The organism is Bacteroides celer, from assembly GCF_002632415.2.
Taxonomy (GTDB): domain Bacteria; phylum Bacteroidota; class Bacteroidia; order Bacteroidales; family Bacteroidaceae; genus Bacteroides.
This window is the reverse complement of sequence record NZ_CP178209.1, coordinates 4,267,690-5,190,435: the sequence shown is the minus strand read 5'-3', so window position 1 is coordinate 5,190,435 and position 922,746 is coordinate 4,267,690. Positions and strand designations below refer to the sequence as shown.

Below are 922,746 nucleotides of genomic sequence, written 5' to 3'. Positions count from 1 at the left end.
CTTGGGGTGCAACAGGATGTATTTGCTCTAATCATTTCAGTTACTCATTCTATGAGTTTGAACATTTAAACTACTACGTAGTATGCGGTCAGCTATAAGCAGGTCATAGGCTCATTACTACGTGGTAGTTTTTTTTGATACTCTATTCGATTCTCATTAAATACTTATATCATTATGATTGCTAAAAATCTTAAGTTGCAGTTCCTCCTCTTGTTAATAGCGGGAAGTGGCAGTCTCTTTGCTCAACAGTCGTCCGGCTTCCCCTATAAGAATCCATCATTATCCATAGATACAAGAGTGTCCGACTTGCTTTCTCGTATGACATTGGAAGAGAAAGTCGGTCAACTCCTTTGTCCTTTGGGCTGGGAGATGTATGAAATAAAGAAAAAAGATGTTTTTCCTTCTGATAAATTCAAGCAACTCATAAAAGACAGAAATGCCGGAATGCTATGGGCAACCTATCGTGCAGACCCGTGGACGAAGAAAACATTGTCAACCGGACTGAATCCCGCCTTGGCTGCAAAGGCAGGAAATGCCTTGCAGAAGTACGTGATGGAAAATACCCGTTTGGGAATCCCCTTATTCCTGGCGGAAGAAGCGCCGCACGGCCACATGGCAATTGGTGCAACCGTTTTTCCAACCGGAATCGGAATGGCTGCTACCTGGTCGCCCCAACTGATCCGTGAAGTAGGAAAAGCAATCGGCAAAGAGATACGTTTGCAGGGCGGACATATCAGCTATGGACCTGTGCTCGATTTGGCTCGTGATCCGCGTTGGTCTCGTGTAGAAGAAACCTTTGGTGAAGATCCGGTATTGACGGGTGGAATAGGAAAAGCGATGGTGGAAGGGTTAGGAGGCGGCGATTTGTCACGTCCATACAGCACATTAGCTACTCTCAAACACTTTCTCGCCTACGGTATCTCGGAAAGCGGACAGAACGGAAACCCCTCTTTTGCCGGTATACGTGAGCTGCACGAGAACTTCCTGCCCCCGTTTAGGCAAGCTATCGATGCCGGTGCATTATCAGTAATGACTTCTTATAATTCGATGGACGGTGTTCCCTGCACAGCCAATCACTCTCTGTTGACCGAACTTCTTCGGAATGAATGGAAATTCAGAGGAATCGTTGTTTCTGATTTATACAGCATAGAAGGTATTCATCAAAGCCATTTTGTTGCGCCCACTATGGAAGAAGCAGCAGTTCTTGCATTATCAGCCGGAGTAGATGTGGATTTGGGAGGCGATGCATATATGAATCTAATGAATGTTGTAAACACAGGTCGTATCAGTAAAACAGCACTTGACGCTTCTGTCGCCTGTGTTCTACGGTTGAAATTTGAGATGGGGCTGTTTGAAAATCCTTATGTAGATCCTGAAAAAGCAAAGAAAGAAGTGCGCAGTGAAGAATCTGTAACTTTGGCACGCCGGGTAGCACAAGCTTCAATCACGTTGTTGAAGAATGAGCACTCTTTGCTTCCGTTGAACAAAAATAGGAAAGTAGCATTAATCGGACCTAATGCAGATAATCGCTATAATATGTTGGGGGATTATACCGCTCCGCAGGAAGAAGCAAATATAAAGACTGTCTTGGATGGAATCAGGGCCAAACTTTCTTCGTCGCAAGTGGAATACGTGAAAGGCTGCTCCATTCGTGATACTGTGACAACTGATATTGAACAGGCCGTTGCAGCCGCCCAGCGTTCCGAAGTCATTATTGCCGTGGTGGGAGGTTCCAGTGCCCGTGATTTCAAGACCAGTTATAAAGAAACGGGTGCGGCCATTGCCGACGAAAAGACGATCAGCGATATGGAATGTGGCGAAGGGTTCGACCGTGCAACACTCTCTTTATTAGGAAAGCAACAGGAACTGCTCAAAGCCTTGAAAGCTACCGGAAAGCCATTGATAGTCGTTTATATTGAAGGCCGTCCCTTGGATAAAAACTGGGCATCAGAAAATGCAGATGCAGTATTAACCGCTTATTACCCGGGACAAGAAGGAGGAATTGCCATTGCCGATGTTTTATTCGGTGATTTTAATCCGGCAGGACGATTGCCATTCTCTGTGCCCCGTTCCGTCGGACAGATTCCACTCTATTATAATAAGAAAGCTCCTCAAAGCCATGATTATGTAGAAATGTCTGCTTCTCCGCTTTATCCTTTCGGATATGGTTTGAGTTATACCTCTTTTGATTACTCGGATTTACATCTGTCAGTTTTAACACCACGTTCTTTCGAAGTTTCATTCAAAGTCCGGAACACAGGAAAGTACGACGGTGAAGAAGTAGCCCAACTTTATTTGAGAGATGAATACGCTTCAGTAGTGCAACCGTTGAAGCAATTGAAACACTTCGCACGTTTCTATTTGAAGAGTGGTGAAGAACGGGAAGTGAAGTTTGTTTTATCCGAAGAGGATTTCTCGCTTGTCGATCGGAATTTAAAGAGGATTGTGGAGCCGGGAACTTTTCAGATAATGATTGGCGCTGCTTCCGATGACATCAGATTACAGACGAAAGTGGAGATAAAATAGGAGATACTATCTTTGGCAGTTCGATATGTTCTAAGTACATTTGTTTCTTCTAAAAGAAATGAATGTTCAAGATGAATATGGAAGAAAGTAATAACGGAAGCAAGAAACTGCAAATACGTAATAGTACGGCTGAATTTCTTATTTTTCAGATAGAGAATAAAGAAGAAGGCATTGAAGTGCTTTATCAGGACGATACTTTGTGGCTAACCCAGGATGCTATTGCTCTTTTGTTTGATAAAGGTCGCTCTACTATTGCTGAACACTTGCAGAATATCTTTCAGAGTCAGGAATTACAGGAAGATTCAGTTTGTCGGAAATTCCGACGAACTGCTTCTGATGGAAAAAACTATGCAATAAAATATTATAATCTTGATGCCATCATTTCAGTCGGTTATCGCGTCAACTCCGTGCGCGCCACTCAATTTCGGCAATGGTGTACATTTATACTTCGGCAGTTTGCCATTCGTGGATATGTCATTGATAAAAAACGAATGGAGAACGGATCATTCATCAATGAAGATTACTTTGAGCATTTGCTTGCTGAAATTCGTGAAATACGGCTAAGTGAGCGACGTTTCTACCAAAAGCTAACAGATATTTATGCTACTAGTATAGACTATAATCTCAATGCTCCGACCACACGTTTGTTTTTCAAAAAGGTGCAGAACAAAATGCACTATGCAGTTCATGGGCATACAGCTGCAGAGCTTATTGTAGAGCGTGCCAATGCGGAAAAAGAACATATGGGGCTGACTACGTGGGAGAAAGCTCCTGACGGAAAGATTGTAAAAACAGATGTGTCGATAGCAAAGAATTATTTGAAAGAAGAAGAACTGGAGTCAATGGGGCGGTTGGTCAATGCTTTTCTGGATTTGGCAGAAGACCGGGCAAAACGCCACATTCCTATGACGATGGAGGACTGGGCGAAACGCATTGACAAATTCTTGGATAGTGATGACCGCCCGGTTTTAAATGATTCAGGAAAAGTTTCTACCGAACAAGCGAAAGACTATGCGGAAACTGAATTTGAGAAATACCGTATCATTCAGGACTGTTTGTTTCAGTCTGATTTCGACAAGTTTAATACTGGTGATACACTAGACTTTGTGGATGAAATTAAATAAGATTACCTCTATTCATCTATGAAACCAAAATATCAAATTTAGATCTCATAATGATTTGTACCTGTTTTATTGTCATACTGTCAGGATTATGTACAAGTAGATGAATATCAACGTTCTATCACCTGACAATAACCATTGATAATAGGCTGACAATAAAATATCCAGACTTCTATTGTCAGCCTTACTTTTATCTCTTATGATAGCTTTATAACCTGATAAACAGTACCTTTATAAGTATGCTTCGAAGGAATACCGCATTTTTGCAGCAATCTCCCGAAGTGATATACTTTGTTATCAGACAATGACATACCGCTTTTCTTCTTCAGATAATTCAATATTTCAACCGGAGTAAGAAATTCCCCTTCCTCTTTCGTTTGTGCAGTCTTGAAATACTGATAAAACAACTGCAACATAGCCGGTGTCTGCTCAAACTCACGGTTGTTTTCTGTCATAATCTGCTCATCCTCACTGTCAAACCAGTAGCGTTCGCCATGATGAATCTCGTGCATGGCTTGTGCATAAAGCTGTTCATAATCTATCGGCTGTGTAGTGTCGATGTTTCCCGTCACTTCAATACAAATGAAACGGCGGCTTCCCGAAGGATCAGTCAACAAATCCTTCTGATTGCTTGTACCGATAAATGAAGCATACCGTTGCAATTCAAGTACCGAGCGACCGTGCGGTTTCCGTAGATTGACCACAGGCTTTTGAAGAATATGTTTCAGAAATCCCTGTTGTGGCAGAGTTATCTGGTCAAACTCATCGATGTTGATGAGCGCAAACCGATTCAGATACAGTTCTGCATCTCGTTTATGGCTGAAATCAATGCTGTCTGTATAGTAAGCGCGAAGCGCAGGCGGAATCATTTCACGGCAGAAAGTTGATTTATGAGTTCCCTGTCGGCCCACTAATATGGGCGACGTATTGTTTGCGTGCATTTTATCTACCCCTCTCCAATGTGAAACCATATTCAGGAACCAACGGTGGAAAAGCAATTCCCAATGCGGATTTTTGCAAGGGACCCTGTTTGCCAAAGCATGAATACGGTCTTTGCCGTCCCAATGAGGCAGATGAAACAAGAATTCTTCCAACGGATTGTAGATTGGCACACGGTTGGAATGTAAGTATCGGTCTATGTCCCTGTCCCATACGCCAATACCTTCGGATTGGGCATCAAGCATGATACTGTTTTGTGCCCGTTTGTCGATGGAATGAAAATAAAACTGAAACGAGAAACGCTCCCGGTATTCCACTTCCCCGATCTGCGTATTATAACGGAACTCATAACGACGGTTCATAAATTCGTCCATCTGCAGGCTAAGGCGTTGCTCTTTAGTCAGGCAGTTGCTTTTGTGCACTCCCTTACATTCCTTATATACGTTTCTTATCATTTCGCGTATCAGCATCGGATTTTTTCTTTTGTAATAACGCATGATGGTCCGTCGAGTTACCTCTTCTTCCGGGATGCCGGAGTAGTAACAATTTTCGGCAAGCGGGACTACTAAAGTTTGCAAATCATGATCGTTCCGATGCCAGTCTGTTTCCATTTCTTCGAATGTCTTCCGCAATGCTGCTTCATAAAGCAATGCTACTGTATCTTCCGTGTCATACCCCGGCAGTGCTCGATTCAGTGGAGATGCTTCAGTGCTCGATTTCTCATGATAAGTCATCTCGCCGGGCATACCGATGGGTTGTGAAAGATAGAAGGGGACAGGGGTGGGACGATAAATCAAGTCCGGATCATAACTAAGACGTGAGAATTGTTCCAGTTTCGGCTCTTTCAATAGAATGTTGAAGGGAAGTTGAGGCTGATAACATTTAATGGCAAGCCGGTAAGCATGTGCCTGAAACACTTCGGCTTCTTCCGTTGTTTGCGGTAAAGTACCGTCCGGACGGGTGAAGCAAGTCCATATCTTGACGCTTTTACCACTTGCTCCCATAAAAGCCAGCATTGTTTGGGGAAGTTCGGCTGCCTTTTGCTTCACGATTTCCACTTCTGTCTTTCCGGCTAGCGGACCGATGGTCAGTTCTACAATGCCATTGTAGGTTTTCATTCGCTTCACTCCGTTCACTCGCCCGAAGGCTGCTGCGGGAATCACTCGTGGTAGTTTGTTGGCGAGGGAACAAGGCTCGTCGGGTAGAACAAAATGCAGGGCCTGACGTAATCCGGTTACCGGGCGGAGCTTGGTTTCTTTTTTCATTTTTTCTATCAGCAGGTCGATGTCTGTCACGCTTAGTGCCTCCGTATCTCCGTTTTCCCTGATTTGTGTAATCTTCATTTTTCTTCTCTTGATATTTAATGAGAGTAAGTGTTTGTTATTGGTTTCAAAGGTACGGATAAGGTACTTGTAAAACAAACTATTTGCGCTTTATCGCGATAAAGAATGTGCTTTCTTGTTATACTCTATTCAAGAAGGCGGACTTGAAACATTAACAAGTAAGTAAAGATATGCTCGCCACTGTGTATTGTTGCCTAAAGACACCGTTATTCTTACGTTAACTTACCGGTATTGGTAGTTCGCCACGGCCGTGACGAGATCTTCCCACGGCCGTGGTAGGAATTCGTCACGGCTGTGGAAAGAAGTCACCACGGCCGTGGGAAGGTGAAGATACCGTAGCTTTAGCTGAACAATACTGCTGCCTTAGCTGAACAATGCTGTAGCTTTAGCCGAACAATACCTGCTTCTTTAGTGAAAGATACCAGATGCGCAGCATTCAATTAACGGGGGCGACATTCGCTTCGTAGCGAGTTTATATTTCTTATACGCTCTTTGCTAATATTGAACTTCCTCTCTTTCAATACAAAACTTCCTGTATTTATTTCCGTATTTCCACTTTGTTTCGAAAAAAAAGCATATCTTTGTCATACGCTTTCTGTTCATCAGCGTGATGAAATAGGTAAGAAGCGTTTTTTTATATTTATAAATAGGAATATTTACGACTTATCCCTCGTATTTGAAATCTAGCAAGTTTCTGTCCGTAGAGGGGTGGTTCAACAGATATTCCACGTGAATGGCCGTATGTCAACATATCGATGAAAGATGTGTTATATATACACAATTAGCGTGGATGTCTGTTGTTATCATTATCTTTCGGACGGGTTTGCTAGGCCTCAAATACGGATAATGGTTCAACAGCATTCACGCTTTTTTTGTACCCGGTTGGTTTCATGATCCTTATAAATCCCCAACCCCAATCTCCTGTCCGCCCGGAATACAAAAAGCGCGAATGTTTGTTGAATCAACATCAACAGAGCACTATTTATTCCTTGTTGTATAACAAATTAAAAACAAACACTATGTCACAATGGATTAGCATAGAAGCGGCAGCCGAGAAATACCGACTCGAAAAAGAGTATATCTGGCTCTGGGTGGAAATGAAAAAAATCACAGTGTCTTATGAGAACGATACAGTTTCCATAGATGATGATAGTATCCAGCAATTCATAAAACGGACTAAGCTGGGAATTACGTCTGAATATATCGATGAGTTAGAGCAACTTTGCATGGAAAAAAACAAAACCAGCAGATTGTATGCTTCACTCTTGAATATGCGGGATCAGGAATTAATGGCAATTAGAGGACAAAGTTCGCGACTGGACGGTTTATGGAAAATGGTGGAGGAACAATACGAAAGACTGCGATCCTTCGAGAAGAATTCTATGTCGGACAACGCTATTTGTAGCAAGTGCTGGATCAGAAAGATATGCAGGAGATTGAAACGAATTCTATAATTCTGCTGTGAATTTAATCTATTAAATAACAGGCTGACAATAAAAGTACGATCTTTTTATTGTCAGCCTATTGTCATAGCTTATTGTCAGGGTGCAATGAGTTGCTAATCACCGTATTATCCAGCCAAAACTCCTGCTGACAATAAGAACCCTCCAATTTATATGTAAACCTAAAACCTATGAAACTTTTCTGTTATTAATTACACGCATGGCCGCAGTATAGTATTCGCAAGGAACAGAAATCAAAATACTGTTTAAACCATTGTCTTTCGTTGACACTTGAATATAAGCTGCATTCAACAAACTCTTTACGCTGGCTACCTCCCAAGGACTACCAGCAAAAACTTTGACTTGAGAAATCTTTCTACTTGTAATCATGATCTTTATAGTGTGTTTTTGTTTTTACTGCGACAAAGATAAGAGAGAAAAGCAACATAGAGGTGCAATATTGTTTCATATATAGTATACAAATGATTCATTGAATCAGGATTTGTATTAATTGACCAGTTTTTTGCGTTAATAAGAGTTGTTTTCCCTCACATCATTCATTTCTTATTTTGCGTATTTGTTATTGTTTCTACAAGGCTATTGATATAAACCTCTATATTATCATAGGCAGTACTTAGATTTCTTCCGTTTGCATCATATTTGTTGGGGTTCAATCCGTTGGCGGTTTCCCATTCGTCAGGCATGCCGTCATTGTCAGAATCGGTAACTTGTGGCAATGATTTTAATGTTGGCCATGCGCTCCAGTCGCTACCAGCTCCGGAAGGCTTTAGGTCTTTCTGACTATCGATAAGTCCGCCCTTAGGATAATTCTGACTTTTCCAATGGATGATACCTTTGTCGCAATGTTCACAAGGACCGTTCGGGCAGGGGGCATCTCCTAATCCGTTGTGTTCGTTCTTTCCGATGAATTGTGCCGTTCCTGTGCGTGTCTCTTCAACGATACGAGTATCTATATCATCTCGTTTGAGACTGCAACCCGCATATTTCAACACCAGTTCGTAAGCTTTTTGTGCCGTGTGGGTAGTTACCGCATCTACTTCTACCGGAGTATCCCGTTTCAGTTCATCGAGAGAGTGACCGGTGTTGTTACGGATACCAGTCCAGTTGTCTTTGTTCACTTTTGCGGCGGCTGCTTCTGTCAGTTGGTTTCCCGCCTCGAAGTAATTCCGGCTGATATGATACTGTCCCAATACCCCTTTGATTGGTGCAAAATCTCCATCAGAAGAGCTGATGTCGATAGCCATCACACGGTTGGCCACTTTGGCATCCGTAGCGGGTCCGGGTTTGTAGTAGTTGTCCACAATGTTAATACCCATTGCTGCGCCGCCATAACATCCGTTACCGCTCCAGTTATAAATAACATTATTACGCATATCAGTACGTTCCTGACCTTGATATTTTACTCCGGAACCGAAACGTGGTGTACGACTGTCATGGTGGGCCATCAGATTATGATGATAGGAAGCGTTGACTCCTCCCCAAATACCGCCATATCCATGAGGGCCTTTGGTATGTCCCGATAAGCGGAGACTTTCTGAAATAATACACCATTGCATGGTAAAGTTAGTATTATCATAGAATGAAGCACATTCGTCAGTGCTCCAACTGATGGAACAATGGTCAATCATGATATTGTTTTTCTGGCGTCCTCCCAGAGCATCTGCACCGTCGGAAGCCGAAGAACCCAGCAAATCCGTATCTCCCATCCGGAAACGCAGGTATCGTAGAATTACATTATCGGCCGATACATTTACTGGAAAGTGAGCCAGGCAGATACCGTCTCCGGGAGCTGTCTGTCCGGCTATCGTGACATCACCGTTCCGAATGTCCAGTGTCGATTTTAGATAAATGGTGCCGGATATACAGAAGACAATTATACGAGGCTCCTTTTGTTCGATGGCATACCGGAGGGTACCCGGTGCTTTGGAGTCTTCCAGGGATCTGACAATATATACCTTTCCACCTCTTCCTCCTGTAGTGTTCATTCCTCCTCCTTCAGCTCCGGGAAAGGCATATGCTGTTTCTTCTACTGGTGGAGATACGGAGGGAGAATCCGGTGGAGTCTCCTGTTCTTTATTTTCTTCATTGACTGAAGATGTGGAACAGGAGGAGAACGATTCTACTTGTGTGGCAAACAGTAGTGCCACGAAAATGAATTTTACCTTGTTGTTTTTCATATCTTACCTGATTTTTTATAAAGTGTGATGATAGTGATACTGATACAAATGTAAGTGGATAGAATTTGATAGACAACTGGTTGCATAGATAGTGCACCAGATTGCACAAAAAGTCCGCAACTTTTGAATGATATTAAAAAAGTCCACGCAAACAAACAAATAGTGAGAAAGTATTCATGTTGTTCCGTATACTTTTGTAACGTGAAATAGTAACTGCTCAAGGCAGGACGACCAAATAATAATGGAATAAGAATCTATCATTAAGAATATAACAAATAATTTATGAAAGCACATTTATTTTCAAAGATGTCCCAAGGACTATTGTTGTTATCAGCTTTGCTGGCAACAAGTTGCAAGGAAAGTAGCAATAACTTTTTTGTTCCCGACCATGAAGCCCCTTCTTTGGTGTCTGTAACTCCTGCAAATGGTGAAACGGCCGAAGAAAACAATACGATTCTGCTTACTTTTAACGAGTATGTGAAAGCGGGAGAAGGGAAAGCGAATTTTAATGGCGAGGAAGTGGAGTTGACTTTCAAAGGTAAAACAGCGTCTTACGCTTATACTGCTTTGGACTATAATCAGGCCTGTCAGTTCAGCCTCCCCAAAGGTGCAGTCATAGACTTTCAGGGAAATGTATTCGAAGGTGTCAGTATTCAGTTTACAATCAGAGAACGTCCTCAACCGGAAGCACGCATATTTGATGCGGTGGTCAGTCCTGACGGAAAAGGAAACTATACCAGTATACAGAAAGCAATAGATAATGTCCCCTCGAAAAGAACAGAACCCTGGCTCATTTTCGTGGCGAACGGAACGTATGAAGAACAAATTATTATTCCTGAAGACAAACCGTATATTCATCTCATCGGACAGGATGTGGATAAGACAATTGTCAAGTTACGAATTAACAGCTCAACCGAAGCCAGTGCGACTGATCCGGATGTGTGGAAGTACTCTTATAAGAACTTAGGAAAAACGGAAGCCGCTATGGTATCAGTGAAAGCTACGGATTTTTACGCAGAGAATATATCTTTTGTAAACGGATATGGCAAAGAATTACAGAAAGGTCCTATGGCATTGGCAATGTATACCCAGAATGACCGCAACTCATTCAATAATTGCAAATTCCTCTCGTACCAAGACACTTGGCAGACTGGGCCTAAATCGGATAACGGCAGACTGTATGCACAGAATTGCTGGATTGAAGGAGCCGTTGATTACTTTTATGGAAATGGAAATTGCTTTCTCGAACATTGCACCTTTTATAATATGAGGGATGGCGCAATTATTGTTGCTCCTTCTCATAAAGTAGGAACACGTTGGGGATATGTGTTGAATAATTGCATAGTGGATGGAAATGAATTGGCTGATACAGAAAGAGTCAAGTTGGGACGTCCCTGGCATAATTCTCCGATAGCTGTATATCTCAATACGATTTTTAATATAAAGATAGCTCCGGAAGGATGGACGGATATGGGAGCTATTCCTCAAATGTTTGCTGAATATAACAGTAAGGATAAGGAGGGGAATACTGTAGATTTAAGCCAGCGTAAAACGCAATATACCTATCAGGATGAACAAGAGAATCCGGTGACAGGCATTTGTCAGGCTGTCCTTACGGCAGGTGAAGCAGCTCGGTATACGTATGAAAACGTTGTTCGTGAGGGCGATAATTGGGACCCGAAGAAATATATGGAACAAATATCCGCACCGGAAAATCTGAAAAGAGAAAACGGTATATTAAGTTGGGATGCTTCAAAATATGCAATTTGTTATTTGGTAATTGCGAACGATGAAACTGTACAAATAACCAAGGAAACGTCTTGTAATGTTGAGGAAGGAAAGACATATCAGGTGAAGGCCGTTAGTGAGTATGGGTCTTTGAGTGAACCTTTAAAAGAGTGATGACAATTAAAACTTTAAAATATGAAAATGATAAGTAAAGTATTCAGTTGTATGTTGGCTTTTTCTTCTCTGTTGGGGAATGTGGAAGGACAAAACATCTATAGAATATGGTATGACAAACCCGCTTCTTATTGGGAAGAGGCACTCCCGGTTGGTAATGGACGGATTGCGGCAATGGTGTTCGGTGATCCTCAACTGGAACAAATACAGTTGAACGAAGAAACAGTGTCAGCGGGCTCTCCTTACCAGAACTATAATGAAGAAGCAAAAACGGCTTTGCCGGAAATGCGCCGGTTGATTTTTGAAGGAAAGTACGAAGAAGCGCAGAACATGGCGGCAACGAAGATTCTTTCACAAGTGGGGAATGAAATGCCTTACCAGACAGTGGGTCGTCTGAATATCCGTTATCAAGATCACAAAAAAGTAAATAATTACTATCGTGATCTGGATATAAGCAATGCAGTAGCTGTGACTCGCTACGAAGTAGACGGAGTGGAATTTACCGAAGAAACATTTGCATCATTTACCGATCAACTGGTTATCAGGCATATCAAAGCATCCAAACCGGGAACAATCAATTGCGAATTGTTTTTTAATACCCCGATGAGAGATCCGAAACGTAGTATTTATGGAAAGAAAGGTTTGCGGCTGGAAGGTATTACGCATGGCAGCCGTTATTTTCCGGGTAAAGTGCACTATTGTGCCGATTTGGATGTGAAACATAAAGGTGGGAAAGTGATAACTGCCAATGACACGTTGCTTAGCGTTCAAGGAGCCAGTGAACTTACATTGTATATCTCGATGGCGACTAACTTTGTCAACTATAAAGATATATCGGGCGATCCGTATCAACGGAATAAAGCTTATTTGAAAAATGCAGCGAAAGATTATAGTAAAGCGAAAGCCGCTCATATTGCTGCTTATCAGAAACAATTCAATCGTGTAACTTTGGATTTGGGTGAAACTTCCCAAGCCAATAAGCCGATGGATGTACGTATCAAGGAATTTTCTTCATCCTATGATCCGGCATTGATAGCATTGTATTTCCAGTATGGACGTTACTTATTGATTTCATCTTCACAGCCCGGATGCCAGCCCGCCAACTTGCAGGGCAAATGGAATCATAACCCGGGACCTCCCTGGAGCTGCAATTATACAACGAATATTAATGCTGAAATGAATTACTGGCCGGCGGAAATCACCAACTTGGCCGAACTTCATAAACCATTCATCCAGATGGTACGTGAATTGAGCGAGAATGGGCGTGAAGCTGCCAGTCGAATGTATGGTTGTCGTGGCTGGGTGTTGCATCATAATACGGATTTGTGGCGTATGACGGGTGCAGTGGACCGTCCTTATTGTGGGACATGGCCTGTGGCTAATGCATGGCTTTGCCAGCATTTATGGGACCGTTATTTGTTTTCCGGTGATAAGAAGTATTTGGAGGAAGTATATCCGATGATGAAAAGTGCTTCGGAATTCTTTGTCGACTTTCTGGTACGCGACCCGAACACGGGTTATCTGGTTGTCACTCCTTCCAACTCACCCGAGAATTCTCCGCACTGGATAAAGAAGAAAAGTAATCTTTTTGCAGGAATCACGATGGATAATCAGTTGGTTTTTGATTTATTTTCAAATACATGCGAAGCTGCCAAAGTGCTGAACGCAGATACCGATTTTTGTGATACATTGAAGAATATGCGCCGGCAGTTACCTCCGATGCAGGTAGGGCAGTACGGACAATTGCAGGAATGGTTTGAAGACTGGGATCATCCTAATGATCGTCACCGGCACATCTCTCATCTTTGGGGGCTATATCCCGGTTATCAGATTTCTCCTTATCGTTCTCCGGTACTCTTTGAAGCGGCAAAAAACACATTGATACAACGGGGAGATCCTTCTACCGGTTGGTCAATGGGATGGAAAGTTTGTTTCTGGGCCCGTATGCTTGATGGAGACCATGCTTATCAGTTGATAAAGAATCAGCTGACTTATGTCAGCCCTGAAATACAAAAAGGACAGGGAGGCGGAACGTATCCTAATTTATTCGACGCGCATCCACCTTTCCAAATAGATGGTAACTTCGGTTGCACGGCTGGTATTGCCGAAATGCTGGTGCAAAGTCATGATGGTGCGATTCATCTGTTGCCTTCGTTGCCTTCAGAATGGAAGAGCGGGACAGTGAAAGGGTTGCGTGCCCGGGGAGGTTTTTTGATTGATGAATTGACTTGGAAGGACGGTAAGCTGGTAAAAGCTGTGTTACGTTCGGAAACCGGAGGCAATCTGCGCCTGCGCTCTTACTGGAAATTGGCTGCTGAAGGAGCATTGTTGAAACAGAAGAAGGAAGAGGAAGCGAATCCGAACGCATTATTTAAAGTACAGCAAATCTCACGCCCGATGATTAGTGAAAAAGCGCCTTTAAAAGGAGTGACATTACGTGATACTTATTTGTATGATGTGGATACACGCGAAGGAGAGGTGATTATTGTTACAGTAAAATAAGATATTCTATATAAAAAGTCCACGCTTTTGCATAAATAATGAGTGGAAAACAGATGTAAAAGTGTGACTTTTGTAACATCAAAAATGAAACAAATTAATCAAGATAATACTATGGATGTACAAAGACATTTATTTTTGAGAAGATGCTTTGCGTATATATGTTGCTTGCTCTTGTGCTTTATAACGGCGACAACAGTATATGCACAGAAGGTATCTGTGAAAGGAACGGTGGTGGATACCAACGGCGATGCTATTATTGGTGCTAGTGTGAAGGTGTTGAAAAAGTCCTCCGTCGGTACAATTACCGACTTGGATGGAAATTTCACTTTGTCTGTTCCCGAAGATGCAACAAAGTTGGAAATTAGTTTTGTAGGAATGAAATCAGTTGTTGCGACTGTGAAACCGGGCAAACATCTGAAAGTTGTGTTGGAAGAAGACAATCAGACTTTGGACGAAGTGGTAGTGGTAGGATACGGAACCTCACGTCGCGGAGATTTGACCGGTGCAATTTCTTCAGTGAGTGAGAAGGTTTTGAAGGATATTCCGATAACTTCTGCGGCTGCGGCTATTACAGGAAAACTGGCAGGTGTGAATGTAGTGGCTACTGATGGATCGCCCGATGCAACAATCCAGATTACAGTGCGTGGTGGTGGTTCTATTACCCAGGACAATTCACCGTTATATATTGTTGACGGTTTTCAGGTGAGTAATATCAATGATATTCCTCCCGGTGATATTCAAAGCATTGATGTTTTGAAAGATGCTTCTTCTACCGCCATCTATGGAGCTAAAGGTGCGAACGGCGTTATTCTTGTTACTACAAAAAGCGGTAAGGCGGGAAAAACAGAAATCTCATTCAATGCTCACTGGGGTGTCAGTAATGTGTATAATCTGACGGGGGTACTTTCACCTTACGAATACTACTGTTATCAGAAAGAACTTGATCCGGGCACCTCTCTGACCAGTAGCATTAATTCGATGTATGGACGTTGGGACGATCGCAATATTTATCGTTCGGTAGAAGGCAAGAACTGGCAGGATAAAGTATATGGAAACACCGGATTCAAACAAAGCTATAATGTTGGTATAACAGGAGGAACGGATGCTACATTGCGTTATAATTTGAGTTATACGCGGGATGATGAGAAGTACATTATGCTCAACTCCAATTATGTGAGGGATAACTTGAGTGTGAAGATGGATAAAAAGTTGAGTAACAAATTGAAGTTTGAGTTTTCTAGCCGTCTGACTAGAATGGTGATTGACGGTGCGGGTACCAATGGAGGTAAATTGAGAGATGCCGTTCTTTTCTCGCCGATCAACAGTCTTGCAAGCATAGAAGCGGGAGATGCTTTGGGAGGTGAGATAGATTACTCGGATGATGCATTGTTATCATCATTGAATGATCCTGTATATAATACAGTGAATGAGTATAAGAAACAAAACCAGTTTTCTATGACTTACAATGCCGGATTTAACTGGGAAATTGTTAAAGGATTGACTTATCAGCTGAAAGGTAGTTACGCATACACTTATAATTATACCGATAATGTCTGGTTAAAGAAAACCGGAGAGTCTAGCTCCAATGCCGGTCAGCCCGTAGCCAAACGTACGGATGAGAAAGGTGCACGATGGAACTTGCAGAACATATTGAGTTACCGGTTCTCTCTGAAAAAGAATCACCGCCTTGATCTGATGGCCGGACATGAAATGGTGAGTAATTACAGAAATCAGATGATTGCCTCATCCAAATATTATCCTATGGATTTTACGGCGAGCGAAGTGTTGGCTATGTGGAACTATGGAGAATCCCAACCAACGTATACCACTATTGGTGAACCTTCCCGTACGGCATCTTACTTCGGTCGTTTAAACTATGCTTTCAAAGATCGGTACATGTTCACTTTTACAGCCCGTGCCGACGGAACGAATGTGTTCGCTCCTGAAAACCGTTGGGGATTTTTCCCGGGTATGGCATTGGCATGGCGTATTTCCCAGGAAAAATTTATGAAGCAGACGGAAGACTGGCTGGATAATCTGAAACTTCGTGTGAGTTACGGGTCAGTTGGTAATGCGCGTGTCAATTCATACTGGAGACAGGATTATAAAATGGAATCTTCTGCCAATAGGCAATATTATCTAAATGAAACAGTACAGAGTGCCCTGAAATTGCAGAACACCTTGCGGAACGAGAATCTGACTTGGGAGACGAAGTTATCCTCTAATGTGGGAATAGATGCCAGCCTCTTTAATAGCCGTTTGAATGTGACGGTTGACTTCTATAATGATATAACGAAAGATTTAATCTTACGCATGGATCTTCCTTCAAATTCGGGATATGAATATCAGTATCAGAATGTAGGCCGCAGCACGAACAGGGGAGTTGAACTTACGCTTAGCGGAACGATTATCAATAGTAAAGATTTCTATCTGGGAGCTAACTTCAATATATCATTCAATAAAAATATAGTGAATAAACTGGATGGAACGGCAACCGTATTGAGTGCGCAATCCAACTGGCGACCGGATATCGGCTCTGATGATTTTCGTGCTATTGTAGGTCAGGCGGTAGGACAGATTTATGGATTCGAAGTAGAGGGCTTTTATTCTGTAGACGACTTTACGTTTGATGAGAATACGAAAAAATGGATACTGAATAAAGGGGTAGTAGACGACAGGGCTTTGTTCTCTAACGACTTGCCTAACTTTGGTCCGGGCTTTATCAAACTGAAGGATCAGAATAATGACGGTGTGATTGACGCGGATAATGACCGTAAAGTGATCGGTAGTGTACAGCCAAAGCATATTGGCGGATTCGGGCTGAATGCTGCATGGAGAGGGTTTGACCTGGCGGCTATGTTCAATTGGTCGTATGGTAATAAAGTATATAATGCCAATAAGATTATGGCATCCACTCATACGAATCGTAAATATAATAATATCAGGGATTTTATGAGCCTGGAAAACCGTTGGTCGATTATTGATCCGGAAACGGGTGCCAATGTAATGTATGGTAATGATGCTAATCCGGAGCGCTTTGTTGAAATCAATTCCAAAGCCTCTATCTGGATGCCTATGATGGGGCGTACGCTTGTGACGGACTGGGCGATTGAAGATGGTTCTTTTTTGCGTTGTAGTAACCTGACGTTAGGGTATACGCTTCCGGTTACTGTGACTCGTAAGCTAGGAGTCAAGAATCTGCGCGTGTATGCTACGGCCAATAACCTGTTTTGCTGGACAGCTTATTCCGGACAGGATCCTGAAGTGAGCACACAACGTTCTACCCCTTTGACTCCGGGTGTGGATTATTCTGCATATCCGAAAGCACATTCTTATGTATTCGGTCTTAATGTTACTTTTTAATACTTGAAAAATGAAAATACAGAAACTATTTTTAGCGGTTTTATCCTCCTCTGTGTTATGCACTTCGTGTATGGATAATTTTTTGGATACCGAAAGTCCTTCTATTCCAAGTGATGAGAATCTGTTTAAATCGACAGCTCTGACGGAAGCAGCCCTGATGGGTGTGTATGCGACAATGACGGACACCTATATATATGGTCAGAAACTGTGTGTCAACTGGCAGGGAGCTTCTGACGTGGAGGTTGGCTCGGGTGCGTTTTCTACGGAAAACTATAATTCGACACTTCGTGATGAAGGTGCTGGCAATTTTTATGACGATAATTATAACCGGAATACCAGATGGGACAAACTTTATTATCTGGCAGAATCCGCCACTACTATCGTAGATGGTATACGTCGGTCCACGTTGATGCAATCTACTTCGGACAAGGCTGCCATGCGTAGATATTTAGGAGAGGCATTAGCACTAAAAGCGTTAGGCTATTTTGAACTGATCCGTTATTGGGGAGATGTGCCATATAAAGAGCATGCGTCTGAAAGCGGATTGGGAAATGTCTATATAGGAAAAGTGGACCGTGATATTGTTTATAATTATATCATAGAGGATTTGAAAGAGGCAATTGAATATCTGCCTTGGATGGGAGAAGAATCATATACGGTAGAACGCATGAATAAAGGTTTTGCCAAAGGACTGCTGGCAAAAGTAGCGCTATTTGCCGGAGGATGGTCTGTACGGGATGGAAATCAGTTTCCGGACTTGGATGTGGAACATCATCCGACCATTCCGGAAATGAACGGATATTTCGTCGGTCGCCCTAAAAACTGGAAAGACTATTATGAGCTGGCTGCCAAACAGTGTGCGGAGATTTTGGGAGCGACTGATAATCCTCATGAGCTTGATCCCAGTTACGAGAATATTTGGTCTACTGTCAATCATCTGGAATACAACAAGTATAATGAAAACCTGTTTGAAGTTGCTTTTGGTGAAGGACAGAATGGAGATGTGGGTGCCACGATGGGATACAACCTGAGCAGAGGGGTTTTTAATACCACCCAAGGTATGGGAGGGGCAGGATATGCGGCTACTACTGCTTACTATTTTTATTCATTTGATCCGGCAGACACCCGTCGGGATGTTACTTGTGTTTTCCAGGAATATATCAATGAGAATGGAAAAAATAAGGAAGTTATTCGCTGTAACCCATTAGGAGTGGCTTGTGGTAAATGGCGTTGGTATTGGATGACTGATAATTATATGAAAGTCCGTTTCCCGAAAGCTAATTCACGTATTGCTACTGGTATCAATTGGATTTTGATGCGGTATTCAGATATTTACCTGATGTTTGCAGAGGCTCAAAATGTATTGACAGGACCGGATGCAGTTAGTCCGATTGCCGGTATGTCTCCCCGACAGGCTTTGGAAAAGGTCCGTGAAAGGGCATTTGGTACTGGTGCTCCCGAAATAACACAGTATGATGCCGACTTCTTTACGGCCATTGTCAATGAACGGGCATGGGAGTTTGGCTGTGAATCTATCCGTCGTCAGGATTTGACACGTTGGGGATTGTTGGCGGAGAAAATAGAAGAAATGAAAATCGGTCTTTGTATGCTGTATGATTATAAACCGGTAACTATTTTTGGAAAGACGTATCAAGTGAATGAGATACCGAGAAAAATCTATTATAAATATGAAGACTCGGATAATCCGGAATACATTGATATGTCGTCCGTTAACTTCAATGAGGATATGGGAACCGGAACTGCTTCTGCATCAAAAGGACAGTATGAGTGCAACTGGATCAGCATGCAGGTGACATTGAATAAGGATGGTGATATAAATGCAACCCTGAATACTAATTATGTGAAAACAATGGCTAGAATATTGGTTTGCGGTACAGGTCTGAATGCGTCTTATGACTATTCAAATTTGTTTGGTAGGTTGAACTGGGGCGGTGAAGCCGAAGCGGAGTTCCGTAAATATTCTGTTGGTAATGGAGTGTGTAATTATCGCCATGTATTCGCTATTTATTATGAGGATGTCAATAAGACTCAAGGGTATGTTTCTAATTCGTATGGTTATAAATAATTAATGGTAGGAAAAGATGAAAAGACTAGTTAATAGATTATCCGGAGCATGCCTGTATGTATTGTTGGCTTTGGTAGTGGGTATGTCTTCCTGTGAGGACGATGCCAATGACTGGGCAGTTGATAAGAGCTATGATACTTTGTTCCGTCCGTTGACGTTCGATAAGTCGGCTACCGATGCGACTTCGGTTACATTAAGATATTCGCAGATAGTGAATGCAAAGGTCTATATTTTTGAGTTTTATACGGACAGTCTGGAGTTTAATGCGGAAAATTATGTAAGAACAGATACGATTCTGAAAGATACATTGACTGTATTTTCAGAGAGTAATACGCCTATGAGGGTGGAATATCGTACTTTGTTTCAGGAGTTCAACGGTTCTACGCAATATTCTGTTCGTATGAAAGGAGAAGATGCGCAGGGAAAGGCAAGTACTTATGTCAGTGTAGCATTTAAAACTCCGGATGAGCAATTATTTACCGGAGTGGAAGTTACAGCTAATTCCGCAACCTTGACATGGGAAGAAACGAACAGGGTGACTCATCTGACGTTGGCTCAAATGGTGGATACGAAATATGGTGAGGAGAAACAGATTGATTTGACTTCGGAAGATATAGCCGCTTGTTCGAAAACACTCTCCGAATTGGAGAATGGAGCGACCTATCGTGTTCGGATTTATAATAATGATGCATTACGTGGTTCGTATGTATTCAAGACACTTGGATTGGGTGGTAGCGAAATCCTTTTTGTGGAGGCTACGGAAACCGGAGTCATTGATTTAAGTACATTGTTATCTAATTTTGTGAAAGAGAAAGAATGTAGCAATGTAACTGTCCAACTTACTCCGGGGGCGGTGTATAAGGTAAGTGAACTAAAGATTCCGGGATTGGATAATATATTGTTTACCAGTACGGAAGCTAATGAAAATAATCGTCCACAGCTTATTGTGACTAATAAAATATCATTGGCTTCTCCGATACAGTCTCTGTCATTCGAGTTTGTTTGCCTGAATGGAAATGGCGAGGCCAGTTATATGACAGATTGGAAAAATAGTTCTTATGCCCAGTCTATTTCATTTACAGGATGCGCCATACAGAATATAAAACGCACTCTTGTACGTATTGGTGACGGAAGCGGTGTATTTATGACGGATATTACGATTGACAATTGTATCGTGTCCGAAGTTGGTACGGACGGATATGGAATGATTAATTTCGGAAAGAATCTGGATCAGTTGGATAAGATATCCATCACGAATAGTACATTGATTAATATTGGTGACCAGTTGATGGACGTGAAAGGGGGAATCGGTGATGTGATATTGGAAAACTGTACTTTCTATAATTCTATGGATGCTAAGAAGGAATTGCCTAAAGTTTTCCGTTTTGATAATGCGGCAAGTACTCCGCCTTCTCCGAAATCTGCGACAATGCGGAATTTGATTTTCTCCGGTCCGAACAAAGGAAAGAAAATGAATAGTGGAAATGGTGCTTATGACATTTTGAACTTCTCTGATAATTGTTATATCACCTCCGACCTGCAGGAAGGCAATAACAGGTTTGAAGAAATAACGAGAATAAAACAAAGCTCGGATGACTTGTTCGTTGATCCATTGAACGGTGATTTCCATATTAAACCGGAAGCCGGGTTTGCCGGAACGGGTAATGCTGGTGATCCACGTTGGTATTAATTGATCCTATAATTGTTAGGTATAAAGAATATCATGAAGAATATTGTATTATCAATTTTATTGATGAGTGCCTGTGCAATGATTTATGCACAGGCGGACTCATCGCCTTATCAGGCTATTGTAGCTGTTGATGGTAGTGGAGATTATAAAACGGTTCAGGAAGCAATCAATGCTGTACCTGACGGACAGACGAAACCTTGGTTGATTCTGATAAAGAATGGCTTGTATAATGAGCAGGTGATTATCCCTAAGAATAAGCCATACGTACATTTAATAGGCCAGGATAAGGATAAGACCATTATTCATTTAAACTTGAATGTTGGTAGTAAACTGACCGGTAAAGAAATAGGTGGAAAAACAGCTTATTGGGAACACTCGGTTCATAATCCTTCCTCTCCAGTTTATAAATACGAGGGATCGGTAGTGGTGGTAAAAGGAGACCACTTTTATACGGAAAACATTTCGTATGTGAATGACTGGGGAGTTTTATCAGATAATGGTCCGCAGGCTTTGGCTATGAATAGTCAGGCAGATTGTGCTTCCTTTTATAATTGTAAGTTCCGTTCTTTTCAAGATACTTGGATGACTGCCAATAATGATGTCAGTCGGCACTATGTGAAAGATTGCTGGATAGAAGGCGCGGTAGACTATTTTTATGGTGGTGGTGATGTGTTGCTGGAAAACTGTACGCTTTATAATGTACGGAGTGGAGCAGTAATAGTGGCTCCTTCCCATAAAGATGCTAAATATGGTTATGCTTTTCGTAATTGCACTATAGATGGAAACAGTGAAGCGGCTGACGGACGTTTGAAGTTGGGGCGTCCATGGCATAATAATTCGAAGATGGTGTATATCAATACCATCATGCTTATCCCTGTCGCTGATGAAGGATGGACGAATATGGGAACGGTTCCCGGGATTTTTGCCGAATACAATAGTCGTGATGCACAGGGTAATGTGTTGGATTTAAGTAAACGCAAAACGGAATATCAATATAAAGACCGCCAAACTGGTAAGGAAGTATCGGGTACCTGTCAGGCAACTATAACGAAAGAGGAGGCGGACAAATATACGTACGAAAATATGATTCCGGGTAATGATGGCTGGAATCCGCGTATTATGATGGAGAAATTAGGAAGTCCGCGCAGTCTGGTTTATCAGCAAGGCACTCTTAAATGGAATCCTGTGAAAAATGCGATCGGATATATTGTATATGATGGAGAACAGATTCTCGGGACGACTACTGATACCTCTTTTCCGGTGTCGGAAGTGAATTATGCTTTGAAGGTATCTGCCGTGAATCAATATGGAACGCAAGGTAAAAAAGGTGTATTGTAATTGAATATAGAAAACTGGTAAGGAAAGGGGAGGTGCTTATGAGGCATCTCCCTTTCTTTCTTTATATTCTGTAGGAGTGACTCCCATGATTTTTTTGAAGCGCCTGCTAAAGTACTTCGGGTCATTGAAACCGGTCATATAAGCAATTTGGGAGAAACTGTATTCACTTTTTTCAATTAGCTGGGCGGCTCGTTTGATGCGCATTTCACATACGAAATCTACCGGGGTTAATCCGACGATTGATTTTAATTTCCGATAGAATACTGTGCGGCTTAACATCAGTTTGTTTGCGAAATCATCGATGGTGATATCTGCATTATCCATTTGTTCTTCCATAAATGCCATTACTTGTTGCATGAATTGTTCATCGTATGGAGTCACTTGAGGTTGTGAGGGTTCCCATTCGTTTATATGATCCTCTTCTTGAGTATGCTCTGACAGTTTCGATAAATATAGGTCTTGTAGCTGTTTTCGTTGACGGAGCAGCGACAATATTCTGGTTTTTAAGTACGTAGAGCTGAATGGTTTGGTTATGTAGTCGTCGATGCCTTGTTCCAGTCCTGCTATCCGATCATCTAAAGAAGATTTTGCTGATAGTAATATAATAGGAATATGGCAGGTGTTATGATCGGCTTTGATTGCTTTCACCATGTCTAATCCATCCATGACCGGCATCATAACGTCACTGATTATCAGATCCGGAATGTACTGCTGTGCATATTTTAATCCTTCTTTTCCATTTGTTGCTTCGAGAACAGTGTAAGTCTCTGACAGGATATTCCAAAGGAAATGACGTAATTCATTGTTATCTTCGACAATGAGAATAGAAGTTCTATCATCCTCTGCGTCGGTTTTATTTTCATCTTCTGCGTATGCTGCCTTGAAGGATGTACTATCCGAATCTTCTTCAGTAGCCTGCATCGTCGGTGAATTATTGTCACTGTCGGATAAAATAAATTCGGCTTGTTGATCGTCTGCAAATGCTTTTTCTTCCTTAGGAAGTGTGACAATGAATTCACTTCCACTTCCCGGCTCGCTTTTCACTTGGATATTTCCGTGATGTAATTCTATTAATTCGCGTACCAGTGAAAGCCCAATGCCGGATGAGGGCTGCAAGATATTGTATTGTGCCAGTGTTTCAAATCGATAAAATAGGGATTGTTGCTTTTCGGGAGCAATGCCAATACCTTCATCAGATACGGAGATGGTGACTTGCTCCGAACCTGTTATCATATTTACCGTTACTTTCTTGCCGTTCGGTGTATATTTGAAGGCATTTGAAAGTAGATTGAAGAATATTTTTTCAAATTTGTCACGGTCTACCCATGCGTATATTTTGTCTGTATTAGTTTGAAGTTGGAAATCAATTCTCTTTTCTTTTGCTATAAGGTGGAAGCTTTCCATTATCTTCTGTAATTGGGAAACGAGTTCTGTCTTTTCTACCAACACTTTCATCTTCTTATTTTGGATTTTGCGGAAATCCAGTAGTTGATTAACCAGACGAAGCATACGTTCTGTGTTTTTATGTACCAAATTTAGATGTTCCCGAACTGTCGGAGAGATTGCTTCATGCGCTAGAATTTCTGATACAGGGCTGGATATTAAAGTTAAAGGAGTGCGTAATTCATGTGAAATATCAGTGAAGAAGCGTAATTTGATATTGGATAAATGTTGTTCCAAGTCAACCTGATGCCGCAAACGGTAGATATAGAACAGAATGTATACAATGATAGTAGTGAATAACACGAACATGACAATATAGAATAACCATGCCCAGTATGTTTCCCAAAAAGTGGGTAAAACATGAATGGGGAGAGTGCGTATATTATCGGTCCATACTCCGTCGCTATTGCTGGAACGGATTTGCAGTTGATATTCTCCGGCAGGTAAATTTATGTATGTTGCAGAGCGGTTATTACCGGCTTCGTTCCATTCTTCTTCCAGACCTTGCAGGCGATAAGCGTATTCGATGGCATCGGGATTTACATAATCAATGGCTGCAAACTGAAAGGTGACATTACGTTCCGAAGGATTTAGTTCCAGTTCTTTTATGTCATCAAGTGCTACATGAAGTTGACTTCCTTGTATTTTGAGTCCGGTAAATACAATAGGAGGTACGTAAGAACTTTTTTTCATTTGTTCTGTGTTGATTTCAAGTATCCCTTGATTGGTTCCGAGAACGATTTTCTTTTGACTGGTTAGTGTGGGAACTGCTTCAGTGAGATTCAGTTCTCTCTGAAAGTAATTACTTCCATAATTCTCAAATGTTCCTTGTTGTGGATTGAATTTGGATATGGAGTTTTCGGAGATTATCCATAATTGTTTTTGAGTATCTTCGAGCATTGAAAGTACCAAATCAGAAGCTAATCCGTCTTTGATTGTATAACTTTTGAATTGTATATCTTCCGTGAGCAGATTTTTAGAGATAACCTGGCTGATTCCTCCGGTGAATGTTATTACATAAGTGTTTTTTCGACTGTCAGTAAATATCTGCATGACATCATTACTGCTAAGGCTGGAATCTACATTAGGGATACGGTTGCTGTGATAGAACTTAATTTCTTCAGGCTGATCGAACTTATTGGAGAATGTAAGTAAACCATTGGTTGTGCCAATCAATAACACTCCGTTGGGGGCTTCTGCGATATGTCTTATTTTGAGTGAAGTAGAAACAGGATAGTTTTTCAGCCGGTTGCCGCTATGGATAAAGTTGGTAGAACCATCAGGTGCGTGTGATAATAGGTTGAGGCCACCTCCATAACATGCGATCCATATATTGTCATGACTATCCTGAATAATACTATAGACACTATTGTTGCTTAAACTGTATGTATCTTGTGGCTGATGGACGAATTGTTGTAAAAGATAGGAGTGCTCATTTTTCTTCTTTAGAAGGATGAGGCCGTCTTTTTTGGTTCCCATCCATATATTTCCTTGTTTATCTTCCATAAAACAGTACACACTTTTTCCGAAAGTAACCTCTTGAGGGGTGATTATGCCCTGTGGAGAAAGGTAGCCTTCTAATGTCCCATCCGGACGGTAAATTCTGACGTTTCCCTTTTTGGAAGCAACCCAGAGACGTTTCTGTTTGTCGGCAAGAAAAGCACGTATTTCCAATCCATTGTCTATGGGACGTATTTTGTATTTATTGGGATAGAAAGATATTTTGTCTACGCCCCGGTCATTGGTAATCCATACATTCTGTTGCCGGTCGGTATAATAATAGCGAATAGAGGGGGCAAATAGGGAAGCGGGATTATTTTCATCTGCAAAGTATAGTTTCAGTTGATTACTGTCGCGGTCATAATAGCACAAATGCCCTTTTTGAGGACTCATCCATAGTGTGCCTTCATGGTCTTCAAAGATCATGTACCGGTTGTCGCGTTCATATTGGATTAGGTTTTGTATAGGAGCTGTGAAGTGCTGCTTATCTCCTGTTTTCAGATTTAGCTTTATCACACCGGAGGTATTGGCAAAGATCCAGACTTCTCCGGTTTTGTCCTTATAAAAGAAATGAGCTTCATTGGATGGCTGGGTGGCTGTTTGTATATTAAAATGTTGGAATTTTTTCTTTTCTGTATCGTATGTTATAAATCCGTTGTCAGTTCCTAAGCCGATCTTGTCATTAGAAGGGGAAATGGAAGATATGGAATAGATATCTGTGACAGGACATGGTAACTCCTGGAATTTTATATTTCCGTTCTTGGGATCATATATTGCGATTTTTCCGGAAGTTGAGATAAGATATATTCTCTTATTATATTCTTTGACCATTTTGAACGGATAATCGCTGTTGATTCGTTTTTTCCCGATGATGGTTACTCCCTTATCTGTCATGATCCATTCGTCCCCGTCGGAATCTTCGTAAATGTCGAATATCTTGTTTCCTTTTAAATTTTGGTTGAAACTGCTGTATAAAATGATATCTTTTCCTTCTTTGCAGGTTTGCTCATTGATTCTGAAAGCATAACCTTGTTCGCAGGTGATCCATGTAATCCCTTTATTTAAGGTATAGATATTGCTGACTGTGTTGGTCTGTTGCAGGGATGATTCAATAGGAAGGAGTATGTCAATAAACTTCTCTGTTTGAATATCAAATAGATATGCACGGTTATCATAAGATTTGCACCATATATCTCCGTCTTTGCTTTCTGTAATATAAGAGAAGCGGTTGGTCGTTAACGTACAGCCGTCTCCCGGGAATGCTTTGTAATTTTTAAATGTGTATCCGTCGAATTTGTTCAGTCCATTCCAGGTGGCGAACCAAAGAAATCCTTTTTTGTCTTGCATTATATTCACTACTACTCCTTGCGAAAGGCCACTATTGACAGAGAAGTGTTTAATCTGGCAAAGAGGTTGAGCTGCTACAGTCAGACTGGTGTATAAGCATAAAAGGAAAACATAGAGTGTCTTCATGATATTATAAATTATGTGTAGAGCAAAAATAGATAAAACTGGATTAAAAAGGAAATATAAAACCGTGATTGAACATAAAATGCACGCTTTTGCATATTTAATCCACCTGTCTATCCTCTATCAAGCACAATTATTACCCTATAAGGAGAGAAGATACCTCGTACTTTTGTTTTGACAATTAGAACTGGTAAAATTTTAAATGAAAACTATAAATGAAACGTCTATTTATTTGTGTAGTGGGACTTGTTATAGCCGTAACCGCATGGTCTCGTACCTTTAATATGAAGGAGCTTGGAGCTGATCCCCGAGGTATTGAATCTTGTACGGAGTTAATAAACCAAACGATTGAAAAAGCATCTTCTGAAGGTGGAGGAACTATTTATTTCCCGGCAGGTGTTTATTTGACAGCCACTATCTACATGAAAAGTAATATAACTTTGTATGTGGAGTCCGGAGCTGTTCTTCGTTTTTCAGATCGTTTTGAAGATTATCTTCCTTTCGTTACGGTACGTTGGGAGGGCACAGTGATGAATACTCTTTCTCCTTTGATTTATGCGAAAGGTGCAGACAACCTGACAATCACCGGACGTGGAACATTGGATGGAAATGGTTTTAAATGGTGGGTTTGGGAAAAAGAGACTCGTGAGTTGATTAAAAGGAATGGGGGAAAGCTACCATCTTTGAACAAGTTACAACAAATGTGGGTGGAAGCTAATGAAAATCTGGAAATATCTGATTATTATAAACCTTCTTTAGAACGCCGGATGTTTCGTCCTCCTTTTATCCAGTTTTATGAATGCGCTAATGTGTTGATAGAGAATGTGAAGATTATCAATTCTCCTTTTTGGACGATAAACCCAGCTTTTTGTGATAATGTAACGGTGCATGGAGTGACAATTAATAATCCTTCGAAAGATCCGAAAGGACCCAATACGGATGGAATAAACCCGTCTTCTTGCCGGAATGTTCGTATTTCAGATTGTTTTATCAGTGTGGGAGATGATTGTATCACGATTAAGTCGGGGCGTGATGCAGATGGACGAAAATATGGAAAGGCTTGTGAGAATATAACGATAACTAATTGTGTTATGCTTTCCGGACACGGAGGTGTAGTGATTGGCAGTGAAATGTCTGGTGGTGTAAGACGGGTCACCATATCTAATTGCGTTTTTGATGGTACGGATTCCGGTATTCGTCTGAAGTCTTCGCGTGGAAGAGGTGGAGTAGTGGAGGAGCTTCGAGTGGATAATATCGTCATGAAGAATATTCAGCGGAATGCATTTATTTTTGATTTGTTTTACGATAAAGAATCAAAGACGGAACCTGTCAGTGAGCGTACTCCTGTTTTTAGGAATATTCATTTGAGTAATATAACGGGATCTGACATCAAGCAGATTGGCTATATTAAGGGTATTGAAGAAATGCCTGTACAAGACCTGTCGTTCTCCAATATGAATATGAAAGCGGAAATTGGATTTATAGTTGATATGGCTGAAGATATTCACTTTGATAATGTGAACTTCTCTTCACAGACTGGTTCACCGTGGCAATTCAGTAAATGTAAGCAAATCATTCTGAATAATGTCCGGTCAAAGTATCCTGCCGATCAGCAGGCAATTATTACTTTTGATGATGTTGATAATGCTATTATTAATGGTTGCTTTCAGATGATTCCTGTGAAGGAATTTTATAAAGCTAACAACAGCCGTATTATAGAGGGGAATAATTATTGGAAAAAAGAAAGTTCCAATGAGCCGGAATTATAATATTGTCTGTTGTTTTTTGTTGTTCGGTATATATGAAAAGAACGATATTACATTGTCTGTAATATCGTTCTTTTATTGGCTAGTTGGTTGTTTATACCTTACTTGTTATCGTTTTCTCGGATTTCCACCCGACGAATCTTCCCACTGATAGTCTTCGGAAGTTCTTCCACGAACTCAATCACACGCGGGTATTTATAAGGAGCAGTCACTTTCTTCACGTGGTTCTGTAACTCCTTAATCAGTTCTTCTCCGGCACGATTCTTATAGTCTTTAGATAGAACAATCGTAGCTTTTACCACCTGACCACGAATCTCATCGGGTACTCCGGTAATGGCACATTCCACAACAGCCGGATGAGTCATCAATGCACTTTCCACTTCGAATGGGCCGATGCGGTAGCCGGAGCTCTTGATAACGTCATCTGCGCGACCGACAAACCACAGGTATCCGTCTTCGTCTTTCCAGGCAACATCACCGGTATAATAAATTCCGTCGTGCCAAGCTTCGTGAGTACGTTCCGCATCCCGGTAGTATTCTTTGAAAAGTCCGAGAGGCTTGCCGTTGCTGGTACGGATTACGATTTGTCCTTGCTCATCGGCTTCAACAGAACGGCCTTCATGGTCGATCAAATCTACGTCATATTGAGGATTTGGCAGTCCCATACTTCCCGGTTTCGGTTCCATCCACGGCATAGTGGCGATGGTAAGGGTTGTTTCTGTTTGTCCGAAACCTTCCATCAGTTTGATACCTGTCAGTTTCTTGAAAGTTTCAAATACAGCAGGGTTCAATGCTTCTCCGGCAATAGTACAGTATTTGAGTGAAGATAAATCAAACTTTGTCAGGTCTTCGTGAATCAGGAACCGGAAGATGGTAGGAGGTGCACAGAGAGAGGTGACATGATATTCCTGGATTTTTTCCAGAATAGCTGCTGGGGTAAACTTCTCGTGGTCGTAGACGAAGATATTGGCTCCGGCAATCCACTGTCCGTAGAGTTTTCCCCATACCGCTTTTCCCCAGCCGGTATCGGCAATGGTGAGGTGAAGGCTGTTTTCATCTAGATTGTGCCAAAGGCTGCCGGTAACGATATGGCCTAACGGATAAGTAAAGTCATGTGCCACCATCTTAGGCTCACCGGTAGTACCGGAAGTAAAATACATCAGAGAAATATCGTCGTTAGTGTTCGCATGGCGGGGACGTACAAACGGTGCGGCGTTCTCGATGCCCTGATGAAAATCCTCGAAGCCTTCCGGAATTTCCGGACCGACACTGACTAACTTTTCTACAGTGGGACATTCGGAAAGAGCATCTTTGATATGTTGCAGGATGATTCCTTCGCCGGCAGCTACAATCATTTTGATATCGGCAGCGTTACAGCGATAGATAATATCCTTTTTGGTTAGTAGGTGAGTAGCCGGAATTACGGTTGCTCCCAGTTTGTGAAGGGCGATGGTGCTATACCAGAACTCATAACGGCGTTTCAGAATCAGCATCACCATGTCTCCACGGCCGATACCCAGACTTTGGAAGTAAGAAGCGGTCATATCCGTGTAACGCTTCATTTCGGCAAATGAGAATTGGCGGCTTTCGCCTTTGTCATTTGTCCAAAGCAAAGCCTTCTTGTCGGGTTGTTCGGCTGCCCAGGCATCTACTACGTCATAACCGAAGTTGAAGTTCTCCGGAACGTTTATTTTTAAGTTTTTGATAAAGTCCTCTTGTGAGCTGAAAGAGGTCTGTGATAAAAATCTTTCTACCATGATGTTATTACATAATTACTGCCAGAAAACGTACCGTTTTGCCGTCGAGCGCTTTCATGCCATGTGGAAGTTTGGAATTAAAATAAATACTGTCGCCTTGGTTGAGGATGATTTCTTTGCCTTCGATGTTGATAAGCATACGGCCTTCGATGACAAGGTTGAATTCCTGTCCATTATGTTTGTTATAATGGATCGGCTCGTCGATTGCTTTCGGTTCAACGGTAACGATGAACGGATCGGCGGTACGGTTCATGAATCCTGAAGCCAGTGACTGGTATTTATAAGCTTTGGTACGTTCGATGCTGACACCTTTACCGGCACGAGTCACGAAGTAGCTGCTCATTTTAGGTTCTTCGCCAAACATCAGGGCGTCGAGAGCTACATTATACGTACGAGCTATTTTTTGTAACATGCTGACAGAGATATCATAGTCTCCTGTTTCCGCAAGCCGGTATTCTTCAGCAGAAATGTCACTATCGCGGGCGATATCCTCTGCGGTGAGTTCCAATACATCACGTAATCCGCGGAGGCGTTCTGCTATCTGTTTAATTTGTTCATTCATACAAGTGGTTAGTATTTTATGATTAATAATTCTATGGTTGTTATTTGGATGCTTTCATGGCTTTGATAATAGCGGAGGTGAAACCGTTGTGTTCCAATTCATTGATACCTTTGATCGTGATTCCGCCCGGAGTGGTTACCTTGTCGATTTCTACACTGGGGTGGGTGTCGTTGTTCTGAATCAGTGCGGCCGCTCCTTTTAAGGATTGGGCTATCATCTGCATGGCATCTTTAGGACGGAGTCCCATTTCAATTCCGGCTTGCATGGCTGCCTGAATGTATTTCAGTACGTAAGCGATACCGCAGGATGCCAATGCAGTAGCTGCCGCTATTTTATCTTCGGGGATAAGCATCACTGTTCCCATCTCGCTGAACAACCGGAGGATGAAGCTGTCTTGTTCATCATTGGTGTTGCGGGCGGCAACAAGCGTCATGCTTTCCAGTTCGCTGATAGCGGTGTTCGGGATCAGGCGGAACATGGGCATTTCCGGTGCTACGACATAATGAGCCAGTTCTTCAAAACTGATGCCGGCAGCTACCGAGATGAGTATCTGTTTGCTTTTTAATTTCAACTCGCGCATCACCGGTTCCATAAACCACGGTTTGACAGCCAGAATGACGATGTCTGCTCCTGTGGCTGCTTCCAGATTATTGTTGGTGGTGGAGATACCCGGAAATTCTTTTTTCAGTTTCTCTAGTTTTCCGGCACTGGGATTGGATACAATGATATCCGAATCGTTTATCAGACTTCCTTTTGCCAGGCCACGGGCTATTGAACCGCCCATGTTTCCTGCACCGATAATGGCTATTTTCATATACGCTTGTTTTTTATGAGTTGTTACAGACAAAGGTAACAGTTAATTACGAAAAAACAAAAAGCAGCCAGAATAAGAAATAAATTTCTAATAAAGGCTGCTTTTATCGTTGGCTGTTTATTAATCAAATGAGCGGTTAGAGTACTTTTTTGAACCGGGTGAGGAACTCTTTCGCTTCCTCCATGCTTAGGCAGAGAGGGGGTAACAGGCGAAGTACGTTCGTGCCGCTTGCTCCGGTAAATACGTGTTCGTCGTAGATGAGACGGCTGCGTAGTTCTTTGATCGGTTCTTCAAATTCGAGTCCGATCATCAGTCCGCGTCCGCGCACCTCTTTGATTTGCGGGAATTTCTTCAGTTCTTCCAGTAAGTAATCACCAACTGCTTTCGCGTTTTCTACCAGATTTTCCTGTTCAATGACATCCATCACAGCGAGAGCCGCCGAACATGCCAGGTGATTTCCTCCGAAAGTTGTTCCCAACTGACCGTATACCGGTTTAAACATCGGGCTGATTAAGACACCTGCCATCGGGAAGCCGTTACCGATTCCTTTGGCTACAGTGATGATATCCGGTTTGATGTCATTATATTGATGAGCGAAGAATTTGCCGCTACGTCCGTATCCGCTCTGAATTTCATCCAGAATCAGGATGGTTCCTGTTTCGCTACAAGTTTTGCGGAGTTCCTGCATAAATTCGGTGGTCGGTATCTTGATACCGCCTACCCCTTGTATTCCTTCAATGATAACAGCACAGGTGTCCCCCTTAGACAATTCCTGCTTCATCGCTTCCATATCGTTGAGCGGGAGATAGGTGACATGGCCGTTATTGTTGATAGGAGCGATAATGGAAGGGTTGTGGGTCGCTTCTACTGCAAGAGATGTACGTCCGTGGAATGCTTTGCTGAAAGAGACAATTTTAGTACGTCCGTTGTGGAAAGAAGCAAGTTTCAGTGCATTCTCGTTTGCTTCGGCACCACTGTTAATCAGAAACAGGCTGTAGTCCTCGTAACCGGAAATCTTTCCCAGCCGTTCGGCTACCTCTTGTTGGAGCTTGTTAATGACGGAGTTTGAGTAAAAACCAAGTTTAGCCACCTGGTTACTTATCATCGCTACATAGTGGGGATGTGCATGTCCGATGGAGATAACGGCATGGCCTCCGTAGAGATCCAGATATTCTGTTCCGTTTTCGTCCCATACCTTACAGCCATCACCTTTGACAATGTTGATATTGTATAAAGGGTATACGTCGAATAAATTCATAATTCTTCTGTTTTTAGAAAGCTGAAGGCTTCAAACGTAGTCCTACGGTTTCTTCCAGATTGAACATCAGGTTCATGTTATGAACAGCTTGTCCGCTGGCGCCTTTCAGCAAGTTGTCGATACAAGAGATAATCAATAGCTTATCACCATGCTTTTCCAGATGTATCAGGCATTTATTAGTATTAACGACTTGTTTTAAGTCAATATTCTTATCTACGATGTGTACAAAGGAGTCTTTAGCATAATATTCCTCATACATACGAACGATTTCTTCCAATGCTACTTTGGTCTTGACTACCAATGTCGCGAAGATACCGCGAGGGAAGTCACCACGGTACGGTATGAAGTCAATATCCGAATTGAAGCTGTTTTGCAGCTGTTTCAGCGATTGCTTGATTTCCGGAACGTGCTGATGGTCGAATGCCTTGTACACACTCATATTGTTGTTTCTCCAACTGAAATGACTGGTAGCACCCGGTTTCACTCCGGCCCCCGTACTTCCTGTAATGGCATTCACCATCACGTCGTCTGTCAGCATCAGATTTTTGGCAAGCGGAAGCAAACCAAGCTGGATACAGGTAGCAAAACAACCGGGGTTGGCTACGTGCTTCGCCGTACAAGTGGCGCGACGGTTCAGTTCCGGCAGACCGTAGATAAAGTCGTGGTCGTCACTTTTGATACGGTAGTCCATGGAGAGGTCGATAATCTTCAGGTCTTCCGGTATGTTGTGACTTTCCATGAATTTCTTTGTATCTCCGTGGGCGGTACAGAAGAAAAGAACGTCGATTTCGTCCAGAGGTAACTGGTCGGTGAACGTTAAATCCGTTTCTCCATACAAGCCTTCGTGTACATCGGTAATTCTGTTTCCGGCATTACTGCTGCTGTTGATAAATACGATTTCAGTTTCCGGATGGTTGAGCAGCAAACGGATTAATTCGCCTGCAGTATATCCTGCGCCACCAATGATTCCTGCTTTAATCATATCTCTTCGTCTTTGTGGTTATTATAGTAAACACGTAGCGGAGTAGAAGTCACTTTGATAAAACCTTTTGCGTCTTCAGCTGTCCAGCCTTTCTGCATTTCACCGTATTCTCCGAATTTAGTCTTCACCAGATCATCTTCCGATTCTACACCTACGGTAGAGAAGGAAAGAGGGCGAAGCTCGAGGATAGCTGTACCGTTTACGTTGCGCTGGCTTTCCTGCAACATGGCTTCGATATCACGCATCACCGGCTCCAGGTATTGACTTTCGTGGAGGAACATACCGTACCAGTTAGCTACTTGATCCTTCCAATATTGTTGCCATTTGCTTAATGTATATTTCTCAAGGAAACGGTGAGCGCCGATAATCAACATCGGGGCAGCTGCTTCGAATCCTACACGGCCTTTGATACCGATAATTGTATCGCCTACGTGCATATCACGGCCGATACCGTATGCTGCGCCAATCTCTTCCACTTTCTGGATGGCTTTGATCGGGTCGTCAAACTTCTCGTCGTTGACAGCTTTCAGTTCCCCTTTTTCGAAAGTCAGGCGGAGCTGTTCGCTACCTTCTTTTTCAACGTGCTTGAGGTAAGCTGTTTCCGGGAGTCCTTGCGCGGAGTCGAGGATTTCGCCACCACAGATAGAAGTACCCCATAAGCCTACGTTATAAGAGTATTTCAGTTTGGCGAAGTCTGCACTGAAACCATGCTTGTTCAGATAGTCGATTTCTTCCTGACGGCTCAATGCCATATCACGGGTTAATGTGATGATTTCCACATTGGGAGCCAGTACGAGGAAAGTCATATCGAAACGAATCTGGTCGTTACCTGCGCCGGTAGAACCATGTGCAATGGCGTCTGCACCAATTTCGTTAGCATAGCGTGCGATAGCCAATGCCTGGAAAATACGTTCGGAACTAACCGAAATAGGATAAGTACCATTACGCAGCACATTTCCGAAAACCATGTATTTCAGGCTCTTTTCGTAGTATTCCTGGGTAACGTCTATTGTTACATATTTCGTAGCTCCCAGTTTATAAGCATTTTCTTCGTTTGTTTTCAGTTGTTCTTCACTGAAACCACCCGTATTGGCACAAGCTGCATATACTTCGTAACCTTTTTCTTTGGCGAGGTACATGACGGTGAACGATGTGTCCAGTCCGCCGCTGAATGCCACCACTACTTTTTTCTTCTTTTCTTCCATAGTGCTGTATCTTTTAAATGTTATTTCTTTCTTGTTCTTTTTTGATGTTCCGCGGCTCTGTCGGATCGTATAGCATGGCTGTACAGATGCAGAACTTGCGGTTTTTCGCTACCAGGATATCATGGTTGATACATCCTTCGCATCCTTTCCAGAAAGCTTCGTCGTCTGTCAGTTCGTTGAAGGTGACAGGCACATAACCCAGTTCGGTGTTCATCTTCATGACAGCTGCTCCGGAGGTCAGACTGAATATTTTTGCTTTCGGCCATCGGAGACGTGCCAGTTGGAAAGAAGCCTGTTTGATGCGTTTTGCCAGTCCTAACCCACGGAAATCGGGATGAACGATCAGACCGGAAGTAGCCACATATTGCTTGTTTCCCCATGATTCGATGTAGGTGAATCCGGCAAAAGTATCGCCACAAAGAGCAATAATCGCCTTACCTTCTTTCATCTTTGTCGCTACGTATTCGTGTGTGCGTTCCGCAATTCCTGTTCCTCGTACGGCGGCAGCATTTCTGATAGTTTCCAAAATAGTGTCAACGTAAACCTCATGTGAGGCGTCGGCTACCATAACATCTATTTGTTGAGTGTCCATTTCTTTATTATATAATAATAGGTATAATTATTCGATATTGGGAATGATGAGTGACAAAAGCTGACGTATTTTACTGGTTGCAACTCCTTCACGCAACACCAACATGATCGTATCGTCACCGGCAATGGTTCCCAGAATTTCACTGAATTCATTGTTGTCGATGTCATAAGCCATGCTGCTGGCATAACCGGGACGGGTGCGGATAACGGCGATGTTACCGGAAAACTGCAAAGAGATAAATCCGTTGTTGCGTAACATTTCACCGGCACTCTGGTCGGTAGAACGTTTATACATAATGTTGTTCGGCAGTACATATACGTACTTTCCATTCATACTGGCAGCCTTGGCTACTTTCAGTTGTTTCAAGTCGCGGGAGAGGGTGGCCTGTGTCAGTTCGAAGCCTTCGCGGTTCAGCTCTTGCAGCAGTTCTTCCTGCGAACCGACCTCCTTGCTTGAGATAATCATTTTGATGGCGTCTAACCGATTTGCTTTCTTCTTCATTGTATAATTATTCTAAGAATGGCGCAAAAGTATGCATTATTTCGGAGAAAAGATGCATAAAACCAAAGTTTTTTTGCATAAAAGTAAAAAATATGCTAAACGATGAGAGCCTGCTTTTCTGTTTTGTGTCAAAATGTATACCCTTTCAATCAAAATACATAAGGAAAAGGAGGAGGGAATCGCCTATCTTTGCCATGTAGGTAAATGGATACCTTAAATATATAGACAGAATACCATGAAACAAAACTTTTTTGCAGTCGACCTGGGCGCGACGAGCGGCCGTACAATCTTAGGAACTTTCATTGAAGGCGGATTAAATCTGGAAGAGATTAATCGTTTTCCTAACCACCTGATTGAAGTGGGTGGACATTTCTATTGGGATATTTATGCATTATATCGTCACATTATTGACGGATTGAAGTTGGTTGCTCATCGTGGCGAATCCATTGCTTCTATCGGTATTGATACCTGGGGAGTGGATTTTGTATGTGTCGGAAAAGACGGTAATTTGCTTCGCCAGCCTTATGCATATCGTGACCCACATACAGTAGGAGCACCGGAGGCTCTTTTCTCCCGTATTTCCCGTAGCAAAGTGTATGGTAAAACGGGTATTCAGATTATGAATTTTAATTCACTTTTCCAATTAGATACTTTACGTCGCAATCACGACAGTGCGTTGGAGGCGGCAGATAAAATTCTGTTTATGCCGGATGCGTTGAGTTATATGCTTACCGGAGAGATGGTGACGGAATATACGATTGCTTCGACAGCCCAGCTGGTGAATGCACAGACACGATGTTTGGAGCCGGAGTTGCTGAAAGCGGTAGGATTAGGTGAGAAGAATTTCGGCCGTTTTGTATTCCCGGGTGAAAAGGTGGGAGTATTGACGGAAGAAGTGCAAAAGATAACCGGACTGGGTGCAATTCCTGTGATTGCGGTAGCCGGCCATGATACCGGTTCTGCTGTTGCTGCCGTTCCGGCATTGGATCGCAATTTTGCTTATTTGAGTAGCGGGACCTGGTCACTGATGGGAGTTGAAACGGATGCTCCGGTGATTAATGCCGAAACGGAAGCGTTGAACTTTACCAATGAAGGTGGTGTGGAAGGAACTATCCGTCTATTGAAGAATATCTGTGGAATGTGGTTGCTGGAACGTTGCCGTCTGAATTGGGGAGATACAAGTTATCCTGAATTAATCAGTGAGGCGGATGCTTGTGAACCATTCCGTAGTCTGATTAATCCGGATGATGACTGTTTCGCGAATCCTGCGGACATGGAAAAAGCTATTGCTGAATATTGCCGGGCTACCGGACAGTCGGTTCCCGAGAAACGCGGACAAGTAGTGCGTTGCATCTTTGAAAGTTTGGCTTTGCGTTATCGCCAGGTGTTGGAGAATTTGCGTTCACTTTCTCCCCGTCCGATTGATACATTGCACGTGATTGGCGGAGGTAGTCGGAATGATTTGCTGAACCAGTTTACTGCCAATGCGATAGGAATTCCTGTGGTAGCCGGTCCATCTGAAGCAACAGCCATCGGTAATGTGATGATTCAGGCCATGGCGGCAGGCGAAGCAACGGATGTTGCCGGTATGCGCCAGTTAATTAACCGTTCTATCCCGTTGAAGACTTATCAACCGCAAGACACGGAAGCTTGGGATGCGGCTTATATCCATTTTAAAAATTGCGTTCGGAAATAAATAGAACGATCGACAGAATAATCATTTTTAAAACTAATAGAATATCATGAAAAAAGAAGAACTGATTCAGAAAGCGTATGAAATTGCTGTGGAACGTTATGCAGCAGTAGGTGTAGACACCGAAAAAGTATTGAAAACTATGCAGGATTTTCATCTGTCACTTCACTGCTGGCAGGCTGATGACGTTGCAGGATTTGAAGTACAGGCCGGTTCATTGACCGGAGGTATCCAGGCAACCGGTAATTATCCGGGCAAAGCTCGTAACATTGATGAACTGCGTGCTGACATCTTGAAGGCTGCTTCTTATATCCCGGGTACTCATCGTTTGAACTTGCATGAAATCTATGGAGATTTCCAAGGTCAGGTGGTAGACCGTGACCAAGTGGAACCGGAACATTTCAAGAGTTGGATAGAATGGGGTAAAGAACATAACATGAAACTTGACTTCAACTCTACTTCTTTCTCTCATCCGAAATCAGGTGACTTGTCACTTTCTAATCCTGATGAAGGTATCCGTCAGTTCTGGATTGAACATACCAAACGTTGTCGTGCAGTTGCAGAAGAAATGGGTAAGGCACAGGGCGATCCATGTATCATGAATCTTTGGGTGCATGACGGAAGCAAGGATATTACTGTAAACCGTATGAAATATCGTGCGTTGTTGAAAGATTCTTTGGATCAGATTTTCGCTACCGAATATAAGAATATGAAGGATTGTATCGAATCTAAGGTGTTCGGTATCGGTCTGGAAAGCTACACGGTAGGTTCTAACGACTTCTATATCGGTTACGGTGCTTCTCGTAATAAGATGATTACGTTGGATACCGGTCACTTCCACCCGACAGAAAGTGTAGCTGATAAAGTTTCTTCACTGTTACTTTATGTTCCTGAATTGATGTTGCACGTAAGCCGTCCGGTTCGTTGGGATTCAGACCACGTTACTATCATGGATGACCCGACTATGGAACTGTTCAGCGAAATCGTTCGTTGTGGTGCTTTGGATCGTGTACACTATGGCCTTGACTATTTCGACGCATCTATCAACCGTATCGGTGCTTATGTGATCGGTAGCCGTGCAGCACAGAAATGTATGACTCGTGCTTTGCTCGAACCGATTGCGAAGTTGCGTGAATACGAAGCAAACGGACAGGGATTCCAGCGTCTGGCTCTGCTCGAAGAAGAAAAAGCGCTGCCTTGGAATGCAGTTTGGGATATGTTCTGCTTGAAGAACAATGTTCCTGTAGGTGAAGATTTCATCGCAGAAATCGAAAAGTACGAAGCCGAAGTAACTTCTAAACGATAAGTTATGGATATTTTAATCGGCTTATTGATTATAGCCATCGGTAGCTTTTGCCAGTCCAGTTCTTATGTGCCTATTAAAAAGGTAAAGGAATGGAGCTGGGAAAGCTTCTGGTTAATACAAGGTGTATTTGCCTGGTTAGTGTTCCCGTTCCTGGGTTCACTACTGGGGGTACCCCAGGAAAGTAGTTTGTTCGACTTGTGGGGAGCGGGAGGTGCTGGAATGAGCATCTTTTATGGTATATTGTGGGGAGTAGGAGGGTTGACTTTCGGACTTTCCATGCGTTATCTGGGCGTTGCGTTGGGGCAGAGTATCTCATTGGGTACTTGTGCCGGTTTCGGAACTCTTCTTCCGGCTCTTTTTGCAGGCACAAACTTATTCGAAGGCAACGGGTTGATTCTTTTGTTGGGTGTTTGCATCACATTGGCGGGTATTGCCATTATCGGGTATGCCGGTAGCTTGCGTGCACAAAACATGAGTGAAGAAGAAAAGCGTGCTGCCGTAAAAGACTTCGCATTAACAAAAGGTTTGCTGGTTGCACTTCTTGCCGGTGTCATGAGTGCTTGTTTTGCTTTGGGACTGGATGCGGGAACACCTATCAAGGAAGCAGCTTTAGCCGGTGGAGTGGAAGGGCTTTACGCCGGTCTTCCGGTGATCTTCCTGGTTACTTTTGGCGGATTCCTGACAAATGCAGTTTACTGTCTGCAACAGAATGTGGCTAATAAATCGATGGGTGACTATGCTAAAGGAAAAGTATGGGGCAATAATTTGGTTTTCTGTGCGTTGGCTGGTGTACTATGGTATATGCAGTTCTTTGGACTGGAAATGGGTAAGAGTTTCCTTACGGAGAGTCCGGTATTGTTGGCTTTCTCCTGGTGTATTTTGATGGCATTGAATGTCACATTTAGTAATGTTTGGGGAATTATTCTGAAAGAATGGAAAGGCGTGTCAAACAAGACCATAACTGTGCTGATAGCTGGTCTGATCGTACTTATCTTCTCATTAGTGTTCCCAAATTTGTTTTAAAAAATTCAGGTATGGATTACATGGATTACGCAGTTTTTTTATAACTTGCGACGAAATCAGTGTAATCCATGCCTAATTAAAATTATATATAGAATGAAATCAATCTTAGAGAATCGTCCGGGACTTGCCAAAGAAGTAAATAAGGTAGCAGAAGTTGCCGGATACTTGTGGCAGAAAGGATGGGCTGAACGTAACGGTGGTAATATCACTGTTAATATCACAGAGTTTGTAGACGATGAAATCCGTCAGATGAAACCGATCAGTGAAGTTAAATCTATCGGTGTGACTCTTCCTTATCTGAAAGGATGCTATTTCTACTGCAAGGGAACGAATAAACGCATGCGTGATTTAGCTCGTTGGCCGATGGAGAATGGTTCGGTGATCCGCATTCTGGATGACTGTGCCAGCTACGTAATTATTGCGGACGAGGCTGTGGCTCCGACATCGGAATTGCCTTCTCACTTGAGCGTGCATAATGACCTGTTGAGTAAAAACTCTCCTTATAAAGCATCTGTGCATACACACCCGATCGAACTGATTGCCATGACGCATTGCCCGAAGTTCCTGGAAAAAGATGTAGCTACCAATCTGTTGTGGAGTATGATTCCCGAAACAAAGGCATTCTGTCCGCGTGGTTTGGGTATCATTCCTTATAAATTGCCTAGTTCTGTAGAATTGGCGGAAGCTACCATCAAGGAATTGCAGGATTATGATGTTGTGATGTGGGAGAAACATGGTGTATTTGCAGTTGATTGCGATGCGATGCAGGCGTTCGATCAGATCGATGTACTTAATAAATCGGCTCTCATCTATATCGCAGCGAAAAATATGGGCTTCGAGCCGGATGGTATGAGTCAGGAACAGATGAAAGAAATGACTGTTGCTTTCAATCTGCCTAAATAAAACAACAAATAGCACAACCATGAATCGAATTATTTTAAACGAAACTTCTTACTTCGGTGCCGGATGCCGAAGTGTGATTGCTGTGGAAGCAGCTAGACGTGGCTTTAAGAAAGCCTTTTTTGTAACAGATAAAGACCTTATCAAGTTTGGTGTGGCTGCTGAAATCATTAAAGTATTTGATGAGAACCAGATTCCTTACGAACTTTATAGCGATGTAAAGGCTAACCCTACGATTGCAAATGTGCAAAACGGTGTGGCTGCTTACAAAGCTTCCGGAGCTGATTTTATCGTAGCTTTGGGGGGTGGCTCTTCTATCGATACTGCCAAAGGAATCGGTATTGTTGTGAATAACCCGGATTTTGCAGATGTGAAGTCTCTGGAGGGTGTAGCTGATACCAAACACAAAGCTGTACCTACCTTTGCACTGCCTACTACTGCCGGAACGGCTGCCGAGGTAACTATCAATTATGTGATTATTGATGAAGATGCCCGTAAGAAGATGGTTTGCGTAGACCCGAACGACATCCCTGCCGTGGCTATCGTAGACCCTGAACTGATGTACTCGATGCCGAAGGGGCTGACTGCCGCTACCGGTATGGATGCTTTGACACATGCCATCGAAAGTTATATTACTCCGGGTGCTTGGGTAATGAGCGATATGTTCGAATTGAAGGCTATTGAGATGATTGCACAAAATCTGAAAGCAGCCGTAGACAATGGTAAAGATGTGGCAGCTCGCGAAACAATGTCGCAGGCACAATATATTGCCGGTATGGGATTCTCGAATGTCGGTTTGGGAATAGTTCACTCAATGGCTCATCCGTTGGGTGCATTCTATGATACTCCTCATGGGGTAGCCAATGCTTTGCTGTTGCCGTATGTGATGGAATACAATGCTGAATCTCCGGCAGCTCCGAAATATATCCATATTGCGAAAGCAATGGGAGTGGACACTACCGGAATGAGTGAAGCAGAGGGCGTTGAAGCTGCTATTGAAGCTGTGAAAGCACTTTCTATCAGCATTAATATCCCGCAGAAATTGCATGAAATCAATGTGAAAGAAGAAGACATTCCTGCATTGGCTGTAGCTGCTTTCAATGATGTTTGTACAGGTGGTAATCCTCGTCCTACTTCGGTAGCGGATATTGAAGCCTTGTATCATAAAGCATTCTAAATCTCGTCATAATAAAGTTTGTTTTTATATAAACATCCGGAGATACTTGAAAGTATGCTCCGGATGTTTTTTTATACCCTTGCGTGTGTTTTCTGAAAATAATTCCTATTTTTGTCCAACTCAATTACATGAAAACACTCTGATATGATCGAGGATAATAGTTTGGGATTGGAATTTAAATATCTGATTGTAAATGACATGGACCGTAAATTCGGGCTGTGGGTAAATACTGTCGGCTATCAGTCTATCCCTCCCGATTCACCTTATCCATTGAAAGAGCATCCCTCCGGTTACTTTTTTAATGCGGAAAAAGGAAGGGTGCTTCGCGAATATCAGTTGGTCTATATCACCAAAGGGCGTGGTTTGTTTTCATCCGATTCCACTTCTGAAAAGCAGGTTTGTAAAGGCCGGCTGATGGTCTTGTTTCCCGGGCAATGGCATACTTACCGCCCGTTACGGCAGACTGGTTGGACGGAGTATTATATCGGCTTTGAGGGGCCAATGATAGATGCCATCGTTAATGATGCTTTTTTGTCGCAGGAGCAGCAAATATTGGAAATTGGCATTAATGAAGAGTTGGTTTCCTTGTTCTCCCGTGCCCTTGCCGTGGCTGAAGCGGATAAAATTTCCGCGCAACAATATCTTTCCGGGATTGTGCTCCACATGATAGGTATGATTCTTTCTGTCTCCAAGAATAAAGTTTTCGAGATGAGTGATGTGGATCAGAAGATAGAACAGGCGAAAATCATCATGAATGAAAATGTTTCCGGTAATGTAGATCCGGAAGAGTTGGCAATGCGGCTTAACATCAGTTATTCATGGTTTCGACGTGTTTTCAAGGAGTATACAGGTTATGCCCCCGCCAAATATTTCCAGGAATTGAAACTCCGTAAAGCCAAACAGATGTTAGTAGGAACTTCTCAATCCGTGAAAGAGATTTCTTTTTTTCTGGGTTTCCAGTCTACCGAATATTTTTTCTCTTTTTTCAAGAAGCGTACAGGGCTTACCCCGCTGGAGTATCGTTCGTTCGGACGAGAAGAATAAATAGGGTGGTGTCTATATATATCAGTTATTTTGCTCTGATTTTGGGAATATCATAAAAACTGTTACTTTTGTGGCGAGATTAATGTGTGCTATAAATCATCCTTCTTGATATGCGCGAACAAAGACTATCTAAGATCCATTTTTTTATTCTGCTATCTCTTTTTGGATTTGTATTTCCACTCCGGTCACAGGAATACAAGTTCAGAACATTGGGTGTGGAAGATGGATTGTCGCAAATAACGGTGAGCGATATTTGCCAGGATGAGAAATCGCGTATATGGATTGCCACTTTGGACGGGCTGAATTGTTTCGATGGCAATCACATCAAAGTCTTCAACCACTTTCATAACGACTCTATCAGTTATGGTAATTTATATGTGACTCAAATGGTGGAAGACGGTCAGGGAAGTCTTTTCCTGTTGGCCTCTACCGGACTTTTCCAGTTCGACCTTGAAACAGAAAAATATTATATTCTTCCGGTGACTTCTCCCTCCACTCTTGCCAAAGGAAAGACGGGAGTGTGGATTGCAGAAGGAGGAAAACTGTTCTTATACGATAAGAATACCCGCCTCTTGAAACCGATGTATGCCGATTTGCAGCTGCCGGATAGTGGCCCGACGATGGTGGAAGGTTCCGAAGGAAGTCTCTGGATTGCTTTGAAAGAGGGTGGGGTGATGCGTGTAGATACTTGCGGATCGATGTCACTTCACTTGCCCGGAATTAAAGTGATGAAACTGATAAAAAGTAACGACCAGAATATTTGGATCGGTTCGCAGGATCAGGGCGTTTTCTGTTTTTCACCTCAAGGTACGATCATACATCACTATGAATATAATGATAAGAGTGTTTACACGGTTCGGGACGATATGGCGAGAGCGTTATGTCAGGACCTGGAAGGGAATATATGGGTAGGCTACAGAAGTGGATTGAGTAAGATTGAAGTGGCTACCGGGAAAATATTCCATTATCAGGCTGATCCTAACCGGGTGGGTGCTATGTCCAATCGTTCGGTGACGTCTCTTTATACGGACAAACAAGGAACTGTTTGGGTGGGGACTTATTGGGGAGGAGTAAACTTCTTCTCTCCGGAATATCAGCATTTTGTGCATTATCATGCTTCGGACACCGGATTGTCTTTTCCGGTGGTCGGTGCTATGGCAGAAGATAAAGCCGGGAATATCTGGATTTGTACGGAAGGAGGGGGATTAGATTTATATCAACCGGAACAGGGAAAGTTCAAGCATTTTAATGCGCATACGGGATATCATTTCAGTACGGACTACCTGAAAGATGTTGTTTTTGATGAGGCTAATAATTGCTTATGGATTGCAGCCGATTTTACCAATAAGGTGAATTGTTTTCATCTTAATAACTATCGGAATGATATCTATAATCTCGAACCGCTTGGAGAAGAAAGTGTAGGAGAAGCCCTGTTTGCCTTGGCGGATACTCCTCGTAAATTGTATGTCGGGACAACATCCGCTATTGTGAGTTTGGATAAACAGACCTTGAAATCCGAGGTGTTGTTTCACCAGAAGGAACTGTTTACACATAATTATAACACCCTATTGCTTGATTCGAAAAACAGATTATGGTTTGCTGCCGACGATGGTTGTGTAGCCTATGTGATTGATGAAAAGCGGTTTGAAACCTATAGGATAAGTCTGAAGAAACGGGTCAGATCTCAAAAAGAGTTGGTCAATGTTATCTATGAAGATCGAAAGGGAAATATTTGGGTAGGGACACATGGCAACGGACTTTTCTTGCTGGATAAGAAAGAACGTTTGTTTCGTTTACATACTCCTGAAAGTGTGTTGTCGGGAGAAAATATCAGGGTACTGGGGGAAACCCCTTCCGGGAATTTATTGATTGGTACCGGGCATGGATTGTCAATGCTGGAACAGAAAGAGGGAAAAGTGATAAACTTCAATTCTAAAACCGGATTTCCGCTGACTCTTGTGAACCGGAAATCCATGCATGTATCCCGTAATCATGATATTTATATGGGAGGAGCTACCGGATTGGTAACCATTCGTGAAAGTAGTCTGTATTATCCTCCGAAAATATACGATCTGGAGTTGGCTCATTTGTATGTCAACAACAAAGAGATAACAACAGGCGATCAAACCGGTATTTTAAATAAATCCTTTGCCTATACCGGACGGATCAAATTGAATTACTTGCAGAATGTGTTTTCTATCGGTTTCTCAACAGATAATTTTCTGCATATAGGCGGTGGTGAGGTAGAATATCGGTTGATGGGATATAATGATGAATGGAGCGAGAACCGTCTGGGAAATGACATTACTTATACAAATATCTCTCCGGGTGATTATGTCTTTGAGATCAGATTGAAGAACTTTCCGGAAGTAATCAGATCGCTGGATATAACGATTACGCCACCTTTCTATGCTACTTGGTGGGCCTACACTATTTATGTATGCGTGATTCTGACTATTCTATTCTTCATCGTGAGAGAATATAGAATCCGTCTGTTCCTGAAAACTTCATTGGATTTTGAACTTCGCGAGAAGCAATACATTGAAGAGATGAATCAATCCAAACTTCGTTTCTTCACGAATATCTCGCATGAAATCAGAACTCCGATCACTCTTATCCTGGGGCAGGTTGATCTGTTGCTGAATTCCGGCAAATTGTCTACCTATGCTTATTCGAAACTGTTGAATATACATAAAAATGCAGGTAACCTGAAATCATTGATTACGGAGTTACTTGATTTCCGGAAACAGGAGCAGGGACTTTTGAAACTGAAAGTTTCTCAATTTGACTTATATTCTTTGCTCAAAGAGCATTATGTATTGTTTAAGGAGTTGGCTGCTAACAGGAATATTTCGTTTGTTTTGCATGCCGACTGCGAGCAATGCCTCGTGTGGGGAGACCGGATGCAAATACAGAAGGTGGTTAATAACTTGCTGTCTAATGCTTTTAAATATACTTCAGACGGTGGAACTATCCGTATGGAATTGGCTGATGGAACGGAGGAATGTATGTTTTCCGTTTCCGATAATGGTGCGGGAATATCCGAGGAAGACTATGTTAAGATATTCGAGCGATTCTATCAGGTTGAGAATATAGGACAGTATGGAGGAACAGGTATCGGACTGGCTTTGAGTCAGGGTATTGTGAAAGCCCACCAGGGGGATATAACAGTAGAAAGTCAGTTGGGAAAAGGTTCTTGTTTTAAGGTCACTCTGAAAAAAGGGGATGCTCACTTTGACTCTTCTGTGGCCCGGATTGAACCGGAGCAGGATAAGGAATATATTTATTATTCGGAAGATAAAGAACTGCTGGTTAAAGAGGTGCAGTCAGCCCAAAGTGAAAACGGGACTACTGACTGTAAATTACTGGTGATTGATGATAATGAAGAAATCAGAAATATCCTTGTAGATATCTTCTCTCCGCTGTATACGGTTGAAACTGCAAGTGATGGCAAGGAAGGGTACGAGAAAGTAAAGGTAATGCAACCCGATCTGGTAATTTCGGATATCATGATGCCCGGAATGCCCGGAACAGAGTTGTGTGCCAAGATTAAGAACAATATAGAAACCTGCCATATACCTGTCGTTCTTCTGACTGCCCTTAGTGCTCCCGAACGTGAGTTGGAAGGATTGAGAATTGGAGCGGATATTTATGTGGTGAAGCCATTTAATATGCGGCGGTTGGTGATGCAATGCAATAATCTGATTAATACCCGCAGACTTTTACAGAATAAATATGCCCATCAACTGGATAGCAAGGCGGAGAAGATTGCAACGAATGAACTCGACCAGAAGTTTATCGAACAAGCTACTCAAGTGGTGGAAGATAATATGGAAAATCCCGAATTCAGTGTAGATGCTTTCTCACGGGAGATGGGAGTAGGACGTACCGTCTTATTCCAGAAGATAAAAGGTATTACGGGAAGTACGCCAAATAATTTTATCATGAATCTTCGTCTGAAAAAAGCAGCATATTTTCTACTGAATGCTCCGGAGATGAACATTTCGGATATTGCTTACCGGTTAGGATTTGGAAATCCTCAATACTTCAACAAATGCTTTAAAGAACTTTTTGATATTGCTCCTACACAGTATAGGAAATCTCATGATGCCCCTTCCGATCCCTCTGTAAAGTGATTAAAATAAGTCGTCTGAATTTTTAGACTAGATAAAACGAACAATTCGATAGGGTGCAATATGCTCAAATGCGATACTTTTGTGGCGTTGGATCATGCCAGCTTGTACTTGAGTTTTCTTTAATTGGGTGTGTCCGCACACACTTTTATTTAGCAGACCGGGTATTGTATAATCTTTATTCTAATATAATAATTATTGTATAGTATTATGAAAGACGATTATCTATGTAATAAATAAAAGATAACATCTTACGGGAGAGAGCTAATGTATTTCTCCTAATTAATTAAGTAGTGAGTAAAACCTTGATAATTAACCAATTTAATTTTATTCTAGTTATGAAAAATTTGCAGAGTAGGACAAAAGTGCGATTGTTGCAGTCGTTTCTTTTGATTTCCTTGAGTCTCTTTTTCCTTGCCCATCCGGCTTATGCTCAAGGCGGGTTTGCAGTGAAAGGAGTTGTTGTGGATAAAACAGGATTTCCTTTACCTGGCGCTAATGTGATGGAGAAAGGAACATCTAATGGAACAATTACGGATTTAGATGGTAATTTCTCATTGAATGTTTCAAAGAAAGGAGTTACTTTGACTGTATCATTTATGGGATATACCCCTAAAGATGTGGTAGTGAAAGATAAAACAACGAATATTACGCTTGAAGAGAACTCTAAGTTACTGGACGAAGTAGTGGTAGTGGGTTATGGTACGATGAAAAAGCGTGATGTGACGGGAGCTATTACTTCCATCTCAAGTGAGGCTATTGAGCAGAAGATGGCTACTAATGTTTTTGAAGCACTGCAAGGTACTACTGCCGGTGTACAGGTAGTGTCCGGCTCGGGACAACCCGGTGAATCTTCTTCTATTAAAATTCGTGGTACTTCCACTTTCTCCGCCGAAGGAGTTACTCCCCTTTATATTGTAGACGGTGTGCCTTTGGAAAGTATCGATGGTATCAATACCAATGATATTACTTCCATGGAGATTTTGAAAGATGCTGCTTCTGCAGCTATCTACGGTTCCCGTTCGGCTAACGGTGTGATTATTATCACAACCAAGAGCGGTCAGGAAGGTAAGGCTCGTATTGATATCAAGTATAATCACTCATGGGGTACATTGTCTCATAAGGTACCACAGGCAAATCGCAAAGAGCGTCTGTTGTACGACCAGTACCGCAAAGAGTATTTTGAAACATACGGCGGAGGTAATCCGGATGAAAGTATTGATATTCTGAATGATCCGTTGAACTCATTCTTCAATGTAGACAATGATTATCTGGACATGATTACAAGTACTGCGCAGAAAGATCAGGTGGATATCAGTGTAGGTGGCGGTACAAAGAAACTGAAATATTTCATCAATACCGGTTATTATAACGAGAAAGGTATTATTTCCAATACCGGTTTCCAAAGATTAAATACTCGTATCAACTCCGATTATTCACCGACAGACTGGATGAACATGGGTAGCCGTATTTCTTTGACTTATTCCAAGAAAAAAGGATTGGATGAGGGTACCTTGTTAAGTGCTGTGTTGACTCGCCGTCCTTATTTCAATACTTATTATCCGGATGGTTCTTTGGTTGGAGTGTTCAACGGTCAAAAGAACCCTATTGCACAGATTAATTATACGACTGACTTTACAGATTCTTATAAAGCGAACTTTTTCCAGTTCTTTGAAATCAAGTTCAACAAGTACCTCAAGTTCAGAGCCAATATCAATGCCAACTTCTATCTGGACAAGCGCAAAAAACTCGAACCGAGTCTTATCACCGATGAATGGCAGAAACAAAATAGAGGATACTCTTACAACTATCTGAACTGGAACTGGATGAATGAAGATTTCATCACTTATGCACGCAAAATCAAAGGACATAATTTCAGTGCGATGGTGGGTGTCAGTGCTCAACAATGGCGTTATGAAAATGAAACCTTTGTAGGTTTGAATTCATCTACCGACTTTATTTATACGATGAATGCATTTGCTGCCAATTTGGATTTGTCATCTACGGGATCTACCTTGAGTAATCATTCCATGGCTTCTGTCTTTGCACGTGTGACGTATGATTATCTGGGAAAATATCTGTTTACAGCGAATATCCGTCGTGACGGCTCTTCTCGTTTTGCGAAAGAAAACAAATGGGGTAATTTCCCTTCAGTATCAGTGGGATGGCGTTTCTCTGATGAGAAATTCATGAAGTTCTCGAAAAAATTCCTGGAAGATGGTAAGATACGTGTAAGTTATGGTATTACCGGTAATGAAGCGATCGGAAACTATGATTATATTTATTCTTATTCTCCGAATTCTATCTATGACGGAGTGGGTGGCGTTATTCCGACTCGTATCGGTAAAGACAACCTGAAATGGGAGGAAACCAAACAATTCAACCTTGGTTTGGACTTGAATTTCTGGAATAGCCGTTTGACAATCACTGCCGATTACTACGACAAATATACAGACGGTTTGTTGGCAAACTACCAACTGCCTAAAGAATCCGGTTTTGCATATATGAAGACAAACGTCGGTGAGATGAGCAACCGCGGTTTTGAAATTGCCGTTACCGGTGATATTATCCGCACAAAGGACTGGAAGTGGAATGCTTCTTTCAATATCTCCAGAAATCTCAACCGTATTGAGAAACTGTCTGAAGGTAAGGCATATATGGAAGGTGATATCTGGTGGATGCAGGAAGGCGGTCGTGTAGGTGACTTCTATGGATTTAAAAGTGCCGGTGTCTTTGCTTATGACGAATCGAATGCTTTTACAGATAAATGGGAGCAACTGACTCCGGTGTTTGAAAATGGTGTATTCCAATACAAGTATTTATTGAATGGAAAGGAATATGCAGGTGATATTCGCCAGAAAACGTTACCGAACGGCAAACCGTTCCGTGGCGGAGATTACAACTGGGAAGAACCGGAAGGAACCCGGGATGGTGTGATTGATGATAACGACCGTATGGTGATTGGTAATGCCATGCCTGATGTGACCGGTGGTTTGAATACAACCGTGACCTGGAAAAACGTAAGCCTGTATCTGGGATTCTATTATTCTTTGGGAGGACAGATTTATAATGCCGCTGAACATAATCGTAACATGTTCAAATATACGGGAACCACTCCTTCACCGGAAGTAATTCATAATATGTGGTTGCATCCGGGCGACCAGGCTATCTATCCGCGTCCGTATAATGATGATTATAACAATGCACGTATGGGTAACTCGTTCTATCTGGAAGATGCTTCCTTTATTCGTCTGCAGAACGTACGTATAGCCTATGATCTTCCAGAAAACTGGATAAAGAAGCTGATGTTGAAGAATATAAATATCTACGCTTTTGTAAACAATGCATTGACATGGACCAACTATTCGGGATTTGATCCTGAATTCTCTACGAGTAATCCTCTGCAGGTAGGTAAAGACTCTTACCGCTATCCGAGAAAGAGAGAATATGGTATTGGTTTTTCTGCAAACTTTTAATTGAAGATATCGTATGAAGAATATAAAATATTTTGTTGGAGCTATATGCCTGGCTCTATCATTGAATAGCTGTTCAGACTTTCTGAATGAGGAACCGGTGAGTGAAATCCCGGCAGGTGACATGTGGCAGACCGCCCGTGACGCTAAGGCAGGTATAAATGAAATTTATGGACTGTTGCGTTCCACTTTACGCGAGAATTATTTTTATTGGGGTGAGTTCCGTTCGGATAACGTAGCTCCCGGAGCACCGGTGATGGCCGATCAGGCACGTGTGATTAACAACCTGATGTCTACGGACGAGAAATGTGCGAAATGGACGACCTTGTATCAGATGATTAACCAGACCAATCTGGCCATCAAATATGTTCCTAATATCAGTATGCCGGATGTGGCAGACCGTAACGATTACCTTGGACAAGCGTATGCGTTGCGTGCTTTGGCTTACTTCTATGCTATCCGTGTCTGGGGAGACGTACCTTTGTTTATAGAACCTACTGAAAAGTATTCGGAGGCTATCTACAAGGAACGTACAGATAAGAATTATATTCTGGAACATGTTATTCTTCCTGACCTGAAAAAGGCGGAAAGCCTGATTAACCGTAATAAGAATTACGAACGCAAGCGTATTTCTATCTGTGGCGTATGGGCTATCATGGCGGACGCTTATATGTGGGCTGAAGAATATAATCTGGCTGACCAGACCATTGATAAAATGGCAACTATTGCTTCCAAAAAGGGTGGACGCTTTGTAGACTTCGAACCTAACATTGCTACTTGGCATACCATGTTTACGGAAGAACTCAACAATAAGCCTTCGGATGATACGCCCGAAAATGATGAATATAACTCCAGAGAGTTAATATTCCTTGTTCATTTCAACATGGATGAAGTCGGCACGAATGGTTACAGTTATATGTATCAATGGTTTTCCGGTTCAGGAAACCGTGCGGCAGTTATGTCCGACAAGTTTATGAGCATCTTTGATGAAAAGGATATGAAAGGTGATTTGCGCAAAGATTATACGGTGAAGAATTACCAGAATGGAAATGAATTGCGTAAATATATGGCAGGTGACATCAGTAACTCTTTGAATAAGACATGCGAAGTAGCCTATCCAATTTATCGTTACACAGATATGATGTTGTTGCAAGCAGAAGCTCGTGCTCATCAGGGAAAATGGGGTGAAGCTTTGGATTTAGTAAAAACTGTACGTGACCGTGCCGGATTGAACACGTTGACTGAAAATGATTTTGCTTCTGAAGACGAAGTCGTTAATTATATATTGCGTGAACGGCAAGTGGAATTAGCCGGCGAAGGACGCCGCTGGTTTGACTTGTTGCGTACCGGAAAGTGGAAGGAAGTGATGAAACCGATTAACGGAATGGAACAGGACGGAAACGAACTCTTCCCGATTCACTATTCACATATCTTGGAAAATCCGAAGATTGTGCAGAACACGTATTATGGTAATACTAACAACTAAAAAAGGTAGAAACAATGAAAAAGACAATATTATATAAGACCCTTTTCTTTTGTTGGGCGATATTGGCATTGACCGGCTGTGACCTGGACTTGCAGAAGAATTATGATTATGAGCCTTCGGTGGATGATCCGTATGTAAAAGTGACAGCGTGGGAATATTTCCAAGATCACAAAGATATGTTCTCGGAGTTGATAGCAGCTATTGAGTATACAGGTCTGAAGGACTATTATACCCAGACTGACAATAAATATACTTTTCTGGCTTTGAATAATGCAGGTATGCAGTTGTATCGTGAAAATGAATTTGCAGGTGCAGCATCCATTACCGATTGTGATAAAGAGAAAGTAACGAACATGTTGCTTTATCACATTGTAGACGGTGAATATAGTTCTTATGGACAGTTGCAGGTGGAACCGATGTTCGTATTGACGATGCTGAAAGGAGAGAATGGACTGATGACAATGTCTGTATGGAAAAACCCATGGCAGGCTGCAGTAGGTAAGATTCTGGTGAATCAGACCGGAAGCAACGGGAAATCTCCACAGCGTCAGGCTAAGACTAGCAACATTCTGCCGACGAACGGTGTGATTCATATATTTGAGAACTATTGCAAATATTCCAAATAACCACAGTTAATTAAAAAGAGAACTAATTATGATTCGTAAAATATATACCTTATTAATACTAGGACTTTGCCTGGGCTTTGCTGCCTGTAGCGATGATAATGATGGTCTGGATCCTAATGCGGCTGCTCCTGTGATTAAATTCCCGATGGAACAACTGGATGTGGATTTAAATAAAGTAGATAATCTGCCGGTAGTGGCTGTCATAAAGTCGCAGGCCGGACTACAGAGTGTGACAATGAAATTGCAGACAGTGGAGGGGGTGACCGAATATAAAACGGTGACTGAATTTTTTAATCCCAATTCTTACAGCTTGTCTGAAAATCTGGAATACAATGCAAATTACGAAGCCTTTATCATTGAGGCTACGGATAAATTGAATCATGTTACGAGCGGAACTTTACCAATTGCTGTTACCGATGTAATGGCACGTCCTGTCATAACATTCGACCCGGAAGAGATTATATATGATGAAATGGATGAAAACCCGGTAATTCCCCGTACTACTTTCGAAGTTGTTTCAGAAGCCGGTTTGAAGGTAGTGGAGGTCTATTTGGTATCTGCGACCGGACAGGAATCGAAAGGAAGCGTGGAACTGAATGGGAAGAAGAATTTCTCGTATGATGAGATGATTAATTACAAAGAAGGCGATAAAGGTTTCAAAGTAAAAGCAGTGGATATATATGATAATGTGACCATTTCAACTTTACCAGTGGAATATAGAACAGTGCCAATACCTGTATTGACCTTGCCTGAATTGCCTATTTTTGCTACAACGGATGCTAAACAAGGAGTGCCGGTAAAGGTGGAATCTGTACGTGGAGTTCACGAAGTGATTATTTACCGTATTGAAAACGGACAGGAAATCGAAGTCTTACGGGAACAGAAGAATGGTGAGAAACAATTGGATTACACTCCGGAAATTGATTTTACTGAAACTACGTCTCAAATTAAAGTGGTGGTTTCTGATGGGAGAGTAGGAAAAGAAGCTGTCGGAACTGTGAAAGCATATGTAAATATGGACGTTGCTACTGTGAATATATCCAGTAAGACTTTTGCTAATAGTGCGCACGAAAAATATCCGGATGCTTATGGATTGCTGTCTTTCAAAGATTTGAAAACTTATTCTATTGATTATGCATTAACCAGCGCAGATAATGCGAAGAATGTTGATTTGAAATTCTATTGTATGGGAAAAGGCTCAAATGTGGATTCAGAACCTCGTCTGTATTCAATAAATGCGGCAAAATCTGATGAGTATAAAGGTTCTAATGGTGCAGGTCTGAACACTGCGGCAGTAAAGAATAGGACTATGTTAGCCAAACTCTCCGACTTTGATTATGATAATGCAACAGTTACTTCTATTGCTTCTGAAATATCAGCTAGCTTGATTGTGAAAGAAGACTTGATTCCTATAACGGAGGGAGATATTATTGCCTTTAAAACTGCATCGACTTCTGCAGCAGGTGGAAATAGGATTGGAGTAATGAGAATTATCAGTATGACACCGTCTACCGGGGAAGGTGTGTTGAAGCCCGGAGATACAACAGCTCGTGTATTAACGGTTGAAATCAAATTCCCTAAGAAGAAGTAAACAGGGTAGTATTACCTAGCGTCTGAAGTCTTAATAGAAAACTTCTTTTCTATTAAGACTAAACTTCCCTTTCATTGGGAATAAAGTTGTTCTCTGTCCGATACAAACTATAAACGAAGCTTCCGTTTTTATAAATGCAAGTTGCGTTTATAAAAACAAAGCTTTCAATTATGAAAACAAAGCTTGCGTTTATAGTTTATAATAGGGATAAAAGAAGTTTGCAACAAGGGGGAAGGAAGTTCTCTCCTTGTAGAGAATAACTTTTCTATTAATAGCCAACGCGAGAGTTAGTAACAGCTATCCCGGTGAACCGTAGATAGAGTATACGAAAGATGCGACTGATAACAAATACGATGGTTAAGTAATAATGTGCAGTAGCTGAAAGTAATATGAGAAAACATATAATATATAGGTATTTCCTCTTTTTATCTTTGGTCGGACTGATGCAGTTGACGTTTAGCTGTTCCTCCTCTTCCAACGAAATAGAACCTTTGAAACCGGAAGGAGAAGATACTCCTTTGGAAAAAGATGAATATACTTTTATGAATGTAGAATACCGGAAGTGGCAGAACGGAACTTTCCAGGCATGGACAACGGCAGATTCAAGGGAAACACGTACCATTGATAATATGAATTGGTATACTCCCTCTTCGGATTATAGCCGGACTGCATGGGGAGGACGAATCGGTTTACAACCTTCATCTGTGGTTGGAAAAGAAGGCTTTTTCCGAGTGGCTAATTGTGGAGGCCGTTCTTATTTGCTCGATCCGGATAATGGAGCTGTTATCATTCATGGAATTCAGCATGTTCGTCCGGGAGAATCTACTGCTCATAAGAAGGCTTTCGGTACTCGATACGGTAGTGAGGCGCGATGGAGTGAAGAGACTGGCAAACTGTTAGCAGACAATCATATAAACTATATTTCGTATGGCTCGAACCGTATTGAAGTATTTCCTGCTGCAGTACGTGGTAACTTGTTGACCCCTAAGACGCAAAAGATTGCTTATGCAGAGAATCTGTATCTGCTTCGTACCTTTATGTGGGATATGAGTAAGAATTTGGGCTACGCGTTTGATGATGACAAATATAATCGCTTAGTTCTTCTTTTTGAACCCACATTTGCTACGTACATAGATCGTCTCGTACAAGAGAAGTCAGCTTTATTTGCCGGTGACCGGCATTTTATAGGTTTCTATCTTGACAATGAATTGCCATTTGCCAGTTATCAGAATGCTGACCCTTTGCGAGGAATTGATCTGAAACATTTCTTGTCTTTGCCCGAACGCTATAAAGCTGCTCGTGAGTATGCAGAAAAGTTTATGCGGGATAACGGTATAGCTTCTACCGGAGTGATAACCAAGAAAAATCAGGAAGATTTCCGGGGGATGGTTGCTGATTATTATTATCAGTTGACCACCGCTACCGTCAGACGATATGATAAAGAGCATTTGATATTGGGAACACGTCTGCATGATTGGAGTAAATATAATCAGAAAGTGGTGGAAGCGTGTGCTCGTTATTGCGATCTTGTTTCCGTCAACTATTATGCACGTTGGCAACCGGAGGCAGATTTCTTGGCAAACCTGAAAGTCTGGTGTGGAGCGAAACCTTTTTTAGTTTCAGAATTCTATATAAAAGCGGAAGATGCCAGTTATCAGGGAACTGGATATGCTAATACTGAAGGAGGTGGCTGGTTGGTGCATACACAAAAAAATAGAGGTGAGTTTTATCAGAACTTCTGTCTTCGTTTGCTTGAAACTCGAAACTGTGTAGGCTGGGTACATTTTGAGTATAATGATGGTTACGATTCTAACGGAAAAGCTTCTAATAAAGGAGTGGTTTCCATCGAATACGAACCTTATGAATCTTTTCTGTCGCACATGCGGCAGTTGAATCTTTCAGTTCATTCATTGATCGATTATTACGATACAAAATCGGTTCAATAGATTGACGGAAACTTTAAATAGACAAATTGAATATTTAGAATTAAAATAGTTATGACCATGAAGAAGTTTAGTTTATTTGCAATCCTTTTAGGATTTAATATAGCTTTGGGAGCATGTTCCGATGATGATGCCGCTCCTGTAGTAAAAAATGAGATCTTTCAACTTCCGGAAAAGGCTTATGTACTGGCGGAACAATCCAGACGGGCTATTGTCATCAGAGATGCGGAGACGCACCGCAATATTTGGAGTTGGGATCCTTATACAGCCTGTGTTCCTGCTGCACAGCAGGGTTGGTTTGTTAATCCGAGTGAAGTAAAACCGGTTTTCAATAGACGCTATATCTTGATGACTGCCTCCGGCGGAGCTGTGGCTTTAATCCGTTTGTCCGATCATAAATTAATGTTCTACGCAAATTGCGGACAGAATCCCCACTCTGCGGAGGTATTGCCCGATGGAAATATCGTGACGGCAGAATCTAAATCCGGTGAAATCAATACCTTTGTGGTTGACACGGTTAAGGTATTGGGAGCAAAAGCTAATACGGTGAAGTTGGGTAATGCGCATAATGTTGTTTGGGATAAGAAAAGATCGTATCTTTATGCTACAGCTACCAAAAAAGAGGGAGTGACTGCATTATTCCGTTTTAAGTACGATGGCAACCGGAGTAATCCCAAGTTAATAAATCAGACTACCCTTTATACATTCAGCAATGAATCGGGTGGGCATGATTTGTTCCCGGTATATGGTGAAGAAGATAAATTATGGCTTACTGCTGCTTCGGCTGTCTATAAGTTTGATTTGACTGGAGTTACCGACGCTACGACTAATGACTCTACCGAACCTACTTGTGAAAAAGTATACAGCATAGCCGATATAAAAAGTATCTGCAACGGACCGGATGGAATCCTGATGTTGAAACCGACTGAAGAGTGGTGGGCAGAAGGACTTGTAAATGAGGAGGGAGAAGAACTATTCAAAATGGACGGAGCTAAGATTTATAAAGGTCGTTGGATGATAGACAATACTTTCAGTTATCCGGAAAAGCATGATTTCGTATTGGGCGAAGATTAAATTAAGTATAGCCGAAGATTGATAAAATATATAAGTTGAATAATTAAGTTTGGAACAATGAGGAAACTTCTTCTTTTTTTATTGGTATCTATCGCATTACCGGCTTTGGCGCAAAACGGAAAGAAAGTGTATGCCGACTTCCACGGTGTACGTTATACCCGGCAGCATGACGGAAAGTTGGGCCGTTGGGAAATGTATGCCAATACGGAAAAATCAAGTACCGGAAGGAAGTCGCTGTGTTATAATGCCGATCTGATAGACAGCGAAGGACGGCATGAGATAGCGGCAGTGGCTTATCCCCAAGTCGGAATGCAGTCCAATCTCGATCCCGATTATATCGAATATCAGATATTGTCGGCAAAAGCGGCTAAGATAGATGGATTCTTTATCGAATGGGGGTTCAAGCCTCACGAAAATGACATCTTGCTGCGTGAGATGCAGAAAGTGGCAGCAAAGTATGACTTTGAAATCGGCGTAAACTGGTGCGACGGTTGGTTATATTATGACTGGATTACGAAGATTTATCCGGAAGTTAACACCCGTGAGGCAAAGACCGAATACATGGCTAAATGTTATCAATATCTGGTAGATAGTGTCTTCACAGGTCCGACTGCTCCTATGGTGAAAGGAATGCCTGTTTTTTATCATTTCGGTCCCGGAGCGAAAGTTGATGAATACAAGAAAGTGTTATCACAAGTGAAGTTTCCGCAAGGAATGAGGCAGCCCGTTGCCTTACGCCGTTGGGCGGATTGGGGAAAACTGGAAAATGATAAATACATTCCCGTCACCCGCAGTGATGATATGGATGCTTGGGAAAAAGTGGGAGAAATACCGACTGCATGGCTTCCTGCCCGTGTTCGCACAAGAGATCAGGCACATGCTGAATGGGATAATTATGCCACACAGGATGATGTTATTGAGTTTATGAAACCTTTCCGTGATTCAATTTGGCATAGTAACAATCCTGCTTATACCATTAAGTCGGGATTTGCCATGCCGGGAATGGATAACCGGGGCTGTGCAGGCTGGGGACGTGGACACTTCTATTATATCCCACGTAACAATGGAGAAACTTATCAAAGTATGTGGAAGTTCTGTATGGCAGAGAAGGACAGTCTGGACATGATGTTTATCGCTTCGTGGAGTGACTATACCGAAGGACACGAAATAGAGCCGACCATTGAAAACGGTGACCGTGAACTACGTACGACTTTAAAGTATGCGGCGGAATTCAAAGACGAACAGGCGGACGAGCGTGGATTAACCTTACCTTTAATGCTTTTCCGGCTGCGAAAAGAAGCCCGTTTCCTGGAAAAGACGAAGATGGACGTATCCGCTTGTCAACGTTCGCTCGATAAGGCAGCATTGTTGATTAGCCAGGGACGTTATCCGGTGGCAATAGGCTTGTTGTCACAAATAGAAAATGATGTCAAGACGGCAAAATCCGCTTTGGCGGTTGAGATGATGCGTTTGCGTGAGTCGGACATGAAGATTCAGGGAAAGCGAAAATCCGGTGGTTACAGTGCCGAAGAAACTCTCTCTATCTCTTTGCCCAAAGAGCTGGTTTCCAAATTACAAATGAATAACTATGTAGGGTATCTCTATTTTGAATACCTGGACAAGGGAAATGAATCTCTTTTTATACGTTCATCTACACAGCGCGAACCGAAAGAACCGTTTAAAATTGTATCCCGGATACGTACCGACAATACAGGTGAATGGAAAAGCGCAAAAGTAGAATTGTATAAGGATAATATCGTGAATGGATTCAATATGCCTACTTTCTATTTAAAAGGAAATGTCGTAGTTCGTAATTTGTCATTGGGTTATACGATCTACACAGTCAAATAAATGCATGGATGAAGAGTTTTAATTGGTTATTAGTTTTATCTGTACTATCCTGCATCGGATGTTCCTCTCCGGTTCATGAAGACGGTAGGGGATGTGCTTTCGTATCTGACAGTATTCAATATCGGGTCGAGTTTATGTCGGCGGGGTGCGTGCGGATTCTGTCTTTTCCTGAAGGTGATACACTGGTAACAAGAAGATTGGTGGTCGATTCGGAAAAGCCGGCTTTTAAAGATTATAAATGGGAAGATACGGGACAGAAGCTGGTCTTTCGCACCCGTGAACTTTCCGTAGTTTTTGATAAGGCAGATGCGGCTTTCACTTTTCAGGAAACATCCACAGGTAAGTTATTACTAAAAGAGAAAGGGGATAGAAAGGCACGGAACTTCAAACGTTCGGTTGCCGGAGGTGAACAATGTCTCGAAGTCACTCAACGCTTTGTTCCTACCGAGGATGAGGCCATTTACGGACTGGGACAGTATCAGAATGGAATCATGAACTACCGGGGGAAATCCGTACTTCTGTTACAGGCCAATATGGATATTGTCAATCCGTTCCTTATTTCGACCAACGGATATGGTGTCTTATGGGATAATTATTCTTCTACGAAGTTTGAAGATACGAAGGAGGGCTACTCATTTACTTCCGAAGTAGGTGATGCCTCCGACTATTATTTTGTCTATGGCAAGAATATGGACGAAGTCGTTGCCGGTTATCGGGAATTGACGGGGGACGTGCCGATGTTTGGAAAATGGGTGTATGGCTTCTGGCAGTCCAAAGAACGATATAAGTCGTTCGATGAATTGAAGGCAGTCGTTAAAGAATACCGTAAACGGGGAATTCCGTTGGATAACATTGTGCAGGACTGGGAATATTGGGGAGACAAACCTCATTGGAACAGCCTGACCTTCCATCCGGCAAACTTTAATCATCCCCGTCAGGTTATTGATGAACTGCATCAACAGGACCATGTTCATTTTATGCTTTCCGTATGGCCCGGATTCGGACCGGAAACGGCTGTCTATCAGTCTTTGGATTCTATCGGTGCATTGTTTAGTGAACCTACATGGGCAGGTTATAAGGTTTTTGATGCCTACAATCCTGCCGCGAGGGATATTTTCTGGCAATACCTCAAGAAAGGACTCTATGATATGGGTGTGGATGCCTGGTGGATGGATGCAACGGAACCATCTTTCCGGGATGGATTCACACAGTTGAAGCAGGAAGAAAAGACCAAATCAGCTGGTAATACTTATCTGGGTAGCTTCCACCGTTATCTGAACACTTATTCTTTAGAAATGCTAAAGGACTTCTATCAACGCCTGCGCGCCGAGAGCGATCAGAAGCGTATATTTATCTTAACTCGTTCCGCCTTTGCCTCGCAACAGCATTATGGTACAGCCGTATGGTCGGGTGACGTTTCGGCTTCATGGGAGAATATGCACAAACAACTGGTTGCCGGCTTAAACTTGTCTATGTCCGGTATTCCGTATTGGACTTCCGATACGGGAGGATTCTTTGTCACAGAACGGGATGCAAAATATCCCGACGGACTGAAAAGTAATGATTATAAAGAGTTATATTCCCGTTGGTTCCAGTTTAGCGCATTTACTCCTATCTTCCGTGCTCACGGTACGAATGTGCCGCGTGAAATTTGGCAATTCGGTGAAGAGGGGACATTATCTTATGATAATCAAGTGAAGTATATCCATCTGCGCTACCGTCTGTTGCCATACATTTACTCAATGTCCCATCAGGTAACCGCCAATAATTATACCATGTTGAGAGGTTTGGCAATGGATTTCACAACAGATACCCGGACATTTGATATTGATAATGCCTATATGTTCGGTACTTCCTTATTGGTGCGTCCGGTATTTCATCCGCAATCGGAAGAAAAGAACATCTGTATTTATCTGCCGGAACACAGCGGTAAATATTGGTATGACTTCTGGACCGGAGAAGCTTTTGAAGGAGGAAGAGAACAAATGCAGACAAATATCCTCGACATACTTCCGCTCTATGTGAAGGCTGGTTCTATCTTGCCTTTGGCAGAAGTGAAACAATATGCGATGGAATATCCCGATCGTGAACTGGAATTGCGTATCTATGGAGGAGCGGATGCTGCTTTTTTATGGTATGAGGATGAAGGTGATTCCTACCGCTATGAAGAGGGCGTATGTTCGAAAGTGCCGATGCAATGGAAAGATTCGGAACGGACATTGACTATTGGACTGCGTGAGGGAACTTATCCCGGTATGCCGGAACAAATAAAAATGCATGTGAAATTATATCTGCCTGAAGGTGCAGCTCTTGATAGCAAAGAGTGCGTCTACACAGGTAGAGAAGTAAAAATAAAGTTTTAATTATAAGTATATATCGATTATGAAGAAGTTTCTCTATATTTTTATTCTATTGTTTATTGTGGGATGGGCACAGGCGCAACAGCGTGTGGTATACACAATCAACGACGGATGGAAATTTACAAAAGGATCTCCGTTTGAAGCGCAGCTGGCCGGCTGTGACGACTCTTCTTGGGAGACGGTCAATATACCTCATACATGGAATAATAAAGATGCAGACGACGAAACTCCGGGATTTTATCGGGGACCGGCTTGGTACCGGAAACAATTGTTTGTAGATAAAAGCCAGGAGGGACGTCAGGCAGTGATCTATTTTGAAGGAGCCAATCAGGAAGTGCGATTTTATCTGAACGGTCAGTTCGTGGGAGAACACAAAGGAGGGTATACCCGTTTCTGTTTTGACATCACTTCCCATTTGCGTTATGGACAGGAAAACCTGTTTGCCATTTATGTGAACAATGTCTATAATCCGAATATTCCTCCCTTATCTGCCGATTTTACTTTCTTTGGCGGTATCTACCGGGATGTCTATCTGCAGTTTATGAATCCGGTACACATTGCAACGAATGATTATGCTTCGTCAGGAGTTTATATCCGTACACCCGAAGTGAACAACTCCGCAGCCTCGGTAGAAATTACTACATTACTGACGAATAATACACTCCAACCTGCAGAAATCAGGGTGGAAAATATAATCTGCGATGCGGATGGTAAGGAAGTGAAAAAGACTCATGCGGAAATAAAGCTGGCATCCGGTGAAACAAAGACAGACATCTCTAAAAAGATAAAAATAGATTCGCCCCGTTTGTGGGATATAGACGATCCTTATCGGTATATGGTATATACGCGTATTCTCGATAAGAAAAAGGGTACTTTGCTGGATGAAGTGGTGAATCCGTTAGGCTTGCGCTGGTTTAAATTTGATTCGGAAAAGGGCTTTTTCCTGAATGGCAAAGGACGTAAACTAATCGGAACTGCCCGGCATCAGGATTATTTTCAGAAAGGAAATGCCTTGCGCGATGAGTTGCATGTACAAGATGTACTGTTGTTGAAAGAGATGGGAGGGAACTTCCTGCGTGTGTCACATTATCCCCAAGATCCTGTAATCATGGAAATGTGTGATAAACTGGGTATTGTGACTTCGGTTGAAATCCCCGTTGTCAATGCTGTTACGGAAACTGAAGAGTTTTTGCAGAACTCCGTTGAGATGGCTAAAGAAATGGTACGTCAGGATTTCAACCGCCCTTCTGTTATGATTTGGGGGTATATGAATGAGATTTTTCTGCGTCGCCCTTATACCGAAGGCAAGCAATTGGAAGATTACTACCGCTTTACTGAAAAAGTAGCCCGTGCCTTGGAAGCGACCATCCGCGAGGAAGATCCTTCAAGATATACCATGATGGCTTATCATAATATGCCTCAATATTACGAAGATGCCCATCTGACCGAAATTCCGATGATTCAGGGGTGGAACCTGTATCAAGGCTGGTATGAGCCGGATATTAATGAGTTTCAACGTTTGCTCGACCGTGCCCATAAGGTATACAAGGGAAAAGTGTTGATGGTTACGGAATATGGACCGGGAGTAGATCCGGGACTTCATTCCTACCAGCCGGAACGTTTCGACTTCTCACAGGAATATGGTTTGGTGTATCATAAACATTATCTCCGTGAAATGATGAAACGTCCGTTTATTGCCGGTTCCAGTCTGTGGAATCTGAATGATTTTTATTCCGAATCCCGTGTCGATGCTGTTCCTCATGTAAACAATAAAGGAGTTGTCGGATTAGACAGGGAGAAGAAAGATGTCTATTGGTTTTATAAGACAGCTTTGTCACGTCGTCCGATACTTGTTATAGGTAATCGGGAGTGGAAAAGCCGTGGGGGAGTGGTGAATACTGCACAGAAAGAATGTATTCAGTCTGTCCCTGTATTCTCTAATGCGGAAGAAGTAGAGCTGTTTGTGAACAATAAAAGTCTGGGAAAGAAAAAGGTAGAAGATAATTATGCCTTGTTCGACGTACCGTTCGTTGGTGGAGAGAATCTCTTGGAAGCAGTTGCCGTGGCTGGTGATAGCAAATTGCGGGATATGCTCCGGATTCAGTTCCAGTTGGTAGGCTCGCAGTTGAAAGACGAAGCAATCCCATTTACGGAAATAAATGTAATGTTGGGTTCTCCGAGATATTTTGAAGACCGTACAGCAAATGTAGCATGGATTCCCGAGCAGGAGTATAAGCCCGGTAGCTGGGGATTTGTAGGCGGAACTTCTTATCGTCGTAAAACAGGATTCGGCAGTATGCTTGGTTCGGATATTGACATTCTGGGAACAGATATGAATCCAATCTTCCAGACTCAACGTGTTGGAATAAAATCTTTTAAAGCTGATGTACCGAATGGAGAATATTCCGTATATTTGTACTGGGCAGAATTGGAGTCGGACAAAGAGAGGGAAGCGTTGGTTTATAATCTGGGAGCTGACTCGGAACAGACGTTTGCCGGAAACCGTAGCTTCGGAATTTCAATGAATGGAACGATTGTTTTGGATGATTTCAACATAGCTCGTGATTACGGATATGCCCGTGCTGTTATCAAGAAATTTGTAGTAACGGTGAAGGATGGAAAAGGATTGAGTGTTGACTTTCATAAAAAAGAAGGAGAACCTATTCTGAACGCTATCCGTATTTATAGAAACTATTAATCATAAACACTGTCAATATGCTTAGGTCTATTTATTTACTGTCTTTTCTCCTCCTGCAATCTTTATTTGCTTTTGCCGGGAATGTAAAGGAGAATGTTCCGTCTTCTTTTGACTTGTATGTATGCATCGGACAATCCAACATGGCGGGGCGTGCAACATTAACTCCGGAAGTCATGGATACCCTCCAAAATGTGTATCTATTGAATGATAAGGGGAATTTTGAACCGGCAGTAAATCCTCTCAATCGTTATTCTACAGTTCGGAAAGATTTGTCAATGCAGCGTTTGGGACCGGCTTACGGCTTTGCTAAAGAGATGGCCCGACAAACGAAACGTCCTGTCGGACTGGTAGTAAATGCGCGTGGAGGCTCATCCATCAACTCCTGGCTAAAAGGGAGTAAAGACGGATATTATGAAGAAGCTCTTTCCCGGGTTCGGATTGCAATGAAGCAGGGAGGTGTTTTGAAAGCAATCCTTTGGCATCAGGGAGAAGCCGATTGTTCGAATCCGGAAGCGTATAAACAGAAACTGATTTCTTTGGTGAAAGACTTGCGGGAAGATCTGGGCATGCCGAATCTACCGGTTGTTGTAGGACAGATTTCTCAATGGAACTGGACAAAAAGAGAAGCTGGTATAGTCCCCTTTAATCAGATGATTAAAAAAGTTTCTTCATTTATTCCCCATTCTGATTGGGTATCATCGAAAGGATTGGGATGGTATAAAGATGAGAAGGACCCTCATTTTAATACGGAAGCACAACTGTTATTAGGAAAACGTTATGCGAAAAAGGTACTGAAGTTCTATAAACATCAATAGAATACCCTTTTTCGAGGAACATAAAAGCCGGCTGATTCATGAGGGATCAGCCGGCTTTTGTATGGTGAATAACTAAATACTGCCTTGTTGATAGAAAAGGAATCTATATAGTTAATTGCTTTATTATAAGTAAATTAACCTGTTGATAACTTTGTTGATATCCTTGTTGATAACTGAAATTAGGTTGTGAATAAAGTCAGTAAAGAAGAGTCGTCATAAAAAAGAAGAACCGCATTTCTGCGATTCTTCTTATCTTTAGTTGCGGAGATCCGACTCGAACGAATGACCTTTGGGTTATGAGCCCAACGAGCTACCAACTGCTCCACTCCGCGATGTTTAACGGGTGCAAAGGTACGGCTTTTTTTGAAACAAACAAATAATTAGCTGAATATTTTTCGAGTAAATCATCATTTTTTTCTTATTTGGTTGAGAATGAATGAAATAATGATGAAACTTTTTCTTAGCACCTATTAATATACAAATGTTAATATTCTCTCTATTTTCTTGTATGGTCTAAAGAAAAGAATTACTTTTGCTCAAAATATTCAGCAATGTGCAATTTGTAACCTATGACCGTATCCAAGACAAAAGCCAAATTAGTAGATGTAGCCCGTCAGCTTTTTGCGAAGATGGGAGTAGAAAACACAACTATGAATGATATCGCTCTTGCTTCTAAAAAAGGTAGACGAACGCTCTATACTTATTTTAAAAGTAAGGATGAAATTTATTTGGCTGTTGTGGAATCGGAATTGGATATTCTGTCGGATATGATGAAGCGGGTGGCCGAGAAAAATATCTCACCGGACGAGAAATTGTTGGAGATGATATATACCCGGTTGGACGCGGTAAAAGAGGTGGTCTATCGAAACGGAACACTGCGTGCTTATTTCTTCCGTGATATATGGCGGGTGGAAAAAGTTCGCAAGAAGTTTGATGCAAAGGAAGTCCAGCTCTTTAAAGCCGTTCTTCTGGAAGGACAGGCAAAAGGAGTTTTCCATATTGACGATGTGGAGATGACTGCCGACTTGATACATTATTGTGTGAAAGGAATTGAAGTTCCTTATATTCGAGGCCATATAGGTGCACATCTGGATGAAGATACAAGAAATAGATATGTGTCCAACATTGTGTTTGGCGCACTGCATAGAACAGAAATTTAATTAAATAACTTTTAGTATGGGATTATTAGACGGAAAAACAGCCATTGTAACCGGTGCTGCTCGCGGTATTGGTAAGGCTATCGCTCTTAAGTTTGCTGCCGAAGGCGCAAACATCGCATTTACTGACCTTGTCATTGACGAAAATGCAGAAAATACAGCTAAAGAATTGGAAGCAATGGGCGTGAAAGCCAAAGGTTACGCTTCTAACGCGGCTAACTTTGAAGATACTGCAAAGGTCGTTGAAGAAATCCACAAGGACTTCGGACGGATCGATATATTGGTAAACAATGCCGGTATCACTCGTGACGGTTTGATGATGCGCATGAGCGAACAGCAATGGGATATGGTAATCAACGTGAACCTGAAGTCAGCATTTAACTTCATCCATGCTTGTACACCTATCATGATGCGTCAAAAAGCTGGTAGCATTATCAATATGGCCTCTGTTGTAGGTGTTCACGGAAATGCAGGACAGGCTAACTATGCTGCTTCTAAGGCAGGTATGATTGCATTGGCTAAGTCTATCGCACAAGAGTTGGGTTCTCGCGGCATCCGTGCCAACGCTATCGCTCCGGGATTCATCCTGACAGACATGACAGCTGCTCTTTCTGACGAAGTAAGAGCTGAATGGGCAAAGAAAATTCCTTTGCGTCGTGGTGGTACTCCTGAAGATGTGGCAAACATCGCTACCTTCCTGGCTTCTGATATGTCTTCTTATGTATCAGGTCAGGTGATTCAGGTAGATGGTGGTATGAATATGTAATCGAACAGAATGACTGTTGTATACGAAGACAACCATATCATTGTAGTCAACAAGACCGCTTCCGAGATTGTCCAGGCAGACAAGACGGGGGATACGCCGCTTTCGGAGACTGTGAAACAGTATCTGAAAGAGAAGTATCAGAAACCCGGAAATGTTTTCCTCGGTGTGACACACCGGCTGGACCGCCCCGTAAGCGGTCTTGTTATTTTTGCCAAAACGAGTAAGGCATTAACAAGGCTCAACGAAATGTTTCGCACCAGTGAGGTGAAAAAGACTTATTGGGCGGTTGTGAAAAATGCTCCGCAAGAACCGGAAGGTGAACTGGTACATTTTCTTGTACGTAATGAAAAGCAGAACAAAAGTTATGCATACGACAAGGAAGTGCCAAACAGCAAGAAAGCGATCTTGCATTACCAGTTGATCGGTCATTCGGAGAATTACTATTTGCTCGAAGTCGATTTAAAAACCGGACGTCATCATCAGATTCGTTGTCAGCTGGCAAAAATGGGATGCCCTATCAAGGGAGATTTGAAATATGGCTCTCCACGCTCCAATCCGGATGGGAGCATTTGTCTGCATGCCCGGAGAGTACGGTTCGTACATCCTGTCTCAAAAGAACTGATAGAGCTTGAAGCTCCTCTTCCCGAAGGGAATTTATGGAAAGGATTCGCCATAGATTAACACGGATTTCCACAGATTCATCTATTATGTTATTTAGTAGACGGTACGCAGTTTTTCTGTGGAAAACCGTGTAAATCTGTGGTTGGAACTTGCCAAAAGAGTAAACCTGCCTGCCATTTTTCTTGTAAACTCTAGCGACAGTTAGTTAATTCCTAAATAGGTAGTATATTTGCATCATTCGCTAACTATAATTTTCAATCATACCAAAGAAAAATACGAATGAAGGCATTTAAACTACTTGCACTTACTTCTTGTGTCTTGCTTGCAGCGGGAAATGGAGTAGCGCAACAGAACTATTCAAAAAGTGAAGGATTATTGCAGTACGTCGATCCGTATATCGGATCCGGTTATCATGGACATGTCTTTGTTGGGACGAGTGTTCCGTATGGAATGGTACAGCTGGGTCCTACCAATATCCATAAAGGTTGGGACTGGTGTTCGGGTTATCATTATTCCGATAGTATTTTAATCGGCTTTTCACATACCCATTTGAGCGGTACGGGTTGTACTGACTTATGTGATATTCTCATCATGCCATTGAATGAGATCCGTACCCCCAGAGGCAATCAGGATGATATACGCGATGGGTATGCTTCCAGATATTCTCATGCGAATGAAATCGCCCGTCCCGAATATTACTCTTTGCTTCTCGACCGTTACAATATCAAAGCCGAGCTGACAGCTACAGATCGTGTAGGCTTCCATCGTTATACTTATCCCGAAGGAAAACCGGCTTCCATATTAATCGACTTACGTGAAGGGAACGGATCGAATGCTTACGACAGCTATATCCGTAAGGTAGATGATTATACAGTAGAGGGTTATCGTTATGTGAGAGGCTGGAGTCCTTCCCGCAAAGTTTATTTTGTGTTGAAAAGTGATAAGAAGATAGAGCAGTTTACTGCCTATGATGATAATACCCCGCAACCTTGGGACCAACTGAAAGTGGCATCGGTGAAGAGTGTCCTCACTTTTGGTAACGTGAAGGAAGTGAAGATAAAAGTCGCCCTTTCTTCTGTCAGCTGTGACAACGCAGCGATGAACCTGCAATCCGAACTTACTCACTGGGATTTTGATAAGGTGGTGGATATGAGTGCCGACCGATGGAATAAGCAACTGGAGAAGATGACAGTAGAGACTGATGATGAGGCTTCCAAACGTGTATTCTATACCGCCCATTATCATACTATGATTGCCCCTACGCTTTTTTGCGATGTGAATGGAGAGTATAGAGGGATGAATGACATGATTTACACAGACCCGAAGAAAGCCAACTATACGACTCTTTCTTTATGGGATACCTACCGTGCATTAAATCCTTTGATGACTATTACTCAACCTGAAATGGTTGACCATGTAGCCAATTCGATGATTTCCATCTATCGTCAGCAGGACAAACTCCCTATCTGGCCTTTGATGAGTGGAGAGACCGATCAGATGCCGGGGTATAGCTCTGTGCCGGTGATTGCCGATGCATATCTGAAAGGATTTACCGGGTTCGATGCGGAAGAAGCATTGCAAGCAATGATAGCTACAGCTACTTATGAAAAGCAGAAAGGAGTACCTTATGTAGTCAAAAAAGGCTATATCCCTGCCGACAAAGTTCATGAAGCTACTTCCATAGCCATGGAGTATGCAGTAGACGACTGGGGAATTGCTGCTATGGCACGTAAGATGGGAAAGACAGAAGATGCTGAAACATTCTCAAAACGTGCTCATTATTACAAGAACTATTTTGATTCTTCTATCCATTTCATTCGTCCGAAACTGGAAGACGGCTCTTGGCGTACTCCTTACGATCCGGCACGTTCCATCCATACTGTTGGAGATTTCTGTGAAGGAAACGGATGGCAATATACTTTCTTTGCTCCACAAGACCCCTATGGGCTGATTGCCTTGTTTGGAGGTGACAAACCTTTTACAACGAAGCTTGATGGTTTCTTTACCAATACCGACAGTATGGGGGAAGGAGCATCGAGCGACATAACCGGATTGATCGGACAATATGCACATGGAAATGAACCGAGCCATCATGTTGCTTATCTTTATGCGTATGCCGGTGAACAATGGAAAACGGCGGAAAAGGTTCGTTTTATCATGAGCGATTTTTACACAGACCAGCCGGACGGTATCATCGGTAATGAGGATTGTGGCCAAATGTCTGCCTGGTATCTTCTTTCATCTATGGGACTCTATCAGGTGAACCCGTCGGATGGTGTATTTGTTTTCGGTAGCCCTTGTTTTAAGAAAGTAGAAGTGAAGGTACGTGGTGGTAACACTTTTACTGTAGAAGCACCCAATAACAGCAAAGAAAATATCTATATCCAGAAAGTGTATTTGAATGGCAAGCCTTATGATAAGAGTTATATCACTTATCAGGATATAATAAATGGCAGCACATTGAAGTTTGTAATGGGGAAAAAGCCTAATAAGAATTTTGGTAAGGCTCCGGCAAACAGACCGGTTGTTTTGAATAAGATAAATGGATAAAGATGGCTTACTTATAAAAGACAGCTAATTGTTGAAAGGAGGAAGAAGCCTCCGACAATGAAAGAATAAAGCTGGTTCTCAATATTCAATTCAGTTTTCAATATAGTTTTAAGAAATAAGTTAGTCCTGATTACATCTTTCCTTTAAAAAAGAATGTAATCAGGACTATTTTTATAAACTACGGAAGCGGATCAGCCTTTGCCGGTCGTTTCGGATCATAAACGGCTACTCCTACTTTGGAGTCAGCACAACCATAATACAAATACCATTTGTTTTTGAAGTAGACCATTCCTTCTATAAATACGGTTCCATCCACATATTGCCCACTCTTTTCAAAGCTATCCATCGGACGGAAGAACGGTTCATCGAGACGGGTGATAAAGCGGGTAGGATCATTGGCGTCGAAGAGTGCTTGTCCAGCAGCATAGACATTGGCGGTATAGCGTTTGTCACCTCTTCCTGAATGGTTCTTACCATTATAAAGAAGGACGATTCCTTTCGGAGTGTAGATAGCCGGAGGTCCACATTCGGTGAGATGGCTGTCAAAGTAGCCGTCACGGGGAGAAAACAGCTTTTTTAGGGAGCCGTCAATATTGACAATAGGTGTCCAGTGGATTAAGTCATCGGAAGTAGCTGCGAATACATGCTCTTCTCCCCAGTACATAAAGTATTTCCCGTTGACTTTCTTGATAACCTGTTTCCCTTTAACAACTTCGGTCAGGATAGAGCCGGACTTACAACCCAGGTTGAAGAACTTTCCATCAAATGCTTTGGCAAAAGCAGGACCGTGTTTTGTCCAGTCTTTTAGGTTGCGGGAGGTCGCTACTGCCAGGCGAGGTACATGGCGATTCCATTGGGTGTACATCATTACATATAATCCGTCATCGGTTACGGCAATTCGTGGGTCTTCGCAGCCGCCGGGCCATTCCAACTCTTTTTGTGAATCATTATCCGGATAGAATACAGGAGTCTTTTCCCGTTGGAAATGTGTGCCGTCGGTAGAAGTGGCATAACCGAGGCGAGAAGTCCGGTGTCCGATACCGACACCTGATTTATCCTCTGCACGGTATAACACGACAATCTCACCATTGTAGAGTGTAGCAGCCGGATTGAATGTATCGTTCGATTCCCACGCAATAGAATCTTTGGTCAATGGACAGTAAAACTTGGTGTTTTCTATAGGGGATATTACCGGATTGACATTCTTTGGACGTTCGAAACCACCGAAAGCCCAATTGGGTAATTTGTTCTCTTTATGATTGGAGGACTGTCCGTAGGCAGTACAAGTCATCATGGTTGTAGCAAGTAGGAATAAAAAAGTTGATTTCATGTTGTTCATATTGTATGGGTCATTTATTTTTTAGGAGTCATATACTCCCTACATATAAATTGGAAAATAAATAAAATGCTGTCATCTGTCACCTGATTGGGCATAAATGATTGATTATAAATATACTGCAGTGTGACAGCATGATGTGACGGCAAGGTGACGACAACTTTGCTGTCACTTTGTTGAAAGCAAGGATTTTATTGTTTCTCTGCTATGTGGGTACTTATTTCTCTATCCGGAGCGGTATTCAAGGATTATCAGACTATTACGGAAGAGAGAGTTTCAGTACTTGAAACTAAAAGTTCTATTGCTTGAAACTTTTGTTTCGTCAGCGGGAAACTTTAGTTTCATCGGTGAGAAACTCTAGTTTCACTTACTTGAAACTATGGTTTCAAAGGCGTGAAATGTACTGTACTGGATTTAGTTGACAACTTCGCTTGTTATACCTAAGTTAGTTTACTCAATATTTTTTAAAACCTAAATAAGTTTACTTGTCCCTTTGTAATTCCTGTATAAGTTGTCATTTTAGATATGTTGCAAAATTATGTATCTTCTCTTATAAGTGCAAGACTTCGGGCTGTAAACTTTCATTAAACAACAAAAACTCTTCGCTCGGGGATCGCCCTAGCGGCAAGGGGCGGGAGCACCCGTCCCGACGAGCGGGACTTCAGCTACCTTTCCACTGCATTTACGAATATATTCCATCGGAGTTCTCATTTGTATGCCTTGATGCGGTCTAACATAATTGTATGCATATATGGCATCGGCTATACGTTTATCCAATTGTTCAAAGCTGTCATCTGTACAGTCAAAAAGCCACCCATTCTTGATCGTGTTATTCATCCGTTCAGCCAGAGCATTATGTAGCGGATCCCCACACTGAGTCATACTGATATTAATATGATGTTTCTTGAGCATACCTACATACAGGTTTGAGCAGTATTGCACTCCCCGGTCAGAATGGTGTATCAGATTATTCAAATCAACATTGTATCTGTTGTAAAAGTCCATAGCCATCCTCAGTGCCTTTAAAGGACCTTCCGCTTCGAGTGTTTTGCACAGGGCATATCCGACTATGGCCCGACTGCCCGCATCGGTAAGAAGGGACAGGTAAGCCCATCCCTGGCACGTGGCAACATAGGTTATGTCCGCTACAACCATTGAACCGAATGTGTCAGCTACAAATTTAGGCGTGACATTCAGCAGGTCCGGATAAATGTAATAATTATGATTGGAATTTGTTGTCTTTGGCCTCACACGTCTGACACGTTGACAAAGGCCATTGGCACGAAAAATATTATAGCATTGATCACGTCCAATGACCATCCTGACACCAAACTTGCGAAGGCAGCATGCATAGAGTTCACGCATACCAGCCTTGGGCATAAGTTTACGTAACTCATTACAATACAACACAATGCTTGATGTGAGGATGTCTATTTCCATTTTTCTGTTGACATGCTTATAATAACCTTGTCTGGTTATGCCGAAGTAATCACAGAGGAACTGCAGACTGCCGCGCATATGAAGGGCAGAGTTCCCCTGTGACAAGGTGTCGATTACTTGGCATCGGAGTTTTTTCGAACCTTGATGTGATAGGTTGACTCCGCAAGATTAATCAATTCCTCACAAGCTTCATGACGAAGACTTTCTTCCTGAAGAGCACGTTGAAGCTTGCGATTTTCGGCACGCAATGCAGCGAGTTCTTTCTCCAGTTCATTGAGAGACTCATCAGAGTCTTTTCTTAAAGAGGGTTGTTCTGTACTCATAACTTTATCATTTATATGATACTTATCAAGCCAAAGAATCAGCAAACGACGGCAAATACCCGTACGCTTGGCAAACTGATACTTCGTTTCGGAAGTCGATAAATACTCACGAATATACGACATTCGTTCAGATTCTGTGTAAGGAGTGTACTTCTTTTTTAATTCTTCCATGTGAATTTCGAATTTGAGAAGTGTCAACTTATTCAGTACACTACAAAACTAAAGTTCTTCAACCTTGAAACTACTTTGGAAGCGTAAGCTTCAAGGTTAGAAACAGTTATCTCATAAGCAGGAATACAATAAAAACATAATAGAAGACTATTGGATACTATTCAGTAAGTCTACCTTTCCTTCATTCACGAGTTTTAGGATTAGTTCTCCGAACAGCGTATTTTGCCACGCAAACCAGGAACGAGTAAAGTTTTTCGGGTCGTTCTTGTGGAAAGATTCATGCATGAACCCTGTTCCGGCATCCGTATCCATCAGCATTTTGATGCAGGTCTTGATTTCTGCGTCGTTTTGACTGGTGAATGCTTTCATCATAATACTCATGGGCCAAATCATATCATATCCGATGTGCGGACCGCCAATTCCTTCGCCGGCAGTACCTTTGAAGAAGTAAGGATTATCTTCGCTCCATACAAACTTACGGGTATTCTGATAAATAGGATCGTTCACTTTCACATCTCCAAGATAAGGCAGGGCAATGAGACTCGGCACATTGGCGTCATCCATTAACAGTTGGTTGCCGAAACCATCCACTTCGAAAGCATAGATTTTGCCATATTTCGGATGATTGTAAACCGCATACTTTTTCAGGGCTGCTTCCACTTCGTTCGACAGTGTAGTACATTCTTTAGCTAAATCAGGTTTCTTGTTGACTGTATTCAGAATCTCGGCAGCTTTGCGCAATGAAGTTACAGCAAAGAAGTTGGACGGAACGAGGAACTGGAAAGTTGTAGCATCATCCGAAGGACGGAAAGCAGAAGCAATCAGTCCGACCGGCTTTACAGGATTACCCCAGCCGTCGTTGGTCATTGTATCGAGTGCACGTTCCGTTTTGCGTTGGAAACGATAAGGACCTTTCGGATCTTCTTTTCGTTGCTGTTCCTTAAACGTTTTCAGAACCTTGGCGATGGCTGTAAGCCATTCGTCGGAGAATATACTGGCGTCTCCCGTCGTCTTCCAGTAATGATAAGCGAGACGGATAGGATAACAGAGCGAGTCGATTTCCCATTTGCGTTCGTGCAGTTCGGGCTTCATGTCCGTAAGGTCACTCATCCATTCGCCGCCTTCGGAATTCATGTTGAAAGCATTGGCATACGGGTCGATATTGATACACTTGAACTGACGTTTGATAACACCGGCGAGCATTTTTTTCAGTTCTGCGTCTTTGTTGGCGAGTTGCACGTAAGGCCATACTTGTGCACCCGAATCGCGCAACCACATGGCGTGGATGTCACCTGTATAAACAAACGTATCGTCTTTACCGTCAAAATGAACAGTAGTGTCCAATGTGTTCGGGAAACAGTTTTCGAACATCCATGCCAAGCGGGCATTCGTCAGCAGTTGCTTGATATGCGCAATCTGTTGTTCCACAGCTTGCGAGACAAACAGACGTTTCGATGCTTCCGGGCGGTTCGTCTGATAGTTGTTGATTTGGGTATTATCTTGTTGGATGACAAAATCACTGTTCGTTATAGCCTGCATATTGCTAGCGCCCAAGAGTGCTATGGACAAACAAAAGGCTTTAGTTATATTCATGGTAATAGTCTTTTTTTATTGATTAGTATTGATTATGAAAGTGTTGCGGAGAAGAAATATTAAATCTCTGCAAAGAATTCAATCAGACAAGCATTGTCGAGCAACCATTTATACTGTTCCTTGTTGTGTCCCGACCAATCTCTGCCTAATAATCCGTTTTCATCCCGGTAGTTTTCCCAGGCGTGAAGCGCATTTTCCACCATCGCATTGACATACGACGGATTCTTGTCAATCTTATACAGGGCTTTCAGTCCTCTGAATAAGATCACGTTAAACCAGGCCATGTCTTTATGCACTTTGACAGTCGGGTCTTTCTTGTCGGCTTTTGTGCGGAAAAAGGCATCAGTTCCTGCGGCTGTCTGCTGTGCATCGCGCAAATACTGTTCATCTCCTGTTTCTTCATAGAGCAATACGCCCGCCTGAATCATCTGTCCACTGTTGTAGGCGTACTTTTCTTTGGAAACTTTCCCTTTCAGGTTGATGTTATCCCAGTAAAGATGGTCGATAGGGTCGCATAGATGCTTTTTCGTCCAGGCATACGTCTCTTTTGCTTTTTCGAGGTATTTGGTATCCTTCGTCAGCCGGTACAACTTGACGCCGAGCACAGTAGACGGTGCATTGGAACAAGTATGCTTCGCTTCCTTCTGCTGTTCACACCAAAAGATGCCACCACCCATCTCGTCGCTCCATCCACTGTAGATATATTGATACAATGCAACGGCTTTTTCCAAAGATGCAGGCTTGTGAGTCAGTTGGTAATAATCGCAGTAATCCAGTGCAATCCAGATGTTATCGTCATAATAACGCCCGTGCTGCCCGTACTTGGTGGGGTATGACTGATAACAGGCCGGCAAGCGGCTGTTATCCCAATACTGCTCCATTCCCGGTAGAATTCTTTTCTCGAGAATCTTTTTGTACTTCTTGTTTCCGGTCACTTTGTATAAAGCCACACAACCCGACATCATCCCCGAATACGGCCATAGAAAAGAAGCCTTCAGCATTCCGTTCTGCTGCGTTCCGCCCGCCAGATAAGTAATTTTTTGGTCGGGATTGACAGGATACGTTTCTGTTAGTAGTCCGTCATTCGTCTGATAGAGATTCAATACATTAGATAGAATCGAGTCGGCAATAGAAAGATAACGGGTATTTCCCGGTGTCTTTCCCACTGCGGAAGTAAGGCAAAATAACATACAGGCTACAAAACATATATTTCTCATAGGAATATCGGGTTGTGTGGTGAAACTTTCAGGTTATAACTAGATACAAAGATTATTTCTGCTGACGCTGGTCAAATTCCAGTTCCACCTTTACGGGGAAATGGTCTGAAGGAGTACGCGCCTGATAAGTCTTGATGTCGATTTCTTCCGGGCAATCGTTCGCCTGCTTCTTTTCTCCCTTGCCTACGATGCTGCGGTAAGTATCCGTCAGCACACCATATCTTTTCACCTGGAAAGACGGAGAAACGAATACATGGTCGATACGGCTTTCCGTAAAGCTGTTCGGGTCGAAGTCGTTGAACGTGCCGTTGATAGCATAGCGGAAGCCGGCCTTCTTGTAAGAGTCGCACAACACCCCTTTGCTCACAAAAGCATCATAAGACTGGTGGGTCTGGTCGACATTGAAGTCTCCCGTCAGGATGGCCGGAAGCTCTTTGCCTTTGCCAAGTTCTTTCATCTTGTCCTGTACGAGGAATGCACTTTCCACGCGTGCCTTCTTGCCGATATGGTCCATGTGCAGGTTGAAGAAAAGGAATTCGAAGCCGGTATCCTTGCATTTGAAGTGTCCCCAACTGCAAATACGAGGCAACACGGCATCCCATCCTTTGCTCGGCACGTCGGGAGTTTCCGATAACCAGAAATCACCTTTCTCTATCACATCAAACTTGTCTGTGCGATAGAAAATAGCAGAATGTTCACCTTTCTCTTTGCCGTCGTTGCGGCCTACACCGATATAATCATAACCGGGTAATGCTTCTTTCATATCTTTCAGTTGATGAATAAAGCACTCCTGCGTGCCGAAAATATCGAAATCGTGGTATTGCACTATTTGGGCAATGACCGGGTAACGTTGTCCCCAACCGTTTCCGTTGATTGAATCGCCACCGTTGGCGTTTCTCAAATTGTAGGAGGCAACGGTGATAGAAGTAGGCTGATAGTTACTTTGGCAACCGCAAAAGACGATCGCAACAAGGGCAATTAGTAAAAGGCTTTTCAGTTTCATGTTTTTATAGTTTGTTTGGTAGATAATTCATTGATCTCCAAAAGTACAATATTTTATTCAAACGAAAGAGAGTAAGGTACATCTTTTTCTGTGGTTCCCCGTTGTTTATTGGGCACGGGGCTCATTTGAAATTGAATATTAGCACCTTTAATCAGCTGGTCATGTGTAAGGAAATTACGGGTTTGTGATTTCCCGTTTACTTTCATTTCCTTGATGTAGCGGTTGTCAAGCTGGTTGTTATCTGCCTTGATCGTGATGGTCTTTCCGTTCTCCAAATGTAACTTCGCTGATTTAAAGAGCGGGGTTCCTATGATATATTCATCCGTTCCCGGGCAAACCGGATAGAAACCGAGTGCGGAGAATACATACCAGGCGGAAGTCTGTCCGTTGTCTTCGTCACCGCAATAACCGTCGGGACCGGCGGTATATAGTTTGTTCATAATCTCACGTATCCAGTATTGAGCTTTCCAGGGTTCGCTTGAATAATTGTAGAGATATACCATGTGCTGAATAGGCTGGTTGCCATGCGCATATTGCCCCATGTTCATTACTTGCATTTCACGCATTTCGTGAATCATGCCGCGGCTTTCCATTCCCAGTTTACCCGGGATGACAAAAACAGAATCCATCATCGCGTTGAATTCTTTCTTGCCTCCCATCAGGTTGATAAGTCCTTGCGGGTCGTGGAATACGCAGAAGCTCCAGTGCCAGCTATTCCCTTCGCAAAATTCACCGCTCCAGTCCACTGCATCGAAATTCGGATTGAATACGCCTTTGTTATCTTTGCCAACCATCAGTTTGCGTTCCGGGTGATAGACATTTTTGTAGTTCAGCGCGTGTTTCTTATAAATGTCGATTTCGCTCTCCGGTTTACCGAGTTTCTTACCTAGTGTATAAATTGCCCAGTCGTTGTAAGCATACTCCAATGTACGTGCAACGTTTTGTCCTATGCCGATATTGTTGGCAACATATCCCAGTTGGTTGTAAGATTCGTAACCGAGACGACCTGAAGCAGTCCCGCGAAGATGTGCATTTGCTCCATGTTTCAATGCTTCCCAAAGAGTTTCGATATCATATCCGCGCAATCCTTTGATGTAAGCGTCGGCCACTACGGAAGCCGAGTTGTTGCCTACCATACAATCCCGATGTCCCGGGCTGGCCCATTCCGGCAGGAAACCGCTTTCCTTGTAAGTATTTACTAGTCCCTCCTGCATCTTTTGATTCATTGACGGATACATCAGGTTGAGGAAAGGGAACAGGCAGCGGAACGTGTCCCAGAATCCGGTGTCGGTAAACATATAACCGGGACGCACTTCGCCGTTGTAGGGGCTGTAATGCATGACTTGTCCCTTAGCATCTATCTCGTAGAAACTGCGTGGAAAAAGCATGGAACGGTATAAACAAGAATAGAAGGTGCGTAAATTATCGATATTATCGTCTTCTATCTCTATTTTACTCATTTCACGGTTCCAGATCTCTCTTCCGTTCGCTACTAGTTGGTCGAAACTGTTTTTGCCAAGCTCTTTGAGATTCAACTCCGCCTGTTCGGGGCTGATAAAGGAGGAAGCAACACGTGCGTGTACGATTTCTCCCTTTTTTGTGGCGAATCCGATCACGGCCCCTGTGTGGTTTCCTTTTGCTTCTGTTTCATTCGGAAGAATGTTGTTTTCGAAAACTGTGGAAACGAATGTGAATGGTTTGTCGAATTGAATCACGAAATAGTTTTTGAAGTTTTCCGGCACACCGCCGCTATTCTTGGTTGAATAGCCGATAATCTTGTTTTCTTCCGGAATCACTTTCACATAAGAACCTTTGTCGAAAGCGTCTACAATCACGTAGGCATTCTTTGTCTCCGGATACGTGAAACGGAACATGACGGCACGCTCCGTAGGAGCAAGCTCGGTTGTTACATCATGGTCGGCGAGGTATACCTTATAATAATAAGGTTTGGCAACTTCCGCTTTGTGAGAGAACCAACTGGCACGTCGGTCTTGATCGAATACCAGTCCGCCTGTGATAGGCATGATGGCAAACTGCCCGTAGTCGTTCATCCAGGGACTGGGCTGATGTGTTTGTTTGAATCCCCGGATTTTGTCGGCATCATACGTGTACGCCCAACCGTCTCCCATTTTACCGGTCTGCGGTGTCCAGAAATTCATTCCCCACGGCAATGCCGTAGCCGGATACGTGTTTCCGGTAGACAGTTCAAACTTGGATTGAGTGCCTACCAGTGTGCTGACATAATCTACCGGATTCTTAACGGCAGAAGATTGCAGGCTGTACAACACGGCACCTCCAAGAAATAGCAAGTGTTTAAATGAAAAATGTGTTTTCATGAACAAATGAATTTATAGATTTGAAAATAATTTCTACGACGAAAATAGGGAGAAAAGGAATGTGCTTCTAGTAATAGAGGGGCTAAATCGCCTCTTGTCGCTGAAATTAACTACTCTGGCACGGAGCTTTACTTATATTCCGGCCAAAAAAAAGCTCGGAATGTTTTTTTGTTTACCTTTGTCATATAGCAAATCTAAGAATAATACACTATGGGAAAACAGTCGGTTTTTATTCTATTCTTTTTTCTTAATCTGTTGATACATAACGCTTATGCTTATAATTTGAAGCAAGTTGCAGATAAAGAGTATATGTCTAATAGTTCGATTACATCTCTGTGCCAGGATGAGCGTGGATTGATGTGGATCGGGACCTGCGACGGACTGAATATTTATGATGGACAGGAGATTGAGGAATTTAAGACTCGTGACAAGGAGGATTACTTATCTGGTAATCTGATTGACAATATTGTGTATACGGGTGAAGATATTTACTGGATTCAAACCTACTATGGGTTGAACCGTTTGAACCGGAAAACCAATACAATCACTCACTATAATGAATTTCAGAAACTCTTCTTTATGAATAAGGATAGTCATGGCAATCTGTTCATTATCCAGGATAGTAACTGCATCTATTATTATCATAAAAAAGAAGGAGTCTTCAAGAAAATCAATATCACGGGAATCCCGATTTCCGATATCGTAAACTTCTTTATCGATGGTAACAACCGGATGTGGGTAGTCATGAAAGGATACAACCGCTGTTATGACATACAGCAGGAAGCCGCATCGGGAGATATCACCCTGTTACCCCAGAAAACAAACCTGATTTATCAGACTTCCTTGATTTATTGTTTCAATGACGAGCAATCTCTTTATTACATAGACAAGGAATTTAATTTTTATGCTTTCCATATTCCGACCCAGAAGAATGAATTTATTGCCAATCTGGGTAGGGAAATACAGGAACGTGGCAAAATTTCGTCCATCGTTCATTATCATAACAGCTATTTTGTGGGCTTTTTGATGGATGGTATTCTCCTGTTGGAGAAACAGAAGGAGACAGAGCATTATCAAATTCAGTCGTTACCTATCAACAGCGGTGTATTCTGTCTCAAGAAAGACCGTTTTCAGGATGTTGTCTGGATTGGTACTGACGGGCAGGGCGTTTATCTTTATTCGAACCCGCTTTATTCTATCAAATCAATGGTGCTTAGCAATTACACCGAGAAAATAGAACGCCCCGTGCGTGCCATCTATCTTGATGATGAACGTACTTTCTGGGTGGGAACCAAAGGAAACGGAATTCTTAAAATCTATGATTACGAATTCGATAAAAACATCTCCGACTGCCGGGCAGAGGTGTTGACTACCTCTAATAGTGCTTTGAGTAGTAATGCCGTTTATTGTTTTGCCAAGAGCCACCGGAATTTGCTTTGGATAGGAGATGAAGAAGGATTAACTTATTATTCATATCGGGAAAAACGTATCAAGAGTATACCGATACGGATCGGTAACGAAGATTTTAAATACATCCATGACATTTACGAAACAGCAGATTCCGAACTGTGGCTGGCGAGTGTTGGCATGGGAGTGGTGAAGGCTCGTATTGCCGGAACACCGGACAATCCGGTGATTGTGGATGCGCAACGTTACGTCATCAATGACGGCGAACTGGGATCGAACTATTTCTTTACTATTTATGCAGAGAATGAAGCCAACTTGTTGTTTGGTAATAAAGGATATGGGGTGTTCCGTTATAACGAAACGACGAACGGCCTGGAACCGGTGTCTACTCATAAATACGAAAACATGACCCTGAATAATATTCTCGCCATCAGTAAAGACAGCAGCAATAACTATCTTTTTGGAACGAGCTACGGATTGATAAAATACACTTCGGAAACTTCTTATCAGCTCTTCAATGCCAAGAATGGTTTCCTGAATAATACCATTCATGCAATTCTTAGAAACTCGTCCGACGACTTCTGGTTGAGCACCAATCTTGGATTAATCAATTTCGATACGAAAAGGAATGTCTTTCGTTCATACGGTTTTGGAGATGGTTTAAAGGTGGTAGAGTTTAGTGACGGAGCCGCTTTTCGGGATTCCCAGACTGGTACTCTGTTCTTTGGCGGAATCAATGGAGTCGTAGCTATCCGGGCGGATGGCCGTCCGGAGCAGCTTTATATGCCTCCTGTTTATTTTGATAAGCTGTCTATCTTCGGTGAACAATACAATCTGGGCGAATTTCTCACCCGGAAAAAAGAAACTGAAGTCTTGAATTTGCAGTATGACCAGAATTTCTTTTCTGTTTCATTTGCCTCTGTGGATTATCTGAATGGTAATAACTGTACCTATTTCTATAAACTAAAAGGATTGAGTGACCAATGGGTAAACAATGGTTCGGAAAGCGGAGTCTCTTTTACGAATATGGCTCCCGGCGAATATACCTTACTGGTGAAATATTACAATAGTGTTTTTGATAAAGAGAGTGATGTCTATTCTCTGGTGATTCGTATAGGTGATCCGTGGTATGCTTCCTGGTGGGCTTATTTGATTTATGCCCTGTGTCTGCTTTTACTGGCAGCCTTGCTGATACGTTCCTTTATCCTGCGCTCCAAACGTAAAAAGCAGGAATTGCTGAACGAGATAGAGAAACGCCATCAAAAGAATGTCTTTGAGTCCAAACTTCGTTTCTTTACTAATATCGCACATGAATTTTGTACTCCGCTGACTTTGATTTATGGTCCTTGCGGACGAATCCTTTCATCGAAGGGACTTAGTAAATTTGTCGTAGACTACGTACAGATGATTCAGACGAATGCGGAGCGTCTCAACAACCTGATTCATGAGTTGATCGAATTCCGTCGGATTGAAACGGGAAACAGGGAAGTGCGGGTTGAATCATTGAATGTGTCTTCCATTGTGAAAGGAATAGCCAAAACGTTTGTTGAAATGGCTAAATCCAGAAACATCACTTTCTTGAGCAAGATACCCGAGCAGGTGATGTGGAACTCGGACAAAGGATTCCTGAATACGATCATTATTAATCTGATTTCTAATGCCTTTAAATATACTCCCGACGGACAGAGTATCAAGATTGAAGTGGATACGAGCCGGGAAAATATGCTGGCTCTTCGTGTAGCAAATGAAGGAAGTACCATCAAGGAAAAGGATTTTCAGTATATTTTTAATCGGTATGCCATTTTGGATAATTTCGAGAATCAGGATGAAAAGAACTTTTCACGGAATGGCCTGGGGCTGGCTATTTCTTATAATATGGCTAAGTTGCTGAATGGTACATTGAAAGTGGAAAACACTTCTGACGGATGGGTGATGTTTACATTAACCTTGCCGGTCATGGAGCTGACTACCGGAGTGTCGGAAACCAAACGACTGATGGCGGAATATATCCCCAAGATAGATACTCAACCGATATTGAAACTTCCCCAGTATGAGTTTGATAAGATGCGTCCTACGCTTTTGGTTGTCGATGATGAAATCGAAATGCTATGGTTTATTGGAGAAATCTTCTCGGCTGACTTCAATGTGGTAACCTTGCAAGATCCCGAACGGCTGGATCAGGTGATGAATGAGGTTTATCCGAATGTGATTATCTGTGATGTCATGATGCCGGGAATGGGTGGCATTGAACTGACCAGGCGGATTAAATCGGTGAAAGAGACAGCGCATATTCCTATTATTGTGGTTTCCGGACGGCACGAGATGGAACAACAGATGGAAGCTCTTTCTGCCGGTGCGGAAATGTATATCACGAAACCGTTTAGTGCGGAGTACCTTCGTATTTCTGTCTGTCAGGTGATGGAACGGAAAGAGGTGTTGAAGAATTATTTCAGTTCACCGATCAGTTCTTTTGAAAAGTCGGACGGGAAGTTGACGCATAAAGAGTCGAAGAAGTTCCTTCAGTCGGTTTTGAAGATTATCAATGATAATATAACGAACAAAGATTTGACTCCACGTTATATCGCCGATCGGCTGGCAATCAGTCCCCGGAGTCTTTATCGGAAGATGGAAGAGATAGGAGAGGATAGCCCGACCGATCTGATTAAGGAATGTCGTTTGCACATAGCGAAAGATTTATTGCTGACCACTAAAAAGACGATTGATGAAATTGTATTCGATTCGGGATTCTCGAACAAAGTTACTTTCTTTAAGGTGTTCCGTGAAAAGTATGAGTGCACGCCAAAAGAGTTTCGGATGAAACATTTGGAAGAGGTTCAGCAGTAGCCTGTGGCGGGAATTTTTAAAGAAAAAGAAGAAGTAAATATCCGTGTTAATATAGTAAATATCCGTGCCAAAAGGTAAAAAAGGATAGTTAATTTTCTTTTGGTAGAGTTTAGTGATTTTATCTTTGTCTCATCGAAGTTTTAAGTAGATAAACTTGAAAAGTATTAATTTATTAATCTTTAATCTAATGAAAAGGAAACTTAGTTTTTTATTTCTTTCAGCATTGACCATTCCATTTTTTATGGTATCGTGCAGTGATGATAAAGAAGAACAGGAAGTGAAACCGGCAACAGATCTGGTTGTCGATAATAATTCGGTGACACTACTACAAGGAGACGAAATTACGGTGAGTATCACCTCCGGTAATGGCGATTATTATGTGAAGCCATTTGATGAAAACGTGGCGACGGCTACAATCAATGGTAATAAGGTGACTATTAAAGCTACCGAAAATAGCCAGTTGGAAGAAAATAACCGTACGGAAACCACTATATTAATAGTAGATGGACGTAAGAAAGTGGCTAGAGTGCTGGTTCGGGTAGCAAAACTCTGGGATTTGACGGTAGATGCACCGGAAGAAGGTTTTGACCTTTTTATCGGTGAAAAGAGACTGGTGAAGATTTTGACCGGTAACGGAGATTATCAGATTTCCATACCGGAAGGTGCTGATAAGTTTTTGGAAGTGGGTGAACTATCCGGACAAGTTATTCCGTTGACTGCCAAGTTCGAGACTGGAGCCGATCCGGTAAATATTACGATAACAGATAAGAAAGGTAAGACAATCACTATTCCTGTGGTAGTGAACATCGTGGATCTGACACTGAAAAGTAATGAAGCCACTTTTGCCGAACCGGATGCCGAATCTCAATATATCTCTATTGAGAGAGGTAATGGCGGATATAGTTTCACTTATCAGGTGGGAGACGGCGAGCCTACTACGGATGCAACGATTGTGGAAGCTACTGAAAAAGAGAACCTGATTACCTTGAAGCCCAAAGCTAGAGGTGATGTGAAAGTGATTGTGACAGATCAGAAAGGTTCTGTGGAGGAGATTTCGGTGAAAGTGAATCCATATAACCTTAAACTGGAAAATGAAGCAACTTCTTTAATCATCGGTGGTTATGAGGCATCTACAGAAATAGCTATTACCAGAGGAAATGGTGATTATAAGTTGGCACAACTCACAGATGATAATAAAACCTATTTGAAAACCGCAGAATTGATTACGGAAGACGGGGCTACCAAGTTAAAACTAACAGGAAAGAAGCTCGGGGCTACCACACTGGAACTGTCTGATGCGGCAGGTCAGAAATTGACGTTACCAGTTTATGTGAATCCGGTATGTTATCGTATGGAATATGACGTATGCTTTAAAATTGATATTAAAAAGTATGCCGAATCACATTCAGAGGTGAAAAGTATGAATCAGCTTACTTTTGAGGTTGTGTTCTACCCGACTTATACTCGTTCTATGCAATCGTTTATAGGTTTGGAAAGTGTATTCCTGCTTCGTGCAGAAGCTAAGGATGTGAATCCGCGTTTTGAAATAGCCACTAAAATTAATGGTAAGAGTGATCCCCGTTTCCGTAGTCAGCAAACTATTTATTGCGATGATTCGGAAGGTGGACGTAAGACTCCGGGTAAATGGTATCATATAGCCATTGTATATGATGGAACGAAATCAAGTACTAAAGAGGCTTATAAAATGTATATAAACGGGGTGAGAGAAACGTTGACTCCTGCAGATAACTCTTATGAGGATTGTGCCCCTAATTCATCTCTCAATCTGACAGATGTAGGTGGAAATGATAAAGCACTGTTGATTGGACGTTCCGGAGATTCATATCGGGTAGGATATTGCAAAGTTTATCAGGCACGGATGTGGAAGAGAGCGTTGGACGAAAGTGAAATTAAAGCGAATATGTGCAAAATCCTTAATGCAGAAGAACACTCTGACTTGATGGGATATTGGGTATTCTCGAAAGGTGTCGGAGGTACTACAGTTTTTGAAAATTGGGGAAATGGCGGCAGCGGATTGGATGCGCAAGTTTGTTTGCAGAATATAAGCGAAAATAAACCTGCCTGGGGAGCGGAACTTCCTGCAACTTATAATGGAGATAAGAGCCGCTTTGAACCAATTGAATGTCCTCATTCATACTAAAACTAGGAATATAATAATATGAGAAACAATATGATAACAAAAAAACTAATCAAATTTGCCCTGCTGTTTTTTCTTATCGGACTGACGGCTTGTGACAATAAACTGAATCCGGGATTTGATCCGGATGATTATGAACCGATTGTTCCGCCTGAACCTGTTAGAACAATGGATGCAATGGCTAGTGGCGAGCGAGTAGTACTTTCGGGTGCTTCGTTGACGGATATTGTTCTGAAATGGACGCCTACCGAGAAACACGGAAATACAGTATATCGTTATGAAGTATTGATTGATACGATCGGGGGAGACTTTACCAAACCGGTAGAAACGATCTTTTCTGACAATAACGGTTTGGAATCGCAGTTGACTTTAACCCATTATCAGGCAAACACAATAGGTAAACTGGCTAAATTCCGTTGCAATACTAACGGCACACTGCGTTGGAAGGTGCGTGCTTATTGCGGATTGGATCAGGCTCTTAGTAGTCTGGAAGGTTATTTCGTAATTTTTATGATGGACGGCATTGATGATATGCCTTCTGAAAACGAGCCGGTTTATATCACTGGCGTGGGTACGGAAGATGATGGTGATGAAGCGGAAGCACAACAAATGCTCCGTCAGAATGAAGGAATCTATCAGACTTTCACTCAATTGAAAGCCGACCAGCCATTTATATTTATGTCTACTGTAGAAGGTCGCAAATGCTATTATTATGTAGACGACAACGGAGTGTTACGTGAGCGTAATGATGGTGAAGACTATACAGTTACGGTTCCTCAATCAGGCATCTACCGGATTACCATCAATATGGGTGAACAAACGATCAGTTACGATGAAATAGGAGCTGTATATCTTTATAACCATTCGGGTGGGTATAGACAGGATTTCAACTATCTGGGATATGGCAAATGGGGTGTGAAGAATTATACTGCCCGGAAACAAACGGAAAGTTGGGCAGGAAGCGGTGAAACCCGTCATAGCTTTAAGATGGAAATCAACGGAACAACCTACCGTTGGGGACATAAGGAGAAAGATAAAGGGCAACCGAATCTGACTACCGACAACAGCTATTATAATTTATATCAACTGGCATTGGGCACAGATCCATGGGATTACAGTTTCCGTTTCTGCGACGAATTACTGCAATGGGGCGAAAAGCAGGGAAATGTCTATTATGCTACGGTGAAAACCGATGTAACCCTCTATTTCAATGCAGAGTTTGGAACGTACACCCACCGTTGGGTAGCTTCGGAAACGAATGAAGATTAAAACTGAATAATAATATGAAGAACTATATAGTATCATTATCAAAAAGAGCTTTGTTGTTAAGCGGTGCACTGGCAATATTTACAGCTTGTGACGACGGCGATCTGGGAGACATCTACAAAGGTAATTCATCCGGTGAATATGTGTCGGATGTGAACTGGACAGATGCAGCCGACAAAAGTACGGGAACTTATATCAAATATTTCTATGAGAATGCCAGCGGACGGGATACCTTTTGCGGAAGCATTTACTGGGAAAAACCGAATACACCGGAAACCGGAGAACCGGCAAGCACGGGCGGTAGCGGCGGATGGTCGCAGGGACATGCATTGGACATCGTGATCGATGCTTATATCCGTCACGCAAACAATCCCGAATATCAAGCTCATTTGTATGAAAACATCATGAAACCTTTCCTGCCGGCTTTTGATGACTGGAATGAACATTGCGGTTATGGTGGCAAAGACTTCTGGAATAACTTCTATGATGATATGGAATGGATGGCACTGTCTTGTCTGCGGGTTTATGAATTGACTGGCGATCAGGATTACTACAGTGCGTTGATGAAGATGTGGAACCATATCAAGGGAGCGAAGAATGACTATAAAGGGGTAGGAGGAATGGCATGGAAAACGGATGCGCCGGCTTCACGTATGTCTTGTTCCAATGGTCCCGGTTGCCTTCTGGCTATGAAATTGTATCAACTTACCGTTAAGGAGGCTAAAGATGGCTGGGAAGAGCAGGCTGCTTATTACCTGAACTTCGCCAAAGAGGTATACAACTGGATGACGGCTTATCTGTGTGATATTTCCACCGGACAGGTATATGATAATCTTAGTATTAAAGATGACGGAACACCGGGAGATCCTGATAAAGTAGCCTTGTCTTATAATCAGGGAACATTTATGGCGGCTGCCCTGGAGCTGTACAACGCTACCGGTGAGGATGAATATCTTCGTAATGCGGTTGCTTTCGGCTCTTACCAGGTGAATAAGAAGATGGATTCCAACTATCCGGTATTCAGTGGTGAAGGAAATTCGGGAGATAATCTTTTATTCCGTGGAATATTTGTCCGTTACTTCCTGGATATGGTGAAACAGCCGACTAACAGCCTTTATCCGGAAAAGACCAAGAATAAGTTTATCGCTGCATTGCGCAGCTGTTCTGATGTGCTTTGGACGTTGGCTCATCCCGAAGGCTATTATGTGTGGGAGTACGATTGGGCAAAAGCACCGACCTTCGGTAATCGTGACAACAGGGAAGATCGCCTGACAATTTCCTTGAATGCGGAAGTCCCGGGAGCAACAATGATTGAAATCCGTGCCCGTTATGAAGACTGGGTGCAAGGTAAAGCAACGGAAAAGGCCAACTGGGTCGGACCGGATTTCGGTAAGAAAGCAGAGGAATAAGATTGATTTATTACACATAGAAAATCGAAAAGAAAGATGATACATATAAAAAGAAATATTTGTCTGGTGGCTGTTTCTTGCACTCTTCTTGCAGGTATACCTTTGCAGGGTGTGGCGCAAACGGGAAGAACGGCAAAGGTGCAGACCACACAAAACCATAAAATAACAGTGTCGGGTACGGTATTGGACAAGACGACAAATGACCCGTTGATCGGTGTGTCTGTTGTCGTGAAAGGGGTGGCCAATGCAGGTACGATTACAGATATGGATGGTAAGTTTACATTGAAACTGCCTTATGCGGAAGCTCCGTTGGTGTTTTCTTACCTGGGTTACCAGCCACAGGAAATTGTTCCCGGTGCAAAGAAGGAACTGACTGTCTTACTACAGGAAGATACGAAAGCCTTGCAGGAAGTGGTTGTGGTAGGTTATACCAAACAACGTAAAGAAACGATGATCGGTTCTGTTGCTACCATCACGACAAAAGATCTGACGCAAAGTCCTACTGCCAATATCAACAATGCGCTTGCCGGACGTCTGCCGGGGTTGATTGTAAACCAGTATGCGGGTGGTGAACCGGGTGTGGATCAAAGTGAATTGTTTATCCGTGGTAAGGCAACTTACGGTAACCAGAGTGCCATTGTCATTGTCGATGGAATCGAACGTGACATGAGTTACCTCGCACCGGATGAAATTGAAACATTCACTATCCTGAAAGATGCTTCCGCCACTGCCGCTTATGGTATCCGTGGTGCAAATGGTGTAATCGTTATTACTACCAAACGTGGTAAGGCAGCGGAAAAGGCAACCGTGAACCTGAAAGCCTCTATCGGTATTAACCAGCCGATCGGTTTCCCCGAATATTTAGGCTCTGCCGATTATGCAACTTTATATAATGAAGCCAGATTGAACGATGCCAAGATGACGGGCGCAGACATCAGCAGTTTGAACCTTTTCTCTCAACAGGCGATTGACAATTTCCGCCGTGCGAAAGGAGACAACTCCGATGGTTTGGGATATGACTGGGATTATTATGATTTTGCCTTCAAACCCGGTTTGCAGGAAGATGTCAGCCTCTCCATTCGTGGAGGTACGGACAAGGTACGTTATTATGTATTGGCCAATTACTTTTCACAAGGCGGTAACTACAAATATTCGAATGCCGGTGAATATGACTCGCAAACCAAGTTCACCCGTTACAACTTCCGTTCGAACATCGATATCAACATTAATCGTTATTTGAGTACCCGTTTGGATTTGGGGGCCCGTATTACCGACCGTAATGCACCGGGTACAACAGCCGGTCGCCTGATGACCATCTGTGCTACCCAGCCTCCATATCTGCCCATCCTGGTGGAAGAAAATGCGCATCCGCAGAATGAGGAATACATTCAGCAAAATCCTCGTGGAATGCTTTATGGTGACAATATCTACCGTTACAATCTTCTGGGTGAATTGAGCCGTACCGGTTATCTGAATGAAAAGAACACGTATCTGAATGGTAGTTTTGCCATGAATCTGGATATGGAATTTCTGACGAAAGGATTAAAAGCGGAAGTGATGTTCTCTTATGATGCTTCTGAAGGACGCTGGATTAATCGTAAACTGGATACTTACAAAGACGGTTATCGTGAATATCCGAAATATGCGACGTTTATGCCGATCGAAGGTTCGGATGCTTATATGGCAGGCGGACACTATACGGGTGCTTACAAAACGGGTAACAAATATGATATTGACCAGACTATTGGCAACGGATTCAGTCATAACGCTTCTGACGGACGTACTTATATACAGGCACGTTTGGATTACAACCGTTTGTTTAGCAACCGCCACGAAGTGACCGCCATGTTATTGGCAAACCGTGGTAACCGTACTGTTAACAATGAACTGGCTTATCATAGCCAGGGTATCACCGGACGCTTTGCTTATTATTATAATCAGAAGTATCTGATGGAATTTAACTTCGGTTACAATGGTTCCGAAAACTTCGCTCCGGGCAAACGTTACGGGTTCTTCCCAGCTGGTTCAATCGGTTGGGTAGTCTCTGAAGAGGAATTTATGAAAAAGGCTTCCTGGATTGACTTCCTGAAAGTAAGAGCCTCCTATGGTTTGGTAGGTAGTGACAACGTTAGCAGCCGTTTCCCATATCTGGCTTTCTACGGTGGTGGCAGCGGTTATGATTTCGGTAATAACTTTGGTACGAATGTAGGCGGTACTTCCGAAGGTAATCTGGCTAATGCGAATCTGACTTGGGAGAAAGCCCGTAAACTGAATGTCGGTATCGACTTTACTACCCTGAACCAACGTTTGGCATTGACGATAGATGCATTTTATGAATATCGTTTTGACATTATTACAGATATGAATAGTGACGGTATCATGGGATATCCGGATATTGTAGGTAAAGATGCAGCTTTACAGAATCTGGGTGAAGTAAGCAACCGCGGTGTGGATATCGAATTGAGCTGGAATGATAAGATTGGAAAGGATTTCCGTTACTATATTCGTCCGAACCTGACTTTCTCCCGCAACCGTTTGGAATATAAAGCGGAAGTTGCCCGCAAGAACTCCTGGCGTAAAGAAACCGGTAAACGTTTATACGAAAACTTCGTCTATGTGTTCGATCATTTTGTAGCCGATCAGGAAGAGGCTGACCGCTTGAACAAGATCGGTTATCAGCCGTGGGGACAATTAATTCCGGGAGATGTTGTTTATAAGGATTTGGATCGTAACGGAGTGATTGATGATGAAGACCGTACAGCAATGGGAAATCCGCGTAGTCCGGAACTGATGTTCGGTATTCCTTTCGGTTTCCAGTATAAGAACTTTGATTTTAGTGTATTATTGCAAGGTGCGACAAAATCATCTATTCTGTTGAATGGGGCTGCTGTATTTGACTTCCCGCAATTTGAACAAGATAAGATCGGACGTGTGAAGAAAATGCATCTGGACCGTTGGACACCGGAAACGGCTGCTACTGCCAAATATCCGGCATTGCATTATGGAACACATGATAACAACAAGAATGGAAACAGTAGTTTGTTTTTGTATGATGCTTCCTACCTGCGTCTTAAGAATGTGGAAATTGGTTACAATGTATCACCCAAATTATTACGTAAATTCCATGTGCAACAGGCACGTATCTATGTGCAAGGTCTGAATCTGTTGACTTTTGATAAACTGGGTGATGTGGATATAGATCCGGAAACGAAATCCGGAGACGGAGCTTCCTGGTATCCTATTCAAAAGGTATTCAATTTTGGTATTGATATAACATTCTAAATAAGATAGAAATATGAAAAAGTTATATAGATTTTCAGCAATTGCTTTATTGGTCCTGCCGTTGGTCTTTACTTCATGTAGCGATTACCTGGATCGGGACGATGATGATAATATTACGGAAGCGGACGTTTTTGCCCGTTACGAAAAAGTGAACGGACTGGTTTCCGACGTATATGCGGCTGCAAAGAAAGCAGACCGTCCGCTGGTGTTCTTCGAGCACTTCAGCAACAGTGCCATTACGGACGAATGTGAAGGAACCAACGTAGAGGGAAACATTACGAATAACTTCAATAACGGTGCCTGGAACCCGAATTCTTTGCCCGGTAGTGTAGGGCAATATTGGGAAGCTCTTTATGAAGGAATCCGTAAAGCGAACCTGATTATAGAAAATGTACAGAAGTATAATACGCCCGACAACCCACAGCAGGATGGTGATCTTCGCAACCGTATCGGTGAGATGTATTTCATGCGTGGTTATTTCCACATGCTGTTATTGCGTATGTATGGCGAAGCTCCTTATATTGACCGTGTGATTAATGCCGGAGATAATATGGACTTCAAGAAAGAATCTGTTCATTCGATGGTTGAAAAGATTGTGACGGATGCGCAAACTGCTTATGGCATGGTTCCTAATAAATATGTGAAAACTTCCGAGAATTTTGGGCGTGTGGATAAGGGAGCCTGTCTGGGATTGATTTCTTTTGTTCGCTGGGTAGCGGCTACTCCGTTGTGGAACGGTGCTTCTCAATATGGATACAACTTGCGTCGTGTGTTTGAAAATGAGTATGCTTATGATGCTACTCGTTGGAGAAAAGCCAAAGAAGCGGCTAAAGCCGTTCTGGATTTCGAAGTCGGCGGAACCAAGCGTTATTCTCTCTATACGAAACATGATGCAAATGATTTCAAGGATCCGGCTGACGGTAATCTGAATGACAGCCGTGTATATGCTCGTTTGTGGGATATGTTTTATGATATGGATGCCTTTGCCAATGAGTATGTGTTCTTTATGACGAAGAGCAAGGATCAGGCATGGCAGGGTGATATTTATCCGCCCAGCCGTGAGGGAAGTTCGCGCCAGCAACCGGTACAGGAACAAGTGGATGAATACGAATATATCGTAGGTGATTATGGCTATCCGGTATATTCGGCAGAAGCCCGCAAAGGTGGCTATGATGATACTAATCCGTATGTGAAAGGTACTCGTGACCCGCGTTTCTATCGTGATGTAATTTATCACGGAGCTCCTTACCGTAATAATAAGAACGAGTCGAAAACGATCAATACGGCGAGTGGTTCCGATAAGATTGGTGCTACCAATGCAACTACTACCGGTTATTATTTACGTAAATTCCAACAGGAGTCATGGAACAAATCCGGTAACTTCAGTATCAATGCGCCCGCCATCTGGCGTCTTCCGGAGTTTATTTATATTTATGCAGAGGCTTGTAATGAATTGGGCGAGGATATCGATGAAGCTTATAAATTGGTGAATACGGTTCGTGAACGTTCTTTTATGAAACCGATGCCGCCGGAAGTAAAGACTAATCAACAGTTGATGCGTGAATACATTCAGCGCGAACGTCGCGTGGAACTTTTTTATGAAGGAAAACGTCCGTGGACTTGCCGCTTGTATCTGGAACCCACCAGTAAGGAAGAGCTAGCAAAGGAAAGCCTTTGGAAATCGAGCGGGAGTGACAATTCAAAACGTACACAGAAATACTGGGCTGCCAATAACGGTGCATTGCCCCGTTGCCAGCGAATGATTAACGGAATGCGTCCGGTGCAGGATGAGAATGGGGCCATTACGGTTGACGGTGTGAAATATAGAATGGAGCGTTTCTGCGTGGAAGAACGTACGTTCTCTATTCAGCATTATCTGTTCCCGATTCGCCAGAGTGAGTTGCAGAAGACACCGACCATTGAACAAAATCCCGGATGGTAAACCGGTAGGAATGTATAACTTTAAAAAGAAAATCAGATGAAACGAATCTATACATATATGTGTCTGTTGCTTTTGTCGGTATTATCGTTTGCCGTTACAGGTTGTGATGACGATGATGACGACGATGTGGCTAAAGACTTGATAGAGTTGATTGTGAACAAACCGGTAATACGTATCGGGCAGAATGAGGAAGCCAAAGTGAATGTAGTGGTTGGAAACGGAAACTATACCGTGAGAAGTTTCAACACTGCCATTGCAACGGCTACCGTTTCCGGCGAATTGATAACTGTAAAAAGTGGCTCACAGAATGGGGCCACTACCGTCGAAGTAATGGATGGAGAAGGAGTAGTTGCCAATATTTCTGTGAATGTAGGTGTATTTGAATTGGAAGTGAATGAACCGGAGGTGATCTTGGAAGTTGCCGGTGAAAAGCAACTGATTGTTAGCATGGGAAACTTTTCCAGCAATGATGAATTGTCTTATGAGGTGGAGGATGAAACGGTTGTCAGCATGGTTAATACAGATCAGTTCCGTCCTTTCTATACTTTGACAGGTTTGAAGAACGGACATACAACAGTGACTTTTACAGACCATAAAGGAAAACAGGCAGTGGTTCAGGTGACGGTAAATCCGATTTCTATCGATGTCTCCAACCTGACACCGAGAGTGGGAGTCAACAATAAGATCATGATTACGGTAGAAAAAGGGAACGGAGGTTATAGTCTGACAGCAGAGGATGAAGAGATTGTAGCTATTCAGCAGGTGGATGACACTCGTTTCAATTTAATAGGTAAAAAAGCGGGTATCACTACCGTGTTTGTCAGAGACGAAGCGGAACAGGAATTAAGTCTGACCGTTACGGTGGTACAGGCAGATAAAGTAGCGAACCTAGGTAGCGGTAATTACTTTAAAGTACCGTTTGAATATAATGGTACGGCAGATGAATCGCTAAAGAATTTGAGTACGATCACATTTGAGGCTCGTTTCAATATTGAGTCGTTGAATGGCAATGACAATGGAAATGCCCGGATTAATACGGTGATGGGTATAGAGAAGAAATTCCTGCTGCGTGTCGACGTGCATAAGGGAGGAAGCAATGATGAAGAACGTTTCCTTCAGCTTGCTGCAGATGATAAAGGTAGTATTCGCTATGAGGGCTCTACTAAGATAGAAACCAATAAGTGGTATGATGTGGCTGTGGTATTGGATAATAGTAAGAGCGGAAGCGAACGGATTGCATTGTATGTAAATGGTGTCAGAGAAACGCTTCAATTATCAAACGGTACGCCGGATGATTTGAAAGAGATCAATCTTACTTCTGATTTCTACATCGGCCAGTCTGATGGTAAACGCCGGTTGAACGGAGCTATCAGTTATGCCCGTATTTGGACAAAAGCCTTGTCGGATCAACAGATCTCCGAGCAGAGCGGCAAGTTGTTGAGTGAGGATAAGGATGGAATGGTAGCTAATTGGTTATTCAATAATGGAAATGGTAATACCAAGACATTTGTGTCCTTGGCAGGAAAGAGCTTCGAAGCAGAGGCGGCAAATATTGTTTCAAGTTGGAAAACAGATCCGATATTGGAAACAAGTACTCCTACAGAATAATTGTAAGAAGATAGGATAATAAAAAAGCCATCCCCGGAATAGACGAAAGTAGGGATGGCTTTTTTTGTAGTGTGCTTACTATTCTTCGGCAGACTATGTCCTGCATGTTGTTGGCAAGGTTATTCCTTGACAGGCTCAGCCGGTTTGTCTTTTGATGTAGTGTCTGTGACAACTGTATCATTGACATTGGCGGCGAGTGCAACCAGTGATGCCTTTGCAGGCGCGTCTTCTTTAGTTACAGTATCTTTTACTACTGTATCATTGACAACTGTTGCATTGATTTCTGTCGGGGCTGTCACAGCTTCTGCAGAACTCTGAGCCTTTACAAGGAATGAACCACCACAAACAAACATAAACATTGCTACTACTAATACTAATTTTTTCATAATCGTTTGCTTTAATGATTATTAGACATATGTTTTCAATTCTCTACCTTTGTGTTAAGGAATCGGTTATTGCTTTTCGCTAACGTTTAATTAAAGATCAAAGCGCGTGCCAAAATTAGATAATGTATGATAAGTGATTGATAAATAAGGGAATGAGGAAGATGATGCCAATTAGGATAGTGGGGAAGTATGTGTGGAGTGTGTGGAAACTGTGGCGGGGAGTGTGGAATTATTCCACACTCCCCGCCACAGTTCTTTTATTTAGGTAATCTATTTACTTAATTTCATCCGGCCAGGGACAAGGTTTACCTGTCGCTTTGAAAGTCGGTCGTTGTGCATCTACTTTTCTTAGAAAGTTGCCCAGCTCTTTAGAAAGTTTCTTCACGATGTCCGGATGCTGTGCACTAAGGTCGTTGCTTTCTCCTATATCATCAGGTATGTTGAATAACTCTTTCTTTCCTGTTCCATAGTAATAAATCAATTTCCAGTCACCGTTTCGAACGGCACAATTAAAGTTGATTCCGGGACCGTCATTTCCCCAGTTGTTAGGCATATTCCAGAAAAGACTCCGACCCTTAGCTGGGTTGCCTGTCTGTTTCAGCAGAGGGATGAAACTGATACCGTCTATCGGTTGAACTGTCTGGTAGTTCTTGACACCTGCTATTTCAAGAATAGTAGGGTAGAAGTCTTCTATCAACAAGTAGTTGTTGCATTTGCTTCCCGGAGCTACTACTCCCGGCCAACTGACAATCATCGGTTCGCGGATACCGCCTTCATAAGTAGAACCTTTACCACTGTTCAATGGATAATTCTGTGTATGCAGCTTGCCGTCACGCCATCCGGATTCGGATGCAAGTCCTCCGTTATCACTCATAAAAATGATAATAGTGTTGTTGGCTTCTCCATTCTTTTCCAGCCAGTTCATTAAATCACCTAAACTTTTATCCATTCCTTCAATCAGTGTGGCATAAGCAGCTTCATGGTCTGTCATTCCTTTTTTCTTGTACTTCTCATAGAAGCGCATATCTTTGTTCAAAGGAATGTGGATGGCATATTGCGACATATACAAATAGAAAGGCTGATTATACTTTTTCGCTTTATCCAGTGCTTTAATGGCTTCCAACGTCAATGCTTCAGTTACAAAGGTTTCCGTTCCCCAATATTTCTCTAATCCGGGAACAGACATCAGTGATACCGCTTTCCCATCTTTGGTATGTCCGTAGTTCTCTTCTCCCAGGTAACTGGCAAGTCCACCGGCCGCATGTCCGGCAATATTTACCTCGAATCCCCAATGATGCGGATCTTCCCCTGGAGTATCTATCGCTCCGAAATGGGCTTTTCCACAATGTATAGTATGATAACCGCTGTTCTTTAGCAGTTGCACGAAGGAGGTTCCTACGAAAGTATGATTAGTGCCGGACACTTGACTTACTCCATTGTAATTCCAGTCAGGGACTGCCAGAATGCTATCTTTACGGTCTGTCATTGTATTCTTTTGCAGCGTCCAGTTAGTTACTCGGTGACGTGCGGCGTTGGTTCCGGTGATGAGGCTGCACCGGGTAGGAGAACTGATACTGTTGGCATACGCTTGAGTAAACATCATTCCCTGTTTTGCTAACCGCTCCATATTGGGAGTCTCGTACAATTCGTTATAGTGTGTCTTCTGTGTCCAGAATGGGAGTGAAGTATCCTGCCATCCCATATCGTCTACCATAAAGAGAATGATATTCGGACGTTTGTCCGCGCGTTCTATTTGCATATTGCTTTGTGCTTGCAGATTGGTTACTGCGAGTGGCACAAATGCAAGGGGTAATAATGTTTTTTTATTCATGGGGGTCATTTTATTCTATGGAATATGCATTAAAATTAATAATATCTGGTAATGCGATAGATTCGGTTAAAGATAAGTTCGAGCACTACAAAAAGGAATCATTTCTCACCGTGATGAGAATAAATACTCATAGTAATGAGAACTTTTTCTCATCGCATTGAGAAAATTTTCTCATAGGCATGAGAACACTAGAGAAAATGCAAGAACGTAACTTGTTACAAATCAATATTGTATAATTTCAATTTATTATATAAAGTTTTCCGATCAATATTCAGTAATTGCGCTGCTTTACTCTTATTGTTTCCTGTTTGGCGTAGTGCCTCCAAAATATGCTCTTTTTCAGTCTCTTCATTGTGTAATGCAATGCTCGTATTGCTGGATGCAGGAGTTTCTAAAAGCTCGGTCCCCAATTCCAATAGAGTAATGAAACTGCCTTGTGCCAATAAAGTTGCTCTTTTGACGATGTTCTTCATTTGGCGCAAATTTCCCGGCCAATGATAATTCATTAAAGCTTGCGATGCTTTTGCATCGAAACCAATCAGGTGTTTATCCAGTTCCTTGTTTGCCTGATCGAGGAAGAAATTGGCAAAGAGCAGAATATCTTCTTTCCGTTCTTTCAGATCGGGCATACGAAGGGTAAATTCATTGATACGATGATAAAGGTCTTCACGGAAAGTACCTTTTTCAATGGCTTGTTCCAGATTCTCATTGGTGGCAGATACCAGACGAATATCTACCGATATCTCCTGTGTAGAACCTACCGGACGTATTTTTCTCTCTTGCAAGGCACGAAGCAGTTGTATCTGCACTTCATAACTAAGGTTTCCGATCTCATCCAGAAAGATAGTACCACCGTTGGCTGCAACGAAAGCCCCCGTTTTATCTGTCAGAGCACCTGTAAACGAACCTTTCACATGACCGAAAAATTCGGAAGCAGCCAGTTCTTTGGGGATAGATCCACAATCTACGGCAATAAACGGTTTATCGTTTCGTTTGCTAAGTTGATGAATACGGTGCGCCACATACTCTTTTCCTGTTCCGCTGGAACCGTTGATAAGTACGGACATATTGGTCGGAGCTACCAGACCTACATAATTGTAGAGTTGTTTGGCTGCATCACTTTCTCCTTCCAGATAAGCACGATGATTTTCTGTTGAATCTTTAGATGAAGTAGAAGCACCTTTTTTAGAAGAAGATTTAGTAACGTTATGAGTAGCAAGACTCTTTTCAGACTGCAGACATTCAGAAATTTTCTTCAGTAATTCTTCCGGATTTACCGGTTTGGCTATATAATCACGTGCTCCCAGTTTCATTGCCTGTACGGCGGATTGTATATCCGCATATCCAGTCATGATGATTAAAGGAATGTCCATGCCTTGTTCATTCATCCATTTCAGCAGATCGATACCTTCGTGGTCGGGTAGTCGCAGGTCTGATAAAATCAGATCGACGTTTTGGCTTTCGATATGTTTTCGGGCGCGGGCAATATTACTTACTGATGATACTTCAAAGCCCTTTTTGCCTAGCCAGGTTTTTAGCATCATTCCAAAAGTGATATCATCTTCAACGATCAATATGGAGCTCATCATGTCAGGTTTTGATTCTTTTAAGTCACAAAGGTAAGAGGATTTAGGCGAAAGTGGTATATTTGCAAACTTAAATTAAATAAAAGTGTTATGAAAAAGATTCTATTGATTATATTAACCATATCGTTTTGCGGACTTACTGCCTGCAAAACCGGAACAAAAAAAGGAGGAGACATGGATAAAGAAACGTTGGTAAAGATTGAGACAACTGTAGGAGATATCGAGGTGAAACTATATAATGAGACACCGAAACATCGTGATAATTTTATCAAACTGGTGAAGGACGGTGTTTATGAAGGCACACTGTTTCATCGTGTTATCAAAGATTTTATGATTCAGGCTGGTGACCCGGACTCAAAGAATGCACCGAAAGGAAAAATGCTGGGTACGGGAGATGTAGGTTATACTGTTCCCGCTGAATTTGTATATCCTAAATATTTCCATAAGAAAGGTGCCTTGTCCGCTGCCCGTCAGGGAGATAATGTGAACCCGAAGAAAGAATCTTCCGGTTGTCAGTTCTATATCGTGACAGGTAAGGTGTTCAATGACTCTACCTTGCTGGGTATGGAAAGCCAGATGAATGAGAATAAGATTAATGTTATTTTCAATACGCTGGCACAGAAACACATGAAGGAAATTTATAAGATGCGAAAAGCAAATGACGAAAACGGTCTTTATGATTTGCAGGAAAAGTTGTTTGCAGAGGCACAGGAAATGGCAGCTAAACAACCGGAATTTCATTTCACTCCGGAACAGATTGAAGCCTATACAACGGTGGGAGGAACTCCGCATCTGGATGGCGAATATACTGTGTTCGGTGAAGTAGTGAAAGGTCTGGATATTGTGGATAAAATCCAGCAGGTGAAAACCGACCGTAGCGATCGTCCCGAAGAAGATGTAAAAATAACAAAGGTGACAATACTTGACTGAAATATATGAAAATCAACAGGCATATTCTTGATAATGGGTTACGTCTGGTACATTCGCAGGACGAAAGTACGCAGATGGTTGCCCTTAATATATTATATAATGTGGGAGCTCGCGACGAAGATCCCGAACATACCGGTTTTGCCCATTTGTTCGAACACCTGATGTTCGGAGGGTCGGTGAATATTCCCGATTATGATATGCCGCTTCAATTGGCGGGTGGAGAGAATAATGCCTGGACGAATAATGATATAACCAATTACTACCTCACTGTACCTCGTCAGAATGTAGAAACCGGCTTTTGGTTGGAATCCGACCGGATGTTGAGTCTTGATTTTAGCGAACGGAGTCTGGAGGTACAGCGGGGAGTAGTAATGGAAGAATTCAAACAGCGATGTTTGAATCAGCCTTATGGGGATATCGGACATCTTTTGCGTCCTCTGGCTTATCAGACGCATCCTTATCAATGGCCTACTATCGGAAAAGAGTTGTCGCATATTGCCAATGCTACGCTGGAAGAAGTGAAGGCATTCTTTTTCCGTTTTTATGCTCCTAATAATGCCATATTAGCTGTGACCGGTAATATCTCTTTCGAAGAGGCGGTTGCTTTGACAGAAAAATGGTTCGGCTCTATTCCTCGTCGGGAAGTTCCTCAACGGAACCTGCCACAAGAACAGGAACAGACGGAAGAACGGCGGCTGACGGTAGAGAGAAATGTTCCTCTCGATTCTTTATTTATGGCATACCACATGCCTGCCCATTGCCATCCGGATTATTATGCATTTGATATTTTGTCGGATGTGTTGAGCAACGGACGTTCCAGCCGGTTGAACCAGCGTTTGGTACAACAGAAACAATTATTTTCGAGTATAGATGCTTATATTTCCGGCAGTGTAGATGCGGGGTTATTCCATATTAGTGGTAAACCTTCGGCAGGTGTCACCTTGGAACAGGCGGAAGCGGCAGTGCGGGAAGAACTGGATTTGTTGCAACAAGAATTGGTTGACGAACAGGAACTGGAAAAGGTGAAGAATAAATTTGAGTCTACCCAGATATTCGGCAACATCAATTATTTAAATGTGGCAACCAACCTGGCTTGGTACGAATTGCTTGGCCGGGCGGAGGACATGGAAAAAGAGGTCGATCGTTATCGGTCTGTCACAGCCGAACAATTGCGGGCGGTAGCTCAATCTGCTTTCCGTAAGGAGAACGGAGTAATACTTTATTATAAGAAACAACAAAATTAAATTCTCCCTTTTTTATAATCTATCAGTGAAAGGGAAAAGTCCCTTTGCCTGAAAATGGAGATACGTTTAGGTAACGGAAAAGTAAATGAGACATATTTATAGTACATATAAAGAGCATTATAAAGCACTAATTTTTCTCGGACTGCCGATTGTGATCGGTCAAATAGGAGTAATCGTTCTTGGATTTGCGGATACGTTAATGATCGGACATCATAGTACGATTGAGCTGGGAGCAGCTTCCTTCGTCAATAATGTGTTCAATCTGGCGATAATTTTCAGTACGGGTTTTTCGTATGGGCTGACTCCCATTGTGGGAGGTTTGTATGGAACCCGGCAGTATGCCCCTGCGGGACAGGCTTTACGCAACAGTTTGCTGGCAAACCTGATGGTTGCATTGCTGCTGACTATCTGTATGACTGTTCTTTATCTAAATATAGAACGTCTCGGACAGCCGGAAGAATTGATTCCCCTGATTAAGCCGTATTACCTTGTTTTGCTCGCTTCACTCGTGTTTGTCATGCTTTTCAATGGATTCAAGCAGTTTACAGACGGAATTACGGATACAAAAACCGCTATGTGGATATTGCTTGGTGGAAATGTCTTGAATATCATAGGAAACTATATCCTGATTTATGGAAAGCTCGGATTGCCCGAGTTAGGTCTGTTGGGAGCAGGTATCAGCACGCTGTTCTCGCGTATCGTGATGGTGATTATATTTATCATCATCTTTATGCGTAGTCCGCGTTTTGTCCGCTATAAGATTGGCTTTTTCCGTTTGGGATGGTCACGAGCTATATTTGGACGTTTGAACGGCCTCGGATGGCCGGTTGCTTTTCAAATGGGAATGGAGACAGCCTCCTTTAGTCTAAGTGCGATCATGATCGGTTGGCTGGGTACTATCGCTCTGGCTTCTCATCAGGTTATGCTGGCTATTTCACAGTTTACATTTATGATGTATTACGGTATGGGTGCCGCTGTGGCTGTTCGTGTCAGTAATTTCAAAGGTCAGAATGATATCATCAATGTACGTCGTTCTGCCTATGCAGGTTTTCATCTGATGATGACATTGGGCGTTGTGCTTTCTTTGATTGTCTTCCTTTGCCGGAATTACTTGGGAGGCTGGTTTACCGACAGTCAGGAAGTGGCTGCTATGGTGACCTCTCTAATCTTCCCTTTCCTCGTTTATCAGTTTGGCGACGGACTGCAGATTACTTTCGCCAACGCTTTGCGTGGAATTTCAGATGTAAAACTAATGATGGTGATTGCCTTTGTCGCCTATTTCATTATTTCCCTTCCTGTAGGTTATTTCTGTGGCTTTGTGATGGGATGGGGAGTAGTAGGTGTCTGGATGGCGTTCCCTTTTGGTTTGACAAGCGCAGGATTGATGCTTTGGTGGCGTTTTCACCACATGACGAAACTCCCCGAACCTCATCCCAAAACCTGATACTAAATACTTGATACTTAAAAATTAATACTTAACCCCAATGGCTTCCTTCCGTTTTACAAAGTTGAAAATAACCGCCGGTTACACTTTGTTGCTGGCGATCCTCCTTTTCTCGCTGGTGTTTGTACATCGTGAGATGGAAGCATTGTCGGCCGCCGACGATCAACAGAATTTAAGAACAGACAGTCTATTGACCCTTCTCCATGAGAAAGATCAAAACACGATTCAGATGTTGCGGGTGCTAAGTGAGGCAAACGACAGTCTTCTCTCTGCTTCGGAAATCGAAGAAATCATTTCCGAACAGGATTCAGTTATTACCCAGCAGCGGGTACAACATCGGGTCATTACCAAGCGTGACTCTTTAATCACTACTCCTAAAAAGAAGGGATTCTTCAAACGACTCGCCGAAGTGTTTTCCCCTTCTAAACAAGACAGTGCCGTATTAGTAAATACATCGTTGGAAGTAGCCACTGATACCATTCTCCAACCGACCACTTCTAAAGATTCTCTTCAGCAGAAAATCCGCATGGCTACCGAAGAAAAACGACTGCAACGGAGAAAAACAATCCGCCGTACCAGTACAAAGTACCAGCGGATGAATACGCAGTTGACGGCACGGATGGATAGCCTGATTAAACAATATGAGGAAGAAATGACCTTGCGTGCCCGTCAGGATGCTGAACTTCAGCAGGAAGTGAGGATGCGGTCGGCACGTATCATCGGCGGTATCGCGGTTGGTGCCGTACTATTATCTGCTTTTTTCCTGATATTGATTATGCGGGATATCTCCCGTAGCAACCGTTACCGCCAGCAATTGGAGGTGGCGAATAAACGGGCGGAAGATTTACTGATCGCCCGTGAAAAATTGATGCTTGCCATTACCCATGATTTTAAAGCTCCGTTAGGTTCAATTATGGGATATACCGAACTCCTGTCCCGGCTGACAGAAGATGAACGGCAACGATTCTACCTCGACAATATGAAAAGCTCTTCAGAACATTTATTGAAGTTAGTCAGTGACTTGCTTGATTTCCACCGGCTTGATCTCAATAAAGCGGAAGTGAATCGTGTAACCTTTAACCCCTCCCAGCTATTTGATGAAATTTATGTCAGTTTCGAACCTCTGACTGCTGCCAAAGGATTAGCCTTGCAATGTCACGTCGCTCCGGAACTGAACGGAGGATATATCAGCGATCCTTTGCGACTCCGGCAAATTGTGAATAACCTTTTGTCTAATGCCGTAAAATTTACTCAAAAAGGCGAGATCAGTCTGACAGCTAGTTATGATTCTTCAAAGTTAACCATTGCCATTGCCGATACAGGAAAAGGAATGGCGTCAGAAGATCGTGAACGCATTTTCCAGGAATTTACACGTCTTTCCGGCGCACAGGGAGAAGAAGGATTCGGGCTTGGATTGTCTATTGTGAAGAAGCTGGTTACCTTGCTTGAGGGAACAATTGACGTGCAGAGTACATTAGGTGAGGGGAGCTGTTTTACGGTCGTTCTGCCTCTGTATCCGGTAGGTAAATCCCTTGCGGAGAGCGAAGCTCCGGAATGTGAATCTTCGGAGAATGAAAGTCCATACGCTCCCAAACAGTCGGCTGCCATTCCTCCCATGAAAGTCATTCGTGTGCTTTTGATTGATGACGATAAGATTCAGCTGAATCTGACTGCTGCCATGTTGAAACAGCATGGTATTGATGCGGTATGTTGTGAACAGCTGGAACAGCTGATTGAACAACTTCGCTCTTCCGTCTTCGATGTATTGCTGACAGATATACAAATGCCTGCCATTAACGGGTTTGATCTGGTAAAACTATTACGGGCTTCTAATATACCACAAGCAAAAACAATCCCTGTTATTGCTGTGACTGCCCGTAGTGAGATGGATAAAGCCGCTTTACATGAACATGGTTTTGCCGGTTGTTTGCATAAACCGTTTACAGTAAAGGAATTGTTGCTAACAGTAAATGAAGGTCAACTTTCGGCCGATGAAGCGCATATAACAGAAGATATGGGAACTGTCGGGATCAACTTTTCTGCACTGACTGCTTATTCTGAAGATGATCCGGAAGCAGCATACTCCATCATTCACACTTTTATTGAAGAAACAGGCAAGAATGTTGAACGGATGCAACAAGCATTGAATGAAAAGGAAGTGGATGGGATAGCTGCCATGGCGCATAAACTTCTCCCTCTCTTCACAATGATCGGAGCGGAGGGAACCATCGCCCCGTTAAAGTGGTTGGAGGCTTGTCGTGGAGAAGAATTCTCGGAAAAAATAGAAGAAACAACATTCAATACATTAGAAGCTGTCCGTAAAATAATTAGTGAAGCGGAGCATTATTTGGAGGTAATGAAGAATACCCAATAAGCCGGTTTCTTCTACTCCTTGGCTACTATCTGTATCTTTCTTACTATTACCCAAACCTTTTTTCAAAATAATTTGTTTACTTTGTGTCACCTTATTTACACTGACACATTTTACATGAAACGAAAATGGATACGTTGGGTAAGCTGGATACTGCTTACTCCTATAATACTCTTTGTAATACTAATGGTATTGCTTTATGTACCTCCCGTTCAGAATCTTTTGCGTCGGGAGGTTACTGCATACGCCTCTAAAGCAACCGGCATGCAGATTCAGGTGGAGCGGATAGACCTTCGTTTCCCACTTAATCTGTTGGTACGTGGCGTGGAGGTCATTCAACAGCCGGACACCCTTTTATCTTTAGAAAGCCTCAATGTCAGTGTACAGGCATGGCCGTTGATAAAAGGAAAAGTTGAAGTGGATGAAGTGACTTTGAGCCGGGTAGCCGTTAATTCAGCCGATTTGATGGAGGGAATGAAGATTAAAGGCGTTTTGGGACGTTTCTTCCTGCAAAGTCATGGCGTCGATCTGTCTAATGAACTAGCGGTAATCAATCAGGTCGAACTATCCGACACTCACGTGCAGCTACTGATGAATGATACTACAACTACGCCCAAAGATACCACAGCTTCTGCTCCGATCAACTGGAAAGTAGCTCTTCATCAGTTGAAATTGAAAAATGTATCGTTCAGTATGCAACTTCCTGCTGATTCCATGCGTATGGCGGCCCATATTGGAGAAGCAGCCATCGATGATGCTCAAGCAGATTTGAAGAATCAATACTACGACTTGAAGAAGTTCTTATTATCGGGAACCTCCGCCAGCTATGATACCGGAACTGCTCAACCGGCAGAGGGCTTCGACGCTTCTCATATTGCCGTCCGGGATATTCGCATCGCTCTGGATTCCTTGCTGTATAAAGGGAGGGATATGAACGCAGTCATTCGTGAATTTACCATGAACGAACGTTCCGGATTGAGCGTCACTTCCCTGACGGGTAGAGCCTACTCCAATGATTCTGTTATCTGTGTTCCCGGTTTGAAACTGAACACTCCCCATTCTGAAATCGATTTATCTGCCCATACCTATTGGGAACTGGTCAATATCCCCACTACGGGACGCTTATCCGCCCGTCTCAATGCCTATATCGGCAAAGAAGACGTCATGCTATTTGCCGGCGGTCTGCCCGAAAGCTTCAAAGAAGCCTATCCATTCCGCCCGCTCGTCATCCGTGCCGGCACGGACGGCAATCTGAAAGAAATGCAGATTTCCCGTTTTACGGTAGACCTGCCTGGTGCTTTTGCATTGGAGGGCGGTGGCCTTTTGGAAAACCTCGCCGACAGTCTCACACGCACCGGAACCATCGGCCTGAAAATGACCACTCAAAACCTGAACTTCCTGACCGCTCTGTCGGGAGAAGCGCCTAATGGTACGCTTGTCATTCCTGACAGTATGAATCTGGTGGCGAAAGTGGATATCAAAGGTCCTGAATATAAAGCAAATCTCCGTTTGAAAGAAGGACAAGGAGCTATGGACGTGAATGCAGCCTTAAATACCACTACCGAAGTCTATAAGGCTGATCTGAAAATAGACAATCTGCAACTTCATAGTTTCCTCCCGAAAGATTCTATCTATGAACTTTCTCTTTCGGCTGCGGCTAATGGTCGTGGATTAGATGTCATGTCCTACCATTCATTTGCCAAATTGAATCTTTCATTAGATCAGCTTCATTATGCTAAATACCATCTTTCCAATCTTGATCTGACGGGAGAACTTAAAGGCGCATTGGTCACTGCACATCTGACAAGTGACAATGCTTTATTGAAAATGACAACGGATGCTGAATACAATCTGGCACACAGCTACCCCGACGGTAAAATAACGATTGATGTCACCCAACTGGATTTGCATGAACTGGGAATCATGCCGGAGCCAATGAAGCGTCCGCTGACTTTCAATTTTTCGGCAGAGGCTCGTCAGAACCGCGTATTTACCCATTTAATCTCTGGAGATATGAAACTCGATTTGAGTGCACGTTCCGGTGTTAATCCTTTGATTCGCCAGTCCACTCATTTTGTGGATGTACTGATGAAGCAGATTGATGAGAAAGCCTTGAATCACGCTGAATTACGCAAAGCATTGCCAACTGCTATTTTCTCTTTCTCCGCAGGACAAGAGAACCCTTTGGCATATTTCCTGGCTACCAAGAAGATTGCTTACCATGACGCTTCAGTGAAATTCGGAACGGCTCCCAACTGGGGAATCAATGGAAAAGCCGCTATCCACGCCTTGAAAGTAGATACCTTGCAATTGGATACCATCTTCTTTACCGTCAAACAAGATACCACACTCATGAAATTGCGTGCCGGAGTTATTAACGGCCCCAAGAATCCGCAATTCTCCTTCTCTACCACACTGACGGGAGAAATTCGTGACCGGGATGCCGAATTGCTGGTAGACTTTAAGAATGGAAAAGGAGAAACAGGAGTATTACTCGGTGTCAATGCACGTCCCTTGTTCGAGGGCAAAGGAAAAGGCGATGGACTGGCTCTCACCTTGATTCCGGAAGAACCGATAATCGCCTTCCAGAAGTTCCATTTCAATGAAAATCATAATTGGATTTATGTGCATAAGAATATGCGTGTATACGCCAATGTAGATATGTGGGATGACGAAGGAATGGGATTCCGTGTACATTCTGTACGGGGAGACACCGTTTCTCTACAGAATATTGATGTGGAAATCCGAAGAATCAGTTTGGCTGATTTGAGCAGTGTACTTCCTTACTTCCCGGAAATAACCGGTTTATTCTCTGCGGAAGCGCACTATGTACAGACCGAAAAGGATCTTCAACTTTCGGTTGAAGCAGCTATTGATGAATTGACTTATGAACGTCAACGAATTGGTGACGTGACAGTGGGAGCCACCTGGCTGCCAGGCGAACAGGGAAAACAATACCTGAACGCTTATCTGAATCATGACAAAGTGGAAGTGATGGTGGCGGATGGTAAGCTGGTTCCAACCCAGACAGGAAAAGACAGTCTGGAAGTAAACGCTACTCTGGAGCATTTCCCGCTACGTGTAGCTAACGTATTTATTCCTGATAAAATGGCTACACTGGCCGGTGATATGGATGGTAATCTGAATATTGCGGGTAGCATCGAGCAGCCTTTGATAAATGGCGAACTGATATTGGATAGCGTTTCTGTTCTTTCCCGCCAATATGGTGCTAATTTCAGGTTCGACGACCGTCCGGTACAGATAAAGAATAATCGGTTGGAATTTGATAAATTCGCTATCTATACAACAGGAAAAACTCCATTCACGATTGACGGTTATGTTGATTTCAGGGATATGTCCCGACCGATGGCGAATCTGAATCTGCTGGCGCAGAACTATACGCTTCTGGATGCCAAACGCACTCGTGAGAGTCTGGTCTACGGAAAAGTCTTTGCCGATTTCCGGGCAACAGTGAAAGGACCGTTGGATGGATTGAACATGCGTGGAAACATGAGCCTGCTGGGTAATACAGACGTTTCCTATATCTTGACCGACTCGCCGTTGACGGTACAGGATCGTTTGGGAAGTCTGGTAACCTTTACTTCGTTTAGCGACACCACTACGGTTGTTCAACAAGAAGTGCCGACTGTTTCTTTAGGCGGGTTGGACATGGTGATGATGGTACATATCGATCCATCCGTCCGTTTGAAAGTCGATTTGGATGCAAGCAATGACAATCGTGTCGAACTGGAAGGGGGAGGTGACCTCTCTATGAAATATACTCCGCAAGGTGATCTGACATTGACCGGACGCTATACGTTGAGCGGCGGTTTGATGAAATATGCTTTACCTGTCATTGCTGCCAAAGAATTTGCTATCGATAACGGTAGCTATGTGGAATGGACAGGAAACCCCATGGACCCGATGTTGAACTTCAAAGCAACCGATCGTATCCGTGCTTCTGTTTCCGAAGGAGAGAACGGCGGAACGCGTTCGGTTAATTTCGATGTGTCCATTGTTGTCAAGAACCGGTTGGATAATCTTTCCTTTGCATTTGATGTATCTGCTCCCGAAGATGCAACCATACAAAACGAGTTGACAGCCATGGGGGCGGAAGAGAGAGGTAAACAAGCCCTCTATATTATGGTTATGAAAACCTATCTTGGCACCGGACCGATTGGTGGCGGAGGTGGTGGATTGGGTAAACTGAATATGGGTTCCGCACTGAACTCCGTATTAAGCAGCCAAATTAACTCATTGATGGGAAATCTGAAAAATGCCAGTGTTTCTGTCGGTATCGAAGATCACGATTTGTCGGATACGGGTGGTAAGCGTACGGATTACAGTTTCCGTTATTCACAACGTCTCTTTAACAACCGTTTCCAGATTGTAATCGGAGGTAAGGTTTCTACAGGTGAGAATGCGACGAATGATGCGGAATCCTTTATCGATAACATCTCTCTGGAATATCGTTTGGATAGAACCGGAACCCGTTATGTCCGTCTGTTCTACGATAAAAACTACGAGAGTGTACTCGAAGGCGAGATTACGGAAACCGGAGTCGGTCTGGTACTTCGCAAGAAACTGGACAAACTCAGTGAACTGTTCATCTTTAAGAAAAAGAAGTAAGCATGAAAGGGATATATAGTAACATATTAGCAAGTTGTCTGATTGGTATCATTTTGTTTTCGGGCTGTTCGGTGACAAAACACCTGCCTGAAGGGGAGGTACTTTATACAGGAGGAAAAACGGTAGTAGAGAATAAGTCGGCAACACCGGTAGGAGAGACGGCTTTGACAGAGATTGATGCGGCTCTTGACAAAACTCCCAGTACAAAGATGTTAGGAGGCCTTCTGCCTATTCCTTTTAAAATGTGGATGTATAACGACTTTGTGAAATATAAAAAGGGATTTGGAAAGTGGATGTTCAATCGCCTGGCTGCCAACCCTCCGGTATTTATTTCCACTGTCAACCCGGAAGTGCGTATCAAGGTGGCTACTAACCTGCTCCGTGATTATGGTTATTTTAATGGGAAAGTGACTTATGAAACCTTGGTGGATAAGAAAGACAGCCTGAAAGCAAGCATTCTTTATACGGTTGACATGAAGAATCCTTATTTTATTGATACGGTCTATTATCAACGTTTCACTCCCCAAACTTTACGTATTATGGAACGGGGACGGCGGATGTCCTATATAAGTCCCGGTGAGCAGTTTAACGTGGTCGATCTGGATGAAGAACGTACCCGTATCAGTACGCTGTTGCGTAACCGGGGATATTTTTACTTCCGTCCCGACTATATGACTTATCAGGCAGATACAACCTTAGTTCCCGGAGGACACATCAGTCTTCGTCTGATTCCTGTGTCGGGGTTGCCTGCTGCTGCGCAGCGTCCTTACTATGTAGGAGATGCTTCCGTCTATTTATACGGGAAAAATGGAGAAATGCCGAATGATAGCATGTTGTACAAGAATCTGAATATTCATTTCTATAAGAAACTGCAGGTTCGCCCGAACATGCTTTATCGGTGGTTGAACTATCAGCAATTTGTGCGGAATACACAGATGCGTGCTTCCAATCGTACCCGACTTTACAGCCAGTATCGGCAGGAACAGATTCAGGAGAAGCTCAGTCAGCTGGGAATATTCAGTTACTTGGATCTGCAATATGCTCCAAAAGATACAACAGCCGTTTGCGATACCTTGCAAGTAACAATGCAAGCTACTTTTGCCAAGCCGTTGGATGCCGAACTGGAATTGAATGTCGTAACCAAGAGTAACGACCAGACCGGGCCGGGAGCCTCATTCGGCGTCACCCGGAACAATGTGTTCGGAGGTGGAGAAAGCTGGAATGTAAAGCTGAAAGGTTCTTATGAGTGGCAAACCGGAGGAGGAGAGAAGAGTTCTCTGATGAATAGCTGGGAGATGGGAGTTTCTACTTCTTTGACTTTCCCGCGGGTGGTCTTCCCGCATTTGGGAAAACGGGAGTTCGACTTTCCGGCAACGACGACTTTCCGCCTGTACGTCGACCAGTTGAACCGTGCCAGATATTACAAACTGTTATCCTTCGGTGGAAATGCTACCTATGATTTCCAGCCGACACGTACAAGCAGACATAGTATTACCCCTTTCAAACTGACATTCAATGTCCTGCAACATCAATCGGACGAATTTATTGCAATAGCGGAAGCCAACCCGGCCTTATATATCAGTTTGAAAGACCAGTTTATTCCTGCCATGGAATATACCTATACGTATGATAACGCTTCCGCACGCAGTATAAAAAATCCTATTTGGTGGCAATCCACCGTCACTTCTGCCGGAAACCTGACCTCCTTGATTTACCGTGCTTTCGGTCAGCCTTTCAACAAAGAAGATAAGCGTTTGCTCAACGTACCTTTCGCACAGTTTGTAAAGCTGAATACGGAGTTCTGCCATTTGTGGAATATGGACAAGAATAATAAGATTGCTTCCCGTGTGGCCTTGGGTGCTCTCTTCTCTTACGGTAATGCAACGATAGCCCCTTACAGCGAACAATTCTATGTAGGCGGTGCCAACAGTATTCGTGCCTTCACGGTGCGTAGCATCGGACCGGGTGGCTACCATCCGTCGGAAAGCCGCTATTCCTACCTCGATCAGACGGGGACTTTCCGTTTCGAGGCAAATGTAGAATATCGTTTCCGTATCTTTAAGAGTATCTGGGGAGCTACTTTCCTAGATGCCGGAAATGTCTGGTTGATGCGTAAAGATGAGGCTCGTCCGGACTCACAGCTCGAACTGAAAACTTTCCCGAAACAAATCGCCTTGGGTACTGGTGTCGGTATTCGGTATGATATGGATATTCTGGTGTTCCGTCTCGACTTCGGTATACCTTTGCATTTGCCTTACGATACCGAAAGAAGCGGATATTACAATGTCACAGGAAGCTTTATGAAGAATCTGGGAATACATTTTGCTATCGGTTATCCCTTCTAATGAATGATTTTTGTACGATTTTGGTAAATAATGATTGATATTTGTCCTGTTGGATTCAACTATTTTTGTAATTTTGCAACGAAATCTGATGCCGTTGACATCACTAACCTTTTAATATTACACAATTTATGAAACCAACTTTATTCTTATTGGCAGCCGGTATGGGTAGCCGTTATGGAGGCTTGAAGCAATTAGACGGACTGGGTCCTAATGGCGAAACTATTATGGATTACTCTATCTATGATGCTATCAATGCCGGATTTGGTAAGCTTGTATTTGTAATCCGCAAAGATTTTGAGCAAGATTTCCGTGATAAAATTATTTCCAAATACGAAGGTCACATCCCTTGCGAACTGGTATTTCAGTCTATCAACGATCTTCCGGAAGGCTTTACTTGTCCGGCAGACCGTACAAAACCATGGGGTACAAACCATGCAGTAATGATGGGTGCTGATGTGATTAAAGAACCGTTTGCAGTAATCAACTGCGATGACTTTTATGGTCGCGATTCTTTCCAGGTAATGGGTAAATTCCTTTCAGCTCTTCCTGAAAATTCAGAGAACGTTTATTCAATGGTAGGTTTCCGTGTAGGAAATACCTTGAGCGAAAGCGGTACGGTATCTCGTGGTATCTGTAGCACAGATGCTAAAGGATTGTTGACATCTGTAGTAGAACGTACGAAGATTCAACGTCTTGACGGTGAAGTGAAATATATCGGTGATGATGGCGAATGGACTGCTACTCCTGACACGACTCCGGTAAGTATGAACTTCTGGGGCTTCACTCCTGATTACTTCGCTTACAGCCAGGAATTTTTCAAGACTTTCCTTAGCGATCCGAAGAACATGGAAAACCTGAAGAGCGAATTCTTCATCCCATTGATGGTGGATAAATTGATTAATGACGGAACTGCTACTGTTGAAGTATTGGATACTACCAGCAAATGGTTTGGTGTTACTTATCCGGAAGATCGTCAGAGCGTAGTAGACAAGATTCAGGCATTGGTAGATGCCGGCGAATATCCTGCTAAGTTGTTCTAAAGAAGATACATAGGTAAAGATAGAGGGCAGTCATTCAATCAGAATGACTGCTTTTTTGTTTTTCATAACGTATAATACTAAGCTGTATCTAATAAATATTCAGTATCTTTGCAGTCCAAAATGTTATAAATCAGAAGCAGAAGTGATTTCAGTAGAAGGATTATCAGTAGAATTTAATGCGACGCCGCTTTTTGAGGACGTCAGCTATGTAATTAATAAGAAAGATCGCATTGCGTTGGTCGGCAAGAATGGTGCCGGCAAATCAACCATGCTGAAAATATTAGCCGGCTTGCAGTCGCCGACACATGGCATTGTAGCCACTCCGAAAGATGTAACCATCGGATATTTGCCGCAGGTCATGATTCTTTCCGACAACCGGACGGTGATGGGAGAGGCGGAACTGGCATTCGAACATATTTTTGAACTTCAGGCGAGGTTGGAACGGATGAATCAGAAACTAGCCGAACGGACAGACTACGATTCGGAAGAATACCATCAGTTGATAGACCGTTTCACACATGAAAATGACCGCTTCCTGATGATGGGTGGTACAAACTATCAGGCGGAAATCGAACGGACTCTGCTCGGACTGGGATTCAGCCGGGAGGACTTCGAACGTTCTACTTCGGAATTCTCCGGCGGATGGCGTATGCGTATCGAATTGGCGAAGTTGCTTTTGCGTCGCCCGGACGTACTCTTGCTCGATGAACCGACCAATCACCTCGATATTGAAAGTATCCAATGGTTGGAAAACTTTCTGGCTACACGTGCCAATGCAGTCGTATTGGTCAGCCACGACCGTGCTTTCCTCAATAATGTAACGACCCGTACCATCGAAATCACTTGTGGCCAGATTTATGACTACAAAGTGAAATATGATGAGTTTGTAGTTCTGCGTAAAGAACGTCGCGAACAACAGCTCCGTGCATACGAAAACCAACAGAAACAGATACAGGATACGGAAGACTTCATCGAACGCTTCCGCTATAAAGCTACCAAAGCCGTACAGGTGCAGAGCCGTATCAAACAGCTGGATAAAATAGACCGCATTGAAATAGATGAAGAAGATAACTCCTCGCTTCGTTTGAAGTTTCCTCCTGCCAGCCGTAGCGGAAACTATCCTGTGATTTGCGAAGATGTACGCAAAGCGTATGGCAGCCATGTTGTTTTCCATGATGTAAACCTCACTATCAACCGGGGAGAGAAAGTAGCTTTCGTCGGTAAGAATGGAGAGGGTAAATCTACATTGGTAAAGTGTATCATGGGAGAGATTGACTTTGATGGTAAACTCACCATCGGTCATAATGTACAAATCGGCTATTTTGCACAGAATCAGGCGCAAATGCTGGATGAGAACCTGACTGTATTCGATACGATCGACCGGGTAGCTACAGGCGATATCCGTCTGAAAATACGTGATATACTGGGAGCTTTCATGTTTGGAGGCGAAGCCTCGGACAAAAAAGTGAAAGTCCTCTCCGGTGGAGAACGTACCCGATTGGCAATGATTAAACTTCTTCTGGAACCCGTCAACTTCCTGATTCTGGACGAACCGACCAATCATTTGGATATGCGTTCGAAAGACGTATTGAAAGAAGCGATCCGCGAATTTGACGGAACCGTAGTTCTTGTCAGCCACGACCGTGATTTTTTGGATGGACTTGCGACTAAAGTATATGAGTTCGGTGGCGGACTGGTAAAAGAACACCTCGGCGGTATCTATGAATTTCTGCAAAAGAAAAAGATAGATAGCTTGAACGAACTTCAGAAAGGGGCAGGCTTATCCACTTCTCCTACGGCATCTGCCAAAGGAAATAATGAACAGGAAGCCGCACAACCTTCGGAAAACAAACTCTCTTATGAAGCTCAAAAAGAACTGAATAAGAAAGTGAAGAAACTCGAGCGCCAAGTTGCGGATTGCGAAACCTCGATCGAAGAAACCGAATCGGCCATAGCCATTATAGAAGTGAAAATGGCCACTCCCGAAGGAGCTTCGGATATGAAACTGTATGAGCAGCATCAGAAACTGAAACAGCAGTTGGATACTATTGTTGAAGAGTGGGAGCGAGTTTCGATGGAACTGGAAGAAGTGAAAGAAGTGAAAGGCTAGAACTTCCTTTCCAATAGCATGATAATTCTATAACATATTATATGAGTATGAAAGTAACCAAGTATTTACCAATTCTTGCCGTATGCCTTATGACAACAGGATGTAACAGTAAGAAAGAGGCCGTGCTGACGTCCGGTATCGACCTTGCTAATCTGGATACCACGGCTGTGCCGGGTACAAGTTTTTATCAATATGCCTGTGGAGGTTGGGTGAAAGATCATCCGCTGACAGACGAGTATTCACGTTTCGGTACATTCGATATGTTGCGCGAAAACAGCCGTGAGCAACTGAAAGCGTTGATTGCCGAATTGGCTGCAAAGAAAGATAACGCACCGGGCAGTGCTGCCCAGAAAGTAGGCGATCTTTATAATATCGCAATGGATAGCGTGAAACTGAATCAGGAAGGTGTAGCTCCGATCAAAGCGGAACTGGCAGCCATTGACGCTCTCAAGGATAAAGGAGAAATCTATGCATATATCGCCGAAAGCCAGAAGAAAGGCATCCGTCCTTACTTCACCATGTTCGTAAGTGCAGACGATATGAACAGTTCCATGAATATCGTACAAACCTATCAGGGAGGTATCGGAATGGGACAACGTGACTATTATCTGGAAGATGACGAGCAGACTAAAAATATCCGTAACAAATATCAGGAACACATCGCCAAGATGTTCCAGTTGGCAGGTTATGATGACGCTACTGCACAGAAAGCGGTAAAAGCAGTGATGGACATTGAAACCCGTCTGGCGAAAGCAGCTCGTTCACAAGTGGAATTGCGTGATCCTCATGCTAATTATAACAAGATGGACATGGCAACGTTGAAAAAGAACTTCCCGACTTTCGACTGGGATACTTATTTCACCGTTTCCGGTTTGAAAGATCTGAAGGAAGTGAACATCGGTCAGCCTGCTGCCATGAAGGAAGTAGCCGATGTGATTAACACCGTATCGCTGGACGATCAAAAACTGTATCTCCAATGGGGATTGATAGATGCTGCCGCTTCTTATTTAAGCGATGATTTTGAAGCACAGAATTTCGATTTCTACAGCAGAACAATGTCCGGCAAGAAAGAAATGCAACCTCGTTGGAAACGTTCTGTGAGCACCGTAGACGGTGTGCTTGGCGAAGTGGTAGGACAAATGTACGTGGAAAAGTACTTCCCTGCTGCTGCTAAAGAACGCATGGTTACACTGGTGAAGAACCTGCAAACTTCTTTGGGTGAACGCATCAAAGGTTTGAAATGGATGAGCGAACCGACCAAAGAAAAAGCGTTGGAGAAACTGGCTACCTTCCATGTAAAAATCGGTTATCCTGATAAATGGAAAGATTACTCTGCACTGGAGATCAAAAATGATTCTTACTGGGCAAATATTGAACGTGCGAACCAATGGGATTACAACGAAATGATTGCTAAAGCCGGCAAACCGGTAGACAAGGATGAATGGTTGATGACTCCCCAGACTGTGAACGCTTATTATAACCCGACTACCAATGAAATCTGCTTCCCGGCAGCCATCCTGCAACCTCCGTTCTTCGATATGAATGCGGACGATGCTATGAACTACGGTGCAATTGGCGTGGTCATCGGCCATGAGATGACTCATGGATTTGACGATCAGGGACGTCAATATGACAAAGACGGAAACCTGAAAGACTGGTGGACGGAAGAAGATGCTAAAAAGTTCGAAGAACGTGCCCAAGTAATGGTGAACTTCTTTGACAGCATTGAAGTGGCTCCGGGCGTACACGGAAACGGTAGCCTGACATTGGGAGAGAACATCGCCGACCACGGAGGTTTGCAGGTTTCTTTCCAGGCTTTCAAGAAAGCAACAGAAGCTGCACCATTGGAAATTGTTGACGGATTTACTCCGGAACAACGTTTCTTTCTTGCTTATGCTAATGTGTGGGCAGGAAATATCCGTCCTGAAGAAATTCTCCGGTTAACTAAACTCGATCCTCACTCATTAGGAAAATGGCGTGTGGACGGTGCTCTTCCTCATATCGAAAATTGGTATGAAGCATTCAAAATTACCGAGCAGGATCCGATGTTTGTACCTAAGGATAAACGAGTGTCTATCTGGTAATAGATTTTGAATAGAGAACACATCTGCGAAGAGGCGTTGATTTTCCATTGAGGAGGGTCAACGCTTTTTTTTATTAATTCACACCTTATTTATTACGTACGATAAACAATATTTCGTAACTTTGCACACCAAATACTTAATAAGCAATTCAATGTCAGAGTCTAAAAAAATAAAAACTGCATTGGTATCTGTATACCATAAAGAAGGTTTGGACGAAATTATTACCAAACTTCATGAAGAGGGAGTAGAGTTTTTGTCGACAGGCGGAACTCGTCAGTTTATTGAATCATTGGGATATCCTTGCAAGGCAGTGGAAGATTTGACCACTTATCCTTCTATTCTCGGTGGTAGAGTAAAGACATTACATCCGAAAATATTCGGAGGTATCCTTTGCCGTCGCGGCTTGGAGCAGGATATGCAACAGATTGAGAAGTATGAAATCCCCGAGATAGATCTGGTGATTGTTGATTTGTATCCGTTTGAAGCTACGGTAGCTTCCGGTGCATCTGAAGCAGATATTATTGAAAAAATCGATATAGGCGGAATCTCTCTGATTCGTGCCGCAGCCAAGAACTACAACGATGTAATCATTGTGGCTTCTCAAGCTCAATACAAACCATTGCTGGATATGTTGATGGAGCACGGTGCTACTTCTTCACTCGAAGAACGCCGTTGGATGGCAAAAGAAGCATTTGCCGTTTCTTCTCATTACGATTCGGCTATTTTCAACTATTTCGATGCCGGCGAAGGCTCTGCTTTCCGTTGCTCGGTAAATAGCCAGAAGCAACTTCGTTACGGTGAGAACCCACATCAGAAAGGTTATTTCTACGGAAATCTGGAAGCGATGTTCGACCAGATTCACGGAAAAGAAATCTCTTATAACAATCTTCTCGATATCAATGCTGCCGTTGATCTGATTGACGAATTCGACGACCTCACTTTCGCTATCCTGAAACATAACAATGCTTGTGGACTGGCTTCCCGCACTACTGTTCTGGATGCTTGGAAAGACGCATTGGCCGGTGATCCGGTTTCTGCTTTCGGAGGTGTATTGATTACGAATGGCGTCATTGACAAAGAAGCAGCGGAAGAAATCAACAAGATTTTCTTCGAAGTGATTATCGCACCGGATTATGATGTGGATGCACTCGAAATCCTGGGACAGAAAAAGAACCGCATCATCCTCGTTCGTAAAGAAGCCAAATTGCCTAAAAAGCAATTCCGTGCTTTACTGAATGGCGTATTGGTGCAGGATAAAGATACTAATATTGAAACGGTAGCTGACCTGAAAACCGTGACAGACAAAGCTCCTACTCCGGAAGAAGTAGAAGATATGTTGTTTGCCAATAAAATTGTAAAGAACAGCAAGTCTAATGCCATCGTATTGGCAAAAGATAAGCAACTTCTTGCAAGCGGTGTAGGACAGACTTCGCGTGTAGACGCATTGAAGCAAGCAATTGAAAAGGCCAAATCATTCGGTTTTGATCTGAATGGTGCAGTGATGGCTTCCGATGCTTTCTTCCCGTTCCCCGACTGTGTGGAAATTGCAGATAAAGAAGGTATTACGGCTGTTATCCAACCGGGAGGTTCGGTAAAAGACGATTTATCCTTTGCTTATTGCAATGAGCATGGTATGGCGATGGTGACTACCGGTATCCGTCATTTTAAACACTAAAAAAATAAGTATTAAGTTTTTAGTGTTAACTTGCACTGCACAGTTATAATACTTAAACTTAATACTCCACTTTAATAAATTATTCAAGAATGGGATTATTTTCTTTTACACAAGAGATCGCAATGGACTTGGGCACAGCCAATACCATTATCATCACGAATGGGAAAATCGTGGTGGATGAGCCGTCAGTCGTTGCTTTGGATCGCCGTACAGAAAAGATGATTGCCGTGGGGGAAAAGGCGAAGTTGATGCATGAAAAAACCCACGAAAACATACGTACTATCCGTCCGTTGAGAGATGGAGTGATTGCCGACTTTTATGCTTGCGAGCAGATGATGCGCGGTTTGATAAAGCAGGTGAATACTCGCAACCATTTGTTTTCACCTTCTCTTCGCATGGTGATTGGCGTTCCTTCGGGAAGTACGGAAGTCGAACTCCGTGCTGTTCGCGACTCTGCGGAACATGCCGGTGGCCGTGATGTCTATTTGATTTTTGAACCGATGGCTGCGGCAATCGGTATCGGCATCGACGTAGAAGCTCCGGAAGGAAACATGATTGTCGATATAGGTGGTGGTTCTACGGAAATTGCCGTTATCTCTTTGGGAGGTATCGTTTCCAACAACTCCATTCGTACTGCCGGTGATGACCTGATAGAAGATATTCGCGAATACATGAGCCGTCAGCACAATGTGAAAGTCAGCGAGCGTATGGCAGAACGTATCAAGATCAATGTGGGTGCTGCTTTAACCGAACTGGGTGAAGATGCTCCGGAAGATTATATCGTTCATGGTCCGAACCGTATCACAGCTCTTCCAATGGAAGTGCCTGTATGCTATCAGGAAGTAGCTCACTGTCTGGAGAAATCTATTTCAAAGATTGAAACTGCTATCTTGAGTGCATTGGAAAATACGCCTCCTGAACTATATGCTGATATTGTGCACAATGGTATCTATCTCTCCGGAGGTGGTGCATTGCTTCGTGGACTGGATAAGCGTTTGACCGACAAGATCAACATTCCTTTCCATATTGCGGAAGATCCTTTGCACGCAGTCGCCAAAGGTACAGGTGTGGCATTAAAGAACGTAGACCGTTTCTCTTTCTTAATGAGATAAACCGGGAATGAGGAATTTATTAAACTTCCTTCTGAAATACAATTACTGGTTCCTCTTCATCTTATTGGAGGTAGCCAGTTTTGTTTTGTTATTTCGGTTCAACCGTTATCAGCAGAGTGCATTCTTCACTTCTGCCAATACGGTTGTGGGGGCGGTTTATGAAGTTTCGGGAGGGATTTCCTCTTATTTTCATCTGAAATCAGTCAACGAAGATCTATTGGATCGCAACATGGTGCTCGAACAACAGATCACTAATCTGGAAAAAGCATTGAGAGAGCAGCAGCTCGATTCTATGGCAATCAACAGCATCCGGCAGGTGCCGCAAGCGGATTATCAGTTGTTTAAAGCGCATGTGATAAAGAACAGTTTGAATCTGGTTGATAATTATATCACGCTCGATAAAGGTTCCTCTTCCGGTATTCGCTCCGAAATGGGAGTAGTGGACGGTAATGGGATTGTAGGGATTGTTTATGAAACATCTCCTTCCTACTCGGTGGTGATTTCGGTACTGAACAGCAAGTCGAATATCAGTTGCAAGATTATCGGCAGTGATTATTTCGGCTACCTGAAATGGGAACATGGAGATTCGCGCTATGCTTATCTGAAAGACCTGCCTCGTCATGCAGAGTTTAATTTGGGAGATACAGTAGTCACCAGTGGTTTCTCCACCGTCTTTCCCGAAGGTATAATGGTGGGGACGGTAGATGATATGTCCGACTCTAATGACGGACTTTCCTATCTGTTGAAAATCAGGCTGGCTACTGATTTCGGTAAGTTGAGTGACGTTCGGGTGGTAGCCCGGACAGGTCAGGAAGAACAGAAGAAACTTGAAAACAAGGTGATGAAAGAATGATTATTACTTATATACATAGAATCGGATGGTTTATCGGCTTGGTACTTCTTCAGGTGCTAATCCTTAATAGTGTACATATTGCCGGCTATGCTACTCCTTTTCTCTATATCTATTTTATTCTGAAATTCAGCTCCGGTACTTCCCGGAATGAACTGATGTTGTGGGCTTTTTTCTTCGGGCTGACCATTGATATATTCTCTGATACTCCGGGAATGAATGCGGCAGCTACCGTATTGCTTGCCTTTCTCCGTCCCTCTTTGCTTCGTCTGTTCATGCCCCGTGATAATCCGGACAGCCTTATTCCCTCTTTCAAGACGATGGGAATCAGTCCTTTCTTAAAATATACTACTGCAAGTGTTTTTGTGCACAGTCTGGCATTACTCTCCATTGAGTTCTTCTCATTTACCAGCATTTGGCTGTTACTGTTGCGAGTGCTTCTTTGCACTATTCTGACTGTAACCTGTATCATAGCTATAGAAGGGATTAAGAAGTAACGATGGCAAAAGATTATATCTTAGAGAAGCGCAAATTTGTAATCGGAGGCATTGCTATCTCCATTGTTTTGATTTATCTGATACGTCTTTTTGTATTGCAGATTACGACCGATGACTACAAGAAGAATGCTGATAGTAACGCTTTTCTGAATAAAATCCAGTACCCCTCGCGTGGCGCTATTTATGACCGGACCGGTAAACTATTGGTATTCAACCAGCCGGCATACGACATAACGATCGTGCCAAAGGAAATAGAGAATCTGGACACACTCGATTTATGCCAATCGCTGAATATCACCCGTGCGCAGTTTCTCAAAATTATGAGCGACATGAAAGACCGTCGCCGCAATCCGGGGTATTCCCGCTATACCAACCAGTTGTTTATGTCGCAACTTTCGGCGGAAGAATGTGGTGTCTTTCAGGAAAAGCTGTTTAAGTTTCGTGGCTTTTATATCCAACGGCGTACCATTCGTCAATATTCGTACAATGCTGCCGCCCATGCTTTGGGAGATATAGGAGAAGTCTCCGCAAAAGAAATGGAAGCGGATGAAGAAGGATACTACATCCGTGGGGATTATGTCGGCAAGTTAGGAGTCGAGAAATCGTATGAAAAGTACCTTCGTGGCGAGAAAGGAATTGAGATTCTGCTTCGTGATGCACACGGTCGTATCCAAGGGCATTATATGGATGGTGAATATGACCGTCCTTCCGTTCCCGGCAAGAACCTGACATTGAGTCTGGATATTGACTTACAGATGCTGGGTGAACGTTTATTAAAGAATAAGATTGGAAGTATTGTGGCTATCGAACCGGAAACCGGAGAAATCCTTTGTCTGGTATCCTCTCCCAATTATGACCCGCATTTGATGATTGGCCGCCAGCGTGGTAAGAATCATCTGGCTTTGCAACGTGATATGACTAAACCGCTTTTGAATCGTGCCCTGATGGGAGTGTATCCTCCGGGATCTACGTTCAAGACAGCGCAAGGACTGACGTTCCTGCAAGAAGGAATCATCACTGAACAAAGTCCGGCATTCCCTTGCTCACATGGGTTCCATTACGGAAGATTGACAGTAGGCTGCCATGCTCACGGATCTCCCTTGCCATTGATTCCGGCTATTGCTACATCGTGCAACTCCTATTTCTGTTGGGGACTGTTCCGTATGTTTGGCGATCGTAAATACGGTTCGCCGCAAAACGCCATTACGGTCTGGAAAGACCACATGGTTTCGCAGGGATTTGGCTACAAACTGGGCGTTGATTTACCGGGAGAGAAACGAGGATTGATTCCGAATGCACAATTCTACGATAAAGCCTATCGCGGACATTGGAACGGATTGACTGTAATCAGTATCTCTATCGGACAGGGAGAGGTTCTGTCCACTCCCCTTCAAATAGCCAACTTAGGAGCGACGATTGCCAACAGAGGATATTTCGTGACACCGCATATTGTAAAGGAAATCCAGGACAACCAGTTAGATAGCATCTATCGTGTACCGCGTTATACCACTATTGAGAAGAGACATTATGAATCAGTAGTAGAAGGGATGCGTGGCGCGGCCACCGGCGGTACCTGTCGTATGCTGTCCGTGATGGTTCCGGGGCTGGAGGCCTGTGGTAAAACAGGTACTGCACAGAATCGTGGGCACGACCACTCGGTATTTATGGGCTTTGCACCTATGAACAAACCCAAGATAGCTATTGCCGTCTATGTGGAGAATGGTGGTTGGGGAGCTACTTATGGTGTGCCGGTGGGTGCGTTGATGATGGAACAATATATAAACGGGAAGTTATCACCGGAAAATGAATTAAGAGCGGAAGAAATTAGTAACAGAGTGATATTGTATGGTAACGAGGAACGATAGTTTATGGAAATCACTGGACTGGGTAACGATTTTTATTTACCTGCTCCTGATTGTTGGCGGATGGTTCAGCGTTTGCGGAGCCAGTTACGACTATGGTGAACGTGACTTTCTGGATTTTTCAACCCGTGCCGGTAAACAGTTTGTGTGGATTATCTGCTCCTTCGGACTTGGATTTGTTTTGTTGATGCTGGAAGACCGTATGTATGATATGTTCGCGTACATTGTATATGTGGGGATGATTCTCTTGCTCATCGTCACTATCTTCATTGCACCGGACACAAAAGGCTCACGCTCCTGGCTGGTGATGGGGCCTGTTAGCTTGCAACCTGCCGAGTTTGCCAAGTTTGCTACGGCCTTGGCTTTGGCCAAGTATATGAACTCTTATTCATTCAGCATCAAAAAAGAAAAATGTGCCTTTATCCTGGGATTCATCATTCTTCTTCCGATGTTATTGATTATTGGTCAGCGAGAGACAGGTTCTGCATTGGTTTATCTCGCCTTTTTTCTGGTTCTTTACCGTGAAGGAATGCCGGGAGTAGTACTTTTTGCAGGCGTATGCGCCGTAATCTACTTTGTGGTCGGCATCCGTTTTGACGAAGTATTTATAGCCGATACCCCAACGCCGTTAGGCGAATTTATCGTATTACTATTAATCCTCTTATTTGCTGGTGGCATGGTGTGGGTATATCGCAAGAAATGGCCTGCTACCCGTAATATCATTGGTGGAAGTCTGGGCATATTGCTGATAGCCTATTTAATATCGGAATACTGGGTACACTTTAGCCTGGTTTGGGTGCAATGGGCGCTTTGTGCTGTTGTGATAGGCTATCTGATTTATCTGGCATTAAGTGAGCGGCAACGTACCTATTTCCTGATTGCTCTGTTTACAATCGGTTCTATCGGCTTCCTGTATTCCAGTAATTATGTATTTGATAATATATTGGAATCTCATCAACAAGTCCGTATAAAGGTAGTGCTTGGTTTGGAAGAAGATTTGACCGGTGCCGGATATAACGTGAACCAATCTAAGATTGCCATTGGTTCCGGCGGGCTAACAGGGAAAGGATTCCTGAATGGTACACAAACGAAGTTGAAGTACGTGCCCGAACAGGATACCGACTTTATTTTTTGTACAGTAGGTGAAGAACAAGGTTTTGTGGGTTCGGCTGCTGTCCTGCTGGCTTTCCTTATTTTGATTTTGCGATTAATTTTCCTGGCCGAACGGCAGACTTCTAATTTTGGCCGGGTTTATGGATATTCGGTCGTCAGTATTTTCCTTTTCCACTTATTTATCAATGTCGGTATGGTACTGGGGTTGACTCCGGTGATTGGTATTCCATTGCCTTTCTTTAGCTATGGAGGCTCTTCCTTATGGGGATTTACGATATTGTTGTTCATCTTCCTGCGGATTGATGCAGGTCGTGGCAGAAGGCTTTAACTTTCACTGTTTTTCAATACGGATACCTACATCGCTCAATCCTTGTAGCTTTTCATCTTTCATTCCGTTTATCACTTTGATCGTGTAGTTGCCGGAACGCAAGGGGAGGACGGACTTGATAAAAGTTTCCGATTGGTAAATGCTTCCCCATCCGTGTCCCGTCCATCTTCCTGTAGAATCAGCCAGACTGAAAACAATGGTATCAGTACGCCATACGGTAGAATCTTGTAGATTCTGACTGATAAATAAATGGAGGTCATGATAAGGATATTCTATTCTGTTGCGGACTTCCGCAAAAAGCCGGAGGGTAGTGGGAATACTGTCGGTGATAGGAATCTGAAAAGAGAGTGTATCACTCTTTTCCCATCCCTCGTCGGGAAGGGATTGATAAGAGTGATACACCGTATTTTCATTGCAGGCTGTCAGTAAGCAAGCGCTGAATAGAACAAATAAACTATTCTTGAGTAGGCTTTTCATTATTTGGCAGTTTCTCCTGATTCTGATTTCTTTCCGGTCTGGAAGGACGCTCCTGATTAGGACGGCGTTCCTGACGTTCCTGTCCTTGCTGTTCCCGTTGGCGGTCTTGTTGCTGCGGGCGTTCCTGTCCTTGTGGACGTTCCTGACCTTGCGGACGTTCTTGGTTCTGTCCCCTTTCCGGACGTCTGTTTTCGTTGTTCCGTCCCTGATTCTGTCCTCTGTTCCGGTTGTTATTGTTGTTTCTCGGACGGTTATCTCTTTCCCCTCTGTTGCCGTTTTCTGACGACTGCGGGCGGTTATCATTCTCCCGTTGAGGTTGTTGCGGACGATTTCCGCCTTCCGCTTGTTGTTGCGGGCGGTTGCCGTTATTATTACTATTATTGTTTCCCTTCTTCTTCTTTTTATTGTTCCGGTTAGCGTTGTTGCCGCCATCTTTATTATTCCGGCTGCGGTCGAAGCGGGTCACACTTTCCTGTTCCAGCAAGTCGATTGGTTTCTTCGGTTCCGGTTTCTTTTCCTCTTCGATCAAGCTGTCCGGTTTCATCCCTTTCTTATTCATGGAGATGACTTCAAAAGCACGTTTGCCGCTGATTGTAACCAAATTGGCAGGGAAATTCTTATCCGTAGAGTAAGAAACCTGATTGCTTAGAATATCCGCCTTGAAGAAATAGAAAGTACCATCCTTTGTTTCCAACTCTATCTCTCTCGAAGGAAGTCGTTTTTGAGCTTCTACATAACAGTCTACCTCATAGTTCAGGCAACATTTCAGTTTAGCACACTGTCCGGCAAGTTTTTGCGGATTTAGTGAAATGTCCTGAAAACGGGCAGCACTGGTAGACACAGAAACAAAACTCGTCATCCATGTGGCACAGCAGAGCTCGCGTCCGCACGGACCGATTCCGCCGATACGTCCGGCTTCCTGACGGGCACCGATTTGTTTCATTTCAATACGTACGCGGAAAGCTTCGGCCAATACTTTGATTAACTGGCGGAAGTCTACCCGTTCATCAGCGATGTAGTAGAAAATAGCCTTATTACCATCTCCCTGATACTCCACGTCACCGATTTTCATATCCAGATTAAGGTTCAATGCAATTTGGCGTGCACGGATCATGGTAGCATGTTCTTTGGCTTTCGCTTCGTTGAACTTCTCCATATCCACTGGCTTCGCTTTCCGGTAGACACGTTTGATTTCCGTGTCTGCCTTGAAGTTTGCTTTCTTCATTTGCAGCGGAACGAGCCGCCCCGTCAATGTAACTACTCCGATGTCATGACCCGGAGCTGCTTCTACGGCAACTACATCTCCTTTTTCCAGCTTGATCTTGTTGCTGTTCCGAAAATATCCCTTCCGGGTATTCTTGAACTGCACTTCTACCATGTCACTCTCCTCCGCATTGCCCGGTATATCTGCCAGCCAGTCGTAGGTATTCAGTTTTTTATCTTGTCGGGAACATCCTTTGCAGCAAAGGCCGCCGCTCCCATTATGAAGTTTATATTCCATAAGTTATATATTTATTATTGCTTCAACAGTACGATCATCTTCAGTGAGAAGTCGAAGAATACCATTTTAGCATTTACGTTCTGTTCTATATGTAGCTGCGCTTCGCTTAATTCGTCCATGATGCCCATCACATTACGTTCGTTGACAAAAGGTGCAAAGCGAGTTGCAAAATTCTGTTCGTTAATGGTCATATACGTCAGGTTGCGCTGGTGCAGGTTAAAGATAAAGTTTTCGCGGATCATGCGCTGGCAATATTCCAGAAAGTTTTTCTGGCGTTCGCGTCCCATGCTGGCCACCTGTTCGCTCCACATCTTCATCTCCTTTATTTTCCGTTGATAGGACAAGCGCATCAGGTTGACGAAGAGCTCGAAGAATAACTGATTCTCCTCATTCAGATGAATCGTTTCGAGTGCCTTGACGAAATTTCCGTTTGCCAGATGGGCAATCGAAATGCTATCCGCAGGCTGAACATGATATTTACTCTGCAATACCCGGTCGATGCTGGCTTCGTCAATTTTCCGCACATTCATACGTTGAGTACGGCTCAAGATGGTAGGCAGAATCATGTCCGGAGCTTCGGATACCAACAGAAAAATCGTCTTTTCGGGTGGCTCCTCAAGCAGTTTCAACAACTTATTGGCGCATACCGGGTGCATTTTCTCGGGCAACCATACAATCGTAATCTTAAATCCACCTTCACTGGATTTCAGACTGAGCTTCTTCAGGATCTCATCGCTCTCTTTGGCATAAATCAGCGCTTGCGAGTTCTCCGCGTCCATTTCACCCAACCAATGGTTGAGGTTGAAATAAGGATTGTTAATAACGAATGGCCGCCAATCGGCAATATAATCATCGCACACTTCTTTCTTTCCTTTCGCACTTTTCACGATGGGGAATACGAAATGCACATCCGGATGTACCAGCTTATTGAATTTCACACAAGACGGACAGACACCGCAAGCATCTTCCTCGCCCCGATTGGTGCAACTGATGTAGCGTGCGTATGCGATAGCCAATGGCATTTTACCAACTCCCTCGGGACCGCAAATGAGTTGGGCATGTGGAATACGCCCCTCGTTCACTTCCTGAATGAGTCGTTGCTTGATTTCTTCTTGTCCGATTACGTCTCTGAAAAACATATCAATAAATGATTTTGGCTATTTCCTTGATACTGTCTACTGCTCCGATGGAATAGAAATGGATGCTCGGAACTCCGTGTTCCATCAACTCCTTGCATTGAGCCACGCACCATTCAACACCCACCTGTTCGGCTTCCGCGTCATTTTTGCATTTCAATGCTTCTTTCACCAGATCTTCCGGCAAATCCACCTTGAATGTTTTGGGGATCATGCTTAGTTGGGAGATTTTCTTGAAAGGCTTGATTCCCGGAATGATAGGAATGTTGATACCTGCTGCCTTAGCCTGCTCCACAAAATCGAAATATTTCTTATTATCGTAGAATAATTGTGTCACAGCATACTCTGCACCAGTTTCTACCTTCTTTTTCAGCCAGTAAAGATCTGTCTCTATGTTAGGAGATTCTTCATGCTTTTCCGGATAACACGCCACGCCATACGAGAAAGGACTGGCGGTGACTTTCATCTCCGAACCGTCAACGAAGATTCCTTTATTGAAATTATTAATCTGCTCCTGCAATTCAATCGCATGATGATATCCGTCTCCTTCGGGAGTAAATACCGATTCATGTTTAGCCTTGTCTCCACGGAGTACCAGCAAATCTGTTATATTCAGAAATTGCAAATCCAGCAATACATATTCGGTTTCCTCACGCGTGAAACCACTGCACAGGATATGAGGAACCACAGTAATATTATATTTATTCTGAATGGCTGCTGCCACAGCGACTGTTCCCGGACGCCTTCTCAGGCGGTTTCTCTGAAAGAGCCCGTTGCCGAGATCTTTGTAGACATATTCGCTGCGATGCGTGGTGATATTGATATATTTCGGATCAAATTCTCGAAGAGTGTCGATTGTCTGATAGAGCTTTTCGATTCCGGTTCCCTTCAAAGGAGGGAGAATTTCGAAAGAAAAAGCTGTACCTTTACTGTTATTTATTAAATCAATTACTTTCATTCCTTTTCGTTGATGTTGTTATCTACTTGGATTAAACATGCATATTGGGACAAAAATACGAAAAAAGAAAGATTTCTTCTTGATTTGTTTGAAAATAGTTTGGTTTTTATCGTACTATTACATAAAAGAGGGTATATCCTGTATTTCGGATGCACCCTCTCTCACCTAATCATTATTAAATTAGAATTTACTTTTCGAGAAATGATTTCTTCATTCTGGCAATGTCAGTCAGATAATCTTGTAAATCTTGTTCATGTTCTTCCTCTTCGGCAAGAATATGTTTGGCGATATCACAAGTGGTGAAATCTTTCCCGTTAGTAAAGTCGGCAATTTCCTGATAACGGAGAATGGCACAGCGTTCGGAAGCAACATTATCCTTCAGCAAACTGACTGAATCGAAGCCTTGCGGAGCATCATATTTGCATCTTGCCAGTTCGAACCATTGTTTCGGATCAAGTACCGGAACCCCTTCCAGCTCGATGATACGGTCGGCAAGCAGCTGTGCATGTCTACGTTCTTCTTCGGCATGTTCCTCGAACTCACCTTGTACGTCGGCACGCATGGCGCCTTCCACTACTAATGCACCTACCCAATATTGGTAATATGCCAACCACTCTTCAGCCAATGCTGCGTTCAACTGTGAAATTAAACTTTCTACATCTAATTTACCTTGTAGGATTTTTACACTTTCTCTAGCCATAATTTTAAAGTTTAGGTTACTATGTTTAAATCGCTAATGTAACAGACGGAGGTTCTTTTTGTTTGAGTATCCCGGAGGTTTTAACAGAAAGAATGCATTGCACTGTGCAGCTCCTTCTTTTTTAATAGAACATGGATGCTTTTAATATTTCATTTCAACTAAATTTTTGTATCACTTTTACCCTCACACCCTCACACATTCGCTCAATCCCTTTATTCATCGTGGTTATAACGTGTGAGGGTAAGTGCGGTAGTAGGGTGAGGGTAAAAAGTTACCCTCACCCTGTGTGTCGTCCTGATTCTATCTTAAACAGTTTATAATAAGTGGCTTGTCTATTCGCTTTTATCCTATACTCTCTTATGCAATAGACGTCAATGCCTTATATAATAGATGTTTATCCCTCGTGATTCTTCTGATAAGCCCTAATGTCTTTTAACAGCTCACTGCAGTGAACGAATTTGTTTACTATCGTTAGCTTATTTGCTTACATCTGATAGCTTATTTGTTCACTGCAGTGAGCCCTTGCCAACTACTAAGCAAATGAATATTGAACATAAGAAGAAAGTCTATGAAGTGGCATATCTTATAAAGAAAGATACCTGTATGCTGAAATTAGGATAGTAATTTATTTATTGATTAGTAGGAGCGAATTATAAACTAAAGTAGAGTGATAACAGATAGCTATTCTCACTTTTTTATGTGTTCTTGTCCTGTAGAAATCTATTTTTTAGTTTGTTTCTTTAAGAGTACTTCTCTTTTTACCTTCTCTTTGCGAATATCTTTTTGTTATTTGCTCTACACGCGCGTATGTAATATAATAATGTGCCATTTCCGGCCTGTTTTCATATAGATGTAACATATATGAAGAAAAATATGTTCTACAACATCGTTATGATTCAGTAAGTTAGGGTGGGTATCTAAAAATAATTAGAAAAAATAGTCAGATATATTTGGATGTTATAGATAAGTTGTCTACTTTTGCACCCGCTTTGCTAGAGAGACAGAGCCTAATGATTGACATTCTGCTATAAGATGAAGGCCACAGAAAATAAAAACAAAAAAAACTTTGAAAAAAGTTTGGAGGTTATCTGAAAAAGTCCTTATCTTTGCATCCGCTTTCGCAAAGAAAGCAGAAGCGGCGGAAGCCACGTTAGTTCTTTGAAATATTGATAAACAATACAAGTAGTACAAGTAAAAAAAATAGAACCGTCAATACTTGTCTTATGCAGTAGTGATACACTTAAGACTGATAGGTATTTGAATAAGGTCAATAAATTTACGGCGTCCTGAACAGAGCAAAAAAGTCATCTTAACCGATGATAAAAAAATACTTTTACAATGAAGAGTTTGATCCTGGCTCAGGATGAACGCTAGCTACAGGCTTAACACATGCAAGTCGAGGGGCAGCATTTTTCTAGCAATAGAAGAGATGGCGACCGGCGCACGGGTGAGTAACACGTATCCAACCTGCCGATAACTCCGGGATAGCCTTTCGAAAGAAAGATTAATACCGGATAGTATACGAATATCGCATGATATTTTTATTAAAGAATTTCGGTTATCGATGGGGATGCGTTCCATTAGTTTGTTGGCGGGGTAACGGCCCACCAAGACTACGATGGATAGGGGTTCTGAGAGGAAGGTCCCCCACATTGGAACTGAGACACGGTCCAAACTCCTACGGGAGGCAGCAGTGAGGAATATTGGTCAATGGGCGAGAGCCTGAACCAGCCAAGTAGCGTGAAGGATGAAGGCTCTATGGGTCGTAAACTTCTTTTATATGGGAATAAAGTTTTCCACGTGTGGAATTTTGTATGTACCATATGAATAAGGATCGGCTAACTCCGTGCCAGCAGCCGCGGTAATACGGAGGATCCGAGCGTTATCCGGATTTATTGGGTTTAAAGGGAGCGTAGGTGGATTGTTAAGTCAGTTGTGAAAGTTTGCGGCTCAACCGTAAAATTGCAGTTGAAACTGGCAGTCTTGAGTACAGTAGAGGTGGGCGGAATTCGTGGTGTAGCGGTGAAATGCTTAGATATCACGAAGAACTCCGATTGCGAAGGCAGCTCACTAGACTGTCACTGACACTGATGCTCGAAAGTGTGGGTATCAAACAGGATTAGATACCCTGGTAGTCCACACAGTAAACGATGAATACTCGCTGTTTGCGATATACAGTAAGCGGCCAAGCGAAAGCATTAAGTATTCCACCTGGGGAGTACGCCGGCAACGGTGAAACTCAAAGGAATTGACGGGGGCCCGCACAAGCGGAGGAACATGTGGTTTAATTCGATGATACGCGAGGAACCTTACCCGGGCTTAAATTGCAAATGAATATTTTGGAAACAGAATAGCCGCAAGGCATTTGTGAAGGTGCTGCATGGTTGTCGTCAGCTCGTGCCGTGAGGTGTCGGCTTAAGTGCCATAACGAGCGCAACCCTTATCTTTAGTTACTAACAGGTGATGCTGAGGACTCTAGAGAGACTGCCGTCGTAAGATGTGAGGAAGGTGGGGATGACGTCAAATCAGCACGGCCCTTACGTCCGGGGCTACACACGTGTTACAATGGGGGGTACAGAAGGCAGCTACACGGCGACGTGATGCTAATCCCAAAAACCTCTCTCAGTTCGGATCGAAGTCTGCAACCCGACTTCGTGAAGCTGGATTCGCTAGTAATCGCGCATCAGCCATGGCGCGGTGAATACGTTCCCGGGCCTTGTACACACCGCCCGTCAAGCCATGAAAGCCGGGGGTACCTGAAGTACGTAACCGCAAGGAGCGTCCTAGGGTAAAACTGGTAATTGGGGCTAAGTCGTAACAAGGTAGCCGTACCGGAAGGTGCGGCTGGAACACCTCCTTTCTGGAGCGATGTCGTAACTGTCACAAACGTGACAGCCACTTATAGACTTTAAAGGTTCTGTTTTTTGTACTACTGGTACTTGTTTATTTATAACATATAGATCAACCATCTATAGAAGTATAGATAGAGATAAACAAGAGAAAAAAGAAGCCGAGTCTAACATACAGGTAGACAAGGTTGAACTAGTCCTATAGCTCAGTTGGTTAGAGCGCTACACTGATAATGTAGAGGTCGGCAGTTCAACTCTGCCTGGGACTACCAAGCTCAAGAACGAAGGAATGACGCGTCAGCGGAATGAAGCAATTCTTGATAACCTCTTGGGGGATTAGCTCAGCTGGCTAGAGCATCTGCCTTGCACGCAGAGGGTCAACGGTTCGAATCCGTTATTCTCCACCATCTCTGAAAAGAGAAACGATCTTTGACATGATGTACAAAAAGTAAAATTTTAGTAAGAGCTAAAAGTATATATCAAACCGTACGTGTTCGAGTATGCAATATTGATAAAAGGAAGCAATTCCCATACCAATACCAGTATAAGAATAAAACGTTTGAAAGAAAGTAAGCAAGGGCGCATGGCGGATGCCTTGGCTCTCGGAGGCGATGAAGGACGTGATAAGCTGCGATAAGCTTCGGGAAGGTGCAAATAACCTTTGATCCGAAGATTTCCGAATGGGACAACCCGTCATTCTGAAGGAATGACATCTTGCATAGCAAGAGGCTAACACAGGGAACTGAAACATCTTAGTACCTGTAGGAAAAGAAAATAATAATGATTCCCCTAGTAGTGGCGAGCGAACGGGGATTAGCCCAAACCAATGTTGTTACGGCAATATTGGGGTTGTAGGACCACGATATCGCAAGAACTTTAGTGAGAAGAACCCTTTGGAAAATGGGACCATAGACGGTGATAGTCCGGTATTCGAAGCTAAACGAAGCGTAGTGGTATCCTGAGTAGCGCGGGACACGAGGAATCTTGCGTGAATCTGCCGGGACCATCCGGTAAGGCTAAATACTCCCGAGAGACCGATAGCGAACCAGTACTGTGAAGGAAAGGTGAAAAGCACTTCGAATAGAAGAGTGAAATAGTCCCTGAAACCGTGCGCCTACAAGCGGTCGGAGCAACTTCGGTTGTGACGGCGTGCCTTTTGCATAATGAACCTACGAGTTACTTTTTCCGGCAAGGTTAAGTGTCTCAAGACATGAAGCCGAAGCGAAAGCGAGTCTGAACAGGGCGATTAGTCGGAAGGAGTAGACGCGAAACCAAGTGATCTACCCTTGGTCAGGTTGAAGGTTAGGTAACACTAACTGGAGGACCGAACCGATAAGCGTTGAAAAGCTTCCGGATGAACTGAGGGTGGGGGTGAAAGGCTAATCAAACTTGGAGATAGCTCGTACTCCCCGAAATGCATTTAGGTGCAGCCTTGGGAATTACTACTGTGAGGTAGAGCGACTGATAAGATGCGAGGGCTTCACCGCCTATCAAGTCTTGATAAACTCCGAATGCGCAGTAGTTCGATCCCAGGAGTGAGGGCATGGGTGCTAAGGTCCATGTCCTAAAGGAGAAGAATCCAGACCATCAGCTAAGGTCCCGAAATAATTGCTAAGTTGAACTAACGAAGTCAGATTGCTAAGACAGCTAGGATGTTGGCTTGGAAGCAGCCATTCATTTAAAGAGTGCGTAACAGCTCACTAGTCGAGGAGTTTGGCGTGGATAATAATCGGGCATCAAGCAATTTACCGAAGCTATGGGATCAGTAATGATCGGTAGGGGAGCATTCCACTCCGCGTCGAAGGTGAAGCGTGAGCTTTGCTGGAGCGTGTGGAAAAGCAAATGTAGGTATAAGTAACGATAAAGGGGGTGAGAAACCCCCTCGCCGAAAGACTAAGGTTTCCTGATCAACGCTAATCGGATCAGGGTTAGTCGGGTCCTAAGGCTCAGCCGAACGGTGAGGCCGATGGCAGAACAGGTTAATATTCCTGTACTACCTTAAAGAGTGACGTGGAGACGGAGGAGTGACAGCGCCGCGGACTGACGGAATAGTCCGTTGAAGGGTGTAGATGTTGATTATCCCAGGCAAATCCAGGATAAGAGTCGAACCTGATAGTATACCAAATTCTTCGGAATAAGGTAATAGTGCGTGTAAGCATACTCCCAAGAAAATCCGCTAAACTTAATCTTTAAGGTACCCGTACCGCAAACGGACACACGTAGTCGGGTTGAATATACTAAGGCGCTTGAGTGATTCACGGTTAAGGAACTAGGCAAATTGACCCTGTAACTTCGGGATAAAGGGTCCCAACGAGAGTTGGGCGCAGAGAATAGGTCCAGGCAACTGTTTAACAAAAACACAGGGCTGTGCCAAATTGAAAGATTACGTATACAGCCTGACACCTGCCCGGTGCTGGAAGGTTAAGAGGAGATGTCATCGCAAGAGAAGCATTGAATTGAAGCCCCAGTAAACGGCGGCCGTAACTATAACGGTCCTAAGGTAGCGAAATTCCTTGTCGGGTAAGTTCCGACCTGCACGAATGGTGTAATGATCTGGACACTGTCTCAACCGTGAGCTCAGTGAAATTGTAGTATCGGTGAAGATGCCGATTACCCGCGATGGGACGAAAAGACCCCGTGAACCTTTACTATAGCTTAACATTGAATTTGGGTAATTGATGTGTAGGATAGGCCGGAGACTTTGAAGCAGGTACGCCAGTATTTGTGGAGTCGCTGTTGAAATACGGCCCTTTGATTATTTGAGTTCTAACTCGTAGATACGAGGACACTGTTTGGTGGGTAGTTTGACTGGGGTGGTCGCCTCCAAAAGTGTAACGGAGGCTTCTAAAGGTGCCCTCAGGACGATTGGTAACCGTCCGTAGAGTGTAATGGCATAAGGGCGCTTGACTGGGAGACAGACAAGTCGATCAGGTAGGAAACTAGAGCATAGTGATCCGGTGTTTCCGTATGGAAGGGACATCGCTCAAAGGATAAAAGGTACTCCGGGGATAACAGGCTGATCCCTCCCAAGAGCTCATATCGACGGAGGGGTTTGGCACCTCGATGTCGGCTCGTCACATCCTGGGGCTGGAGAAGGTCCCAAGGGTTGGGCTGTTCGCCCATTAAAGTGGCACGCGAGCTGGGTTCAGAACGTCGTGAGACAGTTCGGTCTCTATCTATCGTGGGCGTATGAAATTTGCGTGGCTCTGACACTAGTACGAGAGGACCGTGTTGGACTGACCGCTGGTTTACCAGTTGTGCCGCCAGGTGCATTGCTGGGTATCTAAGTCGGGATTGGATAAGTGCTGAAAGCATCTAAGTACGAAGCCAGCCACAAGATTAGATTTCTTAGGGTCGTCAAAGACGATGACGTTGATAGGATGCAGGTGTAAAGGTGGTAACATCAAAGCCGAGCATTACTAATTGCCCGTTCACTTTCTTTCGAACATGTACCGGTTGGGTATATACGTTTAGCTTTCTAGACACTAGGATTTTACTTTTCATCATGTCATAACCTTATTCAGGTGGTTATAGCACGAGGGTTCCACCTCTTCCCATTCCGAACAGAGAAGTTAAGCCTCGTCACGCCGATGGTACTGCGTAACAGTGGGAGAGTAGGTAGCCGCCGTTTTTAAGAAGTCTCGCTTGTCTATTGGACGGGCGAGGCTTTCTGTTTTTTATTACTTTGGTATTTATATCGCCGTTTTTAACAGATACAAACCTCATAATACCTATTAAAAAAGTGAATATTTACTGATAATTTGTATGTTATGAGGATATTTATTTGTATCTTTGTCGCCCGAATTGTAAGCTAACGATTTAAAAAAGAGAGAAGCTTTGGGAAAGTTTGATAAATACAAAATTGACTTGAAAGGAATGCAAACAGACTCTGTTAAGTATGAGTTTGTATTGGATAACCTTTACTTCGCTCACATTGATGGTCCTGAAGTTCAGAAAGGAAAGGTGAATGTTACATTGACCGTGAAAAGAACCTCTCGTGCTTTCGAGCTGAGTTTTCAGACTGAGGGAATGGTATCAGTACCATGTGACCGTTGTCTGGATGATATGGAGCTACCTATCAGTTCTTCTGATAAACTGATGGTAAAGTTTGGACATGAATATGCAGAAGAAGGTGACAACCTGATTGTGATTCCCGAGGAAGAAGGGGAAATCAACGTTGCATGGTTCATGTATGAGTTTGTTGCGCTCTCTGTACCCATGAAGCATGTACATGCTCCCGGTAAGTGCAATAAAGCGATGACTGGTAAATTGAACAAGCATTTGAAAACAAATGCGAATGAGGATAGCGATGATACTTTCGACACAGGTGGAGATGACATCGTAATTGAGGAAGAAGTGGAGGAACAAATTGATCCCCGCTGGAATGAATTAAAAAAAATATTAGATAATAATTAAAGTTTTAAGAAAATGGCACATCCTAAGAGAAGACAATCAAGTACGAGACAAGCGAAGAGAAGAACTCATGATAAGGCAGTAGCTCCTACATTGGCTATTTGTCCGAATTGCGGTGAATGGCACGTTTACCACACTGTATGTGGTGCTTGTGGCTATTACAGAGGCAAGCTCGCTATTGAGAAAGAAGCAGCTGTATAATTAGTACAGTTATACTGAAAACAGCCTGGGGGTGAAACTCTCCGGCTGCTTTAAGTATTATAGTATTGCTAATTTAAAATAGGTTTGATGGAAAAAATAAATGCAGTAATCACAGGAGTCGGCGGGTACGTACCCGATTATATCTTGACTAACGACGAGATATCAAAAATGGTGGATACCAACGACGAATGGATTATGACTCGTATCGGAGTAAAGGAAAGACATATTCTGAATGAGGAAGGATTAGGTAGTTCATACATGGCACGCAAAGCTGCCAAACAGTTGATGAAGAAGACTGGTGCTAATCCTGATGATATCGATTTGGTTGTTGTTGCTACCACTACTCCTGACTATCACTTCCCTTCTACAGCTTCTATTCTTTGTGATAAACTCGGACTAAAGAATGCTTTTGCCTTCGACTTGCAGGCTGCTTGTAGCGGATTCCTGTATTTGATGGAGACAGCTGCTAATTTCATCCGTTCGGGAAGATATAAGAAAATTATCATTGTCGGTGCCGATAAGATGTCGTCAATGGTTAACTATACAGATCGTGCTACATGCCCTATTTTCGGTGACGGTGCTGCTGCCTTTATGGTGGAACCCACTACGGAAGATTACGGAATCATGGATTCGATACTGAGAACAGATGGCAAAGGTTTGCCTTTCCTCCACATGAAAGCTGGTGGTTCGGTTTGTCCTCCGTCTTATTTCACAGTAGACAATAAAATGCACTATTTGCACCAGGAAGGAAGAACAGTATTTAAATATGCTGTATCCAACATGTCGGATGTCTCTGCTGCAATCGCAGAAAAGAATGGTCTGACGAAAGATAGTATCAACTGGATTGTTCCGCATCAGGCGAATGTCCGTATTATCGAGGCTGTGGCTCACCGTATGGATGTGCCAATGGATAAAGTGTTGGTAAATATTGAGCATTACGGTAACACGAGTGCCGCTACACTTCCTCTGTGTATCTGGGATTATGAAGATAAACTCAAGAAAGGCGATAACATCATTTTCACTGCATTCGGTGCCGGATTTACTTGGGGCGCAGTATACGTGAAATGGGGTTATGATGGAAAGAAGGAATCGTAACGTAAGTTACTGAACTATAACACTCAAAAACGCATCCTATTTCGATTCGATGCGTTTTTTTGTCTCAACCAATAAAATAAAGAGAAATGCATAAAGCAGGTTTTGTAAACATCGTAGGAAATCCGAATGTCGGAAAGTCGACATTGATGAATGTCTTGGTGGGCGAACGTATTTCGATCGCTACCTTCAAAGCGCAGACTACTCGTCACCGGATTATGGGGATCTATAATACGGATGAGATGCAGATTGTTTTTTCTGATACTCCGGGTGTGTTGAAGCCCAATTATAAGCTACAGGAGTCTATGCTGAATTTTTCTACTTCGGCATTGACGGATGCGGATATCTTGCTTTATGTAACGGACGTGGTGGAGACGCCGGATAAGAATAATGAGTTTATGGAAAAGGTGCGTCAGATGACGGTGCCTGTTCTCTTGCTCATCAATAAGATAGATCTTACAGATCAGGAAAAACTGGTAAAGCTGGTGGAAGAATGGAAAGAGTTGCTTCCCCAAGCCGAAATTATTCCGATTTCTGCTACATCAAAGTTCAATGTAGACTATGTGATGAAGCGGATCAAAGAACTGCTGCCCGATTCTCCTCCTTATTTTGGAAAGGATCAGTGGACGGATAAGCCTGCCCGTTTCTTCGTGAATGAGATTATCCGGGAAAAGATTCTGCTCTACTACGATAAAGAGATCCCCTATTCGGTGGAGGTTGTCGTGGAAGAGTTTAAGGAAGAACCGAAGAAGATTCATATTCGGGCGGTGATTAACGTGGAACGTGATTCGCAGAAAGGAATCATTATCGGTAAACAGGGAAAGGCGTTGAAGAAGGTGGCTACCGAGGCTCGCTGTGAACTGGAACGTTTCTTTGGAAAGACTATTTTTCTCGAAACGTATGTGAAAGTGGATAAGGATTGGCGTAGTTCGGATAAGGAACTCCGCAATTTTGGTTATCAGTTAGATTAAGAGTATTCATGCGACTGTGATAGTCGTGAAAAAACAAGGTATTGAACTATGGGTAATTTAGTTGCAATTGTAGGACGCCCGAATGTGGGCAAGTCTACCTTATTTAACCGTCTGACGAAGACTCGTCAGGCTATTGTGAATGAAGAAGCGGGTACAACCCGCGACAGACAATATGGCAAGTCTGAGTGGCTGGGCCGTGAATTCTCTGTGGTTGACACCGGTGGATGGGTGGTCAACTCGGATGATGTCTTTGAAGAGGAAATCCGTAAGCAGGTATTATTGGCTGTGGAAGAAGCGGATGTCATTCTGTTTGTAGTGGATGTGATGAATGGAGTGACTGACTTGGATATGCAGGTAGCTGCTATTCTGCGTCGTGCTAATAGTCCGGTGATTATGGTTGCCAATAAAACGGATAACCACGATTTACAATATAATGCTCCCGAATTCTATAAACTGGGATTGGGCGATCCGTATTGCGTTTCTGCCATGACAGGAAGTGGTACGGGTGATTTGATGGACTTGATTGTCAGCAATTTCAAGAAAGAGTCGTCAGAAATCCTGGATGATGATATTCCCCGTTTTGCTGTGGTAGGACGTCCGAACGCCGGAAAGTCTTCCATTGTAAATGCATTTATTGGGGAAGAACGTAATATCGTAACAGAGATTGCCGGAACTACCCGCGACTCTATCTATACTCGTTACAATAAATTCGGATTTGATTTTTATCTGGTGGATACAGCGGGTATCCGTAAGAAAAACAAGGTAAATGAAGACTTGGAATATTATTCAGTCGTTCGTTCGATTCGTTCTATCGAAGGTTCGGATGTTTGTATTCTGATGTTGGATGCTACAAGAGGTGTTGAGGGGCAGGACTTGAATATCTTCTCTCTGATTCAGAAGAATCAGAAAGGTCTGGTAGTTGTTATAAATAAGTGGGATTTGGTGGAAGATAAATCTGTGAAAGTACAGAAAGCGTTTGAGGAAGCTGTTCGCTCGCGTTTTGCTCCGTTTGTCGATTTCCCGATCATCTTTGCTTCTGCACTGACTAAGCAACGTATTCTGAAAGTGCTTGAAGAAGCACGTAGTGTGTATGAGAACCGGACGACAAAAATCCCGACCGCACGTTTGAATGAAGAAATGCTTCCGTTGATCGAGGCTTATCCGCCTCCTTCAAATAAAGGTAAGTATATCAAAATTAAATATATCACACAGTTGCCGAATACACAGGTGCCTTCATTTGTATATTTCGCCAACTTACCTCAGTATGTGAAAGAGCCATACAAACGTTTCCTCGAAAATAAGATGCGTGAGAAATGGAATCTGACAGGTACTCCGGTTAATATTTATATTCGACAGAAATAAATAAAAAAGACACGGATTGTCTCAATTATATAGAATATATATAGAGACAATCCGTGTCTTTTATAAATATATCTCTGTGAGATCTTGTATTACTTTGTAGTAGACTTATTTTTCCAACTGGAAATCTTTTCGGCGTAACACGAAGCTGTTACTCAAGTATTTTTCACGTACAATCTGATTTTCCGATAATTCTTCCGGTGTTCCCTGGAAAAGGATCTTTCCTTCGAACAGCAGATAGGCGCGGTCTGTGATACTAAGCGTTTCCTGTACGTTGTGGTCGGTAATCAGGATTCCGATATTCTTGTCTTTCAGTTTCCATACAATTTGCTGGATATCTTCTACGGCAATCGGGTCGACACCGGCAAAAGGTTCGTCAAGCATGATGAATTTGGGGTCGATGGCAAGACAACGGGCAATCTCTGTACGGCGGCGCTCACCTCCCGACAACTGGTTACCTTTATTTTTGCGTACCTTTTGCAGACGGAACTCTGCAATCAGGCTTTCGAGTTTCTCTTTTTGATATTCTTTGGGCTTGTTGGTCATTTCCAGTACAGAGGCGATATTATCTTCCACGCTCATCTGGCGGAAAACGGATGCTTCCTGTGCAAGGTAGCCGATTCCCGTTTGTGCGCGTTTGTAAACCGGATATTTGGTAATTTCCAGATCATCGAGGAAAATACGTCCTTCATTAGGAGTAATCAACCCTACAGTCATATAGAATGAAGTCGTCTTACCGGCACCGTTTGGTCCCAGCAAACCTACAATCTCACCTTGCTTCACATTGATGGAAACGTGGCTTACAACGGTTCGTTTACCGTACTTCTTAACCAGGTCTTCCGTGCGGAGCACCATCTTGCTTTCTTCCATATTCTAGTTATTTTGTGGCAAATGTAGTAAAAATAAGCTGAAATAATGTACATTTGCAGACAAATAGTGTGAGTTATGATAAAAGCATTGAGAACCGTCGGGAGATATTTCATGCTGATGGGACGGACTTTTTCCCGCCCCGAACGTATGCGTATGTTCTTCCGGCAATACCTTAACGAGTTGGAGCAGCTAGGTGTGAACTCCATCGGTATTGTGCTGTTGATTTCGTTTTTCATCGGCGCAGTGATTACCATCCAGATTAAGTTGAATATCGAAAGTCCATGGATGCCCCGCTGGACAGTGGGATATGTGACACGTGAAATTATGTTGCTGGAATTTTCTTCCTCCATCATGTGTTTGATTCTTGCCGGAAAAGTCGGGTCGAATATCGCTTCGGAATTAGGAACGATGCGGGTGACGCAACAGATTGATGCGCTCGAAATTATGGGTATCAATTCGGCGAACTACCTGATTTTGCCTAAGATTACGGCGATGGTGACTGTTATCCCTATTCTAGTGACATTTAGTATCTTTGCCGGAATCATCGGTGCCTTTTGCACGTGTTGGTTTGCCGGGGTTATGAATGCTGTCGATCTCGAATATGGTTTGCAGTATATGTTTAACGAATGGTTTATCTGGGCGGGTATCATCAAATCCCTCTTTTTTGCGTTTATCATTGCAAGTGTGTCCGCTTTCTTCGGATACACGGTAGAGGGAGGTTCGATTGCTGTAGGAAAGGCTTCTACGGATGCCGTAGTATCCAGCAGTGTATTGATTCTGTTTTCAGACTTGATATTAACTAAACTTTTGATGGGATGATTGAGATTAAAGGACTTTATAAATCATTTGATGACAAGACAGTATTGAGTGATATCAATGCTGACTTTGCAAATGGAAAGACAAACTTGATTATCGGTCAGAGTGGTTCCGGTAAGACGGTGTTGATGAAATGTATTGTAGGATTGCTAACTCCGGAGAAAGGGGAAGTCTTGTATGACGGACGTAACCTTGTCCTGATGGGGAAGAAGGAGAAGAAGATGCTTCGCAAGGAAATGGGAATGATTTTCCAGAGTGCGGCTCTTTTTGACTCTATGACCGTATTTGATAATGTGATGTTTCCACTGAATATGTTTAGCAACGATATCTTGCGTGACCGGATCAAACGGGCGATGTTCTGTCTGGATCGTGTGAATCTGGGGGAAGCGAAAGATAAGTTTCCGGGAGAAATCAGTGGTGGTATGCAGAAGCGTGTGGCTATTGCGCGTGCGATTGCCTTGAATCCGCAATATCTGTTTTGCGATGAACCGAACTCGGGGCTGGACCCGAAAACGTCGTTGGTGATTGATGATCTGATCCATGATATTACGCAGGAATATAACATGACGACCATTATCAATACGCATGATATGAACTCAGTATTGGGAATCGGTGAGAAGGTGATTTATATTTATGAGGGACATAAAGAGTGGGAAGGTACGAAAGATGATATCTTTACTTCTACCAATGAACGACTGAATAACTTTATCTTTGCTTCCGACTTGCTCCGTAAGGTGAAGGACGTGGAAGTGCAGGGAATGGAAGGGTAATAAAAAAACTTCTGTCATCGGGTGACAGAAGTTTCTTTTTTTTCTTAGCTATGTTAGCGTCGGCAATTAAGCTCTAGGTCTAGCTTCTTTAACTACCATTGTACGGCCCATGTATTCAGCTCCGTTCAATTCAGCAATAGCTTTTGCAGCTGCAGCGTCGTCTTCCATTTCGATGAAAGCGAATCCTTTGGATTTACCGGTTTCACGGTCCATAACAACTTTAACTGATGATACTGCTCCGTAATCTTCCATCACTTGTTGCAGATCTCCTTCCTTAACACGGTAGTTAAGGTTTCCAACATAAATGTTCATAATGAAAATGATAAAAAATAAATAAATGAATAAAACTCTCTGGATAGATGGTTACTAATAAAAAGATTAAAACGACAGAGAGTTTACAAATGCGTTTTGGTAACGGAAGTAAAAACCTTGTAATCAAATCGAGAAACTAATGGTCCATCAATCCGCAACAAAGAAAAGAATAATTTTTGGATTAACCATCTTTTTGGAAAGTTAATTTGCGGATTATCAGAAAAAAAGTAGGCCGGGGGAACCTGGCGGGGTGGGTGTTGATGGTGATTTTATCTTGTTTATAGATGGAATATCAGTGAAATATCGATAAAAGATGTGTGAAAGATGGGTGGCGTTGCTGAAATAAATCTGCAATGTCTTTTGAAATTTGAAAGATTAGCACTAATTTTGCACCCTCTTTGAGTATAGAACAAAGTATAAATCAAATAAATAATTGTCAGAATGAACGTTTCATTACAAAACATTGACAAAGTAAGCGCAGAGCTTACTGTAAAGCTTGAGAAAGCCGATTATCAGGAGAAAGTAGACAAAGAGTTGAAGTCACTCCGTCAGAAGGCACAGATTCCGGGATTCCGTAAAGGTATGGTTCCGACAAGTCTTATTAAAAAGATGTATGGTAAGTCAGTAATTGCAGAGGTTGTGAATAAGGCACTGCAAGAAGCTGTTTACAATTATATTAAAGAAAATAAGGTGAATATGTTGGGCGAGCCGTTGCCTAACGAAGAAAAGCAACAGAATATTGATTTCGATACAATGGAAGAATTCGATTTCGTATTCGACATCGCTTTGGCACCTGAATTTAAAGCGGAAGTAAGTGCTAAAGATAAAGTAGATTATTATACTATCGAAGTTTCTGACGAAATGATCGACAACCAGGTGAAGATGTATACTCAACGCACTGGCAAGTATGATAAGGTAGACGCTTACGAAGATAATGATATGCTGAAAGGTCTGCTGGCACAGTTGGACGAAGAAGGCAACACAAAAGAAGGTGGTATTCAGGTAGAAGCTGCTGTGTTGATGCCTGCTTACATGAAGAACGACGATCAGAAAGCTATTTTTGCTAATGCAAAAGTAAATGATGTATTGGTGTTCAATCCGAATGTGGCTTATGACGGACATGCTGCCGAACTGGGTTCTTTGTTGAAGATTGACAAGGAAATTGCAAAAGACGTGAAGTCTGATTTCAGCTTCCAGGTAGAAGAAATCACTCGTTTTGTTCCGGGTGAATTGACTCAGGAAGTATTCGACCAGGCATTCGGCGAAGGTGTTGTGAAGACTGAAGAAGAATTCCGCGCTAAGATTAAAGAAGAAATCGCAGCTAGATTTGTGGCTGACAGCGATTATAAATTCCTGATCGACATTCGCAAGGTGATGATGGAAAAAGTAGGTAAACTGGAATTCTCTGATGCCCTGCTGAAACGTATCATGTTGCTGAACAACGAAGAAAAGGGAGAAGAATATGTTGCTGAAAACTATGATAAGAGCATTGAAGAACTGACTTGGCACCTGATTAAGGAACAGTTGGTTGAAGCAAACGATATCAAAGTAGAACAGGAAGATGTTCTGAAGATGGCTAGAGAAACAACAAAGGCACAGTTTGCTCAATACGGTATGTTGTCTATTCCTGACGATGTGCTTGACAACTATGCACAGGAAATGTTGAAGAAGAAAGAAACTATCAATAATTTGGTAAGTCGTGTGGTAGAAGTGAAGCTTGCTGCTGCTCTGAAAGCGCAGGTTACTTTGGAAAACAAGAACGTTTCGATCGAAGAATTCAATAAAATGTTTGAGTAATCATTCGGTTGAATAAAATATAAAGTCACAGAAACACAGAGTTTTTATAAAATTATAACTCTGTGTTTTTTTGTGTCTCTGTATTCTTTTTCGTTTCTTTGTACTTACGTTTATTTTTAATTTATAAGAAAGGAACAATTAACATGGATGATTTTAGAAAATACGCAACCAAGCATTTAGGAATGAATGGCATGGTATTGGATGATGTGATTAAGTCGCAGGCCGGGTATTTGAATCCCTATATTCTGGAAGAAAGACAGTTGAACGTAACTCAACTCGACGTTTTCTCCCGTTTGATGATGGACCGCATCATTTTCCTTGGTACACAAGTTGATGACTATACAGCTAATACGCTTCAGGCACAGTTGTTGTATCTGGATTCTGTGGATCCGGGTAAGGATATCTCTATCTATATCAACTCTCCGGGCGGAAGTGTATATGCCGGACTGGGCATTTATGATACGATGCAGTTTATTTCAAGCGATGTTGCTACCATCTGTACAGGTATGGCAGCTTCAATGGCAGCCGTATTGCTGGTTGCCGGTGCTGAAGGCAAACGTTCTGCATTGCCTCACTCACGTGTGATGATTCATCAACCGATGGGTGGTGCGCAAGGACAAGCATCGGACATTGAAATCACAGCTCGTGAGATTCAGAAATTGAAGAAAGAACTTTATACGATCATCGCCGATCATTCGCATACTGATTTCGATAAAGTATGGGCGGACTCTGACCGCGACTACTGGATGACAGCTCAGGAAGCGAAAGAGTACGGTATGATTGATGAGGTATTGATTAAGAAATAAAAATGGCTGATTCAAAAACAAAGAAAAGGTGTAGCTTCTGTGGACGGTCGGAGAATGAAGTCGGATTCCTGATTACGGGAATGAGCGGCTACATTTGCGACAGCTGTGCTACCCAGGCTTATGAGATTACTCAGGAAGCATTGGGAGAAAGCAAGAAAAGTGCAGGAGCTACCAAGCTCAACTTAAAAGAACTGCCCAAACCGGTAGAAATCAAGAAATTCCTCGACCAGTATGTGATCGGACAGGATGATGCGAAACGCTTCCTTTCCGTATCGGTCTATAACCATTATAAACGTTTGTTGCAAAAAGACAGCGGTGATGATGTGGAGATTGAAAAGTCGAACATTATTATGGTGGGTAGTACCGGAACCGGGAAAACGTTGCTCGCACGCACGATTGCTAAGTTACTGCACGTGCCGTTTACTATTGTAGACGCTACAGTGCTGACGGAGGCCGGTTATGTGGGCGAAGATATCGAAAGTATTTTAACCCGTTTGCTTCAGGTGGCAGATTATAATGTACCTGAAGCTGAACAGGGTATCGTGTTTATCGACGAGATCGACAAAATTGCCCGTAAAGGAGATAACCCTTCTATCACTCGCGACGTGAGTGGTGAGGGTGTACAGCAGGGATTACTGAAATTGCTCGAAGGCTCTGTGGTGAACGTACCTCCCCAGGGAGGCCGTAAGCATCCGGACCAGAAGATGATTCCGGTAAATACCAAGAATATTCTCTTTATCTGTGGCGGTGCGTTCGACGGTATCGAGAAGAAGATCGCCCAACGGTTGAACACCCATGTCGTAGGTTATACGGCATCGCAGAAAACAGCGACGGTGGACAAGAATAACATGATGCAGTACATCGCTCCACAGGATTTGAAGTCATTCGGACTGATTCCCGAAATTATCGGACGTCTTCCGGTGTTGACTTATTTGAATCCGCTGGACCGGGATGCGCTTCGTGCGATCCTTACCGAACCGAAAAACTCAATCATCAAACAGTACATCAAACTGTTTGAAATGGATGGTATCAAGCTGACATTTGAAGATGATGTCTTCGAATATATTGTCGACAAGGCGGTAGAATATAAGCTAGGTGCCCGCGGATTGCGCTCTATTGTGGAAACAATCATGATGGATGTCATGTTTGAAATCCCTTCAGAGAACAAAAAAGAGTATAAGGTGACGCTGGATTATGCAAAGATGCAACTGGAAAAAGCGAATATGGCACGACTACAAACCGCTTAAAATCAAAGAGTAAGGCTACAGAAAATGATCGTAACTGTATTTTCTTGAAAATATTAGTCGCATTTTGCTTGGTAATTACGAAGTTGTTTATAACTTTGTTTGGCTCTCTTGAAGAAGAGAACATACTTAAAGTTAAACCATGAACTGAATAAAACAACCTTAGTTAAGATGGCAGGGAAGATTAATTTAACAGATGAACTGAAAAAGTATTTCGGATTTAATAAGTTCAAGGGAAACCAGGAAGCGATCATTAATAACTTGCTCGATGGTAAAGATACCTTTGTACTGATGCCTACCGGTGGCGGGAAATCTTTATGCTATCAGCTACCTTCGGTCTTGATGGAAGGTACGGCAATCGTAATTTCTCCGCTCATTGCGTTGATGAAGAATCAAGTGGATGCAATGCGCAATTTCAGTGAAGAAGATGGCGTCGCCCATTTTATCAATTCTTCATTAAATAAAGGCGCGATAGACCAAGTGAGGTCGGACATCCTTGCCGGAAAGACAAAATTGCTATATGTAGCGCCGGAGTCGCTGACGAAAGAAGAAAACGTAGAGTTTTTGCGTTCGGTAAAGATTTCGTTCTATGCAGTGGATGAAGCTCACTGTATTTCTGAATGGGGCCATGACTTTCGACCGGAATACCGGCGGATTCGCCCTATTATCAATGAAATAGGTAAAGCTCCGTTGATTGCGCTTACCGCAACGGCGACACCGAAGGTGCAGCATGATATCCAGAAAAATCTGGGAATGGTAGATGCTCAAGTCTTCAAATCTTCGTTCAACCGTCCGAACCTTTATTATGAGGTACGTGCGAAGACCGCTAATATTGACAGGGATATTATCAAGTTTATCAAAAACAATCCGGAGAAATCGGGCATTATCTATTGCCTTAGCCGGAAAAAAGTGGAGGAACTTGCTGAAATCCTGCAGGCAAACGGTATTAATGCGCGTCCTTATCATGCTGGAATGGATTCGTTGACCAGGACCAAGAATCAGGATGATTTCCTGATGGAAAAAGTGGACGTTATTGTAGCGACTATCGCTTTCGGTATGGGAATTGACAAGCCGGATGTGAGGTTCGTGATTCACTACGATATTCCAAAGAGTCTGGAAGGGTATTACCAGGAGACCGGGCGCGCCGGTAGAGATGGCGGTGAAGGTCAGTGCATAACCTTTTATACAAATAAAGACTTGCAGAAACTGGAAAAGTTCATGCAAGGAAAACCTGTGGCAGAGCAGGAAATTGGCAAGCAGCTTCTGTTGGAAACCGCTGCTTATGCCGAATCTTCCGTATGCCGACGCAAGACGTTGCTGCATTATTTCGGTGAAGAATATACGGAAGAAAATTGTGGAAATTGTGACAACTGTTTAAACCCTAAAAAACAAGTGGAGGCTCAAGAGTTATTGTGTGCCGTGATTGAAGCGATTATCGCGGTGAAAGAAAATTTTAAGGCAGATTATATTATAGACATACTACAAGGTAAAGAAACTTCCGAAGTACAGGCGCATTTGCATGAAGACCTCGAAGTCTTCGGCTCCGGTATGGGTGAAGAGGATAAGACATGGAACGCAGTGATTCGTCAGGCGCTGATTGCAGGTTACTTGAGCAAAGATGTGGAGCATTACGGACTCCTGAAAGTGACGGAGGAAGGACATAAGTTCCTGAAGAGACCGAAGTCATTCAAGATTACCGAGGACAACGATTTCGAAGAGACGGAAGAAGAAGTTCCGGCACGCGGCGGTGGCTCCTGTGCAGTAGACCCGGCTCTTTATTCCATGTTGAAGGACTTGCGGAAGAAACTCTCGAAGAAACTGGAAGTGCCGCCTTATGTGATCTTCCAGGACCCGTCTTTGGAAGCAATGGCTACCATTTATCCGGTGACATTGGACGAGTTGCAGAATATACCTGGCGTAGGTGCCGGAAAAGCAAAACGTTATGGTGAAGAGTTCTGTAAATTAATCAAACGCCACTGTGAAGAGAATGAGATAGAACGTCCGGAAGACCTGCGGGTACGTACGGTTGCCAATAAATCTAAGATGAAGGTAGCTATTATTCAGGCTATCGACCGTAAAGTGGCGTTAGATGATATCGCTCTTTCCAAAGGGATTGAATTTGGTGAACTGCTGGACGAGGTAGAAGCGATCGTTTATTCGGGAACCAAACTGAATATAGATTACTTCCTGGAAGAAATCATGGATGAAGATCATATGCTTGATATCTACGATTATTTCAAGGAATCTACCACTGATAAGATTGATGATGCGCTTGACGAATTAGGCGATGACTTCACGGAAGAGGAAGTTCGTTTGGTACGTATTAAGTTCATCTCTGAAATGGCTAATTAAAAAAGCGAAAAAAATAGGCGTGCAGGTATGCGGTTTTGAATAAAAACCGTATATTTGCACGCAATAATTTTTAAACGCATAGCCCTATGTCATTTATTGCTGATAAGATTGTAATGGATGGGTTGACTTACGACGACGTATTGTTGATCCCCGCTTATTCTGAAGTTTTACCGCGCACTGTCGATCTCTCGACTAAGTTTTCAAAAAACATTGAGTTAAAAATTCCTTTTGTGACGGCTGCCATGGATACGGTTACCGAAGCGAAAATGGCTATTGCCATTGCTCGTGAAGGTGGTATCGGTGTGATTCACAAAAATATGTCTATCGAAGAACAGGCAAGACAAGTTGCTATCGTAAAGCGTGCCGAAAATGGTATGATTTATGACCCTGTAACGATCAAAAGAGGTTCTACTGTTCAGGATGCACTGGACATCATGGCGGAATATAAAATCGGTGGTATCCCTGTGGTAGATGATGAAGGTTATTTGGTGGGTATTGTTACCAACAGAGATTTGCGTTTCGAAAGAGACATGGCAAAACATATTGATCTTGTCATGACTCCGAAAGAAAGATTGGTGACTACTAACCAGTCTACTGACTTGGAATCTGCTGCACAGATTCTTCAGAAACATAAGATTGAGAAACTTCCGATTGTCGGAATGGACGGAAAGTTGATCGGTCTTGTCACTTATAAAGATATTACAAAAGCAAAAGATAAACCGATGGCTTGCAAAGATGTCAAAGGTCGTCTGCGTGTAGCTGCCGGTGTAGGTGTTACTGCCGATACGCTGGATCGTATGCAGGCATTGGTGGATGCCGGTGCAGATGCAATCGTGATTGATACAGCTCACGGACACTCTAAGTTTGTGATTGAAAAACTGAAAGAAGCAAAGAAACGCTTCCCGAATATTGATATTGTGGTAGGTAACATTGCTACCGGAGAAGCTGCCAAAGCTTTGGTGGAAGCTGGTGCGGATGCTGTGAAAGTAGGTATCGGTCCGGGTTCTATCTGTACAACTCGTGTGGTTGCCGGTGTAGGTGTTCCACAGTTGTCAGCCGTCTATGATGTAGCAAAAGCGTTGAAGGGTACAGGTATTCCTTTGATTGCCGATGGTGGTTTGCGTTATTCGGGCGACGTGGTGAAAGCATTGGCTGCCGGAGGATATTGCGTAATGATCGGATCATTGGTTGCCGGAACAGAAGAATCTCCGGGTGACACTATTATCTTTAATGGTCGTAAATTCAAATCCTATCGTGGTATGGGTTCATTGGAAGCAATGGAGAACGGTTCGAAAGACCGCTACTTCCAGAGTGGAACTGCTGATGTGAAGAAGCTTGTTCCCGAAGGAATCGCTGCCCGTGTTCCTTATAAAGGTACGCTTTTCGAAGTTGTGTATCAGCTGACTGGCGGTTTGCGTGCAGGTATGGGATACTGTGGCGCTGCTAACATTGAGAAACTTCATGACGCTAAGTTTACCCGCATTACCAATGCAGGTGTAATGGAAAGTCATCCGCACGACGTGACGATTACCAGTGAATCGCCTAACTATAGCCGTCCGGAATAATAGATAGATACGGTGAACTATTAACGGTGAACGGTGAACAGGCTGTATAATCAGCAGGGTGTTCACTGCTCACCGTTTGTTGTTTGAAAAATAAAAATTGATGATGAAAAGAAGCCTGTTGTTGGGATGTATTTCTCTCTTTGTGGTCGCGGTCTTTGCACAGGAAGATCCGGTATTGATGCGTGTTAACGGAAGAGAGATACTCCGTTCGGAATTTGAATATGCATACCGCCGTTATGCGGAACGTTCAAATGCCAGACTTTCGTCCAAAGAGTATGCGGCACTTTTCGCTCAATCGAAGTTGAAAGTGGAAGCAGCCAGGGCTGCCGGACTTGATACGACCTCTGTTTTTCGTAAACAACAGGAGAAATGCCGGACCGAGTTGGTAGAATCTTATCTGATAGACAGGCAAGTGATGGATAGTTGTGCCCGTGCTATCTATCAGAAGATGGGATTGAAAGCACGTAGCGGCAGGGTACAAGTGATGCAGATTTTCAAACGTTTGCCACAGACAATCACTTCCCGGCATTTAGAAGAAGAAAAAACGCGGATGGATTCTATATACCGGATGATACAGAATCAGCCGGATTTGAACTTTAACCGTTTGGTCGAAATATACTCGGATGATAAGCAAAGTAGATGGATCGAATGTCTGGAAACAACGAGCGAGTTTGAGAATGTTGCTTTCTCTCTGGCAAAAGGTATGGCATCGCAGCCCTTTTTCACTCCTGAAGGGATTCATATCTTGAAAGTGATGGATCGGGAGGAAACAGCTGCTTACGAAAATGTCAGTGCCAGGTTAATGGAACGGTTACGGCGCAAGGAGATTTTGGACAAAGGTACAGGTGCGGTGCTCGAACGCTTGAAAAAAGCATGGCAGTATGCTCCCAATCAGGCGGCAATGGAAGAACTGCTGGCGAAAGGCCGTACAGAACAAACCCTGTTTACGATTGACGGACAAGCATACACCGGAACTATGTTCACGCATTTTGCCTCTTCTCATCCTCAAGCTGTCAAACGGCAGTTGGAAGGATTTATAGCTAAGTCATTGCTGGATTATGAAAGCCGGAATATCGATAAAAAGCATCCGGAAATTCTTTATGCCTTGCGGGAATCTGATGAAAACTATTTGGTGGAAGAGATAACACGTCAGAAAATAGATTTGCCCGCAGCTAATGACCGGGCGGGATTGGCTACTTATTTTAAATTTCATTCGTCGGATTATCGGTGGGAGAGCCCCCGGTATAGAGGAGTCGTGCTTCATTGCGTTGATAAAAAGACGGCAAAGCAAGCCAAAAAAATGCTGAAGAAAGTGCCGGAAAAAGAGTGGGCGGACAAGCTTCGGCAAACTTTTAATACATCCGGGGAGGAAAAGATACAAGTTGAACAAGGAATTTTTGCCAACGGAGACAATAAATATATAGATAAACTGGTTTTTAAGAAGGGCTATTTTGATCCTTTGATGTCTTATCCTTTTACTATTGTAGTAGGCGAAAAAATGAAAGGTCCGGATGATTATCGGGAAGTAATTGATCGGGTTCGAAAGGATTATCGAAGCTATCTTGACACGTGCTGGATGCGGGAATTGAGTGAGTCCGGTAAGGTTGAAATAAACCAAGAGGTTTTAAAAACAGTTAATAATAACTGATGTAACCGATTATTCACTATCTTCGTACCTTAAATAAGTAGATTTTAGTTGCCAATGCGAATATTAGTCCTCTTACTGATTACCCTTCTTGGTTGTGGAGCGTGCAAGGAACAGCATGACCACAAAGGAAAGACTCCTTTGGTAGAGGTGGACGGTAACTTTTTATATAAAGAAGATTTGATGTCCGTGCTTCCGGTCGGATTGTCAAAAGATGATAGCATTCTCTTCACCGAGCACTATATTCGTAGTTGGGCGGAAGAGATTTTATTGTATGAGAAAGCTGCGAACAATATCCCCGATAATGTGGATGTAGACAAGCTGGTGGAGAATTATCGGAAAGCGTTGATAATGCATACTTATCAGCAGGAGTTGATTAACCAGAAGTTGACGAATGATATTTCCGAACACGAGATAGCAGAGTATTACGGCAAAAACAAGGAATTGTTTAAACTGGAAAGTCCGTTGATTAAGGGATTGTTTATTAAAGTGCCGTTGACAGCTCCCCAGTTGAACAATGTGCGCAGATGGTATAAGTCGGAAAAACAGGATGCTATCGAGAGCCTGGAAAAATATAGTTTGCAGAATGCGGTGAAATATGAATATTTCTATGATAAATGGGTGTCCGTGACCGATGTCCTGGACATGATTCCGTTGAAAGTAGAGGCACCGGAAGAGTACGTAAACAAACACCGTCAGGTAGAATTGAAAGATACGGCTTATTATTATTTCCTGAATGTGAGCGATTATCGCGGAGTTGGTGAGGAGAAACCGTATGAATTTGCCCGTTCGGAAGTGAAAGACTTACTGGTAAATCAGAAACGGGTGAGCTTTATGGAACAGGTAAAGAACGACTTGTATCAGCAGGCGGTAAGTAAGAAGAAGATTATATATAATTATTAAATACAAAGAATGAAGAAGTTTGTGAACTTTAGATTTGTTGTTACCCTTGTCCTGGCAATATTTGCTAATGTGGCAACCTATGCACAAGATAATGTGGTTGATGAAGTAGTTTGGGTAGTAGGTGACGAAGCTATTTTAAAATCAGATGTAGAAGAGGCCCGTATGGATGCCTTGTATAATGGACGCAGATTCGAAGGCGATCCTTATTGTGTAATTCCTGAAGAGATTGCTGTGCAGAAGTTATTCCTGCATCAGGCAAAGTTGGACAGTATCGAGGTTTCCGAAGCGGAAATCATCCAGCGTGTGGATATGATGACCAATATGTACATCCAGCAGATCGGTTCCAGAGAGAAAATGGAGGAGTATTTCAATAAAACATCCACCCAGATTCGTGAAACTTTGCGTGATAATGCACGTGACGGATTGACGGTTCAGAAGATGCAGCAGAAACTGGCAGGAGATATCAAAGTGACTCCGGCAGAAGTACGCCGTTACTTCAAAGATCTTCCACAGGATAGTATCCCTTACATTCCTACACAGGTGGAAGTGCAGATTATTACTTTGCAACCCAAAATACCCGTTTCGGAAATCGAGGATGTAAAGAGGACACTGCGTGATTATACGGATCGTGTGACAAAAGGAGAAATCGACTTCTCTACATTGGCCCGTTTGTATTCTGAAGATAAGGCTTCTGCCATTAAAGGTGGTGAATGTGGATTTATGGGACGTGGTATGATGGACCCCGCTTATGCGAATGTGGCATTCAGCTTGCAGGACCCGAAGAAAGTTTCCAAAATTGTAGAATCGGAATTTGGTTTCCATATTATCCAGTTGATTGAGAAGCGTGGTGACCGTGTTAATACCCGCCATATCCTGTTGCGTCCGAAAGTCTCGGAAAAAGAACTGACCGAGGCTTGTGCCCGTCTGGATTCTATTGCAGATGATATTCGTGCTAACAAATTCACATTTGATGATGCCGCTGCCGTTATCTCACAAGATAAGGATACCCGCAACAATCACGGTATCATGGTGAACATCAATGAACATTCAGGTATCACTACTTCTAAGTTCCAGATGCAGGATCTTCCTCAAGACGTTGCTAAGGTAGTGGATAAGATGAATGTTGGTGAGATTTCCAAAGCTTTTACAATGATTAATGAGAAAGATGGAAAAGAAGTATGCGCTATCGTGAAATTGAAAACTAAAATCAATGGTCATAAAGCAACCATCGCGGAAGACTATCAGGATCTGAAAGAAATCGTAATGGATAAGCGTCGCGAAGAGGTGTTGCAGAAATGGATTCTGAACAAGCAAAAACACACTTATGTACGCATCAACGAAAACTGGCAGAAGTGTGACTTCAAGTATCCGGGTTGGGTCAAGAATGACTGATATAACCTTGCTTTGACTTTATATGCTGAAAAAGAATAAGAAAAATAAACAACAAGACAGGCATAGATGGCTCCTTATAGGCTTTCTATGCCTGTTTGGTGTATGTCTTGTGGCACAAGTGAGGCCGACGGGACAGAAACCCACGGCAGGGGCTTCGACAAAATCGACTGCGGATACGTCTAAGACGGCTCCCAAAACCAAAACGCCGGCGGGTAATAAGAAACAATCGGACAACAAGAAGCAACCGGAGAATAAAAAGACCAAAGTTTACTTGCTTCATGCTGACGAAGGACAGGCGGATAAGCTGGCACGTCCGGATGTGCAGGTGTTGATTGGTAACGTGAAGTTGCGCCATGACAGTATGTATATGTACTGTGACAGTGCACTGATTTTTGAGAAAACCAACTCCGTAGAAGCCTTCAGCAATGTGCGTATGGAGCAGGGAGACACCTTGTTCATCTATGGTGATTATCTTTATTATGACGGAATGACGCAAATTGCGCAACTTCGTGAAAATGTGAAGATGATTAACCGGAACACGACCCTGCTGACGGACAGCTTGAACTACGACCGTCTCTACGATCTCGGATATTATTTCGAGGGGGGAACTTTGATGGATGAAGAGAATGTACTGACTTCTGACTGGGGCGAATATAGCCCTGCAACAAAACAGTCGGTATTCAACCATGATGTGAAGTTGGTGAACCCTAAGTTTGTGTTGACCTCCGATACATTGAGGTATAATACCGAAAACAAAATAGCAGTGATTCTCGGACCTTCCAATATTGTCAGTGATAATAATCATATCTATTCGGAACGGGGATTCTATAACACATTGACCGAACAAGCGGAATTGTTGGACCGTTCGGTCCTGACCAATCAGGGGAAGAAACTTGTAGGCGACAGTCTGTTCTATGACCGGATAATCGGTTACGGAGAAGCATTCGATAATGTGAAGATGACAGACTCCATCAATAAGAATATGCTGACGGGCGATTATTGTTTCTATAATGAATTGACGGACTCCGCGTTTGCAACAAAACGTGCTGTTGCTATCGATTATTCACAGGGAGACAGTCTTTATATGCATGGGGATACTTTGCAGATGGTGTCCTATAATCTGAATACCGATTCTTTGTACCGGTTGATGAAGGCTTACCATAAAGTACGTATGTATCGTACAGATGTTCAGGGAGTATGTGACTCACTGGTCTATAATTCGAAAGATTCTTGTATGACCATGTATACTGACCCTATTCTTTGGAATGACGGACAGCAACTGCTTGGTGAGCAGATCAAGATTTATATGAATGACAGCACGATTGACTGGGCGCACATTATCAACCAGGCGTTGACAGTGGAGATGAAAGACTCTATTCACTATAATCAAGTGTCCGGCAAGGAGATGAAAGCCTATTTCGTTAATGGAGATATGCGCCATATTGAAGTGATCGGTAATGTGCTGACAGCTTTTTATCCTGAAGAGAAAGACAGTACGATGACCGGATTTAATTGTCTGGAAGGTAGTATGCTGCATCTTTATATGAAGGATAAGAGAATGGAAAAAGGACTTTTTATCGGTAAATCCAACGGAACGATGTATCCGATGGACCAGATACCGCCTGATAAACTGCGTCTTCCCACTTTTGCCTGGTTCGACTATGTCCGTCCGCTAAATAAGGACGATATTTTCAACTGGCGCAGCAAGCGTGCGGGAGAAACATTGAAGCCGACTACCGACCGGCGACCAAAGACAGAAAAGCGAAACTTAATAAATATGAAGTAGTATGGGAATGTTTAACTCAATGAGAAAGCCCAGGGGCTTTAATCATCAATACATTTATGTAGACGAGCGGAAAGAAAAGCTCGCTAAGATGGAGGAGAACGCCAAACGTGACTTGGGGATGCTGCCGGAGAAAGAATTTAATCCGGAAGATATTCGCGGTAAATTCGTCGAAGGTACTACACATTTGAAAAGAAGAAAAGCAAGTGGCCGCAAACCGGTTTCTTTCGGAATTATACTGATAATCATTGCCTTCCTTCTCTATCTGTGGCATTATTTAGCAACAGGAAGCTGGAGTTTTTAATTGTTAATTTACGAAGTATGAGCGATATCATTCATTTGTTACCTGATTCGGTAGCTAACCAGATTGCTGCCGGTGAAGTGATACAACGTCCGGCATCTGTTATCAAGGAGCTAGTGGAGAATGCGATTGATGCAGATGCGCAAAATATACATGTGTTAGTGACTGATGCGGGTAAAACCTGTATTCAGGTGATTGATGATGGAAAAGGAATGTCCGAAACGGATGCCCGTCTCTCTTTTGAGCGGCATGCTACTTCCAAGATACGGGAAGCTGCGGACTTGTTTGCTTTGCGTACCATGGGATTTCGTGGGGAAGCATTGGCATCCATCGCAGCAGTGGCGCAGGTAGAACTGAAGACGCGTCCGGAATCGGAAGAACTGGGAACGAAACTGGTGATTGCGGGTTCTCAAGTGGAGAGCCAGGAGGCTATATCCTGTTCTAAAGGAAGTAACTTCTCTGTAAAGAACCTGTTCTTTAATGTGCCTGCCCGTCGTAAATTTTTAAAGGCTAATTCCACTGAATTGAGCAACATCCTTGCCGAATTTGAGCGTATCGCTTTGGTGCATCCGGAAGTTGCCTTTTCGCTTTATAGTAATGATTCGGAACTGTTCAATCTTCCGGTATCACAGTTACGCCAGCGTATTCTTGCTATTTTCGGTAAGAAGCTCAACCAGCAATTACTGAATATAGACGTGAACACTACCATGGTGAAAATCTCCGGATACGTAGCCAAACCGGAGACTGCCCGTAAGAAAGGAGCCCATCAGTATTTCTTTGTCAACGGACGTTATATGCGCCATCCTTATTTTCATAAGGCAGTCATGGAGGCTTATGAGCAGTTGATTCCCGCCGGTGAACAGATTTCCTATTTTATCTATTTTGATGTAGATCCGGCTAATATTGATGTGAATATTCACCCGACAAAGACCGAGATCAAGTTTGAGAATGAGCAGGCTATCTGGCAGATACTTTCAGCATCCGTTAAGGAATCGTTGGGTAAGTTCAGTGCTATCCCTTCCATTGATTTTGATACGGAGGATATGCCTGATATTCCGGCATTTGAGGAAAAGATATCTTCCGAACCTCCGAAGGTACATTATAATACAGATTATAATCCGTTTAAAGTCTCTGCCGGTGGCGGTGGTGGCGGATCGTATAGTCGTTCGAAAGTAGAATGGGAGGAATTGTACGGAGGGCTGACAAAAGCCAGTAAGATGAATAATCCGCAGCCGGAACCCGAAATGGATTGGGAGGATTCTTCTATTGGAGGCGAACCGGCCTTCGTGGAAGAAAAGATAGAGACGGTGACATCCGCCGCTTCTTCTACTTTGTATGCCAACGAACCGGTGATGGAAAAAGGAAATCAGCATTTGCAGTTTAAAGGGCGGTTTATTTTGACTTCAGTTAAATCGGGTCTGATGCTAATCGATCAACACCGGGCACATATACGGGTGCTTTTTGATCGCTATATGGTACAGATTCAACAGAAACAGGGAGTATCTCAAGGCGTTCTCTTCCCGGAAATATTACAATTACCGGCTTCAGAAGCTGCTGTTCTTCAAAGCATTATGGATGATTTGTCGGCAGTCGGCTTCGATTTGAGCAATCTGGGAGGCGGTAGCTATGCCATCAATGGCATCCCTTCGGGTATTGAAGGACTGAATCCGGTCGAACTGGTGCGTAATATGCTACATACAGCGATGGAAAAAGGGAATGACGTTAAGGAAGAAATCCAAAATATTCTGGCATTAACATTGGCGCGGGCAGCGGCTATTGTCTACGGACAGGTGTTGAGTAATGAAGAAATGGTAAGCCTTGTAGACAACCTTTTTGCCTGTCCCTCACCGAATTACACACCCGATGGGAAAACCGTTTTGACAACCATTAAGGAGGAGGACATCGAAAGATTATTCAAATAAAACAAATAAATTCATCTTTTCCTAAAACCTTTTAGTTCAGTTCGTGTTATTTAAATAGTTCAACAAAGAAAAAGATTTAAATAACCACTTAACTATTAGGTATATGAAAAAGATTCTGATGTTGCTGGCATTTGCCGGCGTTGCGTCTGTCGCTTCTGCGCAGCAGACAATGACTGTAACTGAATACGAAGTGATTCAGGTGCAAGATAAATATCAAGTAATAACTAATCCTTTCTGGAGTAACTGGTTCTTCTCTGTAGGAGGAGGTGCCCAGGTATTGTATGGAAACAATGACCATATCGGTAAGTTCAGAGATCGTGTTGCTCCCACATTTAACGTGTCTGTTGGTAAATGGGTAACTCCGGGATTCGGATTGCGTTTGCAGTACAGCGGATTACAAGCCAAAGGATTTACCACCAGCGAAAATGCTAATTATGTGGTTGGCGGTCCGAGAGAAGATGGTTCTTACAAACAAAGATGGGACTACATGAACTTGCATGGTGATTTGATGATTAACCTGAACGCACTTTTCGGTGGATACAATCCGAACCGTGTATATGAAATTATCCCTTATATTGGTGCCGGTTGGGCTCATGCTTATTCTCGTCCTCACACTAACTCCGCTACTTTCAATGCAGGTATTATCAACCGTTTCCGTTTGTCGAATGCTGTTGACTTAAATCTGGAGTTGAGTGCAACAGGTCTGGAAGGCAAGTTTGACGGAGAACATGGAGGTAAACCCGATTATGATGGTATTTTAGGTGCTACCATCGGGGTGACTTATTATTTCCCGACTCGCGGATTCCAACGTCCGGTTCCACAGATTATCTCTGAACTTGAATTAAACCAGATGCGTAACCAGATGAATGCAATGGCAGCAGCTAATATGCAATTACAACAGCAGTTGGCAAATGCACAACAACCGGTTGAAGTAGAAGATACTGAAGAAGTTGTTATAACAGATACTAATATTGCTCCACGTACTGTATTCTTCAAGATCGGTTCTGATAAATTGTCTCCGCAGGAAGAAATGAACTTGTCATATCTTGCCAGCAAGATAAAAGAATCTCCGAACGCTACATACACAATCAACGGATATGCAGACTCTGCAACAGGTACTCCGGCTTTCAACCAGAAGTTGAGTTTGGAACGTGCACAAGTTGTTAAAGACCTGCTCGTTAAGAAGTATGGCATCTCTGCCGATAGATTGAAAGTTGCAGCCGGTGGTGGTGTTGACAAATTCGGTCAACCGATTCTGAACCGTGTAGTATTGGTCGAATCAGCACAGTAATCATATAATTTCAGTATTCGGCGATTCTTTGTGATCGCCTGCTGAAAGAGAGAAGGCGGCTGAAAGCGAATCCTGAAATAAGGTATTTTCGCTTTCAGCTGCCTTTTCTTTTCTTATTTTAGGACCATTAATACTTGCCTGGGCTTTTGATTATGAGTTTGAGGTATATGGAAGCGCTTACACTGATTATAAATGTAGGTTGTTTTACCTTGAAGAAGCATAGCTTTAGGGAACGTAAAGCATTGCTTTTGCCTACCTAAAGCTACGCTTTAGAGGGGGAATAAGAGGTACTCCACACTTCCCCTGCAAATAGCTATTTTTTCAATCCCCCTTCACCTTTCTTCTGAACTCTCGATGAATAAACTGTTTGCGGGTGAAGGGAGGGCTTTTCATTACCGTATTCATCACATTACATATGTAAGCGTCTCCGCGATTCTATCTTGTCGGCCTTTTTTCATTCTTATATTTTTGCTATGTATAAAAATGAAGCATTATGGATTTAGCAGAAAATCGATTTGGAAAAACTTGGAAACATTTCCTTGAAGTATTGAAAGTAGACTACAATTGTTCTTTAGCCGATGTTTGCCGCGATCAGCATACCACTTTTGGTGGTATGAGTTCCTGGATGTCCAGACGGGGCTATAGCGTTAAACAAGCCAAGGCAGATGTGGTCCGTGATTATTATGGCGGCGTTGAACCCTCCCAACCGACAACTTCCTCTCCTTCATTCACTCAAATAGCACCCGCCATGTTGTCGGAAGAAGAGTTTAGTCTTGCCGGGATCACAATCACCTTTAACAGTGGAACCACCATTTCGGTCAAACGGGCCACACCCGGTGGTGTGATTAAAATGTTGCGCGATTACGAAAGAACGGAGGGAGATCTATGTATTCTCTAACATCAGCCAATCGCTACTATCTGTACCAGGGCTTTGTTCGTATGAACCTTGGTATTGACGGTTTATTCAAAATTATACGATTGGAAATGAAGGACTTGTCTCCCGTTTCTGGAGATATCTTTTTATTCTTTGGTAAAAACCGACAAAGTGTAAAAATACTGCGTTGGGATGGCGATGGCTTTCTTCTGTACTACAAGCGCCTCGAAGGTGGAAGTTTTGAGTTACCGACATTTAACCCCAATACAGGTAATTACGAGATTTCTTATCAGGTTTTGTCTTTTATCTTAAATGGAGTGTCATTAAAGTCTGTACGGTTGAGAAAACGTTTTAGGATCTAATACAAAATTCTGACTATTAGTTATTTGTGCTAAAGATATCATCCGGTTTATTTGGCTAATTTGTTGATTTTTTATATCTTTATGCCATGAAAAAGGATGAGATCATAGAGTTATTGAAGGAACAAATCAAGGGATTACGAAATGACAACAACAGACTCTTGGACCAAATAGATGCTTTGATAAAGGAGGTTTCTTCCCTTAAAGAGGCACTCCTTCAAAAAGGCGAATCTCTTAGCAAGCAACAGCGCCTTACTAAGGGACTCGCCAAACTTGTATCCAACACATCCGAACAGCAACAGGCTCCCCAATCTGCCATATCCGAAGAAGAGCGGCAGAAGATAGAAGCGGAAAAAGCAGATAAGCGTAAAGCAAGAAAGAACAATGGGGCCAAACGTGACATGCATTATGAGATGGAGGAAGAAGAACATGTCGTTTATCCCGATGATCCCGATTTTGACATCAATAAGGCCCGGTTGTTTACCACTGTTCCCAGAATATGCGTCCGCTATGAATGTGTACCCATGCGCTTCATCAAACATGTCTACAAGATACACACCTATACGCAAGAAGGTCGCCTGTTTGAGGGAAAAACACCGGCTTCGGCCTTCTTGAATTCCAGCTATGACGGTTCATTTATTGCCGGATTGATGGAATTACGTTATATACAATCGCTACCTGTTGAAAGAATCATCAACTACTTCGAGGGGCATGGCTTTACGCTGAAGAAACCTACGGCTCATAAGTTGATAGAAAAAGCCTCAAGCCTCTTCGAAAATCTTTATAAGTGCATCCGGCAGACAGCTTTGAGTGATCCTTATAAGGCAGCCGATGAAACCTATTACAAAATACTCGTCCCGGAAAAGAACAGCAAGGGAAAAAGAGTCAGGAAGGGATACCTTTGGGTGGTTGTCGGCATAAACACCAGGATGATATACCTGCTCTATGATGACGGCTCCCGGTCTGAAAGAGTTATTCTTAACGAATTAGGCGGTTGCAAAGGTATTATACAAAGCGATGGCTACTCACCTTACCGGAAGCTTGAAAGCGATGCTTATCCCAATATCACACGCATCCCGTGCTTGCAACATATAAAACGGAAATTTATAGATTGCGGTGAGAAGGACCCGGATGCAAAAAGAATCGTGGAGCTGATAAACGCACTTTATCAAAACGAGCATAAGCATAAAGTTGGGGTTGAGGGATAGACGGTAGAACAGAATCTTATGCATCGAAAAAAGTATGCGCCGGACATACTCGGAGAAATAAAAGATATGCTTGATGAAATAGAAGAACGGGGGGATTTATTACCTAAGAGCGAACTGCAGGAAGCCATTACCTATCTTCGCAATGAGTGGAATGCAGTGGTGGACATCTTTAATTATGGTGACACTTATCTGGACAACAATATGGTTGGTGTGTCACGAGGGCATTATAACATGATGCTATTGGCTGGTATCATGGAAATTTTGTCTGCAACTATCAAAGAGATGAGGGTAGGTCCCTCGCAATCGGTTTACAGGAACAGGTTGCAAACCATCACAAGCTGCGTTTTGAGCAATCAAAAAGTGGTGAACGTTGTGTGTAATAAGTCAGAAGATATGGTAAGGTATGTATAATGGAGTTGAATGTAAATGAACCGTTGATGAAGCATCGTTATTGTTATCAGATTACATCAGAAATAGGGCTTCGGCTACGCTCTATGATAAGAAGGGAGGTTACCTGTTTACTGTCCCTTTGGTGTACGGTGTGTAGGCGGCAAGACCATTATATAGGCTCTTTGATGGAACGTGAGAAGCAGATTGAGAATGTCAAGAGAAAATGCCAAAGACGCATGACACGTAAGGCAGAAAGTATCAAAGTCTCAATTTGTGGCGGATTTCTCCGTAGTAGTGTTGAAGTTCTTGTAATGAGAAGGGAGCGAAGGGGGAAACGTATTCAGCGGACTGTATTGTGCAACTTGATAAACTAAGGAGGACACAATGCAAGAAGCAAAACCATTTCAAATAGACAAAAGAATAATCTTTGAATCCTTTAAGAAAGTAAAGTTTAATAGAGGTAGTTCAGGCATTGATGGTATAGAGATGACCACTTATGAGCAAAACCTAGGTTCCAACCTTTATCGTCTATGGAATCGCATGAGCTCCGGCAGTTATATGCCTAAAGCAGTAAAACTTGTAGAAATACCGAAATCAAATGGTGGTAAAAGACCTTTAGGGATTCCCACTATTGAAGACCGTATTGCACAAATGGCTGTTGTTAATGTAATTGAGCCTCTCATCGAACCCTGTTTTCATGAAGATTCATTTGGTTATCGTCCGCATCGCTCTGCTCATGATGCCATAGCCAAGGCAGAAAGACGGTGTTGGAAGTATGCATGGGTTTTAGATATAGATATATCCAAATTCTTTGATACAATCGACCATGGCTTATTAATGAAAGCGGTGGAGAAGCATATCAATATAAAATGGATACTTCTCTATATAAAACGTTGGTTGACTGTCCCTTATCAGAGAAGTGATGGAGAAATTGTAAAGAGGGACATGGGAGTACCGCAGGGTTCAGTCATAGGTCCAATTTTAGCAAACCTGTTCCTACACTATACCTTTGATAAATGGATGTCTTATAAATATCCTCACATACCTTTTGAGAGATATGCTGATGATTGTGTTTGTCATTGCAGTACATTGGCTCAAGCTGAATACATAAAGGAAAGGCTTGGAGAACGCTTTACTGAATGTAAATTGAAATTTAATGAGGAAAAGACAAAAATAGTATTCTGTAAAATGAGCAGTCGTTCATCAAAGCACTATCATTGTACTTCTTTTGATTATTTAGGCTTTACTTTTAGATCAAGAGCAGCAAAAGATAAACGCAACAACGTCTTATTCACAAGTTATTTGCCTGCTATAAGCAAGAAATCGGTAAGCAGAATACATGAAACAATAAAATCATGGAATCTCAAACGTCTCCATAATCGAAGTCTACGATTTGTGGCAGCATATATTAATGATGTCGTAAGAGGATGGATAAACTATTATGAGAAATTTGGTAAAACAGAATTTTGGAAAGTTATGTGCCATCTGAATCGCTCTATTGCTTATTGGGCAAAGACGAAATATAAAAGACTTCGTCGTCGAGGTGTCATATCTGCTCATTATTGGTTAGCCTATATAGCTCAGAAAGAACCCAATCTGTTTTATCATTGGCAAGTAGGATATGTACCCTATGCACGTCAAAAGAAATGATTTGAATGCGAAGAGCCGTATGAAGGGAGACTTTCACGTACGGTTCCGAGAGAGGCTGAGGGTGAAATTCCCTTGGTCTACTCGACAACGGATGAACCGGTACATATCCTTATCAAGAAAAAACTCATTGTTCTTCGGCAGCCATAAGGGGGCCGAACGAGGCGCCATACTCTATACGATAGCACTCACTTGTAGGATGCATAAAGTGAATTTATTTGAGTATCTCACGGATGTGATAAACAGAACAGCCGAATGGCAACCGAACACACCAATTGAAAAATACAGGGAACTGCTTCCTGACAGATGGGAAAAGGCTAATGACTAAAAAGGGATCATTAGCCTTTTTATTTTAATACACTATATAGAATCGCGGAGACGCTTACTTACATATCGAAAAAATGTCATTACAGTGCTTTCTAAAATCATTGCATTAATTGTGGCAAACACTGCAATGTTTTTTTTAATCATCCCAATGAAAAAAATAATCTATTAGCATATTTGTTTTTGCTATTAGCATCTTCCTTTTAGCTATAATGATATTCTGATTAGCTATAATGAAATTACATACAAAGCAAAGTGAAAGGGCTTGAATCTCTGTTAATTCACTCTTGATTTGAATCATTCTTACTGGAATAATCGCTCTGTGTAGCAATATTTTATATATTTGTGATATGGAACTCAAATCTAAAATATTATGGACGATATAAATACCGTATACGCACTATTCGTTTTAATTATGTTTTTTGTTTTATTGAGTAGGCTGGATAATCGTTTTGGGAAGATAGAAAGAGAACTGAACGAGATAAAAAAACGGATGGATGATTATCTCAAAGTTCAGCAAAGAGGGGTTACTGAAAAGGTAAAGCCTGAAGGAGAAGCATTGAAAAAGGAAAACGAAGATATCTCTGCATCACCTCAAATAATAGAAAAAACTTCGACACTAGAGACTAAACAGCAAAAAGAAACTGTACCGGAAAAACAGAAGCCGGTTGTTGAAACAGTTATCCGTGAGGCACTGGAAGGAACACGTGAAAAGACGGTTGAAACAGAACTGGAAGATGTTTGTGTTGAGGCTGTTCCGAAACAAAAGAAACAAGTGAACTATGAGAAGTTCATCGGTGAGAATCTCTTCGGAAAGATCGGTATCCTAATATTCGTCATCGGTGTAGGCTTCTTTGTGAAGTATGCTATTGATAAGAATTGGATCAATGAGACTTTCCGTACCGTACTTGGTTTCCTGACGGGAGCTGTATTACTGGCCGTTGCCGAACGGTTGCAAAAGAAGTATCGTACATTTAGCTCGTTGCTTGCGGGTGGTGCTTTTGCTGTATTCTATCTTACGGTTGCCATTGCATTCCATTATTATCATATCTTCTCGCAGACTATGGCGTTTATCATTCTGATAGGCGTCACTGTATTTATGTCTGTTTTGTCTGTGGTATACAATCGGCGCGAACTGGCCATCATTTCACTTGTCGGAGGATTTCTTGCACCTTTCATCGTAAGCAGTGGAGAGGGAAGTTATCTGGTACTGTTCACTTATGTAAGTATCCTGAATCTCGGTATGTTCGGACTTTCCATTTATAAGAAGTGGGGTGAGCTTCCGATGATCTCATTTGTCTTTACCTGGCTGATAATGGGAATCTTTCTTTTATTTAGCTATACCTCCAGTTCTACAGTTATTTCGGAGCACTTGTTTTTGTTTACCACTCTGTTTTATTTTATCTTTCTACTTCCGGTGTTCTCTATTCTTCGTGGGGAAGATATGCGAACAATGAGTCGGGGGCTGGTATTCGTCATTATAACGAATAACTTTATTTATCTGCTTTCGGGAGCTTTGTTCTTGCGGAATATGGGATGGTCTTTCAAAGCAAGCGGTTTGTTGAGCCTGTTCATTGCTCTTGTTAATTTAGGACTGGTGCTTTGGTTATGGAAGAGCCGGAAAGACTATAAATTCCTGGTGTATACCACTCTGGGGCTTGTGTTGACATTTGTCTCTATTACCGTTCCGATTCAGTTGGATGGAAACTATATAACATTAGTTTGGGCGTCAGAAATGGTGTTATTATTATGGCTTTATATCAAGTCGAGAATCCGGGTATATGAATATGCGGCAAAGATACTGGTGGGACTCACCTTTATTTCTTACCTGATGGATATATATAATGTAGTAATGCATGAGCATCATGCTGTCAGCACTATTTTCCTGAACAGTTCATTTGCCACCTCTTTGTTTGTAGGGCTGGCTATGGGAGCATTTGCTCTGTTGATGGGGTATTATAGACCATTCTTCTCTACAGCCCGTCAACTGAAATATGGTTTCTGGAATCCTTTCATGCTTTTTGTCTCTGTAGCCATACTTTATTATACATTTATGATGGAGTTTCACCTGCATTTTGAGGGAGCTACGAGGAGCGGAGCAATGTTCTTGTTTACTGCCATTGCCATTTCGAGTGTTTGTTATGCTTTTAGAAAACGATTCCCGATCACCCAATGTCTGACTTTCTATATGTTAGCTATTGGGATAAATACGCTTGTATATATCATAAATATATGGGGAGATCAATGGGAGAACATGGCTTTTGTGCCTGTTGTACTACGATGGTTCACGGCAGCATTTGTAATAGCGAATATATGCTATGTGGCACGCCAATACTATCTATTAATCGGCATCAAGAGTCGTTTCACTATTTATCTCAATATTCTGGTCACTCTTCTTTGGGTGACAATGGTACGCTCTTTCCTCTGGCAGGTAGGAGTGGATGATTTCAGTGCCGGACTTTCGCTTTCATTAAGTATTGCCGGATTTGTTCAGATGGGACTAGGGATGCGTTTGCATCAGAAAGTCATGCGCATGATAAGCCTTTCGACTTTTGGAATCGTTCTGCTTAAACTTGTATTTGATGATTTGTGGGCAATGCCTACTATCGGTAAGATCATTGTATTCATCATTCTCGGACTGATATTACTGATACTTTCATTCCTTTATCAGAAATTAAAGGATGTATTATTCAAGAATGATGAAGATGAAGTTAGCTAAATCTTAAATTATATATTATAATAAAGGCTGCCATTCTTTCTTAGAGTAGGCAGCCTTTACTTTATATGATACGTTTTTATGCAAACTTCCTTATTCCTGTGAGAAACGTTTTACCTGTTCCTCGATTAACTCCTTGTCATCGAAATAATTAATCTTCATTGCTTTTTTCACATCTGCCAAAGTCTCGGCAGCAGCAGCTCTGGCTACTTCGCATCCTTGCTGAAGCATGTCATAGATAGCCGGAATATCTTTGCTGAACTCTTTACGACGATTACGAATCGGTTCGAGTATTTCTTGCATAATAGAATTCAGGAAACGTTTCACTTTTACGTCGCCCAGTCCACCGCGTTGATAATGTGCTTTCAATTCTGCCAGATTCGGATAATCCGGTAAGTAGCGTTCGAAATGTTCGGGGAGGCAGAAGGCGTCAAGGTAAGTGAATACGGTGTTACCTTCAATCTTTCCCGGGTCTTGTACACGGAGATGTCCCGGATCGGTATACATACTCATGATCTTCTTCTGGATTTCTTCCGGTTCTTCCGAAAGGTAGATACAGTTTCCGAGTGATTTACTCATTTTAGCTTTACCGTCAGTTCCCGGAAGACGCAGGCAGGCTGCATTGTCCGGCAACAGGATTTCCGGTTCTACCAATGTCTCACCATATATATAGTTGAAACGGCGAACGATTTCACGAGCCTGTTCAAGCATTGGTTCCTGGTCTTCACCCACAGGGACAGTTGTTGCACGGAATGCTGTGATGTCCGCTGCCTGGCTGATAGGATAAGTGAAGAAACCTACAGGAATACTTGCTTCAAAGTTGCGCATCTGGATTTCCGATTTCACAGTCGGGTTACGTTGCAGGCGAGATACGCTTACAAGGTCCATATAATAGAAACTAAGCTCGCATAATTCCGGAATTTGCGACTGTATGAAGATGGTAGCTTTAGACGGATCTATGCCACAAGCCAGATAGTCAAGGGCTACTTCAATTACATTCTGACGCACCTTCTCCGGATTGTCTATATTGTCTGTCAATGCCTGCGAATCGGCAATGAAGATAAACATCTTGCTATAATCACCTGCATTTTGCAGGTCAACTCTGCGTTTCAACGAGCCTACATAGTGACCGATATGAAGTCTTCCGGTAGGACGGTCGCCCGTCAATATGATTTTTTCTTTTCCCATATTTTATTACCTTATTATATAATGGCGACAAAGATAAGGATAAAAACTGAAAGATACATCAAAATGTAGTTACTTCATGATTTGTGCTTACTATGATAAAAAAGTATTCATTAAAAAGCTAACGGAAAAAACAACCGTTTCATTGACGCGGTAAACTATTTCAGTAAAAAATGAACGTTTCTTTTTGTCATTTGCAAAATATGTCGTTACTTTGCACAAATTTTGATATTAACAATGAATCAACAGGAAATCAGAAGTAAGTATTATCTACATTCGGATGTTTTGCACCCGGAAACGGCAGACTTCTTCTCTTTTCTCCAAAAACGATATTTTAGTTCTTTGGTAATGCGTTAATCCTTTTTTGAGGGTAACGCATTTTTTTTATGGACGAACTTAGAAATAACAACTTATTATAACAACAAAAGAAATGGAAAAGGAAATCAAGAAAGTTCTCGTTTTGGGTTCTGGAGCACTCAAAATCGGACAAGCCGGAGAGTTCGACTACTCTGGTTCACAAGCACTGAAAGCTTTGAAAGAAGAAGGTATCAGCTCAGTATTGGTAAACCCGAACATCGCAACCATTCAGACTTCTGAAGGTATTGCCGATAAAGTGTATTTCCTTCCCGTAAATACTTATTTTGTAGAAGAAATTATCAAGAAAGAACGTCCTGATGGTATCTTGCTGGCATTCGGCGGACAGACTGCGTTGAACTGCGGTGCGGAACTCTACACACAGGGTATTCTTGATAAATACGGAGTAAAGGTGCTTGGTACATCGGTAGAAGCTATCATGTATACAGAAGACCGTGATTTGTTCGTGAAGAAACTGAACGAAATCGAGATGAAGACTCCGGTTAGCCAGGCAGTAGAAAACATGGAAGATGCCATTGCTGCTGCACGCAGAATCGGTTATCCTGTCATGGTACGTTCTGCTTATGCATTGGGTGGTCTTGGTAGCGGTATCTGTGCCGACGAAGAAGAATTCCTGAAATTGGCTGAAAGCTCCTTTGCTTTCTCTAAACAGATTCTGGTAGAAGAATCGTTGAAAGGCTGGAAAGAAATCGAATTTGAAGTGATCCGTGACGCTAACGACCATTGCTTCACAGTAGCCAGCATGGAAAACTTTGACCCGCTGGGTATCCATACCGGTGAGTCAATCGTAGTGGCTCCTACCTGTTCACTGGATGATAAAGAATTGACTCTGTTGAAAGAACTTTCTACTAAATGTATCCGTCACCTCGGTATCGTGGGTGAGTGTAACATTCAGTATGCTTTCAACTCTGATACGGACGACTACCGTGTGATTGAAGTAAATGCCCGTTTGAGCCGTTCTTCTGCATTGGCGTCTAAAGCTACCGGTTATCCGTTGGCATTCGTTGCTGCTAAAGTAGCGCTTGGCTATACACTCGACCAGATTGGTGAGATGGGGACTCCGAATTCTGCATATTCAGCTCCTGAACTTGACTATTACATCTGTAAGATTCCTCGTTGGGACTTGACTAAGTTTGCCGGTGTATCTCGTGAAATCGGTTCAAGCATGAAGTCGGTAGGTGAAATCATGTCTATCGGCCGTTCTTTCGAAGAAATCATCCAGAAAGGTCTTCGTATGATTGGTCAGGGTATGCACGGTTTCGTAGGTAACGACGAACTGCACTTTGACGATTTGGATAAAGAACTTTCCCGTCCGACTGACTTGCGTATCTTCTCTATCGCACAGGCCATGGAAGAAGGTTATACTATCGAACGTATCCACGACCTGACTAAGATCGATCCCTGGTTCCTTGGCAAACTGAAAAATATCGTAGACTACAAAGCTAAATTGTCTGCTTATAATAAGGTAGAAGATATTCCGGCTGACGTGATGCGTGAAGCGAAAGTATTAGGTTTCTCTGACTTCCAGATTGCTCGTTTCGTACTGAATCCAACCGGAAACATGGAGAAAGAAAACCTGGCAGTGCGTGCTCATCGTAAGGCTCTGGGTATTCTTCCGGCTGTAAAACGTATCAATACCATCGCTTCCGAACATCCGGAACTGACTAACTACCTGTATATGACTTATGCAGTAGAAGGTTATGATGTAAACTATTATAAGAATGAAAAATCAGTAGTGGTACTGGGCTCGGGTGCTTACCGTATCGGTAGCTCGGTTGAATTTGACTGGTGTTCGGTAAATGCCGTTCAGACAGCCCGCAAATTGGGTTACAAATCTATCATGATTAACTACAACCCTGAAACAGTTTCTACTGACTATGATATGTGCGACCGTCTGTACTTCGACGAGCTTTCGTTCGAACGTGTACTCGACGTAATCGATCTGGAACAACCTCGCGGTGTGATTGTCTCTGTAGGTGGACAGATTCCGAACAACCTGGCTATGAAACTTTACCGCCAGTCGGTTCCTGTATTGGGTACTTCTCCGATCTCTATCGACCGTGCTGAAAACCGTAACAAGTTCTCTGCTATGCTCGACCAACTGGGTATCGACCAGCCGGCATGGATGGAACTTACCAGTCTCGAAGAGGTGAAAGGATTCGTAGAAAAAGTAGGCTATCCGGTATTGGTTCGTCCTTCTTACGTTCTTTCGGGAGCTGCTATGAATGTTTGCTACGATGACGAAGAATTGGAAAACTTCCTGAAGATGGCTGCCGAAGTTTCTAAAGAATACCCGGTAGTTGTTTCTCAATTCCTTGAAAATACAAAAGAAATTGAATTTGATGCTGTTGCCCAGAATGGTGAAGTGGTGGAATACGCAATTTCTGAACATGTGGAATTTGCCGGTGTTCACTCCGGTGACGCTACACTGGTATTCCCGGCACAGAAGATTTACTTTGCAACGGCACGCCGTATCAAGAAAATCAGCCGTCAGATTGCTAAAGAACTTAATATCTCCGGTCCGTTCAATATCCAGTTCCTGGCTCGTAACAACGAAGTGAAAGTAATCGAATGTAACTTGCGTGCTTCTCGTAGTTTCCCGTTTGTTTCTAAAGTACTGAAACGTAACTTCATCGAAACAGCTACCCGCATCATGTTGGATGCTCCGTACTCACGTCCGGATAAATCTGCATTTGATATCGACTGGATTGGTGTAAAAGCATCTCAGTTCTCTTTCTCTCGTCTGCACAAGGCTGACCCGGTATTGGGTGTGGATATGTCTTCTACAGGTGAAGTTGGATGTATCGGTGATGATTTCTCTGAAGCATTGCTGAATGCAATGATTGCTACCGGATTCAAGATTCCTGAAAGAGCAGTTATGTTCTCTTCCGGTGCTATGAAGTCGAAAGTGGATTTGCTGGATGCCAGCCGTATGCTGTTTGCTAAGGGATATCAGATTTATGCTACTGCCGGAACTGCTGCATTCCTGAATGCTCATGGAGTAGACGCGACTCCGGTTTACTGGCCGGATGAGAAACCAGGTGCAGAGAATAATGTAATGAAGATGATCGCTGACCATAAGTTTGACCTGATCGTAAACATTCCGAAGAATCATAGCAAACGTGAATTAACGAATGGCTATCGTATCCGTCGTGGTGCAATCGATCACAACATTCCATTGATTACAAATGCTCGTCTGGCAAGTGCCTTTATCGAAGCATTCTGTGAATTGAAATTGGGTGATATTCAGATCAAGAGCTGGCAGGAATATAAATAAACTGCTTTAGCTGTTTATCAAAATAAAAAGAACTCCCTCTTTGGAATGCCAAAGGGGGAGTTTTTTGTTTAAGTTGTCTTGTTGCGAATAGATGTTTTCTGTTATTTGCTTACACGATAATTGTGTACTTTCAGATTCTCTATCCGGCTATTGAAGTTTCCGGCTTTCTCGAGCGGGAAAACCAATGTGCGTATATAACTCATAGAATCTTTTCCTGCATTGAAATAACATTTCTGTATGTTCATTTCTTCAACAACCTTTCCGTTTACTCTGAGTGTGGTACTACGATGATCGCCTTCAATCTGAATGGTCGCTTTCTCTCCCGGATTCACTTTATATGGGAACGTATTCAAATAACCATCGCATGCAAAACCCATCATCCCTCGAATTGGATCTGCTAGATAGAATACGGCATTGGGTGAACGGAACAATTCTGTTCCGCTTTTCTCTGGTGCTCCGGTAATGTCGAAGCTGACTGTATAATTATAGCCGATTTCCGGGTAAGTGGAAGTGCTGCCGGGAGCAACGGTAGAACGCTCATATACCAATGCCGGACTCTTGCCGATTCTTCCCAATTGATTGACTCCGGGGGCTTCACTGATAGCACTACGCTTTTCATTATACACTTCGAATGGCAGACTGGTTTCTTTCCCTGTCCATGTCTTTACTGCTAGAGTTTGTAACGCAGGGAATACACGGTGATGAATGTCTTTCACGGAAATTCCATTACCTGCATGGTCGTTCCAGATGGCAAACATGCTACCGAGAATAGCAGGGTGCTTTTCTTCGAATACGGCTTTCCCGATATGTGCCGGTGTCCATTCTTTATATAAAAATACCTCGTTAAGATAATCCTGATAGTAACCAGCTAATGGAACAATGTAAACCATTGCATCCGGAATGCTGATTAGCTGGTAGCCGTCTTTTATCATGGTTGCTGGGTCGGCATATCCGTTATACCAGGCATTCATAATGATATTTTCTGATTTGACAGGGGTGTCTCCTTTAGCATGAGTGAGAGCGCCCCATATCACGGCTTGTTTGCCAAAGCCTTCTACCAGCCGGATATAATGGTCGGTGAAAGCCCGGAATTTTTCTACTACCTCTTTCTTGGCATTCGAGTATTCGTCGGTACCGATATGCACACGCTTGCCCACGAATACAGGGTCGTCACCTTTCAGGTATTCTTTGAACAGATCGTCTGCAAATTGATAGGTTTCCGGTTTGAATAAGTCAAGATGATCCATTCCGTACTCCTTGCTCCCAATTTCCGGTTTGTAATGAGTGAATGCTAATGAATGTGCCGGAATATCAATTTCCGGTATAATCTCTACAAAGTTGGTTGCAGCTTGTTTCTGAAAATCAATAAATTCTTTTTTAGAATAAGAACCGTCGCGGGCTGTGAGTCCCGGATAAGTTTCGGACTCCAGACGGAAAGCAGCATAAGTCTTGTCCCAGTTGTTATCAAAATATTGCTTGAATCCATTATCATTCAGATGGACTTGCAGGGTATTCATCTTGTAATAAGCCATTGTTTTTACCAGATCCTGAAGATAGCTCATCGGAATGAATTTACGACCGCAGTCTATCATGAATCCCCGGATGGAGTAGTCGGGGTAGTCGCGGATTATTCCTTTGGGAAATGAGTGCTCCTGGCTTTGTTCTGCTATTTGCAAGAGGGTACGTGTGCTCCAGTAAAGCCCTGTCGGGGTGGGAGCAGAAGTCGTGATCCGATCGGTAATCTTGATTTCATAACCCTCTTCTCCCAGCTTTTTGTCAGCTGACAGTGATAGGATGAAGTCTCCGGGTGTGGCTTTGCCTTGAGTTACGCTTAATGTTTTTCCGAACATTTGCTGATAATCGTCGGCAAACATTTGGGCTATTCTCAGCAATTCTGGATTTGCAGAGGTGCATACTATCTTCGCATTTGTTCCCGGAGTGAAATTACCATCTTTTCCTGTCCATTGTTTGAGTTCGGGGACAACAAAAGGTTTAGAGTTTACGCTGGCATAGGATAAACTGCCATACAAACAGAAGATTGTCAATAAGCATAACACTTTCAGGGGGATTAGTGTGTATGTCATAATGGGGGTGTTTTTGTTATTAATAAATGATTAAAGTTAATTATTGGCTGAATTTAGGGATAATCTGTCTATTAGCCAGCAAGAGAAGCGATTTATTTTTTATTTTTGTTTTTCGAAAAGATAAAATCAGATTTAACAATGTTAGTACTTCTATCTTGTGCCAAGACTATGAGTGAAACTTCAAAGGTGAAAGTTCCTTTGAAAACGGTTCCACGATTTCAAAAAGAAGCTTCCGGGATTGCTTTGCAGATGTCACAGTTTTCGGTGGACGAACTGGAACGCCTGTTGCGTGTGAATGCTAAAATAGCTGTGGAAAATTACAAGCGTTATCAGGCTTTTCATGCGGAGGGTACACCGGAACTGCCTGCTTTATTGGCTTATACCGGAATTGTGTTCAAACGGTTGAATGCAAAAGATTTCTCGAAAGTAGAATTTGAATATGCGCAGGAACACTTGCGGCTGACTTCTTTTTGTTATGGACTGTTGAGGCCTTTGGACGTTATTCGTTCCTATCGGTTGGAAGGAGATGTAGTGCTGCCTGAACTGGGTAATCAGACGATGTTTTCTTATTGGCAGTCCCGTTTGACGGATGTGTTCATTGAAGACATCAAGAAAGCCGGCGGCATACTTTGCAATTTGGCCAGTGACGAGATGAAAAGCTTGTTTGATTGGAAGCGGGTGGAAAAAGAGGTGCATGTCATCACTCCCGAATTTCAAGTATGGAAGAATGGAAAATTGGCTTCGATAGTAATATATATCAAAATGTCCCGTGGTGAAATGACACGGTTCATTCTGAAGAATCGAATTGAAAATCCGGAGGATCTGAAAAGCTTCTCTTGGGAAGGGTTTGAATTTAACGAATCTCTTTCGAACGAAAAGAAGTTTGTATTTACTAACGGCAAAGAAATATAAGGTATGACGGAAGTTGAGAAGATGCGTAGTAGCCAGTTGGCTGATATGTCTGCACCGGAGTTGCAGGTACGTTTTGAACATGCCAAAAAACTATTGGCACGTATGCGGGGAATGAGTACGTACGATGAGGGTTATAGAGAATTATTGGATAAGTTGGTACCGGGGATTCCTGAAACTTCCATTATATGCCCGCCTTTCCATTGCGATCACGGAGACGGAATCAAGTTGGGTGAACATGTGTTTGTTAATGCCAATTGCACTTTCCTGGATGGAGGATATATCACAATTGGTACTCATACACTGGTCGGTCCTTGTGTGCAGATTTATACGCCTCATCATCCGATGGATTATCAGGAAAGAAGAGGCTCTAAGGAATATGCTTATCCGGTGACGATTGGCGAAGACTGCTGGATTGGTGGCGGCGCTATTATCTGTCCCGGTGTGACGATTGGTAATCGTTGTGTGATAGGAGCGGGGAGTGTTGTGACGAAAGATATTCCCGACGACAGTGTTGCAGTCGGGAATCCGGCACGGGTGATTCGTAAATAAGTTGCTTTATCTGGTAGACAGACTGGACGAAGTGAAAGTTGTGAGAAAAAAAACTTTTTTGTATTATTTGTTGATAATCAGAGCTTTTCTTTATTGCGCAAAAACTTTCTTGAAAAATAATACATGAAATGTTTGCAGAATTCAAAAAATGCCGTACCTTTGCATCGCTTTTGAAACGGAAGTGTACGGGCGTTTAGCTCAGCTGGTTCAGAGCATCTGCCTTACAAGCAGAGGGTCGGCGGTTCGAATCCGTCAACGCCCACACAAAAAAACGAAACACTTCCGGCTCATTAACAAGGGCGTTTAGCTCAGCTGGTTCAGAGCATCTGCCTTACAAGCAGAGGGTCGGCGGTTCGAATCCGTCAACGCCCACTATAAAACAGAGTCTTACGAAGAAATTCGTGAGGCTTTTTTTATTTCTTACCGCTTTTATACAAACTTTCTCTATCCTTTTGCTCTATAACTCAGGAAAAAGAGTTAATTTTGCAGTCTGATAATTATCTAAGAAAACGTATGGAACTTGATGTATTAACGGCCATATCTCCGATTGATGGTCGATATAGAGGCAAAACTAAAGCTTTGGCAGCTTATTTCTCTGAATTTGCACTGATTAAATACCGTGTACAGGTAGAGGTGGAATACTTTATCACCTTGTGCGAACTCCCTTTGCCGCAATTAAAAGGAATCGATAGCAATGTGTACGAAACTTTACGGAATATCTACCGTAACTTCTCTGAAGTAGACGCACAGCGCATTAAAGATATCGAGAGTGTAACTAACCACGACGTGAAAGCTGTAGAATACTTCCTGAAAGAAGAATTTGACAAGATGGGCGGAATGGATGACTACAAAGAGTTTATCCACTTCGGATTGACTTCTCAGGATATTAACAATACGTCTGTTCCTCTTTCTATCAAAGAGGCATTGGAGCGGGTTTATTACCCGTTGATTGAAGAGCTGATTGCACAGTTGAAAACCTATGCGACAGAATGGGCTAACATTCCAATGCTTGCCAAAACTCACGGTCAACCGGCTTCTCCTACTCGTTTAGGCAAGGAAGTGATGGTATTCGTTTACCGTCTCGAACGTCAGCTGGCTATGCTGAAGGCATGTCCGATTACCGCTAAGTTTGGTGGTGCTACCGGAAATTACAATGCGCATCATGTAGCTTATCCTCAATATGACTGGAAACAATTCGGTAATCGGTTTGTTGCAGAGAAACTGGGATTGGAGCGTGAAGAATATACTACACAGATTTCGAACTATGATAACCTTTCTGCTGTTTTTGATAGTATGAAGCGTATCAATACGATTATGGTCGATATGAATCGTGACTTCTGGCAGTACATCTCTATGGAGTACTTCAAGCAGAAGATCAAAGCCGGAGAAGTGGGTTCGAGTGCCATGCCGCATAAAGTGAATCCGATTGACTTTGAAAATGCGGAAGGTAACCTGGGTATAGCAACGTCTATCCTGGAACATTTGGCTGTGAAACTTCCTGTTTCCCGTTTGCAGCGCGACTTGACAGACTCGACAGTGCTGCGTAATGTAGGTGTGCCTTTCGGTCATATCATGATTGCTATTCAGAGTTCTTTGAAGGGATTGCGTAAACTGTTGCTGAACGAACCAGCTATCTATCGTGACTTGGATAACTGTTGGAGCGTAGTGGCAGAAGCTATTCAAACCATTCTGCGCCGTGAGGCTTATCCGCATCCGTATGAAGCTTTGAAAGCGTTAACCCGCACCAACCAAGCTATTACAGAAAGTTCTATTAAAGAGTTTATCGAAGAATTGAATGTAAGCGAAGATATTAAAAAAGAGTTAAGAGCAATCACTCCCCATACATATACGGGGCTTTAATTGTTTACTTATATAATAAACGTGTTTTTTAAATAGGCCGTGAGGCCAAAGTCTAATTTTATTCGAATAAAAAAATGAGCACAGAAAACGAAGAATGGCGCGAAAATTCTTTCAATGAAGAGAATACAGGTGCCGGCCGTGATGGTAACAGGTCTTACAACAGAGAAGGTGGAGAACGTCCGTATCGCCCTTCTTACAACCGTGAAGGCGGGGATCGTCCGTATCGCCCGCGATTTAATGCCAACAATGAAGGAGGCGAACGCCCGCAGCGTTCGTACGGTGACCGCTCTTATGGCGACCGTCCCCAACGTCCTTCTTACAATCGTGAAGGTGGAGATCGTCCGTATCGTCCTCGCTTCAATAACAATAATGAAGGAGGTGAACGCCCGCAACGTCCTTACAACCGCGAAGGTGGTTCTTATGACCGTCCTCAACGTCCTTCTTACAACCGTGAAGGTGGTTCTTATGACCGTCCTCAACGTCCCCGTTTCAATAGCGGCGAAGGTGGCGAGCGTCCTCAACGTCCTTCTTACAACCGTGAAGGTGGCGACCGTCCTTACCGTCCCCGTTTTAATAACGGCGAAGGTGGCGACCGTCCTCAACGTCCTTCTTACAACCGTGAAGGTGGTGACCGTCCGTATCGTCCCCGTTTTAATAACGGCGAAGGTGGCGGCTATCGCAGCAATAACGGCGGTGGGGGAGGTTACCGTCCGAGATACAACAATGACCGTTCACAAGGAGGCTATCGTCCTCGTCCGCGTACCGGCGATTATGATCCGAATGCTAAGTATAGCGTAAAGAAACAGATCGAGTACAAGGAACAGTTTGTTGATCCGAATGAACCGATCCGTCTGAATAAGTTCCTGGCTAATGCCGGTGTTTGTTCACGTCGCGAGGCTGATGAGTTTATCACAGCAGGTGTGGTTTCTGTAAACGGTGAGGTAGTAACGGAATTGGGTACAAAGATCAAGCGTTCGGATGTGGTTAAGTTCCACGATGAACCGGTAAGCATCGAACGTAAGGTATATGTATTGTTGAATAAGCCGAAAGATACGGTTACTACATCGGATGATCCACAGGAACGCCGTACAGTAATGGATTTAGTGAAAGGTGCTTGCAACGAACGTATCTATCCCGTAGGACGTCTGGACCGTAACACGACTGGTGTACTGTTACTGACGAATGACGGTGATCTGGCTTCCAAGCTGACACACCCGAAATTCCTGAAGAAGAAAATTTATCATGTTCATCTGGACAAGAACCTGACTAAAGCAGATATGGAGCAGATTGCAGCTGGTATCCAGTTGGAAGATGGCGAAATCCATGCAGATGCGATCAGCTATACAGATGATTTCAAGAAAGACCAGGTAGGTATCGAAATTCACTCCGGTAAGAACCGTATCGTTCGTCGTATTTTCGAATCACTGGGTTATAAAGTAGTAAAACTCGACCGTGTGTTCTTCGCCGGACTGACCAAAAAAGGTCTGCGTCGCGGAGACTGGCGTTACCTGTCGGAAGCAGAAGTAAACTACCTCCGCATGGGTTCGTTTGAGTAATAAGTCAATAAATAACAACTTGACAGAGGACGGGGAAAGAAAGCAGGAAAGAATTCATCCTGCATTTGAAACCTCGTCTTCTTGTATCTAAAAAGAAAAAGTTAAATGGAAAAGATTGGTAGAACAAAAATTGTTGACCTGTTGAAGCGCACAGACATTGGCGCTATGGTCAATGTGAAAGGATGGGTTCGCACCCGTAGAGGTAGCAAACAAGTAAACTTTATCGCACTGAATGACGGTTCTACAATAAATAATTTGCAGATCGTAGTAGATTTGGCTAATTTCGATGAAGAGATGCTGAAACTGATTACTACCGGCGCTTGTATCAGCGTGAACGGAGAAATGGTAGAATCAGTGGGTTCCGGACAGAAAGTGGAAGTGCAGGCTCGTGAAATCGAAGTGCTGGGTACTTGCGATAATACATATCCATTACAGAAGAAAGGCCACTCTATGGAATTCTTGCGCGAGATTGCTCACTTGCGTCCGCGTACCAATACATTCGGTGCAGTGTTCCGCATCCGTCACAACATGGCGATTGCTATTCACAAGTTCTTCCATGAAAAGGGCTTCTTCTATTTCCATACGCCGATCATTACGGCTTCCGATTGTGAAGGTGCCGGACAGATGTTCCAGGTGACTACCATGAACCTGTATGACTTGAAGAAAGACGAGAGAGGTTCTATCTCTTATGAAGATGATTTCTTCGGTAAGCAGGCAAGTCTGACTGTTTCCGGTCAGCTGGAAGGTGAGTTGGCAGCTACTGCTTTGGGCGCTATCTACACATTCGGTCCTACGTTCCGTGCCGAAAACTCCAACACTCCCCGCCACTTGGCAGAGTTCTGGATGATTGAGCCGGAAGTTGCTTTCAACGACATTACAGACAACATGGACTTGGCAGAAGAGTTCATCAAATATTGTGTGAAATGGGCGTTGGATAACTGTGCGGATGATGTGAAGTTCCTGAACGATATGTTCGACAAAGGCTTGATTGAACGTCTACAAGGTGTATTGAAAGATGATTTCGTACGTTTGCCTTATACAGACGGTATCAAGATTCTTGAAGAAGCTGTTGCGAAAGGGCATAAGTTCGAATTCCCGGTTTACTGGGGCGTGGACCTGGCTTCCGAACACGAACGTTTCTTAGTGGAAGAACACTTCAAACGTCCGGTGATTCTGACTGACTATCCGAAGGAAATCAAGGCCTTCTATATGAAGCAGAACGAAGACGGTAAGACTGTACGTGCCATGGACGTTCTTTTCCCGAAAATTGGTGAAATTATCGGTGGTTCCGAACGTGAAGCCGACTATAACAAGCTGATGACCCGTATTGAAGAAATGCATATCCCGATGAAGGATATGTGGTGGTATCTGGATACCCGTAAGTTCGGTACTTGTCCTCACTCCGGTTTCGGATTAGGATTCGAACGTCTGTTATTGTTTGTAACAGGTATGGCGAATATCCGTGACGTGATACCGTTCCCACGTACACCAAGAAATGCTGATTTCTAATATTTCGGTATATTTATGTAAAACTCGCATAATCTTTAGGTTATGCGAGTTTTTTTATGCTCTGAATTGCTGTATTCTCAAAATAAATCTTTATATTTGGAAATACGCATTCGAGAGTGTTAACTAAAATAATACAACAATGAAAAAGCTCTATTTCTTTACCATGCTTTCAATAATGTTGTTAGCGGTAACAGGTGCGACGGCCCAGAAGAAAACCAAATTCAAAGCGGCCGATTTGAAAGGTATTTGGCAGCTCTGCCATTATGTATCCGAGTCTCCCGATGTTCCGGGAGCGTTGAAACCCAGTAATACATTTAAAGTATTGGGTGATGACGGACAAATTGTTAACTTTACCATTATTCCCGGTGCGGATGCGATTATTACTGGATACGGTACTTATAAACAACTCACGGACGATTCTTATAAGGAAAGTATCGAGAAGAACATTCATCTCCCGATGCTGGACAATCAGGACAATATTTTGGAATTTGAGATTAAGGACAATGATTATCTCCATCTGAAATATTTTATCAAGAATGATTTGAATGGAAATGAGTTGAACACCTGGTATTATGAAACCTGGAAGAGGGTGGAGATGCCGGCTAAATTCCCGGAAGATATTGTGAGATAGAAGAGCGCGTACTTTTTGGTGGAGGCACGGATTTTGCAAAAGGCTGCATAGTTGTTTGGTTATGTCTGACAACAGCTTATTGGGTAAAATCTGTGCCTGTTTTTCTATAAAAGATAAAAACAAAGCACTTTTGGACAAAATCAAAGTCCGTAGAAATAGAAACGAAAATGAAAAAATAGATTTGCAAAGGGTCTGTCCGCGACTTGCTCTAACTTTGTTGCCAGTAATAGAATACAGTAACAAAATAAAGTGGAACAATGAAAAACAAACTTTTACTGGCGGTAGGGAGTATGGCGCTCCTGACTGCTTGCGATGCTTCAAAAGGAAATGAGATGGCATGGTTCGACCATGCAGTGAAAACAGCGGGACATCAGTTGCTTTATATGGCAGAACAATTGAAGAATGAACCGGATACCGCCTGTTTTCCCCGTTCTATTAAAGAAGGAAAGTACAGACTGGAGCACCCCACAGATTGGACGAGTGGTTTCTATCCCGGTTCCATGTGGCTGGCATACGAGTTGACTGGTGATGAGGCTCTCGCAAAAGAGGCGCGTAAATATACGAACCGTCTGCAGGATATGCAATATTATACGGGTAATCACGATTTGGGTTTTATGATGTTTTGCAGTTATGGGCAGGGCATCCGTTTGAAACCGGAGCCAACGGACAGTTTGATTCTGATTCATTCTTCAGAAAGCTTGTGCTCCCGTTTTCGTCCGGAAGTCGGACTGATTCGTTCGTGGGATTTCGGTGATTGGAGTTATCCGGTGATTATTGATAATATGATGAACCTTGAAATGTTGTTCTGGGCTTCGGAACAAACCAATAATCCGAAATATCGTGAAATAGCCATCTCTCATGCTAACAAAACGTTGAAGAATCACTTCCGGGAGGACATGACTTCCTATCATGTGGTAAGTTATCTGGCGGATAGCGGTGAAGTAGAGTCGAAAGGAACCTTTCAGGGATATGCCGATTCTTCCGCTTGGGCGCGTGGACAGGCTTGGGGAGTGTATGGATATACCATGTGTTATCGCTTCACCAAGCAGCAGAACTATCTGGATGCCGCTCATAAAATAGCGCGGTTCATTATCGATCACCGCCCGTCCGAAAATGACTATGTACCTTATTGGGATTATGATGCTCCTAATATTCCGAATGAACCGCGGGATGCTTCTGCGGCTGCCGTAACAGCTTCTGCATTACTGGAGTTGAGTGGTTATGGCGACAAGAAACAAGGGGAAGAATATTTCCGTTATGCGGAGCATATCCTGAAACAGTTATCCTCTGATGATTATTTGGCCCAAGAAGGAGAAAATCATGGTTTCGTCCTGTTACATTCGGTTGGTAGTTTCCCGCACGACAGTGAAATTGATACTCCGCTCAATTATGCCGATTATTATTATCTGGAAGCCTTGAAACGTTATAAAGATCTGAAAGAAAAATCAGAAAATCCGTCTTACTAACTTGAAGAGAAACCGTAAAAAAAAATTAAAGTTCAGGGCAACCGCATCTAAAATATGAATTCATAACTGTCGGACTTTGGCGCGGTTACCCTGTTTTGAGCCGATACCGGTCCTTTATATGAGTTAAAAAACGGGATTCATTTATCAGATTGAATTGAAAATACTTATCTTTACGATAAATTCTTCAATATTAGCTCATGAAAGACCGACATTTGCTATTTAGATACCTATTCGGATTAACCGTTTGCATTTTATTTTTTCCTTTGGCTGTATCGGCCGCCGACAGCTTCATTCATTTTAAGCGATTATCCGTGGATGACGGGCTGTCGCAAAATACTGTGCTTGCTCTGACACAAGATCATAATAATAAGCTTTGGGTAGGCACCATAGACGGACTGAACTGGTATGAAGGTTCCCGTTTCGTTTCGTATTATAAAGCGCCGGATGATACGACCAGTCTGGCAAACAATCATGTCTATTCACTTCATACCGATTCGAAAGGTACGGTATGGGTAGGTACACAGGTCGGTTTATCCCGTTATAATATAGTAGGGAATAATTTCACCAATTATTCGTCACCGGACAATCAGCCGATGCAAGTATTGGCTATCGGAGAACCGGAGGAAGGCGACCGGCTTTTGCTTGTTACCAATATCGGCCTGGTGGTTTTTGATAAAAAGACCGGGCGGATGAAAGTGCAGCCGGAACTTGCCGGAAAAACGATCTATTCAGTTTGCCGGATGAATGACGGTTTCCTGTTGGGAACTTCGGAAGGTGTCTATTTCTATTATGTACGCAACGAAAACGTGACCCGGCTTCTTCTCCAATTGAAAGGAGAAACCATCTCCGATATGCTCTATGATGACAAAACCGGCAACTGTTGGCTGGCTTCATTGACAAACGGCGTGTATTGTGTAGATAACAACTTTCAAATAAAACATCATTATAACAAGCAAAATACTCCTGCTTATTTCCTTACGAACTCGGTCAGGACATTGTCCGGAGATGATAAAGGAAGGGTTTGGATAGGAACCATGGAAGGTTTGCTTATCCTTGAACCGGAGACGGGAACTTTCCGTATCTGCCGTTTTTCTCCTGAAGATCCGACTACCTTGGGGCATAATTCCATCCGCTCTATATTGAAAGACAATCAAGGGGGAATGTGGATCGGTACATTTTATGGCGGGCTTAATTATTATCATCCTCTCGCTCCGTCATTCGGGCGCTTGCAACATTCCGCCTGGAGGAATTCGTTAAGTGATAACACGGTGAGCTGTATTGCCGAAGACCCGGATAATGGCAATCTCTGGATCGGCACGAACGACGGCGGATTAAATTATTATAACCGGAAAACCGGAGTCTTTTCATATTACCGGACGGGTACTTCCGCCAATGCTTTAAAGTCGGACAATATAAAATGTATATGGACGGACAAGGATGGAAGTGTCTATATCGGCACTCATGGAGGGGGAATGAGCCGTCTGCGTCATCAGAGTGGCAGGATAGAAACATATTCCTTTCCCCATTCTACTTCCCTGACTAACAGTTGTTACTCCTTATTAGACGGAACGGATGGAACGCTTTGGGTAGGCGGCATGAGCGGGCTTTACCTTTTCGACAAACAGACCGGCGAGCTTTCACAGCATCCGTTGGCTAAAAAGCATAAAAAGTTGGAGAATGTATTGATATATACTTTGTTTCGCGATTCAAAAGGAAGAATCTGGATTGGTACGGAAGAGAGCCTGTTTTTGTATGCCGGCGGGAAACTGGAAGAACTGCATCTTTCCTCTTCGGCTTATCTGCATGGGTTGATACAGGCTTTCTGTGTACAGGAGGATAGCCGTCATGAAATCTGGATCGGTTCTTCCACAGGATTATATTGCTATAAGGAAGGAGCACCGACTGCCTGGAAACACTATACGATGAAAGATGGTTTGCCAAACGACTTTATTTATAATATACTGGAAGATGAACGGGGGCGCTTATGGTTGACAACTAACAAGGGACTGGCTTGCTTCAATACGGAGGAGGGTACTTTCCTCAACTATACGAAGCAGGACGGATTGCCTCACGATCAGTTTAACTATTTCGGAGCTTGCAAAGCGCACGATGGTACATTCTTCCTAGGGTCTCTTGGGGGCGTTGCCTATTTCAAGCCATACGAATTGGGTGATAATCCATATTCCCCGGATGCGGTGGTAACAGGAGCCGTTGTCTTAAATCAGGTGATTACGGATATGAAAAGTGAACGGGTACGTTATTATCAGGACGAGCAAGGGCGGATGCTGGGTATGTCGTTCCCTTCCGATCAGAAACTTTTTAATATCCGGTTTGCCGTTATCAACTATTTGGCTGGCAAGCGGAACCAGTTCGTTTACAAATTGGAAGGCTTTGAAACCGAGTGGAACTACTCCCGTCATGTTTCCTTTGCACGGGCAAGTTATTCCAATCTCCCGCCCGGTGAGTATGTGTTTAAGGTGAAGGCATGCAACAACGATGGAAAGTGGAGCGAGGCGACCACTGAATTTTTTGTGCATATCATTCCGATGTGGTATCAGACCTGGTGGGCAAAGACACTTTTCATCTTCTTTTCTGTAGGGCTTCTCGTCTTTGTGATCTATTTCTTTATTGCCCGTGCCAAAATGAAGATGCAAGTCCGGATCGAACAGATAGAACGAAACAAGATAGAAGAAATCAGTCAGGAGAAAGTACGTTTTTACATGAATATGTCTCATGAGTTGCGTACTCCGTTGAGTCTGATATTGGCTCCGTTGGAGGAACTTCTGGGGCAGAGCAATCTGAAAGGTACTCCGGTACAGCAGAAACTGGATTACGTTTATAAGAACGGTCGTAAGTTGTTGCACATTGTCAACCAGTTGCTGGATTTCCGTAAAGCCGAAGCAGGTGCAATGCCTATTCATGTTGCGCAGGTGAATGTAGAAGGACTGTTGCAAGATGCTTTTGCCCTGTTTAAAGAAAATGCGCAGAAGCGTGCTATCAGCTTTCATATAAAATCCGATCTGGAAGGACGATTGTTTCCGGCGGACCGGACGTATGTAGAGACTATCTTGATGAACCTGCTGTCTAACGCCTTTAAGTTTACACCGGACGGTGGAAGTATTTCGCTTTCCTTATGGACAGAGGGAGATACCTATGGCTTCACGGTAAGAGATAGCGGAATCGGTATGTCTCCGGAACAGCTAACCCGCATTTTCGAACGTTTCTATCAGGTAGACGGTCAGCGAAAGGGGACGGGTATCGGATTGTCATTGGTGAAGATGCTGGTAGAAAAGCATCATGGCACTATTACGGTAGCAAGCGAACCTGCTCAATATACCGAATTTAAAGTCACGCTACCTGCTGATATGGCTGCCTTCACGGAGAAAGAGCGTGAATTGCCGGCACATGAAGTCGAAACATCTGCTTCTCTCCGGGAGCTTCCGGTGGCTGATGAATATTTCTCTGGTGATGCGTCAGCTGTGGTTTCAGACGAGAAATCGGACGACGATCAGATAGAAGTCGGCAGCGAGGAAGAACGGCCTACTATCTTGTTGGTAGATGACAATAAAGAAATGGTGGATTACCTGAAAGATAATTTCCGGCAGAACTATGTGACGCTTACCGCCGGAAACGGCGAAGAAGCATTGGCTATTATGAAAGAGCACCGTGTGGATATTGTCCTTTCCGATGTAATGATGCCGGGTATTGACGGTATCAAACTTTGCCAGCTTATTAAACGAAATCTGCAAACCTGTCACATTCCCGTCCTGCTGTTGTCTGCCAAAGGAAGTGTCGATGCACAGACGGAAGGTATTCAGGCTGGGGCGGATGATTACATTACCAAACCGTTCTCGATTCATTTATTGAAAGGAAAAATCGCTAATCAACTGAAAGCACGCCAGCGGTTGAAACACTATTATTCGAATACGATTGATATAGATACTGCTAAAATGACTTCGAATAATCTGGATGAGGAATTCATGAGCAAAGCTATTCAGGTAGTAGAAGAAAATATCAGTAATGAAGACTTCACCTCTGATGAGTTGGCAAGCCAGCTTTGTATGAGCCGTTCATCACTGTATCTCAAGATGAATTCCATATCCGGTGAACCGCCTGCCAACTTTATCCGGCGCATCCGTTTTAATAAGGCGTGTAAATTGTTGCTTGAAGGGCGCTACTCCATTTCGGAGATTAGCGGAATGGTAGGGTTCGGATCTTCTTCTTACTTCTCTACCAGTTTCAAGAAGTATGTCGGTTGTCTGCCATCGGAGTATGTGAAGCAGCATACTAAGTAGTTGTTTTGCGGTTATGCATTTGTTCACCACAGAGGACGCGGAGGACACAGAGGTGAATCTTGTTCATGCCGGTACAGAAATGAATGAGAGTTTTTTGTCTACTATAAAGTTGAAAAACATAAAAACATCTGCCACCTGCAACCAAACGCGTGTAATGCACTAATTGACAAATAGTTGGAACGTGGCAGATACTGTGGCAGATAGGTTGCAGATAAAGTATCTGCAACGCGTTATATAATCAAAGAAAAAGCCTTGATTCCTTTGTGCAAAGCTATGGGATAATTGGGATGTCTATGGAGAATTTGTGGTGTCTCTACGGGGAAACGACAGTATCCTTACGTAGAAACTCTCGTGTCCCGCCTTAGAAACTCTCGTGTCCTACCGTGGAAACTGTAATTTCTAATGCCGGAAACGACAGTTCCCCGCCTGGAAACGGGAAGTTAATGCATACAATAAATTTTTGCCCTCCTGGAGAATTGGCTTATGCAAGGCTTATACTGTGTTGCAGATACTTTGATCTGCAACCTATCTGCAACAGTATCTGCCACGCTACAACTATTTGTCAATTAGTGTATTACACGCGTTTTGTTGCAGGTGGCAGATGTTTTTATGTTTTTCAACTTTATAGTAGGAGGATTACGCATCAGAATTAGGGTCACCACCGTAAGTCATAAACCAAATTCACCTCTGTGTCCTCCGCGTCCTCTGTGGTGAAAACCTAAACAAGAACTAATAACCTTCATCTTTCTATCAATTCCAGTCATTCCGTTTTGGGGGCTATTTTACCCTTTTACCCTCTTTGTAGCTTCCTGTAACGCTTGTTTTGGACGAATTTAAAGTTGAAATGAACGAAAACAAAGTCCTATTAGACAGTATCAGAGAAGGAAGAAATGAATTGAAAGTTCCGTTTCGGACAGTTTATCTACATTTGCCTACAGAAAAACCAATCATTTGATATCATGAAAAAAGTATTATTGATTTCATTCGTAATCTTGTCTGTGGCTGCACAGATGACACATGCGCAAAAACAAGCAGTCATCAAGTTGACGGAAACAACGTTGATGCATGAAATGCGTGCCACTCCTTATCCTCTTGATAAAGCGGTGGTAAATGACCGTGCGGTTTCTTTCCAATGGCCGCTCCGTTCGGATATGAACTCGCAGGACAGTCCGTTGGATGGATTCGAACACAAAGTAAAGAAGGTAGATAAAACAAAAGTTACCTATCGGTTACGTTATTCGCAGGATGCCGGATTGAAGTCCGGAGTTGTTCAGGTGGAAACTCGTTGGCCGTTCTATAATCCGGAACAACCGCTTGCGCCGGGGGTATGGTACTGGCAGTTCGGTTACGTAGAAAACGGACAAGTGACTTGGGGAAGCACACAGCAAGTCACCGTAGAAGATCGTCCGGGCAAATTCTGTCCGCCTTCATTGAAAACAGTGTTGGCAAAACTACCTGCCGACCATCCGCGTGTGTGGATCATGAAGAACGAATGGAAGGACTTTATAAATCACAGCAAACAAAAGGCAGAAAGGCAATGGTATCTTGAGCGTGCAGATCAGGTACTTCAGACTCCAATGAAATCAGTGAAAGATATTAATGTCTCGCAGGTGAAGAACCTGAAGAACGAGATGCAGATAAATTCATACCTCACTCGTGAGAGCCGGCGCATCATCGATGCGGAAGAGGGAAATACCGAAGCATTGATACGGGCTTGGTTGCTGACGCAGGATACTAAATATGCTGACGAAGCCATCAAACGGGTATTTATTATGGCCGACTGGGATAAAGATAAGAATGTGAAAGGAGATTTTAATGCTTCTAGCTTATTATCTCTCTGCTCTATGGCTTATGATTCTTTCTACGACCGGTTGAATACATCACAAAAGAAAGCATTGCTGGAAGCCATCAAAAATAAAGGTGGTGAAATGTATGAGAACTTTAATAACCGGATGGAGAACCACATCGCCGACAATCATGTGTGGCAGATGACACTTCGCATCCTTACAATGGCGGCATTCAGTGTATATGGCGATCTGCCGGAAGCCGATACATGGGTGGATTACTGTTATAACGTCTGGTTGGCACGTTTTCCCGGATTGAACAAAGACGGTGGCTGGCACAATGGCGATTCTTACTTTACGGTCAACACCCGTACATTAGTCGAAGTGCCTTACTATTATAGCAAACTGACCGGTTACGACTTCTTTTCCGATCCTTGGTATCAGGGAAATATCATGTATACCATCTTCCAGCAGCCTCCTTTTTCCAAATCTGGAGGAAACGGAAGTTCGCATCAGAATGTGGCACGTCCAAACAGTATCCGTATAGGTTATTTGGATGCGCTGGCACGCCTTACCGGAAACACTTATGCCGCTGATTTCGTACGCCGCACATTGAAGGTGGAACCGGATTATATGAAGAAAGCCTTATTGAGTAAGCCCGGTGATCTTGCCTGGTTCCGCCTGCAATGTGATAAACCTCTGCCGGAAGGTGAAGGATTGACAGCACTCCCTGCAGGATACGTCTTCCCCGCAACAGGACTTGCCTCTTTCCAGACGAACTGGGACAGAGTAGGTGGAAATGCGATGTGGAGTTTCCGGTCAAGCCCTTATGGTTCTACCTCTCATGCACTTGCCAATCAGAATGCTTTCAATACGTTCTATGGTGGAAAACCATTATTTTACAGTAGCGGACACCACATTGAGTTTACCGACGTACATAGTATGTTGTGTCATCGTGCCACGCGTGCTCACAATACAATTCTGGTGAACGGTATGGGACAACGTATCGGTACGGAAGGATATGGATGGATTCCCCGTTATTATGCCAGCGAGAAGATCGGGTATGTGCTGGGTGATGCTTCCAATGCTTACGGAAAAGTGATTTCACCGCTTTGGCTGACACGCGGCGAACAGTCGGAGGTGCATTATACGCCCGAAAATGGCTGGGATGAGAACCATGTGAAAACGTTCCGCCGTCATATTGTCAATTTGGGAAAGACAGGACTCATCTTTATCTATGACGAACTCGTGGCAGACGAACCTGTAAACTGGAGTTATTTGCTGCATACCACAGAAAATCCCATGACAGTGGATCAATCGAATCATCGCTTCGTGCATATTCAAGCCACGAACCGCGGAGGAGCATCAGACGCTTATCTTTTCTCCACCGGAACATTGCAGACAGATACAACGAGCCGTTTTTTCTATCCGGCAGTCAACTGGCTACGTGCTGATGACAAAGGGGTGTTCAAGAAGTATCCTAATCACTGGCATTTCACCGCTACATCGGAAAAAGCACAAGTATATCGTTTTGCCACTATCATCAATACACATGCACTGAAATATCCTGCCAAAGACCCTGAAATCTTGTCTGATGGACGTATCAAAGTGGGCGGATGGCTAATCAGTGTAAACCTGAAATCCGACGGTGCTCCTTCATTCTTTATCCGCAGCACTCAAGAGAAGGTGAATATCACTTATAAAGGTGAAGCTACTGTCATCAATGAGGATGGGTACGAAACGGTAATGAGGGATACAGTGCCCGAACTGGAAATCTGATCAATGAACATGAAAGATACGAATATATGAGACACTCTACTTTTAATATGAGAACTATATGTCTGTTGGCTGCATTATCGGGCATAACCGTCTTGTCGGCACAGACTCCCGGTAAACCCCGTGTACAGACTTCGGCAGCTCCGGAGGAAACTACGGTTTACAAGCCCGGCGGGAAAAAGCAGGAAACAGCAGTTGCGACTTCTTCAAAAAAGGAGGAGGATAAACGCCAATCCGGCAAAGAGAATGCAGGAAAGAAAGCGGCTGCCTTTGATGGTCAACGCTATCTGGCACTGAAAACGAATGTAATATATGATGCTTGTGCTTTGCTGAACCTTGCCGTGGAAATGCAGGTGCATAAAAAGATCACGGTAGAGTTGCCGTTGACTTGCAGTTTGTGGGACTTGGGGGATAAGCACGGCGTGCGTACGGTAGCATTGCAACCTGAAGCCCGCTGGTGGATAGGAAATGAAACAGGACGGGGACACTTTGTCGGACTGCACGCCCACGTGGCATGGTTTAACGTAAAGTGGAACGATGACCGTTATCAAGATACTGATCGTCCGCTGTTGGGAGCCGGAATAAGCTACGGTTACAAACTCCCTCTTTCCAAACACTGGGGAGCGGAATTTAATCTGGGAGTGGGATATGCCAACATGAAGTATAACACCTATTATAATGTAGACAACGGCGCACAGCTGGATACGCGTGTCCGTCATTACTGGGGGATAACCCGTGTGGGAGCATCGTTGGTCTACCGCTTCTAACCTTAGATAGGAACATACATATAAATAAAATAACAATATGAGAAGAAATTTATATATACTGGCACAGTGCACTTTCTTGTTGTTCATCACCCTGCTGGTGAATGGATGCAGCCTGCACGAAGAACCGGAAATGACTCCCGAAGGAGAACTGGGAGTGGACCCGACAGCTGTAACACTCAACCTTAATCTGGCAATGAATCTAAGTTTGGCAGAAAGAGCACCGGTGACCATCACCCGTGCGTCGGAAACTAACTATCTGCGTCGTTTCATCGTAGAAGCCTATCTGGATAGACAGGTGGCGGCACGGCAAACGGTATATGAAGAGGATTTTAACCGTGCCAGTCTGTCTGTTAGTATGAAGCTGCACGCCCGTAATTACCGCATCCTGGTGTGGGCCGATTATGTGAATGCGGAGACACCGGAACAGGGACTTGTTTACGATGCCAAGAATCTGGCTTTTATCCTTCCTGCCGGAAAGTATATAGGGAATAGCCGCTATAAAGATGTTTTTGCTGCTTCTGCTATGGCAGACCTGACTTCTTTCCGCAATCATTGGGGAGCTGAAACAAGTCTTGACGTTGAACTGTATCGCCCCGTAGCACGCTATGAACTGGTGGCTAAAGATGTGGCAACGTTTCTCAATAAACTGTCCACAGGCGGACTGAAAGGTGAAAGTTTTACCGCTCGTGTGAAGTACAGTGATTATTTACCTACCGGCTACAATTTGTGGGACGATGTACCCAAGAACTCGCTCATGTACATGGAATATAAAGTGGCCTTTGAACGCCCTGCCGATGGTACGAAAGAACTGAAACTGGGATTCGACTATGTGTTGACCGATGCCGGAGAAACCGTTTCTATTCCTGTAGAACTCGAAATCTTGAATGAGAAGAATGAAGTGCTGGCACGTACAGCTTTCCGTATTCCTTGCGAACGGGGCAAAAACACAACGGTACGCGGTAACTTCCTGACTTCCGATATCAATGGAGGAATAGGGATCGACCCCGATTATGAAGGTGATCTGGAGGTAGATCTTGGAGAATTATAAAATAGACAAATCAATTAAAAATAGCTTAACCATAAAACAATTAAGATCATGAAAAAGAACTTATTTTATTCGCTAATGGCTTTGTTCGTAGTGCTTTTTGCATCCTGTGGACAAGAAGAAATCGTTTCGGACAACGGAACAGAAATCAATGCTCCTGTTACTATCTCTGTACAGGCTCCTGTAAATAACGTCTTTAGCCGTGCGGTTACCATTCCTGACGGTTATACGATGCAATGTATCATGCAATTACTGAATGCTGATGGCAATAAGATAGGCGATCAGGTAACTAAACCGATTACAGACGGTAAGGTATCTTTCACTATTTCCGTAGATGAACAAAAAGAAGTGTCGAAAGCATTGTTTTGGGCTGAATATGTACCGGAAAGCGGTGCCGCTAATAAAGTATATAACACTGCTGATTTGAGAGCAGTAGGATATAATACTGCATCATTCGATCTGACTAATGATGCGTTGATGGCAGCCAGCGACGCTTTCTGCGGAAAATTGGAAACGATTGGTAATGCCAGTGTGACATTGAAGCGGCCGTTTGCCAATGTGAGCGTAAAACCGAAGAATCCGGAAGTAGCTGCGGCAGCTAATAAACTGGAAATAAAATATAACGCTTTGAGCGGATATGATATTTTAGAGGGTAAATGTTCTGCTACGACTCCTGTGACTTATACAAATGCAGGTTTTGCTTCTGCGGATGGCAATTGGTTCGCTAATTTCTTTTTTGCTCCTTCAAATGTAAGTAAATTTACAGAAGAAATAACCATGGCATTGAGTGGCGGATATAGTAAAGAGATTAAAATACCGGCAAATACATTACCTTTGGACGCTAATATGCAGATTATGGCTAAATTTGAAATCGGAGATGGAAACTTTGACATTGAAGTAGGAGTGGATCCGGATTATGAAGCATTGGAAATGAAGGTTGGTAGTTATATCAATGCTGAAGGTAAAGTGGTACGTGATGCAGCAGATGCTATCGGTATTGTTTTCAAAATGGAGGCTATTGGTAGTGATGTGTCGGCTAATTATCCTGTAGCACTTCAGGGCAAGACAATTGCCGGATATGCGGTAGCGATTGAAAATGTGGCGACTGGTCGTCAAACTCTTAATACTGAATTATTGACTACTTTGACCGAAACAGTTGCCAGTGTGACAAATGGAACACAGACTACGGACGTTTTATTAACAGGTCTTGGAGATGTTGCGTTTAAAACAACTTATGAGAAATGGGTGGGAGAACATGCTCCTGATAGTGAGAATTTGAGTGCATGGTATATTCCTACATTGCCGCAATTGAGTGCGTTTATGGGTACGTTGTTCACTATGAAAGAGGTGCCTGCTACTGGTAGTGAGGACTTCAGAAATATTCCGGAGTTTGGATTTATTAATGGTAAAATGTTTGATAGAGATCCGATTAATACAGTGAACTATGCTTCCAGTACCATCAATAACCAAGGTAATGTTTCGGGAGTACGTATTAATGTAGCTAATGGTGCAGTAACTAATGCGACAGAGGCAGGCATTAGTGTTAAGACAGCTCTTAATCAACAAGCTCTTTGCCGCCCCATGATTACAATCTTTAAATAGTCACAGAATATTCGACCTTACTCAATAGAAGTTCAAGGAAAGTGGGATCCCCCCATCCCGCTTTACCTTCTTCTTACATTGAAACTTTTGAAAATAGCCCTCTAATCTTATACCTAGAAAAAAAGATAATATGCACACCACATTTCGCCTATCGGTTTTTCTTTTGTTCATGGTACAGTTGTTCTGTAGCTGTACATCTGACTCGCTGCCCGAACCGGACAGTACACAGCCAGAGACGCCAGCCGGAATTCCCGATGCCTATCAGGATAAGATACGGACACAACCTTATCCTAAAGCAGATAATGAATTGTGTCTGAATCCTGCTCCCCTTATTGTCCCTCAAGCCATGAAGACGGGCGAAAGACTGCAATTTTCCCTTTCACGTACTGAAGATTTCAGCAGTTCCGAAACGCTACTTTCCGCACCGCAGGAATGGTGTATGTATAATCTTCATCGCCGCTTGGACGTTGGCACATGGTATTGGCGCTTTCGTTCCACTAATCTTAATGGGACAATGCCCGGTGAATGGAGTGCTATCTATCGTTTCGAAGTGAAGAATGATACACCGGAATTTGTAACACCTTCTTTTCAGACATTCTTAGCAAATGCTCCCCGTCTGCATCCTCGTATTTACTATTTTTTAGACGACCGTATTGAGGGGGCTCGTAACCGTGTCACTTCACACCCTGAATATAAAGAACTACAAAGTCGTGCTTCTCTGGCATTGAACGCCGAATACACCGGAATGACTGATTTATATAATCGTGCCGAAGAACTCCGGCAGCATGCCACTTATCTTTATCAGGCTTATCACCTGACCCAAAAAGAAATTTATGCCGAAAAGTTACGCCAGCTTCTCGAAGCGTTGATTGCCGCTCCCCCTGCTGACGGACAGCTTTTTGCATCCAACTTTACTGCCAGCAACATCGCATGGTGTCTTGTTGCAGCCTACGATCTGCTTTATAATAATTTGTCTGCTTCCGATCGTACTGCTGCCGAAGAACTGATGATGCGTGTGGCGCGTTACTATTACAAGGTAAATTGCGGTTTTCAGGAAAACCATCTCTTTGATAATCATTTTTGGCAGCAGAATATGCGTGTCCTCTTTCAAGTGGCTTTGTCGCTTTACGACAAACCGGCCTATTCTTCCGAAGTGTTGCCCATGATGGAGTACTATTATGAATTGTGGACAGCCCGTGCTCCTGCTTCCGGTTTCAATCGCGACGGTATATGGCACAATGGTACCGGTTATTTCAGTGCCAATATATTGACTTTGGCGTATATGCCGTCTCTTCTTTCATTTATCAGTCGGTACGATTTTCTATCACATCCGTGGTATCAGAATGCCGGACGTTCGTTGGTTTATACTTGCCCGCCGGGATCGAAAAGCAACGGCTTTGGTGACAGTAGTGAAAAGGGGAGTGAACCCAACCGTCTGATTGCCGCCTTTGCTGACTATCTGGCATGTGAAACGGGTAATTCCTATGCCGGATGGTATGCCGGAGAATGTCGGGACCTGTTGCGTCGAGATTATGAATTGCGTCTTTACCGGATGTGTACCGATCAGGATTACAATACAACTTTTCCTGCCGGGGCTGATAAAATGGTATGGTATAAAGACGCTGGTGAAGTAGCCATGCATAGTGCTCCGGAAGATACGGGAAAGGATCTTGCGCTCTCGTTCCGTTCCAGTACATTCGGGTCCGGCAGTCACACTACTGCCAGTCAGAATGCTTTTAACCTGTTGTATAAGGGTGTCGATGTGTATCGCAGTACGGGTTATTATCAGAATTTCAGCGATGCTCATAATCTGATGTCCTATCGCCATACGCGGGCGCATAATTCACTGTTGGTAAACGGTATCGGACAACCTTATTCTACCGAAGGTTATGGCAGTGTGATGCGTGCTATGGGCGGACAGCATATCAGTTACTGTTTGGGAGATGCTTCACATGCTTACAGAGGTATCAGCAATGACCCGATGTGGGTTGGCTACTTCAAGCAGGCAGGTATTGAGCAGACGCCGGAAAATGGATTCGGTGCCACCCCGTTGACTAAATACCGCCGACATGTGTTGATGCTTCATCCTCATACGGTGATTGTGTATGATGAACTGGAAGCATCGGAGGCTGTCCGCTGGGAGTGGCTGTTGCATAGTCCTACGGAATTTAAGATGGATGCGACAAAGAAAACGTTGTCTACAAATAATAAAACCAAAGGATGGATGGCTATGACGCAGCTTTTTGGAGGACATGTTTTTACGCTGTCCCAAACGGACCGTTTTGTAGTGCCGCCCGCTATCACCGGAGCGGAGTATCCCAACCAGTGGCATTTGACTGCACGGGTTGACGGTTGTTCTGCCACCCGTTTCCTGGCTATTATTCAGGTAGAAGATGAGGCTGTTTCTATTATTAACCGTGACGGTGATACCTTTAACGTAGGCGACTGGACGATCAAAGCGGTTTTGGATGCTTCCAAGGCACCGGAACTGACAGTGAGTCATCGCACCGAACAAGCAGTATTTAGTTATGGAACAGACAATCCTGCGTTGAATGGCAATTTTTACTCTCGACAATATACGGGTTCCTCGTTGCTTTACGACGAGATAGACGGGGCTTATCAGGTGGTAGAAATGACCGACCGGAGTCCTATATCTACCCGGGTAGTAAATCAATGATAAACAATGAAACATAGTGAATATAAATAACAAACAGAATATGATGAAAAGTAGAATTATTTGCATTTTATTGCTTCTTGTCGGTGTATCCGGCATTTATGCCCAGAGTTTGACCGTTACCGGTAAGGTGGTGGACAACGAAGGCTTGGAAGTGATTGGAGGAAATGTAACCGTGAAAGGAAAACAAAACACGGGTACCATTACTGATATCAATGGTAAATACACCATTACCGTTAGTGATTCGCAGAAAGATGTCTTGGTTTTCTCTTTTATCGGATTGGAAAATATGGAAGTACCCGTGAAAGGAAGAAAACAGATTGATGTGACCATGAAAGCTGCGTCGGTATTGTTGGATGAGGTGGTAGCTATCGGTTATGCAACAGTAAAGCGTAAAGACCTGACCGGTTCCGTGGCTTCTGTGAGAAGCGACGATTTGCTCAAAGTTCCTTCGTCTGATGTAACCCAAGCTTTAGCGGGACGTATGGCAGGTGTGCAGATTATACAGACAGACGGTCAGCCCGGTGCTACTATGTCAGTGCGTGTTCGTGGCGGTATATCAATTACGCAAAGCAACGAACCGCTTTACATTATCGACGGATTTCCGACGGAAGATGGCATGTCCAGCCTTGATCCTGCCGATATTGAAAGTATCGACGTGTTGAAAGATGCTTCGGCAACAGCCATCTACGGCGCCCGGGGAGCGAATGGCGTAGTGGTAATCACCACCAAAAGCGGTGCGAAAAGTGAAGGGAAAGCGGCTCTTACTTTCGATTCTTATGTCGGTGTGCGTACGCTTGCCAAGCGGCTAGATGTATTAAGTGTGGAGGAATTTGTGTTGGCGGATTATGAAAGAACATTAGGAGATGCTACTGATCCCGAGGAAAGTATGCGGTCATGGCAGAATCGTTATGGTGGTTTTGTCGATCTTCATGAGAACTATGGCAATCGTAAAGGTATCGACTGGCTGGACCGTACGATGGGACGTACTACCGTTACGCAAAATTACCGGGTAGGCGTCAACGGTGGTAATGATAAGTTGAACTACAATATGTCTTATGGTTACTTCAAGGATGAAGGTGCGATGGTATATAGCGGCAGCGACAAACATAATATTGCGCTTAGCGTGAAAAGCGAAGTGAATAAGCGGCTCTCCGTTACAGGACGTATCAACTTCGATTATCTGAAAGTGTATGGAGCAGGTGTTGCCGGAAATGGTACGAATGAAGGCGGAAGTAATGTAGATGCAAAGTTTAATAAAATGGTTCAGATTTTGCAATACCGTCCTACCATTGGTATACGTGGCAATGACTCGGATTTGTTGGCAGGAGAAGACCCTGTATTAAGCGATGCAGACGGAAACGTGATGCAGAATCCGTTGATTGCCGCCGCTGAAGAAAAGGATAATAAGGAAACACGTACTTTGCAAGCCAATGGCGGACTGACTTTCAAAATCATCAAAGGATTGACTTTCCGCAACAATACAGGTATGCGTTATCAGCTTTACCGCCGGGAGCTTTTCTATGGCGACCAATCTATTATGGGAAGACGCAGCGGTATTTACGGCTCCATCAGGAATACGGAGACCGGAAGTTTTCAGACCTCTAACGTCTTGACTTATGATAAACGTTTTCAGAAGAAGCATAAAGTGGTAGTACAATTGGGACAGGAATTTGTAAAACGCTGGACTCGTGTGCTCGAATCCGGTGTCAGTGGGTTGCCTACCGATGAGTTCATTTTGGGAGATATGAGTCTGGGTACTCCATCCGTTGCTTCGTCCGATGAAAACTATGATGATAATCTGCTCTCTTTCTTCGCTCGTCTCAACTATGACTTTACCGATAAGTATTTGTTTTCCGCGACGTTCCGTGCGGATGGCTCTTCTAAATTCGGAAAGAATAATAAATGGGGATATTTCCCTGCCGTATCGGCAGCCTGGCGTGTGAGTGAAGAGGATTTTATAAAGAAACTGAATATTTTCTCTGACTTGAAATTCCGTATCGGATACGGTTTGGCGGGTAACAACAGGATCGGTAGCTATAACAGCCTTGCTTTGATGTCTTCCATCATCACAGCTATGGGAGATCAGCTTACTCCCGGTTATGCTTCCAAGCAGATACCGAATCCCGATCTGAAGTGGGAAGCGAACAAGACTTTTAATATGGGGGTCGATTTAGGTTTTCTGAATCAACGCATCACTGTTTCGCCCGAATTCTATATAAATAGGAGTAGTAATTTGCTGCTTAACGCCCAGCTGCCTTATTCTTCCGGTTATCAGACTATGTTGATTAATGCCGGAGAAACGAAGAATGTAGGTGTGGAACTGACTGTGAATACAGTGAATTTCTCTACAAAGAAGTTTAGTTGGAATACTACACTGACGCTGTCTCACAATAAAAATTCCGTGAAAGCATTGACCGGTGAGGCGGTACAACTCTATGAAGCCAAGTTCGGTTTTAACCAAAATACCCATCGTATTGCTGTCGGAGAACCATTAGGACAGTTTTATGGTTACATCACCGAGGACCTGTATCAGGTAGATGATTTCAATTATGATGCTTCTACGCAGACCTATACATTGAAAGATGGAGTACCTTATCATGGTGATAAAGGTCAGATTCGTCCGGGTATGTGGAAGTTTAAGAACTTGACCGGAGATGATAATGTGATTGATGAAAATGATAAAACGGTCATTGGTAACGCTCAACCGAAATTCTACGGAGGATTGAACAACTCTTTTACTTACAAAGGATTTGATTTAAGTATATTTCTGACTTTCAGCTATGGCAACGAAGTGTTGAATGCGACCAAACTGGTTACCAGTAAGGTGGGTAGCCTGAACTACAACGCATTGGACGTGATGAATAGCTCTAATCGCTGGATGACCATCAATTCGGATGGACAGAAAGTGACAGATCCCGAAGAACTGGCTGCTCTGAATGCAGGTAAAACCGTAGCCGCTTATCATGATGCTCAACAAGGAGACAATTATATTCATTCATGGGCAGTGGAGGATGCTTCCTATTTGAAACTAAGTAATGTGACTTTGGGATATACATTCCCTAAAAATCTGATTGCAAGGGTGGGATTGAAGAACTTGCGTTTGTATGCCACCGGTAATAATCTGTTGACTTGGACCAAGTATTCAGGCTTCGATCCGGAAGTCTCTACGATGAAAAGCGGTTTGACACCGGGTGTTGACTTTGGAGCGTATCCGCTTAGCCGTTCTTTTATTTTTGGTCTCAACGTAGCATTTTAATTCTTTAAATACATAGTAATCATGAAAAAGATACATCTATTATATGCCGTATTCGCCTTGTTATTTACAGGGCTTACCTCTTGCGAGGATTTGCTAACGGAAGAACCTAACTCAAAATATGACCGGGACCGCTATTTCGATTCGGAAGATAAAGCGGAAATGTCAGTGATGGGAATATATAGTTCATTGTCGGACTTTAATCATTACGGTTGGTACGAAATGGCTTCTCCCGCATCGGACGATACCTATTATACGGCTCGTACGCAGTCTGACAATCAGGTTCACGATATTGCACATTATCAGCTAAACTCCACGAACACATGGATTGAAAGTATCTGGAAACTGAAATATGAGGGAATCGACCGGGCTAACCTCACCATTGACGGAATCTGTGGCATGACAGGATACGCAGAAAATACCCGTCTGAAAGCATTGGAAGCAGAAGCTCGCTTTCTGCGTGCTTTCCTCGCATTTGATTTGGTGAGATATTGGGGAGATGTGCCTTTCAAAACATCTTATTCTTCATCTTACGAATCTGCTTTTGGTGAACGTGTGGACAGGGAAGTGATTTATGACGAGATTATATCTGACCTTACTTTCGCTAAGAACAATCTGGATTGGGCAACTGCTTCTTCCAGTCCCGAACGGGTGACACAGGGGGCTGCCCGTGCATTGCTGATGCGTGTATATTTGCAGCGTGCAGGATATAGCCTTCAATCGAATGGACAGTTGAAACGTCCGAAGGACAGTAAGCGAATGGAATATTTCGATGCAGTGATAGAAGAGTGGGAGGCTTTTGAAAAGAAAGGGTACCATGATTTTTATGACGGTGGTTATGAGGCACTCTTTAAAAGCTACTCGCAGGGGGTACTGAATAATAAGGAGAGTCTTTGGGAGATTGCTTTCTATCATTCGCAAGGACGTCGTAATGGTGGAGCATGGGGAATTTATAACGGCCCGCAGGTAGCGGAACCTACCGGAGTTTCCGCATCCGAGGCAAATCAGTATATGGGACGTGCCAACGGCTTTTTTATAGTGGTTCCCGAATGGCGTAACTTTTTCGAAGCGAGCGATAAACGCCGTGATGTTGCTATTTGCACCTATCGTTATACCTGGAATGGTACTAAAAAAGAGCATGTAAAAGAAGAAAGAAGCGCAGGAAGCTGGTATGTGGGAAAATGGCGCCGGGAATGGATGCCGAAAGAGTCATGGAACAAGAATATCAATTATGCGGATGTGAACTATTGCCCTTTGCGTTATGCTGATGTGGTATTGATGGCTGCCGAAGCGTATAATGAAACAGGAACAGATAGACAAAAAGCATGGGATTTGCTGAATAGCGTACGTACACGTGCTGAAGCAACTTCTATTACAGAAGCGAATTATGATGAAATGATGAGCGTACGGAAAAAGACACATAACCTGACTTTCATTGACGACTCTACACCGGAAGGAAAGTTCCGTACGGCTCTCTACTGGGAACGTGGCTTCGAACTGGCTTTTGAAGGACAACGCAAATATGATCTGATACGTTGGGGAGTACTGGGCAAGGCTCTGAAACTGTTTGGTGAGATCAGTTCCGTCAATCAGAAAGAGAACAAACCATATCCGGCTTACCGGAATTTTACGGAGGGTAAACATGAACTTTTCCCTATCCCTCTGAAAGAGATACAAAGTAATCCGAAACTCAATGGAATGAATAATAATGGGTATTAAGAAGACTCTCAATAGAATAGGCGACTGGAAAAATATACAAAAATAGTTTGCCAATTCAAAGAAAAGCCGTACTTTTGCAAGCCGATTATTATCACAAAATGATAAGAGATTAATTCATAGCAAGTTAGTATTCCTTTGTCCGGGGAAGACTAATGAGTGGTGAAGAAATTTTTAGTAGTAACATTTAAAAAAACAAAATTAGAGTGGATACTTTAAGTTACAAGACCATTTCTGCAAACAAAGCGACTGTAACCAAAGAATGGGTTATCGTTGACGCTACAGACCAAACATTAGGCCGTCTGGGAGCAAAAGTTGCAAAATTGCTGAGAGGAAAGTACAAACCAAACTTTACTCCTCACGTAGACTGCGGTGATAACGTTATCATCATCAATGCAGACAAAGTAAAACTGACTGGTAACAAATGGAATGACAGAGTTTATTTGTCATATACAGGTTATCCTGGTGGTCAGAGAGAAATGACTCCTGCCCGTTTGATTACAAAACCGAACGGTGAAGAGAGATTACTGAAAAAAGTAGTGAAGGGCATGCTTCCTAAGAATATCCTGGGAGCTAAATTGCTGAACAACTTGTATGTTTACGCTGGTAGCGAACACAAACAGGCTGCACAGAACCCGAAAATGATTGATATTAATTCATATAAATAAGATATAATGGAAGTAGTAAATGCATTAGGCAGACGTAAACGTGCTATTGCACGCATATTCGTAAGCGAAGGTACAGGAAAGATTACTATTAACAAGAGAGACCTTGCAGAGTACTTTCCATCAACTATTCTTCAGTATGTTGTAAAACAACCATTGAACAAGCTGGGTGCTGCTGAGAAGTATGACATCAAGGTTAACTTGTGTGGTGGTGGTTTCACTGGTCAGTCTCAGGCATTGCGTTTGGCAATCGCTCGTGCACTGGTTAAGATGAACGCTGAAGATAAAGCCGCTCTTCGTGCAGAAGGCTTCATGACTCGTGACCCTCGTTCTGTTGAACGTAAGAAACCGGGACAGCCGAAAGCTCGTAGAAGATTCCAGTTCAGCAAGCGTTAATGTGCTGCCTGATAGAGGAATATGTTTAGTATCTAAACTACTGGGACTCTGCTCATAGACTACCCAGCGGTTGGTTTAGAAAAAACAAAAAAGAAAGTAAACGATTTAAAGAAAAAACAAGATGTCAAGAACAAATTTTGATACATTATTGGAGGCTGGTTGCCACTTCGGACACCTTAAGAGAAAGTGGAACCCTGCAATGGCTCCTTATATTTTCATGGAACGCAATGGTATTCATATCATTGACCTCCACAAAACAGTTGCAAAAGTAGACGAAGCTGCTGAAGCTTTGAAACAGATTGCCAAATCTGGCAAGAAAGTTCTTTTTGTTGCTACTAAAAAACAAGCTAAACAAGTTGTAGCTGAGAAAGCTCAATCTGTTAATATGCCTTATGTAATCGAGCGTTGGCCGGGTGGTATGTTGACTAACTTCCCGACTATCCGTAAGGCTGTGAAGAAAATGGCTACTATCGATAAATTGACTAACGATGGTACATATTCTAACCTCTCTAAGAGAGAAGTTCTTCAGATTTCTCGTCAACGTGCAAAATTGGACAAGACTTTGGGATCTATCGCTGATCTGACTCGTCTGCCGTCTGCATTGTTCGTAATCGACGTAATGAAAGAAAATATCGCAGTTCGCGAAGCTAACCGTTTGGGTATCCCTGTATTTGGTATCGTTGATACTAACTCTGATCCTTCAAACGTGGATTTCGTAATTCCTGCTAATGATGACGCTACTAAATCAATAGAAGTTATCCTGGATGCTTGTTGCGCTGCAATGATCGAAGGTTTGGAAGAAAGAAAAGCTGAAAAGATCGACATGGAAGCAGCTGGTGAAGCTCCTGCTAACAAAGGCAAGAAGAAATCAGTAAAAGCTAGACTCGACAAGTCTGACGAAGAAGCTATCAACGCAGCTAAAGCTGCTGCTTTCATCAAGGAAGACGAAGAGGCTTAATATATAAAATGTGCCAATTTGCTAATGTGCAAGGGTATTGTTATACACTTGCATCTTGATTGGCAGATTGGCACATTTTTTGTTTCGAAAATTATTATTCATTTAAATAAAGGAAATTATTATGGCTGTAACTATGGCTGATATTACCAAGCTGCGCAAAATGACCGGAGCTGGTATGATGGATTGCAAGAATGCATTAACAGAGGCTGATGGCGATTACGACAAGGCAATGGAGATTATCCGTAAGAAAGGACAAGCTGTTGCTGCTAAGCGTTCTGAACGTGAGGCTTCTGAAGGTTGCGTTTTGGCTAAGACTACTGGTGACTATGCCGTTGTCATTGCTTTGAAGTGCGAAACTGACTTCGTAGCTCAGAATGCTGACTTTGTGAAACTGACTCAGGATATTCTTGATCTTGCTGTGGCTAACAAATGCAAGACATTGGACGAAGTAAAAGCATTGCCGATGGGTAACGGTACTGTACAGGATGCAGTGACTGACCGTAGCGGTATCACAGGTGAGAAAATGGAACTTGATGGTTACATGACTGTAGAAGGCGCAAGCACTGCTGTTTACAACCACATGAACAGAAATGGTCTTTGTACGATTGTTGCTTTTAACAAGAACGTTGACGAGCAGTTGGCTAAGCAAGTAGCTATGCAGATTGCTGCTATGAATCCGATCGCTATTGATGAGGATGGTGTTTCTGAAGAAGTGAAGCAAAAAGAAATCGAAGTAGCTATCGAAAAGACAAAGGCTGAACAGGTACAGAAGGCTGTAGAAGCTGCTCTGAAGAAGGCTAACATCAACCCGGCTCATGTAGACAGCGAAGATCACATGGAAAGCAATATGGCTAAAGGTTGGATTACAGCTGAAGATGTAGCGAAAGCAAAAGAAATCATTGCTACTGTTTCTGCTGAAAAGGCTGCACATTTGCCTGAACAAATGATTCAGAACATCGCTAAGGGTCGTCTGGCTAAGTTCTTGAAAGAAGTTTGCCTGCTGAACCAGGAAGATATCATGGACGCTAAGAAGACTGTAAGAGAAGTGTTGGCTGCTGCTGATCCTGAACTGAAGATTGTTGACTTCAAGCGTTTCACTTTGAAAGCTGAATAATCTGATTCAAATCTTGTTAAGTACTACTTACAAAGTCAGATTTATTATATGTAAAATTTGGAAAAAGGGTTCGGTATTGCACCGGACTCTTTTTTCTTTAAGGCATATCTTAGGATAGGGACTACTTCAATGCTTTATCTATTTGCTTCATCAGCGTATTTATGGCTCCATTTTCATAGCCGGTAGTAGCTGATATTACTTTTCCTTCTTTGTCTATTAAATAACTTCTGGGAATCATTTTGGTGGCAAATTTACCTGTAACTTCCCGTTTGGGATCCGGGTAGAGGGGAAATGTAAACCCTTTTCTTTTATTGTATTCCGCTAATTGGTCGTCTGTATGCTCGCGACCGATCACTAACATACAGAAATCCTTGTTGTTTTTATATTTAGGCCAGAGTATTTTCTGAACTTCAGACAGTTCGCTTTGGCAAGGGCCGCACCAGGTAGCGAAAATATTGATTAATACAACTTTCCCTTTTAGATCTGCAGAGTTTATGGTGCCGTTTGCTGTTGAATGAAGGGTGAAGGCAGGTATATTGTCACCTACCTTTACAATATCCGCATCACTTTCTTGTGCGAATGACAACAGTGAGAATAGTGTTGCCGCACAGAATAATATTACTTTTCTCATTTCTTGTATTATTTAATTTAACCTCCTATACCTTTGGTTTTAGTATATCCTTCTTTGATGAGTAGATCTATGATCTTGGTCTTGAAATCTCCTTGTACCATTATCTCTCCGTCTTTAGCTGAACCGCCTACTCCACATTTGCTTTTCAGTAACTTGCCTAGCTCTTTCAAATCATTATCCGTACCCACAAATCCGGTAATTAATGTTACCACTTTACCACCCCGGTTCTTTTTGTCAATGGAAACTCGCAGGTTTTGCTTGTCTTTGTCGAGGGTAACCTGTTCTTCATCGTTATCCATTTCATAACCGAAGTCAGGATTCGTGGAGTACACAACGTTCAATCTATCTTTCCAATCATTATTTTTCATACTTGTCATTTTTAATCCTTTTCAAAAGTATTAAACTTATCGAAAAGAGCAAAATTTGAGTCTCTTTTCATCGTTTTGTTTAATCTCTATTAAGGTTTTCTGTTATAGGGTTGTCAGTCTCAAAAAATAATGTACTTTTGCAAAGTACCAAATTTTGTAAGAAGTATGAGCACTTATATACGAAAAGAGGCGGATAAAGTGCCGGAGCCTACCTTGCGCAGACTTCCCTGGTATCTGTCCAATATAAAACTAATGAAAGAAAAAGGGGAGCAGTATGTCTCTTCTACACAAATCTCTAAGGAAATAAATATTGACGCTTCCCAAATCGCCAAGGATTTGTCATACGTCAATATCTCGGGGCGTACGAGAGTGGGATACAATATTGATGCGCTGATTGAGGTGTTAGAGAGTTTTCTTGGATTTACCAATATGCACAAAGCCTTCTTGTTTGGTGTAGGTAGCCTGGGGGCTGCTTTGCTTCGGGATTCTGGTTTGCATCATTTCGGACTGGAGATTGTGGCTGCTTTTGATGTGAATCCGGAACTGGTGGGAAAAGACCTGAATGGTATTCCTATTTTTCATTCCGATGACTTTGAAGCAAAGATGAAAGAATACGATGTAAATATCGGTGTATTGACCGTACCTATTAATATTGCTCAGGAAATTACAGATAAGATGGTAGACGGAGGCATAAAAGCCGTATGGAACTTTACTCCTTTCCGAATCCGTGTACCCGAGAATATAGTGGTGCAGAATACGTCTCTATATGCTCATTTGGCTGTTATGTTTAACCGATTGAATTTTAACGAGAAATAATGAAGATTATTGCAGTAGGAATGAACTACGCCCAGCATAACAAAGAACTGGGACATACACAAGTAAATACGGAGCCGGTGATTTTTATGAAGCCTGATTCTGCTATTCTGAAGGATGGCAAACCGTTTTTCATTCCCGACTTTTCTAAAGAGATACATTATGAAACGGAGCTGGTGGTTCGTATCAATCGATTGGGAAAAAATATAGCTCCCCGCTTTGCTAACCGTTATTATGATGCAGTGACTGTAGGGATCGACTTTACGGCTCGTGACCTTCAGCGAAAGTTCCGTGAGCAGGGTAATCCCTGGGAGCTTTGCAAAGGTTTTGATTCGTCGGCTGCTATTGGAACTTTTGTTCCGGTGGAGCACTATAAGGATATTCAGAATCTTGACTTTCATTTGTTGATCGACGGTAAGGAAGTGCAGCGCGGTTGTACGGCAGATATGCTTTTCAAGATAGATGATATAATCGCTTATGTAAGCCAGTTTGTAACTTTGAAAATTGGTGACTTGCTCTTTACTGGGACTCCTGTAGGGGTAGGTCCTGTTAGTATCGGACAGCGTTTGCAAGGTTATCTGGAGGGAGAAAAACTGCTGGATTTCTATATTCGTTGATCTTTTTTATTCATTAGTACTCATTTGTTATATAAAATATGAAGATAAGAGTAGGCTTTGGTTTCGACGTACATCAGTTGGTCGAAGGTCGTGAGTTATGGCTGGGTGGCATTCTTTTGGAACACACAAAAGGATTGCTGGGGCATTCGGATGCTGATGTATTATTGCATGCTGTTTGCGATGCTCTGTTGGGGGCGGCGAATATGCGTGATATTGGCTATCATTTCCCCGATACGGCAGGAGAATTTAAGAATATAGATAGCAAGATACTGCTGAAAAAAACAGTGGAGTTGATTGCTACCAAAGGATATAAAGTGGGCAATATCGATGCAACTATTTGTGCCGAACGCCCGAAGTTAAAAGCGCACATCCCTTTGATGCAGGAGACGATGGCAACTGTTATGGGGATTGATATGGATGATATTTCCATTAAGGCGACTACTACCGAGAAACTCGGTTTTACAGGTCGTGAAGAAGGTATATCGGCTTATGCTACTGTGCTGATAGAGAAGATTTCTTAACCCCCTAAAACAAATAATTATGATTCGTCTTTTTAAAATTTACTTAACACTTGCCTCCTTATTGGTAACGACTTTTTGTATGGCTCAAAAGAGTGAACTGAAATTTAGCAAAGATGGTAAATTCAAGATTGTACAATTTACCGATGTGCATTTTAAATATGGAAATCGGGCTTCAGATATAGCTCTGGAACGTATTAATCAGGTGCTTGATGACGAACGTCCGGATTTGGTGATATTTACCGGTGACGTTGTTTATTCTGCTCCGGCGGATTCAGGAATGTTGCAGGTACTGGAACCGGTAGTTAAACGTAAACTGCCTTTTGTGGTTACTTTTGGTAACCATGACAATGAACAGGGAATGACACGGGAACAGTTATATGATATCATCCGTCAAGTTCCCGGCAATTTATTGCCTGATCGCGGAACAGTTTTGTCGCCGGATTATGTGTTGACAGTGAAATCGTCTTCCAATCTAAAGAAGGATGCTGCTTTGCTATATTGCATGGATTCTCACTCTTATTCTCCTTTGAAAGATGTGAAGGGGTATGCATGGCTTACATTCGACCAGATAAATTGGTATCGTCAACAGAGTGCGGCTTATAAAGTGCAAAACGGCGGACAGCCTCTGCCGGCTCTTGCTTTTTTCCATATTCCTCTTCCTGAATACAATGAAGCTGCCCGTAGCGAAAATGCAATTCTTCGTGGAACTCGTATGGAGGAAGCCTGTGCGCCTAAATTGAATACAGGAATGTTTGCAGCGATGAAAGAAGCTGGTGATGTGATGGGTATGTTTGTAGGACACGACCATGATAATGATTATGCAGTGATGTGGAAAGATATCCTTCTGGCTTATGGACGCTTTACCGGTGGAAATACGGAATATAACCATTTGCCGAATGGTGCGCGTATCATCGTATTGGATGAGGGTGCCCGTACATTCACATCCTGGATTCGTCAGAAAGACGGTGTGGTGGATAAAATCTCTTATCCGGCAAGTTTTGTCAAAGACGATTGGACTAAACGTTGAGGCTTGCGAACTTCACATGGCTAAGGCGCGTGTATTTTGAACCATAGCTTTCGTATCGGCGCGATACTTTCGCCGATGCAACGTAGATAATATCTCCCAGTCGGTATTCATGTTCTATCCCGGATAGAGTGCATGAAACCGCACTGGGATTTTTTGATGGAATACTCATGGTGACTAAATTTCCACTGGCATCGGTCAAAGTCAGTACCTGCTTGACAAAAAACTGTGGGGTAGTGCCGTTCACTCTTGTTTTGTACGGATCGTCTTCCAATCTTACCCGGGTGACTTTTAATTTTAAGTCTGTCAGCTTTTCTCCTAATTCTCCCAGATAACGGCTGGATGAACGCTTCTCCCTCGATTTTCTTATCATTATATCCAGGTGTATGGAATGATAAGCTTGTGCTATTTTGACGAAACGTTCCTGTTTCGGTATTTTGGGAATGAATTTGTATGCTACCCAACTTAGGTAGGCGGGATCTATTTTGAGGATTTCATGTAGAAAATGTCCCCGGTATTTTCCGAAGAAGATAAGATCGTCACCATTACTCTGCATTCTTTTCTCATTGTAATCTACCAGGATGATGCAACGCTTCGAATAATAAAACATCGTGCTGGCCATCCGCAGGGATTCGTTGATGTCTGGTGACAGGTCATGTATATAAAGAATGGATTGCTTTTCGGGCAGGGGAGAGTACAGCCAAAGGGAATAATTTGGTTTCCCCGGTCGGGGCAACACCACCAGGTAGACTCCTACCTCTTTAAAAGAGGCTCTGCCTCGGTTGTACTCATTCAATTTGGCATACAATAAGGCTTGCTCGTTTTCGGAAATGCCCGGTAATCTGGGGTTAGCCATAATTGTTCTCGCTTTTGGTATATTTCAAATATAAGGATTTTCTTTCAGAAAAGCAACTTTTCTCTTTGAAATCTCGTACATTTGTATCCATGTAAATTTTCAAAATTCGAATGAAAGAACGAAATAAGAGAGTATTGGTAGGTATGAGTGGTGGCATAGACAGCACCGCTACTTGCTTGATGCTGCAGGAACAAGGATACGAGATTGTAGGGGTTACCATGCGCGTATGGGGAGATGAACCACAGGATGCCAGGGAGTTGGCTGAACGGATGGGGATCGAACATTATGTAGCAGATGAACGTATTCCTTTTAAAGAAACCATCGTAAAAAACTTCATAGACGAATATAAGCAGGGGCGTACACCGAATCCGTGCGTGATGTGTAATCCGTTGTTTAAGTTCCGTGTTTTGACGGAGTGGGCGGATAAATTGAATTGTGCATGGGTGGCTACCGGACATTATTCACGATTGGAAGAGAAAAACGGAAATATTTATATAGTAGCCGGAGACGATGATAAGAAAGACCAGTCGTATTTTCTCTGGAGATTGGGGCAGGATGTGCTGAAACGTTGTATTTTCCCATTGGGAGATTATACGAAGGTGAAGGTTCGTGAGTATCTTGCAGAGAAAGGATATGAAGCAAAGTCGAAAGAAGGAGAAAGTATGGAAGTCTGCTTTATCAAGGGGAATTACCGTGATTTTCTTCGTGAGCAGTGCCCCGAACTGGATAGTGAAATTGGACCGGGATGGTTTGTCAACTCTGAAGGAGTGAAGCTTGGGAAGCATAAAGGAGCACCTTATTATACGATTGGGCAACGAAAAGGATTGGAGATCGCTTTAGGAAAGCCTGCTTATGTGTTGAAAATCAATCCGCAGAAAAATACGGTGATGCTTGGAAATGCCGACCAACTGGAAACTGAATACATGTTGGCGGAGCAGGATAAAATGGTGGATGAACGGGAATTGTTCGGATGTGAGAATCTGACGGTACGGATTCGTTATCGGAGTCGTCCGATTCCCTGCCGGGTGAAAAGATTGGAAGACGGACGTTTGTTGATACGTTTCCTTGAAATAGCTTCGGCCATTGCTCCCGGACAATCAGCTGTGTTTTATGATGGAAAACGGGTGCTGGGAGGAGCTTTCATTGCTTCCCAAAGAGGAATCGGGCTGGTGATTATGGAAAATGAAGAATTATGATTGATTAAAATAGAAAGATAACTTATGAAGAAGTTTATAGTATTGATTCTCGCTTTAAATATGTATTTGGGTGTGTTTGCCCAGTTTACTCCGGGAGATACCTTAAAATATCGAATTAGTCTGAAAGACAAGGCGGCTACTGACTATTCCTTGCAGAAACCGGAAAAATATTTGTCTATAAAATCTATAGAACGGCGAAAGAAACAAGGATTACCCATTGATTCCACCGATTTGCCGGTCTGCAAGAAATATGTAGATGCTATACGGAAGACGGGGGTTCATGTACTTGTGACGGGGAAATGGGATAATTTTGTTACTGTTTCTTGTAATGATAGTACTCTGATTGACGAAATAGCAAAGTTACCTTTTGTACATTCCACGGAAAGAGTGTGGAAAGGTATCACACAAAGAGTCTTTCAAAGAGATTCGCTAATAAATAAACCGGTACGTACCGATAGCCTTTACGGTCCTGCAATAACACAGGCGGCAATGAGTCGTGTTGATCTTCTGCATGATGCGGGCTTTAAGGGACAGGGAATGACCATTGCCGTGATTGATGCCGGATTCCATAATGTAGATAAGATTGATGCCATGAAAAATATCCATATTCTCGGGGTGCGTGACTTTGTGAATCCGGAGGCAGATATTTATGCGGAAAGCAGTCATGGAATGTCTGTATTGTCCTGTATGGCCATGAATCAGCCGCATGTGATGATTGGTACAGCTCCTGAAGCTTCTTATTGGTTGTTGCGTAGCGAGGACGAATATTCGGAGAATCTGGTAGAACAGGATTACTGGGCGGCAGCCATTGAGTTTGCGGATAGTGTAGGAGTGGATTTGGTGAATACATCGCTTGGATATTACTCATTTGATGATCCTGCGAAGAATTATAGATATCGTGACTTGAATGGTCATTATGCGTTGATGTCTCGTGAAGCTGCGAAGGCAGCCGATAAAGGAATGGTCGTTGTTTGTAGCGCTGGAAATTCGGGTGCAGGTTCGTGGAAGAAGATTACTCCTCCGGGAGACGCAGAGAATATAATAACGGTAGGAGCTGTAAATAAAAGGGGAGAATTGGCGCCGTTTTCTTCTGTTGGAAATACGGCTGACGGACGTGTGAAACCGGATGTAGTGGCTGTCGGTCTGAATTCGGATGTGATGGGAACGGATGGTAATCTTCGCCGTGCCAACGGAACTTCTTTTTCTTCTCCGATTATGTGCGGTATGATAGCTTGTCTGTGGCAGGCTTGTCCGAAGCTGACAGCGAAGCAGATTATTGATTTGGTACGTCAATCGGGGGATAGAGCCGATTTCCCGGATAACATATATGGATATGGTATTCCCGATTTGTGGAAGGCTTATCTAAACTTTTCTTCCAAGGAGAAATAAGGTGACTGTTGTATGATAAACGCTATGAATAAGTCCAAGCAATCTGACTCACCCTCTTTGGGAGAGGGTGGGGAGAGGCTTTCTCTTTTAGAACTGAATGCACTCGTGCGCCGTAGTCTGGAGCAATGCCTGCCCGATGAATATTGGATACAGGCAGAGTTGAGCGATGTCCGTTCCAATACGACAGGGCATTGTTATCTGGAATTCGTGCAGAAAGATCCTCGCAGCAACAATCTCGTAGCCAAGGCACGCGGTATGATTTGGAATAATATCTACCGCTTGTTGAAACCTTATTTTGAGGAAACCACAGGGCAGCTATTTACTTCCGGCATTAAGGTGTTGGTGAAAGTAACAGTTCAGTTTCATGAGCTATACGGTTATAGTCTGACGGTACTTGATATTGATCCTGCTTATACATTGGGAGATATGGCTCGTCGCCGTCGGGAAATATTATTGCAGTTGGAAGAGGAGGGAGTGTTGACGCTGAATAAAGAGCTTGAGATACCGATTCTTCCCCAGCGTATTGCTGTCATTTCTTCGGCTACTGCGGCCGGATATGGAGATTTCTGTCATCAGTTGCAGCACAATTCGGGCGGGTTCTTTTTCTATACGGAGCTTTTTCCGGCTTTAATGCAGGGAAATCAGGTGGAGGAATCCGTGTTGGCTGCTTTGGATCGTATTAATGCCCGCATCAATGAATTTGACGTAGTAGTCATCATTCGTGGCGGTGGAGCTACTTCCGATTTGTCCGGCTTTGATACTTATCTATTGGCAGCTGCATGTGCGCAATTTCCATTACCTATTATTACCGGTATTGGGCATGAACGCGATGATACAGTGCTTGATTCCGTGGCTCATACCCGGGTGAAAACTCCTACGGCTGCTGCCGAACTCCTGATTCACCAGGTAGCGGAAGTCGCGGAGCATCTGGAAGAATTATCTATGCGGATTCAACAGGGAGCTTATATGCTTCTTGATCTGGAACGACGAAGGTTGGAAACTCTCCAAACCCGTATTCCCAATCTTGTTCATCGCAAACTTGCGGACGCCCGTTTTTCTTTGCTGGCAGCAAAGAAAGATTTGTCACAGGTGACGAAAGCATTGGTGGCCCGTCAATCTCACCGGTTGGAACTTTTGCAACAACGAATAGCGGACGCTTCTCCGGATAAACTCTTGAGTCGGGGATATAGTATTACGATAAAGGATGGGAAAGCGGTGACGGATGCTTCTTCACTGAAGCCGGGAGACCATTTGATAACCCGGCTATCGAAAGGAGAAGTTCGATCGGTGGTAGAAAAGTAACTATCCGCCAAACGTGTATTTGTAAAAACATTCATCATTAACCATTAAATATCAATCATCGTGGCAGCAAAAAAAGAAACATATTCCCAAGCGATGGAACGTCTTGAAAAGATCGTTCGCCAGATAGATAACAACGAACTGGATATCGACATTTTGAGTGAGAAAATAAAAGAAGCGAATGAAATTATTGCCTTTTGCAAGGATAAACTGACAAAAGCCGACCGGGAAGTCGAAAAATTATTGCAAGAAAAGAGGCAATCTGAAGAATAAAAGTTATTTTTGCGTTTCAATGCATAGAAAATAAACTAATACATAACAATATGAAAGAAATAGACTGGGCGAATCTGTCGTTCGGATATATGAAGACAGATTACAATGTGAGAATCAATTTCCGTAATGGTGCATGGGGAGAACTGGAGGTAAGCAGTGAAGAACACCTTAATTTGCACATGGCGGCAACCTGTTTACATTATGGTCAGGAAGCCTTTGAAGGGCTGAAAGCATTCCGTGGAAAAGATGGAAAAGTTCGTATTTTCCGTTTGGAAGAAAATGCTGCCCGTTTGCAATCTACTTGCCAGGGAATTCTGATGGCAGAACTTCCGACAGAACGGTTCAAAGAAGCAATCCTGAAAGTGGTGAAGCTGAATGAACGTTTTATTCCTCCTTATGAAACCGGTGCTTCTCTTTACATTCGTCCGTTGTTGATCGGAACAAGTGCCCAGGTAGGCGTGCATCCTGCAGAAGAGTATATGTTTGTGGTATTCGTAACTCCGGTAGGACCGTACTTCAAAGGTGGTTTCTCTACCAATCCGTACGTTATCATTCGTGAGTTTGACCGTGCTGCTCCTCATGGAACAGGTATTTATAAAGTGGGTGGTAACTATGCAGCCAGTCTCCGTGCTAACAAGAAAGCACACGATTTGGGCTATTCCTGTGAGTTCTATCTCGATGCGAAAGAAAAGAAATATATTGATGAATGTGGTGCTGCCAACTTCTTCGGTATTAAGGATAATACATATATCACTCCGAAATCATCTTCTATTTTGCCTTCTATTACCAATAAGAGCTTGATGCAGTTGGCAGAGGATATGGGTATCAAGGTAGAACGCCGTCCGATACCGGAAGAAGAACTGGAAACATTTGAGGAAGCAGGTGCTTGTGGTACTGCTGCAGTAATCAGCCCGATTCAACGTATTGATGATTTGGAAAATGGAAAATCTTATGTGATCTCTAAAGATGGTAAGCCGGGACCAATCTGTACAAAATTGTATAATAAGCTCCGTGGAATTCAGTATGGTGACGAACCGGATACGCATGGCTGGGTGACAATTGTGGAATAACTGTATATTATGAAATAACACATTTGTCAATTAATATTATTCACTATGTTAAAACAAAATTCAGAACTACGTGCCCAGGCGCGTGAGGCACTTCGAGGCAAGTGGCCTATGGCAGCCGTTGCTGCACTTATTTATTCAGCAATTGTCGGTGGATTATCTGCTATCCCTATGATTGGAAGTTTATGTTCCTTGTTTGTCGGACTTCCGGTTGCATACGGTTTTACTATTGTAATGCTTGGTGTATGTAGAGGCAAAGAGATTGACTTTGGTGTTTTGTTCGAAGGTTTCCAGGATTATGGACGTATTTTTGTAACTATGTTGCTTCAGGCTGTCTATACAGCTTTGTGGTCACTGTTGCTGGTTATACCGGGTATCATTAAGTCTTATTCTTATGCAATGACATCCTTTATTTTGAAAGATGAACCGGAAATGAAAAACAATGCAGCTATTGAGAAAAGTATGGCTATGATGGAAGGAAACAAGATGAAATTGTTCATGCTTGATCTAAGCTTCATTGGCTGGGCTATCCTTTGTATTTTCACTTTGGGTATTGGACTTCTTTTCCTGCAACCGTATGTTGCTATTTCCCGTGCTGCTTTCTATGAAGATTTGAAAGCACAACAAGGTGGAAATGTAGAGGTAAACGTTGAAGTGAATGTTGAGATTTGATAAGACGAATCATTCAGTACTATAGAAGAATGGAGCATGGAGAAATCTGTGCTCCATTTCTTTTTGTCGGTTGCATCAAAATCAGTACCTTTGCGACCTAATCAGGATTGATATGGGAAAGAATAAATTAGAAAAGTTTGCCGATATGGCGAGTTATCCACACGTGTTCGAATATCCTTATTCGGCGGTAGATAACGTGCCTTTTGACATGAAAGGGAAATGGCATAAGGAGTTTTTTAAAAACGATCATCCGATTGTGCTCGAGCTGGGTTGCGGACGTGGTGAGTATACCGTCGGCCTGGGTAAGATGTTCCCCGAAAAGAACTTTATAGCAGTGGATATAAAAGGTGCCCGTATGTGGACAGGAGCAACGGAGTCATTACAGGACGGAATGAAGAATGTCGCTTTCCTGCGTACCAATATTGAAATCATCGAGCGTTTTTTTGCCGAAGGAGAAGTGAGTGAAATATGGCTAACCTTCTCTGATCCGCAAATGAAGAAAGCAACCAAGCGACTGACCTCTACCTATTTTATGGAAAGGTATCGCAAATTCTTGCAACCGAATGGTATTATCCACCTGAAAACGGACAGCAACTTTATGTTTACCTATACAAAATACATGATTGAGGCAAACAAACTTCCGGTTGAGTTTATGACTGAAGATCTATATCATTCTGATCTGGTAGATAATATTCTCGGTATTAAAACCTATTATGAACAACAATGGCTGGATCGTGGTTTAGATATTAAGTATATCAAATTTCGGCTTCCGCAGGAAGGTAAACTGCAAGAGCCGGATGTAGAAATAGAGCTTGATCCCTATCGTAGCTACAATCGCAGCAAGCGTAGCGGTCTAAGCACAAGCAAATAGCTTGCCGGGACAATCATCCTAAAGTGAACCGGCAGCCACCTGAACAGTGACTTTAAATTGTAAATTGTAAATCGTCAAATAGTAAATAAAATGACTCTCTATCCTAAATTGATATTGGATGCATTGGCAACGGTGCGTTATCCCGGTACGGGAAAGAATTTGGTGGAAGCGGAGATGGTTGCCGATAATCTCCGTATTGATGGTATGACTGTCAGCTTTTCATTGATCTTTGAGAAACCGACTGATCCATTTATGAAATCAATGTTGAAAGCTGCGGAAACAGCTATTCATACGTATGTTTCTCCTGATGTGCAGGTAACAATCACAGCAGAGAGTAAGCAAGCCGCTCGTCCGGAAGTTGGCAAGCTCCTTCCACAAGTGAAGAATATAGTGGGTATATCTTCCGGTAAAGGTGGAGTAGGTAAGTCTACGGTGTCTGCGAACTTGGCAGTTGCTTTGGCTAAATTAGGCTATAAGGTTGGTTTGCTCGATGCTGATATTTTCGGTCCTTCCATGCCTAAGATGTTTCAGGTGGAGGATGCACGCCCCTATGCTGAACGTATAGATGGTCGTGACATGATTATTCCGGTAGAGAAGTATGGCGTGAAATTATTGTCTATCGGTTTCTTTGTCGATCCGGATCAGGCAACTTTGTGGCGTGGCGGAATGGCAAGTAATGCGTTGAAACAGTTGATAGCTGATGCAGCCTGGGGAGATTTGGATTATTTCCTGATAGACCTTCCTCCCGGAACCAGTGACATTCATTTGACGGTTGTTCAAACATTGGCCATGACAGGAGCGATTGTTGTCAGCACTCCGCAAGCGGTTGCTTTGGCAGATGCCCGTAAGGGAATCAATATGTTCACCAACGATAAGGTAAATGTACCTATTCTCGGTTTGGTTGAGAATATGGCTTGGTTTACTCCCGCTGAACTACCCGAGAATAAATACTATATCTTTGGTAAAGAAGGTGCCAAGAAACTGGCTGAAGAAATGAATGTTCCTTTGTTGGGGCAGATTCCTATCGTGCAAAGCATCTGTGAAGGAGGAGATAATGGTACTCCCGTTGCGTTGGATGAAGACTCCGTGACCGGACGCGCTTTCTTATCCCTGGCTGCCAGTGTTGTTCGTCAGGTAGATCGCCGGAATGTAGAGATGGCTCCGACTCAAATCGTGGAAATGCATAAATAAATGGAATCTGGAGTTGGATAGCTTTGCAGTAAGTTATCCATAGGATATAGAGCGAGCCTCTGTAGTCTTTTCAAAGACTATGGAGGCTCGTTTATTTATTAGGATCATATAGAATCCGTTGTTGGCGGATTCTCTTCTACAAAATAGTGACGCTATCCAATATAAATAGTGACGGTATATGACAACGATACCGTCACTATCCTAAGCATATACCGTCACTATTTTTTTCTATATCAATCAGGAGTCTTGCGTTTATTTATGGCGTATATCAACAACGATTTCTGCTTGATCTATTTTTTACGTTTGAATTATTTATTCAAAGCTTTCATAAGTTCTTTTTTCATGGTGTCTACTCCGGGAAATCCAGTTTGTTTGAAGGTGATATTACCCTCCGGATCAACAACAAAATAAGTGGGAACTCCTCGGATATTGAAGTTGGACATTAGAAAGCTCCATTGCTCATTTGTCACACGGAAATGCTCACCATGAATATCGGTAATCATGTTTTCCCAGGTACCTTTGGGGGAAGTTTCGCCTGTGATGTAGAGGTAGATAATATCCTTGTCTTTTAATTCCTCTTTCATTGGAGTGATGGCTTTATTAGCTGTGCGACAAGGGCCACACCATGTTGCCCAAAAATCAACTAACAGTGTGTGTCCCCGGAATTTAGAGATAATGGATGGGAATAAATCTTCATTGGAGACTTGTCCTGTCTCGTTAACAGTGAAGCCTGTCTTTCTTTTGTTTAATTCTATCTTCTTTATTATCTCTTTGTTAACTTGAGTAAGCATCTCTGCATATACCGGGGAAGAAAAAGTCTTTAATTCAACATTCTGTTCTGCTGTTAACGGGGTAAAATCCTTAATGGATTGATATAGCTTATTAAATTTAATGTTATCGAATAGAGGTCCCTGTCCCGTTCTTAGTGTCTCTTTAAGTACATCTAAAGAATTCGGCAGAAAGTTTATTAAATATATCGTTGACGCGTAATATTTGCCGTATAGAGCTTTAAGAGTGTTGATAGAACTGAATTCCTTCAGTATGTCGTAGTAGCCTTTGGGAGTATCGATGTGGGTATTATAAAAATAATCGTCTGTCTGTTCTCTATTCAGTTTGTTAACAGCAATATATGCAGATTTTAGTTCTCTCTCTGTCATGGCGATTTTGCCAGTCGCTTCCAGATCTACCAGGATATTTAATAGCTCTTTGCACGCATTGCTGTATGGGGATTGCGCAATTTCTTTTCGAACGGATGGAAGGCGCTCAAGTACATAAGCTTTATATTCATCTGCACTTTTCCCGACAATGTCATTGTACATATCCATGTAATAAACGCTTTTTAATACAATATCTATATCTACTGAAGCTAATTCTTGTTGTAGGCTAGCCAGATAACCATTGAAGTATACAGGCTCTCCATACGTTTTATCTTTTCTTTGTAGATGTGCCTGTCTGCGGCAAAGTTCCTTTGTATTTATAATGAGTGATGTCTCTTCATTGGGAGCTATCAGACATTCAATCCAACCAAAAGGAAATTCCAATGCTACGCTTGTGACAGATGCAACCTTTACTTCCGCCAGGAAAGTGCCGTCCTCCTTGATTTTTATGATATTCTGTTCGTTGTGGATATTCAGTGCAGGACTTTCTATGTGCATCTTCACTTGCTTTATCATCTCTTTTTGATAGTCCAGTATTTTTCCTTTAAGGGTGGCAGTTCCATAGACTAACTTAGGAGTCGGCAATATCGCTTTCTTATTTATTTTGTGCACGACTGCTTCTTTGGGAAGTTTCTGTTTATAGAATGCGTCCTTATCCAGTTGTATGCCCCATATCTTATATGCTCCGTCAAAATCCCCTTCCGAGAAGTCCAGACTGGTTACATTTTCGGGTATGGGAGGAAATTGTAATTGGAATTCCGCTTCTCCTGATTCCGGCATCCAGAACTCTTTATCTAATGTGATTCCAACTCCTCTTCGAATGGGATAAAGCATTCCATTGTTGTCTTTCAGGAAACTGCCCGTAGCTATTTTTATCCAATATTTAGGATGATAGAAAGCCTTTATATACACTGTTGTCACTGTATCACTCATGACAATTTTATCGACCTCAATACTATTGGAACTCCATGCAAGAAAAGGAGGACGCTCGATCACTCTGTCTTTGGCTTGTATGGTGCAGGTTATGCAGAATATCAAACCGATAATCCATACGAATCTTTTCATGTGAATAATGTTTTATTACACGAACAAATATAAGGATCTTTTTATAACTATCCTTGTAAAAAACTAAAAAAGAAATGATTTTTTTGTACTGGAGAAGGATATATCCGGCTCCGGGGAGAAAGGTGTTTCCCACCGATGAACGCCCCGTTCCTCACCGATGAGGAAAGGGAGCGGCACCGGAGAGAGAAATTACTGTAACCTGAATACGATAGGAATGGTATACTTGACAGAAACAGGTTGTCCTTTTTGCATTCCTGGTTCCCATTTAGGCATATTACCCACTACGCGTACGGCCTCTGCATCCAGTGACGGAGATACACTGCGTAAGACTTTGATATTTGACAAACTTCCGTCTTTACTAATAACCATCTGTATGATGACTCTGCCTTGCTCCTTACTTTTTTGAGCGATGACGGGATATTTGATACTTCTAGCCAGATATTGGAACAGACCGGCTTGTCCTCCCGGAAATTTAGGCATTACTTCTACCATGGTGAATACTTCGTCTTCATTTTCTCCTTTTACACTGCCTCCCTCTGGAGTTGGATCATCTTTTGCAGCATAGCCCACCACCACTACTTCATCCATGTCGGACTGCTTTACTTCTTCTGCTTTGGGAAGTTCAGGACCGGATAGCCGGAAAGCAACAGGAACTGTAAATTTCACGTTCACTGCTTCCCCCCTTTGTTTGCCGGGTTTCCATTTGGGCATGGCGGCAATTACACGCATGGCTTCCTTGTCGAGATACGGATTGACACTTCGCTCCACTTTCGTATCGGCTATGCTTCCGTCCTTTTTGACAGTAAAGCTTACAATCACACGTCCTTGTGCACCGATTGCATGTGCTTCAGCCGGATATCTGACGTTCTTCGATAAGTAGTCCATCAGTGCCTGTACTCCTCCCGGAAAATCCGGCATTTCTTCTACAACCTGGAAGACAACGGAATCTGGTACACTTTTGATTTGAGTTTCCGCCATTTCCTTTTCTTGCTTATCCCGTGGAAGTGTAGTTCCTTGAATATCTTCTGTAGGAAGTTCCGGAATATCCGTAGTTTCAGCTTGCATGGCAACTTCTTTTGTTGCTTGTCCCATCATTTCTTTGGCAAATTTTTCAGTGGTACGTGCTACCATTTCGATGTTACTGACAATCATTAAGATAGCAGCCAAGGGAAGAAACATCAGATATTTTGTCCTTCCTATTTCTTTCGTTCTTCGTTTATTCATCATTTTAATACGATTTTTGAGTGGTAAAACATTGAAACTATTTGATAAATTTGCTGCAGCCTTGTGATGTGCCAGTCCCAACAAATGGTACTGGTATGATTTACTATCATGCCCCGTCTCTAATACACGGTGATCTGCCATGTATTCGAGGTTTCTTCTGACTTCCCGTTTCATCAGCCAGATAAATGGATTGAACCAGCAAAAGATACACATTATCTCGCTGATAAGCACGTCTACCGAATGGTATTGACGGGCGTGGGTCTCTTCATGAGTAATAATTTCACTGATTTCAGATTCCGTATGTGATTGTGGGTGTATGAATATCCAGTGGAAGAAAGAAAAAGGGCCGGTTTTTTTCTTTAATAGATGTACGCGTACTCCTTGTATCTTGCTTTTTGAGCATTGGAAGTGTAACCGGATGATGCTGCCCAGTTGTACAAAGAAACGTGTGGCTAGTAATAACATTCCGCTCCAATAGATAACTTTCGCGAGCTGCATGATAAACTCTTGCCAGTTCATTGCAGGCTCTTGTAAAGGAGTAACTACTTGCTCCGGAAGGATGATGGTTGCATAAAGATCTGCCATTGCCACCATTGGTTCGTGAGCTTTTATCCATCCCTGAATATTCAGTAAAGGATAAAGCATGGAGATGGCAAAGAAACATAGCAAAGCCATCCTACGCCAATGGAAGAAGGTGTCTTTATGGAAAAACAACCGATAGAATGCATAGAACAGAGCTATCGCTACATTTATCTTTAGAAAATAAGCTAGTTCCGGAGTCATGGTGATGAATGTTTTCTATTAATTTTCTTTTCCTTTTTCAATGAGTTCGATAATATCTTTGAGATCATCGGTCGAAATTTTCTGGTCTTTGGCAAAGAAAGAAACCATTTCTTTGTAAGAGTTCTCAAAGTAGTTACGAACTACGCCACTCATAAAATGGCGTTTATATTCATTTTCGCGAATGGCAGGAGTATATTGGTAGGTATTACCCACACGTTTCGGTGTGACATATCCTTTCCGCTCGAGATTCTTTACGATAGATGCTACTGTGGTATAAGGAGGTGCCGGTTGCGTATACTTTGCAACAATGTCTTTTACGAAACAGCATTGTAACTCCCAAATGTAGATCATTACTTCTTCTTCTTGTATAGTTAACTTTTCCATGGAGATGTTGTTTAATTACGAATACTTCGCAAATCTACGAATATTTCGTAAACAAGCAATAGCTAGTCGGTTAATAATTGTAAATGTATAAATCTTGCAAGAATATTTTAATTGCATTGTTATTCGGAAATTATTTAAGCATAAAAAAAGACCGGATGAACATTATTTTTTTCTATATAGTCACTCTTTAATAACCTTTATGCAAAAAATAGACTATCAAGGATTTTTTTATATAAAATAAATGAAATATATTTGCGGCTACAAAACATACGTTAAATACGGAAGGGTGTGTTTCAATACTTTAATCGGTTGCGAATAATTCCCCACACTTCAAACAGAACTATTAACTAACAATGCCAACCAAAGGGAAGAGGAAGGCAAACTAAAAAATGAATGATATGAAAAAAGGTTTGATTTTTGTGCTATTTGCACTTGTTTCTATCGTTTCTTATTCTCAGATTTCTTGGAATGCCAAAGTTGGTATGAACATGAGTAACTTTACTGGGGATATGGATACTGACATGAGGATTGGATTCAATGTAGGCGTTGGCATGGAATATCAGTTCTCTGATATGTGGTCTATTCAACCTTCGTTGATGTTCACTCAAAAAGGTGCTAAACAGGATGAAGTGAAAATGAATCCAATGTATTTGGAGATTCCGGTATTGGCTGCTGCAAGATTTGCAATTGCTGATAACCAGAATATTGTAGTGAAAGCTGGTCCTTATTTTGCATTTGGTATTGCTGGTAAGTGTAAAATTGGTGATGAAAAAATTGATTTCTTTGGTGACGGTGATGATCAATTTGGAGCAAAAAGATTTGATGCAGGTCTCGGTGTAGGCGTTGCTTATGAAATTAATAAATTCTTTATTGACTTATCAGGAGAATTTGGTTTGGCTAAATTGGCTGATGGTGACGGTGCACCGAAGAACATGAACTTCTCTATTGGCGTAGGTTACAAGTTCTAAACTTATTATACTCTCTTTATAATATCTCTAAAATCCCTCGTTCTATACTCTCTTGGAACGGGGGATTTTTTTATATCCTTATTAATAAAAAGAAAAACGGCATATCCCATTGAAAGGATACACCGTTAATTCTCTCTCTTGTAATTCTTACTCATTAATCACTTATCTGCTTGGATAAGTTTGCTTTCTCTTTTAATTCTTTGTATCTCTCTATTGCATGTTTGCGACTCATCAGTATTTGCCAGCGGTATACCCAACAGGTGGTCAGGAAATAAATGCCGGCTTGCAACCACAAAGCCTTATATTCAAAAGCTACTTCACTAAGAGTGGCTCCCATATTGTTGATTTTTACAAAGCCGTTAATTCCAAACGTTGAGGGGAAGATGTAGGATACATACTTCCAAAACGGAGGAATAGCTGCTCCCGGCCAGGAAATTCCTGAAATAAATAACAGGGGGACTGATGTGAATACAAAAATCAGCATACACGTTTCCCGATTGCGAATGGCAATAGAAGCTGTCATCGCAAAGAAGATACAAGCCGCAAGATAGGGGACAACGAATAATATTAATGAACTGGGTTGCCCAATTTGGTTGAGGCTAAACAATCTTGGAACGACATAAAGTACGTAGAAAGCTACCAATATATAAACTAGGAAATAACTCAATCCTTTTCCTAATACAATTCGTAACGTCCCGTTATAGTGACGATTAATAGGTACAAGATCCTTAAATCTGTTGTTCTCACGAGCAGTTCCTGCAGCGAGACCGATGCCGAGCAATAATGTCTGTTGGATAATCAATACCAATACAGCAGGAATCAGGAAAGCGGCGAACCCGGCAGTGGGGTTGAAGATGGAGATTTCTTCATATTCTATCGGATAAGCAGTGATTTCATCCTGACGGTCGGTCGTGTTTCCGCTACGTGCAATTTTGATATCCCTGTTCATATCCAGAGAAACGGCAGTGTTGGCAAGAAGCATCGATTTATAGTATAACAATCCGCTCATGTCGCAATAGATACTGACTTGTGTCTGTTTTCCTTTGGCAATATTGTCGCTGAAATCCGAAGGGATATAAATGATACCATACGCACGCCGGTTCTTTAGCATTTGTTTGGCTTCTTCCATATCAGCACAGTAAGAGACGATTTGAATATCGGGTGTGGCATCTACCTTACGGAGATATTCACGACTAAGAGATGAATGTGAATCGTCTACAACAACGGCAGGAACTTCACGCACTACTTCGTTGTCATAAATGAAACTATACAACAACGGATAACCTAATGGGACGAGTATGAAAAATATCAGCACCCCCTGGTCGCGGAAAGTTGTCTGAAACTCCCGCTTCCAGATATAAAACAGGTCATTGATGCCTTGGGCTATCTTGTCTTTTAATTTTATATCTTTCATTTAGGGTATATATTTATAGTAAACCAATGCTTCCTTCAGGCGATGAACCACAAAGAAGGGGAGCATCATAAATATTAATAGTGTCATATAGTTGGTCCATGAGTAAGCCATACTATATCCGTTGAGTGCTTGATCGACGTAAATCAGGAAATAATGCCGCAACGGGAATAGATTACTCAAAGCCTGTAGAACAGGATGCATAGCCATGACCGGGAATGAAAAACCGGAAATGGAGAACGATATGACTCCCCACAGGGAAGCAAAACTTAATCCGAGTCGTAGAGTCGGCAGAGTTCCTATCATAACAATACCACAACATTGAGATGCTAGTACGAGACACAGTGTGGCGAATATCATCGGGAATATGCCGCTATTGCAAGGAAAATGCAGAAATCCATACAGGTATACATTATAAAATATACCCATAATGAAAAAGACTATTGTGTGGGGAAGCAGTTTTCCTGCCAATGCAATGTAAATGGAGTTGTTACTCATTCGTAGCCATTCGCGGGCAGTGCGATCCTTGATTTCCACACCGATTGAATAAACGGTAACCATAAATATTAATAGCATGAGTACTCCCGGTATCAGTGTATTACATAAGTATACCGAATAGTTCAGCCACGGATTATTTAGTGGGTGTGTATCAATTACGATCGGTTGCAGATAAGCCATAGCCTGATTCTCTGTCGCACCTTTGGCATACAGCATCGTCCGGGCTGCAGCTCCGGAGGTGAGTTCTCCCATCATTTTCATATCCCTGAACAATAGAGAGCCTGCAATCAGGTATGAGTAATTGGTATAGAAAGAGATCGTTGGCTGCCGTTGGCTTTGTGCCTCTGCCGATAAACCCTTGGGGAGATAGAAGAACCCGTAGATTTTTCCCTCCTGCATGGCAATACGCGCATCTGTTACATTGCTGTAATGAGCTACAACCCCTGTCTGCGAAAAAGCATCCAGATTGCGGACAATATTGCGGGAAGTAGACGAATCATCCATGTCCACCACTCCCGCAGGAAGATCCTTGGGAAGCCCCGAATCCATTAAAGTGGTGAAGAATATATAACAAAACAGCGGGGCAATGACCATACAGAAGAGATAGAGCGGGCGTGATACCAATCGCCGGCACTCTCTTTGCATAACCTGCCACAAAGCTATATATTTCTTTTCTCTCTCTTTCATGGTTACTTGTCAATGATAACAGACATACCCGGACGGAGATTTTCCACTTTCTCTACCGGGGAAGCTTTCACCTCGAATGTTTTCAGATCAAATTGTCCGGTCGTTTTGGTTGCTTTCCAGGCAGCATAAGTGCCTAAGTCTTTCAGATAATATACTTTGAGCTGGATCTTTTTATTATCCAGAGCAGGAATGATAGCTTCGAACTCCGACCCCATCGTCAGGTTCTTGAGCAAATCTTCGCGTACATTGAATGTTACCCACATATCGTTGAGTTCAGCGATATTCATGATAGGAGCACCGGTACCAACCAATTCGCCTACCTTCGGGAATATTTCAGAAACTTCCCCGGCAGCCGGAGCAATGAGATAAGTCTCCTTAATATACGATTCAACTTCGGCAACAGCTCCTTTCGCCCGGTTTACCAAAGCTTCCGCAGCCATCTTATCTTCACGTTCCGCTCCATTCTTCGCCATGGTATATTGTGCTTTGGCAGCTTTCTCTGTTGCAATACTTGCGTCCCGTTGCGCAGTCACTTCATCCAGCTTCTGTGCAGGCATCACTCCCTGTTCGTAGAGATTCTTGATGCGTTGATATGATTTCTCGGCAATGGTAACGCCTGCCTGGGCTTTTTGCCACATTTCATAAGCCGCCTGGATTTGTTCCTCACGCGCGCCTTTGATTGCTTTTGCGTTTTGTGCCTGTGCGGCAGCTTCAGCAGCCCGTGCCTGTTCCATTTTTGCTACCACGTCAGGAGCTTCCAAAATGGCCAGCGTATCCCCGGCATTGACACTTTGGCCTTCTTTCACGCGAAATTCCAGTATACGTCCCGGAACTTTACTTGAAACGCGATATTCGGTAACTTCAGCCTGTCCCTGTATAATTTCAGGACCTTTGCGGAGCATGAAGAAACCAACGACTGCAACGATTGCAATAACTCCCAACAGAGTAAGGAATGCAAGAAGCATATTGCTGTTTTGTGATTTTATAGGTGCCATATGATTTATGAATTATGATTTATGGATTGTGATTTATAGATTGTGAGTTGGTTAGAGATTGGGTTGTTTCTGATTGGGTTCTTAACTTTATTTTTCCGAATCTTATTTATTTCAGCGTTCCCAGAGACTTCTTCAGATAGATTTCCGTCAGCTTCACATCTATTTGCGCGTCAATCTTTTCTGAATGAGCAGACAACCATGCTGTTTGTGCTTCAAGAACATTGCTGGTGGCAATCACTCCTTCTTTAAAACCAAGTGTTGCATAGCGTAGATTTTCTTCCGCTTTTTCCATGTTTTTAGAAGACATTACCAGTTTCTTACCAGCTTCTTTTACCTTGAATGCAGCCTGATTGACCTGCAACTCTATTTTTTCACGAGCATCCTGAAGTTGGTACTGTGCAATACGAGCTTCGGCTTTTGCCGCTCTGGTTTTATAAATACCTTCTCCCCAGTGCCATATAGGTATCTGTACCATAACTCCCACATTCCACATACCTTTGAACTTGTTTTCAAAGCTGTTGAAAACAGAGGGATTGGTTACCATATAATTCCCCATCAATGCGATGGATGGAAGATGCTCCGCACGGGTTACATTTACTTTCTGTTTATAAATCTGCGTTGCCAATTCGAGGCTACGTATCTCCGGACGATTCTCATAAGCGGTGGATAGATCGAAATGAGGGTCCGTTGTCAGTAATGGAATGTCTTCCATATTTTCGTCTGCCAGTGTGATGGGAGAACTAAGATCAATACCACATAGTTGACACAGCAACATTCGCGCAAGACTCAATCCGTCTTCCACTTTAGTCAGTGTCATTTCGGCTTCATTTACCTTGACGCGTACAGACAAACCATCCGCTTTGGTGGCTACTCCTTCATTAATCATTTTCTCTACATCGCTGTCCAGCTGTTGCAGAAGCTTTAGATAACCTTCTGCCAACTTCTTCTTATTAACCAGTGAAATGACTTGCCAATAGGCTTGGTCCGTACTCATGATTACTTCCTGCATACCGCCGTGATGTTGTTCTTGAGCCAACTCTTCGGCATACTTTGTTATTTTGTTGTACGCCCGGATTTTCCCGCCCATGTATAAAGGCTGTGTCAATGTAATGGCACCTGCATAGACATTTCGGGTGTCTGTACGGAGTGCATCCACTAAAGAGTTTCCCGCTTGATCGAGGGCGGGCAGCACCGCTCCTAATTTTCCACTTAAGGAAGAAATAAGTGGTGCCAAGTCAGGATGTGCTGTTGCAATCTCGGTTGCAGCTTGTTGGATGGGGCCAGCCAGATTCGTTCCTAACCCTGAAAGCGCGGCTTTCTGGTCATTGTTTAATAATGAAAACTCTTTCTGGTTCCTCATGTAAGCTCCCGTTGCCGAGAAATTAGGCAAATAATTTGTAAATGCAGCTTTCCGTTGATAATGAGCCGCACTTATTTTTTCATTGCTTATCAACAAATCTTTGTTGTTGGCAAGAGCTAATGCGCGGCAACTATCCAGATTTAGAAAGCTCTGCGCTTTTACTGTAAAAGTGAAACTTAACAGAAATGTCAGAAGAAAAACTTTTTTCATCGCATCTTGCATATTAATAAGGTGGTACTTCTATTTTAAATAACCCTGTTCTTATGCAATTTGTTTATTAAAGTAGTCTGTTTTTTTGTACTTGTTTACTTAAACAATAATTGCATAAACAACGATGCAAATGTATGTGCTTTCTGTGAGAACTCAAAACGAATTAGCTTTTTTTAGAAATATAGTGGGGATGGATTCTGTTGAAAAGAAAGAAGGCTATTCCTCATGGCGAGGAACAGCCTTTCTTGATATATAAAGTAAGGGGATTTTAATTACAGAGCACCTACTTCTTTCAAAGCAGCGTTAGTTCCGTGAACAGCTTTTGCGCTAGCTGCGAACTTAGCTTTTTCGTCTTCGTTCAGGTTCAGTTCAACGATCTTTTCGATACCGTTCTTGCCAAGGATTACAGGAACACCGATGCAAAGATCTGATTCGCCGTATTCACCTTCCAATAATACAGAACAAGGAACCATCTTCTTTTGGTCGTGAAGGATAGATTCAACTACGAATGCTCCTGCTGCACCCGGTGCATACCATGCAGAAGTACCTAGCAATTTAGTCAGCGTAGCACCACCTACCATAGTAGCAGCAGCAACTTCTTCCAATTTCTCTGCAGAGATGAAATTAGCTACAGGCATACCTTTGTAAGTAGCGAAACGAGTCAAAGGAATCATCGTAGTATCACCGTGACCACCGATAACCATACCTTCTACTTCGTTAGCGTTGCAACCGATAGCTTGAGACAAGAAATATTTGAAACGAGAGCTATCCAGAGCACCACCCATACCGATAACACGGTTTTTCGGCAAGCCCAGAGCTTTCAATGCCAAATAAGTCATTGTATCCATTGGGTTGGAGATAACAACGATGATAGCGTTAGGAGAATATTTCAACAGGTTTTCTGCTACCGATTTAACGATACCAGCGTTCACACCGATCAGTTCTTCACGAGTCATACCCGGTTTACGAGGAATACCTGAAGTAATCACAACAACGTCAGAGTTAGCAGTTTGAGCATAGTCGTTCGTGCAGCCTACCAATGTAGTGTCGAAACCCAACAATTGAGCTGTCTGCATCATATCCATTGCTTTACCTTCTGAAACGCCTTCTTTAACGTCCAGCATTACTACTTCGTCTGCTACTTCATTAAAAGCAAGTACATTTGCACATGTAGCACCTACGTTACCTGCGCCTACTACGGTTACTTTTGACATAATACTATATATTTAAAAAGTTGATAATTTGTTTTATCTTTTAGCGCGACAAAATTACAACGATAATCCTGATTAAAGAAATTTTTCCGTAATAATTTTAGTTAAAGGTCGAAGTTCTCTGGAATGGATAGCTATCATGAAAAAAAAGTAGTCGAACAAGCCGTTGGCAAGCGTGGAAGAGAAGTGGAGAATAAACAACGAAAACGATACAAAAACGAGGGTGTTCGGAGAGGGCTGTACGAAGCGCTGAAACGCCCGCCAGTAAAGGGGAAAAACCCAATGAAAACCAGTAGAGTAGAGAAGAGAAGAGTAAGTAAAAGTATTATTTCTGTTATAAACAACAGCAATAATACTGGGCAGAGAAGATGGCTTTGGTTGCTGCCATTGTCGGTTCGGATCACTTCGTCGGTGCCGTTTCTGTTCCCGTGTCCCTCATGAACTGTTCGTTCGGCAGATGACCGACTTTTGTCTGGTAGGTTGTTGATGCTCGCCCGGTAGGTAACGGACATTCACACGGTAGATAACGTACGTTTGTACGTTAGGTAAATTCTATATTATTTCTCGGGCTACCGCTTCACTAAAAAATAATTTCAATACTGGTTTGCTAAAGTGTCATTTGCTTCAAAACCAGTACGCAAACGAGGTAAAAGTCGCAAATAAGGCTGCTCCGATCAGGTAATGCCAGTGGCCGCTTAGGATCATAAAGGAGAATCAGTCGGGGTACTTTGCGTCTGTCGGTTCGGCCTGGTTGACTGGTTAATAAATTAAAATTGCATAGATTAGTCGGGAGTTTTTCAAAAACTCTCACTTTTTATACTTGACTTCTGTTGCGAAATGATTACTTTTGCGCACGTTATCAATTCACAACTGAAACTATGAGTAAAAAAAGCCTTCTTATTGCGGCCGTGGCTATCTTGGTGATAGCTATTATTGGTATTACTTATTTATTGTTTACCGAAAAACAAGCTAACCGGGAGTTAGTGCAGGAGTTCCAATTAGATAAGGAAGATCTGGAAAACGAATATACCCGTTTTGCACAACAATATGATGAGTTAAAGATGACGATTTCTAATGACTCTTTATCTCAATTACTGGAACAGGAACAATTGAAAACTCAACGTCTCTTGGAAGAACTTCGTACAGTGAAGAGCACGAATGCTACAGAGATTCGTCGTTTAAAGAATGAGTTGGCTACTTTGCGTAAGGTAATGATTGGATATATTAATCAGATCGACTCTCTGAATAAACTGACTGCACAGCAGAAACAGGTCATAGCTGAAGTGACTCAAAAGTATAATCAGGCTTCACGACAGATCGATAACCTTTCTGAAGAAAAGAAGAATCTGAATAAGAAGGTGACGCTAGCCGCACAACTCGATGCAACTAATATTCGTATCGAACCACGCAATAAACGTGGTAAAGTGGCGAAGAAAGTGAAAGACGTGGTGAAGTTAGCCATCAGTTTCACGGTCGTGAAGAATATAACCGCCGAAAACGGTGAACGTACCATCTATGTACGTATTACCAAACCCGATAATGATGTACTGACCAAGAGTGCATCCAATACTTTCCCTTATGAAAACCGTACATTGGTTTATTCAATTAAGAAGTATATTGAATATAACGGAGAAGAACAGAATATCAATGTGTTTTGGGATGTAGAAGAATTCTTGTATGCCGGAAACTACCGTGTTGATATCTTCGAAGGTGGTAATCTGATTGGTTCGCAGACCTTTATGTTAGATTAATATCGGGGTATTCTTTTTCTCTACCGATATTCTATTTTCTTCTATATTAGCTAACCCGATGGTCTGTTTTTAATATTTCTTCGGGCAACAGTTGTTCTTTTATGGATGAACTGGGGAAAGAACTGCATAAATAATTGCAATAATATACAGAAAATAGGGCGAGCGCAGCATGAATTTGCAGACAATATGCAGCTTTTTAATCATGGAAGCCTTCGTTGGATTAAAACCAACGAGATGTCCCTCACCGAGGAACTTATCCTTCCTCGGTGAGGGACATCTCATTTCTCGGTGAGGAACTCATATAGGAATGATTAGAAGCTATTTTTTTCTCTAGTTTGTATGTAAATAAAGGTAAGGAGAAACTGATAAAATGAATGACTGTTGTCTATAAAAGAATGATTTGCAAGTGTAATCAGTATATTTTAATCTTATTGAGTAAATATAGGGGAAAATAATGTTAATCTGATTTCTGAAGATTGTAAATCCCAGCCCTTTTTGTCTTTAGTTGGAATCTATACCCAAAATTGTTGCATTCCCAACAGCTTGAATGTCCCTTTTTTTAGAAGTTCTATTTTTAAGTACCGTATAGTTGAATCGGGTGATGAGGAATAACGGTTGCATAATGTGGACTGCTTACCGTCTTCCGTCAGCTCCCCACATCATCTTGCTGCGGAGTGTATCGAAAAAAATGTGATTAAAACGTTTCACTACCTTTACGCTGTAATCTGCCCGGCGAATGGTTAGTTGAGTCGTTTCTTTGCAAGTTTCGCTCCTCCCGTCAATGGCGACGAGGAAGTTGTGACTTCTGCTTTCTACATCTAATGTAATCTCCCAGTCATCCCGAATAACGATAGGGCGGACGTTGAGACTATGTGGAGCCACCGGAGTGATGGCAATAGTGTTGGAATGAGGAACGATGATCGGGCCTCCTACACTCAAAGAGTAGGCTGTGGAACCTGTTGGAGTGGCAATTACTAACCCGTCAGCTTGATAAGTATTCAGATACGCGCCATTAATAGCTGTCCGGATACTAATCATAGAGGAGCTGTCCCGTTTGAGAATAGCTATTTCGTTGAGGGCATAAGGAGAATCTTGGAGATGTTTGTCGTTGCAGATTAACTGAAGTACGCTCCGTTCCTCCACACTATATCTGCCGTTTTGGATTTCATCAAATGTTTCCTCCATTTCTTCCGGTGAAATATCTGCCAGAAATCCTAAACGTCCTGTGTTAATTCCCAAAATAGGGATCCCTTTTCTTCCTACGCGGCGGGCAGCTTTCAGAAACGTTCCGTCGCCTCCGATGCTGATTACCATATCGGCAGTAAAATCATCACCATCAAATAATTGATCTGCTTCAATATCCATATTTTCAGAAACTAGGAATTGATAAAATTCCCTGCACATACCAATCTCTGCTCCTTGTTTCTTTAAAAGTTTAAACAAGGTGACAGCATGAGAAGACTTTTTAGCCTGATAAGTATTTCCAAAAATGGCAAATTTCATAAGCAACATCATTAGTTCAGGATGCAAATTTGGCATTTTTTCTTGGATTTCTACTTTAAATAACCAAAAAAGAGTAGAGAATGCGTTTCGTATTATTAGGCAACTAATAATAATATTTGTATTTTTGCGGCAAATATAACGTAGAACTATGACTAAATTAAGTGTAAACATAAACAAGATTGCTACACTAAGAAATGCTCGCGGGGGAAATGTGCCCGATGTAGTAAAGGTAGCGCTTGATTGTGAATCTTTTGGGGCTGATGGTATCACCGTTCATCCCCGTCCTGACGAGCGTCACATTCGTCGTTCTGATGTATATGACTTGCGTCCTCTGTTGCGGACTGAATTTAATATTGAAGGTTATCCGTCTCCGGAATTTATTGACTTGGTGTTGAAAGTAAAACCTCATCAGGTTACTCTAGTTCCCGATGATCCTTCACAGATCACCTCCAATTCCGGTTGGGATACGAAAGCAAATCAGGAATTCCTGACGGAAGTTCTCGATCAGTTTAACAGTGCCGGCATTCGTACTTCCGTTTTTGTGGCAGCCGATCCTGAAATGGTGGAATATGCAGCAAAAGCAGGGGCGGATCGCGTCGAACTGTATACTGAACCTTATGCGACGGACTATCCGAAGAATCCGGAAGCAGCTATTGCTCCTTTTATCGAAGCTGCAAAGACTGCCCGTAAACTGGGTATCGGATTGAACGCCGGTCATGATTTAAGTCTGGTGAATTTAAATTATTTCTATAAAAACATTCCTTGGGTGGATGAAGTGTCTATCGGACATGCGTTGATTAGCGATGCACTGTATCTGGGACTCGAACGTACCATTCAGGAATATAAAAACTGTTTACGCTCATGAATGCAATGATCTTGTTAGCCCAAGGGGCTATGAATATGGCCGACTCACTGGCTACTGCCAACCCCGTGCTGACGGAGGTAAACGCTCCGGAAATGAACATGCTTGATATGGCTGTCAAGGGTGGATGGATTATGATTGTATTGGGCGTACTGTCGGTTATCTGTTTCTATATCCTGTTTGAACGTAACTACATGATTCGCAAAGCAGGAAAAGAGGACCCCATGTTTATGGAACGGATTAAAGACTATATTCATAGTGGAGAGATCAAAGCGGCTATTAACTATTGCCGTACGATGAATACCCCTTCGGCACGTATGATAGAAAAAGGAATCAGCCGTCTGGGACGTCCTATTAACGATGTGCAGGTAGCTATTGAGAATGTGGGTAACATTGAAGTTGCAAAGTTGGAAAAAGGACTAACTGTGATGGCAACTATTTCCGGAGGTGCTCCAATGCTCGGATTTCTCGGTACGGTGACCGGTATGGTACGCGCATTCTACGAAATGGCGAATGCCGGAAGTGGAAACATTGATATCACTTTGCTTTCGGGAGGTATCTATGAAGCTATGATTACAACGGTCGGTGGTCTGATTGTCGGTATCATCGCTATGTTTGCCTATAATTATCTGGTGATGCTGGTAGACCGTGTGGTAAATAAAATGGAATCTCGTACAATGGAGTTCATGGACCTGTTGAACGAGCCTGCAAAATAATTGGCAGATGGGATTAAAAAGAAGAAATAGAGTATCGCCCAATTTCAGCATGGCCTCCATGACGGACGTCATCTTCCTGTTGCTGATATTCTTTATGATAACCTCTACGGTGGTGTCGCCCAATGCCATAAAGGTATTGTTGCCTCAAGGCAAGCAGCAGACTTCGGCCAAGCCGCTGACAAGAGTGGTTATCGATAAGGACTTGAATTTCTATGCCGCTTTCGGCAATGAAAAAGAGCAGCCGGTGGCGCTGAACGATCTGACTTCATTTTTGCAGAGTTGTGCAGAGAAGGAACCGGAAATGTATGTGGCATTGTATGCAGATGAATCGGTACCTTATCGTGAGATTGTAAGGGTATTGAACATTGCAAACGAGAATCATTTTAAGATGGTGCTGGCTACCCGCCCGCCTGAAAATAAATAAGAAACAATGGACAGAAGAAAAAAGGGTGAATACATAGGAGCGCTCGGTGCACTGTTGGTGCATGTGGCAGTGATTGCTCTTTTGATTCTGGTGAGCTTTACTGTCCCCCAACCGGATGAAGATGCAGGCGGAGTGCCTGTGATGCTGGGGAATGTGGATACAGCGAGCGGCTTTGATGATCCTTCTCTGGTAGATGTGGATATTATGGATGAAGATGCGGCAGCACCGCCTGCGGAAACAGAACCGCAACTCCCTTCTGAACAGGATTTACTGACACAGACTGAAGAGGAAACGGTCACTTTGAAGCCTAAGACGGAAGAACCGAAAAAAGAGACGGTGAAACCTAAAGAGGTGGTCAAGCCGAAAGAACCGGTGAAGAAGCCGGAAAAAACGGAAGCGGAAAAAGCTGCAGAAGCGAAACGACTGGCAGAAGAAAAAGCGGAACGTGAACGTAAGGCTGCCGAAGAAGCTGCCAGAAAGAGGGTGTCCGGTGCGTTTGGAAAAGGAGCGCAAATGACAGGAAATAAAGGAACAGCGGCTAGTGGCACGGGAACCGAAGGTAGCAAGGAGGGTAACTCTTCTACCGGAGCGAAGACCGGAACCGGAGGTTATGGAACATTTGACCTTGGCGGACGTTCTTTAGGTACGGGCAGTTTGCCGAAGCCTGTATATAATGTGCAGGAAGAAGGACGTGTAGTGGTGAATATCACCGTGAATCCTGCAGGGCAAGTGATATCGACCAGCATTAGCCCTCAAACGAACACTGTAAATTCCGCTTTGCGTAAGGCGGCGGAGGATGCAGCTAAGAAAGCCCGTTTTAATACGATCGATGGGGTGAATAACCAGACAGGGACAATCACCTATTATTTTAACTTGAGATAGTATCATTAACCAAATATATTAAGCATTATGGGAACTGTATACGCTTTTTTTGCAGATGGTTTTGAAGAAATTGAAGCCTTTACTGCTATTGACACGTTGAGACGTGCCGGACTGAATGTAGAAATCGTATCCGTTACACCGGATGAAATTGTAGTGGGAGCACATGACGTATCCGTCCTTTGCGATATCAACTTCGAGAATTGTGATTTCTTTGATGCTGAACTTCTGTTGTTGCCGGGAGGAATGCCGGGAGCTGCTACACTTGACAAGCACGAAGGATTGCGCAAATTGATCCTTGATTTTGCTGCAAAAGGTAAACCTATTGCTGCCATTTGTGCTGCTCCGATGGTGTTGGGTAAACTGGGACTGCTGAAAGGAAAGAAGGCTACCTGTTATCCGAGTTTCGAACAATATCTGGATGGTGCCGAATGTGTAAATGCACATGTCGTACGTGATGGAAACATCATTACGGGTATGGGACCGGGTGCTGCTATGGAATTTGCCTTGACAATCGTTGACCTGTTGGTAGGTAAAGAAAAAGTAGACGAACTGGTAGAAGCGATGTGCGTTAAACGCTAAACCGTCCATGAAGAAATATGTAATCATTGTCGCCGGTGGAAAGGGCTTGCGAATGGGAAGTGATCTTCCTAAACAATTCCTTCCCATGGGTGATAAACCTGTATTGATGCATACCCTGGAAGTCTTCAGGAGATATGACGAGGCACTTCAAATCATATTGGTGCTTCCGCAGGAGCAACAAAGTTTCTGGAAGCAACTTTGCGATGAACATCATTTTACGGTAAAACATGTCCTTGCAGAAGGAGGTGAAACACGTTTCCATTCCGTAAAGAACGGGCTGGCACTGGTGCAAGAGCCGGGATTGGTGGGAGTGCATGATGGAGTACGCCCGTTTGTATCAGTAGAAGTGATTCGCCGTTGTTATGAGTTGGCAGAGGTGCAAAAAGCAGTGATTCCTGTGGTGGATGTAGTAGAGACGCTTCGCCATTTGACAGATGCCGGAAGTGAAACAGTCAGCCGGATTGATTATAAACTGGTGCAAACGCCGCAAGTGTTTGATGTAGAGTTGCTGCAACAAGCCTATGCCCAGGAATTTACCCCCTTCTTTACAGATGATGCTTCCGTTGTGGAAGCGATGGGAATGCCCGTTTATCTGGCAGAAGGCAACCGTGAAAATATAAAAATAACAACTCCTTTCGATTTAAAAGTAGGGAGTGCTCTTTTATAAATGTTCGATTTAGCCACACGCGACATAAAATTTATCTCCGGTGTAGGCCCTCAAAAAGCCGCTGTATTAAATAAGGAGTTGGAAATCTATTCCTTGCACGATTTAATTTATTATTTCCCTTATAAATATATTGACCGGAGCCGCATCTATTACATTCATGAAATAGATGGCAATATGCCGTATATCCAGTTGAAAGGAGAAATCCTCGGTTTTGAGACCATTGGTGAAGGACGGCAGCGCCGTTTGACAGCGCATTTTTCGGATGGTACAGGAGTCGTGGATTTGGTGTGGTTTCAAGGTATAAAGTACATCTTGGGAAAGTATAAACTTCACGAGGAATATATTATTTTCGGCAAACCTACTGTTTTCAACGGACGTATCAATGTGGCGCATCCTGATGTAGACAAACCGGATGATTTGAAACTTTCCTCGGTGGGGCTGCAACCTTATTATAGTACGACGGAGAAGATGAAACGCAGTTTCCTCAACTCTCACGCGATTGAGAAGATGATGGCAACGGTGATTCAGCAGATACAGGAGCCTCTACCTGAAACACTTTCTCCCAAGTTGCTGACGGAGCATCATTTGATGCCTTTGACGGAAGCGCTCCGGAATATCCACTTCCCAACCAATCCTGACGTCCTCCGTCGGGCACAATACCGTCTTAAATTTGAAGAACTGTTTTATGTTCAGTTAAACATTCTCCGATATGCCAAAGACAGGCAGAAAAGGTATCGTGGATACATCTTTGAAAAAGTGGGAGATGTGTTCAATACATTTTATGCAAAGAATCTTCCTTTCCAACTGACGGGTGCGCAGAAACGGGTGTTGAAAGAGATACGGAACGATGTCGGCAGTGGCAGACAGATGAATCGCCTTTTGCAGGGAGATGTAGGAAGCGGAAAAACACTGGTTGCCTTGATGAGTATGTTGCTGGCATTGGATAATGGCTATCAGGCTTGTATGATGGCACCTACCGAAATCCTGGCAAACCAGCACTACGAAACCATCAAGGAATTGCTTTTTGGCATGGACATTCGTGTTGAGCTACTGACAGGTTCGATTAAAGGAAAAAGGAGAGAAGCGATTCTGACAGGATTGTTGACCGGAGATGTGAAGATATTAATAGGCACACATGCCGTTATTGAAGATACTGTCAATTTCTCTTCTTTAGGCTTCGTTGTGATTGACGAACAACATCGTTTTGGCGTGGCTCAACGTGCCCGTCTTTGGAGTAAGAATGTTCAACCTCCGCATGTACTTGTAATGACTGCCACTCCTATTCCCCGTACGTTGGCGATGACTTTGTACGGTGACTTGGACGTGTCTGTTATCGATGAACTTCCACCCGGAAGAAAACCGATTACTACCATCCATCAATTCGACAATCGCCGGGAAAGCATGTATCGTTCGGTACGTAAGCAGATCGACGAAGGACGCCAGGTTTATATTGTCTATCCGCTGATTAAAGAGAGCGAAAAGATTGATTTGAAGAATCTTGAAGAAGGGTATCAGCATATTCTGGAAGAGTTTCCGAAGTGTACGGTTTGTAAAGTGCATGGCAAAATGAAACCTGCCGAGAAAGATGAACAAATGCAGCTTTTTGTCTCGGGGAAAGCGCAGATCATGGTAGCTACCACTGTCATTGAAGTGGGAGTGAACGTTCCGAATGCTTCGGTTATGATTATTGAAAATGCAGAACGTTTCGGGTTATCACAGTTACATCAGTTGCGCGGTCGGGTAGGGCGTGGAGCAGAACAGTCTTATTGTATTCTGGTGACGAATTACAAGTTGACGGAGGATACCCGGAAACGATTGGAAATCATGGTGCGCACCAATGATGGCTTTGAAATAGCAGAAGCCGATTTGAAATTGCGTGGTCCCGGTGATCTTGAAGGTACACAGCAAAGCGGTATCGCTTTCGATTTGAAGATTGCGGATATTGTCCGCGACGGTCAACTGTTGCAATACGTTCGTGCTATAGCTGAAAGTATTGTAGAACAAGACCCTGCAGCACAAAGTCCGGAGAACGAAATCTTATGGCGACAGCTTAAAGCCTTACGGAAAACGAATGTTAACTGGGCTGCCATAAGCTGAAAAACGGTTAAACATGCAGTTTATTTGCGTAAATGTGTTGCAAAACATATTTCGGCTCTATTCTCCCTATTTATAGGAGTTTAACGACCTGATTCCTCTTCCTTTTCGTTCTAAGCATCTGAAAAATAGTTAATAACTTCCTTGCCATTTCGTAGGAAAACACTATCTTTGGAAGAATTTTTTTAGTAAATGTATTGTTTAACCATTTGCAAAGTCGAGTATTATGCTTGAAAAAACGCTGGTCATTTTAAAACCGTGTACCCTTCAACGGGGATTGGTTGGTGAGATTACTCATCGCTTTGAGCGTAAAGGATTACGGTTGGCTGGCATGAAGATGATGCAACTGACTGATGAATTGTTGAGCGAACATTATGCCCACCTTAGCGGCAAATCCTTCTTTCAGCGTGTGAAAGATTCGATGATGACAGCTCCTGTCATTGTTTGTTGTTTCGAAGGTGTGGATGCTATTCAAACAGTCCGTACGTTGGCGGGACCAACTAATGGACGTCTGGCTGCCCCGGGTACCATTCGTGGGGATTACAGCATGAGCTTTCAGGAAAATATAGTTCATGCTTCTGATTCTCCGGAGACTGCGGCTATTGAATTAAAGAGATTTTTTAAACCGGAAGAAATATTCGATTACAAGCAGGCAACATTTAACTACCTGTATGCAAATGACGAATATTAAATAGAATTGATAAAAAAGGAATGAATTTCAATTGCATTATTAAAACAGGATTGGTCGCTGTTGCGGCTATGGTCAGCTTGAGCTCTTTCTCACAAGACCTGATTGCCCGCCAGGCACCGATAGACAAAAAATTAAAATCAGTAGATTCTTTGGCATTGCAGAAGCAAATCCGTGCCGAACAATCCGAATATCCCGCTTTAAGTCTTTATCCGAATTGGAATAATCAATATGCGCATTCTTATGGAAATGCGATTATTCCAGAAACATATACAATTGACCTGACGGGTTTTCGTATGCCGACTCCGAGTACAAAAATAACTTCGCCTTTTGGCCCGCGTTGGAGAAGAATGCATAATGGCCTTGATTTAAAAGTTAATATCGGTGATACGATTGTTTCTGCTTTTGATGGTAAGGTACGTATTGTGAAATATGAACGCAGAGGGTACGGTAAATATGTAGTCATTCGTCACGATAATGGATTGGAAACTATATATGGACACTTGTCTAAGCAGTTGGTTGAAGAAAATCAGTTGGTAAAAGCTGGTGAACCGATCGGGTTGGGTGGTAACACCGGACGTTCTACAGGTTCGCATCTTCATTTCGAAACCCGCTTCCTGGGAATTGCAATTAATCCGATTTATATGTTTGACTTTCCAAAACAGGATATCGTTGCCGATACTTATACGTTCCGCAAAACAAAAGGTGTGAAACGTGCAGGCTCTCATGATACCCAAGTGGCTGACGGTACTATCCGTTATCATAAGGTGAAGAGTGGCGATACATTGTCCCGCATTGCTAAATTGCGTGGCGTATCAGTCAGCACGCTTTGCAAACTGAACCGTATCAAACCGACCACTACTTTGCGTATCGGACAGGTTTTGCGTTGTTCATAAAAAATATAGCTTATAAAACAGTAATACAATATCTTTAGGAGAGGGCACTTTAATATAATTTAGAGTGCCCTCTTTCTGTTTTTACTTAATTATTGTTACCTTTGCGCACTATTTGGAAGAAGATGAAAGATACCAAGCAACAATTTGAACATGTCATCGCTTTGTGCCGTGACTTATTTTCCAAGAAGCTGCACGATTACGGGCCTGCATGGCGTATCCTGCGTCCGGCTTCGGTGACTGACCAGATTTTTATTAAAGCCAATCGGATTCGTAGTATTGAAACCAAAGGAGTGACCTTGATTGATGAGGGAATCCGTGCTGAGTTTATTGCGATTGTCAATTATGGCATTGTCGGGCTCATCCAGTTGGAATTGGGTTATGCCGAGTCTGCCGACATCAGCAATGAAGAAGCGATGGCTTTATACGATAAGTATGCAAAAGAGGCATTAGACCTGATGCTTGCCAAAAACCATGATTATGATGAAGCCTGGCGGAGCATGCGTGTCAGCTCTTACACAGACTTGATCTTGATGAAGATTTACCGTACCAAGCAGATTGAGAGCCTGGCCGGCAACACATTGGTGTCAGAGGGAATTGACGCCAATTATATGGATATGATTAATTACTCTGTTTTCGGACTGATTAAGATAGAATTTGAAGGATAAGAACTTACATATCATTCAGGAGGTAGTGGCGAATACGTGTCGCTTTCTTTTGGCGGCATCGTTCATCTTTTCCGGATTTGTAAAGGCAGTTGATCCACTGGGGTTCCAGTATAAGATCCAGGATTATCTGACCGCATTCGGAATGGCTTCCTGGTTCCCTTCATTCTTCCCTTTATTGGGAGGCATCATCTTGTCAGCCGTTGAGTTTTTTATCGGTATCTCCTTATTTTTTGCTACCAGAAGAACATTGGCTACTTCGTTGGCTTTGATGCTGATGATTTTCATGACACCACTGACCTTGTATCTTGCCATCTTTGATCCGGTTTCGGACTGTGGCTGTTTTGGAGATGCCTGGGTGTTGACGAACTGGGAGACATTCGGTAAGAATATAGTTCTGCTGTTTGCAGCAATGATGGCTTTCCGTCACAGAAGGATGCTGGTTCGTTTTATCAGTGTGAAAATGGAGTGGCTGGTTTCTCTCTATACGTTGTTCTTTGTATTTACTTTGTCGTTCTATTGTCTGGACCGTCTGCCTGTTTTAGACTTTCGTCCTTACAAGATCGGAAAGAATATTCTGGAAGGAATGACAATGCCCGAAGGAGCGAAACCGAGTGTATATGAAAGCATCTTTATCTTGGAAAAGAACGGAGAGAAGAAAGAATTTACGTTGGATAACTATCCGGATAGTACCTGGACATTTGTCGACACACGGACAATCCTGAAGGAAAAAGGATATGAACCGGCTATTCACGATTTCTCTATGATTGATCTGAATACGGGCGAGGATATAACAGACGATGTATTGACGGATATAGGATACACCTTCCTGTTGGTTGCCCATCGGATTGAAGAGGCGGATGATAGTAACATTGATTTGATTAATGAGATATATGACTATTCGGTGGAGCATGGCTATAAGTTTTATTGCCTCACTTCTTCACCGGAAGAACAGATCGAATTGTGGAAGGACAAGACGGGAGCCGAATATCCTTTCTGTCAGATGGATGATATTACATTAAAGACAATAGTTCGTTCCAATCCGGGATTGATACTGATTAAGAACGGAACAATTTTGAATAAATGGAGCGATGAGGATATACCGGATGAATATGTGCTGACGGACAAACTGGAAAATCTGCCGTTAGGAAAGCAGAAGGTGAGCAGTGACACTCATACGGTAGGATATGTATTCTTATGGTTTGTTATTCCATTGTTGTTAGTGCTTGGGGTGGATATTTTGGTCGTTCGCCGCAGAGAACGGAAAAACGCGAAGCGGAAGCAACAAGAGGAAGAGATGAAAAGCAAAGAATTAAAAACGGAGAATCCGAAAATAGAAGAACAAGAATAAAAAAAATAAATGATAACGAGCGGCCTCTGTAACGAACGCTAATTCCGATCGTTCAATTGTCAATCGTGAAATCGTAAATTTATTAACCCTTTAAAATAAAAAACAAAATGAGAAAGAACATTGTTGCAGGAAACTGGAAAATGAACAAAACCCTTCAAGAGGGTATCGCTTTGGCTAAAGAATTGAACGAAGCATTGGCTAACGAAAAGCCTAACTGTGATGTAATCATCTGTACTCCGTTTATCCACCTGGCTTCTGTTACTCCCTTGGTAGACGCTGCAAAGATCGGTGTAGGTGCTGAAAACTGTGCAGACAAAGCTTCAGGTGCATATACAGGTGAAGTTTCAGCTGAAATGGTTGCTTCTACAGGTGCAAAATATGTAATTCTGGGACACTCTGAACGTCGTGCATACTACGGTGAAACAGTTGCTATCCTGGAAGAAAAAGTAAAATTGGCTTTGGCTAACGGTCTGACTCCGATTTTCTGTATCGGTGAAGTGTTGGAAGAACGCGAAGCTAACAAGCAGAACGAAGTGGTAGCTGCACAGATGGAATCTGTATTCTCTCTGTCTGCTGAAGACTTCTCTAAGATTGTATTGGCTTACGAACCGGTTTGGGCTATCGGTACAGGTAAAACTGCTTCTCCTGAACAAGCACAGGAAATCCATGCGTTCATCCGTTCTATCGTAGCTAACAAGTATGGTAAAGAAATCGCAGACAATACTTCTATCCTTTACGGTGGTAGCTGCAAACCTTCTAACGCTAAAGAACTGTTCTCTAATCCGGACGTTGATGGTGGTTTGATTGGTGGTGCTGCTTTGAAAGTGTCTGATTTCAAAGGTATCATTGATGCCTTCAATTAAATGATAGTTGATAAATGATAGTTGATAGTTGCTATGTAGTATAGCCTGCTATCGACTATCGTTTATCTTTTCAACTATCATTTTCCGACTGTCATTCTCTAACTGTCATTTATCATTTATCAACAATCAACTGTTTAATAATGAAAGTTTTACTTACCCTATTGTTTGTTTTGACAGCTACTTTTGCGCAGGCGCAAAGTATTATCAAGAGTCTGGAACGTAACATTCCGGGGCAAGGAAAGGTGACTATCCATCAAGATCCCCGCATCGAGGCTCTGATAGGTATGGAACGTCCTGCAACAGGTGAACAGAAAGTAATAAAGACTTCCGGATTCAGAATCCAGGCGTATGCCGGTAACAATACTCGTCAGGCGAAGAATGATGCTTATCATGTAGCATCGCGTGTGAAAGAGTATTTTCCTGAATTGACGGTATATACTTCGTTCAATCCGCCTCGTTGGCTTTGTCGTGTAGGTGATTTCCGTAGCATTGAAGAAGCGGACGCAATGATGCGTCGGTTGAAAGCTACCGGTGTGTTTAAAGAGGTTTCTATTGTAAGAGACCAGATCAATATTCCTTTATAATTGTATCATGTTAGAAAAAGAAGAAATTGTTTCTCCGAATCTGGAGGAGTTAAAGAGTCATTATCGTAGTATTATAACTTTGTTGGGTGAAGATGCCGAAAGGGAAGGGTTATTGAAAACTCCGGAACGGGTGGCTAAGGCGATGTTAAGCTTGACGAAAGGGTATCACATGGACCCTCACGAAGTGCTTCGCTCCGCTAAATTCCAGGAAGAATATAGCCAGATGGTGATTGTGAAAGATATCGATTTCTTCTCTCTTTGCGAACATCACATGTTGCCGTTCTACGGAAAGGCGCACGTGGCTTATATTCCTAACGGCTATATCACAGGGTTGAGTAAGATTGCCCGTGTTGTCGATATATTCTCTCATCGTCTGCAAGTGCAGGAACGCATGACACTGCAAATCAAAGAGTGCATTCAGGAAACGCTGAATCCACTGGGAGTAATGGTGGTGGTGGAAGCCAAACACATGTGTATGCAGATGCGTGGTGTAGAAAAACAAAACTCTATTACTACTACTTCTGACTTTACCGGAGCTTTCAATCAGGCAAAGACTCGTGAAGAGTTTATGAATCTGATTCAACACGGAAGAGTATAATCTGTTTTCTGCTCACTAAACAAATAAGCTTATCGTAAAACAACGCGATCTCCCAACCGCTTTGCCATGATGCTTTGTACGGTTCTCAACTCATTATAGCGTTGCATAAGTGAGTCGCATTTCTCATTATCATGGGCAAGAGCAGGATCTTGCAGGGCATAAAGCATGTGCTTCAATTCCTCTGTTACGATTGCATACTTGAAGTTAATCATTAACATCGGAACCATTTCATAGAGCCGCTCTTCATCCGTCACAATCTTTTGGGACTTGGAGTGATACTTACTAAGCTGATAACGCACATTAATCAAGTCTACACTCAATTTACTGATTACCGGATCAGGATGTGCCAGGAAATAACGTTCGGCAATGAAGTTGGAATCGTGCATGTGTGCAGCAGCTTCCGATAACATTTGGCGGTGCAGCGGATTATGGAAGGCTAACTCGTCCTCTTTCAAATCATTAACCACATACTCTATGACGGTTACCGGAATTTCGTTTCCTTCTTCATCGGTCAGGTTACACATGATTTTCTCTCCATAACGAACTACCGCCTGTAATATCAGTCGCTCGAATTTGTAGAATTCCTGCCCTTCCTTTCCTTCCTGCGGAATAAAGGAAGCATAACTGTCTTCCTGCAGAGCAGGAGGAACATCTGTATATCCGCCATCCACTTCAGGAGGTAACGGAATATCTCCATTAGGTATTGGAACATCTTCAGGAGGTGTGCTGCCCTGTGACATCATAGCCGTTCTTTCAGCCATCCGGCGTTCCCGTTCCGTTTGTTCGGCTCGCTTCTCTGCTTGAGTTTCCCGTCTTTTGGCAACTTCTGATACTAGCAGCTTATCTTCTACATGAAGTAGTTGGGCACATTCTTTGATATAAACATCTCTAACAATCGCTTCCGGAATGACAGAGATACTTTGTACCAGGTTACCAATCAGTTCCGCACGCTTGATAGGGTCTTTTCCCGCATCTTCCAGCAATAAGTTCGTTTTGAAGCGGATAAAGTCCGTTTCATGTTCCGAGATAAAAGTCTGAAATTCCGTTGAGTTATGCTTGCGGGCAAAAGAGTCCGGGTCGTCCCCATCGGGAAGAAGACAGACTTTGATATTCATACCTTCCTCCAATAACATGTCAATTCCCCGGATAGAAGCCTTGATACCTGCTGCGTCGCCGTCGTAAAGCACAGTCATGTTGTTGGTGAACCGGTGAATCATACGGATTTGTCCCGGTGTAAGGGCTGTTCCCGAGGAAGCAACCACATTCTCTATGCCGGATTGATGCATGGAGATTACGTCCGTGTAGCCTTCAACCAAAAAGCAACGGTCTTGTTTTACAATAGCCTGTTTGGCAAAATATATACCGTATAACTCGTTACTTTTGTGGTAAATTTCCGATTCGGGCGAATTGACGTATTTAACTTTAACCCCTTTCGTTGCACTGGCAAGTACACGTCCGCCAAAAGCCACCACTTTGCCGGAAAGCGTATGTACAGGGAAAATAACACGTCCCCAAAAACGATCCCGTAACCGGTGGTCGTCCGTTTCGTAGCAAAGTCCTGTTTTTACCAAGTACTCTTTCTTATATCCTTTTTGGATTGCTTCTTTGGCGAATGCATCGTGGGCTTCAGTGCAGTAACCTAATTGGAATTTCTCAATGATGTCGTCGCGAAAGCCACGGTTGCGGAAATAGGCCATACCGATGCTACGCCCGTCTACATGATTTTTTAGTATATTCTGGAAATAGTCGCGTGCAAAGTTATTAACGATAAACAGACTTTCGCGTTCGCTTTGCACAAACTTCTCTTCATCGCTTAATTCCCGCTCCTTGATTTCAATATTATATTTCTTGGCAAGGTACTTCAATGCTTCCGGATAAGACATCTGTTCGTGCTCCATAATGAAATGCACGGCATTTCCACCTTTTCCACAAGCAAAACATTTGCATAATCCTTTAGCGGGAGAGACATAAAAAGATGGGGTTTTATCACTGTGGAACGGACATAAACCGACATAATTGACACCACGTTTGCGCAGGGTGACAAAATCCGAAACGACATCCATAATTTGTGCCGCGTCCAATATCCGGTCTATGGTAATTTGATCTATCATTCTTTCTCCTGTGAATCCGTTTTTGCGGATACAAAGGTACACATAAAAAAATCCCCTACAAAGAACTTTTTTGCAGGGGATCGTTAAATCTTGGCAGCGGTATTGATTATTTAATCTTTTCCCGGATCTTCGTCAGATACTTTTTCATACCTTCCGCATCCTTGTTTTCGATGATTTCGAGAAGTTTTTTCAATTCTGTCCGGATATTAGTCACTTGTCCCGGAGTGCGTGGGTTGAACAGTATTTCCTGAAGCAGGTAATCATCTTCGCTTAGCAGGCCTTTGGCGATTGCCATGTGCTTTTTGAACGTAGTTCCCGGGGCTTCCTGATGTTTCATTACGGCAGCAAATACGAACGTCGATACGAACGGAATAGAAAGCGAGTAGGCTACTGTTTCGTCGTGCTCATCAAATGTATATTCGAAGATGTTCAACCGTAATGTCTGGTAGAGGTCTTTGAAGAATATTTTTCCCAGGTGGTCGCCTTCACTGATGATGATGGCATTTTCGCTGCTTAGATTGCTAAGACTTGCGAAAGTCGGGCCAAACATAGGGTGACTGGAAACGTAGCGGAAACCACTTTCTTCATAGAACTTCTTCAATCCTGTTTTTACAGAGGCAATGTCACTAATGATACAGTCTTTCGGTAATACAGGCAGTATTTTGCGAAAGGCATCCAACGTGTACTTTACTGTGACGGCATTAATAACCAGTTCCGGTTCAAATTCCTTAATCTCCTCCAATGTGGTGAAACGATACGTGTTATAGACGAAACGCAACTGGTGCGGGTTGACGTCGAACACGGCCGTCTCGTGTTGAAAGCTCAAAATATCAGTAAAGAAGGAGCCCATTTTACCGGCTCCAAGGATTAATATTCTCATAATGTTTATTATTTAGTGAGAGTGTGTCAAAACACAAATTATCGCAGATTATTTCAACTATATTGATATATTAATCAACGACTTATAAAATTATTTCTGCGATAATTTGCGTTAATCTGCGTTTTATTATTCATTATGACACACCTTCACTCTAACTACTTATTAATAATTTCCATCTGTTGACGAACTGATTCTTCGTGGATGGCTTCGAAAATCTTCTTCATAAACTCGCTGTCCATACCGCATTGTTCGCCCTGCGCGCCACGTTTTTCCAGAATCTCATTGTAACGTCCGGCTTGAAGAACTGTGATTCCGTGCTCCTTTTTGTAAGTACCGATTTCACGGGCCACACGCATTCTTTTTGCTAATTCCTGAATGATATTGTCGTCACATTCATCAATCTGTTTACGGAGTTGTGCCAGACTTTCGGTAGACTGTGTTTCCGTACGGATTACCAACAGATTGAGGATATAGTCGAGTACGTCCGGAGTAACTTGTTGAGAAGCATCGCTCCATGCGCAATCCGGGTTGCAGTGGCTTTCTACAATCAGACCGTCGAAATTCAAGTCCATAGCCTGTTGGCAAAGCGGTGCTACCAACTCACGTTTTCCACCGATATGGCTCGGATCACAGAAAATCGGAAGATTAGGGATACGGCGGCGTAGTTCGATAGGAATATGCCATTGGGGAAGATTCCGGTAGATCTTTTTGTCATAACTGCTGAAACCGCGGTGGATAGCACCCAGACGCTTCAAACCAGCGTTGTTGATACGTTCCAGTGCTCCGATCCATAATTCGAGATCCGGGTTCACCGGGTTCTTAACCAATACAGGGATATCAACCCCTCTCAGTGCGTCAGCGATTTCCTGTACGGCGAAAGGATTGGCAGTGGTGCGTGCGCCTACCCAAAGAATATCGATTCCCGCTTTCAGACATTCGTAAACGTGTTTGGCTGTTGCTACCTCTGTAGAAACATACATTCCAGTTTCTTTCTTCACCTCTTTCAACCAGGCAAGACCTTCTACACCGATACCTTCGAAACCTCCCGGTTTGGTACGCGGCTTCCAGATTCCGGCACGATATATTTTTTGTCCTTTAGCAGCCAGTTGTTTGGCTGTATCCATTACTTGTTCTTCCGTTTCTGCGCTACACGGGCCGGCAATGACAATCGGTCTTTTAGCTTCAACGCCCGGTAATAAAATTGATTCGAGTTCCATATTCTTATTTGTTTTTATTCTTTTAATAACTTGTTTTCATTGAAATTGTTCTGTTGTCTCATTCTGCTGTCGTTCTCTCTTTGTAAGAGGTTAGATTCTTTTAATTCTTTCCAGAGCTTCCGCCAGCTTATTGTCCTTGCAACAAAGTGAGATACGAATATACCTTGCTCCGTTGCTGCCGAAGATAAATCCCGGAGTGATAAACACTCTTGCTTCATGCAGCACCTTTTCTGTCAGTTCCTCTACATCTTTGCAGGAAGCGGGAATCTTTCCCCAAAGGAACATTCCTACTTGTTTTTCGTCGTAGGTGCATCCCAATGTTTTCATAATCTCACCGGCGAGGTGACGACGGTTGCGATAGTTCTCGTTATTGCCTTCATACCAGTCCGCTTCGGCTTCAAGAGCAGTTGCTGCAGCCAGTTGCATAGCACGGAACATACCACTGTCGATATTGCTTTTCACTTTCAGTATCCATTGCACGAATTCCGCGTTTGACGCCAGCATTCCGATACGCCAGCCGGGCATATTGTGGCTCTTGCTCATAGAGTTAAACTCGATGCAACAGTCTTTGGCTCCCGGTACACTTAGAATACTGATAGGCTTATCGTTCAGGATAAAGCTGTACGGATTATCGTTCACAATCACGATATTCTTTCGGCGGGCAAAATCAACAAGGCGCTCATAGATTTCCGGAGTTGCATTGGCTCCCGTCGGCATGTTGGGATAATTGGTCCACATCAGTTTTACACGGCTAAGATCCATCTTTTCCAGTGTCTCGAAGTCAGGCATCCAGCCATCCTCTTCTTTCAGGTCGTAGTTGATAACTTCCGCTCCGAGTATTTTACTCAAAGAAGTATAGGTGGGGTATCCCGGATTCGGGACTAGCACCTGCTCACCCGGATTGACGAATGCCAGCGTAACATGGAGAATTCCTTCTTTAGAGCCGATTAAAGGCTGTATCTCCGTATTCGGATTCAGTTCCACTCCATACCAGCGTTGATACCAGGCAGCGAAGCCTTTGCGCAGTTCGGGGATACCTACATACGGTTGGTAACCGTGTCCGTTGGGATCATGAGCATTGTTGCACAATGTTTCGATGGTTTCCCTTGAGGGAGGCATATCGGGGCTTCCGATACCGAGGCTGATAACATCCTTTCCCTCTGCATTCATCTGTGCTACCTCTTTTAGCTTCTTTGAGAAGTAGTATTCGCTTACACTTGCCAATCTGTCGGCAGGAGCGATTTTATACGTTTGACTTTCCTTCTGCATATTCGCCTAATAATTTAAGTTCTTTGGTTAATGGAGTGATTGCGGCAATAGACTGCTTGTATCTTAGATAATCGTTGAAAGCTACATCTACGTAAAACTGGTATTCCCATTCCCGTCCGATGATAGGTAACGATTGAATTTTGGTCAGATTGATATTATAGAACGATAGAATGGATAAAACCTGTGACAGGCTGCCTTCCGTGTGTGGAAGAGTGAATACGATACTTGCCTTGTTGGTTGCATTGGCATGATGTTGGCGGAGTTCGTCTACTTGCCAGGGATCGGCAACAACCAGAAAACGGGTGAAGTTGTGCTTGTTCGTTTCAATACCTTCCTGAAGGACTTTCATGCCGTAACGTTCAGCTGCTGCTTTAGAGCAGATGGCAGCGTGTCCTTTCAGATTTTCATTCTTGATGATTTCTGCGCTGCGGGCCGTGTCTTCACCTTCCACCACTTTCAATTGCGGATGTTGATTCAGAAATTCGCGACACTGCATCAGGGCGATAGGGTGGGAGTTGACTTCTGTCAGATCTTCCCAGTTCTCATCGGGGAGACAGACAAAGCTGTGCGAGATGCGCAGTTTGTATTCACCGATAATCTGTGTGCCGCTTTGTCTCAACAATTCATTGTTGTGCAACAAACTTCCCGCAATCGTATTCTCGATGGCTAGCATTCCGATGACCTGGCTGTCTTTCCGTATCGAAGTAAACACGTCTTCGAAGTTGGCACAACAGATTAACTCTATTTCTTCTCCCTCGAAGTACTTGTGTGCGGCGATATCATGATATGAGCCGAGTGTTCCTTGAATTGCTATCTTTTTCATTGTTCTAAATGTATTATATAAAAAAAATCCCGCATCCATATTGGAGCGGGATTCATATGATTGATTTCTCTATTCAGTCCTTAAGCATCACTGTCACTTGATACATACAAACTCCCGCTCTACTTTGTTGCTAAAGTAAAAGTAAAAAAAGAAGTAATATGCATAAGTAAATGATTTCATTCGAATCTATCTTTTTTGCTTTGGTTTTTAATTCTGGGGCAAAAGTAATAATTTTCTGTTAGATGCAAACAAAAAACGATATTTTTTTTGTTTTTCCGGCTAAAAAGAATGAAAAGGGTATAAGATACAGGAGGGCTAGGCTGAATATTCCTGGGTTGTAGAATTGAGTTCTTTTTAGTTGGAGTTTTATATATACAAAGTAGTGGTTGTTTCCAAAATGGAAACAACCACTACTTTTATGATAATATATCTTACAAAGCAATTAAAAGATTCCCGGAAGTGCCTCCGGTTTCGGTCCCAAATTCTTGAATTCTCCGTTCAGACCAGCTTCCTCTTTCGGATTCAATTCCAGAGATTTCTTCATGTCCTCTACCGAACCGTCCTTATCACCATTCAGTAATTTAGCACGTCCGCGTTCTTTGTAGGCTTCCGCAAAGTTCGGATTCAGCTCGATGGCTTCATCAAACAGGCCGATGGCTTCCGTCAGTTTTTTCTGGTTGATATAAAGTTGCCCTAAATAAAGGTATGCTTGTTCGTTGAACGGGTTTATTTCCGTCACCAGTTTGTAATCTTCTTCTGCCTCTTCGTCCTTGCCGTCTGCTTCTTTCACTTTTCCGCGCAGGAGCATGGCTGTCTCTTCTTCCGGATTCTGGGCGAGCACAGCATCTATATCTTCCATCATATCTTTATACTGTTTCAGGTTCATCAAAGCTTCCGCACGTAATAGGCGAGCTTCAATGAAATCATCTTTCAAAGTGATTGCTTTGGTGAGATGGGCAATAGTCATCAGGTCGTCATCCTGTCCCTTACGGGCTTTCCCTAATAGATAATGAGCCACGGCATTTCCTTCTTCGATGGCAATCGCTTTATTGGCAGCTTCTTCCATAGCCTGATAATCTTCCTGGATGAAGCATACATTGGCCAGTGTCAGGAAAGTGCTTGTGACGTCAGGTTCCATAGCAGCCATCTTTTCCAATAGCTCGCGGGCCTTTGCCGTTTCCCCCATCTGGATATAGAGTTGGCTAAGATAGCCCATTGTTTCAAACTCTTCCTTGATGGCAAGAGCTTCGATAAAACATTTTACTGCATAATCCGGACGTCCCATGCGTTGCGCACGTAAACCGTCGTATTTGAAAATCTCGAAATTTTTCTGATCGTTTTTCTGTTTTTCACTTTCCGGAGTTTCCGACTTACCGGAGAAGAAAGATTTAAAAAAGTTCGGCATGGTGTGTTATTTTTGAGTTACTTTGCAAAGGTAGTAACTTATTTTGAAATATGTATCATTCCATTCTGCATCTTCCATTCACCTTCCTCCAATAAATATTGGATGACTTCGCTGATGCTCTCTTTTTCCGCTTCTATCTTATCGGCTATTTCTACTGGTGTCAGCGGTTTCTGGGTGAGTAATTCTGATATTTTCTTTTTCAGTTCCTCGAAATCGAAAGAATTCTCGGTCAGGGCATCGGTTGCACGGTGACTAAGACAAACATCGCATTGTCCGCAGTTGTGCTCGTTCTTCTCTCCGAAGTAACGGAGCAGCATCCGGCTCCGGCACACATTCTCCGAAGTGACATACTCTTCCATCGCTTTGATGCGGGCTTCATACCGGGCTTTGCGTTCTTCGTAGACGGAAGGAGGAATATGCACAAAACGAAGTTCCTGCCGTTCGCGGGTGTATATAATATAAGGTGTCTTTTTGTGCGGAATGTAATCCACGATACGACGTTTGGTAAGCGTGACCAGTATATTATAAATTTGTTCGCGGGTCAGTCCGGTACGTATGGACAGGGTTGCTTCGCTGATATAGGCATAGTCGGTGAATACTCCGGTGTAAGAGCGGAGAATCGTCTGTATCAGTGCTTCGGCTTCCGTTCCCATTTCTCGCAATTTGTATAGTTCGTCCCGGCGAATCGTGAAAAGAATACGAGAGGCATTATCCTGTTCGTCCGTATATTCCAGATAGCCGGCTTGAGTCAATATTTTCAGTGCACTGTCCACCGGAACCGGGAAGTATTTGAACTTCCGGCAAAACTCTTCCAGATTAAACTCGCGGACACATTGGAAACCGTCGCCCATTGCCATCTGATAGTAATACTGCAGATGTTCGTAGACATTGAGAATATACTCCTTGTCGGGGAAAGTATCCACAACGCGCCTGTGTAGCGTCGTTCTGTCCGTTTTGGTGTATAAGATCACAGCATACGCTTTTTCACCATCCCTTCCTGCACGACCGGCTTCTTGGAAGTAAGCTTCGAGAGAGTCGGGGAGATCGAGATGCAATACGATGCGCACGTCGGGTTTATCAATCCCCATTCCAAAGGCATTTGTCGCTACCATTACACGAACTGCTCCGCTTTGCCAGCGTTTTTGCCGGAGGTCTTTTACGGCATTATCCAGTCCGGCGTGATAGAAGTCGGCGGTAATATCTTCGTTTACCAGTAACTCGGTGATTTCCTTGGTGCGCCGTCTGTTGCGGGCATAGATAATGGCGCTGCCGGGTATCTTTCGTAAGATATGCAACAGCTCTTGAGTTTTGTTATCCGTTTGCCGGACGATATACGCCAGGTTTTTCCGTTCGAAGCTCATGCGGAAAACATTCTCTTCACGGAAATCCAGGCGAGCTTGAATATCCTTCACTACTTCCGGAGTGGCGGTCGCCGTAAGTGCCAGTACCGGAATTCCCGGTAGCAATGTCCGTATTTCGGCAATTTTTAGGTAAGCAGGACGGAAGTCATATCCCCATTGTGAGATACAGTGACTTTCGTCGACCGTAATCATGGAGACTTTCATAGATCGCAGTTTGGTACGGAATATGTCCGTGTCCAGACGTTCCGGAGAAATATAGAGGAATTTATAATTACCGAAGATGCAATTCTCAAGAGCAGTGAGAATCTCCTGCCGTGTCATGCCTGAATAGATGGCAAGCGCCTTGATGCCGCGTTTACGTAGGTTTTGCACCTGATCTTTCATCAGGGCGATGAGAGGAGTAATGACAATGCAAATCCCTTCCTGGGCGAGAGCAGGCACTTGAAAAGTGATGGACTTACCGCCTCCGGTCGGCATAAGTCCCAGTGTATCTTTGCCTTCGCCGATACTGGTGATGATCTCCTCCTGCAAGTCGCGGAAGGAGTCATATCCCCAATATTGCTTTAATATCTCCTGATACTTATTCAATCGGCTTTATATCCTCGATTTGAAGTTGTACTTCACCACGCTTGTGCGTGTTTTCTTCAATGGTGTAACAGATGTCGAACGAGCGTTTCGTTTTGATATAACGTACGTGTGAGCTCTGTCCGAACGCGATACCGTTCATTACATTATTCGATTTATTATCGACCAGTTCGAGTTTGATATGTTCCTGATCGCGTCCCACCACTTTACTTGTTCCGTAATCATAAACATGATGAGTGCAGAAAATAGGTTTCGTGTTATCAGGACCGAAAGGATTAAACTTTTTCAGGTCGCTGAAGAACTTGGATGAAATATCCCTGAAATCTATTTCAGCATCAATCTCGATAACGGCACTGGTTTGTTCCGGTAAGATATGCTGTGAAACGTATTCTTCGAATCGTTTGGTAAAGGCATTCACGTTTTCCACTTTCATCGACAGTCCGGCGGCGTATGTATGTCCCCCGAAGTTTTCCAGCAGGTCGCGGCAATGCTCGATTGCTTTATATACATCGAAGCCGGAAACAGAACGTGCGGAGCCTGTCGCCATGTCATCTGTCCGTGTCAGTACCACGGCAGGGCGGTAGTACACTTCCGTCAGGCGGGAAGCTACGATACCGATTACTCCTTTGTGCCATTCTTCGTTGTAGAGCACAATAGAGCGGCGGTCGGCTAATCCTTCCAGATTGGCAACGATGTTGTTTGCTTCCTCCGTCATACTCTTGTCGAGGTCTTTCCGGGTTTCGTTGTACTGGTTGATTTGTCCGGCTTTCTCAAGTGCCGCCGAGAAATCTTTTTCCGTTAGCAAGTCTACAGCTTCTTTCCCATTCTGAATACGTCCCGATGCATTGATGCGCGGTCCGATTTTAAACACAATATCGCTGACAGTAATTTCTTTTTCAGAAAGTCCGCATACATCGATAATGGCCTTCATGCCGATACTCGGGTTACTGTTCAGTTGTTTCAGACCGTGGTAGGCGAGAATACGGTTTTCACCCATAATCGGAACGATGTCCGATGCGATACTCACGGCTACGATGTCGAGCAACGGAATCAGGTGGTGGAACTCGATACCGTTATTGATAGCGAATGCCTGCATAAACTTGAAACCGACTCCACAACCGGAAAGGTGAGTGTACGGATACGTATTGTCCAAGCGTTTGGCGTTCAGAATAGCTACGGCAGGCGGAAGCACATCATCCGGTACATGATGATCGCAGATGATGAAATCAATCCCTTTCTCTTTGGCATAAGTGATTTCTTCTACTGCTTTAATTCCACAATCGAGTACAATAATCAGTCCTACACCGGTTTCTGCGGCGTAGTCCACTCCTTTTTTAGAAATGCCATACCCTTCATTGTATCGGTCGGGTATGTAATAATCAAGGTTCGAATAGAACTGTTGAATAAACTTGTAGACCAATGCTACGGCAGTAGTACCGTCTACGTCATAATCTCCATAAATTAGAATACGTTCTTTCTTTCCCATCGCCCTGTTCAGACGTTCTACTGCAATATCCATATCCTTCATCAGGAACGGATCATGCAGGTCGGGCAATTGCGGGCGGAAAAACTTCTTGGCATCTGCTGCCTTCGTAATTCCCCGCTGCACCAAAAGTTGTCCAAGTATCGGACTAATCCCTAGTTCCTGGGCCAATGTCTGGCTTGTCTCTGCCTGTTCGGGTGTAATGGGTCGATAATTCCATTTGTGATTCATTTTATATATTGTTTTTTCTTTTTCTGTTCTCAAGGGTTGAAAAGGCACTTCTTTCCAACAAGGGGTAAAAGTACGAAAAAAAGCGGAAGTGTATAGTAGATAAGACGAAAATATTTCAAGGCTGTAGAAAACAGAGGTTTGATAAAGGTAGCTTTTTTACTTGTGAAAGATATGGGATGCTGACAAGCAAGTGTGAAACTCTATTCTAACTAACTTGTCCTGTGGTCAGTTCTTTTTTTAGAAAGTCGTACACGTAACCGGCACTTTGGTAATAAAGTCCCGTAGTCGGATCACTCAAACGCTCAAAGGTGTCGGAATTGTAGTAGACTTCCATTGCTTGCGTCATATTATACTGCCATTCCTCCATGAGTATCCGTATGATTTCACTACTTAAATCTTCAATCATACATTCTATTTGTGTATTCGTCAGCTTCATAGTTTCTTTAGGTATGAAAGGGCATGTTCAGTGCCGAAGTAATATTGTATGGTCAACCCTTTGGCATATTTTAGTTCTTCAATCAATCTGCTCATTGAAATGTCTCCCATGCTGTAACGACGTAACTGATAGGTTACTCCGTCGTCGGCAATAGGACCAATGACTATATCGTAAGTGTGTGCAGGATGTGTATGGCTACGGTCGCGGTTGAGTAAAACGAACTGTGCCCATTCTTCACAGTAATCATCGAATATTTTTATTTGCAGATCTGAAGTCTTTATTATTTGATCTTCCAGTTCGAAGATGGTCACACATGGCTCTCCGGATTGTAATTGATCGGTTTTTTGTTTGGCTAAGGCATGTGCCTGTTCATAACCGGGAGAAAGATAAAATCCTTGGCCAAAGTCTTTGAAGGGCTTTGAACGAGATAGGTCCGGCTTGTCTATTTCCATATTTGAACCATGGTATAGCTTCATTACAGTTGTCCTCCATTTCTACGGCATACCATTGATAAAGCTTCAATAGAATCTTCGAAAGATTGTGTGTGCATTACTTCATAGTGTTTTTGTAAAAAAACAAGGCCTTTAAAACGATTCAAATAGTTGAATGCCTGTTTTTGCTTGATTTGATAAGTCGCTGCGAACTCTGCGATTAAAGCTACAGTAAAATTCAATTTGTTTTTCTCTATGCGAGACATCATGGTTCTCCTTTCTTCATTTGTATTACCTTCCGAAAACAAAGATAGGAAAAACTCTGCAATATCAAAAATAAGAAGCTATTAAAAGTTGACTTAAAGCTCTGTTGCTCACTCTGAATTAGATGCAGTCAGAAGATATGGATTATCTGGATAGTAAAAAAGGGAGGTAGAGAAAATGGAGCGAGCGGAAAGTTACAGGGATTTTTGGATGAATGGCGATTATTAACTAGCTTTAGCGGCCTAAATGATTCATTTCTCTATCTATGATAAAAAGAAACTTGTTAATTGCTATCTTGATTTTATGTTCTATCGGAACATTGAAAGGGCAAACCGCATCCGATTCTTTGGCAATCGTATCTGCCCAATGGAAGGTGGAAAGTCCTCAAAAAGGACTCATTTATAAGTATGCTTCTATCCCCCGATTGTATCAGGGACCCCAGTCTGTTAGTCTGATAGAAGTTGATCCCGGTGCGGGCTTGAAAGTTGATGTTGCCGTTTCGGATAAAATGAAAGAAACAAGTAAGATTGCTTCTGAATATAACGCCATTGCAGCCATTAATGGCTCCTATTTTGACATGAAACGGGGAAACTCGGTCTGTTTCCTGAAGACGGATCGCCAAGTTATTGATACAACGCTGCAGAGTGAGTTTAAACAGCGTGTCACAGGAGCCATTAGTGTGCGCAAAAGGGGAATGAAATTAATTCCTTGGAACAAACAGATAGAAAAGAATTATAAAGGCAAAGCAGGTACGATACTAGCTTCCGGTCCGTTAATGTTGAAAGACGGACAGGTTTGTGATTGGAACTCGTGTGAACCGAATTTTATCCGGACGAAGCACCCTCGTAGTGCTGTTGCTACTACTAAGGATGGAAAAGTCCTGTTGATAACGGTAGACGGGCGTTTTCCTGAACAAGCAGGAGGAGTGAATATTCCGGAATTGGCACATCTGATCCGGGTTTTAGGAGGTGAGGATGCATTAAATTTGGATGGAGGTGGATCTACTACTCTTTGGTTGTCCGGTGCATCGGATAATGGAGTCGTTAATTATCCTTGTGACAATGGGCGGTTTGACCATGCCGGAGAACGGAAAGTTCCTAATATTCTTTATATAACGCATCAATAACGTTTCCATTATTCTTCATTGTATTTAAGGTCTTTCAGTGCATAGATTAAGACTTTTCAGTGCAGAAACTAGTGACTTTTTATGCAGTCGGGTGGTTGTCCTGTTGTAACGGGACAATGGGCACTTTATAAAAAGACGAATGTCACCTTATAGGGTGACATTTATCATTCTATAAGGTGACTAGCTATCCTCAAAAGGATGAAAATTACTAAAGATACAAAATTAATTAGTGAAAAGCAATAGTAGGGTAAGAAATTTATCTGTATTGCAAACAGGCTTAGAATTCAAATCCGAATCTAGCTCCTACTCCATGTAACTCCCATGTATCATTCCAACTGTTATGATAATAATGCCCTCCATAGCTGTAACTATAATCTGTTGTGGCGTCATAATCTTGGAAGTTATACATCAAAGCTAAATTCAAGGCCTTTTTCCCTTTTAAAGAAAAACGTACTCCTACTCCTATTGAAGCATACGCTCCTTCTATGTCTCCTACAGCATATCCGGCTTTTACGTCGGCGAACGGAGTCACTTTTTTGTTGATGAAGTTAGCTCTGAAGTTAGCATAGATGGGGGCTGCATAAAGAACTGCATCGGTATAGTAGTTGAAAGCAACGCCACCACCTACAAAGAAATAATTGTTGAATTGATAACCATGTGTGGTTGATAATTCAATTTTAGAGGCATTGTAGTCGCTCACATCGCCAATATATGCAAAGTCTACGAAACCCTTATAGCCTTTTAATGTATTTCTTGCGGCTTTGCGGTCGTTGGTATCCTTACGATAATCTCTTGTGTACCGCTCTTCTTTTGTGATTTTAGTCACATCACTCATCTGACAGATGATGAGGCTGCCATCACCTGTTTTGATTTTTAAAGAGACATTGGGCACTTGTTCAATGATTACTCCTTTAATAATGCTGCCATTCTTTAAATACACTACTTCTGTGTAATTCTGTGCTGCGACATACGTACTGATACTTAATAATAAGGTCAGTACTAATAGTAGTTTTCTCATACTTGTATTTTTATTGTTTATAGTTTCTTGAGTGCGCTATAGATAGAGCCTGCCCAATAGTTGCGCAATCCGAAACCACGTGCCTTGCCGTCGGTAATCCATTCTTCAATGATTTCCTTTGTTTCGGTATTGAAGAATACGACTTCATACGTACCTCTATTGTTTGATTTGTCCAGGAACTGTGCGATAAACACCATACCTACTCCGGGTGTTTTCTGGATAGGCAATGCGTTGATGGCTGCTTTGATTTGCTCTTTACTAAGAGTATATTCTCTTTTAGCAGTCATTAGCTCGGTCAGGTCGATGTTTTCGTTCACCTGATTAACGGCATCCAGTGAAATCTCTGTCACTTCTTTTTTCAATTGTTTTCCTACGTTATACTTCTTAGCTTCTGTGATGAACAGTTCATTGATACGTCTGAAAGCATCTTTGAATTGTGCCGGTGATTCATCTGCACCGAAAATTTTTACTTGGGAGTAGTCTACCCCATAGAACTTAATAGACTGAATGTCTTTCAATGCACTCTTGCCTTGTCCGAAACAGAACAGGCTCGTGCTCAAGAATAAGAATAGAATAAGTTTTTTCATATACGTTAATGTTAAAGTGATATAGTTGGTTACTAACTTCCAAAAGTAGAAAATAATTATCGTAAATCAATGAATTTTATCGTTTTTCGACTCATTGGAGGCATTTGTATCTTGGCAATGTACTCTGCCGATTCAAAATTGATGCTTGGCGCCACTCTGACTTTCGAACGGAACAGATCTTTAATCTCTTTGGCAAAGGCTTCGCTACGGTTCTCGCTTCCGATACGAATCAGAATCTCATCCGTTCCCAATTCATTGGTATAAACTTCAATGATATAGTTTTTTACCGAAGGTATATTATCCAGAATGTCGAATAATGCAGGCGGATACAACGTCGTTCCTTTGTATTTAATCATTTGTCCTTTCCGGCCGAGGATGGAGCTTAGGCGGATGGTATTTCTCCCGCAACCACAGGGATCGGTGTGGTGGTAACAAATATCACCTGTTTTGAAACGGAGCAACGGCATACCTTTGACTCCGAGCGTCGTGATCGTCACTTCCCCTGCTTCTCCCTCTTCCACAGGACGATTGTTATCATCCAGAAACTCTACAATGATAAGTTCCGGTTGCAAATGCCCTCCGTGGAATTCATTACACTCGGTAAAGGACGACTGCATTTCGGTGGAGGCATAAGTGGAATACAACTGCAAGGCAGGCCATTTATCGTGTATTTTCTGTCCGAGCGTATTCAACTGGAATTCCTGATTGCGCAATGCTTCTCCGATACAGATGCACTTCTGCATGGAACAGGTATTATGGTTGATATGATTCTTTTCGGCAAACTCTATCAGTTTGATAAGGAAAGAGGGGACTACCATTCCACAAGTCGGATGTATCCGTCGAATTGTGTCCCATTGCAGTTCCGGGATGCCGTTGCCTACACGGATCACTCCCATACCCAGTTCGCGGGCTCCCATATAATATGCCAAGCCTGCCATGAAACGGCGGTCGATGGTAGTCATCAATTGAAGAATATCTTGCTTGGTGCATCCGGTGGTGGTGAAAGATAAGTATTCGTTGTAAGAAAGACGGTCCAGGTCTTCAGAGGTGAGTACGAAAGTGACCGGATCTCCCAATGTGCCCGAAGTCGTCACATAGTCGATAATTTCCTCTTTGTCTACGCAGATGAAATCATCGTTATGGAGTTGCAGGTCCGTCTTGGTAGTGACGGGGATCTGTTGCAAGTCTTCAATCGTCTTTATTTGATTGATATCAATGTGATGTTCGGCAAACATCTGTTGATAGAACTTGGAATGTGCTTGCAGGTAGGCTAACACTTTGGCTAACTGTTCTTCCTGATAGCTTTTGATATCTTCCGGTGAGCGGAACTGAATTTCAGGATTCTTTTCCATCTTTGGATTGTTTTTGAATTTTCTGTTGGATACGTTCTTTCTCTTGCAACTTGGGAATGGATTTCTTCAATGCCTGTTGCCAGTATGCAATGGCCTGTTTAGATTGCTGCATGGCCTCGTAGTAATCTCCTATTACTTCATATACATAGTATAGGGAAGGATTGGAGGCTTGGTATGTTTTTAAAACAGATTCCTCTATCTGTTCCTTTTTTCTGATTTTCTTCAATAAAAGCGGAGTCAGTTTCTTATACGTGAGAAGATGCTGGAACTCCGGTGTGTCGATGAATTTATCTTCCGGAATGGTCAGGTTGGAACTGTATATTTCGTGTTGCCAATTAATCGTGTCCTTGAATATCTTATTCAGGTCATAGGCTACGTATTTCCCACATTGCCAGGGAGAGGTCGATACCCACATCAGCCGTTTCTCCGGTTGGAAGATGACGGAATGATGGGCAATAAACTGATTGATGGCCATTTCGTTGGCCAGTCCCAGGTCTGTGTTTTGCAGGCCTTTGTGGTCACGCAGGATAGAGGCGGCTTTGGAGACATCGATCGGAAGATCCTCATTAATGAGTTCCGTTAATCGTGCAAAACGGTATGGGCTGTCGGAAGTGCGGATATTTTCCATGTTTCGTTCGTCCTTGCTGAATTCTTCCGATTGGTAATGGTTGGTGCAGATGAGCCGATTGGCTTCTTTTCCGGTGAAAAGCACAGTTTTCTCCGGAGATTTCTCGATAATCGCGGCTTTGCCATCTTTGGCAGAACCTATCAATATGGATTCGGAGACGAATGTTTCCCGTTTTTTGGCGATGGCAAAGGCTTCATCAATAGTGGCTGCATATTGCAGAATCTCTCTGGTCAGGATGGAAATAGGGGTGGCGGAACCTGTGGGGACAGCAGATTTGGCAGCATTAATTGTCACGGTAAGACCTGTCTCGTTCATGCCGGATAACACTCCTATCATACCGGGCCATCCGACGGAAGCAAACCTGTATCCTTGCTCCGGTACATAAAAAGCCACCTGCTTGTTCTCTGCGAAGGCATCTCCTACGTAGAAATCGAAGTTACGTCCGATCAGCAGGGATGAATCTGCACTTTGTGTTCCCCAAGTGGCGAACGAACTGCATCCCACTAACATATAATCTTGCATGGCATGTCCCAGGTCGTGTGCCGAATGGTAATTCAACTGGCGTTCGTAAGGAGTGCCGATGAAGTCGTATTCATGCGTACATGATAGTGAGATTCCGTAGATTTCGTCGCGGTATTCTTCGAGGATGTTCTCACCCAGATTACGGTTGAATAATACAATGAAGAACCGGAGGAATTTCAGATAACTGTCTGAAGGAACAATCTCACGAATCTGATCCACGAACACTTTCTCTTGATGGTGGAGCAGGTCGGAAGACAGTTGCCCGATAGCTTCTCCTCTCTGGAAAGCATCCCCTTTCACAAACAATTCCCATAAGCCGCTGTCGCTGTGCCGGAGAAAGTTATCTCCATAATGCCGGAGGTGGAGACTGTCTATATCAATCACTTTGTCTGTGGTCATGCTTTGCTCATGTTTGGGCGTTTGCATATCCGCAGAAAAGTAGAGATAGCTGATTCCGGCTATCAATAGAACGATGAGCGACAGGAAAAGGAAGCCCGTGTATTGGAGTGTCTTTTTGACTATTCTATGCATTTCCTACTTTTTTAGCCAGATATTCTTGTCCTACAAACTCCGCACAAGTCAGCATGGCAGTTAGTGTCACCCCTAATGCACCATGCACATTCAGGTTTTGCCCGGTGAAAAAGAGATTTCCCAAGCGGCTTCTTGTCGATACGAAACCAATTTGCGGACATTTATAATCTTTGATAATCCCATACGCGGAACCATCCACTGTTCCTGTATAGTCCCGATAGCTTAATGGAGTAGTGGCATACATCTCTTCTATGTTTTCTGAAAGATCAATGCCATGTCCCCGGATGAAGCGGAGAATCTGTTTTGCTTTCTCCTTTTTGAAGGATTGATAGTCTTCTCCCCGATGTTCGGGAGTCGTGTCCTTCCAGGCGGACAGTTCATCTATATACATCGGTGTCAGGATGGAAATGACACTGGCATATTGACTGTCCTCGGAAGACGCTTGCATGGAAATCATACAGTTGGTGGTCCGTCCCGGATAGAGCAGTTTGTCATACCACACTTTATTGTTCGCATGCAGATACAGGTTGCGGTTCTGATAGGGAGTGCTTTTTTTCTTCATTACCAGGTAGAGCGTAAAGATGCCGTAGGTATTTTCCAACGAACGGATGCGGGAAATATAGGCATTCTTGATGCTACGGTTTTTATCCAGTATCTCCAATGTCCGTTGGGGATGCATATTGGAGATGACGAAGTCGCTTTCCAGTCGCTCTTCTCCATTGATGATAACCCCTTGTACCTTTTCGTTTTCAACGATGATGCGGGTGGCTTCACTGTTATTGAGCACGGTCCCTCCGTTTGCCCGGATTACATTGATTAGCTCCAGACTGACTTGCATACTTCCGTCTACAAAACGGTAGGCGCCTTCAATATAGGAGTGATTAATCATGGCATGCTGGTAGAAAGTGGAGACATCTTTCAAACCTCCGTAGAGTAAAGCTGAACCTGCCAGTACATTTCGTAAGGCGGGGTCCGGAGTGATATCCGCAATCAGGTGGGCGGCAGAGGTACAAAAGTATTTCATACCCTCCAAAGCGAGTGTGCCTTGTTTCAGGTGGTCTACGCTAATCAGGTTTCCGACAGCTTGAAGCTGTTCGGCATAGCATTTCAAGTTTTCTTTCTCATGCGGGAAGGAACGGCAGATGGTTTCAATAAACTGCGGGTACCCCATTGCATAATCGTATGTTTTTCCTTTATAGTAGATCGTATCAAAAGCAGCATCGTCCAAGCGTTTTATTTTCAGCTTGTCCATGATACCGAAATAGCGGAAATACTGGTTCATCACTTGACCCTCATCCAGGCTTCCTACATAATGAATACCCGTATCCAACAGATGCCCTTTTCGTTGGTAAGTCTGGAAGCATCCGCCGAATTGCGCATTTTTTTCTACTACGCATACGTTGAATCCCTCTTTGCTAAGAATCGCTCCGCATTCCAGTCCGCCAAGGCCGCTGCCGATAATGATGATGTCATATTTGCTCATACTAGTTCGGTTTTCTAAATATGTAAATGGTGTTTGATGTATATTTGTCATTAGGAATGATTTCGACAGCCATTCCACAGGCGACTGCTATTTCCCGTAATTGGGTTTCAGTGGTGAAATACAGCTCTCCGGTCGTCCGGTTGAAGTTGAAAATACGGGTGGATAGTAATTCCGTGAACCGGGTTAACCGGTGCTTGGAAGCGTTGGCTGAATTTCCGTCGCGTATGATAATCATTCCTTGTGAACGTAAGCGACCGGCACATTTCAACAATAGGGTTTGTTGATGTTCGTAGCTCATATAGTGAAGCATGTCGTTCAGGATAAAGACATCACTTTCCGGCAGAGGATATTCCAATGCATTGCCATGCTTGAACTGGAGATGCTCGTTGCGTAACCATCCGTGCTGCGCCAGCGCTATCTTGTCTTCATCGTAATCAATACCCAGGATTTCCCGGTCCTCGGAAAGCAGAGACAGCATATAGCATAACGGGCCGAAGCCGCAACCGATGTCTGTGATTTGCCCTTGGACGGGAATCAACCGGTTGAATAGCCGATAATTCTTTTCCATCTTTACTTTAATACGGATATACCATTCTACGACGGGACCTTTATAGATATAGTTCTGGATAAGAGCTTCGTAGAACGCAGGATTGTCCGTCGTGTTCTGTTCACGGCAGATACGGGCATAAACCTCTTTCATGTAAGCGGATATGCGTTTGGTACGCTCCTGATAAGTACTTCCGAAAGACAGATCGTCTAGTGGTATACGGGGAAGTATTTCTGTATAGATGATTCCTTTCCGGATATTGAAAGGCTGTGCTTTGGCAATGATTTTGTTATTACCGTAAAGCAGGATCGGCAGAATATCCAGTTTCAATGCTTCTGCCAGATAGAATGCTCCTTTGTGGAAACGTTTCATCTTTCCGTTATAGGTACGTGTGCCTTCCGGGAAAATGGCGATGGAGTAGCCCTCCTTCACTTTTTTCCGCATCCGTTCCATGTATTGCTCGTATCCTTCGCCTATATAATAGAAGTCGACATAACGAATGATGGCTCCGAAGAAAGGAGAGTGCCATACCCAATGGTTGGTCACCATCAGGATTTTAGATGAAAGAGACAGCAATACCAGAATGTCGATGAACGACTGGTGGTTGGCAATGATAATTGCCGGATGCCGGAAGCGTTCGTTGGCTTTGTTGATATGTTCTTTTTTGACGGCGGTGGCCAGTAGCAAAATTCCTTTGCAGGTGATTTGTATCAGGCGGCACACCAAACGCTGCTTGCTGCTTTTGCGCACAGGCACCGGATAAAGCAGGATAATCAATATACGGAGGACGATGCAGCCGATAAAGAAAAGCAGGAAGAGCAACACGGTACGTATCAATCCGATAAGCGTATAAGGCGGTAATCCTTTGGAAGCGGGTCCTGCGATGAAGAACCGGAAAATGAGTGGCTGAATGGTATAGGCCACCAGTACTACTGCTATCATACCCAGAATGGAAATCAGGGAAATGGATTGCAAAGCCGGGTGTTTGGCAAACACAAGTGCTCCCATACCGACCACTGTGGTGAAGGCGGAGAAGAAGATAGCCGTTTTATGGGAATTCAACACCTTCTGACCTGTACGGTATTTGTTTTGTAGCCCGTCCATAATGAAGATACTGAAGTCATCTCCAATGCCAAAGATAAAGGTGGACAGGATGATGTTGATAATATTGAACTCAATCCCCAGAATTCCCATCAATCCCAAGATGATTACCCAGCTGATTAGCATCGGGAGAAAGCTCATCAGGGTAAGTTCGATACGTCCGTAGGAGAACCATAGTGCAAAGAATATGAGGAAAGAAGAGATGTACAGAATCAGGTAAAAGTCGTCATTGATGGCCGATACCCATTTGTTGGCAAAATAGGAACGGTCGAAGATGACTACATTCGGGTCTTTATTAAAGTTCTGGTACACAGCTTCCTTATTCGGTTCGCTGATCCGTATCTGGCTGATAAGCATGGTGATGGAATCGGCAGAGGTTTGCCATTCATTCAATAGCTTGCCGGATAAATCGTCTCCTTGCGCGGTGTAATGATATTCACTGAAAGGTTGGTTCATCCATTGATAAAAAGAATCAAAGCTTCCCGGACGGAAACGATATTCGGCGGCAGCTGTTTCCAGCTGTTCACGGACTTGTTGCAGTTTTTCATCCGTCCAGTAATCTTTCCATTTCTTCAGGCGTTTCTGCTGCTCTTGCGGAGAGATCAGAAACTGTGAGGCGGAGGCATACTCTTTGATGAGTCCCTGCTCTTTCAGTGCCGATAACTTCTGATTGGTCGTTGCATAAATTTCGGTAGCCTGATTCATGTCTTTGCCCACACTGACAAAAAGCACGGTCTTTTCGTCGTTGTCGAAGAGTTGCAGTAATTTTTCTTCCGATTGTTGGAGATGGCGGGGCTCATAGTTGAGACTCATCATATCGTTGCTGAAGCCTACCTTTTGCGAAGTAAACAAACAGATCACTGTAATGAGGAGGATGCCGCCTACCAGCCATTTATTTTTTTCGTAAGAATAAGCATTTATTTTCTCGATGATGCGTAGTATGCGTCCCTGTTTGACGTCTGCCTGTCCTTTCAGAAAATGAGGCAGGTAAATGAGACAGAAGAGGGTGGTGCCCACCAATGCCAGAGAGGCAAACAATCCGAAGTCGCGTAACAGATCGGAACTGGTGAATATCAATCCCAGAAATGCGCCGATAGTGGTGAAACTACCTACCGTAAGCGGATAGGCTATCTCTTTAATAAGTTGTTGAACGGTGGAAACATGGTTCTGGTGTGCCAGCATGTGAATGGAATAGCTTAGTGCAATACCCATCACTGCCGAACCAGCTCCCACTGCAATGGCGGAGATACTTCCTTTGATAAAGAAAATGAGAAACAGGGCAAATAATCCTCCGAACAGTACCGGAGTAATAATCAACGGTATCGATCTCTTTCGTTTAAAAACGAGTGAGATAAATACAATGATGATAAGCAGTGCCAGGGAGGAGGTCAGGATGGTATCTTTCTTAATCTGACGGGCGTTGTAGACTCCCACGGAGGGACCGCCGAAGTATTCAGCTCGAATGGTAGGAGATTTTTCCTGTACGTGCTTGAGCTCTTCTTCGAGTATCTTTATCAGTTCGTCGTTCTTTCCGGTGCTGCCTGTACTGAATACCGGGGTAATGAACATAAGCAAGGTGGAACCGTCTTTGGAGAAGATATGTTCGTCATAAATCTCGTAGTTGGCTTCCAACTGGAAATCTTGCAAATGTTTCAGGGTTTCGCTTCCCAGTCCGAGCGGGTCCCGGAGAATATAGCTTCTTAATGCAATTCCGGCAGGAGAGAGGAGATTGGTATAATTCTTTTGCATGACAGCCTGTATCCCTTTATCCGTCAGTAAGGAATCGAAACGTTGATAGTCTGTATCTGTCAGGAAAAGCGGGAGATGTTCATAAACGAAGTCCGTGGCTCCTTGGACGAGGCTTTGGTCTACCTGTGCGAAAATTCCTTTAATCAGTTTTCCTCCGGCTTTTTCAGTCAGGGTTTGTTGCAGTTGTCCGGCTGCTTCTATCAGGGAGTCGGGTTCTACGCGGTGGCAGGTATCTGCCGAGGATAACATAATGATAATCTTATCCTTAATCTTGAGATTGTCGAATACTTTGATTGTGTTCTGGGAATCTTTAGTGTCGGGGAAAAATTGTGTGATGTTCTCTTCGAACCTTACTTGCAGGGCAAAGAATCCCATTAACAGGACACAACTGATGAGTGACAAATAGAACAGAGTCTTGTGCCTCTCGAAATAATCATATAGTCCGATAAAAAACTGGGTCATATCTTTTTTTTCCTACACGCCGTGAGCAGAATGAACGCGATGGTTCCTGCCAGTATGCTGCAACCGACTGCAAAGATAACACTTCCTATTAAATATTGCTCTATGACTGATTTTACATTTTCAAAAGAAAGTTCGTTTAAATGCAGATTGACAGGATCTCCCAGCACTTTACAGCCGGTTACGTAACTGCCGTACAGCAAAAATGGAATCATCGGAGGGATACTGATATTGGCTGCTACAATAGCTATGACTTTATTCAGTCTAAACAAATGTGCCAGAAATAACGTGATTAGCATTTGATATCCCCATACCGGAACGATACCCATGAATACGCCGAGTGTGATGGCAGCCGTGATCCGCAGATTAGATTCGGGGGAGTGGGTGACATGATCCGAGAAAAACTGCTTGCAGTTCTTCCAAGTCAGTTTACGGAAGAAGTTTCGGGGGATGATCCAAAGGAAAGTGACGAGCACCAGTACTGTGTTCAGGATACTGATACGGGTGAAATCGCGAAACGGTCGGAAATGAGAAACCCGCTCTTCCTGTGGTGGATAATAAACATGTACCGGAATGTTTTTAACAGTAATGCCTCCCCAGGCTGCAAAGACAAGTGCTTCCAGCTCAAATTCGTATTTGGCGGTGTAATACCACTTGTCCACATTCATTCGTTGGATGGGGTACAGGCGGTAGCCGGATTGTGTATCTTGCAGTTTGATACCTGTTTCGAGGGTAAACCAGAAGTTGGAAAACTTATTGGCAAATGTATTCTTTCCCGGCATATTGTCCGAGGCGAGGTTACGGGCACCTACTAATAATGTGTCCGGTTCTTTTTCTATGGCTTCGATCAATGCGGGAATATCCGAAGCGAAATGCTGTCCGTCAGAATCAATGGTGATTGCATACCGAAATCCTTGCTTTTTGGCAAAGGATAGTCCATGTCTCAAGGCTACTCCTTTTCCTTGATTGGCAGGGTGGGTGATGGTATGTAAGTTAGATTTCCGGCTAAGTATTCCGGCAGTTTCATCTGTAGAACCGTCGTTGACAACAAGGATATCGGGGGCGTAGAAACGTACACTTTCTATGACGTCCGCCAGTGTCTTTCCATTGTTGTAACTTGGGATGATAACGATGATCCCTAATTGTTTCAACTTCTCGTGCCAATAGGCTGTACTTATTTGTTCCTTCATACTGTCGGGGTAAGTGCAGCTTTTAGTTTGATGAAACATTCGTTCTTTACGGTATTTTCTTCTACAGTGCTCTCTTTCACTGTACTCTTTTTTACAGCATCCTTCTTTACAGTCCCTTCCGCTTGCAGCTGAAGTGTACTTTCTTCTGTCTCTTTAAAAGTCAGTGCCACCGAAATGTGCGGTGTTTCTGTAGGATTGATAGCCGAAAGAAACTTGCAGGAAGACACTTGTGTTACTTGCAATTTTTGCTGGCGAATGTCTTCTACACATTCCTTGATAAGTTGTAACAGGCAAACTCCCGGAACTACCGGATGTCCGGGGAAATGTCCCTGATAAACAGGATGCCCGGGATTCAACTTTACTTGGATAGTCCAGATCGTTGAGTCCGATGATTCGGAGGAAAGGATGGTATAGAAGTTATCAAGTAGCATATATTAAATCTCTTTAGATAGTTTGTCCAGACGGATCGTTAACCGAATCCACGGATGTTTGATTTTTATTTGTGCGGGATCGCCCGGAGTATTGCCAGTGATGTAGACCACTGACTTTCCAAAGCCTTTTCCACTGGTTCTTTTTTCAGTAGCACTGTCTTTAGTCGTTTTCACACGAATATCTTTCCCACTTAAGAACAGACGTCTGAAATCCATCTCCAGAAGTTTCAGCACCTTTTCCTTTTTCATGGGTTCAATGCAACTGTTGACAGTAAACTGATCGTTGCGTAGAGAAAAATCGAAAAGGCTTAGTCCGAAGTAAGTAGACGCTACGATCCGGATTTCGTTATCAGGCATACGGCGTACTATTAGCATACCGCTCATGTGATGTTTCATGAAATCCAGTTGGATATTGTATTTTTGCGAGCTTTCTCCTTGTGTTAGTTCGATAGCGGGGAGCACAGTACTTCCTTCCCCGCTCATCCGTGGAGAGCAGGAAGTCTGGATCTGTATCCATAAGAACAGCAGAACCATCAGACTAACGAATCGCAAACTTCGTCTCATTCTTCAGGGAGTTGAACTTTTTATTATAGAATTCGTATTCTGTATAGTTTGTGGCTGTTTCGGACAGACGGAGTTTGTGTACCGACATATCTTTCTTGTCCAGATAGATTTCTATACCGGCAATATAGGCTTGTACCGCTTTGTTGGTCGGTTTTATTTTAACCAGATAGTATCGTGCGTCTTCAAAATACTCCAGCAGGTAGTTGGACGACATTTTAGACAGGTCGCCTATCATACACGCGGTCAGCATATCCTGCATCTGTGCCATCATTTTGTTCGAACTAAGATTCATGATACTTTTCTTGCCATCCGAAACGATTTTGAGCTTACTACCGTTTATCACGATGAGATAATCCATCGGGCGGAAATATTCCATGCAGATTTTATGGGTCTTCTGGTAGTAAAACTTCCCTTTGGAAGTAACTTTCTCATCGAATACATCGAGATATTTCACTTGGGTAAAATCGCTTTCGATGGACTCTACGGTTTGCGCCTCCTTTGCCAGGCGGCTTTCAAACTCTGTCTTTTGCGCCATCTTTTTCATGCTCTGGGCATGGATAGAGGCTATTGACAAGAAGAAAAGCGATAAATATATTAATAAAGTTCTCATACCTTTTTTTATTTTATGCCAATAGTTTGTCCGGACGGACAACGGTATATCCTTGTTCTTTCAGCAAATCCAAGATTTGTTTCACTAGCTGGTCGCTGTCTGGCATCCGGTCGTGCAACAGAATGATGGCTCCCGGTTCAAGACGTTTCCGAATCTTGGCAAGGACTTTATCCGGTGCTTGTTGTGTATCCAGTGTACGGATGCTCCATCCTATAGAGGTATATCCTAACTGTCGAACGGCTTTCGCAATCGTTGGATTAGTGACACCGAACGGCGGACGAAATAAACTAACCGGCTGCGAAGTTACTCGTTCTAGTTCACACTGACAAGTTTGCAAGTCTTTTTTCATCTTGGAGAGCCTGTATAGCGGGAATAAACCGGAATGGGTATGCGAATGATTTCCAATCAGATGACCTTCTGCCACCATTTTTTGCAAGATTGCTTCATTCCCTTTTACCTTATGACCGATACAGAAGAAACAGGCGGTTACCTGATATTCTTTTAGTACCTGCAGAACTTTGGGAGTCTGTAGGGAGTCGGGGCCGTCATCAAAAGTCAGGGCGACAATCTTTTCCGCAGTATGCTTTTTGCAAAATGACCGGAGGTAAATTCCCGATTGAATGCTATAAGAGGCATAAACGAGAAAAGACAGGAGCAAGAGCAAGCAAAGAAGGAGGCAAACGATTATCATACGCTTTTCCGGATTAGAATCAATGAATGATTGATGGAGTGGTGATGATTGTAAATCAATATATGGGTCGAGGTAGTGCAGTTGACCGATTCGTTCACTGCTTTCCATACCGCATACGATGTTGCGGTAGGATATTCACCACATTCATTCTTAAAACTAAGATGAACACTTTCCGGGAAAATGTTTGTTTCAAGCTCTTCATAAATAGAGTTGTCATTGTCGACAGTTTGCTCGTGAGAGTCATCTTGATTGTGTTGCTTCTTGTTTTTCCCGGTAACCAACCACTGAATATCCTGACATTCTAAACCATTTCGTTGCAAAAAACGGATGATTCGGGAGCTGATTTCTTCTGTTGTCTGTTTCCCGATGAAAGTTTCGACTCCCTGTATTTCAGCCAACGGATGCTCTCCGGCTTCCCGACTTAACAGAAAGAATTGAGCACCTTCTCCGGCTGCTATCCCTTTCAGCATTCCCAGCCGTTGCTGAATCGTGTAACTGGTTTCTGTCATTTCATCGATGGCTCCCACAAGTATATTCTCGCTTCCTTCTTCTATTTTCATCATAGCGTCCAATAAAGCACTTTCAAAACTAAGTCCACGGTGGACATAAGTCATGTTGTAGGCATGTATTTGATGAATCAGAGCTATTTGTGCACCGATTGTATTGAATGTCGACTGGATGAAAGGAGTAGGATTCAGCATCCGCTCTTCATTATCCAATAGGTTGTTCAGGAATTTTTCCGTATCTGTCAGGCAACCCAATCCTGTTGCTGTGATGATTCCTTGTATCTTTTCAGGAGATAGTTCACCCATACATTCCAATCCGCAGGCCACCCCCATTTTTACGATACGGCTCATGCGTCTGCGCAAGGTCGCATTGGTGATAATATCCTTATAATCGGGTTCGGAAGCCTGAAGATAAGGGCGATTATTTTCTGGTGAATGATCCTTTGGCGGATGAATGGAAGCGGTGCGTTGAATATAAACTGGCTGCATAGGCTTAAATACTTAAAGGTGCGTTCATGCTGGAAAATTCGTTGCGGAAAAGAGGAGCGATGAATCGTTTCCTCCGAAACCGAAAGAGTTGGATAACACATGTCGGATGGGGATTCCTTCTTGAAAAGAGGTTTCCGGTATCAGTCCTGTTTCCGGCATCGCATCCGTAAAGTTCAGGTTGGGATAAATCAGCCCTTTATCTATTGAAAGAACGGAGTAAACAGCTTCAATTCCTTCGGAAGCTCCTAAGGTATGTCCGATAAAAGCTTTTACCGAACTAAATGGCGGAACATGTTCTCCAAAGATTCTTCGGAGTGCCATACCTTCTGACGCATCATTGCCGGGAGTACCTGTTCCATGTACATTGATATAATCGATTTCTTTGGGAGAAATGCCACTGGAGGCGATAGCTTCACTCATTGACAGAAAGGCACCGTTCCCTTCAGGAGAACTTCCTGTTTGATGATAAGCCTCATTTGTATTGGCGTAACCGCTAAGTTCGCAATAAGGAGTTCTTTGAAGTGAACTTTCCGATTGAAGTACTAAGTAACCGGCACCTTCTCCCAGATTTAATCCGGTACGTGAGCGGTCAAAGGGACGGCAATGTGTTTTGTCCAAAATCATCAGGGAGTTGAATCCATTGAGCGTAAACCGGCAAAGTGCATCTGTGCCTCCCACGATAGCAGCATCCAGTAGCCCGTGTTTAATCATTCTTGCTCCCAGCATGATGGCATTGGCTGCTGACGAGCAGGCTGTACTGATGGTGGTTATAAAATCATTGATACCCAAATACGAAGCAATCAATTCTGTGCTGGCTCCGCAGTCGTGTGAAATTACTTCCCGTAACCGTCCCTGTCCCGGGTTCTTCTTGAAAGATTCATAGAAGTGCTCGCTCAAATCCATGCCGCCAACGGAAGTGGCGGAAATAAAACCGATACGTAATGATGGTGTGAGTCCCGCATCTTTCATTGCTTCTTTGGCTGCTATCATTCCCAACAAGGCTGTACGTGATACAGTGCGTTGCGGCGGTAAAGAGATCAGTTTCTTTAGTTCCTCATTGCTACGTTTCACTTCGGATACGGGCACATCGAGAGCAGTCGGAAAAAGAGTTACTTTTCCGATGCCATGCTTTCTTTGTCTCAACGCTTCTATATTTTCGGAAACTCCGATACCGATGCCCGAAACAACTCCCAATCCGGTGACGTATATCTTCATCGGTTAAGCTTTGCGATTAGCAATGATGTAGTCTGTCAGTGTACGTACCGAGTAGAAGATTTGTTTTCCTTCACTGGGATTCTCTATCTTTATACCGTATTCGCGTTCCAGAATCAGGATGATTTCGAGTGCGTCAATGGAGTCAAGGCCAAGACCTTCGTCGCCAAACAGAGGGGCTTCATTGTCAATATCTTCCGGAGTGATTTCTTCAAGGTTCAACTCTTCGATTAGTTTCCCTTTCACTTCGTCCATCAGTTCTCTTTTGGTTTGATCTAAATTATCCATAAATCGTTGATATATTATTAAGTTGTTTAAATTCTGCTTGATAATGTCCGTCCAGTAGTTCGCACCAGCCTATGATACAGGTGCGTAACTTACCTTTCGCCATCACAATCCTTGCATAATCTTCTAATGAGGCAGCATCGGATTGTCGACGGACAAAGAATGTATTCTCTCCCTGAATCTTGTGCCGGATACAGATTTCTCCCAATACTACATTGGGGAGAGTGTAGACAAACACGGCAGGACTGGCTGCTTTGTCTCCTTCTTTACTGATGATTGCCTGATGTTTGCAGTCCGTATCCAGAGAGGAAGAAGCATTGGCAAGAATGATTCCAATCTCTTCCGGACGGTAGTGTGTATCTTTCAGTAAATATTCGGCAGCTACATATCCCAGCTTACAGAGGTTGTCCATCTTATAGAACTTCATATTGTTTTCTCCCAGATGCTTGTATGCTTCCCGGATGAATGGTGCAAAGTCTGTTTCCGAAGAGCTGAATACAGTTGTTCCTTTACTTTCTACTGCTCCCGGTCTGATTGTGACCATGTTGCCCGATTCTACCACTGCTCTGCAAACTGACGGAGCACTCGCTTTGTCGGTTGCCTGCAAGTTTGCTTTCTGTTTCAGGTGAGCATCGGGGAGGGATAATACCAGTGCGGCATTACAGCCTCCGAAACCGGAAGCAGTTTTGATGCAGCATTTCATCGGCATCGGCTGATGAGTGGCATAGACAGTGATAGGCATGGGAACACCGAGTGTTTCATATCCTAAAGTTCCGTAGTATCTTCCTTCTTTTAGTTGCTCTATGCAAAGTATGGTTTCGATAATGCCCGAAGCTCCTAATGTATGCCCGAAATAGGGCTTAAGGCTATTCACCGGAACTGTAGCTAATTCGGCCAGATGTATGGCTTTGGATTCCATTTCGTCATTGTAAACTGTAGCTGTTCCGTGTGCATTGATAAAGCTAATGTCTTCGGGGAGTACTCCGGCTTCTTCCATTGCCTGATTAATAGCTAGAGCTAAACCATCCCCTGTTCGGGAAGGACCGGATATATGGTTGGCGTCATTACTGATTGCTCCTCCGGAGAGAATAATATGATTCGCATTTTCTTGAGTTTTTAAAAGAACAGCTCCACAGGCTTCGCCCAGACTTAATCCATCTCGTTGTATATCGTATGGTCGGCAGGGGTGTGCGCTGACAGATCGGAACGATAGAAAGCCGCTGGTAATGAAATGAGAAAGAATATCCCCACCTGCCACAATCACTCGTTTGTAACGTCCTGATTCTATCCATCTCTTAGCGACGATTAGTGCCGAGACTCCTGATATGCAGGCATTGGAGATGACCTCTACTTGATTTGTCGCTCCAAAGAAATCTCCGATTCGTTCCGCCATTTTCCAAAGAAAAACCGGACTGTCAGCAGGTAATTCACTCAATAAATCAACATTTCCTTTAGTGGTAGATAATAACAAGGCGCAATCCGGCTCTCGCAAGTCGGCTCCCGATTGAGAAATAACCTCTTGGATAGCCAGTATGAATAATTGCTCCATCCGGGTATAATCCGTAATCTGCATCAGCTTCGCCCGTTTTTCCAATTCCACAGAATCAATCATTCCCGCCAATAGGGGATGATCGGAAATTAGGCCGGCTTCTTGCATACGGATTCCGCTTCGGTAGTTATGGATGGCCTCCAGATTTTCCGGGATGCCGAAACCTAACGAACTAATCAGCGTATGGGCTGTGATGTATATATTTAAAGGATATTCCATTTCTTTTTCCATTCCAGATAAAACGGAGGGTTCATAAGCTCCAATTCTTTATTCAGGTTCAGGAACACTTGTATGGTGCTTCCGGTAGCTACTATACTCTGGTCGGTAGCCCGGTAGATAACGTATTCAAATTTTATCTTGGCTGCCTCACAGGCAATATAGCGCGTCTCGACAATCGCTTCTTCACCAAAAGATAGTGATTGTTTGAACTGACAGGTTAAATCCACGATGGGAACCATGTATCCCTCCCGGTAAATACTCATATAATCCAAACCATACTGTTTGCCAAAAGCTTCTCTTCCATCTTCAAAGTAGCGCACATACTCGCCATGCCATACAATCTGCATGGAGTCTATTTCGCTGAACCGCACTCTGAAGGTAGTCCGGTTAGTCAAAGCTGCAACCTGTTGATTCGTTTTCCGTTTCATTCTTTTTTTATAAATATTTTCATCCTGCATTCAGCTATCAGCTTGTCTTCCACTTTCACTTGTGCAGAAATCAATGTAATGTCGAATACCTCCTGTACAACGGTAATCTCCGTAAATAGTTTCATCCCGATCTTTGGCAAATCGTAGATTTTAAGTTTGTCTACCGAGCCGATAAACCCTAACGGTACTTTTTCACCCTGCCGGGTATAAAGAAATCCGATACGTGCTGCTGCCGATTGAGCGATGTGTTCAATAATTCCCGCCTCTTGCAGTTTTCCGGTTTCGCAGAAAATATTATCAGCAGTAACAGTCAGTCCGGAATAGGAATGATTCTCTTCGATACCAAAGAAACTCTCCACCATCACGATGGGCGGACGCTGTGGAATCAAATTGAGTATTCCTTCTCCTTGTATGATAACTTCCCTGTTGTTCATTTCAATCTGCATTGTACAATGCTGTGTCCCATTCCTAAATGGTCATCTATCTTTTCGACTTCCAATCCCGCTGCTTTGATGCACCGTTCCATATCATCCGAATGATACATTTTGCTGTTACCATTTGCCATGGCTGTGAAATAAAGACTGATTTGTGTCAGGCAATAAGCGGCTGTGTCAAACTTTTGCCGGTTCCAGAAAGTTTCCATGATATAGAGGCGGCTCTCCCGGCTCATAGAGCGGGCTGCACGGGTCAGTATGCTGGTTACTTCTTCTTCCGAGAAACAGTCAAGGAACTGGCTCATCCAGATAGCATCGAACCCTGTCGGGAAAGGAACTTCGGGATCGAGCAGATTGGCGCCATACCCGTGGATACGCATTGCTCCGGGCAGTTCTTTAGTTTGTTGACGCATCATCTCCAATTGTTGCGGAAGATCCATTATAGTTACTTCCACCGCGTCGTCATAGCTTACGCACTTGGTTGCCCATCGACCGGTATTACCTCCCACATCCAGTAAAGTCTTGGGATGACGGGCGAAAACAATCGCCAAAGCTTCGTCAAACGAGCAATCCGAGTAATAATGATCGAAACCGAACCAGCTCTTTTGTACCTGTGAGGGCAGACTTGACAGCCCTTCATAGATGGTACTCCATTCGCCGAATACTTTCAGCCCTTCGGGACGTCCGTTGGTGAGAGCCTCTTCAAGATGGAACATTCCCAGATAGTTGACATCGTGGTTGAAATCCATATTGACACGTACCATCTTGTCGTTGAGCAGGAACCATCCGGCTTTGGCAAGGCGGTAACGGTTTTCGTGCTGCAATACGGTACCGATGGTTAATGAGGCTTCCAACAAAACTTGTGTCGCATAAGAAGACAACCCACAAGCCTTGCTGATTTCTTCTTGTGTCATGCCAGCGCGTTCGTCGGCCAGTAACTGAAAAATACCGAATTTGAGCATAAGGCGTGATACCTGAAACACGACGGGCCCGAAAGCTATTTCTTGTGCCAGGCGTTGTGCCTCTACCGCGGTCAACGGTTCCTTATCATATTGATTCTGTTGCATCTTTATTTTGTTATATCTTTCTATTTCAATCCTTTGAGAGCGAACCGTCACTTGTGGTTTCCCAGAATGAGTAATAGTTAAACCATTGTTCCGGATAGCGTTTCAGTATCTGGTCCAAAGCGGCCGTATATTGTTCGAGCAGAGCTGTCTCTGCTTTTTTTTCTTTGGTTCGTATGACTGGTTCCGTCCTTATAAAATGAAAACGGTAGGTTCTGCCCGGCTCTCTCATGGCAAAGTAGAATACTACTGGAACTTTCATTCGCGAACCAAGCAGGAAAGGACCGGCAGGGAAAGGAGCTTTCTGTCCCAGGAGTGTTCCTGTCAGCAGTTTCTCTTTATTCAGATAACGGTCGCCCTGGAAGCATACATATTCTTTCTTGTTTAACGCCTCGGTAATACGGAAAACGTGTGTCAGGTTATCTTCGTTGACGGGGATAATCTTAAAATCCTTGTCCTGACCATTTTTCTCCAATATCTCTTTGATTCTACGATGTTCGGCATCATACATCACGATATTGATTTTCTTTCCGTAATCGTCGAAGAAAGGAACGCCTATTTCCCAGTTTCCCACATGGGCGCCAATCATAATCACTCCCTGTTCGCTGTTCAGCAATTGCAGGAACTCCGGATACCGTTCGAACTCGAACCGGTATTGATCGACTTTTCCGTTGCCAATGGCTACTTTGTCAATCAGGATTTGCCCTAACCGGTAATAGTTGCGTAGCAACATACCCAAAGAGCGTACTCGGTTGTATTTCAGAATGTGGCGGGCATAAAACCAGGTGCTTTTGGTGGCTTTCGGAGCAAACGGTATGAAGTACAATACTACCAGACTTAGAAATATATAAGCGGCAGTAATGCCTAGATACTTAATCAGGTAAATAAAGAATAAGTATCCGAATGTTCCTCCCCGGGTTTTGCCTTTCCACGTCGACATATTTACTTGGCTTCCTGCATACGGGTGATAACGAGATCGTAGAAGTCCTGGAAGGTTTTGATACCCGCAAAATCTTGTCCGGTTACGTTGAAACCGAAGTTCTTTTCTACCAGTACCACCATATCGACCAAGTCCAGGCTGTCCAGTTCAAGAGTTTCCATTAACGGCGCATCCGGCTGGATAACGTCGATGTCTACTTCAAACTCTTCTGCCAGAGTGGTTCTTATTTTCTCGATGATTTCTTCGTTTGTCATATATCTGTTTTCTTTAGTAAATTATGGATTGATTTTGCGTATGATTAGCGTGGAATTGGTTCCTCCGAATCCGAATGAGTTGGAAAGGAACGTTTTAAATTCCAGGTTTACCCGTTGGGTAGGTATATTTAATTGTGCAGAGGCCTCGTCCGGTTCCTCGAAATTGAGGTTGGGAGCGATGAAACCGTTGTTCATCATGAGGGTGGAATAAATCACTTCACTGGCACCGGCCATCCACATTTCATGTCCTGTCATAGACTTTGTGGAAGTCACATACGGGTGATGCCCTTCAAATATTTCTGCAATGGCTTTCGCCTCGTTCAAGTCACCTACCGGAGTTGAGGTGGCGTGTGCATTGATATAACTGATCTGTTCGAGTGCAATCCCTGCATCTTTGATAGCCATTTGAAGAGAACGTTTCGGGCCGTCCACATTAGGCACGGAGATGTGATCTCCATTGGATGAAAAACCGTAACCGATGACTTCGGCCAGAATGGGAGCTCCCCTTTTTACAGCCGATTCATAACTCTCTAATACCAGACTGGCGGCTCCTCCACTTGGAATCAGTCCGTCACGTCGTTTATCAAAAGGTTTCGAGGCTTTCTCGGGGACTGCTTCCTGGGTGGAAAATGCGCTTAGTCCGTCGAAACTTCCTACTGCATAAGGATTGACTTCTTGTGCGCCACCGCAAAGAATACAATCCTGCAATCCCGATTTTATAAGCAGGTAACCCATGCCAATAGCGTGAGAACCGCTTGCACAGGCTCCGGCAATGGTGAAGTTGACCCCTCTTAGTTTGAAAATAACCGACAGGTTCATTGTCACAGTGGAATTCATCGACTGGAAAATAGAACCGGAACCCACCAGTGCTGTGTTTTTCTTTTCACGAATGATGTCCACTGCATTAATAACAGGAGCGGCACTACTATCATTGCCATACAAGATACCCACTTCATTGGCTTCGAGAAAATCCTCATTAATACCGGCATTACGGAAAGCTTCTAATGTAGCGAGATAAGCATATTCTCCCTGCTCCGGTAGACAGAGACGTTTACGGCGGTCCAACAACTTCTTCAAGTCGGGACGTTCCAATATCCCCGTTAATGCAGAAAAATAGCCCAATTCTTTCCGTACCGGGTCTATGCCAATTCCCGATTTCCCATGATATAGTGAGTCTTTTACTTCATCCAGATTCTTGCCGATGCAAGAGTAAATCCCCATTCCCGTGATAACAACTCTTTTCATTATTTTGTCTATTCTATGCTTTTATTTTAAGTATATAGTCCTCCGTTGATGGAAATCACTTCTCCTGTGATGTAGGATGAAGCTGGGGATGCCAGGAAACCGACCAGGTCGGCAACCTCTTCCGGAGTGCCGAAACGTCCCGCGGGAATATGTTTCTTCCATTCGTTCTCATCAATTCCTTCCGTCATATCCGTACGGATGAATCCCGGAGCTACTGCATTGACTGTTACTTTCTTCTTGGCAACTTCCTGTGCCAGTGCTTTGGTAGCGGCTATTACGCCACCTTTGGCTGCGGAGTAATTGGTTTGGCCGGGCATTCCCTGAATGCCCGACAATGACACGATATTTACGATACGTCCATAACGTTTGACCAGCATATTCTTCAATAAAGGCTGTGTCACGTTGAAGAATCCGTTCAGGCTGATATCGAGCACTTTGCTCCATTCTTCTCCTGTCATCCAGAGCATCAGGTTGTCTTTGCGGATACCTGCATTGTTTATCAGTACCTCGATATATTCGTCAGGGTGTTGGGAAGCCCAGTTGCCCAAAGCAAGGGTGATAGCGGCAGGGTCGGTCACATCGAACTTCATCAACTCGCCATTACTTCCTTTTTCCTGTACTAACTGCAACGTTTTCTCCGCTTCTGCGTCATTATTCTGATAATTTATCAGTATAAAGTAGCCCATTTCCGCCAGTTTACAACTGACAGCACGGCCGATACCTCGGCTTCCTCCGGTTACTAATGCATATTTCATTTTATTTATCTTCTTTTTTGAGATAGTCTATCATCATTTCTATCTCTTTATATTTAGGTGTGTCATTGGTAAATACAGGGAAGAAACTGCGTATTTCTTCATAAACCTGCCTGCTTTTGGAACTTAGGCGATCCTGTATTTTCAGGTAGTCGATAGCTTGTGCCATTCCCATGAACTGGATAGCCATCACCTGATAAGAATTCTCAATGACTGTTTTTGCTAATAGAGCCGAGTTGGTTCCCATGCTGACAATATCCTGATTATCATTGTTGTTGGGGATACTGTGTACATACATCGGATTTGATAATGTCTGACACTCCGCTGTGGTGGAGGTTGCAGTGAATTGCGAAGCCTGTAAACCATAGTTCAATCCAAGCACTCCCAAATTTACAAACGGAGGCAGGATGCCATTGATACGGTCGTGGAACAGATAGTTAATCTGTCTTTCGCAAAGCATAGTCAGCTTGGTCACGGCAATTTTCAACTTGTCCATTTCGAAAGAAATGTAATCTCCGTGGAAGTTGCCGCCATGATAAATATTTTGTGTATCCGGATCGACAATCGGATTGTCACAGGCGGAATTTATTTCGTTTATTAATACTTCTTCCGCATTCTCCAGTTCATCGTAAATAGGACCGAGTATTTGCGGAACACATCGCAAGGAATAATAGGGCTGTACTTTGTGTTCGAAGATTTTCTCTTTATGCACCTGGTTGTATAGCTCGTTCTCTCTTTGAAGTACGCATTTACTGCCTGCCACCCATTCTCTCATCATAGCAGCTATCTCTTGTTGACCTTTATGATGCTTGGCCTCGTTTAATGCCTGTGCCATAAAATCATCATAAGAGGCGGCAATCTCATTCATCATTACAGAGGCAGCCACCGACCAACGGAGTAGTTTTTTTGCATAAATCAGATTGACAATACCGATGCCTGTCATTACAGAAGTACCGTTTGTAACGGATAAACCTTCACGAATACGCATGGAAAAAGGTTTCAGGCCGTTTTCCTGAAGTACCGTAGCTGCGTTACACAATTTACCCTGATAAAAAACTTCCCCTTCCCCTATTAACGTCAGGGCGATATGGGCCAGTTGTACGAGATCGCCGCTGGCACCTACACTTCCGTGTTCGGGTATGAACGGATAAATTCCGCGGTTGATAAATTCACAGAGGAGAGAAACCAGTTCCAGATGTACTCCTGACTTCCCTTGTAGAAAAGTGTACAAACGGGCAATCATAGCTGCTTTTACATAAAGTTCGGGAAGCGGTTTGCCGGCACCGGTGGAATGGCTTCGGATGATATTATACTGAAGGTCGATCAATGACTGATCTTCTATTCTGTATTGTGCCATTGGGCCGAACCCCGTATTGATACCATAAATAATCTTATCGCTGGAAAAGGATTGCAGAAAATCGAAGCTTTCCTCTACTTTTCGAATACATTCTTCAGAGAGTTCCAGCTTCTCATTATCAAACAATACTTTATGAAGGGTATCTAAATTTATACTTTTGTCAGCTATCATTTTCTGTACTAGATATTTTATGCCTTAATAATAAGGTGCAAAAATAGGCAATTTCTGTTATATAGCGGACATGAATCAGGATAAAACTTTTTCTGGGGAATTGGTTTTGCTTGTTTTGTTTCTCATTCGTGGGAGATTTGTTCCCCGGTACCGCTCGATGCCTTCATTGGTGCCGGAGGGTGTCTTCATCGGTGGGGAGAAAAATCAATCTATGCTTTTTGCAAATCCCGTCCTTCATACTTGCAGATCGCTTCTATCCATTCCTTGGTCAGTGGCATGGACTCATGTCTTTCAAGATCGAAGGTAACCATGATGGACTTGCAAACACATTTCACCTCATTGGTTTTCGTGTCAATGACTTGTTGAACCAGATGAAAGCTTTTGGTACCTATCTTAGAGACGGCGGTTTGTACAGCGATGTGGTCCGATGCGAAAATTTGCTTAACGAAATTCGCTTCAATATGAACAACGACAATGCCAATCTTTTCCCAATCTACTCCCGGGCATACTGAACCGAAGTATTCAGTCTTTCCCAAGTCGTAAAAGGAGAAGTAAACCGTGTTGTTGACGTGACCAAATTTGTCTACATCATTGAATCGCAATTGGATAGGTAATGTGTGATGAAATACGATTTCTTCCATTGTTTTCTCTTAAACGTTTTAAATTCGACACAAAAATAGCACTTTTGCTTTCTTGCTTGAAATTGGGACAAAGATAGATATTTCTGCTGATTCTGTTCTCGGAGACGGGGGAGAAATTAGTTAATAATCGTTTAAACTGGAGTTTTGGAACGTTTATTCTGACTTCTGATATGTGGAAACAATCAGAAGGATGGAAAGAAACTTTTAAATACGGATTATTCTTAACTTATTATCTTGTGGAATATGTCCACCTTTCTGTGGAATTTTTGCACAGGATCGTGCTTGAAACTTAATCTGGCTATTAATGCTTTTTTCTTTATTTCAAATTGTTTATGTATTTGAAAATGAGTGATATAATCTTTTTTGTTAAACTTGGAAAGTCTCGTTGTATCAGTCTTTTGTTATGCTTTTGGCACATAAATTGCCTAATATTGATGGTAATCTATCCTAATAACTATTCTAATTTTAGAACAATAATGGAAGTAATAATGAAAAACAAATGGCTATTATGCATTCTTTTAATGCTGTTTCTGCCTTTCGGATTATTCGCGCAGGTTGCTCCTCCTCTTGAAAAACAGAAGACAGAAACACAGGAAGCCCCGGAAAATAACAATGAAGTTACGACAAACAGCGATACTACTACCGACGGGGATGCTGGAAAGACAATCAAAGGAGTGATTAACGACGAACAGGGAGAGACAATCATTGGTGCTTCCGTCATTATCAAAGGTGAAGATACCGGAACTACCAGTGATATGGATGGTAGGTTTACTCTCGAAGCTCCGGAAGGAGCGATTTTAGTGATCTCTTACATCGGTTATCATACGCAGGAAGTGAAAGTCAGAAAGAGATCTCTTCTTCGTGTTGTGTTGAAAGAAGACAATCAGTTATTAGATGAAGTGGTAGTGGTAGGATACGGAACCGTCAAAAAGAGTGACCTTACGGGTGCTGTGTCCGGTGTATCCAACAGACAATACAAAAATCAACCTGTACAACGGGTTGAAAATATACTCCAGGGTCGTACTCCCGGTGTAGAAGTCACTGCTACGAGTGGTATGCCCGGAGCAAGTATGAAGGTGCGCGTTCGTGGAACTACCTCTATTAATAAAAGCAGTGATCCTTTATATGTGATTGACGGTATCATCTCTTCCAGTGGCTTGGACGGTATTAACCCTTCTGATATCCAGTCGATGGAAATACTGAAAGACGCTTCCTCCACTGCCATTTACGGTTCCCGTGGTTCGAATGGCGTTATCCTGATAACCACCAAACAGGGTAGTGAGGGAAAAGCACAGGTAACGTTCGATGCATCGGTAGGGCTTTCGACTGTCAGAAAACAGTATGACCTGCTGAACGCTTACGAATATGCAACTGCACTGAATGACATTCGCGGATCGTCTACTATCTCTGCCGAAGATCTTGAGGCTTATAAAAATGGAACGAAAGGAATTAACTGGACTGATCTTCTGACTCGTACAGGTATCACCCAGGATTATCGGCTCGCCATATCCGGAGGAAATGAAAAAGTGAAATACCTTATTTCGGGAAATGTGCTCGATCAGGAAGCCATCACCATCATGTCCGATTATAAACGCTATGGAATTCGGGCAAACATCGACTCGGAAGTGAAACCCTGGTTGACAATCTCTGCAAAATTAAACGCATCCAGTCTTCACAAACACAATGAAGGTGGGGCGAACTGGTTGCATGTCACTAACTTTTCGCCTACCATGGAGCTGAAAGATCCCGAAACCGGCGTGTACAATACAGACCCGTATAATATGATCGGTTCCAGCCCTTACGGTGAAATGATAGTGAACAATAGCGATAGCTATAGCTATAATTTAAACGCTAATCTGACATTGCTGTTCAAGATCATGAAAGGACTGACGCTTTCCGTTCAGGGAGGTTATGACTACGATAATAGTCCTTCTTATTCTTTCCGGTCGAAACTGGATTCACCGGGTGCTATCAATAGCGCAAGCAATACCAACGCATTGCATAACTATTGGCAGAATACTAACAATCTGACCTGGCAAAAGCAATTCGGAGATCATAGCTTCACTGCCATGGGCGTATGGGAAATAAGTCGTTCGTGGGACTCACAACTAAAGGGAACCGGTTCCAATCTGAACAATGAAAGTGTTGGGTACTGGAATCTTGGTAATGCTGCTATCAGAGATGCGAGCAATTCATACACGGAATTTTCTTTGGCTTCCGGTATCGTGCGTGCTAATTACGATTATAAGAAACGATATTTTATTACCGCTGCATTAAGAGCTGACGGTTCTTCTAAATTTCAGGGAGACAACAAATGGGGATATTTCCCTTCCGCAGCTGTGGCTTGGGATATTGCACAAGAATCTTTCATGAGCAACCAGCACGTGCTCGATCAGTTGAAACTGCGTGCCAGCTTTGGTGTCACCGGAAATCAGGATATTGCTGCTTACAGTACATTGGGTATGTTGTCGGGGGCATCTTACGGCTGGGGAACTTCCACTTCCTCTACGGGATATTGGGGATATCAGTTTGCTACACCCGGCATTACCTGGGAAAAGACTTACCAATATGATTTGGGATTGGATATGAGTATCGGAGGCTTTAATATTACAGTGGACTGGTTCAAGAAACAAACGAAAGACCTGCTCTTTCAGAAACAGGTGCCTAAATATAACGGAGGTGGTACTTATTGGGTGAATCAAGGAAAACTGAACAATACCGGAGTCGAATTATCCCTTACCACTTTCCCTGTAAAGGGGGCTGTGACGTGGGAAACCAGCCTGAATGCTTCTTATGTGAAGAATGAAGTAGCAGACCTCGCAGGAGATGACTTTGTACTCACTGCTAACTATAGCGATTTGGGAGGTCCTATGCAGATTATGAAGCCCGGTTATCCTATGGGATCTTTCTATGTCTATCAATGGAAAGGATTCGATGATAAAGGCGCCAATCTTTATCAGAAAGCAGATGGTAGTCTGACAACGAATCCGACTTCCGATGATCTGGTTGTGAAAGGACAGGCAAGTCCCAAATGGACAGTAGGTTGGAACAACACTGTTACTTGGAAAAACTGGACGCTGAATGTGTTTTTCAATGCTGCCACCGGATATGACCGGTTGAATATCAGCCGTTTTATGGCGGCATCCATGACTGGTGTCTCTCGTTTCGTAACCTTGCGTGATGCCTACTTCAAAGGATGGGATCATGTTGCCAACAAAGCGGACGCTCTTTATCCGAGCCTTACCAATACCGACAACAAGAGTTATGCTAATTCGGATTTCTGGCTTGAAGATGCTTCTTTTATCAAGTTGAAGAATATCAGCCTTTCGTACCGCATTCCTCGCCGTGTACTGAAGTTTGCAAGTGTACAACTGTCCGTCAGCGCACAGGATCTCTTTACAATCACCCGCTACAAAGGAATGGATCCTGAAGTGTACACTAGTTACGACGGACTGGATTACGGTGCTTATCCGATTCCTCGGACAATCACCTTTGGAGCCAAATTCAGATTTTAAAACCGTGTATTAAGACAATAACCGTATGAAAACAGCATATACCTTTATAATGAAAGCCTTGCCTGTGCTTCTGGCAGCTTTGTGTTGGACTTCGTGTAGTGATTTTCTGGAAGAAGATCCGAAAGGACAGTTACCTTCGGATACCTATTTCAGTAATAAAGAAGACCTGGACGCTTCGCTGACGGCTCTCTATTCCGTGATCGCAAGTTCACAGGCTAGTAATAATCTTTGTGGAACGAACTTCCTGGTGGGAGATGATATCTCCACTCATCCTTCCAGTAATAAACAACCTCTTCGTGAACACGATCAGTTTGATGTGAAAGACAATAACTCGTGGTTGTCCAGTATGTGGGAGCAGCGTTTCAAAGTTATCAAGGCTGCCAATTTTATCATAAATAATGCGGAGCGTACGCCGGAGGTATCAAAAGACGATATAAAAGTGGCTATTGCACAAGCACATTATTGGAGGGCCTACTCTTATTTTTATCTGGTGACTACTTGGGGACGGGTTCCCATCATGCTGAAAGAAGAAATAGATTATAATGCTCCGTTGAAGACGGAAGAAGAAGTGTACGAATTGATTCTGTCTGACCTGAAAATAGCAGAAACCGATTGCCCCGCACTGTACACGAAGGAACCGTATGGCAGAAATGGAATGAACATTGCTGTAAGTGAGGGAGCCGTAAAAGCAACGATGGCTTATGTTTATATGTGTATGGCAGGATGGCCGCTTAATAAAGGAGTAGAATATTACAAGCTGGCTGCCGCCAAAGCCAAAGAAGTGATAGACGGTGCAGATGGTGGTAGCTACTATTATAAACTGCTGCCGGAATATAGCCAGGTATATTCATGGGAATACAATAATAAGAATACGGAACTTCTGTTGGGTATCTATTATAATAGGGATGCAGCAGGACAATCCGCTCCCTTGACTGATTTCCTGCAAGATATGAAACAGGCCGGTTGGGGAGATACGAATGGAGAAATTAATTTCTGGATGAACTTCCCCGAAGGCCCTCGTAAAGATGCTACGTATTTCCCGAAAATCATGTTTAGCGACGGGAAACTATATGATTGGTGGTATGATACCGATCCTGCTTCCCGCGAGGTAGTGGCACCTGTCTTTATGAAGACCGTGGAAGGTGCTGTACGCGGAACTGAATTTGATTATACAAATCCTGCCGTAGTCAATGCATCGGGGGAGAAAACATTCCAGTTATTACGTCTTTCGCAAGTATATTGCTGGTATGCCGAAGCAACAGGCCGTGCGGGAGAAATCAATGAACAGGCGGTTAAAGTGTTGAACGAAGTGCGCAATAGGGCAGACCGTGAAAAAACAAATAGATATACGACGGATATGTCTCCTGATGAACTGGCGGAAGCAGCCTACAATGAACATGGTTGGGAAATGGCCGGTTATTATTGGGGTGGTATTGCGAGCAGAGCCAGGGATATGTTCAGAATGTACCGGTATAAGGATCATTTTGAATTCCGTAAGAAAAATGAGCCTATTGAAGTGGCGCCCGGAGTTTTCAGGAAAGAAGCAGTAGCAGTCACCGGAACTTGGGATGACAGTAAGATGTATGTTCCTTATCCCTATGAAGATGTGATTTTGAACCCGAATCTGGACAATAGTTGGAAGAACAGATAGCGTTAGGGGTTGATTTTTTGAATGATCTGTTTTTTATAGAACGATGTAGGTTATCTCTTAATTTACATCGTTCTTTCTTTTTTGTATGGTTTGTTGTGTCAATCTATATTTTTGAGGGACTTAAAAACGTCGGGATAGATTTCACTAAATGGAATAAAAGTGTTATTTTTGCGTCTTGTTCTTAACGGAAATTAATCAAGAAATGATAGAAGATATTAAAAAAGCCTGTCAGGTGATGAATGAAGGAGGAGTGATCCTTTATCCCACCGATACCGTATGGGGTATAGGCTGTGATGCGACTAATGAAGAGGCTGTACGCCGCGTGTATGAGATTAAGAAACGCGCTGACAGCAAGGCTATGCTGGTCTTGGTAGACTCTCCGGTTAAAGTAGATTTTTATGTACAGGATGTGCCAGATGTTGCATGGGATTTGATTGAAGTTGCCGACAAGCCGTTGACGATTATTTATTCCGGAGCACGTAACTTAGCATCGAATTTGCTGGCCGAGGATGGCAGTGTAGGAATTCGGGTGACGAATGAAGATTTTTCCAGACGACTCTGTCAGCAGTTCCGTAAAGCAATCGTTTCTACTTCGGCTAATGTCAGCGGGCAGCCGGGTGCGGCTAATTTTAGTGAAATCAGTGATGAAATCAAATCGGCGGTAGATTATATCGTTGGCTTTCGCCAGGACGATATGGGCCGGCCGAGACCCTCAAGTATTATTAAGTTGGAAAAAGGTGGAGTGATAAAGATAATTCGCGAATAAATGAAGGGAGAAAAACTTAGTTTATTACAGCGTTGCATCAAATGGCGGGAAGCGAATATAAAGGAGAAGCAATTTATCCTGATATTAAGTTTCCTGGTCGGAATTTTCACAGCGTTTGCTGCATTAATATTGAAATTCTTTATCCATCAGATACAGAATTTCCTAACTGATAATTTTAATGCAACGGAAGCTAACTACCTGTATTTGGTATATCCGGTAGTCGGGATTTTTCTTGCAGGTTGGTTTGTTCGTAATATTGTAAAGGATGACATCAGCCATGGAGTCACCAAAATTCTATATGCTATTTCCCGTAGACAGGGACGTATCAAGCGACATAATATCTGGTCTTCTACCATTGCCAGTGCCATCACCATCGGTTTTGGTGGGTCGGTCGGAGCAGAGGCGCCGATTGTACTGACAGGTTCGGCAATCGGTTCCAATTTAGGGAGTGTATTCAAGATGGAGCACCGCACGCTGATGTTGCTCGTCGGCTGTGGCGCGGCAGGTGCGATTGCTGGCATTTTTAAAGCTCCGATTGCGGGATTGGTATTTACATTGGAAGTCTTGATGATCGACCTGACCATGTCCTCTTTACTTCCCCTGTTGATTTCTGCCGTGACAGCGGCAACCGTTTCATATATAATCACCGGTACGGAGGCTATGTTTAAGTTTCATCTGGATCAGGCATTCGAACTGGAACGTATTCCTTTTGTTATCTTACTGGGAATTTTTTGCGGACTGATTTCATTGTACTTTACGCGTGCCATGAATTCGGTGGAAGGTGTCTTTGGTAAACTCAACAACCCTTATAAGAAACTGGCTTTCGGTGGTGTGATGTTGAGTATATTGATCTTTCTTTTCCCGCCTCTTTATGGTGAAGGATATGATACCATTAATCTTTTGCTGAATGGAACCTCTGCGGCAGAGTGGGATACGGTCATGAACAATTCTATGTTTTATGGCTATGGCAATTTGCTGCTGGTTTATCTGATGCTGATTATTCTGCTGAAGGTCTTTGCTTCCAGTGCAACGAATGGTGGCGGTGGTTGTGGTGGTATCTTTGCACCTTCGCTTTATCTGGGATGTATCGCCGGATTTGTCTTTTCTCATTTTAGCAATGACTTTGCTTTCTCCGCTTATTTGCCGGAAAAGAATTTTGCATTGATGGGGATGGCGGGAGTGATGAGTGGCGTTATGCATGCTCCGTTGACAGGGGTGTTCCTGATCGCCGAATTGACAGGGGGATATGATTTATTCCTTCCGTTGATGATTGTATCCGTAAGTTCATATCTTACCATTATAGCTTTCGAACCTCATAGTATCTATTCGATGCGTTTAGCCAAGAAGGGACAGCTGCTTACACACCATAAGGATAAAGCCGTGTTGACGTTGATGAAAATGGAAAATGTAGTGGAGAAAGATTTCGTTGTCGTACATCCGGAAATGGATTTGGGCGAATTAGTGAAAGCAATAGCTGCTTCTCATCGAAATGTGTTCCCGGTGACAGATAAGAAAACGGGTGAATTGTTGGGAATTGTACTTCTCGACGACATTCGTAACATCATGTTCCGGCAAGAACTTTATCACCGTTTCACTGTTAATAAATTAATGACATCTGCCCCTGCCAAGATATTCGATACGGATGGAATGGAACAGGTGATGCAGACGTTTGATGATACGAAAGCCTGGAATCTTCCGGTAGTGGATGAAGAAGGGCGATATCAGGGATTTGTTTCTAAATCGAAGATATTTAATTCATACCGGCAAGTATTGGTACATTTCTCTGAAGACTAACTGACAATCGGCAAGATGCCGGAGCCGGGCTTATGCAGATAACAGGTTTCTATGCAGATTATAAGACGATTATGAAAAAAGAAGATTTAAGAATAGTATATATGGGGACTCCCGATTTTGCGGTAGAGGCCCTGCGTCAATTAGTAGAAGGCGGTTATAATGTAGTGGGTGTGATTACAATGCCCGATAAGCCTGCCGGACGCGGACATAAGATTCAGTATTCTCCTGTAAAGCAATATGCGCTTGAACAAAATTTGCCGTTACTTCAACCGGAAAGGTTGAAAGATGAGGCTTTTGTAGAAGCATTGCGTGAATGGAAGGCGGACTTGCAGATTGTAGTTGCTTTTCGTATGTTGCCGGAAGTGGTATGGAATATGCCACGACTGGGTACGTTCAATCTTCATGCTTCTTTGCTTCCTCAATACCGTGGAGCTGCCCCCATTAATTGGGCAGTAATCAATGGTGATACGGAAACCGGAATTACTACTTTCTTTTTGAAACACGAGATAGACACCGGAGAAGTCATTCAGCAAGTGCGTGTGCCTATTGCAGATACGGATAATGTGGAAGTGGTACATGATAAGTTGATGGTGCTGGGAGGAAAACTGGTTCTTGAAACGGTAGACGCTATATTGAATGGAACGGTAAAACCGATTCCTCAAGAAGAAATGGCAGTTGTCGGTGAACTTCGTCCTGCTCCGAAGATCTTTAAAGAAACCTGCCGGATTGACTGGAATCAGCCGGTGAAGAAGATATACGATTTTATCCGTGGATTATCACCTTATCCTGCTGCCTGGAGTGAACTGGTTACTTCTGAAGAAGGAGCAGCAGTGGTCGTGAAGATATTTGAAAGCGAGAAGATTTATGAATCACATCAATTAGCTACAGGAACAATCGTGACCGATGGAAAGAAATTCATGAAAGTAGCTGTACCGGATGGATTTGTATCTATCCTTTCTTTACAGCTTCCCGGTAAAAAACGTCTGAAAATAGATGAATTGCTTCGTGGATATCACCTGGAAGATGGTTGTCTGATGAAGTAATTAATCGGATGAGCAGATTAAAACGAGTAAGCCATTAGATTATAAATAGAATAAAACGTCCCGAATAAGAGACGGCTAGAACCTAAAATAAAAGAATTATGAAACCGATTATCGCTCCTTCCATTCTTTCTGCCGATTTTGGATATTTGGCAAAGGATATTGAAATGGTAAACCGCAGTGAAGCGGAGTGGGTACATATTGATATTATGGACGGAGTATTTGTTCCGAACATTTCATTTGGCTTTCCGGTACTGAAATATGTGGCGAAGTTAAGCCGGAAACCGCTGGATGTGCATTTGATGATTGTGAATCCGGAAAAGTTTATTCCGGAGGTAAAAGCGTTGGGCGCCCATACGATGAATGTGCATTATGAAGCTTGCCCGCATCTGCATCGGGTGATTCAACAAATCAGAGAAGCCGGGATGCAGCCTGCTGTAACTATCAATCCGGCCACTCCTGTAGCTCTTTTACAAGATATTATCCGGGATGTATATATGGTGCTTATCATGAGCGTGAATCCGGGATTTGGCGGACAGAAGTTTATCGAACATTCAGTAGAAAAAGTTCGTGAACTGCGTGCCCTGATTGAACGGACAGGTTCGAAAGCGCTGATTGAAGTAGACGGTGGGGTGAATCTGGAAACAGGTGCCCGTTTGGTTGAGGCGGGAGCCGATGTGTTAGTGGCTGGTAATGCTGTCTTTGCGGCACCGGATCCGGAAGCGATGATTCGTCAGTTGCACGAACTGTAACTCTTCTGTTGAGTACTTTTTACATCCATCGATATCCCTATATACGCCTGATTATCCCTTGGATAACAGGCGTTTTTTGTGGAGATCATTTTTTTGACCGTTCACGAGAACCTTTTTGGAGTATTCTAACCCTTGGCCTTTGTATTGCTTTATTGTTTGTTCTTTATTTCCTGAAACGCCATTCTTTGCGATGGTGTTTTGGATTAGCAGTCTCTATCCTTTGTTTTATAGGAGGATGGCTTGGAATAACTTGGCAATTACAACACGCTGTCTACTCTTTTCCGGAAGAAGAAACAGTGTATCGGGTTTTAATAACGGATGCACCTCAAGCGAAAGAACATACTTACCTCTGTCAGACATTATTAAAGGAACGGCGTGATACTACCGGCACATATCCGATAGAACGTGCTGCAATCCTTTATCTACAGCAAGATTCGGCCGTCACCCGGTTGAATAGTGGAGATGAACTGCTGATTTCTGCCCGTATTTCTCCCCCTTTCAACAATCGCAACTTTGATGAATTTGATTATGCCCGCTTCCTGATGCGGAAAGGAATCAGTGGAACAGGATATGTTGCATCCGGGAAATGGACAAAACAGGACGGAATGAATAACCTTGATCTCAAAAGTATAGCCAGCTCTTGCCGAAGAAAGATGATTTCACTTTATCAGAAACTAGGGTTTTCCGGCGATGAACTGGCTGTACTTTCAGCACTGACCATAGGAGACAAAACGGAATTAAGTGATTCGGTTCGTGAGAGTTATTCGGTGGCCGGTGCAAGTCATATTCTAGCTCTATCCGGTTTGCATATCGGGCTTTTATATACATTGCTCTTTTTCATACTGAAACCTATTGCCCGAAGAGGAAATATAGGTAGAGTTATACGTTCTGTTCTTCTTCTTATCCTATTATGGGCTTTTGCCTTTTTCACAGGACTTTCTCCTTCGGTAGTACGCTCGGTCAGTATGTTTTCGATTTTAGCAATGGCAGATATGGTTGGTCGCCAACCGCTATCTTTAAATACATTGGCGGCAGCTGCATGGTTGATGTTATTCTGCAATCCGGCATGGTTGTTTGATGTTGGTTTCCAGCTCTCTTTCCTTGCTGTTGCTTCCATCCTATTAATTCAAAAGCCAATCTATCAACTGATTACGGTGAAAGGTAGAATAGGAAAATATATTTGGGGACTGATAAGTGTGTCTGTTGCTGCACAAATAGGAACGGCTCCGCTTGTCATGTTTTATTTCTCCCGGTTCTCTGTACATTTTCTATTGACGAACTTGGTTGTTATCCCTTTTATTACGATTATCCTGTATGCTGCTGTCATTATGCTTCTTCTGACTCCTCTTTCGTGGCTTCAGATCGTAGTGGCCGAAGGTGTTAAGAAACTATTGGAAGGACTTAATTTCTTCGTCCGATGGGTGGAACAGCTTCCTTACGCTTCTATAGATGGAATCTGGCTTTATCAGTCAGAAATATTGGGTATCTATATCGTTGGCTCTTTGTTAACCTATTATTTCCTGAACCGTCGATACCGGAATTTATTGATTTGTCTTTTTTCTATCTTATTACTAGGGACTTATCATGCAACAATCTATTGGCTAGATCGTCCCCGGACAAGTCTGGTCTTTTATAACGTGCGCGGTTGCCCTGCAGTACATTGCATTGAGAGCGATGGACGTTCCTGGATAAACTATGTAGATACTATCCCCAATGAAAAACGTCTGAAACGCATGACTGCTAACTATTGGAAGCATCATCACCTTCTGCCTCCCAAAGAAATAACTGGCGATTGCCGGTATATGGAACTTAACCGTCAGCAGCAGATTATATCCTATCATGGCTGTCATATTTGTGTAATAAATGATAACCATTGGCGGAACAAAACCACTGTTTCTCCGTTATATATTCAGTATCTTTACTTATGCAAAGGGTATGACGGACATCTGGAAGAGCTCACCCAAATCTTTTCTATCTCTTACGTCATATTGGACGCATCTCTCTCGGAATACCGCAGACACCTCCTTGAAAGCGAATGCAAGCAATCCGGTCTGCGGTTTATCTCGCTATCCGACGAAGGTTCTGTCCGCTTTTTGCTCTAAGTACAAAGATTTATCGTACATTTGCACCTTGATAAAGTATAAGAGTATGTTGACGAAAGTAATTGAACAAGCCAAAATAGACCATTTTACCAAATGGTTTGAACGAGCTGACAAAATAGTAATTGTATCTCATGTTTCTCCTGACGGCGATGCTATCGGTTCTTCATTGGGATTATATCATTTTTTAGATTCACAAGAGAAAACAGTAAACGTAATTGTGCCGAATGCTTTTCCCGATTTTCTGCGGTGGATGCCGGGCAGTAAGGATATCCTGTTGTATGACCGTTACAAAGACTTTGCAGATAAATTGATCGCCGAAGCAGACGTCATCTGTTGCCTCGATTTCAATGCACTGAAGCGTATCGACGATATGGCAGATGCTGTGGCCGCTTCTCCGGCACGTAAAATAATGATCGATCATCATTTGTATCCCGAAGATTTCTGTAAGATAGTAATGTCCTATCCCAAAATATCTTCTACTTCCGAACTGATATTCCGTCTCATCTGCCGTATGGGATATTTCAGTGATATCTCTAAGGAAGGCGCAGAATGTATCTACACAGGGATGATGACAGATACCGGTGGGTTCACCTATAACTCGAACAACCGGGAGATTTATTTTATCATTAGCGAACTCCTTTCTAAAGGAATCGATAAAGATGATATTTATCGTAAGGTGTACAACACCTATTCGGAGAGCCGTTTACGTTTGATGGGATATGTATTATCGAACATGACTGTGTATTCGGAATCTAATTCGGCTCTAATCACCCTGACAAAAGCAGAGCAAAGCAAATTTAACTATATAAAAGGCGATAGCGAAGGCTTTGTTAATATTCCCCTTTCCATTAAAAATGTCTGTTTCTCTTGCTTCTTGAGGGAAGATACCGAGAAACCGATGATTAAAATATCCCTTCGTTCAGTAGGAACCTTCCCATGCAATCAGTTAGCTGCCGAATTCTTCCATGGAGGAGGCCACTTGAATGCTTCGGGCGGTGAATTTTTCGGAACGATGGAAGAGGCAAAAGCGGTCTTTGAGAAAGCGCTTGAGAAATATAAACCTTTACTAACAGCGAAAAGCTAAAGATGGAAGGTTAAAAGTGAATATGGAAAGGTTAAAAGATACGAACTTTCAACTTCCCCCTTTCAACTTTTAATGATTTTGAGATACATTTGTGCGGAATATAGCTAAATAACAGATAATGAAGAAACTTGTATTTTTATTTCTCTCTTTGTTAACCGCCGGAAGTCTGTTCCAGGCATGCGACAATTCGAAGACTTATGCAGAAATGCTGGAAGACGAGAAAAATGCGGTGAATAAGTTCATCAAAGATAATGATATCCGTGTCATTTCACTGGAAGAGTTTGAACGGGATACTATTACAGCTTCTAAAGAAGCGGGGAATGGATATGACGAATACGTTGCTTTCTCCAATGGCGTATATATGCAGATCGTAGATCGGGGAGGAAAAGAGGATAAGGATGGAGTTGAAGTTATTAATGAGGTAGATACTTTTGCTAACAATAATGTCATTTGCACCCGCTATGTAGAACAGGATATGATGACAGGAGATACTACATGTTTCAATGTTCCTTTGGAAAAATGGATGGATATCTCTGAATATTATAAGTCTCCATTAACATTCCGTTATGTGCAAAACACATCTACTGTTTATGGAATCGTTTTATCTGGTGATTTTGATTATGACTATTTGTGGACAGTTGCTAATGGTTATGGAACTGCAATTCCATCTGGATGGCTGATTGCCTTACCTTATTTGCGTAATAATGCACATGTACGCCTGATTGTACCTTCTAAGATGGGACATACAACTGCACAACAATATGTCAATCCTTATTTCTATGATATCCGGAAGTTTGAGAAAGCAAAAAGCTAGACCACTAACATTAAATAAATCAAATCTTTAAGTAAAGACCTATGACTCTAATCAAATCTATCTCTGGAATCCGCGGAACTATCGGCGGAGGAGCGGGAGAAGGACTAAACCCGCTTGACATTGTAAAATTTACCTCGGCTTATGCTACTTTGATTCGTAGAACCTGCAAGGCAAAGAGTAATAAGATTGTTGTGGGACGTGATGCCCGCATTTCCGGTGAAATGGTAAAAAACGTAGTAGTCGGCACATTGATGGGAATGGGCTGGGATGTAGTAGACATTGATCTTGCTTCTACCCCGACCACAGAACTTGCTGTAACAATGGAAGGTGCCTGTGGCGGTATTATCCTGACAGCTTCTCATAACCCGAAACAGTGGAACGCACTAAAATTGCTGAATGAACATGGTGAATTTCTGAATGCAGCCGAAGGCAACGAAGTACTTCGTATTGCTGAAGCTGAAGAATTTGACTATGCCGATGTCGACCATCTGGGATCTTACCGCAAAGACCTGACTTATAATCAGAAACATATCGACAGTGTATTGGCTCTCGACCTGGTAGATGTAGAAGCTATTAAGAAAGCCAATTTCCGTGTAGCGATTGACTGTGTGAATTCTGTAGGCGGTATCATTCTCCCTGAACTTCTTGAACGTTTGGGTGTGAAACATGTAGAAAAACTCTACTGTGAACCTACCGGAAATTTCCAACACAATCCCGAACCGCTTGAAAAGAACCTCGGTGACATCATGAACCTGATGAAAGGGGGCAAAGCAGATGTAGCATTCGTTGTAGACCCGGACGTTGACCGTTTGGCAATGATCTGCGAAAATGGTGTAATGTACGGTGAGGAATATACACTGGTTACTGTGGCTGACTATGTACTGAAACATACTCCGGGTAATACAGTTTCCAATTTGAGCTCTACCCGTGCCCTGCGTGACGTAACCCGTAAATATGGTATGGAATACAGTGCTTCTGCAGTAGGCGAAGTAAACGTTGTAACGAAGATGAAAGCAACCAATGCCGTTATCGGTGGTGAAGGAAATGGTGGAGTGATCTATCCTGCCAGCCACTATGGCCGTGATGCATTGGTAGGTATTGCTTTATTCCTTAGCCATCTGGCTCATGAAGGAAAGAAAGTTAGCGAGCTTCGTGCCACTTATCCTCCTTACTTCATAGCTAAGAACCGTGTCGACCTGACTCCGGAGATCGATGTAGATGCTATCCTTGCAAAAGTAAAGGAAATCTATAAGAATGAAGAAATCAACGATATCGATGGTGTGAAGATTGACTTTGCCGACAAATGGGTACATTTGCGTAAAAGTAATACAGAGCCAATCATCCGCGTATATAGCGAAGCGTCTACCATGGAAGCTGCCGAAGAAATCGGTCAGAAAATTATGGATGTAATTAACGAATTAGCAAAATAATATCCTGTAGAATAGGATCTTGTTTATAACATTGGAGTCTCGTATATCATAAAGATAGCTGAATGAGCTGTTTCACATGATATACGAGACTTTTTTTATTAGGATGATATCCAACTGAATAATAGTTATTCTCCTCCTTGAGTATTAACAATAAAGTTTCTTTTGATTAAGTCTAAACTTCCTTTCGTCTAATAGTAAACTTCTCTTTTATTATTTACAAACTTAAAATGCAAGCTTCATTTTTATAAATGCAAGCTTTGTTTTTAAAAACGGAACCTTTGTTTTTATAAATGAAGGTTGCATTTATAGATTGGAACGGATGAAAAGCAACTTTACTGTTAATAAAAAGAAAGTTTGGACTTAATCAAGAGCAACTTTTCTATTAATAGATTGTATGAGAAGTAAGCGGTATTGAGAAGAAGTAATCAATATAGCTTACTTCTCTGCTTCGTTAGAATAGATATGACACAAGAATATCGATTGATATACAAAGTTTTATAGGTCTTATATCAATGAAAAACAAACGGCTTGGATATGTAGATTTGATATATGAAAAGCACAATTAAAGAAAAATTGTAGTATATTTGTACTGTCCTTTAGGACGTCTTTATTATAAGGAAGCGTTTAGTGCTTTTTCTCAAGTGCGAATCTGGACAATTCGAGCTGTGTTGAGGAAATAAACAAAACGTTCTCCCTTTGGTTTGTATGCTGCACTTAGGTGCTGATATACAGTCAAGGGCGTGAGCTGTTTTTGCTTATATTCAACACAGAGGTAGTCCAGAACCTGCACTTGGATATAAGTTTAGCGGTCTCACGTATTCTATGCTAATATCCTAATCTCTTATTCCGTTTAACAATAAATTAACTTCTCGTTCTTTTTCCTTTCTATAACTTCTCGTTCTTCATAATATTTGTATGTATTTTGATCATATGGTACTTTCTTCCTGACTAATGCCACTATGATTCTTATGAGTTTGTTCTTGACATTATTTAAAGCCACTTGAGGCTTCTTTCCCTTACTAATCAGTCTTTGATAGTAATCTCTAATTTCGGGATTATATATTTTGGCTATATGAGCTGCTTGTCCTAATAATGATTTAATAAGTTTATTGGCGAAATGGCTTGTATGAGCAGGTGTATTTACACTCGTTCCGGATTGTTTACCAAAGGGGGCAACTCCATAATAGCATGCAATCTTTCTTGGGTCATATCCGAATTTTTTGAAGTTGTTTGTGTAGACCAACATACAGGTTGCGTTTTGCCTGGCTACGCCTTTTATTGAGGTTATAATAGCATAATTTTCTTTCAGTTCCTCATCCGCCTCTATTATGCTATCAATGGCCTTATCGCATTCGGCAATTGTTTTGTTTATCTCCGCAATAAGGTGTTTGCTCTTGCGGTTGATGAAGGATATTGCTTTTGACTTGTTTGATTGTGATTTGTCCTCTTTTCGTAATTCCATTGCCACTCTTTGCCCAACTAGCTTATGCCTATAGAGGAAAATCTCCCTTAGTTGCGCAAGGGATTCATTCAATGGTTCAAAGGGTACAACCTTGTCCTGTTGCCTCCATGCGTATTCAGCAATGATTGCTGAGTCCGCCTTATCGTTTTTCACACGCTGGATACCACTGCTATGTTTTATGGCGTAAGCGTTCTCAATCCATATGTCATAGCCTTTTCCGTAAAGCCATTTGCTCAGTCCTATACTACATGAACCTGTGTCTTCTCCACAGAATAGCCATTCCTCAGCAATTGTATTCCAAGCGTTTGTTTTAACCCAATTACATAACTTGCGGTAGCCCGTAGTGTTATTTGGGAAACACCCATACTCACGGGAGCCTATTTCGTTCATTCCACATGCGAGAATTATCGTCGCGTCAAGTTTCTCCTTTGAAAAATCAATTCCAATAAATAATTTTTTCATATTTTTGCTGTACTTTTCTAAGACTGGTAAAAGCTGTTTGAACTCTAAACTCTAAATAGGCTCGCAACCTTGATATTCTATCGGAGCTTTGCAGCTTGGCGGAGAGAGGCCGTTACGTGGGCTAGCCTCAAGTGCTTTCTCTTTTATGGTGTCCTCTTCCCGCCTATCAGTCTTTATCTTAATACAACAAAGATAATAAGACTGATATTTTCCTGATAAGATGCGGAGGTAATTATTCGTCTCGCTTGACTTTTTTAAAATAAATTTCCGACCTCTTATCTATTAACTGCAAACTTAGAGCTTCTTTTGTATATACACTTCTGTTGAGACTAGGAAGGAACTAACAAATCAAAGAGCATGCAAACAGTACAAGTATTACTAGTAATCTACTCATTTTTTCCGGTGTGGGGTGGTGAGACAGAGGCAAAGATTGGCTGTTTCGCGGATGGGAATTGGCAAGAATGAAAGAGGCGGAATCCTTGGATTGTGCGAATTAGTAGTGAAGTAGTTGCTGAAAAATAGAGGTACTTGATAAAATAGAGTTGCATTTTCCGTATAAAAACGTATCTTTGTGTAAAGAGAATTAAAGACATCGATTATTAATGGCTATTTTCTTTCGCACTACGAAACAGAACATATAAGCGATTGCCTGATATTTAATAGATGATATTAATGATTAACACAATGAAAATACGCTTGATTTTGTCTTTTGTTTTATTGATTTATTCATTGGTCTGTCAAGCAGATGGCGGTAAAGATTCATATATCTTCCGGAAAGTAGATTATCAGCAAGGATTATCCAATAGTGCTGTGCTTTGTCTTTTTCAAGACAATACAGGGTTGATGTGGTTTGGTACATACGATGGTGTCAATTGTTATGATGGCCGAAACATGGAAGTTTTTCGTTCTGATTTTTCAGCCCCCAAAGCTTTGAGTAATAATGTAATCCATTCTATTCAGCAGGCAGATAATAATTGTTTGTGGATTTCTACACATTTGGGTATCAATCGTCTTTCACAGGATTCGCGGCAAGTTGTCGGATATTATGACTTTACAGATGATTATTATCTACATTCCAATTCTAAAGGAAACACATGGGTGGTGAGTCATGGTGGAATTTTCTACTATAATACATCTTATAAACGATTTGTACAGATTAAGAATCTGAAAGTACCCGTAGAAGATATGGATAAACGGGCATTCGTAACGGATGATGGTGTTTTGTGGATTTTCACTCAACAAACAGGGGAGCTGTTACAGGTTTCGCAGGATGCTTTTGATTGTGACACATTATCAATTCATTCAACTGTTTCATCTACTGATTTTCATGCGAAACCTATTGAAGATGTCTTTTATCAGAATGGCGTTCTTTGTTTTATCGATAGTGAGCATGATCTTTATGTTTATGATATTTCCCGACAATCTAAAATTTATATTCGTAACCTTTCTTCATTAGTGCAGAAGAATGGAACTATTGCAGGAATAGCCCTTTTCTATGAAGATATTATTATTGGTTTTCGAACGAATGGGTTAGTCCGTCTCCGTACTTCACAAAAATATAAAGAAGAAGTGGTCGACCGGAATGTACGTATATATAGTATTTATCGAGATCCTCATCAGAATGTCTTATGGGTTGCTTCGGACGGACAAGGAACGATTATGTATGCTAAGAAATATTCTATTGCCACCAATTTGATGCTCAATCAACTGTCATCTAACTTAAGCAGGCAGGTACGTTCTGTTATGACAGACGATAGTGGTGGACTATGGTTCGGGACGAAAGGTGATGGACTGCTGCATATACCGGATTATCGTGAGAATGAGGAGGCTTCTGCCGTTACAGTTTACTCTCCTGAAGGAAAGCAAAATGTTGTGTCTTATATACGATGGAATAAAGAATTTCCCGTTTATAAATTGGTTCAAAGCCGTTATATGGATGGCTTTTGGATAGGATCTGGAGATCCGGGACTATTTTACTATTCTTTTGAAGACAAAGCTTTGCATTCTGTGGAGAATCTGCCGGCACAACCCACTGAGATACATGGCATTTATGAGGAAAATGATAGTGTACTTTATGTGGTGACAGCCGGTTCCGGTTTTCATAAATTAATACTTGAGAAGCAGGCAGGTACCATTCGTTTCAAGTCGCAGAAAAGTTATCATTTTTTTCACGGTCAGCGGGAAATTACGATGTTCTATCCAATGCTGCCCGAGGGGGATTCTATTTTGTGGCTTGGCAGTCGGGAGAAAGGACTCGTACGGTTCGATAAGCGGACTGAAGAATATAAAGTGATTTCTTTGAAAGAAATGCTTCATAAGTCGGTAGACGATGTGCTCAGCCTGTATCGGACCAAAGAAGGGTTGTTATATGTAGGGACAACATCAGGATTGGTATGTCTGAATTCTAATGGAAAACAGATGAAAGCTACCTATATCGGACGGGAGCAAGGTTTGCTCAATGATATGATTCATGGTGTACTTGAAGATGAGAACGGACTCTTATGGCTTGGTACGAATCGGGGGCTGATTAAATATAATCCGATAAATGGCTCATCACATGCCTACTTTTACAGTGCAGGTGTTCAAATCGGTGAGTTTAGCGATGATGCTTATTACATGTGTCCATATACACAGGAGCTTTTTTTCGGTGGGATTGACGGGTTGCTTTATCTGGATAAAGAGGTGCAGGCTGCTCCGGAATTTTATCCGGATATTTTGTTACGTAAGTTGACTGTTGAACATACGCAAGTGGTTCAGGGGGATGGAGATTACTATACAGACGATGGTAAGGCATTACAGTTGAAGGGGACGGAGGTTTCATTTGCACTTTCTTTTGTTGTTCCGGATTTTTTATCAGGAGAAGATATAGAATATTCTTACCAGTTGGAAGGATATGATAAGGATTGGACCTCTTTTAGTAGTATTAATGAAGCCTCATATACAGGAGTGCCGGCAGGTGATTATATCTTTAAGGTACGCTATAAGAGGGATGTATTTGATACAGAATATCGGCATTTTTCTATTCCGGTATATATCCTTTCTCCCTGGTATCGATCGGTGGCGGCTTATTTTGTTTATTTGATCATTTTTTTGTTGTTGTTAGGGTACGTGATATATTTGCTACGTAAAAACTACCTTCAGGAACGGATGATGAAAACACTGATGGGGACAGAAAGTTGCCGGAAATCCGAGACTGTATATACAAACCGTAGGATGCTTGAAGATTTTACTCTTATTTATAATTATTGTGACCAATTGCGTGCAGAGAATCTTTCTTATGAGCAATGTCTTGAGAAAGTGTCACTGATACGCGAAACTGTGATGAGCGCACTTCTTAATCCTGACGCTCTGTTTTTGGAAGAACTTAAACAATTCTTTCCGGATCGGTTTATTGTTTCTGCGCGTATGAGTATACAGGGAGTTTCTCAAGAGGTGTTGCGTACGTTGGAAGAACAAGGGATTGATCATTCTTCTATATCGTCAATGATTCCGGAACACTTAACATTTCCAGTTTACAAGAATGCGTTATACAGTATTCTTTATTGCTGCTATCTCCGGATTACTGAAATGAAGGGTACTCATGGCGTAATAGTAGAAATGTCAGAACAGGATGGTAAGATGCAGCTACATTTTTCTTCTAAAGATGCTACTGCGAAAGCGTTGTATGAATATCTTTCAGATAAAGCTTCTTCAGTGACGGAGAAAGATTCCGATCATGTGTTTGCTGTGCATTTACTTTTAGGTTTTGTACGGTCAGCTTTGGAACGTATTCATGCCGTTCTTCGTTATGATAATGATGGGAGTGGTAGTCGGTTGACGATTATCTTTGAACCGGCGGTCTTGACAGTGGCAGGTGAACAAGGGAAGAAAACTGTGCTTTTGTTGGAAGACAGAGATGAAATGACTTGGTTGATTAGTAATTTCCTGGCTGATGAATACGTGGTTCATCAAGTAAAGAGTGTGCAGCTTGCTTTTGACGAAATTCGCCGGTCGGCTCCGGCTCTATTATTAGTGGATATGACAATGTATGCCAATGCTGAAAGTACTTTTATGGAGTATGTTAGCCGGAATCGTACTCTGCTTTCAAAGACAGCTTTTATTCCATTGTTAACCTGGAAAGTTGGTTCGGCCATTCAGCGGGAATTGGTCTTGTGGTCTGATTCTTATATTGTACTTCCTTATGATATATTATTCTTGCGGGAAGTTGTCCATAATGCTATTTATGGAAAGCGGGAAGCGAAGCAGATATATATGGAGGAACTGGGAGATTTGGCGGGACAGATTATCTGTACAACTACCGAACAAGCTGATTTTATTCGCAAATTGTTAAAGGTGATTGAAGAAAACCTGGACAAGGAAGAACTAGGCTCAACGTTGATAGCTGATCGTATGGCAATGAGTTCCCGTCAGTTCTATCGTAAATTCAAGGAAATCTCCAATACTGCTCCCGGTGATTTAATAAAGAGTTACCGTATGGAAAAGGCAGCCCGCCTGTTACTTGATGAAGAACTTTCTATTCAAGATGTTATTATGGAGGTCGGAATTTCCAGCCGGTCTTATTTTTATAAAGAATTTACCCGTCGGTTCGGGATGACACCGAAAGATTATCGGGAACAGCGAAAGGTATGCTGATTGTCAGGCTAAATTCTTTCGTATAGGTGATTGATTGGGAAACATTATTATTTATTTGTCACAACCTTGTGCTCTAAATCCCTTTTGTTGATTTTATTGTGTTGATTATTAGTGTGTTAATCTGTGCTCTAATTTACCATTCTGTGCTTTAAATATATGCCTTTATTTTGCCGTTTTTTTGGCAAGGTAGAGCATTGGACTTTTATTCGAATAGCCTTTATTTGCAACAATCTTTTTAAAGGGAATTAACCTTATTACTAATCAAATTTAAAGGAATTATGAATGAAAAACTAAAGTATCTTACCTTATTTGTAATAGGTATGATGTTGAGTTTGGGCATGAATGCTCAATCTGTAAAATCAATCTCCGGTACGGTAACCGATGATCAAGGAGAGGCGGTTATCAGTGGTACGGTGAAAGTCAAAAACGGCAGTACTGGAACAATCACTGACATTAACGGTAAATACACCCTCTCTGTTCCTTCCAATGCCACCTTGGTATTTTCGTATATTGGTTATATCACACAAGAATTTAAAGTCTCGGAATTAAAGAGCAATGTTCTGAACGTAGTTCTGCAATCGGATACGAAAGCACTGGACGAAGTAGTCGTTGTAGGTTATGGTACCATGCGCAAATCAGACTTGACGGGTTCCATTTCCACAGCCAAAGGTAAAGACATGCTGAAAGCACAATCATTCAATGCGCTTGACGGATTGAAGGGTAAAGTGGCCGGTGTGAATATCTTCTCTAATACCGGTCAGCCGGGTGGAGAATCACGTGTCATCATTCGTGGTATTTCTACTATCAACGCGTCGGCTTCACCGCTGTATGTAGTCGATGGAGTCGTGATGTCAAACTTCGAATTGCTTAATCCGAATGATATCGAATCTATCGAAGTATTGAAAGATGCTTCCTCTGCTGCTATCTATGGTGCCCGTGGTGCGAATGGTGTTATCATGGTGACTACCAAGCGCGGTAATGCAGGAAAAGGAGTTCATGTTTCCTATGATGGTTCATTGTCTATCGGTAAGATGGCTAGAAAAATAGACGTAATGGATGCTAACGAATGGATGTCTACCTTCAAGCAGGGATTGGAAAATGCCAACGAATTTCAAGGCAAGAACTTCACAACTGATCTGTCACAGATATTCACAGACGAACGTTTGTTCAATGCAGACGGTTCTCCGAAATATAATACCAACTGGCAGGATGAAGCATCCCGCACTGCCATCTCTCATAACCATCAGATCAGTATCCAACGTACAGGAGAAGGATCTTCTATCGGAGCATTTATCAATTATACCGATCAACAGGGTATTTTGTTGAATTCTTACTTCAAACGTATCAATGCAAAACTGGCGTATGATGACAAACCGACTGATTGGCTGTCTACTTCCGTTAATTTATTAGTAAATCATACTTGGGGTAATAGAACTTCTGATAACCCTTACGGACAAGGCGCATTGCGTACAATGATCGAACAGTTGCCTTTCTTACCGGTTAAGCTGGATGGTGAATATACGCAGACGAACATTATTAATACGAGCTCTATTCTCAATAATCAGACTGATCCTAATAGCGGAAAACAAGGATTCAGCCCGGAAGGTGTAGGTAATCCCGTTGAGTTGCTCGAACGGATGCAGGCTATGCAATATCGTACGCAGATTTTTGGTAATGCTGCTTTGACTTTCCATCTCATGAAAGGATTGGATTTGAAGACCCAGTTCGGTATCGACTACCACAATAATCGTGATGCTAACTATACACCGTTCACTCCGCGTCCGATGATTAATCAAAGTTCCGAGGGAGCAGCTTCTGCAAATAACTCCAACTCTTTGTATTGGCAGGAAGAAACCTATTTGACTTATGTGAAAGATATAAACAAACATCACATTAATGCAATGGCGGGTATGTCTTGGCAAGAGTATAATTATACCAAATTCGAAGCTTCCGACAGTAAGTATATTGATGACTTCTACGGATATTATAATTTAGGTTCCGGAACGAATCGTCCTTCTGTTGGCAGTGATTACGACAAGTGGGCAATGAATTCTTATTTCTTGCGTCTAGCGTATTCTTATGACAACAAGTATATGGCTACCGTAACCGGTCGTTATGATGGCTCTTCCAAATTCGGACAGAACAATAAATATGCATTTTTTCCGTCAGTAGGTTTGGGCTGGATGATTTCTAATGAAGACTTCTTGAAAGACAACTCATTGATTAGCAAACTAAAATTGCATACTTCTTACGGTGTGACAGGTAACTCGGAAATCGGTACTTATAAGTCATTAGCCACGGTGAGCCAGTCAAATACGATTATTGGTGATGCTTTGCACGTTGTGTCTTATCTGGATAATATGCCTAATCCTGACTTGAAATGGGAAAAGACTGGACAGTGGGACTTAGGATTCGAGTTGGGTTTATTCAATAACAGACTGAATTTCGATATTTCCTATTATTATAAATATACTTCAGATTTGTTGCTCGACCGTCCGGTTCCTGAATCCACAGGTTACTCTTCCATTATGGATAATATTGGAGCCGTTTCCAATCGTGGTGTAGATATTCTGGTTACAGCATATCCTATTCAGACACATGATTTCCAGTGGACTTCCACTCTTAATTTAGGTTTCAACAAAAACCGTGTAGAGAAACTGGATGAAAGTGCATCTGTTGATCCTGTCACCGGTAAGCGTCAGATTACAACCGATGGTTTTGTGGGTTACGATATGTTGATCCGTGAAGGTGAAGAGCTTTCTTCTTTCTATGGTTATAAGCGTGCCGGTATTTACGATGGTATTCCGTCTAACTGGGATCCGGAGACAATGAACATACCTTCCACTATCGGTGAAAAGGTAACTTATAAGAAACGCGAAATTATCGGTAACGGATTACCAGACTGGATGGGCTCATTTATCAATACCTTCAATTATAAAGGTTTCGATTTGACTTTAGACTTCCAGTTTACATGGGGGGTAGACGTGATGCAAGAATATTATCACTCAACTGTAGCCCGTTTCCTGACTAACGGTATAGACCGTCTTTATAAGGAAGCATGGCATCCAACTCTCAATCCGTCGGGTAAAGAACAGGCAATTCGTCTGAATAACTTTGGTCAGGGAGCTAATAACCAGGCAGATGATGACTGGGTTTGCAATGGTTCTTATTTGCGTTGTAACATGATTCAGCTCGGGTATACCTTCAATCCGACACTGATTAAGAAGATCGGTCTGTCTTCATTGCGTTTGTATGCGAATGTGAATAACGCATTCCTGATTACTTCTAAGGACTATAACGGATACGATCCGGATAACTCATCTCGTTTAGGTGACAACAAATGGGGGGCTAACCGCCAATTCTTCACCTATCCGCGTCCGAGAACGTTTACGTTCGGTCTTAATGTAGCATTTTAATTCACCGTTATAAAAACTATAAGAATTATGAAACTATTAAAAGTATATATATCTGCATTTTGTATGTGTTCACTTTCTGTGTTGCTGAATTCATGCGACGATTTCCTGAAAGAAGAACCATTGGATATGAAGTCATCTGACCAATTCTGGAAGACGAAAGCTGATGCGGAGTCGGGTGTGAATGCATTGTATTTTGGTGGTGTGCCTTATTTACATAACACTGACGTAGGCGGTGGCTGGACTCCTAAAGCGACGATGTGGGGTGGTATTGTGTCCGGATTGTACGTTGATAAGCGTAAAGACAGAACATTTACTACGGCATCCGAAGGGTGTAACTTCAATATTGAATCTTTTGATGATATTGCAATGAAATACTGGCATGAGTTTTATAAAGGTATTTCACGTGCCAACTTTGTTATTGCCAATATTCCGACAATGACTGGGGTGCTGGATGAAGCTACTATTAATAATTATGTGGCTCAAGGTAAATTCTTCCGTGCATACGGATATTTCTGGCTGGTTAAAGAATTTGGTGGTGTTCCTTATATTTCAGAACCTTACACATCTACAGAAGGTATGTACAAAGAACGTCTTTCTGCTGAAGAGGTTTATAAGAAAATTGAAGCCGACTTGCTGGATATTGTCAACGGGGATGCATTACCCAATAAAACGTTTTATGAAAATGGCTGTTATGTCACTAGGGCAATGGCGCAGACTTTGCTGGCACAAGTTTATTTACAATGGGCTGGTGCACCGTTAAACGGGGGGGCAGACTATTATGGAAAAGCTGCACAGATGGCATTAAAAGTGATTAATGATAGTCCTCACGGACTTATTCATCCGAATGGAACGACTGATGATTTGAACTCTGCGTATAATGTGATTAAGACAACGAAAGAATCTGCTGAAATCATTTATGCTAAAGAATATAATTATAGTGATTATAGTGTAGGTAACTCTTATGCTTGTCGTTCTATTGGTACAGATGCTTTTCAGTGGGGAGTGTTCCATCCGGGAGGAGACGTGCTGTATAATGCATACCTTCCCTGTGATATGTTGCTTAACAGCTATGCCTCTAATGATATTCGAGGACATGAGAAACAGTTCTTCTTTAAGCAATATACCGATGCTGAAGGAAATACTCATACTTTGAATAATGCAGGCAACTGGGCATGGTTTGATGAAAATGCTTTGATTAGCGGCCACGACGGTGATTATAATATGCCGGTATTCCGTTTTGCGGAAGTCTTGCTGATTGCGGCCGAAGGTCTGGCACGTACAAATCATGAAGATAATGCTGTCGGTGGAGCTAAATATTATCTCAATCAAGTGCGTAAACGTGCTGGATTGGCAGATGAGACGGCTACAGGAAACGATTTAATACAATCGATTTTGACTGAACGTTTGCATGAGTTACCGTTGGAATTTAAGATTTGGGATGACATTCGTCGTACTCGTTTGTATCCGGAAGCATCTACCGAATCAGGAAAATTGAAATGGACTGCTCTTGCATCGGCTCAAATCCAAAACAAGCCCGATGGAAGCACAAGAGCCGGCGCCATTCCTGAATATGCTTTGTTATGGCCTATCCCGTTAGATGAAATTCAGGCTAATCCTGCGTTGGAAGGACATCAGAACCCGGGATGGAATTAATTAGGTAATAATAAATATTTGTTTCTGATAGAATTGGAGAGAGGGTAAAGGCAAATTATCCTCTCTCTATTGCTTAAACAGTTAGTCCTCCAGTTGTACTCTCGTGGTATGCGTATAAATATTACATCCTGATTCTCACTTATTTAACTTGTACTCTCGTTGACGCTCGTATCCTTTGGTTGACCATATGCTATTTTTTTCTTATTTTGGCGTATCAGAGGACTGATAATTACAGAAAGATGCTTTAATTTGTAACGTAAATAAAAAAGACTTGATAATCTAATTAATAGCTTAATTCGTAGACCATGAATAAAAAGAAACTACTATCTTTCGCAATAGCCCTGCTATTGGGAGCTTCTTCTACCTTTGCGCAAAAGCAACCGGTAGACTATGTGAATCCTTTAATGGGAACTGATTCGAAAATATCACTATCTAATGGGAATACATATCCTGCCATCGCGTTGCCTTGGGGAATGAACTTCTGGATGCCACAAACCGGAAAGATGGGTGACGGTTGGGCTTACACTTATGCATCCGACAAAATCAGAGGTTTCAAGCAAACCCATCAGCCTAGTCCGTGGATCAATGACTACGGTCAGTTCTCAATCATGCCGATGACTAAACAGTTGAAGATCGATCAGGACAGTCGTGCTTCCTGGTTCTCTCATAAGGCAGAGAAAGCCACTCCTTATTATTATAGTGTTTATTTGTCAGAGTATGACATGACAACTGAAATAGCTCCGACAGAACGTTGCGCATATTTCCGTTTCACTTTCCCTGAAACCTCCGATGCCTATGTGGTAATAGATGCTTTCGATCGCGGTTCGTATGTGAAGGTGATTCCCGAAGAAAATAAAATAATCGGTTATACGACACGCAATAGTGGCGGTGTTCCTCAAAATTTTAAGAATTACTTTGTGATAGAGTTCGACAAGCCTTTTACTTTCAATAAAGTATGGGCAGACTATCATTTGGTTGAAACACATCTCGAACTACAATCCAATCACGTGGGTGCTGCTATCGGATTTTCAACGAAGAAAGGAGAACAGGTACATGCAAAGGTGGCATCCTCATTCATCAGTCCTGAACAGGCTGAACTGAATTTGAAAGAAATTGGAAATAAGACTTTCGAACAAACAAAAGAGGCTGGTCGTAAGGCATGGAACAATGTCTTGGGGCGTATCAAGGTTGAAGACAGTGATGAGAACCGTATGCGTACGTTCTACTCTTGTTTGTATCGTTCGGTGTTGTTTCCCCGTATGTTTTACGAAGTAAACGGTAAGGGGGAAACTGTGCATTACAGCCCCTATAATGGTGAAATCCGTCCGGGATATATGTTTACCGACACTGGATTCTGGGATACTTTCCGTTGCTTGTTTCCATTTGTTAATTTGATATATCCTTCAATGGGTGAGAAGATGCAGGAAGGCCTGTTGAATACCTATCTTGAAAGTGGATTCTTTCCTGAATGGGCAAGCCCGGGCCATCGTGGTTGCATGGTTGGGAACAATTCAGCTTCTGTAGTGGCGGATGCCTTCATGAAGAATGTAACCAAAGCGGATGCAGAAAAAATGTACGAAGGCCTACTGAAAGGGGCCAATAGCGTACATCCGAAAGTTTCTACTACCGGACGCCGTGGATATGAATATTATAACAAACTGGGCTATGTGCCATACGATGTGAAAATTAATGAGAATGCGGCACGCACATTGGAATATGCATACGATGACTGGTGCATTTACCGTATGGGTGAAAAATTAGGCCGTCCGGCAGAAGAACTGGATGTTTATAAGAAAAGGAGTCAGAACTACCGTAATCTGTTCGATCCGGAAACTAAGTTGATGCGGGGAAAGAATTCCGACGGAACTTTCCAGACTCCTTTCAATCCTTTTAAATGGGGAGATGCCTTTACGGAAGGAAATAGTTGGCATTATACATGGTCGGTATTCCACGATGTACAAGGACTGGTTGATCTGATGGGCGGCAAGAAGATGTTTGTCAGTATGCTTGATTCTGTATTCAATCTTCCTCCTGTATTTGATGATAGCTATTATGGAGGAGTGATTCACGAGATTCGTGAAATGGAAATTGCTAACATGGGTAACTATGCACATGGCAACCAACCTATCCAGCACATGATCTACTTGTATAACTATGCCGGCGAACCGTGGAAAGCCCAATACTGGCTGCGTGAGGTAATGACGCGGTTGTACTTTGCCACTCCGGATGGATATTGTGGTGACGAGGATAACGGGCAGACTTCCGCCTGGTATGTATTTACGGCCTTGGGTTTCTATCCGGTATGTCCGGGTAGCAATGAATATGTGATGGGAGCTCCTTATTTCAAGAAAGCAACCATTACCCTGGAGAATGGCAGGAAGCTTGAAATTTCTGCTCCTAAGAATAGTGATGAGAACCGTTATATCCGTTCATTGAACTATAATGGAAAGAACTATACGAAGAATTATCTGAATCATTTTGATTTATTGAAAGGCGGGCGCCTGTTGTTCGAAATGGATAATAAACCCAATACGGGAAGAGGTGTGAATGAATCTGATTATCCATACTCTTTCTCTCTCGACAAAAAGTAAATAGATATGTACGGTATAAAGAAGAAAATAGGGATAATAGCTGTGGCGGCGATTGCAATGTCGTCCGCCATGGCTCAACAGCCGGTAGATTATGTGAATCCGATCATCGGCACGAATGGTATGGGACATACTTTTCCTGGTGCCTGCACACCTTTCGGGTGGGTGCAACTAAGTCCGGACACAGACACAATTCCACATAACATAAATGGGGCTTATCAGAAGAACGCTTATGAATATTGCGCCGGTTATCAGTATCGGGACAAGACGATTGTCGGCTTCAGCCATACGCATCTTAGCGGAACGGGTCATTCGGATTTAGGCGATATCCTGTTGATGCCTGCCGTAGGAGACTTGAAGCTCAATTGTGGCAGGGCGGATCATCCGGATGAAGGCTACCGTTCCCGTTTCAGCCATGCTACGGAAAAGTCTACTCCCGGATATTATGAAGTGATGCTCGATGATTATGGCATAAAGGCACAGTTGACTGCAACGCAACGGGTAGGAGTCCATAAATACACTTTCCCTAAAGGCAAAGACGGTCATCTTATCCTTGACCTGGTTCATGGTATATACAACTATGACGGCAAAGTGCTCTGGGCCAACTTGCGGGTAGAGAATGATACGTTATTGACAGGCTATCGCATCACAAACGGATGGGCGAGAACCAACTATACTTATTTCGCTATTTCTTTGTCGCAACCTATCAGGGACTATGGCTATAAGGATAAAGAAAAGGTGCTTTACAATGGCTTCTGGCGTCGCTTCAATATGGACAAGAACTTCCCGGAGATTACGGGCCGTAAGATTGTAGCCTATTTCAATTTCAATACAGCCCAAGAACCGGAACTGGTGGTGAAAGTAGCACTCTCTGCTGTCAGCACCGAGGGAGCTGTTAAGAATCTGCGCGCCGAAGCTTCCGGAAAGAGCTTTGAACAGCTGGCTGAAGCAGCCCGTACAGACTGGAATAATGAACTGGATCATTTTGAAGTAGAAGGAACTGCCGATCAGAAAGCAATGCTTTACACTTCACTTTATCATACGATGATTAATCCGTCTGTCTATATGGATGTGGATGGAGCTTATCGCGGTCTGGATCATAATATTCATCAGGCGAAAGGCTTCACCAATTATACCATATTCTCGCTCTGGGATACATACCGTGCAGAACATCCGTTTCTGAATCTGGTAAAACCAGAACGAAATTCGGACATGGTGGAGTCAATGATAAAGCATGAGCAGCAGAGTGTGCACGGAATGCTGCCTGTCTGGAGTATGATGGGGAATGAGAACTGGTGTATGAGCGGATATCATGCCGTATCCGTATTGGCGGATGCCATTACTAAAGGAGTCTTTTCCAATGTTGATGAGGCTTTGGCTGCCATGGTAAGCACTTCTACCGTACCTTATTATGAAGGAGTAGCAGATTACATGAAGCTGGGTTATATCCCATTGGATAAGAGCGGTACAGCCGCTTCCTCCACGTTGGAATATGCCTACGATGACTGGACCATCTATCAGACTGCCTTGAAATCCGGTAAAAAGGATATTGCGGAAACCTATCGGAAGCGTGCCTTGAATTACCGTAATATTTATGATACTACGATTGGCTTTGCCCGTCCCCGTTATAGCGACGGTTCATTCAAGAAAGATTTCGATGTATTGCAGACCTATGGCGAGGGCTTTATTGAGGGAAATTCCTGGAACTTCTCTTTCCACGTGCCGCATGATGTGTTTGGAATGATGGACTTGATGGGAGGAGAAAGGGTCTTTGTCGATAAACTGGATAAACTGTTCTCCATGCATTTGCCGGAGAAATATTACGAGCATAATGAGGATATCACGGCAGAATGTCTGGTTGGCGGGTATGTACATGGCAATGAACCGAGTCATCATGTCCCTTATCTCTATGCCTGGACCTCCGAACCGTGGAAGACCCAGTACTGGCTGCGTGAAATCCTGAATAAAATGTATAAGAACGATATCAACGGCTTGGGTGGTAATGACGATTGCGGACAGATGTCTGCGTGGTATCTTTTCTCGGTGATGGGTTTCTATCCGGTTTGCCCCGGAACGGATCAATATGTATTGGGAGCACCGTATCTGCCTTATCTGAAGTTGAAGCTTCCCAATGGGAATACGTTGGAGATTAAGGCTCCCGGTGTCAGTGATAAGAGACGTTATGTACAGTCGCTGAAACTGAATGGAAAAATCTATGATAAGATGTACCTCACGCATGAAGATATACTGAAAGGCGGGGTACTTGAGTTTAAGATGTCTGCATCACCGAATAAACGCCGTGGTTTATCGGCAGAAGATAAACCATATTCACTAACTAATGGAATTAATAAATAATAGAGTGAAGATATGAAAAAGAGACATTTGATCTATGTAGCCTGCCTGTTGGTAGCTATGGGGGCTTGTTCAGCAACCTCAAAAGAACGCGTTAAAATAACGCCTGATGCATGGGGTAAATATAATGTAGGAACCATTTTATTTGAGGATAAAGCACCGGAAACGAAGGGTTCGGATATTTATCACCGGATTATCCCTGATGCGGAATCGTATATCAAAGCCCAGGCGCGTGAAGTATTGGCTACGCTTTACCATTCTCCGGAAGATAGTATTCCTACGGTAAATAAAATACATTATACGTTGGAAGATATTGAAGGTGTTTCTGCCAAAGGTGGTGGTAATGGAGATGTTACAATTTTCTATAGCACACGGCATATTGAGAAGTCATTTGCTGCCAATGATACGGCAAAATTGTTTTTTGAGACTCGCGGAGTACTCTTGCATGAACTGACACATGTTTATCAGTTGGAACCGCAAGGGGTTGGCTCATACGGTACTAATCGGGTGTTCTGGGCGTTTATTGAGGGTATGGCAGATGCGGTGCGTGTGGCAAATGGTGGTTTCGATGGTCCTAACGCACGTCCGAAAGGCGGGAACTATATGGACGGGTATCGTACAGCGGGTTATTTTTTCGTTTGGTTGCGTGATAATAAAGACCCGGAGTTCTTGCGTAAATTCAATCGTAGTACGTTAGAGGTGATTCCCTGGTCGTTTGACGGAGCTATCAAGCATATTTTAGGGAATGAATATAACATTGATGAACTGTGGCACGAGTATCAGGTAGCTGTGGGAGATATACAAGCACAATAAAGAATAAATATGATCTGTAGATTTGGTAAAAAGAGATTGTTTTTGGTTTGGTCGTGTCTGGTGAGTGTCTTGCCGGGCATGGCTCAAACCGAGAAACTGATTGATTATGTGAATCCGTTTGTTGGGACAGATGGTTATGGGAATGTTTATCCGGGTGCACAAATTCCTTTCGGAGGAATTCAGATGAGCCCGGACACAGATAGTAAATACTATGACGCAGCCTCCGGTTACAAATATAATCATTCTACTCTGCTGGGATTCAGTCTGACTCACTTAAGTGGGACGGGCATACCTGATTTAGGAGACTTTCTGTTCATTCCTGGAATTGGAGAAATGAAACTGGACCCGGGTACTCGTGAGGAGCCGGAGAAAGGATATCGTTCTCGCTATTCACATGAGAAGGAATGGGCTTCTCCCAATTATTATGCTGTGGAATTGACGGATTGTGGAGTGAAAGCTGAAATGACGTCAGGAGTGCGCAGTGGGATGTTTCGTTTTACTTATCCACAGTCGGAGAAAGCATTTATCATGATTGATATGAACCATACTTTGTGGCAATCTTGTGAATGGGCGAATCTACGGATGGAAAATGATTCCACTATTACCGGTTATAAATTGGTGAAAGGTTGGGGACCTGAACGACATGTCTATTTTACGGCTACTTTCTCAAAGAAGTTAACCGGACTGCGTTTTATGCAGGATAAGAAACCGGTGATTTACAACACTTCCCGGTTCCGTAGTAGTTATGAGACTTGGGGAAAGAATCTAATGGCTTGTATTTCTTTCGAAACGAAAGCCGGAGAGGAAGTGATTGTGAAAACGGCTATTTCGTCAGTCAGTACCAATGGAGCAAAGAATAATATGAATGAGCTCGCCGGACTGACTTTTAATGACTTGAAAGCGAGAGGGGAAGCTCTTTGGGAAAAGGAATTGGGAAAATATACGCTTACCGCTGATCGTAAAACGAAAAGAACTTTTTATACGTCAGCTTATCATGCTGCTTTGCACCCGTTTATCTTTCAGGATGCGGACGGTCAGTTTCGTGGCTTGGATAAGAATATAGAGAAAGCAGAGGGCTTTACCAATTATACGGTTTTCTCTCTTTGGGATACGTATCGTGCTTTGCATCCCTGGTTCAATTTGGTTCAGCAGGATGTTAATGCGAATATTGCCAATTCAATGCTGGCACATTATGACAAGAGTGTGGAGAAAATGCTTCCTATCTGGTCTTTCTATGGAAATGAAACCTGGTGTATGATTGGTTATCATGCTGTTTCCGTACTGGCAGACATGATTGTGAAAGGAGTGAAAGGCTTCGATTACGAACGTGCGTATGAAGCCATGAAGACCACAGCGATGAATCCGAATTATGACTGTCTGCCGGAGTATCGCACCATGGGATATGTCCCTTTTGATAAAGAGGCGGAATCGGTGTCGAAAACATTGGAATATGCTTATGATGATTATTGCATAGCACAGGCTGCTAAGGCTCTAGGTAAAGAAGATGATTATCGTTATTTCCTGAATCGTGCACTCTCTTATCAGACTCTGATTGACCCGGAAACGAAGTACATGCGTGGTAAGGACAGTAAGGGAAACTGGCGTACACCATTCACTCCGGTGGCTTATCAAGGACCTGGTTCTGTGAATGGATGGGGAGATATAACAGAAGGTTTTACTGTTCAGTATACGTGGTACGTTCCTCAAGATGTACAAGGTTATATTAATGAAGCTGGTGAAGCTTGGTTCCGTAATCGACTGGATGAATTGTTCACTGTAGAATTGCCGGATGATATTCCGGGTGCACATGATATACAGGGACGCATCGGTGCTTATTGGCATGGCAATGAACCTTGCCACCATGTAGCGTATCTTTATAATTATCTGAAAGAACCTTGGAAGTGTCAGAAATGGGTTCGTACTATTGTTGACCGTTTCTATGGAGATACGCCGGATGCGTTAAGCGGAAATGATGATTGCGGACAGATGTCGGCTTGGTATATGTTCAACTGTATCGGTTTTTATCCGGTTACTCCATCGAGTAATGTGTATAATGTCGGTTCTCCTTGTGTGGAAGCGATAACGGTTCGGATGAGTAATGGAAAATCTATTGAAATGGTAGCGGATAATTGGTCACCGAAGAATGTGTATGTGAAGGAATTGTATGTCAATGGTAAGAAGTATGATAAATCTTATTTGAGATATGAAGATATACGTGATGGCGTGAAGTTACGTTTTGTGATGAGCGGTAAACCGAATTATAAACGTGCGGTATCGGATGAGGCGGTGGCTCCATCGTTATCTTTTCCAGGAAAAACAATGAGGTTTCAATACGGACTTTAAACATAATCTTTATCTTTGTATAAAGGCTTTCAGATAATATGGTATAACATAAAATAAAAAAATGAGAAAGTATTTATTGCTATCAATGTTCCTGTGTTTGGTATCGCTACTTCATGCCCAGAACAAGTTTGAGTTAGTTTCTCCTAATGGAGAAATAAAAGTGTCATTCAATCTCTCGGATAAAATCTATTATAATATAGATTATAATGGAGAAGTATTGTTGAAAGACAACTTTCTTCAGTTGATTCTGAAGAATCAAGTGTTGGGGCAGAATCCTAAGTTGCGTCGTCAGAAGCGTACGAGTATCGACGAACAATTGACTCCTGTGGTACCTTTGAAATATTCGAAAGTCAATAATCGTTATAATCAATTGCTACTGACTTTCAAAGACTATTCAGTAGAGTTCCGTGCCTTTGATGATGGAATTGCTTATCGGTTCATAACTTCGCAAAAAGGGGACGTTGAAGTGATGGGTGAGGAATTTGCAATCAACTTCCCATCGGATTATCTGCTTCATTTGCAACAACCGGGAGGTTTCAAAACTTCTTGTGAAGAACCTTATACACATATTCAGAGTAATACGTGGAAGCCGGAAGATAAAATGGCTATTTTACCGGCTTTGATCGATACAAAAAAAAGACTACAAGATATTAATCAGTGAATCGGACCTAACCGATTATCCATGTATGTTTCTCAAAGGAACAGGTGCGAATGGAATAGTTTCTACTTTCCCTAAAACTCCGCTTGCTTTTGCGGAAGATGGAGACCGCAGTCTGAAAATCACTGAAGAAGCAGATTATATTGCCAAGACAAAAGGAACGAGAAATTATCCTTGGCGCTACTTTGTGATAAGTAAGAATGATAAGCAGTTGATTGAAAACACAATGACTTATCGGCTTGCTGAAAAGAATCAACTTCAGGACGTTTCATGGATAAAACCGGGGCAGGTAAGCTGGGAATGGTGGAACGATGCCTCTCCTTACGGACCCGATGTGAATTTTGTTTCCGGCTATAATCTGGAAACTTACAAGTATTATATCGACTTTGCTTCCAAATTCGGCATTCCTTATATTATTATGGACGAAGGTTGGACCAAAAGTACTCGTGACCCTTACACACCGAACCCCAAAGTTAATTTGCATGAACTAATTCGTTATGGCAAAGAAAAGAATGTAGGGATTGTGCTCTGGCTGACATGGTTGACTGTGGAAAACAATTTTGACCTGTTCAAGACTTTCAATGAATGGGGAGTGAAAGGACTTAAAATTGATTTTATGGATAGAAGTGACCAGTGGATGGTCAACTATTACGAACGGGTAGCCCGAGAAGCGGCTAAACATAATTTATTTGTCGATTTTCATGGTTCTTTCAAACCGACCGGATTAGAATATAAATATCCGAATGTGCTCTCTTACGAAGGAGTGCGAGGTATGGAAAATATGGGAGGTTGCTATCCGGATAACAGTCTGTATTTACCGTTTATGCGTAATGCTGTTGGACCGATGGATTATACTCCCGGAGCAATGATTAGTATGCAACCTAATGTGTATAGATCAGAACGTCCGAATTCTGCCAGTATCGGAACACGGGCTTATCAGCTGGCATTATTTGTGGTTTTCGAAAGCGGTCTACAGATGTTGGCGGATAATCCGACTCTTTATTATCGTAATGAAGATTGTACCCGCTTCATCACACAAGTTCCTGTAACTTGGGATGAGACAGTGGCATTGGAAGCTAAAGCGGGTGAATATGTAATTGTGGCGAAACGCAAAGGTGATAAGTGGTTCATAGGAGGAATGACCAACAATGGTGAAAAGGAACGTGAATTTACTATCAATTTGGATTTTCTGAATAAAGATCGTTCTTATCAGATGACATCTTTTGAAGATGGTATCAATGCAGGACGTCAGGCGATGGATTATCGTTGTAAGTCGTCGCAGGTGAAAGCCGGAGAACAGTTGACCGTGAAGATGGTCAGAAACGGAGGTTTTGCAGCTATCATAGAATAACAGAACATTTCTTCACATTGGTTCGTTTATTATAGAAACAAACTAAATGTATATTCACCATGAAAACATTCGTCTTGATGATGGTAAGTCTGTTGTTTGCTGTTTCTTTGGAAGCGCAGAACAAGTCTTTTTATGATTTTACAGTGAAAACGATTGATGGCAAAGACTTTCCTCTTTCTTCATTGAAAGGTAAGAAAGTGCTTGTGGTCAACGTGGCTTCTAAGTGCGGACTGACGCCACAGTATGCTCAACTGGAGAAACTGTATGAGAAATATAAAGATAAAGACTTTGTAATAATTGGTTTCCCGGCAAATAACTTTATGGGGCAGGAGCCTGGAAGTAATGAGGAAATAGCTCAATTCTGTTCTTTGAATTACGATGTGACTTTCCCGATGATGGCTAAGATTTCCGTCAAAGGAAAAGAAATTGCTCCCCTTTATCAATGGCTGACAGAGAAGAAACTGAATGGTAAAGAAGATGCGTCGGTTCAGTGGAATTTCCAGAAATTCATGATTGATGAGAACGGAAACTGGGTGGGCTTTGCCTCTCCCAAAGAAAGTCCGTTCTCTGAAAAGATCGTTACTTGGATAGAGAAGGAATAAGAGAGACTTTCTGCAATTCGCTTTCGAAATTGGGAGCGAAGATCCCCTTTCCTAAGTTTTCTTTTATTTCTTCAATGGTCCAGAATCGTCCTCCATCCAGTTCTTCACTGGGATGGATTTCTCCATCGTAAACAGTCTTGTGAACAAAGACAAGTTCTTTTTCACGTTCGGACTCGAAAACATAATTAGTAAGTAGTTCAGGAATAAAGTCCGTGATGCCTAATTCTTCACGGACTTCTCTCTTTAGAGCGATTTCTACGCTTTCGCCCAAGTCGATATGTCCGCCTACGGCTGTATCCCATTTCCCCGGTTGGATGTCTTTCCATTCTGGACGTTTTTGCAGATACAACTCTCCACGGGTATTGAAAATATGAAGATGGACTACCGGGTGAAGTAGTTTGCTGCCACTATGACATTCTCCACGAGTGGCCGCTCCGGTGATATTCCCCTGCTCATCTACGACGGGGAACATTTCTTGGTTATTATCGCTTAGCATGGTACTTTTTTATTTGGTGAACTGAATTCCTTTGGATGCAGAATATTTATGGCATTAATAAGGAAGAATCTCCATAACTTAAGAATCGGAAATCATGTGCTAAAGCATAATCATAAATCGCACGCCAGTTTCCTTTAACAAAAGCTGAAACTAATAATAATAGGGTACTTTGTGGCTGATGAAAGTTAGTAACCATCGCTTTTACTATCTTGTACTGATATCCAGGAGCTATGATAATTTGTGTGCTGGTATGGAGAGCTTCGAGCCCATTTCTATCGAGATAACCCAATATCTTTTGGAGAGCAACTACCGGAGGAATTTGATCGTATTTCTCATAGGGCTGCCACTGTTTGACGTGCAGTTCTTCTTCCGTAGCATCCGGATGATCTGCTAAAATAACTCCAATGTGATACAAGCTTTCGAGAGTGCGTACAGAGGTGGTTCCTACAGCAATGGCACAGCCATCATGATCGATTAGTTTCTTAATCGTGCTCCGGTTGACCGATATATATTCTGTGTGCATCTCATGACCTTCGATCTCTTCACTTTTTACAGGTTTGAATGTTCCGGCTCCTACATGTAATGTTAACTCTTCAAGATCGATACCTTTTTCTTGCAGTGCATCTAATACTCGCGGAGTGAAATGTAAACCGGCCGTAGGTGCAGCTACCGAACCTTTAATCTTAGAGTAAACGGTCTGATAAGTTTCCTTATCACTTTCTTCCGTATCCCGGTTTAAGTAAGGAGGAATAGGAAGTTCTCCGAATACTTCAAGAATATCGGCAAATGTCACTTCCGGATTATTCCATGAGAAATCTACCCAATGACTGGTTCCTTTACATTCTCCTCTGACGGCAGTCAATGTGATCGGAAATCCTTTGACGGTCATTTCGCGCTTTAACTCTCCGTCTTTCCATTTTTTCAGGTTGCCGATCATACAAAGCCAAGCGGCATGTTCTGTCTGTTGGAAGTTCAATGCATAATCATTTGGCTGAATCGGTTCAAGGCAGAATACTTCAATCAGTGCCCCTGTTTCTTTCCGGAAATGAAGACGTGCCTGAATGACTTTCGTATTATTGAATATCATTAGACTACCTTGTGGAAGATACTCCGGTAAGGAGGTGAATATGTCTTCACTGACTTCTCCACGGCGATATATTAGGAGTTTGGACTGGTCGCGGGTAGGCAACGGGAATTTAGCAATACGTTCATCCGGAAGAGGATAATTGTACTCACTGATACGAATATGTCTAGGATCTTCTTTCATTGTTTTATAAAATAAAGAGAGGTTAGAACCCATTCGGCTTCTAACCTCTTTTACCAGTCGGGGCAACAAGATTCGAACTTGCGACCACACGCCCCCCAGACGCGTACTCTACCGGGCTGAGCTATACCCCGAATTGCGGATGCAAAAGTACATATTAATTTTTAAATAGCAAATAATCCGCTGAATTTTCTAGTATGATTTATGCTGATTTATGGCTATGATTCTGATTATTAGCCTTTCTTTACGCTATACAAATCATTTTCTCAATAGGTTTGTGGATTATTGGGGCATCTTTTGATTGCTTCTTTTGTGATATTAGGGGGAGATATTTAAAATTTTGCTTGAATTAGAAAACAATCTGCTTATTTTTCATTTGACGACATTAACCCTTTTTTTTGTATTAAAAGACAATAAAAAGCAGCTAAGTCCATAATAAAACTAAATAGGAAAATGACAAATGAACTAACAATCAGTGAGTTTGTTTATAAATTAATGCAAATAAAAGGTGTTTGATTTCCCTAGTATGATACTATATTTCCAATTTTGGTGTGTGGTAAATTAGGAAGTTATACATTTGTAAAAAGACTTAGTTTAGAAAGGTGTTAAATGTTAGACATTAAAAATAGAGAGACATTAGAGATATACGTCCTGGGTGACGATTTTAAGTTTTATCAAAATCTGAAGTATCTTCCTCTGACTTCTTATCCTTCTAATAATCAGTCAGGTTTGATTATATATTGTTTAAGTGGAAGGGCTAAAATTACAGTTCATGAAGATGTGCACTGGATACAGCCGGAGGAATTGATTATATTATTACCCGGACAATTTGTCTCATTTTGTGAGCCAAGTGAAGATTTCTCGACCATTACGATGGTGATATCTACTTCACTGTTTAGTGATGCGTTAAGTGGTGTACCCAGATTTTCTCCGCATTTCTTTTTCTATATGCGGAGTCATTATTGGTATCCACAGTCGGAACGCGATATTCCCCGGATGTATAATTATCTGGGTATGATAAAAGATAAAGTTACGTCTCAAGATATATATAGGCGTGAGCTGATTATTCATTTGTTGAGGTATCTTTATCTGGAACTGTTCAATGCTTATCAGAAGGAAGCGACCTTGATGACTGCTCGTAGGGATACCCGTAAAGAAGAATTGGCTAATAAATTCTTTGGACTTATCATGAAGCATTTTAAGGAGAATAAGGATGTAGCTTTTTATGCAGATAAATTGTGTATTACTTCCAAATACCTGACTATGGTAATCAAGGAAACAAGTGGGAAATCTGCTAAAGACTGGATTGTTGAATACATCATATTAGAGATCAAGGCTTTATTGAAGAATACAAGCCTGAATATTCAGGAGATAGCCATAAAAACCAACTTTGCGAATCAATCGTCGCTTGGACGTTTTTTTAGAAAGCATACAGGTATGTCGCTTTCACAGTATCGAATGAGTAACTTAGAACAATAGCGCGGGCAATTGTCGCACAATTGCCAATTATTTATAGGGATTGGGAAGAGAAAGGGAATGAAGTTTACTTCATTCCCTTTTATTATGTAATCTCTCCGGTGTCGGATTAAATTCCCATACATTCGCGATAGAAATCGAGCATCTCGAAAATAGTGTCCTTATCGGCAGTTTGATTGATGCAAATATCTCCGATATCCTTCAGTAGAGTGAAATTAATTGTACCTGAAGTATTCTTTTTGTCATGCGTCATGAATGCATATAGTTGGTCGTATTTTTTGCAATCGAAAGTAAATACACCATAATTGTCCTTGATAAATTGGATCGTTTGTCTCATTTTCTCTTTCGGGAAATCTACTTTGAGATGAGAAAGATACAGTTCGCATACGATTCCCCAAGCTACTGCATATCCATGCAATACAGGGCGGTCCTCTGCCAGTGCCATGCTTTCGAATGCATGTCCCACAGTGTGTCCCAGGTTTAATGCCTTGCGGATTCCATGCTCAAAGGGATCCTGTTCTACGATATCTTCTTTCACTTGTACCGATTGGCCTACTAATTGTTTGAGAGCTGTATAGTCAATATTAGAAGTATTGAAATTGAGTAATTCCACCCAATGTGCCGTATTGCTAATCAAACCATGCTTCAGCATTTCAGCATATCCGGAGAAAAAATTGTATGCATCCAGTGTACGCAGGAATTCTGTTTCAATCAGTACACTGTTTGCCGGAGCAAAGGCACCGATTTCATTTTTCAGTCCGTTGAAGTTGATTCCTGTTTTACCACCTACTGATGCATCTACCATAGCCAGTAGAGTAGTGGGGATATTGATATAGGAAATACCACGTTTAAATGTGGCTGCGGCAAAACCTCCGAGATCCGTCACCATCCCTCCTCCAAGATTGATAAGCAAAGAGTGGCGGGTAGCTCCTTGAGTACTTAATGCCATCCAGACGGAGGCAAGCGTTTCCATCGTTTTATGTACGTCTTCGGCTCCGATACAGATTTCTACAGCATCTTTCAGTAGACCTGATGCCTTTAAGGAAGGAAGGCAAAGACGCTGGGTATGCTCGTCTGTGAGGACGAATAGTTTGTCATGCGGGCATAACTCAATGGCACGACCGAGGCTCGTTTCCAAGCTTTCGCAGAGAATAACTTCTTGTTTACTCATGATTCTTTTGCTTTTTTACTCTGCAAATGTATATAAAATATTTTTTTTACTTACTTTTGTCTCATTAAAACGTTCAATCATGAAAGCATTATTACCTGTATATTGTCGTCCTTTAGGATATGTTGTCTTGTTGGTAGCTCTGTTCATCCCTTTTATTCTAGTGATGCGGGGAGTGGTGACCGATAATAACTTGCTGTTTTATAAAGAATGCACAAAGTTATTGATGATGGCAGGATGCTTGTTGATAATCTTTGCATTCAGTAAAAATGAGAGCCGGGAAACGGAGCAGATTCGTAATTCAGCTGTTCGTAATGCTATCTTTTTAACATTCTTGTTCGTCTTTGGTGGTATGTTGTGGCGTGTAATGCAAGGAGATGTGATTAATGTTGATACTTCCTCTTTCTTGACCTTTTTGGTTTTTAATGTGCTTTGTTTGGAATTTGGTCTTAAAAAAGCGCTTGTTGATCGATTCTTTAAAAGATAATTTTCTTTTCAATTAAACCTTTTGCGATTCGATTTGTCAAAAAGACATTGTTATTGCTACTAATATAATCGTAAATAAGGTAAATGAAAAGATTTTCAGCAGGGTTGGTGCTGATGTTGCTATGCACCTTCTCAATTTTTGCACAGAATAAGGTAATTACCGTTTCGGGACGTGTGGTGGAAGCCGACACAAAAGAGCCTGCAGCGCAGGCTACAGTTCAATTGTTATCATTGCCTGATAGCGCTTATGCCGCTGGTATAGCCAGTAGTAATCAGGGATGGTTCACTCTCCCCAAAGTAAAAGCCGGGAAATATGTGTTGAAAGTTTCCTATATCGGGTTTCGTACCAAACTCGTACCAGTACAATTATCTGCTAATGCCACCGATAAAAAGATGGGGACCATTGCATTAGACCCGGATGCTGTTATGCTGAAAGAAGCAGTGATTACTGCCGAAGCTCCGCAGGTGACCGTAAAAGAAGATACTCTGGAATATAATTCGGCTGCTTATCGTACTCCAGAAGGAGCGATGCTCGAAGAATTGGTAAAGAAACTTCCGGGAGCAGAGATTGATGATGACGGTAATGTCAAAATCAATGGTAAAGAAGTAAAGAAGATTATGGTAGATGGTAAAGAGTTCTTTGGGGGTGATGTGAAAACCGGATTGAAGAACTTGCCGGTCAACATGATTGATAAACTGAAAACATACGATAAAAAATCGGACTTGGCACGTGTCACCGGAATAGATGATGGGGAAGAAGAAACCGTTCTCGACCTGAAAGTGAAGAAAGGAATGAATCAAGGTTGGTTTGGTAACGCAAGTGTTGCTGGTGGTACAGAAGACCGTTATGGAAGTAACTTGATGTTGAACCGTTTTGTCGATAATAGCCAATTCTCTTTAATTGGTTCGGCCAATAATGTGAACGATCAAGGATTCTCAGGTGGAGGTGGTGGCCCTCGTTTCCGGAATAGCAATGGTTTGACTGCTACCAAGATGCTTGGAGCTAACTTTGCTACTCAGACTGATAAGCTGGAACTGGGAGGTAGTGCCCGTTATAATTTCAGTGACCGGGATGCAACATCTACAAACTACTCGGAACGTTTCCTGCAAAATGGAAATTCGTACTCCAACTCAAACAGTAAAGGCCGTAATAAAAATACAAACTTCAATGCCGACTTCCGTTTGGAATGGAAACCGGATACATTGACAAACATCATTTTCCGTCCGAACGTTTCTTATGGAAAGTCTAACAGTTATTCTATTTCCGAATCGGGTACTTTTAATGGAGATCCATTTAATTTGGTGTCTAATCCTAATGAGTTTTTGAATAAGATTTTCTGGGGAAGTACAGATGATCCTTTAGAAGCTATTCGTGTCAACGCCAGCAACAGTGAATCAGAATCAGAAGGTCAGAGTCTCTCTGCAAATGCTTCTTTACAGCTGAATCGTAGATTGAATAATCAGGGACGAAACATCACTTTCCGTGGTACATTTAGTTATGGAGATAATGATAGCGAACAGTTTAGTGAATCATTGACGCGTTATTTTGATGATAATGCAAAAAAAGAAGATGATGAACGTAAACAGTATACTACTTCTCCAACCAAAAGTTATGATTATACTGCCGAACTGACTTATAGTGAGCCGATTGCGAGAGCTACTTTTTTACAGTTCCGCTATAAATTTCAATATAAGTATAGTGAAAGCGATAGAAGTACGTACAGTTTGATTCCTGATGCAGATAAAGGACAGGATTGGTTTTGGAATTTTGGTGATGGTCTACCTGAAGGATATGAAGAGAATAAGGATAGAGATTTGAGTAAATATGCTCAATATAAATACTATAACCATGATATTAATGCAGGGTTGAATATTATCCGCGAGAAATATCGATTGAACTTTGGAGTGTCTCTGCAACCGCAGAATACCAGATTAGATTATAAGAAAGCTGAAGTAGATACTGTAGTAAAAAGAAATGTGTTCAATTTTGCTCCTAATGTTGATTTTCGTTACAGATTCTCTAAAGTCAGCCAGTTACGCTTTACTTATCGGGGACGTGCAAGCCAGCCGAGTATGGAAAATTTGCTGGATGTAACCGATGATTCTAATCCGTTGAACATTCGTAAGGGTAATCCGGGATTGAAGCCTTCCTTCTCTCATTCTATGCGTTTGTTCTACAATACTTATAATGCAGATAAACAGCGTGGCATAATGGCTCATGCAAACTTGAATATGACTCAAAACAATATTACCAATGCCACTACTTACAATCAGAGTACTGGTGGAGTAACAGTTAAACCGGAGAATATCAACGGAAACTGGAATGCGATGGGTATGTTTGGGTTCAATACAGCATTGAAAGATAAGCGTTTCACTATAAATTCTTTCTCTCGTGCCAACTATACCAATGCGGTTTCTTACCTTTTCAATGACGATACCAAGATAAATGACAAGAACACCAGTACAACATTGACTTTAGGAGAGAATCTGAATGGAACTTTTCGTAACGACTGGTTTGAATTTACCTTGAATGGTTCGATCAACTATAACTTTGAACGAAACAAACTGCGTCCGGAAAATAACCAGGAACCTTATACATTTGGTTATGGTGCAAGCACTAATATCTCTTTACCTTGGAGTATGACGTTGTCAACCAATATAACTAATAACGCACGCCGTGGTTATCGTGATGCTAGTATGAATAAGAATGAACTTATCTGGAATGCGCAGATTGCCCAGAACTTCCTGAAAGGCAATGCTGCAACCATCAGTTTTGAAGTATATGATATTTTGCGGCAGCAATCCAATATCAGCCGTTCGTTGACAGCCGATATGCGTTCTGTTTCCGAATATAATGGAATTAATAGTTATTGTATGCTTCGCTTCTCTTATCGCCTGAATATTTTTGGAAATAAAGAAGCCCGTGGCAATATGCGTCATGGTGGTTTTGATGGCGGTGGTCCGCGTGGCCCACGTGGTGGAGGCTATGGAGGTGGCAGACCATTCTGAAGTAGCGTAATAGATTCAAATAAAACGAAGAAAGTCCCGGCACAACATTCAATGTTGTCACCGGGACTTCTTTGTTAATCCGATAATTTACTCTATATTTGTTGTTCAGTATCTGTATGAAAGGAGATTCCTATGATTGATTGGAACTATATGCTTAGCCAGATAGCAACAGTAGCTTTTGATATTCTTTATTTTGGAGCCATTATCGGTACGATTGTCATTATCATTCTTGACAACCGGAATCCGGTTAAAACGATGGCATGGATACTCATATTACTTTTCTTACCTATTGTCGGGCTTGTCTTTTATTTTTTCTTTGGCCGGAGCCAGCGTCGTGAGCGTATCATCGGGCAAAAAAGCTATGACCGCCTATTAAAGAAACCAATGGCCGAATATCTGGCACAGGATTGTTCGGATGTTCCCTATGAATACTCCCGTCTTATTCAACTTTTCCAGCAAACGAATCAGGCATTTCCATTTGAGGGAAATCGTGTGGCAATCTATACCGAAGGATATACCAAACTCCAATCATTATTGCGCGAACTACAAAAAGCGAAGCAGCATATCCATATGGAATATTATATCTTTGAGGATGATGCTATTGGACGTCTGGTCAGAGACGTACTGATAGAAAAGGCTTCTCAAGGAGTTGAAGTGCGGGTGATCTATGATGATGTAGGTTGCTGGCATGTGCCTAACCGCTTTTTCGAAGAAATGCGTAATGCCGGCATAGAGGTCAGGAGCTTTTTAAAGGTACGTTTTCCCTTATTTACCAGTAGAGTGAATTACCGGAACCATAGAAAGATTGTTGTCATTGACGGGCGTGTGGGTTTTGTTGGGGGAATGAATCTGGCAGAACGCTATATGCGTGGCTTTTCTTGGGGAGTTTGGCGTGATACGCACATCATGCTGGAAGGGAAGGCTGTGCACGGTCTGCAAACGGCTTTTCTGCTCGATTGGTATTTTGTAGACCGTACGCTGATAACTGCTTCCCGTTATTTTCCAAAGATTGATTCTTGTGGAAATTCTTTAGCGCAAATTGTCACGAGTGAGCCTATCGGACCCTGGAAAGAAATCATGCAGGGCTTGACGGTTGCCATTACCAGTGCAAAAAAATATTTCTATATGCAAACCCCTTATTTCTTGCCTACAGAGCAAATATTAGCTGCTATGCAAACAGCTGCATTGTCCGGGGTAGATGTGCGCTTAATGCTACCGGAACGTGCCGATAATTGGATTACTCATCTTGGATCGCGTTCTTATTTGGCAGATGTGATGCAGGCAGGTGTTAAAGTCTATTTTTATAAGAGGGGCTTTCTGCATTCTAAGCTCATGGTTTCAGATGACATGCTTTCCACAGTGGGGTCTACTAATGTTGACTTTCGTAGCTTTGAGCACAATTTTGAAGTGAATGCCTTTATGTATGACGTAGAAACAGCCCTTGAAATGAAAGAGATATTTCTTCAGGATCAGCGAGAAAGTACACAAATCTTTTTTAAGAATTGGGTCAGACGTTCGTGGAGACAAAAAGCTGCGGAGTCTATCGTGCGTTTATTGGCTCCGCTACTTTAATAGTGATGAGATTGATTGGAAAACTTATCTGAACAGTGAGAAGTTTACACTTCCATACACTCTTCTCTCTATGAAATGTGGATTATCTTCGAAGTTATTATCTTTTCCGTGTTCCAGTACCAATAATCCTCCCTCTTTGAGAAGATCGTTTTGGAAGATTAATTCAGGTATTGTTTCCAACTCTTTTAATGCATAAGGAGGATCGGCAAAGATGAAGTCGAACTGTTCGCGACCATTCTTGATAAATTTGAATACATCTCCGCGTATTGGCAGACACTTGTCTGTTTGCACCTCTTTCATGATTTTGCAGATGAACGAGTGATGCGCAGGATCTTTCTCAACGCTAATAACCCGATCACATCCGCGGGATACCAGTTCGATACTAATACTTCCGGTTCCGGCAAACAAGTCGAGAGCTGTGACTCCTTCTTCAAAATCGATGTAGTTGTTGAGTACATTGAACAGATTTTCTTTGGCGAAATCTGTTGTAGGACGTGCTTTAAATGTTCGGGGCACGTCAAATCTTCTTCGTTTGTAAATACCGCTGATTACTCGCATGTTAATAAGGCTTGCATGTCAATATTAGTTGCAGGATTCATAATAAATACCTGTAGGATAAACTTTTTCAGTTCGCTCATTAAAACTTCTTTCTCGGAAAGTGTTCCAGTTAGATGTAGCTCATCCCGCTCCTGATTAAATTCCAGTTGCTTCCAAGCGTACAATAAATAGTAAATACGGTCTTCTGTATGCGTGCATTCAAAAGAATTAGACAGAAGTAGATGACCCCGTTCAAAGCAATAGATGTCAATACCGTCTTTGCGTACAGAAGCATACATCTTCTTACTGTTTCCTAATCTGCTTTTTACAGAAAAATAATCGATAAACGGAGTAGATTGAGAATAAAAGCGAGCTTCGGGATATTGTTCATTCAAAAAGATCTGTGCGCTTTTGTCTATACCGAAAATGACAGCTACATTATTCTTTCTTAGAATATTGTAGAGTACCGTTTCGTTTTCTTTTTTCTGATGATTGTGATAAAATAGAAGTTCCGCCTGTTCCTCTTCAAAAAGGTCTAATGGCACGATTGTAAAACGTTTACTTGCCATCATAATGTTTACCCGTTTGTAAGGATGATTGAGGAAGTCCGATTCGTGGAAGATTGCCTTTAGATTTGCTGTTAGGGATAGAGAAGCGTCTATCTCTTTCTCTATGATTGAAAGCGAATCGTCATGAATCGGGTTATAGATAGAAAAAGAAAATCCATCCGTACTAAGACGGATGGATAAAGTATATTGTTTTGATTTAGTAAAATCAATCATTATTCCCAATTACCAGCACCATTGTTCGGAGTATCGATAGAACCTACCATCAAACCGCAGTATCTACCCAATTTGCTCTGAACATCTTTTAAATTAATAATCTCTTGCTTGTCAAGTCCGTTCAAATAAGTTTCATACGGAGCTTTTACTTCAAATAAGTATACAGGAGCACCGGATTTAGCAGTATCGTTTTTTACATTCATTTCGAATTGAGCACCACCTCCGTAAGGGATGTATCTCATAGAATCCGGGTTGAATCCTTTCGGGAAAATAGTATCCATAACAGCTACCCACATAGTGTCACGTTTGAAGTTTTCAAGTCCCCATTTCTTAACTTCATCATATTTGCCTGTCTTCTTTGCTTTTTCGATGATAGCCATAGCTTTCTTTTCAGTCAGTCCGTCTTCCAATTGTTTGTCGGTCAACATTCCCATCTTCATAACGAACGGTAATTTTTGATTTTTAACGAAGTCAATCAATGTGTCAAATTTGTCTGTATACATTCCGCGGTGCAGCGAACGGTATTCCTGCTGTGCCTTACGGATGTCGATCAAACGGGCAATGACTGCTTTTTCTCTTTCTTTTTTTGCGTTTTCAAAATTGATAGGACCCATAATGCTGGTGTAACAGATGTAAATCAGTGCAGCAGCACAAAGCACCAATACAATATTAAATACTGTTTTCATGATAAATTATGTTTTTAGTTGTTATATTCGCATCGCAAAAATAGAATAAATAAATTTAAATACGATAGTTCCTCGAACTTTTTTCTCGTACAAAAATGATAAATAACTATTTAGAAAGGCAAATTAAGGAAAATTTTCCTTATCAGCCAACTTTAGAGCAGGAAATTGCTGTAAAATCTCTTTCAGAGTTTCTGCTGTCCACACTGGCAGATGAAGTCTTTATCTTAAGAGGCTATGCTGGTACTGGTAAAACATCGTTGGTAGGGGCATTGGTGAAAACGATGGATCAGCTGCAGCAGAAATCTGTATTGTTGGCTCCTACAGGACGTGCGGCAAAAGTTTTTTCAGCGTATGCAGGACATCCGGCTTTTACTATTCATAAAAAAATATATAGACAACAATCTTTTTCTAATGAGCTTAGTAACTTTTCGATCAATGACAATTTAGCTACCAATACATTGTTTATTGTCGACGAGGCTTCCATGATTTCAAATGAAGGACTGTCGGGCAGTATGTTTGGAACAGGACGTTTATTGGATGATTTGGTGCAATTTGTGTATTCGGGACAAGGTTGCCGGCTCTTGTTGATGGGAGATACAGCACAGCTTCCCCCGGTAGGTGAGGAGTTGAGTCCTGCGCTTTTTGCTGATGCATTGAAAGGTTATGGACTTGAAGTACGTGAGATTGATCTTACCCAAGTGGTTCGCCAGGTGCAAGAATCCGGAATATTGTGGAATGCCACGCAGTTGAGGCAACTGATAGCGGAGGATGATTGTTATTCCTTACCTAAGATAAAAATAACAGGTTTTCCTGATATTAAACTGGTACCCGGAACTGAACTGATAGAAGAACTGACTAATTGTTACGATCATGATGGTATGGATGAAACGATTGTTGTCTGTCGATCTAATAAACGTGCGAACTTATATAATAATGGAATACGTGCACAAATTCTTTGGCGTGAAGATGAATTGAACACTGGAGATATGTTGATGATAGCCAAAAATAATTATTATTGGACAGAGAAATATAAGGAGATGGATTTTATCGCTAATGGAGAAATTGCAGTTGTCCGACGTGTTCGTCGAACTCGTGAAATATACGGTTTTCGTTTTGCCGAAGTCACTCTCCGCTTTCCCGACCAGAATGATTTTGAATTGGATGCGAATCTATTATTAGACACTTTACATTCGGACTCACCCGCATTGCCGAAAGAAGACAATGACCGATTGTTCTATACGGTACTTGAGGATTATATAGATATTCCAAACAAAAGAGACCGGATGAAAAAGATGAAAGCTGATCCGCATTACAATGCTTTGCAGGTGAAATATGCCTATGCAATAACCTGTCATAAAGCGCAAGGCGGACAGTGGCAGAATGTATTTTTAGATCAGGGGTATATGACGGATGAGTACTTGACTCCGGATTATTTCCGGTGGTTGTATACAGCTTTTACTCGGGCGACGAAGACATTGTATTTGGTGAATTATCCGAAAGAGCAGGTGGAATAGATGGTTGGAATCACTAGTGTCCCGTTAAAATCGGGACGAGTTATTAATTAATCAAATAATCCCGGAATAAGGGGATTAAATTGTTCTTTGACATCATTGAAATTAGTCTTATTAAACAGCTCTTGTAAATGCGTTTTATCTGTTAATGAGATGCTAAGAATCTGCAAGACCTCATAAGTTGAACGATTCAGTTGCATATCATATTGTACAATAGCTACTAAACAATAGGTGATGATAGCAACACTAATCTGTATTCGAACCGCATTCTCGGTAGTACCCCAGAACCTTTTTATCTTAAGGTGTTGTTTCAGCCATTTGAAGAAAAGTTCCACGAACCATCTTTTCTTATAAAGATTGGCAATATCAAGTGCAGATATGTGTTTGGCATTCGTCAGGAATGTGAATTCACGATCATCCTCTTTATCATAGAAACGGATGACTCTGAATGATTCAGGATACTTCTTTTCAGAAGTGTACCCTATCAGTTTCACTTCCGCATCTGAAAGGATATTCTTCGGCATTCTACGCTTCCATTTACAGAACTTGCATTTCAGATTAGACTTCGCTCTGACTACAAAGAAAGAACCTGTAAGATGAATCCGATAAAGTTCTTTAAACGAGTCATACGCTCTGTCAAATATATAATAAGCATTTGGCTCATAATTAATTGCGGACATTTCTGTTGAATCATGCCTGGATGCTGTAGTTACTGTATAAAAGGCTGGAAGTTGTGCTTCTATGTCATAAAGGACATGAGCCTTAACTCCACCTTTTTTCTTACGGAACTTCGCCCAAGGGAATGTAGCCAAACATAAAGGAATCGTAGTGGAATCAAACGCATACTTCCTTCCTGGAATATCCAAGATGTGAGTCGATCGTTTTTCACATGCTTCCTTCATCATATAGAAAGCAAAATCTTCGAAGATTCTGTAATCCCGATTCTGATTGGCAGATGCAAGCGTAGTTTTGGCAATGGGCTCACGACCCAATCCCAAATGATAACGCTTTCCTTGATGTGCTTCCAAAGCTACAATCAAGTCACGAAGACTTTCACGATTACTGAGTTGACCGAACATCATTGCAAGTAACTGACTCCAGCAAGTGAAATGTTTCACATAACGATTGCCATCATACTTGTCTACAAGTCTTCTGAACTTATCATTGTTCAAGAATTCTACTAACTGAGCGAAAACATATTTATCTTGGTTCATTTGAGGTCACCTTAATTGACCTCAAAGGTATGATTTCAAATCGTCGCGCCTAAAAAGTAGTATCTAATAGACTATATTTCAATTATTTCAAAGAACTATTTATCCACTTTTACGGGACAGTAATGGGTTGGAATATAAAGTATGAAATCAGTAAGTTTGAAATCAATTGATTTCATATTTGTTGATTTCATACTTTATTCCTATTTTTGCATCAAAACAGATGAATATGGAAACTCCTTTCTTATATGGGCGAATAGCTGAAAACGAGAATTTTACGAATCGTAGGAATGAAACAGAGTTCTTAAAGAAAAACTTTAAAGGGCTGATAAATACTGTTATTATATCTCCTCGCCGTTGGGGAAAGACGTCTTTGGTGCATAAAGTCGCTAAATTGATATCTGAGGAAGAAAAGAATGTCATCATTTGTCAGGTTGATATTTTTAATTGTCGTACAGAAGAAGAGTTTTATACTGTTTTTGCAAATTCTTTATTAAAATCTACCACTACTGTTTGGGAAGAATTTGTTGGTGGGGTAAAGAAATACTTGGGACGACTGGCTCCTATAGTTTCTATATCTGATGCAACTCAAACTTATGAACTTTCGTTTGGTATTGATTTTAAGGACAGTCGTTTGTCTTATGATGAAATTTTGGATTTGCCTCAGGTGATTGCTAATGATACGAAAAAAAGGATTGTTGTTTGTATTGACGAGTTTCAAAATATCAATGAGTATGAAGAGCCATTGGCTTTTCAACGTAAACTGCGTTCCCATTGGCAAAAGCATACTTCAGTTTGTTATTGTTTGTATGGTAGTAAGCGGCATATGTTGCTGAATATATTTAATAACTATGGTATGCCATTTTATAAATTTGGTGATATTCTTTTTCTTTCAAAGATAGAACATGCGGAGTGGGTTACTTTTATTTCTGAACGTTTCGCTGATACGGGAAAACAGATCTCAACAGAATTGGCAGGACTTATTGCCGATAAGATGAAAAATCATCCTTACTATACTCAACAATTAAGTCAACAAGTTTGGTTTCGTACGCCGGATAGTGGTTGTACGAAAGAAATTGTTGAAGAGGCTTTTAATAGCTTGATTGCTCAATTGAGTCTGTTATTTGCTAATGTTGTTGATTCATTGACACCCAAACAAATTAATTTTTTGCTTGCAGTAGCCGACAGCGTTTCTAATTTTTCATCAAAAGGAGTATTGACTAAGTATAAATTGGGTACATCTGCCAATATTAAAAATTTGCGTAAGGCAACATTGGAAAAGGATTTAATTGATGTATTGCCTGGAAATATCGTTGAAATTCAAGATCCTGCATTTGAATACTGGTTGAAATATGTGTATAGATAGTAAGAGGTATTATTACGTCAATTAAAAAATGAAAACCGCAATATTAATGTCTGCTTACTTTAATATTGCGGTTTTTCCTTATCTTCATAAGGATTGGCATGATGCCTTTATTGGCAGCCTTTATGATTTATACCTATTGAACACTGTTCGTTAAATCATTTACGTTCAATTTTGTATTCGGTAGCAAGTTCCAAGTTTGGGATAGTTTGGTCAGGTTTCAGGTAAAGAGTCTCTACATATTTTCCATTAAATTTGAAAGTATGCAATGCCGGACATTGAGTCAGGTCAATACGTTCGACATAATCGCTACTTGGACGTTGTACTTTCATGTTGATTGCTTGAAGGTTATCACTGATAAACACTAAATCCTTACAACCGGAACCGAAATATCTGGCGGATAATAAATCAAATGAAGTGATTGGATTATTTCCAAAATTGAATTCTTTTATATAAATAGTGGCAGTATTTGTAATTGTCAGTGACGTTACTTTATGCAACTTGGATATGTCTACTTTTTTTAAATAACTGCTACCTTTTATCTGTATGGTAGTCAGGTTGGGGAAGTATTCCAATCCGTTGAGGTCATCTATCGTTTCTGTACAAGCAAATTCGGTTGCTTTCATTCCGTCTTCTGTAATGATACATTCATTGGCGGCTAATCTCACTAACCATCCGTTTGTTTCGGCATATTCTGCGATAACACTGTTTGAAATAGATGCAACTGGTGTATTCGGATCTACTTGGACGATACTGATTTCTGCATTTTTCAAACTGTTTTCCACACGGACAGAACCGACTCTGGCATTTGATGCAGCCAAAAGTTTGTAGGATAATGTGCTGGTTGTTATACCTCTGTCATCTGTTTGCTCCTTGGAAATCGTTTGATTAGTAATCCATTCTGCGCCGCTTACAACTGAAGGCGTATACTCGAGATTACTTTCTACCGTGAAGGAAATAGTTTGTTCCGATAAATCATATTTCTGCGATGTCTCTGACGGGGTGATTGTAAAGTAGGGTACACAGGCTTGTGTGATATTTACTACTATCGGTTCGTCAAGAAGCGGACTTTCCAAAGTAACGTCGGCTGAACGGATTTTGTATGTCTCGTTTTCGGCAACAGAGAACAATAGTGTTGTTTTACCGATAAATTCGCTTTGTTTTTCTAATGTCAGCCACTCCTTGCTGTCATCGCTGTAAGTAATGGTAAGATCGGAAACATTACTTTCAAACTTGATAGACACATCACTTTTCTTTCGGGGCAAATCGATTTTTTGGTCGGTTAGTAAGTCTACAGCATATACAGGGGAACATTCCACTTGTAAGGGGGCTACTGTAGAACCAACGAAGAATTTGAAAGTTGCAGTGCGGATTTCATCCAACGAGTTGGGATCAATGGTGAATGTAACTTCGTCTCCACTTTTTCCTGATGTAGCTGATGGGTGTGCCCAGTCGTATGTGCCTGCTAATCTCCAGTCGTTCGAACTTGTGACGGTTACGGCGACTTCGCCTCCTAAACCGTTTATTTTTATTTCATTCGTTGATAATGAAAGCGAGTCATTCATTTCATTTACCGGTTCGTCGCTATCAGAACAACCCCACAGAAAGAGGGTTGCTGACAATACTATCGATATTCTTTTTAATAGATTCATTTTATGTATTTTATTTAAGCGTTAAAAGAGTAATATATTAGCGTGCTGTACGAACAGTACTGTTTTTGGGATAATAATAGCTTGGACGTATAAGGTTCTCGTCATACAATCCTAAGCAAACATTCTCGCAATATTTTAGCTGGTCTTTTTTTTCTGCGTCCGAAATGTATTTAGGAGGATTCGGAGAGAAAAACATATAATAACCGTATCCTGCATTTTTTTTGGAACGTGCGGTACTGGTACTTGTATCTCCTCTATCTCGAAAAAGTTCAATAGACATACCTGCACATTGTTTTAATGTCATGCCTATGCCGGGTTGTTCGGTTCTATTGTAATCCGCTACGGAATAGTCGCAATATTGTCCTGGTTCTACACCGTCAATGATTTTTAGATTTCGGGCATACAAACTTCCCAAACTATACAATGATACAACTTTTTCCGGCATAGCTTTCTTACATTCATACATTAAGCGAGAACCAGCTTCTACAGAGCGCTCCGCCAGCCAAGGATTGGAAAGCACCGGATTATTCGAATATTCATCGTCAAAAGCTACACCATCCAAGTTATATCCACGACAATAAGCGGCTATTTCACGGGCAAACTCTTTGGCTCCCATTTCCGAAAGTTGGGCTACGCCTGCTTGGTCATGATTTCCCAAGATACTGATGATAACCTTCATGCCAGCTTTGCGAAGTGGTTGGAGATACTCATCATTGTGGTCGAGTAGGAATTGTACATTATCGTTGTTAGATATATATACTCGTTGTTTTTTGGCATCCCAGTTTATATTGGCTGCAAAAAGAACTACGTCATCAAAGAAATATTTGCCACTGGCTGTTTTGAATTCTAATGCATTAAGAGGATTTGCATCATTCACTTCAAAGTAAATTACGGTTTTTACAGCATCTTCTCCTTTGTCATGATTGGCTTTATGACGACAATCCTGTACTAACAATACCATATGTTTGGACATTTCGGAAAATGAGATACTTTCGGTCGGTGAAGTTGCAGACAATGGGACGATGTACGTTTTATCTTCTTCCATGCCTTCAAAAGCAGTAAGTGTTACTTTCAGACCGGGAGTTGTCGTGTCATCCGGTGCGAGCAGACAAGCACCGTTGTTGGTGATTGTTACATTTTCTGCAGGAAACATTTCGAAATCCGTATTGTGGATGGCATTGTAGGTGGTTACATAGGATTCGTCTACAGTAATTGTTACATCTATTCCCGTTTTCGGTTGTTTAGAAAGACGGAATACAATATCAGTTGATTGTTCGTCATTGCGCAGTTCCACTATTGAGTTATTTTTGTTAGTGGTTGCATCAAGTAACATGCCGTTGATTTGTGTGGCAGAAAGATAAGCGCTTTCATCTGCTGTAAATTCAAGTTCTTCATCACAGGATGTAAAAAGTCCTGTGGTAAATACTACCAATGGTAAAAAAGCATATTTAATGTGGTTTATCATATTCATATTCTGTTAAAAGATTATTTGTAAAGAGGTAACAGGTTATTTTTCGGGTAAGGTAACGAATTCCCATTTTGGAAGATTCTCGATGGTCAAGTTATACCCGCTTGCGCTGTGGTCTTTCACTGTTTGTCCTTCACCTTCATCAAATTTCCAGTATGCTATCAAGCCTTCTGAGGCAGGATCTGCAGTATAGAAATGATTGACAGCTTGAATTTCTTCGGCTGTAAGAGCACGGTTCCAAATACGCACTTCGGCTACAGAACCGTTGAAGAAACGTTGTTCATTGTAAGAATATCCAATCCAGAAACAGCGTGCTTGTCCACCGCTTTCGTCCGAATGTTTGGTTCCTAAGCTGACTGTGTTCAATCTTGAGAATTTATTTGAGGCTTTTTCTATTCCGTCAATATATATCTTTGCCTCTCCTTCCTTGAAGGTGACAGCCACGTGATACCATTTGTTGCTGTCAAACTGTAAGTCGGAATTGGTAAGATTGCCGTTAGAGGTAGCGAGTTGAAGCTGGTTGGAAGGTACGCCTGCGTCACCGATACGAAGTAGATACTTGCCTTCGATACCCATCAGTGTGCTTACCTCATTTTTGAGTTGAGAGGCTTTAAAGAGTAGCTCCAGTGTATTTTCTTTCATGTTATTGAATCTTTCATCATTGTTGAAGTCCGGGTAGGCACGATTTTCGTTTAGGTTGCACACTACGTTGATAAGTGAGGCTCCATGAAACACATAGTAATAATTCTTAGCGCTTTGCAGTACTTTGATTCCTTCGACAGATTGGATGGTGACGGGCAATACATAAGTAAGGTCTGCGTCCAGTTCTCCCGTATTGATAAATTGGATAGGTAGTATGTTGCTGGAAACAGCACCGGCTTTAATGGTCACTTTGTTCTCTTCCATTACATAATGTGTTTCGGGAAGTAGTATGGCTGTGTCATCGTAATATGCACTCCGGTAGGTATCCAATAATTCCGGTGCCGGTGTCATTGTTACTTTGATATCATGTGCTTCCGGTTTGGCTATTTCCACTGAAAGTCCTTTTACTATATTGGTGTCTCCTGCCTTAAACAAGATTTCCTGAGTGAAGGCTGTTGTGGAAAGGAAAAGTTTATTGTCGTAATGCTGTTCGTCTTCATTACTCTGACATCCAGTCAAGGTGATGGAGAAAGCGATGAACATCATCATTATTAATTTATTCAGTTTCATAACTTGTTTTTTATTTAGCGGTTGGACTAAGGATATTAATTGCTTCTCTGACGTTGGGGTATATTTTTGCGGGATTGAAATAATCCTGCTCTACTCCATCCACAGAGATTCCGGCTTTTATATAATTGGGTACTTCTTGCAGCGTCCATTCGGCAGCGGCAACGATGGCAGATCTCCCATCCACCACACCATATTGGTCACCCATGTTGCTGAGATATGGAGTGGTTACTCCCATAATAAAGCGGTCGGTCGGTACGCCTTTGGCGGATGCCATCAGTACGAGATAAGACATTTCGTAGAGATTTTTGGCACTGTGGGCGTTGACAATGACATACTTGCTTTCTACCAATATCTCTTTACCGATGACGTTTTGCGGACTTCCTTTGAAGATGAGTTCTTTGTCCGCATGGTCAACTTTCCATTCTGTCAATAAGTTGAAGAATGCGCCTTGGCGTGCTGTTTCGGCAGCTGTCTTTTCTTCATCCTGCAACAGGGAGTTGAGGTCGAAGCCGGTGAAGTTCATCACTATACCATCTGTTCCCAGTGCATTGATGGCATCCAATTGCCTGGCTGTTTCTTTTTTACAGTATTCGATGAAACGCCGTGCGTTGACAATAGCCGGATCTTCATCTGTTGTTTCGTCTTCACTCTCCGATTCGTCATTACTTTCCGGTTCGATCCCTTCCTCGGGAGTTTCCGCATTGGCAGCATCTTCCGCTTCTTTTTGAAGAATGGCTTGCCATGCACTTTCGATGGCGTCAAAGTCTACCAATCCTACTACTTTCGTGCCTTTTTTGCGAACTTCATCCATTTCAGTGATATGCATCTCGTTCACGTCGAAGATGTTATTCAGGCAGATATAATCTACGCTATCGGGCAGTGCCGTGAGGTGTTGGCTTTGATTGGCAGGGGCAGTGCTAAGGTTGTTCACGGAAACCATGACAATGGAATGTTTACTGGCTTTGAAATCATTGAGTGATTCCAGGTATTGGGCGTATAGTTTCGGATTCTGCTCTTCGATGGAAGGGTAACGGAGAGTAATGCTTTCCGGTTCTGTCCATTCCGAGCATGCCGCCAGCATCATCGGGCAGGCGATGAGTGCAGGAAGTGTATATTTGAATATTTTTTTCATATTATTATAGTATAAAATAGTTTTTTGCTTATAAAGTTTGACTTACTACTAAGTTCCCTAAAGACTTGGTGTATAATTCAGGATTTTGCATCTCTGATATTACATTGATAAATATATTATTCATACAATATTGAATGATTAAAGGTCAGTCACTAAGGTTTACATGCCCACCATAAATCAGTAGCCATATTATCTGCTCTCTTCAGATAATTGTTAACAGCATATTGTACATTGACTGTATTGTCTATATATTCTGCAGACGGATAAGGCATACGACGTGCTCCTTTTTTATTATCCACAGTTCCACCACTCATGTTGCCTTCGTCAGTAGTCGGAATCAATTTAGGATAACCTGTACGGCGATAATCCGCCCATGCTTCATTTCCTAACATCCAATTGGCTATCCATTTCTGAGTAATGATCCGTTCCTGTTTCACTTCATCAGTAGAAGACTCATCCCATTTTATCGTTATTGTTGAAAGCTGAGAATTGTATGGGTTGAGTCCGGAAGGATCTGTATAGGTGGTTGGTATCTTGCTTTCATCATTCAAATATTCTTCAGGGTTACCAGCGCTCCATTGTTCAAATGAAAGACGTATTCCTTGATTATAGAAATCACGTGCTTCTCCTCCCATATCAAACTTGAATATAGCTTTTCCTTCAGCTCTTAGAAAAGCAACTTCTGCTGCATTCATCCAAAGGATGGGATCGGAAGCTGAGATTTTTATCTTGGAATAGTTTATAAAATAATCTTTCGCTTTTTCAAGGTTAATGCCTCGACGCAATCCGACATATTCTTGGTCTTCCCAACCGGATTTCTCAAAATAAGCAGCACGACGTGCATCTGCATAACCATTCATATAGCAGACAATATCTGCTGCTACATGACTGTCACCACCACTTGTTTCTTCGTTATATCGAACTGCCGTATACAGTGGATTAGGTATTGTACCGAAATAATTCCATTTAGCATTATCCTCATTGGATTCTATTACACCAAATTCATGTTTTACTGCACTTTCGGCCATCTCTTGAGCTAATTTTTTATTAGCATAGGAAATCCGGATAGCTAAACGTAGTTTTAGTGAATTGGCAAACTTAATCCATTTTGGTACATTTCCGCCATATACGTAGTCTGCAGTAGCCACAAGAGCCGAACCGCTATTTTTTGTCAGGATTTCTATTGCATGATTCAACTCCTCAAAGAACTTATTATAAACTTCCTCTTGAGAATCGTAAGGAATGGTTATTTTTCCGTCTGCTCCAATTTTAGAATAAGGTATAGGACCATAAGTATCGGTCACACGACTCATTGCCGCTACTTTTATAATTTCAGCAATGGCATAAGGAACCGGATTGTTAGTAGCTTCAGATACACTTTTTACTGTTGGCAAGTTACTATATAGAACCGGGATAACTTTATCACTTTTCAAGAACACCCTTGTCCAGTCATCTGTCGGATTGAAATTGGAAATTGTAAATGCCCATGCACTCTTGGAGTCGGCAAAATACCCTCCACATGGTCCTCCCAGCAAACAATCTGTAAACTGTGCTGTATTAACATCACTAGATACAACACAACCAGCTAAATTGCTCATTGCAGAACCCAAAGCGTAATCATCAGCTGCTAAACTTCCCGGTTGATATGGATTGGAGTTTATATCCATATATTGACTAGTACAAGATATGAAAGATATGGTCAATGCCCCCAAAAACAGTTTATTTATTATATTATTTCTCATATTAATGCATTGTTTAGAATTTGAAACTTAGACTAAATCCTATATTGCGTAAAGACGGCATCATAAAGTAGTCTATTCCTTGATAGAAGTTATCTGTAGAAGCAATACTTTCCGGATCGAACGGCGCTTTATTGTAAATCATCCAAAGATTACGCCCAATCATAGATATTTTAATGTCGCAAATATTATGTAACATCTTCCGAGGGAAAGTATATCCTAATGATACTTCTTGCAAACGGACATTAGTTGCAGAATAGGTGTAATATTGTGGAACTGAAGTTCCGCCACCGATAATTCCATACCATGTTTCCGGATTAACGCAATCATTGCCGTTGACGAGCACATATCCATGATCTCTAGCTTCAGCAGTTGCCTCAGAAACACCGTAATAATCAAGCATGGCTTGTGTTCGTGAGAATACAACTCCTCCCAAACGTGCAGAAACAAGGAAACCAGCATTAAAATTATTCCAGCTAAAATTATTACGCCAAGCCAAATTACCTTTGGGTAATACACTTCCTAGCTTTATATACTTTTTAGGGTCCTTGATTGTCTCGGTTGTCATTTTACCAGCTTGATCAATGTATATTTTATTATTAGTATCCCGTTTTAAATCAATAAAAGAATACAAGTCGCCCATACTGCCACCTTCCTTTAATAAGAAACGAGCTTCACCTAAACCTCCCATGTTGAGTGTGCCAATAGAGAAGTTTTCTCCTGTGATAGGATTAATAGCGTCGCTGGCCAAAGTTAAGATTTTATTTCTATTCATAGAAAATGTGAAGCCGGTGTCCCAACTGAATTTATTCCATGTATTTTTATATCCTAATGAAAGCTCGATACCTTGATTACGTACCGCTCCTGTTTGAATATACATAGCTGACCATCCACTGACTGGCAACTGCGGATTAAATGTCTGATTCATTGTTTTAGCATTATAATATGTAATGTCTAAATCAAAATTCTTCAAGAAGCGCATGGTTAATCCGACCTCAAATGATTGAGTTCGTTCTGGTTTCAAATTATATAAAGGATATTGGGTCATGATACTCCATTGAGCTGAGTTAGCAGTCCATTCATAACGAGGATTGGCCAAATATCTTCCGAAAGCACTACCTACAGATGCCCAGGAACCACGTAGTTTCATATAAGACAGATAATCTTTATTCAACTTTGGCATTAGTTCAGAAAGAACCACAGAAGCACCGACTGACGGGTAGAAAAAAGATTTGCTTTTCGAATTTGGTCCAGCTAACTGTGAGGGCCAGTCATTACGTCCTGTTAAAGTTATATAGTAGGTACTTTTATATCCTAATTCGGCAGAAGCAAATATAGATTGAGTCTGCTCTCTCCACCCCTCTTGCATACGTTCTGTTTTGCTAGGACTTAAATTTTGTATAGCAAAGAAGTTGGTTAAGCCTACAGTTTCACCTTTAAATGAATCGGTACCATCAGCAATCGGACCACGTACTTTCATTGCATCAGAACGTATATCGGAGAAAGAACCACCAACGTTTGCCTGCAATGAAATGGTTTCACCAAACATTTTATTAACATTCACAAGGAAGTCTGCATACAACTGCTTATCATTTGTTCGGGTAATTCCGTATAAGCCGCGAGACGACTTTTCCGTCAATTGAGTATTGGTGGAAGCATAGAACTTCTCTGTATAATCATTATTAGAATTATCCAAACGAACGCGACCGGAAACGCTCAACCAATCTAATATCTGATAACTTAAATTAGCATTCAGCATATAACGGTCTTTTTTGTTCTCACGCAGATTGCGATAATTCACCCAATATGGATTCTGCATAGTCATGGCCTCATCACCAACGGGCCAATATTGAGTATAAATCTTGCGAGCAGGGTCGTAACGTTCGTACATACTAATATCTTCCCAGTCATTGCCACGCGGAAATAAATAAGCTCCTACTAACGGGTTATTATACGTACCTTGGTTCGTCATATTTCTATCATTTTGTAGAATATAACTTGCTCCGAAATCCAATGTCATTTTATCATCCAAAAAAGATGTTGTATTTCGGACTGTAAAGTTATAACGATTGTACTTGTTATTAGGAACAATACCTTTTGAATTTACGGCTGCTGCTGAAGCATATGTCTGATTTTTCTCTGTTCCGGTAGAAAATGAGACACTTTCTGTAGCAATAACGCCTGTTTGGAAATAGTCATCTTGAGGACTATAGCCAAAATAGTTGGTTTCTGTTAGTTTACGGCCCCAGCTACGTGCCCCGGAAACATTCTGCACACCTTCCATACCTGTTCCATAACGGGTCTGAAAACGTGGCATAATAAAAGGAGATGTAAATTCAGTGTTTGAATTGACTGTAATACTAACCCTTCCTTCTTTTCCTTTTTTAGTCGTGATTACAATTGCGCCATTAGCAGCTTCCGAACCGTACAAAGCTGCTGCGGCAGCACCCGTCAATACAGACATTGATTCAATATCTTCCGGATTGATATCGGCAATCGGCTCACTGGAACCTCGTGAGTCAAATTCCGTACCTCCACTTTTTGTTGAACGTCCGGAAAAAATGGGTACACCATCGATTACGTATAGTGCATTGGAAGATTGCATAATTGATTTTGTACCACGCATCACTACTTTTGAAACACCACCAACACCTGATGAAGAGGCATTGATATTGACACCTGCTACTTTTCCATTTAAAGAATTGACAAAATTTGCATCTTTGTTTGATGTAATCTCATTGGTGTTCACTTGTTGTACATTATAACTTAATGCCTTTTCCGAACGTTTGATACCCAATGCAGTGACAACAACTTCGTCTATTACTTGTGTATCATCCAACATCGTAATATTGATGGCTGTCTGTCCTTTTAATGGAATTTCTTGTGTCTTATAACCTATATAAGAATAAACAAGAATAGGGTTAGCGTTCTTAGTAACCACTTTATAGTTACCATCCAAGTCAGTTATAGCCCCATCAGTTGTACCCTTTATCAGGATGCTGACACCAATCAGAGGTTCTCCCTTAGCATCCAAAACTCGGCCTGTTATAGTACGTTCTTTTCCAGTTGGTTGTTGGGTTGGAGCAGGAACTCCTTTTTCTGATAAATAAACAATATTCTCTTCTATTTTATAAGAGATATCTTTATTTTTCAGAAGTGTGTCTAAAACTTCCTCTAAAGAGACATTTTTTACTTTTAACGGCTCAACGGTAATTGTTGACAGCTTGTCATTGTAAAAAAACTGATACTTTGATTGTGATTGAATTTGTTTAATAACACTACCCAAAGTTGTACGGGGAGTCGATAAGGTCAACTGTGCCGCAGCCCATTGTACAGGAACTGCTATCAACAAGAGAATCAGTAAAGCTCGAAATAGCTTCGACTTTTGAAGCGAATGTTTGCTTTCCATACATTTTATTTAATGGTTATACATTTTATTGAACTCCAAAGGAAGGTGTCGACTTTCCTTCCCTTTGCTAATAAAACAACGCTAAATTAATAAACACTTAGCTGAATTTATAATTTTTTTCGGAAAAGCTCAAAAATCTTTAGTTCTTGGTAGTGAAATGCATTGAATCAAACGGTAGCTTCTGTGTCTTTTATATAGTCCCTCCTTGTTACTTGAAGAATAGGATTGATTACATTTTACCAAGTTCTTAGTGAACTTATGCAAAATAATGTGATTAAAATCTTTAAACGATAACAAATATGAGAAGAATAGTAAAAAATAGTTGGTTTGCAGTAATATTGATGACATGGGGGATGGTGTATTCCTCGTGTGAGGACTGGACAGACCCGGAAAGCATTGATATCCATTATCCTACGTTTGAAGAGCAGAATCCGCAATTATATGCTGATTATATCAGAGATCAGAAGAACTACAAAGCTGGAGAACATAAGTTAGTCTTTGTTTCTTTTGACAATCCGGTCGGTAATCCAAGTAACCAGGTCGAACGTCTCATCGCTATACCGGATAGTGTCGATTTCGTCTGTTTGAACAACTCAGAAAACCTTTCGAATGAAACACAAGTCGAAATGGTGAAAATACGCGAGAAAAGTATTCGTACGCTTTCCATTATCAATTATGAGAGTCTGGAACAAGAATGGAATAAGAAGGCGAAAGAAAATTCAGAATTGACGGAAGAAGATGCGCAAAAGTTTCTGAACGAACGTACGGACGCTATGTTGGCTCTGTGTGACAGCTATGGATATGATGGCATCCTTATCGATTATACAGGACTTTCAATGGTAGGCATGCAAGAAGCTGTATTGCAACAATACAAGACGCGCCAACAAAACTTTTTCAGTAGAGTATTAGATTGGCGAAATAAACATGCCAACAAAACATTGGTATTATACAGTTATGTGCAATATCTGACTCCCGAAAACATGGATATGCTGGATGAATATAATCATTTGATATTGAAAACCGCTTCTTCCAAAAATATAGATGATTTGACATTGAATGTTCTCATGGCTATTCAAGCAGGGATAGATGCAGCAGGAATGGATGCGAACCCTGTTCCCAAAGATCGTTTTGTAGCTTGTGCACAGCTTCCTCAACAAGAAGATAAGGATATGATAATCGGTTATTGGAATACACAGGATGCAAATGGAAACAAGACATTGGCTGCACAAGGTACTGCTCAATGGATTGTACAATCATCTCCAACTTATACCCGTGCTGGTATTTTTATAACCAATATCCAAAAGGACTATTACAACAATACCTACGCGGCAGTACGTGAAACTATTCATATAATGAATCCTAATAAATAGAAATACAATATGAAATTACATATTTATCAATTGGCTATTATGGCACTTACCGTATTTACGATGAGCAGCTGTAAGGATACGGATATTAATGATGAACATCATTATGACAATAAGCTTTATATAAGCTCGGTACCTGTAACAGACGATTTACTAATTAAAGAAGACATATTGTCTGATAGTCGAAAAATCACTTATCGGCTTGCAGCTCCCGCTGATGATGAAGTCCAAATCAGCTTTGATGCGAAACCGGCTTTGACAGCTGCTTACAATCTGAGTTTTGCAGATAATGCTACAGCACTTCCCGAGGCATATTATGATATCCCTGTGAAAGACGCTACGATTAAAACCGGAGAAATTTCCGGGGATGACATCATCGTGAATTTCGTCAATTTGAATCAATTGGACGACTCACGTCGCTACGTGCTGCCTGTCACAATAACAGATGTATCCGGTATCGGAGTTCTTGAGAGTGCCCGTACTACTTATTTTATCATCAAAGGAGCTGCTCTTATTAATGTTGTAGCCAATATCAAAGAAAACTATTTCCCGATAAATTGGAGTAGTGATGTAAGCAAGATGACTACTATTACAGTGGAAGCATTGGTACGAAGTGATGACTGGGTAGCCAAGCGCGACAATGCATTAAGTTCTGTTTTTGGAATTGAAGGTAATTTCCTGATACGTATCGGTGATGGTGACCGTCCGCGTGATCAACTTCAGGCATTTGTGCCAGGCGGAAGTTTTCCACCGGCAAATCACGCACCGGGTATTGGACTTCCGGTAAATGAATGGGTACACATAGCTGTTGTGTATAATACTGTCAATAAAAACCGGATTTATTATAAGAATGGTGTGGAAGTTTATAAAGACCAGTCGGCAAATAGTACAGTAAATTTAACTAGGAATTGTTATATAGGTCGTTCTTTCGATGGCACCCGTTGGCTTCCGGGCGAGATTTCGGAAGTTCGTATCTGGAACGTAGAGAGAACTGCAGAGCAGATTGCAGATAATCCTTACAAGGTAGATCCTGCAAGTGAAGGGCTCGTAGCTTATTGGAAATTTAATGAGGGTTCCGGAAAAGTTGTCATAGACCGTACCGGAAATGGAAATGATATTACCGGGAATAAAGAACCGGTATGGATTCCTGTAGAACTTCCTCAAATGTATTAATCCTTTTTATTAAAAAGAATATTATTATGAAACAAAAATATCTGATAACAGGTTTGGTGGTTGCTACATTTACAAGCTGCTTAACTTATCTAACCTCTTGTGCTGATGATCTTGTAATAGATACAACGGTTGATGAATCAGCATATACCGGTATTTATGAGAACAACGGATATCTACGTGACGGAAAGTCAAATTTGGCTTCTAGCGTAATAGAACTGTACAAGGATACTTATACTACTTCTGTAAAGATGGGGCTTAGTAAAGCACCGGGTAGTACTACTTCCGCTCAAGTGATCATTGATGCCAATTATTTGGATACTTATAATAAAGAGCATGAAACTGATTTTGAATTATATCCTGAGCACCTCGTGTCTTTCAAGAATGACGGGATGCTTACGGTAGATGTTCAAACAAAATCTGCCCGGACTGATATCACCATTCAGGCGGATGGCACCTTAAAAGAAGATAAAACATATGCTTTGCCTATAGCTCTTACCCACACAAGCAGTGACATTACCATAAAGGATGAGAAAGCCGGTCATTGTATCTATTTGATAAAAGATATGAGAAAGTTGGGAGATACCTATAAAGGGGAAGATGTGGTAAAATCATTTGTTTTCTTTGATGGTACAAATCCACTGAATGCCTTGTCTTTTCAATTGGAGAACGGAAAACTGTTATGGGATGTTGTGTCTCCATTTGCCGCTAATATAAACTGGGATGCACAGGCTCAACGTCCTTATTTGAAATGCAATAGCTATATACAATACTTGTTGGATAATAATGAGGTGTTTTTACAACCGCTCCGTAAGCGCGGTGCTAAAATAGTATTGGGAGTGCTTAGCAACGGGGATATCACAGGGGTAGCGCAATTATCCGAACAAGGTGCCAAGGACTTTGCACGAGAATTGGCTCAGTATTGCAAAGCATATAATTTGGACGGAGTGTGTTTTGACGATGAGTATGAAGGTGCTTATGACCCGAATAATCCGGCACTGACAAAGCCTACTGAAGAGGCTGCCGCACGTTTATGTTACGAGACTAAACAAGCAATGCCTGACAAAATCGTAGCGGTATATGCATTACGAAGAATGTATAGTTCGAAGGTGACTGTTGTTGATGGAGTAACTATGAAAAATTGGATAGATATTGTTATTGGTGACTATGGTAGAGATCCTTCGTCCAATCCTTACGGAGACTTGACATCTAAAGAATGCTCCGGTCAATCCATGGAGTTCGTCAGAGGTACTGGCGGTGATTTGCAAGGGCAAAGACTGATAAACCAAGGTTCCGGTTGGTTTGTGGGATTCTCGCCGAAACCGGAGAATTACAGCAATGTGTTCCGCCGTCTGTCTGATGTAAAAACTCTGTATGGTTCTCCATTAATGGCACCTACTGTATTTTATAAGGACAATGACGCCACACCTTACCAATATCCCGATGATTTACAATAAAATTAAAAATAATTGTAGAAATGAGAATACTTTATAGATTTTTCTTTTTGTTGGCGATTAGTTCGCTGACAGTTCTTTCCGGATGCCGGGAAGATGAAGATTTGAATTTGCTTACTTATCCCGATAACAATTTTACGCTTGCGGCGGATGATGAGGACGGTTCGGAAATAACGGTGAATGCTACCTATAATAATGATGGCATATTAGAGTTTGATAAGCTTGTAACATTCACTTTTCGTTTTAATGCATCTCCCGAGGAAACAATAGTCACCTTTGAACCGATGGGAGAGAATGTGGAGTTAAGCGATACTAAATTGATAATTCCGGCAGGCTATACAGATGCCAACGTTACTTTGAATGTAAAAGATATGGAAGCTTTTCAATCCAATTATGATGAGGCCACCTGTAATTTAGGAGTAAAAGCTACCGTACAAGGATATAAGATGCCGTCTACCACTTTAGAAGCAAAAGCCCTGATAAAAAAAGCGGCTTATGTAGCCACAGGTTTCCTGGAAGGAAAAGCCGATAGTAAAACTACGTTTGAGCATATTTATTTTAACGGAGAATTTAAGAAAACGGAGCGGAATCTATATACATTTAGTGTACAGTTGGATCGCCCTGCTCGGAAAGATGTAAAGGTAAAACTTACAACGGAAGGATTGGATGATGAATATCTGAAAGACATAACTATCACTCCTTCTGAAATCGTAATACCGGCAGGGGAGAAAACGACTGGGGATATTACTTGGGAAATTACTAATGACTTTTTGCTTCGTACGTCGGATGATTCGTCAAACACATTAAATATAATGGCTACTTTCGAGTGTGAAGACCCGGTCTTTGTGCAGGACGAGAAGAGAAGTTCTTTCACTTTGAATATAAATAAATATATAAAAGGATTTGAATTTGTTTCTTACAAACGACCTTCCGGTTGGGTAGAGTGGTCTAAACAAGGTTGGTCTGTAGAAGTAGAAGACAACGGAGATATCTGGCAAAATGATGGTGGTAGTGCGCTTATTGACGGAACTACAAACAACTATGAGGGAATAGCATCCGATGGAAACATTTCGTTTACGCTTGACATGGGAGAAGAGAGAACGATTAATGGAGTAGGCTTTGATTACATATATTATTCTGCTCCTCAAAATATACAATTATCAGTATCTTCAGATGGTAATACATGGAATTATTTGGGCAAGGTAGCCAGTGCTGATGAGGATGCGGATTATTATAAATTCATTGAACCTATAACTGCAAGATATGTGAAATGTGAACTTTTGGCTTCTTGGGGATGTGAACTATATGAAGTTTATGTCTTTAAGTAATGTCTGAGTCTATAAGAACATAGGTTAAAGTTTGTATTTGAGTCGGAGTCTTGATAAAGAGATTCCGACTTTTTTATGCTCTATTTGGATATCAATATATTTATAATATTTCTTAGTGAGATGATTTCTATATTTCAATAGTTGATTAAATGTATAATTTATTCAACTGCTACCTTCATTATATCTACTTAGAAAACAAACCTCATCCCCCCCCCTTTTCTCCGCCTGCTTGTATTTCTTAATCTCCATTGAAAGATACTTCATTTGTTGAGCAGACATGAAATCACGGATAGGGCATAAGTCCGGTTCTTCATCATCTTGAGGACATGATGCTTCCAATGCCTGATAATATTCCAGTTTATCCTCTTTAAATATAGTGGCTAGAGGGAGTTGATGATAAGAGAGAATATAATTCATCAATAAGCGTGAAATTCTTCCGTTTCCATCGGCAAACGGATGGATGCTGACTAAATAAAAATGGGCGTCGAAAGCTAACTGATAGATAGAGTCGAGTGTCTGAACTTGTTTGATACGCTGATTTAGTATTTCGCATAGACGGGTTACTTCACGTTCTATTTTCTGATAGTTTACGAAATAACGGTCACCTACATGCACGGAAGATTTGCGCCAATCTCCTTTGGAAGAATCATAATCTCCTGCACTGGAATAGATTATACCTCCCGTAGTACGCATTACGTGAACTGAAATTTCCTGTATAAAAACAGGAGTAATTTCACGTTTCTTTTTAGCCTCTTCCACTATAAAACGCAAAGCTTCGAAATGATCCTTTACCATATTATGATCATACAGCGGTTTTCCCTTGGCGGTGATACCGTCTACAATCAACAGGCGGCATTCTTCTTCGGTGAGTGAAGAGCCTTTTATTGCTGTGGAGTGATGGGAAATGAATGAGAATTTGTTTTCAATTACTGATTCTCATAAGTATAACATGAACTTTAAACTCATAAATTCCACCAGTTTCACCTTATATCTGAAACATCGATGAATAAGGAGATAGCGGGTGAAAGCGTAGAAGAAATCAAGGTGAAATCTCCCGTTATTGCTTTCACCTTTCAAATTTATTTATACCGGTTGCTGGGCATATAGAGCCACCGTACTGAATATATAGATTCAATATGGTAAGTATATAGATACAATGTGTTGAATATATAGATACACCAACTCAAACATTAGTGGCTGAAAATTAAGGTGTTAATCCCTTGTGTTCAGGCTGTTAATACCTGATGGATTATCTATTAATACCTGACAACAGATTTGCTATAAGCATATTCTTATTAGCTATAAGCATATCCGGATTAGCTATAATGATATTGTTTTTAGCTCAAGGGATATTTTTGAAAAAACAAGGTGAAACCGATAATGTCCAGTTTTACCTGAATTTGCCACTTGCTTTCACCCGCTATCTCTTTATTCATCGGCATTTCGAGAATCAGGTGAAATCGATGAATAGTAATGGTCTTATAGTGGCATTTATGATACTTTATCTCAAAAAGTAGTGAAAAGTAATCAAAAACAATAGCCTGAAAGCAGACTTCTTTGCTTTCAGGCTATCGCTTTCAGCCGGAATCCCGATAATTAGCTACTTTCAGAAAGAAACTGAAGGCTGAAACCGGGATGGCGACAATTTTATAGAGAAAGGATTATTGCTCTTTAGAGAAAGAATAAGGCATATCCTCTTCTTTCGTTCCTCTGTTCTTATTCGGTTGGTTACCCATATGCACTTTGATAGTGCCACCTTTGAATAAGTCTTCGTGACGGAGATAATTCTTGGTATAATCAGTACCATTAACATTCAGCGAGTTGACATAGAAATTCTTTTTGCTGTTGTTCGGAGCATCAATCACTAAACTGTTTCCATTCTCGAAGTGGAGCGTAGCTTTCTTGAATAACGGGGCACCTATGATATACTCGTCCGTTCCCGGGCAAACAGGGTAGAATCCCAGTGCCGAAAATACATACCAGGCGGAAGTCTGCCCGTTGTCTTCATCGCCGCAATAACCGTCCGGGCCTGGAGTGTACATTCTGTCCATAACCTGACGCAACCAGTATTGGGCTTTCCAAGGTTGTCCTGCATAGTCATATAAATAAATCATGTGCTGAATCGGTTGATTGCCATGTGCATAGTTACCCATATTCATCACAGTCATTTCACGGATTTCATGAATCACTTGGCCGTAGTAGCTATCATCAAAAATAGGAGGTACGGCAAAAACAGAATCCATCATGGTGATAAACATCTCTTTTCCGCCCATCAAGTCAATCAATCCTTGAGGATCGTGGAATACAGACCAAGTATAGTGCCAGCTATTTCCTTCCGTAAAAGCATCCCCCCATTTCAGCGGAGAGAAAGGAGATTGGAATGTACCATCTTCGTTGCGTCCACGCATTAACTTAGATTCCTTATCGAAAAGATTCTTGTAGTTCATGGCACGTTTTGCGAAAAGATTAATCTCTTTTTTCGGACGTTTAAGTTCCTTTGCCAGTTGGTAGATACACCAGTCATTGTATGCATATTCCAACGTGCGTGCGGCGTTCTCATTGATTTTTACATCGTATGGCACGTAGCCCAGTTTATTGTAATATTCATATCCCAAACGTCCTGTTGATGATACTTGTGGATGTACATTCTCCGTTCCGTGAATCAGCCCTTCATACAATGTTTTTATATCGTCCACTTTCACTCCTTTCATGTAAGCATCCACTAAGACAGAAGCAGAGTTGTTACCAACCATACAGCCTCTGTGCCCCGGACTTGCCCATTCCGGGAAGAAACCGCTCTCTTTATATGTATTGATCAGACCTTCCTGCATTTCCTTGTTGACTGACGGGTACATTAGGTTCAATAACGGGAATAGGCAACGGAAAGTATCCCAAAAGCCTGTGTCAGTATACATATACCCCGGTAATACTTGCCCGTTATAAGGACTGTAATGAACAGGTTGTCCGGCAGCATCCAGTTCGTAGAATTTGCGTGGGAAGAGCAATGAACGATATAAACAAGAATAGAATGTGCGATATTGGTCGAGATTGCCACCCTCTACTTCTATTTTGCCTAATTCCTGATTCCAGGCCTCTTTTCCTTTTTTGGCTAGCTGTTCGATATTATCTTTGCCCAACTCTTTCATATTCAAAGCTGCCTGTTCAAAACTGATGAAAGAAGAAGCAATTCTTGCATGTACTTGTTCGCCTTTATGTGTTTGGAAACCGATAATGGCTCCGGCATGATCTGTTGTCTGTTCGGTAACATTTTCCTGCAGATTACCATTGGCTACCGTAGCTTTATAAGTGAAAGGCTTGTCGAATTCAATAATAAAGTAATTTTTAAAGTTTTCGGGAACTCCACCGCTGTTGCGAGTCGTGTAACCGATAATCTTGTTTTCTTCCGGAATAACCTTAATATACGATCCCTTATCAAAGGCATCCACTACAACATACGAATGATCGTTTTCCGGAAAAGTGAAACGGAAAAGAACGGCACGCTCGGTTGGAGCCATTTCTGTCACTACATCATGCTCTGCAAGATATACTTTATAATAATAAGGAGTGGCAGTTTCTCCTTTGTGGGCAAACCAACTGGCGCGCTTCTCTTCATTGAATTCCGGTTTGCCTACTACAGGCATAATAGAGAATTGTCCGTAATCATTAATCCACGGACTGGGTTGATGTGTTTGTTTAAATCCACGAATCTTATTATCCGTATAAGTGTATTGCCATCCGTCTCCCATCTTTCCTGTCTGTGGAGTCCAGAAATTCATCCCCCATGGACGGGCAATGGCCGGATAAGTATTACCTGTTGATAACTCGAAACTAGATTGAGAACCCATAAGCGGATTGACATACTGCGTCCAGTCTTTGGCTTTTGCAAAGACGATACAACTTAATGCACATACTAATAGGAGATACTTTTTCATGGTCTTATTTATTATTTATGGCTCAATCGAATCAGAAATCGATTGAGCCAATTTATTTTTCAAGGTTTTGTTTTTTTATTCAATTTGAACAGCTAATACCAACTCATTCCTCTTCTTTGGAGGAGAGAGCCGGAGAGAGGACTCCCCATTTCGTAGGATGATCGGTCATCTTGATTTCCATCATTCCTCCATTCGCAATATCCTGATGATTAAAGAATGGAATGTTTAGAGCCTTACCGTTCAGCGATATACTTTCAATGTATTTATTCTTTTTCCCATTATTCTTTACTACAATACTGAAAGTCTTTCCTTCAGGCAGATTGATAACTGCTTTGTCGAAGGCAGGACGTCCGATGGAATATACCGGCTTGCCGGGACATACCTGATAGAATCCCATAGAGTTGAGTATATACCAGGCAGACATCTGACCGCAGTCCTCATTGCCCGAAAGACCGTCTATACTGTTGGCATACTGGCTCCGGTAAACACTATCTACCAACTCTTGAGTTCTCCAAGGGTGGTTAACGTAGTTATATAGGTGGATCACATGATGACTTGGTTCGTTTCCATGTGCATATTGCCCGATCAGTCCGCTGATATCTGATGAGGTTGTCTCACCTTCAAGTGATGAATCGACCGAGAATAAAGAATCGAGTTTCTGGACAAAAGCATCTTCTCCACCCATCAGATTGACTAATCCTTCTACATCATGCGGCACAAACCAAGTCCATTGCCAAGCTGTTCCTTCACAATAATCATCGCTGCGGTGAGTAGATGCGCGCGGATTGAATGGAGTACGCCATTCACCTTTAGAGTCCAGTCCACGCATGAAGCGGATTGATTTGTCGAAATAAAATTCGTACGCCTTGGCGAAGCGTTCATACTTTGCTTTGGATTCAAAATCACTCATTGCTTCTGCAAAGATAGAGATACACCAGTCATCATACGCATATTCCAGAGCTTTGGCCACTGATTCGTTTTCGCGGTCACAAGGGATATATCCGATGGCATTCTTATAATATTTTGCTTTAGGCATGAGATGAGGCAATACCAAATCCGGACATTTGATGCCGGTAGTGTCATATTTGGCGGTACGCAGGCAGGCTTTATAAGCCTCTTTGGCATCAAAATTGCGATACCCTTTCATGTAGGCATCCACGATGACCGGAACAGCATGATAACCAATCATAGTGCCGGTGTAATTGGAAGCCAAGTCCCACATGGGGTATATCCCACCTTCCTGATGCTTCTTAATTAACGAATTGATAAAGTGATTATTCAGATCAGGATCAATGATAGTCATTAGCGGATGTAGCGCACGGAAAGTATCCCATAAAGAAAATACAGTGTATATCGGATTAAGGGTGTCTCCTTGATGCACTTCAAGATCCATTCCTAAATAACGTCCGTCTGCATCAGTGAACAGATTTGGACTGATTCCCGTATGATAGAGGGCCGTGTAGAAGATGGCTTTATCTTCTTTATCGGAAGTTGTAATATCAATTTTGGAAAGATATTCATTCCATGCCGTACGTGCGTCTTTACGTACTTTCTCGAAATCCCATCCGGGAATTTCTGATTCAACGTTCTTCCGTGCACCGGCAATATCGACAGCGGACACACCTACTTTAACAAGAACCTGCTCGTCTTTACTGGTGTTGAAATGCAATAATGCTTTGCAGACAGGAAGCCGTTTGCCATTGTCCATGGTGATAGAATCCGTAACGAGCGTATAAGAGAATGGCTTGGAAAATTTAGCGTAGAAGTTGATATATTGGTCGAAAGCCCAATAAGTTGTTTTCTTATGTCCACAGATTTCCGTATCGCTTATTACTTCTATTTCCATCTCGGAGTTAGTCTGTCGTTGCAGGCTGTAATCCAGGTCGATGATAAACCCGGATTCAGCGTTTTCGGGAAAAGTATAGCGATGGATTGCTCCTCGTTTGGTGGATGAAATTTCAGCTTTCACCTGGTAAGTATCAAGAAAGACAGAATAATATCCTGGTTCTGCGATTTCATTCTTATGTGAGAAAGAGGAAGCGTATGCTAGGCGTTGGCTTTGGGGATCGGTTGTACGATATTGTTGTTTACCCACAGTTGGCATGAGCAAGACATCTCCATAGTCGCAACAACCTGTACCGCTGACGTGTGTGTGTGAGAAGCCATTGATGGTAGAGTCGGCATAATAATAACCGGAACAAGCATCCCAACCATCGATCCGAGTGTCCGGACTGGGCTGAATCATCCCGTGGGGAACTACCGCTCCAGGGAAGGTATGACCATGTCCACCGGTACCGATGAAAGGGTTGACGTAAGCACTATAGTCTTTTACATTAGTGGGGGCTGTACAGGAGCTAAGTGTGAATAAACCTCCTAAACATCCTACTATTAGGAATGTTTTTAATTTCATGGTATTAATAGCTTTTAAGTTTTAGCCGGTTCATCTTTTACTTCTTATTTGGGAGAAATGAAGATATTGTTTCCGACAATTTTATAATCAATAGGTATAGAGTTTTGCAATGATTTTAACACTGACTCAATATTCGATTTCCTTTTCAGTACACCGGAGTAAGTTTTACCCGTCTGAATGTCAGGAGACAGAATGATTTTCACATCATAGAAACGCTCCAGCGCTTTGGTGATGGTGAAGATATCTGCTTTTTGGAATGGAATCAGATTATCGTGCCAAACAGCATCTAACTTAGCATCCACTTGTTTCACGGTCAATCGTCCATTATTTTTGTTCAGTTCCGCACGTTGCCCCGGAGTGAGGATAATCTGCCCCTCTTCCTTATTGCCTTTTACTTCAATCTCACCTTCAATAAGTGTCGCCTCCGCTATCCGGCAACGCTTATCGGATTTTAAATTGAACGTAGTTCCCAGTACGCGTACGCGTATTGCATCACTTTGAACGGTGAATGGCTTATGGCGGTTTTTGGTGACCTCAAAATAAGCTTCTCCTTCCAGATAGACATTGCGTTCCTTTTCGGAGAACTCACGTGGATATTTCAAGGTTGCTGCATTGTTCAGCCAAACCTTGCTGCCATCCGGTAAGACTACCTCCTTAACAATGCCTTCGCTGGCTACTGCAACCATCATTTGTTGATTGTTTCCGTTTTGATAGAACCAATATCCGACTCCACCACCCATGACCAACATTACAGCAATCACTGCGGCATATTTCATCCAGCGATGCATGCTTAGTATTTTGCTCTGTTTACCTTTCTCTTCGTCCAGCTTTTTATAGAGTTGTTTTTCCGCACGAAGTATCCGTTGTTCATCAGTGTACTGGTCGAATTTACCCAAATGATAAATTTCTTCCATACGAAAGAGCTGGCGGGCATTTTCTTCCGATTCCTTCATCCAGGCATTGACCTCGATAAGCTCTTCTTCAGAACACTGTCCTGTCAGATATCTGTTTATTATTTCTTCACTCAGATTACTCATTTTCTTTTCCTTCATATTAGTAATACAATTCAAAACGCAAAAACACTTATTATAATCGCCATAAAAATAAGAAAAGAATCGTCCAAAGAGGATCAAGTCGGCCACGCAAGTATTTTAAAGCCTTATACATATGGGCTTCCACCGTGCGGAGTGAAACTCCGAGAATATCGGCTATTTCCTTGTTTTTCATATCATGCAGATAGCTAAGTTTGAAAACCTCTTTGCATTTGTCAGGGAGTTCATTAATTGCATCATGAATTTCCTTGCGGAGTTCCTTATCTTCGATCCTCCGAATTACTTCGTTGTTGTCCGGTTGATAGAATTCTGCGTGTCTTTGGTTGATTTCTTCCATGGCAACACAATAACCGTCTTCCACACTGCGGTGTTTCAAGACGTTAAGGGCACGGGTGTAAACGGCACGATAGAGAAAGGCCTGGATTTGGTCGCCTATCTCTATGTGGTCTTTCCGCTTCCATAATTCTACAAATACGTCCTGCACTACATCCTCTGCTTCTTCTTCTCCCACCAGACGGGTTGCATAGAAAATCAGGCTGGGGTAGTACCGGCGAAATAGTGCTTTATAGGTTATATCGAAGTTTTCGTTCATTCTCTCAATTGGTTGTTCAGGTTTGGCTTATGGGTTATTTTCTTCGAATATGACTCCAATTGCTTTAGGGGTGTTACTCATTTCGAATTCGACAGTTGCTCCACTCATGATTTGCTCGTGAGTAAGATACGTTTTGTCATACGGTTTTCCATCTATTTTGATGGATTGGATATAGATATTTTCTTTGTTCACTTTGGGGGCCAGTACGGTGAAAGTCTTTCCATTCGCCAGATGTAATTGCATTTCCGGGAATAGGGGAGTACCTATCTCGTATTTTCCACTGACGGGATTGACGGGGTAGAATCCCATCGCACTGAATACATACCATGCTGACATCTGTCCGCAATCTTCGTTGCCACAAAGACCGGCTGGTTCGTTCTTGTAGAGCTCGTTCATCACTTTGGCTACATATTCTTGTGTGCGATTTTCGTGTCCTATAGCATTGAACAGATAAATAACATGATGGCTCGGTTCATTGCCATGCGCATATTGTCCTATCATGCCCGTGCTGAAGATAGGTAGTTCGTCATCTGCTGCCGGATGATAGGTGAACATACTGTCCAGTTTTTCGGCAAATCGGTTTTTACCTCCTACAAGGTCGATCAGTCCGTTAATGTCATGCTGTACAGACCAAAAGTATTGCCATCCGTTGCTTTCGCAGATGTGTGGCGTATAGTCATCGGCTTTGAAGTCCTTGATAAAGATGCCTTTGTCGTCACGTGGCTGCATGAAAGAAGTAGCGGGGTTATATACATTCTTATAGTTTTGAGAACGTTTGTAAAATTCGTCCGCAATGTCTTGTTTGCCCATCTTCTTCGCCATTTCGGCAATGCAATAGTCATCGAAAGCGTATTCCAGTGTTTTGGATAACGACCAGTTTTCTGCGTTGTAGTGGTCTGTTACGTTGTAAGGTATGTATCCTAATTCTTTGTAGAGTCCGATGCCGCGGTAATTATCCAGATTAGCCGTTGCTATGCAAGCATCTAAGGCTTTCTTTGCGTCGAAGTCGCCGATTCCTTTCAGATAGGCGTCTACAATAACAGGAACAGCATGATAACCGATCATCATGTCTGTTTCACTTCCGTAGAAGTTCCACACCGGTAGGCGGCCATTCTGTTCGTAGAAGGCGATGAAGGATTTCACCATGTCGTTTACACGCTCGGGTTCGGTATAAGTAAAGAGCGGGTGGGCGGCACGGTATGTATCCCATAGGGAGAAAGTGCTATAATTAACCCAGCCGTCGGCTTGGTGCACTTTCTTATCGGGGCCGTAGTAAGCTCCGTCTACATCACTGTAAATAGTTGGAGCAATCATTGAGTGATAGAGAGCGGTGTAGAAGTTTACTTTATCGTTCTCATTATCGCTTTTTATTTCAATCTTTCCGAGCTGGCGGTTCCAGTTTGCTTTTGTTTCCGCCAAGTATTTGTCGAAGTCATTTTCGGGGACTTCAGCTTGCAGGTTTTTGGCTGCTCCTTCCATACTGACACCGGAAATGGCAGTGTTTACTAATATCTGTTCATCCTTTTGGGTATTGAAATCGAAGCGGGCGATAACAGTGGTGCCGATACGTTTATTGTCTTTGATGATGGCAGTTGTGTCCAGTTCCATTTTCTCAAAAGGCTTGGAGAATCGGGTGCGGAAATAGATGTGTTGATCGCGTGCCCAGCCGTCGGAGAAACGGTAACCTTGAATGGTGACGGAGTCTACGACTTCGATATGAGAATCGTTGGTAAAATCCCAGTTCATGGCTTTCTTCAGATTTAAGAAGATAGCAGATTGGGCTTCCGGAAACGTATAACGTTGGATACCACAACGCTCGGTGGCAGTCAGTTCGACGTTGATGTTATAATCAGTCAGGCGTACTTGATAATAACCGGCATGAGCACTTTCATCTTTGTGGGAGAATTTAGAATGGATGCCAAGCGGTGCTTCCGCTTCTTTGTAGGGAAGAGTGACAGGCATGAAAGAGATGTCATACAAATCTCCCGCTCCAGTGCCGGAAAGATGCGTGTGGCTGAAACCGGCAATCGTACTATCCGGATAGAAATAACCAGAGATACGGTCCCATCCGGGGAGTCCATTATCCGGGCTAAGTTGCACCATGCCGAAAGGAGCTTGGGCACCAGGATAAGTGTTTCCAGTGAAGTCTGTTCCGATAAATGGATTTACATAAGATGTGTAATCTATTTCGTGTTTCTCTTGCTTAGGGGTACAAGAAATGAGCATGCAGGTTAACAGCAGGCATAGATAAGCAGGTGTTCTCATCATTCTTTAGGTATTAGTGATTACTTATTTTATTTATTTGAAGGATAAGAAAAATAATTAATCTGGTCACAAAGGTAGAAAAAAACTGTGACAAGCCTAAATTATAAGCTAATATTTTTAGAAAGAGACAAATAGACTTCTGTTTTTTACCGGGTTTGTTGGTTTTTGGGGGAGGGTAGGAAATATTCTTCCCCGATGCTTTTATAGGGGATTCAAAAGGGGATTCAAGCCGAAATTGTTGTTGGTGAATTCCCTTCTGTAAAATAGTGACGCTATCCGATGCAAATAGTGACGCTATATGCCAGCGATACCGTCACTATCCTGTGCATATACCGTCACTATTTTTTTCTACATTAATAGGGAGTTTCTTATGTATTTATTCAGACGCGTCTAATTTTAAGTCTTTACGTAAAAGAGGTTGTCTATAAGTCTCTTTTTAACGATTTCACCCCTATCAGAACAAACTCTGACAGGGGTGATTTCTTTTTTTCGGGGCCTGTTAGACAGCCTCTTTTATTTATTCTTAGATTCCTGCCAGCTCCAGTACTTTTTCAACTGCTGCCGGTAGTCCATCAGCATTTTTACCTCCTGCAGTAGCGAAGTGAGGTTGGCCACCGCCGCCACCTTGAATCAGTTTAGCAGCTTCTTTTACCAGATTACCAGCTTTCAAACCACCAGCAACCAAATTATCGCTAAGCATTACTGTCAGCATCGGTTTGCCATTGTCTGTACTTCCGGCTACGAAGAACAAGTTTTCTGTGATTTCACCCCGAAGTTGGAAAGCGATATTCTTCACTACTTCTGCCGGTAGTGGGGCACAGAACTTGATTACTTTGATACCGTGGATCTCTTGTACATTTTTCAGTAGTCTTTCCTTCAAAGCTGCTTCTTTCTCTTTCATGAAGTCTTCTACCTGCTTTTTCAATCCTGCATTTTCATCCAGATATTTACGGATTGCAATTCTCAAGTCAGGAGCATTGTTAAAGAGAGCCTTCAAGTCGCTAAGTGTATCTTGTATCGTATCCAGCATTTCTTCCACGCGTGCTCCGGTATAAGCTTCAATACGGCGAACGCCGGCAGCAACAGAACTTTCGGAGATGATTTTTACCATACCGATATTTCCGGTTGCAGCTACATGTGTACCACCACAGAACTCGATAGAAGTACCGAATTGGATCACACGAACTCTGTCGCCATACTTTTCACCAAAGAGGGCGATAGCTCCCAATTCCTTAGCTTCCTCGATAGGAATATTGCGATATTCTTTCAATGGGATATTAGCGCGGATTCTTGCATTGACGATATGTTCTACTTTACGGATTTCTTCATCGGTCACTTTCTGGAAGTGAGAGAAGTCGAAACGCAATGAATCCGGTGTAACCAATGAACCTTTCTGTTCGATGTGTTCACCCAATACTTCACGTAAAGCAGCATCCAGCAAGTGGGTCGCCGAGTGATTAGCTGCGCAGGCAGCACGTTTGTCGGTATCTACACAAGCCATCATCGGAGCTTCCGGATGATCGGGTAACTTTTTGGTAATATGTATCGGAAGATTATTCTCTTTCTTTGTATCGACCACTTCAATCGTTTCGAACTCGCTTACCAATACACCGGTATCACCGACCTGACCACCACTTTCTGCATAGAATGGAGTATAGTCGAGTACAATCTGATACAATGTCTGGTTCTTTTGTTTGATCTGACGGTAACGAAGGATAGAAGCCTCGTATTCAGTGTAATCGTAACCAACGAATTCAGTAGTCCCTTCTTTCAGTACAATCCAGTCACCTGTTTCGATGGCGGCGGCATTACGTGCACGCTGTTTCTGTTGCTGCATTTCTTCATTGAACTCTTCAATGTTGACAGTCATTCCGTTTTCACGGAGAATCAGCTCTGTCAAGTCGAGCGGGAAACCGAATGTATCATATAAAGTAAAGGCATCTTTACCGCTGATTTCAGTTTTTCCATTGGCTTTGGTATCTTCCATTGTCTTATCCAATAGACGGATACCAGTTTCCAAAGTGCGGAGGAATGATTCTTCTTCTTCCTTGATTACTTTTTCAATCAGTGTCTTTTGTGCAACCAGCTCAGGATAAGCTTCTCCCATGTTATCAATCAATACAGGAAGCAACTTATACATAAATGCCTGTTTCTGTCCGAGGAAAGTATATCCGTAACGAACAGCACGGCGAAGGATACGGCGGATCACATAACCAGCTTTCGCGTTAGAAGGCAACTGACCGTCTGTGATAGAGAATGCAATAGTACGGATATGGTCGGCAATTACACGCATGGCGATGTCCTGCTGCTTATCTTTTCCGTATTCTGTACCCGACATAGCTGCAATAGCTTTCAGCATTGGCTGGAATACGTCTGTATCGTAGTTGGATGTTTTTCCTTGTAAAGCCATACAAAGGCGTTCGAATCCCATACCGGTGTCAATAACCTTTGCAGGAAGCGGCTCAAGGCTGCCATCTGCTTTGCGGTTGTATTGCATGAATACGAGATTCCAGATTTCAATTACCTGCGGATGATCGTGGTTCACGAGGTCGCGACCGGAGATCTTGGCGCGTTCTTCAGCAGGACGGAGGTCGATATGGATTTCGGAACAAGGTCCGCAAGGTCCTGTATCACCCATTTCCCAGAAGTTGTCGTGTTTGTTACCGTTGATGATGTGATCCTTTGGCAAGAACTGTTCCCAATAAGAAGCAGCTTCGTCGTCACGGCTCAATCCTTCTTCGGGACTTCCTTCAAATACGGTTGCATAGAGATGTTCCGGATTCAGTTTCAAGACTTCTACCAGATATTCCCACGCCCAGCTGATCGCTTCTTTCTTGAAGTAATCGCCGAACGACCAGTTACCAAGCATTTCAAACATGGTGTGGTGGTACGTATCGTGTCCTACTTCTTCCAGGTCATTATGCTTTCCGCTTACACGCAAACATTTTTGCGAGTCCGCGACTCTTTGGTATTTCGCCGGATGGTTACCCAAAATAATATCTTTAAACTGGTTCATACCCGCGTTCGTAAACATCAGGGTAGGGTCATCTTTAATCACCATCGGAGCCGAGGGAACGATGTGGTGTCCTTTCGACTCAAAGAAATTCTTGAATGAATCTCTGATCTCTTTTGCAGTCAACATATAATGAAGAATTATGATTTATGAATTATGAATTATGGGCTGTGGGATATGAGAGAGGGGAAGAATCCCCAATAAATCATAAATCACAACTCATAAATTCGTAAAAACTGTGCAAAGATAGCTTGTTTTTATTACTTTTGCCGTATTAACAAGCGAAATATTTCCAAAAAGATGCGCAAAGTATACTACATCTATAATCCACAGACCCAGACTTATGATCGAATTTACCCTACCGTACGGCAGCGTGCGCTTAGTATCCTGCGTCGGCTTTTCTATGGAATGGGGTTGGGAGCAGGTTGCTTTATTGTATTGCTTTTGATTTTTGGTTCTCCGTCGGAGAAGGAATTAAGAATTGAAAACAGCCGTCTTTTGGCGCAGTACAATGTGCTTTCCCGGCGTTTGGACGACGCTATGGGGGTGCTTCAGGATATTCAGCAACGTGACGATAATCTGTATCGGGTGATTTTACAGGCAGATCCTGTTTCTCCGGCTATTCGCCAGGCAGGTTATGGTGGGACGAACCGTTACGAAGAACTGATGGATTTGGCGAATGCCAAGTTGGTGGTGAACACGACTCAAAAGTTGGACGTGCTTTCCAAAAGGCTTTATATCCAGTCGAAATCTTTCGATGATGTGATTGATATGTGTAAGAACCATGATGAGATGCTGAAATGTATTCCGGCCATACAGCCTATTTCGAATAAGGATCTTCGTCAGACAGCATCCGGTTATGGTACACGTATCGATCCTATTTATGGTACGACAAAGTTCCATGCAGGCATGGACTTCTCTGCTCATCCGGGAACGGATGTATATGCTACCGGAAACGGAACAGTGGTGAAAGTGGGATGGGAAACCGGATATGGTAATACCATTGAGATAGATCATGGCTTCGGGTATCTCACTCGGTATGCTCACTTGCAGGGATTTAATACGAAAGTCGGAAAGAAAGTGGTACGTGGTGAGATTATCGGAAAAGTGGGTAGTACAGGAAAAAGTACCGGTCCGCATCTGCATTATGAAGTGCACGTGAAAGGGCAGGTAGTGAATCCGGTCAATTATTATTTCATGGATTTGAGTGCCGAAGATTATGAAAAGATGATTCAGTTGGCAGCCAATCATGGTAAAGTATTCGATTAAAATCTTAAAACAGGAGTGTTATGCTTAATACAGACAAAGAATTGAAGCTATATTATTCAATAGGGGAGGTTGCCGACATGTTCGGAGTCAATCCGTCATTGCTCCGTTTTTGGGAAAAGGAATTTCCGCAAATCTCTCCTAAGACAGCGGGAAGAGGAATACGTCAGTATCGTAAGGAAGACGTAGAAACGATCGGACTTATCTATCATTTGGTCAAAGAGAAAGGGATGACACTTCCCGGTGCCCGGCAACGTTTGAAGGATAATAAAGAAGCTACAGTTCGTAATTATGAGATCGTTAATAAGCTGAAAGCGATCAAAGAAGAGCTTTTGGCCATTAAACGCGAACTGGATGGGCGGGAATAAATGAAAGCTATTCCTCTACACGGCTCACCTGTTTGATATTCTGTATTTTCTTCAGATTGTTGCAGATCGTTTTTACATCATCCACATCATGTACCCACAATTGGATTTTTCCTTCAAAGATGCCATCTTCGGTTTCGATGGTTAGCTTACGGATATTTACATTGAGCTGTCTGGAGATGACCTGGGTGACTTCATTCAAAAGTCCCATGTTGTCTATACCTTTTATATATATATATACCAGGAAAGACAGTTCTTTATGTGTATCCCATTCGGTCGCTAATATGCGGTTGCCATAGCTGCTCTTCAATTTGGCGGCAACAGGGCATTGGCGCTTGTGAATAATGATCCGGTCGTTTTCATCCACATATCCCAATACATCGTCACCGGGAATAGGATGGCAACATTCGGCCATGATATATTTCTTCTGCAAACTTTCTTCCGTCAGTTTGAGCACCTCTTTCGGGTTGATTTTTTCTTTTTCCTGCGGTTCTTTCTCTTCCTGCTTCTCTTTGCTATTGCCGAAAGAGAAAGTCAGATATTTCTTCCAGTTACTGGTTTGCTTTTCTTTCAGTTCATTCTTGTCTGCTTCTCCCAGAACGATTGCTTTACTACCAATGGCAGCCAGCAGTTCTTCCTCATTCTTGGCATTATGCAGTTTGCGTAGCTTTTCGATAACAGCTTCTTCCGGACGGACTTCCTCCTTTTTCAGAAACTCACTAAGGATTTCTTCCCCTATCTTTTGATTTGCTTTACGCTCTTTACGGAGAATGGCTGCTATCTTGGCACGGGCACGGGCAGTGGTTGCAAAAACTTCCCATTGCGGTTGTACGCGTTGCGATTTTGAAGTCAGGATTTCAACTTGGTCACCACTTTGCAATTTGTGGCTCAACGGCACTAATTTATGATTGACTTTAGCGCCAATACAATGGCTACCAATATCCGTGTGCAGGGAAAATGCGAAGTCGAGAGCCGTAGAGTTCTGCGGCATAGTCTTCAGTTCGCCTTTAGGAGTGAACACGAATATTTCAGATGCAAATAAATTTAGCTTAATGGTATCCAGGAAGTCAATGGCATCCGGTTGCGGATCATCTAATATCTCCTTAATCGTTCTCAACCATTTTTCTAATTCGCCTTCATCCTCGCTACCTCCTCCTTCTTTGTATTTCCAGTGGGCTGCGAAACCTTGTTCGGCAACGTCGTTCATCCGTTCACTACGAATCTGGACTTCAATCCATTGTCCGTTGTTACCCATCAGAGTGACGTGTAATGCCTGATAACCATTAGCTTTAGGATGGCTGACCCAGTCGCGCAAACGGTCCGGATGGGGTTTGTATATCTTGGAAATAGAAACGTAGATATCGAAACAGTCGTTGAGTTCTTCTTCTTCATTGCGTGGTTCGAAGATGATTCGAACAGCCAGTAAATCGTATATTTCTTCGAAAGGAACATGCTTGGTCTGCATCTTGTTCCAGATGGAATAGATTGATTTTACACGGGCAAGTATCCGGTATTTCAATCCCATCTTATCCAGTTGGGTACGGATCGGGGCTGTGAAGTCGTTGAAGACCTTGTCACGTTCAGCGGCAGTAGCATTCAACTTCTCTTCTATTTCCGCATATTCTTCGGGATGTTCATATTTGAAGCTTAGATTCTCAAGCTCCGTTTTTATCTTATAGAGCCCCAAACGGTTGGCAAGTGGAGCATAGATGTAAAGCGTTTCGCCTGCAATCTTATATTGCTTGTTGGGTAACATGGAGCCAAGAGTACGCATGTTATGCAAACGGTCCGCTATCTTGATAAGAATGACCCGGATATCATTCGACATGGTGAGCAGTAACTTCTTGAAGTTCTCTGCCTGTGCCGAAGCACGGTCACCGAAGATTCCACCGGATATTTTAGTCAGTCCGTCCACAATCTGGGCAATCTTCGGACCAAAGATATTCTCGATGTCTTCCACTGTGTAATCAGTGTCCTCTACCACATCATGCAGCAAGGCTGCACAAATAGAAGTGGAACCGAGACCTATTTCATTGCATACAATGCTGGCAACGGCAATCGGGTGCATAATATAAGGTTCACCCGAACGGCGTTTGATTCCTTTATGCGCCTGATTGGCAAAGTTGAAAGCTTTCGTAATGATTTCAACTTTTTTGCGATGTTTAGTATTGAGATAGTCATTCAGTAGTTCGTGGAACGCCTGATTAATCATCTCTTCGTCAGCTATTTCTTTGGGGGCCAGATTATCCATAATTGTTATCCTTTCACTTGCTTAGTTCTGCAAAAATAAGCAAATTTCCGAACGATGCAAGCAGGAAGTTATTTATTTGTATATTTTCAATCGTTTTCCTGCTGCAATTTTAGTGTTAGACATTCCATTCCACCTTTGTATATCCTTGATTGTGACGCCATACTTTCCGGCGATAGTGGATAAAGTGTCTCCACTTTTTATTGTGTAATAGGTTAGTTTCCCCTTACCGGCAACTGCTGTTGTCGTTTTACGGGTTGCAGGTGTAATATCCTTTACAGCAACGGTTTTGCGGTTGCGGAACAACTCATCGGCACGATGTGCATAAATCGTATCTTGCTTATCGATAAAAGTACTGATCGCGTCGATAGGGAGTCTTAGCGTATAAGGTTTGCTGTCACCCGGAATCATTTGCTTCTTATATTGCGGATTCAAACTCTTGATCTGATCCAGAGGTACATTACAAAGGTCAGCGATTTGTTCGAAGTGCAGATTTTGGTTTACTTGCACTGTGTCAGTACTTGCCGGAATATTGGTTTCCATCGGGCAGATATTGTGGTCGCAGTAGTAAGTCATCACGTAGTTGGCAGCGATAAAGGCAGGCACATAGCCACGCGTTTCTTTAGGCAGGTAATTGTAGATTTTCCAATAATCAGTTTCGCCATTGGCACGGCGGATTGCCTTATTGATTGTACCGGGCCCACAGTTATAAGCAGCAATTACCAGATTCCAGTCTCCATAGATATCATACATTTCTTTGAGATAACGAGCGGCAGCCCAAGTTGCTTTAATCGGGTCACGACGTTCATCTACCAGGCTGTTTGATTCCAAACCATAAATCTTACCTGTACCAATCATAAATTGCCACAGACCGGAAGCACCTGCACGTGATACGGCTGATGGGTTCAACGCAGATTCGATAATCGGCAGATATCTTAGTTCCAGTGGAAGTCCGTATGCATCCAATGCTTCTTCAAAAATAGGCATATAGAAGTTGCAGGCACTTAGCATGAAAGAAACCTGATTGCGCAAGCGTCCTGCATACATATCGATGAATTTGCGGATAATATCATTATAAGGCATTTCCATGATGGCCGGGATGCGTGACAAGCGGTCGATATAGACAGAGTCACTGAATAAAGGATTGATTTCAGCCGTACTGCAATCCTTGCCTAAATCAATATAATTTTTAGCTTTCCAGTCATTCAACAGACTGTCAAGTGGATAAGTCATACTTTTAGGCAGGTCGATGCTTTCTTTGCGTTCAGTTCCATTTTCACGAATCACTACATCTACACTTTGCGCTTTTACCTGCGACGTGGCCACTAGTAAAAGAAAAATAATCGAACAATAGCTAACTAATTTCTTCATGCTTCAATAATAAGATCAATCTAAATTGTGTTTTTAAAATCGTAATACGCATTGCAGGCCAACCGACTTGTTTTTAAAGCTGTTGGAGCGGAACTGGTTGTTATTATCAATAACGGCCGGCTCTACTTTCATACTCAAGTCGGGGGTTATATCGAAGTTGGATAACTCTGCATCTACATAAGCGTCGATGATAGAGATCAGGTAAACTCCGATAAATGCAAATATACTAAGGTCCCGATAACGACGGAACATATCTTTTCTTCTTTTTAGTGTGTTTTTTAGCTGCTCCTCATTATAAGTGGAGTTCGGGGGCAACAAATCTTCGTAACTTTTCGTATTCGGATTGCTGTCCATAATGTCCAGATAGGCTTGCGAATAGTCTTTGTACATCTTACCGTTCCAACTTAAGGCGTAAGCACAACCAGCAAATCCTCCATATATAATAGGTAATTTCCAGTATTTACGGTTGTAAATCTGTCCTCCACCGGGGAATACGACTGCCAGCCAGGTAGCTTTGGTCGGATTCGGGATAAATATCTTCTTGTTAATATCTTGAGTCGTTGGCGGTACACTGTCGGTCTTTACAACAATCGATGCCGGCTGCTCTATCTTTTTCAGCTCTTTTTTGTAGGCTGCGTCCAGGCTGTCTGCTATCTGTATCTTGGCAGCCGACAAACTGTCGATGGCCGGAAGTTCTTTGGAGGGTATAATCCGGATAGAATCCTGTCTTGTAGAATCCTGTGCAATCGGCTCACGATGTCTTCGTGCACGGGCTTTCGGCGCTTCACGCTGTATGATTGTTGTATCTTTCCGTACCGGAGTAACAGTGGACTGTGCATACACATCAATCCCTGCCACCTGTAAAAAACAGAGAAGCAGGGCGCTGACTAGTAACTGATATTTCTTACTTTTTCTTGTCATTTACTTCTTTAGCGTATCGAAGATTTCCATGATACGTTCCAGTTCCTCCTCGTTACCGAAAGGAATACTGATCTTTCCCTTTCCCTTTTCAGAGCAAGTGAGTTGTACCTTGGTGTTGAAAAAGCCAGAGAGTTGTTGCTTCAATAAGTTGAACTCTTCGGGAAGTTTGGCACGTTTCGGTGTTATTTTCCGTGTGCCGCTTTTCACCGCTTCTCCTTCGCTTAATGATTTAACAATTTCTTCTACTTTGCGGACTGAATATCCGTGTTCTTGTATTTCTTCGAATATTTTAACTTGTAGTTTAGGGTCGCCTAATGAAATCAGCGCACGGGCATGTCCCATGTCCAGCTGCTTGTTTTGCAGGGCCATCTGTATTGGAGCCGGCAATTTTAGTAAGCGCAGGTAGTTGGCGATCGTCGTTCTTTTTTTTCCGATACGTTCGCTAAGACGTTCCTGTGTCAATTCATACTGATCGAGCAGATGCTGGTAGGCAAGTGCGATTTCTACGGCATTCAGGTCTTCACGCTGGATATTTTCAATCAGCGCCATTTCCATCATGTTTTCGTCGTCGGCAGTGCGTATATAAGCAGGGATTGTTTTCAAGCCTGCTCTTTGTGAAGCGCGATAACGACGTTCTCCCGCGATGATCTGATATTCATCGTCCGAGAGTTTGCGTAAAGTAATAGGTTGGATGATACCGATTTCCGCAATGGAATCAGCCAGTTCCTGCAATGCTGTTTCGTCAAACTCACGGCGGGGCTGGTTAGGATTGACAGTAATCTTTGCCAGCTCTATTTCATTAATGGAAGAAGACCCTTCGGTTTTCACATCATCCATTGAGAGCAAGGCGTCTAAACCGCGTCCTAATGCATTTCTTTTTTGTGTTGCCATATCTTCTTCTTTTATTTATTTCGGTTGATAATCTCTTTAGCAAGAGCCAAGTGGTTCTTGGCACCGGTAGATTCCGCATCGTAAAGGATGGTCGGAACACCGTAGCTGGGAGCCTCGCTCAATTTCACATTTCGTTGAACAACGGTATTGAACACCAGTTCCTGGAAATGCCGTTTCACTTCGTCATAGATCTGATTAGCCTGACGCAGACGAGAATCATACATCGTCAGCAGGAAACCTTCGATCTCTAAAGCCGGATTCAGTTTCGACTTGATGATTTTGATGGTATTCAACAGTTTGCTGATACCTTCAAGAGCGAAATATTCGGCTTGAACGGGAATAATCACCGAATCCGCTGCCGTTAGGGCGTTGATCGTGATTAGTCCTAATGAAGGAGAACAGTCTATCAGAATATAGTCATATTCTTTCTTCAAAGGAGTGAGCACTTCTTTTAGTATCTTTTCTCGGTTTGGGAGGTTCAGCATTTCAATCTCTGCCCCTACAAGATTGATGTGCGAAGAGATCACTTTCAAAGAATCAATCTCCGTGTCAAGGATAGCGTCCTGTACGTTGGCTCTGTCAATAATACACTCATAGATAGTGCATTCCGACTGCTTGATGTCTACTCCCAGACCGGAAGAGGCATTAGCTTGCGGGTCGGCATCTACCACGAGAACCTTTTTTTCCAGTGTAGCAAGTGAAGCTGCGAGGTTAATCGTAGTCGTTGTTTTTCCTACACCACCCTTTTGATTGGCCAAAGCAATAATTTTTCCCATATTCTCTAAATTTATTGGCAGCGAAATAAGTGATAAATCCTTAGAGCGCCTACGAAAAAAGAGAAACTTTGCAATTTCTGTTGATAAGTCGCCTGTTTTGTTAATAACTGTCGGACGAAACGGTTATAAAACTTCAACAGGTTCATCATCTTCTTTTCTCTTTAACGAGCTTGCAAATATACATATTTATATTGGATATCTATTTCTTTTTTTGCTCGCTTGCAGAAGATTAAGATTTGTAAACGGGTAGGAGTGGGGTGGAAAGAGACTTTTCGATCTGATGTAGGGAGGTGTTTGGCGGTACGGCTTCTTTTTGTTACTTTTGTGCGAATATAAAAAAGGAAAGGATTGAAGATATGGAAAATGAAAAGCCGTTGATACTTGTTTCTAATGACGATGGCGTGATGGCTAAAGGGATTAATGAACTGGTGAAGTTTCTTCGCCCTTTGGGAGATATTGTGGTAATGGCACCTGATGCTCCGCGCTCGGGCAGTGGTTGTGCGCTGACGGTGACGCAACCTGTTCATTATCAGTTAGTAAAGAAAGAAGTAGGTTTAACTGTTTATAAATGTTCGGGAACACCGACCGATTGCATCAAATTGGCACGGAACACAGTGCTCGACCGGACACCGGACTTGGTAGTCGGTGGTATCAATCATGGAGATAACTCCGCCACTAACGTACACTATTCTGGCACAATGGGAGTGGTATTCGAAGGTTGTTTGAATGGAATCCCTTCTATTGGCTTCTCTTTGTGCAATCATGCACCCGATGCCGATTTTGAAGCTGCCAGACCTTATATTCGCAGTATTGCCACCATGGTACTGGAAAAAGGACTTCCTCCTTTAACCTGCCTGAACGTAAATTTCCCGGATACAACCGATATCAAAGGAATCAAAATCTGTGAACAGGCAAAAGGCCGTTGGACGAACGAATGGGCTGCCTGTCCCCGTCTGAACGATCCGAATTATTTCTGGTTGACCGGTGAATTTACCGATCACGAACATGAAAATGAGAAGAACGATCATTGGGCTTTGGCAAATGGCTATGTTGCTATCACTCCGACCACGGTTGATGTGACAGCTTATCACTTTATGGATGAACTTAACAACTGGTTTAATTAGTTGATATTACCTATCATTTATCAACTATCAACTATCAACTATTATGAAGTATTATCTGATTGTCGGCGAAGCTTCCGGCGACTTGCACGCTTCTCATCTGATGGCTGCCTTAAAGGCAAAAGATCCGCAGGCTGATTTCCGGTTTTTCGGAGGTGATTTGATGGCTGCCGTCGGAGGAACGATGGTGAAACATTATAAAGAACTGGCATACATGGGTTTTATTCCCGTGTTGCTCCATCTGCGCACTATCTTTGCAAATATGAAGCGTTGTAAAGAAGACATTGTTTCCTGGCAACCGGATGTTGTTATTCTCGTGGACTATCCGGGATTCAATCTGGATATAGCCAAGTTTGTTCATGCAAAGACACAGATTCCGGTTTATTATTATATTTCTCCGAAGATATGGGCGTGGAAGGAGTATCGTATCAAGAATATAAAACGAGATGTAGACGAACTTTTCTCCATTCTTCCTTTTGAAGTAGAGTTCTTCGAAGGAAAGCATCAATACCCCATCCACTATGTTGGTAATCCTACCGTGGATGAGGTGGTGGCTTATCAGAAAGCTCATCCGAAAAATAAGGATCAGTTTATTGCGGAGAATCAACTGGAAGATAAACCGGTAATAGCTCTTCTTGCAGGTAGTCGGAAACAGGAAATCAAAGATAATCTGCCGGATATGTTGAAGGCTGCTTCTGCTTTTCCCGATTATCAGCTTGTTCTGGCGGGTGCTCCTGCCATTGCTCCCGACTATTATAAAAAATATGTAGGAGAAGCGAAAGTGAAAATCATTTTCGATCAAACCTATCGTTTGTTGCAGCACGCAGATGTGGCTTTGGTCACTTCAGGCACGGCTACTCTTGAGACGGCATTGTTTCGTGTTCCCCAAGTCGTTTGTTATTACACTCCGATAGGGAAAGTGGTTTCCTTCTTGCGGCGTCATATCTTGACCGTGAAATTTATTTCGTTAGTTAATCTGATTGCCGACCGTGAAGTGGTAAAAGAGTTGGTGGCGGATACGATGACCGTGAAGAATATGCAAAGTGAATTGAAAAATATCATTGAAAATGAAGCATATAGAAATGAAATGCTTTTGGGATATGAATATGTGGCCGAACGGTTGGGGCCTGCCGGTGCTCCCCGTCATGCAGCTCGTGAAATGCTGCGCTTGTTGAAAAAATAACTTTCTTTTTCTGAATAAACGTAAAGCCGATGCAGTAATTGCACGGCTTTTTTATTTATTAAGCAGAAGACTAAAAAAAGAAAGGAAAAAGATATGAAAAAATTTAAGTGGCTTTTAGGAATGTTGTTATTGGCATTAGTGCCAATGTTGCAATCATGTGATGATGATGGTTATTCTATCGGAGATTTCAGTTGGGATTGGGCGACCGTTCGGGCAACCGGTGGAGGAGGTTATTATTTGGAAGGTGATCGTTGGGGATTGATTGATCCGGTTGCTACTTCCATACCTTGGTTTAAACCGGTAGACGGTGAACGTGTAGTGGCCTTTTTCAATCCTTTGTATGACATGGAAGGAGGAAAAGGAGTTCAGGTGAAAATGGAAGGTGTACAGGAATTGTTGACAAAGGAAGTGGAAGATATGACCACAGAGGAAGAAGCGGTGGAATTCGGCAATGATCCTATCCTGATTTATCAGGGTGACATGTGGTTGGGAGGAAAATTCCTGAATGTTATTTTCCGTCAGGAGCTGCCTCGCTCGGAGAAACATCGTATCAGCCTTGTGCAAAATAAGATAGAAACGGGAGAACCATCAGAACCGAGAACATTGAATGTAGCTGAAGATGGTTACGTACATTTGGAACTGCGTTATAATACGTATGAGGATGTGACTGACTATTGGGGATGGGGACGAGTTTCTTATAATCTGGAAAAGTTCTTCCCAACGGAAAAAGATGCCGAATCAACAATGAAAGGTTTTAAAGTGACTATAAATTCAAGAGAACATGGAGAAGGAAGAGTGATCGTTCTTGATCTGGAACATCCGGTAGGTGTGCCGGAAGCTGCGAAGGATGTACACTCCACTTCTTCGATCCGATAACCTAACTATGATTTACTGTGTGTGAAAAAGGTCGGGATACTTCTATCGAAGTTCCCGACCTTTTGTATTGTGTGCAATTCTAATCGATGAGAAAAACTCCTGTTAGGACCACGTTAATGCATATAGGTAAACGACTGCTGCCGGTATGGCCATCAAAGAACTATCAAACCGATCGAGCATCCCTCCATGTCCCGGAAGAATATTTCCCGAATCCTTTACGTGCAATTGGCGTTTTAGCAATGACTCCGTCAGGTCGCCCCATGTACCGAATATAACCACTACCAATGCCAGTCCTGCCCATTCCATCATTGACATAAATGGGAAGTAGTGAGCAAGTATAAAAGATACTCCGATTGCTACAACTCCGCCGCCGATAGAGCCTTCCCATGATTTCTTGGGAGAGATGCGTTCAAAGAGTCGGTGTTTGCCTATCAGTGACCCGATGCAATAAGCACCCGTATCATTCAGCCAAAGGAAAATAAAGATGGATAACGGTAGAATCGGATTATAGCTTATGCTACTGAATTCCGATGCCGGATCATTATGGAAAGCCAATACATTCAGCAAAGCAAAAGGCAGACCGATATAAAATTGGCTAAGCATCGAATAAGCCCAGTTAAGTACCGGGTTCTCCTTTTTCAGATACAACTCGCTAATCATCATGTAAAGCAATAAAAGCACATACGGGATGAATATTTTCGAATCGGCTGCATCAATGCAGAATCCCATGATTGCGAGGAATAAATAAGCCCCGCCGAGCATATTAATGGTCTTGTTTATCTTGACTCCTTCTGCGCGCATATTTACCAACTGTGCAAACTCATAAATAGTCAGTGCACTGATAACGGTGAACAGAATGCCAAAACTGAATGCGTCATAAAGGATGCACCCTACCAAGATGGCAACGAAGAGTACACCCGTAATAGCTCGTTTTATGAAATTGTTAATCAAAATCTATTCGTTTTAATTAGTTGGACCCGTTAGCTTGTTCTTCTCCATTGGACTTACCCTCTACGGTAACTTTGCCTTCCACTGTAACCTTGTTACCTGCTGCGGCAACTTTGGTGTCAATGGGGGCTTGCTCCTCTGCAGTATTTTCAGCTTCTTCTTCTTTGATTTCTTTTTCTTCTTCTTTTAACTTTTGGGCAAGTTCCCTTTCAGCTCTTGCGGCATCCTGGCTTTCTTTAGCAGCCATGATTTCTTCCGAACGCGAAGCCCAGGGGCGTTTGCCGAAGATACGTTCAACGTCTTCCGCAAAGATTACCTCTTTGTCAATCAGTAATTGCGTCAGTTCGTTGTGACCTTCTTTGTGCTCTGACAGAATTCTCTTGGCGCGGTCATACTGCTCGTTCACCATTCTCTTGACTTCTTCGTCAATTAGTTCGGCTGTCTTTTCGCTGTATGGACGGTTGAAAGAATATTCATCGTTGTTGTAATAACATAAATTCGGCAGCTTGTCGCTCATACCTAAATAAGCAATCATACCGTATGCCTGTTTAGTCACTCTTTCCAAGTCGTTCATGGCACCAGTTGAAATGCGGCCGAGGAATAAATCTTCAGCGGCGCGTCCTCCTAAAGTAGCACACATTTCATCCAACATTTGCTCCTTAGTAGTAATCTGACGTTCTTCCGGCAGATACCAGGCAGCTCCTAATGCACGTCCGCGGGGAACGATAGTTACCTTAATCAACGGATTGGCATATTCCAATAACCAGGAGATAGAGGCGTGTCCTGCTTCATGCAAAGCGATGGAACGTCTTTCAGCTTCCGTAGTAATCTTGGTTTTCTTTTCCAGACCACCGATGATGCGGTCTACCGCATCCAGAAAGTCTTGCTTGCCTACAAATTTCTTTCCGTGGCGGGCAGCGATCAATGCAGCTTCATTGCAGACATTGGCGATATCCGCACCCGAGAATCCCGGAGTTTGGCGAGCCAGCAAGTCTACATCAACACTATCGTCTATTTTGATCGGGCGCAAATGCACACCAAATACTTCTTTACGTTCATTCAAGTCGGGCAGATCCACATGTATCTGACGGTCAAAACGTCCTGCACGGAGCAATGCTTTATCAAGTACGTCTACACGGTTAGTAGCAGCAAGGATAATTACACCGCTGTTGGAACCGAAACCGTCCATCTCTGTCAATAACTGGTTCAAGGTGTTTTCGCGTTCGTCATTTCCTCCCATTGCAGGATTTTTGCCACGAGCACGTCCTACGGCATCAATCTCATCAATAAAGACGATACAAGGAGCTTTCTCTTTGGCCTGTTTAAACAAGTCGCGAACACGGGATGCACCTACACCCACAAACATTTCCACGAAGTCAGAACCTGCCAGTGAGAAGAAAGGAACATTAGCTTCACCCGCCACAGCTTTGGCAAGCAAAGTTTTACCGGTTCCCGGAGGGCCTACCAGCAATGCTCCTTTGGGTATCTTACCTCCCAAATCCGTATATTTCTGCGGTTCCTTCAAGAACTCTACAATTTCCTCTACCTCTTGTTTCGCTTCTGCCAAACCCGCTACATCCTTAAATGTAATCTTGATGGCTCCACCTTTTTCAAAAAGCTGGGCTTTTGATTTTCCTACGTTAAATACACCGCCGGGGCCACCACTGCCACCTCCGCTCATACGGCGCATGAAGAAGATCCATAACGCTACAAGCAAGACAAGCGGGAGTATCTGGATCAGGATTGCGGGAAAAATATCCGATTTGGGCGGATAGTCGGAAGAACCGTCAAAATGACCGGCTTCCTTTTCTGCCTGCAAAAACTCTTCCAGTTTATCGGTAGATGGCGTTCTACTTGTAATGATAGGGTTACGTCCCACTTTGGTAGAGTCCGCTCCAAAAACAGCCCCTACAGCAGTCGGTTTAAGAAAAGCTTCTATTGACTTATCTTCATAACCCAATACTTTGCTTACATAGCCCTTTTTTACGTAGTCCTGAAACTCACTGTAAGTTACAGCTTTGCTTCCAGCTCCCTTTGAATCACTGCCCCACCAGAGGCCGAGAAGCATAAGGGCAATAATCATATACATCCAGTTCAGGTTGAACTTAGGCATATTAACCTTATTGTTAGGTTTATTGCTATTGTTATTATTGCTATTATTATTGTCCATAATCATTAATTAGTCTAGATCGGGGATTTGAGTAAGTTTGGCATCTGCCCAAAGGTGTTCAAGATTATAAAAATCTCTTGTCTCCGGTAAAAAGACGTGTACCAGTACATCGGCATAGTCCATTGCCACCCATTCAGCATTCCGGAGTCCATCGATTGCATAAGGTTTGCTATCCGCACCTTTGCGTGTAAATTCCTTGATTGAATCTACAATGGCACTCACTTGACTGGGAGAATTTCCCTGACAGATAACGAAATATTTACAGATGGTATCTTCTATGCTGGTTAAATCGGCAACGATTATCTTTTTACCTTTTTTCTCTTGAATTCCTTCTTTTATTTTTTCAATTAATACTTTAGTATCGTTCATTCCTGTAATTGAGATTAATAATTTATGTTCTCTATTTGTTTATAACAAAAAAAGGCAACCCTTTGTTTCTGATTATAAACGTGATATTTTTGACAAATATACGCTGATTTATTGGATACAAGAAAGTTATCCCTCAATTTTTGTGTTTTTTAGTGGAGATACTTTTGTTTAGAAAGCTTATTTGGACATTTTTGCAAAAAAAATATCAGAATTGTTTTGAATTCCCAAAATATTTGTATCTTTGCACCCGCAAACGGGAATTATTGGGCTATGGTGTAATGGTAACACTACAGATTCTGGTCCTGTCATTCCTGGTTCGAATCCAGGTAGCCCAACAAAATCAACGTCAATTTAGATAGAACCCTGCTAAGAATTAGTTTTTGCAGGGTTTTATTGTTTCCGGACATTCATAGTCAAGAGAAACGCAAATTTGCTGTGAAAAGAAGCTGTGAAGTTGATGTTTAAGAAATAAATCTTTAAACAAGCTGTATAAGCTGGGATATTCCGTAAATGTTCCTCTTTCTTATAAATCAAGAGAAAAGTTTTACTTTACGTGAGCTTTTCTCTTATTTTTTTCGGCCAAATTGCCATTCCTCTATCTTTTTTATAGAATATTATTTACATATTCTTATTTTTTTCTTCCCAACCATGCATTATGTACATGTCTTTTTCAGGGGAAGTTAAAACCTCTCCTTTTTTTCCTCTTATTTTGGTCCGATTATGCTGCCGTTCTTTTTTTCTTTTCGACCTTTTTTATCATACATACCGCATTAGCCGTATGTATTCCAAAGAAAATCCAAAGGATTTCCGTTTTCCTGTTTCGGGCTTTTATCCTAGCCAGTGAGTAATGTTGTTTCTGCGTTCCAAAGCTTCCTTCCAGGCGGGTAGCTCTTTCACGGCTGAGTTCCGAGCGTAAGATCTTACGAAGCGGCTCATCTTTGGCAGCTCTGCCCTTACGCTTAAAGGAAGTACTTATATGATATTTTGTACAAAATTTCCGGTTGGCATTATTGGCATAGATTGAATCCGCCGCAAGCGCCTTAACCCTAACCCCGGTCAGTTGTTGTTGCAGATGAATACAGTCTTTCAAACGTACTCCTTCGTTAAAAGCCTTAAAGGAGATATGTTCTATAAAGGAGATTCCGTCTATCTGTATATTGTTGACTTTGGCTCCGAATTCAACGGATTTGGTTTCCTTGCCTCTGATAATGGGACGAAGGTAATGCCGGTCGATACTCACGATACGGTTGGATACTTTTTTGCCTGTAAATAAATTCTTCCCTTGCTCAAGGACTGTCTGTATGACCGAGAAACGTCTTTGGTAATCAGAGGATAGTGTAAGCCTGTTCCTGTAGGATGAATGAAGCTGCTCCAGCTGGTCAAGTAACTTTTCCAATAACTGAAGTAACCTGCGCGTAATCATACGAGTCTGTGATTTCCTGCGTTTACGCAGTTTACTGTAAACAAGATAGGCACGGCTTACATCAAGATATTTATTACGGGGACGTTGTATGTACAATGTCCGGCAATGTTTGCACAGATGACGATGAAGCCATACAATACCTTCCCATAAGAGTTTGACATCAGTAGGGAAACGCAGATGGCTTTCATAACAGGTGGCATCGGTCATACAGACATGAAGGTTCTCAAGATAAGGTTTCCAATGGTCAGCCAGAATAGGCTGGAGGGACTCAATATCAAGGCGATCCGCTAGTTCCTGACGAATTGCACTGACGATTTTAGGATTGGTCAGTGGATGAAGCGGGTCAATCTGAACGCCACAAAATAACTGGTAATGAATATTACCGTTTAAATGTTCAATCAGTTGTGAATCTGAAAAGTTGGTATAGGACTTCAGGACCATCAAAGCTATTTTACCCTCAGGAGAAAAATAACTTTTACGACCCAAAGCAGAGGACTTCAAATGCATTTGTCGGGCCAGTTCCGAGAAAGGAAATAGAGCATGGAGGCGACCTAATTCACTCGTTGCAAAACTTTGACGATATTTTTTTAGCATATCGAACTCAGTAAAACCTAAACGAGGTTCGATTTCAGAGATTTTTTGTATCTTTACCATGTGTTTTTATTTTAGATTACCCCCGTTTTGGCCGTCAAACCGTTTTTTGGGGGGAATGCTTAAAGATACAAAAAAAGGCAACTAACTCGCAATGAATTAGTTGCCTTAAATTTTCCTATTTTAGGAATATCCCTAAGCTTGTTTAGCAGAAAAGAGAAACAGGTTTTATTGCTCAAGCGAGCATAAAACCTGTTTCTTTTATTTCTCTAAATCGGGCAGAGGATTATTCTTCTGCTTTAATTGATTCGTCGATTACTTTAATTTTTTGTAATACCAGTTCCAAGTCTGCTTTCAACTTGTCTACCTTGCGGTTCAGTTCCGTCAACAGGCTGCTGCCTTTCTTGGAAGTAGAAGTTAGGAAGCCCAGATTGTTCTCATAAGTCTGAAGTTCATTCTTCATATTCTCATAAGTACGTACCAGTTTCTCGCGTTCTCTATATAAAGATTGAGTGCCGCCCCCCTGGATATTGCTAATGTTCGAACGGAAGTTGCTTAACTTCTTGTTGGAAGCATTGATGTTGAAACGGTCGAATAACTGATCGATCAATCCGTGATATTGCTTGTATAGCTTATCTTTTTCTTTGAACGGCACATGACCGATAGAGTTCCATTCCTTCATCAAATCCCGAACCAGATTGCTTGCTTCTTCGGTATCCATGTTCTCATCGATAGCGGATAACTTTTCGATCAATGCTTTCTTCTTTTCCATATTCTCTGTTTCGACAGAGCGTTGTGAAGAAGTGGCCTTGTTCTTTTGCTCAAAGAAGTAGTCGCAAGCAGTGATGAAACGTTTCCAAATAGCATCCGAATGCTTCTTGGCTACCGGTCCGATGGTCTTCCATTCTTTTTGAAGTTTGGTCAGCGCATCGGCAGTAACTTTCCAGTCCGTGCTATCTTTCAAAGCTTCCGCTTTTTCGCAGAGTGCTTTCTTCTTTTCCAGATTTTCATTCATACCTTCTTTCAGGCTCTTGAAAAATTCTCCTTTCTTCTTGAAGAAATCATCGCAGGCATGACGGAAACGTTCGAAGATTTTCACATTCATCTTTTGAGGTGCAAAACCGATGGTTTTCCATTTGTTTTGCAGGGCAATCACTTCCTGAGTCTTATTTTCCCAAGCAGAGAATGTCTTCAATTCATCATACTCAATCGCTTCAACGATTTCGCAGATTACGGTCTTTTGGTCCAAATTGTGCTGCTCGGCCTCTTTCAGCGACTCGAAGTGCTGCTGATGACGGCGGTTGACAGCGGTAGAAGCGGCTTTGAACCGATTCCAGATCTCATCACGCAGTTCTTTGGCTACCGGACCTGTATCGCGGAATTCCTGATGCAACTTCTGCAGTTGGTGGAAAGCGGAAACCACGTCCTCCTCGTCAGCCAGCTTTTCAGCAGCTTCGCAGAGGCGCGTCTTGATTTCCAGATTCTTTTTGAAGTCGTATTCACGGAATTCATTGTTCAGTTTCAATAAATCGTAGAACTTCTCTACATATAATTGATAGTTTTTCCAAAGTTCATTCACTTTGCCTTGCGGTACCAATTTCGTGTCATTCCATTGCTGTTGCAGCTTCTTGAATTCTGTATAAGATTTGTTGGCATCATCTCCGGATTCCACCAATTCTTTCAGTTCTTCGATAATGGAAAGTTTCACTTGCAGGTTTTCTTCCTTCTGGCGTTCCAGCTCAGCAACCTGTCTGCTGCGTTTTTCCTTGATAACCCCCATCAGACGTTTGAATTCTTCCTCTGTCGGGTCCTCTTGGGCAACAAAATCTTCAATGTTTCCACCGTTGTCTGTAAACTGTACCTTAGCAGCTTCCAACTCGGCATTATGTAACTTGTAGAATGATTGTTTCAGATTGTCAATTTCCTGCTTGTTCGCATTTTCGGCATCTTGCGCAAGCTCTTTCAGCTGGTTTAGTACATCTTCCTTAGTGGCAGGTTTAGGGGCTGCTTCAGGTTGAACTTCGGCAGTAACTTCTTCACTCGGAGTCTCTGTAATAGCTTCAGAAACCTCGACTGTTTTCTTTTCTTCTTCTAATTCCCCTTGGTTCAAGGGGTGATTAGTGTCATGAGCGTCCATCATTGTATATTAGTTTTGGGTCACAAATTAATGAAATAAAACGATTACTTCATACTATTTTGCTTATTTTTTTTTGTTTATCGTGTTTTTATGACAATAAAACGGTTATTCCCATGTACAACATCATTCCAATGATGTCATTTGTAATGGCTATAAACGGTCCTGTTGCAATTGCAGGATCAATCTTTAGCTTCTCCAGAGTCATTGGTACCAGTGTTCCGAAAATGGAAGCGAACATAACCACGGCAAACAGGCTGATGGATACGGAATAAGTCACCGTAGCTGTTGCACCGAACCGGATAAAGTTGTAGGTGTATACTAATAAGGAGATAATCGTGGCATTGATTAATGCTACTACTGCTTCCTTGGTGACTTGCTTGAATGTGTTTTTGGCATCCAGCGAACTGTTTGCCAAGCCTTGTACGATGATTGCCGAAGATTGTGTTCCGACATTTCCTCCTGTACCACCGATCAGCGGGATATAAAGTGCCATTTCGGGATGAGCAGCAAAAGTAGCATCGAAATTTCCCAATATCATAGAGTTTCCGATTCCGCCGATCATACCGATTAATAACCAGGGGAGGCGGGCAGTGGTCTGTTTCAATACATTATCGTCTGTTTCTACGTCCTGCGAAAGACCGGATGCCAACTGATAGTCACGTTCCGATTGTTCACGAACTTCATCCATGACGTCGTCGACGGTGATTTGTCCCACAAGTCGACCGATACTGTCGATAACGGGGATGGCCACCAAGTCATACTTTTCAATCGCCTGTACCACCTCGTCGATAGGAGTATCTACATGCACGGAAATCGGATCTTTCTGCATCACGTGTTTCACTTTGGATACAGAAGGAGACGTAATCATCTTTTTGAGCGGGAAGATACCTCGCAGACGTTCGTCGTCGTCAATGACATATACATAATAGATTTCGTCCAGCTCTTCCGCCTGTTGACGCATCTCTTTCAGACATTCGGGCATACTCCAGTTCTCGTTGACGAGTACCATTTCCGTACCCATTAAACCACCGGCGGTATTTTCGTCGTATTTCAACAAGTCGACAATGTCACCTGCCTGTTCAATGTCCTCAATGTGCGAAAGAACCTCTTCTTGCTTATCTTCATCGAGTTCACGCATCAGGTCTACGGCATCGTCCGTATCCATGTAGTCAACGAAGCGTTTGGCGATTGTCTCCGAAGGGAGCATTTCGAGTAGCTCTTTACGAGCGTCTTCGTCCATTTCGACAAGCACGTCGGCGGCAATTTCGTTGTCGAGCAGGCGATAGATGAACTTGGCCGCTTCCGGATTCAGGTCATTGCACAATTCGGCGATGTCGGCCGGATGGAGGTCGATGAGAAGCCCTTTTACCGTATCGGCGTCTTTTTGCTCAATAAGGTGTTTAACGTTGTCAATGTATTCCTCGTTCATCGTTGTCAATTACAAATTACGAATTACAAAATCCAGTTCTCTGCTCACTGCTGCCCATCAGTCGGTTGTTGGTTGTTGCCTGCCGTCTTTAATGCTTCTTCCATTTTATTGGTCAGGTCTATAAATTCTGCTACCGATAGTTGTTCCGGGCGTTTATTAAATAATATGTCCTCCGTGAGTGGACAATCTTTGCCTAAAATAGGTTTGATAGAGTTGCGCAATGTTTTGCGTCGTTGGTTGAAAGTCGTTTTCACTACCTGTTTGAACAGTTTCTCATCACATCCCAACTCTTTAGTCTCGTTGCGCGTCATGCGGATGACAGCGCTTTTCACTTTTGGGGGCGGGTTGAACACATGTTCGCTCACTGTGAATAAGTATTCCACTTTGTACCAAGCCTGAATCAATACGCTAAGGATGCCGTAAGTCTTGCTGCCCGGTCCGGCTGCAATACGTTCGGCTACCTCTTTTTGAATCATTCCCGTACAGCAGGGGACGATATCTTTGTTGTCCAGCATCTTGAAAAAGATCTGGCTGGAGATGTTATACGGATAATTACCGGTCAGTACGAAAGGTTTGCCGTCGAATAGCCGGTGAAGGTTCATTTTCAGAAAGTCATCTTCGATGATGTGGTCCTCCAATGACGGATAAGCTTCGCGAAGATAGGCAACCGACTCATAGTCAACTTCTACGACCTTTATCAACCGGTCTTTTTTCACCAGAAACTGGGTCAATACTCCCATACCCGGTCCCACCTCCAAAATAGGCAGTTCGGGGAAAGTGTCGACAGTATCGGCAATATCTTGCGCAACTTTCAGATCTTTCAGAAAGTGCTGTCCGAGAAACTTTTTAGGCTTTACTAATTTCATTTACCAACTAAATAATTACTTTTGCAGCCGACAAAGGTAATTCTTTTAAATGAAGAATGAAGAATTAAGGATGAAGAAACTATTAAAAAAGACACTGAAACTGATATTACCGGTTGTTTTAGGCGGCTTTATCTTATTCTGGGTGTATCGCGACTTTGATTTTACAAAAGCGGGCGATGTGTTATTACACGGTACAAATTGGTGGTGGATGCTCTTCTCATTAGTGTTCGGGGTGTTCGCACAAGTCTTTCGTGGATGGCGGTGGAGACAGACACTGGAACCGTTGGACGCTTTCCCGAAAAAGAGCGATTGTGTGAATGCTATCTTCATTTCTTATGCTGCCAGTCTGGTAGTTCCCCGGATCGGGGAAGTGAGCCGTTGCGGGGTTTTGGCGAAATATGATAACGTCTCGTTTGCCAAGTCGTTGGGAACAGTCGTTACGGAGCGATTGGTCGATACATTGACGATTCTTCTCATCACAGGCATCACAGTCTTGCTTCAATTACCTATCTTCGTCACCTTTCTTCAACAGACCGGAACAAAAATACCCTCTCTTGTTCATCTTTTGACTTCAGTATGGTTTTATATCATCCTGTTCTGTTTTATCGGTGTGGCGATCCTTCTTTATTATTTAAGAAAAACGCTGTTCTTTTACGAACGGGTGAAAGGCTTTGTACTTAATATATGGGAGGGGATTATGTCTTTAAGGGGAGTGCGTAACATTCCTCTCTTTATTTTTTATACACTGGCTATTTGGACGTGCTACTTTCTCCATTTCTATTTCACATTCTATTGTTTTGCCTTTACAGCGCATTTAGGTATTCTGGCGGCATTGGTCATGTTTGTGGGCGGTACGTTTGCCGTGATTGTGCCTACTCCCAACGGGGCGGGGCCGTGGCATTTCGCTATCATTTCTATGATGATGCTTTATGGAGTAAATGTGACGGATGCCGGAATCTTTGCCCTGATTGTACACGGTATTCAAACCTTTCTGGTTGTTCTGTTGGGCATCTATGGATTTGCCGCTCTGCCATTCACCAATAGACATCGAGGGTGAAATTTTAGCTAAAACTGTGTATTCTTAAATGTTTTTGTTGACGTCCTTTGCCATCTGAAAACTTTTCCATAACTTGGCACTGTTTAATTATTAGATTTAAAATCGTTTTAAAATATTTATTATGAGTACCATTCTTTCTTTAGCTCCACAAAATGTGTGGAAGCATTTTTATTCGTTGACACAGATTCCTCGTCCGTCAGGACACATGGAAAAAATAACTGAATTTCTTCTTGGTTTCGGAAAAGGCTTGGGCTTGGAGTCTTTTGTAGACGAAGCAGGTAATGTGATTATCCGTAAACCGGCAACTCCGGGTATGGAAAACCGGAAAGGTGTAATTCTTCAGGCGCACATGGATATGGTTCCGCAGAAGAACAACGATACTGTACACGATTTTGAAAAAGACCCGATTGAAACTTATATAGATGGTGACTGGGTGAAAGCAAAAGGTACTACTTTGGGTGCGGACAACGGACTGGGAGTAGCTGCCATCATGGCCGTGCTGGAAGCAAAAGACCTGAAACACGGTCCTCTGGAAGCTCTTATCACTAAAGATGAAGAAACCGGTATGTACGGTGCATTTGGTTTGAAGCCGGGCACCCTGAACGGTGAAATTCTGTTGAATCTGGACTCGGAAGATGAAGGTGAATTGTATATCGGTTGTGCCGGAGGTATGGACGTAACTGCTACCTTGGAATATAAGGAAGTAGTTCCCGAAGCAGGAGATATCGCAGTGAAAGTTACTTTGAAAGGATTGCGCGGCGGACATTCGGGATTGGAAATCAATGAGGGGCGTGCCAATGCCAATAAGTTATTGGTTCGTTTCGTTCGTGAAGCGGTTGCCAGCTATGAAGCCCGTTTGGCTAGCTGGGAAGGTGGTAATATGCGTAATGCTATCCCGCGTGAGGCGCATGCGGTTATTACCATTCCGGCTGAAAATGAAGAAGAACTGCTGGGCTTGGTGAAATACTGCGAAAACCTGTTCAATGAAGAATATTCGGCTATTGAAACTCCGATCAGTTTTACAGCTGAACGCGTAGAACTTCCTGCCGGTGAAGTACCTGAAGAAATTCAAGACAATCTGATTGATGCAATCTTTGCTTGTCAGAACGGTGTGACACGTATGATCCCTACTGTTCCGGATACGGTAGAAACGTCTTCCAACCTTGCTATTATTACGATTGGTGAAGGGAAGGCAGCCATTAAGATTTTGGCTCGTAGTTCAAGCGATAGCATGAAGGAATATCTGACTACCAGCTTAGAGTCTTGTTTCTCTATGGCAGGGATGAAGGTAGAGATGACAGGCGGATATTCCGGTTGGCAACCTAATGTAAATTCTCCGATTTTGCATGCGATGAAGTCATCCTATAAACAGCAGTTTGGCGTAGAACCTGCAGTGAAAGTGATTCACGCTGGTTTGGAATGTGGTATTATCGGTGCTATTATTCCGGGATTGGACATGATTTCTTTTGGTCCGACTTTGCGTTCACCGCATTCGCCGGACGAAAGAGCGTTGATTCCTACCGTACAGAAGTTCTATGACTTTCTGGTGGCAACTTTGGAGCAAACTCCAATGAAATAACGTATTTCTCTTTATATAAACCCGTTGGCGGAATTAAATCAGCGCATATTTAATTCTTCCAATGGGTCTTCCATTTAGTTTGTTAATATATTGTAGGATTGTCAATGCGCTAATTTTCCCGATAATGCGGGTGAACAATCCTTCTATATCCTTTGCATAGTTCCGAACAATCATAAATTGATCACAAAGCTGTGAAAAAAGTGTCTCAATTCTCTTTCTGAACTTCGCAAATGGAGCGAATGTGGGTTTCCAGTCCTTCTGATTTGACCGATATGGCACTTCAAGACTAATATTTACTGTTTCAAACAAATCCAATTGTATCTCTGTGCTGATATATCCCTTATCACCGATGAGAGTGCAATTGTTATATTCTGTCCTTATATCCTTCAAATAATGAATGTCGTGTACATTGGCCTTTGTCAGGTCAAATGAATGTACAACCCCGTTCAATCCGCAGAGAGCATGTAATTTATAACCATAGTAATATACACCTTGGGAGGCGCAATAGCCGATTGCAGGAGATTTTTCATAATTATTCTTCCCCATCTTGCATCGTCTTGCACGAGCTAAGCGACAAACCTCTATCGGTTTGGAATCTATGCAAAAGTATTCTTCGCATCCATCCAGACGTTGAACCATCCTCTCACGAATGACCTTACAGAGTGAAGACGTGTATTTCCGTCTGTCATTATATTGTCGACGGGAGACCAGATTCGGGATTTCCGTCCTATATTCCTGTAGCTTGGAAAACAGAAAAGATTCACTGTCAATACCGATCGCTTCTGATGTCAGGCTTAGGGCTATTATCTCCAAGTCCGAAAACCTGGGAACCACTCCACATCTTGGGATATTGCCGGACTCATTCACCAAATTATCGGCCAATTGCTTGCAGATGTCGAGAAATCTTACGAATATTGCATATAAGTTGTGCATGGAATTGATTGTAATTAATAGTTTGGTCACTACTAATTTACTAAATATCAGTGATATGTACAACTTTTTAATACTCATACGGTTATTTATTTAATTCCGCCAACGGGTTTTATATAAATATTCTCCTATTATATAATAGGTAACCATAGTGAAGGCACGGATGATATTTCATCTGTGCCTTTTGTCATATTTATTGCAGCGTATATTACAATTCTACTGTATAACAAATAAATTAATTGATGCAAATCAAGAAATATGCTATAAAACATAAATTTCTCTCTTTTTTAGATCAATGTATAAACAAAGGCTGTATTTTTGTGTTGTAAAACATGTAATTAGGAGGATAACAAAATGAAAAGTTTAAAAAGATTGTTTAGAAAGATCGGCGAAGCCGATGTACATGTTTGGGGATATTCAACAATTAATACCAAACCAAACAAGTAAGTTTTATTTTTTAGTTTTCAGGAATTAGTAATTTTAAAGGTTTAAAGATTATGGCAAAGAAAATGAGTTCTTTAGTTAGAAAAATCCTTAGTGAAGTAGGTCGTAATGAAATGCTTTCATGGGGGTACAGAATTGAGAAATGAGAACAAGTACATTAACTAAGTTTAGAGTGGGGATACGTTATTAAATACGATATCCCCATTTTTTATATCTAAAATTTTACATAAAGTTGTTTTTTGTACTGCTACAAATCCTGTATATCAATTAACTATCACAGGATTAGTGTAAGGTGCAAGATACTTTTGCATTTTTGAACTTGTAAGAGATAGGTTAATCTTATTGCAGAAGATAAACTTTTCAATTAAACAACAAACGGAGTGGCAGCCTTTGGACTTTTTATTTTATTCCAAAGTGAGTTGATTAATAGGCTAATGTTTATGCAATATGCTATAGGGCTGGTAGCTTGATAAAAGCTTTTTTTAAGCTAAAAAGTACAAATCTTTAAACTTTATTTCCTTACTTTGTTATTTATAAGAGTGAGACTTATATCAAACTTAAACTAGAAAGATTATGAAAGTAAAGCAGATTTGTATGATGGTGCTGCTATGGTTGGGAGTGATTCCGGCAGTACAAGCACAAACTTTCGACAAATTATGGAAAGAAGTGGAGCAAGCGGGGAAAAAGAGCTTGCCTAAGACAGTAATAAAACTGACTGATGAGATTTATCAGAAAGGGGAAAAAGAGAAAAACTCACCACAAATGCTCAAAGCATATACGTGGCGGATGAAATATCGGGAAATGTTGAATCCCGACAGTCTTTATGCTAATTTAAAAGGACTGGAACAATGGGTGAAACAGACTGACCAACCAATGGATCGCGCCATCCTACACTCTTTGATAGCGGGAATCTATGCAGATTATGCAGCCAGTAACCAGTGGCAACTCCGTCAACGGACAGAAATTGTAGACCAGACACCTGCCACCGATATACGTGAATGGACAGCCAATATGTTCATCGAAAAAGTGCGGACAAATATAAAGGAGGCATTGGCCGATTCTGTATTGCTGCTCAAAACATCCTCACGCGACTATATTCCGTTTGTAGAACTGGGAGAAACGAGCGAATACTATCACCATGATATGTATCATTTATTGGCTTCCCGTAGCATTGAAGCACTGCAACGGGTGGAAGAACTGGGTAACAGGATTACTAATGACGGTACTGTGAATCCGGTAAAACAAGATATAATAGCTATTTATAGAAATATGATTTCCGCTTATAAAGCAGCCGGATTAAAAGAAGGTTATGTGTTGACAGCACTTAACTATCTGGAATGGAGATGGAATGCTGATCGGAATATTCGACCTCTCCAGGCACAGGGCGAACTTCCGGTACTGACGGAAGATACTTATCTGAAAGCTTTGTACACATTGAAAAACAAGTATGCTTCCGAACCCATCTGTGCCGAAGTCTATTTGGCAGAAGCCCGATATACTATTGGCAAACAACAGCAGCTCAATGCATTGCAGCTTTGCGATGAGGCAATCCGCCTTTATCCGGGCTATCGCAGAATCAATGCTTTGAAAAATCTTCGGGAAGAGATATTGGCTCCTTATTTGAATGTTAATGCATCTGATTTGGCTTTTCCGAACGAAGAGATAGAATTAAGGGTCTCACACAAAAATCTGGATGGTTTCACTGTCCGTCTTTATCAGGCGAAGAAACTGATAAAGGAACAATATTACGCTGTGCTTCGTCCGAAAGATTATCGGACGCAGGACACTGTGTTTACATTCAAAGCTCCTGAACTTGGATCTTACGTGATGCGTATCATACCGGATATTCGTGCGAAGAGAGATAGTGAAAGCAAGTTTGATGTAACACGTTTCAAAGTGCTGACGTGCCGTCTGCCGGAAAAACAGTATCAAGTGGTGACGCTGGATGGACAGACAGGGCATCCCATTCCCCATGCGAAAGTGACAATGTACAGTAATGATGAAAAAGTGTTGCAGGAGTTTACGACAAACGAAGAGGGTAAGGTCGTATTTCCCTGGAAATCTGAATACCGCTATCTGAAAGCTTCCAAGGGGACGGATACGGCAATGCCGAAACAAGGCATTTATGCAGGAAGTTACGGATATTACGGCGACGAAGATAAAGTGACTGAAAATATGACTTTATTGACCGACCGTTCTTTGTATCTTCCCGGACAGACTGTGTATGTGAAGGGAATTGCTTATTCTCAACAATCGGATACGGCGAATGTACTTCCGAACAAGGGATATACGGTGACTTTATTGGATGTAAACAATCAGGAAGTAGGGCAGAAGTCGGTACGTACTAATGAGTTCGGTTCGTTTACCACCGATTTCGCATTGCCTTCGGCCTGTCTGAACGGAATGTTCTCTTTGAAAGCGGGAAGAGGCCGTACAAGCATTCGGGTAGAAGATTATAAACGTCCGACATTTGATATCACTTTTGAAAAGCAACAAGGAAGTTACAAACTGGGTGATGAGGTACAGGTGAAGGGTAAGGTACAATCTTATAGTGGTGTGCTGCTTCAGGATCTTCCGGTGAAATATACGGTAAAACGTTCTGCATACAGCCTTTGGCGGTTTGCGGAATCCGTGCAGATTGCTTCCGGCGAAGTGATGGCCAATGAGAATGGAGAATTCACGATACCGGTTCGTCTGCAGGAAAGTGACTCTTATAAAAATAACGATAAGGTATATTATCGTTATTCCATTGAGGCCACTGTTACCAACGTGGCAGGTGAAACACAATCTTCTACGGACGTGATTTCGGCAGGAAACCGTTCGTTGGTTTTGCAGGTGGAATTGCAAGATAAGACTTGCAAGGATCAACCCTTCGAAACTATGTTTAAAGTGCAGAACCTGAATGGACAACCTGTGGAGGTGAAGGGGAATTATTACTTGTACCCTGCCAAAGACAAGGACTTTAAGCAGCTGGAAGAGAAACCGGTTGCAACGGGAACCTTTACTTCTAATGAAGACATGACGCTCGACTGGAAGAATCTTCCATCGGGACCTTATGTGCTGAAAGCATCAGTGAAAGACAATCAGGGCAAGGAAGTGACTGCTGACACCAACACGATTCTTTTCTCTGTCGAGGACAAACGTCCGCCCATAGAAACGACGATGTGGTTCTATGGTGCAAATACGGAATTTGATGCTGCCCATCCGGCCGTGTTCTGTTTCGGTACGTCGAAAAAAGATGCTTATGTGATGATGAATGTATTTTCCGGTGATAAATTGTTGGAGAGCAAGACGTTGAATTTGTCAGATACAATTGTCCGTTTCGAGTATCCATATCGGGAAAGTTATGGGGATGGTGTCTTTGTGAATCTCTGTATGGTGAGAGACGGACAGGTTTATCAGGAACAGGTGCGGCTGACCAAACGGATTCCTGACAAGACGCTGACTATGAAGTGGGAAGTGTTCCGTGATAAATTGCGTCCGGGACAAAAGGAGGAATGGAAACTGACGATTAAAACGCCGCAAGGGCAGGCTGCCAATGCGGAAATGCTGGCAACGATGTATGATGCCTCCTTGGATAAAATATGGAATCGGCAACAGAATTTCCAAATCTACTATAATCAGATTGTTCCATATTCTAATTGGATGAGTGGATATTCCGGTAATAATTCATTCAATTATTGGTGGAATACGAAGAGTCTCAAAGTGCCATCACTGGAGTATGACCATTTTGTGATGCTATCGGACCATTATAATAGTGGAGGAATGGGTGAAGTAATAGTGAGAGGATATGGCTCGACGAGAAAGTTGACGGTGACAGGTAGCGTTTCGACATTGGATGTTGCAACTTTAAGGAGTAATGCGCCTAAGATGAAATCGGCTATGGCTGCTGATGCCATGACTAATGTTGAATTTCAATCAGAAATGATACCCATGGAAGAAAAAGCGGATGAGGCATCTGACAACGAAATGCTTCCCGAAGCATCTGCCGACTTGCGTACCAATTTAGCAGAAACAGCATTCTTCTATCCTCAACTTCGCACCAATGAACAGGGAGAGATCTCTTTCTCTTTCACGATGCCCGAAAGTTTGACGCGTTGGAACTTCCGTGGATATTCTCATACAAAGGGAATGTTGACGGGAACATTGGATGGCGAAGCTACCACAAGCAAAGAATTTATGCTGACTCCTAATCTCCCTCGTTTTGTGCGTGTGGGTGATAAGACTTCTCTGGCAGCTTCTATCTCTAATATGACTGGTAAGCCGCAAGCCGGAACGGTCAGTCTGGTCCTTTTTGACCCGATGACAGAGAAGGTTATCAGTACACAAAAACAGAAATTCAGCCTTGCTGCCGGAAAGACAATGGGTGTGGACTTCCAGTTTACCGTTAGTGATAAATACGAAATAGTGGGATGCCGGATGATTGCCGACAGTGGTACTTTCAGCGATGGAGAACAACAGTTGCTTCCGGTTCTTAGCAATAAAGAGCATTTGGTGGAGACACTTCCAATGCCAGTGCGTGGAGAAGAAACCCGTACTTTCTCACTCGATCATCTGTTCAATCAACAAAGTAAAACAGCCACAGATCGTAAACTGACTGTTGAATTTACAGGAAACCCGGCTTGGTATGCCGTTCAGGCATTGCCTTCATTGAGTCTTCCGACAAGTAATAACGCTATTTCCTGGGCGACTGCCTACTATGCCAATACATTGGCTTCGTTTATCATGAACAGTCAGCCGAAGATCAAAGCGGTATTTGAAAGTTGGAAACTGCAAGGAGGTACGAAAGAAACGTTCTTGAGCAATCTGCAAAAGAATCAGGAAGTGAAGAATATCATTTTGTCCGAGTCTCCCTGGGTGCTCGAAGCACAGACGGAAGAGCAACAGAAAGAGCGCATCGCCACCTTGTTTGATTTGAATAACATCCGTAGTAATAATATCGCAGCTTTGACTCGATTGCAGGAGTTACAGAACTCAAACGGGGCATGGTCCTGGTATAAAGGAATGAACGGCAGTCGATCTGTAACTACCTATATCGCCGAACTGAATGCCCGTCTGGCTATGCTGACAGGTGAGAAATTAAGCGGATCGGCTCTTTCTTTGCAACAGAAGGCTTTCGCTTACCTTCATCAATCAGCTTTGGACGAGTATAAGGAAATCCTGAAAGCACAGAAAGACGGTGTGAAGTTTACGGGCGTTTCGGGCAGTATTCTGCAATATTTGTATCTCATCGCTATTTCGGGAGAGCAGGTACCCGCAGTCAATAAAGCGGCTTATACCTATTATCTTTCTAAGGTAGGAGAATTGCTGACTTCTCCTTCGATGGATACAAAAGCGATTGCCGCCATTGTGCTTGATAAAGCCGGACGCAAGAAGGAAGCGCAGGAGTTTGTCGCTTCTCTGAAAGAACATCTGACGAAGACAGATGAACAGGGAATGTTCTTTGCTTTCAACGAGAATCCGTATACATGGGGCGGAATGCAGATGCAGGCTCATGTAGATGTGATGGAAGCGCTGGAACAGACAGGCGGCAATACCGATACAGTGGAAGAAATGAAACTTTGGTTGTTGAAGCAAAAGCAGACACAACAGTGGAATTCTCCGGTAGCTACTGCCGATGCGGTATTTGCATTGCTGATGAAGGGTACTAATTTACTCGACAATCAGGGAGATGTACGGATTGTGATTGCTGATGAAGTGCTGGAAACTGTTAGTCCAAGTAAAACGACTGTTCCCGGATTGGGATATATCAAACGTTCTTTCACACAGAAGAATGTGGTGGATGCCCGCAAGATTGAAGTGGAAAAGAGAAATCCGGGTATTGCCTGGGGAGCTGTGTATGCAGAATTTGAATCTCCTGTGAGTGATGTGAAACAACAGGGCGGTGAACTGAATGTTGAGAAACAGTTGTATGTGGAGCGGACAGTGAATAACGTGCCTCAATTGCAACCTATTACTGCCAAAACGGTTCTTCAGGTAGGTGATAAAGTTGTTTCCCGTTTGAGCATCCGCGTAGACCGTCCGATGGACTTTGTACAGTTGAAAGATCAGCGGGGCGCTTGTTTCGAACCGATCGGCAGTATCTCCGGTTATCGTTGGAACAACGGGCTTGGCTATTACGTAGACATCAAAGATGCATCGACTAATTTCTTCTTCGATCATTTAGGAAAGGGTGTATACGTGTTGGAATATAGTTACCGTGTCAGTCGTGCAGGAACTTACGAAACAGGTTTGGCAACTATGCAGTGTGCTTATGCACCGGAATACGCTTCGCATTCTGCTTCGATGACAATTATTATTAAATAGTTCCGGCAGGGGATTTTTATTCTCACCGACGAGCGAGGCGTTCCTCACTGATGAAGAGGGTGTTCCTCACCGAGGAAGGCATCCTTCGTCGGTGAGGAACTTTTTTCTTATAAACAGGGGCTTACAAGGACTGCTATTAAGTAAAGTCTTTTCCCAATCTGTGTTAATCTGTGTAATCTGTGGTGAAAAACTCATCTAAAACCCCTACATTTGTGCACCAAAATAAAAAATATCGCATGAAACGTAGTTTACTATCTATATTATCTTTACTTACTGTCGCTTTGGCAGCCGTTGCCCAACCTCGTATCTCTTCAAATAAAGAGACACATAACTTCGGACAAATTGAGTGGAAACGTCCGGTGACAGTGGAATATACCATCACTAACACGGGAAACCAGCCATTGGTACTGACCAACGTCACAACCTCTTGTGCCTGTGCCGTGGCCGACTGGACCAAAGAACCGATTGCTCCGGGAGGAAAAGGAGTCGTAAAAGCTTCTTTTGACGCAAAAGCGTTAGGACATTTTGAAAAGTCGATAGGAATATATAGCAATGCCAGTCCGAGCTTGGTCTATCTGAAGTTTACCGGTGAAGTAGTGCAGGAAATAAAAGATTATACAAAGCTACTTCCTTATACAATCGGAAATATTCGTTTAGATCGTGATGAGTTTGCTTTCCCCGATGTCTATCGCGGACAGCAGCCTTCATTGACCTTTGATATCGCCAATCTTTCTGATCGTCCTTACGAACCGGTATTGATGCATCTGCCTCCTTATCTGAAAATGGAAGCGGAACCCAAAGTCTTGTTGAAAGGCAAGAAAGGAACTATCAAACTGACGCTGGATGCAAGCCAGCTAAAAGATTACGGATTGACACAGACTTCTGTCTACCTTTCCCGTTTCTCCGGTGATAAGGTGAGCGAAGATAATGAAATACCGGTTTCGGCCATTCTTCTTCCCGACTTCTCACGTATGACGGAAAAAGATTCTTTGAACGCTCCTGCCATGCACATTTCGGAAACGGATATTGATCTTAGTATCCCGTTGATAAAGAAGAATAAGGTAAGCCATGATATATTGATAGCTAATTCCGGAAAGACTCCGTTAGTCATCAGTAAGTTGCAGGTATTCAATTCATCGGTAGGAGTGAGCCTGAAGAAGACAGTCCTTCCTCCGGATGGAATGACGAAGCTCAAAGTAACTATTCGTAAGCGTGACGTAGGTAATAAGAAGCATCATTTACGTATCCTGATGATAACAAATGATCCGTTACGCCCGAAAGTCGAAATCAATATCAAACGCTAAATCCTATGATTATGGAACATCCTGAAAATAGTGAAGAATATAAGGGGCTTGTTGTCAATAAAGGCATTGAGCAACCCTCATCTGTGAATCCCTACTTAAAGCGGAAACCTAAGAAACGCCAGCTTTCAGTAGCAGAGTTTGTAGAAGGTATCGTAAAAGGTGATGTCACTATATTGAGTCAGGCTGTGACATTGGTTGAAAGCGTAAAGCCTGAACATCAGGCTGTCTCACAAGAAATCATTGAGAAATGTCTGCCATTTTCCGGAAATTCGATCCGGATTGGTATTAGCGGCGTTCCCGGTGCGGGAAAGAGTACATCCATAGATGTATTCGGTCTGCACGTGCTCGAAAAGGGGGGCAAACTGGCGGTATTGGCCATCGACCCTAGCAGTGAGCGTAGTAAAGGCAGTATTTTGGGAGATAAAACCCGTATGGAGCAGCTTTCCGTACATCCTAAATCGTTCATCCGCCCTAGTCCGTCAGCCGGTTCTTTGGGAGGAGTGGCACGCAAAACACGTGAAACGATTATTCTTTGTGAGGCTGCCGGATTCGATAAGATTTTTGTGGAGACCGTAGGAGTGGGACAGAGCGAAACGGCTGTTCACTCGATGGTTGATTTCTTCCTGTTGATTCAGTTGTCCGGTACGGGCGATGAACTGCAAGGGATTAAGCGTGGTATTATGGAAATGGCGGACGGCATCGTTATCAATAAGGCCGATGGAGATAATCTGGAACGTGCCAAGTTGGCTGCCACTCAATTCCGTAATGCATTGCATCTGTTTCCTGCGCCTGAATCCGGATGGACTCCCAAAGTATTGACTTACTCCGGCTTTTATAACCTGGGAGTGAAGGAGGTCTGGGACATGATTTACGAATACATTGACTTCGTGAAAGAAAACGGCTATTTTGAATATCGCCGCAACGAACAAAGTAAATACTGGATGTATGAAAGCATTAATGAACAACTTCGTGACAGCTTTTATCATAATCCGAAGATTGAAACAATGCTTTTAGAAAAAGAACAGCAGGTATTGAAAGGTAACCTGACTTCGTTTATAGCTGCAAGAAGTCTGCTCGATACTTATTTTGAGGATTTGAAATAAGATTACCGGGAAGCACGCTACGTTCGTTTGGCTGCCCTTCATTAATTGATATCTGAATTGAAAAATGTGGTAAAGGTATCCCATTTAATATTTTATTGCCTATATTTGCCGTCATGTAATAGCATGGTTAATTCCTTAAAATCGTAAAAACTAGATGGATAAATTGGTGATGACAGAAGATTTTGAGCTTTATTCTCAAATGAAAAAAGGGGATAGGGAAGCCTTTAATACCTTGTTTTTGAAATATTACCCTGTGCTATGTGCTTTTGGCAAATATTATGTGTCCATGGAAGATGCGGAAGAGATCGTTCAGGACATAATGGTCTGGTTATGGGAAAACAGATCGTTTCAGGTGATAGAAGTTTCTCTAAGAAGTTATTTATTCAAGTCTGTCAAAAACAAATGTCTGGCATTGATTGATAAGAACTATACTAAAAAACGTTTCTGCGAACATGTATTGGCAACAGAAATGCAGGGGACTTTTGAAGATCCTGATTTTTATATTGCCGAAGAATTGATGACGAAAATAGAAAGAACAGTCGCACAGTTACCGGAAACATATCGTGTTGCTTTTGAAATGAGTCGTTATCAAGATAAAACCTATAAGGAAATAGCGCAGGAGCTGAATGTATCTACCAAGATTGTAGATTATCGTATTCAGCAGGCTTTGAAGATTCTTCGAACAGAACTCAAAGATTATTTGCCACTGATTGCAGCTATTTTCCCTTATTTCCTTTTTAAATAAATTGTATTGATTTCCAGTGGTTTAAAATAAATAATGCAGCTTTTTCTAAAAAAAGTTGCATTTTCGTTTAGGAACTATCGCGAGTTTCCAGTCATATTAGTAAAACAGGGAAAAATGAATAGAGAATTAAATATAGCAATGGATGAAGCCATGTTACTCCGGTATTTTTCCGGAGTATTGGAGAACGAAGAAAAAGAACAGGTAGAAACTTGGATTTCTCTCTCTGAAGAAAACAGGAAAACTGCCAAACAGATATTATACCTATATCGTGCAACCGATGTTGTACAAACTTTGAGTCAGGTAGATGCAAAAAAGGCATTAGTAAAGGTTGATAAGAGATTGTCTAAACGGATGAAAAGAGGTTGGTGGGAATGGACAATGAGAGTTGCAGCTATTTTGTCCATCCCATTGCTAATCTCTTCTCTTTATTTCTTTTTCAGTCAGGATGCCGATGTAGACCAGTATGTTGAGATCCGTGCAAATCCCGGAATGATTTCGCAGATTACTTTACCGGATGGCTCTCAAGTGTGGCTGAACTCTGCTTCCTATTTGAAATATCCGGTTCGTTTTACCGAGAGTGACCGACAAGTCGAACTGGAGGGCGAAGCTTATTTTTCAGTAAGGAAGGATGCCGGAAGGCGATTTCTGGTTAACGTGGGAGATAATGTGCAACTGGAAGTTTTAGGTACGGAATTTAATGTGGATGCTTATCCGAAAGACGATTTCGTAGCGGCCAGTCTGGTAACGGGTAAAGTGAACTTCCATTGCCGCCAACAAGGTCAGGAGACGGTGCATATGATGATTCCTGGGCAGAAAGTGGTATATGACTTCGGGAGTGAAAAGTTGGTATGTACGGATACTTCCATCGAATCGGATATAGCATGGAAAAGCGGAAAGATTATTTTCCGCGACACTCCGATTGAAGATGCTTTAAGGATTTTAAGCAAGCGATTTGAAGTTGACTTTCAGCTTACAAACTCATTGTTGAAAGAGTATTGCTTTACCGGTACTTTTATAGATCAGCGTTTGGATAGGATTCTGGAACATTTTAAAATAGCTTCAGGAATAAAATATAAGTATATTGAAACCACCAGGAAAGGAGAAGAAGTCGTAAAAGGAAAGAGCGTTATCGAAATTTATTAACTAAAAAAGACTATGATATGAAAACACATCCGCCTTAAAACAAAAATATGGGAAAAAATATTGCAGTATTTTTCCCCATATAAAAATTCATTAAACCAACTTGTTTGCAGACAAGTGCAGTTAACTTTATTTTTAAATTTAAAAGTCCAACAAATTTATGCAAAAAGTTAGCGTCCAAAAATGCCGTATAGTATAACCGATATAAAATCCAGATCTTTGCTTTCGTTAAATCAAAATCCAAGTTTATGTATAGTTACAATGATTTTGAGCGTCTATTTTTGCGCTATAAATTGGAAGGTATCCCTGCTGGTGTTTCTATTGAGAAATTTTGTATGTCCAACCAAGTTCCTTATAACCTATTTTCCAAATGGTACAAGGATACCCGAAAGAAGATAATTCCTGTTCAGGTTTTGGGTTCTCCCTCAACGGAAGCAGAAGTGCCGGAAAGTCCTTCCTCAATCCGGGAAGTAAAGCCAGAATCGGATCCTCGGCTTTCTTGTCATACCGAACTTCGAATCCTGGTGGATATCCGCATGAGCAATGGTGTTCATCTCAGTCAGAAAAATTTAAGCTACGAAGGTTTGAAAAGCTTAGTGGAGAAACTGGAGGGCTTATGTTGAATATTACAGGACTAAATCGTTTTTTCTTAGTTCGTGATTTTCATGATATGCGCTGTAAATATGATAAGGTCTTATCCATCATCCATCAACAGTTGAACCGTGAGCCTGAGGATGGTGATGTCTTTATCGTGATGTCTAAAGATTTACGTCTGGTTCGTTTGTTCAGCTATGACCGACGGTCTTACAGTATGTTTGAGAAACGTTTCAGACCCGGCTACCAGTTTATGCATGTAACCTGTAATGGTGCTGAAAGTATTTATTCAATCAATTGGCAGGATGTCATCCTCTTGTTGGAATCCCCTGTTGTTAAACGTTTAATAATCAAATAATTATCAATTAAAAAGTAGTAAAAAATTCTTTTATTTCATTGTTTTTTTGTATCTTTGAAGCAACAAAGATGCTGAATATGAATGATTTGGAAAGAATGAAACAGCTTTCTTCCGCAAGGAAATTGAAGGAACGGGAGGAGACTCCTGCACCTTTTGAAGACCCATATTCAGATATGACCCCTGACGAAAAATCAAAAATGATAATAGCGCTGATGGCTGCCCGTGAGCGTGACGCTGAACGGATCCAACGGGACGAGGCTCGCATAGATGAACTGTTGTCCAAGGTTGATGAACTGTTGTCTTTGCAGAGATCGGCCATTGCAGCTGAAAAACAGCTGGACGATTATAAACAGATGAACATCAATCTGTTGTCTAAAATATCAGCTTTGGAAGAGCGGCTTAAAGTCCGTAATAAGAATCTTTATGATGGTAAGAGCCAAAAAGGAATCCATAAAAAGAAGCGTGAGGTCGAAGAGGACCATACACGTGACAAGGATGATTTCGACGGCACTCCCCAATCCCTCGGCTCCTGCTTGCCACAATCTGGTGAGGCTCATGCGCAGGAAGAGGATTTTGAATCAAAATCAAAAGAAGCCCGTCTTTATCGTCAAGGACTTTCTTATCGCACTATGAGCGCTGACAATACGGTTTGTCATAATAGTGATATCCGCCAACTGCCGGCAGGTTCAAAAATCATCAAACGTTTCCGTAAATATGCCTATGAACAGGTAAGCAAGCTTGTCGAGCATGATTACGAGGTTATCCGCTATAAGACTTCGGACGGGAAAATTCATGAAGGCTATTTCCCTTTCAGTGGGCAGCCTGAAATCATTGACGTGGTTCCTGGAACGCACGCTTCCGGTTCTTTTCTGGCTTATCTTGCTTTCAACAAATATGTTCTGGATACCCCTCTTTATCGTGAAATGTACAGATTATCAGGTGAATCAATGCGTTTGAGCCGTATGAGTCTGACCAATTGGTTGGAGAAAGGCTCTACCCATTTCTGCGGTTTGATTGCTTATCTTAAGAATACTTGTTTGGAAAAGGATTCCATCGTGAACTGTGATGAGACCTGGTGCCGGGTAAAGCGTAAAGGCTGCTATAAGAAGAAATACATCTGGTGTCTGGTCAACAAACTGTCAAAAGTGGTTATCTATTGCTACGAGGATGGTTCCAGAGGACGTGATGCCTTGAAGCATATCTTGGGTGACAGCCAGGTGAAAGCTCTTCAGTCAGATGGCTACAATGTCTATCTGTATTTGGATGATCATATGGTCGATATAGAACATCTTTGTTGCATGGCCCATGCCCGTGCGAAGTTCAAGTATGCGTTGGATCAGGGTAATGATAAGGATGCGGCATTCATATTGGAATTGATCGGTGAGCTTTACAAGCTGGAACGCGAGTATGAAGAAGGGCAGTTGTCCCCCGAGCAGATAAAGCTTTGCCGGAATAACTTAAAGACCAAAGAAGTAATCATAAAGTTACGCAGTAAGCTTGACGTCTTGCTCAGTGACGGTCATCCGCCCCGCGGAGAGTTGATGGAGAAGGCAATAAATTATATGAATACTTTTTGGACTCAGCTGTTCGCCTACTTGAATGACGGCTCTTATTCCATCGACAATTCCATTGCCGAACGTTTTATCCGTCCCTTGGCCGGTGAGCGAAAGAACTCGTTATTCTTCGGAAGTGACAGGATGGCACACGTTTCAGCGGTATATCATACCATCATCTCAACCTGTAAGATGCAGGGTGTGTCTGTGCTTGATTATTTCAAGAGATTTTTCAGCGAAATTGTTAAAGGACGTAGGGATTATGAACATTTGTTACCCTTGACAATCGGACTGGAGTAATAACAAATATTAAAAATCAGTATCTTTTTTGACGTTATTTATGAGGGAACCGCCTTGTGGCGGCTTTCCTTGGGGTACACGTCAAAATTGGACGCTAACATGCAAAAACATTGTAGTATCCAATTTTTTTGGATAGGAAAGTTACTATGCGTAACCTTAAATAAAATTCCACTGCCTATGAGATTATTAATTATTATGTTGTGCATCTCCGTGGGATGTATCAGCGCAGCGAATACCTATGCTCAAAACACAATTTTGGAATTGAATGTGGAGAATCAAACTGTTGAAAGTGTCTTGAATAAAATAGAGGCACAAACTGAATTTGTATTTTTCTATAACAGTAAACAAGTGGATGTCCACAGACGTGTGTCTATAACGGCTAATAAGCAGAATGTCTTTAAAATACTAGACGAACTTTTCAAAAATACGGATGTAGCCTACTCAGTACTGGATAAAAGCATTATTTTATCTAACAAGCAATTGCTTAAAACGGAAAATCAGAAGAAAATAACCGGAAAGGTGGTAGATGTTAATGGAGAACCCATTATTGGCGCAACGATTGCTGTTAGAGGTGTCAGTGTGGGAACAGTCAGCGATGTTGATGGGAACTTTGTATTGTATGTCGAAGCCGGAAAAGAGGTGTGGTTGGACGTTTCTTATATCGGTTATAAAAAGCAGGAAATCAAGACTGACGGAAATAAACCTCTGACAATCACTTTGATCGAAAATATGGCGATGTTGGATGAAGTGGTGGTAGTTGGTTATGGTGTACAGAAAAAAGTAAACCTGACAGGTTCCGTAGCTAATGTAAACTTTGATAATGATTTGACAAGTTCCCGAACTATCACTAATGTTTCTAGTGCCTTATCTGGTACGATGCCCGGTTTGAATGTGAGACAAGGTTCAGGTATTCCCGGAGCGGATGGAGCTACTTTACGTCTAAGAGGGGTCGGCTCCCTAAATGCCGGTCAGGACCCGTTGATTTTAATTGATGGACAACCTGGCGAAATCGGACAAATTAGTGCCAATGATATTGCTTCTGTAACTGTTTTGAAAGATGCCGCATCTGCTGCTATTTACGGTTCCAGAGCTTCTAACGGTGTTATTCTTATAACAACTAAAACAGGTGAGAATACAAACGGGAAGATAGAACTTGAATATAGTGGGAGTGTAGGCTGGAATGGGGCGACAAAACTTCCTGAATTGGTAAGCAATACTGCTGATTATATGGATTTATGTAATCAGGTGGCAAGGAACTCGCAGAGAGGAGAATTGTACAGAGATGATTTTATAAATTTATGGAGAGAACAGTCAAAGGTTGATCCAATAAAATATCCGAATACGGATTGGTGGGATGTACTGTTGAATACCAATATGGTGCAAACCCATCAAATATCTTTGAGAGGTGGAAATAACAAGGTTTCTTCATATACCTCTGTCAATTTTCAGAACAATGATGGTTTGATGAATAATACTTCTTATAAAGTCGTAAATTTGAGAACCAATACAGATTTTATAGTAAATGATTGGTTGAAGGTAGGTGTAAACGTATCAGGCATGCTAGGTGTGAATGATGCTGGTAATATAAATGGAGCTTTGGAATGGTTCTATTCTACAACACCGGGTATGGTTCCTCGCCATCCGGACGGAAGGTATGGTACAGGGCAGACAGGAACGGGAGATAAAAATAATCCGTTGTGGATATTGGAAGCTCTACAAGGTGAAAAAAATAAGCGCCGTTTCACTGGTAAAGTATTTGCGGTGTTGACTCCTATGAAAGGTTTGGTTATCAATGCAAGCTATTTTAGAGATCTTTATAACTACAAAGAAAATATAGTCGACACAGATTCTCCGCGTTGGGATTTCCGTTTGGATCAACAGATAACTACAGGAAGACAGGGGATTATAACCAATATGGATAGTAATAGTGATAGATATGTGATTGATTTATTTGGGGCACGTGTAAAAACCTGTGTTTTCGTTTGTTATTTTTTGCTATAAAAAATCTTTGTAGTACCTTTGTTTTGCAATCATATAGCAATGTCAGAGAATCCATTAGTAAAGCTATTAAGCTACATACTCCCTTCGGAGTTCAACGAATATTTTGACCTTACCGATGTTAAGGAAGAAGAACGTGGCGTGGAGAAGATTCTCCATCTGTATCTTCACGAGAAGAACCTTCAGCCGGATGGTCACACAGAGCTGTCTCCCAACGGTTTCTACCCGGAATCATGCATCAACCACTTTCCTCTCAACGAGCACCGTACCGTTCTGCACGTATGCCGTCGCCGTTGGAAGGACGGTTTGGGCAGGACGTATAGCAGAGATTGGGAGTTGACAGCAAAAGGAACACGGCACACTAAGGAGTTTGCCGCTTTTTTAAAAGAATTCCTTGGATACATCCCCGATTACAGCCAGATCACTCCAGAAACCGTATCACATCAAGGCTGACGAGTTCGAACGTGCCTACAAGGATTTCCTCAGCGGTTACCGCACGTGGAAAGAATTGTCACATGCGGAGGACTGGCTTGTCTTCTATAAGAACATAGGGCCACAACTGAGCATTGACGAGACAGCGCTCTCTGACGGTGAACTTTATACAATAATCTCCAACAAGGCTGCCCATGGCGGCAAGGGAGCTATCGTGGCCATTATCAAGGGGACAAAGGTCGAGGATGTCGTAAAGGCGTTGATGCGCATCCTTTGGTACGAGAGGGCTAAGGTGCTGGAGGTAACGATGGACTTCTCCGAGAGCATGCATTCCATAGTAAAGCAGTGCTTCCCGTATGCCACGATAACCATCGACCGCTTCCATGTCCAGAAGGACTGCTACGATGCCATGCAGCAAGTGCGTATCAGGCACAGGCGCGAGGCCCAACGTACCGAAGTGGAAGCGCGCGAGCAGCACAAGCTCCGTAACAAGAAGAATGCCGAGGCACGAAAGAGACGTCTTGAGAAGAATGGAGGCAAACGGAAAGGAAAACAAGGACGGAAGCCTAACCGCAAGAATGAGAAGTACGAGCCTGTGAGGCTGTCAAACGGAGATACCGTCTGTGAACTCCTGACGCGCTCACGCTATTTGCTGATGACATCGGCAGATAAATGGACAGCGACTCAGAAAATCCGTGCAAGGCTGCTGTTTGAACTCTATCCTGATATGAAGACCGCATATTCAATCTCGCACTCTTTGCGCATGATTTTCAATAACAAAAACGCCACAAGGGAAAGCGGGAAGAAAAGCCTCGCCCAATGGTATGCAAAAGTCGGAGAGTTCGGAGACGAAAACTTCAACACTGTTGCAGCAACCATCTATGAACGGCAGGGAGAGATTCTCAACTACTTCATCAATCGGTCTACCAATGCGTCTGCTGAATCTCTTAATTCAAAGATCAAGCAGTTTCGAGCACAACTACATGGGGTTATAGATGTAAAGTTCTTCTTATTCAGACTCTCAAAGATATTTGGCTAAACACAGGTTTTTGCAAGTGCCCCGTTATGGTACAATGCGATAATAAGGGAGGGGTTAAAGAAGAAACAATTCCTTTTTTGCAGAAAAATGGAGGAGCAGTCCAGTTGATGGTCAACGATGAACCTTTTCTGATGATTGCCGGAGAACTTCATAATTCCACGTCTTCTACGGTTGAGTATATGGAACCTGTTTGGGCACGTCTCAAATCGATGAATCTGAATACTGTGTTGGCAGCTGTGACTTGGGAGTTGTTAGAACCTGAAGAGGGAATTTTTGATTATCATTTGGTTGATGTCATGTTACAAAAGGCTCGTGAGAATGATTTGAGACTTTGTCTGCTTTGGTTTGGCAGTTGGAAGAATGGAGAATCGAGTTATGTGCCGGGTTGGGTTAAGAAAGATACGGAACGTTTCTTTCGGGTGAAGAATAAGGATGGGAAGAATATTGAAACGATTTCTCCTTTCTGTAGGGAAGCCCGGAAAGCGGATGCAAAAGCGTTTGGGGCATTGATGAAATATCTGTCGGAGGTTGATAAGGAACGTACGGTAATTCTTATCCAACCGGAGAACGAGGTTGGAGTATTTCAGGAGATAGATTACTGTCCACAAGCTTTAGTAGGGTTTGAAAAAGAGGTTCCAGAAAAGCTGATGACTTATTTGGAGGATAATAAGGATATGTTGAATCAACATGTGAAAGAGATATGGGAAAGCAAGGGCTCGGTGAAAGCTGGAACATGGAAAGAGGTGTTTGGAGATACGCCTTTTACTAAAGAATTCTTTATGGCGTGGCAGTACGCTGACTATATCGATGAGGTGGCTAGGGTGGGAAAGGAGCAATATCCGTTACCCATGTTTGTCAATGCATGGCTGGTGCAATATCCGGAACAGTTGCCGGGAGGATATCCTACGGGTGGACCGGTTTCGCGTGTTATTGACATTTATAAAGCTGCTGCCGGTCACCTTGATATTTTGACTCCTGATATTTATTTACCTGACTTTAAGCGAATAGTAGCTGAATATCATCGTCCGGATAATCCTTTACTTATCCCGGAATCTACTATGGAGCCGGGAAGAGCTTTTTATGCCTTTGCCGAACATGATGCGATTGGTTTTGCTCCATTTGCAATAGAGGACGAGGGTGAACATTTTCTTCTAATCAAATCGTATGAAGTGTTGCAAGAATTGCAATCTTTAATTATCCGATATCAAGGTACGGGAAAAATGCGTGGTATATTGAAGTATGGTGATGAAATGGAACAAGTGTTCCCATTTAAGGATTATACGCTAAAAGTGGTGTATGAAAAGAATAATGAACCGGCTTACGGCCTGATTATACAAACGGATATAGATGAGTTTCTGGTTGCAGGGATGAACTTTAAAGTATTTATTTCGGCAAATGATCCCAATAAGATAGGCTATTTTGAACAGATATGGGAGGGAGGTTATGAAGCTGGGGAATGGAGCTCTGCCCGTTTATTGAATGGTGATGAGACATGGCATAATTATGCTTTGATCGCCGTAGGACGTCTTTATGACTCTTCAGAAGTGAATGCATCTAAAGGCTTTTTGGAAGCAGAGGGAGAGCAAAATTTTACGTATTCTTATGCAAGTCGTAAGAAGATAGCTACTCCGGGAATTTATAAGGCTAAGGTGTATATCAGAAATTAATCAAGTTATTCTGATTATATTTTAGGTGAACATGAATATTGTTGAGCTCCGGGCATTCGTGAGTTGAAGTTGGATTGTAAGGTGCAATAATATCTTGTCAAGTTGGCTATAATGGTATTTTTTACATAATTTTGTTTGGGTGTATAGAGAGTAAAGTCATTAATCGATAAAAAATAGAGGGTTATGATACAAAAATTATTAATGCTTTTTTTGCTTTTAGTCTGTTGTCTTTGTCAGGCACAGAATAAATATGTATTAACGGCCGACAGTAAGAAAAAAGTCGGCGTAGAGTATGGCGAGCATATTTATGCTCGTTTTGATAAGTCCGTTGTATTTCCCGGTACGATACGTGAAGTAGACATCTATGTACCTGCACAATATGATGGAAAGACTCCTGCATGTGTCTGTGTGTTTCAAGATGGAATGAGTTATAGAGCGGATACTGTAGTGTCCAATCTAATATCCAGTAAAGAAATCCCAATGATGATATTGGTGGCTGCTTCTCCGGGACAAGTCATAGGTGATTTTGACCCGGATAGTCCACGGGCAAACAGGACATACGAATATGATACTCCTTCTCCACGTTTTGGACAGTTTGTTTTAGAGGAACTTTTGCCTTTTGTCGAATCATTGAAGACTTCCGAAGGGAAAAGTATAATACTATCGAAAAATAAAAATGACCGGATGATTACAGGTTGTAGTTCTGGTGCTGCCTGTGCTTTTAATGTTGCCTGGAATACCGAAGAGTTCACTCGTGTTTATAGCTCTTGCGGTTCGCTGACCGGATTAAGAGGTTCTTTTACGAATTCTACATTGGTTCATAAATTTGAGCCTAAACCTATTCGGTTTTATTTTCAAAGTGGTTCACATGATATGTGGACTTCATTTGGTGATTGGTGGAGTGCTAATCAGGCTATGGTGCGTGCCATGGATTTTGCAGGTTATGACTTTACCTATCAATTTACGGAGAATGCAGATCATTGTGATGATAATGTAACTCAATTATTTCCGGATGCAATGCGCTTTCTTTGGAAAGGATATCCGGGTAATTCTCCATCACCCAAAAAGGAAACACATAATTCTATGTTGAGGCAAGTTTTATTGGATGGCAAAAACTTCGAACAGGTCGTGTCCGGCATCGAAGATAACTCTATTTTACTTTCTAATAATAAAGGAGAAATCCTTGTTGCTTCGGAGAAAGGAGCAAAGTTGCTTGATGATAAAAGAGAAACTGTGATTATTGATAAAAAGGTGCTGGCTATAGGAATAGATAATGAAATGTTGGCATATGAATCTCGGAAAGGTTTAGTCATTGCAGATAAAAACGGGCATATCCGGAAAAACATAAAGACTGAAATATGTCCATGCAACGCTGTCGCTTTGAGAGATGGCGGTTACTATATAGTTGGAAAAGAGAATCAGGGAGATCTGTTTACTTCAATCTGGTATTTGTCGAATGAATATGAGTTATCAAGAAAGGCAGATGGATTAAAAAGTGTGTATTCATTGGCGTTAAGTGGCAACAATAACTGGTTATATGCTTTTGGATATGACACGCGGCGTGGATTCAGCTATAAGGTGAATAAGGAACATAAGGATTTACTATATGGGCAGGAATTCTATTATATTCATGTGCCGGATCAATCTGATGGGGCAGAAACGACATCCGCAATCTGTGATAATTTTGGAAGAACGTATCTGGCAACGGCGTATGGTATTCAGATCTGTGATTATAATGGAAGAAGTGAAGCTATTCTATCCATGCCGGGAAATGTGAAACCTGTATCTGTTGCATGGGGAGGAGAAGCTATGAATGTGCTTTATGTGCTTTGTAATAATGGTTGGATTTACAAAAGAACATTAAATACGAAAGGAGCTTCTTTAGAAGGCGTAATGCCGGTTATTAGAGTTGGGGCTGGATAAGTGGTCTGCTAAATAAATTTGTTATGTAAATATAGGTTGTATGAAGAAAATTATTTTAGCATTTGATTCATTCAAAGGATCAGCAGGTTCACTGGATATTGCCCGGTACGCCCGGCAGGCTATCCGGAAAGAACTGCCTTATTGTGAGGTATTAGAATTTCCGGTAGCTGATGGTGGTGAAGGAACTACCGAGGCCATTTGTACTGCTCTGGAAGTGAATAAGATCTTCTGTGAGGTGCATGACCCGTTAATGAATCCGGTGGAAGTTTCTTATGGAATAACAAAAGATGGAGCTACTGCAATTTTAGAAATGGCATCAGCAAGCGGATTGCCTTTAGTCGCATTTCCTTTACGCAATCCGATGAATACGACTTCTTATGGGACTGGCGAAGTGATCTTGGATGCATTGAACCGCGGGTGTCGTCAATTTATTGTAGGACTTGGCGGCAGTGCAACCAATGATGCTGGCATGGGTATATTAAGTGCTTTAGGTATTCGTTTCTTTGAAAAATCGGGAGAACGATTAGAACCGAAAGGGAGTAACTTGGCTGCGATTGAGTTTATAGATGAAACCTTTGTTCATCCGGCTTTGAAAGAAGCCACTTTTACAATGGCCTGTGATGTTCATAATCCGTTCTATGGTTTGCAGGGAGCAGCCTATGTATTTGCACCCCAAAAAGGAGCTACTCCGGACCATGTTATAAGTTTGGATGAGGGGCTTCGGCATTATGCCGAGGTTATTAAGAGACAAAAACAGATGGATATTGCTTTTATTCCAGGTGCGGGAGCGGCAGGTGGTATCGGCGGAGGATTGCTTCCTTTTATACAGGCAGAGCTAAAGTCGGGCATTGATGTCATATTGGATATTCTTCATTTTCGTGAAGCATTGCAAGGCGCGGATCTTATTTTCACAGGTGAAGGGAAATTGGATGCACAAACGGGCATGGGTAAAGCGTTAGGCGGAATTTTGAAGGAAGCTCGGAAAGAAAATGTCCCTGTCATTGCTTTGGGTGGTGGGGTCGAAGCTACTGAACAACTGAATAAAATGGGATTTACTGCTGTATTATCTATTCAGCCTGCCCCTGTATCTTTGGATAAAGCTATGCAGCAGAAGTTTACGTTGGATAATGTAGAGCGTACTGTAACCCAATTGATACGTATTATAAAGCAATTCAGTCTGAATCAGAAATAAAATCAAGAGTTTCTCATGACAACAATAGGTGCTCTAATCGGATTAATGTTATCCGTATTTTTGATTATCAAAAAAATAGCTCCAGCTTATAGTTTAATAGCCGGAGCTATTGTCGGTGGTTTATTAGGTGGATTGCCTCTGGTGGAAACTGTAAAAATGATGACGGAGGGAGTAAAAGACGTGACTCCGGCCATTATTCGTATTCTTACCGCAGGAGTGTTGTCTGGCGTTCTTATTAAAACGGGAGCGGCTGCTACTTTATCCAATGCTATCATCTCTTCATTAGGCGAGAAACGAGTATTTGGAGCTTTGGCTTTAGCTACCATGTTACTTTGTGCAGTCGGTGTATTTATAGATGTCGCTGTTATAACGGTTGCTCCTGTAGCTCTTTCCATAGGTAAACGATTAGGATTGTCTCCTTCTGTATTGTTAGTAGCTATGATAGGAGGAGGAAAATGTGGAAATATCATTTCTCCCAATCCCAATACGATTATTGCAGCTGATAATTTTGGAGCAGATCTTTCATCAGTTATGTTAGCTAATCTTTTACCTGCTTTTTTAGGATTACTGTTTACGGTATTTGTGATCGTGCGCTTTATTCCTAAGCGATTGATGGTGATGCGTGAGACAAAGGAGGAAGTGCAAGATGATAGGCAACTTCCGTCACTTGCCAGTAGTCTGGTAGCTCCTATAGTAACGATTATACTTTTAGCTTTACGTCCTGTTGCAGATATTGCTATTGACCCATTGATTGCGCTGCCCATAGGTGGTCTTTGTGGATTACTTTGTATGAGGCAGTGGAAGAATCTTTTGCCTTGTATGGAGTATGGACTGCAAAAGATGTCTTCTGTTGCTATTTTATTGGTTGCTACTGGTACTATTGCCGGAATAATAAAGAACTCTACGTTAAAAGACTGGATATTAAACCTGTTGGCGCAAGCACACTTTGATGAAGTTATGATTGCTCCTGTATCAGGGGCGCTGATGTCAGCCGCCACCGCTTCTACTACCGCAGGAAGTACTCTTGCATCCGCCTCTTTTGCAGAAACCATATTAGCAGTAGGGATTTCCGCTGTATGGGGAGCTGCAATGATAAATTCCGGAGCAACTGTACTGGATCATTTGCCCCATGGCTCTTTTTTCCATGCCACTGGCGGCGTTTGTGAACTAACTTTTAAAGAACGACTAAAGTTAATACCTTATGAAACTCTTATTGGTGCAGTGTTAGCTGCTTCTACCACCTTGTTATGCTTACTTTGTTAGTTGTGGCTTATACTTCTTTTCCTATCTTTTCGAAGTCAGCTCTCGATTTACTTTGAGTCACAATATATACTCCCAGGAATACAAGTGCGATAGCAATCCCTTTCTCCCAGCCGAAACTTCCGATGCCCATCGCGATTGCCGCAATCGTAGCCACGATGGGTTGCATATAATTGTACATACTGACTACCGTAGGACGGAGCAGCCTCTGTGCAGTCATAATGCAGAGATACGCGAGGAAACTACCTCCTAATACGACATAAAGTACCTGTAGAATGGCGACAGTGGAAATAGAAGTCCATTGAATCGTAGAAATATCATAATAGGAGAACGGAATGTAACACATTGAAGCATATATGAACATCCATTTATTAATCGTTACTGCCGAATATCGTTGAGACAATCCCTTGAATACAGTCAGGTATATGGAAAAACTGATTTGCGCAACGAGACAAAGCAAGTCACCAATCAGGCTTCCATTTCCGTTGTTTCCTGCCTGGCTGCTCATAATGAGAATGAGCGCTCCCATAGCACCTATAAAAATTCCCAGTACTTTTTTATTTGTCACCGGTTCTTTTAAATAGATAGCTGCTACAACCATTGTTACAATCGGTAGAGTGGTAGTTACGATAGAAGCATCAATAGGAGAAGTCATAGAAAGCCCGAAGATGAACACTCCTTGATTGAATACTAGCGCAAACAGTGAAGCAAAGAAGATTTTCAGCATATCCTGATGGTTCACATGTTCCTGTTTGCAAAATATAGAAAGGATCCAGAAAGCGGCTGCTGCCCCTACCATGCGGAATGTAGTAACAGAAATCGGGGAAAACTCTTGAAGAGCCGACTTACCGATGGGAGACATTAATCCCCACATAACGTTTGCTGTAAGCGCAAACAAATGACCATACAGGTTCTTACTTTTGTCCATGTTGATACTATTTATTTTACCATATCTCTGATATCATTAACAATCAAATAGAGAAAACGGTTGCAAAGGTAGTCTTTTATCGTATGATTTGTTTATATTTGCCTTGATTAAACTTGAATATTATGGAACAACAAGCCAATTATATCCGTCGTATCGAGATACACGGACTATGGGAACGCTTTAATATAGGATGGGATTTGCGTCCCGATGTGAACATCCTCTCCGGCATCAACGGAGTGGGGAAGACTACCATTCTGAACCGTTCGGTGGGATACCTCGAAGAACTTTCCGGTGAAATGAAAAGTGACGAGAAGAACGGTGTGCGTCTCTTTTTCGACAATCCCCAGGCAACCTATATTCCTTATGACGTCATCCGGAGCTACGACCGTCCCCTGATTATGGGTGACTTCACAGCCCGCATGGCCGACAAGAATGTAAAGTCTGAACTGGACTGGCAGCTTTATCTCTTGCAACGCCGTTACCTCGATTATCAGGTCAACATTGGTAATAAGATGATTGAAATGCTTTCCAGTATTGATGAAGAAGAGCGTCGTAAAGCAGCTACATTATCTGTAGCCAAACGTCGTTTTCAGGATATGATTGACGAACTATTTAGCTATACACGCAAAAAGATAGACAGGAAACGGAACGATATCGCTTTCTATCAGGATGGCGAACTATTATTCCCTTATAAACTGTCGTCCGGTGAAAAGCAAATGCTGGTTATCCTACTGACCGTACTCGTGCAGGACAACAGCCATTGTGTATTGTTTATGGATGAACCGGAAGCCTCCCTTCATATAGAATGGCAGCAGAAACTGATTGCTATGATACGTGAACTGAATCCGAATGTGCAGATTATCCTGACTACCCATTCGCCTGCCGTCATTATGGAAGGCTGGCTGGATGCCGTGACAGAAGTAAGCGATATATCTACCACCGTAGGGCACAAGCTCGACAAGGATTCTTCCAACTGTAATTTGTAATTCGTAACCTGTAATAGAACAAATGGCAACTTCACTACGAGATAATCTGACTTCTTCTTATTTCAATGCCGCCCATAAGCTTTATCCGAAGAAAGCCCGCCGACGTATCATCGCTTACGTAGAAAGCTATGACGACATCGCTTTCTGGCGCACATTGCTTGAAGAGTTTGAAGACGACGAACACTATTTCCAAGTGATGCTTCCTTCGGCCACCTCCCTGGCAAAAGGAAAAAAGATGGTACTCATGAACACGCTGAATACAGCCGAATTGGGGAGAAGTCTGATTGCCTGTGTGGACAGTGACTATGATTTCCTGTTGCAGGGAGCTACCAATACCTCCCGTAAAATCAACCGGAGCAGGTATATTTTTCAGACTTATACCTATGCTATTGAAAACTATCATTGTTTTGCCGAAAGCCTTCACGAAGTATGTGTGCAGGCTACGTTGAATGACCGTTCCATTTTAGATTTCAACTTCTACCTGAAGAAGTACTCCGAAATAGTATATCCGCTTTTCCTCTGGAACGTATGGTTCTATCGCCAACGGGATACTTATACTTTCCCTATGTACGATTTCCATACTTATACTTCTTTGCGCGAGATTAATCTCCGGCATCCGGAAAAGAGCTTGGAATCCCTTCAACAACGGGTTAATCAGAAGTTGGCAGAGTTGAAAAGGAAATTTCCCCATAACATCAATCAGGTGAATGGATTGCGGACTGAATTTAAAGAGCTGGGCTTGGTGCCGGAAACTACTTACTTGTATATGCAGGGACACCATGTGATGGATAATGTGGTAATGAAACTACTGATTCCGGTCTGCACCGTGCTGCGTCGTGAACGGGAACAGGAAATCAAGCGGCTGGCCGAACACAATGAACAGTTCAGAAACGAACTGACTTGTTATCAGAACAGCCAGGTGAACGTAGAAATCATGCTCAAGAAGAATGTAGCCTACAAAAGACTCTTCCATTATGATTGGCTACGGCAGGATATCAGTGAATATTTGGAAGAAGGAAAGAATAAAGAAGAAAAGAAACAGAGATCATAAATAAAAGAAAAACTAAAAAAGAGAGAGACGATTGCTTATGAAAGAAGTAAAAGAAGTGGTTGATACAGTGAGTGTGGCATTGGCAAACGGGCAACCGGAAGAAGCAGGTAATGTGGTGATGCAAGAAGTGAATCATGCTTTGCTCTCGATGGGAGTGGATGAAGCTATGGCTGATAAGATTGATAACTTTATCATCTTATTGTTTATTATTGGAATAGCATTACTGGCCAATCTGATTTGCCGCAAGATTATTCTGCGTACCGTGGCTAAATTGGTGAGACAGACAAAAGCTACTTGGGATGATATTGTATTTAATGATAAAGTAATGGTGAACATCAGCAGGATGGTGGCGCCTATATTGATTTATATATCTATTCCTATTGCTTTTCCCGAACATGCAGACTCTGCTTTGCTTGATTTTCTTCGAAGACTTTGCATGATTTATATCCTTGCAGTCTTTCTTCGCTTCGTCAGTGCTTTGTTCACGGCTGTGTATCTGGTATATAGCGCGCGTGAGCAATATAAAGACAAACCTTTGAAAGGGCTTTTGCAGACAGCGCAAGTCATTCTCTTCTTTATAGGAGCTATCATCATTATCAGTATTTTGATAAAGCAAAGTCCGGTGGTGTTGCTGACCGGATTAGGAGCTTCTGCTGCGGTTCTGATGTTGGTTTTCAAAGATAGTATCATGGGATTTGTCTCCGGCATCCAGCTTTCCGCCAATAATATGCTGAAGGTGGGTGATTGGATCACGATGCCGAAATATGGTGCGGACGGTACGGTGATAGAAGTAACATTGAATACCGTAAAAGTACGTAACTTCGACAATACTATCACCACCATTCCTCCTTACCTGTTGATTAGTGATTCTTTCCAAAACTGGCAGGGAATGCAGGAATCCGGCGGACGTCGTGTGAAACGCTCTATCAATATAGATATGACCAGTGTGCATTTCTGTACGCCGGAGATGTTGGCAAAATACCGGAAGATACAACTGTTGAAAGACTATGTGGATGAAACGGAAAAGGTAGTGGAAGAATATAATAAGGAACATCATATCGACAACTCTGTGTTAGTGAATGGACGCCGGCAAACAAATTTGGGAGTTTTCCGTGCCTATCTGACTAACTATCTGAAGAATCTGCCTACCGTCAATCAAGACCTGACCTGTATGGTACGTCAGCTTCAGCCTACTGAAACCGGTATCCCATTGGAACTTTATTTCTTTTCTGCCAATAAAGTATGGGTTGCCTACGAAGGCATACAGGCAGATGTTTTCGATCATGTGCTTGCCATTATTCCCGAATTCGACTTGCGTGTCTTCCAAAACCCGTCGGGGGCAGACCTGCATCGGATAGGGGTAAAGATAGAAAACTAATCAAACGATAAAACGCTTATAAATTGCTATTACTATGACTACACCGTTATCCAACCAGATTATCCGTGAAATCACTCCTTTGTCAGATAAGGATTGCTTTTACATTGCGGAACGTTATAAAACGGAATTCACTTATCCTATACACAACCACTCCGAGTTTGAATTGAACTTCACCGAAAAGGCTGCCGGAGTAAGGCGGATTGTAGGAGACTCTTCCGAAGTGATAGGTGATTATGATTTGGTGTTGATAACAGGAAAAGACTTGGAGCACGTCTGGGAACAGAACGAGTGCCGTTCGAAAGAGATACGGGAGATTACGATTCAGTTTTCTTCCGATCTTTTCTTCAAGAGCTTTATCAATAAGAATCAGTTCGACTCTATCCGCCGGATGCTGGATAAAGCACAAAAAGGGCTTTGTTTCCCGATGTCCGCCATACTCAAAATATATCCGTTGCTGGATACGCTTGCTTCAGAGAAGCAAGGATTTTATGCGGTCATTAAATTTATGACGATCTTGTATGAACTTTCTCTCTTTGAGGAAGAGGCACGTACCTTGTCCAGTTCGTCTTTTGCCAAGATAGATATTCATTCGGACAGTCGGCGTGTGCAGAAAGTGCAGGAGTACATCAATACACATTATCAGGAAGAAATACGTCTGGGGCAGTTGGCCGATATGGTGGGGATGACGGATGTGTCATTCAGCCGCTTCTTCAAGCTGCGTACAGGCAAGAATCTTTCCGATTATATCATTGATATTCGGCTGGGCTTTGCTTCCCGGTTGTTGGTAGATTCTACAATGTCTATCGCCGAGATTTGTTATGAGTGCGGTTTTAATAACCTTTCCAATTTCAACCGGATCTTCAAGAAGAAAAAGAGTTGTTCGCCTAAAGAGTTTCGCGAGAACTACCGGAAGAAAAAGAAACTGATTTAGCGCATTCTCATTTATGAACTTGGTGATTAACTCCCGAGTTCTATCTTCCACTCACCAATCGTTCGTGTGGCACTGTCAAAGTTTACACCTACTTTAACTATTTTCCTGTGATCCGCCTGATACGGAATAGCATACCCTTTGCTGTTAATCTGCGCTAATGCTTCTTCGGGTGTACCATCTATTTTAAATTCAAAAACATAGATGGCATCTTGAAGTTTCACAACCGCGTCTGCTCTTCCGATGGCTGTATCCACTTCCACATCTATATACTGTCCCATCAGCCGGAAAAACAGATAAAAGATAGTTTGGTAATGTTTCTCTTCCTTGTTGTTCAGTTTATTAGGGATAGATGCAAAGAAAGATTTCAGTCTTTCCAGACACTCCTCTAAATGACCAATACGCAAGTCTTTAATAAAGGACACTACATAAAATGTATTCTCTCGTGCAGGCAGATGCACATAAGCGGGCATCAGCGATTCGATAAATCCTTTTCTTACTTCCTTGTTGGGATAAGCCAGTGTATACAGTTGGAAATCCGGATCATATCCCTTAATTGTGAGATAACCGCTTTGGTAGAGCACCGGAAGAGGATCGGTGATTCTATTGCTGGGCGCATCAAACTGTTCGGCGGTGGCGGTCGTGTTATCCAGTTCCCGGATATCAAAATCGCTTTCTTGCAGAATATCTATCAGGAAAGTGGGAGTACCGGTCGAAAACCAAAAATTCTCATAACTCTTTTGCGCAAATGCATTGAATAAACTAAATGGGTTATAAATGTCTACACAATTCTTACTGAAATGATAACCGTCATATTGTTGTTTCAAATGTACACAGGCTTCCTCGTATGTTTCCTTGTTGGCTTGGGCCATTTGTTCAATATCAATTTGCAATTGCGTGCGCAACTCTTGTTCGGTGATACCACAGATAGCACTGTAATCATCCCTCATGCTGATATTCTGCAAGTTATTCAATTCACTGAAGATACTCATTTGGCTGAATTTGCTGATACCTGTCAATAATAAGAAGCGAAGATACTGTCCCTGGGCTTTCAGTGGACTAAAGAAATCCCGCATGATATTACGTATTTCCTTTTGAACTTCATCATTATGATTGCTGTCCAGCATTGGTGAGTCATACTCATCTATTAATACCACCACCTGTTTACCCGTCTGTTTGTAAGCACGACGAATAATTCCTTCAAAACGTAAACTGAAAGTCGTTTCTCCTTCTTCCCGTTGATAAATTTTCTCCCATAAAAGCAATTGGCGGTTAATAACGGCTGACAGCATATCAGCGGTTATATATTTACTCACACTAAAATCAAAGTGTAATACCGGATAAACCGTCCAATCCTTTTCCAGAGTCTCCATAGCCAAGTCCTGAAACAGTTCTTTTTTTCCCAGGAAATAAGCCTCTAGTGTAGAAACCAGCAAACTTTTTCCAAAGCGTCGGGGACGACTTAGAAAATAGACTTTATTTGTATGAGTCAAACGATAAATCAATTCCGTTTTATCAACATAGACACAATCATTATTGCGTAAATCTTCAAAGTTCTGTATTCCTATCGGATATCTTCTGAAATTCTCTTCCATGACGCATATCTGTTTTTAGCGTGAAACATTCACAAAGATAATGATATTTAGTTTCAAGTCAATTATGCCTGTTCTTTTTTTAAGAAAGTCCAACGTTGGATATATACTTAGTGGGAAAGGAGCTATCGGTGTTTCTTTGCGTAATGCATTGAAAAGCGATGAAACATATCTTTGACGACAAGCGGGTGGAAATACACTATCAGCCAAAATTCTCACCTTCTCACAACTGTCAGCCGATTAATTTTATGCATAATGAGAGATAAAAGAGTGAAGTTCCGGTCTTAAATTTGCTTATAAACAAGTTAAACTAATAGCGTAAGTGATTGATAATACGTTTGTAACATCTTGTCATCATCTTGCAACGACTCTTTCAATAGATTGTATTTATTTCGTCTTATAGTTGTAATGCTCACCCTCTATCTTTGCCGACGTAATTAAAACGTAGAGCAAAGTTAGATGAAAAAACTATTTCTTATCCGATTTTCAGTGGTAGCCTTTTTTTGCCTGTTGTGTGTACTTCCTGCATTGGCTGCCAATATCAAGATTAAAGGAGCTGTGAAAGACAAACTATCCAAAGAACCTTTGATAGGAGCTACGATACGTTTGCTCGGAACTCAAGCCGGAGCAGTGACCGATATGGAGGGTAATTTTGAATTGAACAGCATGGGCGTTTTGGAAGGTATGTATGATATTGAGATTAAATATGTAGGTTACAAAACGGAAGTACGCCGTAAAGTACGTGTGGAGAATGGAAAACTGGTGATACTGAATTTGGAGTTGGAAACCGATGCACAGGAACTTGCCGATGTGGTGGTTGTAGCTAAGAAGAATAGGGAAAATGAGAATATGCTGTTGCTCGAACAGCAAAAAGCAGTCATTGCCGTACAATCTGTTGGTGTCAGGGAGCTTTCCCGCAAAGGTGTTTCGGATGCAGAAGGTGCTGTGACGAAAGTTGCCGGAGTGTCTAAACAAGACGGAGTGAAAAATGTCTTTGTCCGTGGATTGGGAGACCGGTACAATGCAACTACTTTTAATGGATTTGCTCTTCCTTCCGAAGACCCGGAATATAAGAATATCTCTCTTGATTTCTTCGGTACGGACATTATTCAGTCTGTAGGTGTAAAGAAAGCATTCAACGCGGGGGGCAGCAGCGATGTCGGAGGGGCAACCATTGATATTGTATCCAAAGAACTAATTGGTAGCGGTAATCTGGGATTCGGCATTTCCGGTGGCTTGAATACACAGACGGTAGCAGCCGATTTTCTGAAACAGGATGGAGTGAACTTCATGGGCTTTGCCAATCGTACCGAACCTGCCGATGAAAACTCATGGAACTTCAGAAATAAGTTAGACCCTTCCGCTCAACATTTCCAAATAAACCGGAGCTACAGTATTTCCGGAGGTAAACGATTCTATGTCGGAAAAGACAAAAATCCGCTTTCTTTCTTCCTGACCGCCGGACATACGACGGACTATCAGTATACGGATGAAATCATACGTAATACAACTACCAGCGGTACGGTCTACAAAGATATGAATGGTAAGAAGTATGCGGAGAATATCAGTCAGCTGGCACTTGCCAATGTGGATTTCGATATGCAGAACCGTCATCACATCAGTTATAATTTGATGATGATTCATGCCAATACCCAGTCGGTGGGCGATTACAACGGTAAGAACTCGATTTTTAGTGATGACTATGAAAACCTCGGATTCACCCGTCGCCAACAAACAAATGACAATATGCTGATCGTTAACCAACTGATGACTAACTGGGGATTGACCAAATCATTAAGTCTCGATGCAGGTGCTTCCTATAATATGGTGAAAGGGTATGAACCGGATCGTCGTATCAATAACCTGACTAAAGCGGAAGACGGCTATACGTTGCTAAGGGGCAACTCACAACAGCGCTACTTCTCAACTTTAGATGAAGACGACTTGAATGTAAAAGCAGGCTTGGTCTATCGTCTGAAAGATAATATAGAAGAAATTTCGAATGTCCGTTTCGGATATACAGGCCGATTCGTAGATGATAACTTCAAAGCTACGGAGTATAACCTGACCGTAGGGCATGTTTCTACCCTCCCTTCTTTGGACAACTTATCGCTTGACGATTATTATAACCAAGAAAACTTTGCTTCCGACTGGTTCAAGATACAAAAGAACCTAGATGAATATACCGTGAAAAAGAATATCCATTCCGCTTATGCCGAGGCTACCTACCAGTTTACTCCCCGTTGGATTGTGAATCTGGGAATGAAATACGACAAGGTAGATATTGAAGTGGATTACAATGTGAATCGTGGAGGCTCTAAAGGAAACAATACCATCCAAAAAGATTATTTCCTGCCCAGCTTGAATCTCAAATACAATCTGAATGATAAAAACTCGCTTCGTCTGGGAGCTAGTAAAACATATACGCTTCCGCAGGCAAAGGAAATATCTCCTTACCGTTATGTCGGCGTGAACTTCAACAGTCAGGGTAACCCCAATCTGAAACCTTCGGATCATTATAACCTTGATCTGAAGTGGGACTTTAATCCCACTCCGACCGAGTTGATTTCTCTCACAGCTTTCTATAAATTGATTAAGAATCCGATATCCCGCATCGAAGTGGCAAGCGCCGGAGGTTATCTTTCTTATGAGAATATAGCGGATAAGGCAACCGTGGCAGGAGTGGAAGTAGAAATACGTAAGAATCTGTTTGTCCGTCCGGTGAGTAATGCTGCGCACGGAATGAATAAACTCTCTTTGGGATTGAATGGCTCTTATATCTACACGAATGCAAAAATGCCTTTGGCAACGGTTACCACCGGCTCGCAACTGGAAGGAGCTGCACCGTGGATTGTCAATTTCGACCTCTCGCATAACTTCACAAAAGGAGAACGCAGTTTTGTCAATACATTGGTACTTAATTATGTGAGTGATAAGATATATACCATTGGCACACAGGGTTATCAGGATATGATGGAGAAGGGAGTACTGACACTGGATTTTGTATCCCAAGCCAAGCTGAACAAGCATCTTTCGCTTAACCTGAAAGCCCGCAACTTGTTGAATCCCTCTTCTAAGTTAAGCCGCAAAGCGAACGAAAACGGGGAAAAGGTGATACTGAATGATTATAAGAAAGGAATAAATCTAAGCCTGGGAGTGTCGTGTACATTCTAAGCCGGGTGATGAAATAAGATTATTAACTAATAATGAAAGCAAAATGAAAAGATTGTTTGTGAACTTTATGACGTTTGCCGTTATGGCAACAGCACTTACATTGACTGCATGTAGCAGTGATAGTGACGGAGACGGTGATGGTAACGGAGATGGTGGAAACAACGGTGGGACCGGTAGCTCTATTGTTGTGGGCGAAAATATCCTGTCCGGCACGCTGACCGGAGAACAGACACTGGAAGCTAAGGAATATATTCTGAACGGAACGGTAGTCATTGAAAATGGAGGCCGTCTGAATATCCCTGCCGGAACAACGATTAAGGCTCGCGAAGGTTTCAGCAGTTATCTGCTGGTAGCACAGGGCGGTAAACTTTATGCTGACGGTACAGCCGATAAACCGATTGTTTTCACCGCCAATTCAACAACCCCTACATCCGGTTATTGGGGAGGAATTATTATCAATGGTAAAGCTCCGATTTCCGGTTCGAACGCCAATAAGAGTGATACAGGTCTGACGGAAATCGACAACAACTATAAATACGGTGGTAGTGTCGATAATGACAATTCCGGTTCACTGACTTATGTGAAAATCTGCTATGCCGGTGCCCGCTCTACTGCCGATATCGAGCACAACGGATTGACACTGAACGGTGTTGGAAACGGTACCAAGATTGAGAATATCTACATTCTTGAGAGCGCGGATGATGCCGTCGAATTCTTTGGCGGTACGGTGAATGTAACCAACTTGTTGGCTGTGAACCCGGATGATGACATGTTCGACTTCACTCAAGGATATTCCGGTAAATTGAAAAACTGCTATGGCGTTTGGGAAAGCGGTTATACCAGTACGGAAGCAGATCCGCGCGGCATTGAAGCAGATGGTAACTTGGATGGTGACTATTCGGATCATTTACGTCAGTCGGATTTTACGGTTGAAAATATGACAATCGTAAATAATGCTGCCAATACAACGGATAATGTAGACCGTATGCAAGATGTGATTAAAATCCGTCGTGGAGCAAAAGCTACGATCACCAATGCCCTTGTCAAAGGTTCAGGCGGTACAATCGATTTGATTGATATGAATGACAGTAAAGATGCAGGAAATGCTGCTTCCAGCATCAGCATCACCCATACATTGAACTTTAAGAATAAGCTGAACGGTACATTGAATACATTTACCGAGCCAACTACGAATACAGGTGCAGATGCATCCCTGTTCACTTGGAGCGGATATAATTTCTCTTCCTTATAAATAAGATATAGAGTAACAAAGTGTATCTTTTTTAATAGGAGGTATGGGAGAATTTGTAACAAACAGATTCTCCCATATTCTATTTATTTGTTTTCGTAATCTTCTTTTAGCTTTTTTATTTGCTCCTTTATGGTATCAGTGATTACCTTTTTCGTATATTTGTCAACCTATTATTTTACAACGATACAAAATATGCAAACAGACAACGAGCGATACAAAAAAATGGCTTCTCTTGCACAAATCGGATGGTGGGAAGTAGATTTAACGGCAGGATATTATTTATGTTCCGATTATCTTTCTGATCTTTTGGGATTGGACGGCGACACCATCTCTACTTCGGATTTTCTAAACCTGATACGTGAAGATTATCGCAAGCAGATTGCCCAGGAGTTCCGGGCAAATTCTTCTATCCATAAGGACTTTTACGAACAAACTTTCCCGATTCATTCAAAATATGGTGAGGTTTGGCTGCATACCCGTCTGGCTTTTCGTGAGAAGGGTACGGGTGTTGATGGAGGTGATAAGTCCTTCGGAATAATCCAGCGCGTTGAGGCTCCCAAGGAAGAAGATCAAAGGGATGCATTAAGGCGTGTGAATGATTTGCTTTGTCGTCAGAATTTTGTTTCGCAATCGTTGCTTCGTTTCCTACGTGATGAGGCAGTAGAATCTTGTATCGCAGATATTTTAAGAGATATTCTGAATCTTTATAATGGAAAAGGTCGTGTTTATATTTTTGAATACGACGAAATTTATGCCCATCATAGTTGTATCTACGAAGTTGTTTCTGAAGGAGTATCGGCAGAGATAGACAATCTGCAGGACATGCCTGCCAGTGAGTCAAAATGGTGGAGTGAACAGATATTATCGGGCAAGCCGATTATTTTAAATACACTGGAGCAATTATTAGAAGAGGCTCCTGATGAATATCAGATTCTTGTAGTTCAGGGAATCAAATCGTTAATGGTGACTCCTTTGATGACAGGCGACCGCGTTTGGGGATATATGGGGATTGATTTGGTTGAGACTTACCATGACTGGAGTAATGAAGATTTTCAATGGTTCTCCTCATTGGGAAATATTATAAATATCTGTATCGAGTTGCGTAAAACTAAGGACAAGGTAATCCGTGAACAGACTTTCCTAAATAATCTGTTTCATTTTATGCCGATGGGATATATACGTATGTCCATTATCCGTGACGAGAATAATAAACCTTGCGATTATCGGGTGACGGATGCGAATGAGGTCAGTTCAACCTTTTTCGGGCTTCCTTTGGAGTCGTATATTGGTTCTTTGGCATCTGAAAAGCATCCTGACTATCTCCAAAAACTTAATTTTCTGGAAGAAATACTGGATAGTAATTCTTATAGGGAGAAAGATGAATATTTTCCAAGAACGGAACGGTATACGCATTGGGTTATTTATTCTCCCGGAAAAGATGAAATAGTCGGTTTGTTCCTCGATTCTACAGGATCGGTACAAGCTAATCGGGCATTGGACCGTAGCGAGAAGCTCTTTCAGAACATATTTGCTAATATTCCGGCAGGAGTAGAGATCTACGATAAGGATGGCTATTTGATAGACCTGAATAATAAGGATTTGGAGATATTCGGTGTAGTGAATAAGTCGGATGTGATCGGAGTTAACTTCTTTGATAATCCGAATGTGCCGCAGGGGATTCGTGATCGTGTGCGGAATGAAGATTTGGTAGATTTTAGGCTTAATTATTCTTTTGAACAGGCGGAAGGATATTATGAGACAAATCGTTCTAATGCGATAGAACTGTATTCGAAGGTTAGTAAATTGTATGATAATGAGGGCAACTTCAGCGGATATATATTAATAAGTATTGATAATACCGAACGGATTGATGCAATGAATCGTATCCGTGATTTTGAGAATTTCTTCCTGATGATATCCGATTATGCAAAAGTAGGTTATGCCAAGTTGAATCTCTTGAATCGCAAAGGATATGCTATAAAACAGTGGTATAAGAATTTAGGTGAGGAGGAAGATACGCTTTTGGATGAGGTTGTGGGTGTTTATACCCAAATGCACCCTGAAGACCGTAAGCGTTTCCTTGATTTTTATGATGAAGTCAGAGACGGAAAAAGAAGGCATTTTCAGGGTGAGATGCGTATTCGTCGTCCCGGAACGAAGAATGAATGGAATTGGGTGAGTAGTAATGTGATGGTCACTAATTATAAACCGGAGGAAAATGAAATAGAAATCATCGGTATCAATTATGACATTACAGAATTGAAGGAGACTGAAGCCGAATTGATTCAGGCACGCGATAAAGCAGAGATGATGGATCGTTTGAAAAGTGCTTTCCTTGCCAATATGAGCCATGAAATCCGTACGCCGCTGAATGCCATTGTCGGTTTCTCCGATTTGTTGGTGGAAACTGAAGAGTTGTCAGAACGTCAGGAGTATATTAAGATTGTACGTGAGAATAATGATCTTTTGTTGCAATTAATTTCAGATATACTCGATTTGTCGAAGATTGAAGCGGGTACATTTGAGTTTACCAACGGAGATGTAGATGTAAATCTGTTATGTGAGGATATTGTCCGCTCTATGGGGATGAAAGCGAAAGAAGAGGTGGAACTGGTACTTGATAATCACCTTCCGGTTTGTCATGTCATTAGTGACCGTAACCGTATACATCAGGTGATCTCTAATTTTGTTAATAATGCAATGAAATTTACCTCTGAAGGTAGTATTCATGTGGGATATAAACTAAAAGATGGCGAATTGGAATTCTATGTTGAAGATACAGGCATCGGTATTGAAAAAGAGCAGTTGCCACATATCTTTGAGCGTTTCGTGAAGCTTAATTCTTTTGTACACGGTACAGGATTGGGACTTTCTATCTGTCAGAGCATCGTTGAACAATTAGGTGGGCGGATTGGTGTTGATTCTGAAAAAGGAAAAGGATCAAGGTTTTGGTTTACTATTCCCGGGGTGATCGTGACGGAAGAGGTGGGCTGTGCCCGGTAGAGTGGTAATGAGGCAGGTGAATATCTTCCTTCCTCATTAATAAAAGTGGGTTTTATATAAAAGAGACGGTCTTGGTTTTGATGTCGATTGATACTGACATGAAACCAAGACCGTTTCTTTGGTGAAAAGGTGTAGTCCGTTTAAATTCCGAACGACAGTTTATCGATGGATTGATATACAATACTTGCAATACCCAGTCCGATGATACCCAGCGTGCAAAGTGCCAGTCCCCATTTTGTGCAGCGGTCGCTGCGGAAAGTAGGAATTGGGTTGTCGGAAGGAGTGATATACATTGCTTTTACAATCAATAGATAGTAATACAACGAAATCACTGTATTTACCAATGCGATGAATACCAGCAAGTGGAAACCTGCATCGAAAGCAGCCATGAAGATAAAGAACTTAGAGAAGAATCCGGCAAACGGAGGGATGCCTGCCAATGAGAACAGAGACAGAGTCATCAAAAGAGCGATTTTGGGATTCGTTTTATAAAGTCCTGCGTAATCTTCGAGCGTGAATTTCTGACTGCGTAATGCCACGATAGTGATAACGGCAAATACTCCGAGGTTGGCGGCAGCGTACACTAATACATAATATACCAATGCCGTCATGCCTTGTGCTGTACCACCAATAACGCCTAACATAATATATCCCGCTTGCGAAATACTGGAGAACGCCATCAAACGTTTCAAGTTTTGCTGACGGACAGCAAATATATTGGCAATAGTGATAGAAGCGATGGTTACCCAATAAAGTACTTCCTGCCAGTCATTAATCATTGGAGCGAATACTTTGATAAGGACGGCCAATAATACAAATGCTGCCGATCCTTTTGATATAACACTCAAATAAGCGGTAACTGTACTCGGAGCGCCTTCGTAAACGTCTGCTGTCCATAAGTGGAATGGAACCAGTGATAACTTGAATGCCATTCCTGTGAAGAAGAATATAAATGCCATGATCTGTAACGGATTTCCGTCGATATGGGCAGGGAGGTCATCGAAATAAAGAGTCCCGGCAGAACCATAGATCATGGACAGACCAAACAACAGCAATGCACTGGAGAAAAGAGCTGTCAGAATGTATTTGGCACCTGCTTCGGCAGAGTTGTGACGGTATTTATCGAAGGCAATCAATGCTGCCATCGGAATAGAAGCTGTTTCGAGTCCGATGAAGAACATCAGGAAATGTCCGGCGGAAATCATGAGGTACATACCAAACAAGGTAGAGAGTGTAAGTACATAGAATTCTCCTTGCTTGAATGAAGTATCTTCTCTTTTCATCCATTCGTGCGCCATCAGGAAAACAATCAGTGTGCCGACGTTCAGGATGGATTTAACCACTGTGTGCATCGGTACATAATGATACATACCGCCGAATGCATCGGCAGCAGTCCCCGGAATTAAGTTGATAGCTGTATGGATAGCCATCAGAATAACGGGCAACATGGTGTTCAGGCGTGCTTTCCCACCATTTTTGTGTGCATCCGGACTCATGAAGAGGTCAGCTAGAAATAGCAGCAGTAGGACAGCTATGAGCGACAGCTCTTCTCGCATATATAGAAATTGTGAATAATCCATATTTACAAATTAATTATTAAAGATTAAAAATTAAAGGTTATGGAATCAGTTGTGAGACTACGGGGAGTACACTTTCACCAATCATGTGGCTAACCCAGAAAGGAGCCATACCTAGTCCGGCTACACAAACGATGAGGCAGATAACGGCTACACGTTCGTCCCAAGTCGCATCAGTCAGTTCGAGATGATGTTTGTTGGTACAGGTTCCGTATAGAATTTTACCTACCAGACGCAGAATGTAGACTGCAGTAATCACAATCGAAGAACAAGCGATGATAGTCAGTACACGGTGGAACTGGTCGTTGTTCTGGAAAGAGCCGACGAAAATAGTCATTTCAGCAATAAAACCACTTAATCCCGGCAGACCGAGGTTGGCAAGACCGGCAATTACATAACATACACTGAGGAACGGCATCACTTTCATTAAGCCGGCAAGCTCGCGAACGTCACGTGTGTGTGTACGTCCATAAATCATACCGATAAGAGCAAAGAATAAGGCTGTCATCAATCCGTGTGAAAGCATCTGAAGGATAGCTCCTGTTGCTGCTGTCTGATTCAGCATCAGAATAGCGAAAAGAACCAGTCCGCAGTGAGATACGGATGAATAAGCATTAATATATTTCAAGTCGGTCTGTACGCAAGCGGAGAATGCACCGTAAACTACAGAGATACCTGTCAATATCAGGAATATCCAGGAAAGTTCGTTGGCAGCTTCCGGCATCAGATACATGGCGATACGGAAACATCCGTAACCTCCCAGTTTCATCAATACTCCGGCATGAAGCATAGATACGGCAGTCGGGGCGGAAGCGTGACCGTCAGGGCTCCATGTATGGAACGGGAAAAGGGCACCTAATACACCGAAACCAAGGAAAGTCAGCGGGAACCAGATGCATTGCTGTGCAAAAGGTATGTTGTGCAACTGTGCGATTTCAAGAAGATTCATGGTCGTTGCTCCCGAACCAAAATAGATTCCGAGAATACCGATCAGCAGGAAGGCAGAACCACCCATCAACATGAGGGTCAGCTTCATGGCTGCATATTCTTTACGTCCTGATCCCCATACACCAATCAACAGGTACATCGGTATCAATGCGATTTCGTAGAACATGAACATGGTGAATAAATCGACGGATATAAAGAATCCGAATACTCCCATAGACAATAGGGTGAACCAGAGGAAATATTCTTTTGTCAGCGGTTGCAGACGCCAGGAAGCGAATGTACCGGTGAACACAATGACAGCGGACAATAACAACATGGCTACCGAAATTCCGTCAACACCTACTGAATAGGATATGTGAAGCGGGGCATACCAAAGCGTATCTGCACGGAAAAGCATTTCTGCCGTGTTTCCGGCACTACGCTCTCCCAGATACAGGAATGTAAGTACGACGGAGGCAATCAGAAGTGCCGATGCGCCAGTAACCATAACCCCTCGGATGGCTTTGATTCCTCGTGCTGCCCAGAGTCCGGCCAGCATCAATAAGGGGATAAGTACGAATATTGATAAGAAATTCATATCGTTCTGTGCTTTATAAGATTAATAGTAGGATAAGTGCCAGTGCACCGCAAAGGAACACGTATGCATATTGTTGTACCTGACCGCTCTGCAAACCACGGATCTCGTCGCTTGTTGTGTTGGTTGCCCATGCCAGGAAATCAAAGAATCCATCCACTACATGACGGTCGAACCATGCGATAGGAGTAGAGATGCAGCGGAAGATAATCTTATGCGTGATAAACTGGTATATATCGTCAATATAGAAGCGGTTATAAGCAGCCTTGTGCAGACCTTTGAACTGTTTTTCCAATGAATCGGCAACTGGTTGTTTGGCATTCTTGTACATCCATGTAGCGATTGCAATCGAAATAATCGCAATGACAACGCTCGTAATAGCCACCGACGGATCGAGATGGATAGAATAAGATTCACCATTCGAACTGATGAAGTGTCCGAAAGGAATAAATCCGGCTCCACAAGTTACTACTGCCAGGAACATCAGCGGGAAAGTCATAGCCAGCGGACTTTCATGTGGTGTGTGGTGTGCGTGGAGTTCTTTGTTTTCCTTGCCCCAGAAAATACCGTAGTACAGACGGAACATATAGAAAGCAGTCATCGCAGCAATTACTGTCATTACCCATCCCATTACAGGGCTGTATTGGAAGCAAGCAGCCAGAATTTCATCTTTCGAGAAGAAACCCGAGAACGGAGGAATACCGGCAATAGCAAGACAAGCAATCAGGAATGTCCAGTGAGTGATCGGCATATATTTGCGTAAACCTCCCATCGCGGACATTTCGTTAGAATGTACAGCATGAATGATACTACCTGCACCGAGGAAGAGCAATGCCTTAAACATAGCATGTGTGAAGAGGTGGAACATGGAAGCCATGTAGCCCAAACCTCCTTCGTGAGGATCCATGGAAGTACAAACACCCAGAGCTACCATCATGAAACCAATCTGTGAAATGGTAGAGAAAGCCAGTACGCGTTTAATATCTGATTGTACGCAAGCCACACTTGCTGCATAGAATGCGGTGAATGCACCTACCCAAGCAACCATGTGCAACGTATTCGGTGCATAGGCAATGAAAAGCGGGAACATACGTGCCACCAAATATACACCGGCAACGACCATTGTAGCCGCATGAATCAATGCACTGACCGGAGTAGGACCTTCCATTGCATCCGGCAACCAGATATGCAACGGGAACATGGCACTTTTACCGGCACCACCGACAAACATCAATCCGAGAGCCAACGGGAGCATAGAAGCTCCACCGCTTATCAAGGATACCGTGTCCGGGGTAAATCCGAATGTACCACCATAATATCCGTAAATCAGGATACCGATCAGGAAACCCAAATCAGCAAAGCGAGTAACAATAAACGCTTTCTTGGAAGCAGCGATGGCAGCCGGTTTTGTATAATAAAAACCGATTAGCAGGTAAGAACTTACCCCCACCAGTTCCCAGAAAAGGTACATCTGGAAGATGTTGGTTGCAACGACCAATCCCAGCATAGACATGGTAAACAGGGATAGGAAAGCGTAATAGCGTTGAAAACCGACTTCTCCTTTCATGTAACCGAAAGAGTAGATATGTACCATCAGTGACACGGTAGAGATAACAATCAACATCATTACTGATATAGGATCGAGCAGGATGCCCAAATCAAAGTGTAAGGTCTCTGTAAAAGGAAGCCACGTGAAGTTGTAAGGTATCAGTGTGGCGAATGTTCCGTCTTCCAGTCGTGGAGCCGAGAAATATTGGATAGCTGTAACGTAGGATAGTACCGCTACTGCTCCCAGTATCAGCGTGCCAATTGTGCCCGCTGTCCGGTGGGACATCCATTTACCTCCGATTCCCAGTATGAGAAAGGAGAAGAAAGGAAGAAGGAGTATTAGAATTGTTAGTTCCATACAGTTTTATTTTTATTACTTGATTTATTATTATTTGTTCTTGGTGAGAAACAAATCACCACTTCAGCTCGTCCAAGTTGCGCACTTGGATGCTTCGGAGATTACGATAAATGTTAATCATGATGGCGATGGCTACTGCAGTTTCCGCAGCCGAGATGGCGATGGAAAAGAGTGCAAAGAAATAGCCTTCCATTCCCTCCGGAAAGAGAAAACGGTTGAACACGGCAAAGTTGATGTCCGTGGCATTCAGCATTAACTCTACAGAAATCAGGATAGCCAGTGTGTTCCGGCGGGTAAAGAATCCATAGATTCCTGCAAACATCATGATGGTAGAAACTACCAGATAATATTCCATGTGTATCATATTCGAACTCTATTTTGATAGTTAATACTTGTTTATCTCTTACGTGCAATTATGATACCACCGATGATACAAGCCAGCAACAGGATGCTGACAGCTTCGAAAGGTAATATATAACCGTATTTGTCGCTACTAAGCAAAGCGTTCCCGATAGCATGAATGTTGATCTCGTGCGGGGCAAGATTAGCCGTCTGCATGAAATTATGTTTCAACGTGATAGTCAGGATAATTGCTAAACCGGCAATCATGGTAATGAGCCCGGCCAGGAGCTTACTTCGTTTTGCTTTCTCGGCGCGATCACCTTCTCCGCTGGTCAACAGGATGGAGAATACATAAAGAACGACGATACCACCGGCATAAACCATTATCTGAACAGAACCCAGGAAGGTGTAACCCAGCAAAAAATAGATGCCGGCCGTGCCGAAGAGCACGAAGAGCAGGTAGGTAGCCGAGCGTACGATACGTTGGGTAGTCACCGTCATGATGGACATTGCAATAATAAATGCTGCCAAAAAGTAGAATACTACTGTTTCAAGTGTTGATCCCATATCTAAACTTCTTTTTTCTTTTCTATTACTTTACTACCGTCATGATTTAATTTCAGGACAAGTTTCGTCCGGTCGAAGACTGCATGTTCGAAGTTCTGGTCGAACGTGATGGCATCGTGCGGACAAGCATTGACACAGAGCTGGCAGAACATACAGGCGCCCAAATCATATTCATAGGTTGCCAGGATTTTCTTTTTCTTTCCATCTTCTGTTTCGACGGTTTCGCTGGTCACTTTGATGGTATCGTTCGGACAAGCCATTTGACACAGTCCGCAAGCTACACAGCGATGTTCATTATTCTCATTGTGGGGCATATTCAGCGTACCACGGAAACGGTCGAACATTTTCAGCTCTTTCCGGTTTTCGGGATATTGCTCGGTCACTTTCTTACGGAAGTATACCTTGATGCTGGTTTTCATACCCGTTGCCAGTGTGCTGATGCCGTGCATCAGACCACCTAAGTACGTATATTTTTTATCTTTATATTCCATAATTTTCATTTATCAAAAGTGGAAGCCGAAAGCTACGCAGCATGCCATTAATAATAGATTTACCATAGAAATTGGAACCAGATATTTCCATTCCAGGTTCAGAATCTGGTCGATACGTAAACGTGGGAACGTCCATTTGATCCACATCAGAAGGAACACCACGAAGAATGCTTTAGCGAAGAACCAGATAAAGCCCGGAATATAATCCATTACAGCGTTGAATCCATCCAGCCCGACGATGTGTAACGGCATCCAGCCTCCCAGGAAGATAGTGGCGGCAACACTGGCCACGATAAACAGGTTCAAATATTCTGCCAGATAGAAGAAACCGAAACCCATACCGGAGTATTCAGTGTGGTATCCGGCAGTCAGCTCACTTTCCGCTTCGGGAAGGTCGAACGGTCCACGGTTACATTCTGCATTTCCGGCAATCAGGTAAATGATAAAAGCAATGACTGCAGGGATATGTCCCTTGAAGATGAACCAGCCGTCAGCCTGTCCTTCTACGATTTCAGAAAATTGCATGGTTCCCATCAGTACTACCATAGTCATGATACTCATACCAACCGAAAGTTCGTAACTGATAATCTGTGCACCACTTCGCATGGCACCGATCAAAGAGAATTTGTTGTTACTACCCCAACCGGCCAGCAAGATGCCGACAACTCCAATGCTGGAAGCAGCCAACAGGAAGAACACGCCCACGTTAAAGTCGAGAATCGCTGCACCTTTATTAAAAGGAATACAAGCGAAAGTCAGGAATGAGGCGATAATCACCATGAATGGAGCGAGATTGTAAAGGAAATGGTCGGCACCCTTCGGCATGAAGATTTCTTTGGTCATCATCTTGAGTACGTCGCAGACCACTTGAATAGAACCCCATTTACCAACGCGGTTCGGACCAAGACGACACTGGAAGAAACCGCAAACCTTACGCTCCATGTAGATCAATATGATAGCCAGGATGGCATACAGTGCTACGAGGCACACACCGACAGCTACACATTCTATAAAGATGGCTAATCCCTCCGGCATAATGGAGAGCAGTAGCTCATGTATCCAGTTTGTTACTATACTAAAGTCGAACATATATTTTTAATGATTAGGTTTTAAGTATTAAGTATTAATTCCATGCAGGAAATGACCTTTTATATTGGTATAGTCGGTTAATACTTGATACCTGTTACTTAATACTTGTTTTTTATCTATCAATATCCGGAACGACATAATCAATTGTTCCGCCAATAGCAATTAAGTCGGCAATCTTCGTTCCCCGGCAGATGGTGTCGATTGCGGCAACAAGCGGCAATCCCGTAGCACGGTAGTGCAGGCGGTAGGGCATTTTGTCACCCTGGCTTTCAAGGAAGACACCAAATTCACCACGACTTCCTTCTACTGCAGCATAATAACTGCCTTCCGGAACACGGATGATAGGCTTCATCTTCTCCTGATAAGGTCCTTCGGGAATATTGTCTATTAATTGTTCGATGATGTTCAGACTTTCCATGATTTCATCCATACGCACTAGGTAACGGGCAAAGCAGTCACCCTCCGTATAAACAATTTCTTTGAAATCTACTTTGTCGTATACACCGTATGGCATTCGTTTACGTACGTCACACGCCCATCCTGAAGCACGGCCTGTACCTCCGGTACAACCGAAAGAGATGGCATCTTCGCGGCTTAACACACCGACACCTTTCATGCGGCTTTGTGCGATGATGTTACCCGTAAATATATCGTGATATTCGTGGATGATTCCCCTCATATAAGGAATGAACTCTTTTACTCGTTTGACGAAGTTAGGATGAAGGTCAGCCTGTACACCGCCAATGGTATTGTAGTTCATTATCAGACGTCCGCCACAAGTCTCTTCAAAGATGTCGAGAATCTTCTCACGGTCACGGAATCCATAGAAAAATGCCGTCAACGCTCCTAAGTCCATGGCAAGACAAGAATAGAATAGCAAGTGAGAGTCGATACGTTGCAATTCATCCATAATAGTACGGATATACTTCACACGTTCGCTAACCTCGACGCCCATGGCTTTTTCAATACACATACACAGTGCATGGCGGTTCTGGTGTGCACCCAGATAGTCAAGACGGTCTGTCAAGGCCAATGTTTGAGGGTAGGTAAGGCTTTCATTCATTTTCTCGATGCCCCGGTGAATATAACCGCAGTTCGCATCAATCTTACGAATGATTTCACCTTCCAGAGAAACACGGAAACGCATTACACCATGAGTAGCAGGGTGTTGCGGACCGATGTTAACTACATACTCTTCTTCACCGAACAGCTTCATCTCTTTGTTTTTGATGGTTCCGTCGGGGTTCAGTTCTATTTCTTGAGTCGTATCAAACGTCTCTTCATTGGTCATACACAATGGGTTATCCTTTCCCGGATCATTATCTTTGCGCATTGGATAACCTATCCAATCGTTACGCAGATAAAGTCGGCGCATGTCAGGATGACCTACGAAGGTGATACCATAAAAATCAAAAACTTCACGTTCATAGAAGTCGGCTATCTTCCAAATGTCGCTGACAGATGGAATTTCAGGTAGCTCGCGGTTGGTTGTCGCTGTTTTTAGTGCTATCCGTTCGCCTGTAATGGTCGATTCCAGATGGTAGACCACGCCTAAACCGCGGAGTTTTTCCGGAGTGTCTTTCTCATCGGCTACTCCCCAGTCCATACCGGTGAGGCTTTCGAGAAAGTCCATCTGTTTGTCATTTCGCAAGCGCAGCATCTCGTCGTGTAACGCTGCAGGAGCTATAAATTGTATTTCTTGCATAAATCCTTTAAATTACAGAATGTAGAATCATTCTTCATTTTTTAAATAATCCGGTTTCTTCTCTTTTCTGTTTACTCCACCAAAGAACTTCTCTATTTTCACTTTGCGTTGCAATTGCATCATGCCATAATAGAAAGCTTCAGGACGTGGCGGGCATCCGGGAATATATACATCTACCGGAAGAATCTTGTCCACTCCGTTCACTACGTGATAGGACTTCTTGAAAGGACCTCCGCTGACAGCGCATCCGCCTACGGCAACCACATACTTCGGATCGGGCATCTGGTCGTAAAGTCGTTTCAGTACCGGAGCCATTTTATTGGTGATTGTTCCGCATACCATAATCATATCAGCCTGACGCGGGCTGGCACGTGCTACTTCAAACCCAAAGCGGGCCATGTCATAACGCGCGGCACCCAGTGCCATAAATTCGATACCACAACAACTGGTTGCAAAGGTAAGCGGCCACAGTGAATTGCTGCGCCCCCAGTTGATAAAGTCGTCAAGTACTCCGAGGGCAACATTGGCTCCTCCTGCATTAAGTTCCTTGACCAACTTTTCCAATGATTCATTGTCGATAAACTCATCATACGGAATAGATTTTATTTTTGGCTTTTTGGTTATTTCCATTCCAAAGCTCCTTTCCTCCAGGCATAAGCAAGACCCAGAACTAAAATGATAAAGAAGAAGAGAACACTAATAAGTCCCTGTGGTCCCATGTCGTGCATAACTACTGCCCATGGGAACAGTAAAGCAGTTTCGACATCGAACATAAGAAATAGGATGGCAAACAGGTAGTAACCTACGCGAAACTGCATCCATGATTTACCACGTGTCGGTATACCACATTCATAAGCCTCAAACTTTTGCAGATTGTATGAACGGGGAGAAATAGCACGCGAAAGAGCTACTACTACACCGACAAAAGCAAGCGCTGTCAGTAGAACAACAACTAAAAATGTAAAATTCATAATTCAATAGCTGTTTAGATTGAATATTATATAGAAATAAACAATTAGTCTATTCGCCCTATGGAGAATAAAACCAACTGTAATAAATGACGAGCAAAAGAGTCTACTGTACTGTAGGCTAAATGACAATCTTTCTCAACCCATATATATAATAGGAGATAGGATCGTAATAGTATGTAGGAGAATGGGATGAGACAGGGTAAGGTGGACTTTGATGTTTGTAATGGTCACAGAAATAAGCGATTAACAAAAACATGCTTTTATCTGTCGGAACATGTGCGACGTCTGTATGACTCATGTCACAGGTTTGCGTCGTATAAAGATTATAAAGACGTTCCAAAGCATCCTGAATCGGACGATCTTGTGATACATAGCATTTCTCCTGCCGATAAGTCGGGGAGGAAACTTTGCACATATCTTCCATTGCTCCATTAGTTGCACAATGGATGAGCAAAGCCAACACTAAAAGTAGTCCGAATTTTAAGCTTTGTTTCATCTTTCTCTTTTAACGGCTGCAAATATAGAACTAATATTTATACTTTTTGCAAAGTCCGTATGGCAAAAAAGCTTTTTTAACTCCATATCTTTTAGATTCATTTTTTAGTCAGCATGGTTTCACAAATATCATTTAGAATGGGGTAATTTCTCCATCTTCATTTGTTAAAAGATGCAATAAAAAGAATGTTGTAATAACCTACTAATACTTGATTACCCTTGGTGAATTCTTAATTCTTTTTCCAGAAATCGGAAGTGAAAAGTAGTAATACTGTAAACAATTCCAAACGTCCCAAGAGCATTAAAAAAGAAAGCAGCCATTTGGCGGCATCAGGCAATTGACTCCATGAAAAAGCCGGGCCGCATGTGCCGAGTCCCGGTCCCATATTACCCATACTTGAGATAACCGTTCCGATTGATTCCAGAAAACCGACTCCCAGCCCCATCATGATAAGTATGCTGATGATAGCGATGACTGCATATAAAAAAGTAAAGGCCAATACTGTAGACTGGATGGAAGGAGAAATAACCTGTTTGTTAACTCGCACCGGGAGCACGGCATTAGGGTGAAGAATATGTTTGAATTCGTTTTTCACAACCTGAAACAGGATAACCATACGAATACATTTTATACCTCCTGTTGTACTGCCGGCACAGGCTCCGATTATCATCACTATTAGAAGGCATCCCCAAAGAATAGAAGGCCAAAGCATATAATCGGCTGTGGCAAATCCCGTAGAAGTTTGCAAGGAAATCACTTGGAAAAGTGATTTACGGAACGCCTCTTCTATCTCCATAGAAGAAGTCTGATGAAGCCAGACTGCAATAAATATAGTAAAGAAAGAGACACACCAGAAATAGAACTTTAGCTCTGCATCATGAATGAACTTCTTTATTTTTCCATTGAACATCAACAGTAATAGCGTGAAGTTGATGCCCGAAAGAAACATGAAAATAGAGATTACATAATCTATATAGGGTGAGTGATAATATTCGATACTTGCTTGTTTGGTAGAAAATCCGCCAGTGCTGGTTGTCGTGAAAGCATGGCATATACTGTCAAACACACTCATACCTCCAAATACTAATAAGACAATCAATGTCCCTGTCATTCCGGCATAAATACCCCAAATCCATTTGGCAGTGATACCAATACGGGGATGCACTTTGTCATGAGTAGGACCGCTGGCTTCTGCTGCAAACACCTGAATCCCACCCACACCGAAAATCGGCAGAACGGCAATGGTGAAAAATACAATACCCAAACCGCCTATCCATTGCGTCATAGCCCGCCAAAAAAGTATTCCATGAGGCATTGACTCTATATTATTCAAGATGGTGGCACCCGTACTGCTGAACCCGGACATCGTTTCAAAAAATGCATCCGTAACACTTGGGATATACCCTCCTATATAATAAGGTAACATTCCGAAAAGGGAAAAGGTGACCCATGCTACACTGACTATGACATATCCATCACGGCGATTCAGGGATTTCACTGCGTCTTTCCCGATGGCGAGCAACAGAATACCGATGCTAGTGGTAATAGCCGATGAAACCAGAAAACTCTGCAAGTCATTCTCCTTATAAAAAAGAGAAACACCCCCACAACATAATAGCATAACTGTTTCTATCAGAAGCAGAAAACCCAGAATCCGGAATATCATCTTCGAGTTAATCATATACAAGTATTTGTTAATACTTAGTTAAAGAACTTCTCAATCTTTTTAATCATCATGCTTAGGCAGAATACGACTACATGGTCGCCGGGGCGGATTTGCGTATCACCTGTCACCAGGATACCTTCTCCGTTACGGATCATTCCTCCGATGGTGGTGCCTTTGGGGAGCCCCAGGTCTTTAATTAGGTGTTTGGTTATTTTGGCCCCTTCTGGTACGGTGAATTCTGCAACGTCCGCATTGGCAAAAGTCAGGCATTTCACATTAGACACGTCGGCGTCCAGCATCATTTGGTAGATATGGCTGGCAGCAATCATTTTTTTATTGATAACCGTGCCGATGTCGAGACTCTCTGCCATACCGATATAGTCGATGTTTTCCACTTCTGCCACCGTCTTTTCCACTCCCATACGTTTGGCGGCGAGACAGGCAAGGATATTCGTTTCCGAGTTGCCGGTCAAGGCTACAAATGCTTCGGTATTCTTTAGCCCTTCTTCGATAAGCAGATCCATGTCGCGACCGTCTCCGTTGATAATCATTGTTTTGTCATCCAGTAGCTCTGTCAGGCGGTTGCAACGGTTCAGGTCATTATCCACTATTTTCACCTGCATATAGTCCGGTACATATTGTGCAGTACGGACTGCGATACGGCTACCTCCCATAATCATTACATTGCGTACGTCGGCATAGTCTTCTTTGCCGGCTATCTTACGTATATAAGGAATGTACTTGCGGGTAGTGGTGAAATAAACAATATCATGCAATTTAATAACATCGTCTCCGCGAGGGATAATCGTTTCCGTTCCGCGTTTGATGGCCACTACATGGTAAGGAATGTTGGGACCGCCCAGCTGGTGCAGCGGTATATTCAGGATTTCAGCCTTTTCGCGCATCTTCGTACCAATCAGAACCAGCGAACCTCCGCAGAACTCCCACCATTGGCGTACCCAGCTCATGCGCATGGAAGATACGATTTCTTTAGCAGCCAGCATTTCCGGGTAAATCAGCGAATCTACTCCCAGCTTCTGGAAGAACTCTTTATTTTTGGGCAGAAGATATTCATAGTTGTCGATACGTGCCACTGTCTTTTTGGCTCCCAGGTTGGTGGCCAGCATACAGGCAGTCATGTTGCGGCTTTCGTCCGGTGTGACCGCGATAAACAGGTCGGCTTCTTTGACGCCCACTTCTTTCAATCCGGAGATGGAAGAAGGAGAAGCGGCAACAGTCAGCAAGTCAAAGTTGGCGCTAAGAGCACTTAGTTTCTCTTCGTCATCATCCATCAAGATAATATCTTGCTTTTCGCGCGATAACAGTTTGGCCAAATGGGTGCCTACGTTGCCGGCACCGGCAATAATAATCTTCATGTCAATTGATAAATTCTTTTATTTTAGTCAGAATCCCTTCTTCATCCATGCCGCACAGTTGGTACAGTTCGGCAACTGCCCCATGTTCTACAAATATATTAGGGATACCGATACGCTTTACGGTCGGTTTGTATTCGTTGTCTGCCATAAATTCGAGGACAGCGCTACCCATACCGCCTTTGATAATTCCGTCTTCGATAGTCAGGATACGTTGGAATTTACGTCCTGCCTCATGCAACAACTCTTCATCCAGTGGTTTCAGGAATCGTAAATCGTAATGGGCGATGGACAGACCTAAATCTGCTTCTGCCCGGGTGATGGCACGGGCGGCTACGTTTCCTATCGGTCCGATAGTAATCACTGCAAGGTCGCTACCCTCTTTCAGTTTCCGTCCTTTTCCTACCGGGATCTCTTCTAGCGGACATTTCCAGTCCACCAGTACGCCGCGTCCACGGGGGTAGCGGATCACGAACGGTCCCTTGTCCGGCAATTGTGCCGTATACATCAGGCGACGTAATTCATGTTCGTCCATCGGGGAACTGATAGTCAGATTAGGGATCGGGCGTAAACATGCCATATCAAAAGCTCCATGATGAGTAGGACCGTCTTCGCCAACCAGTCCGGCGCGGTCGAGACACAAAACAACAGGAAGATTCTGAATCGCTACGTCGTGGATGATATTATCATGCGCCCGTTGCATAAAAGAAGAATAGATATTGCAGAACGGTTGCAGTCCGTCTTTAGCCATCCCTCCGGAGAAGGTAACCGCATGTCCTTCGGCAATACCGACATCGAAAGCGCGTTTCGGCATTTTCTCCATTAGTATATTCATCGAACAGCCGCTGGGCATGGCGGGAGTGACACCGACAATCTTCGGGTTGGCTTCGGCAAGTTCCACCAGTGTATTTCCAAATACGTCTTGGAAAAGCGGAGGCATTCCTTCGGTGTTGGCAATGAAACGTTCGCCGGTGACGGGATCGAATTTGCCGGGAGCATGCCATTCGGTAGCGTGTTTCTCTGCCGGACCGAATCCTTTTCCTTTGATAGTGTGCAGGTGCAGGATTTTAGGTCCTTGCATATCTTTGATATCACGTAATACTCTTGCCAGGTTCTTTACGTCGTGTCCGTCTATCGGACCGAAGTAACGGATATTCATCCCTTCAAAAATATTCTGTTGCTGTGCCGCCATTGATTTCAGGCTATTTCCGAAACGGATGAGTGCTTTGCGGCGTTCTTCGTTTAAAATGCCAAGTTTGAACAGCATGCGCGAGAGCTTGAAACGTAGCTGATTATAGCGGTTGGAAGTTGTCAGGTTGAAAAGATACTGCTTCATGCCTCCTACGCTGCGGTCGATTGCCATATCATTGTCATTCAGGATAATGAGCAGGTTGTTCGACGTGGCAGATGCGTTGTTCAATCCTTCAAAAGCCAGTCCGCCACTCATTGATCCGTCGCCGATAATGGCTACTACATGGCGTTTGGCGTCTCCTTTCCGGGCGGCTGCGACAGCCATACCGAGAGCGGCAGAAATAGAATTGGAAGCGTGTCCGCACGTGAAAGTATCATATTCGCTTTCTTCCGGAGATGGGAAAGGGCGGATTCCTCCGAGTTTCCTGTTTGTGGAAAATGCTTCACGGCGTCCTGTAAGAATTTTGTGGCCGTATGCCTGATGTCCCACGTCCCATACAATACGGTCGTATGGTGTATTGTAGACGTAGTGCAGAGCTACGGTTAGTTCCACGGTCCCCAGGCTGGCGGCGAAATGTCCGGGATTGCAGCAGAGTTCTTTAATAATGTCTTGTCTTAGTTCACCGCATACTTCCGGCAGTTGCTCTACGGTTAGTTTACGTAGGTCTTCGGGGTAATTGATGGAGTTTAACAAGTTATATGTTGGTTCACTATTCATGATTCTAGGAAATTTAGTGCAAAAATACGAAAAGAAAGTATATTCGACCTCCTTTTCGGCGAAAAACTTATTTTGTTTCCTACTGTCTAATCAGTCTGTAGTACCAATAATAAATGAGAGTAGGTTAACTATCCAGTTAATCTAAATGGTTACTTTTTATCAATGAACTAATCATTTTACATGTATGTCTTCTTGTTTTATTCCTTTAAATAATGGTTGGAATTCATTGGCTATTTTATCCAATAATTGATTAGAAATATTCATTGATAACTGATTTGTATGAATGAGGATTTTGTTGTTTCCTTTATGTAAATTATACCAATTATTCTCAACTTCGATTGTGCGTTCATCCCATTTAACCTCAAATAACTTCTGTAAATCAATAATATCTTTATATTGGCGGACATAATGACCGCAAGCTATTATGATGATAGGAAAAGACTTAAAAAAAGGGTGATTCAATAAATTTGTAGTCCTATTTTTGATAGATTCTGTAACTTCGGGGCTTTCCTTGCTATAAAGACTACATATGCCACTGAATTCTGTAATAAAGCAATATTTTAGAAAGTCTATTTCATCATTTTTTGTTCTATCTGGATGATTACTATCGATAGCCCTTATTTTATCTATAAGTTTTTGATAGTTATACCATGTAGTATTGGTCCCGTGATTTTCATTTCTTTTCTTTTGAGTGAATAGTTGTCCTTTAAAAGGGAATAATGGACTGAATTTTTCTTCTCTAGGGCATTCAGAAAACCAAGAAGGTATATTATCAGGATTTTGTTTGTTTGTATCATTTATGATACTTAACCACTGTTCTCCGTTTTTTGTTATACTCAACTCATAAATGTTATCTGGGTCATGTTTTGGATCAATAGCACATTCTTTGCCGATAATTAAAATATCAGCATCAGGATTTCCATAGCCAATGAATTCCGCTTTGTCATTATCTTTTGTGAGTTTTTTATCTCTTATGAGTTCTTTAAAATAATAGTTTTTCATATTCTGGTTATTTAAATATTGGAAAATGTTAATAAACTAGCCATTATTAGTTATGTCATTTTTTGATTTTTTCATTTGCTCTGTACGTTTCGGTGATTTTCTTTTTTAAGATGATTAATTTAGTTACAGTTCCTCTCAATTCCTTTTTATATTGAAGAGTGTTTTCACAATCACCAACCGTTAAAGTTGACAATATATATAACTTCATATTGACAATCGTTTCAGCAGTCTGCTTACTAATGTTGAACTTTTGCATCAGACTTAGGATGGCTTTTGGAGTACTATTCTCATGTCTAATAGTGGATATAATTGTAGGGATGTTATCTATAATATTGCAAAGTTCTTTATATACTTTAATGTCTTCTTCTATTTTGCAAGCCCATAAATTCAGATTATCGTAAATATACTGATAGATACTTTCATGCCAAATAATTTTGTAATATGGAATTGATAAATTTATTTCAGTTCGATCTAAATCGTCGACATCGTAGTTTATTTCTGTTTCATCACTAGGATCATAATCTTCTATTTCAGGTAGTGTCCATTCAGAATAGCCGAATTCTTTTTCATAATATGAATTTATTTCTTCTGAATTTTTAGATGCATCATTGAAGACTTGATTATCTTCTTCTTCTGCAATATTATTGTTCAGAAGTTTTTTGGCACGTATAAAAAAAGCTCTTACACAAGAATCCTGTATGAATGAAATATTGTTCCAGTTCCAGTCGGTATCTATGATACTAAATAAATCAACTCCTTGTATGGATAGTATTCCGTTTTGGTTATCTGCTTTTAGGCTAACTTGTATGTTATTCATATTATGGATAATTATATTTTGCAGTTTGTTGGTTTGATTATCAGATAAAGACAAAGATAAGAAAGTTCTTTTGCTTCTCCAATTATTTGTCATATCTTTATTGTACTTTTGCTTCGAGAAAAAGTTTAAAAAACAATATATTCAATAGATGTCTATTAATGAACTTATAAACCAGTCTGAAGGTCGGCGTTTAGAATTTAAAGGTGAGCTTCCTACAAATTCTGATTTAGCAAAAACTGTAGTGGCTTTTGCCAATGATGCGGGAGGTGAAATTTATATAGGTATCAATGATAACCCGCGACAGATAATAGGGTTGTCAGAAGAAGAATTACCTCGTATTGAAGAGCAAATTAGTAATTTAATATATGATAGATGTTATCCGATTATATTACCTGAAGTCTCTTTTTTAACTATAGAGGACAAACACCTTATTAAAGTGTGTATTTATCGTGGAAGTATGCCCCCTTACTATCTTAAAGATAAAGGGAAGCTGAAAGGAACTTATATTAGGGTTGGTTCAACCAATAAACTAGCTGATGAAACAATTATTGCAGAGTTAGAGCGGAGACGGAGAAATATTTCTTTTGATAGTGAGGTTGTCATGGATAAGTCCGCAGATGAATTGGATATAAGTGGGTTTAAATTACTCTACAAAGAGAAAACAGGTGAAGATTTAAATATTCAAGTACTTCGTAAACTGGAATTGGTTAAGACTGAACAGGATAAAGAATATCCTACAAAAGCTTTACTTCTATTTTCGGATGATAATTTGCGTAATTCTATGTTTCCGAATGCCAAAGTTGAATGTGCCCGTTTCAAAGGGACAGGAACGGAAGAGTTTTTAGATCAAAAAAGTATTATTGTCCACATTGGGTTACAGGCGGAAGAAACTTATAACTTTGTACTTCGGCATATTAATAAAGCAGCAAATATAGAGGGAGTATATACGGTTTCACGTTGGGAGTATCCAGTGAAGGCAATAAGGGAGATTATCCGTAATGCGATTGTACATAGAGATTATTCTCTGACAGGAAAAGATGTCAAAGTTGCCATATATGATGATATGGTTGAGATCACAAGTCCTGGTCTTTTACCACCCTCTATTGATTATTCGGCAATGGAGAGCCGCCAATCAAATGCAAGAAATAAAGTAATAGCTCCTGTGTTTAAAAGACTTGGCATCATTGACCAATGGGGTAATGGATTGAAAATGGTGGCTGAAGAAATGAAATCTTATCCTGAAATTGATTTATGTTGGAAGGAGGTTGGTTTGTCTTTTCAAGTACAGTTTATTAAAAAGAACTATCAGGAGAATACAAATATGGAAGATAGTGCCGATAATGAACGAAGACCGGCTCAATATACTACCCAACATACTACCCAATCTACTACCCAATACACTACCCAGAAATTAACAGAAGCCCAAAATATGATTTTAAGTTATCTAAGAGAACATCCGGAGGCCACACGGGCGGATTTAAATAGTCATATTGAAGGTATAACAGTCGATGGTATAAAATATAACTTGGCACGTTTACAGGAGTTGGGCTTATTAAAACGCGTAGGAAGCAAACGATATGGGTATTGGGTAGTGCTTGGAGAATAGTTTGAAATTTTTAAAGAGAAAATAATATGGATTTCCGTACACAAATAGAGTTACCTGTTGGTTTACCGCCTATTACTCATGCCGGACAAATACTCATGATGGGATCTTGCTTTGTCCAAAATGTAGGGAATTTTTTGAAAGATGCCAAATTTCAATTAGATTTGAATCCTTTTGGTATTCTTTACAACCCTTCTTCTCTTTCTGCTGTTCTGATTGAAATCTTAAAAAGAAAAGTATATAAGAAGGGTGACTTGTTTTTCCATAATGACCTTTGGCATAGTCCTATGCATCATGGTCTTTTTTCTGGACCTACCTTGGAAAGTACATTGCAGAATATCAATATTCGGCTGTTACAAGTTCATCAGGCTATGCAAAAACTTGACTGGCTGATGTTGACTTTTGGAACTGCTTATGTTTATGAGCAGAAAGAAACGGGAAAGGTAGTGTCTAACTGTCATAAACTGCCTGAGAATAAATTTAATCGTAGGCTTCTGTCTGTTGAAGAAATAGTAGAAGATTATACAGCACTCATCACCGAAATGTCAGCCCTGAATCCGGCTCTGAAATGGCTGTTTACAGTCAGCCCGATCCGTCATATACGCGACGGGATGCACGCCAACCAGTTAAGCAAATCGACTCTGCTGCTCGCCATCGACCGATTGCAACAACTGTTCCCGGAACGAGTGTTCTATTTCCCCTCTTATGAAATCATATTGGACGAATTACGTGATTATCGTTTCTATGCCGACGACATGCTGCATCCGTCTCCTTTGGCGATTCGTTACCTGTGGGAACGCTTCTCCGAAACCTTCTTTTCTCCTGAAACAAAGCAGATTATCGTAGCTGTGCAAGACATCCGCCGGGACTTGGCGCACAAACCCTTTCATCCCGAGTCAGAGGCGTATCAACGCTTTTTAGGACAAATAGTGTTAAAAATAGAACGACTTATCGGAAAATACCCGTACTTAGATTTTCAAAAAGAAACAGAACTATGTCATATGCGATTGAATCCATAGCCAAAAGTATCGGTGCCCGCCGTGTGGGCAAACATAAAGCGACTATTGATTGGCTGCTAACAGACAGCCGCTCTTTGAGTTTTCCGGAAGAAACTCTTTTTTTTGCTTTAACTACCAAACGAAATAGCGGAGCCCGTTATATCCCCGATTTATATGACCGGGGCGTACGTAATTTTGTAATTACGGAAGAAGACTTTAAAGAAGTTGAGAATGGAGAGTTGAGAGTTGAGAGTTCTATGCAGCATGATGGTGCGCAGCCCACTCTCAATTCTCAACTCTCAACTCTCAACTTCCTCATCGTTCCCAATCCTCTGAAAGCTTTGCAGAAGCTTGCCGAAACACATCGTGATAAATTTAAAATCCCTGTGATCGGTATCACTGGCAGTAATGGAAAAACCATTGTGAAGGAGTGGTTGCATCAGTTACTTAGCCCGGATCGTTGCATCGTTCGTTCTCCACGCAGTTATAATTCGCAGATCGGAGTTCCACTTTCTGTGTGGCAACTTTCTGAAGAAGCCGAACTGGGTATTTTCGAAGCCGGTATTTCCGAGATGGGGGAGATGGGAGCTTTGAAACGAATGATTAAGCCTACCATTGGTATTCTGACCAATATCGGTGGTGCCCATCAGGAAAACTTCTTCTCCTTGCAGGAGAAATGCATGGAAAAGCTGACGCTTTTCAAAGACTGTGATGTCGTGATTTACAACGGTGATAACGAGTTAATCAGCAATTGTGTCGCAACATCAATGCTGACGGCACGTGAGATTGCTTGGAGCCGTACCGACATTGAACGCCCGTTGTATATCAGCCGTGTGACCAAGAAAGAAGATCATACCGTTATATCTTATCGTTATCTGGAGATGGATAATACTTTCTGTATCCCTTTCATCGATGACGCTTCCATTGAAAATGCACTGAATTGCCTGGCAGCTTGTCTTTATCTGATGACGCCTGCCGATCAGATAACCGAGCGGATGGCCCGTCTCGAACCGATTGCCATGCGTCTGGAGGTGAAAGAGGGGAAGAATAACTGTGTACTGATTAATGATAGCTATAATTCAGATCTGGCATCATTGGATATTGCTCTCGATTTCCTTGTACGCCGCTCGGAAAAGAAAGGCTTGAAACGGACGCTTATCCTGTCGGATATACTGGAAACCGGACAAAGTACCGCTACGCTTTATCGGCGTGTGGCACAATTGGTGCAGAGCAAAGGTATTAATAAACTGATTGGAGTAGGGCAGGAGATATCTTCTTGTTCCGCTCGTTTTGATGATGATCTCGAACGATATTTCTTTCCTAATACAGAAGCACTCCTTGCATCCAATATACTTAAATCGCTTCATTCGGAAGTGATTCTGGTGAAAGGTTCCCGCGTGTTCAACTTTGATTTGGTATCCGAAGCCCTCGAATTGAAGGTGCATGAAACCATTCTCGAAGTAAATCTCGGAGCGATGGTAGCCAACTTGAACCATTACCGTTCTATGCTTCGCCATCCGGAAACAAAGATGATCTGTATGGTGAAAGCATCAGCTTACGGAGCCGGTTCGTATGAAATTGCCAAGAGTTTGCAAGAACACCATGTCGATTATCTGGCTGTAGCCGTTGCTGACGAAGGTTCCGAACTCCGCAAGGCAGGCATTACCGCCTCTATTATCATTATGGACCCGGAACTTACTGCATTCAAAACCATGTTTGATTATAAACTGGAACCGGAAGTCTATAATTTCCATCTGCTCGACGCACTCATCAAAGCTGCGGAGAAAGAAGGAATCACCAACTTCCCCATTCATGTGAAACTTGATACAGGTATGCACCGTTTGGGCTTTGCGGTAGAGGATATTCCATTGCTTATCCGTCGACTGAAGAATCAGAGCGCGGTGATTCCCCGTTCGGTATTCTCTCATTTTGTAGGAAGTGATTCGTCACAGTTCGACGCTTTCACCCGCGGACAGATTGAATTGTTCGAGAAAGGTTCGCAAGAATTGCAGGCCGCCTTCTCTCATAAGATTCTCCGTCATATCTGTAATACGGCAGGAATCGAGCGTTTCCCCGAAGCACAGTACGATATGGTGCGCTTGGGAATCGGACTTTATGGAGTCAGCCCGATAGACAATTCGATAATACATAATGTAAGTACGCTCAAGACCACCATCCTTCAGATCCGGGATGTTCCTCAAGAAGATACGGTAGGATATAGCCGGATGGGGCATTTGGTACGCCCTTCCCGCATTGCAGCTATTCCTATCGGTTATGCGGATGGACTGAACCGCCACTTGGGACGCGGCAACGCCTATTGCCTGGTGAACGGAAAGAAAGCTCCTTATGTGGGGAATATCTGTATGGACGTTTGCATGATTGATGTGACGGATATTGATTGTCGGGAAGGCGATCAGGCTATCATCTTCGGTGATGATCTGCCGATTACGGTGTTGTCCGATAAGCTGGAAACGATTCCTTATGAAGTGTTGACAAGTATATCGACACGGGTGAAACGGGTATATTATCAGGATTAATTCACCACAGATTACACGGATTCACACAGATTGAAGAGAATATATAGTAGCAATAAATCGAAAGATAAGCTATAAATCTGTGTGAATCCGTGTAATCTGTGGTGAAAATGATTATATTTGCAGCAACTATTAAAAACCTCTTATATCAAATAAACTTATGACAAACTTATTATTGTTAGGCTTTTTGCCCAGTGGTTCCGAATGGATTATTATCGCTTTGGTTATCCTTCTTCTTTTTGGTGGAAAGAAAATTCCTGAACTGATGCGCGGATTAGGCAAAGGCGTAAAGAGCTTCAAAGACGGTGTGAACGAAGCGAAAGATGAAATAAACAAGGCTAAAGACGAGTTGGACAAACCAGTAGATCCTTCTAAGAACTAAAAGAGCACAACATACGGATGGCAGAAATGACCTTTTGGGATCATTTGGACGAATTGCGTAAGGTACTTTTTCGGGTAGTTGGAGTTTGGTTTGTATTGGCAATAGGCTATTTTATTGCTATGCCCTACCTCTTCGACCATGTGATACTTGCGCCTTGCCACAATGATTTCATATTCTACGATTTATTACGGCATATTGGTAAAACATTTGATTTGACCGATGACTTCTTCACGCAACAATTTTATGTGAAGCTGGTCAATATCAACTTGGCTGCTCCTTTCTTTATTCACATGTCGACAGCATTCTGGATGTCGGTGGTGACGGCTATGCCTTATATCTTTTTTGAAATATGGCGTTTCATCAATCCCGCCCTTTATCCGAATGAGAGAAAGGGCGTGCGTAAAGCATTGACTATCGGAACACTGATGTTCTTCATCGGTGTACTGTTGGGCTACTTTATGGTTTATCCGTTGACTCTCCGTTTCCTTTCTACTTATCAGTTGAGTTCGGAAGTGGAGAATATCCTGTCGCTCAATTCTTATATCGACAATTTTATGATGCTGATTCTCTGCATGGGATTGGCTTTTGAACTTCCATTGGTTACATGGTTGCTTTCTTTAATGGGAGTGGTCAACAAGTCCTTCCTGCGGAAATACCGCCGTCATGCGGTTGTCGTCATAGTGATAGCTGCTGCTATTATTACTCCGACGGGAGACCCGTTCACCTTGAGTGTTGTTGCTATTCCGCTTTATCTGTTGTACGAGATGAGTATTTTGATGATAAAGGACAAGAAGAAAACAGAAGAGGAAGTTGAAGATGAAGCTGGAGATGAAGTTGCCCTGTCCGAAGAGTGAAGCGATAGAATCTTATGAAATCCTTTTAGCAGTTTGCCGGGCGGAAGATACCCATCTTGCCGTAGGATATAAGCAAATGCGCGACTTGCTGGAGCGTATTTGTCGCGCGCAAATGCAAAACGAAAGCTTACAGATGACCGACCTTTCCGCACGAATCAGTTTTGTGGCGGCTAAGGTCGGTCTCTCTGTTGCAGAGCAGAACCGGCTGCATACTTTCCGGCTCACTTCGAATGCTATCCTGAACCGCCAGCAGGAGCCCAACCGGGAACAACTCTTGCGCGATGCGAAAACATTAGCTTTCTTTATTCGTAAACTCCTGGAAGAGGATATTCCCTTGGAACTATACCGGCTACTTCCGCGTGCGGATGCCACCTACCTGGTTGCGCCTCCTGCCCGCGAACGGGTGCAGCGAATGCGTGTCTGCTTCCAGTATGCCGACGAGCAATATTTGTATGTGACTCCCTTGGACGAAGTCTCGGAGAAACCATATTTAGTTCGTTATAATATTCCTCAAATCAATGAAGAGTTTGCAGAAACGTGCAAACTGCTTTGGCGTCATGCCCAGGTCAATTTATTGGATGTTGCAGTGGATGAGGCGGGAATCCTGACTCCTTCTTTCATTGTACTCGAACCGGATTATTTACTTGACATCAGTTCTTTGGCAGAATGTTTCCGTGATTACGGGCATCATCCGGCCAATTATTTTCTTTCCCGTCTTCAACCGATCGAAAATGCCCGGCCTCTGTTGCTGGGAAATATAGCCAATCTTTTCCTGGACGAATGGATTTATGCGAAGAGTGAAGACATAGATTATCGTACCTGTATGCAGAAAGCCTTCCGGCGTTATCCTATTGAGCTGGCTGCCTGTTCCGATTTGCGCGACAAAGAGAAAGAACGCCAATTCTTTGAGGACTGCAAACTGCACTTCGATCATATTCGTGAAACGGTCAATGATACCTTTCATGCAGCCGGTTATGAACTGGACAAGACGGATGCCGTGCTCGAACCTTCTTATATCTGTGAAGCACTCGGACTTCAGGGACGTCTCGACTATATGCAGCGGGACATGTCTTCTTTCATAGAAATGAAATCCGGCAAGGCGGATGAATACGCTATCCGGGGCAAGGTAGAGCCGAAGGAGAATAATAAAGTACAGATGTTACTTTATCAAGCAGTCCTGCAATATTCGATGGGAATGGATCACCGGAAAGTGAAAGCCTATTTGCTTTATACCCGTTATCCGCTCCTTTATCCCTCCCGTCCTTCGTGGGCGATGGTACGTCGGGTGATTGACTTGCGTAACCGCATTGTGGCCGATGAATATGGCGTCCAATTACGCAACAGTCTGGAATATACGGCACAAAAACTGGAAGAAATCAATGCCTCCACCTTGAATGAACGAGGATTGAAAGGACGTTTTTGGGAAACATATCTGCGTCCTTCTATTGATAACTTTCAATCGAAACTGAAAGCTCTTTCTCCAGTGGAAAAGAGTTACTTCTATGCGGTGTACAACTTTATTACAAAGGAACTTTATACCTCAAAATCCGGTGATGTGGATTATGAAGGACGTACCGGGGCAGCTTCTTTATGGCTTTCTACATTAGCGGAGAAATGCGAGGCCGGAGAAATCATTTATGATTTGAGAATAAAGGAGAATCATGCTGCCGATGAACATAAAGCCGGACTTACTTTTTCTTTCTTTAAAAAGGAAAAGGCTGGGGAAACTTTGTTGAATGAGTCTGGCGTAAATGACATTACCGGAGATAAAGCTATTGGAAATGATATTACTGGAAATGAAGCCTCTACAAGTAAGACTGTCAGAAGTGAAGCTCTTGAAACAGAGACTTCTCTCCCTAATTTCCGTCAAGGCGATGCTATTATCCTTTATGAACGTAACAGCGATACAGATAACGTCACCAATAAAATGGTTTTCAAGGGTAATATTGAATACCTGACAGAAAACGAAATAGGTATTCGTTTACGTGCTACCCAGCAGAACCCATCTGTACTTCCTGCCGAAAGCCTTTATGCGATAGAACATGATACAATGGATACAACATTCCGCTCGATGTATCAGGGGTTATATATTTATCTTTCTGCAAGGAAGGAACGTCGTGACTTGTTGCTGTCACAGCGTCCTCCTCGGTTTGATGAATCATTGGATTCCATGATTTCCCGTTCGGAAGACGATTTTATGCGAATCGCCCTGAAAGCAAAAGCCGCACAGGATTATTTCCTTCTTATCGGACCTCCGGGAACAGGCAAAACTTCATGTGCCCTGAAGAAAATGGTAGAGACTTTTCATGCAGATAAAGATGCGCAGATTCTTTTGCTTTCATACACCAACCGGGCTGTCGATGAGATATGCAAGTCGCTGGCTTCCATTGCTCCGGCTGTTGATTTTATACGTGTGGGAAGTGAATTATCATGTGATGAAGCCTACCGCGGGCATCTGATTGAAAATGAATTATCCTCTTGTAACCGTCGTTCGGAAGTGTACGAACGTATCCGGAATTGTCGGATTATTGTGGGAACGGTAGCGGCTATTTCCGGCAAACCGGAACTGTTTCGTTTGAAGCATTTTGATGTAGCCATTATTGATGAGGCTACCCAAATATTGGAACCGCAGTTGTTGGGCATCCTCTGTGCACGTGGAGAAGACGGAAAAGATGCAATAGATAAGTTTGTCTTGATCGGAGATCATAAACAACTGCCTGCTGTGGTACAGCAAAATACGGAGCAATCGGCCATTTATGATGAATCTTTACTGTCTATCGGGTTGACCAATCTGAAAGATTCCTTGTTTGAACGCCTCTACCGGAACTGTACTGCAACAGTTCATCGCTCCTACGATATGCTGTGCCGTCAAGGGCGAATGCATCCGGAAGTTGCTTTGTTTGCCAATCGTGCTTTTTACGGGGGGCGGCTGATTCCTGTCGGACTACCTCATCAAATAGAGGACTCGGACACGATCTGCCGTTTAGCCTTTTATCCGTCTGTGCCGGAGAAAGCAGGAGCATCTGCCAAAATCAACTATTCGGAAGCATGTATCGTTGCGGATTTAGCCGTTCGCATTTATGAACACCATCAGTTGGATTTTGACGAATCCCGTACTTTAGGAATCATTACTCCTTACCGGAGTCAGATAGCATTGATTAAAAAAGAAATAGAATCAGTAGGTATTCCGGTTTTGAATCGCATTCTGGTTGACACGGTGGAGCGGTTCCAGGGAAGCGAGCGTGATGTAATAATCTATTCCTTCTGTGTCAACTACCCTTATCAATTAAAATTTCTATCCAATCTGACGGAAGAAGAGGGTGTTTTGATTGACCGGAAACTGAATGTTGCCTTGACCCGTGCAAGGAAACAGATGTTCATCACGGGAGTTCCCGAACTCTTGGAACGCAATCCTCTCTATAAAAGTTTATTAAAATTAATAGAAGGCTCCTGAAAAATTGCATCATTTTTGCAGATGTTAGTTTTTATTCTCTCTTTATGCAATTCATTAACACCTCTATATTGAACAAACGCCTATATTTGCAACACGTTTTTTTCATAGAGATTTAGATTTAAGGTTAGAAGAATTGTGGAAGTCGTGAGACTTCCCTTTTTTTCATCTTAACGTTTACTATACTTCATTATAGGAATGCAAAACACTGTTTTTTAGTGTTACGTTTAAAAAAATTGCAGGAGGATGATGCAGGATAAGTAAACCTAAAAAGCCTTCTTCGTGAGAAGAGGCTTTTTTATTTTTCATTTTTTGAATAATTGGTTAAAAACAAAAGAGTAATCCGGCGACGGATTACTCTTTTGTTTTTATTGATAGTATCTATTGAAATGGAATTAATCCAATACGATAGGTTTGTATTTCGGAACTAATGCCTTCATGATGACCCAACCAAGCAGATAAGCTACTGCACACACGCAGAAAATTATGAAATATCCGGCAGGTTTACCTTCGAAGCCCATGAATGTCATGGCAGGGTGTACGAATTGTGCTCCTTGTTCGAGCAATTCTTTCGTCATTTCCACCTCTTTGCCGTCAACCATTGTTGTTCCGGAAGCATATACGAACAAGTTCCCTGCCACTTTCTGAAGAATCATAGAACCTACGCCTCCTGCCATACCACCGATACCGGTAATACTTGCAATAGCCGTTCTTGGGAACATATCACCTACAGTAGAGAAGATGTTAGCTGACCAGGACTGGTGAGCAGCACCACCGATGCCGATTAAAATAACCGGGAACCATGGAGAAACCGTACCTAACGGCTGTGCCAACAATACAACCAATGGGAAGAAGGCGAAGATCAACATCGCTTTCATACGGGCTGCATAAGGATTCATACCCGTTCTGTTGATGAAGATGGTAGGTAATTTACCACCATAGATGGATAACATGGTTACCGCATAAAGCGTAAAGATTAATGCCATACCCAACGGGTCGGAGGTTTTGATGCCGAATTGAGTATTCAGATAAGACGGAGTCCAGAAAAGGAAGAACCACCATACACCGTCAGTGGTGAACTTACCGAAGATAAAGGCCCATGTCTGCTTGTAGCTGAAACATTGCCAGAACTTCATTCTTTTTTCATCTTTCTCATCTGTCATCGGAGCACTGCCTGCTTCGCGCTGGTCTTGTTCGATATAATCAAGCTCTGCCTGATTGACATGTTTGCTTTTAGATGGAGCATCGTACATGAATACCCAGAATCCCATCCAAATGAAGCCAAGTCCACCAATCACGATAAATGCCATTTCCCAACCGAACGCTTTGGCTAAGATAGGAATGGTAAGAGGGGCAATCAATGCGCCGATTGACGCACCCGCATTAAAGATGGAAGTAGCATACGCACGGTCTTTTTTAGGGAAATACTCTGCAGTTACTTTAATAGCGGCAGGGAAGTTGCCAGCTTCTCCTAAGGCCAGAATACAGCGGGCAGCGAGGAAGCAATACATACTGACAGTAGCGATAACGACAATAGTGTCTCCTGTTGCACCAGCCAGTTCTGCTGCGCTGTGGAGACCAACGTGAGCTTCTGTGATGATGCCGCAGACAGCATGGAGGCAAGCACCGGCAGACCAGACACCAATGGCCCAAAGGTAGCCTTTTTTAGTTCCCATCCAGTCGACAAAACGACCGGCAAACAGCATACATATAGCGTATACAATCGAGAAAACAGAAGTAATAGTACCGTAGTGAGATTCGTCCCAGTGGAATTCTGGTTTGATAAATTCATCCCATGTCAATGAGAGAACCTGACGGTCGAGATAGTTAACTGTGGTAGCAAAAAATAGCATAGCACAGATAGTCCATCTGTAGTTTGTCATTTTTTCGCCTGTTTTTTGAAATGCATTCATGATAATGGATTTAAATAGATTTTGTTTCGTTGACAAAGGTCGGTATTTAGACTGAATTTTATTTGTAAAAATTGGTCAAAATCATGTATTATTCGTTGCATTATAGTTGGATTTTGTTACATCCTATATATAATAAGGTAACGAATGTTTGTTCTTTGGGGGAAGAATATGCAAAATCCGGAAAACTTCATTCCTTTCTCTCGCAGGAGAAAAGAATGAAGTTTTTCGGATCATTGATTATATGTATGAACAGGAATACGCAACGATTAGCGCATTTCTGTATATTTGATTTTGTCCATATCTCCGTAGTCGAGGTTTTCACCTGCCATACCCCAGATAAACATGTAGTTGCTTGTTCCGGCAGCAGCGTGAATAGACCATTCCGGTGACATGATAGCTTGTTCATTCTGCATCCATACAATACGCTCTTCTTGAGGTTCGCCCATGAAGTGACAGATCGCATTTCCTGCCGGTACATTGAAATAGAAGTATGCTTCCACACGACGAGAGTGAGTGTGTGCCGGCATCGTGTTCCATACGCTACCCGGTTTCAACTCTGTCAGTCCCATCTGTAATTGGCAAGGACCTTCTTCAAGTACGTTGTTAACAATTAACTGGTTGATAACGCGGTCGTTGCTTTCTTCCATCTTTCCGGCAGCAAATGAGTTGGCTTTCAGAGAACCTTTGCGTCCGTCGATAGTAATCAATTGAGTTTTGTATTCCTTGTGAGCAGTAGCCGAGTTGATGTAGAACTTGGCAGGATTGCTGGAATCTTTGCTCTTGAAAGTCACTTTCTGCTTGCCTCTACCTACGTATAAAGCATCTTTGAATTTCAGCGTATATTCTTTACCGTCTACGGTTACGATACCTTCGCCACCAATGTTGATGACACCCAGTTCGCGGCGTTCAAGGAAGAATTTAGATTTCAGCGGATCAATCGTTTCAAGTACCAGTTCTTTTGTTGCAGGTACTGCACCACCGAAGATCAGGCGGTCGTACATTGAATAAGTAACGTTGATTTCATTCGGAACCATTACTTTCTCCATCAGAAAGCTACTACGCAGGCGGTTGGTATCATACGTTTTCACGTCTTGAGGACTGCAAGCCACTTGCATCTTGTAATTCACCTGGGCAGAAGCAGACATTGCTGCGATACCCAACATCATTGCAATTGCTAATTTTTTCATCATCTTTTCTTTATAGGATTTATATTATTCTTTATGGGTTGATGCATTCTTTGCGTCATTTCTAGTCATGCGGATACGGTTGTAGATAGCCATTCCGAGTGCCAGTGCCACGAGGATGGCAGGACCGATAATCTTCAGACTGTAGGTCAGGTGGAAGATACCCCAACAGAAGAGGCTGGAAGCAAAGTCGAGTGCTCCACCTTCAAAACCGGGGGGGATATTCACTGTCGGGTCGCCCGTTGCGGCATATACATCTTTGGCGGCCAGTGTGAAGAAGCCTGCCAGTCCTGTTACGAAATACAGACCGACTGTCAAAGCCACCAGACCGATAATAAATGATTTCACTACGTTACCTTTTGTAATAGGCAGAATCATCGGGAACAAGTAGAACATACCTGCCAGGGAAGCCAGCGGTAAAAAACGGTTGCCCGGAAGGATAACAGCCAGGAAGATAGTTACAGGGATTAAAAGTAGAGATACCACCAGGGTAGTCGGGTGACCGATTACCAGTGCAGGGCTCATACCGATGCTCAATCCGGTGTTATTCTTATATTTCTTAGCAATCAGCTCGCGGGTAGCGTCAGAAATAGGTTTCAAACCTTCGATGAAGAGACTGGTGATACGTGGAATCAATTCCATTACCGCACCCATCTTGATACCCAGTCCTAAAATGCCCGGAATACCATCCAACACTTCTTTCCAACTGGCACAACCCAGTGCGCCGATACCGCAACCGATCACAATACCCAGGAACAACGGTTCACCCATCAATCCGAATTTCTTTTTCATGCCTTCCGAGTCGATATTCAGTTTGTCGAATCCCGGGATTTTATCAAGTAGTTTATTAATTACAATGGCAAACGGAACAAAACTTTGGCAAAAAGGTTGCGGAATAGAGATACCTTCCATCTTATCATAAAACTTTTGGAAAGCAGGAGCAGTCATATCCGCCATTACCAGTGTAATGATGTAGCAGATGATTGCTGCAAAGAAGCCCCAGAAGATATTGTCGGAAGCAAAATAGACGATGGCTCCGATAAAGGCGAAATGCCAGTAGTTCCAAAGGTCGATGTTGACGGTGCGGGTTGTTTTGGTAAGCAACATCAGTAAGTTAACACCCAGACAGACCGGGATAATAAAAGCACCGACAGATGTATTGTAGGCAACTGCTGCTGCAGAAGGCCATCCCATGTCGAAAATACCCAGTTCCAATCCGTAGATTTCTACCATTTTACTTAGTGCAGGGCCCAGGCTGCTGGTAAGCAACGCTGTGACTACCGATAAACCAACGAAACCGACACCTACCAATAAACCGCTTTTCAGCGCTTTAGAGAATTTAATACCGATACATACTCCTAAGATTGTGAAAATGACCGGCATCATCACTGCCGCTCCAAGACCGATAATGTACTTGAATACTTCTTCCATTCTGTTCTATTTTTTCTCTGTTTTAATGATAAATTACCTGTGTTTCCCCAGAGGGTATTAGTTGTAAACCGTGCCAAAAGTAAGACCTTTTTTGCTTTCTTCCAAAACGAAACTCTTAATTTATGAGATATTGCATCAAAAATGGACATTTTTGACGTTTGCGTGCACAAAATTAGTCGTTTCCGTGCACGAAAAACAAAAAATGCACCTACTTGACTAAAAAATCCCACTGGCTTTGGAGGAAAAACACTACTTTTGTAGCGTGAAAGACTTGTATGTTTAATCCTTAAAATAACAAACCATGAGACGAACTCTTTTTTATAATTTTTTTATATTGACTCTGCTGGTTACAATGTCACTTCCGGCATCGGCACAACAGGTAGACAGCAAGCTTCCCTGGTCTGTGCGGCTGACTGAATCGGAAATGATCCGTTACCCGGAATCCTGGCAGCTTGACTTTCAGCCGAAACTCAAGTGGGATTATTGCCATGGACTTGAATTGGGAGCCATGCTTGATGTGTACGATACTTATGGAGACAAGAAAATTCGCGATTATGCCATCGCGTATGCGGATACAATGGTGCACGAGGACGGAAGTATTACCGCTTATAAATTAACCGATTATAGCCTCGACCGTATCAATTCCGGAAAAATCCTTTTCCGTATCTATGAGCAGACCAAGAATCCTAAATATAAGAAAGCGCTCGACCTGCTTTATAGCCAGTTTGAAGGACAACCGCGCAATGAGGACGGTGGTTTCTGGCACAAAAAGATTTATCCCCACCAAATGTGGCTGGACGGAATTTACATGGGAGCTCCTTTCTATGCAGAATATGCATTTCGTAATAATCTCCCGCAGGATTATGCAGATGTAATCAACCAGTTTGTCACTTGTGCCCGTCATACGTACGATCCTAAAAATGGTCTTTATCGTCATGCGTGCGATGTAAGCCGCACTCAACGTTGGGCGGACCCGGTGACCGGACAGTCGAAACATACATGGGGACGTGCAATGGGATGGTATGCGATGGCATTGGTGGATGTGCTCGAATTTATTCCGCAGCATGAAGCCGGAAGAGATTCCCTGCTTGATATATTGAATAATGTAGCTGTGCAGGTGAAGAAACTTCAGGACCCGAAGACCGGAGGATGGTATCAGGTGATGGATCGGAGTGGTGATAAGGGTAATTACGTAGAATCTTCTTGTTCCGCTATGTTCATTTATTCGCTCTTTAAGGCGGTTCGTTTGGGATATATTGATAAGTCTTATCTGGATGTGGCATTGAAAGGCTACAAAGGATTCCTGGATAATTTTATCGAAGTAGACAAGAACGGATTGGTAACCATCACCAAGGCTTGTGCAGTGGCAGGATTGGGAGGAAAGGTATATCGTTCCGGCGATTATGACTATTATATTAATGAAACTATCCGCAATAACGATCCTAAAGCCGTAGGACCTTTTATTATGGCTAGCTTGGAATACGAACGTTTACAAAAGTAATTTCCGACAATGAAAAGGACTATTTTTAAAGGAATGATGTGTTTGCTTCTACTGGGTGTGGGAGCAACATCTGTTTATGCACAACAACAGCAACGCAAAGACACATTAGTCGTGGCACGCGACGGGACAGGGGAGTATCGTAACATTCAGGAAGCCGTGGAAGCTGTCCGCGCTTTTATGGATTATACGGTAACTATATTTATCAAGAATGGTGTCTATAAAGAAAAACTGGTCATCCCTTCTTGGGTAAAGAATGTTCAACTGGTGGGCGAAAGTGCAGAGAAAACGATTATCACTTATGACGATCATGCCAACATCAATAAGATGGGGACATTTCGTACCTATACAGTAAAAGTAGAGGGAAATGACATTACTTTTAAGGATCTGACGATTGAGAATAATGCGGCTCCATTGGGACAGGCGGTAGCCCTTCATACCGAAGGTGACAGGCTCATGTTTGTCAACTGCCGTTTCCTGGGAAATCAGGATACTATTTATACGGGTTCTGAAGGAACACGGCTCTTATTTACCAATTGTTATATCGAGGGGACTACCGATTTTATTTTTGGTCCCTCCACTGCTCTATTCGAATATTGTGAGCTTCATAGCAAACGTGATTCATATATCACGGCCGCTTCAACCCCACAAAGTGAAGAATTCGGATATGTCTTCAAGAACTGCAAGTTGACAGCTGCTCCGGATGTGAAAAAAGTATATCTGGGTCGTCCGTGGCGTCCTTATGCCGCAACAGTCTTTATTAATTGTGAGTTTGGTAATCACATCCGCCCTGAAGGATGGCACAACTGGAAGAAGCCGGAGAACGAAAAAACGGCTCGTTATGCCGAATTTGGAAATACCGGTGCAGGTGCTGACACGACAGGACGTGTAACGTGGGCCAAACAACTGACGAAGAAGGAAGTAGCGAAGTATATCCCGGAAAACATTTTTAAAGAAAACAGCAACTGGTATCCTTATAAATGAAACAAGTAAGGTAGACAATCGTTTGCCAGCTTGTTAATTCGGTTTCATGCTTTGAAACTTTTTGTTTCCCGCCTTGAAACTAAAGTTACCCCATAGGGGAAACAATGGTTTAGTTACGGGGAAACTAGAGTTTCTCGCCGGGAAACTATTGGTCTCATTACTTGAAACTATCTGTTTAAGCACTTAATAAGTACAGGTGATAGGTGATAGGTTGAAAAACAACCTATCACCTCCTCAAATCCCGATGAATAAGGCTTTTGCGTGGTGGCGGTGATAGGTGATAGAGGAAAATGATTTTTTTATATGGAGAGTAACATAATAATAGTAGGTGGATATGAAGACACAAAGATATAAAATGATGTGGCTGCTGGCAGCCGTTTTTATTCTTTTTTCTGCGTTTCGTGCAGACAAACCGGTAATCACTATCTTCATGATAGGCGATTCAACGATGGCTAATAAGAAAATGGACGGAGGAAACCCTGAACGTGGTTGGGGAATGGTGCTTCCCGGATTCTTCTCCGAAGATATACGGATAGACAATCACGCTGCCAATGGACGAAGCTCCAAGAGCTTTATCAGCGAAGGACGCTGGGAAAAAGTAATTTCTAAAGTGAAAAAAGGAGATTATGTCTTTATTCAGTTCGGTCATAACGATGAGAAAGCAGACTCTACCCGTCACACCGATCCGGGAAGTTCTTTTGATGAAATTCTTCGCCGGTATGTGAATGAAACCCGTGCCAAAGGTGGAATACCGGTGTTGTTCAACTCTATCGTCCGTCGAAACTTTGTGCAGCCGAAGGATGACGCCATTGCAAAAGATGTCCGTCGTACACCGGGGGAAGAGGAACAACCGAAAGAAGGAGTTGTTTTATTCGATACACATGGTGCTTATCTGGATGCTCCCCGTAATGTGGCAAAAGAAGTGGGAGTGACTTTTATCGACATGAATAAAATCACTCATGACTTGGTACAAGGACTTGGCCCCGTAGAGTCAAAGAAACTGTTTATGTTTGTTGAACCTAACCAAGTGCCCGCTTTCCCGAAAGGTCGTGAAGACAATACTCACTTAAACGTATACGGAGCACGAACCATTGCCGGGCTGGCAGCGGATGCCATCGGCAAGGAAATTCCGGAACTCGCGAAATATATCCGTCATTACGACTATGTAGTGGCTCAAGATGGTAGCGGTGATTTCTTTACTGTGCAGGAAGCGATCAATGCAGTTCCTGATTTCCGCAAAGATATCCGTACCACTATTCTGGTTCGCAAGGGGGCTTACAAAGAAAAGATTATCATACCTGAATCCAAGATTAATATTTCCCTGATTGGAGAAGACGGTGCAGTATTGACTTATGACGGCTTTGCAAACAAAAAAAATATATTTGGCGAAAATATGGGAACTTCCGGTTCATCCAGTTGCTACATCTATGCTCCCGATTTTTATGCGGAGAATATCACTTTCGAGAACTCATCAGGCCCCGTAGGACAGGCAGTTGCCTGCTTTGTGTCTGCCGATCGTGCCTATTTTAAGAACTGTCGTTTCCTGGGCTTTCAAGATACTCTCTACACATACGGTAAGCAAAGTCGTCAATATTACGAAGATTGCTACATCGAAGGAACAGTCGATTTTATTTTCGGATGGTCTACGGCTGTTTTCAATCGCTGCCACATTCATAGCAAGCGCGACGGTTATGTCACTGCTCCCTCTACCGATAAAGGGAAAAAGTACGGCTATGTCTTCTACGATTGCCGGTTGACGGCTGATGCGGAAGCTACAAAGGTCTATTTGTCACGTCCCTGGCGTCCGTATGCACAGGCTGTATTTATTCGCTGCGAACTGGGGAAACATATTCTTCCTGTTGGCTGGAATAATTGGGGTAAGAAAGAGAACGAAAAGACAGTCTTCTATGCCGAATATGAGAGCCGGGGCGAAGGAGCCAATCCGAAAGTGCGTGCCGCTTTCTCCCAACAACTGAAAAACCTCCAAGGATACGAGATCACGACTGTACTGGCAGGCGAAGATGGATGGAATCCGATAGTGAACGGAAACAAACTGATAACAGTGAAACGTTGACTTCACGAATTTGTAAAGAAATGAATTACTAAGCAAAAAACAATGGATATATAAAAGACAATAGATCACTTGTCCTATAGAATGGCTCGATTCTGTTAAATAGCCGCTAAAGATTGCATAAAACTACAACTATTTTTCTATCTTTACGGCACAGAACCGAGTGATATGATGAAGAAAACCTTAATTTTAGTAATCTTTTTGCTAGCTATTGTGTTCTTGACACATGCACAGCAGCACTGTTTTTTCACCCACTATTCTACTGAAGATGGATTATCCCAAAATACGGTGATGAACATCTTGCAGGATCACAAAGACAATCTTTGGTTTGCCACTTGGGATGGAATCAACCGTTTCAACGGTTATACCTTTAAAACATATAAGGCCCGTCAGGGAAACTACATTAGCCTGACCAATAATCGCGTAGACCGTATCTATGAAGACCGTTACGGTTTTTTGTGGCTACTGACTTATGATAATCGTGTTCATCGTTTCGACCCGAAGACGGAAACTTTCGAACAGGTACCTGCTGCCGGAGAGGAGGGGAGTGCTTTTAATGTACATACCATTGAGGTGATGCCGAACGGAACCGTCTGGCTGCTGACAGAAAATGACGGAGCCATCCGCATCCTGACTCATTCGAATGAGAATAATCGTCTGACATGGGATATTTATTCCAGTAAGACGGAACTGTTTCCCTCTTTGCATGTATTCAAAGTACATCAGGATAAAGCAGGCAATGACTGGCTGTTGACGGATAACGGCCTCGGCATGATCCGCCCCGGAAAGAAAGAACCGGATTCCTATTTTACGGAGACAAAAGGGAAGTTTGGCGGCATGAACCAAGCCTTCTATGCAGTACAGGAGCGGGATAAGGACATCTGCTTTGCTTCGGATCATGGACGTATCTGGTCTTATCAGAAAGATAGCGGAGAATTTACGTTGATCGAACTTCCTACAAAAGGGCAGATCACTTCCATTCACCCCGTTGCACCGGACGTTTCTGTAATTACTACCGATTCGGATGGTTTCTTTACTTATAACCTGCGGACTAAAACAAATGTGCATTATTCATTCCTGACTTGCAAGGCTTTACCCGCAAAACCGATCCTTTCTGCTTATGTAGACCGTGCTTCGGAAGTGTGGTTTGAGCAGGAAGAACCGGGTGTTGTAGCCCATTTTAATCCTTCGACCGGAGTGGTGACCCGTGAACAGATTCTTATTGAATACAGTAATCCCGAACGTTCCCGTCCGGCCTTCCATATCCATGAAGATGTAAACGGATATCTTTGGGTACATCCTTACGGAGGAGGTTTCTCTTATTTTGATCCTCAAAAAAAGCGGTTGGTTCCTTTCTATAATGAATTGGGTAGCCGTGACTGGCGTTTTTCCAATAAGATTCATTCGGCTTTTTCCGACAAACAAGGTAATTTATGGCTTTGCACCCACTCTAAGGGATTGGAGAAGGTGACTTATCGGAATGTACCTTTTGCGATGATGACTCCCATGCCGCATGAACATGAATCATTGCATAATGAGGTGCGTGCCCTGTGCGAAGACAAACTGGGTAATCTGTGGGTTGGCTTAAAAGATGGCATGCTTCGTATGTATGATGCCGATAAAACTTATAAAGGATACCTGACCGAAAGCGGTATCGTTTCTACTACTGGTACTCCCATGTTGGGAACTGTTTATTTTGTTATTCAGGATTCGAAAGGAATAATCTGGATTGCAACAAAAGGAGACGGACTTGTCCGTGCCGAGCCGACTTCTTCCAACGGAATGTCTTATAAACTGACCCGTTATCTTCATCGTGAAGAAGATATGTATAGTTTGAGCGATAATAATGTGTATTGTATCTATGAAGATCATTATGGTCGTATCTGGGTAGCTACTTTTGCCGGAGGTATCAATTATATCACGGAGAATGAAGCAGGAAAGACATTGTTTATCAATCACCGGAACAATCTGAAAGGGTATCCGATTGATCCTTGCTACAAAGCGCGTTTCATTACTTCCGATAATAATGGACGCCTGTGGGTAGGTACAACTACGGGAGCTGTTGCTTTTGATGAGAACTTTAAGAAACCGGAGGATGTGCAGTTCTATCATTTTTCCCGTATGCCGAACGATACGCAAAGTCTGAGTAATAATGATGTTCATTGGATTATTTCCACTAAGAAAAAGGAACTGTATCTGGCTACTTTCGGCGGGGGACTCAACAAACTGGTATCTATCAGTAAGGACGGCCACGGAGAGTTCAAATCATATTCCGTACTGGACGGTCTTCCTTCCGACGTCTTGCTTTCTGTCCGCGAAGATAGTAAGGAGAATTTATGGATTAGTACGGAGAATGGAATTTGTAAGTTTATCCCGTCTGAAGAACGTTTTGAAAGTTACGACGAACGTAGTATTACTTTCCCGGTGCGCTTTAGTGAAGCGGCTTCTACATTGACGGCTAAAGGAAGTATGCTTTTCGGTGCCAGTGGGGGAGTCTTTATATTTAATCCCGACTCTATTCGTAAGAGTAGTTATATCCCACCTATCGTATTCTCCAAACTGATGGTGACTAATGAGGATATTACGCCCGGAGATAACCCCTTGTTGAAGGTGGATATTGACGATACCGACCCATTGGTGCTCTCACACAAAGAGAATATTTTCTCCGTTCACTTTGCGGCACTCGATTATACCAATCCGCAGAATATACAGTATGCTTATATTCTCGACGGATTTGAGAAACAGTGGACTTTTGCCGACAAGCAGCGTAGTGTGACTTATACGAATCTTCCGAAAGGAGAGTATGTGCTCCGTGTTCGTTCAACGAATAGTGATGGTGTGTGGGTGGATAATGAACGTATACTGAACATTGTTATTCTGCCTTCTTTCTGGGAGACGCCGGTAGCTTATGTGCTTTATGTTCTTTTTATTCTGATTATTATTCTCGTAGCCGTTTATATCCTGTTTACTATTTATCGGTTGAAGCATGAAGTTTCGGTCGAACAGCAGATTTCAGATATAAAACTGCGTTTCTTTACTAATATATCGCATGAGTTGCGTACTCCGCTTACGTTGATAGCCGGTCCGGTGGAGCAGGTCTTGAAGAATGATAAATTGCCGGCTGATGCTCGCGAACAGTTAGTGGTGGTTGAACGGAACACCAATCGGATGCTCCGTCTTGTCAATCAGATTCTGGACTTCCGCAAGATTCAGAATAAGAAGATGAAGATGCAGGTGCAGCGGGTGGATATTGTACCTTTCGTCCGTAAGGTGATGGATAATTTTGAAGCTGTGGCCGAAGAACATCGGATTGATTTCCTGTTCCAGACCGAAAAGGAACATCTTTATCTTTGGGTGGATGCCGATAAGCTGGAAAAGATTGTATTCAATTTGCTTTCCAATGCATTTAAATATACGCCGAATGGCAAGATGATTACGATGTTTATCCGGGAAGATGAAAAGACGGTTTCTATCGGTGTGCAAGATCAGGGTATCGGTATCGCGGAAAACAAAAAGAAGTCACTGTTTGTCCGTTTTGAGAATCTGGTAGATAAGAATCTTTTCAATCAGGCTAGTACGGGTATCGGACTTTCATTGGTGAAAGAGTTGGTGGAAATGCATAAAGCGACTATTTCCGTTGATAGTCATTTGGGAGAAGGGAGTTGCTTCAAAGTCGATTTCCTCAAGGGAAAAGAACATTATGATAAGGAAGCCGAGTTTATTCTGGAAGATGCGGATGCTCCGGCAAGAATGGGACAGGTAGTGGATATAGCCAATTCTTCCATTCAGTCTGAAACGTTGGTAAGTGATGATTCGGAGAAGATTGAAGATGTGTATGGGGAAGAATTTGCGAAAGAAGAAAACTCCAAAGAATTGATGCTGTTAGTCGAAGATAATCAGGAGTTACGTGAATTCTTGCGCAGTATATTTTCTCCGATGTACCGGGTGGTGGAAGCTGCTGACGGTAAGGAGGGGGCAAACAAGGCTTTGAAGTACCTGCCGGATATTATCATCAGTGACGTGATGATGCCTGAAAAAGACGGTATCGAAATGACGCGTGAACTGCGTGCGGATATGACGACCAGCCATATACCTATTATCTTGCTTACTGCCAAAACTACGATTGAAAGCAAACTGGAGGGATTGGAATATGGTGCGGATGATTATATAACGAAGCCTTTCAGTGCTACCTATCTGCAAGCACGTGTGGAAAATCTGTTGATGCAGCGTAAGAAACTGCAAAGTTTCTATCGGGATAGTCTGATGCATATCAATATTTCTACCGGTCAGGAGGAAGTGCCTGTGGCTACGGATATGCCGTCTGCTGAAGAAGATGCGTCCGAAACTCCACCTACAACTCTCGAAATGTCTCCCAACGACCGTAAGTTTATGGATAAATTGGTTGAATTGATGGAGCAGAACATGGATAATGGAGAACTGGTGGTAGATGATCTTGTTCGGGAACTGGCTGTCAGCCGTTCTGTCTTCTTCAAGAAGCTAAAAACACTTACCGGATTGGCTCCGATTGAATTTATCAAAGAAATGCGTATCAAACGGGCTACACAATTAATAGAAACTGGAGAATTTAATATGACCCAGATTTCGTATATGGTCGGCATTAATGATCCGCGTTATTTCAGTAAATGCTTTAAAGCACAGGTTGGAATGACGCCTACGGAGTATCGGGATAGAGTGGGGAGATAATAATAGGAAAGGAAAGAAATAGAAAGGGGGATGTTCAAAGCTCCCCTTTTATCGAAATCACCCTCGCTACAACTATCTGTGGCGAGGGTGATTTTTTGTTTATGAGAGTTCCGATACATTTACCCTCATCTTGGTTATCCGAATTTATTTTTTAGGGTACAGATGATTCACAAGGCTGTTCATATACATTTCCAGGTTTGTATATTCCGGGCTTAATGTATATTTGGCTCCGTCTGAAGGATCATTGGGATTAAGGTTGTGTTTCTTTTCCCATTCATCGGGAATACCATCACCATCTGTATCAACAAGTGCTGTTTCTGATTTATATTCCGGCCATCCTCCTACATCAGACGGTTGGTCAATCATTCCATTCGTGCTTCCGTGAGAACCTTCGTAAGTATAAGTGCCTTTGAGAGTTTCATCTACGATGCGTTGGTCTACGGCATCACGGCGATATGAAGCTCCGGCAAACTCGAGAACATCTTTGTAGGCTTTCTTGGCGGGTTGCAAAGAAGTATGTTCGGCTATGTCAAACGCATTTTTAGACAGTACTTCTTTTTCTGTGGCAAAGTCTTTTTTGATAACCAGTCCGTAAGAGTTATCCATATTCACTTTATAAAGAGCCTCTTTCTGCTTATCAGTCAGTTTGGGACAGGTAGGATCCATATAGTTACCTTTGAAATAGAATACACCATGAACACCTGCTTTATTGTTGTTTTTGCCATCATCGGCATACGCTGTAAACAAGCGTTTGAAAGAACCTTTTGTCGCACTGAAAGGTCCCGGTTTATAGTAGTTATTGATAAAGTTGTAGGAACCTCCTTCACCGGCATAAGCACCGTCACTGCCATAATTATAAATCACATTATTGAATAATTCCACTTTTTCATCTTCCGGACGACCCGTATAGCGGCTTCCGCAAAGACGGGGTGTGCGGTTAGTGTGATGGGCGAGTAAGTTATGGTGAAAAGTAGCAGGTTGTCCACCCCAGATACCTCCATAACCATGCGCTCCCTTTTCGTGGATAGAATTGGCGAGACTTTCACTGATGATGCACCACTGAAGTGTGAAATTACGGTTATCATAGAATGTGGCACATTCGTCCGTACACCAACTCATGGAGCAGTGGTCTATGATAATGTTTTGGTGCGCTTTAGTACCATTCATTGCGTCGTCACCTTTTTGTTTGATGTCGACTCCCATACGGGAACGGATGAAACGGACGATAACGTTGTCTGCCTGAATAGAGAATGTATAGTTTTTCAGGCAAATGCCATCACCCGGAGCTGTCTGTCCTGCAATGGTCACATCACCATTGCTGAGTTTTAATGCTTTTTGTAATTCAATAATTCCGCTAACCGCAAAGACAATGGTGCGGGGACCTTTCTTGCTGATAGCCCAGCGAAGTGTCCCTTCCGAACCGTCGTCTGCCAGGGACGTAACAGTGTATACAGTACCTCCGGCACCACCGGTGGTATATTTTCCAGCCCCGTCGGCACCGGGGAAGGCGAGAACTTTGGAACGATCCGGGGTAGGATAGTCCTTTGATGTTTTTTCAACCGAAATGGCAGGTTGCATGGCTTGTCCCACTAGAGGAAAAGCTAATATCAAACTACAGATTGCTAATATATTCTTTTTCATTACTAATTTATCATTTGGGTTCGAATTTACTAAAATTATTCTATAACACTGCCACCTGTCGCACCATTTACCATGATTTCGTGCACCAGACTATTGAGATACATTTCCAGATTAGTGTACTTCCCGTTTTTGTCAATAGTCATTTCTTTTCCATCAGCAGATTTCTTGGGATTCAAACCATATTCTTCTTCCCAGTAGTCGGGAATACCGTCACCGTCCGTATCTTTCACGTTTGCATTGGTTACAGATTTCAGAACATCGTAGGGATCATTTACGCCTAAGGCTGTGCAGACATCTTTCGGGTCGTTGATATATCCACTTTTGTTTTGTGAGTAGCCGGAAAGACCTTCCCATTTGCTGGCATCTCCCGTGCAACTTGCTTTTCTGTTTTTAACGTCACTAATTATCAACTCGTCAACTTTATCACGATAGTTGCTGGCTCCTGCATAGCTCATCACACGTTCATAAGCCTCATCCGGCGTATGAGTTCTTACATTTCCTGCCTTAACTACCGGTGAACTTGATTTTATCTGGGTATGTTGGTTCCAAAGCTCCGTAGTTGCACAGTTTTTACCGTCCATTTGGGCAAATACGCCTTTTGTCCAGTTATCATTGCTAACAGTCGTATTGCCTACCACTTTATTTCCGTCGATATAAAACTTTCCCCAAGTTTGAAGCCATTTTTTGTAAGCTTCGCCGGAGTAATTTTCCGGATATACATCCGGCTTGGCGATACGGTATGCGCGGTCTGCTTTACCGCTTTCATCGGTTCCGGGGCCTGGCTTGTAGTAGTTGTTAACGATATTCACGTGTTGCGCTTCACCACCGTAGCAGCCTTCGCCTCCCCAATTGTAGTAAACATTGTTGCGCATATCCACTCGCTCTCCATCGTTGTTGTTCAGTGCTAATGTAGTATATCGGGGACCAAGGCGTGGAACACGGCTTTCGCAATGGGCTATCAGGTTATGGTGGTAAGAGGCATAGTTTCCTCCCCAGTTACCGCCATATCCGTGAGAAGCGAATTTGCCTGTGGCAGTATTGATCTTTACATCAGTCACACGTAAGGCTTGATAAGCTAAACACCATTGTACGGTAGAATTTTGCATACCATAGACAGAAAGACATTCATCGCTTCCCCAGCTTACTGAACAATGGTCGATGATTACATTTTGTTTGTCACAACCTCCTAATCCGTCGCAGTCTACGTTAGAGTTTCCGGGGCGGAAACGGATGAAACGAATGATGATATTGCTGGAATTAATCGTAAATGGATAATTGGCGATACAGATACCGCCCGGTGATGTTTGTCCGACAATGGTCAGATCATCTTTCTGGGTTTTTAATTCCGATTTCAAATAGATGGTACCCGACACATCAAATACAATCGTTTTAGGACCGTCTTGTTTCATAGCCCAGCGCAGACTTCCGCTGATACTTCCACTGGCGTCGTCTTCAAGGCTAGTCACATGATAAACTTTTCCCCCGCGTCCTCCGGTGGTATTGCGACCGTGACCTTCGGCGTATGGGAAAGCAAGAAGTTCTCCATAATCCAGTTGCTTGACATCAGAAGATGTTCCACCTGGATTATTTGTTCCTCCACCTGTATCATCTACAGGATCGTCGGAAGAGCATGAAGTACATAATCCTGCGATGCTGAATGCAATAGCTACATAAAATAGAGATATTTTCTGCTTCATTATCTTTTAACTGTTTGGGGATATAGACGATTTATTTGTTGGGATACAACGTTTCTACCAGACTGTTGAGGTAAACCTCCAGATTGGTATACGTTTTACTTAGAGTATATTGGGAACCGTCGGCCTTACTTTTGGGGTTCAAACCGTTGGCAGTTTCCCATTCATCAGGGATGCCGTCGCCGTCGGTGTCTTTCGGACCGGTTTCCTTTTTATATTCCGGCCAGCCACCTACATCGCTGGCTTTATCAATAAGTCCCTTTTCACTGCCATTACTGCCGTCTGCCGTATAATCTCCGTTGCGAACGTTGGCTATGATGCGTTTATCGACATCATCATATTTTAAGGAAGCACCGGCATACTTTAATACTGATTCATAAGCTTCTTTTGCCGATTGAGTGAATTCGGATGCATCTTCGGAAATGGTAAATTCGTTACTTGACTGAAGTGCTTTTTCTCCTCCATCGGGTAAAGGAACGGCTTCTGTTGCATTGGGGTGTAACCCTTGCCAGTTGTCATTGTTTACAGAAGTAAGCAGAGATTGATATTCGGCTTTCAATTCAGGACATGTGCCATCAAAATAGTTTCCTTTCAGATAAAAAGTACCCCATATACCTTTGGTGTTTTTATTTGTACCGTCATCACCGTTAGGTTGGAAGATACGGTTTACAATATTTTTCTTGGTATTGGTAACTGGTCCGGGCTTGTAGTAGTTGTTCACGAAATTATAGCTTCCTCCTTCTCCTGCATAGCCACCATTGGTCGGTCCCCAGTTATAGAAAACATTATTTCGTAAATCGACTTTTTCATTTTCCGGTTTCCCTGTATAGCGGCTACCGCATAAACGTGGTGTACGGCTACTGTGGTGGGCTAATAAATTGTGGTGGAATGTAGCGGGTGATCCTCCCCATATTCCTCCGTAACCGTGATTACCTTTGGTGTGTACCGAACGATTCAAACTTTCGCTGATGATACACCATTGCATGGTAAAGTTAGTGTTATCGTAGAAAGAAGCACATTCATCAGTGCTCCAACTCATCGAACAATGGTCAATGATAATATTTTTATGTTGCTTTCCCCACAATGCATCACCACTGTCGGCTTCTGCTTCTGTTGTAAAGTTGTCCGATCCCATGCGGAAACGCATGAAACGGATGATTACGTTGTCCGCCTGTACGGATACGGGATGTCCTTTCAGGCAAATACCGTCACCCGGTGCACTCTGGCCGGCAATCGTTACATCTCCGTTGGTTATCTTCAAGGGGCTTTTCAGTTCTATCAATCCACTTACTGCAAATACGATCGTGCGCTTTCCCGTGCGATTTAATGCGTAGCGTAGTGTCCCTTGTGTTGTGTTATCTTCAAGCGAAGTTACTGTATACACTTCTCCGCCTGCTCCGCCGGTAGTATAACGACCTGCACCGTAAGCACCCGGAAAGGCATAACGCGTTTCGGCAGGTGTCTCTTCTTCACCACCTTCGTTCTCATTACCACCGTTACCGGTATTCTGTCCCGGTGTTTCATCAGTGATACTTGGGTCTTCGCTGCTGCAAGCAACCGATAGGTTGATTACACAGAAGCACAATAATCCCATTTTAATAGATTTGAGCATACAAATTATCTTTTAAAAAAATAGAGTTCTTTGTCTCATACATTATATTTGCTGATGATGTGACAAAGAACTCTTTATTAAATCTTATAGGTTTTATTCGCTTACTGTACCGTACTGGCTTACAGTTTTCACTGTATAAATATTGCTTTCGTCAGTGTTGGTCAGTGTAACGGTAGTGTCTGTAGTTTGCCCTGCATAGTTACCATTCATAAAGATGAGGTAACCGGCAGCACCGGATACTGCATCCCATGTCAGAGTGTTTCCCGACAGATTGACATTGGTAGGTGTTGCAAGGGGAGTTTCCATATACTCTTTCGGGTTCCAGCTGTCAATAGTTATTATATTCTCATATGTATATTTAGCTGCTTCGGATGCTGTTAGCACTGAACTAGTGAAGGAAACGTTTCCGGAGGTGATTGTTTTACTTTCCGCAATCATATTTCCATTCTTGTCGATAGTGTTATATTCAGCATATAGTGTAGGTATTTGTCCACCATATCCCCAGTGTGAATCTATAATATCCATTTTCAACTTGGTGTTGATCCAGACAGTTTTCGTGGTTGTTGCTTGGGAACGTCCGAATGAGAATTTTGTATCATCACCGTTTACCGTACAATCTTTTATAACATATCCGTATTTATCGCTTTCACTGGTACGCGAAGCAGTTATAACGCTACCACCGTCATTGCCTGTATTATAGAATGTACTGTTTTCGATAAGTACATCGCCACTTCCCCAGATATAATCTGTATGGCCTTCAATCCATGAGTTATAAACGTATGCACGATGAGGGGTTGTATTGTTCCAATAACGGGTCCACCATGTATCCTGGTAGGAGACAAGCAAACAATTATTCAAAGCAAAGCGGTCTTCACGGTTTATCAAGGCTTCTGCCTGTCCGTTTTTACCTAAACCACCAGTGTGACGATTTGAGAATGCACCATAAAGATTGATGATTGAAATGTTTTCAGCATAAAAATCTGTGGCTTCAATCAACACTACTGTGTTTTGCTCTTCACTATATCCGGCTTTGCGGGCTGGTGAGTTTTCGTTGAAAATAGAATAAGGCCATGAGGTAGCATTACTTGAATCATCTACACGGTTTACTGCAAACTGGATTTTAACACCATCGCGGCTCTCACCGATTAAATGAACAAATGGTTTATTCTTATTGATTCGGACACATTCATTATAAGTTCCGTTGGCAATGAAGATTTTATAAGGACTGGTCGGTGGGGTAGTGATGGCGTTGATTGCAGCCTGGAGAGTAGTGTAATCACCATTCCCTTTTGAATCAACAATTGCATCGAATACTTTTCCACCACCCGAAATTTCAGATTTGGCAGTAAAGCTTAAAAAGAAGTCTTCGTCGTAAGCTCTTCCCTGCATATCTGTTAATGCTCCGGCAGGAACTTCGAAAGTACATTCTTTGTTTTCCATACCAGAGAAGGTATAACGTACTTTTTCGTAGTTGATGGATACACGCACTACTCCTCCGTTGAAATAGATTTCTGTATCCGGAGCCTGACGCATGGCTTTGCTGAAAGTCAGTTCTACATATCCGCTCGGACCTACTACATCACCATCATTGATATTCTGTGAAATCAGAACAGGGATGCTTGTATCTTCTGCATCATCGTTGTCATTACAGGAAGCACCTGTAAGAATCAACAAGAACAGAAGTAAGTATTTACTTATTGTATTGATTGAATTTGTATTCATAATATCTGTTGCTTTTTAGAGAAGATTCTCCGTCAAGTAAATGCAAATTCCAGACTTGACGGAAAACCTTGCAGTTTTATTTAGTTATTTGTTCCAACGTTGGTCACCGACTCTGTATTCTTCAGGAACATCTGCTCCAAAAGTCAAATCTTCACTTGAGCCATTAGGGAATAGCTGATCGGAAGTCAGAGGAAGACTAGTATAGTCTTTTCCCCAGTCGGTAGCACCAAATGCAAAGTCAGAAGCCTTATACAAGCCGTTTACGTTTAGAGTTGTAGCTACGGAACTTGTGTTGTAGAAAGGTTTAACTCCACCTTTGGCAAACAGGGTGTTTGATATAGTCATTGTCATGTCTTTTGTATCTCTGCAGAAAGCATCACTTGCTGACATATCATAGAATGTACAATCCTTGATTGTTATTGTACCGGTTTGTCCTGACTTGTGTCTTATGAATTGAGACGCAGAAGCTCCCTTGGATACAATAATAGAAGTGTTGGAAACCACTAAATTGAGAGTTGTTAATGTTACCTTGTCAGAAAGAAGTAATCCATAATGATTGGATGTTGCTGCTCTTCCCAATCCTTTGATGATACAGTCGTCAATAGTAACAGACATAGCATTACTTGTACTTGCATTCATACGAACGATACCACGGATATTGGTAATTGTACACGAGGTAACTTCTATTTCTTTGATGCAACCTGAAGCACCGTTTTGATAAATAAGGGTTGTATTTCCTTCATCGGTAATATTCAGATTATGGAATTCTACTTTATCACATATTCCGCTGGCACCTACGCCCTTTTTAATAGTCATATTAACCTGTCCGTTTTGACTGTCACCCCAGAAAATAAGGTGAGTCACGCCAGCAGCAATGCTTTCTTTTTCTTGTGCAAATCCTTCTGTTCCGGAAACATTGATTAATACTTTTCCTGAAAGATTATCCCAGTTGGCAAGGGCATCTTCCCATGTCATTTCAGTATAACCTGTCGGTTTACCTTTCTTAGTTGTAAAGGTGATACGAGAACATATAGAGCCGTTTGCGAAAGCATAAGCCGTATATTCCGTACTGGAAGCCAAACCTGTGATTGTTACCTTATGTGCAGCAATATCTGCTGGTGATAATTGGGTTCCTGATTCAGGTACTCCTTCGGTAGAAAGAACACAAGCATATTCATCTACATCCACCGTTTCTTCCCATGAGAATACAGCTGAATTTGCTGTTATATCACTGATGGTAGATTCAATTTCCAAACCAGGGATGGTAACAGTCTGTGAACCACGTGGATTATTTCCATTATAAATAGTAATCGTGTATTCAGTGAACGACTTCAAATTTTCAACCCATGCTTCACCTGCGGCAGCTTCTGTTGACGAAATAACACGTGAAGTTGCTTCTGTGGCACCCGTTTCCATGATTTCGAAATGATCGACTGCTAATCCGGCTTCCCATGACATACGTACTTTTCCTTGACCTTCAGGTAAGTCTTCAGTAGTTGGGATATTCAGGATAGCTTCTTCCTTAACTGAAGCAAAAGTCTTTTTATAATTTACCCAACGAGATTCCTTCTCTCCGGAAATAGACTTGATACGCATATAATAAGTCGTATTTACCGCCAGATTATCCATTGTGTAAGGTGACTGCTTGATCCGGTTGGCAGGATCATTTCCATAAACGATATTTCCATTTTCTTCTGATCCCATTGGAGTCTCGTCAGTCATCTCGTTAGGACTAATCTCGATAATGTAATAGTCGGTATTGGATGTTGAGCTCCAAGTTACTACCGCTCTGGCTACTTTACTGTCTGTTTCTACACTGATTCCGTTTTCATCAGTTCCGAAAGGACGGCTATAGGAAGAGTCAATATCCCAATCACTTTTCTCTGTACACGAAGATACCGCCAAAGAGGCCAGGAGCATGAAAGCTCCCATTCCCAATATATTTTTTATATTCTTCATCATTTTACGATTTTAAGATTAATCCGAATAACCATAAGAGTTATGTAATTTACCGTTTGAGGTAGAGATGGTTGTAGAAGCTATCGGCAATAAATAACGATTCTTTACAGCCTTGTTCAATCCGCCAGAAATACTAGGCAAGTTTACTTTCAGATTCTTCTGCTCCTTGTCACTGGTTTCAGCACCGAAGAAGCTCTTGTTTTCATATTCTCCACCTACTTTAGCTCCAAATACGAGAGAAGTCATATCGATATACATCGGATTGTCCGTGCGATATTTATAGTTCACATACTGTGGATATGTACCATTATACACTGCATTTGTATATTCGTTTTTGAACTCGTCTATTTTTTCGCTCAACAGGTTCCAACGGATTAGGTCGAACTTACGAACACCTTCTCCTGCCAGTTCCCATGCATTTTCGTCAACAATTGCATCGAAGAAGTCTTTTCCCATTAGAGCAGTCCATGCAGCATCACGTTTGGTTGCATCGGTGAAAGCACGGTCGTGTACTTCTTTCAGGGCTGCTGTGGCTGTTAATGTACAACCTTCGGCTGTTGCACCCTTACCATAAAGTTCGTTCACAACTTCGGCATACATCAGCAATACTTGCGGATAACGCATTTTCACTACGTTGATACCGGAACAAACTTTCTGATCGCTGGCCAATACAGCTGCGTACCATTCAGAGTTTTCCATCATTTTACGATAATCCCATTTTCCACAATAAAGACCGAAAGGAGCATTTCCTAACATATATTCTTTAAATACTTTGGTGTTTTTGTCTGTAGAAAGTTGTGAAATAGCACAAGTCAGATCGCGGCGGATATCTCCTTCGCCAAATGACAGATAATAAGGAGCAGTCAGTTTCAACTTACCGGATGAGTTACCTTTCGGACCGAATAGGGAACTGGCACCGTTTATACGATATCCGATAGTATATCCCAGCTCACCACTTTTGTTCAGTCCCATTGGAATCTCGAACAGGTTTTCTTGATAAGTCTGATCTAGTTGTCCGATATTTATTAAACGCCAGTATTCTTCTACAGAAGGATTCAGTTTATGTTTTCCTGAACTGACAACAGCTGCCAGATGTTTTTCGGCCAATTCGAATAGTTCTCTACGTTTGGTATCGCTGCAACGTTGAGTAGGATAAGTAGCGTCACTGTTATCTCCGGTGATATATCCGTCTTTAGCTTGTTCGCGGATAGCATATCCGGCACGTGTCATTGCAATGTTAGCCAAGAGAGCGTGAGCATAGCCTTTGCTTACATGTTCGGTTGTATAACCGTCTTCACCAGCCCAAGGTAAATATCCGATAGCTTCCTCGAGTTCAATTATCAATTCATCCATGATATCGTCACGATCTGCCTTTCCAATGTAAACATTAGACAGGTCGCTGTTGGAAGATTCTGTTTTGAAAGGAATATCACCGAACAAGCGGATCAGATCGAAATAAATCATCGCACGCAATGTCATCGCTTCTGCACGGAATCTCATCATGCTGGTACGGGTTGCTCCTGCTTGTTGTATCAGTTGGCTATTGTTTATACCATCTACTACCAGATTCGCATTCTCGATTACTCCGTACATGGCATCCCATACTTTGGAAAGTTGTGACCATCCCGGATTAGCGTTATAGTTCATATTACCACGTTCGCTGGACGTGTTGCTTGCATCCGTACCCAAACCGTCAATCAGTTCACAGTCGGTATTGGTTCCGGCAATGATAGGCAGGAAGTTAGAATAAGTCTGGTCTTGCGTCAGGCTGCCGTAAACTTTATTAAGTGCCAATTCTGTATAATAGGCATTATTAAAAGTTGATTCATTATCCAATTCAGACGGTGAGGTCTGATTCAGGAAGTCCGAACAGGAAGACAGGGCAATTAACCCCAGCCCCAGGAATAATGTCTTATATATTTTCATACGATCAATCTGTTTAATGTTTTAATTAGAATGTAACGTTAATACCACCCACAAATGTGCGGCTCTTAGGATAAGCGGCGTAATCTATGCCCGGAGTCATCGCATTTTTCTTACTGCTTGTATCGACTTCAGGGTCTGCTCCGCTGTAGTTAGTCCAACAGAACAGGTTATATCCTGTCAGATAGATTCTCACATTCTGCATAAACGCTCTCCTTACAATTGTTTTTGGAAGAGAGTATCCGATAGTGATGTTATTCAAACGCAGGAATGAGGCTTTTTCTACTGCATAATCAGTCAGCTGCATGGTAGTAGCGCTGGCCGGATTGTACATATTGGCGTTAGCGTTTATTTCATTCAGACGTAATCCTGCTGTTGTCATGTCTCCATAGGTATTAAGGACATCTGTAGAGCTGGACGACAGGTTCAAACCAGTTTCCGGATCAATCCATGTGTAACGGTTAGACAGTCTGAAATCATTGTTTAAGTTATAACCGGTTCTTGAACCTGAACGGAAAGAAGCTGCCAGTTTTGTTCCATTGACAATTACATTTCCGAGAGAGTAGTTGAAGAATACATTGAAGTCGAAATTACCTACGCGACCATCGAATCCAAAACCACCGGTTGTAGGAGCGATAGTGTTACCCAAACGTTGTTTGAGAGGGTTACCATCTTTATCACATTCCAGTTTCAAACCACCCGGATAGTATTTACCACCGGTGATAGTAGGACTGTTATCTTGCATTCCGTCTTTTAATCCCCATTCGCTACCTGCCCAAACCAGTTCGCCGGTAGGGTTGGTGACAGGATCATATACGGTATAATAACCGTTTGTCTTGTATCCCCAAACTTCACCCAAACGTCCGCCTTTCTCTACGCGGAAGTCTTCGTATTTGGCCATTGTACTACCTGACCAGTTACTACTTTGCCAGGGAGAGTCTGTATTCAGTTTATCAATGCGGTTGCGGTTGTAAGCAATGTTGGCATTGAAGTTCAAAGAGAAATTCTTTTTATCAAATAAAACAGCACTAACAGACAATTCTACACCTTTATTGGATGTCTGTCCGAAGTTCTTGTACTGATAGTTATATCCGGAGAGAGAAGGAATTTCAGTACGCATCAATAAGTCTCTGGTTGTATTCCAGTAAAAGTCGATAGCACCGGAGATACGATTGTTCCAGAATCCATAGTCAATACCGATGTTACGGGTTACTGTTGTTTCCCACTTCAAATCGGGGTTGTATAAGTTCGTTCCATGTTCCAACATGGTAGTGCTTTCTCCGTTGAAGAAAGGATTGCGTGCATCATTACCTCCCAAAGAGTAAGTGGTGGAAAGCAAACCGGAATTGATACGGTTGTTACCGGCAGTACCGAAGCTTAAACGTAGTTTCAAAGCTGACAGCCAGTCTTGAGTGTTACTCATGAAAGCCTCGTCAGAGATACGCCATGCCAAAGCTGCTGACGGGAAAACACCCCAACGATTTCCGGAACCGAACTTGCTCGAACCGTCTGCACGTACTGTAACAGCAAGCAAGTATTTATCCATCATAGTATAGTTCACACGACCAAAGAATGATAATATGTTTTCTTTTGCAGCAATGGTAGATTGGTTGGCTAAAGCTTTGCCCGAACCCATATTTGCTTTCATATCATCGAAATTCATAGTAACAGGGAAAGCTACAGATACATTTTCTATTGATTTCCTTTGGCTGCTGCTTACTTCATGTCCGATCAATACATTGAGTTTATCACGACCTTTGAACAGTTTTTTGTTATCATAGGTCAATGTGTTGGCATTACGCCAGCTCATCGTCTTTTCTCTCAACAGGTAGGCTTGTGGCTGACCGTTATATCCATATTTAGAATTAGATACTGCATCTACTCCCCAATACTGTTCTGTATCGTCAAACTTCCATCCATATCCGAATTCGGAACGGAATGTCCAGTTCTTGAATGGTTTCCAGTTTAAACCTACATTGTAGTTCTGGTTGAAAGTATTGCGGGTTTTATCTGTTGCAAGCAGACGTTCCAATGGAGATTTCTGTTGTGCCGAACTGTTTTCTTCGTCGTCATCACTGTATTTAAGTGAATCAACCGGACGGAATACGGTAGCATTAGCCACGGTTGAATTGGCAGCATTGGATTCATTGGTATCAGCACCACCACCTAAACCGTCAATGGTAGAGTAACTTAACCGGGCGTTAAAGTCCAGTGTCATCCATTTATTCAGTTCTGATTTAATTTTTGCATTTACATTGTCTTTTTTGAAGCCGGAATTAAGCATGATACTTTTTTCTTCATTATGGGCATAGCTGACACTATAAGTCATTTGCTTGGTTCCGCCACTTACATTAATGTTATATTGTTGCTGGTTTCCAGTACGTCCGAACATCTCGTCTTGGTAATCGGTACCATCAATAGAACGCCAGATATCCATATCGGCAAAGTTTCCATAATCCAGAGAACCGATTTCACGCTGATAAGCAACGAAATCGTAAGGACTCAAGACTTCAGTCAGTTTGGTTACCTGTTTAAAACCGAAAGAAGCACCGAAGTCTACTTGCGTTTTACCTTCTTTTCCGCTCTTGGTAGTAATGATGATTACACCATTTGCACCACGGGCACCATAAATGGCTGTGGAAGAAGCATCTTTCAATACGTCGATGCTTTGAATTTCCGAGGGAGCGATATCACTAATACTTGAAACAGGGAAACCATCTACAATATATAAAGGAGAGTTATCCTGTGATAGTGAACCACCACCGCGAACACGGATCTTTATATCTGCATCGGGAGAACCTTCAGTAGTAGTAACACTAACTCCGGCAAGTTTACCGGTAAGGGCTTCAGATGCACTTGCTACTGGTATAGCCGCTAAGTCTTTGGCACTAACAGAGGCTACAGAACCGGTTAAATCTCTTTTATTGACCGTACCGTAACCAATTACTACGACTTCGTCCAAAGCTTTCGAGTCGTCGACCATTTGTACATTAATTGTTTTTCTACCTTGAACGGCTACTTCTTGAGTTTTCATACCTATGTATGAAATAACCAATGTTTTTTTGCCATCAACTTTAATAGAAAAATTACCATCTAAATCTGTAATCGTACCATTGGTAGTATTACCTTTTTCTACAACAGAGGCTCCAATAACAGGCTCTCCGCTGGTGTCTTTCACGTTACCTTTTACGGTAATCGTTTGCGCAGATACGCTAAGCGATATTGCTGAAAATAGTATTAGCAATAAGGAGCGCATGTTTTTCACTTTGTTAGACATTCTTTGCATGTTTATTAATTAATGGTTGTTGTTTGATATTTCATAAAAATCCCGATGAGAGTTCATTCATCGCTACAAAAGTATGAGAATGAAGATATAGTGATGTGCAATATTTGTTTTTCACCTCGTATTTTTTGTTTTTTAGTTTGTTGCGAGGTGTAGTTATTAGCTTTGAAGGGTGTTATTTGTGTTCTAAAGGCCGGCAAATATACGAATCAGAGATTTATAAATTGATTTTTTCACCGGTTTTTATCCGGCATTCATCGGAATTTATACCGTAAATCAACTGAAAAGCCTGTGGAAGCATAGGGAAATGATGTATCTTTGAACCATTAATCAATTAATAATAGAAACAATGGAAGAGAAACAAAATTTTCCCCGTGCTACAGGCTTTTCCGGTAAAATACTGATAGCTTTGCTTTTTATCCTTTCCGGGATTCTACTGTTTGCCCGTAATATGGGATGGATAACTTCAGAAGTATTTGATTTGATCGTATCCTGGCATTCACTCCTTATATTATTAGGTATATATGCAATGATTCGCCGCCATTTCATCGGTGGAATCATCCTTTTTCTGGCGGGTGTCTATTTTCTGATAGGAGGACTTTCCTGGTTACCGGAAAATTCACAGGCAATGGTGTGGCCCCTCGCTCTGATAATAGCAGGTGTTTTATTTATCTTCAAACCCGGCAGAAATAAGAGGGCGCAATGGGCTCGTCAGCATACAATGGAACATCGTCGGCAATGGATGAAGATGCATCAGGGTAGACCCGGCATGAACTTTGAGAGTGAGCAACAACAATCGGAATCAGTAGATGGCTTTTTGCGTTCGGAGAATGTCTGGGGAGCTGCACGTCACGTAGTACTTGATGAGTTGTTTAAAGGAGCCATGATTCGTACCTCTTTCGGGGGGACGACTATTGATCTTCGCCATACCCATATTGCACCGGGAGAAACCTATATTGATTTGGATTGCAGTTGGGGAGGAGTCGAGATTTATGTCCCGTCGGATTGGACAGTCGTGTTCAAATGCAATGCTTTCTTTGGAGGATGTGATGACAAACGCTGGCAAAATGGGAATGTAAACAAGGAGAGTATATTGGTCATTCGTGGAACGCTTTCTTTCGGAGGTTTGGAAGTTAAAGACTAGCGTATGAAAGCACATCCGATAATAGATTATCCATTCCGCTGGATTCCGATGCTGGTGCTGGCGTTGATTCTGGTTGCGACACAGGTGGCTTTAGTCTGTGGATATACCGGAAACGACTATCTTCCTGCTCTGGTAGATGGAGTGGCAACAATTGGTTGGCTGGCAGCCATAGCCTATTTGGCCTGGTTTGTGGTCGGTCTTGTTTCGTTGTTCCAGACGGATATAATCATGATAATCGTTGGAAGCCTGTTATGGCTGGCGGGTAGTTTTATGATCTGTGATATCATGGTGAGGATTGTAGGCGTATCCTATATTCCTTTTGCGCAGACAATACCTTTCCGGTTACTGTTCGGACTGCCAACCTTGATTGCCATTACTTTATGGTATCGCCTGATCGTAACTAAAGAAGAAGTACAGAATCAGGAACTGGATAAAGAATTGGCTGCGCATCAGCTAACTGTGACCGAACAACAAGGAGAACCACAGACAGAATTAATAGATCGCATTACGGTGAAAGACGGTTCCCGCATTCATCTGGTAAAGACAGACGAACTGATCTACATACAAGCCTGTGGAGATTATGTAATGTTGATAACCCCTACCGGAGAATATCTGAAAGAACAAACTATGAAATATTTTGAGACCCATCTGTCTCCTGATACTTTTGTGCGTGTGCATCGTTCTACGATTGTCAACGTAACACAAATTTCGCGGGTCGAGCTTTTCGGAAAAGAAACTTATCAGTTGTTATTGAAGACTGGCGTGAAACTAAAAGTAAGTCTTTCCGGTTACCGGTTATTAAAAGAGCGATTGGGGATCTAAAATTTGTTCAATCTTATCATAAAAACTGATTTTTCCCCCATATCGGTCAAAAAATGAATGTCAGAATGAAAAGCTTCCACTACTTTTGTTTCCATCATCTAATAATGTGAATAAGGAAATGAAAAGAAAATTAGTTTATGTTTGTCTGCTGGCAATGGTTGCGGGAGGAATGATGTCCTTTTCCTATGACATACCCGAAAAACAGGAGACAGGCGTCCGGGAAGATCGAGTGATCTCTTTTCCCGGAGCTGAAGGACACGGTAGATACACGACAGGCGGCCGTGGTGGTAAAGTGTATCATGTGACTTCTTTGGAAGACGATGGTTCGCAGGGGACTTTACGTTGGGCTTTGAAACAAAATGGACCTAAAACAATTGTCTTTGATGTGGCAGGTACGATTCATCTGAAATCGGAATTACGAACAGGGAAAGATCATCTCACCATTGCAGGACAGACTTCTCCCGGAGGAATCTGTCTGGCTGATTATGGCTTTTCTATTAATTCTAATAATGTAATTATCCGTTTTCTTCGTTTCCGCCCCGGAGAAGCCAGTGGGAAAGAACCCGATGGATTGGGCGGCTGTGATAAGAAAGATATTATGGTAGACCATTGCTCTGTCAGTTGGAGTGTGGATGAATGTCTTTCCGTCTATGGTATGGAAAACTCTACGGTACAATGGTGTATTGGCTCTGAAGCATTAAGAAAAGCGACTCATGTAAAAGGAGCACATGGATATGGAGGCAATTGGGGAGGACATAAAGCTTCTTATCACCATAACCTGATCGCTCACTGTGAGAGTCGCGTGCCTCGTCTGGGCCCTCGTCCTTCTACATTAGCTCTTGGCGAATGTGTTGATATCCGGAATAATGTTTTCTACAACTGGGCTGGAAACGGCTGCTATGGCGGGGAAGATCAGCATGTCAATATCGTCAATAACTATTATAAACCGGGACCGGCAACAAAACAGGCTTCCAAACAGGTGCAATATCGTATTGCCAAAGTCGGAGTTTATCCACAAGCTTATGTTTACGTTGATGGAGAACCCAAAAAGAACTTAGCTTTTCAACCTTACCTGCAGAAATGGGGAACTTTCTATATTGATGGAAATAAGATAGAAGAAAACAACAAAGTTACTGCCGATAACTGGACGAACGGAGTCTATGCCCAGTTGAAGAATGATGAAAAAGTAGATTTCCTCTGGACAGAAGATGCCAAAGAATCTATCCGTCTGAAAGAACCTCTTGATTTTGGAGTAATCACTACTTATTCGGCTGACAAGGCTTATGAACAGGTAATGAACTATGCAGGTTGCTGTAATTATCGTGATGAAGTAGACAAACGTATCATTTCCGACACCCGGAAAGGAATGGCAACTTTCACCGGAGAAGGAAATAAACCCGGATTTATCAATAGCCCCAAAGACACAGGCGATTCTCCCTGGCCGGAATTATCAATAGCAGGTCTTTCGGCATCGGTAGATTCGGACGGTGATGGCATACCTGATGAGTGGGAAATAAAAAACGGACTTGATCCGAATAATCCCGTAGATGGAAATACAAAAACGAAAGATCCGAATGGACAATATACGAATCTTGAGGTATATTTGAATAGTTTGGTGCAACATATAGTCGATGCACAGAACAAATAGCTAATCAGCAATTCCCCGTTCAATGCGGAGAATTTAGATGATATGCCCTTCAGGTGTTTTATGATAACACTTGAAGGGCATATCTTTTTTGTGCATGGCTATACCAGAGGGGCACTTTTTTACCCCAGTCCGTTTTTTACTCCTTTTCTACTAAATCTTACTCTATCTTCTCTTGCTTAATCCTCAATTTTGCACTGGTGAAAGAACAAAGAATTCACTCTAGCGAAAAACATCATTAATATACAATGAAAATCTAAACAAATGAGAAACATGAAGCCAGCACTTATAATTGCCAATCCTCCTTAGGCTTGAATCCGCCTTTTAAAGAAAAAGGGCATAGAATTTTTATTCTTTTAATAATTGCATATCTTTAAATTATATATAAACTAATATTTATGAAACATCTAGCAAGTTTATTTCTTCTGTCACTTCTGCTTTGCTGTTCTTGTTCACAGCAAATGGATGATGAATGGCAACCGAATGAACAACTTCCCAATGTGCCCGAAACCCACCCGGTTGGCGTTTCTTTCAGTAGGGCTAGTCTTGAAACTTTTGCTGAACATGGAATTACAGAGGTCGGTGTTTATGTCTACCTGCAAGATTCCATGGTGTATGGAAAAAATCTCCCTTTAAATAATGGAGATTTAAAAGTCGACCTTCCTTTAGGAGAAAATCTGCAAACTTTCATCGTGGCAAATGCCGATTATCTGGTGGATACAGATAGTCTTTCCAAAGTGGTAGTTTATCAGGATGCTCATATTCAAAAGCCGGTTTATATTTCGGATATTGTAGGCTTTACTTCAGATAACTCGGTCAGTTCGCTCAACGTAGAATTGAAACGTTTAGTCGGGCAAGCAGTGTTCCAGCCGAAAGAGACGGAGGAGGAATTGAGTGCTATCACTCGTTTTGACCAGCTGAACGTCACTTTTACGAATGTGGCAATAGGCTATAAAGTAAAGAGTAAAGAATGTATTACAGAAAATGTGACCATCTCCACTAATCTTTCTACCGGCTTTGGGGCTTCGGTTTATTCATTTCCCACAGTGAATGGAGATTCCAGAACATCTATAGATGTGGTATATCTGAAAGGAGGCGAGGAGGTGAATCGCATCATCAGCCCTCTTGATACCGGTATAGGCTTTGAGTCTTCCAAGCGTTCTACCGTACATATGAAAATTACGGATGAGAATTACTTGGACGAGCCGTGGCCTTCGGTACGCACAGTCATGTATAAGAGTACATCCACTCAACCGTTTACAATAGAAGTTTCAGAATTTTAAAACAGGAGTTATATGAGAAATATATTCTATTCACTGACGGGAATAATGCTCCTGTTGGGAATAACAGCTTGTTCGGAAGAAGAACGATATGCCACTTCGGTAGTAAAAGAGATACAACTGTTTCTGGATGACGAACCGTGGGCGGTGAACACAGGTGCCTCTAACAAACCCCTGTTTATCTATACAGCCGATGGTGAGTATGTAGCCAACTATTCGTCGCTTTATCGCTTTCAGTTGGCCAATGGGAGTTATAACATTATTTCTACCACACAATCCGATTCTATTCCCAGTCCGAAGAATCTGAATGATATTGTGATACATCAGGATCCGACGGCTAAAACAAAATATGCCATTTCAGCACCGGTGACGTATAAATCCCCGTTCGACGAACCGCTTACTGTGCGTATGTACAATCGTACAGGTGTGCTTCGACTGAAGTCTACCGATCGTAAATCGGATAAAAGCTACTCGAAATTACGCGCAGTCGTTTCTTCACCAATATCAGGATATAAACTATCAGATGCTACTTTTGTAAAAGCTCCGACAGATGTGCAACGCGAGAAAGAAACAACAACCGGTGGAGTGAACTACACCGATGACTTTGTATTGTTTCAAACGCAAAGCGAAGGCGGAACAGTATCCGTGCGTATCGACTATCTGGATAAGAATAATACGGTAATCCAATCTAAAGCTATCGATGGCACATTCCCCATCTTGCCTGATGATACGGTACAAGTGGCGTTTGCACTGAACAACGTAGATGAACCGATCATACAAGATTACACTGTAACAATTGCTTCGGAAGGATGGAACGAAGAAGATATCAATCCGGAAGCTCCGATGAGAATTCCTGACGGGTACAGATATGTAAGTCCGGAAGAGAACCTTGAATCGATCTGTAAGTCAATGCTGGCAGATGCTTCAGTGAACGAGGTGAAACTTTTCCTGAAAGCGGGTGCTACTTATAAATTAGGTACACAGACCGAAATACCGAAAGCCCTTTATATCATGGGACAGACACCGGGTGATGGTGAATCATTGGCATTTATGGAGATGGGTAACATGAGTATCAACTGCCCTGATGCTATTATTGAAGCCTTCCACTTCGAGAATCTGAAAATAAAGGTGACCACTTCCGACTTCTTTAAATTTAAGAATCAAGCTTTCCATGTAGCCACTATCTCTTGGAAGAACTGTGAAATCAGTGATTTGGTACGTACAATGTGGTATCAGGAAGTAGATGCCGACCAAAAGCAAATTGCTGACAATATTGTGATAGAAGATTGTCGTTTCTTAGGTTTGAATTCCGGTGGAAGTGGGTTGTTCGGTCTTTCTACGAAGAAAGATGCGCCGGTACACAACTTTGTATTCAAGAATTCTACGTTCCATGCCAATAATCTGTCAAGAGCTCTGATAACAGGTTTGGGTAGTATGACAGGAGAGCTGAATGTAACAGTAGAGAACTGTACATTCGTGAGTATGGCTCCTGCTGCAATGACTTTCTTTGACTTAAATCCGAAGAATACTTCTTCATTCAACCTGATTGTCCGTAATAATCTCTTTAGCGGTGTTTGTGAAGCCGGTCAGGGAACCTGGTTTACTACAAGAAACATTACCAGCAAGACTTTTGAGAACAACTATCGCACCAATGGCTTTGTAGTGGCTAACTGGGGAGTCGATACCGCTGAAATACCCGTAGAAACAGCTCTCCCTATGGAAACACTCTTCAAAGATGTGGCTGGTAGAGATTTCACTATTACCGATAAAAACTCCGAAGTATATACAAATGGAATTGGTGATCCGCATTGGATTAAATAATCAATAGAGTATTAACAATATAAAGATATAAAACATGAGATATTTTCTATTCATATTATTGGTAGGATTGTTGAGCGCATGTAGTTCGGACGACGAATCTAATGCGGGTGCAATAGCTGCCAAACTGGAAGTGTCGAAGAATGAGGTGAAGTTGAGTAACGTAGACGGTTCGTTTACAATCAACGTAACGGCTACCTCTATATGGACTGCCGAAGTGACCTCGACAGGCGATTGGTTGACTATATCAAAAAGCTCCGGAGAGGGGAATGGTGATCTCCGTTTGTTTTTTACCGAGAATACAGATGGTCCCAAGCGTACCGGAACAGTAAAAGTATCAATGTCGGGTGCAGGCTCGACATTGGAACAAGAGATTAGCGTAGAGCAACTGGGGGCCGATCCCGATATTTTGTTTGATTATTCATCAGACCCTTTGTCATTCCGGGGAGGTACATTCACCTGCAAGGTAGTGGCAAATGTGGAATGGGAACTGGAGATAGCAGCAGAGTACGACTGGATCAAGTTGAAGGAAACAACTCCCAGAACCCGCAGTTTTGTGACGGATGAAGTAACATTTACCGTAGATGCAAATGCAAACAAAACCAGAACAGCCGTCCTGATATTCAAATCCGTAGGAGACTATACATTGCAACGTGTCTTGAAAGTGACACAAGACGGTGTAAGCGGTGAGGTGACGATAGAACAGGATGAGTATATCATTCCTTATAAATGTCCTAAACTGGTTATCTCGGCTCCGCAAGGAGAAAACCCGGTAGATTACGATGCTGTAATATCCGAGAGTTGGATTACGCAGGATAAGAAAAACTCTACTGCCAATGAAGTCGTATTGAATATCGAAAATAATGAAACAGTCTTCCCACGTACAGCAACGGTAGAGATGTTGGATAAAGTAATTACCATCTTCCAATATGGTAAACCCGATACAAGCATCGGTGACGATCATTCTACTTCTATACTCGCTTTCCCGGGTGCCGAAGGTGGCGGCCGTTTTACTACCGGTGGTCGTGGCGGCGAAATCTATCGTGTGACCACGCTGGCAGATTATAACAAAAACGAAACCCCTATTGAGGGCAGTTTACGCTATGGAATTGAGAAATCCAATCAACCGCGTACCATCATTTTTGATGTATCCGGTATCATCGAACTGAAAAGAGGGCTGTATCTGAATGAATATCCTAATTTGAGTATCATTGGTCAGACCGCACCGGGCGACGGTATCACATTGAAGAATTACAACTTCACCTTTAACCTGTCGAAAGATCCGGCTATTGGTGCAGGTGGCAGTCTGAATGCTATTGTTCGTTTCTTGCGTTGCCGTCCGGGCGATCAGTTTGCCGATTATGGAGAAGATGCGATTGGCGGACGCTATTTCAAAGATGCCATTATCGACCATATTACAGCCGGATGGAGTGTGGATGAAACACTGACTTTCTATGGCGTACAGAACTTCACGGCACAATGGTGTATCGCTTCTGAAAGTATGAACCTGTCTAACCATGCCAAGGGTGCTCATGGTTATGGTGCTATGTTTAGTGGAGATAATGCTTCTTTCCATCACATACTGTTAGCACATCACGGTAGCCGCTGCCCGCGTATCTCCGATTTGTCTGCTCCCGGTACACAAGAATCTTATGACTTTACCGGATATTTCGATGTGAGGAATAATGTCTACTACAACTGGAGTGGAAGAGGACAAGGCAGTTACGGCGGAAAGTATGCTGCTTTCAACCTGACCAACTGCTATTATAAACCGGGGCCAGCTACCGGAACAAACAACCGTTCTTACCGTATCCTGTCAAGTGATCCTACTGCCAGAGCTTATATCAATGGCAATTATGTGTTAGGTAACACAGGTGTCACGGCTGATAACTGGACAGAGGGTGTTTGGGGACAATTCGACTCTTCACTGGGTACAGTTCCTGAAGCAGAAAAGCAAGCTATGAAGATGGCAGATTACCAACCTTTCAGCAAACTGACCAGTCACACAGCTGAACAAGCTTACGATAAAGTATTGGAATATGCCGGAGCTTCTTTGCGTAGAGATGTGATAGATCAGCGTATCGTTCGCGAAGTAAAGAATGGTACTTACACCTATATCGGTTCCAAACCCGAAGAAGACGGCAAAGCCAAGCAACCCGGTATCATTGATACAGTATCAGATACTGAAGGTTACATTAAGGTGAAGTCGTTGAATCCTTGGCCTGATACGGATGGTGATGGAATTCCTGATATTTGGGAAGAAGCTTACGGGTTGAATCCTAACGATCCGAGTGATGCACAAAAAATCAGTTCGTCGGTTGATCCTAACGGACGCTATCCGAACATCGAAGTTTATTTCCACAACCTGGTTCAGCACATTATCTATTATCAGAACCAAGGCGGAATAGTAATGGAAAAGAAATAAAGGTGTGGAGCAAATAAATCTATTTACAATAAAAGCATAGAATGATGAATAAAATAATCATAAGCATATTTATCCTGCTGTGGGTAGCAGTGGGTGCTATGGCACAGACTGCTACCGTGACCGGTACGGTGACCGACGATATGGGGCCGGTAATTGGTGCCACAGTAACGGTGCAAGGCACTTCAATAGGTGCAACGACCGATTTGGATGGTAAATTTACATTGACCAGTGTGCCCAATGTAGCCAAGGCCGTGTTGATAGTTCGCTATGTAGGTATGGAAGAAGCAAAAGAACCGTTGAAAGGACGTACCTCGAACATTAATATCCACATGAAAGAAGCTGTCGGAATGTTGGACGACGTAGTCGTAATCGGCTATGGTACGCAGAAAAGAGGTAACCTGACCGGTTCTATCGCCAGCGTATCCGGCAAGATATTGGAGAAAGTACAGACCACTTCTGCTGCTGAAGCCATCGTCGGTAAACTGCCGGGTGTGCAGGTGACAGCTGTAGACGGTTCGCCGGATGCTGAAATTAAGATTTTGGTACGTGGTGGCGGTTCTATTACACAAGATAACAGTCCGCTTATCATATTGGACGGATTTGAAGTAAGCAGTCTGAACGATGTTCCACCTACCGATATTGAATCTATCGAGGTCTTGAAAGATGCGGCTTCCACAGCTATCTATGGTGCGCGTGGTGCCAACGGTGTAATCTTGGTGACAACCAAACGTCCTGTTGAAGGACGGGTTGTCATTAGCCTGAACACTTATGTGCAGACCAAAGAACTTTCCAACAAACTGGATGTGATGGACCCTTACGAATTTGTATTGATGCAATATGAAAATGCGCGTCAGAAAAGCTCTAATCCTACAGCTTTTAATAATAAGTATGGACATGCTTACGAACACTACATCTATCAGGGAAATGCCGGAACTGACTGGCAGGACGAGGTGTACGGTTCCAATCCGGTGGCCAAATATGTAGACCTTAGTGTGAATGGCGGTACGGAGAAAGCCAAATATAAACTATCCTTTATCCATCAGGACCAACCGAGTGTGATGGTAGGCAACGGACTGAAACAAAACAATATGAACGCTTCTTTCAACTTCAAACCTTTTAAATTCCTGACATTGGAATACCGCACGCGTTTGTTGCATAAGGAAGTAGATGGATCCGGTACGGAAGGCGTTAGTTTGTTGACTGCTTTGCGTGAAAAACCGACTAAGGGTCTGGATGAATATATGAAACTTCCCGAAGACGATACGTATTTCGATCCCGATCAACTGGAAGAAGAAACTCTTTTTGATCCCAAAGAAGAATCGAAAAGAAATTATAAAAAGAGAATCAACAAGTCGCTCAATACGATGGGAGCCGTGACCTGGGATATTATGAAGGGTATGACTTTCCGTAGTGAATTTGGTTTCGAGAATAACTCTGAAGAACAACGCCGTTTCTGGGGTATGGAGACCAGTAAAGCTCGTAGCAACAATAACCAGCCGGTGGCGGAATGGAGCATGAAACAAGGTACCAAGTGGCAGCTTACCAACGTGTGGAACTACAACTTTATGCTAAAAGAAGCACATGATATCCGTCTGATGTTGGGACAGGAAATCAAGCATAACCAGACTACTACCAAAACTTACTCTACTCGTTTTTTTCCGGAAAATATCACGGCAGAAAAGGTCTTTGATAATTTGTCGCTGGGTACTCCTTACGAGAACTCCTCGTCAGCGGCCTCTCCCTCTCGTATTTCTTCATTCTTTGGCCGTATCAACTATGGCTATAATGATAAATACCTCGCTACGGTAACGCTGCGTGCCGATGGTTCTTCCAAGTTTGCCAAAGGTAACCGTTGGGGATTCTTCCCGGCAGGAGCGTTGGCATGGCGTATCTCTAACGAAGACTTTTTGAAAGATAATCAGGTCGTATCCAACTTAAAGTTGAGATTAAGCTACGGTTCTTCCGGTAACGACCGCATCGATGCCGACCTTTATCAGAAATTGTATGGGGTAAGCAGTTCCCGTCCTGCCGGATGGGGAGAAGTCAGCCACTATTACTATAACTTCTATAACTCTAAATATGTGTACAATCCTGATGTGAAATGGGAAACCACCATCACACGTAACATTGGTATTGACTTCGGTTTCTTTAAAGAACGCCTTAGCGGTACGATTGATGTGTACTGGAATACAGTCAAAGATTTGCTGGTGCCTTCGGATATTCCAGGTTACACAGGCTACACTAAACTGATGACCAATGTGGGACAGACATCCAATCGGGGTATAGAACTTCAACTGAATGCCTGGCTGATAGAAACGAAAGACTTCTCACTGAACGCCACATTCAATATCGGTCATAATAAAAACAAGATTGATAAACTGGCAAGTGGTGAAAAAGAATGGATTCTCACTTCAGCCTGGAGAAATGATGTCGTGAACTCTGATGATTATCGTGCCTATGTGGGTGGTACCAGTGGTTTGATTTACGGTTATGTCAATGATGGATTCTATACCGTAGCCGATTTTGAATCTTTCGACTCCAAATCCAGAACATGGAAACTGAAAGAAGGAGTGGTAGATTCAAGCCCATTGTCCGACACTCCGCGTCCCGGTAATGCCAAGTTCAAGAAACTCACTCCGGTAGATCCCAACAGCACCAATCCTTATCAGCTGACAGAAGCCGACCGTACTGTTATTGGCAACACTACTCCGAAATTCTCGGGAGGTTTTGGTCTGAATGCTACTTATAAAGGATTTGATATGAGTATGTTCTTCAACTTTATGTATGATTTTGATGTACTGAATGCCAACAAAATTATGCTGACCACTTGGGCGGACAATAAAGAGAACAACTTCCTGATGGACATCGCTTCAGATAAACGCTGGCGTAACTTCGACGACATGGGTAATGAGATCCGTTACAGTCCGGAAGTACTGGCAGAATTCAATAAGAATGCTACCATGTGGAATCCCACTTCCATCGGACGCCCCATCTGTATGTCGTATGCCGTGGAAGACGGTTCATTTCTGCGTCTTAATTCAGCTACCCTCGGTTACACCTTACCAAGTGTGTGGACGAAGAAAGTCGGTTTGAGTAAAGTGCGTTTCTATGTATCGGGCAATAATCTGTTTACCCTTACCGGATATAGCGGTTATGATCCGGAGGTGAACATCGCTACCGGTTTGACACCGAACATTGATTATAACCGTTATCCGCGTAGCCGTACCTATACATTTGGTGCACAGTTGACTTTTTAATTGAAATCTATAAAATGAAAGAACAATGAATAAGAAACTAATATACTCACTCATTGCCGGAACTATGTTCACTTTGACGTCTTGCGATGATTTTCTTGATGTGCAGCCCGCCTCCGGCTTTACTCCCGAGTACATATTTTCCAGCGAATCGGAGATGAAAGCGTTGATGACCCGTATCTACTCTTCCATGACGGAAGACGGATTGTACGGAAGTAACCTTGCTAGCGGTTTGAATACAAATACTGATGTGGAAATGAGTTCGTTCAAGAACAACACTGTCAATACCAATGGCTCGGATATAGGCTGCTTTGATTCCCGTCCCACCTGGTCGGTATTGAACGCTACCTGGAACAATATCTATTATGCTATCAATTATGCCAACGACTTTTTGCAGGCTGTGCAGGAGTCACCGTTGTTTTCTGATAAAGTAGCAGGTGATACTCCCTCCGAAATACAACAGATGTATGGAGAAGTGAAAACGCTTCGTGCCATGCTCTATCTGGACTTGATCCGTACATGGGGAGATGTTGTGTTTGTTACCAAACCAACGGAAGCGACCGATGATTTCTTCAGCCTGGGTACTACCGACCGCAATGTCATTCTGGAATATTTGATCGACGACTTGATAGCTGTAGAACCGATGATGAAATATGCAGTCGATTTGGATTATGGCGTAGAACGTGCTTCACGCGAATATTGCCAAGCGCTTATTGGACAGTTGGCTCTTTATCGCGGTGGTTGGACTCTTCGTGCCGACAAAGAGGATGTGACTCACGTAGGTTACATGGAACGTGGCGATAACTTTGAGCATTATTATGAAATTGCCGTCACTTATCTGGGAAAGGTAATCAAGGAAAGCAAACACGACCTTTCTCAAAGTTTTGAAAACTTGTGGATGAATGAATGTAACTGGAAGACTGCCAACAACGATGATGTCATATTCGCTGTTCCGATGCTGAAAAGTGTCACCAGCCGTTATGGCTATAACATCGGTGTTACCATTGCGGAAGGTAAGCACTCATACGGCAGTGCCCGCAACTATGTGACTTTCTGCGGTACTTACGTTTATTCGTTTGATAAAGATGATTTGCGTCGTGACATGACTTGTGTACCTTATAAATATGATAAAGACCTGAATCAGGAAATTGATATGGGAGTGACCGGTATGGGTGCCGGGAAATGGTCCAAACTCTATATGCAGTCTCCGCTGGGTGCTTCCAGTGGTTCTAATACCGGTATCAATAGTGTGCGTATGCGCTTTGCAGATGTTTTGCTGATGTATGCTGAAGCAGTCAATGAACTTTACGGACCGCGTGACGATGCCAAAGAAGCACTGAAGCGTGTTCGTCGCCGTGCTTTCGATCCGGCTCAATGGACGGATAAAGTAGAAAGTTATGTAGAGAGTCTGACTAACGAAACAGACTTCTTCCAAGCTGTCATGGATGAGCGTAAATGGGAATTTGGTGGTGAAGGTATTCGTAAATACGATCTTGCACGTTGGAATAAGTACGGTGAAGTCATCTATAATCTTTATAATGAAATGACTAATTGGGGACTGGTAGCTAACGGGGCTTACGTACCGGGCATTGAGAAAGTACCGTCTAATATCTATTACAAACAAGTAACGGATCCCGAACATTCTGATCGGAAGGTATTGGATATTGTAGGTATTGACGAATATGGTCCGGGTGTAGGTCGCCCTGCCGGTTACACGGTATTGGAGTATGCGTTGGGATGGAGAGTGTTGAACAAAGAAACACAGCTTTATGAAACGTTGGATGCCATTTCATGGAGTTTCCGTGGATTCATCAACAAGAACAACGATCAATTAGTGAAACCTACCGATCCTGTGAGATACTTGTGTCCTTATCCGGCAAAGGTCATAACAGACCATCGCGGATTGATTCGGAACTATTATGGATACTAATCAGTAAAAAGACAAACGTTATGATAAAGTTATTACGAAAACTTGCAACGGCTATGCTGCCCGCATTCCTTTGCGGTACCCTGTTCATAGGCTGCGAGGCAGATGATAAATATACGAAAGTGGACGACCTGTTCCAGCCCCGGTTTGTATTGGAGAAACCGGAGGTGAAAGCAAACTCTGTGACATTGGTATGGTATCAAGTGAACGATGCTATCTCTTATACGGTACAACTACATCAGGATCAATATTATACCAGCTTGTTTATGGAGATAGAAACCACTGATCCTTATGTGTTTATTGATGATATTCCTTACGGAACTACTTTCTATATTCGTGTACGCAGTAATGCTGCCAACGCTACTAACAACTCGCAATGGAAATACACCAGTGCTTCTACTGAAGCTCGTCCGGAGTATGCTAGGCTGGTGGAAGATGTATCTAAAACCGAGATTACGGAATCATCCGCTATCATTCGCTGGAAGAAAGACAACAAACAAAATCCGGTGGATAGCATAAGCATTATGCCTATGATGGATACGACTCTGCCCGGCGTTAGCCGCTATCTGACCATTGAAGAGATGATGCAGGGATATGCTGAAGTAGACGGATTGACGAAGAATACATTATACGCTGTCAATCTGTATGATACCAGTAAACCTCGTAAATATGACAAACCTTACAATCAGGTAACATTCCGCACGGCTGGTCCGTCGGCTATGTCTATACAAGTTGGCTTGGAAGATGATTTATCTGCCATGTTATTGGACAACGATGTCGATCCTGAAGTGCCCGAAGGTACGGAATACTACTTGCCGGCAGGTTCTTCTTATCGTGTCACTCCGTTCTCTTTGATGAAGGGTTTCCGTTTGGCGGGCAGTCGTGACGGTGTTAAACCTGTTGTTGTCCTCGAAGGCAGTTGGAGCATTGCAGAAGGTTCTTATCTTTCCAGCTTAGAGTTCGATAATATCGAATTCCGTCATGAAGCAAACAATAATTACTTTATGAATACCAGCAAGGCATACACAATAGAGAATGTCAGCTTTGTAAATTGCGACTTTATAAGTCTTCGTCGTGGTTTCTGGCGTCATCAATCAGCTAATGCCAAGTATATTATGAATCTGGAAATGGAAGGATGCCGTTTCGAAGGTTGTGGATGGCAAACAAGTGCGTATGGTACATTTAATCTTCAGTCTTTCGATAAAGATAACGGAGTGTCTTATGACCAGGTAGACCGTGCCATTTTCCGCAACTGTACGTTTAGCAACGACAATGATGGAACCAATGGATATGGTTGGGGTAACCTCTTCTATGCGCCTTATATGGATAAACCGATCGAACTGGAATATAAGAATGTGACTATCTACAATTACAGCCGTAACCAACGTTTGATTAACATTGAATCTGCCGTAGGTTCCAAATTGGTAATGCAGGGCATCCTGTTGGCATCTCCTTGCGGTGATTTGTATGCTATCGGTGCTAATACCACCACCACATTCTCCGACAACTATACCACAGCAGATTATGCATTGGGGGGCAGCAAGATGAATGCGACAGACCTTGAGATTACAGCAGACAAACTGTTTGCCGATCCGGTTAATGGAGACTTGACGATTAAAGATACTTCTTCTCCGATCGTAAGTAGTCGTGCCGGTGATACCCGTTGGTTACCTTAAATTAGAGTGGAGAGTATGAATTTACATGATTAGGAATAAAATTAAAATAGAATATTATGAAGCTGAAACATTTATTTTTCTTAGCGGTTGCCGGAACATTGGCAGTAGCTTGTAGTGAAGTTAATGAAAATTCTCTTACTGATGGCGATGGTCAAAGAATGCTCCGCACGATCAGTTCGGGTAACGACCGTTTTTCTACACGATTGAATAGCGAAACCAGTGAATGGGAGAACGGCGATGCTATCGGTATATATATGTTCGATACAGAAGATAAGAATGTATTGAACGATGCCCTTAACGTGAAATATACTACGATTGGTGAGGGACTGACGGTGAATTTCTCGTCCGACCCCGGAATAGCAATCTATGATATGCCTACAAATTTCGTAGCCTATTATCCGCATGCCACATCTGCGGATGTTATTGATGCTACGGCAGCACTTTATAAAGTAGATATAAGCGATCAGTCTAATGGTATCTCTGCCCACGATTTAATGTGGGCAAAGGCTGCCAGCCAGTCAACGGAATCATTGTTGGCAGGAGGATTGGCGTTCACTTTCCATCATCAGTTAGTGCTTTTGCGTGTTAACATTACGAATGAAAATGTGTCGAATGTAACAAGTGTTACGGTAGGGGGGATAAACACTACGGCTACTTTTAATCTGATAGACGGTACATTAAATAATATAGGTACACAGAAATCTGTGGCTTTGCAGAAAAAGGATAATAAGTCTTTCATTGGTATTATGTTGCCTACTGAAGAGTTGAAAAATAAGTTGTCGCTTACTATTCTGGCAGATGGTGGCAAATATCAGTATACAGTGCCCGAAACCAGCAAGATTGATAAATTTGTTGCAGGCAATGAATATACGTTCGATATCACTGTCGGAAAAGAAACGAGCGGAGAAGTAGGTGGCGGCTCCGGTAGTAACACACCTTGGGGTGATGGCGGAAACGAAGAAGGTAATGGCGATAAAGTATCTGAAAATGAAGCTATACCTGCCGACTATGCACAGAAAGCGATTACTGCGGAGACTGACTTATCTACGGTATTGTCCGGTGCTTCCGGTAAGGCTGCGTTAGTGTTCGCTGCCAATGCGGACGGCTATACCTTTAGTGATGCAATGGTAGTGCCCGAAGCTGTCACAGAGTTGTTGTTGATTGGAGACACCGAAGAACAAGTGAAAGTCAACCTGAAACAGATACAGTACACCAGTCTTCAAAAAATTGCATTGAACAATTTGGATATAACAGGCGATAACTCAACTGCTTTGCTGACAAACAGTGAAACTGCCCAACTTGCTACTGATGCCGTTGTAGACTTCAAGAAATGTAATTTTACTGATATGAAAACGGTTTGTGACTGGTCAACCGGAGATAATGGGGCACAAAACGTTCTTTCTGCCGTACTTATCGACGACTGCCAATTTGTAAACATGCAAAGCGTTTTCAACTATTATGGTTCTAAAGCAATCACTATCACCAACTCTACCATTTATAAAATGACAGAACGTGCCATTTATGTGAAAGATGCCAACAGTGTAGTTGTCACGGTGGAAAACTGTACATTGGCAGATTTGGCTAAGACTCCTTTTGAAAGTAGATATGGTAATGGTAATTTGTACTATAAGAATAATATTTCAGCCTGCTTCGTGACGAGCAATCCTAATATCGGTTATAAAATGGATGTACGGGAGTTCTCCGGTAATTATGCAGCTGCTGCTACCGAAGCCGGACAATTAGCAGTGCTCAATGTACATGGAAAAGCAATTGATACCAACACTTTCCCGAATGCCTGGACAGATACATCCAAGACTGTTGCCGAACTTTTCGAAAACGCAGCAAACGGCAACTTCAAACTGAAAATGGATGCTCAAGTAGGTGATCCGCGTTGGTATAAGAATGCCCGATAGCCGTTGAATTATTTTTGTAGAACTGATTAAACAATACAGTTATGAAATTATTTCATTCATTAATATATCCCTTGTTAGGCGGTTTGCTTTGCCTCTCTTGTTCGGATGACGAGCAAGATACGGGCACGAAACAACCTGCTACTACGGGAGAGGTTACCTTCGGTGTAGACCTCACAGGTTTCTCAACTCGCGTCACCCAAGACGGTTCGTCGTGGAATAATGGGGACAAGATTGGAGCATACGTGCTGGATATGAAAACCCTTGAGCCTGCCACAGAGGCAGCTAATGTACCTTATGTTTGTTCGGAAGAGGGTGCATCGGTTTCTTTCGCTTCCACCACACCGCTCAAAGTGCAAAATGACGGAACACCGGTGAAGTTTGTGGCATACTATCCATACAATGCCGATATACGCAATTTCAACTATCCCGTGCAATTGGCAGCTCAAGAAAGAGGGAGTACCGCTTGTGACTTACTGTATGCTGCCACGAACGAGGAATATATTTATGCCCCGGAGAACGAACCTCATATCGCACTCAACTTTAGCCATCGTTTGGCTAAAGTGATTCTGAAATTTGTGGATTTGGAAAAGAATCCGTTGGAAGTCAGCAATGTGCGTATTGAAGGGATGCAAACTGAAGCCTCGTTCAACGTACAGACTGATGTACTGACGGTTGACGAAAGCTCTGTTGCTACAATCACCCCTTATCACAATGCAACAACGGGATTCTACGAGGCTATTATTCTTCCTTCGGCGTTGAAGGATAGCTATAAGGTGTCTTTTGTATTGGACGATAGAGAGACGGAGTGGATATTTACCAATCTGGACATTGCGCTGCCGCAGTTCCACAAAGGTTACAGCTACACCTTTGCACTCTACATAGACGATAGCGGCTTTGTAGAAATGGGACGTCTTGAAAATGTGGATGGCGGAAACTCATCGGCTCCCTGGGAAGATGGAAGCAGTGAGGACGGTATGGCCGAAGGTGACAAGACGCCTGTATCAGGATATGTCTTCACACCTGCCGACGGTACGCAGCAAGCACTTGCGGACACCGAACTGAAAATTACATTTGAAGGCACTGCACCCGAACTTGGTACGAGTGGTTGTATCCGTATCTATCGTATGAGCGACCATAAACTGGTAGACGAAATCAATATGGCAGAACGCAGACAGTCTATCGTGGACGGGGTTACCAAACTGAATACATGGATGGATATTATCGGTGTCACGCCTACGGGTTCTTCCGTCAGTCGCCGTATCGTCAACTACTATCCGGCAAGAGTGGAGGGTAACAACTTCATCATCAAGCCTCATCAACAACGTTTGCAGCATGATACCGAATACTATGTAACCATCGAACAGGCCGCCGTGAAGCAAACAGACTTCAAAGGAGTATATGGTCGTGCATGGACATTCAAAACCAAGCCTGCGCCAGCTGTGACCGGACCGAACTATGAGGTGAAGATCAGTCATACCGACCCCAATGCCGACTTCTATACTTTGCAAGGTGCCATCGACTTCTGTGCCACACAGGTCGGTTTGGATGCACCCAAGACTTTCCGGATGGATGATGGTATCTATCAGGAGATTATTTACTTGCGCGATCAAAGCAATATCACGATAAAAGGAAATGCCGGTGATAATACCGCTGTCAATATCCAATATGATAACAGCAATGATATTAACGGTGGTATAGGTGGTGGAACCAATATCGATCAGTTTGCTCCTGCGGGCACTATTGTACCTTCTTCCGGAGGGCGTTCGGTGGTGATACTGGATGGCAACAGTGATAAAATCCGCTTTGAAAATGTGACGATAGAGAATGCTTACGGTTGGACGCTGGGCAAAAATGGTCAGGCAGAGGCGCTCTATATTAACAACAAATCGGCAGCTTTCATCAATTGTCGTGTCTTGAGCTTTCAGGATACTTTGCTTCCGGGTGGCGGTTACAACTGGTTCAAAGATTGTTTCATAGCCGGAGCTACCGATTTTATCTGGGGTTCGGGCAAGGTCGTTCTGTTTGAAGATTGCCAGCTCCATGCACCTACCGGCACACGTGCTGTAATGCAAGCGCGGGTCAGGGCGGGTTACTTGGGATATGTATTCCTGAACAGTCGTTTCACGGTAGGCGAAGGCGTCACTAACTCTACTTTGATTTATCAGTTCGAGCCGGACAACCTGACCTTCTTGAATTGTACGTTTGCCGATGTGTATGGACCCAACTTTGTAGGCGAGAATAAACCGCTGACTCCGGCTGTGCCTACTGTTGCTACCGGTTGTAAATTATACAACTGCAAGACGGAATCGGGTTCCGATATTTACCAATCCATTCCGGCGGCGGTGCGCAATACGATACTGCAACTTAGTAAGGAACAGTATGACCAATATTTCGGTACGCGTGAAATCATCATGAGTTGGGATGGCTACACCGATGCGGCTTGGTTCAAATAATAAAATATGTAAGGTAAAAAGAGACAATGAGTAGATTGAATCAAATGGCTGGTTTGGCACCGGTCATCTTAGGACTATTTTGTGCTTGTCAGACTACTGCCAAGCAGGTGGATATGGAGACTGACTTGAAGGCGATGTATGCAGACCTTCCTTTCTCCATGCCCACGATAGAGCGTCCCGTCTTCCCCGATTATCAGGTGAATATCTGCGATTTCGGAGCAAAAAGTGATGGTGTGACGCTGAATACGGAGGCTATTAATAATGCGATCAAAGCAGTGCATGATAAGGGAGGTGGCAAGGTAGTCATTCCGGAAGGCTTGTGGCTGACAGGACCTATTGTTTTGCAGAGTAACGTCAATTTGCATGCGGAAAAGAATGCGTTGATTGTATTTAGTAGTGATACTTCGTTATATCCGATCATCACCACTTCGTTTGAAGGACTGGATGCTAAACGTTGCCAGTCGCCTATTTCGGCAATGAATGCGGAGAACATAGCCATCACCGGTTATGGTGTTTTTGATGGGGCGGGGGATAAATGGCGTCCCGTGAAGAAGGATAAAATGACGGACAGACAGTGGAAGAATCTGGTGAACTCCGGCGGCAAGGTGGATGAGAACGGCAAGGTGTGGTATCCCAATGAAGGAGCGCTGAAAGCCTCTGTTCTCATGGCCGGCAGCGGAGATAAACGGACTGAAATCACGAGTGAAGAATGGGAAGATATGAAGAGTTGGTTGCGTCCCGTATTGCTAAGTATCGTGAAGAGCAAAAAGATTCTTCTGGAAGGTGTGACCTTCAAAAACTCTCCGAGTTGGTGTCTGCATCCCTTGTCGTGCGAATCTTTGATATTGAATGATGTAAAGGTATTCAATCCCTGGTATTCGCAAAACGGTGACGCGCTGGATGTGGAATCATGCAAGAATGTATTGATTGCCAACTGTTTCTTTGATGCGGGGGATGATGCTATCTGTCTGAAGTCGGGCAAAGACGAGGATGGCCGCAGAAGGGGCGAACCTTGTGAGAATATAATCGTGAGAAACAACACCGTTTTGCATGGCCATGGCGGATTTGTGATTGGCAGTGAAATGTCCGGTGGTGTGAAAAACGTGTATGTGTCCGAATGTTCATTTATCGGTACGGATGTCGGATTACGGTTTAAAAGTGCCCGTGGACGCGGTGGTGTTGTGGAGAATATTTATATCAATAATATAAATATGATTGATATTCCTAATGATGCTTTGATTGCCGACTTGTATTACGCGGCCAAAAGCGCTCCCGGTGAACCGGTTCCGAGTGTGAGTGAGGAGACGCCTGCTTTCAGAAACATCTATATCTCGGATGTATTTTGCAGGGGAGCAGGACGGGCAGCGTATCTGAACGGACTTCCCGAAATGCCGATTGAGAATATTTCCATCAAGAATATGGTGGTTACAGGTGCTAAAGAGGGTATTGTAGTGAATAAAGTGGCAAAGCTCAACATTGAGAATGTAGAAATTGACACTCCCGATCAATCTATGATACAGATAGAAAATACAACGGGTATTACCATTAACGGAAAAGAGTTGGGAACGATTTCAGAGAAGCGGTTACTAACCAAGAACTAACTGTATCATCTGTTTTTATACTGTTTTTATTGTCAATCTGTCAGAGCGGCAGTTAAAGAAATGAATTACAGTATAATACATGCTGACAATAGAAGCTGACAATAGGCTGACAATAAGAATTAAGTATTCTATTGTCAGCCTGTTTTTTATTGTTTGGCAAGTAAGGATACAAGTCTGTCCATTCGTACATTATAGCATTGATAGGCTGATGAGGCTATATCAATATGCCTATATCGTTCATTGATACTCTCATATCTTTATTAATATACCGATATAGTTATGCTGGCATCTTGGAATTATTGTTTCAAGGTTTTGATGTAGTTGCATTAATATGCCTGTACAGTTGAGTAAGTATGTCTGTATAGTTGAGTTAGTGTGCCTGCATAGTTGGGCAAAGGTGCCGTTATCTTTACCTTCCCACGGTCGTGGTAACATCTTCTCACGGCCGTGGGAAGATCCTACCACAGCCGTGGAGAGATCTCGTCACGGCCGTGGAGAATTAGCAAGATCGGTGCTTTAGTGGAACAATAGCGGCACCCTGGTTGAACAATAACGGTATCTTAGCGGAATAATGCAGGCTTGGTAAATAAGGGATAATAGTTGCATAGTGTAGTTTTAAACAATAATAGGCTGACAATAAAAGACGGAAATCTTTATTGTCAGCCTATTGTCAGTTTCTATTGTCAGTGGGTAATAGCTTGAAAACAATCACTTTATGAAGCCATAACTCTTGGCTGACAATAAAAGCCATTTTTTATAAATTCTCAATGTAACCTAAGTTCAACTTAGCCTCAAATTATATATGAAACGGTATTACCTATTGAATCTGAATACTGCACGTTTGCAAATCATTTTCATTTGAACTGTTTCCGTAAAGTATCTTATATGTTCCACTTAAAGGGCGTATGGTATTGGTTGCGGTATCAAACCATTCAAAAGAATCGTATGAAAGCTCTATATTGACATTCTGCGTCTTACCTTTAGCGATGTTGACCCGTTGGAAACCACGAAGAGTTTTTTGTGGACCTCTTTTGTCGTCAGGACGGCAGATATACACTTGCACCACTTCTTCACCGTCTCTCTGTCCGACGTTACTTACCGGGATGGTAAGGATTGCCTTTTCGCCTTTGTTTAACTTCGATTGGTTCAGGGTAGCTTTTCCATAAGAGAAACGGGTATAACTTAAACCGTAGCCGAATGGATAAAGGGGAGTTTCTGTCATAAAACGATAGGTACGTCCTTTCATCGAATAATCTTCATAATCCGGCAATTGTTGTATGCTTTTATAGAAGGTGATAGGCAGACGTCCGGCAGGATTGTAATCTCCGAAAAGAACATCGGCAACAGCTGTTCCACCTGCCTGTCCGGGATACCATGCTTGCAGGATAGCATCGCAATTCTGCGTTTCAGGCACGATGGCCATTGCCGAACCGGAGAAGTTGACGAATACTGTTTTCTTTCCATTCTTCTTTAGAAGAGCAAGAACTTCTCGCTGGATGGCGGGCAATTCGATTTCTGTACGGTCGCCGCCTTTGAATCCGGGGTCGGATACCCGCATGGATTCTCCTTCCAATAGGGGGGAGATGCCTCCGGCAAAGATAACTACATCTGCGCTTTGCAACTTGTTCAGGATTTCACGGGCATCCATTGGAGTTTGTTTTGCCAAGTCGAAGTTCAGTGCAGGGTTATCTTTAACCTGAATAAAACGCAACTCGATGTCGTAACTCTTTCCTGCTTCGTAGTTGAAAGAATACAGATTGGTATGATTCTTGATGTTGGTGGCTTCTGCTATTTGCTTGCCGTTGAGGAATAAAGTAACTCCTCCGTTAGTCATCATGCGGAAAGTGGCGGCACCGGAATCTGTTGGGCGGAAAGTGGAACGATAGATGGCGGTGAAGTTTTTCAATCCTACACCGGGAGCAAATACGGTAGAACCTTCTGCACTGAAATGGAAAGGAGTGGTCAGACGGTCGGTTGCAGCAATTTTGCCTTTATATTCGCGGTTATTCCAGTAGGTGGCGTTGAATCCGGCTTCTCCGTCGATGCTGCACTGATTGAATAGGCTGTGCAGGGTGGTGTCGTTTGTATATCCGCATACAGGTTCGTAGATGATTTGTGCGTCAGGTAGTTTGGCGCGTATTCCTTCCAGTAAAGTGACGGTATGTGAAGGAAAGCCGTTGTAGTTACCCCATTGCATTACCGAGTCGTTGGCGTTGGGGCCGATGACTGCGACTTTCATCTGACGGTTTAATGGAAGGATGTTGTTATTGTTTTGGAGTAATACCAGACTTTCATGTGCCATTTTCAGTGCCAGTTCTTTGTGTTTGGGACAGTCGATAACAGAAAATGGAATGTTACTCCAGGGATGAGTCGAATTCATTTCTCCCAGTTCAAAGCGGGCTTTCAGTAGTCTTTTGACTGATGTATTGATTTTCTCTTCCGAAATCAGGCCTTTTTTCACAGCATCGGTGATGCTTTTGAAGTTACCGCCACATTCGAGATCTGTTCCGCTTAAAACAGCGTCGGCAGAGGCATGGGCGGCATCGGGATGCGTTTCATGTTTCTTGCGTTGGAAAAAGTCTCCGATTGCTCCGCAGTCGGTGACTACGATTCCTTTGAATCCCCAGTCGTTGCGGAGAATTTGGGTTAACAGACGGTTGCTGCCGCAGCAGGGATCGCCTTCGAAACGGTTGTAAGCGCACATCACTTCTTTAACTCCTGCTTTTTGTACCAGTTCCTTGAAAGCAGGAAGGTAGGTTTCCCATAAGTCTCTGGGTGCAATGTTTTCTGCGTTGAAGCTGTGACGGTTCCATTCGGGACCCGAGTGTACGGCAAAGTGTTTGGCGCAGGCATGAAGTTTGTCATATTCGGCATCTTCCGGTCCTTGCAGACCTCTGACTGCCGCCATTCCCATACGTCCGCTTAAATAAGGGTCTTCGCCGTATGTTTCCTGTCCCCGTCCCCAGCGGGGGTCGCGGAAGATATTGACGTTGGGAGTCCACATGGTCAGTCCCTGATAACGTTTATATTGTCCTTTTTCATTGAATTGGCGGTTCTTGGCGCGTGCTTCGTCAGATACGGCATCAAAGACTTCGTATAATAGTTCGTCGTTGAAAGAAGCGGCCATACCTATGGCTTGTGGAAAGACAGTAGCCAGTCCGGCGCGGGCAACGCCATGAAGAGCTTCGTTCCACCATTCATACGGCTTAATGCCAAGCCGGGGAATAGCCGGTGAGTTGTTTTGCATCAACGCCACTTTTTCTTCTAATGTGAGGCGTTGAAGTAAATCGTCCGCCCGTTGTTCCGCAGTTAATTTCGTGTCCTGATAGGGATACTTGCTGGGTTGTTGTGCCTGTACATTTACCCCTTGAATTCCGATAAGACAGGCAATGATCCATTGCTTTTTCATTTTCTAGTTCTTTTGGTTTTTAGATTTGAGACTGCAATAGTACGTGCTTTTCATTATTTTTGTGGGGAATATCCGGTAGAAAAGGAGGATTTCCTATGCAAGGCTTATTTGGAGCCGATAAATCCATAGACCTGTTCAAAGATAAAACATTTTGTTGAATATAGCATAAGCTTTGCAATGTAAATAGATGATACCGAAATGTTGTTTTGATACTTATATCAGAGATATGTCTTGTTGAAATTTGAGTATTTAAGAGATAATTATAGCTGGCTTATAGATATTTACTACATTTGCGAACGACCGGTAATACTTCTGGTTATTTATAGAATATCCTTTTGGTACATTGTACGTTGGGGATATTCTTGTTTGTATAAGAAATAATAGTAAATAATGGATATTGGAGGAGGCAAATGAATAGTGATTATAAAGTTGGCGATTTAATTTATGATGCAAATATTTATGATGGAATGAATACCAGCATGGATGATTTGCAATTTTATAAGCGGTGGTTACCTAAAAACAAGGATGCCCGAATACTTGAGCTTTGCTGTGGAACTGGCAGACTTACTCTTCCTATTGCAAAGGATGGATATGATATAAGTGGGGTTGATTACACTGCTTCAATGCTCCATCAGGCTAAGATGAAAGCTGCCGAGGCTGGACTAAGAATCAATTTCATTCAGGCGGATATCAGGACTCTGGATTTACAGGAGAAGTACGACCTTATTTTTATTCCATTTAATTCGATCCATCATTTATATGAGAATGAAGATTAATTTAAGGTACTTCATGTCGTTAAAAATCACCTCAAAGACGGAGGCTTATTTCTGTTGGATTGTTTTAATCCGAATTTCGGTATATAGTTGAAGGTGAGAAAGAGCAGCAGGAAATAGACACGTATACAACTGATGATGGAAGAGAAGTCTCGATAAAGCAGACAATGCGATATGAAAATAAAACCCAGATTAATCAGATCGAATGGCATTATTTTATCAATGGTGAATTCAATTCTATTCAAAATCTGGATATGAGAATGTTTTTCCCTCAAGAGTTGGATTCATATTTGGAATGGAATGGTTTTAGTATTATTCATAAATATGGAGGATTTGAAGAAGAAGTATTTAATGATGATTCGGAAAAACAGGTGTTTGTTTGTCAATGTAAGTTTGGATATTGATGTGTTGTTGACAGGCAAATCTCTTTATCTTGTATGAAAAGTCCCTTTATATCAGTTTACTCTATCGAATTTTGATTGATCGAATAATGAGACAACCGGGTATAAAGGGACTTTTTATATTCTTATCAAAGAGTTATTTTTTTCTCTCTTTGTATTCTGACGGGGTAATTCCTATCACTTTCTTGAAGCACTTGCTGAAATATTTCGGATCGTTGAATCCCGTCATATATGCTACCTGGGAGAAGTTATATTCGTCGCTGTCAATCAGTTGTACGGCACGTTTGATACGTATTTCCCGTATAAAGTCAACAGGTGTCAGTCCGACGATTGATTTTAATTTCCGGTAGAAGATTGTACGGCTAAGCATCAACTGTTCTGCAAATTCGTCAATCGTTAGTTCGGCGTTGTCCATCTGTTCTTCCATGTATGCCATTACTTTCTCCATAAATTGCTCGTCGTATGGAGTAATCTGTGGTTGTGAAGGAGTCAGAGGATCGGGAGAAGAGGTATTCTTTCCTTCCATCAGCCTATTCATATAGAGCTCCTGCAATGCTTTGCGTTGTCGTAACAAGGAGGCTACACGGGTCTTTAGATAAGTAGCACTGAAAGGTTTGGTGATATAATCGTCAATGCCTTGTTCCAATCCGGCGATACGGTCGTCCAGAGAGGCTTTGGCTGATAATACAATGATGGGGATATGGCAAATATTGTTGTTCTCTTTGATTTGCCTAATCATTTCTAAACCGTCCATCACCGGCATCATAACATCGCTGATAATAAGATCGGGCAGGTCGTCAACAGCATGTTGCAATCCCTCTTCACCATTGGAAGCTGTGATTACCGTATAATTCTCCGACAAAATACTTTTCAGAAAAGCCTTTAACTCTTCATTATCTTCTACCACCAATATGGAGAAACCATCCGAATTAGTCTCAAGGTCTTCTTTTTCTTCCACCTCTTCCGGCGCTTTCATGCTATCGACGGGATGAGGCGCTGAACTCTGACTATCATTCAGGATAAATTCGACTTGTACATCCTCTTCGAAAATTTCCCGTTGTAAAGGCAAGCTTACTGTAAAACGGCTGCCTATTCCGGGTTGACTATTTACTGTAATAGTGCCATGATGCATTTCCACCATCTCTTTCACGAGAGACAGCCCGATGCCGGAAGATGGTTGCAGAATATTCTGTTTTACCAATGACTCGAAGCGTTGGAACAAGGAATGTTGTTTTTCTACTGCAATTCCGATTCCTTCGTCTGCAACCTCTATCTCTACCGTCTTCTCTTTCGTTGTGATATTGACTGTAATCGACTTGTCGGTAGGTGTATATTTGAATGCATTGGAAAGCAGATTGAAGAATATCTTTTCAAACTTATCTCTATCCACCCAGCTATATACCGACTGGATGGTAGAAGTCAGCTGATAGTTTATGTTCTTTTCTTCAGCTATCAGTTTGAAGCTACTCATCACCTTTTGCAAAAGTGGGATCAAATCGGTCTCTTCAATCAGTAGTTTCATTTTCTGATTCTGAATCTTGCGGAAATCCAGAATCTGATTCATCAGTCGGAGCATGCGCTCTGTGTTCTGATGTACCAAAGTCAAATGCTCACGGGCGGAAGGAGAAAGCGGTTCATTCTCTAATACCTCTGTCACAGGGCTACTGATTAAAGTTAGCGGAGTACGTAACTCATGAGATATGTCAGTAAAGAATCGCAGTTTGATATTTGCTAATTGTTGTTCCATATCCACTCTGTGACGTAACCGGTAGATGTAAAATAATACATATACGATGCTTGCCGTAAAGAGTATGAATAGAATGAAATAGAACAGCCATGCCCAGTAGGTTTCCCAAAAGGTGGGGAGTACATGTATAGATAGAGTCCGTACATTGTTCACCCAGACCCCGTCACTGTTTGTTGACTTTACCTGCAACTGATATTTGCCTGCAGGCAAGTTGATGTAGCTAGCGGAACGGTTATTATCTGCTTCATTCCATTCTTCTTCTAGTCCTTGCAGGCGATAGGCATATAAAATCCCTTTTGGATTGACATAATCAAGTGCAGCAAACTGGAAAGTTACATTCCTTTGAGAGGGCTCCAGTTCCAATTCTTCCAGATTGTCAATGGAGTGATCGGTAAGGTGTCCTTGAATCTTGAGTCCTGTAAACACAATAGGAGGAACATAGCTACTCTTCCGCATCTTCTCCGGAGAAACTTCCAGAAAGCCTTTATCAGTTCCTAAGATAATCTGGTTGCGGGCATTGATAATAGGAAGAGCTTCGGAGAAATTGAATTCCTGATAGATGGAACTTAATTCATAGTTCTCAAAAGTTTCTTTGGCTGGATCGAATTTGGAGAGCGCAATCTCCGAAACAACCCATAGTTGGTTCTGTGTATCTTCAATCATTGATAGTGCCAGATCGGAAGCCAGCCCGTTGTTCTTGTCGTAGTTTTTGAATTGGATATTCTCGTTCAGCAGATTGGGAGATATCACTTTATTTACTCCTCCGGTAAAGCTGACAACATAAGTCGTTTTATTCTTGTCCGTATAGATATGCATGATATCGTTGGCACTAAGACTGTTTTTATCTCCCGGTCTACGGATATTCCGGTAGAATTTAATCTCTTCCAGGCGTTCGAAGTTGTTCGAGAATGTCAGCAGTCCGTTAGTCGTTCCCACTAAAATCACTCCTCCCGGAGCTTCTGCAATATTGCGTACTTTCATACCGTAAGCTATGGGATAGTTTCTTAACTCATTATTACTATGAATAAATGAAACTTTTCCATCTTTAGCTTGTGCCAGCAGATTTAATCCGCCCCCATAACATCCTATCCAAATATGATTACGACTGTCCTGAAAGATAGCATAAATGCTATTACTGCTTAAACTATAAGGATCATTTGTCTGGTGTTCAAAATGGTGAATAGAGTAATGATTTGCTCCTGTCTTTTTAAGTTGGAAAAGTCCGATTTCTTTAGTCCCCAACCATATATTTCCATCTTTGTCTTCCAGAATTGAATATACCCCATTATAAAACGATTGTTTTTCCTTAATGATATTTCCTTGTTTGGATAAGTACCCCACCAGGTTACCATCCGGTGCGAATATCTGGATATAATTAGATTTTGATGCTGTCCATAGACGTTTATTGCTGTCTTGCAGGAATGCACGTGTTTCTGCCTCGTAATCAGTCAGGTTAAATTGATAGCTCTGTGGGAAGAAGCATAGTTTCTCTACACCACGTGCTGTTGCAAACCAACAGTTTCCCTGATTATCCAATGTATAAGACCTGACTAACGGACTGAAAATAGACTTAGGATTATTGATATCCGTAAGAAGCGGTTTGAGAGTTCTTTCTTTCCGGTCATAGTAGCAAAAGTTTCCTTCCGTGGGGAGTAACCATAGGTTTTTCGCATTGTCTTCAAAAATAAGTTTACGACTTTTACGCCCATGCTTGATAATCTCATCTTTGGGGGTGAACAGATGTTCTTTTTCATTGGTCGCGAGGTTAATATGAACAATGCCCGGATCTTTTGAAAAAATCCAGATATCTCCCAAGTGGTCTTGATAGACAGATTCTACATCGTTGGAAGTTTGGGTAGCTGTACGGATGTCTATTTGCTGGAAACTGTTCTTCGGGATAGAATACAAAATCACTCCATTATCCGTTCCCAATGCCAGCATATCTTTTCCTATGGTAGTGACATTGTTTATTTTATGATGCGGATAAGGAATATCTACGAATTTCAGTTTTTTAGTGTGGAAGTCATATCTGGCTAACTTGTCATTTTCTGCAATCAGACAGATCGTTTCCTTTATTTGGGTGATGAACTGGAAAGGAAAGTCTGTATCCAGTGTTTTCTTTCCTATGATGGAAACACCTTTATCCGTCAATATCCATTCATCTTCTTCAGAGTCTTGATAAATGTTAAATATTTGATTTCCTTTCAGGTTGTGGTTGGAAGCTGAATAAAGTGTGATGCCTTCTCCTTTTTTGCATAATTGTTCGTCCACTCTGAATGCATATCCGCTTTCACAGAGAATCCAGGCAATCCCTTTCTCCAGTGAATAAATGCGTGTAACATTGTTAGTTTGTTTCGTGGAAAGTTCAATAGGTTGGAGAACATCAATAAACTTCTCGGTTTCCACATCAAAAAGGCAAGCTTGTCCATCGTAAGTGGGGCACCATATATCTCCGTATTTGCTTTCTGAAATAGTTCCCATGCGATTACTGCCGAATGCATATTTACTCTCTTGCGAAGTTTTATATGTCTTAAAAGTGTATCCGTCAAACTTGTTAAGCCCGTTCCAGGTACTAAACCAAACAAGCCCTTTCTGATCCTGTAAAATGCTCATTACATTACCTTGAGCGAGACCGTCACTCACGGAGAAATGTTTAACTTGGCAGATAGGTTGAGCAGCTATATTGATCGCTATTGTTAGAAGAAGAAATAAAGTATGGAGCCGTTTCATAGTAGTTACTTTAATGTTTATAGCAAAAATAAACAAAACAATGCAGAATGGAAAGTCCGATAAGTGGTTTGAACGAATAATACTCGTTTTTTCCTATTTTTTCCTCTTCATCCTATACAGCATTGATCTCTATGTTGTGTTTTGAACAAAAATAAGAGAGTAATATTAGTTAAAAAAATCCTCTTTATAATCTGAATAAGATTATAAAGAGGATAATTTTATTGACAAGAGTTGCATGGGGTATGGTGAGATGAAATCATAATTGGGGAATAAATTGCACAAGACTTTCACAAGTATCCTCCTGCCAATGCCTAAAATCATAGCAAAGCTAATTAAATAGTTTTTCGAATTGCAATATTTATTAATTTATCCTATGGTATTTATGAAATTTTTAATATATTGAAGATATTTTGTGCCAACTTTCCGTAACTCGTTGATTTTGCTTATGTTTGTAGGTAAAATAAAGAATGAAGTGAATGAATATGTCTACACAGCTATTATATAATGATTTCCCTACTTTTTTGCGGAAATATTTTCCTTACAAAGTACAAAAGATTTCATTGAATGCAGGTTTCACTTGCCCCAATCGTGATGGTACAAAAGGGTGGGGTGGATGTACCTATTGCAATAACCAGACTTTTAATCCGGATTATTGCCGGACAGAGAAATCTATTGCTATTCAATTGGAAGAAGGTAAATGCTTTTTTGCCCATAAATATCCGGAAATGAAATATTTGGCCTATTTTCAGGCCTACACCAATACATATGCGGAGTTGGAAGGCTTGAAGCGTAAGTATGAGGAAGCATTGGCGGTGGATGGGGTAGTCGGGCTGGTGATTGGTACGCGTCCCGATTGTATGCCGGAAAGTTTGTTGCATTATCTGGAAGATTTGAACAAACATACGTTTCTCATGGTAGAATATGGGATCGAAAGCACTTGTGATGAAACCTTAAAACGCATCAATCGGGGGCATACTTATGCAGATACAGTAGAAGCTGTGTGTCAGACAGCGGCCTGTGGTATCCTGACAGGTGGACATATCATCCTCGGACTTCCGGGAGAAACACATGATACAATGGTGGCACATGCCGAAATTCTTTCCGATCTGCCTTTAGCTACACTTAAAATCCATCAGTTACAGTTGATCCGTGGTACGCGAATGGCGCATGAGTATGACGTAACTCCTGCTGGCTTTCATTTGTTTAACGAGGTTGAGGAATATATTGATCTGGTGATTGATTATGTAGAACATCTCCGTCCCGATATGGTTGTGGAACGTTTTGTTTCCCAATCTCCTAAAGATTTATTAATAGCTCCGGACTGGGGATTGAAAAATTATGAATTTGTAGCTCGTTTACAAAAAAGAATGAAAGAAAGAGGTGCTTATCAAGGTAAGAAGTATAGGGATTCGGAAAAAAGGATTATTTTTGCAAACGATAAACTTACCACTTAATAAATAGCTGTTTTGCGGAGTATAGAATAGTGGAAGAAATATTTAATGGATTTGAAAGATGGAAAGTAAAACAAGAATTAAAGGAAATGTCCACTATGTGGGAGTAAATGACCGTAACAAGCACAGATTTGAAGCGATGTGGCCATTGCCCTATGGAGTTTCATATAACTCTTATCTGATTGATGATGAAATGGTGGCATTGGTAGATACGGTAGATATCTGTTATTTTGAAGTCTACTTGCGTAAAATCAAGCAAGTGATTGGAGAACGTCCCATTAATTATTTGATTATAAATCACATGGAACCGGATCATTCGGGATCTATCCGATTGATTAAACAACATTATCCGGAAATTATTATCGTGGGTAATAAGCAAACATTCGGTATGATTGAAGGTTTCTATGGGGTAACCGGTGAACAATATCTGGTAAAGGACGGTGATTTCCTCGCTTTAGGACGTCACAAACTGCGTTTTTATATGACTCCAATGGTGCATTGGCCGGAAACGATGATGACTTTTGATGAAACGGATGGAGTTCTTTTCTCCGGTGACGGATTCGGATGTTTTGGTACGGTGGATGGCGGATTCCTGGATACTCGGATCAATGTAGATAAGTATTGGGGAGAAATGGTCCGTTATTACTCTAATATCGTTGGTAAATACGGAAGCCCCGTGCAAAAGGCTTTGCAGAAATTGGGCGGACTTCCCATTTCTGCCATTTGTTCTACTCACGGACCGGTATGGACGGAGAATATTGCAAAGGTGGTCGGTATATATGATCGTTTGAGCCGTTATGATGCGGATGAAGGTGTTGTTATTGCTTACGGAAGCATGTATGGAAATACGGAGCAGATGGCGGAAGCTATTGCTGAAGAGCTTTCTGCACAGGGGGTTAAGAATATCGTTATGCATAACGTAACAAAGAGTCATCCTTCTTATATCATAGCGGATATTTTCCGTTATAAGGGATTGATTATCGGTTCTCCTACGTATAGTAATCAGATATTTCCGGAGGTGGAAGCGCTGCTTTCAAAGATTCTGCTGCGTGAGGTGAAGGGACGCTATTTGGGTTACTTCGGTTCTTTTGCATGGGCAGGTGCTGCGGTGAAACGTCTGGCGGAGTTTGCTGAAAAGAGTAAATTCGAATTGATCGGTGATCCGGTGGAGATGAAGCAGGCTATGAAAGACCTGACTTATACCCAGTGCGAAAATCTGGCACGTGCCATGGCGGACCGTTTGAAGAAAGATCGTTAAAACAGTGAATGAGATAATTTATTAACTAACCTATAAAATAATCGACTTATGAGACTTATTATTCAGCCGGACTACCAGTCCGTATCTCTGTGGGCTGCACATTACGTTGCCGCTAAAATAAAAGCTGCCAATCCAACCCCCGAGAAACCATTTGTATTGGGCTGTCCCACCGGATCATCTCCTCTGGGCATGTATAAAGCTTTGATCGACCTGAATAAGAAAGGAATCGTTTCCTTCCAGAATGTGGTAACATTCAACATGGACGAATATGTAGGATTGCCGAAAGAACATCCGGAAACCTATTATTCTTTCATGTGGAATAACTTTTTCGGTCATATCGACATTAAACCCGAGAATACTAATATTCTGAATGGTAACGCTCCGGATCTGGATGCAGAATGTGCACGTTACGAAGAAAAGATCAAGTCATACGGTGGCATCGACCTGTTCATGGGTGGTATTGGTCCTGACGGACATATTGCATTCAACGAACCGGGATCTTCATTGACTTCACGCACTCGTCAGAAAACGTTAACAATGGATACCATCATTGCTAACTCCCGTTTCTTTGATAATGACATCAACAAAGTTCCTAAGACTTCTTTGACAGTGGGAGTAGGTACTGTGCTTTCTGCAAAAGAAGTGATGATTATTGTAAATGGTCATAACAAAGCTCGTGCTTTGTATCATGCGGTAGAAGGTGCTATCACACAGATGTGGACAATCAGTGCATTGCAAATGCATGAAAAGGGTATTATCGTTTGTGATGATGCTGCTACAGCTGAATTGAAAGTGGGTACTTACCGTTACTTCAAAGATATCGAATCTGCTCATTTGGATCCGGAATCATTGATTAAGTAAGATTCTATCCTCTGAATGGATTCCATCAAAAGAATGGGCTGCTTCCGTATCGAACGGAGGGCAGCCCTTTTTTTGATAGAAAGATTGATTCCGGTGGAAAGATATTAATTCTCTTCCAGCCATCCTTTCCCTTGCCGGATGATTTCCGGCTCGTCGTCGGTACATTTCACTACGGTAGAAGGTTCTATACCTCCGATACCTCCGTCAATGACCAGATCAACGATGTCACCGAACTTCTCATCTATCAGTTCGGGATCTGTCATATATTCCAAATCCTCATGCTCTTCGTGGGGCAGTGTGGTAGTCATAATGGGAGCATCCAGCAGGCGTGCGATTTCGCGGATGATGTTATTATCCGGCATACGGATACCCACTTCTTTCCGGTTGCGGAAGATTTTGGGCAACCGGTTGGTTCCGTTCAAAATAAAAGTAAATGGCCCCGGAAGATTATGCTTCATCAGCTTGAAGATATTATTGTCTACTTTCGCATATTCGCTGATGCTACTCAGGTCATAACAGATGATAGACAGGTTGTTCTTTCGAGGGTCTATCTCTTTGATCCGGCATATCCTTTCTATGGCACGTTCCTTCAAACCATGACAGCCGATGGCGTACATCGTATCAGTGGGATAGATAATCAGTCCGCCGTCATTCAGGATATCGATGATTCGTTGTAAATCCTGCGGGTTATTATTTTTGTCATATAGCTTCAGAAGCATAATTCATTCTCCTTCTTTCTTATTTGAGTTTCTTTTTTAAGAAATCCAGTGCCTTTTCTGCAGCTTTCTCTGTCACCTTTTGTTTGATTGAATCCTTATTGGCGGTAGCGGCAGAGTCCAGTCCCAGTTTCTGTCCGAGTTTGCTGATAGCTTCATCGGCTACAGCTTCGACAGCTTGGTTGGCCATGCTTTTAGTATCGACGCTGACTTTCGGAGAGGTAAATGAACCTCCGATCTTCAAGTCAAGAGTCCTTAGTTTAGAGATATTGCCTACAGATGCGGGCAGCTTCACTTTTCCGGAATAGTCGATGGTTTGATCGAGGCCTGTGCTACCGGAAAGATTCAATGTGTAGTCTCCCATCTTGATATCGAACGGTTTGGTTTCTACGCGTCCGTCTTTGATGGTGAAATCCAGTGTCATATCTTTCACCTTCATGTCTTTCAGACTTGGCTGTTTAACGGCATCGGCTATCTCGTCAATTGCTTTCACTCCGCTTAAACTAAGATCACGGGTGGAAAGGCTGCCATCACCTTGCATTGTATTCAGTACAGGGCTCATGGTTGCATCCAGATCTGTCAGTACATTGATACTTCCGGAGAAATTACCTTTCAGGTTTTCGAAGATAGGAGCCATCTTCTGCACCATATCCAACTCTTTGTAAGCTTGTGCGAAACCGATATTGGAGAGTTTGAATCCGGCTTTCATTTCCGGCTTCTTTACGTTGGCAGTGGAGTAGTAGCCGTTCATGACCACGTTGCCACCCATGGTGTTCATGGAGAGATTTTTCATATCCACTTTGCCATCTTTTATCACAAGCTTACCGTTCATATTATTGAAAGACATCTTATCGAATAACACCTGTTTCAGGTTAGCGTCCATTTGGAAGTCGATGTTGCGGGGAACTTCCATAATACCCGTGGCAGCTGTAGCTACGGAGTCGGTAGACGCAGTTTCTGATGCAGTCGTTTCATCCGCAGAAGCGGTCATGAAGTCGTTCAGATTAAAATAGTTGGAACGGATATTCAGGTTCCCTTTCAATGTAGTACCCTTCAATGCGTAACCGATATAGTTTTCAAACCTGCTGTCGGCTGTGATATCATTCTTCCCGATGTTGACGGTTGTTTCGCTCAACTGGAGGTATTTCGGGGTGAAAGTGAAAAGGGACTTCTTGATTTCTACGTCCGGCATATCTTTCATTTTGAGTTTCATACCCGTCAGTCCGATAGTGCCCGAAGCTTGCATACGTTCGTATTCCTCTTTTTCGATATAGGAAAGTCGTCCCGACATTTGCATATCAGCATCAATGGTACCGTTCAACTCCATGTCTCCAAGTGGATAGACTTGTTTGATCATGCCTAAGTTGAGAATCCCTTTAGCTTCAGCTTTAAAGTCCGGATCGCTGACCGGCGTTTTCACATTAGCCGTCAGGCTAAACGGATTTCCGGCAAGACGGAAACTGAAAGGATTGATATTGACCGTAGTCAGGTCGATATTTCCTCCCGGGTTCTGGACGTTGGCACTGATATTGATTTGATCCACTCCTGCTGGTAAAGCCGGATAGCGGAACATGGCATTCTTGACTTGCATATCAATGTTGAATGCAGGAACGGTGTCGCCTTGCAAGATACCTTTGGCCGTTGCAGTAAGCGTAGCGGTTCCGTCTGTTTTCAGACTGGAGAATTCCGTTGCATAAATGGCTGGGATCAGTGACAGGATTTCCTTAAACCCGATATCGTTCGTGTTAAGTTTCAGGTCCATGTCGATAGCCGGATCTTTCAAAGCTACCCAACCGTCGATACCTGCCTGAATGGCGTTGAGGCGGATGGTGTTGTCTTTTAATGTGTATTTATTATTGGCAAGGTCGGCATCCACATCCATTGTTGCGGAGATATTGGCATTGGCAAGGAAAGGGATTCCATTCATCTTGTAAGTAAGTGATTGGGTTTCCGCCTCCAGTTTCAGAGTAGTACGGTCACTTCCTAAGTCTCCGGCGCAGATTGCGTTAAAGTCGCGGATATCAGCATACATCTTCCCTTGTTGATCGTCATAAATCAGGTTCATGTTTTTGATAACAAACCGTTGTAGCTTTACTTTGAAAGGAGAAGATGCTTCTTCTTCTGAAACAGGAGTTTCGGCAGTTGCTGTTGTATCCGGTTTCATGATATCCCAGTTGGCACGTCCGTCCGGCAATACAATGGCATGTAACCGTGTATCTTCAATAAATATTTTAGAAATATCGTAACCGCTATCTCCGAAAAGAGAGAATAAGTTGACTGCGGCAGTAACTTCTCCGGCCTGTACAAGGGTGTCATTGGCGAATTCACCAGTACCTTTCAACCAGAAATCTTCGAGAGTGACAGAAGCCTGTGGAAAGTTACGGAACAGGCTAATGTTAAGGTTCTTAAAGTCAAATTGTGCATTAAGCATTTTGTTGCCTTCTGTTTTTACAATGTCGGCTATCTTTCCTTGGAAGGCGAAAGGAAGAAGGAACATCAGAATGATGATGACTCCTACTGTGATTGCTGCGATTTTCAAACCTTTTTTCATTTGCTTCTATTTTAAGAGTTTGAGATATTACAAAGAACAAAACTAATAAAAGTTTTTGATTAATAGTACCTCGTTCTTGAAAAACATGTCATTATTAAACAACAATAAGATTTGGATATAAAGAAAAATAATGAATGCATATCTCTTCGCTAAATAATTTCACCACAGAGGACACGGAGGACACAGAGTTCTTTTCTCTCTTTCTGCAAGTAAAACAGAGCGATAAATACGTGAGAAGCTGTGTTACTCTATAGTGAATAAAAAATATTAAACCTCTGTGTCCTCTGTGGTGAACTCATAAATGAGCATTTACCTCATTTCGGTATTGAATTAACTTCGCCAAAGGGGCTGTTTTATTTCCCTTTTTTCTTTTTGAGTTCTTCCGCAATTCTCCATTGCAAAGCAGCTTCCCCTTCTTTACCTACCTTCAACAGGGCATCCCCGAATAGCTCATGTGCTCCGGCATGTTCCGGTTTCAGACTTGTTGCTTTGTCCAAATCTGCAATTGCTCCTTCTGTATCTTCCGTTTTTAATCGAAGTTTTCCCCGATTATAAACAGCCTTGAAGTTTGCGGGATGGAGGTTGACTGCGATGTTGAAGCAGTTTTCAGCGTCAAAATATTCTTTATTGTTGAAGAGGGTGATGCCTTTTCTCACCCAGGCGTCCACATAATTAGGGTCGAGGCTAAGGGCTTTATCGTAGTTGGCGAGGGCAGCGCGTATATCGTGGGCTTGGGTAATACATTCGTTACCCATTAATAGATATTCATGGGCATATTGTCGTATGCGTTCCTGTTGTTCACGCATTTGTTCTTTGAGTTTTTTATTTTGCTCTTTTAGTGTATTGATGATACCGAGCTTGCGGCGGATTAAACGGCGGGGAACAGGTTTTTCAATATCGTAGCGGGAATGGATAGCACGAAAAAACTGTTCCAGGCATTCTTCCATGTCTCCTTTATCGAAAGCGCGTGAAGCGGCGGCGTATTGCACATCGGCCTGTGCTTGTTTCAGAGCTTTGTCGATAGCCTGGCGGTCGTTGAAGCGTCCGGCAAAGTTTACGATTTCGGGGCGGACGAAGACGTCGGCACGGTTAATAGGTTTTTTGAGCTGAATACCGTCCAGTGAGGTACAACGGCTTAGTGCCACGTATGCTTGTCCACCTGCAAATACACCACCTGTGAAGTCGATGACTACACGGCTGAAAGTCAGTCCCTGACTCTTATGGACAGTGATGGCCCAAGCTAACCGGATGGGGTATTGGGTGAAGCTGCCTAAGACTTCTTCTTCTATTTCTTTGGTCTTTTCGTTGTAGCGATAACGGATATTGCGCCATGACTCACGCTTTACGTCACACTCTTTTCCATCATCGGTGATAACATAGATCGTTTCTTCTTCCTCATCAATTCCGGCAATGACACCAATTGTACCGTTTACCCACCTGCGGTCGAAATCATTTTTAATAAAGATGATTTGTGCACCAGGTTTCAGTACGAGTTCTTGTGAAGTGGGCAAACTGCTTTCGGGGAAATCTCCTTCGATGACTCCTTCAAAAGTAATGGAGTCGCCGGGAAGTTCTGCCAGTTTCTTTTCGTTGATAGAGTCTACCGTATCTCTGCGGGTGGCCAAAGTGATATACATATCAGCTTCCGATTCTTCTATCTGACTTCCATAACGGGTGTTCAGTAGTTGCAGATCGGCCGCTCCGGCTGTATTGTTCCGGATATGGTCGAGGACACCGACAAAAACGGGGTCTGTTTGACGGTATACTTTTTGAAGTTCGATGGATACCAGATCTATCTGTCCGAATACTCTGGCAGAGAAAAAGTAGGGAGTGGGATAGAAGCGATTCAATATTTCCCGTTCGTCGTTCTTTACGACGGGTTCCAGTTGGAATACGTCGCCTACTAATAACAGTTGTTTCCCGCCGAAAGGTTCGCGCAGATTGTGAGAGTATACACGTAGGATTCGGTCGATGGCATCAATGATATCCGCCCTTACCATTGAAATTTCGTCGATGATGACCAGTTCTATTTGTTCCAACAGCTTCCGATGAGGCTTGGTGTATTTGAAAAATTCATGGATACGACCACGCTGGAGACTCAAGTTCGGGTCATCCGGCAGCAGCGGATAGAAAGGGAGTTTGAAGAAACTGTGCATCGTACTTCCTCCGGCGTTAATCGCGGCAATCCCGGTTGGTGCAAGTACGACATGCTTCTTCTTGGTATGCTCGCAGACATAACGCAAGAATGTAGATTTTCCTGTACCGGCCTTTCCTGTTAGAAAGACCGATTGACGGGTATATTGAATTAGGTTCAATGCATCCTGAAATGCGGCGTTATCAGTATCTACGCTCATATTAGCATATTGATTAAATAATTCCGAAATGCTTCATTGCTTTGCTGATTCCGTCCTCATCTATTGAATCTGTAACATAATCGGCAGCGGCTTTCACATCTTCCTTAGCTTGTCCCATGGCTACTCCAATAGCCGCATGGCGGAGCATGCTGATATCATTTCCTCCATCTCCGAATGCCATCGTTTCTTCCAGTTTGATATCAAAATAACGGATGATTTCATCAATCCCTTTCTGTTTGGTATCTCCTTTTGCCGTAATGTCTGCAAAGGCAGGATACCAGCGTCCAATTTCGCAGGTGGGGATAGACGGGCGGATTTCCTTTTCCTCCTCTTCCGTGATAAAGGGTGTCATCTGAATGATTTCTTTGCTTGTTGCTTCCTCGAAAGACACAGTCGGGATTACATTCACATGAAGGAAGTCATAGAATATCTTTTTCACCATTTCATCAGGTTGGCAGACAGAGATATTATGTTCTTCTACAAAAATGCAGGGAACACCTTTCTTCTCGCAGAAAGCTCCCATTGCTTTCACTTCCTCCTGTGGGATAGCGCTTTTATAAATAACTTTCTCACCAACGAAACAATAGGCTCCGTTCATGGTTATATATCCATCGATCAGGTTCCGGTCCTGCAATTCGGAAAGGTTATTGATAATGGCTTTCGGGCGCCCGGTGGCGATAAATATCTTCAGCCCTTTTGCACGGGCAGCTTCCAGTGCCTCGATGGTAGAAGACGGTATACGGTGAGTTTCAAAACTGACCAGCGTTCCGTCTATATCAAAAAATAAAGCTTTCGTCATAAATTCTTTTTTGAATTGAATACAAATGTACTACTTTTGTCTCACATAACATAAAAACATTATGCAGTATGAACTATAATTTTGATGAAATAATAAACCGTAACGGTACAGATTCCGTAAAATGGGATGCAGTAGAGAATCGTTGGGGACGCGATGACCTGATTCCAATGTGGGTAGCTGATATGGATTTCCGCACAGCTCCTTTTGTCATAGAGGCTTTGAAAAAACGCCTGGAGCATGAAGTACTCGGATATACATTTGCTTGCAAAGAATGGTCGGAGTCTATTATTAACTGGGTGAAGGAGCGCCATGGTTGGGCGATTCGTGAAGAGATGTTGACTTTCACTCCCGGTATTGTTCGCGGCTTGGCTTTTGTGATCCACTGCTTTACGCAAAAAGGAGATAAGATAATGGTAATGCCCCCTGTTTATCATCCTTTCTTTTTAGTCACTCAAAAGAATGAACGTGAAGTGGTATTCAGCCCGTTAGTCCTGAAAGATGAACAATATTATATTGATTTCAACCGCTTCCGTCAAGATATTCAAGGATGCAAATTGCTTATTCTAAGCAACCCTCATAACCCGGGTGGACGTGTATGGACCAAAGAGGAACTGTCTCAGATAGCCGACATCTGCTATGAAAGCGGCACATTGGTTATCTCTGACGAGATTCATGCTGACTTAACCCTGCCTCCATACAAACATCCTACCTTTGCTTTGATTTCAGAGAAGGCACGGATGAACTCTCTTGTCTTTATGTCTCCCAGCAAGGCATTCAACATGCCGGGATTGGCTAGTTCTTATGCAATTATTGAGAAAGACGAACTTCGTCACCGTTTCCAGACATATATGGAAGCAAGCGAGTTTAGCGAAGGACATCTCTTTGCTTATTTAAGTGTAGCAGCTGCTTACAGTCATGGTACAGAATGGCTGGACCAAGTGGTAGCATATATTAAAGGAAATGTGGATTTCACTGAAACGTATTTGAAAGAACATATTCCTGCTATCAAGATGATCCGTCCGCAAGCCTCTTACTTGATCTTTCTGGATTGCCGCGCATTGGGACTCAATCAGGAAGAACTGAACCGTCTTTTTGTAGAAGATGCTCATCTGGCGCTGAATGATGGAACAACATTCGGTAAGGAAGGCGAGGGATTTATGCGGTTGAACGTTGCTTGTCCACGTGCTACGCTGGAAAAAGCATTGAAACAGTTGGAGCAGGCTGTAATGGATTTAAAATAGTCTTTTAAGTCCATTCCCCGGTTCGGAAATAAAATCAATCCGTTCAGGGGATGAAGCTATATTTCCTGTCTCACTCTTGCTTTTTACTATTTAATTTTGTATCTTTAGTGCTTCTCATCTTCCCAAAGACAGGTAATCATATTACAAAGTGACCAATATCATCTTATAAGGTGATATTGGTCACTTTGCAATGTGCCTATTGTCCCATTGTAACGGGACGACTTACCGACTGCATAAAAAACTACTAATCTCTGTACTGAAAACCCTTAATCTTTGCACTGAAAAGTCTTAAGTACAAGATTGAAAAAGTAGTTTGTTGCGGTATGATGATATGACAATGTCTCAACTATGGCATCACATTTACCGGAATCAGCCGTACCTCACTATTCAAGCCGGAGGGTAATGGACTCCAATGTCCATAATTGGCCGGACGATAGTTCAAATCAACAATATTGATTTCTTTGAATTTGCGCCACTGCACTCCCTGCCTGTCTAATTCTGCAATTCGATTCGCAGGGAGATTCGTGACTTCTATCTCGATGTGGTTTTTTCCGGGTTTTAAGAACTGGCCCACCTTTAGTTGATAAGGCACTGCCCATGCGCATCCCGCTTCCTGTCCGTTGATGCGGACACGGGCACTTTCGCGTACATCTCCCAAATCAAGAATCCAGTCGTCGGCCTGCAAAGTCGGCAATTCGATGTCTAAGGAATAAACACCGGTTCCCATGTTCGTTTGGGCTGCCGGATGATCGATATGGGTCCATGAACAGGGGCGATCTATATCAAATGTCCCTTGAATTTCCGGTTTGCTTTCGGCGAAGTGTAACTTCCAACCATGATCCAGACGAAGACTGAAAGGTTGCTCTTTGACATACTTCCACGGTTTGGATGCCTGCAAAGGTTGTTGATATGTTTGCAGAATGATCGATTCACCGGATTTTAATTGCAGATAGACTTGTGTTTTTCCGTTTGCCTGTCTTACCTTAGCTTCACCACATTCTCCGGTCATGGGATTGAAGAGAGCGGCTGCGGCTGCATTCGTTCCCAATGTGATCCAACCGTCCACTCCTTTATTTTGCAAGGAAGAGATGAAATAGTGGTGTCCCGTATCATTCACTCTTCGGATCGCTTGTAGTCCGAATTTGGTTTTCATTTCTTCGGGAGAGATATTGCAGCTGGCCAATGTACGTGCATAATCCGTTCCTGTGATAATCTTCCCCTTTCCGATTGAAGTAACGGTTGTTTCCGAGAAAGAAACAGCCGGAAGTTGCCGGAGCGTACGCTGGTAACTTTGGCGTTTTTGTTCCAACTGACCGTATCCCGGTACATCTGTCGGATAATTTTCGAGGAATACGATAGTAGCTCCCTGTTTGGCAAGTTCATAAAGATGTGCCAATACATCACTCGGCATTAGGTGTGCAGCAGGCACTACCAATGCTTTGTAGCCTGTTCCGCCCGAAGTAACCAACTGTCCGTCTTTGAAACGTGTACTGCGAATAAAGTTATCGGAAATATAATCCCCGTCATACCCGCTGTTGTTGATGCGATGGATAGCGTCGATAAACTTAGGAGCCAGTTTATCCATGTGGTGTATCGTGAATAATAACAATCGTCCCGGTTGCTCATTCCACATATCATATACCGGAAGATAAATCAGGAAATCATTATCCGGCCGTCCCATTTGCAGAAAGCTCTGGCAACGGGTGATATAGTTAAAGAACGAAGGAGCATCACGCCAAATACTGTTTGTCGGACTCATATTGATAGAAGCGTAGAACAACCATCCGGGCCATTCGGCTTCTTTCGGAGAATACGGAGTGCCGTGGAAAAACATGTGATTGACACCGGAGACAAACATCAGATCCATATCCGGTTTGCATTGTGATAAAGAAGTGCGGAAATGCTCCGTCAGCCACGTGAATGTTTCGGAAGAAGTGTACGTCTTTCCTGCAATATGAGCACCTGAAGAAGCATATTTCAGCATAGACAGGTCCGAATCATTCTTTTTGGTCAATGAGTCCTGACGCAATCCTTCGATGTGGAACTGCGACAGTCCGAAACCTTCACATTCCGGAATATCCACGGAAGCATAGATATCAATCAGATTACCGGGCGAACCATGTGCCTGATTACGGGTGATACTACCGTTTTTGTGTGCCCAGTCTGTCCATTGATGACTGAAGTTCTCCAATAAGAGGTCGGAAATGGTTTCCCGGTAATCCGACACGATACGTCTGCTAACTTCCGGACGGTTTTTATCCAGGAATTCGGGGAAATGTTCTTCCAGTTTATACCCCCGTCTACGAGCGAACTGTTCCAGGAAATCATCCGTCCAGTCAGCTTGATAAACTTCGTATGAATCGTTGAAGAAAGTATGTGGATAACTTGTCTTGCTACTTTTGAAAGCACGGTCAAAGCGGGAAAGATAATTTTTTACTGCTTTTTTTGAGAGATGATTCATCACATAGCCTTCTCCTCCCGGAGCTGCCCGTTTCACTTTCTGCCTTGTTTTTCCGATGTAAAGAGCGATCACTTTCCATTTGCCGGCAGGCGCTTTCCATTGCAGTTTGTCTTTTTTGACGTGAGCAGTCAGGTTGATACATTTGCCTTTCTCATCATATGCCATCACCCGGCTTAGTACAGAAAATGGTTGTTGCTTGGGATCGGTCACATTAATATCCTGTTCAATCTCTTTGCCGCCCTCTATTTCGTATGTCTGGAAGATAGCCTTGGTAGCCGCATCTTCTATACTAACTTCAGGTCCGCCAAAAGGCCATCCGGTTCCGGTATTCATATCAATCTCAATACCCGTACGTTTTCCTTCCGCTTGTGTATGCTTAAGCATTTCCATCCAGTGGGGAGAAAGGAACTGAATATCATTCGCGTCATTGCCTTGCACCCCATAGATAGGAGTAATTTCTACTGCTCCCATTCCGGTACGTGCGTATTCTTCCAGATTATACGTCAGATTCTTTTCGTCTACGGCACTTCCCAGCCACCACCATCTGGCGCCGGGACGTGCTTCCACCGGAGTGTCCGGCCATTGTTGTGCTTGCATTACTCCACCTGCGGCGAGCAGGCAAAGAACTATCCATTGTCTTTTATTCATCATTCTTTCAGTGTGTTATAGTATTCTATATTTTCTGCGTCATCAGTTACAAAAAGCGGTCGTCCGTCCGGCTGTTCAAAGTGGAAGCGGATGCCGTCGAAGGTAATGTTCCGTGCGTGGCGGATATAAAACCCTTTGGCGGGAATAGTGCCGAACATCCAGGGTTCGGGGTATACTTTCTCCTGTTCGGGCGGAATACGTTTGCCATCCTCTTCGCTATATCCTCCTTTATAATAGAGGTGAATATTACGCAAAGTCACATCCTCGATACAGGCTCCCGGTACGCCGCTGATGATAGAAGCATACCGGCTGTCGGCATTCCATACATTGATATCGCTGATAAGAATACGTTTCATGGTGCCCACAGGAGTGCCTTCAGGACTGCGCATACGTGCGCCCAACCGGAGGAAAATAGGTGCGTTGACTATATTTCTCATTGTAATATTACTGATTACAATATCTTCCAGATGTCCTCCGTCTACCGTTTCCAATGCCAATCCACGGCAATGTTCAAAGATACAGTTCGTAATCGCAATATTGCGGAAGCCTCCACTACTTTCTGTGCCGAGTTTGATGCGTCCTGTACGGAAACCATGATCGGGAGCCTGCGGTTCGTCCAACTGCCAAGTGCCGTCCATTACACTGCCTTTGTCAAAGCCGCTGACATAGCAATCACTGATCGTCACATTTTCCGTATCTTGGAAGCGTCCTAATCCATAAGAGGCTTTCAATACAATGGCATCATCCCAGGGGGAGTTCACCGTGCATTGGCTGATACGTACGTTCCGGCAGCAATCAATATCGAAACCGTCCCGGTTGGTGTCTACTTTCAGATTCAGAATCGTCAGATGATCCACTCCGGTAGCCAACAGGGCGAAATGCCCGCAATGCAGCATGGATAAATCTTTCAGGGTCACATTTCTGCAATCTTTCAGGCTGATAGCCTTATTGCCTACCCCCGGTAGGCGACTCTCTTCACGGGTCAAGCCTTTGCCGTAGATTAAGCCGGGACCACTGATCGTAATATTCTCCAGTCCGATTCCCCAAATTAAAGAGTTTTTCCAATGGCTGTGACCGAAATCCTGATACTTATTATGTTCATTCGGTTCGGCGGTATCATATCCTTCCTCTTTTCCGGGAAAGGCGGCAATGATACGGGTGCCCTGTTCCAAATAGATATGAATGTTGCTTTTTAACCGGATGGAATAACACGCATATTCTCCCGCAGGTAGATATACTGTGCCTCCTCCGGCCTGTGCGGCCGCTTCAATTGCACGATTGATGGCAGGCGAATCAATCGTTTTCCCATCCGCTTTGGCTCCGAAGTCCATTACATTATAAATGGCTGCATGTAGATAGATGCAACCTATTAACAGACTGAATAATAAATAGATCCTTTTCATTTTTTGTCGATTTTGGCAAAAATATCCGGTAACATATAGTAGTTGTAATCCGCTTTTTCATTCTGTTCGTAGAAACAGAAGTAAAGCCGAGAAGGCTTGCTTCCTTCGTTTCGGGAAGAAGCCGGGGAGAGACTGCAACGTCCGGCCAGTACAGGGCGGTCGGTTCGTTTGCCTGATTCGTAAAGCATCAGGGGAGTTACATCCTTATGTCCGTCACTCAAGCGAATATCATCGGTAGGAGTGACAGCCTGCAGCGTCCGTAATTGCATACTTTCTCCGTAGTAGCAAGTGAAGGCTTGTCCCTCCACGCTGAATACATTGATGTCCGAATCCGGTTGGCAATCGCCGAAACTCCAAAATAGGGCATCGGCTTCCGGAGCAGAGGCGACTTCTACTTCCAGAATAAATCCACGACTATCGGGCAGTGCTTTCCATTGGAAGGATACTCCCTGTATCTTTTCTTTAGGTTTTAGCCAGTGGCTTTCATTTCCTTTTGATATGCCCAACCGGAAAGTGCCGGCAGGTGGCGTCAGTGCTTGTGCTTGCGCATCAATGAGCAAGATTCCCAGCAGTACGATGGTCAGGAGATGTCTTAACATAGTTGAAGTTGATATTACTTTGTTCATTCTCTTTTAGTTCAATGACATTCTTTTCTTCTGTCTTTAATGTAATTTCAGACAAGTTGAAATTCTTCGTATAGCAGATTTTGCCCGGTTTGTCGGTCTGCGCTTCGATGGCATAAAGATAGAAATTTTCCAGACGTAACGAGTCATTCCATCCCGAAGCGGAGATAAATTCGTCCACATTTTCCGCTTTTACCTTTGATACGTAGACATTGCGGAAACGCGGATAACCTTTTTCGGGAGGCGTTACCGGAGTCAGCATGATTCTCCAGTGTTCCGGGATTTCTTTCCCTTCATACTCTTTGGGTAAAGTGCTGTAACTGTAACTGGGGTTCCAGTTCAAGTCTGCCGCCAGCACGTGACGGACGTTTTCCGCTTTTACTTCGGTCATATAAATGTTTTCGATTGTCCCTCCACGGTTCATGGCGCTTTTCAACCGCAGCACGGCGGAGGTGCCGATTGCTTCCAGATTATATCCCAATACATTCCGTATGCTACCGGAAGTTTCGCTTCCGCAGGTGATAAGTCCGGCACCTTTGCGGGCGATGCAATTGCGTATGACCACATTTTCCGTAGGAAGGTTCACCCGCAGTCCGTCTGCATCCCGTCCCGATTTGATACAGATATTATCATCGTTACAGTCTACATCGCAGTTTTCGACCAAGATATTGCAGGAAGAATCAATGTCGATACCGTCCGTGCTCGGACCGTGTCCACCTATATTGTTGTTGATGGTCAATCCGTCTATCGTGCAATAATCGGAGTAAAGAATCTGACATCCCCAAAAACCGGTACGCATCAGGGTAAATCCTTTCAATGTAATGTCCGAGCTACGTTCTATGAGGATGCCCCGTACCCGTTTGCAGTCATAATCCACAATCCAGCGCAATCCTTTTGCTTCGTATTCTTTCCGCATTTCCCAATATTTATCCCAAAATACTTTTCCCCGGCAGTCCAGCGTTCCTTCTCCGCTGACGGAAGCGTTCTTTTCATTGACAATGTTGATAACTGCCGCGGGCCATGTCATCTCGATTCCTGCAATCCGTGAGCGGAATTCGGGATAATGATGAATGTAAGGGCTGGCCAGTAAAGTCACCCCTTTGTCCAGTTGCAGGTTGACACCGCTTTTTATGAACAGTGCGCCAGTCTGATAATATCCCGGCTGAAGAACTACCGTTCCTCCACCGATGACGGCACAACTGTCAATTGCTTTCTGGATAGCTTCCGTGCTAAGCACCGTGCTGTCTGCTACTGCGCCAAAAGAATTAGCGGATAAAATTACATGGTTTCCGGGCATTTGCCGGCTGCCTACACTATCGGCCCATGACAAATCCGGTTGTTGCGGTACTTGCCCCCATTCGAAGCTGTTGTTTCCTGCCTGTTTAGCCGTTGGGGTGGCGCAAGCTGCTGTCAAAAGTGTGCCTGCCAATAGGAACAGGGGAAAGATGCTTTTGGTTTTCATATTTATCTAATGCCTGATTCTTAATACTTAATACCTACTACTTATCTCTTAATTTCCGTCCGGTTTTTCAATTTCCGTGAATGGTGATTCGTTCCAGTGGAAACCATTTACATCGTCCGGCTGTGCCGGATTATAGGACGGGTCTATTTTCAGGTGTTTAGCCAGTTCCGGTACGGCTTTCTTCATTCCTTCAATCACACATTGGGCTATTTGATAGGCTCCGTATGGATTGAAGTGGGTGTTATCCTCAAAAGCTTTGGTCTGTCCCGGATAAGTGCCTGCCGGATAGTGTACGAAAGCACGTTTCGACGTTTCTGTTCCCAAAGCTTCATAAAGAGTACGGGTCATCTCGTTGAGGTCGATCAACGGAACATTTTCTTTAGCTGCCAGCCAGCGCATGGCTTCCGGATAATCTTCGTGTGTGTCACGGATATGTCCGGTTGCGTCGAAACTCCGGCGTTGGGTGGGAGTGACCAGTACGGGGTATGCTCCCCGTGCACGAGCTTCATCAATAAATGTTTTCAGGCTGGTCATAAAAGAGTAATAAGCTCCTTTGCCCGGTCCTTTTTGCTTTTGGTCGTTATGCCCGAATTCCATGAAAAGATAATCTCCTTTCTTTATCTGGCTCAATGCTTTTTTCAAACGTCCTGCGGCAATAAACGTATTGGCTGATTCGCCCGATTCCGCATAATTGGCGATACAAACGTCCGTACCGAAAAAATGAGGTATCATTTGTCCCCAGCTGGCCCATGGCTCGTTGTCCTGGTCGACTACGGTACTGTTACCGCATAGAAAAACGGTAATCACCGACGGATCGGCAGGCTCGATGCTGATACTCTGGCATACGGGTGCATCGCCGTTAAATTCCAGCGTCAGTTTATCGTCCCAGTTCAGTTTGGCTTTTTCGCGGGGTTTGATACGTACGGATTCTTTTTCGGAAATGCGGGGATTGCGTTTGTTGATGATAAATGTTTCATCTACGAATTGTCCCTTTTGGGTCGCAAGGTTATCAATGAATAGTCGGCGTGACTCGCCTCTTACAGTGGTCACTCCTGCCTGTTTCTTGCTTCCCAGGCGAACGGTTACTTGGTAGTTACCGTCCGGCACACGGACAGAAAAGAAGAAGGGTGCCTTACTGCCTTTTTCGGGAGTAGCGACGAGATCATATCCATATCCCGTCTCCTCACTGTAGCGGGGAGCATCTGCCAACTGGTATGTTTGGGCTTTCTCCTGTGCATGGATATTTGCCGTAGCCAAGAGTAGCAAGCCTATGATCGTAGCTTTCATGTAAATAATATTAATGTATATGATTTGATGGGATGCAGGGTGTGCCTGATAATTTCCCATTTAGTTAATTTTCGGTTTGAGCTCGTCAGGTGAATCTTTGGTATAAGATTTCACATCTCCCGCCACTTTGGTGAATAATGCCTGTATCAGCTCCGGAGCTATCTTTTCTGCCGGACGGAAAGCATCCGAATTCATATAATCCAGGATTGCTTTATGCATCTGGCGGGCAACGATTCGTTTTTCCGGTTGGGAAGTAATGTCCATACTGGTCATCATCAATTTACCGTTCAAGACCTTTGCTTCGAACAACATGCCGATTTTCCGGCTGATAAACCAGGTATCAATACTTTGAACCGTTGGTTGGAATATTGCCGGGAAGTCGGTGAATTGCATCACCTGCGCTTTGTTCAGCAGTTCCCACCATTGCAGATTACTATGATACTCGGTAGGGAATTCGCGGAAAAGAGGGTGATATTCATTCAGGAAAATACCGGTTGTGTGCGGCGGACGCATCTTGAACCAGGAAGTATTCCAGAATACGGGAGTGAAGTATTGTTTGACTTCTTTGCCGTATTGTATCTTTCCGGCAGCCGTAATCAGCACATTTCCTCCGTCTTGCAACACTGCCAATGCCTTGGCATCCAAGGTGTCGGTGGTATATACTGTTCCTTGTACCAGTTCCACTTGTGCCGGATATACCCAGAAATCCCAGTCGTTTACGGCATCACAGCCTTCGATACGTACTTCCAGATTTAGTTTCTGCGGTGTATCGATTCCTTCCAGAGTCATATCTACACTACCCAGAGAATAAAGATTTCCGATGGGAATGTGATGGGTGCCGACAGTTCCATGAGCATATACTTTTCCGAATTTATCCTTAATGGTATATACTGTTTTTGCACTTTCTAAGGGAGCAGCTCCGAAATGAGATACTTCAATGTCGGCATGGAATGTTTCATTGTTGGCATATACAAATTTAGGAATACGTGCCAAAGGTACGGTCGGACTGCAAAAGCGTCTGAACTGTTCTGCGTTGATATATCCTTTTTCTTCAAAGAACACGTCCAGTACACCGACTAATGCAGTTCCCTGGCCGGAATAATCATTGAGAGCCAGCAACTGGAATCCCGCATAGTCCGGAGTACGCAAGGTCTTTTCAATCTCATGTTTGTAGCAGAGTGCCTGCAATTTGCCCGAAGCCATCATAAAGTCGTGACTCTGGCTTCCCATGTGGTTATCGTTCAGAATATCCCGGAAGATTTCAAAGTTCTTCGCTTTGTTGACTCCGGTATATTTACGGATCTCATTGAAATTCGGGAATACGCACCATTGACCTGTTTCGTGTGATACATACGGTTGTTTCACCGTGTCGATTCTTGCACGATAATCCGATTCACTTTCCGGTTGCGCACCTGCCCAACTAAGTCCGCGTGCGCCGGCTTTCACATGATACTCATTGTGAGGTTGCCATTGCCAGCTGTTTCCAACGGAAGCTCCTGTGTATACACGACGCGGATCGGTTGCTTTCCAATAATCCACGAATTTGCTGACCCATGCCACCCAACGACCGGAAGGCTCATTGCCGCAAGCCAGCATACAGTAGGAAGCGTAATTCCCATATTCCTTGGTCAGTGCAATGGTTTCGTCCATCAGGTATTTGTCAATCGGTTGTCCGTTACCCAGTCTCGGACCGTGGTTCGGCCAGCTCGGTCCTTCCGGTTGCAGATAGAAACCGACCAGATCGGCAGCGATGAAAGCTGCTTCCGGCGGACAGAAGGAGTGGAAGCGCATGTGATTCAGGCCATAGTTACGACAAATGCGGAACACCCGTTCCCAGGAAGCTACATCCATCGGCGCATAGCCTGTCAATGGGAAGTCACAGTTTTCCACCGTACCGCGAAGCATCGTTTTGCGGCCATTTACATAAAACCATTTCCCTTCTATCTTGAAATTACGCATACCAAACTGTACTTGTCGCGTGTCAGTTTGTTTGCCGTTGGTCAATTTTGCCGTCAGTTTATAAAGTGCCGGACTGAATTCATCCCACGTCAGAAACTCTTTTCCCATCGGAAGTTCCATTTCTACCGGATTATCTCCCGGACGGATGTTGAAACTTTGATGTACGGGAGCCACTTTGTGCTGAATGTCCGTGTTAAAGCTCTCGGCGGAAAGGGTGATCTCTCCCTTGGTGGAAGAAGCAGACCGTATATTCATGCGAACCAGCGCTTTCTGATTGCTCAAATCGGGATATACCTGAATATCTTCTAAATGAACTTTGGGAGTGGCTTGTAATTCGATTCGTCCGACGATACCGTTCCAGTTACCTTGTGTCTGGTCGGTGATGCTGTGAGAATCTGGACCTACGTTGATTTCTTTGATTCTATTATCGATACGGATGGTAATCAGGTACGTTTTTCCGGGGGTGGTTGCAGCAGTCAGGTCATAGACATGGGGAACACAAAGACTGTTTTGCATACCAAGCTCCTGTTGATTTACCCATACAGTAGTTTCGATGTGCGGACGTTCCAGAAAAAGAGTGATTCTTTCTCCTTTCCAGTCAGCCGGGATTGTCACTTTCTTTTGATACCAGGCCACACCTACATAATGTTTGTCGGGAGTCAGAAAGAAGGGTAGCTTTACTTGTCCCTCTATCCTGTATTTTTCCATATATGGGTTGAAGTAGTAAGAACTGTCGTAGAGGCTTCCGGTCCATTGGGTATGGACGGTCACTTCATCTCCTTTCAGTTTTTCGGGCATGGAGCCGGGCAGGTTGATAGAATCGTCGAGGGATTTTTTGAACCATTGTTCCTTGACGCCGGTATCTTCCCGGTCTATCCGGAAATTCCATTTGCCGGATAAGCTGAAAGAGTGATTTTGTCCCGCTACGGTCAGTATGGAGATAAATACGATAGCAATACTTACTAAAAGTCGTTTCATGATATATAGAGTTGATATGTTTTTCATTCTTTTTTAAATCTGCCGCTAAAGTAGAGCTTTTTAAGGGTTTAGTAAATAGAAAGATGTACAGATACATAGAATATTGTATCAAAATGGACATCTAAAAGCGTTCGTGTACAAAACTACATGGATTTGAAATATTGTCCATGCTCTTTATCTTTGAGGAGGGGCGGAGATGCCTTATCTTTGCAAGGTAAACTTTTTAATCTTAATAAGGAACCATGAAAAAAGTAGTAATCTGGATAGCTCTAAGTCTTTGGTCGGTGATGACAGTCTTTGCCGGTGAGACAGCTTACCTCTTTTCTTATTTTATCAATGACAGTAAAGACGGACTGCATTTAGCATATAGTTATGATGGATTGAACTGGCTGCCTTTACACGGCGGACGTTCTTATCTTACCCCTGCGGTTTGTAAAGATAAATTAATGCGCGACCCCAGCATTTGCCAGTCGCCGGACGGAACTTTTCACATGGTCTGGACTTCCAGTTGGACGGACCGGATTATCGGATATGCCTCTTCCCGCGATTTGGTTCATTGGAGTGAGCAACAGGCAATCCCTGTGATGATGCACGAGCCGGATGCACATAACTGTTGGGCTCCCGAACTGTTTTATGATGAACCTTCACAAACCTATTATATCTTTTGGGCAACTACGATTCCCGGTCGTCACAAAGAAGTGGCTACCAGTGAAAGTGAGAAGGGACTGAATCATCGTATTTATTATGTAACAACGAAGGACTTTCGTACTTTCTCGAAGACGAAGATGTTCTTCAATCCAGATTTCAGTGTGATTGATGCCGCTATTGTGAAAGACCCGAAGCGGGAAGACCTGATAATGGTAGTCAAGAATGAAAATTCCAATCCGCCGGAAAAGAATTTGCGTGTGACGCGTACAAAGAAGATAGAAAAAGGATTCCCGACCAAAGTATCGGCACCTATTACAGGAAAATATTGGGCGGAAGGTCCGGCTCCTCTTTTTGTAGGTGATACGCTTTATGTCTATTTTGATAAATACCGTGACCATCGTTATGGAGCTGTTCGTTCTTTGGACTATGGTGAAACATGGGAAGATGTGTCCGATCAGGTCTTTTTTCCGAGGGGGATTCGTCATGGAACGGCGTTTGCAGTGGATGCCTCCATTGTAGAGGCACTGATTGCCGACCGGAACTATAATCCGCTTATTCCCGATAATCTGGCGGACCCGTCTGTCTCCAAATTTGGTGATACCTATTATCTTTATGGCACTACCGATCTGGATTACGGACTTGGACGTGCCGGAACTCCTGTCGTATGGAAATCGAAAGATTTTGTGAACTGGAGTTTCGAAGGTTCCCATATCAGTGGATTCGACTGGTCGAAAGGATATGACTACACGAATGATAAAGGTGAAAAGAAAAAGGGCTATTTCCGGTATTGGGCGCCTGGAAAAGTGATTGAGCAGGACGGCAAGTTTTATTTATACGTTACGTTTGTGAAACCGGATGACAAGATGGGAACTTATGTGCTTGTAGCTGATCGCCCGGACGGTCCTTTCCATTTTACTGTGGGACAGGGGCTTTTGCCTCCCGGAGAAGAAGGAACAGATAGCCCGGCTGTCGTTGATGATATTGACGGAGAACCTTTTATTGATGACGACGGTTCAGGATATATCTTTTGGCGTCGTCGGAATGCGGGACGGCTTTCTGCGGACAGGCTTCATCTGGATGGTGAGCCGGTAACTCTGGCAACAGCCCGCCAGGGATATTCCGAAGGTCCGGTGATGTTTAAGCGTAAAGGTATCTATTACTATATTTATACGTTGAGTGGTCATCAGAATTATGTCAATGCTTATATGATGAGCCGCGAGTCTCCTTTGACGGGTTTTGTAAAGCCGGAGGGGAACGACATTTTTTTATTCTCTTCTCCTGAAAATCAAGTGTGGGGACCGGGACATGGCAACGTGTTTTATGACGAGGGAACGGGTGAATATATTTTTCTCTATCTGGAATACGGAGATGGCGGAACTACCCGTCAAGTGTATGCTAACCGGATGGAATTTAATGATGATGGAACGATAAAGACCTTAATTCCCGATATACGTGGTGTAGGCTACTTGGCAGCTTCCCAAGAGACCCGGCCGAATCTGGCATTACACTCGCATTTTTATGCTTCCAGTGAGAAATCTCCCCGTACTTCCGTAGTCAATATCGAAACGCAACCCAATCAACCGTTGCCGGAAAAAGGTTCGGTGAAGAGCTATACCCGCACGCATACTTATCAGGCTACCCATGTAGCTGACGAATCGAATGGAACCCGTTGGATGGCGGCTGATACGGATAGCAGTCCGTTTATTACAGTCGATTTAAAGGAAATCCGTAAGGTCGGGGAGTGCCAGTTCTATTTTACCCGTCCCACTGAAGGACATACCTGGCGACTGGAGAAGTCTATCGACGGAAAACATTGGCAGATGTGTGCTGAACAAGGGAAAGTACAAGCATGCTCTCCACATATTGCTAAGGAGATAGGAGAGACACGTTATCTCCGTCTTCATATTCGTAGGGGAGATGCCGGTTTGTGGGAATGGAAAATATATGAATAACGTTTTATAACGCTAATAATCAATCGAATTTATGAAGTATATGGTAAAAAGTAAAATTCTGGCTACTTTCTGTGCCGGTCTATTAACCGTTTCTACCGGAATACAGGCAGCAGAGAGACTGGCAACCGGAACTCAACAGAAGCAAGCTCAAAAGACTGTAATTGAAACTTCTCCCTGGTTTGATGATAAAGACCTGACTTTGACGGGTGTCTATTATTATCCCGAACACTGGGATGAGAGCCAGTGGGAACGTGACTTCAAGAAAATGCATGAATTGGGATTTGAATTTACCCATTTTGCCGAGTTTGCCTGGGCGCAACTGGAACCGGAAGAGGGGCGCTATGATTTTGCATGGCTGGACAGGGCTGTAGCTTTGGCAGCCAAGTATGATTTGAAAGTTATCATGTGTACTTCTACTGCCACTCCTCCTGTATGGATGAGCCGGAAATACCCCGAAATTCTATTGAAGAATGAGGATGGAACGATACTTGACCACGGTGCTCGCCAGCATGCTTCATTTGCTTCGCCTCTTTACAGGGAATTATCATACAAGATGATTGAAAAACTGGCGCAACATTATGGCAATGACTCCCGTATTATCGGATGGCAACTCGACAACGAACCTGCTGTACAGTTTGATTATAATCTGAAAGCGGAGCTTGCTTTCCGTGATTTTCTCCGTGCCAAATACAATAATGACATTCAACTTTTAAATAATGCATGGGGCACTGCTTTCTGGAGTGAGGTTTATTCGTCTTTTGATGAAATAACGCTTCCCAAGCGCGTACAGATGTTTATGAATCATCATCAAATTTTGGATTACCGCCGTTTTGCTGCATCACAAACCAATGATTTCCTGAACGAACAATGTCTGTTGATAAAGAAATATGCAAAGAACCAATGGGTGACTACGAATTATATACCGAATTATGATGAAGGTCACATCGGTGGTAGCCCCTCGCTTGATTTTCAAAGTTATACCCGTTATATGGTATATGGTGATAATGAGGGGATTGGTCGTCGAGGCTACCGGGTAGGTAATCCGTTGCGGATAGCCTGGGCAAATGACTTTTTCCGTCCGATACAGGGAACTTATGGTGTGATGGAATTACAGCCGGGACAGGTGAACTGGGGCAGTATCAATCCCCAACCTCTTCCGGGCGCAGTTCGTCTGTGGATGTGGAGTGTGTTTGCCGGTGGAAGTGATTTTATCTGCACCTATCGTTATCGCCAACCTCTTTACGGCACGGAACAATATCATTACGGAATTGTCGGCACGGACGGAGTGACTATAACTCCCGGCGGAAGAGAATATGAGACATTTATAAAGGAGATTCGTGAACTTCGTAAACATAGCTCTTCCCGTGAAACCAAACCTGCCGATTACCTTGCCCGTCGTACTGCAATTCTTTTCAATCATGAAAATTCCTGGAGTATCGAGCGGCAGAAGCAGAATCGTACATGGGACACTTTTGCACACATCGAAAAGTACTATCGTACCCTAAAATCATTCGGAGCTCCTGTCGATTTTATATCAGAGACAAAGAATTTATCCGATTATCCGGTGGTTGTAATACCGGCTTATCAATTGGCTGATAAAGAACTGGTGGATAAATGGATTGCATACGTGAAGAATGGCGGAAATCTAATCTTAACCTGCCGTACGGCACAGAAGGACCGTTATGGCCGTCTTCCTGAAGCTCCTTTCGGTTCCATGATCGCTCCTTTGACAGGAAACGAAATGAACTTTTACGATTTACTTCTTCCTGAAGATCCCGGTACTGTAGTGATGAATGGAAAGGAGTATGCGTGGAATACATGGGGAGAAATACTGAATCCTCCCACTGATGCACAGGTCTGGGCTACTTATAAAAACGAATTCTATGAAGGAAGTCCGGCTGTCACTTTCCGTAAATTAGGAAAGGGAACAATCACTTATGTTGGAGTGGACAGTCATGATGGAGCATTGGAAAAAGATATATTGAAGAAACTATATGCACAACTGAATATCCCGGTGATGGATCTGCCTTATGGTGTGACAATGGAATACCGTAATGGATTGGGAATTGTTTTGAATTATTCGGATTGTCCTTATACATTCAACTTGCCGAAAGGGGGCAAGGTACTGATAGGAACTGCGGAAATTCCTACGGCAGGGGTATTGGTCTTTTCAATGTAACAATAAAAGGATATTTTTATCTTTGCAGGACTTGAATGAATTAAAAATAGAATCATACGATGAAGATGAACTTATTGAAATATATGGCAGGTATCTGCTTTGGTCTGTTGACAGTTTCTTTGGCTTTTGCCGGTGATAATTATAAGACGGTAAAGGTGAAAGCGCCTTTTCCCATGCAGCCTATTAAAATCTTTATTTATCCCGATAAAGACTTTCCGATAACGGATTACGGTGCACAACCGGGAGGTGAGGCGGATAATACAAAAGCTATTGCTGCTGCTATTGAGGCATGTAATCAAGCGGGAGGTGGACGTGTGGTTGTTCCGGCTGGTACATGGCTGACCGGGCCTATTCATTTCAAGAGTAATGTAAACCTCTGTTTGGAAGAGAATGCGGTTTTGAATTTCACGGATAATCCTTCTGATTATCTTCCGGCAGTGATGACTTCCTGGGAAGGCTTGGAATGTTACAACTATTCTCCTTTACTTTATGCTTTTGAATGTGAGAATGTAGCGATTACGGGTAAAGGAACTCTCCAGCCGAAAATGGATGCCTGGAGAGTTTGGTTCAAACGTCCCCAGCCTCATTTGGAAGCGTTGAAGGAGTTGTATACAAAAGCTTCGACTAATGTCCCTGTAATCGAACGTCAGATGGCAATAGGGGAGAATCATCTTCGTCCGCATCTGATTCATTTCAATCGTTGCAAGAATGTGCTGTTGGATGGATTTAAGATACGTGAAAGTCCGTTTTGGACCATTCACCTTTATATGTGTGATGGGGGAGTGGTACGTAATCTGGATGTGAAAGCTCATGGACATAATAACGATGGTATCGACTTTGAAATGAGTCGTAACTTTCTGGTGGAGGATTGTTCTTTCGATCAGGGGGATGATGCGGTAGTTATCAAGGCCGGACGCAATCAGGATGCCTGGAGATTGAATACTCCTTGTGAAAATATTGTTATCCGTCGTTGTCAAATTCTTAAAGGGCATACTTTGCTTGGCATCGGAAGTGAAATATCCGGAGGCATACGGAATATCTATATGCATGATTGCACGGCTCCTAATTCGGTAATGCGTCTTTTCTTCGTGAAGACCAATCATCGCCGGGGTGGATTTATAGAAAACGTTTACATGAAAAATGTACAGGCAGGCACGGCTCAACGGGTGCTTGAAATAGATACGGAAGTATTGTATCAATGGAAGAACCTGGTACCTACTTATGAGGAACGGATTACCCGTATTGATGGCATTTATATGGATAAGGTGACTTGTGAGTCGGCAGATGCCATCTATGAATTGAAGGGGAATGCCAAATTACCGGTTAAGAATGTAACGATTGAGAATGTGAAAGTGGGTGAGGTGAAAGAGTTCGTGAAGAAAGTGAATAATGTAGAGAATGTGGTGGAAAAGAATGTGACTTATGATAGGAAAGGGAAATGACCCTTTCCTGAAAGTAGTAGAAAATTTCATGCTATAATTTTAGTATAATGTAGTATCTTAGCAGCAAAATTGAAAACTTTATGCTAAGATGAAGAAATCCTTTTATTTATTACTGCTAATCACTCTATATAGCAGTATCAGCTTTGCTCAAAGCCTGAAATCTATATCTATTTTAGGCGATTCGTATTCAACATTTGAAGGATACCTGCAACCCGATACCAATAGCATTTGGTATTATGTTTCTCCGCGACAGCAAACGGATGTAACTTCCGTAAAGCAGACCTGGTGGCATAAATTCATCAAAGAGAATAACTACCGCCTTTGTGTCAACAACTCTTTTTCCGGTGCAACGATTTGTAATACCGGTTATAATCAGGCTGATTATTCGGATCGTTCTTTTATTACCCGTATGGATAAGCTGGGATGTCCGGATATCATCTTTATTTTCGGTGCAACGAATGATTGTTGGGCCGGCTCACCGCTTGGGGATTACAAGTATGAAGGGTGGACCAAGGAAGATTTATATACATTCCGTCCGGCTATGGCATATCTGCTTGACCACATGATTGATCGTTATCCTAATGTTGAAATCTACTTTCTGCTGAACTCTGGTTTAAAGGAAGAGTTTAATGAATCAGTCAGAGCTATCTGCAATCACTATAACATTGATTGTATTGAACTGCATGATATTGACAAAAAGAGCGGTCATCCTTCGATAAAGGGGATGGAGCAGATTAGTGAACAGATTAAGATGTTTATGAGGAAGACGAAGTGAAAAACAACGGAAATATAAGAAATAATATTGCCACTTGCTACTCTTTGATTAGGAATACTATTTCAAAGAGTGCCAAGTGGCAATAAGTTTAGTTGTTTATATTAATATCCCGGATTCTGCATTGCTTTCTTTTCTTCATTGCTTAGTGCAGAACCATTTGAATTGGTGATACCGTCCAAGAAGGCTTGGGGGATCGGACGATAGTAATGTTTCTCCGATTTGAATTCGCCAAGACCTCTGCTGGCACCGTCGTTGAATTTATGCCAGCGGGCGTCTAACGTCTTGGTACGTGCCAGATCTTCCCAGCGTTGCAATTCGCCACAAAGCTCACGGGTACGTTCATTTAATAGGAAGCACATCATTTTGTCAGCATTGGATGTACATCCCAGTTCGTTGTAGATAGGAGTGTCGACTGTAGAGTTATAAACGTCTGCCACACTATTTAATTTCATCGTAGTTTTGGTAGAAGCAGTAGTCTCCTGTTCGATATTGTTTGACTCATAATAGGTGTTTTCTTCCCAGTAAATAGCACCTTCGGAGGAGTGACCGCCTCCTTTCCCGGAACAATAAGGATTATTCTTATAAGCTTGTCCACCATCTACGTTCTTACTACGGTCTTCACCAGTTTTATAACCGGCACGTTCACGTAGTTTGTTCATCCATTCGACAGCTTTGTCATAATTGGCTTCACCTTTACGAATATATGCTTCGGCAACCATTAGTACATCATCTGCCGAACGGGCGATGATAGCATCGCGAGTACCGAATTGAGATGCGATGGAAACACGATAACCATCACGGAATTTAGATAAAGCTACTGAACGCTTGTGAGGTATGATATCGTAATAATTACCTGTTTTCTCATTTATATTCCAGCTGTGTTCCTGTCCTTTGAAATAGCGTACATATGTATACGTGTTACACATTTTTCCATCTTTCAAAACAGTATATGCCGGAGCGTTGGGATATTTCTCATAGCGATTGTCTCCCGGGTCATTCACGATGTATTTCATACCGAGTTCACCTCCACTGAAACGTTTGTCACCTTCTTTTACACCTGCCGGAGCGTATGGCATATCTTCTGCTGTCCAGGTGGGAGCACTTTTGGTTTCGTTGGCTCCATAACAGGTGATGAATGATTTCCAGAAACGAGAGTCATTGACACGGTCAAATACCTGCATGGTATACTCTGTAGCACTTACGTATGAGAATTCACGTCCTCCGGAGATGTCACGTTTACATCCACCTATATCATTACCTTGGTATACGGCCGGATAATAAAGATGCATCTGGTTTCCATAACGTCCCCATGTTGATTCATCATTAGAGAATTGAGCTGCTAGAATCACTTCACTTACTTTTTCATTGGCTCCGTTCGGCTGTTCATAGTCCCAAAGTTCTACATAATCATTACACAACGGATGTGCGTCTACAACTTCCGAACCATATTGAATAACAGCATCGAGGTCGGATGCTATATAATTACTATTCCAATCGCTGTACAATTCGGAGGCACGGAATAAATGTGCTTTTGCAAGGAAATGGGCAGCAGCATATTTGTTAATTCGTCCGATTGATTCACCTTTATCCGGAAGTAGTCTGTAGGCTTCTCCAAAATCAGATATAACCTGTGTGTATATTTCTTCAGCAGAATTCCGTGTAAAATATGTTTCCGCGCTTGTAGACGGAACTAATTTCAACGGCACACCACCAAATTGCTTCACTAATTCGAAATAGGCATAGGCTCTTAGAAAGTGTGCTTCTCCCAAGCGTGTGTTGTATGTAGGTGAACTTTGGTTATAATATTGAGGTATGTTTTGGATCAATATGTTTGCGGGTTCAACCAGTCCGTAGTAATTGTCCCAGATAGGTTGGTTAGCGGCATTTTCAGATGAATTTAAATCTTGACTATAGTGATTCCATGCTGGAATAACATTATTAGCATCAGTAAATTCATCTACTCCCATGTTGTAGCACTGAATCCCCCATATATAGTTGAATTTGAATTTCAGTTTCTGATAGGCTCCAGTCACTAATTCATCAAGACCTTCTTGTGTCTTAAAGCGGTCGGTACTATATTGAGTTGTTAAATTCTCATCAAGGAAAGATTCACTGCACGAAGTGATCGAGCTTCCTGTTATGCTGGCTATTAAAGCAGCAAATAATATTCTATTTAATTTCATAATGTCTTTACTTTAATTTGTTTATTAGAATCCGATGTTGACACCTATTACAAAACTCTTCAAAGTGGTAGGTGAACCAAATGTTTTGGTATTATTGTCATAATTTACCAAGTCTGTATCCAAAAGTAACTACTCAGGTATAAAGTCATATTGATACTTCTCACTGTTCAAGAACAGCAAGAATAGCCTTGTATTTAGAATTTCCGTTTTTCTTAGCGGTTTCAGCAACGGAGTGGACGTTCATAAAAGTGTTAGCCCCTTTTTCTGTACGAAAACATCCGCTGACTTTTTGCTTTACCTTTATTTTTCGAATACCTCTTTCGCTGGCATTATTATCATAAGGAACATCTGGGTTTTGCAGGAAGGTAAAAAGATAATCCTTACATTTGAAGAGACCATTTTTGAACTTCTGGAAATCCTCATGCAGATGTGCTACGCTTTCATTTAGCAATCGGTCCAATCTGTCTTTTATAGTGGTTATTGGTATTACTTCAAAGCTTGTAGTCTTACGGATGTGTATCGCCTCTCTAAGAAGTGTACTCACTTTTTTAGACCAGTTCTGCTTAGGGTCAAGTTCAGTAAGGTATTGAATGTTCCTTAACAGATGTGCAATGCATACCTGATGATTCTTTACTTCCATATTGAAATAGCTACCATGTCTATCTGTGACTAATACAGCATTGGGCAATCCATCAGGAAAATGGTTGTTTATAGCCTTCATTCCTCTGGACTTGTCTTGGTATACATAGGTTAACTGATCCGTTTGGAATATCCATGCCCAATTAAGTGCACTATTGACATATAGTCCCGTTTCATCAGCGCCAACAACTGTGGATTCGGCTATGCGCCTGCGAATTTGGTCACAAACAGTTTTTGATTTAGTCCCTATTTTAGTAAGCATGTTCCGCACTGTACCTTGACTAATAGACAAAGAGAAAATTTCTTTGAGTATTTCACAGATACGTTCAAATGAAACACATTGAACATGGCTAAGAAAAGACACCAGAGACTGAATAGTCTTGCCGTATGAAATCCGTTTACTACATTCTTTGGGGAGCGGGCATTTATTAATGTGGCCGCAAGAACAAGTCACATCAAAAGAGCGATGTTCTTTTACTTGGGGACGGGGTAAAGGTATATCAACCACTTGGGAGACTCCGCTACAAATAGACTCAGCCCCAGTCAAAGAACTGCCGCAACATTCACAATAGTCAGATTTATGTTCTTCGATAAAATCAGGAGAAGTGCTCGTTTCTAAAGTAGAGCCGGGATGACCAAATTGACCACCGTTCTTACGGTCTGACTTCTTGCGCAAAGACTGTGTCCGACGGAGGACTTTGGCAGGAAGCGATTCTTGGGAAGGAGGAATACTACTATTATGACTATCCTTATCAGGTCCTTCATATTTGGATAAACGTTTCTTTAATACATGAATCTCTTTATCCTTCTGATCAATAATACGATAAAGACGGCTAATATCAGCACCTTGCTCAGATATAGTTTGCTCCATCGAAGAGAATTTCTCGTTCATCTCCGATAAGAACTTAGATATGTCTGTTACCTGCTCAATCATTGAATGCAAAAGTAATATGTAGGGGATAATAGAGAAAGGGGATTGGCATAAAGTTATCAGATACATTTCAACAGGTAAGAGAGTTTGGATTACTTTTTCAATTTTCAGGAAAAGATACCTGAGTAGTTACAAAGGTGACATATAGGTCGAACACTTTCTATATCAAGAAATATTAGTATATAAAAATCCCCTTATTTAACCTTTGATAAATGAAGGCAAATAAGGGGATTACATATTATTACAACTTACTTTTTACAAGCAATATCGTTTTTACTAATCTCCAAAAGGTATAGTGAGAGTTAAACTAATATTACGTCCCGGATTATAAATGCTTACCGCTTTTAATGTTGATAAATGATCGTAATATTTTGTATCAAATCATAAGCGTCCACTAAAAAACGCAAAGAGTTCTTTGAAATGATTGAATATTAGTCTTATACAACGATTATTCGAGCGAACGGACTTGATTCTATTACTTTGCATTCTTAATTGAATAGCATATGTTTCAAGATAAATACGTTTTCGCTCAACTGACTGCATTTCTCAACAGAAGTAAGTTTAATCGAATCGTAGCAAAATACGATGGAGATAAGTATGTGAAGTTCTTTACTTGTTGGAATCAACTCCTAACATTGATGTTTGGTCAACTTTGTAATCGGGAGAGTCTACGTGACTTAATAGTTGCAATAGAGGCACATGCCAATAAGACATATCATCTGGGACTTGGTCGTAATGTAACTAAAAGTAATCTTGCAAAAGCTAATCAGAATAGAGACTACAGAATCTTTGAAGATTTTGCTTATTATCTCGTCGATGAAGCACGTAAGAAACGTGCAGTTAATATCTTCAGACTTGATGGTAACGTATATGCCTTTGATTCCACGACAATAGATTTATGCTTAAATGTATTTTGGTGGGCAAAGTTCCGCAGACATAAAGGCGGCATTAAAATGCATACTCTTTATGATGTGGAAACTCAGATTCCAGCATTCTTTCATATCACAGATGCAAGAGTTCATGATTCAAAGGCGATGGATGTAATCCCCTATGAAGTAGGCTCATACTACATCTTTGATCGTGGATATAATGACTTTAAGCGTTTATTCAAAATAGAAACAATTGAGTCATATTTTGTTATCAGAGCCAAAAAGAATCTGAAATACAAAACGATCCAATGGAAGCGTCGTATGCCAAAGAATGTATTATCCGATGCTAGAATAGAGTTAATTGGGTACTACCCCAAAAAGCATTATCCTAATAAACTGAGGCTTGTACGTTATTGGGATGATGAACAGAAACGAGAGTTCATGTTCTTAACCAATGCCATGCATTTAACCTCTATTCAGGTTGCAGAACTTTATAAAAATAGGTGGCAAGTTGAACTGTTTTTCAAATGGCTTAAGCAACACCTAAAGATTAAAAAATTCTGGGGAACAACCCAGAATGCAGTTCGAATTCAGATATATTCTGCTATTTGTGCATATTGTCTAGTTGCTATTGTACAGCATGATATGAAACTAGAAAGAAGTACTTACGAGGTACTGCAGATTTTAAGTATTTCACTTACTGACAAAACCAATTTGACAAATCTCTTTGATAAGGCTAAATTCAAAAATGACAAAGATCGATGCGGTTCAAGTGAACCAAATTTATTTAATTTTTAATCGTCCACATTTTTAGTGGACACTAATGGTATCAAATATATTATTTACCGATAGCCCTAAATTAACAAGTTGATTACAGACTCTCAATCCTGAATTAATTCCTGCATCGCAAAGAGTATATCCATCTGTAGATGTTTCATACAATGAAGGATGATCTTGATTGAATGCCTTTAATGCAGCAAACCACACATTGGGTGAAATCAAAGCACCTATCCTGTTTTTTTCGGCTTTAAGTTTTGCACGGATTTTCTGAGCCGGTATAAATGGCAGATTATTGCCATTACACTGCTTTCCGGTAACGGTTGAATAAACACCTTCTACTGAAAGCCACTGAAGACCTTTAAAACGATATTCAGCCCGGGCTTCTCCTCCAAAAAGCTTTGCGTTGCTTTGAGAAAACTGATAATAAAGTAAGCCATCTGCATTCTTATTACCTGTTGGTGAAATATAGATATAGTTATCGTAAGCGTCTCCGCGATACCGTCTTGCCTTTATTTTTGTGTTTTCTTACCTTTGTCTCAAAAACCATGGAAGCCAATCCCATTTACCCCTTAATCATTTCGGAATACAAGGCTCATCTTCGCGATGCTTCTATTCCTCATTTAAGTTTTCATTCTTTCTGCCGTCATTACAAGGTAAAAATCCAAAGTGTCCGTCAATGGATGCATCGTCACGGGTTGGATGTTACCACGATGCGTTACGATGCCCTTTTGGAAGAATGCAATCATTCTCCTGAAACAGCGTTAGCACATATCAAGCGCGAGTATGATTCTCCTTTGTCTCAGCCAGAGATGCCTTCAGCGTCCTATGTCCTGGAACCTTCAGAAGTAATAAAAGGAGCTTCTATTACTTTTCCCGATGGTGTGATAGTGGATATCCGACAGACCAGCCCCCTTGGATTAACCAGATTTATTGATTTCTACAACCGCGTAAATGACAAGAAGTATGTTCAGCCTGAATGAATCATTAAACTATTACTTGTATCCCCGTTACATTAGTATGGGTAAAGGCGTTGATTGCCTTTGCGAACTGATTCGTCAGGATATGAAGGCCAATCCTCTGAGCGGTGACGCCTATTTGTTTTTCTCAAAGAATAAAGACACAGTAAAAATACTCCGCTGGGATAAAGATGGATTTATTTTGTATCATAAACGGCTGGAAGCTGGTACTTTCGAGCTTCCCCGTTTCCAGCCGGACAGAGGCTTATATCGTTTTGAATGGGAAACGTTTTTCATGATAATGAGAGGGATCCCGCTACGTTCAGGACGTTGGCGAAAACGTTTTAAAATGTAGGATAATTAGGTATATCTATTTGATTACCAAATAATTATAATTATACTTTTCTTTGAAAATATCCAAATTATCCGTATCTTTGTTTCATGAACAAGGAGCGGATAATCTCACTGCTGGAAGAGCAGCTGTTATTTACCAGAGCCCAGAATGCCCAATTACTTGAGCAAAACAATAAGCTCTCGGAGCAGACTCAAAGCCAGGCATTGCAACTGGCTTTGCAGTCGGAGCAGCTTGTTGCACAATCAGAACATATCAGCTTGCTTACCGGTCGGGTAGAGGAACTAACGAAGTCTATCCACTCCCTTGAACAGACATTGGTGTCCAGGAATACTTCTTTGGAAAAAGTAAAAAATAGGAGAGATGCGTTAAGCAAACTTATAAGTCAGAAGTCTGAAAAAATCTCCCCCGACACATTGTCTGCGAAATCAGGTAACACGGAACATCCGGAGTATGCTCCCAAAGAACGTGGAAACAATAACGCCAAGCGCAAGGAGTACTTTGAACTGGAAGTACAGGAACACGATATTTATCCATCCCTGCCGGGCTTCCTGCCTGAAGCAGCCCGGCTTCTGAAAACGGTAGACTCCATCCGTTATGAATATATTCCTCCCCGTTATATCAAACATATCAACCACCTGCATTATTACTTGTATCAAGGAGGTATCGTGTGCGGAAAACTGCCTGCCACCCCTTTATTAAACTCCAGTTATGACGCCTCTTTCATTGCCGGCATCCTGCAGTTGCGCTACATTTACTCCATGCCGGTAGAAAGGATTGTCAGGTTCTTTGCCGAAAATGGTTTTGAAATGAGTAAATCCACTGCGCACGGACTGATAAAGAAGACCGCACAGTTGTTTGATATTCTGGAAGAAACGCTCAAAGAGGCCATTCTGGAGGATGATTATCTGCATATGGATGAAAGTTATTATACTGTCCTGGAAAAAGGTCCCAAGTCTGCAACCGGAAAGTCATCCTGCAAGGTATATATCTGGGCGGCTTTAGCCGCTCGTACGAAACTGGTTCATTTCTTTTATGAGAATGGATCAAGGGCAAGAAAGGTACTGACAGATTACATAAAACCGGATTACCGGGGAGCTATACAATGTGACGGATTCTCAGATTATAAGATATTGGAAACAAAGGAATATCCCCATGTGATCCGCCTGGCATGTTTTCAACATTGCAAACGTAAGTTTCTGGATATACAGGCAAACAAGGATGCACAGAGAATTATAGAAATTATCAACAGGCTTTACCGGAAGGAGCATGAAATACCACCGGAATATACACCCAAGCAGATACTGGAATACAGAAAGAAGTATGCCCCACCCATATTGGCAGAGCTAAAGGAAAACTTACTCGTCATACAGGCTAAAAAAACAACTTTACCCAAAAGTAATTTGGGCAAAGCGGTCAATTATACCCTGAATGAATATCCGGCATTATGCAATTATATGCTCAAACCAGAGTATGAATTGGACAATAATGCCATTGAGAGGATTAACAGATATATAAGCCTAAGCAGAAGAAACTCACTATTTTGCGGAAGCCATCAGGGAGCAAAAAGGGCAGCATTGATATATTCACTGGCATGTTCATGCAGACTAAATGGGATTAATACATTTGAATACTTCAAAGACATACTAAACAAACTTATTTGGGTAAATCCGAATACAAATAAAAAATATCTCAGAGAACTACTGCCAGATAAATGGAAGAAGTAACGGCATCGTGGAGACGCTTACCAAAGAATAATATTCTTATCCTTTGGACTTTTTATTAAAAAACGCCTTCAGCCTTAAATTTCAAAAGAAATGGCTATAAAAAATAAGACTAAAAACTATAGTATTAAGAATCTCACCGACCCCTCAACTACTCATAAACTACAAAAAAAAATCTTTATTCCGTCAAATACTATAACAAAATCTACTTATTACTATTTAAAAGCGTATTTCTATTTATTTTAATATTCTTATCATGCTTTAAGCCACTACCATCGCACAAGATGCTTTTTTTAGAATTCAAATTGTTTTTATGATTATTAGCTCGCACACAAGTTTTTTTTTCATAATTATCACAAATCTTATTATTATTGACATCTTTAAAACAACCTCTTTTAGTAACTGCCGTTTTAGTAATATTAGCATTATTTTTAGCACTCTGTCCATTAATTCCACCGCCTAATAGAGCGTAACCATACTATTTTCCGCCACGACAATTTTATCGGCTGTCTTTCAGCCGATAAAATAAAAATGCCCGTAAGAAAATATTTTTGTTTTAACATTCCGGTTTATAGAAACATGGCAGAAGCGCCTTCTTGTCGCAGTCCTTACCATAAAGAATACATTCAAACAAGTGTTTCAGGTAGTCCTGAGGGGCTATGTCATTTAACTTACAACTCTCTATCAAAGAGAAGATGAATGCTGAGTTTTCTGCCGCATCCTCACTGCCTATGTTCATACAGTTCTTGAGCAGCAGCTTTACAGGTTTCATCCTTTGCTCACAGAGGTTGTTCGAGATTTCCGCTGAACCGTCCTTGAGGATATTTCTCAAGGATTTCCACTGGTTTATCGTATAGTTCACGGCCTTTCTCATCAGTTCGTTAGCCATAATCTTCGCATCCTGCATCATAATGACCACCTTATGATGGATACGTTCAAGAATCGGTCCTGTTAGCTTAAGCCTTCTTTCCTTAATCTGCTCACCGCTGAGTTTCATCATACGGAACAGGTCTTCATTTCTGAACATCTCACCGATAGGATCTATTATGTCCATCGCTGTTCTGTCTGAAGGCAGGGCATCAACCCACAACCTTCTACAATGCGTCCAGCATCCTATATGAAGCACCTTTGAGTCGTCTCCGTCAAACATCCTGTAAACCGTATATCCGTCAGTGGATATGGTTCCCATAAAATATTCCAGGAATGATTTTGCCGCATCGGACGACCTGCTGCCGTTATTATAGTGATAATAGACCATCTTAATATGCTTGGCAAAGAAAGCCCATAAGTACTTTCTCCTGTAAGCCTTACCTTCCTTTGTTTCCACTCCAACAAGCTCAGTAGTCTCATCAACCATAAGGTAATTAGCTCTCTGTACAAACTCCTTGAAGACATCTTCCATGAACTCCCTTAGTTTGGCGATTCCGTTATGGATATAGCTGTTCAGCGTGGTATTGCTTATGTGGATACCCTCTCTTGCAAGCAGTCTTATCTGTCTGTTCTCAGGCATGCTGAAGTCATATTTCAGACAAAGCAGACGGGCAAGCAGTTCAGGAGAGAAGATACCTCCAAGGTTTTTCAGCGGATGTTCCATGGTGCTTGTGAAAGTGCCGTCCGCAAGCTTTACCCTTGCCACCTTGTAAACATGCTCCACGTTATAAGCCCTTACATGTTCTATGACCCTGTATTCCCACACATCAGGCATACCGTTGCGGTTCATAAACCGTCCCCCTTCTGGAAGCGTGTAATACTCGTCCACTTCATGTACTACCACCTTGTCAACTTTCAATTTTGTTTTCTCGGCACGTGGTGCGGTTTCCTTTCTCCTTGAAGGTTTGCTGTTCTGGGCAGGTATGTTGCCGGAAGAGGTATTGCTGCCGGTTTCGTTATCATCGGTCTTATTATTATCATCCTTCCTGTCAGAACCGTCATACTCGGATTGTTCCAGAGCGGACTTGTCGAGATTACGGTTGTTCAACAGCCTTCTTTGCTCGGAAGTACGGCCGAAACGGTGTTTCCTGCTGTCCTCAAGCTGAAGTCTGAGATTGGAGATCTCGTTTGCCAGCATCCTGTTCACCTCATCCTTTGCTTCAAGCTGCTTTCTCATAAGTTCCATTTCTTTCCTGTAATGTTCAACCGTGGTTGACTGCTTTTCGATGGTATCTTTGAGATCATTGATGGTATCTATCAGATTTTTAGAGTTCTCCCTGTTGGATTCTTCAATAGACTCAAGCCTCGCAATCAATTCTTTATTCTGTTTGCGAAGACCTGCCTTTTCCTCATTCGCCAGACCCAGCTGGCAGCAAAGTAACTCGTATGCTCTTTCATCAATCATGATATAAAGGTACGAAAAATCAGGCACTTACGCAAACTTTTTACCGTTTATTTTTTATACTATCCTGTTGATAATCAGTATGTTAATATTAGCCTTTCGGACTAACGTACATCTTGTCAACTACAATGCTTTCCGTAAGATAAGCCATGTCCGACCACTGTATCCGGTAGCACCTGGAGACTTCATCAAATACAGGTTTCTTGAATTTGCCCATAACAGGACGTTTTTCGTAAAGCACATAAAAACCGCGTTCGTAATGAAGTATCTTCACAACCTTTCGGTTCCGGGACATGAACATATATACATTGGACGCATCGCTCGGGTCAAGGGACATTTCTTCCCTTATACTCTCACACAGACGGAAAATGCCTTTCCGCAAATCAACATTACCGTTAAACAGGTAATAGTTAAGGTTAGCACTCAGTCCAAGCATATCATCCTATCATTTTATTAAGCAACAGGCTCAAATCAAGAACGGTGGTGTTTCTCAGGAACAGTGTTGCGCCAGACGCCAGCTGTAACTTGATCCATTTTATTGGTGGTTCACCTTCAGGATGTTTCACGTCCAACTTCACAGTTGGACTATTGCATGGTTTCCCGGTTATCTGGACTTTGGCAACCTTGGGCTGCTCAACCTGGACTGTCTTGCCTAACTTCTCACTCCACAACTGGTGACGCTGCCAGTTCATGAACTTGTCGTAATTTACACCATAATCAGCACAGAACTCTCGAAGATCTTTGGTCTCGCTGCATAACTGGTAGAGGTCATATACCTCCTGATAGTTTACTTTTTCTTTTGCCATAATCATTCTTGTTAAAGGTTACGGCGCAAAGATATGGCGGCTAACAACTTATGTCAAGGCGGAAAATAGAATGGTTACTAATAGAGCAAATAAAACAAAACATAAAATTGATATTTTCTTCATAATAACATTATTATATTAAAAGTCATCTAGACAAGACACATTCCTTTTCCTTTAAAGCTTTTAAAAGCAGAAGTGAAGGATGACATGGTTTCCTGCTCTTTCCATCAACAAATGCAAGAGTTGTTTCTCCTTTATTTATCAATTCATTTTTCTGATTATAGATACAATAAGCAAATTTCATCAACGGGCCCTTTATTTCTTGCAAATTAGTCTCTATTCTAAGCAAATCATCATATATTGCCGGCTTAAGAAACTTAAAGTTCATTCCAACTACGGGCAACATAAGACCCGAATCTTCAATCGTCTTATATGATATTCCAAGATCTCTTAAAAGCTCCCAGCGAGCTTTTTCACAATATCGGGCGTAATTTGAATGATGTACATACCCCATTTTATCAGTATCAGCATATAATACCCTTATTTCACATTGATGACTAATCATAAGAAGTTACTATTTAACAGGAACAATTTGAATTACACTCTCTGCTAACTTATCAAAAATTAAATTGAGGTCTTCATTCTTCAGATTTGAATAGTTTTCACCTTGTTCTGCAGCTTCACCCACTTCTTTTATTAGTGGAACCTGAGCCAATAAAGGCGTGCCTAATTCATTAGACAGATTCTTTCCCCCATCTTTTCCAAATACATAATACTTTTCATCAAGGTGCTGTTGCGGAGTAAACCACGACATATTTTCAACAACTCCTACCAGCGGTACTTCTATACTTGAATTGATAAACATCTCAGCTCCTTTTCGAGCATCATTTATAGATATTTCCTGAGGCGTCGTTACTATAATTGCACCATTTATATTTAATTTTTGAACTGTTGTAATTTGAATATCACCTGTCCCCGGAGGAAAATCGATAATCATATAATCAATATCACCCCAATGCGTATCAGTAAATAATTGAGTAATGGCATTTGAGACCATCGGACCACGCCAGATTATTGATTTGTCTTTATCAACAAAAAAGCCTATAGAATTTATTTTTACTCCATATTTTTCTATTGGTTCCATTTTGTTCTTGTCATGATCAGACATACAAGGTCTTTCATTCTCTATATTAAACATCTTAGGAATAGAAGGACCATAAATATCAGCATCAACCAACGCGGTTCTAAAACCTTTTTGTGCAAGAGTTATAGCTAAATTAGCCGAAATGGTAGACTTACCAACTCCTCCCTTGCCTGAAGCAACTATAATAATATTCTTGACCCCTGTCATAGGGATTTTTTCAACAACTTGTTTCATTCTATTTATCTTAAAAAACTCTAATTCAATTAATCGCTTCTACCGGACACACAGTTACACATATCCGACATTTCTTGCAATTATCTTCATCTATAAATGCCACATTATCAATGATGCTTATAGCACCAGTGGGACAAATATCCTCACAACTACCACAATTCATGCATAATTCCGGATTAACCTTTGGATAAGCTTTTTCACCCTTTAGGTTATTTTCTTTTTTTTGATCTACTTTTCCAGACATTTCTAAAACTATTTTTCTAATCAAATGGCTATTACACTTTGGACACAATAACGAATTACAAGGAACACCATGTTCGTGTTCTACTATATACCCACACGAAGAACAGACACAAACATCGTCTGCATTTTTATTGCCGCCCCTACGAAAAGGACCACCAAAATGATTCTTCCTTCCAGTCATATTTCCTTTTTATTGTTTTACAAATACACTACCCCTTAACAATCCGATAATAAACATCATGAATTAAACGTGATATCTCACTATCCTGATTATATTCAATAATTGTTTTACCAACAACCATAGCATCTACAATCTGATTATCGAAAGGTAAATGAGCGACAACTGGAATATTACGTTCTTCACACCATACATCAATTTGCTTACTCACCACTTTATTCAAATCGTATTTATTTACAATTACAAATAATTCTAGAGAAAACTTACAAGCAACATCCACAGCACGTTGCATATCCTTGAAACCTGAAATCGTTGGTTCTGTTACAATAACTACCCGGTCGACTCCTGTTATAGTAGAAATAACAGGGCAACCAATTCCCGGAGGGCCATCCAATATTACAGTTTCATATCCATAATCTTCAGCATATTTTTTAGCTTTATCCCGTAATAAATTTACTAATTTCCCAGAATTATCTTCTCCCGGAGCTAAACGTCCATAGACCATATCTCCATAACGAAAAGTTCCGGCATACAAACGACTCTTATCAGCAGGTATCATTTTTATTGCCTGAACCGGACATATACGTGAACACAAATAACATCCGTCACAACTAGTTTCTGAAATCTGCACCTTTCCATCAATAGAAACAATAGCATCAAAACGACAAATATCTACACATAAGCCACAATTAGTACATTTTTCATAATTGATTACAGCATGATGACCTGATACAAAAACTTGCTCTTCTTTACACGAGGGAGAAAATAATAAGTAAAGATTAGAGGCGTCAACATCACAATCAACAGCCACTGCAGACTGTGCTACTGAAATAAAAGCAGAGCTTATACTTGACTTGCCAGTTCCTCCTTTGCCACTAATTACTGCTATTTCCATACCTCACTATTCTATTGACTATATTTTCAAACATAACTTGCAATGAAGGTATTTCTTTTACTGCTATCTTCCCCTCAGAATACCGCATGGCTATCTCTTTATCAAAAGGAATCTCACCCAACAATGGGATTAATTCATCTTCTAAATATTGATAAACTTCTCTATTTCCGATTCCAGCCCGATTAACAATAACACCCATCTCTTTATTCATAGTCTTCAGCGTTTCAACTGCCTGCTTCAAATCACTTAAACCAAAAGGAGTAGGCTCTGTTACAAGAATCACATAATCAGCACATGAAGCTGTTTGAATAAAAGGACAAGCAGTACCCGGAGGTGAATCTAAAATTACATAATTAATATCTTGCTGAAGAGACGATTTTATAGCTGTCTTTATAGCTGATTTAATTACCGGAACCGCAGAAGAAACCCCTGGAGTCATTTTCGCTTCAAACATACACAATCCATACTCATCAGTCCTATACGATGTAACTTTTCCTATAAACTTATAAGAATCTCTTATAGCTGAATGAGTACAAGCAACAGAGCAAGCAGCACATCCATGGCATAAATCATCCAGCAACTGAATCTTATTCATAGCCGGCAAGAAGAAGATTGCATTATAGCTACAGTATTCAAAACACTTTCCACACATAACACATCTCGAACGATCAAGTACAGGTCTGTATTCTGAAATCACTTCTTCTTTTATCTTTTTAACCGAAAAGAAAATAAAAGAGTTTGGAGCTTCAGCGTCACAATCAACCAAACTTGAGAGAATTCCCATTTTACGGAACGAGTAAAACAGGTTTGTTGAAAAGAATGTTTTACCTGTTCCGCCTTTGCCACTAGCTACAACTATGTTCATGATGGTCATCGTGATTACAAGTATTGGCTCCAGTAATTAAGCCTCCATTAATAAATTCAAGGACCAATTCTTTAGGCTCTTTTCTTTCAGCACCTACATACAAATCAATATTTTCTTTGCGAAAAAGCACTTTCGCTTTCTCACCCATTCCTCCTGCAATAACAATTGAAACACCTTTTCCAGCAATCCATGCAGGATAAAGTCCAGGCTGATGTTCAGGAGGAGTTATCATCTCTTCTTTGACAATTTCATTATTGACCAAATCAGCTACATAAAAATATTCACAATGCCCAAAATGAGCACACAACATTCCATCCTCTATAGGAATCGCAATTTTTTTATTCATTTAAATATATTTTAATCAATTATTTTTTATTACTTCTTAATCGTTTTTTATCACCTTCTCCACCTCCAGTCTGTCTTCGTTTTCCTTCACCTCGACCAAGCTTTTGCAAAAGTTCTTCTTTTGAGAGTTCTACACAATTACCTAATTTCCGCCCTGAGCGAGAACCTTTCCCTTCAGGACCTGTTCCATCCATACGTGGCATAGTTTTAATAATTTTATTGATTTAGTAACTTAATAATATTTTCAATTGTTATATCGGGTTCTTTAAGAACTATCATTTGAATCTTCAAATCAACCAATAATGATTTAATTTTAAAACCGAATTCTCCTGATACAATTTTATTAACCGGAATAGATGCAACAAGTTGAACCGATGCGGGTCCAGCTCCTTCTTCTGCTTCTTTATTAGGATTAGGGATAAATTCTACATCTTTTGTTTCCGTATCATAAATTGCAAAAAACGAACAACGACCAAAACGTTTATCCAGATTACTTTTTAAAGTATTTCCAGAACTTGTAATTGCTACTTTCATATCACATTTCTAAACTAAGAATTTAAAACTCATTTTATCTGGCATCTACGTCCTCTTTTACGTTTATTTGAGCAGTGTCCTCTTCCACAACCACCGTAATCAAAATTAAAAGAATCAGTCTTTTTATCTTCAGACGTTTTTTCATAATTATAGATATCTCTACTTCCACATAGAGGACATTTTTCTATTATTTCTTCATCTGATGGATTATTAAAAATACTTTTACATAAATCACAAGTATACCATTCACTATCAAAGCTAACTTTGCCTCCTTCAATAATTATATTCCGTCCTTCTACAAATGCTTGTGCAATTTTTTCTCTGGCTGACATATAAATTCTAGTTAGAGTAGGTCGAGATACATTCATAAAAGATGAAGCTTCTGCCTGAGTATATTTTTCATAATCACAAAGACGTAATGCTTCATATTCTTCATATAATAAAAATAAAGAATCTCTTTTCTTAGCTGTCTGACCCATGCCATACGGCCTGAACCCTGAGACAACAGGTTGGGTTGCGATCTTTCTTATAATTTTAGGTCTTCCTGACATTGTTATTATTATTTAGATGCAAATATAATGAACATTTGTTCATAATTAAAATATTTAATGTTTATTTTTCATAAAATGAACCATTCTTTTAAAGAATGGTTTTTATTGTTATATCCTTTCACGCACTTTTATATCAGTCTTTCATATCAAGAAAAGCAACAATTGTATTATTGCCTTTCACCTTTTCACCCTTTTCTATTGCTATACTAGTACCCAATGGCAAAAACAGATCAACTCTTGATCCAAATTTAATAAATCCTAAATCCTCCCCTTGCACAGTCTCTTTACCTATATTAGCATAACAAACAATCCTTCGTGCTATTATACCAGCAATCTGTTTAACCAAAACAGATTTCCCTTCTGGTGTTTCAATTACTGTAGAGTGATGCTCATTAAATTCTGAAGCTTTAGGATAATATGCAATAAAATACCGACCAGGATGATACTTACTATATTTAATAACCCCACTTATAGGATAACGATTAACATGAACATTAAGCATTGACATAAAAATAGATACTTTTATACACTTTACATTCAAGTACTCATTCTCAAATACTTCCTCCAACGCGACTATTTTACCATCAGCTGGAGCATACACAACATTATTATTAACAGGAACTTTTCTTTTAGGATTTCTAAAAAAATAAGACATAAAAGAAAAAATGGAACATCCAATAATGGTTAAAGTCATAAGCGTCCACTAAAAAACGCAAAGAGTTCTTTGAAATGATTGAATATTAGTCTTATACAACGATTATTCGAGCGAACGGACTTGATTCTATTACTTTGCATTCTTAATTGAATAGCATATGTTTCAAGATAAATACGTTTTCGCTCAACTGACTGCATTTCTCAACAGAAGTAAGTTTAATCGAATCGTAGCAAAATACGATGGAGATAAGTATGTGAAGTTCTTTACTTGTTGGAATCAACTCCTAACATTGATGTTTGGTCAACTTTGTAATCGGGAGAGTCTACGTGACTTAATAGTTGCAATAGAGGCACATGCCAATAAGACATATCATCTGGGACTTGGTCGTAATGTAACTAAAAGTAATCTTGCAAAAGCTAATCAGAATAGAGACTACAGAATCTTTGAAGATTTTGCTTATTATCTCGTCGATGAAGCACGTAAGAAACGTGCAGTTAATATCTTCAGACTTGATGGTAACGTATATGCCTTTGATTCCACGACAATAGATTTATGCTTAAATGTATTTTGGTGGGCAAAGTTCCGCAGACATAAAGGCGGCATTAAAATGCATACTCTTTATGATGTGGAAACTCAGATTCCAGCATTCTTTCATATCACAGATGCAAGAGTTCATGATTCAAAGGCGATGGATGTAATCCCCTATGAAGTAGGCTCATACTACATCTTTGATCGTGGACATAATGACTTTAAGCGTTTATTCAAAATAGAAACAATTGAGTCATATTTTGTTATCAGAGCCAAAAAGAATCTGAAATACAAAACGATCCAATGGAAGCGTCGTATGCCAAAGAATGTATTATCCGATGCTAGAATAGAGTTAATTGGGTACTACCCCAAAAAGCATTATCCTAATAAACTGAGGCTTGTACGTTATTGGGATGATGAACAGAAACGAGAGTTCATGTTCTTAACCAATGCCATGCATTTAACCTCTATTCAGGTTGCAGAACTTTATAAAAATAGGTGGCAAGTTGAACTGTTTTTCAAATGGCTTAAGCAACACCTAAAGATTAAAAAATTCTGGGGAACAACCCAGAATGCAGTTCGAATTCAGATATATTCTGCTATTTGTGCATATTGTCTAGTTGCTATTGTACAGCATGATATGAAACTAGAAAGAAGTACTTACGAGGTACTGCAGATTTTAAGTATTTCACTTACTGACAAAACCAATTTGACAAATCTCTTTGATAAGGCTAAATTCAAAAATGACAAAGATCGATGCGGTTCAAGTGAACCAAATTTATTTAATTTTTAATCGTCCACATTTTTAGTGGACACTAATGATAAACCATATAAAGAAAAAAAACATGAACGAATTATTTTCTGTAAAAGACAAAGTTGTTGTAATTACCGGCGGAGCCGGAATCTTAGGTAAAGGTATTGCTGCTTATTTGGCTAAAGAAGGTGCAAAAGTTGTAATTCTGGATAGAAGTGCTGAAGCTGGCCAAGCTTTGGTTGATGGAATCAAGGCTGAAGGTAATGAAGCGATGTTTTTATATACCGATGTAATGGATAAGGAAGTGTTGGAAGGTAATAAAGTAGACATTATGAAAGCTTATGGTCGTATTGACGTATTGCTGAATGCTGCCGGAGGTAATATGGCAGGAGCTACGATTGCTCCTGATAAAACATTCTTTGATCTGCAAATCGATGCTTTCAAAAAAGTTGTTGACTTGAATTTATTTGGTACTGTGCTACCTACTATGGTATTTGCTGAAATAATGGTGGAACAAAAGAAAGGTGCGATTGTAAACTTCTGCTCAGAGTCAGCTCTTCGTCCGTTGACTCGTGTAGTGGGTTACGGTGCTGCAAAAGCTGCTATCGCTAACTTTACTAAATATATGGCAGGCGAATTGGCTTTGAAATTCGGTAATGGATTGCGTGTGAATGCTATTGCTCCAGGATTCTTCTTGACTGATCAAAATCGTGCTTTATTGACAAACCCTGATGGTTCGCTAACTGATCGCTCTAAAACGATTTTGGCGCATACCCCATTCAACCGTTTCGGTGAACCCGAAGATCTATATGGAACGATTCATTATCTGATCAGTGATGCTTCGAACTTTGTAACTGGTACGGTTGCTGTGATCGATGGCGGCTTCGACGCTTTCTCTATCTAATCTTATTCAACAATCATCATTCAAAAATTAGTATTATGTATTTATGTGAACAAACTTGGCGCTGGTATGGCCCTAATGATCCTGTAAGTTTATGGGATATCAAACAGGCAGGTGCTACCGGTATAGTGAATGCGCTTCATCATATCCCCAATGGAGAGGTGTGGACAGTAGAAGAAATCATGAAGCGGAAGCAAATGATTGAAGAAGTAGGACTTACTTGGTCGGTTGTTGAGAGTGTACCCGTACACGAACATATCAAGACTCAGACAGGTGATTTCATGAGATATATTGAAAATTATAAGGAAAGCATCTGTAATCTTGCTCAATGTGGCGTGATGGTGGTTACTTACAATTTTATGCCTGTGCTAGACTGGACCCGTACGGATCTTGCTTATACCATGCCTGATGGTTCAAAAGCTTTGCGATTTGAAAAAGCAGCTTTTGTTGCATTCGATCTTTTCATCTTGAAGCGCCCGAATGCTGAAAAAGACTACTCTTCGGAAGAAATAGCTAAAGCTAAAGCTCGTTTTGAGCAGATGAGTGAAGATGATAAGAAGTTGCTAGTTCGTAATATGATTGCAGGACTTCCAGGTTCTGAAGAGAGTTTTACTGTCGAACAATTCCAACAAGCACTTGATCGTTATAATGATATTGATGCGGAGAAACTTCGTTCAAATTTGATTTTCTTCTTGAAGGAAATAGCTCCTGTAGCTGATGAAGTTGGTGCGAAGCTGGTGATCCATCCTGATGATCCTCCTTATACGATTCTAGGTTTGCCACGTATTTTGAGTACTGAAGAAGACTTTAAGAAACTGATTGAAGCAGTTCCTAACGAATCTAATGGTCTTTGCTTATGCACTGGTTCGTTTGGTGTGCGTGCTGATAATGATTTAGCAGGTATGATGGAACGTTTTGGTGATCGCGTAAACTTTGTACACTTGCGTAGCACACAGCGTGATGAAGAAGGTAACTTCTTTGAAGCAAATCATTTGGAAGGAAACGTTGATATGTATAACGTAATGAAAAGCTTGATTCTTCTTCAACAACGTCGTAAATGTTCAATAGCTATGCGTCCGGATCATGGACACCAGATGATTGACGATTTGAAAAAGAAAACGAATCCTGGATATTCTTGTTTAGGTCGTCTTCGTGGACTGGCAGAATTGCGTGGATTGGAAGTAGGAATCGCTAAGTCTATTCTTTAATCGATATTTCATATTTCTGTTATTAATAATGAAAGACGCTACGGCTATGATTGAATACAATTATAGTGGTAGTGTCTTTTAAAATAACCCCGTATGTGTATCGACTACTTTTTCTTTTTTGGGTTCGGGAATGAGTTGCAAAGCTATTTGTGCACAAGCTTCAGCATCAGCAAGTGCATGATGATGATTCGTTAAATCATATCCGCAACGAGCAGCTACAGTGTGTAACTGGTGATTGGGTAGTTGTTTTCCAAAGACCTTCCGAGAGGTACGGCATGTGCAGTAGAACTTGTACTCAGGATACGTCAATTGATAGACTTCGTGAACAGCTTTAAGACAACCTTCATCGAACGGGCTGTTGTGAGCCACTAAAGGAAGATCCTCAAGTAGAGGCTTTATTTCAGCCCATACCTTAGGAAAATCTTCAGCTTTTTCTGTATCCGTAGAGGTAAGCCCATGAACTGCTGTTGTCCATTGGGTATAGTAGTTTGGAAAAGGGCGAATCAGGCGATAGAGTTTGTTTATGATCTCTCCATTCTTTACGATGACTATTCCTACGCTACACACACTGGCGCGATTCCCATTAGCTGTCTCAAAGTCTATTGCTACAAAAATCTTCATTTATTCTTCAGTTGTTTTCAATATATCTTTCAGTAAATTAGGAATATCCTGTTCATTACATTTAATTTGCGATAAAGCTTGTTTCCCTTTAGGGGTTAAAGAGAAATACATTTGTCTTTTATCAACAACTCCCAACACTCGCTCTACTAATCCTTTGCTTTCTACCGATCTAATTACTTTAGAAGTGTTTGAGGTAGTAAGTCCTAGCGATTCGGCTAGTTCACCAGAAGAAAGTCTTTCTGTTTTCGACAGCGTACAAAGTAGCATCCCTTCATTTAAACATAAGTTATGTGCTTTCTCAAATTCAAGTTCAAAAGCAGCTACTGCACGATAAATATCTCTTATTTTACATAATGTTTCCATATTGTCTTTTTCTTTGTTTGATAGCTTATTCCCGACAGACTATAACTAATCTGTCGGGACTGGCAAATCCAATTGCCATGCAAAAGTAGATATAATTAGTAATGAAACAAATTTCCTCAGGAAACTGTTTCGTCCATTAGCTATTCTTAACTCCTATTTTATCGAGAATCATTTCAAGAGGGCAGAATCCGGTGAATGATGATTGCACAAGGTTGAGTCCAACAAATAGAGGTAGGAAAAGCCACCCATTAGATACAAAATAACTAAGCGTTATACCAATAAGTACTAATGTGCCAGCTACAAGGCGAATGATATATTCTTTTTTCATAATTAAAGAAATTTAGAGTATTGTTCTACATCAAGAATAAAAGCATGAACCGGGTATGGATTCCGAGTTTCATCATTACATTTATCTATGCTTTGGATAACATTGCGAGCAATGTCTTCCGGTGCAAAGCTGAACAGCAAGATCGAGTTCGTTTTAGCTTTTGGTGAATCTGAACCGAACCAGTTGAGTGCCACGTGCTCTTTGCTCTTTTTGAATCCGGTCATAGACATCACGCTGAAACGGTTTACACCTGCTTCATGGAGTAGTTTGGATACTCGCTCCTGATACTCGGTGATACTTAAAACGACGATTAATTTCATAATTATTTTACTTTATTCTTTAACATCTTAAAATATAATAAAGGCACTACTACTAGAGTAAGCATGGTAGAAGTTAGGGTTCCTCCCATTAAAGAGATGGCTAGTCCTTGGAAAATAGGATCGAACAACATAACTATGGCTCCAAGTACTACACCTCCGGCTGTAAGAATGATAGGAGTAGTACGTACAGCTCCGGCTTCGATAACAGCTTGCTTCAATGGAATGCCGTCTTTCAAACGTATATCAATGAAGTCAATTAATAACACCGAATTTCGTACCATTATACCTGCTAGCGCAATAAAACCGATCATAGAAGGAGCACTAAAATAAGCCCCCATAACCCAGTGACCTAGAACAATTCCAATGAGAGACAGAGGAATGGCAGCTAGCTGCACAAGGGGAGTGATAAAGTTTTGGAACCAACCTACAATGAGCATATAAATGATGATCAAAACAAATAGGAATGCTAAACCAAGGTCACGAAATACCTCGTAAGTGATTTTCCATTCACCATCCCACTTGATTGAAAAATTGTCTTCCTTCTCTGGTTGTGCACTATATTCTTCGTTGAGCGTATATCCTTCGGGCAACTTAATTTTAGCTAGTTGTTTAGAAGCATCCATCATAGCATAAACAGGACTTTCAAGTTCACCTGCTACTTCAGCTAGCACATAAACAACTCGTTTCTGATTTTTCCGATAGATACTTTTGGCTTTCTCTCCTTCTTTAACATTTACTAAGTTGCCTATCTGTGTAGTCGTTCCACGAGGACTGACTACATTGAGACTCATCACTTCGTTGATGTTCGATTTTTGTTCTTCTGGAAGCTGGAGCATTATGCCCACTTGATTGACAGTTGATGGCTGGTGGAGGACACCTACAGGTAGCCCTGATAAAGCACCACGCATATTTTGCACAATCTGTCCACTAGGGATGCCTTGCTTCATGGCTTTGTCTTTATCTACCTCAAACTTATATTCGGTTTGATTACTTTCAACCGTCCAATCAACATCTACTACATTATCTGTTTTGGACAGAATTGCTTTAACCTTTTCACCAATTTCAATCTGCTTGTTGTAATCAGGACCATAAATCTCTGCTACCACTGTTGACATAACCGGAGGACCGGGAGGAACTTCTACAACTTTCACATTCGCTCCATATCTTTTCCCGATTTTTTGCAAACTGGCGCGCATAGCTCTAGCTATGTCATGACTTTGTTCGCTACGTTCTCCTTTATCAATCAGATTCACTTGTATATCGGCAACATTATCACCTCGGCGTAAGTCATAGTGACGAACCAACCCATTAAAACTGATAGGAGCAGATGTGCCGACATAAATCTGATAGTTTGTCACCATGTTTTGCTGGCTGATGTAGGCACCTAACTCTTGAGTGACGGCTGATGTACGCTCTAAGGTTGTACCTTCGGGCATGTCGACTACTACCTGGAACTCATTTTTATTATCAAACGGAAGCATCTTTACAGGCACTGATTTTGTATAGAATAAAACTAACGAACCTAATAAAATTACTGTCAATCCTATCATGAAACTCCAGCGTTTTTTCCGACTTTCAAGGAAAGGAGTTGTGATGGCTGAGTATACTTTATATATACGGGTCTTATGTATGTCAGAATTGTCTTCATCCACCTTTGCTTCTTCATTCTCATCACTATCGTTTTTCCCTTTGTGTCGTAAAAACAAATACCCAAAATAAGGAGTAAGAGTCAGTGCTAGCAGTAAAGAGAAGATCATAGCTATAGATGATCCAATGGGCATCGGACTCATATAAGGCCCCATCATTCCAGATACGAACGCCATTGGTAATACCGCAGCAATAACTGTTAATGTGGCCAATATGGTTGGATTTCCCACTTCATTGATAGCATAGAGTGCAGCTTGCATCGGCGGAAGTTTCTTCATTTTGAAGTGTCGGTACATGTTTTCTGCAATGATAATCGAATCGTCGGTTACAATACCAGTAACAAAGACTAATGCAAACAGTGTGATGCGGTTTAGCGTGTAACCAAGAAAGTAGTAGGCGAAGAGAGTCAGTGCAAAGGTGATAGGTACGGAAAGGAAAACGACTAAACCGCCGCGCCATCCCATGGCCGCCATAACAAAGAGGGTTACGATGAGAATGGCAATCGTGAGGTGCCAAAGTAATTCTGAAACCTTGTGTGAAGCTGTAAGACCATAATTTCTAGTGACCTCAACATTAAGATCATTGGTGATCAGATCTTTTTTTAAATGATCTACTCTATTGATTAGAATGTCGGCAAGTTTCATGGCATCTGCCCCCTTCTTCTTGGCAATAGAAACAGTAACAGCAGCATATTCGTCAGGATTCTTTCCGTATTCTTTTGGACTGGCAGCCCCATATCCAAAGGATACGTAAGTGTCTGGTAACTTTGGACCGTCATCTACAGTAGCAACTTGATATAGGTATACAGGTTGTCCATTATTTGTTCCTACAATCGTGTTTTTAACTTCTTCTACATTGGCGAAGAAATTACCCGTTTGTACAGAATATACAGCATCACCCGTAATGATGTTACCACTTTCCATCTGTGCGTTATTAGCTGATAAAGACTGAGAGATGATTCCGAAATCAATCTTACTTTCAGCCATCTTGTCTTTGTCGAGCCATACATTCACTTGGCGATTTTGTCCTCCTATAATTTTGACCTGAGCCACATCTGGCGTTTTCTTGAGTTCGTTAGCCAATACTTCTGCCACTTGTCTAATTTGGTAACTTCCCATCTTGTCACTCCATAAAGTGAACGAAAGAACAGGTACGTCATCTATGGAGCGCGATTTCACTAAAGGCATCGTTACTCCTTGAGGCATCTGATCCATATTTTTCATTAGTTCGTTGTATAACTTAACTAACGAACGTTCTACATCTTCTCCAACATAGAATTGAACGGTTAGCATAGCCATGCCATTCATGGATGTAGAATACACATCTTCTACTCCTTTAATATTAGAGACGATCTTTTCGATAGGTTGCACAACTGTACTTTCCATTTCACTGGGGCTTGCTCCAGGATATCCAATCATAATATCCGCCATCGGCACCTCTATTTGAGGCTCTTCTTCGCGTGGAATATAGTAGATACTGAATACACCGAGCAGCATAAAAGCAATCATCAGCAGAATACTCAGCTTTGATTTGATAAATGCTTTTGCTATTTTTCCTGATATTCCTTGTTCCATAATCGTGCAATTAGTTTAGTAGGGTTATTTTCATTCCATTGTGCAACTTACTGTCGGTTTGGCGAATGACTCTATCTTCTGCATTCAGGCCTGAAAGCACTTCAACTTGTGTGCCTACTTCTTTACCTAGTCTTACCCATCGCAGCATAGCATCATTATCGGGTGTGGCAACATAGACGCCCGTCAGTTGATCACGTTTTACGATCGAAGAAGTGTTCACCCAAATGCTTTTCACTCCTTTGCCATTTGTTTTGCCCGGAATGAAAATACTTGCATACATGCCTGAACGAAGATTTTCTTTTTCTTTTGGGTCTATGGCAATCCTTATTCCATACTGTCCGCCGTTTAGAGCCGAAGATGAACTCAGTTCACTCACTTTTCCGTTCATTTGTTTGCCAAGCGATTTGATTTCAACTTTAACAGAATCTCCTACTTTTATTTCCGAAACATAGTTTTCTGGCACTGATGCTTTGATGTCAAGTTCTCCTAATTGATCAATGTTTAGCAAAGGCATACCCGGGTTTGCTGTACTTCCTTCATCAATCATTCGTTGGGTGACTGTGCCTGAAAATGGTGCTCGAATATTAGTGTAAGTTAGCATTGCGTTGACCTCATTCAATGTTTGTCTGGCCATTTGGAGCTTTGCTTTAATTGACGTTTGGTTAAGTTCCATATTTTCCAGCTCTTTATCAGATACACTATTTTGAGAATGGAGTGTTTTATAGCGTTCATAATCTCTTCGTGCATTTTTGAAAGCTGCTTCTGCTTCAGTAACCATAGCTTCTGCTTGTGCTTTCTTTGCTTTTAGGTCGTCACTATTGATCACCATTAACAATTGGCCTTTTTTTACAGGATCACCCTGTTTTACATATATTTTGTCTACAAATCCCATCATGCGTGTACTAATCATAGCGGTTTGTTTGGCAGAAGCCATCCCACTAATGAATATGCCATTATCTTGTACAACAGTTGGTAAATAGGTTTCCACGCGAACAGAGCTGACTGTCGTATTTTTGCTTTCTCCCGATGAACAAGCAGAGAAAGTAGCGGCTATGGTAATGCCTAGTAACAGAGTTTTAATGTTTGTTGTCATAGCGATTTTATCTTATTTGATTGAAGTGAGTAACTCTTGATAATATATTGTGATGTTGTATGACATCACAGTTTGTGCAAGCAGTAATTTCTGCTGAGAAAGTTGGGCTTGCGCAGATAGTAGATCGGTGGTGCTGATTAAGCCTGCTTGGTAGCGGTTATTAATTATACGTAGTGCTTCAGCAGCTTGGTCAACGCTAGTCTGTTGTTTACGAATCTCAAAATTCAAGTCTTGAAGATCACGAGCGGTTTTGTTCATTTCTAAACGGCTTTTATCCATATACTGGTCGAGTTCTAGTTTCATCCTAGTACGTTGGAAATTAGCCGAACGGAATTTACTTCGATTTTGATTACCCGAGAAAATGGTCCAACTTAGACTGATTCCTGCTATATAAGAATCTTCTTTGAAACGGAAGATTTTGGCATCATTAAATTGATAGCTCCCAAAAGCATTTATCTTTGGAAGGAAATTCATTATTGAAGATTTAACCATGGCATTAGATGCCTCCCACGCTTTTCTTAAAGCAAGTACGTCTGCCCGTAAGGGAGAAAATACAGGATAAAGATCAGTGGACTGTTCTTTCTGAGTTAGAGAATCTGTTAGAAAGGGTTTGCCATTTTGGTTTTGCTCAATGCTCATTAATAACTTTAATCCGTCAGAAGCATTGGATATATTACTTTTGGCTTTATTTAATGCACTCTCAACGGTGTTGACTTGAACCAGGGCATTTAGAACGTCCGACTTTTGAACCAATCCTTGTTGATAGAAATTCTGTACAGACTGATAGATTTGCTTTACGTCTGATAAGGTGGACTCTAATACATTGCGCGCTTGATAGGCAAACTGAAGTTGGGTATAAGCTTTTTGTATTTCAAAAACAATATAGTCTTTAGTGTACTGAGCCTTATACTTATAAACCTCCTCTTGAAGTTTGGCACCCTTACGAGCATATATTTGGTCGAAGTTGAATATTGGCATTCGGATGTCGACACTTGCACCATAATTTTGACTGGCTCCCGGATTGTTTAATCTAGCCGGATCAAAATCCTGAGCAGTAACACTGCTTTGTTGGAGTAAAAATCCAAAAGCGTTCAGCGGATTGTTAGTTGTAACGGCTTGATAGCCTACTGATAATTGAGGCAAAAATATGGCATCTGTCTGATGAAAATTAGCATTGGCAATTTTGCGTTCAAGATCTGCCATCCGTATGTTCTTGTTGTTCTGAATAGCCATTTCTACTGCTTTAGTCATAGGCAAATAGGTACTTGTTTGCGCTTTGAGGGAGAACGAGGCAGTCAGAACACCAACAATCGTAATCAGCATTTTATGTTTAAGATTCATTTTAGTAGACTTTGTTTTTATGTTTATTTTCAAAGATTTCACTCGTTTTTATTTATTTTCAAGAAAATGTTTTTATGGAAAATAATAGGGTAAAAACAAGTCTATTTCTTGAGTAATACTTCCTCGATAGCCCGTTTAAATTCTGCCTTAGGCATTGCTCCAGTAGCCATTTGGGGTGCTCCGCTCATCGGAACAAACAAGAGAGAAGGAATGGAACGGATACCAAAAGCAGCAGATAAATCTTGTTCTTCTTCAGTATCTATCTTATAAATGTAGATTTCATCACTATATTCTTCAGCTAGTTCTTCCAAAATAGGAGCAATCATTTTACAGGGTCCACACCAGTTTGCATAAAAGTCTACAATAGCAGGCTTATCACCTAGATATTTCCATTCAGTAGGATTGGTTTCAAAATTCGCTACTCTTTTTAGAAATTCGTCTTTAGTTAAATGAATTGTTTTCATATGCTTATGAGTTTAATATTAATGGTTTAATTATTTGTTTTTCCCGGGTTTATAGGACTCTATAACATCCTTGTAAACTTGTTTTTGATTGTTGTTGGTTGAACAGCCTGATGCTCCGCAGCAGGAGATATTAAAGATTGCTTGTATCAGGAATAAACCCGTAAACAAGAAAAAGAAATAATCTCTTGAAAGGATTGCATATGCTCCAAAGCCAACTGCTGCAAATAGGCGAAGGACACGAGGGAGATCCCAATTTTTTAATTTACTATTCATTTTTTTGAGTCTTTTTGAAATATGTTTAATAATAATCCGCCTATCATGCCTCCCCAAATTGAGCTATAAATAGGTGAGGAAGTAATTGGGCAAGTTCCACTTGAACAACCCACAAATTTCCAATATAGATAACCTCCTAATACACCAAGCACTATGCCCAATAAGGTAAGCCCATGTTTTTTTAATAGAATCTCTTTCATTTCATTATTCAGTTTATTCAATTCTTATTTGGATAGAACTATTTTCCATTAGAAAACAAATGAAAAGCGCAAATTGTTTTTGAAAAAATAAAATTCCACTGGAAAATATTTTAGATATAGCTTTGATTAATATGTAATATGTTGTATATCAATGAATAATTATTTTCATTTTTATTGTTATATTCATAGGGTATTTCTGTTTTGAATGATCTTATAAATAGAAACGGTATGATTTATGAACCAATAAAACTTAAGTAAGATGAAAAAGTCTGTAATACTTTTAGTCGGGTGGCTATTCACTATGCTATGGTTAGTAAATAGTGTAATGTGCGCTCAGGATGCGGGTGATTATTTAACCATCGTGGGAATGGTGAAAGATAGTCATAATAAGAAGTCATTAGAGAATGTAAATGTATCAGTTCAGGGTACTAATGTGGGAACGGTGACCAATGCTGAAGGTAAATTCACATTGCGGGTGAATAAGAAAGAAGTAAACCGGGGTTTGAATATCACGCATGTGGGTTATATGAATAATCATGTATCGGTGGAAAAGGATACACTGGCTAAATTGACCATATGGATGGTTCCGTATACTAACCGTTTGAATGAAGTGGTGGTATACGCTAATAATCCGCGCATAATAATAGAAAAAGCGTTAGAGAAGATTCCAGAGAATTATAGTGTAAACAGAAATAGACTTACCGGGTTCTATCGGGAAACAGTGCAAAAGGGACGTCGATACATTAGTGTTGCTGAGGCAGTTCTTGATGTTTCAAAAACCGCTTATACCGATCGGACAACCTATTCGGATAAGTTGCAAGTGCTTAAAGGTCGTAGGTTACTCAGTCAGAAAGCGAGCGATACTCTTGCTGTGAAGGTGATGGGAGGACCAAATATCTCTATATTAATAGATGTAGTAAAAAATAAGGAGACCCTACTTGATGAAGAACTGAATAATTATGAGTTTGCAATGGATGAATCAGTCCTAATTGATAACCAGATGCAATATGTGATCAATTTCCGTCCTAGGCTTCTTTTACCTTATGCATTGTTTTATGGGAAAATATATATTTCTCGAGATCATCTAGCATTTACTCGTATAGAAATGAATTTGGATATGGAAAATAAATCGAAAGCGATCGCAGCTATTCTTCACCAAAAACCGATTGGGTTAAGATTTAAACCTCAAGAACTTTCTTTCTTGGTCACATATAAAACTGTTGGTGGAAAGGTTTATCTGAACTATATCCGCAATGATATTCGTTTCAAATGTGATTGGAAGCGGAAACTCTTTTCAACAAGTTATGTGGTCACTTCTGAAATGGTGGTGACAGACCGTAACGAAAATCCATCAGACAATATTCCTAGGAATAAGATTTTTACTTCCAATCAGATATTCTATGACAAGGTCGGAAATTACTGGAATCAAGATTTTTGGGGGAATTATAATATTATAGCTCCTACAGAGTCTTTGGAACATGCTGTAGATAAATTGAAGAAGCAATCGAACTAAATATTGAATTGTTTCCTTATATTTGGGAGTAATTATAAACTGACAAATGTATGTTGAATGAACTGCTTATACCGGCAAAAATAAGAGCAGGTGATATCAAAGCGTTTGAAGAGCTATTTTACTATTATTATTCTCCACTTTGTTGGTATGCTGCAAGTATTACTGGGCGTATGGAGGTGGCTGAAGAAATAGTTGAAGAGTTGTTTTACGTACTTTGGAGAGATCGGGAACAATTGCATATTTTTCAATCATTGAGAAGTTATCTGTATAGAGCGACTCGCAATCAATCTCTTCAATTCTGTGAACATGAAGAGATTAAGGATAGGCATAGGGAGGCTGTACTTTCTGGTGCCAATGCTCAAGTGAGCGAAACGACTGATGCACAGCAGCAAATGGAGTACGAAGAATTGCAGCATCTGATAAATCAAACGCTAGATCAATTGCCTGAACGAAGAAAGCAGATTTTTAAAATGCATCGCAGCCAAGGATTGAAATATGCAGAAATTGCTGAGTTACTCTCGCTCTCCGTTAAAACGGTAGAAGCGGAAATGACTAAAGCATTACGGACTTTAAAAAAGGGGATAGAAAATTATATTCAAATGAGATGATGGAAACTGATAGAAATAAAATTAAAACCGAGAAAGCTTGGAAACGACTATATAGCCGATTAGATAATGATCAACTAATACCTAAGGTTCAACCGAAGCAAGAGTCTTTGCTCTGGCTGAAGTACGGTGCTGTTGCAGCATTGGTTGTGTTTGTCTTTGGATCAGTTTGGCTCTTTCGTGGAAAAACTGATGGCAGGCAATTACCTCATTTGATAACCCAAGAGAATCAAGAAACGCCAACTTTGGTTAAAACGTTGGAGGATGGTTCTGTGGTCTTTCTAACCAAAGAAACTTCGATTCACTATCCTGAACACTTTATAGCCTCTAAACGGGAGGTTCGTTTAGAAGGAGACGCTTTTTTTGATGTCGCAAAGAATGCTAATCAACCCTTTTTGATTGATACCAAGCAAGTGAAAATTGAAGTGCTGGGGACTTCATTTAGTGTGAGGAGTCTAGAGAATTCCCCTTTCCGTTTATCTGTGCATCGGGGAATTGTGCGTGTGACGTTGAAGCAGGGTAATCAAGTTTGTGAGGTACGAGCGGGTGAAACTGTAGAGCTAAATCAACAAAAAATCAGGTTTACTACTCAAAAAACTACAGAAAGTTTGAACCGTTATTTGAGTCATGTTTGTTTTAAAGATGAGGCCTTAAGTGATGTGGTGAGAGTGATGAATATGAGTTCGGATAGTTTGAAACTAGGGATAGCGTCTCCAGCGCTTGCGAATCGGAAGCTTACCGTTGAGTTTTCTGATGAACCTATGCAGTCTGTGGCTACTCTCATTGCTTATGCGCTAAATTTGAAATCTATACGACAAGGAAATTTATTGTTACTGACAGATTGATACCATAAGAAGAATGAAATCGTTCTATCGCTATATCATTTTTTTGTTTCTCCTCTTTATCGTGCAAGATGTGTTAGGGGCAGATGGGGGAGATGTGCTAGATCGCAAGGTCGATCTGCCTAAAATGAAAGGAACGGTTTATTCTTTATTGAGTAATATCTCTCAGCAAACAGGCTATCTGTTTATTTATGATAGTAAAGTTGTTCAGAATGATTTGGTGGTGAGATTAAGGAAAGGTGAACGAACTGTTCGTCAAGCGATCTGCGAAATTGTAGGTGAAGATGAAATTGATCTTAAAGTGATAGGTAATCATATCTTAATAACATCTATCGCTGTTGATCATAAACCAGAAGGACCTTTGCTCGTGCCACCTCTAACAATCACACTGACAGGGATCTTGTTAGATAAAGAGACGGAAATGCCTGTTAGTTCTGCTTCGGTGTCTGTTCGTGGCAGATCATTGGGTGTTATTACTAACCAAGAGGGAGAATTCAGGCTGACTCTACCCGATTCGATTCAAACAGATTCAATTGTTTTTTCTCATATTGGATATGTATCGCAAAGTCTAGAAGCATCTTACCTATCTGGTCGACATAATATGATAAGTCTGGAACCCAAGATCATTTCTTTGCAGGAGGTTTTGATACAATGGATGGACCCTTCTAAGGTTTTAAGAGAAGTGGAACGTAAAAGAGATCAGAATTATTCTCATTCACCTGTTTATCTGACCACTTTTTATCGGGAGGGTGTTCTGCTCAAAGACAAACTTCAGAATCTTTCTGAAGCAGTCTTTAAGGTTTATAAATCGGCTGCGCATGCGTTCATTCCCGATCAAGTGAAATTATTAAAAAAGAGTCGTATTAGTAATGTTGAAGTCAAAGATAGTCTGCTTGTAAAAGTTAAATCAGGGATTGATGCTTGTTTTTTATTGGATATCATGAAAGACATGCCTTCATTCTTGCTGCCTGATGAAGTTGATAATGGATACCTTTATACTTTTCAGGGAATTACATTTATTGATGATCGTCGCGTCAATGAGATTCACTTTGAGCCCCGGAAGGAAATTGGTAGTAGTAGCTCGCTTTATCGCGGTGAGTTATATATTGATGCAGAAACCAGCGCTGTGTTAGAAGCTCGTTTTGAAGTCGATCCTATACGATTAAAGAGAAATGGTGATATGTTTGTTGAACGTCATTCGAAGGGCATTCGCATGATTCCAGAGAAAGTGACTTATGTTATCTCATATAAACGTTGGCAAGATACATATTACATTCATCATATTAGGGGAGATCTTTTCTTTAAAGTGAGACGCAAACATTTTTTTTCAACTAGCTCGCAGATGAATATTTGGTTTGAGATGATAACCTGTAGGGTAGATACTGAACAAGTTGTTCCCTTTCCTCGATCAGAACGATTACAAACTCGGTCTATCTTTTCGGATATGAATTTTAAATATGATGAAGATTTCTGGAAAGATTTAAATGTGATTCCATTGGAAGAAGGACTAAGTAAGTTAATTGAAAAAATCTCTTTAAAGATTGAACAGATTGGTTCTTGATTTATTTGGCAGTGCGATTAGATTATTCTAATTTTGCATTTGATTTAAAATAATGTATATGATGGAGTTACCTAAAGATCCGATGATGCTATTTAGTGTTATCAATATGAAGTTACGCGATTGTTATTCTTCGCTCGATGAGCTTTGTGAAGAGATGAGTGTAAGCAAGGAAGATATAGTGAATCAGTTGAAAACTGTTGGTTTTGAATATAGTGCGGAGCATAATAAATTCTGGTGATTGAATCTTGAATTTGATCTTAGAGCTAACAAAGCACCTTTATGACCTTAATGAGGCATAAAGGTGGTAACTACTCAGGTATAAAGTCATATTGATACTTCTCACTGTTCAAGAACAGCAAGAATAGCCTTGTATTTAGAATTTCCGTTTTTCTTAGCGGTTTCAGCAACGGAGTGGACGTTCATAAAAGTGTTAGCCCCTTTTTCTGTACGAAAACATCCGCTGACTTTTTGCTTTACCTTTATTTTTCGAATACCTCTTTCGCTGGCATTATTATCATAAGGAACATCTGGGTTTTGCAGGAAGGTAAAAAGATAATCCTTACATTTGAAGAGACCATTTTTGAACTTCTGGAAATCCTCATGCAGATGTGCTACGCTTTCATTTAGCAATCGGTCCAATCTGTCTTTTATAGTGGTTATTGGTATTACTTCAAAGCTTGTAGTCTTACGGATGTGTATCGCCTCTCTAAGAAGTGTACTCACTTTTTTAGACCAGTTCTGCTTAGGGTCAAGTTCAGTAAGGTATTGAATGTTCCTTAACAGATGTGCAATGCATACCTGATGATTCTTTACTTCCATATTGAAATAGCTACCATGTCTATCTGTGACTAATACAGCATTGGGCAATCCATCAGGAAAACGGTTGTTTATAGCCTTCATTCCTCTGGACTTGTCTTGGTATACATAGGTTAACTGATCCGTTTGGAATATCCATGCCCAATTAAGTGCACTATTGACATATAGTCCCGTTTCATCAGCGCCAACAACTGTGGATTCGGCTATGCGCCTGCGAATTTGGTCACAAACAGTTTTTGATTTAGTCCCTATTTTAGTAAGCATGTTCCGCACTGTACCTTGACTAATAGACAAAGAGAAAATTTCTTTGAGTATTTCACAGATACGTTCAAATGAAACACATTGAACATGGCTAAGAAAAGACACCAGAGACTGAATAGTCTTGCCGTATGAAATCCGTTTACTACATTCTTTGGGGAGCGGGCATTTATTAATGTGGCCGCAAGAACAAGTCACATCAAAAGAGCGATGTTCTTTTACTTGGGGACGGGGTAAAGGTATATCAACCACTTGGGAGACTCCGCTACAAATAGACTCAGCCCCAGTCAAAGAACTGCCGCAACATTCACAATAGTCAGATTTATGTTCTTCGATAAAATCAGGAGAAGTGCTCGTTTCTAAAGTAGAGCCGGGATGACCAAATTGACCACCGTTCTTACGGTCTGACTTCTTGCGCAAAGACTGTGTCCGACGGAGGACTTTGGCAGGAAGCGATTCTTGGGAAGGAGGAATACTACTATTATGACTATCCTTATCAGGTCCTTCATATTTGGATAAACGTTTCTTTAATACATGAATCTCTTTATCCTTCTGATCAATAATACGATAAAGACGGCTAATATCAGCACCTTGCTCAGATATAGTTTGCTCCATCGAAGAGAATTTCTCGTTCATCTCCGATAAGAACTTAGATATGTCTGTTACCTGCTCAATCATTGAATGCAAAAGTAATATGTAGGGGATAATAGAGAAAGGGGATTGGCATAAAGTTATCAGATACATTTCAACAGGTAAGAGAGTTTGGATTACTTTTTCAATTTTCAGGAAAAGATACCTGAGTAGTTACGACGTGTTTTTGATTATGAAATTGACAATCAGCGGGAGAATAAGTGCCCTATATGTTACTACCTTAAAAATAGTTTTATGAAAAAAAGCAAAGCTTTCTTGAATATGGTTGTGTTAACCTTTTTAATAGCTATATCTATGCTTAGTTGTCAATCGAATGATGATTATTTGCAAATCGGAATAGGCAATTGTGAGAGTAGTAATGGTACGTGTCCTATAACCGTATTTCATTAGGCTTTTTATACATCCATATTTAAGTTATAATCTAATATGAAAGTAAAAAGGCAAATTCTTGTTCTATTTTTGACAATGCTGGTAGAAATTCCGATTCTTTCTGCCCAAAGCAAAAAAGAACAAAAGAAACAAAAGACGGAAGTTGTCGGAAAGATTGTTACATCAAAAGTCTACAAGATAAATGTAGGTACTTGCATTCTTCCATGTAAAGCTCCTATATTATTGAATGAGTCTGATTATTCAATAGAAATTAAAAATGATTCTATTTTTTCTGATCTTCTTTATCTCGGTCAAGCTGATATACCATACAGGAGAGGAGCTGAACTTTACTTTCAGGCTCCTTTGAAAAAATATACTATGGATATAGATAAAAAGAAAAATGCTCACATCAAGTTTTCAGCAAATACAACAATAGGTAATTGCAACTTTTATATTAAGGTATATTCCAATGGAAGTGCGAGCATTTATATCACCTTGCAGCAGGGGAAAAGTATCAATTTTTTAGGAGAATTAAATATGCGAAGAGAAGAAACGGAGTCTCTGTAACACTTAAATTATTATCATGAGAAAATATCTATTCATATTAATGTTTGTATCTATAGCCCAACTATTTTACGGACAAGAGAAATACACGATTCAAGGTGAATTTCCAGATAATTCGCTAGACGGAAAATATATAATACTGACAGATAAGTCTTTTCTTCCTGATGAGTACAAACGTAAATGGAAAGCATCTGACGATGAAGTAAAGATATTGGTAACTGATAAAAAATTCTATTATAAAGGGGTAACTACACGAAAACCTTTTTTGGTGCAAATATATTACGATAGACCAACATTCAGTGGTCAGACAAGTGCGACTTCTTTTGTAATAGAACCTGGGAATATCCAGATCCATATAACCAATTGGTATGAGGAAGGAAATGTATCGGGTACTCCTATTAATAAAGACTATAATACTTGTGTCATTGAACGGAGAAATCTGGTAAATAGAATTTTTAGAACTATCCGTTTAAAGGGGCAGACTTCGGAAGCTGAAGGAGCTTATTCTTTTGGTTCAGCATTTGAGGATTTTGAAAAAGGTGAATTGGCTTTCTTTGAGAAATATGCCAAATATCCGGATGTTATCCGAGTAATGTTATCTCGTTATTTGGAAGTTAAGGACTTAAATAAAAGATTGGTGGATGCTAAATATTTACGTATTCTTGACTTAATGCCCAAAGCGGATCGGGATATTTTGATAGCGTGGCGAGAGTATACAATGAAGAGAGAGGAGTATTGGGCAAAGAGAAGAGCGTTGACCGATAGTCTTAATCGTAATGCTCCTCGTTTTATTGAAAGACGGGTAAATAATATGCTTGATATAACTGTAAAATGATTTTATAGAATTAAAGTGTAATTAATATGAAAGAGAAACTGTTTTTTCTCATTATAATCGTATTTTCTGCTCAATTACTTTTGGGGCAAGAGAAATTTACGATTCGGGGTGAATTCCCTGATAATACTCTAGATGGTAAATATGTGTTATTAATAGATAAATCGTATCTTCTTGAAGAAAGGGAAGGACAAAAACAAGCATACGACAACAGCATAAAAATAAAGGTGATTGGCAAGGAATTTTTTTACGAAGGAACTGTCACACGAAAGCCTTATTTTGCACAAATATCCTATGATGGTTCATCGTTCCATAAAGAGACTGATATTAATCTTTTTGTGGAACCTGGGAATATCTATATTCGTATGGTCGATTGGGATACTGACGCTAATGTATCGGGCACTTCCATCAATGAAGATTACAATACTTACATTCTTGAGCGAGAAGCTCAATGGAGTGCTGTATATTGGAATAGAGATCGGAGAAAAGTGGCGGAAGATAGTACTAAAACAGAGAATAGTAACTTATTAGATACATCAGTAACTGAACAGCGTTCAGAAGGTCGGTTTACTTTTCTTGAAAAATATGCAAAATATCCGAATGTCATCCGAGTCATGTTGGCTCGTGATTTAAGGACAAAATATCCGATTAGGGAGTCTGAACTCTCTCAATATCTACGCATTATTGATTCAATGCCCCAAGCGGATCGAGATGTTTTTTTGTCATGGTGGGATTATATTATAAAAGAACGAGAATTTAAAAAGAAGACCAGAATAATATTAGATAGTTTGATCGGTGATCCACCTCGTTTCATCGAGACTATTCCAAGTAATTCACCATCAGCGACAATGAAAAATGAGTAAAATCTTTGGTCTTATTGTTATTCTGCTGATTTGCGTTTCTTGCAATCAAAAAGAGGTTGTGTCAAAACGTTGGCACAACCTCTTTTATATTTTACAGTTCTGCTATATTTTCTTTTGGCTATGCTGCTTTTTCCTCATGCATTTGGCAACAAGTTGCTATATTCCAATTATATCGGGTTATAAATAGTCCCATAAACATATATTTGGCAACTGTAATGAGCCCCTTTCCTTCTTTTATCAGTTTAGCACACATTTTTTTGATATTAAAGGCTATAGCAAAGAAAGCAAAGTCCATTGTAACCTTGTCTTCTCCCACATGCCGGAATCTTCTGTATGCCATGTTGTATTTCATTTGTCCAAACACAGCCTCTGGTTCTATACACCTCCTGCCTCTATGCTTGATACCTTCTTCTGAGAGCAACCTTTCCCGTGCCTGCCGTTTGTATTGATTTAATCGGTGGTTGACTTCTATAATACGGTTCCCCCGAGCTTTAAAACAACTGCCACGCAAAGGGCAACCTTCGCATCTTTTTGCTTTATACCGGGCACTTTCGATGATGTATCCGCTCGCTGTCTTGTCACGTTTGGTTCCTATACGGTTCATGTGCTGTCCCATAGGACAAACGTAATAATCCTCTTGGGCATTGTAATGGAGACTTTCGGCATGGAACGGGTTGGGAGTATAACGAGGACGCTGTTCTTTATGGAAGTAATTGTACTTGATGAAGGCTTCTATCCCATTCTCCTGCATGAACCGGTAATTTTCTTCCGAACCGTAACCGGAGTCTGCCACACAGATATTCGGTAAACGGTTATAGCGGTACTGGAAAGAGTGGAAAAAAGGTATGAGGGTCAGTGTATCGGTAGGGTTGGGAAACAGACGGAAGTCTGTGATGAATTGGTTTTCAGTACCTATTTGCAGATTATATCCGGGTTTGGTCTGCCCGTTCTTCATGGCATCTTCTTTCATGCGCATGAATGTGGCACCAGGATCGGTCTTGGAATAGGAGTTACGTTCTCCAAGGGTATCAAGGTGATTGTCGTATTCTATCAGCTTGTCACGATACCCTTCAAGTTCCATGCCCTGCTTCTTCTTTTTGCGCAGGGCTTTCTTTTCTTCCTTATCCTTTGTTGCAGGCTGGCGTTCCAGGGCTTCTTTAAGTTCATCCACTATGTCAGAGAGCCTGCAGGGAGTAAACTCCACGGATGTGTCTTTTATAGAGTTCTCCTGTGCAATGGCTTCATCCACCTGTTCCAAGAGAATACGGATTTTATCCATTAGTCTCGTACGGTTCCGTTCGACTGTCTTGCGCCAGACAAAAGTATATTTGTTGGCTTTGGATTCAATCTTGGTGCCGTCGATATACTCCACATCAAGGCTGATGAAACCTTTATCGGCAAGGACAAGAACCAACTGGGTAAATACATTATTTATTTCCTCCTTTACACGGTTACGAAAACGGTTGATCGTGATAAAATCCGGATGCTCATTACCGGCAAGCCAAATATAATGAATGTCACGAAGGAGGTGCTTCTCTATTTTACGGCAAGAATAGATATTATTCATGTAGGCGTAGATTATCACCTTAAGCATCATTTTAGGATGATAAGGACAACGGCCCGTTTCCTTATAAAGCTTCTTGAAACTCTCAAGATTGAGATTGTCAATAACAGCATTCACGATGCGGACCGGGTCGGTCGCAGCTATGTTTTCATCAATTCTTTGTGGAAAAAGAACGGTTTGGTTGGGAATGTAAGGACGAAAATGTAACTTTGCCATAACGAAAAACTTTATACCTAAAGATACGAAAACTTTGGGTAATAACAAAGCCCGGGCTTGAGAAAGTCTGGGCTTTGCGCATAAAAAAAGGCTGTGTCAGCGTTTTGACACAACCTCATACACACGATTTCGGAATAATTAGTTCTGATATAATTTGTCGTGATAGCATTACAATCACCAATGTAGGCAATGCCAGATTGGAGATAGGAGAGATCGAAACTGGATGTGGATGTACACAAGCATCGGTGGAGAAGTATGAATTAAATCCTGACGAATCGTGCTCGCTTCATTTCTCTTTCAATCCGAAAGGAAAAGGATTAGGAGCGAAAGAAGAATTAATTATTATCAATGCAAATACAGACTCCCTCTTTTATATTCTGCAAGTTAAGGCAATTATTCAGTGATAATGTTTTTACGTTTTCTTTTTTACTTATCACCACCTTATACTTATCGGCTGATTGGTTTATGGATAGGTATTTTATGCCTAAAAATATAAGTTTCGTTGTCGGCATCATATTATGGGGAGGTATTTGCATAGGGAACTGGAAGCGAAAAATTAGACTGTCTGTTGATTTTCTATTTCTGTCTTTTACTGTTTTTATGGGATATGTTTTCGTTTGCAGTCTCTTTACATCGCAATATATACACAGTGTATACATCGTATCTGGATGGATTCTTTTTGTGTTGATGCGTAATAGAAAAAATCCTACAGAAACATTTAATAGCATTTTAGTTGTCGTTGGAGTTTTGTCGGCCTTGTATGGCTTGTTGCAATCCACAGGGTATATAGAAACTCAATCTTATTTTCCAGTTACCGGTTCTTTTGATAATCCCGCCGGATTTGCTGCAAGCATCGTTCTCTGTTATCCTTTTCTTTTGTGCCAGACTTCTAACGGAAAAAGAAGAACGTTCAAGCTTATGGCGTGTCTTCTCCTCATTATAGTCGTTATCTTATCCGGTTCGAGAACAGGTATACTTACTTTATGCGTAGTAACACTCCTTTTTTACGCTCTCTGCTATCGGAAGTTAATTCATAGAAGGCGCATCTTTTTTATCAGCGGAGGCGCTTTGTTTCTAATAGGTTTATTCATTGGACTGATTTATCTAAAACCAGCTTCCGCTTCCGGTCGTGTTCTGATTTGGAAAGTATCTGCCGGATTGTGTAAGGAACATATAATTCAGGGAAACGGACTCGGCTCTTTTAAGGCGGATTACATGCCGGAACAAGCCAAATATTTGTCTTCCTCCCATGCTGATGAAAGCGATAGAATATTGGCAGGAAACACGGATCATCCATTTAATGAGTATCTGTTGCTGCTGATTGAACAAGGACTCATAGGAATCGCTTTATTCTTATTGTCGTTGATTGCTGTTTTTCGAAGTAATGTGGCATTTGACACTCCAGCCATACTGACACTTGTTTCTATTGCTATATTTTCCTGTTTTTCTTATCCATTCAAATATGCTTTTGTTTGGTTCATGATTATCTACTGCCTCGCTTCACTTAATCAACGGGAGGTTGCTCTACGAACAATACGTTTCAACAAGCCATTTTTATTGATTATTCTTTTTATACTCTGTTTCTTTTTGATTAAGAATATCATTTTCGAGCGTACATGGAAACGAATTTCGTTGGTTGCAGAAAAGAACAATGGTTTGCTGGATAATGAATTATCTGTATTTACCAAGCTATATGATGAGTGGAATGGCAATCCCTATTTCTTGTACAATTATGCATCAGAATTGAAAAATGTGGAATTGTACAAACAAAGCGTCAACATATTCTTGCATTGCGAATCTTATATCAATACGTATGACCTGCAAATGCAATTGGCGGATAATTACTATCAAATGGAATGTTGGGAAGAAGCTGAAAGACGATATAAGCTGGCACAATGTATGTTTCTTATAATGACATTTGGAATAAAACACCCTATCATGCGGCAGAAGCTATTAATATTAAACTACGTGATACCGTTATTGTCGATTTGAAAAAGCCTCTGAAGTGGCATGCGTTATATAAGGTTCCGTTTTGGTGCAATATTCCTTCCAATTCTTGTGAGACAAGGACAAACACAGCTTTAGCTATCATGCGCAGTAAGGGGTTTGCGGTTTCGTATGATTTCGTTTTGCAGTGGCCTACAAAAGCACATGCACATTCGTGGCTTAGTATTTTGATAGATCACGATCGCCGAATGGTATGTGAAGGAGGACATGAACCTTTTTTAGCTGCCTTACGACCGGGGGAGTGTAAGGGAAAAGTATATCGAAGAACATATTCTCCCAATTCGGCCTTAGTCCGGCTGAATAAAGAAGCTGGTAGTGTCCCGTCAACGTTGCGCAATGTGTTTATAAAAGACGTTACGGATGAATATGCAACAACCATTGATCCTATTTTTCCTATACTTTCCGGGAAAAGAGAACGCAAAGAAAGATATGCGTATCTGGCTGTATTCGACAATGCGAAATGGATTCCTATTTGTTTTTCGGAAATAAAAGATAGTAAGCAGATCGTCTTTGATAAAATAGAGAAGGGAGCTGTCTATCTGCCGGTATATTATATAAATGGAAGGGTTCGTCCATTCAATTATCCTGCTTTGTTGAATGAAAAAGGTGAACTGGAGTTCTTGAATCCCGATAACACATCGAAAAGAAGTATTAGTCTAAAACGGAAATATCCTTTAACGCGCAAAGCGTTCACCACAGCACTCCGTTTAAAATACAGCATGTTTCAAGCAGCACACAAGGAGGATTTCAGTGATGCTGTCACAGTACATACATTCAAAGAGTATAGCGTATCGGGTAGTATAAATGTGAGCGATACTACAAAGTATCGTTATTGGCGTTATATCTGTCCAAAGCCCTACCGCTGTAATATTGCAGAATTGATGTTCTTGGATAAAGAGAATAAAAAACTGACAGGAACAATTATTGGTTCTGAAGAACGAAGTAAGAATCCTCATTATAGCCGTTCTGCTGCTTTTGATTTAGATCCGTTGACATTTTTCGCATCTAAAACTTTAAGAGATGGTTGGGTAGGATTGGATTTGGGCAAACCGGAATCTGTTGGAAGAATAGGCTATATGACACGTAATGATGACAATAATGTTCGTATTGGAGATACTTACGAGCTTTTTTATTGGGATATGGATTGGGTGTCGTTGGGCAAACAAATAGCTGACGATTTTAGTCTAACCTTTCACCATGTACCACAAAATGCTTTACTTTTATTGAGAGATCTTACTAGGGGGACGGATGAACGAATTTTCTTGTATAAAGATGTTAAGCAGATATGGTATTGATTCATCGGCAAAATGCCATCCGTGAATTTATCGACGGCGAGGCGCACGTCAAGGGATTCCTGCTGGCTTACTTAGGGTTGACGCAGGGCTACATCCTTCTTCCCGAATACGAATCTTCCAAAGGTTATGCGGATTTCTACATGATGCCCGATCTGGTGCGCCAGCCGGACATAGTCTACAGCTATATCGTGGAGGTGAAGTATGCCCGGCGTGACACCTCCGATGCCGACATCGCCTTGCTGAAACGTGATGCGGCAGAACAGTTGCGCTGCTATGCCGATGATGGGAAGGTGGCCCGCACGAAAGGGAATACCCGGCTTGGATTGATTACGCTGGTGTTCAAGGGATGGGAATTGGTGGCACTGGAGAAGCTGGCGTCCAGAGCGGATTGCGAAAATGCATCAGAAGCCTAAATATGGTATCCGATTTTTTTTAATATTTATGCTTGAACATTTGGACGGGCGTCTGCGGAGGCTTCTTATTATAAGGGGAATATGACGCATGTGTAACCTTTAGGTCTTCGCTTGCCTGTTAATCTTTATTTGTGCTAAAAGTTTCACAGGTTTCATCGTCGTGAAACTTTATTTCCATCACGATGAAACTTTTTTTTCATTTCTATGGAACTTTTTTTTTATCGTTATGAAACTTTTATTCAATTCCTATGAAATATTTTCGCAAGTATCTTTTCCGTCACAATCTGTGGCTTACCAGTCATAATCTTCAATGTATTCGTCGAAGTTAATCTTTGTCTTGATGCCGTGTTCCAGGAAAACGTCTGCGATTTGTTTCTGTTCCGATGGATGAAGTCGACGTTGTTTGTTGCGAATACGGTAGTACATGCTTTTCCCCATTAAAGATTTAAGGCTGTTTTGTATGGCCATAGCTTTTTTGTGCGGAACGTCGTCTAATATATGGCTGATGCCAAGTGCAAAGGTCGTGAGAGTGTATGCGCTGAAATAGGAACATTCCTTTTCATTCCCCGCTACATGGTTGATGTTGATCGCTTCGTAGTGAGGAACACTTTGGGGCACAATCATCGCAGCCTGAAAACGGAGGCATTTGTTGCGGCGCGGACATTTGGTGTGGTTGCAAAACAGATACATTTTAGGTATATCATCGTATGTAAGTGGCTTATTCATTGTTTTTATCATATTCAACTTTTATATCAGACGAATTTGATACAAATATAAGGATTTATCTTGAAATACAGAATTTGCTTCACTTGTTCTTATTTTTTTAGATGACAACCTTTTTAGAATAAAGACATTCCACCTCAAACTCCTTATTTATCGAAGAAACAGAGAAAAGTGAAGGAGATGGAAGAATTGACCATGTTATAGAGAAAAGCATTGAATTGTTCAAAACCGTACCGATTATGAACCAATGCAAATCATTGGTCAGTATATGGAAAAAATGACATAAATATGGATAATAATCCTTGTTTCGAAATAGACTGCTAAGTTTTTTGTATTTATTCTTCCTTTTGGTTAGTTTTGCTTGTATAAATCTTAAAAAAACTATGAAAAGATGTATCTTTGTAACCAGCAATCAAAATAACCCCAACCACTATATGAAATATAAATTATTATGCCTCTTCGTTTTGTTAAGTTTTTCTTTATCGGATTTGTATGCTGATATTGAACTTAGTTCCAAACAAATGAGAACCAGTGATGGGCTACCTAGTAATTCTGTACGATGCATGTTTCAGGACAGTAAAGGATTCTTATGGTTGGGTACTTTAGACGGATTGACCCGTTATGATGGAAATACTTTTCTTACTTATCAGTTGGAAAGCGGAAAACACGATCAGGTTTCTTTAGCAGATAACAGAATAAAACATGTGGCAGAGGATAAGAATGGTTTTTTGTGGATAAAGACTGTGCCGGAATTATTCAGCTGTTATGATCTACAGAAAGCTTGTTTTGTAGATTTTACCGGTACCGGAAGTGATGGAGAGAACTATTCAGAAATATTTATGTCCTCTAATGGAGATGTGTGGCTTTGGCATAGAAGGAATGGTGTGCGTCAAATTGTTTGTGAGGACGATCGGACTATGACCTCTGTGAAGTTTAGAACGGAATTTGGAAACTTGCCCGATGACCGGATTAAATTTATAAATGAAGATTCTAGTGGCAGGATCTGGATTGGTACCATGCAGGGACTTGCGTCTGTTTATAAAGGGAAAGTTGAATTTATCGATAGGAAATTGAATTTTTCTTCTTCTTTCCCTCATGGAGAGGATATGTATTTTCTGACAAAGAGTGGAGATGTGTATCGTTGTGTAAATGGATCGAAAAAAATAGACTGTTTAGCGTCGCTGTCTGCTATTGCCGGTAATACATCTGTCAGTACACATTCATTGATAAAAGATAAATGGGTTATATTTACTTCCAGCGAAGGGGTATATGAATTTGATTTTCAGAACTTTCAAATAACTCCTTGCCGGGAACTGAAAATAAATAATGGAAAAGTGATTCATGACAATTACGGAGATTGTTGGGCTTACAATAACACAGGACGAATTTATTATATAAACTCGAAGAGCGGAGAAATAAAAGATTTTCAACTGATCCCTGAAGAGAAGATGAAATATATAGATTATGAACGCTATCATGTGGTGCGTGATGACCGGGGGATTGTGTGGATTTCAACTTATGGAAACGGACTTTTCACCTACGATATTCAGGAAGATCGGTTGGAACACTTTGTTTCCGAAGGGAAGAATGCAGGACCTATAGGGTCAGATTTTTTGTTATGTTTGATGAAAGACAGAACAGGAGGGATATGGGTAAGCTCCGAATATTCCGGTTTGTCTCATATTTCCATTTCAAATAAAGGCATTACACATGTCTATCCGGAATCACCGGATGTTTTTGACCGTTCGAATACAATCCGGTTACTGACTAAAATGTCGAATGGAGATATATGGGTAGGAACGCGAAGAGGTGGATTGTATAATTATGATTCTCATCTGAAAACTAAGATAGATAATCATTATTTGCCCTATAATATTTATGCGATTTCAGAAGATAGTCAGGAGAATATATGGATAGGAACCCGGGGAGACGGACTAAAAATAGGAGATACATGGTATAAAACGGATCCGTCTAATCCTTTTGCCTTATCTCATTCTAATATTTATTCCATTCTTCGTGATAAGAAAGATCGTATGTGGGTGGGAACATTTGGAGGAGGACTGGATCTGGCAGAATCAACGGAAAAAGGACAATACAAGTTCCGTCGTTTCTTTCAAGGAAAGAAGTATGGCTTACGGATAGTCAGAGTAATGGCAGAAGATGAGAAAGGGATGATATGGATGGGCACAAGTGAAGGTATCTGTATTTTCCACCCTGACTCATTGATCGCTAATGAAGATAACTATCATTTGTTCAGCTACACCGATGGCAATTTTTGCAGCAATGAGATTCGTTGCCTGTTTCGTGATAGTAAAGGGCGCATGTGGGTAGGTACTTCGGGTGCCGGGCTGAATCTATGCGAACTGTCAGACGACTGTCAGTCTTTGAAATATACACATTATGGAATAGCGGAAGGACTGGTTAATAATATGGTGCAATCTATTTTAGAAGATTATTCGGGACAATTATGGATTGCTACGGAATATGGAATTTCAAGATTCAATCCCAACAGCCATTCTTTCGAGAATTATTTCTTCTCATCTTATACATTAGGAAATGTATATAGCGAGAACAGTGCGTGTATGGGTGCAGACGGTAAACTGATTTTTGGAACAAACTACGGATTGACGATTATTGACCCGAAGAAGATTCCAACAGAGAGATTGCTTTCTCCTATTGTTATCACAGGATTGTCCGTTAATGGAATTCAGGTGAAGCCTAATATGCCGGGTTCTCCTTTGCAAGAATCTTTAGCCTATTCGGATAAGATTACATTGAAATATTTCCAGAATTCTTTTATGCTTGATTTTTCTACTCTCGATTATTCGGATAATGGTCAAATCAAGTATATGTATTGGCTGGAAAACTATGACAAGGGATGGAATGTTCCGTCTTCGTTAAGTTTTGCCACTTATAAATATCTGGAGCCGGGCAGTTACATTTTCCATGTGAAATATTGTGATGGTGCCGGTATTTGGAATGATACCGAAACAACTTTGAAGATTGTTATCGTGCCTCCGTTTTGGAAAACAAATTGGGCTATGCTTGGATATTTCATCCTGATGTTAATAGCTTTGTACTTTACATATCGTATCATTTTTAATTTCAATAGGTTGCGCAACCGCATCAATGTTGAAAAACAACTGACAGAGTATAAACTGGTATTTTTCACAAATATCTCTCATGAATTCCGTACTCCGCTTACATTGATCCAAGGAGCATTGGAGAAAATGTACCGGATGGATGATATTCCACAAGCCTTATTGCATCCGTTGAAAGTCATGGATAAAAGTACACAACGTATGTTGAGGCTGATTAATCAGTTGCTGGAGTTCAGAAAAATGCAGAACAACAAGTTGGCTCTTTCTCTGCAGGAAACTGATGTAGTTGCTTTCCTGTACGAAATATATTTAAGTTTCAGTGACGTAGCAGAACAGAAGAATATGGATTTCCGCTTTTTGCCGTCTGTGCCATCCTATAAAATGTTTATTGATAAAGGTAATTTGGATAAGGTGGTGTATAACTTACTTTCAAATGCTTTTAAGTATACTCCTTCGGGTGGGACAATTCTGTTTTCTGTGAATGTGGATGAGGTGAAGAAGTGTTTATACATTCAGGTAGCGGATACCGGAGTAGGTATTCCTAAAGAAAAGCAGGGAGAATTGTTTAAACGTTTCATGCAAAGTAGTTTCTCCGGAGATAGCATTGGAGTAGGGTTGCATTTGAGCCATGAATTGGTGCAGGTGCATAAGGGAACGATTGAATATAAAGATAATGAAGGGGGAGGTTCCGTATTTACGGTATGTATTCCGACTGATAAAACTGTTTATTCGGAAAAAGACTTCCTGGTTCCCGGTAATCTCCTGTTGGAAGAAGCGAATATGCAGACTCACCATTTGCAGGAGCTTTCAGAGGAATGTCAGGAACATGAAAAGACAGTCACCACATCAAGAAAACATAAAATATTAGTCATCGAAGACGATAATGATATTCGTGGGTTCCTGCAGGAGGAGCTTAGTGCTTATTTTGAAGTAGAAGTGGCTGCGGATGGAATATCCGGATTTGAAAAGGCATGCAACTATGACGCAGACTTGATTATCTGCGATGTATTGATGCCTGGGATGACCGGTTTCGAAGTGACAAAGAAACTGAAAACTGAATTTGCGACAAGTCATATTCCTATTATTCTGCTGACTGCCTTGACTTCACCGGATAAGCACCTGGAAGGACTTGAAGCGGGAGCGGATGTTTATGTTGCAAAGCCATTTAGTTTTAAGCTTTTGCTTGCGCAGGTGTTCCGGCTGATAGAGCAATGCGAAAAGTTACGGAAGAAGTTTTCCAGTGAACCGGGGGTAGTGCGTCCTGCTTTATGTAACACGGACCGGGATAAGGAGTTTGCAGATCAGTTGGTGGCTGTGGTGGAAAAGATTTATTCTCAATACAACATTTCTATTGATGAATTTGCGCAGATGATGGGGATGGGACGAACTGTGTTTTATAAGAAATTACGCGGAGTGACAGGATACTCACCGAATGAGTATTTGCGTGTCGTACGAATGAAGAAGGCTGCCGAACTGTTTTTGACCGAAAGGGATCTGACTGTTGCGGAAGTTTCTTATAAAGTGGGTATTAACGATCCTCTTTATTTCAGTAAATGTTTTAAAGCGCAGTTTGGAGTATCTCCTTCGGCTTACCAGAAAGGGGAGAGAAGTAAAACGTAGTATATACTTACCTTGAATCCGGTTTGTGCAGGATAGACCGGATTCAAGATAAGTATGTTTATCAGTTACATATTGAGGTTTAATTTATAGATTTCACTTCCGGCAAGAAGGAAACATCCTGTTCCGAAATCCTCAAAATCAGGAACTTTGTCGTATGTGACAGGTTGACTGTCTTTCGGTTCTTTGCCGGTTCCCTGTACATAACCAAGAAAACCATTCGGGTGAACTGCATCCTTCACCATAGCATTCCATGCTTTTATGATTACAGGCAGATAGGTCTTTTTATCCAATAGACCGTTGCGTACGCCCCAAGCCATACCATATACGAAAAGAGCTGTGCCGGAAGTCTCTTTGCCTCCGAAGTTTGACGGATCGTGGAGGCTGACATTCCAAAAGCCATCTTCACGCTGGCATTGTTTCAGTGCTTTGCTCATAGCCATAAAATCATTGATGTAATCTTGGCGATGTTTTTCATCAGATGGAATTTCGTTCATTACCCGCACCAAAGCTGCGTATACCCATCCGTTACCACGGCTCCAATAACAGTTTTCGCCATTAGGCTCTTTGTATGGAGGATCGAAATTATGGTCTCTCCACCACAAACCTTCTTTGACATTGAACTTTCCGTTCTCTCCGTGTTTATTACGGGTATATTCGTACATATCCCACATTTTGTCGAAGTACTTCTGTTCGCCTGTAAGTTTCCCCATTTTGGCAAATATAGGCATCCCCATCTGGATAGCATCTATCCACCACCAGTCGTTTATTTGTGGAGTATTGACCAGCATATCCATATTGGCTTTCGTTTTCCGTATTTTTTCAGGATCGGGGCAAATGTTGTATAAATCGAGATAGATTTGGCTGGCGCAGTAATTATCTGCATTACGGGTGGTTGTCCCACGGTGGAAGCCCCATTGGTGGTAATCCGCCCATTCTTTGGCATAGAGATAATATTCGTCTGCGGGATAGATGGAGTAGAGTGCCATTAAGCCTTCGTAATATACGCTTCGTGTCCAGATATTACTGGGGCGAACTACTTTTTTCACAAAGGAAGGAGTGCGATAGTCGGCATATTTTTTCATGAAATAGTCGTTCACCTGAAGGGTTACTTTGAGAATTTCTTTTTTATCGGGAGCTGTTTGTGCTTTTATATTCCCGTAACTCAATATTACTCCTGCAAAAAATAGTATAAGATGCTTTTTCATTTTATAATAAATTAGATTACTATTGTTCTTAGATTGAGGCACACAAAGGTGAGCCTTTCTTTACCTGTTGCAAAGAAAATGCATTGTAAGGAAAGTGATATTGAAATTTGTACGGAAAATATGTAATATTAGACTTTATTCTTTATTCATATTAGTCATGGATAAGAACCAAGTATGAATAATTAGCAAGAGCGATTTTTTTGTAAGTCATATTGTTGTATTGATATTTATTGTATATTTGTAGAAGAGTAAGGGGAGACGAATATGAAAAGTCATACAAATAAAATATTAGAGTCTATTAAGCAGGCATTGACAGAGCATTTACCAAAAGGTGGCAAGGCTTTGTTGTTTGGTTCTCAAGCTCGTGGGGATGCACGGATTGATTCTGATTGGGATATTTTGATTATCTTAGATAAAGAAAAATTGGAGCCTGAAGATTATGATAAGGTAAGCTTTCCCTTAACTATGTTGGGATGGGACTTGGGAGCGCGAATTAATCCGATTATGTATACGATGAAAGAATGGGCTGCAAGTTGTATTACACCATTTTATAAAAATGTAGAGCAGGAAGGAATTGAATTAGTATGAAATTGACAGATGAAGAACGTAATTCTTTGGTGATATTACAGTTGGAGAAAGCTAAAGTATTTTTGAAACAAGCAGATGAGATGTTTGATCTGAAGTATTGGGATATTGCTTCCAATAGATATTATTATGCCTGTTTTCATGCTGTTCAGGCTTTATTAATACAAAATGGATTATCATGTAAAACCCATGATGGGTTGATAGCTTGCTTTGGCTTGAATTTTGTTAGCGTCCAAAAATGCCGTATAGTATAACCGATATAAAATCCAGATCTTTGCTTTCGTTAAATCAAAATCCAAGTTTATGTATAGTTACAATGATTTTGAGCGTCTATTTTTGCGCTATAAATTGGAAGGTATCCCTGCTGGTGTTTCTATTGAGAAATTTTGTATGTCCAACCAAGTTCCTTATAACCTATTTTCCAAATGGTACAAGGATACCCGAAAGAAGATAATTCCTGTTCAGGTTTTGGGTTCTCCCTCAACGGAAGCAGAAGTGCCGGAAAGTCCTTCCTCAATCCGGGAAGTAAAGCCAGAATCGGATCCTCGGCTTTCTTGTCATACCGAACTTCGAATCCTGGTGGATATCCGCATGAGCAATGGTGTTCATCTCAGTCAGAAAAATTTAAGCTACGAAGGTTTGAAAAGCTTAGTGGAGAAACTGGAGGGCTTATGTTGAATATTACAGGACTAAATCGTTTTTTCTTAGTTCGTGATTTTCATGATATGCGCTGTAAATATGATAAGGTCTTATCCATCATCCATCAACAGTTGAACCGTGAGCCTGAGGATGGTGATGTCTTTATCGTGATGTCTAAAGATTTACGTCTGGTTCGTTTGTTCAGCTATGACCGACGGTCTTACAGTATGTTTGAGAAACGTTTCAGACCCGGCTACCAGTTTATGCATGTAACCTGTAATGGTGCTGAAAGTATTTATTCAATCAATTGGCAGGATGTCATCCTCTTGTTGGAATCCCCTGTTGTTAAACGTTTAATAATCAAATAATTATCAATTAAAAAGTAGTAAAAAATTCTTTTATTTCATTGTTTTTTTGTATCTTTGAAGCAACAAAGATGCTGAATATGAATGATTTGGAAAGAATGAAACAGCTTTCTTCCGCAAGGAAATTGAAGGAACGGGAGGAGACTCCTGCACCTTTTGAAGACCCATATTCAGATATGACCCCTGACGAAAAATCAAAAATGATAATAGCGCTGATGGCTGCCCGTGAGCGTGACGCTGAACGGATCCAACGGGACGAGGCTCGCATTGATGAACTGTTGTCCAAGGTTGATGAACTGTTGTCTTTGCAGAGATCGGCCATTGCAGCTGAAAAACAGCTGGACGATTATAAACAGATGAACATCAATCTGTTGTCTAAAATATCAGCTTTGGAAGAGCGGCTTAAAGTCCGTAATAAGAATCTTTATGATGGTAAGAGCCAAAAAGGAATCCATAAAAAGAAGCGTGAGGTCGAAGAGGACCATACACGTGACAAGGATGATTTCGACGGCACTCCCCAATCCCTCGGCTCCTGCTTGCCACAATCTGGTGAGGCTCATGCGCAGGAAGAGGATTTTGAATCAAAATCAAAAGAAGCCCGTCTTTATCGTCAAGGACTTTCTTATCGCACTATGAGCGCTGACAATACGGTTTGTCATAATAGTGATATCCGCCAACTGCCGGCAGGTTCAAAAATCATCAAACGTTTCCGTAAATATGCCTATGAACAGGTAAGCAAGCTTGTCGAGCATGATTACGAGGTTATCCGCTATAAGACTTCGGACGGGAAAATTCATGAAGGCTATTTCCCTTTCAGTGGGCAGCCTGAAATCATTGACGTGGTTCCTGGAACGCACGCTTCCGGTTCTTTTCTGGCTTATCTTGCTTTCAACAAATATGTTCTGGATACCCCTCTTTATCGTGAAATGTACAGATTATCAGGTGAATCAATGCGTTTGAGCCGTATGAGTCTGACCAATTGGTTGGAGAAAGGCTCTACCCATTTCTGCGTTTTGATTGCTTATCTTAAGAATAGTTGTTTGGAAAAGGATTCCATCGTGAACTGTGATGAGACCTGGTGCCGGGTAAAGCGTAAAGGCTGCTATAAGAAGAAATACATCTGGTGTCTGGTCAACAAACTGTCAAAAGTGGTTATCTATTGCTACGAGGATGGTTCCAGAGGACGTGATGCCTTGAAGCATATCTTGGGTGACAGCCAGGTGAAAGCTCTTCAGTCAGATGGCTACAATGTCTATCTGTATTTGGATGATCATATGGTCGATATAGAACATCTTTGTTGCATGGCCCATGCCCGTGCGAAGTTCAAGTATGCGTTGGATCAGGGTAATGATAAGGATGCGGCATTCATATTGGAATTGATCGGTGAGCTTTACAAGCTGGAACGCGAGTATGAAGAAGGGCAGTTGTCCCCCGAGCAGATAAAGCTTTGCCGGAATAACTTAAAGACCAAAGAAGTAATCATAAAGTTACGCAGTAAGCTTGACGTCTTGCTCAGTGACGGTCATCCGCCCCGCGGAGAGTTGATGGAGAAGGCAATAAATTATATGAATACTTTTTGGACTCAGCTGTTCGCCTACTTGAATGACGGCTCTTATTCCATCGACAATTCCATTGCCGAACGTTTTATCCGTCCCTTGGCCGGTGAGCGAAAGAACTCGTTATTCTTCGGAAGTGACAGGATGGCACACGTTTCAGCGGTATATCATACCATCATCTCAACCTGTAAGATGCAGGGTGTGTCTGTGCTTGATTATTTCAAGAGATTTTTCAGCGAAATTGTTAAAGGACGTAGGGATTATGAACATTTGTTACCCTTGACAATCGGACTGGAGTAATAACAAATATTAAAAATCAGTATCTTTTTTGACGTTATTTATGAGGGAACCGCCTTGTGGCGGCTTTCCTTGGGGTACACGTCAAAATTGGACGCTAACTTGAATTTTATAAAAACAGGCAAAATTAGTGCACGTTTGGGAAGTTTTTTGGCGCGTATGGAACAATTACGGCAAAAAGGGGATTATAATTGCATTTATTCAATATCGGAGGATGAAATCAGTACGATAAAAGCTCCGGCAAGAGAACTTATTGAGACTATTGAAGTTTTACTTGCCGAATCATAATTATTCTTGTAAGGATATCATCGTTAAAAGACCATTTTTTTTATTTTTTCGGCCACATCTGTCATATATGCCGGATTAAATTCTTCCAGTTCCGTACGTGGTCGAAATCCCCATGTCACTCCGCAAGCTGTTACACCGGCATTGGCCGCTGTTTGCATGTCTACACCGGAATCACCTACATAAAGAACATCTCCTTTTCGTACATCGGCAAGTTTTAATATATCAAAAACGATTGTTGGATCAGGTTTGACATTTACTCCTTCCCGTTGGCCGAAAACGGCAGTGAAATGAATTTCCGGAAAGTAGTGGGCAACCAGTTTCTCGGTAGCGGCCTGATATTTGTTGGAGGCTACGGCAATCTGAATGCCTGCGGATTGCAGATAAGACAATAACGCTGAAATACCCGGGTAAGGACGACTATCGTCTGCATTGTGAATATCATAATAAGGAATAAACTCTTTTCTTACCCGGAGCACATTCTCTTCTGTCTTTTCTCCTTCGGGTAATGCACGTTCAAAGAGTTTGTTGATACCATTTCCTACCATGAAGTTATACTTTTCTACATCGTGTGTGGGGTATCCTAATTTATTCAAAGCATAATTAGTGCTATGGGCGAGGTCTGCGATAGTATTTAATAATGTACCGTCCAAATCGAATATTATTAGTTTTTTCATTAAGGCTTATGTTTATAGTTAATTCTATATTTAAATCTTTTATTCTGCAAAGGTATACTAAAAAAATGAGATTGGGAAGAATGAGGCAATAGTTTAGAGAATATCGAATGAACAACAAAGCCGGAAATATATTTGTTATTCTACCAGATTGGCTTAACTTTGCGAAAAACTAAAGAATAATGAATGCAGAATGGTTTGAGGCATTGCCTGAACAATGTCCCCCAACGGATGCGAAGCGGTGCGAAGGCTGTTATTATAGAATTGCAAATGGTAATCCTGTTACAACAGAAGATTTCTTTTCGCAAAGAAAAATGCAGCCGGATAAGGTCTTTAAAGGATTAGGAATAGATGAATGTGTGACAAGGGCAGTCTCTCTATTTTCAGAGAGGGAAGAAGCGGAGAAAAGATTAAAGCTTCCTAAGTTCAAGAAGGCAAATATTGCTTTAGTCATATTGGAACCAAAAGATGGAGTGTTAAAGAAAACATTTGATATAGCACATTATTCTTGGTGGAGAACAAAGGATTTTAATGTTTTACAAGCTAAAATAGTCTGATTATGGGAATGGAAGATGTGTTAAGGATAGACAAAATTCTGGATTTCTGTGATGTGCCTCAGCTTTTTGTGGCAAGAGATGCCTTTGATACACTGTATCTTTGTCTTTTATATGATGATGAGACGGTTTATCGCTATACGGGAATACGTATCTCTACACGTAGACTTGAATCCTTCTTAGCAGGTAAAGCCGATTTGCGTTTACTCTATCTACAGCCTGAAAATGAACATGAGTATTACGATGTTGTGTTTCAATCGGGTGAATACCAGAAAACGTTATTAAAGGAAAGTGTATTGTTGGAAGATAAATTGCCGGCTGAGGGATATGTTTTATCTGGAGAGAAGCGCGAGAATGTGGTCATTAATTTGCCAATAAAAGACCGTAGTCTGCTTGCAGAGCTTGTTCGTAAATTTGGCTGGGCTTGTATGTAAGTTTAAAGAAGATAAAAAAGATTGTCCCGCTACTGCTTGAAAGTTGTGGGACAATCTTTTTTCATCCTTATATATACTTTGATTACTTCTTCGTAATACGGAACCAGTCAACGTCTGCCCAACCGCCGTCATTCGTTTTAATAGCCGGACGCGTACAGAACATACCGACTTTGGCACCAATCCATTGTCCTTCTCTTGCCTGGAAAGGAACACCTAATGATTCATATTTCTTTCCGTCGAGGCTATAGCTGAAATTACACATCACAATGAGGTCATGTCCGCCTTCACTACCCTTGATTTTCTTTCCGTCACAACTGAAACGCACTTTCAGATAAACCGTGTTTTGCGAAAGATCAACAGCGGCTTTCACTTCTTCTGGTTTGCCTTTATCTGCTCTGTCACATTCAACTTGCGACAGAACCAAACCTTTGTCTGTATTTTCTAGAACAAGTCCGGCATAATCCCTGCCCATAACGACAAGTCCGGTGCGTTCGCCTTTATTCTTTTGGTTAGGGCTGAACGTCAGTTTCATTGTTGCGGTAAAATTATCAGAAGGAGTTTTTTGTAATAAGAGGTTGGCTACATCCCACAGGTTCTTATAATCTTCTACTACCGGATAAGAGTATAATCTGACATAGCTTTTGTCACCTGCATAATACGCCCATTTTTCATTAATGTTAGCATGCCATTGCCACTGCGGAGAAAGTGTATACCCATCAAATTCGTCACTTTCTTGTGGAGTGCAGATAGGATATGTTTTACCGACATTTGGCTTCTTGTAAGTCAAAACAGGTTCTCCGCAGCCGTCACCGTCTTTATCAATACCGATAATAGGCCAGTCGTTCACCCATTTCATCGGTTGGAGATGCATAATGCGTCCGTAAGCACCGACATCTTGAAAGTGGAGGAACCAGTCTTCTCCGGTAGGAGTATCTACCCATGCACCTTGGTGAGGACCGTTGACAGGAGAGTTACCTTGCGCAAGTACTGTTTTCCATTCGTAAGGACCGTAGATGTTTTTAGAACGTAATACGACCTGCCAGCCTGTCGGCACACCGCCGGCCGGATGGAAGATATAATAATAGTCGTTTCTCTTGTACATTTTAGGACCTTCGCAAGTCTGATGTGCTTCGTGACCGTCGAAAATTATACGGGAAGGAGTGATCGCTTTTGTTGCTTCTGCATTCAGTTCGCAGATAGTGATTACACTTTTCAGTCCGGCACGACTTCCTGCGTATGCGTGTACCATATATACTTTTCCGTCTTCATCCCAGAACGGGCAAGTGTCAATGATACCTTTTCCCGCTTTCACCAAGACCGGTTCGCTCCACGGACCTTTCGGATCTTTGGCTTTCACCATAAAAGCTCCCTGATCGGGATCTCCCCAAAAGATGTAAAACTCACCGTTGTGATGACGAATAGCCGGAGCCCATACACGATTGCCGTGTTCCGGCCGTTCCGGAGTTTCGATAGGGGAGAGGGAATTGGGAACTGCGGCACCGATGATTGTCCAGTTGACTAAATCTTTAGAATGAAGGATTTGCAATCCCGGCAAACAGTTGAAACTGGATGAAGTCATATAGAAATCATCTCCTACACGGCAAGCATCCGGATCGGAATAGTCGGCATAAAGCACCGGATTTTTGTATTTACCGTTTCCGAGGTCGGAAACCCATACTTCAGATACATAGTTCTTCTGTGCTACTGCGGTGAAAACCGTTAATAAGCAAAAGGCTAAAGTCTGTGTCAATCGTTTCATGTTATAGATAGATTATTTATAGATATGATTCGTTGGTTTTATCTGATGGCAAAGGTAAATAAAAAGACTCTGCACAAGGAGGAATATTTGTGCAGAGTCATAGAAAAATTGGTAGATACCTCGTAATTTTTGTTTAGTTGTATTTGTTTCTACCCTATTTATTGGGGCGGTTATCTTTTATTCTCACTGTCACCGGATGAGCCAGCTCTTCTTTCCATTCGCGGAGATGAGCAAACCATGCTTCCGGCGTTTTATATCCGAATGTCTCTTTCATCGAGGTGAAAGTCGTGTGATACTGGAAATATTTATTTCCCGGGGCGGTAATTGTATAAAGGAAGTTGGCTTTATCCTTTTCTTCCGATTTTACATAACGTTGGGGAATACAAGTGCCCAGCCCTACAGTTTCTTTAGCATATTTTACGGTATCGTTTACCGGCCAGTCCGTTCCCCAACTTCCTACGAGTCCTTTATGATCGGAGAAAGATTTGGAAGTACCTACGATGTCTTGCACACCTGTGCAGAAAATTTCTTTATCGAGCGGTTCGTCAAAGAATGCTTCGATATGAAGATCGCGATGTCCGGCATAAAGCGTGTAGCGTGTCATCATATTCAGTTCCTGGTCCTGATATTTCCATCCGGTTACTTCTATTTCTGCAATTACACGTACCGGTCCATAAGAGACGATACGTTCTGTACGAGTGTCCACTGGAGTAATATGGGTTGCCTTTTGTCCGTCCCAACCTTTCAATGCACCCGGTCCGCAACTGTCGAACACGCGAAGTACGTCATCTCCGAATCCTTTAGCTAACTGCTCATCCGTCGGATAGAACTGCGATTCTTTGATTTCCAGTCCTTTGTTGAACTTGCCGTAAATATCCGGTGTCTGTTTTTCATTGAAATAAAGACGGTATCCTACCAGTTCCGATTCCAAAACCGGACCGTGAGGACGTACCATGCTGTATATATTGCTAGTGCCGGGAACGGTGATAGCCTGTACCCGTTGATGTTTACCTTTCTTGTTGTCTACAATAAACATATCGGCATAAACTCGTTCAGGATAAGTCTTTGTACTCTTTTCCGAAGAAAGTGTAACCTGAAATGTTTTTCTACCATGGGCAGGAAGATCGGCAACAAAGACCAGTTCGTCCATCTTGCGGTCCCGGTTCAAATCGTCCAACTGCGAAGGAATTTCCTTCCTTCCTTCCATGACAACGGCTGATTTTACTTTGAAACCAGCGTGCAACTCATGTAGATTGATAACAACCGGAGCATCCGCTTTGGGCTGATTCCAGTTGTTTTGTACTTCAACTGTGATGGTTTTCTCCTGTTTCTGCGTTTGGGCAGACAGGCTGAAAGCTCCTAAAAAGAAAGTAATAATAAAAAGATTCTTCTTCATGTTTCTAAGGCTGAAATTATACGTCGTATTTCTCCTTGCAAAAATAGCAGAAAAAATAGCAGACTGTGTCTCTTTTGAGGAGATTATAGTCTGCTATTTGAGCTTTTTACTCTATATAATGATATTGTGGTTTCTATTTTGCATCACAGAATGGCAATGAGTTTTTATTTGAGACTTAAAATCTCCTCTTTTGCACCTAATTCCTCATATACCTTTCCGTCTATAGTCAGATTCTTGGCATTCTTAACGTTTAATATATTGTTACCTTTAGAAGATTCTACATAAATATTTTCCAAAGTAACTCCGTCTACCTGACTGATAACAACTCCATCCGCAGCTTCCGTCATCACAACGTTTTTAACGGTAATATTGCTGATGGGCATTTCCGGCAGTCCGTTGAAGAACATGGCACGTCCCGAACCTCTGCAAACAATATTGGAAATATGAATATTGCGGAAAGCAGGTGTTTCTTCTGTCACCGGAGGAATGGCAGTTTTCATACGGCTCAACAGATCTTCTTCCGATTCTTCACCGGCACCTTTTCCACCGTAGAACAAGTCGAACAATAAGGGTTCATTCGGAATATTAATCATATTGATATTGTTAATGTAGATGTTTTCTACCACACCGCCACGTCCGCGGGTACTCTTGAAACGTAAACCTACATCTGTACCCATAAATGTGCAGTCCTCTACATAGATATTCTTCACACCGCCGGACATTTCACTACCTACCACGAATCCACCATGTCCGTGCAATACTGTATTGTTTTTCACGATAACGTTCTGGCAAGGTTCTCCACGACGGCGTCCATCTTCGTCTTTACCGGATTTGATACAGATGGCATCATCTCCCGCATCAAACACACTATTGATAATCAGAGCGTTTTTACAAGATTCCAAGTCGATAGCATCACCGTTTTGAGAATACCAGGGGTTGATGACCATGATATTATTTACTGTGAAATCTTCGCAAGACAAGGGGTGCAGACACCAGCTTGGTGAGTTTTTGAAAGTAACTCCTTCCAACAGCACCTTCTTGCTTTTGACGATGCTTAACAACACCGGACGCAACCACGGACGGATTTCTGCCCATTCTTCATCTGTGTTGATACCTTCGGGGACATTGAAGTCTTTGCAAGCCATTGCACCTTTCAGTGAGCCGGCAGTGGGATACCATATCTCTTGTTTCTCGTCGAGAACACCTCCCGAGTTTACCAGCTTTTTCCATTGTGAAGCAGTCAGCTTTCCTTTTTTTACCGGACGCCAGCAGTCACCGTTTCCGTCAAATGTACCATGTCCGGTGATAGCTATATTTTCTGCATTGCGTGCTGAAATCGGCGATTGGCAACGACGAGTCTCGAGTCCTTCGAAAGAAGTGGCAATGATAGGATATGCTTCAAAATCACCAGTAAAAAGTACGAGCGCATTTTGTTCCGTATATAGATTTACATTGCTCAACAGCTCGATCGGACCAGTCAACCAGACACCTTCCGGGATAATCACTTTACCCCCTCCGCGTTGATTCACGTCTTTAATAGCATCGTTGATAGCTTTGGTATTCAGGAACAGACCGTCTCCTTTGGCTCCGAATTTCTCAATGTTTACTTCGTAAGCAGGGAAAACCGGTTGCTGTACTTTCGGCATTTCAAAAGGTAAATTCTGGTAAAGAGCGTCACTGATTGAGCTTTCTTTTACAGCAGTCTCGCTTTGTTTACATCCCGATGAGATAAACGGTAAACAGCATACGGCCATCCAGAAGAGTCTTTTTGTCAATGTGTTCATTTAGTAACTTAATTTCTATAGGGTTATACATCTATTGTTTTTCTTGAAAAAACCTCTTAATTATCGATTGCAAAGATAGGTGGGAAAGCCTAAGGCGATGTGGACTAATTGATAGATTACGTGTATTTTTTGTCATTTCTGTCTATTATTTGCACACTTCTCGTGTTTTTATGCAGAAAGTTCCTATCTTTGCACAAAATTTAACTATTAAAAGATATGAGTTATAACTTGTTGAAAGGAAAAAGAGGTATTATCTTCGGTGCTTTGAACGATCAGTCTATTGCCTGGAAAGTAGCAGAGCGTGCCGTAGAAGAAGGTGCAACTATTACATTATCAAATACTCCGATGGCTATCCGTATGGGAGAAGTCGACGCTTTGGCCCAGAAATTAAATTGCCAGGTTATTCCGGCAGATGCCACCAGTGTAGAAGATTTGCAAAATGTATTCAAGACCTCCATGGATATACTGGGTGGACAAATTGATTTTGTACTCCACTCTATCGGTATGTCTCCCAACGTGCGCAAAAAACGTACTTACGATGACCTTGACTATGGAATGTTGGATAAGACATTGGATATTTCAGCTGTTTCATTCCATAAAATGATTCAGTCGGCCAAGAAATTGAACGCTATTGCTGATTACGGTTCTATCGTTGCTTTGAGCTACGTGGCCGCGCAGCGTACTTTCTACGGCTACAATGATATGGCAGATGCAAAGGCATTGCTGGAATCTATTGCACGTAGCTTTGGTTACATCTACGGACGCGAACATAGCGTACGTGTGAATACTATCTCGCAGTCTCCTACATTTACTACTGCCGGTTCGGGCGTGAAGGGTATGGATAAACTGTTTGATTTCTCCAACCGTATGTCTCCTCTCGGAAATGCTACGGCTGACGAATGTGCCGATTATTGCATCGTGATGTTCTCCGATCTTACCCGTAAGGTAACTATGCAGAACTTATTCCATGACGGTGGATTCTCCAGTGTAGGTATGAGTCTTCGTGCCATGGCTACTTACGAGAAAGGACTCGATGAGTATATGGACGAAAATGGTAACATCATTTACGGATAAAAAAATATGAAACTACGGATCTCTCTTCTTATTATTTTAATGAGTATGCTTTTCGCCTCCTGCGGGATAAGCACAGGAAAGGGTACGGAGCAGAAGGAAGAAGAGATTTCTGTTCTGAGATATGATAAGCTGTTGAGCGAATATGTTCGCTCCAACAGTTTTTCTGCTATGCAGAAGTTGACGATGGACTACCGTATGCCGACGAAAATCCTGATTGAGGATGTATTGTCTATCGGTACAGTGAAAGATGATACCATCTCGCAACGTCTGCAAAAATTCTATTCGGATACGACTTTGGTTCGTTTGCTTAGCGATGTAGAAGCAAAATATCCTAATCTGGATGAAGTGGAAAAAGGACTTAGCAAAGGATTTCGGAAACTGAAAAAGGAAGTGCCTGATACGAAAGTGCCGTTTATCTATTCGCAAGTATCCGCTTTCAACGAATCTATTATTTTAGTGGATTCTTTATTGGGAATCAGTCTTGATAAATATATGGGGGAAGATTATCCTCTTTATAAGCGTTTCTATTACGATTATCAATGTCGCTCGATGCGTCCGGAACGGATTGTGCCGGATTGTTTTGCTTTTTATCTTTTGAGCCGTTATGGAATGAACTATCATGAGGGTACTTGTTTGATTGACTTGATGATGCATACGGGGAAGATCAATTACGTAGTGCAAAACTTATTGGGATATAGTGATATTGGTGAAGCAATGGGGTATTCTAAGGAGGAAAGCGACTGGTGCAAGGATAATGAAAAGGAGATATGGAATTATATCTGTACCAACGATCATCTGCATGCTCGTGACCCGATGGTGATCCGCTATTATATGAAGCCTGCTCCTGCTGTTGATATGTTGGGTGCTCAAGCTCCGGCATTGATAGGTACATGGATGGGAGCAAGAATCATTGCTTCTTACATGAAAAAGCATAAGGATATGAAGCTGAAAGATCTTCTGGAATTTACTGATTACCACGAAATGTTAAGTGAATCTAACTACCTGGCTTCCTGAATCGTTTCTCTTTCTTATTTCTCAATTTTTAATTTTCAATTCTCAATTTAATAAGTGGAAACTGCCCTTTATTTGTTGCCCGTGACTTTAGGCGATACACCTATTGAAAAGGTGTTGCCTTCTTATAATAAGGAAATTATTTCCGGTATCCGGTATTTTATAGTCGAAGATGTTCGTTCTGCCCGTCGTTTCCTGAAAAAGGTGGACCGGGAGATTGATATTGATGCGTTGACATTTTATCCGTTGAACAAACATACTTCACCTGAAGATATTTCCGGTTATCTGCAACCTTTGGTAGGCGGAGCTTCAATGGGAGTTATCTCCGAAGCCGGTTGTCCGGCGGTAGCTGATCCGGGAGCGGATGTGGTTGCCATCGCACAACGTAAAAAACTGAAGGTAGTTCCTTTGGTTGGACCCTCTTCAATTATTCTTTCCGTGATGGCTTCGGGCTTTAACGGGCAGAGCTTTGCGTTTCATGGTTATCTGCCGATTGAACCGGGGGAACGTGCCAAGAAACTGAAAACATTGGAGCAGCGTGTGTATGCTGAAAATCAGACACAACTTTTCATTGAGACGCCTTACCGGAATCATAAGATGATAGAAGATATTTTGTTAAACTGTCGTCCTCAAACAAAGCTTTGTATTGCTGCCGATATTACATGTGAAGGAGAGTATATACAGACGCGTACTGTGAAGGACTGGAAGGGACATGTGCCTGAATTGTCTAAGATTCCCTGTATTTTTCTCTTATATAAATAACGTCTTTTAGGTGTTCATATTCATCTTCGAAACAGCTACTGAAGAAGCCTTTTCCCAAGTTTTCCTCTATCTGTTTGAAGCTCCATAGCTTACTGTTCTTAAAGCGAGGGGTACAAAGGATGGAATCATCCTTGATATCAACGATGAATAAGTAGATAAGACGATTGGTTACTTCATTCTCAAAGTGATAAACGATATTGAACTCTGGCTTGATATCTTTTTCGTGCGGGAAAGCATTGTTAATCAAACGGGTGGCACCCGCCTCTAAAGATTCTCCATATCGGAGATAACATTCCATGGGAATGTCCACTTTTCCTTTGTCCAAAATGGCTGTTGACGGTCTGTCGCAAAGGAACAGCATTCCATGAGTGGATATGGCAATTCTTATCACCGGATTGATGTATGCGTTCTTATAATTAACAGCTTCTATCGCAGGGGTTTTCCCGATCACGTCTCCTTTGGTATTCACAATAGGAACATATTCTGTGTGAGACATTAGGTGATTGAAGAAACGGATAGCGATCTGGTTGAACAGGATGCTCATAAGAAAGACAGTAGGAGGTAACACTTTATAGAGTACAAACAGACTTGTCTTACTTAGTGGGTTTTGGAAAATGACGGTGATGCTGATTATAATAAAATGCAGTATTCCGAAAATCAAGGCAATGCGAGCAGATACAACGGCGGCTTCTGCTCCCTGAGCATATAAACGTTTGTTGCAAGAACCTATCTGTTTTAAGAAGTGGTTGATAAACCTTTTCTTATGCATATAAAGACTTAGCATTGGAATGAGAATACTGACTTCCAGAGTAAGCGGGAGCGCACCGGGGGGAACATAATCACCAGGAATGAGAGCTGCTACGGATAATAGTGCCAGCACTCCGGTCGCTATATAGAGGATAAAATTAGGAATTAACAATCCTTTACGTCGATAAGAAAGGTATATTCCTATAATACCTATACCTGTACCGATGTAAATAGCCGTGTCTTGCGTTATAAGTTCACACAATAAAATGGAAATAATAACGGGGATAAAACCCAGCGACATGTTAAATGCGGAAGAAAGTATTCCTTTATGATCCATCTCTATATTTATGTTTATTTGTCGGTTCTATCTATAAAACAAATAGTGTATGTGTTTTGTTTGCTAACGAATATGTTTCTCTGCATGGTAGGAGGAACGAACAAGGGGAGCACTCTCTACGATGTTGAATCCTTTCTCTAAACCAACTGTTTTATATTTCGCGAATTGCAGCGGAGTGATGTATGCCGCAACGGGATAATGCCGATGACTCGGTTGCAGGTATTGCCCTATGGTAAGAATCTGGCAACCGGTTGCTAACAGATCGTCCATCAATGTTTCGACTTCCTCCGGAGTTTCACCCAGTCCGACCATTATGCCGCTTTTAGATTTGACTCCCTTTTCGGAAATGTGTCTGATAACCTGTAAGCTTGTATCATAATTTGCTGCACTGCGGACTAGTGGACTAATGCGGCGCACAGTTTCCATATTGTGTGATATGATGTCGGGGCGGGCGTCAATTACTAAATCTACCAACTCCATTCTGCCTTGAAAATCCGGAATCAGTACTTCAATGGTTGTCTGTGGATTCAACCGTTTTATTTCCCGGATGGTACGTGCCCAATGTTCTGCTCCCAAATCAGGTAAATCATCCCGGTCTACAGAGGTGATGACGGCATGATCCAGTTTCATCAGTGCGATGGATTCTGCTACATGGGTAGGCTCGTTTGCATCTAACGGATGGGGACGTCCTGTCTGTGTGTTGCAAAATTTACAGCTACGCGTGCAGATGTCACCGCCAATCATGAAGGTGGCTGTTCCTTTTCCCCAACATTCCCCCATATTAGGGCAACGCCCACTGCTGCATATCGTGTGCAAGCAGTGGGAGTCGACAATTCGTTTTGTTTCGGTGTATCGTTCGTTGGCACCGATATTAATTTTCAGCCATTCGGGCTTACGTACTCTATCCGTCATTATAAGTTGTTCAAGAAGAAGTTGGTCAACCGTGTGTACAAGTGTTGGCGGGTGTTGCCACCATATATTCCATGATTACGGTTCGTGTACACTTGCATATCAAATTGTTTTCCAAGCTGGACTAACTGCTCGGCATATTCTGCACAGTTCTGGAAGTGAACATTGTCGTCTGCCATACCATGTACCAGCAACAAGTTTCCATGAAGTTTGTCGGCACGGGTGAAAGCTGATGATTCCTTATATCCTTCCGCATTTTCTTTGGGAGTGCGCATGAAACGTTCGGTGTAAATCGTATCATAGAAACGCCAGTCGGTTGGTGCGGCTACTGCTACTCCGGCTTTGAATACGGGAGTTCCTTCGCTCATGCTCATAAGAGTCATGTATCCGCCATAACTCCAACCCCAGATACCGATGCGGTCTTTGTCCACATACGTTTGTTTGCCTAGGTAAAGCGCTGTTTCCACCTGGTCTTTGGCTTCTTTGACGCCAATTTTCAAATAGGTACATTTCTCAAAAGCTTCTCCACGGCCTCCAGTGCCACGACCATCTACACATACCACGATATAACCGAGGCTTGCCATGTATGTCTCCCAGCTGATTCCCCAAGTATCCAATACCTGTTGGGAACCCGGGCCACTATATTGATACATCAGTACCGGATATTTTTTGGATGCGGAGAAACTAACCGGTTTCATCATCCAGCCGTTCAACTTCACGCCATCTGTAGTCTGGAAAGTAAAGAACTCTTTTTGTGGTACTGCATATCCGGACAATGTTTGCTTCAACGCATCATTTGTAATAAGCGTTTTGAGCGTTTTGCCTGAATTATCGTTCAAGGTAACCAACATAGGAGTATCCAAGCTGGAGAACTTGTTCATATAATACTTCATCGATTTGCTGAAGAGAGGCGTATTGGTTCCTGCCTGTTGAGACAATTTGGTCTTTTTGCCTTTCTTATCTATTTTATAGACAGCCTTGCGCAGAGGACTCTCTTCGTTGCTGGTATAATAGAAAGAACCATCTTCTTCATCATATCCCAGAAAATCTTTCACTTCGAACTTACCGTTAGTAACCTTTTTAATCAAGTTACCTCCCATGCTATACCAATAGAGATGACTGTAACCGTCACGTTCGCTAAGCATGCTGAAATATTCGGGATAGAACTGGATGTTATCGAAAATATTCTCCTTTATGTAATAAGGAGATTCATCACGGAGCATTAGTTTGCAAAGTGTTGAGCGAGGATCGGCAAAGTAGAGATCGAAACGGTCTTGATGACGGTTTAATGTCATGATAGCCAATTTGTTGGCATCCTTTGTGAAACGGATGCGTGGAATGTATTCATCTGCATCCAGCGGGAGTTTCATCGTACGGGTGACGTGTGACTTGATGTCATACGTGCGTACTTCTACTTTCGAATTCGGGTATCCGGCTTTCGGATACTTGTAGGTATATTCACCCGGATAATCTTTTAAGGCATCAATACGGGGTGCCTGTCCGGCAAATACCGGAAAAGAGTAGGAGGGAACTTCTGACTCATCGAAGCGGATGAAAGCGATCAGTGTATTATCAGCGCTGAATTCCAAAGCACGGTCGAAACCGAACTCTTCTTCATACACCCAGTCGGGGATGCCGTTGAGTACAGAGTTCTGTTTGCCATCCTCCGTAATCTGGCTTTCACTGTTGCCATAAAGCAGCTTAACAAGAAATATGTTATTGTTGCGGACAAAAGCAATCATTGTACCGTCTGGAGAAAAGACGGGGACCTGTTGAGGTCCACCGTCAGACAGCCGTTCAATAATGTTGTTTGTCGTAACGCCCTTATCATTTCGTTTCAAAGGGTAAATGTAATGTACAGCTGTGTATGAATGCCTATATATAGGTGTCGTTTTAGTAGCAATTAGCAATTTCTGACCGTCGGGCGAGAACTGGTAACTGTCGAAGTTCTTGAAGTCACATTCGCGTGTAGTGCTTACATCGAAAATCACTTCTACTTTCTCGCCTGTTTTGAAAGAGTATTTAATGATCTGCGTGCCGTCGGCGTTCATCTGCGTGTAGTGTTCGCCATCAGGCATGGGGATTACTCCCTGGATATTTTCCGGGCGGAAACGTCCGGAGGTGATATCTTTTAAATCGAGTGCCTTTTGTCCTTGTGCCATTCCGGTCAGACAGAGAAGGCAGAGTAATAAAGTGATGCTGATCTTTTTCATCTGCTTTTATAATCGGTTTTGGTTTTAATTCGTACTTGCAAAAGTAACAATAAACTTAGATTCAACAAAGCCTGACCGATTTTTATATAGATTTGATAAGGATTATTGGGTGAGATTCAATATCTTTGTGAAAAGGACTTTAAACATTACCACTATGAATTCAAAAAGAAAAGACTTGCAATATGCTTCTGTCTTCTTATTGGCTGTAGCATTGACATTCCTGTTGGGGAAGGGGGATAATCTGTGGTTGGTATCGTGGGGTGACTTGATACCAAGTTTGTTTGTGCTGTTCATAGCAGGTGATTGTTTGCATAGTTCCCTGCTCCGTATCAAACGCGGCGAAGAGTATGGAGGAGCCCGGTGGAGTACTTGTTTCACTTTTCTGGTATTCAGTATTGTTTTTATGGGCGACTTATTTTATATCGGCAACTTTATTGTGAATAAACTGTGGGGCTAAAGGATTAGTATAAATTCTGCTTCACAGGTATTTAATAGTAAGATTTTCTTCTTAACTATAGCTTTTAGTTTACTTTAACTAGATAAATTAGTTTATGAACTAAAACTTTTCGTTATTTGCAGCAAACAAAGTTGCAGATATGAAAGGATTAACAGCAAAAGAAGAAGAAATCATGGGCTTTTTCTGGGAAAAAGGCCCCTTGTTCGTGAAAGAAATGTTGGTTTTCTATGAAGAGCCCAAGCCGCATTTTAATACATTATCTACGATTGTGCGTGGGCTGGAAGAAAAAGGCTTTTTAGCTCACTATACTTTTGGGAATACTTATCAATACTATCCCGTAGTCAGTGAAGAGGATTTTCGTAAAGGAACGTTGCGGAATGTGATTAGCAAGTATTTTAATAATTCTTATCTGAATGCTGTTTCTTCTTTGGTTAAGGAGGAAGATATTTCACTGGATGAATTGAAACAACTCATTCACGAAGTGGAACAGGCTGATAAGAAACACTAATCTTTTTAACGAAAATCTATGCTATGGGAGTTTTCTTCATTTATATATTAAAATCGTCAGTTTGTCTTGTTTTGTTTTACCTGTTTTTCAGGTTATTGCTTAGCAAGGAAACTTTTCATCGTTTCAATCGAATGGCTTTATTGGGAGTGTTGTTCTTTTCATTACTCATTCCTTGTATCGAAGTAACTACCCGGCATCAGGTTGAGGTGCAACAGGCTATGCTTTCCATCGAGCAGTTGCTACTGATGGCAGAGTTGGAAGCTACCCCTGTTGAAGCCGGTGCAGTGCAGGAAACGGTGGCGTCCTGGATACAGATTGTTTTGCTGGTCTATTTGGCAGGTATTCTATTTCTTGCCTGTCGGAGTATTTATTCATTGATTAGTCTTTTCCGGTTGATACATTCCGGTAAACAGGAGAAGTTGGAGAAAGGGGTTATGCTTGTGGTACACCATCATGAGATAGCTCCGTTCAGTTGGATGAAGTATATTGTGATTAGTCAAAAAGATCTGGAAGAGAATGGGCGGGAAATTCTCATACATGAAATGGCTCATATTCATCACCGCCATTCTATTGACTTGTTATTGGCGGATATTTGTATCTTTTTCCAATGGTTCAATCCCGGTGCATGGTTGTTGAAACAGGAGTTGCAGAATATTCATGAGTACGAAGCGGATGAGACTGTAATCAATGAGGGTGTAAACGCGAAGGAATATCAACTATTATTAATAAAAAAAGCTGTTGGCACAAGGCTCTACTCTATGGCCAACAGCTTTAATCACAGTAAACTTAAAAAACGTATCACTATGATGTTAAAAGAAAAATCGAATCCGTGGGCACGGTTGAAGTATTTGTATGTACTTCCGTTGGCAGCTATTGCAGTAACTGCTTTTGCCCGTCCTGAAATCTCTGAAAAAATGGAAGAGATTTCTGTTGCCAAAGTTAATGATTTGGCAGCAATTGTAGAAAAAAAGAGTGAAGAAAATGTTGTTAAGGAACCGGCTGATACTGCTAAAAATAAGGTGATAGTAGTAGGGTATCGTGCAGAAAAGAAAGATTCTGTCTTAACATCTGGAGAAAAGAAGGTGGCTCTTTCGGTGCGGGAAGTTTCAGGTGAAGAAAAACCTTTAGTTATTATTAATGGGAAGGAGTCGGATTATGAAGTGGTAAATGCTTTGAATCCGGAACGTATTGAGAGTATCTCGGTTATAGGTGCTGAAAAGGCTATTAAGATTTATGGGGAAAAGGCCAAGGATGGATTGATGGATATAAAGCTATATTCGGAAAAGAAGTTTAAACCGAAAAAGATAGAAGTAGGAAGTCTTAATAAAACAAGGTTAGACGCATTGAATAGTGGGGCTAAGAATTGGGGTGTTACGTTTCATTCTGCTACTGGAGGGAAGCCTTTGATTATTATTGATGGCAAAGAGGCTTTTGGTGATGATCCTTTGGCAAATATATCTCCTGATCGTATTAGAAGTATATCTGTATTGAAAGATAAGAATGCTTTGGCGGCTTATGGTGACAAGGGGAAGAATGGAGTGATTGAAGTGAATCTTTTAGTAAAAGAGGAATATCAAGTCCGTCAGATTCCTATTCGTACTGTGAATGATACAGTAACTTCAACAATAAAAACAACCGTATCCGAAGAATAGCAGTGGATTTTCAAAATACTCTCTATTTTCAAATACGGTCAAAATACATTATGATAAGAATTGACGGAGGTACGCTAGTATCTCCGTTTCTTGTTCCGGATGGAACCATTGTATTTCTTCATCTCTTTTGAACCAAGTCATCTGTTTACGCGAATAAATGCGGGAGTTTTGCTTGATTTTATCTATGGCAAAGGGGAGTTCCCATTCTCCATCCAGATACTTGAACAGTTCTTTATAACCTACTGTATTGAGCGAATTGAGGTGGCGATAGGGAAGTACCGAGCGTACTTCTTCCAGTAATCCTTCCTCCATCATCTGATCTACCCGACGGTTAATACGGTCATACAACTCTTCCCGGTCGCGAGTCAGACCGATTTTTAGAATGCGGAAAGGGCGTTGCTTTTTTTGTTGGGTGCGAAAAGAGGTATAAGTGCGTCCGGTCATATAGCAAATTTCCAATGCATGAATTACCCGTTTGGGATTCTTTAGATCCACTATCCGATAATATTCCGGATCTAGCAGGCGAAGTTCTGCACAGAGTTGTTCAAGTCCTTCCTCCTCATATTTCTGTAGCATGAGTTGACGGGTTTCCGCATCAACGGTAGGAATATCGTCGATACCTTTACAGATAGCATCTACATACATCATTGAGCCACCTGTGAGAATCACGACCTCGTGTTGCGTAAATAATTTCTCGAGAATTTCCAACGCTTCTATTTCATATTGGGCGGCGCTGTAATAGTCTGTAAGGTGGAGTGTACCAACCAATTGATGAGGGACACGTTTAAGTTGATCGGGAGTAGGAGCTGCCGTGCCTATTTTTAATTCGGCATAAAGCTGTCTTGAATCGGCAGATACAATACTTGTCTGAAAAGTTTCTGCTAAGCGCAGGCTCAATTCCGTTTTCCCTACACCTGTAGGACCTATAAGAACGATGAGAGTAGGCATTGGGCTTTTAAGTATTAAGTATTGAGTATTAAGATGTGTGCGGAACTAAAAAATATTAGGTATTAACTGCCTGGCGCTGCATAGCAATTAATACCTAATACCTAGTATTTAATACTTAGAATTTTTCTTCTTCGTATGGAGTACTTGCGTCGCCGCCTATGTCGAATCCTTCCTGATCGAAGTCTTCCATGTCGAAATCTTGGTCTCCATAGAAGTTTTCATCCAGATCAAGAGAACCGCTGGCAGCGGCCATTTCTTCAAAATCTACCGTTTGTTTAGGAGCATCTCCTGATTTCTTGGTACATTTGGCGCCATCCATATCTTTTCCGGTGATAATTTCGGATAGTTCGATGAAGAAACAACGTTCTGTTATGTAATCGAATACATATAGCAGTTTCTGTTTTTCATCTTCTACCAGTTCACTGATAGTAGTGTCTTTCATTACCCAGCTATCTATTTCCGGATTGTCGTCCATTTCTTCCAAGGTTACTTCTTTTCCTTTTTCCCAATCGTCATCGCAGATAAAGAAAGAAGTCATCTGGTCGTTTGTGTACCCTACTGATTTCAGTATTGCTTCATGGAAGTCATAAAAAGTAGCTTCCGGATCAATTTGTATTTCTCTGACAAAATCGTCAACTTCATCAGATATGATAGTAAATCTGTATATCATAATATGACTATTTTGAACTGTTTATTTAATGATACCACGTTCTGAATTACGGATGAAATCGATAATATAGTCAATTTCCGGACTTTTTTCAAATTCATCTTCTATTTTTTTCAATGCTTCTGTCGTGTTTAAACCACTTTGATAAATGATACGATATGCATTGTGAATACTTTCGATCACTTCATTGGCAAAACCACGACGACGCAGGCCGATGATGTTGATTCCACTAAAAGCAATCGGTTCGCGTCCTGCGATGATGTAAGGAGGAATATCTTTACTGAAGCGGCATCCGCCCTGAATCATTACATGACTCCCTACATGACAGAATTGGTGCATCAATACATTAGCGCTGACAATCGCATTATCATCAATGATGATTTCACCTGCCATTTTGGTAGAGTTACCGATGATACATCCGTTACCAACCAATGCGTCGTGTGCTACGTGTACACCCTCCATCAGTAAATTGTTATTTCCTACAATCGTGCGCCCTTTAGCTGCTGTACCACGGTTGATTGTTACATTTTCACGAATCAGATTATTATCCCCGATTTCGGCTGTCGATTCCTCACCGCGAAACTTAAGGTCCTGCGGGATGGCTCCGATTACGGCACCCGGAAAAATAGTGTTTCTGTTACCAATACGTGAACCATATAAAATATTGGCGTTAGCCATAATTTTATTGTTGTCGCCGATAACTACGTTCTTATCTATAAATACGAAAGGCGCAATTTCTACATTTTCCCCAATTTTAGCTTCGGGATGAATATACGCTAAAGGACTTATCATGCTTTTAATATATCAATTATTACTTATTTTTCACTATTTGTGCCATGAACTCTGCTTCGCAAACAACTTTCTCGCCAACAAATGCATATCCTTTCATAGTAGAGATGCCACGGCGGATAGGTGCCAGCATTTCTACACGGAAGATAATAGTATCTCCCGGCACTACTTTCTGGCGAAATTTTACTCCATCTATTTTCATGAAATAGGTAGAATAACGTTCAGGTTCGTCTACTGAATTCAAAACGAGTAAACCACCGACTTGTGCCATTGCTTCTACTTGAAGTACTCCCGGCATAACAGGTTCTTGTGGGAAATGTCCCTGAAAGAAAGGTTCGTTAGCTGTGATATTTTTGATACCTACAATGTAGTTAGCACCAATCTCAATCACTTTGTCAACCAGTTGGAAAGGATAGCGGTGCGGCAATAATTCGCGGATACGGTTTACATCCATTACCGGCTCACGGTTACAGTCGTAACTTGGCGCCTGTATTTCGTGCAAACGGATTTCTTTCCGCATTTGGCGTGCAAACTTATTATTGATAGTATGTCCGGGACGGGTAGCAATGATCCGGCCTTTTATCGGTTTACCGATTAAAGCAAGGTCACCGATCACATCCAACAATTTGTGGCGGGCACATTCGTTTGCCCAAACCAACGGTTTGTGATTGATATAGCCTAATTGTTCAGCGTCCATGTGAGGTACTCTCATCACATCTGCCAACTTGTCGAAACTTTCCTGTGACATCTTACGCTCGTAGATTACGATTGCATTGTCCAGGTCACCCCCTTTAATCAATCCAGCGGAGAGCAGCGGTTCTATTTCGCGAACAAAGACGAAAGTACGGCTGGCGGCCACTTCGTCTTTGAAATTATGCATATCCTCAAGTGTAGCAAACTGATTCGGGATAATGGTTGAATCGTAAGAAACCAGTACATTCAGACTGAAATTCTCGTCAGGAAGTACGATGATAGAAGAACCAGTCGTTTCATCCCGGAACTCAATTTTAGACTTGATAATATAAAAGTCTTTGACGGCATTTTGTTCTACTGTTCCTACACGTTCTATTTCTTGTACATAATATTGTGCACTACCATCTAAAATAGGAAATTCCGGTCCGTTAACCTGAATAAGGCAGTTATCAATGCCCAATGCGTAGAGGGCTGCCATACCATGTTCAACGGTGCTTACTTTGACTCCATTCTTCGACAATACAGTACCACGAGTGGTTTCTGTCACATTGTCGGCTACTGCATCGATAGTTGGTTGTCCTTCTACGTCAATGCGCTGGATTTTATATCCATGATTGTCCGGAGCAGGATTAAATGTTACAGTGAGATCAAGTCCAGTGTGAAGACCTTTCCCGCTCAGTGAAAAGCTATCTTTCAGCGTTTTTTGTTTCAGCATTGGTTACTTATTTACTTATTTAATAGTTGTTTTAATTCTTCTATTTCTTTGCGCAAATTACGCAATTCTTTCTGCATATCCGGTAAGCTTCTTTGTGCGACGGATGCTTTGAAGTATTGCTTCAGTTCCATAGGAGGAGTTCCGATAAGCTGGCTACCGGATTTAATGTCTCCGGGTACACCTGACTGTGCACCTAAACCAACTTTGTCTCCTATTTTGGAATGTCCTGCAATACCTACCTGACCTCCGATCATACACCATTCACCAATTTTGGTAGAACCGGCAATTCCGGCTTGTGCAGCCATTACGGTATGTGAACCTATTTCATCATTATGTGCTATTTGTATCAGATTGTCTAATTTGACACCACTATGCACTACCGTAGCTCCCATTGTAGCACGGTCTACACAAGTATTAGCACCTATATCTACTTTATCTTCCAGAATAACAATTCCGATTTGCGGAATCTTATCGTATCCATTCGGAGTGGGAGCAAAACCAAATCCGTCAGCTCCAATCACTGCACCCGAGTGCAGGATACATTCGTTACCTATGCGGCAATCATGATAAACATTTACATTGGAGTAAAGCAAGCAACTGTTGCCTATCTTCACGCCGTCTCCAACAAAAGTGTGTGGATAAATTTGGGTATTATCTCCGATCACGGTATTTTCACCGATATAGGCAAATGCACCGATGTATACGTTCTCACCAATTTTGGCGCTGGGTGCAACGAAAGCTAATGAATCTATACCTTGTTTCTTAGGTTTGCTCATTTCATAAAGATTGAGCAATTTAGCCAGACTTTCATATGCATTGTCTACTTTTATCAGAGTAGCTTTTATTTCGTGCTCGGGAGTGAAGTCCTTGTTAACCAGGACAATGCTTGATTGTGTCTCGTAGATGTAAGGTGTATATTTGGGATTTGACAGGAAAGAAATTGCTCCGGGCATTCCCTCTTCAATTTTAGCGAATGTGTGTACCGTAGCGTTTTCGTCTCCAATGATTTCCCCTTGGATAAATGCTGCAATTTGCTTAGCCGAGAACTCCATGTCTTTAATTTAAAATTTAATTAGTTCACAAATAACGGATTTTTTTTTCAGATTTCCGTGTTATTGCATGAATATTTTATACTTATCTGTGTAATCTCTGATAGCAGAGATAGTATTTCTTTACCTTTTTGGACAATAATGAGATGTTCAGCATGTCCGATGCTTCGGCAATATTTTTGATAGTGCCGTCTTTGTAGATAATGTCAATACTGTCATCTGCCGGGTCATACATATTCTTTTCGATGCTGGGGGTAGAGACAAAATAGTTCGCTTCGGAAAGGGTTATACCTAATTGCTGGCTGATGTGCAAAGTTAATTCTTTTTTTCTGTCCTCACTAATCGGTTCCGATGAAATTTCTACTTTAAAGATATTTCGGTTTATCATTCCCGTGCTTAAAGTAGAAAGTACCTTGTCTGTATGGGTGCTCCACACTTTCAAGGCTGTCCATATATCATTGTCGTCTAGCTGGATAAAATTCTCCAGACAGTCGGGGTTATGATAGAATTCCGTAGGATTGATATCATTGTAAAGGAAAAAACGCAATGCGGGTGATGCAAACAGTTCCACTCTTTGGGAAGCTAATTCTTTGGCACGTAATAGAGTACTAATCAGCATCTTTTCGTATGCGACGGATGTCTTATGCAGGTATACTTGCCAGTACATCAAGCGACGTGCCGTGAGGAAATTCTCAATAGAATAGATCCCTTTGGATTCGATAACGAGTCGGTCATCCGCTACATCAAGCATTTTGATAATTCGGGCGGAACCGATGTTTCCTTCTGTCACGCCTGTATAAAAGCTGTCACGGCGAAGATAATCAAGTCTGTCCATATCCAACTGACCGCTTACAAGTTGATGGAGAAAGCGTTTTGGATATTCGTCTTTGAAGATTTGAATGGCAAGACTAAGCTGACCACTCATCTCTTTGTTCATCCGTTCCATCAGCATGAGGGAAATCTCTTCGTGGGAGACCCCTTTTACTATAGTATCTTCCAGTACATGTGAGAAAGGCCCATGTCCTATATCATGTAACAGGATGGCGGCCTGTACAGCTTCCGCTTCACTGTCAAAGATGAAATTACCTTTAGAAGCCAGTTGGCTGATAGCTTCACTCATCAAGTAAAAAGCACCTAAAGAGTGTTGGAAGCGGGTATGTTGTGCACCGGGGTATACAACAGATGATAATCCTACCTGCTTGATGCGGGTAAGACGCTGCAAAAGGGGATGCCGTACTATATCGTACAGTAACCCCTTTGGAATATTGATGAACCCGAATACGGGGTCGTTAATTATCTTTCTTTCGTAAGGCATTCGTTTTCTTTAGAGATCCTTTTTCTCTTTTCAGAGAATTGCTTTGAGTTGTTCAGCCATTTGCGCCTGTACTTCTTGTGCGGCGGTGCGGGCAGCTTCTGCAAACTTCTCTGTTTTATCTACGTAGATGATACCACGTGAGGAATTAACAATGATTCCGCATGTACTGTTCATTCCGTATTTACAAACTTCTTCGAGCGAGCCGCCTTGTGCTCCTACACCTGGTACGAGAAGGAAATGGTTCGGAACAATTTTACGAATATCTTCGAAAGCGCGTCCTTGAGTGGCACCTACCACATACATCATGCGGTCGTCACTAGCCCATTCTTGTGATTTACGTAATACTTTCTCGAACAGACGTTCGCCGTTTACATCTTCTGTTAGTTGGAAGTCATGCGAACCTTTGTTGGAAGTCAATGCCAACAGGATCACCCATTTACCTTCATAGGTAAGGAACGGAGTAACACTGTCTTCGCCCATATAAGGAGCTACCGTTACAGAGTCGATATTAAGCTCTTCAAAGAAGGTGCGGGCGTACATTGCAGAAGTATTTCCGATGTCACCACGCTTTGCGTCAGCGATAATGAATTGATCCGGATAGTTATCTTTGATGTATTTTACTGTCTTTTCAAATGCGATCCATCCTTTTACGCCCATGCTTTCATAGAAAGCCAGATTGGGTTTATAGGCGATGCACAAATCTGCTGTCGCGTCGATGATGGCTTTGTTGAATGCAAAGATCGGATCTTCTTCTTTCAACAGATGCTCCGGGATTTTCTTGATGTCAGTATCAAGTCCTACACAGAGGAATGATTTTTTGCGCTTTATGTTTTCAAATAATTGTTGCTTATCCATCTTGTTATTTACTATTATACAATTTACTATTGACTATTTCTAAGAAATCATTCTCAACGATCAACTCTTCATTTTTCTAAAGCTCGCTTTCTTTCAAGCGTTCCGCGTTTTCTGCTACGATCAGGTGGTCGATGCAGTCTTGAATATCCCCGTCCATGAATGCAGCAAGATTATAAATCGTGTAATTGATGCGATGGTCGGTGATTCGTCCCTGCGGATAGTTGTAGGTGCGGATTTTAGCAGAACGGTCTCCGGTCGATACCATTGTTTTACGTTTGGAGGCAATGTCATCGATGTATTTCTGATGTTCCTTGTCATAGATAAACGTACGGAGACGGGCCAAAGCACGTTCCTTATTTTTCGGTTGGTCACGTGTTTCGGTACATTCAATGAGTATTTCTTCGGCAATACCTGTATTCGGGTTCTTCCAGATATAACGCAGACGTACTCCGGATTCTACCTTATTTACATTCTGTCCACCGGCACCACCACTTCGGAAAGTATCCCATTTGATTTCTCCTTCGTTGATGACTACATCGAATTCTTCAGCTTCGGGAAGTACCGCCACTGATGCGGCAGAAGTATGAACACGTCCTTGTGTTTCGGTAGCAGGAACACGCTGTACGCGGTGTACTCCCGATTCATATTTTAAGATTCCGTATACATTATCGCCCGTGACGCTACAAACAACTTCTTTGAATCCTCCTGCTGTCCCTTCGTTTGCATTGGAGACTTCCATCTTCCAACCTTTGGTTTCACAGAATTTGGCATACATACGAAAGAGGTCACCGGCAAAGATAGCTGCTTCATCACCTCCTGCACCACCACGGATTTCAAGAATTGCGTTCTTGCTGTCTTGCGGATCGGCAGGGACAAGCATCAGTTTGATTTCTTCTTCCAATACCGGAAGGCGCTCTTGACTATTGTCCATTTCTTCTTTTGCCATCTCGCGCATTTCGGTGTCCGATTCATTAGCAAGGATATTTTTAGCTTCTTCAATATTACCCAGTAATTGGATATATTCTTTCCTTGCTTTCATCAAGTCGTCTAATTCCTTATATTCTTTAGTCAACTTGACGTAACGTTTCTGATCGGCAATCACTGCCGGGTCTGTGATAAGGGTAGATATTTCTTCAAAACGGGCTACGAGTCCGTCTAATTTTTCTAATATGGTACTGTTATCTGCCATTCTTTAGTATCTAAATTCTCCGAATTCGCTCTTAATGATTAATTCTGTTTGCTCACATGCTTCAACACGTCCTACAATCTGTGCCGGAATACCGAATGACTCGGAAATAGCAATTACTTCTTCTGCATGTTCCGGTGACAAGTAGACTTCGAGGCGATGTCCCATATTGAATACCTTGTACATTTCTGCCCAGTCCGTACCGCTTTGTTCTTGAATAGTTTTGAATAAAGGAGGAACGGGGAAAAGATTATCTTTTACTACACGAACATTTTCAACAAAGTGTAAAACTTTGGTTTGTGCACCACCGGAACAGTGTACCATTCCGTGGATTTCCGGGCGCAGTGCATCGAGTAATTTCTTCACTACCGGTGCGTATGTACGAGTAGGGGAGAGCACCAACTTACCTGCATCAATCGGAGAATCTTCTACACTGTCTGTCAGTTTTAACTTGCCGGAGTAAACTAATTCTTCGGGAACGGCAGCATCGTAGCTTTCCGGATATTTTTCAGCAAGATATTTTCCGAATACATCGTGACGGGCACTTGTCAAACCATTGCTGCCCATACCGCCATTGTATTCTTTTTCGTAAGTAGCTTGTCCGTAAGAAGCCAGACCGACGATCACGTCACCCGGACGAATATTGGCATTGTCGATAACGTCTGAACGTTTCATGCGACAAGTTACGGTAGAGTCAACGATGATTGTACGAACCAAGTCGCCGACATCAGCTGTTTCACCACCGGTTGCGTATACACCTACCCCCATTTCACGGAGTTCGGCCAGCAATTCATCTGTTCCATTGATGATGGCGGAAATTACTTCTCCGGGAATCAACAGTTTATTACGTCCAATGGTAGAAGAGACAAGAATATTGTCTACGGCACCTACACAAAGCAGGTCGTCGATATTCATAATCAATGCATCCTGTGCGATACCTTTCCAAACGGACAAATCACCCGTTTCTTTCCAGTACATATAAGCAAGAGATGATTTGGTTCCGGCGCCATCGGCGTGCATAATGTTGCAATATTCCGGGTCACCTCCCAATATATCGGGAATAATTTTACAGAATGCTTTCGGAAAGATTCCTTTGTCGATGTTCTTGATGGCGTTGTGCACATCTTCTTTTGATGCGCTTACTCCACGCATCATGTATCGTTGATTACTCATGAGTTATAGAATTATATTGTATACGGCTGCAAAAGTACTGCTTTTTTTTGGTACAGCCAACTAGGTACTGGCAAATGTTAATCATTAACTATTTTACTTTAGAATATTCTCTTGAAAAGGAGAATAATAATAGAAAATTAAGAGTTAAAATCATAGTAATGAGAACTGTGATTTTAACTCTTAATATGTAAGGGCTTTATCTGATCTTTTTTAGAATTCTACTTTCGGAGCCTTCTCGCTTCCTTCTTCTGCTTCAAAATATGCTTTCTTATCAAAGCCGAACATTCCTGCAAAGATATTCTTAGGGAAACGGCGGATATTGGTGTTATAAGCCTGTGCAGCATCATTGAAATTTTTGCGTGCTACATTGATACGGTTTTCAGTTCCTTCCAGTTGAGCCTGTAATTCCAGGAAGTTTTGATTAGCTTTTAAGTCGGGATAATTCTCGGTAATAGCTAATAACTTGCCCAGTGCTGATGTTACAGCACCTTGCGCCTTTTGATATTGCGCCAGCTTTTCCGGTGTCAGATCGGCGGCGTCCACTTTAATTTGAGTTGCCTGGCTACGTGCGGCAACAACTCCCTCTAATGTTTCCTTTTCATGTGTTGCATATCCTTTCACGGTATTTACCAAATTAGGAATCAAGTCGGCACGGCGTTGGTATTGAGTTTCTACATTTGCCCATTGACCACTTACATTCTCGTCCATAGTTACCAGACCGTTATATACACTTACTGCCCATATGACAAGGATAGCCACAACGGCTAAGATGATAATAATTGACTTCTTCATGTTTCTTGTTTTTATTGAATTTGATAATCTGTTTTTTCTTATTTTCTTTAGAAACGTGAGCCGGCACCACCACCGCCTCCCATTCCTCCGCCGAAGCTGCCTCCACCGAAACCGCCTCCGCCTCCTAAACTACCTCCGCCAAAGCCGCCGATAAATGGACCGCCTCCGCCACCTCCCCGGTGATGGTAGTCGCTATCATAACTTTGTTGACGACGTATGATGGTATGTCCGCAGTTTCTACATGTATAGGTGACATCTTCAGTTTTCACTCCGTTAATCCGGGATACGATTACACTTCCTGTTCTCTGCAATTGGTGTTTACCGCATTTCGGGCAACGGCTTTGCCTGCGTGCAGAAAAGAAAGCAAGACCTCCACCGATGACAATAAAGCAAAGGATGGCAAGAACAAAATCAAAGGAGCCACCGTCGTTCGAATCGGAGAGGGCATCGTTTTCCATGGAACCGTCAAGACGCTGGCAAGTTGCTTTAAGACCAGCCACCATTCCTGCATTCCAATTTCCGTCTTTCAGGTAAGGAATCATATATTTGGTTTGAATCCTTTTGCAGATCGCATCGGGGAGCACTCCTTCCAGTCCATAACCGGTATAAAACTGGATACAACGTTGATCTGTAACCAACAAAATGACCAATCCATTATTTTTGCCTTTCTTCCCAACACCCCATTGGTTGAGTAGCTGGTGGCAGAAATTGAAACAATCTTCTTCTCCGATTGAAGGAACTACGGCAACTACCGTTTCAATTCCTGTTTGTTGTTCCAAGGCATAAAGCATGGAGTCTATACTGTCACAAGCTGCCTGTGAAAGTATGCCGGCCGGGTTGCAAACATATTGCATTTTGTTTTGCAGGTGAACTTTCGGTAGGTTGTCCACCGTGTATACTTTCTCTTGAGCTTGTAGTGGGAACAGAAGAATAGTTGCTAGTATAAAAGTCAATATTGATTTCATAACGAATATTTTATGTATGCAAATATAGAAACTTTTTCTGTTATGAATCTACAACTCGTTGTTATAATAGGTTTAATGAATGTATCGCCCGACGAATGCACGGACTCGGTCGGTGTACTCCTGTTTATTCTCTTTGTATGAAACAGCATGAGCCGCTCCCGGCACAATCCATAGTTCTTTGGGTTCCGGTTTGGCTTCGTAGAGCGAATATACCATCCAGGTTGGTACATACGTATCTTTATCCCCGTGAATAAACAGCATCGGAAGTTGTGACTTAGCTACTTGTTTCAGTGAGGATGCCTCTTTGAAATTCCATCCATATTTCTTTTCGCAGAGCCAGCTTGTGGTATACATTAGTGGAAAAGGAGGAAGGTGGAAACTGGCTTTAAGTTCATGTGAGAATTCGTCCCATACGCTGGTGTAGCCGCAATCCTCAACAAAGCATTTAACAAATGGCTTCTGTTTCTCACCGGACACCATCATGGTTGTCGCACCTCCCATTGAAATGCCGTGTACAACCATTTGCGTACTGTCTCCGAAAATTTCATTGGCAATGTTCATCCATTGCAATACGTCCCAACGGTCTTTCCATCCCATCTGGATGGCCGGACCTTCACTTTCTCCCTGATGTTGCAGGTCGGGAAGTAATATGTTATATCCTAAATCTCGATTATATAGATAACCAATCATAAACATACGGATAGCATTATCTGTATATCCATGTACAATGACTGCTGTCTTACTGGTGGGCTGGGGAGCAGCAACATAATACGCATGAAGTTGTATTCCATGCGGATTGATGATGAAAGTGTCTTTCAGTGCGTCCACTTGTTTCAGGCTGTCCACCCATGGACGTAGGAAAGGGTAGTCTCTATACATGAAGGGATAAGAGTCGGCATCTTTAGACAAAATCTTGGCATTCGGAGTCAATGAAAAGTTTAACATATAAAAACTTCCTCCGATGGTGCAGCCGGTCAATGCCAGCATGATAATAATGATGCTATATACAACTTTTCTCCTCATAAAAATTCTTTCTAATCCTTATTTATGCCATATCTCCCATGCGGCAAATGCCTGGAGCAGCAACATTTCCAGACCGTTTTTAACGACAGCCCCTTGTGCTTCTCCTTTTTTCATGAACAGCGTAACATTAGGATTATATAACAAATCGTAGAGCAAATGGTTTGGAGTCAGTAGCTCATAAGGAATATTAGGACAGAAATCTACCTTGGGAAACATTCCTACGGGAGTACAGTTGACGATGATTGTGTATTCTGCCATGATTTCGGGAGTCAGTTCCTCATAAGTCAGCATATCATCGGCTTTGTGGGTTCGTGATACGAATATACTTTCAATACCCAAGTTTTTCAGCCCATGGTAGACGGCTTTGGAAGCTCCGCCGGTACCCAGAATCAAAGCTTTTTGGTGGTGAGGCTGCAATAAAGGCTGAATGGATTGAGTGAATCCGATGATGTCGGAGTTGTAGCCAACCAGTTTGACTTTTCCTTTCTGCTGGCGGATGATTTTAATGACATTCACTGCACCTATCTTTGCGGTATCACGGTCGAGTTCATCCAAAAAAGGAATCACTTGTTCTTTGTAGGGGATAGTTACATTAAGCCCGCATAAATTGGGATTCTCTTCGATAACTTCCATGAAGTTATTAATGCTGGGAATTTCGAAATTCACATACTCTGCATTGATACCTTCGGATTTGAATTTCTCATTAAAGTATCCGATAGAAAATGAATGTCGCAGAGGGTAGCCGATTAAACCATATTTTTCCATAATGCAATCAGGATTAAATTAATCATTCATAATGATTTGGTACTATTTTGTCGCGGTATAAAGAGTGCAAATGCCAAAAGTCAGCCGTTTGAAGTTGACTTCGCTAAATCCGGCTCGTGCGATGACTCCTTTCATAACTTCCCCTTGAGGAAATACTTTGATCGTGTCCGGCAGATAGCGGTAGGCACTGTTGTCTTTGGAGAGAAGTTTGCCCAATAATGGAATGACGACTTTAGAGTAGATGGAAAACAGTTGTTTCATCGGGAAACGGTCCGGAGTGGTTAGTTCCAGAATTACAAGATGGCCGCCCGGTTTCAGTACGCGGCACATTTCGGAGAGCCCTTTGTCGAGATCTTCGAAGTTGCGGATACCGAAAGCTACAGTGATAGCGTCAAAATTATTGTCGGCAAAAGAGAGTGAAGTACAGTCCTCTCGGGCAAAAGATATTTTATCCGACAGTCCTTCCTTTTTTACTTTTTCACGTCCCACATTCATCATACCTTCCGAGATGTCCGTGCCGATCAGTTCGGCAGGTTGCAGTTTGCGGCAGGCGAGGATAGCAAAATCCCCTGTGCCGGTCGCTACATCCATCATGCGCTGCGGTTGGAAAGGGCGTAACCAGGCAATAGCTTTTCTGCGCCAGCTGCGGTCGATACCTAAAGATAAGGTATGGTTCAACTTGTCGTAGGCATGTGCGATATTGTCGAACATACGTTCCACTTGCTCGGTCTTTTTCCCTTCTTCGTCGTAAGGCTTGATATGTTGTTGCGGGTAATCCATTTTTTAGTTGATAGTTGATAAATGATAGTTGATAGTTGAAGAAGATAGTTGATAAATGATAGTTGTAAGATGACAGAGTCAATAATTATATGCGATAAGCTGCATATTAACTATCATTTATCATCTATCAACTATCATTTATTATCTGTCATTTATCGCTAATCAGCTATTCAAAAAAGTTTCGACGTTTTTGAATATACGTTCAGCGATATTGCTAGTATCTTCTTTCACAAATTTCTCACCGGTGATGTTTTCGAACAATTCGATGTAACGGTCACTGATGCTTTGTACGATAGCCGGAGTCATTTCCGGTACTTTCTGACCGTCTTTGCCCTGAAAACCGTTTTCCATCAACCATTCACGAACGAATTCTTTAGAAAGTTGTTTCTGCGGTTCGCCTTTTTCGAAACGTTCCTGATAACCTTCAGAGTAGAAATAGCGGCTTGAATCCGGAGTGTGGATTTCGTCCATCAGGTAGATAGTACCGTTGTGTTTACCGAATTCGTATTTTGTATCTACGAGGATCAGTCCGCGCTCTGCTGCGATTTCAGTACCACGTTTGAAAAGGGCTAATGTATATTTTTCGAGAATTTCATACTCTTCCGGAGTAGCCAGTCCTTGTTTCAGGATTTCCTCCTTAGAGATGTCTTCGTCGTGCAATCCCATTTCAGCTTTCGTAGTCGGAGTAATGATGGGTTCCGGGAATTTCTGGTTTTCGCGCATTCCGTCCGGCAACTTCACGCCACAAATTTCGCGTACACCGCTTTTGTAAGTACGCCATGCGCTACCACACAGATAACCGCGTACAATCATTTCTACCGGAAAACCTTCACACAATACACCTACCGTCACCATTGGGTCCGGAGTAGCTATTTTCCAGTTCGGACAGATGTCAGTAGTGGCATCGAGGAATTTAGCTGCAATCTGGTTCAGCATTTGTCCTTTGTAAGGAATACCTTCAGGAAGTACTACGTCAAAGGCCGAAATACGGTCGGTTGCTACCATGACGAGTTTTTCGCCGTTGATGTTGTATACATCGCGCACTTTTCCGTGGTACACGCTTTTCTGTCCCGGAAAGTTGAAATCTGTTTTTGTTAATGCATTCATAATGATATATATTAAAATTATGCTTCTTTCTTTAATTTCACCACAGAGGACACGGAGTACACAGAGAGTTTATTGAAATATCAGGATTAAATCCTCTGTGTACTCTGTGTCCTCTGTGGTGAACCATTACGTTCGGCTTTCGTTTCTTTGTCGAATTTTTCGTAAGCATCCACGATACGTTCCACCAATTTATGGCGTACGATATCCTTTTTATTCAGTTCAACAAAACTGATACCTTTCACTCCCTTCAAGATGCGGAGAGCTTGCACCAATCCCGATGTTTGTGAAGCGGGGAGGTCAATCTGTGTCATGTCTCCCGTCACAATCATCTTGGTGTTCATACCCATACGGGTGAGGAACATTTTGATTTGCTGTGTGGTGGTATTCTGGGCTTCATCCAAAATGACGACCGCATCATTCAGCGTGCGTCCGCGCATAAAGGCTAACGGGGCAATCTGGATAATGTTCAATTCCATGTATTCCTTTAACTTGGCAGCAGGTATCATATCTTGCAGGGCATCGTATAAAGGTTGCAGGTATGGGTCGATCTTATCTTTCATGTCGCCGGGCAGGAAACCGAGCTTTTCTCCGGCTTCTACGGCGGGGCGGCTAAGGATGATTTTTTTGATTTCTTTATTCTTCAATGCACGTACGGCGAGAGCGATAGCGGTGTATGTCTTTCCCGAACCTGCCGGACCGATGGCGAATACCATATCATTCTTGGCGAATCCTTCTACCAGTTTCAACTGGTTTTCGCTTCGGGGGATGATAGGTTTTCCCGTGACGCTGAACACAATCACGTTTCCTGTCTGTTCCGTTTGCGGCGCATTTCCTTTTATAATGTCAATTATAACTTCTTCTTTCAGTGAATTATATTGGGCGCAGTACTTTTCAAGTTTGGTGATATTTTCTTCGAAGGCACACATTTCTTCCTCGTCGCCCAGCACTTTGATGACATTGCCTCGGGCAACTATGCGTAGCTTTGGATATAAAGCTTTAATTAACTGTATGTTGGCGTTGTTTACGCCGTAAAAAATAACCGGATCAATATCCTCAAGAACAATCAGTTTCTCTATCATTCAATCGTATTAAAGAAAAATTTCTGCAAATTTAATGAAACGTTTTGGATTCTCTGATTGTTTAGAGGTGAATTTTACTGCAATTTACATTCATCTTCCGTTCATCGGGCAGTAATATGGAAACAACCTTGCTTCAGTTCGTATTTGATATAGCATTTTTCAGCTTGTCGTAGATCTCTTAAAACTTCGGATAGAACAAGCTTCAGTGTGTCGGCACTCACGTCCTGCATAGGGCGACCGTCTTTATCTTCCACTTTCTTAAAACGTTTCCAACTAACATCAAAAGTAGCCCCGAAACAATGTGCCGAGTTGGCGGAGGCATTTCCATTGCGACGGCGGAGACGTTTCACATCGTTTTCAGTACGTAGTACGGAGGTGATGATTACCTGATTGGGATTCAGACCTTTGGCAGCCAATGAATCGAGAAAGTTGGAGCCGATTGTATCGAGCAATGCGCTGGCACGTGGAACGAGGTAGGGAATGGAATGTGTCAATGAATCCACTGCATAAAATTCATTGTCAGTGATATGAGTCAACTTTTCTTTCATTGCTTCCGCTTCTTCTCGGTCTGCCAGCGGGCTGATACCTATCTTTTTAGCGACTTCCAGATGTGCATCGTTCAAATCAGGGAAAGAACGTTTGTAACTGACAACGCCACGAATGTTGTGCGGCTTGTTCAATTTCAGTGACATGTCTTTCTTTTTGCAGCTTGAAGTAAGCGTTGTAAGCCCAATGACAAGTAAAAATAGCGGTAATATACGAAGCTTGTAAGTAGTCATTTTGTATTTTTTTGCCCGCAAATATACGCTATTTTTTCATACGTTCTATGCTTTGCATTATTTTCCGCCTCATATCTTTTATGGGTCACTCTAAAATATTTTCCGGTATTTCCGGACGGGTATCAAGAGTGCCTATAATGGTATAATCCGTGTTATCTATTGTTGTCTTCAGCGATGGTATGATCAAATAGTCACTTCTAGTAGGAGCATTGTTAATAAGTTGCTCCCAATCTACCTTTAAATATCTTTGTATAAGATTGACAACAGCATTTGCGTTTGTAACTCCATCAAATAGTTCAAATCTTAATTTGTGAAGGGTGGGAGGGATTGATGCATCTGTGAAATTTCCTTGTTCATCGGACGCATAATTTAATGTTAAATAAGGTATGGCATGTGTAGGTGATGAGTTACCGGAGCCATTTTCTAATTTGACTGAAAAATCGTATGTTCCTTTGGCTATCGGAGTAGGGGATAGTTCGTGTTGAGCGTAAATATAACGGAAGAAATAACAGTCTTTTGCTTCATTGTTGATCAGATAGATCGCAGTACCATTGGAAAGTGCCGGATGATTGCTTTCTTTTATTGAATACGCCAGATATACGTCTGTAATTTTAATTTTTAAATCGACAGTTTCGTTGGTGATGTTGTCTTTTACGCTTACTTTTGTTTCTCCTTTCTTTTTAGGATAGATTTTTAAACTCCCCATTCCTATTGAACTGGACAAATCTACATCTATACTTAAAATTTCAGTTTTTTCGACAGTTACAGTGTAGTCTCTGTTGCCGCCTCTAATCATAATATTGGCTGCTCCTAGCAAGGGTCGTTCATAATATTCTTTTTCGAAAGATAAAGGATATATTCTTTTTTCATCGTCATTGCCACAACTAAAAAGGAAAATGGTACAAAGAAATGACAGTAGCGCTCCAAGTAAATGTTTTGTCTTCATGATTATTCTGTTTTATAGTTTAGCAGGAGAGATATAGTTGTATAAGTTCCTGTGTTGATGTTGGAGACAAATATATGGATTTAATCAATAAGTAACTAATCAAAATTAAGCAGCATAATGACTAAAGTTAATATTCAGTTGTGTTCCTATCGCCGCCAAAGCCCTATTTGTGGCATAAAACAGCGATTCTGTAGTGACATAATCTTGCGGTCGGAGCCATTTCCCTTTCATAATACGCCAAAGGGTCTCCACAATGTTCAAATGAGGAGAGTATGGGGGAATGTAGAAAAGAAAAAGTCCCCGTTTTTCCCATATTGGACGCATTCGCTTTATTTTCTCATTACGGTGTACACTTGCATTGTCAAGCACAACAAATGTCTTTCTGTTGAGCTTGAAAGAGAACCTGTCGAGGAAATCCACGACTTTCTCTGCATCAACAGAATCGCAGGTGCAGAAACCTTCAAAGCGGTTATTCCTGTCAATCATACCAAAGATGTTGAGCCGTTTGGCTTTTTCGACAGGAATGTAAACGTCTTCTCCGGAAAACTGCCACCCGTAAGGGACATAGCCTTCCGTGCAGATATGAGATTCGTCACCATAGAAGAGGTCGATGGAGCCTTTTTCAAAAAGTACTTCAAGTTCTTGCAGCTTCTCGGTCTTATACGCATAGAGCTGCGGCGAGGGCTTACCCTTAGGACGTTTTCTTATACGTCTATATCTTGCGCCAATGCGGATAAAAAACGTTTGAACGTCGATTCGCTCGCTTCCTTGCCCGAAGCATTCTGCCAGGCTTCTTTGGCTGCACGCACACTCTGTCGGTCCGACTCGATGGCTTTGCGCACAGCTTCCTCGTCCGAACAGTCCATGATGGCTTTGCGACCTTGTCCCGGACGTGTATATAATCCTTGGATTCCTTGGTTTTCGAAACGTTTGACCCAACTGCCAACGGTTTGGGCGGTCATTTCCGTTTGTGCTCCCACTTGGGGCGCACTCAAGCCCTCTGCTTTGAGCAATATGGCGCGGCAACGCATACGAAAACAATGGCTTTCGCCTGTACGGAAACCGGTGGTAAGTTCCCGACGTTCGGAATCGCTCAACGTCAATTTCTTGATTTTCATTTGTCTTGCGGTTTGGTTCGAGACAAAGATAATGCAATTTCGACATATGTGAAATAATTATGAATAACTACTTATAATTAATTAAATGTTATATTTATTTCCTGCCATCAAGCAATTTTCATACATTTGTGACTGCTTATCAAAAGAATAGGTTGTTTTCCCACTAAACATAACACACATGAAAACAGATTTCGATTACAATTCTATGCCCGTCAGCTTCGCTCATTGCTTGAATGGACATTGTTTGCGTGCAGACAAATGTCTGCGTCGACAAGTAACTCTCCGAATGCCGAAAGAACGGGCTGCTGTAACGGTTATCAATCCCGAACATATCGCTTCCGATGGCGGAGACTGCACTTACTTTATTGATGAAAAACCTTTGCTTTTTGCACGGGGAATGAAACATATATTGGACCGTGTGCCGCTTGCTGATGCCAACATTATTAAACGACAGATGATTTCCTATTTCGGCAAGACTGTTTATTACCGTTGCTGCAACAAAGAGCGATTGATAAAGCCGAAGGAGCAGGAATATATACAAGGACTTTTCCGTAAGAGGGGTGTTGCCGGATCACCTCAATTTGACGAATACATAGAATATTATGATCTTGGTTAAGGATGTTCGTTAGTTCCGGTAGTCCCACAAAATGGGGGAATCTTTTCCCTCCAGCTAGGGAATCTCTTCCCACAATATATGGGACAAAGGAAGTCTGTGATGAAAGTAAAAAGAAGGTATATACTTCCGTTTATTGAATATCAGTTCCAGTATGAGAAATGCATGATGATAAGTATGAGAAATACCGGTTATTTACGACTTTTCAGGCAAAATAATATGAGAAATACCTTATTGAAAAGTATTTCTCATATTATATATTGTTGATTAGTAGGTTATTAATCAAATATTATGAGAATATGAGAAATGAAATTGCCAAATCATTTCTAGTGTGGTTAGATCACTGTGTCTTTCAGCCATTTTCCGAAAAAACGGTCATAGACAATATAACCATCCGGTGTATTATATATCAGTTCTTTATTTAGTAAGGACTTCAGTGCCACGTTAACGCTGCTGGGCGTTTTTAGATGATGCCTTTTGATGAAGTCATTGGCATTTATACTTTTTATACAGCCTTCTGTGGCAATAGCTTTCAATAGATCCACTTGATTGTTGGTTAGTAGTGTCAGGTTACTTTGGTATATGGTTTCCTGTTCATCTAAAATGTCGTTTATACAGCTATCTACCAGTCGGTTATCAATAGGGTTGATTTTCTTCTCATACAATCGGTTGAGTATGCTTTGAATGTACCAGGTGTGTCCGTTTTCAAGTTGGTATAAGTAGGAGAATGTTTTTAACGGTAGCTCTCTTTTTTCTTTGGCAAAGAATGAGTGTGCGAATGAATAATAATTCTCCAATGGAATCTCCTTTAATACAATAATCTGGGTACTTTGATAAAAAGGTCGTTTTGCAGAACTGAACATTTCTTCCATTACATGTTTTTTACTTCCGGAAAATATAAAGTGTACATTTGGCATGAATTGGATATGAGAACGGAGCAATGCTTCTACACCTTTTTCCGGATATTCTGTAATCTGTTGGAACTCATCAATGGCAAGGTAACAATGTTTTTTTGAAGCTGCCATATAGTCGAGCACTTCTTTTAGTGTCTGTTCGGCATGAGCAGGGGCAAAGTCCAGAGTTACGGTAGGCATACCGCTTCTTTCGTCAGTACTGATTATGGGGCGGCAAGATTTGAAGAAAGCGGTCATTTGCCTGAGTATATTTTGGGACAGGGTATCCAATTTCCCGAGAACATTTTGAGCAAGCAATTGTATGAATGCCTTTAAGTCGCGTGTGGGATAGATATCCATGTAGAAATAGGCGGTATTCGGATTCTTTTCCTGTTTCATCCGGTAGAATACATTTTTGATGAGTCCCGTCTTTCCCATACGCCGAGGAGATATTAATGTCAGATTCCGCCCGTTTTGTAACGCTGAAATCATTTTATCAGTTTCTTTTTCCCGGTCACAAAAGTATTCCGGACTGTTGTAACCGTACACAAGGAATGGATTATATGGTTTCATATCTTATTATATCTTTTATGTTACATATTTTATGTAATACAAAGAACGTAATAATTGGGGAATATTCAAAGACTTTTTTTGTTTATGTGTATATAAATAGTGCGCTGATGAAAGAACAATCATTTTCTTTCATCAGCGCACTATTATTTGTCGGAGCAGGATTATTTCTTATCCTTCTTCTCTTCAGCTTTCGTTGCAGGCTCTTCCTCCGTTTTACTGTCCGGATTGATAATGCCTTTCACTGTTTCACCGATAGGAAGCTTGTCCAATATACCAAGGCTCGGAGCTACTGTCTTTACTAATGTATTCAGGAAATTGCTTGTGCCACCGTTTCCTCCGTCGAATACCGTGATATTTCCTAAGTTCATGTGCTCGAATGCCTTTACCTGTTCGCCGGCGATTTCCTTCCATTGGTCTACCATCTTGTATTGGATAGCGATGGCCGGGTTCGATTCGGCTGCTCTTACCATTGCTTCGAAACCTTCCGCTTCAGCAAGTAATGAACGTTTCTTACCTTCCGCTTCTGCTTCCAGTTTCATCTGGATAGCTTTTGCTTCTGCTTCCGCTTGTGCCAAAGTAGCTTTTGCGCGTGCTTCTGCCTCACGAGTAATCTTTTCGGCAATGGCGTTAGCCTGTAGGATAGCTTCCTGTCTGGCGATTTCCGCAGGAACGATCTTTTCAGCTTTCAATGAAGATTCCACTTTACGTGCTTTGGCTTCTTCTACCTCCTTCTGGGCAATTTCACGTGCAGTTTGTACGGCAGCTTCCGATCTGGCGGCAGCTTCACCGGCTTGCTTGTCGGCATTAGCTTGCGTCACGGCCAGTTCTGAATTTGACAGAGCCACCTCTTTCTGTGCGTCATTTCGTCCGATGGCAGCTTTCTTGGCAGCTTCCGCCTGCTTGATTTCCATATCCGAGTTAAGTTCGGCAACACGGCTTTCCTTTTCGGTATTCGCCTGTTCGATACGGATATTCTTTTCTGCTTCAGCTTTTGCTACTTGTGATTCTTTTTCCGCATTGGCGATGGCTACTTGAGAAATTCTGTCCTTATCTGCATTGGCAACCGAGATTTCCTGTTGTTTCTTCGTTTCTGCGATAGCAATATCCTGGTCTTTGCGGGTTTCCGCTACTTTCGTTTCGCGTTCCTTAATCTGGTTGGCAATTTTGATGGCACCCAGCTTTTCCTGTTCCTCGATGTTGGCTTGCGCCTCGTTCAGTGCTTTACTTTCAGCTTCCTTACCTAAGTTGACAATGTAGTTGGCGGCATCGCGGATGTCACTGATATTGATGTTCATCAGGTACAAACCGAACTTGCGAAGTTCAGTGTCGATGTTGTCCTTCACTTTCGACAGGAATTTGTCGCGGTCGGAGTTCAATTCTTCAATAGTCATGTCGGCAATAACCAGACGCATCTGGCCATACACCACATCCGTAATCAGATTCTGTTTGTCGTCCATGCTTAGTCCCAACATACGTTCGGCGGCGTTTTGCATTACGTCCGCATCGGTGCTGATGGCAACGGTGATAGTGGTGGGCACATCTACACGGATGTTCTGTGCGGACAGGGCACCGGTCAGCTTGCAGTCAATCTGCATCGGTTTCATGGAGAGGAATTCATAGCCTTGGATAATCGGCCATACGAAAGCGGCTCCACCGTGATATAGCTTGGCGGATTTCTTGTCTCCTCCCGTCTTACCGTAAACAACGAGGACTTCGTCACTCTTGCATTTGCGGTAGCGCGAAAGGATACCGATGAAGGTGAGTAGGATGACCGCCACTAAGATAGCGGCCATGATTAGCATTTCTTGTGTCATAAAATAGTGTATTTTGAATGATTATTGGATATATAAGACTCCGTTCTGATAATTGGTAATGACGGTTCTGTCACCGGTCTGGTAGACTTTCCCCGATTCGGAGGTAACATCTACTTCGCGCATGGCTCCGTCACGGCTGACCTGTACGGTATATTTGTTGCCGCTTTGTTTGAAATAGATCACACATTCCCGCCCCACAAGCTGTCCGGTAGGTTCGGAACGATTCACTTGTTGCAGCTGATACGCTTTCTTGTAGAGAAACCATACGGCGAAAACAAAGAAAAGCCCCGTCAGTATGCCGATGGCGTAACTCTGGATTCCCGCATTCCCTGCCAGATACATATACCAGCCGAATCCTATGCCGAAGTGGGTAAGCCCTTTGAAGGAGACGACGCTGCTGATGTCCGTGTCTACATCTACATCTGCATCTATGTCTCCGAAGAAGATGGATAAGACAAACTGGATGAGGAAGATGCTTGTTGTGACAAGGGCAATGATAAGGAAGATGGTGCTGTTCATGGTTTTGAATCGTTTAGTGAATCACTGGTCAATTATTTTCCAAATATACAGGTTTGTGTGGATAAAGCAAAGGAAAAGGACATAAATTTGCGTAACGGCATTACGGCAAAAAATCCCCATCCACTTGGCACTATCTTCACAGACCGCATCCAAGTGGAATGAGGAACACAAACAAAACAAACAATATTGATTCTGCTACAAAAGGATTATGAGTCCGTACGCTTACGGAAGTAGCGTCCTCTAGTTTTCGGGGCAATTGAGTACAAGCATTTCATCGTCACATAACGTGACGGAGCATTTGTGTAAGATGGCAAGGTCGATTTCGACCTTTATATGACCGCAGGCATCCTTCACTTTGTGCTTGAAGTCTGCAAAGCCTTTTATGAATTTCTCAATCCGCAGGGCTGAATGTTCGAAGGCGTACCAGCGTCCGTTTTCTTCAAACAGATAGGCTTGGCTCGTATCCGACGTTTCTAATTGTAGGATGTCTTTCGATTTCATGGTGATAGATTTTATAGGTGATACATTTTGAAATGCGGACTGACGGGGGAAGAAAGGGTTACGGCATTCTCACCGTGATGGTTTTCCTTATCTTGCCGGTAGTCACGTAAAAGTTAAAGTCATTCCGTATCAAGTTCCTGTCGATATAAATCCATATCGTCGAAACTTCCCTTTGTTCGTCGGAGAGGGCTGTTCCACCGGTCAGACCGGGGCTGAATGTGCTGCCTGCCGGGGCATCCACGATTCTCCAGCCTTCTTGATGGTTGTTGGTCAGAATCTTCAGTTTGGTGAAGCACAGGCCTTCTGCGTTCAGTGTCAGTTGCAGGGTGGAAGTGTTGACCCCCAGGAAGTAGTAATCATCGGTGGTGATGTCCAGAATGTCGGCTTCTTCGGCGTTGAGGGTCATCACCCTGGCTTCGAACACTTTATTGTCCGGCTCTCCGTTCATGGCTTCCGTTTCGCTGCGTCCTTCGAAGTTCACGTTTTGCAGGGCGAATACATACTTGTAATTACGCTTCAATTCGGTGATTTCGATGTTTTCCGTACCTTCCGTCTGCTTTATCATGTCCAGCCGATACCAGCAATCCGTGTTCCTGTATCTCCCGTGCACAAGCACCTGCACCTTGTTCGGGATATTGTTGAGTGTTTCCGCCAGATAGATGGAAGCGGTTTTCAACCCTTCGTTAACGCTGACCGGACTTGCTTCTACCGCACCGACCGGGAGTTGCGTGGGAATGTCGTTGATGTCTGCTACGTAGCCTTTGGCGTTTGTATTCAGCACCTTGATTCCCAAAAACGTAAAATCCTCCGCTGTCTGTGTGGAGCTGTATTGAATCTCTATCTTGGCAAGCGCGCGAACCAGTTCGATGCTTGTATCGTATGCGTTTTCCCGGCTGATTCCTGCAAACTCCTGGCTTTCGCCGTACATCGGGATGTATTCGAGACTGCTTGCGTTATCAAATGTCAGATTCCGTAGCGTTTCCGCTTGGGGCGTTCCTATGGCGAGGGCTGATACGTCCACATTCGCCACTACCGACAGGATGACCGGATGTTCAGTCTCTTCGATGGCGACATAGAGACGTTTCCCGTTGGAATTGTTGTATTTCGTCGTGATGTCCGCCTTTTCCTTCAGCGCACCGTTTTCAAACTCTAACAGCCAAAGGGAATGGATGCCGGATTCGCTGATGGCGCGTGTGCCGGGAGACGGCAGCTGGCTGTTGGGGACAGACAGGCTGAGCATGACTTGTGCGATGCCTTTCTTCGTACTGTCAGTGTGTGGGCAGTCTTCAGACACATCGTCCGTCATGCAGGAAAAGAGCCCTGCGATGAGCAACAGACAGCATGCGATGGATTCAATGCGTTTCATAATTGTCACAGTTTTTAGTTTGTTTCATTGGTTACTTTGCTTGGGTCACCACGATCGTCCTGGTAGTCCCCGCCGTATCGTTGAACCTGATTTTCAGTTGTGCGGAGCGTACGCTTCCGGTTGTATTGGTTTGCGTGGCCCGGAAGGTCAGTGCCTGCTTGCTGCCGACAGGACCTGTGTCCGGAGTCATGACGAACCAGATAGCCCCCGGGTCTACCACTTCCCAACTGTCCATGAGGGAGGTCAGTTCTGCGGCTTGGGTGCTGCCCTCATTCTTTCCCAAAGTAATCGTTCCAGGCAGCTTGATGGCATTTTCTTCTCCGATTTGCACTTTTATATCTCTTACACAGCGTACCGCACCGGCGTGTTGAGGCTTGGCATACAGTGCGTTCTCGTTTTCTTTCAGTTTATGTATGTGGTTCCCGTTTCGAGAACCATTATTGCCGGCCTCAATACCGTGCAGGAACATGGCGGCAGGTCGTTCGAGGGCGTTGGTTATCTTGACGGAGGAGTTCGTCCACATAATGCTGTTCACTAATAGTGAATTTTCACCATCCAGATTGGAGAAGCTGTTGACATCCCCTTCGTAGATGCCGGATAGCGGTAACCATGTAAATCCAACTTTACCTATATTGGCTGTATTGCTCGGGTCGGTTATGTCCCCTTTCCAATTGGGACGCCATGAAGTGCCGTAATTGTTCCATGTTTGGTAAGTCACTAAACCTTCCCGGCTATCATTGGAATCATATCGGAGCCAGCAACCGTATGAGTTCATGTTAAGTACCTGATGCCAAGTGTCGCTACTGTTGCTATTGGTTGTATACGGCCAAAAGCGATTGTTGTCATACCAGTTATTCGTCTCGCTGGAACTGTTTCCACTTTTGAACACTACCGCAGCCACATTGGGCACCCGATAGCCGTGCGGGCACGGGTCATATATCGTCTTGTTTCCGGCATGTGCTTCTCCGGCAAGTCCGGTGGCAGTTCCCCAAAGCGATTTATAGTCCACGCCTGTAATGGTTCCGTTGATCAGAGTGGTAGGAGCTTTGACTGCCTCATTGATACTCATGTTTCCCGATGAATTTCTCCAATAGTAGCCCTGCGCCTGGAGAGGAAGATGGGTGTACATCCTGTTATTGCTTTGGTCGGTGCTCACTTTGGCCGCTCCTACAAACGGGTCTTTGCGTCCCCATTGGTAAAGCAATCCTAAAGAAGGCAGTCCGGGATTTTTGCTCAAAGCTCCCATGTTGCGGTCCATGAACGTATATCCGGTCACCCATGCCTGGTCTTTGGCACTCAATTCGGAGTCACTGACATAGCCGTCGCCATTACTGTCCAAGTCCGGACATACCCAAATATGCCATGTCCATAACAGGTCGCTGTAGTTCACACTGCCATCCGTGTTTTTCCCAAACGCTCCGATTAGCGCGTTTCCGCCTCTGTAATTCTGTGCGTTGAGGCTGTTACTGGCTACGATGTGCGTATTCTGCTTGGTCAGGTCAACCTTGTACTTGATGCTTCCGCTGGCTTCGTCCAAAACAGCTTTCCCATTCGCGCCCTTCACGATGCTCACCAGTCCGTCGGATGTTTCCCAAATCAGTTGAACGTCTCCTATCTTTTCTAGGGCGATGTACGGGTCTTTCTCTTCCAATGTTATGCCGTCTGCTACCAGACCTATTTCACCGTTGCCTTTGACGGTCACAATCAAATCTTGCTCGATGTGGTTTCCGTCATCGTTGACGATGTAGCTGTTGGCTGTCCCTTTTCCCCGCTGACGGAGCGTAATCACTTTATGCAAGTTGCCGCTCTTCACGATGAACGTGCCGCGACGCTCGCCGCCTTCGTTGTTGGTTGCCGTGATGGCGATCCCCGTTCCCGTTTTTTCCAGCGTAAACCAGTCGGCGGAAGGAGATTCGATGCTCCACGCCTCATTATGCGTGGTATTTACCTGTAGCCGGTTGGCGGTCGGGGATGTGTTGCTTGCCGCCAGTACGAAGCCGCCCGTGCTGACTTCCAGTGTGTACTGCCCGCCGATGCCTTGCATCCATTCCGCGCTCCATTCCCGGATAGTCACGTCCATGCCCACTACCACATGATCTAGTGCGGGGTCGGGATCGTCAGTTCCCGGACGGGTGACGTTGTTGATGTTGAACGTGTAGATATGGTTGCGGATAGCGTCATAAAACTCCGTGCCTTTGTTGCCTTGCTTGAAGTCTACCCGGTAGAAAGTCTCTTGTGCGCTGCCCATGTAGTAACCGCCTACGACGAGACACATCGGCTCCACGCTGTTCTTCTGATTCGATTCGGGCGTATAAATCCGGTTCTCGATGGCATAGCTTCCTTCCGGCACGACGTTCATGAACAGCAGATTGTTCTCTGCCTCTCCGTTGTATCTCGGAAAGTACTCCACACCGGGAGGAACAGAAGGCGTGGTGATGGTCGGGCTGCCTTCCGGATTGGTCACCGGAGCGTGCAGCGCACCAGCCAGACCGCTGGTGCGTGCATAATATACGCGGACACTTTTCAGCCGGAACACGTCCGTGCCCGTATCTCCGTCCGTGATTCCTTGGCCGAGGTTGACCACGACATTGATTTTGGATACGGAACGGTATAGATTGATGCTGCCCGTCACGGTGGCTTCTTCTACCGGCTGTATGTCCGTTTCCCCCCACATCGGGAGCGGACGTTCGGTCAGTGTCCATTTCTCGGTAAACCGGTATTCGAGTGATTTCAATATCTGCTCTTTCGTGCCGCTTTCGGGGGTGAGGTTGTTGATTTTGTAGATTAACTCACTGCCGTTTTCCAGACCCGACAAGTTGGTCAGCACGACTACGGTCAGCTCATCCATCCCTATTTGACCGACATCGATATTCGCTATGAGCGAACCGGCCGACAGGTAGGAGTGCAGCCTTCCCAGATAGCGACCGTTGCTTTTGCTGAATGCCAGCGCGTAAACATCCTTAATGACACTTTCGCCTTCTATAGGCTCCTCGTCCGAACCATAAACCAGCCCGCGCGTTTTTCCGTTCTCAACGGGGACATTGAGGATAATCCTTACGTTGCTGCCGGAACCGTTGTCCGGTGAATCGTAGATTTCGCTGTCCGTGCAAGCGGTGATGGCGGCTTGCAGGAAGAAGAACGTGAATAGGTAGAAGTATTTTCTCATCTTGTTTGCTTTTAAAGTTCGAACTCATTCAGGTTGACCACCCAGTCGTTTATTTGAATGGCGGTTTTGAGGAGGGTCAGATTCTCATTGACGAAGAAGATGATGCCGTAGCTGTCTTCCCGATCGAGATATTCCTGGATTGGCATGTCTATGAAGTTCTGTTCCTTCAGTAACTCCAGATAGCGGATGAGCATCCCGTTGGGGAGCAGTTCGGTGTCGGAGTCTATATGGTGGATACGTAATTTCGGATTTTGGGTGTGCAGCAGCCTTGCTACGCTGAATTCCGCCACGGCGGCGGAATAGGTGGCAGGCTCGTCGCTGCGGCTGAAGGCGCGGCTGCTGACCTCGCTCGTCTCGGTGACGAATGGTTCGTAGGTAAGCAGGTTGTCCTCCAGCAGGGAGTTGTCATAGTTCATCTTCCCGTTGTCGTCATAAATGGAATAAGTGAACATGTCGCTGCGGATAGCCCTCGAAACCGGAATTTCCGTTTCCGGGTGCTGGTTCACTTGCGCCACTATGATGCGGATGTGGTTGGTGTTTTTCATCAGTCCGATGGTGGTCACCTCTTCGCGTGTTCCTCCTGTGGCGGGCGAGGTGCTGATACGGTTTTCCCCGTTCATCACTTCTCCGTGCCATAAGGGAGAGAGCTGTCTCTTCACGATGAATTTGCCTTCTTCTTCGGCTCCGGTTTCTCCGCTGCGGGCGGTTGTCTCACGGAGGGTGAGGACAACAAGGTCGTCTATTTGAGAACGGCTGTCCATTACGGGGACAGCAAACGACTGGTCGTCGAGTCCGGCCCAAGTCACCAGGTGGTATTGTTTCGGGTCGATGTCTACCGCCATGGAGTAGGAACCGTCTGCCAGCATTTCGCCTTCGCCCGTTTTCTGGTAGACAAAGTTTCCTTTGTCGTCGAAAGCATAAAGCGTGACAGTCTTCACTTCTCTTGCAAAAGCGTCTACCTTCTTCATGTTATAGTCATACTTGAATTTGACACGGTATTTGATGCTGCAATCGCCGTCGTCGTAGTCGAGGACGGAGTCGCAAGAAGCAATTGCGGCAGCCAATACGGTGATATGTACTACATTCGTTGCTTTTTTCTGTATGTAAGTGAATATCCGTTTCATGCTTTTCCTCCTTTTTACGGTTGAATGATCTCGGTCTTGCTTTGTTTGGCAATTTTAATAGAGAGGGAGAGGGGTGAACCGCTCCCTCTCTCGCTTTGAGTTTGTTTTGTGTATGATGCAGGGGTTAGAGATCAAATGAATTCAGGTTGACAGTCCAAGGAGTGATTTCTACAGTCAGGCTCAGCAATGTAGGATCTGGAGTGTCTTCCGGTAAGGGCATCCCGATATTAGCAATGGAGTTGACCGAGAGGCGGTAGATGTTGTTACGCTTGATGATGGCACCTTCATTGGCGGTTTCAATTTTGGCTACATAGTAGCATATTCCGTTTTCATACTTTTTCAGACCTACAGCCAAGCAGTCGTCAATGCTGCTGTTTTCGGTGATTCCTTCATATTTTATTCCTGCCTCTTCCATATCTGCTATGCTGGTGAAAGCTTTCATGTCCGGAGTCACATAGAGGTTCGGCACTGCCTCTCCATCCACGGTAATCTTTCCTTTATAGACAATGTTGGTTGTTGTAGACCAGTTGGTCGGCGTGATCGCCAAGTTTTCCATGCAGTAATTGGCTTGGTTGCCGTTGATTGGCTGATAAGCGTAAGCTTGTCTGGGACCATAAGGCTGATATAGATTGGCAGCTATAGGATTTGTGTTTTTCAACACCCAACTGTCTTGTTGCAAGCCTGCATACGCAAAACCGGTCAACTGGACTTTTAATGCTTTTCCTGCCTGGTTGGTAAGGTCATTGGTTACGTCGAAGTTGTTATCGCCCCGAGTCTTTTCTTCCAGCTTGGCGGCTACGCGGGCTACTTTTACAGTGAGTTGGTTGACCTCGTTAACGGTAAATATTGGATCAGCAGGCGTAGACGTTCCACTTTCGTTGCACATCAAGAATTTGCCGGATTCCGCTATCTTTCCGTCTCCTTCCAATGCACCGATACCGGTAGAGAAATCAACGGTTTCTTTCAAAGAAGCATAACTGGTAAATGCAGTGGATTGCAGGCGAGCTTTCAAATCGGCCGAGGCATTTAAGAATACGTACACATCCGCTGCTCCTGCCTGAACACCGATTTTCTCTTTCAGCCATAGGATGCTGGGAGAAGTTTCATCACTTGTCTGACGGAAATCGCTGTGAGCGAACGTCAGCACATTTTTGTTTATTCCTTGGTTGATGACGATAGTTGCGTCAACGAACGTGTTTTCAGCTGCAACTCCTTTCTCGTCCGTTCCTGTTGTGGCAACTCGGGTCTCGCTGGCTGCGAATGCGATGCCAAATTGGACGATGGCTTCTTTTTGACTAACTTCACCGTCAATGGCAGTAGTTGCTTCTTCTTCGTTGCTGCAAGATGCGAATGCCATTGCGGCAAGACTTGCTAAAAATAAACTTCTGAACTTCATGGTCTTAATGTTTTAAAGTGATACTTATGAATGCTTTTGTTTTATTAGAATGTTCCTTTGGGAGGAGAGAGTCATTATTGGATAATAATGTAGGGGCTTGTTTCATCTGTGATAGGTTTATTCCGGTTGGAATTTTGGAAGTCCTTATATGTAAGATAAGGTAGAGACGCTTCCGTTAGATTTGCGGTTTTCTTCTTATAGGCACTGTTTTGTTTATTGGTTGATACTTCTATATGTTTTGTTTAAAGTGTGTATGGCGGAAGGAAGTTCCTTCTTTCATTGATGTGACAAAGATACGGGGCGGAAGGGGAATCGGCAATCGGCATTCTTGTCAATCTTCATGGTGTTTTCTTTAAACTGTCGTTGGCGGATTTTGCCGTGGGTGTTTTGTTCGTTTCTGAATGATATGTCAGGCAGGGTGAATAATCTGCCTACTTGGCTTATGTTTTCCCTTGGCCTGAAAAATGGCCGGAACGATGATAGCGAAGGAGCAAAATAGAGTCCGATGGAAGTCCGGTGGGCTAAGGCACGTTCATCGGTGGTGAACATCCCCCCATGGGAAACAAGAAACGCACCACCTTCACAGGTCGTGCGTTTACTCCATTATCAATAAGGGGAAATGAACGGGAAATGTTGTTTGTTTTGCTTGTTGAATATTTAGGATGCGGATAGCAATTGCGTTAGTGAGGGTAATTCTGTTTTTTCTTCAGTTCGTTCAGGTTGGTCTCTGCCGTAGATACCAGTCCGGCGGCTTTCGCTTCTTCAAAGTATTTTTCGGCAGTTGTCAAGTCTCCTTCCAACAGGGCGATCACTCCAAGGTTGTTCATCGTCTCCGCAGCTTTCGGGTCTGCTTTCGCCAGATGCGCCTTGGCGGCAGTCAGGTCACCTCCTTTTTGGATTTCCATAGCCGCGGCGTTGAGGTTGGCAGTCGGATCAGTCGGGAACAAGACGGCTGCCACTTGGAATGTGTGGTTGAACTCCTCGCTTCCGGGTTCGTAACTTTGTGCCACGAGATAAATCTCCTCCAGGCTAAGCTGCTGTGGACGGGTCTTGATAATCTCCTTGGACTCGTCGAGGTTGAAGCCGCGCACGGTGTAACTGACCGTATAGTCCGAATGGCGCAGTGCCGGATAACATTCGTCCAGCAGATAGTGGCGGTAGGCTTGCGGTCCGAGCAGTGCGGCTATCTTGCGTTCCTTCTCGTCGGGAGTCATTGCCGGATGATCCATCGTGGCGAGCACCTCCTCTTTTTTGTCCATGGATGAGGCTTCGACAAACTTGCGGAATCCTTCCCAGTCTTCCGGTGTATATTCGGAAGCAATCAGAGAACGGTCGAAATTGTAATAACTAGTCACGTAATCCACCAACGCTTGTGTACGTCCTTTTGCCAAACGCGTGTTGACAGCGTAACTCCCTTCGGGGGAGGCATAACCGTGTATCCTGATACCGGTGATCCGGGTGTTCTTGTCATTGCGCACCGTATCGATGCCGTTCCGTATTTTGGTCAGTTCGGTCGAGTTGCGCCGATACTCCGGATAAATAATAATCTTGTTCACCGGAAAGTCAAGGTAAGCAGTCCCCTCTACGGCACGGTGCTTCACCCCTTCCGCTTTTGGAGTGATGTAAGCGATGGCGGGTTGCAATTTCAGCGGAGCGATATTCAGTTGGGCAATCCTTTCACCGCTGTTCTTGTCTATTTCGTCGCAACATCCGCATACGTCGATATTCAGTTTCAGGTTGGCGCGGCTCATCCATGCTTCGTATGGGATTTGCACCAGATAGTCAGTCTTTTGCCTTTCATGCCGTTGGCGGCGGATGACGGCGTATGCCAGTTCGGGTTGCCGGTTGTTTCGTTGATTGACCAGTTGGCGTTTCCGCCCGTACACCATGATGGAAGGCAAGGTCTTTGTCCGTCCCTCCGCTTCGAGATAGGGAGTCAGCGTGAGGGAGTTGTTGGAGGCTAGCTCCAGTTTCTCCTGCAAGATGAGATTCATGTGGACGGTCAGGCAGTTGTCGTCGCTGCGTGTAACAGACAGTTTGTCCACCCGTATCTGGTCTCTGTAGAGGGTCTGCGCCTTGCCGCCCCATGCGGACAGCAGGCAGAAGAGTATACATAAGAGCTTTTTCATATTTGTCTTGCTTTTAGAATAAATAAATCAAACTGACGGCAGCTTTGGTGGGACCCACGTAATTCTTGTGTCCTTCGCCCTTTTTTTCTCCGCACGTCTTACATTCGTATTTCTCATATTTGACGCGCGCATAGCCCACGCCGATATTTCCTTCCAGATTCCAGTGCTTGCCCAGTATCCATTGATAACCGTAGGACACACCCAGACCGTAGAAATGCCCTTTGAAACGATGGTCTTTCAGTTCCGGCCAGATTCCCCATGGCATATCAATGCCGGCAGCCTGATAATAGCCGCCGTGAAGATGCGCGCCTACGAAGTGGCCATTGAACTTGTCGCAAAACCAATACCGAAGTTCCGGCTGAAAAGCCAGCATCTTCATCATTTTCTGGTCTTTGTACTTCCATGGATTGTAATTGGCATACAAGTCAAGGGTTAACTTCTTGCTTAGCCCGACCTCTGCTCCGAGGTTGATGATTTTCAGTGCATCCATGACGAGGTTCGTTTTTATTCCGACTACCTGACTATATAATAAGGTAGAAGCGAACAGAGTGGTGAGCAGGATTAAAATTCTTTTCTTTTTCATCGCTTGATGGGTTTTGTTCGTTATTTCTCCAAATGTAGTCATATCCGTTGTTCTTCTTCATTGGCGTATTCATCTTTCTACCGTCCTCTTTCAATGGAAATTAATAAGGAGGGGGCGTTTCCTTCTTCGAGAGAGGGTGTATCAGTCGTTTCCCTATTGTCGGCATTTCAATCGTGTTAGGTGAATGAATCACGCCTGATAGGTGGTCCAATAGTTGCAGATATAGGCTAACGGCTTGTAAACGTTGCGTTTCGTTCATTAAAGAATGGTAAATAATTCATTTTGTTCCTCGAAAAGTTTCTTGTCTTGAAGAAAATGCCTACGTTTGCAGCTAATTAATAGAAGAAAGATTCCCTCCTGAGGAACACAAGCGAACAACAATATCAATCAGATGTCGGATTGCAGGATGAAACGGCAATTCGCATTTTAAACAATGAGTAAGGAGGAAACAGAATGAAAAGTATTCGATTTGTTTTTGTGTGTGCTATCACCATGGTTATTTTTGCGTGTTCCCAGTCGGAAAGTGAAACGGCTGTAGAAGGCGTTTCCGTTTTTGAATCCATGAAGTCTTTGTATGGCATTGAGCTGGCTGCGAATGACAGTCAGCAGTTGGACGAGGTGCCTTCCGTTACGTTGGAAGAAATGCGTAGTGTACTGGAAGCACTTCAGCGCAACAGTACGCATTCTCAAGAGTGTAGCATGGAAGATACGGAAGGATATTATGGAAGCGGCAGTGATAAAAAAACGCTCCGGATGACTGCGGAGTATCAGGCCCGGACGCGAAGCGGTGCTTTGTTGGAGAACTTCGCCTTGAGCGTGTTCATAAATTTGATTATGAAAGAGGAAACGGTTTATTACGTGGGTACTACCTATGTTTGTGAGACGGATTTGTTCTTTTGGAAAGGCTACGGAGCCTCGCTGACAGCGACGGCCGATGGCGGCAACTCGTTCAGCTCGACTTCCTATCTCTATTTCCGTGTGAGCGACATGGATGATTATCTGGTGAAAGTGCCGGTCAGCTTCTCCGGTAACTATGATTTCACGGCGGGACGAGGAACTTACAGCTTTGTGCTTGCCAAAATGCATCGGTAGAGAGCAAGATGCGGTGATAGGGGTTGACGAATAGGTTATATTGTGGATTATTCACAAAAATAGGGTATGTGTCTTGCTTTTCTTTTAGATTATAATTATCTTTAGCACTGTGGAATAGCATAAACAAAAAGCCTTCTATTATGAAAAGAATACCCCTGTTTATTTTAGTATTCATTTTGGGAGTTTGCGGGGCTTACTCTCAAAATTTCAGTTGGAGTCCGGAGCCGGTAGCTATTAAAAATGGGACGAACAACACCATCCATGATATTTGTTACGGAAAAGATGGATTTGTGTGGCTTGCAACCGATCAAGGTATTACCCGTTACGACGGATTTCATTTTCGTGACCATCCGTTAGTCTTCAGCACCGATCACTTGTCCAGACCTTTGTACCAAGCGGTGAAATCTTTGAAAGAGTCTTCGGACGGGTTATTTTATATCCAACTGTATCTGGGAGGAATCATTTGTTTTGATAAGGAACAAGAGAAATACCTTCCGGTAAGGTTCAATCGGTCTGTAGGTTTGAGGAGTATCCTTGACTTTTGCTGGAACGACGGTTTTTTGTATCTGGTCACTTCTGATGGATTATTTCGGGCACGGGTTGTTCGGAAGAAAGAAAAGGAAACAACGGACTTTGTATTTTGCACGATGGAAGCGGAACCTCTGGTGAAAGGAAAAATAGCCAACTTGTGTGCTGACGGAAAGCGGAATCTTTTCTTCACGCAGGGCGGAAAAAAAGTCATCTGCTATGGCATTGCTGATAAGAAGACTTCCTTGATAGGGGAATATGGAGCAGTCAGTCGGCTGTTCCTCACCAATGGTTATTTATGGATTGACAGGTTATGGAACGATTTGATCTGTTATGATCTCAAAAGGCATAGTGACCGTATTATTCCCATAAGAACTGTGGGGCATTGTGATTTTTCCGGTTTGTACGTGACCAAACTTATCTGTAAAGACAAACAGACCTTCTTCGTGACTACTTGGGACGGATTGTTTCGTCTGGACTTTGACAATGAAAAACTATGCGAGAGCCCTTACTCCTTAGACTTGGTGGTGACCGACGTAGAGCCTTTCTATTCGAACATAGAACGTAAGATGACAGGAGCATTATGGGATGACCAACAGAAAATATTGTGGGTCAGTACGTTTGGTGGAGGACTTGTTAAATTTGACATCAGTGAGCAGATATACCGGGTGCAGCAAGAACTCCGGGCAAGAATCAATGGAATGGTGGAAGACGCACAAGGGTATGTCTGGTTGATGATGTCTAATGGAACATTGATGAAAAGCGTGAGTCCTTCGTTATCTTCCCGAACTCATTTTGAAGAATGGAAGGGAGCGGCTTTGTTTGATGGACACAATCGAATATATAAGGATAGAAACGGATACATTTGGTTGGGCAACAATCATGGAACGGTAGTAAGGCTTAATCCGTTGACGGATGAGGCGGTCACCTTCAGCCTGGTCACCGAAAAGGGAGAGCGGTGGGATACTTCTATTTCGCAATTTTGCATGGACTCGCGAAACCGCTTGTGGGTGGCTACGTCGGGTGGGTTGGCGTTGGTTGATCCGCAAACCCGGAGATGCCGAAAGATCGAACCTCCGGGAAAAGCGTTGGGAGGAGTCTTTACGATAGCGGAAGATAAGGAAGGATCTATATGGATAGGAACAAGCAAGGGAGTGAAAAGGCTCGAATATTCCGATACTGATTCTCATGCTCATTGGAAAGAGGGGTACGAAAAAGGGTGTGGATTGGAGGAGATGCCTGTACAACTGCTTTACGTGAATAATTCGAATCAGATATATGTGGCTTATTCAAATGTCGTCGCTCGTATTGATGAAAAAGACATCGACCGGATAAAGACGGTCTATACTTTGAATCATGGCTTGATCAGCGGATATGTCAGCTGCATGGTGGATGATCAGATCGGTAACACCTGGGCAGGAGGAAACATCGGTATTGGAATCATCAAGAACGGACAAAGCAACTTTTATAACTATTTGTCCGTAGGAAACTGCATATCCGGATGTCGCTTGAACGATGGACGGCTGCTGTGGACAGATTCGTGGACGCTCCTTTTCTTTGATCCGGCAGTGTTCAAATCACAAAGTGGAAGGAAGAAGCTCATGTTGACAGGAGTGGAAATGAACGGGAAAGCAGTTTTGGCAGGAGAAAAGTGGAACGGACAGAAAATACTCTCTGTTTCCCCTGAAAAACAAAACAGTTTGGTCTTTAACTCGAAAAACCATGACTTTAGTCTCTATTTTTCTGATTTGCATTATGGTATGTTGCAGCGCAAGTTATCCTACCGTCTGCTTCCGGAAGAAAGCGAATGGCAAACGAAACTGCTTGGGCAGGATTTATCCTATAGCAAATTGCCGATTGGTGAATATCTTCTGCAAGTAAAGTTAGTGTATCCGGATGCGAAAGAGAGCGAAGTGATGCAGATCCCTATTCGGATAAAGCCAGACTGGTATCGTTCCCGATGGGCTTATTGGTGCTATGGGGGAATGTTGTTTCTACTGTTGGCTTGGGGATATAGTTTTATGAGCAGAAGGAAAAGACGCAATCGGCTGGAGCGCGACCGCGAATTGTTATTGAGAAATACCCTGTCTCGTGAGAAGATGAAACAGGAACGGAAGCAAGAGATGGAGACCTTGCAGAACCGGTTATTGGCGGTATTCGTGAAGGAACTGCGCACTCCGTTGTCGCTGATTATCGCTCCCTTGAAGGAAATGTTGGAAGATCATGCCATATTTGAGAACTTTTTGCAACGCGGTCAGATAGCTTATCGCAATTCGCTGCGTATGCTGGATACTTGCAACCAGCTGCTGGCAGTCTATGAATATGGAAATTTGGATGAAAAGCTGGCAGTCGCTCCTTACCAAGTCGGAAAACTGGTGGAGGACAAATTGTTTGATATACGTGAATTGTTTAAAGTATATCCCATTCAGTTCCACTATGACCGGAGAATCAAGAAAGACACGGTAGTCTATGTGGACAGGAAGAAAATGGAATTTATCATCCACAACTTGCTGACGAATGCTCTCACGCATACCAAGTATGCCGGCAAGGTGTCTTTGACGGTGTGTGAAACGCTGTGCGAACAAACGCCTTGTGTTTCGCTGACGGTGGAGGATGATGCCAAAGTTCAGGTGAAGACAAGGGATTTATGTCTGAGTGACGAACTTTTCGGTGATGGCATGGTGATGGTGGAAGTAGGTTACGTGATTATGAAGCAAATCGTAGAAATGCATCACGGGACAATTCAGATTGAAAGCAGTGTCGACAAAGGGACAAAGGTGATTGTGAATCTTCCGTTGGACAGGGCTGTCCTCGAGAGCGATCCGAACCTGTCTTTCGTCGAGCCGGAAGAGCAGGAAGAGTCGGAAAGCCAGAGAACTGTGGAAATAGGATTTGCGAGTGACAAGACATCGGCCGTTGTTCTCGAAGACACTGGGCTGCCGGCTTTCTCCGAGTCGAGAAAGACCTTGCTGATTGTGGAAGACCAGAAAGACATTCGCCTTTACCTGAAAGTACTGTTCTCCAAAGAGTATAACTTGCTGATGGCGACCAATGGGCAGGAAGGCATTGATATGGCTGTAAAGGAGTTGCCCGATTTGATTATCTGCGATGTGATGATGCCGGTGAAGGACGGATTTGAATGTTGTCGGGAGATAAAGGAAGGATTGGAAACGTGCGGGATTCCTATCATTATGTTGACAGCCAGAGTGGAAGAGGAAGATATCATACGTGGCTTGGATTTAGGGGCGGATGATTATCTGCTGAAACCGTTTGTCTGTGGAGTGCTGAAGGCGAAAGTCCGGAATCTGATAAACGGTCGTCTCGCCTTGAAGCAGATGTATACGAAGCTGTTCATGCTGCCGGGAACGGATGCCATGGAGATGGGCGAAGCGGATTTGGAGGACGGAAACGTGACGGTGGAAGATTCGTTCATCAGTTCGGTCATCAAGATTGTGGAAGACAATATCTGCAAGGAAGACTTCAGCGTGAAGAAACTGGCGGCGGAAATGAACATGAGCCAGCCGACCTTATATCGGAAGGTCAAGATGAAAACGGATTATACCATCATCGAACTAGTCAGGGGAGTGCGTATGCGCCGTGCGGCGGTCTTGTTGAAAACCAAGCAATATGCGGTTCAGGAAGTGGCGGAGATGGTGGGGTATAACGATATTCCTACCTTCAGGAAACATTTTGTAGATGCTTTTGGCATGACACCTTCTACTTATGAATGAAAAAATGAGTACTTTTGCACTGTACAAACCTAAAAAGAGGAATAAGCGTGCAAAGGTACTTTATTTATTTGGCTTATGACGGGGCCAACTATCACGGTTGGCAGATTCAACCGAATGGGATTAGTGTGCAGGAATGTCTGATGAAAGCCTTGTCTGCTTTTCTGCGTCGTGAAGTAGAAGTGATAGGGGCGGGACGGACGGATGCGGGCGTACACGCTTCGCTGATGGTCGCTCATTTTGACTTTGACGGGCTGCTGGATACGGCATTGGTTGCCGACAAATTAAATCGTCTGCTGCCTCCCGATATTTCCATCTATCGTGTGTGCCGGGTTCGACCGGATGCCCATGCCCGTTTTGACGCGATCGCGCGAACTTACAACTATTATGTGACGACTTCGAAATACCCCTTCAACCGTCAATATCGTTGTCGTGTTTTCACCCCGTTGGATTATGAACGAATGAACGAGGCTGCACGCACCCTGTACGAATATACGGACTTTACCAGTTTCAGCAAGCTGCATACGGACGTAAAGACGAACAACTGCCGCGTCACACATGCCGAATGGACGAAAGCGACGGATGAAGACGACACTTGGGTGTTTACCATCCGTGCCGACCGTTTTCTGCGGAACATGGTGAGAGCCATCGTAGGCACACTCATTGAAGTGGGACGCGGGAAACTGACTGTTGAAGGATTCCGACGGATTATCGAACAACAAGACCGCTGCAAGGCAGGGACTTCCGTTCCGGGAAATGCTCTGTTCCTGGTCTATGTGGCATACCCTGAAAGTATATTTGAATGTGATGACCGGCAATCATCCATAACTGGCGAACCGTCTGTCGCTGATAACTTATAATTGGTAAATAATAAATATTCTCATGTGGTTATTATTAGCATTCCTCTCGGCTACTTTGCTGGGCTTTTATGATGTATTCAAGAAAAAATCGTTGAAAGATAATGCAGTACTTCCTGTTTTGTTTCTAAATACATTCTTTTCCAGTCTCATCTTTCTGCCGTTTATTCTGTTCTCTGCATATCAACCTGATTTATTGGACGGAACGATATTCAATGTCCCGGTTGCCGGATGGGAACAGCATAAATATATCATTATCAAGTCATTCATCGTGTTGTCTTCGTGGATATTCGGATATTTCGGAATGAAGCATCTGCCTTTGACTATTGTAGGACCTATCAATGCCACCCGTCCGGTGATGGTGCTTGTGGGTGCTATGCTGGTATTCGGTGAACGGTTGAATCTCTATCAATGGATTGGTGTGATGCTGGCCATTGTCTCCTTCTTTATGTTGAGCCGTTCGGGAAAGAAAGAAGGAATTGATTTTAAGCATAACAAATGGATCTTTTTTATTGTACTGGCTGCCATTACAGGTGCTATCAGCGGTTTGTATGATAAATATCTGATGAAATCTCTGAATCCGATGCTGGTGCAATCCTGGTATAATGTTTATCAGGTGTTTATCATGTGTCCTATCCTGTTGTTGCTTTGGTGGCCTAAAAGAAAGTCCACTACTCCGTTCCACTGGGATTGGACGATTATCCTGATCTCCATTTTCCTTTCTGCTGCCGATTTTGTTTACTTTTACGCATTAAGTTACGACGATTCGATGATTTCTATCGTTTCGATGGTGCGTCGGGGAAGTGTGGTTGTTTCTTTCACTTTCGGTGCGCTTTTCTTCCGTGAAAAGAATTTAAAAAGCAAAGCGATTGACCTTATACTGGTGTTAATCGGAATGATATTCTTATATTTGGGGTCTAAAAGTTAAAACAGTTACACAAGACTGTTTGTCATAGGTTAAATAAGATAGATATGAAAATAAATAAACTTGTTATCACTATATTCTTCTCTGCTGTCGGACTTTTTGTTTCGACTGCTCTTCAGGCACAAGAGGCCAAAACGTTGTTTGTGAATATGCCGGATTCTCTAAGTCCCTTGCTTACAAAGGTGAATCGTGAAGATTGCATAGACTTTCTGGAAAGTAAGATGAAAGCGCAAGTAGAAAACCGTTTTGGCAAGAAGTCGGAGATGACTGATCTTGGTAAAGACTATATCCGTATGCAAATGTCAGCTCAATCGACCTGGCAGATGAAAGTGTTGGCATTAAATGATTCAACGAACGTAATCTGTACAGTTTCTACTGTTTGTGCTCCTGCCTGTGATAGCAGCATCCATTTCTATACGGACGACTGGAAACCGCTTACAACATCTCTCTTTATTACCCTGCCCCTGATGGATGATTTTCTGAATGCTCCCGATTCAGCAGGAGTTTATGAGTTTGATGAAGCACGCCGTTCGGCAGATATGCTATTGATGAAAGCCGATTTTAATAAAGAAAATACGGAACTGACACTTACGTTAACAACCCCCGACTATATGTCAAAAGAAACAGCAGAGAAACTGAAACCGTTTCTCCGCCGCCCTGTAGTCTACCATTGGAAAAATGGAGCATTTATTAAATTGAAAATTGAGAATTAAAAATTGAGAAATAGGGATTATTCAATAATCCCTCTGATTAAAGATATCAAAAAGGCAACTAACTCGTAAAGAATTAGTTGCCTTATGTTTTTAAATTTTGAGAATATCCAGAAATAGCTATACCACAGCGTAGCTTATTTCTTAATTTTTAATTCTCAATTCTCAATTTAATAAGCATTCGTTGATGAACGCTATCATTTCCGGTGTGTTTGCTTCCACACTTTGAAGTAATTTGAATTGTGCTTTGGTGCGAACGAGGTTATGTTCCGGATATTTGATTTTATAATAAGTATCTCCGTTGATATAATCTGCCAGGAACCGTACGCACTGCATGTATGGGAATAAAGCGGCCGCATAAGGAAGATTCTCAATCTCGATCTGAGTCAGGAATGATTTGGTTCCTTTCAGATAGCCTTTGGTAAACGCTTTGAATATTTCCATATTGAAGTTTACACGATCAAGGTCTTTGTCGTCTTCATCACCTGTGTTGGCACCTGTACGTAGGAAGTCACCATAATCGGAGAATATAAAGCTAGGCATTACCGTATCCAGGTCGATGACACAAAGCACTTTACCATCCTCGTCGAACATCATGTTATTCACTTTCGTATCGCAGTGGCAAACGCGTTTGGGAAGTTTTCCTTCACGATATAAACGTTCAGCTTTACACATTTCATCTGCGCGTTTCTCTATTTCATCCAAATAGTACTTCACTTCTGATACCCGTCCGGCAGCATCCTTTGCAACGGCTTCACGTAGTTGTTTGAGGCGGAACTCCATGTTGTGGAAATCGGGTATGGTTTCACCCAATGTTTCCGGGATATCGGCCAGCATAGCCTGGAAGTTACCGAAGGCTTCGCCTGCATAGTTGGAATATTCGGGATTTACCGTCTCATACGTTTTTGCACGTGGAATGAATACCATCACACGCCAATAGCTGTCACCGTCGAACCAGTATGTCTTACCTTCTCCTGTTTCGAGGAAACTCAACACCTTGCGGTCTATATCCGATTCTCCGGCTTCCGTCAGTTTCTTGCGAATGTGATTGGTAACAGCGGTAATATTGGATTGAAGCATTTCTACATTCTGGAAAATAGCATGATTGATGCGTTGCAAAACATAGTCGGGAGCATCTGCTTCTTTGGTGTTTACTTTATAAGTGTCGTTGATAAGTCCTGCACCCAAAGGTTTGATTTCTTCTATCGTACCTTGGACTTTAAATTTAGCTACGATGCTAGATAAATCTTTCATGTTTTTTTTCTTTAAAAATTTATACTAAGGTTATCGATAATCATATTTAGCAGCTTCGTTGGCCTGGTTAGCCGAGCGAACGGGTACTAATGTGAAGCCCCACTGGTAATCACGGTTAGCCGGGATCTGGTGGAAAGGTTCCGGGCGAGCACCCCAACTGTCATATCCGCCTACTCCTTGTTGCTTCATATCTACACAAACCTCAACGAAATCTCTGGGAGTGATGTCGTTGACATGATGCATTCTCCGTAATACGTTGCGGGCAGCGTTCTCGTCGTGATTGGCAACCTCTTCCGGGCTGAAGTTATTCCATTGGTAAGGGTGGGGCAGAGCTTCTTCAGAGTCAAAGTCTTCGATAGAGTTGCGCAAGGCATTGAAACCGATAAGACTGTCCGCTACCAACACCAGGCCGTTTCCTTTATTAGGAGATAAAGCGATCCAACGGGTATCTGTGTGATGTCCGTTTTCCTGTGGACGCACATAGTTGAAGTACATTTGATCCGCTGTTGTCTTATATACGCCAACGAGCGTTCCGTGATTACGGTCGATATAATTCTCTTCCGGGCCACGGCCAAAGTATTGTACATTGTTCATCTGTGCCGGCAAGCGGAAACGCACACCGATACGGGGGACTTCCAGTTTGGAGGCAGCCTTACGGGCAGCATCACTTCCGGGGGTAAATGTAGCCATGCGGGTAGCTTCGGAAACTTCTGTTTCTGTAGGCTGCATATCCGTTGATGTGAATTTGGCATTTACGTTAACTATTCCGTTCGGATAGATTTTGTAAGTGACAACATACAAGTTGCCGGCAGCCAGTAAGTAAGTTACATTTAAGGAGACTGCTTTATCTTCTGCTGTCATAGTAGCATCCGTTACGCGGAAGTTTTTGCTTGATTGTTTCCATACCTGCAAACGTTTAGGAGTGCTGTTACCATAGTCATTATCATTAGGAGCACGCCAGAAGTTAGGCTGAATACCAAATCCGTCTTTGAAATATTCTGTACCATCTACTTTATACGAGGTTACTAATCCGCTATTCTTGTTGAATACAAAGTTTACTTTGGAGGAAGAAACGATTAATTCATCTCCTTGAGTCGTTGTTTTCAATGCCGGACCGTTTGCTTTATAAATACTCTTCTCTGCCTGGATAGGAAGTTGGAACTGGTCGTATGCAATTTCATATCCGGTTGGAATCAACGGTTCAGGCTCTGTGGTTGTTACACTGAAGTTGACAAAATATTCTGTTCCCGGTTGGTTTTTCAGACCATTTACCGGTACGGTGAATTCTTTAGAGGCTTGCGGAGCAATATCCAAAGATACTTTTCCACCTTTTATTGTCTTTCCGTTAGCAAGTACATTGTAGTGAATCTGATATTTTTTCAGGTTAGTGAAATAGAAACGGTTGGTGATTTTGAATATACCGGCTGCGGCATCTACTGCTTCAAAACCTACATTCTGATGTACATATTTCACTTCAGCCATTGCCGGATGCGGACCACGATCCGGATTGACAAGACCGTTGCAGAGGAAGTTACCATCGCTAGGTGCGTCTACGCCGAAGTCACCTCCGTAGGCCCAGTATTCTCTTCCATTCTTATCTTTTTGGAGAAGACCTTGGTCTACCCAGTCCCAGATATATCCACCTTGGAGATTCGGATATTTGTAAATTGCCTGCCATTGTCCCCACAGGTTTCCCGTGGAGTTTCCCATGGCATGTGCATACTCCGAAGGAGCTACAGGACGGTCGCTACCATTCTTTCCGATATTTTCCAGCCAGTCGGCACCCGGATATTGCGGAACATACATATCGGAGTTCCATTCCCATTGAGCACGTTCGTAGTTGACCGGACGATCCATCAGGTCTTTGTCTGCCTCTTTCAACCACAAATAAGTCTGATAGAAATTATATCCGTTTCCGGCTTCATTTCCCAGCGACCAGAATGTAACGCTCGGATAATTCTTATTACGTTCAAACATATTGATGGTACGATCCATGTGCGGTTTCAGCCATTCGGGATTGTTACCCAGTGAACCGCCTTTCCGGAGATCATAATACATTCCGTGGCTTTCCACATTGGCTTCATCATATACATAAAGTCCGTATTCATCACAAAGTTCATAGAAACAGCGGTCTTGCGGATAGTGGCAAAGGCGTACACTGTTTAAGTTATGCTGTTTCATCAATTCGAAGTCACGGCGCATTAAATCCTCTGTTACATAATGACCTGTTGACGGATTATGTTCGTGGATATTTACCCCTTTCAATTTCAGAGGCTGACCATTGATGAATAAGCAGACATACGGTTTTCCGTTAGCAGCTTTCTGTTCGATAGGCTTGATCTCAATCCGGCGGAATCCTACATTGAAAGGAATGATTTCATTGACTTTGCCATTCTCTTTTACTGTCATCAACAGTTTGTATAGATTCGGATGTTCGGAAGTCCATGTGCTGACATCTGTCAGATTCTTATCGAAAGAAAGTGTACGTACTTCGTTCGATGGAATATAGGCTGTCTTCTCTTCAGTAGCTACAACTTTTCCTTGTGCATCTAATAGTTCATAAACTAATGTAAGATTAGTTGCAGCCTTTTCGTGATTTCTCAAATCGACATTTAAACCGAAGATTCCATTTTTGTAACTGTCGTCCAGCGTAGACTTAATTCGGAAATCTTTGAGAGCTGCTTTAGGCTGTGAATACAGAAAAACATCGCGTTCAATACCACTCATACGCCAGAAGTCTTGACATTCAAGATAGGAACCGGTGCTCCAACGGAAGATTTTAACTGTAAGTACGTTCTTTCCCGGCTTCACGTAATTGTTGATAAGAAATTCTGCCGGATTCTTGGAGTCTTCGCTATATCCTACTTCTTGTCCGTTGATATATACATATACGCCAGACTTAGCTCCTGCCAGATGCAAGTAGATATCCCGCCCGTCCCAGTCTGCCGGAATATCGATGTCCCGGCGATAAACTCCTACTGGATTGGCTTCGGGAAGAGTAGGAGGTTGTGGATTACGCGGTTTGAATTCATAACCATGATTGGTGTAGATGGCTATTCCGTGTCCTTGTACTTCCCAGTTGCCGGGCACCTGAATATCATCCCACGAATCTGTATTGGTGTTCGGATCGGTAATGTTTTCGGGAAGTTTTTTATAAGAGTCTACAAAGTAGAATTTCCAGGTTCCGTTCAGCAAGCGGTAATACTTGCTTCGTTCGAACTTGCCACTCAAGGCATCAGCGCGATTGTTGTATGTCATAAAAGAAGTACGTGGATACTCTTTGTTGACTTCAACTACCTGCACGTCCTGCCAATAAGGTTTCACGGCTTTCTCAGCCATTGTACTAAGTGTTGTCAGGGAAAATATTCCCATGAAAATGCCTGTTAATAAGTTGGGGGTTGGTCGAAATTTCATGTTTCTCAATATTGGTTTTTCATTTCTTTTTTATTTTACTTTGATATGATCGAATCCTTCTCCATACACTCCGATGACAGCACTTTGCGATACAAATGCATTCGGGTCTATGTCTTTTATCAACCGGAAGATGATAGGCGATTCCCTTTTCTTGGCTAATACAAACATCATCTTTACTTCTCGTCCTGTATAAAAGCCGGTTGCATTGATAATCGTTACTCCCCGGTGTGGATATTCGTTAATATGCCGTCCTATTTCTTCATATTTGTTAGATATGATAAAGAACTGTACGGATTGGCGGGCGCTATTCACTACCTGGTCGAGAACGAAACTACAAATATAAAGAGTTACAAACCCATACACCACTTTTTCCCAGTCTTTTAAGACAAAATAACTGGAAGAAATGATAATCATATCGCAGATGAGCACGACTCTTCCTAATGTGATGTCCCGGTATTTGTTGATGATGGCTGCAATTATATCTGTACCTCCCGTACTTCCATTAGCCGAAAAAGCAACACCTATGCCGCCTCCACAGAAGGATGCTCCGATGACACATGCCATAAAGGGCTGGTCGTGGAGAAGCCCGAAACCTGCTGTCAATTTTTGAATGACGGACAGAAAGAAGGTGAGGGTAAATACACCAAAAATAGTTTTGATGCAAAACTTTAGTCCCAGCAACTTGAGGGCTAGTAGCAGCAAGAAGAAGTTGATGCTGAAGTACGTATATTGTACCGGAAAACCTGTGGCCCAATATACGATAGAAGCAATACCCGGTACTCCCCCGGTGGTGATATCGTTAGGCAACAGAAAAACGGTCCAACCGATACCATACAAAATCATGCCGATGGCAATCATTACATAATCTCTGGCTTCACGGATAATGCTTTGCTTAGAAGGCTTTGGAATAGCTGTTTTCATAAACGTGATTATGGCAATCTATAAAATGTTCAAACACGAACCCATGAATAATCCGGCTTTGGGGGAGAAGCCGGATTGGTTCATTATGCTCGTGCTAAAAGGAAATATTCTGTTTTATTTTGCAAAAGCGTGACGGTAGCCTTGTACTTTATTCCATCCGCCGCGAGTGAAGTCGGGTACTTCTACCGGAGCTGAATTGTTCTCGATAGAAAGTCTGGTAAGTTCAGCCATGCAACACCATTCTGCCAGGTCATAAACGTCCATATCCAATGGCAGTCCATTCTGCAAGCAATATGCCAGACGGTAGTCCATGATAAAGTCCATACCACCATGTCCACCTACTTTCTTGGCTGTTTCTTCCAACTCTATATGAATAGGATCTTTATATTTATCCATCAAGGCTTTTTTTACGTTTTCAGGTACAGAACCATGTGCATTCAGATTCTCATGATTAGGCACATCTTTTGAATCAACTTGTGAAGGTCTCAGGCAATATTCTTCAATCGGATATTTGCTTGCGTAACCATCGGCTCCCACTATCTGATACATACGGCTGTATGGGCGTGGAGTCATTACGTTGTGCTGAATCAACATCGTTTTACCGTTCTCTGTGCGAATCAGGGTAGAAGTCTGGTCACCATTCTGGAAGTCGGTCACCTCTTCTCCTGTTTGTTTCTTAATATAAGCCGGTCCGTTGACAGCTTTCGTATCCATCGATACCAATGTTTTCATGCGGTCGCCACGGTGGATATTAAGTACCTGACAAGCAGGACCCATGCCATGGGTAGCATATACATCACCACGGTGTAGATGATTATAATCCATTCGCCAGTTATTCCAGTATTCAGGCCAGAAATCTTCCAGATTGTGGATATATGAACCTTCTACATGAAGTACTTCTCCGAATACGCCTTGTTGTGCCATATTTAAAGAAGTCAGTTCAAAGAAGTCATATACGCAGTTTTCGAGCTGCATACAATGCTTACGTGTCTTTTCGGAAGTATTGATTAGCTGCCAGATTTCATCCAGTGTCATGGCGGCAGGAACTTCGATAGCTACATGCTTACCGTGTTCCATGGCATAAACACCCATTGCAGCATGATGTTTCCAGTCGGTGGCTATGTATACCAGATCAATATCGTCCCGTTCACAAAGTTGCTTCCATGCCTCTTCCGAACCACTGTAAGAAGCAGCTTCAGGAAGTCCGGCATTCTTCAAAATTTCTTGTGATTTTTCAACACGTTCGGGAAGCAGGTCGCATAATGCTACAATCTTAGTTCCCGGGATATGGGTCCAACGTGCCACGGCACCGGGACCACGCATTCCTAATCCGATGAAACCGACACGAACGGTATCAATTTTAGGAGTAACGAGTTGGATTACATCTTCTTGTCCGGCAGGGCGGGCAGGAGTTTCTACTTTGATAGGAGTAAAGGCTTCGGGAGCCTTTGGTTGTTGAGTACAACTGGTGTGCCAAGTTAACAAAGCCAAGCCGATGGCAGTGACTGTAAATAGTTTCTTCATCATATTTTAAAGTTTTTAATAGGGGTTATTCGATGTTTTTCATTTACGTGTCAAAAATAGTAATTAATTAGCCAACTATTTGTATTTGTTCCCGATATTTTCATCACAAAAGTTTCTATTATGAGGTAAAAGATGAGTCTGACTTTTTCTACCTGATTTTGTGTAGGCTTATGTGATGTCAAATACATATAAAAGACATGCCAGAAAAAGGCTCTTCCTAAAAAGAAGTCACCTTTTTAGAATTGCTTAACGTTTACTACTCCTGTTGGGGTAAACTATCTACTTCGTCTGTACTTCTGATAGAACCTAGTATTTGTATTTTTTCCAGGCTCCCCTGGTGAAATCCGGTATTTCTACTGCCATGCTCTTATTCAGTACAGATTTTTCACTTAGTTCTGTGATACACGACCATTCGGCTGCATCGTATACATCCATATCCAGTGGAAGCCCGTTGCGCAGACAATGAATAAGGCGGTAATCCATAACATAATTCATTTCATTGGGTAGGCCTCTGCGATGTGCTTCTTCGCCAATGGTTGCGCTAAAAGGATGTTTATAGCGTGCCATCATTTTTTCTAGCAGTTCTCCTTCAAGTGGAGTGTCTCCATTAGGATCCAGGGCGATACAGGGGACAGGGTATTTTTGGGCGAATCCCAGTGTGCCGCATACTGTTTGAAGGCGGCTGTAAGGACGTGGGGTGGATATGTCGTATTGAAGCATGATTGTCTTTCCTTTGAGCGTGTGGATAAGAGTGGTGTTTACGTCTCCCAATTGATATTTCTGGTGGGCTTCCGGTGAATATTCGCCGAATAGTCTGCGGGCATACTCGCTCATTCCTGCCTGATGAGTAGACATGGAAACGAGATATTCCATTCTGTCACTGCGATGAATATCCAGTATCTGGCAGGCGGGGCCCAACCCATGAGTGGGATAAGGATTGCCTGTATGTTCGATGCTGTATCTTTTTCCCCAATGGTTGTGATAGCCGCCTTCGCTCTCTTCGGCAAAATACATTGAACGAAGATCGTGAATGTAGGCTCCTTCTACATGCATGATTTCTCCGAACAATCCTCGTTGGGCCATGTTGAGAGTCATTAGTGCAAAGGGATCATAACAACAATTTTCGAGCATGATGCAGTGTCGCCTGGTTTTTTCTGCGGTGTCTACCAATTGCTAACATTCTTCCACGCTCATAGCAGCCGGAACTTCAATAGCTACATGTTTATTGCATTCCATTGCGAAAGTTGCCATTGGAGTATGCATTAACCAGTCGGTGCAGATGAATATTAAATCTACTTCATCCGATTCGCACATCTTCTTCCATCCCTCCACTCCGGTATATCCGGTGGCTTCGGAACGGTCGGCTTCTTTTAATAGTTGTTGGGCCTTACTTAGATTTCCTTCTCTTATTTCACAAAGAGCTTTGATTTCTACTCCTTCAATTTGCAGATAACGTTGTAAGGTGAGCAATCCGCGATTGCCCAGTCCTATAATCCCGATGCGGATAGTGGGGATAGGGGGGCTCAGTTGTAATTCTTGGGGAATTAAGTTTAGTCAATTCCCTTCATGCATATACCTTTGCTAGCCTAAAAAGGAAGAAGCTCATATCCACTACTCCTCTAAATGATGCCCTAAATGCTTTGATTTTAGCATTAAATGCTTCCGCTGCTGCATTTGTACTCCTGTTCACAAAGAAGTTCAAAATCCTTTCATAATGATTCTCAATAGAGTTTGCTACTGTTGTGAATGTATCGTATCCATATTCTTCAATCTTATTATACCATAGTGCCAGCTTTGCTCTTGCTACATCCTTGTCATAGTTTGTGGAAAAGATCTTTCCCAACTCCAATGAGTAGTAATATACATGCTTAATATCTTCAAACTGCTTGAAAAGTAATTCTGCCCTGATTTTCTGGCTCTTGGTCCATTTATCAGGTGATTTAAATAATAAATATCTGCTTCTGGCTAATAATTGCCTGAATGTATCTCCGTTTTCGAGTTCTTCTGCTTTATGTACTTCCCCCTTCTCTTTTGCGGCTTTCATGGCTTTATTCTCCTCTTTTATCACTTGCCATCTATATGTAATACGCAACTCTTGTACAGCTTCGTATACAAGTTTTTGTACATGAAACCTATCAATCACCTGCATGGCACGTGGAAAGCACGTTTTCGCAATCTTTTGCATGCTCCCTGCCATATCCAGTGTAATTTCTTTGACTTGATTACGCAGCTCCTGTGGCATCTTTGTAAGTACCGCAATGATATCATCAGCTTTAGTGCCCTGAATTACAGCTATAATAGAACCTTTCCTACCTCGCTTATCTCTATTTATTAAGATGGTATAAAGATCTCCCTTGCTCAAAGCCGTTTCGTCAATACATAGGCGATAACCCATATTCTTTGGATAAAGGATATACTCTTGGGCATGTGCTCTCTGATCCCAATTCTGGAAGTCACTCAGGTGATCTTTATATTGGCTTTGAAGCTGTTTGCCATCCATACAGTAATGCTCAGCTACACTTTGGCAGCTAACGGCGTGATTATCTAAGTAATTCTTTTAAAAAAGCACCGAACTCAGCGGTTATGCGAGTACCGGTGGCTACCAAACTCCAGTCACGACTATATGTCTGCCCAGTGGATGGATCTTCCCAGCGACGACGCTTGATACGTAAATAAACGGCTTTACCACGGATAGGGAAGTCCTGAACTTCAATCTCAGGGAGGAAACCTTTTGAGTGAAGATGGAGATCTGAGTACTCAGCAGGAATAGTGGCTTTCTCCTCTAAATAAAGAATAAAGCAAGTATCCTGAGAAACATGATTGACTAGGGTAAAGTAATCAAGGATTCCTGAAGGCAAGAACAAGCTTAAAGAAACAACAGGATCAATCGTTTGGGAAGAGGATGTGTTCATGATGCAAAAATAAGAATTTTAACGCAATCCCCCAAGTTTTCAGACTGAGCCGCTTTCTCCTCTAAATAAAGAATAAAGCAAGTATCCTGAGAAACATGATTGACTAGGGTAAAGTAATCAAGGATTCCTGAAGGCAAGAACAAGCTTAAAGAAACAACAGGATCAATCGTTTGGGAAGAGGATGTGTTCATGATGCAAAAATAAGAATTTTAACGCAATCCCCCAAGTTTTCAGACTGAGCCGATAGGGGGATGTGCTAGTCGGAGTACGTGCGATTGTACCGGAGAATTTTTCATAAGCTTAGCGGTCTAAAGTAAAACAAAAAAAAGAGAATCTAATTTCTCAGATTCTCTTTGGAGAGCGGAAGACGGGGCTCAAACCCGCGACCCTCAGCTTGGAAGGCTAATGCTCTATCAACTGAGCTACTTCCGCAATTTTTGTGGGCAAAGATGGATTCGAACCACCGAAGTCGAAAGACAGCAGATTTACAGTCTGCCCCATTTGGCCACTCTGGTATTTGCCCTTTTTTTGCTTTTGAGGAGGTTTGTTTCTCAATTGCGGTGCAAAGATACAACTATTTATTTAAACTCCAAACAAAATCGATCATTTTTATTGCAGTAATTGCACATTCGTCTCCTTTGTTACCCAGTTTGCCACCGGCACGATCCTCTGCTTGCTCCATTGTATTTGTGGTAATTAATCCGTAAATAACTGGTATATCGCCAGTTGCGTTTAATTCGGTAATTCCCTGGGTTGCTCCCATACAAACATAATCAAAATGTGGAGTATCTCCTTTAATTACGCAACCAATTGCAATAATTGCATCAAGATCGCAATTTTCCATCATTTGATTGGCACCAAAAGTTAGTTCGAAACTTCCCGGTACAGTTTTTACCAGAATATTTTCGTCTTTTGCTCCATGTTTTTTTAATGTATCGACTGCGCCTTTCAGTAAAGCACCGGTAATATTGAAGTTCCATTCGGATACGACAATGCCAAATTTCATTGCTTCTGCATTCGGAACGGAATTGAAATCATATTCGGATAAGTTATGGTAAGCTGTTGCCATAGTAAATTAAAAGTTGAGAATTATAAAATGAAGTTTGAAAGTATGGGAAATTAAGAAGAAAGGCACGGATTTCACGGATTCCACGGTTTTAATAGATAATCCGCTTAATCCGGTGTAATCCGTGCCTCGATCTCCTTATATAATAAGATATTATTTTTTCATCAATTTAGCCTGTTCGATATATTTGTCGATGTCCATAGCTTGATAAGACTGGAAGTATTTATCCTTGATCTTAGTGTAAGCGTTTACTGCATCGTCATATTTTCCTTGTTTTACCAGGATTTCTCCGGCTTGTATCAGGAAAATCGGGCTTAATGTGTTGTTGTCAGCTTTGTCTGCTGCCGACAGTAAAGTAGAGGCAGCTTTGTCCAGTTGGCCAAGTTGTGCATAGCAGTTACCTGCAGCACCTAAGATTGCCGGAGCAACCATTTGGTCTTTTCCATTGAAGCTATCCAGCATCTTCACTGCTTCTTCATATTTGCCAAGTTGTGCGTAGCAAATACCAGCATAAGCTTTTGCCAAATTAGCAGCTTTTGTTCCGCTGTACTCATCAGCTACTTTCAGGAAACCTGTGTAACCGATGCTGTCACCGTTTAAAGCCTGTTCAAAAGCATCCTGTTCAAAGTATTCCTGTCCTTTGAAAAGAGCTGCTTGTGCTTTTTCTTCACGTGGTTCAGCATAGAGGTTTTTGTACATGATAAAACCTGCTACAATAATAATCACAGCAACAACACCGCCAATAATTGCGTTTTTGTACTTGATAAGAAATGCTTCCGATTGTGTCAGTGCATCTTCTACGTTCAGATGTTCGTTCTGATTCTTTTGTTCTGCCATTTTATATGATTCTTTTTGTTATTATTCACAGTTTGATATTTCGACTCGCAAAAGTAGTTTTTTTATATCTACAAACGAAATTTAGAAGCATCTTTTTTTGTTTTACACCCGAAAACCACGAAAATCTTGCTACTTTTGTGAACAAATTAACGTGTGCACAATGATACTGAAACGAATATCTATATTAAATTATAAGAATCTGGAAGAGGTGGAGCTGGGATTCTCTGCCAAACTGAATTGTTTTTTCGGACTGAATGGGATGGGGAAGACGAATCTGCTGGATGCAGTGTATTTCTTATCCTTCTGTAAAAGTTCCGGCAATCCGATTGATTCTCAGAATATTCGTCATGAACAAGACTTCTTTGTCATCCAGGGTTTCTATGAAGCGGAGGACGGAACTCCTGAAGAGATTTATTGTGGAATGAAACGCCGTTCGAAGAAACAATTTAAGCGGAATAAGAAAGAATATAGCCGCTTCTCGGATCACATCGGCTTCCTGCCTTTGGTGATGGTTTCACCTGCCGATTCAGAATTGATAGCCGGAGGGAGTGATGAACGTCGCCGGTTTATGGATGTAGTGATTTCGCAGTATGATAAAGAATATCTTGAAGCACTGATACGGTATAATAAAGCATTGGTGCAGCGTAACACATTGCTGAAGAGTGAGTTCCCGGTGGAGGAAGAATTGTTTCTTGTATGGGAGGAAATGATGTCTCAAGCCGGTGAAATCGTTTTCCGGAAGCGTGAAGCGTTTATCCGGGAGTTTATTCCTATTTTCCAATCTTTCTATTCTTTTATTTCGCAGGATAAAGAGGCTGTGGGATTATCTTATGAGTCTCATGCACGGGATGCTTCTTTGTTGGAAGTGTTGAAGCAGAGCAGGGAGCGGGATAAGATAATGGGGTTCTCTTTGCGGGGGATTCATAAGGATGAGTTAAATATGCTGTTGGGCGAATTTCCGATAAAGAAAGAAGGCTCGCAGGGACAGAATAAAACATATCTGGTGGCGTTAAAACTGGCACAGTTTGATTTCTTGAAACGTACGGGCAGAACTGTTCCTTTATTATTATTAGATGATATTTTTGATAAACTGGATGCTTCCCGCGTAGAGCAAATAGTGAAGTTAGTGGGCGGAGACAATTTCGGGCAGATATTTATAACGGATACGAACCGGGGGCATCTGGACCGTATTTTACATAAGGTAGGTAGTGATTATAAGATATTTCGTGTAGAAGAGGGTACAATTCAAGAAATGGAGGCTGACGATGAAGCGCAATGATGCCGAACAAATAGGAAAACTGATTCAACAGTTTCTTCGTCAGGAGAGTTTGGAATCTCCGCTGAACGAACAAAGACTGTTGGATGCCTGGCCTCAAGTCTTAGGACCGGCGGCGGCTTATACCAGCAATCTTTATATTCGTAATCAGACATTGTATGTGCATCTTACTTCTGCTGCTCTCCGGCAGGAGTTGATGATGGGGCGTGAAGTATTGGTGCGCACACTCAATCAGAGAGTCGGTGCTATGGTTATTACAAACATTATTTTTCGTTGAGGAAAGGGATTCTGTCTATAACCTTTATACCCAGCTTGCGAAGTGTTTCGGTTGCACGGCTGTAATAAAAAGGATTTTCCAGATATTGATTATTGTGAGCATCTACACCGATGATAGCGGTGCAACCTTCATGGGCGGCTACTTTCCAGAAATCCGGGTAAGGAATGGTGGTGATTCCATGAATGTCATTATACTCTTCATAACCAAGATTATATTCCAACGGTAGGTTTAACCGTGCTGCTGTCCGGCAGATATGTCTGCTGACCAGTTTGCAATGATGATCGAATTCCGGGTAGGAACGCATGAATAAATCCGGATGGGCAAGGTAGGCAAATAGTCCGCTTTCCATTCCTTCAATAGCACTCTCTTCGTAGAGCTCGAGCATGTCTACCGAATCTGTATTCCGGCCGAAATAGGGAAACTTCTCATCTGTATGAAAATGGTGATTTCCGAAGATGATGTAATCCAGCTTATATTCTTTGATGATTCCTTTTAACCAGTGTATATATTCAGTAAAGTATTCACATTCCAATCCTATTTTTATACTGATTTGATTCTTGTATTTTTCTTGTAGCGAACGGAGGCTTTCCACATAGCCCGGCAACTCTTCAGGGAGCATGCGGATGTCGGAGATATAATTGGTGTGGTATTTCCACGGAGTGTGGTCTGAAAAGCCTATTTCTTGATAGCCGCCTTTGATGGCACTTAAAACAAATTCTTCGTCACTCCCTGTCGCATGATGGCAGCGGGTGGTATGGGTGTGATAATTCGTCTTCATTGATTGTTATAATTATATCCATGCGGACGTCGAATGATTCCGCAGGAACTTCTTCTACTAATTGAAATGGGAAACAAATCCCAGCTTTGTAAGCTGTTGGTATGCGTGGCAAGAGGCGGTCGTAGTATCCTTTTCCTCGTCCCAAACGATTACCTTTTGCGTCGAAAGCGACTCCGGGAACGACGATGAAATCGATGGCTGCATAGTCTGTGAATGCTTCCCCGGTTGGTTCTTCTATGCCATAGACACCACAGATTGACATATTTTCAGGCCCGGTATATATCCGAAGCTCCAAATCATCGCCTACCACTACGGGGAGCAAGATTCGTTTCTTATTGCTCCATTTTCGGATAAACTCATGTGTGTCTACTTCATCATTTAGCGAATGGTATAGTAGTACGGTATTGGCCGCCCTGAAAGCCGGGTGGGCTTCAAGGGCGGTCAGTATGTTAGCTGATTGCAGCTTTCGCATAGTCGAATCCGCGTGTTGGGTCTTCAGTAATGCTATACGCTTGCGCAGTTCTTTTTTTCTTTCCATCTTTTTTGTCCTTCGTCACTTCTTCCTCTTCAACGGCTACCGGAGCTTTTGGGAAAGCTTCTCCTTTTTCGAGTATCTCAATGCCTTTAATGACGGTAGCATCTGTCTTGTTAAAATATTGAAGATAAGCTTCCAGTCCAAGCATATTGTAGATGATGTTACCAAAGAGGTTCTTCTCCAAAAGTTTGTATGACTTCTGAATGAGGATATTTCTTCTTTTCACTCCTTTGCTGTCGGCAAAACGGACAAACTGTTCTACCAATCCCTGATGACGAAGATAATTCAGCAATTCTTCCTCTGTTTCATATTGGCTAAGTTTCTTCCGGTTATTGTCGGTGTACTGGAATGTGAATTGAATAGTCAGTCCCCGGTTGATAACAGTAGAAAGATAAGAGGTGACTCCCGTTGTATCTTGCGGTACGAATATATCCGGCATGATACCACCACCGCCATAAACAGTACGTCCCAGGCTGGTGTTATAACGTTCGCTCTCATTCTGCTTGATACTGTCGCGTGAGAAAAATTCCCCATGTTCGTAACGGGTATATAAATCCAGTTCGTAGTTACGATCTTTACCGCTTTCGTATGGGCGTTGGATGCAGCGTCCGGATGGAGTGTAGTAGCGGGCGATTGTCAGGCGGATAGCCGAACCATCACTGAAGTCGATCGGTTGTTGCACGAGTCCCTTACCAAAGGAACGGCGTCCTACAACTGTACCCCGGTCGTTATCCTGAATAGCTCCGGTGAAGATTTCACTGGCAGAAGCAGAACCTTCGTCAATCAATACGACGAGTGGCATTTTCTGACAGCTACCTGTACCGTTGGCGAATTCTTCTGCACGTGGATATTTACGGCCTTGAGTGTATACGATTAATTTGCCTTCGGGCAGGAACTCATTCACCATGCGGATGGCTGCTTCCATATATCCTCCGGTGTTACCGCGGAGGTCAATGATCAGACCTTTGCATTTTTTATGGTTGAGTTGTGCCAGTGCATTCAACAATTCTACATGGCTGGTACGTCCGAATTTGCTGACTTTCACGTAACCAATGTCATCGTTTAGCATATAAGCTGCATCAACGGTATTTTGAGGAATGTCTCCACGGGTAATGTTGAAATGCAATAAGTCTTTTTCTCCTGTTCGTTTGATACCTAATTTCACTTGTGAACCTTTCGGGCCTTTCAGAGTGCGCATAGCCCGTTCGTTGGTTACTTTCTTACCGACAAACAAACTGTCGTCCACGGTAACAATACGGTCGCCCGCCATCAATCCTATCTTTTCAGAAGGGCCACCCTGAACGACTGCATTCACATGAATGGTGTCGTTCTGTATGGTAAACTGGATACCGATTCCGCTAAAGCTACCTTCCAGTTCCGAGTTGACTTCTTCGAGATTTTGGGCAGGGATATAAGTTGAATGTGGATCTAATTCGGCCAGAATCTGCGGCATGGCTTTTTCCACTAAATCGGCCATGTTTACGGTGTCGACATATTGATCGTCTACAATGCGTAACAATGCGTTTAGCTTATTGGAGGAACCGTTGATAATACCCAAACGGTTGCCGGCAAAATGCTTGGCATAAAATGTACCGATAAGAATCCCGACTACCACGCTGACTGCTATGATGACAGGTGTAAAACGTGAAGAGTTTTTTGTACTCATGTCTATTCCTTTTTTAAAACGTTCGTCTTCTTATTTATTCGGAGAGGAATGGTTATCTAATTCTGTGTAGATAACTTCGATTCCCGCCCGTTTTAATAACTCAATTCCATCTTCCAGGCGGTAATGTTCGGAGTAAACTACCCGTTTGATCCCTGCCTGTATGATTAACTTCGCACATTCGATGCAAGGAGAGGCGGTGACGTACATGGTAGCACCGTCGCTACTGTTGTTTGAACGTGCTATTTTGGTAATGGCATTTGCTTCCGCATGCAGAACGTATGGTTTTGTCAGATTGTTTTCATCTTCGCATACATTCTCAAAACCGGAAGGCGTTCCGTTATATCCATCGGAGATAATCATTTTATCTTTAACAATTAAAGCTCCTACTTTACGGCGTTGGCAATAGGAATTTTCAGCCCATATACTGGCCATGCGTATATAACGTTTGTCAAGTTCTAATTGTTTCTTTTCAGTGTCCATGTTGTTTACTATTTATTACTAACTACCCGGAAAACCATACGGAAAGTTTGTTTACCGGATGCCGGTTTGTATAAAAGGTATAAGTTGTTACTGTCTCCTTCGTAAGATGTAGCAGCATTAAGCCCCTCTATGAAATTTTTGGCGAGTTTGTCGTTACCATAATTACCTGCAGTGGTAACAGTAGCTTTAAAGCTGTTGTTTTTGGCATTGGCGCTCCATTTTCCTTCAAAAGTACTGGTTGCAATGACAGTTCCTTTTATATTTCCGTTCATAACATCTCCATCTACTGTACCATCAAATACGATATTGTATGTACCATTCTTATTAAGTTCTTTGATACTTGCTTTTTCTTGTTCCTCATTTTCCCAGAAGGGAAACATCTCATGACCTCCATCCACAGTGATATAATTTAGTTTCCACGTTTTTCCTGTAAAGATAGCGGCTACATCGTCCGAATCATTACACCCTGAAAATAAAGGAAGCAATAGTAATAATCCTACTATTTTATAGATATTCTTCTTCATACGGTTATGTTTAATACTTAATACCTTATACTTAATACTTATTTCTTTATTCCATTTCTGATTAATAAAGCATCAATACTTGGTTCCTGCCCGCGGAAACGTTTATAAAGTACCATCGGATGTTCCGTTCCTCCTTTCGACAGAATATTGTTGCGGAACGAGTCTGCAACTTCCTGATTGAATATTCCTTTTTGCTTGAACAATGAGAAAGCATCGGCATCCAGTACTTCCGCCCATTTATAACTATAGTATCCGGCGGCATATCCACCAGCGAAGATATGGGAAAACTGCGTACTCATGCAAGCTTCTGGTACAACCGGCAATATTTGTGCATCCTTCCAGGCTTCCTGTTCATAAGCTTTCACGTCTCCTTCAAAAGGAGTGTTGCGAGTATACCACGCCATATCAAGTAAACCGAAACTTAGTTGCCGCAGACAAGCATAAGCAATATTGAAATTAGAAGCGTCTACAAGACGTTTTATTAATTCATCCGGTAAAACTTCTCCTGTCTGATAATGACGGGCAAATGTATTGAGGAAATCTTTCTCTATGGCGAAGTTCTCCATAATCTGCGAAGGAAGCTCCACAAAGTCCCAATATACATTGGTTCCGCTTAAACTTCTGTAAGTGGAATTGGCAAACATACCATGCAGGCTATGTCCGAACTCATGCAAGAATGTTTCTACTTCATTGAATGTTAATAAAGCAGGCTTATTCTCGGTTGGCTTGGTAAAGTTCATCACAACGGATACATGCGGACGGCTGTTTTCGCCAGTCTTTTTATCTATCCATTGGTCTTTGTAACTTGTCATCCAAGCTCCGGCGCGCTTACCTAAACGTGGGTGGAAGTCAGTATATAAGACGGCTAAGAATTTTCCGTCTTTATCAAACACTTCAAAGGCTTCCACTTCTTTATGGTAAACCGGAATTTCTGTATTTTTCCGGAAAGTAATTCCATATAACTTTTCAGCTAGTCCAAACACTCCTTTTTTCACTTGTTCCAATTCGAAGTAAGGACGGAGCATTTCTTCATTGATATTGAATTTTTTGTCTTTCAGTTTGTTTGAGTAATAACTCCAGTCCCAAGGCATTACAACGAAATCATCTCCCTGCTCTTCGCGGGCCAGTTCTTGAATTTCTTTGTATTCTTGTTGTGCGGTAGGAGCGTATGCTTCCAGCAGTTGGTTGAGCAGCTTGTATACAGACTCACTGTTTTCAGCCATTCTTTTCTTTAGCGTATATTCCGCATAATCTTTGTATCCCAATAGCTGGGCTATTTTCATACGTGTATTGGCTATATTTTTTACGATATCGATATTATTGAATTCGTTATCGTGCGTACATTTTGTATTGTAAGCCATATACAATTTCTGGCGTAAATCACGATTGTCGGAATACGTCATAAAAGGAACGTAGCTTGGAGCATGAAGCGTGAACGCCCATCCTTCTTTTTCTTCGCTCTTGGCTGTTTCAGCAGCAGCTTCTATGATAATTTCGGGTAATCCGGCGAGACTTTCCTTTTTTGTCAACAGCATCTGATAGGCATTTGTCTCTTTCAGGTTGTTTTCACTGAAAGTAAGCGTCAGTTTACTCAACTCGTTTGTCAGGCGGCGGTACTCTTCCCGTGCTTCTCCTTCCAAATTGGCACCATGACGAACAAAACTGTTGTATGCATTTTCCAGTAACTGTTTTTGTTCCTGTGTCAGTTGCAAAGTCTCTTTCTGGTTATACACTTCTTTCACACGTGCGAATAACTTTTCATTCAGTGTGATATTATTGCTGTGTTCACTAAGCAACGGCATAATCTTTTGAGCGAGTTCTTGCAGATCGTCATTCGTTTCTGCGCTCAACATATTACCGAAGACGGCAACTACTTTATCCAGTAATTCCCCTGATTCTTCGAAAGCTTCTATCGTATTGCTAAAATCAGCCTTTTCCGGATTCTGTATGATAGCCTCTATTTCAGCATTTTGCAGCTTGATTCCTTCGAGGATAGCAGGCTCATAATGTTCAGTTTCAATCCGGTCGAATGGCACGGTTCCGTGCGGCGTATGGTATTGCCCGTAGAAAGGATTCTGGGCGTTTGTTATATTGCTCATAGTGCAAACTAGTATCAATGTTATTAATAATCTCTCCATAGAAGTACAAAGCTACTAAAATTGTCGCTTATTCAACGGATAACACGTTGCTTTTTAACAATATATAAAATGAAATGTATAAAAAAACCGCTACGGTTTCCCGCAGCGGTTTTCTATATGGTTCAAGCTTCTAATTAAGCGTTAACTGATGCCATGTGAGCGATCAAGTCAAGAACTTTGTTAGAGTAACCGATTTCGTTGTCATACCAAGATACAACTTTAACGAAAGTATCAGTCAAAGCGATACCTGCTTTTGCGTCGAAGATAGAAGTACGAGCGTCACCTAAGAAGTCAGAAGAAACTACTGCATCTTCAGTGTAACCCAGGATACCTTTCAATTCGCCTTCAGAAGCTTCTTTCATTGCAGCGCAGATTTCAGCGTAAGTAGCCGGTTTAGCCAAGTTAACTGTCAAGTCAACTACAGATACGTCCAAAGTCGGAACACGCATAGACATACCAGTCAATTTGCCGTTCAATGCAGGGATTACTTTACCTACAGCTTTAGCAGCACCAGTAGAAGAAGGGATGATGTTGCCAGAAGCAGCACGACCACCTCTCCAGTCTTTCATAGAAGGACCGTCAACTGTTTTCTGAGTAGCAGTTGTAGAGTGAACTGTAGTCATCAAACCGTCAAGGATACCGAACTTGTCGTTCAATACTTTAGCGATAGGAGCCAAACAGTTAGTAGTACAAGAAGCGTTAGATACAAATTGAGTACCTTTTACGTATGTCTTTTCGTTTACACCGCAAACGAACATCGGAGTGTCATCTTTAGAAGGAGCTGACATTACAACATATTTTGCACCAGCTTCGATGTGAGCCTGAGCTTTGTCTTTGCTCAAGAACAAACCTGTAGATTCAACAACGTATTCTGCACCTACTTCGTTCCATTTCAAGTCAGCCGGATTTCTTTCAGCTGTGATACGGATAGCTTGACCGTTAACGATCAATTTGCTGTTTTCAACATCTGCTTCAATAGTACCGTCGAATTGACCGTGCATTGTATCATACTTCAGCATGTAAGCCAAGTAATCAACCGGGCAAAGGTCATTGATACCTACGATTTGAATATCGTTTCTTTTCATTGCAGCGCGGAAAACGAAACGTCCGATACGTCCGAATCCATTAATACCTACTTTAATCATTTTGTTTAAACTTTTAAGGGTTTTATAATATTTGTTCAAATATCTCTCTACCTCCGCACTTGTTTTATTTTCAAATGCGGTGCAAAATTACAAAAATGTTTTTATATTCGCGCATTAAATTCACATTAAATATTGAAAAAAGATGGGAAAGAGTACATTTTTACAGGACTTTAAGGCGTTTGCCATGAAAGGTAACGTCATAGACATGGCTGTCGGTGTTGTTATTGGTGGTGCGTTTGGAAAAATCGTATCATCATTGGTTGCTAATGTTATTATGCCTCCGATTGGTTTACTGGTTGGCGGTGTGAACTTTACGGATTTGAAATGGGTGATGAAAGCGGCAGAGATCGGTGCTGACGGTAAGGAGATAGCTCCGGCTGTGACATTGGATTATGGCCAGTTTCTGCAGGCCACCTTTGATTTTCTGATTATCGCTTTTGCTATATTTTTATTTATACGTTTGATTACGAAACTGACAACTAAAAAACAGGCAGAAGTAGCAGCTGCTCCTCCAACTCCTCCTGCGCCAACGAAAGAAGAAGTTTTGTTGACGGAGATACGTGATTTGCTGAAAGAAAAAAATAATTGATTCTAATTAAAATGAAGGAGATTTCAGGTGTAAACTTGTGAATCTCCTTTATTTTTCTCTTCATTATTAATATAGATTGCGTACTTTTTTCTACTTTTGCAACTCAATTTATTCAAAATCCAACCATTGATATGCAGGAAAAAATAATAATTCTTGATTTCGGTTCGCAGACAACACAGCTTATAGGCCGCCGTGTACGTGAATTGGATACGTATTGTGAAATCGTTCCTTATAACAAGTTTCCTAAAGAAGACCCGACTATTAAAGGAGTCATTCTCTCCGGAAGCCCTTTTTCGGTTTACGATAAAGATGCTTTCAAAGTAGATTTGAGTGAAATTCGTGGTAAATATCCGATATTGGGTATTTGTTATGGTGCACAGTATCTGTCATATACCAATGGCGGAAAAGTGGAACCGGCCGGAACGCGTGAGTATGGACGTGCTCATTTGGCTTCTTTCTGCAAAGGTAATGTACTGTTTAAAGGAGTGCGTGAGGAGTCGCAGGTGTGGATGAGTCATGGAGATACGATTACTGCTATTCCTGATAATTTCAAGAAAATAGCTTCAACAGATAAAGTAGAGATTGCTGCTTATCAGATAGAAGGGGAGCAGGTATGGGGTGTTCAGTTCCATCCGGAAGTATTCCATAGTGAAGACGGAACTCAAATCCTGAAGAACTTTGTGGTAGATGTTTGCGGCTGCAAGCAAGACTGGTCGCCGGCTTCTTTTATTGAGAGCACGGTTGCCGAACTGAAAGAACAGTTGGGTGATGATAAGGTTGTTCTCGGTTTGAGTGGTGGAGTCGATTCATCGGTTGCGGCAGTGCTGCTGAATAAAGCTATCGGCAAGAACTTGACTTGTATCTTTGTAGATCATGGTATGCTGCGTAAGAATGAGTTCAAGAATGTGATGAAAGACTACGAATGTCTTGGTTTGAATGTGATTGGCGTTGATGCCAGCGAAAAGTTCTTTACGGAACTGGCTGGTGTGGCCGAACCGGAAGCTAAACGTAAGATTATAGGTAAGGGTTTCATTGATGTGTTCGATGTAGAAGCTCATAAGATAAAAGACGTGAAATGGCTGGCCCAAGGTACAATCTATCCGGATTGCATCGAGTCATTGTCTATCACGGGTACAGTGATAAAGAGCCATCATAATGTAGGTGGACTTCCTGAAAAGATGAATCTGAAATTGTGTGAGCCACTTCGTTTGTTGTTTAAGGATGAAGTTCGTCGGGTAGGTCGTGAGTTGGGTATGCCGGAACATCTGATTACCCGCCATCCGTTCCCGGGACCGGGGCTGGCAGTGCGTATTCTGGGTGATATTACTCCTGAAAAAGTACGTATTCTGCAGGATGCTGATGATATCTTTATTCAGGGATTGCGTGACTGGGGATTGTATGATAAAGTATGGCAGGCAGGAGTTATCTTGTTGCCAGTACAGTCTGTAGGCGTGATGGGAGATGAACGTACGTACGAAAGAGCAGTTGCTTTACGTGCTGTGACATCTACAGATGCCATGACAGCCGACTGGGCGCATCTGCCTTATGAATTTATGGGTAAGGTATCGAATGATATTATTAATAAGGTGAAGGGAGTGAACCGTGTAACCTATGATATCAGTTCTAAACCACCAGCAACCATTGAGTGGGAATAATAACACTTTATAATCTAAAAATAGCCTCAATAGGAATTCCTGTTGAGGCTATTTTTATGATGAATAGTTTTTTTTTTTTTGATTGCTCAGTCCGTATCTACTCGCTTACCAGCTTTTGTGCGTCCGGAATAAGAATCTCTTTCCGGCGTAACTCTAATAATCCTTTGTCTTGTAGCTCGTTGAGTGCTTTCGATGTATTCAACCGGGTATCATCTAAGTAGCGGGCAAGGTCGTCCATTTTTACTTTGAATATCTTTTCTCCCTGCGCCTTTTCACAATGTAACAGGAAAAAGCGAATGATTTTCTCTCTTAAATCCTGTGTCGGCTCTTCCCATAAACGTGAGTAAAGATTTTGTGCCCGGTTACTTACGATGTTCATATAGTTCAGCCGGAATATTTCATATTTGAACAGGTCGCTAAGTACGAATGCTTTGCTGATACTGACGGTATGCGCTTCCGTATGTGCCACATAAGCAGAAGTGTAATGGGTATTCATGCCAAACAACGACTGTGGTTCCAGCAGATAAGGTGCTTCCATCTGTTCGATGACGGTGTATATATTTTCTTTGGAACTTGTGACGATAGAAACCTCTCCTTTTAATAGGAAGCAGAGTTGTTTACACGGACTACCACTCTCTATGATAGTTTCTCCCACTTTATGCTTGATAAAGTGTAGCTTGACCTTATCCAGAATACTTGTGAAATCTTCATGACAAAGACCTTGAAATAAAGGCAATTGGAGCAAAGTGTCGAACATTGTTTCCATATGTTGTAATCTCTTGTTAATCGTACAAATTTACTCATAATACAATACTGCTGTCAACATCTGACCGTTCTTTTTGTTTTTTTTATTGTTTGAATGCATAAAAATAGAGTATATTTGCAGAAAAAAAGGAGGGAATTATGTTCGCAGGCTTCAATTGGCAGCAGATGATTAGTGCGTTTATCGTACTTTTTGCCGTGATAGATATTATCGGCTCTATACCTATTATAATTAACCTGAAAGAAAAAGGGAAAGATGTGAATGCAATGAAAGCTACTGTCATCTCTTTTGCTTTGCTGATCGGATTTTTCTATGCGGGAGATATGATGCTGAAACTCTTTCATGTAGATATTGAATCGTTTGCAGTAGCCGGTGCATTTGTCATTTTCCTTATGTCTTTGGAGATGATTCTGGATATTGAGATTTTCAAGAACCAGGGTCCTATCAAAGAAGCAACTTTGGTGCCGCTTGTCTTTCCTCTGTTGGCAGGTGCCGGAGCTTTCACCACTTTGCTTTCTCTTCGGGCAGAATATGCCAGTGTTAATATCATTATAGCTTTAGTCTTGAATATGATCTGGGTTTACTTTGTAGTGAGTATGACCGGTCGTGTAGAACGTTTCCTGGGAAAAGGAGGCATCTATATTATTCGTAAATTCTTTGGTATCATCTTATTAGCTATTTCTGTGAGGTTGTTTACAGCCAATATAACGTTATTGATTGAGGCGTTGCATCGGTCTTGATTTTCTTATTAAATTGAAAGCTATTGTATCGGATGTGCCATCGTGTTGGCACAACTGTGACATGTCTTTGTCGCAATCGTGCCACTTTGATGTCACAAGTGTGCCAATGTGGTGGCACGAGTTGGCATTTATAACGTTTCTTCTTCTTCTGCTGCTGTTGTTTCTTCTTCTGTATTTTCTTCCTCTTCCATTTCGTCCGCAAAAGGTTCCGGGCGTTGCGGTCCGTGATTTACGAAAACGAAAGCACAGAGTGTCCCCATAATTCCTCCGCTAAGATGTCCTTCCCACGACATATTGGTGGGGGAGAAATAAGGAAACATATGCCATATAATCCCTCCATATAAAAAGGTGACAAGTAAAGAGATGGCAATGAGTGGAATATATTTGCGGAGAATACCACTGAAAAAGAGAAAGAAGGCAAGTCCGTAAATTAATCCGCTGGCACCAATGTGCCATCCCGGTTTTCCAATCAGGAAAGTAAGTAGTCCGCCTCCGAGCCAGATTAGGATAAAAATCTTACCTGCTATCCCCCGGTAAAAGTAAAAAAGACACCATGACAAGAAAAATAAAGGAATTGTATTTGCCAGTAAATGACTAAATCCGCTGTGTATCAATGGGTGAGTTAAAATACCTACCAGCCCCCGTTTCTCCATAGGATATACCCCCAAGCGAGAGAAGTCCCAGTCCATTCCGACTTCCATAATCTTGAGTATATAGAGAATAAAAATAGGAAACAAAGGCTTTGCTGCAGCCAGCATGATACGCTGAATATCTTGCTTCATGACATTCTTTTCTTTAGATATTTTACGCAATACTACGAATATTTGCACAAAATCTGAAAATAAAAAGCCTTTTTATTTTTGTTTTTATCTATAATTTGTACATTTGGGCGTTATACCCGTTGTATATGATGCTACAGTCCATATATGCGGTATGTAACAATAAATAGATATATGATATAATGACCAATAAATTAACCTTTAATAATGCACAACTATGAGTTATTTACGATTTGACAAGACCCTCATGACGAATCTGGAAGAGTCTCTTCAAAGAGAAATCCTCCGGACGAACAAAGCAGGAGCTTATCATTGTACGACGATTGTTGATTGTAACACACGCAAATATCACGGCCTGTTGGTAATTCCAGTTCCCAATATCGACGATGAAAATCATGTGCTGCTATCTTCTCTTGATGAAACGGTAATTCAACACGGTGCGGAGTTTAACTTGGGATTGCACAAATATCAGGGAAACAACTTTAGTCCTAACGGACACAAGTATATCCGCGAGTTTGATTGTGAGCATATCCCGGCAACAACTTACCGTGTCGGAGGTGTTATCCTCCGCAAAGAAAAAATCTTTGTACATCATGAAAATAGAATCCTGATTCGTTATACTTTGCTGGATGCGCATTCGGCTACGACTTTGCGCTTCCGCCCGTTCCTCGCTTTCAGGAGTGTACGTGAGTACACACATGAAAATGCGCAGGCAAGCCGCGAGTATCAACTTGTGGAAAATGGTATTAAAACCTGTATGTATCCCGGATATCCGGAACTATATATGCAGTTGAATAAAAAGTGTGAGTTTCATTTCATGCCTGACTGGTATCGGGGTATTGAATACCCGAAAGAACAAGAGCGTGGGTATGACTTCAATGAAGACCTTTATGTTCCCGGTTATTTTGAGGTGGATATAAAGAAAGGGGAGAGCATCGTATTCTCTGCCGGAACTTCAGAAGTGACTCCCCGTAGATTGAAACAAACATTTGAGGCTGAAGTGCTTGATCGTACCCCTCGTGATAGCTTTTACCATTGTCTGAAGAATTCCGCTCATCAGTTCCATAACCAGCAGGAAGACGAACATTATATTCTTGCCGGTTATCCGTGGTTTAAATGTCGTGCACGTGATATGTTCATTGCCCTGCCGGGACTGACGCTTGCGCTCGATGAGGTCGATCAGTTTGAGGATGTGATGAAAACGGCGGAAAAGGCAATTCGCAATTTTATAAATGAAGAACCAGTAGGCTACAAGATTTATGAAATGGAGCATCCTGACGTTTTGCTTTGGGCTGTCTGGGCTTTGCAGCAATATGCAAAAGAAACTTCCCGTGAGCAATGTCGTCAGAAATACGGAGAACTTCTGAAAGATATAATGGAGTTTATTCGTCAGCGGAAACATGAGAATCTTTTCTTGCATGATAATGGATTACTTTTTGCCAACGGTACGGATAAGGCGATTACATGGATGAATTCTACAGTGAACGGACATCCGGTGATTCCTCGTACGGGGTATATTGTTGAATTTAATGCGTTGTGGTATAATGCGTTGCGTTTTATAGCTGATTTGGTGCGCGAAGGAGGAGACGTATACTTGGCGGATGAACTCGATGCGCAGGCAGAAGTAACCGGAAAGTCTTTTGTCGAGGTATTCCGTAACGAATATGGTTATCTGCTTGATTATGTAGACGGTAATATGATGGATTGGAGTGTACGTCCTAACATGATATTTACCGTAGCGTTTGATTATTCTCCTTTGGATCGTGCACAAAAGAAACAGGTGCTTGATATTGTGACCAAAGAGCTGCTCACTCCGAAAGGAATTCGTTCGTTGAGTCCGAAGAGTGGTGGATATAATCCTAACTATGTGGGTCCGCAGATACAACGGGATTATGCTTATCATCAGGGAACTGCTTGGCCTTGGTTGATGGGGTTCTATCTGGAAGCTTATCTTCGAATTTATAAGATGAGCGGATTGTCATTCGTTGAACGCCAACTGATTAGTTATGATGACGAAATGACAAGTCATTGTGTTGGTTCCATTCCCGAGCTATTCGATGGGAACCCGCCTTTCAAAGGACGCGGCGCAGTATCGTTTGCGATGAATGTAGCAGAAATACTGCGTGTCTTAAAGCTACTGTCTAAGTATTATTAAAAAAGGAGGAACGAAGATGAAAGTTTTAATGTTTGGATGGGAATTCCCTCCCAAAATATATGGTGGTCTTGCGGTTGCTTCTTATGGAATAACTAAAGGATTGAGTCTGCAAGGTGATATGGAGACGATTTTCTGTATGCCTAAACCGAGCGGTGAAGAAGAAAAGTTCTTGAAAATAATCGGTATGAATCAAGTACCCATCGTGTGGCGTGATGTCAACTACGACTACTTGAAGTCCCGCTTGTTGGAAATGACACCGGAAGAATATTACTCTTTCCGCGATCATATTTATGCCGATTTTTCTTATATGCATGTGAATGATTTGGGGTGTATGGAGTTTGCTGGTGGTTATCCCGGGAACTTGCACGAAGAAATTAATAATTTCTCGATCATTGCCGGAGTAGTAGCCCGTCAGCAGGAGTTTGATATCATTCATGCGCATGACTGGCTGACTTACCCTGCCGGAGTACATGCCAAAATGGTTAGCGGAAAGCCGCTTTGCATCCATGTGCATGCTACGGATTTTGACCGTTCTCGTGGCAAAGTCAATCCTACTGTTTATTCGATTGAGAAGAATGGTATGGATCATGCCGATTGTATCATGTGCGTATCCGAGCTTACTCGTCGCACTGTTATTAACGAGTATCATCAGGACCCCAGAAAGGTATTTGCCATGCATAATGCTGTTTATCCATTGTCGCAGGAACTGCTGGATATTCCACGTCCCGATCACTCAAAAGAAAAGGTGGTCACTTTCCTTGGACGTATTACGATGCAGAAAGGACCGGAATATTTTGTAGAAGCTGCTGCGCTTGTATTGCAGCGTACTCGTAATATTCGTTTTGTAATGGCGGGGTCAGGCGATATGTTGAATGCCATGATTAACTTGGTTGCTGAACGTGGTATTGCCGATCGATTCCACTTCCCGGGCTTCATGAAAGGCAGACAGGTATATGAGGTTTATAAGAACAGTGATGTATTTGTCATGCCGTCTGTCTCTGAACCTTTCGGTATCGCTCCGCTGGAAGCCATGCAGTGTGGAACACCTTCCATCATTTCTAAGCAGTCTGGATGTGGCGAGATTCTTGATAAGGTGATAAAAACTGACTATTGGGATATTCATGCAATGGCTGACGCTATCCATTCTCTGTGTACCAATCCGTCTCTTTTCGAATATCTCAAAGAAGAGGGAAAGAAGGAAGTAGATGGGATTACGTGGGAAAAAGTTGGCTTGAGAATCCGTGCTCTCTACGAGTCTGTGTTAAGAAACTATGGTAAATAACAAAACAATAAATAAAATGAGAACTATCTGTCTTTATTTTGAAATACATCAAATTATCCATTTGAAACGTTATCGTTTCTTCGATATTGGTAATGACCATTATTATTATGATGATTATGCCAACGAAACGGGTATGAATGAGGTCGCTGAACGTTCGTATATTCCTGCTCTCAATGCGTTGATCGAGATGGCGAAAAACTCGGGTGGTGCTTTTAAAGTAGCACTTTCTATCTCGGGAGTAGCCTTGGAACAATTGGAAATTCATGCTCCGGCAGTCATTGATTTATTGCATCAGTTAAATGAAACTGGTTGTTGTGAGTTCTTATGTGAACCTTATTCGCATGGTTTGTCTTCACTGGCTAACGAGGATTGCTTCCGTGAAGAAGTACTTCGTCAACGTGATAAGATGAAACAGATGTTTGGCAAAGAACCGAAAGTGTTCCGCAACTCTAGTCTGATTTATTCTGATGAAATTGGTGGATTGGTAGCTTCTATGGGCTTCAAGGGGATGTTGACGGAAGGTGCTAAACATGTGTTGGGGTGGAAGAGTCCGCATTATGTTTATCACTGTAATCAAGCTCCAAGTCTTAAGCTCTTGTTGCGGGATTTCAAACTCTCTGACGACATCAGTTTGCGCTTTTCTAATTCGGAGTGGGCGGAATATCCGTTGTTTGCTGATAAGTATATTAATTGGATCGATGCATTGCCGCAAGAAGAGCAAGTTATTAATATCTTTATGGAATTGAGTTCGCTTGGTATGGCTCAACCGTTATCCTCTAATATTCTTGAATTCTTAAAAGCGTTGCCGGAATGTGCAAAGGCTAAGGGAATTACTTTCTCTACACCGACTGAAATTGTAACGAAGCTGAAATCAGTATCACAACTCAATGTTGCATATCCGATGTCGTGGGTGGATGAAGAGAGAGATACTAGTTGTTGGCTGGGTAATGTTATGCAACGCGAGGCTTTTAATAAATTGTATAGTGTAGCTGAACGTGTTCATTTGTGTGACGACCGTCGTATCAAACAGGATTGGGATTATTTGCAGGCTAGCAATAACTTCCGTTTTATGACAACGAAGAATAATGGTATGTGGTTGAATCGTGGAATCTATGATTCTCCTTATGATGCTTTCACTAACTATATGAATATTCTGGGTGACTTTATCAAACGGGTAGATGCACTATATCCTGCCGATGTAGACAGTGAAGAATTAAATTCTTTATTGACTACCATTAAGAATCAGGGGGATGAGATTACTGAATTGGAAAAGATATTGGCTAAATTACAGGCAAAAGTAGAAGCGGCAAAGAAAACGGTGGTCAAAAAGGCTACTAATGCTAAAGAGCCGGTAGTAAAAGAAAAAGCTGTTGATAAATCAAAACCTGCTGTAAAGAAAGCTGCAGTTAAGAAAGCAACAGCCGAGCCGAAGAAGGCTACGGGGAAAGCTAAGAAGGCTTAAATAAACAGTATAAAAACTTGTTATATAGAACCGTGAGTAAGAGAAAATCAGACTCACGGTTTTTTGTGGGGGTAATGCATATTTGTGTGGTTACCCTGTCCAATATTAATAAAAATAGCGCAAGTTACATAAGTGACCTGCGCTATTTTTATTAATATGGATAATCTTTATTTTGTACTCTTGAATTGAGTTGAAACTACTTCTAGTTTGAGAACATATTTTTGATCATATTCATATATAGGTTCTCCTTTTTCATTATACATTATATTTCCATCTTTATCTTTTTTAAGTACTAAATTTTCTCCCAATTTTCCACCCTTTAGACGTACATATCCAGGTTTCAAATCATGCTGTATGCTAATAATGTTGCTAGATGTTCCATAATAACTATTACTACTTGACGAATCATAAGTTACTAAGACAGGAATTAATACAACTTTATTCCAGTCAGGGTTATTATTTTCCCATGCCTTTTCATCCCACGAACTACCAGCTTTTTTTCTAGCTTCCTCTTTATCTACGATACATGCATTAATCAGCTGGGTTATATTGTTGAAACTATACTGGTTGATATTACTACTGTGGCTTGTTAAGTATGATGAAATTCCATCGGTTAACTTGTTTTCTTTAAAGAAAGAATCTTTTTCTTTCTTTCGTATTAGCATAACATTAGATGGAATAGACATGCCAAATTTTTTGTCAGCAGGTTGATTATAGTTTGTGAATGTTAATTTTACGGCATTCAATGTGTCACCAGCTAATACATTTGCGATAGAATCAATAGGAAGAGTTGCTTGGGTAAAAATGCCTGCCGGAGTCTTTAGATAAGTTTTGTCCCAGTTTTCTTCTAAGTTGATTAAATTGTCTATCGTTTGTGTCTCATTTTTTAATTGATTAGCTTGAATTACTTCACGAGTAGTGGCAAAGGTACGATATCCATAGTAGGTCGAGTCTTTATATTTTCCATCTTCTTCTGCTACTTTCTTTTTCAATTTAATACCAGTGAGTGTATCAACTGCATAGCATTTATACACAACATTCATTTGAGCTTGGTTTATGTAAAGCACAGTACCATCACCATAATCACTTTTTACGTAAATGCCTTTGAATATTTTTCTGAATGTTTTATTATCAAAATTAACGCCAAATTTGTTAGCTTCTTGTATAATCTTTGTGCCAATTTCTATTGCAGCGTCCTGTTTAAAAGAAACATGTACGCTAGGTACATATGTACTGAGTTTGCGGATAGAATCTTTAACAGATAAATCGACTGCTGTATAGGCCTTAGTTCCCAGTAGATTTTCAGGATTATAAAATTCTTCAGGCTCAATATCTGTATAATATGCATTCTCTTGATTAAGTTCTTTTTCAGCCTCTCCTAGTTCGTAAACACTTAAACGACATGCAGTTAATGAATCTCCAAAATAGCTGCTATACCATAGGTAAAGTTCGATTGTATGGATGTTACCAATAATCTTATTTTCATCATCACGTATGAAAGTGACATCTTTATTATCTTCATTATCGTCCCCTACCATTATTTGAGTAGCTTTCCCTTTGCTGTCTAAAGCTGTCTTATTGTATACTCCAGGGAAAGTCATTCCTTCAGGGCAATTTAGTTGTGCCAAGAAACCTGCCTGATAAGTTCCGAATGTTTCATCAGTGAACTTACCTACATAACCGACATTTGTCATTGCATATATCTTACCGGCATGAACAGATTCGGTAATTACATCAAATGTAGATAGCTTTCCATTGATATCCCGGTCGCTTTCTGGAAACATTCTCAATCCCAGTCCGGCAGTGTTGTCATCACAACCCCAAAAGGTGATTGCCAGTAAAACTATTAAGGCGTATTTTGCTTTCATGATCGTCGTATCTTGATTTTTTTATTCTTCTTCGTTTGCAGTAGCATCCCATACCTGATCGTAGAACTCGTTGCAGGCATCTGCATAGTTTTCCGGGTTTTGGTAGTCAAGTACCAATTTGCCAGATTGGCGGGCATATTCAATAATAGACTCGTCTACCTTTTCGCTGTTTTGTATTACTCCGTCCGAATAATCAACGGCGAGTTTGCACAGAGCAGCATAGTCTACCGGCTCTTTCAAATCACCTAAATCTTTTTTAGAAATACCTTTCAGCATCAATTTGGCTGCGAAATCGTCGCTAAGTGTACTCTTGAAATCATCTTCATAAACAGAGAATACCACTTTAGCGTCGCGAAAAGAAGGTTCGTCTTTATAGGCTTTCTTAATATAAAGAGGAGCTAAAGCTGTCATCCAGCCATGACAGTGAATGACATCAGGACACCAGCGAAGTTTTTTCACTGTTTCCAATACACCGCGTGCATAGAAAACGGCACGGCTATCGTTATCATCATATTCTATACCATTTTCATCCGTTGTCTGCATACGATTCTGGAAATAATCATCGTTATCGATGAAATATACCTGCATGCGTGCGGATTGGATAGAAGCAACTTTTATAATCAAGGGGTGGTCAGTATCGTCGATAATCAGGTTCATACCAGAGAGGCGGATCACTTCGTGCAGTTGATTTCTGCGCTCATTGATATTTCCCCATTTAGGCATAAAGGTTCTGATTTCACGGCCTTTTTCTTGTATCGCCTGTGGAAGGTTTCTACCTATATTGGCCATTTCGGATTCTGAAACGTAAGGTGTAATCTCTTGAGTAATAAATAAAACTTTATTCGCCTTTGTCATAATAACAATAGTTCACTATAATATTCTGCAAAGATACGAAAAAAAAGACATATTAAATAAGATATTCTTTCTTTATGTGGCAAATATTAGTTTATTTTGCAGAGTTTTTGCAAACGAGTAAAACATAAACCAATTGACGAAAATGAAAGTAGTGCACACTATCAAGGACTTACAGGCAGAATTGACTGCCCTAAGAGCCCAAGGTAAAAAGGTGGGACTGGTTCCTACAATGGGTGCTTTACATGCGGGACATGCATCTCTGGTAAAGCGCAGCGTAAGTGAGAATGGTGTAACTGTTGTGAGTGTTTTTGTGAATCCCACACAGTTTAACGATAAAAATGACTTGGAGAAATATCCGCGTACATTGGATGCAGATTGTCGTTTGTTGGAAGAATGCGGGGCGGATTTCGCTTTTGTTCCTTCAGTTAGCGAAATGTATCCGGAACCGGATACTCGTCAATTTAGCTATGCACCATTGGATACGGTGATGGAAGGAGCTTTCCGTCCGGGACATTTTAACGGTGTTTGCCAAATTGTCAGCAAACTGTTTGATGCTGTACTGCCGGATCGGGCATATTTCGGAGAGAAAGACTTCCAGCAGTTAGCGATTATTCGTGAAATGGTTCGGCAATTGAAATATAATCTTGAAATTGTAGGTTGTTCAATTGTACGTGAGGAAGACGGACTGGCATTGAGTAGCCGGAACAAACGTTTATCTGCAGAAGAACGTGAAAATGCTTTAAATATTTCTCGCACCTTATTTAAAAGTCGTAACTTTGCAGCCACTCATACAGTGAGCGAGACGCAAAAGATGGTTGAAGATGCGATTGAAGCTGCTCCGGGTTTGCGTATGGAGTATTTTGAGATCGTAGACGGAAACACATTGCAGAAAATTAGTAATTGGGAAGATACTTCCTATGCGGTGGGATGTATCACAGTGTTCTGTGGAGAAGTCCGGCTGATTGATAACATTAAATATAAAGAATAACTAAAAAGACGAAACCTTATGATGATTGAAGTGTTGAAGTCGAAAATTCATTGTGCACGTGTCACAGAGGCAAATCTGAACTACATGGGTAGTATCACGATTGATGAGGACCTGCTGGATGCTGCAAACATGATTCCGGGAGAGAAAGTGTATATTGCTGATAATAACAACGGTGAACGCTTTGAAACCTACATTATCAAAGGTGAACGCGGTTCGGGCAAAATTTGTCTGAATGGTGCTGCTGCCCGCAAGGTGCAACCGGATGATATTGTGATAATCATGTCTTATGCATTGATGGATTTTGAGGAAGCCAAGTCGTTTAAACCGGCTGTAATTTTCCCTGATCCTGCGACGAACAAAGTGGTAAAGTAGAAAGTATCTTTGATATTTGAAATAAGAAAAGCCCCGTTTTACATTTCGTAAACGGGGCTTTTCTTATTCTATTTTTTATGCCGGGGATGATCGGTGTTCTACCCACATATGAGTTGGCTTTAGCCCACCTCTCGATAAACTTCCGCCCACGTGTCAGATGTAGTTATCCCACGTGTTAGGGAAGTTTAGCCCGGGTGTTAATAAGCGGCAGTTAGTTGCCGGCGTTTGTTTTCAGTTGCTCATTCATGGCAGCGGCAGCTTTACGGCCATCACCCATCGCCAGAATTACAGTAGCTCCGCCGCGAACGATGTCGCCACCTGCGTAAATCATCGGGATAGAAGATTCCATGTTGTCATTTACTGCGATAGTTCCTTTTCGTCCTAATTCCAGTCCTTTGATAGAGCTTGGAACAATCGGGTTAGGAGATACCCCAACGCTGACAATGGCCAGGTCTATATCGATTGTTTCTGTTGCTCCCGGGATAGTTATAGGGCTACGACGTCCGGAAGCATCCGGTTCTCCTAATTCCATCTTTTGCAGAATAACCTGTTTTACGCAACCTTGTTCATCAGCAATATATTCGATAGGATTATGCAGAGTGAGGAATTCAACTCCTTCTTCTTTGGCATGTTTTACTTCTTCGATACGTGCTGGCATTTCTTCTTCCGAACGACGATAGATAATAATAGCACGTTCAGCACCAAGACGTTTTGCTGTACGGACAGAGTCCATAGCTGTGTTACCACCACCGATTACTGCCACATTCTTACCGAAAGCTACCGGAGTGTCCGAATCTTCGCTGGCGGCATCCATTAAATTGACACGGGTGAGGTATTCATTTGAAGACATGATATTGATGGAGTTCTCTCCCGGGATATTCATAAAGTTTGGCAGTCCGGCACCGGAAGCCACGAATATTCCTTTGAAACCTTCCGCTTTCAAGTCTTCTACACCGATAGTCTTTCCTACAATACAGTCTTTGATGAAATTAACGCCCATCTTACCGAGATTGTCGATTTCTACGTCTACAATCTTGTTTGGCAAACGGAATTCGGGGATACCGTATTTCAATACACCTCCAATTTCATGCAACGCTTCGAATACAGTTACATCATATCCATATTTAGCCATGTCTCCGGCAAATGCCAATCCTGCAGGTCCTGAACCGATAACTGCTATTTTGATACCATTTTTCTCTGCAATGACAGGTACGGAGATTTGTCCGCTTTCGCGTTCATAATCAGCTGCAAAACGTTCCAGATAACCGATAGCTACCGGCTTTTCATTCATTTTCAGATGAATACATTTTGATTCGCACTGTTTTTCTTGCGGACACACACGGCCGCAAACTGCAGGGAGCGCACTTGTTTCTTTCAATGTTTTAGCAGCTTCGAGGAACTCACCGCGTTCGATATTCTTAATGAAGCGGGGAATATCAATACCTACCGGACAGCCTTCCATACATCCAGGATTAGCACAGTCGAGACAGCGTTTGGCTTCTGTAACAGCCTGTTCTGCTGTTAATCCTTGATTAACTTCCTCTTTACGGCTGTGTGAACGGTATTCAGCATCGAGTTCATTCATCTCTACACGAGGAATAGCCGTACGTTCTTTTGGCTTCATGGATTTGCGTAACTCCTGCCTCCAAGCAGCATTACGACTTTTTTCATCGATTTCTTTGGTTGCTTCACATTCCGATTCCAGCTTATGCATTTCTTCGCGTTCGATATTCTTGAACGCACCCATACGTTTCAGCATTTCGTCGAAATTCACCTGGTGACCGTCGAATTCCGGACCATCTACACAAACGAATTTAGTCTTTCCTCCTACAGTGATACGGCAAGCGCCGCACATACCAGTTCCGTCCACCATGATAGTGTTTAGCGAAACATCTGTCGGAATTTCATATTTTTTAGTCAGCAAGCAAACGAATTTCATCATGATGGCAGGGCCAATAGCGAAACATTTGTCTACTTTCTCACGTTTGATAACTTCTTCTACACCTTCTGTCACCAGACCTTTCCGGCCGTAAGAACCGTCATCCGTCATGATAATTACTTCGTCAGAGCTTTCACGCATTTCTTTTTCCAAGATGATGAGATCTTTATTGCGTCCAGCCAATACGGTGATAACACGGTTGCCGGCAGCCTTCAAAGCCTGTACGATAGGAAGCATCGGAGCCACACCTACACCACCACCAGCGCAGACTACTGTTCCGAATTTCTCTATATGGGTAGCTTGTCCGAGTGGGCCTACTACGTCAGTGATAGATTCGCCTTCATTCAGCTCGCAGAGACGGGTAGAAGAAAGCCCGACTTCCTGCACTACCAGAGTAATGGTACCCTTTTTCAGGTCGGAACCTGCGATAGTCAATGGCATACGTTCTCCTTTTTCGCCTACACGTACGATGACGAAGTGTCCGGCCTTACGAGATTTAGCAATTAAAGGAGCTTCAATTTCAAATTTGAATACTTTTTCAGAAAAGCGTTCCTTGCTAATGATTTTGTTCATTATCTAATTAATTTGTTGTTTTTATTACGTAACTGCTATCAGAATGATATAAATTTTGGCAAAGATACAGCTTATTTGCGAAATATAAAAGAAAAGCCACTCTTTTGATGAGTGGCTCTCTATATAAGGGTGCTTTTATTAGTCTGTCAGATCAAGTCTTAGTCTATCATGTCGAAGCCGCAGTACGGAACCAACGCTTTCGGAATTCTAATGCCTTCCGGAGTCTGGTTGTTTTCGAGTAGGGCAGCAACGATACGTGGCAGTGCTAATGCTGAACCGTTCAGTGTGTGGCAGAGTTCGGTTTTCTTTTCTGCATTACGGTAACGGCATTTCAGACGATTGGCCTGATAGGTATCGAAATTGGATACGGAACTTACTTCCAACCAGCGTTTCTGTGCCTCTGAATATACTTCGAAGTCGAAACAAAGGGCAGCAGTGAAACTCATATCACCACCACAGAGGCGGAGGATACGATATGGAAGTTCCAGTTTTTGCAACAGACCTTCTACGTGGTCTAGCATTTCCTGATGAGATTGTTTGGAGTGTTCCGGTTTGTCAATGCGAACCAATTCTACTTTGGAGAATTCGTGCAGACGATTCAGTCCGCGCACATCTTTACCATAGGAACCAGCTTCACGACGGAAACATTGTGTATAGGCGCAATTCATTATTGGCAACTGTTTTTCTTCCAAAATTACATCACGGTAGATGTTGGTTACAGGCACTTCTGCTGTCGGAATCAGATATAAATCATCTACTTCGCAATGATACATTTGTCCTTCTTTGTCAGGAAGCTGTCCTGTGCCATAGCCGGAAGCTGCGTTAACTACTGTCGGTGGCATGATTTCAGTATATCCGGATTTGCGTGCTTCGTCCAGGAAGAAGTTGATAAGAGCGCGTTGAAGTTGTGCGCCTTTACCTTTATATACAGGGAAACCTGCACCTGTGATTTTTACACCCAGGTCGAAGTCTATTAAATCATATTTCTTAGCCAGTTCCCAGTGGGGGAGTGCATCTTTAGGAAGTTCAGTTTCCATACCTCCCATTTTTTCCACTACGTTATCTTCAGCGCCTACACCTTCGGGTACGCTGTCGTAAGGAATGTTGGGGATGGTGTAAAGTACATTCTGCATATCTGTTGCAGCCTGTGTCATAGCGGCGTCTAATTCTTTGTTACCTTCTTTTAGTTCGGCAACGCGTGCGCGTGCAGTCTCAGCTTCCTCTTTCTTGCCTTCTTTCATCAGTTGACCGATGGTGCGTGAAAGCGAGTTAACCTCTGCCAGATTCTTATCTAATTCATTTTGTGTGCTACGTCTCTTGTCGTTAAGAGCGATCACTTGATCGATCGTTTCCTTTGCATTTTTGAAATGCTTCTTTTCCAGTCCGCGGAGTACCGCCTCTGTGTTTTCTGTAATTTGTTTAATGGTAAGCATATCTATACTTTTTATGAACTTTCTTATTTAAGGCTACAAAGATAAAGAAAAAACGAATAATCAAGCAAATATATGTGTTATATATAATATATATGATGTGTCTATGATATATATAATACATGTATTGAGCTGTATAATAAACATATATGCAGTGAATGATACATACATGTCTCTTTTAGAGTGATATATAAAACTCTGGTTGTTAAAAAGAAAGGAGATGTAATCCATTGGATTACATCTCCTTCTCTTAAATATTTTCAGTTGTGCAATTATGCCTCGGTAGCAGGAACAACAGAAACATATCTTCTGTCTTCTTTGCCAACTTTGAAGCTAACTGTACCATCTACTAAAGCGAAAAGAGTGTGGTCTTTACCCATTCCGATGTTTTCACCCGGGTGGAATTCAGTACCTCTTTGACGAACGATGATGTTACCTGCTTTGCAAGCTTCGCCACCAAATATCTTAACGCCTAATCTTTTACTTTGTGATTCGCGGCCGTTCTTAGAACTACCGACACCTTTCTTATGTGCCATTTCTTCTTACTTTTTAATTGATTAAGCTACTACTTCTGTAATTGTTAATTCAGTGAACTGTTGACGGTGACCGTTCAGTTTTCTGTGTCCTTTTCTTCTTTTCTTGTGGAAAACAAGAACTTTGTCGCCTTTAACCAAGTTTGAAACAACCTGGCAAACAACTTTAGCGCCTTCTACGGTAGGAGCACCTACTGTTACGTTTCCGTCTTTGTCTACCAAAAGAACTTTTTCAAATTCTACTGTTGAACCGTTTTCTGCACCTTCGATGTGGTGAACGAACAACTTTTGACCAGCTTCTGCTTTAAATTGCTGACCGTTAATCTCTACAATTGCGTACATCTTATATATAAATGTATAAGTTAGCTCCGGCGGGTGGTCTTTAATCACTTAAAGAACTCTTTATCGAACCCGTTGCGGAATAATCGGGCACAAAAGTACTATTTTTATTCGTTCCCGACAAATATTTCTTTTATTTTTTATAGGAGATAAAATGATTACGGCAAATAAATGAGCATTTTAGCTCTCATTGTAGCCTATTGGACTAATTCTCCTAAATTCTGCATAATGATTTTGTGTGGATAAACACGAAGTTCTTCTGCTGTTGTCATTCCGTTCAGCACACCTGCAAAATCGACTCCTGCATTCTGCGCTGTTTCGGCATCTACGGTGCTATCTCCAATATATAATGTTTCTTCGGGGCTACTTCCTAGATGTTCCAATGCAAATTTAACTCCTTCCGGCGAAGGTTTCGGTGCTTTTACATCTTCTCCTCCCACTACTATATCAAGAAAATTTTCAGGCAGATATTCTTCCAGATAACTCAATATCCGGAAACGATACTTGGTAGAGATAATTCCGACACGGGCACCCCGTTTCTTCAATTCTTTCAGCGTAGACAATGTGTCGGGGAAAAGACGGGTATTTACATTCATGTGTACATCAGCTTCCAGTCTGTACTCCTGCCGGAAGGCCTCCAGCTGTGCCGGGTCGGTAATTCCGGTAAGGATACTGAATGATTCTTCTAATGTTTTGCCGATTGTACGCTTGATAGCTTCATCAGTAACGGTTAAATACTGATGCCGGGTAAGCACAATTCTGAAACACTTAACGATACCACGCGACGAATCGGCTAGTGTGTAGTCGAAATCGAATAAATAGGTTTTGTAGTTCATTGGGGAAAACTTTTCCGCAAAAGTACTAAATACTTTTCTTATTTCACAGCTTCTACTGTGTATCCTTGTCTTTTTAGTAAGTTTAATAATCCTTTTTCTCCGGGGAGGTGCAGGGCGCCTACTGCGACAAAAGTCGGGGCAGCCTTCATGATTGCCGGTAGTTTTTCAGCCCACGCTTTATTACGGTTGTAAATCATAGCATCTTCTTCGCCGGGAAGTGCGTCACATTGATCACCTTTACGCTCTTCGCTGATTTTGAGCATGGTGTTCAGATCTTGTTTCATGTAGGCGTTTGTGAGCCTTTTCAGATTTTCTACTTCAGTCTCTATATGGTTAAGAGTGCACATCAATAGTTGTGCTTGCCGTTGTAGTGAACTGCCATTGAAAAGCAGGTTGAATTGGAATTCTGCAGTTTCCAGTCCGTCCACCTTTTTTCCGTTTTGGATGGCTTGGCTCTGAAAGAATGTGTCGAGTTGCTCTTGCGGGTTGAATTTCCCTATATGTTTTACGTAAGCCATCACCACTACATTATTTAATAAGAAGGCAGGCTTTAGCTTCGGAGCCATATTTAAATCTACCATCAGGTTTTCTTTGCAGAATTTATTAGCAGTCTCAAAGTCTTTCGGAGAAAGGAGAGAGTTCAGCGTGGTATCACTTTCAATCATCATTGCCTTTTGCATCTTTCCCATGGTGGCGGGCGATTGCATTTCCGACATTTTCATCTCTCCATATACTTGTTGGGTTTCATTCATAGCCTTTTTAAGTCCGGCAATGCTGTCCATGATGCTGAACGGTGCCAGATGGTGAGTGCCTATGATGTAGGACGGTTGGTTCAGTCCGTTGCCGGACACTTTCCATAAAAGCTGTGCATTGGCGCTGAATGCCACGCAAATAAATAGAACTGCTCCGATGAATGATTTCATAATTTTATATCATTAGAAGTTGATAATTAACGTATCCTGCCGCCGCTTATCCAGTGTTTGCTATAATAGTTCTCGTTCAAGTTGCTGACGATCACTCCTTTACTGGTGCTGGAATGGATAAACTTTCCGTTTTTGAGGTAAATGCCTACATGAGCTACTTTATTTTTTGAACGGCTGCTGGTGAAGAATACCAAGTCTCCTTCCCGGAGATTCCGCTTGGCGACTTTATTACTTTCTTTTTTCAGATCTTCCGTGTTACGCGGCACTTGGGTGCGGTATACCTTACGATACACTTGATAAACTAATCCCGAACAGTCGGCTCCTCGTTTCGAATCACCTCCACCACGATAGGGAACCCCTATCCAGTCGGCTGCTTCCAGATAGAGCTTATGGTTATCCTCCATATTGATATCTACCCCCAACAATATAGAAGCCCGCGCCAATGCTTGATAATCCAGCCGGGGCGCGGAAGTGCGGCAGGAACTAAGGCTGGCAACCAGTCCTAATAAAAGGACGAATTGCAGGAAGTATCTTTTCTTTCTATCAGGTTTCTTTATACTAGACTTATGGGTATCAGACTTTTCTGTTATATATCTCATCATAATTAGTTTATGCAATAATTTTGGTAAGGATGAATACTTACCATTCATTATTTTATCATTCCCTATTTACCGTTTACTCTTCTTCTACATTAAAATAATCCTCCAGTTCTTTCTCTGCGGAGTTGTCCTCGTTGATAATATCCCGGATGATGACACCGTGTTCCAATAAAGCGATCCTCGGACATACATCTACGGTATGATTGAGGTTGTGACTGGATATAATAACCGTAGCTTGATGCTCCTCATTATATTTCTTGAGCAGATGTTTGATGATAGACTGAGAACTTGGATCGAGGAAGTTGAACGGTTCGTCCAGTATCAGTAATTGCGGGTAATGAAGCATGGCAGAAATAATTCCGATCTTTTGCTTATTACCTGCGGAGTAGTTGCGGATTAGCTTCTTGTGCCCGATCACTTCTCCACTCATAAAACGTTCGAAAGGAATCAGACGTTCGTCCACTTCTTCTTTCTTTAGTCCGTACATCTTTCCGATGAAATAGAAATATTCTTCCGGAGTGAGATAATCAATCAGAAAACCATCGTCAATGAAAGCACCGGTAATGCTTTTCCAGTCTTCGCTTTGGCTGACATCAATATCATTAATAATCACCTTACCATCGTCTGCTTTTAGCAGATCCAGCATGATTCGGAAGAGAGTTGTTTTACCGGCACCGTTGTTTCCCACCAATCCGAGCATATCGCCTTGATTGATTTCGTAGTGTTCTATGTCTACGGCAATCTTCTCACCGAAATTCTTTTTAAGTTTGTCAATGATAATCATGATCTTCAATGTTTATATGGTTAATGATTCATGAGCGTTTATTGGCGGCTGTCTCTGAAGCCTTCCATGTTTTCGTATCGCCGTTTCATGAAACGATGATATACATTTTTAATCCATAAAGGAGAAGTCAGGGTAAATCCGAGACCGACAACTAACAGAATTATGTAAGTGATTGTTTCACCTAAAAATGCATTTAATAGACTGTATAAGATGAGAGGCACACCAAAAGCCGCGAAATTAACCACCATCTGTATAGCACTATTCGTTTGTCGGCTTGCCACTTTCTCGTTTAAGGGTACCGTCTGTTTGTTGTAGACAGCCAGTTGGAAAAAACAGAAATAAATAAAGCCGATGGTATAGAAAAACCAGGCGAAGGCGCCCAGTAAAGTGAGTTTATTCATGATGATGGCGGGAATCATGAGTATGAAAGGTATGATTTCACCAATACTGTATGTGTAATATTTGGCTTTCAGCAGACTCATAATTGATTCTTTACGAGACATCAGGCCATCAATGTAATTGCCTTCGAAGGACATAATCTGTGAAAGGATAATCATTCCGAATACGGCAAAGTTGTATACACAGATGAAGGAAGTCATGAAATTGCCGTCGTAGACACTGGAAAAGCTAAGTGCAACGGAGAAAGCCACCACTACAATAGCGATATTGCGTAATGCACCTTTACAGCGGCGGTTACGTAAAAGCATTTTCAGTTCCAATCTCATATATTCGCCAACTTCCCCGTAGCGTTCGAAGAATTTATATTCGGAGACATGCTTAATCTGACTATCTTCTACTTTTGCCAGCTCTGCATAGATAAGTCCGGACATGATCTTGCGGTTAACCAGCCATAAAATGGCAATCACAAGTATGGTGCCGAGAAAATATAGAATGTTGCCCTGTATATATCCGTCTCCCAGATCCATGAAGAAATAGAATAGGGGGCTATCTTCGGGAATGAAAAGAAGGCAGCCTATTCCACCGTAGAAAGCGATAGGTAATAGAATCCACCAAATACGTTCGTTGATAAGAGTGCGGCAAAGCAAGTACCAGTAATTATTGGCAATAATCAATAGCAAGATACCGATAAGATAGGTGATGACACCGGAGATACCGAAAAACTTGGTAATAGTGATGAAGGAAAAAGGGACAAACAGAAACAACCAGAACAGGTTGAACAGACTTAGTCCCGAGCGGATTAGTAAAAAGTCGATGACACGAATTCGTTTAACCGGCAGCAGGAGGTAAGGTTTTATCTCCTGTGTCGGTGTTTTTTGAAACGGAACACGCAACAGAAAGTCCAGTGCCAGGATAAAGATCAGAACCACTGCGTTCATCACATGATATGGTTCCCGGTTGGGAACCATATCAGAAAATCCGAACGCGAACGTCGTACCGAAGAATATCAGGTAACCGGCCCAGAATGCGCCCATGACATAACCGAGTATTTTAGCAACTTTGTTCTTTTCATACATCGGATGCCGTTTGGCGGCAAGCCTTCCATGTTTGCGTAATTCGTTGAATATCATCATTCAGTAGATATACTAGAGAATTTTTATTTGTTTTCTTCCGGCACGGTCATGATGACTTGAATTTCGTTGTTCTGTTTCAGCAAATTGGCGAGGAAGTCTTGCACTTCTTTCGCTGTGATGCTGTTGACCAACTTTTCATAGTCTTTTGTATTATCTACACCCGTGTAGAGGTATTCGTCCATATTATTAAGCCAGTAGCCGTTTTCTTTCTGGGCGTCTTTATACTTCTTCAGCATATATTCTTTGATCTTCTGCATGTGTTCGGCAGACGGACCTTCTTTTGCCATTTTGTGAAGTTGTTCTACAACAACAGCAGACAATTTATCTTTCTTGGCAGGGTCAGTTTGGAATACAATCTGAAGAACAAGTTCCTCTTTCGGGTATTTACCAAGACTTCCGTTACAGCTTACACCGTATGTACCTCCTTCTTTTTCACGGATTTCAGCAGTGTAAACCAAATCCAGAGCCTGATCTAAGAAGCTAAGCAGGACATTGTTGCGCAAGTCATATTTGCAAGTGCCGCTATAAAGGAACATGATGGTAGCCATCGGAGTTTCCTGTGCTTTCGCAAATACATTTTTGATCTCTCCCTTGCGGATGTCCATCTTGTTATCTTTGAAAGTCTCTTTACGGTTGATAGATGGCAGACCTCCCAGATATTTGGCGATTAACGGTTTCATTGTAGCCAAGTCTACGTTTCCTACCAGGAAGAAAGTGAAATCACTTGCATCTTTGTAGCGGTCTTTGTACATTTCAAGAATACGGTCATAGTTGATCTGGTCTACCATGTTTTCTTTCATTCTGATAGCGCGTGGATGGTGACCGTATAGTACGCTTGTAATAGTGTCACTGAAAGCAGTCATCGGGTTAGCGTCTGCATTTTGAAGTTCAGCTTTCAAACGGTTCTTGTAAGATTCGAATGCTTCGTTATCCTTACGCGGAGATGTGAAAGTCAGATAAGTAAGCTGCATCATTGTCTCAAAGTCTTTCGGAGCACAACTACCGGAAACAGTTTCCGTAGTGTTGCCGATACCCGCACCTACGTTTGCACGTTTGCCGGCTAAAGCTTTACCCAGATCCACTTTGCTGAAATTACCGATTCCACCTACCAGAGCTACTCCGTTTAATTGAGAGATATTGATAATTTCTTCGTTCGGGAATACGCTGGTACCACCGAAGCTTACACCTTTCATTACAATCTGGTCAGCCTTGAAATCAGTAGGCTTCACATATACAGTTACGCCGTTGGAAAGCACCAACTTAGTCGTACCATAAATATCACCAGCTTTTTCAGAAACAATCTTGCCACCTTTAATATCTTCAGAGATCAGCGGTTCGTTAGAAACTTTATCTTCATAAGGTTTCAGATCGAATGACTTCATTTGTTTCAATAAAGCAGCAATTTCTTCTTTAGTAGGATATTTAGCGCCTTCTTTTTCCGGACCGGCCAGTAAAACCACCTGATTGTTGTCAGTGATTAGTTGTTGCATCACCTGATTGACAGCTTCTACTGGGATATTCGGAGCCAGTTTGTTTACCAGTGTATATTCAACTTCGATTCCCGGAATCGGTTCTTTTTCAAGGAAATTGTTAACGTATTCGTTGACGTAAGAACCACTTTTAGTCTTTTCGCGTTCGTTGTAAGCAGATTCTACGGCTTGCAGATAGTTGGCGCGTGCGCGTTCATATTCTGATGCGGTAAATCCGAAGCGGCGTGCACGTTCAGCTTCTTCCAAAACTGTTTTCATTGCTAAATCGATGCCGTCTATTTTGCTGCTTGCATCAAGTGCGAGTGCTTCTTTAGTCTTGGCAAGGAAATAGTTTCCATATTCTGCGCTTGCACTAGTGAAAGGAGGATTAGCAGTTTGGCGGAGTTCGTTCAAACGGTTGTTCAGCATATTCATAGCCATGCTGACCATATACTGGGTAGCATAATAAGCAATGGTATTTTTCAAAGAATCCGGTGTAGCGTCTTGTTTGAAGAAGATGTTCACATAAGGATTCTTCACTTCCTTGTCTGTGCCGATATAGATAAGCGGTTCCTGATTATCTGCCACTGGATAGTAGATACGTTCGGCCGGGTTTACCGGAGCTTTTACATCTGCGAATACCTTTTTCAGTTTGGCTTCAATTTCATCTACATTGATATCACCTACAATAACGATTCCTTGCAAGTCCGGACGATACCATTTCGCATAATAATCGCGGATATCCTGATAAGGGAAGTTGTTGATAACATCAATGCTTCCGATAGGCATACAGTCTGAATATTTAGAATCCGGATATAGAGTAGACTGTGCATCAGTCATGATGCGAAGCATACCACTGTTGCGGCTTCTCCATTCTTCGCGGATAACACCACGTTCTTTGTCAATTTCCTTGTCGGCAAGGTTGATAGCATTCGACCAGTCATGAAGGATCAGCAGACAAGAGTCTACCACGTTTATATTTTCAGTCGGTACGTTGCTGATGTTGTACACCGTCTGGTCGACACTGGTATATGCATTCAGGTTCGTGCCGAATTTGATACCTTTCGTTTCGCACCAGGGCACGATGCCAAGTCCGGTTTCATCACCCGGGAAGTGCTTTGTGCCATTAAAAGCCATGTGCTCCAGAAAGTGAGCCAGACCACGTTGTTGCGGTTCCTCAAGAATAGAACCTACTTTCTGGGCGATGTAGAATTCAACTCGTTTTTCGGGAAGGGCATTGTGGCGAATGTAATAGGTAAGCCCGTCGTCTAGTTTACCGATGCGGACATTCTTGTCTACAGGTAACTCTTGCATGGGTTGTGCAAGTACGAGCTGGAAATTGCAGCATATAAAAAGGACTGCAATAAATAATCCACGTAATAAATGTTTCATGTTCTATTTAGTTTAAATAAATATTTCTGTGTTATTTGTCGTTGTGTTTGGTTGTAAATCACAAATAGACAGGGAAAAGAGTTATTTTATAGCTTCCCGTATCTTGACTAGCTTAGTTAACAGTCCTTCCAGGAGGTCTAACTTTAGCATATTGGCACCATCGCTTTTTGCCACGGCAGGGTTTTCATGCGTTTCGATGAATATTCCGTCGGCACCTACGGCGATACCTGCTTTGGCGACAGTTTCTATCAACTGCGGCATTCCTCCCGTTACCCCACTGGTCTGGTTGGGTTGCTGCAAGGAGTGAGTGACATCCAGAATCACCGGATAGCCGAATGTTTGCATTTCGGGGATACCACGATAGTCCACAACAAGATCCTGATAGCCGAAAGTTGTTCCGCGTTCGGTAAGCATCACATTCTTGTTTCCGGCTTCCACCACTTTGTCGGCAGCAAACTGCATTGCCAGCGGTGAAAGGAACTGTCCTTTCTTGATGTTAATCGTTTTTCCGGTTTTGGCTGCGGCAACCAACAAGTCGGTCTGGCGACAAAGAAAAGCCGGGATTTGAAGTATGTCCACGTATTCGGCTGCCATTGCAGCTTCATCTGCGGTATGGATATCGGTTACGGTAGGGACTCCGAAAGTCTCATGTACTTTTCTCAATACTTTGAGTGCTTTCTCATCGCCAATGCCGGTAAACGAATCCAGACGTGAGCGGTTTGCCTTGCGGTAAGAACCTTTGAATACATAAGGAATTTGCAGTGCTTCGGTGATCTTTACTACTCGTTCGGCAATGCGCATTGCCATTTCTTCACCTTCTATCACACACGGACCGGCCAACAGGAAAAAGTTGCCGGTGGGGTTGTTCTTAAGTTCTATCATACTTAACTACTATTATAAGTTTATTTTCAGGCACGGATTACGCGGATTACACGGTTCTTGCAGATACTGTAAATTACACTGTTCTTGCCAATTCGGTTATATTAAGAAAACCGTGTAATCCGCGTAATCCGTGCCTAATTATATTTAATTTGGAATAATAAGCGTTGTCTTTTCCGGGAGTACGCCTACTTCTAAAGGAAAATGTTTAGGCAACAAACGCCCGTCCAAATCCACCGCTGCATTCTGTGCCCGGAGTACCTTTACTTTTCTCGTCCGGTAGCTTTTCACCACTTTGTGATTCAGGATTCTTCCCTGAATCAGCATCCATAGTCCGGAAATAATTTGCAGGAATTCCGGGCGGTAGATTACGGATACATCCAGCCATCCGTTGTATGGAACGGCACTGGGTGTTTGTCCCCATCCCCAGGCACTGCCTATACATACGGTCATGATGCGTCCGCGGATATGTTCGTCATTGATACGGAGATGCATTCTGTAAAGCTTCCGTTCAAATATAAGAGAAAACAGGGCGGCAACGTATGAAAGGAACTTCACTCCCCAGAAACGCTTGGTCTGATCGGTGATTTTGACGATTCGTGCTCCCAGTCCGATATTAACGGCATTGAGGAAATAGCGACGCTGGTGTTCGTTTCCGTCGTAGAAGTTGCAGTAGCCTACGTCTATTTTCTTCAACCGATGATTGATGATACAGTCGACAGCCGGCTTGTATTCGGTGCTAAGTCCCCAATATTTGGCGAAGTCATTTCCGATACCGTTCGGAATCATACCGAGGGCAATGTTCTCTTTATCTTCGGCATCGGATAGCATAATGCCATTGATGGCATCATTCAATGCCCCATCACCTCCCACAATGACAATCGTGCGATAACCATTGTTGGCCAAAATTTTAGCGAGACGCTCTACCGAACCGAAACCTTCGGATTGTACATAGTCATAGTCTACACCTTTACTGTCCATGTACTCCTTAATTTCTTTCCAGCGCTTCTTTACCTTTCGGGTACCAGCTTTTGGGTTGTAAATCACTCCCCATTTCTTCGGTTCTACACTCATATTTGTATATCTATCCTATTGTGTATTAAAAATCGCACTATAATAACTGCCAAAGATACTAATTCCCTTGCAGTTTCTCTTTTACAAAAGCTATCTTTTCTTCCATCGGCAGCTCTGCATTCATCCAATGGATCGTAAATCCTCTTCTTTCCATGCCGCGGAACCAGGTCATTTGTCGCTTGGCAAACTGATGGATGGCTATCTCCAAACCGTTGAACATTTCTTCATAAGTCAGTTTGCCTATGACGTATAATGTCAGGTATTTGTATTCCAGTCCATAGTAGATGAGATCGTCCGGTGCAATTCCCTGTTCGATCAATCGTCTTACCTCGTCCACCATTCCTTCATCCAATCGTTGTTTCAATCGGCGGGTGATCTTTTCACGGCGCAGTTCCCGGTCAATGTCCACTCCGATGATGAGACTGTTCAGTTCCGGGAATTCCCTTTCGGGAACCGGATGGGCTGCATAATACTCTTCAATTTCTATCGCCCGTATCGCCCGTTTCACGGTATCCACATCGGTGGAGTTATGCAAAGCCTTGTATTGACTTAGCATTTCCGTCAACTCTTCCAGCGAATGATTTGCCAAACGGTTACGCAATTCCGGATTTTCCGGTACGGGCATCAGTTTATATCCTTTCAACACGGATTCCAGATACATACCTGTCCCTCCACATAAAACGGGAAGACAGCCTTTTTGTTTGATGCTTTCGTAAGAATTCAAGAAATCACGTTGATATTCAAACACATTGTATTTATATCCGGGGTCTGCAATGTCAATCAGATGATAGGGGATTGTACGTCCGTTTACGGTATAGTCGGCCAAATCTTTTCCTGTACCGAGATCCATTCCTCTATATATCTGACGGGAATCGGCACTGATAATTTCTGTGTTGAGTTCATAGGCCAAGGCAGCGGCAAAGGGAGTTTTACCCGAGGCTGTAGGTCCGAGTATGGCGATTAAATCATAGTCCGGCATAGCTTCATTCTTTTATATCTGCAAAATTACGAAATATTTTTAACCTGTTTGGTATTCAATCGCTTTTTTATCAAGATTAATAAGGGGGATAGGGAAGGTTAATTTGTATTTTAACCTCTAATTGGTGGTATTCAATCTAATAATAATGAAGTGTATGAGAATACCGCCATCTGATATTATCTACTATGATATTTGTGTTGTTTTTATTGTCAATCTGTCATGATAGTAGCTAATCTTTTGATTTTTAGTGGAATATGGCTGATGATAGGAGCTGACAATAGGCTGACAATAAAGGTCTTGTTTTTTTATTGTCAGCTTTGTTTTTGCTGATTAAATAGTGTAACTATTTGATAAACAGTTGTTTATCTCCTTTTTTATCATGATGCTATTTTTGTGATAACTTCTGTATATCTGTATGTTTTTACGTTATATTACCACTAAGGTTGTGTTGAAAAATCAGGTGTGATAACTCTAGTATGCTGATAGAATAACACGGAGATACGGGTAAAGTAGCTTAAAGATACTGGCATTGTTCAGCTAGAGTGCCTTTATTGTTCAGCTAAAGTACCGCTCTTGTTAGTTCTCCACGGCCGTGGTGAATGAATGATATCGGTAGCTTAACAGATGTATACCTGCTTGATAGAATAAAGATAAAGGTGCCTTAATAGAGTTGTGCTTACTTGCGTAAGTCTATAAACCTGACATTCAAAATCTTTTCCACATTTATCTGTTGTTGATCGTTTGTACTATCCGGCATACCTTTCCGTTTTTATCCACGCCTTCTATGGTTATATCTTCCGGTGCAGTGCTGTCCGGAGTATAGTATTCGATGGTTGCTTTTCCATTAGCATCCAGTTGAAGGGTAGGATTCCAATAGATCGTACTTCGTAAATCCGAGCGTTGGTCATTCTTCTTTTCAGGCGTATCATAAGTAGGATGATAAAACTCGATCGAGTCGCTGTACCCCAGTGGAGTACATGTGATAATGCCCTGTGCCGGTCTTGCCGGGATATCTTTGCCGTCTTTCAGCGTAATAACGATAGCACCTGCCGAACCGCGGGAACCTAAGATCGCTGCATCGGCACCGCGAAGAAGGCTCAAGCTCGACATATCACTGGTTTGTATCATGGTCAGGATGTCGTTATCGTCTTCATACACCACGTCGTCAACAACAATGACAGGTTGCTCGGGATTGTTGCGGATATGTATTTCATTTCCATTTGTCACGCTAATGCCCGGAAGTCTGGTGACTGCATCAAAAGCTGTTTGTGCACCGAATCCTTCCAGTCTGTCCCCTTCGATCGTGTAGGTGTTGATACCTCCTGTGTAAATACTTTCTGAACTGGCCTTTTTACGACTTCCAGTGACTACCACTTCTTTCAGATTGTACACTCTCATTCCACCTTCCATGTAATATTGGTCGCGGGTGTTGAGCAAATAATCTTCCATAAACGTTGCTGTTCCATCATGGAAAGGAGACTTGTGCGAAGTTGCCGGGTATTGAGGAGTGTCAATCACGATGTCCACTCCGGCAAATCCTCTTTTGGTACGTGCCTGAACAAGGAAAGTCGTGCTATCTCTGAAAGATGTGTTCACGATAAACTCTCCTTTTTCGTCTGTGGTGGTAGTGGCGATGATGTTCTGTTTGGGAGCCAGAATACAAATAGGTCCTTTCTTAACGTTACCTCCAAAGAAACCTTTGATACGTCCGCTGATAGTTTGCCCCTTTTCCATATAGTTGGTGAGGTTCATTGAAGGTGCAGTCAGTACATTCTGGATATGGTGTCTGCGCCATCCGTGCGTCATCATCAGGAAGTCTACCGTGCGGAGAGTCCGGAGGTCTTGCTGCAAAAAATAATATCCGGGATTTTCTACATATCCTTTTAAGTCGGAGGTCAATAGAAAATTCGATACGATATTGCCAGCAAGCGAATCCGGGCGGATACTCTTTCTGTCGGTAATGCTGATGGAAAAACTACCTTCTACCGGAGTACCGTTATCGTCTTTTGCTGAAATTTGCAGGGATACCTTTTCTCTTTTTCCGTATGTCGGCTTATCTGCAAGAATTTGCCATTGATGCGGATTCCGGTCGGGTATGAAAACCAGGCGTTCGCTAAGTGCGTTGCCCTGTTGGTCGATCAGCATGAAATGGGTGATGCCTGCGTTGAATAAACTGTCGTTCATTCTTCCAAAAGTCCTGTCGACACTGACTGGCTGCAGGATGACCAGCTTTCCACGAGTGTGCGCAATCAAGAATAACTTTTGAGGCCACTCGGTAGCTTCTGTTTTCTGGATTTCGTAACGGATTTCCTTTTTATAATGTGTCATGGAAAGTGTGATTCCTTTTTCTTCTACAGCTGGGAGGTCGAATCGTTTACTGATACCGTCACCGGATTTGGCAATCACATAGTAAGAGTTTCCCACAGTCGGATTCAGTGTGAAAACTCCCATGCCGTCATGCTCCGAGCGGAAAGCTGTCAATGTGTCTCCGTTGGCATCGAACAGGAATCCTTCTATTTCTGTAGAAAAGCTATCCGATCCTTGAGCCTTGAAAGCTATATTCTGATGAGCAACGGTCAGGAGAGCGCCCCCTTCCGGGAAGAACTTAACATCAAAGTCTTTTGTAAACGAAGGCAGATAGAAAGTCTTTTTATAAATATATTGGGGATCATCGAACTCTACTTCAATGTGGCGTGTGGCAATAGGCTTCAAATCTGGCAGGGAAATAGAAATCAACCCATTCTCGTCTGTCTTTCTTTTACCTTTATCTTTAATCTTTCCGTTTTCAATGTAGCGGTAGCGGATGGTTGTATTTCCGAAAGCCTCTTGAGTATTGCTGGTAAATCTTACCTTGGCTGTATAATGTGATTCGTCTTCTTGCTGATACTCAATATTTGAAACAATCGTATTATCAATCGAATTACCGATTTTCAGGTTGCGTGAATAAAAGAATTCCGGTTCCTGATTAAGCATCCAGTTGCTATATCCCCGCAAATAATAATCGCCTGCTGGGAGAGTGGGAGGGAGGGTGAAAGCATTATGAAAACCCAATGAATCTCTGCGAATCTTCTTACGTTCTACGATAGAGTCGGAACGGTTGACAAGTTCTGTAATGATGAAGTTGCTTTGTGTATTATCTTGATGTGTAACAGAGTTTACCAGATATCCCTTAAACCATATTTTTTCTCCTGCCCCATAAAAAGGCTTGTCCAGATGTAAGTAGAGTTTCTCCTGTGGGACTTTTTCCAGTAGATTAAAATACGCAATAATTGTATCTTGTACGTTTTGCCCTGACAATGGGGCAAAACAGAACAGTATTCCGAAAAAGAAAGCTATTAAGCCTCTATGGATAGAAAATGTAGTTTTGTTTTTCATACGTTATGTGTTTGATTCTACATCTATGATTTGTGCATCCAGATCGAAAGTACTTTCTTTTTTACTGCCAGTATGTTAATCACCGATACAACGATAAATAATAGAATACCCATACTGATTGCTGCCCATAATGATCCGGTTTCCAGCTGTGGAAATAGGATGCGGATACTGTCTATGTAATAACTGCGCAACCAGGAGACTAATCCGATGGATAATACAAGCACAATAACGTTCAATCCTACCGTGAGCAACTGATAAGGCAATGCTACCTTGTTGGGACTGTATCCGATTAGTAATAGACTTTCCAGCTTGGTTGTATTCTTTTGTAAAAGCAGGAAGATGCTCAACATCAGTATATAGAATGAAAGGATACTGATAAATAAACCCACTCCCAATACAATACCTACGATAAGACGGAGGAAATAAGTTGTTTTTCCGGCATCCAGCTTACCATCTTCCGTTTCATATCCTTTCTTCTGAAAATAACTGGCGATGGCGGAATCTGCCGGATTGCTAACCTCGATAATCAATCGTGCCGGTTGGGCTTCTGCATTCGGTGCGAAATTCTCATTAGCCCATTTCATAAAGGACTGGGGAACAAGAATCGTATTCAGACGATTGGAGAAACCGACAATGTTTCCTTTGTACTGTTCCACCCGTCCGTTGCCACGCATCATAATGTCCATTTGAATCAGACTCATTAACCCTTCCGATAGTTTGGGGAGGCTGCGGCTTTGCGCAAAACCGAAGTTATAAAGGTTCAGATAGTTGCGCGGAATGATAATGGGTATGGTATGTGTGTGTTCATCGAAATGCCATTTATCGAGTTTGATGTCGACAAACTCATCGGGAACAGACTCAAAAAACATATCTGTGGAAAGATGAATACCGGCTTCCTTCATTCCCAATCCTGCTGAAACTTTGAATTGAGAAGGAGTGAAAGCTCCTATTGTTTTGGTAAACGGTTGCTTTTTCAGATCCGCAATTTCTTCGGCAGAGAATGTATTACTCTTTCCTGCAAAAGAACCGAGAGCACTGATTTTCTTTGTAGCTATGATGAAATCCTTTTTCATAAAGCTGTCTCCTTCGGTGAATACCGGAATGACATCTTTATAAAACTGTACGCTAAGCAATACAATCATCATGCCGAATAGGTTGGCTAAAAAGAAACCGGCTAATTGACCGATACTGATATGTTGGCGGAGAAGCTTCCAGACAAGAGTTGGCATTTTATTTACGATTTTACAATTTACGATTTACGATTTGAAATGATGCTGTGAAAAGAGGTTGTTTATTACCTGCTACCTGTTATTAACCAGCTTACTACAGTTGAAGTGTATGGTTGTAAGGCAACTCGATATGTTTACCGATGGAAGTGGCGATCACTCCGGCTCCTTGTGCCTTTGCTTCGGCGATGATAAGTTCACCCATGATGCGGCTGTTATCATCGTCCAGGTGGCTGATCGGTTCATCCAGAAATAAAAAGTCGAACGGCTGGCAGAGCGCCCGGATAAAGGCGACGCGCTGTTGCTGTCCGAAAGATAGCTTGCCGGCTTTCACATTTATTTTATCTGCGATCCCCAGTTGTTCGAAGAACGATAAGATTTCTTTTTTCTTTTTGCATCCGGTGAGGTTATTCTTCAATTGCACATTTTCAAGAGCGCTAAGTTCGGTGAAGATGCGTAAATCTTGAAAAAGCATACTTAGTGAATGCTTTCGCAGGTCGACCCATTGCTTCACGGAGTATGCTTTGATATTGGTTTCATCGAAATTAATAATCCCCTGATAGTCGTTGCGGTAGCCATAGATATAGCTGCACAACGAAGATTTGCCGGTGCCGGAAGCAGCTTCAATCAGATACATTTCTCCTTTCCGGAAGAAAAGATCCTGATGCCATACGTCCGAAGTCACCGAATTACGGTCAGCAAACACTTGGGGAAGTGTTTGCTGTAAGTGAATACTATTCATACCGTTGGTTTATACATTTATTACATGCCGGCAAATTGCTTGGCAAAGTCTACAATTTGTTTGAGGGCATTTACATCTTTGTCTTTCAGGCAGAGGTCGATCTCGCTGACTTTCCCTTCCGAACTCATGGACAGGTAAGAAACCTTGTTGGCCAGTTCGATATATGTCTTAGCTTCCTGTCCTCCGAAACCTGCTACCATTTTAACGATAGGCAGATCGAGGATTGCTTCGGCATTGATTGCTATAAATAGGCTCTTTCCCTTCATATCCGATGCATAAGGAGCATCTTTGACTGATTTGTCGGCAGCTTTACCTACGTTTTTGTAGAGTAACTCATCATTGGTTGCATACATTTGTTTATCCTTGATGCCGAAGAATATATTCATGCCTCTTGTCTTGTAGACATATTCGTCTTTGCCAAGTTGCATGATATCTTCCCCTCTCTTCAATCCCAATGATTCCTTGTTCTTGTAAATCATTTCAAGAGCATTGCCGTTCTTCACGTCAGCGTACATCATGAAAGTGGGAGCACTGCTCATCGTTACGTTGATTAATCCTGCAGAAATATCACCATTGAACGAGCTGAACAACTCTTTTACTTCGTCTGCCTTAGCGATAGATACTGTGTTGCGGAATTCCTTGTTTTCGCTCAACAGGTTATACAGTTCGCCTCCTTTTACACCTACGTTGAAGAACATCAGGGTAGAAGCCGGGAAGTATTTAACGAAAGTATTGTTCGCTTTTCCAACAGATTCCATTTGTTTTTTTAGGAGAGCTTTCACTGCTTCGTTTTCAGTATAGTTTTCTGTTTTGAGGGCAATCTTTCCTTTTTCAAAGTTCAGTCCTCCTATCAGAGTGATGTCTTCCGCTTTCACTTCAGTAGGTAATCCCATGGTTATCTGATCGCGGTAGGTTGAAGGAATAGCTGTCATGGAAGCAAAGAAGTTAATATCACTTTTCTGTTTCTCCATTTTCTGGAAAGCTCCTGATTTCACGATACTATTGCTTGCTGTCTGTTTCAACAAATTAGTAATGGCTTCTTTGGCTTTATCAGTTTGAGTTGTTCCGCTGACATTGACTACCAATATAGTAGAACTATTGAAAACAAGCAAACCGCTGTTCATCGTTGTAAAACTGTAACCGTCAGCTTCGCCTACCGGTTGGCAGATCTGTTCTTTTGCCATCACGTCGAGTGAAGCATGCAACTTATCTTCATTGTTCACTTTACCTACAACAGTAGGATAAGGGAAAGAAGATGAAGAGAACACATAGAATGGAGATTCAACATCGATTCCCGATTCGCCCGGATTCTTCATAACCTTTTCCAGTTGTTGGAATGTGGCCGCATTCATTCCGCTTTTCAGTGCTTCCAGTACTTTTTGTTTAGCAGCTTCATTCTCTTTATCATCCAATCCCGCTTTGCTTGCGAGGGATTTAAGGTTGATAGAGGCAACTACCGAAGCGTCAGCCGGTATCACATTTGTATATTCCGATGTTTTGGAACATGCTGCCAGAAAAACAATCAGTACTGCCAGTACCGAGAGTCGTGAAATCGTTTTCTTTGCCATACTTATGTTATTTAAAAGTTGTATAATCATTGATTCAGACATTTACTGCTGTTATTGATTTTGCAGATTCAGCGTGTGGCAGGCCACCAATGCCGCTGTTTCTGTACGGAGCCGTGATTTGCCGAGACTAATCGGTACGAATCCCCGTTCGATGGCCTTCTTCACTTCTTCTTCACTGAAATCTCCCTCGGGACCTATCAGAACAAGGGCGTCTTCTCCTGGTTTCAGAACATTCTTCAATAGAGGTTTCTCCCCTTCATAACAGTGGGCGATAAACTTCTGTCCTTTAAACTCCTGCCTGATGAACTGATCGAACTCAATCATTTCGTTCAATTTTGGCAGTCGTGCCTTGAGAGATTGTTTGATGGCTGATACCAGAATCTTTTCAATCCGTTCGGTCTTGATGACTTTACGTTCCGAGAAACGGCAGTTGAGGAAAGTCAGTTCGTCAAAACCTATTTCGGTAGCTTTCTCTGCAAACCATTCGTTACGGTCCATATTCTTCGTCGGTGCCATGGCAATGTGTAAATGGCACGGCCATAACGGTTCCTGAAAAATGGTTTCTTTGATGTTTACGAAACAACGTTTGTTGGTTGCAACAGTAATTTCAGCTTTGTAGAAGTTACCCTTACCATCGGTAAGCGTGATTTCGTCTCCGATACTTAGCCGCAGAACACGGATACAGTGTTGTGTTTCCTCTTCGGGAAGCTCGTTGCTTTTCTGTATATCTGGAGTATAAAATACGTGCATAATATTACTTACTGATTTTTATTTCTTGAATTGATTTGATCGCGTATCTGCGCGGCTAACTCGTAATTCTCATCTTTAATAGCCTGTTCCAGTGCTTCTTCAAGCGTTCTGGAAGTAGCACCGGGCAAATCATGTTCTTCTTCAGCCACTTCGTCGTTGTCCGTTTCTTCAGAACGGGTTCTTTCTTCTGACGACATGTGAAGACATTCCTGTTCAAGAATAGATTCATAAATAAGAATCGGGCAGTCGGCACGCACTGCCAAGGCAACTGCGTCTGAAGTCCGTGCGTCGATACGTATAATCTCTTCGTCTTTTTTGAGGTAAATATAGGAGTAGAAAATACCATCCTTTGCTTTGTAAATTAATACACGTATCAGGCTGGCTCCCAGTATAGTAAGACTTGTTATAAATAAATCATGTGTCAACGGACGGGGAGTTTTCACTCCTTTCAGATATAAAGCGGTAGCCTGGGCTTCCGCTGGACCGATGATGATAGGCAGTTGCCTTTCACCGTCCACTTCGCCCAATAGCATAGCAAACGCGCCTACTTGCGCCTGGCTGTTCGTGATATTTATAACTTGTAATTCTACCTTTTTGTCCATCGTTCTCTTTTACTTAATTTGTTTTACTCTCCTGCTGGTGTTTGTACTTGAATACCAAGGCAAACAGAATGCCGATTACCAGCGCATAAGCGGCAAAGATCAGCCAAATGTTCATCCATTCGCGACTCACCAGTCTGCCGTCGGCATATACAGAGAATGCATCAACTACCGCACCGCTGGCATATCCGCCCATGATGGCTCCCAATCCGTTAGTCATCATAAAGAACAAGCCCTGTGCACTGGCACGGATAGAAGATTTGGCTTCTTGTTCAACAAACAACGAACCGGAAATGTTGAAGAAATCAAAGGCCATACCATAAACAATCATGGAAAGGATCAGCATCCATAGTCCTGATCCCGGATCTCCAAAACCGAACAGGCCGAACCGGAACACCCAAGCGAACATACTGATTAGCATGACTTGTTTGATTCCGAAATGACGCAGGAAGAAAGGTATGGCAAGAATAAACAATGTTTCGGACATCTGTGAAATGGATAACAGGATGACTGAATGTTTCACTCCGAAAGAATCTGCATATTCAGGGATGCTGGCAAAACTGCCTAGGAAAAGGTCGCCGTAAGTATTCGTAATCTGCAATGCTGCACCTAGAAGCATGGAGAAAAGGAAGAAAATAGCCATTTTCTTTTTCTTGAATAACACCAGCGCATCCAGTCCGAAAGCGGAGAGCCATGATTTGTTTTCAGATTTAGCCGGTCGACAGGCCGGGAGCGTAAATGAATAAAGTCCGAGTAGCAATGCGGAAGCACCTCCTACATAAAGTTGTGCACTTGAATTCTTGAATCCGGTAAGGTCGACAGCCCACATGGCACAAATAAAACCGATTGTTCCCCATACGCGGATAGGAGGGAAGTCTTTAATCAGGTCACATTTGTATTGCTCCAGTGCATTGTACGATACCGTGTTGGCGAGGGATAAAGTGGGCATATATACCAACAGGTTGAGTAACATGGCCCAATACATCTGGTCGTATCCCGTTGCGGTGGAAGCGTAGAAGAGACATCCTGCTCCTGCAATATGGCAAAGTCCGTATAAACGTTCTGCATTAAACCATTTATCGGCAATAATACCGATAATACCCGGCATTACCAAAGAGGCAATCCCCATGGTGGCGAAAATGGCTCCGATTTGTCCTCCTTCAAAATGAAGTTCTCTTCCCATATAACCACCTAATGATATTAACCATGACCCCCATACAAAGAATTGCAGGAAGTTCATAATAATCAAACGAACTTTTATACTCATGACTTTTTTAATTTGTGTTTCTCTTCACATTCATAAACCTTGCAAATATAATATTTTCGTTGAATAGGTGGATAAGTAATTTGATAAAAAGGGGATAAAAATGGCATAAATGCGAAGAAAAGATGAGATTTGGGTGTGAAAAAACAAATGAAGGGGGTATAAAAAAAAGAAGGCTATCTATCCCAGACAGCCAATCTTTGTTAACCTTAAATCTAATACCATGAAAAACACAGTGCAAAGATATATGGTTTATGTTATACAACATAATGTTTTCTCGAAAATATTCTATTTGTTAACTCTAATTAACTTTGAATCTTCCGTTTTTCTGTTACTGCCCTCTCTAATCAGCCATACTTCCGGAGAAATGTCTGATATCCGAATGGAAACTTGGTTCCGGCACCTTGCCGGTTATTCTACGTAGAGTACCAATCCTTTCAGATATTCTCCTTCGGGATGATAGATGTTTACCGGATGGTCGGCCGGTTGAGTCAGCTGGTGTAGAATGCGTACGCTACGCCCTGACATGGCTGCTGCGGTAAATACGGCAGTACGGAAATTGTCTTTGCTTACCACTTGCGAACAAGAGAAAGTAAACAGGATACCGCCTGGTTTGATTTTCTCGAATGCTTTGGCGTTCAGTTTACGGTAACCTTGCAAAGCATTCCGCAGTGCATCTTTATGTTTGGCGAATGCGGGCGGATCAAGGATGATTAAATCATACTGGTCGCCCATGCGGTCGAGATATTTGAAAGCGTCCTCGGCAAACGCCTCGTGGCGGGAATCACCGGGGAAGTTTAATTCCACGTTTTTGTTAGTCAGATCAATCGCTTTGGCTGAACTGTCGACAGAGTGCACGAGTTTCGCACCTCCGCGCATGGCGTAGAATGAGAATCCGCCGGTGTAGCAGAACATATTCAGTACCGAACGGTCTTTGGCGTAACGTTCCAGCAAAGAACGGTTTTCACGCTGATCTACAAAGAATCCGGTCTTCTGACCTTTCAGCCAGTCCACATGGAACTTCAAGCCATATTCTTGTGCGATATTATCACTGCTTCCTCCTTTCAGAAAACCGTTTTCGGGGAAAAGGTCTGCCTTAAAAGGAAGAGTTGTTTCTGATTTATAATAGATATTTTCGATCTTGTCACCCATTACTTCGGATAAAGCTTCGGCAATTGTCATGCGGTCTACATGCATTCCCGCAGAGTGTGCCTGCATAACAGCGGTTTTGGCATAAACGTCAATCACCAGTCCGGGGAGATTGTCTCCTTCACCGTGAACGAGACGGTAAGTGTTGTTGGTCGGATTAGTGGCGATGCCGATACTGCGGCGCATATCGTATGCAATTTCCAGTTTGCGTTTCCAAAAATCGTGATCGATAGGTTCCTGGCGGAAAGACAGTACGCGCACAGCAATACTTCCGATCTGGAAATGTCCTTCGGCAATAAATTCTTTTTTTGAGGTGTACACTTCTACAACTTCACCTTCATCGGGCTCTCCGTCAAAACGAGCGATAGCACCGGAAAAAATCCAGGGGTGGAATCTCTTAAGAGAATCTTCTTTACCAGGTTTGAGATATACTTTATGCATAATGTAGTCTTTCCTCAACCCTCTCCCAAGGGGGAGGGCTTCAGATCGTTTTATTATTGGTTATTAATCACTTATTTTATTACTTATCACTTCTTCCGCGGGAGAGACAGTAGCTGTCAGCGGAGAAACCTCCCAATCTCCCGTCTGTTTCAGTTCTTGCAACAGATTGTAGATATTGAGGCATGCCCATGCATCGGTAGCAGCGTATTGTTTCTGTCCGTCACTTAATACATCAGCTTCCCAGTTGGACAAGCGTTGTGATTTGGATATTTTTTCTTTGAATAAGATGGCGTAAATCTTTTGCAGACTTTTGTCCTGTATTCCGAATTGACGCACATAGTCCTGTAATTCGATACAGCTTTGTTGGGTGAAAGGTGCACGTTTGTGCAGCATCATAAAGTCGTCTTTCAGTGAAAGTCCCACTTTGATTACAGCCGGATTTTCTAACAAGTCAACCAATGGCTGAGTCAATCCCGTCATATTGAGCCGGAATAAGAAACAGCATTCTTCGGAAGAAATCTGGAGAAGTGCTACTTTGTGCGATTGTCCTTTGGTAAAGGAAGGGCGAGTTTCGCTGTCGATACCTATCACTGGTCTGGATTGGAGGTAAGCTACAGCTTTTTCCGTTTCAGCTTCCGACTGGATAACATAAATACGTCCCGGAAAGACTGTTTTCGGGAGTTCTTTTAGTTCATCTTTATCTATGGTTCTTCTTACAATCATTTTTATTTTAATTCATCATCGTGGCAATGGCAACCGTCTTCGTGACAGTGGCAATCATCATCGTGGCAATGACAGCCATCTTCTTCACAACAATCGTTGTCGTCGCTTGGTTCGTAAAATCCTTCTTCATTACCTACTTCCTCTTCTTCTTCCTCCTGGTTGTATTTCACGTCATGAAGGGCGCGAAGTGTGTTTACCAGTTTCTGTCCCCACAGTGTACCGAAGTTTTCCTGGCAGATGGCCAATGAATCATTCATTGTTTCGTTCAGTCCCAGTTGGAAGACAAATATGAAATCTTTAATATCCTGATAAATGTCGGCCAGGTCTTCCGATATAGACTTCTTGATAGGTTGGTCGCTATACACCATATCTTGCACGAATACGTCCAGATAATCATCCTTGTCAGCCATCAATCCGGAAAGGTTGATACGCAGAATTTCGTAAATCTCTTCTGTGACATACGTTTCAAGTGCTTCGTCCCCGATAGTCTCACATTTGGGCAGCATAGATGCTTTGAGATAGAGTAGGGGAAGTATTTTTAATGATGTATCAACGAAAGTGCTACGCTTCATGCGTTCGGCACGTTCGAGAAATGCACAAAATTCGGCAGCTACCGTTACGAACTCAATTACGTTTTTATCAAATATCGTTTGGCTTTCTTTTTCCATGATCTATATTGATTTGAAACGCAAAGGTAAGAAAAAGGATTGAATGAGCGTAGTGCTCGTTATTTTTTTATTATTTTTGCAGCTTAGAATCTCATTCCAGTTTTATAAAAAAGAATTAAAGACTCATGGCAAAGAAGAAATTAGATAAGGAGGCGGAACGTACTCCCTCTTCCCCCAGTAAAATTTTGGCTGTATTTAAGAATGAAACCATTCATTTTGTAATCGGATTGATGCTGGTCATCTTTTCCGTTTACCTGTTGTTGGCTTTTTCTTCCTTCTTCTTCACGGGGGCTGCCGATCAAAGTATTATTGATAGTGGCAGTTCGGCAGATTTGGCAGCTGTTAATAATCAAGTGAAGAATTATGCAGGTTCACGCGGAGCGCAGTTGGCCAGTTATCTGATTAATGACTGTTTCGGCGTTTCCTCTTTCTTCATACTTGTTTTCCTGGCAGTGGCAGGATTGAAGTTAATGCGTGTACGTGTTGTACGTCTGTGGAAGTGGTTTATCGGCTGCACACTCTTGCTGGTCTGGTTCTCCGTATTCTTCGGATTTGCCTTTATGGATCATTATCAGGATTCCTTCATTTATTTGGGAGGTATGCACGGATATAATGTCAGTCGTTGGCTGATTTCGCAAGTTGGAGTACCCGGTGTGTGGATGATCCTGTTGATAACGGCTATCTGTTTCTTCATATATATAAGTGCACGTACCGTCATCTGGTTGCGTAAACTCTTCGCATTGAGTTTCCTGAAACGCGAAAAGAAAGAAGAAAAGGAGAATGTTCCGGAAGGAGAAGGAGATCCGGAATTTACGACCTCCCAACCGCAAGAAGTGGAGTTCAATTTGAAACGGACGTATAAACAGACACCTCCTCCGGCACCAGTGATGGATATTCAGGCTGAAGAACCTGAAGACGACTTTCCTATTAATAAACCGGAAAAGGAAGATACTTCCGTATCTGACGAAAGTGAAGGAGTGACTATGGTATTTGAACCGACTGTTTCCAATCCTGTTCCTATTGTGCAGGAAGACTCTTTGGAAGAGGCGGAACCCGGATTTGAGGTGGAACCGGCAGCTTCGGAAGAAGAATACCAAGGACCTGAACTCGAACCGTATAATCCTACTAAGGACTTGGAAAACTACCGTTTCCCGACTATCGATTTGATGAAGCATTTTGAAAATGATGATCCGACGATTGACATGGACGAGCAGAATGCAAATAAAGACCGCATCATCAATACATTGCGCAGCTTCGGAATCGAAATCAGTACGATTAAAGCAACTGTGGGACCTACGGTAACTCTATATGAAATTACTCCGGAACAGGGAGTACGTATTTCTAAAATCCGTGGTTTGGAAGATGATATCGCATTGAGCCTTTCCGCTGATGGTATCCGTATTATTGCTCCGATACCGGGTAAAGGAACCATCGGTATTGAAGTACCGAACAAGAATCCGAAGATTGTTTCCGGACAGAGTGTGATCGGAAGCAAGAAATTCCAGGAATCCAAATATGACTTGCCTATTGTATTGGGTAAGACGATCACGAACGAAGTCTTTATGTTCGACCTTTGCAAGATGCCGCACGTATTGGTGGCAGGTGCAACCGGTCAGGGTAAATCAGTCGGTTTGAATGCCATTATCACTTCCTTATTATATAAGAAGCATCCGGCAGAATTGAAGTTTGTACTGGTCGACCCGAAGAAAGTAGAATTCAGCATCTATTCGGTGATTGAAAATCACTTCCTTGCCAAACTTCCTGATGGAGGCGAACCGATTATTACGGACGTAACGAAAGTAGTGCAAACCCTGAACTCGGTTTGTGTGGAGATGGATACCCGTTATGACCTTTTGAAGATGGCACATGTGCGTAATATCAAAGAATATAACGAGAAATTTATCAACCGCCGCCTGAATCCGGAAAAGGGACATAAGTTTATGCCGTATATCGTAGTGGTGATTGACGAGTTCGGAGATTTGATTATGACCGCCGGTAAGGAAGTGGAACTTCCGATTGCCCGTATTGCACAGTTGGCGCGTGCTGTCGGCATCCACATGATTATCGCTACACAGCGTCCGACTACTAATATTATTACAGGTACGATCAAAGCCAACTTCCCGGCACGTATCGCATTCCGTGTATCTGCCATGATGGACTCCCGTACTATTCTCGACCGTCCGGGTGCTAACCGTTTGATTGGTAAGGGGGATATGCTCTTCTTGCAGGGAGCCGATCCGGTGCGTGTGCAGTGTGCCTTTATCGATACGCCGGAAGTGGAGGAAATTACGAAGTTTATTGCCCGTCAGCAAAGTTATCCTACTCCGTTCTTCCTGCCAGAGTTCGTGAGCGAAGATGGTGGTAGTGAAGTAGGAGATATTGATATGGGACGGCTTGATCCGTTGTTCGAAGATGCAGCCCGACTGGTAGTGATCCATCAGCAAGGTTCCACTTCGTTAATTCAGCGTAAATTCGCTATCGGTTACAACCGTGCCGGACGTATTATGGACCAACTCGAAAAAGCGGGAATCGTAGGCCCTACCCAGGGAAGCAAGGCACGCGATGTCTTGTGCATGGATGATAATGATCTTGAAATGCGATTGAACAATTTACAGTAACCGTTCGTTTATTAATCAAATGAGAAAATACATTTTTAGTGTTTTAATAGCTTTACTGTCTTTGCCTGTGATTGCCCAACAACAGCAGTCGCAGGCTAAAGTCATTCTTGATAAGACGGCAGAGGCGTTTCGTAAAGCAGGTGGTGTAAAGGCCGATTTTACTGTAAAGGCTGTGACGAACGGTCTGGTAGAAGGTGTTGAAAATGGAACGATTCAGTTGAAAGGAGAGAAATTCGTACTGAAAACGTCGGATATCATCACTTGGTTTGATGGAAAAACGCAGTGGAGTTATGTGACAAAGAATGATGAAGTGAACGTCAGCAATCCGACACAGGAAGAGTTGCAGCAGATTAATCCGTATACATTTCTATATATGTATCAGAAAGGATTCTCTTATAAGTTGGGAGCAACTAAGACGTATCGTGGAAAAGCTGTTTGGGAAGTCGTTTTGACTGCCAGAGATAAGAAACAGGAGTTGGAACGTATCACTCTTTTTGTGACGAAGGATACTTATGAACCTTTGTATATTTTGCTTCAACAGCGTGGTCAACAGACACGTAATGAGATAACCATTACAAGTTATCAGACTAAGCAGAATTATGCGGAGCAGGTTTTTACGTTTGATAAAAAGCAATATCCCAATGCGGAGGTGATAGATTTGAGATAATATACGTTTATAACAAAACGAAAAAGATAAATTAAAATGGCAGAAATAGAAAAAGTAAAATGCCTGATTATAGGTTCAGGACCTGCCGGATATACGGCAGCGATTTATGCAGGACGTGCAAATTTATGTCCGGTACTTTATGAAGGATTGCAACCGGGTGGCCAGTTGACTACTACTACGGATGTGGAGAACTTCCCCGGTTATCCGGAAGGAATCAGTGGTCCGCAGTTGATGGAAGACTTGCGTGCACAAGCAAGCCGTTTCGGAACAGACATTCGTTTCGGTATTGCTACAGCGGCCGATTTGAGCAAAGCTCCTTATAAAATAACAATCGACGGTGATAAGGTTATTGAAACAGAATCATTGATTATTGCTACCGGAGCTACTGCTAAATATCTGGGACTGGAGGATGAGAAGAAATATGCCGGAATGGGGGTAAGTGCTTGCGCTACTTGTGACGGATTTTTCTATCGTAAGAAAGTTGTAGCTGTAGTCGGTGGCGGTGATACAGCGTGTGAAGAAGCTGTTTATCTTGCCGGACTTGCATCCAAAGTATATCTGATTGTCCGCAAACCTTTTCTGCGTGCATCGAAGATTATGCAGGAGCGAGTAATGAACCACGAGAAGATTGAAGTTCTTTTTGAACACAATGCGGTTGGTTTGTTTGGCGATAATGGGGTAGAAGGTGTAAACCTGGTGAAACGTTGGGGGGAACCGGATGAAGAACGTTATAGCTTGCCTATCGACGGTTTCTTCCTGGCTATCGGACATCAGCCGAATACTGAAATATTTAAAGAATACGTTGATACGGACGAAGTGGGTTATATCATCACGGAAGGTGATAGTCCCCGTACAAAAGTCCCCGGAGTTTTTGCAGCAGGAGACGTTGCCGATCCGCATTATCGTCAGGCTATTACGGCTGCTGGAAGTGGTTGCAAAGCTGCTTTGGAAGCTGAACGTTATCTTTCTGCCAAAGGACTTATTTAATCCGGTTTATATCCGATCATAGAAGGGGATTAAAACCCTTATAAATATAAAAATCACCCACGCTAGAGTTTAATCTGTAGCGTGGGTGATTTTGTTGAGAGGGGAGTCTTGCTCCGTAAGCACTCAATTAAGGGCATACCCTTTAATTTGGGCACTGTTGAAGTGCCCAAACTGAGTTTCGTTAAAAAATCGTTTTCAATTTAGCATTCACTTGTAGACAAAGAAATCTTACCGGGTACCATATTAACATAGTCCCTGCACCCGTTAAAGATTTTTTTGAAGAAAGTTCCGATAAAATTCCAAACGGAACTACCGTGAAGCTTCACTGTACTAATTACACTATGGTAGGTTGCCGCCATCTCAGCACCGGCATCACTGCCGTAGTGCAGGGAATTGTTTCGCTGAGTAGTCAGCTTTCGGATGGTTCGCTCAGCCAGATTATTATCTATGGGGAATTCCCCGGCTTTTAAATAGGCAAAGATCTCATCCCAAAAGTGATTCAGATAGTTTAAGGCTTCCGTGTAATATTGACTCCGGTATTCTGAATCGGTGGCCAACTCACCGTCTAAACGACTACGGATCCTTATCAATATTTCTTTCGTTGCTAAACTTTGCCGCTCCTTCAATCGTTCTTCAGGAGTAAGACGGGCTTCATCATACTTACGCTCGTTTCTAAAAAGCTCTTTCAAATCCGCGGCAAATAAGGCCGCATGATCTTCTTTTCCTTGATTGGAAGCTTTGACGAATTTATTGCAGGCGTGAGACATACAAACCTGATGTACCGTAGCCTTGAATTGTGCTGATTTCAACTCATTGCCTATAAATACGTATGCATTGTAGCCGTCTGACATGATACTTTTCAACTCTGAATCTCCTAGAAAATCGGTAAGGACATCACGACTGCGAGAACCTTTTTCATAGAAGAAAATAGCAACCTTCTCGGACTTGTTTACGAGTACCCAGATATAACACTTCTTGTAGTGGTCATACTTGCGAACTTTGCACCACGTCTCATCACAGTTCACGATGGAATCCTTCTCTAATGCGACAGACTTCAAAACACAGACCAACTCATCCAAGTACGTCTTCCCCTTCTTCAACCAATTGCGTAAAGTATTGGGAGAGATGCTCATACCCATATCGGTAACCCATTGGTGAAGAAGACCGAAAGTCACATTCTTCACATAAACCTCATAAGCGATTGCCTGTAGGAATTCAGGAGTGCCCTTCGTTCCTTCAAACTTTGTAACAACCTCAGGATGACCTTCACATGGGAAATAGCCCCATTGGGGGTTCAGACCGGGAGCCGCATAATGAACCATTTCAAAACGTTCCTCGATCAGGCTGGTCTTCAAGCTAAACACCTGAACTGATTTCCTTTCGATTATACGTCCGGGGACTTTTGACAAATCTGAGGGATGGATAATCGGATCACCGGCCAACCCCATTCTGCTATACTCATCCGGGCGATGGGACAAGTCACGTTCCTGCTTGGGGGATTGAGGCACATCATGGGACAGGTTATTATCAACAGAGCCGGTACGGAGTGTACCGCGGGTTCCATCAAAACCTTCTTTTTCATCCTCACGGTCAGGAGCCGGGTTTTCCGGTTCACCGGATTGCATCTTTTTCCTGACCTTCTGCCGTCTATCGCCAAAACGTTCTTGTTTGGCATAGTCGAGTTGCTCTTGAAGTGTCTTTGCTTTACGCTCTGCGGTTTTTCGTTTTTTACGCTCCTCGGACAACTGATCCTTCAGTGCCTGCTGCTGCTCCAGCTGTGAACGTTGCAAAGCTTCAAATGAAGACATACGTTCTTCCAGAACCTTTTGTTTAGCAACGAAATCTTCAAGGACAAGCTCCATTGCTTTCTCCGTCAAAATATGTTCCTGGTTCTGCTCAGCCAAGTATTGAATATACCGGTCTTTTTGATCATCTGACATACCTTCACTATAATTTATAGGAGTACGTGAGTAGGTTTCCCTTTTCAACAACTCCTTTTTGGATTCTATGATATGTTGCAGTTCGATCATTCCAAAGCCTTTGATTTACAGACATAAAGGTACTAAAATAATCATAAAACCGCAAATATATAAACATGATAATTATCTGACTTTCAATATTTTAACTATCGGATTCTCTAATATCAAAACTACGTCTTTCCAGTCTATCCTATACACTTTATCAGCCCCTTTTCGTTCCACTTTCAGAAACTGATAGCCGGAGACAAACTTCTTTTCAAACAAACGGTATGAACGACTGTCAAAAGCAAACATTCGGACGATTCTACGGTTACGAGACATGACTATGAATACATCGCCATCACTTGGCTCTCTATGAAGCTGCTCACGAATGATAGACAACACACGACTGTGCTTGCAGCGCATATCTGTAAAGTCACGGACATAATAGAAATGATTCAGACCGGTAACACTCAACATAATCCCTCCAACTTCTCTACCATACGAACTAAGTCCTGATAGCTTAAATTCTTCTGAGTCAAATGAAGACCGTTACTTATGCGAATATCAATCCATATACGTATCGGATTAGGACTGAATTTGTTTGTTGATTGAGGTTCAACCGTTGGATTACCGTTATCCGAATCCGCCGGAAAACCTGAAACTTTCACTTCGACTACTTTCTTACGAGTGTCCTTATACCATTTTTCAAAAAGGTTATAAGGTACTTTATTCTTAACACAAAAAGATTGGAGAGATTCTCCATGAGGCAAAGCCTCCGTTTGGTACTGAAAGTAAAACCTTTCAAGATCTTCACTGCTATACATACTATTCATTTTTTGATTTGCAGCGAAGGTAGAGATTTTATTATTGAGCCTTTTTTTGAGTGCTTACCTACCGCTTTGCGAACCATGTGGAATGTTTCCTGTTCGATAATGGCAGCTTCGAAGCCACTATCGAACTCTTCCTGTCCAGAAAAATAGGGAATATCTAATTGCTCATGTTTTAAGTGATTCAGACATTTATTTCGGGTGACGGTATAAAGGAAGCTTTTTACTTTCAAAATGTCGTCAAAATCTTCTTTCCGTTCCCAATAAGCTAACAATACATCTTATGCGATGTCTTTGCAAACTTCTTTGTCTTCAATATAGTGGGATGCGAACACGCAAAGAATAGGATAGTAGTCATCAAATAGCTTTTTGAAAGCCTGTTTGTTGCCACGTTTTATGTCTGCAATTATATTTTCTATATGTATGTTCACTATTTAGGGTGGAACGATTGGTGCAGAAACTCTCTTACCCAATCTTGCTTATTTTCCTCAGCTTTTCTTCTTCGATGATTTTGATTTTTCTTCCGTCGATAGTAATCAGTCTTTCCGTAGCGAATTGCGACAAGGTACGGATAGCGTTCGAAGTAGTCATATTGGAAAGATTTGCCAGATCTTCACGTGAAAGATAAATGCTCAACGTAGAACCGTCTTCTTCCAGTCCATAACTTTCTTTCAGGAAGATGAGTGATTCGGCCAAGCGTCCGCGAATATGTTTTTGTGTCAGATTAACGGTACGTTCGTCAGAGATACCCAAGTCAATGGAAAGTTGGCGGATAAAGAACATGGCCAAGTCATTATTTTGGGCAACCAGCGTAGTGATGGCACTCATAGGAATCAGGCAAACAACGGAAGGTTCGAAAGCTGCTGCGGCAGTTACAAAATCTTGTTTGGCAAAATAAGCACGATATGCAAAGTATTCGCGTGGTTTAATCATGCGGATAATTTGACTTCTACCCCCCACACCATCTTTGAAGATTTTCACTTTTCCACTGATGAGACACATCAGATGATGTGGCGTTTCTCCTTCACAGTAGATGGTTTCATTCTTTTTGTAGGTTTGTATCGTATAATTATTCATCAGAAACTCCTTTTGCTCATTGTTTAGAGGAGCTAACATATCGGATAACGGTTCCGAAATATCGATGTCTGACATATTCATTTTTACCATGAGTGCTACAAAACTGTGTTATACAGCACAAAAGTAAAAAGAAAAAATGAGAAAATGAACGAATCTATAAAAAGATTGCACAAAAGTGGGAGCTTTCGTGCAATCTTGCAGACATTTTATTTGGTAAACAACAGTTCTCTATATTTAGGCAACGGCCATATTTCGTCATCCACTTCCATCTCCAGGTGGTCGATGTGGTCGCGGATTTGGTCAAGATATGGGCGTACTTTTTCTTCGTATGCGAATGCCCTTTCTTTGTAGTTTTCCATGTGGTTGGCTACTTTTCTCGCTTCGGTCATGTCGCGCACGAGTACTTTGATAGAAGTGACCCGGTGTGAAATCTCACGAATCAATTCTTTACGGTCGGCACTCAATACTTCGTATTCTTCAGCCGGGAATATTTCTTTCAGTCCGCGAAGATTTTCGAGCAAACGGTTCTGATAGGCAACCGCAGTCGGTACGATGTGGTTGATGGCGAGGTCGCCCAATACACGGCCTTCGATTTGCACCTTCATGGTGTATTTCTCCAGTTCCACTTCCAGACGGCTGTTTAATTCAGTTTCGTTGAAGATACGTTCGCCGATAAGCACCGATTTGGATTGGTTGTCAATATAGTGCATCAGGGCTTCCGGTACGTGGCAGATATTAGTCAGTCCGCGGCGTGCAGCTTCTTGTTTCCATTCTTCGGAATAGCCGTCCCCTTCGAAACGAATCGGTTCGGAGGCGATAATTGTTTCTTTCAGCAGGCGGAAGATAGCTTCGTCTTTGCCAACTCCTTCTTCCATCAGCTTTTCTACCGATGCCCGGAATTCGTTCAGTTGGTTTGCCATGGCCGCATTGATTGCAATCATGGAGGCGGCACAGTTGGAAGAAGAACCTGCGGCACGGAATTCGAAACGGTTTCCGGTGAATGCAAAAGGAGAAGTACGGTTGCGGTCGGTGGTATCCAGTAAAATTTCGGGGATACGTCCGATGCCTAACTTCAGTGTGGTTTTTTCTTCCGGTGTCATTTTCTCATTTCCTACCTGGCGGACAATTTCGTCGAGAGTAGACGAGAGTTGTGAACCTAGAAAGCAAGAGAGGATGGCGGGAGGAGCTTCATTGGCTCCCAAACGGTAGCTGTTGCTGGCGCTCATGATGGAGGCACGCAATAAATCCTGATTTTTATAAACCATCATTAAGGCATTTACCAGGAAGGTGAGGAATAGCATATTTCCTTTCGGATTCTTTCCGGGAGCGAACAGATTGATGCCAGTGTCTGTACAGAGCGACCAGTTGTTGTGCTTGCCCGAACCGTTTACTCCGCTATATGGCTTTTCGTGCAGGAGTACATTAAAATGATGTTTCCTGGCGATACGCTTCATCAAATCCATGACGAGCTGGTTGTGGTCGTTGGCAAGGTTGCAGTTTTCGAAGATAGGGGCCAACTCAAATTGGTTGGGAGCTACTTCGTTATGGCGTGTTTTGGCAGGAATACCGAGTTTGTGACACTCGATTTCGAGTTCTTTCATAAATGCAGTGACACGTGGAGGGATAGAGCCGAAATAATGGTCTTCCAACTGTTGGTCTTTGGCAGAAGAGTGTCCCATCAGTGTCCGTCCTGTCAGGCAGAGGTCGGGGCGTGCATTATATAAGGAAGAGTCTACAAGGAAATATTCCTGTTCCCATCCTAAATTGGTATATACGCGTGTGATGTTCTTGTCGAATAGCTGGCAGACTTCCGTTGCTGCTTTATCTACAGCGGCAAGTGCTTTCAACAATGGAGTTTTGTAATCCAACGCTTCACCTGTATAAGAAATGAAGATAGTGGGGATACAAAGAGTGGTATCTACAACGAATGCCGGTGAAGAAACATCCCATGCTGTATATCCTCGTGCTTCGAAAGTGTTGCGGATACCGCCGTTAGGGAAAGAAGAAGCATCCGGCTCTTGCTGGATCAGTAGTTTTCCGGAGAAGCGTTCAATCACTCCGCCATCTTCGCCGAATTCGATAAAGCCGTCATGCTTTTCGGCTGTTCCGTCTGTCAGAGGCTGGAACCAGTGTGTGTAGTGAGTGACGTTGAGTGACTTAGCCCAACTTTTCATACCGTTAGCAATTAAATCTGCTATTTCACGGCTGATAGGTGTACCTTTTTCGATAGCGTCGGTTACAGCTTTGTATGCTTCTTTGGGAAGATACTCTTGCATCTTCTTGCGGTCGAACACGTGGCTACCATAATAATCAGAGAGTTTGTTGGAAGGGGCAATAACTTCCAGAGGTTTCCGGTTGGAAAGCTCTTGTAAGGCAAAAAAACGCATTTTTGACATAAATGGTCTATTTTTTATCGGTTGATGGCGCAAAATTATATGTTTTTTCTGAAAGTACCCCTATTTTGGAGGGGGTATTTTGAAAAATAATGTGTTTTTCTAAAAGTACCCCCTCTGTTTATTCTCCAACTTCTATTCTTGTTGTTGCTGTTGGTCGATTTCTTTAGCCATCTGTTTAACCAAACTTTCCACTTGGATATAATGGTTGTGATAGTTCTTGAATAACAGTTTGAACATTGGGCTGTTCACAGCCATTTGGGTAAGAAATTGTAGGTGTTTACCCGTAGAGGTGTTCATCTGCATACGCTCTTTTTTGCTCAAGTTGTCTTGTAGGGAGTAAACACCGCATGAAATTTGGATTTCTGCAATGCCTTCGTCCCAAGGATGGGTGTTGAGGTGAGTCAATGCTGCCAGGATTTTTTTTAGGTTTTTCAGCAGAATGTTTAATAGTTCGAATTCGGTGCGGTTTATGGAGCAGGAATCCGGGTTCAGGAGGAAAGCGAATTTAAGGTAGAAATCCTTTAATTCCTCTTTAGGAATAACGAATGAATCTTTGGAAGCCTTTATCATGCCTCCCACCGCTGGTTGAACGGTAACTTGTTTTGTTTCCATAATATAATTATGAATAAGGTGGTAGGCGAAGATTTTCTATAAAATAAGAGCGGTTCCGTCTTTCCCGTTACTCTTCACCAACCAGGCAGTGGGTGCATTAACACTCCACACGGGGGTACGAAACCGCCATATGAAGCATCAGGACAGGCATAAAAATGCCTGCCACGAAACGAGGCAGGTTCCCTGCCTGGTTGATATGAAGAGTATCACAAAGATACGACAATTTTCTTCTTTGTCAAGAATAAAAGGAGAAATAAAAAGATAGAAGGGTTGATTTAGTCATTAATATGTTTTCAGGGGGCTCTTATATTTACAGATATTGGAACTTTGTATTTTTTCCATTATTGTTGAAATCCCCTTCATATTATAACTTCTTCCATACAAGTTTTATTAATTCCTCTTTCAACCTATCACCACCTTTCTGAAACTCTTTATTCATCGTGCTTGCAGAATGGTGATAGGTTGTTTCTAACCTGTCACCACATCTGTCACCTATCACCTTGGTGATACTGTATATTTATGCTTTTCTTGTCTCTATCCGCGTCACTTTATAAACTTCCTGCGTTTTGTAAAAAAGGAAACCTATGATGATATAAAGTGTTTCATGCCGTGAAACACTTTGTTTCAAGCCTTTGAAACTAAAGTTTCAGCTAGGAGAAACTCTAGTTTCATCAGTAAGAAACCAATGGTTTCAAGTAATTGGAACTAAAGTTTCAAGGCTTGAAACTGGAGTAATCTCTTGTGGAGACTTTTGTTTCCACAAGGCTTCTGTTTTTATGCAGGCTTTATTTAATGTTGGGCGGTGATAGGTGATAGATGAGGTGACAGGTTAGAAACGACCTATCACCGCTCTGTAAGCACGATGAATAAAGAGTTTTAGAAAGGTGGTGATAGGTTGAAAGAGGATTTTCGTTTTTTATATATGAAGAGAATAGCAGAATATGCAGAGCTTCCTGCATTTATTTCGAGACAACCGCGCCAAAGATTTAGTTCATCTCCATGTTATTTTGAATAATGTGAAGGTTTTCTTCTGATAACTCTTTTTAGTGTCCAACTTCTCTTGCTTTTCGATATTCTTTTTTATATTTGCCTACGTTAATGAAGGAGATACGACGATTGAGAGATAAAATATTGATAGGATGCATATTGTGTCTGTTCTCTTTTATACCAAAGGGGACAGCCAATAATTATATAATGAATCCTTATACCCATCAGGAAATCTCTGCTGACTCCATTATAGAACGTGTGATGACTTTTGCACCTTTGTATGAAACGATAGTCAGTGATTATCGCGCGAACCTATATATAAAAGGTAAGATGGATATTCAGAAGAAGAATTTTATTCTCCGTTATGTACCTTCTATGTTTCGTTTGCAAAAGGGTGTTCGCGAATATCTGCTTGAAACATACAGTGACCTTCATTATACGGCTCCCAATATTTACGATCAGAAAGTAAAGGCTTCCCAGGGAACTGTGAGAGGAAACAGGGGATTGCCTGGATTGCTCGAGTATTTTAATGTAAATATCTACTCTTCTTCTTTATTGAATGATGAACGCTTATTGTCACCACTGGCCAAAAACGGACAGAAATACTATAAATACCGGATAGACAGCGTGATGGGAGATCCTAACAATCTGGATTATCGGGTTCGTTTTATCCCCCGCACTAAGAGCGATCAGTTGGTGGGTGGATATATGGTGGTCAGTAGTAACGTTTGGAGTGTTCGTGAAATTCGTTTTTCGGGGAGATCGGAACTGATAACATTTACCTGTTGGATTAAGATGGGAGATGTAGGCAAGAAAAATGAATTTCTGCCAGTGCGTTATGAAGTGGAAGCTCTTTTCAAATTTCTCGGAAATAAGGTGGACGGTAATTATACCGCTTCTTTAGATTATAAATCCATTGAATTGAAAGAAAAGAAGGTACGTAAGAAAGAAAAGAAGAATTATAACCTTTCAGAATCCTTCTCTTTGCAGTGTGATACGAATGCTTATAAGACGGATGCTTCTACCTTTGCCATCATGCGCCCCATCCCTTTGAGCGAAAGCGAGAAGAAACTATATTCCGACAATTTGCTTCGGCGTGACACGACAACGGTACAAAAGCAATCCAAGAGTCAGGCTTTCTGGGGAACGATGGGTGATTTGATGGTAGAAGATTATAAATTCAACTTGTCCAACATCGGAAGCGTGCGGTTCTCTCCGTTTATCAATCCGCTCTTATTCAGTTATAGTGGAAGCAACGGTTTGTCTTATCGACAGGATTTCCGTTATAACCGTCTTTTCAGAGGGGATAAATTACTTCGCATTGTGCCTAAACTCGGATACAACTTTACGCGTAAGGAATTCTACTGGTCATTGAATGCCGATTTTGAATACTGGCCGCAGAAACGGGGATTCTTCCGGTTGAATGTGGGTAACGGTAACCGTATTTATAGTAGTAAAGTGCTGGACGAACTGAAAGCCATGCCGGACAGTATCTTCAATTTCGATTTAATTCATCTTGATTATTTCAAGGACTTGTATTTCAATTTCCGTCATACCGTTGAAGTAGTCAACGGACTGGATATCGGTCTGGGTTTCTCTGCCCATAAAAGAACAGCGGTAGAGCCTTCCCGTTTTGTGATTACCGGTGACTATCCGATGCCACCCCCGGAATTTATGGATAAATTCAAGAACACTTATATCAGTTTTGCTCCCCGTATCCGTATAGAGTGGACTCCGGGACTCTATTATTACATGAACGGAAAACGAAAGATTAACCTCCATTCTTTATACCCGACTTTCTCGGTCGATTATGAACGAGGTATTAAAGGAGTGTTCAAGAGTACGGGTGAATATGAAAGAATAGAGTTTGACCTTCAGCATCAAATCCGGTTGGGATTGATGCGTAATATTTATTATCGTTTCGGATTCGGAGCATTCACCAATCAGGATGAGTTGTATTTTGTGGACTTTGCCAATTTCTCCCGGCATAACCTTCCGGTGGGCTGGAATGATGAAATCGGCGGAGTATTTCAGGTGCTTGACTCACGTTGGTATAACTCCTCCCGCCGTTATGTACGGGGGCATTTCACCTATGAAGCTCCGTTCCTTATTCTCCGGCATCTGATGAAGTACACCCGTTATGTGCAGAATGAACGTATTTATATCAGTGCCCTCTCTATGCCGCACCTTCAACCTTATCTGGAAGTGGGATATGGCATCGGTACGCATATTTTTGACGTAGGAGTTTTTGTGAGCAGCGAAAATTGGAAATTCGGGGGAATAGGCTGTAAGTTCACGTTTGAGTTGTTCAACCGATAGTTTTCTTCGTTCCGGTTGTTTTATCGAAAGATTTTAGTTATCTTTGTATAAGAGAGGATGAGGGCAGAATTTAGCATCAAAGAGGTGTAGTCGCCTCATAAGCACAGGTATTTTCCTAGAAAATAAATTCTAAGGTATAAATACCTAAATTTATTTTAGTAAATAACTCATCCTCTCTTCTCTCTTTTTTATATGCATATACAAAATGGACGGAATTTTAATAACGATCATTGTTATCACCGCTTTCCTGGTTTATAAGATGATTTCCTCAAGCAGGAAACAGGAGGGGTATAAAAGATGGAAAGCAACAAGCAGTGGTAAGGAAGAAAAAACTACTAAGGTAAAATGGGAACACGGAGCCTGGCTAAGGCATGCTTTGGGGGGAACTGTTCCGAGAGCGCAGTATGTTCAAAAGTTTGATGAATCGGCTGTTGTTTGGTGCGCCAACTTGTTGGGAGTGGAAACGGCACAGTTGAAGGAAATTCTACGGGATGTTTCCGAACATTACCGGGAGTTCTGGATGAGAAAAAGAAAGGGAGGTTATCGGATGATTTCTGCTCCTGACAAAGAATTACAATCTATTCAAACCACTATTAATTCTCGAATATTATCATCTGTGACAATGATTCATCCGGCGGCAGTAGGTTTCCGGAGCGGTCATTCTGTGGTTGATAATGCCAGTCCCCATCTGGGAAAACGGTATATCTTGAAAATGGATATTCATGATTTTTTCTTTTCGATACGGAGCCGGAGGGTGAAAAAGACATTTGAGAAAATTGGTTATCCGGAAAATGTGTCTAAAGTATTGGGAGTGTTGTGCTGCTTGTACAGGCACTTGCCGCAGGGAGCGCCTACAAGTCCGGCGTTAAGCAATATCGTGGGGTATGAGATGGACAAGAAATTGGCTGCATTGGCAGCGGAGTACGGACTGACCTATACCCGCTATGCCGATGACCTGACTTTTTCGGGAGATGTGTTTCCCAAAGAACAAATCATTCCCCGGATCAAACAAATCATCCGTGATGAGAAATTCGAACCGAATCATAAAAAGACCCGTTTTATCAATGAGTATGGCAGGAAGATTATTACAGGAGTATCTGTCTCTTCCGGTGCGAAACTGACAATCCCTAAAGCCAGAAAGAGAGAGATCCGGAAGAATGTCTATTTTATCCTGACGAAAGGCTTGGCGGAACATCAGCACCGGATTGGCTCGAGTGATCCTGTTTATCTGAAACGGCTGATTGGAGAACTTTGTTATTGGCGGTCAATAGAACCGGACAATGCGTATGTATCCGATTCTATTAACCGTTTGAAATGTTTGGAGAAAGGGTATTAATCTAATTGGCAATCGTTACCCGTTCATTTTCTATCTTGGCGTAATTCCTTTTCACAGCTTCGCGAATACCTCTTTGCATGGCAGCGTCTATGTTCGATCCCATACGGGCAAAGCCGAACTGTTGTGCGCATGCTTTTATCAAATCTGCCGCAGGCAGGCTGATGGAGTCGGTCAATAGTTGCCGGATGGCATTGGCTATCTCTTCAGGTGGTATGTCTGTCGCTTCCCGGTCGGAAACCGGGCGATAGATTGAATAGGAAGCGCATTGCTCTTTGTCGTTCCAGCAGAAGACAAGTCCTTCGTATTCTGTGCGATAGATATTCAATGTGTCGAGTGCTGTTTCTATCTGTGCCTCTACCCGTGTTCCCAAGCGGCTGATTCCCCATTCGGACAGAATTTTCTTACAGAGCAGGGATTTACTGATTGGCGCCTCGCTTTCCATAATCTTCCGTATTTGGGAGAGGAGGATAGAGTAACTGTCCGTAAAGAAAAAGTCTTCCGGTGAATAACTGTATGGAGTAATCTTTGCAAACTTGTACTTTTGTTCTATCCGGTTTTGCGTAGAAAGAACGGAAGCAGCTTGCTTTTCAGGAGCAGCAGGCGATGCCTTGAGTACGAATGAAATCTCATTGTTGGTCATCTGTGTCGTCGGTGCAGGTTCTGTCACTTCTGTCGGAGTAGAATTGATTTCGGTTGCTGTCATTGAGCCGACCTTTGAACTCTTTTTCCGGGCGATAGCCTCTTGGATAGTTGCCATTACTTCGTCCGGCTTTTCCCACCAGTCCATTGTCCATATCCGGTAGATGTCCCATCCGAGTGCTTTCAATACATTATTCTGCACAATTTCCCGGTCACGTGCGGTCTTGGTGCGTTTGTAGTTTTTACCGTCGCAGATAATACCTAACTGATAGTTAGAGGTATTTTCGGTGTCGACGATACCTATGTCTATTTTGTATCCGGAGCAACCAATGTCTGTATGCACGGTGTAACCCAATGAGCGCAGTCTGTCGGCAATGATCGTTTCGATGGAGGCTGTTGCTTCCGACAGTTGTCTTGGCACACTGCTGATGGTGCTTCGGGTTCCCTTCTCCGCATATTCGAGGAAACGTTTTAGTCCGGCTACTCCAATAGAAGAAGTCCGGTTCAGGTCGATCATCTCCGACCTTAGGGTGGAATAGATAATCATCTCATACCGGGCACGGGAAACGGCTACATTCAATCTTCTTTCGCCGCCTGTCCGGTTCAGTGGTCCGAAATTCATGCTGACGCGCCCTTCTGCATCCGGGCCATAGCCCACAGAGAAGAGAATAACATCGCGTTCGTCTCCCTGCACATTCTCCAGATTCTTGATAAATAACGGTTCGTCGCATTCCAGCGCAAGAGTTTCCAGTTCGGGGTAAAAGATAAAAAGGTCGGATAATAGGTCTTCTATCAAGGCTTGTTGGACAATGCTGAAAGTGACTACACCGATACTTTTCTTTCTTAATTCCTCGCTTCTCAATCTTCTGGCTATTTCGTCCACCACAGCTTGAGCTTCCGCCCGGTTCTGGCGCGACTTGCCTTTATCATAGTAACCGTTGATGTTGACTATCCTGACTTTCGATTCAATGTTGTCCGGTGAGGGGAAAGTCATCAGTTTGTTATCGTAATATTCGGAGTTGCTGAAAGCGATGAGGCTCTCATGTTTGCTTCGGTAGTGCCATAATAAATATTTGGAAGGGATAGACAGAGCGAGACAGTCGTCAAGGATACTCTCCAAATCTTCCATTTCAATGTTGTCTTCATCAATGGTGTTGACCGAGAAGAAACTGGTAGGAGGCATTTGTTTCGGGTCGCCTACGATAATGACGTTTTTACCCCGTGCAATGGCGCCCACCGCTTCATAAGTAGGCATCTGTGAGGCTTCATCAAAGACAATCAAATCAAATTTATCAGCGTCCGTATCGATGAATTGAGCGACGGAAAGAGGACTCATCAGCATACACGGGCACATGCGCGACAACAAAGTGGGAATTTGGTCGAATAGCTTGCGAATAGATATGCCGCGGGCATTGTTGCGGATATTCTTTTGAAGGATACCCACTTCGGAACTTTGGATGGCTTCGTGAGTGAAAGACGGAATGTTGGAGGCCAACCGGGCAAATAATTCTCTTTGGGTCGTTTCTTCGAATTTGGCGGATATTTGTTTGTATTTAGCAATGATATCATTGAATATCTTACCGTTGAATAATTCCAAAGTCGGCTCTTTGGCAATGATATACCGGATAGCCGCCTGATAGAAACTCTTGCGGAAGCTGTCTGTAAGTTGGCTGGTAGGAATATTCTTTTCTTTATATTCCGTCGCGATAAATCCTATTCCCAGACTATGCAGGGTTTGGCAGGCTTGTAGCCACTGATACCAGTCCTTGAGCTTGTCGAGGTTCTCTTTCCAGGTTCGGGCTTTTGACAAGGCAATCGTTATCCAGTCGGCTGAATCGGTATAAAGTTCTTCGATCGAGATACCCAGCATGCCGGACAATTTCTTTTCGGTGGCTGTGAGTGTATCTGCGAGCTGATACAGTTCATTGAAAGAATGAGCATGGATGTCTCTGAATGTTTGAATTCCTTCAGTGAGTTGTGCGGACAAATTCTGCTTGATTTGCGAAACTTTGGCAATGTCTTTTGCGTAGTTCAACAAATGCGAATGAAGGGAAGTCATGTCGTCGATTATCTGCTCAATGGTGTTCCAATCCTCGTTCTTGCCGGGGCGTCCGAATAGGGAGGGAAGTTGCCCGATGTATTTCCGGACGGCTTCTGCTTCTTCCTGATACCGGATAATGCGGTGGAGCAGAGGTTTGATGTCTTCTGTTTCAATCGTTTTTAAAGCATATACGTTGATTGCCTTTCTGATTTTCCGTTGTCCGAAATATCTGGGAAGGAACCATTGACCGGATACCCGGTTCCATTCGGCTAACATCTGCTTTGCGTTGATGGACAGGATTTCTTGGATGAATTCGGTTTCTATCTCTTTCCTTTGTTCATCCCGTTTCCGTCCGTGAACCACTACTTCCCGGTATTCATTCAGTGTTTCGTTGAGCAATGGCAAAGTCAGCAATCCGGGAGTCAGTTCCGGAATGTCGAGTATTCTCCGGATGATGTGGGAGATTGTCTGGAAATCCTTGCGTGTAGGGTGTATATCCGTATCTTTTAGAAGTATGGAGAATACATCCAGCTTCTGCCGGATGGTGGTCAACAGGTCGATAAATCCGGTGAGCAGTTGGGAGGATCCCTCCTTAACGGCTGATGAATATTCGGTAATCGAGATACCGGTTAATGGATGCTGGTAAGGATGTCCACACGCATTGGCCGTCCGGACTAGCAGCTCGATGGCATCTTCCCATTGGGCAAATGTGTCTTTATCTAATGTATCCAGATAAGCTTGTGGAATATCAAAACAAGATTCGACGTCCACGGATTGATAATGAATAATGGCGTCATATAATGAAACTCCGAACGGGTATTCTTTATGCAGGGCTTCGATATATTGATTCAATTCCACCCGTAAATTCAGCAGGCGTTCCGCTTCCTTTCTGAATTCTTCGGGAGGTGTCTGCCTGATAATTTCCGTGGTTTCTTTCAGTTGAGAGATAACGGCGGATTTCTTTGTTTTGTTGGAATGAATTTCCAGACAGAACGGAGCCAGCCCGATAGCTGCCAATCTGTTTTGCACAACGGAGAGGGCAGCCATCTTTTCCGCTACAAATAAAACACGTTTTCCTTTGTAAAGCGCGTTGGCGATAATATTGGTAATCGTTTGCGATTTTCCTGTTCCCGGAGGCCCGTGCAGGATGAAAGTCTTGTCGTGTACGGCTTCGTAGATGGCTTCCAGTTGCGAAGAATCAGCGATGATGGGTAATACAATGTCTGCGGGCGACACTTGTTTGTCCATATCCGTTGCATCTATTTCCTCTGTGGCGGCTTCCCATTCTATCTTTCCGTTGATGAGGCTGGACACAATCTTGTTCTGAACCAGTTTGTTGGCATTGTTGTGAATATCATTCCACATGATGAACTTGTTGAAAGAGAAGATACCCAGAATCGCTTGCTCTTCCACGTCCCATTTACGCTGGTTCTTAATGCTGTTGCGGATAATGGAATAGATCAGCTTGACGTTTACGCCGCTTTCGTCGGTAGGCAACGGGTCCAATCCTGATATGGTGATTCCGAAGTTTTGGCGAAGCATTTCCAATAAGGTGATGTTCATCATTGTTTCTTCTTCCCGGGAACGGATTACGTAACCTTTGGCTGCCGATTTACGGATAATTTCAACCGGTAATAGCAAGATGGGGGCATAGCGGGGACGTTCGCTGGAAGGTGTCTCGTACCATTTCAAAAGTCCGAGAGCCAGATAGAGTGTGTTGGCTCCATTCTCTTCGATAGAAGTACGCGAAGAGCGGTATAAGTGAGTCAGTGCCTTACCTAAATCGTTTTCGGGCAGATAGAAACGTAACCTTTTCTGTGAAAGTTCCGAGTTGATGAAACCAACCATGGGATCAGACTCCGGTATGGAGGAATAAATCCCGAAGTCCATCGCCGGACTTTCCCAATCGGCAGGGCGGTGGAGGATGCGGAATTCTTCTCCGTCGGCCAATGCATCTTCCAGACAGGATAGATTAGCCGGGATGAGTTGGAGCGTGTTTTTGGTAATCCGGATATTCAGCAGGTTGTTGCGCAGGCTTAAATCCAGCAACCGTCTTTCCCATAACAGTTGTTTGGTGATTACGGTCTGGGTTTCATTGCCCGATAAATCATACGGATTGATACTTTGCGGAGTGGCATGAACGGCACTTTTTTGAATGTCGGTCTCCTTTTCTTCTACTTCCCATACCTGTCCATGCAAAATGCGTTGGGGGATGGGGCGGATGCCCGAATGTCTCGCTCTTTTCACATCTATGGCAAGAATGAAACTGTTTCCATCCGTCAACTTTCCGTTCGCTTTCTTCACAGCATCGTCGAAATCGGACGAATGGCCCATGTTCATGCAGGTCGTTTCAACTAAGGTAATGTCGTAGATTCCTTCGGCTGTCCGTTTGGTTAACAGGGAAACATCGTCAATGGTAGGATCCGGAAAAGTCTCCGGCACTAGCCAGGCTCCCGCAAAAGCATGCCCTTGAGTGATGATAATGAGTGCATTCAGACCGATTGCTTCCAGGCAGGAAGCATAGAGCAAGGCCATATCCAGACAGGTTCCCAGTTTTTGTGCCATTACGGAGTCGGCTAGCCGTACACGTTGCCCATATTCCTCGAAGCTGGCGGGGATGGTGCTGTATATAATCTGTTGTTCCGTGATAGCCGTGTAGATGGCGGCCATCTGTTTCCTTACCCGGTCCGGAGTGCGGCTTTGATATTCGTCGAGGGACGGATTGTCAGTCCATTGTCCCAAGATGGAAGCGGCTCTCTTGATGATCGGCACAATGGCTGTATGATTGGGGGTGATGAAAGCGGCCAGCATTTCGGGCAATACATTGAGCCCTCCCCATTGGTCGTATGCCAGAATGTCGATAGGGTAGGTTTGGCAGAATACGGATTCTGCTTCGGAAGTAATTTCAATTTTCAGATTGCCGGATAAACGTTCGGTCAGCTGTGTGAAATAGTTGGCGGACAAAGTGAGATTGAATGACGACAGGCATATCGATTCATTGGGCGGAATCTGTGCCACAGCTATCGGAGCAGCGTTTCCGAAAGTCGGTTCTGTCGTGATTTGTACCTGAATGTCCTTCAGCGGGGCAGGCGTTGTATTCTCAATAGAAAGCTGATGAATGATTGATGCACCGTTTTGTTGTATCGCAAAATTAATAAGCGGTAAATAGTCGCATTGCACCTTGACTTTGTCCAATCTCTCGTCCATGGCAAAAACTGTATAAATTAAAGATTGCAATATTACAAAAAATACGGATATAATTCTCTTTTCTTCTGCCATTCTTTTGTCAATCAAGAAAATATTCCTACCTTTGCGCCCGATTTATAGATAATATAATGTCTTATTTAATTAAAGTATTAAACAATTTATTTATTAATGGAAAACTTAAAGAACGTAGCTCCTATTGAAGATTTCAACTGGGATGCTTATGAAAATGGCGAAACAGTAACCAACGTTAGCCACGATGAACTGGAAAAAGCTTACGACGGTACGCTTAACAAAGTGAACGACCGTGAGGTTGTTGACGGAACCGTAATCGCAATGAACAAGCGTGAAGTAGTTGTGAACATCGGTTACAAATCAGACGGTATCATCCCATTGAATGAGTTCCGTTACAATCCGGATCTGAAGATCGGTGATACAGTAGAAGTATACATCGAAAATCAGGAAGACAAAAAAGGACAGCTCGTTCTGTCACACAGAAAAGCCCGCGCTACTCGTTCTTGGGATCGCGTTAACGCTGCTCTGGAAAATGAAGAAATTATCAAGGGTTACATCAAGTGCCGCACTAAGGGTGGTATGATCGTAGACGTATTCGGAATCGAAGCATTCTTGCCGGGTTCTCAGATCGACGTTAAACCGATCCGCGACTATGATGTATTCGTTGGCAAAACAATGGAATTCAAAGTGGTTAAAATTAACCAGGAATTCAAAAACGTTGTTGTATCTCACAAGGCTCTTATCGAAGCTGAACTGGAACAACAGAAGAAAGAAATTATCGGTAAACTTGAAAAAGGACAGGTTCTTGAAGGAACTGTTAAAAATATCACATCTTACGGTGTATTCATCGACCTTGGTGGCGTAGACGGTTTGATCCACATCACTGACCTTTCTTGGGGACGTGTTAGCGATCCGAAAGAAGTGGTTGAACTGGATCAGAAGCTCAACGTTGTTATCCTTGACTTCGATGACGAAAAGAAACGTATCGCTCTTGGCTTGAAACAACTGACTCCGCACCCATGGGATGCTCTTGACACTGACTTGAAGGTAGGTGACAAGGTGAAAGGTAAAGTGGTTGTTATGGCTGACTACGGTGCATTCATCGAAATCGCTCCGGGCGTAGAAGGTTTGATCCACGTTTCAGAAATGTCTTGGAGCCAACACCTGCGTTCTGCACAAGATTTCATGAAGGTAGGCGACGAAGTAGAAGCTGTTGTGCTGACACTTGATCGTGAAGAACGTAAGATGTCTTTGGGTATCAAACAACTGAAACAAGATCCATGGGAAACTATCGAAGAAAAGTATCCTGTAGGTTCTAAGCATACTGCAAAAGTTCGTAACTTCACTAACTTCGGTGTATTCGTAGAAATCGAAGAAGGTGTTGACGGCTTGATCCACATCTCTGACCTTTCTTGGACTAAGAAAGTAAAACACCCATCAGAATTTACTCAGATTGGTGCTGACATCGAAGTTCAGGTATTGGAAATCGACAAAGAAAACCGTCGTTTGAGCCTTGGCCACAAACAACTCGAAGAAAATCCTTGGGATGTATTCGAAACTGTGTTCACTGTAGGTTCTGTACACGAAGGTACAATCATCGAAATGTTGGATAAGGGTGCTGTTGTAGCTCTTCCTTACGGTGTAGAAGGTTTCGCAACTCCGAAACACCTTGTAAAAGAAGACGGTTCACAAGCACAGTTGGATGAGAAACTTGAATTCAAAGTGATCGAGTTCAACAAAGACGCTAAGAGAATCATCCTGTCTCACAGCCGTATCTTCGAAGATGTAGCTAAGGCTGAAGAAAGAGCAGAAAAGAAAGCTGCTTCTGGTGCTAAGAAGTCATCTTCTAGCAACAAGAGAGAAGATTCTCCGATGATCCAGAACCAGGCTGCTTCAACTACGCTGGGCGATATCGACGCTCTTGCTGCATTGAAAGAACAGTTGGAAGGAAAGAAATAATCTGAATAGAATATTTTCCAATGAAAGGCGCTCCCGTTTGGGGGCGCTTTTTTTGTTTATCTATGCTTGTCTGCGTACATCTATATAATCTATGGTGAAATATTTTCGTTTCCTTTGCAAGATTGAATATGAAATACTTTATCTTTGCATACCATGGAAAAATTTGAGTTACATATATTGGGATGCGGTTCTGCTTTGCCTACTACGCGACATTTTGCGACCTCTCAAGTCGTAAACTTGCGTGAAAAACTATTTATGATTGATTGTGGCGAGGGAGCACAGATGCAATTACGCCGCTCGCGACTGAAATTTTCCCGATTAAATCATATCTTCATCTCTCATCTACATGGTGACCATTGTTTCGGATTGTTGGGACTGATCTCTACATTCGGATTATTAGGGAGAACTGCTGATTTACATATTCATTCTCCAAGAGGACTGGAAGAGTTGTTTGCGCCGATGCTTGCTTTCTTTTGCAAGACTTTGACTTATAAGGTGTTCTTCCATGAATTCGAAACGAAAGAACCGATGCTCATTTACGATGACCGTTCGGTGACTGTAACCACAATCCCTTTAAAACATCGAATTCCCTGTTGTGGTTTCCTTTTTGAAGAGAAACAGCGTCCTAATCATATCATCAGGGACATGGTAGACTTTTATAAAGTCCCGGTCTATGAACTGAACCGCATCAAGAACGGAGCGGATTTTGTAACTCCCGAGGGAGAAGTAATACCCAATTTACGTTTAACCCGCCCTTCGGCTCCGGCGCGTAAATATGCTTATTGTTCCGATACAATCTATCGTCCGTCCCTTGCTGAACAAATTAAAAATGTAGATTTGCTTTTCCATGAGGCCACCTTTGCACAGACCGAGCAGGCACGCGCTAAGGAAACTTATCATACCACTGCTGCGCAAGCTGCGCAGCTTGCTTTGGATGCCAATGTGAGACAACTGGTGATCGGACATTTTTCCGCCCGTTATGAAGATGAATCTGTCTTACTTCATGAAGCGTCCGCCATTTTTCCACAAACCATTTTAGCGAAAGAAAATTTGTGTATTGACGTTGATGGAGGGACTGTCTATGAAAAGTAGTCGACTGCTTTGGGGAGTAATCATCCTGCTCTTCGGTTGCTTGGCAGCCTGTAAAAAAGAGAAACCTCAATCTCCGATACCGGATTCTTTGTCTTCCCTCCAGGAACTGTTCCATCCTGCTTATCAAATAAATGCAGACAGCATTCATCAGATGATTCGTATTTGCCTGAACGAAAATCCGGTAACTCCCTGGGATTCGGTTTTGCTGGCACATTATCAGGAAAAGGATGAATTCTTTTGGCTGAACGATTCTCTCATATCCGATAAACCTGCCGTACAGGTGGCAGACTCGATGTTATTCTGGTTAGGAAACATTTCACAACATGGAGTTAATCCGAATCTGTATCCTGTCGATAGCATCCGTGAGGAATTGCAACAGATACGAACCTTGAAACTGCGTGAAGGGAAAACGATGAACCGTCTGCTGGCAGACGTGGAGTATCAGTTAACAGCCGCCTATCTTTCGTATGTGTGTCAATTGAAATTCGGATTCTTGCCTCCGGAGCGCAGATGGAATGATTCGATCGACCACATTCCTTTAAAACAATGTGACGTGAAGTTTGCAATGGCCGCTCTCGACTCTTTGCGTGCAAATCCTAACGCCGCTTTTCACCGGGCGCAACCCGCTTCCCCGCTTTATCATAAGATGCAGGAAGAGCTGGTTCGTGTGAATTGCTGGGGAGTGACAGATACTACGGATTATTATCGCGACCGCCTATTGGTAAACATGGAGCGGGCACGTTGGCAATATGCATTGGATAAAGGACGAAAATATGTGATAGCTAATGTGGCGGCATTTATGTTGCAAGCCGTCAACGAAGAAACAGACTCTATCCTGGAGATGCGTATTTGTGTAGGGACTGTGAAGAATAAAACTCCTCTATTGTCAAGCAGGATTTATTATATGGAACTGAATCCTTACTGGAATGTGCCTCAAAGCATAATTCGGAAAGAGATCATTCCTACTTACCGCAGAGATACGACGTATTTTACCCGTAACCGCATGAAGGTATACGATAAGAATGGACTCCAGGTAGATCCCCACAGTATTAAATGGGCGAAGTATGCAGGAAGTGGCGTACCTTATACGGTGAAGCAGGACAACAAAACGGGGAATTCATTGGGACGCATCATTTTCCGTTTCCCTAATCCTCATTCCGTATACCTGCATGATACTCCTTCCCGGTGGGCTTTCACGTTGAAGAACCGGGCAGTGAGCCACGGTTGCGTCCGTCTTCAGAAAGCACTCGACTTTGCTTTCTTCTTGTTGAAAGAGCCGGATGAATTATTGGAAGACCGTATCCGTATTGCAATGGATATCAAACCGGTGAGTGAAGAGGGGAAGAAGCTGCCTGTCAGTGCGGCCTATCGCGAACTGAAACATTATAGTTTAGAGAAATATATACCTTTATTTATAGATTATCAGACGGTTTATCTGTCTGCCGATAATAATTTGAGGAATTGTGAGGACATTTATAAATATGATTCGTCTTTACTAGAAGCAATGAACAACCTGAATTTGAAACCATAAATAAACATACAGATACAAGAGATTATGATTCCTTATAACGAACGCGAAGTTCTGAAGCTCCTTCAGGAGGAGAGTACACAGCGGAAAGGATTTGAAATGATTGTGGCGCAGTATAGCGAGCAATTATATTGGCAAATCCGCCGGATGGTACTGTCGCATGAGGATGCGAACGATCTCCTGCAAAACACTTTCATCAAGGCATGGACGAATATTGATTATTTCCGTGCCGAGGCGAAACTGTCTACCTGGCTCTATCGCATCGCGCTGAATGAATGTCTTACCTTTCTGAACAAGCAGCGCGCTATGACTACCGTGGATATTGATGATCCTGAAGCTGCGATTGTGCAGAAGCTGGAAAGTGACTCCTACTTTTCGGGCGACGAAATACAGTTGTGTCTGCAAAAAGCTCTATTGACTTTGCCGGAAAAACAGCGTATGGTGTTCAACCTGAAATATTATCAGGAAATGAAATACGAAGAGATGTCGGAAATCTTCGGTACATCGGTTGGTGCGCTCAAAGCGTCATATCATCATGCGGTGAAGAAAATAGAGAAGTTTTTAGAAGAAATAGATTAAACCTTTTAAATTGGACGTTGTCTAAGTAAAAGAGAGGAGAAAAACGTATGAAAGAAGAAGATATCCTATTGAAGAAGCTTGGTAAGGAAAATTCCTTCAAAGTGCCTGATGGTTACTTTGAAAACCTGACTTCGGAGGTAATGAATAAACTTCCTGAAAAAGAAAAAGTAGTTTTCAAGGAAGAATCTGTCAGCACATGGACAAGACTGAAACCATTGCTCTATCTCGCTGCTATGTTTGTAGGTGCGGCCCTGATTATCCGGGTAGCGTTGACAGATCACAAACCTGCTGCGGTCGATGAAGTGGCGGTGACGGAGGTGGATACTGAAGTTGTATCGGACGAAATGCTGGATGTGGCACTGGACCGCGCTATGCTGGATGATTATTCGTTATATGTTTATTTGAGTGATGCAAGTGTAGAATGATTTATTAAAACTGATTGAATACAGAAAATGAGAAAACTAATCGCATGGGTTGTTTTGTTGTGTGGGTTTATGCCTGTTCTTTGGGCTGCTGACGGATGTGATCAGCATTTATCCCGGGAGGAGTTCAGGGCAAAACAAAAGGCATTCATTATCGAACAGGCTGGATTGAGTAAAGAAGAGGCAGCCAAGTTCTTTCCCGTCTATTTTGAACTTCAGGATAAGAAGAAGAAACTGAATGATGAATCGTGGGATTTGATGCGCAAAGGCAAGGATGATAAGACAACGGAAGCTCAATATGCAGAAATCAACGATAAGGTAGCTAACAATCGTATTGCTGCCGACCAGCTTGATAAGACTTATCTGGGTAAGTTCAAGAAGATTCTTTCCAGTAAGAAGATATTTCTCGTGCAGCGTGCGGAAATGCGCTTCCACCGGGAGATGATAAAAGGAATGAATCGTGGCAAGGATAAAGGAAACGATTCGAAGAAGAAATAAAGAAAAACAGAGCGTCTATTCATACGAGTTAGACGCTCTGTTTGAGTAAAATAGAGGCTCTACTCGCACGGAATAGAGTCTCTATTTTTTTTATTTAGATAGCATTGATTTTAAGTGTTCTATTTCTGCAATCAATAGTGGAATATCCTGTTTGGCATGTATTATGAACTCCAAATCATCTTTCGATGATTGCATGTAAATCAATGTTATTCATGGGTCTTACAGTCCTTTTTTCTTTGCTTCATTCCAAATAGCATCCATCTCTTCAAGAGACATATCCTTCAGGCTTTTTCCTTCCTTGATAGTATGTTCCTCCAAATAATTGAAGCGACGGATAAACTTTTGGTTGGTAAGTTCCAAAGCGTTATCAGGATTGATCTTGTAGAGACGCGCTGCATTGATAAGGCTAAACATGACGTCGCCGAATTCAGCTTCTGCCTTGTCCTTATCCATATTAGCTACTTCATCCTGAAACTCTCCGATTTCTTCCTTCACTTTATCCCATACCTGTTCACGCTCTTTCCAGTCGAAACCTACATTACGGGCTTTGTCTTGAATACGATAAGCCTTGATGAGCGAGGGGAGGGCAGCGGGGACACCGCTCAATACACTCTTATTGCCATCTTTCTCCTTTAGCTTCAACTGTTCCCAATTTTCGGAAACTTGTCCTGCTGTCTCTGCTTTTACTTCTCCGAATACATGCGGGTGACGGAAAATCAGTTTATCACACAGTTTGTCGCAAACATCTTTGATGTCAAAATCTCCTGTTTCCGAGCCTATCTTGGCATAGAAAGCAACGTGCAATAATACGTCGCCCAATTCCTTGCAGATTTCTTTCTTGTCATCCCTCATCAGGGCGTCGCAAAGTTCGTAAGTCTCTTCTATGGTGTTGGGACGCAGACTCTCATTGGTCTGTTTGCGGTCCCAGGGACATTTAACACGCAGTTCGTCGAGAATGTCCAGGAAGCGTCCGAAGGCTTCCATCTGTTCTTGTCTGGTATGTGACATAAATATATTTTGTATTAAAATTGTTATAAGGCTATTATTAATGCGAATCAGTATTTGATTTATTAGTTAAAAATTAGCGTAATTAGTGCGATGGCAATTTTTCCCATCGTATGTACCAGAAGTCCAGATGTAGATCTGACTTTCATCGCTCTTTGAATATTTGTTTTTTCATTCAACCAGTTGAACAATGATTCAATGGGTTGTCTGACTTTAGAGACTGCAGTTGAAAACAAGTCTCTTGCGGCTTTCTCCCTTTTGGTTATTTCAGGTGATTCTCCTTTGATAGCTTTTACAGGAGTAAATAGCGAGATTTTTTTGCATTCTTGCGTCTCTTTATAGAATGGTATATCCGAATATATTTTATCGGCATATATTTCTCTATTGTTCAGATTTCCCACACATTCTCTTTTGAATACTGTGGAGTCATTTTCATCAGCAGCGGAAAGTATGAGCATTTCAGGAAAAGGTATAGTTCCTTTTCTACGGAAAGCCACTGCATGGAGTTTTAGTCCGAAGTAATACATGTTCTTTGTCGAACAATATCCTTTGGAAGTAATCTCAGTGGCCACCTTTCCTACTTTGTTCTTTCCCGCGCAAGTAATGATAGGCATTGAGTCAACTAATGATTTCATACTGTCACAATCTTGAGGATTGAATGAATGGATTAACTGCCTGACAAGTTCACTGATTGCTTCCGGCATCAAATTCAATCTATAATTGAATGTTTGGTAAGAAGGCAAGTTAGGGAACCATGAAAGCAGGTATTCCTTGGTAAAAGTATGTATGTCTTTGATTTTAAAGTATTGCTGATAAGCTCCGCAGAACAGATATACAGTAAGCAGTTCCTGATCGGTAAAGATTGGATGATTGTTATTACTGAACCTCTGGCAGTAGAACTTGAGTGAAGACTCGTAAACATCGCAGATATACATATATATTTTTATAAGTTTTAATTCTTTCTCCTTGGGAATCATAATTAGAATAATGAGTGGTTTTATTCTTCTAATATACTGACTTTCAAGGAGATTAGAAAATTAATTAATGAGATAATTAACTGAATAATAACATTTTAACAAGCGAAAAGGTAGAAGATTGTCAACTGCTGATTCGCATTATTAATAATTCATTCCGAAATTCCAAAGTGGAATAATATTCCCGTATCCGGTTTCTATATCATCTTTTACAATGTATCCTTCTTTGGCTCCGGTTATTTGTTGTTGTCCTTTGTTTTTTCCGCCTATTTCAAATGTTCTTTCTCCTATTTGGAAATCTGAGATTTTGGAAGATATAATATCCTGTTTAACTCGCATTTGGTTATAAAAAAATGTTTCGCGGATATTACCGATATTGGAATTTTCTCCTCCTAATGCATAAATGAGATTAGTATTATCAAGATATATTTTTTCTACTTTGCCCAGACCTCTGACCCCGCCTGTGTCATCGCGAACTTGAGCTATCATCCCCGCTTTCTCGATATAAAGTAAGTAATCGCTTAAATAATTACGACTAACTCCAATGATGTCAGCAAGTTTTTGCATGACAGGCTTAAATGGAACGCTTTTGGCAATAATCATCAACAGTTGTTTCAATTTACGTCCTGTGGAGACATTCATATTAGCATATTGAGGTATGTCATTTTCCATAGTCTGGTTGATTACTTGGTTCAACTCGATTTCAAAAGTGATATCTTTGCTAAACGGGTAATAGCCGTGTTGTATATATTCAGCGAATAGCGGAAGTGGATGTGCTATTCCCGGAATTTCAACTTTATGTTCCAGTATCTCTTCTAATGTGTAGACTGGTACATGAATTTGATGGAACATACTTAAATATTCTCTGAAAGACAGCCCTTGTATTTCATAGATGGGGGCACGTCTGCTTAAATCTGCCGTTCCTTTATAAATATCCAAAATAGAGGAACCGGTGAAAAGAACTTGCATATCAGGATAAGAATCGAATATCTGCTTCAATTCACGAGACCAGTTAGGGTATTTGTGTATTTCATCAATAAATAGGTGCTTGCCACCTCGTTTGCTGAATTTGTCTGTTAGGTCAATCAGGGAATTATCGGCAAAGTACATATTGTCTGCTGAAACATACAATGTGTCTTTCGGATTCATGTTCTGCTTGATATGTTGAAGGAACATGGTGGTTTTACCTACTCCGCGTGGTCCAACAAGTCCGAGCATATGGCTATCCCAGTTTATTTCAGTATACTTGTATCGGATGAAATCGGTACTTGTAGCTTTAAGGAGTTTATTGAAGTTTTCGTATAATCTGTCCATGGTTGGTATATATTTATATGCAAATATACGTCAATTGCACAACAAAAGTGCAGAAAATTATAATTTTCTGCACTTTTGTTGTGCAATTGGTAAGGCTAATCAAATGAAAATGTCTTCTTGAGGGATTTAGTTGGCTCAATCCGTTAATAATTCCGCTTGTATATATAGAATATAGCTGATTATCCAAAACTCAATAAAAGAAATAATTGTATTAGTCATACTAAATTCATCTTCTGATATTAGAGCGGCGGCAGATATAACTATGATTAGAGATGCCAACATTCCCCATCCTAATTTATTTAATAGTCCGTTGAAGTGTCGGATAAATTGGACTCCAATTATGGTTGATGTAATAAGCATACCTAATATAACAAAAAGAGAGATAAGTATTCCAATGTAATCTTCGTCTGCAATAGAGATTAAATCCATACATAAAATCAAAAAAGATACTACTACAGTGATTATAATATTGGTAATTAATAAGCCGCTCATGGGTTTGGTTTGTTGTTTCATCCCGATATATAAGGCGTAAGCGAATATTATATCGACCAAGCCAGACAATAAGTCAGCCACCCATTCTGGAATATAGGTTGCCCACTGCATGATTTGTAGCCATTTGTGTGGATTGGTAAGGTGGCATACTCCACTTTGATGTGACATTGAAATGAATGTTGCAATGACTCTTGTCCAAAATAGGATTAGGACAAAGTCAGAAATGGGAGTTTTTAAATGATTCACTTCTGTTTTATGATTATTTGAATCCCTTTGAAAGGACACTTCTGTAGTGGCTTGATTTTTTGTATTGGAAACTGAGTCTTCCAACCATTCTCCGCAGTGCCTGCATTTCTTTGCAGTTGCTTGTATCTCTTCGCCACAGAAAGGGCATTGTTTGGTATTGTTTATCATGTTTCAAGTTTTATTTTATTCTTATCAGTTTAATAACTCCATCTGTTGCATCGAACGACATATTGTCTCCTTTAATATTCACATTCTGGTAACAGTCTTCGTTGTTTTCGTTTTCTGAATACCAATTATAGAGATGTTCTTTCAATTCTTCTATTGATTCTTGAATGAGTGATTGCCCATAGTTTTCTTGAAAACTTTGTGCAAGAGATTCGGAAAATCTATCTGCGCCCGGGAAACTAATCCCCTCAAAAGTGACTTTCAGAGTCGACAGGTCGTAAGTGAAATAGATGTCACCGACTTCTATCTTCCATGTACCTTCAATGATACTTTTGCATTGCATATTATATTCTTGTCCGTCTTCAACTTCTCCACATTCGGTGAAGTAGGTTGTCTCTTTTAAGTCTCCTCCGGAAGTATCTCCTTTCACAGGACCAAACTCATAATAGGTTTTCTCTTTGCATCCGTTTTCTTCAACTATGCGGATGCTTTCCCATGTGCCGCATGCTTTCTTTGCCATTTCCATATCGTTGCATGAAGTGCAGAAAATACACAGAAGAGATAATAGAGTAAATGATGTAAGTAAGTCGTTATGTTTCATGATGGTAAAATTTAATGCGATATAATGTTGAGTCCGTTGGCATAGCTGATGTTATATACGAAATTGGGAGATATGTTGTGAAAGCCATCGAATACAACCTGATATTCCTTATTTCCCAAATTATGAAACTCTTCTATTTGCACTTCGTCACGGGGCAGATAATTGTCGAATATCTCAAACCATTGGTTGTTGAAAACAACTTTGTGTTCTTTAAGACACTCTATCGCTATACACCCCAAGCTATATTCGTCTAAATCACCTCCGAAGTTTCTGTTACTGTTTGCGTATGCCCGTAATAGTCGGGAGAAGTTTGAGAAATCGAATTGTTGCAATAACCATTTAAATTCGGTATTGGAGATGACAAGCAAATCGTCGTTTTCTACAAGTTCTTCGGTGAGGGTTAGCAGACCTTTTCCTTTGTATCCTTTAGTTATGGCTTGTTGCATATTGTAGCAGAAGGTATAAATGGGATAATAGCAAGAGAAATCGTGTATAATGCGTTTTTTTATTTCCGCATCGTTTTCGCTATTGATGCTTTGCCTGCTTTCTGAGTAACCTATATTGTCCAATGTATCCACTCCTGCGGTGTCTCCGTCAAGAGCCCAATCGCTGTATTGAAGTTGGGACATCGGGGAGTGGTTGGGAGATTTGAAATAGGTGAGTATAACCAGAAAGGTTACAACTATTATCGACGCATTGAGTACAATCTTGTCGGTAGAGGTCAGAGGAGTGGAGGCGTTAGCTGTATTTCCTTTTTTGCACAATAGGAAGAGCAGCCAAAAGCCACCGACTAAGGGAATGAGGACAATCAGAAACCACCATCCGCTTTTCCCGATATCGTGCAAGCGACGTATGCCGATGGCGAGTGAAGGAATGGTGAGAGCCAGCGAGACGATTGTGAATAGCCAACCATAGCCGAGGCTTTCTCCAAATAGTTGGAAGTCGATTCCCAATAGGATGTCTATGCATGATGCGGCAATAGCTATGGCGCTGTAGAACAGGATGTAAAGCCAATACTGCTTTCTTGTGGTCGTTCCGCTAAAGTCGGCATATTGCTTGCATACGACACGAGTGAAATTGTGGGATAAGAAAGAGGTCGGCGGGGGTTCTTGGTTCTCGCTGCTTGTGGTTTTCGGCTGTTCTTTCGCTATCGTGGTGCGATGTGACAAAGGTATTGCTTTAGGCGTTAGCGACTCATGGCAATAAGGACAAGATACACTGTCTTCTTCTATTTGTTCGGCGCAAACAGGGCAGGCAACCATTTTCTTAGTTACCGTTTGCTTTTCTTCCAACCATTCACCGCAGTATTTGCATTTTTTGGCTACAGCCAAAATCTCTTCTCCGCAATAAGGGCATTTTTTCATTTCTTTTTCCATAATATTTTATTTCTTTTGAAGTGAAGAAATTGTATATAAAACATTTTTTTTCTCATTGACAAAGAATGCAACTTTCACGCTAAACGTTTCTTTTCCTTCATTATTACGGAACTGATAGGTGAAGTTGGTTCCATCTATTCTTTGAATGCTATATTCCCCGATTAATGGATTGTTATCAGCACGTAATTGTTCCAGATATCTTTTCCCTGCATTTATTTCCGGACTGTTACTATCCGCCATTTCTTGATATACCGTTCCGGTGAATTTGGCACCCAATTTTGTTTTAATTCTATTGTAGGTGTTCAAATCAATTTCTCCTTTGCGTAGCCTTTCTTGTGCTATACGGAGTTTGCTTGCATTGGCTATCATCTCTTTATATACAGGACTGTCAGTCGGCTCCAGTTGTTTTTTAAGTCCTAATTTCTGTTTTATGTATTCTTGGGTTTTAGGTGATTCTTTTTGTATCTCATATTTGTTATTCAGAAAATCTTGTTGACATAAAAAAGTCATCACGTCAATGCGAAAATGACGTTCTTGTTCGTCATGGTCTTTATTGTTTTTAGCCGGATGGCATACTCCTACTAATTTCCCATTCAGATAGGCATTTTGGTCTATTACTTGATATTGGGGAAATAGTGAATTTACTTGGTAATGCTCTTCTTTTGGATATGAACGGTCTATTGTTTCCCATTTTCCTTTCTTATCATGTAACCATTCCCATGTTTGGGCGGCCCGAATTAAATATAAAGAGTCAGCTGTTCTTTCTTGTACTATTCTTGCGGCATCATTGACCTTTTGGATGGAGTCTGCACTTTTTTGCTCTAACTCTTTCTTGCTAATAGCATTTTCTATTTCTACTTTGATTTTCTCGAATTCTTTTGATTTGGCTTTTAAACTTTCCATTGATTCACCTAAGTAAATAGTTGGAAATTTATATTTGAAATCTTCTAATTTATGTATTTTGCAGATTCTTAGAAGTGAATCTCTCGTATTTTGTAATTTTTGAGAGAATACTTCTGTCTTGTTTTTCTTTGCCTTAACGAATTTCGATAAGTCTACTATTTGTGCGCTTGTCTTACACACTCCTGTACAGAGGAATATGCATATTAATAGAAACTTTTCCATATTTACCAGTATCTTAACCAAAACTCGTTAAACAAATCGCTTTCCGAATCTTGCTGTTCATAATCATTTAAATCTCCTAAGCAGAATGGGGTATATCCGTTCTTTTTACATTCGTTTGTCAGTATATCCGGTATTTCATCCAAGGCGGTGACTAGTATATAATGCCTTTTAGCATCAGGCATATATTCTTCACATACTTGGTCGAAAATGGCCTTGTATCTTTCTAATTGATTATGGTGAGTCGGTGTATATGCTTTGTTCTCAATCAAAACAGCATGAAAGTCTTCTTTTCCATTACATGTAATCCGTATGTTTGCCCATAGGTCAATGTATCTCCATTGTTTCCAAGTTTCGACGGAGATGACTTGTACGTCGTCTGTCATTGCAACACCAATCAGTTTGCCGAGAATCTTTCTACAATATTGATAAAGGACAGGTTTTTCTTCACTGTATTGCTGCGTAGATCTACGTAAGGTCCATGAAAGAATAAAGTCTATCATGGTTTCTTTTTGGGAATCTCCTTCGGAGGAATCTTTCATTAGTAATGATACTTTTTCCATATTTATATAGTTTGAAATTAATGTATGGGTACAAAAAAGAGCGTAAACTAACTTTTATCCTTATTTATTCGCTTAGGCTCTCGCATTGCCTGAATCTCAATAAGGTAAAAGCAGTCCACGCCCTACTCGGGTGTGAACGCTACTTTAACCTACTATCCTTGAGATTCATTTTAAATTTGCGAGATTTAAGCGAATGGGATAATACGTTTTAACGTTCAATCAATATGTCTGAAAATCTTTGTTCTCTGGTAAGCACTCAATTAAGGGCATACCCTTTAATTTGGGCACTGTTGAAGTGCCCAAACTGAGTTTCGTTAAAAAATCGTTTTCAATTTAGCATTCACTTGTAGACAAAGAAATCTTACCGGGTACCATATTAACATAGTCCCTGCACCCGTTAAAGATTTTTTTGAAGAAAGTTCCGATAAAATTCCAAACGGAACTACCGTGAAGCTTCACTGTACTAATTACACTATGGTAGGTTGCCGCCATCTCAGCACCGGCATCACTGCCGTAGTGCAGGGAATTGTTTCGCTGAGTAGTCAGCTTTCGGATGGTTCGCTCAGCCAGATTATTATCTATGGGGAATTCCCCGGCTTTTAAATAGGCAAAGATCTCATCCCAAAAGTGATTCAGATAGTTTAAGGCTTCCGTGTAATATTGACTCCGGTATTCTGAATCGGTGGCCAACTCACCGTCTAAACGACTACGGATCCTTATCAATATTTCTTTCGTTGCTAAACTTTGCCGCTCCTTCAATCGTTCTTCAGGAGTAAGACGGGCTTCATCATACTTACGCTCGTTTCTAAAAAGCTCTTTCAAATCCGCGGCAAATAAGGCCGCATGATCTTCTTTTCCTTGATTGGAAGCTTTGACGAATTTATTGCAGGCGTGAGACATACAAACCTGATGTACCGTAGCCTTGAATTGTGCTGATTTCAACTCATTGCCTATAAATACGTATGCATTGTAGCCGTCTGACATGATACTTTTCAACTCTGAATCTCCTAGAAAATCGGTAAGGACATCACGACTGCGAGAACCTTTTTCATAGAAGAAAATAGCAACCTTCTCGGACTTGTTTACGAGTACCCAGATATAACACTTCTTGTAGTGGTCATACTTGCGAACTTTGCACCACGTCTCATCACAGTTCACGATGGAATCCTTCTCTAATGCGACAGACTTCAAAACACAGACCAACTCATCCAAGTACGTCTTCCCCTTCTTCAACCAATTGCGTAAAGTATTGGGAGAGATGCTCATACCCATATCGGTAACCCATTGGTGAAGAAGACCGAAAGTCACATTCTTCACATAAACCTCATAAGCGATTGCCTGTAGGAATTCAGGAGTGCCCTTCGTTCCTTCAAACTTTGTAACAACCTCAGGATGACCTTCACATGGGAAATAGCCCCATTGGGGGTTCAGACCGGGAGCCGCATAATGAACCATTTCAAAACGTTCCTCGATCAGGCTGGTCTTCAAGCTAAACACCTGAACTGATTTCCTTTCGATTATACGTCCGGGGACTTTTGACAAATCTGAGGGATGGATAATCGGATCACCGGCCAACCCCATTCTGCTATACTCATCCGGGCGATGGGACAAGTCACGTTCCTGCTTGGGGGATTGAGGCACATCATGGGACAGGTTATTATCAACAGAGCCGGTACGGAGTGTACCGCGGGTTCCATCAAAACCTTCTTTTTCATCCTCACGGTCAGGAGCCGGGTTTTCCGGTTCACCGGATTGCATCTTTTTCCTGACCTTCTGCCGTCTATCGCCAAAACGTTCTTGTTTGGCATAGTCGAGTTGCTCTTGAAGTGTCTTTGCTTTACGCTCTGCGGTTTTTCGTTTTTTACGCTCCTCGGACAACTGATCCTTCAGTGCCTGCTGCTGCTCCAGCTGTGAACGTTGCAAAGCTTCAAATGAAGACATACGTTCTTCCAGAACCTTTTGTTTAGCAACGAAATCTTCAAGGACAAGCTCCATTGCTTTCTCCGTCAAAATATGTTCCTGGTTCTGCTCAGCCAAGTATTGAATATACCGGTCTTTTTGATCATCTGACATACCTTCACTATAATTTATAGGAGTACGTGAGTAGGTTTCCCTTTTCAACAACTCCTTTTTGGATTCTATGATATGTTGCAGTTCGATCATTCCAAAGCCTTTGATTTACAGACATAAAGGTACTAAAATAATCATAAAACCGCAAATATATAAACATGATAATTATCTGACTTTCAATATTTTAACTATCGGATTCTCTAATATCAAAACTACGTCTTTCCAGTCTATCCTATACACTTTATCAGCCCCTTTTCGTTCCACTTTCAGAAACTGATAGCCGGAGACAAACTTCTTTTCAAACAAACGGTATGAACGACTGTCAAAAGCAAACATTCGGACGATTCTACGGTTACGAGACATGACTATGAATACATCGCCATCACTTGGCTCTCTATGAAGCTGCTCACGAATGATAGACAACACACGACTGTGCTTGCAGCGCATATCTGTAAAGTCACGGACATAATAGAAATGATTCAGACCGGTAACACTCAACATAATCCCTCCAACTTCTCTACCATACGAACTAAGTCCTGATAGCTTAAATTCTTCTGAGTCAAATGAAGACCGTTACTTATGCGAATATCAATCCATATACGTATCGGATTAGGACTGAATTTGTTTGTTGATTGAGGTTCAACCGTTGGATTACCGTTATCCGAATCCGCCGGAAAACCTGAAACTTTCACTTCGACTACTTTCTTACGAGTGTCCTTATACCATTTTTCAAAAAGGTTATAAGGTACTTTATTCTTAACACAAAAAGATTGGAGAGATTCTCCATGAGGCAAAGCCTCCGTTTGGTACTGAAAGTAAAACCTTTCAAGATCTTCACTGCTATACATACTATTCATTTTTTGATTTGCAGCGAAGGTAGAGATTTTATTATTGAGCCTTTTTTTGAGTGCTTACTGTTCTCTGTTTCTTACTACTTGTTTTAATGGTTGTACATCGCAAAACTAAGAAACATTTTTTAGAATTGAAAGAATCTTATCAGAAAATATGACCGGACTGCTTTAATATTTACTAATGAATACTTATTTCAATACACCTATGATGATATTTAAGTAACTAATCAAAATTAAGCAGCATAATGACTAAAGTTAATATTCAGTTGTGTTCCTATCGCCGCCAAAGCCCTATTTGTGGCATAAAACAGCGATTCTGTAGTGACATAATCTTGCGGTCGGAGCCATTTCCCTTTCATAATACGCCAAAGGGTCTCCACAATGTTCAAATGAGGAGAGTATGGGGGAATGTAGAAAAGAAAAAGTCCCCGTTTTTCCCATATTGGACGCATTCGCTTTATTTTCTCATTACGGTGTACACTTGCATTGTCAAGCACAACAAATGTCTTTCTGTTGAGCTTGAAAGAGAACCTGTCGAGGAAATCCACGACTTTCTCTGCATCAACAGAATCGCAGGTGCAGAAACCTTCAAAGCGGTTATTCCTGTCAATCATACCAAAGATGTTGAGCCGTTTGGCTTTTTCGACAGGAATGTAAACGTCTTCTCCGGAAAACTGCCACCCGTAAGGGACATAGCCTTCCGTGCAGATATGAGATTCGTCACCATAGAAGAGGTCGATGGAGCCTTTTTCAAAAAGTACTTCAAGTTCTTGCAGCTTCTCGGTCTTATACGCATAGAGCTGCGGCGAGGGCTTACCCTTAGGACGTTTTCTTATACGTCTATATCTTGCGCCAATGCGGATAAAAAACGTTTGAACGTCGATTCGCTCGCTTCCTTGCCCGAAGCATTCTGCCAGGCTTCTTTGGCTGCACGCACACTCTGTCGGTCCGACTCGATGGCTTTGCGCACAGCTTCCTCGTCCGAACAGTCCATGATGGCTTTGCGACCTTGTCCCGGACGTGTATATAATCCTTGGATTCCTTGGTTTTCGAAACGTTTGACCCAACTGCCAACGGTTTGGGCGGTCATTTCCGTTTGTGCTCCCACTTGGGGCGCACTCAAGCCCTCTGCTTTGAGCAATATGGCGCGGCAACGCATACGAAAACAATGGCTTTCGCCTGTACGGAAACCGGTGGTAAGTTCCCGACGTTCGGAATCGCTCAACGTCAATTTCTTGATTTTCATTTGTCTTGCGGTTTGGTTCGAGACAAAGATAATGCAATTTCGACATATGTGAAATAATTATGAATAACTACTTATGAGATACCTTTTATCAAAATATGATGTAAGTAATGCAACATGAATTAACCGCATCGGAAAAGATAGCCCGTCTAAGAGATTTTAATAATCTGCATATTCGATATTACCGGAGGTGTGTAATGTTTGCAAAGTCTTATGTTTGCGATACTATGCAGGCGGAGGATTTTGTTTCAGAGGCAATGTTGGTATTGTGGGAACACATGGCTAGTGGAGAACCGGTGGATAACGCATTACCTTTTCTTTTTTCAGTAATTCGTAATAAAGTTCTTCATTTCCTGCGACATGAATCAGTGAAGTCTCAAGTGCACGAGCATATCGAAGGGGACACATTGCGGGAATTGCAGTTCCGTATCTCTACTTTGGAAGCTTGTGATCCGCAACTTCTCTATTCGCAGGAAGTACAAAACATACTAAAACAGTCACTGGAACAGATGAGCAAACAAACTCGTCAGGTTTTCTTTCTAAGTCGTTTTAGGGGGATGTCTAATAAGGAAATCGCACAGGAGTTAGGCATCACTGTGAAAGGAGTGGATTATCATATTTCCAAAGCTTTGAAACTGCTTCGGGTAGATTTGAAAGATTATTTGCCATTATTAGATATTTTACTCTGAACATATCTCTGCACATACGTCTTTGACGGTTTATGATAGTGTTTTTCCGGTCTTATAAGAAGATCGGATTTTTTTTGCAGAAAAATGAAGAGTCGACTAGGGAATTTAAACTTTGAGGGAACTATTATATGAAGCACCCGCTGTAGAGTACTTCATAATAAGTATGTTGAAATGAAAATTGATTTCCAGATTATACGGAATTATCTGCGGGGAGATGCTACCCAAGAAGAGAGACTGACAGTACTTCACTGGATAGAAGAAAGTGAGGATCATCGTCAGGAGTACATGGCGTTGCGTACCATTTATGATGCGTCTCTTTGTTGTGACGAGTTGGATGGGAAGAAAAGACACTTACCGGTACTTCGAAAGAGTTTTTACCGATGGGCAGGAGTGGCTGCCGTTGCGTTGTTTTGTCTGATAGGTGGCTGGATGGTGGCTTACTGGCGTATGGATACTTCCCGGATAGATTTACAGGCACGATATGTGCAAGTACCGGTAGGGCAACGCGTACAGTTATCCTTGTCAGACGGTACTAAAGTCTGGTTGAATTCCAATTCCAAGTTGGACTTTGATGAACGGTTTACGGGTACTGAACGTCGGGTAAGGTTGGATGGTGAAGCCTTTTTTGAAGTTGCTCATGAAGAAAAGAAGCCATTTATCGTAGAAACCGGATATGGAGAAATACAGGTGCTGGGGACCGTATTCAATGTTTCGGCTTATCAGAATCAAGGTGATTTTGAAGTGAAACTTTTTGAGGGTTCCGTACGTGTGAGTGACAAAGAGAAACATGTGCAACTTCAGCTTTTACCTTATGAACAGGCGATCGGAAAAGAGGGGCGTCTGGTGAAGTTAGCTATGGATAAAGAAGAAAGTGTATTGTGGGTAGATGGTATTTATTATTTCAAAAATGAAAATTACGAGACTGTTTTCCGTAAAATAGAGGAATATTATAAAATTCCATTCCGGATAGATAATCCGGAAGTGCTTCACTACCGATGTACCTGCAAATTCCGTCAGGGGGATGGCATAGATCATATTTTGAAAGTCCTGCAGAGAATAAATCCGTTCGAATATCGATGGGATGAGAATAATGAGACAATTACTATCTATTAAATAATAACCTTAATATTAATACTTATGAAGCCAAAAACACCTACTTAAATTCTTCTGAAAAAGAAAGCCGGACAGTGAGGAAGCACTGTCCGGCAGGAAAGTCGTGCAGCCGTCGGTAAACGGTTGTCAATAGTGAATTTATTGCATAACACAACTTATGAGCTACAAAAATATGAAAAAGAATTTATTTAGTTTCCTTTGTGTAGTTTTCTTTTTGTTTTCTTCGTCCGGATTTGCTCAAAATAAACAGGTGACTATCAGTAAAAAGCAAGTTCCGTTGAGCAGAATCTTTTCGGATATAGAAAAACAGACTTCTTATTTATTTGTATATGATGAAACAAAGATCGATGTGAAACGACGGGTATCTGTTAATGCTAGTGCAAAACCTGTGTCACAGGTCTTGAATCTTTTGTTTAAGGGCACAGCGGTTGTTTATCATCTTGAGGGGAATAATATCGTGTTGATGAATAAACCTGTCCAGTCAGAGAAAAAGCAAACGATGCGTGGAAAGGTGATAACCATTGAAAATGAACCTATAATAGGTGCAAGCATCAAGCTTGCCGGAACTGCGCAAGGTGTCATTACGGATATGGACGGAAATTTTATTTTGAAGGATATACGAAGTAATGAGCTGTTGGTTGTTTCCTATATCGGATATAAGACTGTCCATTTTCAGGCTTCGGACAAGCAGGATAACCGGATTGTGATGGAAGAAGATGCCAGAATGTTGGATGAGGTGGTAGTAGTGGGTTACGGAACGTTGAATAAGAAGGAAGTAACCAGTTCTATCACTTCGCTTTCAGCTGACGATATGATGAAAGGGGTAGGAGGGGCTGATATATCTAAAGCCCTGCAAGGAAAAATCGGAGGTCTGGTGATTGGCCAGACTAATAGTGTGAATGACCAACCTACGTTTCAGTTGCGTGGTATGGCATCCATTGTTGCGGGACAAGAGCCGTTGATAGTGATAGACGGTTTTCCCGGAGGTGATATACGTTCGTTGAATCAGGACGATATCAAGTCTATCGATGTCTTGAAAGATGCTTCCGCCGGTGCAATTTACGGTACCCGTGCAGCGGCTGGTGTCATTTTGATTACAACAAAAAGCGGAACCAATACAGAAGGAAAAGTAAAGCTCACCTATAGTACCGAACTTTCTAAAAAACAGGCTTATGGGAAGCCTGACGTTCTGACTGCCAATGAATATGTGGCGTATGGAGTAGGGAAAGATTACGGTGCCCGTACGGATTGGTGGAATGAATGTATTAATACAGGCAACTTTTCCCAAAAGCACAATTTATCGTTGACATTAGGCACTGCTAAAGCCAATTTATATACTTCTTTCTTTTATGAGAATCAGGAGGGATTGCCCGTCGGAGAAAGCCGTAAGGATTATGGTGGACGATTGAATGCCAAATTTATGTTGTTCGATGACTGGTTGGAAATTCGTGCGAATGTGGATTATCGTCAGGCATCACGTGTGATGCAAGGTCCCGGATTCGGACAGGCCTTGCTGAATAATCCTACACGTTCGCCATATGATGGAAATAGCCGTACCGGATACAATATCTGGACTGGGGAACCGGATGATTACAATATCATTGCCGACGCTGCTTTATATGATAATAACGGTGTGGATAAATGGTTCAAGCCGGAGGCTATTTTTAAATTGAATATTAAACCGATAAAAGGATTGTCTTATCAGCAGACAATCGGGTATGAGAATCTGCAATGGGAGGGGCATAGTTATCGTTCCATGTATCATCGGGAATCATTGGTTAACAATGAGAACGGGCATGCTAAGTTGTCATTCAATAAAAAGGATAAGCTGAACTCGGAAGGGTATTTCTCTTATAATAATGAATGGGAGAGCGGTCATAGACTGAACGCAGTTGCCGGATATTCTTTCTATCAATATAACGGAGAAGAATTTGAAATGGAAAATGGCAATTTCTCTGTCGACGGAATTAAATATTGGGATATAGGAAAAGGGTCTTATCTGAATGACGGCAAAGCAAGTATGCGTTCGGACAAGGCTATAACAGAGCGTTTGTTTGCACTTTTTGCCCGTGCTAATTATTCATACAAAGACCGTTACATGCTTTCTGCCACGATTCGGCACGAGGGTTCTTCCAAGTTTGGTCCTAACAACCGTTGGGGTAACTTTTGGGCGGTTTCTGCCGGTTGGAGTCTGGGTAATGAAAAGTTTATGGAAAAGTTTGACTGGTTGGATGAATTGAAATTACGTTTCGGTTATGGTGTGACGGGTAACAATAACTTTGACGCTGCTTATTCCGGAAAATTTATCAGTGCCGACGAAAACCGTTGGTTGTTGCCTAACGGTAATTGGATGTACACTTATGGACGTTCGGAAGATGTAAACTCTCATTTAGGGTGGGAAGAAAAGGCGGAATGGAACATGGGGCTTGATTTTTCTTTTTTCAACCGGCGTCTATATGGTAAGGTAGATGTATTTCGTCGTAAGATTTCCAATATGCTGTTCTATGTGCAGGTGCCGCAACCTCCGTTTATTCGCGGATACCAATGGCAGAATATCGGTGAAATGGAAAACAAAGGTTGGGAGATTGAATTAGGGGGAGACATTATTCGTAGTCGTCATTTCATTTGGAATACCCATTTGAATATGAGCCATAGTTCCAGTAAGGTGCTGACGATGGACGGAAGTAATACGCGGTGGGACGGTGGGCTGCTCCCTGGTCCGAATACGCCGGGAAAGGCTATTATTCTCGAAGCAGGAAGTACAGTGGGGCAGTTTTATATGTATAAGTTTGCCGGTTTTTCCAGAGAGGGTGAGTTTATGCTTTACAACAAAGCGGGAGAGAAGATTACTGCCGGTGAGAAAGTGGACGGTGACCGTCGACTGATGGGTAATTTTACTCCTAAAGTAATGTTGGGGTGGAGCCATAATTTATCTTATAAGAATTTTGATCTGGGCATCAGTATGCATGGTTGGATTCGTTTCGATGTGTACAATACCTACACGATGACTTTGGGAATTCCCAAGCGTAATGGAGAAATGAATGTTCTGAAAGACGCGTATGGAAAGTTTGATCATATAAAAGGAGAAAAACTGATGTCCGATTATTATTTGGAAGATGGTAGTTTCTGGAAAATTGATGCCATAACTCTGGGTTATACTTTGCCGTTGAAAAAATATATCAAGTATGTGGATCGTTTGAGGGTGTACGGAACGGTGGGGAATGTCTGTACATTTACGAAGTATGAAGGAAGAGATCCTGAAGTCGGTATCACCGGCTATGATGGAGGTATAGATGACTATACGAAGGCATATCCGCTGGTGCGCACGTATACATTGGGTATTCAGTTGAACTTCTAAAAACTATGGAACAATGAAAAACAATATAATAAATACGATCTTGGCCGGTGTTTTCGGCTTAGTGTTTGTGACTTCGTGTAATATAGAACCGACTTATTATTCGCAAGTAGCCCCCGATACTTATTTCGATTCGAAAGAGGCTGTATGGCAACGCTTTTACCGACCGTTTACTCATGCCAGATGGGCATTTGCGCAAGACGCCAGCTATTTTAATTTTCAAGAACTGGGTACGGATGCTTTTTGCTCGCCTGTACGTGGCAGTCAGAATGCCGGACGTGGAGAAGAGTACAAGATGCATTATCATAATATACCTGCCACGAGTGGTATCAGTTATCAATGTTACGTTTCCCGCATGGCGGGAGTATCTCGTTGTTGGGCTACGCTTGACGATTTGAGTGAGGTCGATTTGGGAAAATTTGACTTTCCTGCCGGAACGCGTGAGAATTGGACAGCGCAAATGAAAGCTATGGCAGCGGCCTACTATCTGGAAGCACTTGATTTATTCGGTGGTATGCCTTTGTACGAAGAATCGGCGGAAGATGTCCGGGGGCGTTCTACCGACGTGGAGACCTTCAGATTGATAGAGCGTCTGCTGAATGAATCCATTTCCGGACTGGAGAAAAAAACGGATTTAGGCGGATATGAGCGTGGGGACATTCGGCAGGCGGCAGCGGCTGTGTGGTTGATGCGTCTCTATTTCAATGCGGAAGCCTACATTCGTGAGGCCAGATATGAAGAGGCAGCTCGAATTGCACAGGAATTATTAGACGGAAAATATGGTACGTATGATTTGGACGGAGACTGGACTGTAACTTTCGGGTTCAATAATGAATATTCCAAAGAGATTATTTGGTCTATACCGAGTGCTAGTGCGCAGTTGGAGACAGATGCCAGATATATGTGGAGTGAGCAGATGCCGGCAAACATGAAAGATTATTTGGGAGGCATTGAAAATTCGGGTAGTAATAATAAGACTTGTCTGACACCGGGTTTGGATGCTAATGGAAATGAATATGTCACAAAATTAGGTCGTCCTTTTGCAAAATTTCATAATCAGGATATTCGTAAACAGCCCTATTGTTATTTGAGCAACGGAACCTATAAGGGAATGTTTGTCTTTGGAGAATTGAAGAATCCGGGAAATAGCGGCTGGACAGTGAAAGGTACACAGGAATATAGAAATCAGACTTTGAATCTTGTCGACCAGATTGCCCGTTTATCAGAAAACGGAACGGAATCGTCTATGGAGACAGGCGAAGAAAATTCCGGTATCCGGTTGGTGAAGTTTTCGCCTCGTCCAAATGCGAACGAGGCTAGATTCCTGTTTAATCCGGATATTCCGTTGATTCGTTATGCCGAAGTTTACTATACGTTGGCTGAATGTAAGATGAGGTCAGGAGATAAAAAAGGGGCGGCAAACCTGATTAATAAGGTGCGTAAACGTTACTTTGCAGACGAAACGGACCCTGATCCGGTGACTGCGGAGAATCTGGATAAGTACCGTATGCTGGACGAATGGTTGATCGAATTCTTGGGTGAGTGCAGACGACGTACGGATTTGATTCGTTGGAATGAGTATGTAGAAGGTACCTGGTGGGATCATACGGCTGATGGCGCAAGGAATGCTCATTTAAAACGTTTTCCGATTGCTACCTCTATTTTGGATTCGAATCCTTTGTTAGAGCAGAATCCGGGTTATGAAGAATAGTTAGAGTAATAAAATAATATGAGAACGGATATGAAAAGAAAGTTTTACTCAATATTGGTTTTGGCTGTAATAATGCTGTTTGGGCAGTCATGCCGCGATAACTTATACAATGTGCGATATGAACCCGAACCGGGAGAGATTGACGGGGATATTGTTCCGACCAACTTTACACGAGGTGTAAATCTTGCCGGTTGTTTTGATGTGGGAGACCAGTCAGATGCCACGAATATCTGGCATGTACATACCAATGCGGAGTCTTTCGCGAATCTTCGTACACTGGGATGTGACGTGGCGCGTGTTCCGATGAATCTGGACCGTTTTGTTAAGAAAGGAGCGAAGAACTATGAATTGCAGGACGAATTCTGGGTAAAGTTGGATGACTTGCTGGATAATGGTGAAAATAACGGCATTACGGTAATAATTGACAATCATGCATGGAACCTGACCTCGAAATATCCGGAAGATCATGCGGAAGGATTTATGAAGAGTGTGTGGCGGCAGATTGCAGACCACTGTAAGAACCGTTCGGAGAAGGTAGTATATGAACTGAAAAATGAACCGGACGGATCATGGTGGAGAGAGCATTGGCCGGAATTGCAGGGAGAACTGATAAAAGTGATCCGCGAAGTAGACCCGCATCATGCCATTATTGTGGCGCCGGCTCCCTATCATTATTTGAACGAATTACCCGAATATGAGGATGAAAATCTGATTTATACGACTCACTTTTATGCTCCGTTTATCTTCACCCATCAGGGAGCGGGATGGAATGGACTTGAAAAGACGGGTGGACAGGTCACCTTCCCCTATGACTCTTCCAAGCCCATTGATCCCTCTTTGGTAAGCCGTGATGACTATAAAAAACAGATCGCTTCATATCCTTATGATGGTACGGTGGAAGCGGTAAAGGCTGAACTGGATAAAGAACTGAATATGGCCAGACGGCGTAATGCCAGATTATTTGTCGGAGAATTCGGTACAATGGGATTTACGGGCATGAGCAATGAAGAACGCTGTTTGTGGCATCAGGTAGTGCGTGAGCATTTGGAAAAAAATAATGTATCTTGGACGGTGTGGAGTTATGCCACTTCTTTCGGCATATTTAATACGGAAAATGCGAATATTAACTTTAACCGTGATTTGAATCTGGATATGGTAAAAGCATTGGGATTGACGATTCCTCCCAGTTACGGTGGAGAAGGTGAAGATGAATCCGACTATCAGACATTGCTGATCTATGATGATAACTGGGGGGCGAAAATGAATCCGATTGTTCCGTCACCGGGAAATTGGGAACATTTGACTATCCCTTGGACGGAACGCCCGGCAAATGGTACGAATTGTATCAAGTGGAATGTTGGAGGTGCCTGGAGTTACTGCGTATTTGGTTTTAAAGACGGTTGCGAGAATTTGGCGGGATTTGATCTGAAAAAGACTTCACTCCGTTTTAAATTCCGGGCGAAGATGGATGATCCGGATAAGTTGTATTTCGGTATTTGGTTTGTGAATAACAAGGATAAGTTCAGTAAGGAGGAAGACAAGCACAATTGGGTGAAAGAATATGGGTTTAATAAGAATACGGCACTTCCTGACGGAGAATGGCACGAAGTACGTATTCCATTGGAAGAATTTACATACCGTATGGCAGAAGATGCAAATATTGAATCCGAAGGACATTTTACTTGGCAGAAGATAAAAGAAATACAATTTTCTACCTTCTTTAGCGATGCGTCCGCAGGGACCGATTTCTATCTGGATGACATCCGTATTGTGGGACCGGCGACTGACGAACCGGAGCCCGAACCGGAACCCGAACCGGAGCCGGAAGGGAATGTGTTCAATATCTGGACAGATCAGGAAGACAACGGTGTGAATGCGGAGAACGTTGACGGAAATGGAGTAGCTGTCGTCAGTGACAATCCGGCAGCAGGCGATAAATGCCTGAAATGGACATTCCTTAACTCCGGAGAATATACAGCTTATAATTGCTTTATTTTTGAGAATAGAAGTGCCGATCTTAGTGAATATAATATTGAAAAGACGACACTCGACTTTTATATAAAGATAGAAGTCGATACGGAAGTCAATTCGTGGGAGTTGTTCTCAATTCAATTCTTAAGTCCGCAAAACGATTCATGGATGGCAGAGAGGCTTGTCTACCGGAGTACCACCTATGGTGGCAGTGATTATCTGAAGTTCTCTGCAGATAACACTTGGCATAAGGTATCCATTCCGTTGAGTGAATTTTCGAAGAATGGAAGTTTTGACTGGAGTGAAGTAAAGCAACTCTCTTTCACTAATCACAAATATCATGCTACGGCAGGTACAATCATTTATTTGGATGACATCAAGCTTGTAGAAAAGAAATGATGTTCTTGTATAGGATTGAGAACTGGTATTAGTTGAATATAATGAGAGGCAGGGAAGCCATTATCGTTTGTTGAGAGTGAAAAATGGTTTCCCGCTTTATCATCATTAGCCGATTATGTGAGAATATTCGGCTATGTGTTTTTTCGTAGTTATAAATTGGTAAACATAGAATAATAATGAAAAGATTACTCGGATTGATTGGGATTTTGATTGGAATAGTATCTATTTGCCGGGCGGACGAAAAATGCCGGATTATTCTCCCAGACCGACAGGAGGAAAGTTACGTCAGCCAAGACTCTTTTCCATTATATAAAAAGGTGGAAGCTACTATTGAAGACCGGGTGGCAGATTTACTCTCACGCATGAATGTGCGTGAGAAGATTCTTCAACTGACCCAGTATATTGTAGGAGATAATGATAATGCCAATAATCTGGGGCATGCGCCCGAAAGTATTCCTCCCGAACTAGGTTCCTGTATTTATATGGAGACAGGACCGGAATTACGTAATCGGGTGCAACAGGCAGCCATGGAGAAATCGAGGCTTGGCATTCCGATGCTGTTCGGATACGATGCTATTCACGGATTCCGCACTATTTATCCGATAGGGCTGGCACAGGCTTGTTCGTGGAATCCGGAACTGGTACGTCAGGCCAACCGGGTTTTGGCGCAGGAAACGTATGACGCGGGAGTGAACTGGACGTTTGCTCCGATGATTGATGTCTGCCGTGATCCGCGATGGGGGCGGATAGCGGAGGGATTCGGAGAAGATCCTTATACCCAAGGAGTGTTTGCGGCAGCTTCTGTTCGTGGTCTGCAGGGAGATGATTTATCTGCCAGACATTCTATAGCTTCCTGTTTGAAACATTATGTCGGCTATGGAGCTTCTCAAGCCGGTATTGATTATGCTGCCACAGAGATTTCTCAACAAACATTGTGGGATACTTATCTTCCTCCTTTTGAAGCTGGAGTGAAAGCCGGTGCAGCTACAGTGATGAGCGCATTTAATGATATAAGCGGAGTTCCGGCTTCTGCCAATTACTATACGTTGACGGAAGTGCTGCGTGACCGATGGGGATTTCAGGGATTTGTTGTTACGGACTGGGATGCTACCAAGCAATTGATATCGCAGGGTGCGGCAGCAGATGGCAAGGAGGCCGCCGCATTGTCAATAAATGCAGGAGTGGATATGAATATGAATGATAATTTGTATAATGAGCATCTCGAACAATTGCTTAAAGAAAATAAAGTTTCGATGGAGAGACTGGATGAAGCCGTTGGGCGTGTGTTGCGTGTGAAATTCCGCTTGGGATTGTTTGAACACCCTTACACTGAAGAATTGCCGGAACGGCAACGTGTCTTGTTACCCGAAAGTAGGGAGGTTGCCCGGAAACTGTCGGAAGAAAGCATGGTGTTATTGAAGAACAATAATCGCATATTACCGTTGACGTCTCAAAAGAGAATAGCCATGATAGGTCCTTTGGCAAACAGCCGGAAAGATTTGTTGGGCGCATGGGCGGCTCATGGGGAAGAAAAAGAAGTGATTTCAATGTTTGCAGGACTGAAAAAAATGTTGGCGGGTAAGGCCGAAGTATTTTATGCTCAAGGATGTGGACTGGACGGTGAAGATACTTCCGGATTCGCTGAAGCATTGGAGATAGCCCGGCAAGCGGATGTGGTGATGGTTTGCATCGGAGAACATCTGTTTTGGTCCGGTGAGAATACTAGCCGTTCAGTTATAGAACTGCCTGACATTCAATATCAATTAGTACATGAAATGAAAAAGTCCGGTAAACCGATAGTGCTTTTGTTGGCTAGTGGCCGACCTATCGGACTAGGGAAAATAGAACCTTTATGTGATGCAATTCTTGCAACCTGGCATAGTGGAACGGAAACGGGTACTGCATTGGCTGGTATTCTTACGGGAAAAGTGAATCCTTCCGGTAAGTTGTCTGTAACATTCCCGTATAGCAGCGGACAGATCCCTGTCTTTTATAATACCCGGCAGAGTTCCCGTACATTTATGGGATTCTATCAGGATATACCAAGTAAACCTCTTTATGAATTTGGATATGGATTGAGCTATACCTCTTATATATATGGTGATATTCGTTCGGATAAAGTGCGTATGAAGAAAAATGAAACATTGTCGATAGAAATTGCGGTTACTAATCGGGGTGAATATGATGGAATGGAAACAGTACATTGGTTTATTTCGGATCCCGTTTGCCGGATTACCCGCCCTGTCAGAGAGTTACGTCATTTTGAAAAAAAAGAGATAAAAAAAGGGTTGACGGAAACATTCTGTTTCGAGCTTGAACCTGTGCGCGACCTAAGTTATGTGGACCGGAATGGAGAACGTTTTCTGGAAGCCGGATTGTATCGTATATTGGTGAAAGATAAACAGTTAGATATATGGATAGATGAATAAAGTAACTCTCCTTTCTTAATATATAGTCGTTTAGATTGCAGTTTGGGTATGAACCTGTATATATTGATTGCGTCGTTGCTGCACTGTTTTGAATTAAGCGGTATGCCTTTCATTTTTTTTCAGACTACATAAACAATTTATCCGACACCCGGGTCTCAATGATACCGACACCCGGGTCTTAGGTATGCTGACACCCGGGTCTCAATGGCATTGACACCCGGGTGTCAGATAGTTCTCCAGTACTAAGCATTTTTTCTTTTTTTACTAGAGCAAACAAAACTCTGATACGGCTAAACATTTATTCATCCCGTACAGGCATGAACAAGATTCACCTCTGCGTCCTCTCGTCCTCTGTGGTGAATAAATTCATTTCCACATCGAAAGGAGCTAAGCAGCAAGAATGGAACAGTTTCAGGAGTCAGTCCCAATGAAGAGATCAACTGATTTTTGGAGTATTTATCTTTTGGTAAACAGCCTTTTATACGAATAGCTTAATCAGATTCACAAAATCCTTTCCGTATTTCTTCTTTTTATATTCTCCGATACCGCTGATCTCTCCAAATTCTTCAATAGTGGTAGGGCGGGAAACACTAAGCAGATGAAGTACTTTGTCCGATAAGACAATGTAGGCGGGCAAAGCTTCCTGATCGGCAAGCTGTTTTCTTAATCCTCGCAATGCTTCGAACAAATCTTGGCTTTCACCGCCTGCCGCGCCGAAGGGGAGTTCTTTGGCGATAACTACTTTCTTCTTTCTTCCTTTTTGAGTAGCAGCTTCTTCGTGGCGGATGACTACTAATGTTGCCTTAGCTCTTCCAAAGAGAATATCGCTTCCGCTTGCAGTAATTTTAAGATGATTGTTCTCATTATAAGCTATTTCAAAGTAGCCGAGTTGCAGCATTTGGAGCAGATAATCTTGCCAGTCACGAGGAGGGATGTCGCGCCCGGCACCAAACGTTTTAAGTTCCTGATAACCTTTTCCGGTAACTTCTGCGGAATAGTTTCCGCGGAGAATATCAATCAACAGTCCTGTGCTGATTTGTTGTTCCGTACGTGCGATAGCACTTAATGCTTTTTGCACGATGACCGTACCGTCAAATCGTTGAGGTGGATTTTTACAAACATCGCAGTTCCCACAATCCTCTGTTGTTGTTTCTCCGAAGTAGCTTAATAAGATTCTGCGTCGACAAATGTCGGCCTCTGCATATTGTTGCATGCGTTGAAGCTTTTCCAGATTGATGTTTTGCTGATTACTTTCTGAAGCAAACTTGGTTAGTAATATTAAGTCTCCGAGTGAATAAAAAAGGATAGTGCTGCTGGGAAGCCCATCTCGTCCGGCACGTCCTATTTCCTGATAAAAGCTTTCTATACTTTTAGGCAGATTATAATGCATGACCCAGCGAACATTTGATTTATCAATTCCCATTCCAAAGGCAATGGTGGCACATACCACCTGTATGCGGTCGTTAATAAAATCATCTTGTGTTTCGTCCCGGTGTTGAGTGGATAATCCGGCATGATAAACGCCGCAACGGATACCCTGCTTTTGCAACATCTGTGCGACGGTTTCCGTCTTATTCCGACTCATGCAGTAAATAATCCCACTTTCTCCTTCGTGGCGATGAATAAAATCTAAGATAGCTTTGTTCTTTTCCTTCGCTTGAAAACCGCGTTTCACAGTCAGGCTGATGTTGGGGCGGTCGAACGATGAAATGAAGACGCGGGGACGGTCGAGATGTAATTGCTGTATGATATCTTTGCGCGTGATTTTATCCGCAGTGGCAGTTAGTGCGACAATCGGTATTTGCGGAAATTGTTGGTGGAGTACCCCCATTTGTGTGTATTCCGGACGGAAATCATGTCCCCATTGCGAAATACAATGAGCTTCATCAATAGCAAACAGAGAGATATTCATATCCCGTAATAAATAATCCTTTTCTGCTAAAAGTTTTTCCGGTGAAATGTAAAGTAGCTTCAGTCGCCCCTCGATGCAGGCACGTCGCAGATTAACGTTTTCCGTTTCGTCATTACTGCTGTTCAGTGCCCCGGCTGCGATGCCGTTTGCCAGCAATGCTTCTACCTGATCTTTCATCAATGAGATGAGTGGAGAAACGACAACGGCAGTGCCTTCACACAGCAGTGCGGGAAGTTGGTAGCAGATCGATTTCCCCCCACCAGTAGGCATTAATACCAATGTATCCTGTTTGTTCAGGACGTGGTGGATGATTTCTTCTTGTAGAGGACGGAAACTATCGTATCCGAAATATGTCTTTAGAGTTTCTCTCATTGATGCTGATTTATCCATGCTGCAAAGGTACATTTTTCTTTGGCAATTTTCATTATGTGTAGATTTCAGTTTCTGATATGAATTATAAATAAGTTAAAGTTTCTTATTATTCAACCCTATTCCCTCTTTTTCAAGGTTTTTGATTGTTTATTTAGAAAAAAAATGCACAAAATAATTGTGTGTTTAAAAAAAAAGTAAGACATTTGTAACATGTTATGTTGCAAATGAGCAATAATTAACAAATGAACAAACCCTAACCAGTTAATTCAATGAGTGATTTAGAGAACAAAAAAACGGAAGAAACTCCGAAAAAACGTCCCTACAATTTGAGGGAAAAGAAAGAAAAAAAGGCTGCATACAGGTCTTTGATTAGACCGGAATTGGCAGACGAGTTGTATGACAAGATCCTGAATATCATCGTTGTACAGAAGAAGTACAAGGATCCTGATTATTCAGCTAAGGACTTGGCGAAAGAATTGAAAACGAATACTCGTTACCTTTCTGCAGTAGTAAACTCACGCTTTGGCATGAACTATTCTTGCCTGTTGAATGAATACAGAGTAAAAGATGCTTTGCATTTATTGACTGACAAACGTTATGCCGACAAAAATGTGGAAGAAATTAGTGCCATGGTTGGCTTTGCAAATCGTCAATCTTTTTACGCTGCATTTTACAAAAACGTAGGTGAGACTCCTAATGGATATCGCAAAAAACATCTCGAAAATAAGAAATAATTGCGCGTTCCGAAACTAGTCAAAAGGAATTACCTCTAAATGAAAGATTTTGGAGATAATTCCTTTTCTCATTTTAATTAATCAATACTAACATTATGAGAAAACATCTGATTTTAATGACAGTGGCCGCCACGCTCTTAACATCGTGCGGAGGAAGTAAAACAACAACTGCTGAAGCAGAAAAATTTGATTATACAGTGGAACAATTTGCTGATTTACAAATATTGCGTTATAAGGTTCCCGGATTTGAGGAACTGACGCTGAAACAGAAGGAACTGATTTATTACCTGACAGAGGCTGCTCTGGAAGGAAGGGATATTCTGTTTGACCAGAATGGAAAATATAATTTGAGAATCCGTAGGATGCTCGAAGCAGTATATACAAACTATCAGGGGGATAAAACGACGCCTGATTTTAAAAACATGGAGGTGTACTTGAAAAGGGTATGGTTCTCCAATGGTATTCATCATCACTATGGTACGGAGAAATTTGTGCCGAACTTCTCACAGGAATTCTTGAAACAGGCCGTGCTCGGTCTGGATGCCAAGTTGCTTCCGCTGGAGAAAGGGCAGACTGCCGATCAACTTTGTGCAGAGCTGTTCCCGGTGATTTTCGACCCGGCGGTTATGCTGAAGCGGGTAAACCAGGCGGATGGCGAAGATCTTGTGTTGACCTCTGCTTGTAACTATTATGATGGAGTGACGCAGAAAGAGGCGGAAAGTTTCTATAGCGTGCTGAAAGATCCGAAAGATGAAACACCGGTTTCTTATGGACTGAACAGTCGTTTGGTAAAAGAAAACGGGAAGTTGACAGAGAAGGTTTGGAAAGTAGGCGGACTCTATACACAAGCAATTGAGAAGATTGTTTATTGGCTGAAGAAAGCGGAAGGTGTGGCAGAAAATGAAGCACAAAAAGCTGTTATCACCAAGCTGATTCAATTCTATGAAACCGGTGATCTGAAAGATTTCGATGAATATTCGATTCTGTGGGTGAAAGACCTTGATTCACGAATCGACTTTGTGAACGGATTTACTGAAAGTTATGGCGACCCGCTGGGGATGAAAGCGAGTTGGGAATCTTTGGTGAACTTCAAAGATCTGGAATCGACACATCGTACGGAGATTATCAGCAGTAACGCGCAATGGTTTGAAGATCATTCTCCGGTTGATAAATCTTTCAAGAAAGAAAAGGTGAAAGGGGTATCGGCTAAAGTGATTACTGCTGCTATCCTTGCAGGTGATCTTTATCCTGCAACAGCTATCGGTATCAATCTGCCGAATGCTAACTGGATTCGTGCTCATCACGGCTCTAAGTCAGTAACAATCGGAAATATAACAGACGCTTATAATAAAGCCGCTCACGGAAACGGATTCAACGAAGAATTTGTTTATAGCGATGCTGAAATACAACTGATTGATGCCTATTCTGACTTAACGGACGAGCTGCATACGGACTTGCACGAATGTTTGGGACACGGTTCCGGTAAGTTGCTTCCGGGCGTAGATCCGGATGCATTGAAGGCTTATGGCTCTACCATCGAAGAGGCACGTGCTGATTTATTCGGATTGTATTATGTAGCCGATCCGAAGCTGGTGGAACTGGGATTGCTCTCTTCTCCCGATGCTTATAAGGCTCAATACTATACTTATCTGATGAACGGGTTGATGACACAACTGGTACGTATCGAACCGGGAAATAGTGTTGAAGAAGCTCACATGCGCAATCGCCAGCTGATAGCCCGTTGGGTATTTGAAAAAGGAGCTGCCGATAAAGCGGTGGAACTGGTGAAGAAAGACGGAAAGACTTATGTGGTTATCAATGACTATCAGAAGGTACGTCAGCTTTTCGGCGAATTATTAGCTGAAATTCAGCGCATCAAGTCGACTGGCGATTTTGAAGGTGCTCGTACATTGGTAGAAAACTATGCGGTAAAAGTGGATCCGGCTCTGCATGCAGAAGTTCTGGAACGCTATAAGAAGCTGAATCTAGCTCCTTACAAAGGCTTTGTGAATCCGAAATACGAACTGGTGACAGATGAAAACGGAACTGTTACAGATGTCACAGTTTCCTATGATGAAGGTTATGTAGAACAAATGCTGCGTTACAGCACTGATTATTCTCCGCTGCCTTCAATAAACAACTGATTTGAAATGGATATAAAAGAACAATTAAAAGATATCAAGACACAGCTCCGTCTCTCTATGAACGGGGCTGTGTCCCAAAGTATGCGTGAGAAAGGGCTGGTTTATAAACTCAATTTCGGAGTGGAACTGCCTCGTATCAAGATGATTGCCGAAAGTTATGAGAAGAATCATGATCTGGCACAGGCTCTGTGGAAAGAGGACATTCGCGAATGTAAAATTCTGGCGGGGATGCTTCAGCCGATTGAAACGTTTTATCCTGAGATAGCCGACATTTGGGTAGAAAATATCCGGAATATCGAAATAGCCGAGCTGACTTGCATGAATCTCTTCCAGCATTTGCCGTATGCTCCGGCCAAATCTTTTCACTGGATTGCAGATGAGCAAGAGTATATACAGACTTGCGGTTTTCTGACTGCTGCCCGTCTTCTGATGAAGAAAGGGGATATGACCGAACGCGCCTCCGGCGAATTACTCGATCAGGCAATCTGTGCTGTACATTCCAACAGTTATCATGTTCGTAACGCTGCTTTATTGGTTATCCGCAAATATATGCAGCATAGTGAAGAACATGCCTTTCAAGTATGCCGTCTGGTGGAGGGAATGGCTGATTCTACCTTGGAAGGGGAGCAGATGCTCTACAACATGGTGAAAGAAGAGACTGAAGAATAATTAACCCATTACTTATTTCTAGGAATTTCTTTTGCTTTCCGCAAAAAAGGCTTAACTTTGTTCGCGCTAATTTTGGCTGATGATGGAAACTCAAAACGTGAAAGATACAGTAAGGCAGATATTCACGGAATATCTCACGGCGAACGGGCATCGTAAGACTCCTGAACGCTACGCCATACTCGATACTATTTATTCTATCGACGGTCATTTCGATATTGACATGCTTTATTCACGGATGATGGACCAGGAGAATTTCCGGGTGAGCCGTGCAACTCTCTACAACACCATTATCCTCCTTATCAATGCACGACTGGTCATTAAGCATCAGTTTGGCACTTCTTCCCAATACGAAAAATCATATAATCGCGAGACACATCATCATCAGATATGTACTCAATGTGGTAGAGTGACCGAGTTTCAGAACGAGGAATTACAGCATGCCATTGAAAATACGAAATTGAGCCGCTTCCAGCTTTCGCATTACTCCTTATATATATATGGAGTATGTAGTAAGTGCGACAGAGCTAACAAACGGAAAAAAGTAAATAACAACAATAAAAAAGAAAAATGAAAGTAGATGTTCTATTAGGATTACAATGGGGCGACGAAGGTAAAGGAAAAGTAGTCGACGTTTTAACACCTAAGTATGATGTGGTTGCTCGTTTTCAGGGCGGCCCGAATGCCGGTCACACGCTTGAGTTCGAAGGACAGAAATATGTGCTCCGCTCTATTCCTTCCGGTATTTTTCAAGGAAACAAGGTAAACATCATCGGTAACGGTGTGGTACTTGATCCGGCATTGTTTAAGGCAGAGGCAGAAGCGCTTGAAGCATCAGGTCATCCGCTGAAAGAACGTTTGCACATTTCAAAGAAAGCTCATCTGATTCTTCCGACACACCGCATTCTGGATGCTGCATACGAAGCAGCCAAAGGAGACGCCAAAGTAGGAACTACCGGCAAGGGTATCGGCCCTACTTATACGGATAAAGTGAGCCGTAACGGTGTTCGTGTAGGTGATATTCTTCATAATTTCGACCAGAAGTATGCTGCCGCAAAAGCTCGTCACGAACAAATTCTGAAGAGCCTGAATTATGAATACGATCTTACTGAACTGGAAAAAGCATGGTTGGAAGGTATCGAATACCTGAAACAATTCCATTTTGTAGATAGCGAACATGAAGTGAATAATCTGTTGAAAGATGGTAAGAGCGTTCTTTGTGAAGGAGCGCAGGGTACTATGCTTGATATTGATTTCGGTTCATATCCGTTCGTGACTTCTTCCAATACCGTATGTGCGGGAGCCTGCACCGGACTGGGAGTGGCGCCTAACCGTATCGGTGAAGTATATGGTATCTTCAAAGCATACTGTACTCGTGTAGGAGCAGGCCCGTTCCCATCAGAACTGTTTGATGAAACAGGTGACAAGATGTGTACTTTGGGACATGAATTCGGTTCTGTTACCGGACGTAAACGTCGTTGTGGATGGATCGACCTGGTAGCGCTGAAGTATTCCGTTATGATAAACGGGGTTACCAAATTGATTATGATGAAGAGCGATGTACTCGATACTTTCGAAACAATCAAAGCTTGTGTTGCCTACAAAGTGAATGGTGAAGAAATCGATTATTTCCCGTATGACATCACAGAAGGGGTAGAACCTGTTTATGCAGAGCTTCCGGGCTGGCAGACAGATATGACCAAGATGCAGAGCGAAGATGAATTCCCGGAAGAGTTCAACGCTTATCTGACTTTCCTGGAAGAACAACTTGGCGTAGAAATCAAGATTGTTTCTGTAGGACCGGACAGAGCACAGACGATCGAACGTTATACAGAAGAATAACCATTGATTTATTATATGGAGGAAAGGCGGAGATTGAAGAAAAACTCCGCCTTTTTTATTCAAGCCTTTGTAGTCTATTCTAAACACACAGAAAAATAATGTACGCCTTATGAAAACACGTTTTATTACTTTCCTTTTGTTGTTCGTCATGAACTTGGGAGCATTTGCACAGTCTCCTTATCAGCCTGCCGAAGAGAATCTGAAAGCACGGCAGGAATTTCAGGACAATAAGTTTGGTATTTTTCTTCATTGGGGGCTATATGCCATGCTCGCTACCGGTGAGTGGACTATGACAAACAATAATCTGAATTATAAAGAGTATGCCAAACTGGCAGGTGGATTTTATCCTTCCAAGTTTAATGCCGATAAATGGGTGGAGGCTATTAAAGCTTCGGGAGCCAAATATATCTGTTTTACTAGCCGTCATCACGAAGGTTTTTCTATGTTCGATACTAAGTATTCGGATTATAACGTAGTCAAAGCCACTCCTTTTAAAAGAGATATTGTGAAAGAACTGGCAGCTGCCTGTGCCAAGCAGGGAATCAAGCTTCATTTTTATTATTCTCATCTTGACTGGGCGCGTGAGGACTATCCCTGGGGACGTACAGGACAGGGGACGGGACGTTCGAACTCGAAAGGGGATTGGAAAAGCTATTATCAATTCATGAATAACCAGTTGACGGAGTTACTGACGAATTATGGTCCGGTAGGTGCCATCTGGTTTGACGGATGGTGGGATCAACCTAAATCTTTTAACTGGGAATTACCGGAGCAGTATGCTTTGATTCATAAACTCCAACCGGGCTGCCTGGTGGGTAACAATCATCATCAGACGCCTTTTGATGGAGAAGATATTCAGATTTTCGAACGCGATCTGCCGGGTGAGAATGCTTCGGGACTTTCTGGACAGGAGGTGAGTCGCTTGCCGTTGGAAACTTGCGAAACAATGAATGGTATGTGGGGATATAAGATTACCGACCAGAATTATAAATCTACAAAGACATTGATTCACTATCTGGTGAAGGCAGCCGGTAAGAATGCCAATCTTTTGATGAATATCGGCCCTCAACCTGATGGGGAACTTCCTGCGGTAGCTGTGCAACGCTTGGCAGAGATGGGAGAGTGGATGAAACAATATGGCGAAACGATCTATGGAACACGAAGCGGCATAGTTGCTCCGCATGATTGGGGAGTGACCACACAAAAAGGAAATAAACTCTATGTACATATCCTCGACCTGAAAGATGCAGCTTTGTTCCTGCCATTGACAGGCAAGAAGGTTAAGAAAGCAGTCTTGTTTAAAGATCAGTCTCCGGTTCGTTTCACAAAGACGAAAGCCGGTGTTTTGCTCGAATTCGCCGAGGTACCGAAAGATATTGACTATGTAGTAGAACTGACAATTGACTAATTTTTAGCTAATTCTTCATAAAAGCAAGGGGAAACTATTCTGACATTGAACGTTTCCCCTTATTTTTGGCAAACAATTTGTTTATAGATATATAGAGTAATAATTAAAATTGAAAAGTATATGATGTCTTATTGGGTATTATTTATAGGAATCGCTGTTGTCAGTTGGTTGGTACAGATGAATTTGCAAAACAAATTCAAGAAGTACTCTAAGATTCCTACAGGAAACGGAATGACAGGACGCGACGTTGCTTTGAAGATGTTGCATGACAATGGTATTTATGATGTGCAGGTTACACATACGCCGGGACGATTGACCGACCACTACAATCCTACTAACAAAACAGTGAATTTGAGTGAAGGCGTGTATGAAAGTAACAGCATCATGGCGGCTGCCGTAGCGGCCCATGAATGTGGACACGCTGTGCAGCATGCACGTATGTATGCTCCGTTGAAGATGCGTAGTGCGCTGGTTCCGGTTGTGAACTTTGCTTCTTCCATTATGACGTGGGTATTGTTGGGTGGTATCTTGCTGATAAACTCTTTCCCGCAGTTATTGTTGGCAGGTATTATCCTGTTTGCTATGACTACACTGTTCAGCTTTATCACGCTGCCGGTGGAAATCAATGCAAGTAAACGTGCATTGGTATGGTTGAGTTCATCCGGCATTACTAATTCGTACAATCATGCACAGGCAGAAGACGCTCTTCGTTCAGCTGCTTATACGTATGTAGTTGCTGCATTAGGTTCATTAGCAACATTGGTTTACTACATCATGATCTTCATGGGTAGAAGAGACTAAGAAATGAAAAAGGGAAAAGGCAGTTTTGCCAGCTTCCTTCTATAGAATAAAAAGGGATCCTCCGCAGTCTTTCCAAAGACTATGGAGGATTTTTTCAAATATATGTAAGCATTGCTCGGAAATTTGCAGTAAATTTGCACAATTAAAATTATAAACAGTAATATTATGGCAGCAAAACCAAGTATTCCTAAAGGAACTCGTGACTTTTCGCCGGTAGAAATGGCGAAGCGTAATTATATATTCAATACGATTCGTGACGTATATCATTTGTATGGATTCCAGCAGATAGAGACTCCTTCGATGGAGATGCTTTCTACACTGATGGGAAAGTACGGCGATGAAGGGGATAAACTACTCTTTAAGATTCAAAATTCAGGAGATTACTTTTCCGGGATTACTGACGAAGAATTGTTAAGCCGTAATGCTGTCAAACTGGCAAGCAAATTTTGTGAGAAAGGTTTGCGTTATGACTTGACAGTACCTTTTGCTCGCTACGTCGTGATGCATCGTGATGAGATCACTTTCCCGTTCAAGCGCTATCAGATTCAACCGGTATGGCGTGCTGACCGTCCGCAGAAGGGACGCTATCGTGAGTTTTATCAATGTGATGCCGATGTTGTAGGAAGTGATTCGTTATTGAACGAAGTGGAATTGATGCAGATTGTTGATACTGTTTTCAGTCGTTTCAATATTCGTGTATGTATTAAGATTAACAACCGTAAGATTCTTTCCGGTATCGCTGAAATTATAGGTGAATCGGATAAAATCGTCGATATTACTGTAGCGATTGATAAACTGGATAAAATAGGTTTGGATAATGTAAATGCCGAACTGAAAGAGAAGGGAATCAGTGATGAGGCTATTGCTAAGTTGCAGCCGATTATTCTCCTTAGCGGCACGAATGCGGAAAAGTTGGCAACATTGAAAAATGTATTATCAGCCAGTGAAGTAGGATTAAAGGGAGTGGAAGAGAGCGAATTTATCCTGAATACATTGGAAACAATGGGCTTGAAGAATGAAATCGAGCTTGACCTGACATTGGCTCGCGGACTGAATTACTATACAGGTGCTATCTTTGAAGTGAAAGCGTTGGATGTACAGATTGGCAGTATCACAGGTGGTGGTCGCTATGATAATCTGACCGGAGTATTTGGTATGGCAGGAGTGTCGGGAGTAGGTATCTCTTTCGGTGCAGACCGTATCTTCGACGTATTGAACCAGCTCGAACTTTATCCGAAAGAAGCTGTGAATGGAACAGAAGTTCTGTTTATCAACTTCGGTGAAAAGGAAGCTGCATTCTCTATGGGTATTTTATCGAAAGTGCGTGCTGCCGATATCCGTGCAGAGATTTTCCCGGATGCAGCCAAGATGAAGAAACAGATGAGCTATGCTAATGCAAAGAATATTCCGTTTGTAGCTATTGTCGGTGAGAATGAAATGAACGAAGGCAAAGCAATGCTGAAGAATATGGAGACAGGAGAACAGAATCTTGTTTCAGCAGAGGAGCTGATTGCTACTGTGAAGAAATAAGCAGCGATGAATTGAAATTATAAAATTATTAACTGCATCCCAAAAGTTGAGCAGTTAATAATTTACTGTATATTGCGAGAGTTCGGTATTGCACCGGACTCTTTCTTTTTGACCGGGATTTAATACTTTATTTGATCTAGCATTCCATTGAGGAAAGCAATCGCTACTCCATAATTCGTCATAGGAATGTGTTGCTCCCGCGCACGTTCGATGCGGCTAAGTACGTATTTACGATTGAACATGCATGCTCCGCAATGGATTACCAGCGAATAAGGAGTCAGGTCTTGTGGAAAGTCGGTTCCGGCTACCATATCAATTTGCAGATTCTCTCCAATTCGTTTCCGTAACAAATGGGGAAGTTTCACTCTTCCTATATCTTCGGAAAGGGGAGCGTGCGTACAAGCTTCCGCTATTAGTACACGTGACGATTCCGTCAGTCTTTCAATGGCAGCTGCACTTTCTACATAATAATGAATATCACCCTTATATCCTGCGAAAAGCACAGAGAAAGAGGTTAATTCACTTCCCTTTGGCTTCTGTTCATAAATCGTTTTGAAGACCTGTGAATCGGTGATGATTAATTTTGGAGGACGGGCAAGAGCTTGCAGGGTTGCCGGAAACTTGTCAGTAGTACAAGTCACTACGAGACATTTCTTGTCCAACAATTCACGGATAGTCTGTACTTGGGGCAGAATTAGTCTGCCTTTGGGAGCCTGAATATCCTGTGGCATAACCAGAAGTACAAGGTCGTTTTCTGTAACAAGCTCTCCAGTGATACTCTGTTGACCGAAATCCGAAGGCAGCTTTTCGAGAATGGCTTGCCGGATCTGTTCAATTCCTGTCTTTTCTTTGGCGCTGATAAGTAATGGGCGTATTTTACATTCTTCCTCAATGTATGTAGCTAAGCTATCACTGTTCTCTCTTATATCTATTTTATTCAATACCAGAATGACAGGGATATTCTTCTCTTTCAATAGTGCCAGCATCTCTTTTTCATGAGAAAAGGTAGTATCTTCACATAGCAGCAATGCAATATCCGTTTTCTCAATAGCCTTTAAAGTCCGGCTGATACGCAGCTCTCCCAGTTCTCCCTCATCATCGAACCCCGGAGTATCTATAAACAAACACGGACCAATACCTTGAATTTCCATTGCTTTGGATACAAGGTCGGTAGTCGTTCCCGGAGTATCTGAAACGAGGGCGGTATCTTGTCCTGTCAATGCATTGATAAGAGAAGATTTACCACTGTTCCGTCTACCGAAAAGGGCTATATGAAGTCTGCTTGCATTTGGAGTATCTGTTAAGCTCATAATTACTAATTTATCAATCTGTTAATTCATGTACAGCCAATTGGCGCATCGACATATTAGCACATTGGCGTATTATTTAAAATCTAAAATCTCTTTGCCCTGCGGCTATGGATTTGAGGTTTCGGATAGCTATTTCCCTGATTTGGGGGTTGGGGATTCGGTCTGTTTCTTTTAGAATCAATTTCAATCCTTTCTGACGGGTATCTTCGGAAGCATAATCTTCCAGATACTCTTTCAGAGTCATCAGTGCATTGGGGCCGCAACAGTTGGCTATCTGACCGGATTTCACTAATGACATGAAACGGTCACCTGTCCGTCCTTCCCGGTAACAGGCAGTACAGAAGCTGGGGATATATCCGAGTTCTAGCAACCAATTGACCACCTCGTCCAATGTCCGGGTATCGCTTACGTCAAATTGTGCGGAATTATGATCGGGTAATTCCGTTTCAGCATATCCGCCTACACTGGTACGTGAGCCGCCGCTGATTTGTGAGATACCCAATTCGAGCACCTTTTTACGTGATTCTTGTGATTCACGTGTGGAAATAATCATTCCCGTATAAGGAACGGCAATTCGGATAACAGCTACAATCTTACTGAATATCTCATCAGAGATTGAATTCGGAAAATCTCCCGCATTAATGTCATCCGCCGAACAGATACGCGGCACACTGATTGTATGAGGACCTACACCAAATTTAGCTTCCAGATGTTCGGCATGCATTAACAATCCGATAAAATCATACCGATAAGTATTCAAACCGAAAAGCACACCAATACCTACATCATCGATTCCCCCTTCCATGGCACGGTCCATCGCTTCGGTGTGATAGGCATAATTGCTTTTCGGACCGGTGGGATGAAGTGCTTCGTAGTTGTCCTTGTGATAAGTCTCCTGGAATAAGATATACGTACCGATACCTGCTTCTTTTAATTGGCGATAATTTTCTACTGTAGTAGCTGCGATATTTACGTTTACCCGGCGGATCGCTCCATTTTTATGTTTGATACTGTAAATCGTCTGAATAGATTCAAGAATGTATTCTATCGGATTTAGTGACGGATGCTCACCCGCTTCAAGAGCGAGCCGCTTATGTCCCATGTCCTGCAAAGCAATCACTTCCCTGCGAATTTCCTCCTGCGTCAGTTTCTTGCGTACAATCGTCTTGTTTTTAGCATGATACGGACAATATACGCAACCATTTACGCAATAGTTCGACAAATAAAGCGGTGCGAACATGACGATACGGTTGCCATAAAACTTCTGTTTGATTTCTTTGGCGAGATGAAAGATACGTTCTATCAGGTCAGGTTGGTTACATTCCAGCAGAATAGCCGCTTCCCGGTGCGTCAGTCCCTTGCACAAAGCCGCTTTTTCAATCAGTTGTTCAATCAGGACACGGTTATCCTTATTGTTCTGCGCATATTCCAGCGTATCCAGAATCTCCTCATGATGGATAAACTCTTCTGCTTTTGATGAATCTTTTTGGTATATCATATATTCTCTGTAGTGTACTTAAAGTCGCCTCTTTCGGTAGAAATCTCGTAGCCGATGGTCTTCAATTGCTTTTGTAAGGCAGCCAGCCCTTCGGCAGATTCCGCTCCGAGTGAAGCTTTGTCATTATATAATTCATATTTTTTCCGTTCCTCCCGAGGAGACAAGTTAGGCATAACCACATTCGCACCTGCTAAAATGCCTCGTTCCCTGCCATCAGGAATGAGAGTGGCAAGAGCTGTTGTTGCCGGAATCAATGCGGCCGGATGCATCAGGCGGAAGATGGATAATAGAAGAATGGTCTGTTCCACCGTTCCGTTGGGATGTCCCGCAAAAGGTGTGTCATGATGCGGCAGGAAAGGTCCGATGCCAATCATTTCCGGGCGGAGCTTTTCTATAAACAATATATCCTCAATGATATGCTCTACTGTTTGTCCCGGACTGCCGACCATAATTCCAGTTCCTGTCTGATAACCGATCTCTTTCAAATCTGCTAAACATTGCAGACGTTGTTTGCCGGACATTTCCGCCGGATGCAGTTGCCGGTAATGCGACTCATTATAAGTTTCGTGACGTAACAGATAACGGTTGGCTCCGGCACGGAAGAAACGTTCGTATGCCTCACGTGATTTTTCACCGAGCGACAGTGTAATAGCACAATCCGGATACTCCTGTCTGATACGGGCAACAGTCATTTCTATCTGATCGTCTGTTAGTGCAGGATCTTCTCCTCCTTGTAATACAAAGGTGCGGAATCCCAGTTCATAACCCTGTTTGCAACAGTTCAGTATACTCTCCTGGCTTAACCGGTAACGTTCGATATTCGGATTCCCTTTTCGGATACCACAGTAATAACAGTTGTTCCGGCAGCAGTTACTGATTTCAATCAGTCCGCGGATATAAATTTTATTTCCGAAGTGGAGGAGTGCGACTTCCTGCGCCTGTTTATTGATGTAACGCAGAATTTCTGCGTCACATCCGGTCAACAGTTGCCGGAACTCTTCCGGTGTCAGTGTTCTTTCCTGTCGTAGTTTATCGATCCATTGTTTCATAGCTCTCTTTCCGTTTGAGCAGCTCTTGTGCCAGTTGGCGACGTCCCGAAACAATGTCGTTATGCGTACTCGGTCCGGTGATACATCCTCCTTCGCATGCCATCACTTCAATAAATTGTCCGGCAGCCTTTCCTGTTTTGGCGCAGGCACGCAGCAAAGCGATATTCTTTTTATTGATGTCCGACACTTGTATCGCATTGATTTTCTCCGCTTCTTCTTTCAAATAAGCTTTGACAGCTCCCATCACACCACCTGCCTGTGCAAATCCGTGTGCTTCGCGAACGGAAGTATGCAATACGGAGAACTCCTGCATTTGTTCCAGCTGAATACCCAACCCGTCGAGAATCGAACCGATTTCTTCGAACGTCAGGATATAATCCACAGCTTCATCGCGGCGTACTTCTTTTCGTTTTGCCACACAAGGACCGACAAATACAATCTTAGCATCCGGATGCTTCTCTTTGGCAATCCGTGCAGCGTAGTACATCGGTGATCCGGTGGTAGAAACATAAGGTTTCATATCCGGAATATGTTTCTCTACCAATTCGATATAAGAAGGACAACAGGAAGTAGTCATAAACTTCTGTCCCTCTTCCAGCTTCTCCAACAATTCGTGGGCTTCATTGCTAGTGGTTGACATGGCACCTTCGGCCACTTCGATCACATCGGTAAATCCTATTTCCTTGAAAGCACCGTACACTTGTCCGATAGAAGTCTTAAACTGTCCCAAAATAGACGGAGCAATGATGGCAACCATCTTTTCTCCTTTCTTGATCCGTTGCAATACATCGAATGTTTGCGAAATTTCGAAGATAGCACCGAACGGACAAGCATTCATGCATTTTCCGCAATAGATACATTTGCTTTCATCAATATACTCTATACCATGTTCGTCTTTGCTGATAGCCTTTACCGGACAAGATTCTTCACAAGGCACGGGAATATATACGATAGCGTGGTAAGGACAACTTTTGTGACAAATACCACAACTGACACACGCGTCATGGTCAATCATTGCCTGGCCGTTTTTCTTGAAACGTATTGCATCCTTCGGGCAGTTCATGTAGCAGCTACGTGCCACACATCCGCGACAAAGGTTGGTTATTTCATAATTGATTTGCACACAGGAAGAACAGGCCTCGTCGATGACGCACATGATATTCTCCTTCTCCGGTTCGGGGCGACTCAAAGCCAATTGTGCATATTCGGAAAGCGGGGTAATTTCGTCGTGTTCGTCTGTCATATCCAGTCCCATCAGGGGAAAAGTCTTGTATCTCCACACTGCGCGTTCTTTATGTACGCAACACCGTCCTAGGGGTTTCGATTTTCGTGGACTCAACTCAATCGGAAGCCGGTCTATCTTTTCCACTAATTCATCGTTTTTCCAGAGTCTAACAAGGTCTGCCAGCAGTTTATGCCGGACAATCATAATATTATTCGTAAATGCCATATTGTAATAAAGAGGTTGTTAGTTAGTTGGTGCAAAGATACGAACAGAATTTCAATATTTAAGTTTTTTGAAACATTCTTGTAACTTTTTTGTAGCCCTCGCGTGTTATCTTTGTAGTGGACAAAAAATAAGAGGAGGCAGAGTTATGAATAGCAGTATTTTTGAACAGCGCAGTCGTTTTGCCATGATTGGTGCATTGATGGTTATTATCAGCCTGATGTTTTTATTCTACATGGGAAGTTCTTTGGTAAGCTCTACCAAAAAATACTTGGAGCAGATACATGAGATAGAGATCACTTGTATCGACACAGACGAATAAAAACAAGCAACCGAAAGGTAGGATAATCCGGAGGAATTCGTATTTTTGCCGGGAGAAAAACAAATCTTATGGAAGAGAAGAATAAAGCCTGGAAAACGGTAAGTAGCAAATATCTATTTCGCCGTCCATGGCTGACTGTGCGTTGCGAAGATATGTTACTTCCCAATGGGAATCATATCCCCGAGTATTATATCCTTGAGTATCCCGACTGGGTAAATACCATTGCCATTACCAAAGATGGTCAATTCGTTTTTGTCCGCCAGTATCGTCCGGGAATCGAACGAACTTGTTATGAACTGTGTGCCGGTGTCTGCGAGAAGGAAGATGCTTCGCCGTTGGTGTCCGCCCAGCGTGAATTGTGGGAAGAAACGGGCTACGGAAAAGGAAACTGGCAAGAGTATATGGTGATTTCCGCTAATCCGAGCACTCATACCAATCTGACTTACTGTTTTCTTGCCACAGACGTGGAACTGATAGACCATCAGCATCTGGAAGCTACTGAAGATATCACCGTCCATCTGTTCACATTGGAAGAAGTGAAAAGTCTGCTCGATAAGAACGAAATTATGCAAGCGCTGAATGCTGCTCCATTATGGAAATATATCGCAAATCTGTAATTGTGTTTGGAATTCTGTAGAGAAACAATAACTTTGGAGAAAATTTAAATCATCTTATTATGAAAACAGTTTTATGGAGTATGCTTTGTTTGTTTCTCTCCGGATGGGGAAGTATGCAAACGGTATTGGCACAGGACTTGAAAGAGATGGAAAAGAACTTGTCCGCCATCAACGAGGAATTGAGTCAAAAGACAAAAGAATATAGTTGGCAGCTTGCAGCTGCTTACGCAGATTATTGTGAAGCAAACAATAAATATATAAGTTGGAATGATTTGCCTTATCTGCAACAGGTTGTCGAATATGAGCGTCCTGCTTCTTTGGAGACTTATCGTCTGGAACATAAAGCCAGTAAAGAGGAACTGGATAAGTTTTTAAATACATACAAAGAATATAAAGATCTGGTGAAGAAGCAAAAGGAAGCGGTAACCAAGGAAGAGAAAGATGCTGTATCAACAGCCTTTTCCGCATTCTGGAAAAAGTTGAGAAGTGAAGAGAATGCTTATAAAGATTTGTACTATGCCGAACGAAAGGCTGTCTGCAAATATAGATCGGAAGCTTTGCGATATGCGATTGCCTATTATAAAGAAAAGAAGCAGGAGATTCCGACTTCTTATATAAAATATACTGAACGGTCTTATTTATTGCAGAAAGGTTCTGCCTTGGAGTTATTACAAAAAGAAATAAGTGCATTGGAAAGTGTACAGAGAGAGATAATTCAGAATATAACGAGGGCAAAGTATGGGTTGAGTGAAACCGGAGAAAATAAAAGAGAGAAGATATTTGATTGATAAGAGATCATCTGGGATAAAGAAATCCCTTTTTATAATTGGAGGTCTGGACTGAAGAGTTCGGACCTCTTTGTTTTCTCTCTCAAGTACGTATAGGTAAGTTTCTTTTCATCCTATGCCAATTTCTTTTGCATAGGGAGAAAACTTGTTTAGAGTATAAGATAAACTATAACCACAAGTTCTGATTATATAACTGAAACTTTTGATTACATAACTGAAAGTTGCAGTTTTATAACCGGAACTTGCGGTTATAGTTTGGGATAAGGGAAAAGCAACTTTTCCCAAGGAAGAAAGTAAGTTTCCTCCTTATAGAGAATAAGTTTTCTAACCATATTCCATAAGATAGATAATAAGAATCAGGGAATGGCGATGCTGATTTGTTCAACGGTTATTCCAATACAAAAATAATAGTTTCATTTACGGGGGCCCAGTCATAGATAAACTTGGCATGGGAAGTTGCATTCCGCACGCACATGTGTGAGCGTGGAGTAGTTCCCAACGACGGACTATATTCTATCTGCGTCTTGCGGGGAGCATTGACCGGTACTCCGTGAATATAGGCCCCGTCCGTGAAACGACTCGCATAAGGAGCATAACCTCCCGTTTCTTTCGAGCCGTCTTTTAGAAATACCATTTTCACTTTCTTTTCTTGTAAAACAAACATTCCTAAAGGAGTTTCCTGTGCATACGGGGGCAGATGACGTCCCGTAGTGGAAGGATTCATACTGCGAACCACCCATTGCCCTTTTCCGCTACGTTCAAGAGAAGCGATATTCTGATTGTGGCGGTCTACGAAAACAGCTTTGTTAAAAACAATCGTATCTCCGATTACTTTGACATATTTTTTAGGAATCATCCATTCATCTCCGGTAAACATTGGCTCTGCTTTTATGAATTTCTCTCCATCTTCGATAAAACGGGTTAATTCCCCATCCTGTCCGTAACGTTCGGGTACTAATGTGTCAGTCAATAGATAAAGCGGAACGGATTGGTAACGTTCTATGCCAAGAGTATCTGCCACTCGTCCGTAAGCGTTTCTTTTGAAACTTCTCACAAGTGGTGCTTCTCCATTTCTGTTTTTGTAATTCTGGAGAATAGCCCAGGTGGAAGGCTGCAACTGTATATTTTCGAGCAAGGCCAGCTGTTCTTTGATTTTATCCCACTGAAACTGCCGGGTAGTGTCTTTATAAGGATAGGTGTCTTCCAATGTGTATTGATCATACAATAAATCTTTGGAGATTTCTATCTGCTCTGCCGTGAGTTTTTTATTAACAGGTTTAACCTCGGGTTGAACTATTGTATCCTGTGACAGCGAGTCTGTTTGTTGTTCGTGTACAGGAGAAATCTCTCCTGTACGCGAAGTGCAGGAGTAGAAGACGCAAGAGGCGATGATGAGGCCGGATGCTATTCCATTCATATTATTTATACAGTGCATTTGATGGTTCGTTTACGAATATACGTCATTATAAGGAATAATCCTTTTGTTTTGTTTAAAAAGTAGGTGACAAATATACTTTTTTGCCATACAATGCAAGTTGTCAGTCATTTTGTCAGTCTATTTCTGACAAAGAATCATTTATTTACTTTGGCACGCTTTTCGCAATAACTTTAGCGTTCCGCCTGAAAAATGGCGGGTAACATCTACTATTAAATGTATAACTAAAATATAACAAGTAACTATGAACATTAAACCATTAGCAGACAGAGTGCTTATCCTCCCTGCACCTGCAGAAGAAAAAACAATTGGTGGTATCATTATCCCTGATACAGCAAAAGAGAAACCTTTGAAGGGTGAAGTTGTGGCAATAGGTCACGGTACGAAAGACGAAGAAATGGTATTGAAAGTAGGCGATACAGTTCTTTATGGTAAATATGCCGGAACAGAACTTGACGTTGAAGGTACTAAATATCTGATTATGCGTCAGAGCGATGTTCTCGCTGTTTTGGGTTAATTAATAATAGTAAATAGTAAATCTTTAAATAGTAAATAAAGAGATGGCAAAAGAAATATTATTCAATATCGATGCCCGTGACCAATTGAAAAAAGGTGTCGATGCTTTGGCAAATGCAGTAAAAGTAACTCTGGGCCCGAAAGGACGTAACGTTATCATTGAGAAGAAATTCGGTGCTCCGCACATCACAAAAGACGGTGTGACAGTAGCAAAAGAAATCGAATTGGCAGATGCTTACCAGAACACTGGTGCACAGTTGGTAAAAGAAGTTGCTTCTAAGACAGGTGACGATGCCGGTGACGGTACAACTACTGCAACCGTTCTTGCACAAGCTATCGTAGCTGAAGGTTTGAAGAACGTAACTGCCGGTGCTAGCCCGATGGATATCAAACGTGGTATCGACAAGGCCGTTGCCAAAGTGGTAGAATCAATCAAGGATCAGGCTGAAACTGTAGGTGACAACTATGACAAGATTGAACAGGTTGCCACTGTATCTGCAAACAACGATCCGGTAATCGGTAAATTGATTGCTGACGCTATGCGTAAAGTTTCTAAAGACGGTGTGATTACTATCGAAGAAGCAAAAGGAACAGACACTACTATCGGTGTAGTAGAAGGTATGCAGTTCGACCGTGGTTATTTGTCTGCTTACTTCGTGACAAATACGGAAAAGATGGAATGTGAGATGGAGAAACCTTACATCCTGATCTATGACAAGAAGATTTCTAACCTGAAAGATTTCTTGCCTATCCTCGAACCTGCTGTACAGACTGGTCGTCCTCTGTTGGTAATTGCAGAAGATGTAGATAGCGAAGCGTTGACTACATTGGTAGTAAACCGTCTGCGTTCTCAATTGAAGATCTGTGCTGTGAAAGCTCCGGGCTTCGGTGACCGTCGTAAAGAAATGCTGGAAGATATCGCTATACTGACAGGTGGTGTTGTTATCAGCGAAGAAAAAGGTTTGAAACTGGAACAGGCTACCATCGAAATGTTGGGTACTGCTGACAAAGTTACAGTTACTAAAGACTATACAACTGTTGTAAACGGTGCAGGTAACAAAGACAGCATCAAGGAACGTTGCGAACAGATCAAAGCACAGATTGTGGCAACTAAGTCTGACTATGACCGTGAGAAATTGCAGGAACGTCTGGCTAAATTGTCAGGTGGTGTGGCTGTTCTCTATGTAGGTGCTGCTTCAGAAGTAGAAATGAAAGAAAAGAAAGACCGTGTGGACGATGCTTTGCGTGCAACTCGTGCTGCTATCGAAGAAGGTATCATCCCGGGTGGTGGTGTAGCTTATATCCGTGCTATTGATTCTTTGGAAGGAATGAAGGGTGATAATGCCGATGAAACAACTGGTATTGGTATCATCAAACGCGCCATCGAAGAACCGCTTCGCGAGATTGTTGCTAACGCTGGTAAAGAAGGTGCAGTCGTTGTTCAGAAAGTACGTGAAGGAAAAGGTGATTTCGGTTACAATGCCCGCACGGACGTTTACGAAAACTTGCACGCTGCCGGTGTAGTAGATCCTGCTAAGGTTGCTCGTGTAGCTTTGGAAAATGCAGCTTCTATCGCTGGTATGTTCCTGACTACTGAATGTGTAATTGTAGAAAAGAAGGAAGATAAGCCAGAAATGCCGATGGGCGCTCCCGGAATGGGAGGCATGGGCGGAATGATGTAATTCCGGCTTTCGCTGAATGAATATGAAAACGAGGGTGTCCGAAAAGGGTACCCTCGTTCTTTTTATTATCAATCTATTCTGCAAATTGATCTTTTCAAAACATCCTTGCTTTATATTTTGTTTGGTCAACGTATTCTTAGTAATGAGAATACTTCGTATATTTAGAATCAAATTTATTAATAAAAGTGAGATGTTGAAAGTATTAACATTTATGAAGCAGGTAGCTAACGGGCTACAGGTGGAGGGAAACTTCGGTACTGCGCACGTCTATCGTAGCAGTCTGAATGCCATCATTGCTTATAATGGGAAAGTGGACTTCACCTTTGATGAAGTGAGTCCGGAGTGGTTAAAGGGATTTGAAGTATATCTTCGCAGTGGTGGTTGCAGTTGGAACACCGTTTCCACTTATTTGCGCACGTTTCGTGCGGTTTACAATCGTGCCGTTGATCTTCGGAAAGCTTCTTATGTACCTCATCTGTTCCGTTCTGTTTATACCGGTACTCGTGCCGACCATAAACGTGCATTGGGCGATGAAGATATGAAAAAGGTATTTGCAAAATTGTCTCGTACGTCCGGTGTGCCATTAGCGGTATATCAGGCGCAAGAGTTATTTATTCTGATGTTTTCGCTTCGTGGTATGCCATTTGTGGATCTCGCTTATTTGCGTAAGAGTGATTTGCGTGATAACGTAATAACGTATCGCAGACGTAAGACAGGACGGCCATTGTCAGTGACATTGACTCCCGAAGCGATGATCCTGGTGAAGAAGTATATGAATCGTGATCCTTCTTCTCCTTATTTGTTTCCATTGTTGAAAAGCCGTGAAGGAACCAAAGAGGCGTATCGCGAATATCAGTTGGCATTGCGCAGCTTTAACCAACAGTTGATGTTGCTAGGTGAATTATTGGGATTATCCGATAAGTTGAGCTCGTACACCGCCCGCCATACCTGGGCTACGACAGCTTATTATTGTGAAATCCATCCGGGCATTATCTCCGAAGCGATGGGACATTCGTCTATCACCGTCACTGAAACCTATCTGAAACCTTTCCGAAGTAAGAAAATTGATGAAGCAAATAAACAAGTTCTTGACTTCGTGAAACGCTCTGTTGTAGGTGTAAGCGCTTGAAAATTACTCTGTTACTTTGTAGGTAACGGGAATGAATATCGGTGCAAATATGAGCATATTTATTAAAACAACCAAACGAAATCACACATTTTTTTCTAATAAAGCATTCAAAAGTAGAACTAGAACAAATAAAACACGCGGATTCTTTGTATTAGGGCTTTGTTAACTTCTAAATTTTGCAAAAGATTTCCTTCCCCTCTACTGCCTTTCAGAAGCAGGGGTAAAAAAGTTTCATCACATTTGGTATCATTTTTCAGTATTGACTACTCCAGAAGAGCAGGCACAAAGGTTTCTCTGTTACCTACAAAGTAACGGGCATGCTATTATTGAAACTTAGTGTTTAATAATATATTATTAATGTAATTTTTAAGTAGTTATGAAAAGAAAATTTGTAAAAGTGATGTTCTTCGGGGCGTTGGCACTTTCTACTGTCACCTATGTAGGTTGTAAGGACTATGATGATGACATAAAAAGTGTACAGGAACAAATTGACCAGATCAAGTCAAACAATCCTGTAAGCGTGGGAGACATGCAAACTGCCATTAATGCGGCTAAAAGTGCTTTGGAAAGTCAGTTGGCTGATTTAAAGACAAAATTGGAGAATAAGGATTCTCAAATTAAAGATTTGGGTCTGAAAATTACTGATTTGGAGGACAAATTGTCAAAGACTGCTGATAAGGCAACGGTCGACCAGCTGACAAAAGACTTGGCAACAGCTAAGAATGATTTAGAAGCACTGAAGAAACTTCAAAAGTCTGATATTGATGGTTTGACAGCAAGAATTGTAAAGCTGGAAGCCCTTAAAGAGGAATTGGATGGTTTAAAAGTCAATTTCGCTACAAAAGAAGAGCTGAAGAACTACGTTGAATCTGCAAAACTGTCAGGACTTATCAGTGATGAAATTGCCACAGCTTTGGGAGAAGATGGGGAGATTGCCGCTGCAATAAATGATGCTATTCAAACAAAGGTTCTTGCAGACTTTGGCAGTATGAAGGAAGTTGCTGCTCTTGCCGGAGAGGATGCAACTGTAGCAGATGTTATTAAAGAATTGTATGCTGCTATTAATGCTGATAAAACTGGTATCCTTGCTAAACTGACTGCGCTGGAAGACTATCAAACAGCATTGGAAGATAAAGCGGTAGAAAATGGTTTCGAGAGTGTAGAAGCCGTTATTGCAGAGGTGAAATCTCTTAAAACGACTCTTTCCGGTCTTTATGCAAGCGCAGAATTCAGTGAAAAAGTCAAGGCGATTGTTTCAGCAGAACTGACGACTGTAAATAGCCGTATAGATACGTTAGAAGATGACCTTGCAAAACTGGGTGTTGCTATTAAAGGTATGATTCAGAGTGTAGTATATATTCCTACAAGCATAGATCGTAGCGTAGATTTCTATACTTTGTATGCTAAGAAAACTTCAACCTCATCTTCTTATGTTGTTGCAGCGAAGAGTGCAGATGCAAAAGAATTGCAATTCCGTATTTCTCCGGCTTCTGCTGCTATGACATTGGAGGATTTCAATAAAAACTACGAAATCAAGTTAAATGCTGAAGAACGTAACTGGACTCGTGCTGCTGAACCGTTTGCCGTAGAAGTGAAGAACTGTGAAGCTGGTGTTCTTACAGTATCATTAACAACTTCAAGCGAAAAGAGCCATGCGATATCTTTGAATATTGTAAGCACAAAAGATATGGAAGGTAAAGAAGGATTGACTCCGACAAATATTAATTCTGATTATATCGCAGTGATACAGTCTAGTTATTATCTGAAGACTGCCTATTATGAGGTAGCAACAGAGAAAGCAGGCGAGATTATCTATGATGCCCCCCAACCGGTTGACTATTCTGGGGTTGGAGCTTTGACAGTTTCATATACAACAACTGCAAGTGGAAGCACAGCATTTACAAAAACATTAGAAGAACTGAATGTAGAGAATATCTTTGCGACGACTTATAGCTTGACTGGAACAGATGCAAATCTATTTGAAGTTTCTACTGCAGGTAGCGTTAGTCTAAAAACATCCGGTCTGATTGCTTCTTTGGACAAAACTGCTGATGTTATGGCTAAAGTAACAGCTCCAGGTTTCTATTTGGAAACTAGTTCTAATAATCCTAAAAAGTTAGGAACTGTAAAAGTAACACGTACTATTGATGGACTTACACATGTGTATGCTTCGGTAGAACGTGACTGGACTAATGAAGCTGCAGCTGCTGCAGAGGAGAGAGTAGTTTTAAATGTTGCTGACATTTATAACGATCCGGCAGTGAATATCCGTCCATCAGCTTATGAAAGTTTGAGCTTGGCTGAAACTCTTCCTGTATCAGGTGTACGCTTAGAAAAGGGTATAAATAATGCCTTGACTTTAATCATTCCTAAAAATACAGCTGCTGGTGATTATACCGCAACAGCTAAGTTCGAAGGAGATGGCTATACACTTACTGTAACTGTCCCAGTTAAGATTAAGTCTATCACTTTGGCTAAATTGGCTAGAGTATCAGAAATGTGGTCTTCAGATCAAACTCGTACAGGCTTTACTCCGACAAAAGATTCAGAGACAGCGGCTACTGCTATTACTTCCGAATTTAAGCTTGCTACTATATTCTCCAACTTTGATGCTGTTAAGGCTGCTGTTTTGGCTAAGGGTGGTACTTTCGTAATCACTACTAACATTACAGAAAATAGTATTGCTGGTGTTAGCTATGATGAAAACAATGCTAAGTTTACGTTTGACAAAGATCGCTATACTGGTAAAATGACTGTTGGCGGTAAAACTGTACCTGCTGTAGTTAAGTTTACTATTAAAGCTAGCTATAATGGTAAAGTAGAGGATACGATTGAAGGTATTGTTGAAGTGAAAGATATTAGTGGAACTTGGGTTGCTCCGACTGCAACGGCTCTTTCTTTATCTAATAAATCAGTAGAATATAATGTTTCAACAGGCTTTGCTTGGAATGATTTAGCTGGTAAGACTATGTGGAAGGACGGTGCTGTGATAGCAGGAACAGGAAACAATGGATTTGCAAGTTCAGTTACTAATCCTCTTGATATCTATGGTCTGGTAGCTCCTGTTTTTGCATTCAAAGAAGCAGCTGCGTCAACTTATCTGTCTCTTGATGCTTCTACAGGAAAGGTGACTTTTACATCGGAAGGTAAATCTCACCATTTCTACGAAGCTGTAACTTATACTGTAGAAGTAAAAGCTACATCTAAGTGGGGTACAATTAAGAATTATGAAGGAAAGAATACAATTACAGTAACTATTCCGGCAGAATAAGAAGAAAAATTGGAGAGTTGCTTCAAACCTCCTAATGCTTTATATAAGCAAAGGATTGTATTACAGTTGAAACTACTCCAAATTCAGAATAATAAAACCCTTCTTCACCTTGTGTGAAGAATACGCCGAGAAGAAACAGAGTGAAGGATTTGGCTTGTGAAAGTCAATCCTTCCAATTCTGTTCTTCTTATAGAAAGGGATACCTCCCTTATTTCCCACAGGTATCCCTTTTTTTTATTTCATAACATCTCCTTATTTACACTAGAAACCAATTTGCTAGTCCCTTATTTCCCTATAGATTAAGGAGATGTTTTGAGAATATAGAAAGTCCGGGCTTGCGAAAGTCCGGGCTTTTTCATTATTATTTATTTATCGGATTGAATATAATGGAAGTTCTCGTCATACAGTCCTACGAGTAGGCTTTGGCCTTTACCATCCACTTTCAGCCCGCCATATACGGCTTTTTGATAAAGAGTATCTTGTCCCTCTTCAAAGAAGAAAGACTCGGCACCGAGGAAGATCCGGTGACGTACTATTTTATATTTGATGACTAGCTCATTGTCGTTTACAGGCTCTAAAGCGTTTTGCAGCCGCACTATTTTTCCTACTTGATTACTGTCAATTTGAAGTATGGCATAACCGCGTATGGCAGTTTGTTGGTCTAGCAGATCTGATGAAGCTTCTTTGTAGCTAAGCCTCATATAGTCTCCTTGCATAAGAGAGCGGGGATCGACGGGAGCTAGCTGTAACAAAATCAACTGTCCGTCTTTCAAAGTTTGCTCTTTTTTATAAACCGACCAGTTGAAATATCCCAGTAGCAGTATCAGGTTTGCAATAATCAATATTCGGCTATACTTTTTCATGTCTTGTTCTTTTTTGAGTGAAGAAATACCAGGCTGTAATACATGCAATTCCGATGAAGAAAAGCGTCATGGATTTGGTGAGCAGGCTCAAATTCAAATCATAATAGTATTTGGAAACGGCATAGATAAAAAGAAGAAGCGAGGCAGCACACTCCGCTTTGTAGCCATAATGGAAACATATTAGAATCAGCAACAAACTGCCGGATAAATAAGGAGCAAACACGGTAGGCAGACAGATAACAATACAAAGAATATAGATACCAATCTGATTCACCGGATGATCCACTTTCATGACCTGCATGATTCGTTGAACCATTATAAGAATACCGATCCATATACAAACAGACAGTATGCAGGATACAAGCCAGCTATTTGTTTCTGATATCAGATAATTGATTGATAATCCTCCCAGTGAGACGATACCGGATATGAATAATCCGAAATGAAATGGTTTGTATTTGGAAAAGTAATTCTTTGTTCCTATACATTCAAACAACTTAGTTTCAAAGATGTTGGCAAATAGAAATAGTGCAAGGATAGGAACTACAGCTATTTGCAAGGGATAAAACGAAGAAAAGACATGGGCGGCTTCTCCGAAGAAAGATATATTAAACAGAATGACTGAAAGAAAGGGGAGGATAAACCCTCTTGATAACAAGAATGTGAGAATACTGATTCCTATAAGTGTAGTGAAGAGGATATTAATGCTGGCATTTATACCAAAACCAATCAATACACACCCGGCTATGTATAAAGTGATGTTCATTGCATCCAGAAAAGACCGGATCACCATGCGGCTGATTGTTAGGGTAGTGAGAATTAATATACTTCCTACAATCAGGCAAGAAATATCGGAGCGGAGGATTCTGGCAAGTGCCAGAAATCCCAGAAAGAAAATAGCCGTCAGGATTCCTCCGATAATAGATACGGCTTGAATGGTGAGGCTATGCTTCTGTGTCATACCATTGCTTTTTTAGATGAAGAATGATGTAAATGAGTAAAGTTGTTCCGGTGATGACAATAACCCCTCCGTAGAAGAATATCTGAACATCCCTAAGACCGCTTTGTGATATGAATGTAGTCAATAGAATCATTAACGCAGCAAACGGAATGATAGCCAGATAGAACAGGCTTTTTACTTTCCATCCATACCAAAGTCCCGCAGAGAATAAAAGGAGGGTGCTTATGAGAGGAACAGACAATATGGCATTCTCTTCGCAGATTGTCATCATTAACAGAAAACTGGTATGTATAATAGTAGCCAGTGAAAGAAGACTGACAAACCAGCGATTGTTTCTGTCCAAATGACCTTTTACACTCATCCATTCCGTGATGATCGTTGTTAAGGCACATATCCAGGTTACTGCATTGGCCAGCAAAGTCATTTCCCAGGAGTTGGCACTGGCAATCTGTATATTGTACAACCATATCGTAGTACAAAGTAATCCGATGAACGTCAGCCATAACGGAGCGAAACGGATAGCAACCGCCCAGAGAATAGTGAAGAGAGTCCATCCCAGGAAAAGATCGTAAGCATCGGCTCCCGTTTGGTAGATTTGTCCGAAGACAGCTAAAAGCGTGCCTATCAGGAATGTAGCTCCGGTCAGGAGAATTTGTTTGACGAGCTTATTCCAATGCGTGAATGTAGCGAGCAGGACAGAAGCTACTAATAACACTTCTACTATTCCTAACTTTGCAAATTTGGGTAATTCCTCCCAGTTGTAGGCAAAGAAGAAGATAATTCCTGCCACTGTAAAACCAACGCCCACTGCCAATAAAAAAATAGAAAGGAATTGATTCCATTGTTTTTTATCTGCGTACAGCGCTTGTCGGGATAAAGGCGAAGAGTCGGTCTTTTCCATGTGTTTTTGCTTTTTGATGATTACAAACATAAGAAAATAAAATGATTATCACCTCAAGATAGACTATAAAAAGGTATGACTTACCTTATTGAAATTGACAATAATAGTAGGTCATACCTTGAGAGAGGTTATGAAAATATTCAAAATAGAATAACTTAAAATACCTCCCGTATATGCTTAAAGTTAGAATTGATCGTATCAATTACTTCTTGTGAACGACCGTTGATTAACAACTTATACATTGATTGTGCAAAGCCCACCATTTGACCGAATTCAATTTTGGGAGGCATGGCTAGTGCGTTCGGATCAGTCATGATATTAACAAGTACCGGACCGTCCAACTCAAATGCATTCAGTAAGGTAGTCAACACTTCTTCCGGATCACTGACATTAAATCCGGTCATTCCCATTGCTTCGGCCACTTGAGCAAAGTCTGGATTCAACATATTTGTCTGCCAGTCCGGCAATCCGTCCACTTCCATTTCCAACTTCACCATTCCCAATGAACGGTTGTTGAATACGATAATTTTAATTGGTAACTTATATTGTACAACGGTTTCCAAGTCTCCTAAAGTCATAGACAAGCCACCATCTCCGCAAAGCGCCACTACCTGGCGATCCGGATAAGCTAGTGCGGCACCGATGGCTTGCGGCAAAGCATTTGCCATAGAACCATGATTGAAAGAACCCAGCATGTGGCGTTTGCCTGTCGCTTGCAGATAACGTGCTCCCCACACACAAGTCATTCCCGTATCTACTGTGAACACAGCATCGTCCGAACTTAGTTTGTCTATTTCGGACATCACATATTCGGGATGAATCTTATTTACGTCGCCTTTATCTTCCGTGTAAGCAGCCAGATCCTTCTTTACGCCTTCATATCTTTTGAGTTGTTTCAACAGGAACGAATCATCTGTCTTCGGATTCAGCATACGCAATAGACTTTGGATGCTCAGTTTAACATCACCGCAAAGTCCGATATCCACCTTTGCACGACGTCCCAGACGTTCGGGCTTTATATCAATCTGTGCTATCTTGATGTCATCCGGCAGGAAAGCGGAATAAGGAAAGTCTGTGCCGAGCATGAGAAGCACTTCGGCTTCATGCATACTGTAATAGCCTGACGGCATTCCCAACAATCCGGTCATACCCACTTCATACGGATTTTCATATTGCACCTCCATCTTTCCTTTGAAAGTATATACCACCGGAGCATTCAGCTTCTCGGAAAGCGCGATCACTTCCTCGTGAGCTCCCCGGCAACCGATGCCGCAGAAAAGAGTGATACGTGTATGTTTGTTTAACATGTCAGCTAATTGAGCCAGATCTTCTTCCGACGGACAAACTTCCGGTGGGGCAGGATAGTTGATAACCGACGAGTCGACGGTAACGGCAGAAGCCTTTGCCAAGTCACCCGGAAGCCCGATAACGGACACCCCTTTGCGGGTGACAGCCGTTTGTATGGCCGACTGGAGCATACGTGGAAATTGTGTGGGAGTAGTGGCTACTTCATTATAATAACTGCAATCGTTAAAAAGTTTGATGGTATTCGTCTCCTGAAAATATTCCGTACCAAACTCTCCGGTAGGAATTGTAGAGGCGATGGCGATTACCGGTGCGCCGGATCGGTGTGCGTCATACAAGCCGTTAATCAGATGAACATGTCCCGGCCCGCTACTTCCCGCGCAGCATCCCGGGCGACCGGTCAGTTGTGCTTCTGCCGCAGCGGCATACGCCCCTGTTTCTTCGTGGCGCACATGTATCCATTTTATTTGATCGTTTTTTCTGACTGCTTCGTTTACTTCATTCAGACTGTCGCCTGTTACGGCGTAGATGCGTTCAACTCCGGATTTTACCAGAGTATCTATCAACTGTTCTGCTATTTTTTTTGCCATAGCTGTAATTGGTTTAGGATTGATTTTTATGTAATAACAGATGGCTGCAAAGAAAAGTTCTGATTTAACATATGCTAATAACGCCTTTGTGTCGGGACACATCACCACTTTTATGTTAAAATTAATTCTGTAACAACTTTTTAGTAAAGATGTATAAACAATTGCAATATCCTTTTGTTATCTTTATAGGCGAAATCTTAACCTAATGTATTAAACCTCTTAATTACTCTAGAAAAATGAACAGAAATGAAATCGGTGTGAATGCCGGTAAGGTTTGGCAACTGCTTAGTAATAATGAGAAGTGGAGCTATGGACTTTTGAAGAGAAAATCCGGGCTGAAAGATAAAGAGCTGGGTGCCGCTTTGGGGTGGTTGTCAAGAGAGAGCAAAATAGAGTTCGATCAGTGCGATGAAGAGCTTTATGTATATCTCTGTGTGAATGTTTATATTGGCTGAAAGAGTTTGACGCTTTAACGAGAACAGAAGAATCTCCGGAGGAATGACAGCATAGTCAGCACTTCGGAGATTCTCGTTTTTTATCCTTTTTCTGCTTTATGTATCTTCCTTTCAATGGATTTCCGGAAATAATTCTGTTACTTTGCATCACGAATTAAAATGTAAGAAACAATGAGAAGTTTTGCCTCCGACAATAATTCCGGTGTGCATCCGTTGGTAATGGAAGCATTGAACCGGGCTAATATAGACCATTCTTTAGGATATGGCGATGATAAATGGACAGAAGAAGCCGTAGCGAAGATAAAGGAAACCTTTACGCCCAACTGTGTCCCCTTGTTTGTATTTAACGGAACGGGTAGCAACGTGGTAGCATTGCAGCTGATGACCCGTCCGTATCATTCCATCTTTTGTGCGGAAACGGCTCATATCTATGTAGATGAATGCGGCTCTCCTGTGAAAATGACAGGTTGTCAGATTCGCCCGATTGCCACTCCTGACGGTAAACTTACCCCGGAATTGATGCAACCCTATCTGCATGGTTTCGGCGATCAGCACCATTCGCAACCCAGAGCTCTCTATATTTCCCAATGTACCGAACTTGGCACCATCTATACTCCCGAAGAGTTAAAACGTCTGACTGACTTTGCCCATCTGAATGGTATGTATGTACACATGGACGGAGCCAGAATAGCCAATGCCTGTGCCGCTTTGAATCTTTCCTTAAAGGAACTGACAGTAGACTGCGGAGTCGATATTCTTAGTTTTGGCGGAACGAAGAACGGACTGATGATGGGAGAGTGCGTGATTGTATTTAATAAAGACCTGCAACCGGAAGCCCGCTTCATCCGTAAGCAATCCGCCCAGCTCGCTTCGAAGATGCGTTACCTCTCTTGCCAGTTTACGGCATACCTCACAGATAACCTCTGGCTGAAGAATGCCAACCATGCCAATGCAATGGCTGCCAAACTTTACACTGAATTGAAGAAACTGCCCGAAGTAACTTTCACTCAAAAAGCCGAAAGTAACCAGTTATTCCTCACCATGCCCCGCCCGGTTATCGACCGGATGCTAGAGTCTTACTTCTTTTATTTTTGGGACGAAGAGAAGAATGAAATCCGTCTGGTGACTTCTTTTGATACCACAGAGGAGGATGTAGACGAGTTTATAAGACTTTTAAAACGTTAAAAAGGAAATCCGGAACAACAAAAGCGCCTGAATATCTGTTTTTATAGGAAGTTTGAAACTAACTTTGTCCGCAAAGTTTTCTACTTCTTATGATTATGAATACTAGACAGAACAGGCTAATCATATTCGCGCTTTTGTTGTTGACACAAACCCCGTTGGGCGCACAGCTGCATTCTACTAAAATTGAACTGCCGGAGGATTCTATATCTGCAACCATGGAAGATTCCATTCCGGCAAAGCGCAGTTTCTTTAAAAAGTTTCTTGATTACTTCAATGACGCCAATAAGGAAAAAAAGAATAAAAAGTTTGATTTCAGTGTGATAGGCGGCCCACATTATTCCAGTGACACCAAGTTCGGACTCGGACTGGTGGCAGCCGGACTATATCGAACCGATCGGATTGATACGCTTCTTCCTCCCTCCAATGTCTCTCTTTACGGAGATGTGTCGACTGTCGGCTTCTATCTGTTGGGAGTCCGCGGAAATCATCTGTTTCCAAAAGATAAATACCGCTTGAATTACAATCTCTATTTCTATTCTTTTCCCAGTCTGTATTGGGGACGGGGATATGACAATGGAGCGAACTCTGATAACGAAAGCGATTATAAACGTTTTCAGGCACAGGTGAAAGTCGATTTTATGTTTCGGCTGGCAAAGAACTTCTACATCGGCCCGATGGCCGTATTCGATTATATCGACGGACGGAACTTTGAGAAACCGGAACTATGGGAAGGAATGGCCGCGCGAACCACTAATACCAGCCTGGGACTTTCCCTCCTTTACGATTCACGTGATTTCCTGACAAATGCATATCATGGCTATTATTTGCGGATAGACCAGCGGTTCAGTCCGGCTTTTCTCGGCAATAAATATGCGTTTAGCAGTACAGAACTGACTACCAGTTATTATCAGCCGGTATGGAAAGGTGGAGTGCTGGCAGGGCAATTCCACACATTGCTTACCTATGGCGATACCCCTTGGGGATTGATGGCAACATTGGGAAGTTCTTACTCCATGCGCGGATATTACGAAGGACGCTATCGGGACAAGGGAGCAATGGACGCGCAAATAGAACTCCGGCAACACGTCTGGAAACGGAATGGAGTAGCTGTATGGGTAGGAGCGGGAACGATTTTTCCACGACTTTCCGAGTTCACCCCGAAACACATTCTGCCTAATTATGGCTTCGGGTATCGTTGGGAATTTAAGAAGAGAGTAAATGTACGTTTGGATTTAGGGTTTGGCAAACACCAGACCGGATTTATTTTTAACATCAATGAAGCTTTTTAAAAATATAAAGAATTGGTTGGAAAATCAGGAACATCTGTTTTATCTGTTCCTGTTTATCTTGATAGTACCTAATATGGTACTCTGTTTTACAGAACCTTTACCATTTATGGCAAAAGTCGCCAATGTGTTGTTACCTTTCGGTTGCTATTACCTGTTGATGACTTTGTCGAGGAATTGCGGCAAGATGCTGTGGATTTTATTCCTGTTCCTGTTCTTCGGAGCCTTTCAGATCGTGTTGCTTTATTTATTCGGCCAGTCCATTATCGCTGTCGATATGTTTCTGAATCTGGTCACCACCAATTCGAGTGAGGCATTGGAACTGCTCGATAATCTCACACCTGCCATTATTGCTGTAATCATACTCTATGTACCTGCCCTGATATTAGGGACGATTTCAATTATACGTAAACGGAAACTTACGGTAGAGTTCATTCGCAGGGAACGGAAGAGAGCCTTCCTGGTCTTTGGAATCTCCCTCCTTAGTCTTGTCGGAGCCTATGTGCAGGATTCGGGATATGAGTTGAAATCTGATTTATACCCGCTAAACGTATGCTACAACGTAGGTCTTGCCTTTCAAAGAACAGCTCTGACACAGGATTACCACCGTACATCCAAAGACTTTACTTTCCATGCCCGGCCTACTCATCCGGAGGGAAAACGGGAAGTATATGTAATGGTCATAGGAGAAACCTCTCGTGCCCTAAACTGGCAATTGTATGGTTACGAACGTGAAACGAACCCGCTCTTATCCCGGCAAACGGGTCTGATTGCTTTCCCAAAAGTGTTGACAGAGTCGAATACGACACATAAAAGTGTCCCCATGCTGATGTCGGGTGCTACTGCCTGCAACTACGACTCTATCTACCATCAAAAAGGAATCATCACCGCTTTCAAAGAGGCAGGATTCCGGACGGCTTTTTTCTCCAACCAACGTTACAACCATTCATTTATCGACTTCTTCGGAATGGAAGCCGATACGTATGATTTTATAAAAGAAGATTCGGTCAGTTCTACCTATAATCCTTCTGACGACGAACTTCTGAAATTGGTGGAGGAGGAACTGGCGAAAGGTGCAACGAAACAATTCATCGTACTTCACACCTACGGTTCCCACTTTAACTATCGCGAACGTTACCCGTCGGAAGATGCTTTCTTTACGCCCGATTATCCGATGGAAGCAGAGAGAAAATACCGGGATAACCTGGTGAATGCCTATGACAACTCTATTCGTTACACGGATGATTTTCTGTCACGACTTATCCGTATGTTGGAAAAACAGCAGGTAGATGCCGCCATGCTCTACACTTCCGATCATGGAGAGGACATTTTCGACGATTCCCGTCATCTGTTCCTCCACGCTTCTCCCGTACCTTCTTATTATCAGCTTCATGTGCCATTCCTGATTTGGATGTCCGATGACTACCGCGAAACGTATCCCGAACGTTGGAATACCGCTATTGAAAATAAGGATAAGAATGTTTCTTCCAGCAGCTCTTTCTTCCCGACCATGCTGTCTTTAGGCGGAATAGAAACTCCTTACCGGGATGATTCTCAGGCTGTGACGGCTTCGTACTACGTCCTGAAACCGAGGGTTTATCTGAACGATCACAATGATCCCCGTCCGTTGGATGATTTGGGCATGAAGAAGCAAGACTTCCAGATGCTGGAAAAGAGGAATATCAAGTATTAAGTATTAGGTATTAATCCTTGTTAATTTTTGCATCCAAAAATGGGATTGGCGTGTTATTTGCCGTATGATGTATGAACGATTAAATTCATAAAACATGGCCTATATAGATTATTACAAGATTCTTGGAGTAGACAAAAGTGCTTCTCAGGATGATATCAAAAAGGCTTTTCGTAAGTTGGCCCGGAAATATCACCCTGATTTGAATCCTAATGACCCTAGTGCAAAGGATAAATTTCAGGAAATCAACGAAGCCAATGAAGTACTGAGTGACCCCGAGAAACGTAAAAAGTATGATGAGTACGGAGAACATTGGAAGCATGCCGATGAATTCGAAGCGCAGAAACGTGCACAGCAACAAGCCGGAGGCTTTGGCGGTGCAGGAGGTTTCGGCGGATTCGGCGGTGCGGGTCAGGGTTTCTCCGACGGTAACGGAACCTATTGGTATAGTTCCGATGGAGAAGGATTTTCCGGTGGCAACGCTAGTGGATTTTCCGATTTCTTCGAATCAATGTTCGGACATCGGGGAGGAAGAGGACAAGGTTCTGCGGGATTCCGCGGACAGGACTTTAATGCCGAACTTCATCTTTCCCTTCGTGATGCTGCTCAAACGCATAAGCAGATATTGACTGTAAATGGTAAACAGGTACGTATCACTATCCCTGCCGGTGTAGCCGACGGACAGGTTATTAAACTGAAAGGCTACGGAGCCGAAGGTGTCAACGGAGGACCTGCGGGCGACTTGTACATTACGTTCGTTATAGCCGAAGACCCGGTGTTCAAACGCCTGGGCGACGATCTGTACGTAGATGTGGAGGTAGATCTTTACTCTGCCGTATTGGGAGGCGAGAAAGTTGTCGACACGCTGGACGGTAAAGTGAAACTGAAGATAAAACCGGAAACGCAGAACGGTACGAAAGTCCGTCTGAAAGGTAAAGGATTCCCGGTTTATAAGAAGGAAGGACAATTCGGTGACTTGATTGTGACCTATTCTGTCAAGATTCCTACGAACTTGACCGACAAACAGAAAGAGTTGTTCCGTCAATTACAGAGTATGAACTAAAATGAATGAGTACTATGCAGACTGAATTAATAATTATCAGTGAATACTGTCACAAATGTCATATTGAGCCTTCATTCATCGAAATGTTGGAAGAGGGCGGTTTGATTAACGTGCATACCGAAGGCGGTGAACATTATCTGCTTTTGTCGGAACTCCCGAACGTGGAACGTTATAGCAGAATGTACTATGACTTATCCATCAACATGGAAGGTATCGATGCCATTCATCATTTGCTGGAAAGGATGGAAGATATGAGGCACGAAATGCGTTCGCTTCGCAAACAACTTTTGCTGTACCGGGAACGGGAAATAGAAGATATGGACTGGTAAAAAAATAGAGCCTCTGTTTGATTCGAACAGAGGCTCTATTTATAGTAAACGGAGGCTCTGATTCATTCAATCAGAGCCTCCGTTTTTTCAGGATGTTTATGCCGTTATTTTATAATACAATATACGTGCAAATCTCTTCCAGATAGCGTGCGTCGATAGTGTCGAAGCTATCCAATGTATCACTGTCGATATCCAGCACCCCGACAACTTTCCCCTGCTTGAGGATCGGTACTACTATTTCCGATTTCGAGTCCGAACTACAGGCTATGTGTCCAGGAAACTGCTCTACATCAGGAACAATCAGTGTACGGGCTTCTTTCCAAGCGGTTCCGCAAACTCCTCTGCCAAAGCGGATGCGAGTGCAGGCAATGGGGCCTTGAAACGGACCCAGTACGAGTTCTTCCTCTTTCACAAGGTAAAAGCCTACCCAGAAGAAACCGAAAGTCTGCTTTAAGGCTGCTGCCATGTTGGCAAGATTGGCAATGAGATCTGCTTCCGTACTTACCAAAGCATGCAGTTGCGGAAGTAACTCCCGATACTTTTCTTCCTTGCTTCCTGTGTGGATGATTAAATTTTCTGCCATCTCTTTACTATTTGATTTGGTTCAGGATGCTCGGATCTTTTATCTTATCGTCTTCTGCAAAGAAGATAATCTTAGTCAGTATCTCGGCAGTCTTCGGATCTTCATCTACGAAAGGCAGGAACAGGCGTCCGCGATTTTGCGAATGTACCGGAAGAACGGCTATCTGTGCACCACCTTCCTGATGGATCACACCGCTGCCCAGATGGATATTATACTTACCCAGTTTGCCTTCAATGTGAGCGAAACTTCCTTTTATCGTCACGTTCTTGAAATGGAACAACGGCATTGTCAGTTCCACCAGCACGCTGCGCATCTCGATGGTAGAGTGGCTGGTTTCCGGATCGACGCTTCCGGCATGAGCTACACTTACTGCCAAGTCTACGTCCCTCATCACTTCCGAGAAGATGACAGGAGGAATCTCCGAGATTTTCATCAGCTTGTAGTCCTTGCGGTTGTGGAAGCAGACATATTCTAATGTCGGAGCTTCGATGTCGGCAGGAGAGAACCAGTCTGCCATCGCATAGATGGTGGCGATGATGTTCTCTTTGTAATAGATCTTTTGGAGACCGTCTTCATAGTCGGCTACCCAGCGACGGCCTTTCAGTACGGCAACCGTTTTCTGCGGTTGGATCTGGTTGCCGGCATAGCGGCGGGATTGAGTGGCTTCTATTTCTTCCGGAGTCGGAACGTAAAGTTCGCGGAATACCTGTTTGAAAGGTTGGCGGATTGATTTATCGAACAGGAATTTTTGATAAGCATGCCAGTCTCCGCTTGTATACAGGTCTGTGGGGTGCGCGATGCGTAACTCGTCTTTCGGTTTTAACGGGAGGCAAACGGCATTCACTGTAATCAGCAATCCATCGGTGTAGAAGCCCGTCTGTCCGTTGCAGATGAAGACGAGATGTTTCAGTAATGGCCAGATAACAGGATTCTGCATCAGCTTGCGCAATTCGTTTTCTTCAAAATGGGTGCAGTCTTCCATCGCCTGTTCCAGCATGATGCGCGAACGGGTGTACTGGTCTTTCAGCTTTTTGTGTACTGCTTTCAGTTCTTCTATATACGGATGCTTTTTCAGCTTGGCAGGCATGCTGTTGAGCTCTTTGCCGTCTTTGATTTGCTTAATCTCCGATTTACCTTCCTCGTTGATTTGTACATACACTTCTACGCCGTCTATCTCTTTGGGGGACAGGTAGGGAAGAAGTTCTTTAATCAGTTCGGTTTCCATGCTCCAGGTCAGGCGGGTAACGTCTCCGTAACCGGAGTTGCGTGCCAGGTTTTGCAGAGCGATGTTTACCGCTTTCTTTTCGCTTTCCTGTCTTTGAGCACCGAATTCCTTGCTCTCTTTCAGGAACTTTTGCAGGTATTGATAACGATCCAGCAGTTCTTTATCCGGCTTCCGTCCCAATGGGATGAGGCCGTAGCTCATCAATAAGTCTTTGTTGCGCTTGGCTATTATTTCTTTCTTTATATCTGCCGCCTTCACTGCACCGTTGGTAGCATCGGCAAACTTACGGGCACGGGTATGGCTGTTGCTGCATGAAATATATTTGGCGGCATTGTAGACCACTTCGAAGCGTTGCTTGCCAATTGTCTTAAATGCATCTTTGAACCAGTCGATGTCAAAAGCACCTTCCCGCAGGTCATCTACGTCGATGGGGGTGTAGCGGGCGATAATCGCTTTCTTCTTGTCGTCACACGTTTCATTGGTGTGGGCGTGGAAATAATAGGCTGCACTTGTCAGTCCTTTCCAGCCTATTGCCTTTTCAGTCAGTTCAATCCATTGTGGGGCGAACATGGCGGCTTCTACCAGTCGCTCGTCGCTGATTTCGGCTTGTTTCGCCAGTTTCTTCAGATTCTCGCTGGTGTCCGTAGGCAGGGGATGACAAGCATGGAGCAGACTGCTCAATACACCCCGTTTGGTGCTGCCCCAGTTGTAACTGTCACGTATGAAAGTATCTTTGCCAAATGCTTGCAGAATACGGATAAATGTTTCAGCTCCATAGACGTAGCTTAGTTCTTCTGCAAGGGAGGTGACTTGTGTCTCGGAGTCTCCACGTTTTAATTCAATTTCAAGAATCCGGTCTACCACCTTTTGGGCGAGGGAACGGAAGAGGGAGAAGTCGATGTTTTTGATATCGGCGTATCTTTCTTTTTCCTTGTTGAAACGAACGTTGTCGTTCAATACCATGGTGATTGCTTTGATCTGGCTGGGAGAGCTGATGCGTCCCATCATTTCACGGTATACTTCCTCTGTCGGGATGATTCCCAGCATCCAGGCACGGGCGAAGTCTGTGGCATGAAGATAAGAGTCTGTTTCCTCTAGTTCGGGGGTGTGCTCCATGTAGTTGGTGAGCTTATAAAGCTGATAGCGCACTGTGAAGTAACGGATAAATAGATCATCATTCATGGGCTTTTGAGGCATTTCGAGCCAGAAGTTCACGAATTTGTTGTTATGTATCGGATAAACGACCTGTTTTTCTCCGTATTCCAGTTTGTCCCGAAGCCATGCATGCTTACTGGTGTATTGGCGGAAGATGTTTTTGGTATTTAGCAAAGGCAATAGTTGGAGCAGCATATTGACGGCCAGTCGTTGATAGACGGCTTCATCTTTGTATTCGTATGCCAGTGCTTCGATGATGTCACTCATCTGTTCATAGTACGGCATCTTGCGGAGGTCTTTCTGCAATCCGCGGTAAGTGATGCCGGCATACATCCGGTTGACAAGCGGCTCAAAAGTATTACTTGATTTCTGGTCTGCCTTGATGTCTTCTTCATCTTCCTCGTCGGAGTCGTCTTCGTCTTTAGCGGTACCTGTCGATGCAAGCATGAAACTCATCATCAGCAATTTGTCGTAGCTTCCTATTTCTTCTTCGTAGAAGGCTTTCCACAATTCCGGGAATCCGAGTCCGCTCAATCCTCCGTAGTTGCTCCAGTTTATAAGGACACTGTTACCTACCAGACGTGCTTCTCCGTAACCATTTTTGAATTCTTCATTCTTGTAGGTTTCGATGTATTTGCTTAGTTTTTTGAAAACGAGTTTGGCCCTTCCAAAGCAGATGAATTCGAATGCTTTTTTAACGTTAAATCCTTTGTCCTGGGTAATTTCCGGCAGACTGACTTCAAGAGACGGATCGTACAGACCGAAACCGTTATCTTTGGTATAATGTTGTGTGACGCTCTCTTCTGTTCCATCGCCAATCAGAGATTCTATCAATACTTTTTCTTTCGGGTTCGGCTTCTGAATCTCTTTAACTGTCGGGATCAATTCCTGATAGATATCTTGCAGGAATTCTACATTGTGTATGGTCTTCATCATGTCCAATCCTGCCAGGCGGCGTTCGGCAACCTTGTCTGTTAGCAAGCGGCGGATGCTGTCGGCTAGCTGTTCTTTGGGCTGTTTCATCAGCAGGTTGATAGCATGGATACGCATTTCGCTGTATTTGAAGCGCAGTAACTCTTCTACTTTCTGGTTTTGTTCGGGCGATAAGGTCATCTCGGACAATGCTTTATATGCTTCTTCACGCACATCTTGCGAACGGTCTCCCAGTGATTGCAGTACATATTCTTCCTGTAGCGGACTGGTCGGTGGAGCTAATACAACACCGATATAGCCTGCCCGCATATAAGTATCCAGAGAGGGCAGATAGCTGCAAAGATCGTCTTTCAATGCAGAATTATTAGTCATCCAGGTGATATATGCCATTTTGAGAACGATTTCCGAACGGGTGAGTTCTGTGCTTTCCCAAGGGAATACATAAGGAGAATAAATCTCTTTGGCAGAGATGGACTGATAGATTTGCTTCAGATATTCATAATGGCGGACCGCCTCTTCTTTGCTATCAAAATAGTCGTGGAGTGACGGGGCGTCTTTGTGCCCTCCATACCGGCTAAGATAGAGACCGGACAGATACAACGGTAAGATAGCCGCTACCACCGACGGTTCCTTATGCCATCTTTCGAAGGCATTTTTGCTGATTCGGTGGTTCATGCCGGAATATTGTGTACAGCGCAAGAAATAAAGTAACGTCTGTACCTGATATTTAGCACCTTTCTTGATAATTTCCGGCACAAGCGTCTGAATCTCTTCCGTATTATAGAATCCGATGCTCCATAAAGCCAGATAGAGTTCGACTGTATCTTTGCTTTGAAGAGCAGCGTGTGCCTGTTTCCGGTCGTTCAGAAAACGATGGATCAGTTCTACATATTTATTGGTGATACGTTCGCTGCTGTCTTGTTCTCCAATCCCCGTACTGACTGCAATACCGCGTTTCACGGAAGCAAATCGTTCCAGACCGTTGTCGCAGATGACCGAGAAAAGATGGAGATAACTTTCGGGACATCCTTCGTCCATCGTTTCCACGATAGCTTGACGGAGCCCTTCCTGTAATTTGGCTGCCAGAAGTAACTTTCCTTCCAGTTCCAGTAAGGGGCGGTATCCGCTCATTGCAATAGCCTGAAAATGTCCCTGATTGAGGCGGTTGGCGTTATTTTCGCTGGTTAGCACGCTGTTGAGATGCTTAATGACAGTCTGGTTGCCTTCTGCTATTTGGGCGGCCATCCAGTTCTGGCAGTTCATCGAATCCTTGTATGCTTCTATTTCTTCCGGAGTGTTTCCTCCGTTCAGTACGGCTTGATCCGTAAATCCGGTGGCGCGCAGTTTCAGAAACTGGGTCAATGCATCTATAACGTGGCCGATATGCAGAAGAGGATTTGCCGACCGTTGCGACCGGCGCGAGTATCCGTGAGTGTACGGACACCGTGCTTTGAGCTCCAGATAGGTGTGGAACAGGTGGGCGTACTCGTCTCCCAATAGATAGCGGAGTAGCTTGTTCAACTTACCGTCAAAAAGATTGGCAACGCTTTTAATCTTCTCTTCTTGGATAATATAGATGATGCAAGGCTCTAATTTATCGCTGTATGCACCATATCGGGTATCCATGTTGAAGTATTGCATGAATACATCCAACAGTGTCATTGTCTCTTTGTCTAAACTGGTTCTCTTTTTTGTTAACCTTTCAAGGTATGGAGCAATCCGTTTATTTAATGCGTCATTATAAATCAGTCTCATGATTCTTTTCGTTTTCAATGTGTTTTATAGGATAATGATTACCACAATCTTCCCGACAGCATGGCGAGCCGGATGAAGGTCAGGGTCGATTCTTCTTTAAGTTGGATGGGAGAGGATAAGTCCCCGGCTTCCGCATCATCCATGAAGATACGAAAAATCCCGTCCTCGTAGGATTGCAGGGCATTGGTGATCGCTTCGACTTCTACAGCTGGTTTGCCGTTATAATTTACTGCAAACCCTACTTTGCCGGAAGCTGTTTTATTTTCCACTTCTTCCTGTGTGAGGTATTTCAGCACTTCGCTCTGTTGCAAGCGTTCATTGTATTCGCAGACTTGCCAACTGACGATGGCTTCGATCAACCCCTGTACATTGACAGGCGGAACAGGAAAATCGATAGGAATCTTTTCGATACTGCACTTTCGTTTTCCTAACTGTTTGACTTGGATATATACTCTCATATTCTCTTTATTGGGTGATCTGAATACTTGATGTAATGGCATTCAGATCGGTTTCAGCTTCTTCGTCATAGACAAGCATGACAATGGCAAAAGATCGTTTCTTGCTCTCTTGAAAATAATGCAACACTATTTGTTTTACATCCTCTCCCGGTTCATCAGGAGCCCCGATGTGCAGGGGATTCGTGATCTTTGTCATAGGGAGTCCGTTGATGTTGACATTGCTTAGTTGGTAATCTTCTGACGGTTCCCCTTGTGCATTTCTCGGGAGAGTGAGTGATAACTCTTTCATGTGTTCAAACTCCTTCTGCGTGTCGTAGGTGAGGGCGGTAATCGTTAATTGATTCCCTCCGTTGACCAGCATGAGTAATGGAGGTTCCGCACCGTCAATTATTCCTTTTGCTCCTGCTATTTTTGTCCAGTTGGTAGGATACTGGCAACTGAATTTGGTGGCTGCATCATAATAAGACAGCCACGTATCGTCATTGCCGACAGGCGTATATGCCGGAACTTTCCTGCTGGAAAGATTGTCCGTAGCATTCACAGTGGAATGATTACTGTTCTCGTTTTCTTCTTCCAGTTCGCCATTCAGATAGGCTTCCACAATACCGCTTTCCCATTCATTACGTATCTCCGGGTAAAGAGGAGGAACGTTTTTGCACAGAATCATGAAGCTGAACAGGAATATACAGAATATACCAAGCTCCCCGATGATGGAGACAGTCCGCTGTGCATCGGGTTTCTCGAACTTGTAGCCGACCACGTATATAATTCCCAGAACAAACCCGCTTAACAACCCGCCAATATGGGCGGCATTATCAATGCCGGCTTTCATCCCGTAAACTAGATTATACCCCACAAAAATGAGGATGCTGGTTAACAATGCCTTTCGTTGTTCTTTGGCGATGCGATGAAAGAGGAGGAACGCAAGGAATATACCGTAAAGTCCGAAGATAGATCCGGAAGCTCCGGCGCTGATTGTCTCACCGTGCATATACAGGCTGAATGCAGCCGAACATAATCCGGTTAGCAGGTATGAAACGAACATACGGCGTCCTCCTATCAGTTCTTCCAACAGAAGTCCTACATACATGAAAGCATACATGTTCATCAGGAGATGGAAAGCTCCGATATGTATGAAGTTGCAAGTCACTGTGCGCCACCAGTCACCAGTGAGAGTTAGCGGTCCGAAGTCGGCTCCCCATTTCAGTAGTGACAGAGTGGAAGGGGACATAATACCCACTCCGGAAGCAATCATCACAATGAATACAAGAATGTTGATGTCTATCAGGATGGGGGTCGCTATGAATCCTTTGCGGGGAATGAAGAAAGACAGGAAGGAGTTTTTTTTCTTTTCTTCTTCTATATAAGCTTTTTCTTCTTCCGTGAGCGGTCGGTTGAACTCTTCTTCGAAATCTTCTGCTCTCCGGCTTAGCTCTTCCAGAGTGAGTGAAGTCCTTATTTCTTCCATCGCCTCCCGTAATTTCTGTATATTTTTTCTGTTCTTTCCATAATCAACAAATTGTACGGAAGAAGACTGGCTGCGAACGGATACTTCTCCGTCACTTTCCTTTTCTATAGTAAAGGTTATTACCTCTCCGTGAGAGTACATATTGAACGGGACTTCAAACCGGACTCCTTCCGGAGTCACTTCTCTGATATTCCACTCAAGTTTTTGAGAAGCTTCGAGAGCCAATATAAGGATTTCCGTGTTGGATAAACCAGGCAGATGTAGTTTGTCATTATATGAAGGTTTGAGTGCCATATTTCTATCTTTATCTAGAGTCATCAATTAAAAAATAACTTATCTCACTGACAAATGTATAGAATAATAATGGAAAATAATAGAATATGACAAATAAAAAAAGCATCCATTTCGTAAGAAAGGATGCTTTTATGAGATTTAGTCGATTATTTGTTACTTTTTGTAGAAAGCCAAATCTTCTTTGTCGAAGTTTTCGATGAAGTTTGCGTGCTTTTCCACTTCCGCTTCTGCATAGTTCAAATATACGTGTGCAGATTTGGAGAACAGTTCGGAAGCTTTGCTGGCATCTTGAATCAACAGGTGACACATGATAATGTCAGCAGCCATTTCCATCAATTTGCGGGCAGTGAAGTCAAGTAATTCCTGATCTTGTGCTTCTTTTACAGCGTTGGTGCTTGCTTCAAATTTGTCAGCCATCTTCTTCAGGCGAGACATCAGCGGTTCCATTTCCGGTGAACAAGGAATGGCCTCAAACTCGCGGATAGTAGCGATATAAGAACCATTGGTCACATAACGGATAGCGGCTACAGTCTGCAACTGGGTAGTTCCTTCGTAGATGCTGGTGATACGCGCGTCGCGATAGATGCGTTGGCAAGCATATTCCATCATGAATCCTGAACCACCGTGAATCTGGATGCAGTCGTAAGCGTTCTGGTTAGCATATTCAGAGTTCATCCCCTTGGCCAGCGGAGTAAAGCTGTCTGCCAGTTTGGCGTATTTCTTCTGTTCCTGACGTTCTTCCGGAGTCAGTTTGCGTTCGCGGGTGATGTCATCCAGAGCTTTGTAGATGTCTACATAGCGGGCTGTTTGATACAGCAAAGCACGTCCGGCGTCCAATTTACCTTTCATGATAGCCAGCATGTCATATACTGCCGGGAACTCGATGATCGCTTTGCCGAACTGCTTACGGTCTTTGGCATAAGCCAATCCTTCATTGTAAGCTGCCTGACTCAATCCTACGGACTGTGCGGCAATACCCAGACGGGCACCGTTCATCAAAGCCATTACATATTTAATCAAACCGAGTTTGCGGTCACCGCAAAGTTCAGCTTTTGCATTCTTGTATACCAATTCGCAAGTAGGGGAACCATGGATACCGAGTTTATTTTCGATACGGCGCACATTTACACCCCCTTGGCGTTTGTCATAGATGAACATAGACAAGCCACGACCGTCTCTTGTTCCTTCTTCCGAACGTGCCAGTACGAGGTGGATATCAGCGTCACCGTTTGTAATGAAACGTTTCACGCCGTTCAGCAACCAGCATCCGTCTTTTTCGCTGTAAGTAGCTTTCAGCATAACAGATTGAAGGTCGGAACCTGCATCCGGTTCTGTCAAGTCCATGGACATTGTTTCGCCTTGGCATACACGAGGGATGAAGCGGCTGTGTTGGTCTGCATTACCGAATTCGTACAGCGTTTCGATACAGTCCTGCAAAGACCAGATATTTCCGAAACCGGCGTCGGCGGCAGCCACGATTTCCGCGCACATGGTGTACGGAGTGATCGGGAAATTCAAACCACCGAATTTGCGTGGCATGGTCATGCCGTTTAGTCCGGCTTTCACCATAGCATCCAGATTCTGTTTGGTTCCGGAAGCATATTCTACGCGACCGTTGGCACAGTGAGGACCTTCTTCGTCTACACCTTCTGCGTTAGCGGCAATGATTTCTCCTGTGATTTCTCCGGTAATCTCCAATACTTTGTCGTAAGAGTCTACAGCATCTTCGAAGTCCAGCGGAGCATAGTCGAATTCATCTTTATCTCTGTAATTGCGTTCTTTGAGTTCGCAAATACGTTTCATCATCGGATTGTTCAAGTGATACTTGAGTTCCGGTATGTCTGTATAATAATTAGCCATCTTTCCTTACTTGCTATTTTGTTTATAATACTTAATCATCTTCGGCACAACTTCTTCAATACTTCCGTTGATTACGTAATCGGCAATCGTATTGATCGGAGCGTCCGGATCGTTGTTGATGGAGATGATGATACCACTTTCCTGCATACCGGCGATATGCTGAATTTGTCCGGAGATACCGCAAGCGATGTAGAGTTTCGGACGAACGGTGACACCTGTTTGTCCGATCTGGCGATCATGGTCTGCGAAACCTGCGTCAACAGCTGCACGGCTGGCACCTACTTCTGCGTGAAGTTCTTTAGCGAGGTCGAACAGCAGGTCGAAGTTTTCTTTCGAACCTACACCGTAACCACCGGCTACGATAATCGGGGAACCTTTCAGGTTGTTCTTGGCCTTTTCTACGTGGCGTTCGATCACTTTCACTACGTAGTCTGTGTCAGCTACATACTTTTTCACGTCGTGACGGATCACTTCTCCCTGATAAGTCGGAGAGAGGATTTCTTTCTTCATCACACCTTCGCGAACGGTTGCCATCTGCGGGCGGTGTTCCGGGTTTACAATCGTAGCAACGATGTTACCGCCGAATGCCGGACGGATTTGGTACAACAGGTTCTTGTAAGTCTTACCTTCTTTTTTGTCTTCGTGGTCACCGATTTCAAGTGAAGTACAGTCGGCAGTCAATCCGCTGGTCAGAGCAGAAGAAACGCGTGGACCGAGGTCACGACCGATAACGGTAGCACCCATCAAACAGATTTGCGGTTGCTCTTCTTTGAAGAGGTTCACCAGAATAGCTGTGTGAGGAAGTGATGTATAAGGGTAAAGTCCTTCACCGTCGAAAACGTGAAGTTTATCTACTCCGTAAGGAAGGATTTGTTTTTCAATATCTTTGAGGCCGCTTCCGGCAACTACAGCTTCGAGCTGACAGTTCAACTGGTTGGCTAACGAACGACCTTTGGTCAGAAGTTCGAGGCTAACGTCTGCAACGTTACCTTCTTCTATTTCGCAATATACAAATAAGTTATTCATGATTATCCGATGGTGTGGTTAGCTAATAGTTCAACAATCAGGTCTTCCACGTCACGGTCGCTGCCGCTGATGGTTTTGCTCTCTTTAGCCTGGAACACGATGTTCTGGATGGCTTTCACTTTGGTCGGCGAACCGGACAGACCGCATTGCGCAAGGTCACCGTTTACGTCGGCTACACTCCATTCTGGCAGATTCAGATAATCACGCTTGTCATACAAATCGGTATAATCAAGGTTGCCTTGCTGCTTTTCGGTTACAGTCTTGGCATGTTTGTATTTTTGAACCAATTTTGCATTGCGCGGACGGCAGGGAGCTGCAGAACCGTTTACGGTAATCACGATGGGCAGCGGACCTTCTACAGTTTCTACGCCACCGTCGATGTGACGTTTCACTTTGATTTTACCATCGCCCACTTCCAGAATTTCTTCTGCGTATGTGATCTGCGTCAATCCCAGTTTCTCTGCTACCTGCGGACCTACTTGCGCCGTATCACCGTCGATAGCCTGACGACCGCCGATAATAATGTCGCAATCACCGATTTTGCGGATGGCAGTAGCCAGTGCGTAAGACGTAGCCAGTGTGTCTGCACCAGCGAAAGCACGGTCGGTCAGCAAGTAACCGTTATCTGCACCACGGAAAAGTCCTTCACGAATAATGTCGGCTGCCCGTCCCGGTCCCATTGTCAGGATAGTTACGGTAGAGCCTGGATGAGCATCTTTCAGTCGAAGAGCTTGCTCGAGGGCATTCAGGTCTTCGGGGTTGAAGATAGCGGGAAGTGCCGCGCGGTTAATTGTCCCGTCGGCTTTCATGGCATCTTTCCCGACGTTACGTGTGTCGGGAACTTGTTTTGCCAATACAACAATTTTCAAACTCATGCTATAAATTTTAGTATTAGTATTTCTACAAGTTAGCAGCCAGTAGTCAAGTAGTAATCTCTTGCTATCTAAACTATCCGGTTAACTATCAGCTTGCAAATTTACTCAAACACTTGGTTCTGACAAGAAATCCGAGTAAAAAATGCACAGGTTTAAGATTTTTGAGCAAAAGAGGAAGGTTTTTATAGATTTCATTCAGGGTTGGCAAGGTGTTTATGGGCAGTCTGCCGGATTGTCCGGCAGACTGTTGATGAATTCCGGATTATTTGATAAGTTCGTAATAATGTGCGTTCGTGAAATTATCATTCTTGAAAATAGCTTTTTGCATAATTCCTACTTTCGTGAATCCCACTTTCTCTAATACACGCATGGATGGGGAGTTATGCTCAAATACGACTGCGAATACACGTACTTTATCAGTGTGTTCGAAATAATAGTTGATGGCTTCTTTCAAAGCATCAGTTACGATTCCCTGATTCCAGAAAGGTTCTCCAATCCAGTAGCCTGCTTCTGCACTAAAACGTTCTACATCCGTAGCGGGTACAAAACCGATACTTCCGACTGCTTCTCCATTTACTTCAATGCAGAAATCATGAATATTTTCTTTTGCTTGTATCATAGCGAGAAAAACTTTAGCATCTTCCTGACTATAAGGATAGGGGAGACCGTCACGGCAGTTATCCCAAATATTCTTGTTATTGAGATATTTGGCTAATGATGCTGCATCTTCGGTTTGCCAGGTACGGAGAGTATAGTTTTTCTTCTGCACGATAATTCCTGTTTTCTGTACCATATCATCTATTATTTTATCCCAATTTCAGCTAACCCCATCGGTTCACCGTCATGTATCATCCGTGTTGCTTTCAACTGAATATAGCGAGCCTTGACCGGAGTAAAGTAAACCGATTGCAAAATCGGATTGCTCTTTATATTGGAAAATTCATCTTTGGCTACTACCTGATTGACCGCATTGCTGTCCATGCCTACAGAGATTTCATAAGCCGCGATCAACCCTTTATTATATTCACTTTGGTCGGGGAGATAGTGGAATGAGGTAATCGTGCGTTCTTCTCCCAAGTCAATCAATAGTGTATTTCCATTGATGAAACAGGTGGTCTGGTCGTTCTTATCCATACCTTTCTGTGCTTCCTCCACGTCTACTCCAACAAGAGTGAACGGGTAGCTTTTCAGTTCTGTAGCTTTTGCTGTGTATGTATCCGAAGTCTCTCCTGCATAATATCCTTCAATGTTATTAATACAGAGACAAGCCCGTGAATCTGTGAAGCGGATACGAATCTTATCCGTAGTGATTGTTTCGAAACGAAGGAGCCGTTTATATCCGATAGTGGTAGTCTCCTCATTGAGCTTTACAGGGATCCATTCGCCTGCCTGGTTATATTCTACAACGAATGATTTGACACGTTGTCCGAGAGGAATATATTCCTGCAACATCATACGGTTGATCTTCTCTGCTTGAGGTAAATCGAATTCGATAGTGGCTGAAATGACATCGTCATTGGTAGCCCAATAAGTATCATAATCACCGTCGGTCACAGCTTTGGCGGAGAATGTTCTTCCGCGTTCGTCCGATGCTTTGGGAGAGAGTCCGGCCAGCAGATTGTGTGCCAGTTGTTTTTGTATATTCTGGTGGAAGTTTACGGCATTGGCAGAGTCAGTAGGATGAATCAATCCGTCACGGTCTACCGGGAAGTTTAATAATAGCGTTGCGTTATGTCCTACGCTGCGGTAATATAAATCGGTCAGTTCGTCTACTGTTTTCACACGGTCGTCTTCTTCCGGATGATAAAACCATCCCGGACGGATGGAAACATCACACTCGGCAGCTACCCATTGGTTACCGTCGGCATGACCATATTGCAGTTCACGATACTTGGGATAGCCCGGATAAACTTCTCCGGCACGGAGAAAAGACCAGTTGGTGGCTCCGGCAAATCCGTGTTCGTTGCCCACCCAACGACAGCCCGGACCTCCATCCGAGAAGATAACAGCTTGTGGCTGTAACTCATCAATCATCTTGTAAGCTCGCGGATAGTTATAATAAGTTTTGCGGTCGATCGTACGGCTGTCTTTTGCTCCGCCATACCAGCCGTCTCCACCGTTGGCACCATCAAACCAGATTTCAAATACATCACCGTAGTTGGTCAGCAATTCGTTGAGTTGTTTATAGAAGTATTCTACATATTCGGGGGAACCATAATTGGCCTGATGCCTGTCCCAGGGAGAGAGATAGACTGCGAATTTAATGCCATACTTTTTGCAGGCATCGGACAGTTCGCGAACAATATCTCCTTTTCCGTCTTTGTACGGAGTGTTGCGGATACAGTACTCTGTCAGTTGCGTGGGCCACAGGCAGAATCCATCGTGATGTTTCGCTGTCAGGATCACTCCTTTCATGCCGGATTTGACAAATGTCTGTACCCATTGTTCACAGTCCAGACGGGTAGGGTTGAATGTTGTAGGATCGGAGTCTCCATATCCCCATTCGCGGTCGTTGAATGTGTTAAGTCCGAAGTGTACAAAAGCATACGTTTCCATTTTTTGCCATTCCACCTGTTTGGCTTCGGGAATGGGTAAGATAGCTTCCGGTGCTTTTACCGAATTACAGGCACTTAGTAGAAAGAGACCTGTTGCGAAGATAAGAAAGTGTTTTTTCATGGGGGTGTTTATTAGTTAATAATTGAATGTAAGAATCATCTACAATGTAATTCCAACTACAAAATAAAGTTGCTCTTCATAAGGGTTGGCTATTAGCTTTCCGAAGATGGGTAAAGAGAAGTTGGACGTTATTTTGATATCTTTTGTTGCAGATAATCCGATATTGACTACATTGAATTTGTCGGAGTACATACTTTCCCAAGGAGTGAAACCAGCTTCGATATTCATATTTACATCCTTCACGCTGAACGGGTAACTCAACTCGCAGTAACTGGACCAGGCACGTTTCCCGTTTTCCCGGTAATCGTTTCCGGCAAAGGTAGTGTACCAGCTTACTGACAATGGGAACTTTTCGCTAAGCATATAGCCGGCTCCTGCCTCGAAAGTGTGTCCGGTAGAGTGCGAACTGTAATTGAAGTATTTGAAAGGTTCTTCTTCTGTCTGGGTAAAATAGTTATTGGCGTAAAGAGTCAGGTTTTTGTATTCGTACTCTAGTGATAAATCTATTTCATTGTTCTTTTCGCGAAATTCGGTAGAGCCCCATGCGTAAACAGTTAGTCCTTTCCAGTTGAGGCCGAGTGAAGGCTGCACACTTGCATTACCGCTATCTATACCACGCCAGATATAACTGCTTACAAAATCAGCAGTTACAAAAACTTCTTGTGCCTGTGCAAAGGCTGTACAAAACAGGATGACAATAAGTAGGATTCGTTTTTTCATTTTATCGGTTATTTCTTCTTGTTTTCGGGGGATAAAGATACACAATATATAGATAAATGATGACAGATGAGGAGAAAAAAGAAAACGGCTGTATTGAGCAGCCGTTTCTTAAGTAATTGTGAATCTTGAAAGTTAGTTAGAAAGTGACGTCCATTTTCAGCACGAAAGTACGTGGGGCGGCAACTGCCATTGGGCGGTAGCTGTATTCTTTATTCAACAGGTTGTTCACCATAAACTGGAAAGCTACTTCTTTTGTGGCTTTTACTCCGAAGCGTACGTCGACAGTAGCATAGTCTGTATTATGTTTTTTCCAGTAAGTAGCCAGTGTTTCTCCTTTTGAATAACCGAAAAGGATGCCACGTACATAATCCATCAGGTCTTTCTGCTGTTTCTCGCGTTCGTCCAACATCAGATAGTCAACTGCCAGAATTTTGCTCTTCCATGCTACATTGGCGCCGACATTGATACGTTTCCACTGGAAATCTACTGTAGCTTTAAAGCTGTGCTTCGGGCGATATTTAAGATACTTACCTGTGTTCGATTTCTCTTTCATCTGAAGAGGATCGGTATAAAGCCCTTCTACTGCATTACGTTCCTGATAGTCAGCATCGCGTGGCTCCGTGTATACATATCCTAAGTTATAGAACAACTTCGTATTCTTATTGAAATTATACACGCCGTTCGTTGAAATTTCTACTCCGTAAATCTGGGCTTTCGATACATTGTGGAACTGGGCTCCGATGCCGAAACCTTTGCCATCTGTCAGCATCTGGAATGCATCGCCTATGCTATTAATCATTGTGTAATTGGCATTGTTGAACAGTCCGAACTGGAATTCAACCATGTCTTTATACTGTGTATAGAATCCTGCAACATCCACAAAACCCTGGAAATTGCCGACCTTATATCCTTGCTTAATTCCTAATTCCGCATTAAATCCTTTCTCCGGTTTGATGTCCAGATTAGGATAGACGCCAACTCCACCAATATCCTTGCGCAGGTATTTTTCATTGATAGACGGATTACGGTAACCCTGTCCGAAGCTGGCACGGATAAAACTGTAATCAGCCAGCTGATAATTTAACCCTGCACGGAAGACCGGACGGAACGGAACCTTGGTTCCGAAAATTTTGGTTTCGGCTTCACGGTGATGATTATTCACCCGATAATATTCGGCACGTACACCGGCAGACACACTCAAACGATCCCAAAAGCGCTGATCGTACTGAAGGAAAGCAGCTACATTATCACTTTTGTATACCTCATCCATTACAGCGGAGTCATAGCGGATGTGTTCCAGGGTTACTCCGGTAGTGATTTGTGCACCACCTTCCCATTTCTTATTGAACTGGTAGTCGAGATAGTAATCGAAGTTCTTATCAGTCTGTGTTTTGGGAGTGTTTCGTGACGGATTGATAACATTTGATAACCACGGAATCAGATCACTCGGTAACTGTCCGTTCGCAAGTCCTCCCAAGTCACTCGGCACTCCGTTGTCCATTACCCAGGAGATCAGATCGCAATAATCGGCAGTCGTCGCATTCGGGAAAATATTGCCTAATGAGGTGAACACTCCGTTCATGGCATCTTCCAGATTACCGTTGACAAGTCCGGAACCGATACCTACCAATGCAGGATAGAGTGAACTGTAATCGCCACCGGCTATATTCTGTATCGTTTTGGCATCAGTTCCCATATTTCCCAGAATATCAGTGATGGAAGTTCCTTGGGTAGGGCGTACGATATTGTCGGCGCTGTAATAGAAACGTCCTTTAATCTTATGTGACGTACCGTTTTCCGGATTCACATAGTTGATGAACGGATCGATATGGAAATTATTCTCTTCACGTCCCATGTTGGTGAAAGGAGACGGTTTGTACACTTCCGTTGGTGAACGCCAGATGAAGAAGTCGCCGTATTGATTGGAAAGGAAATCGACATTGAAACCATAGTTCAACAGTTTCATTCCCATATCGGGCTGATGATAAGTGAGGCTCCCTCCCATACGGAAACGTTTGTTGTATCCCTGTTGGCGGTATCCTTCATCAGTGAAAAGATTGATTCCTCCGCTGACATCGAAATTACCGATACGGCGGGAATGGGAGAGGTCGAATCCTTCGTAAATAGGATTCCGTATACCGCTAAGAAGACTTCCGCGCAGGATCGGTTTAACAGAATATTTATCATCTTTCCAGAAACTCTTGTCGCTCCATTGGTATTCGTCGTTTTCCGCATCACCATATACACCGATATAGGCGCTGAATCGTGTTTTCGGTGTCAGTCCCGGACGTGCGGTACGGATATTGATAATACCATTCAAAGCTGATGAGCCATATAGTACGGAAGATGCTCCTTTAATCACTTCCACCTGTTCTACGTTCTCTAAAGGAACAGTGTTCCAGTTGATTTCTCCTGTTTTCGGATTCAGTGTGCTCATTCCGTCCACAAGAATTTGGCTGCGTGCACCTACTCCGTAAGTCCATCCGCTACCTCCGCGCATAGAAGGTTGTTTGTCTACAATGTCTACACCGGGAAGTGTGCGGAGAGTGGAAGAAATATCCGTGGGTGCCTGACGGGCAATATCTCCGGATTTAACAACGTCCATGGAGACAGTGACATCACTCAACTTCTGTTCAAAGCGTCCGGCACTGACTACGACTTCTTCCAGCAGCTTGGTGCTTTCTTTCATGTAAACGTCTTTGGTGACTACTTCACGCTTGTTGATAACGATGGGCATCAAGACATCATCATAGCCAACATAGCTGAATACAAGGTCAACTCCACCTTCGGGAAGTTTGATTTCATATTCTCCGTTAATGTTAGATACTACTCCCTGATTACCATGAAGTTTGTAGGTGACGGTGGCTCCGACCAATGGCTCATTGGTCTTGGCATCATATATATGTCCTTTCAGGGTTTGGGCAAAGATGCTTCCGAAACCGGTAAGGCATAACAGGATTGTTAGGATATATAATTTCTTCATTGTTTTTTGTTTTATTTATTTGGAACAATTTCCAAACCAAATTCTATTTTTTCAGGTGATAGAAAAGCGTCTGATATACCGTTCAAAAATATAGAGATGATTCCTCCCAGTGATTGCATATCTTCTGGAAGCAGACTGACTATTAGCGGACTAAGATCTGGTAGTAATTTGGCTATGGGAGTAAAACCTTCTTTGTCTAAGTAAATAAAAGTATGTCCATCTTTTGAAATAACTTGCATCGGGATTCCGGTAGTTAACCAATTGAAAATAGCTTTGAAAGAAGTGTCATTGACATTGAGCAGGAATCCAAGTGTTTCATTTTTTAGACTTTGATTGAGCGTGGTTAGCAATTCTTTCACTTTCATAGCATCCATTTGGGATATAGCTTCAATGATAGCATTGGTTATATTGACATCCATATATTGATTGCCGCTGGATATTGAGGCAATAATATTAGCTAAGTTTAATTTTAATATTAACTTACCGTCTTTTTGGAACCAATTAGCAAATCCTTTTGGAGATGGAATATAATTACGGTTAACAATGTTAGGAGTAATCATATCCTGTGTTAATGGATTTTCTAGAAATCCAAAAATGATATCCATGTCTACTCCTGTCAATGGTTCATTTGAATAAGAAGCCGTTACATTCCCGTCCGCTCCTAAAGTAATTTCTTGTAGAACTTGTGGCAAAATATAACTTAATATGTTTTGAATGGCACTACCCCATGTTTGAGTTGTGGCTCCACTTTCTGAAGCTTCTATGTCTGCATAAAAATAGCATGATGCATTTAGTACTTGTCCGTCAACATCTTGCCATGTATATTCTTCTCCCCACATGTCTCCAACTACAATCGTTTTGATGCCATTAATAACTGTGGGTAGTTTATAAGTATTTGCCCATAATTCTGCATTGCCCATTTTGATATTGGATATATTTAATGTTAACTGTCCTTTTATTACGCGTCCTTCGTATCTAAAAGAGCTTAAAGTCTCATTTCCCATACTATTTCCTGAAAAAGAATATCCTTGCCCATCTCCAGAAAGGGGGATAGACATAATTTTTACTTCTTTTTCTCCTGGTAAAATATCATATAAGTTAATAATAGCGGTTTCTCCTGTTACAGTGCTAAAGTCTACTGATTTTCCGATCATTGTTTCACCATTATAGGTAAGAATTAGATTCGGATTGGGGTTTGATAGTTTATTTGAATAATTGGCTGTTACATCTATAGGCTCTGGTCCGTAGTGATCATTATCACAAGAAGTTAAAAATGCAGACGCTACGGCAAGGCAGCTTATTAATAGGATAGATATTTTTTTCATTGTTTTTTTATATTAGATAATTAAAATGAATTATTTCTTAGCTGTGAGGTCAATACCGATTTCCATTTTATCGAAAAGGGCTGCAACTTCAATTAAATTTGTTTCCAGCAAACTACCGATGATGCTGATGAACGGCATGAGAGTTTCTTTGTTGAAATAGATATAAGTATGTTCTTTTGTTGAGTTGATGCCCATTGGTATTCCGTCTTTCATCCATGTGAGCAGAGTTGCAAAAGTATCATCATCCAATTGAAGAATATAGGTGATTATTTCATTGTTTAAAATCATATTGATGGCACTTAACGTTAATTTTAAACGTGCCGGGTCAGATTTTAGAAGTGCTTCACTGATTCCTGCGATAAGCTGATAGTCAATTTGCTTTCCGTTGTTTTGTGCTATGAGAGACACAATGGCAGGGATATTTAGTTGTACGACAAATGCTTTGTTGCCTGTTTGATTCCAGTAGGCCAATCCTTTGGGAGATGACTCATAAGTGCGTTTGTTGATCAGACTTTTGAATTCAGCGTCAGTTTTGCCCGAATTGGCAACTTCCATAATTTCATTCATGTCTACAGGGCTCGTAGTATAGCTGGCAGTGACAATTCCATTTTTCTCAAATGTAATATCCTTCAATACATAAGGAAAAATCACATCTAATATATTAGTTGCCATTTGCTGTATTTGTAAAATCACCGGCTGGAGAGATTCTCCTCCTGCTTTTGTAGTAATATTCACGTAGCTGGCTCCGCTATTACGGATGATACTTTCTCCATCTGTTGTGTGGGAGTATGCAGGAAATGTATATGTGTTTGCAATGGAGTTGGCATAAGCCATTGTTACGTTCAGTGATAGTTGCATGTTTTTCGGAGTTATTATTCCTTCATATTTCACCGTAGCTCCTCCCATTGTGATATTGGTCCCGCTGAAAGTATAATATCCTTTCTTTTCATTCTCATAAAGTTGGATGCGACTGATAGGAGTTTCCTTTTCTCCCGGGATTATATTATTCAGCGTCAGTGTTCCCGTTTCGCTATCTTCTGTCTTGAAGCTGACAGTTTTTCCAATTAATTTCTCTCCGCTGTAGGTTAGGTCTAGCGTATATGGTTTAATATACGAGCCATATTCCTGACTAATTTCTCCTGGCCAAAATAGCTTGTCATTGTAAGTTTCTTCGCATGATGTAAAGAAAAATACTGCGCAAGCGACATAAGATAGTTTTCGTAAGTTTCTCATTTTGCTTTTTGTTTTTATTGCGTATTTAATAAAACTTTGCAAAGTTCGACTAACAATTCTTTATTGTCAAGGTCTGTTTTTTTATTTTAATGTTCTATTTTTAATCGTATGCGGTAAAAGTACCTAAAATGAAAAAATAAATGTGTTCTATTTTTAATATCGATTGTTCTTCTTTTAAGAATGGCTGTAAAAAGAGAATGAAGAGGTCTCTAAAAAAGCAAATGGTTTTCCTCCTATTTTTCACAGGTGAGAAACCGTTCATTTTTTTTCTTCTCTATTTCTGACTCTTGCGGAAAGTTTAGAATGTAATATTCATCTTTACAACTTTCAATAAATACTTCCGTAAAAAAGTGAAGAGGAATCCGCTGGAATATTACAAGAAATAAATCTATGTTTGCTTAAAATAGGGTTATACATAAAAATAGGATGTTTTATACATTTTCTTTGCTTTAATTAGAACCTATATGAGGATAGCAAATAAATAGGAGCTTAAATGTCTTTTTGGATTCTCCCAAAAGACAGTGATTTGATAGTAAATCCTTGCTGTTTGTATTTGTTTGCTACCAGATTCGAAATAAATCAATATTTTTTTTCTGATGTTATAGCTATTTGTTATATTGAAAATTAACGAAGTTAGAAGTGACATAGCTTGGAAACGACTCTTATTTCAATCAACGCCTCCTTCCTCACCGATGAACGGTAGCTTGGTCGGTGAGCAAGGAGGCGTTCCTCACCGACCAAGGATACCTTGCATTTAAAGAACGGACGTTTTCATACAATGAAAAACGGTCTGTTTACCCTTTATTTATGCATAATAAGGGGCGTGATATGCATATTCTTGCACTAGATTATGCATTTTATTTTCTATTTGATTCGATTCATAGCCACTGTTGAATAATAGAATCTTAAGAATAGAACAGAACAGTTTATTGCTGTAATACAGTCGATTCACCGATAAGAATCCCCCGTTCATTGATTTTTTTTCCTTTTTCTGCTTCTCTGTCATACATTTGTTACAGTATTGTAACACTTGCTACTCTAATCCCTTATGAATATGAACGAGGCATGTAATGTAACCACCGCACTTTCCGCTTTCTCCTCCATTTCTTTGGAAGAGATGAGTACCATCCGTTTGATGAACCGTACGGACACGAAGTATATCGTTTCGCTCTCTGCCCTGATGGACGTATTACAACGGGCGAGTAATTGTTATCGTGTGCAAGAGGTGCAGGGGGAGCGAAATATAGCTTATCACACTACCTATCTCGACACTCCCGATTACGCCATGTATCTGGCTCATCAAAACGGAAGAGTGATCCGTGAGAAGATCCGTGTAAGGACGTATGTATCTTCCGGTCTGACTTTTCTGGAAGTGAAGAATAAGAATAACAAGGGGCGGACAGATAAAAAGCGGATTCGGGTGCAAGGAGTAAACTCTTTGCGTCAGGATGGGGGAGAAGAGTTTCTTCGCAATTATGCTTGGTATGAGTTGTCCGCCTTGAAATTTCTACTGGAAAATCATTTTCATCGTATTACACTGGTGAATAAGGCAATGACAGAACGTCTGACCATCGATACTGGTGTGCATTTCCATCATCTCATAACTGGAACGGAAGCAAGATTGGAAAATCTTGCTATCATAGAACTGAAACGTGACGGGAGAACTTATTCACCCATCGGTGAAATACTGCGCGAACTGCATGTGCGGCCTTCGGGAATTAGTAAATATTGTGTGGGAACCGTACTCACAGCCGGGAACTTAAAATATAATCGGTTTAAGACCAAGTTGAGAATGGCACAGAAGATAGCAAAGAAGCAACTAATGAATATTTAATATAAAACCTGAATAATATGTTTGATGAACTAAGTGATATTACATTAATAGAAACACCATTGATGGATAGCGCAGGTTTCTTGGAATTGTTGTTGCGATTCTGCTTCAATTTACTGGTGGTATCCTGCATTATTCATCTGTTTTATTACCCTAAGAGCAAACGGCGTGATTATTACTTCACCTTTACGCTGATAAGCATCAGTATTTTCCTGATGATTTTCTTATTGGGAAGTGTCAAACTGAAAATAGGTTTTGCGCTCGGTTTATTTGCCATTTTCGGTATCATCCGTTATCGGACCGAGTCAATGCCCGTGCGTGAGATGACTTATCTTTTTGTCATCATTGCTATTTCGGTAATCAATGCCCTTGCCGTGGAAATCAGTTATGCTGAACTGGTATGTACCAACTTGCTTTTCATTGTCAGTATATGGCTTTGCGAAAGCAATCGCTGGCTGAAACATATCTCCTGTAAACTGATTCAATATGATAGAATAGAACTTATAAAACCCGAAAGGGAATTGGACTTATTACGCGATCTCCGCGAACGGACAGGACTTGACATTGTTCGTGTGGAAGTGGGACATATCGATTTTTTACGGGATACAGCCATGCTGAAAATCTATTATGAACCGCTGAAAGATGAGATAAATACGATTGATACGTTGACCCGCTTACCTAGAGAAAATGAATAAGAAAATGGAAGATAAGTCAGGCAGAGAAAGTCAGAAGAGATTCTGGGGGACAGGTAGATACCTGATTGGTTGCTTATTATTGTTGTGTATGGCAGGGAAGAGCCATGCGCAGGGAGATGACTTCGGCGTGTGGACCAGTGCGGAAGTGAAGAAAAAGATATTCTCCGGTTTCGATGCTTCTCTGGAAGGTGAATTTCGTACAAGAGACGGATTGCAGACGGTGGAACGCTGGTCGGGTTCGGCAGGTGTTTCCTATAAGATGTTTCGTTGGCTGAAAGCGTCTGCAGGATATACGTTTATTCATTATTATCATCCGATGGAGGTTACTAAAAAAGGAAACTATATCCCCGAATATTGGCAGCCGAAGCATCGTGTAAACTTGTCATTGACAGGAAAGGTGGACTGGCGCCGCTTTACGTTTTCCCTTCGTGAACGGTGGCAATATACTTATCGTCCCAGTCAGTCGGTTCCCAAATTCGAAGGTGATGACGGGAGTGTGAAGAATGATGAATATATTAGCGGAAAAGGAAAAAATGTGCTTCGTTCCCGCCTTCAGGTGGAATATAACATACGTAAATGTGCTTTTACTCCTTATACTTCATGCGAACTTTCACATTCGTTGAATGAGATTGGTGCTTTTGAAAAGTTGCGATGGACATTGGGGACGGAATGGAAACTAAGTAAGAAACATGCTCTCGATTTTTATTATCTGTATCAAAATAAGGCAGACGACGATGAGGCAAACGGGCATGTGATCGGTGCAGGATATTCATTTAAGTTTTAATAGATAAAACAAGAAATTATGAAAAGGATTGTGTTGTTTTGGATACCGCTTTTATTGCTGTTGTTGGTGAACTGTACGACGGAATCATTCGATTTCGGCGATCAGGAAGGAATATTGGTCGGAGGTTCGGGAGGTGGAGGAAGCAGTCAGCCCAACCCAACGATTCCCGAGGGATCGGAAGATTTATTGGGATTTACAATCACTTTTGATGAAAGTGATAAAACGGCGTATGGAAGCATGTCGGAAACGGTTACTTCCGATGATGATTTTATAGAGAACTCCCAATTCGCCTCTGTGGTGACGATTATCTATAATGGAACGACTGCTGCGGTAAGCAATGGTGTTTCAGGAGTGGAAGTGTCTTCCAATGGGGCGCATGTCGTGGTTAATTCTACAGTCAGCGGAGTAGAATATGTGTTGAGCGGGACTACTACGAATGGCTCGTTCAAGGTATATAGCGAAAAGAAATTCAAATTATCACTGGCAGGGGTGTCTATACTCAATCCGGTAGGTGCTGCCATTAATATCCAGTCTTCCAAACGTGTGTTCGTGGTATGTGCAGACGGAACAACGAATGTGTTGACAGATGGTTCTTCTTATACGGCAACTACTGATGGAGAGGATATGAAAGCCTGCCTGTTCAGTGAGGGACAGCTTATTTTTAGTGGTGGTGGTTCGCTCACAGTTACCGGAAATTATAAACATGCCATCACAAGCGATGATTATGTGCGTTTCCGTAGCGGGTGTAATATTACGGTAGCTTCGACCAAAAAAGACGGAATCCATACTAATGAATCTGTGATTATCGGCGGCGGAATACTGAATATATCTTCTGACGGCGATGCTATTCAGTGTGAAGAGGGAGGAATTACGATGACCGGAGGATTTGCCAAACTCTCTACAACGGACAATAAAGCGCATGGGTTGAAATCTTGTCTGGATGTGGTAATCAGTGGCGGTGCTATTCAGGCACAAGTGGCGGGAGCAGCCTCCAAAGGAATATCCTGTGATGGTAACCTGACCATCTCCGGAGGAAAGCTGACTGCATTCACTTCTCAAACCGCACTTTATGAAGATAATGATTTAAGTTCGTGTGCAGGAATTAAATGTGACGGAAATATCCTGATTACAGGAGGCGAAATCGCTATTCAGAGTACAGGTGGAGCCGGTAAAGGTATCAACTGTGACGGTTCGATTACCATCAATGACGGCACGGTGAAAGTGATAACTACCGGTACGCAGTGTGTATATGGCAAGTTCGATTCGTCGGCAAAAGGAATCAAAGCGGACGGTGCGTTGACAATCAATGGAGGAACGGTGCTTGTGAAGGCTACCGGTGGGGAAGGCAGTGAGGGTATCGAGAGTAAAAGTGTGTTGACTGTCAATGAGGGTACAGTTGCCGTGCTTTGTTACGATGACTGTATGAATGCAAGTAACAGCATTGTTCTTAATGGTGGTAATATTTATTGTTATAGTTCCGGAAATGACGGCATTGACTCTAATGGTACGTTGACCATTACGGGGGGAGTGATTGTATCGTCGGGTACTACTTCTCCCGAAGACGGATTCGATTGCGATCAGAATACCTTTAAGATTACCGGGGGGATTGTTCTGGGTATTGGAGGAGGAACAAGTACACCTACATCAAGTGTATGTACGCAACGCACTGTGATCTATGGCGGTTCGGGAAGTAACGGAGAAATACTGAATATCCAGTCGGCTGACGGAACCAGCGTACTGACCTATCAGATTCCCCGTGCTTATTCTCAAATGACGGTATTGTTCAGTAGTCCGAATCTGACCTCGGGCGGTAGTTATACTATCTCAAAAGGAGGAACGGTTTCCGGTGGTTCCGAGTTCTTCGGGTTATATTCGGGAGCCACTTATTCCGGTGGCACGCAGGCGGCAACATTTACTGCCAGTTCGATGGTGATACAAGTCGGCAGCACTTCCGGCGGTGGCCAGCCCGGTGGTGGAGGCGGTGGACATGGACCTGGTGGATGGGGATGGTAAACAGCAGTTTACCGTCGAAATCCGTTCTTTGGTCGATTCTATTTGTGATAAAACAGGTTCGGTTTTATCTTTGTTTCGATAATCAGAAGCAATGAGGCATGAAAAGACTGCGTAAACAACACGTGCTGGAGCAGAGTATTTACGGAGCTATCTGGATCGTAATATTTCTTCTTCCGCTGATAGGCGGATACTTTGCCATGAGTGGAGGACTTGAACGGGAGGAAACCCGTATGGTGATCCGCGAATCATGGTTGAGTATCCTTCCTTTTTTCGTGCTTTTCCTGTTAAATAATTATGGGCTGGTTCCCTATTTTCTTTTTAAGAAAAGGTACTGGCAATATACTGTTTCGTTGATTTTTGTAATAGGAATGATTTGTTGGCTTTCTCCGTTTCCTTCTGCCAATCATTTCCCCAAAGATTTCAAGCGAGGAGAGTTGCCTCTTCGTATGAAGGAGAACCGGAGGGACCAGATTATTAAGACGAGAGAAAAGGCGAGGGAGGAAGGGGATGTGCATTGGCATGAATCCAATCCCGAACAACGTCCTAGGGGAATGGGAGATCCAAATGGTCCCGGAAGATTTCCAAAACCGACTCCTTTTCCTTATCCTCCTTTTGTGCTCCGCTATCTTATTCATTTCATCATTGCCTTTTTGATGGTAGGGTTCAATATCGCCATCAAACTTTTCTTTAAATCTTTCCGTGATGAAGAAATGCTGAAGGAACTGGAACATCAACGTTTGCAGTCGGAACTGCAGTATTTGAAATATCAGATTAATCCTCATTTCTTCATGAATACGCTCAATAATATTCATGCGTTGGTGGATATTGATACGGGGAAAGCGAAAAGTACGATTGTGGAACTCTCTAAACTGATGCGTTATGTGCTTTATGAAGCGAGTAATAAAACGATTTTGCTTTCACGTGAGGTTCAGTTTCTTAAAAATTACATTGCCCTGATGAGTTTGCGCTATACCAACAAAGTATCTATTCAGATGGATTTTCCGGCCGAAGTGCCCGAAGTGCAGATTCCTCCTTTGCTTTTTGTCTCTTTTGTGGAAAATGCTTTTAAGCATGGAGTCAGTTATCGGAGCGAGTCTTTTATTCATGTCTTGATGCAGTTGGATGAGGGCAACCGGCTTTCATTCCGTTGTTCCAACAGCAATAATGGTTCGGCTGACGAACAGCATCATGGCATCGGACTCGAGAATATCCGTAAGCGGTTGAGGCTTTTATTTGGCAATGATTATACGCTTTCCATTACCGAAGAGGAACATAAATTTGATGTCTTACTTATTATACCTTTATTAGAATGAAATGTATAGCAATAGATGATGAGCCGTTAGCATTGACGCAGTTGTCGGATTATATATCCCAGGTACCTTTTTTGTCTTTGGTAAAGTCATGCCAGGATGCGTTCGAGGCAATGAAGATATTGTCCGAAGAGGAGGTTGATTTGATCTTTGTGGATATTAATATGCCCGATTTGAACGGATTGGATTTCATACGTTCTTTGGTGAACCGTCCGTTGGTGATTTTCACTACTGCTTATTCTGAATATGCGGTAGAGGGTTTCAAACTGGATGCCGTAGATTATCTGCTGAAACCGTTTGAGTTCCAGGATTTATTGAAAGCGGCGGATAAAGCCCGCAGGCAATTTGAATATCGTTTGTTGGAACAACAGGGTGAAATAGGAAATGCTTCGCAGATAAAAGGAGATTCATTATTCGTGAAGAGCGATTACAGAGTGGTTCGCATCGATGTGAAGAATATCCGCTATATTGAGGGGATGAGTGAGTATGTGCGTATCTTTGTGGAAGGAGAGGACAAGCCTGTAATAACGCTTGCCAGCCTCCAGAAAATGGAAGAACGGCTTCCCACGCATTTCATGCGGGTCCACCGTTCTTATATTGTCAATCTTCGCAAGATTACCGAAGTTTCCCGTCTTCGCATTATCTTTGATAAGAATACTTATATTCCTGTCGGTGATAATTATAAGGAGAAATTTACGGAATACATTGGGAAATTAAGCCTTTCTTAAATAATTATTTAATTCCCAGTTTTTTGGCAATTTCTTTAGGAAGTGCATCTTTATGCACCAGGATATTCATTGTCTTGTAGGCAACGAATGCTTTGGAAGCATACCAGATACCATCATATTTGCCTGATTTACCCCAAGAGTTTTTCACCATGAAGTATTCTTTTCCATTCTGGTCTTTAGCGATGCCGTAGATTACCATTCCGTGGTCGTCTGTTGTTTCCCAGTTGTCAAAAGCAACTTGACGCATTTCCTGGGTAATATCCTTTTCAGGGAAAGGTTTGGTGAATAGTTCTCTGCGTTTGTCGGCGGCAGTCAATCCTGTCCAACGGGCCATGTCTGAACCGGACAGTTCAGATTCTTTGGCTGCATCTGGCATTACGGCGATACCGTCACGTGAGAATCCTTGTTCGCTGACATCGCTACCCCATGCAAAGGTATAGCCTTTCTTTACTGCATTGTCCATAACAGCCATCAGTTCTTCGATAGGCAGGTTGTAAGACAGACCATTACGCCAGTTATCCTGAATTTCGATGGCGAATTGAGAATAGAACGGATGGTGTGTATAAGAAGTCAGTGATACATAGTCGTTATAGTTCAATCCCAGTGATTCGGCAAAAGTCTTCGGAGTATATTCTTTGCCTTTGTAGGTGAACTTCTCCGGACATGCTCCTAGGTAAGTGTCATAAATGGCACTTAGTCCGTTTTTCCATACCGGAGTCAGTTTGCTTAATTTACCTTTTGCAATCGCATTGATATAACCGGAAGCAACAGCATCCAGCTCATTATGTACCGGCAACGTATCACCATACATAATACCCGGCATCACTTCTTGCGGAACGATACCATAATTCTTGATGCAATACATTACATCATAAAAACTTCCACCCGGAGAGAAAGAACTGTCACCGTGATAACGTACATAGTTTACTCCGCGATCCTGCATCGTTTTGTGTACAACAAACATTTCAGACAGGTCGTATTCACCTTTACCTAAACGAAGTAGTTCTGATTCAACAAATCCGAGAGTTGAGAAACTCCAGCAAGTACTCGAACGATTTTGGTTCTTGATAGAAGTTATCGGATTTTCTTTCACTGTCGTGAAAACAAAACCTTCTTCAGGTTTTGCATCTTGTGCCATAACACTTAGGCTGAACAGGCCTAAAGCAGCAATAAGGATTGTCTTTTTCATTCCTATGAAATTAATATTAAATTGTTTTGGCTACAAATATAGGAAAGTTTCACCACAGAGTAACACAGAGTTTCACAAAGTTTTCTCTTTTTTCAAATGGACAGCTATCTTAATGACTTCCGTTTTATGACATTTTATTGTATCTTGGCGCGGTAAGTTCGCTCGGAGAAAGTAATATTCAGGAACAGGGAAAGGCTGTTTTCTTTTTGCATGCCGTTAGGAATTTTCATCTGGCCTTTATATTTCAATCCGATAGAAAGGACGTTGTTATTGCGCAATCCGAAGTTAAGTCCGGTACTGACGTAATATTCGGTTGCCTTTTTCTTTTGAATGACGATATAGGAATTATTAATACCTGTTCCCAATAGGATGCTGACCGGATTACGATAGACATTGCCCAATGTATATCTTCCACCGACTGATAACCGGTGTTGATTCTCAAAACTGACATTGGATTGGGAAGATTGCATCCGGCTCCAGTCCACATATTTGTAGTCGATGGTTGCCATCCAACGTAGAGTGTTGTAGGAAGCTCCGAGCCCAAAGAATTGAGGAAGACATTGGCGATAGCGTTTCAGGCTTTTTTCAATATCATCTCCTCCCGAACTGCTACTAACGTATAAGTTATTATCCTGCTTAAAATCCTGAGAGTAACCATATACGGCACCGGCAACGAAAGAACGTTCGCGGTCTATAGCCCATTTATACTGTACACCGAAATCCGCATAAAAAGTATGTTTGTAGGAGCTGGTTTCTTCTGTGGCAGTACCTTGCGTCTCCGTTTGTGTGATGGTCCCCGTCACATAAGAAAGATTGGTGCCGACAGAAAATCTTTTTCCGAAAAGGTAAGCCGTGCTGATACCCATCTTGGAAAGTCCTCCTTCACCCTGAAAGAGAGAAGAGATAGTACCTCCATTGGTGCCTGCCACTTCTTCATCCAGCGTGATGGCATATCCCACACTGCTGACGGGAGCCATGAAAATTGCTCCATACCAGCGTGGCATAATCCGGCAACCGATACTTAGGTTATTCAGATTTCCGGTTACGGAACGGTTACTTGCTCCTCGTTGCGAATAAATCTGGTATGCTCCCATGATACCGGCATCGATCTGGAAGCGTTGTTCGGTCAACTCTGTGAGTGAAGCCGGATTGGCGCTGTTAAGGAAATTATTTCCTCGCAATGCAATGCCTGTGCCGCCCAGTCCGGCATATTGCCCGCCTTCTCCGGTAGAAAGTTCTCCCAGTCCGAACATGGAAGTAGGGGAGTTCGTTGTATTTTGTGCAATAACTATAGAGACAGGAGTATAGAATGCCAGAAGGCAAAACAAAATCTTTTTCATTGTTGATAAGTTTTGTAAAGTATGATAAGTTTGGTATTCTTTTTATTGGCGGTATGTTCTCCGTCGCCGAAAATAACGCCTTGAAGTGTGGTATAGAACAAGTTGTCCGGAAGAAATAATTGTAGTTTCTGACGATCATATCCGGTAGTTCCCAGGTTTGTTTGCAGGAAAGAGGTGATGTCAAAAGAGTAATAAGTCTCCTCATAAGACATCTCGTCGACTACTAGATTTCCGCTTTGTACGGAACTCCCGGTGAGGTCGGTGATTACACTTTGCGTCACATTTTCATTGTTGGCGGTGTAGAGAGCCAGGCTTTTGGGCAACGGGTACATGCCGTCATAAGTTCCTTTTACCGGATATAACTGTAACGTTGCGCTCTCGATAGTCACAAGCTCTCCTTTTTCGCAGAGATTATTTAAATGTGGGAAGTCGATGGTGACATACATACCTGTCATTCCCTGCAGGTAGACCTGATGCTCGCTTTTTCCGGAAGAGTATTCATTGCCGTCCCCACTTTGCAGGTTGGCTATCGGGATGTTTGAGCGGTCTTGTTCTATTTTGTTGTAAGTCAGCGTGCTGCTTGTATTGAAAACCAGTGTTTTTTCGTTCAGTGTTTCCGTAATCTGGTGATAGTAGACCGTGATGCACATACTGGAGTCGTTGACTTGAAATCCGCTGATACAAGCGTCATTTGCATCGGGTATAAAAGCAATTCCCTTGAAATAATCATGGAAGAAATCCTGGGATTGTACCCATCGGCCATCATTCAGCATCAAGTTGAACCATTCTTCTCCCCATGCATCCGGCAATCGTATTTCCAGTTCTTCGCTCGGTGAGCCCGGAGTAGGACGAAAGTCGAAAGATGCCAGTGGAGTTTCGTTGTAATAGGCAGTAGTAGTGTTGTATAGGTACCCTCTATCGTCCAGTTCTATATTCTTTGTCAGTTCATGCAGATGAATGCGTTGGGTTTTTAGTGTATCTCCCAGGTAATTGCCCGAAGAATACAGGCGTATGGTGATCGAGTCGAACTCATATTGGATGTTTTCATCAAAAGAATAGGAAGGTACTTCATACTCTGCGTAAAAAGAGGCGGTAATTTTCCCCCATAAGTTGTCGTCACGGTATCCTATCTGGCAAACCGTATCTCCCGAAGTGGCTATGGAGTCGCTTAATACTGTACTAAGTAATACCGTACAAGTGTCCATCTGTTCGTTGAGAAATGAACTTTGTACCCATTTCGCTCCTATGGACGATGAATCGTCTACACAAGCGAAAAAAGAAAGAGATATAAAGAATGAAAAAAGTAGTATGATTGACTTCATGTAGTAAAAATGAAATTGGTTTTGTAGCGGCAAAAGAAGAGGTTTTAAACAGTCCTCCAAAAAACTATCGACTAAATCTCTGTATTTGTCGACCTGAATTTTGTTGGTAGATAGAATGTCTGTATTTGTCGATAGTTTTTTTATGCGTGCCCGTTGCCGCCTACATTTGCGGTTGTAATCAACGACATATTTATGAATACGAAAATGAATAAATTACTTTGCATGATGGTGGTGCTGCTTTCATTGGCGGCATGTACGGATGATACTGAATATACGGCAGGTGTGTGGTATCGCCGTTCTGATTTTGATGGTGTGGCGCGTACGGACGCAGCTGGTTTTACGATTGGTAACGTAGGGTACCTCTGCACCGGATACCGGGGGAGTACCAAAGACCGTTTGAAAGATTGTTGGGCGTATGACATTGAGGCTAATTCGTGGACACAGTGTACATCAATGCCCGATGCAGCTCCAGCCCGGAATGCAGCTACAGGTTTTGCAGTAGGTACCAAAGGATATATTGCTACTGGTTACGATGCGACAAAAAAGGATTATCTGAATGATTGCTGGCAGTATGATCCTGCCACGAATTCCTGGAAGGAGATGGCTTCTATTCCGGATGGAACTGATGGGACTAATATCTATGGTAAACGGTATTATGCGCTTTCTTTCGGCATTGGTCAGTATGGGTATCTGGGTACAGGTTACAACGATAATTATCAAAAGGATTTCTGGAAGTTCGACCCGTCGGTGGGAGATAAAGGAGAATGGACAGCCATGAGTGGATTTGGCGGACAGAAGAGAATGGGCGGTATGGCCTTCGTCATAGATGATATAGCTTATATCTGCGGCGGTGAAAATAACGGTTCGGATGTGACGGATTTCTGGTGTTTTAATCCGGCAACGGGTACTTGGAAAGAATTGCGTGAACTTTACGATAAGAGTGATGATGATTATGACGACGATTACACTTCTATCGTCCGTTCTTATGCTTGTGCTTTCGTGATCGACGGTAAAGGATACATTGCTGCGGGGCAGACTGCTGGTGGTAGTTATCGTTCCAATTATTGGATTTACGACCCTCTGACAGACCTCTGGGATGGGGAAGATTTGACAGATTTCGAAGGAAGTACACGCTCGAAAGCCGTATGCTTTTCTACTGGAAAACGGGGAATTATAGCTACGGGAGGAGCTTCTACTTATTATTACGATGATACTTGGGAGTTGAAGCCTTATGAATATGAAGAGAAATAAAAAAATAATAGGTATTAGTTGCTTTGTCTTGCTGCTTTTAGTGGGAATCATATATGGGTATATGCATTCGATAAACATATATCGGCTGGAAGTAACCCAGATTGAAGGTAGTGGATACGGTTATAAGATTTATGAGAGAGAGCGTTTGATAATCGTTCAGCCTTTTATCCCGGTTGTATCCGGGAAAAGGCCTTTTCAATCGGTGCAAGATGCCCAATGTATCGGAAATTTAGTGCTGGAACGAATTAAAGCCGGAAATGAATTTGCCATATCAAAGGCTGACCTGGATAACTTGGGAGTAGTGTATTAATGCCACCATGTTGGCACAGTCATGCCACCTCATTGGCACGATAGTGTCAACATGGTGGCACTGTTGTGCCAATACGATGGCACAAACTAAAGCATTAAGTACAGATTATTTCTTCTCTTCTTCTTTGGGTGCAACTACATAATCTTCTTTGATAAACTCATCATACACCCGCTTGGGATGATCGAATGGTGCGGTTCCATTCTTCTGCTCATTGAAGTTTTCCCGGCGGAATTGTTTCAGTTTCAAATTATCTTCTGCATACTCCCTCAATTTCTTATGCTCATTTCCATAAAGCGAACTTTCAGTTACGTCAGAATTGAGCAGGTTTTCTTTAGGAGTGATAGTAGGTAGGAGCACTTGTTCCAACAGACCACGATAGGCACCGTTATATTCGCACCATACGATATCGTTGGCTACAAATATACGATAGGAGTACTTAGACCAGGCAGTTTTGATTTCAATAGATGTAGCATAAATTTCAATGGTAGCTTCTGAACCATACGCTTGGTCACGGATCACAACGGTCGTCCGACCGCTAAGTTCTTCCTTCACGGAAGTTTGCCACTTATCAGAGTGTAAGATCTCTTCGATAATTTCCGGCAAATTTTCTTTAATCTCAAACTGTATTCTCATGGTGCTTGCCTGCGGGCAGGACTTTTTAATTTTTTTCCTCCTTAAACAATTAAGTTAGCCTAAAGTTACATAGATTGAAGCAAAAAAACAAGATTTTGTTGAAATATTTACTATTTTTGCTGAATGAACTACCTTTTCCGTTTGTTTTTGTTATTAATATGCATGAATAGTAAATACAGAGAGAGCATGTATAAAAGAGAATGGAAATTAGAAGATAGGAGAAAAAATGAAGAACTTACAGATAGATGGATCTACCGGTTTAGTGTTGGAAGGCGGGGGAATGCGTGGAGTATTCACCTGCGGCGTACTTGATTATTTTATGGATCATGATATCCGGTTTCCCTATGCGATAGGAGTGTCTGCCGGTGCATGCAACGGATTGTCGTATGCATCACGGCAACGGGGACGTGCCAAGTACAGCAATATCGACTTGTTGGAGAAGTACAATTATATCGGTCTGAAATATTTGCTCAAAAAGCGTAATATTTTGGATTTCGATCTATTGTTCAATGAGTTCCCCGAACACATTCTTCCTTATGATTATGAAACATATTTTGCTTCACCGGAACGTTTCGTGATGGTGACTACTAATTGCATTACGGGAGAAGCCAATTATTTCGAAGAGAAAAAAGACAGTAGCAGGGTGATCGATATTGTTCGTGCATCCAGCAGTCTCCCTTTTGTGTGTCCTATCACTTATGTAGACGAGGTTCCTATGCTCGATGGAGGAATTGTAGATTCCATCCCTCTGCAAAGAGCTATTGCGGATGGCTGTAAGAGAAATGTCGTGGTACTTACCCGTAACCGGGGATATCGGAAAGATTCGAAAGACATTCGTATCCCTTCGTTTGTATACCGGAAATATCCGAAGTTGCGTGAAGCGTTAAGTTGCCGGTGCGCTGTTTATAATGAACAGCTGGAAATGGTGGAACGTATGGAAGATGAAGGGAAGATTGTCGTTATCCGTCCTTTGAAACCTGTAGCTGTAGACCGTATAGAAAAAGATGTGCAAAAGCTGACAGAGTTTTATCAGGAAGGGTACGAATGTGCGAAAGCTTTATTTTCACTTTGACTTAGTATATTGCTTGGCAGCCTTTTCCAATTTCCGACTCATTAATTCTACCAATGTTTTAGGATAAAGAATTTCTATTCCGTCAACATATCCGAAGAATACCCGTTCTAACTCATGGTTGATTACGACTTCAATTTCCAGTATGACGCTTCCGTCGGGTAGCCTTTCCACCAGTTGTTGACTGCGATGTATAGGCTTGGTTATGATGTAAGGTGCTTCGGCTGCCGCTACTTTGAAACCAACTTTCTCTGCTACGCTTCCGGAGTTTTTGGTGACACCTACCAAGTCGTCGAAGAACGTATTCGGATCGAAGAATGTATTTTTGATATAGTGTTCTTGTGGCAGAACTTCCAATGATTGTATTCTGTCCAAAGCTAAATTTTGCAATATTCGTCCGTTTCCTCTGACTCCATAAACGAACCACCGGTTGCGATATTCTTTTAATAGATAAGGATAAAAAATAAAGCTGTTGGCGGAACGTGCCTTGAACGAACGATATTTGAGCTGTATCGGATGCTCGTTTACAATCGCGTGATAGATCGTATCCAGATAATCCAGTCCTTTCAATGATTCGTAACCATACTATTTTCCGCCACGCCAATTTTATCGGCTGTCTTTCAGCCGATAAAATAAAAATGCCCGTAAGAAAATATTTTTGTTTTAACATTCCGGTTTATAGAAACATGGCAGAAGAGCCTTCTTGTCGCAGTCCTTACCATGAAGAATACATTCAAACAAGTGTTTCAGGTAATTCTGAGGGTCTATGCCGTTCAACTTACAGCTTTCTATCAGAGAGAAGGTGAATGCAGAGTTTTCTGCCGCATCCTCACTGCCAACGTTCATACAGTTCTTGAGCAGCAGCTTTACAGGTTTCATCCTTTGCTCACAGAGGTTGTTCGAGATTTCTGCTGAACCGTCCTTGAGGATATTTCTCAAGGATTTCCACTGGTTTATCGTATAGTTCACGGCCTTTCTCATCAGTTCGTTAGCCATAATCTTCGCATCCTGCATCATAATGACCACCTTATGATGGATACGTTCAAGAATCGGTCCTGTAAGCTTAAGCCTTCTTTCCTTAATCTGCTCACCGCTGAGTTTCATCATACGGAACAGGTCTTCATTTCTGAACATCTCACCAATAGGATCTATTATGTCCATCGCTGTTCTGTCTGAAGGCAGGGCATCAACCCACAACCTTCTACAATGCGTCCAGCATCCTATATGAAGCACCTTTGAGTCGTCTCCGTCAAACATCCTGTAAACCGTATATCCGTCAGTGGATATGGTTCCCATAAAATATTCCAGGAATGATTTTGCCGCATCGGACGACCTGCTGCCGTTATTATAGTGATAATAGACCATCTTAATATGCTTGGCAAAGAAAGCCCATAAGTACTTTCTCCTGTAAGCCTTACCTTCCTTTGTTTCCACTCCAACAAGCTCAGTAGTCTCATCAACCATAAGGTAATTAGCTCTCTGTACAAACTCCTTGAAGACATCTTCTATGAACTCCTTTAGCTTGGCGATTCCGTTATGTATATAGCTGTTCAGCGTGGTATTGCTTATGTGGATACCCTCTCTTGCAAGCAGTCTTATCTGTCTGTTCTCAGGCATGCTGAAGTCATATTTCAGACAAAGCAGACGGGCAAGCAGTTCAGGAGAGAAGATACCTCCAAGGTTTTTCAGCGGATGTTCCATGGTGCTTGTGAAAGTGCCGTCCGCAAGCTTTACCCTTGCCACCTTGTAAACATGCTCCACGTTATAAGCCCTTACATGTTCTATGACCCTGTATTCCCACACATCAGGCATACCGTTGCGGTTCATAAACCGTCCCCCTTCTGGAAGCGTGTAATACTCGTCCACTTCATGTACTACCACCTTGTCAACTTTCAATTTTGTTTTCCCGGCACGTGGTGCGGTTTCCTTTCTCCTTGAAGGTTTGCTGTTCTGGGCAGGTATGTTGCCGGAAGAGGTATTGCTGCCGGTTTCGTTATCATCGGTCTTATTATTATCATCCTTCCTGTCAGAACCGTCATACTCGGATTGTTCCAGAGCGGACTTGTCGAGATTACGGTTGTTCAACAGCCTTCTTTGCTCGGAAGTACGGCCGAAACGGTGTTTCCTGCTGTCCTCAAGCTGAAGTCTGAGATTGGAGATCTCGTTTGCCAGCATCCTGTTCACCTCATCCTTTGCTTCAAGCTGCTTTCTCATAAGTTCCATTTCTTTCCTGTAATGTTCAACCGTGGTTGACTGCTTTTCGATGGTATCTTTGAGATCATTGATGGTATCTATCAGATTTTTAGAGTTCTCCCTGTTGGATTCTTCAATAGACTCAAGCCTCGCAATCAATTCTTTATTCTGTTTGCGAAGACCTGCCTTTTCCTCATTCGCCAGACCCAGCTGGCAGCAAAGTAACTCGTATGCTCTTTCATCAATCATGATATAAAGGTACGAAAAATCAGGCACTTACGCAAACTTTTTACCGTTTATTTTTTATACTATCCTGTTGATAATCAGTATGTTAATATTAGCCTTTCGGACTAACGTACATCTTGTCAACTACAATGCTTTCCGTAAGATAAGCCATGTCCGACCACTGTATCCGGTAGCACCTGGAGACTTCATCAAATACAGGTTTCTTGAATTTGCCCATAACAGGACGTTTTTCGTAAAGCACATAAAAACCGCGTTCGTAATGAAGTATCTTCACAACCTTTCGGTTCCGGGACATGAACATATATACATTGGACGCATCGCTCGGGTCAAGGGACATTTCTTCCCTTATACTCTCACACAGACGGAAAATGCCTTTCCGCAAATCAACATTACCGTTAAACAGGTAATAGTTAAGGTTAGCACTCAGTCCAAGCATATCATCCTATCATTTTATTAAGCAACAGGCTCAAATCAAGAACGGTGGTGTTTCTCAGGAACAGTGTTGCGCCAGACGCCAGCTGTAACTTGATCCATTTTATTGGTGGTTCACCTTCAGGATGTTTCACGTCCAACTTCACAGTTGGACTATTGCATGGTTTCCCGGTTATCTGGACTTTGGCAACCTTGGGCTGCTCAACCTGGACTGTCTTGCCTAACTTCTCACTCCACAACTGGTGACGCTGCCAGTTCATGAACTTGTCGTAATTTACACCATAATCAGCACAGAACTCTCGAAGATCTTTGGTCTCGCTGCATAACTGGTAGAGGTCATATACCTCCTGATAGTTTACTTTTTCTTTTGCCATAATCATTCTTGTTAAAGGTTACGGCGCAAAGATATGGCGGCTAACAACTTATGTCAAGGCGGAAAATAGAATGGTTACCAATGATTCATTCTTTTCAAAGTCAATGACAGGAGTGGTTTTCATCCGGGCAGAAGCGACATGGTCTTCCAGGCGGTTGATAATATCGCTCATTTCCGTGAAATAGGAGAAACCCTTAAATTGCCGTAACACTTCCACTGCTTCCGACATCGTTTTCAGGTCTTGTTCATTCAGCGGGGTTTGTGTAATGCTGTATTCCGGATCTTCGTATTTATAGTATTTATTTTCGTACACCACAATCGGAGCGTTATAACCCAGCTTCTCGCTACGCATCATCTGTATATCCATTTGTACCGTACGTTTGCTTATGCCTTTATCAATGCCTTCGTATTCATAAAGAGCATCCGAGCAAGCATCTACCAAATCTTCCAACGTCCAGCGTCGATAAGGATTACGCAGACAGTTATCAATTGTTTTATAACGGATTAAGGCATTTCTATTTGCTGGCATAAGTAGAAGAATAAAGATTTGCTTCAAAAGTAGAAAAATAAATTCAGGAAAACAAAGAGGTTACAGGTCTTTATTTCCATAATATTTTCCTAATTAGGTATCTATTTCTACTACTTTATCTTTTTTTTCCTCGATTAATTCGATTTTAAGTCATTATTAATTCACTTTTGTGGAATTTATTAAGGGATGCCTCTTTACTTTGCTGAAAATAGTTTTAAGGACTTAATGGTATAACATGAAAAACAAAGAAATAACATGGTAAAAAGGTTGAATTGGTTATTGGTCTATTTATTGTTTTCAATAGGGATAATGGCACAGTCCGGCGGCAGGAAACAGTACAATTCTTACAAAGGATTGGTTATGGCTGGTTATCAGGGGTGGTTCAACACCCCTGGTGACGGTTCCGGCCGTGGCTGGCATCATTACAATGGTCGTGAAGGATTTCGTCCGGGATCGTGTTCCGTAGATCTTTGGCCGGAGGTATCGGAGTATAAGAAGCTCTATAAAACGGATTTTACTTTTGCGGATGGTAAGCCTGCATCCGTCTTTTCTTCTTATGACGAGTCGACTGTCAATGTTCATTTCAGATGGATGAAAGAGTATGGACTGGATGGAGTGTTCATGCAGCGTTTTATCGCAGAAATCCGGAATGAAAGCGGATTGAAGCATTTTAATAAAGTATTGAACTCGGCAATGAAAGCTGCTAATAAATATGAACGGGCTATTTGTGTGATGTATGACTTGAGCGGGATGCAGCCTGGAGAAGAAAAACTGTTGCTCAAAGACATTGCGGAAATAGCGCAACGCCATTCTTTAAAAAATCATGCGAAAAACCCTTCTTATCTGTATCACAATGGCAAACCGCTGGTAACTGTATGGGGTGTGGGATTTAATGATAATCGCCGTTATGGATTGAAAGAAGCTGCACATATTATCGACGGCTTAAAATCACAGGGATTTAGTGTGATGCTTGGAGTACCTACCCAATGGCGGGAGCTGAAAGGGGATACGGAATCAGATCCCAGGTTGCATGAGCTTATCAGAAAATGCGATATTGTGATGCCTTGGTTCGTGGGACGTTACAATGAAACCACTTATCCGAAAAATCAGAAGTTGGTGGAAGAAGATATCCAGTGGGCGAAAAAGAATCAGGTTGATTATGTACCGTTGGTTTTTCCGGGTTTCTCCTGGGGGAATATGAAAGGTAAAGATCATAATTCATTTATCCCCCGCAATAAAGGCTCTTTTCTTTGGAAACAGATGATGGGAGCTATCCGGGTGGGTGCCGAAATGATTTATGTAGCTATGTTTGACGAAATTGATGAGGGGACGGCTATCTTTAAATGTGCAAAGGAAGTTCCGACAGGAAAAAGTACATTCGTTCCTATCGAGGAGGGAGTAGAAAGTGACCATTATCTGAAACTGGTTGGTGAAGCCGCTAAGGTTCTGCGCAAAGAAAAGGCGATAGCTTTTAATACCAGCCTGAATCCGGCAACTCCGAATCCTTTCATCCGGCATATGTACACAGCAGACCCTTCGGCTCATGTTTGGGAAGACGGACGTCTGTACGTATATGCTTCCCATGATATAGCACCTCCGCGAGGTTGTGATTTGATGGATCGTTATCATGTGTTTTCAACCAATGATATGGTGACCTGGACGGATCATGGAGAGATATTAAGCTCCGATCAGGTGCCATGGGGACGCAAAGAAGGAGGATTTATGTGGGCTCCGGATTGTGCTTATAAAAACGGTACTTACTATTTTTATTTTCCTCATCCCAGTGAAACAGACTGGAACGACAGTTGGAAGATCGGAGTGGCTACCAGCAATAAACCGGCGGAAGGATTCAAAGTGCAGGGATATGTTGAAGGGATGGATCCGATGATTGACCCTTGTGTCTTTGTAGATGACGACGGGCAGGCGTATATCTATAATGGCGGTGGCGGCACCTGTAAAGGAGGTAAGTTGAAAGATAATATGATGGAGTTGGATGGCCCGATGCAACTCATGAAAGGACTGGAAGATTTCCATGAGGCAGCCTGGATTCACAAATATAATGGAAAGTATTATCTCTCTTATTCCGACAATCACGATGAAAACTGGAACGATGGAGTGAAGGGGGACAACCGGATGCGCTATGCGATCAGTGACTCTCCGTTGGGACCTTGGGAATCGAAAGGTATTTATATGGAACCGACTGACAGCTATACCAATCATGGATCTATTGTCAAGTTCAAAGGACAATGGTATGCCTTTTACCATAACAGTGCGTTGTCCGGGCACGACTGGCTTCGTTCTATCTGTGTAGATAAACTGTATTACAATCCTGATGGTACAATCAAGCTGGTAAGGCAAACAAAATGAGTGATTGACTAAAGAAAAACGAATATAACATGAAAAACAAAATGAAATGGATGTTGGCAATAGGATTATTGTCATGTTCAATGGCAATGGCGCAGCAACAAAGTGATATACTGTCGGTATCGGCTTCTGCCAATGCGGAAAATGCTGCTTTAGCTTTTGATAAAAATGTAAAGACGATGTGGACATTACCTTCGCAGGCACTAAAGACCGAGCAATGGCTGATGTTTACCATCCAGCAACCGGGTGATGTTTGCGAACTGGATCTTCAGATGCAGGGAGTCAACAGAAACGAACTGAAAGAGGTATTGGATATCTTTGTCACTTATGACCCGATGAATCTGGGAACTCCCGTAAACTACCGGATAGAAGGCAATGACAAACAGATGAAAGTGAAATTCACTCCTAAATATGGCGCTCATGTCAAGTTGAATTTCAAGCCGGGAAAGCTGGATAAACCTTTCTCTCTAAAGGAGATTTCAGTATTGGTAGCAGAGAAGGTACTGACAGATAGTAAAGGGAAAGTGACTGACCGTCGTTATATGGATGCATCGCTTCCGGTAGAAGAACGGGTGGAAAGTCTGCTGGCAGTGATGACACCTGAAGATAAAATGGAATTGATTCGTGAAGGATGGGGGATTCCCGGTATTCCTCATTTATATGTACCGCCTATCACAAAAGTGGAAGCCGTACATGGTTTCTCGTATGGAAGCGGAGCGACTATTTTCCCGCAGGCTTTAGCAATGGGAGCCACCTGGAACCGGAAGTTGACGGAAGAAGTGGCGATGGTAATCGGAGACGAAACGGTAGCCGCCAATACAAAGCAGGCATGGTCACCGGTGCTGGACGTTGCGCAGGATGCACGTTGGGGACGTTGTGAAGAGACTTTTGGAGAAGACCCGGTATTGGTATCACAAATAGGTGGTGCATGGATCAAAGGATATCAGTCCAGAGGATTATTTACCACTCCCAAGCATTTTGGCGGACATGGTGCTCCATTGGGTGGGCGTGACTCGCATGACATCGGTTTGTCTGAACGTGAAATGCGTGAAGTTCACCTGGTTCCGTTCCGTCATGCTATCCGAAACTATGACTGTCAGTCTTTGATGATGGCTTACTCCGATTATATGGGTATTCCGGTTGCCAAGAGTACGGAACTGCTGCAACAGATTTTGCGGCAGGAATGGGGATTCAACGGATTTATTGTCAGTGACTGTGGTGCTATCGGTAATCTGACTGCCCGTAAACATTATACGGCACAAGATAAGATTGAAGCTGCTAACCAGGCATTGGCTGCCGGTATTGCCACTAATTGCGGTGATACTTATAACAATAAAGAAGTGATTCAGGCCGCCAAAGACGGCCGCATCAACATGGAAAATCTGGACAACGTATGTCGTACCATGCTTTCTACCATGTTCCGTAATGAACTCTTTGAAAAGAATCCCTGCAAACCGTTGGATTGGAAGAAGATTTATCCGGGATGGAACTCTGACAGCCATAAAGAGATGGCACGTCAGGCAGCCCGTGAATCTATCGTAATGTTGGAGAATAAAGAGAACCTTTTGCCTTTGACCAAGAACCTGCGTACAATAGCTGTACTGGGTCCCGGAGCAGACGATCTCCAACCGGGTGATTACACTCCGAAATTACTACCCGGACAGTTGAAGTCCGTATTGACGGGCATTAAAGAGGCTGTTGGTAAGCAAACGAAAGTTCTTTATGAGCAGGGTTGTGACTTTACAAATCCGGATGAAACGAATATTCCCAAAGCAGTAAAAGCCGCTTCTCAATCCGATGTTGTAGTAATGGTATTGGGGGATTGTTCTACCAGCGAAGCCATCAATGATGTTCGCAAGACATGCGGTGAGAATAATGACTGGGCCACTCTGATTCTGCCGGGTAAACAACAGGAATTGCTGGAAGCGGTTTGTGCGACAGGTAAACCGGTGATTCTGATTCTTCAGGCAGGACGTCCTTATGATATTCTGAAAGCATCGGAAATGTGTAAAGCTATTCTCGTAAACTGGTTACCGGGACAGGAAGGCGGTCCGGCAATGGCAGATGTACTGTTTGGTGATTATAATCCCGGTGGTCGCTTGCCGATGACTTTCCCACGTCACGTAGGACAACTTCCTTTATATTATAATTTCAAAACATCGGGGCGTCGTTACGAATATGTAGATATGGAATATTATCCTCTTTACCGTTTCGGATTCGGTCTTAGCTATACCTCTTTTGAATATTCGGATTTGAAGATACAGGAAAAACCCAATGGAAATGTGACGGTTCAGGCTACAGTGAAGAATATAGGAAGCCGTGCCGGTGATGAAGTAGCACAATTGTATGTGACGGATATGTATGCCAGCGTCAAAACCCGTGTTATGGAGTTAAAGGATTTCGACCGTATTTATTTGCAACCGGGAGAATCGAAAACCGTCTCTTTTGAACTGACGCCATACGACATTTCATTGCTCAATGACCACATGGACAGGGTAGTGGAAAAAGGAGAATTCAAAATATGTGTCGGTGGTATGAGTCCTGACTATGTGGCCAAGAATGAGATTAAACATAGTGTGGGTTACAGCGATAATAAAAAAGGGGTGACCGGTATGCTTAACTATACGCACGAATTCGGTGCCGACTTTATCCTTTCTGTATCCAAAGTAGAAGAGAATCTGACGAAGAATCAAAAGACTGTATGGGTCAGCGTGAAGAATAATGGCACGCTGATGGATATTGGCAAGGTAGAAATGTTTGTTGACGGCAAAAAAGCAGGGGATGCCATTCATTATGAACTGGGAGCCGGAGAAGAAAAACTGATTCCGTTCAAACTGGATAAAGACAACAAGCAACCTGTTGCTTTTACTACTAAATATAAGATGGTGGCTCTGTAGAGCCATCACCTTCATCTAATTCCTGATAAAATGAAACAATTACTTTTGGTTTCGTGGTTGCTGTCACTGTCCGCTATCTTGGGATTGCCGGAAGTGAAAGCAGATGTAAGGATGCCTTTGATTTTCGGTAACCACATGGTTTTGCAGCAAGATACCCGGATTACGATTTGGGGATGGGCTGATGCCGGAGAAAACATTGAAGTACTCTTTGCCGGACAAAAAGTGAGAACCACTGCCAATGCCGACGGGACATGGCAGGTAAAACTGAAGCCGGTAAAAACGAAGAAAAAAGGAGAGACGCTGACTATTACCGGAAAAAACAAACTGGTTTATTCGGATGTGCTGGTAGGTGATGTATGGGTTGCTTCCGGACAATCAAATATGGAGTGGGGGATCAAGGTCAGAAAAGAATATGCTGATGATATAGCTCATTCGGAAGATTCATTGTTACGTTTATTCTTTGTTCCTAAAAATACGTCATTACAGCCATTGTCGGAGATTGAAATTCCTCAAGGAACAGCCAGTCCCGAACGGGCTGCCAGATGGGTGCTTTGTACTCCGGAGATGCTGGCAAAAATAAATGGGCAGGGTTTCTCTGCCACAGCCTATTACTTTGCACGTGATATGCGTGCTGCAAACGGACGTCCGTTAGGAGTGATACAGTCTGCCTGGGGTGGTACACGTGCAGAAGCTTGGACAAGCCTTTCCGGGCTAAAGCAGGAGCCTGCATTGGCTCATTATGTAGCTGCTTACGAGAAAAATGTGAAAGATAATCCGGAAATACTGGCTACTTATCCGCAAAAGCAGAAAGAGTTTGATACAGCAGTCAGAGAATGGGATCAAACAATAGGTAAAGAGTGGAATCAGGCACAGAAAGAATGGGCGGTAGCTGTACGGGCTGCACAAGCCGATGGGAAACCGGCGCCCGCCAAACCGGAACCCAGAGTACCTCGTCCACCCAATCCACGCAAACCGGATGGTGGAAATAACGGCCCGGCTAATCTGTTTAACGCCATGATTTCTCCTTTAATTCCGTTAAGTATCAAAGGAGTAATCTGGTATCAGGGTGAATTTAATTCCGGTGGCTCGGCAAAAGAATATGCGACACTTTTTTCCCGGATGATTACAGATTGGAGGGAGAAATGGGGAATAGGAGATTTTCCTTTTGTATATGTACAGCTTCCTAATTTCGAGCCTGTAGATCAGGAACCTTCTGTTGAGGGGAACGGTTGGCGTTGGGTACGCGAAGGTCAGTTGAAAGCACTGAACCTGCCTAATACTGCGATGGCGGTAACGATTGATGTTGGCGACCCGTTCGATTTGCATCCGGTTGATAAATACGATGTAGGACATCGGTTAGCCCTTGCTGCCCGTAAATTGGCATATGGAGAGAAAATTGTTGGTATGGGACCTCTTTATAAGAAAATGTCAGTGAAGGGCAATAAAATTATCTTGGAGTTTACCAATCAGGGTAAGAAGTTGATGATAGGGACTTCTCCCTATATTCCTGAAGGAGAACAGGTTCGTCCAAAGCCGACAAAGCTCACGGGATTTGGCATTGCCGGGGCCGACCGTAAATTTGTTTGGGCGGATGCCGTCATAGAAGGTAATAAGGTCATTGTATCGAGTCATGAAGTTGCCGAACCAGTAGCTGTGCGCTACGGATTTTCCAATAGCCCGCGTTGTAATCTGTATAATGAGGAAGGGTTGCCGGCATCACCTTTCCGTACAGATCACTGGGAATGACACAAATACCGGAATAAATAAAAAGAAAAACACCATGAAGAAATCTACTCATCTATTAATTGCAAGCATATTGGCAGGATGTATCACTTCCTGTTCATCAGGAAAGCGAATCGCCCAACATCGGATAGTAACTAATCCGATGAATATGAACTATCGGTTTCAACCGAAAGACGAATCGCGTCGGGAAGCTGCCGATCCGGTATTGGAGTATTTTAAAGGCTATTATTATTTATTTGCGTCCAAGTCCGGTGGATATTGGCGCTCTGAAGATCTGGCCGACTGGGAATATATTCCTTGTACGACTATCCCCACATTGGAAGATTATGCTCCTACCATTCTTCCGATAGGAGATACGCTCTATTTTACGACTTCCAGCGGGAAAACACAGATTTTCAAAAATGCCCATCCGGAAAAAGATACTTGGGAGGCTGTGGACACCTAACTGACCTACCGGCTTCACGACCCGGCTTTTTATAGTGATGAGGACGGTAAGGTGTATATGTATTGGGGATGTTCGGATAAGGACCCGATTATGGGGGTGGAAGTAGATCCGAAAGACGGTTTTCGCGCGTTGGGTGAAGCCAAAGCACTGATCGCGCATCATGGAGACAAGTATGGCTGGGAAGTTCCCGGAAAGAATAATGAAGAACCGCGTCAGGGATGGAACGAAGGACCTTGTATGCTGAAATATGAAGGACGTTATTATTTGCAATATGCGGCTCCGGGTACTCAATATCGTATTTATGGCGATGGAATCTATGTAGGAGATACTCCTTTGGGTCCTTTTGAATATGTGGAAGACAATCCGTTCTCATTTAAACCGGGAGGCTTTATCGGTGGGGCAGGACACGGACATACTTTTCGGGATAAGTATGGAAACTACTGGCACGTAGCTTCCATGATCATTTCCGTTCGTCATATGTTTGAACGGCGGTTGGGACTTTTTCCGGTTGCTGTATCCAGTCGCAACGGTATATATGCTCACACAGTCTGGTCGGATTATCCTTTCTATATTCCTAACCGGAAAGTTGATTTTGATAAAACAGATTTGAGTATGGGATGGAATCTGCTTTCATACCGGAAACCGGTACAGGCTTCTTCGTCCCTTGCCGGCTATGAACCGGGCAATGCAAATGATGAACAGATTGAAACATGGTGGGCTGCTCAAACCGGAAAAAAGGGCGAATGGTTACAGGTTGATTTGGAGACTCCAATGTTGGTAAATAGTATACACGTGAATTTTGCCGACCATCACTTCAAGGTTTTCGCACCACACCCTCCCGTTGTTTATCAATTTTTTATCGAAGGTTCGGCAGATGGGGAAAAATGGATGAATTTGTTTGATGAAAGAGAGAATGGAAAAGATGAGCCTCATCGCCTGTTTACGTTGGATAAACCCGTGAAGGTCCGTTATTTGAGAATTTGTAACGCTAAAGAGATGGATGGGTGCTTCTCTTTATCCGGTTTCCGTGTATTTGGTAAAGGAGAAGGTGCTGCTCCTTCTAAGGTGACAGGCTTCCGGGCAATCCGGAATTCGGAGGATAAACGAATGTTTCGTTTCACTTGGGATGCACAAAAAGGGGTTATCGGATACGTGTTACGGTGGGGATCACAGAAAGATAAGTTAACGCACGCAGTGACGGTATTTGACAATCAATATGAAGCCCGTTACTTTAACAGAGACTCGGAATATTATTTCTCGATAACGGCATTTAATGAGAATGGTAATTAGTGAAATGAAAGGTCGATAAACATGCAAGATAAAAGGAACAGTGGGATAATGACTTTGCAAGTATTCAAATGCTGCGTCTGTATTTGGATCGGAATCTTTTCGGAAACAATGCTTGCGCAGACACAGAAAGTGGTGTTCTCCCGTGATTTTTCTCCGGCAGAAGGGTTGGTCACTCCCCAGGAAAAGCCTTATCGGGATGAAGTTTGTCTGAACGGACTTTGGGATTTACAATGCGTCGCTGTTCCTTCTTCATGGAAAAAAGGTTCCGGGATAGTCTTCTGGAATTCCATGTTGCGTGTAATGGGAATTGCAACATACGGAGCCTACTTCAATTCTCATGATGCAAAGAACAAGAAACATGATTTGTTGATGGACGGCCCTGTAGATTAGAAAGTGGGAAAGTGATTCCGGAGCAAGTGCTACGAACAATTATAAAAGAAAATATGATAGAAAAATGGTGATAATGAACAGGTATAAAAAGATTTTGTTGGCAGGTACTTTATCTGTGCTGTCTTGCTCATTGATACATGCGCAAGAGTTGTATAAGGATGAAAACGCTCCTGTGCACGAACGGGTGGCAGATTTACTTTCCCGCCTGACAGTGGAGGAAAAGATTAGTTTGCTGCGTGCTACTTCTCCCGGTATTCCCCGTTTGGGTATTGATAAATACTATCATGGCAATGAGGCATTGCATGGAGTAGTCCGTCCGGGACGTTTCACTGTATTTCCGCAAGCTATCGGACTGGCAGCTACCTGGAACCCGGAGTTACAAAAACGGGTGGCTACTGTGATTTCGGATGAGGCGCGTGCCCGTTGGAATGAACTCGATCAGGGGAGAGAGCAAAAAGAGCAGTTTAGTGATGTACTGACTTTTTGGTCGCCTACGGTGAATATGGCACGTGATCCCCGTTGGGGGCGTACCCCGGAAACGTATGGAGAAGATCCTTTTCTAAGCGGAGTGATGGGAACGGCTTTTGTGAAAGGTTTGCAAGGAGATGATCCGCGTTATTTGAAGATTGTTTCCACTCCCAAGCATTTTGCCGCCAATAACGAAGAACATAACCGTTTTGTCTGTAATCCGCAAATCTCGGAAAAGCAACTGCGCGAATATTATTTCCCGGCTTTCGAAATGTGTGTGAAGGAAGGAAAGGCTGCTTCTATCATGACTGCTTACAACGCGTTGAACGATGTGCCTTGTACACTGAATGCCTGGCTGCTGAAAAAGGTGTTGCGTCAGGACTGGGGATTTCAGGGATATGTCGTTTCCGATTGTGGGGGACCTTCTTTATTGGTAAACGCCCATAAGTATGTAAAGACGAAAGAGGCGGCTGCCACTCTATCCATTCAGGCTGGATTGGATTTGGAATGTGGAGATGATGTCTATGACGAATATCTGTTGAATGCTTACAAACAATACATGGTATCGGATGCCGATATCGATTCGGCTGCCTGCCATGTGTTGACAGCACGTATGAAACTGGGACTTTTTGATGGAACCGAACGAAATCCGTATACCAGAATCTCTCCGTCGGTGATCGGCTCGAAAGAGCATCAACAGATTGCTTTGGATGCAGCCCGGGAGTGCATTGTTTTATTGAAGAATAAGAATAATATGCTTCCATTGAATGTTAATAAGGTGAAATCAATAGCCGTGGTAGGTATCAATGCCGGTAAATGTGAGTTTGGCGATTATAGCGGTGCGCCGGTAGTAGATCCGGTTTCCATTTTGCAAGGTATAAAAGACAGGGCAGGCGATCGAGTGAAAGTAGTGTATGCACCCTGGAAATCTGCTGCCGATGGCTTGGAACTGATTCAAGGAGAAAACTTTCCGGAAGGATTGAAAGCGGAATATTTTGAAAACACTGCATTGGAGGGTACGCCTAAAGTACGTAAAGAAGGTTGGATTAATTTTGAGCCTGCCAATCAGGCGCCCGATCCTTTTCTTCCTAAATCTCCGCTTTCCGTTCGTTGGACGGGAAAGTTGAGACCGACTATCTCCGGTCGTTATACTTTTAGTTTTACTTCCGACGATGGTTGTCGTTTGAGTATTGACAACCAGTTGTTGATTGATGCCTGGTCGGCTCATGCGGTATCTACCGACTCTGCTTCCATCTATCTTGAAGCGGGGAAAGATTATCAGTTAAAAGCGGAGTACTATGACAACCGGGATTATGCTATCGCAAAATTACAATGGAAAGTTCCGCAGGTAGGAAAAGCTACCCGTCTCGATTTGTATGGGGAGGCCGGAAAAGCAGTCCGCGAATGTGAAACGGTCGTTGCTGTGATGGGAATCAATAAGTCAATAGAACGTGAAGGACAGGACCGGTACGATATTCAGCTTCCGGCAGACCAAAGAGAGTTCTTACAGGAAATCTATAAAGTAAATCCGAATATAATCGTTGTATTGGTAGCAGGAAGCTCACTGGCTGTCAACTGGATGGACGAACATATTCCTGCCATCGTAAATGCCTGGTATCCGGGTGAACAGGGGGGAACAGCCGTTGCCGACGTATTGTTTGGTGACTATAATCCAGCCGGGCGTTTGCCGCTCACTTATTATAAATCTCTGGATGAATTGCCTGCTTTCGATGATTACGATATAACCAAAGGGCGTACTTACAAATATTTTAAAGGAGACGTTCTTTATCCTTTTGGTTACGGACTTAGTTATTCTTCTTTCAAATACAGCGATTTGAAAGTAAAAGACGGTGCAAATACCGTCAGCGTTTCTTTCCGCTTGAAGAATACCGGCAAGAGGAAAGGGGATGAAGTGGCACAGGTTTATGTGCGGATTCCGGAAACCGGAGGTGTCGTTCCGATTAAAGAGTTGAAAGGTTTCCGGCGTATTCCTTTAAAATCAGGAGAGAGCCGTGTGGTAGAAATCGAACTCGATAAAGAGCAACTTCGTTATTGGGATGCAGGATTGGGACGATTCATCGTTCCCCAAGGTGCGTTCGACATTATGGTCGGTGCTTCCTCTAAAGATATTCGTCTGCAAACTGTCATTAATTTATAGATTGTATCATAGTTGTTGAGGCTGTGTAAAGGGTAATCGATGTATTAACTGTACCTTTTACACAGCCCGACTTTTAATTTATTGTAGTATGAAAAACAAGTATTTGCGGTGCATAAACGCACTATTCTTATGCTGTCTGATGGCGGAAACAACAATGGCCGCCCGTTTCCAACAGCCGTCCCTGAAAGCTACTTACAACAAACCCGCAAAAGTGTGGGAAAGCGAAGCATTGCCTATTGGTAACGGTTATATGGGCGCTATGATCTTCGGAGGTGTGGAAGTAGATGTTATTCAGACAAATGAACATACTTTGTGGTCGGGAGGTCCTGGCGAAGATCCGTCTTATAACGGAGGGCATTTGGGAACCCCGGAAACGAATAAAAGTTATCTTCATAAAACCCGTGTGCTGTTACAGCAGAAGATGAATGATTTTACTGCAAATCATTCCGCTTATATTGACGCAGACGGAAAATTGATTACCCATAATTATGAGGGGGACGGTAACGCCACGGAACTACGAAACCTCATAGATAAACTGGCGGGAACTAAAGAGCATTTCGGCTCTTTTCAAACATTGAGCAATATCATTGTAGAGGTTGTAAATCCGGCTACCTCCGAACCTGCCTATTCTGACTATACTCGGACGCTGGATATTGACAATGCCATTCATCGGGTAACTTATAAAGAGGGAGGAATAACCTTCAAACGGGAGTATTTTATGAGTTATCCGGACAATATCATGGTGATGCGTCTGACATCGGATTCGAAGAAGGGAAAGATTTCACGTATGATATCTTTGGAATCATTGCATACCGACAAGGTCATCCGGGCTTCGGACAATACGATTACCCTGACAGGATATCCTACTCCGACGAGTGGTGACAAGCGCGTAGGAGATCATTGGAAGAATGGATTGAAATACGCGCAGCAACTATTAGTGAAACATACAGGCGGAAAGATTACGGTAGTAGACGGGAAGAAATTGAAGATAGAAGAGGCCAAAGAAATCATCGTATTGATGTCGGCTGCAACAAACTATGTGCAATGCATGGACGATTCTTATCATTATTTCTCTGGAGAAGAACCGCTGGATAAAGTGAAGGCTACGCTGAAAAAGGCGGCCAGTAAAAAATATACCGCTTTATTGGCTACCCATGAGAAAGATTACCATTCGTTGTATGACAGAATGAAACTGAATTTGGGCAATCTGCCGGAAATGCCTGTTGTAACTACGGATAGTTTGCTGAAAGGTATGGATGCTCATACCAACTCGGAATCCGAGAATCAATATCTGGAAATGTTATATTTCCAATTTGGTCGTTATCTATTGATTTCTTCTTCGAGAGAAGGTTCTCTGCCTGCCAATTTGCAAGGAGTATGGGGAGAAAGACTTTCCAATCCCTGGAATTCCGACTATCACACCAATATCAATGTGCAGATGAATTATTGGCCTACGCAGCCTACTAATCTATCCCGTTGCCACCTGCCTATGGTAGAATATGTAAAGAGCCTTGTACCACGCGGAAAATATACGGCGCAACAATATTATTGCAAACCCGATGGCGGAAATGTACGTGGATGGGTGACGCATCATGAAAATAATATTTGGGGTAATACGGCTCCGGCCAAGAAAGACACTCCCCATCATTTTCCGGCAGGAGCTATTTGGATGTGCCAGGATATTTGGGAATATTACCAGTTTAATCTTGACAAGGACTTTTTAGAAGCGTATTATGATGTCATGCTCCAAGCGGCTCTTTTCTGGGTGGATAACCTTTGGACGGACGAGCGGGACGGTACTTTGGTGGCAAACCCCTCACATTCTCCCGAGCATGGTGAGTTTTCATTAGGTTGCTCCACCTCACAAGCTATGATAGCAGAGATGTTCGATATGATGATAAAAGCCAGCAAGGTGTTAGGTAAGGACAAAGAACCGGAGATTGCAGAAATAGAGACTGCAATGAACAAACTTTCCGGTCCGAAAATAGGATTGGGCGGACAATTGATGGAGTGGAAGGACGAAGTGACGAAAGACGTTACCGGAGACGGTGGACACAGACATACGAACCATCTTTTCTGGCTGCATCCGGGCTCGCAGATTGTGATCGGAAGGAGCGAAGAAGATGATAAATATGCAAATGCCATGAAAGTGACACTGAATACCCGTGGAGACGAGGGCACAGGCTGGAGTGAAGCATGGAAACTAAATTTCTGGGCCCGTTTGCATGATGGTAACCGCTCTCATGCATTATTGCGGAGTGCAATGAAACTGACTGTTCCCCAAGGCCGTTTCGGTGGTGTATATACCAACCTTTTTGACGCGCATCCGCCTTTTCAGATTGATGGAAACTTTGGTTGTACAGCCGGAATTGCGGAAATGTTGATGCAGAGTCAGGGGGGATATATCGAGTTGCTTCCCGCTTTGCCCGATGCATGGAAAGACGGTGCGTTCAAAGGGATGAAAGCCAGAGGAAACTTTGAAGTGGATGTAACCTGGAAAGAAGGGCAAATCACTTCGATTGAAATACTTTCTAATGCAGGTGCAGAGTGTATGCTTAAATATCCGGATGCAAAGAGTCTGAAAGTTTCCGGTGCTAAGGTAAGAGTACTCGCTGACGACCGGATTGCTTTTGATACTGTTAAAGGTAAGAGATATACGATCAGATGAATATTGCACAATGCGATATTCGTTTTACAACGAAAACTCCCCCTCACTTCATTGTGAGGGGGAGTTTATTCATTCAAAACCTTTCGGACATTTGTCCTCTCTTTTATTTCTGCTTTCTACCTTATTCCTATTTGTTGGTAGTCAGGCAATTAATCATATTCACTACTAACTTACCAGCTACCGGATCTGTCGTTGCCTTTTCCGTACACATGGTCGAGATCATTGCTTCTCCTTTTCCGTCAGCTATTTGTAACATCGTCAGTCCACGCATAGATTCTATTCGTTCGATGCGGTCTTCCGGCTTTCCACCATCAATGTAAGCGTGAATTTTCATCTGTCCTGCCAGTTCCGTCACGTTTTTGTGGCGATGGACTTTCAGAGTAGCGGTACATGCTTGCGGAATTTCCCGTTTATTGTTGTTGAAATAGCGTAATTCCAATACATCGATGTCATTGAACACCGGAGCATCATTACGTTCCATAATTACGATATCGCCTTCTGTCGGGATAATCCAGCCCGTGATATATTCAGGATATATCGCTTTGACGGCTTCCTTACTGTTGAGGAAGAGCAGCTTTCCACCTTTTGACTGATAAGCACGGATCAGCTCCTTTTCTTCGTCAGTGCAGGCTGTCAGACCGGAGATAACACAAAGGTCGGCTTTCAGTTTGCTGTTGAGCAATTCTTTTATGGAAGAAATCGGTTGATTATTGATGTTCAGGAAGTCAAATACCGTTTTCGTGTTATCTTTATCCAGCAATACGATCTTTTTGTTTGGATCTACCTGACCTACATTCCACTCTTTATTAGTGAGCAACAACTCATATTCATTGGCAGAAATTGGCAGACCGTTCTCTGTGAGTTTTAATACCAGTTTGGCTTTTGTCTTGTCGGCAGGCAGATTGGCCGGCAACTGAATATCAGGTTCGGCATAGTATCGCGCATAATGTTTCACAGCCGGAATCTTTTCACTGCCGCTTGCCAGGCACTTTCCGCTTTCATCTTGTATTTCCCAACGAAGCAGGGACGGTTGCAGATCCGTACCGTCTTCACGGTCATTGACCACATAGATGCGTGTAGGCAGTTTCTCACCTGCGTACAAGTTGCGTCCCCACAATTCTGCGCTAACCAATACAGGTTGTAAAGCCCGTTTCAAAGCATAGTAGGTGGGGTACGGTTCTATGTTCTGATAATCGTATGTCTGACGGAACCATGTCATCAATGCAAAGTGCATAATACCTGAAGCCTGGTCGTTGGAGCGACGAAGCGTTTCGGCCAGTTCACCCGTGATGAATGCTTGTACTTTCAGGAATGAAGCCGGGTCTGCCCAATCATAAGACTCATAACCGATCAGTGTATAAGGATTTTGGTGGATGAGCTGATAGGAGCGGGTAGGATGTCCCGTTTCGTTATTGGGATAACCCGTAGACATCTCCTGACTGATAAGCGGACGGTCGGCTACTTTGAACTGTTTTTGGAATTCTCCATTGAAGAAACGGAAAACCGAGTAATCATACCAATTGTAATAACCGTGCATATCGTCAATGTCGCCATCGTCGATGCTGCTCATAAAGTCAGCGCCGAATTTCTTATCCTTGCCTTTGGCCTGATAGTTGGAGTCGAAGCAGATAGGACGGGTAGGGTCGATGCGACGCATCTCTTTCACTACATCCGAAATAATACGGTATTTCTCTTTGGCACGTTCCAGATTACTGTCATTGTCATAGAACTTCATTTCATTGTTCACTGTCCAGAAGAGCAGTGAAGGGTGGTTGCGATATTTCTTCAGCAATCCTAAGAACTCGTTACGCCATATTTCAATCAGACGCTGGTCTGGAATTGGAGTGGAATGAATCATCAACCATGACCATGTGCCTTCGAATGAAACACCGATACCGTTACGGTCGGCAGCTGTCATCCAGCGTTTGTTCCACGGAGTGGTGTGTGTACGGGTTACGTCGATGTTTCCGGCTTTCATCAGTTGCATGAAAGTATTGGCCAGATTTTCATCATTAGGTGCCAGTGCGAAAGGAATGTGGTTTCCGCCTCGCAACCAGTATTTATTACCGTTCAGGTAGAAAAGTCCGTCTTTCACCTCAAAAGTACGGAATCCGGAAGTCTCTGTCAGACAGTCCAGTTCTGTTCCTTTATCTGCTACCAGGCGGAATTTGAAATCGTACAGGTTGGGATGCTGCGGTGTCCATAAGCGAGGTTTCAAATCGCTGATCGTATAGGTTTCCATGCGCTCTTCATCTGCATTGAGATTCAGTTTCCGTATGGATAATCCCGAATAGAGTACAGCACCGGTTTCTTTGTCGATGATATCCGTATAAAGGTCGAACTGTTTCTTTTTACTACCGTGGTTCTTTAGGGTTACATCGAAGGTAGCGCCATTCAGGGTCGGTTTGATAAAGACATCTTCCACTTTTACGGGATCGGTAATCGTCAGTTTTACCGGTTGCCAGATTCCGGCAGGTTCGTCACCATAAAAACCATGAGGAATTTCTTTCAGCAGAGCATCTTTGTTCACTTCCACTTTGGCATCTTCCTGTTCACTTTCACGTACGGAAGAATAGAAGAAATCGATGGCATTTGCCGATTCCGATGCGCTTCCATCCATTTTGCGTGTCACTTTTACGGTAATCAGGTTCTTACCGGGTTTCAGCAAACGGCTGCCGTCTACCTGAATTTCACCGAACATGCCGAGATGTGAAGTGGCTAATGTTCCGTTGATATAGATTTCGGCAATTTTGGAGACTGCGTCGAAGGTCAGCGTCATATTCTTGCCTTCCACATTGGCAGGCAGTTCCAGCCATTGACGGTACCAGGCATATTTCACCCGGCGATAATCGAATGTATAGTTTTCACAGCGGTCGGTTTCCTGTTGGTAGTAGGTGTCCGACACACCTTTGGGTTGTGCACCGGTAGGAGAGGGCATCGTTTCGCCATGCAGCCAGATACGGATTGGTGTCCAAAAGTTAGGAACGGACATGATGTGCCAGTCCTGGTCGTTCGTTTGTACCGAAACAGCCTTATCCTTGTTGTCCAGTTGATAGTCCGGCATAAAGAGCCAGTTGCCATCCAGCGTGATGTCTGTGCGGCTGCCGGTGAGCGCTGCCAGTTTGGCGGAAGTATAGGAAGCCCGTTCTTGGCGGCGTTTGTTTTCTTTCTCCGTAGGAGTGGCCTTCTTTTGATATTCTGCCACTTTCACGTTTTTCAGTGCATCGTCTGCCATCGGAGTAACGGTGAGGTCGTCAAATTCAGTTTCTATCCATCCTCCACCCAGAGCAACTTCACCCGATGGTACCAGGTCGGCATTCTTGTCTACAAGATCAATATGCGGTTGTTTCTCGTCGTTGAGGAATATGCGGATACGGTTGCCGCAAACTTCTACTTTTACACGATACCACTCTCCCGGCACAGGATGGAAACCTAACGGGCGGACTCCCATAAATTCGTCCGTACCCATATATCCGGTGCGCATCAGGTAAAGATCATCTTGCAGTCCGCCTTTGATACCTACCACATAACGGTCGAAACGGTTGTAATTGCGGAAGCTCGCCCATATCTGCACCTGTTCGGCATTTTTAGGGGCCCGGGCTTTGAAAGAAAAGGAGTAGTTTTTCCATTCGGGATGACCGAATACGGCATAAGCGCCTTTCGAACGGAATACATTGTCGGCAATACTGCATATTCCCCGACCCACCACTTTCAGTGTTTCTCCGGCATTGGAGAAGTCGTTTGTCCATGTAGCATTGCTTTGTGCTTGTCCGTTCATGCAGAAGACGCTGCACGCACAAGCCAGAAATACTTTGCTGATTCTATTCATGATATTACAAGTTAATAATAATTTTGGTATAAAAGTACGGTTCGACAATAAATATTAGAATGAAGTACCGCTTAATGTACACTTAATATGTGCTTAATTGTCCCTGCTCTTGTTTTTCGTTGATTAATTTTGTATCTTTATAGGTTTCTCGTCTTTTTTATATAGATAGTCACTTTATAAAGTGACAATTGTCAGCTTATAAGGTGACGTTTATCACTTTACAAGGTGATAATAGTCACATAGCAAGGTGACAACTACCTGACTGCATAAACTCTTGCAGTTTACTGCACTCAAAATTCTTATTCTATGCAGTGGAAATCCTTATTGTATACATTGAAAAAAATATCTTGTGGTGAGTTTGATGTAAAAGGTTACATGAAATATAAAAGAGCCATGCCGGAATTCGAGGTCTGTAACAGACTTGCGATTTCACGGCATGGTTGTTTGATAGCATCTCTATTCAGAGTAATCTTCATTACTCTGGTTTGTACAGAGATTAAGATTTACCCCTCAACGATTCTGAAGAACAGGTTCTGATTTGAGAAGTCGGTATTATAATCAATCTTTATTTGAAAATTGGTCGTTGTCGGAACTAACTTTAATTTGAATGTCTGTTCGTCACTGTCAATCTCCAAACCGGCAGTAGTCTCATTGCCTTGTGACTGGAACTTTAATTCACACCTTCTTTTGCCAAAGTATTTCTTTGCATAATCGGTTATCACAAGTTTATTTGTGGCAAAATCATATTTTATTAATACAGGAAGATTCTTTCCGGTAAGATTTTTAGGACCGCCGTAAACATCCCATGAACAACCGTTTACCCAGAAATTGTGATTCTTGAAGTAGTCTCCGAATTTATACACTTTGCCTACTTCCAAATCTGACAATTTCTTCTTTTCCGGGTCGCCCGTTATTTCAGATACTTTGATTTCATAATCTGTACTGATGACTCCCGTTGCGTTTGGCTGTTTGTCAAGCCCCATGTAGATTGTGTTTTCACCCGGCTGGCGAACCGGGTCTTTGATGTACCACTGTTCATTTCCGTTAGAGGTAGTTTCTCCCTTACCGGCATTGAATGTCCAAGAGAGTTTGACACCATTATTGGCTTCTGTCATATCACTCACTTTCTTGTCGTTGAAGTTGAAGTTATACAGAGCCCATACCGGACTTAATGTTAAAGTATAGTTGTCGGCATTCCATTGGAAGTTAGTACCCCATTTTTCTTTTACTTTGTCATTCTGGTCGTCTTTATTCAATGTGATTTTGAAATCAGCGTCAGCAGGCTTGAAATTATACAAGGTAGTGCGCAAATCCAGCTCATTGAAGTGGTAACCCAGTTCTTCATCATACACACCAGGGATTGCCAATTTCTTGCCTAATATACGTATATTCTGATTCGGGTCAGTATCCGGATGGTCAATACCGGCTTTTACATACATTTGAATAGCCAGTTCCTCTTTTGCGGTCGGAGCTTCCACTACATACTTCGTACCTACATTTCCTACATACAATCCCACTTCTTTCTCATTGAGAGTGAAAGGAGCTTTGTCTGTTCCTTCATCATTCATAGCGAACAGGTTAGCGCCTTCTATGCCATCAGCTTGAGGGCCTACCAACAGATAACTGGTCTTTTGGGCGGCATCGTAGTAAAGGCATACTTCACCATTAGCTAACTCAGTGTCTTGTGTAATCGTTGCAAGGTTGGTAGTCATCGGGATAGCTTCCCAATTGCCGCCATTGGCTTGAGTACCCAGTTTCCATGCTTTGGACGCAGTGACACCAAGATTTTCCATTGTTGTTTGGGCATTCTGCACAATGAAGGCTTTTGTACCTTTGTACAGACTTTCAATGTCACTCAACGATACTGTTGTACTTCTCAATTCGATACCGTTCTTAGCGGTCGCTTCATCCTGTGAGTAAATCAATACTTCTTTAGAGAATTCCTCTTCGGCAACGGTATAAGTTATTCTGACTTTACCCGACCTGTTAGCAGCTTTGGCAGTTAATACACCTTTATCAGTAACTTCGAATGTATTGTTCGGGTTTTCTGTCAACTCATAAGTGGTTGCAACTGCGAGTTCACTGAATCCCAGTTCGTCCACAAACTTCACTTCTTCGTTTTCACCGAATCCCCAGCCTATTGTCCTGGTAAGGTCTAGACTTTCGGTGCTGACGAATTTCAAGGATTCCGAGTTCTGATAAACCGTACGTGTCTCACGATAAGCGAACACGCCGTTGTTGGCACTGTAGGAAGTCGGTTTCACCACGAAGTAGTTGGAACTTGTAGTCGTCTTGTCCAATGTGATTTCCAGTACTGCACCGTAGTAAGGAGCCGTCATGTTACTTGGAGTCAACTCTACGCTCAAGATGCCGTTTTCGTCTAACTTCTTAGTTGTATTTACTAACAGTTGGGGCGCTTCCGCACGTGTCAGCTTCAATTCGTGAATATCCGCGCACTGGAAGTCGGCTTCGGACAAATCAATGTCTTTAGGTAGAATCTTGAACTTGGCGGTAGCTGTATGGGCAGTAACCACTTTGCCTTGCGTATTGGTGTAGCTGGCTGCTTCCAGGAATTCATCTTCTTCGAACACGAATTGTTTTTGGAAGAGAATGGAACTGATACCGCTGAAACCGCCACCTTGTACGGGAAGAATATAGTTTTCGCCGTATATATAGACGGAAAGTGTTTTATTCTCTTTGTTCTCTGCCAAAATCGGTGTATCCTTGTCTGCGGTGATAGTGGTTTGCACCAGTCCTTCCGTTTTCTGGATGTAGATATAACCGTTGCTCTTGTCATAATACAGTTGGTCTTTGTCTGTTCCGGGAATTTCCTGTTCGGTACCGAATGTCAACACTTTATACCAGCCCGCACCTTTGTCTTTGGTATATCTCCATGTGCCTTCTTCCACCTTGAACTGGTAGAAAGGGGTGGCTTTATTGGAAGCCTGTACATACAACTCGTCTCCATTGCTCAATACGATGGTATATTGCGACTGGTCTTCACTGGGATACCAGCTTTGTACGGTCAGGTTAGCATTCAACGCAGCTTCAATCTTTTCTTTGAATCTGTCCATGTCGGACTCAACGGTTGTGATGCGGTTGTTCAGACCTTCGATATCCGAGTCGTAATCCTTACAGGAAACAACTCCTGTTCCTAATGAAAACAACAGTGTTCCATAGAGAAAACTGTTTAATACTCTTTTGTTCATCATAGGTAAATTTTTAGTTTGGTACATATTTTACTATTCTAATTTCTTTATTTCTCTGCGATAATCTCTGCATAGTTCAGGCTGATCTCACCTTCGGTCACTATCAGGTTGAAGTCGGCATATCCACGTGCGTCACGAGAGTAAACGGCTACTTCGGTTTCTTCCCATGCGCCGCCTGTGGCAGGGAGACTTACGCTTTGGGTCATTGTGTCGCCAATTTGGCAACGTACGCTGGCTGCGTTATTGCTGGAGTAGCGGAAGCGGATAGTGGATGTTCCGGTTCGGAAAGGTATTTCTTTCCATCTCAATGTGTTCAAGCTGCCGGAAGTGAGGTTGGCGTGCCAACCACCGTTGTACTTCGTGTCGTTGCAGTATTTCACCACGCCCTGCTCGGGAGCATTGTTCATTTCTGTTTCCATCAACAGCGTTTCTATCTTATTGCCCGAAACCGAACCGTTGAAACAATAGTCGCAGGCTTCCGCTTCCAATTTCTGTCTGGTCGGGAAAGGACGGTTGCTGTACTTGCGGAGCAGGTTGATGCGTTGGTTGGGATAGTCATAGTAGATTTTATCCGAACTGCGCCACCAGGCTGCGTTTTCGGCAAGGTCGGTAAATCCTTCCAGAAATACGAGATCAGGTTTTTTGGCTAAGAACGATTCCAGCATCTTGGTTGCGTAGCGACCGTGGTCGGCATCGATAAACTGCCAGTTCGGACGGGCGAGGTCACCTTGCACGAAGCCCGGGCATCCGCTGCCTACACTGAAACCCTTGAAGTTGTAGGCGGAGATATAGGTGTTGTAGATTAAGTTCTCGTTGTACACTTCTTCTGACATACCCATAGTGGGAACGGCAAACCAGTTGTGAATACCGTCCAGATAGGGGCAGTTCACCAATGAGAAGTCGCGGTCGGTCCATTCGCGCTGGATGATAAGGAATGGGCGCACGCCGAACGTACTGTTGAAATCGTCGCTGATGCACTTCAGGATATAGCTCAACTTGCCGTTGTAAGCATCCGATTTTGTTTCATCAAGCCCGGTCGTACTTTTGTATTTTGCCGGGTCTTTCTTCATCAGCTCGCTAAGGTAACTGTCCTGCAGGAAGCCGTTAGGATTCCAGAACAGGATAACCGGGCGTCCGTCTATCTCGAACCAGTAGTCGCGTGGTACGTTTTCGAACGAGGGTTTCAGGTTGGCATCCCAGATGTAGTAGTACACTTCCTTGCGGAAATCGTTGTCCGCACCTTTCATATCCTCTTTTTCGGGGTCGAGGAACAGTAACGGATAGTGTGAACCTTCTACACGGCTGCCGTTCTTGAACGGCTTGTTGTCATAACCGTAGCCTTTGTGCGCGTTGCGCGCAGCCGACCATGAAGCAGGCGTATCGTCGAAGATGGCGATTTTAAACTCGTGTTCCATACCTTTGCGCTTGATAGCTGCCATCAGGTCATGGAGTTTGTCCGGGCGTCCGTGGTCAATGTCCTTGTTGGCTTCGCCGCGACAGTTCATTGCAACATAATCCTGACCACTGTAAGCGATTTCCTCTACAAAGTTATCCCACCAGTCGGCTTCGGTAATCGGGCCGGGATAAGGTTGGTCGTCCTGTGCTTCCGGGTAAGCAGAAGCAACGTAGCGGCAGAATAATGAACGGTTGTGCATGGTGGAAACGTCGGTGCTGGGCTTGTCCATCTTCTGGCGCAAGTTGCCTTCGAATCCTGCCAGTGTACCTATTTTGTAAGAACGTACGATTTCCTGTTCCGTTCCCTGTCCGCCTTCAGAACCCGGACCGTCCGGACCGTCATTCGGATTGTCGTCCGAGCACGTCCAGCAGAAAGCGCCCAAGCCCAGCAGACAAATGTATTTCCAATATTTATTTTTCATATTCTTTCTATCATTAAAAAGTTAACATTCTTAGTTTTTCTTGAATTGCTGCCGGGTGATGTCCAGGTAAGTCCTGCCATATCCGTTGCCGTATCCTTCTACTGTCGGCTCGATGAAAGAGTCGAAGTTGTACTTGTTGTAGGAGTCGATAAGAATTAACCGGTTACGTCCGGCATTCATCTTGGCTACGTTGCACATGGTACGGTAGGTGGCGGCGTCTTTCTTCACAATCGGAGTGTTACCGATGGAACCGCGACCGTCCTGCACCAGTTTGTTCCATGCCGGACCGACGCAAGGTACGAACTCCATACTGCCGTCACCGAAAGCGGGCAATGCTGTTTCACGGTTGTACTTCCAGTTCTGGTCTATCATCTGCGGGTACATATAGGAACGGCTCATCTCTGACTGGTCGTACATATTGCGGCTGGCTACGGCGTCTACGCAACCTTCCATGTAGAAGTATTGGTAACGCATCTGGTTGCACCATACATCAGCACTTTCCACCATGATGTAAATGTCGTAACCGGTAGCTTCTTTCACTGCTTTGCGGATACCATCATACATTGCTTTGGATTCTTGCGCGTAGATTTCGCCTGTCTTGTTCTTGATGTAAACCACCGGGCGCGTGCCACCAAGCTTGTAGTAACGGTCGTCGGAGAAGTAACAGCCTATTTTGCTGAAGAAATTGTTCAGTAGTTGTTGGCGGGTGTAGGTGACACCGTCATATACCTTTCCGGCTGCCGTTTCGATGCAGTTGCTTGAAGAAAGGGTAGGAGGCAGGTCGACAATGTTGTTCCAGTTGACCGAAATTACTATTTTCATTGTTTTCAAGTCTACGAAGTCTACTCCCGGTTGACCGAGGTGTGGCATCGGCAGGCGTTTGCCGCCTCTGCCGGAGCGTCCCAGCATCATTGTGACGAACAGTGAATCTCCCTGATTGATTTCTGTACCGGGACCCTTGCCCAGGTCAGCGCCTACTTCGGGCAGGATTATAAAGTTCGCTCCTGCTTCGATACAGTCGTCTACATGCTGCTGTACCATTGGTATCATGCGATAGCTCTGGCTTCCTGCGTCCGGTTGCAGATAGCCGTCCTTTTGTGATTCGGGCATTACTTGCGGTGTCAGGTTGTTGTAGTTGTTCTTGGTGCTCAGTTCCTTGTCGGTCAGCGTCAGAAGTTCCCAACGGGTGAAATTAGCGTCACCATTCGGTCTGGTGGTAATGTCATTCCCCTTGTAGTAGAAGATGCCCACCTGATAATCTTCGGTGACGGGAATTTCCGGAATCTCGTAGTTCAGGAAGTAGTCATCGACGCTCGGACCTTCTTCCTTGCTGCATGCTGCAAGAAGTAGTAAGGCTGCGGAGCATCCGGTAATGTATTTCATTAGTTTCATAACTGTCTATCTGTTTATTATATTATTTATTATCTTCTATGCGTACCCACTTGATACTTGCCGCCAGACGTTCTTCTCCTTGCAGGGAAGCGTATTCGGGATAGTCTTCGAGTACATTTTCGACAAACTCTTCAATTGTGTCGCCATACCAATGGGCTACCATTTCGTTGTTATACATCAACTGACCACCTTTCCAACGTTCGTACAAGCCTTCCTGGTTGTATGGACCGCCGATACCCAACGGAGTGAAGAAATTGTCATTATAGTTGCCGTCGGAACGGGGTACGAGCGAAGTGGATTGCAACATACGGCAGGCTTCACGATAATAGTTCATGTTCCAGTTACGTTCGTCCGTAGGATATTGCAGGCGTTCGGGCACAGGGTCGAACTGGTTGGCACCATAGGTTCCGTAGTTGTTCGGAGTTCCGTTGTAGAAGATAGGCGGATATTGCATCACACGTGTTCTGCGTTCCAGTGTCCATCCGGCGAATCCGTTGAAGTAGTCGGCGATGTAACGTTGCTTCCATACCTGTTCCAGATTGTTCTTGTAACCGCCTTTTCCGTTGATGTCGGCTTTATAGAAGGCACGGTAGTCGCGGCATCCTAGTCCGTTGGTGTTCCATTTGATACCGTTGCGTTCGATATATTCGGATACTCCGCTGGTGACGCCATACTCGTTCATGGAAGCACTGATGCCGTTGTAGTAGTATTGTTCGGCACTCTGCGGTAATGCCACGTTCAATCCCCATTCGTCTTTGCGCAACTGGATTTCGGAGAGCATGAAGTTTACGTCCGCCCATGTCAGCAGTTTCACTGTAGCATCCTGCTTGATGAAGTCACGATGAATCAGGGCGTATGTATACCCCTCGATGCTGACAGAAGCTGTGGAGTAAAGGCTCTGAAGGTTGTTGTTATGCTCATCCTTGCCTACAATCCATCCGGTTGGAGTCTGTTTCAATTCGAAGCGGGGCAGGAACGGTATTCTATAGGACACCTGGATATATTTCTGCTCTGCTACGGACCATAGGGAATCTCTTACTACCGCACGGTAGTCACCATTCTCGTTGATACGTGATGTTTGCGCGTACTTGCTCAGACGAGGATCTTTGTAGGAACGCATATAGCAGAAGAAGTATTCGTTCATTGCCGGGTATGTCAGGCCGCCTATCTCTGTTTCCAGCTTCGTACCCAAGTCGAACTCTTTCAGGATACGGTTGTAATATAAGGATACGTCGGCATTGGGGTCGGTTCCGTAGCGTCCGGCTGCGTTGTCGCTGTTGGAACTGAACAGGTAGTTGCGGTTGTTTTCGTTCAACGCTTTTTCTATCTGCTCGCGTGCCATGGAGATGGCTTCGGGGCTTTTCTTCATGTTCATCATGCGGATAGCCACGTCCAGACGCAGGGTATTGGCAAACTTGCGCCATTTTTCAATGTCGCTGTCACCGCCGGCAGACGGATAGAACGGGTCTTTCACCATTTTCGTTCCGTTCGGGTCGAAAGTTTCCACTGCCTGGTCCAGCCAGCGGAGTATTTGCATATATGCTTCGGCTTCGCTGTTGTAGTAATATACGTTTCCGTAAGTCTCTTTGCAGGCAGAATCCAAAGGGATAGGTCCCCAAGTTCCGGTCAGTACGGAGTAGAGGTAGGCTTTCCAAGTGGTCAGTATCGCCCAGTAGTTGCCGTTGGTATCCCGGTCATATTTTTGTTCCATGATGGCTACGTCGCCCAGGACTTTCTTGTAGAAGTTATAGAATCTGTCGCCTACGTTGTCCGAACTTTGCGGGCTTGTCCAGGAAACTACGTAACGTGCCATGTAGGCGTAGTAGTTATAGTTCATTTCGGATAATACGTCCAGGGATTTGTAGATAGTGCCCGGAAATATCTTCTGAATGTCAATCTCATCCAAATATAGCTTGTTGGGGTTTTGGTTGGTTGCGTCGAAACTATCCACGCAAGATGTCGCCAGTCCCAATAGGGCTGCAGTGCATAGTGTATATAAGTACTTTTTCATCGTCATCGCTGTTAAAAAGTTATTTTAAAATCGAAACCGTAACTGGAAGTTGGCAGGTTGAAGCCTCGTTCCAAACCTTGTTGGATTCCCATGGAAGAAGTGGCTTCCGGGTCAATTCCTTTCGGCGTTTTCTGATGAAGAATAGCTACGTTCCTACCTACGGCGGAAACTCTCATGGATTGTATGAAACCTATCTTTCTCAGCCAGTTCTTGGGAATGTTGTACCCTAAAGAAATTTCTTTCAGTTTCACGTAAGAAGCGTCGTACAAATAAAGTTCGCCGTTTTTACCGCTGTCGTTGGTCCAATAGTCAATCGGCTTAATCCAAGCCTGGCAAGGTTGTCCCGCCAGTCCCGGTACGGAACTGTCATAAACGGCTCCGGGGATATTCATGCCTTTCGGGCGCGAAGCGTCCATGTAGATGTTGTTCTTGCCATTGGGGACGTATTTAGGGTCGAGAATACCGAGATAACCGGTCTGGTCGCCTTCATTCAGAATCAAGTCAGAGAACAGGTGTTCGGTACGTCCGCCCAGTGACATGATGGATTGCGCGTTTCGGGAAGACTGGAAAGCTGTCTCCGACCATACGTGCCCGCCCATACGGATATCTAACATGGCAGAGAATGTCAAATCTTTCCAACGGAGGGAAGTACGGATACTGCCTGTCCATTTCGGTTCTACGCTGGCAAGGAATTTAGCTTCACCTGACAAGGGACGGCCGTTGGCTCCCACCAACACTTGTCCTTCGTCATTGGTCTTCCACGGCTCGCGGCAGTAGAGGCTGACTAGCGGCTCACCTTTCACAATGCGCAGTTCCACGCTGTTTTGTACGGTAGTCAGTGTCATGTAGTCCATACCGTTGGCTAGCGAAACCACTTCCGAGTTGTTTTTAGCCCAGTTGATGTCCACTTTCCATTCCCAGTCTTTATTTCTGAAAGGAACGACACCTAGTGTTACTTCATATCCCCAGTTCTTAACTTCACCGGCATTGAACAAGGCTTCTCCATAGCCGCTTACACCGTTGATGGTGGAAGTCAGAATTTGGTTTTTGGTGTTCTTGTTGTAGTAGGTGAAACTTAAGGAAGCACGGTCTTTCAGGAAACGAAGGTCCAAACCTGTCTCGAAAGATGTAGTGCTTTCCGGTTTCAATGAGTTGGTCTTGCGCTTGTTCTCGCTTTCAAACCATGCCATGTCTCCCAGATAAGAAGTATTGTAACTGAATCCGTTCAACAACTGGTCGAAGCCGGTATCGTTACCTACCTTGGCATAAGAACCACGAATCTTGGCATAGGATAACCAGTCTTTAGGAATGCTCTTCACTAACTCCGTCAGTACGAAGCTGACACCGTAAGAGGAGTAGAAATAAGAACGGTTGTCGGAAGGCAGGGCAGACGACCAGTCGTTACGTCCGGTTACATCCACGTAGATGAAATCTTTGTAACCTATGCTGGCGGTTCCGTAGACAGCCTGCTTTTTCTTCGCGTTATACTCCGGCCAGGATTTGACGGTAGCACCGTTGTTAGTGAGAGAGATAAAGTCGGAAGTGGCCAATGTGCCGATTTCCGAGTTTTGTTTCTTGAACAGGAAGTCCTGCGAGTTGGCACCCACACTGGCGGATATGTTGAAGTCTTTCCAGGTCTTGTTGTAAGAAAGCATGGCTTCGTAAGTATAGTTGCGTGATTTTTCGGTAAACTCCTTGTAGAATCCGTCGGCATCCCCCGGAGTGTACATATTGCGAAATTCGTATCCTTCTTTCATATTTAGGTCGAGGGCGGCTTTCAGACGCAGTTTCAGGTCTTTGGTGATTTTGTAGTTGACTGTTACGTCCGCTAATAACCATTCTTTCTTATCTTGGTTGGAAAGTTCATTCAGCATCCACACCGGACTCTTGAATTGAAGGGCGGTCGGTTTTCCGTTCTCGTCTTTCCAGGGATACATTTCCTGTATGGAAAGGTCGCGGGGCATATCCATAAGTGTATAGATAGGGTTACGGTCGGAATTGTTACGGTAAGAACGGTTCTTTACATTCTCGTGCGTATAGCGACCGTTCAGGTCGACGTCCAGCGACTTTGTCAGTTTCACGTTGGAACGCACGTTAAAAGCGTTGCGGGTAAGGTTGTTCAATCCTTCCAATACGTCATCGCTCCGCAGGTTGGTGAAGCCGATACGGGTGGAGACATGTTCGGTGGCGCGTTCTATAGAAACACTGTTCGTCCAGGAGTAGGCAGTCTGATACATGGAGGTGGTGTTTGCCGGGGTAGGAACGTAGGATTTGAGTTCTCCGTTGCGTCCTACTACTTGGAAACCTAACATCGGCATACCCCATGAACGGGAATTGTCGTAACCGCCCATCCGTTGGATGCCGTAAGGCATGTTCGGGTCGTAAGGCACTTTGACGTCCCCATTGAACGAGTTGGCTTTGTTGTTTTCAAAACGGTTGATGTGTCCGCCACCATATATATTTTGATAGATGGGATATTGGGAAAATTCGGTGAACTGAACGTTTGTGGAGTAGGTAACTCCCAGTCCGCTTCTTTGACCGGCTTTCTTGGTGGTAATCAGGATGGCGCCGTTGGCTGCATCCGAACCATAAAGTGCGGAAGCGTTGGCTCCTTTCAGAACAACGATGTTTTCGATGTCATCGGGGTTAATACTGTTAGCCGGGTTACCATAGTCGATTTCACCACCGGTCACATCATTAATAATAGGTACACCGTCGATTACATAAAGTGGCTGGTTGTTACCGGAAATGGAGTTGGCACCACGGATACGTACGGTGGCTGAACCGGCGGCACCATTGGAGATCACCTGCAATCCTGCCACTTTACCTGCCAGCATGTTTACGAATCCGGCATCCCGGTTTTCGGTCATGCTTTCCACATCCATTTTCTGGAAGGCGGTAGAAAGAGATTTTTCATCGCGGCGTAAGTCCATCGCTGTTACCACTGTCTGTTCCAGCATCACAGCATCTTCTTCCAAGGTCACGTTTAATACATTCTTTCCTTTTACTACATTGAATGATTTTGTTTTAAAACCAATATAAGAGAATTTCAACACAGCGCCGTTCTCCGGGACTTGAATAGAGTATTTACCATCAAGATCGGTTATCACCCCTTTTGTACCACCCACTATCACTACATTAGCACCGATAATAGGCTCACCTTGTGCATCGGATACTGTTCCTTTCACTGTCCGGTTCTGCGCCTGCATTACCGAAGCACTGAACAGCATTAAAATTAAAATGAGACTTCTTTCATAGTATCTCATGTGCTGAGAAAATCGTTGTTTCATGCTTTTCATGAATTTATTTATGAATAATCACTAAGTTAAAGAATCAGTCGGATGAGAGAACCTGTTTTTATTATAGGTTTCATCATTCGAATTAGATTAAGGCGTTCTTTCTTGCTTCATAATACTGTTATGTTTTTAAGATTAATTTTCAGCAAAAGAACTGTGAACCGATAAAAAAAGCGTGGTGTTTGCGATTAATTGGGGATTAAAAAACAATTAAATGTGAATTAAGTCTTTTTTTTCTTATAATCCTTCACAAACAGATGCTTACCCTTTGTATTAAGTGAAAATAAAGTTATGAGCAAAGAGGAATATTACTCGGTTTATTCAGGTTTGTGATGTGGAATGTATGAAAAGAAACTCCCCTTTCTCTAAATCTTGATAACTTTATCGGTGGTTCAGGGAAAAGGGAGAGAAAATTTAATTAAAAAAATAGCTTGTCGTCCGGGTTATAAGTCGGCAAATGGGACTTTATAAGTTTCACCCATGGAGTCATGATACTCTTTGCAGAAGCGGTCGTACAGGTTTCGGGCAATACCTTTCTTTCCCTGTGTGACTAGCACGGAACACTTGGCTGCCAATGCTTCTTCATTTAGTGGATCGTGCAGGAACATGATGTCGGCAAGGCGGATAATCATGTCCTGATGGTTCCGGCTGATTTCAATGTCCAGCAAGTTCTTCAGCAAGTCGATGGAATAACTGGAATAGTCGTCCTTAAAGTCGTCCAGCCAATCAAGAATCGTGTTGGGGAGTAAAGGTCCGTATAGCAGTAATTCCAGGATTCGGTTCAACAGTTCTTCACTTTTCTCCTGCTCGAATTGTTTGGTGCAGGTAATCAGGGTGTGATAATCACAGAAAACACCCGTTCCCCATTTTATACGCAGGAAATTGTTTTCTATCATTACTTCCATATCTCCGATGCTTTCCAAGAGTACTCGTAGCTTGCGCAGGTTTACGTTACGGTTGTTACGAGCGGCTGTTTCTTCCTTGTCCGGCCATAGTATTTCCGTTGTTTTGGAAGCCAGAATACCTTGCGCATTTTTCTCTGTATAAAGTATCAATAGAATGAGCAGGTGCTTCAAACGGGGAGTAAAGTTGGAAGTGATATCGTTTCCATCTTTATCGCGTACATTGAAACAGCCCAACAAAGAAATAGATGCACGACTGCGGTCGTAATAGTTGACTGTTTCTGTGAATATTGTTTCACTCTCTTGCATCCATTCTTTTTTCGGTATGGTTTTAGATTCTGTTACGTCAGATAGGCCTTGGGCTTTGCCGGTGGTGGCAACATTTTTCTCTGTTCCTTTCTTCGTGGCAGGTGCCTTTTTATTTTTGCTGTTATATTTGAAACGATAGAGTACAAAACCGGCTAAGACGAGTAATAGTAAGATTCCAATGGTATAGAGGTACCATCGGTTGTTGATGCTCTCTCCGGCGGTTGACTGGCGGATCTCCACCTCGTTTACGAGGGGCATATTGATGGAGTAGATTGCTAGCTCATGTGTATGGTTGCTTAGTATTTTATCTAATACCAAGAATAATTTTCCATGAGACGGGGAAGTATAGAGGCTGAAATCACTATCCTGATAAGTTGATTCATTATAGATGGGTTTGGATACTTCCGAGTAGACAGAATCTTTCATTGAAATCTTCCATAATACACCCCCTTTATTTGTCGAAACAGCATAGAAAGAACTATCCGAGGGTTCGAAATACATGGTAGAGGCCATGATAGTACCTTCTTCCTGGGGTTGGTTCTTTTGCCAGACTATGCGTGATTGCTTGTTTTTCAGATTGATGGCGCATAATCCCCAATAGTAATGGCTGCTCAATTCCTGCTTGCCATACTTATTTCCTCTACCACCAAAGATGTATAGTTCATCACCCACTATGGCCATTGCAGCTGAATAGCGGGGGTAAAGGGGACGTTCGTATTCTACTTGTTCTATTTGGTTAGTGCTGTACTTCATCCGGTAGAGATCGTTGCGATATTGGTAGAAACCATAACCACCGAAGAAATAGAAGGAAGAGTCTGCCGGATTGAATGTTCTGGCATGATTGTAGTTGCTGGCTTCTTCCGTGTTACGTATCTCATTACTCCATCTTTCAGTATCAAATGAAAAACGGGACGTGATGCCTTTCTTGGGATAATAAGACACTAATTTATTGCTTAAAGTATCGTATAAGAGATGATTGGGGAATTCTACCGCCGGATAGCCTCCACGTATTGCAATTTCCTTCTGCAAAGTTCCGTTTTCGTCCAATACATCGATTGATTGGGATCTGACTAAATAGAATAAGGCTTCGCGAGCGTTGAAAGCTACGTCCAGTTTTCCCGGGATTTTAGCCTGATGAACAAGTTTCCATTCAATATGATTGTCTATCAGCCATACCGGATGGATGGCACGTGCCACAGCTCCTTCTATTTCATCATAACAAACGGTATCATTGTGCTTCCACAGTTTCCATTCACGTATCTGTTTTCCATCTTGTGTGATGGTTACATTGCGAAGGTCGATGGGAGCTACGTCCGAAAGATATTCTTTCATCTGTCCGAACAAAGCCGTTACGCTTTTCACTCCTTGCAAGGGAGCCATCGCTGATATTTTTTTATTGTCGTAATCTATTTCAATTACATTATCTTTCAAACGCAGGTGCAACGAGACATCCAGCCATTTTTCCCGTTCGATGGGACTGTTTATGTTGATGATGCCCTCATTGAGTACCAATGCCGGAAAATGTCTTTCTTCACCTGCCACAAATGAGAAACGAATAAATTGGTTGGTGTTTGTATGCAGATGGAGAATGGTTCCAAAGTCATGCTCATTGGCGCGTACATACATTTGAAATGAAATGATAAAATCGTTTTTTATAGAGAAAGGTTGGTTATCGTCCAAATACAAGGTTGTCCTCTCTATGCCCGGTACTGAATGGGATTTAAGAGAAAGTCCATAATCATACAAAGAAGATGCGTCCACTTTGCCTACCATGCAAAGCAGGACGGAGAGCAAGATTTGTAGTTGATATCTCATAGTACTTTATTTATAGTGCAAAAATACAAAAAACTGTATGATATACCCAAAAAACGGAGTTTATTTATAAGGCAATGCTTTGAAACAATTGTTTGCTATTACGTATCATACGTTTAATGAAACATGAAGATGTCCCAAAATAGAATGTAGAAAATGAAAATTCTATTTTGCGACATCTTCATATCAACCGGATAGAGCCTATTTATCGTCTGCAGAAGGAGGAGCGGCATTTGCTCCGCTGCCCCATGTCTTATTAGGTTTGTTGCCCATTGTCAGTACTAATTTGCCTCCATTTTTCAAGTCGTCATGGTGAAACCAGGGTTTCTCCCATTTTTGACCGTTCAGCGTAGCCGATTGGATATATTTATTTTCTTCGGAAACATTCGGAGCCTCGATTTCAAATACGGAACCGTTGCTGAGTGTTATCTCTGCATGGGTGAAAAGTGGACTTCCGATATTGTAGACCGGTGCTCCGGGAGTGACAGGATAAAAGCCCAGTGAGGAGAAGACTACAAATGAGGTCATACCTCCGCCGTCTTCATCTCCCGGCATACCCATGAGGTCGTTGCGGAACCATGTTTTCAGCATTTGACGGATGCGTTTCTGCGTTTTCCAAGGCTGGCCTGCATAGTTGTAGAGATAAGGTACGTGCAAGGAGGGTTCGTTTGCCATGGAAAACTGTCCTACGTTACCTGTGTGGTCGGGTAGTTGTGCATAGAATTCATATTTACTACGTCCCAGCGGTTCACTGAAGGTACGGTCGAGATTGGCGATGAACTGCTCTTTTCCTCCCATAAGGTTAATCAGGTCGGCTACATTGTGAGGCACATCCCAGCGATACACCCAGCCGTTGTTTTCTCCATAATATTCGCGGGCACCCATGCCACCTGCATAACGGTAGTCGAATGGTGTTATCCAGTTGCCTTCCTTATCTTTCGGGTGGAAAAAGCCTGTTTCTTTGTTGAAGAGATTCCGGTAGTTGTAAGAACATTGCAGGTAATGGGCGGCTTCGTCTTTCTTGCCCAATATTTCGGCGATGCGGGAAAGGCACCATTGGTCGTAGCTCGTTCCCAGTGTAACGGCAACAGGTTGGCGCTTCTCGAAAGGATGCACGTTCGGGTCGGTTTCCTTTTCATCCGGGCGAAGAGCAGGGATATATCCATTTTCCCGGTAGAAATTGTCCAGCCAGCCGGCTGCTGCTCCCGACCAGGGAGCGAGCGTTTTCTCTTCAATTCCTTTCCGGCAGGCTTCGTAGGCTTTGGCCGCGTCTATATTCAATCCTTTAGCGAGAGCGTCGGCTATGGTAGCAACGGCATGATTGGAATTCATACGGCGTGAGTCACCTGTCACTTCGGGGAAGGTAGGCATCCACATTGTTCCCATCTGTTCCGCCATCAGCAGGAAGGAAGCAATGATGTCTTCTTCTTTTTTCTGGTCGATCAGTGTGCGCAGCGGGTGTGCAGCACGGTAGGTGTCCCAAATCCAGTCGTCGTTGTAGAAAGGTGTGCCGTTGTCGTCGTGTACTTCGCCGTCAAAAGCACTGAAGTAACGACCACCGGCTTCACTCATACAAATCGGGCGTTCGAAAGTACGGTAGAAGGAGGAGTATAATACAGTCTTGTCATCTTCGGTTCCTCCTTCTACTTTGATACGTCCCAAGGCTTCGTTCCAGATTTGGCGTCCTGTTTTTGCCAGATTTTTGATGTTGTAGTCTTTCAATTCATTGCGCATATTCTTCTCCGCTTGTTCTTCACTGATGAAAGAAATGCCGTAACGAAGGCTGACTGTTGTTGTGCCATCTGCAAAACGCCATGCCGCACAAGCGTTGATACCTTCTGCGTTGTCTTTGCTGGCTTCGATGACTCCATCTTTCAGGATGCCGGTGCTTACCGGTTTTTCTTGTGGTTCAATATATACATACACATTGGTGTTGGCACTTAACTGCTGGTGTCCGCTGATGAAATTCTCTCCTACATGGATCGAACCATTGCGGGAGTTTACAATGATATAGGCAGGTTTGTCCGCTTCAAATGTGATCCGGTAAAGAGCCGACTGGTGGGAGAGGGCATATTCTGCCTTCATGCTGTTGTCGTTCAGGTCCACTTCATACGAGTAAGGCGTGAGGTGCTCATTATCGTAGTTGTAGGTAATGATCGGCCGCAGTTCTTTCCCCTGATAGGGACTAAGGTTGAACGCGGAACGTTCCCGGTGATTGGTGACAATCAATGGCAGTCCGTTTAACAATTCGGTGGTATAATCAGCACGTTCCGGATAGACACGAAGCATACTGTTTGGCAATTGAATGGTAGGAAATGTGGGAACTAGCAGATGGCTGATATTCCCTATGTATGGATTGACATAATCGACCGGTGTCCGGTTGGTGGTCTGTGATTGCCCTCCATTGCATCCGCTTAACATTGCAGCCATTGTTATAGCAACGCAGAAATGTAAGATTTTCATGGTAGTTTTTATATTTAATCGTTTTTATTATTCATTTATTTGGCTTCCGGATTGGTAAAGGCAGCTTTCAACGTTGGGAGAAAATCCTTTTTGTTGTCACATTGAAAGAAGCCGTTAAAGTCATTCCGGTCTCCGTCTCCTATGGTGATAACCAGTTTGTTCCAGCCTTGCAACAGAGGGAGCTCTTTATAGATTACCTCGTTACGTCCATCGTGCGACAGACTTGCATAAGGTTTGTCATTGATGGACAACTCGCGGGTTTTGGCTTTTAACATCAAGGAGAGTTTCGGCATATTGGGTTCTATCAATAAGTCGTCCAAAGGACGTGGGCTAAATACGTAGAATTCCAATGCCCAACCATTATTCTTTTTCACAAACTTTTCTTTGGTTGCTACCGGGAAGTTCATTTGCTCGTCACGCAGGAAGAAAACTTCATTGATGTTGATTTCCGGCTTCTGATAGTTTATACCTGCGTTTTTCAGGATAATGCTCAACGTGTTGTATCCCTTTTCTGAATTGGCGAATTCAGTCAATGTATTCAAATAGACAGTGGAAGAGCCATGCTGATATTTAACAAATACCGGAGTGGCAGACGTACATTCGTATTCACTGCGGATTGTACCGGCTGTTTTGATCTCTTCCGGACGTTTGTTCCATTTGCGCCAGTCGGTCTTGCAGGCATTCAATAAAACTTCACCTTCTTCTACAAATGCGCCTTTTAACGAATAATTGGAGGCATCCGCTTTTTGAAGTTCACAGAAATAGAAGTCGGAATTGTTGAGCCCATGCATCCATGCTTTTTGTACAGGTAGGAAAGAAGAACGTTTCAGCGGATCTAGTGCAACGGGAAGAGGTAGGATTTCATTGTATTTCTCTACGGTTTCCGGTGTTATTCCCCATATCCATAAGTCTGCGCCTTTGGCTAGTTGTTTCTGAATTTCTTTTTGAGTAGCGGCGTTTAAAGCCTCGCTGCCATCCACGATGTAAAGCAGTGAGGAAGGGATGGTTGTTTTGGAAGCGAAGATTACTCCCTGCGCATCCATCAATTGTTTTACTTTGCTGTCTGGATTACCGATAAATACTACTTCTTTATAGTTCTTAGCCGTATTGGTAGCTTTGTGAGCCTGATACTGCTTTTTGTCGATTGTTGCATAAGGAGACCATGCCGGTTCGCCCGGAGCGTTGGCTGCACGTAAGGCACTGTACATCGGCCATTCCTGATAGAGTGGTAAAGTCGGGTCATAACCCGGATTGAACGTCGTGCAATAAGGTCCTACGCGTTCCGGTTGGACGCCCGGAACACCTTCTTTGTATTCGCTGAAGAATACGCCGTCTTCGCTGACACTGGGTGCTTTACTTTTATCTTTTTTGCCGAGTGGGAGTGGTTTCAGTGCATACCATGCCATGTTGAAAACAGTGCTGTATGAAGCACCCATCCGGCGTTGGTTAGCTATCAGGTTGTAACATTCGTTGGCTAGTCCTTCCATACGCCCTTCTTGTGATTCATAGGCACGTTCCCCGTTGTATTTGGAAACCTGTTCCGGCGTGCCATAATATGCCATACTGTGTTCACCGATTCCCCAAGGTTTTCCGATTTCGGTCCAGCGCTTCATGGAGTTGATGTCTCCGTAGTGTCCTACGGTTACAGGTAATATGCCATCACCGTCGTCTTCACCGTCTGCTGAAATCCATGGGCGGGTAGGGTCGTATTGATGTACAATGTCGCGCCATTCTTCCCATGCTTTCTTTTGAACAGGCATCAGTTCGGGACGGTTATATACATGGAGGATAACAGGCTTGTTTTCATTACTGACACTCCAGCCGAAAACAGATGCATGATTTCTGTCGCGCAGGACAAAACGTTTCAAATGTGCTTTCGATGCTTCCCAAAAGAGATCGGAGTCCAGTTTCGGTCCGCCGTCACTGGCCCAGTTGGCCGTTTCATTCAATACGCAGATACCCATTTCATCTGCCATATCCATATAAAAGCGGGGATAAACCTGTGCATGCGGGCGGACTGCATTTCCGTTCATACCTTTAATGGCAGTGAACCAAGCCCATGCGTAGCGACGTGTCATTTGTGGGATACCCATGAAATGCCAGGAGTCTCCATGTAAAGCATAAGGTTTACCGTTCAGATATTGTGTGGTTCCTTGCAATGTCCATTCACGCCAGCCGAAACGTTCGTATTTTGTATCGATGGTTTGCTTTTTATCTTTTATGGAAAGTAACAGGGCATACAGATTCGGTTGTTCGGGAGTCCAGTATTCCAGTATGTTTTCATTGACAGGGACTTGTAAGGTTACTTTTTGTGATGCATTAGGCGCAACTGTAACTTTGAACGGTGCTACCTGTAATGCTTCCGTACCCAGTGTCCATGCAGGAACGGGAGCAGAGTTTATGTCTGTTCCGGCACAATTTATCCATTCTCTGACATTACCTTGCAGTTGTATATCAGCTTTCCGGTCGGTTTTATTTTGTAGGGTCACCTCTATTTCCAATGTGTTTTTGGCAACCAATGGTTTTATATATACATCTTCTATATGAACTTTGGGTAAGGCCAGCAAATATACATCCTGCCAGATACCGTTGATATGATATCCCCACATAGAACCTCCCGGCACAATGCGGCGACCGATAGTCGAATTATCTTCGAATAAGGACTGGCTACGTACGCCTACCAGAATTTCTACTGTTTCACCGGGAGTCACTTTGTCTGTGATGTCGACGCTAAACGGCAGAAACAAATCGAAGTTTTCACCTACTTTTTCTTGATTGATATAGATTTCGGAATATCCGGCCACTGCTTCAAAGTAAAGTTTGATTTGCTGACCTGTCCAGTTGGCGGGAATCGTAATGTTCTTTTTCATCCATGCCATTTTTACTTGTTCCCACTCTTTAGGATAAGAAGGATAGTTGCGATGGTCGGGACCTTCCAGATCGCGATAGCCGAAAGAATTGATATTCCACGGAGAAGGTATTTTTATACGTGTCTTGCTCCAACCGTTGCCATCTTTCGGAAGGGACAGTTGGGGAGCTACTCCTTTTCCTTGTTTGTACTCTTTCGGTAAAGAGACGGGTTGAAAATCCCAATAACCATTCAGGCAAATCTCTTGACGATGCTCTTTCTCGGTTTTATTGACCAAGCCTTCACTGGGAGCAAAAGAATAGGGATAAAATAACTTTTGATCGTTAGTCACTGTTTGTGCATTTGTCTGTATGGGCTGTAAGGTAAAACCTGTCAGCAAACTGCACAATAGGATTAGATTCTTCTTCATATTTGTATATTAATAGTTTTTCGGATATTATTAGTTAGCGGCAAAGTAAAGGGAAAAGCGTTAAAAAGGAGGAATGAAAGGGCTTAATCTGGGATTAAAAAGTGATTAATTGTATAAAACATCTGTTTTTCTTCTAAATAAAGGGTAAAATGTTCCTTGGCAAGCATCTTTGCGGAACTAAAAAAACTGATGGAGAAAATGATTTTATTCGGTGCCCGGTTTACTGTTTTTTGGGGTGATTGATAAGAAAAATTGCTTGTTAAGTGATTTAATTGTTTTTTAATTCTTGGTTAATCCGGTTTTAATAACGGAGGTAAGCGCCTCATGCTATCTTTACATTCACAAATCTAACGAGTTCAATTTAATTAAAAAGAAAAACTATGGGACACAATTTGTTATTTGCTTTGAGGTATTTTCTTCCACTATTTTTGGGAGGAATGATTGCTTTAAATTCTTGTAAGGAGGAACGTGCGTCAATCAATGATGATCCGGGACAGGGGGACGATGGCGGCGATGAATATGAGTATGTTGATGACCGCTATGACAATGGGATCAGTTGCGAGGAATATCTGACCAATTATCGGGGAATCCCGTTTAAAAAAGATTCGGAAGGAAATAGTTTGTCTGTGATATCGGGAGTGTCTTCAGTGATAGAAGCAGAAGATTTTGATGATGGTGGACAGGATATTTCTTTCTCTTTTAAAAACAGTATGGCAGGAAATTATAAGGATTACCGTACAGAGAAAGGAGTGGCTATCAGTAAAAGCGGAGAAGTTATAAATATAGGTAATGTCAATAATGGTGATTGGCTTTGTTATACACTACAGGTCAATCAGGCAGGAGCCTATTCCATTGATACTTATTGTGTGTCGGGTGGGGGAAAGACCAGCTTTTATTTTGAGGTGGACGGAAAGTCTGCCGGTCAGATCGTAGAATCGCCGGAGGATGAATGGAGTGTCTACTCACATTCGGTGAAGGTAACCAATGTACAACTAAGTGAGGGCAGGCATGTATTGAGATGGTGCACTACGGGGAGTATGAATCTGGATAAGTTTGTGTTTACGCGTACCGGAGAATATACCGGGGATAAAGTAGACGGTTCTCAATTTGAGTATCCAAGATACGGTTATTATGAGCATAATCCGTTGTTTGTTGATTTCTCTTCGCAGATGTATCAGAATTCATTTACGGGAACGCTTTATACAGCCGATCCTTCAGCACATGTATGGGCAGACGGTCGTCTTTATGTTTATGCTTCACATGATATGGAACCGACACAAGGATGTGACCGCATGGACAGATACCACGTTTTTTCCACTACGGATATGAAAAACTGGACGGATCATGGGGAGATCATGAATTCGGCCACAGTAAAAGCACATGTGGGTATGGGAATCGATGGCTTTATGTGGGCTCCTGATTGTGCTTATAATAAAGAAGAACAGTTATATTATTTTTATTTCCCTCATAAGATTGACGCTAATACGTGGCGCATCTTTGTAGCAACCAGTAAGGAGCCTGCGGCAAAGTTCAGGGTGAAAGGAGTGATTGACGGTATTCCTTCTACGATTGATCCTTGTGTATTTGTAGACGATGACGGACAACCTTATATTTATACCAGCGGTGCCGGCAAAGGCTGTTGGGGTGCTAAATTGCGCAAGGATGACTGGACTAAACTGGATGGAGTAATGAGTCCTTTGAGTGGTTTTACTGATTTTCATGAGGCACCTTGGGTACATAAGTACAAAGGCAACTATTATTTGAGCCATTCGGATAATCATGCGGGTAGTCAGGGAGGTAACCGGATGCAGTATTCTATGTCGAACAATCCTTTGGGACCATTCACTCCATGCGGTGCATATATGTATCCTCATGGTGAAGAAACGGCTCATGGCTCTATTGTAGAGTATAAAGGTCGGTGGTATTCTTTTTATCATACGGCTAATTATTCGGGAAAAGGAGCATTGCGTTCGGTTTGTGTCGATCCGATCGAGTATGATCAGAATAATAAATTGAAGATGGTACAAAACTGGGGGAGTCCCCGTAGTGGTCGGGCTGTAGAAGTGAGGATGACGCCATCTGTAGTAATACAGGCTGAAAACTACAATACAGGCGGTGAACATTATGGATACCATAAAAATCCGTTGGAGGGAGGAATGCAACAGGAAACGCAAAACGGAATCACTTATCTTAAAGGTATGAAATCGGGAGAGTGGGTGCGTTATTCAATCAACGTCAAAGAGGCTGGACGTTATGGTATTACTTGCAGAATGTTTCAGAAGCGTTCGGGGGGTAAATTCCGTATTGCTGTGAATGGAGTTTATAAGACTGGTGAAATAGTATTAAGCGGTTCTGCCGGAGTATGGAATGAGACTTTAGTGTATCCAATAGAGTTGGAAACAGGCGAACAATATATTGATTTTCGTATAAAGAGTGGGGATATTGATATCGATTGGATTAAGTTTGGGGCAGGACACAGTCAAGTGCCCGGTATCATTCAGGCGGAAGATTTTGATGACGGACAATATAGCTTTAAGAATGCTTCATCCGGCAACTTTAAGTCTTACCGGAGCGATCAGGGAGTAGCGATTAGTGCAAGTAATAATATTGTTCATATAAGTAATACTTCCGGTGGCGATTGGATTCAATATACATTTAATGTTCAGGAGAAGGTTTCTACAGTCAAGGTTCGTGCAGCAGCGGAGAAGGATGGAAAGTTTGCCCTTTCTTTTGATGGAGGAGCACAGTTGAATCCTGTGGCCACAACTACGGGAAATTGGACTACTTACAATGATTTTACAGTATCGAACCTGCAATTATCAGCCGGTACACATACAATGAAGATTCACATACTTAGTCCGATGAATATTGATTGGTTTGAATTTCGGTAGACTATATCAACAATATTCCATATCAGGCTTCTATTAGAATTGAAGATCATTAAAATGAAGGTTTTAAAAGATAATCATAGTTGGCTTACAGATATTTGCTAAATTTGCGAACTACCAGTAACTTTTAGGGCTGATTGAGGAGTTACTGGTCATTTGAGGCCGGATGCAAAGGATATTGGTTTCGAGTAGAGTGATAATAAAAAGAGATTGGAGGACATGAATGAATAGTAATTATCAAGTTGGCGATTTAATTTATGATGCAAATATTTATGATGGGATGAATACCGATCTGGCTGATTTGCATTTTTATAAGCGGTGGCTACCCAAAAGTAAGGATGCCCGAATACTTGAACTTTGCTGTGGAACAGGCAGGCTTACTCTTCCAATTGCAAAGGATGGATATAATATTAGTGGCGTTGATTATACGTCTTCAATGCTCGACCAAGCGAAGATCAAGGCTTTTGAAGCAGGATTAGAAATAAGGTTTATTGAGGCAGATATTAGAACTTTAAATTTGCAGGACAAATACGATCTTGTCTTTATTCCATTTAATTCAATCCATCATTTATATAAGAATGAAGATTTGTTTAGGGCATTTAATGTCGTTAAAAATCATCTCAAAGAAGGAGGTTTATTTCTGTTAGATTGCTTTAATCCGAATATTCAATATATAGTTGAAGGTGAAAAAGAACCGAAGGAAATAGCTGCATATACCACTGACGATGGTAGAGAAGTATTGATAAAGCAGACCATGCGATATGAAAGTAAAACTCAGATAAATCGTATAGAATGGCATTATTTTATCAATGGTGAATTCAATTCTATTCAGAACTTGGATATGAGAATGTTTTTTCCTCAAGAATTAGATTCATATTTGGAATGGAGTGGTTTTGATATTATACATAAGTATGGAGGATTTGAAGAAGAAGTATTTAATGATAATTCGGGAAAACAAGTATTTGTCTGTCAGTACAAGTCCGATTGTCCGTATTGAAGTAGAACATGAATAGATAGATGTATCAAAATTGATACCTCTTGAAACAAAGTTTATAGACGAAGGTGAAGATATCCCCTATCTTTGCCTTCGTCTATTTCTAGATTAAAGATTGTATAAACTAGGAATACTTTGTTGCCATGAAAACAACCCCCTGGATGAAACTATGTAAAGGTGTAGCGCTTGCATTAACAGTCTCTTATGGACTGACTTATTGCCATACGACTAAAAGCAAATTGACCTTGGAACAGCAAGGTGATAGCTTGACTGTCATCCATATCACCAATCCGACTAATTATATATTGCTTCCTATAGAAGAGGAAGCACCGGAAAGTCAGGTTCTCCTCCATACAGGAGAAGCTGCCGATACCGATATGGATATTCGTTTGGCACAGAATCAAGTGGATTATTTTGTTCCCTTTGCTTTGCCTGGCGGAACGAGGAATGTAACCATACGTGTCCGTAATAAATCAAAAGACGCACTTTGCTGGAAAGAAATCAAATTATCTGATACATTTGATACTACCAATACAGAAAAGTTTCGTCCTGTTTATCATCATACTCCCCTTTATGGCTGGATGAATGATGCTAACGGGCTGGTGTATAAAGATGGAGAATATCATTTGTATTTTCAATATAACCCTTATGGTTCTAAATGGGGAAATATGCATTGGGGACATTCTGTCAGTAAAGACCTGATGCATTGGGAACATCTGGAACCAGCTATTGCCCGTGACACATTGGGACATATCTTTTCGGGCAGCTCGATTGTCGATCAGGAGAATGTAGCCGGTTACGGAGCAGGGAGTATTCTGGCTTTTTATACTTCTGCCAGTGACAAAAACGGGCAGATACAATGTCTTGCTTTTAGCAAGGATAACGGGCGGACATTTACTAAATATGAGAAGAACCCCATTCTGCGTTCTTCTGACGGTTTGAAAGACTTCCGTGATCCGAAAGTTTTCCGGTATGAACCGGAAGATAAATGGGTTATGATTGTTTCTGCCGATAAAGAAATGCGTTTCTATGATTCTAAGAATCTGAAGGACTGGAACTATATGAGTAGCTTCGGAGAAGGATACGGAGTGCAGCCTTGTCAGTTTGAATGTCCGGACATGGTAGAACTTTCGGTAGATGGGGATACGAACCGTAAGAAATGGGCGTTGATAGTAAATGTAAATCCGGGATGTTACTTCGGGGGGAGTGCTACCCAGTACTTCACAGGAGATTTCGATGGAACGAAGTTTATTTGTGACAATCAGCCAAATGTCACGAAATGGTTGGATTGGGGCAAAGATCACTATGCCACCGTTTGTTTCTCGAATACTGGTGATCGTGTGATTGCTGTGTCTTGGATGAGTAACTGGCAATATTGTAATATCGTTCCGACAAAACAGTTCCGTAGTGCCAATGCGTTGCCACGTGAATTGGGGCTTTATACACAAGACGGTGAAGTTTATCTTTCGGCAGCTCCGGTAACAGAGATAAAAGCTTTACGAAAAGAAAGTAAAGAGATTGCTGCATTTACGGTTGTGAATGATTATCATATTGATTCTTTATTGGCTGATAATGACGGAGCTTATGAATTAGCATTGGAGATTACTACCGGCGAAGCAGAAATTATGGGATTCAGTCTCTTTAATGATAAAGGTGAAAAGGTGGACATCTATTTCAATCTTCCGGAAAAGAAACTGGTAATGGACCGAACGAAAAGCGGTATCGTAGACTTCGGAAAGAACAGCGTACCTCATGAAATAGAAGCACATGACCGCAGAAAGACGACTTCCATCAATTATATCGATGATTTCGCATTAGCTACCTGGGCACCGATAAAGAAAGAAAATAAATATGCTTTGGATATTTTTGTTGATAAATGTTCTGTAGAAATATTCCTGAACGGAGGAAAGATAGCAATGACCAATCTCATTTTTCCGTCGGAACCATACAACCGTATGTGTTTTTATAGCAAAGGAGGTACGTTTAATGTCAATTCATTCAATGTGTATCAGTTAGGTTTATAAGTTAGGTTTTTGTAGATTAGAATTAGGTGTTGGTAGCTGTCAGATGTGAAATCTGGCAGCTACTTTTATTGATTACTCATTAATTTCAATCGTGTATCCTCCTTGGAATATCTCACTTGGTTGCAAATGTTGCATCCAGTCCTTATCTTTATATTCACCAGTATAGTGCGCGCGGTCGCAACGTCCATACCAAGGCTCGATGCAGACAAAAGGAGCATTCTTTGCAGGTGGCGACCAAAGGCCGACTACCGGAGCATTAAAGTGTAAACTTAAATAAGCCCGTTTCTCCTTATTATATAAGGTAACTTTGCGAACCTGTTCATTTTCCAAGATCAAAGCATCTTTATCAAAAGTATGAGTATCCAATGGTAACAATCCGTCTGTCAACTCTAAGGAATACTCAACAGAAGGATCAGCGCATCCCTTTTCAGAAATAAGAATATACTTCAAACCGTCTTTCCTGTCGAATCCGAAGAACCCTCTTTCTAAACTGTTCGCATCAAACTCCGGCCAGTAGAAAGCAGGATGTGCTCCAATCTGAAAATGCATTTCTTTGTCGCCGGTATTCTTTACTTTCCATATCACCTCAATCTGCTTTCCTTGAATGCGATAACCTATTTCCAGACAGAATGGAAACGGATATTTCTGCAAAGTCTCTCCATTACTGATAAGGCGGTAATGTATTTCATCTTTTTTTTCAGAAACAAGCGTAAATTCCATGTCGCGGGCAAATCCATGTTGGGTAAGCGTATAAGGAATCCCTTCATTGCGATATTCATTTTCCCATACACTTCCGACAATAGGGAATAGGACAGGAGAGTGACGTTTCCAAAAAGCAGGATCCGCTTGCCACAGATATTCTTTTCCATTGGCAAAGATACTGCAAAGTTCAGCTCCATGAGGAGATACTTGAATGGAAAGTTGTTCGTTGGAGATTGTTTTCATATCGTTCAATTTTCAGTTGGTTACAATCGGTAACTGACTTTTTTTATTAATCGTTTTAATAATAACTACTTTTTAAAAGCTTCTATTACTACGCAAAGGTAATATTTTCCGCACTGACTAGAGAATATCTTCTTCATAATTCTTGTGATGAGAAAAATAATGTATAAAACCCTATAAAATAGCGTTCTATGCAACAAATGTTACAGCCTTTGAAACATTTCTTTCAGTCGATTGATATAAATCAACCGTAATTTGCATCATCGATAAAGATAAAATTCGTACTTTTAATTTAATAACATCAAACTAATGCTTAGTATTATGAAGAACAAAAAACTTCTTTGCAGCGTTTGTTTCCTGTTTACTTTCATGTCAGTCCTTTGGGGACAAAACATAACGGTGAAGGGAAACGTTACTTCAAAGACTGATGGGCAACCGATTATTGGTGCTTCCGTAGTGCAAAATGATTCTAAATCAACTGGAACTATTACCGATTTAGATGGAAACTTTACTCTTAGTGTACCGGCAAATGCATCATTGGCTATTTCTTATATAGGATATAAGGAAGTGATTATTGCCGCTAAACCTTCCTTGAAGATAGTGATGGAAGAAGATGCTAAGATGATTGATGAGGTGGTTGTGACAGGTTATATGGCTGAAAAGAAAGCCAGTCTGACAGGTTCGGTAGCCGTAGTGAAGATGAAAGAGGTAGCGGATATACCTACCGGTAATGTGATGTCAGGTTTGCAGGGGCGTGTAGCCGGTATGAACGTGACAACTGATGGTAAACCCGGCGGTGGAAACACGGATACTAAATTACGTGGTATTACTACCATTAACAATTCTTCCCCTCTTTATGTGATAGATGGTGTTCAGACACATGACAATGTAGCTTCTATCATCTCTTCCAATGATGTCGAATCCATTCAGGTGTTGAAAGATGCAGCATCTGCTGCGATTTATGGTGCTCAGGCTGCCAACGGGGTCATTATCATTACCACAAAACGTGCTAAGGAAGGTGATGTAAAGGTAAGTTTTGATATGTCGCTCACTGCCCAGACTTTTGCCGGTGGTATTGATATGCTTGACGCTTACCAATGGGGTGATGTTTATTGGCAAGCCTATAAAAATACTTTTGGAACCTATCCAAACAGTGTTGTCTATGGAAATGGAGAGAAAGCCCAACTGCAAGAATATTATTTCGACCAGAATGGAGTGAAGATAAAGTCGGGCAATACTGATTGGGCAAAGGAGATATTTGGTACAGCTTTGATGCAGAATTATAATCTTTCCCTCTCTAAAGGATTTAAGGATGGTAATGTGGCTCTTACCTTAAACTATATGAATCAAGATGGTCTTTGCCGTAATACAGACTACGAACGCTTTAATTCGCGTTTAGCTTCTAATTTCCGCTTTGTGGATGGTAAAGTACGTGTGGGAGAAAGCATCTCGGTGAACCATTGGTTGGAACATCTTAATCCTGCCGGTATAGAAGAATTGGTTATTGCGCAGCATCCGGCCATTCCTGTGTATGATGAAAACGGAGGGTACGCCGGTGGTTATGTGGATATATTGGGAGATAAACCGAATCCCATTCGTTTGACGGACAACGAAGCCAATAATCGTCATAAAAGCTGGCGTATCTTTGGTAATGTTTATTTGGAAGTAGAGCCTATTAAAAATTTGGTATTGAAGAGCCAATTTGGCTTGAATTATACTACCGGTTTCAACTCAACCTTTGTCCCAAAATGGAGCGAAGCCGATCGGAAGGTAGATGTAAATGAACTGACCGTACGACAGGATAATAGTGTACAATGGGTATGGTCGAACACGGCTAATTATAGTATAGATTTCGGGAAGAATAATATCAGTGCTGTGATAGGAACCGAAGCTAAGAAAGAAAATGGTGAGCATTTGCAGGGGTATGGTCGCGGATTGGTGATAGAAGACCTTGACTATCGCTATCTGGACACCGTGACCGAAGGAAAAAGCGTGGGTAACAATGCTTCTACTTATGCTATGGTTTCTTACTTTGGTAAGGTAAACTATGCGTTCGATGATAAGTACCTCATATCAGGAACGGTGCGTCGTGATGCTTCTTCACGTTTTGGTAAAGGGAATAATTCAGCCGTCTTCCCTTCTGTATCAGCTGGTTGGAGAATGTCACGCGAAAAATTTATGGAACGTACGCAAAACTGGCTTTCAGACCTTAAATTACGTGCATCATGGGGAATTAATGGTAATGACCAGATTGACAACAATGCTACTTATAACCTTTATTACACTAACATGTCCAATGGTTCATACAACTTCAATGGTGATGGTGCAACAGTCGTGCCCGGTGTACAGAAAGATCGTTCGGGTAACAACGACTTGAAGTGGGAAGAGACCAAGCAACTGAACTTTGGTATTGATGCCGCTTTCTTCGATAACCGTTTGGGCTTGACTCTGGACTATTTTCAAAAGAAGACCACTGGTATGTTAATTCAAAAACCCTATATAGGTGTGATTGGCGAAGGTGGATATAAATGGTATAATGCTGCCAGTATGGATAACAGCGGGGTGGAAGCAACCTTTACTTGGCGGGATGAAATAAAGGATTTCAAGTATGACATTTCGTTCAACATCTCTTATTATAAGAATGAAATTACCGAACTTCCGGATGTTATCAAATATACCTGGGGAGGTGGTAACGGTGTGGACAAAACCATTGTGGGACAACCTTATGGCTCATGGATGTCATATAAAGCCGATGGTGTATTCAAAACAAAGCAAGAGGTATATGAATATCTAAGCAAATATGATGTACAGATTGGAGCTCCCGGTGTGGGACGTATTCGCTACAAAGACCTTAACGGTGACAACGTCATCAATACTGCCGATATGGATTGGCAAGGTAGCGATCAACCTAAATTTATCGGTGGTTTAAATATCGGTGCATCTTACAAAGGGTTTGATCTTTCCGCATTCTTCAATGGTATGATTCGCGATGCATGGAATAACTCTAAGTTTTATACCGACCTATTCCAAGGCTGGACAGGTAATCATTCTGTACGTCTGATGGATGCAATGCATGCTTGGAATGATTATGAGCAAACCGGAGTTTATAATTGTGATATTCCTGCACTGACTGTGGTGGATAATAATGTAGAAACACGCAGTTCTACTTTCTTTATCGAAGATGGTTCTTACGTGAAGCTGAAGACTTTAACGCTGGGCTACACTTTCCCGGATAAGTGGATTAAAAAAGCACGTCTTTCCAATTTGCGTGTGTATCTGCAAGCACAGAACGTTTTCACCCTGACTAATTATACGGGTGCCGACCCTGAAGGACTGGGCTATCCATATCCTCAGCCTCGCACTTATACATTCGGTCTATCACTTGGTTTTTAATTTTTATCCTAAATACAGAACATTATGAAATTGAAATATATCTTTGCAGCAGGTGTTATGGCACTATTGGCAAGTTGCAATGAGAGCCGTTTTCTTGATATTAAACCGCAAGGTACACTCAATGACGATTTGTTGGCATCGGCCGACGGTGTAGAACTCTTGGTTACTTCAGCTTACGCCGGATTGAAAGGTCCCAATCGTGAGATGCATTGGGTACCAATGACGAATTGGACGTATGGCGAAGTACGTTCGGACAATGCTTACAAAGGCGGTGGCGGTGTAAATGATGGTGACTTTTGCACGCTGCTTGAAACCTTTAAAATAGATGCTACATGGAGTAATGCCGATGAAAAATGGTTTCAACTCTATTGCTGTTTACAACGCTGTAACAGCGCATTGAGAGTAATGAACACGCTTGACGAGAACTCTTTGTCGATACTTAAAAGTCGCAAAGCCGAAATGAAGGTGATTCGTGCACACTTCTTCTTCGAACTGGTTCGTCTTTTCAAGCAAGTGCCTTATTTTGATGAAAATGTGGAAAATGATGATTATAAGTACATCCCCAACAACCAATATACCCGTGAAGAACTTTTGGGTAAAATAGCACAGGAATTTCTCGATGCTGCCGATGATTTGCCTGATACTCAACCTCAAGTAGGTCGTATCACAAAGAATATAGCCTATGCCTATGCCGCTAAAGCCATACTCTATCAGGCCTATCAACAAGATGACAATAACCAAGTAGTTGCTATTGACAAGCAGTTGCTGGCTGAAGTGGTGACTCTTTGTGACAAGGTGGGCGCACAAGGAAAGACGTACGATCTTTTGAATGATTTTCAGAAACTCGATCAATTGGAATATGAAAATGGGGTAGAGTCAGTGTTTGCCGTGCAATATTCGATGAATGATGAAACCGATGGTGCCGGAAACATAAACTGGAGTAATTTGCTCAACGCCCCTAAAGGCCCTTATGGTGGTGACGGATTTTTCTTGCCCAGCCAAAACTTAATCAATGCCTATAAGACAGATACATATGGATTGCCTTTGTTTGATACCTTCAACACCGATGACTATGGAATATACGAAGGAAGTGAACTCACTAATGTTGACGCAACTGTAGATCCTCGTTTGGATTTCGTAACCGGTCGTCCGGGTATTACTTGGAAAACATATACTGCCGAGCCTTGTAAAGCAAATTGGGTGCGTAACAGTGGCGAATATGGTTTCAACTGTACCAAACGCTTCTATATTTCTCCGGAGAGTGACGAGATGTTCCAAGGTTGGCCTTGGGGGGCTTCCCATCTCAATTGGCAGATTATCCGTTATGCCGACGTGTTGTTGTGGAAGGCTGAAGCGCTGATAGAAATAGGTGAAGCTGCCGGACTGGAAGAAGCCCGCAAAATCATTAACCGTATTCGTCTGCGTGCCAAGAATAGCCCTTATGTAAAAGACTTTGAGGATTCAGAACAGAATGCGGCTAATTATCTGATCGGTGAATACCCTTCTGAAGGCTGGAATCAAGAATTAGCCCGCAAAGCACTACGTTGGGAACGTCGCATGGAGTTTGCTATGGAAGGAGGTCGTTTCTTCGATCTGGTACGTTGGGGTGTTGCTGCGGAAACTATGAACAGTTACATAGGTGTGGAGCAAAACAAACGCGTTTATTATCGTGGTGCTCGCTTCGTCCGTGGCAGAGATGAATATTTGCCTATCCCCAATGCGCAATATAATTTCTCTGAAGGTAATTATGTGCAGAATCCCGGATATGGTAAGTTTAACTAATATGAATTCCTTAAATATAGATATGATGAAACTAAAGAGATATTTAATTAGCACTTTCTGTCTGTGCTTGTTCACAGCTTGCGACGGTGATGATAACCTGTTATGTTATGGCACTCATACTGAAATCGAAGGTGATGTTACCACATTCGGAGCTATTGGTGATGGAAAGACAGATTGTTCGAAAGCCATTAATAGTGCAATTGCCTCCTTACCTTCCGAAGGGGGAGTGGTGGTTATTCCCGAAGGTGATTTTGTACTTGATGCTCCCATTGTGATTAATAAGCACAATGTGACGATTAAGGGATTAAATCCCGGTATGCGCAGCAATATTGACGTGAATGGAATCAACGATCTGCTGGGGCCTGGTGGTGGAAGCAAACTGGTTGCCCGCAATGCCGAAGCAGCTATAAAAGTAGAAACAGACGTGAAGGGGTTAAAGATTATGAATCTGATGGTGTCGGGTGGGACGGAAGCCAAGAACATCGGTATACATTTTACAGGCACGAGCGATAATGGAATACTTTCTAATATTATTGGCATAAATCTGCATACCGGCATCAAGATAGAACAGGCAAAGAATATGCAGATAGTCAACTGCTGGGTATGTGAACTTCCTAATAGTATCGAACTGATTGGTGGTGAGAATATGATTATAAAGAATTGCCAATTAGGTGCACAGCCCACTGGCATAACCTGCAAAGCGCAGGGAGTGAACGAACTGTCATTCCTTAATAATCAGGTCTACCCTGATGGACGTGAAAATTTAGTGCTTGATAATTGCAATAATAGTGTTATTGAAGGTAATAATTTCAAAAGCTACTATAATGGTATTCTTGTGTTGAGTGGCGATAACAATCGGGTAAATAAGAACATCTTTTGGCTTACAGGAGCAGTTCAGAATCAAATGCTCGACCATGGCGAGGATTTTGGTATAATCAACGTAAAAGGTAACAACAATACGTTTGTGTCCAACAGTTTGTCATGTGAATGGGCTTATGCTGATGCTGTAGCTGTAAATGCCACTCAAGGAACAGGCAACGTGTTCAAGAACTGCTTTATAGATAATTTAGAGAGCTATCGGGTATTCTTGGTGAACGCAGAAACTGAAGTCTCTAACTGTGTATCATCTGATAAGGTGAGCATAATAGAATAATTTCCTTATCCTATACCATTATTAATATAGTAACACCATGAAAATAAATAAATTCTTGATAAGCGGATTGTTCCTGATGTTGGGCACATCTTGCAGTAATGACGATACTTATGCGCTTTGCGATGAATGTAAAGGTCAGAAGATTATAGATATAACGCAATTCGGACTTCCGACTGACGGGTCTACCGATTGTGCGGATCTAATAAATGCTATTATAGCCGATCTTCCACCCGAGGGAGGAACGATACTTATTCCCGAAGGAACTTTTCGCCTGGATAGCCCCATTCAGCTTACACGCAATTTCGTAACACTGAAAGGTGTGAATGATGAAACGGTTGTTCCTGTTGCTGACGCTAAAGGTAGTCGTTTGGTACTTGGGAATGCCGAATATGCATTACATGTGGCTCCTGTTGCCGATATAGGCGGACGTAAAAATCGTATTAGCGGGGTGGAGGTAAGCGGACTTACCCTTGTGGGGAAAGCCGACCACCAAGGAACCGGAATCTATGTAGAGCATGACAATGATCGCCTGCATTTCTTCAATATTAAGATGGAAAATATGTATCAGGGCGTTAAACTCCAAGGATGTGATGCCATTACATTAGCCCGGATAGATGCAACCGATGCTGTGAATGGTATTGAGATGAACGGTGGCATACAAAATATGGTGACCAATTCTGCCTTCGGTTCATCGCAAGGTGGTGTGGCTGCACGTATTTCGGGAGAAAGTAATCTGATTTTCTCTCACAACAAACTGACGGCGAATGACGATTGGTGCGCTAACTTTACAGGCTGTAACCGGGTGAATATTTCGGATAATGAATTTACCGGAAACAAAATGACTTTCTTTGAATTAAGCGGGCAAAACAACTTGTTAAGTGATAACTTGTTCACGGTAAACCAGAACGATAATCAACTCAATGGCAAAGAAGCCGATTATGGAGTAATTCATGTGAAAGGTGAATACAATCATTTCACATCGAACACCATAAATGTTTCTTGGAGTGAAGGCATAGAAAATCCTACTACAGTGAATGCTGCGGAAGGAGAAAATAATCGTTTTGCAGATTGTACGATAGAAGATAAAAACAGTAATCAAGTATTTTATATCAGTGAATTATCCGAAGTGATAGATTGCGGAGTAACGGAAGAAAATATTAAGGTGAAACCGTCCGGACTTGATTTGACAAATGCAGCTTATGTGATAACGTATAATACTCCCGAAGAGATAGAGGATGATGATGAAAAAGCCTCTTATGCATGGTTCAAGAAACAGTTTGTGAATGGTAAAGTCGTCACTCCTGCCATGTTGACTAGTGAAGATCTTTCTGTTTACGATGTTATTTGGGTGCATATAGACCGTGTAGGCATTGGAGCCGGATGGGATAAGTTACCTTTGTCTACTGATGCGATCGCTGCCTTGACTACGTATTATAAGAATGGAGGGAATCTGTTCTTGAGCAATCATGCGACTCAGTTGGTTGTACCATTGGGGCGTACCGAACGGGCTCCAGGGATATTTGCAGATGGTGAAGGAGGAGATGGCGCGGACGTTTGGACGATTAATGCCAACATCGGAATGGAGTATGATCATCGGAGTCATCCAGTGTTTGCCGGTATGGTTACTTCCGACCAATTCTCTCATGAAACGTTCCCGCTGATCGGTCCCGGACGACGTGAAGACCATAATTGTATGTGGGACTTGAATTCTTATGGTTTCCCCGGTCTTTATCCCAATGCAGGGAATATAGTAAAGGCATTTGAAGAAGAAAACAATGCTACCGTTTTAGCAACGTGGGGACACGTGACGGATTATTGTTGTGCCGGAATGGTGGAATTTGCTTCGACAGCGGAATATCAAGGTACATGTATAGCCCTTGGGCTCGCTGCTTATGAATGGAATCAGAATAGTAATCTTAACGTTTATCAAGATAATATTGTGCTCATGACGAAAAATATATTGCATTATCTAAGCGCTAAGAAATAGATAGGTAACATTTTTTCTATCTTCTGAAACAAAAGTGATAGGTGTAACTATCCGTTACGCCTATCTTTGCATGGTAACAAATTGAAGACAATGAATATTAATAATTAACTCTAATACCATCTGACATGAATGTATTATTCTCGTTTAAACAAGTACAGACCTTTTTGACAATTCTGGTTATGATGATTTTCTCATTTTCGGATGCTTCAGCCGATACTTCTTCTTTATTAATAAAAGATTTGGGTGAAGGACATTGCCTGGTACATATAAATACAAATCAACGTTATTTGCTTTTACCCGTAGAGGAGGTGATGCCTGATGTACGTGTCAGCATGATCGTTAATAATAAAGAGGTGAACGTTGCGGATGTTCGCCTGGCAGTGAACAGAGTGGACTATTTTGTTCCACTGGATCTTTCGGACTATGCAGGTAAAAACATATTATTGAAATTTAAATTAGGTTCGAATGATCCGATACGGGGTAAACTTTCCGCTGTTTGCTGCAAAGAAATGAAATTGTCCGACACGTTCGATACGGGCAATCGTGAAAAGTTCCGTCCTACTTATCACTTCTCACCTCTTTATGGATGGATGAACGATCCCAATGGGATGGTATATAAAGATGGTGAATATCACCTTTTCTACCAGCACAACCCTTATGGCTCCAAATGGGGCAATATGCATTGGGGACATGCAATCAGTAAAGACCTGATAAATTGGGAACATCGTCCCGATGCTATTACCCCTGATGCGCTTGGTACAATTTTCAGCGGTTCGGCCGTAGTAGATACTGATAATACTGCCGGATTCGGTGCGGGTGCTATTGTTGCAATTTATACGCAGAATAGTGATCGACAAGTACAAAGTATTGCGTATAGCACAGATAATGGACGTTCTTTTACAAAATATGAAAATAATCCGGTATTGACGTCTGATGCCCGTGATTTTCGCGATCCGAAAGTATTCTGGCATAAAGAGACTCAACGTTGGATTATGTTGTTGGCAGTAGGACAGGAAATGCAAATTTTCTCTTCTTCCAATCTGAAAGACTGGGCCTTTGAAAGTAGTTTCGGTGAAGGACAAGGTGCACATGGCGGTGTTTGGGAATGTCCTGATTTATTTGAACTTCCAGTAGACGGCACGAACGAAAAGAAATGGGTATTGCTTTGTAATTTGAATCCCGGAGGTCCTTTCGGAGGAAGTGCCACTCAATACTTTGTCGGAACGTTCAACGGAAAAGAATTTGTAAACGAATCACCCTCCAAAACCAAATGGATGGACTGGGGAAAAGACCATTACGCCACTGTAACTTGGAGTGATGCTCCCGACAACCGTCGCATCGCTATTGCATGGATGAGCAACTGGCAATATGCAAACGATGTGCCTACCTCTCAATACCGTAGCCCGAACTCTGTTCCTCGTGATTTGAGCCTATTCACCGTAGATGGCGAGACTTATCTTCAGTCTGCTCCCTCTCCCGAACTGCTGAAACTGCGTGACATCTCCCAAAAACGCTCGTTCAAAGTGAACGGAACACGTACCATCAAAGACATGATTGCCGGCAATGAGGGTGCATACGAAATAGAACTGACTATCGAAAATCAATATGCGGATGTAATTGGCTTCCATCTTTATAATGACAAAGGCGAAGAAGTGGATATGCAATATGACATGAAAGAAAAGAAATTCTCGATGGACCGCTGCAAGAGCGGAGATGTAGGTTTCAATGAGAACTTCCCAATGTTGACCTGGACGGCTATTGAAAGTGGAAAAGACGAATTGAAACTCCGTCTGTTTGTTGACAAATCCAGTGTGGAAGCCTTTGGTGATGGCGGACGTTTTGTGATGACTAATCAAGTATTCCCGTCGGAACCTTACACTCATATCGACTTTTACAGTAAAGGAGGAGCGTATAAAGTAGATTCGTTTGTGATCTACAAGTTGAAGAAATAAGCTCATTCTCCTAACTCCATGCGCTCTTTCCCTGTTTCTTTAGAGTAAAAACTTCTTTCCCTATAGACTAATACGTCTGTCCTAGTGGAAGAGTTCTACTAAAGTACGGAGATACTTTCCTCAAAGCTACGGTTCTGTTAGTTCGTCACGGCCGTGACGAGATCCTCCCACGGCCGTGGTGAGAACTCTTCACAGCCGTGGGAAGAAGCTACCACGGCCGTGGTAACCCAACAAGACCGTAGCTTTAAAGTAACAAGGAACGGGAGATACACCAACTATATAAAGGACTGATGCATACATTGCCGTAGGGGTATGCGTTCCGCCCTATGGAAACAGAATTCATCATATAAAAGATAAAATAATGGAAAACAGTAAAAACTCTTCCCTCTCCAAACTAATCCCGGTGATGCTTTGCTTCTTCGCCATGGGATTCGTTGACCTGGTAGGCATTGCCTCCAATTACGTAAAGGCAGACCTTGGTTTGTCAGACTCACAGGCGAATATTTTTCCGTCACTGGTATTCTTCTGGTTCCTGATTTTCTCCGTACCCACCGGCATGCTGATGAGCCGCATTGGTCAGAAGAAAACTGTATTGCTTAGTTTGATTGTGACTTTCGCTTCTTTGTTACTACCCGTTTTCGGCGACAGCTATATGCTGATGCTGATTTCCTTTTCCCTCCTGGGCATCGGAAATGCGTTGATGCAGACTTCTCTGAATCCGTTACTTTCCAATATCGTGCGTGGCGACCGCCTGGCAAGTAGCCTGACTTTCGGCCAGTTTGTGAAAGCCATTGCTTCTTTCCTGGCACCTTATATCGCCATGTGGGGAGCGACACAGGCCATTCCGACTTTCGATTTAGGCTGGCGCATCCTGTTCCCTATCTATATGATTGTGGCCGTCATCGCTATTCTTCTGCTCAATGTCACACAGATTGAAGAGGAGAAAGAAGATGGCAAACCGTCTACTTTCGGACAATGCATCGCCCTGCTTGGCAAACCGTTTATTCTGCTTTGTTTCATTGGTATCATGTGCCATGTCGGCATCGACGTAGGTACGAACACTACCGCCCCGAAGATTCTGATGGAGCGCATCGGTATGGGATTGGATGATGCTGCTTTTGCAACCAGTCTTTATTTTATTTTCCGTACGGCGGGCTGTTTTCTAGGTTCTTTCATCTTGCGTAAGATGTCTCCGAAATCTTTCTTCGGCATTAGTGTAGTGATGATGTTGATTGCCATGATCGGTTTGTTTATCTTCCATGAAAAGGCAATTATCTATGCCTGCATCGCCTTGATTGGTTTCGGTAACTCCAATGTGTTTTCCGTTATCTTCTCGCAGGCATTGCTTTATTTGCCGGGTAAGAAAAACGAAGTTTCCGGCTTGATGATTATGGGACTTTTCGGCGGGACGGTGTTTCCGTTGGCAATGGGAGTAGCTTCGGATACTTCCATGGGACAGAATGGTGCTATCGCCGTAATGACGGTGGGCGTGCTTTATCTCTTGTATTATACGTTCCGTATCAGAAAATAATTTTATAACTTTGGAAACAATAAAACCTGTATATCATGAATAATATAATTGTAGGAATGGGCGAAGCACTTTGGGATGTGTTGCCCGAAGGAAAGAAAATCGGTGGTGCTCCGGCAAACTTTGCCTATCATGTATCACAGTTTGGTTTTGACAGTCGTGTAGTGAGTGCCGTAGGCAGGGATGAACTGGGAGAAGAAATTCTGAAAGTATTCAACGAGAAGAAGTTGAAGATGCAGATTGAACAGGTAGACTATCCTACCGGTACGGTGCAGGTGACGCTCGATGACGAGGGCGTGCCTTGTTACGAAATCAAAGAGGGCGTGGCGTGGGATAACATTCCCTTTACGGATGAACTGAAACGTTTGGCCTTGAGCACACGTGCTGTTTGCTTCGGTTCGCTGGCTCAACGTAATGACGTGAGTCGTGCCACTATCAATCGCTTTCTGGATACGATGCCCGATATAGACGGACAGCTCAAGATATTTGATATCAATCTCCGCCAGGATTTCTACTCAAAAGAGGTATTGCGTGAATCGTTCCGCCGCTGCAACGTCCTGAAGATAAACGACGAAGAACTGGTGACTATCAGCCGTATGTTTGGTTATCCCGGTATCGATTTGCAGGATAAATGCTGGATTCTGTTGGCAAAATACAACCTGAAGATGCTGATTCTCACTTGTGGAATCAATGGCAGCTATGTGTTCACTCCGGGCGTTGTCTCTTTCCAGGAGACGCCCAAAGTACCGGTTGCCGACACAGTGGGTGCAGGCGATTCTTTTACGGCTGCTTTCTGTGCTTCCATTCTCAATGGAAAACCGGTGCCCGAAGCGCATAAACTGGCTGTCGAGGTTTCTGCTTATGTCTGCACACAGAGCGGTGCGATGCCCGAACTTCCGCAGGTTTTGAAAGATAGACTGATGTAATTCTTTTATTGATAGTAAGCATAGAGGTATATTTCATTTCGTGGGGGTGTACCTCTTGTTTTTTGTACGTACGAAAGATACAGGCATAAAAAAAGGAGCAACGCCTTGCTCCAACCTTTGTTAACCTTAAATCTAATACTATGAAAAACACATTGCAAAGATACGGACTTCTGTCAACTTTGCAAATAATCCAAATAAAAAGAGATGTTTTATAACATAAATTAAGTGTTTGTATCACGCTTTATACGTTTGTTAATGGTTTCCTGGGTAAGTATGGGGACTATTTTTACTTTTTTTCAGAGGATAAGATTGCGAATAATCGGGTGATTTATAGCATACTCACAGTTTTATTTTCTATTTTTGTTCTCAATCTATCTATTTATCGAATACCATGAACACAATGCTATGCCAGCTAAAGAGCCTGTTGTTATTGGGAGTCCTGCTTTTTGCCAATGGAGCATTCGGACAACCGATGCTCTGGGACGATGCCTCTTCCGAAACGATCGTTTTCGAACTGACCAACAAAGAGGCCTTGAAACTTCTCAAAGGCAAACTCCGACAGAAACTGTGGAAAAAAATACAGCAGACTCCTTTTGCCCGTTTCACGGACACTTGGAACAACCCTCCGGTCAAAGGGCATTTTCTGCTGGCTGATGTAGAGCGGAACGAAGTTCATTACCGTTATGCTCCGGTGATTCCTTTTCATGTTTTCCTTTTCAAGGAGTATGGTGTACTTACCTTGCAGGTGGTTGATGCCGGGGGAACAATCAGGAAAGATGCCAAAGTGCGGGTAGGCAGCAAGGTTGTTTATTACGATGAAGACAGTCAGACATATACTGACGATAACTGGTCCCAGAAAGAACAGCACATTTTGACGGTTGAAGTGGATAAGTTTCGTGCGGTATTCGATTTGAGGAAACACCTTGTACCACCCTGGTATAAAAATGATTATGACCGGCAAGATGCACCGGAGTTTTATAGTTACCTGATTACTGACAAGAATAAATACAGACCGGGCGAAACTGTCCGTTTCAAGTCTTATGCTCTCTCCGAACATAAACGCCCTTTGAAACAGGAACTTTCATTGTGGATGCGTGTCGGTTCTTCCTGGCGTGACTATAAGAAGATAATGTCCGTCGTCCCTTACCATCCGGGAGGCTTCGCCGGAGAATTCCTGTTGGCGGATTCATTGAATCTGAAGCTCGATCAGAGATATACTGTACAGCTTCGCGATAAGCGGGGACGCATCGTAGCCTCCACCAATTTCAAATATGAAGACTACGAACTGAACGGAAACAAGTTGTTGGTGAAGCTGGCTTCGAATGTGCAATATGCACCGCAGAGTAACCGCATGGATATCAGTGCAACGGATGCCAACGGACTTCCTTTGCGGGAGGTGAATGTAGAAGTGACTGTGGGCAGACAGCAGGTACTGAAGTCGTATGCGCAGATACTTTCTTTGCCCGATACACTGATGTCCGTGCAGGCGGAACTGGATGCTTCCGGGAAAGCCTCGGTAGATATTCCAGCTCGGATATTCGGAGCTTCCGATTGCTTCTATACAGTGAATGTCGTTCTGCTTACGGCAGACAATAACCGTTTGGAACAGCAAAGCAAAGCGACTTTCTACTATTCGTGCTACGATGTGCAGTGTACCACGCAGGCGGATACCATTTGCTTTTCATTCTTCGATCTGGGAGTGGAGCGTCCTGTGGCAGCCGAACTGACCTATGGTGAAAAGAAAGAAGTGAAGAAAGTGCGTTTGCCCTATCGCGAACCGTTCAATCAGGCAGTGACGGACTATCGTTTCAAAATACCGGAAACAGGATATGAAACGACGATTGCTTCCGCCGCACTTGACTCCAAACTGGAACTGAATGGCGGCATAGAAAAAGATTCGTTCTGTGTCTCCCTTTCCAATCCTTTGCAGCTGGAGCTTTCCTGGTATGTGTATCAAGGCAACCGCCTGTTGCAGAAAGGTTCGGGAAAAGAGATGGAACACAAATCCGGAGAGATCGATCCCTCTTCCGTCTATTACGTAGAAGTATTTTATTTCATGGGGAATAAGGAATGTATGTTGAAACGCTCGTACACTTCACCCTCCGAACGGCTGGTGATTGAATCTGATTTGCCGGAACGAGTGTATCCCGGTCAGAAAGTGAAAACAAAACTGAACGTGACCAATATACAAGGGCGTCCGGTATCCAATGTCGATCTGACAGCTTTTGCGGTCAACAGCCAGCTGGATTATCACGTACCTGATTTACCCTATTACGGGAGTGCACCCCGTCCACGCGAGCAACGTGCTTCCTACTCAATGAAGCAAAAAGAGTATCTGCATACGGCCACATTGGATTATCAGCATTGGAACCAGTTGCTTCATTTGGATAAGTTGCCTTATTATCAGTTTGCTTATCCTGCGGGAAAGCTGTTCCGTCAGACGGTTGACACGCCGGATGGAACCACCCAGTTTGCTCCTTATGTGATGCTGAACGGACGGGCGGTGAATATCTATGTGATTGAGCAGAACGATGTTCCCTGCTATTTTTCGTGGACGGAACAGCCCAAGCAGTATTCTTTTCCTGTATTGCATCCTTCGGGAAAGCAGAAGATAACGTTGCGAATGCACGACAGGGCTTTCATCATTGATTCTCTGGCTTTCGACCGGGGCAAGAAAACGATTTTGAGTTTCGATATGAATCAGTTGCCGCAAGGAGTGGAAGTAGTCTGGTTGCGGCAGAAGAAAGGGAAATATGATGAGTATAAATTTACTTCGGAAGAGAAGAAGCGTTATGAACGGTATCTTTGCCGTCTTCCGGTGATGGATGGGGCGGTATATACTTCGCTCGAACATAATGGAAAGCAGTTTCCGGTTTCACTCATGGAGCTGTCGCGCTACAAGAAAAAGATATTGGCAGGTCCTGTGGAGCCGGGGCCTTGGAAATATATGAATGGTGTGTTGTATCGGCATGAGGGAGGTTTCTCTTATGAATTCGAGGGCAATGTGGTTTATAAATATAAGGATGAGGAACTGTGTCCGGCTTATTTGAATTTTTCGTCTGTGGCAAAGATTCCGACTTTGAATGATTACCACTTATCACCGGAAAGATTCTGTAGTCTGGTGGCAGAACTTCGCAAGGGGAAGAGTTGGCATCCTACCCGGATTTATTTCTCCCTACCGGATAAGACGCTGAATTTCCGGCTTCCGGAAGAAAAAGATTCTACCGGAGTGGCTAATTTGCTCTTTAAAGACTGCACTACCGGAGAACTGGTTTATCCGGATACCTTGGTGCAGATGAACAGGATATACTCCAAATTTCCTGCCGGAACGTATGATGCGATTTTACTTTATAACAATGGAAAGTATCTGAAACAGGATGCTCTGAAGATACAATCATATACCTATCTGGATGTAGATATGGAGTCTCTGCCTCTACATGAACGTGATTCGTTGTCATCTGGGTGGCTCTTGCTGGGAAGAGGAATTGGCAGGATCGGTACAAACTTTCTTGGTCACAGGGAAATGAGGATCAGGCAGTATGTACGCAATTATGGCGGTAAAGTCTCCGGTTATGTGACGGATGCTACCGGAGAGCCTTTAATCGGGTGTAGCGTGGTGGTGAAAGGAACGACGGAGGGAACGATCACCGACATGGACGGATATTTTGAAATGGATTGTGACAGGGGAGGGGAGCAGCTCTTGTTTAGCTATGTCGGCTTTAAACAGCAGGAGATGAGAGCAACTCCCGGAGCCAATCTGTTGGTTACTTTGGAAGAAAATAGTCAGACGCTGGAGGAAGTGGTCGTTGTAGGATACGGCACGCGTTCAAGATATTCGTTGACGGGATCCGTTGCCGGACTAATGACTGGTTCTTCTTCTGCTGCTGCAACCGCACCTTTGGAGAAATTGGAGGAGCAGGATCGGGAAGCGAAAGAAGAAGCGGATAACGAACAGTTGTATAATGAACTTATGCAATTGAACGGCTTGCGTCGGAATTTTTCGGATGTGGCTTTCTGGCAACCTCGTTTGTTTACGGATAAAACCGGAACGGTACAGTTTGAAACAACTTTCCCTGATAACGTAACGAAATGGGAGACTGTCGTTTATGGTATGAACCGTCGTTTGCAGACGGGTACTTTCCGACGTTCCGTCCGCTCTTACAAACCGTTGATGGCGGAGTTGAAAACTCCCCGCTTCTTGGTGGAGGGGGATCAGAGTACGGTGGTCGGGACTATCCGCAATTATCTGGATGGGCAGCACATAGCCGGAAAAACACAGTTCTGCGTCGGAACGGATACATTGAAACGGCAGGAAGTGGGTTTCACGGAGGGATTTCATGAAACAGTGCCGATGCAGGCAGCACATACCGATAGCGTGACTATCAGCTATCTTTTCACTCGCGATGATGGGTATCAGGATGGAGAGGAATATACGATTCCGATACTACCACAGGGAACTGAATTGGCACAGGGCACATTGGGGATTCTGTCCGATGCAAAGACGGTCAAAGTGCAATCCGGCGAGGATGAAGAAGTGATGGTGAGTATCACTGACAATCAGTTGGACATCTATAAAGAATCGGTGAATTATCTGACAGGATACAAATATTTGTGCAATGAGCAGCTGGCATCCAAGTTGATTGGTCTGCTGGCTTACCAACAGTATATGCAGAGTAAGGGGGAAAAGGTGAAAGTAGACAAAGCGATCCGATCTATTATCCATCGACTGACGAATCATCAGAACAAACATCAGTTATGGTCGTGGTGGGGGAACTCTGAAAATACTTCTTTCTGGATGTCTGCGCATATCCTGCGGGCTTTGAAGATGGCGCAAGATGCAGGTTATCCTGTGGAGTTGAATCTGAATGGTTTGAAAGTGGAGTATGCTCATACGAGTCCTTATCGAGGAATGAAACTGGAAGATATAGAAATAGTTCATGCTCTTCATGAGTGGAAAGTGGAGGCGGATTATTCTTCGGCAGTCAGATTATTGGAACCTTTCGTCCGGCAATTGGAACAGAAAGAAGACTCGTTGGCAAATAGAAACAAGTATTATCGTCCTCTTTCCTACCTGAAAGAGAAACTGCTTCTCTGGGAAATCAAGCAACAGGTGGATTCGGTGAATGTGGGTGATAGTGTACGTCCTTATCTGAAAAAGGATCTGCTCGGAGGTGTTTACTGTGACGACGGACGGCGTACTTATTATTGGGAGGGAAATCAGCTGATAAATACATTGATAGCCTACCGGATTATTAAAAATGACTCTTCTCTGTGTAAGTTGAAAGAAAATATGCAATTGCATATTTTGCGGACTAAGGAGCACGGATGGAATACGTATCAGGCTTCTTCGGCTGTGACAACTGTTCTGACCGATTTGCTGGCAGATTCCGGAGGGATGTCAGGAACATCGGTATCTGTGAGCGGTAAGGATCACCAACGGATTACGGATTTTCCTTACCATACCCGGCTGACAGCAGGCGACAGTCTGCTTATTTCAAAAACGGGAAAAGAGCCTTTATTGTATAGTGTCTATTCAATGAAGCGTGTGATGGATGCTCGTCAGAGTGATGCTTTCAAGGTGGAGGCGACTTTGGACGAAGATTCTTTGGTGGCGGGTGTACCTGTTACATTGACAGTTACCTTGCAGGTGAAACAGGAGGGTGCGCAATACGTGATGCTTGAAGTTCCTGTTCCGGCAGGTTGTAGTTATGCCTCAAAACCTGTTAATTTCTCCCGTTCTGAAGTGTATCGTGAGTATTTTAAAGAGAAAACTGTTATCTTTAGCGAAAAATTACCGGTAGGTACTTATCAGTTTACGGTCCCATTGCTTCCACGTTTTACTGGAAAATACACGCTGAACCCTGTGAAAGTGGAACTGATGTATTTCCCGGTGGTGAATGCAAATAATGCGGGGAGAGAAATTTGGATTACAGAAAGAAATACAAAAGATATACGAAAGAAAGGGAATGATTGAAGCGATGAAATATACGAAGTGGATAACAGTCTTGTTTTGTCTTTTGGGCTTGGCGGCCTGTCGGCAGGATGCGCCTCGTTTCCGTATTGGGGTGGCCCAATGTAGCGATGACTCTTGGCGGCACAAGATGAATGATGAGATTCTTCGTGAAGCGATGTTTTATGATGGAGTATCGGTTGAAATCCGCTCGGCGGCGGATGATAACCGTAAGCAGGCGGAAGATGTTCATTATTTTATAGATAAAGGAGTTGATTTACTGATAATTTCCGCCAATGAAGCGGCTCCCATGACTCCAATTGTGGAGGAGGCCTATCAGAAAGGAATACCCGTCATTCTTGTAGACCGGAAGATACTTTCTGATAAATATACTGCCTATATCGGTGCCGATAATTATGAAATAGGTCGTGCGGTAGGAAATTATATCGCATCAAGTCTGAAAGGGAAAGGGAATGTAGTGGAGCTTACCGGACTGGGTGGTTCCACCCCTGCCATGGAACGCCATCAGGGATTTATGGCCGCTATCAGCAATTATCCGGATATCAAACTGATTGATAAAGCGGATGCTGCTTGGGAACGTGAACCGGCAGAAGTGGAAATGGATAGTATGCTTCGCCGTCATCCGAAGATTGATGCGGTGTATGCACATAACGACCGTATCGCTCCGGGAGCCTATCAGGCTGCGAAGAAAGCCGGACGTGAAAAAGAAATGATTTTTGTTGGCATTGATGCACTGCCCGGCAAAGGAAATGGGCTTGAATTGGTGCTTGACAATGTGCTGGATGCAACTTTTATTTATCCGACTAATGGGGACAAAGTGATGCAACTGGCTATGAATATTCTTGAGAAGAAGCCTTATCCTCGCGAAACGGTCATGAATACTGCCGTTGTAGACCGCACGAACGCGCACGTTATGCAACTTCAGACTACCCATATCTCGGAACTGGATCAGAAGATTGAAACATTGAACGGACGTATCGGTGGGTATCTGTCGCGTGTAGCTACGCAGCAGGTCGTGATGTATGGCGGCTTGGTTATTCTTTTATTAGTAGCGGGATTGTTATTGGTAGTTTATAAATCCCTCCGTTCCAAGAATCGCCTGAATAAAGAGTTGTCCGAACAGAAGAAACAAGTAGAGCAACAACGCGATAAACTCGAAGAGCAACGGGATATTCTTGAAGAACAGCGTGACAAACTTGAGGAACAGCGGGATCAGCTTATCCAGCTTTCTCACCAACTGGAAGAAGCGACTCATGCCAAGCTCGTTTTCTTCACAAATATATCTCACGATTTTCGTACTCCACTGACATTAGTTGCCGACCCGGTAGAGCATTTACTGGCTGATTCGTCTTTGAGTGAAGACCAGCGCCGAATGTTATTGTTAGTTCAGCGAAACGTGAATATCCTCTTGCGTCTTGTCAATCAGATTCTGGATTTTCGTAAGTATGAGAATGGAAAAATGGAATATACTCCTATTTCGTTAGACATTCTTTCTTCTTTTGAGGGATGGAACGAATCTTTCATGGCTGCAGCCCGGAAGAAACATATTCATTTCTCATTCGATTATATGCCGGATACGGATTACCGCACGTTGGCAGATGCAGAAAAGTTGGAACGCATCTATTTCAACCTCCTTTCCAACGCTTTCAAATTTACTCCGGAAAACGGAAAAATAATTGTACGCTTATCTTCCCTGACTAAAGACGATCATTACTGGATTCGCTTTACCGTTGCCAATACCGGTTCAATGATTTCTGCAGAGCATATCCGGAATATTTTCGACCGTTTCTATAAGATAGATATGCACCATGCCGGTTCGGGTATTGGATTGGCATTGGTAAAGGCTTTTGTGGAATTGCATAAAGGTACCATCACGGTGGAAAGTGATGAAAAGCAAGGTACTATTTTTACCGTTGATTTGCCTGTACAGACTTGCGAGACTGTTGTTTCAGAAAACTCTCCGGCATTCTCTGTGCCTGCTACTTCTGTAACCTCCACCGATGCTGCAACCTCTGCCGTTGCTGGGATTCCGGCAACTCCTGCAACTTCCGGTTATTCCGGTTCTTCGAGCTTGAATGATGCTTTAACTTACGAAGAAGAGGAATTGGAAAAAAGATACGACTCTTCCAAACCTTGCGTTCTGATTATTGATGATAACGCTGATATTCGCTTATATGTGCACGGATTGCTCCATACCGATTATACTGTTATAGAAGCTGCAGACGGCTCGGAAGGTATTCGTAAAGCTATGAAATATGTCCCGGACTTGATTATCTCCGACGTAATGATGCCCGGAATGGATGGAATTGAATGTTGTCGTCGCTTGAAAAGCGAATTGCAAACGTGTCATATCCCTGTCATTCTGCTGACAGCCTGTTCTCTGGACGAACAACGGATTCAAGGATATGATGGTGGAGCAGACTCCTATATATCCAAACCTTTCAGTTCGCAATTACTGGTGGCACGTGTCCGCAACCTGATAGACTCACATCGTCGTCTGAAACAATTCTTTGGTGACGGGCAGACATTGGCCAAAGAAGATGTCTGCGATATGGACAAAGACTTTGTGGAGAAATTCAAGGCTTTGATTGAGGCTAAGATGGGAGACTCTAATCTGAATGTGGAAGACTTGGGCAAAGATATGGGATTAAGCCGTGTGCAACTCTATCGCAAAATCAAATCCCTGACTAATTATTCTCCGAATGAATTGCTTCGCATCGCCCGTTTGAAAAAAGCAGCTTCTTTGCTTGCTTCCTCGGATATGACAGTGGCGGAGATTGGTTATGAGGTTGGTTTCAGTTCTCCCTCTTATTTTACCAAATGTTATCGGGAACAGTTTGGAGAAAGCCCGACGGATCTGTTGAAGCGGAAAGGATAGCATTAGCTATTTGCGCCAAGATATAATAAATCCCAGTAATTTGAGTTTTCAATACTTACCGGGATTTATTTATATGGGTTAATTGTAAATCAATAAACTTTTATCTGCATTTCCTTGATTATACCAGTTCTGTTCGTTTTTGCCGCTGCTTTGCGCCCATTTTGCGAATCCTTTATAGGCCTTTAAGAAATCCGCTTTCTCAATAGCATGAGCTGCATTACCTGGTACTCTTAATCCCCAAATTAGGCGTTCTGCGCTAAAATAATAGTTGTCATCTTCTTCTTCTCCGTTTGTATATATCGGCAACAGATTTTTGTTATTGAATGGATATTGGTAAATTATCGGTTCGATACCATTCATATGGATTTCTATTCCATTATCATTCCGTTTCAAATATAAGTCGAGCTCATCGTCTTCTAATATTTCCTTTACTTCTTTTCTTTTCTTTAATTCGATCAGAATATGAATCTCCGGTAAATCATTTGTAGTAACCAAAGCATTCTTCTCTGTATTATAATATTGACTGCCTGCAGGTTTAGCCAGATTCTTTATTAAAGGACTATAATCAATAATAAGATGTTTGTCAGGGATAAGTGCTACTTTATCAGGTATAGGGTTCATATTTTTAGTTTCATAAACCTCTATATTTTCCACTTCGTCAGAATTTATTTCTTTTAGCCTTAAATACGGAGAATAAGGAAATATCCCTCCAATAGCCTTTAGACGTAATCCTATTTGTATAAACTGTGCGGTATATTCATGATCAATCTTCTTAATACCTTGGAACTGTACCTTATAATTAACTACAAAATCATTAAAGTCATAATCGCCCAATGATGGGAATTGGTCTTCGAACATGATTGTTCCCCAACCGTCTTTAGGGTGATAGATAACTCCTCCTTTGTGTGCTATATCATCTTCTATATCGTGTCCACGAGTGATTGCCCGAGTAGTGTTAGCTTTAACATCATCGGTGATATTTAATGAGAAACTTCCATCTGCATTGACAGGTATGGACACTTTTCTTGTTCCGTTAGCGTTGGTTTCGTATTGGGCATACAATGTATTTACGCAGGTCGGAATACTTAAAGGGAGACTTGAGATTTCTGTATCTACAGGAATGGTTGCTACTTTCTCTTCATTACTGCATGCTTCATCTAGGAAGAAAGAAACCATAGTGGGAATGGTAGCTGTTACTGTTCCTCCTGCTACTTGAGTTAATTTCCACTCAAAGTCTGCGGGTATATCCAAGTCTTTTACTTGAATTTCTTTTTCAGGTTGTTTACTTTCATCGTAGAGGTTCTTCTCACAGGAGCTGAAAGCAAGTGCTCCTAACAAACAAGAAGTGAATAGAATGTTTTTTCTTTTCATGACGGTAGTGTTTGTCTTGTTAATAATCGGGTTGTTTTATGGTTACAAAGGTCGGTATTATTTGTATAAGAAACAAGTAAAGTTGCATATTTTATTTGATGCGATCTTATTATTTGCAGATTCTCTTCTTTTTATTTAGCTTTGGGAATGAAATAAGTGAAATCTGGGTGATGAAAGATTATAAAGTAGACAAGGCGAGCCTTTCCGCATCCTTTTGTCGAGAGGTGTATCAGGTTGTCCGGGAAATTCCGGTAGGTAAGGTTTCTACCTATGGAGGAATCGCAGCATTATTGGGAATGCCTCAATGTTCCCGTATGGTGGGGCGTGCTTTGAAGCAGATTCCGGATGATTTATCTGCACCCTGTCACCGGGTTGTCAATGTGTCGGGACGCCTTGTACCCGGTTGGACAGAGCAAAAGCAGCTCTTGCTGGAAGAGGGGATTTCTTTCAAGCAAAATGGATGTGTAGACCTGAAAAAGCATCTTTGGAATTACTCCACTTCTGAATAAAATTTGCATGTTTAATCTATTTTCCTTACCTTTGTGCCAACAATATGCAAGAACAGACTGTTATTTATTTATGAAAATACTGTTTTTTACTGTTCATTGAGAGGATAATCTTATCAAATTCTATTCCTTTTAAACTACTCAGTCTGTTTTTTTATCATTAAGAAACTCATCGGATTGTCATGTTGCCATGTGACAGGATTGAACCATGCGGATATTCAACTTGTTTATCGTAAGTGAGAATAATGGACGCAGCAGTTGAGAACAAAACAAATATTATAATTTAAACCAATATATTATATGAGTAAAATAGAAATAAAGGATTTGTACCTTATCTTTGGTCACGAGAAGCAGAAAGCACTCAAGATGCTGAAAAAAGATAAGAGTAAGGCGGAAATACTGAAAGATACCGGTTGTACGGTAGGAGTGAAAGACGCCAATCTTTCAATAAATGAAGGAGAGTTTTTTGTGATAATGGGGCTCTCGGGAAGTGGAAAATCGACATTACTGCGTTGTATCAATCGTCTGATACGTCCTACAGCCGGACAAGTGCTTGTAAATGGAGTAGATATATCTAAAATATCCGAAAAAGAATTGTTGCAGGTTCGCCGGAAAGAGCTGGCGATGGTTTTCCAGAATTTCGGTTTGTTGCCTCACCGTTCTGTATTGAGTAATATTGCGTTCGGCCTTGAACTTCAGGGAGTGAAGAAAGAAGAGCGTGAAAAGAAAGCCATGGAAAGTATGAAGCTAGTCGGGCTGAAAGGATATGAGAATCAGATGGTAGGTGAACTTTCCGGTGGTATGCAACAGCGTGTCGGACTGGCACGTGCCCTGGCCAATAATCCCGAAGTACTTTTAATGGATGAGGCTTTCTCTGCGCTCGATCCTCTGATTCGCGTGCAGATGCAGGATGAACTACTGGCCTTGCAATCAAAGATGAAAAAGACGATTGTCTTTATTACCCACGACTTGAGTGAAGCGATTAAACTAGGTGACCGTATTGCAATTATGAAAGACGGAGAAGTGGTGCAGGTAGGTACTTCGGAGGAAATCCTGACTGAACCGGCTAACGATTATGTAGCCCGTTTTGTTGAAAACGTGGACAGGAGCAAAATTATTACCGCCTCTTCTTTAATGATTGACAAACCGTTGGTAGCCCGTCTGAAGAAAGAAGGTCCCGAAGTTTTGATTCGTAAGATGCGTGCGAAGAATATAACTGTATTACCAGTAATAGATGCCGACGATAAACTGGTCGGAGAAGTACATTTGAACGATTTGCTTAAGCTGCGTAGCAAACAGGAAAAATCCATTGAAGCGGTTGTGCGTAAAGAAGTACATTCAGTGTTGTGTGATACAGTGCTCGAGGATATACTTCCTCTAATGACAAAGAGCAATTCACCGGTATGGGTGATAGATGAAACACACGAGTTTTTGGGAACAATCCCACTTTCATCCTTAATCATAGAAGTGACAGGGAAAGATAAAGAAGAAATAAATGAAATAATTCAAAACGCAATAGACTTATGATAAATATAGGACAATATATAGAAATTGCCATCAATTGGATGATGGTACATTTTTCCACATTCTTTGATGCCGTGAATACAGGCATCGGTAGTTTCATTACAGGTTTCCAACACATTCTTTTCGGAATTCCATTTTATCTGACGATTTTGGTACTTGCCGCAATTGCATGGGTAAAGGCAGGACGGGGTATTTCCATTTTTACCGTATTAGGATTATTATTGATTTATGGAATGGGGTTTTGGGAGGCAACCATGCAAACTCTGGCTCTCGTTTTATCATCTACCTGCCTGGCTCTGATTTTTGGAGTACCTTTAGGAATATGGACAGCCAACAGTCCGCGTGCGGATAAAATACTTCGCCCTATTCTCGATTTGATGCAGACAATGCCTGCCTTTGTCTATCTGATTCCTGCTGTTTTGTTCTTCGGATTGGGAACAGTGCCCGGAGTTTTTGCGACAATCATATTTGCCATGCCTCCTGTGGTCCGTCTTACCGGGTTGGGAATCCGGCAGGTTCCTAAAAATGTAGTGGAAGCTTCCCGTTCGTTCGGAGCTACCCGTTGGCAGCTGTTATATGAAGTACAGCTTCCTTTGGCGCTGCCCACCATCCTGACTGGTGTAAACCAGACAATAATGATGTCACTTTCTATGGTCGTAATCGCTGCAATGATTGCTGCCGGTGGTTTGGGAGAAATCGTATTGAAAGGTATTACCCAAATGAAAATCGGACTTGGGTTTGAAGGTGGTATAGCAGTTGTTATTTTGGCTATCATTCTGGACCGTATCACACAAGGAATAGCAGGAAGAAAAAATAAACAGGATTAAAATGGAAAGAACTAAACCCAAAAGGACTAAAAACAGAAAGGAAGAAAAATGAGAATATATAAATTAGTAGGAATAGTACTGTCCGCTCTGCTTTTGCTAGCTTCTTGCACGAATTCCGACCCAAATAAGAAAAAAGTAAAAATAGCCTATGCCAATTGGCTGGAAGGCATTGCCATGAGTCATTTGGCTAAGGTGGTATTGGAGGAACATGGATATGAGGTTGAACTGCAAAATGCGGATCTTGCCCCTGTTTTTGTATCCATGTCTCGGAAAAAGTCAGACGTCTTTCTGGATGCCTGGCTACCGATAACGATGAAAGATTATATGGACCAATATGGTGATAGCATCGAATTCTTGGGTGAGGTATATGAAGAAGCTCGCATCGGGCTGGTCGTACCTGAATATGTCACGATTCAATCTATTAGTGAACTGGCAGATTATAAAGACCGTTTCTCTTCTGAAATAGTGGGAATTGATGCCGGGGCAGGAATTATGAAGACTACGGATAAGGCCATTGCTGCTTATGGACTTGACGGATATGCTCTTATGACTTCAAGTAGTTCAACCATGTTGGCATCTTTGAAAAAAGCGATGGATAAGGGAGAATGGATTGTCATTACAGGTTGGACACCACATTGGATGTTCGATCAGTTTGACTTGAAATTCCTGGATGATCCGAAGAAAGTATATGGAGATTTGGAAGAAATACATGCCATTGCCTGGAAAGGTTTCAGTGAAAAAGACCCGTTTGCCGCTGAATTTTTCGGTAATATCAAATTAACGACAGAAGAACTTAGCTCTTTTATGACAGCTATGAAGGATGCCCGGATGGATGAAGAAGAAATAGCCCGTAAATGGAGGGATGAACACCGGGAACTGGTTGATAGCTGGATACCGAAATCAAAGGAATAAATAGATGAATAGACTGATTAAATAATGCGAATCTGTAGTTGAATAAGAGTAAAAACGGTCTAAAATTGATTCAAAACCGGCCTAGATATGAAATTGGCTTAGACATAAAAAAGGGAGTCTGCTCAATGCATGACTCCCTTTTTATATTTATCTGAGTGTGATTAATTATTCAGCACCCCAGTTTTCTCTAGCCAAACGTTTGTAACTGTTATAACGCCATTTTGCGTTTTCTTCAGCAGCCTTGAACAGTTCTTCAGCTTCAGTAGGATATTGTTTCATTACAGAAGCGTAACGAACTTCACCCTTCAAGAAACCTTGGAATTCTTCCCAGTTCGGTTCTTTGCTATCCAACTGGAATGGGTTCTTGCCTTCTTCTTCCAAAGCAGGGTTGTAACGCCACAAGTGCCAGTAACCGCACTTAACGGCCTTTTCTTCTTCTTCCTGACTCTTACCCATACCTGCTTTCAGACCGTGGTTGATACACGGAGCGTAAGCGATAATCAAAGATGGTCCAGGATATGCTTCAGCTTCACGGATAGCTTTCAGAGTTTGAGCTTGGTCAGCACCCATAGCGATCTGTGCAACATATACATAACCATAAGTAGTAGCCATCAGACCGAGGTCTTTCTTACGTACGCGCTTACCAGCAGCAGCGAACTTAGCGATAGCACCTACCGGAGTAGCCTTAGAAGACTGACCACCTGTGTTAGAGTAAACTTCAGTATCCAGAACGAGGATGTTAACGTCCTTACCGGAAGCGATTACATGGTCAAGACCACCGTAGCCGATATCATAAGAAGCACCGTCACCACCAATGATCCACTGGCTGCGTTTAACAAGATATTGTTGCAGTTCAGCGATTTGTTTGCAGTGGTTGCATTTATCTTTGTTAGCTTCAACAATAGGAATGATCTTAGCAGCCAATTCCTTAGTCTTGTCTGCATCCAGCATATTGTTGATCCATTCAGCGAATAGTTCTTTCACTTCAGCAGGAGTACAGTCAGCAGCAATAGCTTCGTTCATCACTTTCACGATACGGGCACGCATCTTTTCGTTAGCCAATTCCATACCCAGACCGAATTCACAGAAGTCTTCGAACAGTGAGTTAGCCCAAGCAGGACCGTGTCCGTTTTCGTTTGTAGTATACGGAGTAGAAGGAACTGAACCAGAGTAGATAGAAGAACATCCGGTAGCGTTAGCAACCATTTCACGGTCACCGAACAATTGAGAAATCAATTTCACGTACGGGGTTTCACCACAACCAGAGCAAGCACCAGAGAACTCGAACAACGGAGTAGCGAACTGTGAGTTCTTCACGTTAGACTTGATATCAACAAGATGTTGTTTAGTCTTCACGTTTTCAGCACAGTAAGTCCAGTTGTCAGCTTCAGCCAATTGGCTTTCGAGGTGTTTCATTGTCAATGCTTTGCCACCTTTCTTCGGATTACCCGGACAGATGTCAGCACAGTTACCACAACCCAGACAGTCGAGAACGTCAACCTGAATACGGAATGTCATACCATCGAATACTTTACCTACCGCTTTCAGTTGTTCGAACTTGGCACCCTTCTGCTCTTCAGCATCGAGTACGAACGGACGGATAGAAGCGTGAGGACAAACGTATGCACACTTGTTACATTGGATACAGTTTTCAGGATTCCATTCGGGAACGAATGCGGCTACACCACGTTTTTCGTATTTAGAAGTACCTTGATACCAAGTACCGTCTTCGATACCCTTGAATGCAGATACTGGCAACAAGTCACCGTCTTGTGCATTGATCGGACGAACTACTTCGTTGATGAATGCAGGATCATTGTTTTCAGCTTTAGCGTCATCCGGCAGGTTAGCCCAAGCAGGATCAACAGCCAAAATCTTGTATTCACCACCACGGTCAACGGCAGCATAGTTCTTGTTGACAACGTCTTCACCCTTCTTACCGTAAGACTTAACGATGAATTTCTTCATCTGCTCAACAGCTTGTTCTACAGGAATAACGCCTGTGATACGGAAGAAGGCAGATTGAAGGATAGTATTGGTACGGTTACCCAAACCAATTTCCAGTGCAATCTGTGTTGCGTTGATATAGTATACAGAAATGTTGTTCTGTGCGAAATATTTCTTAACCTTGTTAGGCAGGTTCTTAGCCAGTTCTTCACCTTCCCAGATTGTGTTCAGCAAGAAAGAACCGTTCTTACGCAAACCACGAGTTACATCGTACATGTGCAGGTAAGCCTGAACGTGGCAAGCTACGAAGTTTGGAGTATTAACCAAATAAGTGGAACGGATCGGAGTGTCACCGAAACGCAGGTGAGAACAAGTGAAACCACCAGATTTCTTAGAGTCGTAAGAGAAGTAAGCCTGGCAGTGTTTGTCGGTGTTGTCACCGATAATCTTCACAGAGTTCTTGTTAGCACCTACTGTACCGTCAGCACCCAAACCGTAGAATTTAGCTTCGAACATACCTTCGCCGCCTAAAGCGATTTCTTCTTTTTGAGGAAGAGAAGTGAAAGTAACGTCGTCTACGATACCGATAGTGAAGTGGTTCTTTGGCATTGGCATAGCCAAGTTTTCGAATACTGAAAGGATTTGAGCAGGAGTAGTATCTTTTGAACCCAAACCGTAGCGACCGCCAACGATAACCGGAGCATTTTCTGCACCGTAGAAGCAGTCTTTAACGTCAAGATAAAGAGGCTCACCGTTAGCACCCGGTTCTTTAGTACGGTCAAGAACTGCGATAGTTTTGGCAGTCTTAGGTACAGCGGCCAGGAAGTGCTTAGCAGAGAACGGACGATACAAGTGTACGGCAACCATACCCACTTTTTCGCCGTTTGCTATCAAGTGGTCGATAGCTTCGCGGGCAGCTTCTGTTACAGAACCCATAGCGATAATTACGCGTTCTGCATCTTCTGCACCATAGTAATCGAACAAACCGTATTTACGACCTGTAATCTTAGAAATTTCATTCATGTATTCTTCTACGATAGCAGGAACTGCTTCATAGTAGTTGTTGCATGATTCACGATGTTGGAAGAAATGGTCAGGATTTTCAGCCATACCACGAGCTACCGGTTTCATCGGATTCAGTGCGCGGGCACGGAATTCTGCCAAAGCTTCCTGGTCGATCAGCGGAGCAAGATCATCATTTTCCAACATTTCAATCTTTTGGATTTCGTGAGATGTACGGAAACCATCGAAGAAGTTCATAAACGGAACGCGGGATTTGATGGTAGCCAAGTGAGCAACACCAGCCAAATCCATAACTTCCTGTACAGAGCCTTCAGCCAACATCGCAAAGCCAGTCTGACGAGCTGACATTACGTCTTGGTGGTCACCGAAGATACACAATGCGTGAGAAGCCAATGTACGAGCAGATACATGGAATACGCAAGGCAAGAACTCACCGGCAATTTTGTACATGTTAGGGATCATCAGGAGAAGACCCTGAGAAGCAGTGTAAGTAGTAGTCAACGCACCAGCCTGAAGAGAACCGTGAACTGCACCGGCAGCACCACCTTCAGATTGCATTTCCTGTACCAATACTGTTTCGCCGAAGATGTTCTTACGTCCTGCGGCAGCCCATTCGTCTACGTACTCAGCCATAGTCGAAGAAGGAGTGATGGGGTAGATAGCCGCTACTTCAGAGAACATATACGAGATATGTGCTGCAGCCTGGTTACCATCACAAGTGATGAATTTCTTCTGTTTAGTCATAACTAAATTAAATATTTAAGTAAATAAATCTTTTAATATAAAAAGCCGAACATCCAGAGAGGTATCTGGTTGCCCCGACCTATTTCAGCCTTATGCAACGCGTACGTCACATTCGGATTGTTCTTGATCTTTGCGCCTTCCTGGCAAATTTTGAACGGCATTACTTCGTCCACCATAAAAGAGACGTTTTTATCTCCTTTATGTACCTTATGGTCTTTCCATAAAGAATTTGCAAAGAATGTGTCGAGTACATCCTGCTCCTCCACTTTCACGGGATAGATGGAATACATCAGGTTGGAGTTGTGCATCATTATCTTGGAAGGTTTTTTAGGAAATTCTTCTCCTTCCGGATAAACCAGATTAATGAGTCGCGCATCTGCCAGATACTTGATATAGTTCATCACCGTAGCGCGAGATGTCTGTATGTCGCTTGCCAGTTGGCTCACATTCGGAGCCTTCGGTCCGTCGACAGCGAGCAAATATAGCAATTTTTTTATCTTTGAAAGATATTTCAGTTCAATTTGTTTGATGAGCAGGATATCTACTTCTACCATCATGTTCATTGTTTTCAGCAGATTCTCCGAAAAGTTACGCTTCTCGAGGAAGAATGGATAGAATCCATGATGCAGGTAATCCTGGAAGTAATCCAGCGGACGAACTTTGGAGAGTACTCCTTTGGCAATCTGTTCGTGAGTGCTAAGAATTTCTTCGAGGCTGTATGCCCTGAATTTCATGCCTGTCTGCAAGTTCAGGAATTCACGGAAAGAGAATCCGCGCAGGTTATAGCTCTTTGCAATATCACGCAGTTCAAGATTTTCCTCTTTCAGTCGCATTACGGATGAGCCGGTAAAGACAATCTTCAAATTAGGAAAACGGTCGTAACACATGCGCAACTCTCTGCTCCATTCCGGGTGTTTGAACACTTGGTCGATCAACAATACTTTTCCACCACGTTTCTGGAATTCGTTAGCAAAATCTACAATGCTGTGGCCAGAGAAGTAGAAGTTGTTCATGTTGATGAACAGGCAGGAGCGGTCGTTCCCGAATTTTTCTTTGGCGTATTGGAGAAGGAAAGTGGTTTTTCCTACGCCACGTGTCCCTTTGATACCAATCAGGCGGTCGCTCCAGTCGATCTCGTCCATAAGATCGCGGCGAACGGGGGCATTGGTGTGCTCAACGAGGTAGGCGTGTGTGCGATAGAATGATTCCATTTCAGTTCTTTGTTTTTCGGGTGGCAAATATACTACTTTTTTTAGGATTTGCAAAGTAGAGATGGCAAAATTGTGCTTTTAATTCCAACTTTCTGTTTATTGTAGCTATTCCTGATTATTTCCTGTATATATTTGCAGAATAAAGTTTTGAATTCGTTTAAAATGACAAAAAAGGCTCTTTATATATTCAATCCGGAACATGATTTGGCGTTAGCCAGCGGTGAAACAAACTATATGGCACCGGCTTCCGCCCGGCAAATGGCATCCGAATTGGCTTTGTTGCCGATGTGGTATGCGGAAGAGGGAAGTGTTGTATTGGCTCCTTCCGCTTATAATCTCGATTATGTGAAGAAGATACAGGAATTATTAGGACTTTCGGTTGATTTGATGACAGAACCTGAACTTGCTTCCGAGCGGAATTTGGATATTCATCCTTGGGGCTGGGATATAGCAGTAAGAAAACGACTGTTGGATTTGGGAGTGGAAGAAAGCGAACTTCCTTCTATTGAGCAATTGGATAAACTGCGTTCTTGTTCCCATCGTTCCTGCGCTGTGGAACTATTACCACAGTTACAACTGGGAGCTTGTTTTTGTGGAGAGTCTTTTTACCTGACGATTCCCGAAGAATGGAAGTCATTTGTAGAATCACATGATACTTGTTTACTGAAAGCTCCTTTATCCGGTAGTGGAAAAGGGTTGAATTGGTGCAAAGGTGTATATACTCCTTCCATTTCCGGTTGGTGCTCACGCATTGGCAACCAGCAAGGAGGTGTTATTGGTGAACCTTTATATAATAAGATGGAAGATTTCGCTATGGAATTTCGTTCTTCGGGTAACGGTAGATTTGACTTTGCCGGATACTCTCAATTCCGTACGGGTGGAAGTGGGGCGTACGAAGGTAATCTGCTGATTTCAGATGCAGCCATCGAACGGAATCTTTCGGAATATATCCCTGTCGAAGAAATTTATAAATTGCGCGACCGCCTTGAACAAGAATTATCCCTCCGTTTCGGAACCATTTATAATGGTTATTTGGGAGTGGATATGATGATCTGTCGCTTTCCAGAATCTCCTGTTTATCGGATTCATCCTTGCGTGGAAATCAACTTGAGGATGAATATGGGAGTAGTAGCGCGTCATATTTATGACCATTATATCTATCCTACTTCAACAGGAGCTTTTCAAATAAGCTATTACCCTACGGAAGGAACAGCCTGGAGAGCACACAAAGAAATGGAGGAGGCTTATCCTTTGGAAATAGAACAAAGAAGAATAAAATCAGGCTATTTGTCATTGGTGCCGGCTCATAAAAAGAGTAGTTATCGGGCGTGGGTGTTTATCTCAAAAAGCGTGTTTTTGTGATATTATATCGAAGTTATGGTTTCTCGGTGTGAAACTGATAGTTTCATGCAGTGAAACCATTGGTTCCACACCGAGAAACAAAAAGTTTCATTGCATGAAACAAGTAATCACATGCCATGTGACTATCGTTCGCCTTACTTGTTATTGTTAATCATTCCATTCCGGAAAACTGGAATGAAGTAGAACTAGA

Annotated in this window: 654 protein-coding genes, 9 tRNA genes, 3 rRNA genes and 11 pseudogenes; 346 read left to right on the top strand and 331 right to left on the bottom strand. The window is 42.4% G+C overall.

Features of this window, described 5'->3' with window-relative positions:
* The first annotated feature begins 174 nt into the window (after positions 1–174).
* Together CJF29_RS20945 and CJF29_RS20940 are read left to right on the top strand one after the other, a co-directional pair.
* On the top strand, positions 175–2,526 hold the full coding sequence (locus CJF29_RS20945) for a glycoside hydrolase family 3 N-terminal domain-containing protein (protein ID WP_176553093.1): 2,352 nt from the start codon (positions 175–177) through the stop codon (positions 2,524–2,526).
* 62 nt (positions 2,527–2,588) lie between these two features.
* Positions 2,589–3,650 (top strand): virulence RhuM family protein, encoded by a 1,062-nt coding sequence (locus CJF29_RS20940; RefSeq protein WP_099145945.1) that lies wholly within the window; start codon positions 2,589–2,591, stop codon positions 3,648–3,650.
* 194 nt (positions 3,651–3,844) lie between these two features.
* Here CJF29_RS20940 and CJF29_RS20935 read toward each other — a convergent pair whose 3' ends face one another.
* Positions 3,845–5,929, bottom strand: coding sequence for a BT4734/BF3469 family protein (locus CJF29_RS20935; protein WP_099145946.1), 2,085 nt, complete (start codon positions 5,927–5,929; stop codon positions 3,845–3,847).
* A gap of 1,019 nt (positions 5,930–6,948) precedes the next feature.
* Here CJF29_RS20935 and CJF29_RS20930 point away from each other — a divergent pair.
* A complete protein-coding gene (locus CJF29_RS20930) occupies positions 6,949–7,383 on the top strand; it encodes a hypothetical protein (protein WP_074556730.1) in 435 nt (144 codons plus the stop codon).
* Positions 7,384–7,560: 177 nt separating this feature from the next.
* Here CJF29_RS20930 and CJF29_RS20925 read toward each other — a convergent pair whose 3' ends face one another.
* Both CJF29_RS20925 and CJF29_RS20920 read right to left on the bottom strand, forming a co-directional pair.
* Positions 7,561–7,761, bottom strand: a complete 201-nt coding sequence (locus tag CJF29_RS20925) for a DUF2007-related protein (RefSeq protein WP_004299812.1) — start codon at positions 7,759–7,761, stop codon at positions 7,561–7,563.
* A 167-nt stretch (positions 7,762–7,928) separates the two neighbouring features.
* A complete protein-coding gene (locus CJF29_RS20920) occupies positions 7,929–9,569 on the bottom strand; it encodes a pectate lyase (protein WP_099145947.1) in 1,641 nt (546 codons plus the stop codon).
* Positions 9,570–9,851: 282 nt separating this feature from the next.
* Here CJF29_RS20920 and CJF29_RS20915 point away from each other — a divergent pair, with 282 nt between their 5' ends.
* From CJF29_RS20915 to CJF29_RS20890, 6 genes are all read left to right on the top strand, one after another.
* Positions 9,852–11,471 (top strand): pectinesterase family protein, encoded by a 1,620-nt coding sequence (locus CJF29_RS20915; protein ID WP_074637345.1) that lies wholly within the window; start codon positions 9,852–9,854, stop codon positions 11,469–11,471.
* Positions 11,472–11,492: 21 nt separating this feature from the next.
* Positions 11,493–13,973, top strand: coding sequence for a glycosyl hydrolase family 95 catalytic domain-containing protein (locus CJF29_RS20910; RefSeq protein ID WP_099145948.1), 2,481 nt, complete (start codon positions 11,493–11,495; stop codon positions 13,971–13,973).
* 111 nt (positions 13,974–14,084) lie between these two features.
* Positions 14,085–17,336 carry a SusC/RagA family TonB-linked outer membrane protein gene (locus tag CJF29_RS20905; RefSeq protein WP_099145974.1) on the top strand — a complete coding sequence of 1,084 codons (3,252 nt, stop codon included), beginning with the start codon at positions 14,085–14,087 and terminating at the stop codon, positions 17,334–17,336.
* 10 nt (positions 17,337–17,346) lie between these two features.
* Positions 17,347–19,422 (top strand): RagB/SusD family nutrient uptake outer membrane protein, encoded by a 2,076-nt coding sequence (locus CJF29_RS20900; RefSeq protein ID WP_099145949.1) that lies wholly within the window; start codon positions 17,347–17,349, stop codon positions 19,420–19,422.
* 16 nt (positions 19,423–19,438) lie between these two features.
* Entirely contained in the window at positions 19,439–21,112 is a 1,674-nt protein-coding gene (locus CJF29_RS20895) for a DUF5123 domain-containing protein (protein WP_099145950.1), read from the top strand.
* Between the two features lie 33 nt (positions 21,113–21,145).
* Positions 21,146–22,450, top strand: coding sequence for a pectinesterase family protein (locus CJF29_RS20890; RefSeq protein WP_099145951.1), 1,305 nt, complete (start codon positions 21,146–21,148; stop codon positions 22,448–22,450).
* Between the two features lie 36 nt (positions 22,451–22,486).
* On the opposite strand, the gene CJF29_RS20885 is transcribed toward CJF29_RS20890, so the two are convergent.
* Positions 22,487–26,866, bottom strand: a complete 4,380-nt coding sequence (locus CJF29_RS20885) for a two-component regulator propeller domain-containing protein (protein ID WP_099145952.1) — start codon at positions 26,864–26,866, stop codon at positions 22,487–22,489.
* A 212-nt stretch (positions 26,867–27,078) separates the two neighbouring features.
* Here CJF29_RS20885 and CJF29_RS20880 point away from each other — a divergent pair, with 212 nt between their 5' ends.
* Positions 27,079–28,632: a glycoside hydrolase family 28 protein gene (locus tag CJF29_RS20880; protein ID WP_099145953.1), complete on the top strand. Its 1,554-nt coding sequence runs from the start codon at positions 27,079–27,081 to the stop codon at positions 28,630–28,632.
* Between the two features lie 98 nt (positions 28,633–28,730).
* On the opposite strand, the gene CJF29_RS20875 is transcribed toward CJF29_RS20880, so the two are convergent.
* From CJF29_RS20875 to CJF29_RS20840, 8 genes are all read right to left on the bottom strand, one after another.
* Complete coding sequence (locus CJF29_RS20875; RefSeq protein WP_413544509.1) at positions 28,731–30,386, bottom strand: AMP-binding protein; 1,656 nt, start codon at positions 30,384–30,386, stop codon at positions 28,731–28,733.
* Positions 30,387–30,393: 7 nt separating this feature from the next.
* Positions 30,394–30,948, bottom strand: coding sequence for a helix-turn-helix domain-containing protein (locus CJF29_RS20870; protein ID WP_074556740.1), 555 nt, complete (start codon positions 30,946–30,948; stop codon positions 30,394–30,396).
* Between the two features lie 40 nt (positions 30,949–30,988).
* Positions 30,989–31,762, bottom strand: coding sequence for a pyrroline-5-carboxylate reductase (proC, locus tag CJF29_RS20865; RefSeq protein ID WP_074556741.1), 774 nt, complete (start codon positions 31,760–31,762; stop codon positions 30,989–30,991).
* Positions 31,763–31,898: 136 nt separating this feature from the next.
* Positions 31,899–33,020, bottom strand: coding sequence for an aspartate aminotransferase family protein (locus CJF29_RS20860; RefSeq protein WP_074638840.1), 1,122 nt, complete (start codon positions 33,018–33,020; stop codon positions 31,899–31,901).
* A 13-nt stretch (positions 33,021–33,033) separates the two neighbouring features.
* Positions 33,034–34,002 carry an N-acetyl-gamma-glutamyl-phosphate reductase gene (gene argC / locus CJF29_RS20855; RefSeq protein WP_099145955.1) on the bottom strand — a complete coding sequence of 323 codons (969 nt, stop codon included), beginning with the start codon at positions 34,000–34,002 and terminating at the stop codon, positions 33,034–33,036.
* The gene (locus CJF29_RS20850) at positions 33,999–35,207 is read right to left on the bottom strand and encodes an argininosuccinate synthase (protein ID WP_099145956.1); all 1,209 of its coding nucleotides are present in this window, start codon (positions 35,205–35,207) and stop codon (positions 33,999–34,001) included. The genes argC and CJF29_RS20850 overlap by 4 nt, the downstream gene beginning before the upstream one ends.
* A 13-nt stretch (positions 35,208–35,220) precedes the next feature.
* Positions 35,221–35,799 carry a GNAT family N-acetyltransferase gene (locus tag CJF29_RS20845; protein ID WP_004299851.1) on the bottom strand — a complete coding sequence of 193 codons (579 nt, stop codon included), beginning with the start codon at positions 35,797–35,799 and terminating at the stop codon, positions 35,221–35,223.
* A gap of 27 nt (positions 35,800–35,826) precedes the next feature.
* A complete protein-coding gene (locus CJF29_RS20840; protein WP_004299854.1) occupies positions 35,827–36,300 on the bottom strand; it encodes an arginine repressor in 474 nt (157 codons plus the stop codon).
* A gap of 235 nt (positions 36,301–36,535) precedes the next feature.
* Between CJF29_RS20840 and rhaB the strand changes: the two genes are divergently transcribed.
* From rhaB to CJF29_RS20755, 17 genes are all read left to right on the top strand, one after another.
* Complete coding sequence (gene rhaB / locus CJF29_RS20835; protein ID WP_074638842.1) at positions 36,536–37,996, top strand: rhamnulokinase; 1,461 nt, start codon at positions 36,536–36,538, stop codon at positions 37,994–37,996.
* A 46-nt stretch (positions 37,997–38,042) separates the two neighbouring features.
* Positions 38,043–39,299, top strand: coding sequence for an L-rhamnose isomerase (locus tag CJF29_RS20830; RefSeq protein WP_074638843.1), 1,257 nt, complete (start codon positions 38,043–38,045; stop codon positions 39,297–39,299).
* Positions 39,300–39,302: 3 nt separating this feature from the next.
* Complete coding sequence (gene rhaT / locus CJF29_RS20825; protein ID WP_004304992.1) at positions 39,303–40,322, top strand: L-rhamnose/proton symporter RhaT; 1,020 nt, start codon at positions 39,303–39,305, stop codon at positions 40,320–40,322.
* 93 nt (positions 40,323–40,415) lie between these two features.
* Positions 40,416–41,225 (top strand): rhamnulose-1-phosphate aldolase, encoded by an 810-nt coding sequence (rhaD, locus tag CJF29_RS20820; protein ID WP_004304990.1) that lies wholly within the window; start codon positions 40,416–40,418, stop codon positions 41,223–41,225.
* A 19-nt stretch (positions 41,226–41,244) separates the two neighbouring features.
* Positions 41,245–42,399, top strand: coding sequence for a lactaldehyde reductase (fucO, locus tag CJF29_RS20815; RefSeq protein ID WP_074638844.1), 1,155 nt, complete (start codon positions 41,245–41,247; stop codon positions 42,397–42,399).
* Positions 42,400–42,543: 144 nt separating this feature from the next.
* The gene (locus tag CJF29_RS20810; protein WP_004304986.1) at positions 42,544–43,443 is read left to right on the top strand and encodes an AraC family transcriptional regulator; all 900 of its coding nucleotides are present in this window, start codon (positions 42,544–42,546) and stop codon (positions 43,441–43,443) included.
* A 110-nt stretch (positions 43,444–43,553) separates the two neighbouring features.
* Positions 43,554–47,579 carry a hybrid sensor histidine kinase/response regulator transcription factor gene (locus CJF29_RS20805; protein ID WP_099145957.1) on the top strand — a complete coding sequence of 1,342 codons (4,026 nt, stop codon included), beginning with the start codon at positions 43,554–43,556 and terminating at the stop codon, positions 47,577–47,579.
* Positions 47,580–47,914: 335 nt separating this feature from the next.
* Positions 47,915–51,052 (top strand): SusC/RagA family TonB-linked outer membrane protein, encoded by a 3,138-nt coding sequence (locus CJF29_RS20800; RefSeq protein WP_099145958.1) that lies wholly within the window; start codon positions 47,915–47,917, stop codon positions 51,050–51,052.
* 13 nt (positions 51,053–51,065) lie between these two features.
* Positions 51,066–52,535, top strand: a complete 1,470-nt coding sequence (locus CJF29_RS20795; RefSeq protein WP_004304978.1) for a RagB/SusD family nutrient uptake outer membrane protein — start codon at positions 51,066–51,068, stop codon at positions 52,533–52,535.
* A 14-nt stretch (positions 52,536–52,549) separates the two neighbouring features.
* On the top strand, positions 52,550–53,161 hold the full coding sequence (locus CJF29_RS20790; RefSeq protein ID WP_004304976.1) for a fasciclin domain-containing protein: 612 nt from the start codon (positions 52,550–52,552) through the stop codon (positions 53,159–53,161).
* A gap of 28 nt (positions 53,162–53,189) precedes the next feature.
* Complete coding sequence (locus tag CJF29_RS20785; protein ID WP_099145959.1) at positions 53,190–54,752, top strand: hypothetical protein; 1,563 nt, start codon at positions 53,190–53,192, stop codon at positions 54,750–54,752.
* A gap of 389 nt (positions 54,753–55,141) precedes the next feature.
* Positions 55,142–56,698, top strand: coding sequence for a hypothetical protein (locus CJF29_RS20780; protein ID WP_032844616.1), 1,557 nt, complete (start codon positions 55,142–55,144; stop codon positions 56,696–56,698).
* Positions 56,699–56,755: 57 nt separating this feature from the next.
* Positions 56,756–57,769, top strand: a complete 1,014-nt coding sequence (locus CJF29_RS20775; protein WP_099145975.1) for a DUF6528 family protein — start codon at positions 56,756–56,758, stop codon at positions 57,767–57,769.
* Positions 57,770–57,826: 57 nt separating this feature from the next.
* Complete coding sequence (locus CJF29_RS20770; protein WP_099145960.1) at positions 57,827–59,620, top strand: glycoside hydrolase family 71/99-like protein; 1,794 nt, start codon at positions 57,827–57,829, stop codon at positions 59,618–59,620.
* Between the two features lie 8 nt (positions 59,621–59,628).
* Positions 59,629–61,983, top strand: a complete 2,355-nt coding sequence (locus CJF29_RS20765; protein WP_099145961.1) for a TIM-barrel domain-containing protein — start codon at positions 59,629–59,631, stop codon at positions 61,981–61,983.
* Between the two features lie 19 nt (positions 61,984–62,002).
* Positions 62,003–64,678: a glycoside hydrolase family 2 TIM barrel-domain containing protein gene (locus tag CJF29_RS20760; protein WP_099145962.1), complete on the top strand. Its 2,676-nt coding sequence runs from the start codon at positions 62,003–62,005 to the stop codon at positions 64,676–64,678.
* 17 nt (positions 64,679–64,695) lie between these two features.
* Positions 64,696–65,493 (top strand): sialate O-acetylesterase, encoded by a 798-nt coding sequence (locus CJF29_RS20755; protein ID WP_099145963.1) that lies wholly within the window; start codon positions 64,696–64,698, stop codon positions 65,491–65,493.
* A 259-nt stretch (positions 65,494–65,752) separates the two neighbouring features.
* Here the strand turns inward: CJF29_RS20755 and CJF29_RS20750 are convergent.
* Positions 65,753–65,825, bottom strand: a tRNA-Met gene (locus CJF29_RS20750).
* A gap of 237 nt (positions 65,826–66,062) precedes the next feature.
* Between CJF29_RS20750 and CJF29_RS20745 the strand changes: the two genes are divergently transcribed.
* The 4 genes from CJF29_RS20745 (at position 66,063) to CJF29_RS20730 (ending at position 70,587) form a co-directional block, all read left to right on the top strand.
* Positions 66,063–66,653, top strand: coding sequence for a TetR/AcrR family transcriptional regulator (locus CJF29_RS20745; RefSeq protein ID WP_004299903.1), 591 nt, complete (start codon positions 66,063–66,065; stop codon positions 66,651–66,653).
* Positions 66,654–66,669: 16 nt separating this feature from the next.
* A complete protein-coding gene (fabG, locus tag CJF29_RS20740) occupies positions 66,670–67,416 on the top strand; it encodes a 3-oxoacyl-[acyl-carrier-protein] reductase (protein WP_004299904.1) in 747 nt (248 codons plus the stop codon).
* Between the two features lie 9 nt (positions 67,417–67,425).
* Positions 67,426–68,097, top strand: a complete 672-nt coding sequence (locus CJF29_RS20735) for an RluA family pseudouridine synthase (protein ID WP_099145964.1) — start codon at positions 67,426–67,428, stop codon at positions 68,095–68,097.
* Between the two features lie 219 nt (positions 68,098–68,316).
* Positions 68,317–70,587: a GH92 family glycosyl hydrolase gene (locus CJF29_RS20730; protein WP_099145965.1), complete on the top strand. Its 2,271-nt coding sequence runs from the start codon at positions 68,317–68,319 to the stop codon at positions 70,585–70,587.
* A gap of 178 nt (positions 70,588–70,765) precedes the next feature.
* On the opposite strand, the gene CJF29_RS20725 is transcribed toward CJF29_RS20730, so the two are convergent.
* From CJF29_RS20725 to CJF29_RS20695, 7 genes are all read right to left on the bottom strand, one after another.
* Positions 70,766–71,926: a glycoside hydrolase family 130 protein gene (locus CJF29_RS20725; protein ID WP_176553095.1), complete on the bottom strand. Its 1,161-nt coding sequence runs from the start codon at positions 71,924–71,926 to the stop codon at positions 70,766–70,768.
* Between the two features lie 615 nt (positions 71,927–72,541).
* On the bottom strand, positions 72,542–73,441 hold the full coding sequence (locus CJF29_RS20720; protein WP_118407269.1) for an IS3 family transposase: 900 nt from the start codon (positions 73,439–73,441) through the stop codon (positions 72,542–72,544).
* 35 nt (positions 73,442–73,476) lie between these two features.
* Positions 73,477–73,857: a hypothetical protein gene (locus CJF29_RS20715; protein WP_004304438.1), complete on the bottom strand. Its 381-nt coding sequence runs from the start codon at positions 73,855–73,857 to the stop codon at positions 73,477–73,479.
* A 147-nt stretch (positions 73,858–74,004) separates the two neighbouring features.
* Complete coding sequence (locus CJF29_RS20710; RefSeq protein ID WP_083444155.1) at positions 74,005–75,450, bottom strand: glycoside hydrolase family 125 protein; 1,446 nt, start codon at positions 75,448–75,450, stop codon at positions 74,005–74,007.
* Between the two features lie 59 nt (positions 75,451–75,509).
* Positions 75,510–76,667: a glycoside hydrolase family 76 protein gene (locus CJF29_RS20705; protein ID WP_074637273.1), complete on the bottom strand. Its 1,158-nt coding sequence runs from the start codon at positions 76,665–76,667 to the stop codon at positions 75,510–75,512.
* Between the two features lie 52 nt (positions 76,668–76,719).
* Positions 76,720–77,670 carry an endonuclease/exonuclease/phosphatase family protein gene (locus CJF29_RS20700; protein WP_074558961.1) on the bottom strand — a complete coding sequence of 317 codons (951 nt, stop codon included), beginning with the start codon at positions 77,668–77,670 and terminating at the stop codon, positions 76,720–76,722.
* Between the two features lie 53 nt (positions 77,671–77,723).
* Entirely contained in the window at positions 77,724–80,006 is a 2,283-nt protein-coding gene (locus CJF29_RS20695; protein ID WP_004299912.1) for a GH92 family glycosyl hydrolase, read from the bottom strand.
* Positions 80,007–80,216: 210 nt separating this feature from the next.
* On the opposite strand from CJF29_RS20695, the gene CJF29_RS20690 reads away from it, so the two are divergent.
* From CJF29_RS20690 to CJF29_RS20660, 7 genes are all read left to right on the top strand, one after another.
* The gene (locus CJF29_RS20690; RefSeq protein WP_099145966.1) at positions 80,217–84,257 is read left to right on the top strand and encodes a response regulator; all 4,041 of its coding nucleotides are present in this window, start codon (positions 80,217–80,219) and stop codon (positions 84,255–84,257) included.
* 187 nt (positions 84,258–84,444) lie between these two features.
* A complete protein-coding gene (locus tag CJF29_RS20685) occupies positions 84,445–86,418 on the top strand; it encodes a LamG-like jellyroll fold domain-containing protein (protein WP_099145967.1) in 1,974 nt (657 codons plus the stop codon).
* An 18-nt stretch (positions 86,419–86,436) separates the two neighbouring features.
* The gene (locus tag CJF29_RS20680) at positions 86,437–87,684 is read left to right on the top strand and encodes a SusE domain-containing protein (protein ID WP_004299915.1); all 1,248 of its coding nucleotides are present in this window, start codon (positions 86,437–86,439) and stop codon (positions 87,682–87,684) included.
* Positions 87,685–87,698: 14 nt separating this feature from the next.
* Positions 87,699–89,090, top strand: coding sequence for a glycoside hydrolase family 76 protein (locus tag CJF29_RS20675; RefSeq protein ID WP_004299916.1), 1,392 nt, complete (start codon positions 87,699–87,701; stop codon positions 89,088–89,090).
* A 36-nt stretch (positions 89,091–89,126) separates the two neighbouring features.
* A complete protein-coding gene (locus CJF29_RS20670) occupies positions 89,127–92,372 on the top strand; it encodes a SusC/RagA family TonB-linked outer membrane protein (RefSeq protein WP_004310444.1) in 3,246 nt (1,081 codons plus the stop codon).
* Between the two features lie 13 nt (positions 92,373–92,385).
* Positions 92,386–94,314: a RagB/SusD family nutrient uptake outer membrane protein gene (locus tag CJF29_RS20665; protein ID WP_004299918.1), complete on the top strand. Its 1,929-nt coding sequence runs from the start codon at positions 92,386–92,388 to the stop codon at positions 94,312–94,314.
* Positions 94,315–94,350: 36 nt separating this feature from the next.
* Positions 94,351–95,922, top strand: coding sequence for a LamG domain-containing protein (locus CJF29_RS20660; RefSeq protein WP_022276192.1), 1,572 nt, complete (start codon positions 94,351–94,353; stop codon positions 95,920–95,922).
* Positions 95,923–96,041: 119 nt separating this feature from the next.
* Here CJF29_RS20660 and CJF29_RS20655 read toward each other — a convergent pair whose 3' ends face one another.
* The 3 genes from CJF29_RS20655 to CJF29_RS20645 form a co-directional block, all read right to left on the bottom strand.
* On the bottom strand, positions 96,042–96,308 hold the full coding sequence (locus CJF29_RS20655) for a hypothetical protein (RefSeq protein ID WP_004299920.1): 267 nt from the start codon (positions 96,306–96,308) through the stop codon (positions 96,042–96,044).
* A gap of 274 nt (positions 96,309–96,582) precedes the next feature.
* A complete protein-coding gene (locus tag CJF29_RS20650) occupies positions 96,583–98,139 on the bottom strand; it encodes a sulfatase (protein WP_049701792.1) in 1,557 nt (518 codons plus the stop codon).
* A 215-nt stretch (positions 98,140–98,354) separates the two neighbouring features.
* Positions 98,355–99,728: a sigma-54-dependent transcriptional regulator gene (locus CJF29_RS20645; RefSeq protein ID WP_099145968.1), complete on the bottom strand. Its 1,374-nt coding sequence runs from the start codon at positions 99,726–99,728 to the stop codon at positions 98,355–98,357.
* Between the two features lie 87 nt (positions 99,729–99,815).
* On the opposite strand from CJF29_RS20645, the gene CJF29_RS20640 reads away from it, so the two are divergent.
* The 15 genes from CJF29_RS20640 to rodA all read left to right on the top strand — a co-directional run bounded on the left by CJF29_RS20640 (position 99,816) and on the right by rodA (position 125,359).
* Positions 99,816–100,655: a peptidylprolyl isomerase gene (locus tag CJF29_RS20640; RefSeq protein WP_004304934.1), complete on the top strand. Its 840-nt coding sequence runs from the start codon at positions 99,816–99,818 to the stop codon at positions 100,653–100,655.
* Between the two features lie 5 nt (positions 100,656–100,660).
* Positions 100,661–101,899 (top strand): M16 family metallopeptidase, encoded by a 1,239-nt coding sequence (locus tag CJF29_RS20635; protein WP_074558952.1) that lies wholly within the window; start codon positions 100,661–100,663, stop codon positions 101,897–101,899.
* Positions 101,900–101,984: 85 nt separating this feature from the next.
* Positions 101,985–103,343 carry an MATE family efflux transporter gene (locus tag CJF29_RS20630; RefSeq protein WP_008997864.1) on the top strand — a complete coding sequence of 453 codons (1,359 nt, stop codon included), beginning with the start codon at positions 101,985–101,987 and terminating at the stop codon, positions 103,341–103,343.
* A gap of 40 nt (positions 103,344–103,383) precedes the next feature.
* A complete protein-coding gene (locus CJF29_RS20625) occupies positions 103,384–105,717 on the top strand; it encodes a hybrid sensor histidine kinase/response regulator (RefSeq protein ID WP_074637240.1) in 2,334 nt (777 codons plus the stop codon).
* Between the two features lie 114 nt (positions 105,718–105,831).
* The gene (locus CJF29_RS20620) at positions 105,832–110,343 is read left to right on the top strand and encodes a translocation/assembly module TamB domain-containing protein (protein ID WP_074558973.1); all 4,512 of its coding nucleotides are present in this window, start codon (positions 105,832–105,834) and stop codon (positions 110,341–110,343) included.
* A gap of 2 nt (positions 110,344–110,345) precedes the next feature.
* The gene (locus CJF29_RS20615) at positions 110,346–112,688 is read left to right on the top strand and encodes a BamA/TamA family outer membrane protein (RefSeq protein ID WP_099145970.1); all 2,343 of its coding nucleotides are present in this window, start codon (positions 110,346–110,348) and stop codon (positions 112,686–112,688) included.
* Positions 112,689–112,816: 128 nt separating this feature from the next.
* Positions 112,817–113,728, top strand: coding sequence for a nucleotidyltransferase family protein (locus tag CJF29_RS20610; RefSeq protein ID WP_074558949.1), 912 nt, complete (start codon positions 112,817–112,819; stop codon positions 113,726–113,728).
* Positions 113,729–113,870: 142 nt separating this feature from the next.
* Positions 113,871–115,838 (top strand): ribosomal protection-like ABC-F family protein, encoded by a 1,968-nt coding sequence (gene abc-f, locus CJF29_RS20605; protein ID WP_074558972.1) that lies wholly within the window; start codon positions 113,871–113,873, stop codon positions 115,836–115,838.
* A 47-nt stretch (positions 115,839–115,885) separates the two neighbouring features.
* On the top strand, positions 115,886–117,922 hold the full coding sequence (locus CJF29_RS20600) for a M13 family metallopeptidase (protein ID WP_074558971.1): 2,037 nt from the start codon (positions 115,886–115,888) through the stop codon (positions 117,920–117,922).
* Between the two features lie 151 nt (positions 117,923–118,073).
* Complete coding sequence (gene purH / locus CJF29_RS20595) at positions 118,074–119,597, top strand: bifunctional phosphoribosylaminoimidazolecarboxamide formyltransferase/IMP cyclohydrolase (protein ID WP_074637238.1); 1,524 nt, start codon at positions 118,074–118,076, stop codon at positions 119,595–119,597.
* Positions 119,598–119,686: 89 nt separating this feature from the next.
* Positions 119,687–120,709, top strand: a complete 1,023-nt coding sequence (locus CJF29_RS20590) for a rod shape-determining protein (protein WP_074558947.1) — start codon at positions 119,687–119,689, stop codon at positions 120,707–120,709.
* A 7-nt stretch (positions 120,710–120,716) separates the two neighbouring features.
* On the top strand, positions 120,717–121,562 hold the full coding sequence (gene mreC / locus CJF29_RS20585) for a rod shape-determining protein MreC (RefSeq protein WP_074558946.1): 846 nt from the start codon (positions 120,717–120,719) through the stop codon (positions 121,560–121,562).
* A complete protein-coding gene (gene mreD / locus CJF29_RS20580; RefSeq protein ID WP_004299943.1) occupies positions 121,559–122,056 on the top strand; it encodes a rod shape-determining protein MreD in 498 nt (165 codons plus the stop codon). Before mreC ends, mreD begins: the two co-directional genes overlap by 4 nt.
* Positions 122,057–122,058: 2 nt before the next feature.
* Positions 122,059–123,921: a penicillin-binding protein 2 gene (gene mrdA, locus CJF29_RS20575; protein WP_074558945.1), complete on the top strand. Its 1,863-nt coding sequence runs from the start codon at positions 122,059–122,061 to the stop codon at positions 123,919–123,921.
* A complete protein-coding gene (gene rodA, locus CJF29_RS20570; protein WP_074558944.1) occupies positions 123,902–125,359 on the top strand; it encodes a rod shape-determining protein RodA in 1,458 nt (485 codons plus the stop codon). The genes mrdA and rodA overlap by 20 nt, the downstream gene beginning before the upstream one ends.
* Before the next feature lie 3 nt (positions 125,360–125,362).
* On the opposite strand, the gene gldH is transcribed toward rodA, so the two are convergent.
* The 5 genes from gldH to CJF29_RS20545 form a co-directional block, all read right to left on the bottom strand.
* Positions 125,363–125,836, bottom strand: coding sequence for a gliding motility lipoprotein GldH (gldH, locus tag CJF29_RS20565; RefSeq protein ID WP_074558942.1), 474 nt, complete (start codon positions 125,834–125,836; stop codon positions 125,363–125,365).
* Entirely contained in the window at positions 125,814–127,337 is a 1,524-nt protein-coding gene (locus CJF29_RS20560) for a stage 0 sporulation family protein (protein WP_074637236.1), read from the bottom strand. Before CJF29_RS20560 ends, gldH begins: the two co-directional genes overlap by 23 nt.
* 14 nt (positions 127,338–127,351) lie before the next feature.
* Entirely contained in the window at positions 127,352–128,476 is a 1,125-nt protein-coding gene (locus CJF29_RS20555) for an ATP-binding protein (protein ID WP_008997855.1), read from the bottom strand.
* Position 128,477: 1 nt separating this feature from the next.
* Positions 128,478–129,431 (bottom strand): methylenetetrahydrofolate reductase [NAD(P)H], encoded by a 954-nt coding sequence (gene metF, locus CJF29_RS20550; RefSeq protein WP_004299949.1) that lies wholly within the window; start codon positions 129,429–129,431, stop codon positions 128,478–128,480.
* A gap of 187 nt (positions 129,432–129,618) precedes the next feature.
* Positions 129,619–130,131 carry a ferritin-like domain-containing protein gene (locus CJF29_RS20545; protein WP_004299950.1) on the bottom strand — a complete coding sequence of 171 codons (513 nt, stop codon included), beginning with the start codon at positions 130,129–130,131 and terminating at the stop codon, positions 129,619–129,621.
* Positions 130,132–131,466: 1,335 nt separating this feature from the next.
* Here CJF29_RS20545 and CJF29_RS20540 point away from each other — a divergent pair.
* The 10 genes from CJF29_RS20540 to der all read left to right on the top strand — a co-directional run bounded on the left by CJF29_RS20540 (position 131,467) and on the right by der (position 141,019).
* A 16S ribosomal RNA gene (locus CJF29_RS20540) occupies positions 131,467–132,991 on the top strand.
* A gap of 184 nt (positions 132,992–133,175) precedes the next feature.
* Positions 133,176–133,252, top strand: a tRNA-Ile gene (locus CJF29_RS20535).
* 58 nt (positions 133,253–133,310) lie between these two features.
* Positions 133,311–133,387 (top strand) — tRNA-Ala (locus tag CJF29_RS20530).
* A gap of 156 nt (positions 133,388–133,543) precedes the next feature.
* Positions 133,544–136,423: ribosomal RNA gene (locus CJF29_RS20525) — 23S ribosomal RNA — on the top strand.
* A gap of 77 nt (positions 136,424–136,500) precedes the next feature.
* Positions 136,501–136,611 (top strand): 5S ribosomal RNA (gene rrf, locus CJF29_RS20520).
* The 16S, 23S and 5S rRNA genes sit together here with 2 tRNA genes alongside, the layout of an rRNA operon.
* A gap of 206 nt (positions 136,612–136,817) precedes the next feature.
* Positions 136,818–137,396 (top strand): YceD family protein, encoded by a 579-nt coding sequence (locus CJF29_RS20515; protein WP_074638659.1) that lies wholly within the window; start codon positions 136,818–136,820, stop codon positions 137,394–137,396.
* A gap of 12 nt (positions 137,397–137,408) precedes the next feature.
* Positions 137,409–137,594: a 50S ribosomal protein L32 gene (rpmF, locus tag CJF29_RS20510; RefSeq protein WP_004296852.1), complete on the top strand. Its 186-nt coding sequence runs from the start codon at positions 137,409–137,411 to the stop codon at positions 137,592–137,594.
* 87 nt (positions 137,595–137,681) lie between these two features.
* The gene (locus tag CJF29_RS20505) at positions 137,682–138,689 is read left to right on the top strand and encodes a beta-ketoacyl-ACP synthase III (protein WP_004323568.1); all 1,008 of its coding nucleotides are present in this window, start codon (positions 137,682–137,684) and stop codon (positions 138,687–138,689) included.
* Positions 138,690–138,775: 86 nt separating this feature from the next.
* Positions 138,776–139,657 carry a GTPase Era gene (gene era, locus CJF29_RS20500; RefSeq protein WP_074638658.1) on the top strand — a complete coding sequence of 294 codons (882 nt, stop codon included), beginning with the start codon at positions 138,776–138,778 and terminating at the stop codon, positions 139,655–139,657.
* Positions 139,658–139,705: 48 nt separating this feature from the next.
* Positions 139,706–141,019, top strand: a complete 1,314-nt coding sequence (gene der / locus CJF29_RS20495) for a ribosome biogenesis GTPase Der (protein WP_004297149.1) — start codon at positions 139,706–139,708, stop codon at positions 141,017–141,019.
* Between the two features lie 105 nt (positions 141,020–141,124).
* Here der and lptB read toward each other — a convergent pair whose 3' ends face one another.
* Positions 141,125–141,886 carry an LPS export ABC transporter ATP-binding protein gene (lptB, locus tag CJF29_RS20490; RefSeq protein WP_004297152.1) on the bottom strand — a complete coding sequence of 254 codons (762 nt, stop codon included), beginning with the start codon at positions 141,884–141,886 and terminating at the stop codon, positions 141,125–141,127.
* 75 nt (positions 141,887–141,961) lie between these two features.
* Between lptB and CJF29_RS20485 the strand changes: the two genes are divergently transcribed.
* Together CJF29_RS20485 and CJF29_RS20480 are read left to right on the top strand one after the other, a co-directional pair.
* Positions 141,962–142,705 (top strand): MlaE family ABC transporter permease, encoded by a 744-nt coding sequence (locus CJF29_RS20485; protein WP_004297154.1) that lies wholly within the window; start codon positions 141,962–141,964, stop codon positions 142,703–142,705.
* Positions 142,702–143,472: an ABC transporter ATP-binding protein gene (locus tag CJF29_RS20480; RefSeq protein ID WP_004324648.1), complete on the top strand. Its 771-nt coding sequence runs from the start codon at positions 142,702–142,704 to the stop codon at positions 143,470–143,472. The genes CJF29_RS20485 and CJF29_RS20480 overlap by 4 nt, the downstream gene beginning before the upstream one ends.
* Positions 143,473–143,538: 66 nt before the next feature.
* Here CJF29_RS20480 and CJF29_RS20475 read toward each other — a convergent pair whose 3' ends face one another.
* Positions 143,539–143,784, bottom strand: coding sequence for an RNA recognition motif domain-containing protein (locus CJF29_RS20475; protein WP_004297160.1), 246 nt, complete (start codon positions 143,782–143,784; stop codon positions 143,539–143,541).
* 441 nt (positions 143,785–144,225) lie between these two features.
* Here CJF29_RS20475 and tig point away from each other — a divergent pair, with 441 nt between their 5' ends.
* The 19 genes and pseudogenes from tig (at position 144,226) to CJF29_RS20380 (ending at position 168,306) form a co-directional block, all read left to right on the top strand.
* Complete coding sequence (gene tig / locus CJF29_RS20470) at positions 144,226–145,581, top strand: trigger factor (protein WP_004297162.1); 1,356 nt, start codon at positions 144,226–144,228, stop codon at positions 145,579–145,581.
* A 143-nt stretch (positions 145,582–145,724) separates the two neighbouring features.
* Positions 145,725–146,387 carry an ATP-dependent Clp endopeptidase proteolytic subunit ClpP gene (clpP, locus tag CJF29_RS20465; RefSeq protein WP_004297164.1) on the top strand — a complete coding sequence of 221 codons (663 nt, stop codon included), beginning with the start codon at positions 145,725–145,727 and terminating at the stop codon, positions 146,385–146,387.
* Between the two features lie 2 nt (positions 146,388–146,389).
* On the top strand, positions 146,390–147,634 hold the full coding sequence (gene clpX / locus CJF29_RS20460) for an ATP-dependent Clp protease ATP-binding subunit ClpX (protein WP_004324650.1): 1,245 nt from the start codon (positions 146,390–146,392) through the stop codon (positions 147,632–147,634).
* A gap of 168 nt (positions 147,635–147,802) precedes the next feature.
* Positions 147,803–149,983 carry a DNA helicase RecQ gene (recQ, locus tag CJF29_RS20455; RefSeq protein WP_004324651.1) on the top strand — a complete coding sequence of 727 codons (2,181 nt, stop codon included), beginning with the start codon at positions 147,803–147,805 and terminating at the stop codon, positions 149,981–149,983.
* A gap of 86 nt (positions 149,984–150,069) precedes the next feature.
* On the top strand, positions 150,070–151,548 hold the full coding sequence (guaB, locus tag CJF29_RS20450) for an IMP dehydrogenase (RefSeq protein WP_074559966.1): 1,479 nt from the start codon (positions 150,070–150,072) through the stop codon (positions 151,546–151,548).
* 103 nt (positions 151,549–151,651) lie between these two features.
* Positions 151,652–153,196: a peptidylprolyl isomerase gene (locus tag CJF29_RS20445; RefSeq protein ID WP_081352748.1), complete on the top strand. Its 1,545-nt coding sequence runs from the start codon at positions 151,652–151,654 to the stop codon at positions 153,194–153,196.
* Positions 153,197–153,250: 54 nt separating this feature from the next.
* Positions 153,251–154,096, top strand: coding sequence for a hypothetical protein (locus CJF29_RS20440; protein ID WP_004324661.1), 846 nt, complete (start codon positions 153,251–153,253; stop codon positions 154,094–154,096).
* 9 nt (positions 154,097–154,105) lie between these two features.
* Entirely contained in the window at positions 154,106–155,488 is a 1,383-nt protein-coding gene (locus CJF29_RS20435; RefSeq protein WP_004297172.1) for a peptidylprolyl isomerase, read from the top strand.
* A gap of 22 nt (positions 155,489–155,510) precedes the next feature.
* Positions 155,511–157,274 carry an OstA-like protein gene (locus CJF29_RS20430; RefSeq protein ID WP_004297173.1) on the top strand — a complete coding sequence of 588 codons (1,764 nt, stop codon included), beginning with the start codon at positions 155,511–155,513 and terminating at the stop codon, positions 157,272–157,274.
* A 1-nt stretch (position 157,275) separates the two neighbouring features.
* On the top strand, positions 157,276–157,575 hold the full coding sequence (locus CJF29_RS20425; protein WP_004297174.1) for a hypothetical protein: 300 nt from the start codon (positions 157,276–157,278) through the stop codon (positions 157,573–157,575).
* A gap of 17 nt (positions 157,576–157,592) precedes the next feature.
* Positions 157,593–159,494 (top strand): DNA mismatch repair endonuclease MutL, encoded by a 1,902-nt coding sequence (gene mutL, locus CJF29_RS20420; protein WP_074559962.1) that lies wholly within the window; start codon positions 157,593–157,595, stop codon positions 159,492–159,494.
* 103 nt (positions 159,495–159,597) lie between these two features.
* Positions 159,598–160,785: an OmpA family protein gene (locus tag CJF29_RS20415; protein WP_008776673.1), complete on the top strand. Its 1,188-nt coding sequence runs from the start codon at positions 159,598–159,600 to the stop codon at positions 160,783–160,785.
* 493 nt (positions 160,786–161,278) lie between these two features.
* Complete coding sequence (locus tag CJF29_RS20410; protein WP_032845207.1) at positions 161,279–161,683, top strand: hypothetical protein; 405 nt, start codon at positions 161,279–161,281, stop codon at positions 161,681–161,683.
* On the top strand, positions 161,671–162,021 hold the full coding sequence (gene tnpB, locus CJF29_RS20405) for an IS66 family insertion sequence element accessory protein TnpB (RefSeq protein ID WP_004295958.1): 351 nt from the start codon (positions 161,671–161,673) through the stop codon (positions 162,019–162,021). Before CJF29_RS20410 ends, tnpB (CJF29_RS20405) begins: the two co-directional genes overlap by 13 nt.
* Before the next feature lie 86 nt (positions 162,022–162,107).
* Positions 162,108–163,433, top strand: a pseudogene (locus CJF29_RS20400) (IS66 family transposase); the annotation flags it as partial.
* Between the two features lie 203 nt (positions 163,434–163,636).
* On the top strand, positions 163,637–163,990 hold the full coding sequence (locus CJF29_RS20395) for a hypothetical protein (RefSeq protein ID WP_195402226.1): 354 nt from the start codon (positions 163,637–163,639) through the stop codon (positions 163,988–163,990).
* 10 nt (positions 163,991–164,000) lie between these two features.
* Positions 164,001–165,266, top strand: coding sequence for a group II intron reverse transcriptase/maturase (gene ltrA, locus CJF29_RS20390; RefSeq protein ID WP_099147667.1), 1,266 nt, complete (start codon positions 164,001–164,003; stop codon positions 165,264–165,266).
* A gap of 85 nt (positions 165,267–165,351) precedes the next feature.
* Positions 165,352–165,591 (top strand): annotated as a pseudogene (locus CJF29_RS20385) (transposase domain-containing protein); the annotation flags it as partial.
* A 369-nt stretch (positions 165,592–165,960) separates the two neighbouring features.
* Complete coding sequence (locus tag CJF29_RS20380; protein ID WP_099146038.1) at positions 165,961–168,306, top strand: DUF2339 domain-containing protein; 2,346 nt, start codon at positions 165,961–165,963, stop codon at positions 168,304–168,306.
* Positions 168,307–168,396: 90 nt separating this feature from the next.
* On the opposite strand, the gene trpS is transcribed toward CJF29_RS20380, so the two are convergent.
* Positions 168,397–169,491 (bottom strand): tryptophan--tRNA ligase, encoded by a 1,095-nt coding sequence (gene trpS / locus CJF29_RS20375; protein WP_004297181.1) that lies wholly within the window; start codon positions 169,489–169,491, stop codon positions 168,397–168,399.
* Between the two features lie 427 nt (positions 169,492–169,918).
* On the opposite strand from trpS, the gene carB reads away from it, so the two are divergent.
* Positions 169,919–173,140: a carbamoyl-phosphate synthase (glutamine-hydrolyzing) large subunit gene (gene carB, locus CJF29_RS20370; RefSeq protein WP_009000244.1), complete on the top strand. Its 3,222-nt coding sequence runs from the start codon at positions 169,919–169,921 to the stop codon at positions 173,138–173,140.
* Between the two features lie 101 nt (positions 173,141–173,241).
* On the opposite strand, the gene CJF29_RS20365 is transcribed toward carB, so the two are convergent.
* On the bottom strand, positions 173,242–175,224 hold the full coding sequence (locus CJF29_RS20365) for a family 20 glycosylhydrolase (protein ID WP_099146037.1): 1,983 nt from the start codon (positions 175,222–175,224) through the stop codon (positions 173,242–173,244).
* 138 nt (positions 175,225–175,362) lie between these two features.
* On the opposite strand from CJF29_RS20365, the gene yaaA reads away from it, so the two are divergent.
* The 21 genes from yaaA (at position 175,363) to tsf (ending at position 205,755) form a co-directional block, all read left to right on the top strand.
* Positions 175,363–176,136, top strand: a complete 774-nt coding sequence (gene yaaA, locus CJF29_RS20360) for a peroxide stress protein YaaA (protein WP_004297186.1) — start codon at positions 175,363–175,365, stop codon at positions 176,134–176,136.
* Positions 176,137–176,139: 3 nt separating this feature from the next.
* Positions 176,140–176,685: a sugar O-acetyltransferase gene (locus CJF29_RS20355; RefSeq protein WP_004297187.1), complete on the top strand. Its 546-nt coding sequence runs from the start codon at positions 176,140–176,142 to the stop codon at positions 176,683–176,685.
* A gap of 187 nt (positions 176,686–176,872) precedes the next feature.
* Positions 176,873–176,947, top strand: a tRNA-Val gene (locus CJF29_RS20350).
* A 35-nt stretch (positions 176,948–176,982) separates the two neighbouring features.
* A tRNA-Val gene (locus CJF29_RS20345) sits at positions 176,983–177,057 on the top strand.
* Positions 177,058–177,198: 141 nt separating this feature from the next.
* Positions 177,199–178,545 (top strand): adenylosuccinate lyase, encoded by a 1,347-nt coding sequence (gene purB / locus CJF29_RS20340; protein WP_074636629.1) that lies wholly within the window; start codon positions 177,199–177,201, stop codon positions 178,543–178,545.
* 74 nt (positions 178,546–178,619) lie between these two features.
* Positions 178,620–180,101 (top strand): pseudouridine synthase, encoded by a 1,482-nt coding sequence (locus CJF29_RS20335; protein WP_099146036.1) that lies wholly within the window; start codon positions 178,620–178,622, stop codon positions 180,099–180,101.
* A 105-nt stretch (positions 180,102–180,206) separates the two neighbouring features.
* Positions 180,207–181,610 (top strand): asparagine--tRNA ligase, encoded by a 1,404-nt coding sequence (asnS, locus tag CJF29_RS20330; protein WP_004297192.1) that lies wholly within the window; start codon positions 180,207–180,209, stop codon positions 181,608–181,610.
* A 139-nt stretch (positions 181,611–181,749) separates the two neighbouring features.
* Positions 181,750–182,241, top strand: coding sequence for a DUF4488 domain-containing protein (locus CJF29_RS20325; RefSeq protein ID WP_049701811.1), 492 nt, complete (start codon positions 181,750–181,752; stop codon positions 182,239–182,241).
* Positions 182,242–182,498: 257 nt separating this feature from the next.
* A complete protein-coding gene (locus CJF29_RS20320; protein WP_099146035.1) occupies positions 182,499–183,707 on the top strand; it encodes a glycoside hydrolase family 88 protein in 1,209 nt (402 codons plus the stop codon).
* A 197-nt stretch (positions 183,708–183,904) separates the two neighbouring features.
* Entirely contained in the window at positions 183,905–188,002 is a 4,098-nt protein-coding gene (locus CJF29_RS20315; RefSeq protein ID WP_099146034.1) for a hybrid sensor histidine kinase/response regulator transcription factor, read from the top strand.
* Between the two features lie 959 nt (positions 188,003–188,961).
* A complete protein-coding gene (locus CJF29_RS20310; RefSeq protein ID WP_074559879.1) occupies positions 188,962–191,565 on the top strand; it encodes a DUF4962 domain-containing protein in 2,604 nt (867 codons plus the stop codon).
* A gap of 26 nt (positions 191,566–191,591) precedes the next feature.
* Positions 191,592–192,329 carry a DUF3575 domain-containing protein gene (locus tag CJF29_RS20305; protein WP_074559877.1) on the top strand — a complete coding sequence of 246 codons (738 nt, stop codon included), beginning with the start codon at positions 191,592–191,594 and terminating at the stop codon, positions 192,327–192,329.
* Positions 192,330–192,366: 37 nt separating this feature from the next.
* On the top strand, positions 192,367–193,377 hold the full coding sequence (locus CJF29_RS20300; protein WP_074559875.1) for a DUF6562 domain-containing protein: 1,011 nt from the start codon (positions 192,367–192,369) through the stop codon (positions 193,375–193,377).
* Between the two features lie 48 nt (positions 193,378–193,425).
* Complete coding sequence (locus tag CJF29_RS20295; RefSeq protein ID WP_074559873.1) at positions 193,426–194,976, top strand: hypothetical protein; 1,551 nt, start codon at positions 193,426–193,428, stop codon at positions 194,974–194,976.
* 130 nt (positions 194,977–195,106) lie between these two features.
* Positions 195,107–197,653 carry a DUF4962 domain-containing protein gene (locus CJF29_RS20290; protein WP_074559871.1) on the top strand — a complete coding sequence of 849 codons (2,547 nt, stop codon included), beginning with the start codon at positions 195,107–195,109 and terminating at the stop codon, positions 197,651–197,653.
* Between the two features lie 40 nt (positions 197,654–197,693).
* Complete coding sequence (locus CJF29_RS20285; RefSeq protein WP_099146043.1) at positions 197,694–200,909, top strand: SusC/RagA family TonB-linked outer membrane protein; 3,216 nt, start codon at positions 197,694–197,696, stop codon at positions 200,907–200,909.
* A 21-nt stretch (positions 200,910–200,930) separates the two neighbouring features.
* Entirely contained in the window at positions 200,931–202,625 is a 1,695-nt protein-coding gene (locus CJF29_RS20280) for a RagB/SusD family nutrient uptake outer membrane protein (RefSeq protein ID WP_099146033.1), read from the top strand.
* A gap of 203 nt (positions 202,626–202,828) precedes the next feature.
* Entirely contained in the window at positions 202,829–203,290 is a 462-nt protein-coding gene (gene rplM, locus CJF29_RS20275; RefSeq protein ID WP_004297202.1) for a 50S ribosomal protein L13, read from the top strand.
* A gap of 6 nt (positions 203,291–203,296) precedes the next feature.
* Positions 203,297–203,683 (top strand): 30S ribosomal protein S9, encoded by a 387-nt coding sequence (rpsI, locus tag CJF29_RS20270; RefSeq protein ID WP_004297203.1) that lies wholly within the window; start codon positions 203,297–203,299, stop codon positions 203,681–203,683.
* 121 nt (positions 203,684–203,804) lie between these two features.
* Positions 203,805–204,641, top strand: coding sequence for a 30S ribosomal protein S2 (gene rpsB / locus CJF29_RS20265; protein ID WP_004305566.1), 837 nt, complete (start codon positions 203,805–203,807; stop codon positions 204,639–204,641).
* A gap of 121 nt (positions 204,642–204,762) precedes the next feature.
* Positions 204,763–205,755 (top strand): translation elongation factor Ts, encoded by a 993-nt coding sequence (gene tsf, locus CJF29_RS20260; RefSeq protein ID WP_004305564.1) that lies wholly within the window; start codon positions 204,763–204,765, stop codon positions 205,753–205,755.
* Between the two features lie 121 nt (positions 205,756–205,876).
* On the opposite strand, the gene CJF29_RS20255 is transcribed toward tsf, so the two are convergent.
* Positions 205,877–206,386, bottom strand: coding sequence for a TlpA family protein disulfide reductase (locus tag CJF29_RS20255; protein ID WP_099146032.1), 510 nt, complete (start codon positions 206,384–206,386; stop codon positions 205,877–205,879).
* 17 nt (positions 206,387–206,403) lie between these two features.
* Complete coding sequence (locus CJF29_RS20250; protein ID WP_004305562.1) at positions 206,404–206,754, bottom strand: translation initiation factor; 351 nt, start codon at positions 206,752–206,754, stop codon at positions 206,404–206,406.
* Positions 206,755–206,919: 165 nt separating this feature from the next.
* Here CJF29_RS20250 and CJF29_RS20245 point away from each other — a divergent pair, with 165 nt between their 5' ends.
* The 4 genes from CJF29_RS20245 to CJF29_RS20230 are packed head-to-tail and all read left to right on the top strand — an operon-like array spanning position 206,920 to position 209,732.
* Positions 206,920–207,570, top strand: coding sequence for a redox-sensing transcriptional repressor Rex (locus CJF29_RS20245; protein ID WP_008650453.1), 651 nt, complete (start codon positions 206,920–206,922; stop codon positions 207,568–207,570).
* Positions 207,570–208,184, top strand: coding sequence for a fumarylacetoacetate hydrolase family protein (locus tag CJF29_RS20240; RefSeq protein ID WP_004297209.1), 615 nt, complete (start codon positions 207,570–207,572; stop codon positions 208,182–208,184). Before CJF29_RS20245 ends, CJF29_RS20240 begins: the two co-directional genes overlap by 1 nt.
* A gap of 38 nt (positions 208,185–208,222) precedes the next feature.
* On the top strand, positions 208,223–208,705 hold the full coding sequence (gene ispF, locus CJF29_RS20235) for a 2-C-methyl-D-erythritol 2,4-cyclodiphosphate synthase (RefSeq protein ID WP_004297210.1): 483 nt from the start codon (positions 208,223–208,225) through the stop codon (positions 208,703–208,705).
* Between the two features lie 19 nt (positions 208,706–208,724).
* Positions 208,725–209,732 (top strand): metallophosphoesterase family protein, encoded by a 1,008-nt coding sequence (locus CJF29_RS20230; protein ID WP_008650456.1) that lies wholly within the window; start codon positions 208,725–208,727, stop codon positions 209,730–209,732.
* Here CJF29_RS20230 and CJF29_RS20225 read toward each other — a convergent pair.
* A complete protein-coding gene (locus tag CJF29_RS20225) occupies positions 209,722–210,585 on the bottom strand; it encodes a hypothetical protein (protein WP_004297212.1) in 864 nt (287 codons plus the stop codon). The genes CJF29_RS20230 and CJF29_RS20225 overlap by 11 nt on opposite strands.
* A gap of 110 nt (positions 210,586–210,695) precedes the next feature.
* Here CJF29_RS20225 and mnmA point away from each other — a divergent pair, with 110 nt between their 5' ends.
* From mnmA to CJF29_RS20185, 8 genes are all read left to right on the top strand, one after another.
* Entirely contained in the window at positions 210,696–211,781 is a 1,086-nt protein-coding gene (mnmA, locus tag CJF29_RS20220) for a tRNA 2-thiouridine(34) synthase MnmA (protein ID WP_099146031.1), read from the top strand.
* 24 nt (positions 211,782–211,805) lie between these two features.
* Complete coding sequence (locus CJF29_RS20215) at positions 211,806–213,170, top strand: S8 family peptidase (protein ID WP_099146030.1); 1,365 nt, start codon at positions 211,806–211,808, stop codon at positions 213,168–213,170.
* Positions 213,171–213,182: 12 nt separating this feature from the next.
* A complete protein-coding gene (gene xseA / locus CJF29_RS20210) occupies positions 213,183–214,472 on the top strand; it encodes an exodeoxyribonuclease VII large subunit (RefSeq protein WP_074559855.1) in 1,290 nt (429 codons plus the stop codon).
* Positions 214,473–214,532: 60 nt separating this feature from the next.
* On the top strand, positions 214,533–214,742 hold the full coding sequence (gene xseB, locus CJF29_RS20205; protein ID WP_004297216.1) for an exodeoxyribonuclease VII small subunit: 210 nt from the start codon (positions 214,533–214,535) through the stop codon (positions 214,740–214,742).
* A gap of 50 nt (positions 214,743–214,792) precedes the next feature.
* The gene (locus CJF29_RS20200) at positions 214,793–215,812 is read left to right on the top strand and encodes a branched-chain amino acid aminotransferase (protein ID WP_004297217.1); all 1,020 of its coding nucleotides are present in this window, start codon (positions 214,793–214,795) and stop codon (positions 215,810–215,812) included.
* A gap of 45 nt (positions 215,813–215,857) precedes the next feature.
* The gene (locus CJF29_RS20195; RefSeq protein ID WP_009000267.1) at positions 215,858–216,481 is read left to right on the top strand and encodes a DUF975 family protein; all 624 of its coding nucleotides are present in this window, start codon (positions 215,858–215,860) and stop codon (positions 216,479–216,481) included.
* Between the two features lie 112 nt (positions 216,482–216,593).
* Complete coding sequence (trmB, locus tag CJF29_RS20190) at positions 216,594–217,352, top strand: tRNA (guanosine(46)-N7)-methyltransferase TrmB (protein ID WP_009000268.1); 759 nt, start codon at positions 216,594–216,596, stop codon at positions 217,350–217,352.
* Between the two features lie 90 nt (positions 217,353–217,442).
* Positions 217,443–218,543: an Mrp/NBP35 family ATP-binding protein gene (locus tag CJF29_RS20185; protein WP_004297220.1), complete on the top strand. Its 1,101-nt coding sequence runs from the start codon at positions 217,443–217,445 to the stop codon at positions 218,541–218,543.
* A gap of 308 nt (positions 218,544–218,851) precedes the next feature.
* On the opposite strand, the gene CJF29_RS20180 is transcribed toward CJF29_RS20185, so the two are convergent.
* The 3 genes from CJF29_RS20180 to CJF29_RS20170 form a co-directional block, all read right to left on the bottom strand.
* Complete coding sequence (locus CJF29_RS20180) at positions 218,852–220,765, bottom strand: TlpA family protein disulfide reductase (RefSeq protein WP_008776701.1); 1,914 nt, start codon at positions 220,763–220,765, stop codon at positions 218,852–218,854.
* A 189-nt stretch (positions 220,766–220,954) separates the two neighbouring features.
* On the bottom strand, positions 220,955–222,772 hold the full coding sequence (locus CJF29_RS20175; protein WP_099146029.1) for a M56 family metallopeptidase: 1,818 nt from the start codon (positions 222,770–222,772) through the stop codon (positions 220,955–220,957).
* 18 nt (positions 222,773–222,790) lie between these two features.
* Positions 222,791–223,156 (bottom strand): BlaI/MecI/CopY family transcriptional regulator, encoded by a 366-nt coding sequence (locus CJF29_RS20170; RefSeq protein WP_004305524.1) that lies wholly within the window; start codon positions 223,154–223,156, stop codon positions 222,791–222,793.
* Positions 223,157–223,554: 398 nt separating this feature from the next.
* Between CJF29_RS20170 and CJF29_RS20165 the strand changes: the two genes are divergently transcribed.
* Positions 223,555–224,124, top strand: a complete 570-nt coding sequence (locus CJF29_RS20165) for a porin family protein (protein ID WP_004314733.1) — start codon at positions 223,555–223,557, stop codon at positions 224,122–224,124.
* A 154-nt stretch (positions 224,125–224,278) separates the two neighbouring features.
* Here CJF29_RS20165 and CJF29_RS20160 read toward each other — a convergent pair whose 3' ends face one another.
* The 5 genes from CJF29_RS20160 to mdh all read right to left on the bottom strand — a co-directional run bounded on the left by CJF29_RS20160 (position 224,279) and on the right by mdh (position 230,499).
* Positions 224,279–225,538, bottom strand: coding sequence for an ABC transporter permease (locus CJF29_RS20160; RefSeq protein WP_004297229.1), 1,260 nt, complete (start codon positions 225,536–225,538; stop codon positions 224,279–224,281).
* Positions 225,539–226,720 carry an ABC transporter permease gene (locus CJF29_RS20155; protein ID WP_074557396.1) on the bottom strand — a complete coding sequence of 394 codons (1,182 nt, stop codon included), beginning with the start codon at positions 226,718–226,720 and terminating at the stop codon, positions 225,539–225,541.
* Positions 226,721–226,722: 2 nt separating this feature from the next.
* Positions 226,723–227,715, bottom strand: a complete 993-nt coding sequence (locus tag CJF29_RS20150; RefSeq protein ID WP_004297231.1) for an HlyD family secretion protein — start codon at positions 227,713–227,715, stop codon at positions 226,723–226,725.
* A 106-nt stretch (positions 227,716–227,821) separates the two neighbouring features.
* The gene (locus tag CJF29_RS20145) at positions 227,822–229,285 is read right to left on the bottom strand and encodes a TolC family protein (RefSeq protein ID WP_074557452.1); all 1,464 of its coding nucleotides are present in this window, start codon (positions 229,283–229,285) and stop codon (positions 227,822–227,824) included.
* Between the two features lie 272 nt (positions 229,286–229,557).
* Positions 229,558–230,499, bottom strand: a complete 942-nt coding sequence (gene mdh, locus CJF29_RS20140; RefSeq protein ID WP_004297234.1) for a malate dehydrogenase — start codon at positions 230,497–230,499, stop codon at positions 229,558–229,560.
* A gap of 875 nt (positions 230,500–231,374) precedes the next feature.
* Between mdh and CJF29_RS20135 the strand changes: the two genes are divergently transcribed.
* Positions 231,375–232,247 (top strand): hypothetical protein, encoded by an 873-nt coding sequence (locus CJF29_RS20135; RefSeq protein WP_004297244.1) that lies wholly within the window; start codon positions 231,375–231,377, stop codon positions 232,245–232,247.
* A 633-nt stretch (positions 232,248–232,880) separates the two neighbouring features.
* Here CJF29_RS20135 and CJF29_RS20130 read toward each other — a convergent pair.
* Complete coding sequence (locus CJF29_RS20130; protein WP_004305502.1) at positions 232,881–233,750, bottom strand: NAD kinase; 870 nt, start codon at positions 233,748–233,750, stop codon at positions 232,881–232,883.
* Positions 233,751–233,898: 148 nt separating this feature from the next.
* Here CJF29_RS20130 and CJF29_RS20125 point away from each other — a divergent pair, with 148 nt between their 5' ends.
* The 14 genes from CJF29_RS20125 to folE all read left to right on the top strand — a co-directional run bounded on the left by CJF29_RS20125 (position 233,899) and on the right by folE (position 245,616).
* Positions 233,899–234,615 carry a pyridoxine 5'-phosphate synthase gene (locus CJF29_RS20125; RefSeq protein WP_004297247.1) on the top strand — a complete coding sequence of 239 codons (717 nt, stop codon included), beginning with the start codon at positions 233,899–233,901 and terminating at the stop codon, positions 234,613–234,615.
* Positions 234,612–235,328, top strand: coding sequence for a MotA/TolQ/ExbB proton channel family protein (locus CJF29_RS20120; protein WP_004297248.1), 717 nt, complete (start codon positions 234,612–234,614; stop codon positions 235,326–235,328). The genes CJF29_RS20125 and CJF29_RS20120 overlap by 4 nt, the downstream gene beginning before the upstream one ends.
* A 7-nt stretch (positions 235,329–235,335) precedes the next feature.
* On the top strand, positions 235,336–235,752 hold the full coding sequence (locus tag CJF29_RS20115) for an ExbD/TolR family protein (protein ID WP_004305499.1): 417 nt from the start codon (positions 235,336–235,338) through the stop codon (positions 235,750–235,752).
* Positions 235,753–235,758: 6 nt separating this feature from the next.
* Positions 235,759–236,634 carry a cell envelope integrity protein TolA gene (locus tag CJF29_RS20110; RefSeq protein WP_009000282.1) on the top strand — a complete coding sequence of 292 codons (876 nt, stop codon included), beginning with the start codon at positions 235,759–235,761 and terminating at the stop codon, positions 236,632–236,634.
* Positions 236,635–236,661: 27 nt separating this feature from the next.
* Positions 236,662–237,213 (top strand): DJ-1 family glyoxalase III, encoded by a 552-nt coding sequence (locus CJF29_RS20105; RefSeq protein WP_004297251.1) that lies wholly within the window; start codon positions 236,662–236,664, stop codon positions 237,211–237,213.
* A 7-nt stretch (positions 237,214–237,220) separates the two neighbouring features.
* Positions 237,221–237,880, top strand: coding sequence for a 2-C-methyl-D-erythritol 4-phosphate cytidylyltransferase (locus CJF29_RS20100; protein ID WP_004297252.1), 660 nt, complete (start codon positions 237,221–237,223; stop codon positions 237,878–237,880).
* The gene (gene recG, locus CJF29_RS20095) at positions 237,881–239,977 is read left to right on the top strand and encodes an ATP-dependent DNA helicase RecG (protein WP_099146028.1); all 2,097 of its coding nucleotides are present in this window, start codon (positions 237,881–237,883) and stop codon (positions 239,975–239,977) included.
* Between the two features lie 223 nt (positions 239,978–240,200).
* Complete coding sequence (ndk, locus tag CJF29_RS20090; RefSeq protein WP_004305483.1) at positions 240,201–240,665, top strand: nucleoside-diphosphate kinase; 465 nt, start codon at positions 240,201–240,203, stop codon at positions 240,663–240,665.
* Positions 240,666–240,685: 20 nt separating this feature from the next.
* Entirely contained in the window at positions 240,686–241,558 is an 873-nt protein-coding gene (locus tag CJF29_RS20085; RefSeq protein ID WP_004297256.1) for a peptidoglycan DD-metalloendopeptidase family protein, read from the top strand.
* Positions 241,559–241,680: 122 nt separating this feature from the next.
* Positions 241,681–242,223, top strand: coding sequence for a DUF1599 domain-containing protein (locus CJF29_RS20080; protein ID WP_004297257.1), 543 nt, complete (start codon positions 241,681–241,683; stop codon positions 242,221–242,223).
* Complete coding sequence (locus tag CJF29_RS20075) at positions 242,213–243,571, top strand: BT_3928 family protein (protein ID WP_099146027.1); 1,359 nt, start codon at positions 242,213–242,215, stop codon at positions 243,569–243,571. Before CJF29_RS20080 ends, CJF29_RS20075 begins: the two co-directional genes overlap by 11 nt.
* A gap of 107 nt (positions 243,572–243,678) precedes the next feature.
* The gene (gene tpiA / locus CJF29_RS20070; RefSeq protein ID WP_074636682.1) at positions 243,679–244,434 is read left to right on the top strand and encodes a triose-phosphate isomerase; all 756 of its coding nucleotides are present in this window, start codon (positions 243,679–243,681) and stop codon (positions 244,432–244,434) included.
* A 140-nt stretch (positions 244,435–244,574) separates the two neighbouring features.
* Positions 244,575–245,018, top strand: a complete 444-nt coding sequence (locus CJF29_RS20065) for an SPOR domain-containing protein (protein ID WP_004297260.1) — start codon at positions 244,575–244,577, stop codon at positions 245,016–245,018.
* A 7-nt stretch (positions 245,019–245,025) separates the two neighbouring features.
* Positions 245,026–245,616 carry a GTP cyclohydrolase I FolE gene (gene folE / locus CJF29_RS20060; RefSeq protein WP_004297261.1) on the top strand — a complete coding sequence of 197 codons (591 nt, stop codon included), beginning with the start codon at positions 245,026–245,028 and terminating at the stop codon, positions 245,614–245,616.
* Between the two features lie 29 nt (positions 245,617–245,645).
* On the opposite strand, the gene dnaG is transcribed toward folE, so the two are convergent.
* From dnaG to CJF29_RS20005, 11 genes are all read right to left on the bottom strand, one after another.
* Positions 245,646–247,727, bottom strand: a complete 2,082-nt coding sequence (gene dnaG, locus CJF29_RS20055; RefSeq protein WP_004305478.1) for a DNA primase — start codon at positions 247,725–247,727, stop codon at positions 245,646–245,648.
* Between the two features lie 106 nt (positions 247,728–247,833).
* Complete coding sequence (locus tag CJF29_RS20050) at positions 247,834–248,607, bottom strand: prephenate dehydrogenase (protein WP_004323591.1); 774 nt, start codon at positions 248,605–248,607, stop codon at positions 247,834–247,836.
* Between the two features lie 155 nt (positions 248,608–248,762).
* Positions 248,763–249,824 carry a bifunctional 3-deoxy-7-phosphoheptulonate synthase/chorismate mutase type II gene (locus tag CJF29_RS20045; RefSeq protein ID WP_099146026.1) on the bottom strand — a complete coding sequence of 354 codons (1,062 nt, stop codon included), beginning with the start codon at positions 249,822–249,824 and terminating at the stop codon, positions 248,763–248,765.
* 90 nt (positions 249,825–249,914) lie between these two features.
* Positions 249,915–251,093 carry a pyridoxal phosphate-dependent aminotransferase gene (locus tag CJF29_RS20040; RefSeq protein WP_074557406.1) on the bottom strand — a complete coding sequence of 393 codons (1,179 nt, stop codon included), beginning with the start codon at positions 251,091–251,093 and terminating at the stop codon, positions 249,915–249,917.
* On the bottom strand, positions 251,068–251,916 hold the full coding sequence (locus tag CJF29_RS20035; protein WP_004297266.1) for a prephenate dehydratase: 849 nt from the start codon (positions 251,914–251,916) through the stop codon (positions 251,068–251,070). Before CJF29_RS20035 ends, CJF29_RS20040 begins: the two co-directional genes overlap by 26 nt.
* A gap of 442 nt (positions 251,917–252,358) precedes the next feature.
* A complete protein-coding gene (locus tag CJF29_RS20030) occupies positions 252,359–253,321 on the bottom strand; it encodes a tetratricopeptide repeat protein (protein WP_004297267.1) in 963 nt (320 codons plus the stop codon).
* Positions 253,322–253,359: 38 nt separating this feature from the next.
* On the bottom strand, positions 253,360–255,270 hold the full coding sequence (locus CJF29_RS20025) for an ATP-dependent DNA helicase RecQ (RefSeq protein WP_004305475.1): 1,911 nt from the start codon (positions 255,268–255,270) through the stop codon (positions 253,360–253,362).
* Positions 255,263–256,981, bottom strand: coding sequence for a single-stranded-DNA-specific exonuclease RecJ (recJ, locus tag CJF29_RS20020; RefSeq protein WP_099146025.1), 1,719 nt, complete (start codon positions 256,979–256,981; stop codon positions 255,263–255,265). The genes CJF29_RS20025 and recJ overlap by 8 nt, the downstream gene beginning before the upstream one ends.
* Positions 256,982–257,186: 205 nt before the next feature.
* Entirely contained in the window at positions 257,187–257,417 is a 231-nt protein-coding gene (locus tag CJF29_RS20015; RefSeq protein ID WP_008650493.1) for a hypothetical protein, read from the bottom strand.
* Entirely contained in the window at positions 257,414–257,893 is a 480-nt protein-coding gene (locus tag CJF29_RS20010) for a DUF3990 domain-containing protein (RefSeq protein WP_008776722.1), read from the bottom strand. Before CJF29_RS20010 ends, CJF29_RS20015 begins: the two co-directional genes overlap by 4 nt.
* Positions 257,893–258,114, bottom strand: a complete 222-nt coding sequence (locus tag CJF29_RS20005) for a DUF3791 domain-containing protein (protein WP_004305471.1) — start codon at positions 258,112–258,114, stop codon at positions 257,893–257,895. Before CJF29_RS20005 ends, CJF29_RS20010 begins: the two co-directional genes overlap by 1 nt.
* A gap of 263 nt (positions 258,115–258,377) precedes the next feature.
* On the opposite strand from CJF29_RS20005, the gene CJF29_RS20000 reads away from it, so the two are divergent.
* A complete protein-coding gene (locus CJF29_RS20000; RefSeq protein WP_008650496.1) occupies positions 258,378–259,238 on the top strand; it encodes a phosphodiester glycosidase family protein in 861 nt (286 codons plus the stop codon).
* Between the two features lie 277 nt (positions 259,239–259,515).
* Here CJF29_RS20000 and CJF29_RS19995 read toward each other — a convergent pair whose 3' ends face one another.
* From CJF29_RS19995 to CJF29_RS19880, 24 genes are all read right to left on the bottom strand, one after another.
* Positions 259,516–260,256, bottom strand: a complete 741-nt coding sequence (locus CJF29_RS19995; protein ID WP_099146024.1) for a hypothetical protein — start codon at positions 260,254–260,256, stop codon at positions 259,516–259,518.
* Positions 260,257–260,273: 17 nt separating this feature from the next.
* Positions 260,274–260,843: a hypothetical protein gene (locus CJF29_RS19990; protein WP_004311052.1), complete on the bottom strand. Its 570-nt coding sequence runs from the start codon at positions 260,841–260,843 to the stop codon at positions 260,274–260,276.
* Positions 260,844–260,899: 56 nt separating this feature from the next.
* Positions 260,900–262,195, bottom strand: a complete 1,296-nt coding sequence (locus CJF29_RS19985) for a phenylacetate--CoA ligase family protein (protein ID WP_004311051.1) — start codon at positions 262,193–262,195, stop codon at positions 260,900–260,902.
* Positions 262,179–263,876, bottom strand: a complete 1,698-nt coding sequence (locus tag CJF29_RS19980) for a C45 family autoproteolytic acyltransferase/hydolase (protein WP_099146023.1) — start codon at positions 263,874–263,876, stop codon at positions 262,179–262,181. The genes CJF29_RS19985 and CJF29_RS19980 overlap by 17 nt, the downstream gene beginning before the upstream one ends.
* Positions 263,869–265,359 carry a phytoene desaturase family protein gene (locus tag CJF29_RS19975; RefSeq protein ID WP_099146022.1) on the bottom strand — a complete coding sequence of 497 codons (1,491 nt, stop codon included), beginning with the start codon at positions 265,357–265,359 and terminating at the stop codon, positions 263,869–263,871. Before CJF29_RS19975 ends, CJF29_RS19980 begins: the two co-directional genes overlap by 8 nt.
* A 1-nt stretch (position 265,360) precedes the next feature.
* A complete protein-coding gene (locus CJF29_RS19970; RefSeq protein WP_099146021.1) occupies positions 265,361–269,218 on the bottom strand; it encodes a trifunctional MMPL family transporter/lysophospholipid acyltransferase/class I SAM-dependent methyltransferase in 3,858 nt (1,285 codons plus the stop codon).
* Positions 269,215–270,405, bottom strand: a complete 1,191-nt coding sequence (locus CJF29_RS19965; RefSeq protein ID WP_099146020.1) for a DUF2062 domain-containing protein — start codon at positions 270,403–270,405, stop codon at positions 269,215–269,217. Before CJF29_RS19965 ends, CJF29_RS19970 begins: the two co-directional genes overlap by 4 nt.
* Complete coding sequence (locus CJF29_RS19960) at positions 270,402–270,836, bottom strand: 3-hydroxylacyl-ACP dehydratase (protein WP_099146019.1); 435 nt, start codon at positions 270,834–270,836, stop codon at positions 270,402–270,404. Before CJF29_RS19960 ends, CJF29_RS19965 begins: the two co-directional genes overlap by 4 nt.
* A 3-nt stretch (positions 270,837–270,839) precedes the next feature.
* Positions 270,840–271,400: a hypothetical protein gene (locus CJF29_RS19955; RefSeq protein WP_070782607.1), complete on the bottom strand. Its 561-nt coding sequence runs from the start codon at positions 271,398–271,400 to the stop codon at positions 270,840–270,842.
* Positions 271,375–272,010: a LolA family protein gene (locus CJF29_RS19950; RefSeq protein ID WP_004323602.1), complete on the bottom strand. Its 636-nt coding sequence runs from the start codon at positions 272,008–272,010 to the stop codon at positions 271,375–271,377. The genes CJF29_RS19955 and CJF29_RS19950 overlap by 26 nt, the downstream gene beginning before the upstream one ends.
* 13 nt (positions 272,011–272,023) lie before the next feature.
* Positions 272,024–272,701 (bottom strand): polysaccharide deacetylase family protein, encoded by a 678-nt coding sequence (locus CJF29_RS19945; RefSeq protein WP_099146018.1) that lies wholly within the window; start codon positions 272,699–272,701, stop codon positions 272,024–272,026.
* Positions 272,698–273,696, bottom strand: a complete 999-nt coding sequence (locus CJF29_RS19940; RefSeq protein ID WP_099146017.1) for a beta-ketoacyl synthase chain length factor — start codon at positions 273,694–273,696, stop codon at positions 272,698–272,700. The genes CJF29_RS19945 and CJF29_RS19940 overlap by 4 nt, the downstream gene beginning before the upstream one ends.
* Before the next feature lie 24 nt (positions 273,697–273,720).
* Positions 273,721–274,911: a beta-ketoacyl-[acyl-carrier-protein] synthase family protein gene (locus tag CJF29_RS19935; protein WP_099146016.1), complete on the bottom strand. Its 1,191-nt coding sequence runs from the start codon at positions 274,909–274,911 to the stop codon at positions 273,721–273,723.
* Between the two features lie 3 nt (positions 274,912–274,914).
* Positions 274,915–275,196, bottom strand: coding sequence for a phosphopantetheine-binding protein (locus CJF29_RS19930; RefSeq protein WP_099146015.1), 282 nt, complete (start codon positions 275,194–275,196; stop codon positions 274,915–274,917).
* Entirely contained in the window at positions 275,189–276,961 is a 1,773-nt protein-coding gene (locus CJF29_RS19925) for a beta-ketoacyl-[acyl-carrier-protein] synthase family protein (RefSeq protein WP_099146014.1), read from the bottom strand. The genes CJF29_RS19930 and CJF29_RS19925 overlap by 8 nt, the downstream gene beginning before the upstream one ends.
* Positions 276,946–277,389: an acyl-CoA thioesterase gene (locus CJF29_RS19920; protein ID WP_004305454.1), complete on the bottom strand. Its 444-nt coding sequence runs from the start codon at positions 277,387–277,389 to the stop codon at positions 276,946–276,948. The genes CJF29_RS19925 and CJF29_RS19920 overlap by 16 nt, the downstream gene beginning before the upstream one ends.
* Positions 277,386–277,823, bottom strand: coding sequence for a hydroxymyristoyl-ACP dehydratase (locus tag CJF29_RS19915; RefSeq protein WP_099146041.1), 438 nt, complete (start codon positions 277,821–277,823; stop codon positions 277,386–277,388). Before CJF29_RS19915 ends, CJF29_RS19920 begins: the two co-directional genes overlap by 4 nt.
* Entirely contained in the window at positions 277,820–278,890 is a 1,071-nt protein-coding gene (locus CJF29_RS19910) for a class I SAM-dependent methyltransferase (RefSeq protein ID WP_099146013.1), read from the bottom strand. The genes CJF29_RS19915 and CJF29_RS19910 overlap by 4 nt, the downstream gene beginning before the upstream one ends.
* A gap of 25 nt (positions 278,891–278,915) precedes the next feature.
* Complete coding sequence (locus CJF29_RS19905) at positions 278,916–279,827, bottom strand: acyltransferase (RefSeq protein ID WP_099146012.1); 912 nt, start codon at positions 279,825–279,827, stop codon at positions 278,916–278,918.
* Positions 279,828–279,829: 2 nt separating this feature from the next.
* Entirely contained in the window at positions 279,830–280,081 is a 252-nt protein-coding gene (locus CJF29_RS19900; RefSeq protein WP_004305450.1) for an acyl carrier protein, read from the bottom strand.
* A 21-nt stretch (positions 280,082–280,102) separates the two neighbouring features.
* Entirely contained in the window at positions 280,103–281,326 is a 1,224-nt protein-coding gene (locus CJF29_RS19895; RefSeq protein ID WP_099146011.1) for a beta-ketoacyl-[acyl-carrier-protein] synthase family protein, read from the bottom strand.
* A 26-nt stretch (positions 281,327–281,352) separates the two neighbouring features.
* Positions 281,353–282,081 (bottom strand): 3-oxoacyl-ACP reductase FabG, encoded by a 729-nt coding sequence (gene fabG, locus CJF29_RS19890; RefSeq protein WP_004324738.1) that lies wholly within the window; start codon positions 282,079–282,081, stop codon positions 281,353–281,355.
* Position 282,082: 1 nt separating this feature from the next.
* Entirely contained in the window at positions 282,083–283,606 is a 1,524-nt protein-coding gene (locus CJF29_RS19885) for an HAL/PAL/TAL family ammonia-lyase (RefSeq protein ID WP_004324740.1), read from the bottom strand.
* Between the two features lie 209 nt (positions 283,607–283,815).
* Entirely contained in the window at positions 283,816–284,247 is a 432-nt protein-coding gene (locus CJF29_RS19880) for an acyl-CoA thioesterase (protein WP_004324741.1), read from the bottom strand.
* A gap of 488 nt (positions 284,248–284,735) precedes the next feature.
* Here CJF29_RS19880 and CJF29_RS19875 point away from each other — a divergent pair, with 488 nt between their 5' ends.
* The 10 genes from CJF29_RS19875 (at position 284,736) to glmM (ending at position 299,195) form a co-directional block, all read left to right on the top strand.
* Positions 284,736–287,762, top strand: a complete 3,027-nt coding sequence (locus CJF29_RS19875) for a SusC/RagA family TonB-linked outer membrane protein (protein ID WP_255299314.1) — start codon at positions 284,736–284,738, stop codon at positions 287,760–287,762.
* 25 nt (positions 287,763–287,787) lie between these two features.
* On the top strand, positions 287,788–289,413 hold the full coding sequence (locus tag CJF29_RS19870) for a RagB/SusD family nutrient uptake outer membrane protein (protein ID WP_099146008.1): 1,626 nt from the start codon (positions 287,788–287,790) through the stop codon (positions 289,411–289,413).
* 202 nt (positions 289,414–289,615) lie between these two features.
* Positions 289,616–290,179, top strand: a complete 564-nt coding sequence (locus CJF29_RS19865) for an L-threonylcarbamoyladenylate synthase (protein WP_099146040.1) — start codon at positions 289,616–289,618, stop codon at positions 290,177–290,179.
* Positions 290,180–291,973 (top strand): chloride channel protein, encoded by a 1,794-nt coding sequence (locus CJF29_RS19860; RefSeq protein WP_004297305.1) that lies wholly within the window; start codon positions 290,180–290,182, stop codon positions 291,971–291,973. It abuts the gene before it with no gap.
* A 71-nt stretch (positions 291,974–292,044) separates the two neighbouring features.
* Positions 292,045–293,016 (top strand): methionyl-tRNA formyltransferase, encoded by a 972-nt coding sequence (gene fmt / locus CJF29_RS19855; protein WP_099146039.1) that lies wholly within the window; start codon positions 292,045–292,047, stop codon positions 293,014–293,016.
* A 98-nt stretch (positions 293,017–293,114) separates the two neighbouring features.
* Positions 293,115–293,765 carry a ribulose-phosphate 3-epimerase gene (rpe, locus tag CJF29_RS19850; RefSeq protein WP_099146007.1) on the top strand — a complete coding sequence of 217 codons (651 nt, stop codon included), beginning with the start codon at positions 293,115–293,117 and terminating at the stop codon, positions 293,763–293,765.
* 8 nt (positions 293,766–293,773) lie between these two features.
* On the top strand, positions 293,774–295,867 hold the full coding sequence (locus CJF29_RS19845) for a ComEC/Rec2 family competence protein (protein WP_099146006.1): 2,094 nt from the start codon (positions 293,774–293,776) through the stop codon (positions 295,865–295,867).
* A 46-nt stretch (positions 295,868–295,913) separates the two neighbouring features.
* Positions 295,914–296,951 carry a DHH family phosphoesterase gene (locus CJF29_RS19840; protein ID WP_004297310.1) on the top strand — a complete coding sequence of 346 codons (1,038 nt, stop codon included), beginning with the start codon at positions 295,914–295,916 and terminating at the stop codon, positions 296,949–296,951.
* A gap of 118 nt (positions 296,952–297,069) precedes the next feature.
* Positions 297,070–297,765, top strand: a complete 696-nt coding sequence (locus CJF29_RS19835; RefSeq protein ID WP_009000313.1) for a DUF4827 domain-containing protein — start codon at positions 297,070–297,072, stop codon at positions 297,763–297,765.
* 41 nt (positions 297,766–297,806) lie between these two features.
* Entirely contained in the window at positions 297,807–299,195 is a 1,389-nt protein-coding gene (gene glmM / locus CJF29_RS19830; RefSeq protein WP_004305440.1) for a phosphoglucosamine mutase, read from the top strand.
* Positions 299,196–300,045: 850 nt separating this feature from the next.
* Here the strand turns inward: glmM and CJF29_RS19825 are convergent.
* The gene (locus tag CJF29_RS19825; protein WP_008645115.1) at positions 300,046–301,119 is read right to left on the bottom strand and encodes an IS110 family transposase; all 1,074 of its coding nucleotides are present in this window, start codon (positions 301,117–301,119) and stop codon (positions 300,046–300,048) included.
* Between the two features lie 672 nt (positions 301,120–301,791).
* Here CJF29_RS19825 and CJF29_RS19820 point away from each other — a divergent pair.
* The 9 genes and pseudogenes from CJF29_RS19820 to CJF29_RS19780 all read left to right on the top strand — a co-directional run bounded on the left by CJF29_RS19820 (position 301,792) and on the right by CJF29_RS19780 (position 321,527).
* Entirely contained in the window at positions 301,792–305,751 is a 3,960-nt protein-coding gene (locus tag CJF29_RS19820; protein ID WP_099146491.1) for a helix-turn-helix domain-containing protein, read from the top strand.
* 278 nt (positions 305,752–306,029) lie between these two features.
* Complete coding sequence (locus CJF29_RS19815; RefSeq protein WP_008641991.1) at positions 306,030–309,167, top strand: SusC/RagA family TonB-linked outer membrane protein; 3,138 nt, start codon at positions 306,030–306,032, stop codon at positions 309,165–309,167.
* A gap of 27 nt (positions 309,168–309,194) precedes the next feature.
* On the top strand, positions 309,195–310,820 hold the full coding sequence (locus CJF29_RS19810) for a RagB/SusD family nutrient uptake outer membrane protein (RefSeq protein WP_004305435.1): 1,626 nt from the start codon (positions 309,195–309,197) through the stop codon (positions 310,818–310,820).
* 305 nt (positions 310,821–311,125) lie between these two features.
* On the top strand, positions 311,126–313,411 hold the full coding sequence (locus CJF29_RS19805) for a GH92 family glycosyl hydrolase (protein WP_099146469.1): 2,286 nt from the start codon (positions 311,126–311,128) through the stop codon (positions 313,409–313,411).
* Between the two features lie 6 nt (positions 313,412–313,417).
* Positions 313,418–315,763 (top strand): GH92 family glycosyl hydrolase, encoded by a 2,346-nt coding sequence (locus tag CJF29_RS19800; RefSeq protein ID WP_009000320.1) that lies wholly within the window; start codon positions 313,418–313,420, stop codon positions 315,761–315,763.
* A 12-nt stretch (positions 315,764–315,775) separates the two neighbouring features.
* Complete coding sequence (locus CJF29_RS19795; protein WP_099146470.1) at positions 315,776–316,573, top strand: basic secretory family protein; 798 nt, start codon at positions 315,776–315,778, stop codon at positions 316,571–316,573.
* Between the two features lie 9 nt (positions 316,574–316,582).
* Positions 316,583–318,916 carry a GH92 family glycosyl hydrolase gene (locus CJF29_RS19790; RefSeq protein ID WP_099146471.1) on the top strand — a complete coding sequence of 778 codons (2,334 nt, stop codon included), beginning with the start codon at positions 316,583–316,585 and terminating at the stop codon, positions 318,914–318,916.
* A 61-nt stretch (positions 318,917–318,977) separates the two neighbouring features.
* Positions 318,978–320,925, top strand: a pseudogene (locus CJF29_RS19785) (glycoside hydrolase family 97 protein).
* 59 nt (positions 320,926–320,984) lie between these two features.
* A complete protein-coding gene (locus CJF29_RS19780) occupies positions 320,985–321,527 on the top strand; it encodes a glutathione peroxidase (protein ID WP_009000324.1) in 543 nt (180 codons plus the stop codon).
* On the opposite strand, the gene CJF29_RS19775 is transcribed toward CJF29_RS19780, so the two are convergent.
* From CJF29_RS19775 to CJF29_RS19765, 3 genes are all read right to left on the bottom strand, one after another.
* Positions 321,505–322,023 carry an NUDIX hydrolase gene (locus CJF29_RS19775; protein ID WP_099146472.1) on the bottom strand — a complete coding sequence of 173 codons (519 nt, stop codon included), beginning with the start codon at positions 322,021–322,023 and terminating at the stop codon, positions 321,505–321,507. The genes CJF29_RS19780 and CJF29_RS19775 overlap by 23 nt on opposite strands.
* Before the next feature lie 46 nt (positions 322,024–322,069).
* A complete protein-coding gene (locus CJF29_RS19770) occupies positions 322,070–323,290 on the bottom strand; it encodes an S-adenosylmethionine:tRNA ribosyltransferase-isomerase (RefSeq protein WP_099146492.1) in 1,221 nt (406 codons plus the stop codon).
* 57 nt (positions 323,291–323,347) lie between these two features.
* A tRNA-Pro gene (locus CJF29_RS19765) sits at positions 323,348–323,421 on the bottom strand.
* A 475-nt stretch (positions 323,422–323,896) separates the two neighbouring features.
* Here CJF29_RS19765 and CJF29_RS19760 point away from each other — a divergent pair.
* On the top strand, positions 323,897–324,766 hold the full coding sequence (locus CJF29_RS19760) for a helix-turn-helix domain-containing protein (protein WP_009000327.1): 870 nt from the start codon (positions 323,897–323,899) through the stop codon (positions 324,764–324,766).
* A 106-nt stretch (positions 324,767–324,872) separates the two neighbouring features.
* Here the strand turns inward: CJF29_RS19760 and aroB are convergent, their stop codons facing one another.
* The gene (gene aroB, locus CJF29_RS19755) at positions 324,873–325,934 is read right to left on the bottom strand and encodes a 3-dehydroquinate synthase (RefSeq protein ID WP_099146473.1); all 1,062 of its coding nucleotides are present in this window, start codon (positions 325,932–325,934) and stop codon (positions 324,873–324,875) included.
* 79 nt (positions 325,935–326,013) lie between these two features.
* On the opposite strand from aroB, the gene CJF29_RS19750 reads away from it, so the two are divergent.
* The 3 genes from CJF29_RS19750 to cls all read left to right on the top strand — a co-directional run bounded on the left by CJF29_RS19750 (position 326,014) and on the right by cls (position 330,998).
* Positions 326,014–326,418, top strand: a complete 405-nt coding sequence (locus tag CJF29_RS19750) for a hypothetical protein (protein WP_099146493.1) — start codon at positions 326,014–326,016, stop codon at positions 326,416–326,418.
* Between the two features lie 83 nt (positions 326,419–326,501).
* Entirely contained in the window at positions 326,502–329,426 is a 2,925-nt protein-coding gene (locus CJF29_RS19745) for a TonB-dependent receptor (protein ID WP_099146474.1), read from the top strand.
* Between the two features lie 132 nt (positions 329,427–329,558).
* Positions 329,559–330,998, top strand: a complete 1,440-nt coding sequence (gene cls / locus CJF29_RS19740; protein WP_099146475.1) for a cardiolipin synthase — start codon at positions 329,559–329,561, stop codon at positions 330,996–330,998.
* A 24-nt stretch (positions 330,999–331,022) separates the two neighbouring features.
* Here the strand turns inward: cls and CJF29_RS19735 are convergent, their stop codons facing one another.
* Genes CJF29_RS19735 through CJF29_RS19725 form a run of 3 tightly spaced genes read right to left on the bottom strand, consistent with a single transcriptional unit; the run spans position 331,023 to position 333,003 of the window.
* Entirely contained in the window at positions 331,023–331,556 is a 534-nt protein-coding gene (locus CJF29_RS19735) for an RsmD family RNA methyltransferase (protein ID WP_099146476.1), read from the bottom strand.
* Positions 331,547–332,317 (bottom strand): DUF3822 family protein, encoded by a 771-nt coding sequence (locus tag CJF29_RS19730; protein ID WP_099146477.1) that lies wholly within the window; start codon positions 332,315–332,317, stop codon positions 331,547–331,549. The genes CJF29_RS19735 and CJF29_RS19730 overlap by 10 nt, the downstream gene beginning before the upstream one ends.
* A complete protein-coding gene (locus CJF29_RS19725) occupies positions 332,317–333,003 on the bottom strand; it encodes a hypothetical protein (protein ID WP_099146478.1) in 687 nt (228 codons plus the stop codon). Before CJF29_RS19725 ends, CJF29_RS19730 begins: the two co-directional genes overlap by 1 nt.
* A gap of 95 nt (positions 333,004–333,098) precedes the next feature.
* Here CJF29_RS19725 and CJF29_RS19720 point away from each other — a divergent pair, with 95 nt between their 5' ends.
* On the top strand, positions 333,099–334,517 hold the full coding sequence (locus CJF29_RS19720) for an ATP-dependent DNA helicase (RefSeq protein ID WP_074557448.1): 1,419 nt from the start codon (positions 333,099–333,101) through the stop codon (positions 334,515–334,517).
* A 47-nt stretch (positions 334,518–334,564) separates the two neighbouring features.
* Here CJF29_RS19720 and CJF29_RS19715 read toward each other — a convergent pair whose 3' ends face one another.
* Positions 334,565–335,728 carry an IS4 family transposase gene (locus CJF29_RS19715; RefSeq protein WP_074557450.1) on the bottom strand — a complete coding sequence of 388 codons (1,164 nt, stop codon included), beginning with the start codon at positions 335,726–335,728 and terminating at the stop codon, positions 334,565–334,567.
* Positions 335,729–335,948: 220 nt separating this feature from the next.
* Here CJF29_RS19715 and CJF29_RS19710 point away from each other — a divergent pair, with 220 nt between their 5' ends.
* Complete coding sequence (locus CJF29_RS19710) at positions 335,949–337,091, top strand: AAA family ATPase (protein WP_175486935.1); 1,143 nt, start codon at positions 335,949–335,951, stop codon at positions 337,089–337,091.
* Positions 337,092–337,246: 155 nt separating this feature from the next.
* Here CJF29_RS19710 and CJF29_RS19705 read toward each other — a convergent pair whose 3' ends face one another.
* From CJF29_RS19705 to CJF29_RS19680, 6 genes are all read right to left on the bottom strand, one after another.
* Positions 337,247–338,740, bottom strand: a complete 1,494-nt coding sequence (locus tag CJF29_RS19705) for a BACON domain-containing protein (protein WP_099146479.1) — start codon at positions 338,738–338,740, stop codon at positions 337,247–337,249.
* Positions 338,741–338,777: 37 nt separating this feature from the next.
* Positions 338,778–340,205, bottom strand: a complete 1,428-nt coding sequence (locus tag CJF29_RS19700; RefSeq protein WP_099146494.1) for a BT_3987 domain-containing protein — start codon at positions 340,203–340,205, stop codon at positions 338,778–338,780.
* Between the two features lie 42 nt (positions 340,206–340,247).
* A complete protein-coding gene (locus CJF29_RS19695; RefSeq protein ID WP_074560442.1) occupies positions 340,248–341,420 on the bottom strand; it encodes a DUF1735 and LamG domain-containing protein in 1,173 nt (390 codons plus the stop codon).
* A 10-nt stretch (positions 341,421–341,430) separates the two neighbouring features.
* Complete coding sequence (locus CJF29_RS19690) at positions 341,431–342,552, bottom strand: glycoside hydrolase family 18 (RefSeq protein WP_008020599.1); 1,122 nt, start codon at positions 342,550–342,552, stop codon at positions 341,431–341,433.
* Between the two features lie 152 nt (positions 342,553–342,704).
* Complete coding sequence (locus tag CJF29_RS19685; protein WP_008020601.1) at positions 342,705–344,294, bottom strand: RagB/SusD family nutrient uptake outer membrane protein; 1,590 nt, start codon at positions 344,292–344,294, stop codon at positions 342,705–342,707.
* Between the two features lie 13 nt (positions 344,295–344,307).
* Positions 344,308–347,700: a TonB-dependent receptor gene (locus tag CJF29_RS19680; protein ID WP_074559381.1), complete on the bottom strand. Its 3,393-nt coding sequence runs from the start codon at positions 347,698–347,700 to the stop codon at positions 344,308–344,310.
* 299 nt (positions 347,701–347,999) lie between these two features.
* Between CJF29_RS19680 and CJF29_RS19675 the strand changes: the two genes are divergently transcribed.
* From CJF29_RS19675 to CJF29_RS19660, 4 genes are read left to right on the top strand one after another with little or no spacing between them, the layout of a single operon-like run.
* Positions 348,000–349,070 (top strand): glycoside hydrolase family 18, encoded by a 1,071-nt coding sequence (locus tag CJF29_RS19675; protein ID WP_074638836.1) that lies wholly within the window; start codon positions 348,000–348,002, stop codon positions 349,068–349,070.
* A 9-nt stretch (positions 349,071–349,079) separates the two neighbouring features.
* Complete coding sequence (locus CJF29_RS19670) at positions 349,080–350,240, top strand: DUF1735 and LamG domain-containing protein (RefSeq protein WP_008020607.1); 1,161 nt, start codon at positions 349,080–349,082, stop codon at positions 350,238–350,240.
* A gap of 26 nt (positions 350,241–350,266) precedes the next feature.
* Positions 350,267–351,694 (top strand): BT_3987 domain-containing protein, encoded by a 1,428-nt coding sequence (locus CJF29_RS19665; RefSeq protein ID WP_074559383.1) that lies wholly within the window; start codon positions 350,267–350,269, stop codon positions 351,692–351,694.
* A gap of 20 nt (positions 351,695–351,714) precedes the next feature.
* Positions 351,715–353,019, top strand: a complete 1,305-nt coding sequence (locus CJF29_RS19660) for a DUF4989 domain-containing protein (protein WP_008020610.1) — start codon at positions 351,715–351,717, stop codon at positions 353,017–353,019.
* A gap of 162 nt (positions 353,020–353,181) precedes the next feature.
* On the opposite strand, the gene CJF29_RS19655 is transcribed toward CJF29_RS19660, so the two are convergent.
* From CJF29_RS19655 to alaS, 7 genes are all read right to left on the bottom strand, one after another.
* Positions 353,182–353,814, bottom strand: coding sequence for a Fic family protein (locus CJF29_RS19655; protein ID WP_255299351.1), 633 nt, complete (start codon positions 353,812–353,814; stop codon positions 353,182–353,184).
* A gap of 866 nt (positions 353,815–354,680) precedes the next feature.
* Positions 354,681–356,951, bottom strand: coding sequence for a GH92 family glycosyl hydrolase (locus tag CJF29_RS19650; RefSeq protein WP_008020617.1), 2,271 nt, complete (start codon positions 356,949–356,951; stop codon positions 354,681–354,683).
* A gap of 103 nt (positions 356,952–357,054) precedes the next feature.
* The gene (locus tag CJF29_RS19645) at positions 357,055–359,361 is read right to left on the bottom strand and encodes a GH92 family glycosyl hydrolase (RefSeq protein WP_099146481.1); all 2,307 of its coding nucleotides are present in this window, start codon (positions 359,359–359,361) and stop codon (positions 357,055–357,057) included.
* Positions 359,362–359,405: 44 nt separating this feature from the next.
* Positions 359,406–360,413, bottom strand: a complete 1,008-nt coding sequence (locus tag CJF29_RS19640) for a FecR family protein (RefSeq protein WP_004301377.1) — start codon at positions 360,411–360,413, stop codon at positions 359,406–359,408.
* 34 nt (positions 360,414–360,447) lie between these two features.
* Positions 360,448–361,005 (bottom strand): RNA polymerase sigma-70 factor, encoded by a 558-nt coding sequence (locus CJF29_RS19635; RefSeq protein ID WP_074559384.1) that lies wholly within the window; start codon positions 361,003–361,005, stop codon positions 360,448–360,450.
* Positions 361,006–361,032: 27 nt separating this feature from the next.
* Entirely contained in the window at positions 361,033–363,270 is a 2,238-nt protein-coding gene (locus CJF29_RS19630) for a GH92 family glycosyl hydrolase (RefSeq protein WP_074559399.1), read from the bottom strand.
* A gap of 523 nt (positions 363,271–363,793) precedes the next feature.
* Entirely contained in the window at positions 363,794–366,412 is a 2,619-nt protein-coding gene (alaS, locus tag CJF29_RS19625; protein ID WP_099146482.1) for an alanine--tRNA ligase, read from the bottom strand.
* A gap of 171 nt (positions 366,413–366,583) precedes the next feature.
* Between alaS and CJF29_RS19620 the strand changes: the two genes are divergently transcribed.
* On the top strand, positions 366,584–367,552 hold the full coding sequence (locus CJF29_RS19620) for a M23 family metallopeptidase (RefSeq protein WP_004305395.1): 969 nt from the start codon (positions 366,584–366,586) through the stop codon (positions 367,550–367,552).
* Positions 367,553–367,572: 20 nt separating this feature from the next.
* On the top strand, positions 367,573–367,917 hold the full coding sequence (locus CJF29_RS19615; protein WP_004301384.1) for a MerR family transcriptional regulator: 345 nt from the start codon (positions 367,573–367,575) through the stop codon (positions 367,915–367,917).
* Between the two features lie 7 nt (positions 367,918–367,924).
* Here CJF29_RS19615 and CJF29_RS19610 read toward each other — a convergent pair whose 3' ends face one another.
* From CJF29_RS19610 to CJF29_RS19590, 5 genes are all read right to left on the bottom strand, one after another.
* The gene (locus CJF29_RS19610) at positions 367,925–370,165 is read right to left on the bottom strand and encodes a RelA/SpoT family protein (RefSeq protein WP_008776780.1); all 2,241 of its coding nucleotides are present in this window, start codon (positions 370,163–370,165) and stop codon (positions 367,925–367,927) included.
* Positions 370,166–370,237: 72 nt separating this feature from the next.
* Entirely contained in the window at positions 370,238–371,533 is a 1,296-nt protein-coding gene (locus CJF29_RS19605; protein ID WP_074638096.1) for a lytic transglycosylase domain-containing protein, read from the bottom strand.
* A gap of 33 nt (positions 371,534–371,566) precedes the next feature.
* Entirely contained in the window at positions 371,567–372,454 is an 888-nt protein-coding gene (locus CJF29_RS19600; RefSeq protein ID WP_099146483.1) for a DUF5683 domain-containing protein, read from the bottom strand.
* Positions 372,455–373,345 (bottom strand): ParB/RepB/Spo0J family partition protein, encoded by an 891-nt coding sequence (locus CJF29_RS19595; protein WP_009000352.1) that lies wholly within the window; start codon positions 373,343–373,345, stop codon positions 372,455–372,457.
* 11 nt (positions 373,346–373,356) lie between these two features.
* A complete protein-coding gene (locus tag CJF29_RS19590) occupies positions 373,357–374,121 on the bottom strand; it encodes a ParA family protein (RefSeq protein ID WP_009000353.1) in 765 nt (254 codons plus the stop codon).
* Between the two features lie 356 nt (positions 374,122–374,477).
* Between CJF29_RS19590 and surE the strand changes: the two genes are divergently transcribed.
* The 3 genes from surE (at position 374,478) to CJF29_RS19575 (ending at position 377,301) form a co-directional block, all read left to right on the top strand.
* On the top strand, positions 374,478–375,245 hold the full coding sequence (gene surE / locus CJF29_RS19585) for a 5'/3'-nucleotidase SurE (RefSeq protein ID WP_009000354.1): 768 nt from the start codon (positions 374,478–374,480) through the stop codon (positions 375,243–375,245).
* A gap of 43 nt (positions 375,246–375,288) precedes the next feature.
* The gene (lpxB, locus tag CJF29_RS19580) at positions 375,289–376,425 is read left to right on the top strand and encodes a lipid-A-disaccharide synthase (RefSeq protein ID WP_099146484.1); all 1,137 of its coding nucleotides are present in this window, start codon (positions 375,289–375,291) and stop codon (positions 376,423–376,425) included.
* A gap of 93 nt (positions 376,426–376,518) precedes the next feature.
* Entirely contained in the window at positions 376,519–377,301 is a 783-nt protein-coding gene (locus tag CJF29_RS19575; RefSeq protein WP_099146485.1) for a NigD-like protein, read from the top strand.
* 102 nt (positions 377,302–377,403) lie between these two features.
* Here the strand turns inward: CJF29_RS19575 and CJF29_RS19570 are convergent, their stop codons facing one another.
* From CJF29_RS19570 to rsfS, 3 genes are read right to left on the bottom strand one after another with little or no spacing between them, the layout of a single operon-like run.
* On the bottom strand, positions 377,404–378,252 hold the full coding sequence (locus CJF29_RS19570; RefSeq protein ID WP_099146486.1) for a phosphatidate cytidylyltransferase: 849 nt from the start codon (positions 378,250–378,252) through the stop codon (positions 377,404–377,406).
* 16 nt (positions 378,253–378,268) lie between these two features.
* On the bottom strand, positions 378,269–380,419 hold the full coding sequence (ftsH, locus tag CJF29_RS19565; protein ID WP_032852107.1) for an ATP-dependent zinc metalloprotease FtsH: 2,151 nt from the start codon (positions 380,417–380,419) through the stop codon (positions 378,269–378,271).
* Between the two features lie 9 nt (positions 380,420–380,428).
* Complete coding sequence (gene rsfS / locus CJF29_RS19560) at positions 380,429–380,788, bottom strand: ribosome silencing factor (protein WP_004301405.1); 360 nt, start codon at positions 380,786–380,788, stop codon at positions 380,429–380,431.
* A gap of 264 nt (positions 380,789–381,052) precedes the next feature.
* On the opposite strand from rsfS, the gene CJF29_RS19555 reads away from it, so the two are divergent.
* Positions 381,053–381,123, top strand: a tRNA-Gln gene (locus CJF29_RS19555).
* 383 nt (positions 381,124–381,506) lie between these two features.
* Here the strand turns inward: CJF29_RS19555 and CJF29_RS19550 are convergent.
* The 4 genes from CJF29_RS19550 to rsmA all read right to left on the bottom strand — a co-directional run bounded on the left by CJF29_RS19550 (position 381,507) and on the right by rsmA (position 387,234).
* Positions 381,507–382,865, bottom strand: coding sequence for a transposase (locus tag CJF29_RS19550; protein ID WP_099146487.1), 1,359 nt, complete (start codon positions 382,863–382,865; stop codon positions 381,507–381,509).
* Between the two features lie 223 nt (positions 382,866–383,088).
* Entirely contained in the window at positions 383,089–384,942 is a 1,854-nt protein-coding gene (locus tag CJF29_RS19545; protein ID WP_099146488.1) for a DUF349 domain-containing protein, read from the bottom strand.
* An 85-nt stretch (positions 384,943–385,027) separates the two neighbouring features.
* Positions 385,028–386,368 (bottom strand): magnesium transporter, encoded by a 1,341-nt coding sequence (gene mgtE, locus CJF29_RS19540; protein ID WP_099146489.1) that lies wholly within the window; start codon positions 386,366–386,368, stop codon positions 385,028–385,030.
* A 44-nt stretch (positions 386,369–386,412) separates the two neighbouring features.
* A complete protein-coding gene (rsmA, locus tag CJF29_RS19535) occupies positions 386,413–387,234 on the bottom strand; it encodes a 16S rRNA (adenine(1518)-N(6)/adenine(1519)-N(6))-dimethyltransferase RsmA (protein WP_099146490.1) in 822 nt (273 codons plus the stop codon).
* Positions 387,235–387,304: 70 nt separating this feature from the next.
* On the opposite strand from rsmA, the gene CJF29_RS19530 reads away from it, so the two are divergent.
* Both CJF29_RS19530 and CJF29_RS19525 read left to right on the top strand, forming a co-directional pair.
* On the top strand, positions 387,305–388,291 hold the full coding sequence (locus CJF29_RS19530) for a lysylphosphatidylglycerol synthase transmembrane domain-containing protein (protein ID WP_074556839.1): 987 nt from the start codon (positions 387,305–387,307) through the stop codon (positions 388,289–388,291).
* A gap of 121 nt (positions 388,292–388,412) precedes the next feature.
* Entirely contained in the window at positions 388,413–389,870 is a 1,458-nt protein-coding gene (locus CJF29_RS19525; protein ID WP_074556838.1) for an aminoacyl-histidine dipeptidase, read from the top strand.
* A 33-nt stretch (positions 389,871–389,903) separates the two neighbouring features.
* Here CJF29_RS19525 and CJF29_RS19520 read toward each other — a convergent pair whose 3' ends face one another.
* Complete coding sequence (locus CJF29_RS19520; RefSeq protein WP_070752807.1) at positions 389,904–390,881, bottom strand: IS982 family transposase; 978 nt, start codon at positions 390,879–390,881, stop codon at positions 389,904–389,906.
* Positions 390,882–391,817: 936 nt separating this feature from the next.
* Here CJF29_RS19520 and CJF29_RS19515 point away from each other — a divergent pair.
* The 15 genes from CJF29_RS19515 to CJF29_RS19445 all read left to right on the top strand — a co-directional run bounded on the left by CJF29_RS19515 (position 391,818) and on the right by CJF29_RS19445 (position 414,161).
* The gene (locus CJF29_RS19515) at positions 391,818–397,550 is read left to right on the top strand and encodes an alpha-2-macroglobulin family protein (RefSeq protein ID WP_176553188.1); all 5,733 of its coding nucleotides are present in this window, start codon (positions 391,818–391,820) and stop codon (positions 397,548–397,550) included.
* Positions 397,551–397,786: 236 nt separating this feature from the next.
* Positions 397,787–398,854 (top strand): DUF1573 domain-containing protein, encoded by a 1,068-nt coding sequence (locus CJF29_RS19510; protein ID WP_004301426.1) that lies wholly within the window; start codon positions 397,787–397,789, stop codon positions 398,852–398,854.
* An 11-nt stretch (positions 398,855–398,865) separates the two neighbouring features.
* Positions 398,866–399,957 (top strand): methylmalonyl Co-A mutase-associated GTPase MeaB, encoded by a 1,092-nt coding sequence (gene meaB / locus CJF29_RS19505; protein WP_074638108.1) that lies wholly within the window; start codon positions 398,866–398,868, stop codon positions 399,955–399,957.
* Positions 399,958–400,111: 154 nt separating this feature from the next.
* Positions 400,112–400,702, top strand: coding sequence for an RNA polymerase sigma-70 factor (locus tag CJF29_RS19500; protein WP_008020650.1), 591 nt, complete (start codon positions 400,112–400,114; stop codon positions 400,700–400,702).
* A gap of 114 nt (positions 400,703–400,816) precedes the next feature.
* The gene (locus CJF29_RS19495; RefSeq protein WP_050554742.1) at positions 400,817–401,845 is read left to right on the top strand and encodes a FecR family protein; all 1,029 of its coding nucleotides are present in this window, start codon (positions 400,817–400,819) and stop codon (positions 401,843–401,845) included.
* A gap of 245 nt (positions 401,846–402,090) precedes the next feature.
* Entirely contained in the window at positions 402,091–402,465 is a 375-nt protein-coding gene (locus CJF29_RS19490) for a hypothetical protein (protein ID WP_099147684.1), read from the top strand.
* A complete protein-coding gene (gene tnpB / locus CJF29_RS19485) occupies positions 402,459–402,794 on the top strand; it encodes an IS66 family insertion sequence element accessory protein TnpB (protein ID WP_099147683.1) in 336 nt (111 codons plus the stop codon). The genes CJF29_RS19490 and tnpB (CJF29_RS19485) overlap by 7 nt, the downstream gene beginning before the upstream one ends.
* A gap of 68 nt (positions 402,795–402,862) precedes the next feature.
* Positions 402,863–404,647: an IS66 family transposase gene (tnpC, locus tag CJF29_RS19480; protein ID WP_413544489.1), complete on the top strand. Its 1,785-nt coding sequence runs from the start codon at positions 402,863–402,865 to the stop codon at positions 404,645–404,647.
* Positions 404,648–404,824: 177 nt separating this feature from the next.
* Positions 404,825–406,648 carry a SusC/RagA family TonB-linked outer membrane protein gene (locus tag CJF29_RS19475; RefSeq protein WP_176553196.1) on the top strand — a complete coding sequence of 608 codons (1,824 nt, stop codon included), beginning with the start codon at positions 404,825–404,827 and terminating at the stop codon, positions 406,646–406,648.
* A gap of 39 nt (positions 406,649–406,687) precedes the next feature.
* Positions 406,688–407,098: a hypothetical protein gene (locus tag CJF29_RS19470; protein WP_002558307.1), complete on the top strand. Its 411-nt coding sequence runs from the start codon at positions 406,688–406,690 to the stop codon at positions 407,096–407,098.
* The gene (locus CJF29_RS19465; RefSeq protein WP_002558306.1) at positions 407,040–408,116 is read left to right on the top strand and encodes a transposase; all 1,077 of its coding nucleotides are present in this window, start codon (positions 407,040–407,042) and stop codon (positions 408,114–408,116) included. Before CJF29_RS19470 ends, CJF29_RS19465 begins: the two co-directional genes overlap by 59 nt.
* 26 nt (positions 408,117–408,142) lie before the next feature.
* Entirely contained in the window at positions 408,143–409,783 is a 1,641-nt protein-coding gene (locus CJF29_RS19460; RefSeq protein ID WP_074638986.1) for a DUF5597 domain-containing protein, read from the top strand.
* Positions 409,784–409,966: 183 nt separating this feature from the next.
* Complete coding sequence (locus CJF29_RS19455) at positions 409,967–411,706, top strand: alpha/beta hydrolase-fold protein (protein ID WP_008020666.1); 1,740 nt, start codon at positions 409,967–409,969, stop codon at positions 411,704–411,706.
* 40 nt (positions 411,707–411,746) lie between these two features.
* On the top strand, positions 411,747–412,898 hold the full coding sequence (locus tag CJF29_RS19450; protein ID WP_008020668.1) for a glycerate kinase: 1,152 nt from the start codon (positions 411,747–411,749) through the stop codon (positions 412,896–412,898).
* 15 nt (positions 412,899–412,913) lie between these two features.
* The gene (locus CJF29_RS19445) at positions 412,914–414,161 is read left to right on the top strand and encodes a GntP family permease (RefSeq protein ID WP_008020669.1); all 1,248 of its coding nucleotides are present in this window, start codon (positions 412,914–412,916) and stop codon (positions 414,159–414,161) included.
* Between the two features lie 7 nt (positions 414,162–414,168).
* Here the strand turns inward: CJF29_RS19445 and CJF29_RS19440 are convergent, their stop codons facing one another.
* Complete coding sequence (locus tag CJF29_RS19440; protein WP_055236320.1) at positions 414,169–415,086, bottom strand: DMT family transporter; 918 nt, start codon at positions 415,084–415,086, stop codon at positions 414,169–414,171.
* A gap of 122 nt (positions 415,087–415,208) precedes the next feature.
* Here CJF29_RS19440 and CJF29_RS19435 point away from each other — a divergent pair, with 122 nt between their 5' ends.
* The 4 genes from CJF29_RS19435 to CJF29_RS19420 are packed head-to-tail and all read left to right on the top strand — an operon-like array spanning position 415,209 to position 419,432.
* Complete coding sequence (locus tag CJF29_RS19435) at positions 415,209–416,072, top strand: AAA family ATPase (protein WP_032843051.1); 864 nt, start codon at positions 415,209–415,211, stop codon at positions 416,070–416,072.
* Between the two features lie 22 nt (positions 416,073–416,094).
* A complete protein-coding gene (locus tag CJF29_RS19430) occupies positions 416,095–417,123 on the top strand; it encodes a DUF4435 domain-containing protein (RefSeq protein ID WP_004312100.1) in 1,029 nt (342 codons plus the stop codon).
* Between the two features lie 37 nt (positions 417,124–417,160).
* Positions 417,161–418,501 carry a mechanosensitive ion channel family protein gene (locus tag CJF29_RS19425; RefSeq protein WP_085930461.1) on the top strand — a complete coding sequence of 447 codons (1,341 nt, stop codon included), beginning with the start codon at positions 417,161–417,163 and terminating at the stop codon, positions 418,499–418,501.
* 34 nt (positions 418,502–418,535) lie between these two features.
* Positions 418,536–419,432 (top strand): AraC family transcriptional regulator, encoded by an 897-nt coding sequence (locus CJF29_RS19420; protein WP_004301439.1) that lies wholly within the window; start codon positions 418,536–418,538, stop codon positions 419,430–419,432.
* A 26-nt stretch (positions 419,433–419,458) separates the two neighbouring features.
* Here CJF29_RS19420 and CJF29_RS19415 read toward each other — a convergent pair whose 3' ends face one another.
* Positions 419,459–421,024, bottom strand: coding sequence for an ATP-binding protein (locus tag CJF29_RS19415; RefSeq protein WP_099145978.1), 1,566 nt, complete (start codon positions 421,022–421,024; stop codon positions 419,459–419,461).
* A gap of 456 nt (positions 421,025–421,480) precedes the next feature.
* Here CJF29_RS19415 and CJF29_RS19410 point away from each other — a divergent pair, with 456 nt between their 5' ends.
* From CJF29_RS19410 to CJF29_RS19400, 3 genes are all read left to right on the top strand, one after another.
* Positions 421,481–424,195 (top strand): TonB-dependent receptor, encoded by a 2,715-nt coding sequence (locus CJF29_RS19410; RefSeq protein WP_099145979.1) that lies wholly within the window; start codon positions 421,481–421,483, stop codon positions 424,193–424,195.
* A gap of 43 nt (positions 424,196–424,238) precedes the next feature.
* A complete protein-coding gene (locus CJF29_RS19405; RefSeq protein WP_099145980.1) occupies positions 424,239–425,447 on the top strand; it encodes a hypothetical protein in 1,209 nt (402 codons plus the stop codon).
* 192 nt (positions 425,448–425,639) lie between these two features.
* Positions 425,640–428,450, top strand: a complete 2,811-nt coding sequence (locus CJF29_RS19400; protein ID WP_099145981.1) for an ATP-binding protein — start codon at positions 425,640–425,642, stop codon at positions 428,448–428,450.
* Between the two features lie 140 nt (positions 428,451–428,590).
* On the opposite strand, the gene CJF29_RS19395 is transcribed toward CJF29_RS19400, so the two are convergent.
* The 16 genes from CJF29_RS19395 to CJF29_RS19320 form a co-directional block, all read right to left on the bottom strand.
* Positions 428,591–430,030 carry an NADH-quinone oxidoreductase subunit N gene (locus tag CJF29_RS19395; RefSeq protein ID WP_074636942.1) on the bottom strand — a complete coding sequence of 480 codons (1,440 nt, stop codon included), beginning with the start codon at positions 430,028–430,030 and terminating at the stop codon, positions 428,591–428,593.
* Between the two features lie 37 nt (positions 430,031–430,067).
* The gene (locus tag CJF29_RS19390; RefSeq protein WP_004305342.1) at positions 430,068–431,552 is read right to left on the bottom strand and encodes a complex I subunit 4 family protein; all 1,485 of its coding nucleotides are present in this window, start codon (positions 431,550–431,552) and stop codon (positions 430,068–430,070) included.
* Positions 431,553–431,565: 13 nt separating this feature from the next.
* Entirely contained in the window at positions 431,566–433,455 is a 1,890-nt protein-coding gene (gene nuoL / locus CJF29_RS19385) for an NADH-quinone oxidoreductase subunit L (protein WP_004305340.1), read from the bottom strand.
* A 55-nt stretch (positions 433,456–433,510) separates the two neighbouring features.
* Positions 433,511–433,819 carry an NADH-quinone oxidoreductase subunit NuoK gene (gene nuoK, locus CJF29_RS19380; RefSeq protein WP_004301460.1) on the bottom strand — a complete coding sequence of 103 codons (309 nt, stop codon included), beginning with the start codon at positions 433,817–433,819 and terminating at the stop codon, positions 433,511–433,513.
* Positions 433,820–433,851: 32 nt separating this feature from the next.
* Positions 433,852–434,364, bottom strand: coding sequence for an NADH-quinone oxidoreductase subunit J (locus CJF29_RS19375; RefSeq protein WP_004301461.1), 513 nt, complete (start codon positions 434,362–434,364; stop codon positions 433,852–433,854).
* A 2-nt stretch (positions 434,365–434,366) separates the two neighbouring features.
* Entirely contained in the window at positions 434,367–434,855 is a 489-nt protein-coding gene (locus tag CJF29_RS19370) for a 4Fe-4S binding protein (protein WP_004320984.1), read from the bottom strand.
* Between the two features lie 12 nt (positions 434,856–434,867).
* Positions 434,868–435,944 carry an NADH-quinone oxidoreductase subunit NuoH gene (gene nuoH / locus CJF29_RS19365; protein ID WP_004301463.1) on the bottom strand — a complete coding sequence of 359 codons (1,077 nt, stop codon included), beginning with the start codon at positions 435,942–435,944 and terminating at the stop codon, positions 434,868–434,870.
* Positions 435,945–436,056: 112 nt separating this feature from the next.
* On the bottom strand, positions 436,057–437,649 hold the full coding sequence (locus tag CJF29_RS19360; RefSeq protein WP_099145982.1) for an NADH-quinone oxidoreductase subunit D: 1,593 nt from the start codon (positions 437,647–437,649) through the stop codon (positions 436,057–436,059).
* Between the two features lie 27 nt (positions 437,650–437,676).
* The gene (locus tag CJF29_RS19355; RefSeq protein WP_004301465.1) at positions 437,677–438,279 is read right to left on the bottom strand and encodes an NADH-quinone oxidoreductase subunit B; all 603 of its coding nucleotides are present in this window, start codon (positions 438,277–438,279) and stop codon (positions 437,677–437,679) included.
* Complete coding sequence (locus CJF29_RS19350) at positions 438,270–438,620, bottom strand: NADH-quinone oxidoreductase subunit A (RefSeq protein ID WP_004301466.1); 351 nt, start codon at positions 438,618–438,620, stop codon at positions 438,270–438,272. Before CJF29_RS19350 ends, CJF29_RS19355 begins: the two co-directional genes overlap by 10 nt.
* Positions 438,621–438,738: 118 nt before the next feature.
* The gene (locus tag CJF29_RS19345) at positions 438,739–439,116 is read right to left on the bottom strand and encodes a hypothetical protein (RefSeq protein WP_004312115.1); all 378 of its coding nucleotides are present in this window, start codon (positions 439,114–439,116) and stop codon (positions 438,739–438,741) included.
* Positions 439,117–439,345: 229 nt separating this feature from the next.
* Positions 439,346–440,797, bottom strand: a complete 1,452-nt coding sequence (locus CJF29_RS19340) for a TrkH family potassium uptake protein (protein WP_087321471.1) — start codon at positions 440,795–440,797, stop codon at positions 439,346–439,348.
* 20 nt (positions 440,798–440,817) lie between these two features.
* Positions 440,818–442,158, bottom strand: a complete 1,341-nt coding sequence (trkA, locus tag CJF29_RS19335) for a Trk system potassium transporter TrkA (protein ID WP_004305310.1) — start codon at positions 442,156–442,158, stop codon at positions 440,818–440,820.
* 1 nt (position 442,159) lies between these two features.
* Positions 442,160–444,064, bottom strand: coding sequence for a 1-deoxy-D-xylulose-5-phosphate synthase (dxs, locus tag CJF29_RS19330; protein WP_004301493.1), 1,905 nt, complete (start codon positions 444,062–444,064; stop codon positions 442,160–442,162).
* Between the two features lie 171 nt (positions 444,065–444,235).
* Positions 444,236–445,066, bottom strand: coding sequence for a hypothetical protein (locus CJF29_RS19325; RefSeq protein ID WP_074556825.1), 831 nt, complete (start codon positions 445,064–445,066; stop codon positions 444,236–444,238).
* 55 nt (positions 445,067–445,121) lie between these two features.
* Positions 445,122–445,976, bottom strand: coding sequence for a DNA gyrase subunit A (locus CJF29_RS19320; protein WP_141561011.1), 855 nt, complete (start codon positions 445,974–445,976; stop codon positions 445,122–445,124).
* A 55-nt stretch (positions 445,977–446,031) separates the two neighbouring features.
* Here CJF29_RS19320 and CJF29_RS19315 point away from each other — a divergent pair, with 55 nt between their 5' ends.
* The 6 genes from CJF29_RS19315 to CJF29_RS19290 all read left to right on the top strand — a co-directional run bounded on the left by CJF29_RS19315 (position 446,032) and on the right by CJF29_RS19290 (position 455,708).
* Entirely contained in the window at positions 446,032–447,489 is a 1,458-nt protein-coding gene (locus CJF29_RS19315; RefSeq protein ID WP_074556824.1) for an RNA-binding domain-containing protein, read from the top strand.
* Between the two features lie 26 nt (positions 447,490–447,515).
* Positions 447,516–448,505 (top strand): GSCFA domain-containing protein, encoded by a 990-nt coding sequence (locus tag CJF29_RS19310; protein ID WP_074556823.1) that lies wholly within the window; start codon positions 447,516–447,518, stop codon positions 448,503–448,505.
* Positions 448,481–451,021 carry a bifunctional UDP-N-acetylmuramoyl-tripeptide:D-alanyl-D-alanine ligase/alanine racemase gene (locus tag CJF29_RS19305; RefSeq protein WP_074556822.1) on the top strand — a complete coding sequence of 847 codons (2,541 nt, stop codon included), beginning with the start codon at positions 448,481–448,483 and terminating at the stop codon, positions 451,019–451,021. The genes CJF29_RS19310 and CJF29_RS19305 overlap by 25 nt, the downstream gene beginning before the upstream one ends.
* 157 nt (positions 451,022–451,178) lie before the next feature.
* Positions 451,179–451,400: a twin-arginine translocase TatA/TatE family subunit gene (tatA, locus tag CJF29_RS19300; protein WP_004301497.1), complete on the top strand. Its 222-nt coding sequence runs from the start codon at positions 451,179–451,181 to the stop codon at positions 451,398–451,400.
* Positions 451,401–451,417: 17 nt separating this feature from the next.
* The gene (tatC, locus tag CJF29_RS19295) at positions 451,418–452,254 is read left to right on the top strand and encodes a twin-arginine translocase subunit TatC (protein ID WP_004301498.1); all 837 of its coding nucleotides are present in this window, start codon (positions 451,418–451,420) and stop codon (positions 452,252–452,254) included.
* Positions 452,217–455,708: an AAA domain-containing protein gene (locus CJF29_RS19290; RefSeq protein ID WP_074556821.1), complete on the top strand. Its 3,492-nt coding sequence runs from the start codon at positions 452,217–452,219 to the stop codon at positions 455,706–455,708. Before tatC ends, CJF29_RS19290 begins: the two co-directional genes overlap by 38 nt.
* A 392-nt stretch (positions 455,709–456,100) precedes the next feature.
* On the opposite strand, the gene CJF29_RS19285 is transcribed toward CJF29_RS19290, so the two are convergent.
* From CJF29_RS19285 to CJF29_RS19275, 3 genes are all read right to left on the bottom strand, one after another.
* Positions 456,101–457,618, bottom strand: a complete 1,518-nt coding sequence (locus CJF29_RS19285) for an MFS transporter (protein WP_004305304.1) — start codon at positions 457,616–457,618, stop codon at positions 456,101–456,103.
* 266 nt (positions 457,619–457,884) lie between these two features.
* Positions 457,885–458,805 (bottom strand): 5-dehydro-4-deoxy-D-glucuronate isomerase, encoded by a 921-nt coding sequence (gene kduI, locus CJF29_RS19280; RefSeq protein ID WP_099145998.1) that lies wholly within the window; start codon positions 458,803–458,805, stop codon positions 457,885–457,887.
* Positions 458,806–458,829: 24 nt separating this feature from the next.
* A complete protein-coding gene (locus CJF29_RS19275) occupies positions 458,830–460,233 on the bottom strand; it encodes a PTS galactitol transporter subunit IIC (protein ID WP_099145983.1) in 1,404 nt (467 codons plus the stop codon).
* Between the two features lie 301 nt (positions 460,234–460,534).
* On the opposite strand from CJF29_RS19275, the gene CJF29_RS19270 reads away from it, so the two are divergent.
* The 4 genes from CJF29_RS19270 to CJF29_RS19255 all read left to right on the top strand — a co-directional run bounded on the left by CJF29_RS19270 (position 460,535) and on the right by CJF29_RS19255 (position 469,490).
* Entirely contained in the window at positions 460,535–461,734 is a 1,200-nt protein-coding gene (locus tag CJF29_RS19270; protein WP_099145984.1) for a glycoside hydrolase family 88 protein, read from the top strand.
* 9 nt (positions 461,735–461,743) lie between these two features.
* Positions 461,744–462,715 (top strand): pectinesterase family protein, encoded by a 972-nt coding sequence (locus CJF29_RS19265; RefSeq protein WP_081353330.1) that lies wholly within the window; start codon positions 461,744–461,746, stop codon positions 462,713–462,715.
* A gap of 334 nt (positions 462,716–463,049) precedes the next feature.
* On the top strand, positions 463,050–464,789 hold the full coding sequence (locus CJF29_RS19260) for a pectinesterase family protein (protein WP_074556818.1): 1,740 nt from the start codon (positions 463,050–463,052) through the stop codon (positions 464,787–464,789).
* A 165-nt stretch (positions 464,790–464,954) separates the two neighbouring features.
* Positions 464,955–469,490 carry a two-component regulator propeller domain-containing protein gene (locus tag CJF29_RS19255; protein WP_099145985.1) on the top strand — a complete coding sequence of 1,512 codons (4,536 nt, stop codon included), beginning with the start codon at positions 464,955–464,957 and terminating at the stop codon, positions 469,488–469,490.
* A gap of 144 nt (positions 469,491–469,634) precedes the next feature.
* Here CJF29_RS19255 and CJF29_RS19250 read toward each other — a convergent pair whose 3' ends face one another.
* The 7 genes from CJF29_RS19250 to CJF29_RS19220 all read right to left on the bottom strand — a co-directional run bounded on the left by CJF29_RS19250 (position 469,635) and on the right by CJF29_RS19220 (position 483,327).
* Positions 469,635–471,131, bottom strand: a complete 1,497-nt coding sequence (locus tag CJF29_RS19250; RefSeq protein WP_074556816.1) for a pectate lyase — start codon at positions 471,129–471,131, stop codon at positions 469,635–469,637.
* Positions 471,132–471,166: 35 nt separating this feature from the next.
* Positions 471,167–472,828, bottom strand: coding sequence for a pectate lyase (locus CJF29_RS19245; protein ID WP_099145986.1), 1,662 nt, complete (start codon positions 472,826–472,828; stop codon positions 471,167–471,169).
* 31 nt (positions 472,829–472,859) lie between these two features.
* Complete coding sequence (locus tag CJF29_RS19240) at positions 472,860–474,437, bottom strand: pectate lyase (protein ID WP_074556814.1); 1,578 nt, start codon at positions 474,435–474,437, stop codon at positions 472,860–472,862.
* Positions 474,438–474,530: 93 nt separating this feature from the next.
* Positions 474,531–476,159, bottom strand: a complete 1,629-nt coding sequence (locus CJF29_RS19235; protein ID WP_074556813.1) for a pectinesterase family protein — start codon at positions 476,157–476,159, stop codon at positions 474,531–474,533.
* An 84-nt stretch (positions 476,160–476,243) separates the two neighbouring features.
* On the bottom strand, positions 476,244–478,121 hold the full coding sequence (locus CJF29_RS19230) for a DUF5123 domain-containing protein (protein WP_074556812.1): 1,878 nt from the start codon (positions 478,119–478,121) through the stop codon (positions 476,244–476,246).
* Positions 478,122–478,136: 15 nt separating this feature from the next.
* The gene (locus CJF29_RS19225; RefSeq protein WP_004301514.1) at positions 478,137–480,044 is read right to left on the bottom strand and encodes a RagB/SusD family nutrient uptake outer membrane protein; all 1,908 of its coding nucleotides are present in this window, start codon (positions 480,042–480,044) and stop codon (positions 478,137–478,139) included.
* 25 nt (positions 480,045–480,069) lie between these two features.
* Positions 480,070–483,327 (bottom strand): SusC/RagA family TonB-linked outer membrane protein, encoded by a 3,258-nt coding sequence (locus CJF29_RS19220; RefSeq protein ID WP_004301515.1) that lies wholly within the window; start codon positions 483,325–483,327, stop codon positions 480,070–480,072.
* A 346-nt stretch (positions 483,328–483,673) separates the two neighbouring features.
* On the opposite strand from CJF29_RS19220, the gene CJF29_RS19215 reads away from it, so the two are divergent.
* From CJF29_RS19215 to CJF29_RS19160, 12 genes are all read left to right on the top strand, one after another.
* Entirely contained in the window at positions 483,674–484,468 is a 795-nt protein-coding gene (locus CJF29_RS19215; protein WP_099145987.1) for a LiaF transmembrane domain-containing protein, read from the top strand.
* A gap of 3 nt (positions 484,469–484,471) precedes the next feature.
* The gene (locus CJF29_RS19210) at positions 484,472–485,290 is read left to right on the top strand and encodes a LytTR family DNA-binding domain-containing protein (protein ID WP_074556808.1); all 819 of its coding nucleotides are present in this window, start codon (positions 484,472–484,474) and stop codon (positions 485,288–485,290) included.
* Between the two features lie 118 nt (positions 485,291–485,408).
* A complete protein-coding gene (locus CJF29_RS19205; protein WP_099146000.1) occupies positions 485,409–486,938 on the top strand; it encodes a pectate lyase in 1,530 nt (509 codons plus the stop codon).
* A gap of 395 nt (positions 486,939–487,333) precedes the next feature.
* Positions 487,334–488,218, top strand: coding sequence for a hypothetical protein (locus tag CJF29_RS19200; protein ID WP_074556806.1), 885 nt, complete (start codon positions 487,334–487,336; stop codon positions 488,216–488,218).
* Positions 488,219–488,230: 12 nt separating this feature from the next.
* The gene (locus CJF29_RS19195) at positions 488,231–490,036 is read left to right on the top strand and encodes a DUF5123 domain-containing protein (RefSeq protein WP_074556805.1); all 1,806 of its coding nucleotides are present in this window, start codon (positions 488,231–488,233) and stop codon (positions 490,034–490,036) included.
* 34 nt (positions 490,037–490,070) lie between these two features.
* Positions 490,071–492,458, top strand: a complete 2,388-nt coding sequence (locus CJF29_RS19190; protein WP_074556804.1) for a BACON domain-containing protein — start codon at positions 490,071–490,073, stop codon at positions 492,456–492,458.
* A 44-nt stretch (positions 492,459–492,502) separates the two neighbouring features.
* Positions 492,503–495,715 (top strand): SusC/RagA family TonB-linked outer membrane protein, encoded by a 3,213-nt coding sequence (locus CJF29_RS19185; protein WP_099146001.1) that lies wholly within the window; start codon positions 492,503–492,505, stop codon positions 495,713–495,715.
* Between the two features lie 25 nt (positions 495,716–495,740).
* On the top strand, positions 495,741–497,642 hold the full coding sequence (locus CJF29_RS19180; protein WP_099145988.1) for a RagB/SusD family nutrient uptake outer membrane protein: 1,902 nt from the start codon (positions 495,741–495,743) through the stop codon (positions 497,640–497,642).
* A gap of 20 nt (positions 497,643–497,662) precedes the next feature.
* Positions 497,663–499,315: a DUF5123 domain-containing protein gene (locus CJF29_RS19175; RefSeq protein WP_074556801.1), complete on the top strand. Its 1,653-nt coding sequence runs from the start codon at positions 497,663–497,665 to the stop codon at positions 499,313–499,315.
* Between the two features lie 56 nt (positions 499,316–499,371).
* Complete coding sequence (locus CJF29_RS19170) at positions 499,372–501,228, top strand: fimbrillin family protein (RefSeq protein ID WP_074556800.1); 1,857 nt, start codon at positions 499,372–499,374, stop codon at positions 501,226–501,228.
* Positions 501,229–501,269: 41 nt separating this feature from the next.
* Positions 501,270–503,681: a pectinesterase family protein gene (locus CJF29_RS19165; RefSeq protein ID WP_099145989.1), complete on the top strand. Its 2,412-nt coding sequence runs from the start codon at positions 501,270–501,272 to the stop codon at positions 503,679–503,681.
* A 26-nt stretch (positions 503,682–503,707) separates the two neighbouring features.
* Entirely contained in the window at positions 503,708–505,282 is a 1,575-nt protein-coding gene (locus tag CJF29_RS19160) for a glycoside hydrolase family 28 protein (RefSeq protein ID WP_074556798.1), read from the top strand.
* An 817-nt stretch (positions 505,283–506,099) separates the two neighbouring features.
* Here the strand turns inward: CJF29_RS19160 and xyl3A are convergent.
* Positions 506,100–508,691, bottom strand: a complete 2,592-nt coding sequence (gene xyl3A, locus CJF29_RS19155) for a xylan 1,4-beta-xylosidase (protein ID WP_099145991.1) — start codon at positions 508,689–508,691, stop codon at positions 506,100–506,102.
* A 410-nt stretch (positions 508,692–509,101) separates the two neighbouring features.
* Here xyl3A and CJF29_RS19150 point away from each other — a divergent pair.
* A pseudogene (locus tag CJF29_RS19150) lies at positions 509,102–509,868 on the top strand (class I SAM-dependent methyltransferase).
* 133 nt (positions 509,869–510,001) lie between these two features.
* Here CJF29_RS19150 and CJF29_RS19145 read toward each other — a convergent pair.
* A complete protein-coding gene (locus tag CJF29_RS19145; RefSeq protein ID WP_099145992.1) occupies positions 510,002–514,342 on the bottom strand; it encodes a hybrid sensor histidine kinase/response regulator transcription factor in 4,341 nt (1,446 codons plus the stop codon).
* A 476-nt stretch (positions 514,343–514,818) separates the two neighbouring features.
* Between CJF29_RS19145 and CJF29_RS19140 the strand changes: the two genes are divergently transcribed.
* From CJF29_RS19140 to nagB, 3 genes are read left to right on the top strand one after another with little or no spacing between them, the layout of a single operon-like run.
* The gene (locus CJF29_RS19140; protein WP_176553098.1) at positions 514,819–515,796 is read left to right on the top strand and encodes a TIGR01212 family radical SAM protein; all 978 of its coding nucleotides are present in this window, start codon (positions 514,819–514,821) and stop codon (positions 515,794–515,796) included.
* Positions 515,797–515,854: 58 nt separating this feature from the next.
* Positions 515,855–517,051: an FprA family A-type flavoprotein gene (locus CJF29_RS19135; RefSeq protein WP_074636986.1), complete on the top strand. Its 1,197-nt coding sequence runs from the start codon at positions 515,855–515,857 to the stop codon at positions 517,049–517,051.
* A gap of 48 nt (positions 517,052–517,099) precedes the next feature.
* Entirely contained in the window at positions 517,100–517,912 is an 813-nt protein-coding gene (nagB, locus tag CJF29_RS19130) for a glucosamine-6-phosphate deaminase (RefSeq protein WP_099145993.1), read from the top strand.
* 104 nt (positions 517,913–518,016) lie between these two features.
* Here the strand turns inward: nagB and CJF29_RS19125 are convergent, their stop codons facing one another.
* The 4 genes from CJF29_RS19125 to CJF29_RS19110 all read right to left on the bottom strand — a co-directional run bounded on the left by CJF29_RS19125 (position 518,017) and on the right by CJF29_RS19110 (position 524,332).
* Positions 518,017–518,631, bottom strand: a complete 615-nt coding sequence (locus CJF29_RS19125; RefSeq protein ID WP_074556794.1) for an L-threonylcarbamoyladenylate synthase — start codon at positions 518,629–518,631, stop codon at positions 518,017–518,019.
* Between the two features lie 19 nt (positions 518,632–518,650).
* A complete protein-coding gene (locus CJF29_RS19120) occupies positions 518,651–521,179 on the bottom strand; it encodes an AsmA-like C-terminal region-containing protein (RefSeq protein WP_099145994.1) in 2,529 nt (842 codons plus the stop codon).
* 353 nt (positions 521,180–521,532) lie between these two features.
* Entirely contained in the window at positions 521,533–523,533 is a 2,001-nt protein-coding gene (locus CJF29_RS19115) for an AAA family ATPase (RefSeq protein WP_074638541.1), read from the bottom strand.
* Positions 523,534–523,546: 13 nt separating this feature from the next.
* Complete coding sequence (locus tag CJF29_RS19110; protein ID WP_074638542.1) at positions 523,547–524,332, bottom strand: Cof-type HAD-IIB family hydrolase; 786 nt, start codon at positions 524,330–524,332, stop codon at positions 523,547–523,549.
* 68 nt (positions 524,333–524,400) lie between these two features.
* On the opposite strand from CJF29_RS19110, the gene CJF29_RS19105 reads away from it, so the two are divergent.
* Entirely contained in the window at positions 524,401–525,573 is a 1,173-nt protein-coding gene (locus CJF29_RS19105) for a MalY/PatB family protein (RefSeq protein ID WP_099145995.1), read from the top strand.
* 346 nt (positions 525,574–525,919) lie between these two features.
* Here CJF29_RS19105 and CJF29_RS19100 read toward each other — a convergent pair whose 3' ends face one another.
* The 6 genes from CJF29_RS19100 to CJF29_RS19075 are packed head-to-tail and all read right to left on the bottom strand — an operon-like array spanning position 525,920 to position 536,394.
* The gene (locus CJF29_RS19100) at positions 525,920–528,685 is read right to left on the bottom strand and encodes a glycosyl hydrolase (RefSeq protein ID WP_074556789.1); all 2,766 of its coding nucleotides are present in this window, start codon (positions 528,683–528,685) and stop codon (positions 525,920–525,922) included.
* Positions 528,682–530,085: a glycoside hydrolase family 28 protein gene (locus tag CJF29_RS19095; protein WP_074556788.1), complete on the bottom strand. Its 1,404-nt coding sequence runs from the start codon at positions 530,083–530,085 to the stop codon at positions 528,682–528,684. The genes CJF29_RS19100 and CJF29_RS19095 overlap by 4 nt, the downstream gene beginning before the upstream one ends.
* On the bottom strand, positions 530,082–530,684 hold the full coding sequence (locus tag CJF29_RS19090; protein ID WP_099145996.1) for a DUF4450 domain-containing protein: 603 nt from the start codon (positions 530,682–530,684) through the stop codon (positions 530,082–530,084). Before CJF29_RS19090 ends, CJF29_RS19095 begins: the two co-directional genes overlap by 4 nt.
* Complete coding sequence (locus CJF29_RS19085) at positions 530,635–532,170, bottom strand: glycoside hydrolase family 28 protein (protein ID WP_009000439.1); 1,536 nt, start codon at positions 532,168–532,170, stop codon at positions 530,635–530,637. The genes CJF29_RS19090 and CJF29_RS19085 overlap by 50 nt, the downstream gene beginning before the upstream one ends.
* Before the next feature lie 48 nt (positions 532,171–532,218).
* Positions 532,219–533,457, bottom strand: coding sequence for a rhamnogalacturonan acetylesterase (locus CJF29_RS19080; protein ID WP_099146003.1), 1,239 nt, complete (start codon positions 533,455–533,457; stop codon positions 532,219–532,221).
* A gap of 60 nt (positions 533,458–533,517) precedes the next feature.
* Complete coding sequence (locus tag CJF29_RS19075) at positions 533,518–536,394, bottom strand: sugar-binding domain-containing protein (protein WP_099145997.1); 2,877 nt, start codon at positions 536,392–536,394, stop codon at positions 533,518–533,520.
* Positions 536,395–536,636: 242 nt separating this feature from the next.
* Here CJF29_RS19075 and CJF29_RS19070 point away from each other — a divergent pair, with 242 nt between their 5' ends.
* The 4 genes from CJF29_RS19070 (at position 536,637) to CJF29_RS19055 (ending at position 543,390) form a co-directional block, all read left to right on the top strand.
* A complete protein-coding gene (locus tag CJF29_RS19070; RefSeq protein ID WP_176553099.1) occupies positions 536,637–538,994 on the top strand; it encodes a family 43 glycosylhydrolase in 2,358 nt (785 codons plus the stop codon).
* Between the two features lie 31 nt (positions 538,995–539,025).
* Positions 539,026–541,173 carry a beta-galactosidase gene (locus tag CJF29_RS19065; protein WP_074638546.1) on the top strand — a complete coding sequence of 716 codons (2,148 nt, stop codon included), beginning with the start codon at positions 539,026–539,028 and terminating at the stop codon, positions 541,171–541,173.
* A gap of 59 nt (positions 541,174–541,232) precedes the next feature.
* On the top strand, positions 541,233–542,615 hold the full coding sequence (locus CJF29_RS19060) for a glycoside hydrolase family 28 protein (protein WP_074638547.1): 1,383 nt from the start codon (positions 541,233–541,235) through the stop codon (positions 542,613–542,615).
* A gap of 88 nt (positions 542,616–542,703) precedes the next feature.
* Positions 542,704–543,390, top strand: a complete 687-nt coding sequence (locus CJF29_RS19055; RefSeq protein WP_004301559.1) for an SGNH/GDSL hydrolase family protein — start codon at positions 542,704–542,706, stop codon at positions 543,388–543,390.
* A 101-nt stretch (positions 543,391–543,491) separates the two neighbouring features.
* Here the strand turns inward: CJF29_RS19055 and CJF29_RS19050 are convergent, their stop codons facing one another.
* Both CJF29_RS19050 and tnpC (CJF29_RS19045) read right to left on the bottom strand, forming a co-directional pair.
* Positions 543,492–545,573 (bottom strand): RagB/SusD family nutrient uptake outer membrane protein, encoded by a 2,082-nt coding sequence (locus tag CJF29_RS19050; RefSeq protein ID WP_004301560.1) that lies wholly within the window; start codon positions 545,571–545,573, stop codon positions 543,492–543,494.
* A gap of 160 nt (positions 545,574–545,733) precedes the next feature.
* Entirely contained in the window at positions 545,734–547,146 is a 1,413-nt protein-coding gene (tnpC, locus tag CJF29_RS19045; RefSeq protein WP_229112578.1) for an IS66 family transposase, read from the bottom strand.
* Positions 547,147–547,646: 500 nt separating this feature from the next.
* On the opposite strand from tnpC (CJF29_RS19045), the gene CJF29_RS19040 reads away from it, so the two are divergent.
* From CJF29_RS19040 to tnpC (CJF29_RS19025), 4 genes are all read left to right on the top strand, one after another.
* A complete protein-coding gene (locus tag CJF29_RS19040) occupies positions 547,647–548,810 on the top strand; it encodes an IS4 family transposase (RefSeq protein WP_002558257.1) in 1,164 nt (387 codons plus the stop codon).
* Between the two features lie 527 nt (positions 548,811–549,337).
* A complete protein-coding gene (locus CJF29_RS19035; RefSeq protein WP_099147646.1) occupies positions 549,338–549,772 on the top strand; it encodes a hypothetical protein in 435 nt (144 codons plus the stop codon).
* Complete coding sequence (gene tnpB, locus CJF29_RS19030; RefSeq protein ID WP_255299459.1) at positions 549,744–550,103, top strand: IS66 family insertion sequence element accessory protein TnpB; 360 nt, start codon at positions 549,744–549,746, stop codon at positions 550,101–550,103. Before CJF29_RS19035 ends, tnpB (CJF29_RS19030) begins: the two co-directional genes overlap by 29 nt.
* 86 nt (positions 550,104–550,189) lie before the next feature.
* A complete protein-coding gene (gene tnpC, locus CJF29_RS19025) occupies positions 550,190–551,827 on the top strand; it encodes an IS66 family transposase (RefSeq protein WP_099147648.1) in 1,638 nt (545 codons plus the stop codon).
* A 553-nt stretch (positions 551,828–552,380) separates the two neighbouring features.
* Here the strand turns inward: tnpC (CJF29_RS19025) and tnpC (CJF29_RS19020) are convergent.
* The 13 genes from tnpC (CJF29_RS19020) to CJF29_RS18960 all read right to left on the bottom strand — a co-directional run bounded on the left by tnpC (CJF29_RS19020) (position 552,381) and on the right by CJF29_RS18960 (position 560,645).
* On the bottom strand, positions 552,381–554,159 hold the full coding sequence (gene tnpC / locus CJF29_RS19020; RefSeq protein WP_413544508.1) for an IS66 family transposase: 1,779 nt from the start codon (positions 554,157–554,159) through the stop codon (positions 552,381–552,383).
* A gap of 88 nt (positions 554,160–554,247) precedes the next feature.
* A complete protein-coding gene (gene tnpB / locus CJF29_RS19015) occupies positions 554,248–554,592 on the bottom strand; it encodes an IS66 family insertion sequence element accessory protein TnpB (protein ID WP_004297053.1) in 345 nt (114 codons plus the stop codon).
* A 1-nt stretch (position 554,593) separates the two neighbouring features.
* Positions 554,594–554,962 carry a hypothetical protein gene (locus CJF29_RS19010; protein ID WP_170834904.1) on the bottom strand — a complete coding sequence of 123 codons (369 nt, stop codon included), beginning with the start codon at positions 554,960–554,962 and terminating at the stop codon, positions 554,594–554,596.
* A gap of 145 nt (positions 554,963–555,107) precedes the next feature.
* Positions 555,108–555,527, bottom strand: a complete 420-nt coding sequence (locus CJF29_RS19005; protein ID WP_099147637.1) for an acyl-CoA thioesterase — start codon at positions 555,525–555,527, stop codon at positions 555,108–555,110.
* Between the two features lie 9 nt (positions 555,528–555,536).
* Complete coding sequence (locus CJF29_RS19000) at positions 555,537–556,340, bottom strand: Mrp/NBP35 family ATP-binding protein (RefSeq protein WP_099147638.1); 804 nt, start codon at positions 556,338–556,340, stop codon at positions 555,537–555,539.
* 25 nt (positions 556,341–556,365) lie between these two features.
* On the bottom strand, positions 556,366–556,764 hold the full coding sequence (locus CJF29_RS18995) for a DUF362 domain-containing protein (protein WP_218014244.1): 399 nt from the start codon (positions 556,762–556,764) through the stop codon (positions 556,366–556,368).
* Between the two features lie 28 nt (positions 556,765–556,792).
* Positions 556,793–557,656 carry an ATP-binding protein gene (locus tag CJF29_RS18990; protein WP_099147640.1) on the bottom strand — a complete coding sequence of 288 codons (864 nt, stop codon included), beginning with the start codon at positions 557,654–557,656 and terminating at the stop codon, positions 556,793–556,795.
* Positions 557,637–558,521, bottom strand: coding sequence for a P-loop NTPase (locus tag CJF29_RS18985; RefSeq protein ID WP_176553194.1), 885 nt, complete (start codon positions 558,519–558,521; stop codon positions 557,637–557,639). The genes CJF29_RS18990 and CJF29_RS18985 overlap by 20 nt, the downstream gene beginning before the upstream one ends.
* Complete coding sequence (locus CJF29_RS18980; RefSeq protein ID WP_074560521.1) at positions 558,502–558,867, bottom strand: NifB/NifX family molybdenum-iron cluster-binding protein; 366 nt, start codon at positions 558,865–558,867, stop codon at positions 558,502–558,504. The genes CJF29_RS18985 and CJF29_RS18980 overlap by 20 nt, the downstream gene beginning before the upstream one ends.
* 19 nt (positions 558,868–558,886) lie before the next feature.
* Positions 558,887–559,060 carry a DUF5320 family protein gene (locus tag CJF29_RS18975; protein WP_217638843.1) on the bottom strand — a complete coding sequence of 58 codons (174 nt, stop codon included), beginning with the start codon at positions 559,058–559,060 and terminating at the stop codon, positions 558,887–558,889.
* Positions 559,061–559,082: 22 nt separating this feature from the next.
* Complete coding sequence (locus CJF29_RS18970) at positions 559,083–559,400, bottom strand: NifB/NifX family molybdenum-iron cluster-binding protein (protein ID WP_074560538.1); 318 nt, start codon at positions 559,398–559,400, stop codon at positions 559,083–559,085.
* A 29-nt stretch (positions 559,401–559,429) separates the two neighbouring features.
* On the bottom strand, positions 559,430–559,951 hold the full coding sequence (locus CJF29_RS18965; protein WP_074560541.1) for a DUF134 domain-containing protein: 522 nt from the start codon (positions 559,949–559,951) through the stop codon (positions 559,430–559,432).
* Between the two features lie 133 nt (positions 559,952–560,084).
* Complete coding sequence (locus CJF29_RS18960) at positions 560,085–560,645, bottom strand: phosphatidylserine decarboxylase family protein (RefSeq protein WP_081352778.1); 561 nt, start codon at positions 560,643–560,645, stop codon at positions 560,085–560,087.
* Between the two features lie 118 nt (positions 560,646–560,763).
* Between CJF29_RS18960 and CJF29_RS18955 the strand changes: the two genes are divergently transcribed.
* From CJF29_RS18955 to uxuA, 3 genes are read left to right on the top strand one after another with little or no spacing between them, the layout of a single operon-like run.
* On the top strand, positions 560,764–561,927 hold the full coding sequence (locus CJF29_RS18955; RefSeq protein WP_099147671.1) for an IS4 family transposase: 1,164 nt from the start codon (positions 560,764–560,766) through the stop codon (positions 561,925–561,927).
* 52 nt (positions 561,928–561,979) lie between these two features.
* The gene (locus CJF29_RS18950; RefSeq protein ID WP_074560266.1) at positions 561,980–562,792 is read left to right on the top strand and encodes an SDR family oxidoreductase; all 813 of its coding nucleotides are present in this window, start codon (positions 561,980–561,982) and stop codon (positions 562,790–562,792) included.
* A gap of 35 nt (positions 562,793–562,827) precedes the next feature.
* On the top strand, positions 562,828–563,997 hold the full coding sequence (gene uxuA / locus CJF29_RS18945) for a mannonate dehydratase (protein ID WP_099147562.1): 1,170 nt from the start codon (positions 562,828–562,830) through the stop codon (positions 563,995–563,997).
* A gap of 78 nt (positions 563,998–564,075) precedes the next feature.
* Here the strand turns inward: uxuA and CJF29_RS18940 are convergent, their stop codons facing one another.
* The 10 genes from CJF29_RS18940 to CJF29_RS18895 form a co-directional block, all read right to left on the bottom strand.
* On the bottom strand, positions 564,076–564,618 hold the full coding sequence (locus CJF29_RS18940) for a 3'-5' exonuclease (protein ID WP_099147561.1): 543 nt from the start codon (positions 564,616–564,618) through the stop codon (positions 564,076–564,078).
* Positions 564,619–564,981 carry a winged helix DNA-binding protein gene (locus tag CJF29_RS18935; protein WP_074560258.1) on the bottom strand — a complete coding sequence of 121 codons (363 nt, stop codon included), beginning with the start codon at positions 564,979–564,981 and terminating at the stop codon, positions 564,619–564,621.
* Between the two features lie 136 nt (positions 564,982–565,117).
* On the bottom strand, positions 565,118–565,309 hold the full coding sequence (locus tag CJF29_RS18930) for a DUF2892 domain-containing protein (RefSeq protein WP_074560256.1): 192 nt from the start codon (positions 565,307–565,309) through the stop codon (positions 565,118–565,120).
* A 2-nt stretch (positions 565,310–565,311) separates the two neighbouring features.
* Positions 565,312–565,629, bottom strand: coding sequence for a P-II family nitrogen regulator (locus tag CJF29_RS18925; protein WP_074560253.1), 318 nt, complete (start codon positions 565,627–565,629; stop codon positions 565,312–565,314).
* Between the two features lie 2 nt (positions 565,630–565,631).
* Positions 565,632–568,850 (bottom strand): efflux RND transporter permease subunit, encoded by a 3,219-nt coding sequence (locus CJF29_RS18920; protein WP_099147560.1) that lies wholly within the window; start codon positions 568,848–568,850, stop codon positions 565,632–565,634.
* Positions 568,851–568,860: 10 nt separating this feature from the next.
* Complete coding sequence (locus tag CJF29_RS18915) at positions 568,861–569,943, bottom strand: efflux RND transporter periplasmic adaptor subunit (protein ID WP_099147559.1); 1,083 nt, start codon at positions 569,941–569,943, stop codon at positions 568,861–568,863.
* 12 nt (positions 569,944–569,955) lie between these two features.
* A complete protein-coding gene (locus CJF29_RS18910) occupies positions 569,956–571,284 on the bottom strand; it encodes a TolC family protein (RefSeq protein ID WP_413544507.1) in 1,329 nt (442 codons plus the stop codon).
* Between the two features lie 101 nt (positions 571,285–571,385).
* On the bottom strand, positions 571,386–571,748 hold the full coding sequence (gene trxA / locus CJF29_RS18905) for a thioredoxin (RefSeq protein WP_099147558.1): 363 nt from the start codon (positions 571,746–571,748) through the stop codon (positions 571,386–571,388).
* 30 nt (positions 571,749–571,778) lie between these two features.
* Complete coding sequence (locus CJF29_RS18900) at positions 571,779–572,021, bottom strand: hypothetical protein (RefSeq protein ID WP_074560242.1); 243 nt, start codon at positions 572,019–572,021, stop codon at positions 571,779–571,781.
* A complete protein-coding gene (locus CJF29_RS18895; protein WP_099147557.1) occupies positions 572,018–572,221 on the bottom strand; it encodes a DUF6132 family protein in 204 nt (67 codons plus the stop codon). Before CJF29_RS18895 ends, CJF29_RS18900 begins: the two co-directional genes overlap by 4 nt.
* Before the next feature lie 259 nt (positions 572,222–572,480).
* Between CJF29_RS18895 and CJF29_RS18890 the strand changes: the two genes are divergently transcribed.
* From CJF29_RS18890 to CJF29_RS18870, 5 genes are all read left to right on the top strand, one after another.
* Complete coding sequence (locus CJF29_RS18890; protein ID WP_099147556.1) at positions 572,481–573,734, top strand: carboxypeptidase-like regulatory domain-containing protein; 1,254 nt, start codon at positions 572,481–572,483, stop codon at positions 573,732–573,734.
* Between the two features lie 50 nt (positions 573,735–573,784).
* Positions 573,785–574,342 (top strand): RNA polymerase sigma-70 factor, encoded by a 558-nt coding sequence (locus tag CJF29_RS18885; RefSeq protein WP_099147555.1) that lies wholly within the window; start codon positions 573,785–573,787, stop codon positions 574,340–574,342.
* The gene (locus CJF29_RS18880) at positions 574,339–575,184 is read left to right on the top strand and encodes a FecR family protein (RefSeq protein ID WP_099147554.1); all 846 of its coding nucleotides are present in this window, start codon (positions 574,339–574,341) and stop codon (positions 575,182–575,184) included. Before CJF29_RS18885 ends, CJF29_RS18880 begins: the two co-directional genes overlap by 4 nt.
* A gap of 13 nt (positions 575,185–575,197) precedes the next feature.
* Positions 575,198–576,742, top strand: coding sequence for a carboxypeptidase-like regulatory domain-containing protein (locus CJF29_RS18875; protein WP_099147553.1), 1,545 nt, complete (start codon positions 575,198–575,200; stop codon positions 576,740–576,742).
* Between the two features lie 61 nt (positions 576,743–576,803).
* On the top strand, positions 576,804–576,980 hold the full coding sequence (locus CJF29_RS18870; RefSeq protein WP_074560268.1) for a DUF4250 domain-containing protein: 177 nt from the start codon (positions 576,804–576,806) through the stop codon (positions 576,978–576,980).
* Between the two features lie 101 nt (positions 576,981–577,081).
* On the opposite strand, the gene tnpC (CJF29_RS18865) is transcribed toward CJF29_RS18870, so the two are convergent.
* Positions 577,082–578,494 carry an IS66 family transposase gene (tnpC, locus tag CJF29_RS18865; RefSeq protein ID WP_370788090.1) on the bottom strand — a complete coding sequence of 471 codons (1,413 nt, stop codon included), beginning with the start codon at positions 578,492–578,494 and terminating at the stop codon, positions 577,082–577,084.
* A gap of 399 nt (positions 578,495–578,893) precedes the next feature.
* Between tnpC (CJF29_RS18865) and CJF29_RS18860 the strand changes: the two genes are divergently transcribed.
* The 3 genes from CJF29_RS18860 to CJF29_RS18850 are packed head-to-tail and all read left to right on the top strand — an operon-like array spanning position 578,894 to position 581,095.
* Entirely contained in the window at positions 578,894–579,403 is a 510-nt protein-coding gene (locus tag CJF29_RS18860) for a DUF4251 domain-containing protein (RefSeq protein WP_099147545.1), read from the top strand.
* A 16-nt stretch (positions 579,404–579,419) separates the two neighbouring features.
* Entirely contained in the window at positions 579,420–580,235 is an 816-nt protein-coding gene (locus CJF29_RS18855) for a DUF4369 domain-containing protein (RefSeq protein ID WP_004304494.1), read from the top strand.
* A 26-nt stretch (positions 580,236–580,261) separates the two neighbouring features.
* Positions 580,262–581,095, top strand: coding sequence for a DUF4369 domain-containing protein (locus CJF29_RS18850; RefSeq protein ID WP_032846646.1), 834 nt, complete (start codon positions 580,262–580,264; stop codon positions 581,093–581,095).
* Between the two features lie 118 nt (positions 581,096–581,213).
* Here the strand turns inward: CJF29_RS18850 and CJF29_RS18845 are convergent, their stop codons facing one another.
* A complete protein-coding gene (locus CJF29_RS18845; protein WP_099147543.1) occupies positions 581,214–582,875 on the bottom strand; it encodes an IS1182-like element ISBf3 family transposase in 1,662 nt (553 codons plus the stop codon).
* Positions 582,876–582,949: 74 nt separating this feature from the next.
* Here CJF29_RS18845 and CJF29_RS18840 point away from each other — a divergent pair, with 74 nt between their 5' ends.
* The 4 genes from CJF29_RS18840 to CJF29_RS18825 all read left to right on the top strand — a co-directional run bounded on the left by CJF29_RS18840 (position 582,950) and on the right by CJF29_RS18825 (position 586,590).
* Complete coding sequence (locus tag CJF29_RS18840; protein ID WP_255299450.1) at positions 582,950–583,279, top strand: DUF1573 domain-containing protein; 330 nt, start codon at positions 582,950–582,952, stop codon at positions 583,277–583,279.
* 283 nt (positions 583,280–583,562) lie between these two features.
* Positions 583,563–584,867 (top strand): O-antigen ligase family protein, encoded by a 1,305-nt coding sequence (locus tag CJF29_RS18835; RefSeq protein ID WP_255299449.1) that lies wholly within the window; start codon positions 583,563–583,565, stop codon positions 584,865–584,867.
* Positions 584,771–586,177, top strand: a complete 1,407-nt coding sequence (locus tag CJF29_RS18830) for a discoidin domain-containing protein (protein WP_255299448.1) — start codon at positions 584,771–584,773, stop codon at positions 586,175–586,177. Before CJF29_RS18835 ends, CJF29_RS18830 begins: the two co-directional genes overlap by 97 nt.
* The gene (locus tag CJF29_RS18825) at positions 586,168–586,590 is read left to right on the top strand and encodes a PD-(D/E)XK nuclease domain-containing protein (protein ID WP_099147542.1); all 423 of its coding nucleotides are present in this window, start codon (positions 586,168–586,170) and stop codon (positions 586,588–586,590) included. Before CJF29_RS18830 ends, CJF29_RS18825 begins: the two co-directional genes overlap by 10 nt.
* A gap of 291 nt (positions 586,591–586,881) precedes the next feature.
* On the opposite strand, the gene CJF29_RS18820 is transcribed toward CJF29_RS18825, so the two are convergent.
* Positions 586,882–587,316, bottom strand: coding sequence for a DUF6078 family protein (locus tag CJF29_RS18820; RefSeq protein ID WP_032842376.1), 435 nt, complete (start codon positions 587,314–587,316; stop codon positions 586,882–586,884).
* A gap of 431 nt (positions 587,317–587,747) precedes the next feature.
* Between CJF29_RS18820 and CJF29_RS18815 the strand changes: the two genes are divergently transcribed.
* The gene (locus CJF29_RS18815; RefSeq protein ID WP_099147541.1) at positions 587,748–592,034 is read left to right on the top strand and encodes a two-component regulator propeller domain-containing protein; all 4,287 of its coding nucleotides are present in this window, start codon (positions 587,748–587,750) and stop codon (positions 592,032–592,034) included.
* Between the two features lie 65 nt (positions 592,035–592,099).
* On the opposite strand, the gene CJF29_RS18810 is transcribed toward CJF29_RS18815, so the two are convergent.
* The gene (locus CJF29_RS18810) at positions 592,100–593,239 is read right to left on the bottom strand and encodes a glycoside hydrolase family 88 protein (RefSeq protein ID WP_099147540.1); all 1,140 of its coding nucleotides are present in this window, start codon (positions 593,237–593,239) and stop codon (positions 592,100–592,102) included.
* A 264-nt stretch (positions 593,240–593,503) separates the two neighbouring features.
* Between CJF29_RS18810 and CJF29_RS18805 the strand changes: the two genes are divergently transcribed.
* The 6 genes and pseudogenes from CJF29_RS18805 to CJF29_RS18780 form a co-directional block, all read left to right on the top strand.
* On the top strand, positions 593,504–593,827 hold the full coding sequence (locus tag CJF29_RS18805; protein ID WP_004301671.1) for a nucleotidyltransferase domain-containing protein: 324 nt from the start codon (positions 593,504–593,506) through the stop codon (positions 593,825–593,827).
* Positions 593,824–594,063: pseudogene (locus CJF29_RS18800) on the top strand (HEPN domain-containing protein); the annotation flags it as partial. The gene CJF29_RS18805 and the pseudogene CJF29_RS18800, both read left to right, overlap by 4 nt.
* Before the next feature lie 64 nt (positions 594,064–594,127).
* A complete protein-coding gene (locus tag CJF29_RS18795) occupies positions 594,128–594,502 on the top strand; it encodes a hypothetical protein (protein WP_099147684.1) in 375 nt (124 codons plus the stop codon).
* Positions 594,496–594,831: an IS66 family insertion sequence element accessory protein TnpB gene (tnpB, locus tag CJF29_RS18790; RefSeq protein WP_099147683.1), complete on the top strand. Its 336-nt coding sequence runs from the start codon at positions 594,496–594,498 to the stop codon at positions 594,829–594,831. The genes CJF29_RS18795 and tnpB (CJF29_RS18790) overlap by 7 nt, the downstream gene beginning before the upstream one ends.
* 68 nt (positions 594,832–594,899) lie before the next feature.
* Complete coding sequence (gene tnpC, locus CJF29_RS18785) at positions 594,900–596,684, top strand: IS66 family transposase (protein WP_413544483.1); 1,785 nt, start codon at positions 594,900–594,902, stop codon at positions 596,682–596,684.
* Between the two features lie 99 nt (positions 596,685–596,783).
* A pseudogene (locus CJF29_RS18780) lies at positions 596,784–596,969 on the top strand (antitoxin); the annotation flags it as partial.
* 23 nt (positions 596,970–596,992) lie between these two features.
* Here the strand turns inward: CJF29_RS18780 and CJF29_RS18775 are convergent.
* Complete coding sequence (locus CJF29_RS18775) at positions 596,993–597,643, bottom strand: HAD family hydrolase (protein ID WP_074559488.1); 651 nt, start codon at positions 597,641–597,643, stop codon at positions 596,993–596,995.
* Between the two features lie 179 nt (positions 597,644–597,822).
* Between CJF29_RS18775 and CJF29_RS18770 the strand changes: the two genes are divergently transcribed.
* Entirely contained in the window at positions 597,823–598,197 is a 375-nt protein-coding gene (locus CJF29_RS18770; protein ID WP_004301677.1) for a hypothetical protein, read from the top strand.
* A gap of 2 nt (positions 598,198–598,199) precedes the next feature.
* Positions 598,200–598,628 (top strand): DUF6575 domain-containing protein, encoded by a 429-nt coding sequence (locus CJF29_RS18765; RefSeq protein ID WP_004301681.1) that lies wholly within the window; start codon positions 598,200–598,202, stop codon positions 598,626–598,628.
* A gap of 82 nt (positions 598,629–598,710) precedes the next feature.
* Here the strand turns inward: CJF29_RS18765 and CJF29_RS18760 are convergent, their stop codons facing one another.
* The 3 genes from CJF29_RS18760 to CJF29_RS18750 form a co-directional block, all read right to left on the bottom strand.
* A complete protein-coding gene (locus CJF29_RS18760; RefSeq protein WP_074559485.1) occupies positions 598,711–600,387 on the bottom strand; it encodes a glycoside hydrolase 43 family protein in 1,677 nt (558 codons plus the stop codon).
* 154 nt (positions 600,388–600,541) lie between these two features.
* Positions 600,542–601,783 carry a DUF4861 domain-containing protein gene (locus tag CJF29_RS18755; protein WP_004301684.1) on the bottom strand — a complete coding sequence of 414 codons (1,242 nt, stop codon included), beginning with the start codon at positions 601,781–601,783 and terminating at the stop codon, positions 600,542–600,544.
* A gap of 164 nt (positions 601,784–601,947) precedes the next feature.
* On the bottom strand, positions 601,948–603,567 hold the full coding sequence (locus tag CJF29_RS18750) for a glycoside hydrolase family 28 protein (RefSeq protein ID WP_032848485.1): 1,620 nt from the start codon (positions 603,565–603,567) through the stop codon (positions 601,948–601,950).
* Between the two features lie 216 nt (positions 603,568–603,783).
* Here CJF29_RS18750 and CJF29_RS18745 point away from each other — a divergent pair, with 216 nt between their 5' ends.
* From CJF29_RS18745 to CJF29_RS18735, 3 genes are read left to right on the top strand one after another with little or no spacing between them, the layout of a single operon-like run.
* The gene (locus tag CJF29_RS18745) at positions 603,784–604,641 is read left to right on the top strand and encodes an enoyl-ACP reductase (protein ID WP_004301687.1); all 858 of its coding nucleotides are present in this window, start codon (positions 603,784–603,786) and stop codon (positions 604,639–604,641) included.
* 6 nt (positions 604,642–604,647) lie between these two features.
* Positions 604,648–605,655, top strand: a complete 1,008-nt coding sequence (locus tag CJF29_RS18740) for a hypothetical protein (protein WP_008650833.1) — start codon at positions 604,648–604,650, stop codon at positions 605,653–605,655.
* Between the two features lie 54 nt (positions 605,656–605,709).
* The gene (locus CJF29_RS18735) at positions 605,710–606,414 is read left to right on the top strand and encodes an SAM-dependent methyltransferase (protein WP_004304520.1); all 705 of its coding nucleotides are present in this window, start codon (positions 605,710–605,712) and stop codon (positions 606,412–606,414) included.
* On the opposite strand, the gene CJF29_RS18730 is transcribed toward CJF29_RS18735, so the two are convergent.
* From CJF29_RS18730 to CJF29_RS18720, 3 genes are all read right to left on the bottom strand, one after another.
* Positions 606,380–607,498: a hypothetical protein gene (locus tag CJF29_RS18730; RefSeq protein WP_008650834.1), complete on the bottom strand. Its 1,119-nt coding sequence runs from the start codon at positions 607,496–607,498 to the stop codon at positions 606,380–606,382. The genes CJF29_RS18735 and CJF29_RS18730 overlap by 35 nt on opposite strands.
* 63 nt (positions 607,499–607,561) lie before the next feature.
* Complete coding sequence (gene lipA, locus CJF29_RS18725; protein WP_009000501.1) at positions 607,562–608,410, bottom strand: lipoyl synthase; 849 nt, start codon at positions 608,408–608,410, stop codon at positions 607,562–607,564.
* Positions 608,410–610,620 (bottom strand): S9 family peptidase, encoded by a 2,211-nt coding sequence (locus CJF29_RS18720; protein ID WP_099147376.1) that lies wholly within the window; start codon positions 610,618–610,620, stop codon positions 608,410–608,412. The genes lipA and CJF29_RS18720 overlap by 1 nt, the downstream gene beginning before the upstream one ends.
* A gap of 154 nt (positions 610,621–610,774) precedes the next feature.
* On the opposite strand from CJF29_RS18720, the gene CJF29_RS18715 reads away from it, so the two are divergent.
* The 3 genes from CJF29_RS18715 (at position 610,775) to CJF29_RS18705 (ending at position 613,237) form a co-directional block, all read left to right on the top strand.
* The gene (locus CJF29_RS18715) at positions 610,775–611,077 is read left to right on the top strand and encodes a hypothetical protein (RefSeq protein ID WP_099147377.1); all 303 of its coding nucleotides are present in this window, start codon (positions 610,775–610,777) and stop codon (positions 611,075–611,077) included.
* Positions 611,078–611,216: 139 nt separating this feature from the next.
* Complete coding sequence (locus CJF29_RS18710) at positions 611,217–611,585, top strand: BlaI/MecI/CopY family transcriptional regulator (protein ID WP_074636174.1); 369 nt, start codon at positions 611,217–611,219, stop codon at positions 611,583–611,585.
* A 23-nt stretch (positions 611,586–611,608) separates the two neighbouring features.
* The gene (locus CJF29_RS18705) at positions 611,609–613,237 is read left to right on the top strand and encodes a M56 family metallopeptidase (protein WP_099147378.1); all 1,629 of its coding nucleotides are present in this window, start codon (positions 611,609–611,611) and stop codon (positions 613,235–613,237) included.
* Positions 613,238–613,285: 48 nt separating this feature from the next.
* Here CJF29_RS18705 and miaA (CJF29_RS18700) read toward each other — a convergent pair whose 3' ends face one another.
* The 20 genes from miaA (CJF29_RS18700) to CJF29_RS18605 all read right to left on the bottom strand — a co-directional run bounded on the left by miaA (CJF29_RS18700) (position 613,286) and on the right by CJF29_RS18605 (position 631,981).
* Positions 613,286–614,185, bottom strand: coding sequence for a tRNA (adenosine(37)-N6)-dimethylallyltransferase MiaA (gene miaA / locus CJF29_RS18700; RefSeq protein WP_074636178.1), 900 nt, complete (start codon positions 614,183–614,185; stop codon positions 613,286–613,288).
* A 115-nt stretch (positions 614,186–614,300) separates the two neighbouring features.
* Positions 614,301–614,855, bottom strand: a complete 555-nt coding sequence (locus CJF29_RS18695) for an IS1096 element passenger TnpR family protein (RefSeq protein ID WP_004304527.1) — start codon at positions 614,853–614,855, stop codon at positions 614,301–614,303.
* Between the two features lie 21 nt (positions 614,856–614,876).
* Positions 614,877–615,644, bottom strand: a complete 768-nt coding sequence (gene lpxA, locus CJF29_RS18690; RefSeq protein WP_004304528.1) for an acyl-ACP--UDP-N-acetylglucosamine O-acyltransferase — start codon at positions 615,642–615,644, stop codon at positions 614,877–614,879.
* Positions 615,645–615,663: 19 nt separating this feature from the next.
* Entirely contained in the window at positions 615,664–617,049 is a 1,386-nt protein-coding gene (locus CJF29_RS18685) for a bifunctional UDP-3-O-[3-hydroxymyristoyl] N-acetylglucosamine deacetylase/3-hydroxyacyl-ACP dehydratase (protein ID WP_004304529.1), read from the bottom strand.
* Positions 617,050–617,060: 11 nt separating this feature from the next.
* Positions 617,061–618,101, bottom strand: coding sequence for a UDP-3-O-(3-hydroxymyristoyl)glucosamine N-acyltransferase (lpxD, locus tag CJF29_RS18680; protein WP_074706692.1), 1,041 nt, complete (start codon positions 618,099–618,101; stop codon positions 617,061–617,063).
* Between the two features lie 82 nt (positions 618,102–618,183).
* On the bottom strand, positions 618,184–619,413 hold the full coding sequence (locus CJF29_RS18675; RefSeq protein ID WP_074560077.1) for an HD domain-containing protein: 1,230 nt from the start codon (positions 619,411–619,413) through the stop codon (positions 618,184–618,186).
* A gap of 30 nt (positions 619,414–619,443) precedes the next feature.
* Complete coding sequence (gene pyrF, locus CJF29_RS18670; RefSeq protein WP_074560076.1) at positions 619,444–620,268, bottom strand: orotidine-5'-phosphate decarboxylase; 825 nt, start codon at positions 620,266–620,268, stop codon at positions 619,444–619,446.
* Positions 620,269–620,344: 76 nt separating this feature from the next.
* Positions 620,345–621,457, bottom strand: coding sequence for a peptide chain release factor 1 (prfA, locus tag CJF29_RS18665; RefSeq protein ID WP_074560074.1), 1,113 nt, complete (start codon positions 621,455–621,457; stop codon positions 620,345–620,347).
* Between the two features lie 3 nt (positions 621,458–621,460).
* The gene (locus CJF29_RS18660) at positions 621,461–622,627 is read right to left on the bottom strand and encodes an AIR synthase-related protein (RefSeq protein WP_004320904.1); all 1,167 of its coding nucleotides are present in this window, start codon (positions 622,625–622,627) and stop codon (positions 621,461–621,463) included.
* 210 nt (positions 622,628–622,837) lie between these two features.
* Positions 622,838–623,419: a LemA family protein gene (locus tag CJF29_RS18655; protein WP_004304537.1), complete on the bottom strand. Its 582-nt coding sequence runs from the start codon at positions 623,417–623,419 to the stop codon at positions 622,838–622,840.
* 47 nt (positions 623,420–623,466) lie between these two features.
* Positions 623,467–624,384 carry a TPM domain-containing protein gene (locus CJF29_RS18650; protein WP_074560072.1) on the bottom strand — a complete coding sequence of 306 codons (918 nt, stop codon included), beginning with the start codon at positions 624,382–624,384 and terminating at the stop codon, positions 623,467–623,469.
* A gap of 72 nt (positions 624,385–624,456) precedes the next feature.
* The gene (locus tag CJF29_RS18645) at positions 624,457–625,407 is read right to left on the bottom strand and encodes an alpha/beta hydrolase (protein WP_074560070.1); all 951 of its coding nucleotides are present in this window, start codon (positions 625,405–625,407) and stop codon (positions 624,457–624,459) included.
* 18 nt (positions 625,408–625,425) lie between these two features.
* Positions 625,426–626,172, bottom strand: a complete 747-nt coding sequence (locus CJF29_RS18640; protein WP_004304542.1) for a shikimate dehydrogenase family protein — start codon at positions 626,170–626,172, stop codon at positions 625,426–625,428.
* Between the two features lie 42 nt (positions 626,173–626,214).
* On the bottom strand, positions 626,215–626,952 hold the full coding sequence (gene ubiE / locus CJF29_RS18635; protein ID WP_074560068.1) for a bifunctional demethylmenaquinone methyltransferase/2-methoxy-6-polyprenyl-1,4-benzoquinol methylase UbiE: 738 nt from the start codon (positions 626,950–626,952) through the stop codon (positions 626,215–626,217).
* 162 nt (positions 626,953–627,114) lie between these two features.
* Entirely contained in the window at positions 627,115–628,059 is a 945-nt protein-coding gene (locus CJF29_RS18630; RefSeq protein ID WP_074560066.1) for a phosphoribosylaminoimidazolesuccinocarboxamide synthase, read from the bottom strand.
* Positions 628,060–628,145: 86 nt separating this feature from the next.
* Positions 628,146–629,138 carry a PhoH family protein gene (locus tag CJF29_RS18625; protein WP_074560064.1) on the bottom strand — a complete coding sequence of 331 codons (993 nt, stop codon included), beginning with the start codon at positions 629,136–629,138 and terminating at the stop codon, positions 628,146–628,148.
* Between the two features lie 101 nt (positions 629,139–629,239).
* Entirely contained in the window at positions 629,240–629,917 is a 678-nt protein-coding gene (locus CJF29_RS18620; protein ID WP_004301742.1) for a DUF5715 family protein, read from the bottom strand.
* A gap of 85 nt (positions 629,918–630,002) precedes the next feature.
* Entirely contained in the window at positions 630,003–630,863 is an 861-nt protein-coding gene (locus CJF29_RS18615; protein WP_099147379.1) for a hypothetical protein, read from the bottom strand.
* A 105-nt stretch (positions 630,864–630,968) separates the two neighbouring features.
* Positions 630,969–631,598, bottom strand: coding sequence for an IS630 family transposase (locus CJF29_RS18610; protein WP_255299464.1), 630 nt, complete (start codon positions 631,596–631,598; stop codon positions 630,969–630,971).
* Complete coding sequence (locus CJF29_RS18605; protein ID WP_099147678.1) at positions 631,568–631,981, bottom strand: helix-turn-helix domain-containing protein; 414 nt, start codon at positions 631,979–631,981, stop codon at positions 631,568–631,570. Before CJF29_RS18605 ends, CJF29_RS18610 begins: the two co-directional genes overlap by 31 nt.
* A gap of 178 nt (positions 631,982–632,159) precedes the next feature.
* Here CJF29_RS18605 and CJF29_RS18600 point away from each other — a divergent pair, with 178 nt between their 5' ends.
* Positions 632,160–632,597 (top strand): DUF6078 family protein, encoded by a 438-nt coding sequence (locus tag CJF29_RS18600; RefSeq protein ID WP_074560274.1) that lies wholly within the window; start codon positions 632,160–632,162, stop codon positions 632,595–632,597.
* Between the two features lie 332 nt (positions 632,598–632,929).
* Here CJF29_RS18600 and CJF29_RS18595 read toward each other — a convergent pair whose 3' ends face one another.
* From CJF29_RS18595 to CJF29_RS18550, 10 genes are all read right to left on the bottom strand, one after another.
* The gene (locus CJF29_RS18595; RefSeq protein ID WP_074560276.1) at positions 632,930–634,060 is read right to left on the bottom strand and encodes an AAA family ATPase; all 1,131 of its coding nucleotides are present in this window, start codon (positions 634,058–634,060) and stop codon (positions 632,930–632,932) included.
* 161 nt (positions 634,061–634,221) lie between these two features.
* Entirely contained in the window at positions 634,222–635,874 is a 1,653-nt protein-coding gene (locus CJF29_RS18590; RefSeq protein ID WP_099147420.1) for a flotillin family protein, read from the bottom strand.
* Positions 635,875–635,895: 21 nt separating this feature from the next.
* Complete coding sequence (locus CJF29_RS18585; protein WP_099147419.1) at positions 635,896–636,393, bottom strand: hypothetical protein; 498 nt, start codon at positions 636,391–636,393, stop codon at positions 635,896–635,898.
* Between the two features lie 240 nt (positions 636,394–636,633).
* Positions 636,634–636,894, bottom strand: coding sequence for a hypothetical protein (locus CJF29_RS18580; RefSeq protein WP_099147418.1), 261 nt, complete (start codon positions 636,892–636,894; stop codon positions 636,634–636,636).
* Between the two features lie 58 nt (positions 636,895–636,952).
* Positions 636,953–637,822, bottom strand: a complete 870-nt coding sequence (locus CJF29_RS18575; protein WP_141561032.1) for a hypothetical protein — start codon at positions 637,820–637,822, stop codon at positions 636,953–636,955.
* A gap of 469 nt (positions 637,823–638,291) precedes the next feature.
* Positions 638,292–641,426, bottom strand: coding sequence for a BACON domain-containing protein (locus tag CJF29_RS18570; protein WP_099147416.1), 3,135 nt, complete (start codon positions 641,424–641,426; stop codon positions 638,292–638,294).
* A gap of 11 nt (positions 641,427–641,437) precedes the next feature.
* On the bottom strand, positions 641,438–642,550 hold the full coding sequence (locus CJF29_RS18565; protein WP_099147415.1) for a FimB/Mfa2 family fimbrial subunit: 1,113 nt from the start codon (positions 642,548–642,550) through the stop codon (positions 641,438–641,440).
* 124 nt (positions 642,551–642,674) lie between these two features.
* A complete protein-coding gene (locus tag CJF29_RS18560; RefSeq protein WP_099147414.1) occupies positions 642,675–643,946 on the bottom strand; it encodes a fimbria major subunit in 1,272 nt (423 codons plus the stop codon).
* Between the two features lie 680 nt (positions 643,947–644,626).
* Complete coding sequence (locus CJF29_RS18555; RefSeq protein ID WP_099147413.1) at positions 644,627–646,075, bottom strand: DUF3868 domain-containing protein; 1,449 nt, start codon at positions 646,073–646,075, stop codon at positions 644,627–644,629.
* 13 nt (positions 646,076–646,088) lie between these two features.
* Entirely contained in the window at positions 646,089–646,658 is a 570-nt protein-coding gene (locus tag CJF29_RS18550; RefSeq protein ID WP_099147422.1) for a DUF3575 domain-containing protein, read from the bottom strand.
* Between the two features lie 453 nt (positions 646,659–647,111).
* Between CJF29_RS18550 and CJF29_RS18545 the strand changes: the two genes are divergently transcribed.
* The 5 genes from CJF29_RS18545 (at position 647,112) to CJF29_RS18525 (ending at position 654,501) form a co-directional block, all read left to right on the top strand.
* The gene (locus tag CJF29_RS18545; RefSeq protein ID WP_099147412.1) at positions 647,112–647,750 is read left to right on the top strand and encodes a DUF5033 domain-containing protein; all 639 of its coding nucleotides are present in this window, start codon (positions 647,112–647,114) and stop codon (positions 647,748–647,750) included.
* A 140-nt stretch (positions 647,751–647,890) separates the two neighbouring features.
* The gene (locus CJF29_RS18540; RefSeq protein WP_099147411.1) at positions 647,891–652,009 is read left to right on the top strand and encodes a response regulator; all 4,119 of its coding nucleotides are present in this window, start codon (positions 647,891–647,893) and stop codon (positions 652,007–652,009) included.
* 47 nt (positions 652,010–652,056) lie between these two features.
* Positions 652,057–652,866 carry a tRNA pseudouridine(38-40) synthase TruA gene (gene truA, locus CJF29_RS18535; protein ID WP_099147410.1) on the top strand — a complete coding sequence of 270 codons (810 nt, stop codon included), beginning with the start codon at positions 652,057–652,059 and terminating at the stop codon, positions 652,864–652,866.
* A 22-nt stretch (positions 652,867–652,888) separates the two neighbouring features.
* Positions 652,889–653,791, top strand: a complete 903-nt coding sequence (locus CJF29_RS18530) for a DMT family transporter (RefSeq protein ID WP_099147409.1) — start codon at positions 652,889–652,891, stop codon at positions 653,789–653,791.
* A gap of 44 nt (positions 653,792–653,835) precedes the next feature.
* Positions 653,836–654,501 (top strand): DUF3256 family protein, encoded by a 666-nt coding sequence (locus CJF29_RS18525; protein WP_099147408.1) that lies wholly within the window; start codon positions 653,836–653,838, stop codon positions 654,499–654,501.
* A 162-nt stretch (positions 654,502–654,663) separates the two neighbouring features.
* Here the strand turns inward: CJF29_RS18525 and CJF29_RS18520 are convergent, their stop codons facing one another.
* The 11 genes and pseudogenes from CJF29_RS18520 to CJF29_RS18470 all read right to left on the bottom strand — a co-directional run bounded on the left by CJF29_RS18520 (position 654,664) and on the right by CJF29_RS18470 (position 666,426).
* Positions 654,664–655,752: a phosphotransferase enzyme family protein gene (locus CJF29_RS18520; RefSeq protein ID WP_099147407.1), complete on the bottom strand. Its 1,089-nt coding sequence runs from the start codon at positions 655,750–655,752 to the stop codon at positions 654,664–654,666.
* A gap of 30 nt (positions 655,753–655,782) precedes the next feature.
* Positions 655,783–659,124 carry a glycoside hydrolase family 2 TIM barrel-domain containing protein gene (locus tag CJF29_RS18515; protein ID WP_413544506.1) on the bottom strand — a complete coding sequence of 1,114 codons (3,342 nt, stop codon included), beginning with the start codon at positions 659,122–659,124 and terminating at the stop codon, positions 655,783–655,785.
* Between the two features lie 72 nt (positions 659,125–659,196).
* Positions 659,197–660,087 (bottom strand): YitT family protein, encoded by an 891-nt coding sequence (locus tag CJF29_RS18510; protein ID WP_004301761.1) that lies wholly within the window; start codon positions 660,085–660,087, stop codon positions 659,197–659,199.
* Positions 660,088–660,201: 114 nt separating this feature from the next.
* Entirely contained in the window at positions 660,202–661,611 is a 1,410-nt protein-coding gene (locus CJF29_RS18505; protein ID WP_009000517.1) for a Gfo/Idh/MocA family protein, read from the bottom strand.
* Positions 661,612–661,917: 306 nt separating this feature from the next.
* Positions 661,918–663,156 (bottom strand): annotated as a pseudogene (locus CJF29_RS18500) (Gfo/Idh/MocA family protein).
* Between the two features lie 19 nt (positions 663,157–663,175).
* Positions 663,176–664,111: a transposase gene (locus tag CJF29_RS18495; RefSeq protein WP_074556840.1), complete on the bottom strand. Its 936-nt coding sequence runs from the start codon at positions 664,109–664,111 to the stop codon at positions 663,176–663,178.
* 40 nt (positions 664,112–664,151) lie between these two features.
* On the bottom strand, positions 664,152–664,523 hold the full coding sequence (locus CJF29_RS18490) for a transposase family protein (protein ID WP_074559397.1): 372 nt from the start codon (positions 664,521–664,523) through the stop codon (positions 664,152–664,154).
* 359 nt (positions 664,524–664,882) lie between these two features.
* Positions 664,883–664,955 (bottom strand) — tRNA-Gly (locus CJF29_RS18485).
* An 8-nt stretch (positions 664,956–664,963) separates the two neighbouring features.
* Positions 664,964–665,046: transfer RNA gene (locus tag CJF29_RS18480), tRNA-Tyr, on the bottom strand.
* Positions 665,047–665,097: 51 nt separating this feature from the next.
* Positions 665,098–665,592: a 6,7-dimethyl-8-ribityllumazine synthase gene (gene ribH / locus CJF29_RS18475; RefSeq protein ID WP_004301766.1), complete on the bottom strand. Its 495-nt coding sequence runs from the start codon at positions 665,590–665,592 to the stop codon at positions 665,098–665,100.
* A 150-nt stretch (positions 665,593–665,742) separates the two neighbouring features.
* Positions 665,743–666,426, bottom strand: coding sequence for a tetratricopeptide repeat protein (locus tag CJF29_RS18470; RefSeq protein ID WP_004316163.1), 684 nt, complete (start codon positions 666,424–666,426; stop codon positions 665,743–665,745).
* A gap of 160 nt (positions 666,427–666,586) precedes the next feature.
* On the opposite strand from CJF29_RS18470, the gene recF reads away from it, so the two are divergent.
* Both recF and CJF29_RS18460 read left to right on the top strand, forming a co-directional pair.
* Positions 666,587–667,705, top strand: a complete 1,119-nt coding sequence (gene recF, locus CJF29_RS18465; protein WP_008771136.1) for a DNA replication/repair protein RecF — start codon at positions 666,587–666,589, stop codon at positions 667,703–667,705.
* On the top strand, positions 667,692–667,979 hold the full coding sequence (locus CJF29_RS18460) for a DUF721 domain-containing protein (RefSeq protein WP_004316165.1): 288 nt from the start codon (positions 667,692–667,694) through the stop codon (positions 667,977–667,979). The genes recF and CJF29_RS18460 overlap by 14 nt, the downstream gene beginning before the upstream one ends.
* Here CJF29_RS18460 and CJF29_RS18455 read toward each other — a convergent pair.
* From CJF29_RS18455 to gap, 7 genes are all read right to left on the bottom strand, one after another.
* On the bottom strand, positions 667,966–668,757 hold the full coding sequence (locus CJF29_RS18455; protein ID WP_099147002.1) for a histidinol-phosphatase: 792 nt from the start codon (positions 668,755–668,757) through the stop codon (positions 667,966–667,968). The genes CJF29_RS18460 and CJF29_RS18455 overlap by 14 nt on opposite strands.
* A complete protein-coding gene (locus CJF29_RS18450) occupies positions 668,702–669,229 on the bottom strand; it encodes a 5-formyltetrahydrofolate cyclo-ligase (RefSeq protein ID WP_004316167.1) in 528 nt (175 codons plus the stop codon). The genes CJF29_RS18455 and CJF29_RS18450 overlap by 56 nt, the downstream gene beginning before the upstream one ends.
* Entirely contained in the window at positions 669,207–670,958 is a 1,752-nt protein-coding gene (locus CJF29_RS18445) for a S41 family peptidase (protein ID WP_008020856.1), read from the bottom strand. Before CJF29_RS18445 ends, CJF29_RS18450 begins: the two co-directional genes overlap by 23 nt.
* A 30-nt stretch (positions 670,959–670,988) precedes the next feature.
* Positions 670,989–671,438 carry a dCMP deaminase family protein gene (locus CJF29_RS18440; RefSeq protein ID WP_008020857.1) on the bottom strand — a complete coding sequence of 150 codons (450 nt, stop codon included), beginning with the start codon at positions 671,436–671,438 and terminating at the stop codon, positions 670,989–670,991.
* An 8-nt stretch (positions 671,439–671,446) separates the two neighbouring features.
* Positions 671,447–671,962: a DUF4847 family protein gene (locus CJF29_RS18435; protein ID WP_009039671.1), complete on the bottom strand. Its 516-nt coding sequence runs from the start codon at positions 671,960–671,962 to the stop codon at positions 671,447–671,449.
* A 38-nt stretch (positions 671,963–672,000) separates the two neighbouring features.
* Positions 672,001–674,061, bottom strand: a complete 2,061-nt coding sequence (locus tag CJF29_RS18430; protein ID WP_099147001.1) for a M3 family metallopeptidase — start codon at positions 674,059–674,061, stop codon at positions 672,001–672,003.
* A 173-nt stretch (positions 674,062–674,234) separates the two neighbouring features.
* A complete protein-coding gene (gene gap / locus CJF29_RS18425) occupies positions 674,235–675,245 on the bottom strand; it encodes a type I glyceraldehyde-3-phosphate dehydrogenase (protein WP_055235843.1) in 1,011 nt (336 codons plus the stop codon).
* A 142-nt stretch (positions 675,246–675,387) separates the two neighbouring features.
* On the opposite strand from gap, the gene mscL reads away from it, so the two are divergent.
* Positions 675,388–675,834 carry a large-conductance mechanosensitive channel protein MscL gene (gene mscL, locus CJF29_RS18420; protein ID WP_004316173.1) on the top strand — a complete coding sequence of 149 codons (447 nt, stop codon included), beginning with the start codon at positions 675,388–675,390 and terminating at the stop codon, positions 675,832–675,834.
* A gap of 131 nt (positions 675,835–675,965) precedes the next feature.
* Positions 675,966–677,489, top strand: coding sequence for a glutamine-hydrolyzing GMP synthase (gene guaA, locus CJF29_RS18415; protein ID WP_074708561.1), 1,524 nt, complete (start codon positions 675,966–675,968; stop codon positions 677,487–677,489).
* Between the two features lie 97 nt (positions 677,490–677,586).
* Here guaA and CJF29_RS18410 read toward each other — a convergent pair whose 3' ends face one another.
* Positions 677,587–678,255: a Crp/Fnr family transcriptional regulator gene (locus CJF29_RS18410; RefSeq protein ID WP_004304586.1), complete on the bottom strand. Its 669-nt coding sequence runs from the start codon at positions 678,253–678,255 to the stop codon at positions 677,587–677,589.
* A 137-nt stretch (positions 678,256–678,392) separates the two neighbouring features.
* On the opposite strand from CJF29_RS18410, the gene CJF29_RS18405 reads away from it, so the two are divergent.
* Entirely contained in the window at positions 678,393–678,992 is a 600-nt protein-coding gene (locus CJF29_RS18405) for a MarC family protein (RefSeq protein WP_004301781.1), read from the top strand.
* A 128-nt stretch (positions 678,993–679,120) separates the two neighbouring features.
* On the opposite strand, the gene CJF29_RS18400 is transcribed toward CJF29_RS18405, so the two are convergent.
* Complete coding sequence (locus CJF29_RS18400; RefSeq protein ID WP_004309014.1) at positions 679,121–679,774, bottom strand: rhomboid family intramembrane serine protease; 654 nt, start codon at positions 679,772–679,774, stop codon at positions 679,121–679,123.
* A 214-nt stretch (positions 679,775–679,988) separates the two neighbouring features.
* Here CJF29_RS18400 and CJF29_RS18395 point away from each other — a divergent pair, with 214 nt between their 5' ends.
* The 3 genes from CJF29_RS18395 to CJF29_RS18385 are packed head-to-tail and all read left to right on the top strand — an operon-like array spanning position 679,989 to position 684,670.
* Positions 679,989–681,926, top strand: coding sequence for a glycogen debranching enzyme N-terminal domain-containing protein (locus CJF29_RS18395; RefSeq protein WP_004301783.1), 1,938 nt, complete (start codon positions 679,989–679,991; stop codon positions 681,924–681,926).
* A gap of 16 nt (positions 681,927–681,942) precedes the next feature.
* Positions 681,943–683,208 carry a glycosyltransferase family 4 protein gene (locus CJF29_RS18390; RefSeq protein WP_004309013.1) on the top strand — a complete coding sequence of 422 codons (1,266 nt, stop codon included), beginning with the start codon at positions 681,943–681,945 and terminating at the stop codon, positions 683,206–683,208.
* Positions 683,209–683,224: 16 nt separating this feature from the next.
* Entirely contained in the window at positions 683,225–684,670 is a 1,446-nt protein-coding gene (locus CJF29_RS18385; RefSeq protein ID WP_004309012.1) for a glycoside hydrolase family 57 protein, read from the top strand.
* A gap of 167 nt (positions 684,671–684,837) precedes the next feature.
* Here CJF29_RS18385 and CJF29_RS18380 read toward each other — a convergent pair whose 3' ends face one another.
* Together CJF29_RS18380 and CJF29_RS18375 are read right to left on the bottom strand one after the other, a co-directional pair.
* Entirely contained in the window at positions 684,838–686,538 is a 1,701-nt protein-coding gene (locus tag CJF29_RS18380) for a DUF4270 domain-containing protein (RefSeq protein WP_004309010.1), read from the bottom strand.
* 21 nt (positions 686,539–686,559) lie between these two features.
* Positions 686,560–687,393, bottom strand: a complete 834-nt coding sequence (locus tag CJF29_RS18375) for a glycogen/starch synthase (protein ID WP_004304593.1) — start codon at positions 687,391–687,393, stop codon at positions 686,560–686,562.
* Positions 687,394–687,535: 142 nt separating this feature from the next.
* On the opposite strand from CJF29_RS18375, the gene panC reads away from it, so the two are divergent.
* The gene (gene panC, locus CJF29_RS18370) at positions 687,536–688,381 is read left to right on the top strand and encodes a pantoate--beta-alanine ligase (protein ID WP_074558481.1); all 846 of its coding nucleotides are present in this window, start codon (positions 687,536–687,538) and stop codon (positions 688,379–688,381) included.
* Between the two features lie 18 nt (positions 688,382–688,399).
* Complete coding sequence (gene panD / locus CJF29_RS18365; RefSeq protein WP_004301789.1) at positions 688,400–688,753, top strand: aspartate 1-decarboxylase; 354 nt, start codon at positions 688,400–688,402, stop codon at positions 688,751–688,753.
* Between the two features lie 211 nt (positions 688,754–688,964).
* Here the strand turns inward: panD and CJF29_RS18360 are convergent, their stop codons facing one another.
* The 23 genes from CJF29_RS18360 to CJF29_RS18250 all read right to left on the bottom strand — a co-directional run bounded on the left by CJF29_RS18360 (position 688,965) and on the right by CJF29_RS18250 (position 716,539).
* Positions 688,965–691,265, bottom strand: a complete 2,301-nt coding sequence (locus tag CJF29_RS18360) for a bifunctional dihydroorotate dehydrogenase B NAD binding subunit/NADPH-dependent glutamate synthase (protein ID WP_074558482.1) — start codon at positions 691,263–691,265, stop codon at positions 688,965–688,967.
* A 158-nt stretch (positions 691,266–691,423) separates the two neighbouring features.
* On the bottom strand, positions 691,424–692,698 hold the full coding sequence (gene serS, locus CJF29_RS18355) for a serine--tRNA ligase (protein ID WP_004301791.1): 1,275 nt from the start codon (positions 692,696–692,698) through the stop codon (positions 691,424–691,426).
* A gap of 269 nt (positions 692,699–692,967) precedes the next feature.
* The gene (gene rpmA / locus CJF29_RS18350; RefSeq protein ID WP_004301792.1) at positions 692,968–693,231 is read right to left on the bottom strand and encodes a 50S ribosomal protein L27; all 264 of its coding nucleotides are present in this window, start codon (positions 693,229–693,231) and stop codon (positions 692,968–692,970) included.
* 21 nt (positions 693,232–693,252) lie between these two features.
* Entirely contained in the window at positions 693,253–693,570 is a 318-nt protein-coding gene (gene rplU, locus CJF29_RS18345) for a 50S ribosomal protein L21 (protein WP_004316691.1), read from the bottom strand.
* Between the two features lie 194 nt (positions 693,571–693,764).
* A complete protein-coding gene (locus CJF29_RS18340; RefSeq protein WP_074558486.1) occupies positions 693,765–694,403 on the bottom strand; it encodes an HAD-IA family hydrolase in 639 nt (212 codons plus the stop codon).
* A 38-nt stretch (positions 694,404–694,441) separates the two neighbouring features.
* On the bottom strand, positions 694,442–695,326 hold the full coding sequence (locus CJF29_RS18335; RefSeq protein ID WP_074558488.1) for a TraB/GumN family protein: 885 nt from the start codon (positions 695,324–695,326) through the stop codon (positions 694,442–694,444).
* A 26-nt stretch (positions 695,327–695,352) separates the two neighbouring features.
* Positions 695,353–695,976 (bottom strand): C40 family peptidase, encoded by a 624-nt coding sequence (locus CJF29_RS18330; RefSeq protein ID WP_081353369.1) that lies wholly within the window; start codon positions 695,974–695,976, stop codon positions 695,353–695,355.
* Positions 695,977–696,001: 25 nt separating this feature from the next.
* Positions 696,002–696,709 (bottom strand): ABC transporter ATP-binding protein, encoded by a 708-nt coding sequence (locus CJF29_RS18325; RefSeq protein ID WP_004301798.1) that lies wholly within the window; start codon positions 696,707–696,709, stop codon positions 696,002–696,004.
* Positions 696,710–696,747: 38 nt separating this feature from the next.
* Positions 696,748–698,241, bottom strand: a complete 1,494-nt coding sequence (locus tag CJF29_RS18320) for a DUF5687 family protein (protein ID WP_176553157.1) — start codon at positions 698,239–698,241, stop codon at positions 696,748–696,750.
* A gap of 23 nt (positions 698,242–698,264) precedes the next feature.
* A complete protein-coding gene (locus CJF29_RS18315) occupies positions 698,265–701,102 on the bottom strand; it encodes a M16 family metallopeptidase (RefSeq protein WP_099147000.1) in 2,838 nt (945 codons plus the stop codon).
* 81 nt (positions 701,103–701,183) lie between these two features.
* Entirely contained in the window at positions 701,184–701,984 is an 801-nt protein-coding gene (gene kdsA, locus CJF29_RS18310) for a 3-deoxy-8-phosphooctulonate synthase (protein WP_074558494.1), read from the bottom strand.
* A 144-nt stretch (positions 701,985–702,128) separates the two neighbouring features.
* Positions 702,129–703,055 carry a diacylglycerol/lipid kinase family protein gene (locus tag CJF29_RS18305; RefSeq protein WP_004301802.1) on the bottom strand — a complete coding sequence of 309 codons (927 nt, stop codon included), beginning with the start codon at positions 703,053–703,055 and terminating at the stop codon, positions 702,129–702,131.
* A 58-nt stretch (positions 703,056–703,113) separates the two neighbouring features.
* Positions 703,114–704,034: a tRNA (adenosine(37)-N6)-dimethylallyltransferase MiaA gene (gene miaA, locus CJF29_RS18300; protein ID WP_099146999.1), complete on the bottom strand. Its 921-nt coding sequence runs from the start codon at positions 704,032–704,034 to the stop codon at positions 703,114–703,116.
* A gap of 723 nt (positions 704,035–704,757) precedes the next feature.
* Positions 704,758–707,409, bottom strand: a complete 2,652-nt coding sequence (locus tag CJF29_RS18295) for a TonB-dependent receptor plug domain-containing protein (protein WP_099146998.1) — start codon at positions 707,407–707,409, stop codon at positions 704,758–704,760.
* A gap of 23 nt (positions 707,410–707,432) precedes the next feature.
* The gene (locus CJF29_RS18290) at positions 707,433–708,638 is read right to left on the bottom strand and encodes a hypothetical protein (RefSeq protein ID WP_004309861.1); all 1,206 of its coding nucleotides are present in this window, start codon (positions 708,636–708,638) and stop codon (positions 707,433–707,435) included.
* 94 nt (positions 708,639–708,732) lie between these two features.
* Positions 708,733–709,377 (bottom strand): ATP-binding cassette domain-containing protein, encoded by a 645-nt coding sequence (locus CJF29_RS18285; protein WP_004304608.1) that lies wholly within the window; start codon positions 709,375–709,377, stop codon positions 708,733–708,735.
* Between the two features lie 20 nt (positions 709,378–709,397).
* The gene (locus CJF29_RS18280) at positions 709,398–710,945 is read right to left on the bottom strand and encodes a DUF4836 family protein (RefSeq protein ID WP_032843168.1); all 1,548 of its coding nucleotides are present in this window, start codon (positions 710,943–710,945) and stop codon (positions 709,398–709,400) included.
* A 51-nt stretch (positions 710,946–710,996) separates the two neighbouring features.
* Positions 710,997–711,695 carry a 16S rRNA (uracil(1498)-N(3))-methyltransferase gene (locus CJF29_RS18275; RefSeq protein ID WP_099146997.1) on the bottom strand — a complete coding sequence of 233 codons (699 nt, stop codon included), beginning with the start codon at positions 711,693–711,695 and terminating at the stop codon, positions 710,997–710,999.
* 8 nt (positions 711,696–711,703) lie between these two features.
* Positions 711,704–712,297, bottom strand: a complete 594-nt coding sequence (locus CJF29_RS18270; protein ID WP_004301811.1) for a bifunctional nuclease family protein — start codon at positions 712,295–712,297, stop codon at positions 711,704–711,706.
* A 13-nt stretch (positions 712,298–712,310) separates the two neighbouring features.
* Positions 712,311–713,561, bottom strand: coding sequence for a nucleoside permease (locus CJF29_RS18265; protein ID WP_004301812.1), 1,251 nt, complete (start codon positions 713,559–713,561; stop codon positions 712,311–712,313).
* A gap of 408 nt (positions 713,562–713,969) precedes the next feature.
* The gene (locus CJF29_RS18260; protein ID WP_004304613.1) at positions 713,970–715,148 is read right to left on the bottom strand and encodes a class I SAM-dependent rRNA methyltransferase; all 1,179 of its coding nucleotides are present in this window, start codon (positions 715,146–715,148) and stop codon (positions 713,970–713,972) included.
* 63 nt (positions 715,149–715,211) lie between these two features.
* On the bottom strand, positions 715,212–715,871 hold the full coding sequence (locus CJF29_RS18255; RefSeq protein WP_004301815.1) for a 3'-5' exonuclease: 660 nt from the start codon (positions 715,869–715,871) through the stop codon (positions 715,212–715,214).
* A gap of 2 nt (positions 715,872–715,873) precedes the next feature.
* The gene (locus CJF29_RS18250) at positions 715,874–716,539 is read right to left on the bottom strand and encodes a DUF5063 domain-containing protein (RefSeq protein ID WP_004304614.1); all 666 of its coding nucleotides are present in this window, start codon (positions 716,537–716,539) and stop codon (positions 715,874–715,876) included.
* Between the two features lie 125 nt (positions 716,540–716,664).
* On the opposite strand from CJF29_RS18250, the gene CJF29_RS18245 reads away from it, so the two are divergent.
* The 3 genes from CJF29_RS18245 to trxB are packed head-to-tail and all read left to right on the top strand — an operon-like array spanning position 716,665 to position 720,811.
* A complete protein-coding gene (locus CJF29_RS18245; protein ID WP_004309853.1) occupies positions 716,665–719,157 on the top strand; it encodes a DNA translocase FtsK in 2,493 nt (830 codons plus the stop codon).
* Positions 719,158–719,176: 19 nt separating this feature from the next.
* Complete coding sequence (locus CJF29_RS18240; protein WP_099146994.1) at positions 719,177–719,824, top strand: LolA-like putative outer membrane lipoprotein chaperone; 648 nt, start codon at positions 719,177–719,179, stop codon at positions 719,822–719,824.
* Positions 719,825–719,860: 36 nt separating this feature from the next.
* Positions 719,861–720,811: a thioredoxin-disulfide reductase gene (trxB, locus tag CJF29_RS18235; RefSeq protein WP_004309849.1), complete on the top strand. Its 951-nt coding sequence runs from the start codon at positions 719,861–719,863 to the stop codon at positions 720,809–720,811.
* Positions 720,812–721,011: 200 nt separating this feature from the next.
* Here trxB and tnpC (CJF29_RS18230) read toward each other — a convergent pair whose 3' ends face one another.
* From tnpC (CJF29_RS18230) to CJF29_RS18200, 7 genes and pseudogenes are all read right to left on the bottom strand, one after another.
* The gene (gene tnpC, locus CJF29_RS18230) at positions 721,012–722,841 is read right to left on the bottom strand and encodes an IS66 family transposase (protein ID WP_195448853.1); all 1,830 of its coding nucleotides are present in this window, start codon (positions 722,839–722,841) and stop codon (positions 721,012–721,014) included.
* Between the two features lie 72 nt (positions 722,842–722,913).
* Positions 722,914–723,249, bottom strand: a complete 336-nt coding sequence (gene tnpB / locus CJF29_RS18225) for an IS66 family insertion sequence element accessory protein TnpB (RefSeq protein ID WP_099147663.1) — start codon at positions 723,247–723,249, stop codon at positions 722,914–722,916.
* On the bottom strand, positions 723,243–723,596 hold the full coding sequence (locus tag CJF29_RS18220; RefSeq protein ID WP_099147662.1) for a hypothetical protein: 354 nt from the start codon (positions 723,594–723,596) through the stop codon (positions 723,243–723,245). The genes tnpB (CJF29_RS18225) and CJF29_RS18220 overlap by 7 nt, the downstream gene beginning before the upstream one ends.
* A gap of 68 nt (positions 723,597–723,664) precedes the next feature.
* Positions 723,665–724,030 (bottom strand): annotated as a pseudogene (locus tag CJF29_RS18215) (sigma factor); the annotation flags it as partial.
* Positions 724,031–724,064: 34 nt separating this feature from the next.
* Entirely contained in the window at positions 724,065–724,766 is a 702-nt protein-coding gene (locus CJF29_RS18210) for a Crp/Fnr family transcriptional regulator (RefSeq protein WP_074638964.1), read from the bottom strand.
* 116 nt (positions 724,767–724,882) lie between these two features.
* Positions 724,883–727,072, bottom strand: coding sequence for a glutamine synthetase III (locus CJF29_RS18205; protein WP_004301833.1), 2,190 nt, complete (start codon positions 727,070–727,072; stop codon positions 724,883–724,885).
* Between the two features lie 132 nt (positions 727,073–727,204).
* Positions 727,205–727,684 (bottom strand): hypothetical protein, encoded by a 480-nt coding sequence (locus CJF29_RS18200; protein ID WP_099147452.1) that lies wholly within the window; start codon positions 727,682–727,684, stop codon positions 727,205–727,207.
* A 1,098-nt stretch (positions 727,685–728,782) separates the two neighbouring features.
* On the opposite strand from CJF29_RS18200, the gene CJF29_RS18195 reads away from it, so the two are divergent.
* Positions 728,783–730,990: a DUF5686 family protein gene (locus CJF29_RS18195; protein WP_074637641.1), complete on the top strand. Its 2,208-nt coding sequence runs from the start codon at positions 728,783–728,785 to the stop codon at positions 730,988–730,990.
* A gap of 205 nt (positions 730,991–731,195) precedes the next feature.
* The gene (locus tag CJF29_RS18190) at positions 731,196–732,326 is read left to right on the top strand and encodes a retron St85 family RNA-directed DNA polymerase (protein ID WP_074637638.1); all 1,131 of its coding nucleotides are present in this window, start codon (positions 731,196–731,198) and stop codon (positions 732,324–732,326) included.
* A 1-nt stretch (position 732,327) separates the two neighbouring features.
* On the opposite strand, the gene CJF29_RS18185 is transcribed toward CJF29_RS18190, so the two are convergent.
* Positions 732,328–738,285: a DUF3320 domain-containing protein gene (locus CJF29_RS18185; RefSeq protein ID WP_099147451.1), complete on the bottom strand. Its 5,958-nt coding sequence runs from the start codon at positions 738,283–738,285 to the stop codon at positions 732,328–732,330.
* 96 nt (positions 738,286–738,381) lie between these two features.
* Here CJF29_RS18185 and rpsA point away from each other — a divergent pair, with 96 nt between their 5' ends.
* The 6 genes from rpsA (at position 738,382) to CJF29_RS18155 (ending at position 744,303) form a co-directional block, all read left to right on the top strand.
* Positions 738,382–740,184 carry a 30S ribosomal protein S1 gene (gene rpsA, locus CJF29_RS18180; RefSeq protein WP_004301842.1) on the top strand — a complete coding sequence of 601 codons (1,803 nt, stop codon included), beginning with the start codon at positions 738,382–738,384 and terminating at the stop codon, positions 740,182–740,184.
* 153 nt (positions 740,185–740,337) lie between these two features.
* Positions 740,338–741,276: a ribonuclease Z gene (locus CJF29_RS18175; protein ID WP_008775508.1), complete on the top strand. Its 939-nt coding sequence runs from the start codon at positions 740,338–740,340 to the stop codon at positions 741,274–741,276.
* Positions 741,266–742,807 (top strand): L,D-transpeptidase family protein, encoded by a 1,542-nt coding sequence (locus CJF29_RS18170; protein WP_255299439.1) that lies wholly within the window; start codon positions 741,266–741,268, stop codon positions 742,805–742,807. The genes CJF29_RS18175 and CJF29_RS18170 overlap by 11 nt, the downstream gene beginning before the upstream one ends.
* Positions 742,808–742,831: 24 nt before the next feature.
* Positions 742,832–743,383 carry an RNA polymerase sigma factor gene (locus CJF29_RS18165; RefSeq protein ID WP_008016827.1) on the top strand — a complete coding sequence of 184 codons (552 nt, stop codon included), beginning with the start codon at positions 742,832–742,834 and terminating at the stop codon, positions 743,381–743,383.
* A 47-nt stretch (positions 743,384–743,430) separates the two neighbouring features.
* Complete coding sequence (locus tag CJF29_RS18160) at positions 743,431–743,808, top strand: hypothetical protein (protein ID WP_099147449.1); 378 nt, start codon at positions 743,431–743,433, stop codon at positions 743,806–743,808.
* A 27-nt stretch (positions 743,809–743,835) separates the two neighbouring features.
* On the top strand, positions 743,836–744,303 hold the full coding sequence (locus tag CJF29_RS18155) for a hypothetical protein (RefSeq protein ID WP_007757387.1): 468 nt from the start codon (positions 743,836–743,838) through the stop codon (positions 744,301–744,303).
* 219 nt (positions 744,304–744,522) lie between these two features.
* On the opposite strand, the gene mazG is transcribed toward CJF29_RS18155, so the two are convergent.
* The 13 genes from mazG to CJF29_RS18090 form a co-directional block, all read right to left on the bottom strand.
* A complete protein-coding gene (gene mazG, locus CJF29_RS18150) occupies positions 744,523–745,311 on the bottom strand; it encodes a nucleoside triphosphate pyrophosphohydrolase (RefSeq protein WP_099147448.1) in 789 nt (262 codons plus the stop codon).
* 62 nt (positions 745,312–745,373) lie between these two features.
* Positions 745,374–746,243 (bottom strand): transposase, encoded by an 870-nt coding sequence (locus CJF29_RS18145; RefSeq protein WP_099147453.1) that lies wholly within the window; start codon positions 746,241–746,243, stop codon positions 745,374–745,376.
* Between the two features lie 183 nt (positions 746,244–746,426).
* Positions 746,427–747,596, bottom strand: coding sequence for an ATP-binding protein (locus tag CJF29_RS18140; protein ID WP_099147447.1), 1,170 nt, complete (start codon positions 747,594–747,596; stop codon positions 746,427–746,429).
* 135 nt (positions 747,597–747,731) lie between these two features.
* A complete protein-coding gene (locus CJF29_RS18135; protein ID WP_099147446.1) occupies positions 747,732–748,502 on the bottom strand; it encodes a zinc ribbon domain-containing protein in 771 nt (256 codons plus the stop codon).
* Positions 748,503–748,512: 10 nt separating this feature from the next.
* Positions 748,513–749,100: a hypothetical protein gene (locus tag CJF29_RS18130; RefSeq protein ID WP_099147445.1), complete on the bottom strand. Its 588-nt coding sequence runs from the start codon at positions 749,098–749,100 to the stop codon at positions 748,513–748,515.
* A gap of 11 nt (positions 749,101–749,111) precedes the next feature.
* On the bottom strand, positions 749,112–750,476 hold the full coding sequence (locus CJF29_RS18125; protein WP_099147444.1) for a zinc-ribbon domain-containing protein: 1,365 nt from the start codon (positions 750,474–750,476) through the stop codon (positions 749,112–749,114).
* 6 nt (positions 750,477–750,482) lie between these two features.
* Entirely contained in the window at positions 750,483–751,601 is a 1,119-nt protein-coding gene (locus tag CJF29_RS18120) for a hypothetical protein (RefSeq protein WP_099147443.1), read from the bottom strand.
* Positions 751,602–751,603: 2 nt separating this feature from the next.
* Positions 751,604–752,161, bottom strand: a complete 558-nt coding sequence (locus CJF29_RS18115; RefSeq protein WP_099147442.1) for a PD-(D/E)XK nuclease family protein — start codon at positions 752,159–752,161, stop codon at positions 751,604–751,606.
* A 333-nt stretch (positions 752,162–752,494) separates the two neighbouring features.
* On the bottom strand, positions 752,495–754,324 hold the full coding sequence (gene tnpC, locus CJF29_RS18110; RefSeq protein ID WP_195448853.1) for an IS66 family transposase: 1,830 nt from the start codon (positions 754,322–754,324) through the stop codon (positions 752,495–752,497).
* A 72-nt stretch (positions 754,325–754,396) separates the two neighbouring features.
* Positions 754,397–754,732, bottom strand: a complete 336-nt coding sequence (gene tnpB / locus CJF29_RS18105) for an IS66 family insertion sequence element accessory protein TnpB (RefSeq protein ID WP_099147663.1) — start codon at positions 754,730–754,732, stop codon at positions 754,397–754,399.
* Positions 754,726–755,079: a hypothetical protein gene (locus CJF29_RS18100; RefSeq protein WP_099147662.1), complete on the bottom strand. Its 354-nt coding sequence runs from the start codon at positions 755,077–755,079 to the stop codon at positions 754,726–754,728. Before CJF29_RS18100 ends, tnpB (CJF29_RS18105) begins: the two co-directional genes overlap by 7 nt.
* Before the next feature lie 236 nt (positions 755,080–755,315).
* Positions 755,316–755,945, bottom strand: coding sequence for an IS630 family transposase (locus CJF29_RS18095; protein ID WP_255299464.1), 630 nt, complete (start codon positions 755,943–755,945; stop codon positions 755,316–755,318).
* Positions 755,915–756,328, bottom strand: coding sequence for a helix-turn-helix domain-containing protein (locus CJF29_RS18090; protein ID WP_099147678.1), 414 nt, complete (start codon positions 756,326–756,328; stop codon positions 755,915–755,917). Before CJF29_RS18090 ends, CJF29_RS18095 begins: the two co-directional genes overlap by 31 nt.
* A gap of 107 nt (positions 756,329–756,435) precedes the next feature.
* On the opposite strand from CJF29_RS18090, the gene CJF29_RS18085 reads away from it, so the two are divergent.
* The 6 genes from CJF29_RS18085 (at position 756,436) to CJF29_RS18060 (ending at position 767,992) form a co-directional block, all read left to right on the top strand.
* Complete coding sequence (locus CJF29_RS18085; RefSeq protein ID WP_099146554.1) at positions 756,436–757,014, top strand: RNA polymerase sigma-70 factor; 579 nt, start codon at positions 756,436–756,438, stop codon at positions 757,012–757,014.
* A gap of 171 nt (positions 757,015–757,185) precedes the next feature.
* Positions 757,186–758,127: a FecR family protein gene (locus tag CJF29_RS18080; RefSeq protein WP_099146555.1), complete on the top strand. Its 942-nt coding sequence runs from the start codon at positions 757,186–757,188 to the stop codon at positions 758,125–758,127.
* 172 nt (positions 758,128–758,299) lie between these two features.
* Positions 758,300–761,485 carry a SusC/RagA family TonB-linked outer membrane protein gene (locus CJF29_RS18075; RefSeq protein ID WP_176553130.1) on the top strand — a complete coding sequence of 1,062 codons (3,186 nt, stop codon included), beginning with the start codon at positions 758,300–758,302 and terminating at the stop codon, positions 761,483–761,485.
* 13 nt (positions 761,486–761,498) lie between these two features.
* On the top strand, positions 761,499–763,193 hold the full coding sequence (locus CJF29_RS18070; protein WP_099146557.1) for a RagB/SusD family nutrient uptake outer membrane protein: 1,695 nt from the start codon (positions 761,499–761,501) through the stop codon (positions 763,191–763,193).
* A 30-nt stretch (positions 763,194–763,223) separates the two neighbouring features.
* Positions 763,224–765,563 carry a glycoside hydrolase family 5 protein gene (locus CJF29_RS18065; protein WP_176553131.1) on the top strand — a complete coding sequence of 780 codons (2,340 nt, stop codon included), beginning with the start codon at positions 763,224–763,226 and terminating at the stop codon, positions 765,561–765,563.
* 176 nt (positions 765,564–765,739) lie between these two features.
* Complete coding sequence (locus CJF29_RS18060; RefSeq protein ID WP_099146559.1) at positions 765,740–767,992, top strand: glycoside hydrolase family 3 N-terminal domain-containing protein; 2,253 nt, start codon at positions 765,740–765,742, stop codon at positions 767,990–767,992.
* A 478-nt stretch (positions 767,993–768,470) separates the two neighbouring features.
* Here the strand turns inward: CJF29_RS18060 and recQ (CJF29_RS18055) are convergent, their stop codons facing one another.
* The gene (gene recQ / locus CJF29_RS18055) at positions 768,471–770,276 is read right to left on the bottom strand and encodes a DNA helicase RecQ (RefSeq protein WP_099146560.1); all 1,806 of its coding nucleotides are present in this window, start codon (positions 770,274–770,276) and stop codon (positions 768,471–768,473) included.
* A gap of 269 nt (positions 770,277–770,545) precedes the next feature.
* Between recQ (CJF29_RS18055) and CJF29_RS18050 the strand changes: the two genes are divergently transcribed.
* The 8 genes from CJF29_RS18050 (at position 770,546) to hisS (ending at position 779,401) form a co-directional block, all read left to right on the top strand.
* On the top strand, positions 770,546–771,010 hold the full coding sequence (locus CJF29_RS18050) for a helix-turn-helix domain-containing protein (protein ID WP_004301101.1): 465 nt from the start codon (positions 770,546–770,548) through the stop codon (positions 771,008–771,010).
* Positions 771,011–771,105: 95 nt separating this feature from the next.
* Positions 771,106–773,154, top strand: a complete 2,049-nt coding sequence (locus tag CJF29_RS18045) for a dipeptidyl-peptidase 3 family protein (RefSeq protein WP_176553132.1) — start codon at positions 771,106–771,108, stop codon at positions 773,152–773,154.
* A gap of 6 nt (positions 773,155–773,160) precedes the next feature.
* Positions 773,161–773,823 carry a DNA alkylation repair protein gene (locus CJF29_RS18040; RefSeq protein WP_074560006.1) on the top strand — a complete coding sequence of 221 codons (663 nt, stop codon included), beginning with the start codon at positions 773,161–773,163 and terminating at the stop codon, positions 773,821–773,823.
* Positions 773,824–773,905: 82 nt separating this feature from the next.
* A complete protein-coding gene (locus CJF29_RS18035) occupies positions 773,906–774,394 on the top strand; it encodes a Fur family transcriptional regulator (protein WP_004327109.1) in 489 nt (162 codons plus the stop codon).
* On the top strand, positions 774,391–775,662 hold the full coding sequence (locus tag CJF29_RS18030) for an adenylosuccinate synthase (protein ID WP_004301093.1): 1,272 nt from the start codon (positions 774,391–774,393) through the stop codon (positions 775,660–775,662). The genes CJF29_RS18035 and CJF29_RS18030 overlap by 4 nt, the downstream gene beginning before the upstream one ends.
* Before the next feature lie 109 nt (positions 775,663–775,771).
* Positions 775,772–777,070, top strand: coding sequence for an alpha-L-fucosidase (locus CJF29_RS18025; RefSeq protein WP_004311780.1), 1,299 nt, complete (start codon positions 775,772–775,774; stop codon positions 777,068–777,070).
* A 120-nt stretch (positions 777,071–777,190) separates the two neighbouring features.
* Positions 777,191–777,871, top strand: coding sequence for a zinc metallopeptidase (locus tag CJF29_RS18020; RefSeq protein ID WP_004301089.1), 681 nt, complete (start codon positions 777,191–777,193; stop codon positions 777,869–777,871).
* A gap of 165 nt (positions 777,872–778,036) precedes the next feature.
* Complete coding sequence (gene hisS, locus CJF29_RS18015) at positions 778,037–779,401, top strand: histidine--tRNA ligase (RefSeq protein ID WP_099146562.1); 1,365 nt, start codon at positions 778,037–778,039, stop codon at positions 779,399–779,401.
* Between the two features lie 119 nt (positions 779,402–779,520).
* Here the strand turns inward: hisS and hydF are convergent, their stop codons facing one another.
* The 4 genes from hydF to CJF29_RS17995 form a co-directional block, all read right to left on the bottom strand.
* The gene (gene hydF, locus CJF29_RS18010; RefSeq protein ID WP_099146563.1) at positions 779,521–780,711 is read right to left on the bottom strand and encodes a [FeFe] hydrogenase H-cluster maturation GTPase HydF; all 1,191 of its coding nucleotides are present in this window, start codon (positions 780,709–780,711) and stop codon (positions 779,521–779,523) included.
* Positions 780,712–780,787: 76 nt separating this feature from the next.
* A complete protein-coding gene (hydG, locus tag CJF29_RS18005) occupies positions 780,788–782,209 on the bottom strand; it encodes a [FeFe] hydrogenase H-cluster radical SAM maturase HydG (RefSeq protein WP_176553133.1) in 1,422 nt (473 codons plus the stop codon).
* Positions 782,206–783,258 carry a [FeFe] hydrogenase H-cluster radical SAM maturase HydE gene (gene hydE, locus CJF29_RS18000; RefSeq protein ID WP_099146564.1) on the bottom strand — a complete coding sequence of 351 codons (1,053 nt, stop codon included), beginning with the start codon at positions 783,256–783,258 and terminating at the stop codon, positions 782,206–782,208. Before hydE ends, hydG begins: the two co-directional genes overlap by 4 nt.
* Positions 783,239–784,708, bottom strand: a complete 1,470-nt coding sequence (locus CJF29_RS17995) for a 4Fe-4S dicluster domain-containing protein (protein WP_099146565.1) — start codon at positions 784,706–784,708, stop codon at positions 783,239–783,241. Before CJF29_RS17995 ends, hydE begins: the two co-directional genes overlap by 20 nt.
* A gap of 145 nt (positions 784,709–784,853) precedes the next feature.
* Between CJF29_RS17995 and CJF29_RS17990 the strand changes: the two genes are divergently transcribed.
* The 3 genes from CJF29_RS17990 to CJF29_RS17980 all read left to right on the top strand — a co-directional run bounded on the left by CJF29_RS17990 (position 784,854) and on the right by CJF29_RS17980 (position 786,432).
* A complete protein-coding gene (locus CJF29_RS17990) occupies positions 784,854–785,027 on the top strand; it encodes a hypothetical protein (protein ID WP_004301069.1) in 174 nt (57 codons plus the stop codon).
* 68 nt (positions 785,028–785,095) lie between these two features.
* A complete protein-coding gene (locus CJF29_RS17985) occupies positions 785,096–785,644 on the top strand; it encodes an NUDIX hydrolase (protein WP_099146566.1) in 549 nt (182 codons plus the stop codon).
* Positions 785,645–785,703: 59 nt separating this feature from the next.
* A complete protein-coding gene (locus CJF29_RS17980; RefSeq protein ID WP_004327103.1) occupies positions 785,704–786,432 on the top strand; it encodes a DUF5039 family protein in 729 nt (242 codons plus the stop codon).
* Between the two features lie 388 nt (positions 786,433–786,820).
* On the opposite strand, the gene CJF29_RS17975 is transcribed toward CJF29_RS17980, so the two are convergent.
* On the bottom strand, positions 786,821–787,867 hold the full coding sequence (locus CJF29_RS17975; protein WP_099146567.1) for a L,D-transpeptidase: 1,047 nt from the start codon (positions 787,865–787,867) through the stop codon (positions 786,821–786,823).
* Between the two features lie 244 nt (positions 787,868–788,111).
* On the opposite strand from CJF29_RS17975, the gene CJF29_RS17970 reads away from it, so the two are divergent.
* The 4 genes from CJF29_RS17970 (at position 788,112) to CJF29_RS17955 (ending at position 794,465) form a co-directional block, all read left to right on the top strand.
* Complete coding sequence (locus CJF29_RS17970) at positions 788,112–788,384, top strand: co-chaperone GroES (RefSeq protein WP_004301062.1); 273 nt, start codon at positions 788,112–788,114, stop codon at positions 788,382–788,384.
* 43 nt (positions 788,385–788,427) lie between these two features.
* Positions 788,428–790,065 carry a chaperonin GroEL gene (groL, locus tag CJF29_RS17965; RefSeq protein ID WP_004301061.1) on the top strand — a complete coding sequence of 546 codons (1,638 nt, stop codon included), beginning with the start codon at positions 788,428–788,430 and terminating at the stop codon, positions 790,063–790,065.
* Positions 790,066–790,255: 190 nt separating this feature from the next.
* Complete coding sequence (locus tag CJF29_RS17960; RefSeq protein WP_074556937.1) at positions 790,256–791,194, top strand: tyrosine-type recombinase/integrase; 939 nt, start codon at positions 790,256–790,258, stop codon at positions 791,192–791,194.
* A gap of 376 nt (positions 791,195–791,570) precedes the next feature.
* Entirely contained in the window at positions 791,571–794,465 is a 2,895-nt protein-coding gene (locus CJF29_RS17955) for a MepB protein (protein WP_074556935.1), read from the top strand.
* A gap of 365 nt (positions 794,466–794,830) precedes the next feature.
* Here CJF29_RS17955 and CJF29_RS17950 read toward each other — a convergent pair whose 3' ends face one another.
* The 4 genes from CJF29_RS17950 to CJF29_RS17935 form a co-directional block, all read right to left on the bottom strand.
* On the bottom strand, positions 794,831–795,328 hold the full coding sequence (locus tag CJF29_RS17950; protein ID WP_004307158.1) for a GDYXXLXY domain-containing protein: 498 nt from the start codon (positions 795,326–795,328) through the stop codon (positions 794,831–794,833).
* Positions 795,315–796,289 carry a DUF4401 domain-containing protein gene (locus tag CJF29_RS17945; RefSeq protein WP_074556934.1) on the bottom strand — a complete coding sequence of 325 codons (975 nt, stop codon included), beginning with the start codon at positions 796,287–796,289 and terminating at the stop codon, positions 795,315–795,317. The genes CJF29_RS17950 and CJF29_RS17945 overlap by 14 nt, the downstream gene beginning before the upstream one ends.
* On the bottom strand, positions 796,273–797,190 hold the full coding sequence (locus CJF29_RS17940) for a DUF2157 domain-containing protein (RefSeq protein WP_074556932.1): 918 nt from the start codon (positions 797,188–797,190) through the stop codon (positions 796,273–796,275). Before CJF29_RS17940 ends, CJF29_RS17945 begins: the two co-directional genes overlap by 17 nt.
* Positions 797,191–797,345: 155 nt before the next feature.
* Complete coding sequence (locus tag CJF29_RS17935; RefSeq protein WP_044918898.1) at positions 797,346–799,085, bottom strand: thiamine pyrophosphate-dependent enzyme; 1,740 nt, start codon at positions 799,083–799,085, stop codon at positions 797,346–797,348.
* Positions 799,086–799,321: 236 nt separating this feature from the next.
* On the opposite strand from CJF29_RS17935, the gene CJF29_RS17930 reads away from it, so the two are divergent.
* From CJF29_RS17930 to CJF29_RS17905, 6 genes are all read left to right on the top strand, one after another.
* A complete protein-coding gene (locus CJF29_RS17930; protein ID WP_004301053.1) occupies positions 799,322–799,540 on the top strand; it encodes a winged helix-turn-helix domain-containing protein in 219 nt (72 codons plus the stop codon).
* Positions 799,541–799,711: 171 nt separating this feature from the next.
* On the top strand, positions 799,712–800,725 hold the full coding sequence (locus CJF29_RS17925; RefSeq protein ID WP_074637949.1) for a threonine aldolase family protein: 1,014 nt from the start codon (positions 799,712–799,714) through the stop codon (positions 800,723–800,725).
* An 89-nt stretch (positions 800,726–800,814) separates the two neighbouring features.
* On the top strand, positions 800,815–802,014 hold the full coding sequence (locus tag CJF29_RS17920) for a BamA/TamA family outer membrane protein (RefSeq protein ID WP_004301038.1): 1,200 nt from the start codon (positions 800,815–800,817) through the stop codon (positions 802,012–802,014).
* Positions 802,001–803,704, top strand: a complete 1,704-nt coding sequence (locus CJF29_RS17915) for a phosphoethanolamine transferase (RefSeq protein ID WP_008644785.1) — start codon at positions 802,001–802,003, stop codon at positions 803,702–803,704. The genes CJF29_RS17920 and CJF29_RS17915 overlap by 14 nt, the downstream gene beginning before the upstream one ends.
* Positions 803,705–803,798: 94 nt before the next feature.
* Positions 803,799–804,764, top strand: a complete 966-nt coding sequence (locus CJF29_RS17910) for a DnaJ C-terminal domain-containing protein (RefSeq protein WP_004327076.1) — start codon at positions 803,799–803,801, stop codon at positions 804,762–804,764.
* 14 nt (positions 804,765–804,778) lie between these two features.
* A complete protein-coding gene (locus tag CJF29_RS17905; RefSeq protein WP_176553134.1) occupies positions 804,779–805,093 on the top strand; it encodes a chaperone modulator CbpM in 315 nt (104 codons plus the stop codon).
* A 109-nt stretch (positions 805,094–805,202) separates the two neighbouring features.
* Here CJF29_RS17905 and CJF29_RS17900 read toward each other — a convergent pair whose 3' ends face one another.
* The 13 genes from CJF29_RS17900 to CJF29_RS17840 all read right to left on the bottom strand — a co-directional run bounded on the left by CJF29_RS17900 (position 805,203) and on the right by CJF29_RS17840 (position 825,662).
* Positions 805,203–805,676: a GAF domain-containing protein gene (locus tag CJF29_RS17900; RefSeq protein WP_004327073.1), complete on the bottom strand. Its 474-nt coding sequence runs from the start codon at positions 805,674–805,676 to the stop codon at positions 805,203–805,205.
* Between the two features lie 7 nt (positions 805,677–805,683).
* The gene (locus CJF29_RS17895) at positions 805,684–810,744 is read right to left on the bottom strand and encodes a DUF4132 domain-containing protein (RefSeq protein ID WP_099146569.1); all 5,061 of its coding nucleotides are present in this window, start codon (positions 810,742–810,744) and stop codon (positions 805,684–805,686) included.
* 38 nt (positions 810,745–810,782) lie between these two features.
* On the bottom strand, positions 810,783–811,202 hold the full coding sequence (locus CJF29_RS17890) for a hypothetical protein (RefSeq protein WP_074556967.1): 420 nt from the start codon (positions 811,200–811,202) through the stop codon (positions 810,783–810,785).
* Between the two features lie 7 nt (positions 811,203–811,209).
* Positions 811,210–812,964 carry a rhomboid family intramembrane serine protease gene (locus CJF29_RS17885; protein ID WP_074556926.1) on the bottom strand — a complete coding sequence of 585 codons (1,755 nt, stop codon included), beginning with the start codon at positions 812,962–812,964 and terminating at the stop codon, positions 811,210–811,212.
* Positions 812,965–813,117: 153 nt separating this feature from the next.
* The gene (locus CJF29_RS17880) at positions 813,118–814,824 is read right to left on the bottom strand and encodes an acyl-CoA dehydrogenase family protein (RefSeq protein WP_074556924.1); all 1,707 of its coding nucleotides are present in this window, start codon (positions 814,822–814,824) and stop codon (positions 813,118–813,120) included.
* 6 nt (positions 814,825–814,830) lie between these two features.
* Positions 814,831–815,850, bottom strand: a complete 1,020-nt coding sequence (locus tag CJF29_RS17875; RefSeq protein ID WP_074556922.1) for an electron transfer flavoprotein subunit alpha/FixB family protein — start codon at positions 815,848–815,850, stop codon at positions 814,831–814,833.
* A 2-nt stretch (positions 815,851–815,852) separates the two neighbouring features.
* Positions 815,853–816,725 carry an electron transfer flavoprotein subunit beta/FixA family protein gene (locus tag CJF29_RS17870; protein ID WP_074556919.1) on the bottom strand — a complete coding sequence of 291 codons (873 nt, stop codon included), beginning with the start codon at positions 816,723–816,725 and terminating at the stop codon, positions 815,853–815,855.
* Between the two features lie 262 nt (positions 816,726–816,987).
* A complete protein-coding gene (locus CJF29_RS17865; protein ID WP_074556917.1) occupies positions 816,988–817,518 on the bottom strand; it encodes a GNAT family N-acetyltransferase in 531 nt (176 codons plus the stop codon).
* An 8-nt stretch (positions 817,519–817,526) separates the two neighbouring features.
* Positions 817,527–819,401, bottom strand: a complete 1,875-nt coding sequence (locus CJF29_RS17860) for an alpha-L-fucosidase (RefSeq protein ID WP_074556916.1) — start codon at positions 819,399–819,401, stop codon at positions 817,527–817,529.
* Between the two features lie 39 nt (positions 819,402–819,440).
* A complete protein-coding gene (locus CJF29_RS17855) occupies positions 819,441–820,121 on the bottom strand; it encodes a hypothetical protein (protein ID WP_008651952.1) in 681 nt (226 codons plus the stop codon).
* Positions 820,122–820,257: 136 nt separating this feature from the next.
* Positions 820,258–823,104, bottom strand: coding sequence for a TonB-dependent receptor (locus CJF29_RS17850; protein ID WP_074556912.1), 2,847 nt, complete (start codon positions 823,102–823,104; stop codon positions 820,258–820,260).
* 11 nt (positions 823,105–823,115) lie between these two features.
* On the bottom strand, positions 823,116–824,429 hold the full coding sequence (locus tag CJF29_RS17845; RefSeq protein ID WP_004311757.1) for a DUF4925 domain-containing protein: 1,314 nt from the start codon (positions 824,427–824,429) through the stop codon (positions 823,116–823,118).
* 30 nt (positions 824,430–824,459) lie between these two features.
* Positions 824,460–825,662, bottom strand: a complete 1,203-nt coding sequence (locus CJF29_RS17840; RefSeq protein ID WP_004311756.1) for a DUF4925 domain-containing protein — start codon at positions 825,660–825,662, stop codon at positions 824,460–824,462.
* Positions 825,663–826,716: 1,054 nt separating this feature from the next.
* Between CJF29_RS17840 and CJF29_RS17835 the strand changes: the two genes are divergently transcribed.
* The 6 genes from CJF29_RS17835 to CJF29_RS17810 all read left to right on the top strand — a co-directional run bounded on the left by CJF29_RS17835 (position 826,717) and on the right by CJF29_RS17810 (position 833,023).
* A complete protein-coding gene (locus CJF29_RS17835) occupies positions 826,717–827,496 on the top strand; it encodes a polyphosphate polymerase domain-containing protein (protein WP_074637840.1) in 780 nt (259 codons plus the stop codon).
* A gap of 17 nt (positions 827,497–827,513) precedes the next feature.
* Complete coding sequence (locus tag CJF29_RS17830; RefSeq protein ID WP_074637827.1) at positions 827,514–828,188, top strand: DUF4956 domain-containing protein; 675 nt, start codon at positions 827,514–827,516, stop codon at positions 828,186–828,188.
* Between the two features lie 4 nt (positions 828,189–828,192).
* Positions 828,193–828,972: a DUF2490 domain-containing protein gene (locus CJF29_RS17825; RefSeq protein WP_099146573.1), complete on the top strand. Its 780-nt coding sequence runs from the start codon at positions 828,193–828,195 to the stop codon at positions 828,970–828,972.
* 18 nt (positions 828,973–828,990) lie between these two features.
* Positions 828,991–830,985 carry a carbohydrate-binding domain-containing protein gene (locus CJF29_RS17820; RefSeq protein ID WP_099146570.1) on the top strand — a complete coding sequence of 665 codons (1,995 nt, stop codon included), beginning with the start codon at positions 828,991–828,993 and terminating at the stop codon, positions 830,983–830,985.
* 98 nt (positions 830,986–831,083) lie between these two features.
* On the top strand, positions 831,084–832,298 hold the full coding sequence (locus CJF29_RS17815) for a sensor histidine kinase (RefSeq protein WP_004301009.1): 1,215 nt from the start codon (positions 831,084–831,086) through the stop codon (positions 832,296–832,298).
* Positions 832,295–833,023, top strand: coding sequence for a LytR/AlgR family response regulator transcription factor (locus CJF29_RS17810; protein WP_004301008.1), 729 nt, complete (start codon positions 832,295–832,297; stop codon positions 833,021–833,023). The genes CJF29_RS17815 and CJF29_RS17810 overlap by 4 nt, the downstream gene beginning before the upstream one ends.
* A 4-nt stretch (positions 833,024–833,027) precedes the next feature.
* Here the strand turns inward: CJF29_RS17810 and CJF29_RS17805 are convergent, their stop codons facing one another.
* The 3 genes from CJF29_RS17805 to CJF29_RS17795 all read right to left on the bottom strand — a co-directional run bounded on the left by CJF29_RS17805 (position 833,028) and on the right by CJF29_RS17795 (position 836,874).
* Entirely contained in the window at positions 833,028–834,212 is a 1,185-nt protein-coding gene (locus CJF29_RS17805; RefSeq protein ID WP_004301007.1) for an aminopeptidase C, read from the bottom strand.
* Positions 834,213–834,346: 134 nt separating this feature from the next.
* Positions 834,347–835,552 (bottom strand): hypothetical protein, encoded by a 1,206-nt coding sequence (locus CJF29_RS17800; RefSeq protein ID WP_074556902.1) that lies wholly within the window; start codon positions 835,550–835,552, stop codon positions 834,347–834,349.
* On the bottom strand, positions 835,549–836,874 hold the full coding sequence (locus tag CJF29_RS17795; protein ID WP_004327062.1) for a DUF4270 family protein: 1,326 nt from the start codon (positions 836,872–836,874) through the stop codon (positions 835,549–835,551). Before CJF29_RS17795 ends, CJF29_RS17800 begins: the two co-directional genes overlap by 4 nt.
* Positions 836,875–837,066: 192 nt before the next feature.
* Between CJF29_RS17795 and CJF29_RS17790 the strand changes: the two genes are divergently transcribed.
* Both CJF29_RS17790 and CJF29_RS17785 read left to right on the top strand, forming a co-directional pair.
* Complete coding sequence (locus tag CJF29_RS17790; RefSeq protein ID WP_004301004.1) at positions 837,067–838,125, top strand: Kelch repeat-containing protein; 1,059 nt, start codon at positions 837,067–837,069, stop codon at positions 838,123–838,125.
* Entirely contained in the window at positions 838,106–838,435 is a 330-nt protein-coding gene (locus CJF29_RS17785) for a DUF4907 domain-containing protein (protein WP_004321609.1), read from the top strand. The genes CJF29_RS17790 and CJF29_RS17785 overlap by 20 nt, the downstream gene beginning before the upstream one ends.
* 105 nt (positions 838,436–838,540) lie before the next feature.
* Here CJF29_RS17785 and CJF29_RS17780 read toward each other — a convergent pair whose 3' ends face one another.
* Entirely contained in the window at positions 838,541–839,068 is a 528-nt protein-coding gene (locus CJF29_RS17780; RefSeq protein ID WP_004307123.1) for a hypothetical protein, read from the bottom strand.
* Positions 839,069–839,294: 226 nt separating this feature from the next.
* On the opposite strand from CJF29_RS17780, the gene CJF29_RS17775 reads away from it, so the two are divergent.
* On the top strand, positions 839,295–840,140 hold the full coding sequence (locus CJF29_RS17775; RefSeq protein WP_099146571.1) for a patatin family protein: 846 nt from the start codon (positions 839,295–839,297) through the stop codon (positions 840,138–840,140).
* On the opposite strand, the pseudogene CJF29_RS17770 reads toward CJF29_RS17775, so the two are convergent.
* From CJF29_RS17770 to CJF29_RS17750, 5 genes and pseudogenes are all read right to left on the bottom strand, one after another.
* A pseudogene (locus CJF29_RS17770) lies at positions 840,132–840,713 on the bottom strand (helix-turn-helix transcriptional regulator); the annotation flags it as partial. The gene CJF29_RS17775 and the pseudogene CJF29_RS17770 overlap by 9 nt on opposite strands.
* An 87-nt stretch (positions 840,714–840,800) precedes the next feature.
* Positions 840,801–842,579 carry an IS66 family transposase gene (gene tnpC / locus CJF29_RS17765; protein ID WP_413544505.1) on the bottom strand — a complete coding sequence of 593 codons (1,779 nt, stop codon included), beginning with the start codon at positions 842,577–842,579 and terminating at the stop codon, positions 840,801–840,803.
* Between the two features lie 88 nt (positions 842,580–842,667).
* Positions 842,668–843,012, bottom strand: coding sequence for an IS66 family insertion sequence element accessory protein TnpB (gene tnpB, locus CJF29_RS17760; protein ID WP_004297053.1), 345 nt, complete (start codon positions 843,010–843,012; stop codon positions 842,668–842,670).
* A 1-nt stretch (position 843,013) separates the two neighbouring features.
* Entirely contained in the window at positions 843,014–843,382 is a 369-nt protein-coding gene (locus CJF29_RS17755) for a hypothetical protein (protein WP_170834904.1), read from the bottom strand.
* Between the two features lie 78 nt (positions 843,383–843,460).
* Positions 843,461–843,910: pseudogene (locus CJF29_RS17750) on the bottom strand (WYL domain-containing protein); the annotation flags it as partial.
* A 1,446-nt stretch (positions 843,911–845,356) separates the two neighbouring features.
* Here CJF29_RS17750 and CJF29_RS17745 point away from each other — a divergent pair.
* The 7 genes and pseudogenes from CJF29_RS17745 to CJF29_RS17715 all read left to right on the top strand — a co-directional run bounded on the left by CJF29_RS17745 (position 845,357) and on the right by CJF29_RS17715 (position 858,333).
* A complete protein-coding gene (locus CJF29_RS17745) occupies positions 845,357–846,277 on the top strand; it encodes a family 43 glycosylhydrolase (protein ID WP_371126728.1) in 921 nt (306 codons plus the stop codon).
* A gap of 29 nt (positions 846,278–846,306) precedes the next feature.
* A complete protein-coding gene (locus CJF29_RS17740; protein ID WP_176553101.1) occupies positions 846,307–849,171 on the top strand; it encodes a glycoside hydrolase family 3 C-terminal domain-containing protein in 2,865 nt (954 codons plus the stop codon).
* Positions 849,172–849,201: 30 nt separating this feature from the next.
* Positions 849,202–850,917, top strand: coding sequence for a sialate O-acetylesterase (locus tag CJF29_RS17735; RefSeq protein WP_099146045.1), 1,716 nt, complete (start codon positions 849,202–849,204; stop codon positions 850,915–850,917).
* 34 nt (positions 850,918–850,951) lie between these two features.
* A pseudogene (locus tag CJF29_RS17730) lies at positions 850,952–852,649 on the top strand (family 43 glycosylhydrolase).
* A 21-nt stretch (positions 852,650–852,670) separates the two neighbouring features.
* Positions 852,671–853,039 carry a hypothetical protein gene (locus tag CJF29_RS17725; protein WP_255299317.1) on the top strand — a complete coding sequence of 123 codons (369 nt, stop codon included), beginning with the start codon at positions 852,671–852,673 and terminating at the stop codon, positions 853,037–853,039.
* Between the two features lie 64 nt (positions 853,040–853,103).
* Positions 853,104–855,665: a glycoside hydrolase family 3 C-terminal domain-containing protein gene (locus tag CJF29_RS17720; protein ID WP_099146047.1), complete on the top strand. Its 2,562-nt coding sequence runs from the start codon at positions 853,104–853,106 to the stop codon at positions 855,663–855,665.
* 88 nt (positions 855,666–855,753) lie between these two features.
* On the top strand, positions 855,754–858,333 hold the full coding sequence (locus CJF29_RS17715; protein ID WP_099146048.1) for a glycosyl hydrolase family 95 catalytic domain-containing protein: 2,580 nt from the start codon (positions 855,754–855,756) through the stop codon (positions 858,331–858,333).
* Positions 858,334–858,460: 127 nt separating this feature from the next.
* Here CJF29_RS17715 and CJF29_RS17710 read toward each other — a convergent pair whose 3' ends face one another.
* The 9 genes from CJF29_RS17710 to CJF29_RS17670 all read right to left on the bottom strand — a co-directional run bounded on the left by CJF29_RS17710 (position 858,461) and on the right by CJF29_RS17670 (position 882,711).
* Entirely contained in the window at positions 858,461–862,162 is a 3,702-nt protein-coding gene (locus CJF29_RS17710) for a glycoside hydrolase family 2 TIM barrel-domain containing protein (RefSeq protein WP_099146049.1), read from the bottom strand.
* A 503-nt stretch (positions 862,163–862,665) separates the two neighbouring features.
* Positions 862,666–865,374, bottom strand: a complete 2,709-nt coding sequence (locus CJF29_RS17705) for a hypothetical protein (protein ID WP_176553102.1) — start codon at positions 865,372–865,374, stop codon at positions 862,666–862,668.
* A 44-nt stretch (positions 865,375–865,418) separates the two neighbouring features.
* Positions 865,419–867,248: a DUF5010 domain-containing protein gene (locus tag CJF29_RS17700; protein ID WP_074637803.1), complete on the bottom strand. Its 1,830-nt coding sequence runs from the start codon at positions 867,246–867,248 to the stop codon at positions 865,419–865,421.
* Positions 867,249–867,278: 30 nt separating this feature from the next.
* The gene (locus CJF29_RS17695) at positions 867,279–868,640 is read right to left on the bottom strand and encodes a glycoside hydrolase family 99-like domain-containing protein (protein ID WP_004307110.1); all 1,362 of its coding nucleotides are present in this window, start codon (positions 868,638–868,640) and stop codon (positions 867,279–867,281) included.
* A 22-nt stretch (positions 868,641–868,662) separates the two neighbouring features.
* Positions 868,663–870,651 (bottom strand): SusD/RagB family nutrient-binding outer membrane lipoprotein, encoded by a 1,989-nt coding sequence (locus tag CJF29_RS17690; protein ID WP_099146073.1) that lies wholly within the window; start codon positions 870,649–870,651, stop codon positions 868,663–868,665.
* Positions 870,652–870,662: 11 nt separating this feature from the next.
* Positions 870,663–873,941, bottom strand: a complete 3,279-nt coding sequence (locus CJF29_RS17685; RefSeq protein WP_004307108.1) for a SusC/RagA family TonB-linked outer membrane protein — start codon at positions 873,939–873,941, stop codon at positions 870,663–870,665.
* 449 nt (positions 873,942–874,390) lie between these two features.
* Entirely contained in the window at positions 874,391–876,973 is a 2,583-nt protein-coding gene (locus CJF29_RS17680; RefSeq protein ID WP_099146050.1) for a hypothetical protein, read from the bottom strand.
* Between the two features lie 198 nt (positions 876,974–877,171).
* The gene (locus CJF29_RS17675; RefSeq protein WP_099146051.1) at positions 877,172–879,433 is read right to left on the bottom strand and encodes a GH92 family glycosyl hydrolase; all 2,262 of its coding nucleotides are present in this window, start codon (positions 879,431–879,433) and stop codon (positions 877,172–877,174) included.
* 35 nt (positions 879,434–879,468) lie between these two features.
* The gene (locus tag CJF29_RS17670; RefSeq protein WP_099146052.1) at positions 879,469–882,711 is read right to left on the bottom strand and encodes a glycoside hydrolase family 2 protein; all 3,243 of its coding nucleotides are present in this window, start codon (positions 882,709–882,711) and stop codon (positions 879,469–879,471) included.
* Positions 882,712–883,091: 380 nt separating this feature from the next.
* On the opposite strand from CJF29_RS17670, the gene CJF29_RS17665 reads away from it, so the two are divergent.
* From CJF29_RS17665 to CJF29_RS17655, 3 genes are all read left to right on the top strand, one after another.
* Positions 883,092–885,602: a carbohydrate-binding protein gene (locus CJF29_RS17665; RefSeq protein ID WP_099146053.1), complete on the top strand. Its 2,511-nt coding sequence runs from the start codon at positions 883,092–883,094 to the stop codon at positions 885,600–885,602.
* Between the two features lie 220 nt (positions 885,603–885,822).
* Positions 885,823–886,596, top strand: coding sequence for a class I SAM-dependent methyltransferase (locus CJF29_RS17660; protein ID WP_074637881.1), 774 nt, complete (start codon positions 885,823–885,825; stop codon positions 886,594–886,596).
* A 140-nt stretch (positions 886,597–886,736) separates the two neighbouring features.
* On the top strand, positions 886,737–888,617 hold the full coding sequence (locus CJF29_RS17655; RefSeq protein WP_099146054.1) for a DUF4980 domain-containing protein: 1,881 nt from the start codon (positions 886,737–886,739) through the stop codon (positions 888,615–888,617).
* A gap of 72 nt (positions 888,618–888,689) precedes the next feature.
* On the opposite strand, the gene CJF29_RS17650 is transcribed toward CJF29_RS17655, so the two are convergent.
* Positions 888,690–889,562, bottom strand: coding sequence for an aldose 1-epimerase family protein (locus CJF29_RS17650; protein ID WP_099146074.1), 873 nt, complete (start codon positions 889,560–889,562; stop codon positions 888,690–888,692).
* Between the two features lie 306 nt (positions 889,563–889,868).
* Between CJF29_RS17650 and CJF29_RS17645 the strand changes: the two genes are divergently transcribed.
* The 9 genes from CJF29_RS17645 (at position 889,869) to CJF29_RS17605 (ending at position 911,129) form a co-directional block, all read left to right on the top strand.
* Positions 889,869–892,952, top strand: coding sequence for a SusC/RagA family TonB-linked outer membrane protein (locus tag CJF29_RS17645; protein WP_099146055.1), 3,084 nt, complete (start codon positions 889,869–889,871; stop codon positions 892,950–892,952).
* Between the two features lie 24 nt (positions 892,953–892,976).
* Complete coding sequence (locus CJF29_RS17640) at positions 892,977–894,734, top strand: RagB/SusD family nutrient uptake outer membrane protein (RefSeq protein WP_099146056.1); 1,758 nt, start codon at positions 892,977–892,979, stop codon at positions 894,732–894,734.
* A 22-nt stretch (positions 894,735–894,756) separates the two neighbouring features.
* Positions 894,757–895,887 carry a glycosyl hydrolase family 28-related protein gene (locus CJF29_RS17635; RefSeq protein ID WP_099146075.1) on the top strand — a complete coding sequence of 377 codons (1,131 nt, stop codon included), beginning with the start codon at positions 894,757–894,759 and terminating at the stop codon, positions 895,885–895,887.
* A 37-nt stretch (positions 895,888–895,924) separates the two neighbouring features.
* Positions 895,925–897,874 (top strand): DUF4960 domain-containing protein, encoded by a 1,950-nt coding sequence (locus CJF29_RS17630; protein WP_099146057.1) that lies wholly within the window; start codon positions 895,925–895,927, stop codon positions 897,872–897,874.
* Between the two features lie 125 nt (positions 897,875–897,999).
* The gene (locus CJF29_RS17625; protein WP_099146058.1) at positions 898,000–899,826 is read left to right on the top strand and encodes a DUF4980 domain-containing protein; all 1,827 of its coding nucleotides are present in this window, start codon (positions 898,000–898,002) and stop codon (positions 899,824–899,826) included.
* 361 nt (positions 899,827–900,187) lie between these two features.
* On the top strand, positions 900,188–901,357 hold the full coding sequence (locus CJF29_RS17620) for an MFS transporter (protein ID WP_074637871.1): 1,170 nt from the start codon (positions 900,188–900,190) through the stop codon (positions 901,355–901,357).
* Positions 901,358–901,392: 35 nt separating this feature from the next.
* Positions 901,393–902,280, top strand: a complete 888-nt coding sequence (locus CJF29_RS17615) for a carbohydrate kinase family protein (RefSeq protein ID WP_004311736.1) — start codon at positions 901,393–901,395, stop codon at positions 902,278–902,280.
* A gap of 391 nt (positions 902,281–902,671) precedes the next feature.
* Positions 902,672–908,254: a carboxypeptidase-like regulatory domain-containing protein gene (locus CJF29_RS17610; protein ID WP_099146059.1), complete on the top strand. Its 5,583-nt coding sequence runs from the start codon at positions 902,672–902,674 to the stop codon at positions 908,252–908,254.
* Between the two features lie 4 nt (positions 908,255–908,258).
* Positions 908,259–911,129, top strand: coding sequence for a substrate-binding domain-containing protein (locus tag CJF29_RS17605; protein WP_317192802.1), 2,871 nt, complete (start codon positions 908,259–908,261; stop codon positions 911,127–911,129).
* A gap of 78 nt (positions 911,130–911,207) precedes the next feature.
* Here the strand turns inward: CJF29_RS17605 and CJF29_RS17600 are convergent, their stop codons facing one another.
* A complete protein-coding gene (locus CJF29_RS17600) occupies positions 911,208–912,500 on the bottom strand; it encodes an LruC domain-containing protein (protein ID WP_099146060.1) in 1,293 nt (430 codons plus the stop codon).
* Positions 912,501–912,670: 170 nt separating this feature from the next.
* Between CJF29_RS17600 and CJF29_RS17595 the strand changes: the two genes are divergently transcribed.
* From CJF29_RS17595 to CJF29_RS17580, 4 genes are all read left to right on the top strand, one after another.
* Entirely contained in the window at positions 912,671–913,009 is a 339-nt protein-coding gene (locus tag CJF29_RS17595) for an MGMT family protein (RefSeq protein WP_099146077.1), read from the top strand.
* Between the two features lie 297 nt (positions 913,010–913,306).
* A complete protein-coding gene (locus CJF29_RS17590; RefSeq protein ID WP_008651874.1) occupies positions 913,307–914,533 on the top strand; it encodes a quaternary amine ABC transporter ATP-binding protein in 1,227 nt (408 codons plus the stop codon).
* Entirely contained in the window at positions 914,530–915,357 is an 828-nt protein-coding gene (locus tag CJF29_RS17585) for an ABC transporter permease (protein WP_099146061.1), read from the top strand. The genes CJF29_RS17590 and CJF29_RS17585 overlap by 4 nt, the downstream gene beginning before the upstream one ends.
* 48 nt (positions 915,358–915,405) lie before the next feature.
* Positions 915,406–916,269 (top strand): glycine betaine ABC transporter substrate-binding protein, encoded by an 864-nt coding sequence (locus CJF29_RS17580; protein WP_008651869.1) that lies wholly within the window; start codon positions 915,406–915,408, stop codon positions 916,267–916,269.
* Positions 916,270–916,434: 165 nt separating this feature from the next.
* On the opposite strand, the gene nifJ is transcribed toward CJF29_RS17580, so the two are convergent.
* A complete protein-coding gene (nifJ, locus tag CJF29_RS17575) occupies positions 916,435–919,983 on the bottom strand; it encodes a pyruvate:ferredoxin (flavodoxin) oxidoreductase (protein ID WP_099146062.1) in 3,549 nt (1,182 codons plus the stop codon).
* A gap of 32 nt (positions 919,984–920,015) precedes the next feature.
* On the bottom strand, positions 920,016–921,194 hold the full coding sequence (locus CJF29_RS17570) for an ATP-binding protein (RefSeq protein ID WP_099146063.1): 1,179 nt from the start codon (positions 921,192–921,194) through the stop codon (positions 920,016–920,018).
* Positions 921,195–921,356: 162 nt separating this feature from the next.
* Here CJF29_RS17570 and CJF29_RS17565 point away from each other — a divergent pair, with 162 nt between their 5' ends.
* Complete coding sequence (locus tag CJF29_RS17565; protein ID WP_074556861.1) at positions 921,357–922,556, top strand: hypothetical protein; 1,200 nt, start codon at positions 921,357–921,359, stop codon at positions 922,554–922,556.
* Positions 922,557–922,746: the final 190 nt, after the last annotated feature.

Bases quoted from the DNA above. Each gene is read 5' to 3' on its own strand.
- CJF29_RS20945 (WP_176553093.1), top strand. From the start codon at position 175: ATGATTGCTAAAAATCTTAAGTTGCAGTTCCTCCTCTTGTTAATAGCG.
- CJF29_RS20940 (WP_099145945.1), top strand. From the start codon at position 2,589: ATGTTCAAGATGAATATGGAAGAAAGTAATAACGGAAGCAAGAAACTG.
- CJF29_RS20935 (WP_099145946.1), bottom strand. From the start codon at position 5,929: ATGAAGATTACACAAATCAGGGAAAACGGAGATACGGAGGCACTAAGC.
- CJF29_RS20930 (WP_074556730.1), top strand. From the start codon at position 6,949: ATGTCACAATGGATTAGCATAGAAGCGGCAGCCGAGAAATACCGACTC.
- CJF29_RS20925 (WP_004299812.1), bottom strand. From the start codon at position 7,761: ATGATTACAAGTAGAAAGATTTCTCAAGTCAAAGTTTTTGCTGGTAGT.
- CJF29_RS20920 (WP_099145947.1), bottom strand. From the start codon at position 9,569: ATGAAAAACAACAAGGTAAAATTCATTTTCGTGGCACTACTGTTTGCC.
- CJF29_RS20915 (WP_074637345.1), top strand. From the start codon at position 9,852: ATGAAAGCACATTTATTTTCAAAGATGTCCCAAGGACTATTGTTGTTA.
- CJF29_RS20910 (WP_099145948.1), top strand. From the start codon at position 11,493: ATGAAAATGATAAGTAAAGTATTCAGTTGTATGTTGGCTTTTTCTTCT.
- CJF29_RS20905 (WP_099145974.1), top strand. From the start codon at position 14,085: ATGGATGTACAAAGACATTTATTTTTGAGAAGATGCTTTGCGTATATA.
- CJF29_RS20900 (WP_099145949.1), top strand. From the start codon at position 17,347: ATGAAAATACAGAAACTATTTTTAGCGGTTTTATCCTCCTCTGTGTTA.
- CJF29_RS20895 (WP_099145950.1), top strand. From the start codon at position 19,439: ATGAAAAGACTAGTTAATAGATTATCCGGAGCATGCCTGTATGTATTG.
- CJF29_RS20890 (WP_099145951.1), top strand. From the start codon at position 21,146: ATGAAGAATATTGTATTATCAATTTTATTGATGAGTGCCTGTGCAATG.
- CJF29_RS20885 (WP_099145952.1), bottom strand. From the start codon at position 26,866: ATGAAGACACTCTATGTTTTCCTTTTATGCTTATACACCAGTCTGACT.
- CJF29_RS20880 (WP_099145953.1), top strand. From the start codon at position 27,079: ATGAAACGTCTATTTATTTGTGTAGTGGGACTTGTTATAGCCGTAACC.
- CJF29_RS20875 (WP_413544509.1), bottom strand. From the start codon at position 30,386: ATGGTAGAAAGATTTTTATCACAGACCTCTTTCAGCTCACAAGAGGAC.
- CJF29_RS20870 (WP_074556740.1), bottom strand. From the start codon at position 30,948: ATGAATGAACAAATTAAACAGATAGCAGAACGCCTCCGCGGATTACGT.
- proC (WP_074556741.1), bottom strand. From the start codon at position 31,762: ATGAAAATAGCCATTATCGGTGCAGGAAACATGGGCGGTTCAATAGCC.
- CJF29_RS20860 (WP_074638840.1), bottom strand. From the start codon at position 33,020: ATGAATTTATTCGACGTATACCCTTTATACAATATCAACATTGTCAAA.
- argC (WP_099145955.1), bottom strand. From the start codon at position 34,002: ATGATTAAAGCAGGAATCATTGGTGGCGCAGGATATACTGCAGGCGAA.
- CJF29_RS20850 (WP_099145956.1), bottom strand. From the start codon at position 35,207: ATGGAAGAAAAGAAGAAAAAAGTAGTGGTGGCATTCAGCGGCGGACTG.
- CJF29_RS20845 (WP_004299851.1), bottom strand. From the start codon at position 35,799: ATGGACACTCAACAAATAGATGTTATGGTAGCCGACGCCTCACATGAG.
- CJF29_RS20840 (WP_004299854.1), bottom strand. From the start codon at position 36,300: ATGAAGAAGAAAGCAAATCGGTTAGACGCCATCAAAATGATTATCTCA.
- rhaB (WP_074638842.1), top strand. From the start codon at position 36,536: ATGAAACAAAACTTTTTTGCAGTCGACCTGGGCGCGACGAGCGGCCGT.
- CJF29_RS20830 (WP_074638843.1), top strand. From the start codon at position 38,043: ATGAAAAAAGAAGAACTGATTCAGAAAGCGTATGAAATTGCTGTGGAA.
- rhaT (WP_004304992.1), top strand. From the start codon at position 39,303: ATGGATATTTTAATCGGCTTATTGATTATAGCCATCGGTAGCTTTTGC.
- rhaD (WP_004304990.1), top strand. From the start codon at position 40,416: ATGAAATCAATCTTAGAGAATCGTCCGGGACTTGCCAAAGAAGTAAAT.
- fucO (WP_074638844.1), top strand. From the start codon at position 41,245: ATGAATCGAATTATTTTAAACGAAACTTCTTACTTCGGTGCCGGATGC.
- CJF29_RS20810 (WP_004304986.1), top strand. From the start codon at position 42,544: ATGATCGAGGATAATAGTTTGGGATTGGAATTTAAATATCTGATTGTA.
- CJF29_RS20805 (WP_099145957.1), top strand. From the start codon at position 43,554: ATGCGCGAACAAAGACTATCTAAGATCCATTTTTTTATTCTGCTATCT.
- CJF29_RS20800 (WP_099145958.1), top strand. From the start codon at position 47,915: ATGAAAAATTTGCAGAGTAGGACAAAAGTGCGATTGTTGCAGTCGTTT.
- CJF29_RS20795 (WP_004304978.1), top strand. From the start codon at position 51,066: ATGAAGAATATAAAATATTTTGTTGGAGCTATATGCCTGGCTCTATCA.
- CJF29_RS20790 (WP_004304976.1), top strand. From the start codon at position 52,550: ATGAAAAAGACAATATTATATAAGACCCTTTTCTTTTGTTGGGCGATA.
- CJF29_RS20785 (WP_099145959.1), top strand. From the start codon at position 53,190: ATGATTCGTAAAATATATACCTTATTAATACTAGGACTTTGCCTGGGC.
- CJF29_RS20780 (WP_032844616.1), top strand. From the start codon at position 55,142: ATGAGAAAACATATAATATATAGGTATTTCCTCTTTTTATCTTTGGTC.
- CJF29_RS20775 (WP_099145975.1), top strand. From the start codon at position 56,756: ATGAAGAAGTTTAGTTTATTTGCAATCCTTTTAGGATTTAATATAGCT.
- CJF29_RS20770 (WP_099145960.1), top strand. From the start codon at position 57,827: ATGAGGAAACTTCTTCTTTTTTTATTGGTATCTATCGCATTACCGGCT.
- CJF29_RS20765 (WP_099145961.1), top strand. From the start codon at position 59,629: ATGAAGAGTTTTAATTGGTTATTAGTTTTATCTGTACTATCCTGCATC.
- CJF29_RS20760 (WP_099145962.1), top strand. From the start codon at position 62,003: ATGAAGAAGTTTCTCTATATTTTTATTCTATTGTTTATTGTGGGATGG.
- CJF29_RS20755 (WP_099145963.1), top strand. From the start codon at position 64,696: ATGCTTAGGTCTATTTATTTACTGTCTTTTCTCCTCCTGCAATCTTTA.
- CJF29_RS20745 (WP_004299903.1), top strand. From the start codon at position 66,063: ATGACCGTATCCAAGACAAAAGCCAAATTAGTAGATGTAGCCCGTCAG.
- fabG (WP_004299904.1), top strand. From the start codon at position 66,670: ATGGGATTATTAGACGGAAAAACAGCCATTGTAACCGGTGCTGCTCGC.
- CJF29_RS20735 (WP_099145964.1), top strand. From the start codon at position 67,426: ATGACTGTTGTATACGAAGACAACCATATCATTGTAGTCAACAAGACC.
- CJF29_RS20730 (WP_099145965.1), top strand. From the start codon at position 68,317: ATGAAGGCATTTAAACTACTTGCACTTACTTCTTGTGTCTTGCTTGCA.
- CJF29_RS20725 (WP_176553095.1), bottom strand. From the start codon at position 71,926: ATGAACAACATGAAATCAACTTTTTTATTCCTACTTGCTACAACCATG.
- CJF29_RS20720 (WP_118407269.1), bottom strand. From the start codon at position 73,441: ATGCGCGGCAGTCTGCAGTTCCTCTGTGATTACTTCGGCATAACCAGA.
- CJF29_RS20715 (WP_004304438.1), bottom strand. From the start codon at position 73,857: ATGGAAGAATTAAAAAAGAAGTACACTCCTTACACAGAATCTGAACGA.
- CJF29_RS20710 (WP_083444155.1), bottom strand. From the start codon at position 75,450: ATGAATATAACTAAAGCCTTTTGTTTGTCCATAGCACTCTTGGGCGCT.
- CJF29_RS20705 (WP_074637273.1), bottom strand. From the start codon at position 76,667: ATGAGAAATATATGTTTTGTAGCCTGTATGTTATTTTGCCTTACTTCC.
- CJF29_RS20700 (WP_074558961.1), bottom strand. From the start codon at position 77,670: ATGAAACTGAAAAGCCTTTTACTAATTGCCCTTGTTGCGATCGTCTTT.
- CJF29_RS20695 (WP_004299912.1), bottom strand. From the start codon at position 80,006: ATGAAAACACATTTTTCATTTAAACACTTGCTATTTCTTGGAGGTGCC.
- CJF29_RS20690 (WP_099145966.1), top strand. From the start codon at position 80,217: ATGGGAAAACAGTCGGTTTTTATTCTATTCTTTTTTCTTAATCTGTTG.
- CJF29_RS20685 (WP_099145967.1), top strand. From the start codon at position 84,445: ATGAAAAGGAAACTTAGTTTTTTATTTCTTTCAGCATTGACCATTCCA.
- CJF29_RS20680 (WP_004299915.1), top strand. From the start codon at position 86,437: ATGAGAAACAATATGATAACAAAAAAACTAATCAAATTTGCCCTGCTG.
- CJF29_RS20675 (WP_004299916.1), top strand. From the start codon at position 87,699: ATGAAGAACTATATAGTATCATTATCAAAAAGAGCTTTGTTGTTAAGC.
- CJF29_RS20670 (WP_004310444.1), top strand. From the start codon at position 89,127: ATGATACATATAAAAAGAAATATTTGTCTGGTGGCTGTTTCTTGCACT.
- CJF29_RS20665 (WP_004299918.1), top strand. From the start codon at position 92,386: ATGAAAAAGTTATATAGATTTTCAGCAATTGCTTTATTGGTCCTGCCG.
- CJF29_RS20660 (WP_022276192.1), top strand. From the start codon at position 94,351: ATGAAACGAATCTATACATATATGTGTCTGTTGCTTTTGTCGGTATTA.
- CJF29_RS20655 (WP_004299920.1), bottom strand. From the start codon at position 96,308: ATGAAAAAATTAGTATTAGTAGTAGCAATGTTTATGTTTGTTTGTGGT.
- CJF29_RS20650 (WP_049701792.1), bottom strand. From the start codon at position 98,139: ATGAATAAAAAAACATTATTACCCCTTGCATTTGTGCCACTCGCAGTA.
- CJF29_RS20645 (WP_099145968.1), bottom strand. From the start codon at position 99,728: ATGATGAGCTCCATATTGATCGTTGAAGATGATATCACTTTTGGAATG.
- CJF29_RS20640 (WP_004304934.1), top strand. From the start codon at position 99,816: ATGAAAAAGATTCTATTGATTATATTAACCATATCGTTTTGCGGACTT.
- CJF29_RS20635 (WP_074558952.1), top strand. From the start codon at position 100,661: ATGAAAATCAACAGGCATATTCTTGATAATGGGTTACGTCTGGTACAT.
- CJF29_RS20630 (WP_008997864.1), top strand. From the start codon at position 101,985: ATGAGACATATTTATAGTACATATAAAGAGCATTATAAAGCACTAATT.
- CJF29_RS20625 (WP_074637240.1), top strand. From the start codon at position 103,384: ATGGCTTCCTTCCGTTTTACAAAGTTGAAAATAACCGCCGGTTACACT.
- CJF29_RS20620 (WP_074558973.1), top strand. From the start codon at position 105,832: ATGAAACGAAAATGGATACGTTGGGTAAGCTGGATACTGCTTACTCCT.
- CJF29_RS20615 (WP_099145970.1), top strand. From the start codon at position 110,346: ATGAAAGGGATATATAGTAACATATTAGCAAGTTGTCTGATTGGTATC.
- CJF29_RS20610 (WP_074558949.1), top strand. From the start codon at position 112,817: ATGAAACCAACTTTATTCTTATTGGCAGCCGGTATGGGTAGCCGTTAT.
- CJF29_RS20600 (WP_074558971.1), top strand. From the start codon at position 115,886: ATGAAAGTAACCAAGTATTTACCAATTCTTGCCGTATGCCTTATGACA.
- purH (WP_074637238.1), top strand. From the start codon at position 118,074: ATGTCAGAGTCTAAAAAAATAAAAACTGCATTGGTATCTGTATACCAT.
- CJF29_RS20590 (WP_074558947.1), top strand. From the start codon at position 119,687: ATGGGATTATTTTCTTTTACACAAGAGATCGCAATGGACTTGGGCACA.
- mreC (WP_074558946.1), top strand. From the start codon at position 120,717: ATGAGGAATTTATTAAACTTCCTTCTGAAATACAATTACTGGTTCCTC.
- mreD (WP_004299943.1), top strand. From the start codon at position 121,559: ATGATTATTACTTATATACATAGAATCGGATGGTTTATCGGCTTGGTA.
- mrdA (WP_074558945.1), top strand. From the start codon at position 122,059: ATGGCAAAAGATTATATCTTAGAGAAGCGCAAATTTGTAATCGGAGGC.
- rodA (WP_074558944.1), top strand. From the start codon at position 123,902: ATGGTAACGAGGAACGATAGTTTATGGAAATCACTGGACTGGGTAACG.
- gldH (WP_074558942.1), bottom strand. From the start codon at position 125,836: ATGAAAAGCCTACTCAAGAATAGTTTATTTGTTCTATTCAGCGCTTGC.
- CJF29_RS20560 (WP_074637236.1), bottom strand. From the start codon at position 127,337: ATGGAATATAAACTTCATAATGGGAGCGGCGGCCTTTGCTGCAAAGGA.
- CJF29_RS20555 (WP_008997855.1), bottom strand. From the start codon at position 128,476: ATGTTTTTCAGAGACGTAATCGGACAAGAAGAAATCAAGCAACGACTC.
- metF (WP_004299949.1), bottom strand. From the start codon at position 129,431: ATGAAAGTAATTGATTTAATAAATAACAGTAAAGGTACAGCTTTTTCT.
- CJF29_RS20545 (WP_004299950.1), bottom strand. From the start codon at position 130,131: ATGGCTAGAGAAAGTGTAAAAATCCTACAAGGTAAATTAGATGTAGAA.
- rpmF (WP_004296852.1), top strand. From the start codon at position 137,409: ATGGCACATCCTAAGAGAAGACAATCAAGTACGAGACAAGCGAAGAGA.
- CJF29_RS20505 (WP_004323568.1), top strand. From the start codon at position 137,682: ATGGAAAAAATAAATGCAGTAATCACAGGAGTCGGCGGGTACGTACCC.
- era (WP_074638658.1), top strand. From the start codon at position 138,776: ATGCATAAAGCAGGTTTTGTAAACATCGTAGGAAATCCGAATGTCGGA.
- der (WP_004297149.1), top strand. From the start codon at position 139,706: ATGGGTAATTTAGTTGCAATTGTAGGACGCCCGAATGTGGGCAAGTCT.
- lptB (WP_004297152.1), bottom strand. From the start codon at position 141,886: ATGGAAGAAAGCAAGATGGTGCTCCGCACGGAAGACCTGGTTAAGAAG.
- CJF29_RS20485 (WP_004297154.1), top strand. From the start codon at position 141,962: ATGATAAAAGCATTGAGAACCGTCGGGAGATATTTCATGCTGATGGGA.
- CJF29_RS20480 (WP_004324648.1), top strand. From the start codon at position 142,702: ATGATTGAGATTAAAGGACTTTATAAATCATTTGATGACAAGACAGTA.
- CJF29_RS20475 (WP_004297160.1), bottom strand. From the start codon at position 143,784: ATGAACATTTATGTTGGAAACCTTAACTACCGTGTTAAGGAAGGAGAT.
- tig (WP_004297162.1), top strand. From the start codon at position 144,226: ATGAACGTTTCATTACAAAACATTGACAAAGTAAGCGCAGAGCTTACT.
- clpP (WP_004297164.1), top strand. From the start codon at position 145,725: ATGGATGATTTTAGAAAATACGCAACCAAGCATTTAGGAATGAATGGC.
- clpX (WP_004324650.1), top strand. From the start codon at position 146,390: ATGGCTGATTCAAAAACAAAGAAAAGGTGTAGCTTCTGTGGACGGTCG.
- recQ (WP_004324651.1), top strand. From the start codon at position 147,803: ATGGCAGGGAAGATTAATTTAACAGATGAACTGAAAAAGTATTTCGGA.
- guaB (WP_074559966.1), top strand. From the start codon at position 150,070: ATGTCATTTATTGCTGATAAGATTGTAATGGATGGGTTGACTTACGAC.
- CJF29_RS20445 (WP_081352748.1), top strand. From the start codon at position 151,652: ATGAAAAGAAGCCTGTTGTTGGGATGTATTTCTCTCTTTGTGGTCGCG.
- CJF29_RS20440 (WP_004324661.1), top strand. From the start codon at position 153,251: ATGCGAATATTAGTCCTCTTACTGATTACCCTTCTTGGTTGTGGAGCG.
- CJF29_RS20435 (WP_004297172.1), top strand. From the start codon at position 154,106: ATGAAGAAGTTTGTGAACTTTAGATTTGTTGTTACCCTTGTCCTGGCA.
- CJF29_RS20430 (WP_004297173.1), top strand. From the start codon at position 155,511: ATGCTGAAAAAGAATAAGAAAAATAAACAACAAGACAGGCATAGATGG.
- CJF29_RS20425 (WP_004297174.1), top strand. From the start codon at position 157,276: ATGGGAATGTTTAACTCAATGAGAAAGCCCAGGGGCTTTAATCATCAA.
- mutL (WP_074559962.1), top strand. From the start codon at position 157,593: ATGAGCGATATCATTCATTTGTTACCTGATTCGGTAGCTAACCAGATT.
- CJF29_RS20415 (WP_008776673.1), top strand. From the start codon at position 159,598: ATGAAAAAGATTCTGATGTTGCTGGCATTTGCCGGCGTTGCGTCTGTC.
- CJF29_RS20410 (WP_032845207.1), top strand. From the start codon at position 161,279: ATGGATTTAGCAGAAAATCGATTTGGAAAAACTTGGAAACATTTCCTT.
- tnpB (WP_004295958.1), top strand. From the start codon at position 161,671: ATGTATTCTCTAACATCAGCCAATCGCTACTATCTGTACCAGGGCTTT.
- CJF29_RS20395 (WP_195402226.1), top strand. From the start codon at position 163,637: ATGGAGTTGAATGTAAATGAACCGTTGATGAAGCATCGTTATTGTTAT.
- ltrA (WP_099147667.1), top strand. From the start codon at position 164,001: ATGCAAGAAGCAAAACCATTTCAAATAGACAAAAGAATAATCTTTGAA.
- CJF29_RS20380 (WP_099146038.1), top strand. From the start codon at position 165,961: ATGGACGATATAAATACCGTATACGCACTATTCGTTTTAATTATGTTT.
- trpS (WP_004297181.1), bottom strand. From the start codon at position 169,491: ATGGGAAAAGAAAAAATCATATTGACGGGCGACCGTCCTACCGGAAGA.
- carB (WP_009000244.1), top strand. From the start codon at position 169,919: ATGGAAAAGGAAATCAAGAAAGTTCTCGTTTTGGGTTCTGGAGCACTC.
- CJF29_RS20365 (WP_099146037.1), bottom strand. From the start codon at position 175,224: ATGACATACACACTAATCCCCCTGAAAGTGTTATGCTTATTGACAATC.
- yaaA (WP_004297186.1), top strand. From the start codon at position 175,363: ATGTTAGTACTTCTATCTTGTGCCAAGACTATGAGTGAAACTTCAAAG.
- CJF29_RS20355 (WP_004297187.1), top strand. From the start codon at position 176,140: ATGACGGAAGTTGAGAAGATGCGTAGTAGCCAGTTGGCTGATATGTCT.
- purB (WP_074636629.1), top strand. From the start codon at position 177,199: ATGGAACTTGATGTATTAACGGCCATATCTCCGATTGATGGTCGATAT.
- CJF29_RS20335 (WP_099146036.1), top strand. From the start codon at position 178,620: ATGAGCACAGAAAACGAAGAATGGCGCGAAAATTCTTTCAATGAAGAG.
- asnS (WP_004297192.1), top strand. From the start codon at position 180,207: ATGGAAAAGATTGGTAGAACAAAAATTGTTGACCTGTTGAAGCGCACA.
- CJF29_RS20325 (WP_049701811.1), top strand. From the start codon at position 181,750: ATGAAAAAGCTCTATTTCTTTACCATGCTTTCAATAATGTTGTTAGCG.
- CJF29_RS20320 (WP_099146035.1), top strand. From the start codon at position 182,499: ATGAAAAACAAACTTTTACTGGCGGTAGGGAGTATGGCGCTCCTGACT.
- CJF29_RS20315 (WP_099146034.1), top strand. From the start codon at position 183,905: ATGAAAGACCGACATTTGCTATTTAGATACCTATTCGGATTAACCGTT.
- CJF29_RS20310 (WP_074559879.1), top strand. From the start codon at position 188,962: ATGAAAAAAGTATTATTGATTTCATTCGTAATCTTGTCTGTGGCTGCA.
- CJF29_RS20305 (WP_074559877.1), top strand. From the start codon at position 191,592: ATGAGACACTCTACTTTTAATATGAGAACTATATGTCTGTTGGCTGCA.
- CJF29_RS20300 (WP_074559875.1), top strand. From the start codon at position 192,367: ATGAGAAGAAATTTATATATACTGGCACAGTGCACTTTCTTGTTGTTC.
- CJF29_RS20295 (WP_074559873.1), top strand. From the start codon at position 193,426: ATGAAAAAGAACTTATTTTATTCGCTAATGGCTTTGTTCGTAGTGCTT.
- CJF29_RS20290 (WP_074559871.1), top strand. From the start codon at position 195,107: ATGCACACCACATTTCGCCTATCGGTTTTTCTTTTGTTCATGGTACAG.
- CJF29_RS20285 (WP_099146043.1), top strand. From the start codon at position 197,694: ATGATGAAAAGTAGAATTATTTGCATTTTATTGCTTCTTGTCGGTGTA.
- CJF29_RS20280 (WP_099146033.1), top strand. From the start codon at position 200,931: ATGAAAAAGATACATCTATTATATGCCGTATTCGCCTTGTTATTTACA.
- rpsI (WP_004297203.1), top strand. From the start codon at position 203,297: ATGGAAGTAGTAAATGCATTAGGCAGACGTAAACGTGCTATTGCACGC.
- rpsB (WP_004305566.1), top strand. From the start codon at position 203,805: ATGTCAAGAACAAATTTTGATACATTATTGGAGGCTGGTTGCCACTTC.
- tsf (WP_004305564.1), top strand. From the start codon at position 204,763: ATGGCTGTAACTATGGCTGATATTACCAAGCTGCGCAAAATGACCGGA.
- CJF29_RS20255 (WP_099146032.1), bottom strand. From the start codon at position 206,386: ATGAGAAAAGTAATATTATTCTGTGCGGCAACACTATTCTCACTGTTG.
- CJF29_RS20250 (WP_004305562.1), bottom strand. From the start codon at position 206,754: ATGAAAAATAATGATTGGAAAGATAGATTGAACGTTGTGTACTCCACG.
- CJF29_RS20245 (WP_008650453.1), top strand. From the start codon at position 206,920: ATGAGCACTTATATACGAAAAGAGGCGGATAAAGTGCCGGAGCCTACC.
- CJF29_RS20240 (WP_004297209.1), top strand. From the start codon at position 207,570: ATGAAGATTATTGCAGTAGGAATGAACTACGCCCAGCATAACAAAGAA.
- ispF (WP_004297210.1), top strand. From the start codon at position 208,223: ATGAAGATAAGAGTAGGCTTTGGTTTCGACGTACATCAGTTGGTCGAA.
- CJF29_RS20230 (WP_008650456.1), top strand. From the start codon at position 208,725: ATGATTCGTCTTTTTAAAATTTACTTAACACTTGCCTCCTTATTGGTA.
- CJF29_RS20225 (WP_004297212.1), bottom strand. From the start codon at position 210,585: ATGGCTAACCCCAGATTACCGGGCATTTCCGAAAACGAGCAAGCCTTA.
- mnmA (WP_099146031.1), top strand. From the start codon at position 210,696: ATGAAAGAACGAAATAAGAGAGTATTGGTAGGTATGAGTGGTGGCATA.
- CJF29_RS20215 (WP_099146030.1), top strand. From the start codon at position 211,806: ATGAAGAAGTTTATAGTATTGATTCTCGCTTTAAATATGTATTTGGGT.
- xseA (WP_074559855.1), top strand. From the start codon at position 213,183: ATGATAAACGCTATGAATAAGTCCAAGCAATCTGACTCACCCTCTTTG.
- CJF29_RS20200 (WP_004297217.1), top strand. From the start codon at position 214,793: ATGAAAGAAATAGACTGGGCGAATCTGTCGTTCGGATATATGAAGACA.
- CJF29_RS20195 (WP_009000267.1), top strand. From the start codon at position 215,858: ATGTTAAAACAAAATTCAGAACTACGTGCCCAGGCGCGTGAGGCACTT.
- trmB (WP_009000268.1), top strand. From the start codon at position 216,594: ATGGGAAAGAATAAATTAGAAAAGTTTGCCGATATGGCGAGTTATCCA.
- CJF29_RS20185 (WP_004297220.1), top strand. From the start codon at position 217,443: ATGACTCTCTATCCTAAATTGATATTGGATGCATTGGCAACGGTGCGT.
- CJF29_RS20180 (WP_008776701.1), bottom strand. From the start codon at position 220,765: ATGAAAAGATTCGTATGGATTATCGGTTTGATATTCTGCATAACCTGC.
- CJF29_RS20175 (WP_099146029.1), bottom strand. From the start codon at position 222,772: ATGACTCCGGAACTAGCTTATTTTCTAAAGATAAATGTAGCGATAGCT.
- CJF29_RS20170 (WP_004305524.1), bottom strand. From the start codon at position 223,156: ATGGAAAAGTTAACTATACAAGAAGAAGAAGTAATGATCTACATTTGG.
- CJF29_RS20165 (WP_004314733.1), top strand. From the start codon at position 223,555: ATGAAAAAAGGTTTGATTTTTGTGCTATTTGCACTTGTTTCTATCGTT.
- CJF29_RS20160 (WP_004297229.1), bottom strand. From the start codon at position 225,538: ATGAAAGATATAAAATTAAAAGACAAGATAGCCCAAGGCATCAATGAC.
- CJF29_RS20155 (WP_074557396.1), bottom strand. From the start codon at position 226,720: ATGAAAGAGAGAGAAAAGAAATATATAGCTTTGTGGCAGGTTATGCAA.
- CJF29_RS20150 (WP_004297231.1), bottom strand. From the start codon at position 227,715: ATGGCACCTATAAAATCACAAAACAGCAATATGCTTCTTGCATTCCTT.
- CJF29_RS20145 (WP_074557452.1), bottom strand. From the start codon at position 229,285: ATGAAAAAAGTTTTTCTTCTGACATTTCTGTTAAGTTTCACTTTTACA.
- mdh (WP_004297234.1), bottom strand. From the start codon at position 230,499: ATGTCAAAAGTAACCGTAGTAGGCGCAGGTAACGTAGGTGCTACATGT.
- CJF29_RS20135 (WP_004297244.1), top strand. From the start codon at position 231,375: ATGAGTAAAAAAAGCCTTCTTATTGCGGCCGTGGCTATCTTGGTGATA.
- CJF29_RS20130 (WP_004305502.1), bottom strand. From the start codon at position 233,750: ATGAAATTTGCCATTTTTGGAAATACTTATCAGGCTAAAAAGTCTTCT.
- CJF29_RS20125 (WP_004297247.1), top strand. From the start codon at position 233,899: ATGACTAAATTAAGTGTAAACATAAACAAGATTGCTACACTAAGAAAT.
- CJF29_RS20120 (WP_004297248.1), top strand. From the start codon at position 234,612: ATGAATGCAATGATCTTGTTAGCCCAAGGGGCTATGAATATGGCCGAC.
- CJF29_RS20115 (WP_004305499.1), top strand. From the start codon at position 235,336: ATGGGATTAAAAAGAAGAAATAGAGTATCGCCCAATTTCAGCATGGCC.
- CJF29_RS20110 (WP_009000282.1), top strand. From the start codon at position 235,759: ATGGACAGAAGAAAAAAGGGTGAATACATAGGAGCGCTCGGTGCACTG.
- CJF29_RS20105 (WP_004297251.1), top strand. From the start codon at position 236,662: ATGGGAACTGTATACGCTTTTTTTGCAGATGGTTTTGAAGAAATTGAA.
- CJF29_RS20100 (WP_004297252.1), top strand. From the start codon at position 237,221: ATGAAGAAATATGTAATCATTGTCGCCGGTGGAAAGGGCTTGCGAATG.
- recG (WP_099146028.1), top strand. From the start codon at position 237,881: ATGTTCGATTTAGCCACACGCGACATAAAATTTATCTCCGGTGTAGGC.
- ndk (WP_004305483.1), top strand. From the start codon at position 240,201: ATGCTTGAAAAAACGCTGGTCATTTTAAAACCGTGTACCCTTCAACGG.
- CJF29_RS20085 (WP_004297256.1), top strand. From the start codon at position 240,686: ATGAATTTCAATTGCATTATTAAAACAGGATTGGTCGCTGTTGCGGCT.
- CJF29_RS20080 (WP_004297257.1), top strand. From the start codon at position 241,681: ATGAAAGATACCAAGCAACAATTTGAACATGTCATCGCTTTGTGCCGT.
- tpiA (WP_074636682.1), top strand. From the start codon at position 243,679: ATGAGAAAGAACATTGTTGCAGGAAACTGGAAAATGAACAAAACCCTT.
- CJF29_RS20065 (WP_004297260.1), top strand. From the start codon at position 244,575: ATGAAAGTTTTACTTACCCTATTGTTTGTTTTGACAGCTACTTTTGCG.
- folE (WP_004297261.1), top strand. From the start codon at position 245,026: ATGTTAGAAAAAGAAGAAATTGTTTCTCCGAATCTGGAGGAGTTAAAG.
- dnaG (WP_004305478.1), bottom strand. From the start codon at position 247,727: ATGATAGATCAAATTACCATAGACCGGATATTGGACGCGGCACAAATT.
- CJF29_RS20050 (WP_004323591.1), bottom strand. From the start codon at position 248,607: ATGAGAATATTAATCCTTGGAGCCGGTAAAATGGGCTCCTTCTTTACT.
- CJF29_RS20045 (WP_099146026.1), bottom strand. From the start codon at position 249,824: ATGGAACTCGAATCAATTTTATTACCGGGCGTTGAAGCTAAAAGACCG.
- CJF29_RS20040 (WP_074557406.1), bottom strand. From the start codon at position 251,093: ATGCAGAAGGAAAGTCAAACGTATAAAATCGCTCCTGCCGACAGATTG.
- CJF29_RS20035 (WP_004297266.1), bottom strand. From the start codon at position 251,916: ATGAAAAAGATAGCAATTCAAGGAACACTCGGCTCATATCATGATATC.
- CJF29_RS20030 (WP_004297267.1), bottom strand. From the start codon at position 253,321: ATGCCGAACTTTTTTAAATCTTTCTTCTCCGGTAAGTCGGAAACTCCG.
- recJ (WP_099146025.1), bottom strand. From the start codon at position 256,981: ATGAATCACAAATGGAATTATCGACCCATTACACCCGAACAGGCAGAG.
- CJF29_RS20015 (WP_008650493.1), bottom strand. From the start codon at position 257,417: ATGAAGCTGACGAATACACAAATAGAATGTATGATTGAAGATTTAAGT.
- CJF29_RS20010 (WP_008776722.1), bottom strand. From the start codon at position 257,893: ATGAAGCTATACCATGGTTCAAATATGGAAATAGACAAGCCGGACCTA.
- CJF29_RS20005 (WP_004305471.1), bottom strand. From the start codon at position 258,114: ATGTCTCGCATAGAGAAAAACAAATTGAATTTTACTGTAGCTTTAATC.
- CJF29_RS20000 (WP_008650496.1), top strand. From the start codon at position 258,378: ATGATAAAAAGAAACTTGTTAATTGCTATCTTGATTTTATGTTCTATC.
- CJF29_RS19995 (WP_099146024.1), bottom strand. From the start codon at position 260,256: ATGAGAAAACTACTATTAGTACTGACCTTATTATTAAGTATCAGTACG.
- CJF29_RS19990 (WP_004311052.1), bottom strand. From the start codon at position 260,843: ATGAAAAAACTTATTCTATTCTTATTCTTGAGCACGAGCCTGTTCTGT.
- CJF29_RS19985 (WP_004311051.1), bottom strand. From the start codon at position 262,195: ATGGAAAAGAATCCTGAAATTCAGTTCCGCTCACCGGAAGATATCAAA.
- CJF29_RS19980 (WP_099146023.1), bottom strand. From the start codon at position 263,876: ATGCATAGAATAGTCAAAAAGACACTCCAATACACGGGCTTCCTTTTC.
- CJF29_RS19975 (WP_099146022.1), bottom strand. From the start codon at position 265,359: ATGAGCAAATATGACATCATCATTATCGGCAGCGGCCTTGGCGGACTG.
- CJF29_RS19970 (WP_099146021.1), bottom strand. From the start codon at position 269,218: ATGACCCAGTTTTTTATCGGACTATATGATTATTTCGAGAGGCACAAG.
- CJF29_RS19965 (WP_099146020.1), bottom strand. From the start codon at position 270,405: ATGAAGGAACAAATAAGTACAGCCTATTGGCACGAGAAGTTGAAACAA.
- CJF29_RS19960 (WP_099146019.1), bottom strand. From the start codon at position 270,836: ATGCTACTTGATAACTTCTATACCATCCTTTCCTCCGAATCATCGGAC.
- CJF29_RS19955 (WP_070782607.1), bottom strand. From the start codon at position 271,400: ATGAGACGAAGTTTGCGATTCGTTAGTCTGATGGTTCTGCTGTTCTTA.
- CJF29_RS19950 (WP_004323602.1), bottom strand. From the start codon at position 272,010: ATGAGAACTTTATTAATATATTTATCGCTTTTCTTCTTGTCAATAGCC.
- CJF29_RS19945 (WP_099146018.1), bottom strand. From the start codon at position 272,701: ATGATAATCGTTTGCCTCCTTCTTTGCTTGCTCTTGCTCCTGTCTTTT.
- CJF29_RS19940 (WP_099146017.1), bottom strand. From the start codon at position 273,696: ATGCAGCCAGTTTATATTCAACGCACCGCTTCCATTCATCCGCCAAAG.
- CJF29_RS19935 (WP_099146016.1), bottom strand. From the start codon at position 274,911: ATGAAGATATACGTCACCGGATTGGGAGTTGTTTCGGGCATCGGTATC.
- CJF29_RS19930 (WP_099146015.1), bottom strand. From the start codon at position 275,196: ATGGATAATTTAGATCAAACCAAAAGAGAACTGATGGACGAAGTGAAA.
- CJF29_RS19925 (WP_099146014.1), bottom strand. From the start codon at position 276,961: ATGGAATATCCTTTAAATATATACATCACAGCCCATACGCTGATTAGT.
- CJF29_RS19920 (WP_004305454.1), bottom strand. From the start codon at position 277,389: ATGAAACGGAAAACGAATCAACAGGTTGCAGCTTTGACTAACCGGACT.
- CJF29_RS19915 (WP_099146041.1), bottom strand. From the start codon at position 277,823: ATGAACAACAGGGAAGTTATCATACAAGGAGAAGGAATACTCAATTTG.
- CJF29_RS19910 (WP_099146013.1), bottom strand. From the start codon at position 278,890: ATGCAACAGAATCAATATGATAAGGAACCGTTGACCGCGGTAGAGGCA.
- CJF29_RS19905 (WP_099146012.1), bottom strand. From the start codon at position 279,827: ATGTCGACGTGGAAAGGCAAAACCCGGGGAGGAACATTCGGATACTTA.
- CJF29_RS19900 (WP_004305450.1), bottom strand. From the start codon at position 280,081: ATGACAAACGAAGAAATCATCGAGAAAATAAGAACCACTCTGGCAGAA.
- CJF29_RS19895 (WP_099146011.1), bottom strand. From the start codon at position 281,326: ATGAAAAGAGTTGTTATCACGGGAATGGGGATTTACTCTTGCATCGGC.
- fabG (WP_004324738.1), bottom strand. From the start codon at position 282,081: ATGAAATATGCATTAGTAACCGGAGGAAGCCGAGGTATCGGCCGTGCT.
- CJF29_RS19885 (WP_004324740.1), bottom strand. From the start codon at position 283,606: ATGATAGCTGACAAAAGTATAAATTTAGATACCCTTCATAAAGTATTG.
- CJF29_RS19880 (WP_004324741.1), bottom strand. From the start codon at position 284,247: ATGGAAGAAATCGTATTTCATCACACATTACCTATCCAATTGCGATTC.
- CJF29_RS19875 (WP_255299314.1), top strand. From the start codon at position 284,736: ATGAAAAACAAATGGCTATTATGCATTCTTTTAATGCTGTTTCTGCCT.
- CJF29_RS19870 (WP_099146008.1), top strand. From the start codon at position 287,788: ATGAAAACAGCATATACCTTTATAATGAAAGCCTTGCCTGTGCTTCTG.
- CJF29_RS19865 (WP_099146040.1), top strand. From the start codon at position 289,616: ATGATAGAAGATATTAAAAAAGCCTGTCAGGTGATGAATGAAGGAGGA.
- CJF29_RS19860 (WP_004297305.1), top strand. From the start codon at position 290,180: ATGAAGGGAGAAAAACTTAGTTTATTACAGCGTTGCATCAAATGGCGG.
- fmt (WP_099146039.1), top strand. From the start codon at position 292,045: ATGAAAAAAGAAGATTTAAGAATAGTATATATGGGGACTCCCGATTTT.
- rpe (WP_099146007.1), top strand. From the start codon at position 293,115: ATGAAACCGATTATCGCTCCTTCCATTCTTTCTGCCGATTTTGGATAT.
- CJF29_RS19840 (WP_004297310.1), top strand. From the start codon at position 295,914: ATGTTGACGAAAGTAATTGAACAAGCCAAAATAGACCATTTTACCAAA.
- CJF29_RS19835 (WP_009000313.1), top strand. From the start codon at position 297,070: ATGAAGAAACTTGTATTTTTATTTCTCTCTTTGTTAACCGCCGGAAGT.
- glmM (WP_004305440.1), top strand. From the start codon at position 297,807: ATGACTCTAATCAAATCTATCTCTGGAATCCGCGGAACTATCGGCGGA.
- CJF29_RS19825 (WP_008645115.1), bottom strand. From the start codon at position 301,119: ATGAAAAAATTATTTATTGGAATTGATTTTTCAAAGGAGAAACTTGAC.
- CJF29_RS19820 (WP_099146491.1), top strand. From the start codon at position 301,792: ATGATTAACACAATGAAAATACGCTTGATTTTGTCTTTTGTTTTATTG.
- CJF29_RS19815 (WP_008641991.1), top strand. From the start codon at position 306,030: ATGAATGAAAAACTAAAGTATCTTACCTTATTTGTAATAGGTATGATG.
- CJF29_RS19810 (WP_004305435.1), top strand. From the start codon at position 309,195: ATGAAACTATTAAAAGTATATATATCTGCATTTTGTATGTGTTCACTT.
- CJF29_RS19805 (WP_099146469.1), top strand. From the start codon at position 311,126: ATGAATAAAAAGAAACTACTATCTTTCGCAATAGCCCTGCTATTGGGA.
- CJF29_RS19800 (WP_009000320.1), top strand. From the start codon at position 313,418: ATGTACGGTATAAAGAAGAAAATAGGGATAATAGCTGTGGCGGCGATT.
- CJF29_RS19795 (WP_099146470.1), top strand. From the start codon at position 315,776: ATGAAAAAGAGACATTTGATCTATGTAGCCTGCCTGTTGGTAGCTATG.
- CJF29_RS19790 (WP_099146471.1), top strand. From the start codon at position 316,583: ATGATCTGTAGATTTGGTAAAAAGAGATTGTTTTTGGTTTGGTCGTGT.
- CJF29_RS19780 (WP_009000324.1), top strand. From the start codon at position 320,985: ATGAAAACATTCGTCTTGATGATGGTAAGTCTGTTGTTTGCTGTTTCT.
- CJF29_RS19775 (WP_099146472.1), bottom strand. From the start codon at position 322,023: ATGCTAAGCGATAATAACCAAGAAATGTTCCCCGTCGTAGATGAGCAG.
- CJF29_RS19770 (WP_099146492.1), bottom strand. From the start codon at position 323,290: ATGAAAGAAGATCCTAGACATATTCGTATCAGTGAGTACAATTATCCT.
- CJF29_RS19760 (WP_009000327.1), top strand. From the start codon at position 323,897: ATGTTAGACATTAAAAATAGAGAGACATTAGAGATATACGTCCTGGGT.
- aroB (WP_099146473.1), bottom strand. From the start codon at position 325,934: ATGAGTAAACAAGAAGTTATTCTCTGCGAAAGCTTGGAAACGAGCCTC.
- CJF29_RS19750 (WP_099146493.1), top strand. From the start codon at position 326,014: ATGAAAGCATTATTACCTGTATATTGTCGTCCTTTAGGATATGTTGTC.
- CJF29_RS19745 (WP_099146474.1), top strand. From the start codon at position 326,502: ATGAAAAGATTTTCAGCAGGGTTGGTGCTGATGTTGCTATGCACCTTC.
- cls (WP_099146475.1), top strand. From the start codon at position 329,559: ATGATTGATTGGAACTATATGCTTAGCCAGATAGCAACAGTAGCTTTT.
- CJF29_RS19735 (WP_099146476.1), bottom strand. From the start codon at position 331,556: ATGCGAGTAATCAGCGGTATTTACAAACGAAGAAGATTTGACGTGCCC.
- CJF29_RS19730 (WP_099146477.1), bottom strand. From the start codon at position 332,317: ATGATTGATTTTACTAAATCAAAACAATATACTTTATCCATCCGTCTT.
- CJF29_RS19725 (WP_099146478.1), bottom strand. From the start codon at position 333,003: ATGAAAACAGTATTTAATATTGTATTGGTGCTTTGTGCTGCTGCACTG.
- CJF29_RS19720 (WP_074557448.1), top strand. From the start codon at position 333,099: ATGATAAATAACTATTTAGAAAGGCAAATTAAGGAAAATTTTCCTTAT.
- CJF29_RS19715 (WP_074557450.1), bottom strand. From the start codon at position 335,728: ATGAACCAAGATAAATATGTTTTCGCTCAGTTAGTAGAATTCTTGAAC.
- CJF29_RS19710 (WP_175486935.1), top strand. From the start codon at position 335,949: ATGAATATGGAAACTCCTTTCTTATATGGGCGAATAGCTGAAAACGAG.
- CJF29_RS19705 (WP_099146479.1), bottom strand. From the start codon at position 338,740: ATGAATCTATTAAAAAGAATATCGATAGTATTGTCAGCAACCCTCTTT.
- CJF29_RS19700 (WP_099146494.1), bottom strand. From the start codon at position 340,205: ATGATAAACCACATTAAATATGCTTTTTTACCATTGGTAGTATTTACC.
- CJF29_RS19695 (WP_074560442.1), bottom strand. From the start codon at position 341,420: ATGAAACTGAATAAATTAATAATGATGATGTTCATCGCTTTCTCCATC.
- CJF29_RS19690 (WP_008020599.1), bottom strand. From the start codon at position 342,552: ATGAAAAAAATATTCAAATATACACTTCCTGCACTCATCGCCTGCCCG.
- CJF29_RS19685 (WP_008020601.1), bottom strand. From the start codon at position 344,294: ATGAGAAATAATATAATAAATAAACTGTTTTTGGGGGCATTGACCATA.
- CJF29_RS19680 (WP_074559381.1), bottom strand. From the start codon at position 347,700: ATGGAAAGCAAACATTCGCTTCAAAAGTCGAAGCTATTTCGAGCTTTA.
- CJF29_RS19675 (WP_074638836.1), top strand. From the start codon at position 348,000: ATGAGAAGAATAGTAAAAAATAGTTGGTTTGCAGTAATATTGATGACA.
- CJF29_RS19670 (WP_008020607.1), top strand. From the start codon at position 349,080: ATGAAATTACATATTTATCAATTGGCTATTATGGCACTTACCGTATTT.
- CJF29_RS19665 (WP_074559383.1), top strand. From the start codon at position 350,267: ATGAAACAAAAATATCTGATAACAGGTTTGGTGGTTGCTACATTTACA.
- CJF29_RS19660 (WP_008020610.1), top strand. From the start codon at position 351,715: ATGAGAATACTTTATAGATTTTTCTTTTTGTTGGCGATTAGTTCGCTG.
- CJF29_RS19655 (WP_255299351.1), bottom strand. From the start codon at position 353,814: ATGGTAAAGGATCATTTCGAAGCTTTGCGTTTTATAGTGGAAGAGGCT.
- CJF29_RS19650 (WP_008020617.1), bottom strand. From the start codon at position 356,951: ATGAAAAAGTATCTCCTATTAGTATGTGCATTAAGTTGTATCGTCTTT.
- CJF29_RS19645 (WP_099146481.1), bottom strand. From the start codon at position 359,361: ATGAAATTAAAAACATTCCTAATAGTAGGATGTTTAGGAGGTTTATTC.
- CJF29_RS19640 (WP_004301377.1), bottom strand. From the start codon at position 360,413: ATGAAGGAAAAGAAAATGAGTAATCTGAGTGAAGAAATAATAAACAGA.
- CJF29_RS19635 (WP_074559384.1), bottom strand. From the start codon at position 361,005: ATGAACGAAAACTTCGATATAACCTATAAAGCACTATTTCGCCGGTAC.
- CJF29_RS19630 (WP_074559399.1), bottom strand. From the start codon at position 363,270: ATGAGAACACCTGCTTATCTATGCCTGCTGTTAACCTGCATGCTCATT.
- alaS (WP_099146482.1), bottom strand. From the start codon at position 366,412: ATGTTGACTGCAAAAGAGATCAGAGATTCATTCAAGAATTTCTTTGAG.
- CJF29_RS19620 (WP_004305395.1), top strand. From the start codon at position 366,584: ATGCGCAAAGTATACTACATCTATAATCCACAGACCCAGACTTATGAT.
- CJF29_RS19615 (WP_004301384.1), top strand. From the start codon at position 367,573: ATGCTTAATACAGACAAAGAATTGAAGCTATATTATTCAATAGGGGAG.
- CJF29_RS19610 (WP_008776780.1), bottom strand. From the start codon at position 370,165: ATGGATAATCTGGCCCCCAAAGAAATAGCTGACGAAGAGATGATTAAT.
- CJF29_RS19605 (WP_074638096.1), bottom strand. From the start codon at position 371,533: ATGAAGAAATTAGTTAGCTATTGTTCGATTATTTTTCTTTTACTAGTG.
- CJF29_RS19600 (WP_099146483.1), bottom strand. From the start codon at position 372,454: ATGACAAGAAAAAGTAAGAAATATCAGTTACTAGTCAGCGCCCTGCTT.
- CJF29_RS19595 (WP_009000352.1), bottom strand. From the start codon at position 373,345: ATGGCAACACAAAAAAGAAATGCATTAGGACGCGGTTTAGACGCCTTG.
- CJF29_RS19590 (WP_009000353.1), bottom strand. From the start codon at position 374,121: ATGGGAAAAATTATTGCTTTGGCCAATCAAAAGGGTGGTGTAGGAAAA.
- surE (WP_009000354.1), top strand. From the start codon at position 374,478: ATGGAAAATGAAAAGCCGTTGATACTTGTTTCTAATGACGATGGCGTG.
- lpxB (WP_099146484.1), top strand. From the start codon at position 375,289: ATGAAGTATTATCTGATTGTCGGCGAAGCTTCCGGCGACTTGCACGCT.
- CJF29_RS19575 (WP_099146485.1), top strand. From the start codon at position 376,519: ATGAAAAAATTTAAGTGGCTTTTAGGAATGTTGTTATTGGCATTAGTG.
- ftsH (WP_032852107.1), bottom strand. From the start codon at position 380,419: ATGGACAATAATAATAGCAATAATAACAATAGCAATAAACCTAACAAT.
- rsfS (WP_004301405.1), bottom strand. From the start codon at position 380,788: ATGAACGATACTAAAGTATTAATTGAAAAAATAAAAGAAGGAATTCAA.
- CJF29_RS19550 (WP_099146487.1), bottom strand. From the start codon at position 382,865: ATGGTAAAGATACAAAAAATCTCTGAAATCGAACCTCGTTTAGGTTTT.
- CJF29_RS19545 (WP_099146488.1), bottom strand. From the start codon at position 384,942: ATGATGGACGCTCATGACACTAATCACCCCTTGAACCAAGGGGAATTA.
- mgtE (WP_099146489.1), bottom strand. From the start codon at position 386,368: ATGAACGAGGAATACATTGACAACGTTAAACACCTTATTGAGCAAAAA.
- rsmA (WP_099146490.1), bottom strand. From the start codon at position 387,234: ATGAAATTAGTAAAGCCTAAAAAGTTTCTCGGACAGCACTTTCTGAAA.
- CJF29_RS19530 (WP_074556839.1), top strand. From the start codon at position 387,305: ATGAAGAAACTATTAAAAAAGACACTGAAACTGATATTACCGGTTGTT.
- CJF29_RS19525 (WP_074556838.1), top strand. From the start codon at position 388,413: ATGAGTACCATTCTTTCTTTAGCTCCACAAAATGTGTGGAAGCATTTT.
- CJF29_RS19520 (WP_070752807.1), bottom strand. From the start codon at position 390,881: ATGAGTATTAAAAAGTTGTACATATCACTGATATTTAGTAAATTAGTA.
- CJF29_RS19515 (WP_176553188.1), top strand. From the start codon at position 391,818: ATGAAAGTAAAGCAGATTTGTATGATGGTGCTGCTATGGTTGGGAGTG.
- CJF29_RS19510 (WP_004301426.1), top strand. From the start codon at position 397,787: ATGAAACGTAGTTTACTATCTATATTATCTTTACTTACTGTCGCTTTG.
- meaB (WP_074638108.1), top strand. From the start codon at position 398,866: ATGGAACATCCTGAAAATAGTGAAGAATATAAGGGGCTTGTTGTCAAT.
- CJF29_RS19500 (WP_008020650.1), top strand. From the start codon at position 400,112: ATGGATAAATTGGTGATGACAGAAGATTTTGAGCTTTATTCTCAAATG.
- CJF29_RS19495 (WP_050554742.1), top strand. From the start codon at position 400,817: ATGAATAGAGAATTAAATATAGCAATGGATGAAGCCATGTTACTCCGG.
- CJF29_RS19490 (WP_099147684.1), top strand. From the start codon at position 402,091: ATGTATAGTTACAATGATTTTGAGCGTCTATTTTTGCGCTATAAATTG.
- tnpB (WP_099147683.1), top strand. From the start codon at position 402,459: ATGTTGAATATTACAGGACTAAATCGTTTTTTCTTAGTTCGTGATTTT.
- tnpC (WP_413544489.1), top strand. From the start codon at position 402,863: ATGCTGAATATGAATGATTTGGAAAGAATGAAACAGCTTTCTTCCGCA.
- CJF29_RS19475 (WP_176553196.1), top strand. From the start codon at position 404,825: ATGAGATTATTAATTATTATGTTGTGCATCTCCGTGGGATGTATCAGC.
- CJF29_RS19470 (WP_002558307.1), top strand. From the start codon at position 406,688: ATGTCAGAGAATCCATTAGTAAAGCTATTAAGCTACATACTCCCTTCG.
- CJF29_RS19460 (WP_074638986.1), top strand. From the start codon at position 408,143: ATGGTACAATGCGATAATAAGGGAGGGGTTAAAGAAGAAACAATTCCT.
- CJF29_RS19455 (WP_008020666.1), top strand. From the start codon at position 409,967: ATGATACAAAAATTATTAATGCTTTTTTTGCTTTTAGTCTGTTGTCTT.
- CJF29_RS19450 (WP_008020668.1), top strand. From the start codon at position 411,747: ATGAAGAAAATTATTTTAGCATTTGATTCATTCAAAGGATCAGCAGGT.
- CJF29_RS19445 (WP_008020669.1), top strand. From the start codon at position 412,914: ATGACAACAATAGGTGCTCTAATCGGATTAATGTTATCCGTATTTTTG.
- CJF29_RS19440 (WP_055236320.1), bottom strand. From the start codon at position 415,086: ATGGACAAAAGTAAGAACCTGTATGGTCATTTGTTTGCGCTTACAGCA.
- CJF29_RS19435 (WP_032843051.1), top strand. From the start codon at position 415,209: ATGGAACAACAAGCCAATTATATCCGTCGTATCGAGATACACGGACTA.
- CJF29_RS19430 (WP_004312100.1), top strand. From the start codon at position 416,095: ATGGCAACTTCACTACGAGATAATCTGACTTCTTCTTATTTCAATGCC.
- CJF29_RS19425 (WP_085930461.1), top strand. From the start codon at position 417,161: ATGAAAGAAGTAAAAGAAGTGGTTGATACAGTGAGTGTGGCATTGGCA.
- CJF29_RS19420 (WP_004301439.1), top strand. From the start codon at position 418,536: ATGACTACACCGTTATCCAACCAGATTATCCGTGAAATCACTCCTTTG.
- CJF29_RS19415 (WP_099145978.1), bottom strand. From the start codon at position 421,024: ATGGAAGAGAATTTCAGAAGATATCCGATAGGAATACAGAACTTTGAA.
- CJF29_RS19410 (WP_099145979.1), top strand. From the start codon at position 421,481: ATGAAAAAACTATTTCTTATCCGATTTTCAGTGGTAGCCTTTTTTTGC.
- CJF29_RS19405 (WP_099145980.1), top strand. From the start codon at position 424,239: ATGAAAAGATTGTTTGTGAACTTTATGACGTTTGCCGTTATGGCAACA.
- CJF29_RS19400 (WP_099145981.1), top strand. From the start codon at position 425,640: ATGCAAACAGACAACGAGCGATACAAAAAAATGGCTTCTCTTGCACAA.
- CJF29_RS19395 (WP_074636942.1), bottom strand. From the start codon at position 430,030: ATGGATTATTCACAATTTCTATATATGCGAGAAGAGCTGTCGCTCATA.
- CJF29_RS19390 (WP_004305342.1), bottom strand. From the start codon at position 431,552: ATGAATTTCTTATCAATATTCGTACTTATCCCCTTATTGATGCTGGCC.
- nuoL (WP_004305340.1), bottom strand. From the start codon at position 433,455: ATGGAACTAACAATTCTAATACTCCTTCTTCCTTTCTTCTCCTTTCTC.
- nuoK (WP_004301460.1), bottom strand. From the start codon at position 433,819: ATGATACACATGGAATATTATCTGGTAGTTTCTACCATCATGATGTTT.
- CJF29_RS19375 (WP_004301461.1), bottom strand. From the start codon at position 434,364: ATGGGATCAACACTTGAAACAGTAGTATTCTACTTTTTGGCAGCATTT.
- CJF29_RS19370 (WP_004320984.1), bottom strand. From the start codon at position 434,855: ATGGAATATAAAGATAAAAAATATACGTACTTAGGTGGTCTGATGCAC.
- nuoH (WP_004301463.1), bottom strand. From the start codon at position 435,944: ATGTTCGACTTTAGTATAGTAACAAACTGGATACATGAGCTACTGCTC.
- CJF29_RS19360 (WP_099145982.1), bottom strand. From the start codon at position 437,649: ATGCAAGAAATACAATTTATAGCTCCTGCAGCGTTACACGACGAGATG.
- CJF29_RS19355 (WP_004301465.1), bottom strand. From the start codon at position 438,279: ATGGAAATAACCAAAAAGCCAAAAATAAAATCTATTCCGTATGATGAG.
- CJF29_RS19350 (WP_004301466.1), bottom strand. From the start codon at position 438,620: ATGAATTTTACATTTTTAGTTGTTGTTCTACTGACAGCGCTTGCTTTT.
- CJF29_RS19345 (WP_004312115.1), bottom strand. From the start codon at position 439,116: ATGAAACAAAGCTTAAAATTCGGACTACTTTTAGTGTTGGCTTTGCTC.
- CJF29_RS19340 (WP_087321471.1), bottom strand. From the start codon at position 440,797: ATGATTAACTCGAAGATGATATTCCGGATTCTGGGTTTTCTGCTTCTG.
- trkA (WP_004305310.1), bottom strand. From the start codon at position 442,158: ATGAAGATTATTATTGCCGGTGCCGGCAACGTAGGCACCCATTTGGCC.
- dxs (WP_004301493.1), bottom strand. From the start codon at position 444,064: ATGAATAGTGAACCAACATATAACTTGTTAAACTCCATCAATTACCCC.
- CJF29_RS19325 (WP_074556825.1), bottom strand. From the start codon at position 445,066: ATGAAAAACTATTATTTTAAAGAACTCATAAGAGATAAAAAACTCACA.
- CJF29_RS19320 (WP_141561011.1), bottom strand. From the start codon at position 445,976: ATGACAAATAATTGGAGAAGCAAAAGAACTTTCTTATCTTTGTCTTTA.
- CJF29_RS19315 (WP_074556824.1), top strand. From the start codon at position 446,032: ATGTCTATTAATGAACTTATAAACCAGTCTGAAGGTCGGCGTTTAGAA.
- CJF29_RS19310 (WP_074556823.1), top strand. From the start codon at position 447,516: ATGGATTTCCGTACACAAATAGAGTTACCTGTTGGTTTACCGCCTATT.
- CJF29_RS19305 (WP_074556822.1), top strand. From the start codon at position 448,481: ATGTCATATGCGATTGAATCCATAGCCAAAAGTATCGGTGCCCGCCGT.
- tatA (WP_004301497.1), top strand. From the start codon at position 451,179: ATGACAAACTTATTATTGTTAGGCTTTTTGCCCAGTGGTTCCGAATGG.
- tatC (WP_004301498.1), top strand. From the start codon at position 451,418: ATGGCAGAAATGACCTTTTGGGATCATTTGGACGAATTGCGTAAGGTA.
- CJF29_RS19290 (WP_074556821.1), top strand. From the start codon at position 452,217: ATGAAGCTGGAGATGAAGTTGCCCTGTCCGAAGAGTGAAGCGATAGAA.
- CJF29_RS19285 (WP_004305304.1), bottom strand. From the start codon at position 457,618: ATGAATGCATTTCAAAAAACAGGCGAAAAAATGACAAACTACAGATGG.
- kduI (WP_099145998.1), bottom strand. From the start codon at position 458,805: ATGAAAAAATTAGCAATTGCAATGATGTTGGGTATCGCAGCAATGTCT.
- CJF29_RS19275 (WP_099145983.1), bottom strand. From the start codon at position 460,233: ATGGAAGAAGTATTCAAGTACATTATCGGTCTTGGAGCGGCAGTGATG.
- CJF29_RS19270 (WP_099145984.1), top strand. From the start codon at position 460,535: ATGAGACGAACTCTTTTTTATAATTTTTTTATATTGACTCTGCTGGTT.
- CJF29_RS19265 (WP_081353330.1), top strand. From the start codon at position 461,744: ATGAAAAGGACTATTTTTAAAGGAATGATGTGTTTGCTTCTACTGGGT.
- CJF29_RS19260 (WP_074556818.1), top strand. From the start codon at position 463,050: ATGAAGACACAAAGATATAAAATGATGTGGCTGCTGGCAGCCGTTTTT.
- CJF29_RS19255 (WP_099145985.1), top strand. From the start codon at position 464,955: ATGATGAAGAAAACCTTAATTTTAGTAATCTTTTTGCTAGCTATTGTG.
- CJF29_RS19250 (WP_074556816.1), bottom strand. From the start codon at position 471,131: ATGAAAAAGAATATATTAGCAATCTGTAGTTTGATATTAGCTTTTCCT.
- CJF29_RS19245 (WP_099145986.1), bottom strand. From the start codon at position 472,828: ATGAAGCAGAAAATATCTCTATTTTATGTAGCTATTGCATTCAGCATC.
- CJF29_RS19240 (WP_074556814.1), bottom strand. From the start codon at position 474,437: ATGCTCAAATCTATTAAAATGGGATTATTGTGCTTCTGTGTAATCAAC.
- CJF29_RS19235 (WP_074556813.1), bottom strand. From the start codon at position 476,159: ATGAATACAAATTCAATCAATACAATAAGTAAATACTTACTTCTGTTC.
- CJF29_RS19230 (WP_074556812.1), bottom strand. From the start codon at position 478,121: ATGATGAAGAATATAAAAAATATATTGGGAATGGGAGCTTTCATGCTC.
- CJF29_RS19225 (WP_004301514.1), bottom strand. From the start codon at position 480,044: ATGAAAATATATAAGACATTATTCCTGGGGCTGGGGTTAATTGCCCTG.
- CJF29_RS19220 (WP_004301515.1), bottom strand. From the start codon at position 483,327: ATGCAAAGAATGTCTAACAAAGTGAAAAACATGCGCTCCTTATTGCTA.
- CJF29_RS19215 (WP_099145987.1), top strand. From the start codon at position 483,674: ATGGAAGAGAAACAAAATTTTCCCCGTGCTACAGGCTTTTCCGGTAAA.
- CJF29_RS19210 (WP_074556808.1), top strand. From the start codon at position 484,472: ATGAAAGCACATCCGATAATAGATTATCCATTCCGCTGGATTCCGATG.
- CJF29_RS19205 (WP_099146000.1), top strand. From the start codon at position 485,409: ATGAAAAGAAAATTAGTTTATGTTTGTCTGCTGGCAATGGTTGCGGGA.
- CJF29_RS19200 (WP_074556806.1), top strand. From the start codon at position 487,334: ATGAAACATCTAGCAAGTTTATTTCTTCTGTCACTTCTGCTTTGCTGT.
- CJF29_RS19195 (WP_074556805.1), top strand. From the start codon at position 488,231: ATGAGAAATATATTCTATTCACTGACGGGAATAATGCTCCTGTTGGGA.
- CJF29_RS19190 (WP_074556804.1), top strand. From the start codon at position 490,071: ATGAGATATTTTCTATTCATATTATTGGTAGGATTGTTGAGCGCATGT.
- CJF29_RS19185 (WP_099146001.1), top strand. From the start codon at position 492,503: ATGAATAAAATAATCATAAGCATATTTATCCTGCTGTGGGTAGCAGTG.
- CJF29_RS19180 (WP_099145988.1), top strand. From the start codon at position 495,741: ATGAATAAGAAACTAATATACTCACTCATTGCCGGAACTATGTTCACT.
- CJF29_RS19175 (WP_074556801.1), top strand. From the start codon at position 497,663: ATGATAAAGTTATTACGAAAACTTGCAACGGCTATGCTGCCCGCATTC.
- CJF29_RS19170 (WP_074556800.1), top strand. From the start codon at position 499,372: ATGAAGCTGAAACATTTATTTTTCTTAGCGGTTGCCGGAACATTGGCA.
- CJF29_RS19165 (WP_099145989.1), top strand. From the start codon at position 501,270: ATGAAATTATTTCATTCATTAATATATCCCTTGTTAGGCGGTTTGCTT.
- CJF29_RS19160 (WP_074556798.1), top strand. From the start codon at position 503,708: ATGAGTAGATTGAATCAAATGGCTGGTTTGGCACCGGTCATCTTAGGA.
- xyl3A (WP_099145991.1), bottom strand. From the start codon at position 508,691: ATGAAAAAGCAATGGATCATTGCCTGTCTTATCGGAATTCAAGGGGTA.
- CJF29_RS19145 (WP_099145992.1), bottom strand. From the start codon at position 514,342: ATGAAACGGCTCCATACTTTATTTCTTCTTCTAACAATAGCGATCAAT.
- CJF29_RS19140 (WP_176553098.1), top strand. From the start codon at position 514,819: ATGAATATGTCTACACAGCTATTATATAATGATTTCCCTACTTTTTTG.
- CJF29_RS19135 (WP_074636986.1), top strand. From the start codon at position 515,855: ATGGAAAGTAAAACAAGAATTAAAGGAAATGTCCACTATGTGGGAGTA.
- nagB (WP_099145993.1), top strand. From the start codon at position 517,100: ATGAGACTTATTATTCAGCCGGACTACCAGTCCGTATCTCTGTGGGCT.
- CJF29_RS19125 (WP_074556794.1), bottom strand. From the start codon at position 518,631: ATGCTTCTGAAGCTATATGACAAAAATAATAACCCGCAGGATTTACAA.
- CJF29_RS19120 (WP_099145994.1), bottom strand. From the start codon at position 521,179: ATGAAAAAAGGTTTGAAAATCGCAGCAATCACAGTAGGAGTCATCATC.
- CJF29_RS19115 (WP_074638541.1), bottom strand. From the start codon at position 523,533: ATGAGCGTAGATACTGATAACGCCGCATTTCAGGATGCATTGAACCTA.
- CJF29_RS19110 (WP_074638542.1), bottom strand. From the start codon at position 524,332: ATGACGAAAGCTTTATTTTTTGATATAGACGGAACGCTGGTCAGTTTT.
- CJF29_RS19105 (WP_099145995.1), top strand. From the start codon at position 524,401: ATGAACTATAATTTTGATGAAATAATAAACCGTAACGGTACAGATTCC.
- CJF29_RS19100 (WP_074556789.1), bottom strand. From the start codon at position 528,685: ATGATGAATAAAAGACAATGGATAGTTCTTTGCCTGCTCGCCGCAGGT.
- CJF29_RS19095 (WP_074556788.1), bottom strand. From the start codon at position 530,085: ATGAAAAGGATCTATTTATTATTCAGTCTGTTAATAGGTTGCATCTAT.
- CJF29_RS19090 (WP_099145996.1), bottom strand. From the start codon at position 530,684: ATGTTAAGACATCTCCTGACCATCGTACTGCTGGGAATCTTGCTCATT.
- CJF29_RS19085 (WP_009000439.1), bottom strand. From the start codon at position 532,170: ATGAAAACCAAAAGCATCTTTCCCCTGTTCCTATTGGCAGGCACACTT.
- CJF29_RS19080 (WP_099146003.1), bottom strand. From the start codon at position 533,457: ATGAAAGCTACGATCATAGGCTTGCTACTCTTGGCTACGGCAAATATC.
- CJF29_RS19075 (WP_099145997.1), bottom strand. From the start codon at position 536,394: ATGAAACGACTTTTAGTAAGTATTGCTATCGTATTTATCTCCATACTG.
- CJF29_RS19070 (WP_176553099.1), top strand. From the start codon at position 536,637: ATGAAAAAAGTAGTAATCTGGATAGCTCTAAGTCTTTGGTCGGTGATG.
- CJF29_RS19065 (WP_074638546.1), top strand. From the start codon at position 539,026: ATGAAGTATATGGTAAAAAGTAAAATTCTGGCTACTTTCTGTGCCGGT.
- CJF29_RS19060 (WP_074638547.1), top strand. From the start codon at position 541,233: ATGAAGATGAACTTATTGAAATATATGGCAGGTATCTGCTTTGGTCTG.
- CJF29_RS19055 (WP_004301559.1), top strand. From the start codon at position 542,704: ATGAAGAAATCCTTTTATTTATTACTGCTAATCACTCTATATAGCAGT.
- CJF29_RS19050 (WP_004301560.1), bottom strand. From the start codon at position 545,573: ATGAAATTAAATAGAATATTATTTGCTGCTTTAATAGCCAGCATAACA.
- tnpC (WP_229112578.1), bottom strand. From the start codon at position 547,146: ATGATTGAGCAGGTAACAGACATATCTAAGTTCTTATCGGAGATGAAC.
- CJF29_RS19040 (WP_002558257.1), top strand. From the start codon at position 547,647: ATGTTTCAAGATAAATACGTTTTCGCTCAACTGACTGCATTTCTCAAC.
- CJF29_RS19035 (WP_099147646.1), top strand. From the start codon at position 549,338: ATGGAAGCCAATCCCATTTACCCCTTAATCATTTCGGAATACAAGGCT.
- tnpB (WP_255299459.1), top strand. From the start codon at position 549,744: ATGACAAGAAGTATGTTCAGCCTGAATGAATCATTAAACTATTACTTG.
- tnpC (WP_099147648.1), top strand. From the start codon at position 550,190: ATGAACAAGGAGCGGATAATCTCACTGCTGGAAGAGCAGCTGTTATTT.
- tnpC (WP_413544508.1), bottom strand. From the start codon at position 554,159: ATGATTGATGAAAGAGCATACGAGTTACTTTGCTGCCAGCTGGGTCTG.
- tnpB (WP_004297053.1), bottom strand. From the start codon at position 554,592: ATGCTTGGACTGAGTGCTAACCTTAACTATTACCTGTTTAACGGTAAT.
- CJF29_RS19010 (WP_170834904.1), bottom strand. From the start codon at position 554,962: ATGGCAAAAGAAAAAGTAAACTATCAGGAGGTATATGACCTCTACCAG.
- CJF29_RS19005 (WP_099147637.1), bottom strand. From the start codon at position 555,527: ATGATTAGTCATCAATGTGAAATAAGGGTATTATATGCTGATACTGAT.
- CJF29_RS19000 (WP_099147638.1), bottom strand. From the start codon at position 556,340: ATGAAACAAGTTGTTGAAAAAATCCCTATGACAGGGGTCAAGAATATT.
- CJF29_RS18995 (WP_218014244.1), bottom strand. From the start codon at position 556,764: ATGACTGGAAGGAAGAATCATTTTGGTGGTCCTTTTCGTAGGGGCGGC.
- CJF29_RS18990 (WP_099147640.1), bottom strand. From the start codon at position 557,656: ATGGAAATAGCAGTAATTAGTGGCAAAGGAGGAACTGGCAAGTCAAGT.
- CJF29_RS18985 (WP_176553194.1), bottom strand. From the start codon at position 558,521: ATGAACATAGTTGTAGCTAGTGGCAAAGGCGGAACAGGTAAAACATTC.
- CJF29_RS18980 (WP_074560521.1), bottom strand. From the start codon at position 558,867: ATGAATAAAAAAATTGCGATTCCTATAGAGGATGGAATGTTGTGTGCT.
- CJF29_RS18975 (WP_217638843.1), bottom strand. From the start codon at position 559,060: ATGGATGGAACAGGTCCTGAAGGGAAAGGTTCTCGCTCAGGGCGGAAA.
- CJF29_RS18970 (WP_074560538.1), bottom strand. From the start codon at position 559,400: ATGAAAGTAGCAATTACAAGTTCTGGAAATACTTTAAAAAGTAATCTG.
- CJF29_RS18965 (WP_074560541.1), bottom strand. From the start codon at position 559,951: ATGTCAGGAAGACCTAAAATTATAAGAAAGATCGCAACCCAACCTGTT.
- CJF29_RS18960 (WP_081352778.1), bottom strand. From the start codon at position 560,645: ATGACTTTAACCATTATTGGATGTTCCATTTTTTCTTTTATGTCTTAT.
- CJF29_RS18955 (WP_099147671.1), top strand. From the start codon at position 560,764: ATGTTTCAAGATAAATACGTTTTCGCTCAACTGACTGCATTTCTCAAC.
- CJF29_RS18950 (WP_074560266.1), top strand. From the start codon at position 561,980: ATGAACGAATTATTTTCTGTAAAAGACAAAGTTGTTGTAATTACCGGC.
- uxuA (WP_099147562.1), top strand. From the start codon at position 562,828: ATGTATTTATGTGAACAAACTTGGCGCTGGTATGGCCCTAATGATCCT.
- CJF29_RS18940 (WP_099147561.1), bottom strand. From the start codon at position 564,618: ATGAAGATTTTTGTAGCAATAGACTTTGAGACAGCTAATGGGAATCGC.
- CJF29_RS18935 (WP_074560258.1), bottom strand. From the start codon at position 564,981: ATGGAAACATTATGTAAAATAAGAGATATTTATCGTGCAGTAGCTGCT.
- CJF29_RS18930 (WP_074560256.1), bottom strand. From the start codon at position 565,309: ATGAAAAAAGAATATATCATTCGCCTTGTAGCTGGCACATTAGTACTT.
- CJF29_RS18925 (WP_074560253.1), bottom strand. From the start codon at position 565,629: ATGAAATTAATCGTCGTTTTAAGTATCACCGAGTATCAGGAGCGAGTA.
- CJF29_RS18920 (WP_099147560.1), bottom strand. From the start codon at position 568,850: ATGGAACAAGGAATATCAGGAAAAATAGCAAAAGCATTTATCAAATCA.
- CJF29_RS18915 (WP_099147559.1), bottom strand. From the start codon at position 569,943: ATGACAACAAACATTAAAACTCTGTTACTAGGCATTACCATAGCCGCT.
- CJF29_RS18910 (WP_413544507.1), bottom strand. From the start codon at position 571,284: ATGAATCTTAAACATAAAATGCTGATTACGATTGTTGGTGTTCTGACT.
- trxA (WP_099147558.1), bottom strand. From the start codon at position 571,748: ATGAAAACAATTCATTTAACTAAAGACGAATTTCTAAAAAGAGTAGCG.
- CJF29_RS18900 (WP_074560242.1), bottom strand. From the start codon at position 572,021: ATGAATAGTAAATTAAAAAATTGGGATCTCCCTCGTGTCCTTCGCCTA.
- CJF29_RS18895 (WP_099147557.1), bottom strand. From the start codon at position 572,221: ATGAAAGAGATTCTATTAAAAAAACATGGGCTTACCTTATTGGGCATA.
- CJF29_RS18890 (WP_099147556.1), top strand. From the start codon at position 572,481: ATGAAAAAGTCTGTAATACTTTTAGTCGGGTGGCTATTCACTATGCTA.
- CJF29_RS18885 (WP_099147555.1), top strand. From the start codon at position 573,785: ATGTTGAATGAACTGCTTATACCGGCAAAAATAAGAGCAGGTGATATC.
- CJF29_RS18880 (WP_099147554.1), top strand. From the start codon at position 574,339: ATGATGGAAACTGATAGAAATAAAATTAAAACCGAGAAAGCTTGGAAA.
- CJF29_RS18875 (WP_099147553.1), top strand. From the start codon at position 575,198: ATGAAATCGTTCTATCGCTATATCATTTTTTTGTTTCTCCTCTTTATC.
- CJF29_RS18870 (WP_074560268.1), top strand. From the start codon at position 576,804: ATGGAGTTACCTAAAGATCCGATGATGCTATTTAGTGTTATCAATATG.
- tnpC (WP_370788090.1), bottom strand. From the start codon at position 578,494: ATGATTGAGCAGGTAACAGACATATCTAAGTTCTTATCGGAGATGAAC.
- CJF29_RS18860 (WP_099147545.1), top strand. From the start codon at position 578,894: ATGAAAGTAAAAAGGCAAATTCTTGTTCTATTTTTGACAATGCTGGTA.
- CJF29_RS18855 (WP_004304494.1), top strand. From the start codon at position 579,420: ATGAGAAAATATCTATTCATATTAATGTTTGTATCTATAGCCCAACTA.
- CJF29_RS18850 (WP_032846646.1), top strand. From the start codon at position 580,262: ATGAAAGAGAAACTGTTTTTTCTCATTATAATCGTATTTTCTGCTCAA.
- CJF29_RS18845 (WP_099147543.1), bottom strand. From the start codon at position 582,875: ATGGCAAAGTTACATTTTCGTCCTTACATTCCCAACCAAACCGTTCTT.
- CJF29_RS18835 (WP_255299449.1), top strand. From the start codon at position 583,563: ATGCGTAATAGAAAAAATCCTACAGAAACATTTAATAGCATTTTAGTT.
- CJF29_RS18830 (WP_255299448.1), top strand. From the start codon at position 584,771: ATGTATGTTTCTTATAATGACATTTGGAATAAAACACCCTATCATGCG.
- CJF29_RS18825 (WP_099147542.1), top strand. From the start codon at position 586,168: ATGGTATTGATTCATCGGCAAAATGCCATCCGTGAATTTATCGACGGC.
- CJF29_RS18820 (WP_032842376.1), bottom strand. From the start codon at position 587,316: ATGAATAAGCCACTTACATACGATGATATACCTAAAATGTATCTGTTT.
- CJF29_RS18815 (WP_099147541.1), top strand. From the start codon at position 587,748: ATGAAATATAAATTATTATGCCTCTTCGTTTTGTTAAGTTTTTCTTTA.
- CJF29_RS18810 (WP_099147540.1), bottom strand. From the start codon at position 593,239: ATGAAAAAGCATCTTATACTATTTTTTGCAGGAGTAATATTGAGTTAC.
- CJF29_RS18805 (WP_004301671.1), top strand. From the start codon at position 593,504: ATGAAAAGTCATACAAATAAAATATTAGAGTCTATTAAGCAGGCATTG.
- CJF29_RS18795 (WP_099147684.1), top strand. From the start codon at position 594,128: ATGTATAGTTACAATGATTTTGAGCGTCTATTTTTGCGCTATAAATTG.
- tnpB (WP_099147683.1), top strand. From the start codon at position 594,496: ATGTTGAATATTACAGGACTAAATCGTTTTTTCTTAGTTCGTGATTTT.
- tnpC (WP_413544483.1), top strand. From the start codon at position 594,900: ATGCTGAATATGAATGATTTGGAAAGAATGAAACAGCTTTCTTCCGCA.
- CJF29_RS18775 (WP_074559488.1), bottom strand. From the start codon at position 597,643: ATGAAAAAACTAATAATATTCGATTTGGACGGTACATTATTAAATACT.
- CJF29_RS18770 (WP_004301677.1), top strand. From the start codon at position 597,823: ATGAATGCAGAATGGTTTGAGGCATTGCCTGAACAATGTCCCCCAACG.
- CJF29_RS18765 (WP_004301681.1), top strand. From the start codon at position 598,200: ATGGGAATGGAAGATGTGTTAAGGATAGACAAAATTCTGGATTTCTGT.
- CJF29_RS18760 (WP_074559485.1), bottom strand. From the start codon at position 600,387: ATGAAACGATTGACACAGACTTTAGCCTTTTGCTTATTAACGGTTTTC.
- CJF29_RS18755 (WP_004301684.1), bottom strand. From the start codon at position 601,783: ATGAAGAAGAATCTTTTTATTATTACTTTCTTTTTAGGAGCTTTCAGC.
- CJF29_RS18750 (WP_032848485.1), bottom strand. From the start codon at position 603,567: ATGAACACATTGACAAAAAGACTCTTCTGGATGGCCGTATGCTGTTTA.
- CJF29_RS18745 (WP_004301687.1), top strand. From the start codon at position 603,784: ATGAGTTATAACTTGTTGAAAGGAAAAAGAGGTATTATCTTCGGTGCT.
- CJF29_RS18740 (WP_008650833.1), top strand. From the start codon at position 604,648: ATGAAACTACGGATCTCTCTTCTTATTATTTTAATGAGTATGCTTTTC.
- CJF29_RS18730 (WP_008650834.1), bottom strand. From the start codon at position 607,498: ATGGATCATAAAGGAATACTTTCTTCCGCATTTAACATGTCGCTGGGT.
- lipA (WP_009000501.1), bottom strand. From the start codon at position 608,410: ATGACGGATAGAGTACGTAAGCCCGAATGGCTGAAAATTAATATCGGT.
- CJF29_RS18720 (WP_099147376.1), bottom strand. From the start codon at position 610,620: ATGAAAAAGATCAGCATCACTTTATTACTCTGCCTTCTCTGTCTGACC.
- CJF29_RS18715 (WP_099147377.1), top strand. From the start codon at position 610,775: ATGAATTCAAAAAGAAAAGACTTGCAATATGCTTCTGTCTTCTTATTG.
- CJF29_RS18710 (WP_074636174.1), top strand. From the start codon at position 611,217: ATGAAAGGATTAACAGCAAAAGAAGAAGAAATCATGGGCTTTTTCTGG.
- CJF29_RS18705 (WP_099147378.1), top strand. From the start codon at position 611,609: ATGGGAGTTTTCTTCATTTATATATTAAAATCGTCAGTTTGTCTTGTT.
- miaA (WP_074636178.1), bottom strand. From the start codon at position 614,185: ATGCCTACTCTCATCGTTCTTATAGGTCCTACAGGTGTAGGGAAAACG.
- CJF29_RS18695 (WP_004304527.1), bottom strand. From the start codon at position 614,855: ATGATATACAGATTTACTATCATATCTGATGAAGTTGACGATTTTGTC.
- lpxA (WP_004304528.1), bottom strand. From the start codon at position 615,644: ATGATAAGTCCTTTAGCGTATATTCATCCCGAAGCTAAAATTGGGGAA.
- CJF29_RS18685 (WP_004304529.1), bottom strand. From the start codon at position 617,049: ATGCTGAAACAAAAAACGCTGAAAGATAGCTTTTCACTGAGCGGGAAA.
- lpxD (WP_074706692.1), bottom strand. From the start codon at position 618,101: ATGGAGTTCTCGGCTAAGCAAATTGCAGCATTTATCCAAGGGGAAATC.
- CJF29_RS18675 (WP_074560077.1), bottom strand. From the start codon at position 619,413: ATGCCTTACGAAAGAAAGATAATTAACGACCCCGTATTCGGGTTCATC.
- pyrF (WP_074560076.1), bottom strand. From the start codon at position 620,268: ATGGATAAGCAACAATTATTTGAAAACATAAAGCGCAAAAAATCATTC.
- prfA (WP_074560074.1), bottom strand. From the start codon at position 621,457: ATGGCAGATAACAGTACCATATTAGAAAAATTAGACGGACTCGTAGCC.
- CJF29_RS18660 (WP_004320904.1), bottom strand. From the start codon at position 622,627: ATGAGTAATCAACGATACATGATGCGTGGAGTAAGCGCATCAAAAGAA.
- CJF29_RS18655 (WP_004304537.1), bottom strand. From the start codon at position 623,419: ATGAAGAAGTCAATTATTATCATCTTAGCCGTTGTGGCTATCCTTGTC.
- CJF29_RS18650 (WP_074560072.1), bottom strand. From the start codon at position 624,384: ATGAAATCAATATTGACTTTTATACTAGCAACTATTCTTCTGTTCCCA.
- CJF29_RS18645 (WP_074560070.1), bottom strand. From the start codon at position 625,407: ATGAGGAGAAAAGTTGTATATAGCATCATTATTATCATGCTGGCATTG.
- CJF29_RS18640 (WP_004304542.1), bottom strand. From the start codon at position 626,172: ATGGAAAAATATGGTTTAATCGGCTACCCTCTGCGACATTCATTTTCT.
- ubiE (WP_074560068.1), bottom strand. From the start codon at position 626,952: ATGGATTACCCGCAACAACATATCAAGCCTTACGACGAAGAAGGGAAA.
- CJF29_RS18630 (WP_074560066.1), bottom strand. From the start codon at position 628,059: ATGAATGCATTAACAAAAACAGATTTCAACTTTCCGGGACAGAAAAGC.
- CJF29_RS18625 (WP_074560064.1), bottom strand. From the start codon at position 629,138: ATGATAGAGAAACTGATTGTTCTTGAGGATATTGATCCGGTTATTTTT.
- CJF29_RS18620 (WP_004301742.1), bottom strand. From the start codon at position 629,917: ATGACTACTTACAAGCTTCGTATATTACCGCTATTTTTACTTGTCATT.
- CJF29_RS18615 (WP_099147379.1), bottom strand. From the start codon at position 630,863: ATGAAGACAAAACATTTACTTGGAGCGCTACTGTCATTTCTTTGTACC.
- CJF29_RS18605 (WP_099147678.1), bottom strand. From the start codon at position 631,981: ATGAAAATCAAGAAATTGACGTTGAGCGATTCCGAACGTCGGGAACTT.
- CJF29_RS18600 (WP_074560274.1), top strand. From the start codon at position 632,160: ATGAAAACAGATTTCGATTACAATTCTATGCCCGTCAGCTTCGCTCAT.
- CJF29_RS18595 (WP_074560276.1), bottom strand. From the start codon at position 634,060: ATGAAACCATATAATCCATTCCTTGTGTACGGTTACAACAGTCCGGAA.
- CJF29_RS18590 (WP_099147420.1), bottom strand. From the start codon at position 635,874: ATGACACAAGAAATGCTAATCATGGCCGCTATCTTAGTGGCGGTCATC.
- CJF29_RS18585 (WP_099147419.1), bottom strand. From the start codon at position 636,393: ATGAACAGCACCATCTTCCTTATCATTGCCCTTGTCACAACAAGCATC.
- CJF29_RS18580 (WP_099147418.1), bottom strand. From the start codon at position 636,894: ATGAAATCGAAAGACATCCTACAATTAGAAACGTCGGATACGAGCCAA.
- CJF29_RS18575 (WP_141561032.1), bottom strand. From the start codon at position 637,822: ATGTACGGCGAAAGCCAGGAGTTTGCAGGAATCAGCCGGGAAAACGCA.
- CJF29_RS18570 (WP_099147416.1), bottom strand. From the start codon at position 641,426: ATGAGAAAATACTTCTACCTATTCACGTTCTTCTTCCTGCAAGCCGCC.
- CJF29_RS18565 (WP_099147415.1), bottom strand. From the start codon at position 642,550: ATGAAACGGATATTCACTTACATACAGAAAAAAGCAACGAATGTAGTA.
- CJF29_RS18560 (WP_099147414.1), bottom strand. From the start codon at position 643,946: ATGAAGTTCAGAAGTTTATTTTTAGCAAGTCTTGCCGCAATGGCATTC.
- CJF29_RS18555 (WP_099147413.1), bottom strand. From the start codon at position 646,075: ATGAAAAAGCTCTTATGTATACTCTTCTGCCTGCTGTCCGCATGGGGC.
- CJF29_RS18550 (WP_099147422.1), bottom strand. From the start codon at position 646,658: ATGAAAAAGAAAAGAATTTTAATCCTGCTCACCACTCTGTTCGCTTCT.
- CJF29_RS18545 (WP_099147412.1), top strand. From the start codon at position 647,112: ATGAAAAGTATTCGATTTGTTTTTGTGTGTGCTATCACCATGGTTATT.
- CJF29_RS18540 (WP_099147411.1), top strand. From the start codon at position 647,891: ATGAAAAGAATACCCCTGTTTATTTTAGTATTCATTTTGGGAGTTTGC.
- CJF29_RS18530 (WP_099147409.1), top strand. From the start codon at position 652,889: ATGTGGTTATTATTAGCATTCCTCTCGGCTACTTTGCTGGGCTTTTAT.
- CJF29_RS18525 (WP_099147408.1), top strand. From the start codon at position 653,836: ATGAAAATAAATAAACTTGTTATCACTATATTCTTCTCTGCTGTCGGA.
- CJF29_RS18520 (WP_099147407.1), bottom strand. From the start codon at position 655,752: ATGAAAGATTTATCTAGCATCGTAGCTAAATTTAAAGTCCAAGGTACG.
- CJF29_RS18515 (WP_413544506.1), bottom strand. From the start codon at position 659,124: ATGGGAATATTTTCCCTGACAACACTTAGTACAATGGCTGAGAAAGCC.
- CJF29_RS18510 (WP_004301761.1), bottom strand. From the start codon at position 660,087: ATGAAAACAGCTATTCCAAAGCCTTCTAAGCAAAGCATTATCCGTGAA.
- CJF29_RS18505 (WP_009000517.1), bottom strand. From the start codon at position 661,611: ATGAAGAAACTATTTACAGTCACTGCCATCGGCTTGGCTTTGTTAACT.
- CJF29_RS18495 (WP_074556840.1), bottom strand. From the start codon at position 664,111: ATGGATGGCAAACAGCTTCAAAGCCAATATAAAGATCACCTGAGTGAC.
- CJF29_RS18490 (WP_074559397.1), bottom strand. From the start codon at position 664,523: ATGAACACATCCTCTTCCCAAACGATTGATCCTGTTGTTTCTTTAAGC.
- ribH (WP_004301766.1), bottom strand. From the start codon at position 665,592: ATGGCAACAGCTTACCATAACTTATCCGAATATGATTTCAATTCCGTT.
- CJF29_RS18470 (WP_004316163.1), bottom strand. From the start codon at position 666,426: ATGGCAGAACAAAAGAATCAGAACGAACATCTGAACGTAGAAGATGCA.
- recF (WP_008771136.1), top strand. From the start codon at position 666,587: ATGATACTGAAACGAATATCTATATTAAATTATAAGAATCTGGAAGAG.
- CJF29_RS18460 (WP_004316165.1), top strand. From the start codon at position 667,692: ATGAAGCGCAATGATGCCGAACAAATAGGAAAACTGATTCAACAGTTT.
- CJF29_RS18455 (WP_099147002.1), bottom strand. From the start codon at position 668,757: ATGAAGACGAATTATCACACCCATACCACCCGCTGCCATCATGCGACA.
- CJF29_RS18450 (WP_004316167.1), bottom strand. From the start codon at position 669,229: ATGCGAAAGCTGCAATCAGCTAACATACTGACCGCCCTTGAAGCCCAC.
- CJF29_RS18445 (WP_008020856.1), bottom strand. From the start codon at position 670,958: ATGAGTACAAAAAACTCTTCACGTTTTACACCTGTCATCATAGCAGTC.
- CJF29_RS18440 (WP_008020857.1), bottom strand. From the start codon at position 671,438: ATGGACACTGAAAAGAAACAATTAGAACTTGACAAACGTTATATACGC.
- CJF29_RS18435 (WP_009039671.1), bottom strand. From the start codon at position 671,962: ATGAAGAAGAATATCTATAAAATAGTAGGATTATTACTATTGCTTCCT.
- CJF29_RS18430 (WP_099147001.1), bottom strand. From the start codon at position 674,061: ATGAGCAATATAACAAACGCCCAGAATCCTTTCTACGGGCAATACCAT.
- gap (WP_055235843.1), bottom strand. From the start codon at position 675,245: ATGATTAAAGTAGGTATTAATGGATTCGGACGTATCGGACGTTTCGTT.
- mscL (WP_004316173.1), top strand. From the start codon at position 675,388: ATGGGAAAGAGTACATTTTTACAGGACTTTAAGGCGTTTGCCATGAAA.
- guaA (WP_074708561.1), top strand. From the start codon at position 675,966: ATGCAGGAAAAAATAATAATTCTTGATTTCGGTTCGCAGACAACACAG.
- CJF29_RS18410 (WP_004304586.1), bottom strand. From the start codon at position 678,255: ATGGAAACAATGTTCGACACTTTGCTCCAATTGCCTTTATTTCAAGGT.
- CJF29_RS18405 (WP_004301781.1), top strand. From the start codon at position 678,393: ATGTTCGCAGGCTTCAATTGGCAGCAGATGATTAGTGCGTTTATCGTA.
- CJF29_RS18400 (WP_004309014.1), bottom strand. From the start codon at position 679,774: ATGAAGCAAGATATTCAGCGTATCATGCTGGCTGCAGCAAAGCCTTTG.
- CJF29_RS18395 (WP_004301783.1), top strand. From the start codon at position 679,989: ATGAGTTATTTACGATTTGACAAGACCCTCATGACGAATCTGGAAGAG.
- CJF29_RS18390 (WP_004309013.1), top strand. From the start codon at position 681,943: ATGAAAGTTTTAATGTTTGGATGGGAATTCCCTCCCAAAATATATGGT.
- CJF29_RS18385 (WP_004309012.1), top strand. From the start codon at position 683,225: ATGAGAACTATCTGTCTTTATTTTGAAATACATCAAATTATCCATTTG.
- CJF29_RS18380 (WP_004309010.1), bottom strand. From the start codon at position 686,538: ATGAAAGCAAAATACGCCTTAATAGTTTTACTGGCAATCACCTTTTGG.
- CJF29_RS18375 (WP_004304593.1), bottom strand. From the start codon at position 687,393: ATGACAAAGGCGAATAAAGTTTTATTTATTACTCAAGAGATTACACCT.
- panC (WP_074558481.1), top strand. From the start codon at position 687,536: ATGAAAGTAGTGCACACTATCAAGGACTTACAGGCAGAATTGACTGCC.
- panD (WP_004301789.1), top strand. From the start codon at position 688,400: ATGATGATTGAAGTGTTGAAGTCGAAAATTCATTGTGCACGTGTCACA.
- CJF29_RS18360 (WP_074558482.1), bottom strand. From the start codon at position 691,265: ATGAACAAAATCATTAGCAAGGAACGCTTTTCTGAAAAAGTATTCAAA.
- serS (WP_004301791.1), bottom strand. From the start codon at position 692,698: ATGCTTACCATTAAACAAATTACAGAAAACACAGAGGCGGTACTCCGC.
- rpmA (WP_004301792.1), bottom strand. From the start codon at position 693,231: ATGGCACATAAGAAAGGTGTCGGTAGTTCTAAGAACGGCCGCGAATCA.
- rplU (WP_004316691.1), bottom strand. From the start codon at position 693,570: ATGTACGCAATTGTAGAGATTAACGGTCAGCAATTTAAAGCAGAAGCT.
- CJF29_RS18340 (WP_074558486.1), bottom strand. From the start codon at position 694,403: ATGAACTACAAAACCTATTTATTCGATTTCGACTACACACTAGCCGAT.
- CJF29_RS18335 (WP_074558488.1), bottom strand. From the start codon at position 695,326: ATGAAATCATTCATCGGAGCAGTTCTATTTATTTGCGTGGCATTCAGC.
- CJF29_RS18330 (WP_081353369.1), bottom strand. From the start codon at position 695,976: ATGAATGGTAAGTATTCATCCTTACCAAAATTATTGCATAAACTAATT.
- CJF29_RS18325 (WP_004301798.1), bottom strand. From the start codon at position 696,709: ATGATTATCATTGACAAACTTAAAAAGAATTTCGGTGAGAAGATTGCC.
- CJF29_RS18320 (WP_176553157.1), bottom strand. From the start codon at position 698,241: ATGATGATATTCAACGAATTACGCAAACATGGAAGGCTTGCCGCCAAA.
- CJF29_RS18315 (WP_099147000.1), bottom strand. From the start codon at position 701,102: ATGAAACATTTATTACGTGGATTATTTATTGCAGTCCTTTTTATATGC.
- kdsA (WP_074558494.1), bottom strand. From the start codon at position 701,984: ATGATAGAACTTAAGAACAACCCCACCGGCAACTTTTTCCTGTTGGCC.
- CJF29_RS18305 (WP_004301802.1), bottom strand. From the start codon at position 703,055: ATGAGTGTAGAACCGAAGAAATGGGGAGTGATTTACAACCCAAAAGCT.
- miaA (WP_099146999.1), bottom strand. From the start codon at position 704,034: ATGCCGGACTATGATTTAATCGCCATACTCGGACCTACAGCCTCGGGT.
- CJF29_RS18295 (WP_099146998.1), bottom strand. From the start codon at position 707,409: ATGAAAAACAAAACTACATTTTCTATCCATAGAGGCTTAATAGCTTTC.
- CJF29_RS18290 (WP_004309861.1), bottom strand. From the start codon at position 708,638: ATGCCAACTCTTGTCTGGAAGCTTCTCCGCCAACATATCAGTATCGGT.
- CJF29_RS18285 (WP_004304608.1), bottom strand. From the start codon at position 709,377: ATGAATAGTATTCACTTACAGCAAACACTTCCCCAAGTGTTTGCTGAC.
- CJF29_RS18280 (WP_032843168.1), bottom strand. From the start codon at position 710,945: ATGGCAAAGAAAACGATTTCACGACTCTCGGTACTGGCAGTACTGATT.
- CJF29_RS18275 (WP_099146997.1), bottom strand. From the start codon at position 711,695: ATGCACGTATTTTATACTCCAGATATACAGAAAAGCAACGAGCTTCCC.
- CJF29_RS18270 (WP_004301811.1), bottom strand. From the start codon at position 712,297: ATGGACAAAAAGGTAGAATTACAAGTTATAAATATCACGAACAGCCAG.
- CJF29_RS18265 (WP_004301812.1), bottom strand. From the start codon at position 713,561: ATGAGTATAAAAGTTCGTTTGATTATTATGAACTTCCTGCAATTCTTT.
- CJF29_RS18260 (WP_004304613.1), bottom strand. From the start codon at position 715,148: ATGCATAAAGTATATCTCAAACCTGGTAAAGAAGATTCTCTTAAGAGA.
- CJF29_RS18255 (WP_004301815.1), bottom strand. From the start codon at position 715,871: ATGATTGTAAGAAGAACCATAGATAAAGATGAACTAAAAGAACTCCCG.
- CJF29_RS18250 (WP_004304614.1), bottom strand. From the start codon at position 716,539: ATGGAAAAAGAAAGCCAAACGATATTTGATAAAAACGTAATTGAGTTC.
- CJF29_RS18245 (WP_004309853.1), top strand. From the start codon at position 716,665: ATGGCAAAGAAGAAATTAGATAAGGAGGCGGAACGTACTCCCTCTTCC.
- CJF29_RS18240 (WP_099146994.1), top strand. From the start codon at position 719,177: ATGAGAAAATACATTTTTAGTGTTTTAATAGCTTTACTGTCTTTGCCT.
- trxB (WP_004309849.1), top strand. From the start codon at position 719,861: ATGGCAGAAATAGAAAAAGTAAAATGCCTGATTATAGGTTCAGGACCT.
- tnpC (WP_195448853.1), bottom strand. From the start codon at position 722,841: ATGATCGAACTGCAACATATCATAGAATCCAAAAAGGAGTTGTTGAAA.
- tnpB (WP_099147663.1), bottom strand. From the start codon at position 723,249: ATGTTGAGTGTTACCGGTCTGAATCATTTCTATTATGTCCGTGACTTT.
- CJF29_RS18220 (WP_099147662.1), bottom strand. From the start codon at position 723,596: ATGTATAGCAGTGAAGATCTTGAAAGGTTTTACTTTCAGTACCAAACG.
- CJF29_RS18210 (WP_074638964.1), bottom strand. From the start codon at position 724,766: ATGGTAAAAATGAATATGTCAGACATCGATATTTCGGAACCGTTATCC.
- CJF29_RS18205 (WP_004301833.1), bottom strand. From the start codon at position 727,072: ATGTCAAAAATGCGTTTTTTTGCCTTACAAGAGCTTTCCAACCGGAAA.
- CJF29_RS18200 (WP_099147452.1), bottom strand. From the start codon at position 727,684: ATGGAAACAAAACAAGTTACCGTTCAACCAGCGGTGGGAGGCATGATA.
- CJF29_RS18195 (WP_074637641.1), top strand. From the start codon at position 728,783: ATGAAGGAGATACGACGATTGAGAGATAAAATATTGATAGGATGCATA.
- CJF29_RS18190 (WP_074637638.1), top strand. From the start codon at position 731,196: ATGGACGGAATTTTAATAACGATCATTGTTATCACCGCTTTCCTGGTT.
- CJF29_RS18185 (WP_099147451.1), bottom strand. From the start codon at position 738,285: ATGGCAGAAGAAAAGAGAATTATATCCGTATTTTTTGTAATATTGCAA.
- rpsA (WP_004301842.1), top strand. From the start codon at position 738,382: ATGGAAAACTTAAAGAACGTAGCTCCTATTGAAGATTTCAACTGGGAT.
- CJF29_RS18175 (WP_008775508.1), top strand. From the start codon at position 740,338: ATGGAAAAATTTGAGTTACATATATTGGGATGCGGTTCTGCTTTGCCT.
- CJF29_RS18170 (WP_255299439.1), top strand. From the start codon at position 741,266: ATGAAAAGTAGTCGACTGCTTTGGGGAGTAATCATCCTGCTCTTCGGT.
- CJF29_RS18165 (WP_008016827.1), top strand. From the start codon at position 742,832: ATGATTCCTTATAACGAACGCGAAGTTCTGAAGCTCCTTCAGGAGGAG.
- CJF29_RS18160 (WP_099147449.1), top strand. From the start codon at position 743,431: ATGAAAGAAGAAGATATCCTATTGAAGAAGCTTGGTAAGGAAAATTCC.
- CJF29_RS18155 (WP_007757387.1), top strand. From the start codon at position 743,836: ATGAGAAAACTAATCGCATGGGTTGTTTTGTTGTGTGGGTTTATGCCT.
- mazG (WP_099147448.1), bottom strand. From the start codon at position 745,311: ATGTCACATACCAGACAAGAACAGATGGAAGCCTTCGGACGCTTCCTG.
- CJF29_RS18145 (WP_099147453.1), bottom strand. From the start codon at position 746,243: ATGTATATCTGCGATGTTTACGAGTCTTCACTCAAGTTCTACTGCCAG.
- CJF29_RS18140 (WP_099147447.1), bottom strand. From the start codon at position 747,596: ATGGACAGATTATACGAAAACTTCAATAAACTCCTTAAAGCTACAAGT.
- CJF29_RS18135 (WP_099147446.1), bottom strand. From the start codon at position 748,502: ATGATAAACAATACCAAACAATGCCCTTTCTGTGGCGAAGAGATACAA.
- CJF29_RS18130 (WP_099147445.1), bottom strand. From the start codon at position 749,100: ATGAAACATAACGACTTACTTACATCATTTACTCTATTATCTCTTCTG.
- CJF29_RS18125 (WP_099147444.1), bottom strand. From the start codon at position 750,476: ATGGAAAAAGAAATGAAAAAATGCCCTTATTGCGGAGAAGAGATTTTG.
- CJF29_RS18120 (WP_099147443.1), bottom strand. From the start codon at position 751,601: ATGGAAAAGTTTCTATTAATATGCATATTCCTCTGTACAGGAGTGTGT.
- CJF29_RS18115 (WP_099147442.1), bottom strand. From the start codon at position 752,161: ATGGAAAAAGTATCATTACTAATGAAAGATTCCTCCGAAGGAGATTCC.
- tnpC (WP_195448853.1), bottom strand. From the start codon at position 754,324: ATGATCGAACTGCAACATATCATAGAATCCAAAAAGGAGTTGTTGAAA.
- tnpB (WP_099147663.1), bottom strand. From the start codon at position 754,732: ATGTTGAGTGTTACCGGTCTGAATCATTTCTATTATGTCCGTGACTTT.
- CJF29_RS18100 (WP_099147662.1), bottom strand. From the start codon at position 755,079: ATGTATAGCAGTGAAGATCTTGAAAGGTTTTACTTTCAGTACCAAACG.
- CJF29_RS18090 (WP_099147678.1), bottom strand. From the start codon at position 756,328: ATGAAAATCAAGAAATTGACGTTGAGCGATTCCGAACGTCGGGAACTT.
- CJF29_RS18085 (WP_099146554.1), top strand. From the start codon at position 756,436: ATGCAACATGAATTAACCGCATCGGAAAAGATAGCCCGTCTAAGAGAT.
- CJF29_RS18080 (WP_099146555.1), top strand. From the start codon at position 757,186: ATGAAAATTGATTTCCAGATTATACGGAATTATCTGCGGGGAGATGCT.
- CJF29_RS18075 (WP_176553130.1), top strand. From the start codon at position 758,300: ATGAAAAAGAATTTATTTAGTTTCCTTTGTGTAGTTTTCTTTTTGTTT.
- CJF29_RS18070 (WP_099146557.1), top strand. From the start codon at position 761,499: ATGAAAAACAATATAATAAATACGATCTTGGCCGGTGTTTTCGGCTTA.
- CJF29_RS18065 (WP_176553131.1), top strand. From the start codon at position 763,224: ATGAAAAGAAAGTTTTACTCAATATTGGTTTTGGCTGTAATAATGCTG.
- CJF29_RS18060 (WP_099146559.1), top strand. From the start codon at position 765,740: ATGAAAAGATTACTCGGATTGATTGGGATTTTGATTGGAATAGTATCT.
- recQ (WP_099146560.1), bottom strand. From the start codon at position 770,276: ATGAGAGAAACTCTAAAGACATATTTCGGATACGATAGTTTCCGTCCT.
- CJF29_RS18050 (WP_004301101.1), top strand. From the start codon at position 770,546: ATGAGTGATTTAGAGAACAAAAAAACGGAAGAAACTCCGAAAAAACGT.
- CJF29_RS18045 (WP_176553132.1), top strand. From the start codon at position 771,106: ATGAGAAAACATCTGATTTTAATGACAGTGGCCGCCACGCTCTTAACA.
- CJF29_RS18040 (WP_074560006.1), top strand. From the start codon at position 773,161: ATGGATATAAAAGAACAATTAAAAGATATCAAGACACAGCTCCGTCTC.
- CJF29_RS18035 (WP_004327109.1), top strand. From the start codon at position 773,906: ATGGAAACTCAAAACGTGAAAGATACAGTAAGGCAGATATTCACGGAA.
- CJF29_RS18030 (WP_004301093.1), top strand. From the start codon at position 774,391: ATGAAAGTAGATGTTCTATTAGGATTACAATGGGGCGACGAAGGTAAA.
- CJF29_RS18025 (WP_004311780.1), top strand. From the start codon at position 775,772: ATGAAAACACGTTTTATTACTTTCCTTTTGTTGTTCGTCATGAACTTG.
- CJF29_RS18020 (WP_004301089.1), top strand. From the start codon at position 777,191: ATGATGTCTTATTGGGTATTATTTATAGGAATCGCTGTTGTCAGTTGG.
- hisS (WP_099146562.1), top strand. From the start codon at position 778,037: ATGGCAGCAAAACCAAGTATTCCTAAAGGAACTCGTGACTTTTCGCCG.
- hydF (WP_099146563.1), bottom strand. From the start codon at position 780,711: ATGAGCTTAACAGATACTCCAAATGCAAGCAGACTTCATATAGCCCTT.
- hydG (WP_176553133.1), bottom strand. From the start codon at position 782,209: ATGATATACCAAAAAGATTCATCAAAAGCAGAAGAGTTTATCCATCAT.
- hydE (WP_099146564.1), bottom strand. From the start codon at position 783,258: ATGAAACAATGGATCGATAAACTACGACAGGAAAGAACACTGACACCG.
- CJF29_RS17995 (WP_099146565.1), bottom strand. From the start codon at position 784,708: ATGGCATTTACGAATAATATTATGATTGTCCGGCATAAACTGCTGGCA.
- CJF29_RS17990 (WP_004301069.1), top strand. From the start codon at position 784,854: ATGAATAGCAGTATTTTTGAACAGCGCAGTCGTTTTGCCATGATTGGT.
- CJF29_RS17985 (WP_099146566.1), top strand. From the start codon at position 785,096: ATGGAAGAGAAGAATAAAGCCTGGAAAACGGTAAGTAGCAAATATCTA.
- CJF29_RS17980 (WP_004327103.1), top strand. From the start codon at position 785,704: ATGAAAACAGTTTTATGGAGTATGCTTTGTTTGTTTCTCTCCGGATGG.
- CJF29_RS17975 (WP_099146567.1), bottom strand. From the start codon at position 787,867: ATGCACTGTATAAATAATATGAATGGAATAGCATCCGGCCTCATCATC.
- CJF29_RS17970 (WP_004301062.1), top strand. From the start codon at position 788,112: ATGAACATTAAACCATTAGCAGACAGAGTGCTTATCCTCCCTGCACCT.
- groL (WP_004301061.1), top strand. From the start codon at position 788,428: ATGGCAAAAGAAATATTATTCAATATCGATGCCCGTGACCAATTGAAA.
- CJF29_RS17960 (WP_074556937.1), top strand. From the start codon at position 790,256: ATGTTGAAAGTATTAACATTTATGAAGCAGGTAGCTAACGGGCTACAG.
- CJF29_RS17955 (WP_074556935.1), top strand. From the start codon at position 791,571: ATGAAAAGAAAATTTGTAAAAGTGATGTTCTTCGGGGCGTTGGCACTT.
- CJF29_RS17950 (WP_004307158.1), bottom strand. From the start codon at position 795,328: ATGAAAAAGTATAGCCGAATATTGATTATTGCAAACCTGATACTGCTA.
- CJF29_RS17945 (WP_074556934.1), bottom strand. From the start codon at position 796,289: ATGACACAGAAGCATAGCCTCACCATTCAAGCCGTATCTATTATCGGA.
- CJF29_RS17940 (WP_074556932.1), bottom strand. From the start codon at position 797,190: ATGGAAAAGACCGACTCTTCGCCTTTATCCCGACAAGCGCTGTACGCA.
- CJF29_RS17935 (WP_044918898.1), bottom strand. From the start codon at position 799,085: ATGGCAAAAAAAATAGCAGAACAGTTGATAGATACTCTGGTAAAATCC.
- CJF29_RS17930 (WP_004301053.1), top strand. From the start codon at position 799,322: ATGAACAGAAATGAAATCGGTGTGAATGCCGGTAAGGTTTGGCAACTG.
- CJF29_RS17925 (WP_074637949.1), top strand. From the start codon at position 799,712: ATGAGAAGTTTTGCCTCCGACAATAATTCCGGTGTGCATCCGTTGGTA.
- CJF29_RS17920 (WP_004301038.1), top strand. From the start codon at position 800,815: ATGATTATGAATACTAGACAGAACAGGCTAATCATATTCGCGCTTTTG.
- CJF29_RS17915 (WP_008644785.1), top strand. From the start codon at position 802,001: ATGAAGCTTTTTAAAAATATAAAGAATTGGTTGGAAAATCAGGAACAT.
- CJF29_RS17910 (WP_004327076.1), top strand. From the start codon at position 803,799: ATGGCCTATATAGATTATTACAAGATTCTTGGAGTAGACAAAAGTGCT.
- CJF29_RS17905 (WP_176553134.1), top strand. From the start codon at position 804,779: ATGCAGACTGAATTAATAATTATCAGTGAATACTGTCACAAATGTCAT.
- CJF29_RS17900 (WP_004327073.1), bottom strand. From the start codon at position 805,676: ATGGCAGAAAATTTAATCATCCACACAGGAAGCAAGGAAGAAAAGTAT.
- CJF29_RS17895 (WP_099146569.1), bottom strand. From the start codon at position 810,744: ATGAGACTGATTTATAATGACGCATTAAATAAACGGATTGCTCCATAC.
- CJF29_RS17890 (WP_074556967.1), bottom strand. From the start codon at position 811,202: ATGAGAGTATATATCCAAGTCAAACAGTTAGGAAAACGAAAGTGCAGT.
- CJF29_RS17885 (WP_074556926.1), bottom strand. From the start codon at position 812,964: ATGGCACTCAAACCTTCATATAATGACAAACTACATCTGCCTGGTTTA.
- CJF29_RS17880 (WP_074556924.1), bottom strand. From the start codon at position 814,824: ATGGCTAATTATTATACAGACATACCGGAACTCAAGTATCACTTGAAC.
- CJF29_RS17875 (WP_074556922.1), bottom strand. From the start codon at position 815,850: ATGAATAACTTATTTGTATATTGCGAAATAGAAGAAGGTAACGTTGCA.
- CJF29_RS17870 (WP_074556919.1), bottom strand. From the start codon at position 816,725: ATGAGTTTGAAAATTGTTGTATTGGCAAAACAAGTTCCCGACACACGT.
- CJF29_RS17865 (WP_074556917.1), bottom strand. From the start codon at position 817,518: ATGGTACAGAAAACAGGAATTATCGTGCAGAAGAAAAACTATACTCTC.
- CJF29_RS17860 (WP_074556916.1), bottom strand. From the start codon at position 819,401: ATGAAAAAACACTTTCTTATCTTCGCAACAGGTCTCTTTCTACTAAGT.
- CJF29_RS17855 (WP_008651952.1), bottom strand. From the start codon at position 820,121: ATGAAAAAACGAATCCTACTTATTGTCATCCTGTTTTGTACAGCCTTT.
- CJF29_RS17850 (WP_074556912.1), bottom strand. From the start codon at position 823,104: ATGAAGAAATTATATATCCTAACAATCCTGTTATGCCTTACCGGTTTC.
- CJF29_RS17845 (WP_004311757.1), bottom strand. From the start codon at position 824,429: ATGAAAAAAATATCTATCCTATTAATAAGCTGCCTTGCCGTAGCGTCT.
- CJF29_RS17840 (WP_004311756.1), bottom strand. From the start codon at position 825,662: ATGAGAAACTTACGAAAACTATCTTATGTCGCTTGCGCAGTATTTTTC.
- CJF29_RS17835 (WP_074637840.1), top strand. From the start codon at position 826,717: ATGAACGAGGCATGTAATGTAACCACCGCACTTTCCGCTTTCTCCTCC.
- CJF29_RS17830 (WP_074637827.1), top strand. From the start codon at position 827,514: ATGTTTGATGAACTAAGTGATATTACATTAATAGAAACACCATTGATG.
- CJF29_RS17825 (WP_099146573.1), top strand. From the start codon at position 828,193: ATGGAAGATAAGTCAGGCAGAGAAAGTCAGAAGAGATTCTGGGGGACA.
- CJF29_RS17820 (WP_099146570.1), top strand. From the start codon at position 828,991: ATGAAAAGGATTGTGTTGTTTTGGATACCGCTTTTATTGCTGTTGTTG.
- CJF29_RS17815 (WP_004301009.1), top strand. From the start codon at position 831,084: ATGAAAAGACTGCGTAAACAACACGTGCTGGAGCAGAGTATTTACGGA.
- CJF29_RS17810 (WP_004301008.1), top strand. From the start codon at position 832,295: ATGAAATGTATAGCAATAGATGATGAGCCGTTAGCATTGACGCAGTTG.
- CJF29_RS17805 (WP_004301007.1), bottom strand. From the start codon at position 834,212: ATGAAAAAGACAATCCTTATTGCTGCTTTAGGCCTGTTCAGCCTAAGT.
- CJF29_RS17800 (WP_074556902.1), bottom strand. From the start codon at position 835,552: ATGAAAAAGATTTTGTTTTGCCTTCTGGCATTCTATACTCCTGTCTCT.
- CJF29_RS17795 (WP_004327062.1), bottom strand. From the start codon at position 836,874: ATGAAGTCAATCATACTACTTTTTTCATTCTTTATATCTCTTTCTTTT.
- CJF29_RS17790 (WP_004301004.1), top strand. From the start codon at position 837,067: ATGAATACGAAAATGAATAAATTACTTTGCATGATGGTGGTGCTGCTT.
- CJF29_RS17785 (WP_004321609.1), top strand. From the start codon at position 838,106: ATGAATATGAAGAGAAATAAAAAAATAATAGGTATTAGTTGCTTTGTC.
- CJF29_RS17780 (WP_004307123.1), bottom strand. From the start codon at position 839,068: ATGAGAATACAGTTTGAGATTAAAGAAAATTTGCCGGAAATTATCGAA.
- CJF29_RS17775 (WP_099146571.1), top strand. From the start codon at position 839,295: ATGAAGAACTTACAGATAGATGGATCTACCGGTTTAGTGTTGGAAGGC.
- tnpC (WP_413544505.1), bottom strand. From the start codon at position 842,579: ATGATTGATGAAAGAGCATACGAGTTACTTTGCTGCCAGCTGGGTCTG.
- tnpB (WP_004297053.1), bottom strand. From the start codon at position 843,012: ATGCTTGGACTGAGTGCTAACCTTAACTATTACCTGTTTAACGGTAAT.
- CJF29_RS17755 (WP_170834904.1), bottom strand. From the start codon at position 843,382: ATGGCAAAAGAAAAAGTAAACTATCAGGAGGTATATGACCTCTACCAG.
- CJF29_RS17740 (WP_176553101.1), top strand. From the start codon at position 846,307: ATGAAAAACAAAATGAAATGGATGTTGGCAATAGGATTATTGTCATGT.
- CJF29_RS17735 (WP_099146045.1), top strand. From the start codon at position 849,202: ATGAAACAATTACTTTTGGTTTCGTGGTTGCTGTCACTGTCCGCTATC.
- CJF29_RS17725 (WP_255299317.1), top strand. From the start codon at position 852,671: ATGCAAGATAAAAGGAACAGTGGGATAATGACTTTGCAAGTATTCAAA.
- CJF29_RS17720 (WP_099146047.1), top strand. From the start codon at position 853,104: ATGGTGATAATGAACAGGTATAAAAAGATTTTGTTGGCAGGTACTTTA.
- CJF29_RS17715 (WP_099146048.1), top strand. From the start codon at position 855,754: ATGAAAAACAAGTATTTGCGGTGCATAAACGCACTATTCTTATGCTGT.
- CJF29_RS17710 (WP_099146049.1), bottom strand. From the start codon at position 862,162: ATGAATAGAATCAGCAAAGTATTTCTGGCTTGTGCGTGCAGCGTCTTC.
- CJF29_RS17705 (WP_176553102.1), bottom strand. From the start codon at position 865,374: ATGATGAACAAAAGAGTATTAAACAGTTTTCTCTATGGAACACTGTTG.
- CJF29_RS17700 (WP_074637803.1), bottom strand. From the start codon at position 867,248: ATGAAAAATAAATATTGGAAATACATTTGTCTGCTGGGCTTGGGCGCT.
- CJF29_RS17695 (WP_004307110.1), bottom strand. From the start codon at position 868,640: ATGAAACTAATGAAATACATTACCGGATGCTCCGCAGCCTTACTACTT.
- CJF29_RS17690 (WP_099146073.1), bottom strand. From the start codon at position 870,651: ATGAAAAAGTACTTATATACACTATGCACTGCAGCCCTATTGGGACTG.
- CJF29_RS17685 (WP_004307108.1), bottom strand. From the start codon at position 873,941: ATGAAACAACGATTTTCTCAGCACATGAGATACTATGAAAGAAGTCTC.
- CJF29_RS17680 (WP_099146050.1), bottom strand. From the start codon at position 876,973: ATGAGATATCAACTACAAATCTTGCTCTCCGTCCTGCTTTGCATGGTA.
- CJF29_RS17675 (WP_099146051.1), bottom strand. From the start codon at position 879,433: ATGAAAATCTTACATTTCTGCGTTGCTATAACAATGGCTGCAATGTTA.
- CJF29_RS17670 (WP_099146052.1), bottom strand. From the start codon at position 882,711: ATGAAGAAGAATCTAATCCTATTGTGCAGTTTGCTGACAGGTTTTACC.
- CJF29_RS17665 (WP_099146053.1), top strand. From the start codon at position 883,092: ATGGGACACAATTTGTTATTTGCTTTGAGGTATTTTCTTCCACTATTT.
- CJF29_RS17660 (WP_074637881.1), top strand. From the start codon at position 885,823: ATGAATAGTAATTATCAAGTTGGCGATTTAATTTATGATGCAAATATT.
- CJF29_RS17655 (WP_099146054.1), top strand. From the start codon at position 886,737: ATGAAAACAACCCCCTGGATGAAACTATGTAAAGGTGTAGCGCTTGCA.
- CJF29_RS17650 (WP_099146074.1), bottom strand. From the start codon at position 889,562: ATGAAAACAATCTCCAACGAACAACTTTCCATTCAAGTATCTCCTCAT.
- CJF29_RS17645 (WP_099146055.1), top strand. From the start codon at position 889,869: ATGCTTAGTATTATGAAGAACAAAAAACTTCTTTGCAGCGTTTGTTTC.
- CJF29_RS17640 (WP_099146056.1), top strand. From the start codon at position 892,977: ATGAAATTGAAATATATCTTTGCAGCAGGTGTTATGGCACTATTGGCA.
- CJF29_RS17635 (WP_099146075.1), top strand. From the start codon at position 894,757: ATGATGAAACTAAAGAGATATTTAATTAGCACTTTCTGTCTGTGCTTG.
- CJF29_RS17630 (WP_099146057.1), top strand. From the start codon at position 895,925: ATGAAAATAAATAAATTCTTGATAAGCGGATTGTTCCTGATGTTGGGC.
- CJF29_RS17625 (WP_099146058.1), top strand. From the start codon at position 898,000: ATGAATGTATTATTCTCGTTTAAACAAGTACAGACCTTTTTGACAATT.
- CJF29_RS17620 (WP_074637871.1), top strand. From the start codon at position 900,188: ATGGAAAACAGTAAAAACTCTTCCCTCTCCAAACTAATCCCGGTGATG.
- CJF29_RS17615 (WP_004311736.1), top strand. From the start codon at position 901,393: ATGAATAATATAATTGTAGGAATGGGCGAAGCACTTTGGGATGTGTTG.
- CJF29_RS17610 (WP_099146059.1), top strand. From the start codon at position 902,672: ATGAACACAATGCTATGCCAGCTAAAGAGCCTGTTGTTATTGGGAGTC.
- CJF29_RS17605 (WP_317192802.1), top strand. From the start codon at position 908,259: ATGAAATATACGAAGTGGATAACAGTCTTGTTTTGTCTTTTGGGCTTG.
- CJF29_RS17600 (WP_099146060.1), bottom strand. From the start codon at position 912,500: ATGAAAAGAAAAAACATTCTATTCACTTCTTGTTTGTTAGGAGCACTT.
- CJF29_RS17595 (WP_099146077.1), top strand. From the start codon at position 912,671: ATGAAAGATTATAAAGTAGACAAGGCGAGCCTTTCCGCATCCTTTTGT.
- CJF29_RS17590 (WP_008651874.1), top strand. From the start codon at position 913,307: ATGAGTAAAATAGAAATAAAGGATTTGTACCTTATCTTTGGTCACGAG.
- CJF29_RS17585 (WP_099146061.1), top strand. From the start codon at position 914,530: ATGATAAATATAGGACAATATATAGAAATTGCCATCAATTGGATGATG.
- CJF29_RS17580 (WP_008651869.1), top strand. From the start codon at position 915,406: ATGAGAATATATAAATTAGTAGGAATAGTACTGTCCGCTCTGCTTTTG.
- nifJ (WP_099146062.1), bottom strand. From the start codon at position 919,983: ATGACTAAACAGAAGAAATTCATCACTTGTGATGGTAACCAGGCTGCA.
- CJF29_RS17570 (WP_099146063.1), bottom strand. From the start codon at position 921,194: ATGGAATCATTCTATCGCACACACGCCTACCTCGTTGAGCACACCAAT.
- CJF29_RS17565 (WP_074556861.1), top strand. From the start codon at position 921,357: ATGACAAAAAAGGCTCTTTATATATTCAATCCGGAACATGATTTGGCG.